The following is a 922,746-nucleotide window of genomic DNA, read 5'->3' as shown; positions in this document are numbered from 1 at the left end:
ACTGATCGGGGCGAGCCGCGGCTACCACGGCAAGACCCTCGGCGCGCTCGCCCTCACGGCGAATCCGTCGTATCAGAACCCGTTCCGTCGGCTGTTCACCGCGGCGACCACCGTTCCGTACGGCGACGTCCAGGCACTGTCGGACGCACTCGGCGACGACGCCTCCGACGCCTGCGTGGTCCTCGAACCCGTTCAGGGCGAGGGTGGGGTCGTGCTCCCGCCCCGCAACTACCTCGCGGTCGCCTCGGCACTGTGCCGTGAACGCGGAGCCCTTCTCGTGATCGACGAGATCATGACCGGGCTCGGACGCACCGGCCTGATGTGGGAGAGCGAGCGGGACGCCGTCGACGCGGACATCGTCCTCGTGGGAAAGAGTTTGGGCGGCAGCGTGATTCCCGTGTCGGCCGCCGTCGCGACACCGCGCGCCTTCCGTGCCTTCGACATCGACTTCGGCATCCACACGTCGACCTTCTCCGGTGCGCCGCTGGGAATGGCGGCCGCGTGCGCCGCGCTCGAGGTCATCGACGACGAGAAGCTGGTGGCGCGATCCGCACGGACGGGCGCGCGACTGCTGCACGAGTTACGCATTCTCACAGCGAGTCTCGGGACCGTGGAGGTCCGCGGTCGAGGGTTGCTCATCGGGCTCGACTTCGGCGACGCCGGTACCGCCGGCCGGTTCCTGCTCGCGCTGCTCGACCGGCGCGTCGTGGCCAATCACTCCCTCAACGCCAGTCCCGTCGTGCGTTTCACTCCCCCGGCCACGATGACCGAGGCCGATGTCGACTGGATGCTCACCGCCGTCGGCGACGCGCTGCGCGAGACGTTCTCGAAAGGACACCTGTGACGATTCTGCTGACCGGAGCCTCCGGCGTCGTCGGACTGCCGACACTCCGCGCCCTCACCGAGGACCACGACGTCATCGTGCTGGAAGGTCGACGCGCCGTGCACCATTCGGGAGTCACCGTCCGCGGTGATCTCCGAGCGCCGCACCTCGGACTCGACGACCGGACGTGGTCCGCCCTCACCCGCGACGTGGACACCGTCGTGCACTGCGCAGGCGTCGTGGACTTCGGGATCGACGACGCGTCCACCCGGGCCGTCAACGTCGACGGAGTCCGCCACATCGTGGAGCTCGCCCGGGAGGCGTCGGCGCGCCTGGTGCACGTCAGCACGGCCTTCGTCGGCCAACCCGTGATCCCGGACGTCACCGGTGGACTCGCCACCATGCATCCCGGTGCGTACATCGCCAGCAAGAGGGACGGCGAGGATCTCGTGCGGAGCAGCGGCCTGGACTGGACCATCGTCCGCCCGTCCATCGTGTGTGGCGATTCCGAGACCGGTGAGATCTCCGAGTTGCAGGGGCTCCACACCCTCGTGCGCGCCTTCCTGCGCGGGACCTTGCCGGTCGTCCTGTGCGAGGACGCGCTGCAGTACGACTTCGTGCCGTGCGACGTGGTCGCACGGTCGATCGCGACGGTGGTCGACCACCCGAAGCGGTACGACCGCGAGCACGTGTGGGTCACCAGCGGGGCCGCGGCACTGGACATCGACTCGCTCGTCGCCGTGCTGGTCGACGAGGCCACCCGCCTCGGTATTGCGGTGGACGCGCCTCGCCGGCTGCACCCGGACGTGTTCCAGCGCCTGTGGAAGCCGGCCTTCTTCGACCTGCTCGACCCCGCGTCGCAGACGAAGTTCGCCAATCTTCTCGCCTCCGTCGCGAACCTGTTCAACACCAGCCCGTTTCCCACGTCGCTCGGATCCGGACCCCTCCCGCCCGCGCAGACGTCGGACACCATCGAACGCTCCGCCCGCCTCACCGCCCGACATCTGGTGGAGCGCTCCCCCGGCGCCTATCCCGTCCTGCAGTCCGCCTGATCGTCGATCCCCTTCGGAGAGTTCTCATGTCCCCCAGCATCATCAGTGTGATCGCCACCCTCAGCGGCATCACTCCGGACGACGTGTTCGATCGGGTCAGCGACTTCGCCTCCTTCGGCGATCACGTACCCATGGTCGACCGCATCACCGTGACGGATCCCGAGTCGCGGGACGCGGCCGGGTACGTCCGATCGTCGTCGTGGTCGACGCACTTCCGCGGCGGTCTGCTGCAGTGGGTCGAGACGGACACCGTCGACGTGGCAGGCCGCACCGTCACCTTCGAGCAGTCGAGCGGCGATCTGGGATCGTTCGACGGCCGGTGGGCGGTGCGGGAGACCGCCGACGGCGGCGTCGAGATGGCCTTCGACGCCGCCGTCGACATCGGCATTCCGTCGATGGCCGACATGCTCAATCCGGTCGCCGCGCAGGAACTGGCCACCGGCGTGCACCAGATCGTCGACGGGCTCTTCGGCTCGGGAGTCGTCTCCGTCGAGACCGGGTCGCGGCTCACCCAGCGCTGACGGACCGTGCCTGCTCGGCGTCCAGGAAGGTCAGTGCGCGGTTCTTCAGGACGAAGACGTACACCACGAGCGAGACACCGATGGCGATGGTGACGTAGATGCCGAAGGCGTCGAGCGCATCCTTCTCCTTGGCCGCTTCGTAGATCACCGGGGCCGTGCCACCGAACATCGAATTGGCCAGTGCGTAGCCGAGTCCCAGTCCCAGAGCGCGCACGTGCGCCGGGAACAGTTCCGCCTTCACGATCGCGTTGATCGAGGTGTAGCCGGTGAGGATGACGTAGGTGCCGGCGAGCAGCAGGAAGGACACCATCGGCGTCTCGACCCGCGGCAGCAGGTTCAGGAAGGTCCACGACCACAGCACGCCCGCGATGCCGAACCCGACGAGCAGCGGCTTGCGCCCGATCTTGTCGCTCAGCAGTCCGCCGAGGGGCTGGATCACCATGAGCAGCACCAGCGCAGCGAGGTTGATCCACGTCGCCGTCATGCCCTGATCGGCGTAGGTGCTCTTGACGATGAGCGGCCCGTTGACGCTGTAGGTGTAGAACGCGACGGTGCCGCCGAGGGTCACGAGGAAGCAGATGAGCAGCTGCTTCGGGTACGCGGTGAACAGCTCGGTCATCGAGCCGCTGCGCTTGCCGTCGACCTCGGTCTGCAGGGATTCGTCCATGCTCCGACGCAGGAACAGCACGACCACGGCGCCGAGGGCACCGATACCGAACGCGATGCGCCAGCCGAAGGAGGCGATCTGCTCGTCGGTCAGGACACTCTGCTGGATCAGCAACGTGACCTGGGCGAGGACGTGACCGCCCACCAGGGTGACGTACTGGAACGAGGAGAAGAAGCCGCGCAGCCCCGGCGTCGCCGCCTCGGACATGTACGTCGCCGACGTTCCGTACTCCCCGCCCGTCGCGAAGCCCTGCAGCAGACGGCAGAGAACGAGCATGACCACGGCGGCCGACCCGATGGACTCGGCTGTGGGGGTCAGCGCGATGAGCAACGACGCTCCCGCCATCAACGAGATGCTGAACACCAGCGCGGGACGGCGCCCGTGCCGGTCCGCGTACCGACCGAAGAACCACGACCCGATGGGGCGCATCACGAAGGTGATCGCGAAGATGCCCATCGTGTAGATGCCCGCGTTGGGCTCACCGTCGGCGAAGAAGCTCGACTGCAGGTACGACGCGAAGACCGTGTAGACGTACACGTCGTACCACTCGACGAGGTTGCCGAGTGATCCGCGGATGGTGTTGAACACCGCCCGCTTCGTCGAGGGAGGCCCCGCGGGGATGGCTGTCGTGGCCATGGATGGTCACCTTTCGGTCCGGTGCAGGGGATGCACCGAAGGAACACTAGGTGTGACCGGCGCCATATGAGGCACGGCTGCGGGCAGTCTTTACAGACACTTTGCAAACCCGACCGAGGCTGTCGGTGGGACCTGCCACCATCGCCGACATGACGACGACGCCGGCGCTCCCCGAAGCGTGCCTCGCGTGGTGCAGCACCCGTTCCTACGAGTACGACGTGCTGGGTGATCTCGCGGAGATCGACCTCGACTGGTGGAACAGTCGACTCACGAGCGCGCGGATCCCGGTGCGGGTCCGCGCCCGAGGTCTGGACGGAGACGTCGTCGAGACCGGCACCGGCTTCCTGCGCCGCGGCGATCTGCAGACCATCGGGGGCGGGTGCGATCTGACCACCGTGTATCACTGCGCCGCATGGCTCGTCGGTCATCGAGACCGAGACCGCGCTCGCCGCTTTCCCGATGCGCGGGATCTGGAGGAGCCCGCCGGCGACCGTCGGCTGCACAGCGTTCGGCAGGCGCTGGACGAGTGCCGCCGCGCACCGGCGCTCATCGACGTCGGTCCGCACCGGGACTGGTCCGGCTGGCCGAGGGCCACGGGATTCGGGCGCGTTCCGATGTCCCTGTACGTGTGGGCGATCGGGTCCGAGAGCATGCTGCACCGCCCGCAACTCCTCGACCAACAGGCGCTGTCGGAACTCGTGCACCTGGGGTGGGTAAACAATCCCTCGGTGTCGGCCATGACCGTGCGGCGCTATCTCGACTACTGCGAGGTGCTCGACGAGTGGGCGAGACTGGGCCACGTACGTCCCGAATTGATCGAGATGTGGCTGGTGCGGTCGTGGCGGAGCCGACGCGAGAAGCCGTCGCCGTTCCTGGACGAGTTCCGCGATGCGCTGTGACGAGAGTCGAACGTGGTGGAGCTGAGGGGAATCGAACCCCTGACCTTCTCGATGCGAACGAGACGCGCTACCAACTGCGCCACAGCCCCTGACCCGGCGAACCAGGATCGTCTCGAACTCTAGCAGCCCCGCGGGACTGCCAGAAATCCGGTCACTCCCCCGCTGCGCGGCGCATGCGGACGTCGAGGTGGGAGTCGCCGACGTGCTCGTCGTAGTGCTCGAGATGGTCGAACGCCGGGTCCTCGTCGTCCACCTCGAGCACCACGGCACCGGGACGACGCAGACGCTCGGGAGTGAGCTTGAGCTCCGGGTCGGTGCTCGACTCGACACCGAGGCGCGAGCGCTGCAGGCGCTGCATGCGCCGACGACGGATGTCCTCCTCGATGCGCACCTGGCGGCGGAGGTAGAACAGGTAGGACGACAGCCCGACGATGGTGACGGCGAAGACCCACCAGAAGATCGGGCTCGCAAGGAATCCGAGCGCCGCGGACATCGCGATGACGAACACGGAGCCGAGCACCGTGCGCTGACGGAACGCGTAGCGGGCCGCGCGCGCGATGGCGTCGGCCTCGGGATCGAAGCCGCCGCGGCCGCGTCGCTGCGGCACGAAGTCCTCCGAGAAGTACTCGTCGACGTGCTCGTCGCTCTCGTGGCCGTGCTGGGTCTCCATCGGATCCTCCGAAAGCGAGTCGGTCGAGTGCAGGTCGTCGTCGGACGGGCGCCAGTCGGGGTCGCTGCGATGCCCTGCCGCGGGGCCGGGATCGACGCGGAGCCGTGCTCCACCCCGGTGCAGGACCCGTGTCGCGAGCGCGACGTCGGTGGTGCGGCGGATGCGCGGGCGCGATTTCACCACCATCGGCACGAGCACGAACAGCCAGATGGCGACGAGGCCGATCCAGATCACCGAATTGGGCACACCCACCACCTCCTGACGTGAATCACATTCATGTGAGCTTGCACGTCAGCGTAGTGGGGAGCGGTGAACCGCCGACGACGACGCGCCGAACACGAGTGCACTCATGTCACTCCAGTCACAGGCCCGCGCTTCCCGTAGTGGTTGCGTGTTCCCGCGGACACTGCAGCACGCGCGGGAACACGGAACCCCTACGGGAATCGCAAGGCAACTACCGAGACCACGCCGCCCGGCCACTGCGCACCAGCACGTCGGCCACCGTCCCCGACGTCTCCCCCACCGTCATGGCGACGAGGATGTGGTCGCGCCACGCACCGTCCACGTCGAGGTACCGCTGCAGCAGGCCCTCCTGGCGGAACCCGACGTTACGCAGAACCGCTTGGCTGGCAGCGTTTTCCGGCCGCACGGTGGCTTCGAGCCGGTGCAGTCCGGCGGATGAGAAGCAGTGATCGACGCCCAGTGCGAGTGCTGCCGTCGCGACCCCCTGCCCGCCGACGTCCTTGGCCACCCAGTAGCCGATCCACGCCGATCGAAGGGCTCCGCGGACGATGTTGCCGACCGTCAGCTGCCCGACGAAGGTGCCGTTCAGTTCGATGGCGAAGGGCAGCATCATCCCGCGCCGAGCCTCGGCCTTGAGGCTCGAGAACAGGGGCGGCCACGACGACATCGCGTGCCGCATGTCCCACGGTGCCTCACCGGTGGGCTCCCACGGTTCGAGGTGCGCACGGTTGTCGATGCGGGTCCGCGACCACACCGCGGCGTCACGCAGACGCACCGGCCGGACCGTCACCTCGCCCGCAGGAACCACGAGAGGTCCCAGCTTCGCCGGCCATCCGGGATGGCTCGACCACGATCGCGGCATACTTCGAAACCTTAGCGAAGAGGACGGAGCGTCAGCCGCGCTGCGCGAGGAATGCGACGTCGACCTCTTCGCCGGTCCGCACCTCGGTCACCTCGGGGTCGACCATGACCAGGCAGTTGGCCTCAGCCAGCGTTGCCAGCAGGTGCGACGAGCTGCCGGGAGCTCCGCCGAGTGCCTGCACGAGGTACTCCCCCGTGCCCTCGTCCCGCATGAGCTGGCCGCGCAGGTAGGCGCGGCGCCCGGCGATGGACGTGATGGGTCCGACGGTGCGGGCCGTGACGATGCGGCGCATGGGCTGGCGTCGACCGAGCGCGATGCGCACGAGCGGCCGCACCATCACCTCGAAGACGACGAGCGCACTCACCGGGTTGGACGGCAGGAGAAAGGTGGGCACCTCGTCGCGACCGAGCTGGCCGAAGCCCTGCACCGATCCGGGGTGCATGGCCACGCGGCCGACCTCGATGTCGCCGAAGTCCTCGAGCGCCTCGCGGATCTCCTCGGACGCGCTGCCACCGACGGCTCCGGCGATGACGACGATCTCGGAACGGATGAGCTGCCCCTCGACCACCTCGCGCAGCCGCTTCGCGTCACCGCTGACGATGCCGATGCGGTTGACGTCCGCGCCCGCGTCCCGTGCCGCGGCGGCGAGGGCGTAGCTGTTCACGTCGTACACCTGGCCCTGGCCCGGTGTGCGTTCGATGTCGACGAGTTCGCCGCCGATCGAGATGACCGAGAGGCGGGGGCGGGGATGCACCAGGACCTTGTCGCGGCCCACGGCTGCGAGGAGCCCCACCTGCGCCGCGCCGATGATGGTGCCGGACCGCACCGCGACGTCGCCGGGCTGCACGTCGTCGCCGATGCGGCGCACGTACTCCCCGGAACGCACGGGTGCGAGCACCTCGATGCGGCCGCGCGCGAACTTCGCTCGCTCCACGGGAAGAACGGCGTCGGCGAGAGTGGGAAGCGGTGCACCCGTGTCGACGCGGACCGCCTGCCGCGGTTGCAGACGGATGGGCTGACGAGACCCCGCCGCGACCTCGCCCACCACGGGCAGCGAGATGTCGACGGGCGCGCCGTCGTCGTCGGTCGCCGACCCCGCGGCAGCAATGTCCACACTGCGGACCGCGTAGCCGTCGATGGCCGCCTGATCGAACCCGGGCAGCGGGCGCTCGGTCACCACTTCCTCCGCGCAGAGCAGACCCTGCGCCTCGGAGATGGCGACTCGCACCGGCCGGGGGGCAACCGCGGCAGCCGTCACTCTCGACTGCTGCTCCTCAACCGAGCGCATCCGCACCTTCCGTCATCCGTGTCGACCGGGCGTCACTCGTAGGTCGTGAGCTCCGGTGCCCAGCTGTCGCTCAAGCGCTCCTGGAGCCACTCGCGCAATGCCGGACCGTAATCTTCGCGTTCCAGTGCGAAGTCAACCGCAGCGCGGAGGTAACCCCCGGGATTTCCGAGGTCGTGTCTCACTCCGCGGTGCACCACCACATGTACCGGATGACCCTCCTCGATGAGGAGAGCGATGGCGTCGGTGAGTTGCAACTCGCCGCCTGCGCCGGGCTCGATGCGTCGCAACGCATCGAAGATGGCCCGGTCCAGAAGGTATCGGCCGGCCGCCGCGTAGTTCGACGGCGCGTCCTCCTTCTTGGGCTTCTCCACCATGCCGTTGACCTTGAGCACGTTGGGGTTCACTGCGTCGGGCACGATCTCGGTGTCGAACACTCCGTACGCGGACACCGCGTCCTCGGGAACCTCGATGGCGCACAACACGGTTCCGCCGCGCTTGGCACGCACCCGCGACATCACGTCGAGCACACCCCGCGGCATCACCAGGTCGTCCGGAAGCAGTACGGCGATCGCGTCCTCGTCGTCGTCGAGCACCTCCTCGGCGCACGCGACGGCGTGCCCGAGACCCAGTGGCTCCGCCTGGATCACCGACTGGACGTCCAGAAGACCGGGCGCGACGCGGACCTTCTCGAGCATCTCGAGCTTGCCGCTCGCCTCGAGCTTGTTCTCCAGCACCAGATCCTCGACGAAGTGGGCGACCACACCGTCCTTGCCGGGCGAGGTGACGATGACGAGGCGCTGTGCGCCGGAATCGGCCGCTTCTCCGGCGACGAGCTCGATTCCGGGCGTATCGACCACCGGCAAGAGCTCTTTCGGTACCGTTTTCGTGGCGGGGAGGAAACGTGTTCCCATGCCTGCAGCGGGTACGACGGCCGTACGGAACGACGGCTTCTTGCCATCGGCCACGGACTCACTGTTTGCTGAGCTCATGCGCACACCCTATCCATGTAGACCGCGAATCGTCCTTCGCGAGACACTGGGGTTTCCCCCGTGATCAGTGACGACAAACTCGAGTGGAGGACACGCATACTCACTGCCCGCAGGCAACGAGACGTCCTCGCACGAGAGCGGGCGTCAGAGGCACTCTCTCACGCCGTGTCGGTTTTGGCCTCCGATGCACGGGAGCGCGGCGGGGACACTCTCGCCGCCTACGTACCGGTGGGTAGCGAGCCCGGAGACGTGACCATGCTCGACTCCGCACTGGCCGCCGGACTGCGAGTCCTGCTGCCCGTCGCGCGCGAACCGGGGCCACTGTCCTGGGCCGAGTACCGCGGACCCGACTCGCTCGTAGCGGCCGCGTACGGCCTTCGCGAACCGTCCGGCCCGACGCTTCCTCCCGAGACCGTCGCGGACGCGTCGATCGTGCTGGTACCCGCACTCGCGGTGGACCGCAGCGGCGGCCGCCTCGGCCGGGGCGCCGGCTTCTACGACCGCACGCTCGACGCCGTCCGGCCGGACGCGTGGCTGGTGGGTGTGGTGTACGACGACGAGCTGGTCGACGCGCTGCCCACCGAGACGCACGACGTACGCATGACCCACGCGTTGACGCCACTGTCGGGGTTGCAGCGGCTCGTCCGCGACGGTCGCGGCTGAGGAATAGCGCCACCTGCACGGCCGTTGACTCGATTGCCGACGCTGGCACTGTCGACTGTAGAGTGCCAGTCAGGGACCGACAGCGGAGGAAACGTGCCTACCTACTCTTATGCGTGCACCGAGTGTGACAACCGGTTCGACATCGTCCAGAAGTTCACGGACGACTCGTTGACGGTCTGCCCCGCGTGCTCCGGCAAGCTTCGCAAACTGTTCAACACCGTGGGCATCGTCTTCAAGGGCAGCGGCTTCTACCGCAACGACAGCCGCGGCAGCTCCAGCAGCAGCGAGTCGGGCTCCTCCGACTCCGGCAGCTCCTCGGACAGCAAGAACTCGAGCGAGAAGAAGAGCGACACGAAGTCCGACTCCACCTCGACCACCTCGAGTGAGAAGAAGTCGAGCAGCACCTCCACCCCCGCCGCCGCAAGCTGATCGTCCGCCCCGGGGACCGCTGAGCCGCTGTCCCCGGGCACCGTCGATCCTGGCCGCGTCCTGCGTCGCCCGCGTTCTACGGTCGCGTCATGTCTCCCACGGTCGATCACCCGCTGACTGCGCGCCTGTTCGACCGCATCCCGCCTCTACCGCCGCGTCTGCGGTCACCTGCCGCTCGACGCATGCTCGCCGCTGCTCTCGTGGGGCTCGCCGTCGTCTCGACCTATCGAACCGACCCGTCGCGGACCGAGGTCTCGGTCGTCGTGACCGCCGCAGACCTCGCGCCCGGAACCTCACTCACGGCGGCCGACGTCACGCTGACCCGCGTCGACTCGTCTCTGCTCGCGGACGGAACGCTGCGGTCGGTGGACGACGCGGTGGGACGGACGGTCGCCGGACCCGTCCGATCCGGCGAGGCGCTCACCGACGTCCGATTGCTGGGGCCCCGGCTGGCGTCCACCACCCTGCCGTCCGGTGATGCCCGTATCGTGCCGATCCGCCTCGCCGATCCCGAGCTGGCGCAACTGCTTCGAGCCGGCGACGTGGTCGACGTGGTGCGGGCGGCGCCGGACGACACGTCGCCGTCCGGGGTGATCGCCGAGAGCGCCACCGTGGTGATGGTATCCGCCCCGAGCTCCGGAGTGTCGCGACGCGACCAGCTCGTCCTGGTCGCCCTGCGCGCGGACGACGCGTCGGCCGTCGCCGCTGCATCACTCTCCGATGCACTGACGGTCCTGCTGCGGTGACCGTCCCGGGCTTCGCCGCGCCCATCGAGGCGGTCTGGTCGGTTATTCTCGTCGTGGCTCAATCCATGATCGACGAGAGTAGGGGCGGATCGCATGTTGAAGGGCTTCAAGGACTTCCTGCTGCGCGGGAACGTGGTCGACCTCGCGGTCGCGGTGGTCATCGGTGCGGCCTTCACGGCCATCGTCACCGCATTCACCACCAACATCGTGAACCCGTTGATCTCGTCCATCGGGGCGAGCAATGAGCTGGGCTGGGGTTTCCTGATCCGCTCCGGCAACGACGCGACATTCGTGAACATCGGGGCCGTCATCACCGCGGTGATCAACTTCGTCATCATCGCGGCGGTCGTCTACTTCGTGCTCATCCTCCCGGTGAACACCGCGAAGAACCGCTTCGCGACGAAGAAGGAGAAGGCCCTGAGCGATCAGGACATCCTGATCCAGATCCGGGACCTGTTGGCGGAGGGCCGGTCCGACGGCGTCAAGACCACCTCGGACGGCATCACCGGAAACACGAAGCCGGACACCACCACGTAGTCACCCGCAGACACGACGAAGGGCTCGTCCCCACCGCACGGTGGGGACGAGCCCTTCGTCGTCTGTTCGGACGAGCGGGATCAGTTGAACGTGACCAAGGGGAACTCGTCCAGAGTGATCGCGGTGCCGGCCGCGGAGCAGGCATCGACCACGGCCGCCGAATTGTCGACGAACGCCTGACCGGACGAGCTGTCCGGCTCGGTGAGCTCGAGCGAATCGGCGGGAAGCGCTCCGATGAGGGTGCTGAGCGAAGACGCGACGTCACCGGTGGCGGTGTCCGCGAGCGGTTGGAATTTCTGCATCTCGGCGGTCTTCGCGTCGGTCCAGGTCTGGACGTCCGTGTCGGCCGGGCCGGCCTTGACGAGCGCGGTGAACTGGTCGTACGTGGTCTCGAAATCGGTGCAGGCGGTGGCGTTCTCGGACGAGTCGTCGGACGACCCGGAATCCCCGCTGCTGCAGGCGGACAGGCCCACCAGGGCCGTGAGGGCGAAAGCTGCAGTCATCACACGAGTCGCGGTACCGGAGTTCATGCCGACCATTCAACAGGACGCGTGGACGTCGGAACGCAGTGGGGCGGTGCACCTTCGGACACTGGTGACATGCCACCGACCGCCGTCATACACCATTGTCACGCCTCACGAACACGACGAAGCCCCACCCGGATGACCCGGATGGGGCTTCGTCTGTGTTCAGATCTGCTGTGGCAGCGGACTACCGATCAGCAGGCAACTGATACCGGCTGGGCCAGGATCAGTTGAAGCGCCACGGCTTGCCGTAGGTGACTGCGGTGTCGCCATTGCTGGAGACGACCTTCACGTACGGGCGAACCGAGACGTTGCCGGCGATGTTGGTCGCGGTGCCGTGCACGTTCGAGATCTGGATCTCGGTGCGCTCGCCCGAAGCCGAGCCGGTGCCGACCTCGACATCCTCGATGCCGGGGCCCGGCTCGAGGGTGACCGTGGTGCCGACCTGCGGGAGGATGTCCGAGACGGTGAAGTCGTCGGTGCTCACCGAGAGCTGAGGGGTGGTGTAGTTGAAGGTCAGCTCTCCACCCAGCGAAGCCGGGTAGCCGAACTGGTAGCCGAGGGTGATGTCGCCCTCGAAGTCGGCGGCGTCGGGGCCGGTGACCTCGACGATGGCGCGACCGTTGTGGAACCACTCACGGGTGAGGGGGCTTCCGTCGAGCGGGAAGACGCTGTTGATGAAGGTGTCGGCCTGCGAGACCGTGATGGTGTTGCCACCACCGTCGACGACGGAGTTCGAGTCGTCGACTGCTGCAGATGCCGAGCCGCCACCGACGACCAGGCCGACCACTGCGGCACTGGCGACCACTGCGGTACGCATGGACTTGAGCCCCCGGCTGCGCCGCGGCTTCTGAATTACGGTCATGTATTTCCTCATCATGTTCGTCCCGCGGCGTGTTCGCCTCGGGTGCGCTGTCGGGCTCTGACGTCCTCCCGAGCGGTTCGCTTGCGAGCGAACCGTATCAGGCGGCGACTGCAAGCTCATGGCTTACGCGTCGGGCAGTGCAGGAACACAAGTTGGACGCATCCTCGTATCGATTCAGCATCCACCGTTGAACCTGAGCGAAACCTTAGAGGGTGATTCGGACCGTGACAATCCCTACGTTCGCGGCGTTGCGTCCGTGAACCGCCGTCCACGTTTCGTGCGTGTGAACGTGCGTCACAAGCGTTTTGGCCGCACGACGCGCCGCAACTTCACATGCACGAAATGTCGTCGGACTGTGCTAGCAGGACCCCCGGGGTGCCCGTGACGTGGGCGTTATCGAACTCGGCCTCGAGCGGAACCACTGCTCGACCGGGCTTGTCAGTCACACCAGCCACATCTACCCTGCGGTAACTCGCGGGGCAGTCGTCCGAATTCAGGCGAATTCGCGGTTAACAGACAGGCAACACCGGGTTCGCATTGTGGTAGTTCCCAGTGATGTGGATCACACAAAACTAGTCGTAATGCGGAGGCCTCTGGCTCTTCAACCACTCTTCCGAGCCGGAGGACGAATCACCTCGGTGTGGTTCGCCGGACGTTCCGTCGTCTCGAGTCGACTCGGGAAGGACGTCGCCGAAGACACGAGCGAGCCGGGCCCGTCGTGCACGGGCCCGGCTCGCGGTGTCCTCTGTGTCCGGATCGACGGGTGATGCGCCGCCGGCCGGAGGGTCGTTCTTCTGGGGGCCGTCAGCCGTCAAGGCTGGACAACTCACCGATGACATGGGCGGCGAGGGGCGTCAGCGTCGCCATTCCGTCGCGGATGGCGGCTCGGCTCCCCGCCAGGTTGACCACCAGCGTGCTGCCGGACACTCCGGCGAGCCCGCGGGACAGGCCCGCGTCGAGCGAGCCCGCCGCCAGTCCGGAGGAGCGGAGCGCCTCACTGATGCCGAGGAGCTCACGGTCGAGCACCTCGGCCGTCGCGTCCGGGGTGACGTCGCGCGGCGACGTGCCGGTGCCGCCGACGGAGACCACCAGGTCGACTCCACCGATGACCGCGGTGTTCAGTGCGTTGCGCACGTCCACCTCGTCGTTGCTCACCACGACGACACCGTCGACGAGGAAGCCCGCCTCGGTCAGCAGTTCGTTGACCAGAGGTCCGGTCGAGTCGGCATCTCCGTGAGCCGTGCGGTCGTCGACGATCACGACGAGCGCACGTCCGGCCACGGCTGCATCCATAGTCATGTCGCTCACCGTAATGCCCGGGCCCGACGGAGACTCGATGTGCCCGACGATGGGCGTGAGGTGCCCACGGTCACGGACGATCCGGGGTCGCTTCATCAGTTGCCTCCGCTCGGGGCCGTCCCGAGCGTGACCTGCACGGTCTGCTCGTTGCCACCCTGCGTGTACGTCACCGAGACCTGGTCGCCGGGGGCGTGCGAGCGGACCGCCGCGATGAGTGCGTCGCCGCTGGCGATGACGCGGTCGTCGACCTTCGTGACCACCGCACCCGTCGGGATGCCCGCCTCCGCGGCCGGCCCGCCCTCGGTGACGGCCATGACCGTCGCTCCGTTGGCGTCGTCACGGCTCGGAACGCTGATACCGATGATCGCCTGCGTCGCCTTGCCGGTCTGCACCAGCTCGTCGGCGATGCGGCGCGCCTGATCGACGGGGATGGCGAAGCCGAGGCCGATGGACCCACTCTGCGACTCGGACGAGCTGGCGCCCGCTCCCAACGTCGCGATGGCGCTGTTGACGCCGACCAGCTTGCCGTTCATGTCCACGAGCGCACCGCCGGAGTTACCCGGGTTGATGGCCGCGTCGGTCTGGATCGCGTCGATCACCGTGGTCTGGTCCGTCGACTCGCCGCTGGTCGCGACCGGGCGGTTCAGCGAAGAGATGATGCCGGAGGTCACCGTGCCGGCGAGGCCGAGCGGCGAACCGACGGCCACGACACCCTGACCCACCTGCAGACCGTCCGAGGTGCCGAGCTCGATGGGCGTCAGGTTGCTGCGCCCCTGCGCCTTGATCACCGCGATGTCCGACGACGCGTCTGCACCGATCACCGTCGCCGACGACGTGGATCCGTCGTTGAAGGAGACGGTCAGCTGGGCGTTCGCACCCGCACCGGACACGACGTGGTTGTTCGTCAGGATGAGGCCGTCGGAGGAGAGGATCACGCCGGACCCCTCACCCTCGGCGGTGCGGCCCGCCACCTGGATCTGGACCACGCTGGGGAGCACCTTGCCGGCCACTGCCTGCACCGAACCGTCGGGGGCGTTGGCGGCCGGGTTCGCCTGCGTGACGGGCTGATTCAGGGCGTTGGTCACGCCACCGTTGCCGCCGTCCGCCGCGATGGCGCCGACCGCGCCACCGACTCCACCGCTCACCAAGGCCAGGGCGATGGCGCCCGCGACGAGTGCTGCACGCCCCGGCTTCCGCGACGTGGTCGCCGGCGCCGTCCCGCCGTAGTACTGCGGCTGCTGGTACGGGTTCTGCTGGTAGGGGTTCTGTCCCTGCTGATGAGGCTGCTGGTACGGGTTGTGGGGCTGCTGGTGGTGGCCCGACTGGTGTTGACCGGACTGTCGACCGTCCCACCCGGTGTACTGGGGCTGCGTCTGTCCCCCGTACGCGGGCTGCTGCGCGGTGGGCTCCGATGCGCCGTCCCGGCCGTCGCGGCCGGTGTCACCAGTGGTGCGGTCCTCGTTCATGCGTTTCGCTCCATCTCCATGACCGGCTCGCACCGGTCACCTCACGTCGTCCTGGTCGACGATGCTCCGCCGGACTGAGAGGGCGCTGAGATCATCGTGTCAGTGGCCTGTGGGTCCTGCGATGCGCCTTCCTGCGGATCCTGCGCACCCAGGGATTCCCCTGGCAGAACGATTCGAATCAGGGTGCCGCCGGTGACCGAGTCCTCGACCGCGATGGTTCCGCCGTGCTTGAGCACCACCTGGCGCACGATCGCCAGACCCAGTCCCGATCCGGGCATCGACCGCGACGCGGTGGACCGGTAGAAGCGTTCGAACACCAGCTCCCGCTCCTCCGGCGCGATACCCGGACCCGCGTCGGACACGGTGAGTTCGAGCAAGCCGTCGGGCCGGGCGATCATCGCCACGTGCACGGTGGCGCCCGACGGACTCCATTTGGCCGCGTTGTCGAGCACGTTGAGGACAGCGCGGGACAGACCCGCCTGGTCGCCGTACAGGATCCACGGTGTGGTCATCGAGTCGAAGTCGATCTCGTTGCGACGTCTGCGGACTCGCTCCAGGCTGCGTTCGACGACATCGGCCATGTCGACGCGTTCGAAGACGTTCTCCGGGGCATCCTCGCGCGCCAGGTCGACCAGATCGCCGACGAGCGTGGACAGCTCCTCGATCTGTGCCACCACATCGAGACGCAGCTCCGCCATGTCCTGCTCCGGGATGCGCGGCGCACCCGGCCGACTCGACGCGATCAGCAGTTCCATGTTGGTGCGCAACGACGTCAGCGGAGTCCGCAGTTCGTGGCCCGCGTCCGCCACGAGTCGACTCTGCCGCGCCCGCGACTCGGCGAGCGCCCGCAGCATCGTGTTGAAACTGTCGGTGAGGCGGGCGAGTTCGTCGTTGCCCGTCACCGGGATGGGGGTCAGGTCATCGGTTCGGGCGACACGCTCGGCCGCCGCCGTCAGCCGTCCGATGGGTCGCAGACCGGTGCGTCCCACGGCCGTGCCGGCCACCGCCGCGAGGACGACGCCGCAGCCGCCGACCACGAACAGCACCCAGGCCAGTCGGTCCAGGACCTGACCGGTGGGAGCGAGCCGCTGTGCGATGACCAGCGTGCTCCCGGTCTGCGTGCGCTCGGCGAGAACACGTGCACCGGAGGTGGTGCGCAGCGACGAGGTCGACTGTCCCAGCGCGACGTCCATCTCGGGATCACCGATGGGCACGATCGAACCCGGCGGGATGTACTTCGTCAGGTCCGGAAAGATGAGCGCGACACTGACATCGGTGCTGTAGAGAGTGGCACCCGCGACGTACCGGGGATCGAAGGCGACGAGGTTGGTCTCGATGAGCGCACTCGCCCGGGTACGCAGCTGGTTGTCGACGTCGCCGTACAGCGCGCGGGACACCACCGCGTACGCCGCGATCGCCATGACGGCGACCGCGATGGCCACCACGGACGCCGCGAGCAGCGTGACACGCCACCGCAGAGACACCGAGCGGGTGAGCGGCATCGGAGGACGCATGAGTCCGTCCTGTGCCGCACGACCCTTACTGTTCCCGGCCTCGCCCCGCCGACGGCCGAAGGGAGCAACCATCACGGAGGCGTTTCCCGCAGCACGTAGCCCACACCGCGGACGGTGTGAATGAGACGGGTCTCGCCGTCGGCCTCGGTCTTGCGTCGTAGATACCCGACGTACACCTCGAGGGCGTTGCCCGACGTCGGGAAGTCGTAGCCCCACACCTCCTCGAGGATGCGGCTCCGACTGAGCACCCGTCGGGGGTTGGCGAGCAACATCTCAAGCAACGAGAACTCGGTGCGGGTGAGGCTGATCGGCCGTTCACCCCGTCGCACCTCGCGCGTGACCGGGTCGAGTGACAGATCGGCGAACGTCATGGCCTCGCTGTCGGGACCCAGTTCCCCACCGGTGCGTCGCAACAATGCGCGCAGCCGTGCCAACAGCTCCTCGAGCGCGAACGGTTTGGGCAGGTAGTCGTCCGCCCCGGCATCGAGGCCCGCGACTCGCTCCGACACGGAGTCACGAGCCGTCAGGACCAGGATCGGAAGATCGTCGCCCGTGCTGCGCAGCCGACGGCACACCTCGAGCCCGTCGAGCCTGGGCATCATGACGTCGAGGACCAGCGCGTCCGGTCGCTCGGCCGCGACCTTCTCGAGGGCGTCGAGACCGTCGGTGGCCAGGTCCACGGTGTACCCGTTGAAGGTCAGCGACCGTCGCAGCGATTCTCGAACGGCACGATCGTCGTCGGTCACCAGTACACGCATGGGAACAGTGTCGCCCCGACGACTGAGACGCTGCTGAGAGGACACGGGGGCGGCCGGTGTCAGCGCCCGAACAGCCGGTCGACGAACGCGATGGCGTCGGGCTGCGAGTCCCGGAACGTCTGACTGTGATCGCCCGGGTAGGTCCGGAAGGTGAGCGGTTCGCCGTTGGCCGTCATGGCCGCCGCGAGCGACAGGGCGGACGGCGCCGGCACGTCGACGTCCCGCAGACCCTGACCGATGAACACCGGGCGGTCGTACCCGGAGGTGGGCACGCCCATGTAGTCGTTCAGCAGTCCGTACACGTCGGGAATCTGCGCCAACGGCCGCGAGAACATGTCGCCGAGTCGCAGCCCGGACACCGCGTCGTGGAACGGGTTGGCGCACTGCGTCTCGGCGGTGTCCACCCACTGCCGGCCGAGCGGAGTCAGGTAGGAGTTCAGATCGATCTCCGGATGGGCGGCCCGCAACCCCGCCAGGATGTAGAAGACGTACGACGTCAGACCGTCCGGAATCGCGACGGGCGGGACTCCGGGTCCGAGCGGAAGCAGAGCGAGTTCGATGTTGGCCGGCACACCGGTACCGACGGCACCGAGGTAGTCCAGGCCGTCGCCGCCGTACTCGGTGGCGTACCGCGCGGTCGTCACCGCGGCGCCGCCGCCCTGGGACTGACCGATCGCGACCCAGCGATTCGACAGCGTCGGCTCCAGTTCCCGTGCGGCAGCGACACTGTCGACGACGCTGTGTGCCTGCACCTTGCCGTCCAGGTACGGCATCACGCCGGGGGTACCGAGACCCACGTAGTCCGTGGCGACGATCGCGTAGCCGCGGTCGAGCCACGTCGTGAGATACGGGAAGTCGCGGTCCGGCAACGTGGGACCGACGACCGACGGAGCGCAGTCGTCACCGAGCCCGGACGTGCCGTGGGCCCACGCGATGACGGGCCAACCGCCCTCGGGCGCCTCACCGGGCGGCAGATGGACGCCACCGGTACTCAGGGCCGGCTCGTTCTGCGAGCCCACCGACCAGTAGGTGATGCGCCGGGCGTCGACACTTCCCGGAATCGGAGCCGGTGACGCCGTCGATCCGACGAGAGTGCCCGGATCGCGGTCCTGCGCCTGCGCCACACCCGTCAGGGTCAGCGCGACGGACGTCGTGGCGGTCAGGGTCACCAGGGCGCGCATCAGGCGGCGGGAGCGGTTCGGCACGGCGTCACCGTACCGCTCCGGCATCGGATTCCGGACTAGAACATATGTTCGATCACGGCTAGGCTCTTCAGTCATGGACGAGGTGGGTGCGACGCAGAGTTCGGTGAACGACAAGGTGCTCGAGCTGCGCGCGGTCGCGGACGAGCTCCGGGCTCTCGACGACCATCGAGTGGCCCTCGGCGACAAGCTGGTGGACCTCGAACACTGGTTCCGACGGGTGGGGTGCCTGGAGTTGTCCGACCACGCACTCGACGTCTTCGTCTCCCGCTACGTGGGCCGGGTCTTCGAGCTGGCGGACGGCTTGCGCGAGTAGCCGTGACCTCGCGTCACACTCAGTTGTGACCGTCGTTGCCCCGATCGGCGCCACGTGGGGTGCCCCTCATTCCGGTGGAAACCGCCTCGCAGCGGGCAATCATGGAGCACGGCGGGACACGCTCCCGCCGGGGCCGGTCAGGGGAACCGACCTCAGCACGATCGGAGGAAGCACATGATGATCACACTGACACTCGTCGGCGCCGCAGCACTCGCGGTCGCACTGTTGTCCGGCGGACGCGACCTGGACTTCCGGGGACGCCAGATGTCGCACAGCTACCGTTCGCGCTGACACCGACGCGCATCGACGACTGCCCACCGTTCACCTGTGAACGGTGGGCAGTTCTCTGTCCATACTTGGTGACATCCACTATCGAACATGTGTTCGATTCCCTGTAGTCTGAGGTCATGGAATCGGGGGATCCAGGGTCGGCCTGGCAGGTGCAGATGGGCCGACGTGTCGGTGCGCTGCCCGCTGTGGCCGCACCGGTCGACGATCCCCGCGTGTGCGCGCTGCTCGCCCAGCTCGGCTCCGCGGTCGAGGGCATCGCCGTGCTCGACGCGTCGACGCTCACCAGCGAGGACCGACTGGCGCTGATCTGCGGAGCCGAGAACACCCGGCGCCTGCTCACCGGCGCGTCACACACCTGGCTCAACGGCCTGGTGGCCGGCTCGGGGTTCGACTCTGTGCTCGGTGCGATCGGCGCGAGCGGCGTTCCGCACGCGCTGGCCCATATGCTGCGCATCACCACAGCTGCTGCGGCATCCCGCCTCGCCGTGGCCCGCGATCTCGGCACCGGAACCACCATGACGGGTGAGACGCTCGATTCGCCGTTGACCCACACGGCCGCGGCAGCGCGGGACGGCGCGCTGGCCGACGCGCACGTCTCGATCATCCGCTCGTTCCTGAAGAAGCTCCCTCACACCGTCGATGCCGAGACCCGCGACGCCGCCGAGCAGACTCTCGCCGACCTGGCGCGCACGGTAGGACCGGAGGAGCTCACGGCCATCGCGACGCGCCTCACCGAGTACCTCGATCCCGACGGTGCCGAGCCCGACGATCGCGACCGCGCCCGGAAGCGCTTCTTCGAGATCGACCCCCAAGGCCCCGACTCGATGTCGAGCGGCCGCTTCTGCGTCGACCCGGTGCTGCGCGCGCTCCTCGACGCGTTCCTCGCCAAGTTCGCGGCACCCGGAACGAACAACTCCGAAAGCACTCCCCCAGCTGTCGATCTCGACGACCCGCCTCGGACCGAGGACGCAACTTCCACCGACGCGACACCGGCCGACAGCGCAGAACAGCCGGACGACCGGGAGGCCGAGTGGGACCACCGCACACCCGGCCAGCGCAATCACGATGCACTGACGTACCTCCTGAAGGACTCGCTGGCCTCAAGACGACACGGACAGCATCGTGGCCTGCCGCTGTCCGTCGTCGTGTCGGTGTCACTCGACCAGCTCACCGCCGCAGCGGGTCTCGGGCTCACCGCCACCGGGTCCGCGGTCCCGGTGGCCGATGTCGTCAGGCTGGCGGCCGAGGCGCACCACTATCTCCGCGTCTTCGACGGGGCCACCGGCAGCACGCTGCACTTCGCCCGAGCCCGCCGGTGCGCGAGCACCGACCAGCGGCTCGCCCTGTTCGCACGCGACCGCGGCTGCACCGGACCGGGATGCTCGGCCCCCGCGTCACGGTGCGAGGCCCACCATGTCGACGACTGGGCGGCGGGCGGCCTCACCGACATCGACGACCTCGCGCTGGCGTGCGACGTCCACCATCCGCTCGTCGGCGAACGTGCCGGACAGTGGGCCACCAGCACCGCTCCCCCGAGTCATCCGTACCCGGGAACAGTGCTGTGGCATCCGCCTACCGTCATCGACGAGGGTCGGCACGGCATCCCGAACCACCTGAACTTCCCGGAACGGCACCTCGCACCGCCGCCGGACGACTGATCGAATACGAGACGGTGAGCCGAGGGCGACCTCAGGTTCGACACTGCGCCGGCCCAGCACCATCAGCCGGAATGTTCTGCCGTGAATTCCGTGATCTCGGCGAGCGCGGGTTTGGGCGAGAAATCGCGGCGCACCATTCCGAAATTCTGCTCGGTGTCGGATCGGTCGTTGCCCGAGTCGCGCATGCTGTAGACGTACGCGGGCCCGAGCCAGGAATTGCCGAGAAGGGCATTGAGCATGATGCCGATGGACTCGGCCTGCCCCTCCTCGCTCATGGCGTTGGCGTTCGTTCCCGTGGGCGCGCCCATCTCGGTGATCCAGATCTGCTTGTCGCCGTCACCCTCGGCGCTCATGACATCGTGCATCGACCACATCGCCATCGCGGTGTTCCACGGAGCCGTCGACAGATCGTTCGGAAGGAACGGCCACGTGTACGGATGGACGTTGAAGGCATCGAAGTAGCGATTCGCCCCGAGGGTGTAGAGCGACGAGAGGAATGCGGTCGGCGAGATGTTGGTGCCGTTGTTCACCGCGGGAGCCATGCCGCCGGCGAGCACCAGCGCCTCGGGTTGCACCTTCTTGATGGCGCGGTACGTCGCGCGCAGCATCAGCGCGTACACCGTCGGGTCCGGCAACGGCGTGAAGAAGGTGGTGATGTTCGGCTCGTTCCACACCTCCCACAACACGATTCGGTCGCGGTACCGCTCCGCGGCGAGTGCTGCGAAAGCCCCGAACGCGTCCGGACTCGCCGGCCGGGCGTAGGGCTGATCCCGAGCCGTCGCCACACGCGCCCAGGCAGGTGCGTAGGTCACGATGGCGTACGGGCACATACCCCGAGCGACGATGGCGTCGACCACTCTGTCCGTCGACGACCAGTCGCGCCGACCGGGCTGCGGCTCCACCACCGACCAGTCGATGTCGATGCGGACCGAGAACATGCCCGCGTTCTTCGCGATGTCGAGTTCGCGTCCGAGGTCCTCGTCCGACAGGAATCCGAAGGAGCCGCCGGGTGATCCGCCCACCCGGACGCCGTCGGACTCCGCGACGCACCGCGGTACCTCGCCCGACGGAACGCCGGATGCCGGTGCCGGCACACCGACGAGAACGAGAAGGACAGCGGCGCCGGACACGCTGCATCGCCGGAGAAACCCGGCACCGGCTCCGCGCCGAGTCGGCCTCGAACGCGAAACAGACCGATCGGTGAGCACCGGCCCAGGCTAACAGCGGCGGCCGCGCGGGGCGTACCAGCGAAAACGGACACCGGCGAGGCTCCGGCTGCGATGATTCTCCACATCGCTCGATCCCGTACAAGCCTGCATTAGTATCGGCGAAATGACGACGGGAAACGACGGCTTCGACGCCCGCCTCAACGAGGTTCTGGAACAGCAGGCCGTGAGGGTGGGCGAGACGGTGCCCGCCTATGTTCGGCGCGCCGTCATGACACGCCTGGTGAAAGAACTTGCCGAGGCGGACGACACCGATCTCGGCCATCTGCTCAAGCGCCTCGAGTCGACGGCGGATCCGGTGCCCGACACGCCCGCGTCCACACCTCCGGCGGCATCCGACATGCCCGCGATCGTCACCGATCCCGATCGCGTGCGCGCCGTCGAGGCCACCGGGCTGCTCGACACCCCGTCCGAACCGGCCTACGACCGCATCGTGGCCATGGCCGCGGACGCGTTGTCCACGCCGGGCGCCTCGATCTCCTTGATCGACAAGGACCGACAGTTCATCAAGAGCGCTGTCGGTTTCGGGCCGGAGGAGGAACGACCTCGGGAGATTCCCCTCGAGGCCGGAATGTGCCGCCACACGGTGGCCCTGGGTGAACCACTGCTGGTGGAGGACGCCCGCCTCGACGAGAAGTTCATGAACCACCCCGGCGTGCTGGACAAGACCTTCATCTCCTACCTCGGCATCCCGTTGGTGGACGACGGCGGTCACGCGGTGGGCACGCTGTGCGTCTGGGACGCCGAGCCACGTCAGTGGACGACGGGTCACGTACAGGTACTCAAGGACATCGCGTGGATGGTTCGCGAGCGAATTTTCGAGTGAGCGAACCATTCCGGGCGTGATCTGTATTTCTGCGCCGTTTCTCTGTCGATCGGTCGCTTTTCCGTAATGGCGCCGTGACCATTCTGAGAAGACAACTCCAAAGAATGGACTAGTGTTGACCTCGGTCGGTCAATCACTAGGTCCGTACGGAGTGAATCCTGTGTCCGAAACACTGGAATCGCGAGATACGTTGCTACGCAACGCCCCTGCCACGAGGGTGTCCAACGAACGTGGAATAGCGGACCGTCTTCGCGTCGATCCCGCACACACGATGGTCACCGTCGCGGCGGACGCGACGGCAGCGATCGTGGCTGTCGTCGTGGCGAGGTTCTGGCCGGGAACGGGCGACATCGACTACGGCTGGGTGCCGTGGTTGTTCGTGCCGCTGGTCCTGCTCATCCTGGCGTCCCGCTCGCTCTACCGACGCGGACTCCGCCGGAACTTCCTGGACGAGATCGGTCCCGTCGAGACATCGGTCGCGCTCGCCACCCTGCTGGTGCTGACGATTCTCCTGGTCATCGGCACGGAGTATCGGCCAGGCCTCTTCATGGTCCGGGTGTGGATCGCCGCGGCGATCCTGGTGGCCTTCGCGCGGTTCCTGCGCACCGCGATCCAGCGATACTTCCGTGTGAAGCACGGGTCGGCGGCCCCGACTCTGATCATCGGCGGCGGACCGATCGCCCACCAGCTCGCGTCTCGCATGCACCAGTTCCCCGAGTACGGCCTCGACCCCGTCGGCGTGCTCGACAAGGCGCCCGCGGTCGATCCGCAGCCGGACACTCCGGAGGCGCTTGCCGTCCCCTACATGGGCACACCGGCGCAGCTCGCGCACGCCATCGAGCAGACGGGCGCCGAGGAACTCGTCATCGGATTCTCGGACGTTCCCACCGAGAGTCTGGTCAAGGCGATCCGCACCGCCCACTCGAACGGCATGCGAGTGTGGTTGGTACCGCGCCTGTTCGACACCGTCGGCGTGCGGACCCGCGTCGAGCATCTCGGCGGGTTGCCCCTGATGGTGCTGCCGCACACCGACCCCAAGGGATGGCAGTTCGTCGTCAAGGGCGTCATGGACCGCACCCTGGCCGGACTGGGCGTGCTGGTCCTCTCCCCCGTCTTCCTGGTGCTCGCGCTGTTGGTCAAGACGAGCTCACCCGGGCCCGTCTTCTTCTCCCAGGAGCGCATCGGCCGCGACGGAAACTCGTTCGGCTGTCTGAAGTTCCGGTCCATGCGCCCGCCGCGAGCGTCGGACGCCGAGTTCGCTCGCGTCGAGGGCTCCGCGCCGGGCGGCGTCGAGGGCGTCGATCGCCGGACGCGTATCGGCAAGATCATGCGCCAGACGTCGCTCGACGAGCTCCCCCAGCTCCTCAACGTCGTTCGCGGCGACATGAGCCTCGTGGGTCCCCGACCGGAGCGCCCTGCGTACGTGGATCTGTTCGAGATGCAGATCCGCCGCTACGGTGAGCGCCACCGGGTGAAGGCCGGCGTCACCGGGTGGGCGCAGGTGCACGGACTGCGCGGACAGACGTCCATCGCCGACCGCGCCGAGTGGGACAACTACTACATCGAGAACTGGTCGCTGTCCCTCGACATCAAGATCCTGTTCCTCACCATCGCCGCGGTCCTGAAGAAGGCGGAAGACTGACCGTGTCGGCGGTCCCGTCGTGCTGATCGTCCTCGAGGGTCTTGCCGCGGTCGTCGTGCTGGTCGTCGCCTTTCTGTTGGCGCGCGCGGTCTTTCACCGACCGCAGCTCGGTGTACTCCTGCTGGCCGCGTTCGTCCCGCTGAACGGTCTCCTCGCCATCCTTCCTCTGCCCGGCTTCGTCGCCGGCTGGAAGGAGGGCCTGGTGATCTTCACGCTCGGCAGTGCCTGGATCCGGCGCAGTCGAGCGCTGGGCCCGCGTCGTCCGACACTGCTGATGCCCTGGTGGCCGGCTGCAGCCCTGTTCGTGGTGTTCGGGACGGCGTCGGCGCTGTTGTCGTTCGGCGTCATCGGCTTCGTCGGCATCAAGGTGACGTTCTTCTACCTGCTGCTGGTGGCGACCCTGTGGCTCGCGCCGTTCGATGCCCGCGATCGGGATCATCTCGTCAGCATCCTCATGGGCATGGGCGCGTTCACGTCCCTGGTCGGCATCGCCCAGTTGCTCGTGGGACCGGCAGCGCTCGTGGCGATCGGCTACGAGTACGGCACCCAGGTCCGGACGTCGGGCGGTCTGCTCCGCACGTTCAGCACGTTCAACCTGCCGTTCCCGTTCGGGCTCTACGTGATGCTGTCGCTGCTCGTCGGCGGAGCCGTGGCGCTCGCGAACCCCATGCGCCGGCGCAATCTGTTGTTCCTGTGCGCGAGTCCGTTCATGGTGGTCGCCATGTCGAGTGCCATCGTGCGAGCGGCGCTGCTCGGACTCGCGGTCGGGCTGATCTACATGACCATCATCCGGTTCCGGGCACTCGGCGGCCTGCTCGTCATCATGGCGGCGCTCGTCGGCGCGATCCTGCCGTTCGTTCCCAAGATCACGTCGGTCTTCTTCTCGTCGAGCAGCCTGAACGAACGCGGCGGTCGATGGAACGAGGTCATCGAGAAGGTGCGCACCCACTGGCTCGGCGAGGGGCTCGGGTCGAGTGGTGCGGCAGCGGACCGGATCTCGTCGGCGCAGGGTGAGAACATCACCGGATCGCTCGGGCTGTCCACCAACTACCAGCCCGACAACTACTACGTGAAGACAGCTCTCGAACTCGGTCCGATCGGACTGTGGGCCGTCCTCGCGCTCCTGGTGACCGCCCTGATCTGGTGCACGCGACTCTCCCGCACCCTCCCCGGTCAGGACGGCGCACTGACACTCGGTGTCGGCGCCTCCATCGTCGCGGCGATGTTCGCGTCGCTGGTGGCCACCTATTTCGAGATCTTCCCTATCGACGTCTATTTCTGGCTCTTGTTAGGAGTTGTGGGATGCGCAGCAGCACAACACGAATCGTCTTCGGGGCCCTCGCCCTCCGCCCCGGCGGCAGCGGCGTCCAGACGTACATCCGTGAGCTCCTGAGGGAGCTGCCCGGCCGTCTCCCCGGAACGGACCTCGCCGCCGTCGTGCAGAAGGACGCGATCAGCGAGCTACCGTCGGGCGTCGACGCGCTCCCCCGGCCGGTGTCCGGCGGTGCCGTCCGCGCGGTGCTCGGCGCGCTCCCGGTCGGGTCGCACGACGTGGTCCACGGGCTCGACGTGGATCTCCCCCTCGTCGGCCGGGGCGCCACCGTCGCCACGGTGCACGACATCTCGGTCATCGACATGCCGTCCGCGTCGAGTCGCTTCCGCGCCGCCGGCGAACAGCGCCTCGTCCGACGGTCGCTGCGCAAGGCCGATCTGCTCATCGCCGTCTCGCAGTTCACCGCCGACCGCATCAAGGCCGTCAGCGGCCGCGATGCCGCGGTCGTCGAACTCGCACCGGCAGCCTGGGCCATGCCACCGGAGGACGGCGCGGTGGAGACGGTGCGCGCGAAGTACGGCCTGCCCGAACGTTTCGTCATGCAGGTGGGCACCGTGGAACCGCGCAAGAACGTGCAGCTGGTCGCCGACGCCGCCGAGAAGCTCGGCGTGCCCTTCTTCCTGGCGGGCGCGGGATCCACGGGCCCGGACGCACCCCGCTACGCGAACGGGCTCGGCTACGTCGACGTGGAGGACCTGCCCGCGCTGTACGCGGCGGCGACCGTCACCGCGTACGCGTCGCGCTACGAGGGCTTCGGGCTGCCCCCGGTCGAAGCGATGGCGTGCGGCGGCGCCGTGGTCGCGAGCGCGGTGGGCGCCCTGCCCGAGGTGGTGGGCAAGGGTGCGGTGTTGCTCGACAACGAGCGGGTCGACGACTGGGCGGAGGCGCTGAGCCCGTTGATGTTCGACGACACGGCGCGCGCGGACCTGGTGACCGAGGCCCTGCACGCGATGGCCGACCTCACGTGGGCCCGGACCGCCGAGCGCACCGCGGACGCCTACCGGGACGCGGGCCTGCTCTGATGGACGACGACATCACCGTCGAGGGTGCCGTCACCCCCGAACCTGAGACTGCGGCACCTGAGACTGCGACACCTGAGACTGCGGCACCCGACTATCGTGCGCTCGCCGCCGATCCGAAGGCGGCGGCGCGGGCGACCGTGGCGGTGCTGATCTCCCGGGTGATCGTGGCGGGACTCGGCTGGGTGGGCAGCGTCATCGTGGCCCGCTCGCTGAGCCCCGAGGGGTGGGGCCAGTTCAGCTTCGTCTTCGCGCTGCTCGGGCTCATGTCCGTCGTCACCGACCTCGGCGTCGGCCGCGTCGTCCTGGCCCGACTGATGGACGACGACGCCGAGGAGATCGGCCGCACCGCCTCGTCGTTCCTCGCACTGCGCACCGTTCTCGGACTCGTGGGATACGTGCTCGCCGTCGGCTACGTCGTGGTGCTGCAGTACCCCGGTGAGGTCATCGCGGCGACCGCGCTGGGCGGCCTCGTCGTGGTGTTCGCGACGCCGTCCCACGCGCTGTCGGTGCTGTTCCAGGCTCGCCATCGACTGTTGCTGGTCGCGGTCATCGAGAGCCTGGGCCAGGGCCTGCAGCTGGTGCTCACGATCCTCGCCGCCGTCTTCGCGCCGGTGCTGCTGATCTTCGTGCTGCCGGCAGTGCTCAACGAGGCGTTCCGGGCGGTCGGCAAGGGTCTCGCGGTGCGGCGGCGGTCGGTGGGGCTGCGCCCGTCTCGTCACATCGACGTCCACCGGTGGGGTGCCTACCTTCGCGAGGCGATTCCCCTCGCGATCGGCTTCGCGTTGACCATCGCCATGCTGAAGATCGACGTCCTGATGCTGAGTCTTCTCGACACCTTCGACGCGGTCGGCCTGTATTCCATCGGCTACAAGTTCTCCGACATGATGGACACCATCGCGCTGGCCGCCGTGGCGCCGGTGAGCACCCTCCTCGTGGCGGCCTGGCCGCACGAGACCGCAACCTTCCGCGCCCGATCCCGTTCCGCCGGACTGTACTTCGCCACCTTCGGCGCTGTTGCCGTCGCCGGCTTCTGGCCGTCCGCCGAGCCGCTCGTCCGCCTGCTCTACGGCGAGCGCTTCGCCCCCGGTTCCGACGCAGCACGGCTCCTCGTCCTCGGTGCCGCGATCATGTCGCTCATCCTGCTCGGCATCTTCCTGCTCGCCTCCGCGGGGATGCAGCGGCACTACCCGCTCGTCGCGCTGTTCGGCCTCGCTCTCAACATCGGCCTCAACGTCGCGCTCATCCCGCGGTTGTCCTACAACGGATCCGCCATCGCCACCGTCGTCACGTTCGGTGTCACGGTGATCATGCTGTGGGTCGTGATCGAGCGCAGCATGCCCATGTCGGGGCTGCTCGCCGTGTCGCCGATCCTCGTCCTCGCCGTCGTCACGGCCGCGGTGACCGTCGGGGCGACCCTGCTCGTCGACGCGGCACCGTCCCTGTGGTTCCTGATCTCGGTCGTCGCGGCGCTCCTGGTCGCCGCGTGCGGGTTCCTCCTGTCCAAGCGCGACTCGCGCAGCAACTCTCCTGCCCCTGCACCTGCACCTGACCCGGAGGTCGCCCCGTGACTGCGGATCGCACCACCGTGTTCGTCGCGCACACCGCGAACATCTCGGGCGCCGAGAAGATGTTGCTGTCTCTGGTGACCGAGGCACTGCGGGGGCCGGGCGGCGTCACCGTCGTCTGCCCCGTCGGGGCGCTGTCCGAGGCGCTGCCCGACGCCGCGGTGCACGTCGCGATCCCCGAACTGGGCCTGGGCGGAGAGCAGGGCGTCGCCCGCATCGGCGCCGCGGCGCGGATGGCGGCGCGATGGGTGTCCGCGGCGCGGACGCTGCGCGCGGTGACGCGACGGCCGGCGACCCACACCGTCGTCAACTCGTTGTTCGCCCTTCCCGCAGCGCGACTCGCCCGGCCACCGCACGGTGTCGCCTGGCTGGTGCACGACGCGATCGCGGCGGGACGCCAGCGCGCCGTGGCATCGGCGAGTCGAGGCGCCGTCCGCCGCGCGGTCGCGTGCACGTCCGCCGCGGCAGCACCGGTACGTGACCTGGGCATCGAGGTGGAGATCGTGCCCTACGGCGTGCCGTGGCCCGTGGCGGACTTCGCGGCCCCCACCCACTCGCCGCCCGTCGTGGGCATGCTGGCTCTGCTCACTCCGTGGAAGGGGCACCTCGTCCTGCTCGACGCGGTCGCGACGCTCGACGACGTGGTGGTCGAACTGGCCGGCGGCAGCTTCTCCGGCGATCAGTCGTACGTCGACGAATTACACACGCGTGCAGCACGTCCCGATCTCGCCGGACGTGTCCGCTTCCTCGGGCACGTCGATCCCGACAGCGCGCTGCGCCGGTGGGACGTCGTGGTGTCGGCCAGCGTTCTCCCCGAGGCGGGGCCCTTGTCCGTACTCGAAGCCATGTCCCACGGGGTGCCGGTCGTGGCCACCGATCACGGCGGTCCGACCGAGTTCCTCGCTCGCGGTGAGGGCGTGCTCGTCCCGCCGGGTGACGCGGCGGCACTGGCCGACGCTCTGCGAAGGGTGCTCGCAGACGACGCGGCGCGCGCGGACATGGGAGCACGCGCGCGGGACACCGTCGCGACGCGTCACGACATCGCGCGCACGCTCCCCCGATTGTTGGCGGAATTGACCGCATGAATGCCACGATCGAAAGAGCCATCATCCATTCTTTCCACGTTCAGAATGGGGTCCTCGTCGGTTTCTCGACGGCCCGCGAACCAATGTCCCGAACGGTGACACACGGCAATTCGCCTTCGCCGGAATGGTCTCGGTCCCTGCGTAGTATCGAATGGAACATGCCGTCGACCGGGCATGACCGCACGCGCACCAGCAACTCGAGGAGATTCGGTTGGCGCCCGTAGACGACCCCGTGCACCGCGGAGACGTACCTCCGCCGATAGATCTCGCCGGGCACATGCGGGAACTGGGACGTGCGTTCCTTCCCGCTCTGATCATCGCGCTGATCGTCGGCGCCGGCGTCTTCGCCCTCCGTGAGTACGGCACCGAGAAGCAGTACGCGGCGTCCATCGTGACGGAGATTCGGGCGACCGGCGAGGTGATCCCCGGCGACGCGTTCATCGAGCAGCTGCGCGCCCCGTTCATCGGGCTGGCCGCGGACAACGACGTGCTCGACCAAGTGTTGTCGCAGGTCGACACCGGCTGGGACGCCGGTGAGCTCGCCTCGCACCTCGAACTCGCCCCCGGAACGTCGCCGGCGCTGCTCACCTTCACCGTCACCGCGGACTCCCCCGAGCTCGCCCTCGAGGTCGCGCGCACCACGGTGACCACGGTGTCGCAGGCGTCGTCGGCCAACGCCGCCCGCAACGCACAGGGGCAGCTCGAGCAGGTCCAGGCCTCGATCGCCGCCGAGGAGGCGCGCAACTCCCAGCTCATTCCGGGCGACCCCGCCCGCTCCGCATCGGACCAGTCGCTCGCCGACCTCCGCGACCAGTTGACGCAGCTCCAGAGCACGGGCGGCGGGAACCAACTGGCGGTGCTCGCCGTGCCCGAGCAGAGCACCGCCCCCGTCTCACCGATGCCGGCCTCGGAGGCCTCCGTCGCGGGCCTGGTGGCGTTCATCGTCTCCGCCGAGCTGATCGTGTTGCTGCGCAGCCGACTAGGGCGCCGACCGCGCCCCGCGTGGGCCCGCCGCGTCGCCCGCAAGTACCAGGCCGAGTTCGATCCGACGGTGACCACGGGCCTGCCGCCCGTCGTCGCCGCGACGGTGGCCGCGTCGGCTGCGGAATCCGACCGGGGCGCGCCGTCGTCCAACGGCAACGGCACCCGGTCGGCCGGCGCGCGGCACGCCGCCCACGGCCGCACCGAGCAGAACGTGCTCGTGCTCGTCGGTGACGATGCCGTGTACCCGGCTCCGACGTCCCTCTCCACGGGCGGGCAACCCCGCCACCCGGACGCTCTCGTCGGGGCCGACCTCACGAGCGAGTGGTGGACGTTCATCGACGTGCACGACGTCGAGACCGCGGTGGTACTACTGTCGTCCGGTGGACGCGACCGCCGAGCTGCCGAGGGAGTGCTGAAGCAGCTGCGGACGTTCGGGATCCACACTCACCTCGTCGTGCAACCGTCCGGCCGCAAGCGCCGGTCCGATCCCGCTCCGGGTGGACGCACGGCTTCCCAGCGCCCCGAGGAACAGGTCGGACACAATGCCAGACACTGACAAGATCGCGATCGTCCACGAGCGCTTCACCGAGATCGCCGGATCCGAGCACGTCGTCGAACAACTCGCTCTGCAGTGGCCGGGCGCGCGCGTCTTTGCACCCATCGCACGTCCCGAGGGAACTCCCGCCGGGCTGACGACGCCGCCGAACACCACGTGGCTCAACTCGATCTACAACGGCATCGGTCAGCGGTCCTACGCCCCGGTCCTGCCGCTGATGCCGACGGCGTTCCGTCGTCTGCCGTTGCGAGACGCCGAGGCCGTCGTCGTCAGCCACCACGCCTTCGCGACGCAGGCCGTGCACGCGACCGATGCTCCCGTCATCGCCTACGTGCACAGTCCGGCGCGCTGGGCGTGGGATCCGGAACTGCGGGCGGGTGAAGGCGGCGGCCGCGCGGGCGCTGCGATCCTCACGGCGCTGTCGGCCGTCGCACGGCGCTGCGAGACAGGAGCTGCGCCGCGTCTGACCACCGTCGTCGCCAACTCGACCGCCGTCGCGGACCGCATCTCACGCTGGTGGGGACGAGACGACGCCGTGGTGGTGCACCCACCCGTCGACACCGAGGGATTCACTCCCGATCCGACGGTGGAGCGTGAGGACTTCTTCCTACTCGCCGGTCGCCTGGTGCCGTACAAGCGTCCCGACATCGCGATCCGTGCGGCGGCCCTGGCGGACGTACCGCTCATCGTCGCCGGGGACGGCCGCGCGATGGAGCAGTGCCGCGCCCTCGCCGGACCGAAGACGGTGTTCCTCGGCCGCGTCTCGCACGAGAAACTGCTCGAACTCCACCGCTCCACGCGCGCACTGCTGATGCCCGGCATCGAGGACTTCGGCATCGTTCCCGTCGAGTCCATGGCCACCGGTACCCCGGTCATCGCGCTCGGTGAGGGTGGCGCCGTCGACTCGGTCATCCACGGCACCACCGGATTGCACGTGCAGCCCGGTACCGACGACGAGATCGTCACCGGTTTCGCCGATGCCATGAAGACGTTCGATCCGGCCCAGTTCGATCGAGCGCAGATCCGCGTCTGGGCGGAAGGATTCTCGCGAGCCAACTTCCGCTCACGGATGCAGGAGGTGATCGATGCCGCAGTCTGAGTACCCGTCGACCGAGCTCGACCGCACGTTCGCGCCCGCCCAGAACCTGGCGGTCGTGGGACCCGTGGCGGGGCTCGACGTCGAGGCTGCGCGGGCCATGCTCGCCGCGGCGGAGAACGCGTCCCCCACCTCCCGCATCCGTCTCGATCCGCGTGCGGATCAGCGACACTGGGCGTACCGCACCGACATCGGCGCCGGCACCGCCGTCACCAGCAGGCCGGATCTGGCCACCGACGACCTCGGTGAGTTGATGGATCGCGTGCGTACCCGCGAGGGCGTGCGAGCCCCCGTGGAGATCGTGCTGTGCGGTGATTACGCCGTGGTCCACTACTCCCATGGAGTGGGCGACGGCCTGATGGGCGTGACCATGGTCGGTGCCGCCGCCAGCGACCCGGGCTTCGCGATGGCACGCAGCATGGCGCCGTCGCTGCCGAGAAACGCCACGTGGAGCGCTCTGCGACGGCACTACCGATCCAACCCTCGCGCGCTGCAGGACTTCCGGCGCCTGCGCGCCGTCCACAAGCGGCGTGACGCGACGGCCGACGGAGTGCCGACGCGCCGTATCGAGCACTGGGAGTCGACGAAGACCGCGCGCGCGGCCTACATGCGTCCCGAGCAGGTGGCAGCACTGCGATCGTGGTCGAAGGCGAACGCGCCGGGCGCCACCGGCGCGTCGGTCTCGGTGGCCCTGCTCGTCGCCGCTCTACGGTCCGAGGGTGTGCCCCTCGACGAGCACGTCATGATCCTCTTCAACTGCCGCCGGTACCTCGACGAGAAGCACCGAGCGGAACACGGCAACTTCGCGATCGGTATCCCGATCCGCCTGCCCGTGCTGCCGACGCCGGGTGATGTCGCCGGTGTCATGAAGCAGGTCATCGACTCCGGCTGGCCCATCGCCGTGCTCGGAATGGCCGACGCCCGAGCCACTCTCAAGGGTCATCGGACGGCCCCGGCGCCGGCGCCGAGCGAGGACGTCGTCACGGTGCCCGACCGACCGCGACTCGCGGTGAGCGACCTGGGCACCCTCTCGCTCTACGACCACCTCTCCTGGCTCGACGACGGTCGACCCCGTCAGATGACGGCTTCTCTCGAACCAGACGGCCCGGACGGCATCTCGATCCTCGTCTCGCAGGTCCAGGGCGGCCGTTCGTACTCGGCGTCGTTCTGCAGCGGCATGATCGAGACCGAGACGGTGGACCGGGCCCTCGCCCGCGCGTGTGCCGATCCCGTCGGCCTGCTGAGCCGGAACACGGCCGACCTGCGCTCCGACGGCGAGTGACGTGCGGTGGCCGCGCTCGTCGACGACGACCGCGCGCCGCCACGTCGCGCCGACCTGGCTGTCGGTGCTGACCGTTCTCTGTGCGAGCTGCGCTGTCCTGCCGGGAGAGTCGGCACCTGCGACAGCCGTCGACTCCCTCGCCGACGTCGCCGCCGGCTCGCTTCTGGACACTCCCCGTGACTTCGCCGGGTACCCCGCACTCTCCACTCTGACAGCGGTGTCGAAGACGGTGCTCTACCGTTCGACCTCCGGCATCGACGGCGCGGCCACCGAGGTGAGCGGGCTGGTACTCGTTCCTCGCGGCGACCCACCGGCGGGTGGGTGGCCCGTCGTCTCCATCGGCCACGCGACCACCGGTACCGACAGTCGATGCGCGCCGTCCACCCACATCGGGCTGCTGGGGGCGGTCACCACCGTGATTCCGTTCCTCGCCAACGGTTACGTGGTCGCCATGACCGACTACGAGGGCCTGGGCACCCCGGGTCCGCACCCGTACCTCGATGCCGCCACGGCAGGCAACAACGTGATCGACGCGGTGCGCGCGGCGCGAGAGGTGGAACCGACGACGTCCGACTCCTGGATCGGGTACGGCGTCTCGCAGGGCGGGCAGGCGGTGTGGGCCGCGAACGAACGGGCCGCCGACTACGGCGACGGACTCCGCCTCGTCGGCACCATCAGCATGTCTCCCGCGACCGACCTGAGCCCGCTGGTCGACGCGATGGTCGCCGGAACGCTCACCGCCGAACAGGTCTCGCTGTTGCCGTCGGTCCTGACAGGTCTCTCCGTCGCGCACCCCGACCTCCAGGTGACCGACTACCTCCGCGGCACGCTCTACGAACGCCGGGACGTCTTCGCCGCCTGCGAGGGCGAGAACGACGGGCTCGAGAGCGCGATCGCCCAGTCGGTCACACCGGCGGACTACGCACCGGTGGACCAGGCCGCCGCAGATCGTCTGCGCGCCCGGCTCACCGAGGCCGGAGTGCCGGGCACCGCGGCGACAGCACCGATGTTCGTCGGCTACGGCGAACTGGACCGACTCGCACTCCCGGAGTGGACGGTGGCCGCGGTGCAGCGAGCGTGCGCACTCGGCGACACCATCGAACTTCGCGAGGCACCGGGGCAGGGCCACGGCATCCTGAACCTCGGGAGTGCGCCGGCGGAATGGCTGGACGGCCGGTTCGCCGGGACACCGGCACCGAGCACCTGCGGCTGACTCACTCCCCGCGCCACTCACGCTCGAACGGCAGCCGCCAGGCGTCGGGCGCGACCAGACTGTGGATCGCGTTGGGGCCCCACGACCCCGGGGCGTAGGACCGGACGGGCGGCGGGTCCTCGAGCAGCGGTGCCGATACCTCCCACAACCGTTCGATGCCCTCGGACGTGGTGAACAGGGTGTGATCCCCGTGCATCGCATCGAGGATCAGCCGCTCGTACGCCTCCAGAACGTCTGCGGCACTCTCGGTCTCGTGCAGCGCGAACTGCATGCTGAGCTTGTCCAGCCGCATGCCCGGGCCCGGCCGCTTGCCGTAGAAGGAGAGCGACACCTTCGACGAGTCGGTGAGGTCGAAGGTCAGGTGGTCCGGCCCCTGGGCGCCGACACCGGAACCGGCCGGGAACATCGACTTGGGCGGCTCCCGGAACGCGATCGAGATGATGCGCTGCCCCTCGGCCAATTTCTTGCCGGTGCGGAGATAGAACGGCACGCCCGCCCACCGCCAGTTGTCGATGTGGCACTTCAGGGCGACGAAGGTGTCGGTGTCCGAGTCGGGGGCGATGTCCTTCTCGCTCCGGTAGCCGGAGTACTGGCCGCGCACGACGTTCCGCGGATCGAGGGGAAGCATGGATCGGAAGACCTTGTTCTTCTCCTCCTTGATCGCCTCGGGTTCCAGCGCGGTGGGCGGCTCCATGGCCGTGAAGGCCAGCACCTGGAACAGATGGGTCACCACCATGTCCTTGAAGGCACCCGTCGATTCGTAGAAGCCGGCGCGGCCGTCCAGTCCGAGAGTCTCGGGCACGTCGATCTGCACGTGTTGGATGAACGTGCGGTTCCAGATCGGCTCGAACAGACCGTTGGCGAAGCGGAACGCGAGGATGTTCTGCGCCGGCTCCTTGCCGAGGAAGTGGTCGATGCGAAAGATCTGCTCCTCGGCGAAGGTCTCGTGCACAGCCGCGTTGAGCGCGACGGCGCTGGCGAGATCGGTGCCGAACGGCTTCTCCATGATGATGCGGGCCCGCTCCACGAGCGCCGCCTCGGACAGCATGTCGATGACGGCGAGCGCCGCGGACGGCGGTACCGACAGGTAGTGCAGCCGCTGCGCGCCGTCCCCGAGTTCCTTCTCCGCCGCCGCGACCGCGTCCGACAACGCCTGCGGACCGGCGGTCTGGGGGACGTAGGTGAGGCGGGTCGCGAAGTGGTCCCACTCGTCGTCCGTCGGTGTGCGCGTGGAGAACTGCTCGATCGCCTCCTTCGCCATCGCCCGGAACTCGTCCGACGTCATCTCCTGCAACGACGTACCGACGACACGCATCCGCGGCGCCAGTTCGGACAGGACGAGGTGCATCATCCCCGACAGCAGCTTGCGCTTGGCCAGGTCTCCGGTGGCTCCGAAGAGGACGACCACCTGCGGCGGCAACGCGTCCGGGACGGAGGATCTGCGGCGAGTCGTGGTCATGCCCGCGATGCTTCCATCGAACGCGCTGTCCCGCTCGGCGGGGGTGAGCGCCGCGCACGCGCTACCGTGGTGGTCAGCGCCGTGTCGTCGCGCTGCCCGATTCCGCACCTTACGGAGCACCCGCATGTCGTCCCGTCCTGCCCTTCTCCGCACCGTTCTCCTGGCGTGTCTCGCGTTCGTGATGCTGCTGGCCTCGGCCTGCACCATCGGATCGGGTGACGGCGGCTCGGGAGGTGATTCCGGCGGCGCGCCGGAGACGACGCAGGCCGCACCCGCGCCGACCGTCACCCTCGACCCGCCGGACGGCGCGGCCGACGTCAATCCGCTCGCGCCGGTGAGCGTGACGGCGTCCAACGGCACCATCACCGCGGTGCGGATGACGAACGCGGACGGTGTCGTCGTCGACGGTGTCGTGACACCCGACGGATCCACCTGGAAGCCGGCCACCACGCTCGGCTACGGGAAGCAGTACTCACTCGAGATCGACACCGAGGCGACCGACGGCGCCGCACACGAGCAGACGAGTTCGTTCACGACCGTGGAGCCGGACAACTACACGCTGCCCTCCTTCGTGACCTCGGGCGGCAACCTGCTCACGGACGGGGGCACCTTCGGCGTCGGCATCGTCGCGGTGGTGCACTTCGACGAGCCCATCGGTGACCGCGTCGCCGCCGAGCGCACGCTGTCGGTCCAGACCACGCCCGCCGTGACCGGATCCTGGTACTGGGCCGACGACCAGAACGTCCACTGGCGGCCGGAGAACTACTACGCGCCCGGAACCGCGGTGACGATCTCCGCGAAGGTGTACGGCGTCGAGGTCGGCGAGGGCCTCTTCGGACAGGAGGACGTCACCACGTCGTTCACCATCGGCGACTCGCACGTCTCCGTCGCCGACGACGACACCAAGCAGGTCGAGGTGTACGAGAACGGCACGCTCGTGCGCACCATGCCCACGTCGATGGGCATGGGCGGCAGCGAGACCGTCGGTGGCCAGACGTTGACGTTCTGGACCCAGCCCGGCGTCTACACCGTGCTGGACAAGGCGAACCCGGTGATCATGGACTCCTCGACGTACGGGCTGCCGGTGAACTCGCGCCTGGGATACAAGGAATCGATCAACTACGCGACGCGCATCAGCAACGACGGCATCTACCTGCACGAACTCGAGGACACCGTGTGGGCACAGGGCAACACCAACGTCTCCCACGGCTGCCTCAACCTGAGCCGGGCGAACGCGTCGTGGTTCTACGACTTCTCGGTGCCCGGCGACGTCGTCGAGGTGCGCGACACCGGCGGTGCACCGCTGCAGCAGTGGCAGAACGGTGACTGGAGCGTCCCGTGGTCCGAGTGGCTCGCCGGGAGTGCGCTGGCCTGATCCACGCGACGTCGTCACCACCCCGCGCGCACCTTTACACTGTACGGAGACGCGCGAGGAAGGTTCACGAGGAATGCCGGGGACGACGACAGCACACAGCTCATGACGGGTGTGCTCGCATGACGCACGTGGTCGCGTGACGACCCGCGACGAGCTGTTCCCCGGCACGGACGCCACCTCTACCGCCCATCGCGAGTTCGACTGGTCCTCGACGTCGCTCGGACCCGTCGAATCCTGGCCGGACGCGCTGGTGACCGCCATCCGCACACTGTTCCCGTCCGAGGTGGGGCAGCTCGTGTGGTGGGGCGAGGATCTGGTCCAGCTCTTCAACCACGCTTACACCCCGATGGCCGGTGACCTGTTTCCCGAGGCGGTGGGCCAGCGCGCCGCGGACTGCTGGCGCGTCGGCTGGGACCAGCTCGGCCCGTTGGCGCACGACGCTCTGCGCGGCACGGCGGTTCATCGCACGGAGCAGAGGCTGCTGCTCGACCGCTTCGGTTACCTCGAGGAGACGTTCTTCACGTTCTCCTACAGCCCGATCCTCGGTTCCGGCGACACGGTGAACGGGGTCCTCGTCGCCACCACCGACGTGACCCAGCAGGTGCTGGCGGAGCGCCGCATGTCGGTGCTGCACCAGCTGGGCTCGATCTCCGTGGCCTCCCGTGACATCGACGACGTCTGCCGGGCGTCGCTGGACCTACTCGCCGGCAACGAGGCCGACGTGCCGTTCGCGTCCATCCACCTCCGTACCACCCACGACGCGGAGCTCGGCGAGATCCGCCCCGTCGCCTCGACGTCCGCGACGCTCCCCGGTCGGCCGCACACCGCCACGACCGTCGATCGCGACGTGATCGATCGCGTCAGCGCGAGCGGCGTCGGCGAAACCGTCGACACCACCGCCGTCGTGCTCCCCCTGCACGCGTCCTCGGGCCGACCCGTCGGCGTTCTCGTGGCCGGCATCAGTGCGCTGCGGCGCTTCGACGAGCCGTACCGCGTGTTCCTCGATCTCGTGGCCGGACGCATCTCGACGGCGCTGACGGACGCGTACTCGTACGCGGCAGAACGCCGCCGGGCCCGCCAACTGGAGGAGCTGGATGCCGCGAAGACCCGGTTCTTCGAGAACGTCAGTCACGAGTTCCGCACTCCCCTGACACTGCTGCTGGGTCCGCTGGGCGACGTGGTGGACGACCAGGAGAACCCGCTGCCACCGCACCGGGTGCGATCGCTGCAGACCGCGCGGCGCGCGGCACTCCGACTGCAGCGACTGGTGGACACCCTGCTCGACGTCGCCCGCGGCGATGCCGACGGATTCGTCGTGTCGCTCGAACCGACCGACCTCGTGTCGCTCACTGCGGACTGCGCCTCGATGTTCCGCGACGCGACGGCGCGGGCCGGAGTCGAGCTGCACCTCGCGCTCGACGGCGTCACCCACCGCTTCGCCGAGATGGACCGCACGATGTGGACTCACGTGGTGATGAACCTGGTGTCCAACGCGGTCAAGTTCACGACGGCGGGATCGGTCACCGTGAGCCTGCGAGACGACGAGGACACGGTGACGTTGACCGTCACGGACACCGGCCCGGGTGTCCCCGACGCCGACCGAGCCAAGATCTTCGACCGGTTCTACCAGGTCGCCGCCGTCGCCGGCCGCAGCCGCGAGGGGTCCGGCGTCGGACTCTCCCTGGTGCGCGACCTCGTCGCCGCCCTGCACGGCACCATCGACGTGAGCGCCGGTCCGGACGGCACGGGGTCCACCTTCACCGTGCGACTTCCCCGTACGGTGGCGTCCGCGCCGCCCGCCTCCGACGCCACCACGCACGAGGTCGCGGAAGCGTTGGGCGCCGGGTACATCGGTGAAGCCGACACCTGGCGACCGCTGGACGGCGTCCGGACCGATCCGACACCCGATCAGCGCCAGGTGGTGCTCGTCGAGGACAACGCCGACATGCGCGACTACCTCGTCGGACTGCTCCGCGAGCAGAACTGGCACGTGACCATGTTCGCCGATGTCGACTCCGCGATGGCGCACGCCCGAGCCCACCCGCCGGACGTCGTCGTCAGCGACATCATGCTGCCGGGACGCTCCGGTCTCTCGCTCGTCGACGAGGCGCGGTCCGACGGCCGGTTGGTGCGCGTCCCGATCGTGTTGCTCAGTGCGCGCGCAGGATCCGAGTCGGTCGTCGAAGGGCTCCGCCTCGGTGCGGACGACTACGTGACCAAGCCGTTCCAGCCCGCGGAACTCGTCGCGCGCATCCGGGTGCACCTCGAGCTCGCCCGGCTGCGGGAGCAACTGCTCGGCAGCGCGCAGCGCGAGGTGTCCTCACTGCGCACGGCGCTCGACAGCCGCAGTGTCCTGAGTCAGGCCGTCGGTCTGCTCATGGTCACGCAGCGGATGTCGCCGGAGGCGGCCTTCGACCACATCGCGACGATGAGTCAGGCCGCCAACGTCAAGGCTCGGGTGATCGCGGAGCAACTGGTCCGCGAGTTCGTGGAGGAACTCGGGTCCGACCCCGTCGGGTAGAGGGCTCGGGTCCGACCCCGTCGGGTAGAGGGCTCGGGTCCGACCCCGTCGGGTAGAGGGCTCGGGTCCGACCCCGTCGGGTAGGCACAGCAGCACAGCAGGAGGTGTCGTCGCATGACGGAACGCAAGCCGTCGGACATCAGTGTCCAGACGTGGGTGGACCGGCAGATCGCGTCCGCTCAGGAGAACGGCGCCTTCGAGAACCTGCCGGGCCTCGGCAAGCCGATCCCGCCGTCGAGCACCGACGAGTTGTCCTGGGTGCGGGGGTATCTGAAGCGCGAGAACCTCTCGGGCGATGCTCTCCTGCCGACGCCGCTCCGCCTGCGCAAGGAGGTCGAGCGTCTCCCGGAGGCGCTGCGGGACGTGCGATCCGAGGACGCGGTCCGCGCGATCGTCAAGGATCTGAACGCGCGCATCATGGACTGGCTGCGGGCGCCCGTGGGACCTCAGGTACCCATCGGCCGCGTCGACGCCGACGAGGTCGTCGCGCAGTGGACGCAGGACCGGGCAGCGGCGCGGGCGGCGCTCGCGGCGAAGAAGGCATCGCTGCAGCAGGCCGGTCTCACGACGCCGGACCTCACGAACCCCGCGCGGCCAGAACGCGTTGCGTCACGGGCTCGACGACCCTGGCTGCGATGGGTCCGGCGACGGCCATGATCAACACGTAGGCCGTGGCGAGGGCGGCCAGCTCGCTCTCCACGGCGCCGGCCGCGACGGCCAGACCCGCGATGACGATGGAGAACTCGCCGCGGGCGATCAGCGCCGCTCCGGCACGCATCCGGCCCAGCTGTCCCACACCGATCTGCTTCGCGGCCCACGCGCCGGTGGCCACCTTGGTCACCGCGGTGATGACCGCGAGCAGCACCGCGTACCCGAGGACGGGCGGGATCGAGCGCGGATCGGTGTTGAATCCGAACACGACGAAGAAGATGGCCGCGAACAGGTCACGCAGGGGCTCGAGCACTCGGGTGGCGGCCTGGGCGGTGGATCCCGAGATGGCGATGCCGAGCAGGAACGCCCCCACGGCCGCGGACACCTGCATCGCCGACGCGATTCCGGCCACCAGGAGGGCGAGCCCGAAGACTTTCAGCAGCACCACCTCTCGGTCCCGGCTGGCGACCACCTTCGACACCACCCACCCGTACCGCAGTGCGACGACCAGCACGACGGCGACGACCAGCAGGGAGATGCCCACGGCCTCGGCGCCGCCGAGAATGCTGACGCCGCCGAGCACCGCGGTGAGGATCGGCAGGTAGAGCGCCATCATGAGGTCCTCGAACACCAGGATCGACAGCACGACGGGTGTCTCGCGATTGCCCAGTCGGCCCAGGTCACCGAGCACCTTGGCGACGATGCCGGACGACGAGATGTAGGTGACACCGCCGAGCACCAGGGCGCCGATGGGTCCCCAGCCGAGGATCAGCGCGATCACCGCACCGGGCACGAAGTTCAGCACCAGGTCGAGCAGGCCCGCGGTCCACGACCGTTGCAGCCCGGTGACCAGTTCGTTCGCGGTGTACTCGAGCCCGAGGAGCAGGAGCAGCAGCACCACGCCGATCTCGCTCGCGAGATGGGTGAAGTCGTCGATGCCGTCGAGCTCGACGATGCCGCCGTTGCCGAAGAACAGCCCGGCGAGGAGATAGAACGGGATGGGGGACATGCCGATCCGCGAGGCCAGCCTGGCGAGCAAACCCAGCGCGAAGAAGACAGCGCCCAGCTCGGTCAATCCGAGCGCAGTCTCTCCCACCCGTCAGCTACCGAGGATCTTCGCCGCGTGATCGAGACCGTCGCTCGTTCCGACGACGACGAGCAGATCGCCCGCGACGAGGGTGAAGTCCGGCGGCGGTGACGGCTGGACCTGCCCCGCCCGCATGACCGCCACGATGGACACCCCGGTCTTGGTCCGCATGGCGGTGTCGCCGAGAAGTCGGCCGTCGAAGCGGGATCCCTCGTGGATCGGCAACTGCCGGGTCCGGATACCGGGAAGGTCGCGGTGCTCCTCCCCCAGCTGCGCGACGAGTTGCGGCGTGCCCAGCAGGTTGCCGAGCGCCGCCGCCTCCTCGTTCGTCAGCGTGATCGACGCCTGCGTCGAGTCCGGGTCCTCCTTCTTCGACACGATCAGCTCGTTCGTGCCGTCCTTGCGCGTGATGACCCCGATGCGTCGCCCCGTGGACAACGCGAAGTCCTTGCGTACCCCGATGCCGGGAAGCAGGGTGACGTCGACGTTCATGCGGCGATGCTAACCCCTCAGGTCAGTCGTGACGGGTCCAACAGTCCCGTCTGCACCGCCTTCACCAGCCGACGCGGCACCCGGTGCGTCACGCCGCCGACGGTGACGGACACCAGATCCGGCGGCGTCGCCTTCCACTGCGAGCGTCGACTGCGGGTGTTCGAGCGAGACATCTTCCTCTTGGGAACAGCCACGGTTCAGGCCTTTCTCGTGCGGGTGCCGTAACGACGCTCGAACTTCTCGACGCGTCCCTGCGTGTCCATCACCCGCGCCGCGCCGGTCCAGAACGGGTGCGACTCGTTGGTGACGTCGACGACCACCAGGGGGTAGGTGCGACCGTCCGAGTACTCGACGGTGCGATCGCTGGTGACGGTCGACCTGGTCAGGAACATCGAACCCGTCCCGGAGTCCTGGAACACCACCGGGTGATAGTCCGGATGTACGTTCTTCTTCACTGTGCAGCCCTTCTGTCGTCGTCCGCCCCGATGGCGGAACTGTCGCTCTCGCAGGGATCTTCGTGGTACTGCCCGAAGGGGTCGACCCACTCGGCCCAGAGCTCGGGGTTCTCGAGCTCGTCGGGCGTGAGCAGCGCGTCGGACAGCGCCGCGTACACGTGCTCGGGATCGGCCTCGTGCACCAGCACCACCAGCGACTGCGCGCGGTCCCCGTACTCCTCGTCCCACGCGAGTGCGGCGAGAGCACGGCGGGCGGTGGGCGCGTCCTCGTACTCGTCCGGTGCCATGGCCGCGAGCCACGAGCCCGCGGAGGCCACTCGGAGCCCGCCGCCTGCGGACTCGAGCCACAGCACGGCGTCGGGCTGCGTGGCCACCCACAGCCGACCGCGGGTGGAGACGACGCCGTCGAGGAGAACGTCGATCGCGTCGTGCAGCCGGCCCGGGTGGAACGGCCGTCGGTCGGTGAACTCGACCAGAGTGACGCCGCACTCCGCCGACAGCGGTGGCTGCCCGTCGAGCAGTGGCGCGTGGGCGTCGTCGACGAGTCCTCGCCGCGCTGTCGCCGGAACGCGGGACAGCAGGTCTCGCGGACGTTCGCCAGGCAGGATCCAGACCCGCGGCGCGCGCGGTGCGAGCCGTACCAGCACCGCGTCGAGGCGCGCGGCGTCCCACCGATCGACTCCGGTGTCCGCGACGACCAGCAGGTCGGACCCTCGAACGTTGCCGACGGCGACCTGTGCGACGGTGCGGTCGTCGAGAAGATCCACGACCTGATCGCCGTCGGGCCCGGGCGGGAACGCACGTTCGCCGACGAGCTCGTCGCCGGTGGCGTCGGACAACCAGGTCGCGCCGTCGACGCAGCCGACGACCGCCTCGATGCGCACGTCTCGCGACGCCGTGGCGTCCACCCGGCCGACCATGCCGGTGACGACGGTGTTCTCGATCGCCCAGCAGATCGCCTCGACCTCCAGCGAGGGATCCACCCGGACGACGATGCGGCGCACGGACGAGTCCGCGGAGACCGATCGCAGCAGGGGCAGCAGATCCTCGCGCAGCAGGCAGGAGACGCAGCACCCGAGTCCTGCGAGGTCGACGACCCGGGTGGTCGAGGTGCCGTCGTCGTCCACCCGGACCGTACGCCGGCGCACGACACCGACGGAGGCGTCGGAGAGGTCGTGGTGCAGGACGATCGTGCCCGGCTCCTGGAACGTGGCGCTCACCGCGGCGCCGAGATCCTCCGGCCCGCACACCACGACCAGGGGCGTTCTCCTGTCGGGCGCCTCGAGGTTCTCCATCGGCACAGCACGTCCTTTCGGTCTTTCGCATTGTCGACAACGATTGTCAGTTACCGGCGTCCGAGCGTACAGTTCCGGCACAGCGCTTGTCGACAACTGTTGTCGATAAAGTCACCAGTCGACAGAGAGGAAGGGTCCGCGATGTCCGCGCACTGCGACGTCACAGGACGGGTACCGAGCTTCGGGAAATCCGTCTCGCACTCCCACCACCGCACGAGCCGGAGGTGGAACCCCAACGTGCAGCACAAGACCTACTTCGTACCGAGTCTCGGCCGACGAGTGCGGCTGACGGTCTCGGCGAAGGGGATCAAGACCATCGACCGCGACGGCATCGATTCCGTCGTGACTCGTCTGATCGCAGCCGGAAAGAGGTTCTGACATGGCGAGCAAGAGCACCGACGTCCGGCCGATCGTGAAACTGAAGTCGACCGCCGGCACCGGCTACACCTACGTCACTCGCAAGAACCGGCGCAACGACCCCGACCGGTTGGTGCTGCGCAAGTACGACCCCGTCGTGCGTCGACACGTCGATTTCCGGGAGGAACGCTGATGGCCAAGAAGTCGAAGATCGCCCGCAACACCCAGCGGGCCGAGATCGTCGCCCGCCACGCGGCACGTCGCCACGAGCTGAAAGAGCTGATCCGGAGGCCCTCGACGAGCGACGAGGACCGGTTCGCGGCGCAGCGGGCTCTCCAGCGTCTACCGCGCGATGCGAGTCCGGTAAGATTGCGCAATCGAGACGCTGCGGACGGTCGCCCGCGCGGGTACCTCCGGAAATTCGGACTCTCCCGCATCGGCGTTCGAGAGAGAGCACATCGCGGGGAACTTCCCGGCGTCCACAAGAGCAGTTGGTGAGATGGAGAACTCATGGCAGTGAAGAGGGGCCCGTCCAAGAAGGATCGGGTCGAGAAGGATCGCAAGCCCAAGAAGAACCCGCTCATCGCGGCGGGCATCACCGAGGTCGACTACAAGGACGTGAACCTGCTGCGTCAGTTCATCTCCGATCGCGGCAAGATCCGTAGTCGCCGTGTCACCGGGCTGACCCCCCAGCAGCAGCGTCAGGTCGCCACCGCCGTGCGCAACGCACGCGAGATGGCGCTCCTCCCGTTCACCACCCGCTGAGTGTCGACCGGTAGGGGCTGACAGGCCCCGCCGTGTCAGGAGTTCTCGCCGGATTCACCGTCATCTTCGTGGTCGTCTTCATCGGCTACGTCGTCGCCCGTACGGGCGTACTCGGTGAGTCCGGCGGACTCGTTCTGGGGCGGATGGTGTTCTTCGTCGCCACCCCGGCGCTGCTGTTCGACACCCTCGCCCGCGCCGACCTGTCGGTGATCTTCTCCCCCACACTCGCCATCACGGCCGTGGGGGCTCTGCTCGTCGGTGCCCTGTATCTGGTGATCGCCCTGACGATCACGAAGCGCACGGTCCCCGAGGCCACCATCGGAGCGCTCGCCGCGTCCTACGTCAACGCGGCCAACCTCGGCATCCCCATCGCCGTGTACGTCCTGGGCGACGCCTCGTTCGTCGCGCCGCTGCTGCTCTTCCAGATCATGATCTATTCGCCGCTGGCCCTGACGATCCTGGACGTGTCGACGTCGTCGCGACGCACCTCGCTGGTCGGTGTCGTGGCAGCCCCGTTCACCAACCCGATCGTCCTCGCCGGCCTCGCCGGACTGGCGCTCGCCGTGACGGGTCTGAGCCTGCCCGATCCCGTGATGCAGCCGTTCGCTCTGCTCGGCGGCGCCAGCGTGCCGGGCGCACTTCTCGCCTTCGGCATGTCGTTGCAGGGCGTGCGTGTGCTCGAGCGGGGAGCCGGACCGCGCCGCGACGTCGCACTGGCGACATTTCTCAAGATGGCCGTGTTGCCCGTCCTCACCTACGTTCTGGCGCGGTGGGTGTGGCGTATCGACGGCCACGACCTCTTCGCCGTGGTGGTGATAGCAGCGCTTCCCACCGCCCAGAACGTGTTCATCTACGCCACCCGCTACGGCCGCGGAACCGTGTTGGCACGCGACACCGCCTTCGTCACGACGCTGGTGTCCGTTCCTGTCATCGCCCTCGTCGCCGCGCTGCTCGCGTGACCGTGGGAGCGAGCGCGGCCGGGTCCGCGCGCGGCCGCGCTACCGTGGAGGTCATGAGGTCGTTCGCCCTGGGGCTGCTGTTGTGTGTCGCACTCGGCGGATGCGGCTCCTCCGACCCCGGCGACGTCGGCGACCTCGAGACCGGTGCGGCGTCCCCCACCGATCTCGTGCCCGTCCCCGGCTCACCGCCGGTTCCCCACGAGGTGTCCGCGGACCAGGTGGGCACCGAGTTCACACCCGGTGCGTCGCTGGTGATGGCGCAGTCCACACCGTTCGAGGCGTGGACCGCGCTGCCGGGCAACCGGATCGCGGTGCACTTCGTCACCGGCACCCCCGAGTGCTACGGCGCCGACGCGACCGTGGAGGAGACCGAGGAGACGGTCGTGGTCACCGTCCGGACCGGCACCCTCGAATCCGCGAAGGACAAGTCCTGCATCATGATCGCCGTGTACGGGACCATGGAGTTGCAGCTCGCGGCCCCGGTGGGCACCCGCACGGTGCTCAACGGGACCTGAGCCGACTCAGCGCTTCCTGCGGGCGCTCAGATAGTCGCTCACCACCGCGGCGCCGAGCCCGTCCAGGTCGGGTGCGATGACCCGCCCGCCCACACGCTGGGCCATCCGGTCCACGACGCGGGCCAGACCTGGATCGTCCCCCAGTCGGAAGATCGTCACCTGCGCACCGATCTTCGCCAGGGTGTCGAGCTCCTTGACCGTCAACCCGAGGGTCCGCGGATGCGGCGGATAGTCGAAGAAGGCGTGGCCGTCCGGTTCGAGATGGGCGGTCGGTTCGCCGTCGGTGACGATCAGAACCACGGGTTGGGCGTTGGGGTTGCGCCGCAGATGCGCCGCGGCCAGCATCAACGCGTTGTGCAGGTTGGTGCCCTGATCCCAGGCGCCGTCGAGCCCCGCGAGTTCCGACGGTGTGAGCGTCTGCGCGTGTCGACCGAAGCCGATCATCGTCAGATCGTCGCCACGGAACCGGGTGCTGACGAGATGATTCAACGCCAACGCCGTCCGCTTCATCGGAACCCAGCGACCCTCCATCACCATGGAGAACGACGTGTCCACCAGCAGGGCCACCGCGGCCTGTGACCGTTGCTCGGTCTCGCTGATCTCGACGTCGGTGACGGCCAGACGCACTCCGGTCTCGCCGTCTCCGCGAGGTTCCGTCGCGGTGCGCAGGACGGCGTTGGTCACCGTCCGGACGACGTCCCACGGCTCGGTGTCGCCGAACTCCCAGGCGCGCGACGCACCGGTGGGCTCGCCCATCGCGCCCGCTCGGCGGGTGTCACGCTCACCGCGGCGCGAGGCCATGCCGCCCGCGACGTCCTTCAGAGCCGATTGCCCCAACTGCCGCATGGCCTTCGGGGACAGGCGCCACTGTCCGTCGGCCCCCTTGTCGAGAAAACCCTCCTGCTGCAGCGCCTTCTCCAGATCCGCCAACGTCCGCGCGTCCGCGGCCGCCTCCGGGCCCAGTTGGCGCAGCAACGCATCGGCGTCGATGTCGTCGAGCGCCGCACCGTTGTACTGCTGCGAAAGCTGGTCCCCCAGCTCCTCGAGTTCGGCGATGTCCTGCAGCACACCGGTCCCGTCGCCGAGTCCCATGCCCTCCTGACCGCGGAACTTCTGGGCGGAGTCCCAGTCCTCCCCCGGCCGGGCCGACTGCAGATTCGCGTCGAGCCGGGACAGCTGGTCCATCAGGTCCTGGCTGCCGAAGGCTTGCTGCGCCAACGCGTCCAGCTCGGCACGCTGCTCCGCGGAGAGCGAGTTCCGCAGCCTCTGCGCTGCCGCGGACCGCTCCGCGAGAGCATCGATCAATTCGTCGATGGTCTCGGGATTCTCGGGGAAGTACTCGCCGTGATCGCGCATGAACTTCTCGAACTGCTCGTCGGTGTTCTCCCCGCGCGCGTGGGCGTCGAGCATGTCGTTGAGATCGGACAGCATCTCGGCGACCCGAGCACGGTCCTCCTCGGTGGCCCCCTCGAGGGCCTGCTTCATGCCCTTGAAGCGTTGATCGAGCACCTCGCGGCCGAGCAGATCCTTGATCTTCTCGTAGTTCTCGCGCGCCTCGCTGCTGCGCCAGTCGTAGTCGGCGAGCTCCTGCACGGCCTGCGCCGTCGACGGAGCCAGCTCGGCGATCTGCATCTCCTGGAAGCGGGCGTCGTCGTCCAGCGCACGGGCCAGGGTCTTGCGCTCCTCGAGGACCGCCTTGTCCAACAGCTCGCGCACCTCCTGCAGGGTGCCGTCGAGATTCTTGTTCTTCAGCAGTTCCCGCCGACGACGGTTCGCCCGCGCGGCGAGATCGTCCAATCCGCGCATGTTCTTCGTCCCGCGACGCAACATCTCCTGCATCGCGCGGCGCGGCGACGCACCTTCGAGAACGTCCTGTCCGATCGCGTCGAGCGCCTCCCGTAGATCGACAGGTGGTGCCAACGGATCCGGACCGTCGACGTACGGCCCGTACCGGGAGTTGTGGCCCGCCATCAGCTGTACACCGTCTGCCCGTCGTCGCCGGTGTCCTTGCCGATACGACGTGCGAGGTAGAGACCTTCGAGCGCGAGCTCGACGGCCGCGGCGCGCTCACCGTCGGAGGTCGCGCCCAGACGCTCGGCGATCTCGTCGATGACGGGGAGATCCGGCAACTCGTTCAGCAGCACCTTCGCGGTGACTCGATCTCCGGTGATCACGGGCTCACCCTGCTCGACGGCCGTGACGAGCGGGCTCAGGTCGATACCGCCGAGTGAGTCCCGTGCGGTGTCGGCAGTGGCCCGCCGCAGCAGGTGGTTCAGGACCTCGATCTCCCGTCCCTCCTCGCCCGACTCGAACTCCACCTTGCCCCGCAGGACGTCGACGATGGTCTGGGTGTCGACGGGTCGGGCCACCGGATCGGACTCGCCCAGCACGGCGGCACGGTGCACCGCGGCCGCACCGACGGTCTCGGCGGCGGCGACGGCGAACCGAGCCGAGACGCCGGAACGCTGGTCCACCGACGGCGATTCCCGCAGGAGCCGGGTGAACCGCGCCAGCACCTCGAGCACGTGCGGCGGCACGACGGCGGTGAGGTCGGCCTCCTGCTCGATGACCGCGATCTCGTCGGTCAGCAGAATCGGATAGTGGGTGCGGATCTCGGCGCCGAACCGGTCCTTCAACGGCGTGATGATGCGACCGCGGTTGGTGTAGTCCTCCGGGTTCGCGCTCGCGACGAGGAGCACGTCGAGGGGCAACCGCACCGTGTAGCCACGGATCTGGATGTCGCGCTCCTCCATCACGTTGAGCAACGACACCTGGATGCGCTCGGCGAGGTCGGGCAGCTCGTTGATCGCCACGATCCCGCGATGGGTACGCGGTACGAGGCCGAAGTGGATGGTCTCCGGATCACCCAGGCTGCGGCCCTCGGCGACCTTCACGGGGTCGACGTCGCCGACGAGGTCGGCAACCGACGTGTCCGGGGTCGCCAGCTTCTCCGAGTACCGCTCGGAGCGATGGCGCCAGGACACCGGCAGATCGTCGCCGAGTTCGGCTGCCCGGCGGATCGAGGCGGGGGTGATGGGGTCGTAGGGATGCTCACCGAGCTCGGAGCCGTCGATGACGGGCGTCCACTCGTCGAGCAGCGTGGCGAGAGTACGGAGCAGGCGGGTCTTGCCCTGCCCGCGCTCGCCGAGGAGAACGACGTCGTGCTGGGCGAGGAGTGCGCGTTCGATCTGCGGAAGGACGGTGTTCTCGAATCCGAGAATGCCGGGCCAGGCGTCGCGGCCCTCGCGAAGGGCGTCGAGCAGGTTGTCGCGGAGTTCGTTCTTGACTGTCTTCTGGACGTGTCCCGACGCGCGGAGTTCACCGAGGGTGGTCGCGCGTGGGTGTGGATCTCGACTGCTGGGAGACTGGGTCACCCTTCCAACGTACGAGCGTCGAGCCGTTTCGGCACGTGCACAGCTCGATCAGTGGCCCGACGGATCCGTCAGGTCCTTGCCCTCGGCGTTCTTGACGCGCTTGCGTTCGAGCAGGATCACCGTCAGACCGGCAGCCCAGAGGATCACCGTGGCCGGGAACAGGATCATCACCCATCCCTCGAAACCGCCTCCCGCAGCAGTGAGGCCCAGGCCCATGGCCCCGAGGCCCAGTGCGATGAGGAAGTAGCCGGGCCAGTTCCGGGCATCGGCGATGGCCTCGCCGGCGTGCGCGCGGAAGGTCCGCTCGTCGTCGCGGGGTTCGCGCTCCGAGCTGCCCTCCTTCATTCCGCCGTCCGGGTCGCCGTCACGGTGGTCCTGAGTCATGGCCCGCGTCTACCCTCGCCGAGAACAGACCAAACACGATGTGGCCTCCTGCCGGTAGCGTCGAGCGGTGACCGAGACCAGTGCATACGACTTCACCGCCACGACCATCGACGGCGAGCCCGTCGACCTCGCCGCCTACAAGGGCAAGCCGCTCCTCATCGTCAACACCGCCTCGCAGTGCGGATTCACCCCGCAGTACGAGGGCCTCGAGGTGCTGAACAAGACGTACGGGCCGCAGGGGCTGGTGGTTCTCGGCTTCCCGTGCGACCAGTTCGGACACCAGGAGCCCGGCGACGCCGACGAGATCAAGAACTTCTGCTCGCTGCGGTACGACGTCACGTTCCCGATGCACGAGAAGATCGAGGTGAACGGCGACGGCGCGCATCCGCTCTACAAGTGGCTGCGCGATCAGAAGTCGGGCGTGCTGGGCAGCCGGATCAAGTGGAACTTCACGAAGTTCCTCATCGACGCCGACGGCAAGGTGGTCGACCGTTTCGGGCCGACCACCAAGCCGGAGAAGCTCGCGAAGCCCATCGAGAAGGTTCTCGCGAAGGGCTGAACCCGGGGATCGAAGTTCGGGGGGGGTCGAAGTTCGGGGGGGTCGAAGTTCGGGGGAGCTCAGTGCGCGAAGTGGCGTGACCCGGTCAGGTACATGGTCACGCCCGCCTCGCGCGCTGCCTCCACGACCTCGGTGTCGCGGATCGATCCGCCGGGCTGCACCACGGCCGCCACTCCCGCTGCGGCGAGGATCTGGAAGCCGTCGGGGAACGGGAAGAAGGCGTCCGACGCGGCCACGGCACCCGTGGTGCGGTCGCCGGCGCGGCGCACGGCCAGTTCGGCGGAGTCGACCCGGTTGACCTGTCCCATGCCCACTCCCACCGACGCACCGTCCGCAGCGATGAGGATGGCGTTGGACTTGACGGCGCGGCACGCCTTCCAGGCGAACTCGAGATCGGCCAGCAGTGCCTCGTCGGCGGGCTCGCCCACGGCCAGGGTCCATCCCGACGGATCGTCGCCCGCGGCGTCGAGACGGTCGCGGTCCTGCAGCAGCAGGCCGCCCGAGATCTGCTTGATCTCCGGTACCGCCGTCGGCGGCTCGCACACCAGGACGCGGATGTTCTTCTTGCGCTGCAACACTCCCAGCGCACCATCGGCGTAGGACGGGGCGATGATGACCTCGGTGAAGATCTCGGCGACCTGCTCGGCCATCTCGACGGTGATCTCACGGTTGGACGCGATGACGCCGCCGTAGGCGCTCACGGGATCGCAGGCGTGCGCCTTGCGATGCGCCTCGGCGATGGAGCCGGACGACGACACCGCGATGCCACACGGGTTGGCGTGCTTGATGATCGCCACGCACGGGAGATCGTGGTCGAACGCGGCACGCCAGGCGGCGTCACCGTCGGTGTAGTTGTTGTACGACATCTCCTTGCCGTGCACCTGCTCCGCCTGCGCGATGCCGGCGGGAGCGGACGAGTCGACGTACAAGGCGCCGGCCTGGTGCGGATTCTCGCCGTAGCGCAGAACGGAGGCGCGCTCGTAGGTGGCACCCATCCATGCCGGGAAGTGCTCGGACTCGTCGGAACCGCCTGCGACGAGGACGTCGGTCATCCAGGACGCCACCGCGACGTCGTAGGCGGCGGTGTGCTGAAATGCCGTAGCGGCCAGCGCAATTCGCTGCTCGAGCGTGAAGCCGCCACCCTGTACCGCGGTCAGCACGTCGTCGTAGCGGGTGGGGTCCACCACGACCGCCACCGACGGATGGTTCTTCGCCGCGGCACGGACCATGGACGGGCCACCGATGTCGATCTGCTCCACGCACTCGTCCGGACTCGCACCGGACGCCACCGTCTCGGTGAACGGGTACAGGTTGACGACGACGAGCTCGAACGGAGCGACGCCCAACTCGTCGAGTTGCGCGAGGTGTTCCGGCTTGCGCGTGTCCGCCAGGACGCCGGCGTGCACGCGCGGATGCAGCGTCTTCACGCGGCCGTCCAGCGTCTCGGGGAAGCCGGTGAGGTCTTCGACCCGAGTCACCGGTACACCCGCGGCGGCGATGCGCGCGGCGGTCGATCCGGTGGACACGATCTCCACCCCGGCGGCGTGAAGGCCCACGGCCAGCTCGTCCAGACCAGTCTTGTCGTAGACGCTGACGAGTGCGCGCGAGACGGCGCGCGTGTTCTCTGGGTTAGTCACTGGGGATCTGGGCCTTTCGTCCATCGGTGATGACTCCGCGTGTGGCGACGGCGGCGACCACGTCGATCAGCAGCCGTCGTTCGACGATCTTGATGCGCTCGTGCAGCGACTCCTCGGTGTCGCCGTCGAGCACGGGAACAGCTTCCTGCGCCACGATGGGGCCGGTGTCCACACCGTCGTCCACCAGATGAACGGTGGACCCGCTGACCTTCACACCGTGGGCGAGGGCATCGGCCACCGCGTGCGCGCCCGGGAACGACGGCAGCAGAGCGGGGTGGGTGTTGACGATGCGGCCGCCGAAGCGTGCGAGGAACACCGGCCCGAGGATGCGCATGAATCCTGCGCTCACGACGAGATCCGGCGACCAGGAGTCCACGACCTCGGTGAGGGCGGCATCCCACTCCGCACGTGAACGGTGATCCGACACGGCCACTCGCCGCGACGGCAGCCCCACGCTCTCGGCGCCGCACTCGCGATCCACCACGACGGCGACGATCTCGGCCGGAAACCCGGGAGTGGACGCGGCCTCGACCAACGATCCGAGCAGTGATCCGACCCCCGAGGCGAGGACGACGACGCGGGCCGGGAGGTCCCGCCCGGGTGTCGAACGCGGGGCAGACAGCGTGCTTCTCCTCAGCTGCTCGGGCGGGTCAGGTGCTCTCGCGGCGTGGGATCACGCCGACTGGAAGCCTAGACGGCCGCCGTTCGCCCCCTCGATCGGCCTCGCTCGGTCTCGCGTCAGGGAGCGGTCGCGGTGCCGCCGCGCTTCTCGGGCTCGGTCGACTCGTCCGGCAGGTCGACGATCTCGGCGTCGACCACGTCCGCCTCCGCGGCATCGGCTTCTGTCTCGACGGCGTCTGTCTCGACGGCATCCCCGGTCTCGGCTTCGGCTTCGGTCTCGGCTTCGGCTTCGGCTTCCACGACGTCCGTGTCCGTCGGCGCGGCATCCGGGGCTGCGGGCAGGGCGGCCGGCTCACCGAGCATCGATTTGCCCGCGGGGTCGTCGGATCCGGTCTGCTCGGGGTCGCTGTCCTCGTGCCATCCGTGGATGTCGTGGCGCCGCATGGACCAGGCGGTGACGGCCGCGGTGAGCGCACCCACCACGAGGCACCACGCGAAGGTGGTGACGCCGAGGAGCGGCGCGTCGACACCGAGATGGCCGAACGTTCCCACCGAGCCACCGGCGACGACGCCGATCAGGACGGCCGCGACGCTGACGCACACCGCGGCGGCGGCGGCGCTGCGCACCGCGTCCGCCAGGGACGTCGTCGCACGGGCACACGCACGCCCGAGCACCACGGCGGCGAGTGCGGGAACGACGAGCATGACCGGCCACCACACCTGGGCCGACGATTCGGGCATGACCGCCAGCACCGGCACGGCCGGAAGCTGACCGCCGGTCGTCTCGGTGACGGACACCATCGCCGCGCCCACGTGGGCGGACGACCCGGTGACGACCGACGACGCTGCCACGACGATGTTGGGCAGGTACAGCATCGAGATCGCGGTCAGGCCCAGCGCTCCGCCGATCCCGCCGCCGGACTCGAGCAGCGTGCCGAGCGTGGAGAAGGACAGCACGAGAGAGGCCGCGACGACGACGGCGCCACCGGCGAGCAGCACCGCGCCGGCACGCGCCGCGGGAGCGAAGGACGACGCGAGCCACGGCGGCAGGACCACCGTGCGCATGAGCGAGGGCCAGGTGCCGCGGATGCAGCCGATCGCCGCACCGATGCCGTGCACGAGGATCACCCACCCGAAGGTGGCGAGCGCATTCGGCGTGCTCAGGGCGATGACGGTGGACGCGTCGTGAATCATCGCGAGCATCACCGCCGCCATCGCGAGCGGACCCGCGATCGCCGAGCCGACGACCCACCCGATGTCGCGACGGGTGGAGGCGTCGGACAGCGGCCGCCCGACCGCCGACGACACCGCGTGCACGAGCACGAGAGTGGGCAGCAGCGGAAGGATCGACAACGTCGCTCCGGCGATGCCCAGCGGCACCTGATGCACGGCCAGCCACGTGGCGGCCAACGCGCCGAACGTTCCCGTCAGGTCGCTGTTCGCGGAGACGAGCGTCACCAGCACCACGACCGTGACGACGGCCAGGAGTAGCCCGACGGGCCGGAACGCCACGGTGAGCAGCATTCGAGCCTCGTCGGGACTCGGACCGAAACGGCCCCGCGTGTGCGGTTCGCGATCGAGTAGTGAAGTCATCACCGATCAGGTTCTCACCGTCGGCGCGGTGGAGAACCTAGGCGCGCCGACGACGCGGTTCAGCGGCGCTCGTCCGACCGATCGCCGAAGTCGAGTGCGCGGGTGGCTTCCGGCGCCTGCTGCTCGGGTGCCTGCTGCTCGGGTGCCTGCTGCTCGGGTGCCTGCTGCTCGGGTGCCTGCTGCTCGGGTGCCTGCTGCTCGGGTGCCTGCTCGCCGGTGGGAGGCGACGCGGACTCCGCCGACGCGGCGTGCGCGGGTGCGGTGTCCGCGGAGGTCTGGCCGACGGGCTGCCCGTAGCGCTCGGTGGGAGCGCTGTAGGGCGATCCGTAGCCCTGCGGCTGGCCGTATCCCTGCTGACCGTAGGCGCCGGGCTGCGCCTGACCCTGCTGCCCGTAACCCTGCGGCTGGCCGTAGCCCTGCGGCTGGCCGTAGCCCTGGGGTTGCCCGTAACCCTGCTGGCCATAGCCCTGCGGCTGCCCGTAGCCCTGCGGCTGCCCGTAACTCTGCGGCTGGCCATAGCCCTGCGGCTGCCCATAGCCCTGCGGCTGCCCGTAACCCTGCTGGCCGTAGGCGCCCTGCTGTCCGTATGCCTGGTGGCCGTATGCCTGCTGTCCGTAGTTCTGCTGGCCGGGACCCTGTTGGACCGGGCCGCCCGGCTGGCCGAACGGCTGCTGCTGCTGCTTCGGGCGCGGCGCCGGAACCGTGACGACTCCCGAGTCGACGAGAAGCGCACCGACGGCCGCGGCCACCTGCACGATGGCCAGGATCAGCACCAGAATCGACCCGATCCCGATACCGACGCGGACGGTCTCACCGAAGGCTGTGAACGCCGCCCCGCGGTTCACCAGCTGGAAGATGAGCGTGAGCAGCGCGGTGACGGACAGTGCCGCGACCAGTCCCGGCGACGTCGTCTGCCGCGGCAGAAGGCCCGCGGCCGTGACGAGCGCGGCGAGGAGGAGCAGCGCCACGGACGTCGGGTCGCCGAGCTCACGTTCGAAGAAGTTGGAGGACTCGCCGCCGAGCGCGAACTGCGCGGACAGACCGAGCAGGAATGCGAGGACACCGGTGCCGATGACGACGTACGACGCGATGCGGGCGACCTGCGTCGTGCGCGCCGCGATCTGCTCGGTCGTGTGGCTTTCCGTGTCGGTGGACGGGGTCGCGGCGCCGTCCGTTCGGTCGACCGACGCTGAGCTGTCGTCGACCTGCCCGGTCTCCGTGGACGGGTCTCCGAAGGTGGTCGTCCGCGGGTCCGTCCGGCCGTGGTCGTGGTCGGGTCCCCCTGGTGAGAAGGTCATCTCGATTCCTCTTCCTCGGTGCTGGTCGTCGGTGGGCCGCCGACTGCGGCGGCCGCGCCGCTCACCCACACTACGGACCCGCGGTGAGTGACTTCTCGCTCAGGCGACGCCGACGGGTTCGCGGCCACCCACCCGCGCGGCCTCGATCTCCCGCACCAGCGGCAGGATCTTCGCTCCGAAGTACTCGATCTCCTCCTGAAAGTGCAGGAAACCGCCGAGGATGAGGTCCACGCCGCGGTCGCGGTAGTCGACGATGCGCGTCGCCACCTGTTCGGGCGTACCGATCAGCTGAGTCTTGAAGCCGTCGTTGTACTGCACGAGGTCCTCGAAGCTCGAGTCGGCCCACATGCCCTTCTTGTCCGAGGTCGAACTGCCGGCCTGCTGCACGGCACCGCGGAACCCCTCGACCGCGGGCCTGTTCGCCTTCTCGATGATCTCGCGGAGGGTGTCTCTCGCCTCCCTCTCGGTGTCGCGGGCGATGATGAAGCCGTTGAGACCGAACTTCACCTCACGCTGATGGGCCTGCGCGACGCGCCGCACGCCGTCGATCTGCTCGGTGATGCCGTCGAAGTCCTTACCGTTGGAGAAATACCAGTCGGAGTACCGACCTGCGTTCTCCCGCGCCGCCGACGAGTTGCCGCCCTGGAAGAGCTCGGGGTTGGGGCGCTCCGGTGTGTTGAGCGGCTTGGGCTTCAAGGTGAAGTCGTGGATGCGGTAGAAGTCGCCGCGGAAATCGACGTCGTCCTCGGTCCAGATCTTGCGTAGCACCTGGAGGAACTCGGCGCTGCGTCGGTAACGCTCGTCGTGTTCGAGCCAGGGCTCACCGAGATGCGTGAACTCGTCCTTGAACCACCCGCTCACCACGTTGACGGCGAAGCGTCCGTTGGACAGATGGTCCGCAGTCGCACCGAGTTTCGCGAGTACGGCCGGTTGCCAGAGACCCGGATGCACGGCGGCGATGACCTTGAGGCGCTCGGTCGCGAGGAGCAGTCCCAAGCTGAAGCTCGTGGACTCGTGCTGGAACTCGGCCCCGTAGCTGGCCTCGTACCGGACCTGACTCAGCGCGTACTCGAACCCGTTGTTCTCCGCCGTCTGCGCGAGCTTCTTGTTGTACTCGAACTCCCAGCTGGTGCGCTGCTCGATGTCGCTGGTGACGAGGCCACCACTGACGTTGGGCACCCAGTAGGCGAACTTCACTTCGTCGGCGATCTTCTCTGTACTCATGCAGTCCTCGGTTCGATAATAGTGCGCGACATATGATTTCAGGAGTACCAGGTGGGCTGAGGCAACTCGCCGGTGAGCACGTGGCGGCCGACCTCGCGGCGCTTGTAGGCCACCGGATCGTGCAACGTGTGCGTGCGCACGTTGCGCCAGAAGCGGTCGAATCCGTGACTCGACGCGGTGGCGCGGGCTCCGAGCCCCTCGAAGATGCCGGACGTGATCTCCAGAGCGACCTCCGTGGCGCGTGCCTTCGCTGCGGCGACGCGCACCTCGTGCTCGCCGCGCTCGTGCTCGGTGACGGTCCAGGCGTTCTCGTGGATGCGCTGCTGCTCCACGGCCACGGCGTCCGCGAGAGCCTCTGCGGCCCAGAGCTTCGCGGTCAGGTCTCCGTACAGGTCGATGATGTAGGGCTCGTCGAGCGCGTTGTCCACGGTGCTGTGCAGCCACGCTCGCGTGGTGGTGCGCGTGTAGTCGGCAGCGGTCTCGAGGGCTCCGCGTGCGATGCCGAGGTAGAAGTTGACGAACACCAGCTGGATGATCGGGACGTTGAGGGTGTTGTAGACCCGCGGCTCGAAAGCCTTGTTCGCGAATCCGGCGGCCGAGCTCCAGTCGGTACGAACGTGATCGATGGTGACACTGCCACTCTCGGTGCGACGCTGACCGATGTTGTCCCAGTCGTCGTGGAACGTCAGGCCCTCGGAGTTCGACGGGACGATGGCGAAGACGTGGGTGTCGGTACCGGCGAGCACCCCCTCGAGCACGGTCACGTCGGAGACACGACTGCCCGTGGAGAACGTCTTGGCACCGTTGTAGACGATCGTGTCGCCCTCGTCGGTGATCTCGACATCGTTGTCGCGCGGGTTGACCGCGCCGCCGAAGAACCAGGTGTTCTCGGTGGCGGCCTGCTCGACGGCGGCGATCTGCTCCTTCGTTCCGACCAGACGTGCCGCCCAGAACCACAGCAGGTGGTAGCCGAGCAGCTGTCCGATCGACCCGTCGGCGGCGGCCACGGCGCGGATCACCTGGTATGCGGTCTCCCAGGTCTGCCCGCCGCCACCGAACTCGGCCGGCCCCAGGATCGTGACCAGGCCGGACTCCTTCAGCAACGTCACCTCCTCGTGCGGCGCCTCGGTGGCGCGATCACGAGCGACGGCGTCGACGGCGAGGATCGCGGCCACCTCGTGGGCACGGTCGATCCATTCCGCGGACGTCGTGGGAGCGGTGATCCAGCGCGCTTCGGTGGCGGCGCCGGCGGGACGGGTGTCGGTGATCGTCATGCCCGGAAGTACATCGCCCGGGCCGATGCGGAACCACCGTTGCGCTCTGGGTGATTCGAACGGTTCGCTCACTCGCCGGGTGCGGTGAGGTAGTCGTTTCCGTGTGAGTCGCGGATGTGGACGATGCCGTCGCGGAGCATGCGATAGTGCCACTGCCTACGGGTTTTCAGTCCGTGGTGTCGGCGACAGAGGGGTTCGAGGTTGCCGGTGACGGTCCAACCACCTCTCCAGGGGTCGGTGTGGTCGAACGGCACTATGTGGTCGAGGTCGCAGTCCTCGCTGGGCACAGCACATCCAGGGTGCACGCACGTCCAATACAACGCTGTCACCAGCGCTGCGACCGCCTCGGACGGGCGATACGTCAGCGCCCCGTCCGGAGGCACGGCGAATCCGCCGTGGCCGTCGGGGTCGGCGACGGCTCGGTCCAACGCCGATGATGGGAGTGCGCGGAGGTACTCGACCTGCTCCCTGACTTTCCGGGTTGCCGTGCTACCCAGTTTCCCCGTGGTGGGGGTCCAGCCTGCCGGCATGCGTCGGGTGCGGCGGACTTCTCGCCCGGTGATCGGCACCGGCGGGCCCGGTGGTTCGGAGTCGGTCGGAGGGTCGTGCTGCGGGCACCGGCAACTGCACCCCGCCCGCGGTGCAGTGACCTCGGCGGCGGTGATGATCGCCTGCCAGGTCGCATCCCCGGCGATCGTGCGGGCCACATCGGCTGGTACCGGTCCCCAACCCACGAGGTGGCCGGGTTCCCCGGCCAACCCGGCTGCCGTGGCGGCGTCGAGGACGATGACGGCACGATCGGCCGGTGCGGCCGGCGACGTCGCGTGGACGCAACTCTCGTCGGCGCAGTCGCACGGCAGAGGTGTGCCGGTCATGATCGCGTGAGCGGCCGTCGAACAACCGCGCCGGCAGCGACGTCGGATCGGTCACCCCACGCGCGGCAGCAGCGATGGCCCGCAACATCCCGGCGACCTTCTCCGCCGGACCACGAATCTTCAGTTCCGCCTGATCGCGCGGGAGCTTCCGAACCGTCGCTGCCCGCTCCAGCGCCGCCCGCTCTCGGGCGATGCGGTGCCACTCCGCGTCGAAGTCGGCGAGGATCCGATCGATCGCTGCGGCGACCGCACCCGGGGTGCACCTCGATGCGGCCGCGACGACGCGCTGCAGCAACGCTTCGGTCGCATTCGGGAACCCGGCCAACGATCGGCACACCGTGCGGAACGCCGCGTACGCCAACCGGCCCGCATCGAACGCTTCCAACACCGCCGGCCGAGCCGTACGGGTGAGAAAAAGCCACTCCGTCACCGTGCCGGTGGACACCGACAGCGCCGAGGCGACCTCCGCCACCGCGCACGCTTCGGCGGCATCAGCATCGAACACCCCACCGGGGCCGAGCACCGCGGGACGACGAGATTCTTCGCGGATGTAAGAGCACGACGCGGCGACAGTGCGGGTGAACGAGGCCTGGGCCTCGACCTTCGTCGACACCAGTACACCGACGGAACCTGTTGCGTCGTACATGAATTCACCCCCCGGTGATGCCCCGATCAGGCCGCCCCCCGACGACCTGATCAGACAGTAACCGACCCCACCGACAAGAACTCGGGCACGATTTTCCTACTGCGCGACGACCACCTTGCCGATGGTGCCGCCGCTTTCCACCCGTCGGTGCGCGTCCCGCAGAGTGTCCACGTCGAGCGGTGCGAGCGTGGTCGTGGCGGTAGTACGGAGCGCGCCCTCGTCGATCATGCGCGACACGGTATCGAGGATGTCACGCTGAGAGGTGCTCTCCGGCAACGACAACGGCACCGTGAACATCAGCTCCCAGTGCCAGGTCTGGCTCTTGGCCTTCAGCGGCATCAGGTCCAGGCCGACCGGATCGTCGATGGCCACGACCTGACCGTGCACTGCCATCACCGCGGCGTAGGCGTCGACATTGCCCTCGGAGAACGGGGAGAACACGTACTCGACGCCGTCCGGTGCCAGGGCACCGACCTCGTCGACGAGCGCGTGTCGGTCGACCACGTGGTGCGCGCCCATGTCCACTGCCCAGTCGCGGGATTCGCCGCGCGATGCCGCGGCCACGACGGTGAGCGAGGTCAGTGCCCGGGCGAGCTGGATGATCATCGACCCGGTACCGCCGGCGGCTCCCATCACGAGAAGTGTTCCGGTGCTGTTCTTTCCGAGTCCGAGCCGGACGAACAGCGATTCCCACGCCGTGATGGCGGTCAGCGGCACGGCTGCGGCGTCCGCGGACGACAGCGACGACGGTGCGTGGCCGACGATCCGCTCGTCGACGAGTTGGAACTCGGCGTTGCTGCCGTCCCGAGCAATGGATCCTGCGTAGAACACTCGATCCCCCGGCACGTACACCTGAGCGTCGGAACCCACCGCGACGACCTCGCCGACGGCGTCGAAGCCGAGGATCTTCGGGCCGTCCGACGCATCGAAGGAGGTACGAACCTTCGTGTCCACCGGATTGACGGAGACGGCGTTTACACGCACGAGGATGTCGAAGCCGGTGGGAGAGGGGGTCTCTCGCTCGATCTGCACGAACGACGAGTCGGCGTCGACGGAGCCGGGTTCCGTGGAGACGATGGCGGAGTGAGTCGCGGGAATGCTCATACCTCGACGGTAGTCCCCCGGAACGACACGAGGGAGGCAGGCTTCCCGAGCGGGAAACCGGCCTCCCTCGTGTGAGAGAAGAAAGAGTGACTACTTCTTCTCGAGGATCTCGCGCGCGAGGGCAGCGGTCTCGGACGGCGTCTTGCCGACCTTCACACCGGCCGCCTCGAGGGCATCCTTCTTGGCCTGCGCCGTTCCCAGCGAGCCGGAGACGATGGCGCCGGCGTGGCCCATGGTCTTGCCCTCGGGAGCGGTGAAGCCGGCGACGTAGCCGACGACGGGCTTGGTGACGTGCGCCTTGATGTAGTCGGCTGCACGCTCCTCGGCGTCGCCACCGATCTCACCGATCATGACGATGATCTCGGTGTCGGGATCGTTCTCGAACGCCTCGATGGCGTCGATGTGCGTGGTGCCGATGACCGGGTCGCCGCCGATGCCGATGGCCGTGGAGAAACCGAAGTCACGGAGCTCGAACATCATCTGGTAGGTCAGGGTGCCCGACTTCGAGACGAGGCCGATGGGTCCCTTGCCGGCGATGTTGGCGGGCGTGATGCCGACCAGTGCCTCGCCGGGGGTGATGATGCCGGGGCAGTTCGGCCCGATGATGCGGGTCTTCTTGCCCTTCTCGACGTTGTAGGCCCACGCGTACGCGCTGTCCTGCACCGGGATTCCCTCGGTGATGACGACGAGCAGCGGGATCTCCGCGTCGATGGCCTCGACGATGGCGTCCTTGGAGAACGCCGGCGGGACGAACGCGATGGACACGTCGGCGCCGGTCTTCTCCATGGCCTCGGCGACGGAGCCGAAGACGGGAAGCTCGACGTCGGAACCGTCGGCTGCGGTGTGCTTCACCGTGGTTCCGGCCTTGCGAGCGTTGACGCCGCCGACGACCTGCGTACCGGCCTTGAGCATCAGGGCGGTGTGCTTCGTACCCTCGCCGCCGGTGATGCCCTGGACGATGACCTTGTTGTTCTTGTTCAGGAAAATAGACATAGTTTCGGTGCCCTCTACTTCGCAGCCAGCTCGGCGGCCTTGTCGGCGCCTTCGTCCATGGTCTCGGCCAGTGTCACCAACGGGTGCGCAGCATCGGCGAGAATCTTCCGGCCTTCTTCGACCTTGTTGCCGTCCAGGCGGACGACCAGCGGCTTGGAGGCGGTGTCGCCCAGCGTCTTCAGGGCGCCGACGATGCCGTTGGCGACCGCGTCGCACGCGGTGATGCCGCCGAAGACGTTGACGAACACGCTCTTGACCTGCTCGTCGCCGAGGATGACGTCGAGGCCCGCGGCCATGACCTCGGCCGAGGCGCCGCCGCCGATGTCGAGGAAGTTGGCGGGCTTGACGCCACCGTGAGCCTCACCGGCGTAGGCGACGACGTCGAGGGTCGACATGACCAGTCCGGCACCGTTTCCGATGATGCCGACCTGTCCGTCGAGCTTGACGTAGTTGAGGTCGTTCTCCTTGGCCTTCGCCTCGAGTGGGTCCGCCGCGTCGGCGTCCTCGAACTCGGCGTGGCCCTTCTGACGGAAGTCCGCGTTGGCGTCCAGGGTGACCTTGCCGTCGAGCGCGAGAATCTGGTCGTCCGGCGTGCGCACGAGGGGGTTGACCTCGACGAGCAGCGCGTCTTCCTTGATGAAGACGTCCCACAGCTTCTGGATCGTGTTGGCCGCGGCGTCGAGCACCTCGGCGGGAAGCTTGCCGGCCTCGGCGATCTCACGCGCGAAGGCGAGGTCGACACCCTTGACGGCGTCGACGGGGATGCGGGCGAGCGCGTCCGGGTTCTCCTCGGCGGTGACCTCGATCTCGACACCACCCTCGACGGAACACATCGCGAGGTACGTGCGGTTCGTGCGGTCGAGCAGGAAGGAGATGTAGTACTCCTCCGCGATGTCGCTGGCCTCGGCGACGAGGAGCTTCTTGACGACGTGGCCCTTGATGTCGAGTCCGAGGATCGCTTCCGCGTTCGCCTCGGCCTCGGCGACGTCCTTGGAGTACTTCACGCCGCCGGCCTTGCCGCGGCCACCGACCTTCACCTGGGCCTTGACCATGACAGGCTTGCCGATTTCTTCGGCGATCTGTCGTGCACCGGCAACCGTGTCGGTGACACGGCCTGCCGACGTCGGAACCTCGTGCTTGGCGAAGAGTTCCTTCGCCTGGTATTCGAAGAGATCCATCAGCTCACCATCTCGTCTGCGTTGACGCCCGCTCGAGGGGTAGGAGCGGGTCCGACTTGCGACTGTAACTTTCCACCGAGAGGCCTGATCGACAGCCCGTCGAACTTGTGGTTCAGATCACCGACCTGCGCCGACATCTACTCACCAGTACGAAAAAATCCCGCCGCCACCAGCGCCGATGCCGCAGCGCCGACAGCGGTCACGAAGGCCCCCGATGACGCCGTCACGCCGGGGCCGGCGCCGCCGAGGATCGGGCTCAGCGCGACACCTGCCAGAGCCACCGCGGACCCGACCTGGAGTGCCGCGGCGCGCGGCGCCCGAGCGCGGGCCGCAATGGCGGCGCCGACAAGCACGGCAGTCACGAGTGCCAGCCGACCCCACACGTCCCATCCCCAGGGCAGCGCCCCGATCCAGCCGCCGGTCTCCCCGCCCACGTCGTACTGCGGCAGGAGCAGACCCAGTGCGGCGACACCGGCCGCGACGGCCAGCGCGGCTGCGAGAGGGCGCGAGGCCCCGGCCAGATCGCTGGTGTCGACACCGTCCCGCTCCGAGGCACCCGCCGCGGCGACCAGCACGAGCGTGAGCAGACCGAGCAGCGTGCCGACGACCAGCAGCCAGCCGCCCGCGCCGACGGAGACGCCGTCGATACCGACGCCCAGCACGAGCGCCTGCAGCACCGCGGCCGCGAGCGCCAGATGGCCCGTGACGATCAGCGGCACCGCAGGCCGCACCGCAGCGGCGAACTCCGAGAACAGCAACAGCACGCCGCCGACGACGGTCACGACGGCGTACGCGGCCACCGCGCGATCCCCCACCACCGTCGGGACGGAGCCGGTCGAGACGTCGAGGAGCGGCAGGACCGCGCCGACACCGAGAGCGACGCCCGTCAGGACTGTCACCGCTCCCGCGACGACGTGCCGCCGCGTCGAGTTCGAGGGAGCGGCGGACCGTACGAGCCGGGGCACGGAGTTCGTGGATTCGGGGTTCGTGGATCCGGAGGTCGCGCGTGCCGTCGCCAGTGTGACCACGCCGAGGGCGAGGACCCCGCCGACTCCGACGACCGTGCCCGCGCCGAGGCCGATGCGGTCCCCCGCCCCGACCGCAGCAGCCAGGCGGACGCCGACGACGGTCGCCGACGCCGCGACCACACCGGTCAGTGCGCCGACCGCCGCGGATCTGCTGGTGGACGAGAACGCGTAGGCCACGCCCACCAGCACCGCGACCGCGGACAGTCCACCGCCGAGAGCCGACACGACGGGTCCGGCGACCGGAGCGGGAGCGAGGACGACGGCATCGGTGCTCACGTAGGCGGGCAGGAGGAACGAGACGGCGAGTGCGAGAGCGCCCACGACGCCCGCGGCGACCACGACCGATGCGGATCGACGGGCGACGGGATCCTCGTCGAAGTCGTCCCACTCGACCGACCGTGCGAGTGCGACTGCCGCCAGTGCCCCGGCGACGACGACCAGCGCGTGTCCGAGCGTCACCACCACAGCTCCGGGACCCGCCTCCAGCGCCGCGGCCGAGATCGGACGGAACAGCTCCAACCGGTCGGCGTCGATCGCTCCGACGAAGAGCTGAAGATCGGCCACGATCGATCCCAGTGCGACGGCGCCCAGCGTCGCGAGCACGGGCAGGGTGCACGGCCGGGTCGCGCGCACCAGGAGCGCCAGGGCGATCGCCGCCCAGAGCGCCGACGAGACGACGGCCGCGCCCCGCACCGGGGGGCCCACGTCGGCGCCGCCGACGACGGGAACATACGGAGCGGCCGCCACCGCCAGCGCTCCGACGACTCCGAGCACGCGGGCACCGAGCCGGACGGGGTCGGACGCGGAACGAGAGGTACGAAGGCCCGCGGATGTCGGCTGTGTCACGATGACGAACGGTATCCGGTCCTCGTGTCCGCCGATCGTGATGCTGCCCGCCTCGATCACAGGAAGATCACCGATGTGCCTGATCGGCGTCGGGACTCCTCCTCGAGTAAACCCAGGACACCTTGTGAGCCACCTCACATATGTGACCCGAGAAGCCGTTTGGCTTGCGCCCGCCGCGACCATTTCGTTACCGTCCACGAGGTTCCACATCACGGGTAGGTCACGAAACAGGAGGACGGCAGGTCTTGCAGCACCACCGAACTCCGTTCACACGCTCACGCTTCGTCTCGGACGCCACCGACGACAGTCGGTTCGATTCCCAGCAGTACGAGGCCCAGCAGTTCGAGCACGACACCACCGTGTTCACGCCGGCGGACGGTCATCTGACCGACACCGGCCCCCTCGAAACCCTGTCGACCGATGCAGCATCGTCCCCCTGGGACCGTGCGCACGAGTCCAGCGATTACGTGGCGTCGGCGCCCGCGTACACCCCGGCCGCCGTCGGCGATGCGCCCACGCGCCGCCGCCGCTCGGTGCCGGCAACGTCGTTCCTCGTCGCCACTCCGGCCGGAGCAGCGCCGTCGATGACGTCCGCCGCCATTGCCGACGAGATGGCCGTCAAGCGCAGCGGTGCGCACCGCATCCCGGCTCCGCCGTCCGCCCTCAAGGGACGCGTCGCTGTCGTCGCCGTCGCCGCAGGTGCCGTCGTCGCCGCCGGCCAGGCTGCCATCGACAACGCGCAGCCCGCCGAGCGCACCGAGACCTCCGAGTACGCGCTGGCCGCCGGCCAGGCACCGGCAGCTGCCGCGTCCGCAGGAATCGTCGACAGCTCCACCGCCGCCGGCATCGTCGCGGACCAGCCTGCCGCGCACGTCGACTCTGTGCCCACCGCCACGTCGACCGGAGCGCCCGTCACGGCCCCCTCCACGTCCGCGGCACCGCAGATCCTCAACATCGCCGCACCGGTCGACCTGGGCCAGTTCTCGGAGCTCCTGGCGAAGGGCCAGCGCTTCAGCGAGGAGCGCGAGGCTCGCGAGGCCGCCGCACGGCGTCCCCTCTTCGCACTGCCCGCACTCGGCACCTACACCTCCGGCTTCGGCTCGCGGTGGGGCACGCTGCACGCCGGTGTCGACATCGCCAACGCCATCGGCACGCCGGTGTACGCGGTGGCCGACGGAACCGTCATCGACTCGGGCCCCGCCGCCGGCTTCGGACTGTGGGTCCGGTTGCAGCACGCCGACGGCACCATCACCGTCTACGGCCACATCGATTCGTCCGAGGTCCAGGTGGGCCAGACGGTCATGGCCGGCGACGAGATCGCCAAGATGGGCAACCGCGGCCAGTCCACCGGCCCGCACCTCCACTTCGAGGTCCACCTCACGGGCGACAACAAGATCGACCCGCTCCCCTGGTTGGCGTCCCGCGGTATCGCCCTCGGCCCCGAGCGCGACTGAGGTCCGTCACCTCCACCACACGTCGAAGCTCCGGCGCCACCGTCATGAACGGTGGCGCCGGACTTGTGTCCGTGTCCTCTTACAGCTTGGTCATCGGCACTCCGCCGATGAGCATCATCTTCACGCGACCGGACGTGCCGAAGTCGATCAGCACCATCGCACGCTGACCTGATCCCTCGGACTCGACGACGGTCCCGAGGCCGTACTTGTCGTGGCTCACGCGATCTCCCACGGCGAGTGTCAGGGTGTTGTTGGACCGGGCCTTGCCGAAGCTGGGTGCCGGCGTGGCCGACGGCGACGACCCACCGGACCATCCACCACGGGGATTCGACGTCCAGTCGCGCTGGCGCCCCGAGCCGCCACTGGAACCGAAGCCGCTGCCGACGCCGGGATCCTCTCGCTTCCAGTCGATGAGATGCTGCGGAACCTCTTGCAGGAAGCGCGATTCGGGGTTGTTGATGGGTTGCCCCCACGCAGACCGCATGATCGCGCGAGTGAGGTAGAGCCGGTGCCGCGCACGCGTGATGCCCACGTAGGCGAGGCGACGCTCCTCGGACAACTCGGCAGGATCACCGAGCGCTCGCATGTGCGGGAACTGGCCGTCCTCCCACCCGGTGACGAACACGACCGGGAACTCGAGCCCCTTGGCCGTGTGCAGCGTCATGAGCGTGACGACGCCGTCGCCGTTGTCCGGGATCTGATCGGTGTCGGCCACCAGCGAGACCCGCTCCAGAAAGGCGGCTAGCGAACCCGGCTCGGCCACACCGTCGGTGTCCTCGGGTTCCGTGGACGCGACGCCGAGGTCCGCGTTGATGTCGACCCCCACCTCGAGATCCTCGATGCCCTGGAGGTTGCGTGCGTCGGCACTGAACTCGCGGGCCACGCTGACCAGTTCGTTGAGGTTGTCGAGGCGGGCGCCGTCCTGGGGGTCCGAGCTGGCCTCGAGTTCGGCTCGATACCGCGTGCGGTCGAGCACTGCCTCGACGATGTCGCCGATGTCCGCGACGTCGTTGCCGTCGGCATCGGTCGCGTTCATGGTGGCCCGCAGCTCGCCGATCATCTCCATGAACGACGCGATGGCGTTCTGCGCGCGTGTGTTGAGCAGCGCCACGGAGCCGGCCGCGGCATCGAGGAGCGCGGCGTTGAAGCTGATGTTCTTCCGCTCGGCGTGCACGGCGACACAGGCCTCGGCGCGATCACCGATCCCGCGGCGCGGGGTGTTGAGGATGCGCCGCATGCTCACCGTGTCGTCCGGATTGGCCAGCACGCGCAGGTACGCGACCACATCGCGTACCTCCTTGCGCTCGTAGAAGCGCACGCCGCCCACCACCTTGTAGGGCAGACCGAGGCGGATGAAGATCTCCTCGAGCGCGCGCGAGGAGTTGTTGGTCCGGTAGAACACCGCGACGTCGGAATACTTGTAGTCGGTGCCGTCGACCAGCCGATCGATCTCCGACGCCACGAACTTGGCCTCGTCGTGCTCGTTGTCCGCCACGTAGCCGATGATCGGATCGCCGTCGCCGGTGTCCGTCCAGAGCCGCTTGTCTCGGCGGTTGGTGTTGCGCGAGATGACGGCGTTGGCAGCCGCCAGGATGGTCTGGGTGGACCGGTAGTTCTGCTCGAGCAGGATGGTCCGCGCATCCGGATAATCGCGCTCGAACTCCTCGATGTTGCGGATGGTCGCGCCGCGGAACGCGTAGATCGACTGGTCCGCGTCGCCCACCACGCACAGTTCGCTCGGCGGGACCGCGGCGACGTCGCCCTCTGCCGTCGATCCGGTGCCCACCAATTCGCGCACCAGCATGTACTGCGCGTGGTTGGTGTCCTGGTACTCGTCGACGAGGACGTGGCGAAAGCGCCGCCGGTAGTACTCGGCGACGTCCGGATGGCTCTGCAGCAGTGCCACCGTCTCGCCGATGAGATCGTCGAAGTCGAATGCGTTGGCCGCCCGCAGGCGCTGCTGGTAGTGGCCGTAGACCTTCGCGATGACGGCCGGCAGCTCGGCCGGCTCCTTCTCCGCATCGGCGACGGCCTGGTCCGGATCGATCAGCTCGTTCTTCAGATTGGAGATCTGCGTCGCCAGCAGACGCGACGAGAACTTCTTCGGATCGAGCTGCAGATCCTTGCCGATCATCGTGAGAAGCCGACGCGAGTCGTCCGCGTCGTAGATGGAGAAGTTCGAGTTGAGGCCGGGAAGCAGCGCCGCCTGGCTGCGAAGGATCCGCACGCAGCTCGAGTGGAACGTGCTCACCCACATGAAGTTGGCGCGCGGCCCGACCAACTGGACGACGCGCTCCCGCATCTCCGCCGCGGCCTTGTTGGTGAACGTGATCGCGAGGACCTGGCCGGGTGTGACATCTCTCTCCGCCAGGAGATACGCGATGCGACGAGTCAGCACGGCGGTCTTGCCCGAACCGGCACCCGCCACGATGAGCAGTGGTCCCCCCGAGTGCATCACTGCCTCGCGCTGCTGGGGATTGAGGCCCTCGAGGAGCTGGTCCGAGGACCTGGTGGCACGTGCGGGTGACTGTGTGTTCATCGTCCGTCCAGATTACCGGCGGACACCGACACCGACACCATCACTCGGGCCGTGGGCGCCGAATCCCTGTTGTGACACACGCACGCGGACGACGGAACCGAACGACGCCGTTCGGCTACTTCTTTACGCCGAGTGCGGGCCGGGCATACTCTTGCTCGGGCCCGGACTCGCGGACGGCATGACGCCGACCGCATCCGATTCCCTGACCAGGCATTTCGTGGCGTCCTCGAGAATTCTTGGAATCTACGTAACAGAACGTGAGAGCAGAGCGACACACGTTCTGACACGAGGAGTTGATATGAGCACAGCGATTCACACCACCGCAGCATCGGCGTCGTCCGAGTCGAAAGATCACGCCGACGACGCGAACCTGCCGACGTCCGAAGCCGAGATCGACGAGCTCCGCAAGGAGATCGACCGACTCGATGCCGAGATCCTCGCCGCCGTGAAGCGCCGCTCCGAGGTGTCCCGCACCATCGGCCAGACGCGGATGGCACAGGGCGGACCCCGCCTCGTCCACAGCCGCGAGATGAAGGTCCTCCAGCGCTTCAGCGACCTCGGCCAGGAAGGTCACACGCTGGCCATGCTCCTGCTCCGCCTGGGCCGCGGCCGCCTCGGACACTGAGTCCACAGCTCGACCTGCTCGACCGGGAACCGCCCACGCGACGGGCGGTTCCCGCGCCTCACCGCATCACTGCAGGGCGATGTACTTGGTCTCGAGGTACTCCTCGATCCCCTCGCTTCCGCCCTCGCGACCGAATCCCGACGCCTTGATCCCACCGAACGGTGCGGCCGCGTCGGAGATCACCCCGCGATTGACACCCACCATGCCGGTCTCCACGGCCTCCGCCACGCGCAGCGCCCGATCCAGGTCCCGCGTGAAGATGTACGCAGCCAGGCCGAACTCGGTGTCGTTCGCCGCGGCGATCCCGTCCTCCTCGGTCTCGAAGCCGCGCACCGCGAGCACCGGTCCGAAGACCTCTTCGCTCAGGATTCGTGCGTCACCGGGAACGTCGGTCAGCACGGTGGCGGGGTAGAACCAGCCCGGCCCCTCCTCCGCAGTGCCGCCGAGTGCGACGGTCGCGCCCTTGGACGCCGCGTCGTCGACGAGTTCGGCCACCGTGTCGCGCTGCTCCTCGTTGATCAGCGGCCCGAGCTTCGTGTCCGGATCACTGCCCCGCCCGACCGTCATGGTGCGCATCTTCTCGGTCACCTTGGCGACGAACTCGTCCTTGACCGAGTTCTGCACGTGGAACCGATTGGCGGCCGTGCAGGCCTCGCCACCGTTGCGCATCTTGGCGAGCATCGCGCCCTCGACGGCAGCGTCGATGTCCGCATCGTCGAACACGACGAAGGGCGCGTTGCCGCCCAGCTCCATCGATGTCCGCAGGAGATTCTTCGACGACTTCTCCACGAGCATCCGTCCCACCTCGGTGGAGCCGGTGAAGGTCAGCTTGCGCAGTCGCGGATCGTCGATCAGCGGTCCGGTGACGGCGCTGGACTTCGACGTCGGCAGCACCGACAGCACGCCCTCGGGCAGCCCTGCCTCGGAGATGAGCTTCGCCAGGTAGAGCATCGTCAGCGGAGTCTCCGAGGCGGGCTTGACCAGGATCGTGCATCCCGCCGCGAGGGCAGGCCCGATCTTGCGGGTGCCCATCGCCAGCGGAAAGTTCCACGGCGTGATGGCCAGCACCGGGCCGACGGGCTGCTTGGTCACCAGGATCCGGCCGTTGCCCGCGGGCGCCGGCGTGTACCGCCCCGCGATGCGGACCGCCTCCTCGGAGAACCAGCGGAAGAACTCTCCGCCGTACTTCACCTCGGCCTGGCTCTCGGCGAAGGCCTTGCCCATCTCCAGCGTCATGAGCAACGCGATGTCGTCTGCGTGCTCGGTGATCGACTCGAAGACCGCCCGCAGGATCTCACCGCGCTGTCGCGCCGGGGTGGCGGCCCAGGACTTCTGCACCGCGACGGCCTCGTCGAGAGCGCGGGCGGCATCGGCGGGACTCGCGTCCGCGACCTCGGTGAGCACCTCCCCCGTCGAGGGATCCCGAACCGGGAACGTGGCGCCGTTCTCCGCGTCGACCTGCTTGCCCCCGATCCACAACTTCGTGGGGACGGACGCGATCAGGTCCTTCTCCCGGGTCGTCGCTGCACTGCTCGTTCCTTCACTCACGTCTCTCGCACTCCTCGTCGCTGCTCGCCGGGTCGCCCGGCTGTATCGACTGTCTACCCCGTGGGGCCGGACTCGTCACGCACTCCCGCACGGCGATCGCATGTCAGCGGGCAGGCCGGAGGCCGGTCGGCATGTCTGAGCGGCTCGGGTGCCCAGCGATTAGGGTCAGGGCTCATGAGCGCCGACATCACGAGCACCGAAGCCTGGACCGAGCTCGTCTCGCATCACGAGGCGGTGGCCGATCGCCATCTCCGTGACTTCTTCGCCGACGATCCGTCGCGCGGGAGCGAGCTGACCGTCACCGCGGGCGACCTGTACATCGATTACAGCAAGCACCGGGTCGAGCGGCAGACCCTCGAACTGCTGCTCGATCTCGCACGGGCAGCGGACGTGACCGGGCGTCGGGACGCCATGTTCGCGGGCGAGCACATCAACACCTCGGAGAACCGAGCCGTGCTGCACACCGCGCTGCGGCTGCCGTCGGACGCGTCACTCGAGGTCGACGGCCAGGACGTGGTGGCCGACGTGCACGAAGTCCTCACGCGGATGGGCGATTTCAGCGATCGAGTGCGATCCGGCGAGTGGACCGGCGCCACCGGTGAGCGGATCCGCACCGTCGTCAACATCGGGATCGGCGGCTCCGACCTGGGCCCGGTGATGGTCTACCAGGCTCTGCGGCACTACGCGGACGCCGGCATCTCGGCGCGCTTCGTCTCCAACGTCGACCCGGCCGATCTCGTCGGCACGCTCGCCGACCTGGACCCGGCGTCGACGCTGTTCATCGTCGCCTCCAAGACCTTCGGCACACTCGAGACGCTGACCAACGCCACGGCCGCCCGGCGTTGGCTCACGGCCGCACTGGGTGACGACGCCGTCGCCCAGCACTTCGTCGCGGTGTCCACCAACGCGGAGAAGGTGTCGGACTTCGGCATCGACACCGCGAACATGTTCGGCTTCTGGGACTGGGTCGGCGGCCGCTACTCGGTCGATTCCGCCATCGGCCTGTCGGTGATGCTCGCCGTCGGCCGCGAGGCGTTCGCGGACTTCCTCGAGGGCTTCCACGTGATCGACCAGCACTTCCGCGAGGCGCCGCTCGAGTCCAACGCGCCGATCCTGCTGGGCACGCTGGGAGTCTGGTACTCCAGCTTCTTCGGCGCACAGTCCCGCGCGGTGCTGCCGTACTCGAACGATCTGAACCGGTTCGCCGCCTACCTGCAGCAGCTCACCATGGAGTCGAACGGCAAGTCGGTCCGGGCCGACGGAACGCCCGTCACGACGGACACCGGCGAGATCTTCTGGGGCGAGCCCGGAACCAACGGCCAGCACGCCTTCTACCAATTGCTGCACCAGGGAACCCGACTCGTGCCGGCGGACTTCATCGGCTTCGCCGAACCGACGGACGATCTCCCCACCGCGGACGGCACGGGCAGCATGCACGATCTGCTCATGAGCAACTACTTCGCTCAGACGAAGGTGCTGGCCTTCGGCAAGACGGCGGAGGAGATCGCCGCCGAAGGCACGGACGCGGACATCGTGCCGCACAAGGTGATGCCGGGCAACCGACCGTCGACGTCGATCCTCGCGCCGAAACTCACGCCGTCGGTGGTGGGCCAGCTCATCGCCCTCTACGAGCATCAGGTCTTCGTCGAGGGCGTCATCTTCGGCATCGACTCGTTCGACCAGTGGGGAGTCGAGCTGGGCAAGACCCAGGCGCAGGAGCTGACGCCGGTGCTGACCGATGCGGACGGCCCGGGCACGGACCTCGATTCGTCGACGAGTGCGCTGATCGACTGGTACCGCAGCGAACGCGGACGCTGACGTACAGCGAGACCGCGCCGGTCCGTCGGGTCGGGGGTCTGACGGACCGGCACGGTCTCACACACCATGTCGCCGCCACCCGTCCGGGCGTTACACATCGGGCCAACTTTCTCCGGCGCCCTCGTGAACAACCACAACCGAGCGTGGGCAGCGGTACGGTCGGACCATGAACGTGCGGATCGAACGCCGAGGTCCGGTGGTCACGGTGATCCTCCACCGACCCGAGGCACGCAATGCTGTGGACGGTCCGACGGCGGCCGCTCTGGTGGAGGCCTTCGAGGAGTTCGACGCGGATCCGACGGCATCGGTCGCGGTGCTGTGGGGAGACGGCGGAACCTTCTGCGCCGGTGCCGACCTCAAGGCACTGGGCACCGATCGCTCGAACGTGGCGACCGAGCACGGTGACGGACCGATGGGGCCCACCCGTATGGAACTGTCCAAGCCCGTCATCGCCGCGGTGTCCGGCCACGCGGTCGCCGGCGGTCTCGAGCTCGCTCTGTGGTGCGACCTGCGCGTCGCCGACGACGACGCCGTGTTCGGTGTGTTCTGTCGGCGCTGGGGTGTGCCGCTGATCGACGGCGGAACGGTGCGATTGCCACGGGCGATCGGTACGTCGCGGGCGATGGACATGATCCTCACCGGGCGCGCCGTCGACGCGCAGGAGGCGCTGACGTTCGGACTCGCCAACCGGGTGGTTCCCACGGGCACCTGCCGCGCTGCCGCGGAGGATCTCGCCGCGTCCCTGGCCGAGTTCCCGCAGGCGTGCCTGCGCGGGGACCGCCTGTCGGCGCTCGAGCAGGAGGGCCTGGACCATCGCGCGGCGATGGCGAACGAGTTCCGGCACGGTGCCACCTCGCTCGTCGACGCGTTCGACGGTGCGCAGAAGTTCGCGTCCGGCGCCGGACGACACGGAGCACCGCTCGAGTGACTCGCCTCTCCGTCGTCGACGAGATCTTTCTCCGCACACATCGAGGCTTCGGCATACCCGTTGCGATGCAGGGTGTCTGGGTCACCGAGGAACCCATCACCCGAGACGCACTCGACCTGATCGACGCTCGGCTCGCCGAGGGACGTCTGGGTGTGCGGATCGTCAGTTCGCGTCTGCCCGGCGCGCGTCGACGCTGGGTCCGGGCATCGGGGCGCCCCGGCGTCCGGTGGACGGAGCCGACCGACGACCCGGTCCGCTGGGCCGAGTCGTGCGCCGACGTCTCGCTCGATCCCGAGTACGGACCGGGCTGGCGACTGACGGCGGCGCCCTGCGGGAACGGAACCACCGTCTCGTTGGTGTGCTCCCACGTCATCGCCGACGCGCGCGGACTCATCGACGCGGCAGCGGCGGCGCTGTCCGGCGTCCCGGACCCGATCGCCCCGGACGACGACACCACCGACACCGCCGATGCACTGGCGACACTGTCGACCGTCGTCGGCCGCACCGCCGTGGCCGTCTCCGCGCTCGCCGTCAGTCGCGCCCGTCGCGCCGAACTGATGAAGTACCTGCAGGCGTCGAGGACCGGAACTCCTGCGCCGGACCGTCCCCTCGCGTGGGAAGTCCTGTCCGTGAGCACCGATGTCGATGCGACGCAGTGGGATCGGGTCGCCGCCGAGGGAGCGGGTACTCCGAACGTGGTGTTCCTGTCCGTCGTCGCGGCCGTCGTCGCGACGCTGCGATGTTCGACAACATCCGGCGACACCGACGGGTCGGTCCTGCTCGGCGTCCCGATGAAGGTCGAGGCCGGCGGTGCCAACGCGATCTCGGTGACGGCGGTCCGCATCACGGAATCCGACTCACTGGCCGACATCCGACGACGCGCGAAGACGGCGTACCGAAGCCCGCTGACCGGTCCCGCGGGCTTCCCCGACGAGTTGCTGCACGTGGTCCCCGAACGCGCCGCCGCGCTCCTCGCACCGTCGACGGGACGGCGAGATGCCCTGTGTTCCAACATCGGTCCGCTTCCCGAGGCGGTGCGCACCATCGGCGGTCACCCCGCGGTACGCGTCGCCGCGCGGGCGATCCACCCGGGACTGCGCCACGAGCAGTCCGCCGCGTCGCCGACCATCCTGTCGGCCTATCTCTGTCGCCACGATCACGCCTACACGCTGTCGGTGGTGGTCACCGATCCTGCGGAGGCGCACTCGGTGGAGCAGGTTCGCGACGCGATCGCGACGGCACTCGGTCATCACCACCTCACACCCGACTTCTGGTGAGTACGGTGAACACCACCGACTCCAGAGAGGTGACTGCGTTCATGAGTGAGACCGACATCTACGCGAAGATCAAGGACCTGGTCGACACCGAGCACGAGTTGCGTTCGCGCACCGAGGCGGGCGAGCTCGATCCCAGCGAGGAGCGGGCGCAGCTCGACAAGCTCGAGAAGGCCCTCGACCAGTGCTGGGACCTGCTGCGTCAGCGGCGCGCCAAGAAGGACGCCGGACTCTCCCCCGACGATGCCGAGGCGCAGCCCGTCTCACAGGTCGAGAACTACCTGCAGTAGCTAGACGAGCCCGTCCGTGACGCGACGAGGGAGCGCGCGCAACACGACGTCGATCGCCTTCCAGGTGAGACCCGGCAGCGCGGAGCGCGTGACCTCCTTCTCGATGGCCTCGACCATGGCCGAGACGCCGTCGTCGAGTGACGACATCAGCCGGCCGGCGTCTCCGGCGCGGGAGGACATGTCGGTGGCGACGTACCCGGGCAGCACGGTGGTGACTGCGATGGGTGTGCGGCGGAGTTCGGCGACCAGCGCTTCGCCGAGTGCCGAGACTCCCGCCTTCGACGCGGAGTACACGGCCTTGGATCCGGGTAGTCCGCGATCGGCACTCACCGACGACACGAGGACGAGGTGACCGGCATTCTGCTCACGGAACACCGCCAGCGCTGCCTCGACCTGGGACACCACTCCGACGAAGTTGGTGCGTGCGGTCTCGAGGTTGACGCCCGCGCGGCCGGTGCCGAGTCTCGCGCCCTTGCCGAGACCGGCGTTCACGATCATGCGATCCAGTCCGCCGAGAGAGTCGCGCAGCGCCTCGACACCGGCGACGACCGACTCGTGATCCGTCACGTCCATCGCGGCGACCGCCACGGTGATGTCCGGATGCCGGGCGGTGAGCTCGGCGCGCAGAGCCTCGAGCCGGTCCACCCGCCGGGCACACAGCCCCACGTCGCGGCCCATCGCCGCGAACCGCCGCGCCATCTCCTCGCCCAGACCCGAACTGGCCCCGGTGATCACGATCTTCTGTCTCCCCATCGGGCACACACTAGCCACCACGACCAACTCAGAACTCTGGAGGATCAGTGAGCGACAGCAGCACCGACGAGTACGACGTCATCGTGATCGGCGGAGGACCCGTCGGCGAGAACGCGGCGCAGTACGCGATCGCGGGCAGTGATCGCACCGCCGCCATCGTCGAGCACGAACTGGTGGGCGGTGAATGCTCGTACTGGGCCTGCATGCCCAGCAAGGCGCTGCTCCTGCCCGCCTCCGTGCTGAACCAGGCCCGCGCGATGCCGGGGGTTCGCGAGATCGTCGGCGACGCGCGTCTCGACGTCGACGCGGTGCTCGCGCGCCGCGAGAGCTACACGCACGGGCTGGACGACTCCTCCCAGGTCGAGTGGGCCGAGGGCGCGAACATCCACGTCGTGCGCGGTCACGGCCGGGTGTCCGGGGAGCGCGAGGTGACAGTGGGCGATCGGGTTCTGCGCGCTCGGCACGCAGTGGTCCTCGCGACCGGCACCACGGCCACGGTGCCGCCGATTCCCGGACTGCGCGAAGCACTTCCGTGGACGTCCCGCGATTCGACCAACCTGCACGAGGTGCCGGAGCGGATCATCCTGATCGGTGGGGGCGTCGTCGCCTGCGAGTCGGCGACATGGTTGCTGGCCCTCGGCGCGGAGGTCACGATGGTCGTGCGCGGAACCTCGCTGCTGGCCGGATCGGAGCCGTTCGCCGGGGCCGCGGTGGCCGACGCGCTGACCGCCGCGGGTGCGCGCATCCTGTTCGAGTCGCAGGTCGCCACGGTGTCGCGACCCGACGCGCAGGACACCGGGTACGGCCACCTTCACGGCGGTCCCGCCTCGGTGACGATCGGCGACGACACACTCGAGGTCGACGAGATCCTGGTCGCCGCAGGCCGACGGCCGGCCACCAGGGACCTGGGACTCGACGCGGTGGGCCTGCCCACCGGGGACTCGATCGCCGTCGACGACCATCTGACGGCGAAGGACGAGTGGCTCTACGCGGTGGGCGACGTCAACGGTCGCGCCCTTCTCACCCACATGGGCAAGTACCAGGGACGCGTGTGCGGCGACGTCATCGCCGCGCGCGCCGAGGGGCGACCGATCGACGGCAGCAGGTTCCGCGCGAGCGCCGACCACGGCCAGGTGCCCCAGGTCGTCTTCACCACCCCCGAGGTGGCGTCGGTGGGTCTCACCGAGAAGAAGGCGCGGGACGCCGGTCTGCCGGTGCGGGTGGTCGAGATGGACATCGCCGTCGCGGGAAGCTCGCTGCGCCAGGACGACTTCGCCGGACACGCGTCGATGGTGATCGACACGTCGAGCGACGTGATCGTCGGATTCACGCTGGTCGGCCAGGGTGTCGCGGAACTCCTGCACGCCGCCACCATCGCGGTGGTGGGTCGCGTCCCGCTGGAGACGCTGTGGCACGCGGTCCCGTCGTACCCGACGATGAGCGAGGTATGGTTGCGCCTGCTCGAGGCCGCTCGCGACGGAAGCTAACCGCGCGGCAGCGGCTGGGCGCGCCGCACGGACAGTGCTGCGCGCGCGGGGTCGAGTGGGACCGGGGAGATCACGACGCCGTGTCCGACTCGGAGCGTGCCCGAGCTGATCGGCGCGGTCCGCAGACCACCGCGTCCGATCAATGCCTTGCGGGTGCCGTCCACCACCATGCTGTCCATCCACGCGCACGGGTGCGCGGGGCGCCCCCCACGCAGGAGCACCGGGCCGTCACCGGTGTCGACGACGAAGTCCTCGCCTCGGAGCGGGTCGAGCTCGAGACCACGCACGACGATGTTGCGACGGGCCACGCTCACGTCGCCGTCCCACGGTTCGTCGTCCGGGTGCAGGGCGTTCGCCTCGGCGACCGCCGTCTCCCACGCCTCGACGGCCAGGAACGTGATGGCCGCCTCGGTGTGGGCCTTCACGCCGAAGAACCGGTCGCCCCGGATGCCCTTCCCGGTCACCACCTCGACGGACGAGGGCAGCTGCGTGCGCACGTCGGCGGCGGGCCCGTCCTTGCTACGGCCGAAGTAGGCATGTGACGGAGACACGAGAAGCTGCACGATCTCGATGGGACAGGTGAACGTCATACCCCGAGTGTGCTCACTCGGCTCTCCGTATAGTCGGCCGGATGGGGCAGGGAGATTTTTCGACAGAGATCACCACGAGCGAGGGGCAGGTCCGCGGATTCGTCGCGCGCGGTATCGCGCAGTGGCGGGGCATCCCGTACGCGCAGCCGCCGGTCGGACCGCTGCGGTTGCGCGCACCGCAGCCGCCGACGGCGTGGGAGGGTGTCCGGGACGCCACCCGCTGGGGTGACGCGGCGGTCCAGGACTCGGGCCGCTCCCCCATCGGTCCCATCAAGGGACAGGGCACCAGCGAGGACTGCCTGACGCTGAACGTCAGCGCGCCGGCCACCCCGTCCACCGGCCCCCGCCCCGTCATGGTGTTCATCCACGGCGGCGCCTACACGCTGGGAACGTCGGCCACCTCCATGTACTCGGGCACGTCGCTGGTCCGCCGGGGCGACATCGTCTACGTCTCGCTCAACTACCGACTCGGCGCCCTCGGGTACCTCGACTTCCGACAGTTCTCGACGCCCGACCGGACCTTCGACAGCAATCTCGGGCTGCGGGACCAGGTCGCCGCGCTGCAGTGGGTCCAGCGCAACATCGCCGCGTTCGGCGGCGATCCGGACAACGTCACCATCTTCGGTGAATCGGCCGGCGGCAACGCCGTCACCACGTTGACGACCGTGCCCGCCACGAAGGGCCTCTTCCACAAGGCCATCTCGCAGAGCTCGGCGCCGGGCATGGTCGCCACGTCCGACCGCAGCGAGAAGTGGGGACGCGACTTCGTCGAGCTGCTCGGTGCCACTCCGGACACCGCCGCGGACGCGCTCGCGGGCGCCGACGTGGCCGATCTGCTGAAAGCTGCTCACCGGCTGGGTTCGAAGAGCCTGAAGGAGACTCCCGGGCTCATTCCGTTCGGGCCCAGCGTCGACGGGGACTACGTGCCGGAAGCGCCGCTCGAGGCGTACCGATCCGGCCGCGCGCACCCGGTGCCGATGATCATCGGCAGCAACGAGCACGAGGGCACCCTGTTCCCCAAATGGCTCGACGCCCTTCCCACTAATGTCGAGCGCATCGACCGCCTCTTCGCGAACACCGACCCGTCGGCCAAGGATCGCATTCTCGCCCAGTACCCCGGGTACCCGAAAGGCCTGTCCGCCATCGATTTCGGCGGCGACATCACCTTCTGGCGCCCGTCACTCGAGATCGCGGACGCACACACCGATCACGCGCCCACCTACGTGTACCGCTACGACTACTCGCCGCGGTTGTTCGACCTGCTGAAGCTGTACTCGACGCACGGTTCCGAACTGTTCGCCGTGTTCGGCGTCTACCGCGCCCGCGTCGGCAAGTTGTTCGCGCTCCTGGGCGACTGGGGCAGCTCGGTGGCCGTCACCGACGAGGTGCAGAAGCAGTGGCTCGCCTTCGCGAGAACGGGTGCGCCCGAAGCGGACTGGACCCGCTACGAGGTGCCCGGGCGCGCCACTCGGATCTTCGACAGCGCGACGCGGATGGAGAACGATCCGCTCGGATCCCGCCGCGCCGCGTGGGAGGGCTTCAGCGGCTACGACACACCGACCGGATCCTCGGCCGGAACGGAGAACGAGTCGTCGCAGGACTTCCGCTGATCGGCTACTTCACGAGACGGGACAGACGGCGGTCGGCGAGAATCCGGCCGCCGGTCTGGCACGTGGGGCAGTACTGGAACGACCGGTCGACGTAGGACACCTCGCGCACGGTGTCGCCGCAGACGGGGCAGGGCATGCCCGTCCGCGCGTGCACCCGCATACCGGACCGCTTCTCGCCCTTGAGCCGTGCCGCGTCCTGACCCTCGGACCGCGCGACGGCGTCGAGCAGGACCGAGCGCATCGTGGTCCACAGCAGGGTCACCGACTCGGGGGTGAGCGAGGCGGTGGTGGCGAACGGCGAGAGCTTCGCGGTGTGCAGGATCTCGTCGCTGTAGGCGTTGCCGATTCCGGCGAGCAGTTGCTGATCCACCAGCGCGGTCTTGAGCCGAGAACTCTTGCGGGCGAGCAGTTCCGCGAATTCCGGCTCCGTCACCGCGAGAGCGTCCGGGCCCAGGCGGGCGATGCCGGGCACCTCCTGCGGATCCCGCACGACCCACACCGCGAGCCGCTTGCGCGTCCCCGCCTCGGTGAGGTCGAACGCGGGCGTGAGCCCCTCGGGCGTGAAGAGATGCACGCGGAGTGCGAGCGGCCCCTTGCCCGGCTTGGGCGGCGCCGACGACGGTGTGTCGGCCCAGCGCAGCCAGCCGCCGCGGGAGAGGTGAGTGATCAGCCAGAGCCCGCCGGCCTCGATGCCGAGGTGCTTGCCGAATCGGGCGGCCGCGGTGATGTCCTTGCCCTGCAGATCGGTGACCGGCGGGTCGAACGTTTTCAGCACACTCAGGGCGGCGACGTCGATACGTCCGATCACCGCTCCCAGCGCATGCTCACGCAGGAAGCCCGCGAGAGCCTCGACCTCGGGTAATTCCGGCACACCTCGACCCTAATCGGAAGTCACGGTCGATGGACCAGATAGGTGTCCATCACCCAGCCGGCCTCGGCCCGCAGAGCCGCCCGGCGCGCGACGATCTCGTCGCCGATGTCGTCGACAGGGCCGGCCAGGGTCACCTCGCCGGGCGTGCCCAGGTTCGCACCCCACCACACGTGCCACCCGGGCAGTGACCGGAAGCTGCAGTCCGAGTCGAGCATCACCACGGCCGCCGTGACGCCGTCGGGCAGACCCTCGTCGCGAAGCCGACGCCCGGTGGTGGTGAGCACAGGCTCCCCCACTCGGTTCATCACGATGCGGTGCGCGGCCGCGAGTGCCGACGGACTGGTGACACCCGGGATCACCGAGACCTCGAACGGGCTGTGCAGCACCGCGCGCACCCGCTCCACCACGCGCAACGTGCTGTCGTAGAGCGACGGGTCGCCCCACACCAGCATCGCGCCGACCGACTCGGACGGCTCCGCGTCCACGAGATCGGCGAGCATCCGGGCGCGGAGGTCGTGCCAGGTGTCGACGGCGTCGTCGTAGTCCGACGGCGCACGGTCGCGCGGCGGATCGGTGAACTCGACCACGCGATGGTCTGTCGGCACGTGCTCGCGCAGGATGCGGGTGCGGACGTCGACCAGCTCCTGCTTCTGCGCGCCCTTGTCGATGACGAAGAAGACATCGACGGTGTTCATCGCCTTGATCGCCGCGACGGTCACCTGGTCGGGATCCCCCGCGCCGATACCGATCACGTGCATGGTCCTCATGGGCCTGAGCCTAAGGTGTAGCCATGGTCGCGACGCCCTACGAGGATCTGCTCCGCCGCGTGCTCGCGGAGGGCACGCCCAAGTCCGACCGCACCGGGACCGGCACCACCAGCCTGTTCGGCCACCAGATGCGGTTCGATCTGTCCGATGGGTTCCCGCTGGTGACCACCAAGCGCGTGCATCTCAAGTCGATCGTGCACGAGTTGCTGTGGTTCCTGCGGGGCGAGTCCAACGTCGCCTACCTGCGCGAGAACGGCGTCACCATCTGGGACGAGTGGGCCGACGAGAAGGGCGACCTGGGGCCGGTCTACGGAGTGCAGTGGCGCTCGTGGCCCACGCCGTCGGGCGACCACATCGACCAGATCTCGCAGGTGATCGACACCATCCGCCGCGACCCCGATTCCCGACGCATGATCGTCTCGGCCTGGAACGTCGCGGAGATCCCCGACATGGCCCTGGCTCCGTGCCACGCCTTCTTCCAGTTCTACGTCGCCGACGGAAAGCTGTCGTGCCAGCTGTACCAGCGCAGCGCCGACATGTTCCTCGGCGTGCCGTTCAACATCGCGAGCTACGCCCTGCTCACGCACATGGTCGCCGCGCAGACCGGTCTCGAGGTGGGCGACTTCGTGTGGACCGGCGGCGATTGCCACATCTACGACAATCACGTCGACCAGGTGCGCGAACAGTTGACGCGAGACGCGTTCCCCGCCCCCACGCTGCGGCTCGCCCCGCGTGACTCGATCTTCGACTACGCGTTCGACGACATCGAGATCGTCGACTACCAGCACCATCCGGCGATCAAGGCGCCCGTCGCGGTATGACGATCGGGTTGGTGTGGGCGCAGGCGCACGGCGGCGTCATCGGCAAGGACGGCACGATCCCGTGGCGGGTGCCCGAGGACATGGCGCACTTCCGGGAGGTCACGGGAACGAGCCGTGTCGTCATGGGACGGCGCACCTGGGACTCGTTGCCCACACGGTTCCGCCCTCTGCCGGGCCGGACGAACATCGTGCTCAGCCGTGACGCGTCCTGGTCCGCGGAGGGTGCCGCACGTGCCGCCACGATGGACGAGGCGCTGCTCGGCGGCCACGACACGTGGATCATCGGTGGCGCGGAAATCTACCGGCTCGCCCTGCCGCACGCCGATGTCGTCGAGATGACCGAGATCGATCTGGACGTCCCCGGCGGTGACACGGTGGCCCCCGAGGTACCGGCATCGTTCACGCGGACCGAGGGTGCCTGGCAGACGAGCAGCGCATCCGATGTTCGCTATCGATTCGTGCGCTTCACGCGCTGATTCGCCGCGCCGGGGGCCGGTGAGCGGGACAATACGACGCATGGACAAGAAATCGCTGACCGCGCTCGCTCGGCAACAGCTGAAACTGGCGAAGACCGCGTCCAGCGGACGGAGTTCGCACACCGTCTACGGCGGACATCAGCGCAGCCTGCGGCAGACCGTCGTCGGCCTGGCCGCGGGCAACTCGCTGGCCGAGCACGATCTGAACGGGGAGTCCACGGTCCTGGTCCTCAGCGGCCAGTTGCAACTGGTGAGCGGTGAGCGATCCTGGAAAGGTTCCGCGGGCGATCTCCTCGTCGTCCCCGACGCCCGCCACAGTGTGGAGGCCGTCGAGGACGTCGCGTTCCTGCTGACCGTCGCGATGTAGGACGGGCAGGCCGGAGGCCGGTCGGTTGGAGGCGGGCAGGCCGGAGGCCGGTCGGTTGGAGGCGGGCAGGCCGGAGGCCGGTCGGTTGGAGGCGGGCAGGCCGGAGGCCGGTCGATCGAAGACGGTCGTTGGATCGGTCAGACGGCGATGGCTTCGCCGCGCTCGCGGTCGCGGGCCAGCGCTCGGTCGCGCGACTCCTCGAAGCGCACCGCCTGCTTCTCGAGGTCGGCCAGGTAGTCGGCCACCATCTCGCGCAGCTTCTCGCCCTCGGGTCCGAAGTCGGTGCGCTCGAAGATGTCCCACTTGCGCAGCACCGGCATGATGACCTCGTCGAGGTGCTGGCGCAGGTCGTAGATGCCGTACTTCGCGATGAGGACGGCGTTGCGACGGAAGTCCGGCTGGTTGAGCCCGGGCATCTGGAAGTTCATGACGACGTCGGCGATCGCCTTCATCGTCTGGTCCGGCGCCAGCTCGATGGCCGCCGAGCACATGTTGCGGTAGAAGATCATGTGCAGGTTCTCGTCGGCCGCGATGCGGGCGAGCAGTGCGTCGGCGATCGGATCGTTGCAGGCCCTGCCGGTGTTGCGGTGCGACACCCGGGTGGCCAGCTCCTGGAACGTCACGTAGGCGACGCCGTGCAGCAGGTTGGCGCCCTCCATAGGCGAGTCGATGCCCACCGTCATGTGCTCCATCCGTGCCTGCTCGAGCGCGACGGGATCGACACTCCGGGTGACGACGAGGTAGTCGCGCATCGCGATGCCGTGGCGGTTCTCCTCCGCGGTCCAGCGGCCGACCCAGGTTCCCCAGGCCCCGTCCATCGAAAAGTTCTCGGCGAGTCCGCGGTGGTAGGAGGGCAGGTTGTCCTCGGTCAGCAGGTTGGTGACCATGGCCGCCTTGGCGACCTTGGACAGCGACGACTGCTCCGGCGACCAGTCCTGGCCGCCCAGCATCGCGAAGTTCTTGCCGTCGCTCCACGGGATGTAGTCGTGGGGGTTCCACGGCTTCGCCAGCGTCAGATGGCGTTCGAGATTGGTTTCCGCTACCGGCTGCAGTTCGCGCAGCAGCTCGATCTGTGACAGCACCTGTGGCATGAGATTCCCCCGTGACGCGTCGTGTTCCGTCGACCTGGCCGGCCGACGAGAGCTGACGCTAGGGCGGGTCCGATCGCGCCACCGCCGCCTTGCGTCGATGTTGGGACGAGTCGCAGGACGGTCCGATTCCGCCTGGCTCGGGTCACAGCGCCGTGAGAAAACGCGGGACGAAACTACACATATGAACTTTTATTGCCCTACAATCTGAACTTGCGCCCCGTTTTTGTGCGACTGACGAGCCAGTCGACCGTCGACGTGGAGGGAAACCGCCACATGACACGGAGTGGATGTACGGCTCGCCGACCGGAAGGAACTAGTTACGTGAGTGTCGAGAACACGCAGTCGTCCCAGGCGGCTGCGGTGGAGAAGAGCACCACCGGACTCATGGTGGCAGGCCGTACCGGCGTGCCGCCACGTGACCTCGAGAACGTCGCTCGTCGGACGGTGGGTCAGCCGGCCGCGGCCACCCGCACGTCGACACTCGGCGCGACCCTTCGGGCGGACGTCACGGAACTGACGGTGTCCTGCCTGTCGATGGCCGTCGGCGTCGGCGACGCACCGACCACCTCGGACGAGGACATCGCCGAGCTCGGTGGCCGCGCGGCGCAGTGGGCCCGTGAGGGTGTTCCGCTCCGCGCCGTTCTCGGCGTCTATCACGAGGGCATCCAGATCGGCTGGGACCTGGTGTCCGAGCGCGCGACGGGCAACCTCAAGGCTGTCGCGAAGGCGTTCGTCGCCCTGTCGGAGCGCATCTCGACGGCCGCGTCGGCCAGCTACGTCGACGAACTGCAGGCCGTCGCGAGTGAGCACCACACCGCGGCGCACACCGTCGTCACCGCACTGCTCAGTGGCCACAACGCGCGTTCGGTGGCCCGCCAGTCGGGCATCGAGCTCGCCGACTCGTTCACGGTGCTGGCCGTCTCCATCGCCGCGCACCCCGACGAGTCCAACCCCGCCCTGCCCCGCGCGGTCACCGCCCGTCGCAAGCTGCGCCGCGTGCAGGCCGAGCTGGCCCTCGTGTGCGATCGCTCTCCGCTGTCGATGCTGTCCGCCGAGGGTGGCACCATCCTCGTTCCCGGCGAGCGCGACGACGAATGGGTCGCCACTCTCGTGCAGCGCATGTCCGTCGCCGCCGAGACCGCGGTCACCGCCACCGTCGCCACCAGTTCCGTCAACGACGTGCCGGCCGCCTCGGATCAGGTGCACGAGCTCCTCGACCTCGCCCAGCAGCTTCGTCGGCCCGCCGGTGTCTACCGCATGACCGACCTGGTTCTCGAGTACCAGCTCACCCGCCCCGGCCCCGGCCGGGCGTACCTCTCGCGCGTTCTCGTCCCGTTGGACAACTCGCCCGAGCTGCTCGAGACCCTCGAGATCCACATCAACCACGACCTCAACCGTCAGCGGTCGGCGCGTCAGCTGCACCTGCACACCAACACGGTCGACTACCGCCTCAAGCGGATCGCGCACCTCACGGGGTTCGATCCCACGCGCCCGTCCGGAATGCGACACCTGCAGGCCGCACTGGTGGCACGCAAGCTGGAAGCCATCTCGCCCAGCGCCTGACAGACATGTCGACCCGGTAGAGTGCTGAGCGTCAGCCCGGCTCTCACCGGGTCGGCCCTCGTAGCTCAGGGGATAGAGCAACCCTCTCCTAAAGGGTAGGTCGCAGGTTCGAATCCTGCCGAGGGCACCGAAAGCCCCGCTACAGTCCAGCCATGACGCGTGCGCTTCTCCTGGTGGCAGCCCTGATCGGCTCCCTCTTCCTGTCTGTCCCGACCGCGTCGGCGGCACCGTCCACCACCTGGCTCTGTCGCCCCGGTAGCGCGAACCCGTGTGGTGGCGGTACCGACGCCCCCGTCGACTGCTTCTACGTCTACCCGACAGCCTCCCTGCAGCCGGCTCAGTCCGCGAACCTCGACGCCTCTCCCGAACTCGCCTTCGCTGCGGCAGCGCAAGCTCGCCCGTTCGGCTCCGTGTGCAACGTCTGGGCTCCGGTCTACCGTCAGGCCACGCTGCTGAGCCTCGCCACGGCCGACGGTCCCGCACGCGACGCCGCACTCGCCGAGGCCTACGTGGACATCGATCGAGCCTGGACCGATTTCCTCGCGCAGCGGGACTCCAACCGTGGTGTCGTGCTGCTCGGCCACTCGCAGGGGTCTCGCATGCTGCGTACGCTCCTGCAGAACCGCATCGAACCGGATCCCGCGGCCCGAGACGTGCTGGTGTCCGCCATCATTCCCGGCATCTCGGTGCGGACGTCGGACTTCACCACCGTCGCTCCGTGCACGGATGTGACCGAGACCGGTTGCGTGGTCGCGTATTCCACGTTCTCGCGTACTCCCCCGCCCGACTCCCGCTACGGCGGCGACGGCATCCTCTGCACCAACCCGGCCTCGCTCGGGGCGAATGCCAGGACGCCGGTACTGGGTCCGCTGCCGAACCTCACCGCGCAGTGCGACAGTGACAACGTGCTCATGATCGACGGACCGGGAGCTGCGGCACTGCCGACGCTGCCGAACGCGACCTGGGGGCTGCACCTACTGGACCTGACGATTCCGCTGCAGACACTGGTCGATCTCGTGCGGTCGCAGAGCGCGGCGTTCACTGCCTGACCCATTCGCCGGAGTGCACACCGGTTCCGTGAAGCGCACACCCGCTGCAGCCTGCGGGAAGGGGTGCGCGCCCACGACAAGGGGTGTGCACACGCGAACCAGCGCAGCACGGTAACCCATCTGTCGGACCGCACACCGGTTCCGTCAAGCGCACACCCACTGCAGCCCGCGGGAAGGGGTGCGCTCCCACGACAAGGGGTGTGCACACGCGAACCAGCGCAGCACCCACCCCACACGCAGACCGCACACCGGTTCCGTGAAGCGCACACCCACTGCGGCCTGCGGGAAGGGGTGCGCGCCCACGACAAGGGGTGTGCACATCACGCCGATCCCGTTCCACCACAACAACTCCACCACCGGAACGCGCACAGCACCCACCCCGCGCGCTGCGAGACGGCGGTCACAGCGACGGACCGGCTACACTGGGTCACGCTGCTGCGCCACTGTGCGCGGCGTACGTCGTGGAATCAGCACGAATTTTTCTTACGGCGATCGGAACTGCCCACCGGCAGTCTCGCCATTCTGCGCTCCGCCACAGGAGTGCTCAGATGCCCGAAAGGCACTCGAACTCTTCATGACTTCTCCCTCCTTCGCCGACCTCGGCGTCAGTGACCGTCTCGTCCGCGCTCTCACAGCTGCCGGCATCGCGTCACCGTTCCCCATCCAGGCGGACACTCTGCCCGACACGCTGAAGGGTCGCGACGTCCTCGGACGCGGAAAGACCGGCAGCGGAAAGACTCTCGCGTTCTCCATCCCCATGGTGTCCCGTCTCGGCGAGACCTTCTCGGGCGTGCGCAAGCCCAACCGCCCGCGTGGTCTGATCCTCGCCCCCACTCGTGAGCTGGCCACCCAGATCGCTGCCGCCCTCGAGCCGCTCACCATGGCGTCGAACCTGCGTGTCACCACGATCTTCGGCGGCGTCTCCCAGGCCCGTCAGGTCACGGCGCTGAACCGCGGCGTCGACATCGTCGTCGCGTGCCCCGGCCGCCTCGAGGACCTGATGAAGCAGCGTCTGGTGACGCTGGACGACATCGAGATCACCGTGCTCGACGAGGCCGACCACATGGCGGACCTGGGTTTCCTGCCCGGCGTCACGCGCATCATGAAGGCCACGCCCTCGCACGGACAGCGCATGCTGTTCTCGGCGACGCTGGACAACGGCGTCGACAAGCTGGTCAAGCAGTTCCTCACCGACCCGGTGCAGCACTCGGTCGACGAGGAGAACTCCCCCGTCGCCGCGATGACCCACCACATCTTCGAGGTGGGCGGCGTCGACGGCAAAAAGGCGCTGGTTCAGCGCCTCGCCTCCGGTGAGGGTCGCCGCATCCTCTTCATGCGCACCAAGCACCAGGCTCGCAAGCTGGCGCGTCAGCTCACCGAGGCCGGCATCCCGTCCGTCGACCTGCACGGCAACCTGTCGCAGGCAGCTCGTGACCGCAACCTCGCTGCGTTCTCCAACGGCGATGCGCGTGTGCTCGTGGCCACCGACGTCGCGGCTCGCGGCGTGCACGTCGACAACGTCGAGCTGGTCGTCCACGTCGATCCGCCCGCCGAGCACAAGGCCTACCTGCACCGCAGTGGCCGTACTGCCCGTGCGGGCAGCGCCGGCGACGTCGTCACCGTCGTCCTGCCGGAGCAGCGTCGCGACCTGTCGGTTCTGATGCGCAAGGCCAAGATCGACGCGGCGCCGCAGCGCGTCACCGTCGACTCACCGGCCGTCCAGGATCTGGTCGGCGACGTCGCGGCCTACGTCAAGCCCGCTCCCAAGGAGGCCGCACCGGCTCCGAAGCAGCAGCAGCCCGGACGCGGACGCTCCACCCGCGGCGGTCATGCCGGCAACTCCAATGCGGGCTCGGGTCGACGTCGTCGCCCCACCACCGCGCGCAGCGAATCAGCCGGTTACCGGGGCTGATCGCCGAGCGATCCCCACGCTGAGCACCGCCGCCACGACGCAGAGACCAGCTGCGCCGAACCAGGCGGCGGTGTACTCACCGGTGGCATCGCGCACGACCCCCGCCACCACGGACGCGATGCCCGCGCCCACCTGGTGGGATGCGAACACCCAGCCGAACACCAGCGGCCCCTGCGTGCCGAACACCTCGCGGCACAGAGCGATCGTGGGCGGCACCGTGGCGACCCAGTCGAGCCCGTAGACGACGATGAACACCACGATCGACGGGTGCAGGGCGTCCGACAGCAGCGCCGGCAGGAACAGCAGGGCGACGCCGCGGAAGGCGTAGTACGCACCCAGCAGCAGTCTCGGATCCACCCGGTCGGTGAGCCAGCCCGACGCGATGGTGCCCACGATGTCGAAGATCCCCACCACGGCCAGCAGCCCCGCGGCCGTGGTCTGCGGCATGCCGTGGTCGTGCGCGGACGGGATGAAGTGCACCCCCACCAGACCGTTCGTGGTGGCGCCGCAGATCGCGAAGCCCACCATCAACGCCCAGAACGTCCGCACGGACGACGCGTCCCGCAGTGCTCGGATCGCCCGCATCGCGGGATTCCCCGTGACGAGCACCGGGGCGGGCGGCTCGGTCGCTCCGTACGGCAGCTCCCCGACATCCTCCGGGGAGTTCCGCAGGAACAGCAGGACGAACGGCACCACGGCCAGCGCGCCGCCCGCGACGACGAGTGACGCCGTCCGCCATCCCGAGCTGTCGGCGAGCGCGGCGACCACGGGCAGGAAGATGAGCTGACCGGTCGCGGACCCGGCCGTGAGAATTCCGGACACGAGCCCGCGCCGCCGCACGAACCAGCGGTCGGTGACCATGGCGGCGAAGACGAGTGCCATCGATCCGGTACCCAGGCCGATGAGCAGTCCCCACGTCAGCAGAATCTGCCACGGCGCGGTGACGAACACGGTGAGGGCGCTGCCCAGCGCCACGACAGTGAGGGCGACGGACGTCACCGTCCGGATGCCGAAGCGGTCCATCAATGCCGCCGCGAACGGGGCGGTCAGCCCGAACAGCAGCAGGTTGATGCCCACCGCCGCGGACAGCACTCCGCGGGACCAGCCGAACTCGTCGGTGATCGGCACCATCAGCACCGACGGAGCGGCGCGGAAACCTGCGGCCCCGAGGAGTGCGAGGAACGCCACTGCGGCGACGATCCAGGCCCGGTGCACGCGTCTCGGGCGCGTGATCTGCACGGCGGCGTCGGAGTCGGACGTCATGGCTCACTTTCTCGTTCCGCGGATCTCCGTCGGAACGGGAACCGGACACGCCGGTGGCACACTCGAGGGGTGAGATCCAGGACGGCCACAGGTCGCGGTACGAAGACGCTACACCCGGACGAACTCGCGACCGGATCGGTGATGACCGCCCTCGCCGTCGCGTTCTCGGTGATCGGCGCCCTCATCCCCGTGGCGGGTGCGCTGCAGATCGTCGCCATCGTCCCGTTGGCCGTCATCGCCCACCGCCACCGCCTGCGGGCACTGGCCGTCGCCGGCACCGCCGGCATGCTCGTGTCGTTCGTCGCCGGCGGGTTCGGCACCGCGCTGACCATGACGATCTCCGGCGTTCTGGCCGGCATCGTCGGAGTGAGCGTCCGACGCGGACGTGGGTTCGCGTCGGTGCTCACCCTCTCGCTGCTCACCGGCGCCGTGGTGGGCGCACTCTCCGTGCTGATGCTGCTGATTCTCAGTGGTCTGCGCGAGCTGTTCCTCACCGTGCTCGACAACTCGATCCGCGGCAGCGCGGACATCGTCGGCAGGATCGCACCCGCCGAGGACGTCGCCACCGCCGTGGCCGACTACGCCTCCTTCGCCCTGGGGTACTGGTGGGTGCTCGTCTTCGTCTCGGCGCTGATGTCCACGGCCGTCAGCGGCGTCGTCGCGTGGTGGGTGCTGCGCGCCACCCTGTCCCGCCTCGGCGAGCTGGAGTCGCGCGGCGAGTTGCCCGACGTCGTGGTCACCCCCGACGACGCGGCCGCACCGCACCCCGTGCCCGTGCGGCTGACGGGCGTGACCTACCGCTACCGGGGCGGTCACGACGACGCGCTGGGCCCACTCGATCTCGAGATCGTGCCCGGTCGTTTCGTGGCCGTCGTCGGCGCCAACGGATCCGGCAAGTCCACCCTCGCTCGCATCCTGGTGGGCACCGAGCCGACGGGCGGTCGGATCGAGCGGACGGGTTCCACCGGCCTCGGCCTGATCGGGGGAACCGCGATGATCCTGCAGCACCCCGAGTCCCAGATCCTCGGCACCCGCGTGGCCGACGACGTCGTGTGGGGACTGCCGGCCGCGGCGCGGCCGACACCGGAACGAGTCGAGTCCCTGCTCGCCGAAGTGGGCCTGGCCGGGTACGGGCTGCGCGACACCGGCAGCCTGTCCGGCGGCGAGCTGCAGCGCCTCGCCGTCGCCGCGGCGCTGGCTCGCGAACCACGGCTGCTGGTAGCCGACGAGGCCACCGCGATGATCGACCCGGAGGGTCAGCGCGATCTCGTCGAACTGCTCGCCCGACTCCCCCGCCGTCACGGCATGGCCGTCGTCCTCATCACCCACCGCGCGACCGAGGCCGCGCTGGCCGACGACGTCGTACGGCTGCATCGCGGTCGCCGGGTGATGCACGACCCGCACTGGATGTCGTCGACTCCGCTACGGACGGATCCGCTTCCGTCGCCCGGGCCACCAATGTTGGTGCTGCGCGGCGTCGGACACGTGTACGACCGGCGCGGTCCGTGGGCCACCCGCGCGCTCGAGGGAATCGACCTCACGGTGCATCGCGGCGAGGGGTTGCTCGTCATCGGCGGCAACGGTTCCGGCAAGTCCACGCTCGCCTGGATCATGGCGGGCCTGACGAAGCCCTCCGAGGGCACGTGCGAGCTCTCGGGCAAGGCCACGTCGTCGTCCGTCGGCACCGTCGCGCTCTCGTTCCAGCACGCTCGGTTGCAACTGCAGCGCCGCACCGTGTCCGAGGACATCGAGGCCGCGGGGGGAACCGACGTGGGCACCATCGACGTCAGCCGCGTACTCGACCAGGTAGGACTCGATCGCCGCATCGCGGGCGCGCGTGTCGACGAACTGAGTGGTGGGCAGATGCGGCGCGTGGCGCTGGCAGGACTGCTGGTGGGCAAGCCGGACGTCCTGGTGCTCGACGAACCACTCGCCGGACTCGATCCGCCGGGTCGACGGGAGATCACGGCCCTGCTCACCCATCTGCGCCGCACGGGGCTGACTCTCGTCATCATCTCGCACGACGTCGACACCCTGGCGTCCGTCCGCTCGCGCACCGTCGTGCTCGACCACGGCACCGTGGCGCCCGAGTCCACGAACGACACCATCGAACGAGGAGCGATCCGGTGAGAGGCACACTGCTCCGCGAACTTCCGCGGGAGACCTCCGTTCACCGACTGTGGGCGGGAACGAAACTCGTGGCGGTCACGCTGCTGGGCGGGTCGCTGGTGGTCTACCCGACCTGGCCGATGCTCGCCGCAGTGTCCGTCGTCCTGCTGCTCGCGGCGATCGCCGCGCGAGTCCCGGTGTTCGCGATCCCCGTTCCGCCGTGGTGGCTCTGGGGACTGGTCGCGTTCGGTGCCGCGGTGAACGCGGTGGTCGGCGTCGACGCCGTGTGGATCTACTTCCGCGGCATCCTGTTCGGTGTCGTGCTGCTGTGGGCGACGCTCACCGTGGCCTGGACGACGTCGATGGCGGACATCGCACCGGCCATCGCCACACTGCTGTCGCCGCTGCGCAGAGTCGGTGCGCCCGTGGACGAGTGGGCCGTCTCGATGGCTCTGCTGCTGCGGTCGCTGCCGATGTTGGTCGACGACGTCTACACGCTGGTGGCAGCACGCAAGCTCCGACCCCGCAAGAGCACGCGCAGCGGCAAGACGCAGGACACGTTCCTCATCGACATCATGGCCGCCATCATGTCGGTGGCCATCCGGCGGTCGGCCGACATGGGCGAGGCGATCGCGGTGCGCGGCGGCAGCGGCAGCATCACGTCGGGCCGACGGCGCCCGCACGGATCCGACGCGGTCGCCCTGGTGCTGGTGATCGCCGCGTGTGCGACGGGCGTCGTACTGTCCTGACGCTCAGGAGAAGACGGCGACGAACGTGTCGACCGACTTCTCGATGTCGCCCTTCAGCGCCCGGGCCACACCGGATCCGACGGGACCGAACAGCGGCGCGCCGCCGAGATCGATCGTCATCTTCAGCTCGCTGCCGTCCTTCTTCTCCGCGACGGTGAGCTTCAGCGAGACCTTGACCCCGCCCTTGCCCGCGCCCTTCAGCTCGAGCTCGCGCGGCGGGGAGTACTTCTTCACGGTCCACTGCACCCGGTTCCGCATGCCCTTGACCGACACCACGGACGCCATCTGCGTACCCTCGGACAGTTCGGCGGGCAGGTCGCCGCGCCACCCGTCGTGAATGCTGAGCCACTCCTCGTACCGCGTCAGATCGGATGCGCCGTTCCAGGCATCCTCCGCGGACAGAGGAACGATGCGGACCACTTCAAGTTTCGCCACCGCGTCAGACTAGCCGGTGGGTGTGCTCGTAGTGGCCCGCATCGCGATCGGACTGTGGTCGAGATGTCAGTGAGCGGATGCCTTCTCGGCGCCGACGCCCGTCATGGACCGCACCTCCATCTCGGCTGCCTTGTCGGTGCTCTCGTTGTCCTTCGACGTCAACGTTCCGACGATGCCCAGGATGAAGGCGAGCGGGATCGAGACGATGCCGGGGTTGGACAGCGGGAACCACGCGAAGTCCGAGCCCTTGATCATCGACGTCGCCGAGCCGGACACGGCCGGGGAGAAGATGATGAGCAGGATCGTCGAACCCAGTCCGCCGTACATGCTCCACAGCGCACCGCGCGTGGTGAAGCGACGCCAGAACAGCGAGTACAGGATGGTCGGCAGGTTCGCGGCTGCCGCCACGGCGAAGGCCAGGGCGACGAGGAACGCGATGTTCTGACCGTTGGCCAGGATGCCGCCGCCGATGGCGAGGACACCGATGACGACCGCGGTGATCCGGGAGACCTGGACCTGCTTCTTGTCGTCCACCTGGCCCTTCTTGATCACGCTGGCGTAGATGTCGTGGGCGAACGACGCCGAGGCGGTGATCGTCAGACCCGCGACGACCGCGAGGATGGTCGCGAACGCCACTGCCGAGATGATGCCCAGCAGGATCACGCCGCCGAGTTCGAACGCGAGAAGCGGTGCGGCGGAGTTCTGTCCGCCGGCCGCGGCGAGGATGCGGTCCGGGCCGACGATGGCTGCTGCGCCGTACCCGAGCACCAGGGTGAAGAGGTAGAAGGCACCGATGAGGGCGATGGCCCACACGACGCTCCGACGAGCTTCCTTGGCGGTGGGGACGGTGTAGAAGCGCATCAGCACGTGCGGGAGACCTGCCGTACCGAGCACTAGGGCGATACCGAGCGAGACGAAGTTCAGCTGCGAGGTGGCCGAGCCGCCGTACTGGGCACCGGGAGCCAGGACATCGCGTGCTGCAACGGTTTCCGCAGCGGAGTCACTGACCATGGACTGCGCACTGCCGAGGATCTCGGACAGGTTGAAGCCGAACTTGGCCAGCACCATGACGGTCATCAGGCCGGCACCCGCGATGAGCAACGCGGCCTTGATGATCTGCACCCAGGTGGTGCCCTTCATGCCGCCGACGAGGACGTAGACGATCATCAGGATGCCGACGACGGCGATGACGATGGACTGACCGGTGCGGTCGGAGATGTCGAGCAGCAGCGCGACGAGGCCGCCGGCGCCGGCCATCTGGGCCAACAGGTAGAAGAACGACACGGTGAGGGTCGACAGTGCGGCCGCGGTGCGTACCGGGCCCTGCTTGAGCCGGAAGCTCAGCACGTCGGCCATCGTGAACTTGCCGGTGTTCCTGAGCATCTCGGCGACCAGCAGCAGCGCGACGAGCCACGCCACCAGGAAGCCGATGGAGTAGAGGAAGCCGTCGTAGCCGTAGACGGCGATGGCTCCGGCGATGCCGAGGAAGCTTGCTGCCGAGAGGTAGTCGCCGGCGATGGCGACACCGTTCTGCGGGCCGGAGAACCCGCCGCCCGCGGTGAAGAACTCCGCCGAGGTGGCGTTCTTCTTGCTGGCCTTGATCACCACGGCCATCGTCACCAGGACGAAGACGCCGAAGATCGAGATGTTGATCAGAGGGCTGCCGACGGTCTCGGCCTGGGCGGCTTGCGCGAGGAAGCTCATGTCAGGGGTCCTTCGAGTTCTTCGCGAATCTTCGCGGCGCGGGGGTCGAGCTCACGATTGGCGAACTTCACGTAGATACCGGTGATCGCGAACGTCGTGACGAACTGGGCGAGCCCGAGCAGCAGGCCGACGTTGATGTTGCCGAACACGGTGGTGGCCATGAAGTCGTGGGCGTAGGCCCCGAGCAGCACGTACACCGCGTACCAGATGAGGAAGAAGGCTGCCATGGGGAAGACGAAGCCGCGCAGGCGCTTCTTGAGTTCCTGGAACTCGGGCGTGGCCTGCATGTCGACGAAGTCCTGGGGGGACGGGGTCCGGGGTTCGGGGTGTGCGCCCGAAGGGGGTTGTGCGGTGGTCACGGGTGCTCCTACGTGTCGGGAGATACTCGGATGACGGTAGTGAGACCACCATCACACCGATACGGGGTGGCGCCGATCACACGCCGAGCAGCGCGCCCGTGCGCCGAACGGTCGGCGGAGAGGGACGAACGGTTACTGCTTGCGCAGTCGCTCCACGCCCAGACCGAGGCGTTCGGGTGCGTGCATGGCCGACATGATGCGGCCGATGTCCAGCGGAATCGAGGACCGAGTCGCCAGCGACACCGTCACCATGACGGCGAACGCGAGGGGAACACTGACCGCCGCCGGGTAGCCGACGATCGCCGCGGCCCACCCACCGAGGAGCTGGTCGGAGACCCCGCCGAGCACGGCGAGGGACGCGGCGGCCGTGGAGACCCCGCCGCCGACGATCAGCCCCGCGGCGGCCCCGGCCGCGGTGAGACCGCGCCACCAGATGCCGAGCACCAGCAGCGGACACAGCGTCGACGCCGCGACGGCGAACACGAGCCCGACCGTGCGGGAGAGATCGAGCGTCACCAACCCGACCGACAACAGCAACGGGCCGGTGCCGGCCACGATCGCGGCGATCCGGAAATCCCGGACCCGGCCGCGCAGGACGTCGGTGCTGAGCACTCCGGCGATGGTCACCAGCAGTCCTGACGACGTGGACAGGAACGCCGCCATCGCGCCCGCGGCGACGAGTGCGGCGAGCAGCAGCCCCGGCACCCCGTCGATGGCCGCCGACGGCAGCAGGAGCACGGCCGCGTCGGATGCTCCGGTGATCAGCAACTGGGGAACGTACAGGCGTGCGAACACACCCAGCACCGTCGGGAACAGGTAGAAGACCGACAGCAGACCCACCACTGTCAGCGCCGTCCAGCGAGCGGCCGGCCCGTCCGGGTTGGTGTAGAAGCGCACGAGGACGTGGGGCAGCCCCATCGTGCCGAGGAACGTGGCGAGGATCAGCGAGTACACCTGGTACAGCGGAAAAGGACCCCCGAAACCGTTGCCGGGCGAGAGCCAGTCGGAGCCCTCGACCGGAGCTCCCGCCACGACGGGGACCGGCGATCCGGCCTCGAGTTCGAGCACCGTGCCCGACTGCAGCGTGTGATCGCCCGCGTCGAGTGTCGTCGGCCCGTCCACCGCGGCGCCGTCGACGGTGCCGCGGACCACGACGTCGAGGTTCTCCTGCACCTGCACGACGACGTCGGTACTGATGTCCACCGTCGTGGCGGTGTCCACGGACGGCGGTGCGGGGGTGCCCATCTCGCGCGGATCGGCCGCGAAGTGCACCGCGAGCACCAGCGCCGGTACCGCGACGGCCGTCAGCTTGAGCCAGTACTGGAACGCCTGGACGAACGTGATGGAGCGCATGCCGCCGCCGACCACGTTGAGGATCACGATCACCCCGATGACGGCCGCGCCGACCCAACTGGGAACGCCGAGAAGGATGTTGAGCGTGAGCCCGGCGCCCTGCAGCTGCGGGACGAGGTACAGCGCGCACACCCCGGCGACCACCAGCATGGCCAACGTGCGGAGCCGCGCCGAACCGAGGCGGAACTCGGCGAAGTCCGGCACCGTGTACGCGCCGGACCGTCGCAGCGGCGCCGAGACGAACAGCAACAGCCCGAGATAACCGGCCGTGAAGCCCACCGGATACCACAGTGCATCGGCACCGTACTTGGCGATCAGGCCCGCGACCCCGAGAAACGATGCGGCCGAGAGGTACTCACCGGACACAGCGGCGGCATTCCACCGCGGACCCACGCTCCGGGAGGCGACGAGGAAGTCGGAGGTGGTGCGCGCCAACCGGACTCCGTAGGCGCCCACCGCGACCGTGGCCACCGCCGAGAAGATGACGGCGAGCACCGTGGGGACGGACACCATCAGCGCGTGCCGGACGTGAGAGCGCCGGCCATCAGTCCTCCACCAGTTCGGTGAACTCCTGCTCGTTGCGCTCGGCCGAACGGACGAAGAGGTACCCGGCGACCAGCAGGACCGGGTACGCGGCGACGGCGAGCGCCCACCACGGGACCCCTATGCCGGCGATGCGTGCGGTACCCGCGGCCGGCGCGAACACCCACACCAGCGGGATCGTGCCGAGGATCAGGACCACGACGGCCGCGGTGCGCACCGCGAGCGCCAACTGTGCGCGGACCAGGCCGTTGATCATGGCCTCGCCCACCTCGGTCTGCTCCTGGACCTCCACCCGGGTGCGCACGATGCGCGCGCCCCGGCGCTGGGCCAGCACCACCTTCTCTCGCTGCGCCGCCATCTCAGGAACGGTGCTGTCCGGCGAGTGCCGCTCGTGGGCCGCGGACGAGCCGATCGCGAAGTTCGCGGGTGTGGCGACGGCTCACCGGGAGCTCGACGGGTGGGCAGGCGCCCGTGCCGCGAAGGCAGACCACCAGTCCGGACCCGACGGTGCGGGTCCCCCCGACCTGACCGACGGACACGAGGTAGGACCGATGGACGCGCAGGAATCCGTGGTCGGCCCAGCGGGACTCCAGCGCCGAGAGGGCGATCCGCACCAGGTGAGTGCCGGTCGTCGTGTGCAGCCGGGCGTAGTCGCCCTCGGCCTCCACCCAGACGACGGTGGACCGCGGCACCATCGTCGTCACACCGCCGAGCTCGACCGGGATCACGTCGTCCTGGTCGCTGCGCCCCGCGGAACCCGGCACCGCGCCGGACCGCTTGTCGACGACGCGGCGGACCGCGTCGGACAGGCGCTGGTCACGGATCGGCTTGAGGAGGTAGTCGACGGCCCCGATCTCGAAGGCGGCGACGGCACGATCGTCGTGGGCGGTCACGAAGACGACCGCCGGCGGTGCGGCGAAGTTGCTCAGCACTCCGGCGAGTTCCATGCCGTCGAGTCCGGGCATGTCGATGTCGAGGAAGACACCGTCGACCGGCGCGTCGCGCAGGATGCGCAGCGCCGTGGTGGCGTCGCTCGCCCCCTCGACCGATCCGACCGACGGGTGGCGGCGCAGCAGGTAGACGAGCTCGTCCAGGGCCGGCCGCTCGTCGTCCACGGCGAGCAGCCGCAGAGGCCGGTCGGCAGCGGGGGGCGTGGTCGCCTCGGTGGCAGGGGTGCGGCTCATGGCGTCTTCATCGTGCCATGTCGCGTGCGCACGTCAGGGCCGGATGCCTGCCCGAAATTTCGGGATCCGCATACTCACCTTGGTGCCGGCGTCCGGCGCGGTCTCCACCACCAGGCCGTAGTCGTTGCCGAAGGCGGCGCGCAACCGGTCGTCGACGTTGGCGAGCCCGACATGCACCCCCTCCTCCGATCCCAGGTCGCCGGAGCGCAGCAGTTCCGGATCCATGCCGACACCGTCGTCCTCGATGCTGATGGCCGCGTCCGTGCCCGCGTCCGCCGCGATCACGGTGATGCGGCCGCGTCCCCGACCGGCGACGCCGTGACGCACGGCGTTCTCGACGAGGGGCTGCAGCGCCAGGAACGGCAACACCACTCCCAGCACCTCGGGAGCGATCTGCACCGTCACGTCGAGGGAGTCACCGAAACGTGCGCGCTCGAGCGTGAGGTACCGATCGATGTTGCGGAGCTCGTCGGACAGAACCGTGAACTCCCCCGCCGTGCGGAACGAGTAGCGCGTGAAGTCGGCGAACTCGAGGACCAGCTCGCGCGCACGGTCGGGATCGGTCCGCACGAACGACGCGATGGTCGTCAGGGCGTTGTAGATGAAGTGCGGGCTGATCTGGGCGCGCAGCGCCCGGACCTCGGCCCGGTCGAGACGTGCTCTGCTCGCGTCGAGTTCGGCCAGCTCGACCTGCTCGCCGACGTACCGCGCCACCTCGGTGCAGGCCCCGAGAAGACCGGGACCGGGTTCCCCCAGCGTGACGACGCCCAGCACGCAGACCACGCCGGCGCCCTCGGTGAGGACCGGCTGCACCACCACCGAGCGTGCCGGAGCGTCCGCGGTCGCGGCGGTACGCAGCAGCACCCGACGCTCGGTGTCCACGGCGCGGCGGGCGACCACGGGAAACTCGTCCAGGGTCCCGTCGACGGGACCGTCGTGGCCGAGCACCGTCCCGTCCGGTCCTGCCAGGACGACGGCGGCGGCGCCGGTCAGCGTGCGCAGGTGCGGCGCCGCCTCCGAGGCGGACGCGGCGTCGAGGCCCCGCCGCAACGGGCGTGCCGCGAGCGACGCGGTGTGCAGCGCGGCGTGCACCGCGCGTTCGGTGGGCGTGGTCAGCGGGCGCGTCCCGCGGCGCGTGATGACGACGACCGCACCGGCGACGACCGCGGCCATCACCAGCAGGACGACCGCCGTGGTGGCTGTCACGGCACCTGATCACACGTGTTCGTCGGTTGCCCGGTTCCCGCGAACCGCTGGGTGATCCAGTCGATGCCCTCGATGTTGGCGGCCGAGTCGGCGTGGCCCTGGTCCGCCCGGACCCGGTAGTCGATGACGTCGCCCTGCGCGCACGCCCGGCGGGACGCCTCCTCGGTCCACTGCGGCAGAATGAGATCGTCCCGCGAGCCGACCAGTACCATCATCGGCGCCGCGGCCCGTCCCTGCGGCAGGGCGTTGTCCGACAACCACTCTCGAATGGCGGCGTACGCCTCCGGCGAGCTGGGGCGCACGTCGTCCGGTCCGATGGATCCCGCGGCCGTCAACTTCCCGGCGGCCAGGGGTCCCGTGCAGGCCAACAGAACGTCCTTGTTCTCCAGCAACCCGCCGCTGAGGAAGTCCGCGTCGGTGTACTCCGGATGGTCCACCAGGAAGCCCTCGACGACGAACGGCATGATCGCCTTCTGCGGCAACGTGAGCTGCCCCAGTCCGGACTCCGGCGCGATCGGGCTGATGTCCGCGGCCGGGGACAGGTTGGCCGATCCCAGGAACTCGAGCCCGTCGCCGTACTCCGAGGCCATCTCGGCGGCGGCCCAGGTGGCCTGCCCACCCTGCGAGACGCCCAGCGCCGCCCAGCGAGTTCCGCTGCCGGGCGCCACGTTCCGCGCTGCACGGACCGCGTCGATGATGTCGTGGCCGGCCGACGGGGCGTTCAGGTACGGATGCGGATCGTCGGTTCCCAGGCCCTGGTAGTCCGTCACCGCGACGACGGCGCCGCGTTCGAGCATCGGCGTCACCAGACCGATGGAGCCGAGCAGGTTGGGATAGAGGGACGGTGCGCACTCGTCGGTCACACCCGTCGTACCGTGCCCGACGGACACGACCGGCCAGCCCCCCTCGGGAGGTGTGCCGGCCGGGACGAACACCGTGCCCGTGACATCGACGCCGCCGCCGTCCACCCCGGACGTCGAGCGGTACGTGATGCGGTGCGCCGTGGCGCCGAGGTTCGTGACCGCCTGATCGACCTGACCGAGGAGTATGTCGGCGACCAGCGAGCCGCGCTCGTCGCCGGTGGGTGCGGGCGATCGCGGTGCGGGAGAGTCGGGCGCCGCCTCCGTGGTCGCGTCGCTCCCCGGGGTGGGCGCGGGATCCGACGACGCACATCCCGACAACATCAGCGTCGATGCCGCCAGTGCCGATCCCAGCAGGACCGGAACCCTGCCGCGCAGTCCTGGTGTCGAACCGATCCTGCACACGTTCACTCTCGACCTCTTTCCGCCATGAATCGCTGCAACCGTGTCTCGGTGGCGGCCTGCTCGATGTCGAGCCCGTCCAGAACCGCGGCGAGAACCTCGTCGTCGAGGTCGCCCGCGTCGCGTGCGGCGAGCAACGCCTCGCGTTGTCGCCGTAGAGCGGTGCGCCGCCACCGATCGAACACCGCACCGGAGGACCGCGCCCGCGCGGCCTTCTCCTGATCGTCCTCGTCCTGCTCCGTGCGGAGTCGGCCCACCATCACGCGGCGCACCCGATCGACGACCTCGGCGGCCTCGGTTCCCTCGACCGTCGTCATCGCCTCGTCGAGCGACTCCTCGACCGCACGGCGCGCGATCTGTCGAGCGAGTGCGCGCTGCTCGTCGAGATGCCGGGCCTCGTCCGGGTCGGAGATGTCCAGCCGTCGGATCACCAGCGGCAATGTCACACCCTGGATCAGCAGGGTTCCGACGGCCACGGTGAAGGCGATGGCCTGGATGACGCCGCGGCCCGGGAAGTCGTCGCCCGCGAGGGTGGTGAAGGGGACACCGGCGGCCGCCGCGAGGGTCACCACTCCCCGCATCCCGGCCCAGGACAGAACCACGTTCTGGCGCCAGGTCAGCTCCGCGTCGTCGGTGGACCGAGCCCGGTGGTAGACGCGCCGCAGCGCCGAACCGGCGAACAGCATCACCGGACGCACCGCCATGACGAGCGCGAGGACCAGCAGTCCGTACAGAAAGATGTGGTGGACGGGCAGCCCCTCGCGGCTGATGTCGTCGATGACGAACTTCAGCTGCAGTCCCATGTAGGCGAAGACGAAGGTCTCGAGGAGCAGATCGAGCGTCGGCCAGACGTGCCGCTCCTGGATGCGCGTCGGGATCGCGTCACCGCTGCGCGCCGAACCGAGCACGAATCCGGCGGTGACGACGGCGAGCACACCCGAGGCGTGGATCTGTTCCGCGGCGAGGTAGGCGGTGAAGGGAACCAGGATGCCCAGCACGGTCTCCAGCGCGCTGTCCGCCATGCGGCTGCGGACGAAGCGCACGAGTCGGCTGAGCACGTATCCCACGGCGACGCCGCCCACGACCTCGTAGACGAAGAACAGCACAGGCGAGTCGATGCCGACCCGGCTCCCCGTGACGGAGGCGACGGTGATGGTGAACAGGGTCAGCGCCGCCGCGTCGTTGACGAGCGATTCGCCGGTGAGGATCGCCATCATGCGCGCGGGCAGACCCAGCTTGCGCCCCACGGCGACCGCGGCGACGGCGTCCGGCGGCGCGACCACGGCGCCGAGGACCAGCGCGGCACCCAGCGTCAGCTCCGGGACGAGCCAGTACGAGAAGTACCCCACCGCGACGGTCGTGATCACGACGAGACCGACGCCGAGCCGGACGATGGAGCGGAAGTTGTGGGTGAACGAGCGGAACGAGAAGTTCAACGCCGTCGAGTACAGAAGGGGCGGAAGAATCACGCCCAGAAGGAGTTCCGGTTCGAGAGCGGGACGCGGCAGCCCGGGGACGAACGAGGCGACGGACCCGACGGCGACGAGAACGAGAGGCACCTGCAGATCGAGGCGCTTGGCGAAGCCGGCGATGACGACGGCCCCGACGATCACCAGAAGCAGGAGCCACCCGTCCATCGACTCGACTACCGCGCGGGTCTGCTACTTCTCGGGGATCGCCTTCTTGGCGGCGTCCTGGACCTTGTCGATCTTGTCGGCGTACTTGCCCTGCGTCTTCTTGTCGGCGAAGTCCGCTGCCTTGTCCACGGCCTTCTCGATCTTGTCGCTGTTCTGAGCGGCGGCCTTCTTGCCCTGGCCGATCAGCTTCTTGAGGTTGTCCACGAGTGCCATGGACGTCACGATACCGCGCCGGACCACCAACGCCGGTGCGGGAGAGGACGCGCGAGATCGACTCGCTGACCCGGCATCGGCACCACCACCGAGATCCGCTCCGCCTCGGCGGCCGTCAGCAGCCGCTCCACGGGTTCGGACCACGGGTGGAACGCGAGGTTGAAGGTGGCCCAGTGGACGGGCACGACGATGCCGGAGGACGGGGTGCCCTGCTGCAGGTCACCGTGCGACCGCGCCGCCTCCTCGGGGTTCATGTGAATGTCAGGCCACCGGTCGTCGTAGGCGCCGACGGGCAGCAGGGTCACGTCGAAGGGGCCGAGCCGCGCGCCGATGTCCGCGAACGCCTCGGTGTAGCCGGTGTCGCCGCCGAAGAAGGCTCGGTGCTCCGGACCCACCACCGACCACGACGCCCACTGCGTGGTGTCGCGCACCAGGGACCGGCCCGAGAAGTGTCGCGCCTCGAGGCACGTGACGGTGAGCGATCCGATGCGGACGTCGTCGTTCCAGTCGAGTTCGACGATCCGGTCCTCGGGAACCTTCCAGCGGCGCAGATGGGCGCCCACCCCCAGCGGCACCAGGAACGGCGCCGACTGCGACGTGAGCAGTGTGGTCACCGTGTCACGGTCGAGGTGGTCGTAGTGATCGTGCGAGATGACGATGGCGTCGACCTGGGGAAGCGCCTCGGCCGCAACGGGCACCGGGTGCAACCTGGCCGGTCCGAGAACCCGCGACGGTGACACCCGCCGGCTCCAGACCGGATCGGTGAGCACGCGGTGACCGTCGATCTCGATGACCACCGAGGAGTGCCCGAACCAGGTGACGGCCAGGTCCCCGGCCTCCGCCGGCGCGAGCGGAGTGGCCAGCGGCACGGCGCGCTCGGGTCGTCCCGAGCGGCCGCGCGTGAGCATCGCGGCTCCGATGCTCGCCTGCTCCCCCGCCGCGACCGGCGAGCTGCTGCGAGTGTTGTGGAACTTCCGATCCCGGTAGTGCGAGGACGCGGCGGCGTACGGACGGATGGCGCCGCGTCCGGCTCCGATGGCGGACGGCACACCCCACGCCGCGCGCGCGAGCCAGGACAACCCTGCGGCGGCGAGCCCGATGGACACTGCTGCGGTGGCTGGTTTCACGCTTCCGACACTAGTCCACGGTTGATGTGTACCGGCTTCACAAGTATCGGCTCACGTCTGTTCGGGCAGGATGTGCTCCCCCGTCTTGTCGGTGCTCAGCGACAGCGACGAGATGTAGAGCGTCTCCCCGTTCGGCCCCTTCTTGGCCGACGCGATCATGTCCGGCCGCTCGAACTCCATGCCCGACACCGAGCACAGCAGCGTCGCGTCGGACGGGTTGCCGTACTCGTCGAACATCGGCAGGTCGATGCCGTCGTCGGTGCGCCGCAGGTAGTACTTGCCCTTGGTCGCGATCGCCAGCACGGGCGGCAGCACGATCGCCAGTACCAGCGCCACGATGGGCGAGTACGGCTTGATCGCCGGCCCGAACGCGCCGAAGAACACCAGGATGGACAGGATCGCGGACACCGCCATGGAGCCGAAACCGACGGGGTTCACCGCGTAGAGCATTCCCCGGCGGAACTCCGGCACCTTCGGGGACAGCTTCAGCAGGTACTTGTTGAACACGATGTCGGACGCGACCACCGCGATCCAGGCGATACCGCAGTTCGCGTAGAACCCCAGGATGTTGTTGAGGAAGTCGAACATGTTGGCTTCCATCAGGATCAACGCGATCGCGAGGTTGAACAGCACGAAGACCAGGCGTCCGGGGTAGGACTTGGTGACGCGGGTGTACGAGTTGGTCCAGGCCAGGGAGCCCGAGTACGCGTTGGTCACGTTGATCTTGATCTGCGAGATGACCACGAGCACCACGGCGAGGGTCATGGCGAGCCAGCCCGGCATGAAGTTCTCGTAGATCTCGAGGAACTGGTGCACCGGCTCGTTGGCGATCGACGATCCGTCGACGACGTTCGCGATGAGGTACACGGCGAGGAACAGTCCGACGATCTGCTTGAGCGCACCGAAGATGACCCAGCCCGGCCCCGCGAGCAGGACGGCCGTCCACCAGCGACGCGAGTTCTCCGGCGTCTTGGGCGGCATGAAGCGGAGGTAGTCGATCTGCTCCGCGATCTGAGCGATCAACGAGAGACAGACACCGGCGGCGAGCATGACGGATCCGAGGTTCACACCGGTGCCGGCGGCACCGTCGGCGCCCCCGTAGGCCATGAACTGACCGATGGAGTCGGGATTGCTCACCACGAGATAGACGAACGGCAGCACCATGAGGATCAGCCACAGCGGAGTCGTCCACACCTGCAGGGTGGCGAGCGCCTTCATGCCGTAGATGACCAATGGGATGACCATCAGGGTGGACACCGCGTACCCGATGGGCAGCGGGATGTTCAGCCCCAGTTCGAGGCCCTGGGCCATGATCGAACCCTCGAGGGCGAAGAAGATGAACGTGAACGTCGCGAAGATGACGTTGGTGACCACCGACCCGTAGTAGCCGAATCCGCTTCCGCGCGTGATGAGGTCGAGATCGATATTGTAGCGCGCCGCGTAGTACGCCAGCGGAAGACCGGTCAGGAAGATGACCACGGCGAACACGAGGATGCCCCAGAGCGCGTTGCCGGTGCCGTAGGAGATGCCGATGTTGGCGCCGATCGCGAAGTCCGCGAGGTAGGCGATCCCGCCGAGAGCCGACGTCGCCACGACGCCGGTCCCCCACTTGCGGTAGCTGCGCGGGGCGAAGCGCAGCGTGTAGTCCTCGAGCGTCTCCTTCAGTGCCGCCGACTGCTTCTGAGTGTCGGACGTGAGCGTGGAGTCGGGTGGAACGTCTCCGAGAGCGGTCATGGTCGGGTGCCTCCGGTCGTGTCGCACGCCGTGGCGGCGCGATGCGAGATGACCGTAGGAACGTTGTGTTGCCGGACTGTACGCACTCTGTGTCGAGTGGGTTACGTGGTGCCGAGGTGTCGCCTTTGTCCGAATCGGCAGATCAGCGAACCCGACTCTGTCACTGACCCTGGAAGACCGGGGGTCGCTTCTCCTTGCGCGCGATCCGCGCCTCCACGGCGTCGTTGCTCGCCCAGGCGGCCGCGAACGCGTCGAGTTGCGTGGCGTTCGCCTCGTCACGCGTGCCGTCGTCGTTGAAGACGAGTTTGAGGTGACGCAAGGACAGCGGCGCCAGCTGCGCGATCTCCTCGGCCCACGCGTGCGCGACGTCCAGATCACCGAGTTTGTTGGCCAGTCCGCACGTGAGCGCCTCCTCGGCGGACAACTGCTCGGCACCCAGGAGCACGGTCCGAGCAGGACCGCCGCCGGCCAGCGACACCAGCCGCTTGACGGTCCAGTTGTCCACGGCGATGGCCAACCGGGTGGAGGGAATGGCGAAGAAGGCGCCCGAATCGACCACCCGCAGGTCTGCGGCGATGGCCAACTGCGTGCCCGCACCCACAGCAGGGCCGTTCACGGCGGCGATGACCGGGACCGACACGGTCTGGAGCGCGCGGTTCATCGACAGCAGCGCCTCGGGGAACTCGTCGGCGATCGCTTCGCCCGAGAGATCGGCGCCCGCGCAGAAGCTCGTGCCCTCGCCGGTGATCACGACGACGCGGGTGCCGTCCGCCTCGGCACCCTCCACCGCCTCACGTACTTCGGTGCACAGAGCCGTGTTCAGAGCGTTGCGACGCTCCGGTCGCTGCAGTTCCACGGTGAGAACCGCGCCGTTCCTGGTGATACCAATGGTCACGTTGTGTCTTCTCTCTGCGTGGAACGAAGTGTTCTGTGAGACCCCCCGACGCGAATTTACCGGGTGCGGAGCCCTGACTGGTGTACTGGACGGGTGCAACACGTCGACGTCGCAGTGATCGGTGCCGGGCAGGCCGGCCTGTCCGCGGCCTATTTCCTGCAGCGAGCGGGGTTGCGGGCATGGGACGACTACGTCGTGCTCGACGGTGCGCCGGCTCCCGGTGGGGCGTGGCAGTTCCGCTGGCCCTCCCTGACCCTCGAGACGGTCAACGGCGTGCACGACCTCCCGGGCATGGCGTTCGCGGACACGCTGGCCCCCGACGTCGACCCCGGGCATGTGCCCGCGTCGTCGGCGGTGCCCGAGTACTACGCGGCGTACGAGAAGCACTTCGCGCTGCCCGTGCGGCGGCCGGGACGGGTGTCGGTCGTCTGCGACCGGGACGAGACGACGATGCGGTACCGGGTGGAGGCCGAGCAGGGCGACGTCCACGCACGGGGCTTGATCAACTGCACCGGCACCTGGGAGCACCCGTTCGTCCCGCGCTACCCCGGCATGGAGACGTTCACGGGGCGCCAACTGCACACGCGCGACTACGCCTCGGCGGAGGAGTTCCGCGGCGAGCACGTCGTCGTCGTCGGAGGCGGGATCTCCGCGGTGCAGTTGCTCGACGAGATCTCGCGCGTGACCACCACGACGTGGGTGACCCGCCGCGAGCCCGTCTTCCTCGAGCGGGACTTCACACCCGAGGTGGGCCGCGCTGCCGTCGCGCAGGTCGAGGATCGGGTGCGCCGCGGACTGCCGCCGGGATCGGTGGTGTCGGTGACCGGTCTGATCCTCACCCCGAGCCTGCGCGAGGCCCGCGATCGCGGCGTCCTGGTACGGCGGCCCATGTTCGCGGAGGTCACCCCCGACGGAGTGCGGTGGGACGACGGCACCTCCACCCGAGCGGACGTCATCCTGTGGGCCACCGGGTTTCGCAGCGCCCTCGATCACCTCGCGCCGCTCCGACTGCGCGGGCCGGGCGGCGGCATCACGATGACCGGCGCGTCGGCCACTCGAGTGGCCGCGCGGCCCAGCGTCCATCTGATCGGATACGGTCCGTCGGCCAGCACCATCGGCGCCAACCGTGCGGGACGCACGGCCGTGCGGGAACTACTTCAGGAGCTGGGCGAGACGTGAGTGCCGTGGTCCGTGTCGACGACCTGTCCGCCTATCGCGGCGAGCGGACGCTGTTCGACGGTCTCGACCTCACCGTCGGACCCGGCGACGTCGTCGGGCTGGTCGGCGCGAACGGTGCCGGCAAGTCGACGCTGCTGAGCCTGCTGGCGGGCACGGCGACCGGGGTCGACCACGACGGCACGGTGACGCTCACCCCGTCGGACGCCACGGTCGGCCACCTGGCGCAGGAGGTCTCCCGCGTACCCGGTGAGACCGTCGAGATGTTCCTGCAGCGCCGCACCGGAGTACGCGCGGCCGAGGACGCGATGAACGCGGCGGCGGAGACGCTCGGCGACGCGAGCGCATCGGACGATCTCTACACACCGGCACTGGAGAGGTGGTTGGCGCTCGGCGGCGCCGATCTGCCCGAGCGGGCCGAGTCGGTGCTCGCCGGCCTGGGACTGGACGCCGCGCTCGACACCGAGATGTCCGCGCTGTCCGGTGGGCAGGCGGCCCGCGCATCACTCGCGGGAATCCTGTTGGCGCGCTACGACGTCCTGCTTCTGGACGAGCCCACCAACGATCTGGATCTCGCCGGACTGGATCAACTCGAGAACTTCGTCACGAGTACCCAGTGCGCCGTGATGATCGTCAGTCATGATCGTGAGTTCCTGGCGCGCACCGTCACCGGCATCGTCGAGCTGGATCTGGCGCAGCAGCAGATCTCCGTCTACGACGGCGGTTACGAGGCCTATCTGGTGGAGCGCGACGTGGCGCGTCGACACGCCCGCGAGGAGTTCGAGCAGTACGCCGACACCAGGTCCGGTCTCGAGGATCGCGCTCGGATGCAACGGAACTGGCTCGAGCACGGGGTGCGCAACGCACGCCGCAAGAGCAAGGACAACGACAAGGCGAGCCGCAAGGTCCGTGCGGAGTCCACGGAGAAGCAGGCCGCGAAGGCTCGGCAGACCCAACGCCGCATCGAGCGCCTCGAGGTGGTGGAGGAACCGCGCAAGGAATGGGAGCTGCGCATGGAGATCGCGGCGGCGCCCCGCAGCGGCAGCGTCGTGGTCTCCGTCAACTCCGCCGCCGTCGAACGCGGGGCGTTCCGCCTCGGGCCGGTGACGGCACAGGTCGACGCCGGGGACCGCATCGTCGTCACCGGCGCCAACGGCTCGGGCAAGACCACCCTGCTGCACCTGCTGTTGGGCCGCATCACGCCGACCAGCGGATCCGTGAGCATCGGCTCCGGAGTGGAGATCGGCGAGATGGACCAGGCGCGTTCAGCTTTCGACGGATCCGACTCGGTCGCCGACGCGCTGGCAGCCTCCGTCCCGGACTGGCCGGACGCCGACGTCCGCACACTCCTGGCGAAGTTCGGTCTCCGCGGACAGGCCGCGCTGCGGCCGTCGGCATCCCTGTCTCCCGGCGAGCGCACCCGTGCGGGACTCGCGCTGCTGCAGGCCCGCGGGGTGAACCTGCTGGTGCTCGACGAGCCCACCAACCACCTCGACGTCCCGGCCATCGAGCAGCTCGAATCGGCGCTGGAGACCTACGAGGGCACGATGCTCCTGGTCACCCACGATCGGCGGATGCTCGACTCGGTGCGCAGCACGCGCCGGTGGACCGTCGCGCAGGGCGTTCTGCACCAGGACTGACGGCCGGCGGCGTGCACGGGTGGCTCAGCGCGCGCTCGCGCGAAAAGCCCTGCCTTCGGTATTGACACATCATTGGGTTTATACAACACTTCGATACATGAGTCCGGTCAAACGTGGGACCACACTCCCCATCCACAACCGCATCGGTGTGCTACGCGCCGAGCGTCGGATGACCCGCGCCCAGCTCGCGGAACTCGTCGACGTCAACCCGCAGACGGTCGGCGCACTCGAACGCGGTGACCACTACCCGAGCCTCGATCTCGCGATGCGCATCTGCGACGTGTTCGGGCTGCCGATCGAGGCGGTGTTCTCGCGTACCGAGTTCGCGCCGCTGTCCACCGAGGTCTACCGGCGCACCCGGCCGGAGGAAGGAACACCACGATGAGCGACACCGTTCTGGACCGCTACCAGGCGTTCCGCACCCGTCGATACCTGCAGAACGAGGCGCGGTACGCGCACTACCTCCCCGGCTGGCGCACCCGGTCGCGGCGCCGGCTGCTGGTGTGGATACTCGTCGCCTCGCTCGCGGCTCTGGTGGCGTCGTCCGTGTTCATCCTCGTCGGACCCGAATGGGCACCGCTCACGTGGCTACCGGGCGCGATCGTCATGTGCGTGTCGTGGACGACGCTGCAGATCGTCACCGGCCGCCGGAGCGACGCTCCCGCCGATGCGCTGGACGAGTGGGACCTGCAACGGCGCAACGCGGCTCGCTCCATCGGGTTCTCGATCACCCAGGGCGTGGTGACGGTTCCGGCACTGGCACTGGTGTGGGCGACGACGTTCATCGACGATCCCCGACTGGCGCTCGGTGGCGGCTTCATCATACTGAGTGGTTTGATTGCGGGGAGCTGCTCTCCGGGCATCATCCTCGCCTGGACGGCGCCGATCGACGATCCGGACGAATTCCCCACTCTCCCATCACACTCCCCCGAGGAAGGACCAGCATGAGCGGCTCGACTCTCGAGATCGACGACCTGCACAAGAGATACGGCGAGACCGTCGCCCTGGACGGCGTCGGGTTCACCGTGAATCCCGGCGAGGTGTTCGGCTTCGTCGGCAGCAACGGAGCCGGCAAGACGACGACGATGCGCATCACGCTCGGCGTGCTGGGAGCCGATTCGGGAGAGGCACGCCTGAACGGCCGGCCCATCGACCTGAACGTGCGCCGCACCATCGGATACATGCCGGAGGAGCGTGGGCTGTACCCGAAGATGAAGGTGGGAGCGCAGCTGAAGTACCTGGCCGAGCTGCACGGGCTCTCCACGGCCGATGCCTCCGCCGCGGTCGCGACCTGGACCGAGCGCCTCGGCATCGACGGCCGGGTGAACGACACGGTCGATTCACTGTCGCTGGGAAACCAGCAGCGAGTCCAGTTGGCTGCAGCCCTGATTCACGATCCCGCCGTCCTGGTGCTCGACGAACCCTTCTCGGGTCTCGACCCCGTGGCCGTCGACACGATGAGCGAGGTGCTTCTCGAGAAGGCCCGCACGGGTGTCCCCGTCCTGTTCTCGAGCCACCAGCTCGATCTGGTGCAGCGGCTGTGCGATCGGGTCGGCATCATCGGTTCCGGCCGGATGAAGGCCGTGGGCACCGTCGACGCACTGCGCGGCAAGTCCGGCACCACCCTCGAGGTGCACGCCCCGGCCGCTCCCGCCGGCTGGGCCGACGCGTTGACCGGGGTGACCACCGTGTCGCACTCCGACGGGCGCACCAGCCTGTCGTTGGCACCCGAGGCGGACGACCAGGCGGTGCTCGCCGCAGCGCTCGCCACCGGCCCCGTGCACGAGTTCGCCCGCAGCACACCGTCCCTGACCGATCTGTACCGAGAGGTAGTGGCATGAGCGAGAAGTCGACCACCCGATCACCACTCTCGGCGGGACGAGCCATCGCGCTCGTGGCCCGGCGCGAGTTCGACGTCCAGGTCCGGAAGAAGAGCTTCCTGATCTCCAACGCCATCGTGCTGCTGGTCATCGTCGGCGGCATCGTCGCGTTCTCGATCTTCGCCGGCGGCAGCGATTCCGAGGACCGCACGCCCGTCGGCCTGGTCGGTGATCAGGGTCTGTCCCAGACCCTCACCGCGGTGGGCGATCAACTCGGCGCTCCCGTCGAGGTCCGCGAGATCGGGTCGGCGGACGAGGCTCGGACGCAGGTCACCGACGGCGACGTGGACGTGGCGCTCGTCCCCGGGACCGGCGGCGCGTACACGGCTGTCACCGAGGACACCGTCGACGGCACCCTGAAGGCCGTCATCGACAGCGCGGTCGCCGCGCAGGCGCAGACCGACGCGCTCACCGGGCTGGGAGTCGATCCCGCCGCCGTCACCTCGGCGACCGACGCCGCCACCGTCACGGTCGAGGCCGTCGATCCGCCGGATCCTGCACAGGGTCAGCGACTCGCGCTCAGCTTCATCGCCGTCATCCTGCTGTACGCCCAGATCATCACCTTCGGCATGTACGTCGCGATGGGTGTCGTGGAGGAGAAGTCGTCACGGGTCGTCGAACTGCTCCTCTCCACCGTGCGCCCGCTGCAGTTGCTGTGGGGCAAAGTGATCGGCATCGGTGTGGTCGGACTGGTGCAGCTCACCGCGTACGGCGCCGCCGGCCTGATCGCGGGCACGGCCACCGGCACGCTCACGGTCACCGGTACCGCCGTCAGCGTCTTCGTCTCCACGATCGGCTGGTTCGTGCTGGGCTTCGCGTTCTTCGCGGTGCTCTACGCTGCCGGCGGCTCCATGGTGTCGCGGCAGGAGGACGTCAACTCGACGACCATGCCGCTGCTGATCGTGATCCTGGCGATGTTCTTCGCGGCGTTCTCGTCCATCGACGATCCGGGAGCGACACTGCCGACCGTCCTGTCGTGGATTCCCCCGTTCTCCGCCATCCTCATGCCGCTGCGCATCGCGGGTGGCGTCGCGGACCCGATCCAGATCGTCGGCACCATCGTGCTGATGATCGTCGCGACCCTGGTTCTCGCCGTCGTCGCAGCCAAGATCTACCAGCGCTCCATCCTGCGCATCGGCCGCACGGTGTCCTGGAAGGAGGCGCTGGGCCGCGCCTGAGCCACCACCCCGCGCGAGTACGTCCATAGTGTCGTCGGATCCGGAGGATTCACGACACTATGGACGTACTCGCGGGGGATGAAATGGTCCGGCCGACACAGGCGATACTGAGCGCATGACGACCTCGGCGCAGCAGTTCCTCGACGCGGTGCTCGATCCCGGGAGTTTCCTCTCGTGGGATCGGGCACCGCTCGTCGTCGCGGCGGACGAGCAATACCTCGCCGACCTCGAGCGCGCACGAAGCCGCAGCGGCGCGGACGAGGCGGTACTGACGGGTGCGGGCACCGTCGGCGGGCGGCGCGTCGCCGTGGTGGTGTGCGAGTTCGCGTTCCTCGCCGGATCCATCGGTGTGGCCGCGGCGGAGCGCATCACACTGGCCGTCGAACGCGCCACGGCGGAAGGACTTCCGCTGATCGCGTCCCCCACCTCCGGCGGCACGCGCATGCAGGAGGGCACCGCGGCGTTCGTCCAGATGGTGAAGATCGCCGCGGCGGTGACGCTGCACAAGGACGTCGGCCTGCCCTATCTCGTCTATCTCCGGCACCCCACGACGGGCGGCGTGTTCGCGTCGTGGGGATCACTCGGCCACGTCACGTTCGCCGAACCCGGTGCCCTCATCGGGTTCCTCGGGCCGCGGGTCTACCAGGCCCTGTACGGCCAGGACTTCCCCGAGGGCGTACAGACGGCCGAGAATCTGTTCCGCTGCGGCGTGATCGACGCGGTCGTCCCTCCCGCCGATGTTCGCGCCGTCCTCGAACGGGCCCTGGTGGTTCTGCAGGACGCGCCCGACGCGACGCCCGAGAACGCGGAACCGTCCGACGAGAGTGCGGACACCTCCGTGTCCGCATGGCACTCGGTCCTGCTCAGTCGGCGCGACGACCGGCCCGGTGTGCGAGAGCTGCTGGCGGCGAGCGTCTCTCACCACATCCCGCTGAGCGGGACGGGGCGCGGCGACTTCGACTCCACCGTGACCCTGTCCCTCACCCGGTTCCGCGGACGATCGTGTGTCCTGTTCGGGCAGGATCGCACCGGGCAGACGCCGGAGAACACCATGGGTCCGGGCGCTCTCCGAGAAGCGTTGCGCGGCATGCGTCTCGCGGAGCAACTGGGCCTGCCACTGGTGCTGGTGATCGACACGCTCGGCGCGTCGCTGTCCCGGGAGGCCGAGGAGCACGGGCTGGCTCCCGGAATCGCGCGCTGCATCTCGACGCTGATCACCCTCCGCACCCCCACAGTGTCGGTCCTGCTGGGGCAGGGCACCGGCGGCGGCGCGCTCGCACTGCTGCCTGCCGACCGCGTCGTGGCTGCGCAGCACGCGTGGCTGGCGCCGCTCCCACCGGAAGGGGCGAGTGCCATCGTGCACCGCGACACCGCGCACGCGCCCGCCATGGCCGAGGCGCAGGGGATCCGGCCAGTGGACCTCCGGGCGGCCCGGATCGTCGACACCATCGTGCCCGAGGACCCGGATGCCGCCGACGAACCGCACCGGTTCATGGGTCGCCTGGGGACTGCGATCGCCCGCGAACTCGACACCGTCACCGCCCTCGATCCGGACGTCCGGCAGTCCGAACGACTGCGTCGGTTCAGGACGCTGGGGCAGTAGCTCTCGCACGGTGCCGCCGAACCGCATCGCGGTTGGAACAGGCTGTGCCGCAGTACCGTTGGCGACCGGTGCGGGAGAAGTCGGCGTAGACACGGTCGCAGTCGTCCGCCGAACACCGACCGAGACGGTGCATGCCGCGGCCCACCAGATGCAGCGCGGTACCGACGCTCACCAGCGCGCGCACGACGTCCGCGAGCGGCAGATCCGGATCCCGGTAGTGCAGGTGCCAGCCGTCGTCGGCGTGGTTCGTCAACCTCGGATAGGCCGAGGTCTGCGCGAGCAACGCGTTCAGTGCGAGCGCCCGCTGCTCGTGCGTCGGTGCGTCGACCACGCCGAGCCACTCCTCGAAGAACACCTCCGCCCGGGCCAGATCGGTGTGCATGGCCACCGTGTCGTCTGACATGCCCGCCTCGAGGCACCGACGCTCGAACTCCACCGCATCGGTCGGGGGCGCGTTCACGATGTCGACGGCCAGCCGGACCGCATATTCTCCGTAAGGGTTGAGGTGCACAAGACCATTACAGCAGACTCGTCGTCATGAGCACCGTGGAATGTCTGCATCGATGGACGGTCGAGTCCCGCCACCGCACCAGCGAGGGCACCGTCGTCTATCACCGGTGCCACTGCGGACGGCACCGTGTCATCCGGGAGACACCGGTCCAGGAAGCGGTCGGGATCAGCTCCCCGACGTACCAGCCATGACGGGAACCATCACCGCCACGGTGACCGCGGTGTAGACGTCCTGCACCGCCTTGCGCACGGCATCGCTCGCCCACTCCCCCTGCGCGATGTCCTTGGCACGGTTCTTCACCGCGCGCTTGTCCGCGTCGGGGAAGACCTTGTGCGTCGCGTCGATCGCCGACAGCAACGCCACCACCGCGGACGTCCGTGCGTCGGGATCGAGACCGTCGATCAGGACGGAGTGCAGCGTCTCGCGGACCCGGTCCTCGTGCGACGAGTCGAGCGCCGGCCACGTGGTGGTCGGGAACAGTCCCAGGACTGTGCCCTTCTCCTCGCCGACGAACCCTCGCTCGACGACGCGGGCGACCACCTGCTCGCGAATGTCCTTGTGCAACTTCTCGACGGCCGACTTCGGCGTCATCGGACGTTTGGCCGTCTCGATCGCCTCCACGGCCCGCTCGAGTATCGGATCCGACACCGTTCGAGCGCCGGACACCGCGAGCCGGCCCTTCTTCGTCGTCTCGTTGTCGCCGGCCACCGACACGGTGCCGTCCATCGCGAGTTCCAGGATCACCGCGCCGGTGAGCACCCGCGGCAGCTTGGTGCTGTCGACGACGGGCTTGCCCGTTCCGTCGTCCAGCAGAAGAAGCAGCAGATCCTCGGCAATCAGGGTCATGTCTCGACCTTACGGAAGTGCGGCCGAGATTACAGTCGGCTCATGACCGAATCGGGCGCCTACCGCCAGGCCTACGACGCTGCTGCCGCCGACCCCGACGCCTTCTGGCTCGACGCGGCGCGGGCGATCGACTGGGACGTCGCGCCGACCATCGCCCTGGACTCGTCGAACGCACCCTTTCACCGCTGGTTCCCGGACGGTCGACTGAACACGTGCGTCAACGCGCTGGACCGCCACGTCGCGGCCGGCGCCGGCGATCGGACCGCGCTGATCCACGATTCGGCCATGACGGGCGCTCGCGTGTCCTTCACCTATGCCGAGTTGCTCGACCGGGTGTCCCGCTTCGCAGGGGCGCTCGCCGCTCGCGGCGTCGGTGCGGGTGATCGCGTCGTGCTCTACATGCCGATGATCCCGGAGGCCGTCGTCGCGATGCTCGCGTGCGCACGCCTCGGTGCGGTCCACTCGGTGGTGTTCGGCGGGTTCGCCGCGAAGGAACTGGCCGCGCGCATCGACGACGCGGATCCCGTCGCGATCGTGACCGCCACCGGTGGTCTCGAACCCGGCCGCACCGTCGACTACGTGACACCCGTCGCCGCGGCGCTCGCCATGTCGACGTCGTCCCCGCGTGCGGTCTTCCTCACGCGCCGACCGGAGATCGACATCGAGGCGCCGGGCGACTGGCTGGACTTCCACCGGGAACTCGACGCCGCGGCCCCCGCCGATCCCGTGTCGGTCGCGGCGACCGATCCGCTCTACATCCTCTACACGTCGGGCACCACCGGGAAGCCGAAGGGTGTCGTCCGGGACAACGGCGGACATGCCGTCGCGCTGCGCTGGTCGATGACGAACATCTACGACGTCGGACCCGGCCAGGTCATGTGGACCGCCTCGGACGTGGGCTGGGTGGTCGGCCACAGCTACATCGTCTACGGCCCCTTGCTGGCCGGAGCGACGACGGTGCTGTACGAGGGCAAGCCCGTCGGCACCCCCGACGCGGGCGCGTTCTGGCGGGTGATCGAGGAGTACGGGGTGCGCGCGCTGTTCACGGCGCCCACGGCACTGCGCGCCGTACGCAAGGTCGATCCGGAGGCCGCGCTGCTGCGCGATCACGACGTGTCGTCCCTGGAGACCCTCTTCGTCGCCGGCGAGCGCCTGGATCCGGACACCTTCGCGTGGGCGTCCCGCATCCTGGACCGGCCGGTGGTCGATCACTGGTGGCAGACCGAGACGGGGTGGGCGATCTGCGCGAATCTTCGCGGGCTGGAACCGATGCCGCTGAAATCGGGCTCACCGACGGTGCCGGTGCCCGGGTTCCACGTCGGCATCGTCGACGGCTCGGGGGCCGAGGTACCCGCCGGCACCGAGGGCAACATCGTGCTCGAACTCCCCCTGCCGCCCGGCACACTCACCGGACTCTGGCAGGACGACGACCGGTTCCTGTCGTCATATCTCGCCGCGTTCGACGGGTACTACCTGACCGGTGATTCGGGCTACGTCGACGAGGACGGCTACGTCTACGTCCTGGGGCGCACCGACGACGTCATCAACGTCGCGGGGCACCGACTGTCCACGGGCAGCATCGAAGCGGTCGTCGGCGCCCACCCGGCCGTCGCGGAGTGCGCCGTGATCGGCATCCACGACGAGACGAAGGGACAACGCCCCAGCGCGTACGTCGTGCTCAAGACCGGCGTGGACATCGACGACGACACCCTGCGCTCCGAACTCGTCGCCGCCGTTCGCGAGGACATCGGCGCCGTCGCCACGTTCCGTGACGTCACCGTCGTCCAGGCGTTGCCCAAGACTCGCTCGGGCAAGATCCTGCGCAAGACGATGCGTCAGATGGTCGACGGCGACGAGGTGGTCGTGCCGTCGACCATCGAGGACGCGTCTGTGCTCGACGCTCTGGCGGCCCTGTTCAGGGCCTGAACGGACAGCAGAGTCAGGGCCTGAACGGATCGCACAGTCAGGACTTGAGGGCTCCGAAACGTCGGAGCGCTTCCTCCCGCTCGTGCTTGTGGTCGACGATCGGCTCGGGGTACTCCTCGGGCCGATCGTTCTTCAGGGCGTGCACTGCCTTGCCGTCGACACCGCGGAGCTCCGGAACCCAGCGCCGCACGTAGTCGCCGTTCGGGTCGAACTTCTCGCCCTGCGTCGTGGGGTTGAACACCCGGAAGTACGGCGACGCATCGGTTCCCGTGCCCGCCGTCCACTGCCACCCGTGCTGGTTGCTGGCGATGTCGCCGTCCATCAGGTGCTGCAGGAAGAAGCGTGCGCCCCGCCACCACGGCAGGTGCAGGTCCTTCACCAGGAAGGATGCGACGATCATCCGCACCCGGTTGTGCATCCAGTTCTCCGAGACCAGTTGCCGCATGCCCGCGTCGACGATGGGAAAGCCCGTCTTGCCGTCGCACCACGCCTGGAAGAGCTCGTCCGCGTGCGGCCCGGAGTCGAGCTCGATGGCGTCGAATCTCTTGTCGTAGTTCTCCCGTGCACTGTCCGGTCGACGAAAGAGGATGTCGGCGTAGAAGTCTCGGAAACACAGTTCGCGTCGGTACGCCTCGGAGCCGTCGTTCTTCAGCGAGGCCAGATCGGCCAGCATGGTGCGCGGGTGAATGGTCCCGTACTTGAGGTGCACCGACATCCGGCTGGTGCTGTCCTTGTCCGGACGGTCGCGCTCGTCGTCGTACCCGCTAGCACGGTCGTCGCGGAAGTCCGCCCACGAGGACAGCGCCGCTTTCTCGCCGGCCTCGACGTCCGCATGGGTGTTCTCCGTCGGAATCGTCACCCGCTTGCGGCCACCGGACACGTCGTCCGGATCGATCCACGACGCCGACGACGCGGAGGTGTCGGCGGGGCCGCGCCAGCCGTGGTCCTGCCAGCGGCGGTAGAACGGCGTGAAGACCTTGAAGCCCTCGCCGTCGTCCTTGACGATGCGGCCGGGCGACACCGCGTACGGCGACCCCGTGCGGACCAGGTCGACCTTCTCGGCGACGGCGTCGTCGCGGCGTCGACCGTACGGACCGTAGTCCTCGCTCACGTGCACGGCGTCCGCGCCCACGGCCTTCGCCACGGCCGGAACAGCGGCCACCGGATCGCCCTTCACCACCATCAGGCGGCCGCCGAGCTGGTCGTCCAGCGCCGTCAACGACCGGAACAGCACGTCGCGGCGCGCGGCACCCGACGGGCCGAGGAGGTGATCGTCGAGCACGAACAGTGCCAGCACGTCTCGGCCGTCCTCGGCGGCATGGGCCAGTGCCGGGTTATCACCGAGGCGCAGATCGCGGCGGAACCACAGGACGGAGGGCCCGGAAGGTGACGATGCAGAAGAGCTCATGACAGATGTTCGTACCCGTTCCGCGCCCCGGCCGAACGTCAGGGGCCGGTGCAGGCCCGGATGGAACCGACAGCCGGGTCGGTGGGCACTGCGACCGACCCGGCACACGGACGTTCGACGCGCCTCGAGTGCATGTCACCAGCGCGTCGCATGCATCACAGGACGAACAACATCTCCTGGTAGGTCGGCAGCGGCCACAGGTCGTCCGCCACGATGTCCTCGAGCTGATCGGCCGCCGCCCGCACCTCCGCCATCGCCGGAAGGAGCGCGTCCCTGGCGTGGGTGGCCTCGCCGAGCGCGTCGTGCCCGGTGTCGGCGTCCAGCGCGCCCTTCAGGGTCGCCAGCCCGGCCCGCAGAGCCGCGAGCGGCACGGACACGGTGTCCAGCGGTGCCCTGTCGATCTCCACGCCCACCGCCTGCAGCGCGGCCAGGTTCTGGGCGACCTCCGTCTGGTAGCGCACCGCCGCAGGCAGCACGATGGTGGTGCCCATCTCGAGCGTCAACCGGGCCTCCACACCGATGGTGAGCGCGTACTGCTCGAGCCCGATCTCGTAGCGGCTGTGCATCTCTCGCGAGTTGAACACGTCGTACTTCGAGAAGAGGGCCAGCGCCTCGTCGGTGATGAGCTCCGGCAACGCGTCGAGCGTCGTGCGCAGGTTGGCGAGACCCCGCGCCTCCGCCTCGATGGGCCAGTTCTCCGAGTACCCGTCACCGTTGAAGACGACGGCGCCGTGGTCGGTGATGATCTGCGTCAACAGGTTCTGGACCGCGGTGTCGAAGTCGACGCCGTCCGCGACGGCCGTCTCGAGCTCGGTGGCCATGTGATCGAGCGACTCGGCCATGATCGTGTTGATGACGACCATCGGCTCGTTCACTGTCTGCATCGACCCCGGGGCGCGGAACTCGAATCGGTTACCGGTGAACGCGAACGGGCTGGTGCGGTTGCGGTCGCCCGGATCGGTGGGAAGCACGGGCAGCGTGTCCGCACCGATCATCATGGTGCCCTTGCCCTTCGAGGACGTCGCCGCGCCCTTGGCGATCTGGTCGAAGACATCGGCGAGCTGATCACCCAGGAAGATCGAGATGATGGCCGGCGGAGCCTCGTTCGCGCCGAGTCGGTGGTCGTTGGTGGCCGACGCCACCGATGCGCGCAGCAGCCCGGCGTACTTGTGCACCGCGCGGATCACCGCGGCACAGAAGACGAGGAACTGTGCGTTGTCGTGCGGGGTGTCGCCCGGGACCAGGAGGCTGCCGAGCTCGGAATTGCCCAACGAGAAGTTGACGTGCTTACCCGACCCGTTGACGCCCTCGAACGGCTTCTCGTGAAACAGAATCTCCATGCCGTGCTTCTTGGCGATGGTCTTGAACGTCGTCATGAGCAGTTGCTGGTGATCCGCGGCGATGTTGCCGCGCTCGAACATCGGCGCGATCTCGAACTGTCCGGGCGCCACCTCGTTGTGTCGAGTCTTGGCCGGGATGCCGAGCTTGAACAGTTCGCGCTCGGTGTCCATCATGAAGCCCAGGACTCGTTCGGGAATCGCGCCGAAGTAGTGGTCGTCGAACTCCTGACCCTTGGGCGGCTTCGCACCGAACAGGGTGCGCCCCGCGTTGAGCAGATCCGGACGCGCCAGGAAGAAGTGCCGGTCGACGAGGAAGTACTCCTGCTCCGGTCCGCAGAAGGACACGACGTGCTCGGGATCCTCGTGCCCGAAGAGCGTCAGAATGCGCTCGGCGTGCCGACCCATCGCCTGCTGGGAGCGCAGCAGACCCGTCTTGTGGTCCAGTGCCTCACCGGTCATCGACACGAACACCGTCGGGATGCACAGTGTGTTGCCGTTGGGATTCTCGAGGACGTACGCGGGGCTGGTGACGTCCCACCCCGTGTAACCGCGCGCCTCGAAGGTGTTGCGCAGGCCGCCGTTCGGGAAACTCGAGGCGTCGGGTTCGCCCTGAATGAGAGTCTTACCGGCGAACTCCGCCAACGCGGAACCGTCCGACACCGGCTCCAGGAAGCTGTCGTGCTTCTCCGCCGTCAGACCCGTCAGCGGGTAGAACACGTGCGCGTAGTGCGTCGCGCCCTTCTCGATGGCCCAGTCCTTCATCGCGGACGCCACCGCGTCGGCCACCATCGGATCGAGCGGCGCTCCGTGCTCGATCGTCTTCATCACCGACTTGTAGACCGACTTCGGCAGACGCTTCTGCATCACCACTCGGTTGAACACGTTCTCGCCGAAGACCTGACCCGGAGTCTCCGTGTCGGTGTAGCTGACGGCGGGAGGCTGGTACGCCTCGACCGCTCGCAGAGCCTGGAGACGGACCGTGTTCGCGCTCATCGTGATACCCCTTGCATGCTCGACCCCGACCGCGCTGGATGCACCGACGGCTTCGAGAGACGATAGAGACGCTCTGTTCCGGGAAGATTGCGCAGACGTGACCACCGCGATCGTTCCCGCACTCTTCCTCGCACCCCGCACGCGTGTTGCTCGGCGAGGCGGGGTGCGCGAACGGAGCATGGGTGCGGGAACCCGGCGCGACAGGTCGCGCAGCCGGTTGTGTGCACCGATCCGCGGTGAGCGCGGATCACTGCACACGAGTCGACTCCCGCCGCGCGGGGCGCATCCGCAGACCACGGGCGTCCGGCACAATCGACGGATGACCGCTCCGGACCAGCCCACCGTCCTCGTGGTGGACGACGACGTCGACGTGCTGGCTTCCATCGAACGCGGACTGCGCCTCTCCGGGTTCACCGTGCTCACCGCTCGCGACGGCGCCGCTGCACTGGACCTCGTCGGTGCGCAGGATCCCGACGTCGTGGTGCTGGACATGAACATGCCCGTCCTCGACGGTAACGGCGTGGTCACCGCGTTGCGCGCCCGCGGCAACGACGTCCCGGTGTGCGTCCTCAGCGCCCGCAGTTCCGTCGACGACCGCATCGCAGGCCTCGAGTCCGGAGCCGACGACTACCTGACCAAGCCGTTCGTCCTCGCCGAACTGGTGGCACGCATCAACGCGATGCTGCGCCGCCGCGGCACGATCGGCTCCAGCATTCCGGCCACGGCCGCCGTGGTGGTCGGGCCGCTGAGCCTCGACGAGCCGGGTCACCGCGCCACCATCGACGGGCGGCCCCTCGACCTCACCAAGCGCGAGTTCGAACTCCTCGCCGTCCTCGCGCACAACGCCGGGGTGGTACTCAGCCGGGAGCGGCTCCTGGAATTGGTGTGGGGGTACGACTTCGTGGCCGACACCAACGTCGTCGACGTCTTCGTCGGGTACCTGCGCCGAAAGATGGAGAGCGGTGGGGTGCCACGGATCCTGCACACCGTCCGCGGCGTCGGCTTCGTCCTGCGCACGTCCTCGTGAAATCCCTCCGGCCTTCCCGGCGCATCACGACCGGCCTCCGGCCTTCCCGGCGCATGAAAACTCTCCGGCCTTCCCGGGTCTTCTCGCTGCGCGCCCGCGTCGCCGCCGCTACCGCCCTGGGTGCCCTCATCATCGTCTCGCTCGTCGGTTGGTACGTCGCAGCGGCCATCTCCCGCAACAACATCCTGCAGCTCGACCGCCGGCTCGAGACCGCGTCGGAGGTGGTGGTGCCGCGTGCGCAGACGTTCGAGATGTTCCTCGGGAGCCTGAGCAGGTCCGAGGCGTTCGCCATCACGATCCGACAGACCGATGAGGTGCGGGCCAGTACCCAGCCGCAGCTTCCCGCGATGCCGCTCGGTTCGGCGACCGCCGACGTCGACGGCACCCCGTTCCGCGTCTACACCGCCGCGGTGCCGGACCGGACGGACGTCACCGTGTCCATCGCGGTGCCGTTGTCGGAGGCGCAGGACATCACGGACGACCAGCAGCGGCAGGTGCTGCAGGCCGGCGCCCTGGCGGTCGGCGCGTCGACGGCACTCGGCTGGATCCTCGGCGGGCGGGCCGTGCGCCCGCTGATGAGGCTCACACACGACGTCGCGAAGGACCCGCCGACACCGCCCCGCAAGTCGACGGGTGTGCGGGAGGCAGACGCCCTCGCGGCCGCCGTCGGCGACATGCTGCAGCGGGTGTCGGACGCCCAGGCGCGCACCGAGAGCGCCCTCGAGACGGCCCGCGACTTCGCCGCCGTGTCGGCGCACGAGCTGAGAACGCCCCTCACCGCCATGCGCACCGACATCGAGGTGCTGCGCACGCTCGATCTCTCGGCCGAACAGCGGCAGGAGATCCTCGACGACCTGCAGCGAACGCAGGGCCGGGTGGAATCGACTCTCGCGGCGCTGGAACGGCTCGCGACCGGAGAGCTGACCACCGACGCGGACCGGGTGAGCGTGGACGTCGTGGAGGTCGCCGACCTCGTCGCACGGGACGCCGCGCGGACGTTGCCGGAGACGCGGGTGCGGGTGGAGGCCGACGGGCCGGTGTCCGCCCTGGGCCATCCCACGGGACTGCGGCTGGCACTCGACAACGCCGTGCTCAATGCCGTGCGTCACGGCGGCGCGACCACCGTGGTGATCAGCGTGGCGCGCACAGCGGAGGGTGCGCGAATCAGCGTGGACGACAACGGGTCCGGTGTCCCGGAGGCTGAGCGGGAACGTGTCTTCGGACGGTTCGAGCGCGGATCACGGGCCGCAGCGGGCGGATCCGGACTCGGGCTCGCGCTGGTCGCCCAGCAGGCTCATCTGCACGGCGGAACCGTGCGCCTGGAGTCGAGCCCGCTGGGCGGCGCGAGGTTGGTGCTGGAGGTGCGCTGACCTCAGGCGTTCAGCAGATCGATGACGAAGACGAGGGTCTTGCCCGACAGCCGATGTCCTGCGCCCGCGGGGCCGTAGGCGAGCTCCGGCGGGATGGTGAGCTGACGGCGTCCGCCGACCTTCATGCCGGGAATGCCGTCCTGCCAGCCCTGGATGAGGCCGCGCAGCGGGAAGGTGATGGACTCACCGCGGTTCCAGGACGAGTCGAACTCCTCGCCACTCTCGAACTCGACGCCCACGTAGTGCACCTCGACGGTGCCGCCGGGAACAGCTTCCGCGCCGTCACCGACCGTGATGTCCTGGACCACCAGGTCGGTAGGAGGGGGGCCGGCCTGGAACTCGATCTCGGGCTTGGTCACGATGAACTCCTGTAGTCGACTTATACCGAACGACGATGTCCTGTACCGATCGACTGTAACGTGACTGCGCTCAGCCTATCGGGGACGGCATGGCGACCGTACGGTAGGCGCAGGTCAGAGAACGATCGGTCGCCGGGTCGCGTAGCTCGACCTTCCACGAGTTCGCGAACTGGTCCACCCCCGGAACCATCGACACCGTTCCGGACATCAGCACCGTGCCCGCCCGGAAGAGTCCCCGCTCGGTGAGGACGTCGAGCCAGTGATCGGGCGAGAGCAGATCGCCCAGAGTGCCGTCCTGGATCAGGGTCTCGTCGTCTCCGACCCACGCGCGCAGCGTGATGTCGTCGAGGCGGTCGGCGACCTCCGCGAGCCGCCAGGCGCCGGTGCCGAGCACATCGGGCGAGGCGTTCTTGCTCCACGCGACGCTGTGCACCTCGAGATCGCGATCGGTGTGGTCGCACGCGACGGTCAGCAGCACGTCGTCGCGGGTGGGACCCGTGATCACCAGTGCCCACTCCGCCTCGCCGGAGGTGTGTCCGTGCTGGACGTGCACCTCGGATGTCTGCTGTGCCAGGTAGGGCGAAATGGGGTACATCGCCGGGATGGTGGTCGGTGCGGGAACGCCGAGCTCGGCCAGTTCGGCGATGTGGGACGCGACCTCGGCCTGGTCACGGCCCGCGTATCCGGCGTTCAGGAGGGTGGTCACGGTGACCGACTCGGTGGAACCGTCGGGAAGTTCGAAGGTCAGTGTCGTCATCATTTCTCCTGTTACTTCTCTGTTTCGGGAGCGCTCCGGGGGTTGCGCATACGTCTTGTATACAGCAAGTATATGAACCACGACACCCGAAAGGACATCCCATGGACGGCACGACACCCGACGGCCGAGGGGCGGTGCGTCCCGACCGGACTGCGCTGACCAAGGCTTTCGCTGCCAGCCTGACCGGTACGGCACTGGAGTGGTACGACTTCGCGGTCTACTCCGCGTCGGCCGCACTGATCTTCCCCATCGTCTTCTTCCCGGAGAGCGACCCGTTGACGGGAACGCTGCTCGCGTTCTCGACCTACGCGGTGGGATACGTCGCGCGGCCCATCGGCGGATTCGTCTTCGGCCGCCTCGGCGACGTCATCGGACGCAAACAGCTGCTCGTCATCACGTTGTTGCTCATCGGCGTCACGACCTTCCTGATCGGACTGCTGCCGGGCTACGCGACCATCGGCGTCGCGGCCCCGATCATCCTGGTGGCGTTGCGCTTCGCGCAGGGTGTCGCCGTCGGTGGTGAGTGGGGCGGCGCAGTCCTGCTCTCGAGCGAGTACGGCAATCCGCGCAAGCGTGGATTCTGGTCGTCCGCAGCGCAGATCGGCCCGCCCGCCGGCAACCTGATGGCCAACGGCGCTCTCGCGGCCCTGACCTTCGCCCTCACCGAGGAGCAGTTCGAGTCGTGGGGCTGGCGCGTGGCGTTCCTGCTGTCGGCCGTGCTGGTCGGCTTCGGACTGTGGATCCGCCTCAGGCTGGAGGACACCCCGGTGTTCAAGGCGCTGCAGGAGAGCGGCGACCGACCCGAGGCACCGATCACCGAGGTCTTCCGCGAGCAGAGCCGCCCCCTGATCGCCGCGATCCTCTCGCGCATCGCACCCGACGTCATCTACGCGCTCTTCACCGTCTTCTCCATCACCTACGGCGTGCAGAAGCTCGGCTTCGTGCGCAGCGAGGTGCTCACGGCCATCCTCATCGGCTCGGCGTTCCAGCTGGCCACCATCCCGCTGGCGGGCGCACTGTCCGACATCGTGAACCGGCGACTGCTCTACGCCGTCGCCGCCGTGGGCGGCGTCGTGTGGGTGGCCGTCTTCTTCCTCCTCATCGGCGGCAGCTCGTTCGGCATGCTCGTCCTGGGCGTCGTCGTCGGACTGACGTTCCACTCGTTCATGTACGGGCCGCAGGCCGCGTTCGTGACGGAGCAGTTCTCGCTGCGCCTGCGCTCCACCGGTGCCTCGCTGGCGTACACGATCGCCGGCGTCTTCGGCGGCGCGATCGCTCCGCTCATGTTCACGTTCCTGCTCGACCGCACCGACAGCTGGGTGCCCGTCTTCGTCTACATCATGGCGATGGGTGTGCTCACCGTCCTCGGCCTGGCACTCGGCCGTGGTCCCGATCCCGCGGAGGAGGAGAGCTACGTCGCGCAGAACCTCGACGCCGAGCAGCTATCCGCGCGGGAGAGCTAGCCGCGCAACAGGATTCGCATGGTGACGTCCAGGTGTGCATCGATCTGCGCGGACGCCGCGGCCAGATTCCCCGAGGCCAACGCGTCGACGATCGCGCGATGCTCGGTGCACACCTGGCGCTTGCGGTCGGGAGCGCCGAACAACGCGGACAACCCGGCACGCAACTGCCGCGCCCGCAGTCCGGCGTATGTCCGAGAGAGCAACTCGCTGCCCGCGGAGTCGATCAGTTCCTGGTGGAACGTCCCGTCGAGATCGATGAAGGTTCGGGCGTGATCCTCGGCGGCACCGGCGGCCAGGGCCTCCTGCGACTCCAGGGTGGCCGTCATCGCCGCGATGGGCACGTTCCCGGCGTCGATCGCCTTCTCGGCGGCGTGCCGTTCGAGCACGCCGCGCAGGTCCATGAGTTCACCGATCTGGCGCCCGGACATCGGCGGCACGTACGCGCCCCGGCCCCGCACCATCTCGATGAGACCCTCGGAGACCAACAGCAGCAACGCTTCTCGGACGGGGGTGCGCGACACCCCGATCTGCGATGCCAGCTCACCCTCGTTCAAGAACGTGCCGGTGAACGCCGGTTCGGACAGCACACGGTCGCGGAGGTAGACATAGGCACGCTCGCGACCGGACTGTTCTTGCATACTGTGTGTATACCAGTCACGACCCTCTGTACCCCGCACGCCGACGTCAGGAGCACCGCATGAGAATCAGCCTCGCCCAGATCACCGCGTCCCGCGATCCGAACGAGAACCTGGACCTGGTGCGCTCGTCCGTCCGTGACGCCGTGGACGCGGGCGCCCGGCTGTGCGTTCTCCCCGAGGCCACGATGCGCCGCTTCGGCGGATCGATCGCCGACGTCGCCGAGCCGCTCGACGGCCCCTGGGCCACCGCGGTGCGCGAGATCGCCGACAACGCGGGCATCACCGTCGCGGCCGGCATGTTCACCCCGGCCGTCGGCGGTGACGAGCGGGTGCGCAACACCCTGCTGATCACCGGCGGGGGCGTCGAGGCGTCGTACGACAAGATCCACCTGTTCGACGCGTTCGGTTTCGCCGAGTCCGACACCGTCGCACCGGGAACCGAGCCGGTGGTCGTCGACATCGACGGCGTGGGTGTCGGCTTCGCGACGTGCTACGACATCCGCTTCCCCGGCCTCTTCCAGACCCTCGCGGACCGCGGAGCCCTCCTCACCGTCGTCGCCGCGTCGTGGGGCCGCGGCCCCGGCAAGGTGGATCAGTGGACGCTGCTCGCCCGCGCCCGTGCCCTGGACTCGACGACGTTCCTCGCGGCCTGCGGGCAGGCGGACCCCGCCGAATCGGGTATCGAGATCTCCGGCTCCGCACCCGTGGGCGTCGGCAACTCGATGGTGGTGTCCCCCACCGGCCACGTGCTCGACCAGCTCGGTGCGGCGCCGGGCCTGCTCACGCTCGACATCGACCCGAACGAGATCGACGCGGTGCGTCAGAACCTGCCGGTGTTGGCCAACCGGAAATTCTGACGCACCGCGTCGGGTGTGTCCTGAGGCGCGGACCGATCAGCGGCCGTCGATGCCCTCGTAGCCGCGCTCGGTGTACCCCGTGTAGATCTGGCGGGGGCGACCGATCTTGGCGTTGGGGTCCTGGTGCATCTCCTGCCAGTGCGCGATCCACCCGGGCAGGCGGCCGAGCGCGAACAGCACCGTGAACATGCGCTCGGGGAAGCCCATGGCGCGGTAGATCAGGCCCGTGTAGAAGTCGACGTTCGGGTACAGCTTGCGCTCGACGAAGTAGTCGTCGGACAGGGCGACCTCTTCGAGCTTCATCGCGATGTCGAGCAGCTCGTCGTTGGTGCCGAGCTTCTCGAGAATCGAGTGCGCGGTCTTGCGCACGATGGCCGCGCGCGGGTCGTAGTTCTTGTAGACACGGTGTCCGAAGCCCATGAGCTTGACACCGTCCTCCTTGTTCTTGACCCGCTTCAGGAAGTCGGCGCTGTCGCCGCCCTCGCTCTGGATGCGGTAGAGCATCTCGAGGACGGCCTGGTTGGCGCCGCCGTGCAGCGGACCCCACAGTGCGTTGATGCCGCCGGAGATGGACGTGAACAGGTTGGCGTCGGACGAGCCGACAAGGCGCACCGTCGACGTCGAGCAGTTCTGCTCGTGATCGGCGTGCAGGATGAGCAGCATGTCGAGCGCCTTGACCATCTCGGGGTCGGCCTCGTAGGGCTCGGCCGGGAAACCGAAGGTCATGCGCAGGAAGTTCTCGACGTAGCTCTTCGAGTTGTCCGGGTACAGGAACGGCTGGCCCACCGACTTCTTGTACGCGTACGCGGCGATGGTCGGCAGCTTGGCCAGCAGACGGATCGTCGAGAGCTCGACCTGCTCAGGGTCGTTCGGGTCGAGCGAGTCCTGGTAGTACGCGGACAGCGCGTTGACCGCGGACGAGACGACGGGCATCGGGTGCGCGTTGCGCGGGAAGCCGTCGAAGAAGCGCTTGAGGTCCTCGTGCAGCAGGGTGTGCCGACGGATGCGGTCGGTGAAGTTCTCCAACTCGACTGTGGTGGGCAGCTCCCCGTAGATCAGCAGATAGCTGACCTCGAGGAACGACGACTTCTCGGCGAGCTGGTCGATCGGATATCCGCGGTAGCGCAGAATGCCCTCGGCACCGTCGATGTACGTGATGGCGGACTTGGTGGAGGCCGTGTTGACGAACCCACCGTCCAGCGTCGTGTACCCGGTGTTCGCGAGCAGTTTGCCCAGCTCGATACCGTCGTTGCCTTCGGTCGCTCTCGCAATGGTCATCTCGTGTTCGCCGCCGGGATAGATCAGCTTGGCGGTGGCGGCGTTGTCGGCATTCTCAGCGGGCACGAAGGGTCCCTCTCGAGCTCGGTGTAACGGAACTTGTGGTGTCTCGATAAAACTAGTCGTCGCCGACCTCGTCCGCCCAGGGAGGGTCCGCCCCCGGTCGTGACACGGTGATGGCGGCTGCCTTCGCGGCGAACGTGAGAGCGGCCGTCCAGGCCTGTGAATCGAGTCTCCGAAGGTCTGCCGACGAGCGCACGCCGTGCTCCGTCAGGTGATGGAGAATCGCGCCGTGGACGGTGTCACCCGCGCCGATGGTGTCCGCGACCTGCACCGACACACCGGGAACGACTGTCTCGCCGGCCGTGGTGACCACCGACAGTCCGTCCCCGCCGCGCGTGACGACGACGGCGGTCACGCCCGCGTCCAACCAGTGCTGGACGGTGGTGCCCTGCGGCCCCTCCCCCAGCCATCCCGCGTCCTCGACCGACACCTTGAGGATGTCGATCGACGGAAGCCAGGTACGGAACCGGGTGCGGTAGCCGTCGCCGTCCGTCATCGCGGCCGGACGGATGTTCGGATCGAGCATCGTCAGGATCCCGGCGTCGTGCACCCGCGCGAGCAGAGCCGCGTACACGCTCGCGCCCGGCTCGTAGAGCAGCGACAGGGTGCCGAACGACGCCGCGGTCACCGACTCGGGGATGGTCGCGGGTGCCTCGACGAGTCGGTCCGCGGTGCCGTCGGCATAGAACGAGTACTCGGCGGCGCCGTGCGCGTCGAGCACGGTCAGGGCGAGCGTGGTCAGCTCCGGACCACGCTGGAGCAGGTCGAGTCCCACCCTCGACGCCTCGAGCCACGCCACGAGGTCGCGGCCGAACGGGTCGCGAGAAATACGCGAGAGGAACTGCACGTCCGCACCGAGGCGGCCGAGCGCGACGGCGACGTTGAACGGGCCGCCGCCCAGCTTCGGCGTCAAGGCAGGACCACCGCCCTGCCGATCCGGCACCAGATCGACCAGCGCCTCGCCGCACACCAGGATCGTCACGACGCGCTCCCGTCGTCCGCCCGGATGCCCCAGCTGCCGGTCCAGGTGTCCCCCGGCTCCAGCACGATCAGCCCCACACCGGAATTGAGCGCGTCGGGCGGGCACGTCATCGGTTCGATCGCCAGGGCGCGGCCGCGGTCCGGGTAGGCCTGATCGTGCGCCGGATCCGCCGTGAACACCTGCACCCACGGGAAGTTCGCGTCGGTCCACAGCACGGTGGCCGCGCTGTCCGGCGGCGTCAGGTACTGCCGTGCGATGCCGTCCGCGTCCGGGACGAGAGCACTGAACGGGGTGTCGAGCCACACCCCGGCGAGGCTCCGCGCCGCGGAGAAGTCGAAATCCGTGCCCTGCACGGGCACGGGGCCGCCGGTGGGCAGGTTGCGCTCGCCGTCCAGCGGGAGACGCACACCCGCCGAGAGTCGCAGCGTGCACTCGTCCAGGGGCGCATCGCCGGCGCGGACGAACGAGTGGACGCCCATGCCGAACGGCGCCGTGCGATCCCCGATGTTCGTCGCCGTGTGGGTGACGGTCAATCCGTCGTCACCGAGGCTGTGCCGAGCGGTCAGACGGAGCGCGAAGGGCCACCCCTGTTCTCCGCCGATGTCGATGGTGTGGGTGATCGACGAGTCGGACCGCTCGGCGACGTCCCATGCCCGCCGACGGACGAGTCCGTGACTCGCGTTGTTCCGGGCCGGCTCGGTGATCTCGAGCTGATGCGTCTCACCGTCGAACGTGAACCGGCCGTCGCGGGTGCGGTTCGGCCACGGCGCCAACACCAGCCCCGCCGACAACGGGGGTTTGGCGGCGACCCGATCCCGACCGGCCTCCGGCCTGCCCGCGTCCCACGTCTCGGTGAGCCGCCGGCCGGCGTGCTCGAGGGCTCGCAGTCCCGCACCGGTGGCGGCGACGTCGGCTCTGTACGCACCGTGGCGCAGCGAATGAGACAGGGCGGATGGCGCGTCGTCGACCATGGCAGCACGCTACCGCCCTGATGTGACGCGTCGTTCTCTGTACGGTGGATCGGGTGTCCACAGTCGTCGTCGCCACCGAACCGGTGGCACCCCGCCGCTGGGTCGACAGGACCCTCGTCGACATCGTCGTGGTCGTCGCGGCCCTGGTGGTCTTCAACCTGACCGCGCACTTCGCGCCCACCCCCATCGCGGTCGCCGCGGTGCCGGTCGGCGCCCTGCTTCTACTCGCCTTCGCCCGTGCGCGCGGCCTCCAGTGGAGCGACCTGGGACTGAGCAACGTCGGACGCGGAGCCCGTCACGGCGCCGCCGCGGCGGGCATCACGCTTCTCGTCGTCGCCGTCGCCGCGTCGATACCGCTGACGCAGAGCGCCTTCCTCAACGAGCGGTACGGCGTCAACGTCGGCGCCACGCTGTTCGCGGCCCTGGTCATCATCCCGCTCCAGACAGTCGTTCCCGAGGAGCTCGCGTTCCGCGGTGTCCTGCATGCAAAGTTGTCGCGGCGCTTCGGCATTCGCGCGGTCGCCGTCATCGGCTCGCTGCTCTTCGGGTTGTGGCACGTGGCGTCGTCACTCGGCCTGACCGTGGGGAACGACGGGTTCTCCGCCGTACTGGGAACGGGATTGTTCGGCCAGATCGTCGGGGTGTGCGGCGCCGTCGCGGGGACCACCGTCGCCGGCTTCGTCTTCACCTGGCTGCGCCATCGCGGCGGAAGCATTCTCGCCCCCATCGGTCTGCACTGGGCACTCAACGGCGCCGGCGCGTTGGCCGCACTCGCGGTGTGGCACCTCACCTTCCACTGAGTTCGAGCGACCTTCCACTGAGTTCGAGCGTCGTCGCGAGATCCCGCACGATGTCGGCGTAGAACGCACCGGTGTCCTCGGTGACGCCGACCAGATGGCCGAAGCGCTCGAACGACACCGCGCCGAAGACCGTGATCCACGCCGACAACGTCCGGGCCACCAGGTCGGACGTCATCACGCCGTCGACATCCTCACCCTTGGCCTGGCGATAGTGCTCCACGACGAAATCACGCGCCGGTGAATAGTTGTCGGGCTCGATGCGGACCGGCGGCGAGGACCGGTGCGCGTCGACGACGATGCTCACCACCACGAGAGTCGGGCGAGTGGCCGGACCGACCGTCGTCTGCGGCGCTCGATAGCCGGGCACGGGCGAGCCGTACAGCAGCGCGTACTCGTGCGGGTGCGCCGCGGCCCAGGACCTCAGCGCGTCACACACCGCCACCCAGCGGTCGACAGGCTTTCCACCCTGCGGATCGGCATCCTCGAGGGCAGCACCCAGCTCGTCGTAGCACTGCACGATCAGTGCCGTGAGCAGCTCGTCCCGGCTCGCCACGTAGCGATAGACGGCCGAGGACACCATGCCGATCTCCCGCGCCACGGCGCGCAGGGACAGTGCCGCGGGTCCGACGTCGGCGAGCTGGGTCCGAGCTGCGCCGAGTATCGCGGCCATCGTCTCCGTGCGGGCGGTCTCTCGGGGCGTCGGCATGCCTTCACAGTAACTGAGAGCACCGCTCTTGACTTTCGAGAGCAGTGCTCTCATAGTTGTGTCGAGAGCAGTGCTCTCCACTACGAAAGGTGTTTCCCATGTCCGATCGTCACGTCGTCGTCGGGGCCGGCCCCGTCGGTACCCACGTCGCCCGCCTGCTCGCCGACCGCGGCTCCGAGGTCGTTCTCGTCTCCCGTCGCGGCACCACCGCCCCCGGCGTCACCTCCGCCACGCTCGACGCCTCCGACGCCGACGCTCTCAGCGCCCTCACCGACGGCGCCGTCGCGCTGTACAACTGCGCCAACCCGAGCGACTACACACAGTGGCATCAGGTGTGGCCGCCGCTGGCCCGGTCGCTGCGACTCGCCGCCGAACGCACCGGCGCCGTCCTCGCCGTCACGGGCACCCTCTACCCGTACGGGCCCGTCGCCGACGGTGTCATGCGCGAGGGAATGCCCGACGCCGCCACCGACCACAAGGGTGTGCTGCGGGCCGAGATGTGGCGCGAGCTCGCCGACGCGCACCGCGCCGGTTCTCTGCGCGCCGTCGAGGTGCGCGGATCCGACTACATGGGAACGGGAGTGGGCACGAACGGCCACGTCACGCGCCTCCTCCCTGCGGCACTCGACGGCAAGGCCGTCTGGGCGATCGATGCAGCCGACGTGCCGCACTCGTTCACCGACGTCCTCGACGAGGCACGGGGTTTGATCGCCGCCGTCGACACTCCCGAATCATGGGGTCAGGTATGGCATGCGCCGACCAATCCTGCTGTGACACTGAGGCAAGCGATCACCGACACGCTCGCGGCCGTGGGCAGACCCCCGGTGCCCGTACGCGTCGTCCCCCGGCTGATCACGCGGGCGGCGGGTCTCGCCTTACCGATGCTGCGAGAGTTGAACCAGCTGTCCTACCAACGCACCGCGCCCTACGTCCTCGAGTCGACGCGCTCACAGCAGATGCTGGGTATCGAGCCCACCCCCTGGGCGGAGGTGTGCCGCCGCACCGCTCAGGTGTGAGCCGTGACGCGGTACTTGACGAAGGCCGGGATGGCGAGGGCCGCGATCATCACACCGACGATGACCAGCACCCCGCCGCCCGCCGCCGCGGCCGCGGTACCCACCATGAAGGCGGCCGCGCCGTGCAGGACGTCGCCGACTCGCGGACCGCCCGCGACCACCACGATGAAGACGCCCTGCAACCTGCCCCGCATGTCGTCGGTGGCCACGGACTGCAGCATCGAACTCCGGAACGCGGCGGAGATCATGTCGGCGCCGCCACCGATCGCCAGGAAGCCCAGCGCCAGGTACAGCGCCCACCCGCGCTCCCCGACCGTCGCGAGCCCCACCGAGACCCCGAAGCCGATCATCGCGCCGCCCCACACCACGATGCACGCGATCACCGCGACGCCCTGACGCTGCACGCGCGGCAACCACCCCGAGAAGATTCCGCCCAGCACCGCGCCCGCCGACAGCGACGCGAACAGCAGTCCGAGGACGAGTCCGCCCTCGGCCGGGTCGCCGAACGTCTCGGTGGCCACCTCCGGGAACAGTGCGCGCGGCATCCCGAACACCATCGCGATGATGTCCACGACGAACGAGGCGAGCAGCACCTTCTGCGTCGCCAGGTAGGCGAACCCCTGGAACACCTCGCGCAGCCCCGCGCGTCGCGACTCCCCCGTCGGCGGGATCTTCGGCAGTCGCACGACTGCCCACAGGGTCACCGTCAGCGCGATGGTGTCGAGCAGGTAGAGCGTCGGCAGCCCGAACGCCGGGATCAACGCACCGGCGAGCATCGGGCCCGCGATCGCACCGAAGTTGAACACCGTCATGTTGAGTGAGTTGGCAGCGGGCAACTGCCGCAACGGAATCAGGCGCGGGATGATGGCACTGCGCGTGGGTTGATTGACCGCGAAGAAGCCCTGCTGCACGCCGAGCAGCACCAGCACGATCCACACATTGTCCATTCCCAGGTGCGCCTGCAGCCACAGCATGAACGACGTCGCGCCGATCCCCACCGTGGTGATCATCAGCAGGGTGCGCCGATCCATCACGTCGGCCAACGCCCCGCCCCACAGCCCGAACACGACGAGCGGCACCAAGGCGAACGCGCCGGCGAGCCCCACGTACGCCGAGCTCGACGTGATCTGGAAGATCTGTTGCGGCACAGCGACGACCGAGAGCTGGGCACCGATGACGGTGACGACACCGGAGCCCCACAGTCGTCGATAGTCGGGGTTCTGGAGTGGAGTGGTGTCGGCGAGAAGCTTCACGGTTGCAGACGCTCGACGCCGGACGCCGTGACCACCAGCCTGTTGTGCAGCCGGTTGTTCCGGCCCTGCCAGAACTCCACGGATTCGGGCGCGATGCGGAGTCCGCCCCAGTTCGGGGGCACCGGCACGTCCCCGTTCTCGAACCTGTCCGTCACGTCGGCAAGTTGCAGTTCCAGATCCTGGCGCGATCCGATGGGGCTCGACTGCTGCGACGCCCACGCACCGAGCTGCGACCCCCGCGGCCGGGTGGCCCAGTAGGCAGCCGTCTCGTCGGCGCTCACCCGCGTGACCGGTCCGCGCACCGTCAGCTGCCGCTGGATGCCGATCCACGGGAACGTCGCCGATGCGAAGGGCGTCGACTCGAGATGGCTGGCCTTCGCCGAGCCGTAGTTGGTGTAGAAGACGACGCCCGACTCCGACAACTCCTTGCACAGCACCGTGCGCGTCGCCGGTCGGCCGTCCGCGTCCACCGTCGCGAGTGTGATGGCGTTCGGCTCCGGCAGACGCGCGTCGATCGCCTGCTGCAACCACACGCGGGCGAGCGCGAGCCAACCGCCGGCGAGGTCGCTCTCCTCGAGATCGTCGTCCCCGCCGTACGCCACCCGCATGTCCGCCAGGTCGATGTTCTCGGTCACCGCGCAGACGCTACTCCCGGAGTACGGTGTGGCCCGCGCTACCCACTAGGGTGCGGTGAGGTGCAGGTCCACGCACGAAAGCGGGGTCCGCGGACACAGGAGAACGAGGGATCTTCATGGCCCAGGAAACAGTGGTACCGGAGGGCTTCGTCGCCGGACTCGAGGGCGTCGTCGCCTTCACCACCGACATCGCCGAACCCGACAAGGACGGCGGCGCACTGCGCTACCGCGGCGTCGACATCGAGGACCTCGTCGGCAAGGGCGTCACCTTCGGCAACGTGTGGGCCCTGCTCGTCGACGGGCGCTTCGGCCCCGGCCTGCCCCCGGCCGAACCGTTCCCCCTCCCCATCCACACCGGCGACGTCCGCGTCGACGTCCAAGCCGGACTCGCGATGCTCGCCCCGATCTGGGGCTACGAACCGCTCCTCGACATCGACGACGACACCGCCCGCGAACACCTCGCCCGCGCCTCCGTCATGGCGCTGTCCTACGTCGCCCAGTCCGCGCGGGGCATCTACCAGCCGGCCGTGCCGCAGGCGCGGATCGACCAGTGCTCCACCGTCACAGAACGATTCATGACCCGCTGGAAGGGCGACCCCGACCCCGCCCACACCGAGGCCATCGACGCCTACTGGGTCTCCGCCGCCGAACACGGCATGAACGCCTCCACCTTCACCGCCCGCGTCATCGCCTCCACCGGCGCAGACGTCGCCGCCGCCCTCTCCGGAGCCATCGGCGCCATGTCCGGCCCCCTGCACGGCGGCGCCCCCGCCCGCGTCCTCCCCATGATCGAGGAGGTCGAGAAGTCCGGCGACGCACGGGCACTGGTCAAGGGAATCCTCGACCGGAGAGAGAAGCTCATGGGCTTCGGGCACCGCGTCTACCGCGCCGAGGACCCCCGCGCCCGCGTCCTGCGCGCCACCGCGCAGCGCCTGAACGCACCGCGCTTCGAGGTCGCCGCCGCGCTCGAACAGGCCGCACTCGCCGAACTGCGCGAACGCCGCCCCGACCGCGCCATCGAGACCAACGTCGAATTCTGGGCCGCCGTCATCCTCGACTTCGCCGAGGTCCCCGCGCACATGATGCCCGCCATGTTCACCTGCGGCCGCACCGCCGGCTGGTGCGCCCACATCCTCGAACAGAAGCGCCTCGGCAAGCTCGTGCGCCCCGCCGCCATCTACACCGGTCCCGCACCGCGCTCCCCCGAGAGCGTCGAGGGGTGGGGCACCATCGCGTGAGGTAGGTGGGTGCGGCGCCGGTTGCTGGGTGCTGGTCGCCGCCGCGCGCACCGCACGGTGTTCCGCGCACCTCTCGTCCTGCGCGCGTAGCCGAGCGGTGCGCGCGAGGCAAGGGGCGAGCGCTCGAACCCGGGGATGACGGCCGACTGTGGACGGCCGCAGCGAGGGCGACCGACTCGTGCGCACACTGCGGCCGTGAACTTCTACGGGGAACAGCTGCTCAGCCGTCGTGACGCACTCGCACGCGGCGCCACCGACGCCGAGATCAAAGCTGCACTGGCGCGTCGCGAGATCGCCGTCGTCCGGCGCGGCATCTACGTTCCGGCTGCGGTCCTCGACTCGCTCGACAGCACCGGTCGGCACCTGCTCGAGGTGCGCGCGACGCTGCTGGCGAGCGCACCAGCGGCGGCCGCCGCACACGGTTCCGCAGCCTTGGTGCACGGGATGTCGTTGTGGCGTGTCCCGGAACGGGTGCATGTCGGCATCCCGCGATCGTCTGGTGGTCATGTCGGTCGGCATCGCCACGTCCACGCCGACGGTCTGACCGAGCGGGACGTCGACGTCATCGACGGTCTGCGCTGCACGTCTGCTGCGCGCACCGTCGCCGATCTCGCGCGGACCCTCCCGTTCGAGGATGCGGTCTGCGCCGGTGACTCCGCGCTGAACCGGCATCTCGTGACGCCGGAGTCGGTGCGCGAGTCGCTGATCCGTACGCCGTCCCATCGCAGACGCACCGCCGCGGAGTCTGCACTCGACTTCCTGGACGGGCGAAGTGAGAGCGTCGGGGAATCGCGGAGCCGCGTGTATCTGCACCATCTCGGCGTTCCGTGCCCGGAACTGCAGGTCACGCTGATGCTCTCGGACGGCCGCACCACCTTCCGCCCCGATTTTTTGTGGGAGGAAGAAGGAGTGATCGGCGAGTTCGACGGCGTCTCGAAGTACTCGGCCCTCGCACGCCCCGGCGAGTCACCCGCCAACGTCCTGGTGCGCGAGAAGCGTCGCGAGGACCTGCTCCGCGCACACGGATGGACGGTGGTGCGCTGGACGTGGGCCGATCTGACGTCGCCGCAACTCGGCCGCGAACTGCGTCGGGTGCTGGCCGCAGGGTGCGGGGGCGCACGGCCGCGCACCACCCGAGTGGGGTGACCGCGCCCTCCACGCGCAGCGCCCGGCGACGAGCGCACGCTGCATCCTGCGCAGGGCACTGCGCGGTGCGCGCGCCGGGCAACCAGCGCCGGGCAACCAGCGCCGGGCAACGAGCGCCGGCAACCAGCGCCGGGCATCCAGCGCCGGGTAAACCAGCCCCGGTACGCCCAGCGGGGTGCACGACCCTCCTCACGGCTGCACTACCCTGATCACGCCGGTAACGCCCACACGACACTAAGGACGCGAACCCCGTATGGCCGAGAACCTGACCATTCCTTCCGACCTCAAGCCCGGCGACGGACGCTTCGGGTGCGGTCCGTCGAAGGTCCGGCCCGAGCAGCTCCAGTCCCTGGTGGACGTGGGCGCGTCGGTGTTCGGCACCAGCCATCGCCAGAAGCCGGTGAAGGACGTGGTGGGACGGGTGCGCGACGGTCTGCGCGAGCTGTTCTCGATCCCTGAGGGCTACGAGGTCGTGCTGGGCAACGGTGGCACCACCGCGTTCTGGGACGCAGCCGCGTTCGGCTTGATCAAGGAGAAGTCGCTGCACCTCACCAATGGTGAGTTCAGCTCGAAGTTCGCCTCGGTGGCCAAGGCCAACCCGTTCATCGGTGACCCGATCGTCGTGAGCGCGGAGCCGGGCAGCGCCCCGGAGCCCACGTCGGATCCGTCGGTCGACCTGATCGGGTGGGCTCACAACGAGACCTCGACGGGTGTCGCCATTCCTGTCTCGCGTCCGGCGGGCTCGGACAACGCCCTCATCGCGATCGACGCGACCTCGGGCGCCGGCGGACTGCCCGTGAACGTGGCCGATTCGGATGTCTACTACTTCGCTCCGCAGAAGAACTTCGCTGCGGACGGCGGCCTCTGGGTCGCGTTGATGAGCCCCGCGGCACTGGCCCGCGTCGACGAGATCGCGGCGAGCAAGCGCTGGGTCCCCGACTTCCTGTCGCTGCCCATCGCCGTCGACAACAGCACCAAGAACCAGACGTACAACACGCCCGCGGTGGCGACGCTGCTCCTGTTCGCCGACCAGATCGAGTGGCTGAACGGCAAGGGCGGCCTGGACTGGGCGACGTCACGGACCGCCGACTCCTCGTCGCGGTTGTACGACTGGGCGGAGCGCTCCGAGTACGCGACGCCGTTCGTCGTCGACCCGAAGCATCGCTCGCAGGTGGTCGGCACCATCGACTTCGACGAGAAGGTCGACGCTGCAGCCGTCGCGAAGACGTTGCGCGCCAACGGTATCGTCGACACGGAGCCGTACCGCAAGCTCGGCCGCAACCAGCTGCGCGTCGGCATGTTCCCGGCCGTCGAGCCCGACGACGTCACCGCCCTGACCGCCTGCATCGATCACGTGGTCGAACACCTGGCGTGAGAGCGTGCGTGTCCCCCCGACTGCTGCACTGTGGTGCATTACAGTCGGGGGAGGCACCGAACCCGGCCCCGTGCTCGGACAGCGAGCAGCCGAGGGGCAGGGGCCGTCGCGACGCAAAGGAGTGATCGTGCGAGAGATCCACGTGATCGGCCTGGCGTCGGACGGCAAGCACATCGTCTGTGCCGATTCCTCCGGTGAGAAGTTCCGTCTGCCGGCCGACGAGAAGTTGCGCGCCGCCGCCCGTGGTGACGCCGCGCGACTCGGACAGATCGAGATCGAGATGGATTCTCTGATGCGACCGCGCGAGATCCAGGCGCGCATCCGGTCCGGCGCCTCCATCGAGCAGGTGGCCAAGGAGTCGGGTATGCCGGCGAGCAAGGTGGAGCGCTACGCGCACCCCGTTCTGCTCGAACGTTCCCGCGCCGCTGAACTCGCCCAGCTGGGCCACCCCCTGCGTGCCGACGGGCCCGCCGTGCTCACCCTCGTGGAGATCGTGGGACTCGCGTTCCGCGGCCGCGGGCACTCGATGGACCAGGCCGAGTGGGACGCGTGGCGCGACGAGGACAATCACTGGATCGCCCAGCTGACCTGGCCTGCGGGGCGCACCACCAACACAGCGCACTGGCGTTTTCAGCCGGATGCTCACGGTGGCAGTGTCACTCCTCTGGACGACGCGGCCTCCGAGCTGATCGACCCCGACTTCGGCCGCCAACTCCGAGGACTGGCCCCCGTCGTCGCCGCCGAGGAGGACTCGCCGTCACAGCAGACTCTCGACGACTACTACGGGGTCGACGCGGACTCGGACACGGAGACCACGGCGGAGCAGCCCGAACCCGCGGAGACACCCGCAGCGCAGGCCGAGCCCGAGACCGAACCGACACGACCCAAGCCGGCGCCGGGCCATGCGAACGCGAAGGACAAACGGGGAAAGCCCGCCATGCCGTCGTGGGAGGATGTCTTGCTGGGAGTGCGCAGCAACGGCCGCTGAGCCGAGCAGTGTTCACGGCAGAGCGATCTTCACGGCCGAGTAAGTGACCGTCTGAGACCGGACGACGACAAGGGGGCGCCCGGTGGGGCTGGGTACAGCAGCGTTGTGGTTCGTCGACGCACCTGATCCGATCGCGGTGCTGCGGTCCGGAGTGCAGTCCGACACCGATGCGGCCGCGGCCGTGGCACGGAAGCTTCACCCCGGCCTCGAGCCCGCTCTCGTCGGCATGGCGCCCCTGACGGCGTTCGCCGTGGCGTCGGAGCCGAACCGCGTGCTGGTCGGCTGCTACCCGGGCATCACCGTCGTCTGCGCCTCCGAGCCCGCCGCGGTGCGCCCGTCGACTCTCGAGGAGTCCTGGACGTCGTTGCTGCCGTCCACGCACACCTTTCTCGTCGCCTCCGAACGAGAGCACGCGTGGGGCGCCTTCGCGCAATGGGACTCCGGCACCCTGAAGCGCTCGTTCAGCGCCGGCCCCACCTACATCCACGAGGACGAGGGTCTCCCCTTCCCGTGGGAACGGCCTTTCTGGTCGGGCGATCATCCGCTGCAGTTCGACGGTGAGAAGTTCCCCGATCCCCAGGCGCTGCCGTTCCATCCCCAGGAGTTCGCCGACGCGGCGAGCGCTCACTGGCTCGGCGTCCGCATGATCGGCGGAGCCCGCGACGGGGACACCGACCCCGGCTCGGTGCTGTTGTGCGACTTCGCGATGCGCGATCCGGCAGCGGCCCCTCCGCCCGAACCGCCGCGACCGGAGACCCCGGAGCCGCAGCGCAAGCGCGGCCTGTTCCGGCGTCGCTAGCCCAGCGCGTCGACGGCGAACGCCAGCACACCCACGGCCGCGCCGGCGGCGATGCCCGGTACGACGAAGCGCCACACCGGATCTGCGCGCCGACGGGCGACAGACGGCGCAGCGCCGCCCACCATCACGGCCATCACCAGGACCGCGAAGAGGCTGCTGACCCGGAGCAGGGTGAGGCCCAGCGAGATCACCGCGGCGGCGGTGACGAGTGCCGCGGCGACGGCACACGCGATTCCCGAACCCCAGGGTGTCGGTTCGGCCGGATCCCTCATCCCGTGCGCACCCGCTCGTAGAACGCCATGGCGGCCGCGGTCGCGACGTTGAGCGAGTCGGTGCCCGGTGCCATCGGGATCCGTGCCCGGACGTCGGTGGCGCGCATCGCGTGTTCCGTGAGTCCAGGCCCCTCGGCGCCGAGCAGCAACGCGACCTTCTCCCCCGTCATCGCCTCGGCCAGCGGAACGGCGGTGGGATTCGGAGTCAGCGAGACGAGCTGGAACCCGTTGTCGCGCAGCACGGACAGCCCGCGCGGCCAGTCGGGGACCGTGGCGAACGGCACGCGCAGCACGTGACCCATCGAGACGCGCACCGACCGTCGGTACAGCGGGTCGGCGCAGGCGCCGCCGAAGAGGACGGCGTCGGCACCGAGGCCGGCGGCATTGCGGAACATGGAGCCGAGGTTCTCGTGGTCGTTGACGCCCTCGAGAATCGCCACCGTCCGCGCGTCGGCCACGACGTCCGCGAGGTCCAGTGGTGCGGGACGACGGGCGGCCGCGAGCACCCCGCGGTTGAGGTGGAACCCGACGGCCTCCGCCATGACGTCCGCCGTGGTGCGGTAGAACGGCACGTCGACGTCCACGAGGTCGTCCGCGAGTTCACCGAGCCGCCGCTCGACGCCCAGCAGCGCGAGGGGCTCGAAGCGCGACTCGACGAGGCGCTGGACCACCAGAACGCCCTCCGCGATCACCAGCCCCTTGCCCTCGGGCAGGTCGGGGCGACGGTCCGAGGAGTTGAGGTCCCGGAAGTCGTCGAGACGAGGATCGGCTGGGTCGGTGATGTCGACGACGTGTACCACGGACCCATCTTCTCAGGACGTGTTCCGGCGGTGCATCGGCGCGGCCGATAAGGTCGTCTGCGATGACTACCGACGACACGATCACCATCCGCACCGCCACCGAGGACGACTGGGACGCCATCGCGCTCCTCGACGCCCACGCTTTCGGTGAGCACCAGAACAGCGAGGACATGGAGGAGACCAAGATCCTCACAGCCTCGTCCGAGATCTTCCTGGCGTGCGACGGTGACCTGCCGGTCGGTGTCACGATGCACTTCCCGATGGACGTCACCGTCCCCGGTGGCTGCACCCTGCCCGCGACCGGGGTGTCGTGGGTGTCGGTCGCTCCCACGCATCGCCGACGCGGCATCCTGCGCCGGATGTTCACCGCGCAGCACGAGCGCTTCGAGGATGCAGGTAAGCCTCTGTCGGTGCTCACGGCGAGCGAGGCGACCATCTACGAGCGGTTCGGGTACGGCGCCGCCACACAGGGTGTCAACTACACCATCGACCGCCGCTTCACCGCGTTCCGCAAGGACCTGCCGCCGCCCCGAGGTGCCCGGCTGGTCACGTCCGCCGAGGCACGTGAACTGCTGCCGGAGATCTACGGCCGGTGGCAGCGGCAGACTCCCGGCGCCCAACCGATGCCCCAGACCCGGTGGCACCGGTTCTTCGCCGATCGAAAGAACGCCCGCGGGGGCTTCTCCAAACTGTTCTTCATCGTGCACCCGGACGGGTACATCGCGTTCCGCCGCGGCTACCGCGTCGGGACCGCGGGAGCGCAGGAGGCCCGCATCGTCGACATCATCGCCGCGACGGACGAGGCACGCTCCGACCTCTGGCAGGTGATGTGCGGTATCGATCTCGTGGAGACGATCGAGGTGACGCTGCCCGTCGGGGACCCGCTGCTGACGCTCCTGACCGACCGCCGTGTCCCGCAGGTCACCGGCGTGAAGGACGGCCTGTGGGTGCGGTTGATGGACGTCCCGGCGGCGCTGTCGGCGCGGACGTACGCCATCGACACCGACCTCGTGATCGGCGTGGAGGATCCGTTCCTGCATGCCGGCGGCGCCTATCGCTTCGTCACCCGCGACGGGCACGCCGAGGTCACCCGCAGTGACGACGACCCCGACGTGACGGTGTCCTCGTCCGTCCTCGGCAGCCTGTATCTCGGCGCACACCGCGCTCGCCAGTTCGCAGCCGCCGGCCGAGTGGCGTCGACGTCGGAGAAGGCGTTGCACGAGTTCGATCTCGCGTTCGGCACCCCGAGCCAGCCCCAGATCGGCTGGTTCTTCTAGACGGTTCGGGGTTCGTCGACCCCGACGTCGGGCATCGCGACATCGTCGACATGGGTGCGGCGCACGACCAGCGCCGCGCCCAGGCCTGCGATCAGAGAGACGATCCCGCCGAGCACGAGCGGTGCACGAGGATCGACGACGTCGGCGACCCAGCCCAGCAACGGGCTGCCCAGCGGGGTTCCGCCGAGAAAGCACAGCATGTAGATGCCCATGACCCGGCCGCGCATGTCCGACGGGACCGACGCCTGCAGGATGTTCATCGCGATGGTGCTGAACGTGAGCTGAACGGCGCCGGCCGGGATCAGCATGATGGCGACGGCCCAGAACGCGGGCATCAGTCCGGCCAGAGTCTCGAAGATCCCGAACACCGCCGCGGACAGCACGAACAGACGGATCCCGGGGGTGCCGCGTCTCCGGGCGGCGAGCGTCGCGCCGATCAAGGTGCCCACTGCGAGCACCGTCGACAGGAATCCGTACGCGTCCGCACCCTTGTCGAAGGTGTTGCGCGCGATCACCGACAGGCTCAGCGGGAAGCTGATGCCGAACGTCGACACGACGAACACGGTGGCCAGGAGCACGCAGAGATCCGGCCGCCCCGCGACGTAGCGGAATCCCTCCCGCACCTGCCCTTTCCGACGCGGCGCACGCTCGACGGTGAACAATTCGGCGGGCCGCATGGCGACCAGGGCGCCGAACACCGCGGCGAACGAGGCTGCGTTGACGAGGAACACCCAGCCGGTGCCGACCAGCGTGATGCCCACACCGGCGATGGCGGGGCCGACGATGCGGGCCAGGTTGAACGTCATCGAGTTGAGGCCGATGGCGTTGGGAAGCCGTGCGGGACCGACCATCTCGATGGTGAACGATTGTCGAACAGGCGCGTCGATCGCCGACGAACAGCCGAGGAGCAGCGCCAGGACGTACACGTGCCACAGCGCCACCACACCGCCGACGTCGAGCAATCCGAGCACGAGCCCGAACACGGCGGCAGCGGCCTGGGTTCCCATGAGGAGGCGTCTCTTGTCGTACCGATCCGCCAGCACCCCGCCCCACACGGACAGCACCAGCGTGGGACCGAACTGCAGTGCCATGACGATGCCGACGGCGAGCCCGTTGCCCCCGGACAGTTCGAGAACCAGCCAGTCCTGGGCGATGCGCTGCATCCACGTGCCGATGAGCGAGACGATCTGCCCCGACGCCCACAGTCTGTAGTTGCGCGAGTGCAACGCCTCGAACAGAGAGGGCCGGGCCGCGGACCCGTCCGTCCGCCGATGAAGTAGTTGCACGAAGTACCAATCTACTCCGGTGGCGGAGACCTAGGCCCGAGGTCAGGCGGGGAGCGTCACTCCGACTCGTTGACGATGGCCGACATGATGTCGACCGCGGTGCGCATCGCCACGAGCTGGTCCGCGTCGAGCCCACGCAACTGTTCGGTCAACCACGCCTCGCGGGCGTTGACCTCGTCGTCGATGACCTGACGGCCTGCGGCGGACAGCGAGACGATGATCTGACGACCGTCGGTGGGGTGGGGCATGCGGTCCACGTATCCGAGATCGCCCAGGGACGCGACGACGCGCGTCATGGACGGCGGCTGCACGCGCTCGCGCGCTGCCAGGGTGCCCGGAGTCATCGCGCCTTCGCGTGCCAGCGTCGCGAGAGCGGAGAGCTGCGTGAGCGTCACCTGGCTGGTGCGGCGGCCTCGCAGGTGCCGCGTCATACGGACGACAGCGAGGGAGAGGTCGCCGGCCAACGCACGCAGTTCCTGAGGCATCGCCACAGGATACGGCACGTGCGGGTGCTGAACGACCCGCGCGAGCAGCGGATCTGCGCCGACTACGTGAGCGCGTCCGTGATGGGACCGAGGGCGAAGTACGCGACGAAGAGCAGTGCCACGATGCCGAGAAGTGGGTGGACGCTGCGGATCTTGCCGCGACCGACGGCGAGGACGACCCAGGTGATGAATCCGACGCCGATGCCGTTCGCGATGGAGTAGGTGAACGGCATGACCACGATGGTGAGGAACGCGGGCAGCGCCACGTGGAATTGGGTGAAGTCGATGTCGGCGACCTGCCCGATCATCAACGCGCCCACCACGACGAGGGCCGGTGCGGCCGCCTCGATGGGGACCACCGAGTACAGCGGCGTCAGGAACATCGCGGCGAGGAACAGCACGCCCGTCACCACGTTGGCGAGGCCGGTGCGCGCACCCTCGGCGATTCCCGAGGCCGACTCGACGAAGACCGTGTTCGACGACGCCGAACCCGCGCCTCCCGCGACCGCGCCGACACCCTCGACGACGAGCGCCTTGCCGACGCCCGGCAGCGTGCCGTCCTTGCTCGCGAGCCCGGCCTCCTTGCCGAGCCCGGTCATGGTGCCCATGGCGTCGAAGAAGTTGGCCAGCACCAGTGTGAACACCAGCAGGCTGGCCGCCAGGACGCCGATGCGAGTGAAGGCGCCGAACAGATCGACGTTGCCCACGAGAGACAGGTCGGGGAGATCGACGACGACGTCGGGCAGCGCCGGCACGCTGAGGTTCCAGCCCTTCGGATTCACCCCGGCCGAGGCACCGGTGTCGGTGATCGCCTCGATGATCGCGGCCACCACGGTGGTGACGACGATGCCGATCAGCAACCCGCCGCGCACCTTTCGCGCCACGAGGATGCCCATGAGAAGCAGACCGAAGACGAATGTCACCGTCGGCCACGACGCGATCGACCCGTCGATGCCCAGGCCGACCGGAACGGTGGTGCCGGCGATGTCCGGCACCCGACGCACGAAGCCTGCGTCGACGAGTCCGATGAGCGCGATGAAGGCGCCTATGCCCGCCGCGATGGCAGCCTTGAGTTCGCTGGGGATGGCCTCGAACACGGCGGTGCGGAACCCGGTGAGCGCCAACACCACGATGATGATGCCGTCGATGACGACCAGCCCCATGGCCTCGGCCCAGGTGACCTGAGGGGCGATGGTGACGGCGAGCAGCGTGTTGATGCCGAGCCCGGCCGCGATGGCGAACGGGTAATTGGCGATGACACCGAAGAGGATGCTCATGACGCCGGCGACGAGTGCCGTGACGGCGGCGACCTGGGGCACCGGGAGGATGTCGCCCAGCACGTCGGTCTTGGCCGCCGCGTCGTCGGGCGAGAAGCTGCCGAGGATCAGCGGATTCAGCACCACGATGTAGGCCATCGCGACGAACGTGACGACGCCTCCCCGCACCTCGGCGGACATGGTCGATCCGCGATCGGTGATCTTGAAGTACGAGTCGAGGAGAGACGTCGCGCGAGACATGAAGTGGAGACTAGGCCATGACCCGGTGAGGGGCGCGGGTAGCGTCGGCGCCGTGCGCCCCACCCCCGCCACCCCGCCCGGACTGCCACCGCGCGTGACCGATCCCGCTCCGGTGCTCGCTGCCGGGACTCTGCTGTTCCTGGTCGCCGCCGTCCTGTGCTCGGTGGTCGACTCCTTCTCGGGCGCGGCCGCGGTCTGCTGGACGGGAACCGCTCTGGGCGCGTTGGGGTTCGGACTGTTCGCACTGCAACGCCGGGCTGCTCGCCGCGGCCGACGCACGGCTCAGAAGGGGCTCGTGCACCCGCCCGAGGTGTGACCCTGGCGACAGGTTTTGAGCTCGAAAACACCTTCTGACGTGCTGGAACTCACCCTCGTCGAGGTTGAGTAACACGGACGTAACGTGGAGAATCGGTTATGTCAGTTCAGCTACTCGAGCAACGTCCGGAGAGATAGAAGTGAAGTACGTCGAAAGTTTCCTCAACCGCCGCCGCCACGTTCGGGCACTGCGTGATCTCTACGCACGCGCGAACAACGTGGGCAGCCCCGCGATGCGTGACGAGCTTCTCGTCATCGCCCAGCGCGACCACTGAGTCGCGACACCACCGCGATACCCGCGACACCGACCAGGGCCCCCAGGAGCCAGCCGACGACGACGTCGCTGAGCCAGTGCGCCCCGAGGTAGACGCGGGAGAACCCGATGAGCAGCGTTGCCGCCGTGACCACGGCGGCCGCTGCTCTCGTTCGTTTCCGGGCACTGTCGACCGCGCCGAGCACGACCAGCAGCGTGATGAACGCCGACGCGAAGGTTGCCGACACCATGGCGTGACCGGACGGGAACGAGTAGGTCGAGATGTCGACCAGCCGCTCGGGCACCGGCGGCCGGGTCCGACGGATCGCGTACTTGAGAGCGTTCATGAGGAGCCATCCGGTGAACACCGTGGCCACGAGGCCCAGCCCGAGATGTCGGTGCCCCCGGCGCACCAGCACCAGCGCGACCACCACCGTCACGAGTGCGACGCCCGCGGTGTTGCCCACCGTGGTGACCACCGTCATGACGTCCGTCCCCGCCGCGCTCCGGTGATCCACCATCCAGTCGAGGGCATCCCGGTCCGGGCTCACGGCAGCACCGTCCGTGACACGTGCGTCTCGCCGTCGTCGGTGACCCAGAAGGGCACCGCTCGCTCCACTCGCACGGTGCCGCGACACCGCACCACCAGGTCGTCGTGCAGGACGACGACGTCCGGGACCGCCCACGACGAGATCGCCCGTGCGGCCGCGAGGACGGCATGGGTGTCCACCGTCACCCGCTCCCCCACCGACACGATCTCGACGCTCAGCGCCGTGGACGCCGTCTCCACGTCGAGGAGATCCGCGAGGGTGTCGGCGGACGCCGTCGAGCCGAGCACGGCTCGGTCGACGGGTACCAGGGCGATCCACCGCGGGTGATCGAGGACGACCACCGCGGCGTGATCGGCCACGCTGCCGGCGAGAGTACGTACCGCCTCGGGCGGATCGATGTCGCGCAGATCCACCCGCCCGGAGTCCACCGCCTCGGCGAGGAGCGTGTGGGCCCGGATCGCCACCGCGGGCGACACCACACGATCGGGATCGGCCGCCGCGGCGAGCAGATCCGCCGCCGTGTCGGCGTCGTCGATCGCAGGACCCGCCAGCGCCGCAGCGAACTCGGCGGCCCGGGGATGGTCGACGGGGTCCAGCAGTCCACGCAGGGAGTCGTCGCCGGGCAGACGGAGCAACCCCAGCGGTGTCTCGTTCACCCGCGCGTGACGACGCAGCCACCAGGCGGTGTAGCCGGTCCGGTCCCGCACCGCCGCGGCGGTCACCGGATCGTCGACGATCTGGGTGAGCGCGTCCGCCCAGTGCGCCTCGTCCACCAGATCGAGATCACGCACGGCGACCATGGGACCGGGCTCACCGGAGAGACTGTCCCACCACGCCTCCTCGTCGTCGAGGTCGTGGTCGGGACCCGCGGGTGTCTCGTCCACCACCACGCCGAAGCCGTGACCCACGCCCACCACCCGCAGGGCGTCCGCGCCGTACCGATCGACGACAGATCGATCCACCACGCCGAACGGGCTGTCCCGCTGCAACACTCGCCGTAACGGCGAGTCCGGCAACAGCAGTTCGTCCGCCGCCCGCATCTCGCCGTCCGAGGAGAGCAACGGCAACGACCCGACGGAGCCGATCCTCGTCTCGCCGCCGACGGCTCCCGCGAGGGTCAGCACGTCGTGCACCAGTTCCTCCGGCACGTCGTCCGGATCCTCGAGCATCGCGGCCAACGCGGGGTCGGCGAGCAGGTCGGCCGGACGAGCGGTCCGCGCTCCCGCGCGGCGGAGCAGGGGATGGGCGGCGTCCGGGTGCACCACACGTGCCCACCCGACCGAGCCGAGACGGTCGCCGTCCACCAGCACGACCGTGCGGGGACCCGTGACGGTGCGGCCGTCCGTCAGCGGAACCGGCAGCGCCGCACACTCGTCGACGTCCGCCGAGTCGTGCACGATCTCGGTCAGTGCGTCGTACAGGCGGTGCCACCAGGTCGGCGGCCGCGACACCCCCGACAGGCTCTCGACGATGCCCGCGAGTCCCAGCCGGCGCACACCGACAGCCACCAGAGCCGTCGCCGACGCGCGATCCGATGCCTCGGGTGCCACCAGACCCGGCACGACGTCCACGAGGAGCTCGGCCAGTTCGGCCGAGATCGATTCCACCACTGCGGCGTTCGCGGGACGCACCGCCCGGCCCGCCGTCGTGGGCACCCAGTCGGCCGACTCCAGGTCGCGGACGAGCGCCGCGCGGACCGCCTCGTCGACCTCGGACGCCGGCAGCCCCGGCCGCGGTACCGCGGCGGCCCGATGAGACGCCGGCAGGTCGGCGACCAGTGCCGCATACCCGGTCGCCACGACCGCGAGATCGGCGCCCGGAAGAACCCGTCGACGGTCGGGCTGGAGGGGGACGTCCGCGACCAGGAGCAGCGGAATCGTCAGGACCTCATCGGATCTGGTGGGCGCACGCAGCACGTCCCGCGTCAGTGGCGCGGGTGCGTCCGGCGTGAGGCCGTCGTCCTCGAGCGGGAGAAACCAGCGTGCAGCCGCCGCGTCGCCGCGCCACCATCGTCGGCCGCCCACCCGCACGTCCGTCCAGGCCCCCGGACCCGACGACACCTCGCGCACCAGTTCGGTCCCGCCAATGGAGATCGACTGCAGCGCATCGAGTTCGAGCATCAGGTCGATCGACTCGCGGGCAGCGGCGGACAACACCTCGGCGATGTCGACGACGCCGTGCAGCACGACCTCGGTGTCCCAGCCCGGGGTCGGCACGTCGTCCGACGCCCACGGCAACCGGAGGACGGGAACGCCCTGCTCGGGCTCGCCGAGCCCACGCGCGGCGATCTCGCGGCGCGTCCTCGATCCGTCGAACACGATCGAGCCCGACGTGGATCGGATCTCGATGCGATCGGACACCGCACGGACGGCGGTGAACCCGACGCCGTAACGCCCGACGGACGTGGCGTGCTCGGCAGTCTTGTCGGACGCGCGCAGCGCGGCCAGCGCCTGCACCCCGGTGATCGACAGCGGCACACCGACATTCGCGACGTGCAGCGTGTCGCCGACGGACCACACAGCCAGGCGACCGGGAACGTCGGCGCGGGCAGCGGCATCGGCCGCGTTCTGCGCCAGCTCCGTGATCACGCGATCGCGGTAGCCCCCCACCACCAGATCGGCCTCCGTGGCCGCATCCTCCCGCAGTCGGGTGGGCGACGACGACCAGGCTGCGAGAACGGACTCGCGCAGCGCCTCCGTTCCGAAGGGGTCGGTCAGAGGGTCGACGACGACTCCGCGGGCTCGGTGGCGGCCTCGGTGCTCTCGGGCTCGGTGTTCTCGGTCGGCGTGGTCTCCAGGGCACCGTCGTCGTAGGCGGCGTACGCGGGCGATCCAGCGCCGGTCGGCCCCTCGGTGTCCGAGTGCGCACCGCAGCCGTACGCCGCGTGCACGACGTGTCCGTCCGCAGCCAACTCGTTCCCGCACACGCCGAACGCAGCGCTCAGTGAACCCTGCAGAGCGAGATAGAAACCGCACGTGACGCACGTGCCCGGCGCCGCCTTGGCCATCGGGGAATCGGGACCGAAGTCGCTCTCGGCCCACCGCTCGGCGGCCTCGAGCCGACCCTCGCGGCTCATGACCTGCTTGCGACCGAGACCGAGTTCGAGGGCGACGTCGTCGACGGCGGGATCGCCGGTGGCCAGGTACCCCGGCACCAGTCGGACGTCCTCGTGGCGCGGCGGCAGCAGGTCACCCGGAGCCAGATCGCCGGGCCGGATGCGCTCGTCCCACGGAACCCATGTCGGCGCCACCAGGGCGTCCGGACCGGGAAGCAGGGCGAGTTCGCTGACGGTGACGGTGACGGAGCCCGGGGGCGCTGCGACGACGACCGCCCACTGCCAGCCGCCGTATCCGGGCAGGTCGGCCGCGAAGCGATGGATCGCAGAGGCCTCGTCGACGGCCTCGACTCCGAGGTGGGCTCCGACCGGGCCCTCGCCCGACTCCAGAACGGCGGCCTGCGCCGTAGACACGGCGTCGGCGAGGAGCGGGGGGATCTCGGTCACGACAGGGGCACTCACACCCCTATTTTGCAGCATCGGCTCGCGTCGTGCGCCCACCGGGCCTGACAGGATGGCCGCATGCGTTCGGGTCTCTTGCGTTCAGGATCGAGAGTAGGCCGCGCGATCGCGTCCGGAACCGTCGCCGCCGCGGTGGTGCTCGGTGGATGCGCGCCGGACCCCGCACCGCCCGCCGCGGACGTGCCCCGCTTCGACGTCGAGATCGTCGGCACGTCGCCGCACGACACCGGCGCCTTCACCCAGGGTCTCGAGATCGACGGTGACCGCTTGCTCGAGGGGACGGGCCGCGAGGGCCGCTCCCGCGTCACGGCGTCCGATCGGGAGACGGGTGACGTGCTCACGGAGGCGGACCTTCCCGCACCGCTCTTCGGCGAGGGCATCACCGTCGCCGGCGACACGGTGTGGCAGCTGACCTGGCAGGATGGGATCGCGGTGGCCCGAGATCGCGAGACACTGCTGGAGCGGCGACGCGTCGACTACGACGGCGAGGGCTGGGGTCTGTGCCTCGACGAGTCGAGTGCGGGATCGAGCGGCCGCCTCGTGATGAGCGACGGCACCGACACCCTCACCTTCCGAGATCCGGTCACCTTCGAGCCCACCGGCACCGTGCGTGTGACTCAGGGCGAGCGGCCGGTGACGTCGATCAACGAACTGGAGTGCACCGCGGACGGCGTCTACGCCAACATCTGGAAGACCGACGACATCGTGCGGATCGATCCGTCGACCGGCGCCGTGACGGCGATCGTCGACGCATCGCCGTTGCGCGCCGCGCTGGACGACACCTCCGGAATCGACGTCCTCAACGGCATCGCGGCCGTCCCCGGCACGTCACGCTTCCTCGTGACCGGCAAGTTGTGGCCCACTCTGTTCGAGGTCGAGTTCCGACCACGGTGACCGAGGGACGCCGCCCCTGCCGAGCGAGTCGCCCACACTCCCCGACCCGAGGTGGGGGACAATGACGGGGTGACAGGTCCCGACGATCCGCGCCCCGGTTCGCGACATCCGGGATGGGACAACTACTCGCCGTCCGAGCGACTCCCACCCCGTCGATCGCCGCTGCCTCCGCTGCATCCACCGACGGCCGGCTCGGGCGAGACGATCCCACCAGACCCGACCACGTCGCCCGACCCGACGACCCGCATGCCGAACCAGGACACCGGTCCCCGCCGTCCCCGCGTACCGCGCAAGCTGACGGTCACCCGCGTCGCGGCGATGCGTGGTCGCGAGATCACGGGCAAGGGCATCGCGACGTTCCGGCGCGCCGCTACCGCCGACGGAGCCGACAAGTCCGGTCTCACGGCGCTGACCTACGCGACGATGGCCAACTTCGCCTCGGACGCGGCGATGGCGGTGGCGCTGGCCAACACGTTGTTCTTCTCCGCCGCGACGGGCGAGGACAAGACCAAGGTCGCCCTGTACCTGCTCATCACCATCGCCCCGTTCGCGATCATCGCGCCCCTGATCGGGCCCATGCTCGACCGCCTGCAACAGGGTCGCCGCATCGCGCTGGCCACCTCGTTCGTCCTGCGCGCGATCCTCGCCGTCGTGCTCGTCTTCAACTTCGACACCTGGCTCCTCTATCCCGCCGCACTCGGGATGATGGTCCTGAGCAAGTCGTTCTCGGTGCTCAAGTCGGCCGTCACCCCCAGGGTGCTGCCACCGGACATCGACCTCGTCCGCGTCAACTCCCGGCTGACCGTGTTCGGGTTGCTGGGCGGCACCATCTCGGCGGGAGCGGTCGCGGGTGCCATCGCGTTCGCACTGGGTTCTGCCGGGGCACTGTGGTTCACGTTCGCCGTGACGGTGTTCGGCGCGTATCTCTCCATGCGCATCCCGTCCTGGGTGGAGGTCACCGAGGGTGAGGTGCCCGCGACGCTCGGGTACCACGCCGAGGCGACCACCGGCGCGATCGGTATCGTCCCGGCGCCCAGCAAACGGCGGCAACCTCTGGGCCGCGACGTCCTCACCGGGCTGTGGGGCAACGGCACCATTCGCGTACTCACCGGCTTCCTCACGCTGTACGTCGCGTTCGTGGCGAAGTCCCGCACCGAGCACGAACCGCTCCAGCAGGCACTCATGTTGGCGCTGGTGGGCGCGGCGGCCGGACTCGGCAACTTCGGCGGCAACGCTGCCGGCGCCCGAGTGAAACTCGGTCGTCCGTCGGTGTTGGTGGTGCGCTGCACCGCGGCCGTCACTGCGGTCGCGATCATCGCGGCCCTGACGAACAGTCTTCTCACCGCCGCCCTCGCGGCGCTCGTCGCGTCGGGTGCGAGCGCGCTGGCGAAGGTGTCACTGGACGCGTCGTTGCAGAACGACCTGCCTCCCGAGTCGATCGCGTCCGGCTTCGGGCGCAGCGAGACGGTGCTGCAGCTGAGCTGGGTCATCGGCGGCACGTTCGGCGTGCTGCTCCCCACCGAGTACTGGCTCGGTTTCACCGTGGTGTCGGTAGTCCTTACGATCGGCCTGGTGCAGACATTCGTGACCCACCGTGGCGGCTCGCTGCTTCCGGGCTTCGGCGGCAAGAGACCCGTACGAGCGGACCAGGAGGTGGCGGGCAGCGAACTGCGCCACGCCACCGGTCGGATCCCCCGAGTGGATCAGGACGCAGACCGGACGCCCGCGGGCGAGGACGCTCCGCGATGACGACACGGAAGATGCTGTACGGATTGTCCGCACTGGTCGCCGTCGTCGGCGTCGCCTTCGTGCTGGTGGTCGGCAAGGCGATCCTCGACGCCCCCGAGGAGTCCCCGCGGGTGTCCGCGTACGCCGACGGCCGGTACGAGGAGGTGGAACCGTTCCGGTACTGCCCGGTGCAGGAGCCACTCTGCGACTACGAGGGCACGACCGCGACGATGCCCGTGCGCGAGGGCCATCCGCTGCAGCTGTCCCTGCCGGGCGCCATCTCGGAGAACCCGTGGGGCTTCGCCAGCGTCTACGGAGACCCGGATTCCGGCGACGTCGTGGAATCGGACGAGTACTTCGCCCCCGGGACTCGGAACACGCTCACCGTTCCGCCGGTGAACGAGGACGGACTCGTGCTCATCGGCGTCGAGGTCCGCCTGCCGTCCGGTGTCATCGACGTCGACACCGACCAGGAGGAGATCGTCAGCCACGCCATCTGGTCGATCGCCACCACGACGGCCCTCTAGGACACTGCGGGCTCGCGTGGCGGAGGACCGAGCACTGACCGAGTTCGTCATGAGCCCGCTGGACGCCACGAGACAACGGGACGTCACCGTGGTCGTCGTCGTGGCAGCGGTGACAGTGGTCGCGACCAACACGGTGTGGATGTGGACCTCGGGGTGGTGGAGCGTCGCCGCACTCGTGTTCGCCGCCCCGCTCGTGTGGACGGGCCGAAGGGCTCCGTACGAGCGAACCGTCGTGTACGCGGACCGACTCGAGGTTCAGCGGAGCAAGGACGTCACAGTCGTGATTCCCCGAGACACGATCGAGTCGTTCCGCACGAAGCCCGACGACGAGGGGGGACCTGTCGTCGCGGTTGTCGACGTGCACGGACGACGGACGATGCTCGAGGGAACCGGACATGCCGTCCGGAAGCGATGGCGAGACGGAGTCGGGGCGTACCTGTCGGACGCTCATCGTCGCACGATCGACGCCCTCGTCACCCAGTTCGAGCACTGGCGCACGCACGGCCGCTGGGAGTGACCGCCCGGGTCAGCTGTCCAGTTCGCGGGCGACGGCCCGGACCACCTCGGAGATCTTCTGGGCGGTCTTACGGTCGGGGTACTTGCCCTTGCGCAGTTCCGGCTGCACGGTGGCCTCGAGAAGCGTGATCATGTCCTCGACCATGCCGTGCAGCTCGTCGGGCGTGTGCTTGCGGGCGGTCGGCTGATCGCGGCGGGCGGTGGCACCCGCCTGACGCAACGAGGGCGCGGGGTCGAGAACCTTCAGCGACAACGCCTGGGGTCCGCGGCGTCCGGCGGCCATGCCGAACTCGACGCGCTGGCCGGCCTTCAGGCCCTCGACTCCCTGCGGGAGCGCGGACGATCGGACGTACACGTCCTCACCCTCGTCCTGCGAGAGGAAGCCGAAACCCTTGTCGACGTCGTACCACTTCACCTTGCCGGTCGGCACCGATCTCACCCATTCGTCTCGTTGATCGCGTCACATGAATAATCGCGCCCGTGACCGCCGCCCATGACGGGCCCTGGCGCTCGGGACGCGATGAGTCGATGGTACTCCGCTGCGCCAACGACGAGCACCTCGATATCGCGGGGGCGGCGGCGGGCAGGCCGGAGGCCGGTCGGGGCATCAGGCCGGGAAGGCCGGAGAGATAGTGTGCTGTCTCGTGACCGACTCTCCCCGTACCGGAACCCCGGCGCTCCTGGTCGCCGCCCTCGTCTGTTTCGGGCTGGGACTGCTGGCGATCGTCGTCATGTTCGTGACGTTGCTGGTCTGGGACGATCCGCCCGGACTGTGGATCTATCTCTCGGCGATGCTGTGCCCGCTGGGGTTCCTGCTCGGCCTGATCCACGCCCTGCGGTCGGGCCGCCGAGCCCGGCACTGACACGGCGGAACCGGGCATACTGGTCGCATGCGCCTGCTGCTGAACGTCATCTGGTTGATCTTCGGCGGCCTGTGGCTCGCTCTCGGCTACTTCGTGGCCGGCATCGTCTGCTGCATTCTCATCGTCACCATCCCGTTCGGTATCGCGGCCTTCCGCATCGGGGTGTACGCCCTGTGGCCCTTCGGCCGGACCGTGGTGGACAAGCCCACGGCGGGCGTCGCCTCGGTGATCGGCAACGTGATCTGGATCGTCGTGGCAGGAATCTGGCTGGCCATCGGGCACATCCTCACCGCGATCGCCATGGCTGTCACCATCATCGGGATCCCGCTGGCGTTGGCGAACCTCAAGCTGATCCCGGTGTCGCTCATGCCGCTGGGCAAGGACATCGTCGACTCGGACGCGCCGTTCGTGGCCACGCGCTACTGACCGCGAAGCGCGCCTTCAACAGAACGAACGGTTCCTTCTCGGCGTGGCCCGAGGGGTGATACACGTCGGATCGGTCTACCATCCTGTGCGTGATACTGAAGAAATCCGATGACCGCACCTTCGGATCACACAGGATCTTCGTCGCCCTCACCGTGATCGGTGCCGCCGTGGCGCTCGTCGCGCACGATCGGCTCATCCCGTTCGACGTCCCCAAGTTCGGGTTGTTCCAGTTCGGTATCGACGCTCTCGTGTACCGCGCCGGCGGAGCGACGGTGCTCGACTCGTCCCCGCTGTACGCCCACGATCTGGTCGGCGAACTCCCCTTCACCTATCCCCCGTTCGCGGCGCTCGTGTTCGCGCCGCTCGGGGTGATGTCCACCGCAGCGACCAACATCGTCTTCTGGCTCGGGAACATCGCGCTGCTCTACCTGATCGTCCGGTCCTGCTGGATGGTCCTCGGCTTCCGCGACGACCGCAGTCTCCGCATCGTCAGCGCCGCACTGTCCATCGTCTTCACGTGGCTCGAACCGGTGCGCATGACCATCTGGCTCGGTCAGATCAACCTCGTGCTGCTGGCGCTGGTGCTGTGGGACCTGTCGCGGCCCGAGGGCAGCCGGCTCCGCGGCATCGGAGTCGGCATCGCCACCGGCATCAAGATGACTCCCGGACTGTTTCTGGTCCACCTCGCGCTGACACGGCAGTGGCGGGCACTGGTCGTCGGCGTCGTCACCGCGGCGGCGACGGTGCTGCTCGGCTTCGTCGTGCTCTTCTCCGACGCGGTCACCTACTGGTTCGGCGCCATCTCCGACTCGTCCCGCATCGGCGACATCTCGTCCGGCGCCAACCAGTCGCTGCGCGCGTCGATACCGAGGTGGTTCGGGATGACCGAGGCGCCGACGCTGCTCTGGATCGTCATCGCCGGAGCCGTCTGCGTGGCCGGCCTTCTCGTGGGCGCCGCGGCTCACCGCCGGGGGTTGCCGCTCCTCGGCCTGATCGTCATCGGCCTGACAGCGCCTCTCGTGTCCCCGTTCTCCTGGGGCCACCACTGGGTATGGCTCCTGCCGCTGGTCATCGTCTGCATGGACGTCGCACTGCGTGCCTCGAACCCGCTCGCCTGGCTCCTGCCCCTCGTCGCGAGCCTGCCGCAGATCGCCTGGTTCTGGGTGGCGCCCGGCGACGTCTACGCGATCGGCACCTTCATGCTCCCGCCGTCCAACCGACTCGAGGGCGTGGCGCTGCAGACGGTCTACCCGACCACGGGCGTTCTCGTGCTCGTCGCCGTGGCTGTGATCCTGCGCACGTGTGACGTCGGACACATAACGAAGCGGTCACGAACGGGTGACGAGACGGTGGTCAGCACGTCTTCGCCGTCCTAGCTGCGACGACCCGTTCCCACACCTCACAATGGCGGCGCGACGCGCACACCAGGGGAAGTTATCGAACAGTGACATGTGTGCCCGTTTCGTAATACTGTCCATCACGGCCGGAAGTTCGGCCGACGTCCGGCCCGCCGCGCCAAACCTCGTCCCGCGGGTACCGGACATCCCTCACAGACAAGATCAGGGACGAGGGCGGGGGACCCACACGTCCTTCGTAGATATCCGGCCGGCTCTCGCGGCGCCCCACCGGGCACCGAGCAGTCGACCTAGGGGTGAAGCCTCTCCGCTCCAGCCAGGAGCGCACCGAGGCCGGGCTACCTCTCAGCCCGAATCCGACAGCTGACCTCGCAGGCGCGTGTGGAGAGGATTTCTACCCTTATGAGCGGACGTCATCGCAAGCCGAGCACCACGGGCAAGACCGTCGCCAAGGTCGCCGTCACCGGCGCACTGGTCGGCACCGCAGGTCTCGCATTCAGCGGCACGGCCAACGCAGCCCCCGATTCCGACTGGGACCGTCTCTCGCAGTGCGAGGCCGGCGGCAACTGGGGCATCAACACCGGCAACGGTTTCCAGGGCGGCCTGCAGTTCTCGCCGAGCACCTGGACCGGACACGGCGGCGGAGAGTTCGCGGCCACCGCGAACCAGGCCAGCCGTGAAGAGCAGATCGTCGTCGCCGAGCGCGTGCTCGAGTCGCAGGGCTGGGGCGCCTGGCCGTCCTGCTCCTCGCAGCTCGGACTGAGCAGCGGCCCGACGCAGCGCGACGCACCGGCGACCACGGCGCCCACCGCACCGGCACTCCCCGATCTGACGAGCATCCCGTCGACCGAGCAGGCCGTGCAGGGACTCACCCAGGTCGTCCAGAACTTCACCAACGATCCGGCGATCCTGGGCTTCGTCCAGGCCGCCACCGCGGATCCGCAGGTGGCGAGCTTCATCGCAGCGAACCAGGATCTCCTGCCCCGCTGACCCACACCACGAGAAAGGCCCCCACCGACTGGTGGGGGCCTTTCTCGTGTCTCGCGCGTCAGCGGTTGATGACCGTGTGCGGATGCGCGTAGGGCAGCGAGTCGACCGGCAGCGGGAACTCCGTCTCCTCGCCGAACGGGGACAGGTTTCCGGCGCGCGCCGACATCAGTTCGGTGACGGGATGATCGTCGTCGTCCGCACCGTGCGGCCAGCCCGGGTCGACATATCGCTTCTTCTCTGAGTTCGCCATGGTTCATTTCACCATCCGGAGTAGCGCCTCTGCCAGTCCAGGTCCCCGGACCGGTCTCTACGCTTGACCTCGATGACCGACAACGAGGGCACGCCGGCGGACACACTCACCGAGTGGTTGTCCGCGCGCAGCGACGACGAACTGGCCGAACTGCTGCGGCTCCGCCCCGACCTGACCATCCCGCCGCCGCCCACGCTCGAGGTCCTGGCGGGCCGGTCCGAGCAACGCGCCTCGGTATTGCGCGCGGCCGAGGATCTGGACACCACGTGCCTGACGGTCGTCGAGCTGCTCGCGCACGAAGGGGCCGACACAGCCCCGGTCGCCCGCGCCCGACTCGACCAGATCGTCGGCCGCCGAGCCACGAAGAAGGCGGTCGACGCGGCTCTGTCGGTGTTGCGAGCGCGCGCTCTGGTGCGCGGCACGACGACGCTGACCCTGGTCGCGGCCGCACGCGACGCCGTGCCGTGGCGGGTCGGACGGTTCTTCGACGTCGACGCCTCGCTCACCGCCGAGGTGGTCGGTGCGAAGCTCGCGGAGATCGACGACCGCAGCCGTGAGCTGCTCACCACGCTGACCCGCTCGTCGTCGATCGGCCGGACGCGCGACGCCGCACCCGGTACGCCCGCGGATCGGCCCGTCCAGCGCCTGCTCGCCGCCGGGCTGCTCACCTGGCTCGACGACAACACGGTCGAACTGCCGCCGCAGGTCTCGCAGGTCCTGCGTGGCGAACCCGTCACCGATCCGGTGTCGCTGGCCCCGCCGGCGGCGTCGACCACCGCTGTCGGGGTGGCGGACGTCGACGCGGCCGCCGCCGGAGAGGCCCTCGAGCTGCTGCGGCACTGCGAGGACATCGTCGACTCGCTCTCCCGCACGCCCGCGCCCGCACTCAAGGCGGGAGGACTCGGCGTCCGGGAGATCCGACGCATCGCGAAGGCAGCCGATCTCGACGAGGCGCGGGTCGGCCTGCTGGTCGAGGTCCTGGCGGGCGCCGGACTCATCGCGGTGGGGCTGCCCGATCCGGGACCGCTCACCGACATCGACGACATGTGGACGCCCACCCCCGCGGTCGACGCGTGGGTCACCGCATCGCCGGCACAGCGCTGGGCCACCCTGGCCGGCGCCTGGCTGGACCTCCCGCGGGTGCCGTGGTTGATCGGCATGCGCGATGCGAACGACAAGCCGATCGCCGCACTGTCCGACGAGGCCCGCTCGGCCGCCGCGCCCCGAGACCGGCGGATCGTGCTGGGCGTGATCGCCGATCTCGCCTCGGGCAAGGCCCTCGCCACCGAGGACGTCGTCCGCATCGCCACGTGGCGCAGGCCTCGCCTCGCCGCTCGCCTGGGCGTCGGCCCGGTCTCCCGCTACCTGGCCGAGGCCGGCGCTCTCGGGGTCGTCGGCCGCGGAGCACTGTCCACCCCCGGACGCGCACTGATCGGTGATCCCTCCTCCGCCGCGGCGGCGATGCACCGCGTCCTGCCCGAGCCCATCGACCACGTTCTGGTCCAGGCCGACCTGACCGTCGTCGCACCCGGGCCGTTGACTCCCGAGCTCGCGCAGCGGATGGCGACGGTGGCGGACATCGAGTCGGCGGGCGCCGCGACGATGTACCGCATCGACGAGCGGACGTTGCGACGTGCTCTGGACGGCGGCACCACAGCCGCGGAGCTCCACGCTCTCTTCGCGACCCACTCGCGGACTCCCGTCCCGCAGTCGCTGACCTACCTCATCGACGACGTCGCCCGGCGCCACGGACGCCTGCGCGCCGGGGTGGCGTCGTCCTTCGTCCGCTGCGAGGACCCCGCCTTGCTCGCGGAGGTGCTCTCCTCCCCTGCCGCCGAGGCCCTCGCGTTGCGGGCGCTGGCCCCCACTGTCGCGATCTCGCAGGCGCCGCTGGCCGACGTGCTGGCCGGGCTGCGCGCCGCCGGGTTCGCGCCCGCGGGCGAGGACTCCTCCGGCACCATCGTCGACGTCCGCGATCGCGGTGCGCGCGTCGTTCCCCGTCGCGGTCGCTCGCCCTACCGCACGCCCGCCGTCCCCACCGACGAGCAGCTGGGGCGCCTCGTCTCGGAGATGCGGGCCGGCACCCGAGCCGGAGAGGTGCGCCGGACCGAACGTGAGCGGGTGCGGTCCGACGGCACCCGTGCGTCCGGCGCCGCGACGATCGCGCTTCTCCAGCGCGCCGCGCTGTCCCGCTCACCGATCAGCATCGGCTACGTGGACGCTGCCGGTGTGTCGAGCAACCGCGTCGTCGAACCAGTGACCGTCGGCGGCGGCCAACTCGACGCATGGGACCCCGACGCCGGTGTCATGCGTCACTTCACGTTGCACCGCATCACGTCGGTGGCCCTGCTCGCCTGAACCGCCGCGCCGGTGCAAGGCACAATGGACTGGTTGCGCCCCGGTTCGTCCATGCGGGGCGCGTGAAGGAGAAACCGTGACCGACGGACCGTTGATCGTCCAGTCCGACAAGACCCTGTTGCTCGAGGTCGACCACGAGCTCGCCGGGCAGGCCCGCGCGGCCATCGCTCCGTTCGCCGAGCTGGAACGCGCACCCGAGCACGTCCACACCTACCGCATCACCCCGCTCGCGCTGTGGAACGCGCGCGCCGCGGGTCACGATGCCGAGCAGGTGGTCGACGCCCTCGTGACCTTCTCCCGCTACGCGGTTCCGCAGCCTCTGCTCGTCGACATCGTCGACACCATGGCCCGCTACGGCCGACTCCAGCTGGTCAAGTCGCCCGTGCACGGGCTGTCCCTGGTGAGCCTCGACCGCGCCGTGCTCACCGAGATCATGCGGCACAAGAAGATCGCCCCGATGCTCGGCGCGCAGGTCGACGACGACACCGTGCTCGTCCACCCCAGCGAGCGCGGGCGCCTCAAGCAGATGCTCCTCAAGGTCGGCTGGCCGGCCGAGGATCTGGCCGGGTACGTCGACGGCGAGGCGCACCCGATCGATCTGGACTTCTCCGGTGGCCACTGGGAGCTGCGCGACTACCAGCAGATGGCGACCGACTCGTTCTGGGCCGGCGGATCCGGTGTCGTCGTCCTCCCCTGTGGCGCCGGCAAGACGATGGTGGGAGCCGCGGCCATGGCCAAGGCCGGCGCGACCACACTGATCCTCGTCACCAACACCGTCGCCGGTCGGCAGTGGAAGCGTGAGCTCATCGCCCGCACCTCCCTGACCGAGGAGGAGATCGGCGAGTACTCGGGCGAGCGCAAGGAGATCCGCCCGGTCACCATCGCGACCTACCAGGTGATCACGCGCCGCACCAAGGGTGAGTACAAGCACCTCGAGCTCTTCGACTCCCGCGACTGGGGCCTGGTGATCTACGACGAGGTGCACCTGCTCCCCGCTCCCGTGTTCCGCATGACCGCCGACCTCCAGTCGCGTCGCCGACTCGGACTCACCGCGACGCTGGTGCGCGAGGACGGCCGCGAGGGTGACGTGTTCTCGCTCATCGGCCCCAAGCGGTACGACGCACCGTGGAAGGACATCGAGGCACAGGGGTGGATCGCTCCGGCCGAGTGCATCGAGGTGCGCGTCACTCTGACCGACGCGGAACGCATGTCGTACGCCGTGGCGGAGCCGGAGGAGCGCTACAAGCTGTGCTCGACGGCGCACACGAAGATCGCCGTGGTGAAGTCGATCCTGGCGCGGCACGAGGACTCACCGACGCTCGTCATCGGCGCGTATCTCGACCAACTCGACGAGCTGGGTGCGGCCCTGGACGCTCCCGTGATCCAGGGCTCGACCAAGAACAAGGAACGCGAACTGCTCTTCGACGCGTTCCGCCGCGGCGAGATCAAGACCCTCGTGGTCAGCAAGGTCGCCAACTTCTCCATCGACCTTCCCGAAGCCTCGGTGGCCGTGCAGGTCTCGGGCACCTTCGGATCCCGACAGGAGGAGGCCCAGCGACTGGGCCGACTGCTGCGCCCCAAGCACGACGGCGGGCAGGCGCACTTCTACTCGGTCGTCTCGCGCGACACCCTCGACGCGGAGTACGCGGCTCACCGCCAGCGCTTCCTCGCCGAGCAGGGCTACGCGTACCGCATCACCGACGCCGACGACCTCCTGGGACCGGCGATCTGACGTGCGTACCTTCGACTTTCCCGTCGACCGCGCGCACGCCCGGTCGGTGAACGAGACCCTCGGCGACGTGCGGCGGTTGCGCATCTCGTCCATCGTCTTCGCCGTGCTCCTCGCAGGCGGGGCGGCCTGGCTGTTCGTCCTCGACCATGCGTGGTCCTACATCCTGTGTGCGGTGCTGGCCGTGGCCGCCCTGATGTCGCTGTGGGTGTCCGTGTGGGCGCCCCGCAAGGTCGGGTCCATCGACGAGCTGTACGCCTCGAGCGCGTTGGTGCCGGCCATGGTGTCGGAGACTCGGCCGCGAGGAGCCACGATTCTCGCGCTGATCGACATCGCCAAGCCGGAGACCACCGTCCCGCACTACGCACTCGTCGTCCGGAACGTGCGAGCGCTGCCGGGACACACGATGACCGAGGGTGAGCGCGTCCCGTCCGTGGCCGTGCTGTCCGACCGGAGCGCAAAATCCATCTCGGAGACGTGGCAGATGGTCAGCCCCATGCCCATCGCCTGGGGTACGCGGGACCGGACCGTGCTGCGGACGGCCATCGAGGCCATCGATCCGGTCGAATGGAAGCTGCTGCGCAAGAACCTGTCCGTGTCGGAGACCGTGCGGCAGGCCGAGAACGATCAGCTCCTCATCGACCCCCACGACCTGCCCGAGGAACTGCTGCAGAAGCGCGCGGACTGACGCGTCGAGGGACTCGTGACTCGAACGCTAGGCTCCCCCTCATGGCTGTGACGTCGAACGACCGCGCATCGAACCCGGCCGGCCTCCGGGCTTCCCGCGACTCCGACCCTGCCGGCCTCCGGCCTTCCCGCGACTCCGACCCTGCCGGCCTCCGGCCTTCCTCCCGCACCGTCGCCCGATTGCGCCCCTTCGCGTCCACCATCTTCGCGGAGATGACCGCACTGGCGGCCACGCACGACGCCGTCAATCTCGGACAGGGTTTCCCGGACACCGACGGTCCCGCGCGCATGCTCGAGGTCGCCCGCGAGGCCATCGCGTCCGGCCTCAACCAGTACCCGCCCGGCCCCGGCATGCCGGTGCTGCGCGAGGCGATCGCGCGGGACCGGGCCGGCCGCTACGGCACCGAGTACGACCCGGACTCGGAGATCCTGGTCACCGTCGGCGCGACCGAGGCGCTCAGCGCCGCGATGCTCGGCCTGGTCGAGAGCGGTGACGAGGTGCTGCTCGTCGAGCCCTACTACGACTCCTACGCGGCCGCCGTCGCGCTCGCGGGTGCGCAGCGCCGCACCGTCCCCCTCGTCGTCGACGGCGATCGGTTCGCACTCGACGTCGATGCTCTCCGATCCGCCGTCGGCCCGCGCACCCGCATGATCGTCGTCAACTCTCCGCACAACCCCACCGGAACCGTGTTCACCGCATCGGAGCTGGCCGCGATCGCCGAGGTCGCGTGCGAGCACGACCTGCTGGTCCTGACCGACGAGGTGTACGAGCGACTGCTGTTCGACGACGCCGTCCACACCCCCATCGCCACGCTCCCCGGCATGGCCGAGCGCACCATCACGGTGTCGAGCGCGGCGAAGACGTTCAACGCCACCGGGTGGAAGACGGGGTGGGCCTGCGGACCCGCACCGCTCATCGCCGCGGTGAAAGCGGCCAAGCAGTTCATGACCTTCGTCGGCGGCGCCCCCTTCCAGCCGGCGGTGGCCCACGCCCTCGATCACGAGAGCGCCTGGGTGGATGCTCTGCGAACGGGACTGCAGGCCAAGCGGGACACGCTGTCCGCCGCGCTGGCGCATGCCGGGCTGGACGTCAAGCGCAGTGAGGGCACGTACTTCGTCTGCGCCGACATCGCTCCCCTGGGCGAGTCCGACGCCGACAGCTTCTGCCGCGCGTTGCCCGAACGCATCGGCGTCGTCGCCGTTCCGGTGGACGCGTTCGTCGATCACCGTGAAGGTTGGGACACCCTGGTGCGCTTCGCCTTCTGCAAACAGGATCACGTGCTCGCCGACGCGGCGTCGCGACTGGCCCGATTGTCCGCCACCCCATGACGACCGACACTGTGGCGCCGCCGACCATCTCGGTGGAGTTCGTCCGCACGGCGGTGACACTCGCGCAAGAGACGGGTGTGGACCTGTCCGCCTGCCTGCGCGAGGCCGACATCGACCCGCACGTCCTCACTCGACCCGGCGCCCGGCTCACCACGGACCAGGTCACCCGCCTCACCCGCGCGCTGTGGCAGATGACGGGCGACGAGCTGATGGGTCTCGGATCGGCTCCGGTGCGCCGCGGCACCTTTCGGGCACTCAGTCTGACGATGATCCACCGCCCCGATCTGGGGAGCGCGCTCGAGCGGATGGTGGACGTCGGTCGCGCCTTCCCCGGCGTCCCGCGCGGAGTGCTGATGCGCGGCGGGGGCCGCGCCCGGCTCGAACTCGTCGACTCCCCGACGATGATCGCCGATCAGCTCTCCCCGGAGGCGGCCGAGGCGGCGCAACGCATCCGCATCGAGTTCCTGCTCATCCTCTGGCACCGTTTCTCTGCCTGGCTCATCGGGCGGCGCGTGAAGCTGCTGTCCGTCCAGGTGCCCTTCCCTGAACCGCAGCATCCGTCGCCGCGGGTGTACGACGACATCTTCGGTGTGCACGTGACGTTCGGATCCGACGTCGCCGCACTGGAATTCGACGACGCCATCATGGCGTCACCGCTCGTGCAGACGGAGGAGAGCCTCGAGGAGTACCTCCGCGAGTCGCCCAATCGCCTGTTCTCGGAGCGGGACTACGGCTCCAGCGCGGCGAGTGTGGTGCGACGCGCCCTCGCGCTGGGCGCGATGGGCCGCGCCTCGACCACCACCGACATCGCGTCGATGCTGTCCATCAGCGTGCCGCACCTGCGCCGCCTGCTCCGCCAGGAGGGCACGTCACTGGGTCAGCTGCGCGACGAGGTGCTGCGCGACGCGGCGGTCGCCGGGCTCGAACGAGGCGAGACGGCCGAGGAGATCTCCTCGCGTCTCGGCTTCTCCGAACCCAGCGCCTTCCGCCGCGCCTTCAAACGGTGGACCGGAATGACGCCGGGGTCGTACCGCTCACACGCGTGAGGCGAGCACGAACTCCGACAGCTTCTCGCCGATGAGCACCGACGGTGCATGGGTGTGGCCACGGATGATCGTCGGCATCACGGACGCATCCGCCACACGCAGACCCTGGACGCCGCGCACCCGCAACTCCGGGGTCCACCACCGACGCCGCGTCCGAGCCCATCCGGGCGGTGCCCACCGGGTGGTAGAGGGTGTGGGACATGGTCTCCAGCGACTCGCTCAGCGCTTCGTCGAGTGCCTCGCTGTTGCGCAGCACCGGGCGCACCATCTCCCCCAGTCGCGATTTCAGCGGCTCCGTCTGCGCGATGTCGGCGCAGTAGCGCAGCCCGCTGAGCATCGCCGCACGGTCCACACCGCCCGGGTCGGACAGGTAGCGCGGATCCACGACCACCTTGTCCAACGGTGCGGACGACCGCAACGAGATGCGTCCGCGGCTCTCCGGCTTGAGCAGGATCGACGCCAGGATGGCCGCATGCGAGTCCGCGGGGATCAGACCCTCGTCGAAGAACGGGGCCGGCGCGAAGAGCAGTTCGATGTCCGGGAGGTCGAGCGAGTCGCGGCTGCGGACGAAGCCGTACGCCTCCGCGACGTTGGAGGTCAGCATGCCGCGGCGACGCGCGAGGTAGTTGATCAGCTCCGGGATCTTCTCCGCGGTGAACAGCGTGTCCGACTGCACCCCGTATCCGAGGGCGGACACCAGGTGGTCCATGAGGTTCTCGCCCACCTCGGGGGCGGCGTGCACCACATCGATGCCGTGCTCGGCGAGGTGCTCCGGCGCACCGATCCCCGACAGCATCAGCAACTGCGGAGTGTTGATGGCACCGCCGGACAGGATGACCTCCTTCGAGGCCCGAACCGTGTGCAGCGCACCGTCCTTCGAGTACTCGACACCCACCGCGCGGGTGCCCTCGAACAGCACGCGCGTGGCCTGCGCCTCCGTCACCACGGTGAGGTTGGGCCGCGACATGGCCGGCCGCAGGTAGGCGTCGGCGCAGCTCCACCGGGCGCCGCGCTTCTGGTTGACCATGGTCTCGGTCATGCCCTTGGGCGTGGGGAGATTCGCTCGCTCCGTCGACAAGCCCAGTGCCGCCGCGGATTCGAGGTACGCGCCGGTGATCGACCGGGGACTGCGCTGCTTCGACACGTGCAGCGGTCCACCGCTCCCCTCGTCGGACTCGGTGGCGCCCTCGATGTTCTCGATGCGGCGGAAGGTGTCCACCACGCTGTCGAACGACCACCCGGGTCCCGCTGCCTCCGCCCAGTCGTCGTAGTCGGCTGCGAATCCGCGCACCCACATCATGGCGTTCATCGACGAGGAGCCGCCGAGCATGCGCCCACGGGGCCAGAAGATCCGTCGGCCGGCGAGTTCGGCCTGCGGCTCGGTGTCGTAGTCCCAGTCCAGCTCCGAGCGGAAGAGCTTCGAGAATCCGGCGGGAATGTGGACGAACTTGTCCTTGTCCTCCGGGCCTGCCTCGAGGACGACGACGTCGGTGTTCGACGCGGCACTGAGCCGATTCGCGACGACGCATCCGGCGGATCCTGCGCCGACGACGACGTAGTCGGTGGAAGTCTCGGTCATGTCAACCTCTCAGAGCGGACGCGAAGATGGCGGGCAGGGCTTTCCAGGACGGGGCCGCGGCGAACGCCGTGAACCGCTTCGCGGTGATCGCCGCGGTGCGGTTGGTGACGAACCACGGCGGCTTCGGCGACAGGGTGAACTCGCCCTTCAGGATCGAGCGCGGGGCGGGCCGGAAGGGCCCGCGGACGATGGTGCGCTCGGGTCGGTCGATCAGCAGTGCGTTGTGCACCACGCCGATTCCGCTCTGGACGTCGTCGAGGGTGTGGCCCGGGAACGCACCCCAGGTCGCCGCCGCCGTGAGGAAGCCGACGCCGGTCCACGCGTTGAGCGCGATGGTGCCGTAGCGCAGGTCCTCGAGCATCTCGTCGACGGCGGCGCCGAGGGACGACAGCGTGTCGGGATGCGCGATCACGTTGACGCCGAGCGTGCCGACGAACTCCTCGTTCGACATGCGGACGGCCTCGTCCACGAAACGTTGCCCGGTGTACGGGATCTCGATGACACCGAGCACCGGTGCGAAGTACTCGGTGGTGAGCAGAGCGCGGTAGCTGTCCGGATCGAGGTCGCTCACCAGGGTGCGGCCGCCGGACGGGCCGAGCGACTCCGCGCCCGGGTAGTCCGCCCGGGCACCGGCGACGCGGGTGGCGCTGCCGGGGTAGTACGGCTCGCGGTCCGGCGCCTCGTGGAGTGCCGTGCGCAGTGCCGCCAGGAACGCGTCGCGCTGCGGCCACTCGGAGGAGATCACCACGACCTGCGCCGCGACGCAGTTGTAGCCGCCGTTGTGCAGCCGCTGGGTCACCACGTGCTCGGCCTGGAACCGGATGTCCGCGTCGGACCACTCACCGGGGATGACGATGACCGGCGAGACGCCGCCGAGTTCGCTCGAGATGGGCACGTCGAGCAACGGGGTATTGGCCTTCCTCCGCTCCGCACCCTCCTCGCCGGTGCCGAAGACGATGGCGTCGTGCGTGATCGAACTGCCCGTCATGTGCACGTGCGCCACGGCGTCGTGGTGCACGAGGTACGAGCCGACGTCCGGGCCACCGGTGAGTATGCGCACCGCGCCCAGCTCGACCAGCGGAGCGAAGACGGCGCGGAGCACCGGCTCCATCGGATCCGTCACCGGGTTGAGCTTCAGCGCGACGACGCGGTTGTGCGCGATCAGTTCGTAGAGCGTGTCGAGCGGAGCGATGGACGTGATGTTGCCGGCGCCGAGCACCGCACCGATGCCCCCGGTCTCGGTCGGATTCCGTTGCGCGAGTCCGGCGTCACGGCGCGCGGTGTCCGCGTCGACACCCGGTTCGAGCCACACCTCGGCGGAGAATCCGTTGAGCAGCAGCGTGTCGAAGATGTTCGACGGCAGCACCTGCACGGTGGTGCGCCCGCCCGGACCCGAGCCGATCCGGGCGTCCGCGAGCGGGCTCTTCCCGACGGCGAGCTGCCGCAGGCTCTGCGCGAGCACATGGCACGCGGTGACGACGGAGTACGGCCCGGAGAGCCATTCCTCGCCGAGGAGTGCGGAGGCCGCCGGCAGCTTCTTGAATCGAGCGGCCGCGTCGACCCACTCCTGCGCCTTCGACGCCGTGAGGGCCGCGACCCGGTCGAGAAGGTCCGCGCGGTCGCCGAGCGAGGCACGTGCCCATGCGGCCTCGCCCTGCGCGAGGTCGCGGAGAGCCGCGTCGACCTCGGGAAAGGCGGATGCGCCGGTGGTACTCGGGGTGAGTTCGCCTGTGGTCATACCGTTGATTGTGACCTGTACTACATCGGGTGGCCATAGGCGGACGTCGGCTGCTCACGGGCCCGGTTTGTGCCGAGGCACAGCAGCCCTGTGGTGTCCGTCACCGGACAGCCGTACGGTGGAGGGATGTCGACGCCTGTGGCAGTCCGCCGCTCCGCACCGGAACCGCTCACCTCGCAGGGTCTCGCCGCGCTGCTGGGAGAGCACGTCGGCGAACTCAGCGAGCGACTCGTCCTCGACATCCTGGTCGCCGAACAGTCGTACCTCGAGGCCACCTCGCTCACGCGGGACGAGCTCGCCACGGTGTGCACCGGCAATCTTCGGTCCATGCTCGACGCTCTGACCACGGGCGCGAGCGGCGACCTGGAACCCGCACGCGCGGCCGGCCGGATCAAGGCCGAGAACGCGGTGCCGTTGGCGGCGTTGCTGCACGCGTTCCGCCTCGGTGGTCGTCTGATCTGGGCCGAGCTCACCGCGGCGGCCGCGGGCCGGGCTCCGGAGGTGCTGCTCGCGATGGCCACCGAGGTGTGGGCTCTGGTGGACACCTACTCCGACGCGGCCGCGGAGGCGTATCGCGACGCCGCGGACCGGCTCGCCCTCGACGACGCCGATGCGCGCCGCATGGTGCTGCGCGCTCTGTTCGACGAGACCGCCTCGGATCCCGCGGCCGTGCAGGACGCCCTGCGGGCCTTCCGCATCCCGGACGCGGGCCACTTCGCCGTCGTGTCCGCCGAGACCACAGTCGACCGGGGTGCCACTCCGGGCAGCGCGCGCGAGAGCGTCCTGCCTCTCGGTGTCGAGTCGGTGTGGGACACCGATGCGGACGGTCACCTGGGACTGCTGGTCGCCTCCGCACCGACGGTGCTCGACGACGCGGTGGACACCCTGGGCCGGCTCTACGGCACCCGACTGGGTGTCGGCACGTACTACGAGCGGTCGCTGTCCACCCCGACCGCGGTGGCGCAGGCCCGGACGGCTCGTCGCTGCGCACCGCCGGGGAGCGCGCGCATCAGTCGCTACGACGCGTGTCCGGTTCCGCTGCTGCTGGTCTCGACTCCCGACGCCGCCGCGCGGGCGGCCCGGCAGATCCTGGGTCCGCTCGCCGTGGCCGAGGGCCCGCACCGCCTCGCGGACCGGGACAGCCTGCTCGAGACGCTCGACGCGTGGTTCGCGGCCGCCGGTTCCACCACCGCGGCGGCCGACCGGTTGCACTACCACCGCAACACCGTGCTCTACCGGCTCCGCCGCATCCACGACCTGACGGGCCGCGATCACACGAATCCGGTGGACGCGGCCGAACTGTACGTCGGTCTGCGCGCGGCGGAGCTGGCCCGCGTTCGCTGACGACGGCCGTCCGATCAGAACGTATGTTCGAACGATCGCGCTACGATGAACCCGTGACCTTTGCACTCCAAGCGTCCCTGTTCGACGACGGCGCGGACGGACCGTCGCTCGGCTCCCTCACGTCCGTCCGCCGGACGGTGTTGACCGACGGCGCGTGGATCGACGTGCTGCCGAACTGGGTGAGCGGATCCGACTGTGTCTTCGACCAGCTGGTGGACGAGGTCCCGTGGCGGTCGGAACGCCGACCGATGTACGACCGCGTCGTCGACGTCCCGCGCCTGGTCTCCTTCTTTCCCGATCCCGAGCGGCTGCCCTCCCCCGTCCTCGTCGATGCAGGCCGGAAGCTGAGCGAGCACTACCGGGCCGAACTGGGCGAGGACTTCGCCACGGCCGGACTCTGCTTCTACCGCGACGGCAAGGACAGCGTCGCCTGGCACGGCGACGACCTCGGACGCGGAGCGCGCGAGGACACCATGGTCGCCATCGTGTCCCTCGGCGCCGCACGGCCGCTGTTGCTGCGACCGCGCGGCGGCGGTCCCTCGGTGAGACACACTCTGGGACACGGTGATCTGATCGTCATGGGCGGATCCTGCCAGCGAACCTGGGAGCACTGCGTGCCCAAGAGCACGCGCGCCACGGGTCCCCGGATCAGCGTCCAGTTCCGGCCGCACGGCGTGCGCTGACGGCATCGGCCAGCGTCCGCACGGCGCGTTCGGTGTCCGCCCACCCGAGGCAGGCATCGGTGATCGACTGGCCGTAGGTGAGCGGCTCGCCCGGCGCGTCGAGATCCTGACGGCCCTCGACGAGGAAGCTCTCCACCATCACGCCCACGACGCCGCGGTCGCCGCCGGCGATCCGGTCGGCGAGGTCGCCCAGCACGTCGAGCTGGCGTCGGTGGTTCTTCGCACTGTTGCCGTGGCTGACGTCCACCACCACACGCGGTTCCGCGCCCGAGCGCCGGAGCCGCTCCCCCGCGTCGGTCACCGAAGCCGCGTCGTAGTTCGGCCCGGACGACCCACCCCGGAGGATGACGTGCGCGTCCTCGTTGCCCGTCGTGCGCACGGCAGCCAGTCGGCCGTCGTCGTCGACTCCGGCGTACACGTGCGGCGACCTCGCCGAGCGCACCCCGTCGACGGCCACCTGGACGTCGCCGTCCGTTCCGTTCTTGATGCCCACCGGCATCGGCAGACCGCTGACCATCTGGCGGTGAACCTGCGACGACGCGGTGCGGGCACCGATCGCCCCGTACGTCACCAGGTCCGAGAGATGGCCGGACAGAGCAGGATCGAGGAACTCCGTCGCCGTGGGCAGGCCGCCGTCGACGATGGCGGCCAGAACGCGCCGCGCCGCCCGGAGCCCGGCGTCGAGATCGTCCGAGCCGTCGAGTCCGGGGTCGCTGAGCAGACCCTTCCACCCCACCGACGTCCGCGGCTTCTCGAAGTAGACCCGCATGATCACCTGGAGTCGATCCCCCACCTCGTCGGCCAGGACGGCCAGCCGGCGGGCGTAGTCCAGTGCCGCGATCGGGTCGTGCACGGAGCACGGGCCCACCACGACGGCCACGCGGTCGTCGGCTCCGGTCAGGATGGCGCGCAGGGCGTCACGGCTGTCGGCGACGCGGAGAGCCGCGTCGGCGGATGCAGGTTCCGCGTCCCGCAGTGCACGCGGCGAGACGAGCGGACCTGTCCGCGACAGGTCGGGAAGAGTGTCGAGTGCGAGAGTCACGATGAGTCCTCGGGGCGGTCGGGTGAGACGTCACGACCGGGACACGCATTCCACGCGAGCCGGTCCTGCCGGCTCGTCGGGTGGAGTGGGTCAGCGCATGGTTCCGCTGACCGGACCACCGAGGGCCGGCCTGCTGAACCAAAAATATGCTCGCTGCACACCGGAACTGTAGCGCACGGCGGTACCGACGCACCCGGGCGGCGGAAGCGGACATTCTTCCCCCTCGACGTGGGACCATGGTCCGATGGCGATCGACACCTCTCGCGGGGACCGCATCCAGAACAGCACGGCGTTCGAGAGAGCCGCCCGCACAGGGCATCTCGTGAGCGGAGTGCTGCACCTCCTGATCGGATACATCGCGGTGCGGCTCGCCTTCGGACAGGGCGGCAACGCCGACCAGTCCGGTGCGCTGGGTGAGCTGGCCGCCAAGCCCGGCGGTGCCGTCCTGCTGTGGATCGCCGTCGTCGCCTTCCTGGCCCTCGCCGCGTGGCGCATTCTCGAGGCGGTGGTGGGCAAGAAGACCGAGGCCGACTCCGGCAGTGCGACCGATCGACTCGAGGCCGGTGCGCTCGCCGTCGTGTACCTCGCGTTCGCGTGGTCCGCACTGAACTTCGCCCGCGGCGCCGGGCAGTCGACGGGTCAGCAGAACGCCGGGCTCACCGCGCGCCTCATGGAGTCGACGATCGGCAAGGTCGTTCTCGTCGTGGCCGCGGCCGTGATCGTCGGCGTCGGCATCTATCACGTCTACAAGGGCATCTCCACGAAGTTCGAGAAGGACCTCGAGGGTCACGTCGGGCGTCCGGTCCGGGTCATCGGCGTGGTCGGGTACACCGCCAAGGGCCTCGCCCTCGTCGGTGTCGGTGTGCTGGTGGCCGCCGCAGTACTGACCGCGGACCCCGGCAAGGCGACGGGGCTCGACGGCGCCGTCAAGACTCTGGGGGCGCAGCCGTTCGGCCAGATCCTGCTCGTCCTCGCCGGAGTCGGTATCGCTCTCTACGGCGTCTACGCCGTCGTGATGGCCCGGCACGCCCGGATGTGACGTCCTGTGGGACACGCCACGAACCGCACGGGCGGTTCACAGCCTTTTCGCAGACGGGTGGTGCACAATACGGGGTATGAGTCTGGACCATTCCGACGAAACCACCACGGCACCGGTTACCGACGGTCAGTACCCATCGGTGCCCATGACGCCGCTCCGGCCCGCGCCCGCCGCGTCGACGCCGCGTGACGATGCCTACCCCGGCGTTCTCCGCACCCTCGCGATGTTCCTGTTCGCACGCTGACGTCCGCCTCGATCACTGCGCCGGGGGTTCGCGTCGCGCAAAAGGTTGTGCACAATTCAATTGTGCGCTACGGTTTGTCCTGTGAACGACGCGCTGACACTGGACAAGCAACTCTGCTTCGCCCTGTACTCGGCGTCGCGGGCCACCACCGCGGTCTACCGGCCCCTGCTGGACGACCTGGGCATCACCTACCCGCAGTACCTGGTGATGCTCGTGCTGTGGGAGCGGGACGAACTCAGCGTCTCGGAACTGGGCGATCGGCTCGGCCTGGACTCCGGGACACTGTCCCCCCTGCTCAAGCGCATCGAGGCACTGTCGCTCGTCACCCGCGAACGCTCACCGGGGGACGAACGACGCGTCGACATCCGGCTGACGGAGGCGGGCCGCGCCCTGCGTTCCGCGGCCGCGCACGTTCCCGAGTGCATCTTCACCGCGACCGGCCTCACCGAGAACGAGGCGACCACGCTGATCGCGCTCGTCCGCAAGACCACCGCGTCGCTTCGCACCGCCTGACCCGTCCATCCCCACCACGAGAGGTTCACCCATGAAGACGCTGTACACCGCAGAGGCACTGGCCACCGGCGACGGACGCAACGGCCACGGTCGCACCACCGACGGCAAGGTCGACGTCGACCTCGCCGCCCCCACCGAGATGGGCGGCAGCGGCAACGGAACCAACCCCGAGCAGCTGTTCGCCGTCGGCTACGCCGCGTGCTACCACTCCGCTCTGCGCCTCGTCGCCGGCCAGCAGAAGGCCGACGTCACCGACTCCTCCGTCGGCGCGAAGGTCAGCATCGGCCCGAACGACGCCGGTGGCTTCGAGCTCGCCGTGGTCCTCGAGGTGACCCTCCCCAACCTCGATCACGACACGGCGCAGGCCCTCGCGGACAAGGCCCACGAGGTCTGCCCCTACAGCAACGCGACCCGCGGCAACATCGACGTGCAGATCACCGTGAGCGACGACTGACCCTTCAGATAGGGTAGGTGACGCCCGTGAGCTCGACCGACCTGGTCCAGAGCTCGCGGGCTTTCGCCTCGTCACGCGAGGCCTTGTTCGATCCGACCTTCTTCGGATGCCCGCTCAGCTCCTGGAATCCGTCCGGTCCGAAGTAGCCGCCGGACTGCAGCCCCGGCGCCGTCGCGGCGTAGAGCTCCGGCAGGCTTCCCATGTAGGCCGACTGGGCGAAGACCCGGCCGAGTGACATGAACGCGTCCTGCACACTCTCCGTCCGACCCATCAACTCGGTACTCGAGTAACCGGGATGCGCCGCCAGCGAGAGCACGGGTGATCCCGCCGCACGCAGTCGGCGATCCAGCTCGTACGCGAACAGCAGGTTCGACAGCTTCGACTGCCCGTAGGCACCCCACCGGCTGTAGCGACGCTTCTCGTAGTTGAGGTCCGACAGCTTCAGTCCCGGTACCTGGTGCATGAAACTCGACATGGTGACCACGCGGTCGGTGATCCTGTCCAGTAGGAGGCCGGTCAGCGCGAAATGGCCGAGATGGTTCGTGCCGAACTGCATCTCGAAACCGTCGGCGGTCCGCTTCAGCGGCAGTGCCATGACGCCGGCGTTGTTGATCAGCACGTCCACGGTGGGCGTGTTCTCGGCGAACTCTCGCACCGAGCTCAGATCCGCGAGGTCGAGTCGACGCACCTCGGCGCGCTCACCGATCTCGTCCGCGATCGGCTTCGCCTTCTCCACGGTCCGGCAGGCCAGCACCACCGTCGCGCCCGCGCGCCCGAGTGCCTTCGCGGCCTCGGCGCCGAGCCCGCTGTTGGCTCCCGTGACAACGAAGGTCCGGCCGGACTGATCCGGTACGTCGGTCTCGACCCACTTGTGTGCAGACTTCTGTGCCATGCGCTTCCCCCCTGAGACTTCTCTCGGCCGCTCGCCGCGGCCGACCGCGTTCGAGGGTACCGGCGCACTACGCTCGATCCGGTGCCCGCACCGCTGCCGATCCGAGACGGTCTCAATCCGACACGGATCCGCATGCCGGACGCGCCGGCAGAGCACGCGACCATCGTCGAGTACCTCGTCGCACGCTTCCCGCGCGATGCGGAGGCCCTGCGTGCGAAGGTGACGGACGGCGAGGTCGTCGATGCCGCAGGGCGACCCGTGCTGGTCGACACTCCCCTGGTCCCCCGCGCCGACGTGTATCTGTACCGGGATCCGCCCGTGGAACCCGAGGTGCCGTTCACCGCCCCGATCCTGTACCGAGACGATGCGATCGTGGTGGTGGACAAGCCGCATTTCCTGGCGACGACACCACGGGGGCGCTTCGTCGTGCAGACCGCCCTGACCCGGCTGCGACGCGAACTGGGAAACGATGCTCTGTCTCCGGCGCACCGCCTCGATCGCCTCACCGCGGGCGTGCTCGTCTTCACCGCACGACAGGACGTCCGCCGCGCATATCAGGAGATGTTCCGGGAGCGCAGCATGGTCAAGGTCTACGAAGCGGTGGCTCCTGACTCGCCGATCTCGTTCCCGCACACCGTGATCAGCCGCATCGTCAAGGACCGCGGATCACTGCAGGCGACCGAGGTGCCGGGTGAGCCGAACAGCGAGACCGTGATCGAGAAAGTGTGCACGGTGGGCGACCTGGCGCTCTACCGCCTGCATCCGCGCACGGGCAAGACCCATCAACTACGCGTGCACATGGCCTCTCTCGGTCTGCCGATCGTCGGCGACTCGCTGTACCCCGTGCCGCGGGACGTCGCCGTCGACGACTACCGGGATCCGCTGCGACTGCTGGCGCGGAGCATCGAGTTCACCGACCCGCTCACAGGCGCACCGCGGCACTTCGCGTCGCAGCGGACCCTCGCGCTGTCTCCACCGTGATCCGGTGCGAGATCGCGGCGAGCGTCAGCAGTCCGATCCCGAGGTTGGTCAGGGCGGCGAAGCCCGATTCCGCGAAGTCGACGAGCGCACCGAGCAACGCGTAGATCATTGCCGCCGACCGGAGTCGGTGCAGAGGCCAGAGGGACGCCGTGCGCCGCCGTGCGATCAGCGACGGGAGCCCGAGGGCGACCGTGGCGCAGGCGGTCACCCACAGGATGCCGCCCGAGATGGTCATCCGGTCGAGGGTGACATCGAGGTCGTCGCGTTCGATGACCAGACCGCCGGTGGCCAGTTGGGCGATACCCGCCACGACCGTCGCGGACGCGGTGAGCACCATGAGCCAGGACAGCGCGATCGCCCAGCGCGTACTGGTCACGAACGACGGGACGGTGCGCGCGAACCGCGCCCGCCATCGCGCCGACCGGGACCGTGCCGGAACACACCGGTTCAGAACGGTGTCGATGCTCGCGACGAGCTCGGGATCGGCGCCTGTCGTCCGTGCTCGGTCGAGCAGTTCGCGGGCCAGCTCCCGGCGTGAGTCCGGTACCCCACCCACGAGGCCTTCCGACGCGATGGCGGCAGCGTTCGCGAGGCATTCCCGGGGCGTCGGTTCGCGGACGTCGCGCACGGTGCGTCCGAGCACCAGGACCAGAACCACCGTCACGTACATGATCTCGGCGGACGGGCCGTAGAAGTAGTCGTTGTCCTTCGTCACGAACTTCCCGACCTCGTCCAGGAACAGACCGAAGCCGACGCCGCCCAGCAGCACGGCCGACGAGCGCGCTCCGACGCCGAGGAACAGCCATCCGACGACGAGCGCCGTCATCATCAGGGCACCGCCCCACAGTGCGTGGGCGATGTGCAGGCTTCCGCCGCCCACCTGCGGATAGTCGGTCAGTTCGAGGTAGGCGCGGGTGAGCAGGATGGTCGCGACCGCAGCGATGACGAACGACTCCACGGACGACGTCCCGTCGGCGCTGCGCACGATCGGCGTCCGCACCCGCCGCGCACTCGCACCCCGCTGCATGATGGCCATCCTCGATCATGGTCGTTCACAGGCCTCTTTCGCGGTGGAATGCGACGGTGCGCCCGGTAAAGTTCGTCCGATGAGACTTCTTCCCGCCACGCTCGCCGCTGCCGCCACCCTCGCCCTGGTCCTGGGTGGATGCAGCTCCGAGGATCAGCAGTCCGCACAGGACACCGCGAACAACGCTGCGGAATCGGTGGGCGACGCGGCTCAGGGCGCACTCAGCTCCGCCCAGTCGGCCGCGCCCGGCATCCAGTCGAGCGCCGGCAGCCTGGCCGACGATGCCGGCAACGTGTTCGACGACGCCAAGCGCGCGACCTTCGTCGCCGCCTACAAGGCGCAGTTCTCCACGCTCTCCGAGGGAAAGTCCGACGAGGACATCGAATCGCTGCTCGGCAGCATCTGCCAGCAGATCACCGACGGTAAGGAGAAGGACGCCGTGGTCACCGACATCCGGTCGCAGGCCACCAACAACGGCAACGAGCCCGGTGTCGACGAGGCCGGTCGCATCTACGACCAGGCGAAGGTCGCCTGCCCCTGACCGCACGAGCTCCGCGAGGTGCGCGGGCTGTCGGTGATCGGGGTTAGCGTGGCGATCGTTCCCCTTCGGAAGGATCTCATCGTGGCCACCCCCGACCTCTCGCGCACCACGCCCTGCTGCCAGGGTGTCGTGCCTCCTTACCTTCTGCAGCGCCTCGCGTCGGCCCCCGCGGAACGCAGTGCCCGCCTGGACACCGCGCCGTCCGTCGCGAGCCGCACGCTGGCACTCGACGACGAGATGCGGCGCCGACGCGACTCGACACGGTCCACCGTGTCGCCCACCGTTCCCCGCAGCGCCGTCGCGGATCGGCTGCAGCGCACCATCGCCGATGCGAGGAACACGCAGACTCTGCCCGGCGACGTCGTGCGCACCGAGGGCGGCGAGCCCGTCGGCGATCCGGCGGCGGACGAGAGCTACGACGGCCTCGGCGTCACCCACGCCCTGTTCGCCGAGGTCTACGGATGGTCCAGTCTCGACGGGCGGGGGCTGCCGCTCGACGCCACGGTGCACTACGGCGAGCAGTACGACAACGCGTTCTGGGACGGCACCCGCATGGTGTTCGGCGACGGTGACGGTGAGGTGTTCACCCGCTTCACCGTGTCGCTGTCCGTCATCGCGCACGAGTTGGCCCACGGTTTCACGCAGTACACCTCACAGCTCGAGTACGCCGGGCAGTCCGGCGCCCTCAACGAGTCGGTGTCCGACGTGTTCGGCGTACTCGCAGAACAGCGCTCGCGTGGGCAGAACGCCGAGGACGCGTCCTGGCTCGTCGGCGAGGGACTCTTCCTCCCCGACGTGCAGGGCAGCGCCCTTCGCTCGATGCTGGCACCCGGTACGGCGTACGACGACGATGTCCTCGGCAAGGACCCCCAGCCCGCGGACATGGCGGGATACGTCGAGACCACCGAGGACAACGGCGGGGTGCACATCAACTCCGGTATCCCCAACCGCGCGTTCGCCGAGGCCGCGGTGGCTCTCGGCGGCCCGGCGTGGGACCGCCTCGGACAGGTCTGGTTCGACACGTTGACCTCCGGAACTGTTACGCCGACAGCGGATTTCGCGACATTCGCCGCCGCCACCGTCAGCGCAGCGATCACTCGCTACGGCTCGGGTTCCGACGTTCACCGGGCCGTGCTCGGCGGGTGGACTACCGTGGGCGTCGAGCAGACGGGGTCCGACGCGTCGGACGAGGTGAGCCGAAGGACGTGACATGGTCATCGTGGTGGTGCGCAGCGGCGGTGTGGCCGGGATGACCCGCCGCGGCAGCGTCGACACCACCACCGTGGGCGACGACTGGCAACAGTTGGTCGAGCGCGCTCTTCCGTTGCTCTCCTCGCTCGACGACTCGTCGACGTCGGTGCGCGACGGTTTCCGGTGGCGCCTCCAGATCGGTGACCACTCGTGCGAGACCGGCGATTCGGCACTCACCGGCCCGCTTCGCGAGCTGGCAGAGCGCACTCTGCGAGAGGGTCGCTCGCCGCGATGACGGCGGCCTCCCGGCGTGCGAGGTTCGCGTTCCACCACGGGTCGCTCCCGGGTTCGTCGAGGATGCAGGCGCGCAACTTCGGCTCCAGAGTGGACACCGCCGGCACCGCATCCGCGGACAGCGTGGACAGATAGTCGACGTCGATCAGCCCGGTCCGCTCGTAGCGTTCGACAGCCCGCTCGGCGACCAACGCATCCACGTTCATCACCGCCATCACCAGCACGCCCACGGCCGCCGTACCGACGATCACGGCGGGCAGTCGGCGTGCGGACCAGCGCGCACCGGCGACGATGACGGCGAGCACGACGACGCCCAACCACACCTCGAAGGCCATGACACCGACACGGAGCCGGGTGAGACCGAACTGCTGCTCGTACAACGACATTCGATACACCGCCGACCAGACGACCACCAACGTCAGGACACACAGCGACCCGAACGCGACTCGGGCGAGAACACGGTCGCGGCGTACCTCGGCATCGACCTTGCGCGCCTGCACGGCGACCACGACGAGCACGCCGACGGTCACCGTGACGAGCTGCCAGAACCCCGACCGGGCATGGTCCGCGAAGGTCAGGTCGTCCGTCGTCATCACGTGATCGTGTCCGCCGAACAATGTGGCCGCCTGCACCACCACGAACGCGGCGAACACGACGACGAGCGCCGACACCGGCACCGCCCACTCCCACGCCGATCGTCGTCGACCGGCGCCCGGAGCGAGCGCGTCCAGTTCCACCTCGTGACGCTTCGCGTGCGCGGTACCCAGAATCCACAGTGCGACGCACAGAGCCACGACGGGACCCAGCGGGTCGACGTCGACGGTCACGGTCGGGATCACCACGTCGACGAGCGAGGCGAAGCGGTCGTCGGCGCCCGCGAACAGCAGCGTGAACACGGTGACCAGCACGATCGTGCTCCCCACGACGCGCAACGCTCGTACCGCGGACCCGCGCGACGGGAGCGTCACCTGTGCGGCACCGGTTCCGAGCGAGCGCAGCACGGCTCCCTGCACCACGACGGGCACGATCGGCGCGAGCACCGTGGCGGTGAACGTCGTCGATCTCGTGGTCGACAGGGCCACACACCACACGGCCAGTCCGACGGACGACGCTGCGAGCCATCCCGAATCGCGGACGAACGGGACCAGCAGCAGTGTGAACGCGGCACCGATCCATGCCACGGACCAGCGTGATCGCCGGTCGAGCAGCACTCTGTCCGGAAACCCTGCGGCGAGAACGGCAGCCACGCCGACGACGAGGTAGGCCACCGACGGCCGGTCGGTCAGCGCAGCGCCGGCGACCATCCCGATCGCGGCGGCGGAGCCCACTGCCCAGCGACGCGGAGACTCGGTGACGGTGCGGACCGGCGACTGCGCCGCCGGATCGGGAAGTAGTTCGGTGGTCATCGTGAACCTCTCTCGGGCAGGGGTGATCACGCGAGCACCGGATGCGGTGTCACGTGGTGAGTGCGGAAGGTGCGGTCAGACGGGGAGGGTGAGCCGGAAGCAACACCCGGCGCCGACGTCGACCACATCGAGTGTGCCGCCGTGCAACTCGGCGGCCCATCGAGCGATGGCGAGCCCGATGCCGGTGCCGCCGTCGGTCGATCCGCCGCGGACGAACCGGTCGAAGACCCGAGCGCGATCGGGCGGCGCGATCCCGTCGCCCTCGTCGACCACGTCGATGCGCACCGTGTCGTCACCCACCACGGCCGACACCGCGACCGCACCGTCGGGCGGACCGTGGCGCACGGCGTTCTCGACCAGATTGGCCATCACCTGCCGCACCCGCTCCTCGTCGGCGGTCACCGTCGCACCGGGCGGCTCGACCGAGACCGAGAACCGGGTCACCGTGCTCTGGCCGACCACGCTGGTCAGAAACTGTCGGAGGTCGAACGTGCTGCGCGACAGGCCGAGTGCGCCACCCTCGAGCTTCGACAGATCCAGGAGGTCGTCGACGAGCCGGGCCAGACGTTCGGTCTGCTCGAGGGCGACTCCCACCGTCGCCGGGGTCGCCTCCTGTACCCCGTCGGCGATGTTCTCGAGCACGGCCTGCAACGACGCGATCGGTGTCCGGAGTTCGTGCGAGACGTTGCCGATCAGTTCGCGCCGATAGCGATCGGCTTCGGCGAGGTCGGCCGACATCGTGTTGAACGCGACGGCCAGCTGACCGATCTCGTCCCGCGACGTGGCCCGGACACGATGCGTGTAGTCCCCGTTCGCCATCGCGCGCGAGGCGGCCGTCATCTCGCGGAGCGGCGAAGTCATGCCGTGCGCGACGATCTGTGTGACCACCAACGCCACGACGAGTGCGAGCAGCAGCGCGTACCGGAACGGCTGCTGCGCCGCGAGCCAGAAGGTGCCCGACGCCGCGAACAGGGCGATGACCACCACCAGGCCGGTCTTGACCTTGAACGAGCGCAGCGAGTCGAGAGGGCGGATCATCCGCGTGCCCGGAACGCATAACCGACACCGTGAACGGTGCGGACGACGTCGGAACCCAGCTTGCGGCGCAACGCCTTGACGTGGCTGTCGACCGTCCGGGACGGCACGGACGTCATGGAGTCGTCGCGCGACCACCCCCACACGTCCGAGAGCAGTCGGTCTCGGGCGAAGGCCGCGCCCGGGCGCCGAGCGAGGAACAGCAGCAGATCGAACTCCGTGCGTGTCAGGTGGACCTCGTCACCGTCGCGGAACACGCGCCGGGCGTGCTCGTCGACCCGGACGTCGTCGAACTCGTGCACGACGGTCGGCGTCGGCGCGGGGTGGCGCTCCACCCGGCGGAGCAGTGCGTGCACGCGGGCCACCAGCGTGCGCATCGAGAACGGCTTCGACATGTAGTCGTCCGCACCCACTCCGAGGCCCACCAGCTGGTCCGTCTCGTCCGACCGCGCCGTGAGCATGAGGACGGCGACGGCGCCCTCGGGGCGGGACTGGATGCGTCGGCACACCTCGAGACCGTCGAACCCGGGCAGCATCACGTCGAGGACCACCAGGTCGGGGTTCGTGCGTGCCACCGTCTCCACGGCCGCCGGTCCGGTCGACGCGAGGTCGACGTCGAAGCCCTCGGACCGCAGTCGTACCGCGATCGCGTCGGCCAGGGCCCGTTCGTCCTCGACCACCAGAATTCGTCGTCGATCCATGAAACAGACCGTAACGGCATCATGTGCGGGTCTCGGGGACGCGTTGTGAAGATTTCGTGGAGATCGCTCCGGCTCGTGAACCGGACGCCGCGTCAGCCGAGCAGCCACGCCACCTCGGCGGCCGCGCGACCACCCGACACCAGAGCACCCTGGATCGACGGGGTGTCGCGATGATCGCCGGCGAGCAGCACGCGGTCGCCGACCCGCAGCGATCGCCGCAGCGACGTTCCGGGTGCCTGGACCGGGAGCGCATGCCTCACGTCGTGACGCACGATCACCCGCCACGACGCGGTGGACCGACCCCACAGTCGATCGAGAACGGCGCGCACGACGGGCTCCTCGGCGGGACCGGCATCGTCCAGCAGCGTGGTCGCCTGCACCAGGGTCTTGCCGGTCGGCGCGTATCCCGGTGCGATGGAGCTCATCTCGGCGGTGTTGACCACCACGCCGCCCGTCCCCGAGATGCGGAGGAACTCGTCGGATTCCGCGGCGTCGGCCTCGAACCACCACGTCGACAAGCCGCGCATGGGAGAGGTCCGGGTGTCCGTCAGGTCGTTCGCGCCTCGCGCGTCCGTCGCCACCACCACGGCGCGGGCCCGCAGCACCGCCCCGTCGGCGATCCGTACGGCGGGTGCCGCGCCGTCGGTGACCTGCTCGACGCGCGAGGAGTACGCGATGTCGACCCCGGCATCGCGGGCGAGCTGCTCGGGGAAGGCCTGCATTCCGCGGTTCGGCACACCGGGTGTCGCGAGAAGGAAGCTGCGGAGCACGAGCCGGACGTAGCGGTCCGATGTGTCTCCCACGCCGTCGGCGAGGACGCCGCTGAGAAACGGGGCGAGCAGAGCGGAGCGCAGCGGACCGCGGAGGCCGACGCGGTCCCAGTCGTCGGCGAGTGCAGCGTCGGGGGATGCCGCCAGGCGGCGCACCGGTCCGACAGCGGGCACCGCCCACCGCGCGGCGCCGACGACGGCGCCCGGGTGCAGCAGGCCCAGGCGAGCCGCGGACCGCACCGTCCCGAGGAGAAGGCGCGGGTGCCGTGTCGGGTCGGCGACCGTGTGCGCTCGCCCCGAGTCGTCGACGATCCGCACCCCGCGACCGGCGACCCGCAGATCGAGTGCGGACACGTCGACATGACGCTTCACGGCCGGGTAGGAGGGGTTGAGGAGCTGGAAGCCTCGATCACAGCGGAAGCCGTCCACGACGTCGGTGCGGATCCGTCCACCCGGGGCGTCGGCCGCCTCCACGACCCGCACCGTGAATCCACGTCGCCGCAGCGCCGCGGCGCACCGTAGACCGGCGATACCCGCCCCCACCACGATCACGTCCGCATCGATGTCAGTCATGCCCTATCGATACCACCCGGTCGTCGGCGACCTCGGACGACGGGTCCGGAAACGAGAAGAACCACCTGCGCGGGCAGGTGGTTCCAGTCTGTGTCTTTCCTCGGTGGCCAGAGCCGGGATCGAACCGGCGACCTTCCGCTTTTCAGGCGGACGCTCGTACCGACTGAGCTACCTGGCCGTGGGCACCCTCGCGGGTACCGGTGATGCTGTACTACTCGGTGCTGACGATCATCGCATCACTGAGGCATTGCGACCTCTGAGGTGTTGCGACCCTGACGGGACTCGAACCCGCGACCTCCGCCGTGACAGGGCGGCGCGCTAACCAACTGCGCCACAGGGCCATGCTGTGAAGCATGTACTGCGTGGAAGACCCTACTGCATCTTCGTCCTACTTCTCACCACTCCCCGCTTCAGCGTTGTCACTCGCTGAAACGTACCCCCTACGGGATTCGAACCCGCGCTACCGCCTTGAAAGGGCGGCGTCCTAGGCCGCTAAACGAAGGGGGCCCGTCGAATCGCTCCGACCGTACCCCAACGGCGTTCCGTTGGGAGCTTGGATAGCTTAGGACACCGCCTCGGAATTTCACAAATCCGCAGCTGAGGCTATGTTTCGACGCTCACGGCGTCGACTCGGGGCCACCCGTTGACGCGCCACTTGTCGAGCCATTCCCGCGACGCCATCGCCATCAGGAGAACCTCGAGGGACTCCTCGAACAGCACCACCAGGTCGGTGTCCTCGGCGGTCAGATCGGCCATGTACCGCTGTCCGGCGAGCGAGGTCACGAGCACGCGTGTGAACATGCGCGGATCGATGTCGGGGCGCAGCAGACCGGTCTCGTGCGCCTCGGCCGCGAGCTTGTGCGCAGTACGACCCCACACGGCGCCGGCGCCCTCGCGGATGCTCGCATGGAACTCGGGCTCGACCACGAGACGGAACTCGGCACGGACCACGACGTTCTCGTCGAAGGACCGGGCGAGCTGGAAGATGAGGCTGTGCAGCCATTCGAGTGCATCGACGCCGTCCGGACGTTCGACGTCCATGATCGCGACGTACTTCTCCATCGCCGTCTGCAGAACGGCGCGAGCCAGTTCTTCCTTCGAGCTGAAGTGGAAGTACATCGCACCCTTGGTGGCGCGTGATCCTTCGAGAATCGTGTTGACCGATGCCGCGGTGTACCCACGCTTGCTGAACTCGTACGCGGCTGCCTCGACGATCGCGGCCCGGGTGCGTCGAGCACGTTCTTGCTGTGCCATTGCGCTGCTGCCTCCGAAATTGAACACCCTGAAGGGCCCTGATACTGACTGAAGGGTAGCCGACAAACCTGAGAATCCCCTCGGACGTGGCCGCAAACATCGAGCTCGAGCGGGTTCCTTCGGCGTGTTCGTACGGCTCCGCCAGCGTGTCGAGTGCTCCGATGACCGGTATGTCGGTTATCGCTCCGGCCGGTGTCCGAATGCCGACCGTCGAGAATGGTGATGATTCATAGCGAATAGGTGAATGGTGAATGCGTCACTCTCGACGTGAGGCCAGGTCGAGAGCGTCCGGCCGGGGTCCATTACACTCGTCGAGCACTGCCCCTATAGCTCAGTTGGTAGAGCTACGGACTTTTAATCCGCAGGTCGTAGGTTCGAGCCCTACTGGGGGCACAACATCCTTCCCACACAGTCGGCGCTCAGGAGTTCTGGCTCAGCCGGGCCCCGATGCTCTGATGGAGTGAGCGCAACGCGTTCTGACCGAGCGCCACGGTCTCCGACTCGATGTGTCGGAGCAGATGCGCGTCGCTCACCACCTTCTCGGACGACTGGATCAGCACCGTTCCCGCACCGGTGAAGTCGAACTGCCGCTCCTCCCCCGTCTGCGCTCCGAGGAGCATCCCCTGCGCCGCCCCCAGGAAGCTCTGCATCCACTGCGCGTCGAAGTGATGGGACGGAGCGGGGCAGTCGGCCCAGCCGACGAGTGCCTGCGGATCCACTCGAACGGGCGGTTCGGCGAACACGACCGCACCGTTGGACGAGGCGAGGAACTTCCCGGTGCCGAGCAGCGTGAGAAAACCGGGCACGATCGACTGCTTCAACTCGAGACCGGGTTCGAAGGCCAGCAGATTCGACGCGCGGATCGTCAGATTTCCGTCGTCGAGATCGAACGAGTTGATGTCGAAGCCGCGATCGCCCAGCAACACCTTGCCGTGTCCGCTCGCGAGCACCCAGTCGTTCGCGTACAGCGGCGACGAGAAGCGCGAGGCCACGACGGCCGCCATCGACGTCCGTCCGAGAGGCTCGAACTGCACCGACCCGTAGTAGGCGATCATCGCGCCCTTCGCCGTGAACCACGGCTGCCCCGCGAGTTCGATGCAGAAGGCGTAGTCGTTTCCCGGCACGTTGTCGTTCACCGGCAGGGTGTGCGGGTTGTGCACGACGTCGGTCATGTCCGATCCCTCTCGTCAGAACTTCTGCTCGGACGCCTGGACCCACACGGTCCCTGCGCCGCCGATCGCGAGTTGCACGGCTTCGCCCGAACCGCGGCCGACGGCGTCCCGCCACCCGACGTTCGCCGAGATGTCGACGGTCAGAGTGCCGCGGTGACACACGTAGGCCTGCGGATCGACCACCACCTGCGGCCGGTGCGGGCCCACCTCGATCTCGACCATCCCACCGTGGGACAGCACGGCCACCTGCCCACGGCCCGCGACCTGCGTCGTGAACATGCCCTGCCCGGTCATCGCCCCGCGCACCGCGCCGCGGACGCCTCCCTGCTGCGTCAGGGGTACGACCGATGTCGAGAGTGCGCCACTGTGTGCGAGCAACCGGGACGCCTCGACCGACAGGAGGCCGGTCCCGTCGAGATCGATGACGGACACGTGCAGCCCGGCGTGGCCGTAGTGCACGGTGCCGGACCCCTCGGCGGCCATCATGGCGACGTGCTCGCCCGACATCATCCGGCCGGCCATCCCCGCGACGGCACCCATCCCCGGCATGCCCCCCGCGCCGCCGATCGTGTGCGGGACGAAACGGACGTCGCCCTGATGGAACAGCATGGATCCACGGCGCGCGAGTGTGGGCGAGCCCGCGGCGACGGTCGACTTCACGACCTTGCTGTTGACGAGTTCCAACATGTCAGCGCTCCTGCGGCTGGATGTAGACGACGCCGGTGCCGTCGAAACGGAGGGAGAAGGCCTCGCCGCTCCCGCCGCCGACGGCCGACCGCCACGTGACATCGGTGACGAAGCTCTGCGTCACCTGGCCCCGGTGCGCGACGAAGGCGTCCGGATCGACCACCAACGGGTACTGCGGCGACACCTCGAGCGCGATGAGCGGTCCACCCGCGGACAGCAGCCCCACCTCGCCCTGCCCACTGACGACCGTCGTGAACAGGCCCTGCCCGGACGAGGCGCCGCGGAGCCCGGCGAAGGTCACATCGGACCGCAGCCCGCCGGACAGTGCGAGCAACTGCGACGACTCGACGTGGAGTGCGTCACCCGCCAGCGGCACGACGACGACGTGCTGCGCGTCGACCGCGAGCCGCACCGTTCCCTGCCCCGCCATCTCCATCAGGGACAGCGACTCGCCGGTGACCTTCTGCTTGAAAGCGGCACGCAGTCCACCGCCACCGCCCATCCCGGCGTTCCGGAAGGTCACCTGGCCCTCGTACGCGATCATCGATCCGGTGACCGCCCGCACGCTGTCCCCGTGCAGGTCGACGACCAGAACGCGGTGTCCCTCGGTTCTCAGTTGCGCCACGGCAGACAGAATGGCAGACAACGGTCGTTCCCACAGTGGCTCGGTGATCTGTCACCGGCCTCCGACTCCGAGTGACGCACAGTACATCGAGTTCGTTTCTCGCAGAAGTCACAACACCTGTACCCCGTACCCCGCGGCATATACTGAACGAGGTCGACGGCGGGTGGGCGTAACGAACTGTCGCCCCGCTCGATGAACGTCTACCGGACGGTACGCACCTCTCGCGGCGGCTCGTCGAAGCAATTCACATCGAAGTTACGGTGCCGTAGGCTGCCCTCACAGCACGAGGCAGCGCGGTCACCGCGCGGAAGCAGTGAGCCGAACACCATTCTGGAGGACACGCATGGCACGGGATCTGACACAACTGGAGCTGCTCGGAGAGCTGCAGCCGGTTGCGGAAGAGAATCTGAACCGGCATCTCTCCATGGCGAAGGAGTGGCACCCCCACGACTACGTCCCCTGGGACGAGGGGCGTAACTTCGCCGCGCTCGGTGGCGAGGACTGGTCGCCCGAGCAGTCTCGGCTCGACGAGGTGGCCAAGGCCGCCATGATCACCAACCTCCTCACCGAGGACAACCTGCCGTCGTACCACCGCGAGATCGCGGAGAACTTTTCGCAGGACGGCGCCTGGGGTACCTGGGTGGGCCGGTGGACCGCCGAGGAGAACCGCCACGGCATCGTCATGCGCGACTACCTCGTGGTCACGCGTGGAGTGGATCCCGTCGCCCTCGAGCAGGCCCGCATCGAGCACATGACCAACGGCTTCTCGTCGGCCGCGGCCGGTGGCCACGATCAGATGGGCTTCCTGCACTCCGTCTCGTACGTGACGTTCCAGGAGCTGGCCACGCGAGTGAGCCACCGCAACACGGGCAAGGTCTGCAACGACCCCATCGCCGACCGCATGCTCCAGCGCATCGCGGCCGACGAGAACCTGCACATGATCTTTTACCGCAACCTGTGCGGGGCGGCGCTCGACATCTCGCCCGACCAGGCGCTGCGCGCCATCGCCGACATCGTGCAGAACTTCCAGATGCCCGGCGCCGGTATGCCCAACTTCCGCCGCAACGGCGTGCTGATGGCCAAGCACGGGATCTACGATTTGCGTCAGCACCTCGAGGACGTCGTGATGCCGGTGCTGCGCAAGTGGAACATCTTCGATCGCACCGACTTCACCGCCGAGGGCGAGCAGACGCGTGAGGAGCTCGCCGCCTTCCTCGAGAAGCTGGAGAAGGACGTCCTCAAGTTCGAGGAGCAGCGCGACCGCATGCTGTCCCGCGAGGCTGCCAAGCGGCAGGCCGCGCAGGCATCCTGACCCGCACCGCACCACGGAGTGGCCGAGTGCCAGTTCCGGCGGATACCCTCGATGTGCCCGGCACCCGTTCCGCGGATGCCGGGCACATCGCTGTTTCCCGTCGACCATGTCTGGTGTGTGATCAACCATGACTCTGCAGATCGGTTCCCTCGCCCTGCGTAGTCCCGTCGTCCTCGCGCCGATGGCCGGTGTCACCAACGTGGCGTTCCGCACGCTGTGTCGGGAGCTCGAGGAGACGCTGACGGGCAGCACCTCCGGGCTCTACGTCTGCGAGATGGTCACCGCGCGCGCCCTTGTCGAGCGGCAGCCCGCCACGTTGCACATGACCACGTTCGGCCCGACCGAGACGCCCCGCTCGTTGCAGCTCTACACAGTGGATCCGGACACGACATACGACGCCGCGAAGATGATCGTCGACGAGAACATGGCCGACCACATCGACATGAACTTCGGCTGTCCGGTGCCCAAGGTGACACGCAAGGGCGGCGGCGCTGCCCTGCCGTACAAGCGATCGCTGTTCGGACGCATCGTCGCCGCGGCGGTGAAGGCGACCGAGGGGACCGACATCCCGGTGACCGTCAAGTTCCGGATCGGCATCGACGACGAGCACCACACTCACCTCGACGCAGGACGGATCGCCGCCGGCGAGGGTGCCGCGGCCGTCGCGCTCCATGCCCGCACCGCAGCGCAGCGCTACTCCGGCTCGGCCGACTGGTCCGAGATCGCGCGCCTCAAGGATCACGTCCGCGACGTCCCCGTCCTGGGCAACGGCGACATCTTCGACGCGTCCGATGCCGCCCGCATGATGGCAGAGACCGGCTGCGACGGCGTGGTCGTCGGCCGCGGCTGCCTGGGACGCCCCTGGCTGTTCGCCGAGCTGTCCGCCGCCCTGCGCGGCACCACTCCACCGACGCCGCCCACGCTGGGCGAGGTCGCCGTCATCATGCGTCGGCACGCGCAACTGCTGTCCGATCACCACGGCGAGGGCCGCGGGCTCCGCGAGATGCGCAAGCACGTCGCCTGGTACATGCGCGGCTTCCCGGCCGGCTCGGACCTGCGGGTGCGCATGGCCACCGTCTCGACACTCGCGGAGCTCGACGAGCTGCTGGCACGCCTGGATCCGACCGTTCCCTTCCCGGCCGACGCCGAGGGCCCCCGCGGTCGCCAGGGCTCCCCCGGCACCGTGTCACTGCCCGACGGCTGGCTCGACGATCCCGACGACTGTGCGGTGCCGGCGGGCGCCGATCTGATGCACTCGGGCGGATGATCAGTACTATGGCGTCGATCCGTCGACCGCTGTTCGACGCCCGAGAGAAAGACGGAACGACCAGTGGGTGACGAGAACGAACCGGGGTCGCCCACACCCGGACGACGCGCCCCCTGGGAGCGTCCCATCTCGCGAGTGCCGCGCTCCGACCGCGACCCCGAGACACCGTCTCCCCCGTCCGAGCAGCCCCCGTCACCCGCGCCGGAACCGCGCCCGGCAGCGGATCGACCCGAGCCCGACCGGACCCCGCAGTCGTCCGACGACCAGGATCGACGCCTCTCGGTGGCCGAAGTCGTGGACCGGATCTCCCGCATCGGTTCGAACCGGGGACGCGCAGCGGGCCGCGACGACTCGCCGGCCTCCGACGCGGTCGATCGAACGGTCGCGCCGAGCCCTCCTCCGTCCGCGCAGGCCCCGCCGGTTCCTCCTCGCGAGGATCCCGAGCCGCCCACCGAGGTGATCGCCCCCGTCGTGGACGAGCGCCGCACCGCCGAGCGCCCGGCACCCGAGGCGGTCGGACCCGTCGCACCCCCGACGCTCACGCGACTCGCTCTCAGCAAGGCACGCAAGCGCAAGCGGATGCGGGTCGCCGGCCGCGTCGGCGTCTCGATGGTCTCGATCCTGGCCCTGGTGATCACCGGTGTCGTGTGGGGATACCTCCGGGCGACCGACCGCGGTTTCGAGCAGGTTGCAGCCCTGGACACCGAGTCCACCGACGTGGTCGACGCGCCCGGCCAGTACGGCGACGAGACCTACCTCATCGTCGGTACGGACACCCGAGCCGGAGCGAGTGGCGAGATCGGCGCCGGCACGGTGGCCGACGCCGAGGGTGCACGGTCCGACACCGTCATGCTCATCAACATCCCGGCCGACCGCAGCCGCGTGGTCGCCGTGTCGTTCCCCCGCGACCTCGACGTCGAACGCCCCGAGTGCGAGGGCTGGGACAGCTCCACCGGTGATTACACGGGCGAGATGTATCCCGCCGCAGACGGCGACAAGCTCAACGCGACCTACGCGCTCGGTGGCCCCAAATGCCTGGTCAAGATCATTCAGAAGATCTCCGGACTGCGGATCGGCCACTTCGTGGGTATCGACTTCGCCGGCTTCGAGTCGATGGTCGACGAGGTCGGCGGGGTGGACGTGTGCTCCCCGGTTCCGCTGGTCGACGAGGAACTGGGAACGGTCCTGGCCACCGCGGGCGAACAGCGCATCGACGGACGGACCGCGCTCAACTACGTGCGCGCCCGCAAGGTGGACGCCGAGGGCACCGGCGACTACGGACGCATCAAACGCCAGCAACTCTTCCTGTCCTCGCTCCTGCGGTCCGTGCTGAGCAACCGCGTGCTGTTCGACCCGGGCGCTCTCAACGGTTTCGTCACGGCCTTCACCCGCGACACGTTCGTCGAGAACGTGAAGACGTCGGATCTGCTGACGCTCGGCAAGTCGCTGCGCGGCGTCGAGGCGGGCGCGGTCACGTTCCTCACCGTCCCCACCGCGGGTACCACCGACTACGGCAACGAGATCCCGCGCACCGACGACATCAAGGCGATCTTCCAGGCGATCATCGACGACCAGCCGCTCCCCGGTGAGGAACGAGCACCCGACGCCACCCCCGAGGTCGCGCCGCCGGTCACCACCGAACCGCAGATCGCGGTCGATCCCGCACTGGTGTCGGTCCAGATCTCCAATGCGTCGGACACCAGCGGACTGGCCGCCACCACTGCGGACGAACTGGCGGCCTACGGCTTCCAGGTCGTCGGGACCGGCAACGCCGAGACCACCGGTACCGCGGCGACCGTCGTGCGGTACGGCGCCGGGTCGATCGCGGACGCGTCGACGGTGGCCAGCACCATTCCGGGAGCGGTTCTCGAGGAGACGCCCACTCTGGGCGGCATCGTCGAGGTCGTCCTGGGGACGGATTTCCTGGGCTTCCTGACGCCGCCGACCGTCGTCGGTGACCTGCTTCCGACCTTCGCGACGGGGGTCTCCGGAGCGTCCACGGAGGTCGCGCTCCCCAGCGACCTGACGGTCACGAACGGGGCCGACGAGTCCTGTGTGTGAATCGCTGCTCCGCATTCACCGCCCGTTCACCGCCTGCATGCCCTGTACCCACGTACGGCCGAGTAAAATCGGGCCATGCGCGTGGCTTACAACGAACAGATGACAGAACTCGCCGACCTGCTCGGCGAGATGGCCGCCTTGGCCGGTAGTGCAATGGAGCGCGCCACGCAGTCCCTGCTGCAGGCGGATCTCCGGATCGCCGAGCAGGTGATCGGCGAGCACGACAAGATCACCGACCTCAGTGCCCAGGCAGAGGAGCGCGCCTTCGCGTTGCTCGCCCTCCAGGCACCCGTCGCCGGCGACCTCCGCTCGGTGGTCTCCGGCATCCAGATCGTCGCCGACATCGACCGGATGGGCGCTCTCGCCCTGCACGTCGCCAAGATCGCGCGTCGTCGCCACCCCCAGCACGCATTGCCGGAGGAGGTCAACGGTTACTTCGCCGAGATGGGACGCATCGCCGTCGCCCTCGGCTCCTCCGCACGTGAGGTACTCGAGACCCGCGACCCCGAGCGCGCCGCGAAGCTCCGTGAGGAGGACGAGGCGATGGACGACCTCCACCGCCACCTGTTCAGCGTTCTCATGGACAAGGAGTGGAAGCACGGCGTCGCCGCAGCCGTCGACGTGACCCTGCTGGGCCGCTTCTACGAGCGCTTCGCCGACCACGCCGTCGAGGTGGGCCGCCGAGTCATCTTCCTGGTCACCGGTAGCCTGCCCAGCGACCTGCCGACGCCTCCCGCGCAGCACGTGTCCTAGTTCTTCCACTCGGTATCCGGACGCACGAAAGGGCGCCCTCCCCGCGGGGAGGGCGCCCTTTCCGTGTGTGGACGCGCGAGCTGCGGTCTAGCCGAAGCGACCGGAGATGTAGTCCTCGGTGGCCTTCTGCGACGGGTTGGAGAAGATCTTCTCGGTGTCGTCGATCTCGATCAGGTTGCCGGGCTTGCCGGTGGCCTCGAGGTTGAAGAAGCCGGTCTGGTCGCTCACACGTGCAGCCTGCTGCATGTTGTGCGTGACGATGACGATGGTGAAGTCCTTCTTCAGCTCACCGATCAGGTCCTCGATCGCCAACGTCGAGATCGGGTCGAGAGCCGAGCAGGGCTCGTCCATGAGCAGGACGTCGGGCTGCACCGCGATCGCACGGGCGATGCACAGACGCTGCTGCTGACCACCGGACAGGCCGCCGCCCGGCTTGTCGAGGCGGTCCTTGACCTCGTTCCACAGATTCGCGCCCTTGAGCGACTCCTCCGCGACCTCGTCCAGCTGCTTCTTGCTGCGGCCACCCTGCAGCTTCAGGCCGGCCACGACGTTGTCGCGGATGGACATGGTGGGGAACGGGTTCGGACGCTGGAAGACCATGCCGATGGTGCGGCGGACGCCGACCGGGTCTACGCCGGAACCGTAGATGTCCTCGCCGTCGAGCAGCACCGAGCCCTCGACGCGGGCACCCGGGGTGACCTCGTGCATGCGGTTCAGCGATCGGAGCACCGTGGACTTGCCGCAGCCGGACGGTCCGATGAAGGCCGTGACGCTACGAGGAGGAACGGCGAGCGTCACGTTCGACACGGCGTGGAACTTGCCGTAGAAGATGTTGACGTCCTTGAGATCGAGTCGTTTTGCCATGTCGAGATCCTTCTGTCAGAAGTTCTTGGGAGCGAAGAAGCGGGAGACCAGCTTCGCGCCGATGTTCAGCACCGCGACGATGAGGATGAGCGTGAGGGCGGCACCCCACATCCGCTCGCTGGTGAGGGCAGCGGTTCCGGCCTTCTGGAGGTCGACCATCATGAGCGGCAGCGACGTCTGCGGACCGGCGAACAGGTTGAAGTTGATGGCCGTCGCGGACCCGACCAGGATCAGCACCGGCGCCGTCTCGCCCATGACGCGGGCGAGAGCGAGCATGATGCCCGTGACGATGCCCGAGAGCGCCGTCGGGACGACGATCTTGGCGATGGTCTTCCACTTCGGCACACCCAGCGCGTACGACGCTTCGCGCAGGTCCTGGGGAACGATGCGCAGCATCTCCTCCGCCGAGCGCACGATCACCGGGATCATCAGCAGGACCAGGGCGAGCGAGACTGCCAGACCCGACCGGTCGAAGCCGAACGTCGCGATCCACAGCGAGTAGATGAACAGCGCCGCGACGATGGACGGGACACCGGTGAGGATGTCGACCATGAACGTCGTGGCCTTCGCGAGCCGCGTGCCCACGCCGTACTCGACGAGGTAGATGGCGACGAAGATGCCGATCGGGATGGAGATGACCGCGCAGAAGAGTCCTTGCAGCAGCGTTCCGACGATCGCGTGGTACGCGCCGCCGCCTTCCTTGAAGGGGGTGACACCGGCCTGGGAGTACTGCCACCAGTCGGCCGACGCGACGGCGCCGATGCCGCGGGAGACGACGGTGTAGAGAACCCAGATCAGTGGAACGAGCGCGATGAGCACCGCGAGGGACACGAGGACCGTCGCGATCGAGTCGGAGGCCTTGCGACGGGCACTGACACCCTGGAAGGTCGGCTCCTTGACGGGGCGATCCATGGTGGCGGTTCCGCCGGACGTGGAGTCGGCCATGGGTCAGTCCTTCTTTCCAGCGATGGCGGCGCGGGCGCCGGCGTTGACGACGAAGGTGAGGACGAACAGCACCAGGCCCGCGGCGATGTAGGCACCGGCCTGCAGCTGGTTGTTGAACTCACCCGCGGCCAGTGCGATCTTCGTCGCGAAGGTGTTGCCGCCGTCGAACAGCGTCCAGCCGAACGTCTCCTGGGTGCTGCGGATGATGATGTAGAGCGCGATGGTCTCGCCGAGCGCGCGGCCGAGGCCCAGCATCGAGCCGCTGACGAAGCCGGACTTGCCGAACGGGATGACCGTGGTGCGCACGACCTCCCACCGCGTGGCGCCGAGGGCGAGAGCAGCCTCGATCTGGCCACGCGGCGTCTGGACGAACACCTCGCGGGTGACCGCGGCGATGATCGGCAGGATCATGACGGCGAGAACGATCGCACCGGTGAAGATGGTGCCGCCGCCGGCGATGGAGACGGAGCCGGTGGCGAAGAGCGGGAACCACGAGAGGTTCGTGTTGAGCCACTCCGCGACGGGCGAGATGACCGGCGCGAGGACGTACAGGCCCCAGAGTCCGAAGACGATGGACGGCACGGCGGCCAGCAGGTCGATGACGTAGCCCAGCGGGCCCGCCAGACGCTTCGGGGCGTAGTTCGTCAGGTAGATCGCGATGCCCAGTGCGACCGGCATGGCGATCAGCAGAGCCACCACCGAGACCGTGGCCGTGACCAGGAACAGGTCACGGACACCGAAGAGCATGGCGGACGTGTCCGACGTGCTCCACTGCCCGTTGTACGTGAAGAAGTTCACGGTGTTGTTCTGCAGCGCGGGGATCGCCCGCCACAGGAGGAACCCACCGATCGCCGCGATCAGGACGATGACGAAGACACCGGAACCGGTGGCGAGCGTCGAGAAGATGCGGTCACCCGGGCGGGTGACCGTACCTGAGGCTTTCTTGTCGGGCACTGGTGTCGGCGCTTCCGTCTTGCGAGCGGCGCTCACGGCCGATGTGGTGGCCGGCGTGACGTCGCTGATCGAATGGGTGTCGCTCATACCGCTCACTGTCTCGTGTGGGGTGGTACGGCATCGCCTGCATCACCCGGTGAATGGTCTTCGGGGTGATGCAGGCGAGAACCAGTGTGTCAGGAAATGGCGTTGATCGCCGTCACCAGACGCTCCTTGAAGCTGTCCGGGAGCGGCACGTAACCGGCAGCCTCGAGGCCTTCCTGGCCCTCGTTGGCAGCGCTGAGCAGGAACGACTTGACGCCGGCGGCGGTCTCCGCGTCGTAGCCCTTGGAGCAGACGATCTCGTAGGTCGACAGCACCAACGGGTAGGAATCGGCTTCCTTGCTGGCGAACAGTGCGTCGGTGTCGAGCGCGAGGTCGTTTCCGTCACCGGAGAAGGTGACCGTGTCGATCGCCTTGGCGGCGGTCTCGCTGGTGAGCTCGACGGCACCGGCGCCGAAGTCGATCTGCGCCGCGGTCAGGTTCTCCTGATCGGCGAAGCCCTTCTCGACATACGTGATGGCGCCCGGAGTGGCGGCAGCGGCCTGAGCGACGCCCGACGAACCGTTGGCGCCCTCGCCCACTCCACCGGCCCAGTCGGAGCTGTGGTCCAGCGTCCAGGACTGCGGTGCGGCGTCGGACAGGAAGCGCTGGAAGTTGTCGCTGGTGCCCGAGGAATCGGAGCGGTAGATCGGCGTGATGGCGGTGGTCGGGAGCGAGGCGCCCTCGTTCAGCGCGGCGATGGCCGGATCGTTCCAGGTGGTGATCTTGCCGGTGAAGATCTGGGCGATGACGTCGGGCGTCAGGACCAGGTCGTCGACACCGTCGAGCGTGTACGCCACGGCGACCGGGCCGAACACGAGGGGAAGGTTCCACGCCGGGTTGCCGGCGCAGCGCGTGGCGGCCGCGTCGGCCTGCTCTTCCTTGATGGACGAGTCCGAGCCCGCGAAGTCCACGAGACCGGCGACGAACTGGGTCCGGCCGTTGCCGGAACCGCTGACGGTGTACTCCACGGCCTTGCCGGAGCACACACCCGAGTAGACGGACGTGAAATTGGACATCGCGTTCTGCTGCGCCGACGATCCTTCGCCGGTGATGGGGCTCTTGCCCTCGCACGTCGCGGCGGAGTCGCCACTGCCGGTGGCCTCGACGTTCGCGTCGGAACCACATGCAGCCAGCGTCAATCCGCCGACAGCCAGTACACCCATGAGGGCAATGCTGCGCTCGAGCTTCACCTGTCTCCTCCAGAAACAGCCCGTCGGCGACCGATCGGTCGGCGGGCGAGAAAAGATGCGGTGACGTCGTACCGCAACGGGCAGCGTGCGCTACCCGTGGGAGAACGTAAGCGCCGGTGGTGGACGGTTCACCGCGCCTTTGTGAACGGAGGGTGAACAGACAGACCGAAAGCCCGGATCGGGATGCGATGCGCGTCTCAGGGACCGCACCGGTCCCGCGTCAGACGCGCGCGAACGCCGCGTCGACGTGGAAGGTGGTGAAGCCGAGCCGGTCGTACGTGTGCACGGCGGCCGTGTTGTCCGACTCGACGTACAGCAGCACGCCGGCGAGGCCGCGATCGGCCAGATACCGCAGGCCGGCGAGCGTGAGGGTCCGGCCGAGCCCCCTGCCCTGGGCCGCCGGATCGATGCCGACGACGTAGACCTCACCCAGTTCGGGATCGTCGCCGGTCGGCGGGTGCACCTTGGTCCAGTGGAACCCCAGCACGGTGTCCGGGTCGTCCGTCGACGTCGACACGAACAGGCCCGCGGGATCGAACCAGGACTCCGCGCGGCGCTCGTCGATCTCCGCCTGCGTCCAGCCCCCCTGCTCGGGGTGCCAGGAGAACGCGGCGTTGTTCACCCGCAGGATCTCGGCGTCGTCGGACTCCCGGTAGGTCCGCACGGTGATGCCGTCCGGGACGGTGAGTTCGGGCAGGGCCGCCGCGTCGGGGCCACCGAGCGGGCGGCGCATCTGCAGCAGTTCGCGGACCACCTCGAGACCGGCCTTCTCGGCGACGCGATCGGCGGCGGGCAGCCGTCCGTGGGCCCACACGCGCGCCCCCGGTGCTGCGAGAGCACGGTCGACCAGCGCGGTGCCGACGCCGCGGCCCCGGTGATCGGGATGCACGACGGCCTCCACCATGACCGGCGCGTCACCGCGCGCGGGCGAGAGCGTCGCGTACCCCACGAGGTGATCGCCGTCCAGTGCCAGCAGGTGCTCGTCGTCCCGCGGAGAGTCCACGGCGCGCTCGGCCTGCTCCGACAGCGGCGGTGTTCCGTCGGCGGTCGTGGCGGCCTCGATCGCGCTGCGCACTCGTCGGGCCTCGTCCCCGATCGGTCGCCGTGCCTCGAGTCGAATCGCGTCGCTCACGTCAGAAGGCCGTCCGATCAGCCGGGGCGAACGAGGATGTCGCCGTGTCGTTCTCGATGTCCAGGTCGCCGTCCGACGGCAGGTCCACCGCGTCGTCGCCACCCGCCGCACCCTTGCCTGCCCGGCTCGGGCGCACGGCCTTGTATCCCACGTTGCGCACGGTGCCGATGAGCGACTCGTACTCCGTTCCGAGCTTCGCGCGCAGACGCCGGACGTGCACGTCCACGGTGCGGGTACCGCCGAAGAAGTCGTACCCCCACACCTCCTGCAGCAGTTGCGCTCGGGTGAAGACGCGGCCCGCGTGCTGAGCGAGGTACTTGAGGAGTTCGAACTCCTTGTACGTGAGGTCGAGCGGACGCCCGCGCAGACGGGCGGTGTAGGTGCCCTCGTCGATGACGAGCTCACCGAGAGTGATCTTCCCCGAGGCCTCGGGACTGCTGACACCGCCGTGGCGTCCCACGAGCAGACGCAACCGGGCATCGAGCTCGGCGGGGCCGGTGGTGGGCAGCAGGATGTCGTCGAGGCCCCACTCGGCGTTGACCGCGACGAGGCCGCCCTCGGTGAGCACGGCGACCACGGGTACCGACGAGCCGGCGCTGCCGAGCAGCCGACACAGTCCGCGCGCGGCGGCCAGATCGGTGCGGGCGTCGACGAGCGCGATGTCCGCGCTGCCGGCCTCGAGCAACGACGAGACCTCGGTCGGTGCGGGACGCACCGTGTGCGCCAGAAGTGCGAGGGACGGGAGCACGGACTCCGGATCGGGATCGGAGGTCAGCAGCAGCAATTCCACAGGGCCTCCTCGTCCACTCTTGTCCGGCCGGACGAGACCACCAGCGGGTCCGCGACCGGCACTTCCTGTTGTTCTTCGGTCACAGACTAACCTGTCGGAAGGCAGGACAGTCGGCTGCGAGCCGCCACCGCCCGCCTCGGGACCCGCCCGCAGGACATCGAACCGCCCGAGAGGAACTCCGTGCGAAAACTGATCGTCGGACTCGTCTTCGTCCTGGCGCTCGCTCTGGCCGCCGATTTCGGGACCGCCGCCTACTCCGAGTACCGCGTCTCGCGGGCGCTGCGGGACGGCGGAGATCTGGTGTCCGATCCGCAGGTGACCATCCACGGCTTCCCGTTCCTGACCCAGGCGGCCGACGGCAGGTACGGCCGCGTGGAGATCCGAGCGCAGGACGTCCCGACCGACTACGTCGAGAAGACGACCATCGAGGCGACGTTGCGCGGCGTGCGCATTCCGGCCTCCGATCTCCTCGACGGATCGGTGCGCACGGTGCCGATGGACCAACTCGACGCGCGCGTCCGTATCGACGCCACCGACCTGGGCCGATTCCTCGAGATCCCCGATCTCCAGGTCTCCACTCCCCCCGCCGACCGCTCCGACGGCACCGGCGGGTCGGGCGGTTCCGGCGAGACCACCGCCGGGGCCGTGGTTCTCACGGGCACCGTGCCCGTCGGCCCACTGAACACCGCGGTCAGCGTCACCGCCGAGCTCCGGCTCGACGGTGGGACCGTGTCCATCGTCGCGTCTGACCTCTATTTCGGGCCCGAGGGGCAGGCCGACTTCACCATCCCCGACTTCCTGAAGCCCGCGGTCCTGGGGCTGTTCACCCGCACGATCGACGAGCAGCAGCTGCCGTTCGGCATCTCCCCCACCTCGGTCTACGCGGAGGGCGGGCAGATCGTCATCGAGGGCAGCGCCGAGGACGTCACCATCGAACTCGACGAGATCCGCACGCCGTGAGCGCCGTCGTCGTCCTTCTCCTCGTCCTGACGCTCGCCACCGTGGTGGGCCTGTGGGTCCGCCGCCGCGAGGGCGCCGTCCGCACCTCGGATCGCGGCGGCGCGTCGGGATCGCGGGCTTACGCTCTGCGCGCCGCCGGCGCCACCGACGGCGCGGTGACCGTGCTCCACTTCTCGGCCACCTGGTGCGGCCCGTGTGCGGCGGTGCGACGCGTCGTGTCCGCCGTGGTGACCGACCTCGAGTCGGCGGGGCACCGCGTGTCCGACGTCGAGGTGGACATGGACGAGAACCCGCAACTCGCGCGCGACTTCGGCGTGATGTCTCTCCCGACCACCTTCGTGCTGGACGGGGCGATGCGGGAACGATCGCGCGCGTCGGGTGTCCCGTCGTCGAAGGACCTGCGGGCCGCCGTGCTCTCGGCGTCCGATTCACCCTCGTCGGAGTGACGAGCGACACCCGGAACTTCTGGATCGGGACCGGCGTGGGTACGATGGCCGACGTGACCGCCAGCCACGAGCTTCTGCTCACCCGACGCCGCACAGTGGATCTGTGCCGCCTCGGTGGCTGTTGCTGCCGTTGCCGCTGACGACGGTCCTCCCCTCGTCGACCCGTCCGCTCGGGTACAGCCGTGCTGTACCGACCTCGGACCGCTCGACGAATGCCGGAGACCACGCGCATCCGCTCGGTCCCCCGTCCTCCACTCCAGGAGCATCTCGATGTCATCCATTCCCCCGCAGGTCGACGTACGTGGTCCGCGCTTCGTCGCGTGGGTGACCACCGCCGTCCTCGTCGTGACACTGCTCGTGTCGACGGTGTCCCTCACTGCTGCCGCGGTGATCCTGGGCCTGCAGACGCTGGTCTTCGCGTACGGCGCGGCTGCCGGGCCGGCAGCGCATCCCTACGGACGCGTGTTCCGCGCCGTCGTCGCACCGCGCCTGGGCCCGGTGTCGGAGACCGAACCGACCACCCCCCTGCGGTTCGCGCAGGGACTGGGATTCGCCTTCTCGATCGTGGGAACCCTCGGATTCGCGCTGTCCTCGACGACCGTCGGCACCGTCGCCACGGGTCTGGCCCTGTTCGCCGCGGTCCTGAACGCGGCGTTCGGAATCTGCCTGGGCTGCAAGATCTACCCACTCGCGAGCCGGTTCCTGCCGGCTCGACATGCCACCACCTGAACCACCCACCACCTGTCAGAGAAGAATCGAAAGGAACCACATGGCTCGCTCCGACGTCCTGGTCACTGCCGACTGGGCCGAGCAGAACCTGCATGCTCCCAAGACCGTGTTCGTCGAGGTCGACGAGGACACCAGCGCCTACGACACCGGCCACATCGAGGGTGCCGTCAAGCTCGACTGGAAGTCCGACCTCCAGGATCCGGTCCTTCGTGACTTCCTCAACCAGGAGCAGTTCTCGGACCTGCTGTCCACGCGTGGCATCGCCAACGACGACACCGTGATCCTCTACGGCGGCAACAACAACTGGTTCGCGGCCTACGCCTACTGGTACTTCAAGCTGTACGGCCACAAGGACGTCCGCCTGCTCGACGGTGGACGCAAGAAGTGGGAGCTCGACGGCCGCCCGCTGAGCACCGAGTCCGTGTCCCGCGAGGGCACGTCGTACAAGGCCGAGTCACCCGATCTGTCCATTCGTGCGTTCCGCGACGAGGTCATCGCCGCCATCGGCACCAAGAACCTCCTCGACATCCGCTCCCCCGACGAGTACTCGGGCAAGATCCTGGCGCCGGCACACCTCCCGCAGGAGCAGAGCCAGCGTCCCGGCCACATCCCCGGCGCCGTCAACGTGCCGTGGAGCAAGGCAGCGAACGAGGACGGCACCTTCAAGTCCGACGAGGAACTGAAGGAGCTCTACGACGGTGTCGGCATCGATCCCAGCAAGGGCACGATCGCGTACTGCCGCATCGGCGAGCGCTCGTCGCACAGCTGGTTCGCACTGACGCAGCTGTTGGGCTACGAGAACGTCAAGAACTACGACGGTAGCTGGACCGAGTACGGCTCCCTCGTGGGAGCACCTATCGAGTTGGGAGCGTAATCATGTGTGGAGCACCTGCTCAGGGACAGACCCTTCCCGCCGGCGTCGACGTGGAGAAGGAGACGGTCATCACGGGCCGCGTCCTGGCCGCGTCGGACGGTCAGCCCGTCGGCGGCGCGTACGTGCGCCTGCTCGACAGCACGGGTGAGTTCACCGCCGAGGTCGTCGCGTCCGGAACCGGAGACTTCCGGTTCTTCGCGGCGCCGGGCACGTGGACGCTGCGCGCGCTGTCCGCGAGCGGCAACGGCGACGTCACCATCTCGCCCGAGTCCGCCGGCCTCCACGAGGCCGAGATCTCGATCGGCGCCTGACCGAACACTCTTCGCTGTAGCCGAACACCCTCCCCAGCGTGGCTGGGGAGGGTGTTCGCGTCGTGGAGGGGGAGCGGTCCGACCGGCGGGTACTACTTGCCGGGCTCCGGCGGAAGGCCGAGAGACTTCAGCACTTCCTCCCAGGTCGACGGCACTGTCTCCCCGGGCTGCGCCGGCGGCGCCAGGTAGCCGGGATTCACGGGGGGAACGACGCGGGGCTCGGCGGGCCCCGTCGTGTCTCCCGCAGGAGGAGCGGCCGGTTCGTCGACCGGCGGCGCCTCGCTCTGCTCGCGAGCGAGGTCGGTGATCCAGCGGATCATCTTCTCGCTCTCCCAGTCGCGGCCGTTGTCCGGGAAGTTGTCCCAGTAGTAGAGGTGCTGCAGGAAGCCCAGTTCGACGTAGGGCTTCTCGAACAGCTGGGGGATGTCGGCGTTGTCCTCACCGAAACCCACGGCCTCCGCCTGCAGCTTGGCCTCGACGACGGGACGCCCGGGACCGAGCGCCCACGTCACGGCGTCGAACATCTCGCGGGGCGTCGGTGACGCCTCGTCCGGCAGGGGCTGGGTGCGGTCCGACACCCGGAGCATCACGTCGAGCAGGGACTCGTCCGACGTGGCGAAGTCCGGGTCGCTGAAGACATACGCGATGGTGCGTGCCGCGACGTCGGACGAGACCGCGACGAACTCGGTGACGGTGCGGCCCGGATCGAGCAAGGTGAAGTGCATCCGCCCGAAGACGTTGAGCGCCAACGGCAGAACCCCGAGGTTCTCCGGTGCGTCGCAGGCGATGTCCATCGGCCGGCACGCCCACCGGATCTTGTTCGTGAGGGTTCCGTAGTCCTTCGGCTCGGACGACATGAAGCCACCACCCGGCGGACCGGGCTCGTCCAGGGACGCAGTGCCGGCCGGGCGGTACGGATCTCCGACGAGGGCGACCCCGGCGATGTCGTCGGACGTCACGTGCGCCGTGGACGGTCGGGACCCGATGTCGACGGCGAGGCGTTCCACCACCTCCGCACCCACGCTGTAACCGAGCAGCACGTACTTCGTCGACGTGCCGCACGCGGTCTTGTTCGCATCGATCATCCGGCCCATCGTCGCGAGGCCCTCGGCGACGGATTCCTGGTACGTGGGTACCGGCTCGGCCACGGCCACCCCGTACTCCGACGCGTACGGCACGTACACCCAGCCGACTCGTCCGGGCGTCGACGCCGAGGCCTCCCCTGCCGGCACGGTCACGTTGCCTACCCAGTTGGACCACGGCAGCCGGTCCACCTCGTCGACAGGGTTCCGGTCCGAGTCCGAGTCCGTCGCGCCCGTGATGGCGACGATGAGCACGTCGGGGCAGTCGTACGCGTAGTTGTTCGGATCCTGATCGACCTTCGTGCCCAGCCCGAACGTGTCGAGCACCGACTCGACGGGGTCGTCGCCCAGACCGAGCGGATCGGAGGGGGTGATCGGTGCCGCCCCTGCCAGACCTCCGGGAATCGCGCACAGCATCAGTGCCGCGAGGGCAGCCGTTGCCGCGCGCAGCACGATCCTCGTCGGCCCGGTCCGCCGACGTCCGGTCGGGTCGAGCCCGGTCACACGAAGCATGGATGGATCACCCTCGTTTCTCGGTTCCAGAACCTCACGACCCTAGACAATGAATCGCGTCACCGGGCCCGTCACAGGTTGTCATCGGTCACACAGTCCGCGGACGGCCTGCGTCGACCGATCGCGACAGCGGCCCATGGCAGGTCCGCGGCACCGCCGGTCTACAATCGTCGCGTGGTCCTATTCTTCGAAGCACTCCTCATCCTGGCGTCGATCCTCATCGCCTGGTTCTCGCTGTACGTCGTCTATCGCCTGGTCACCGACGAGTCGTGACCGACGAGTTCGGCACCCCGGCGCCCCGCCTGAGCGGTGACGCCGCGGTCGCGCGTGCAGAGGAACGGGCCAAGGAGACGGCCGGGCGCAACATCCCGCTGCTCCCCGATCTGCCCGGTGACGGTGACACCGCGAATCTGCGGCAGGGTCCCGACATCTCGCACTCCATGCTGGCGCTGCTGCCGCTGGTCGGCGTGTGGCGCGGCACCGGTGAGGGGCACGATGCCGAGGGCGACTACGCACTGGGACAGCAGATCGTCGTGAGCCACGACGGCGGTCCCTACCTGTCGTGGGAGTCCCGCACCTGGCGCGTCGACGAGAACGGCGCCTACGCCGGTCGCGATCTGCGCGAGTCCGGCTTCTGGCGCGTGAGCGGAACCGGTGAGCCCGGCGACGACGGCGAGGAGACCCTCGAGCTCCTGTTGACCCACGCGAGCGGGCTCATCGAGTTGTACTACGGCCGCGCGCTGACGCAGTCGTCCTGGGAACTGGCCACCGACGTGGTCATCCGCAGCACGTCGGCGGCGCTGGTCGGCGGCGCGAAGCGCCTCTACGGCATCGTCGAGGGTGGCGATCTCGCGTACGTCGAGGAGCGGGTCGGACCGGACGGCGATCTCGAGCCCCGGCTGTCCGCCCGCCTCGAACGCTACGTGGGCTGACGCTCGCCCTTCTCGCTCTCCGCATCCTGCCCGGAACCGGTGTCGGCTCTCTCGGTGTCGGCTCTCTCGGTGTCGGATTTCTCGGTGTCGGATTTCTCGGAGGCGCCGTCCTCGTCGAAGTCCGCGAACGCGGTACCGGACACGGTGCCACCGGTGCCGGGCAGCGTCACGGTCTCGCGCGCACCGGTCTCGTAACGCGCGTTGAGGCCGTCCATCTTCTCGCCGGCGCGATCGAGATCCTCCTGCGTCAGCTCGGGGCCCACGGTCTCCTCGTTCGCCGAACCGGCGTCGGACGATGTGTCGTCGGTGTTCGTCGTGTCGGACTGCTCGTCACTCGTCATGTCCCCCACAGTGACACAGGCGAGGGGGTCTGCTCGGCAGAACGGGAAAGACCAGGCGCGCGGGCCTGGTCCGGACATGGAACGACCCCCGAGCCCTACCGGTACACCGTTGCAGGAGTACGGGTCTCGGTCTGGACGGACCGAGGGCTCGGGGGTCGGGTAGCTGCCTGGTATTCGCCCGCCGCTCGCGCGGTGAGAGAAGAACCGTCAGCGGTTGCGGCTAGCGGGCAGCCACCTCACGCGTCCAAGAGTCATACAATTCCAGACCACCTCCTCTCTCGTGTACAGACGACGCTACGCGTGGATCGGCCCGGTCGGCAACGTCTTTTTCCGTGAGCGAACACACCTGACGTTCACCGCGCACGGTCGCCACTCGAACACCCGTCGGCACCGGTCGATGTGTCACGACCAGAACGGTCGTCGCCCGGTCGAACAGTCCGCCGTCGGGGTCGAGCATCGCGGCGAGCAACGCGGTCGAGGACTGGTCGTCCACGTGTTCGGTGGGCTCGTCGACGATGATCACCGCCGCCCGTGAGAGCGTCGCGCGGGCCAGCAGCAGGCGGCGGCGCTGACCGCCGGACAGCACCTCCGCTCCGCCGTCGAGGTCCGTGTGGACACCGTCGGGCAGTGCGCGCACCCAGGCTCCGAGCCCGACCCGGTCGAGAGCCGCCGTCGCCTCCGCCTCGGTCACGTCTCCGCGCACCACACGGAGGTTCTCGAGCACGGTGGTCCGGAAGACGTGGGCGTCCTCGGCGACGTAGGACACCGTCCGGCGCATCGCGTCCTCGGACAGTTCGTCGACGGACCTGCCGTCGACGAGCACGGCGCCCGCGGCGGGGGCGACGAGCCCCGCGATCGTCATGGCGAGCGTGGACTTGCCGACGCCGCTGGGTCCGCTGATCGCCAGGCGCGCACCGGGTTCCGCCACCAGAGACACCGGCGCGGTCCGCGATCCGCCGCGGCCGGCGACGACGTCGCACACCTCGAGGCGCACAGTCGTCGACGGCGGCAGGTCGTCCTTCGGCGTCACCGCCGACCCGGAGCGGGCCTCGTCCACGAGAGCCATGATCCGCCGCGCCGCCGCGGATCCGCGCACCCACGCCACCGCGGCGGCGGGTATCGCACCCGTCGCCTCGAACGCGGCGAGCGGAACCAGCACCACGACGGCGAGCCCGGTGGGGTCGGTGCCGCCCGCGAACCCCGATCCGGTGCCGTACGCCGAGATGCCCACGGCGAGGGCGCCCAGCACCGCGACCCCCATCGACAACGGGGTCGCAGCGGCGGACAGGGCGGACCACCCGGCGGCGCGGTCCTGCGCGGCACCGACGGCGCGATCGGCCTCGTCGGCGCGGCGTCGCACGTCGGCCAGCCGACCGGACACCCGGAGCTCGGCGGCGTGATCGATCGCGGTGACGGCGTGGGCGGCGAGATCGGCTCGCGCAGCGACGAGATCCTCGGCGGCGGCCCGCTCGGCCCTGACGCTCAGCCAGGGCGCCACGACTCCGGAGACGAGCAGCGCGACCGCCAGGACGACGGCCGCGGCGGGCGACCACACGGCGACGAGTCCGACCGCGAGGGCAGAGACCATCGCCGCCACGGCGACGGGGACGAGGGCGCGCACCACCACGTCGCCGACGGCGTCCACGTCGGCGCCGGACCGCACGAGGAGATCCCCTCGCCGCGTCGTCACCGCCGTCGCCGAATCACCCTGCGACAGTTCGCGGTACAGGGTGGACCGCGCGCGGACGGTCCCACGCAGTGCGACGTCGTGGGTGGCCAGTCGTTCCAGGTACCGACACAGGCCGCGCGTGATGCCGAGCGCGCGCACCGCCACCACGGCCACCGACAGGTGCAACACCGGCGGCATCTGCCATGCCCGCGTGATGAGCCAGGCCGAGAGCGCGGACAACGCGAGTGCACTGCCCAGCGTCGCGACTCCCGCCGCCACGGCCCGCGCCACGCGCCCCGGTGGCAGGTCGAGCAGCCGCAGTGCCCGCGTGAGGTCGCTCATGCCGACACCGCCGCTCGATCCACGTGCACGACGGCGTCCGCGGCGGCGAGCACCTCGGGCGTGTGCCCCACGATGACGACCGTGCGGCCCCCGTCGGCCGCGGCCCGCAGGGACCGGAGTACCCGACCTGCCGACTCCGGGTCGAGGTGGGCGGTCGGTTCGTCCAGGAGCACGACGGATTCCGTCGCGGCGAGGGTGCGCGTCAGAGCCAACCGATGCGCTTCCCCGACGGACAGTCCCACTCCCCCGGCGCCGAGCATCGTCGCGGCGCCGCGCGGCAGGGATGCCAGCACGGACGAGAACCCCGTGGCACGAGCTGCTTCGGCCACGTCACCACGCGCCCCGAGGTCGAGGTTGTCGGCGACGGTTCCGACGACGATGGCCGGACGCTGCGGAAGCCAGGTCACGCGGCGCCACCACTGGTCGAGGTCGACGGTGGACAGGTCGACCCGCACCCCGTCGGAGCCCACGAGGGAGATGGACCCCTCGTCGGGATCGACGAGCCCGAGAACGGACGCCAGGACCGTCGACTTCCCGGTCCCGTTGGCGCCGGTCAGCACCGTCACCCGTCCCGGCCGGAACGCCGCGTCGAGGTGGCGGGGTGCCCACCCGTCCCTCCCGCGGACCGACAGGTTCGTCAGCACGACGGTCACCGGACCGGTGGGCGGCGCGGCCGTCCGCTCGTCACGCGGCGCCTGCGACTCGGCGCTCTCGAGCAGAGCGAAGGCACGTCCCGCGGCCTCCGCACCGTCCTCGGACGCGTGGAAGGCCGCACCGAGTGCGCGCAGCGGCAGGTAGACCTCGGGCGCCAGAATCAGCGCGATGATGCCGGGTGCCAGCTCCATGTCGCCGTACACGAGGCGCAGACCGATCGACACCGCGACGAGTGCGACGCCGAGCGTGGCCAGTAGCTCGAGCACCATGGACGAGAGGAAGGCGACGCGTAGTGCGGCCATCGTCCGGCGGCGGTGCTCGTCCCCGAGTTCGCCGACCCGCGCGGCCGGCCCGTCCTGTCGCCCGAGTGCGCGCAGTGTCGGGATTCCCGCGAGCAGGTCCATCAACTGCGAGGACAGTCGCGTCATCGCGTCGAGGGTCCGCCGGGATCGCCCGCGGGTCATCAGACCGATCAGCACCATGAACACCGGGATCGTCGGGAGTGTGACCGCCACGATCACCGCGGAGAGCGGATCGACGAACGCGATCACCAGGGTCGCGATCGGCGTGACGGTCGCCGCCAGAACGAGGGCCGGGACGTAGTCGGTGAGGTAGGGCGCCAGTCCGTCGAGACCACGCGTGACCACCGTCGACCACTCGCCCCGATCCTCCCTGCCCCGCGACCGCGTCGTGATGGCCGCGTCCAGCATGTCCGCGCGCAACCCGCGCACGACTCGGACCGCCGAGCGGTGCGCGTACCGCGACCGCGCCCACGAGGCGAGGACGCGGACCACCACGGCGGCAGCCAGGACCGTCGACTCGGCGGTCCAGGCTCCGACCGTCCGGCGAGTCGGGTCGGTGACCGCACCGCCCAGCACGGTCCCGACGACGACGGCGATGACGACGACGCACGCGGTCGTCACCAGCGAGAGCGCCACCGACCCCACGAGGTGACGACGGACGGGCACCGACCGGTGCCACAACCGGGGGTCGATGGGCCCGCGGGGTCGCCTCGGCGCGGTCATCGGGTGCGTGCCAGGCCGATGGACGCCGGGATCTGCGTCGTCGAGATGCGCCGGCGAAAGACCCAGTAGGTCCAGCCCTGGTAGGCGAGGACCACCGGTGCCACGATCGCCGACAACCACGCCATGATGCGCAACGTGTACGCGGAGGACGAGGCGTTGTCGACGGTCAGCGAGAACGCGGCATCGATGGTCGAGGGCATCACGTCCGGGAACAGTGAACAGAAGAGCAGTAGCACGGCTGCGCCGATCGTCACGGTGGTACCGACGAAGGCCCATCCGTCGCGCCCGCGCAGCACGGCCACCGCTGCCGTCACCAGCCCTGCCACGGCAGCGGCGACGATCCACCAGGTCCAGCCCTTCCCGTGCGCGAGCTGAGTCCACAGCGCGAACACTCCGGTGCCCACCACGGTCGGAACGATCAGTGCTGCAGCGAGTCTCGATGCGTCCGCGCGAACGTCGCCGGCCGTCTTGAGGGCGATGAACACGGCGCCGTGGAACGCGAAGAGCATCGCCGTGGTCGCACCACCCAGCAACGCATAGGGATTCAGGAGGTCGAGCAGTCCGGAGGTGACCTTCTTGTCCGCGTCGATGGCGACACCCCGCACGATGTTCGCGAAGGCGACGCCCCACAGCACCGCGGGCACCCAGGAACCGATCCCGATACCGAGGTCGCACCGACGCCGCCACACGGGGTCGTCGATCTTGCCGCGGTACTCGATGGCGCAGATGCGCAGGATGAGCGCCACGAGGATCAGCAGCAGCGGCAGGTAGAAGCCGGAGAAGAGCGTCGCGTACCACTCCGGGAAGGCCGCGAAGAGCACTCCTCCCGCCGTGATGAGCCACACCTCGTTGCCGTCCCACACCGGACCGATCGTGTTGAGCACGACGCGACGTCGGGTCTCGGCGTCGTCCCGGCCCGATCGACCGAGAACGGGCATGAGCATGCCGACCCCGAAGTCGAATCCCTCGAGAACGAAGTATCCGACGAACAACGCGGTGACGACGGCGAACCAGAATTCGGGAGTTCCCATGATCATGTCTCCGGCGGGTCAGTAGGCGAACGAGAGCGGGCGAGCGTCGGCGTCGGTGTCATCACCGTCGTCGTCGTGGGGGTGCCTGTCGTGCTCGAGCGGACCTGCCTGCACGTAGCGACGCATCAGCAGGAACCAGACGGCGCCGAGCCCGGCGTAGAGGACGGTGAAGGTCGCGAGGGACGCCGCCACCAGAGCGACGGGGTGGTCGGACACGCCCTGGTCGACCGTCAGGCGGATCATGTCGACCCCGCTGGGGTTGGGTGCGACGATCCAGGGTTGGCGGCCCATCTCGGTGAAGATCCAGCCCGCACTGTTGGCCAGGAAGGGTGTCGGGATCGCGAGCAGTGAGAGCCGGGAGAACCAGCGCTGGTCCGGAACTCGGCCACCTCGGGTGACCCACAAGCCGGCGAGCGCGAGCACGGCGGACCCGGCGGCGAGTCCGATCATCATCCGGAAGGCCCAGTAGGTCACGAAGAGGTTGGGCCGATAGTTGCCCGGTCCGTACTGCTCCTCGTACTGCTGTTGCAGCTCGGTAACCCCCTGGACGGTCGCGTCGAGGTCGCTCTTCGCGAGGAACGAGGTCAGGCCGGGGATCGCGACGATGTGCTGGACGCTGTCGCAGTTGTTGTGGGTGCCGATGGTGAGGATCGAGAACGAGGCGCCGGTCTCGGTGTGACACAGAGACTCTGCCGATGCCATCTTCATGGGCTGCTGCTCGAACATCAGCTTGCCCTGCACGTCTCCGGTGATCGCGAGTGCAGCGCCCGAGGCGATCATGACGACGAACGCCAGCCTGGCCGCGGGGCGGAACATCGATCGGGCCTCCGACGAGGGGCCGACGTCGCCGCGTCGTGCGTTGCGCACCATCCACCACCCGGCGATGCCGGCGACGAATGTCGCTGCGGTGAGGAAGGATCCAGCCACCGCGTGCGGGAAGGCAGCCAGCGCGGTGTTGTTGGTGAGCATGGCCCAGAAGTCGACGAGCTCGGCACGCCCCGTGTCCGTGTTGTAAACGGCCCCCACCGGGTGCTGCATCCACGAGTTCGCGGCGATGATGAAGTAGGCGGAGGCGTTGACACCGATGGCCACCAACCAGATCGTCGCCAGGTGAACGACTTTCGGCAGCCGTTGCCATCCGAAGATCCAGAGTCCGAGGAACGTGGACTCGAGGAAGAACGCGACGAGGCCCTCGAGTGCGAGCGGCGCACCGAAGACGTCGCCCACGAACCGTGAGTACTCGGACCAGTTCATGCCGAACTGGAACTCCTGGACGATGCCGGTGGCGACGCCGAGTGCGAAGTTGACGAGGAACAGCTTGCCGAAGAACTTGGTGAGCCGGTACCAGGAGTCCTTGCCGGTGATCACCCACATCGTCTGCATCGCGGCGACGATCGGAGCGAGTCCGATGGTCAGCGGGACGAGCAGGAAGTGATAGACGGTGGTGATTCCGAACTGCCATCGTGAGACATCGAGTGCGTCCATGACCAGCTTCTTGTCGTCGGCTGCGAGGCGGGGATCCTGCCTTCGGAGCCGACGCTACTACTACGCGTAGTAGTAGGCGATGGACTGTGTCGACCGTTACCTGTGGCGCGCGTCAACGCGCGACGGCGGCGTCCACCAGTTCGCGCACGACGCGATCCGACGGCATCTCCTTCAGGTAAGTGGTGTCGAGCGTGTGCACGCGCGCGGCCAGCGTGACCGAGGAGATCAGCCAGACACTGTCCGCCAGGATCAGATCGGCCACCCGCAACGGCTCGTGCGCACAGTCGAAGCCGGCGTCGCCCGCGATCTCGAAGAGGGCGTCCACCGTGGTGCCGCGCAGTACCCCGTGCTCCACCGGCGGGGTGATCATGCGGCGGTCCACCACGGCCAGCACGCTCGACCGCGGCCCCTCGAGCACCTGCCCCTCGAGGCTGCGGAACACGACCTCGTCGAAGCCCTCACGCGCCGCGTGGCGCAGGGCCGCCATGTTGGTGGCGTAGGACAGAGTCTTCGCACCGAGCAGGGCCCACGGCGACTGCTGTGTCGCATCGATGGAGAATCCCCGGTTCAGGGTCAGCGCGGACACGCCCTTCGCGCGCGACTGTGTGACGCGGTCGGCGACGGCGGAGACCATGACGAGCGCCGTCTCGGTACCGTCCGCCCCCTCGCGGCCCCGGCTCAGCAGCAGCCGCATCGCACCCTCGCCGCCGCCGGTCTTCTCCCACTGCGCGAGTGCCACGTCCACCGCGCGCCGCCATGCGTCGACGTCCGGTTCCGCGAGGTCGAGCATGGCCGCCGACCGGGTGAGGCGAGCGAGGTGGGCGTCGAGTCGGCACGCCCGACCCTCACGGACCAGCACGGTCTCGAAGATGCCGTCCCCGCGCACCGCCGCCAGATCGTCGGCATGCAGAACAGGCTCGGTCGGATCGAGTACGGCACCGTCCAGGGTCACCACCACGCGTGAAGTCATGGCCCCGAGGGTAGTGCCGTGGCCGGACCGGGCAGTCCGCTCCTAGACTGGTGGCGTGTCCGAGACCCCTGGCCTGTACTCCTCCCCCGTTCTGGCCCGCCCCGGCGCGGTGGCCGCACCACAGGACGGTCCCGATCGTGGAACCGCCTGGCACTACGGGGATCCGTTGGGTGAGCAGCGCGCGGCCGTCACGACCGCCGCGGTCGTCGATCGGTCGAACCGGTTCGTCATCGCCATCACCGGCGAGGAACGCCTGACCTGGTTGCACACCATCTCCAGCCAGCACGTCGCGACGCTTGCCGACGGAGCCTCCGCGGAGAACCTGAGCCTGGACGTCAACGGACGCGTCGAACACCACATGGTCATGACCGACCTCGACGGCACCACCTGGATCGACACCGAGGCGGACCGCGGACCGGACCTGCTCGCCTTCCTGTCGAAGATGGTGTTCTGGTCGAAGGCCGCGCCGCGCCGCGGCAGCGAACGGGTCGTCGTGTCGTTGCTCGGCCCGAAGGCGGACTCCATCCTGCGAGCGGTGGGCGCCGAGGTGCCCGCGATGCCGTACGACGCCCTTCCGCTCGACGCCGCGAATCCCGACCTCGGTCTCGTCCGCCGGATGCCGTGGCCGACCCGTACCGATTCCTTCGACGTCCTGGTCCCCGCCGACCGTCTCGACGAGTGGTGGGCGAAGTTCGTCGTCGCGGGTGCGCGTGAGGCCGGCAGCTGGGCGTTCGAGGCGCTGCGCGTCGAGTCCGGTCGACCTCGTCTCGGTCTCGACACCGACGACCGCACCATTCCCCACGAGGTCGGGTGGATCGGCGGGGTCACAGAGTTCGGGGCCGTTCACCTCGAGAAGGGGTGCTACCGCGGACAGGAGACGGTGGCGCGCGTCCACAATCTCGGCAAGCCCCCGCGCCGACTGGTCCTGCTGCACCTCGACGGCTCCGCGGACGGTCGACCGGAGACGGGCGACGACATCACCGTCGGCGGCCGGTCGGTGGGCCGCATCGGTACCGTCGTCGATCACTTCGAACTCGGACCGATCGCGCTCGCTCAGATCAAGCGCGCGGTGCCGGTGGAGACCACGCTCGACGCCGGGCCGTGTGCCGCCTCGATCGATCCCGACTCCTACGTCCTGGACACCGCGGTCCAGGCGGGCCGCGCCGCGGTGGATCGGCTGCGCGGCCGGTGACGCAGCCGGCCCCGTCGGGACGCGTGCTGTCGGTGTGCGTCGTGCACACCATCCACCCCATCTCTCGGCCGGCGGTGGTCGACTCCGCCATCGACAAGCGAGCGGTGTCCGGACCGGTCGACGTCACCGAGCTCGGTCTGCACGGTGATCGTTCGTGCGATGTCACCTTCCACGGCGGCGCGGACCAGGCGGTGTACGCGTACGACGAGGCCGAGGCCGACAGGTGGGCCGAGGAACTCGGCCGAGACGTTCCCGCGGGGTGGTTCGGTGAGAACCTGCGCGTGAGCGGACTGCCCGTCACCGATGCGGTCGTCGGAACGCGCTGGTCGGTGGGCACCGCCGAGCTCGAGGTGACCATTCCGCGGCGCCCGTGTGCCGCCTTCGCACGGTGGACGGGCGAGAAGACCTGGGTCAAGCGTTTCACCGCGCGGGGCGATGTCGGGGCGTACCTGCGCGTCGTGCGAGTCGGCGTGCTCTCGGCGGGCGACGACATCGAGATCGTGTCCGTTCCCGACCACGGAGTCACCGTGCGGGACCTCTTCACCGGGGTGTCGGCGGAGGCGATGCAGATCCTTCTGAACACCCCCGATCTGGCGCCCAAGGTCTACCGCGAGGCCCGCGACATGGCGGCCCGGGCGGCGCGGCGCCGACCGTCGGTGTGACACCGGCGTCGGTGGAAGCGCAGACCCGATTCGCACGCTAGAGTGTGGGCAGGAAGAACACACAATCAGACGGGGCCGCCAAAAAATCCCAGGCCGCCCCGCTACTCGCGAGGGGGTTAGCCATGGGCCGCGGCCGGGCTAAGGCAAAGCAGACCAAAGTTGCACGTGAGCTCAAGTACAGCTCACCGTCCACGGACTTCGAGAGTCTCCAACGAGAGCTCACAGGTTCCCCCGACTCGCACCGCAACGGCATCGCCGATCGGGAGCCGTCCCGACACGACGATGACGACTACGACGACTGGCGGCGCTGACCGCATCCCCTGATACGGGGGAACACACCCATCTCGCGCGACCGTGCGGGGCGTTCCGACTTCGGAACGCCCCGCACGGTCGTGTGTGCGAGGTTCTTCACGCGCAGGTCAGATCGCATACTGTCGCGGCGTGTGCTGGACGCTGATCCAGTGGTTAGTGGTGAACTCGTCGATGGCCCATTCGCCACCGAAACGGCCGATGCCCGAGTTGGTCAGGACGTCGCCCGAGTACGGGTTCACGTCGTCGGCGGTGCGGCCGTCTCGGCCCACTCGCCACTGACCGGCGATCGGGAGGGTGTCGAATCCGTCGTACGTCGTCATGCCGGTCGGGTGCCCGACCAGTCCTGCGACAAACGAGAACCTAGAAACGCGGGTGATTACCCGTCAGCACGGCGCGCTCGTCGGTGCCGCTGTCGGCAGACTTCTTCACCGTCCCCAGCGTCCAGCAGTCGATGTGGCGAGCGGTGAGCACGGCGAGGGCGCGGTCGACGTCCTCGGGTGCCACGATCGCGACCATGCCGACGCCCATGTTGAACGTGCGGTCCATCTCCTCGCGCTCCACGCGTCCGCGCTGCGCGATCATCGCGAAGATCGGAGCCGGGCTCCACGTTCCGCGATCGAGCTCGGCGACGAGGCCCTTCGGCATGACGCGAGCGAGGTTGGCAGCGAGGCCACCACCGGTGACGTGGCAGAACGTCCGCACGTCCGTCTCCGCCGCGAGCGCGAGGCAGTCCTTGGCGTAGATGCGGGTCGGTTCGAGCATCTCCTCGCCGAGCGTGCGGCCGAACTCCTCGACGTGGCCGGTGAGCGACATACGGCTGATGTCGAGCAGGACCTTGCGGGCGAGGGAGTAGCCGTTGGAGTGCAGTCCCGAGGACCCCATCGCCAGAACCACGTCGCCGGGACGCACCCGGTCCGGGCCCAGTACCTGGTCGGCCTCGACGACGCCGACCCCCGTCGCGGACAGGTCGTACTCGCCGTCCGCCATCATGCCGGGGTGCTCGGCCGTCTCGCCGCCCAGCAGTGCGCATCCGGCGAGGATGCAGCCGTCGGCGATGCCCTTGACCAACTGCGCGACGTGCTCGGGCACCACGCGGCCCACCGCGATGTAGTCCTGGAGGAACAACGGTTCCGCACCGCAGACGACGAGGTCGTCCACGACCATCGCGACCAGGTCGAGTCCCACGGTGTCGTGCTTGTCCAGAGCCTGCGCGACCGCGATCTTGGTACCCACGCCGTCGGTGGACGCGGCGAGCAGCGGCTCGCGGTATCCGCCCTTCAGCGCGAACAGGCCGGCGAACCCACCGAGACCGCCCATGACCTCCGGTCGCGACGCCCGCTTGGCGAGGGGCGCGAACAGCTCGACGGCACGATCACCGGCTTCGATGTCCACTCCTGCCGCTGCGTACGAGGCTCCTGCGCCGGGCTGGTGGGTGTCATCGGTCATGGGTGTACTGCTCCAGCCTGATCTGTGTGTGAGTACCCGGGAGGGTCGGATGCGGCCCTAACGGTACCGGAGGCCTGGAGATCCTTCCGGTCTCGTGTCACCTCGGGCCTGGGAATGGCCGCGATCAGGCGCTTGGTGTACTCCTCCGCCGGATCCCGGAGGATCCGTCCGGGCGTGCCGAGTTCGACGACGGCGCCGCCCCGCAGCACCGCCACCCGATGCGCGAGGCGGTCGACCACGGCGAGATCGTGACTGATGAACAGGCACGCGAAGTGCAGTTCGGTCTGCAGTTCCTCGAAGAGGTCGAGAACCGCGGCCTGCACGGAGACGTCGAGCGCGCTGGTCGGTTCGTCGGCGACCAACAGATCCGGCTTCAGGACGAGTGCCCGCGCCAGCGACGCCCGCTGACGCTGGCCGCCCGACAGCTCGTGCGGGTACCGCTTCTCCGTGCCCTTCGGGAGCTGGACCGCATCGAGCCACTCCACGACCGTGCGCGCGATGTCCGCCTTCGACCCGGCCTTGTGCACGATCATCGGCTCGGCGATGCACTGGCCGACGGTCAGTCGCGGGTTGAGCGACGTGGACGGATCCTGGAACACGAATCCGAAACGCTTCCGCAGACTCTTCAGCGCGGACCCCCGCAGCCTGCCCACGTCCTGACCGAGGACGTCCACCGAGCCGGACGTCGGCTTCTGCAGTGCGGCCACGCAACGGCCGATGGTGGACTTGCCCGAACCGGACTCCCCCACCAGACCGAGGGTCTCGCCGCGGTGCAGATCGAACGTCACCGAGTCGACGGCCCGGAAGACGGGCTGACCGATGCCGCCGGGGAACTGCACCACGAGATCGCGCACCGACAGCACCACCTCGTCCGAGACGGTGCGATCGGTGACCACGGGATCGAGCGTCGGGACCGCCGCCAGCAACGTCTTCGTGTAGTCGGCCTTCGGCGCGGCGAACAGATCGTGGACGAGTGCCTCCTCGACGACCTCGCCGTCCTTCATCACGACGACGCGGTCGGCGATGTCCGCCACCACGCCCATGCTGTGCGTGATCAGCACGATCGCGCAGCCCAGACGGTCCTTGAGATCGCGCAACAGGTCGAGGATCTCGGCCTGCACGGTCACGTCGAGCGCCGTCGTCGGCTCGTCCGCGATGATCACCTTCGCCTCGCAGGAGATGGCGATCGCGATCATCACACGCTGCTTCTGGCCACCGGACAGCTCGTGCGGGAAGTAGCCGAATCGCCGCTCCGGGTCGGGCAGACCCACCATGGTGAGCAACTCGATCGCCCGGAGGCGGGCGGCCTTCTTGTCCAGCACCTTCCCGTCCGGTCCGGCGTGCGCTCGCAGGGCCTCGACGATCTGGAAGCCGACGGTGAACAGCGGGTCGAGGGCGCTGCCGGGTTCCTGGAACACCATCGCCACGGCGTTGCCGCGCAGGTCGGCCCACTGCTTGTCCGACAGCGACGTCACCTCGCGGGACCCCACGGTGACGGTTCCGCGTACGCGGGCGGTGTCCGGGAGCAGTCCGATGGCGGAGCGGACGCTGACCGACTTCCCGGAGCCCGATTCGCCGACGACGGCCAGGACCTCGCCGGGGAAGACCTCGAAACTCACTCCCTTGACGGCGTCGACGGGCCCGGCGTCGGTGGCGAAGCTGACCGACAGTGCCTCGAGGGTCAGGGCCGCCTGCGGGGAGGCCGGAGGCCGGCCGGCACCGGGCGGGGCGGCCGGAGGGGTCGACGCTGTCATGAGGCGTCCTTCTGCTTGCGACGGGTACGGAGAACGGGATTGAGTGTCTCGCTGACGCTCTCGCCGACCATGGTCATACCGAGCACGACCAGGACGATGGCCGTACCGGGGAAGATCGACGTCCACCAGATGCCGTTGGAGATGTCGGGCAGCGCCTTGTTGAGGTCGTATCCCCACTCGGACGCGGACGTCGGCTCGATGCCGAACCCGAGGAATCCGAGACCCGCCAGGGTCAGGATGGCCTCGGCGCCGTTGAGCGTCAGGATCACCGGCAGTGTCTGCGTGACGTTGGCGAGGATGTGGCGGAACATGATCCGCACCGGGCCGGCGCCGGTGACTCGCGCCGCGTCCACGTAGGGCTCGGTCTTCACCGAGACCGTCGCGTTGCGCACCACGCGGAAGTACTGCGGTACGAAGACCGCCGTGATCGCGATGGCGGCGGACAGGACACCACCGAAACTGCTGGACTGACCGCCGGCCACGACGATCGAGACCACCACGGCCAGAAGCAGACTCGGGAACGCGTACATCGCGTCCATGAACAGCACCAGCACGCGGTCGACCCACCGGCCGACGTAGCCGGAGATCAGTCCGAGGGGAACGCCCACCACGATCGAGAGCACCAGCGACGTCACGATCACCAGGAGTGCCGTGCGCGCGCCGTAGACGACGCGGGAGAACACGTCCTCTCCGCGCACCGACGTCCCGAAGATGTGGTCCGCACTCGGCGCCGCCTGGCGCGCGAACTCCACACCGTCGGCGGACGTCTGGGAGAAGGTGTACGGCGCGATGAGCGGAGCGAAGACCGCCATGATCACGAACAGCGCCACCAGCACGAGCCCGATGACGATGGTGGCCTTCTGCAGCCCGGCGCTGGATCGGATGATCGACAGGCCCGGTACACCGCGGCGTCGTTTCGGGGTCTCGATTGCGCCGACGGTCACCTCGATACTCATCAGAACCTCACTCGTGGGTCGACGATCGCCACGATGGCATCGGTGAGGAAGCTGACGACCGCGACGACGATGGCCAGGAACGTGACGATTCCCTGGACAGCGATGAAGTCACGGGCTTGCAGGTAGCGGGCAAGCTGGTAGCCCAACCCCTGCCATTCGAAGGTGGTCTCGGTGAGCACGGCACCGCCCAGCAGCATGGCGATCTGCAGTCCCATCACCGTCACGACGGGAATGAGTGCGTTGCGGAAGGCGTGCCGACGGGCGACGACGCGCGACGAGAGTCCGCGCGCACGAGCAGCTTCCACGTAGCCGGACTGCAGCGTCTGCAGCAGGTTGACTCGGACGAGGCGCAGGAACACACCGGCCGTCAGGAGCCCGAGTGCGACGGCGGGGAGAACGGCGTGCTTCAGCACGTCGACCGTGTAGCTCGGCTCGCCGTAGAGGATCGAGTCGATCAGCAGGATGTTGGTCTTCGGTGACACGTTCTGCAGTGCCAGTTCGACGTTGGTGCTCGCCCGGCCCGCCACCGGCAGCCATCCGAGCTTCACGGCGAAGACCAGCTTGAGCAGCATGCCGACGAAGAACACCGGTGCCGCGTAGAACAGGATCGCCAGGATGCGCAGGGTGCCGTCGGAGATCGAGTCGCGGCGGGTCGCGGCGTAGAAGCCGAGGGGGATGCCGACGGCGAACGCGACGAGCAACGCCCAGAACGCGAGTTCCAGCGTCGCCGCGCCGTTGGTGATCAGCACACCGCTGATCTCCTGGTTACTGGTCGCGGAGCGGCCGAAGTCTCCGCGCAGCAGACCCGAGAGGTACTCCCAGTACTGCACCAGGATCGGCCGGTCGTAGCCGGCCGCGGCGCGTCGTTCGGCGATCTGATCGGCGGGCAGTCGTCCGCCGAGGGCGGCACTGATGGGATCGCCGAGAACGCGCATGAGGAAGAAGACGACCGTGACCAGGATCCATGCCGTGGGAATGATCAGCAGGAACCGGATCACGAGATAACGGGCGAGCGCGCCGTAGCGTGACGACGCGCTCGCCCGTGACTGCTTCCCCACCGACGCCTCGTCGGGCGTGGTGGTGACCATGGATCAGCCCTTCGTGAGCGGGGTGAAGCGGAACTTGAACGAGGCGTCGAGGGTCTCGTCGACGCCCTGGACCTCGTCCGTCGAGATCGCGATCTGCTTGCCCTCGAGGAGCGGCAGCGTGGACACGAAGTCCTGCGCCATCCGCGTCTGGATCTCACCGATGATCTCGGAGCGACGAGCCGGGTCGGTCTCGGTCCGCTCGGAGTCGATCAGCGCCGTGATCTCCGGGTTCTCGAAGTGGTTCTGCAGGAAGTTGTCCGGTGCGAAGAACGGCGTCAGGTAGTTGTCCGCGTCCGGGAAGTCCGGGAACCAGCCGAGCTGGTACACGGGGTACGTGTCCGCGACGCGCGCCTTGTTGTAGGTGTTCCATTCAGTGGACTGCAGGTTCACCGTGAACAGGCCCGAGCTCTCGAGCTGCGCCTTGACCGCCGCGTACTCCTCCGAGGACGAGGAACCGTAGTGATCGGGGTTGTACTGCAGGTTGACCGCGACCGGGGTCTGCACACCGGCGTCGGACAGGAACTTCGCTGCCTCGTCCTTGTTCGGGGCCTCGCCGTAGACGTCCTTGAACGCGGTGTTCGCGCCCTCGAGGCCGCTGGGCACGACGGACCAGGCCGGCGTGAACGTGCCCTTGTAGACGTTCTCCGACAGTGCGTCACGGTCCACCGAGGCGGCCATGGCCTTGCGGATCGCGAGCTTCTGCTCGGGGGTGTCGCCGGGCATCGTGTTCTGGTTGAAGACGATGTAGCGGAGCTCGCCGCCGGGGCCCTCGTGGACGGTGAGACCGTCGACCTGGTCGAGGGACTCGATGTCGGTCGGGGTCAGCGAACGCCACGCGACGTCGATGGACTTGTTCTGCATGTCGAGCTTGAGGTTGTCCGCGCTGGTGTAGGTGCGCAGGGTGACCGATCCGGTCTTCGGCTCGCCCAGCACACCCTTGTAGTCCGCTGCGGCCGAGAAGCTGACGAGGGAGTTCTTCTCGTAGCTGTCGATCGAGTAGGGACCGGCGAAGGGCTTGGCCTCCACGACGGCGTTGTCGTCCATGATCGAGTCGGCCGGGAAGACCTCGGAGTCGATGATGGGCCCGGTGTTGGTGGCGAGCACCTGGGGGAAGGTCTGGTCGTTCGCGGCCTTCAGCGTGAACTCGACGGTCTTGTCGTCCGGCGCGGCCACCGAGTCCAGGTTGGCCAGCAGCGAGGACGGGCCGTTGGGATCGTTGATGGACACGATGCGATCGAACGAGAACTTGACATCCTCGCTGGTCAACGCGTGGCCGTTGGCGAAGGTCAGGTCGTCCTTCAGCGTGCAGGTGTAGACCGTCGGCTGACTGAACTCGCAGCTCTCGGCGGCGTCGGGCTGCAGTTCGTCGCTGCCGGGGGCGTAGTTCATCAGGAACGGATAGACCTGGTTCATGATCGTGAACGAGCCGTTGTCGTACGAGGCGGCAGGATCGAGCGAATAGACCTGATCGGTGGTGCCGACGACGAGCGCCTCGCCGCCGCCCTCACCGCCTGCGCCGCCGCCGTCGTCGGTGCGGCCGGAGCCGCACGCTGCTGCGGTGAGAGCCGCGACAGACAGAATGGACACGGCCGCGGTGCGCCGCGCCGTGCGTCCTCGGGAGGGCACGCTCATGGTGTGGATGTCCTTCGTGAGTCTGGGCCCGCGGTGTCGGAGGCGCGCGTCGCGTCCCGTCCGGCCGGGTCGTTCCGGTGGTTCGGTGAACGGCACGTTACCGAGTGCGCATGTCGTTCATGTGTCGAACCACACGAAATTTTTAACATGACCGGTACTTACCTGTCCGACCGCCTGATGTCCAACAGCTTCTCGCCCCGCAGAGACAGCTGATAACCCACCTTCAGACTCTCGGTCAGACCCAACGCCTTCAGCCGTCGCACGCGCGGCTTGAACACGTCACGTTCGAGTCCCAGCACGGCGCCGAGGTCCGCCGCCAGCACCGCGGGGTGATCCCGGATCAGCTCGAGGGTGCGCCAGGCCCACGGCGAGTCGGCACGCTTGTCCATGCGATCGAGCTTCGTGGTCAACGCGGCGACGTCGTCGTCGGACAGATCGTCGTCGGCACGCAGCCCCACCCGCGGAACCTCGCCCCGATCCGGCCGGCCTCCGGCCTCCCCACCCCGATCCGGCCGGCCTCCGGCCTTCCCGCCCCGATCCGGCCGGCCTCCGGCCTCCCCACCCCGATCCGGCCGGCCTCCGGCCTCCCCGCCCCGATCCGGCCGCCCTCCGGCCTCCCCGCCCCGATCCGGCCGCCCTCCGGCCTCCCCGCCACCGAACGACACGTCGACCCGCCAGACGGGATCACCGTCCGCGCCGCGGAACCCCTTGCGCAAGGCCGAGATCGAGGACTCCCCCGCCGCCCGGGCGTCGTCGTCCGTGAGCGAGTCGGGGTCGCACTCGGTGATCGCGTCCACGACGATCAGACCGGCCGGCGTGTGGATCCACGTACCCGGCTTGACGCGCCGCGTCGCCCAGCGCCGGTACTGCACCCGAATCGTTCCCGCCGCGATCGCCTCGGCGATCGCGAGCCGGATCAGCATCTGCAGCGTCGGGGTGTCAGGGGCGCGAGAGTGCGCTCACGTTGTCGACGGCCGCGGGCATGGGGATGCCCGCCGCGGTCGCCAACATTCCCTCGAGGACGTTCTTGCCCATGGCGGTCTCCTTGGGGAGCTCGATGGGGTACTTGCCGTCGAAGCACGCGGAGCACAGCCGCGTCGCGGGCTGCTCGGAGGCGGCGATCATGCCCTCGATCGAGATGTAGCCCAGCGAATCGGCGCCGATGGCCTGGCGCACACCCTCGAGCATGCCGTCCTCGGAGTCCGTGCCGTTGGCGATCAGCTCCGCGGGCGAGGCGAAGTCGATGCCGTAGAAGCATGGCCAGCGGACCGGCGGCGACGCGATGCGCACGTGAATCTCGAGCGCGCCGGCTTCCCGCAGCATGCGAACGAGCGCCCGCTGGGTGTTGCCGCGGACGATCGAGTCGTCCACCACGATGAGGCGCTTGCCCCGGATGACCTCGCGGAGAGGGTTGAGCTTCAGCCGGATGCCGAGCTGACGGATGGTCTGCGACGGCTGGATGAACGTGCGTCCGACGTAGGCGTTCTTCATCAGGCCCTGGCCGTACGGGATGCCGGATCCCTGCGCGTAGCCGACGGCGGCGGGCGTTCCCGACTCCGGGACCGGGATCACCAGATCGCCCTCGGCGGGGTGCTCCTCGGCGAGGCGGCGGCCGATCTCGACACGGGTCGAGTGGACCGACCGGCCACCGATGACGCTGTCGGGGCGCGCGAGGTAGACGTATTCGAAGATGCAGCCCTTGGGCTCGGGAGCGGCGAAGCGGGAGGATCGCACGCCGTCCGCGTCGATGGCGAGCAGCTCGCCCGGCTCGATGTCGCGAACGAACGAGGCTCCGACGATGTCGAGTGCGGCGGTCTCCGAGGCCACGACCCAGCCGCGGTCGAGTCGACCCAGAGACAACGGGCGCACACCGTGGGGGTCACGCGCCGCGTAGAGGGTGTGCTCGTCCATGAAGGTCAGACAGAACGCGCCCTTCAGCGTCGGCAGCAGTTCCATGGCCGCCTGCTCGATGGTGCTGTCCGCGGCGCCGTGCGCCAGCAGTGCGCCCACGATGTCCGAGTCGGACGTGGCACCGGTCCCGCGCGGGCGGCCCATGATGCCGGCGTCGCGCGCCCGCTCCGACAGCTCGGCCGTGTTCACGAGGTTGCCGTTGTGGCCCAGGGCGATGCCGCTGCCGGCCGCGGTGGTGCGGAAGATGGGCTGCGCGTTCTCCCACGTCGTCGATCCGGTGGTGGAGTACCGGCAGTGCCCGATGGCGATGTGGCCGCTCATCGCGCCCAACGTCTGCTCGTCGAACACCTGGCTCACCAGACCGAGGTCCTTGAACACCAGTACCTGGGATCCGTCGGCCACGGCGATGCCGGCGGCCTCCTGACCGCGGTGCTGCAGCGCGTAGAGGCCGTAGTACGTCATCTTCGCGACGTCCTCACCGGGAGCCCACACGCCGAAGACTCCGCATTCTTCCCGCGGCTCGTTCTCGTTGATGTCCAGTTCCGGACCGGATGTGTCATCGAGCAGATTCGGGCTGTGGACCGAGGGGTCACGAGTCACGACGCGCTCTCCTAGAAGCCGGGAGGGGTGGGGTGCAGGCCACGCTGCACGCACACTCGAGGAGTCTACGGACAACCCCGCAATCAACAAGCCGTCGGCAGGCACCGATACCGCGGTGCGCTGTGATCCACGACTCGCGGCGCGGTGCCATGATGGAGACATGGCCAGCAGACTTCCGTACGGCGTCACCCCCGAACAGCCCGGCGAGGGGCAGGAATCGGTGTGGGACTACCCGCGTCCGCCGGCCCTCGAGGCGTCCACGAAGCACCTCGTGGTGCGCTTCGGCGACGTGATCGTCGCCGACAGTCACGCAGCCCACCGCGTCCTCGAGACCAGCCATCCGCCCACCTGGTACATCCCCCGCGCCGACGTCGACGAGAGCCGACTGCGGCGCTCGAGTGCGCGATCCACGATGTGCGAATGGAAGGGATCCGCCACCTACTGGGACATCGTGGGCGACGACGGCGCCGTGCTCGAGGCCGGCGGCTGGAGCTACGAGAACCCCACCCCGTCCTTCGCACCGATCGCCGGCGCGCTCTCCTTCTCTCCCGTCTCCCTGACGTGCGAGCTCGACGGCGAGGTGGCACGCCCGCAGGAGGGCGGCTTCTACGCGGGGTGGATCACCCGCGACGTCGTCGGACCGTTCAAGGGCATCGCCGGGAGCTGGGGCTGGTAGTGGCCGAGAAGAACTTCTACAGCCACTCCGACGCGGCCGAGAAGTCCCGCCGCGACAAGGCCGTCGCACTCGCCCGGTACCTGTGGGACCGCGACATCTCTGCGGACGACCTCGCGGCGATGGCCGCCGACGTCCGACGCAAGGTGGCGCGGGCCGCGGACATCAACCCGCCCAGCTCCGACGAGACATGGACGGTAGTCACGACGTTGTTGCGCGAGAAGGCCGAGTGGGCGCGCGATCACCCCGGACACGACGCGGCCCGCCGCGCGCACTCGGACGAGAAGATCCTGTGGGTGAAGCCGCCGGTGCAGCCCTGGCGGTGAGGGTCAGATCCGGACCAGCGGCAGCCAGTGCGCCACCTCGCCGGCTCGGCCGCCCGAGGCCGTGACGCCCGCACCACGGACGGCGTCCTCGAAGGCCACGCGGCCCGTCACCAGCAGCAGCCAGGTGCGCGGGTCGCACTCCACGACGTTCGGCGGCGTACCGCGGGTGTGACGCGGTCCGACGATGCACTGCACCGCGACGAACGGCGGCACGCGCACCTCGACACTCGAACCCGGCGCCGTCTGCTCGATGGTGCGTGCACTGAGCCGCACCGCGGCGGCGAGATCGGCGCGCGGCGGCTTCGGGAGGTCCGGGTCGTCGAGCCACGGGGACACGGTCTGCAGTGCGCTCCGGAGCTCGGCCGGGTCGACGGGTTTGGAGGGTGCCACGCCGTTCAGTGTCTCACCGACCGCGGTGATCCCCGAGCCGTGCCTCACCGTCCACAGGTCGCTCTGATCGACGGGATCCCGTCGATTCTCGCGAGTTGTGGATGCTGAGGCACGGCCTGGCCAACGAGGACCGCCGCTGTCCGCGATGGACGCTTCACTGTCTCCATGACACCGAACCCCTATCAAGGATCGACCATCGACCACCTCAACGTGACGGTCACGGACGTCGACCGCTCACTCGCGATCTACGTGCCGGCCCTGTCCGTGTTGGGCATCGAGAAGTTGCTCGACTTCACCGGCGGTCCGGACGACGACTACGTCCGCATGGCCGGATTCGGCAGTGGCCGCAAGCCGTTCTTCTGGCTGGTCCAGGGAAGCACCGTCGATCCCGCACTGCACGTGGCGTTCTCGGCACCGACCCGTGACGCCGTCCGGGAGTTCCACGCCGCGGCCCTTGCGGCGGGCGCACGGGACAAGCTGTCGCCGCGCGTCTGCCCCGAGTACCACGAGAACTACTTCGGCGGCTTCGTGTACGACCCCGACGGCATCAACGTCGAGGCGGTCTGTCACCTCGAGTAGAGCGCCACCACGTCGATGCGACAGCGCCGATCGAGTTCGCGGCCCAGTGCAGTGCCATGGGCGTGAGAATGGTGCCGGTTCGCCGCTTCGACTCGACGAACAGCGCGCCGGCCGCCCCGGTGAACAGGACGACGGGCACAGACCTGCCCGAGTCGTACCAGTGCCAGACCCCGAATGCCGTGGAGCCGAACACGAGTGCGGCGCGCGGACCCACCACGGCAGTGGCCACGGTGTCCACTACGCCGCGGAACAGGAACTCCTCCGGAAGGACTGTCCCGATGGGGATGTCGAACAGCACCCATCGGGCCAGTCCGGTCACTTCTCGGGACCGTCGGCGTCGGCGTACTCGTTCATGACGACCCGGATGCGTTCGGTGTCGGCCTGCGTCCACCCGTCGGGAGCGGCCACGGCGGCGAAACCGTCGAGCACCGTCGTCCCGTAGTTGTGGCCGTGGCCGTCCGGCACGCCGGCCGCGTTCGTGAGGTCGGCACTCACCTGCCAGAAGGTGACGAACGGGAACCACCGCATGCTGGGCAGTCGGTCGTACCCGGGCGGCTCGGCGAGCCAGTCGGGACGTTGGAAGATCAGGTCCGGCGTCCACCACACGATGGGGTCGGACGGGTGCTGGATGTACAGCACGCGCGGATAGGGCCAGTCCCCGCTCAGTGCCTCGACGTCGCGGGTGCTGTCGGCGAAACGCATCAGCAGTCCGCCGGCATAGACGGGTTCCACCTCGGTGGTCCCCGGATCGCGTCGGCTGACGTAGGTGTCCCAGATGCGATTGGAGTTCGGCGGGCCCACCCACAGCACGCCGTCGACGGTGTCCCGGATGTCGGCGATGTCCGCGAACGCGCCTTCACCGGCCTGGGTTCCGAGACTCTCGCCGTAGACGTAGAACTTGGGCCTGGACGCCTCGGGCTCCTGCTCCCATCGCTGGTGCACGGTATCGATGAGCAACTTCCCCGCTGCCGCCGCCTTCTCGCGATCGGCGAGGAAGGAGATCCAACTCGGAAGGTACGAGTACTGGGACGCCACGAGTGCGACGTCCCCGTCGTACATCAGTTCCACGGCCCGAGCGGCAGTGGGATTGACCCACCCTGTTCCCGTGGTCGGGATGACGACGATGGCTTTGCGGGCGAACGCATCGGTTCGATCGAGTTCGCGTACCAGGAGATCCATGCGCTCCTCGTCCGTCTCCGCGCTCTCGAGTCCCACGTACGCGCGGATCGCCTCCGTGCCCGTACGGCCGGTCGCTCGGGTCATCTCGTCGGCCGACAACCCACCCGAGACGAAGTTCCTGCCCTCGAATCCCAGTGTGTCCCAGCCGACGAGTGAGCCGGTACCACCGGAACGCTCGGGCACCGTCGGCTGTTCGGCACCCTCGCGCGTGTTGCTGTTCTGAGTGCTGAACACCGAGTTGGCGACGGTCATGGTGCCGCGCAGCAGCACACCCTGCACGAGGGTCACGAGCACCGTCACGACGAGGAGGAACCCCACGAGGTTGGCCACCCACTGTGGGAGGCGGATCAGACGCAGGATCGAGCGCACGACGAAGCGGCGGATGTCCCGGATGACCCGCCACAGGCCGATGAGCGCGGCGCACACCGCGAAACTGATGATGCCGGTGCGGATGAACCCCGTGGACGTGAGTCCCTCGGCGCCCATGAGCGCGGCGAGCTGACGCTGCCAGTCCGCGGAGGCGTAGAGCATGACCGCGCCGGCGACGGTCGCGATCACCGGGACAGCGACGAGAAGTCCACGCTCCACACGGATCGGCAGCGGCCACCACGGCTGCTGACGGAGCACCGTGCGCAGGAGAATCCAGCCGACAGCGACGCCCACCCCGTACCCGATGGCCGCGGTGATGCCGCTGACGATGCCCTGGAACAGCCAGCCGCGTGGCAGCAGTGACGGCGTCAGCGACCAGCAGAAGAACAGGGCGCCGAACGCGATGCCGGTGACGTCGAGCCGCAGCAGACTCCACGCCCAGATCCACGCCGGGTGCTTGCGCACCGTGCGGGTCGCCGAGCTCAGGACGTACGCCGGGAGTTCCTCGAAACTGTGGGGGCGCTGAAGTTCGTCCGACGACCGGGTGTCGGTGTCGGTCATCGGACGGAGCCGGTGCCGGGAAGGTCGGTCAGCCGAAGAGTGCCGGGAGCGTCCCCTCGTACGCCTCGCGGAGTTCGGTCAACGGGACGCTGAACAGTCCCTGGAACTCCACCTCGTCCGACCCTTCGTCGGCCACCCCGATACGCGTCCATGGCATCCCCCTCGCGCTGCACATCCCCGTGAACCTGGTCTCCTCGGTCCGAGGGACAGCAACGAGTACCCGCCCGGACGATTCCGAGAACAAGGTGACGAAAGGATCTGTTCCTTCGGGCGGCAGGATGCGGCATCCGGTCTCGCCGGCGAGCGCGACCTCGACGACGGTCTGCGCGAGCCCGCCCTCGGACAGGTCGTGTGCTGCGGTGACCAGACCGTCGCGGCTCGACGCCGTGAGGATGTCGGCCAGCAGCTGCTCGCGAGCCAGATCCACCTGCGGCGGAACACCGCCGAGGTGGTCGTGGACGACCTGGGCCCAGATCGAGCCGTCCAGTTCGTCGTGCGTGTCGCCCAACAGAATCAGGGTCTCACCCGGCTCCAGGCCGATGCCGGTGGGGATGCGGCGGTGGACGTCGTCGAGGACACCCAGCACACCCACCACCGGGGTCGGCAGGATCGGCGTCGACCCGGTCTGGTTGTAGAAACTGACGTTTCCGCCGGTGACCGGAATGCCCAGTTGAACACAGCCGTCCGCCAACCCGCGTACCGCCTGCTGGAACTGCCACATGACACCCGGATCCTCGGGCGACCCGAAGTTCAGGCAGTTGGTGACGGCCTTCGGCGTGGCGCCCGTCGTCGCGACGTTGCGGAACGCCTCGGCCAGCGCCAGCTGCGCACCGCGGTATGGATCCAACGCGGTGTACCGGCCGGACGCATCGGTCGCGAGAGCGATCCCGCGGCCGGTCTTCTCGTCGATACGCACCACACCGGCATCGGCGTGCTCGGCGAGCACGGTGTTGCCGCGGACGTACCGGTCGTACTGCTCGGTGATGAGCCGCCGACTGCAGAGCTGGGGCGAGGAGATCATCTGCAGCAGGGTCTCGCGGAGTGCCACGGCCGTGGTCGGACGGGGCAGACCCTCGGTGGTGTTCGCCACCAGGGCATCCTGGCTCGCGGGTCGTTGCACGGGACGCTCGTAGACGGGACCGTCGTGCGCCACCGTCTTGGGCGGCACGTCGACGACGACGTCGCCGTGCCAGGTGATCTGGAGATGCTCACCGTCGGTGACCTCGCCGATGTCGGTCGCCAGCACGTCCCACTTGGCGCAGACCGCCATGAAGGCGTCGACGTTCTCCGGCGCCACCACGGCGCACATGCGTTCCTGCGACTCGCTGGACAGCACCTCCGCCGGCGTCATGCCGGTCGCACGCAGCGGGACACGATCCAGGGCGATGTGCATACCGCCGTCACCCGCGGACGCGAGTTCGGATGTGGCGCAGGACAATCCGGCGCCGCCGAGGTCCTGGATACCGACCACGAGCTTCTGCTGGTAGAGCTCCAGGCAGCACTCGATGAGCACCTTCTCGGTGAACGGGTCGCCCACCTGCACCGCGGGGAGCTTGCGTCGGCCCTGCTTCTCGTCGAACGTCTCGGACGCCAGCACCGACACGCCGCCGATCCCGTCGAGACCCGTACGGGCACCGAACAGAATGATCTTGTTGCCCGAGCCCGACGCGAACGCCAGGTGCAGATCCTCGGTGCGCATCACTCCGGCGCACAGCGCGTTGAGCAACGGGTTGCCGGCGTAGGACGCGTCGAACACCGTCTCGCCGCCCACGTTCGGGAGGCCGAGCGAGTTTCCGTAACCGCCGACGCCGCGCACGATGCCCTCGAGCACCCGGCGCGTGTCCGGCGCGTCAGCCGCACCGAAACGCAGCTGGTCCATCACCGCGATCGGGCGCGCACCCATGGCCATGATGTCGCGCACGATGCCGCCGACGCCAGTGGCCGCACCCTGGTACGGCTCGATGTACGACGGATGGTTGTGGCTCTCCACCTTGAAGGTGACCGCCCACCCGTCGCCGACGTCGACCACGCCGGCGTTCTCACCGATGCCGGCGAGCATCCCGGACCGCATCTCGTCCGTCGTCGTCTCACCGAAGTACTTGAGGTGCACCTTCGACGACTTGTATGAGCAGTGCTCGCTCCACATCACCGAGTACATCGCCAACTCGGCGTCCGTCGGGCGGCGGCCGAGGATCTCCCGGATGCGGGCGTACTCGTCCTCCTTCAGACCCAGCTCCGCCCACGGCTGAGCGACGTCCGGCGACTCGACCGCAGCGGAGACGGTGTCGACCGGAGGGGTGGGGAGGGCGTCGACCTGAGGAGTGGACTCGACAGACACGGTGGATGGGGTCCTTCCCTCGGCAGAATGTCGAGGTCATTCTATGTGCAGCACACGGCACCGTCCGACCGGCCTCAGGCGTACCCGCTCGTCAGCCCCGATCACTCGTCGTTCGCCGCGGACTCGATCCAGTCCGTCGCCGCGTCCGTCAGCTCGGACGAACCGTCGACGGACTCACCGGCCCACCACGACGGGTCGGTGAGATCGCCGTTCACACGCAACACGTCGTCCCTCACGGTCGTCGGGAGCGGCTCACCGTTGTGCTCGACCAGCCAGTCCCGAGTCTCTGCCGTCACGGCCGGCCACCACTGCGCGATCTCCATCCCGGCAGTCTCCCCCGCCGTTCCCTGTACGGCAGCAAATTCGTCGGCCGCGTCGACGGGGTTCCCGTACCCACCGCACGGCCCGCGCGCACCGCCCGGCGCAGCGCACACCCCGTAGCCTGCGCAGACCACCGCGCGCACCGCCCGGCGCCACCACCGGCACGACGCAACCGGCACCCAGCGCAGCGCAGCCCGACCCAGCGCTACGCCCCCAGGAACGCAGCCAAGGCGTCGGCGTACATGTCGACGTCGTGTGCGCCCATCACCTCGCGCGCGGAGTGCATGGCGAGCTGCGCGGCACCCACGTCGACGGTGGACAGGCCGGTGCGCGAGGCGGTGATGGGGCCGATGGTGGATCCGCACGGAAGGTCGGCCCGGTGGACGTACCGCTGCAGCGGGACGTCGGCTCGCTCGCACGCCAAGGCGAAGGCCGCGGCACCGGCGGCGTCGGTGGCGTAGCGCAGATTCTGGTTGACCTTGAGCACCGGGCCACCGTTGACCTCGATGCGGTGCGCCGGCTCGTGCCGCGAGACGTAGTTGGGGTGGGTCGCGTGGGCCATGTCGCCCGAGGCGTGGATCGACCCGGCCATCGCGCGCAGGAACTCCTCGCGGCCGCCGCCACGCGCGAGCACGATGCGCTCGAGGACGGTGTTCATCAGATCCGAGAACGCGCCACGGTCCGACATGCTGCCCACCTCCTCGTGATCGAAGAGTGCGAGCACGGGGATGCAGTCGTCGGCTTGCGCGGCCGCGACGACCAGTGCCTCGGTTCCGGCGTAGCAGGTGCCCTGGTTGTCCAGTCGTGGCGAACTGACGAGATCGTCCGAGAGTCCGACCACAGCAGCAGGATTGAGGTCGTGGGTCATCAGTTCCCACCCGAGCACGTCGCCGGGATCCACCCCGACCTCGTCGGCGAGGAACCCGATGAACGAGTGGGGTGATCGCCCGACGCCCCAGATCGCGTTCACGTTGTTCTGCGGATCGAGGTGCACTCCCTTGCGATCCTCCGACAGGTGGATCGCCAGCTGGGGCACCCGCAGGATGGGACGGTCGACTCGCACGAGGACGTCGCACACCGAGCCGCCGTCGCGCACACCGAGACGGCCGGAGATGCCGAGATCTCGATCGAGCCAGGAGTTCAGCCATGCGCCGCCGTACGGCTCGAGGGCGACCATCTGCCACCCGGCGACGTCGAGATCGGGGTTCTGCTTGACGCGGAGGTTGGGGCTGTCGGTGTGTCCGCCCACGATGCGGAACGCTGCGTCGGGTGCACGTTCGGTGGACCAGGCGATGATCGAACCACCGCGGACGACGAGGTACCGGCCGGGCTCCGAGGGCCACGAATCCGTCTCGGCCACGGCGGTGAACCCGTGCGCGGCCAGTTCCGATGCGACCGTCTCGACGACGTGGAACGGCGACGGGGACGCGTCGACGAAGGAACAGAGGCCGGCCGCGGTCGCGGAGGTGAGGGACGCCATGGTCACCGATCGTAGAGAGACGGGGTGCGGAGACAGCGATGCCGGGCCCACCACGAGGGTGGACCCGGCATCACGAGTCGAGCAGGGTTCAGCTGAAGAAGCTCAGGCCGTCGAGGAAGCTTCCGGCGCCACCGAAGATGTCGGACAGTGCACCGAGAAGGTCGACGAAGCTGGCGAGGTCGGTCATGAGGAGCTCCCTTTGTGAGGTTGGTGGGCTTGTTGCCCGCTTGCTAAGTAATCCACACAAAAGAATGGCTCGCAACCCGAAAATTGTCGCGATTCGGTGACAAGAAACGACTCATGGGGTGACACCCGCACCACCGGCACCATCGCGCCACGGGCAGGCCATTGTCACCAGCACTGTTGCTTCGCGCGGACTCCGATCCGCTCCGGGCACACCTGTGGGGCGGACCCGGCCGAGTCCGCCCCACAGGGATCGACTCAGCTGAAGAACGACAGCCCGGTGAAGATCGAGTCGAGCGCGTCGAGGAAGTCGGTCAGGCTCTCGAAGGAACCCAGCAGTTCGGTGAGATCGGAGGACATGGTGACTCCTTTGGCACGATGGTGACGAACGGTCGTCCGCCGACGTCAGTTACTCATAGTGACAGTCACTACACAACCGGAATCGAATTGTGCGATCCGACAAGCAGACCGTCGCTCGGCGAACACTCGCCGAGACCGGGAAAAAGGGGGAAATGCGATGCAGGACTGGGTCGATCACGTCATCTGGTGGCAGGTGTACCCCCTCGGGTTCGTCGGCGCCGAGGCCGAGGCAGTGGACCGCACCGAACACCGACTCGACCGGATCGAGGGCTGGTTCGACTACCTCCTCGAGCTCGGATGCAACGGCCTCGCACTCGGCCCGGTGTTCGCGTCGGAGACCCACGGCTACGACACCGTCGACCACCTCCGCGTCGATTCCCGTCTGGGAACCGACAGCGACATGGACGCGCTCATCGGTGCGGCACGCGCCAAGGGCATCCGAGTTCTGCTCGACGGCGTCTTCAACCACGTCGGCAGGAGCCACCCGCAGTTCGTTCGCGCGGAGCAGGACGGACCCGACTCCGACGCGGGGCGGTGGTTCCGATGGAAGGACGGTCGACCGCGCACGTTCGAGGGCCACGATCTGCTGGTCGAGTTGAACCACGACGAGCCGGCAGTGCAGGAGCACGTCACGGAGGTCATGACGCACTGGCTCGACCGCGGTGTCGACGGATGGCGCCTCGACGCGGCGTATGCGGTCTCACCGGCCTTCTGGGCGGCGGTGCTCCCCCGTGTGCGAGAGGCGCATCCCGACGCCTGGATCGTCGGCGAGATGATTCACGGGGACTACGCGTCGTACGTGCAAGAGTCCGGACTCGACGCGATCACCCAGTACGAGCTGTGGAAGGCGACGTGGAGCGCCCTGAAGGACGCCAACTTCTTCGAGTTCGCCCACGCTCTGGGCCGCCACGACGAGTTGCTGCCCACGTTCGTTCCGGCGACATTCGTCGGCAACCACGACGTCACCCGGATCGCGTCCACCCTCGACGACGACGATGCCGACATCGCCGCCGCGCTGCTGTTCTTCGTGGCGGGAACGCCGACCGTGTACTACGGCGACGAGCAGGGATTCCGCGGGATCAAGGAGGAGCGGGTGGGTGGCGACGACGACATCCGCCCCGAGTTCCCGGCGACACCGGACGATCTGGCGCCGTACGGATGGCCGCACTACCGACGACACCAAGCTCTGATCGCGATGCGGCGGCGGTTCCCGTGGTTGCACCGTGCGCACGCGGAGGTGTCCGGGCTCGAGAACACCGCGATCACCCTCACCGCGACGGACGGCACGACGACGCTGGTGCTGTCGGCGAACATCGGCGACGCACCCGTGCCTCGACCGGCCGGAGACATCGTGGCAGCGGCCGACGGAGTGGAGAACGACCTGCGGCCGCACTCCTGGGCGGTGACCGTCAGGCCGTGATGATCGCGTCCAACGCGGAGTAGAAGATGCCGAGACCGTCGTCGCTGGGGCCCGTGAGGGCCTCGGTGGCGTGCTCGGGATGCGGCATGAGTCCCACGATGCGGCCGTCGGCGGACGAGATGCCCGCGATGGACCGCTGCGAACCGTTGGGGTTGTCACCCGAGTAGCGGAACACGACGCGCCCCTCGCCCTCGAGCTCGTCCAGAACCGCCTCGGACGCCTGGAAGCGACCCTCACCGGACTTGAGCGGAACGAGGATCTCGGCGCCCGCCTCGTACCGCGAGGACCATGCCGAGGACGTGCTCTCGACCGTGAGCCACTGATCGCGACACGTGAAGTGCAGGTTGGCGTTCCGGGTGAGGGCGCCGGGCAGGAGTCCGGCCTCGCACAGCACCTGGAAGCCGTTGCAGATACCCAGGACGGGCATGCCGCCCTTCGCCGCGTCGATGACCGCACCCATGACGGGGGCGAAGCGCGCGATGGCGCCGGCGCGCAGGTAGTCGCCGTAGGAGAAGCCGCCGGGGACGACGACGGCGTCGACGCCCTTCAGGTCGGCGTCGCCGTGCCAGAGGCTGACGGCCTCACCCCCCGCGAGCGTGACCGCGCGCGAGGCGTCGATGTCGTCCAGCGTGCCGGGGAAGGTGATGACACCAAGTCTCGCGCTCACAGCCGGGTCACTTTCCATTCCTCGATGACGGTGTTGGCCAGGAACGTCTCGGCGATCTGGTCGAGGGTCGCGTCGTCGACGTCGTCCCCCACCTCGAGCTCGAATCTCTTGCCCTGACGGACGTCGGAGATTCCGGCGAAGCCGAGGCGCGGGAGCGCGCCGACGATGGCCTGTCCCTGGGGGTCGAGAATTTCTGCTTTGGGCATGACGTCGACAACCACACGGGCCACGTGAGAGCTCCTGAGCTAAGAGGGCAGATCCAGCAGGCACTTTACCCAGTCCCGAACCACTCCACGAATCCGGCGCATACTGGGGAACCATGGAGCTGACTCACTTCGGACATTCGTGCATTCAGGTCTCGATGGCGGGATCGACGGTGCTGTTCGACCCCGGCGCCTTCTCTCACGGATTCGAGGGCATCACCGGCCTCGACGCCATCCTGATCACGCATCAGCACGCGGACCACGTCGACACCGATCGGTTGCCGGCGCTCCTCGAGGCCAACCCGGACGCGGCGCTCTACGCGGACCCGCAGACGGCCGACCAGCTCGGGGAAAGATGGACCGCCGTGAACGCGGGCGACGTCTTCTCGATCGGCGGCGTGCAGGTGACGGGTGCGGGCGGCACGCACGCCACGATCCACCCGGACATCCCGCTGATCGACAACATCGCGTATCTCCTCGGCACGCCGGACCAGCCCGGGCAGCTGATGCATCCCGGTGACTCGCTGTTCGTTCCCGACGTGGAGATCGATGTGCTCGCACTCCCCGCGGCGGCCCCGTGGATGAAGATCGGCGAGGGCATCGACTTCCTCCGCGCCGTCTCTCCGCGACTGGCCGTTCCGATCCACCAGGCCATCGTCGCGCCGGACGCGCGCGGCATCTACTACGGCATGCTGTCGGGCCTCGCAGGCGAGGGGACGGAGTTCCGCGCCCTGGAGGAGGAGACGGGCACGTCGCTCTAGACATTCCCGGACCGTCGTGGACACTGACCCGATGATGTGGACCAGGAGTACCTCGAAGGTCATCGGATCGGCCGCCCTGCTGGCCGTCGTGGCGGCGACCGCGGCGTGCGGGACCGGGGAATCCGGGCAGTCGGCCACCGACACACCGCCGGGGATCTCCGTGTCCGGGGTCGGCGAGATCCAGGGCACCCCGGACACTCTCACCGCTCAGATCGGTGTCGAGACGACGGCGGACGACGTGACGACGGCGATCGACGAGGCGAACACCGCGGTGACTGCGGTGACCGAGGCGATCGCCGCTGCCGGAGTCGACCGCGCGGACATCCAGACCCGCCAGGTGTCCATCGACCCGCAGTACGCCGACGGGTTCGGGGGCGGAACCTCCACGATCTCCGGCTACCGGGCGTCCAACACCCTCGGTGTGACCGTGCGCGACCTGTCGCGAGCGTCGGCGGTGCTGGGCGACGCCACGCGGGCGGGTGGGAACGCGACCCGAGTGTCCGGCGTGTCCTTCCGCATCGACGACGACTCCGACCTGATCGCCGATGCTCGGTCACGCGCATTCGCGGACGCTCGCGACCGGGCCGAGCAGTACGCGTCCCTGGCGGGAAGCGACCTCGGCGAGGTCCTGTCGATCACCGAGAACATCACCGGCCAGGAGTCGGCACCGAGCTTCGACAGAAGTTCGGCCTCGTCAGCGGTGCCGATCGAGCCGGGGCAGCAGACCGTCAGCGTCTCGGTGAACGTGCAGTGGGCGCTGGGATGACCCGCTGGCCGCAGTGACCTAGCGCCGAAGGGCTCGTCCCGCGGCGCGTCCGGAGAAGATGCACCCGCCGAGGAACGTGCCTTCGAGCGAGCGGTACCCGTGCACGCCGCCGCCACCGAAGCCGGCGACCTCGCCGGCCGCGTAGAGCCCCGGGAACGGCGTGCCGTCGGCTCGGAGCACCCGGGAGTTCAGGTCGGTCTGCAACCCGCCCAGCGACTTCCGCGTCAGAAGGTGCAACTTGACGGCGATCAGCGGACCCGCTGCGGCACGCCCGGTCTCGTCCAGCAGCTTGTGCGGCACGGCGATGCGCGCCAGGCGATCGCCTCGGTAGTGGCGCGCCGCGTGGATCGACGAGACCGAGAGGTCCTTGCTGAAGTCGTTGTCCATCTCTCGATCTCGCGCGACGACCAGCTTCTCCACATCGGCGGCGTCGAGCGTGACGTCACCGATCTTGTTCATGCCGGCGACCAGTTCGGCCACCGTGTCGGCGACGACGAAGTCGACGCCCTTCTGCTTGAAGGCCTCGACGGGGCCGGGTGCGCCGGGACGGACTCGCTCGAGGAGCTTGCGCAGATCGCGACCGGTGAGATCCGGGTTCTGTTCCTGGCCGGAGAGTCCGAACTCCTTCTCGATGATCTTCTGATCGAGTAGGAACCACGTGTAGTCGTGTCCCGTCGACACGATGTGCTCGAGGGTGCCGAGCGTGTCGAATCCGGGGAACAGCGGCGCCGGCAACTGCTGACCCGACGCGTCGAGCCACAGCGACGACGGACCCGGCAGGATGCGGATGCCGTGGTTCGGCCACACGGAGTCCCAGTTGGTGATGCCCTCGGTGTAGTGCCACATGCGGTCCTCGTTGATGATGTTCCCGCCCGCGGCACGCGAGATCTCCAGCATCCGACCGTCCACGTGCGCCGGTACACCCGAGAGCATGTGAGAGGGGGTGCGGCCCATGCGCTTCGGCCAGTTCTTCTGCACCAGGTCCCAGTTGCCGCCGATGCCGCCGGAGGTCACCAGCACCGCACCGGCCCGGATCTCGAAGTCCCCCACCACGGTGCGGGAGGACGTCACGCCGCGGGCGACGTCGGTCGGCTCCAGGACGGCGCCGCGTACACCGGTCGCGACACCGTCGGTCACCACCACCTCGTCGACCCGGTGCCGGAAGGCGGGGATCACGCTGCCGCGGTCGATACCGTCCCGCACGATGCGTTCGAAGATCTCGACCAGTCCCGGCCCGGTGCCCCAGGTGAGATGAAATCGCGGCACGGAGTTGCCGTGTCCGGTGGGGCCGTAGCCTCCGCGTTCGGCCCACCCGACGACCGGGAAGATCTTCCAGCCGCGCTCGCGCAACCAAGAGCGCTTCTCCCCCGCCGCGAACGCGACGTAGGCCTCGGCCCACTGGCGCGGCCACGCGTCCTCGGGACGGTCGAACCCGGCTGATCCCATCCAGTCCTGCAGGGCGAGCTCGTACGAGTCCTTGACGCCGAGACGACGCTGCTCCGGGCTGTCCACCAGGAACAGCCCGCCGAAGGACCAGAACGCCTGTCCGCCGAGGTTCGCCTCGTTCTCCTGATCGAGCAGGATCACCCGCTTGCCCGCCTCGACCAGTTCCGCTGTCGCGACCAGTCCTGCGAGACCCGCACCGACCACGACGACATCGCACTCTCGTATCCCCATGGCCTCACCGTATACGGCGAACCACGTTTTCGATACCGTCGGTATCGAGCGGTACTCTTCCCGAGTGAGCAGCGCCGAACCGACCACCCGCCCCCCTCGCAGCGAGGTCCGCGAGCGGATCATCGCGTCCGCGATGACGGAGTTCGGTCGACGCGGGTACGCCGACGCCACGCTCGACGCCATCGCCGAGCAGGCCGGGTTCACCAAGGGCGCGGTCTATTCGAACTTCGGTTCCAAGGAGGGGCTGTTCTACGAGCTGATGGACCGGCAGGTGCTCGGTCGGGCGCGGATGTCGGTCGACCTCCTCGCCGAGCTCCCCTCCGACCTGCGGGATGCCCAGCGTGTGCTGAGTACCCGTCTCACGGAGGCGATCTCGACCAATCGCGACTGGCATCTGCTGTTCATGGACTACTGGTCGAGGGCCCTGCGCGATCCCGAGGTGGGTGCCCGCTTCGCCGAGCACCGGGCACAACTCCGTACGGCGGTCACCGACGCCGTCGTCAGCGTCGCCGAGAGCGCCGGCGCGACGCTGCACGTTCCTGCGGAGTGGGTCACGTTCGTCATCCTGGCGCTCAGCAACGGCCTGGCCGTCGAGGAACTCGCCCAGCCGGGCATCGTGCCTCCGCAACTGATGGGTGAGGTCGTCGGCCGCCTCCTGCACACCCCCCCACCACGGGGGCCTCAACGACCCGAATAGGTCGCCTTCACGTGCATCCGCTCGCCCTGCGGTCCAAAGATCCCCAGGTACTCGACGGGCCGACGGTCGGCGCTGCCGAACCAGTGCGGAAGGTGCGTGTCGAACTCGGCCACCTCGCCCGGGCCGAGCACTAAATCCTTGTCTCCCAGAATGAGTCGAAGCTTCCCGTTCAGCACATAGATCCAGTGGTATCCCTCGTGGGACCCCAATCGCGGGTTCTCCTCGTAGCGGCCTCCGGGGACTATCTGCTTGAACGCCTGCAACCCGCCGGCCCGGCGCGTCAGCGGAACGACGGTCACGCCGTTCGTCGTGACCGGCGTGAACTGCACACGCGGATCCCCCGTCTCCGGGGCGTCGACGATGTCGTCCAAGGGAACGTCGTACACCGTGGCCAACGGCAGCAGCAGCTCCAGGCTGGGCTTACGTTGTCCCGATTCGAGGCGGGAGAGTGTGCTCACCGGGATGCCCGTGCGTTCGGACACCGCCGCGAGGGTCACGTTCGCCGCGACGCGGAGAGCGCGCAGGCGCGGACCGATCGCACTGATCACTCCGTCGAAGTCGTCCATGCCCCATATTGCAGTTTCAGCAAATATGTTTGTCAAGTCCGCAGACTCGGGCGCACAGTGTCCGCATGACTTCACATCACCACGTCGACGCCGACGTCATCGTCCTCGGCGGCGGATCCGCCGGACTGTCCGCCGCACTCATGCTCGGCCGTGCCCGTCGTCGAGTTCTGGTTCTGGACAACGGAACTCCTCGCAACGCACCCGCCTCGCACATGCACGGCGTGCTGGGTCGGGACCACACCTCGCCACTCGACTACCTGAAGAACGGGCGCGCCGACCTCGAGCGCTACGACGTCACCGTCGTCGACGCCACGGTCACCGCACTCGGCGGTCACGTCGGGCACTTCACAGCGACCATTGCGGGCAGTCCGGAGGACGGTCGGTACGCGCACGACGGACGCACCTTCTCGGCGCGGCGCATCGTGGTGACGACCGGACTCACCGATCTGCTCCCGCCCGTCGAGGGTCTGGCGGAACGCTGGGGCCGGGACGTCGTGCAGTGCCCCTACTGCGACGGGTGGGAGATCCAGGATCGTCGCATCGGTGTCCTGAGCACCGGGCCGTTCAGCATCCATCACGCCTCGATGTGGCGGCAGTGGACAGAGAACCTGACCTTCTTCACCGACGGCGGATCTCTGGCGGACGAGGATCGCGAGAAGTTCACCGCGCGCGGCATCGAGATCGTCGAGAAGAAGGTCACCGCGGTGCTCACCGGGGAGGATCGTCTCCGTGCGGTCGGCCTGGCCGACGGGACCGAGGTCGCGGTCGACGCTCTCGCCGTGGGCCTTCGCTTCACCGCTCGCAGTGAACTTCTGGGGTCGCTCGGCCTCACCACCGTGGCGCACGCGACGGGCCTCGGCGACGTCGTCGAGGTCGACTCCTTCGGAGCCACCACCGTGGCGGGAGTGTGGGCGGCAGGCAACGTCACCGACCCGTCGGCCACGGTCATCGCCTCCACCGCGCAAGGAGCCCTCGCCGGAGCTCACGTCAACGCGAACCTCATCGCCGAGGAGTTCGACCGAGCGATCCAGGCAGGGCGCCCCCGGCCGACGCTGGACGGGCACTTCTGGGACGAGCTGTACCGGGAGTCGGACAAGCGCTGGAGCGGAAACCCCAACCCGACACTCGTCCAGTACGCGGAACACCTCTCCCCCGGGCGCGCCGTCGACGTCGGATCGGGTGAGGGCGCCGATGCGGTGTGGCTGGCCGAGCGCGGCTGGACCGTCACGGGCGTCGACATCTCCGAGGTCGCCGTCGAGCGAGCACGCGGAGTGCACGACGGTGTGGCGTGGCTGGCACAGGACCTGCTGACCGATCCGCTGCCGCCGCACTCCACGGATCTGCTGACGCTGCACTACTTCGGCATCCTGCGGTCCGGGCCCGCGGACGGGCTCGCGCGACTGGTCGACACCGTCGCGCCCGGCGGGACGCTGCTCATGGTCGGCCACACCCCGTCGCCGGGCCACCGATGGGCCGGCTTCGATCCGTCGGACTTCCACAGCCCGCACTCCGTCGCCGAGTCCCTCGACCCTGCCGAGTGGACGATCACGGTCGACGAGACACGTCCTCGCCTGGTGGACGCGGCACCCGGAACCCCGCACGTCTCCGACGACATCCTGGTGGCCGTCCGGGTGCCGGAACGGGTCGGACAGCGATAGCGTCGTCGCATGATCCCGGCGTCCGATCTCCGCGCTCGTTTCGCAGCCGCCCTGTCGGCGATGTACGGCCGTGAGGTCCCGGCCTACACGACGCTGGTGGAGGTGGCGACCGCGGTGAATGCGGACGTGGTGGCCCGCGAGGGTGCCGAGGCCGAGCGCCTCGGCACCCTCGACCGCGTCACGGCGGAACGGCACGGAGCCATCCGGGTGGGGACCGTCGCCGAGTTGCGGGACGTGGCACGACTGTTCGGCGGGTTCGGCATGCACCCCGTCGGCTTCTACGATCTGCGGGACGCCGCCACCCCGATACCCGTGGTGTCCACCGCATTCCGGCCCGTGGATCCGGTCGAGCTGGCCCGCAACCCGTTCCGGGTGTTCTGCTCCATGCTCGTCGTCGACGACCGCAGATTCTTCACCGCCGATCTCGAGCAGCGACTCTCGAACGCACTCGAGGCGCGCACGCTCGTCCCACCCGACCTGGTGCGCCTCGCGATCCGAGCCGCCGAGGACGGCGGGTTACCGGAACCAGAGGCCACCACGCTCGTGGACGGTGCCGTCGCCGTCTTCGAACTCGGCACGGAGCCGGTCGATCGCGCCTGGTACGACGAACTCGAGGCCGTGTCGTCGGTGGCCGCGGACATCGGCGGGGTGTCGTCGACGCACATCAACCACCTGACGCCGCGCGTGCTCGACATCGACGACCTGTACCGCCGCATGGCCGAGCGCGGTATCGAGATGATCGACCGCATCCAGGGACCCCCTCGGTGGGCCGGACCGCCGGTGCTGTTGCGCCAGACGTCGTTCCGAGCTCTCGCCGAACCTCGACTCTGTCGCGACGCGTCCGGCGCCACGTTCTCCGATCGGCTCCGCGTGCGCTTCGGTGAGGTGGAGGCACGAGGCGTCGCCCTCACCCGCCGCGGCCGGGAGGTGTACGACACCGCGATGGCGCGGGTGGACGGCCTCTCCGACGAGGCCGCTGCGAGGGAATGGGCGCAGCACTTCCCCGGCACCGATCAGGAGATGGCGGAGCGCGGACTGGCCTACTACCTTCGCACGCCGGACGGGCTCGAACCCGTTGTCTACGAGGACTTCCTACCCGCGTCCGCCGCGGGAATCTTCCGGTCGAACCTCACCTCGGACGGAGCCGTCGACACCGATGCCGAGGGAACGAGCTGGTCGGCGGAGGCCCTGTCCGACGCGATCGGGATGCCGATCGCAGATCCCTACGACCTGTACGACGCGCAGGTCGCGGCCGGGTCAGGCGACGGCGGTGCGTGAGCGCGGAACCCACTCGTAGCGCGCCGACGTCGCACCGTGGAATCGCGCCAGGTCCACCGCATCGAGCATGGCGGCGCGGGGACCCGGGCGGCCGAGCTGCTTGGCGCTCACCGAGAGACGCACCACACCGCCGCGGCGAGCCGTGCGGCCGGCGCCCATGACGAGTGCGCGGCACCACCACGGTTCCGTGGACCCGGGCTCCCAGACGTAGCCACCTGATCCGGTGCCGAAGCCCTCACCGATACCGTGCACCCGCCCACGCACCGTGGTGCCCCGCTCCAGATCCTGGACACCGACGAGCCCGGCGAAGACGCGGAAACCCACCGTGGGAAGCGCGGACACCGCACCCGGTGAGGCGACCCAGCGGGGCGGCGCGAACACACGGGTGCGCATGCCGATCTCCTCCATGACCCGGTCGGCGGCACGCAACCGCAGCTGCGCCTCGTGAGCGGGGAGTGTCGCGAACTCGGCCCGACGCCGCTTGGTGGCCGCCTGGTCGTATCCGTGCAGGACCAGTGCGTCTCCGTGATCGCGGCGCATGCGCAGCCAGTCCTGCGTCTCGGTGTCGCGCGTGAGGCGGTACTTGTCCTTCAACCGCGGTGCCACGAGAAGTGACAGCTCGATGTCGCGGCGGTCCATCTCCGCGGCGAACTCGGCGGCGGCGTCGCGGGTCTCGTCGCGGATACCGGACACGGACACGATCAGACGTGCACTCATGAAGAAACCGTCGCACACCGAGGTGTACGACGGTCTCGTCCCGCGTGAACGCCGGGCGACGTCAGAGAGTCGGAACGGGCAGCACCTTGTCGATGGCTGCGAGCACCTCGGGGGCGTCCGGTTCGGTGCGGGGACGGAAGCGACCCACGACCTCACCGTCCGGCGAGACGAGGAACTTCTCGAAGTTCCACTGCACGTCCCCCGCGTTCCCCTCGGAGTCCGCGGTCTGCGTCAGGATCTCGTAGAGCGGGTGCCGGTTCTCGCCGTTGACGTCGACCTTCTCCGTCAGAGGGAAGGTGACGTCGTACGTCGTCGAGCAGAACGTCTCGATCTCCTCGGCCGAGCCGGGCTCCTGGCCACCGAACTGGTTGCAAGGAACGCCGACGACCGAGAGTCCGCGGTCCGCGTATTCGCGGGCCAGCTTCTCGAGTGTCGTGTACTGCGGGGTCAGGCCACACTTCGAGGCGACGTTGACCACGAGCACGGCACGGCCGCTGTACTCCTCGAGCGAGGTGGGAGCGCCGCCGAGAGTGCTGATGCCGACGTTCTGCAGTTCTGTCATGGGCTCACAGTACCGGCCGGTAACCCGTGAGCACGAGAGCGGGCGCACCCTCCCCTGTGTGGAGGATGCGCCCGCTCTCGGTCGATACGTGCGGTGCTAGTTCTTCACGAGGTCAGGCTTGGCCTCCGGATCGCGGGCCTCTCCGTGACCGTCGTCCACCATCGTGGTCTCGTCGAACGGGAGCTTGCCGCCGAGGACGTCCTTGACGCGCTCGTTGTCGATGGTCTTCGTCCAGGTGCCGACCAGCATCGTGGCGACGGCGTTGCCCGAGAAGTTGGTGACGGCGCGAGCCTCGGACATGAACCGATCGATGCCGACGATGAGGCCGATGCCGTCGAGGAGCTCGGGGCGGTGGCTCTGCAGACCACCGGCAAGCGTGGCCAGTCCGGCGCCGGAGACACCGGCCGCACCCTTGCTGGCGATGATCATGAACAGCAGCAGCGAGACCTGCTCCCCGATGCCGAGCGGGTTGCCCATGGCGTCGGCGATGAAGATCGAGGCCATCGTCAGGTAGATCGCGGTGCCGTCGAGGTTGAACGAGTAGCCGGTGGGGACGACGACGCCGACCGTGGTGCGCTGCACTCCGACGTGCTCCATCTTGGCGATGAGGCGCGGCAGCGCCGACTCGGAGGACGAGGTGGCGACGATGAGCAGGTACTCACGGGCCAGGTACTTGACCAGCTTGAAGATCGAGACGCCGGACACGAAACGCAGGATCGTGCCGAGGATGCCGAAGACGAAGATGGTGCAGGTCAGGTAGAAGGCGAGCATGAGGGTGGCCAGCTGGACCACGGCCTCGAAGCCGGTGTCACCGACGACCTTGGCGATGGCGCCGAAGGCACCGATCGGGGCGAGCCACAGGATGCCGGCCAGGATGCGGAAGACGAGCTTCTGGATCGAGCCGATGCCGCGGAGGATGCCCTCACCCTGCTTGCCCATGGCCTGCAGGCCGAAGCCGACGAGCAGTGCGACGAAGAGGGTCTGCAGCACGCTGCCCTCGGTGAGCGACGACAGCAGCGACGTCGGGATGATGCCCTGGAAGAACTCGAGGGTCCCGCCGGCCTCTGCGGCTGTTCCGGCGAGCTCCGCACCGGCTTCCGGATCCGCCTGGATGTTCAGGCCCGAACCGGGCTGGATCAGGTTGCCGACGATCATGCCGATGGCGAGGGCGAAGGTCGACATCGCGATGAAGTAGCCGAGGGCGAGGCCGCCGACCTTGCCGACGCTGGCCGCGGCCTTGACCGACCCGATGCCCAGCACGATGGTGCAGAAGATGACCGGGCTGATCATCATCTTGATGAGGGACACGAACATCGTTCCGAGGACTCCGAACTCGGACGCGAGGTCGGGAGCCGCCAGTCCGAGGACCACACCACCGATCACGGCGACGATGACGGCGCTGTAGAGCCAGTGGGTCTTGTCCCGCTTCTTCTTGGGCGGCGGGGTCGCGTCGTACGGTACGGCGTCGGTGCTGGCGGTCATGGTTGTCCTTACGATCGTGGCGTGAGGTGGATCACGCTTGTCTGAATGGAATGGTGGTCCATGAGCGTGACCCGAGTCACCAATGAGTTCATTTCGTTCATGTGTACAGCGGTCACGCGCACGTCGTGAGCAGAACCGCCGAACCCGGAGGAACCCCGTGAGCAGCACGAACACCCGGCGACGCCGCAGCGTGGCGCGGCAGCTCCTCGTCGGCCAGCTCGCGGTCGTGGTACTCCTCGTGACGCTCGGCGGCGCTCTCGCTCTCGTCGACGCCCGCCGCGACAGCGACGAGAGCATCCGCCGGGAGGTCGTCGACATCGCCGTCTCGATCGCGACGGCCCCGTCCACGGTGACCGCACTAGCGAGTGCGGACCCCACGGCCGCGCTGCAACCGGTGACCGAGCGCGTGCGCATCGCGACGGGGATGGATTTCATCGTCGTCATGTCGCCCGACCGCACGCGCTTCACCCACACCACCACCGAGCTGATCGGTGGGCAGTTCACGGGCACGATCGACCGGGCGCTCGCCGGCGAGACGTTCACCGAGACGTACCGAGGATCTCTGGGGCCGTCGATCCGTGCTGTGACTCCGGTGCTCGACGACGGCCGCGTCGTGGGGCTCGTCTCCGCCGGTGTCACCCGCCAGAAGATCTCCGATCAATTCGTGGCCGGGCTCCCGGCCGTCCTCGGCATCATCGCGGCGGCACTCGGCGTGGCACTCGCCGCGTCCTATCTGCTCAATCGGCGGCTCAGTCGTCAGACCCTCGGGCTCGCGCCCGACGAGTTGCGCAGCATGTACGAGCACCATGACGCCGTCCTGCACTCCATCGGCGAGGGGCTGGTGGTGTGGGGCGGCGACTCGGAGGCAGAGCTGGTCAACGACGAGGCGCGGCGGCTGCTCGATCTGCCCGAGGGACCCGTGACGCGCGAGCGCCTTCCGGAATCCCTGCGCGGACTGGGCGACACCGCCGTTCGCGACGAGATGCACCTCACCGCGACGCGTGTCCTCGTGGTGACCCAGGACCCCGTCCTGCACGGGTCCCGCCGGCTCGGCACGGTGACCGTGCTGCGTGATCACACCGAATTGCAGCGTGTCATGGGCGAACTCGACTCGATGACGTCCTTCGCCGAGTCGCTGCGCTCGCAGGCGCACGAGTCGGCGAACCGTCTCCACACCGTCATCACGATGGTCGAACTCGGCCGCACCGAGCAGGCGGTCGAATTCGCCACCCAGGAACTCGAACTGTCGCAGAACCTCATCGATCGGCTCATGAGCACGGTGCAGGAACCCGCGGTCGCGGCGCTGTTGCTGGGCAAGGTGAGCCAGGCGGCCGAGCAGGGCGTCGAGCTCACGGTCACCGAGGACACCGCCCTCACCGACACCGAGTCCTTCGACCGACGCGAATTGGTCACTCTCGCCGGAAATTTGATAGACAATGCGATCGATGCAGCGAAGCAGTCGGACGAGCCGTGGGTGGAGGTGACCGTGCGCGAGAGCGAGACGGACCTCGTGATCCAGGTGGCGGACAGTGGACCGGGAATGGACGCGGACGCCCTGGCGAGAGCACGGACCCGCGGCTTTTCCACCAAGTCCGGCTCGCGGGGCCTCGGTCTCGCGTTGGTCACCCAGGTGGTCGAACGCCATCACGGGACCTTGACGTCGGAGACGACCTACGGATCTGTCGTCACCGCGAGCATCCCGCATGAGTAAGGCACCCGGTCCCGACGACACCACCATCCGCGTGCTGATCGTCGAGGACGAACCCCTGATCGCGGAGGCCCATTCGAGCTACGTCGGCCGTGTCCCCGGCTTCACCGTGGGCGCGATGGTGCACACCGCGTCGGGCGCCATGCGCGCGGCGTCCAAGGCCATCGCCGACGGGTCGCCGTTCGATCTGGTCCTGCTCGACATCGGGCTGCCGGACGCCAACGGCATCGACGTCGCCGCCGCACTCGGTGGACTGCGCCCCGGACCCGACGTCATCGCCATCACCTCCGAGCGTGACCTCGCCGTAGTGCGGAACGCCGTCGCGCACGGGGTGGTGCTGTACCTGCTCAAGCCCTTCACCTTCGCGGCGTTCCGGGACAAGCTGGAACGGTACGGCGAGTTCCGCAGTGCCCTGCGCGACGGCGAGTCGGCGGTGAGTCAGCGCGACATCGACCGCGCCATGGCGTCTCTGCGTACCGCGGACGAGCGCGCCGCCTCCCCCAAGGGCATTGCTCCGGCGACGCTCACCGAGATCTCGAACAGCGTGCGGGCACAGCCGGAGGGACTTGGGGCCTCCGAGGCAGCCAAGGCCGTCGGCGTCTCCCGGGTGACGGCGTGGCGCTATCTCGAACGGCTCGCCGACGACGGGCTCGTCGAGCGGCACACCGAGTACGGCAGGGCCGGACGGCCCCAGGTGCGGTACCGCTGGCGATGACCGCCTGACGACTGGCTGCGGTCAGAATGTCGGGACGATGGTCTCGACCGCCCACGCGAGGCCGAGCGGGGACGGGAACGCGATCGACTGCGCCTCGGTGGGAGCGAGCGGCACGTAGTCGCCCCGTTGCACCGCGGACAGAGCCGAGACGCCGGGAAGTGCCCGGAACTCGTCGAGAGCGGCCGGCGGACCCGTGGCGATGACGAGGTCAGCGTCGTTGTTCGACAGGTCCTCGTAAGTGATCTCCGCCCGTCCCGGAATGGAGCTGGTCGGCAAGGTCGTCGCGTGATCGGTGGGCCGCATCCCGAGGGCGTCGAGGAACTGTGCACCGGCGTCGTCGATCGAGTTCACGACGTACACACTGCCGTCGGCCGGACCGACGAAGAACGTGAACGTGCGGCCCGCGAAACCGGGATTCGCCTCGGCCACACCGGCTATCGTCGATTCGGTCTCCTCGATCACGCGCTCGCCGTCGTCGTCGCGACCGAGCGCGCCCGCGATGGTCCGCGTGGCCTCCTGCCACGTCTCCGCCGACGGTGTGCTCGCGTAGTGCACGACGGGTGCGAGTGCGGACAACTGGTCGTAGCGGGTGTCGAGTCCGAACGCCTTGGTGCCCACGATCAGATCCGGTTCGTAGGACAGCACGTCCTCGACCGACAGATCGGCGTTGGCGCCCTGCAGGAAAGCGGGAGCGTCCTTCCCCGCTATCGCTGCCTCGGTCCACGGCTGGAATCCCGACTCGGCCGTCGCGCGGGCGGTCGCCACGGGAGTCACCCCCAAGGACAGCAGGATGTCCGCGTCGGTCCACGACAACGCGACGACGCGTGTCGGTTCGCTCTCGACGACAGCGGATCCGAGTGCCCCGTCGACGGTGATCGGAAAGGACGACGCATCGTCCACGGCCTGCGACGGCGCCGTCCCGGTGGGCTCGCTCGACGAACATCCCGCGAGCGCGACGGCGACGATCAGGGCGACGAGAATTCTTCGCATACCGGACGATCTTAAGGTCCGGTAGTTCCCCGCGGGGGTGCTACGTCAGCGGGACCGTGCGCTCCAGGAACGCGATCTGATCGGCCACCACGTGCTCGAACGGGTCGCCGACATAGATCTCGAAGTGGCCGTACGGGTACACCTCGATCTGTCCGCGAGGCGCCTTCGCCGTATGGCGCAGGGTCGCCTTCGTCGGTGCGACAGTGTCCGGATCGCACACGCAGAACAGCACCGGCGCGGTGATCCTCTTCGCCGCCCGGCCGGGAAAGTACCGGGTGATGGCGAGCGCGAACCGGGCCGCCACCTCGTTGGAGAAGGCGGAACCGGGCGGCTGCAGACCGAGGTACCCGTCGAGCGCGTCGGTGCTGGCCATCAGTGCGACACCACGGTGTTCCGCCGCGAGCGGCACCATCACGGGGGGCTTGCCCCGAAGCGATCCGACGATGTCACGGACGGCGAGCGGGGTGATTCTGAGCGTGGTGATCAGCGGCGTGGCCAGGGCCGACGCGAGCCCGTCGGTGAACGGGCACTGGGAGATCACCGCGGCGACCCGGCCGTCCCGAGCTGCGGCCTCGAGTACGTGGCCACCACCGAACGAGGACCCCCACAACACCACTCGGGTCGGGTCGACCCCGTCGATCGTGCGGGCGTGCGCGACGGCCGACGCCCAGTCCTCGAGTTGGAGCCCGATGTCGAGGAGCTGCCGTGGCTCGCCGCCACTGGCGCCGAAGTGGCGGTAGTCGAACACCAGGCACGCGTAGCCGGCAGCGGTGAACCGCTCGGCGTACGCGTCCAGCCGCATCTCGCGGACACCGCCGAGACCGTGGGCCAGGACGACGATCGGCTGACGCTCACTCGGTGTGTCCGGGCGGTAGAGCCACGCCGCACAGGTGGCGTCCCCCGACACGAACTCGACATCACGACGTTCACTCATTGCGGCCCCCGACCGTCATTCGCTGCAGTCCACCCCCCGGCGAACGCCGTCAGCTTGCCGTATCGCGGCCACCCGTGGCAATCGCACCCGTGCGTTCGATCACCCACGCGTACTCGAAGGCGATCTCCTTCCACTTCTCGTATCGCCCGCTGACCCCGCCGTGCCCGGCGCTCATCTCGGTCTTCAGCAGAATCGGCTCGCTGCCGGTGTTCTTCACCCGCAGGGCGGCGATCCACTTCGCGGGTTCGACGTAGAGCACGCGCGTGTCGTTGATCGAGGTGATCGCCAGGACGGCCGGGTAGTCCTTCTCCGCCACGTTCTCGTACGGGCTGTACGACTTCATGTAGTCGTAGACAGCCTTGTCCTCCAGCGGGTTTCCCCACTCGTCCCACTCGATCACCGTGAGCGGCAGCGACGGGTCGAGAATGGACGTGAGCGGATCCACGAACGGCACGTTGGCGAGGATGCCCGCGAACAGTTCTGGTGCGAGGTTGGCCACCGCTCCCATGAGCAGGCCGCCCGCGCTGCCGCCGTCGGCCACCAGACGATCGGGAGCCGTCACCCCGGTGTCGATCAGATGCCGTGCGCACGAGACGAAGTCGGTGAACGTGTTCTTCTTGTGCAGCATCTTGCCGTCCTCGTACCAGAGGCGACCCATCTCCCCGCCGCCGCGCACGTGCGCGATGACGAACACGATGCCCCGATCGAGCAGGGACAACCTCGACACCGAGAAGCCCGGATCCATGCTCGCCTCGTACGAGCCGTACCCGTACAGCAGCGTCGGCGCGCCGCCCTCGGACACCTCGACGTCGGCGCGCTTGATCACCGAGAGCGGCACCCGCGTGCCGTCCTCCGCCGTGGCCCACTCCCTGCTCTGGGTGTACCGCGCCGGGTCGAAGTCGCCGAGCACCGGCTGCGACTTGCGCAGGATGCGCTCGCCGGAGGCCAGGTCGTAGTCGTAGACGCGCGAGGGCGTGATGAACGAGGTGTAGCCGAAACGCAGCAGCGGTGCGTCCCACTCCGGATTCGAGCCGAGACCCACCGAGAACAGTTCCTCGTCGAACTCGAGCTCGTGACGCTCGCCGTAGCCGCTGTCGAGCAGTGGCCACAAGGCCATGCGCGGCACGGCTTCCCGGCGGTACGACAGGACCAGGTGGTGCGCGAACGCATCGACGTCCTCGAGACGCACGTCGTCGGCGTGCTCCAGGAGAATCGTCATGTCCGACGGGTCCTCCACCGGCGCGTCGGCCAGGACGAAGTTCTCCGCCTTCACTCCGTCGACGACGTCGTTGTGCAGGATCAGGAACCGGTCCCGGCCGGCGACCACGGCGTGCTCAGCGCTGTACTCGACGCCGTCCCTGCGCGGCAGGATCACGTGGAACTCGCCCGTCGGATCCTGCGCGTCGAGGTACCAGCCCTCGGTGGTGACCTTCGACCCCACCCAGATCACGAGGTACTTCTCGCTGCGCGTGGATCCGAAACTGACCCAGTAGGACTCGTCCGGTTCGTGGAAGACCACGACGTCCTCGGACGTGGGCGACCCGATCCGGTGTCGCCACACCTTGTCGGGACGCCAGGAGTCGTCCACGGTCTGATAGAAGAGATACTGCTGATCGGCGGACCAGGTCGCTCCGGGAGCGGTCTGCTCGATCTCGTCCGGGAACAGCTCCCCGGTACGAAGGTCCTTGATGCGCAGCGTGTACCGCTCGTCGCCGGCCGTGTCGACCGAGTACGCGAGCAGGTGTCCGTCGTCGCTCAGCGAGAAGGCACCGAGCGAGAAGAAGTCGTGTCCCTCGGCCAGCACGTTGGCGTCGAGGACGATCTCCTCACCGGGGACCTCGACACCTGGTTCGAGCGCGGGCGGTGTCCAGTCGTCCACCGAGGCGACCGGGCAGCGGCACTGCATGCCGTAACTCTTGCCCTCGAGCGTGCGCCCGTAGTACCACCAGAGTCCGCGGCGCGTGGGCACCGACAGATCGGTCTCCTGTGTGCGCGACTTGATCTCGTCGAAGATCGCCGTGCGCAGCGGCTCGAGGTGGGCCGTCTGCGCCTCGGTGTACGCGTTCTCCGCCTCGAGGTACGCGACGACCTCGGGATCCGACTTCTCCCGCAACCACTCGTACGGGTCGACGACGACGTCGCCGTGGTGAGTGCGCGTGTGCGGAACGGTCTTGGCGATCGGCGGTGTCGTCTGCTGTGCGTCGTGCGTCTGCATGTCGGTCACGGTCGTACCCAATCGTCGAAGGAGAGGCCCGAGAGTCGTTCGTACGCCTCGACGTACCGCGACCGGGTGCGGTCGGCGATGTCGTCGGGCAGCGGCGGGGGCGGTGCATCGCCGTGGCGGTCCCATCCGGACTCACCGGTCAGCCAGTCCCGGACGAACTGCTTGTCGAAACTCGGCTGCGCCTGCCCCTCGGTGTAGCCGTCGAGCGGCCAGTACCGGGACGAATCGGGAGTCAGCACCTCGTCGGCGAGGACCACCTCGCCGTCGTCGTCGATACCGAACTCGAACTTGGTGTCGGCGAGGATGATTCCGCGTCCGGCGGCGAACTCCGCAGCGCGCGCGTAGGTGTCGAGCGTCGCCGAGCGCAGCTTGTCCGCCGTGTCGGCTCCGACCAGGGCGACCACTGAATCGAAGTCGATGTTCTCGTCGTGATCGCCGATCGCCGCCTTGCTGGCGGGGGTGAAGATCGGCTCCGGGAGCTTGCTCGCCTCGGTGAGACCGTCCGGGAGCGGAACGCCGCACACCGCGCCCGTCTCCCGATAGTCGAGCAGCCCGGATCCGGTCAGGTAGCCACGGGCGACACACTCGACCGGCGCCATACGCAGCGCACGCACCACCAGCGCGCGGCCGAGCACCTCCTGCGGGATCCGCGGGTCCTTCGCGTCTCCGGCGAGGTGATCGCGCACGCCGAGGGTCTCGAAGAAGAAGACGCTCATCGCGGTGAGCACGCGACCCTTGTCCGGAATGGGCGTCGACAGCACGTGGTCGTACGCGGAGATGCGGTCGCTCGCCACCAGGAGCAGATGGTCGTCGTCGATGCGATACAGGTCGCGGACCTTGCCGGCCGCCAGATGGGGATACTGCGAGAGAGAGGGGCGCACGACGTTCGAGCGTAGTCGTGCCGCGCATCGCGGTGGTGGCGGTGTCTGGCAGTGTTCGGAGGGACCCTCGATACCGAGGCGAACGAAGGAGTGTGGCGGGTGACGACGACGGACAGGGTGCAGGTCGGATTCCGGTCCGAACGGGGCCCGATCCTGGCGGCGCTGATGCTCTGCAACTCGCTCGTCGCCCTCGACTCGACGATCATCGCCACGTCCGTCCTCACCATCGTCGACGACCTGGGCGGCTTCTCCCAGTTCCCGTGGCTCTTCTCGATCTACCTGCTCGCACAGGCCGTCACCGTGCCGGTCTACGGCAAGCTGGCGGATCTCTTCGGCCGCAAGCGCCTCGTCCTGTTCGGCATCGCCGTCTTCGCATTCGGCTCGGTGCTGTGCGGAATCGCCTGGAGCATGCCCGCCCTCATCGTCGCCCGGGCGATCCAGGGCATCGGCGCGGGCGCGATCCAACCGATGGTGCAGACGATCGCCGGCGACATCTACACCGTGCGTGAGCGCGCGAAGGCGCAGGGCTATCTGGCCAGCGTGTGGGCGATGTCGTCCATCGTGGGTCCCAGCCTCGGCGGCATCTTCTCCGAGTTCCTCTCGTGGCGCTGGATCTTCTTCGTCAACATCCCGCTGTGCCTGGTCGCAGCAGTGATGCTGATCCGCAAGTTCGACGAGACGGCGAGGCCGGCGACGCGGCAGAGCATCGACTACGTCGGCGCCGCGCTGCTCACCGTCGGCGCGGGCGCCCTCATCCTCGGACTGCTCGAGGGTGGTCAGTCGTGGGCGTGGACGTCGGGAGCGAGTGTCGCCGTCTTCGCCGTCGGAGTGGCCGGGCTCGCCGCCTTCGTGTTCGTCGAGAGACGCGTCGCGTCCCCCGTGCTGCCACTGTGGGTGCTGACGCGACGCGTCCTGGTCGCCACGAGCGCCGTGGGCGCCGTCATCGGCGCCGTCGTGCTCACGCTCACCACGTACGTCCCGACGTTCGTCCAGGGCGTACTGGGGCTGAGCGCACTGGCGGGCGGCTTCACCCTCGCACCGCTCCTGCTGTCGTGGCCGCTGATGTCGTCACAGTCCGGCCGGGTGTATCTGCGCATCGGGTTCCGGCGCACCGCGGTCATCGGTGGGTCGATCGTCACGGCCGGTTCGCTGCTCACGCTCGGATGGACCACGACGTCGTCGGTGTGGGAGATCTGCGCCGGGTGCCTCGTGATCGGAGCCGGGATGGGGCTGATCGCGGGCCCTGCGCTCATCGCGGCGCAGTCGAGTGTCGACTGGTCCGAGCGCGGAGTGGTCACCTCCACCAACACGTTCGCCCGCAACCTCGGCAGCGCCGTCGGCATCGCGGTGTGCGGGGCCATCGTCAATGCCACCGTCGGGGACGACGCATCGCCGGCCGAGCTCGGCGACGGTCTGCACATCGTGTTCTACACGGTGATCGGCGGAGCGGTCCTGCTGCTGATCGCCGCGCTCGCGATGCCCGGTGGCCGTATCGCCGATCCCGAGAAGAGCTAGAGGCCGACGCGCTCGAGGAGTGCCTCGAACTCCTCCTGCGCCTGCGCCTCCGACTTGCCCTCGCGCAGAGCGCGCTTGTAGCCCGCGAGCGCCATGGCCTCGTACCGCTTGTAGGAGGCCAGCCACTCCTCGGCCCGCTCGCGCCAGTATCCGATGACCGAGCACTCACGGGTGCTCATGCCCCACTGCTTGCGCACGTGGGAGCGCACCGCGCGGGACGCGCCCGCCTCACCGGCGAACCACACGTATCCGGTGCCCGCGGGACGCTCGTACGACGCCACCGCATCGGGGAGAACACTCGGCATCACACCGTTGCCGGTACCCACGCGCCAGTCGACGGTGACGTCCGCCGCCGTGTCGAACGACTGGATGTCGGCGGGGTCGAGGACCTCGAGCACGACGTGGGTCCGCAGCCGGGCCGGCGCCTGTTCCAGTGCTCGGGCGATGGCCGGCAGACCCGTCTGGTCCGCCACGAGCAGTTGCCACGCGGCGTCCTCGGGACACCGGTACCAGGAGCGGGGGCGCGAGAGGACGACGCTGTGTCCCGGGCGCGCCAGCCGCGCCCAGTTGGACGCGACCCCGCTCTCGTGCAGGACGAAGTCGATGGTCAGCGTGTCGTCGTCGCGCGTGCGGACGGTGTAGTTGCGGCACTCCGGACGCGTTGCCGCGTCGTGGTAGCCCCACACGCCCTTGCAGCAGGTCATCGGCGGCAGGACGTCGTCGACGGCGGCCGGGAAAAAGACGGTGACGCACTCGTCCGGTGCATCGAGGCCGACATACCGTTCCACCCACGGGCCACCGAGGACGATGCGCACCATGCTGGGCGAGATCGCGGTCGCGGACAGCACCGACGCCGGATAGAAGCCCGGCTCGGCATCGAGCGTCGCGGCGTCGAGTTCGAACGCTGTCGACATCGGACCTCCTCGCCTGCGGCACGCTCGTGTGAACGAGCGACTGTAAGGCCAGCCTAACCATGCCCGAGGAGGGTGCGCAATGGGGCCGGTCACAGACAGCTGTGACCACAGCGTCTCGACCTCACGAGGTCGTGTCAGGACCCCGAGCAGTCCGGTACGTCGACCGTCGCGGTACCGGGAATCGTCGCGGGCTGGAGCGGCACCCGCGCAGCACCCGGCGCGGTGGGCTCGACGAGGTCGAGGACGAGGGTCTTGGTCTGCCCCGGCTCGACGACGAACGGCGTGTAGAAGATCGGGTGCCCCCGTTCCTGCCCGGTGAGCACGAACACCTGCTGCCCGTCTATCGACGCCTTCGTCAGCGTCGACCCCGCGGTCGTGAAGACGGACACCACCGAACGATTGGTTCCGGGCGGACCCTCGTACGCGGTCGTCTCGTTCTGACGTCCGGCGATGTACCTCGGGTAGTCCTGCGGCGGAGCCGTGTTGGTCACGGAGGCGGTGATCTGCGTCGTCCGCGTGTCCCCCACGCACGAGGACGCGGTATAGGTGATGTCACGCTCGAGGTAGTAATCGAGCTTGCCGCCGGCGCCGTTGTTGACGACCAGCGCGGCGTACGGTGCGGGGTCGTCCGGCACCTCGTGCGCGATCTTGGTTCCGGACAGCACACTCTGGATCGCGGGGTCCGCGCTCCAGACGGCGGTGTGGCCCTCGCTGACTCCACGTCCGATGGCATCGAGAAGCCCCGCAGCATCGTTGATCTTGCCCTCCACCTTGGAGAAGACGCGGGCGGCGATCTGCTGCAGGTAGTCCTTGCGCGCGAGGTTGTCGTCGGCGAAGCGGAAGTACGCCTCCGACTGCGTCAGATTCACCACGTTGTCCGAGGTGACCTGCTCGCCGTCGGCGAGAGTCACCGGACCCACCACCCCGAGGATGTAACTCAGTGCCACCGGATCGGTGGCCAGCACACCGTCGACGGACTGGCCGGACTCCTGCTGCCAGATCGATCGGAGGATCTCTCCCGTATAGGGGAAGTGCGGGCTGACGTTCGCGTTCTGCCAGTTGGCCGTCGCGTTGTACTGGTTGCCGTAAGCCTTGGCGAAGTCGGGACCCAGGTCGATCGGGTCGTAGCGGGCACTGAGCTCGCTGTTCTTCGCGAGCGCGTCGAGCGAGATCTTGCCCCGATCCGCGTCGATGATGGCAAAGCCACCCATGAGCCCGCCGGTACCGCGCGACTCGGCATTGGTCTGGAACGCCAGGAAATAGCTCTTGGGTGAGTTCTCGCCGAGCATGTCCGGAAGGATCTTCGACGCCAGGCTGGTGTTGGTGAGCAGCCCGGACAGATCGTCCAACTGCGCTTTCAGTGAATCGCCGGCGTCGGTGACCTGCGGCAGATAACTGTCGGTGTCGATCGACTCGGCACGCTGGTTCAGTGCCGTCGCCGAGGCGGACACCTGCTCGAGTGTCGGTGATGCCTCACGGAGTGCGCCCAGATCGATCGTGCCGTCGTCGGCGCGCAGTTCACTCGGGTTCAGCACCGCACCCACATCGACGGCGGGCTGAAGAACCTGCGTCGTGAGGTCGTGGACGAGTCCGGTGAGGGGCCCCACGACGTCGAGCGGCGAGCCGAGACCCGGGATCGCGGCGACGGCCTTCCAGATGGGCGACTCCGTGGCGTCCAGCGCATCCGTCGACGCGGAGGTCGCATCGGCGACGTGCCCGCGTCCTGCCTCCGCGTCGCCGGCGAGAATCGCCGTCCGAGCGGCGAGAGCATCGTCACGCGCCGAGCTGAGTCCCTTGTACGCGGTGAAGACCGTCCAACCGAACCAGGCGATCAGCGCCAGGAGGACGACGGCCACGATCCAGACCCACCGTGGGACTCGTCGTCGTCGTGCCGTCGCGGTTGCACCGAGCTCATTCGACACGACAATCCTCTGCTCGTTTTCGGGCCGACATTCGGCAGGAGTGTATCAATGGCGTCGACCACCGTCGTTTCGTCGGACTCAAGGCCGTCCGAGACCGCGATAGTGCCACCCGGCAGAACGCCACACATTCACGTCGAGGCAATTGCGTCCGTCGATGATTCTGCGTTCCCGCACCACGCCCTCCAGATCGGCGGGAACCAGCTCGCGGAATTCCCGCCACTCGGTGAGCACGAGTACCACGTCCGCCTTCGCACACGCCTCCAACGCAGAGCTCGCGTACCCCAGCGTGGGGAACAGCGCGCGCGAGTTGTTGTTGGCCTTCGGGTCGTACACGGTCACACCGGCACCCTGAAGTTGCAGTTGCCCAGCGACATTGAGAGCCGGCGAATCGCGGACGTCGTCGGAATCGGGCTTGAAGGCGGCACCGAGCACCGCCACCTGCACCCCCAGCAGGGTGCCGACAGTGTCACGGACGACGTCGACCATGCCCGTACGGCGACGCATGTTGATGTTGTCGACCTCGCGCAGGAAAGTCAGCGCCTGATCGGCTCCCAACTCGCCGGCACGGGCCATGAATGCGCGAATGTCCTTGGGCAGGCAACCGCCACCGAAACCGATCCCGGCGTTGAGAAATTTGCGTCCGATTCGATCGTCGTGACCGATTGCGTCGGCCAGCACGGTGATATCGGCGCCTGCCGCGTCGCAGACCTCGGAAATAGCGTTGATGAAGGAGATCTTCGTCGCGAGAAATGCGTTGGCCGAGGTCTTGACCAATTCGGCGGTGGCCAGATCGGTGACGATGAAGGGGATTCCCTCGGCGAGCAGGGGCGCGTAGACCTCACGCGCGACCTCTTCCGCACGCCGAGGGCGGTTCCGGTCGACCCCGAGCACCAGCCGGTCCGGGTGCAGCGTGTCCTCCACGGCGTGACCCTCACGCAGGAACTCCGGGTTCCACGCCACCTCGAGGTCCTCGCCGGCCGGTGAGAGCGTGTGGGCCATCGTGCCCAGCCGCTCCGCCGTGCCCACGGGGACCGTGGACTTGCCGAAGAGGACAGCCGGTCCGGTGATCAGCGGTGCGAGGTTCTCCACCACGGAGTTCACGTACGTCACGTCAGCGGCGTACTCGCCCTTCTTCTGCGGCGTGCCCACCGCGAGGAAGAAGATGTCACCGAACGCTGCAGCGTCCGCATACGACGCGGTGAAGCGCAGGCGGCCCGCCGCGATGTTGCGCTGCAACACCTCCTCGAGGCCGGGCTCCCAGAAGGGCACCTCCCCCGCCTCGAGCTTGGCCAGCTTGCTCGGGTCGACATCGACCCCGAGGACGTCGTGTCCGATCTCGGCCATGCACGCAGCGTGCGTGGCGCCCAGGTAACCCGTTCCGATGACGACAACTTTGCTCACATGACGAACCGTAGGGTCTGACGGCCGTCACTTCCACCGGGAGACCGCCCCGTCGTCACAGTTCACATCACAGAATCGGAGCCGGTGTGTACCGGGCCGCCTCCGGGTTCGCGTCGACCAGTTTCTGCACCGCGGCGACGACCGCGGCGACCTGCGCGTGCGCGGCGCCGATGAAGGCCGAACGATCCGCCAGAGCCGTGTCGAGTGCCGCGCGGTCGAGCGGCAACCGCTCGTCCGCCGCGAGTCGGTCGAGGAGGTCCGGCTCCCTGCCCTGCTCCCGCATCGCGAGAGCGACGGCCACGGCATGCTCCTTGATGGCCTCGTGGGCGGTCTCACGACCGACTCCCGCACGTACGGCGGCCATGAGTACCTTGGTCGTCGCCAGGAAGGGCAGATAGCGATCGAGCTCGCGGGCGATCACCGCGGGATAGGCACCGAACTCCGCGAGCACGGTCAGGAAGGTCTCCATCATTCCGTCGATGGCGAAGAAGGCGTCCGGCAGCGCGACACGACGCACGACGGAGCAGAAGACATCCCCCTCGTTCCACTGCGCGCCGGCCAGCTCCGCGGCCATCGACCCGTAGCCGCGCAGGATCACCTGCAGGCCGTTGACGCGTTCGCAGGACCGGGTGTTCATCTTGTGCGGCATGGCCGACGAACCCACCTGACCCGGCTGGAAACCCTCGGTGACCAGCTCGTGTCCGGCCATCAGTCGCACCGTGTGGGCGAGGGAGGACTGCGCCGCACCCACCTGCACCAGCGCAGACACCACGTCGTGGTCGAGGGAACGTGGGTAGACCTGGCCGACACTGGTGAAGACGTGGGCGAATCCCAGATGCTGCGCCACCGCGCGTTCGAGGGTCTCGAGCTTGTCGGCATCGCCGCCGAGGAGATCGAGCATGTCCTGGGCCGTCCCCATCGGACCCTTGATGCCGCGCAGCGGGTACCGGTCGATCAGCTCCCGGAGCCGGGTCGACGCCACCATCAGCTCGTCGGCGGCCGACGCGAACCGCTTGCCCAGCGTCGTTGCCTGCGCCGCGACGTTGTGGCTGCGGCCGGCCATGACCACCTCGGTGTACTCGGCCGCGCGCTCGGCCAGACGCGCAGCGACAGCCACGCCGTGCCCGTACACGTGTTCCATCGACCGCAGGATCTGCAGCTGCTCGACGTTCTCCGTCAGATCACGGCTGGTCAGTCCCTTGTGCACGTGCTCGTGGCCGGCGAGGGCGTTGAACTCCTCGATCCGCGCCTTCACGTCGTGACGAGTGACCCGCTCGCGATCCGCGATCGACTCGAGATCGACCCGGTCTGCCACGCGCTCGTAGTCCGCGATGGCCTCCGCCGGAACGTCGACACCGAGATCGGCCTGCGCTCGCAACACGGCGATCCACAGCTGACGCTCGAGCACGATCTTGTGCTCGGGTGACCACAGACGGGCCATGTCGGGACTGGCGTAACGGTGGGCGAGGACATTCGGGATACGGCTCACGAGCCGCCACTTTACGGTCCTCCCAACCTTCTGTTACTGCGCGACCGTCCTCCGGACTCCGCCTTCACTGCGCGATCGTCCTCCGGACTTCGCCTTCTGTCACTGCGCGACCGTCCTCCGGACTTCTCGCGACAACGGCGCATGACGGTCCACCGCATCCAGCAGGACGTCCCGCACGCGGGACCGCAGGTCCGCCCCGTTCTCCCCCAACGCTCCCATCACGACGCCGTCGACGAGAGCCAGGAGCGGGCGGACGTGGTCACGGTCTGTGGGCCGACCCGCGGCGGACAGCACATCGGACAGCATGTCCTCCAGCTCACCGCGCAGCCGACAGTGCAGTTCCTGCAACTGCGGATGCCGCGCCGCGGCCAACACCCGCTCGTAGCGCGCCACCATCAGGTCCCGCCGGACCTCGTCGCCGTCGTCCGGACCCACGAGCAGGTCGACCACCAGGTCCACCGTGTCCGCGGTGTCCAACGCGGCCGGTGCGAACGCGGTCATCCGGTCGCGGATCATCGCGATCTCGCGGACCCCGTTCAGCTCCGCGGCGTGCGTGACGAGGTCGTCCAGGGAATCGAAGTAGTAGGTAGTCGACGCCAGCGGAAGCCTGGCCCTCGCCGCAACGCTCCGGTGCCGCACGGCGTCGTACCCTCCGGCCAGCAGAAGATCCGCTGCGGCCGAGATGAGGGCCTCGCGCCGACGCCGACCCTTGGGCGTCGAGCGGGGAGCGGAGCCGGTCGACATGCGTACACATGCTGCCACCGGCGCTTCTCCCCCGTGCGCCTTTTGCGTATCCCTGAATGCGCACACGGCGCACGGGGGCGCAGCCCACTACCGCAGTCGCGGGGTGAGCCGGCGCAGCGCCTCGGTGATGTCCTCGGTCGTGCCGGCGAAGGAGAAGCGGACGGTGTGGTGACCGTGCACCGTGTCGAAGTCCGCACCCGGGACGACGGCCACGCCGGTCTCGTTCAGGATGTCGGCGCACCATCGGAACGAGTCGTCCGTCAGGTGCCCGATCTCGGCGTACGCGTAGAAGGCGCCGTCCGCGGGCGCGAGCCGGGTGATGCCGGCCTCACGGAGACCGCCGAGCAGTTCTTCGCGGTTGCGGGCGTAGCGCCGCACGTGGCCGTCCAACTCGGCGAGGGACTCGTCCGTGAAGGCGGCGACCGCGGCGAGCTGCGAGACGGTCGGCGGGCACACGGTCATGTTCGAGGCCAGCCGCTGGACCGCTCGGGTCAGCGAACGCGGGAGCACCATCCAGCCGAGACGCCAGCCGGTCATGGAGAAGTACTTCGAGACCGACCCGATCGAGACGGCTCCGTCCGAGAACTCCCGAGCGCTCCGGCACTCGACGTCGCCGTAGGAGATGCCGTGATAGATCTCGTCGGAGATCAGCAGCGTGCCGTGCTCGTCGCACCACCGCGCGAGGGCGGCCAACTCGTCGGGATCGATGATCGTGCCGGTGGGGTTGGCGGGACTGGCGACGATCAGTCCCTTGGGCGGTTCGGGGAGCGCGTCGAGCATCGCAACCGTCGGCTGGAAGCGCACGTCCTCGCCGCAGTCCAGCTCGACCACGCGACAGCCCAACGCGGACAACGCATTGCGATACGCAGGATAACCGGGTCGCGCCATCACCACGGTGTCGCCGGCGTCGAACGCCGCGAGGAACAGCAACGTGAACGCACCCGACGACCCGGTGGTCACCACGACGTCCTCGGCCTCGAGGACGACCTGCGATCGCCTCGACAGGTAGGCGGCGATCGTCGACCTCAGCCGCGCGGTACCCAACGTCTCGGAGTAGCCGATCACGTCGTCGTCCAGTGCCGTGCGCATGGCAGCGAGGACCGGCCCGGGCGCACGCGTGGACGGCTGTCCGGCCGCGAGGGACACGACGTCGCCGTGAGTCTCCTGGCGGCGCGCCGCAGCCGCGAACACGTCCATGACGCGGAACGACTCGATACGCGAGCGCGCGGATTCCTCGACCATCGTCAGGAGGGGATCGAGATCCGGCCCTCGACGGCCGAGAGTCCGATGTCGGTGCGGAAGTGGCCGCCTGTCAACGACACTCGCGCCATGATGTCGTACGCCTCGGTGCGGGCGGCGGCGAGATCGTCCCCGGTGCCGACGACGCTGAGCACCCGGCCCCCGGCCGACACGAGGCCACCGTTCTTGCCGTGTGCCGTTCCCGCGTGCAGCACACCGGGAACGTCGGCGCCGGTGATGGCGTCGCCCGTCCGCGGTCGGCCGGGATAGTTCTCGGCGGCGAGCACGACGGTGACCGCCGAGCCCTTCTTCCACTGCAGCGGCGGCAGGTCCGCCAACGTTCCGGTGGACGCCGCGTACAGCGCAGCACCGAGCGGCGAGTCGAGCAGTGCGAGCACGGCTTGGGTCTCGGGATCGCCGAAGCGACAATTGAATTCGATGACGGCGGGGCCCTCACCGTCCACCGCGAGACCCGCGTAGAGCAGGCCGGTGAACGGGCAGCCCCGCGCCACCATCTCCGCGGCCACGGGTGCGACCACCTCGTCGACGATGCGCTGGACCATGGCGTCGGGCAACCACGGCAACGGTGTGTAGGCACCCATCCCGCCGGTGTTGGGCCCGGTGTCGCCGTCTCCGACGCGCTTGTGGTCCTGAGCGGGCAGGAGCGGCACCACGGTCTCGCCGTCGACGAGACAGAACAGCGACACCTCCGGGCCGGACAGGAACGACTCGAGCAACACGGGATGGCCGAGTTCGAGGAGCTCGGCGGCGTGAGCGCGCGCGGTGAGGCGGTCCTGCGTGACGACGACTCCCTTGCCCGCGGCCAGTCCGTCGTCCTTCACCACCCAGGTGGGCCCGAAGCGGTTGAGGGCGGCATCGAGGAGTGCCGGCGTGTCCACCACCTCGCTGGTCGCGGTGCGGACCCCTGCGGACTCCATGACGTCCTTCGCAAAGGCCTTGGAACCCTCGATCCGGGCGGCAGCGGCGGACGGACCGAAGCAGGCGATCCCCGCCTCGCGCACCGCCTCGGCGACGCCGAGCACCAGCGGTACCTCGGGGCCGATGACGACCAGATCGGCGCCGCGCTCACGAGCGAGCGACACGACGGCCTCCCCGGAGGCGACGTCGACGGGGTACGTCTGGGCGACTGCCTCGATGCCGGCATTGCCGGGGGCGCACATCACCGCGCTCACCTCGGGGTCCGCCGCCAGGGCGATCAGCAGGGCATGTTCACGGGCTCCGGAACCGATGACGAGTACTCGCACGAGAGCAGCGTACTGGCCACGACCCCTGGACCAGCGCACCCGTTCGCGCTACGGTAATTCCGGAATTACGGAATACCGAACGATGCGACTGGAGGAGAACCGATGATGCGCACTCTCACCGCCGTGACCGCGGCGTCGATCCTGGTGGCCGGGTGCTCGTCCGCAGCGCCGAGCCCGGCCGAGCCGACGTCCACCGCCACGTGCGCACCCGCTCCCGCGCCGGACATGACCACACCCGACGGCTGGATCGGCTTCGCCGCCGAACGCCCCGATGCGGTGTCCTTCGCCGTGGACGACGGACTCGGGCACACCGCGGAGCACGACGCGGACACGCCGCACCCCCTCGCCTCCGCCGTGAAGGTCGTGCACCTCGGTGCCTACGCCCGCGCCGTGGCCGACGGCACGCTGAACCCGGACGAACGCATCCCTGTCGCCGAATGGCAGCGGTGGTACGCACCCGGCACCGACGGCGGTGCCCACATCGCGGCCCTGAATCGCCTCGGCGTCGCGAACGACGGAACGTCGCCGACGGATCCGGCCGCGACGGTGCGGCTCGACGACATGGTCACCGCGATGGTGCGTGAGAGCGACAACGGAGTGCCCGACTACCTCCGGTACCGGCTAGGCGACGACGCGGTGCGGGACGCGGCCGAAGCGGGCGGGTGGAACGACTTCACACCACCCACCCTCGTCGGCGTCACGCTCGGCGCCCTCGACGCGACCGTCGACACGGACGATCTGTGGTCGCTCGCCCAGCGGTTCGCCTTCGATGCCGACTTTCGCGCGACGTACGGAACGACCGCGCGGCCGCGAGACGAGACGGAACTCCTCTCGTACTTCGATCGGTTCGGCCCGACCGGGACGGCCGCCGAGCTCGCGCGGTTCCACACCGCTGTCGCCGACGGTTCCTACGGCTCGGGAGTCGACACCGTCAGGCGCCACCTCGAATGGCAGGACCCGCCTGCGGACGCCGGGTTCGTGGCCATGGGGTTCAAGGGCGGGAACCTGCCCGGAGTCCTCACGCACGGCTTCGAGTTCCGCCGCGCGGACGGCGCCCCCGCCGTGGTGGTGTGGCTGAACCACGATCTGACAGCGGCCGAGTACGAGTCCGCGACGACGAACCTGACCCAGCACCAGTCGCTGCTCCTCGAGGCCGCGGCGGATCCGGCGACGGTGGGGCGGCTAGCCTGCATCTCGTGAGCGAGCTGGAGGCACGCGTCGCAGCCCTGGAGGCTCGGGTCGCGGCGCTCGAGGGGGACCCCCGACAGACGGCGACGTCCACCGGGGGCATCGTGTCCTACTCGGGTGACGTCTATCTGGCCGGCGACGTCACCTGGTCCATCGACTACTCCCCCGACGCCGTGCTCGACCTTCCCCCCGACCGGGCCGTCGAGGTGCTGGCGGCGCTCGGCCACCCCGTGAGACTCGCCGTGGTCCGAGCACTGTTGCGCGGTCCCGCGGTCGCCGCCGATCTGCAGGCGGCGGTGGGACTGTCGTCCGTCGGTCAGCTCTACCACCATCTCAAGACCCTCACGTCGGCGCGGATCGTCGAGCAGCACGGCCGGGGCGACTACCGGCTCGCCGCACGCACCGTCGTGCCCGCGCTGGTGCTGATGCTCGCCTCGGCCGACATCGCCGGAGAACTTCGCTGATGTGAGTTCCGGTGCAGTGAACCGTGGTGAGCACGGTTCACTGCACCGGATCCGGGTCAGGCGGTGAGGTCGCCGTGACCCACTCGCTGATCTCCGCCGAGGTACCGGACGCAGTGCCCCTCATACCGCCGCCCGCGATGAACCAGCCGGCCTTCCCGCTCCACCACTGAGTTGGTTGTCATGCACCGAACACTCGTGCGCCGCCCCGGGACCGACCCGGGGCGAACCCGGGAAGTACCCGGGAGCCGATGCGGAGCCGACGAATAGAGTCGGCCCATGGCATCCGTGTTCAGCGCAATCATCGCCGGCGACATCCCGGGCCGCTTCGTGTGGGAGGACGACGACGTCGTCGGGTTCCTCACCATCGCCCCGGTCACGCAGGGTCACACCCTGATCGTCCCGCGAGCCGAGATCGATCAGTGGCAGGACGTCGATCCGACGACCTTCGGATCGCTCACCTCGGTCGCTCAGACCGTCGGCAAGGCCGTCCGGTCGGCATTCGACGCCCCTCGGGCAGGCCTGCTGATCGCCGGTCTCGAGGTTCCGCACCTGCATCTGCACGTGTTCCCGGCCTTCGACATGGCGGACTTCGACATCTCCGGAGCCGACACCTCCCCGTCGCCCGAATCGCTGGACGAGGCGCAGGAGAAGATCGCCGCGGCGCTCACGGCGCTCGGCCACGGGCAGCACGTCCCCCGTCGCTGATCGGTCATCGGAGCACCGCCCGCGCGGCTCCGACGATCGCCGCGGCCACGGTGTCGAGCGCCGGGGACGACAGCGTCCACTGCTGCCAGTGGAGCGCCACGTCGATCACGGTGTCGTCGAGTTCGACGACGTCGAGTCCGCCGCGCTGCTGGTCCGGCAGCATGCCCCAGCCGAAGCCCAGATGCACGGCACGCGCGTACTCGGTGGACGACGGCACCAGATGCCGCGGCGGCACCGAAGCAGCGACGCCGTGTCGCGCGAGGTAGCGATCCTGCAGCGCGTCCTTCTCGTCGAACACCACGACGTGGGCTCGGGCCAGGGCGTCCGGGGTGACGCCGTCGCCCAGGAATCGAGTCACGAACGACGGAGACGCGCAGGGGCGGTACCGCATCGAGCCGAGCCTGGTCGAGGTACAGCCGCGGACAGGTGTGTCCACGGACGTGATCGCCGCCGTCACCGTTCCACCGCGGAGCAGTTCGGCGGTGTGGTCCTGATCCTCTCGATGGATGTCGAGGATCACGGAGCCCGCCAGTGACGCGAGGGCCGGCAACACCCACGTGGCCAGAGAATCCGAGTTGACGGCCAGCGACACCCGAGCGACGTCGTCCGCGGTGCGCAACTCCCGCACGGCGCCGTCGGTCAGGGTCTGGATCTGCCGGGCCAGTCGGAGCAGCACGACGCCGGACTCGGTCGGCATCACGGGCTTCGTGCGCGAGACGAGAACGGCACCGACCCGCAGTTCCAGCGCCTTGATGCGCTGACTCACCGCCGACGGTGTGATGTGCAGCGACCGCGCGGCCGCCTCGAACGTGCCGTCGTCGACGACTGCACGCAGGGCCTCGAGCTGGTCCGACTGCATGATGTGAAGCTACGCTCATCAGTCCTGAAAAACATGAGCTGGACTACATCATTCGAGTCGCCCTAGCGTTCCGGTCATGTCCTCCCTGTTCGTCGGCTTCGGTGTCGGCCTCTCCCTCATCGTCGCGATCGGCGCACAGAACGCCTTCGTTCTCCGCCAGGGCATCGCGCGACAGCACGTGCTCGCCGTCGTCCTGGTGTGCGCTCTGTCCGATGCGGTCCTCATCCTCGCGGGAGTCTCCGGCATCGGCGTGGTCGTCGAGACCTACCCGACGGCGGTCACCGTCGTCACGATCGCCGGCGCCGTCTTCCTCACCGTGTACGGACTCATGGCCTTTCGACGGGCACTGCGCCCGACGAGTCTGACCGTCGGCGGGAACGGAGCGAGTGTGTCGCTGCGGTCCGCGGTCCTCACCTGCCTGGCACTGACGTGGCTCAACCCGCACGTCTATCTCGACACCGTCGTCTTCCTCGGCTCCGTCGCCAATCGCGAGACCGGGTCAGCGCGCTGGTGGTTCGCCCTCGGCGCGACGCTGGGCAGCATCGTCTGGTTCACGGCCCTGGGATTCGGCGCGCGATTCATGACGCCGATCTTCGCCAGACCCGTCGCGTGGCGTGTGCTCGACGTCCTGATCGGTGTGGTCATGCTCCTCATCGCCGTCGTCCTGGTCGAGGGGCTCGTCTCCGGCTGACTCCACCCGTCCACCCGGACTCCGGCCTGCCCGGGGCAGCTCCACGCGGAACGTCGCACCCCGGCCGGGCGCGCTCGCCACCGAGACCCGACCGCCGTGGGCCGCGACCAGCGCGGACACGATCGACAGACCCAGACCACTCCCGCCGCTCTCTCTCGTGCGCGAACGATCCGCCCGATAGAACCGCTCGAAGACGCGCTCGGCATCGTCCTCGGTGAGTCCCGGCCCGGTGTCACGAACCTCCAGAACAGCTGTCTCACCGGCGGTTCCGACCGCCACCGTGATCGACGCCGTCGGCGGGGTGTGCCGGAGCGCGTTGCCCACCAGATTGCCGAGTACCTGACGCAGACGCGCATCGTCCCCGAGCACCTCCGGCACTCCGCTGCCCTCGAGCACCTGCAGACTCACGGCTCGTTCCGGGGCCGTGGCGGCAGCATCGTGCACCGCGTCCGCTGCGATCACGAGGAGGTCCACGGGGCTCCGTTCGAGCGGACGCTGGGCGTCCAGCCGCGCCAACATCAGCAGATCCTCGACGAGCAGACCCATCCGCGCCGACTCTCCCCCGATACGGGTCATCAGCAACTCGGTGTCGGTCATGGCCCCCTGCCGGTAGAGCTCGGCGAAGCCGCGGATCGTCGTCAGCGGGGTCCGGAGCTCGTGGGAGGCGTCGGCCACGAAACGGCGCATCCGGTCCTCCGACGCACGTGCGGCGTTCTCGGACGCCTCCGTCGCAGCGAAGGCGTGTTGGATCTGGGCGAGCATTCCGTTGAGTGCCGCGGACAGTCGCCCCACCTCGGTGCGCTCGTTCCACTCGGGAACGCGTCGATGCAGATCCCCGGACGCGATGGCCGCGGCCGTCACCTCCACCTCCTGCAGAGGCCGCAGGCTCCGGCGCACCAGGAAGTACGCGGCGACACCCAGCATCACCAGCACTGCGAGACCGATGGAGAGTTGCAGAGTCACGAGCCTGGAGACGATGGCCTCGTTGCCCGCCAGCGGAATCGCGACCGTCGTCTGGCCGTCCTCGTTCGAGACGGTCACCGTGCGCCACGATTCGTCGGGATCGCCGACCGATCCGACGGTGGTCGGCGTGATGGACAGGGCGCCGGTCAGATCGGGCTCCGCGTCTCCGAAGTCATTCACCAAGGTTCGAACGGTGCCGTCCGCCGCCACCGAGCGGACGTAGAAGGCCGCGGGCGGGCGTCGTGGATTCGCTTCTTCGGGAGGCGGTCCGATTCGGTCACTACGCGGCCTCGCCCAGCCGGACGCCCCTTCCATGAGCTGCTCGTCGACACGTTGGGTCAGCGTGTTCTGCAGTGCCGAGGTCACGGCCAGACCCGAACCGACGAGACCGAGGGCGACGAGAAGCAGCAGCACCGACACCAGGGTGACGCGGAGCGGGACGGCGCGTAGGTGCCGCTTCACCGTCGCGGTTCCCGCAGGACGTAGCCGACGCCTCGCAGTGTGTGGATCAGCCGGGGTTCCGTCGTGTCGACCTTCCTGCGCAGGTACGACACGTAGGACTCCACGACACCGACCTCACCTCCGAAGTCGTAGTGCCACACGTGGTCCAGGATCCGGGGCTTGGACAGCACCGTCCCGGAATTGACCATGAGGTAGCGCAGGAGCGTGAACTCCGTCGGGGACAACGAGACCGGTTCGCCCGCCTTCCACACCTCGTGGGTGTCGTCGTCGAGCTCGATGTCGGCGAACGTCAGGCGTGACGGCTGCGCCTCCGGACCGCGCACCGACCGGCGCAGGATCACGCGCAGGCGTGCCACCACTTCCTCCAGACTGAACGGCTTGGTGACGTAGTCGTCCGCACCCATGGTCAGACCGGTCACCTTGTCCTCCACCGAGTCCCGCGCCGTGAGGAACAGGACGGGTGCGTCGATGCCGTCGGCGCGCAGTCGTCGGAGCAGCCCGAAGCCGTCCATGTCCGGCATCATCACGTCCAGGATCAAGGCATCCGGCTTGAAGGTCCGGGCGACGTCCAGAGCTGCGGGCCCACCCAGCGCCGTGCGGACCTCGAAACCCTGGAACTTCAGACTGACCGACAACAGTTCGACGATGGTCGGCTCGTCGTCGACCACCAGCACCGTCGCTTCGGCGGTGGTCTGCGGTCGGGGAGTCGTCATGACGGAATTCTCGCTCACGAGTGCCACGGTGTCCGGCGTTGCTGGTTCCTGCCCGGGGTGTCGCTGTGAGGTTCCTGTGAGCCCTGATCCGGCGTCGTGTCCGCTTTGCTACCGTGGAGGACAGACTGCGACACAGACCCGGACGAGCGCACCGTACCCGGCCAGCGACAAGACGGTGCCAGGAGAGTCGACCACTCATGGCATGGATCATTCTGGTGTTGTCGGGCGTGTTCGAGGCCGTCTGGGCCACCGCACTGGGCAAGTCCGAGGGCTTCACGAAGCCCGTCGCCACCATCGTCTTCGGCACGGCGCTCGTCGTCAGCATGGGCGGCCTCGCCTTCGCCATGCGGACCATCCCGACCGGCACCGCCTACGCGGTGTGGGTGGGCATCGGCGCCTCGCTCACCGTCGTCTACGCGATGGTGTCCGGCACCGAGTCCGCGACGCCGATCCGCATCGCGCTCATCGCAGGGCTCGTCGGGTGCGTCATCGGACTCAAGCTCGCCCACTGACCGCGCCTCCGGCCGTCCCGTCCCGACCGGCCTCCGGCCTCCCCGCCGTCCCATCCCGACCGGCCTCCGGCCTCCCCGCCGTCCCATCCCGACCGGCCTCCGGCCTCCCCGCCGTCCCATCCCGACCGGCCTCCGGCCTCCCCGCCGCGGGTTAGAGTGACCCCATGAACTGGGTGTCCGCGGTCACACTGCCGGTGCGTGTCGGATTGGCCGTCGCCGAGTCGGCGGTCGGGGTGGCCGAGTCGGCTGTCGCGACCACCCGGATGGCGCTGGCCGCAGGCGCTTCCGGGTCATTCGACGCCATCACCCTGGCCAGTCCTCGGAGCGGCCCGCTGCAGCTTCTCGGGCAGTTGGCCGAGCTCACCTCCGACGACCGCGCACTGGGTCACGCGCTGCGGCCCGGCGGCCCGCTGGACCGACTGCTCGAGCCCGGCGGCGCCGTCGACCGGTTGACGAGCAAGGGCGGCACCCTCGATCGACTGCTCGAGCCCGGCGGTCCTCTCGAACGCATCCTGGCGGACGACGGCCCCCTCACCCGCGTCCTCGCGGAGGACGGTGCACTCGATCGCCTCCTCGCCGAGGGCGGTCTGCTCGATCGACTCACGGCTGTCGACGGACCCATCGAGCGCCTCACCGCGAAGGACGGCCCGGTCGAACTCCTGACCAAGGAGGGCGGCGTGATCGAGGCGCTGACCCGTGAGAACGGGGTCATCGACAACGCCCTCGCCAAGGGCGGGCTCGTCGAGACGCTGCTCGGTGAAGAAGGCGCGATCCAGCGGCTGACGGCACGCAACGGTCCACTGGATCAGCTCGTGACCGTCGCCGAGTCGCTCAGTTCGCTGGCGCCCAACCTCGAGCGCATGAGCGTCAGCGTGGAGATTCTGCAGGACACCGTGGACGTCCTCGCCGCTGCGGTGAACCCGCTCGGCGAGCTGGTGGGCAAGCTGCCCAGCCGCTGGGTCAAGAGTCGCGGCGCGGTCGAGCCCAAGACGGGTGAAGTTCGCGGGGCGCTGCAAGGTCCGGCCGTCGGCCGCTGAGCCTCGTGGGCGTCAGCGCGACCGGACGTGTTCACCGAAGAAGGTGAACACCCGGGCGAAGGCGTCCTCGGCCTGCTCGTGTTGATAGCCGAATCCGGTGACACGCATGACCAGAGCACCCGGACCCGATCCGAAGTTGTTCGCGAAACTGTGGCCGGCACCGGGATAGGTCACGACGTCGTGGGCAACACCTTTGTCCTGCAACACCTTCTCGAGCTTCGGGCCGGCGCCCGGCAGCATCGGATCTCGCTTGCCGAAACTCGCGACCATCGGACACGTGCCCTCGAGGGCCGACTCGATGTGACGGGGCAGGATGCCGTAGAAGGGCGCGCTCGCCTCGAACCCTCTGGGTGCCAGCGCCAGAGCGAAGCCTCCGCCCATGCAGAACCCGACGATGCCCACCGCGCCGGTGGTGTCGGCGCGCGCGGTGACGGTGTCGCGGCACGCCAGCAGGTCGTCCACCGCCCTGCCCGAGCGCGCGAGTAGCGACCGGAACACTCCTGTCACACACTTGGCGCGGCCACCGCGGGCGTAGAGATCCGGCACCAACGCGACATAGCCCTGGTCGGCGAAGCGCCGGGCGATGGACCTGATGTCGTCGGTCATGCCGAACACGTCGTGCACGATCACGACGGCGGGCCAGGGCCCTTCCCCTGCGGGGACCTCGAGTGTCGCCTCGATGCGATCGGTTCCGGTGTCGACCTCGATGACAGTCATACCGGCCGACTCTAGCGACCCAGCGCCGTTCTCACGGTGTCCGACAGCAGGGTGCCGGCATGCACGCTGAGACCGTCGGCGAGCCCGGGAACGGTGGCGCACGCCTGCTCCCAGCCCTGGTCGGCGAGAGCGAGAACGAACGGGAGCGTCGCGTTGGTCAGCGCCTGCGTCGACGTGCGAGGAACCGAGCCCGGCATGTTGGCGACGCAGTAGAAGACCGAATCGTGCACCGGGAAGGTGGGATCGTCGTGCGTGGTGGGGGCCGAGTCCTCGAAGCACCCGCCCTGATCGATGGCGATGTCGACGAGCACGGACCCGGCCTTCATCCGCGCGACCAGTGCGTTGGACACCACTGTCGGCGCCTTCGCACCCGGGACGAGGACCGCCCCGATGACCAGGTCGGCGGCCACGACCGCCTGCTCGAGCTCCCACCTGTTCGACACCACTGTCTTGACCTGGCCGCGGTACTGCGCGTCGATGGTCCGCAGCTTGGCGATGTCGAGGTCGAACACCGTCACGTCCGCACCGAGCCCGTGTGCCATCGCCACGGCATTGGATCCCGACACTCCGCCACCGATCACCACCACCTTCGCCGGACTCACTCCGGGAACGCCGCCCATCAGCACGCCGCGACCGCCCGTCTGCGCCATCAGGTGGTACGCCCCGGCCTGGGTCGCGAGCCGGCCGGCGACCTCGCTCATCGGTGCGAGCAACGGCAGACTGCCGCCCGCGCCGGTCACCGTCTCGTAGGCGATCGCCGTGGTGCCGGACGCGACGAGGGCATCGGTGCACGCCGCCGACGCGGCGAGATGGAGATAGGTGAACAGGACCTGCCCCGACCGCAGCCGGTGGTACTCGGCCTCGATCGGCTCCTTCACCTTGAGCAGTAACTCGGCGCGGGCCCACACCTCGTCGGCCGAGTTCGAGATCTCCGCGCCGGCAGCCTTGAAGTCGTTGTCCGAGAACGACGATCCCGCGCCCGCCTCGGTCTCGACGACGACGCGATGACCGTGCACGACCATGTCGTGTACTCCCGCCGGGCTCGCCGCCACCCGGTATTCGTGGTTCTTCAGTTCCCGCGGTATGCCGATTCTCATGGTGCGCCCTTCGCCCTTACCGGATGACTCGTCATGTCCGATAATCGTGAACTTCGTTCGATCAGCTCGCAATCGAAGTGACGATAATTTCGTAGACTGGCCTCATGGACATTGAATCGTCGAATACGGGTCTGTCCGCCCCGGTGCGACCGAACAATCTTCGGCCGGCATCTCTGGACCGGATCGATCGCGTCATCCTGCGTGAACTGGCGAACGACGCCCGCATCCCCAACAACACCCTGGCCGCCCGCGCCGGGATCGCCCCGTCGACGTGTCTGGGACGCGTCCGATCACTGGTCGAGCGCGGGGTCGTCCGCGGCTTCCACGCCGACATCGATCCGGCGGCACTGGGACAGGGCCTGCAGGCCATGATCGCGGTGCGGCTGCTGGCGGGTGCTCGGCGACACCTGGGCGAGTTCGCGGAGTCCTTCACGATGTTCCCCGAGGTGCTCGACGTCTACTTCATCGCCGGTGCCGACGACTATCTGATCCACGTCGCGATGACGGACTCGGCGCACCTGAGGGACTTCGTCGTCCAGAACCTCAGTGCTCATCCGTCGGTGGCCGCAACCGAGACCACACTGATCTTCGAGCACCTGCGGCCGCGACTGGTCGACGACGGCGGGCCGAGCTGACACCCTCCGCCCATCCGGTGCGGCGAGCGCGCCGAATACCCGATGTATCAGCCAGGAGAGCACGGCCGTGGATGTGACGGGGGTACTTTTCGCCCACTCTTACCTGACCCACCGACCACACGCATGGAGGCAGCCCGAGATGAGCGATCACGGTTCGCCCGAACGACCCGTGCAGCTGCCGGATCGGGACCTGCTCGAGCTCGCGTACCTGTGTGCCCTCGACGCCATGGCAGCCTCGGAGCAGTACGAGACCATGACTCGCCTCGACGACTCGGACGCCCACACCAAGCGCAGGTTCGACGCGATCGTCCGCGACGTCCGCGAGACGATGGCCGTGACGTCGGACGCGACGCGCACTCCCGCTCCCGCGGACCTCCGGGTCCGCATCCTGGGGGCCGTGGAGGACACGGCGCAGGTCGACCGCGACGGCGCGACCGTCCTCCCCCTTCGTCCCAGCCGCCGACGCGGGTGGCGCGTCGCCGCGATGGCGGCCGCCGCTGCGGTGGTCGTCGGCGTGGGCGGGGCGGTGGCCGTGCAGCAGAACGCGACTCCGTCGGCTCCCACCGCGACCGTCGCGGCACCGCTCGAATCCCCGGTGGCCGGAGGCGGCACCATGAGCGTGCAGTACACCCCCGGTGACGAGCGCGCCGTGCTCCGCATGACGGATGTCGCAGCACCTCCCGCCGGATCGGTCTACCAGGTCTGGCTCATCGAGGGCTCGCCCGTCTCTGTCGGGACGATGGATGCCGACGATCTGTCCCAGCCGGCGTCCGTGCCCGTAGACGGCGCCACCGCACTCTCGGTGACCGTGGAACCCGCGGGCGGATCACCGTTCCCCACCTCCGGCGCGGTGGCCCGCGTCGCGCTCGTCTGATCGATCCACCCGAGTCGAACATGTGTTCGATACCTGTGTAGGGTGAGAAGCACTGCACCACCCGACGTCAGACCTTCCCTCGTGACGTGTGATTCCCGAGGAGACGTCCGTGATGAACCGTCGGCGCCGACTGCACCTGATGAACGGTGTCTGGCACGAGGAGGCACCGGCCACCTGCAGCAACGGTCATGTGCTGCAAGCGCGTTCGGTTCTCGTGGGAGCCAGGTCCTGCTCGTGCGGTATCGGCCACCATCGCACGCACCACTGCCGCACCTGCGGTGACACCGTCTTCACTCCCGCCCTCGGCGAGGAGTGCCGGGACGGGAGTTTCGACGGACGCGCGAATCGCGCGCGCGGCGAGGGGTCAGGAGCGGGTCAGCAGTGACCGGAGGAAGAACGTCAGGTTCGCCGGGCGCTCCGCCAACCGCCGCATGAAGTACCCGTACCACTGGGTACCGAAGGGCACGTACACGCGGACGCGGTACCCCTCCGACACCAGGCGTGTCTGCTCACCGTCGCGGATGCCGTAGAGCATCTGGTACTCCATGTCGTCCGGTCCACGTCCCAGCTCGGCCGCGTCTCGTCGCGCCGCCTCGATCATGCGGGGATCGTGGGACGCCACCATGGGGTAGCCCTCCCCCTCCATGAGCACCCGCAGGCACCGTTCGTACGAGGCGTCCACGTCCGCCTTCTTCTGGAAGGCCACACCGGCCGGTTCGCGATACGCGCCCTTGCACAACCGGATTCGTGATCCGGGCCCGGAGAGCTCGCGGCAGTCCTGTTCGGTGCGGTGCAGGTACGCCTGCAGGACGGTGCCGAGAGTCGGGAAGTCCTTGCGGAGCTCCCGCACGATCGCGAGAGTCGAGTCGGTGGTGGTGTGGTCCTCGGCGTCGACGGTGACCCACACTCCCGCGGCATCCGCGGCGGCGCACACCTTGTGGGCGTTGGCCAGGGCCACGGCGTGGCCGTCGTCGGGCAGCGACTGTCCGAGTGCCGAGAGCTTCAGCGAGATCTCCAGCGGGAAGGCCGGGGGCCGGCCGGAGTTGGACGGGAAGGCCGGAGGCCGGGGGGTGTGGAGGCGCGAGTATTCCTGCAGTAGTGACAGATACGCGTCGACGGTCGCGGTGGCCTGCGCCGCGTCGGTGGTGTCCTCGCCCAGGTGATCGACGCTGACGAAGCGGCCGGACCCGAGCAGGTCCGCTACGGCACCGACCACCTCCCGTTCGGTGCTGCCGGCGATGAAGCGTTCGACGAGCGACCTGGTCAGGACGGACCGCGCGACGACGCGTTCGAGGCGGTGCGACCGTCCGGCGGCGAGCAGGACGGGGCGGAGCGGATTGGTGGCCATCGGTCAGACTCCCTGGTGCGGGTAGGTGTGGTCCACGGCCGGCACGAAGGTCTCCTTGATGGTGCGCGCGGAGACCCACCGGAGCAGGTTCTGCGGTGATCCGGCCTTGTCGTTGGTGCCCGACGCGCGAGCACCGCCGAACGGCTGCTGTCCGACGACGGCGCCGGTCGGCTTGTCGTTGACGTAGAAGTTGCCGGCGGCGAAGCGCAGGGCCTCGGTGGCCTGCGCGACGGCGGCGCGATCGTTGGCGATGATCGATCCGGTCAGGGCGTACTTCGACCCGCTGTCGACCATGGCGAGCGTGTTCTCGAACGCTCCGGGCTTCGAGTCGTCGTAGACGTGCACGGCGAGGATCGGGCCGAAGTACTCGGTGTGGAACGCCTCGTCGCCGGCGTCGTCGCCGAGCAGGATCGTCGGGTCCACGAAGTACCCGACGGAATCGTCGCAGGTGCCGCCGGCGGCGATGGTGATGCCCGGGGTGGACTTCGCGCGCTCGAGGGCAGCCGCGTTGCGGTCGAAGGCCTTCCGGTCGATGACGGCCCCGCCGAAGTTCGACAGATCGGTGACGTCGCCGTAGCGCAGCGACGACGCGGTGTCGACGAGCGTGTCCCCCATCCTCTTCCACACCGACGACGGCACGAAGGCCCTCGACGCCGCGGAGCACTTCTGACCCTGGAAGTCGAAGGCACCGCGGATCAGCGCCGTGGTGAGCACGTCCGGGTCCGCGGAGCTGTGGGCGACGACGAAGTCCTTGCCCCCGGTCTCACCGACCAGTCGCGGGTAGGTGTCGTAGCCGGCGATGTTCTCGCCCACCTCGCGCCACAGCCGCTGGAACGTCGGTGTCGAGCCGGTGAAGTGGATGCCGGCGAGACGACGATCGGCGAGTGCGACCTCGGAGACGAGGGGCCCGTCACCGAGCACGAGATTGATGACGCCGGGGGGCAGTCCGGCGGCCTCGAGAAGCTGCATCGTGAGGTACGCGGCGACGGCCTGGGTGGGCGACGGCTTCCACAGCACGGTGTTGCCCATGAGTGCCGGTGCCGTGGGGAGGTTGCCCGCGATGGCGGTGAAGTTGAACGGGGTGATGGCGTAGACGAAGCCCTCGAGGGGGCGGTACTCGACGCGGTTCCAGACGCCGGGCGCGGAGACCGGTTGTTCGGCCATGATCTGCCGGGCGAACGAGACGTTGAAGCGCCAGAAGTCGATCAGCTCGCAGGGTGCGTCGATCTCGGCCTGGTACGCGCTCTTCGACTGCCCCAGCATGGTGGCGGCCGCGATGGTCTCGCGCCACGGCCCGGCGAGAAGATCCGCGGCGCGGAGGAAGACTGCGGCGCGCTCGTCGAAGGGCAGCGATCGCCACGCAGGTGCGGCGGCGGTCGCCGCGTCGATGGCGTCGCGCACGTCCTGGTGGGTGGCATTCGCGAACGATCCGATGACGGACGCGTGCCGGTGCGGTTGCACGACGTCCTCGCGCGGGCCCGTCGCGTCGCGGTGGTCTCCGCCGATGACCTGGGTGATCTCGGTGGGCGTAGCGGCGAGTCGGTCCAGATGGTGGGTGAGCCGCGCTCGCTCGGCGCTGCCGGGTGCGTACGTGTGCACCGGCTCGTTCAGGGGGGTGGGTACTGCGGTGACGGCGTCCATGTCGGTCCTCGGTGTCGGGTCGTCTTGCCGGGTCGGTGGGTTCAGCCAAGCGGACGCGGCGTCTCCGATATTCGGCCCATCGGCCAAAGAACAAAGCCAACCCCTGTTCGATCGGACGAACGACACCTAGAGTGCACGGCATGACCCGCACCTCGTCGACTCTCGATTCGATCGTGCGTGCGCTGCACGCCGCGTTCGTCGAGGTGCTCGTCGCACCGGCAGGGTCGGATGTGCCGATCGGGTCGGTGACGCTCGTCGACGCCGACGATCTGGCCGCCGAGCTCTACACGACCGCCGCCGCGGCGGACCTCTATCTGCTGGCGGGCGTGCGGGAAGCGGACGCAGTGGCGTGGTTCGACGATCTGGCGACGCGGAGCAGCGACCTTCGACCCACCGCGGTGATGTCGAAGATCGCCGCCTCGTCGACGCTGATGCAGCACGCGGCCCGCACGGCCGGCGTCGCCCTCGTCGCGGTGCACACGCAGACCCGCTGGGACCGCCTCCTGTCGATGGTGCGCGGCGTGCTCGACCATTCCTCGCCGTCGATCACCACCCCTCCACCGTCGTCCGCGGAACCGTCCGAACTGGCGGGACTCGTGGGCGCGGACACCGATCTCTTCGGGCTGGCGCACACCGTCGCGGTGCTCACGCGCGGAATGGTGAGCATCGAGGACCAGCGGTCGCACGTGTTGGCCTACTCGGCGTCGGACGATCAGGCGGACGAGCTGCGGACCCTGTCCATTCTCGGCCGAGAAGGCCCCGCGGAGTATCTCCGGCGACTGGAGCAGTGGGGTGTCTACGACGCGGTCCGCCGCTCCGACGAGGTGGTCGAGGTGCCGGCGCACCCCGATCTGGGTATCCGACGTCGACTGGTCGCCGGCATCAGAACGACTGCCACGCACGATGGTTCGAGCACACCGAGACTGATCGGCACGCTGTGGATCCAGGAGGGTCGACGCCCGCTCACCGACGATGCCCCCAGCGTGCTGCAGGGCGCGGCCGCGGTGGCGGCACGATTGATCACGCGCATCCTCGAGGCACCCACGAACGAGGCGGTGCAGATCCAGAGACTGCTCGGCGCTCGTGGCGGCGGGGTCGATGTGCCCTCGCTCGCCGCAGCCCTGTCCATTCCGACGGACGGGCCGGCGGCGGTGATCGGTCTCGCCGCGCTGGACGGCACCGCGCCGGATGCCCCCTCGTCGGCCACGATGGCCGATCTGTCCGGCGCGATCCGACTGCACGCCAGTTCCTTTCACCGCCTGTCCTTGGTCACCACTCTCGGCGACCGCATCTACGTCCTCGTCCCACGGACCCGCGCGGAGACCTCGGTGCCGTCGTGGACTCGCCGATTGCTCGACGGCATCGAGGTGCGCACGGGGATCCGGTTGCGGGCCGCGGTGGCATCGCCGGTGGCCGCCCTGTCCGAGGTCGCCGCCGCTCGGCTCGAGGTCGATCGCGTCCTGGACGGGACCGCCGGAGCAGACGACAGGGTGACCACACTCGCCGATTCGCGGACGTCCGTGCTGCTCGGTGAGATCGTCGATCTGCTCCTCGCGCACCCCTCGCTGCACGATCCGCGCATGGCGGCGCTCGTCGAGTACGACGCACGCACGTCCTCGTCGCTACGCGAGAGCATCGCGATGTATCTGCGGCACCCGTCCGACGTGCGCCGGGCCGCGGCCGACCTGCACGTGCACCCGAACACGTTGCGCTATCGGGTCCGACGGGCCGAGGAGATCACCGGGACCGACCTGTCCGATCCCGCCGCGCGACTGCTGATGGAACTCCAGTTGGCCGTGCTGGCACGTCAGGCGAGCACCTGACGGCACCATTCGAGTAGCGGCGTGAGGTCTCGCCAGGCGGCCCGGACGTGATCGGCGCACTCCGGTGTGTCGAGCCACGGCGGGCAGCCGAAGGACCGTCCTGCCGTCAGGGACTTGTGGCGCAGCAGATCGATGCGGGGATGATCCGCGTCGTAGCCGCGCGGCGAGGTCTTCAGCCGGTCACCGCCGCGGTCGTACCCGCGGCTCTCCAGGTCGGCCACGATCCGCGCGAGCTCCGTCCCACGGACCTCGTCGTCGACGACGGCGCGGAACTGGGCGATGGAGTCGGACGTGGACGCGTAGAACCCGCCGGCGACCATGAGGCCGGAGGCGTCGACCTGCACGTACCACCCCGTGGACGGCGCCACCTGCACGTAGGCGCCCTGGTGCGTCTTGTACGGCACCTTGTCCTTGGAGAAGCGGACGTCGCGGTGCGGCCGGAAGAGCTTGGCTGCCCCGAACTCCTCGGCCAGCACCTCCGTGAGCGCGGTCATGGGCGTGCGGACCGACTCGTCGTAGACGTGCTTGTGCTCGGCCCACCAGGTCTTGCTGTTGTCGACCTCGAGATCCTCGTAGAAGTCGAGGGCGGCCTCCGGGATTCCGATGAACGAGCTCATGGCGGGAGGCTATCGCCCCGTGCGCCCTTTGCGCATCCAGCGGTACGCACGAGGCGCACGGGGGTCAGGCCAGCGACCGGCTGATCACCAGACGCTGGATCTGGTTGGTGCCCTCGAAGATCTGCGTGATCTTCGCGTCGCGCATGTACCGCTCGACCCGGAAATCTCGGGTGTAGCCGTAGCCTCCGAACACCTGCACGCCGTCGGTCGTCACCTTCATCGCCGCGTCCGTCGCCACGAGCTTGGCCACGGAGGCCTGACGCGAGAACGGCAGCCCGGCATCCTTGCGACGTGCCGCGTCGATGTACGTCGCGCGGGCCGAGTCGACCGCCGCTGCCATGTCGGCCAGCACGAACCCGAGTCCCTGATGATCGATGATCTTGCGGCCGAACGTCGTTCGCTCCTGCGCATAGGCCACGGCGTCGTCGAGCGCGGCCTGGGCGATGCCGACGGCGACGGCGGCGATGCCCAACCTCCCGGCGTCGAGGGCGCTGAACGCGATGCCGAGCCCCTGACCCTCCTCGCCGATGCGGCGGTCGGCCGACAGCACCGCGCCGTCGTAGTGGGCGGCCGTCGTGGGAATGGCGTGCAGCCCCATCTTCTCCTCCGGGGCTCCGAAGGAGAGACCCTCGAGGTCGGCGGGCACGAGGAAGCAGGAGATGCCCCGCGAGCCCTCACCGGTGCGCGCGAAGAGCGTGTAGAAGTCCGCCTTGCCGCCGTGCGTGATCCAGGCCTTCGACCCGGTGACGGTGTACCCGTCCGGACCGGCCACGGCCTTGCAGGACAGGGCGGCCGCGTCACTTCCCGCCTGTGGCTCCGAGAGGCTGTAGGCGCCGATCGTGCGCCCACCGAGCATGTCCGGCAGCCACCGCGACTTCTGGTCCCCGGACCCGAAAGACATCAGCGGGTGGCACGAGAGTCCGTGCACGCTCACGGCGACGGCCACGGCGGCCCAGCGCGACGCCAGTTCCTCGAGCACCTGCAGATAGACCTCGTACGACTGACCGCCGCCGCCCCACTCCTCCGGGTACGGCAGGCTGAGCAGCCCCGCCTCGCCGAGCGTGGCGAAGACGCCCTCGGGATAGGTCTCGCCCTTCTCGTGTTCGTCGACGATCGGGTCGAGGACCTTGTCCGCGATGTCGCGGGTCAACTGAAGAAGGTCACGTGCGTCGTCGTTCGGCAGCAGTCGTTCGACAGCCATGGGTCCTCGTCTCGGTCGCGGATCGGATGAGGCGGCACCAGTACTGCAGCAGCCGACTCAGTACTACAACAGTACTGCATGACGTTCTGCAGTACTGTCGCTCACCATGACAGCAGCTCACGCGACGGCGCGGCGCGCGCAGCTCTTCGACTCCGTGGTGGCCCTGTTCCTGGCCGAAGGCTTCGCGCACCTCACCCTCGACGACATCGCCGCCCGCCTGCGGTGCTCGAAGAGCACGCTGTACACCCTCGCCGCGAGCAAGGACGATCTCGTTCGCTCCGCGGCGGTGCACTTCTTCACTTCGGCAGCGGTCCGGGTGGACGCGGCCTCCGACGCCGCGACGGGCACCCGCGAGCGCCTCGCGGCGTATCTGGGCGCGGTCGGTGAAGCACTTGCGCCGGCGTCGGAACGGTTCATGACCGACCTCGCGGACTTCGAGCCGTCGAGGCTCGTCTACGAACGCAACACCGCCATCGCGGCCGAGCGAGTCCGCGGCATCATCGACGACGGGGTCCGCGCCGGCGACGTGCGGGACGTCCACGCCGCGTTCGTCGCCGACGTCGCCGCGTCGGTGATGGTCTCGATCCAGAGCCGCGCCCTCGCCCGTCGCACGGGCCTGGACGACGCCGCCGCCTACCGGGAGCTGGCCACACTGTTGACCGCCGGCATCGCGCGATGACTTTCGCCGTCGGCCGGAGTCGACACGGCTGACGGGTCGAGTTCGGTCCGCCATCCGAAGACGAAGGACCTCACGATGCAGAAGATCACGCCGACACTGTGGTTCGACGACCGGGCCGAGGAGGCAGCAGAGTTCTACCTCTCGACGTTCGGCACGGGAGCGATCCTGAACGTGAGCCGCTACGGCGACGGCGGACCCGGCACCCCCGGCCGCGCGATGATGGTCGACTTCGAGCTCTTCGGTCAACGATTCAATGCCTTGAACGGGGGGCCGCAGTTCCCGTTCACCGAGGCCGTGTCCATGGCTGTCAGCTGCGACGGGCAGGATGAGGTCGACCGCTACTGGAACGCGCTCACCTCCGACGGTGGATCCGAGGGCCGGTGCGCCTGGTGCAAGGACAAGTTCGGGGTGTCCTGGCAGATCGTCCCGGTCCAGCTGATGCAGTTGATGAGCACCCCGGATCCGGCCGCGTCCCAGCGCGTCGTGCAGGCCATGCTGTCGATGTCGAAGATCGTGGTCGCCGACCTGCAGAAGGCTCACGACGGAGCCTGAGCGGCGACGTTTCCTCACGTCGTGCACCGGGCAATCCCCGAGCGTGAACGAGACGTCCATGCCCGTGCGAGCGCTGGCCCTGCCGTTCGGACTGGGGTCGGCGCTGCGCCACGCCACACTGTTCCACCCGAACGGGAAGGTTCTGACGGGCACTCTCCGCCGTACCGCCGAGGGCGACGCCGGACTGCCCGTGGGCTCGTGCGAGGTGACGGTGCGCCTGTCCACCGCGCTCGGGCTGCCCCGACGTGTTCCCGACGTCGCGGGTCTCGCGCTGCGTCTCCCGCCGACCGACCGGGCCGACGGTGCGTGGGACATGCTCCTGGCCAGCGCCGGGCGGGACGTCGTCACGCGGTGCGTTCCGCTCCCGGTGCTCGCGTTCGAGACGGCCTCCTTCTCGACACTGATGCCACTGCAGTTCGAGGGTGGTCAGTGGTGGGTCCGCGCGCGGGCCGTCGCCACGCCGCCGCTGCCCACCCTGGACTCCATCGTCGACGCCGTGCGAGCGCGGCCGCTGGTCTTCGAGTTCGAGCAGGCAGAGGGCACCGGGGCGTACGTCCCGCTGGCCGAACTGACGCTGAACTCGGTCGACGAGTCCGGTGGCGACCTGTCGTTCGACCCGATCCGGCGCACTCCCGACAGTGTGCGGCCCGGTCCGGAATGGCTGCGGTCACTCCGGGCGAGGGCATACCTCGACAGTCGACGCGGCCGGTCCGACACCTGATCGGGATGCGACCGGTCGGGTTCGAACGCCGCATTTGTGGATATTCACACGCGAAGTAGGATTTATTCACATATGCGTGTGCCGATGGCGGTGGGCGCGCCCCAGGGGAAGGTTCCACGTGACCAGCAATTCGGTGACCGACGACTCCGTGACGGGTGCTCACGAGACTCGCCCGCTCGTTCCGCACGAGCCCGATCACCGGTTCGAACGCAGCTCCCGCCTGGTCGGACACGCTTACGTCATCCCCGACTACTACGAGGTCGGCCGCGAGAAGATCCGCGAACTCTCCCGCGCCATCCAGAACGAACATCCGGCGCACCACAAGGAGGCCGCTGCGGCCGAGTTGGGATACGAGGGACTCGTGGCGCCCGCGACCTTCGTGAGCGTCGTCGGATCGATCGCCATCGACTATCTCTTCGCCCACATCCTCGTGGAGTACGAGATCACAGCGGTCATGCAGACCGATCAGAGCTTCGTTCTGCATCGCCCGGTGATGCAGGGAGATCAGCTGGTGTCCACACTTCAGGTGCTGTCGATCCGCCAGTTCGCAGGCAACGACATCCTGGTGGTCCAGAACCATCTGACGTCGCACGGCGAGGACGTGTGCACCAGCACCACGACGTTCATCGCCCGGACCGATGCGGACGTGGACCCACGAGCGGCGGCTCTCGTCGACGCCGTGCTCCCCGCCAGCGTGCCGCGGATGGGCCCCACCGCCCGCCCGACCGCCTGACCGACGACATCCCGGCCTCCGGCCTTCCCGCTGCACCCCGACCGGCCTCCGGCCTTCCCGCTGCACCCCGACCGGCCTCCGGCCTTCCCGCTAGAGTCCCCCGTGTGGAGGACGAATTCGCCGACCGGTCGTTCGAGGACGAGAACTACAACGAGAGCGACGCACACGGCCAGCGGTGGGAGAGGCGTTCGTACACGTCCTGCAGCTTCATCGACGCGGACCTCGGTGGTCTGACCACCCACGGCGTCGTCTTCACCGACTGCGACTTCTCCGGCGTGGACCTGACGGACTCGACGCACATCGGGTCGGCCTTCCGCAATTGCGAGTTTCGTCGGAGCCGGTTGTGGCACAGTACTTTTCGAAGCACATCGTTTCTCGGCTCCGCCATCGCCGACTCTCGCATCACGCCCGCCGTCTTCGACGAGGTCGACCTCATGCTCACCTCGCTCGGCGGTCTCGACCTCCGCGGACTCGACCTCACCGGGGCGCGCCTGCGTGACGCCAACCTCGTCGGGACCGATCTCCGCAAGGCCACGCTGCGCGGTGTGGATTTCGGCGGTGCCCGCACCTCCGGGCTCCGGTTGAACGATGCGGATCTGCGGGGCAGCATCGCCGATGCCACATTCTGGACGTCGGCCGTGCTCGAGGGAGCCCGCATCGACACGGTCCAGGCACTCGCCTACGTGCACGCGCACGGTCTCACCGTCGCGGACTGAGTCGATCCGGCCTCCGCGCGACTCCGAATAGCACACGGAAACGGCCTCCCGCCCGTGTGGTCCGTGCGGGGAGGCCGTTCCGTCGGCAGGCTGTGGTCTCAACCTCACCGGGCGTCCACGCCGACGCACGCGCCGCCGCTGCCGCCGCACGTCTCCTACCCGAGCCACCCACTTCCGAAACGGACACGGATGCTCGACCGCGTCGAACCGCGATGATCGGAACCCTGGACCGGACGACGCCCGAGGACGCACGATGACCGGGGAACTGTCTCCGAGTGAAGGGCACACCATGAGCGACAATGTCTATCGCGTCACCGAGATCGTCGGAACCTCGACGGAGGGTGTCGACGACGCCATCCGCAAGGCCATCTCACGCGCGAGCAGCACACTGCGGGAGCTGGACTGGTTCGAGGTCATCGAGACCCGCGGACACATCGAGAACGGCGCGGTCGCGCACTTCCAGGTGACGTTGAAGGTCGGCTTCAAGCTCGACGATGAGTGATCGGCGGGACGAACCACTGCGTGCATAGAGAGCCCGCCGTTTCCGAACGACCACGACGGGTAGCCGACCAGGATGCCCGTCGTCAGAGTCGCGTCCGATCCCGGCTTCGCCGCCGCCGTCGCCGAGTCCGTGGTCGCGGGTCTCGACGGATCCACCACGCTCGACGGAAACCTGCTCACCGTCGACCGGCTCGCGATCCCGCTGCCGCCGGTGCCGAGCGGAAGCCCCGATCTCGACACCTGGGCCTCCCTGCTCGGTAACACCGGAGGCAGCGAGGACACGCTCACCGTGTGCGTGTCCGAGATTCCGCGGCGGGTGCGGTCGCGCCCCGTCCTGGCGGAGATCGTCGGGCCGTCGATGGTGGTGGTCTACGTTCCGTCGTTCGGCACCCACCGGGTCGCGCGGCGTGCGCGCGCCGTCACGCTGGCCGCGCTGGAAGCGATGCGGGAGACCACAGGAGTCGACCGACCCGATCCCGCCACCGGTCTCGCGCACTGGTTCACCGTGTCCGGCCACGACGCCCTGGTGGCGCCCGCCCTCCTGGGACGAGCGCGGGTGGTCGCGGGCATGATCCGTACCAACCGCCCGTGGCGGTTGGTACCGACACTGTCGGGCGCACTCGCCGCGGCGACCGCGACGTCCGCCTTCGGCCTCTTCTACTCGAGCATCTGGCAGATGGCGGCGTCGATGTCGATCATGCGTCTGACAGCGGTGTCCGCGACCGCCCTGCTGGCTGTGACGGCCTGGCTCATCTTTCCGAACGGATTGTGGGAGAGGCACACTCGGCGAGATCCGGGAATCGACCGGACGATGTACAACCTCGCCACCCTCGGCACGGTCGCCGCCGGAGTCGTCACCATGTACGCGGTTCTGTTCCTGGTGGTGGGCGCCGCGGCCGCAGTGGTGATCTCTCCGTCGTTCCTGTCCGAACAGATCATGCGGTCGGCGAACGTCTCCGACTATGTGCGCCTGGCGTGGCTCTCGGCATCGCTCGGCACCGTGGCGGGCGCCGTCGGCAGCACCGTGGCCGACCAGGAGCAGATTCTCGGCGCGACGTTCGGACACCGCGAGGTCCTGCGTCGACGCGCCGCGGCAGGCCGACTGGACGACACGAGTGACCACGTCGACTCGTGACCCGTCCCGAACTCCGATGAAACCATCAGAAGTGGCACCGGAGCCTGTTACGTTGCCGCGGGGCCGGGTGGACGGCGTCCGCACACGGGGGGAACGACGATGGCGACACGACGACAGGCTCTGCAGACACTGATCGGCGGAGGCGTACTCGGCGCGGGCCTGCTCGGGGCCACGGGACCGACGGCGTCGGCCGCCCCCATGGGTGCGTATCGAGTGGACCTGCACGCGCACATGATCCCGCCGCTGTATCGGGAGGCCGTGCTGCGCGCCGGTCTTCTCGTTCCGGGCGGCCTACCGATGCCCGCATGGTCGCCGGAGTCCGCTCTCGCGTTCATGGACGAGTTCGGTATCGCGGCCCAGGTGCTCTCGATCTCCGACCCCGGTGTGCGGTTCGCGCACGGCCTCGAGGCGGTGCGCCTGGCGCGCTCCTGCAACGACTACGCGGCCGACCAGGTGCGGCTGCATCCCACTCGTTTCGGCTCCCTGGTCACCGTGCCACTTCCGGACGTGCCGGCGTCACTCGCCGAGATCGCGTACGGCCTGGACGTGCTGGGAATGGACGGTGTGGCTCTGCTGTCGTCCTACGACGGCATCTACCTCGGTCACCCACGCTTCGAGCCGATCATGGCGTCACTCGACGCGCGGTCCGCCCTCGTCTTCGTGCACCCCGGCGAGCTTCCCGCGGGTTCGGCTCCCCCACTGCCGCTTCCGAGCTTCCTTCTCGAGTTCCCGTTCGAGACCACGCGGACCGCGGTCGAGATGATCGCGGCCGGCACCCTCGACCGGTATCCGAACATCCGCTTCGTCCTCGCGCACGCGGGTGGTTGCCTGCCGTACCTCGCCACGCGGCTGGGTGCGCCCCGCGCCGTCGCACCGGACCAGATCCCGTCCGTGTCGCTGCTCGGCCTCGAGGGTGCACTGCGACGCTTCCATTACGACACCGCACTGTCCGCCTCGGCGTCGTCGCTGCGGTCGGTGCTCGAGGTGACCGACGTCGACCACATCGTCTTCGGAACCGACTGGCCCTTCAGCGGACTCACCTACTCCGCCTCGGACACGAACGACCCGGCCCCCGGCCTGTCCGACGTGTTCGACGGCGACGACCGGGCACGGGTGGAACGCGCCAATCCCCTCGCGCTGCTCCCTCGGCTGGCGGCGGAGCTGCGGTAGCCGGTCGAGGTTCTGCCACCATGGGGGTATGGCCACGAGCACCACTGCCCCACTCACCGGATATCTCAGCGACAACGCCGCGGGCACCGCCCCGGAGATCCTCGCGGCCATGGCGGAGGCATCGACCGGGCTCGCAGCCCCGTACGGCAACGATCCGACGTCCGCTCGTCTCACGACCCTGATGGCCGGCGTCTTCGAGCGACCCGTCGACGTGTTCGTCGTCGGAACCGGTTCGGCGGCCAACGGACTGGCGCTGGCCGCGTGCACACCGCCGTGGGGCAGCATCCTCACCCATCCCGACGGCCACATCACCAACGACGAGGCCGGCGCTCCGGAGTTCTTCACCGACGGCGCCAAGATCGTCCTCGTGGACGGCCCCCGTTCGACGATGGATCCCACCGCACTGCGTGCCGCGGTCGTGCGACGACGCGGCGACGTCCACAGCGTCCAGCCGTCGGTGGTGAGCCTGACGCAGGTCACCGAGACGGGCAGCGTCCACACCCTCGACGAGGTGCGCGAGGTGTCGACCATCGCGCACGATGCCGGACTCCGCGTGCACATGGACGGCGCCCGGTTCGCCAACGCGCTCGTGGCCCTCGAGTGCACGCCGGCCGAGATGACCTGGCGAGCAGGCGTGGACATCCTGTCCTTCGGCGCCACGAAGAACGGCACGATGACCGCCGAGGCCATCGTGTCGTTCGATCCCTCGTTGTCCACCGAACTGGCGTTCCGACACAAGCGCGGTGGCCAGCTGACGTCCAAGATGCGGTTCCAGAGCGCGCAACTGGTCGCGTACCTGGAGAACGATCTCTGGATGCGTCATGCGCGGAACGCCAACGCGATGGCCGCGCGGCTACGCGAGGGACTACGACCGGTCACCGGTGTGGAGGTCGTGGGCGACGCGTCGGCGAACATGTCCTACTTCCGCTTCCCCGCTGCTCTGACACAGGCACTGCACGACCGCGGATTCACGTTCTACGACGACCGGTGGGAGCCGGGGGTCGTGCGTCTCGTGACGTCGTTCGCGCACACTGCGCGCGACGTGGACGCGTTCGTCGATGCCGGGCGGGCGCTCGCCATTATTGACTGATCAGTCTAGAATGGGTGCATGCCGAGACCGCGCGAGTTCGACACGGACACTGTGCTCGCGGCCGCGGTCGACACGTTCGTCCGTCACGGTTACACCGGCGCGTCCGTCGATCAGATCCTCGACGCCGTCGGCATCCGACGGGCGAGCCTCTACAACGCGTTCGGAAGCAAGCGCGGACTGTTCCTCACCGCACTGCGCTCGACGCACTCCACAATGCCTCTGCTTCTCGTCGCTCTCATGGATCTGGCCCCCTCCGATCCCTCGGTGAGGCAGGAGATTCACGAGAAGTTGGTTGCCGAGAACATCGACGCACGGGCACTGGGCGACGCGATACTCACGCGCGCCTGCATCGAGAGAAAGGGCACAGCATGAACACCGTGACCATCGTCGACGGCCGACTGGTCGTCGAACCCCACGGCCTCGACAAGCTCTGGAGCTTCACGCGCCGACTCGACATTCCGCTGTCCGAGGTAAAGGGCGCAACCGTCGACACCGGTGTACGGCGTGAGCCCAGGGGCATCAGGGCTCCGGGCCTCTCGATACCGGGAAAGTACGCAGGCACCTTCCACCGTGACGGCGAGAAGGTGTTCTGGAACGTCGGGGACCCGGTGCGCAACATCGTGATCGAGCTCGACGGCACCGGACGGTTCGATCGCCTCGTCCTGACGGTGGACGATCCGACCCGAACGGAGAACGCGGTCAACTCCGCACTCTCGACCTAGTTCTCACTGGTCCGCCCATGCCTCCGGATTGACGGCGTGGCGCGGCAGCGTGCCGGCGGCCATCGCGACGGCGTTCTCCGCGCAGAGACGTGCCATCTCGCTCCGCACCGACACCGTCGCGCTCCCGACGTGCGGCAACAGCACGGTGTTGGCCAGCTCAGACAGGCCGGGCGCCGTGGCCGGTTCGTCCTCGTAGACGTCGAGCCCCGCACCGGCGATCACGCCGCCGCGCAACGCCTCCACCAGAGCGGACTCGTCGACCACCGGCCCGCGCGCGGTGTTCACCAGAATCGCAGAGGTCTTCATCGCGCCGAGAACCCGAGCGTCGACGAGGTGGTGCGTCGACTCGGTCAGCGGAACGTGCAGGGACAGGAAGTCGCTCGTCGCCACCAACTCGTCCCACGAGACGTGCTCGACACGACCGCCGAACTCGCCGAGCTCCTCGTCGTCGACGGGCCTGTCGGACGGAGGGCGAGGGCAGAACCGCACCGTCATACCGAACCCGAGAGCGCGCCGCGCCGTCGCGCGGGCGATGCGCCCGAATCCGGCCAGTCCCAGCACCCGTCCGGACACGTCCGTGCCGAGCATCAGTTCCGGTGCCCATCCGGTGAACTCACCGGCGCGCACCATCCGGTCCGCCTCGACCGCCCGACGCGCTGTGGCCAGCATCAGCAGCAGAGCGATGTCCGCCGTGGAATCGGTCAGGACGCCCGGAGTGTTCCCGACGACGATGCCTCGGGCGGTGGCGGCGCCGACGTCGATGTTGTCGACACCCACCGCATAGTTGGAGATCCCCCGCAGGCGCGCACTGGCGAGGGACGCGCTGTCGAACCGGTCCCGGAGCTGGGCCACCACCACGTCGTAGTCGCCGGAGGCGCATCGCTGCGCCAGCGCGACGTGATCGAGCGCGATCACGTCGACGTCGGCGGCGCGGCGCAGGATCTCCATACCCGGTTCCGGAATCGGCAGCGTGACCAGGATCCGCGTCATGCGTCGCGCTCGCTCTCGGTGCGTCCCAACAGTTCCCGCAGCACTTCTGCGGTGTGCTCGCCGAGGTCCGGTCCGAGCGATCGGATGGGAATGGACGCGTCGCCGATGACGGGCACCACACCGACGAAACCCACGTCCACCGGTGTCTCACCACCGACGTCGACGGGGAACGTCTGAATCATGTTGCGCGCTCGATACTGTGGGTCGCGCACGATGTCGGCGGCCGTGTAGATGGGACCCGACGGCACACCGGCCCGATCGAGCACCGCCAACGCCTCGTCGCGGGAGTGCAGCATGGTCCAGGCGGAGATGGCCGCGTCCAGTTCGTTCCGACGTCGCCAGCGCCCCGCGTTGACGGCCAGCTCGGGATCCGCGCCGAGATCCGGCCGACCGATCGTCTCCATGTAGCGCTGGAAGATGGCGTCACCGTTGCCGGCGATGATGATCGAGTGACCGTCGTTGCACGGGTAGGCATTGGAGGGCGCGATGCCTTCCATCCGCCCACCGGTGCGCTCGCGTTCCACTCCGTAGGCGAGGTAGTCCGGTACCAGGGATTCCATCATCGACAGAATCGACTCGTTGAGCGCGACATCGATCGACCGTTGTTCGAGCGAGAGTTCGCTCGTCGCGGCCTGGCGTCGGAACAGAGCCATGACACAACCGAAGGCGGCGTAGAGGCCTGCGATGGAATCACCGATCGATACTCCGACGCGCACCGGTGGTCGGTCGGGGTCGCCGACGAGGTTGCGGAATCCCCCGTAGGCCTCGGCGACGGCGGCGAAGCCGGGACGCTCGGCCATCGGACCGGTCTGCCCGAAAGCGGAGATGCGGGTGATGATGAGGTCGGGGTTCTTCTCGCTCAACCGCTCCGGCGAGAGTCCCCATTTCTCGAGGGTCCCGGGCCGAAAGTTCTCGAGCACGATGTCGCACTGCGCAGCGAGGTCCAGCACGTCCTGCCGCCCCTGCTCGGTACGCAGATCGAGAACGATCGACTTCTTGTTGCGGTTGATCGTGCGATACAACATCGAGGTGGTACCGGAGTAGAGACGCCAATTCCGGATCTCGTCGCCGGTGCCGGGCCGCTCGACCTTGATCACCTCTGCGCCGAAGTCCGCGAGCATTCGTCCCGCAGTCGGCGCGGCGATGTAGTTGCCGAGCTCCAGCACTCGAATACCGGTCAGCGGTAGCGACATGGGGTCCTCTCCGTCAGTCCCGGTCGTCCGGGTGCGCACTCTGTTCGGGAGCCTAGGTGTCGTGGACGCTCGACAGGCAGCACTCCGACGAGGCAGCCTTCACTCGCTCGGCCCCGCGACCCTCACGACCGAACGGCCGCCGCCAGCATGGGCACCACGGTGTCGAGTGCGTACTGCAGCGAGAGCGCCGAGTTGGTGGAGTAGGACTTCGCCACCGCCGGGTCGTCGAACACGATCGCATGCCCCTGCGCCACGGCCGGGATTCTGCGGAACAGCGGGTTCTGCTCGATGTCCTGAGCGGTCTTGCCGATCGGGAACATGACGACGAGATCCGCGTCGAGGAGACCCAACTGCTCGTCCGCGATCGGTACGGAGAACCGCACCGGGGTCATCGATGCGATGGTCGGGTTCTGTCGGAACCCGAGCCGCGTCAAGAACTGAACCCGCTCGCTGTCCTCTATGTAGGCGCCGTATCCGGTTCCGCTGAGGGCGCCCACCGTCACGGTCTTGTCTGCGAACTCCGGATGGTTCGCGGCGGCCGTGCGGAAGCCGTCGTCCAGGCCGGAGATCAGCTCGGCGCCCTTCTCCGGCACACCGAGCGCCGCGGCCACCATCGTGACCTGATCCTCGTAGGACGTCGTGTAGTTCTCCGCACCCTCCGGGATGCCGACGGTCGGAGCGATCGCCGCGAGCCGGTCGTGCCGGCCGACGTCGCCCGAACTCTTGGTGTCGAGGATCAGATCCGGCTCGAGTGCCGCCACGGCTTCGTAGGACGGTTCCAGCGTTCCGATGATCTCGGGTGGGGCGTCGTAGAGACCCTCGGCCCACGGGCCGACGCCCTCTCCGCCGAAGTCGAGCCAGTCGCTGGCACCGACCGGCTGGACCCCCAGGGCCAACGCCGTCTCCGCGTCCCCCCACCCGAGCGCCACGACGCGCGTCGGCGCCGACTCGAGGTCGACCGCGCCGAACGCGGTGTCGACCGTCGCCGGATGGACGCCGCCGGTCGGCGCCTGCGCCGCGTCGCGGCCGTCCTCCGTGGAGGCCGACGAGCACGACACGGTGAGGGCCACCGTCGCGACGAGAACAGGAATCAGTCGCCTCACGGGCGCACACACGGTCCGGAACATTGCGTTAGCCTAACCTTACATGACGCCCGCGGGCGCACTGCGATCCAGCTCACAGTCGGTATCACCGCAGGTGAGACGCGTTCTCGACTGGTCGCCGAAAAATATCTCGACAGATCGGTAATGAAATTCGAGGCAGGCGCGATTCAGTAGACATGAGCATTGCAACCGACTTCGCCACCGCAGACGTCACGCGCAACCACGGTGCCGACACCGCCCACGACATCGATTCCCTGCACGACGAGATCGAACGTCTCGACGCCCAGATCCTGGCCGCAGTGGCACGCCGCACCGAGCTCACTCGCACCGTCGGCATGATGGAGCCCCGTTCGGCCGCATCGTCCGCACGCGAGATGTCGGTGCTTCAGCACTTCGGTGATCTCGGCCGCGAGGGCCGCACCCTTGGCATGCTCCTCCTGCGCATGGGCCGCGGACAGATCGCTCGCTAGTCCCGCCCGCGGTAGAACTACCGCAGGGTGTGGTTCGTTCTGGCGGCGGCCGTGGTGGCCGAAGTGTCCGCCACCCTGTCGCCTCACGGTTTCGAGACCCGTCCCGCCCTCTACGTCGTCGTGATCATCGGCTATCTGCTGGCCTTCGCCGGACTCCCGTCCATCCTGCGCCGCGGAATGGCCCTCGGTGTCGCCTACGGCATCTGGGGAGCAAGCGGTGTCGCTCTCACCGCTCTTCTCGCGTCGGCGCTCTTCGGTGAACCGCTGACCATCGTGATGGGTCTCGAAACCGGACTGGACATCGTCGGTGTACTCCTCGTCGAGACCGGGTCCCACCCCGCACAGCGGGGACCGTGATGCAGTACCTCTTCCTCGTCGGCGCCATCCTCCTCGCTTTCGTCGCCCTGCTCGGTGTGCTCCGTTCCGGTCTGGCCCCGGGGGTGGCCTACGGCATCTGAGCCGCGTCCGGAGTCGCCCTCACCGCCGTGGCCTCCCGGTACCTCTTTCGAGAACCCTGACCCGCCGCATGCTCGGCGGGATCGCCTGCATCGTCGTCGGCGTCCTGCTCATCGAACTCGGTGCCGCGGCCGCTCGATGACCCTGCCGAGCAGTCAGTGACCGGTGACGTCGAGTGCGGCCCGGACGATCGAATCGGTGTCGATGTGGTGGTGGCGGTACACCTCGTCGAGTGAGCCGACCTGACCGAACTCGCTCACCCCGAGAGATGTGGACGGCACCCGGTTCACCGTCGCCAGGAACGCGAGCGTGTGGGGGTGGCCGTCGAGGACCGTCACCATCGGCGTCGCCCGCTCGGCGGGCAACAGGTGATCGAGGATCCACGACTCCGCCTCGAGATGCCCCTGCCGTGCCTGCAACGCCCGATACAACTCCCCCGGACTCGTGACGCACAGGACGTCGGCAGCGAGTCCGATCTGTTCGAGCCGCTCGGCCGCGGCGAGGGCCTCGGTCACCATCGCGCCCATCGCCGCGATCGTCACCACCGCGCCGTCACGGCGAACCAGCGGATACCCACCCGCCACCACCTGCCGCCGTCGACGCTCCCGCGCCGCCGGATCCGCCGGAACGTTCGCCGACGACTGATCGACCGGCCTGGTCGACAGGCGCAGATACGCCGACGTGCCGCCCGGGCGCCCCAACCGTCCGATCGCCGCCAGCAGCGTCCACTCGACGTCGATCGCGAACGCCGGTTCCCAGCTCACGCACCCGGGCTGCTCCAGACCGATCGACGGCGTCTTGATCGACTGGTGCGCACCACCTTCCGCAGCCAGAGTCACTCCCGAGGGGGTGCCGACGAGGATGGACTGTCCGCCCGCGTAGATGCCGTACGACCACGGCTCGAGCGCGCGTTCGACGAACGGGTCGTACATGACTCCGATCGGGAACAGCGGCTCTCCCCACCGGCTCCACGTCGCACCGAGCTCACCCATCAGTCCGACGAGGTTGGTCTCGGCGATGCCCAGTTCCATGTGTTGCCCCGTGGGGCTCTCGCGCCAGTGCATGATCGTCTCGGCGTCGTCACCGAACCAGTCGTGGCGTTCCGAGGAGGACCAGACGCCGACCTTGTTCACCCAGCCGCCGAGGTTGGTGGTGGAGCTGACGTCGGGGCTGACGGTGACGACCCGCCGCGCGGCGTCCGGGGCCTGCCGCGTCAGGTCCAGCAGCACCCGCCCCAGCGCGGCCTGCGTCGTCGCCGTTCCCTTGGGCGTGCGCCCGATGTCGGTCGGCACCACCGGAGGCTCGACCGTGTGTATCGGTTCCCGGCGCAGCCGGTCCGCGGTGTCCGCGCACACCCGCCCCGCGGGACTGTCGTCCGAGAATCGTGCCCACGGCGCATCGGGGTCGGTGCCCAGCGTGTCGGCGAGTTCGGCGTACTCCTCCACCGTCAACAGAGACGAGTGATTCTGGGGATGACCCTGCGTCGGCAACCCGAAGCCCTTGACGGTGTACGCGATGATCACGGTGGGACGGGTGTCGTCGATACGCGCGAACGCTGCGCGGAGTGCGGCGAGGTCGTGCCCGCCCAGGTTGCGGACGGCCTCCGTCAGAGCGGCGTCGTCCAGATCGGCGACGAGGACGCGGATCCGTTCGGCACCGGGCCCGTCGCCGGGCAGCCGGGTGCGCAGTTCGTCCGCCGTGCAGCGCAGCAGGCGCTGGTACTCCGGGTTCGGCATGTCGACGATGCGTTCGCGCAGGGCCTCGCCGCCGGGACGGGCGAACAACGCGTCGAGAAGGGTGCCGAACGAGACCGTGACGACCTGCCAGCCGGCGGCGTCGAACATCTTCTCCAGCCGCCGCGCAGCGAAGTTGGGCACCACTCGATCCAGCGACTGGCGGTTCAGATCGACGATCCACACGATCTCGCCGAGGTCGGCGATTCCGGGGTCGATCACCGCTTCCCACACCGCGCCCTCGTCCAGTTCGGCGTCGCCGACGAGCGAGTACTGCCGCCCCCGGAATCCGGTCGCCGTCTGGGCGTCGCCGTCCACACCGCCGAAGGCCGCGTCGACGTAGCGGCGCGACATCGCGCCCCAAATAGGCGCCGTTGCACCGATTCCCACCGACCCGGTCGAGTAGTCGACAGTATCGGGGTCCTTGGCGCGCGAGGGGTACGACTGCAACCCGCCGTAGGACCGCAGCGTCGCCAGGTACTTCTCGTCCAACTCACCGAGGAGGTAGTTGATCGCGTGCAGCACCGGAGACGCGTGCGGCTTGACCGACACCCGGTCCCCGGGCTGCAACTGTTCGAACCACAGGGAGGTCATGATCGACACCATCGATGCGCACGAGGCTTGGTGGCCTCCGACCTTGAGTCCGCTGGGGTTGGGTCGAATACGATTGGCGTGGTGGATCATCGAGGTCGACAGCCACAACACCCGCTGCGCGATCTCCTCCAGGGTCTCCACCGCCTGTGGCGCTCGATCGTCGACATGCTCGTTGCTGGTCATGGCGCTGCCCCCTCAGGACGTCATCTCCGGCTCGATGCTTCGCGGAGATCCACAGGTCACCACGGTCTTGCCGACTGCGCAAGATCCGGCTCCGCGATCGAGCATTCTGCGCACAGCGCCGCATGTCGTCGTGGGCGTTCCGAGCGTGTCGACCACTCAGGTGATCGACGACACCCGGTGAGCGAGCGCCCGTGTTCGAGGACACCGGCCGGATGTGGTGTGTCGAGCCGACGGGCGGGTACCCGGTGTTCGGCGAGACACTCCCTCAGCTGCGGTCCACGAGCCGGTTTCATGAACGCAGTAAAGGACGCCCCATGGCTTCGAACCCGGCCCGCGAGCCCCATCCACCCGACGAGCGCGTCACGGGCGAGCTGCGGTCCGGACGCACTGCGGAGACGTGGCTGGCCGCGTGCGTGCAGTGGTGCCGGGCGGACGGAGCCGCCGTGGTGGCGGAATCGGCCGCCGATGCCGACGTCCGGCTCGTCACGTTCGCGACGGACGACCTGGCGGAGCGACTGGCCGACCTCCAGTACCTGCTCGGTTGCGGACCGCACACCGAGTCGATGGCGGGAGCGGGACACAGTCGACTCGACGTCGAGGACCCAGCGCACGGCGTCCGCTGGACCACTCTCGTCGACGAGCTGGCGACCCTCGGAGTCGTCGAGGTCGCGACGTTCCCCATCGGTGCGGCCGCCACCCCCCTGGGAACGCTCCAGATGTACTGGCGCGGTCGACGCCGGAGCAGCACGCACTCCGACGCCGCCATCGCAGCGCTCGTGGAACGGCGCCCGGAGTTGCTGGCGCCGCGAGTCCCCCTGTGCGACGACCTGGACGGAGACACCGTGCTCACGGCCGTCGACGGCGGGCCCGACCACGGGTTCGACCTCTCGACCGTGCACCTGGCGATCGGCGTGGTGGTCGCGCGGCACCATCTCAGCGTCCAGGCCGCGTCGGCACTGCTGCGAGCACAGGCCTACAGCGCGGGAATCACGGTCACCGAGCAGGCTCGACGGGTGTTGGACGACCAACGAGGCTGACGACCGACGTCGGAGACCGTACTGCGCTGATTGGCGACGACGGGATCGGGCAATTCCGCAGTGTGCATTTCACGCCCGCCCGGGTCGAGCGCATCGTCGCAGTGGTGCCCGCCCACAACGAGGACGCATCGCTGTCGGCATGCCTCGATGCTCTGCGCACCGCTCGCGCACTGTCGCCGGTCCCCGTGCGACTGGTGGTCGTGCTCGACGCGTGCAGCGACCGCACCGCCGAGGTGGTGGGTGGGGGCGTCCGGTGCGTCACGACGGACGTCGCGAACGTGGGAGCTGCTCGGGCCCTGGGGTTCCGGTCCGAGACGTCGAGCGCCGGATCGTCGACCTGGTACGTCACCACCGACGCTGATTCGCTGGTCGACCCCGGCCACTTCCGGTCGATCGTGGCGTGCGCTGCACACGCACCCGTCGTCCCCGGACCGGTGCGCGTCGACGAGGGCCTGCGCGATCCCGTCGTGCTCCGGCGATTCCGACGCGACTACGCGGACCGTGAACGGCGCGGCCTGCTGCAGGTCCACGGAGCCAACCTCGCGGTGCGTGCCGACGCCTACCGTGCGGTGGGCGGCTTCCGCGCGCTGGCCGTCCACGAGGACGTCGATCTGGTCGAGCGTCTCGGACGCCGGGGGTACCGCATACGCCGCACCGGCGCTCCGTGCGTGACCACATCGGCCCGCACCAGTACCCGCACCACAGGCGGTTTCGCCACGTTCCTCGACGAGATGGCGACTCCCGCCACCGCGTGATCAGAGTGCGGTAGCGGACCGTGTGAAGACGTCGACGAGAACGTCGTCGTCTCGGTACTCCGCCCGGAGGAGCAGGTGCGGTGACGCGCGGAACGCGGTGTGCACCTCGGCCGCACTGCTCGGGTACTCCGGAACCTCGTGGCGCCAGTGCGCGACGCACACTGTTCCGCCGGGCTCTGCCGCGTCGACCGCCTTCGACACCAGAGCGTCGAGTTCTGCCGGGTGGACGTAGTAACACATCTCGCTCAACATGACGAGATCGAACTGCTGATCCGGCCACCCGTCGTGCAGCGACTCCCGACGGAACTCCACGTTCGGAATCCCACGTTCCCGCGCTCGGCGCAACGGTGCCTCCGCGATGTCCGTGGAGAGCACGTGGTCGGCACGGCCCGCGATGAGTTCTGACAGAACGCCCACGGAGCACCCCGGCTCGAAGGCCGACCGGTACCGCTCGTTCGGGAGCATCGCCATCGTGAGGGCGTACTTGCGTCGCTCGTACCACCGGCTCTCGAACCCCCAAGGGTCCGGATCTGCCTCGTACATGCGCTCGAAATAACTCGCCGGCACACCTTTGCTCTGCCCGCTCACACGAACACCGTCTCGTGAGAACGCAGGAGCCTCTCCAGAACCCACGGCGGCAGTATCTCGTCCGCGTCCCCGTCCCGAGTCGTCTGGCTGACGAATCTGCTCACCGCTGCCTCCTTGCGCGCGATCGCGTCCGCGTCGAGCGTGATCGTGCGGGCCGACTCCCAGTGCACGGCGTCGTCACCGGGTTCCGCCCAGTGCCACATCCACACCGGGTACTCGACGAGCGTGCACCCGTTCCGGCTCGCCGCCGCGGCCGACGCGCGGCCCACCGCCTCGTGATCCGGATGGCCGTCGCCGCGCAGCGTCGTCGCGCACCACACCGATGCACCGCGTCCCACGGTGTCGAGCACGCCGACGAGGGCGCCGACGAGAGCGAGCTCGTGCTCGGCCACCTGTCCGTCGGGAAGGCTCAGCCGTCGGACGTCGACGATGCCGAGATCGACCAGCGCCGAATCGCTCTCGGCTCTGCGCACTGCTTCCAGGTCGGCGCGCGACCGCGTGGGGGTGGGGGTGTGAGAGGCGCCCCCGTCGGTGACGGCGACCACCGTCACCGGAACACCGGACGTGGCCAGCGTCGATGCCCAGCCACCCAGACCGAGTACCTCGTCGTCGGGATGCGGAGCGACGAGGACCAGATGCGCCAGCCCGTCGTGCGCCAGATCGGGATACGTCGTACCGTTCGCGCGCCACGCGGACTCCGGCGTTCCACGCTGTGCCACCGGGCGTTCCGCGAACCTGTCCACACTCATGATGCGGAGCCCGACGCCGCGACCGCCCGACCGAGGTTCTCCAGATCGACCTCGGCGTGGCTCTGGCGAAGATACGTCGTCAGGTCTGCCACCCGGCGGGAGTGCTCCGCGTCCAGACCGAGGGGCGCCGCACCCAGCGCGCGGCCGACCCGGTCGAGGACCTCGGTGCAGGCCCGCTCCACGATGGCGCGAACCCGCATGGCGCGCACTCTCGCCTCCTCCAGAGCCAGTGGGTCTCGGTCCACCTCGCCGGCAGCGGCGTCGAAGGTGTTGACACAGGCCGTCAGTGCCGCGTCCACTGCTCCGAGGTGCGCGAGCGCGTGCGGTCCGGCCCGGTCCGCAGCGGCCCGGCGGTAGAGCGGGTCGGCGACGGCGAGCGCCACCCCGAACCAGCAGGCGGCCACTCCGATCGCACCGTGCCAGAATCCGGCACGCGCGGTGTAGTCACCCGGCCGCCCCACCGCGACCGCGGGTGTTCCTGCGAGTGACACTGCGCCGGAGTCGCTCTCGCGCATCCCCGTCGCGTGCCAGGTGTTCGGTTCGGGGGTCACGGTACTGCTGCCCAACGCCACGGCGAACAGGGCGGAGTCCTCCCCCGCCCGTGCGGTCACCAACGCGTGAGAGCAACTGTGGGCACCCGAGCACCACATCTTCCGACCGGTCAGCGACGAGGAACCGTGCGCATCGGGGACCGCGTTCACGGGCGGCGGCGTCTCGGCGGCCCATACTCCCCACATCTGCTCGGACGAGGGGGCGGGACCACCCAGCTCCGCGCAGATGGCGACGGCGTCGAAGTGGGCTTCGAGCAGTCGGCCGACCACCGCGTCGTCTCGGCACCACGCGGTCAACAGATCCCAGCGTCGCCTGGTCGCACCGGATCCCGGTAGCGGGATCTCGCCGGCGGACGCGATGCGGGACCGTACGGCCGCGGCGACACCGGGGTCGAGATCGTCCGTACTCACGTGAGTTGCTCCTGTCGTCGTCTCGTGCGGATACCCCGTCGGAAGCACGCCTACCCGGACCGCTCGTTCGCTAGGCCGCTCCGACGTGCCCACCGCCGCGAGGATGCGAGACGTCAGCGCCCGGTGACCACGCCGAAGGCTCTCACCACGAGATCCACGACGTCGTCGAGCGACAGGTCGTCGCGCTCGACGTACTCGTCGGCCGCCCGGTCGAGGAATCCCGTCCAGGCGACGACCGCCGTCTGCATCACCGGAGTCGGGGGCTGCTCCAGTCCGACGATGTCCGCCACCTGACGGGCGCCTTCCGCACGCGCCTCCCGTAGCGCCCGTTCGACGGCCGGATCGCCCAGCACACCCTCGACGACGACGCGGACGTACAGCGTCCGATGGTTCTCCAGGAACTCGATGTGCCGTCGGACGAAACCGTCGAGGCGTTGCTCAGGCGTCTGCTCGTCAGCCCTGGGGCTCTGGTGATGCACCAAGCGCGACAACACGTCTGCGAGCGCCGCGGCCACCAGGCCCTGCTTGTCGGTGAAGTAGTAGAACAGCAACCCGTGCGCCACGTCGGCCCGCCGGGAGATGGCGGCCGCGCTGATGTCCGCGTCGCCGCCCTCGCTCATGAGGGCGATGGCCGCATCGATGAGTGCCTGTCGACGATCCCGTCGTGGACGACGCGCACCGTCGGTGGGGGTCGCGGACATGGCACCGAGGGTAGTGCACCCCGGCGTGCACCTCGAGCCCGAGTCAATTTCTTGACTGGTAGTCAAAGTGCTCGTAGCGTCGCGGTCACTTCCCCACGACGAGAGGCGACGATGAACGCGACGGGTGACCACACCGGCTCGGCCGGTCTCGGCAGGCACGGACCGGATCGCATCGCCCACTGGGTGGTGAAATCGACTCGCACCGACGAGATGGTGCGGTGGTACGGCACAGTCTTCGGTGCGCAGGTCGCGTATCAGGACGACGAGATCACGTTCTTGACCTGGGACGACGAGTCGCACCGCCTGGCGATCATCGCCGTGCCCCCGGTTCTGCGGCTTCTGTTCCCGCTCGCGATGCTCAAACGCAAGGTCTACGGCATCGACCACATCGCGCTGACCTTCACGTCTCTCGAACGGCTGCTCGAGAACTACGTGCGGTTGAAGCGCCAGGGCATCCGCCCGGTCTGGTCCATCAACCACGGCCCGACCATCTCCCTCTACTACGAGGATCCCGACGGCATCCGACTCGAGTTCCAGGTGGAGAACTTCGACCCGGATCACACCGCGGCGTTCTTCTACAGCGACGAGTTCGCCCGCAATCCGATCGGCGTGAACATCGACCCCGACTACCTGCTGAGCCGACTGCGTAACGGCGCGTCGCCGGAGGAGCTGCGACGGCGCGAGGCAGGAACCAGGCCGGGCCGACCGGTCGTGGCGAACAAGAAGACCATCACCTTCCGCACCCTGTGACCCATTTTCGAGAAAGCGAATCACCATGCCCGTGAACATTGTTCGCACTGCCGAGGGATGGTGGCGCCTGCACGGTGAGACCGCGGCCCGCATCGACACCACGGCCGACACCACCCGCGATCTGCTCGCCGATCGTGCGGCCGTCGAGAGCGCACACGGCGAGGACGCCGTCGCGGCGGATCTCGACGTCCTCTCGCCGATCACCGCGCCGTGCCGCGTCGTGGCTCAGTTGCTCAACTACCGGTCGCACGCGCTGGACATCGGAGCCGACCCGGCCACGCTGCACCCCACCTTCTTCCGCAAGTCCTCGGCCTCCATCAGTGGTCCGAACGACCCGATCCGACAACCCGCCGAGGTCGCCCTGCTGGATCACGAGATCGAGTTGGGCATCGTGATCGGCGCGGAGGTTCCGATCGGGACGACGGTCACGGAGCACACCCTGTCGCGCTACGCGGCGGGCGTGGTCGTGGCCGACGACGTCTCCGCGCGCGAGATCCAGTTGACCCGAGTGCAGGTCTACGAGAGCAAGTCCTATCCCACCTTCACGCCACTCGGCCCGCGACTCGTCCTGTTCGACGCGGCGGACTGGGCCCGGCTCCCCGAGCTGCACATGACGCTGTCCGTCAACGGCGACGTCCGTCAGGACCAGACGATCGGCGACGATCTGATCACCCCGCCCGCGGAGGCTCTGACCCGGTTGTCCCGCTTCCAGTCCCTCGCCGCCGGTGACGTTCTGCTCACCGGAACCCCTGTGGGAACGGCCATCTCGGCGCCACCGAAAATCGTGCAGAAGGTCGGTGAGCTTCTTCCGCCGGCACTGAAGTGGAAGATCTTCTTCGCTCGCCAGGCGCGCAATCCGCATTATCTCTCCGTCGACGACGTCGTGACCGCCACCATCCGCACGGCCGACGGCACCATCGATCTCGGCACTCAGCGGACCGTCGTCCGATGACGACTCCGGTGGTGATCGTCGGCGCGGGTCCGGCGGGCGCCACAGCCGCACTGCTGTTGGCTCGCAGGGGAATCCGGACCACTGTCCTGGAGCGTCGAGCCACGCCGCTCTTTCATCCGGCCGCACACGTCATCAATGCCCGCACGCTCGAGATCTGGCACGAGTACAGCCCCGATCTCGCGTCGGCCATCGCGTCGATGTCGCCCCCGCACGACGAGGTGAACCTCATCAGTTGGTTCGGCGGCATCGACGACGGCCCCATCGGGTCCATCGACCTGCTGTCCGATCCCGAGCGGAAAGCAGTCGTCGAGAGCCAGAGCCCCTACATGGTCTCGCACATCGGACAGCACCTGCTCATGCCCGTGCTGTGGAACGCGCTGGACGAGGACCCGCTCATCGACTTCCGCCGCGGCGTCACGGTTCGCGATGTCGAGTCCACGCCCGATGTCGCCCGAGTGCGGACGCGCAGTGACGATGCCGACGGAGAGCTGACCGCTCGGTACGTGTTGGGGTGCGACGGGGCCAACAGCCCTGTTCGCGACGCCAGTGGCATCGACCTGGACGGGCCGGTCCTGGCAAACATGGGCAGCGCGTTCTTCACCTCGCACTCGCTGTTTCCCGACGACGCTCGTCCACTTCTGAGCTGGATCTACACACCGGATCTGTGCGGCGTCCTGATCTCGCACGCCGATCACCGGTACATCCTCATGACGGCCTACCTGCACCCAGCCCAGGAGATCGCCGCGAACAGCCACCAGTTCTGGGCGGACATGTTGCCGAAGGTACTCGGCGACAGAGACTTCGAACTGGAGTCGACCGGTACCTGGGTGATGACCTCGCAGACCGCCGATTCGTTCCGCCGCGGGCGGCTCCTGCTCCTCGGTGACGCTGCGCATCGGTTCCCGCACACCGGCGGCTTCGGCCTGAACTCCGGGGTGCAGGACGCGCACAATCTCGCGTGGAAGCTCGACGCGGTGCTGTCCGGCACTGCCTCTCCGACTCTGCTCGACACCTACGAGACGGAACGCCGACCGGTCGTGGAGAAGTTCGCGGAGCAGAGTGTGGCCAACCATTTCCGGCTCGACGACATCGGTGAACGCATCGGCATCACCAACAGGATGCTCGCGGTCGCGACCCGTGTCGCGGCGCGAGCACCGCTCGTCTCGCTCCCCGACCGGCTCGTCGCGCCGATGGCCACGGCGATGATGCGTCGGCAGATGCGTCGAGCGCGGCGACTGCATCCTCGGGCTCCGGGTTCGGCGGCGCTGCGCGGGCAGATCGCGCAGGCGGTGCCCGGCCAGATCGAACACTTCGTCTCCACCGGTCTGCAGTTCGGCTATCTGCACACGAGCGACCTCGTCGCCGACGACGACCCGGCCGTACGGCCGCCCGAGGACGTGGTCGACTACCTTCCCACCACCTATCCCGGCGCCCGGCTTCCCCACGCGGTGATCTCGACGCGCGGGCTCACCGCGGGAATCCACGACGTGCTCCACCCCACCTCGTTGACGCTCCTCGCCCACGACGGCGACGGGTGGGAAGACGAGCTCGGCACTCACCGGATCCCGAGCCCGAGTGTCGTGGTGGTCCCCATCGGCGTACCGGATCCCGCAGACCGGCGTCGACTGATCGACCTCCTGGAGGTCGGCGAGGAGGGGGCAGTGCTGGTCCGACCGGACGGTCACGTGGCCTGGCGTACGACCTTGCCTGCGTCGTCGGGCGCGTCCGAGCTGACGACCTTTCTCGAACGCTGGCGCCGGTACTATCCGCCGCGGTGACAGCGGCATGTCGAGGGTTCCGCGCTCCGATTCCTCCGGCACGACCGGAACCGACGGGGTTGACTGTTCCCATGACTGACACGAGGGTCGCGATCGTGACCGGCGGTGGACGCGGAATCGGACGGGCCATCGGCCTCGCCCTGGCCCGCGCCGGGTGGGACGTCGTGATCGGGTATCACTCCGACGCGGACTCGGCGAACGCCGTCGCCGCGGACATCACAGCCCTCGGTCGCCGCGCGTTGTGCTGCGCGGTCGACATCGTCGACGAGGATTCCGTCGCAGCGTTCTTCGCGGCAGCGGAGGCGTTCGGGCCGGTGACCGGGGTGGTGAACAATGCCGGCGTGGCCACCGCGGTGGGGCGGCTCGAGGACAACGACCTCGCGGCAATCCACAGGGACCTCGACGTCGACCTCTTCGGAGTGATCGTCTGCTGCAAGTTCGCGCAAGCGGCACTCATGAGACAGGGCGGCGGATCGATCGTCTCGATCTCGTCCGCGGCCGCGACGCTCGGAAGTCCGTCGAGATACGTCCACTACGCGGCAGCGAAAGCCGGAGTCGACGCACTGACACTCGGACTGTCGAAGGAACTCGCCCCCGCCATCCGGGTGAACGCCGTGTCGCCCGGCACGATCTGGACCGACTTCCACCAGGAACCGGACCGGCCCGCGCAGGTCGCCCCGACGGTGCCGCTCGGTCGAGCGGGCACCGTCGACGACATCGCGGGAGCCGTCGTCTGGCTCATGTCCGAGGACGCGAGCTACGTGACGGGTGCAGTGCTCCGCGTGGCAGGCGGACTGTGAACTACCTGCGGTGCGGACCCACCTTGTTCTCGGAGTTCTCGTAGTCCCCCCGGTAGAGGCGATTGCTGAACGGCTTCTCGTTCACGGGGATCTCGATGAGCCAGTCGTGCTCACGGATGTCACGCGGCCGATACGAACCCTTGAACGTCACGGTCACCGCGCCTCCACGTTCCGCAGCGGCCTCCTCCGTGGCCTCGCGACCGGTGTTGAACGTCTCGGCGAGGTCGCGACCGTCGTTGCCGACGATGATGGTGCCGTCGTGGACGAACTGGACGAAGGTGCCGTTGGTGGCCGCAGCGGTTCCGGCGACGGCCGACCCCAGCTCGGCATCGAGCTCCGCGACGAAGTCGGGGGTGCCCGGCGCAGCCTCGCGGTCGTCCGCTCGTACGTCCGCGTGACGGGCCGGTGCAGGCGCGAGGGTGACGTACTGGCCGAGTGCGCTGTGACGGCCGCGGTCGACGATGTCCCACACGTGCGAACTCGAGGTGACCTTCACCCTCCCGTCGTGGAAGACGGTGACGCGGTCGGCGCCGTTGCTCAGAATCGTGCGCTTCGCGTTGGGGGGCATCCGCTAAGTATGCGCCCGGTCGTCGTCCACATTTCCCGGCGGCTCCGAAGGAACGGACTACGGTGCGTCGATCAGGCCCTTCGGAACCCGTCGTGTGGTCCGGATCAGCGCGCCGCGCCGTTCGGGTCCCCCACGGCGGGAGACTCTCCGTGCGCGACGCCGCCGGTGACAGCCACCGCTGCGCTACCGCGCGGAGACGCGCTGCACCGCCCCGGGTTCGAACCGGACGTGCACACGCCCGCCGGGCTCGTCGACCGAGACGCGCGCCCGTACGCCGTACACGTCGGCGATCAGCTCCTCGGTCAGCACCTCCTCGGGGGTACCCGCGGTGACCGTTCGCCCGTCCTTCAGGACCATCACTCGGTCGCAGAACATGGCCGCCAGATTCAGATCGTGCAGGGCCACCACACTCGTGATCGGTAGGCGAGCCACCAGTGCCAGGATCTCGAGCTGGTGGTGGATGTCGAGGTGGTTGGTCGGCTCGTCGAGCAGCAGCTCACGTGGTTGCTGCGCCAGGGCGCGGGCGATGTGCACGCGCTGGCGCTCACCACCGGACAGTCGGCGCCACAACCGATCGGCCTTGTCCTCGAGGCCGGTGTGCGCCAGCGCCTCGGAGACGGCGAGCTCGTCCCCGTCGGATCCGCCGAACATGCCCCGGTGCGGGATACGCCCGAGCCGCACCACGTCCCGGACCGTGACGTCCACGTCGGTGTGCGTGTCCTGGTCGACGACGGCGACAGCTCTCGCCACCTCTCGGCGGCGCAGGGACGACACGTCGTCGCCGTCGAGATGCACCACCCCGGACGAGGGGTTGGTCGCTCCGGACAGCAGCTGCAACAGAGAGGACTTGCCCGATCCGTTCGGACCGAGCAGCCCGACGACGTCCCCCGGCTCCGGCGCCAGGGTCACGCCGTCGACAACGAGAGCTGCGCCCCGCTTCCACGAGACGTCCCATGCGTGGAGGGTCATCGGTCCCGACCTCGTCTCGCCATGATGGCGATGAAGGCGGGAACGCCCACCAATGCGGTTCCCACCCCCACCGGCAGTGGGGTGGGAGCGAACGCGACACGGGACACCGCGTCGACCCACACCATGAAGATCGCGCCGATGATCGCCGTCGCCGGGACCAGTCGACTGTGGTTGGGGCCCACCAGCAAGCGCGCTGCGTGGGGCAGGACGAGACCGACGAAGCCGATGGCACCCGCGACGCTGACCAGTGTGGCGGTGACCAGTGCGGTGCCGATCAACAGCACGAGCCGCACTCGGCGGACGTCGAATCCGAGCGACGAGGCCACGGAGTCGCCGAACGTGAACGCGTCCAGCACGTGTGCGAAGTGAGTGCACAGTGCCGCTCCGACCAGAACCACGCCGGCGCACAGGGCCACGTCGTTCCAGCGCACACCCTCGAACGATCCGAGCAGCCAGAACATCACGCCGCGGGTCTCGTCGGAATCAGCGAACGCGAAGATGAGAAACGACGTGAGCGCCGAGAACAGCTGCGTCGCGGCCACACCCGCGAGGATGACGCGGTCGGTCCCGTTTCCGGCGAGCCGTCCGAGGAAGAGCACGAGCCCGAAGGCGAGCAGGGCGCCGACGAAGGCGCCGCCCGAGAGACCGAATGCCGCTCCCCCGATGCCGAGCACACCGACCACCACAGCCCCCGTCGACGCGCCTGAGGAGATGCCCAGGATGAACGGGTCGGCAAGGGGGTTGCGCAGCAACGATTGCATGACGACACCGCAGATGCCCAGGCCCACGCCGCTGGCCGCCGCGACCAGCGCACGGGGCAGCCGCTCCTGCCACACGATCGCGTCCTTCGACATCTTCACAGGGATGTCCGTCAGACCGAGGTGATTCGTCACGATGTCACGGACGTTGACCAGCGAGATGTCGGCCGGACCGAGCGTGATGGCGACCAACACCGAGAACACCACGGCGGCCAGCGCAGCCACCGACACCATCACGACGCGGAACGTGTGTCCGCGTCGGCGGTGCGGAGTCGTCGCGTCACGGGCGTCGAGGACGGCGGAGGTCAGGACGACAGTCCCATCTCGCGAAGGCCGGCAACTATCTTCTCGACCCCGTCGACGGTACGGATGGACGGGTTCAGTTCTGCACCGTGCAGAAAGATGTAGCGCTTGTCCCGGACGGCCCGCATCGTGCTGGTGACGGGGTCGGACTCCAGGAACGCGATCTTGTCGGCGGCCAGGTCACCCGGGAAACGAGCTCGCGTGAGATCGCCGAGAACGAGGACCGTCGGATCCCGGTCCACGACCGATTCCCATCCGACGGCCGGATAATCGTCCGGCATGTCCGCGAAGACATTGGTCGTTCCCGCGGCACTCGCCAGAACGTGGGCTGCCCCGAATCCCCCACCGATGTACGGACTCGTGGTGTCGGCGAACCAGAAAGCCACCGACACACCGTCGGTCGTCGTCGACGCCGTCGCGGCGGCCATGCGCTCCTTCAGCTCGGCGACGAATTCTGCACCACGCTCGTTCACGTCGAAGATGGCCGCCAGCTCGGTGATCTCCTGGTACAGCGAGTCCACGGTCAACGGTGAGGTGCGCTTGTTTCCGCCATTGACGCTGCGTCCCTGGTCGCAGTCGGTGGGCGAGAGGTACGACGCGGTCGACGTCTCGGCGAAACGAGCCCGCTCGGCGACACCGCCCTGCTTGAAATGACGACCGAAGGACGCGGTGACCAGGTCCGGCTCCGTGTCGACGACCACCTCGTAGGTGGGTGCGTTGTCGGCCAACCGGGGCACGGAGGCATTCGCGTCGGCGAGCTCGTCCAGCACCGGATCGGTCCACGACGCCGTGCCCACGATGCGGTCCGCGAGACCCAGTGACAGCAGGATCTCGGTGGAATCCTGGTCCAGCGAGACCACCCTGGTCGGAGCCGAATCGAACGTCACCGTCTCACCGCAGTTCTCCACGGTCAACGGGTAGGTGGTGCCGCCGTCGGTGGTCGCGGCCGCGGTCTCGGTCACCTCCTCGGACGCGCCGCAGGCGACGAGCGAACCGAGAACGAGAGTGGCGGCGGCGAGAACACCGGCGCGCCGAGCAGCGTGCATCACGGAGAGTCCTTCGTGTGACGGCGAGAAGCCGTCGACAGCTGCCGACGGCACACCACACGGGGGTGTGGAGTTAGCACAGGCTAACCTGTCAGACGCGGGGGACGAAATCGACCCGCTGCCCTCGGACGAGCACAGGGCCCTAGGGTGGTCGGCATCGACGACCACAGCGCAGCGGCGAATTCGGACGACGGTGATCACACGATCGCCGCCCGAGGCGGATCCGCCTCCACCCGAGTATTCGTCGGCATCGTCATCGTCACCGCCCTGCTGGCCGTCCCCGTGTCCGACAGGGTGATGTCGAGCGCGCGGGCGAGTACCGCGGCGGCGATCTTCGTCGGTGTGGTCGTGCAGGCGGTTCCGTTCCTCGTGCTGGGAACGGTGGTCAGCGGAGCGATCGCCGCCTGGATCACCCCGACCATGGTGCGCCGGGTCCTGCCCCGCAGGACGCCGCTGGCCATCACCGCCGCGAGTCTGTCGGGCGCGGTCATGCCCGGGTGCGAGTGCGGATCCGTTCCGATCGCCCGCCGACTGCTGGACCGGGGCGTACCCATCGGCCCGGCGCTGGCGTTCCTGCTGTCCGCACCCGCGATCAACCCCGTCGTACTCGTCTCGACGGCCGTTGCTTTTCCCGGGGAGCCGCGAATGGTGGTGGCGCGATTGCTCGGATCGCTGGCGACGTCCGTTGCGGTCGCCGGCCTGTGGACGCGTTTCGCGGATCCGACGTGGATCACGCGGCGACTTGCCGAGGCGCGGAGCTCGGACGAGGAGGCGCCCCGCTGGGCGGTGTTCGCCGAGTCGGCCCGGCAGGACCTTCTGCACTCAGCTGCCTACCTCACATTCGGAGCGCTGTTCGTGGCGATCCTGAACGTCGTCGTCCCGCAGAGCGTGTTCGACACTCTCGCAGGACAACTGATGCTCGCCATCGCGGCCATGGCCGTCCTCGCCGTCGTGCTCTCGGTCTGTTCGGAGGCCGACGCCTTCGTCGCCGCGAGTTTCTCCACTCTGCCCGCACTCCCGAAGCTGGTGTTCATGGTCGTCGGCCCCGCCATCGACGTGAAGCTCTTCGCCATGCACGCGGGAACCTTCGGCCGCGCCTTCGCGGTGCGCTTCGCTCCCGTGGTGTTCGTCGTCGCAGTGCTGTGCGCGTGTCTGGCCGGCGTGCTCGTCGTAGGGCTTCCGTCGTGAGCCGGGAAACGCAGAATCTGATCCTGGCGTTCCTCGGCATCGCCGTCCTGAAGACCACCCTGGACGGCACGTTCGTCCGCTACGTCAAACCCGGCCTGGGCCCGTACCTGATCGTGAGCGCGGTGATCGTCCTCGCGCTGGCCGCGATCGCGATCGTCTCCGACATCAGGGCTGGCGGAACGCACGAGCACGACGACGGTCACGCGCACTCGCACCGTATGCCGTGGCTGCTCCTCGCGCCGGCGCTGGTCGTCCTGTTCCTCACTCCCCCTGCACTGGGACCCGGGTCGTTCGTGCAGCGCCAGGCCGAGCCACCGAGTTCCGCCGCGGGTGGACGCGCGTTTCCGCCGTTGCCGGCCGAGGGCACGCCCGAACTGACGATGATCGACGTCCTGCAACGCGCCCGATCGGACACCGCGGGGACACTCGACGATCGCGAGATCGCGGTCCGGGGATACGCGATGCCGCGCGCGGACGGCGGCGTCGATCTGGCACGCATCCTCATCATCTGCTGCGCCGCCGACGCCCGGACGACACGGCTGCACCTCGTGGGGCCGAACACCCAGCCGATGCGCGGCGCGAATGCCGACCAGTGGTGGATCGTGAGAGGCGTCGTCGTGCCGGGCACTGCCACCGAGGACGACCGGTGGACGCCGGACTTCCGGGTCACGGCAGTGGAACCGACGGCGGCGCCGTCGAACACGTACAGCTACTGACCGAGCGCGGCGACGACCGGACAACCGATGACCGGGACGGACTCGTCAGGCGTCCGCGTCCGCGTACAGCTGCGCGCTGACCTCGCGGAGTGAGGACAGGGCGGCGGCGACCGCACCCACCGCGACGACTGCCACTGCCGATGCCAGTGTCGGGACAAGGCCGAACGGTCCCACGAGTGCCCCGGCGAGTCCGGCGCCGATCGGTTGTCCGCCCCAGGCCAGCATGCGGGCGGTGGTGTTGACTCGGCCTTGCAGGTGATCCGGGGTCACGAGGTGTCGAACGGTGATGCCGTTGAGTATCACCGTCGACGACGCTGTCTGGAACACCACCAACGCCCCCAGCCCGGGGGCCGACGATGTACAGAGAATCCAGACGGTGATCGCAGCGGCTTGCACCGAGAGCCCTGCAATCGCGATGGTGCCGGCAGTGACGCGCCGAGACAGCCGGGGCAGCAGCACCGTCGAGATCAGCGTGCCCACCCCGAGGGCGGTGAAGAACAGGCCGAGCTGTCCTCCGTCCTCGTCGACGCCATAGCGCTGGACGGCGGTGGCGACGAGCAGTCCGGTCATGATGCCCCCCGCCACACTGTTGCCGGTGCCGATGAGCGTGAGCAGCCGCACGAGTGGGTGACGGCGGATGAAGCGCACGCCCTCGGCGATGTCCCGCCACAGGTCGGGTGGGGTAGAGCGGGCCGGCGACGCCGGTTCCCGCACCCGCGCCAGCATCACCGCGGCGACGGCGAAGGTTACGGCGTTCAGGATCGACGCCGCCATGGGTGAGGCCGCGGCCACGAGTGCGCCGCCCACGGCGGGTCCGGCCATGGTGATGGCAGTGGCGGTGGCGGTCTGCCGACCGACGGCGTCAGCGAGACGGTCGCGCGGCACCAGGGCGGGCAGCAGACCGAATCCCGCGGCGTCGAAGAACACCATCGCGGTGGCGCCGGCGAACGCGGCGACGAACAGGTGTGGCGTCGACAATGTTCCCACCGCGTCTGCGGCGGGAACCGATGCGACTGCTACACAGGCGATCACAGCGGTGATCACCATCGTGGGCCGACGCCGCCACCGGTCGGCTGCGGCCCCTGCGAACAAACCGAACAGCAGATAGGGTGTCGTTTCGACCGCGGTGAGAAGAGCCGTCGCAGAGGCGCTTCCGGTGTCCCGGTAGACGATGAGCGGGAAGGCGACCAGGGCGACCGCGGATCCGAACCAGGCGATGGTGCGGGCGGTCACCATCAGTGCGAACATGCCCCCCAATGGCGGGCGTGTGGTGTCGGCACTCACCTGCCGAAGACGTTGTCGGCGGTGTTCTCGATGGCGTCGACGATCCGGACGCCGCCGGCTTGGAAGTCGGCTTCGTTCTGCGGGTACACCCGGGAGTTCTGCACTGCCGGCGAGTTGGCGAGGAGAGTCTCGATGTCGGCGACCGCGGCGTCAGCGTCGGCGCCCGTTCCGGCGTATTGGACGAGGACGACATCGGGTGCGGCGCTGAGCACCGCCTCGGGGGTGACTTCGGCGAAGTTGCCGTCGATGTCGGCGAACTCGTTGCTCATGCCCAGTGCGTCCACGACGGCGCTGTAGTAGGAGCCGCTGAGCGCGTAAAGCTTTCCGTCGAAACTCTGCACCACCGCCGCCGTGAGCGGTTCGACGTCGGTGTTCGCTGCGCGTGCGCGGTCGACCCGCTCCCGCAGCGAAGTCACCACCTCGGTGGCCCGGTCCGGGACGCCGTAGATGGCTCCGAGGTTCTGCACGTCGGTGTAGACGGCGTCGATGGTGGTGGGTGCGGGGTCGTTGACGCAGTAGCCGCCCAGCACATAGAGGTTGCTACCGATCGCGTCCAGGTCCGCGGGGCCGGCCGTGCCCTGCCCGCTGAGCTGTCCTTCATCGTTGGACAGGAACAGATCCGGGGACGCACCGATCAGGAACTCCCGAGACGGTGCGTAGTCGTCTGTCGTGGCGGTGAGGCCCGGAAAGCGATCGATGCCGTCGAAGGTGTAGCTGCCGTTGGTGTAGCCGATGGCGCTGTCGGCGACACCGAGTGCGTCGAGTGTGGCGACGGCTCCCGGGGCGCCGAGCAGGACACGGCTCGGCGCGCTGTCGTAGGTGTGATCCACACCGCAGCTCGCCACGGTCACCGGGTAGGTTCCGCTGCCGGCGTCGGCTGCGGCACTGGGCGCGGCGGGGTCGTCGGCGCAGGCGGAGAGCAGCAGAATCCCCGCCGCGGTCATCGCGGCGGCACGTGCTGTGCGAGTCATGGTCGGCTTCTTTCGCTGGAGGTGCTGGTGTCGAGGTCGGGGGTGCTGGTGTTGAGGCGGGCGGCGGGCCCGAAATGAACGCAGGGCCGGTGGGTGAGCGGGTTCGTCCCGATGACGGAGTCGACGCCGTAGATCTCACGGAGCAGCTCGGCGGTCAGCACGTCGGCGGGGGTTCCGTGCGCGGCGAGGGCGCCGCGCTTCATCAGGTAGAGGTGGTCGCAGTAAGCCGCGGCGAGATCGATGTCGTGCAGCGCGACCACGACGGTGGCGGTGGCCGCGGTGAGGAGTTCGAGCAGGTCGATCTGCGCGGAGATGTCGAGGTGATTGGTGGGCTCGTCGAGGATCAGGATCGGGGACTGCTGAGCGAGGGCGCGAGCGACGAAGACACGTTGGCGTTCCCCGCCGGAGAGGGTGGAGACCTGCCGGTCGACCAAGTGGGCGATCCCTGCTGCGATGACCGCGGAGTCCACCGCGGCGGCATCGGCGGCGCCGAAGCGGCGCAGCCCACTGGTGTGCGGGATGCGGCCGAGTTCGACGATCTCGCGGGCGGTGAACTCGAACTCCGGCGAGTCGTCCTGCAGGACGACAGCGGACCTTCGGGCGGATTCGCGTGCACTCATCCCGCGCAGGTCGTCGTCGCCGAGCACGATGGTGCCCCGAGTGGGGGCCAGTGCTCGGTAGAGGGTGCGCAGCAGGGTGGACTTGCCGCTGCCGTTGGGCCCCAGGAGCCCGACCACCGAGCCGGATTCGGCATGCACCACGCCGTCGGTGAGGATGGTGGCGCCGTCGATGTCGACAGCAATGTGGTCGGCGTGCAGCCTCATCGGGTGGCCGTCTTCCCTGAGGTGAGCAACAGGTACAGGAAGAAGGGAGCCCCGATCGCCGAGGTGACGACTCCGATGGGCAGTTCGGCGGGCGCCCGCAGCACGCGCGCCGCGATGTCCGACAGGGGCAGAAAGCACGCACCGAGCAACGTGGCAGTCAGGACCACGCGGCGGTGATCTGCACCGACGAGGAGGCGGGCGATGTGCGGAATGACGAGACCGACGAAACCGATGCCGCCCACCTCGGCGACGATGCACCCGGTCAGGATCGACACCACGACCATCAGCAGGATCTGGAACCGGGCGACGTCGATGCCCAGTGAGTAGCCGAGGTCGGTTCCCGATGCCAGTGCGTTCAGCGGCGCACTGGCGAGCACCAGCCACGTCGTGGCCCCGACGATGACAATAGTCGGCAGGAGCAGGGAACCCCACGATGCGCCGGCAACTGACCCCAGGCTCCAGAACAGCACTCGTTGCGCTTGATTCGGTGTCGCGATCGTCTGGAAGAAAAAGGTGAACGAGGACACCAGGTATCCGACGGCGACCCCGGCCAGCACCACCCGCGTCGGCGGCCACTGACCACCCCGCCGGGCGAGGGCGAAGACCAGAGCGAATGCTGCCAGGCCGCCGAGGAACGCTGCCGCGGACAGCGACAGCCCGCCGAGCACCCCGCCGCCGAGGACGATGACCACGACCGCGCCCAGACTGGCGCCGGGAACTATGCCGATCAGGTACGGATCCCCCAGAGGGTTGCGGACGACGACCTGGATGACGACGCCCGCGATGGCCAGACCGGCCCCGACGACGATGGCCAGAATGGTCCGAGGAACCCGGACCGACCACACGATCTGGTCCGTGACGGTCGCCGTCGACCACTCCAGCACGCCGAGATGCCGACCGACCGATCCCCATACGTCGCCGAGGCCGACCGTGACGGCGCCGACGCTCACCGATGCCGCCGCGATCAGCAGGACTGCGCATCCCAGCACCGCGACCAGGACGCGAAACCGCCGCGGCGCAGCGAAGATCGGTGCGCCTGCGGTGGGGGGTGCAGCCGACGGTGATCGCTTCACGGCAGGAGCCTCCATAACGGTAATGACAATCAGTGTCGATAGACTAGCGGACGACATCACCGACCTGCCCTCGGCCACGTCGGACGCAGGTGGCCACGTCGAGGGTGGTCACGTCCACCTCGACTACGCGGTGCGCGGCAACGTCGAGGACGTCGACCAGGCCCGGATCCGGTCGACTGTCGGGCCGTTCGTGGCCGGGCCGTGGCGGAGGTCGTCGAGGTCGTAACCTCCTGCGGGCCCGCCTGTTCGACGGGTGATGCGGCCCCACGTCGTCGATGCGGTGGGCATCGTCGCCGTACCAGGAAGCGCCACCGAGGCGGACAGGTGGACGCCGGACTTCCGGGTCACGGCAGTGGAACCGACGGCGGCGCCGTCGAACACGTACAGCTACTGACCGAGAGCCTCGGCGATCGGCTCCGTCGTGGCCATCCCCAGATGCTCGATGTGGTAGACCGCCTCGTCCAGAAGCATCGCGACGTGCTCGTCGTAGAGCCGATAGACCACGTTGCGCCCGGACCGCACCCCGGTCACCAGACCCATGGCGCGCAGCAACCGGAGCTGGTGTGACACCGCGGACTGCTCCATCTCCACGGCTGCGGCGAGAGCGCTGACGCCGGTCGGTTCGTGGCGGAGCTGCGTCAGGATGCGGAGCCGACTGGGAGTGGCGAGGGCCTGCAGCGTGGCGGCGACGGTCGCGGCGGAGTCCGCGTCCAATCGAGCGGGCGGCGTGGTGCGGCCCTCGACCCCGTGTCCCATGACGGCACTCTATCTCATGTATACATGTACAGGTCTTCATATCTTCCAGCGTTCAGATCAGAACGTCGTCGCGCACCGCAGGAGCAGACATGATGCCCGTGAGTACCACCGCACCGCCGGACCTGCCCGACACCGAGCCGAGACCGACGGACCGAGCGCGTACCCGCATCCTCGACGTCTCGGAAGTGCGGTGGGCACTCGCGGCGACGGCCCTCTTCCTGCTCGGACTCCTCGCCCACCTCGTCGGCGCGCCGGCATGGACGACGTGGGCGCTCTGTCTCGGTTGCTACCTCGCCGGCGGCTGGGAGCCGGCGCTCGAGGGACTGCGCGCGCTCCGCGAGAGAACGTTGGACGTCGACCTGCTCATGATCGTCGCCGCCCTCGGGGCCGCCGCCATCGGGCAGATCGTCGACGGCGCTCTGCTGATCGTCATCTTCGCCACGTCCGGGGCGCTCGAAGCGGTGCTCACTCGACGCACCGCGGACTCGATCCGCGGTCTTCTCGACCTCTCCCCCGACACCGCCGTCCTCCTGCACGAGGACGGGTCCGAGCACGAGGTGGACGCCGCCGATCTGCATCCCGGTGACATCGTGATCGTTCGCCCCGGCGAACGACTCCCCGGAGACGGCACCGTCGTCGAGGGTAGTTCCGATGTGGACCAGTCGTCGATCACGGGTGAACCCGTTCCGGCAGTGCGTGTTCCAGGAGACGAGGTCTTCGCGGGCACCATCAACGGAACGGGGTCGCTGCGCGTGCGCATCGACGCGGACCCGTCCGCCACCGTCATCGCGCGCATCGTCTCGATGGTCGAGCACGCCTCGACCACGAAGGCCCGCACGCAGCTGTTCATCGAGAAGGTCGAGCAGTACTACTCCACCACCGTCGTCGTCGCCACCACCGCGGTGTTCGTGGTTCCCCTGGTGCTCGGGAGCGACGTGCGATCGGCGCTGCTGCGAGCGATGACGTTCATGATCGTCGCGTCGCCGTGCGCTGTGGTGCTGGCGACCATGCCGCCGCTGCTCGCCGCGATGGCCACCGCCGGCCGCCACGGGGTGCTCGTGAAGTCGGCCGTCGTCATGGAGCAGCTGCGCCTCACGAATGTCGTCGCCTTCGACAAGACGGGCACCCTCACGGAGGGACGCCCACACGTGGAGCACGTCGTCGCACTGGGCGACACCGCGGTCGACGAGATCCTGCGACTGGCCGCGGCCGCGGAGTCGGGCAGCGAGCATCCGCTCGGGCGGGCGATCGTCGAGTGCGCACGACAACGCACGATGTGCGGCACACAGGCCACGGAGTTCGAGTCGACGCCGGGTGCCGGCGTGCGGGCCCTGATCGGCGGTGTGGTGGTCTCGGTGGCACGACCGGACGGCGACCTCGACCCGGCGACGAGAGGCGTCGTGGCCGAACATCAGCAGCGCGGCACCACCGCCGTCGTCGTGCGAGTCGACGGCCATCCGATCGGAGTGATCACGCTCCTGGACACCGTGCGCGCCCACGCAGCGCAGGCGGTGACCACTCTCGAGCGATCCACCGGCCACCCTGTCGTGCTGCTCACCGGCGACAACCACCTCGCGGCACGCGCCACGGCCGGACGCGCCGGGATCTCTGACGTACGAGCGGACCTGCTGCCCGAGGACAAGGTCGAGGCGGTACACCGGCTACGAGACGGGGCGCCGGGCGACCGTCACGTCCTCGTGGTCGGTGACGGCGTCAACGATGCCCCGGCTCTCGCGGCCGCCGACACTGGAATCGCCATGGGGCGCCGAGGTTCCGACCTCGCACTCGACACGGCGGACGCCGTTCTGATCCGTGACGACCTGGGCACGCTCGCGACGGTCATCGAACTCTCCCGCCGAGCCCACCGCATCGTCGTCGCCAATCTCGTGATCGCGGCATCGTTCATCGTGGTGCTCGTGGCCTGGGATCTCGTGGGAACGCTCCCCCTACCCGTCGGCGTCGCCGGTCACGAGACGTCGACGGTCATCGTCGCGCTCAACGGGATGCGTCTGCTGTCCTCACGCGCGTGGCGGCGTTCCGCCCCGGCGTGAGGCTCAGAAGTCGAGGCTGTCCACCCCGTCGGACGCCCCGCGAAGTCGTCGAATATGCACCCGCCGGACGAGGCGAATGACCGGACGGACGAGCAACTCGATGCTGCCGAGAAGGAAGAGAACCGTTCCGATCTCGGTGGTCGACTCACTGAAGAACAGCACACTGCCCACGATGAACCACACCGCGATCGCGATGTCGTTGACGATGCTGATCACTTCCCACCGCTGACGGACGATCAACTCGTCGTGCCCGATGGTGAGTGTCAGTGTCTTCCCGTCGGTGTCGATACCCACGGTCGCTGATCAGGAGTCGGTGTTCGCATCCCCGGGATGCGGCACGTTCTCCTCGTCGACGTAGGCGGTGTGCTCGGTGTCCTGCTCGTGTTCGCGCGGTCCGTCGTTGCTTCCGGCGGCGGGCACGGCATCGGCAGCATCACTGGGCATCGTCATCGTGGGGTCCTGCTCTCTGATCGGCGGTCGGGTCACACCGTGAATGCCCCGCGCCCCGATTCCGCAACCCTCAGGCAGGTGTGCCGTCGCCGACCAGATCACCCATGTCGAGCACGAACCGGTAGCGCACGTCTCCGGCCTCGAGGCGATCGAATGCGGTGCCGACGAGGGCCGACGGCAGCACCTCCACCTGCGCGGTGATGCCGTGGTCGCCGCAGAAGTCGAGCATCTCCTGCGTGTGCCGGCGACCACCGCTGCCGGACGAGCTCACCGATTTGCGACCGACCAGGAGATCCACCGTCTCGATCGAGACCGAGCCGAGGTGGCCCACCAGACAGAGGGTTCCGTCGAGCGCCAGGCTCGCGAGGTACGGCTGCGGATCGTGAGCGACCGGGATGCAGTCGACGACGAGATCCAGTCCGCCCTGCACCGCCGCCATCGCGGCGTCGTCGGTTGACAGGACGGTGTGGTGAGCACCCAGTTCCCGCGCCTCCTCCGCCTTGGCTGACGAGGTGGTGAACACGGTGACCTCGGCGCCAAGCGCCGCCGCGAATCGCACGGCGAGATGACCGAGGCCACCGATTCCGGCCACACCGACACGAGAGCCGGGACCGATGTTCCAGCGGCGCAACGGCTCCCACACCGTGATGCCCGCACACATCAGGGGAGCGACCGCAGCCGCATCGAGGCCTTCCGGCCGGTGGTAGACGAACCGATCCCGCACGACGTACTCCGCCGAGAAGGCTCCTGCCGTCGTCGATCCGTCGACGCGGTCCCGCCCGCCGTAAGTGAGGGTGGGGAACTCACGGCAATAGTTCTCCTGCTCCGCGGCGCACATGTCGCACACGCCGCACGAGTCGACGATGTTGCCGACGGCCACGGGGTCCCCCGGGGCGAAGTCCGTGACGCCGCTGCCGACGTCGAGCACCGTTCCGACGAACTCGTGGCCCGGGGTGAGGGGGAAGGACGCCGCGTCGTCCCGGAGCGCGTGCAGGTCGGAATGACACACACCGCAGTGGCTCACGAGCACGGCGACGTCGTCGACCCGCAGGTCCCGTCGCTTCACCGAGTCACGGATCAACGGGGCTCCGGGTGCGAATGCGCTGTAGGCGGCCACGGTTCTCACTGGATGTCCCTTCGACGCGGTCCGGTCGGCGGCAACCAACTGGTTAGTTGGAACTGTAGCCGATCGCGTACGTAGCGACCAACCGGTTGGTCACTGCGTAGGCTCGAACCATGGGTGACGCCGCCGAGACGAGACGACGAATACTGCGTGCAGCGACGGCCGAGTTCGCCGAGCACGGCATCGCGGGGGCGCGCGTCGACCGCATCGCTGCGAACGCCGCCATCAACAAGTCGCAGATCTACGCGTACTTCGGCAGCAAACAGGCGCTGTTCGACGCGGTCTTCGACAACCGGGTCGATGTCGACATGGCGGACATCCCGCTCGACGCGGACGACCTGCCCGGCTACGTCGCGGCCCTGTACGACATGTACCTCGGCGATCCCGAATTGGTGCGCCTCGTCACCTGGGCACGACTGGAGCGGACTCCGATCGGCCCTCTGTTCGCGCACCGCGAGGATGCGAGTCGCACCGAACTGGATGCCATCCGCGACGCACAGAAACGGGGCGTTCTCGTCGACGACGTCACGGCGGAGGATCTCTGGTCGATGCTCGTCTCCCTCGCCGCCACGTGGGCGCAATCCGCGATCGTCCACACCGCACACTCGGGTGAGAGCGCGTCCGACCACGACCGCCGACGAGCAGCACTGGCAGCGACAGCAGAGAGGGCTTTCCGCGCGATCTGAGCCGGCGAGGCACCTGTCAGCCGAAGACCGTCTGCCGCTCGGTGTGGGTGAAGGTGAAGATCGTGGCACCGAAGCTGAACACCGCGGCGAGCAGGAGCACCTGAGGACCCGTGATGACGACGCCGATGAAGGCGCCGATCGCACCGCCGAGCGAGAACGACCCCAGAAGCAGGAGATAGCAGAGCCAGTCGTAACGGGTTCCGCCCCCGCACAGATGGCGTTCGATTCCCTGGCCCAGTTTGACCAGCGTTCCGGTGACATAACTCAGCGGAATGTAGGTCTCCTCCTTCTTGGTGAAGGCGGTGTTCAATGCACCGAGGGCGAAAGCGATGAGAAGGATCGGATAGAAGTTGACGTCGGCGGACGACCACCCGGACAATGCGATGTCGATCGATCCCGCCAGCGCGAGCGCGATCGTCGTGACCACGGTGGCACCGTGCGGATGGTTCGACCAGTACTTACGTCGGCAGATCGACGCGATGACCACGCCGAGCAGAAACGATCCCATCAGAGCGAGTGCGGCCCAGGGAGATGCGCCGGGGGCCACCTCCTTACCGGCCGGCTCACCGAAATGTCCGACGACCGCGCGTTCGGTATTGCCCGTCATGAAGGTGACGAAGTATCCGGCGGAGTGCAGGAATGCGACGGCGCCGACCATCCCGGCCAGGCCGGACAGAATCCAGGACAACCGGGCTTCCGGGCCGACTGCTGTGTCACGACTGATCGCCATAGGTGAGGTCATACCTGTCATTCTCCGGACGGAATGCGCTCAGACGACTCCGTGAGGCGGGTATCACAAAACAATAAACGTGCTTAACACCAGTGAAATGGAGTGAGTCACAACAGCGTTCCAGAAAGACTGGAACAACACCGAAGGAGCGAACTCGGGAAGTGATCTGACAGCTCACGACACCATGCGCCGCAACAACCCGACAGCCTTCTTCATCCCGTAGGCCACGACGGTCCTGCGACCGTCCGCATGTGTCCACTCGAGGAGAGCCGAGCCGTCCTCCACCGACCCCTCCAGCACGGTGGGTGCACCGACGAGAGGCAGCGGTCCGACGACCTTGATCGACAATCCCAGTACCTCGGTCCAGAAGTAGTCGTCCGTCGCTGTGCACCGGGCAGGTAGGTCCAGCGCGGACGCCGCGGCGACCCTGCCCTGCGCGATCGCGTTGGACCAGAACGGGGTTCGGCGAACCCGACCGCTCTCGTCGGAACCGCGAGTGACGTCTCCCGCAGCGAACACCCCCGACACCGCGGTCGCACAGCGGTCGTCGATGTCCACGCCGCCGGCGTCACCGAGCCCGCTGCCGTCGAGCCAGTGGGTGCCGGGGACCTCACCGACACAGCTCACCACGAGATCGGCCGTCGACTCGATGCCGTCGATCCGGACCCCACCCACCGGATCGCCGACCAACTCGACGGGCCGATCCACCCGGCGGACGTCGACCGAGCGGGCGGCCGCCCGTGCGGCGATCGCGTCGGACAGGAACGGGCCGAGTATTCGCTGCAACGGCGGATCCACGTCGACCACCGTGACTGGAATATCGCGTGCCGCACAGGCACTCGCCACTTCCATTCCCAGAAATCCTGCTCCGACGACGATCGCGGACGTCGCATTCTCCAACCGCTCCCGCAGCAGACGTGCATCGGCGAGGCTGCGCACCACCAGCTCACCGCTCTGGTCGGGTGCAGCCAGTCGGCGAGCGGCCGCCCCCGTCGCCACGATGAGAGCGTCGTACGGAACGTCGTCACCCTCCGCGAGCCTGATCACCCGTCGCTCGACATCGACACCGGTCGCCAGCGCGGTGACAGCGGTCAGATCGAGATCGGACAGATCCCAGGCATCGGAGGCACCGACACCCTCGGCGAGAACGCGTTTGGACAGCGGCGGCCGGGCATAGCAACCGTCGGGATCACACCCGACCATGGTGATCGGACCGTCGTGCCCCAGCGCGCGAAGTTCACGTGCGGCGGTGCATCCGGCGATGGAATCACCGACGATCACCACCCGGCGTGTGGCACCACTCACGCGCGCTCACGCAGCGCCGCGACCGGACAGACACTCACGGCCGATCGAGCGCCGGGCACCAACTCGTCCGGGACGTCCGCGCCGTCGTAGGCATGATGCAGCTCGCCCTCGTCGTCGAGGCTGAACACCTCCGGCGCCTGCTCGGCACAGATGCCGTGTCCCTCGCAACGATCCCAGTCGACATCGACGATCATGACGATCTCCTCTCTGCTGCGACCAACCTCAGTGGGAGGCGGTCGAATCGGTGGATGACGTTGTTCACCACACGCGACGGTCGTCCCGTAAGTTCGATGCGCTCGACGCGCTCGGACAGCACTCGCAGAATCGTGGACGCCTCGAGACGAGCGAGCCCCTGACCCGCGCATCCGTGCACACCCGATCCGAAGCCGAGTTGACGGGACGCATCGCGAGTGATGTCGAACGAGTCCGGGTCGTGCCACTCACGAGGGTCACGATTCGCCGACGCGTACAGCACCAGCACGCGCGCGCCCCGAGGAATCACCACGTCGCCGATCGTCTCCTGACGCACCGCCCGTCGGGAGAACGCACGGATCGGCGACTCGTATCGCACGACCTCGTTGACCGCGTTGGGAATCAGGGACGGATCCTCGCGGATCGCCTGCCACTGATCCGGGTGGGTCGCGAACAGGTGCAGTGCGCCGGAGATGGCGCCGATGGTCGTGTCGAGCGAGGGGCCGAGGTAGTCGATCATCAGCGCCGGGCACTGCGATCTCTCGATGCGCCCCTCGTCGGCCGCGGCGAGAACGTCCGCACCCATACTGCCCGGCAGCACCGAGCGTTCACGGACCACCCGGCGGGAGTAGGCCATCATCTCCGACGCTGCTCTGGTCGCCGTCACAGCGTGCCGATTCATGGGGCCGAGTGCGTCGAATGTCGCTCCGGCCCAGCGCAGCAACTCGTCACGGCCGTCTTCCGGCCACCCGACGAGGTCGGGAACGATCGACGTCGGCAGTGCGGTGGCGAGGTCGTCGACTCCGTCGATGCACTGCTGCGTCATCGCCGCGTCGACGATCTGCTCGGCCTTGTCCTGCACCGCCGACGCCATCTTTCGGACGGCCTTCGGGGTGAGCCGGTGTGCGAGCACGGACCTCTTCTGCGTGTGCTCGTCGCCGTCACTGTGGAGCGTCGTTCCACGACCGAGTCTGTTGGCGACGGGATTCAGCGCGACGCCGTCGCCGGAGACGAACGTGCCGTCGTCGAGCAACGTCGCCTTGCATTCCGCGTAGCGCGTGATCGCGTGGACCTTCTGGCGAGTCAGCCACACCACCGGACCCAGAGCTCGCATCTCCGCGTAGTGCGGGTACGGATCGAGGATGGCGGCGGTGGAATAGATGTCCTCGGTGTACCGAGGCACGGCCGGGTCAGTTCTCATCGGCGCGTCCGATCGTGTTCGGGGGCAGAGGGCTCGGCGACGGCGGAACGAGAGTGTGGAGGGCGGACAGCGACCGCGCGGTCGCCATCACCGTCCGGTCGGGGCGGACCAGTGCTGCGGACACCCGTCCGCGGCGCAACCATCTGCCGTGGTCGGAGCCGGGGCTGACCAGGAGGACCTCCGCGCCGCGGCGCGCGATCTCCTGACGTTGAGCGGGTTCGGGTACCACGGTGGTGACCACCGTGAACCGGTACGGTGCAACGGCATCGAAGCGAACACCACGCTCGGTCGGCGCGTTGGGGCACAGCGTTCCCTCGAGTCGACGCGGCGACATCGATCCACGTCGCACGAACATGGAGGGATGCAGACGCGGAGTCGCGCTGTCCGTGACGACGGAACTGAGGCCGGGGACACGTGTCACCACCGGGAACACATGGCGACGCAGACCCGCGACTCGCTCGCCGCCGCCGTTCATGGCCCAGCCGACGGCGACGGCTTGACGAATCATGGCGCGCGCGTGCGGCACTCGCTCCTGCTCGTAGCTGTCGAGAGCCGCCTCGGGCAGGGATCCGCCCAAGACCCCGGCCACCTTCCAGGTCAAGTTGTAGGCGTCTCGCAGACCGGCACCCATCCCCTGGCCGATGAACGGTGGTGTCAGATGCGCCGCGTCACCCAGCAGGAACACCCGTCGATCACGCCACCGGTCTGCGAGCTGGGCCCGGAACGTGTACTCGGTGACCCGAACCAGCTCGAGATCGGTGCGCGGTGCTCGGCGCAGCCAGGGGTCGAGGAGTGGTGCGAGCGCGCCCAGATCCGGGAAGTCGTCGACGGTCTCGTCGTCGAGCAGCTCGAACTCCCACCGGTAGCGGGTGTCGCCGATGCGCATGAACGTGCCCGCGCGGTGCGGATCACACAGCTGGTGCACTCCGTCCCACAGGCCGGGGTCGACGGGACTCGACGCATCGACGACGAGCCACCGCTGCTCGGGCGCGAGAGTCCGCATCGTCGTTCCGAGCGCGGCCCGCACCGCACTGTTCGCGCCGTCGCACCCGAGCACCACGTCCGCCGTCACAGCGCTGCGTTCGCCCGTGGCGACGTCCCGGACGACCACCTGCACGTGATCCTTCATCGTGGCCACGTCGGTGATCTCCACGCCGCCGCGGAACTGCACGTGAGGATCCCGTGTCATCGCCGATCGCAGGATGCGCTCGAGCTCCGGCTGGTCGAACATGTTGGCCGGTGGGAAGCCGTGGGGGCGGGAATCGGGATCACGCTCGAACTCGGCGATGGTGTCCATGGCGGGGTCCACCAGGCGCAGGCCGCGTCCGGGGCGCGAGATCTCGGTGAACGCCTCGGCGACGCCGAGGTCACCGAGGATGCGGTGGACCTCGTCGTCGAGGTGGACGGCACGCGGCTGCGGGAAGATGTCCTCCCACCGGTCGAGTACGAGGCACTCGATGCCGTGGCGACCGAGCAGCGAGGCCGCCACCATTCCGGTGGGTCCCGCGCCGACGACGACGACCGAGTGGTGCGTCACGCGTACCGCACCGTCGTGCGCTGCATCCCCAGGTCGAGCATCGCGTCGTCGGTGGCGATGGTCACCTCCACGACGTCACCGTCCTGCAGATACGCCGGGTTGCTCGCCTGGCGCTTGAAGAAGGTCTTCCACTTCACGGCCGGCGGCAGGAGAGCACCGATGATCTCGATGGGCTTCGGTGGCGCCTTGAGTGCCGTGCCTCCCGGCGTGCCCGTCAGGATCAGGTCGCCCGGGTCGACGCGCTGGAATCCCGTCAGGGTTCGCAGCGCTTCCGTGGGTCGGTAGATCATGTCCCGCACCGTACTGTTCTGCCGGATCTCCCCGTTGACGCGCAGCATCAACCGCAGTTGCTCGAAACGGTCCAGATCGCCGTCCTCGAGAACGAGGAGGACGGGCCCGACGGGGGTGAAGGTCGGGTACGACTTCGCCTCGTAGAACTGGGTCTTCGGCAGCTGGACGTCGCGTGCCGACACGTCGTTGGTGATCACCAGTGCCGCGATGTGGCGGGCGACCGTCGTGTCGTCGATCGTCGATCCCACGGGAAGGGTCGTCCCCACGACGAGCCCGATCTCCACCTCGTAATCGAGCAGGGTGACGTGGGCCGGCCGGACGATGTCGGCGGTCGGTCCGCTGATCGACCCCGACGACTTGCGGAAGAAGGTCAGTGGCACCGTCTCCGGATTCATTCCGGAATCCTTCACGTGCGACACGTAATTGGTCATCTGTGCCACCACGCGGCACGGCGCCGTGACGGGCGAGACGAGCTCGAGCGATGCCACGGGGACGGTCTCGCCGCCGGCCGCGGCAGCGTCGACGGCCGACCGGTCGGCGAGAAGCTCCGCGGTGGTGGTCGCTGCGGTGTCCACCCGAACGGCACCCTCGTGGGTCTGCACCCACCATCCGTCGGCGGTGCGGAGAACGGCGATGCTCATGACGAGGCTACTTTCATCAGGCCGAGAAGGCGTTCGGAGTCGAATTCGTTGTCGCTGCGCAGTCCGGTGAGGATGGATCGCAGTTCCGACAGGGACCGCTTGTTCGGTGCGATCCCCAGGAAGTCCTTGCTGGCGGGTGGTCCCCACTGCGCGAGACCGGACGCCGTCATCGGCGCCCAGCCCGGTTCGAGCGAGGCGTCGAAGCGGTCACCGTCGCTGAAGTGCTCGACGAGGAAGCCGTCCGGGTCGCGCCAGTAGTCGAAGATCTGACTGCCCTGGATGTGCCGCCCGATCCCCCACGAGTGCCGGTAGCCGCGCTCGGTCAGATAGCGACTCCCCGCACCGATGGCGTCGAGATCGCACACCTGGTACGCCGAGTGGACGTACCGGTCCGACGGCCCCAGCGTCATCGCGAGCGTGTGGTGGTCGGTCGGCTCGGACCCCCGGTCGCAGCGGATGAAACTCATGACCGGGCCGCGGTGACGTTGACCGTCGTAGTAGAGGAAATCGCTGACGATCAGCCCCAGATGTTCGAGGTACCAGGTCAGATTCTCGAGATAGCGCGTGCGTTGCAGCACCACGTGACCGAGCCGTTCCACGAGGGCGGGCTCGTGCGGTGGCCGCTGCGTGGCATTGGTGCGCGTGATCCCCGCGGGGTCGAGCGCCCCGAAGTTGTAGTCGTGGGTGCGTTGACCCGGCAACTGGCGACCGTCGTCGAGATCGGCGACCACCCGCACCGGCTGGCCGCTCGGATCCGTCACGGTCACTCCGATCCCCCCGATCGACTCGGGCAGCCGCTCGACGCGATGACCCGTCGCGCGGGCGAGGCGCAGCACGTCGGCGGACTCGGCGGCACGGAAGGCCGCACCGACGTAGGACGTTCGGCGGCCCTTGCGGATGATCACGCACGGCGCTCCGTCCGCCAGCCCGCGCAGATGCAGCTCGTCGTCGGTCCGCACGGTGACGCCGAAGCCGAACGCTTCCGCGAACGTCTGCGCGCGGTCCAGGTCGGGCTTACGGAACTCGAGCCAGGCGATGTCCTGGACCTTGATCACCGGGTTCACCGCACGACCGGGATGCTCACCCGGCAACGCACCCTGATCGACGTGCATCCCCTGATGCCCGTCGACGTCGCGAGTTCGGTGCGCGTGATCGATCGTCATGGCCGCTCCTGAAGTAGATGATCACATCGTCACTCATGATCGGATCGCTCGTCAAGACTTTCTGATGAAATCATCACCAAGTACTGCTCGAGCGCTGACTCGTGTGCAGTGATCCGCGCAATCCGCGGATCACTGCACACAGGTGGCTCGGGAGCGACAGGCTCTCGCTGCTCGTTCCGCTGGCTACCCTCGACGTCATGGCCAGGCCCGGCCACCGCGTCACCCCGCAGCACGACGCGCTGGTGTCCTGACATCCACTCGATCAGAGGAGTACGACCATGACCACGATCGCCATCATCGGTGCGGGTGAGGGACTCGGAGCCGCCGTCGCTCGCCGCTTCGGCCGCGAGGGGTTCTCGGTCGCCCTGATCTCCCGAGAGCAGGGCAATGTCGACCGCATCGCCGCCGCGCTCGGCGGCGCCGGGATCACCGCCGCGGGCTTCGCGGCCGACGTCCGGAACCCCGAGTCCCTGACCACCGCGCTGGACTCGGCGGCCGAGCGACTCGGACCGATCGAGGTACTGCAGTACAGCCCTGTCCCGGCGAGGGAATTCATGAAGCCGGTCCTCGAGACACGCGTGGCCGATCTCGTCGGTCCGGTCGAGTTCTCGATCTACGGACCCGTCACCGCGGTGAACTGGGCACTGCCGGGAATGCGGTCGCTGGGACGCGGCACCGTGCTGTTCGTCAACGGAGGCAGTGCAGTTCGTCCCGGCGCAACCGTTGCCGGGACCTCGGTCGCCTTCGCCGGCGAGAGTGCCTACGCCCAGCTGCTGCACGACGCACTCGCACCGGAGGGTCTGCACGTCGGACAGCTGATCATTCCGCGGGGCATCGGTGCGGGTGAGCCGTCGCACGAACCGGATGCGCTCGCGGAACGACTGTGGACCATGCACACCGAGCGCGGCGAATTCCGCACGTTCGCAGCACCTCTCGACTGAACCAGCCCGCTGATCGTGTACTCCCGACCCCGGAATCCGGGGTCTCGATTCCACTGTCGCCATCGCGTCGCGACAGCTCAGGACGACGCCCGCGTGGAAGGCCCGAGCGGCCGGTGTCCTTCCGCGGACCTCTGTTCGCCGACTGGCAACCCGCCGACCGCACGAGTAGTGTCCTCCCACGGTGTGCCGGGAAGTCTGGTCGGCGGTCGTTTCGACGACCCCGAACGACGTCCAGCAGGAAGAGGCACTTCGACATGATGCTCGCCGTCGACACGGGCACGTACCGGACCACAGCAGGCCGAGAGGCCGTGCAGGAATGGTGCCGACGCAGACTGGCCGACTGGTCCACGCCGCACACCGTTCGCCGGATCGACACCTCGCTCGGTTCGACCGTCGTCACGTCCGTCGTTCGACCCGACGCGCAGCGCACCGTCGTGGTGGTGCCCGGCGAGCTGTCCTGCGCGGCACTTCTGACGCCGCTGATCGATGCGATGCCCGACGCCACGGTGCACGTCGCCGACATGCCCGGCCAGCCCGGGCTCAGTTCGGGGGTTCGTCCGCGCCGGGGCCGGGCCTCGGCCGACTACGGTCGCTGGCTGGAGGACACCCTGACGCAGATCGGTGCCCAGCGGCCGGTCCTGTTGGGGATCGGGAGCGGCGCCGCGGCGGCACTCTCCGCCACCTGCCGATCATCGGTCGGTGCGATGGTGCTGGTCCGTCCCGAGGGCATCGTCCCCGTCTCTCGTCCCGATGGGCGGCTCCTGCGACGTCGCGCGTCCGCGCACAGCACCTCCAGGACGGTGGCCGCACTCGGCGGACAGAATTTCCTTCCGGACGACGACCTGGTGGAATGGCGACTACTGGTGTCGACACATTGCGCCGGATCGCGCGCTGATCGGCACATCTCGGAGCGGCGGCTCGCGGAATGGAGCCGCGCGGTGCCGCTCGAAGTGATGACGGGATCGTGTGACCCGGTACTCGACCACCGGCGTCTGGACGACCAGGTGTGGGAGATCACCGGTCGGGACACGACGGTTCTCGACGACTGCGGTCACCTCACGGAACACGAGTGCCCACGGGCGCTCACCGCCGCCATCGAGCGGGTCGATCGACGGGTCCGGACGTAGCGGATTCGCGTCCGGCCGGTCTTCACCGCCATGATCGACTGACCGATAGTCTATTTCTCAGGATGTGAGACAAATTAATTCTGTACGTTCCGCCTGGCGCGGAATACGTAAACCCGTGTTCATTCCCGCCTCCGCCGTCATCGTGGCCATGATCGTCTTCTCGGTGATCTTCGCGGGTACCGCTGCCGATGCCTTCGAGGCGCTCAACGGGGCCATCACCGACGGTGTCGGATGGTGGTACATCCTGACGGCGACGGGGTTCGTCGTCTTCGCCCTCTACTGTGGCGCCAGCCGTATCGGCAACATCCGCCTCGGCCGTGACGACGAGAGCCCGGAGTTTGGCGTGCTCTCCTGGTTCGCGATGCTCTTCAGCGCCGGCATGGGCATCGGCCTGGTGTTCTACGGGGTCGCAGAACCGTTGTCGCACTACATCACTCCCCCGGTCGCCGGGGGTGTCGGGGGGTCGACCGATGCGGCCGCGAACCAGGCCATGGAGCTCACTCTGTATCACTGGGGTCTGCATGCGTGGGCGATCTACGTCGTCGTCGGACTCGGGCTCGCCTACATGACGTACCGGAAGGGTCGGCCACTGTCGGTTCGGTGGCTGCTCGAACCGCTCCTCGGACGGCAACGGATCGAGGGCGCCATCGGTCACGCCATCGACGCCATCGCCATCATCGGAACGCTGTTCGGAGTCGCGACCTCGCTCGGTTTCGGTGTTCAGCAGATCTCCGCCGGATTGTCCTACCTCGGCTGGGTGGAGACGAACAATTGGCTGACCATCGCCCTCATTGCCTTCGTCACGTTGCTCGCCACGTACTCCGTCGTGTCCGGCGTGTCGAAGGGCCTCAAGTGGCTCTCCAACATCAACATGGCGCTCGCGGCCGGTCTGGCAGTGTTCGTCCTGATCGCAGGCCCGACGCTGTTCCTCATGCAGTCGTGGGTGCAGAACCTCGGTGGGTACGTCCAAGCGCTGCCGGAACTGATGCTCCGCACATCACCCTTCGCCGAGGACGGGTGGTCCGGCGCCTGGACCATCTTCTACTGGGGATGGTGGATGAGCTGGGCACCGTTCGTCGGCATGTTCATCGCACGGATCTCGCGCGGCCGCACGATCCGCGAATTCGTCTTCGGCGTGCTGCTCGCGCCGACTCTCGTCGGCTCGCTGTGGTTCACCATCTTCGGTGACTCCGGAATCCTCCGTCAGCGCAACGAGGGCACCATGCTCGCCGACGACGGAACGGTCGGCACGGACACGAGCTTGTTCCAGCTTCTCGACGGTCTACCGCTCGCGACCGTCACGAGTGTTCTCGCCATCGCCGTGATCGTGTTCTTCTTCGTCACGTCCTCCGACTCCGGCTCGCTGGTCATCGACATCCTCTCCACCGGTGGTGATCTCGACACACCCAAGATCACCCGCGTCTACTGGACCGTGCTCGAGGGCGTCGCCGCAGTTCTGCTGCTGATCGGTGGATCCGGATCACTCACGGCATTGCAGACGGCGTCGATCGCGACCGCGGTGCCGTTCTCGATCATCATGGTGCTGGCCTGCGTGTCACTCCTCAAGGCCTTCCGCTACGAGGTGGCCACAACGCCGTCCTACGTCCGGATCACCCCTGCCGGGGATGCACCGCCCGTGGACGGCGCGATTGCGCCGAGCCGGCCGGAGCGCGGCCGAATCTCCACCACGTTCGCCGGTCTGTCACCGTCGAAGGACGGCCTGTCCACTCCGTCCGGACTGCTCGCGGTCCAGTCGGTACCGCAGAGCCGACTCCAGATCGACCCGGACACCGGCGCCGTTCAGTACTCGGAGCACGACGAGCCGGTCGATCCGCTCGGCGGCGAGGTCTTCGACACACCCGAGTTCGCGGACTCCGCCGAAGGCGAAGCCCACCAACGCCGTACCGACGCCACCGCGTACGACAACTCCTGATCGTCAGAGCATCGAAGGGCACCCCATGACGTCATCCTCGCCACCTCCCACGCGTCGCAGTCTGCTCTCGCGGGGGTCGTGGTCCGAAGCCTCGCGTATCTCCGACGTGCTGCGCAAGGAGACCGTCGGGGGTGCCCTTCTCCTGGTCGCCACGGTGATCGCTCTCGTCTGGGCGAACTCCCCGTGGTCGGCCGCCTACGACACGCTCATGGCGACACGAGTGGGCCCGTCCGCGCTCCACCTCGATCTCACTCTCTCCACCTGGGCAGCGGACGGCCTGCTCGCGATCTTCTTCTTCGTCGTGGGCCTCGAGCTCAAGCGCGAGTTCGTCGCCGGCGATCTCCGCGACCCGGCGCGTGCGGCACTGCCCATCGCGGCCGCGATCGGCGGCATGGCGGTGCCCGCACTGATCTTCGTCGTCGTCAATCTGCGTACCGGTGACGGCGCGCTGCTGGGGTGGGCCATTCCCACCGCGACCGACATCGCCTTCGCGGTCGCTGTTCTCGCCGTCGTCAGCACGCACCTTCCACTCGCACTGCGCACCTTTCTCCTGACGCTGGCCGTCGTCGACGATCTCCTGGCGGTGACGGTGATCGCGATCTTCTACACCGCCGACCTGAACTTCGTGGCGCTCGGCGCCGCGATGATCCCGCTCGCCCTCTTCGCCGTTGCGGTGCAGCGACGGATCCGGTCCTGGTGGATTCTCATTCCCCTCGCGGTCGTCACCTGGGTTCTCATGCACGAGTCCGGTGTTCACGCCACCGTCGCCGGCGTGCTGCTCGGATTCGCGGTGCCGGTGATCCGCAGCCGCGCCGCCGGTGGCCCGGAGGCCGGACCCGGTATGGCCGAACACTTCGAACATCGCATCCGGCCTCTCTCCGCCGGTGTCGCGGTGCCGCTCTTCGCTTTCTGCGCCGCCGGCGTGACCGTCGGCGGCGTGTCGGGCTTCTTCGAGGCTCTCGGCGACCCGATCGCCATCGGAATCGTCGCCGGTCTGGTGGTCGGCAAGACCATCGGCGTGCTGGGCACCACGTATCTCGTGTCCCGCTTCACCCGTGCCACTCTCGATGCCGGGCTCGCGTGGCGCGACGTGTTCGGCGTCGCCGTTCTCGCCGGAATCGGTTTCACCGTCTCACTGCTGATCGGCGACCTCGCCTTCGGCGAGAGCACCGAGCGAGACGATCACGTCAAGGTCGGAGTGCTGACCGGATCGGTGATCTCGGCATGCATCGCCGCCGCGATTCTGCGCAGCCGCAACCGCGCGTACAAGCTGATCCACGAGGAGGAGACCCGCGACGACGATCACGACGGTATCCCCGACGTGTATCAGCGCCGCGAGGAGAGCTGACTCAGAGTTCGGTGACCGGCCTGCGGGCCGCCAGCAGCGCGGCGAACTCCTCGCCGTAGGCCAGATGGCGTCGCAACGTCTCGCATCGGTCCAGCGCCTTGTCGTGACACTTATCGACGAACTGTGTTGCGGCAGCGCGGTCCTCGTCGTCGGCATCGTCATTCCCGAGGACGTCGAGCGCCTCGAGCAACTCGCCCATCTCGGCCAGCGTGAACTCCAAGGGCTTCATCCGCCGGATCACCAGCAATCGCTCGACGTCGGCCTCGGTGTAGAGCCGGAATCCGCCGGCCGATCGAGCCGACGGGACGACGAGACCCACCGAGTCGTAGTGGCGCAGTGTGCGAATGGACAATGACGTGCGTTCGGCGACCTCACCGATCTGCATGGTCCCGGCCACTGTCCCGCTCCTTCGTCGTGCGTTGCGTGTGCGTCGACTCTAGTTCCGACCCGGAGACCGGGCCCGATCAGTGTCCTGCGCCGAGGTTTCCGCTGAGCCGGTCCCGTCGTTCCTCGGACGACGCGTTCAGGCCCACGATCTCCACCGTCTTGCCCTTCGCCGCGTACTTCGTGGTGACGGCGTCGAGCGCCGCGACGGTGGAGGCGTCCCAGATGTGCGATTCCGACATGTCGATGACGATGTTCTCGGGGTCCCCGATGTAGTCGAACTGATGGATCAGATCGTTGCTGGAGGCGAAGAACAATTCTCCCAAGACCTTGTAGACACGCGTGTTCTCGTCCGGATGCGCCACGTCGACCACCTCGGTGAGATGCGCGACCCGCCGCGCGAAGAGCACCATCGCGGTGACGACACCGACGACGACGCCGTAGGCCAGATTGTGGGTCGCGACGGTCACGGCCACCGTGGCGATCATGACCAGCGTCTCGCTCTTGGGCATGCGCCGCAGGGTCGACGGACGGATGCTGTGCCAGTCGAACGTGCCCACCGAGACCATGATCATGACCGCGACCAGCGCGGCCATCGGGATGAGTGCCACGATGTCGCCCAGTCCCACCACGAGGATCAGCAGGAACGTGCCGGCGAGGAAGGTCGAGATCCTGGTGCGGGCGCCGGAGACCTTCACGTTGATCATGGTCTGGCCGATCATCGCGCAGCCGCCCATGCCGCCGGTGAAGCCCGTGACGAGGTTGGCGACACCCTGGCCCCAACCCTCGCGGGTCTTGTTCGAGCGCGAATCGGTGATGTCGTCCACCAGCTTCGCGGTCATCAGTGATTCCAGGAGCCCCACCAGGGCGATGGCGAGCGAGAACGGCGCAATGATCGACAGGGTGTCGAGGGTGAACGGCACGTTCGGGAGCAGCAGTGTCGGAAGCGACGACGGCAGCTCACCCTCGTCTCCGACATCGGGAACCTGCAGCGCGAACACGAGAGTGGCGGCGGTGAGCATCACGATGGCGATCAACGGTGCGGGCACGACGGTCGTCAGCTTGGGAAGGAACACCATGACCACGAGACCCACTGCCACGAGGGGATACACCAGAGCGGGCACGCCGATGAGGTACGGCAACTGTGACGTGAAGATGAGGATCGCGAGCGCGTTGACGAACCCGACCATCACGCTGTGCGGAATGAAGCGCATCAGCTTCGCCACACCGACGACGCTGAGCACGATCTGCAGGACGCCACCGAGGATCACGGCAGCGATGAGGTAGTCGAGGCCGTACTCGCGTGACAGTGGCGCGACGACGAGGGCGATCGCTCCGGTGGCGGCGGAGATCATGGCAGGACGACCGCCGACGATCGAGATGGTGACCGCCATCGTGAAGGACGCGAACAGTCCGACGCGGGGATCGACACCGGCGATGATGGAGAACGAGATCGCCTCCGGGATCAGCGCCAGCGCGACGACCAGGCCCGCCAGCACCTCGGTCTTCAGTCGACGAGGTGAACGCAGCGCGGCCAGCACCGAGGTGTCCTCGGGTGGGGCGACGGTCGAGCCGGCGTGGGACATGACGAGCCTCTCTCGTGGTGCGGAATGGCGGGAGGCCGGCCGTTCGGCTGACGCGGGCCCACGCGGACCGGGCAGGCTCTCCGCCCGATGAAAGCTACTCTCACCGGACAGGAGTGTGCGAACCGGCCACCGTCGACTCAAATCGAGGTGGATATGCCCGAGACCGGCCGACCCGAGGGGAGTCGCGGAGTCGGTGTGAGACATGCGAGCACCCCGACCAGGCGAGGGACGAGCGCGAGACCCACGACCACCGGTACGTAGCTAACGGCGATGTCGGCGGCGATGTCGGCGGCAATACTCAGCGCCATGCGGACGGCGCCGTCGATGGCGCTGGTGCTGTGCTGGTCATCAGTGGCCGGCGGCGAGCGTTCCGGTCAGTCGTCCGTGGCGTTCGGCGGACGCCCCGTCGAGTCCGATGATGTTCGCCTGCTTGCCCTTCGAGGCGTACTTCTGGGTGATGGCGTCCAACGCCGCGACGGTGGAGGCGTCCCAGACGTGAGCTCCGCTGAGGTCGATGATCACGTTCTGCGGGTCGTCGAGGTAGTCGAACTGGTAGACCAGGTCGTTGCTGGAGGCGAAGAACAGTTCACCGCTGACCCGGTAGACCCGGGTGTTCTCGTCCGGATGCGCCACGTCGACCACCTCGGTGAGATGCGCGACGCGGCGCGCGAAGAGGACCATCGCGGTGAGCACGCCGACGACGACGCCGTAGGCGAGGTTGTGGGTGGCGACGGTGACCACGACCGTGGCGAGCATGACGGCGGTCTCGCTCCCGGGCATGCGGCGCAGGGTGGCGGGGTGGATGCTGTGCCAGTCGAGGGTGCCGATGGCGACCATGATCATCACCGCAGCGAGCGCGGCCATCGGGATCAGGGCGACGATGTCGCCGAGGCCGACGACGAGCAGCAGCAGGAAGATCCCGGCCAGGAACGTGGAGATGCGGGTGCGGGCACCGGAGGCCTTGACGTTGATCATCGTCTGGCCGACCATCGCGCAGCCGCCCATGCCGCCGAAGAAGCCGGTGATGACGTTCGCCGCGCCCTGCCCCCAGCTCTCCCGTGTCTTGTTCGAGTGGGTGTCGGTGACGTCGTCGACCAGCTTCGCCGTCAGCAACGACTCGAGCAGACCGACGATGGCCATGGCGATGGCGTAGGGGGCGATGACCGCCAGCGTCTCGAGCGTGAGTGGGACATCGGGGAAGAACAGGGCGGGCAGGCTGGACGGGAGCTCACCCTCACCGCCGACGTTCGGCACGTTCCACGCGAACACCACCACCGCACCGGTGAGCAGCACGATCGCCACCAGCGGTGCGGGCACCACCGAGGTGATGCGCGGGAGCACCACCATGATGAGCAGCCCTACCGCGACGAGCGGGTAGACCAGCCACGGCACCCCGATGAGCACCGGGAACTGCGAAGTGAAGATCAAGATCGCCAGGGCGTTGACGAAGCCGACCATGACGCTGCGGGGAATGAAGCGCATCAACTTCGCGACTCCCAGCACTCCGAAGAGCACCTGCAGGATGCCGGCGAGGATGACGGTGGCGATGAAGTAATCCAGCCCGTACTCCCGTGCCACCGGGGCGATGACCAGGGCGATCGCCCCGGTCGCAGCGGAGATCATCGCCGGGCGGCCGCCGAGAAATGCGATCGCCACCGCCATGGTGAAGGAGGCGAACAAACCGATTCGAGGATCGACGCCGGCGATGATGGAGAACGCGATCGCCTCCGGGATGAGCGCGAGCGCGACGACGAGGCCGGCCAGCACTTCCGTTTTCAGTCGGCGTGGTGATCTCAGAGCATTCATCACGGTGTGGTCGGACTCGGACACCTCGTGCGGCATCGACGTCGCGCTCTCTGGTGCTGCTGACACGGTTGTTCTCCGTTCGTGCTGCGCGAGACGATCGCGGCGATGTGCTCGCTGCGGTCACCGGCGGCGGGGTGGCGCATCGCTGCGCCCGGGTGGGGTGGATCGACATCGGATCCGGGAAGTCTCAGGGCCCGAGTCAGCGGCGTAGGCCGGTGCGGCGGGACCTGATCTCTACCCTTACGTACGGGTAGAGATGATGGCAAGCGCACAGCCGAGGGCGTGATCGACGCCACACTTGCGCACAGTTCCCACACCGGTTGCTTGACCCCTGATTCGCCGACCGTCAATATAGACGCATGTCGAAACACACCGTGCCCATCGCGGCATCGGACAGCGAGTGCTGCTCCCCGCTGGTTCGCGAACCTCTGACCACCGATTGGGCCGGTGATCTGGCTCGGATGTTCAAGGCACTCGGCGATCCGGTCCGTCTGCGCCTGCTGAGCCTGGTGGCCAGTCACGAGAGCGGCGAGGCGTGCGTCTGCGACATCTCCGGGTCCTTCGACCTGTCGCAGCCGACGATCTCCCACCACCTCAAGGTCCTCCGCGAAGCCGGCCTCCTCGACTGCGAGCGCCGCGGAACCTGGGTCTACTATTGGGTGATTCCCGCTGCGCTGCAGCAGTTGTCGTCGGTTCTCGCCGCAACGGATCCGACCGCCGCAGACGCGAACGTCTCCGGCGCTGCGTTGGTGAGCGCGTGAGCACCGCGGCGAACACCACCGACCACCCCGCCGTCGTCGGCAAGCTCTCCACCCTCGACCGCTTCCTCCCGGTGTGGATCGGCGTCGCGATGGTCGTCGGGCTGCTGCTCGGACGCATGATCCCCGGGATGAACGACGCGCTGTCGTCCATCTCCGTCGACGGCGTCTCCCTCCCCATCGCGATCGGCCTGCTGATCATGATGTACCCGGTGCTGGCCAAGGTCCGCTACGACCGGCTCGACACCGTCACCGGCGACAAGCGACTCCTACTGGGTTCCCTCGCCCTGAACTGGATCCTGGGCCCCGCGCTGATGTTCGCCCTCGCCTGGCTGTTCCTCCCCGACCTACCCGAATACCGCACCGGACTGATCATCGTCGGGCTCGCCCGCTGCATCGCCATGGTCATCATCTGGAACGACCTCGCCTGCGGCGACCGCGAAGCCGCAGCCGTCCTCGTGGCCATCAACTCGGTCTTCCAGGTGATCATGTTCGCCGTCCTCGGCTGGTTCTACCTCTCCGTGCTCCCCGGCTGGCTCGGCCTCGAGCAGACCACCATCGAGGCATCACCGTGGCAGATCGCGAAGTCCGTCCTGATCTTCCTGGGCATCCCGTTGATCGCCGGATTCGCCTCGCGGTACTTCGGAGAACGCGCCAGGGGCCGCGAGTGGTACGAGACCTCGTTCATCCCGAAGATCGGGCCGTGGGCGCTCTACGGACTGCTGTTCACCATCGTCGTCCTCTTCGCACTGCAGGGCGACCGCATCACCTCCCAACCCCTCGACGTCGTCCGCATCGCGCTGCCGCTGCTGGTGTACTTCGCGGTGATGTGGGGCGGCGGATACGCCCTCGGCGCCGCCATGGGACTGGGCTACGAACGCACCACCACCCTGGCATTCACCGCGGCGGGCAACAACTTCGAGCTCGCCATCGCCGTCGCGATCGCCACCTACGGCGCCACCTCCGGCCAAGCCCTCGCCGGCGTCGTCGGACCGTTGATCGAGGTCCCCGTCCTGGTGGGCCTGGTCTACGTCTCACTGGCGCTGCGCAGACGGTTCTCGCCCACCACGACCAGGAAGGAATCCTGATGTCCGACAAGCCGAGCGTGCTGTTCGTGTGTGTGAAGAACGGCGGGAAGTCGCAGATGGCAGCAGGCCTGATGCGCAAGGCCGCCGGTGACGATGTGGAGGTGCACTCCGCCGGCACCGCCCCCGGCAGCTCCGTCAACGCCCTGTCGGCGCAGACGCTGCTCGAGATCGGGGTGGACCTGTCCGGGGAACACCCCAAGCCGATCGACCCGGAGCTTCTGTCGCGGATGAACTACGTCGTCACCCTCGGCACCGAGGCGACGATCGACCCGGTCGAGGGACCGACCTACCTGAACTGGGACACCGACGAGCCGTCGGCGCGAGGCATCGAGGGCATCGAGCGGATGCGTCTGGTGCGCGACGACATCGCCGCTCGCGTCGACGACCTCGCGGCGCGCCTCCAGAACTGACACGGGCAGCACCTGACGGCCCGCCACTCCCGTCGGAGTGGCGGGCCGTCGGCCGTGGATCAGCCGAGAAGTCGTTCCATCCTGGCGATCTCGGCGTTCTGCGTCTCGACGATCGTGCGGGCCATCGCGACTGCGTCGACGTGAGAGCCCTCCTCGATCTCCGTCTCCGCCATGGTGACCGCACCCCGATGATGGTCGATCATCATCGTCAGCCACCGCTGGTCGAACTCGTCGCCGGACAAGGTCGTCAGCGAGGCCATGTCCTGCGAAGTCATCATTCCGCTCCCCGACCCGTGGTCCGTGCCGTCCATGCTCTCGGACGCTGCCGACGGTGACGGCTGACCCCACTCCGCCAGCCAGGAGGCCAACTGGTCCATCTCGGGCTGCTGGGCATCCGCGATCTCACCGGCGAGCGTGACCACGTCCGGATTCGTGGAACGCCCGTCGACCATGGAGGCCATCTCGACAGCCTGAGCATGGTGCGGGTACATCATCGATGCGAACGCGACGTCGGCGTCGGCGAAGTCCGCAGCGGGATCGGCATCCTGAGACGGCGCTGACTCCATGGACGAGGAACCCATCGAGTGGCCCTCCATCGACGCGGACGACCCGCCGTCGCCACAACCGGCGACGAGGGCGACTCCGATCGCGGCAGCGGCGAGAGTGGTGACTGTCGTGGTCGTGACATGCATGGGCGTACTCCTGAGGCGTGTCGAACGGGAAAGGGGTCTGAATCGACGTGCGATCCGCCGGAGCATCGCTGCCCCGGGCTTCCCGTCACACCCGCAGAAGTACCGAGTCGTCCAGCGAGGACAGCGCCCATGGTGGAGCTCGACCTGCTCGGGCGACGATCGTGACGACACGGTCGGATGCGGCATCGAGCGCCGACAGGTACTCGACGACCCCGACCGGGACCGACATCGGGGGAAACGAGGCGACCGTCCCGATGCACGGATGCATCATGTCGTGACCGCCGGGACACGGCAGTTGCTCGGCCGCCGGACCGGACTCCGCGGTGTGCGTGGCGGCGGCAGCGTGGGCCTCCGCGTCCATCGACGCGTGGTGGTCAAGCATCGCTTCATGGGCCGCGGCGGTCTGGACGGGCACCACCATGTGCATCAGCACCACGCCCAGTGCGATCGAGACGGCCCAGAAGAGCATCGGCACAGCGAGGGTCGGCGAACGTCGCCGCCGAGCACTGTGAGACACAGGCTCCAGCGTACCGACGAGTACCCCTAGGGGTACTTCCAGCGGTTGTTCCTTCGACTCACCACAACTCGCACACCGCATACCCCCTGGGGTACTTGCATACCCCCCCTCGTATATGGCACGGTGGGTGTCGTCCAGGCGATCGAACCCAGAAGGAGCACCCCGTGTGCCGTCCCGCCGAGTGCCCCCAGTGCGGCAAGACCACGTGGTCGGGCTGCGGCCGACATGTCGACAGCGTGATGACCTCGGTCCCGCAGTCGCAACGCTGCACGTGTGACCGCCGGTCCGCACCGCCCCCATCCGGCGGCCTGCGTTCGCTGTTCCGCCGCTGAGCCCACCTCCACTCAGTTCTCGACGGCGGCCGCTCCAGGCCGTTCAGATACCCCCACCCGTATAGGAGTCCACCGTGTCCCAGTCCGACACCGTCGCCGAATCCCGGCCCGGCGACCACCACGACAGCGCCCCCGGCCGCCTCGGCCGGTGGGGCGCGGCCATGGTCACCCGCCGCCGCTGGGTCTTCGGCACCTGGTTGATCCTGCTGATAGTCCTCGGATCCGCAGCGCCGTCGGTGTTCTCGTCCCTCGCCGGCGCCGGGTGGCAGGCGAACGGATCGGAATCGGTCCAGGTCCGCGAGCTCGCCGAGGAACACTTCGGCGGCAACTCCTCCGCCGCGGTGCAGGTCGTCGTCCACAGCGACTCCGGTGCGCTGACGGACCCGGAAGCGACCACCGCGCTCACCGGCGCGACCGACATCCTGAACGCGGACCCGCGTTTCGGCGAGATCGTGCCCCCGCAGCCGGGGATGACCATCAGCCCCGACGGGCGCACCGGCATCCTCATCGCCGGCGCCGACGGCACCACCGACGAGATGGTCACCGCCGTCGACGACGTCAAGGACCAGCTCACTGCACTCTCCGGCGACGGCGTCGAGGTCTACCCCACCGGTGCGTCGGCGCTGTGGTCGGACTTCAACAAGGCCAACCACGACGCGATGATCCAGGCAGAACTCATCTCCTGGCCCGTCACCCTCGCCATCATGGTTCTCGCGTTCGGCTCGCTCGTCGCCGCCGGACTCCCTCTGCTCTTGACCATCGCCGGTCTCGTCGCCTCCGCCGGCGGGCTGGTCCTGCTCAACGAGATCACCCCGATCTCGGTGTGGGCCATGAACTTCGCCATGATGTTCGCCCTCGCACTCGGCATCGACTACGCGCTGTTCCTCGTCGCCCGCTTCCGCGACGCCCTGCGCTCCCGCGACCCGCGCGCGGCCGTCGCCGAGACCATGGACACCGCCGGCAAAGCCGTGGTCCTGTCCGGGCTCACCGTCCTCGTCAGCCTGTCCGCCGTGCTGATCGTCCCCGCCCCCGCAGTGCGGACCATGGCCGTCGGCATCATGCTCGCCGTCACCTTCGTCCTGCTCGCCACCCTCACCCTGCTCCCCGCCGCCCTCGGCGCACTCGGATCGAAGGTCAACGCCGCGTCCCTCCCCTACGCGAAGCGTCAGCAGCACCGCTCGCCGATGTTCGCCGCGTGGGGCGCTCTCCTGCACAAGCACCCGTGGCCGTTCGCGCTCGCCTCGATCGGCGTCCTCGTCGCACTCGCACTTCCTGTTCTCGGCCTGAAGGTCGCGATGCCGTCGATCTCCGTGGTCCCCGAGGACGCACCGGTGCGGCAGGGCTACGCCCTCGTCCAGCAGCAGTTCGGTGACGGCGCCCCCGGCGCACTGCAGATCGTCGTCCCCGACACCGACGCCGCCGACACGGCCTCTGCCGCTTCGGAGGTGCCCGGCATCGCGATGGTCACCCCGCCGCAACCCGCCGCTGACGGCTCCGGCTATGCACTACTGCAGGCGATTCCGGCTGTCGACCCGTCCGACGAGTCGATGGGCACCATTCTTGACGACCTCCGCGGCCAGCTCCCGGAGTCGGCACTGGTCGGCGGCGCCCCCGCGGAGAACCTCGACCTGCAGCAAGCCCTGAACGACTACCTGCCGCTCGTCGTCACGATCATCCTGATCCTCGGATTCGTGCTGCTCCTCGTCGCACTGCAAGCACCCTTGATCGCGTTCCTGGGCACCGCGGTCAGCCTGCTCTCCACCGCCGCCGCGTTCGGCGTCGCGAAGCTGATCTTCCAGGACGGACACGGCGCCTCGCTGCTCGGATTCACCCCGCAGGGCTTCCTGAACGGGTGGGGACCGGTGTTCTTCTTCGCGATGATCTTTCGCCATCGCCATGGACTACACCGTGTTCCTCCTCGCCACCGCCAAGGAGCACTACGAGCGCACCGGCGACGCGACGACGGCGATGATCGACGGTCTCGCCCACTCGGGTCGGGTCATCTTTGCCGCGGCCGCGGTGATGGTGGCGGTGTTCTTCACCTTCGCCCTCGCCGACCCGCTCCCGCCGAAGGAGATGGGCATCATCCTCGGCGTCGCCGTGCTTCTCGACGCCGTCCTGATTCGGTTGATCCTGCTGCCCGTCCTGCTGCGCCTGACAGGCTCCGCCGCCTGGTGGTCACCCGTCTGGCTCCGCAAGGCTCTCCCGTCCATCAGCTTCTCCCACTGACCCCACGAAGGATTCCCCATGAATATCGCTCTGACCACCACCCTGACCGGCACCGACTTCGACACCGCCGTCCAGCGCACCCGAGACGCTCTGGCGGAGCAGGGTTTCGGTGTGCTCACCGAGATCGACATGCAGGCCACCCTCAAGGCCAAACTCGGTGAGGAGATGGAGCGCTACCTGATTCTCGGCGCGTGCAACCCGCCGCTGGCCCACCGCGCCGTCGGCGTCATGCGCCAGATCGGCCTGCTGCTTCCCTGCAACGTCGTCGTCCGCGAGGACCCGGACAACGCGGACGTGATCATCGTCGACGCCATGAACCCCGACATCATGGTCGAGGCGACCGGTGAGCCGGCGCTCGGCGACGTCGCGCGCGACGCCGCGACCAAGCTCCGCGCTGCGATCACCGCCCTCGGCGGCGACGGGGACACCCGGAACCGATGACGCTGACACTGGGGCTGGTCCTCGGCGCCGTCATCGGGGTCCTGTTGGGACTGCTCGGCGGCGGAGGGTCCATCCTGGCCGTACCCGTTCTCGTCTACGCCCTGCATCTCCCGCTGGCCGAGGCGATCCCGGTGTCGCTGCTCGTCGTCGGATCGGCGTCCCTGACCGGGGCCGTCCCGAAGATCCTGGCACGGCTGATCGAGTGGCGACTCGCGGCGATCTTCGCCGGCACCGGCATCGTGGGGACCTTCCTCGGGAGCGGCGCCGGCCGACACCTGCCCGAGTCGGTCGTGCTGGTCGGGTTCGGGCTGGTCATGATCGCGGCCGCAGTACGCATGCTCCGCGGCGACGCCTCTCTCGGCACCGCCTGCCGAACAGGCACCTCGGGGATCGACTGGCGACGCTGCGCCCCACGGTCGATCCCCACCGGCTTCGCCGTCGGTGTGCTGACGGGCCTGTTCGGTGTCGGCGGGGGTTTCCTCATCATCCCGGCGCTGGTGCTGCTGCTCGGCATCGAGATGACCGTCGCCGTAGGGACGTCGCTGGTGGTGATCGTGGCCAACTCGGCAGCAGGACTGGCATCCCACACCGACGGGCTCGGCGGCAACTGGGCCCTCACCGCGACGTTCGCCGGGGCGGCGATCGCAGGGTCACTCGTCGCCGGCCGCTGGGCCGACCGGGTGAACGCCGACCGCCTGAAGAACTGGTTCGCCTACCTGGTGCTCGCCGTCGCAGGTTACGTCCTCATCGACGCCGCACACACCATCGTCACCTGACGACCCGAACGACAAGGAGCACCCATGAGCACCACCGACACCCCCGACATCGCCATCATCGAGACCTCGAGCCTCGGCGATCGCAGCTACCTGATCAGCCACAACGGCATCGCCCTGGTCGTCGACCCCCAGCGCGACATCGACCGCATCGAGAGCCTCGCTCGGGAGAAGAACGCTCGCATCACCCACGTGTTCGAGACGCACATCCACAACGACTACGTCACCGGCGGGCTCGAACTCGCCCGCGCGACCGGTGCGCAGTACGTCGTGCCGGACGGTGACCCGGTCGGCTTCGAACGGCGCGCCGTCGTCGACGGCGATGTCGTCGACGCGGACCCGCTGTTCATGCAGGTGATGCACACACCGGGGCACACGCATCATCACGTCAGCTATGTCCTGCGGGGCACGAAAGGCACCCCGGTCGCCGTGTTCACGGGCGGCTCCATGCTCTACGGGTCCACCGGTCGCACCGATCTGCTCGGATCCGAGCACACCCACGACCTCACCCACGCTCAGTTCCATTCGGTGCGCCGACTGGTCGACGAGCTCCCCGCCGACACCGAGGTCTACCCCACACACGGATTCGGCAGCTTCTGCTCCGCCACCCCCACCAGCGGCGATTCCTCCACCATCGGCGAACAACGCAGCGCCAACCCCGCGCTGACCCAGGACGAGCAGACCTACGTCGACACCCTCATCGACGGCCTCGCCGCCTACCCCGCGTACTACGCCCACATGGGCGTCATCAACACCGCCGGCCCCGCCCCTGTCGACCTGTCCATGCCGACACCGGTGGACCCGGCGGAGCTGCGGCGGCGCATCGAGGCCCGCGAATGGGTCGTCGACCTGCGCTCGCGCACCGCCTTCGCCGCCGGTCACCTCGACGGCAGCCTCGGATTCGAGCTGTCCTCCAGCTTCGTGACCTACCTCGGATGGCTCTACCAGTGGGGCGCACCCCTCACCCTCATAGGCGACACCGCCGACGACATCCTCACCGCGACCCGAGAACTCGCACGTATCGGCATCGACTCACCCTCCGGCTCCGCAGTCGGCGACATCACCGACCTCACCGGAGAGCACCCCGTCCGCAGCTACGGAACATCCGACTTCGCCGGACTGCGAGAAGCGCTCGGCAACAACGACAATGACCGTGTCGTCCTCGACACCCGCCAACCCGAAGAATACGACGCCGGCCACATCCCCGGTGCCGTCAACATCCCCCTCCCCGAACTCGCCGAACGACACCACGAAGTACCCACAGGTGAGATCTGGGTCCACTGCGCCTCCGGATACCGGGCATCGATCGCCGCGTCGATCCTCGACCGCGCCGACAGGACCGTCGTCCTCGTCGACGACGACTACGACAGCGTCGAGAAACTGGGGCTGGACACCGAACGCTGACCACCCGTCCCGCGTTGCACTCGACACAACAATCTCTCATATGCCCCCAGGGGTACTATGGGATCCAGCATCTACACCACTGAACAGGGGCACCATCATGATCGACGACGACGACAGCATCGCACTGGTACTCAACCGGCTCCGACGCGCCAACGGTCAACTCACCGGGGTCATCTCGATGATCGAGAACGGCCGCGACTGCAAGGACGTCGTCACCCAACTCGCCGCCGTCTCCCGCGCACTCGACAAGGCAGGGTTCAAGATCGTCGCCACGGGACTGCGCGAATGCATGACCGGTGCCACCGCCGACAACAAGGAACCCATGACCGAAGCGGAACTGGAAAAGCTGTTCCTCGCTCTCGCGTGACGAGGCGAGTACTCCTGCACACGGCGGCCCGACCGTGCGCCGCGCTCGCTGTCCTCGCCCTGGCCCTCACCGCCTGCGCTCCCTCGGGCGGTGATCCCGGCGGTGTGCCCGTCTCGCCGGCTCCCACGTCGAGTCGAGCAGAGCGCGAGGACGTCTCGACCGGACTGCAGGCTGTCGAGCAGCGCTACGGCGTGACGGTGGGTGTCAGCCTCCTGGACACCGGGACCGGCGAGACGATCAGCTATCGCGGAGCCGAACGTTTCGGTTTCGCCTCGACAGTGAAGGTGTTCCTGGCAGCGGAGTTCCTGCGACGAACTTCTGAGGACGCTCGGGACGACGTCGTGAGGTGGACCGCGTCCGACATCGAACGCGCGGGGTACTCACCGGTGACCACGGCACGTCTGGACACCGGACTCACGGCGGCCGAGTTGGCGGAAGCGGCCGTGCGGGAGAGCGACAACACGGCGACCAACCTCGTGTTCGACCGGATCGGCGGTCCCGCAGAACTCGATGCGGCTCTCTCCCGACTCGGTGACGACGTCACGGACATCGTCGACGTGGAGCCGGGCCTCAACACGGTCGACTCCGACAGCACCGGAAACACCACCACCGCCGACGCGTTCACGGCGACTCTGGCCGCGCTGCGGGGTGACGGCTCATCGAGCGATGCCGACACAGCAACTCTGATCGAGTGGATGAGCGGAAACGCCACCGGCAATACCCTCGTTCGCGCTGGGGCGCCGAGCGGATGGACGGTGGCCGACAAGTCGGGTGGCGCTGGGGGCGTGCGGAACGACATCGCCGTCGTCACACCACCCGGCCGTCCCCCGCTCGTCCTGACTGTGCTGACACGGAAGAACGACGCCTCGGCACCCTACGCGGACGCCGCGGTGAGCGAGAGCGCCGCGGTCGTCCTGAACACAGTTCGGCAACCCCTGAACACAGTTCGGTAACCCCTGACCACCGTTAGGTAGCCTCGGAAAGCATGATCACCGCACCACTCACCGACGACATCGTCCTTGGTGCTGCCGAACTCGAACAGGTCGATCGCGGAGTACGCCCACACCGGCTCCCCCGTGCTGTCCGGCAACGCGACGCGGACCCGCAGCTCGCGATGACGGAGGCGCAGCCGTCCGGAGTGCGTATCGCCGCGCGCACGAACGCCGTCGAGATGGTTCTCGAGGTCCACACCACGCGCACGACCTACCGGGGTGTGATGCGCGACCGAGGCGCCGTCGACGTGGTGGTGAACGACTCTGTCCACCGGTCGCACGTGCTCTCGGGCGGTGACACCGTCGAGATCGATCCGACCACCGGGACGAGCACGGTCCACCCGGGGACGACGGAACGCATCACCCTCACCGATCTGCCGGCCGGGGAGAAGACGGTCGAGATCTGGCTCCCCCACAACGAACAGGTGGATCTGGTCTCGATGTCCGCTGATGCCGTTCTGCACCCGGCGCCGACGAGCGGACCGAGGTGGCTGCACCACGGCAGCTCGATCAGCCAGGGATCCAACGCCGCGAGCCCCACGCACATCTGGCCTGTCGTCGCGGCCCGTCGGGCCGGCGTTCGGCTGCGCAACCTGGGTTTCGGGGGCAGCGCCTTCGTCGATCCGTTCATGGCTCGCGTCGTGCGGGACTCCCCCGCGGACGTCATCAGCGTGAAACTGGGCATCAACGTCGTCAACCTCGATGCAATGCGCCTTCGTTCGTTCGTTCCCGCCGTTCACGGGTTCCTCGACACCGTCCGCGACGGGCACCCGACCACACCGCTGCTGCTGATCTCGCCGATCCACTGCGCGATTCACGAGAACACTCCGGGACCCGGGGCGATCGATCCCGACTCGTTCGCCGCCGGCTCCGCGAGATTCCGCGCGACGGGGACGGAGGGCGACACCGCGCTCGGACGCCTCACACTTCGCGTGATCCGTGACGCGCTCGCTCAGATCGTCGAGAGTCGATCGGACGACCCGAACCTCCACCACCTCGACGGACTGATGCTCTTCGGCGAGGAGGACGAACGGCGCCACCCACTTCCGGACAATCTGCACCCCGACACCGACGCCCACTCCGTGATGGGACAGCGCTTCGCGGACATCGTCTTCGGCCCGTCAGGGCCGTTCGCGCCGAGAACGACGACAGAGGACGCGTCGGGAGGGTGACGGTGGCTGAGGCCAGATCCTCCGCCGCGGTGGTGTCGGGCGTCGACGGGAGGTCGGACGGTGAGTGGAGTCCCCGCGATGCGGGTATCAGTCGTGGACCACGACCGAGTGGGCGCGATGTGGGGATCTGCGCCGAGAGAGAGGACGACCACCTTCCATCGTCGATTCACTCGGGCTACGGGGAACCGGCATCTGACCTCGTGGATTGCGTGATAAGGGCAGCCTACCCTTAGCATCATGGCATGATGCGCACTCCCGGCAGCGTTCCCCGATGGACGAGACGCTCGATCACAGTTCTCATCGCCGCCGTGGCGGTGACCGCGCACCTCGTCGGGTGCAGCTCGTCGGACCCCGCCGAGCCCGGTTCGACGACGACCACCGATGGGTCGTTCCCGAAGACACTGCGGCACATGTACGGCGAGACCGTCCTCGACACGGCACCCGCCCGCGTGGCCACCTGGGGTGCCGGCGCCACGGATGCCGTACTGGCTCTCGGGGTGATGCCGGTGGCCATGCCGTCGACCACGTACGGCGGCGGTGCCGACCTGACGTACCCGTGGATCGCCGAGTCGATCGCCCGGAACGGCGGTGAGGCACCGGCTCTCCTGGACGACGTCCTGGGTCCCCTGTCGGTCGAGAAGCTTGTCGCAGCCGACCCCGACGTCCTGCTGGCACCACATTCCGGCCTCACGCGGAGCGAGTACGACGCGGTCACATCGGCCGGCATTCCCGTGGTCGCACCTCAGTCCGAGCTCTGGTCGACTGCGTGGCGAGACACGATCGGTGTCACCGGCGAGGTTCTCGGAAAGAGCGTCGAGGCAACGCAACTCGTGTCCCAACTGGACCAGCAGGTCGTCGATGCCGGCGCACGACACCCCGAGTTCCGAGACCGGACAATCGCCTACGTGTCCGAGGCGCAGGACGTCTACTACCTCCTGCTTCCCTCGGACCCACGCGTTGAGTTGCTCGAGAACCTGGGATTCACGTCCGATCCGTCCGTCACCGAACTGGCGACCGGTGATTCCACGTTCTCGACCGCGGTGTCGTCCGAGGAGATCTCCCGAATCGATGCCTCTGTCGTCTTCACACAGGTGGACACGGACGCAGCACTCCGGGAGTTCCTGTCATCCGACGTGTCGCGGCAGATCCCCGCTGTGGCGGCAGGTGCCGTCGCCGGATTCGTCGGCCAGGAGGCCGGGGCCGCCATCGGCCCGACGGCGCTGACGATTCCCTACTTCCTCCCGACTCTCGTCGACGGCTTGGCGACGGCGGTCGACGCAACGCAGCGGTGACGAACCACGGGACTCACCGAAGCGAATCGACGTCGCGCACCGCACCCTTGTCCGCGGACAGTGCGAGCGCGGCGTACGCACGGAGTGCGACGCTCACCTCGCGCTGCCTGTGGCGGGGCCGGAAGCTGCCGAGGGCAGAACGCCGTTGCGCGAGCACGCTGTCGGCGACGTCCAGTGTGATCGAGCGGTGCGGGATGTCGATGGTGATGCTGTCCCCGTCCTCGACCAGAGCGATCACGCCACCCGCGGCCGCCTCCGGAGACACGTGCCCGACCGACAGACCCGATGTCCCGCCGGAGAAGCGGCCGTCGGTGATGAGCGCACACGATGCCCCGAGTCCGCGACCCTTGAGAAACGCTGTCGGATAGAGCATTTCCTGCATTCCGGGCCCACCACGTGGACCCTCGTACCGCACGACCAGCACGTCGCCGGCCACGATCCGTCCGGACAGGATGGTGTCACATGCGTCCTCCTGCGACTCCACGACCACGGCCGGGCCGGTGAAGGTGAGGATGGAGTCGTCGACGCCCGCCGTCTTCACCACACACCCGTCGGCGGACAGGTTGCCGCGCAGAACCGCCAGGCCGCCGTCGGCCGAGTACGCGTGCTCCACATCGCGGATGCATCCGCCGGCGGAGTCGAGATCCAGCGTCTCCCAGCGCTCGGACTGCGAGAAGGCAGTGGCGGAACGCACGCATCCCGGTGCCGCGTGGAACAAGCCGATGGCGGCTTCGTCGGCACGCCTGGACCGCACGTCCCACCGGTCGAGCCAGTCGGTGAGGGACGCCGAGTGCACCGTGTGTACGTGTTCGTGCAGATGCCCGCCCCGGCGGAGCTCACCGAGAATCGCGGGCACTCCCCCTGCGCGGTGCACGTCCTCGACGAGGTAGTGCCCGTTGGGTGCCACCTTGCAGAGGCACGGAACCATCCGCGAACGCTTCTCGATGTCGTCGAGGCTGTAGTCGAGTTCGGCCTCGCGGGCGGCGGCCAGGAGATGCAGGATCGTGTTCGTCGATCCACCCATCGCGATGTCGAGGGCCATGGCGTTGTCGAACGCAGCGCGTGAGGCGATCTGCCGAGGAAGAACCGACTCGTCGTCGTGGTCGTACCACCGACGGCAGAGATCGACCACGGTGCGCCCGGCGTCCTCGTAGAGGTCTCGACGCGCCGTGTGCGTGGCGAGCGTGGTTCCGTTGCCCGGCAACGCGAGTCCCAGCGCCTCGGTCAGGCAGTTCATCGAGTTTGCCGTGAACATGCCCGAGCAGCTTCCGCACGTAGGGCACGCCGCCTCTTCCACACGCGCCAGGTCCTCGTCCGAGACGTCACCGGCGGCGGCATCGGACATGGCGGACACGAGGGTGAGTCGGGTACGCACGGTGCCGTCGACGAGCACGGCCGTACCGCCCTCCATCGGACCGCCCGAGACGAACACCACCGGAATGTTCAATCGCAGTGCGGCCATGAGCATCCCGGGGGTGATCTTGTCGCAGTTCGAGATGCACACGAGAGCGTCCGCGCAATGTGCGTTCACCATGTACTCGACGGAGTCGGCGATGAGGTCGCGGGAGGGCAGCGAGTAGAGCATCCCGCCGTGACCCATCGCGATGCCGTCGTCGACCGCGATGGTGTTGAACTCGCGCGGAATACCGCCGGCCGCGGTGATCGCGTCCGAGACGATGCGGCCGACGGGCTGCAGATGGGTGTGGCCGGGAACGAATTCGGTGAAGCTGTTCGCGACGGCGATGATCGGCTTACCGAAATCATCGCCGTTCACTCCCGCTGCGCGCAGCAGCGCGCGGGCCCCCGCCATGTTGCGTCCGTGCGTGACGGTTCTCGATCGAAGTGCAGGCATGGGGACGACGATGCCGGTCGAGTACCGCGGCAGGAAGACAGCGTCGGTACTGGTATCGCCACCACCACCTTCCCGCGTCGGACGCTCGTAGAGTTGCCGTGTGACCACCGACCGGGACTCCGCCGCGCGCCGTGAGCTGGGGGCATTCCTGCGCGCCCGCCGCTCGGCACTGCCACGGTCGCGGCTCGGGTTGCCGCCGGTTCCGCGGGGTCGGTCGACAGGCTTACGTAGAGAGGACGTCTCGTCGCTGTCCCACGTCAGCGTCACCTGGTACACCTGGCTCGAACAAGGGCGCGACATCCACCCGTCACGCCAAGTCCTCGATGCCATTGCTGCGACGCTGCACCTCACGCCTGCCGAGCACGATTACGTTCTCGACCTCGCGGGACACCCGCCCACGCCGACACCGTCGAGCGCGGAGACGACGCCCCCGGCCGTGCAACGCCTGCTCGATGCCCTCACCGATTTCCCCGCGTTCGCTCTCCGTCCGGAGTGGACGATCGCCGGATGGAATCGTGCGTACCGTGCGTTGTTCCCCCGCATCGAGACCGTGGAGGCAGCGGACCGAAACCTCCTGTGGCTGGTCTTCACCGACCCGTACGTGCGTGAGTTGCTCCCGCACTGGGAGACCGACAGCAGGCGCTTCCTCGCGGAGTTCCGGGCGGACGGAGGCGCCGCCCTCGGCACCGCCGCCTTCACCGATCTGGTCGATCGGCTCCGCAGGGCGAGTGGAACGTTCGCCGACGGGTGGGACAACCGCGACATCGAGGGATTCGCCTCACGTGAGCGCGTCTTCCGGCACCCTGTCGTCGGAGAGCTGCGCTTCGAGCATCACCAGTTGGCGCCGACCGATCACAAGGACCTGAACATCGTCGTCTACCTTCCTGTCGCGGGGACCGACACTCGCGAGAAGGTGCAGCGCCTGATCGGCGAATGACGCCGACCCGGATCGGCACGGACACGAAAGAGGGGCACATGGCTACCGTCCTCATCACCACCGACTACCTCCACCCCGGCGACGACGTCGACACCCTGCTCCGGGCGCACGGTCACGAGACCGTGCACTCCCCCGCCGCCGGGCCCCGCCCCGACGGTGAGATGGCCGCGCTCCTCGCCGGGTGTGACGCTGCCGTCATCGCCAGCGAACCCGTCACCGCCGCCATGCTCGCCGCGGCCCCGTCCCTCAGGGTGATCGCGCGTAGCGGAGTCGGATACGACTCGATCGACATCGAGGCCGCCACCGCTCACGGCGTCCTCGTCTGCAACACCCCCGGAGCCAACCGCCATGCGGTGGCCGAGATGACCCTCGCTCTGCTCCTGATGTGCGCGAGGCGGATCGGTGAGACCACCGACGGCGTGCGACGCGGGGAGTGGCCACGCCACGACACCCGACAGCTACGGGGCGCGACTCTCGGCATCATCGGTCTCGGGCCGAGCGGACGGGCCGTCGCGGACCTCGCTCACGCGTTCGGCATGACCGTCCTGATCTCCACCGGCCATCCCGACCCCGCACTCGACGTCACCTACGTCGACAGAACCACTCTGCTCCGCGAGTCCGACTTCGTCAGTCTCCACGCCCGTGCCGGCGGCGCACCCGTCATCGACGCCGCGGCACTGGCCGAGATGAAACCCTCTGCCTACCTGGTCAACACGGCCCGCGGATCGATGGTCGACGAGGATGCCCTCGTCGACGCGCTCCGCGACCACACCATCGCTGGGGCGGCACTCGACGTCTTCGCCATCGAACCACCGGACCCGGACAATCCGCTCCTGGCCATGCCCACGGTCGTCGCCACCTCCCACCTGGCCGGTCAGACCCGGGAGGCGCGCACCGATGCGGGTACCGCCGCCGCCGAGTCCGTCATCGCAGCACTGGCCGGTCGGCCTGCTGCGGGTGCGATCAACGAGTCGGCGGTGGCGAAGAGACGACCCTGAGCCGCCGCCGGCCGGAGCCCCTGGATCATGCAGGAGTACCCCCCGGTCGGCGTCAGGTCGACGAGCTCGAGCGGTCGACGGCGTCCGCAAGGCGGTCGAGCCAGTCCGCGTACTCGGCATAGGTGTTGGGACGCTTGTCGTCCCAGTCCAGAACATCGCCCGAGGTGATCGCAGGAATGGAACCGTAGACGGGTGAGGCGTCCAGCACCTCACGGCTCGCGGGGTACTCGAGAACGATGTCGGCAGGGTACTGAGCCACGTTCTCCCAGCTCACCGTCGCCCACGGTCCGTCGAATCCCGGACCCGCGAGACTCACACCGAGGTCCGAGAGCAGTCCCAGCACCGACAACTGTTCCGTTCCGATGTACACGGCGTCGGCGGCCGCGTTGACGGGCAGCACCGTCACGCCGGGATTCGCGGCGACAGCATCGCGCACCCGCTGTTTCGCCGCGTCGTAGTCCGCACGGTCGGATGCAATCTCCGGGGAGTCCACGTCGGCACCCAGTGATGCTGCGAGCGAACGGTATTGATCCAGCGTTCCGTCGAGCGACGAGGACGGGTCGATGCCCAGGAAGGGAGCGACGACGTTGATCTGCTCGGCCTGCGCAGCCTCCCACCAGATCCAGGACGTGGGATCGGTCTCGGCGGAATAGCCGACGACGAGGTCGGCGCCCATATTCGCCGCCACCTCCGTCTCGAACACCGCATCCGTACCCACGACGGTCATGGAATCGAGGTCCGCGTCACCGAGACCCAGCCCGTTGGTGATGCCGTAGCCGTAGACCCCGGCAGGGCGAACACCGTAGTCCCACAGTGCGGCAGCCGAGTACGCGTCAACCATCACCGTGTCCGGCGGTGCGTCCAGCGACACGGTGTTGCCGAAGGCAGTGGTGTGAGACCACCCTTCCCCACCGGAACTGCTCCCGGACTCGGTGGAACACCCGGCGACAGCCAGAGCGAGGGCAGCGAGGAGAGCGCCGGCGCGCCCGGCGGAAATGGTCGACATGTCCGAATTTTAGCGCAGGCTTACCTCACTTCGGTGAGTCACCGTCTGCGTGAACGGCGGGCCCCTCCGAAATTGACGACCAGCGCAACGAGCGCCAGCACTACCGCCACGACCCACGCATCCGGGTCCACCGCGTGGACGAGGATCACGGCACCGAGGACGACGAGCGCAGCAAGCGCGACCACCCCGAGCCCGGGGCCGCCGAGTGCTGTGCGGGTGCGACGGTCCAGAGCGCCGAGTCGTGTCCTCACACGTCGACCCTACGACGTCGAGTCCACCCCACCGGATCGCGTCGATCCCGTTCGCGGAGGTTCCAGCGTTCGGAACTCAGGCCAGCGCGAACCGGGTGCGCAAATTCTGCGTCTGCCGGTGCAGCTCTCGCAGAGTCCGCTTGTGTGTCGCGGCCTGCTGCTCGTGCCACATACCGGTGGGCGCGTTCCCCCTGGCCCGAGCTTCTGCGGCGAGCCGACGCGCGTCCTCGAGTTGAACCGATACGGTCGCGATCTCGTCGTCCAGCGCCGCGAGAAACACCCGCGCCTGCGCCACGTCCGAATCGTCCGCCACCCCGGTCCACCTCCGCCGTCACGAAACATCCGACCCGTGGTGCTCCACAGATCAATCGGCACGTGCCCACGATAGCGAGTCGCGGTGCCTCCTCCGCCCTTGCCCCGCCCTGCCGACATTCGTAGAGTCGGCGCATGGGAAGACTCGTCGTCTCGGTCCTGACTTCGCTCGACGGCTACTTCGAAGGGCCTGATTCCGACCTGGGATCTCTGCCTTTCGAGGACGCGTTCAACGACCACAATCTGACACTGCTGCGCGACGCGACCGCTGTCGTATACGGGAGCACCTGGTTCGAGAACAACTGGCGCTCGTGGTCGTCGGTGGCCGCTGATCCGTCCAGCACGACCCGTGACCGCGAGATCGCACATCTGGTCACAACTCTCGACTCGGTGGTGGTGAGCGACTCCTGGACCGTCGACCCCGACGCACCCTGGGCTGCCACGTCTCGTGTCGTCTCCCGATCCGATGCACCCGACGTCGTTCGACAACTGAAGGAGCGTGACGACGGCGACCTGGTGATGTTCGGAAGTGCCACCACGTGGAATCCGTTTCTGCCCCTGGGACTTGTCGACGAGCTCGTCGTCCTGATCGGAGCCGGACTCGTCGGCGAAGGCACCAAGGTCTACACCGGTGATGCCGTCGCACTCAGCTTGACGAGCGCTCGCGTGATACCGGATTCGCAACTGGTCGAACTCCGATACCGACCGGACGATCGATGAGTTCCCGACCTCGCGCCGGTCCACACCAGTGACATCCGACGAGAGGACGAGCCCATGATCGACCACGTACTGACCGTCGTACCCGTGCGCGACATCGATGTCGCACGCGAGTGGTACTCACGCCTGCTGGGACGCGAACCTGACAACAACCCCATGCCGAGTCTGATCGAGTGGCAGGTCCTTCCGGGCGCATGGATGCAAGTGTTCCTCGACGCCGACCGGGCCGGCCGGACGCGGTCGAACCTCGCCGTCGACGACCTCGACGCTCACACCGCGGAACTCGCGGGTCGTGGACTCACCGTCGGCGACACCACGGACGCCACCAACGGGGTTCGACTCGCGCCGATCACCGATCCTGACGGCAACGTCATCACCCTGATAGGTGGCTTCCGAACGGTGTACTGACCGCCCGGCGTTCTCGTCGAGAGTGTGCAGCTGTGGTCGTGTTCGACGTCCCCGGAACGGAGAGCAACGGGCGGAGTGCATTCACGATCAGCCCCCTCGTTCCGACGAACTGTTCTCACGCACGTACCGGCCCGGCGTCACCCCGGCCACGCCGCGAAAATCCCGGATGAGGTGCGCCTGGTCTGCGTAGCCGAGGCCCACTGCGATGTCGGAGACGTCGACACCAGGAATGGAGAGTTGTCGCACGACCTCCTGCAGCCGGATACGGCGAGCGACTGCTTTCGGTCCCATACCGAGCGTGGACTGCAGGGCCCGTTGCACGGCTCTCTCACTCGCACCCACTTCGGCTGCCAGCCGAGAGCCGGTTCGGGAACGCACCGTCCGCGACAGCGTGTCCACCACCGCGTTGGCCAGAAGATGCTCGTGCGAGGGCGGTGTGGCGGCGCGGGCCTCCGCGATCACCTCATCGGCGCGCGTCGCGGGATCCTCAGCTTCTGCGATGGCGGACATCATGTCGAAGAGAGTCGCGTCCATACCGCGCTCGAGTGGCGTCTGTGCAGGCAAATTCGACGCCGTGAGGCTCGATATCGCGGCCAGACCCGCGGGCCGCAAACGAATCGCGAACACCGTTCCGGTGCCTCGGATCGTGCGCACCCACGCTGATCGCTGCACGCCGGTGATCATGAACGGGGCGGGGACATCACCCGACTCGATGCTCACCGTGATGGCCGGGAACTCCAGTATCCGTTGCGTGACTTGCTCGTTGGAGGCCAAGTTCCACTCGACAGCCCAGTATGTGTCCACCACGTCCGCGATCGACCCGGCCGGTGGCGACCACCGTGCTGCAAACCGTTCGAGATTCGACGGCACCAGTACGCCCGACCGTTCCGTCACGTCGATCGGCCGTTCGCCCATGTCGTAATTGTGCAATACGACCGCCTCGAACGACGGACATCATGGACTCATGACCACCAACTACCGCAACGTCTTCATCGGAGTGGCACCCGACTGCCCTGCCACCTCCGGCGAGAAACCACCGACGAAGAACGACACGCCGACCATTGCCGAACTGCAGTACAGAATGATCGCCGAGGCCCCCTACACACTCACATCGGACGACGTGTTGTACGCGGTGCACGTGGAGCGATCCGATCCCGCACCGACCTGCCTCACCACCGATCGCGCGAGCTTCTTCGCGGCCGATCGGGCATGCCTGCGTGCATCTCCCCTGGGGAAACGGTACGGCTGGGGCATTCACCACGACGAGAACGAACGTGTCGCTCTCGTCGCCGTCGGCACCGCGGAGTACGACGCGCTTCGCTCTGACCCAGCCATCGCGCAGAAGAGCGCGATGCGGTCCCGACGGTGACGCGATGAGTTCCGGCCACCCGCCGGGTCGATACGACTGACAGCCCACCCACTCGAGGATTGGCAGCGATGGCGACGATCACCGCGTTTCAGAGCATCACCACCGATGGAGTCATGCAGGGCCTCGGACGGCCCGACGAGGACGACCGAGGAGGGTTCGTCCACGGCGGCTGGGGGCAGGGCTACCAGGACGAAGTGTCCATGTCGTTCGCGGCAGAAGGCATGAGCGAGGAGGGTGCATTTCTGTTCGGCCGGAGGACGTACGAGGATCTTCTCGGCTTCTGGACGACGACGTCCGAGCCGAATCCGTTCGCCGACGTCCTGGTCCGGTCTACGAAGTACGTCGTGTCTCGAACCGCGGACACCTATCTCGCCTTTCCGAATTCCCACCTCGTCGCCGGTGATGCCGTGGACGCGGTGCGCGGACTGAAAGAACGCACGATCGAGCCGATGACCATCATGGGTAGCGGTGAACTGGTCCGCAGCCTGCACGCGGCGAGCCTGATCGACGAGTACCTGCTGCAGATCCATCCGATCGTGCTGGGATCGGGCACCCGACTGTTCGGGCCGGCCGACCGGGTCGATCTCGAGCTGGTCAGGTCCGTTCCCACGACCACGGGTGTGATCATTGCTCATTACGTGGTCCGTCGATGACGCCGCAGGGAGCGTAGAGCTGATGCCCCACGTCCGTTCCGCCGATGGCACACCGATCTCCTGTGACCGCCTGAGCACTCACGGGCCAGCGGTGGTGCTCGTCGGAGGCGGTCTGGACGACGGCGCCGAGAACCACCCGCTGGGCGCGCACCTCGCTGATCACTTCGCGGTGGTGAACTACCAGCGCCGCGGCAGAGGTGAGAGCGGTGACGCTGTGTTGTATTCCGTGGAGCGAGAAGTCGAGGATCTCGCGGCCGTGATCGACACTGCCGGAGGGCACGCGCATCTGTTCGGTGCGTCGTCCGGAGGTGCGTTGGCGCTGGAAGCCGCCGCAGCAGGGCTTCCCGTCGACCGCGTCGCCGTTCACGAGGTTCCGTACCAGGTGGAGGCCCCGATGGTCTCCGCCTGGCATGCGTACAGGCGTGAGCTCGAGTCAGCACTCGACGCCGACGACCGCGACCTCGCACTTCGCCTGTTCATGCGACTCGCCGGGTCCTCGGAGGACGACATTGCGGGCGCCGAGGCCTCACCTGTGTGGTCTGCATTGCGTGAGCTCGCGCCGACATTGCGATACGACGCGGAATGCCTCGGCGACGGATCTCCGCCAGTCCACCGCCTCGCCCTCGTTCGGCAACCGGTACTGCTGACGACGACTGTCGGCGTCGACCCACAGATGGCCGGACTCCCCGTCGACTTCTTCGGAGGGGCGGCCGACGCCGCAGCCGACGCTCTGCCCGATGCCCGACGGGTCACCCTCGAGGTCGGTGGACATGTGGCAGATGCCGAAGCGCTGGCCCGAGTCCTCCGTCGGTTCTTCACGGAGTGAACCAACTCGCCATGCGGGCGAGACGTTCGGATCAGCTCGAGCACAAAGGGTGACCGCAGGACAGTTCGTACGCCAGTGTCGGACAACGTGACTGCCCTCACCGATTCGGCCTCGTTCGAACCCGATGCCGACCGGCGCAAGCGCCTCCGCACGGTCGTGGCGTCGAGCCTCCTCGGCACCACCGTCGAGTGGTACGACTTCTTCCTCTACGCCACGGCGGCGAGTGTGGTGTTCGATCGCCTGTTCTTCCCGAATCAGTCGTCCTTCGTCGGCACCATGCTGTCGTTCGCCACCTTCGCCGTCGGATTCGTGGTGCGTCCCATCGGTGGAGTCGTCTTCGGATACTTCGGAGACCGTATCGGCCGCAAGAAGACGCTGGCGTTGTCGATGCTGATCATGGGTGTGGCGACCACCCTGATGGGCGTCCTGCCGACGACCGAGGACGTCGGTCTGCTGGCTCCGATTCTGTTGTTGCTGTTGCGGATCGCGCAGGGTTTCGCGCTCGGCGGCGAATGGGCCGGTGCCGTGCTTCTGGCCGTCGAGCACAGTCCGGCGCGTCGGCGCGGACTGTTCGGAAGCATCCCGCAGGTGGGTCTCGCGCTCGGCCTCGCATTGGGCACCGGAATGTTCGCCCTGCTGCAGGTGATCTTCGACGAGGAGCAATTCCTCTCCTACGGCTGGCGTATCGCGTTCCTCGTCAGTCTCGTTCTGGTGATCGTCGGTCTGGTCGTGCGCCTGAAGGTGGAGGAGACGCCGGCGTTCCGCGAGGTGTCGGAACTCCAGCAACGATCGAGCGCACCGATCAAGGACGTGTTCGCGCGGCGCCATACGCGAAGCACCGTCCTCGGACTGCTGTCGCGATGGGGCGAGGGCGCCGCCTTCAACACGTGGGGTGTCTTCGCCATCACCTACGCGACGACGCAGTTGAAGTTCGACAAGGTCTCGGTCCTGCTCGTGGTCACCGTGGCGGCAGTGGTGATGGCGGTGCTCATCCCGGTGTCCGGGGTGCTCGTGGACAGGGTGGGCGCACAACGTATGTACATCACCGGCATCGCGGCATACGGGCTGGCCGTGTTTCCTGTGTTCGCCCTCTTCGACACGGGCAGGCTGTGGCTCTTCGGACTCGGACTGGTCCTGGTGTTCGGCATAGTCCACGCAACCTTCTACGGAGCACAGGGCACGCTGTACGCGAGCCTGTATCCGACCGAGATCCGCTACACCGGCCTGTCGGTGGTCTACCAGTTCTCCGGGATCTACGCCTCGGGCGTGACGCCGCTCATTCTCACCGCACTGATCGCTGCGGCGAGCGGGTCACCCTGGCTCGCGTGCGGCTTCCTCGTCGGCACGTCGACGATCAGCGTCATCGCCACGGCGCTGATCCGCGAGGACGATCTGCATCTGTCGAGCCATCGCTCCGACACTGAGGCAGCACCCGACTGAGGTGAACAGTTCACGCCTCGCCGACGGTCTCCGCCGGTGGCGCACTGAGCTCCAGCACGGCGGTGGTGTGCTCGGCGTCGACGGGTCTGCCGAGCAGGAACCCCTGCGCCAGATCGCATCCCGTCTCGGCGAGTGCATCGAGTTGCGCCCGGGTCTCGACGCCTTCCCCCACGACGGTCATCTCGTACGCCTTGGCCAACGCGACGATGGCGGTGACGACCGCGCGGCCCCGCCCGGTGTCGAGTGCGTCGATGTATCCCTTGTCGATCTTGAAGCACTCGAACACCGGAAACCGTTCGAGGTAGGCCAGGCTGCTGTGACCGGCGCCGACGTCGTCGAGGAGCAGCGCGACGCCCATCTCGGTCACCGCGGTGAGGTTCCGGGCGACGCGTCCGGTGTCGGCGAGCCACACCGTCTCGGTCACCTCGAGCCCCAGGGCCTGTGGCGGTAATCCGGTCTCCCGGAGCACCGACTCGACCCGCCCGGGGAACGCCGGATCTCGCAGCTGAAGTGCGCTGACGTTCACCCGCACCGTGATCGAGAAGTCCCTGCGCCACCTCGCCGCCTGGCGGCACGCCGTGCGTAGCGCCCAATCCCCCAGCACCGCAGCCAGACCGGTGCGCTCGGCCACCGCCACGAATTCTGACGGTTCGATCTGCCCGAGCGTCGGGTGATTCCAGCGCGCGAGCGCTTCGACGGACACCACTTCCCCTGTCGCGATGTGCACCAAGGGTTGATAAGCGAGGGTCAACTCGTCCATGGCCAGGGCAGCCCGCAGGTCGACCGACAGGGAGCGGACGCGGTCGGCGTCGTAGTGATCGTCCTCGGCATCGAAGACGGCATGCGCTCCGCCGCCGCCGTCCTTGGCGCGGTGCAGGGCCAGATCGACGCGCCGCAGCAACTCCCGCACCGTGACGCCGGGCTCGGACACCGCGATCCCTATCGAGGCACTCATCGGAATGGGGGCATCGGCCGCGGACGGCGGAGCGGCCAGCGCGGCGGTGACACGGAACGCGAGATCCTCGGCGTTCCGGGTGTCGTCGAAACCCCCGCAGACGACGAGGAACTCGTCACCTCCGAAGCGGTACACCGCGTCCCGAGTTCGGACCGCGGCGACGAGACGCTCGGCGAACCGGACCAACGCGCGGTCCCCGGTGTCGTGTCCGAGGCTGTCGTTGATGATCGCGAAATCGTCGATGTCGAGGAGGAGCAACGCCACCTCGTCGCCCTGCGCACGCGCGCGAGTCAACGCATCTCCCACCGCCGAATAGGCCCGCGTGCGGTCCGGAAGTCCCGTGAGTGGATCGTGATCGGTCTGTTCCCTGAGGAGCCGCGAGAGGTCGACGCGTTCGAGCGCTGCGGAGAACACTCCGGCCACCGCCGACAGGAACGCGATGTCCGTGTCGTCGAACAGGTTCGGCTCCGCCCCGAACACGATCAGCGCGCCCCACACCCCGGCGCTCGTCGTGATCGGCATTGCGGCGCCACTGCGAAAGCCGACCGACGACATCGCGGACGTGTCGAACCGTGTCTCGGTCTCGCCGTCCGAGCAGACGGTCAACCGACCGTGCGCCAGGGCGAATCCGGCGAGGGAGCCCGCGCCGGACCGCACCTCGACATCGGTACGTAGCACATGAGTGACCGCGTCGATGCGCAGAAACGGATCCTCCGGACTCTCGTGCCGAGCGAGCGCCGCGGACGCCACGCCCACCAGGGTCGCCGCGGTGGAGGTCGCTGCGGCGGACACCTCGTCCAGGTCAGCGGACACGGCGAGCCTACTGAGCCTGGCGAGCGCGGTCTGCGCCAGCGCGAAGCGTCGGGATGCACGAACGTCCGCGAGGACACGGGCGGGGATCGTCACCATCACTCCGTTCGGCGTTGTGAGTCGATGGCCGGTTCGACCACGGGCACACGTCACGAGCGACAAACCCCGACATTCACGGCTTATGACCCGTCCAGCATTGCACGTCGATCGTTCGGTGGCCGTGCGAATGCCGACGGAGCCGAACGCACTCGTGTCAGCGAGCGGTCGGATAGTGCCCGTCGGGTGCGTTGCTGACCACCAGGCTGCGACCCCGAAGGTCGTCGGGGAGCAGGTCACGCCATCGCAGCGCTTCGTCGAGGTCGGTACTGGTCCACAGAGCCGACACCAGTTCGTCACGTCCCGTCGCGCGCGGCGATCGCAGTTCCACCGTGTACACGTACGGCAACGGATGAAGGCCGGTCATCAAGGGTTCCCAGTCCCCGCGGTCGACTATCCGGCCGTCCGGACCCTCGATGTACTGCACCCGTGCTCCCCAGGCCGCGCAGTACGCGCGAGCCGTCCGCACCGCTGACGAGACGTCGGCCGCTGCCCGCACCACCACGGTGTCGCGGTCGTCGATCAACCACACCAGGAATCGACTCGAGGGTTCGATGTCGGACGTGCCCATCACCTCGAGGAAGTCACACGAGCGCGGCGTCGGTTGAGTGCGATGAACCATGAAACACATTCGCAGGCGATCGCCGATCGGGATGCGTGCTCTTCCTCACCAGGCGTGGTGAGGGCGAGCGCCCTTACAACTCGATCCGCCCGGTGCGGTCGTGGAACTCCCCCGTGGGTCCGTCGCTGCCGAGCAGGGCCAGGCGAACGGTGGCGTCGGTTCCCTCCGTGACCGTCTGATGCCCGGTGTTCCCGTTGAGGTCGGTTGCCGTGTAGCCGGGGTCGGAGGCGTTGATCCGCATCTCGGGGAGGTTCTTGGCGTACTGCACGGTGAGAGTGATGACGGCCGCCTTCGAGGCCGCGTAAGGGATGGCGGCGACAGGGAACTCGTCCCGGCCGGGATCCTGGAGAAAGCGGCCCATTCCGACACCCGAGGCCACGTTGACGATCACCGGATTCGACGACTGCCGCAGCAGCGGCAGCGCTGCCTGCGTCACCCGGACGATGCCGACGACGTTGGTGTCGAGGGTGTCCACCATGGCGTCGGCGTCCAGGTCGTCGACCCCGCCGCCGTGTCCGATGACGCCGGCGTTGTTGATCAGGACGTCCAATCGGGGAAGTGACGACACCGCCGCGGTGACCGAGTCGGTGTCCGTCACGTCCAGTCGTAGTATGTGAACGCCGAGTGCGCGGACATCGTCTGCCTTGTCGGGGTCGCGGACGCCGGCGTACACGTCGACACCGGAGTCGACGAGTCGTCGCGTCGTCTCGAGTCCGAGGCCCTTGTTCGCTCCCGTGATGAATGCTGTTGTCATGTGTCGATCCTGTGGTCCTGCGGCGTGCAGGTCCAGGTACTGCCGGTACCACCCGTACTCGGGCGGCGCGGTGCACGATGGTGGGCATGAGTGAGCTGTCGACGGTGCTCCGGGCGTGGCGGGACCGGACTCGACCGGAGGAGGTCGGCCTGCCTGCCGTCCCCGGCCGACGAGCACCTGGACTGCGCCGTGAGGAACTCGCCACGTTGGCGTCCATCAGCGTCGACTACATCGTCCGCCTCGAGCAGGGGCGGGCGCGGCACCCGTCGGCGCAGACCGTCGCCGCGTTGGCGCGAGCGCTGCGACTGAACGACGAGGAAGTGGATCACCTGTATCGGGTGGCCGGACTGGCATCACCGAACGGTCGCCTCGTTCCACACCACATCGGACCCGGCGTGCGGCGCATGGTCGACCGCCTGGACGACGTGCCCCTGGCGGTCTTCACGGCGGCGTGGGACATCGTCCATCACAACGGCCTCTGGGCAGCCATCAGCGGCGATCCCGCACTGCGACAAGGTGTCGACCGCAATGTGGTGTGGCGCCACTTCACCGACGACTTCACCGGCGTCGGCTACGACGACCGCCATCACGAGGAATTCGGCGAGGACCTCGTCGCCGATCTCCGAGCGGCACACGCCCGGTATCCCGACGACCCGTATCTGACCACCCTCGTCACCCGACTCCGAGCGAGGAGTGCGGACTTCGACGCTCGCTGGGGTCGCGCCACCATGTCGGTGCACAAGGCCAGCCGCAAGGTGATGACGACGCCGGTGGGACCGATCGCCGTCGACTGCGATGTGCTCACCGCACCGGGCAGCGATCTGCGCATCGTCGTCTACACCACCGTTCCCGGCTCCGAGGACGAGCAACGTCTCGAGTTGCTGCGCGTCGTGGGCACGCAGACTCTGGTGTGAGCCGGTCGGGCGGAGCGACTACGCGCGGTTCTCGTCGCCGCGCAGAGCCTGGACGATGCTCTGCAGACTTCGAAACGCACTGTCCCGCTCGGCGGCGGTCATTCCGGACAGCATCCTGACCTCCACCGACCGGACCGCCGCGGTCGCCTGTTCGAGGCTGCGGCGACCACGCGCGGTGAGACGCGTCGGAAGCGCCTTCCCGACGGGAGCCTCCGTCGGCCGGGTCACGAGACCCTCCCGCTCGAGCGTCTGCAGAAGCACATTCATCGACTGACGGGTCACGAAGGCACCGCGTGCGAGTTCGGAATTCGACGACCCCGGCCGTTGGGCCAACAATTCGAGGCACGAGTAGCGCGTCACGGTCATGTCGAGCGGGCGCAGCACCTCCTCCATCGCCGTTCGCAGTGCGCTGGAGGCTTCCTTGAGGGCGTAACCGATCGACGTCTCCAGGTCGATACCCACGCCGTCTCGACTCATGTCAGCATTCTGACATACCTTCGACGTGTCAGGAATCTGACACACACGAGAGGACACCCCATGACCGTCACCGGCCCCGACTTCATCTCGCTGCAGGCTCGTGATCTCGACGCGTCCCGATCGTTCTACGAGCAGTACCTCGGGCTCGTTCGATCGCCCACCGGCCCGCCGCACGCCGTCGTGTTCCAGACGACGCCGATCGCGTTCGCGTTGCGCGACGTCGCTGCGGGCACCGTCCTGGACTCCGCACCGCATCCCGGTGTCGGCACCTCGATCTGGTTGCATGCGACCGACGTACAAGGCATTCACGACGCCCTCGTCGCCGATGGACACACCGTGGTCTCGGCACCGATCGACGGGCCCTTCGGGCGCACCTTCACCTTCGCGGATCCGGACGGCTACCGAATCACACTCCACGATCGCGCCGACTGATCCGTCGTCGCTCAGCGCCGGCATCGGGACGATCATGCTCTCCGCACACCCCCGCACGCCTCGCGGACGCCGCTCCAGCGCAGGACTGCCGATCTCCGTCTCCAACAACGCAAGGTGATGGGAGAGCACGGGTTGCGACAGGTACAGCTGGGCTGCTCCCGCGGTGACAGAGCCGGCGTCGACGACAGCGGGCTCGTACCCGGGCGATCGTGCGACTCGTCGGGGAAATTCTGTCGGGTGTCGAGTGGTGCTTCTGCTCCACTCGGAGCGGCATCGTGCGGGATCCCGCCGATCCGGCCACCGAGCGGCGCAGAAACTCCACTTCCGCAAGTGCCCCCACTATCGGGCCCACCCCTTGCGCGACGCCTGCCGCACGGCTTCGACGAGGAGACGGTCGAACGTCCGATCACCGGGAAAGTCGATCCGAGATGGCCTACGACATCACCTTGGCGAACCGGGTTCGCGCCGCCCTGTCGGAGGAGAAGAACGTCCGCGAGCGAAAGATGTTCGGCGGGTTCGCGTTCACGGTCGACGAGAGAATGGCCGTGTGCGTCGGCACCGGCGGGGGTGCCCTGCTCACTCGGGTGCCCGCCGACCGCGACGCCGACTACCTCGCACCCCCCGGGAGCGCGCCGCGCGGAGATGGGCGCGGGCCGATCGATGGGTGAGGGGTGGATCGCCGTCGACGAGCGCGCGGTGAGGAGCAACGCAGAACTGATGTTCTGGATCGACGCAGTGCGTCAGGTGGACACGACGCCCCGTCGGATGTCCTGACACCCCACCCCGCGAGGGTGCTCCTCCGCGCTGCCCGGTACCCCGACTTCGCGCGGGATCCAGGTCGTCGCTCGCACCATGTCCGACCGTGTCCGCGTCGGCGACCCCGTCGTGGCCGTCATCGCAATGCCCTCACCTGCGTGATTGACATCACAAGGACGTCATACTACTTTCAAACTGACATCAGTTCAGGAAGTCCACTCGCACCGACAGCCGAGCGGCCCTGTGAGTCCGAGAGAGGTCTGACAATGCGAAGGATTCCCCGAGCCATCGCCACCGTTGCCGTGGCAGCGTCGGCGTTCGCGCTCACAGCGTGCGGCGGCAGCACCACCCCGTCCGGGCCCGTCGAGGGCAGCTGGGACGACGTCGTCGCCGCGGCGAAGACGGAGGGCAGCGTGATGCTCTACTCCAGTCAGAAGCCCGCGAACCTGGATGCGCTGAAGGCCGCGTTCACGCAGAAGTACCCGGAGATCTCGATGGACTTCGTGCGCGGAACGGACTCCGAGATCAATCCCCGTATCGAGACCGAGAACCGGACGGGTACGGGCATCGCCGACGTCCACATGGTGACCGACGCGTCGTGGATCGCCAGCGCGTCCGAGTCCGGCACCTTCTCCACCGAGATCGTGGGTCCGGACTTCGACGCACCCGACTACGACCGCGCGGCCAGCGTGAAGAACGACCGCTTCTTCCTGTCCTCCGCGGCCGTCTTCGGCCTCGGATGGAACACGGCCGCGGTGCCCGACGGCCTCGAGACCCCGCAGGACATTCTGGACCCGGCCTACCGCGGCCGTATCGGCATCGTCAATCCGACGGGCATCGCGTCGTACGTCGACCTGTATCGGCACTACGCCGAGAACTACGGCGAGGACTACTGGAACAAGTTGGCCGAACTGCAGCCGCGGGTCTACCCGAGCGCACTGGCCGTCGCGCAGGCCCTGACGTCGGGTGAAGTGGTGGTCTCGCCCAGCGTCCAGCCTCTCGTCACCGAGGTCGACGCGGGCGCTCCCGTCGACTGGGTGCTGCCGGACAACCCCTGGGGCACACCGTGGTACACCCAGGTCCTGAGTGCGGCACCGCATCCGAACGCTGCTCAGGTCCTGGCGGACTTCATGGTGACCGCGGAGGGCCAGGCTGCCCTCAACGGTGGCTACGCCGCCGCGTTGCCGGATGTTCCGGGCGCCGTCGAACGTGCACAGGACATCGAATCACCCGATCCCGCGGAGCTGACGCCCGAGAACGTCGACCGGTACTCGCAGGAATGGTCGCAGCTCTTCCAGTGACGCTGGGCCTACCGACATCGACCATCCGAACTCGTCATCCGAGGAGGTGATCATGGACGCTCCGACGGCGGCATCACACGGCTCACGCGTGCTCGTCACGGGTGCCGCGCGCGGCATCGGCGCGGCATGCGCCGCCCGCTTCGTCGCTCGCGGAGCGACCGTGTACGTCTCCGACGTGGACGACGAGGGTGGTCGGGCAGTCGCCGACAGCCTCGGACCGTCGGCGCACTACCTGCATCTGGACGTGGCGTCGGAAGCCGAATGGGACGCGTGCGTGCAGACGATCGAGGCGGACGGTGGGCGCCTCGACGTGCTGGTCGCCAACGCCGGAGCGGCCCACCGCGCCGACATCGCCGACACCTCGCTCGCGGACTTCCGTCGCATGCTCGACATCAACCTGGTCGGCACCTTCCTCGCACTCAAAAATGCGAACACCGCCGTGAAGTCGGGCGGATCGGTGATCACGGTGTCGTCCCTGCGCGGCATCCTCGCCACTGCGAAGCTCGGTGCGTACGGCGCGTCGAAATTCGGAGTACGGGCCTTGACCCGGGTGGCTGCGCTCGAGCTCGCCGAGCGCGGGATCCGTGTCAACTCGGTGTGCCCGGGAAGCATCGACACCGACATCACCGGCAGTGAGGACTTCGCCGACCACGATGTCGCCGGCTACGTGCGCACCATTCCCATGCAGCGGCGAGGCACCACCGCCGACGTCGCGGACGCCGTCGTGTTCCTCGCCGGATCCGAGAGCAGTTACATCACGGGCACCGACCTCGTCGTCGACGGTGGTCTGGCGGCCGGCGCGCGAACACCCACACACACCTCTGGACAGAAGGCATGAGATGACCGATCGCTTCACCATTTCCGGACTGACCAAGACGTACGGCAGCACGACGGTCGTGGACGGTCTCGACATCGACATCGAGCAGGGCGAGTTCCTGGTTCTCCTCGGCCCGAGTGGCTGCGGGAAGACCACGACGTTGCGGTGCCTCGCGGGGCTCGAGACACCTCAGGGCGGGCGGATCTCGTTCAAGGACAGGACGGTCTTCGACGCGGATCAGCGCGTCGACGTCCCCGCTCACAAGCGCAACATCGGCATGGTCTTCCAGTCGTACGCCCTCTGGCCGCACATGACGGTGCGCCGCAACATCAAGTACCCGCTGGACGTCCGCGGACTCACCAAGTCCTTCGGGCCGGGAGCTGTCGAGGCAGCGGCCGACATGGTCGACTGCGGCGCCCTGCTCGACCGATACCCGTCTCAACTCAGCGGTGGTCAGCAACAACGCGTGGCTGTCGCACGCGGTCTGGTGGCGCGCCCGGATCTCATCCTCTTCGACGAGCCCCTCAGCAATCTCGATGCGCGGCTGCGTGACCAGGTGCGTTCCCAGATCCATCAGCTGCACCGCGAGCTCGGGTTCACCGCCGTGTTCGTGACCCACGACCAGTCCGAGGCATTCGCACTCGGCGACCGCCTCGCGATCATGAAGTCCGGCCGCATCGAACAGCTCGACACGCCGTCACATCTCTTCGAGAACCCGGCTTCGGATTACGTGGCGGCCTTCATCGGCATGGCCAACAAGCTCGAACTCACACGAGGACACGACGGGTGGCAGACCTCCGCGGGAGACTCGATGGACCTCCGCGATTCGGTGATCCGCGATCGAGCCGACGAGGGCGACGCCGCGGTCGCGCGTCTGCGTCCCGACGACCTGCTTCTGCATCGCAGCATGACCGAGGTCCCGGCCGGTAACCTCGGACTGCACGCGTCCCTCGTCGACTACGAGTACGGGGGTCGACATTTCGACGTGTCCGTCCGATCCGGCGCGGAGACTCTCACCCTACGAGCCGCTGCCGCCGAACACGGTGCCGCACTGCGATCTGCCGAACTCGGTGACGCTGTGGTCGTCTCCTTCTCCCCCGCAGCGCTGCGGGTGTTCCCCTCGGCGCCCTTCACCGCACCAGCCGCCGACAGTGCACCCGTGGCCGCAGCAGTGGGGAGCGCATCGTGACCGCCACCCTCACGCCCCCCGACACCGACACGACGCCGCCGGCGGCGGGACGACGATCCCGGCTGACCGGTCCCTGGCGCGCTCGCCTCGGTTACGGCATCCTCCTCGCCGTTCTCGCCTATCTCGTCGTCCTCCCCATGGTGCGCCTGCAGATACTCGCATTCGAGGACGGCGCACGGGGCTATCGCAGCCAGTACGGCCGGTTCGACATCGCTCAGACACTCTGGACCACAGTGATTCTGGCATCGGGATCGCTGGTCATCGCGCTGGTTCTCGGTACTCTGCTCGCCTACGCCGCGAGCCGCCTCCCGGCTCGGCTCGGGTTCCTGAGGATGATTCCGATCCTGCCCATCGTTCTACCCGCCGTCGCCAACATCGTCGGCTGGGCCTTCCTGCTGTCGCCGGGACCCGGTTACCTCAACGTCGTACTGCGCGCGCTGCCCTGGTGGAGCGATCTCGAGAGCGGCCCCGTGGACGTCTACACGGTGCCCTGGATCGTCATCCTCACCGGGTTCGGCCTGACGTCGTTCGTCTATCTCTTCGTGTCCTCGGGGATGGACAACATCAGTTCGGAGCACCTCGAAGCCGCTCGGATCAGCGGATCGTCCTCGGTGGGCGTCTTCTTCCGCATCGTTCTCCCCCTGCTCCGTCCGTCACTCATCTACGGCGGCGGCATCGCGTTCCTCCTCGGGCTGGGCCAGTTCACGGGACCTCTCCTGCTGGGTCAGAACAGCGGAGTGAAGGTCCTTACCACCGAGATGTACCGGCGAGTGTCGGAATCACCGTCGGACTTCGCGGCAGCCGCTGCTGCCGGATCACCACTCGTCCTGTTCGGACTGGCGCTGGTTCTCGTACAGAAGCTGTTGCTGGGAAATCAGAGTCGCTTCGTCACGCACGGCGGGAAGGCGTTCTCCGCACCCTCGGGCCGCGGAACGTGGGCGGCCGTCACCATCAGCGTCTATGCCCTGTTCGCGCTGCTCATCCCCATCGTCGGACTCGTCATCGTGTCCCTGACGCCGTACTGGTCGGACACTCTGAGCCTGGATCTGCTGACCCTGGACAACTTCCGGGTCCTCATCTCCGACGACGCGATAGTCCAGTCCGTGCTCACCAGCATCCTGACGTCTCTCGGCGCAGTGGCCGTGTGTATTCCCATCGGCTTCGCCATGGCCAACCTGTTGGTCCGCGGCCGGCGCTTCCGGATCCTGGGCATGATCGGCGACTTCATCACCGCACTGCCCTTGGGAATCCCCGCAGTGATCTTCGGTGTCGGCTTCCTCCTCACCTACACCGAACCGCCGCTGATCCTCTACGGAACCCGAACGGTGATCGTGCTCGTCTACATCGTGTTGATGTTGCCGTTCTCGGTGCGACTGCAGATGACGGCGATGCTCGCGCTGGGTAACACCTACACCGAGGCGTCGGCAACCAGCGGCGCCTCACCGATCGTGACCAATCTACGAATCCTGCTGCCTCTCATGCGCGGAGCCATCTTCGGTGCGGTGGCACTGATGTTCATCCTCCTGACCCACGAGTTCGCCGCGTCGCTGCTCGTCCGTGCGTCGACCACACAAGTCATGGGCACGCTGCTCTACGACATGTGGCAGAACGGTTCGTACCCACTCGTCGCGGCGATGGCACTGCTCATGACCGCGGTGACCACCACGGGAGTTGCGATCGCCATGCTCGTCGGCGGCCGCAACGTCCTCAGCAAGCTCTGAAAGGCTCACCATGCCCGAAGGCAACACACGACTGACCGACAAGGTGGTCCTCGTGACCGGCGCCACCGGTGGAATCGGCGTCGACATCGTGACCAGGCTCGCCTCCGAGGGAGCCCGCGTGGTCGTCACCGATGTGAATCGAAGTGCGTGCGACACGGCGATACAAGCGCTCGAAGACTCTGGCTCGCATCTGGCATGCGCGCTCGACATCACCGACGAGGAGCAGTGGGCAGCGACTCTCGCCCTCGTGGAGGAGCGGTACGGCACCCTCGACGCCGTAGTCAACAACGGGGCGATCGGCTCGCTCGCCACGGTCGTCGACGAGACCGTGGAGAACTACCGCACGGTCGTGGAGGTCAGCCAGACCGGTACGTGGCTGGGGATGAAGCACGCCGGCGCCATGATCGAACGAACGGGCGGCGGATCGGTGGTCAACATCTGTTCCATCCTGGGCAGCGTCGGCGGACTGGGTAACAGCATCGCCTACGCGGCGGCGAAGGGCGCCGTGCGGACCATGACGAAGAACGCGGCACTGCACTGGGCTCGCCTCGGGGTGCGGGTCAACTCGATCCACCCCGGCTTCATCGCGACCCCGCCACTGCTCGCGCGCTACGAGGGCACCCCACGCCACGAGGCCATGCTGGCCGGCACGCCGATGGGACGACTGGGTTCCGGCGCGGAAGTTGCTGCGGCGGTAGCATTCCTGGCCGGAGACGATGCGCGCTTCATGACCGGTACCGAGTTGTACGTCGACGGTGGCTGGACCGCCGCCTGAGTCTCGGGCGGCCGACCCGAGACTCGGGCGGCCGCCTCAGTCTGAGGCCACTCCGAACACGTCGACGCCGTGTCGGTTCTCCACACCCAGCCCGCCCCGGTGAACCTCGAGATCGAGGTGGGCCAAAGTCTCGCACACCGCGACCATGCGGTCGAATGTTCCGAGATCAGAGAAGGGCCGATCACGTCGCGTCCACGGCAGGCGTTCGGCGACATCGAGGCCGGTCGCCCGGGTCATCTCGGCAACGACGGCCCGGGTCGCCGCCAACCTGCGGGCATGGTGATCGAGGAGTTCGCGCACGCGCGCGTGCAGTCCCACACCGGTGTCCCCGTGAGCGGGCAGTACGGTGCGATCACGATCGTCGAGCATCATCTCGAGCGACTGCAGGTAGTGCCCCAGGGGTAGATCCCACTCGCCGAGCTCGAATCCGATGGACGGGGTGATGGTGGGCAGAACGTGGTCGCCGGTGTAGCTGATGTCGCGGTCTAGATCGTGGAACACCATGTGCCCCTTGGTGTGCCCCGGCGTGTGCACTGCGGTCAGGCGATGACCGGGTATGTCCAGCACGCCCTCGGTGAGCCACGCGTCCGGAGATTCCCAGTCGGCTGCGTCGAAGTCCTCGTCGCTGGTGTCCACACGAACCGCCCGGGCGATGTCGTCGGCGCCCGCCCGCTCGAGCTCTCGCAACGACGACGTCGGCATGTTGGAGGCCAGCTCTCCGATGGCCACGATCCCCGGCGCCTCGGCCGACCCGAGGTGGATACGGCAGCCGTGACGACGGCGGAGGTCGACGGCGAAGGTGTAGTGATCGCGGTGGACATGGGTGACGAACACGTCGTGCACGTCGTCCGGACGGTGTCCGAATTCAGCAAGGGCAGAGCGGAACTCGTCGTACGTGTCCGGTCGACGCCACCCCCCGTCGATCAGGGCCAGTCCCCGGTCGGTCTCCAGCGCGTAGACGTTGATGGCGCGAAGTCCGTCGGACGGCATCTGCAGTGGCACCCGGTGGATGCCGTCCGCGATCCGAACGGATCCCGGATCGGACCACCGGGCAGTCACGAGGTGGTCGAGGTGTCGGCGACCATGGTCCGCTCGTCGCCGTACCAGATCATCCGACGCCCACGCATCGTCCCGACGTGCTCGACGGCGACCTTCCACTCCGGGCTGGCCAGAGCGGCCTCGAGATCGTCTCGCGAGGCGAAGCTCAGAATGGACAGTCCGTCCCACCCCGAGCTGCGCTCGTCGATCGCGTGGACGATGTCGATGTGCTGCCACCGCAGCAGGCCCGGGAGAGGGTAGGTCACCTCGGCGTGCTCGCCTCGCCACCACGTCATGAACTGCTCGTGCGTCCAGTCGTTCGGACGCGCGGCGAGAACCATCAGGTCGAACATGAGTACCTCCACAGTGTGATCAACATGAATTCGGTTCGGTATTGGGGAGCAGCGATCGAGTCGCCGCTGACCGGGCTCACGCCCAGCTGTCAGGGACGCACCATCTTGAGCACCGCGGAGGTGACGGTCTCGGCGATCTCGTCGAGGGTGGCGGGGCCGTTCGGCCGGTACCACCGCCACACGCTGATGACGAGGGCGAGAACCAGTCGTCCCACGGTCTTCGGATCTCCGTCGGCGAAGACCCCGTCCTCCATGCCACTGGCGATCAGTCTCGTCCACCGACGCTCGATCTCCTGGACCAGCTCCCGGGACTGGAGACGCTCGGCCTCTTCCTTCCCCGACTGCCGCTCCGTCGCCAGAAGGTCCATGTGGTTCTGCAAGATTCGACGCTGCAGAGCGTCCAGCGGCGAGGCCTGGAGTGCACCCGCGACGGCGGCTCGCAGCGCCGCCTCCGGGTCGCTCTGCTCGGCCGTGGCGGCGTCGAACCGCTCGACGGAATCGGCCAGTTCGAGACGCATGATGGTGAGCAGACAATGCGCCTTGGATTCGAAGTAGTGGTAGAGCGCGGTCTGGCCGATCCCGACTTCGTCCGCCACCGAGGCCCACTTGGTGTGGTCGTAGCCCACCCTGCCGAACTGCTCGATGGCGACGGTGAGGATGCGGGACCGCTTCGATCGAGGGCTCTCGCGACGGTCCGTCGTTCCCACGCTCATCCTGCCACCTCCGAACGTGTCGTCATCGACACCACCTTACTGGTCTCGAGGTGAATTCGGATCGGTTACTCCGGCGAGACGCGCCGCCATCCGCACGGCATCGGGTCGGGAGAGCTTCCCGACACGGTTCTGCGGCAGATCGTCCACCGCGAAGACGTACTCCGGCCAGTTGTGACGTGGCACGCCGCGTCGGGACAGACCGTCCGTCACCTCGGCCAGGCCGAGAGCGCGTCCGTCGGTCACCACCAGCGCGCCGGCGCGCTCGGACAAGAGCTCGTCCGGTATCGGCACGACACAGACCTGCACGATTCCGGGGACGCCGGCCACCGCTGCCTCGACCTCGTTGATGTCGATGTTGCGACCCCCGCGGATGATGATCTGCTTCTGTCTGCCCATCACGGTGATGCTGCCGTCGGTCGCCACCTCGACGAGATCACCGGTCGGGAGGAAGCCGTCGTCGGTCAGTGTCGGTGCCGCGACCTGGCCCCCGCGTGCATAACCGACGAACATCGACGGTCCGCGCACCTGTGCGTCGCCGATCTCCCCGGTTCCGACGTCCTCCCCCGCACCGTTCACGGCCCGCACGATCGTGCCGGGGAACGGCCGACCGTCCGTACCGAGTCGAATTCGAGAGTCGTCGTCCGGCGACGCGGTCGTGTGACCGAGGCACTCGGACATACCGAACACCCGCAGGAACGTCGTGCCCAGAAACTGTTCGGCGCGTTCGAGAGCCGACGCATTCATGGGGCCTCCGCCGACCGTCATCGCCCGCATCCCCGCGAGTCGACCGGCTCCGTTCTCGACGAGGGACAGTTGCAGCGCCATCGTCGGCACCAGCATCGTCCAGCGGACGTCGTGAGCGGCCATCGCGTCGAGCGCGGCCGCCGGCGACCACTTGCCGATCGAGACCATGGGTCCGCCCACGAACAACGGCAGATACATCCCGAAACACGCTGCGGCGACGGAGGACAGTGGCACGAAGGCGCCCACCGCGTCGCCCGGCCGCAGACCCACCGCGTCCCTCGTGCACGAACAGGCATAGCGCAGTGCGTCCTCGGACTGGACGACACACTTGGGGCGGCCCGTGGATCCGGAGGTCATCGCGATGACGCTGCCTCCGTTCCAGCGCGACACACCTCGTGGGTCACCGAGCCGCGCACGCAGATGACGGTCGCCGACCGCCGCGTCACCCGGCAGGAAATCCTGGTCGGACACCCCCCACTGTTCGAGTGTGCGGAGGTCGGCCACCACCATGTCGGGGTCGACGTCCTCGACGGCGAGCACGAACTCCGATGCCGTGGCGTGCGGACTGAGCACGGCCACCACCCCTCCACGCAACCCGACTGCCAGTGCCGTGGCCACCGTCTGCCAAGTGTTGTCCGCCTGGATCAGCACGGTGGGCGGTGTGGGGTCGTGCTGTGCCATGTGCTCGGCACCGCGTTCGGCGGCAGCCATCACGTCGGCGAGTCGATGGGTGCCGTTCAGGTCGATCACGGCGATCGCGTCGGGGAGCTCCCGGACGCGGTCTCGCAGTTCGAGCGCGAGAGTCTTCACTGACGGTGGTCCTTTCCGGCATCACGTTCTGGGGTGGGGTCGTCGGACGTGGTGGGCAGGAGCACGGTTCGGCCGGCGTCCTCCCCGGCGCGCAGACGCGCGTAGGCGTCGATCGCCTCGTCGAGAGGTCTCGTGGTCACCTCGGGCAGCAACTCCCCGGACTCCGCGAGCGCCACCACCTCGACCAGGTCCGCGCGACTGCCCCAGAAAGGAGCCGAGACCTGCCACCCGGCGGCGATCCCCCGGTTCTTGGCAACCGACACGGACCCTCCGGCGCCCCCCACCACGACGAGGCGCCCTCCGGGTACGAGCGTGGCCAGCCCCGCGGCCATCGTGTCGTCGCCGCCGACGAAGTCGAACACCACGTCGACGCCCCCGAGATCTCTCGTGGCCGAGGCCGCCTCGGCCAGAGACGAGTACACCGCGGTCGCGCCCATGGTCGTCGCGGATTGTCGAGCCGCTTCCCGCGGATCGACGGCCACGACGTGGCCTGCTCCCCGGAGCGACACCAATCTGACTGCGAGGTGACCGAGACCGCCGACACCGACGATCAGGACCACGGCGTCGGAGTCGAGGAGGTCGGCCTGACCGCTGACGGCGTGATGCACGGTGGCGCCCGCATCGGCGAGGGGTGCTGCGAGTTCCGGTGCCAGAGAGCCGGTGTCGACCAGTACGCCGCCGTGGGGAACCACCATGTACTCGGCCAGTCCCCCCGGTGCGCCGAGCCCGTTCCCGATCACGGCGAGCCTGCCGTCGACCGGTTGCAGTGCGAGACAGTAATTCTCCCGCCCTCGCTGGCAGTTGCGGCAGATCCTGCAGGACCACACGCCGTGGACGACCACGGAGGATCCCACCGTGTCGCCATCGGCATCGGGGCCGGCAGCGACGACACGACCCGCCACCTCGTGTCCCAACGTGAGCGGCAACGGGTAGTCGAAGCGCCCTGCCGGTGAATCGGATACCGACAGATCGCTCCGACACAGGCCCGCTGCCGTGACCTCCAGCAGCAATTGCTCTCCCGTCGGTTCGGGAACGGGAATGTCCCGCAGCTCGGGAGCAGAGCCCCACCCGAGCAGTTGCACAGCGAGCATCAGCGTGCCGTCCAGCCGCCGTCGACCACCAGGGTGTGCCCGGTGACGTACGACGAGGCATCCGAGGCGAGGAACAGCACCGCGCCGTCCACCTCGCCCGCGGTACCCCCGCGACCGAGCATCGTGTTACGTCGCACCCACCCGGCCGATTTCTCGTTCTCGAAGAGCCCGTCGGTCATCTCGGTGTCGAACCAGCCGGGAACCACCGCGTTCACGCGGATGCCCCGTCTCCCCCATTGCCCGGCGAGTTCGCGGGTCAGGCCGAGGACGCCGGCCTTGGACGCCGCGTAACTCGCACCGCCGATGGGGGCGGTGGACACGAGACCGACGACGGACGAGATGTTGACGATCGAGACCGCAGCGGACTCGGGCGTCGTCGAGGCGACGTGCACCGCCAGATGGAAGCCGGCGAGAAGGTTCACCTCGAGGATTGCCGAGAAACCCTCGGCGGTCTCCTGTTCCGCGTCCGGCGGACCGGGCATCCCGGCGTTGTTGACCAGGATGTCCAGCCGCCCGGTCTCCGTGCGGCACCGATCCACCAACGCCCGGCGGTCCTCGTCGGAGGTCACGTCGCACCGCACGGGAACGAGGCCGGGGACGGCCTCCGCCACCGCGGCCAGACGATCCGCGCGCCGTGCCGCCGCGTACACCGTGGCTCCGGCGGCGGCGAGCGTTCGAGCGAAACCGAGACCGAGACCCGACGACGCTCCGGTGACCACCGCTGTTCGACCGGTCAGGTCGAACAGCGCAGCGGGGCCAGGGGTGTCGTTCACTTCTGTCACGTCGGAGTCCTCCTCAGTAGACCGCGGTGCGGCCGCCGTCGACGGGGATGATCGCACCCGTCGTGTACGACGCGGCGTCACTCGCGAGATGCACGACGAGACCGGCGATCTCCTCGGGGCGACCCAGACGTCCGGACGGGAGCCGGTCGACGATCTTGCCGACGAACTCGTCGTCCCAGTGCTCGGCCATGTCCGTCGCGAATCCGCCGGGCATCACGCAGTTCACCCGCACGTGCGGCGCGTACTCCTGCGCGAATGCCATCGTCAACGCATTCAGGCCGTTCTTCGCTGCGGCGTACATGGCCTCGGGCGGGCTCGGTCGAACGGCGCCGATGCTCGAGATGTTGATGATCGACCCGCGCCCGGCGGCCGCCATCCGCGCTCCGGCCACCGCCATCAGTCGGAACGGACCCTTGAGGTTGACCTCGATGGTCTTGTCCCACAGCCCCTCCGTCACTCCGACGAGGTTCTCGGAGAGCGGCGCGATGCCGGCGTTGTTGACCACTACGTCGAGTGAGCCGAACTCGTCGACGATGGCGTCGACCGCGGGTTCGATCTCGTCCCATCGACCGACGTGCAGAGCGCGGGCGTGCGCGCTGCCCACCGCCGACGGTCCGAGTGAGGCGACTGCCGCCTCGCACGCCTCGAGCTTGCGGCTCGACACCACGACGGTGGCACCCGCGTCGCGGAGACCGCGGGCGATGGCGAGGCCGAGACCGCGGCTCGCACCGGTCACCAGGGCCACTCTGCCGGTGAGGGAATGGAGGTCGTCGGTCATCGGTACTTCTTCGTCTCGAGGCGGGCGATGGTACGAAGGTGGACCTCGCTCGGTCCGTCCGCGATCTGCAGAGCGCGGGTGATGGCGTGCAGGCGGGCCAGGACGAAATCGTCGCTGACTCCGGCCGCTCCGAACGTCTGCACGGCACGGTCGACCACCTTGTGCGCCACCTCCATCGCCGCGACCTTGATCGCGGCCACCTCGGAGCGCGCCGAGGCGTTACCGCGGGTGTCCATCATCCAGGACGACTTCAGGACGAGCAGTCGGATCTGGTCGATCTCGATGCGGCTGCGCGCGATCCACTCGCGCACGACACCACGATCGGCGAGTGGGGCACCGAAGGCCACGCGCTCGAGGGAGCGCCGGCACATCATCTCGAGCGCGCGCTCGGCCATGCCGACGGCGCGCATGGCGTAGTGCATGCGGCCGGGACCGAGGCGGCCCTGTGCGATGGCGAAACCGTCGCCCTCGGCGCCGAGCATGTTCGAGGCCGGCACCCGGACATCGGTGAACTGCACGTCGCCGTGCCCGAGACGATCGTGGAAACCGAACATCGGCAGATCGCGCAGCACCTCGATGCCGGGGCTGTCGGCCGGGACCAGGATCATGCTCTGCTGACGGTAGGTGGGGCCGTCCGGATCCGACTTGCCCATGAAGATGATGAGCTTGCAGTCCGGATCGAGAACACCTGAGGTGTACCACTTCCGACCGTTGAGCACGTACTCGTCACCGTCGCGCCGAATGGTCGAGGTGATGTTGGTGGCGTCGGAGCTGGCCACGGCCGGTTCGGTCATGGCGAATGCGGACCGGATCCGACAGTCGAGCAGCGGCTCCAGCCAGTCCTTCTTCTGCTCCTCGGTACCGAACATGGCGAGGATCTCCATGTTGCCGGTGTCCGGGGCGGAGCAGTTGATGGCCTCGTTACCGATGATCGAGCGCCCGACCACCTCGGCGAGAGGGGCGTACTCGAGGTTGGTGAGTCCGGCCCCGAGTCCGTCGTGCGTCATGAACAGGTTCCACAGTCCCTGCGAGCGCGCGGTCTCCTGCAGTTCGCGCATCACCGCCGGCTGCTCGTGCTTGTTCGTGTTCGCCGCGATCTGCGCGTCGTACACCTTCTCGGCGGGCAGAACATGGTCGGTCATGAATGTCTCGAGGGTCTCGAGCAGCGCGTCGGTACGAGCACTGTAGGAGAAGTCCACGGTTGGCCTCCTGGAGGGCGGATCGAGCGAGTGGATACGAGGACGAGGGAGCTCAGGCGAGCAGGGCGGTTCCGGTATCGATCAACCGAGAGATGGTGGCGGGCAGCTTCTCCTGGTCCGGATCGTGATGACGGCCTTCCCGGTGACGACGCAGGTTGTGGCCCATGATGGCGGCCATCTTGAGTCGTCCCAGGGCGTCGAACCACGGCAGGTCGGGCAGGTCGCGTCCCGCACCGGCGTAGATCTCCACCAGCTCGTCGGCGCTCGGCAGACCGGGTACGGACCGCCCGACACCCGGGAAGTTGTCACCGTCGGCGAAGACGAGGAACCACCCCAGCTCGACTCGGGGGTCGCCCACACTCCAGATCTCCCAGTCGATGAGCGCGACGGGCTCGGTACCGTCCGCGATCAGGTTGCCCAGGCGGTAGTCACCGTGCACCAGCGTCGACGAGACCGCATCCGGAACGCGGGCACCGAGAAGACTCAGCAGCCTGTCGCCGCCTTCCACCAGTTCGGGTGGAACGGCGCCCAGCGTGCGAGCCCACCGGGCGAGTTCGTCACCCGGTGTGAGTGTGGGGCCGGCGTCGGGGACCGCCCGGTGGTCGACCGCGTGCAACTCGGGCAGGACCGCTGCCGCACGCCGCATGCGCGCTGCCGCCAGTTCCGGGTCGACCGCCGGGTCGTCGAGAACAGGCTCGAGGGACTCACCTCGGACGAATGTCATGGCGTACCAAGAGGGCTCGGTGTCGTCGATCATCACGATCGTGGGCACCGGCACCGAGGTACCCGCGAGTTCCCGCATGATGGTCGCCTGCCGCAACATGTCGTGGCGCCCTACGGGACGTTGCCCCGCGGGCACGGCCTTGACCACCAGGTCGGCGTCGTCGGTTCGCGCCCGATAGGTCAGACCGGAGTGCCCTCCGAGAAGTGGGTCGAAGCTGTGCAGCGAGCCGAGGCCGCCGGCCTCGAGCTTCTCGGCGACGCGCTTCTGCAGTGCGGAGTGTGTCGTGTCTTCGGTGGTCACGGCCTCGGCTCTCGGGGAAGGCCGAGAACGCGCTCGGCGATGATGTTGTGTTGGATCTCGTCCGTGCCCCCGGCGATGCGGTATCCGGGTGCGCCCAGAACGTGCTCCGTCCACGCGAACGTGCCCCACTCACCGGTGTCGGACACCAGATCGGAGCCCAGCATTCGGCGGACAGCCGCCGACGTCCGAGACATCGTGGTGGTCGCCAGCAGTTTGCCGACGGACGACTCGGGGCCGGGGTCCCGGCCGGAGACGACGACGCCGGCGACGCGCATGGCGGTGACGCGCTGGACGTGGCTGTGCACGACGAGGTCTGCCACCTGGTCCATCTCGATCTCGGTGAGAGGTCGACCCAGGTTGCGCGCCAGTTCCACGGCTCGGTCGGCGTTGGCCAGTCCGAGGTTGCCACCGTCGAGTCGTTCGGCAGCCAGCACGGTGAGGGCGACCTGCCATCCCTGCCCCTCCGGGCCGAGACGGTGCGCGTCGGTCAGGCGCACGTTCTCGAGATACACCTCGTTGAACGAGCTGCCGCCCGTCATCTGTCGAATGGGGCGAACGGACACGCCCTCCGCGTCCATCGGGACCAGGAAGACGGTGAGGCCCTTGTGCTTCGGGACCGAGGAATCGGTACGGCACACCGCCACGCCGATGTCCGAGACGGTGGCTCCCGACGTCCAGACCTTGTGGCCGTTCAGCACCCACCCGTCGCCGTCACGGACTGCGCGCGTACGGACCGCAGCGAGGTCGGAGCCGGCCTCGGTCTCCGAGAAGAGCTGGCAGGCCATCAGGTCGGTGCGCAGCATCGCGCGCACATACGTGGCGCGCTGCTCCGGCGTGCCCCACTTCTCGATCGTGGGCGCCACCAGTTGCTGTGTCACGGAGAACATCTCGGTGCGTCGCGGAACGTCGAACCTGTCCTCCGCGCGACGGAATGCCAGCACGTGGGAGAGCGGCAGATCTCGTCCGCCGTATTCCGCGGGCCAGTCGAGGGGGCCCCACCCGGCGTCGAACTTGCGTCGTTCGTAGTCGCGGATGACGTCCGTGTGTCGGCGTTCCTCCTCGGGCGTCCAGTTCTCGAAGACGGCCACCGAGTCGGAGCCCTCACCCCACGTCGTGCTGGTCCGCGGTGCGGCCACGCTGCTGAGCCACGCCGTCGCCTCGGCGGCGAACGCTCGGACGTCGGACGACACGGTGCTGGTACTCATGTGCTGACCTCGCTGGTCGTTGTCGGACTGGTCTAGACGGACAGAACGGTGCAGGCGCTGATACCGGGAGCGCCGTACACGTGGGTGAACCCGATGGACGGGCCGCCCGGAACCTGACGGTCGCCGGCCTCCCCGCGCAACTGGGTGACCACCTCGTGGACCTGCCGCAGACCGGAGGCGCCGATCGGTTCACCGTTCGCGATGCATCCACCGTCGGTGTTGACGGGCAGACGCCCGCCGATCTCGGTGGCACCCTCTGCGATCCACTGCTCCTGCTCGCCGTGCTCGCAGAAGCCGCATTCGGCCATGTGCATCAGTTCGGCGCCACTCTCGGTGTCCTGCAGCTGGGCCACGTCCACGTCCGACGGCGAGATGCCTGCCTGCTCGAACGCTGCTGCCGCTGCATCCGCGCTGACGCTGGTGGGCTCACCGACGCCCTGGACCGACGGACTGAAGACCTCGAACGATCCGAATCGCCGCGTCCGGTGCGTGATGGCGCGCAGCCGGATCGGCCGGCCGGTGAGCCGCTCGGCCACCTCGGGCGAGGCCACGATCACCGCCGCACCGCCTTCGCCGGGAGAACAGAACATGTACCGGGTGAGGGGATCGTTCACCATGTCGGCGCCGGCGATCGCCTCGGCCGACATGGGTTCACGGCGCCACGCGTTGGGATTGAGAGCACCGTTGCGATAAGACTTCTCGGCGACGCGCGCCAGGGTGTCCGGGGAGATTCCGTGCTGCCGCATGTACCGCGAGATCTTCGCGCCGAAGAACTGTGTGGTCACCATCAGGCCGGCCTCGCCGTACCCCTCGGACAGACCCCACTCCGCAGGCGTGGGATCGAAGGCACCGCGCGGATGCTTGTCGAAGCCCACGGCCAGACCGATCGATGCCGATCCCGCCCGCACCGCATTGACCGCGGAGAACAGAGCACTGCCACCGGTGGCGCAGCCGTTCCGCACATTGGTGAACGGTATTCCGGTGAATCCGAGTTCGCTCACGAGCGTGTCGGCGAGACCCGCCGAGTCGCTGCCGCCGAACGCCACATCGACGTCCGGCCAGGCGACACCGGCGTCGGCGAGCGCCGCGGTGATGGCCGAGACGGCCATCTCGCGTCCACTGACCCCGGGTTGGCGACCGAACTTGGACAATCCCACTCCGACGATGACCACAGACTCGCTCATGCGCTGTCTCCCCTTGTGCTCGGTGCTGACCGATCCCGGGCAGCGACGGCTTCGAACCTCGGAACCGGGACGACGGCCGTGAGGTGGACCAGAGCTCCGTGCAGGTCGTCGACGTTCTCGGCGTCGAGGATCGCCTCGATCCTGATGCCCTCGCTCAACTCGACCCAGCCGACCGCGAACGGGGTGAACCCGCCCGCGGGCGGCACGTACGGCGGCGACTTGGGCGGGAAGCGCTGCACCGTGTGGGCCCACACGGTGCCCGACGTACTCAGGTCGACGGGTTCCGCGGTAGGGGTGACGCACCGGGAGCAGAGGGTCGACGCGGGGAACGCGACCGTGCTGCACACAGTGCATCGGCTGCCCCGCAGTACCACCCGCTGCGCCTCGAGACCGTTCGTCATCGTGATCCTCCCGCTCCCCGCCGACCGTCGTTCGTGATTCGTGTCGCGCTGTCGATCAGCGACCGACCCACTTCGGCTCACGCTTCTCGAGGAACGCGGTGACGCCCTCGCGGCCGTCCTCCGACTGCAGCGCGTTGCCCACGGCGAGGTGCTCCATGACCATGAGGGACTGAATGTCCGCGTCCAGGCCGCGGTCGATCGTCATCTTGGTCAGCTTCATCATGAACGGGCTCTTGTCGGTGAGCTGCGCGATGAACTCCTCGACGGTCTTGTCCAGCTCGGCTGCCGGCGCGGAGGCGTTGATCAGATCGAAGTCGGCGGCCTCGACACCGGAGAGAAGCTTGCCGGTCAGCATCAGTTCCTTGGTCTTGCGGATACCGATCATGCGCGGCAGGCGGTAGATCGGGCCGGCGCCGCCGAACAGTGCACGGCGGATGTGGAAGTCACCGATCTTGGCGTCGTCGTCGGCGATGGCGAAGTCGCAGGAGATCATGAGCTCGAACCCGCCTGCGGTGACGTAGCCCTCGAGGACTGCGACGGACGGAGTGTTCATGGAGTACAGGCGATCGCAGACCTTCGCCGAGAGCACGGCCACGTCCATGGCATTCGTGCTGCCGACGTAATCGGACAGCAGGATGTCGAGATCGAAGCCCGAGCAGAAGGTGTTGTTCACTCCGCGCAGAACCAGAACCTTGAGGTTCGGGTCGGCGTCGACCTCGGCGATGATCTCGTCGAGTCGGTACAGCAGCTCCGGAGTCACCGCGTTCTTCTTGTGCGGGCGGTTGAGCCAGACGCGAGCGACGTCGCCGTCCTTCTCGAGCAGGATGTGGTCGGTGTCGATCATGGGATCTCCTTGGGCAGCGTCACGATTTGAACTGGATTCACTTCAGTTTTACGCCATGGGGCTGGGTGCGTCAACCCTCCTGTCGAACCGAGTTCAGTCCGACCAGTTCGGCTACGCGGCGACGGTGAAAAACCGCATCACCGAGCAGCGCCTCGTCACCGGTTGCTCGACGGAAGTATCTGTGCGCCTGGTGCTCCCACGTGAAGCCGACGCCACCGTGCAACTGCACCGCCTCTGCGACCGACTCCGACGCCACCTCCGTGCACACGGCACCGGCGATCGCGACCGCGAGTGCGGCGCGGTCGGGGGTGCTGTCGTACACGGCAGCGGCGAAGCGGGACGCCGATCGCGCCCGCTCGAGCGAGACCATCAGATCGGCCAGACGATGCTTCACGGCCTGGAAAGAGCCGACCGGCCGACCGAATTGTTGCCGCGTGGTGACGTACTCGACCGTCATCTCCAGCATGCGGTCGGCGATTCCCGTGTGCTCACTCGCCAGCCCGATCGTTGCTCGCGCTGTCAGGTCGTCGAGAACGGAGGCCGTGTCGGCCACCTCGGTCAGCGCGTGCGCCGCGGCCGCGTCGAGGTGCACGTCGGCGCGCGGCCGCGTCGGGTCGACGACGGTCCGCGGGACAGCGCGCACGGCATCGGAGAGGGGCACCGCGAACAGTCGTGACCCCTCGGCGGTGTGTGCCTCGACCACGACGACCTCGGCCGACGCAGCGTGCACGATGTCGGTCGCGACTCCGCTCAGGCGCCATCCGTCCGCCGTGTGGTCGGCAGTGATCATCCGCGCGGCCGTGCGTCGCGTCTGCGACACGGGAAGGTGCACCGCGACGCGGAGTTCGCCGGCGAGAGCGCCGGACACCAGCGCGTCGACGGTTCCGGCCGGAGCCCGCAGCAGCGCGTGCACGCCGACGCCGGCTGCGAACAGCACCGGTTCCGACACGAGGCCTCGGCCGCATTCCTCCAGGACCACGGCCATGTCCGTCATCCCGTACCCGAGGCCGCCGCGATCCTCGGGAACGGACAACATGGTCACGGCCATGTCGCCCACGAGAGTCCGCCACAGTGCCCACGGGGTCCCCTCGTCCAGCCCACCGTGCCGTGCGAGTACAGCGCGCACAGCGGACCTGAGGTCGGTCTGCTCCGGCCCGGGAACGAGGCCCGCGGGCTCCACTTCCGGCCAGGGTGAGTAGGTGACGTCGTCGATCGCTGCAGACATAACACTCCTGAGTCGAGTTCAGTTCTGTTTCGAGAGTATCGGCGAAATCCACGACGTGCGGACTTTTCTTGAACTAAGTTCGGTTCATGCTTCCAATCGAGACCTACTACGCCACCCTCGACAGCGGTGAGCTCGAGCAGGCGACCGACATGCTGGCGGAGAACGTCACCTTCGTGATGATCGTTCCGACGGGAGCCCGATCCGGCACCGGTCGCGCGGCAATGCTCGACTACCTCACCGGACGTCCCCCTGTCGGCCGGCAGCATCGACTGCTGCGTCGCGCGCAGGACGGCGACGTCCAGTTCGCGCAGGGCGCCGTCACCGAACACGGCGACGTCGTGACGGGGTACTTCGTCGCAGCGATGCACCTCGACGAGCACGGACTGATCGACCGATACCAGGTGTCCTTCGACCCCGACCATGCGCTGGTGCCGTGGAGCGGCGCCGAGGCGCCCTCGACCGACCCGACAGGAGCATGATGACGACGACCGATGCCACACCCGCGCTGCGAACCTGGTTCTCCTACATGGACTCCGACGATCCGGACCGGGTGCTGGGCATGATCACGGACGACTTCCGGATGTCCATACAGTTCTCCCGCGGAGAGGGAGCGTCCGCCGAGTTCGTCGGCGACAGAGAAGGACTCGTGGCCTACCTCGCCCAACGCGAGAAGAGCACCCTCGTCCACCACATCGACGTCGGTTCCCGCGTGGACGACGTGGAACTCGTACTGGGGCGGACGACGCGAGGCGGCGATTTCGAGGCGTCGTTCAACGCGACCGCGTCCCTCGACGCGACCGGCTCGCTGCGCCGTCTGCTCATCTGCCGGACACCGGAACTCGCGTTCGACTGATGTCCGTCAACCGTTCCGGCGAGCCCGCCGGATGCGATCGTGTCGACCAGAACTGACAGGAGACCCGCATGACCAGGTGGTGTCGTACGCTCGCGGCGCTGACATCGGCAGCCGCATTGGGGTTGTCGGCGGCCTGCAGCGGTGGGGCGTCAGCGTCCGGACCGGTGTCGGGCACCTGGGACGACGTGATCGCCGCAGCGAAGGACGAGGGATCGGTCTACCTCTACTCGTCGCAGCACCCCGAGAACCTCGCGTCGGTGAAAGCCGGATTCGAAGCGAAGTACCCCGACATCACGGTCGAGTTCACGCGGGGTTCCGACGTCGAGCTGAACCCCCGCGTGGATGCAGAGCACAAGTCCGGGCGCGGAATCGGCGATGTCCACATGACCACCGACCCCGCGTGGATCCGCGCAGCCGCAGACTCGGGCGAATACTCGGTGAACGCCATCGGCCCCTCGTTCGACAACCCCGACTACGGTCGAGACACCAGCGTGCTGAACGACACACTCTTCCTCACCAGCGCCGCCGTTCTGGGGCTCGGCTGGAACACCACTGCGTTGCCGGACGGCCTAAACAGTCCGCAGGATCTCCTCGCGCCCGAACTGCGCGGACGTATCGGCGTCGTCAATCCTGCGGGCTTCGCCGCCGTGACCGACCAGTACCGGTTCTTCGACCGCAACTGGTCACCCGACTACACCGACGAACTCGCGCAGAACGAGCCGCGTGTCTATCCCGGCGTTCTGGCCGTCGCGCAGGGCCTCGGATCCGGCGAGATAGTCGCGACGCCGATGGTCCAACCCCTCGTGCGGGAGCAGGAGGCCGGCGCACCCGTCGGGTGGTTCAGGCCGGACCCGGCGTGGGGCGCCCCGTACTACTCGCATGTTCTCGCGTCCGCGCCGCACCCGAATGCAGCGCAACTACTCGCCGACTTCCTCATCTCCCCCGAGGGCCAGGTGGCGTTGTCGAAGGGGTACGCGAGTGTGCTGCCGAACATTCCGGAGGCGGTGGGACGCGCGCAGGACATCGCGCTGACCGACCCCGCGGACCTCGACCCCGCAGCGGTGACCGAGTACCAAGCGGAGTGGGAACAGCGTTTCATCCGGTGACGTCGGGCTTCATCCGGTGACGCCGGCGGGCGGCGAAGGGGCACGGGCAATGACACGACCACAGACCGTCACACTCCTGACGCCGTTGCGCGTCGTTCGGTTACGCAGAATGCTGGGTTTCGAGCTCGGCGCTGCGATCGGGATCTGGATCCTGGTACTGGCGGTCCAATGGACCCTGACGCAATCGGGAGAGTCGGCGTTCACGGTGTCGGCCGTCCAGTTCGCGGCCAGTCTGCCCTTCTTCCTGCTCTCCCTCCCCCTCGGCGCGATCGCCGAGCACGCAGGCCATCGGATCCTGCTGACCGGCACGGCGATCGGCCTGGTGATCACGTCGGCAGTGCTCACGGCGCTCCAGGTCCTCGAACTCGCCACGATGCCGGTTCTGATGGCAGCTGTGTTCCTGTCCGGGTGCGGTCTGGCAGCGGTGGCGATCGTCTGGCAATCGCTGCTGCCGACGCTGGCGACCCGAGAGATGATGACCGTCGTACCCGCCATCGACGGCGCCATCTTCAACGGTGCACGGGCCGTCGGTCCGGTACTCGGCGGGGCACTGTTGGCAGTGTGGGGTGCCACCTCGACGTTCGCTGTCGTCACGGTCGTGTTCGTGATCTGCGCCGTGCTGGCAGCCAGTCAGATCCCGAGTGGGTCGGGGCGGGCCCCGAGACACGAGTCGGTCCTCGATTCGGTGGCGACGAGTCTGCGATTCATCCGACACTCGCGATGGACGCGGAGACTGCTGTTCCGTGTCGTGATGTTCGGCCTGCCGGCGAGCTGCCTGTGGGCTCTGCTCCCGGTCGTGGCGTACGAGATCCTGCACGTGACGACGTTCGAGTTCGGAGTTCTGTCCGGGGCGATCGGCATCGGCGCGGTAGCGGGCACCATCGCGTTGATGCCGTTGCGGTCCCGCCTGAGCTGGAACGTCTTCGCGGCATCGGGATCTGCCGCGTACGCAGTGGTTCTGCTCGGTCTCGCCTTCGTGCCGTGGACGCCGGCCGTGTTCGCGCTGTTGGTGGTCGTCGGCGCCGCGTGGGTGGGTGTGCAGAGCACGTGGATGATCGCGACGCACGCGGTCATGCCCCCGTGGGTCAAAGCCCGTGTGATCGCATTCGTGTTGTTGACGTTCCAGGGCAGTCAAGCGGTCGGTGCTCTCGTCTGGGGACTACTCGCCGACACGATCGGACTCGTGTCCGCTGTCGTCCTCGCCGCGTTCGCGATGTCGGTGTCGTCGATCGGACTGCTACGCCGCGGCATCATGCCCAGCGACTCGATCGCGCCCGACCCGTCCGGCGCGGCCGGGCCACCGGAACTCGAATCGGGTCAGCGTGAGGGGAAGATCGTCGTCGAGACGACGTATGTGATCCACCCGCAACGGGTGGACCACTTCGTCCGCGCGATGGGCCGCCTGAGATCGTCTCGGATGCGCCTCGGCGCATCACGGTGGACCATGACCCGGGTCAGCGACTCGGCCTCGACGTACGTCGAATTCTGCACCTTCAGGAACTGGGCGGAGTATTCCGCCCAGGAGACCGTCCGTCTCACCGTCCCGGAACAACTCGTCCGGACGGACCTCGCACCCGACCTGGCCGAGCAGCCCCGTGTTCGGGTCCTCGTCCATCCGGGAACCACAGCCGACAGAGCCGAGTCGACATGAGCGACCACTTCCCCCACCTGTTCTCACCGATCCGCATCGGCGGACTCACGCTGAAGAACAGACTGGTCGCACTCCCGGCGGGCACGTCGATGGCGGTCGACGGTGTGCCCACTCACGGGGACACCGAGCATGTCGAGCGCCTGGCCGCGGGTGGAGTGGGCTTGATCATCGGGGGTGCCACGGTCGTGCACCCGACGACGACGCTGCGATCGCGCAAGCTGATCGAGGCCTACCGGGTCGAGATCATTCCGAGCACAGCGGCCAAAGTGTCTGCCGCGCATCGCCACGACGCACTGTTCATCGGCCAACTCTGCCATCTCGGACGTGAGTTCATCGGCGGCGAATCGGATGCGCCACCCTCCGCTCCCTCGGCGATCAAGACCGCGCGCGACGCCTACCCACCCCACGAACTGTCGGTCGCGGAGATCGAGGACATCGTCGAGGGATGGCGTACGTCGACGCGAAACCTGGTGCGAGCAGGTGTCGACGGGGTGGAGCTCCATGCGGCGCACGGGTATCTCCCCGCTCAGTTCATGTCCCCGCTGACGAACCGACGGACGGACGATTTCGGCGGCTCGTTCGACGGCCGAATGCGTTTCACCCGCATGGTGATCGAGGCGATGCGGTCGGAGATGCCCGCGGGGCTCGCGCTCGGGGTGAGGCTGAGCGGGGAGGAGGAGATCCCCGGCGGAATGACGATCGACGACTGCGTTCGCATCGCCGAGAACGTGGCCGCGGGCGGCGTCGACTACTTCAGCATCACCCACGGCACCCGCGGGAAGTACGTCAAGGATTCCACCGGCGCGGACGCGGTCGCGATCCCGTCGGCGGCGAGGGTCCGAGCAGCGACCGGGACACCGACTCTCGTGGGACAGCGAATACGCGATGCGGGCGTCGCGGACCACGCCATCAAGACCGGACAGGTGGACATGGTCGGCATGGCACGCGCGCTGATAGCGGACCCCGAACTGCCGAACAAGTCACGAACCGGTCGCCTCGACGAGATTCGCGGCTGCCTCGGCATCAACCAGGACTGCCGGGCCTTCGACCCGCATCTGCACTGCGCGGTCAATGCCGAGATCGGGCGCGGTCGACACGTCGACGTCGGTCGACGTGCCCGCGCGACGAAGGACGTCATCGTGATCGGCGGCGGCCCCGCCGGTCTCGAAGCCGCTCGCGTGGCCGCGGGAAGGGGCCACCGAGTCACGGTGTTCGAGAAGAGCAGTGCCCTCGGCGGATCCGTGCGGGTGGCTGCCTCGGCGCCGCACCGGGCGACGCTCATCGACATCGTCGACTACCTGGAACGGGAGATGCGTCGGCTCAAGGTCGAGGTTCACCTGTCGGCCGAAATCGGCGAGGACGACCTTGCCGAGATTCGCTCCGCGTCGGACCACATCGTGGTGGCGACCGGATCGCGTCCGGTCGACGTGACCCCGTTGTTCCGAGAGCGCACCGCCTACAGCGTCGACGACGTTCTGCTCGGCCGTGTGGCGGGCGACGCTGGCCGGGTGGTGGTGTTCGACGACGGTGACGGATTCTGGCCGGCGTACAGCGCGGCCGAAGCACTGGCGCAGCGGGGCTGGGAGGTCACCGTGGCCACGACGCTCACCGCTCTCGCGTCCCGAATTCCCGCCGAGAGTGCAGTACCCCTGCTCGATCGACTGGGTGACGCGGGGGTCGACTTCCAGATCGCGCACGCCCTTCACGTCCCCGACGACCCTGCTGCTCCGGTGACCTTGCGTCCGGTCTTCGGGACCGGCGACCGGCCCTACGAGGACGCCGCGATCGTGTGGCACCAGCCGCGAGTGGCGGTGTCGTCCTTCGGACTCGACGCGGGCCCCACCGTCAGTGTCATCGGAGATTGCGTCACACCACGGCGCATCGGTCACGCGATCGCAGAGGGCTATCGGGTGGGCGCAGAACTCTAGACTGCCGGTGCCGCTGGACCGCACCACCGACGAATCATGAAGAGAATGGAGCACATCATGTCGTTCGTACTCGTGCACGGTGCCGGAATGGGCGCGTCGTGTTGGGACCGCCTCGCGCCACTGCTGACGGGGCGAGTCGTCGCGGTCGACCTTCCGGGGCGCGGCACACGCGCGGACGTCGACCTCCGCACCGTCACCCTGGAGGACTGCGCCGACGCGATCGTCACGGACGTGGAGCGGGAGGACGTCACCGACATCGTGTTGGTGGCCCACTCGTTCGCCGGAGTCTCCGTGCCCCGCGTCCTCGACAGGCTGCAGGACCGTGTTCGGCACGTCGTCTTCCTGGCCGCGGTGGTCCCGCCGGACGACACGGCGGTGATCGACGGGATCGACCCCGCGGTGCGCGACATAGTGGAGGCGTCCATCGTGGACGGCAGATACGTCCAGGGCCCCGAGGGTGCACAGGCGATGCTGTGCAACGACATGGACGACGAACAGACCGCGTGGACACTCGAGCAGCTCGTCGACGACTCCGGCGCTCTGCTCACCGAGACCGTCGATCTCTACGGACTCCGGGTCGATCTCCCCCGCACCTACATTCGGACGACGAGGGACACGTGCTACCCGCCGGAACTGCAGGAAGCCTCGTCAGCGCTGGTCCGCGCCGGTGCCCGGTCGGGTCGCGTCGTCCACATGGACTCCGGACACATGCCGATGATCAGTGTCCCCGACCAGCTCGCGGCTGTGCTCGACTCCCTCACCGCCGACTGAGCTCCGACGGTGCAGCCGCGGGGTCATCCCAGCCGGACGAGCGTCTTGCCGGTGTTCTCCCCTGCCAGCATCGAGACCAGCGCGGCCGGAGCTGCGTCGAGACCGTCGAACACCCACTCGTCGTACCCGAGACGGCCCGCGTCGATGAGGGACCTGATCTCCGCGCGCATGTCGCCCTCGAGATGCAGGAACGATCCGGCCCGGTATCCCCGCATCGACAGGTTCTTCGACACGAACTGGAACAGATTGCCCGGCAGACTCGGCGCCTCGGCCGCGTCGTACTGAGACATCTGGCCGCACATCGCGATACGTCCGTTCGGTCGGAGTGCGTCGATCGCTGCAGTCAGGTGATCACCGCCCACACAGTCGAAGTACGCGTCGATGCCGTCGGGCGCCGCGGCGGCCAACGCCGACGGCAGCGAAGCGTGATGATCGAAGGCGTCGGCCAGGCCGGCCGCGCGCAGATGAGCCACCTTGGCCGCGGATCCTGCCGAGCCGATGACGGTGGCCCCTCGTGCCACCGCGAGTCCCGCCGCGAGCCCACCGACCGCGCCGGCCGCGGAGGACACCCACACCGTGTCCGCAGGCCCCACGTCGAGGATGCCTATCATCCCCGCGTACGCGGTGAGCCCGGAACTGCCCAGGGGGCCGAGGAACCACTGCTCGGGCAGACCACCCGGACGGACGACGGTGGGCGACCCGTAGCCGCCGATCGTCGCGGTGTCGGCCGAGATGAGGGCATGCTCCCGGAAACCCAGTGTGTGCGTGACGATGTCACCGACAGCGAAAGCGGAACTCTCCGACCGTTCGACGACGCCGAGAGCGAGACCTTCCAGTGCCTGCCCCGGCGCGAAGGGCGGGAGATAGCCTCCCGGCGTCTGCCTCGACAGCCGGATACGGATCGACGGATCGATCGAGAGCCACGTGTTGCGGACGAGCACGTCGCCGGAACGGAGCTCGGGCACCGGCGCCTCCACCACCTCGAGATCGCCACTCGTCAATGCGCCGTTCGGCCACGATCGCAGCACGACGTGACGGGTCGACGTCACCCCGGTCATGCCGCACCGACCGCACTCGGCGTCATGCCGGTCCACCGCCGGAAGGCGCGCCGGAATGCCCGTGGTTCCGAGTAGCCCAATCGGGCCGACACGATGTCCAGGGCCTCGCCGCGCCGAAGCGCCTCCACCGCGCGCGCCGCGTCGTGTCGAGCACGGAGAGCGCCCAGGGTGGTCGACTCACCGGCGAGCAGGCGGCGTAGATGAGGCTCGCTGATGTGGAGAGCGCGGGCCACCGCGGTGTTGCTCGGCAGGGGGCCACCGACCCGAGACGCGAACTCGCACAGCACCCGTCGAGACACCGGCCCGAGTTCCGTCGCTCCGGATCGCGTGTCGGTCATCGGAGACCCACAGTCGGCGACGACCCGCCGGACATCCGCCGAACGACCGGCGGGCTCCACCCCCTGTCCGAGGGCCCGTACAGCCGCAGCATCAACCGGAAGTCCCCGGACGGCGTCGGGAGCCAGTTGCTCGCCCCCTCCGCGGGGGCTGTCGTCGCGAGTCGAACGACCAACGATCCGTCGTCCGCCATCGTCAGGCCGGGCGTGCGGTCGGTGATCGCATATCGGTCGATCGCGTTCTGACACAACAGTCCTCGCTTGTGGTAGACGGTGAGAGACCAGAAGAAGCGCGCCGGAGGCATCCGGTCGGCCGCGAAGGTGATGTCGTAGGAGTGCTCACCCGAGAGCTGGTGTCCGTCCTCGTCCACCTCGCACACCGGGTACAGCGCCTCGTCCGCGGGGTTGACGTAGATCTGAGACAACGCGACGGCCGCGCGCAGAAGATGGTCGTCGCCGAAATCCGTACCGAGTTCGTTGACCGACCAGCCGTTCGTCGTTCGACCCAGTGACCCCACCCGGTCGGCGATCGCGTCCAGGCCGTCGGACAACCCTGCTGCGAACTGCGAACGTGCTCGGGTGGACTGTTCCCCCGTGTGCAACGCTCCGCGCAGTCGCGCCATGCTCTCGCGGACCACGGGTGGCACGTCGGCCGTCGCGACACCGGCGACGGCGTGGTCCAGAGAGTAGAGAAAACCCTCGGGATCGCGGAGTTCGTCGTCCCGTTCGCGAAGCACGAGCGCGCGGGCGGCTGCGTCGCCCGCAGGTCCGGGCGCAGGCGGCCCGTCCAGCACGATGGAGTCCTGCAACGCGATCACCCGCCGGAGATCCTCGGCATCGTCCGGTCGCACCAGGATGCGAACGGCAACCATGACGTGACGCGTGCGGCAGGCCACCAGTAGTTCGTCGTCCGCCGTGACCACCTCGCTGCCCGCGCGAGCGATACGCAGTGTCGGCAATCGGCTCCCGTGGGTCCGCTGACCCTGTACGGCGATGGTGGTCGAGTCCGCCTCGCCGATCTGGACGCTGTAGTAGCGGTCACCGAGATCGGGCATCCGTAGCGCGACCGACCCGGCGTCGAGGTCGACGAAGGCCAGTGAGTACAGCGTGTCCACGTTGGGAGCCACTCCCGCGGTGAGAGTGGGATCGGACAGTCGACGCTGATGTCCCATCGTGTTCAGCGCGGCGCCCGCGGAGGTGAGCGGTCGGTCGACGTGGGGCTCGAGCGGGGATGTGAATCGGAGACGCAGTCGCTGAGCGAAGACGAGGGGGAATCCCCAGATCTGGAGTGCGCGCGCGTCGCGGAACCACTCGTCGACATCGGCCGTGCTGTCACATACGGTCACCTGTCGACCATAACTGAAGTGAGTTCGATTAGGCTAGGAGAACAGTAGCGCCATCGCAGACCCTCGAGTGTCAGGAGAATCCATGCCCCGGGACGACGTGGACGATCGCCGACGCCCGCGTCGGGTGTACTCCGTCGGCGCCGAACCGGACGCACGGTTCAGCTTGGCGAACGAGCGAACGTATCTCGCGTGGATTAGAACATCGTTGGCGCTCATGGCTGCCGGTGTCGCACTCGACGTATTCGACGTCGGCGGGAACACGACGCCGGCTCGCGTCGCATCCGTGCTCCTCATCGGATGCTCCGCCGTTCTGCCGCTGCACGCATGGTGGTCGTGGGGCCGAGTCGAATCCAGCCTGCGCCGGAATCGACCACTTCCGTCGCCCCGCGTCGGCGCACCCCTCGCCGTCGTGCTCGCGGCATCAGCAGCACTGGTGATCTGGTCGGTGCTCTCGTGACGCGGCCACCCGAGAGCAGGCCGGCGGGCGTTCTCGGGGACGGAGGCCTACAGGTCGAACGAACAGCACTCGCGTGGCGGCGCACCGAATGTTCGGTGGCGGTGTGTGCACTGGTGGGTCTGCGGCTGGCCGCGCACCAGGGCAACGTACCGACGGCGGTGGCAGCCGGCGTCGTACTGACCGGTGCCGTCGCGGTGGTCGTCGTCGACACCGTTCGACTCCGGAAGCGCAGCCGGGCGGATGCCGGCCCGGACGCGCCGCGAGCAATCCCGGCGCGGGCCCCTGCCCTGGCAGTCCTCACCGCGTCTCTGGGCATCCTGGCACTGATCGTTGCTCGCACCGTGACATTCGGCCCCGGGCTGTGAGCCCGGGGCCGATGCCCTCACCGTCGACAGATCAACCCTGGAACTTCTGCTCCCACTCACGCGATTCCCGCTCGATGAACTCGGGCGTGAGCTGCGCCGGATCGGGCCCGGCGATGTCGTGGGCGTCAGCGGTGGCACCGTCGATTCCGGGAAGCGCCGTCGCGACCCCGATGGCCTGCGCCTGCTGCCCCTCTGGGCTGACCAGGAAGTTCGCCAACACCTGCGCGGCGTTCGGGTGGGGCGCCACCGCGGTGACGTGCCCGTAGAACGGAGTTCCCCAGGACGGGTCCGGCAGTGCCCAGTTCACCGGCGCTCCCGACGCGACCTCCTGGACCAGCGGCTGGACCATCGGTGAGACGACCACCTCGCCGGAGGTGAGCGCCTGAGACACTCCCAGCGAGCTCGGATAGATCCGGGGCTGCTGCTCGGCGAGACTGTCGACGAAGTCGTCGCCGAAGTTCTCACGGTAGAAGCGGTAGAGGTCGACGTACGACGCGATACCCACGGGGTTCACCACACCGACCTTGCCGCGATACTCGGGTCGCAGAACGTCACGCGGATCCGTCAACCCTCCGGGCACGGTGCTCGTGTTCCACCCCATTCCGAAGGTCGCGGCCACATCGAGGAAGAACCTGTCGTTCTTCACACTGCGGTCTCGCCCGTAGGCAGGGTCGTCGAACGCCTCACCGAGAAGTGGCTGCGAGTAGACGCCGGACTCGGCAGCGGACGCGATCCACGAGGTGTCGGTCACCACGTGCACGTCCGCCGTTCCCTTGCCCGTCTTGTTCTCGGTCTCGATGCGAGGGTTGAGGTCGGCGTCCGTACCGCGGACGAAGTCGAGGGTTATCTCGGGATAGGTCTCGCTCCACGCGCGCTTCACGCTGTCGAGGATCGTGGTGTTCTGACTGGAGTAGAGCATCACCGATCCCTCCGACTTCGCGGCGGCGACCACGTCGTCCCAGCTCCCCTCCACGGCGGCGGTGCCACCTCCTCCGCCGCTCCCGCACGCCGTCATCGCCAGAGCCATCACCCCGACCGCAGCGATCGTCCTCATCCGCGCCGATCCACCGAGAAAACCCATGTTCATCTCCTTTGTTGAACTGACATCAGTTCACCAAGTAGTGTGATCTGTGTCAAGAGTGGAGGCACGACCACGTGCACGTCACCCCACCGGCCGAAGGAGCATCGGATGACGCGAACACGAGAAGCCGACCCCGCGATCGGCCCGACGTCGTACGACCCCACTCGCCTCGACCAGTTCCAGGAGTCGGCGGCCGACGACGTCCGGCCGGTCGGAACCGACGAGACCCTCACGCTCGCGTCCGTGCTCGCCCAGCAGGCCGTGCTCTACGGCATGCCGGCCGTCCTCCAGTACGCGAGCATGTGCACGCAGTGCGCGCCGGTCTCCGACGGTGCGCCCTGGACGCTGAACACGCTGAAGCACGAAAGAAGCCTGGCGCGTTCGGACTTCCGGCATTTCCGCGTTCCGAACGTCGACACGGTGTATTCCAATGCCTGGCTGGACCTGACCGAGGGGCCGGTGACCATCGACCTGCCGGAATTCGGCAGCAGGTACTACACCCTCGAGTTCGTCGACGCCCACAGCAACGTGAGCAACGTCAGTGCGCGCACGTATCCGGACGGTCCGCGGACGATCGTGGTCACCGCGCCCGGCCAGGACGGCACCGCGACCGCACTGCCGTCCGACGCCGTCGTCTTCGACGTGCCCACCCTCCTGATGTGGATACTCATGCGCATTCAGGTGCACAGCGGCCCCGACGACATCGACACGGTGCGGGCGCTGCAGGACTCGGTGGTCATCACCGGTCCGGCTCCTCGACCCCGCCCGTGGCCCGTTCTGCACCGCGAGGACATGGAGTCGTCCGCGGCCGCTTTCCTGACGGCCCTCGACACCGTGGTGGCCGTCAACGGTGTCCCCGTGCAGGACCTGTCGCACGTGCATCAGTTCCGACAGCTGAACGTCGGCCCCGGCACACCGGACGTCGGCGATCTCGACGAGGTGATGTCTCGAGGCGCCGACATCGGCTTCACCCGCGCGATGGCCCTTCTCGACTCGTCGCGATCCCGCCTGGGACGACGCACGGCGTCCGGGTGGACCCGTGTGCTCGACAAGGGCGCACACGGACACAATTTCGTGGCACGCGCCGTCATGAACTTCGTCGGGCTCGGAGCCAATGCCGTCGAGGAGAACTGCTCGTACAACACGTACGTGGACTCGGACGGGAACGCTCTGACCGGCTCCGACGGGCACACCTACGAGATCGAGTTCTCCGAACCACCACCGGCAGAGGCATTCTGGAGCGTCACACTCTACGACGCCGAGACCGGATGGCTGTACGAGGCGCCCGGCGACGTGTTCTCCGTCCGGTCGATCACCTCGCCGGACGGCAGGGTGTCCAATCCCTCACGGATCGTGATCGGCCACGGACGACCCGATGGCCACGACGATGCCCGATCCTGGCTTCCCACTCCGGCACGTCCGTTCTTCCTCGTACTACGCATGTATCGACCCCACGAGGACGCGCTGACCGAGCGATGGTCGCCGCCACCGGTGCACCTCGCGGACAAGCCGACGCCGACGACCGCGTGATCGACGAACCACGTCACCGCACGACGATCCACCGGGCGAACGCTCGTGGAACAAGGAAGAGGGAACCAGCATGGCCATCGATCTGACCTACGACCCCGTCGTTCGCGAGTGGATCGAGCGCACTCGCACGTTCACCCGCGAGCACGTCCTGCCCATCGAGGACAAATTTCTCGGTGACGTCACCGCCGCCGGCGGCGACGACCTGCGCCGAGAGTTGCAGGCAGCGGCGAAGGACGCGGCGGTGTTCGCCCCCCACGCTCCCCGCGAGTACGGCGGCGGTGGACTGTCCATGAGCGACCGCGCGCCCGTGTTCGAGGAAGCGGGCTACTCCCTCTTCGGACCGATCGCGACGAACATCGGCGCCCCCGACGAGGGCAACGTCCACCTGCTCGCCCACGTCGCCTCCCCCGCCCAGAAGGAACAGTTCCTCGCCCCCCTCGCCCGCGGTGACGTGCGGTCCGCGTTCGCGATGACCGAACCCGCCCCCGGCGCCGGATCGGACCCCTCCGCCCTCACCACCACCGCCACCCGCACCGACGGCGGCTGGCGCATCGACGGCCACAAGTGGTTCATCACCGGCGCGGACGGTGCCGGGTTCTTCATCGTCATGGCCCGCACGTCCGGCACTCTCGGCGACCGCGGCGGCGCCACGATGTTCCTCGTCCCCGCCGACACCGCCGGCGTCACCGTCGGCCGCCACATCAGCACCCTCGACCGCGCCATGATCGGCGGGCACTGCGAGGTCACCTTCGACCGCGTCGTCGTGCCCGAGGAGAACGTCCTCGGCGCCGTCGACGAAGGATTCACCTACGCGCAGGTGCGCCTCGGACCCGCCCGCATGACCCACGTCATGCGCTGGCTCGGCGCCGCCCGACGCGGACACGACGTCGCCGTCGCCCACGTCGCCCACCGCGAGGGCTTCGGCAGCCGCCTCGGCGACCTCGGCATGGTGCAGAAGATGATCGCCGACAACGAGATCGACATCGCCGCCACCCGAGCCCTGCTCGTCACCGCCTGCCACGCACTCGACCTCGGCGACCCCGCGAGCAACGAGACCTCCATCGCCAAGACCTTCGCCGCCGAAGCCATCTTCCGCATCGTCGACCGCGGCGTGCAGATGTGCGGCGGACTCGGCGTCTCCGACGACCTCCCCCTCGCCCGACTCTCCCGCGAGGTCCGCCCCTTCCGCGTCTACGACGGCCCCTCCGAAGTGCACCGGTGGGCCATCGCCAAACGCGCCGTCGGCGCCGCCCGCCGCGCCGCCGCGAAGGAACAGCCGTGACCACCACCCTCCCCGGCATGAACATCGCTGCGCTCGAAAAGTTCATGCGCGACAACAGCATCGACATCACCGGAGAACTGCGTGTCGACCGCATCGCCGGAGGACGGTCCAACCTCACCTACCGCGCCCACGACGACACCACGTCCTGGATCGTGCGGCGCCCCCCGGTCAGCGGACTGACCCCGTCCGCCCACGACATGGCTCGGGAGTGGACCGTCACCCGCGCCCTGCGCGGCACCGACGTCCCCGTGGCCACCGCCGTCGCCTTCGACGCCGACGGCGCCGCCCTCGGAGCGCCGATGACCGTCGTCGAGTTCGTCCCCGGACAGGTGGTGCGCACCCGCACCGACCTCGACTCCCTCACCGACGACGACATCGCCGCCAACACCAGCGAACTCGTCCGCGTCCTGGCCGCACTGCACGCCGTCGACCACCACGCCGTCGGACTCGCCGACTTCGGCAGACCCGACGGATTCACTGCCCGACAGGTCGCCACCTGGGGACGGCAATGGCACCGCGTCAAGACCCGCGACCTCGACGACATCGACCGACTCCACCAGGCACTCACCGACGCCGTCCCCGCCCACTCGGCCGCCGCCATCGTGCACGGCGATTATCGCGTCGACAACACCATCCTCACTTTCGGCGAGCCTGGAACCGTTGCTGCACTGGTCGACTGGGAGATGTCCACCCTCGGCGACCCTCTGACCGACATCGCCCTCATGTGCGCCTACCGGCAACCCATGTTCGACACCGTCCTCGGCCTCGACGCCGCCTGGACCTCCCCTCGCTACCCCGACGCCGACGACCTCGCCCAGCACTACGCCGTCGCCTCCGGACGCGACCTCGCCCACTGGAACTTCTACCGCGCTCTCGCCGACTTCAAGATCGCCGTCATCGCCGAAGGCATCGCACACCGCGCCCTCACCTCCGACGATGCAGACGGCACCGCCGCGGCAGCCGCCCACGCCACAGCCGAATTCGCCGCAGCAGGCCTGCGCGCGTTCTCACGGTGACCCGCAGACACCACTTCTGACCGAGAGGCCGACAGCAATGAACGACATCGAGTGCGACGTACTGGTGATCGGCGGAGGGATGGCCGGTCTGACCGCCGGGGCCCGTGCCGCGTCCGCAGGTAGATCCGTCGTCGTGGTGGAGATCGGTGCGGACGTCGGCGGATCCGCGCGCTATGCCGGATACGTCTGGACGGCACCGGATCACACCGTCATGGATGCACAGAACCCGCACGGCGACCCCGCCCTGAGACGGCTGCTGGTGGACCGGTTCCAGGACGGCGTGCAGTGGATACGTGACACCGGTGTGGAGGTGGGTGACGCTCAGCGAATCCTGTCCTTCGGGCGCGGACACAAGTTCGACACCAACCAGTACGTCGATCTGTGCCGGCGCATCGTCCTCGAGTCCGGCGGATCGGTCCTGCTGAACACGAGCACCGAGAACCTCGAATTCGAGAACGGCGTGGTCACCGGTGCGGTGATCCGAACCGGCACAGCGGAACCACAAGTGGTGCGGGCGGCGCACACCGTACTCGCCACGGGAGGGTTCCAAGGGTCCGCAGCGCTGCTGGAGAAGCACGTTCATCCGAACGCAGGGCGCATGCAGCTGCGGTCGAACCCCCACAGCGCGGGCGTTGGGCTGACACTCGCCGACGGTGTGGGCGCCGCCGCCGGTACGACGAACGCCGGCTTCTACGGGCACCTGATTCCCGGCGGGGTGACCCTGACGGACCCGTCCGATTTCGTCGACATGTCGCTGTACTACAGCGAACACGCGCTCCTGTTCGATCTCGACGGGACGCGCTTCGTCGACGAGACACTCGGTGACCACCTGACGACGATGGCCCTCCTCGACAGACCCGAGGCCCGCGGCCTCCTCGTGGCGGACGCTCGCGTCCACCGGGACTGGGTTCTGGCGTCGTACGTCGAGGGCGCGGTGGCCGTCGACAAGTTCGCACTGGCGGGCAAGCGCGGCGGTCGGGTCGGACGAGCGGACACGCTCGAGGAGCTCGCATACCTACCGGAGGACTGGGGATACGACGGAGCCGCCATCGCGGCCGCGATCGCCGAGTTCAACGAGTCCACCACGTCGGCGGAGGGCCCGACACCGGGACGAGCGCTGGATGCGAGCCCACTGAGCGAACCCCCGTACTACGTCATCGAGGCCGTCCCGGCCGTCACCTTCCCGTTTCACGGCATCAGAGTCGACGCCGGCGCCCGCGTTCTGACACCCGACGGCGAGCCGATTCCCGGCCTGCTGGCAGCCGGTTCCGACACCGGTGGCCTGTGGAACCGCGCGTATGCAGGCGGTCTGGCGGCCGCCCTGGTCCTCGGACTCGTCGCAGCGGAGACCGCCGGGTGACCTCTCGGACACGATGACGCCGCGGGCACGCCGCGCGTGTCACGGCTCCCCGCGGCCGTGGAGGGTGGCGATGATGCGCCGCGCCTCCTCCACCGACGAATGCGCCCGAGCAACCGCTCCGGCCCGCAACATCGCCGACGCCACATCGACTGCCACCGCATGCCGGGCGACCAGGATGCCGATGGCCACGCTCGTGAGATCGGTGTCCCCGTCCTCGGCCCCGTCCACCGTCGCCAGCGCGGCGTCGCCGGCGACCACGGGCCCGATGACCCGCACGAGGTGTTCGATCAACACCTCCGTTCCCGCCGGCGACGGCCCGCTCCGCACGGAGCGCCGGTGCAGTTGCACGCACCCGAGAGGGGCGTCCACCGCGCCCAGTGGGAGCACCCGCACCCACCCGACGTCCGCTGCCACCAGATCGTCGATCAACAGCGGCCACCGCGCCGCGTCGCGGTGGCCGCCCACCACGATCGTTCGGCCCACCGCACGGTCGCTCGACACGAGATCGACATCCGCGCCGTGCAGATACAGCAGGTCGGCGATTCTCTCCGCCGACGAGTCGGTGGTGTGCAGCACTCGTCGCGTATCGGGGTGACGCGGAGACGACACGACCACCGCGCCACTGTCCGCGCCGGCGACCCCGACACACACGTCGACGAAATCCGACAACCGCTCCCCCGGTCCGAGTCGAGTCCCGTCGGACGCGGTCGCGTCACCGGGGTCGTCCATGGTCCATACCTCCACCAGGCGCGTCTGCAGATCGACTCGCGCACAGCGCCTTCGACGGGTCGATCGGCTCTCGTATCAGCAGCTAGCAGGAGGTCGCCCGGCTCTGGACGTCGTTGACTGCTCGTATCCATACCCCGTTCGGGGCTGCTGAACCTCCATCGAGGGCACATTTTCGGGGTGTTTCAGGGTGGTCCCCCAGTGGGCACAATCCTGCTCAGGTGCCCCGCTGCACCCGGAGTTCGGTGCTCGACCGTCGAAACCGACGGCGGTCGGCACCGACTTCCCCTGTCATGACCACATCGCCGAGTTGCTCGATGGACTGACCGACGTCACCCGATCCACTGTCGGCAGAGCCCACCGATCACCGGCGACATCGCCCGGGTCTCGCTACTTCCCGCGTCGGTCCGGGCGGGTGCGTTTGGCGCTGTACAGGGCCGTGTCGGCGAGGGCGAGGAGGTCGGCGAGCCGGACGGTTCCGGAGTTGTACGCGATGCCGATACTGACGGACACCTCGACATCGGTCTCGTCGAGCGCGATGGGCTCGCGAGCTCTGTCACCGAGTCGGGCGGCCAGACGATCCGCTCGATGCTCGACGCCGGCGCCCGTCGGCGCGAACGACGCGATGATGAACTCGTCGCCTCCGATTCTGCCGATCACGTCTTCGGAACCGCACTCGGACCGCAGGCGCTGCGCGAGTGTACGCAGGACGAGGTCACCCGCCGCGTGACCATGAGTGTCGTTGATCTCCTTGAAGTAGTCGACGTCCACGAACAACAGCGCCGTCGGAGCAGCAAGGTCACAGTCCGGGTGGGTGAGCCTCTCCAGCAGTGCCGACCGGTTCAGGACGCCGGTCAGGTCGTCATGACGAGACCGGTCCAAAATCGACTGGTACGCGTCGACCAGGCGAGCGGTCCGTTCGACGGTCTCGGTGACGTCACGAAAATTGATCGCCACGTGCCCGTCCACGAAACTGCCCGTCAGTTCGATGGTGCGACCGGGCACGTACAGGGACGCCGTCTGCAGCGTCACCTCACCACGCGTGGCGAGGACCTCGCGGTGGAAGTCACCGAAAAACGAGTCCCGCGTCCGCGGCAGTGCGTCGTGAATGTGTCGGCCCAGGATCTCGGCGCGAGGCACCCCGAGATGCCGTTCGCTCTCCGTGTTGATGTAGCGGACCACCATGTCTTCGCCCAACACCATGAAGCCGAGCGAGACCCGATCCAGCACCCGCGTGAGTACGGCGTCTGCGCCGAGTTCGGGGTCCACGGCGAGCACGATGCCGGTGAGAACTCCGGCGCCGGACTCGTTCGTCTTCTCGATGGTCATACTCCGGGTCAGGACATACCGCAGGGACCGGTCCGGAAGCACGATCCGGTAGAGGCACTCGGCCCCGAGCGAGGTGTGGGCATCCTCGAACATCCGCTGCACGACACTCTCGTCGTCGGGATGCACTCGTTCGTGCCACACCTGCATCGCGGGACGGTCCGCGGGCGCCGCGAAGATCTCCCTCGCGCGGTCGTCGAGATCCAGGCGCCGGGCAGCGATGTCGTAGCGGATCACACCGATGGTGGCCGCTCGCGCCTCGACGTCGGACACCGACGGCCGCCCCGGCGACCACTGCAGACGATGTACCGACACCCTGACACCCACTCATTCGTGCTCACGGTCGGGGACATCCTTCGCCACCCGCCCCCGATATCGTTCTACACCGGCGCACCCGGCGATCCGACCGTTTCGCCCCATCGACGGGCACCGCGGCAACCAGCGCCCTCGAAACGTATGCGTCATGCATCGATAGTCATGACCAGGACCACGAGGCGCGCGGGTTCGTCGAGCGCTCGCTCCACCCTGACGACCGGCGTCCCACACGTGTCACGCCCACCCCGGCAGGAAGGGCCGCAGTCGCCACCGTCGAGACGATCCTGTCGCGGACACCCGTGGAGGTCACATGACTCTCCCTGACGATCACGCGACGCTCATAGAAATGATGTCGCGCAAGTCGACGCCGGAATGAGGTAGCCCGAAAATGGGGCACACTGCATATTGCGTCAATTGCATAAAGTATGCAATATTCGCATTACGCACGTGAAAGGGATCAGGTGCGGAGACCGGAGGGGGTTCCATGATCACGGTGACCAGCGCGGCAGGCGGTGTCGGACGGCTGCTCGTCCGGCAGCTGGCATCATGGGGTGTTCCGATACGAGCGGTGGTGAAGAACGACGACCAGGCCCGTACGACTCGGCGGGACGGGGCCACCGAGGTCGTCGTGGGCGATCTGAGAGCCCCGCAGACACTCGACACGGCCCTCGCCGGCACAACCGTCCTGTACCACGCGGCTCCGACCCAGATCATCGACGAGCGACCCATCATCGATCACCTCATCGCTTCAGGACCATCACATGGTCTGCAGCACATCGTGTTCCACTCGGTGATCCACCCAGAACTGCACCAGCTGACCCATCATCGGCAGAAGGACATCGCGGAGGGGATGCTGCTCGACAGCGCGATCCCCACCACCGTCCTGAGACCGTCGCACTACATGCAGAACTACCTCGAGGTGTGGGACCTTCTGCACGCGGGCGTCATGCCGTACCCGGTCTCACCGGACAGCGTCATGGGAGTGGTCGACGTCGCCGATGTCGCCGAGGTGGCCGCCACCATCGCACTCGATCCGGCCCCACACACCGGGCGTACCTACGACCTGTCCACCGTCGAACTGACTCGCCACCAGATGGCGGCGATCTGGTCGACGGTGTTGGGCCATCGCGTGACTGCTTTCCGCATCCCGCCGTCATCGCTCAGACACAGGACAGCAGCCCTGCCCGCGCTGGGACCGATCCTCGTCGAGGCCGTCCGGGCGACCGGAATGCACTCCGCGAGCCACCTCGTGCGGGGAGTCGGCGCGGCCGCCAATCCCCGCGGCATGAACGACTGGCCGCACGATGCGCGCGAGGCGTACCGCACGATGATGTCGCATTACGACCGGTACGGACTTCCCGCCGGTGATCTGACCGTGCTACCCGCACTGCTGGGACGCGAACCCACCTCCTACGAGGATTTCGCCCGACGGTCCGCCTCCGAGCGTGGGCATCGATCGAAGGACTCCCGAGGATGAGTCGCTCGCAGGATCCATTCCGACCGGCGCGGTCCATGGTGACCGGGGCGAGTTCCGGCATCGGGGCCGAGTTCGCCCGGGCCCTGGCCGCGCGCGGCTCCGACCTGGTGTTGGTGGCACGACGGGAGGACCGGTTGACCGCTCTCGCAGCCGAACTCGAACGTGCACACGGCATCCACTGCCGTACGGTCTCCCATGATCTGTCGGAACCCGCAGCCGGACGTCGACTGCGGACCCTGGTTCCCGAGAAACTGGACCTCGTCGTCAACAATGCCGGCTTCGCTGTACAGGGCCCGTTCGTCGACAACGATGCCGACGACCTCGCGCGGCTCCTGGCAGTCGATGTCGCTGCAGTGGTGGACATCTGCTCTGCCTTTCTCCCCGACATGATCTCCCGCGGCACCGGATCCGTCGTCAACGTCGCCAGCACGACGGCGTTCCAACCCGTCCCGACCCTCGCCGTCTACGCCGCAGCCAAAGCGTTCGTCCTGAGCTTCACGCAGTCGCTGTGGTACGAGTCCAGGCGCCACGGTGTCCGAGTGTTCGCACTCGCCCCGGGTCCGACGCGCACCGAGTTCTTCGATGTCATCGGCGAGTCCGCCGCGACGACCGGCTCGTACCAGTCACCGGCCGAGGTCGTCGCCACCGCGATGCACGCCCTCGACGCCAGAACCTCACGTCCACAGGCCATCTCAGGACGGAGGAACGCCATCGCGGCCGCCGCGGCAGCGCTGACGCCACCTCGGGTACTGCTTCCGGCGGTGGCGCGGTTGCTGCGCTGATCTCCCGAGTTGCCGTCCCCGCTCGGCCGACACGGACTGTAGTGTCACGATCATGGCCAGGGCCTCGAAGTTCACCGCGGCCGACCGCCGCGCCGCTGTGGAGCGTGCCTTCGAGGGAACAGAAAGTCCCACCTCCGTCGCATCTGCTCTGGGTGTCCACCTGACCACTCTCTATCGGTGGGCCGCGTCCGACACCACGGACGACCCGGGGCCGGCGCCGACTCGGCTCGTCCACGCCACCCAGAAGCTGCTCGAACACTCCGACTACGGCGACATCACCGTGGAGGCAGTGGCGCAGCACTGCGGACTCGCGGCCCGGACCGCATTCCACCACTTCCCCACCAAACGCGACCTGTTCCAGGCAGCTGTCAACGATGCCGCCACCACGCTGATCGACCGCATGGCAGCGCGTTCCGAGCAGGCGACGTGGCCGGACGATCCTCTGGGACAACTGCGATCGTTCCTGCACATCGCCGCGGCAATCATCTACGACACTCCGGCGACCCACGTGCTGTTCCGCAACATCGGTGTTCCCCGCAGCGAGGGAACCGCCGAGGGGTGGCACACCGACTTCGTCGTCGCGATCGAACAACTGCTGCACAGAGCGGCCGATGCCGGTCAGATCGAACGCTACACCGACGTGGCCGCGGCAGCGCAACTCGTGACCGGCGCCATGCGCGGGATCCACACCGCCGTGTTCGACGGCGCCTCTCCCGATGTCGCACTCGATCTGGTGGACCGTGTTCCCCTGCTGATACCCGGCCCCGGTCCGGCGTGAGATTCGCAGTGGACCTGAAGTTCCGACGTCACCCGCGCCCGTTGTACTGATCGGCATGTTCGGAGGACAATCGTCGGATCGGTGACGTGTTCGGTGAAAGGGTGTGCGATGTCGGTGTCGTGGGAGTCTCTGTCTCGTCGACGCGGCCTACGGGTGACCGGCGGGCTCGTCGGTGTGTACGTCGGTCTGGTCGCCTATTGGTTCGTGCAGGATGCCGCCCACCGCGTGGCAGCGCGGAAGGCTGAGGCCTAGTCGCCCACCGACAGATCGGGCACGCGGGTGACATCATCAGGAGTGCTCAGAGGTGGCGTGCTGCGAAGTCGACGGCGCACCGCAGAGTCTCGCGGCCTTCCGGAAGTACGCCTGCCAGCACGGGAAATGCGTGCACCTGACCTCGCCACACATGGGTCTCGACGATCTGGCCGGCTTTCTCGAGCTTGCGCGTCATCGCCTCCACGTCCGGGCGCATCAGCTCGTACTGCGCCGAGGACAGGAACACCGGCGGGAACACCGACGGATCGGCGTCGATCGGGGACGCGGCGCCCGGGATGGCGTCAGGACCGTTCATCCAGCGATCCTCCAGCGCGAGAACCTGTTTCATCGGCAGATACGCATCCCGCTTCATGAACGCACGGGAGTGGCTCCTCAGGTCCAGATTGAGCAACGGCGAGAATCCCAGTACGGCGGCGGGTGGGGTCAACCCTTCCAGCACTGCCAGTTCGGCGACCTTCATCGCGAGGTAGCCGCCGGCCGAGTCTCCCGCCACGATGATCTTCGACGGATCGGCCACCGTTGCCGACGCGGCCCGGTAGGCGGCCATGGCATCGAAGATCGACGTCCCGATGCCGCCGTACGGGATCTGCCGGTACTCGACGGAATACACCGGAACACCCGCACGGGCGGCGATCATGGCACACGCACCGCGGTGGGTCGCCAGTCCGCAGAAGACGAATCCGCCGCCGTGGAAGTAGAGAACTGTCGCGCCGGTCAGAGAGCCGGTTGCCGTCCGAGGATGTGTCGTCTCCTCGCAGGGCACACCACCGAGAACCACCTGGTCGATAGTGACGCGAGGCGGCTTCGGCAGTCGGTCCACGACGCGATCCACGTGCCCGATGGCCTTGATGCCGCCATCGGTGAGCGGCCACATACTCAGGGTGGGTTTCAGGACCGCCTTCATCGCCGCCGACAGGACGCGTGCCTGCGGACTGACGTCGTCGTGCCAGGTTGTACCCGTCATCGTCTCGTCGTTCCCCTCGTGCGGTGAAGCGTGGAGACGACCGACGCTATCAGCCGGCTCTGTGCACCTGTTTCGACAGACTCGAGCTCGGCCGTGCCCGTCGGAGCCCTACTCGGGTTTCCCTCGCGAACGTGCGGGGTACGCATTGGACGAACGCACCTGGATGCACTAGAGAAGTTCGGTGGCACACCGTGAAACGCTTCGTCGTCGCTCTGTCGACACTGGCTCTCGTCGCCGGCTGCTCCCCCGAGGAGCCTGCACCCGCGCCGACGCAGACACCCGCTGCCGAACCGGCCCGGGCGCCGGCAGCGCAAGATCCGGTCGGTACCGTCGTTCCGCTTCCGGGCGCACCCGAGGGAATCGTCGTGACGGCGTCCGGCATCGCCGTTGCCGCAGTGCGCGAACCCGATGGCCTGCGGCTACTCGACGCGGCGACCGGAGTCGAGCGATCGTTCGTGCCGACGGTCGGTGCGCCCCGGCACCTCTCCCTCGCCGGCCCGGACGGACCGGTTCTCGCGCCCCTCGAGTCCAGTGACGAACTGCTCCTGGTGGATCCGGCGAACGGCGCGACGCTCTCCACCACCCGGGGCGTCGGACGCCAACCGCACGATGCCGTGGTGACCGCCGACGGGACGACAGTCGTGACCAACGAGATGGGCGGCGGAGCCGTCTTCGTGCGCAACGGTGTCGTGACAGCATCTCTCCCCGCCGGCCCCGTGCAGCCTGGCGGGGTTGCAGCCGTGGGCAACTACGCAGCTGTCGCAGACGTGCAGGGCAACGGAATCTGGATCTACAGCGGGCCGGACCAGGAACTCGTCGCACAGGGACCGTTGGGGACCAAACTGACGCACGCGACATCGCTCGGTTCCGACCTCGCTGCCTTCGCCGACACCGACGGTGGCGCGGTGTACCTCGAGCGCATCACGCCGGACATCAGCGAGGTCGCTCGCATCGACGCACCCGGTAATCCGTACGGGCTCGCCTACGACGCCGATCGGAAGCTCCTTCTGATCACGCTGACCGAGAGCAACATCCTTCGTGTCGTCGATGTCGCCGACCCGGCGTCGCCACGGATCGTGGCCGATCTACCGACGGTTCGTCAGGCCAATTCCGTCGCCGTGGATCCACGCTCGGGAAACGTCCTGGTGACAGGCAGTGATCCCGGCGCGGACTCGAGCCTGCAGATCATCCCCGCCGAGAGTGTCGACGCGTCGTGACACGTGCCTGCGCGACGTTCACGAACGGTGTTCGGTGAACACTCGGCGCAACCCGACGAAGCGCACCACCGTGGCCACGAGATTCGCGGCAACGAGGACGGACACCTCCACTGCTCGCGACGCATCGGGTACCCACCTGTGGAGGAGTACCAACGAGCCGCTGGTGACCGCCAGCCCGAGGGCGAAGACGACGAGCCCTTGCACGTACTGGCGAAGAATCGCGTCGGTACCGCGAATACCGAAGGTGAATCGGCGGTTGATCGCGGTGTTGGCGAGCGCGGAGACCAGGAGCGCGAGCACGTTCGCGGCCTGGGAGGACATGACGGCGCGGAACCCCAGAAACAACAGAACGTACGCGGCGGCGCTCGCACCCCCGACCAGGTAGAAGCGGAACAGCACACTCCGGGTGCCGGAGGCCGCGGTCAGAGCGTCTCCCCCGTCGGCCCCGGAATGGGGAGCGCAGCCACGCATCGGGCGAATTCACTGTTCGGTCGGCACACTCGTGCGATGGGGGCCAGATCGACCAGTTCGTCGGCGTCACGCAGAGTCGGTGCTGCACCGACGACGAGTCCGCGGCACTGGAGTGCATCCCGGGTGTCGTCCCCGGTGCGGTCGGTGGACATCTCCACTGCCCGCAGGGCCTGCGCACCGGAGGCGTCGTGCAGACCGAGCACCCACCATCCTCCGTCCTCGGCACGCCCCAGAATCGCCGACGACGGTGCCAGAGCCTCACCGATGTCGGTGAGCATCGCGGGGTCGACCTGCGGTGTGTCCATGCCTATCTGCACGACGGGACCGGATCCGGCGGCGTCGTGATGCGCGTGAATCAGCCGTTCCGCGAAACCGTCGCCGCGCTGGTCGATGACGTCGAAGTAGGCCAGTGACTTTCGGATCTCGCCGCTGCGCATCGCCTCGGCCAGATCGCCGGTCATCGCGACCACCCGCCGGGCAAAAGGAGCCCGCCTCGCCGCGGCGAGCGTGTCGAGCAGCGCCGCAGCCGCCACCGACGCGGCATCCTCGGCGGTCATGGCGGCCATCAGTCGAGTCTTGGCGAAGCCGGGTACCGGCGCTTTCGCGATGACGAGCAGCGTCGCATCGATCATGGAATCACCTTCGCAAAATCCCAGACGGCCACCACCGTGCCGCGAACCGACCCCGACACCTTCGACACTCCCCCGGTACGCGCGCGGTAGGTGATGTCGTGCTCGACAACTGTCCACCCTGCCCGAGCGGCGAGAACCAGCAGTTGCAGCGGGTAACCGGAGCGTCGGTCCGGGACGTCGAGCGAGAGAAGATCCTCGCGGCGCGCCACCCGAAGAGCGCCGATGTCGTGGACGTCGATCTTCAGTCGTCTGCGCAGACGCCAGGCGATGGCCCTGTTACCGAGGCGGGCGTGCCACGGCGAGCCACTGCGGTGCACCGGACGTCGCCTCCCGACGACGAGCTGAGCAGAGTCCAGCGCTGCGACGAGACCGGGCAGTTCGCGCGGGTCCATCGACCCGTCCCCGTCCATGACAGCCACTACAGTCGTTGTCGCAGCGGCGATTCCGGCGTGCACGGCTGAGCCGTACCCGGGAACAGCCTCGATGACCACCTCGGCCCCGTGCGCACGGGCCACGTCCGCGGTGCCGTCCGTGGAGCCGTTGTCGACGACCAGGCGATGATAGCCGTCGGGCACGGCGTCGAGAACATCGGGAAGTGACTGCGCCTCGTTGCGGCACGGGAGTACGACGGTGACATCGGAAGGATCGATCATCGTCACACCACCGGGGCCGAGCCGTCGGATGCCGCCCGTAGCGGTGCCGACGCGAACCGCGTGAGCCCCTCGTCCGGACCGACGGCAGCTCGGAATCCGAGAATCTCGTCGGCCCGAGCGGCACCGGCAACGATGTGCCGCACGTCGCCGGGACGGAACTGACCCGTCACCGCCGGTTCGATGCCGCCGCCGTGGGCACGACACAGAATGCGGGCCACGTCGCCGATCGAGATCGGGTGTCCCGAACAGACGTTGCAGGCCACGAACCCCGCTCCGTCGTGCTCGACGGCGGCAAGGTTGGCGGCGGCGACATCCCGGACGTCGACGAAGTCTCGCATCTGCCCGCCGTCCTCGTACACCGTCGGTGATTCACCTGCCTCCAGAGAAGAGCGGAACATCGCTGCGACACCCGAATACGGTGTGTCACGCGGCATTCGGTCACCGTAGACGTTGTGGTAGCGCAGCGCCGTGACCGATCCGCCCGTCGCCAGCGACCACGCGAGTGCGTAGTTTTCCTGCGCGAGTTTGCTTGCTGCATAGAGACTTCGGGGCTCGAGCGGAGCGTCCTCGTCCACCGTCTCCCATGTCACCGGCTCGTCACCCTCCGGGCACTTCGCATCGAACACCCCGTTCCGCAGATCCGACGGGTTCCGGGGGCGCGGACGGACGACACCGTGCACGGGGCAGCGGTAACGACCTTCGCCGTAGACGACCATCGACGACGCGAGAACGAGCTTCCGACACTCCGCTCGGGCCATCGCGGCAAGTACTTCGGCAGTACCCAGATCGTTGTGGCTGGCGTAGGCGGGCGCATCCGCGGTGCTGACGCCGGCTCCGACGACGGCGGCCTGGTGACACACCACGTCGACCCCCGCCATGACATCGTCCAGAGCGCCGGGGTCGCGAACGTCGACCGTCGTGACGTTCGGCGCGTGCAGTGGCGTCGAGCCGTGCGCCGAGGGCAGGAACGCGTCGACAGCCGTCACGTCGTGGTCGGCCGCCAGTAGCGCTTCGTGGATGTGTTCACCGATGAAACCGGCCGCGCCGGTGAGTAACACGTGCATCGTTGCTCCTTGTCTTGTCGATCGAGGGGAGGCGGGTCGCTCACCAGTTCGTGTACGTCAGATGGTTGATCGCCAATGCCAGCACGACTTGCGCTGCCAGCCAGAAGCGCACCGAGCGCTCCCCGATCGCGACAGTGGCAACCGTCATCCACACCTGGAACGGCAGCCAGATGCGTTCCGTCTCCGCCTTGCTCAGCCTGCTCAGGTCGGCGAAGGTCACCGCCAGCAGAGCTGCCACCACGAGTAGCGTCACCGGCTCGGCGCGTCGCACACGTGGCAGTGACACCACGCGGGACAGGGCGGCGGGCACCGCGAGTCCCACGGCGCAGACCAGAGCCGCGATGTTGCCCCAGCTCCAGTACTGGAACGGACGTGCGGACGCGATTCCCTGCCAATACCGTTCCTGGACGGCCACATACCCGTCGAACCACCAGAAGCCCGACGCGGTGAAGAGGCCGGCGACGACGAGGGCGCCGCCGATCGCCGGTAGCAGTGGCCGCACGCGGCGGGAGGCGATGAGGACCGCCAGAGCCGGCAGTCCCATCAGGGCGAGGCCGTAGTTGAGGTAGACCGAGAACCCGAGCAGGAGACCCGCCGCGATTGCCGCCACGTCATGGCGCAGTCGTCGACCGGCTGCTGCGATGGCCAGAAAGGCGATGCCCCAGGCGGACACACCCGTGAAGAACCCGTCCGCGGAGACACCGATCCAGATGGCGCTGGGGGCGATCACGGCGAACGGGATCAGCCGTCGGGCGGTGTCGCGGTCGACGAGCGCTGCCACAGCGACGGCGGTGGCGACGGCGGCCAATGACCCGACGATCACGCACAACCATGCGGCCGCCGCGCCTCCACCGAGCCCGATGCGGTCCAACCACACGAACGTCAGTATGGCGCCGGGGGGATGGCCGGAGACGTGCGTGGCCCACGAGTCCGCCTGGCCGTCGACGATCCGGTCGGAGAACCCGCGCAGCGTGGCCCCGATGTCGTCGATACCACCGACTTCGGACAGATACTCGTCACGGGACGTCAACTTGTCTACGAACCCTTTCTGCCAGCCGTCGACCGCAGCCAGTCCGACGGTCCAGACAAGGGTCGTCGCCCAGGTCACGAGGAGCAGGGGCCGCCACGACATGCGTGCTGCCACGGACGGGCCGGCGAGCACCACCAGGACACCGACGGTCACCGCGATCGGGGTACCCGGTCCCACGTGAGCGCCCCACCGCCCGAACAGAGGCGCGAGCGACGCGAAATCGTCGAAGTCGAAACCCATGCCGCCGATCAGCGGAGTGACGACGGCATTCTTCCGCCGTGCCACAACCACTGCCGCGACGACCAGTGCAGCCGCGAGGAGTGCGCCGATCAGTTCCGGAACTCGAGGAACCCACCCGCGCCGCCGATCGGTCGCGGTCGGGCCGCTCACTCGGAAGTCTCGGGGGCCGAACCGTACGGGGGTTTGACGAAGTGAGCGAAGTGCCGACCGGCGATCGCGGTCACGCCGACCGGCACCAACCCTTGTGCCGCAGCGAGCGGCGCCAGTGTCTCCGCATCGATGCGCGCCCAGTCGTACCAGGGCCCCGCGGTCTCCTTGCTCTCGATACGCAGGCATTCGGCGACGAATCCCGTTCCGGGAGCCGCTACTTCGACGTGGACCGTTCCGCTCTCGCAGGCGATGTCGTGCGCACGACCGATGACGCGGCCCGGATCACCGCCGATACCGATGTTCCCGTCGACGAGAAGCACCGTGTCCCAGTGCCCCTCGTGTGGAACGATGTCGAAGATGTCGGCCAGCTCGGCTTTGGCACCACGTTCACGGACCAGCGCGACAGCTGCCGGGGACGTGTCCACACCCATCGCCGACACTCCCCGTCGCCGCAGTTCCTCGACCAACCGGCCCGGCCCGCACGCGAGATCGATCGTGCGTCCCCTGCAGAGGGCGAGCAACGTCTCGTCCACTGCGCGGTCATCGGCGTCTGCATGCTCTCCGCCGAGCCACCGCCCTACCGGCAACGGGTGGCGGGGACCGTGACGGTGCCGCACCCACCACGTCGTGCTGGGTATCGCGGTGGTGAAGAGAGCGTCGAAACTGTCGGGCGCTTCACCCGTCGAACTCGCTGTCACACGTGACCTTCCTGGATCGTCGCACCCGCCCCTCGGCCCCTCGGCCGGTGTCCGTACTCCAGGCATTCGCTTCCATGGGACCGGAGGATTGCGCCTCAACGCTGTTCGGACTCGGTCCGAGCTGCGCGAGGAGTGCCTCGGGACAGCACCACCCGCACCAGGAACACCGCGGCGCTGATGACCACCATTGACGCAACGACCCACAGCCACCGCTCGAGATACGGGTCACGGTTCAGGCCCGTGGCCGCCACGATGGCAGTGTCGTCGGTGTTCAGAACGCCCGGGAAGAAGACCAGCAGCGTCAGCGCAGCGCCGAGGGCCGGCACCCGGATGTGCTGGCGCACCGAAACCTGTCGAACTGTCCAGTTGCGGGTCGGGCGCGTCGCTCGATCCGCCAGTGAGTACAGCGGGTACAGAACGAGGTCGTGCAGGATCGCCGCACCGATGAACCACACGGCGATCGACTGCCACCACCTGTCCGGGTTCCACAGTGCGTCCACCCCGAGAGTCAGGACAGCGGCACCCGCGAGGACGAAGGACACGATCATGACGGCCGCGTGGGCGACGCCGGCGCCGTAGAGCCGCCTCATCGATCGGCCTCGCCGGTGAAATCGATGCGCGAGACCCACTTGGTGTTGTGGACACCGGGGAGGCCGGGGACGATCACACGCGCCGGATAGCCGTGGTCGAGCGACAGCACCTCACCGTTGACGGTCAGCGCGAGAAGCGAGTCCGGATGCCACACCTGGTTCGCCGCCAACGTCGCCTGAGCGAACGCGCCTCCCTGTTCCAGCGATGCGACTGTGGCGGCACCGTCGGACACGCCGGCCAGCCCGGCGAGGTCCCGGAGCCGCACCCCGGTCCACTCCTGCGTCGTCGACCACCCCTCGACGCACGCGATCGGCAGGACCGCAGTGTGCTGCTCCATGGCCTCCAATGCCGCTCGGTCGAGAACCACGCGCGTCGTTCCCGACAGCTCGACACGCCACGACCCCCCAGTGGACGCCGGATCGATCCCCGCCGCGACGGCAGTGCGATTGACCTGGAAGTCGTTCGGCCCGTCGCCGTAGGAGCGGCCGCGGGGCAACAGCAGTGCGGTCGACCGCAGGGGCCCGTCGATGGTCTGCCCGATGGTGAGGACCGCCAGCAGGCCGCCCCCACTCGCCACGAGGGCGAGGGCACCGCGCCGGGAGATGCTCCCCGGCGCATTCTTCTCCTGCACCGGTTCCGCGCCGGCCGCGTCGTTGCGTTCCCGGAGCACCTCGGACAGCGGCGTCTGCCGCAGCGTCCTCCACATGACCGGAACCTTGATGGCCACGTGCGCGAGGAACCCGGCGATGAACACCCACGCCCCGAAATAGTGGGCGGTGTAGAAGTCGAAACCGAAGACGTAGTCGTACTGGATGTTCAGCACACCGGTGACTATCTCGAACAGCACCCCACCGACGAGCATCAGCAGGCTCAGCCGCTCGAGCGCCTGCGCCGGGGATCGGGCAGGTGGCCACTGCACCAACTTCGGCATCACCGACCACAGCTTGGCGAGCACCAGCGGAATCACGACGATGCCCAGTGTGACGTGCAGGCCCTGGTTCAGCCGGTAGATCCACGCCGGGTCGGTCGGCCAGTCGAACTGGGGCAGCCTCAGCCACCCCACGTCTCCCGGGCGGGCCTGTCCGAACTGGGGACCATAGGCGGTGTAGGACAACAGCCCGGTCACGGTGATCACCGGTAGCGACACCAAAAGGACGGCACCGAACACCGATGTCAACCACGGACCGCGAATCGCGCTCCGGAATTGGGGCAGAGGAGGCAACGGACAACCCTTTCGGTGACCCGACGGCTTCCACCATCGCACAACATTCGGCGCCGTGCGCCTGTCGGCACGGTTTCTCCGCGAACGCATCGACCTCGGGTCTGCCTGGCGGAAGTGCGAGTGGTCGGGACGGTTTGCAACACTGACGGGGTGAATGCCCGGGCTCGGTCGAGCGTCTCCGTCCCACCTGCCCGTAAGCGGGTTCTCTACGTCACCGACCTGGCGTACGAGGCTCGTGGACGCCGCTACTGCGACGAGGACATCTACCTGTCGACACGGCTCCGGGAGCATGTCGACATCGCACTGTGCCATCCCCTGGACGCGTCGGAATTGATGGACTTGTTCGATGCCGTCCTCGTTCGAAACTCCGGCCCCGCAATCTATTACCGACGGGAACACGATGAGTTCAGGGCGCTTGCCAAAGCCCAGAACGTCCTGGTGCTCTCCGAGATGAGCGGTAAGGCCGACATGGCGGGCAAGCAATACCTGGTGGACTTGTTCGCCGACGGGTACCCGGTCATTCCCACCGTGGATCGTCCCGCAGACGTAGGCCGCCTGCCCACATCGGTCGAGTACGTCGTCAAACCGAAGTTCGGCGCGGACTCGGTCGGTCTGCGGTTCGTCCGTGGCGACGAACTCGCGGATCTGCACGACGACGACATTCTCTTTCAACCCCGGATCGTGTTCGACTACGAAGTGTCCTTCTACTTCATCGGCGACACATTCGAGTACGCGCTCTACGCACCGGATCCCAGCCGACGGTGGGCGTTGGAATGCTACGAACCGACGCACGCCGATCTGGCGTTTGCTCGAACGTTCATCAGTTGGAACGACATCGAACATGGCATTCAACGCGTCGACGCGTGTCGCACCGGTGCCGGCGACCTACTTCTCGTCGAGCTGGAGGACTTGAATCCCTACTTGTCGCTCGACCTGGTCGCTCCCGCGACACGCGATGTTTTCGTTGCCGACCTGGCGGCGTCCATCACGTCGCTGATCGAAACCCGAGGCGCGCAGAGTTAGTCCGCTTCTGACACGGGTCCACGCAGACAGCCATCGACCGCCGGCTCACATCGATCGCGTTCGAGGCCATGAACCACTGGTCCATCAGCGCGTCGTTCGAGCTCCCCTGCCCGAGTTCCTCGCCGAACACGACGTCCGGTACTACGCCGTCGATCACAGCCCGTCGTACCTGTGGGACTCGGCCACGTGGGACTCCTGCCCCACCACCGCCCGGTCGATCGAGATCCGTGACGGCAGGATAGACAACCCGGCGATTCTCGCCTTCCAGAGCCGCGACGCGGACTACCCGCACCGGACGACAGCGTGACCACCTGCCGCGACGGCGCCCGTCAGTTCCCGACTCGGGTGTGCACCGTCATGAGCAATCTTCCGAACCTGTCCCGCTCCGCCTCGTCGGTCCACACGACGCCCGCACTGTCGCGGAGCAACTGCTCGCACAGCGCCCGCACAGGTACGTTGCTGTCCTGTGACCGCCACTTCAGCAGGTCGAATGCCTTCTCCTCCGACACCCCGAGAGCGAATTGGATGATCCCTTTGCACTGCTCGATCGCCGCTCGGGTCTGCATCGCCTTGACGTAACCGTCGACGGTTCCCTGCAGAGCGCCCACTCTGGCGGTGGCCTGCAGGGCGCTCTCGGCGGCGATCACGTAGATCCGCAGCGCCGCAGCGTCCAGGCGGTCGAAACCGTGGTCGTCGTGGCTGTAGAGATTCAGCGCGCCGACGTGAGTGCCGTCGACCGTCAACGGCGCAGACAGGAAGCTGCGCATCCCGGACTCGGCCTGGCGAGCGAAGAACGTCGGATACTTCGACCGGGCCTGCTCGCTGTTCACGCGCACGATGTCGCGCGTGGTGGCTGCTTCCAGGCACGGGCCTTCCCCGGAGGCGTACTGGATGTCGTCGATCCACGTGACCATCGGGTCGGTTGCCGCGGCGGTGCGTGGGCCCCGGCGCTTGATCTCGGTGACACCAGCCGCGTCGGCGTCGTCGATCGCGTCGGTCACGCCCACCGCCAGCCGTTCCAGCGAGGCGTCGACATCGGCGATCCCGTCGAGCAGAGCGTTCAATTCCCCCGCCCGCGCTGCGACGGCGTCGAGAGCGTCGTCCACGCCGGAGTTCTCTTCGGGGTATCCACCGTTGGCGTCTTCGATCGTCACCAGAACCGGGTACCCGTCCTCGTTGCCGGCCACGCACGTGACGTCGGAGGCGCCTCACACATCCAGGAGTGCCCGCGGAGGTAGGTGCCGTCACGCGGTCGCTCAGGTTCCGGTCAGCGTCAGGTAGCCGACGGTCGCCAGGGCTGCCACCATCGGCGCCGACAGCCCCGCTCCACCGATGCGCTCGGCAGCGGATGCCTTGACGGCGACCTGCTCGCGCTCTTCCCGTCCCAGGTCGAGCACGGAGACGATGTCGGCACCCACGACGATCGCCGCGAGGGCGTAGATTCTCGAGTCGTCGCACACCGGGTTCGCGAGATCAGCGATCACGCGGTCGCGCGCGTCGGGGGTCACCCTCGTGGTGCGGTACGGCACACCGAGAACTCGGCCCCGCCCGCGTTCGAGCACCCCGTCCGCGATCGCATGATCGCGATGCTCCGCGTAGGCGCGAGAGCGCCGACGCAGCCAGTGCCGAATCTTGATCGGCCGGGTCGCGGTTGCTCGGTCCAGGGAGTCCGCGAGCGCGGAGACCCACCCACGATCACTCACATCGGCCCGCACGCCGAGAATCAGGTCATCGTCGATGTCGAGGACCTCGCAGATGGACAATTCGGCGAGTTCGGCCAACGCGGTGCACTTGGCGGGGCCGAAACGTTGATACGGGCGCCCGTCCGCGGTGTGCAGCAACGTCATCAGGGCTGCCGGGACGGTCAACTCACGAGGGGTCGGAAGGTTGGTCACGTCGTGCCTCTCCGTCGGTCGGTACCGGTTTCACGGGGGCGAAACCAGTGCGTTCCACACCAGGCTAGCAACGCAACGTTCGAGTAACAACAGTTTTTGTTATAAAAACCCAACACTTCGGTTGCTACACCATCAGAGGGCAAGCGAGGAAGGGGCAGAAGATGGTCGATCAGACGCGCGGCGGAAGTCATGTTCGCCCATCATTTTCTGACAGTGCTGTCAGAATTTGGTCATGCTTGCTAGATTCTGAACCATGACGCTGACGTTCGTCCGCTCGGCACGACGCGCACAGCTCGTCGAGGCAGCCATTCGTTCTCTCGCCGACCTGGGCGTCGAAGGAGCATCACTCTCACGCATCGCCGAGCACGCCGGTGTCAGCCGTGGGGTGGTGAACTACCACTTCCCGGGCGGACGACGAGAGCTGTTCGAGGCCGCAGTCGACGAGATCTACGATCTGGGCCGCCGTGAAGTGCAGCCCGAGACCGAGTCCGCCCCGTCCCCGCGACGTGGGCTGGCGTCGTTCGTCCGGGGAAGCGTCGCCTTCTACGCCCGCCACCCGATTCATCTTCGAGCTCTCACGGCGATCTACACCAGCCGCACCGAGGACAGCCTGCGACGGGACGAGCGGACCGAGCACGCGACCGAAATGATGTCCGTCGCCGATCTCCTCCGACGAGGTCAGGCGACCGGCGAGATGCGTGATTTCGATGTGACACTCATGGCGTTGACCATTCGCGCCGTTCTCGACACCGCGGTCGGGCTCACCGCAGCAGGAGCCGACCCCGATGTTCTCGCGGACGAACTCGTGAACACCCTCGACGCCGCCACGCGGGCGCTCCCGTGAGGCGCGCACTTGCTGCCATCGTTGCAGCCACGACTCTGATGGTGTCCGCGTGCACCTCGACGGGGACGGAACCGGACACCGAGTCGAACCTGTCGGTGGACAGCACGACCGGAACCTTGCAGGGAGTCGCAGTCGGGAAAACGCACCAGTTTCTCGGCGTGCGGTATGCACAACCCCCCACCGGTGACCGCCGATGGACCCTCCCCGAGCCGATGCCCGACACCGACGAGGTCCTCGACGCCACGAAAGCGGGCTCACCGTGTCCGCAGACCGGCGAGACCGCGCAGGCAGTCTCCTCGACCGACGAGGACTGCCTGTTCCTGAACGTCACCGTCCCGGCACGCGCGAGCGCCGAACCCCGTCCGATTCTGATGTGGTGGCACGGTGGCGGATTCACCAGCGGAGCCGGCTCGCAGTACGACGCGCAGAAGCTCGCCGACCAGGGTGACGTCATCGTCGTCTCGGCGAACTACCGACTCGGGATGCTCGGATACCTGGGACTGCCCGGCCTGGCCGGATCAGGCAACTTCGGTCTCGCCGATCAACTGGCCACCCTGCGCTGGGCCAACGACAATGCCGCGGCGTTCGGCGGAGACCCGGATTCGGTGACGCTCTACGGACAATCGGCCGGTGGAACCTCCACCTGCGCGGCGCTCACCTCACCGGCCGCTCGAGGACTCGTCGACCGCGCCATCTTCTCCTCCGGTTCCTGCCGTCTCGCGTGGCCTCCCGGCACCCTGTTCCCAGGACTACCCGCGTCATCGTCTTTGATCCCGTTGTCCGACAGTGAATCACAGGGCGTATCGGTCGCCACTGCACTCGGGTGCACCGACCCCGACCCGATGGGTTGCCTGCGAGAACGACCCGTCGATGCTCTGCTCGGGCAGGCCGCGTCGTTCGGCAATCCGTTGGCCTACGGCACCGACCTGCTCCCACAGGAACCCGCATTCGCCGTCGAGGCCGGCGACTGGCTCCACGTGCCCGTCCTGACCGGCGGCAACCGGGACGAGCACCGTTCCTTCATCGGCGGCCTGCTCCTGACCGATCCCGCGGCGGTCACGGCGGACAACTACCAGTCCCTCATCCGAGGCTCGTTTCCCGCCGACGCTGCAGCCGTGGGCGCGCAGTATCCGCTGGCGGACTACGAGTCGGCGCCCGTCGCCTGGGCGACCCTGGTCACCGACGTCGCCTGGGCATGCACGACCTCCCGCGGCGCCCGCGAACTCGCCGCCGACGGGACACCGGTCTACAGCTACGAATTCGCCGATCGCAGTGCACACGACGTCAGCGGCGTGGCGGCGTCCGGGGTTCCCCAGGGCGCGGCGCACGCCACCGACCTGCCCTATCTCTTCGATCTCGGCGGCGAGAACCTCCTCACCGGGCCAGGACAACGCGAACTCGGCGACGCCATGGTGGCGGCCTGGGCTGCGTTCGCCCACAACGGCACACCGGGAACCGTCGACGGTGCCGAGTGGCCGGTCACCACCGGCACCGAGACCCCGGTCATGCAGTTCGACAATGCCGCTACCGGCTCCGGGGTACACCTGATCGACCACCGCGCCGAACATCACTGCGCGTTCTGGGACACGATCGACCGTCGCTGAGAACGCGCGCAAGGGAAGGATCGAGTCGTGCGACGACTGGTAGTGACACAGAACATCACGATCGACGGGGTGATCGAAGCAACCGACGACTGGTTCGCACGCGCCGGTCACGATCCCGATATGGACAGGGCATTGGCCGCTCAGCGCGACGCATCCGACGGGTTTCTCGTGGGAAGGAGGACGTTCGAGGGCATGCGCGATTTCTGGGCACCTCGAACCGACGACACGACCGGCGTGACGGATCATCTGAACCGCGTCGCGAAGTACGTGGTGTCCTCGACGCTGCAGGACCCGGTGTGGGCGAACACCACGGTGTTGTCGGGTCCCCTCGTCGACGAGATCGGACGAATAACCGCACTCGACGGCTCAGACATCGTCTGTACGGGAAGTATCGACCTCTGCCATGCCCTGATCGGCGCAGATCTCGTCGACGAGTACAGGCTCTTCGTCCACCCGTTCGCGAGGGGACACGGAAGACGACTGTTCGACGGAACTCCCCCACAACACCTCGTCCTGCGGGAGTTCCGCGCCTTTCCTTCCGGGACTGTCCTCACCCGATACGACACGCAACGGACGAGCTGAGTTTGCTCGAGGACTGACTGCCGCGCGGCGAGAATGCCCGGGCCGGTGGCTGTGTCGGCTCATGGTCGGCGCGCGGCATCGGACGCCGCAGTCACCTCGTAGACCGCGCGGTAGTCCCGCGAGAGATGCGCGGTGCTGACGTAGCCGACCATGGCCGCCGCGAGCGAGACCGGCTCGTCGAGGACGAGAATGCGTCGACGCGAGCGACGAGGCGGCCTTCCTACACGGGACGACCCTCGACGTCGACAGTGGGATCGTGGCGACCAGGCCCGCGTGACCCCTCCGACGGGCGCTCGGATCTCCGTGAGTCACCCACCCGGAGCCCATCGACCGTCGGCACTGATCGACGTGGCGATCTGCGAGCTGATGCGCCTCAGCTCCTCGGCCTGATCACCGGTGAGCGAGCCGAAGACCAGCGTCCGGACCAGGGCCACGTGACCCGGTGTGGCAGCCCGTGTGGCATCGAGACCGCTCGGCGTGAGGGTCGCCGTCGTGACGCGGCCATCGATCGGATCAGGGGAACGCTGCACCCAGCCGCGACGCTCCAGCCGTGCCACCGCGCGGGACAAACGCGACAGAGTGCTGTTGGCGAAGCCGGCCAGTGCGCTCATGCGCACTGTTCGCCCCTCCGCCCGCGACAGGGCGAAGAGCAGTCCGTACTCGAAATGACTCATACCCGAATCACGTTGCAGCTGAATGTCGAGAGCGACCGGAAGCCACTCGAGCACCGTGGCGAAGGAAGACCATGCCTCGAGCTCGTCGGGGGTGAAGTCGACGGAATTCGGTGGTTCGTCCATAGCTCGCACACTACCTATCGATTGCCCGGGAAAGTGTTTACCGCTACGGTTGAGTTGCTCGAGCAAGTAAAAAGCAAGAGGGAGTAACTGTGAACCTGGATCTCACCGGACGACGAGTCTTCGTCAGCGGCTCCACTCGAGGCATCGGGTACGCCGTAGCGGCAGCGTGCGCAGGCGAAGGCGCATCGGTCGTCCTCAACGGCCGCACCGAGGAGAAGGTGAGCGGGGCAGTGACCCGTCTCCGGAAGGCCGTCCCCGGCGCGAACGTCGACGGCATCTCAGCAAACATGTCCGACCCGGAAGAGGTGTCCGCACTCCTCGGCCGGCTCGGGCCGGTGGACATTCTGGTCAACAACGTCGGCGTGTTCGACGTCGCACCCTTCTTCGAGGTCACCGACGATCAGTGGTCGCACTATTTCGACGTCAATGTGATGAGCGCAGTGAGGCTTTCGCGAAGCCTGCTCGGTGGAATGATCGACCGAGGATGGGGAAGGATCATCTTCACCGGCACCGAATCGGCGATCGATGTCCCTGTCGACATGGTCCACTACGGAGCGACCAAGGCCGCGGCACTGGCTCTCGGCAACGGGCTGGCCAAGCTCACCAGAGGTACCGCCGTCACGGTGAACACCGTTCTTGCCGGCCCGACCTACTCTGACGGCGTCGCCGAAGCGGTCGAGGGGATCGCGTCGGCTCGGGGCGTTCCACCGGAGGATCTGACGTCGTCGTTGGTGCGCGAGAGTTCGCTCCTTCAACGCTTCATCGACCCCGAGGAGGTTGCCGACGTGGTCACGTTTCTCGCAAGTCCGCGCTCCTCGGCCATCAACGGCTCAGCCATTCGCGCCGACGGAGGTGTACTCCCCACGATCATCTGACAGTGGATCGACCCATCAACGTCACCGCCGCCTCCGTCAGCTCGACATTGGACCGGGGCAGGCGAACCGTCGGGTGACACCGACGTGTCTTCGAGTCCTGTCCGAATACTGTGTCCGCGAGCGACGGCACGACGGCTGATTGCCCACGACGCGATTCCGACGCCATGGTGGAGCTGGGGCAGCGTGATACCCGTCGCGGCGATCATGTCCTCCATCTCGGCGTCCGACCGGGTAGGGCTGCATGGCGCGTCGGATGCATTTCACGAGCACCTCAGCCGCCTAACGGGTTCCGGTGATGCCACCGTCCACCGGGATCGTCGCCCCGTGCAGGTAGGCCGCCTCGTCCGAGACCACCCACGCGATGGCCGACGCGATCTCTTCCGGCCTACCCGGCCGGCCGGCCGGAGTGCCGGCGGTCATTGCGGCAATGACGTCACCGTCCGAATCGTTGATCGGAGTTCGGGTGACGCCGGGCGCGACGGTGTTCACGCGCACCCCCCGTGGTCCGAACTCGGCAGCCCAGCTTCGAGCGAGCTGAGCTTCGGCCGCCTTGGTGGCGGAGTACAGGCCGACGAATGCATGGCCCACAGTGGCCATCCACGACCCGACGACCACGATGGTGCCACTCCCGCGTTCGGCCATCGCCGGCGCAAGTGCTGCGGTGAGAACATGCGGTGCCCGGACGTTGACGGCGAGTGTTGCTTCCAGATCGGCATCGGTGAGGGAGACAGTGTCGACGGCCGGGCATATCGCCGCGTTGTGCACCAGGATGTCGACCCGCCCGTCGAGAGCGGTGGTCCACGCGGCGGCCAGCGCGCGCAGGTCGGCAGGTGACGCGGCGAGATCGCCGTTCACGAACGCGGCGGATCCGCCGTCGCGTTCGATCTCGGCGACCAGCTGCGCGCCACGTTCGGCGTCGCGCCCGGTGATCACGACGCGAGCTCCGCGGGCCGCGAGTGTGCGGGCGGTGGCGGCGCCTATTCCGCTCGTCGAGCCCGTGACGACGGCGGTGCGGTCGGACAAAGGCAGTGGGTTGCTCATGACGACCAGTTCACCGTCCGGTTCGGTAACGCACCAGGGCGAGCGCTGCCTGGTCACGGCGTGACCAGGCGCAGGAAGCGGTCTCTCCGTAGTCTGATCAGGGTGCCAGCAGACAGATCCGCACTCGGGGCATTCCTCCGGTCACGACGTGACGCACTCACGCCGGCGACGGCGGGGATCGCGCCGTTCCCCGGACCACGCCGCGTTCCGGGCCTTCGCAAGGAGGAACTCGCGGTGCTGGCCGGACTGAGCCCGGATCACTACAGCCGGCTCGAGCAGGGTCGTCAGCACACAGTCACCGACGACATCGTCGACGCCCTCAGCCGGGCCCTGCGCCTGGACCAGATCGAGGACGCACACCTGCGGAATCTCGCTGCTCCGCTTCGCCGGAGACGCTCGGGTTTGTGGGAGTCTGCGCAGCGTCCCGATCCCGGCCTCCTGCGGGTGCTGACCACCATGGACCACGTTCCTGCGCTCGTCCTCGGGCGCCGGTCGGAGATCCTGGCGTGCAACACGCTGGCGCGGGCAGTCCTGGGGGCAGAGATAGACGCGGGAGCCGTATTGGTGCGCTGGCTCTTCCTGGATCCGCGCGCGCGGGAGCGCATCGTCAACTGGTCCGATTACGCGTCGGCCGCGGTGGGGGCGATGCGCTACGAGGTCGGTCGCCATGCCGCCGACGCTCGATTGATCGCTCTGGTCGACGAATTATGTTCGGCAAGTGCGGACTTCGCCCGGTGGTGGGATGATCACGGTGTCGCGGACCGCACGTCCGTCGACAAGAAGATTGCTCACCCCGTGGTAGGCCGACTCGCGTTCGGCATCGAATCTCTGGTGTCGCCACACGATCCGGAGCAACGCTTGATCATCTACACCGTCGAGCCCGAGTCGTCCACTGCTCGAGCACTTCCGATGTTGGCGTCGTGGGGCCCGGCATCTGCCGAGTCGACGGGCTGACGCGCGGGCGATGAATCTATCGGTCTGCCCGCGGATGGTATCGGCAGTACCTCTGAAACACCGAGGAACTCGGCCCACGTCGTCTCGTCGTTCACCGCCGCGACCTCGGGGATACCCGACACGCACATCACGTGGGTCCCGAATACGTTGCGTTCGTGAATCGATCCGTATTTCTGCGCACCCCGCATCACCCATTGGCTGGACCCGATGACGTGGAGGTCCACAATGTCGCCGACCACCGGTGACACTGTCGTGATACCGAGGACCCCTGGCGTCGAAATCGATGAACAGGTATCAAGTGCTGGACAGCGTGTCTCGCAATCCCGCACCGTGGTCGCAGCTCGAACGAAAGGCGGCACGCGGGGTGGCCGTTCGAAGCACTCACGGGTCAGTGCGAACACGATCGAGTCGTAATGTGCGCTTTGAGGACTGTCACCGCGCATTTCGGATATTCGGATCGGTCCACCCGCCGTAGCGTCCCTCTCCACCGAGGGCATGCGAGTTGCGGCTCTCCGATCGCAAGGGAGGCCCCAGTGACAACCGCAGACCTCACAGGACGCACGGCCATCGTCACCGGCGGAGCCACGCTGCTCGGGCGCGGAGTCGTACAGGTTCTCGCCGAACACGGCGCGTCCGTCGTCATCGCCGACATCGACGAGGAGAACGGCAGACGCGTCGCACAGGAGATGCCGAGTTCCCCGGTCACCTTTCGTCGGGTCGACGTCACCGATGACGCTGCATTGACGACTCTCGTCGCAGACACGGTTGCCGAGTACGGCGGCCTCGACATCGTGGTCAATCTGGCGGCGGTCTACATCGACGACGGTTTCGCAACCACACGTGCGGATTGGCTCACGGCTCTGAACGTCAACGTCGTGAGCATGGTCGCGCTGGTACAAGCCGCTCACCCCCATCTGACGGCGAGCCGACATGCATCTGTCATCAACTTCACGTCGATCTCGAGCTCGGTCGCGCAGACCGGCCGCTGGGTCTACCCGGCGGGTAAGGCGGCAATTGCTCAGCTCACTCGATCGATGGCCATGGACCTCGCCCGAGATGGGATTCGGGTCAACTCGGTCAGCCCGGGCTGGACGTGGTCCGCGATCATGGACACCCTGTCCGGCGGCGATCGGGACAAGACCGATCGGGTTGCCGCGCCGTTCCACCTCACCGGACGTGTCGGTGACCCCAGCGAGGTCGGCAATGTCGTCGCCTTCCTTGCGTCCGACGCAGCCTCGGTCGTCACCGGAGCCGATTGGGCCGCGGACGGCGGATACTCCGCCATGGGTCCCGAGCAAGCTACTCCAGCCATTCCCCTTCTCGCCGAACAGGATCCCTCATGAGCGTACACAGCATCCGTCCCAGCAAGACCATCGCAATCGTCGGTGCCGGGTTCGCCGGACTGTCCTCGGCACGGGTGCTGAGCGAACTCGGACACGACGTCGTCGTGTACGAGAAGGCCCCCGACGTCGGCGGGGTGTGGAGCGCGACGCGACGCTACCCGGGACTGAAGACGCAGAACAACAAGGGAACCTATGCATTGTCCGAGATGCCGATGCCGAAGCAATACCCGGAATGGCCAACGGGCGAACAGGTCCAGTCCTACCTCGAAAACTACGCTCGCACATTCGACTTGATGGATCGCGTGCACTGCGATACAGAGGTGATCGATGCCGCCCCGACCCCTACCGGCGGCTGGGACGTCACCACGAAACGTACGGATGCCGCGGTGCACGGAGACGAGCCAGTCACCAACACTGAGCACGTCGATCATCTGATTCTCGCCAGCGGCATCTTCTCCGAGCCCTTCGTTCCGGCGTTCGACGGTGCAGACGTCTTTCTTGCAGCCGGGGGCCAGATCTTTCCCGCTGGGGACCTGCACAGCCTGGATCAGGTCGACGGCAAGCACGCGATCATCGTCGGATACGGCAAGTCCGCCTGCGACATCACCGTCGAGGTATCGACAGTCGCGGCCTCGACCACCGTGGTCGCCCGCGAACTGTTGTGGAAGTTGCCCCGGAAGATTCGCAACCTCGTCAACTACAAGTTCATCATGTTGACTCGACTCGGCGAGGGCCTGTTTCGCTACCACTCCGTCAACGGCGTCGAAAGAGTGCTCCACGCAGCCGATTCCACGATCGCCGACTCGATGGTGTCCAGCGTCGGAAGCGTCACCACCAAGCAGCTCGGCCTGAAGACGCTCGGCCTTGTTCCTGCAGGTTCGTTCGCCGACATCGCACGATCGACGGTCTCCCTCGTGTCGGAGGGATTCTTCGAGGGGATCGCGGACGGAACCATCGCCGTGCGGCGCGAGACCACCATCGTGCGTCTGCTCGAGAAGGAAGGATATCCACAGGCCGAATTGTCGGACGGCACGGTGATCCGGGCGGATGTCGTACTCGCCGCAACCGGCTGGAAGCAGAACATCCCGTTCCTGTCCCCCGACGTGCTGCGCCGGTTCACCGACGACAACGGTGACTACGTTCTGTATCAGCAGATCCATCCCGTCGGGGTGTCGGACCTGAGCTTCGCCGGATACAACTCCTCGTTCTTCTCACCGCTGTCCGCGGAGACATCCGCGTTGTGGATCGGCTCGCTGCTCGGCGGAAACCACACGCTTCCGTCGGACGACGACATGCGAACATCTGTTGCCGAGCGCCTCGCCTGGATGCGCGAACGCACCAATGGCAATCACGCGCGGGGGACCAACATCATTCCGTTCTCGGTGCACAACATCGACGAAACGCTCGACGAGATCGGGATCAACGTGTCGATGCTGACGCGGGCGAAGCAATGGCTGTTTCCAGTGAACCCGAGTGACTACCGTGGAATCGTGAAGACACTGAAGAAGCGGATCCAGGGGTGACCACCCGTGCATTCGACGCCGTCGTGGTCGGTGCAGGAATCAACGGAATGGTCGCAGCCGCAGAACTCGCCGGCGCGGGATGGTCGGTCGCGCTGGTCGACGAGCGCGAGAAGCTGGGCGGATTCATCGCCTCGGATTCGTTGACGCGTCCGGGTTTCGTACACGACACCTTCAGTTCATGGCACCCCTTGTTCGTCACCGGTGGCGCGTACGCGACTCTCGGGGGCGACCTGCACCGGCATGGCCTCGCGTACTCCAACTCCGACGGAGCTGTAACGGCCGCGGTGTCGGATCGGGGCGTCGCAGTGGCACATCGTGACCCGGCGACAACCGCCCGAAGCTTCGAGCACGAGCACGATCGAGTGGCGTACGCTGCGATGCTGGCCGAGCTGGAATCCTGGTCCCCCCACGTGTTCGGTGCGTTGGGCTCGGAACTGCGGCCGTTCGATCTCGCTCGCCTGGGCGCATCGATGGCGCGCGCACTCGGCAAGGACGGCAGCATCGACATGCTGCGCGTGTCAGCGCAGAGCGGGCGCGCGCTGATCCGTGAGCGCTTTCGTGGTTTCGAGGTGGATCATCTGTGGTCTCCGTGGCTTCTGCACGCCGGCCTGTCACCCGACCACGCGACCGGCGGGCTGATGCTACCGATCATGGCCTTCACCATGCACGCGGCCGGGCTCCCTGTGGTGACCGGCGGCGCGGACAATTTCGTCACCGCGTTCGCACGCGTGCTCAGCGAGCGCGGGGTGACAGTGATTCTCGGTGAATCCGTGAGAAACATCGAGATCCGGTCCGGCCGCGCCGTTGCCGTGCATCTGGCCGGGGAGAGACTGTCGGCGACACGGGCCGTCATCGCATCGGCGGCTACGCCCAGGCTCTACGAAACGCTGCTCGACGCTGCGGTCGTTCCTTCCGCGGGCAAGCGTGCGGCCGACCGGCATCGCCCCGGGCGGGCTGCGATGCAGCTGCATTTTGCACTGGACCGTCCCGTTCGGTGGTCCGATTCGCGTCTGGACGACGTGCCGCTGGTGCACATCGGAAGTGGCGCGTCGAGTACCGGGGTTGCCTGTGCGCAGGCGGAATCAGGTCTGCTTCCCGCGAACCCGACGATCGTGGTCGGCCAACAGTGCGTTCTGGACCCGAGCCGGGCTCCTGCGGGAAAAGCGACCCTGTGGGTGCAATTGCAAGAATTGCCGTGTGCGCCCGAAGGCGATGCGGCGGGATCGATTTCGACGGACGGCACGTGGAGTACCGGGACGACGTCGGCATATGTCGATCGCGTCCTGGACTCGATCGAACGCTACGCACCCGGCCTGCGTTCGACCGTGTTGGATTCGTACTCCATCCCACCGACCGCGCTGACGGCTGCGAATGCCAACGCCGTCGGCGGCGATCCTTATGGCGGTGCAGCCGAGATCGATCAATCGCTGCTCTGGCGCCCCGGGACCGGCACCGGTCACCGAACCGGAATTGACGGACTGTTCCACATCGGTGCCTTCACGCACCCCGGACCCGGACTCGGCGGCGGCTCGGGCCATCTGGTTGCCCAGCAACTGCTCGCGCCCTCTCGTCGCAGCCGCAGTATGGATCGGGTTCGCAGCTCACTCGAGAAGTTTAGATCGACAAAATGACGACAGTCACTTACTCGCGATATCTTCATGATGCTCGGTCACCGAGCACCCACGATTGATTGGACGAAGCAATGCTCTCTCTTTCCGATTCCACTCACTTCGCGCTCGGATTGTTCTCTGCGAACTGCAGCAGTGGCCTGGCCGTGACCACGGTCCCCGAACGGTGGTCGGGCTCGTGGGAGGACAACCTGACAGCCGCGCAGATCGCCGACGAGGCAGGCCTGGACTTCCTCCTTCCGATCGCACGGTGGATCGGCTACGGCGGCGAAACGAACTTCCACGAGGGCGTTCTCGAGCCCGTCGCGTGGGCAGCCGCTCTACTCGCCCGGACGTCGAACATCACCGTGTTCGCCACCGTGCACACCGCGTTCAACCACCCGATCGTCACCGCGAAGCAGATCGCCACCCTCGACCGCATCGGCGGCGGCAGGGCAGGGCTCAACATCGTCGCCGGGTGGAACGAGCCCGAGTACCGCGCGTTCGGGATGGAGCTGCAGTCCAACCACGACGACCGATATGCATTCGGACAAGAATGGCTCGACGTCGTCACGAAGCTGTGGACCGAAGTGGCTCCGTTCGATTTCGACGGCAACTTCTTCCATCTGAAAGGCGTCCACTCCGATCCGAAGCCTGTGAACGGGCGGGTGCCGGTGCTCAACGCGGGGGCCTCACCACAGGGCCGCGCGTTCGCGGCGAAAAACGCAGACTTCCTGTTCACCCCGGTGCAGGACTTCGACCATGCTGCCGCGACCGTGACCGATGTCCGCGCCGCCGCCGAGACAAGCGACCGGTCGATCGGGGTGTTGACGCTGTCCCATGTGGTGTGCCGCCCGACCGAGCAGGAGGCCCTGGACTACCTGGAGTACTACGCGGACACCAACGCGGACTGGCAGGCCGTCGACAACCTCATGGCGCTCCAGGGCTTGCATGCTCAATCGTTCTCACCCGAAATGCTCGCCAACTTCCGCCCTCGCTTCGCCGCAGGCCACGGTAGCTACCCCCTCGTCGGCACCCCCGATCAAATCGCGGACAGTATCGAGAAACTGGCAGCGAGCGGGTTGGCCGGGACGACACTGGCATTCGTCGACTATGCAGCCGAATTGCCGTACTTCGTCGACGAGGTTCTGCCCCGTCTGCGACAGCGCGGCCTGCGAGCATGAGATATCGACCCAGCTCGAACACCGACTTCGACAGAATCGACGAAAGGCTCGACCGATGACCGCTCCAGCGACACCCTCGACACTGACCAGCCTGTTGACCGAACTGGCGAACGGCGCGATACGCGTCGTCGACCTGACGGCGCCCCTGTCGTCCACGACACCGGTGCTGCAGCTACCCGCACCGTTCGCGAACACCATCTCCCTGTCACTCGAGCCCGTCAGCGACTTCGACGCTGCAGGCCCGGGCTGGGGATGGAACAACATTCATACCGGCGAGCACACCGGAACGCACGTCGATGCGCCCGCCCACTGGGCAACCGGCCGCAGCGGTCACACCGTCGACACGATTCCCCCGTCGCGACTCGTCGGCCCCGCCGTGGTGCTTGACTTCACCGCCGAGGTCGCGTCGGATCCGGATTTTCTGCTCGAGCCCGCCCATCTGGAGGAGTTCGTAGCGAACAACGGTCCCCTTCCGGACAACGCCTGGCTGGTCTTCCGCACCGGATGGAGTGCTCGCAACCAGGACGCAGAAGCATTCTTGAACGCAGACGACAGCGGCCCCCACAGTCCGGGTGTGTCGGTGGCAGGTGCGCAGTGGCTCGCCGAGTCGGCCATCTCCGGATTCGCCGTCGAGACCGTGGGCGTGGACGCAGGCCAGGCGGCCGCGATGGAGCCGATGTTTCCTGTGCACCACCATTTGCTCGGTGCGGACAAGTACGGGGTCACTCAACTGCAGAACCTCGACCAACTCCCCGTCACGGGTGCGGTACTCGTGGTGTCGCCGCTCCCCATCGTCGGCGGCACCGGTTCTCCTGCACGCGTTCTCGCGTTCGTGCCGGCATGACGCGCACGGTTGCGCACCTGGTGGCAGACGTCCTCGCCGATCTCGGCGTCGGCCACATCTTCGGAGTCGTCGGTAGCGGAAACTTCGACGTCACCAACGCCCTGATCGCACGCGGCATCCCCTACACCGCAGCACGCCACGAAGGCGGCGCTGCGTCGATGGCCGATGGATTCGCTCGGCTCGCGGCGTTACCCGCGATCGTCAGCGTGCACCAGGGTTGCGGTCTGACGAACGCGATGACCGGCATCGGTGAGGCCGCCAAGAGCCGCACCCCCGTCATCGTGTTGGCCGCAGACGTCGCGGCATCGTCACGATTGTCGAACTTCCGCATCGACCAGGACGCATTGGCCCGCAGCGTCGGCGCTGTCGCCGAGCGGGTGCATTCGGCAGCTACCGCCGTCGCCGACGTGACCCGAGCCTGGCAGACCGCCGTGCACGACCGACGCACCGTAGTACTCAACCTGCCGCTCGACGTCCAGTCCGCTCCCGCACCGGAACACGTCGGTACCGCCGCGCGCCCCTCGGCTCCCGAGCCGGTGCGTCCGGCGCAGTCGGCGGTCGAGCAGTTCGTGGCCCTACTGGAGGGGGCGACGCGACCGGTGTTCGTCACCGGCCGTGGCGGTCGCGCTGCGGGCCCGCACATCTCGGCCCTGGCCGAGCATGCCGGCGCACTCGTGGCAACCTCTGCAGTCGCCAACGGGCTGTTTCGAGGCGAGGAATTCGATCTGGGAATCTCCGGCGGGTTCTCCGCTCCGCTGACTGCACAACTGATCTCCGACGCCGACCTCGTGGTGGGGTGGGGTTGCGCGTTGAACATGTGGACCATGCGGCACGGATCGTTGATCGGCTCGCACGCCCGGGTGGTCCAGATCGACGACACCGCCTCCGCCCTCGGCGCGCATCGCCCGATCGACCTCGGACTTCACGGAGACTGCACGACGACCGCGGTCGACGTTCTCACCGAACTGAGGCGTACCTCCGGGGCACGCACCGGTTACCGGACACCTGAGGTGTCGACCGAGCTCGCTGCCCGTCGATGGTGGAACGACACCGAGACCGAGGACCTGTCCACGTCGCAGACCATCGACCCGCGCCCGTTCACGAAGGCCTTGGACGAGATGCTGCCCACGGACCGTGTCGTGGCCATCGACTCGGGCAACTTCATGGGATACCCATCGACGTACCTTCGCGTGCCCGATCACATGGGCTTCTGCTTCACCCAAGCGTTCCAATCCATCGGCCTCGGATTGTCCAGCGGCATCGGAGCCGCACTGGCTCGACCCGATCGACTCGCCGTGGTCGGCACCGGTGACGGCGGATTCATGATGGGCATCTCGGAGCTCGACACCGCGATCCGGCTGGGCCGGCCGATGCTGATAGCGGTGTACAACGACGCCGCGTACGGCGCCGAAGTGCACCACTTCCAACACCTGCCACGCGACGGCGCGCCTGCAGATCTGACGACTGTCACCTTCCCCGACATCGATATCGCCGCTGTCGCACGAGGGCACGGTGCCCACGGGGTCACGGTTCGAACTCTTGCCGACCTGGACGAGGTACGTCGCTGGGCCGCTGCACCGGATGGGGTCATGGTCGTCGACGCCAAGATTGCCGCAGACGGCGGGGCATGGTGGCTGGCCGAGGCGTTCAAAGGCCACTGAACCGACCACCATATTGTCGAATTTCGACGATCGATACATCCTCGCAACAATTTGCATTTATGATGGAGGTCACACAGCCTGGAATGTGGAGGACCGACATGACTGCACTGCTTCGTCGTCACCCGGTACTGGCCACGGCCGACCTGGACGAGGCGCGCTCGTCGGTCGGCCAGTCGTTCTGCCCGCACCGCCTGACGGTCGGGCCGCGTCGAGGCGCACTGTCGGTAGTCCACAATGCCGCCTCCGTCGGCGGCATCGGCATCAACTACCTCCGCTACGGACAAGACGTGCGCATCACCCCCGGCACCTTCGATTCCTTCTACCTCGTGCAGATTCCGCTCAACGGCACCGCGCGAGTCAAGGTGGGCGATACCGTCGTGCAATCCGACCGACGGTTCGCATCCTTGCCATCACCGACTCTGCCCGTCGACATGGAGTGGTCGGCCGATTGCGAACAACTCCTCGTGCACATTCCCCGCGACGCAGTGCAGTCGGCGGCAGAAACCCACCCCGGTGCCCCGTCCGATCCCGTCGTGTTCCACCCACTGGTGGACATGAACTCGCCCGCGATGTCGAGCTGGATGAGAATCGTGCACCTTGCCTGCGACGAGGCCGAACGAGAAACCGGGGTACTGTCCTCCCCGTTGGCCGCGAGCCACTTCGAGCAGGTCATCGTTGCGGGATTGCTTGCAGCGCAGCCGAACACCTCGGTGCAGCCATCTCAGCCCGCGCGGACCGCGGTGACGTCCCGGACCGTTCGTTGCGCACTCGATCTGATTCACGAACAACCCGAGTACCCCTGGCGAGTGACAGAACTGGCGACCAGAGTGGGCGTAGGTCCGCGCACACTGCAAGCGGCCTTTCAACGTGAGCGCGGAACGACACCGCTCGAGGAACTGCGGAGAGCTCGCTTGGCACGAGCGCACGCCGACCTGGTCGACGCACGTCCCGACGGAACCAGCGTCACCGAAGTCGCGACAAGGTGGGGGTTCTTCCACCTCGGCCGGTTCTCACAGTTCTATCGCGCCGAGTTCGGCCTGAGCCCGTCTCAGACTCTCGCGTCCTGACCGGTCTCGACGGGCGCCGTCACCAGACCCAGCAGAACCTCGCGCCACTGCGCCGGCCAGGGTGCCGCAACAGCTCCGGATACATCGCGGTCGATGTGCACCGTCACGTACGAACCTTTCGCCGCAAGTGCACGATCTCGCCCCTCGAACGCCTCACCCCAGATCGCGAACTCGAATCGCATCGACGACAACCCCAGGTGTGCGATGTCGAGGTCCGTCGTCACCTGCTGTCCGAAATACAGCGGTGCGTGGAAATCGACCTCGTACCGCACTCGGGGGGCCACCGGGAAATAGCCGTCGAGGCCGCACTCACGAACGAGTGCGGCCTCGGCGGATTCCACGAACCGGACGACAGTGCTGTTGTGGTAGATGCCTGCGGCATCGGTATCCACCCATTCGACCCGGCCCGACAACGAGAAAGTCATGCAGGCACTGTACTTCTGGGGCGCCAGCGCACATGGGCTGCGTGGTCCGAACCGTCGCGAAGAAGCGACAGGCGCGGCGGGACCTTGTCGGTACGAGAGGTCGGTGGACGTCGCCGACCCGCGTGCCACTGCACCGGCCATTGCGCTCCAGGTCCCCGGTACTCCTGCTCCGCAGCCGCATGCAGCGTCCACTGCGGGTCGTAGAGATGTGGACGACCCAGCGCGCAGATGTCTGCTCGGCCGGCCAGGAGGATGGAGTTGACGTCGTCGTACGACGAGATCGCCCCCACGGCGATGACCGCCACTCCCGCGGCGGCGGCCACCTCGTGACGGATCCGGTCGGCGAACGGAGTTTGATACGACCGCCCGAACGCCGGCGTCTCGTCCTTCGTCACCTGGCCGGAGGACACGTCGATTGCGGCCGCACCGTGTTCGACGAACGCCCGAACCATCTCGACGGCATCCTCCACGGTGTTTCCGTCCGGAGCCCAGTCGGTCGCCGAGATACGCACGGAAACGGGGAAGCTCGACGGGACCGCACGTCGGACGGCGTCGAAGACCTCGAGCGGGAATCGCAAGCGGTTCTCCACGCTGCCGCCGTACGAGTCCGTTCGGACGTTCGCCACCGGCGACAGGAAGGACGACAGTAGATAACCGTGTGCGGCATGGACTTCGATCAGATCGAAACCGGCGGCTACGGCGCGCTCCGCCGCTGAGACGAAGTCGGCCACCACGACGTCCATGTCCTCGCGAGTTGCCTCACGTGGGACATGGCATCCGTCACCGTAGGGCAGGGGCGACGGTCCGATCGGCTCCCAATTCCCCGTCTCGAGGGGCTCGTCGATGCCGTCCCACATCAGCTTCGTCGATCCCTTGCGACCCGAGTGACCGATCTGCACACCAATTTTCGCAGCACTGTTGGTGTGCACGAACGATGTCACCCGGGCCCACGCATCGCGCTGCTGGTCAGTCCACAATCCCGGGCAACCGAGCGTGATCCGAGCTTCCGGGGACACACAGGTCATCTCGGTCATGAGCAGACCTGCCCCACCCAGCGCCTTGGATCCGAGATGAACGAGATGGAACTCTCCGGGCAGGCCGTCCACAGCCGAATACATGTCCATGGGTGAGAGCATGATGCGGTTGACCAGCTCCATGTCGCCGATGCGTACCGGTTGGAACATCGCGGGCGCAGAGTCGACCTCCTCTCCGCCCGCAACCGTATCGGCGAACCGCTGCTGAACCAGTGCCGCGAACTCGCCGTCGCGCTCACCGAGATTGTCGAATGTGATTCTGCGAGATCGCGTCAACATATTGAAGACGAACTGCGTGTCTTCCTGATCGGCGTAGAGACCGATGTTCTCGAACCACTCCAGCGAGGCCTGCGCCGCCCGCTGAGTACTCTCCACCACCGGCTTCCGCTCGGCCTGGTATGCAGCAAGAGCGTCGGCGATGTCCGAGTGTTCGTGCACGCAGGCGGCGAGCGCCAACGCGTCCTCCATTGCGAGCTTGGTTCCCGATCCGATGGAGAAGTGGGCGGTATGCGCCGCGTCGCCCAGAAGCACCACGTTGTCGTCGAACCACCGCTCGTTACGAACAGTCTGGAAGGACAACCACTTCGAGTTGTTCGTCAGAATATCGTGACCACCGAGATCCTCTGCGAATATCTCGCGGATCCGTTCGACCGCGTAGGTATCCGACACGCCAGGCGGTAGATGTTGGTCCTCGGTCGCGTCGAGACCGGCTCTGCGCCAAACGTCCTCGTGCATCTCGACGATGAACGTCGAACCCTGTTCCGAGTACGGATATCCGTGGATCTGCATGGTCCCGAATTCGGTATGCCTGACGAGGAACTGAAACGCCTCGAACACCTTGTCGGTGCCGAACCAGATGTACTTGTTGTCACGACGATCGAGCGTCGGTCGGAATGAATCCGCGTAACGGGTACGCACGGCGGAGTTCAGCCCGTCGCAGGCGATCACCAGGTCGTACGATGCCCGCAACACATCGGTGTCCGGTGCCTCGCTCCGGTACTGCACCTCGATGCCCAACTCGGCGACGCGTTGCTGCAGGATGGCCAGCAATTCCTTGCGGCTCATGGCCGCGAATCCCTGTCCTCCTACCGTGTACGAGCGGCCGTCGATCTCGACGTCGATGTCCGTCCAGCGAGCGAATCGACGCTCCATCTCGGTGTGCACGACAGCGTCGGCGCCTTCGATGCTGCCGAGTGTCTCGTCCGAGAACACGACGCCGAAACCGAACGTGTCGTTCGGCGCGTTACGCTCCCAGACGTCGATTCGGTGACTGGGATCGAGTTGTTTCGCGAGGGCGGCGAAGTAGAGACCGCCGGGCCCCCCACCCACGATGGCAATCCTCATGATGGTCTCTCCTCTATCGTTTCGCGAAGCTTGAAGTGCTGAAGTTTGCCGCTCGAATTCCTCGGCAAGGCGTCGATGAAGCGAATCCGTCTCGGGTACTTGTACGGTGCCAGTTCGGCTTTCACATGGTCCTGAATGGATTTCACGGCCTCCGAGTCCTGAGCGACTCCCGACCGAAGTACCACGAACGCGCTGACGATCTGCCCGCGTTCGGCGTCTGCCTCGGCGATGACCGCCGAGTCCACGACGTCCGGATGCATATCGATGCACGCCTCGACCTCTGGAGCACCGATGTTGTAGCCCGAGGACACGATCATCGAATCGGTACGGGCGCAGTAGAAGAAGTATCCGTCCTCGTCGCGGTAGAAGGTGTCACCGGTGACGTTCCACCCGTTCTCCACCCGCTCGTGTTGACGATCGTCGGCCAGGTATCGACACCCGACCGGTCCGATCACCGCCAGTCGACCGGGCACTCCTGCTGCCACCGGTTCGCCGTCGTCACCGAGTATCTCGGCCCTGTAGCCCGGCAGCGGCTTGCCTGTCGATCCTTCGCGTAGCTCGCTCGCTGAGGCGGTGGACAGAAAGATGTGCAGCAGTTCCGTGGCACCGATGCCGTCGACGATCTCGAGACCGACGGCGTCCCGGATGCGGTTCCACACTTCGGCCGAAATATGCTCGCCTGCACTGACCGCTGTGCGAAGGCCGGCCAGCTGCGTGATCTTCCCGGCCTTGATCATCTGCTTGTATGCCGTGGGAGCGGTGGCCAGCACCGAAACCCCCTCGCTGTGCACCACATCGGCGAGTTCGGCAGGTGCCACTGCATCGGTGAGCAGAGCGCAAGCCCCGGCCCGCAACGGAAACACCACCAGCATTCCCAGGCCGAAGGTGAACGCCATCGGCGCAGTGCACGCGACCACGTCGTCCGGCTGGAGGCCGAGACCGTATTTGCCGAACGTGTTGTCGATCGAGAGCACATCGCGGTGGAAGTGCATCGTGATCTTCGGGGTTCCCGTGCTACCGGATGTCGGACACAGCAACGCGACGTCGTCCGCAGCGGTATCGACTGCCACGAACCCGGTCGGCTTGTCCGCCGAACGAACCATCAGATCGTCGCACTCGTCCCCTCCGAAGGGAACCACCACCAGTTCGGGATGGCCCTCGTCGCGCACCGTCCGCAGATCGTGGGCGAATCGGGAATCCACCAGTGCGATGACCGGCGTGGTCTTGTCCACGATCGGTGCCAGTTCGCGAGCGCGCAGGGCGCTCATCACCACCACCGCTATCCCGCCCGCTTCGATGATCGCGAGCCACGCAGCAACTGCGATCGGCGTGTTGGGCGAGCGCAGCAGCACGCGGTTGCCCGGTGCGAGACCGAGGTCCTCGGTGAGTACCCGAGCGATCCGGTGCGTGTGGTCACGGAGTTCCCCGAGCGTCCAGGCGATTCCGGCCGGGGTGCGAAGAGCATGGTGCTGCTCGCCGAATCGCTCGACAGCGCGCTCGATCAGCTCGGCTCCCGCGTTGAGCCGCTCCGGGTACTGGAGCTCGGGGGTCGTGAACTCGAGGACGGGCCACAGTTCAGCAGGCGGAAGGTTCTCTCGCGCGAACGTGTCCACGTGCGCGCTACGGGTGAGAGCGTGTACGGCGTCCGCGGTCATGTCACGGCTCCTGTCGTCTCGGCATCGATCATGCCCTCCTGGACGACAGTGGCCAGGTGGATTCCTTCGGGGGTGAAGAACTTGCCCAGGCCGACACCGCGACCTCCATCGGCGGCGACTGCTTCCTGGGCGTAGAGCAACCAGCCGTCCATCGCCCCTGGTTCGGGGGTGCGGTGGAACCACATCGCGTGATCGAGACTCGCTGTGACAAGTCCCTTCTCGGCCCAGGGATACCCCAGTGCACGTAGTACGGGCTCGAGGATGGTGTAGTCGCAGACATACGCGAGGGCTGCGATGTCCCTCTGCGCATCGGACAGACCGACCACCGGACGCAACCGGTCGAAGGGGCGTACCCAGAGGGCCTGGTGTGGGCTTCGCCCGCCCTCGATATCGACGTAGACCGGACCGGGCACGTGCCGCATGTCGAAGCTACGACCGACCGACCAGTACTCCCTCGAGTCCGCGGTCATCGTGTTTTCGTCCGAGACGGCATGGCTGGCAAGGTACTGTGCTGACGACGGAAGTGATTCGGGCGGAGGAACATCGGTGGGTGCCGCGCTGCTCAGCGATCCTCCGGGACCGCCGGCTGCGAAAGAGATCATCCCGATGTAGGTGACTTTGTCGCTCTGATGGGCGCGCACCTGCCGGGTAGCGAAGCGGCGACCGTCACGAATGACCTCCACGTCGTAGTGCACCTCCGCATCGATGTCGACGGGCCGAAGGAAATACGAATGCATCGAGTGCATCGACTTGCCGTCGGTCACTGATCGCATGGCCGCTGCTGCGGCCTGAGCGACCATGTCACCGCCGTACGCTTTGGGCCACGGACATGCCTGAGTCCGGGCGGTGAAGCCGAGATCCGACCGACGCGGCTCCGCCTCCACCAACGACACGCAACGGGTGAACACGGCGGAGGTCGCCACCGACTGCGTCACGGTCGGTTCGACCAGTCGGGAAGCGAAGCATCGTCCACCACGGGGAGATTGACGACGATATTGTCCGGCGTACGTGTGGTCAGCCAGTGCAACGGCTCCGTACGGCTGAGATTGCATTCGATGTGCGGCATGAACGGCGGCACGAAGACCCAGTCGCCCTCGGTCATGTCGATGTACTCCGAGTAGTTCTCGCCGAAGTAGATGCGGGCGTGACCCGAGAGGACGTAGCCACCGGTCTCTGCTTCTCCGTGATGGTGTGCGAGAGAACGATATCCCGGTTGGTTGCTCACCTTTCCGTACCAGATCCTCGTCGCCGGCGTGTGTTGTGGGCTGACGCCCGAGATGCGAACCGCGCCTTCGGTCTGACCGGTCCGGCCGTCTTCTTCACCGGCCCGCGTCACGACAGGAACGACCTGCCCACTCGCGCCGGCGTACATCGAGTTGTCGCCGTCCAGAATGTGTCCAGCGTTGGAGTCGAACTGGGTGGTCATGCTGTTCTCCTTGCTCGAGAGGCCGGCTCGGTGACCCGAACCGTGTTGGTGAGAGTGCCGATGGCCTCGATCTCCGTTTCGAGAACGTCGCCGTCGGCGAGAAACCAGGCGGGCTCGCGCGCCATGCCGATTCCCCCGGGAGTGCCGGTGAGTACGAGATCGCCGGCACGCAGAGTCGTGAACGTCGATATGTAGGAGAGAAGTTCGGCAGAATCGAAAACCAAGGTGTTCGTACTGTCGCGCTGGACCTCGATGCCGTTGACCCGGCAGGTGATCGTGAGACCGCCGGCCGGGTCGATCTCGTCTGCCGTCACTACCACGGGGCCGACCGGAGTGGTCGCGTCCCAGGCTTTTCCTTGGAACCACTGCAGAGTGCGGCGCTGCCAATCTCGCATCGACACGTCGTTCGCGACGGTGTAGCCCAGGATCGCCTCTGCCGCGTCGGCGCGCGACGCGGCTGTCAGCGTTCTGCCGACGACCACGGCGAGTTCTGCTTCCCAGTCGGCGCTGACGTCGCCCGCGATCATCACCTCGTCCGCAGGACCGATGAGGGAGTCGGCGAATTTCGCGAACAACGTCGGATGGATCGGCCGGTCGCGACCGGTCTCGGCAATGTGATCGCTGTAGTTCAGACCACAGCAGATCACCTTGCCGGGTGACGGGAGCGGGAGGACAAGTCTGCCGGTCACCTGTGCGCCTTCGACAATGCCCGAGCTCGGTGGAGACCAGCCTGCGCGAAGCAGCTCGGACAGCGACGGTGCAGGTAGCGCCACCCAGCCGTCTGCGCTCGCAGCCGCCGCAACGGTGTCTCCGCTGTCGAGTTGAAGTGTCGCGAGCCTCATCGAGCATCCTTCCGACGTGATCTTGTGTCGAGTTTTGCACGATCGTCGTGAGTGCGCAATACTTATCGTGAACGAACTCATTCGACGACTCTCGGGAAGGACCACCCATGGCCCACCACACCGTCACTCCGTCCGAACTGCCGACACCCAAAGGGTTTTCACACGGCACATTGGCCGGCAACACGCTCTACCTGGGCGGGCAGACAGCCCTCGACAAGAACATGAACATCGTCCCGGGCGGGATAGTGGAACAGTTTCGCCAGTCGTTCTCGAATGTTCTGACCACGTTGGCAGCAGCAGGTGGGCAGCCCGAGGATCTGGTCGACATCACGATCTTCCTGACCGACATTCCCGACTACCAGGCACACGGTAAGGAGATCGGCCGCGTGTGGCGCGAACTCGCCGGGCCGGTCTACCCGGCAATGGCCGGAATCGGCACCACCGGCCTGTGGCAAGCAGAGGCCATGATCGAAATCACCGGTGTGGCAGTAATTCCCGAAGATCGCCTGATCCGTCCGTAGGACCTCTGGTCACACGTTGTCGACGAAGGTGTGCGCAGGCTTCTCCAGCAGAGCTCGAAGATCTGCGAACAGCGCAGTGGCCCGCTCACCTGGCCAGGGTCGAGGAAGAAGGTGAGCGGGCAGCCCGGGGTCGCGATACGGCAGCCGCCTCCAGGCAGTGAGTACGCGAATGTAGTCCGCGAACGCCTCGCCCGGATCCTGGGCAGGTGACGCCTCGTTCCACCTCTCGCGGAGTTCCTCGAATTGAGTGAAGAACCGAGCGTAGGCGGCACCGAGAGCGTCGAGATCCCACCACTGCGATACTCGTGCTGCCAGCTCGGCGGAGTCCAGGCGCGCACCGACGAACAGGTCCGCATATGCATCGAGCCCGTCCACCGCCAAGGCCCTCGCGCAGTCCGCAGCGAGGTGGGTCGGTGCGATCCACACTCCCGAGGTGACGTTGCCGAATCCGAGGCCTGCCAGGCGAGTCCGCAGCGCATGCCTGTTGTGTCGCTCGCTCTCGGGAACCGAGAACACGACCATGGTCCAGTCTTCGCCGACTGCCGCAGGTCGATCGAATATTCGCCGGTCACCGATGGCCAAGATGTCACGCGCAACCGCTGAGAGCGCGTATCCCGCTGTGGTGTCCCGTTTCTCGGCTACGAGAATCCCGCGCCGCTTGAGCCTCGAGACCGCAGACCGCACGGCAGGCGCGTCCACACCCACCGGCTCGAGAAGACGGATCAAACTGCTGACTCCGACCCATCCACCGAACTCGCGTACGTAGAGCCCGACCACGGTGACGATCAGCGACCGGGGCGGGAGTGATCGATCGGCGAGTTCCCCTGCACCCTCGACAGAGCCCGGATCGCCCATCATGTCGGAGCCGTCGAAATCCACCACCTTTCGATCCAACCACACGGCCGCGCGCACGTCGTGGCTACGCCGAGTGGTCGGCACCTTCGACTCCGTGGGGACCACAGCGCATGATCGACGTCATCGAAACCACAACTGGACGGGTGGGCGACCGTCACCTTCCCGATGGATTCGCAGTGCGTATCGGCCCGACGTTCAAGCATCAGGTAGGCGACGCAGACCTCGGTAGAGCGGTTCGGAAGCACGTCGCAACAAGTCCGGTAGTGCAGATCCGTCATCCGACAGCCACTGTTCGTACGCGGAGATCGCGACGCCGAGCGCGAGCCACCCGGCGGTCCGCGGATAGAGCTCCTCGGGACCGAGACCCTCACGATCGGCCACGAAGTCCGCAATGACTGCCCGCCATCCCTGGTACATGACCATCGAGTACGCCTGTAGGGCCGGCACCTCGAAGATCAAGCGCATCCTGATCCGATGCACGTCACGTTCCTCATCGGGAAAGGAGTTGAACTGCAGTAGTGCAGCCATCACTGCGTCCGGCACCGACATCGAGATCGGCATCTCGTCGAGTAGGCGTCGCAACAGTGCGAGGCTGGCGTCGAAGTCTCCCCAGGGAACAGCATTCTTGGACGGGAAGTAGCGGAAGAAGGTCCGCCGAGCGATCCCGGCGGCCTCGGCGATGTCGTCGATGCTGGTCGCGTCGAACCCGCGCTCCGCGAACAGCGCGATGCCGACGTCGCTGATACCGCCTTTGCTCGCCGCGGGCGGACGTCCCACCGTCCCTGACAGGTCCCGCTCCACCACGTTTCCTCCAATTTCGTCCGATCTGTTTACTTTATGCACTCGATGCCATTACCGTGTGCTGCACGACACCACGTGTCGATCGTGCGACTCGCATCACACCTATGGAGGTTTTCATGTCCGAACAGTCGAACCCCACGTCAGAAGCATCCCAGTCCGAGGAGCCGTTGGTACAGGAGTCGTTGGTGGAGGAAGTCTCCATCGACGGTATGTGCGGCGTCTACTGAGCCGGCTGTGACCGACGTGCTCGCTGCATCGCCTCGAACGGTGAACCTGGACCTGGCGTGGCAGCTCAATCCTCAGGTCGCGTTACGTCCCGAGCCGTTCGGGGCGTTGCTGTATCACTTCGGAACTCGCAAGCTCTCGTTCCTCAAGAACACGGCGATCGTCGAGATCGTTCGCTCGCTGCCCGACCACGCCGACGCGCGTTCGGCGTTGGCGGCGGGGGGTGTGTCAGAGGAGGCGATGCCCCGATACGCCGACGCGCTCGCAGTGCTGGCGCGCTCGAACATGATCATTCCCTCTCCCGTGCAGGAAGGCCCGGCATGACCTCCACCCTCGCCCGCCCCGAGCAACCGGTCGGCCGCCTGGTCGACCAGTTCGAACTCGGCCTCGACGCCCCCATCTGCCTGACCTGGGAACTCACCTACGCCTGCAACCTCTCCTGCGTGCACTGCCTCTCCTCCTCCGGACGGCGCGACCCCCGAGAACTCTCCACCGAGCAGTGCAAGTCGATCATCGACGAACTGCAGAAGATGCAGGTGTTCTACGTCAACATCGGCGGCGGTGAACCGACCGTCCGATCCGACTTCTGGGAGCTCGTCGACTACGCCACCGCCCACCAGGTGGGCGTGAAGTTCTCCACCAACGGCGTCAAGATCGATCAGAAGGTCGCCGCGAGGCTCGCCGCCTCCGACTACGTCGACGTGCAGATCTCCATCGACGGCGCCACCGCCGAGGTCAACGACGCTGTCCGCGGCCCCGGCTCCTTCGACATGGCCGTCCGCGCCCTGAAGAACCTCAAGGACGCCGGGTTCCGGGACGCGAAGATCTCTGTCGTCGTCACTCGGCACAACGTCTCCCAGCTCGACGAGTTCAAAGCCCTCGCCGACGCCTACGACGCCACGCTGCGCATCACCCGCCTGCGTCCGTCCGGTCGCGGCGCGGACGTGTGGGACGACCTTCACCCCACCGCCGCGCAGCAGCGCGAACTCTACGACTGGCTCGTCGCCAACGGCGACGGCGTCCTCACCGGCGATTCCTTCTTCCACCTCTCCGCCTTCGGCGACGCCCTGCCGGGGCTCAACCTGTGCGGCGCAGGACGAGTGGTGTGCCTGATCGACCCGATCGGCGACGTCTACGCCTGCCCCTTCGCCATCCACGACCAGTTCCTCGCCGGCAACATCGTCCGCGACGCCACCCCCGACATGGGCGGCTTCCAAGCCGTCTGGCAGACCTCGGAACTGTTCCAGGAACTGCGCTCACCGCAGACGTCCGGCGCCTGCACGAAGTGCGCGCACTTCGATGCCTGCCGCGGTGGGTGCATGGCCGCGAAGTTCTTCACCGGACTGCCCATGGACGGCCCCGACCCCGAATGCGTGCAGGGCTACGGTGAATCTGCCCTCGCCGCTGATCGCGGCACCGTCCCGAAGTCGAGTGTCGATCACTCCCGCACCGGGAAGCGCTCCACCCCGAAGGCGTCGATTCCGTTGACGCTGCTCACCCGCCGCGACGGCGCACCCGCCCTCGTGGAGGCCGGAGGCCGGCCGGCCTCAAAACTGTGCGACGAGAACCCGCTCGCAGGAATGACTTTCAGCAAGGACGATCAGTGAAGCTACGCGATATCCAAGCCCACAACCCGTGGGCGAGAAACCCGTGGATGGAAAGCGTCGCCGAGATGCAGCGACGAGCCAAGAAGCGGCTTCCCCCGTCGGTGTACTCGGCGTTGATCGCCGGATCCGAACGCGGCAACACCTACGACGACAACATGGCAGCGTTCGGCGAACTCGGCTTCGCACCCCACGTCGCCGGCCACGCGGCCGTCCGTGATCAGTCGACGACGGTGATGGGGCAACACATCTCCATGCCGGTGATCATCTCGCCCACCGGCGTGCAGGCCGTCGATCCCGACGGTGAGGTCGCTGTCGCCCGCGCCGCCGCCGCCCGCGGCACCATCATGGGACTGTCGTCCTTCGCCTCCAAGTCCGTCGAGGACGTCGCCGCGGTCAACTCGCAGACGTTGTTCCAGGTCTACTGGCTCGGCACCCGCGAGGAGATGGTCGCCCGAATGGAACGGGCGAAAGCTGCCGGGGCGGTGGGGATGATCCTCACCCTCGACTGGTCGTTCTCCTACGGCCGCGACTGGGGCAGCCCCGCCATTCCCGAGACGATGAACCTCGCCGCCATGGCGAAGTTCGCGCCCGAGGGCCTGATCCGCCCGGCGTGGCTCTACAAGTTCGCCAAGTCAGGTCGCATCCCGGATCTGACGACGCCGAACATCCTGCCCGCCGGCGCTCCACAACCGCCGACCTTCTTCGGTGCCTACGGCATGTGGCAGCAGACTCCACCGCCGTCCTGGGAGGACATCGCCTGGCTCCGTGCGCAGTGGGACGGCCCGTTCATGCTCAAGGGCATCTCCCGCGTCGACGACGCACGCCGCGCAGTCGACGCCGGTTTCTCGGCGATCTCCGTCTCCAACCACGGCGGCAACAACCTCGACGGCACACCCGCCACCATCCGGATGCTGCCCGCCGTCGCCGAGGCCGTGGGCGACGAGATCGAGGTTCTTCTCGACGGCGGTATCCGCCGCGGCAGCGATGTCGTCAAGGCCGTCGCCCTCGGCGCCCGCGCAGTCATGATCGGCCGCGCCTACCTGTGGGGTCTCGCCGCGAACGGGCAGGCCGGCGTCGAGAACGTCTTCGACGTCTTGCGCATGGGAGTCGACAGCGCCCTGCTCGGCATGGGCAAGAGTTCGATCGCCGATCTGCGCCCCGACGACATCGTCGTGCCCGACGGCTTCGTCAGGGCCCTGGGAGCCGACGTCGATCAGGCTGCGCGCACTCTCTGACATGGCCGAACTCGGGACCGCTCGATGGCCGCACGTCGACGGCGGTCTGGTGGTAGTGCCGGTGGGGTCCGTGGAACAGCACGGACCCCACCTCCCGCTGAACACGGACACCACCATCGCCGAAGCGGTCGCCGACGTCGTGTCGGATGCATGGATCGCCCCTCCCCTCGCCTATGGAGCGAGCGGAGAACACGAGGGCTTCCCCGGCACCGTGTCCCTCGGGCGCACTGCCCTGAGCACGATTCTCGTCGAGTACGGCAGATCCATCTGCCGGTGGGCCGACCGGGTCGTGTTCGTGAACGGACACGGCGGCAACGGATCCGCCCTCGCCGAGGCCGTGGCGCTCCTGCGGTACGAAGGGCGCGACGTGGCCTGGTTCCCGTGCAGCATCCCGGGGGCCGACGCGCATGCGGGACGGACCGAGACGTCGCTGATGCTGCACATCGCACCGGAGCACGTCGAGATCGAGGCTGCGGTCGTCGGTAACACCGACCCCGTCGCCACGCTGATGGAGCACATGACCGTGTCCGGTGTCATGAGCGTGTCCAGCTCCGGTGTTCTCGGCGATCCCAGCGGCGCGACACCGGCAGAGGGTACCGACCTGCTCGCGGGACTCAGACAACGGTTCGTCTCCGCTGTCGAACGATGGACACCCGACGACCTCGGCATCCTTCGGTGACCGGCGTGTTCTGCACAGGGTCAGGTCATCGGTCCGGGCGTGATGGTTGACGTCATCGTCGTCGGCGGGGGCAGCGCGGGCTGCGTCGCCGCTGCCGCATTCGCCGAGGCCGGCGCCTCTGTCCTGATTCTCGAGGCCGGCCACGCCTTCGCGCTCTCGGCCCCCACCGGGTCGTGGCCGTCCGAGCTGACGGACGCCCAGCGCATGCCGATCGGCCCCGGGTCTCGCTACATCGATCCGATCACGGCGCACACGACGCGCACCCATCACTTCGTGACCACCCGGGGCCGCGTTCTCGGCGGATCCGGCGCCGTCAACGGTGGGTACTTCGTGCGCGCACCCCTGTCCGATTTCGACAGCTGGCCACAAGACATGTGGGACAGGGCGACCGTTGCCCGGCACTACGCCGGCATCGAGAACGATCTCGATTTCGGAGCGCGCGACCATCATGGCTCGGACGGTCCGGTGCCGGTGACTCGCTCGGTCACTGCTCCACTCCCACAAGCGTTTCTGCAGGCAGCGGTGGCCTCGGGGTATCAGTACGTCGAGGATCTGAACGGCCCGGATGCCGGCGACGGTATCGGTGCCGTGCCGTCCAACGTGGTGCACGGTCGACGTATCTCCATGGCACAGGCCTACCTGCGACCGGTCGCGGACACGGTGTCCGTTCGCGGACGGTCGCACGTGGCGCGACTGATCGTGCGCGACGAGCGAGTCGTCGGGGTCACGGGCCGGGACGACCAGGGAAACTTCACTGCCTACGCGGATCGGGTGGTACTGGCGGCCGGAGCGGTGCGTACACCGAACCTGCTCCAGCACTCCGGAATCGGCAACGCCGCGCAGCTTCGGCAGATCGGCCTTCCGACGGTTCAGAATCTCCCTGGCGTCGGACTCGGGGTCGCCGACCATCCTGAGATCGTCGTCACGTACCAGCCGGTGACCGGTCCGAGTGCACCGGATGCAGGTACACCCCTGCAGGCCGTCCTGGAGGTCGGACCCCTCGAGATCCGTCCGTACACGTCCTCGTTCGATCGCATGATCCCCGGGCTTCCCCCGATGCTGCCGACCATAGGCGTCGCACACATGACCCCCGAAGCACGAGGGGGCGTCACCGTCGTGTCGGACGACCCGTTCTCCGCGCCCGCGGTCGACCACAACTATGCAGCGACGGAGGCGGACCACGAAGCGCTGCGAACCGGAGTCCGGGTGGCGATGGACATCCTGGCGTCTCCGATGCTGGCAGCGGCGGTGGCAGAGGTATTCCCTCCCGAGATGTCCCGCGCCGAGATGTCGCTGGGTGGGTCGTTGCACACCATGGGCAGCGCGCGCATGGGCGCCGACGACGATCCCCTCGCCGTTCTGGATTCCGTCGGCCGGGTGCGAGGGATGACGGGCCTGTCGGTCGTCGACGCATCGATGTTCCCGTCCCCGGTGTCACGCGGCCCCCACGCCACCGTCGTGATGGCCGCGCATCGCGCCTGCGCAGCGCAGATCGCCGAGATCTGAACGATGCTGGATCCATTGCGCCCGCCAGGTCGCGGCCAGTAATAAAGGCCACTTATTATCGTCAGACTCGCCGCGACCAGCTCGAAACTGCTGTAAGTTCACGATAGACGCGAGCGCTACAGACGTATACACAGTAATGAATACCCTCATCAGCACCACGCTAAGGGTCTATCGAAGTGAGGAAGAGCATGAAGCGACCGGCCGAGGCCCATCGAGGTCACCCGACGTGTGCGAGTACGAACCATTCCGCTCGTAGGTCATCGACGGTCGCCGAGGCGTCCCGAGACTTCGTCAGCTCGCCGTCCGACCAGTCCGGGCCCGTGGCATGACCTCGCGAGCACCGGAGCAGCCCAGCGATCTGATCGCCTCCTGGCTCGGCGACCTCGAACGAGCGGTGTCGCAGCGCGATGCCCAGTCTCTGGCGGACCTGTTCGTCGCGGACTCGTACTGGCGGGACATGGTCGCCTTCACCTGGGACCTGTGCTGCGCGGCGGGTGACGAGACCATCGCCGAGCAGATGCTGAGCGAGTCGGATCGAGTGGGACCGACCCGCTGGCGCATCGCCGAGTCCATGTCCGCGCCTCGTCGAGTGGTCCGCGGAGGCAGGGACGTGACCGAGGCGTTCATCGAGTTCGATACGAGCATCGGTGGAGGAACGGGCGTGGTCCGATTGGTGCAGGACGATCGCGACGGGCGCTTCCGCTGCTGGACGCTTCTCACGCGCCTGCGCACCCTCACGGGACACGTCTCCGAGCCGTGGCCGGCTGGGTTGGGCTACGAACCGAGCCCCGAGGCATGGTCGTGGCAGGCGCATCGGGACCTGGAGAGTTCGTACATCGACCGTGAGCCCGAGGTCTTGGTGGTCGGCGGCGGTCACTCCGGGGTCTTCACGGCCGCATACCTCGAAAATCTCGGCGTCGACGCCCTGGTCGTCGACCGCCATCCGCGAGTGGGCGACAACTGGCGTACCCGGTACGACGCGTTGGCGCTGCACAACCCCACTCTGATGGTGGAGTTCCCGTTTCTGCCGTTCCCGAGGTCGTTCCCCGAGTTTCTCCCGAAGGACAAGCTCGCCAACTGGTTCGAGTCCTATGTCGACGCCATGGAGATCAATTACTGGACGTCGACCGATTTCCGGAGTGCCGAGTACGACGCCTCGTCACAGACCTGGAAGGTCGACGTCGAGCGCGATGGCGTTCGTCGGCAGCTCCGCCCACGGCACATCGTCATGGCGACGGGCGGAGTGGGCGGCGCCGCCAACATTCCTCGACTCGAAGGTATCGACTCGTTTCGCGGCGAGGTCTTCCACACCAAGGACTTCCACTCTGCACTGGGCTACGAAGGCAAGAACGTGCTGGTCGTCGGAACAGGCTCGAGTGGCCACGACGCTGCGAAATACATGACCCAGATGGGGGCGCACGTCACGATGTTGCAGCGCAACCCCACCTCGATCGTGAGCCTCGAGAGCGCCGACATGTCCTACCTGCAGTACATGGACGGAACACCACTGTACGAAGGCGACATGCTCTCCTCTGCCGGATTCGTGCGGCCTCTGATGATCCCCAACTTCCAGGCGCTCACCCGCAGGACGAACGAGAACGATCGTGAGCTCCTCGACAACCTCCGACGTGCCGGAATGGAGATCGACGACGGATGGGAGGGCACGGGGTGGTTCTGGAAGTTCTTCGAGCGATCGGGGGGCTACTACCTCAACACCGGTTGCTCGGAGATGATCATCTCGGGCCAGGTGAAGATGCTGCAGACTCGAGACGTCGAGACGTTCACTCCCGACGGAGTTCGGCGGCACGACGGACACGAGCTGCCGTTCGACACTGTCGTTCTGGCAACAGGTTACGAGAATCTGCAGGGCGAAGTCCGTCGATTCTTCGGCAACGAGGTGGCCGATGAGCTGGGTCCGATCGGCGGGTTCGACGAGGACGGAGAGCTGCGCAACGTCTGGCGGCCCACGAAGCAACCCGGTCTGTGGTTCATGACCAGTGGGTTCGCGGGAGGTCGCAATCACGGCGAGCTCGTCGCCCTCCAGATCAAGGCGAATCTCCTGGGCATCGCTCGACGACCCGCTCGGGTCGAGTCTCTGACAGAGGTGTCGTAGCACCGCGTTTCGGACGAGGTGACCCGACAGCGACCAGTGCCGTCGAGAGTCCAGTAGTTCCTGGACTCTCGACGGCACTGTCGAACTACCGAGGCGCGACCACGGTGTTCACCGTCCGGGGCAGCTCACCGGCCGACCGCGATGAGCAGGTTGCGCCCCTCCGATGGCCGTGCCGTGAATTCGGTTCCGATCGATTCTCCGAGTTCGAGAGTCGCCGCAATCGAATCGTCCTCGGACACGGCAAGAATGCGGGAGCCGTCGCCGAGCCGGCCCACGACGAACGATGCCGCGCCGCCCTCCTTGCGGGGCACCACGGTGTAGGTCTCCAGCACTGCCGCAGTGGTGCCGTCGAGCGTGGCCACAGCAACCCGCTCGACCGAGTCGAGCTCGGCCTGAATCGCAGCGTCGGACGTGACGCGGAACGCCCGCGGCACAGTCGAGTAGATCCCCACCGAGTACTTGCTCAACGTCCCGCCGTTGGCGCCGACGAACACCGGTCCATCGGCACCCGAGCGAACGGCATTCATCGCTTCGGCGATCGCATGCATCGCGTAGTTGTTTCCCGCCCCACCGAAGAAGGGCAGCCCTCCCGTCAGCGTCAGCCCTCTGGGGTCCTCCGGAGCAAGTCCGAGCCCGTCGCACACGCTCAGCACGGCAATGGGAAAGCAGCTGTACAGGTCGAAGTGCGCGACGTCGTCCACAGCCAGACCCGCCCGCTGCAGAGCGATCTCCGACGCCCGCACCGCCGCCGGGCTCCGCGAGAGGTCCGGCCTGTCCAGCAGGTCGAGTTCGCGAAGGTCACACGATCCGTGAAGATAGACCCGGCGGTCCTCAGGAATTCCTGCGGCATCGGCCGCGCCGACGGAGGTCATGACCACGGCAGCGCCCTGATTCACCTGATCTCGGGCCACCATGTATCGGGGGTAGGGGTCGGCGATGAGTCGGTTCTTCTCGGAGACGGTCGCGAGCTCGCCGGCCGTCCTCTCGATCGGCGCAGCAGCGAAGGGGTTACGCGCTGCCACAGACGTGAACGGCGCGAAAAGCCGACCCATCTGATCTGCGTATGCGCCGACATCCGCACCGATTCGATGTCGTCGCGCGTGCTCGAGCAACGCGTATTGAGGCGGTGCGCCCACCAACCCGTGCCGCATCTCGTACTCGTTCATCAGACCTTCGAGACCGTATCCTCGGTCCTCGAGATCGCCCTCCACCACTTCATCGAAATCGGGCGAGTCGTCCCTCCCGGCGAACGCCCGCGTGGTGGAGATCGCCTCGGAACCGAAGAGGAGGACTGTCTGTGCACGTCCGGCAGAAATCTCTCTGGCGAACTCGTTCACGAGGTGCTGCGGTCCCTGCCCTCCCACCACCTCGAGTACCGCCCGCTTCGGGGACGCACCGAGGCGATACGCCACCGAACGCGGGAAGTTGTTCGAGCGTCCGAGAGGGGCCGTGCCGAAGTCGGACGAGATCTCGAACTGACGAACCCCTGCCACCGTGTCCACTGCGGACGCCTCCAGACCCGCATCCGCGAGGGCCCTCTTCGACGCCTCGGCCGCGAGCTCGACGGCCGACCACCGGTGGTAGTCACCGTGATCGAGCGGATCGGATACCTGTCCGCATCCGACGAGAACGGGGGTACTGGGGTCCAGATGAAGTCGATCCACTGTTCCTCGATCCTGTTCGACGTGCGAGTGTGCTGTCATCGACCGGACCAGCGAGGCTCACGCTTCTCGGCGAAGGCGCGCATCCCTTCGCCGGAGTCCTCGCTCGTGGACAGAACGCGACCCTCTCGGCGGGTGCGGGCCCAGTCGTCGCGCTCCGCTGGAACGGTGTGGTCGTCGATTCCCATCGCGATCCTCTTCGTCGCTCGAACGGAGAGTGGCGCATTCGCGTTGATGACCTCCGCCAGATCGAGTGCGGTGTTCATGAGTTCGCCCGCTGGAGCCAGCGCGTTCACCAATCCGAGCTCGTACGCCCGCGCGGCCGAGATCGGTCGACCAGTGAACATCGCTTCCATGGCGATTTTCGTCGGTATCTGCCTGGGCAGCCGGAATGCTCCGCCGGCCCCAGCGAACACACCACGCTTGACCTCCGGAAGGCCGAAGGTAGCTGTGTCCAGCGCAACGACCAGGTCGCTCGCGAGGGCGATCTCCGTGCCGCCCCCGAGCGCGAACCCGTTGACCGCGGCGATCGTCGGCTTGCTGATCGCGTGCTGCACGTAGCCGGCGAAACCCCAGCGTGCCAGCCGGTCGTCATCGATGCTGAACTCGCCCGCCGCCGCCGCTTTCAGATCCGCGCCGGCACAGAAGGCCTTGTCTCCTGCCCCGGTCAGAATGACCGTCCGCACGCTGGACGTCTCCTCTGCGAACTCCATCGCCTCCCCGACCCCGATGGAGAGGTCGAAGTTGACCGCGTTGCGCACGGCCGGTCTGTTCATCGTGACGATGAGCGTGTGTCCTTGCTGCTCCACGAGCACGCAACCGTTGCCCGCGACATCTATCGTCTGGTTCATTCACGTCGTCCGTTCTGTTCGAGGAATGCAGGTCGTCGGGTCAGGAGGTCGCCGAGACTTCCCCCGCGCCGCTTCGCTTTGCGAGGAACCCGTCGAGGAGTGTCGAGCCGACCGCAATGATCCCGAAGACGAAACAGAGGGCGTAGCTGACGCCGTAGCCTCGGTCGTCCGAGAACGGGAAAGCATTCGTGTGCGCTGCGAGGATCGCGGCTATGGCCGCGCTTCCGGTCGCGGAACCCAGGCCGTAGACGAGGGAGTTCACGCCCTGCGCCATCCCGGCCCGGTCAGGAGACACTGTCCGGGCCACCTGTAGGTACATTCCCGTGTTCGCTCCCGCTATCCCGAAGCCGACGACTGCCGAGGCAAGGTACATCTGCCACTTCTCCGTATGGGCAAGCGTCAGGAACAGATACGCCACCGAGGTCAACACGGATCCGACCAGCAATACGAATCGAGGGCCTCGTCGAGCAGCGATCCGGCCCACCAGCAGCCCGCCGATCAACACGCACACCGCATCGGGCACGAGGAACGAGCCGGACTGAAGGATGCTGGCCGAAAATCCGAACCCGGCCACCTCGCGAGGCAACGAGGCATAGCCGACGAAGAGCAGGAAGAGCGCGCCACACGTCGCGCCGATCATGAAGCCGGCAATGTTGGGAAGGACGAAGAACGGATTCGAGAAGAGCCTCACGTCGACGGTCGGTTCGGGGTGGCGTAACTCCCATACCGCCCAGACCGGGAGGGCGACGGCTGCGATCACGAACAGCCCGAGCGTCATCGGGCTCGACCACCCCCACGTGCTTCCCATACTGAGCGGAAGGAGCATCCCCACGCAGAAGCACGAGAACATCGCAGCACCGACGAGATCCAACCGACCCCCCGTGTGCTCGCCGCTGGCGCCGGGCAAGGTCGTCAGTAGTGCGATCACCGCGAGAGTCGCGAGTCCGAGCATGACCCAGAACGTGACGCTCCAGTCGTAGTCCTGCAGCAGGCCGCCCAGGATGAATCCCACTCCGACGCCGACACCTTGACCGGCCACGACGATCCCGAGTGCTGATCTGACAGCCTTCGGCTCGAGGTGATTGCGCAAGATTCCCACCACCGCGGGCAGAGTGCCGATGACGAATCCCTGCAGTGCACGCCCGCAGAGGAACATGGGCAAGCTCGTCGAGACAGCACACAGCAGCGTGCCCACACACAGCAGACCGAATGCAGCCACGAGGACCTTGCGATACCCGAACGTGTCACCGAGTCTGCCCATGACTGGAGTGGTCACGCCTCCCATCAGCGGTGAGATGATGGCGATCCACGCAGTGGCCGCGCCCGAGGCGCCGAAGGACTCGGACATCTTCGGGATCAGTGGTATGGCCGCAGTGGCACTGACTGCGACGAGAGCCTCACTGAAGGCAAGGGTGACGATCATCGCGATGACGGATCGAGGCAGGCCGGTGGGTGCAGACGATCGCGCACCACGTTCGCCGGCATCCGATGTGCGACCGTTGCGCGATCGGTCTCGAAAAGTGGTGTCGTCCAAAGCCATGGTCGTTCTCCTGAGGCAGTGCGCGAGACCGCGCGAGAGGGGCCCGCAGTGGAGCGACGTTCGGACGGCTCGGTCGGCAGAGTGCCGCTGTGATCCACGTCGCACCGGGGCGCTTCACGGTGACACACACGAGCAGCCTTCGTCTATTGCCCAATTCTTCATGCGAGCGTTGCGCTTTCGGCAACGCCGGAGGTGAAGATCGGGACCGTGTCAGAGGGAGTCGGGTCCACTGCACCAGCGCGTGCGAGCGGCCTCCACGAGACTGTCGACCAACCGGTCACCTGCGGCTGCCGACGTTCGCCACACCAGGCCGACCGAGAAGTGGATCGACGGCTCATCCAATGGCCGGAGCGCGAATGCAGCATCGTCGAAGACGCGGCTGGTGCCGCCCATCGCAGGATCGAGACTGAGGGTGAGATCGTCGGACCGTCGCACGTGGTTGGCGATGCTCATCATGTCGGTGTCGTCGAGGTGTCGAACAGCACCCACCTCGCGACGTAGTCGCTCGGACAAGCCGTTGACAGCCGCGGGTTGGGAGCGCGCCGACGCGATCGCCACGGTCCTGTCGCGGAGGTCGGCCAGCGCGACGCGCTCCTCGGCCGTCAGGGGGTCGTCGGACTTCATGGCCACCCAGAACGACAACCGTGCCGTCTCGAGCACCGATATCTCCGGAATGTCCACCGGGAGATAGACCATGGCGATGTCGAGCTCCCCTTGCTCCACCGATGACACCAGCTGAGCCGAGGGGTGTGAGACCACGTCGACGACGCGAGGCGCGGCCACGCCCTGCGCCAGCTCGAGAAACTCGTCGAAATATGTCGGCGGAAGATGGAAGGAACCGCCGACTCGGACGACCCGCGCACGATCAGGCGCCGTCGACTGCGCGATCAGTGCCATGTCCGCGATGTCGGCAAGGACTGCTCGCGCTCTCGGGGCCAGCGCGACGCCCGCCGGCGTCAGCACGATCTCGTGGTGTTTGCGTACGAAGAGATCCACTCCCAGCTCCCGCTCCAGCTCCTTGACCGCCCGGCTGACGGGCGAGGGCGTGAGGTGGAGACGCGCCGCCGCGTTGCCGAAATGTAGCTCCCGCGCAACGGCATCGAAGCAGCGCAGATGGTGGACGTCCATGCGGGAAGTCTGCACCAACGTTGCGCATTCGAGCACGTTTACGTGCGAAAGATGGCGCTGGCCATCGCCCCAGCGACGACTCAGGGTGAAGGGCGTCACACTTTTCCGACAGCAGGAGCATGAATGCCGAGATCGTCGACCGTCAGCGATTCACCTCTGGACGGGGTTCGAATACTCGACATGTGCGCAGGTGCAGGCGCCTCGGCTTCGCGGTTCCTCGGTGAGTTGGGTGCAGACGTCATTCAGGTGCGGGACCTTTCCGCACCGCGAGACCACGCGTCCCCCGACGGACCATCGGCCTCGTTCGTTCGCGACACCGGCAAGAGGTCCATTGCGCTCGATCTGACGGACGAGGCCGACCAGAAGGCGTTCTGGAGACTCGCCGGGACCTGCCAGATCATTGTCGAGGACTCTCGACCGGCCCTTCATCACACGCTGGCCGTCTCCCCTTCCGCACTTCGCGATCGCGTCCCGCAGGCAGTGGTGGCGTCGATCACGGGATTCGGCCAGACGGGTCCCTATCGCGACTGGATCGCTACCGACGCAGTACTGAACGCCATGTCGAGCGAGCTCTCGAGATCCGGCCTTCCGGGAAAGCAGCCACTGTTGCCGCCCTCGCCCATCGCCGTCGAGTCAGCGGCGTCCCAGGCTGCATGGGCGGTTCTCGTGGCCTATCTCAGTAGTGTCCAGACAGGCACCGGGGGCCACGTGGATGTGTCCCTCTTCGAGACCCTGGTTCAGACAATGGATCCCGGCTGGGGAATGGGTGGATCTGCAACCGGCGGTGTCCCCGCCGCGGACGGCCCGCGCGACCGTCCCGATGCCCGCCACCTGTACCCGGTGTTCGCCTGCGCAGACGGCTTCGTGCGCATCTGCATGCTGGCACCACGTCAATGGATGGGCATGTTCGACTGGCTCGGCAGACCCGTCGAGCTCAGCGACCCGGAGCTGATGTCTCTGCCGCAGCGCTTCGCCGCGGCACCGATCATCTATCCCGCGATCCAACACTTGTTCGCCACTCTCCACCGTGCGGAGATCGTGATCGCAGCACAGTCCTACGGCGTTCCGGTGGCCGCAATCTTCGACCCGAGTGAAGTCCTCGCGTGCGACCATTTCGACGAACGCGGCGCATTCGTGCGCATCATGACGCCCTTCGGGGAGGCCGTGGTCCCGAACGGGGCGGTAGTCATCGACGGAGAGCGCGCCGGCGTCCGGCGTCCGGCACCGGGTCTCGACGAGCACCACGACGAGATCTCGGCGGAGGCGGACGCGCTCTGCGAACTCGCCGAGATCGAAGCCGTTCGGGCTCCGATCTCCGCGGTGGCACCGACCAGGCGTCACCCCCTCTCCGACCTTCGTGTGCTCGATCTGGGTGTCATCGTGATGGGCGCCGAGCTGGGACGGCTCTTCGCTGATCTGGGCGCTGACGTCATCAAGGTGGAGAACAGCGCGTTCCCGGACGGAGGACGTCAAAACCCGGGACCAGAACCGATTTCAGCAGGATTCGCCTGGGGTCATCGCAACAAGCGGAGCCTCGGCCTGAACCTGCGCTCCCCCGAGGGACTGCGGTTGTTCAAGGAGCTCGCGCTGAAGTCCGATGTGATCCTCTCGAACTTCAAACCCGGAACCATGGAGTCGCTCGGACTGGGGTGGGACGTCCTCCGCGATCTCAACCCGCGATTGATCGTCGCCGACAGTTCCGCGTACGGCCAGACGGGTCCGTGGAGCAGACGGATGGGATACGGCCCCCTCGTCCGGTCCGAGACCGGACTCACGTCTCTGTGGCGCTACCCCGAATCCGGTGACGGCTTCAGCGATGCCTCGACGATCTACCCCGACCACACCGCGGCTCGTGTCGCGGCGAGTGCCGTGCTGGCACTCCTGTTGCGACGGATGCGAGAGGGACGAGGAGGAACCGTCAGCGTCGCTCAAGCGGAGGTGATCCTGAATCACCTGGGGCCGGCGTTCGCGGTCGAATCGATGCGTCCGGGCTCTCTCACCGCGGCAGGAAACCAGCTCCGGGGCGACGCACCACGTGGGGTGTTCCCGTGCCTGGGCGACGACGAGTGGGTCGTCGTCGACGTGGCCGGAACCGACGCGTTCCGCCGGTTGAGCACTGTCATCGGAATCCCTCTGTCAGCGAGCGATCCTCGGTTCGCGACCGCTGCCGACCGCGACGCGAACCGTGATCACATCACCGAGGTGGTCGCCGCCTGGACCCGGACCCGGACGCCTCGGGAGGCAGCACATCTTCTCCAATCCGCCGGCATCGCAGCCGGAATGATGCTCAGAGTTCCCGAACTGCTTCACGACCAACATCTGACCGAGCGTGACTTCTTCCGGTCGATGCACCATCCGTTGCTGTCGCAGGCGTTACCCGCCGAGAACCTCCCTGCCCTCTTCACCGCGGTGGCCGACGCCCCGCAGCGGCCCGCGCCACTCGCCGGCGAGCACTCGTACGAGTTACTCGGTTCCGTGCTGGGGCTCGACCGTTCGACGATCGACGACCTCGTGTCACGAGGCGTCGTGGAGACGACACCGCAGCACTCGGCGTTCTCGCACGATCAACTCATCTCCAGTTCGCACACGCACGACGAGAGGCTCGACCCTTCATGACCACGACACTTCAGCCCCGCGAGCAGACCGTTGCCGACCTGCGACCGCTGTTCGACGCTCAGCGCTCGGCGCACCTACGCGAGGGACCGCCGTCGATCGAGGTGCGCAAGGACCGGCTCAACCGGCTACTGGCTGCGGTCCTCGGCGCCTCCGACGATCTCGCAGAGGCCATGTCGGCCGATTTCGGTCATCGCCCCCTCGCGTTCAGCCTGAGCGCAGACGTCGTGGGCGCTGTCGATCACATCGCCCACCTGAAGGACAGTCTCGAGAACTGGATGACGCCGGTCGTGGTCGCGGGATCGGCGGAAGCCGGGATTCCCACCGAGATCGATGCGGTGCCGCTGGGGGTCGTGGGTGTCGTCGGCCCGTGGAACTTCCCCGTCAGCCTCGTGGTTCATCCTGCGGCCGAGGCCATTGCGGCCGGAAACCGCGTCATGATCAAGTTCTCCGACGGCGGTCCCCGTGCGGGTGCGGTGCTGTCGGCGGCGGTGTCCCGGTACTTCGATCCCTCCGAGCTCGTGGTCGTCACCGGCGGCCTGGACGTCGCAGCAGCCTTCTCGTCCCTTCCCTTCGGTCATCTCTTCTTCACCGGCTCGCCTGCGGTCGGCACGATCGTGCAGCGGGCAGCCGCCGAGAACCTGACACCTGTCACTCTCGAACTCGGAGGCAAGAATCCTGCCGTCGTCGCAGAGGACGCGGACATCGAGGAAGCCGCCCGACGCATCGCCGGATCTCGGATGTCGAATGGCGGCCAGGTCTGCCTGTGCCCCGACTACGTCTTCGTGCAGGCGAGTCGAGTAGACGAGCTGGTGGCTGCGCTGACGTCGAGTCTCATCGCCCTTCACCCGCACTACTCCACCGACACCGCCGTCACCTCCATCGTCGACGACCGCAACTTTCGACGGGTGACCGGTCTGATTGCCGACGCCGTCGCGAAGGGGGCACGGGCCGTCGAGGCCGTACCGGAGGACGAGCGCGCGCTGCTTCCCGACCCCGACACTCGTCGAATCGCACCGACCATCCTGCTCGACGTCACCGACGAGATGGATGTGGCGGGCGAGGAAGTCTTCGGCCCCGTCCTGACCGTCATGCCCTACTCGTCCATGGATGAGGTCATCGAGTACATCGCAACGCGACCGTCGCCGCTCGTCGCCTACTGGTACGGCGACAACAGCCCATCCTTCCGACAGTTCAGAAGCCGGACCATATCCGGCGGTATCAGCCTCAACGACTTCGCCGTACACGCCATGCTCCCGGACATCCCCTTCGGCGGAGTCGGACGAAGCGGAATGGGGAGTTACCACGGAAAGGCCGGCTTCGACACGTTCAGCCACCACCGTGCTGTCGCGTCGTCCGAGATTCCCGGCGGTGTCGTCGGCATGATCGGACCACCCTCCATGACGGCGGAAGCGGCAGCTGACATCCGCGGTCGCATCGCGCACGCGCATTCCGAGGTGCTACGAGAGATCGGCCGATGAGCTGTCTGAAGACCGACGCTGCACTCAGTTTCGACACCGTCTCGGATTTTCGGATCCACGAAGTCGAACTCAGCCTCCCGCAAGGTGACGAGATTCTCGTCGAGATGAAAGCCGTCGGCATCTGCCACACCGACCTCGTGGCTCGCGCGATGAGCCCGGCGGGCACCCCGGCCGTCCTCGGTCACGAAGGAGCCGGTGTAGTGGCGGCGGTGGGGGCGGATGTGCACGACGTCGCCGTCGGTGACTGCGTGTTGATCAGTTTCGCGTCATGCGGTCTCTGCGACTCCTGCGCAGCAGGCAGCCCCGCCTATTGCACGAGATTCGCCGAGGCCAACGTCTCCGGACGGCGATTGGACGGAAGCGCGACCCTGCGACACGGCGCAGAGGTGGTGTTCGGGTCGTTCTTCGGACAATCGAGTTTCGCCCGGCATGCCGTCACGGCACGCCGAAACGCTGTCGTCGTCGCGCCGGGTTCGGACTTGGTGGAGATGGCATCGTTCGGATGCGGCGTCCAGACGGGTGCCGGCGCGATCCTCGACATCCTTCGACCCGACCCGACCTCACGCGTCATCGTGTACGGCCTGGGAGGCGTTGGTATGGCGGCCGTCATGGCCGCCTCGTATCTCGGCGCCCGACAGATCGTCGGCGTCGACATGTCGCCTTCACGACTGGAAACTGCGCTGGAGGTCGGCGCGACCCACGTCCTCGACGGCGGTGATCCCGAGATCGCGAACGCTGTCGACGAGCTGACGGACGGCGGACCGACCCACGCCTTCGACACGACGGGAAACCCCGCGGTCATCCGCGGCGCAGCCCGGTCGCTACGCCGAGGAGGCACACTCGTCGTCGTCGGGACCGGGCCGGCCGATGTCAGCGTGGACGTGCAGGATCTCATCGCCGGTGGAAAGACTGTGCGTGGCTGCATCGAAGGCGATGCCGACCCACAAGTGATGATTCCCAGGCTGGTTCGCCTTCATCAGGAAGGCCACCTACCGATGCACCACATCGTGCACCGCTTCGATTTCGGTGACATCAACGACGCGGTATCGAGCGCCGTGAGCGGGGCGTCGATCAAGCCGGTGCTGACGTTCTCGACGGGGCAGTGACGACGCGTGCAGTCGTCTACGCCCCATTTCCACATCCCGAAAGCTTCTGATCACCAACGTGAAAGACAGGTCGGATGAATCACGAACCAACTCTCGACATTGCAATCGTAGGTGCAGGATTCGCCGGCCTGTACATGCTCCACAAAGCGCGTGAACAGGGACTGAACGCCAAGGTCTTCGAACGTGGCGACGGTGTCGGCGGCACGTGGTATTGGAACAGGTATCCCGGCGCGAGGTGCGATGTCGAAAGTTTCTACTATTCCTATTCTTTCTCTCCCGAGTTGGATCAGGAATGGAACTGGACCGAGCGCTACCCCACCCAACCCGAGATCCTCGCCTACCTGAACCATGTCGCAGACCGCTTCGATCTGCGCGACGACATCTGCCTCGGATCCGAGATCGTCTCAGCACGGTACGACGACAACTCGACGTCGTGGAATCTGACCTCGGCCCGGGGCGACGAATTCACTAGCACGTTCTTCGTGATGGCGTCGGGCAACCTGTCGGCCGCCCAGATCCCTGATTTCCCCGGACTGACCGACTTCACAGGCGAGACGTACCACACGGGGAACTGGCCGGAAAATGATGTCGACTTCCGAGGAAAATCTGTCGCGATCATCGGCACCGGCTCTTCCGGAATACAGGTCATACCCGAGATCGCTCGCCAGGCCGAGCACGTCACAGTTCTCCAGCGGACCCCGTCGTTCAGCATGCCCGCTCGCAACACTCCGTTGACCGACGACGAGATATCCGATGTCAAGGCAAATTACGCCTCCCTTCGAGTGGCCAGCAGGAACTCGGCAGCCGGAGCCCCCTATCCTCCGAGCACGGACAGCGCGTTCGACGTGAGCGACGAGGAGAGAACTGCTCGGTACGAGCAGTACTGGTCGATGGGTGGCGCCCGAATAATGAACGCGTTCGGGGACCTGATGACGTCACCGAAAGCCAATGACACGGTAGCGGAATTCGTTCGCGGCAAGATCGCGGAGTCGGTGGCGGACAAAGATCGAGCAAAGATTCTCACACCGGAAGGGTTTGCGCTGGGCTCGAAGAGAGTGTGCGTCGACACCGACTATTACGCGACATTCAACCGGGACAACGTCGACATCATCGACGTGTCTTCCGCACCGATCGAAAGAATCACTGCTGACGGTATCGCGACGGCTGGAGACCGGATCGAGGTCGACGCCATCGTTTTTGCCACTGGGTACGACGCAATGACCGGCGCACTTCTTGCCGTGGACATACGCGGACAGGGCGGCACGTCCCTCCGGGATCAGTGGAGCGACGGTCCCAAGACGTATCTGGGAGTGGCCGTCAGCGGATTCCCGAACATGTTCATCATCACCGGTCCGCAGAGCCCGTCGGTGCTCGGCAACGTGGTCGTGTCGATCGAACAGCACGTGGAATTCATCGCGGACCACATCACGTTCATGAAAGACAAGGGATACCGAATTTCTCATCCGGACTTCGACGCCCAGGAAGAGTGGGTACGTCATGTCGCAGAGGTCGGCGAGACGACACTCTTCTCGACAGGCTCATCGTGGTACGTCGGCGCGAACATACCGGGAAAGCCCCGAGTGTTCATGCCCTACATCGGTGGTGTCGGCAACTTCAGGGCCATGTGCGACGAGATTGCCGCAGAGGGCTACCGAGGATTTGTGTTCTCCTGACGCAGGGCGCTGGCACCGTGCCAGCACTCGTTCGACCGGCGTACTACCGCCGGCTCATCTCGGAGGTAAGTCGACGATGGCGTGTTGCTTGTTCGTCATGACCCTTTTCACCTCACTGAAGACGCGCATGATCCGCAAGGGACAACCGTCGTTCAACGACATCGTGATCGACGCCGAGCGTCGTCGCGCACGGAAAGCGTCCGAAGCCTGAGAAGAAGCACCCAGCCGGACAACTCGGTCCGAGCTGATTCGAGCCGACGAGGAGTCGAAGCCCGTGAACAGAAGAACGCGACGGCGAACGGCTGGACCGCTGAGACTTGCAGTCGGCGCTCTGGGCGGTCTGGCCACCATCGCTGCGCCGAAGCTCAGGAGCGTGGACAGCCCCGAGAGACAGGCGACCGAGACCGGGATCTATCCCTCGTCGATCACCATCCCTCACCGAGATCACCGCACCGGACCGTTGACGAAGGCGCGTCAACGCCGAACGTTCATCATCCTGGGATCTGTCGAGGCGGCTGGATTGGCGCTGAACGTCTTCGGACGCAGCAAGCGCGCCAGGGCAGTGGGACTGGGGCTGATGGCACCGGGCGGCGGCCAGGCCTACACCCGAAAGCCGGTGAAAGCGCTGCTGTCAGCTCTCACCAGCGCGACCGGACTGATCGTGTGGATCGGAAGCGGGAACATGCTGATGACGCCGCTCGTGTGGCTGGGTAGTGCGGCGTCGGCGGGCAAGGACGCGGGCGGGTCCGCGAGGGTCTCGGACGCAGCTCGGGTGGTGGTCCCCTTGCTGGTGGTCGGCAGTACCGCGTGGTTGGTCGGCCGCATCCGAGAGGATTTCGTCAAGCAGCAGGCCGTCGCCGAGGAGACGAACAAGTACCTCGAAACCTTCACTCCCCCACTCCGCGGTGACGACCGGCCCGAGCCGTACGTGGCCGACGAACTGACTCTCGATGAGCTGCTGCTCGCTCGCACTGTTCTCGATGTCGCATTGCAGGATGACGGTGACTGGTCGAACTACGACATCCTCGAGCAGTTTCAGCCTTCTGCGGTCCGCTATCAGCTCAATTATCTCGGCTGGGCACTGTCGATGCTGCAGTACAGCCGAATGCCGGCCTTCCACGGTTACCTGAGCGAAGCGCAACGCAAGCTGATCCAGAAGTTCCAGCAACGCAAGGTGTGGAGCTACTGGTGGCTCGAGAACCTCTGGGGAAATCTGGAGAACAATCCGGACCCCGTCCGCAAACAGAACATCATGCTGACAGGATTTTTCGGCCTGCAGATCGCAACATATCAATCCGCGACCGGCGACATGCGCTACACCGAGCCCGGAGCAGTGAAGTTTCGGTGGAACGACGAGAACTCGTTCGACTATTCCCTCACCACCATCTGCGATGCGATCGTGGACGACATCTCCAGGTCACCGTGGTCGATGATCGCGTGCGAACCGAACTGGGTCTATCCCTACTGCAACGGCACCGGTGCCAACACCTTCCGCATTCACGACCGGATGTCGGGCACGGGGTATTGGGACCGCATCAAGTACGGCTTCACCAAGTCGATGGACGTCGAGTTCCATCGGCCTGACGGAACCTCGCACATGTTCAAGTCCACGCGTACGGGGTACGGCAACGGCGCAATGCCGTTCAACAGTACCGAGATGCGACCACTGACGCCCGAACTCGCCGACCGCGGTTGGGCACTCACCCGCGCGGGCGTATCGACTTTCGACGAGAACGGGGACCCGACCGGCACGGTGTTCAAAGACCTACCGAGCGGATTCGACCCCGGCAACGCCGGCAGCGGAAAAGTTCTCCAGTACGGCGGCATCATCGACGCCGCGCGTGAGGCCGGTGACGAGAAGCTGGCGCAGGCCGCGTGGGACGAATTGTTCGAGACGACGAGGGTCACCAGAGATCACGGCCGGCTGACCTTCGAAGGGGCCTCGCTCCAAGCTACTGCGTTCGTGGCAAAAAGCGCGTTCAACAGGAAGGGCGGTTGGCTCGACCTGATCGAACGTGGATTGCCGGATTCTTGGCTGCACGGGCCTGTCCTCGACGCGGTTGCCTATGCCGACGCGATGGTGGCTCGGGCGGAGACCGACGGGACAAATCTCGACTTGGTCCTCTACCCGGTCTCCGGCGAGGCGACCACCGACCTGACGCTCGCTCGGCTGACTCCCCATTCGCGGTATGTGGTCGACGCCGGTGGCCGGACATCGAACTTCGTGGCGGATGCGGACGGTTCCGCAACGGTCGCAGTGGAACTCGCAGGACGGACAGCGGTCTCGATCAGTCCTGCCTCAGCCCGGTCGACCGAACCGGCTTCCACGACATCACTGTCCCGCCCGGTCTCCGCGAGCACCTGACCCGCGGATTCACCAGAAACAGGAGAACACAGCTATGACCTCATCGAACGTGGACCCGACGCCGTCACCACTCGCACGCGTGCTGGGTGCGGTGAGAACGGTGGATTCCACCGCAGGTGTGATCGTCGACAACTGGATCAGCGTCCCCGCCTGGTACGTGTTGATCAAGGCGATCGGACTCACTCCCGGCAAGCCTCTCCATCGCCTGGCACAACGAGAATTCCACGCGAGCAGGTGATGTCGGGGCGCTCATGATGGAGTTGCCTCCCAACCCACGCCAACGAAAGTGTGTGTATGTCAGCACCATCCGAGCGGCCCCGGTCGGCACCCCGACGTGGACAGACCGAACCCACGCTGCTGAGGGTCGGCCTTCTGGCCCTGGCTGAACTCGTCGCTGCATTCATCGTGGCTCGCGGGTTGATCTTCGTCGGCTCGAGACTTCGTGACGACGGAAGCGGAGCCTCGGCCCCTGCCGTCCCCGCGATCGCATCAGACGGCGGCACGAGTGGTCATCACCACCACGCCGGATCGTCGATGGACATGACTGCCCACACCGTCAGTTCGAGTCCATCGATGAGCACGTGGGCACTACTGGCGACCGCCTGCGTGGCCGGCGCGGCGCTGTGGATGTCGCGACGTCGCCTGACCACGCGCTTCTCTCAGGTCTCGGTCGACGCAGCACTAGTAGTGGCGGCGGTGTCAGCGGTTGTCGTTGCGCTCTTGCCGTCGGTTCGCAGCGCTGCCGACATGTCGCACCTTGCCATGATGACGCAGGTGATGATCCTCGTCATGATCGCTCCGGCACTCGCATCCGGCTTCCTCCGGCAACGGATCAGATTGTCCACGAGAGTTGTTCGAGTCGCGGCTGTACCTGTCGCGCTCGGCTACGTGATCGTGATGTACCTCTGGCATCTGCCCATCGTCACGGTGACCGGAACATCGGCGGGCGTGTTGTCCACGGCAGCGCTCCTGGTCGGTCTGTGTCTGTGGTGCTCGATTCTGTCCGACGAACGCCCCGAGATCGAGAAGACCCGGCGGCTGACTGTCTATGTCGCCGGCATTCCGGCCGGCATTCTCGGACTTGCCCTCATCATCGCCACGGAGCCCATCATGGCAGGGCACGTGCACGGAACCAGCGGCCTCGGCGCGATCGCCGACCAACGGGCGGGCGGCGTTGTCATGATGCTGGTCGAGGCAGTGTTCCTGATTCCGATCCTGCTGCCTCACAACGAACGTCGAGGGACTGTGAGCGCTCGCGTCGCGTGATCACCCAGCGTCAGGAACGGTGGGTTCGCCGACGACACCGTCTTTCAACGTGACCGCATGGCGCCGCTGTATCCGCCACTGACCAGCAGTGAACACGTACTCGTCCTCGTAACGACCCACCGCGGCGACCCGGTTCTGCCCTCCGTCCACACGGAAGACGAACCAGTCGGAAGATGCTGTGGCAGTTCCCTCGCCGAGGTCGACATCGATGAGAGAATTGGTGGTGATCTGCTTCATCACCCATCCTGCGTGCGAGGCACGGATGTACTTCTCGAGGCCTTCGGTTCCCTCTGCCCGCACCCCCTCGGGACCGGTGAATTGCCCGTCCGCAGCGAAGAGACCCGCCCATTCGCCGTAACGTCGCGCGGAGACGAACTGGCTGTAGCGCGCCATGACTCGTTGTATTTCCTGCACCGCCACAAGCCTCAGGAGCTGCGACGGCAAGGTCCGTGCATCCTCCGGGTGAGAGTCGGCGCCCGTCACGAAGTCGCCCCGCCGGCAGTGCCCGCAGATCGCGGAGCGAAGGCAGCGATGAGTTGACGCTCGTCCGGGCTGGACGTCGGCTCGCCGAACTCCGTGCGATCCCGAATCGCGCTCAGATTGTCGATGACGTCCCGAGCTCCGTAGGACGATGGATCGCTGGGGTACCACCCGCGCGTCACGGCCGTGAACACCTCCGCGATCCGTCCGTACCCGATCGAATAGACGGAGCCGGTCCCCGTCCACTCGTCACTGCTCAACGCGACGACGAGCGGTGCCACCTCGTCTGTCGTCAGTGGCGGAGGTCCCGGCACTGAATCGGTTGTCGCATTCCGACCGGTCGCTGATCCGGCGAGGCCGACGATTGCCCCGTGTGCGGCTTGCGACCTCGGCGTACGCGCCATCGGCATGACCGTGTTGGCAATCACGCCGAATTCGTGGCCTTCCAGAGCGACGGCGCGAGCCAGTCCCAGGATCCCAGCTTTCGCGGTCGCGTAGTTACTCAGACCAGTGCCGCCGAAGGCTGCGGTATTCGAGCTCACGAAGATCACCCGGCCGAATGTCCGTTCCTTCATATGACCGAATGCGGCTTGAGTGACGAGGTACGAACCGATCAGGTGGGTGTCGAGGACTGCGCGCAAGTCTTCCTCGGACATCACGGCGAACGGCGATGGCCGGCGATTACCCGCGTTGTTGACTAAAATGTCGACCGATCCGAACGTGTCCAGAGCTTGCTGAACCACGGCGCGCGCACCGTCGACCGTGGCAACCGACTCGTAGGAAGCCACGGCCCGGCCCCCCGATCTGCGAATCTCTGCCACGACCTCGTCCGCCGGCGCGCGGTCAGCGCCCTTGTCTGTCGTGCTCGCCCCCAGGTCGTTGACGACCACGGACGCGCCACGCTCGGCGAGGGCAAGTGCGTACGCCCTGCCGAGGCCGTTACCGGCACCAGTCACCACTGCTGTCCGATGGTTCATCACGATGTCGGTCATCGACCCGCCTTTCATCGTTGCTCATCTCTCCGGGTCGCACGGGGGGTCGTCGAGACATGCACCCCGGACGGCGCTCACAAGCAACAGTCAACTTGGCAATTAAGTATGCTTAATCGATCAAAGCTTGGCAGAGGCCGCCGTCGGAGTCAACTGCCTGCACGGGGTTCCCTGCAACCGCCACTTCACCTGGTTACACGAAATGAGTATCCTGTTCAGGGTGACTCGTACCTATGTCGCGGGTGCAGGATCGAGCGTGAACATGCGCGTCCGCAGCCATGGCAAATTTCCCAGCAGTAGAACTGATGACTACAGACAAGAGGCAGCGCAATGCGGAGAATCGTGACGGCGTCCGACACCGAGGGCAAGTCGTACGTCGTGAGTGACGGAATGCCCCCACGTGCATTTCATTTCACGACGACGGATGGACAACATACGCGCGAACGCGTTGTCGATGTTCCAGATCTCGGACCGTCTTCCGGCTTCGTGGCAGAGCTCTGGAGAGACTCGGCCGGAGGTGCGGTCGACGGTACGCATGATCCTGTGTCGGGCGACGAACCGTTCACGCCGAACGTGAAACCCGGGCAGGTCGTGTTGAGACAGGTCAGCTACGGTCCCGGGTATCGAAGCCCCATGCACCGCACGAGTTCTCTGGATTTCAACGTCGTGGTCGCGGGGAGTGTGACGTTTATCCTCAGCTCCGGACGGGGAATCGTCATGGAGCAGGGCGATTCTGTCGTGATTCCAGCGACCGAACATGCGTGGCTCGCCGGGCCGGACGGATGCACGGTCAGTGTGGTGAATGTGGGAATGGTGTCGGAATTCGACAGCAATTGGGACTGACGAGGACGAAAGAGACCACCGCGGGCCCGTCGTGAACCGACACGACGGGCCCGACGCATCGATCAGCGAGGATCGACGAAGATGTCGAGGGAAATGGGCTCGATCCCGCCGTAGATGCTCAGTTCCGAGACCCCCGCTTCCGCGAGAACGTCCACGTCGATCAACGTCTGTCCCGACAGTTCGCCCTTCTTGCGTCCGAGGACGGCGACGGCAGCGTCGGCCATGATCTGCGGTGAGCGCGAGTGCGCGACGCCTTCCTTCCCTCCGAGCAGATTCTCGACAGCTGCGGTGGCGATGGTGCTTTCGGGCCACAGGCAGTTGCAGGAGATCTGCTCGTCGGCATACTCGGCCGCAATACCCAGCGCCGCCAGGGTCATGCCGTATTTCGCCAACATGTACCCCGGGTGCTTACCGAGCCATTCTCTCGACATGTTGAGGGGCGGCGACAGCGTCAGGACATGGGGATTCTCCGACTCGACCAGATGAGGCAGACATGCCTGCGTCAGAGCGAACGTGCCTCTGACGTTCACCTGCTGCATGAGATCGAACCGCTTCAACGGTAGCTCCGTCGTCCTCGACAAGTTCAGGACACTGGCGTTGTTCACGACGATGTCGATGCCGCCGAACGTCTCCACTGCAGTTGTCGCAGCACGCTGGATGTCTTCCTCGTTGCGAACATCGCCGACAACCGCGACGGCGTGTCCGCCGGCTGCGACGATCTCGTCGACCGCAGTATGAACAGTGCCGGGAAGCCTCGGGTCGGGGGTGTCGGTCTTGGCGAGCAACACCAGGTTTCCGCCGCGTCTACCGATTTCGAGTGCGATCGCGAGGCCGATACCGCGACTGCCACCCGACATCACTGCCGTTCTCCCTGCAAAGCTGTTCGTCGTCATGGTCGTCACTTTCGGTCCGTTGACACGCCGGTCGTGGAGAACTGTGCCGGTCGACGTGCCACGAATGCGGCCACGCCTTCTCGTCCGTCGAGCCCGCCTGCTGCCTCACGAATTGCGCGCGCCTCCGCGTCGAGGTGGTCCACGAACGACGAGGTGAGACCTTCGTGGACGAGTGCTCGGGTGGTGCGAACGGCAGATGCGGAACTCGCTGCGATCGTTGCCGCCAACTCCGCCACCGCGTCTGCGCTGGTGCCGTCGTCGACGACTCGGCTCACTGCACCGAGCGTACGAGCCTCGTCCGCGCCCAGCGTGCGTCGAGTCAAGAACAGATCCATGGCAACTGATCGACCTACTGCGCGAGGGAGAGACCATGACATGCCGCCGTCAGGGGTCAGGCCGACTGCCCCGTATGCCGTGCGAAACTTCGCGGATCTCTCGGCGATCACGATGTCGCCGAACAAGGCAAGGCTCATTCCGGCACCCGCGGACCACCCCTGCACCCCGACGACGATGGGTACACCGGATGATGCCAGGGCCTCGAGGCACTCGTGGAGCCGAACCGCGAGAGTCCCGACGTAGTCGTCCGGGGCAGTCGCCGAGGCGAACCCCGCCAGATCTCCGCCGAGGCAGAAGTTCTTTCCCCGAGCGGTGATCGTGATGCAGGAGGTCGAAGGACCGATGGCTCGAACGGCGTCCGCCAACTCGTCGACGAAGTCGAAGTCGATGGTGTTGCCACCGTCCGGATCGATCAGTTCGATGGCGAAGATACTGCCCGTCGGGCCGTCGGTGACATCGAGTCGAACCTTTGTCGTCATCTACTTCGGTCCCATCCGGATAGCTCCGTCGAGCCGGATGGTCTCACCGTTCAGCATGGGGTTGTCGATGATGTGCGAGACCAGGGCCGCATACTCGGCGGCTTTGCCGAGCCGCGACGGGTGTGGCACCTGCTGCCCGAGCGACTTCTGTGCTTCTTCGGGAAGTGTTGCCATCATCGGAGTTTCGAAGATTCCCGGCGCGATGGTCATGACCCGGATCTGGTGGCGTGCGAGCTCGCGAGCAACCGGAAGCGTCAGCGCGGCAACGGCGCCCTTGGACGCGGCGTACGCGGGCTGCCCGATCTGCCCGTCGAATGCTGCGACGGAGGCGGTGTCGACGATGACGCCGCGCTCCTCGCCGATGGGGTCAACTTCGAGCATCTTCTGTGCGCCGAGGCGAATGAGATTGAACGTTCCGACGAGGTTGATGCGCACCACCCGTTCGAAGTCTTCCAGCGGCAGCGGTCCACTTCGGCCCAGCACTTTGCCGGGGGTCGCGACGCCGGCGCAGTTGACGACCACCCGAACCGGCCCCAGCGAACCAGCCACCTGAAGGGCTTCGGCGACCTCGTCGCCGGAGGTGACGTCGGTCGGCACGAAACGAGCCGTGTCGCCGATGCGCAGCGCCGCGGCGGCGCCGTCGGAGCTGGGGAGGTCGAGGAGCACGACGCGTGCCCCGCGCTGCGCAAGAGCGATGGCGGTGGCGTTACCCAGTCCGGATGCGCCGCCAGTGATCACTGCTACTGCACCGTTGATGTCCATGTCGGTCCTTTGTCGCGTGTAGGGGCTCTCATCTACGGCGTTCGGCAACGAGCTCCAGGTGCCGCGCGTACATCTCGGCCGCCTTGCGCTGTTCGCTGATCTCGGGCTGCGGAAGCACCACCGCACCACCGATGCGACTCGGTAGAGCAACCGTGGCGGTGCCGAAGGTGGTCTTCTCGCCACGCTGGTTGGTCATCTGCATCTCGATGTCGACCACACCACCTTCGGGGGTCTGACGTTTCTGGGTGATCGCACCCGAGATGAACTGGGTGTCGCCCTGATAGTTGAACTTGCGCATCGAGTCCTCCTGCCGGAGCACGAACGCATCATCGCCGGCCCAGTCGGTCAGGTAGTGATGCAGCCATGTCTGCCTCATGACTCCGTAGTCGTAGGCGCGCGGATTGCCGATCGCCTTGGCCCACTCCGAGTCCCAGTGCAGTCGCTGAGCGACGTCCGGGACGCCCTGGTCGTTCTTGACGAAGAAGGCCGGTATCCGCTGCCGGTTCTCGTACGCCAGGCGACTCGACTTCAGGCCGTAGGGCGCGAAGCCGTAGCCACCCGCATGGAAGGCGATGATCTCGGTGGTCGTCAGAGGTCCTTTGACCATCGGTGGCAGATCGTCGCCCACGGAGACGTCCTCCCAGTACCGCGGATCGGCACCGCGCGGACCTTCCTGGGCGTAGATCTCCTCGATGCGCCGCATGTCCTCGTCGGTGTACGACGCGGGCTCGATCGTCGAGTTCTTACCGCGCTCCCGAGCCTTCTTTCGTTCGCTGAGGACCCGAACGACTCGCTGGATCGCGACGATCTCGCCACGCTGGTTGAGGCGAACGCTGCGTCGAACCTGGATCACCGACGTTCCGGAGAATTCGGAGTTCTTGACCTCGATCGATTCCTCGCCCGCATAGCCCACGATTCGATCGCCGGGCAGGATCGGCCGGAACCACTCGTTGCTCCCGCCCGACACGAAGACATGGATACCAGTGAACAGGCCCTTCGCAGCGCGCTTGATCTCGTCCGGCATGGGATCGCCCAGCATCGGCGCCCCCATGATCTGAGACATGATGTTCGGTGCCACCTGCGAGCCCCAGCGAGTCGACTCCCCGTAGTGCTCGTCGGTGTAGAGCGGGTTGCTGTCTCCCACGCCCCACGCGAAGTTGCGAATGCTGTCGTAGGACGCCGTCGTGACGTGCTCCTGGTTCTTGATCGGCGTGTCGACCCCCAGAAGGAGCCGGGCGCGCTCCACGTCGCCGTCGGTGAATACCGCCTCGGTGGCCTTCTCGAACTCGGTGGTGACGTCTGTCATGATGCGGCCTTCCTCGATTGAACGGGCCGGCGGCGTCCGCGCCGCCGGTACATGGTGATCCCGGTAGGTCAGCCCGGAGCCACGGCAGTGGCGGTGCGAACCGGCACTGCGCTCGCGGCGTCGTACTCGACGCGTAGTCGGTCGACGAGGACCGCGACGGGGGCGACGTCCTCGATCAGATCGACGCCCTGGCCTGCAGACCAGACGTCTTTCCAGGGACGTGTCCCGTCCTTGGTACGCGCCGCGAGTTCTCCGTCCAGGTCCAACCCCAGAGCGGCGGCCGACGGGCGCAGCCATCGGGCCGGACCACCACCACCGAACGGCGTGAAGACGAGATCGTCGGACGTGGCCTCGACCAACATCCGCTTGTACTCCGGCGGTGCCATCGACTCCTCGGACGCGATGAAGCGCGTGCCCACGTAGGAAAGGTCGGCCCCGAGCACCTCCGCGGCACGAATTGCAGCTCCATGTGCCACCGCGCCGGCCATGACGATGGTGCCGTCGAAGATCGCGCGTAGGCGCGGAACCAAGATCAGGTGGCTGACCGTGCCGGCGTGCCCACCACCCCCGGAACCGATGCACACCAGCCCGTCGACGCCGGCGGCGATCGCCTTCTCGGCGTGCCGCCAGGTCGTGACGTCGTGGAACACCTGCCCGCCCCACTCGTGGACGCGCTTGGTCAACTCGGTCGGATCGCCGGCCGCAGAGACGACGATCTCGACGCCGTGACGGGCACAGATCTCGAGATTGGCCGGGATGTCGTCCGGAGACACCCGTCCGGTCAGGTTCACTGCCAGCGGTCCGTGAACCACGCCCGGACGCGCAGCCTCATCGGCTGCGAGTCCTGCGCGGATGTCGCCGAGCCACTGGTCGAATCTCTCCAGCGAGCGAGCGTTCTGGCGAGGCAGAACTCCCATGAGCCCTGCCTTACACGCCTCCCGAACCAGGTCCGGACCGGACACGAGAAACATCGGCGCGCACACGGCAGGTACGGCCAATCGGTCACGCCACGCGTTTGTCACCGGCTGCCCTTCGAGTCATCTGACGACGCCTGATCGCCACTTTCGTCTATACAGTACCCTCTTTAGGAGAGAGACGCACCTGCGTCCACGAAAGACGGGGCCTGGGATGAAGGTCGGCATACATATAGATGTACGCAATCCCGCGGGTTGGCGAGCTCCGTGGGACCGCGTCTACGGGTTCAACCTCGAGCTGAGCCAGGAGGCGGAGCGTCTGGGCCTGGAATCGGTCTGGCTCTCCGAGCACCACCTGTTCGACGACGGCCACCTCCCCCAGCCGTTGACGTTCGCCGCCGCGGTCGCGGCCCGGACATCGTCGATCCGCATCGGGACGGCGATCATGCTCGCCCCGCTACGGGTCGCTGGTCATCTGGCAGAAGAGGCGGCGGTCGTCGACCAGCTGAGCAGTGGCCGTCTCGAGCTCGGCCTCGGCGCGGGCTACCGCGCCCCGGAGTTCGACCTCTACGGCGTCGACATCGACCAGCGTTTCACCGACACCACTGCGCGGGTCACCGAACTACGCGCCATCTGGGCCGAGGGTGTGGTCACGCCGCCGACAGCACAGAGCAGGCTGCCGATCTGGCTGGGTTACCGGGGCCCCAAAGGTGCGCGTCGCGCCGGTCTGCTCAACGAGGGCCTGCTGTCGCTCGATCCCGATCTGTTACCTGTCTACCGTGCTGGGCTGCGCGAGGGCGGGCACGCCGAGAACGACGCACGTATGGCCGGTCCCATGAACATGTTCATCAGCGACGACCCCGAGCGTGACTGGGCCATAGTGCGAAAGCACCACCATCACCAATGGGATTCGTATCGCCGGATGTCCGGCGGGGAGAACGGCGCCACGGTGCGACCTTTCGACGGCGAGAGGGCCCGGACTCTGGGGCTCACGCCCGGACTGGGCAACATCTTGGTGGCCACTCCGGAAGATGCTGCGACCCAGATTCGCGAACGGCTCGCCGGATGCCCCGTCGTGCGAATATTCCCTTGGGCATCACCCGGAGCTCTCCCGGAAGAGCTGGCCTTGCAGCACGTGCGCACACTGGCCGAGGGTCTCGCGCCCCTGTTGGCGGGCGCCTGAACCGGCGGGAGTCAGCGGTAGTAGACGGACATCGCGTCGAGGTGCTTGGCCAGGCGGTGTTGCGCCACCGCGAGGTCGCCGTCGATGAGCGCCTCGACGATCCTGCTGTGCGTGTGATGCAGGACGCCCGCGGTCTCCGGATCGTTGGGAATGTTCTGCTTGGCTCGCTGCTGGGTGAGCCTGACCAGCACGTCGACGAACAACCGCAGCGCGGAGTTGCCCGAGAGCTCGGCCAGCAGAACGTGCAGATCACTGTTGTGAGCACCGACGCCCTCGGTTTTCATGACGCGTTGTTCGTCGGCGATGGCCTCTCTCAGCCGAGCGATCTTCGCCTCGTCGAGATTGTCGCTGAGCTGACGCAGGCACGTGAACTCCAGCGCCGTCCGCACGGCGAACAGGTCCTGCTGTCGGACCGAGGCGAAGTCGAGGTACAGCGCAGCCGACGCCAACACCGACTCGATGTTCGGCTCCGAGACGATCAGGCCGCCGTTCGGCCCACGACGCATCCGAGCGACGTTGTGGCTCTCGACGATGCGGATCCCTTCGCGGAGCACAGCGCGGCTCACTCCGTGCTTCGCGATGAGGTCGGACTCCGACCCGAGGTTCGCGCCGACGGGCCACTTCTTGGCCATGACCTCGGCCTCGATCCTGGTGGCCACACGATCGGCCAGCTTCATCGAGCCACCGGGCTTGGCCACAGCGGCCTCCGGTATCCGCTCGTCGATCTCCGCTCCGAGATGGGAGTCGTTCGGAACAGCGGGCTCGACCTCCTCGGAGCTTGAAGCGACGAACTCTCGTTGAGTACTCATAATGCTCGGCATCATATCCGAGGAATGCCGCTATTCGCGCAGCGAACGATGTATGTTCGCCAATACGGTATACTTTATCGGTCCGCCCACATGACCGCAGCCAGCTTCCGGGGAGGTTTCGATGTCACCGCAGCGCTCTGTCCACGACCTCACCCTCACCACCTCTCGCTCCGCGGTCGATGATCTGCGCCGGCGACTCGAGGCCACCCGCTGGCCCGACGACGTCGCGGACCAGGGCTGGGCAGCAGGCATGCCGATCAGCGCCCAGCGTGAGCTGGTCGATCGTTGGGTGGACTTCGACTGGTCGGCGAGGGAGACAGAGCTGAACCGGGACGACCACCATCTCGTGACGGTCGGTGACAGGCAGATCCATGCAGTGAGGCACCGGGGCACGGGACCGGCCCCTCTGCCACTGGTGATCACTCACGGGTGGCCGAGCACGTTCCACGAGTGGCACCGGGTCATCGGCCCGCTGACGGACCCGGGAGCCCATGGCGGCGACCCTGCCGACGCGTTCGACGTCGTCACGCCGTCCCTGCCGGGCTACGGGTACTCGCCGGCTCCCTCGATCCCCGGGACGACCCCGCGCGACATCGCCGCGCTGTGGGTCGAGGTGATGGCCGCTTTCGGCTACGACCGATTCGGAGCCCAGGGCTGCGACTGGGGATCCTTCGTGACCTCCTTCCTGGGACTGGATCATCCCGACCGCCTGATCGGGGTGCACATGGGAATGGTCAGCCTCGGCGCCCCCCGAGACCCCGGAGCGTCGCCGAGCGCCGAAGAGAAGGAGTACGCCGCACGCTTTCGCGCGTGGCGTGCGGTGGAGCACGGGTACGTGGCCATCCAGTCGTCCAAGCCGCAGACGTTGGCGACGGCGCTCACCGACTCACCTGCCGGAATGGCGGCGTGGATCGCCGAGAAGTGGTCGACATGGTCGGATCGCCACGAGGACGGCAGCTCGATGGTGCCGTGGGACGACATCCTGACGACGTTGTCGATCTACTGGCACACCCGCACCATCGGCAGCGCGAACCGCCTCTACTACGAAAGCGCCGCGAAGCCGCAGGGTCTTGCGGCGGGCCAGCGCGTCGAGGTGCCGTCCGGATTCTTGCTCGAGACGGGTTCGCACCAGCGCGCGACGGAGAGGCAGCGCGGAACGGCCGCCACGGACAGGGCCGGTGCACCTCCCCGTTCGCGCGTCGAGCAAGCATTCAACGTCGCGCAGTGGACGGAAGCGCCGACCGGGGGACACTTCCCCGCCCTCGAGACGCCCGACCTGTACGTCGACGAGGTTCGCACATTCTTCCGACCCCTCAGATAAGTAATCTCATCGTCCAGTGAACAGCGCGAAGGAACCACCGTGACCAATGAATCAGGGGTCGACATCACGCGAGACGGCGTCGTCCTGCGTGTGCACCTCAACCATCCCGCCTCCGGCAACGCACTGAGTCAGGCCGGCATCGACGAGTTCGTGGCGGCGCTCGACGAGGCGACCCGGTCCAACACTGTCCGGGTCATCGCGTTGACTGCCGAAGGGCGACACTTCTGCACGGGTATGAACCTCGTGGAGGCCAACACCTCCAACCAGGAGCGGCCTCGGACCGGGCACCTGCGCCGACGGACTGCTCTCGGCGCCAACCGCCTGGTCAAGACGCTGATCGAGGTCCCCCTACCTGTCGTGAGCGGCGTGCGCGGGTGGGCCGCAGGCATCGGCAACATGCTCGCGCTGTCATCCGACTACGTCGTGGCCTCCGAGACGGCCAAGCTGTGGGCACCCTTCGTGGGACGTGGCTTCACCCCCGACAGCGGCACGTCCTACCTCCTGCCGCGTCTCGTCGGGACGCAGCGCGCCAAGGAGATGGTGCTGTTGTCACGCCCCCTCCTCGCTGAACGAGCGGAGCAGTGGGGACTCGTCAACGACATCGTGGCCGACGACGCAGTCGAGGAGAGAGTCGAAGAGGTCGTGCAGGAGTTCGCCCGCGCTGCGACCGTGTCCGTCGGACTGGCCAAGCAGATGCTCAACCGCAGTCACGAGATGACCCTCGAGCAGGCACTCGACCGCGAGGCCACGGCGCTGGAGATCTCGCTGCGCACCGCCGACTTCAAGGAAGGCATGTCCTCGCTGCGCGAGAAGCGGGACCCCGACTACCGCGGCACGTGAGCGGATGCAGGTTGCTGCGTGTTCGACGAAAGGGGGTGACGTCATCGACGTCACCCCCTTTCCGACGGTCACAACGGGCCGTCGAGCTCCAGCGTCCGCTCCTGCCACCGCCAGGTCTCACCGTGCCTCACCAGCCGGTCCCGATAGCAGCCGGTGGCACGAAGGGTCGGCGGCTGCGCACGCCCCGACGCCAAGGTGAGGTAGTAGACCGCGACCGCCGAGACGTCGTCGACCTCCTCCACCCACAAGTTCGTGACGATGTGACGGGAGGTGCCGACCGGCTTCGCCCACCCGGCGGAAAGCCTCCCGACGATCGTGTCGCGGCCTTCGGCCCGGCGCAGCTCGGCACCGTCCAGGGTGAACGTGAAGTGTCCGTCCTCGGCCCAGGCCTCCGACACGATGTCGGCGCGCTGGTGATCGATACCGTAGACGGCGCGGGAGATGAACTGACTGATGGATGCGTACTCGTCCATGGGGACTCTTGTTCTGTCGTCGGATCAGCGGGATGGCGGGGCCGGGGTTCGGCTCAGACCTTGGTCGCGCCGTGATCGATCGGGATCTGGGCGGCCGTGATGGTGCGCGACTCGTCGGAAGCCAGGAAGACGACCAGGTTGGCGATGTCCTCGGGCGACGACTGCCGCGGCTCCTTCAATATCTGCTGCATCAGAGGTTCGTAGTCGGGGTGCGACCCGAAGACGGCCTGGCCGTCGGAACCGATGACGCCCATCTTGGTCGTGACGCCCCACGGGTGGATCGTGTTGACGCGGATCCCGTACTCGGCGAGCTCGATCGCGGCCGTCTTGGCCAGGCCGACGACACCCGATTTTGCCGCGCTGTAGGGTGCCTGCGCAGGCAAGGACTTCAGCCCCGCCACCGAGCTCGTGATGATGATCGAACCGCCGCGGCCGCCGTCGATCATCGCGGGGACCGCTGCTCGCATCGTGTTGAAGACCCCGGTCAGGTTGACCGCGACGACGTCGTCCCAGGTCTGCGGATCGATCTCCCAGAAGCGACCCCAGGTGACGAAACCTGCATTCGCGACGACCGCATCGATCCGCCCCAGCTTCTCGACACCTTCGCGGACGACGCTCTCCAGTCCGGCGAGATCACGCACATCCACGACGCGGTGAACGATCCTGCGACCCAGCGCCTCGACCGCGGCCACCGTCTCCTGAAGATCCTCCGGCGTCGCGGCGTCGTAGTCCATCACGGCCGGTGCCGCGCACACGTCGACTGCGATGATGTCTGCGCCCTCCGATGCCAGCTCGACGGCATGGGCTCGCCCTTGGCCTCGCGCCGCTCCGGTGATGAACACGACCTTGTCCTTCATGCGATCTGTCATGCGATTCCCCTCGTTCTCTTGCGGTTGCTGCTGATGCCCGACGCCAGGATTCGGCGCCGGCCGGGGTGGTCTCTCGCGCCGAGACGGCGTGGCCGACACAGCACGAGTACGGCCAGGACGAGACCGCCACTGACCAGATAGGCGGCTTCGAGCGACACGACGTCCGCCAGGAAGCCGTTGAGCGCTGCGGCGAGTGGGCGCAGACCGAGGAACGACATCAGCCACAAGGCCATGACGCGTCCGCGCAGCTCGGCGGGACACCGCTGTTGGACGATGCTGGTGAGGCTCGCGATCGCGGCACTCATGCCGATTCCGGAGAGCAAGAACAGAGCCGAGGTCACGACCAGTGGGGCATCGATCGCCGACAGCGCCGTGACTACGCCCATGAGCGCCAGGCCGGCCGAGGCGACGAGCGGCTCGCCCCATCGTCGCTGGGCCCGGCCCACGAGCGTGAAGGCCAGGGCTGCACCGATCCCGAAAGCCGACACGATCCACCCGGCGCCCTCCGGCCCCAGGCCTCGTGCGGATGCCGTCACCGGCCCGAGCGTCAACGGGGGGTCGGCGGCGACGCCGACGGCCGCCACACCGATCAGCGCAGCCACCATGGGTCCGTCTGCGCGCACGGCACGCACTGCGGCCCGCACCGAGTAGTCCGTGCCGCGCTGCTTGGTGGGCGTCAGCCGGCCGAGCCGAGCCGCCGCGACGAAGGCGGCGAACCCGAGACCGGCTGCCGCTGCCCCGGCCAGTGCCCAGGCCGCACCCAGGCTGGTGAGCGCGACGGCTCCGAGAGCCGGGCCGACCGCCCGGGCCGCCGTCATGGGAAAGGAGTTGAGCGTGACCGCAGTACCGATCTCGTCGTCCCGGACCATCAGCGGCACCATCGACTGCAGGGCTGGACTGCCGAGGACCGTGCCGACACCGGCGATCGCCGAGCAGATCACGACGGGTGCGGCGCTGGACATCGACGACACCCCGCCCTGCAGCCAGATGACCAGTGCCAGCGCGGCCGAACCGCACGCCTGCACGAGCCGCCCGATGATGATCTGCTGGGCCGGGCTGCCCCTGTCTGCCAGTGCGCCCGCCCAGGGCGACAGCACCAGCTGAGGTCCGAACTGCACGGCCGTCACGAGTCCGACGACGAGGGCCGAGCCGGTGATCTGAAACACGACGACGGCGGCCACCAGGTTGTGCACCCAGACGCCGCAGGTCGCGATGATCTTGCCGATGAAGAAGCCACCGAACACCGGGTCGAGAAGCAGTGCGCGCGCTGTTCGCGGCGACGGCTTCCCAGTAGGTGATGCGACCGCCTCTGAGGGCACTGATATTTCCTCTCCGGGCGAGAACTGACCTGATGGCGAATCGCTGAGTAGGACGAATCGAGTTACGGACGAGTGCGTCACCGAGTACAGTATCCTTTATACACGCGGTGATGACACTGTCATGGCGGTCAGAACGCGACGTTCCTAGGTTTCAGGGGTGCAACAGGTGTCCATGGTGTTCGAGTCGGAGCAGGAACAGCTGCGTGACGTCGTGAAGGACCTCGTCCGAGTCGCGAGCCCCACGTCGCGCGTCCGAGAGGTTGCCGAGTTCGAGACGGGTCACGACGCCGAGCTGTGGCGTCGACTCGCCCGCGACGTCGGGGTCGCTGGACTCGTCATCCCCGAGCATCTCGGCGGGAGTGGCGTCTCGTTCGCCGAGCAGGCCGTCGTCCTGGAGTCACTGGGGGCAGGGCTTGCCGGATCCGCCTTCCTCTCCAGTGCGGTCATCGCCACCCACGCCCTGCTCGCAGCCGACGACGAAGCGACCTCGGGCCCGCTGCTCGAAGCACTGGCAAGCGGCGAGCGGCTCGCCACTCTGGCCTACGTCGAGCCCACCTGTTCCTGGCACCTCGACGACGTGTCCATGTCGGCCCGCGCCGATGGACCCACCACCTACCGCCTCACGGGCACCAAGGCGTTCGTCCTGAACGGGGCATCGGCCGACTCCCTGATCGTGGTCGCACGCACCGACGAGGGTCCCACCCTGTTCCTCCTCGACGAGACCGACCGCGTGGCGCGTACCCCGATGACGGTGCTGGACGCGACGTGGCCGATGGACACGGTCACGTTCGACGGTGCAGCAGCAACTCGCGTCGGTGCTGCCGGTGCCGCGGCCGACTTCCTGGCGCCGGTCCTGGACATCGCTCGCACCGCTGTGGCTCTCGATGCCGTGGGCGGCGTGCAGCAGTGCTTGGACATGAGCGTGGAGCATGCCCGCACCCGCGAGCAGTTCGGTAGACCCATCGGCTCCTTCCAGGCCGTGAAGCATGCCTGCGCCGACATGCTGATCCATACCGAGACGGCGCGTTCGACGGCGTACGACGCAACCGCGGCCGCCGTGCGCGATCTCGCGGCTCTGCCGGTCGCAGCCGCGGCGGCGAAGGCCGCGTCGGCCGACTCCTACCGCGACGTCGCCGCCGAGACCGTGCAGGTGCACGGCGGTATCGGGTTCACCTGGGAGCACGACGCACACCTCTACTTCCGCCGCGCCCAGTCATCGGCACTGTTCCTCGGCACGGCCGATGCGCATCGCGCCTTGCTGGCCGACCGACTCGCCTTCTGACCTACCCACCCCGAGGACCCCAACATGACCGATACCACTTCTCTGGACGATTTCACCGCGACGGCGCGGAGCTGGCTGGACGCACGACTGCCGAAGCGCGATCGGTCGCGCCGCGCGTGGGGCGAGGGCGACGACGACGTCTCGGTCTTCCACGACCTCACTCGTGAAGAAGAGAGCCGGCTCATCGCCGAGGCCTCGACGTACGAGCAGGAGAAGTTCGACGCCGGCTTCGGCGGCATCACGCTTCCGGCAGAGTTCGGCGGCCGAGGCCTGACTCACGAGCACGAACGCGCCTTCCGCTCCGTCGAGTCCGCCTATCGGACTCCGCCCTCGCACGAGCTCCTCACGGTCACGATGGTGCTGGTCGGCAACACCATCGAACGTCTGGGTACGCCGGAGCAGAAGCAACGGTTCCTTCCCGCGCTGATGAGTGCCCGCGAGCTGTGCTGCCAGCTGTTCTCGGAGCCGGGTGCCGGCTCCGACCTGGCCTCGGTCTCCACCCGAGCTGTCCGCGACGGTGACGAGTGGGTCATCGACGGGCAGAAGGTCTGGAGCTCCGGAGCCCAGTACGCACAGTGGGGCATCTGCCTCGCCCGCACGAACACGGACGCGCCCAAGCACCACGGCATGACGATGTTCCTCGTTCCACTCGATGCGGAGGGGATCGACGTGCGACAGATCCGTCAGATGAGTGGTGGCTCGACGTTCAACGAGGTGTTCCTCGACGGGGTCCGCATCGACGACTCGCTGCGCATCGGCGATGTGGACGGCGGGTGGAAGGTCGCACTCACAGTCCTCGGATTCGAGCGCGGCGGCGGCGAGAACCGCGGCGGCACGTACTTCGAGGTGTTGGCACTGGCGCGCTGGCTCGAGAGAACGAAGGACCCGATCGTCCGTCAGCGTCTGGCGACGCTGTACATCCAGCGCCGCCAGTTGGCCGTGACCGCCCGACGCGCGCGGAAGGGCGGTCCCCGCGCTCCACACGGGTCCCTGGTCAAACTGCTGTACACGCAGCATCAACGGACCATCTCGGAGACTGCTGCAGACCTGCTGGGTCCACGACTGATGGCGGACACGGGCGAGTGGGGCACGTTCGCCTGGACGACGTTCGTGACGGGCGCACCGGGCAACCGCATCGCCGGGGGGACCGACGAGACCCAGCGAAACATCCTGGGCGAACGCGTCCTGGGTCTTCCCCGAGAGCGCAGCTGACCGACTGAGCACCACCGGCCCTCCGCACTCCCCTGAACAAATCACCTAGATGGGTATACTCAATAACATGACCGAGCCGACTGATCTGCCCCGACGCATGCGCGACGTGACAGCAATCGATCCGAGCGCGCGCGCTCTGCAGATAGCCGACCGGTGGTACTCGTGGGGTGACATCGCTGCCGGAGGTGAGGTCCTTCAGAACGTGCTCGACTCGATGGGTGCCTCGGCACCAGGAGCGGGCGTCGCCGTCGTCATGCGCAACGGTGCCTCGACCGTCGCGGCCACGGTCTCGATCGTCGCCGCGAACCAGGCGATCCTCACCCTGAGCGATCTCGTCCCGAACGAGCGCCTCGCAGACACCATTCGCGCCGTGCGCGCGGTCGCGATCGTTGCCAACCCACAGGACTGGACCGAGGCCACGTTGGCGTCCGCGCGCGACATCGGGGCCGCCGCCATCAGTGTGGAGAGGGACGACCCGTCGACCTTCGCGGTCCTTCAGGAAGCCGGGTACGCCGCCGGAGACCTGGTCGGCCGTCTGCACCCCGGCGTGGCACTGGAGATGATGACCAGTGGCACCACCGGCCCGCCCAAGCGGATCCCCCTGACCTACGCGTCGCTGTCGGCGGCGGTGGACGCCAGCCGTCACTACGCCTCGTCCGCCGAGGAACCGTTGAGCCTGCGCAAGAGCGTTGCGGTCGTGGCTCTTCCCATGGTGCACATGGGCGGGGTCTGGACGACGCTCCTCAATTTCGCGGAGGGCCGTGCCGTCGCGATGCTGCCCAAGTTCCAGATCGACGGATGGATCGAGCTGATTCGCGAGCATCGGCCCATCGTGGCCAACGTGCCGCCGGCTGCGCTGACGATGCTGCTCGACCGCGAGACGCCGAAAGCGGATCTGGTGAGCCTCAAAGCTCTGACGGTCGGCACGGCTCCGGTCAGCCCCGAGCTGGCCGAACGATTCGAGGCCACCTACGGAATCTCGGTCCTGACCGTGTACGGAGCGACCGAGTTCGCCGGTGGTGTCGCGGGCTGGAGCCTCGCTGATCGCAGAAAGCACGCCCAGACCAAGCGGGGCAGCGTGGGTAGATCTCACTCCAACGTCGAGATGCGGGTCGTCGATCGCGACTCGTTCGCTCCACTCCCGTTCGGTGACGTGGGCCTCCTGGAGCTGCGCTCCGCGCAGCTCGCGATCGACTCGGTGGATCCCGACGGCTGGGTCCGCACGGACGACCTCGCGACCGTCGACGCCGACGGCTTCCTGTGGATCAAGGGCCGCGCGGACGACGCCATCATCCGTGGCGGATTCAAGGTCTCCGCCGGGCAGGTCGCCGAAACCTTACGGACCCACCCGCAGATCCGGGACGCAGCCGTGGTGGGCATGCCCGACGAACGGCTCGGAGAGATCCCGCACGCGGCCGTCGAGCTGGAGAGAGATGCCGATATCGACGGCAACGCGATCCGGGGGTGGTTGCGTGACCACCTCAGCGCCTACCAGATTCCGGCCCGAGTGCTGGTCGTCGAGAGTCTGCCCCGCAGCGCATCGCTCAAGGTCGACTCCGTCGGTGTCCGCGCGCTGTTGGCGGAGGCGATCGGCTGATCCGGCACCTCGCCGGCCCCGTGTGTCCTACTTCCACGAAGCGGTGTCACAGGATGTGACACCGCTTCGGACAGGCGCTCACGCGTGTGGCTGGGCCACCGAACCGTCCGACCCGTTGGCGGTGGCCTGGCCGGCGGAGCGTGAGTCGCCACGAGGAGTGGTCAGCGAGGCACCGCCGTCCGACTGCACGACTTGACCTGTGATCCACCCGGCCCGCATCAGGTTGACGATCGAGTCGGCGATGTCGTGCGAGGTGCCGATGCGGCCCAGAGGAGTGACCTGCTCGATCTTCTCGACGTACCCCGGGATCTGGAGGTTCTTGGCCAGCATCTGCGTCTCGGTCGGGCCGGGCCCGATCGCATTGACCCGGATATCGTGCTCGCCCAGTTCGCGCGCGGCCACACGGGCCAGGTGGTTCACGCCCGCTTTGACGGACGAGTAGGCCGACAGGTACCGATCGGCAAGGATGCCGTTGTTGCTCGAGATCAGGACGAACGAGCCGCCTGTCCCCTCCTCGATGGCTGTGCGTGCCACAGCCTGGATGGACAGCATGACTCCGCGCATACCGACGGCGAAGACCCTGTCCCAGGCCTCGACGTCGTGGTCGATGATCAACGAGCGGTGCGGCACGGCCGCGGCTGCGACGAGCAGAGACGGTCGACCGAATCGCTCGACCGTCTCGGTGATCGCGGCGCCGACCGCAGCGGCGTCACTGACGTCGACGTGGATATCGGGAGAACCCCCGAGGTCCCACGAGACGGGGACGGCTCCGCTCTCCCGAAGAAGCTCGACGGAAGCAGCCCCGATTCCGGAGGCACCACCGGTCACGACGGCGACTCGACCTTGCAGATCCATGACACTCCTGGCGTTCGACCCGAATAAGTATACTGTTATGAGTATCAGCAAAAGGTGCCCGTGACAAGGCATTCGCGTTGCGCAGCGCTCGGAAGGAGCCCAACCATGCAGATCGGGTCTATCAGTGTCGATGGAGTTCGAGACGGGGAGATTCGCATGGATCCGACATTCGTGTACCCGACTCGCACGATGGACGACTGGCAGCCCTACCTCCGTCACCTCGACGGCGGGGAGTACGTCAACAGCATCGGTGGCTACCTGGTCCGGACAGGCTCGGCGGTGATCCTGGCCGACGTCGGCGTGGGTGTCGACCCGCCTGCCCCGTTCACCGGCGGCGACTTCCTCGACGAGCTCGCTGCACTCGGGGTCGCCCCCGCAGACGTCACGCACGTCGTCTTCACGCACCTGCACTTCGACCACATCGGCTGGGCGGTGAAGGACGATCGGCTCGTCTTCGAGCGAGCGAAGTACTTCGCCCACGAAGCCGACTGGAGCTACTTCTTCTCCGATCACTACCAGGGGGTCCGTATCGAGCGTCAGCAGGACAGGCCCAGCACCCAGCTGGCCCCGCTGGCCGACTCCGTGAACCGGTGGGACGGTGACCAGCTCGAGCTCGTGCCCGGCGTAGTCCTGCGTCACGCCCCGGGCCACACTCCCGGGTCGACTATCGTCGAGCTCGTCTCCGACGGTGAGCGCGGGCTGCTGCTGGGCGACGTCGCACACAACCCCGTCGAGCTGATCGACTCCGACTGGCCGGGTGTCGCCGACTGCGAGCACGACGAAGCACGCAGCTCGGCCGCTCGTGTGGCCGACGATCTGGTCGCTACGGGCACACCTTTCGCCCTGGCCCACTCCCCCGGGTTCCGCTGGGCGCGTCTCGTCGAAGGCCACGACGGCCGTCGCGAGGTCGTGCCGGTGCAGTAGCACCGGCGTGACGTCCGACCAGCTCGATCAGCGATCGATGGGCGGTGGCCACGGCGACTCAGCCGAATCGGTGTCCGCCAGGAGACCGGGGACCCTGGCACTCAGAGCCTCCAGGGTCCACTGCTGCTCTGCGACGATCGAGGCCCCGTAGGTCGCCGGAAGTACGGTCGTCACCTGGTGGCCGACCACGGCGAATGCAGCGCCGGTGATCGTGGCTGCCTCGTCCCGAAGGAGGTGGATCACGAACGGCGCGACATTGGCCGGGTCGCGCCACGTGCCTGCGCTGTCCTCGCTGCGCATGGACAACCCGGCGACGTCGACTCGGCCGGGTTGGTCGGCCCACACCTTGTCGGTCATCCGCGTGGACGCTCCCGGCAGGATGCAATTGACCGTGATGGCGTGCTCCGCCAGCGCCTTCGCACTGCTCGATGTCAAAGCCATGATGCCGGCCTTCGCTGCAGCGTAGGCAGGCTGAATCTTGGGAGCCTTGAGTGCGGCGGCCGACGAGAAATGCACGATACGACCACTGATGCCCGACGCGATCATGGCTCGGGAAGCCTCACTGGTGCAGGCGAAGTGGCCCCCGAGATGCACGTTGATCACGTCGGTCCACTGCTGCTCGGTGATCTCGTGCACCTGCCCGTGATCGAGAATCCCGGCGCAGCAGACCATGGCGTCGAGGCGACCGTAGGTTGTCAGCGCGGTCGCGACCACCCGAGCCGCACCGGCCGAGGTGGAGACATCCTCCACGCAGGCAGTCGCGATGCCGCCGTCCGCCTCGATCTGCTCGACGACCTCGGTCGCGGGACCCGCCGAAGTCTCCCTCTGGTCGACAGGACCGCCGACGTCGGCCACCACGACGCTGGCTCCCTCCCGGGCAGCGAGGAGCGCGATCGCCCGGCCGATACCGCGGCCGGCCCCGGTGACCACCACGACCTTGCCCGCCAGAACCGGTACTGCGGCGGCAGTCACGGTGTGATGCCGTTGGCGAAATCCATGAACCGGCGGTCGATGACGTCGTCGTTCGTCAGGTCACCGGACTCCCCCTGCAAGAGGTCAGGGATCTGGCTCCATGTCTGGGTGTGCGCCTCGACCCAGCCGTCCGGGAAGGCCAGATCCGTCGGGTACAAGTCGGACTTGGCAGCGTCGAGGGCTCCGGGTGCCAGGCCTAGTGCCTTCTCCATCTCGGCGCGCATCGTCGGATCGGCAATGTAGTCGCCCTGAAGACGGTTGACGTAGACGGCTCGTAGGGCTGCGGTGAACGCCTCACCGACGGCGGCGTTCCCACTGATCAGATTGCGCCCGAAGACGTAGACCGAGATCGGGAATCCACTGACCACCTGTCGTCCGACCTTGACGCCTCCCCCACTCTTGTTGATCTGGAAGGTCGAGGGCTCGTTGAGCGTGGCCATGAAGATCGAGCCGTTCTCGAGCGCGGGAATCTGGTCCGCCTCGGTCATCATGGTGATGTCGACGTCGTCGATCGACAGTCCGCCCTCCTTCAACAGGCGAGTCAGCGCGATCATCGTGGCACCGGCGTTGCCCTGGGAGGATGCGATCGTCTGACCTTTGAGCATCGAGGGATCGAACGTCCGACCCTCCAGCAGCCGGGTACTGACGTAGAACCCCGCCTCGTTCTCGTCGAGGAGCTGGTAAGTGGGCGCAGCAACCCGGACGTCGGCCCCACTCGCGATGGCGTTGAGCAGGCCTACGCTCATGCCCCCCTGGTACACGTCGATGTTGCCGGTCGCCGCGAGCGCCGTGGCATCGGTCGTCGGCAGGACGGTGTTCTCGATCGTGATGTTCCGCTTCTCGAACTCGTCCCACTCGTTGAACAGGAAGGGCGGGAAGCACGAGACCGTCTGGCACGGTGAGGTCATGGTGATCGTGGTCGGCTCGGAAAGGCGGCCGTTCTCGTCGACGGTCACGCCGGACGATGCGTCGCCGTTGCCGCCGCAGGCGCTGAGAAGCACGCCGATCACGGTGGACAGTGCGATGACGCGCGCAGCTCGGGCGGGCGACAGGTTCATGCGAATCCTTCTTCTCGGGAGTCGAACGGTCGAGGCGGGGTCACCGTCGTGAGCGCTGCGAACGAGGCGCCCACGGAACGCACCACCGACCGACGAGCTGGATGGCGTTCGTGAGGAAGAAGCCGATCAGAGCGACGAGGATGATGCCGACGTACATTCGGTCAGCGGCGAAGATCTGCCACGAGTTCCAGATCATGTGGCCCAGCCCGTCGTTGCCGGTCACGAACTCGACGCCGATCAGGATCAAGATCGACTGGCCGACGGCAATCCGAAGTCCGACGAAGATCTGGGGCAGTACCGCCGGAATCAGCACTTTGCGAAGCATGCGACCGCGACCCACCGCGAACGAGCGCGCGGTCTCGAAGTAGCCCTCAGGCACATCGAGGACAGCCTCCAACGCAGAGATCCAGGTGATGAAGAAGACGCCGAGCGCGACGAGGATGATCTTGGGCGTCTCTCCGAGGCCGAAGATCATCAGCAGCAACGGCAGGATCGCCAGCTTGGGGATCGTGTAGAACGCCGACAGAACGGGCTCGAGTGCGGCCCGCGCGATGCGCGACAACCCCAGCAGGACGCCCGCAGCCGTCCCGATCAACGTGCCCACGACGAAGGCGATGAGCCAGGCCTTCATCGTGACGACGAAATCGCCCTGCAATGACCCGCTCCGCACCATGTCGACGGCCGTCGTGGCGATGTCGGACGGCGGCGGGAAAAACCGCTTGTCGATGAAACCCGTCTGGCCACCGATCTCCCAGGCGGCAAGCAGGATGATGGGCGTGGCAATGCCCAACACCCGGTTCTGCCGTCGGCGTCGCCGTGCGAATTTGTCTGGATCGACGTCGTCGGGCCCCGGGTCGATCGAGACCACATGCCCACCGGGAGTGGAGTTGCGTTCACGGAGGACAGTCATGCGTTGCTCCTCGCCGGCGTGGTCTGGACCTGGTCTGCCAGCAGTTCCCACAGATGCTGCTCCAGGCGTGCGAACTCGGCGTGCGAACGGAGATCCGACGTGCGCGGGCGATCGAAGGGCACCCGAACGTCGGCAATGATCCGGCCCGGCCGAGCCGACATGACGACTACACGGTCGCCGAGCAGGATGGCCTCATCAAGGCTGTGCGTCACGAAAACCACGGTCCGCCGGTTCTCCTGCCAGATCGCCAGCAACTCGTCCTGCAGCACACGGCGCAACTGGGGGTCGAGCGCGGCGAACGGCTCGTCCATCAAGAGGATTTCGGGCTCGAACGCGAGCGCTCGGGCGACGGACACCCGCTGACGCATGCCACCGGAGAGGGCTGACGGGTAGGAGTCGCGGAAGGCTCCGAGGCCGAGGCGTTCGATCCACATGTCGGTACGTCGTGAGGTGTCCTCCGGCGTCAGTCCCTTGCCCTCGAGCGGGAAACGAACATTCTCCTCGACGCTCATCCAGGGGAGGATGCTGTAGTCCTGAAAGACCATGGCCGTCAGAGGAGCCGACGTCTCGTGGTCGACTTCGATCAGACCGCTCGTCGGCCGGATGAGCGAGTTGAACATCCGCAGGAGCGTCGACTTCCCACAGCCCGACGGGCCGAGCAGACACACGAACTCCCCGCTCTCGATGGTGAGATCGACGTTCTCGAGCGCGATGACCGGACGCTTGCCGGGAAATCGCTTGCTCACCCCAGAAACTGTGATCTTGGCTGCCACTGGTTGCTCCCTTCGGGGTTTCGGCGGGCATGCGGTCACCGCCGCGCGCCTCGGCTCTGCGCCACCATGACGAACATCACAGTCAACGATTGGAGTGTACTCATTTATCGAATCCGGGCAACTGCCCTCAGCCGCGCCGAGGCGACAGCAAGCGACGACCGACCAACATCTTCTGGATCTCGAGCGCGCCGGCCGCCACGGTGGCGGCCTGCGCATACCGCCAGTGGTGCTCGAGGTGGCCCAGAGCCGGATGCATGCCGGGAGCATCCGGCGTCAGCGCTGCGACTCCTGCCATGTCCATCGCCACGTCTGCGACCTCCTGCTCCACGAGCGTCGACGCGATTCGGGCGATCGGGCCCCCTGCAGGCGTCTCCTCGCCCCTGACCCGTCCGTCGTAGTTGCGGTAGTTGAGCAGCCTGGCGACGAGCACATGGACCATGGCCGCTGCAAGGTCGGGCGACGCCGCGGGGCTGCCGCCCTGTGTGGCCTCTCGCGCTTCCGCCAATATCCGATCGGCTCGCGCATACCGGGGAATCCCGACCCTCTCGAACGCGAGACCGGCCGTCATGATCTCCCAGCCGTGGTCGACAGTACCGAGGACTTCAGCGTCCTCGACGAACACGTCGTCGAAGAACACCTCATGAAAGTGGTTGGGTCCGAGCATGGTCGGGATGCGCCGGACGGTGATGCCCTCTCGGTCCATCGGGACCAGAAACACCGTGAGACCGTCCTGCTTGCGCTCCAGCACCGAGGTGCGAGCAGCGAGAACGCAGTACTGCGCATGGCTGGCATAAGACGTCCAGACCTTCTGGCCATCGACCCTGAACCCGCCCTCCACCTTCGTCGCCCGCGTTGTGAGGGACGCCAGGTCCGAGCCGGCGTCGGGCTCGGAGAACCCCTGACACCATTGGACGTCACCACTGGCGATGCCGGGCAGGTGCTGCTCGCGCTGGGCCTCGTTGCCGAAGGTGATCAGGGCAGGCCCGATCCACGTCACGCCCATGTACTGGCCGCCGCGAGGCTCGTTGTGAGCCCACATCTCCTCGTTGAACACCACCTGCGACCACACGGAGGCGTCATCGCCTCCGTACTGCCGCGGCCAGGCGCGGGTCAGCAGGTTCTGTGCTCCCAGCTTGCGACAGAAGGCCCAACTGGCGGCCAGTGGTTCGTCGAAATCCTCGACGAAAATGCCGGGATAATCGGCCGGCATCGACTCACCGATGAGCTCTCTCAGGTCGGACCGCAACTCGGTCTCCGAGGAGGAGAAGGCGTAGTCCATCGTCAGGAACTCCTCAGGAGGTCATGAGCACCGACCCCTCGGCCGATCAAGAGAAGTATACTCATTGTCATGCGCTCGACTGCCACCGCACGCAACAGAAGAGCCTGTTCGTGGACCTGACCACGCCCGAGGTCGCGCTCGACGTCGCACGATCGGCGCGCGCATCCTTCGGAGCCGACGACCTCGCGCTTGCGCGGTCGAGCTGGACAGACGCGGCCGGTGCGCTCTCGACCGCGGTCCAACGATTACGACACGTGGGTCTGGACGATTTCGGCGGACTCGACTCCGATCCAGAGCTGGCGATGGTGGCATGCCTGGTAGCCGAGGAGGCCGGGCGTGCCGCACTCCCCGCGCCGGTCGCCGCCCTCATCACCGGCGCCGGCACCGGCCGATCCGTGCCGTTGCACGCCGTCGACCGCGGGGTCGACCAGGTGCTGCTCGACTACGCGGCTCTCCTGGATCAGAGCTGCACCATCGATCCGTCCGGTCACATCGTTCCGATGATGGCGACTCCCCTCACCGCGGATCCCAAGATGCTGGCGCCGCATGCCGCCGTGTGTCGACCGGTCGGAGACGGTGAGGTGGGTTCACCTCGCACCTGGGCCTGGCACGAGACGTTCTCTGCCTTCAGCAGCTCCGGCGCGATGAGCCACGTTCTCGACCTGGGAGCACGACACCTCAACGAGCGCATCCAATTCGGCAAGCCACTCAAGACACGTCAGGCACTGGAGTACCGGTTCGTGGACGCGGCCGTCGCGGCACGGGGTCTCCGCGAACTCGCGCTGTTCACGGCGTGGCGGCTCAACGCGGACCCGACGGCCGGGGAGGGCGCGGCGCTCGCCCTGCGCCTGGTCCACCTCGAGACCGTCCGGGACGTGATGCGCCACATCCACCAGATCCACGGCGCGATCGGCTTCTGCTTCGAACACGATCTCGCCCTCATCAGCCAATACCTGCAGTTCAGGCGGTACCAGCCCGTCCCGTTGAGTCAGACCCGCGCGAGGCTGGCCGATCACATCGACGACATCCCGAGTCTGCACCGGGCCGGATCGTTGGGCTGACCTCGCCACTGCCCGCTTTCTGGATCGCAACCGATCCTCTCCCAACGGTAAGTGCTCAAAAAAGTGTACTTAGTTGCAGACATCGACTGATCTTCTTGTTACTGTGAGCACACTCGACGTCCGACAGTGATGCAGGTCACCTCGCCATATGCACCGGTGGATGTGGGGTTTTGAGCAGCAACCGACAGTCGAGGTCGGCCTCGGGACGAACGCGTACGCGAGCCCAGGGATCCGCCTATCGCAATACACAGTCCTGAATAGCTCGGCATCAACCACGAGAGGCGCCACCATGCGACCCACCACCAACCGGAAAGCCGGGCTCATCGCCGCGATGACCGTATGCACGCTTGCGCTCGCCGCATGCGGAAACAGCGGTAGCGGTTCCAGCGGCGCAGATGAGGCGGGGCCCCCCGTCGATGTCTCGGCCGCAACCGCCAAGGTCCAAGAGCTGACGGCGTCACCGACCCCGCTCGGAATCAGCGTGCCCGTCGACAAGCCGATCCCCAGCGACCTCAAGGTCATCCTGGTCAACTGCGTGACATCGTTCTGCAAGCCGATCGGCGACCAAGTCGAAACGGCCGGCGAAGCGCTCGGCTGGGACGTCTCGATCATCACACCGTCGAGCGGCAACGCGGCCGCACAGCAGAACGCGTTCAAGTCGGCTCTGAGCCAAGACCCCGACATGATCATGAACTACACCTACGAAAGCACCGTCCTGGGCGACGGCTACCGAGAGGCGTTCGACCGAGGCATCCCGGTCGTCTCCGGCGGCGTCCTCGACGAGCCGGCCGCGCCGGGCCAGCCCGGGCCGTTGGTCAACTTCTCCGGGCCTCCCGGTGTTCAAGCTCAGGGCGCGGCCGTGGCCGCGCTCGTCGCGGAGCGCACCGAGGGTCGGGCCGACATGCTGTTCGTCGGTCTCCCCGCATTCCCGATCATCGACTCCCTCGAGAAGGGCATGAAGAGCGGGCTCGAGGAGTACTGCCCGGACACGTGCCAGGTCAGAGAACGGTACGACCTACCGGTGGAGTCCATCGGTAAGAACGCCGCCGAGCTGATCGTCAACAGATTGCGCGCGAGCAAAGACGTCGACAGCGTCTTCCTCTCCGCCAGCGTCATGTCTCTCGGCATGGTGAACGCACTGAAGTCCGCGGGCCTGCAAGACATCAAGATCTTCACCGCATATGCAGAGGACACGGTGCTGCCCGACATCAAGTCCGGTGCCATCGAGGGCGCGGCCAAGAGCCCCGGCCTCGAGAACGGCTGGTACTTCATGGACGGCGCAGTCCGGGTTGCAGCCGGAGTCGATCCGGCTCCCTCGAACAGTGCAGTGCCCAACGTACTGGTGACCGCGGACAACCTCGGCAATCCTCCTGTGACGACTCCGATCACGGACGACTTCGAGGCCAAGTTCCTGGAGCTGTGGGGCAAGTGATCACCGGGGAACACATCGCTGATGGACAGCGCCGACCAGCGCTGTCCATCAGCAAGATGTCCAAGCGCTTCGGCGGCACACGGGCCCTTCATGAGGTCTCCTTGGAAGTCCACGACGGCGAGGTGCTCGCCTTGCTCGGCCACAATGGCTCCGGCAAGTCGACGGTCATCAAGATCCTGGCCGGCTTCCACCAGCCCGATGGCGGAACCGCGGAGCTCCGCGGCTCCGAGTTGATCCTCGGTGACGCCCACAGCGCCAACAGCCTCGGCCTGCGTTTCGTGCACCAAGACCTCGGAATCGTGGAAGAGCTCAACACAGTCGACAACGTCGCCCTCACCAGCGGTTATCTGCGTGGCAAGTTCGGCACGGTGGACCAGGGCCGGCAGGCGAAGCGCACCAGAGAGCTGCTCGACCGCTTCGATATCGAGATCGACGTGTCGGCTCCCCTCAGCGAAGCCGACCCCGTCCAACGCACCGGGGTCGCGATCGCGCGGGCGCTGTGGGACTGGGAAGAGGGAGAGTCGCGGGTCTTGGTCCTCGACGAACCTACTGCCGCTCTGCCTTCGCGCGAGGTTTCGCAGTTGTTCGATCTGATCAATCGCGTGCGCGATGCCGGGCACGCCGTGGTGTACGTGTCACACCGCATGGACGAGATCCAGCAGATCGCAGACCGGGTCATCGTGCTCCGCGCCGGAGAGGTCGTCGCCGACACCCCGGTCCGCGATGCGAAAGCGGTCGATCTGGCTCGCCTGATCACCGACAACGCGCAGCACACCGTGGCGGCGGACCGAGGTGCCCGCCCGGCCGCGGGCGAGCCTGTCTTGTCCGTCCGCGGCCTGTCGGGCCACCACACCAAAGATGTGGACATCACCCTGCACGCCGGCGAGATCGTGGGCGTCGCTGGGCTGCAGGGTTCCGGTCGCGAGGAGATCGCCTACCTGCTCGGGGGTGCCCGTCGATCGAAGGCTTCCGGCGGTTGGCAGGTGGCGGGGCAGACGATCGACCCGCCTACCTCGGCCAGCGCCCACAGTTCGGGCATCGCACTCGTACCCGGCCAGAGGCTGCGCGAGGGTCTCATCGCGAACTTCACTGTGCGCGAGAACTTGACCCTTGCACGGCTCGGGAGCCTGTCGAAGCGCGGCCGATTGGCGTCCAAGCGAGCCGAATCCGAGTTCGCGCGAAAGTGGATGCGTGCTCTGGCGATCGCTGAGCACGTCGCCGACGACCCGATACTGACCCTGAGCGGTGGCAACCAGCAGAAGGTACTTCTGGCCAGGTGGTTGTCCACCGAGCCACGGATACTGCTGCTGACCGAGCCGACGGCCGGCGTCGACATCGGCGCGAGACGCGCTCTGTACGAGTTACTGCGGGAGCAAGCCGCGGCCGGCCTGACGATTCTCGTCTGCTCGTCCGACGTCGAGGACCTCGTCGAGCTGTGCGACCGGGTCTTGGTCATGCGCGAGGGAGTCATCGCCTCCACAGCCGAGGGCGAACAGATCAACGTACCCCACCTACTGACCGAGATGGAAAGCAGTTATGTCTGAACTGAAGGCGTCCGACACCGACAACACCACTCACACACCGTCGACGGAGATATCGTCACGGCACGCGACCACCTCCGCAGGTGGTCGCTCATGGAGTCGCACCTTGAAGCCGCTGAGATTCGGCAACATCGGGGCGGTGTACGTCGGCCTCATCATCGCCGTCTACTTCTCCGTCACTCAGCCGGACCTGTTCCCGCGCTTGACGACCCTGCAGCTCATCCTGAACCAGAACTCGGTCGCGGCCCTGGTCGCATTCAGCCTGATCGTCCCGATGTGCACCAGGGTCTTCGATCTGTCGATCGGTTATGTCATGGGAATGACGAGCGTCACGGCGGCCTACCTGGTCGTCGAACGGCAACTGAGTTTCACAGTGACGATCGTCTTGTGTCTGCTGCTGGCCCTGGCTGCGGGATTACTCAACGTCGTCCTCGTCGTGATGCTGGGCATCGACTCCTTCATCGCCACACTCGCCAGTGGCGCATTCTTCCAGGCCATCATCCTGCTGATCAGCGGCAACGTGCCGGTGACCGACCAGCGGTTGAACCAGGACTTCGGGAAGATCTCCAACACGGAGATCATCTTCGGGCTGACGCCCCCGGTATTCGTCGCGATCGTGATCGGGCTGCTCATCTGGTGGCTGCTCGAACGCACCGTGACCGGGCGTCGGCTCTATGCGACCGGGTTCAACGAGGAGGCTGCCCGCCTCGTCGGCGTGCAGACCCGCCGGTTGCGGGTCGGCGGCTTGCTGGTCTCAGCGCTGGTCGCTGGTCTCGCCGGAATTCTGGTCACCGCCCAAGTCGGGGCAGGATCGCCGGAAATCGGTCCGGGCTATCTACTGACGTCGTTCGCGGCGGTCTTCCTCGGTGCCACCCAGTTCCGCGGTGGACGTTTCAATGTCCAGGGCGCAGCGGTCGCCGTGCTCGTCATCGCGGTCGGGTCGGCCGGTCTGGCCATCTCCGGTGCCCCGGTGTGGGGCTCGTCGATGTTCCTCGGCATCATCCTGCTGTCGTCCCTCGCGCTGCGTCGGTACGAAGAGGTGCGGTCGAGGACGCGAAACGCCTGACCCGAACGAAACAGACACGAAAGTACCGATGGTCGTATTCGACCATCGGTACTTTCGTGTCGATGTGGAGTCAGCCCAGAGGAGCTACTTGATTGCGGCGCCACCGTCGATGGGGAGGCTCGTACCGGTGATGTACCGCGCCTCGTCGGAAGCCAGGAACAGCACGGCATTGCTGATGTCCAGGTCCTCGACCCAGGGAATGGGCAGGAGAATGGTGGCGCTGGAAGCGGTAGCGAAGTCGTCACGAGTGGGGTGCGCAAGGTGAGGAGAGAACGCGTCGTACATCTTCTGGTTCTGGGCCATGGGTGTGTCCACTTGGGTCGGATGCACAGTGTTGACCCGGATCGCGTGCTCGGCCAGCTCGTGCGCGAGCGTTTTCATCAGACCGACGACGCCGTGCTTTGCAGCTACGTAGTGCCCGGTCCGACCGAAACCTCTCAGTCCCGCCACGGACGAGGTCAAGACGATCGATCCCCCGGTCCCCTGCGCGACCATCGTCGGAATCGCAGCCTTGACAGTGCGCCACACGCCGCTCAAATTGATGTCGATCATCTGATGCCACGTCGCTTCGTCGAGCTCGGTGGCCGAGCCGAAGGAAAAAATGCCCGCGTTCGCTGACACGATGTCGAGCCGACCCAACTCGGCCACGCCCGCGGCAACGGCTTGCTCGAGCGAATGGTAGTCACGCACATCGGCGCGAGTACTGACGATCTTTCGACCTCTGGCCTCGACACCGCGAACCGTTTCGGCCATGTCAGCTGCTGTCGCCATCGGGTAGGAAACCGTGTCGACATCGTCCATGACATCGACGGCAATGATGTCGGCCCCCTCCTCTGCGAGGCGAAACGCGTGACTGCGGCCTTGACCGCGTGCGGCACCGGTGATGAAGGCGACTTTGCCTTCGACTCGTCCTGGCATGATCGAATTTCCTCCTGTAGCTGGTGAGACCGTTCGTCGAGAAGACCGTTCACAGAGCAGGGCGAGCGCGCGATGCGTCCCCGACGAGACCTTCTTCGACCGCCTTGATCTGGAGCGCGAGAAATTTGCCGTAGAAGCGAGCCATCGCGAGATTGCCGCCCATGAACCACAGGCCGTCGTGCCCTGACTGGCGCCAGACGCCGCGCAGCTCACCCTCGTCGTCGAGCCCCCACACCGGTCCGCATCTGTCAGCGACGTCCGGGCCGAGGAGCCGTCGGGCCGTGTCGAGCATTCCGCGGTAGCCGGTGGCGAGCACGACGACATCCGCGTCGAGCGCGCTCCCGTCGGACAACTCCAACCCTGCCTCGGTGAACGTGTCGATCTCGGTGCCGGCCTTGATCTTGATCTCGCCCGCAGCGATCAGCTCGGAGGTACCGACATTGATGTAGTACCCGCCGCCCTTGTGGAGGAAGAGTCCCATAGCACCCGTTCCGTCGATCCCGGACGACACCAAGAAACCGGACGCCTCCAGTGCTGCAATCATGTCCGAATCCAACTCCGCCATCGCCGCCGTGGTGGCGCGGTGCATCTCAGGCGCAGCCGTGAACGGGAATGACGCCCCGAGGAGGTCGGCGACGTCCGTCGGCGGACCGGATTCGTCGTAGAGACCGGTCATGGGGACGGCCGCGCTCGCGACACTCACCACGTAGGTAGGCGATCGCTGCAGCATCGTGACGTCGGCACCACGTTCGTAGAGTTCCTGAGCGATGTCGTGGCCGCTGTTGCAACTGCCGACCACCACAGCTTTGCGCCCGGAGAAGTCTTCGCCATGGGGGAAGCCGTGCGAATGGCACAGCATTCCCGCATACGTGTCGGCACCGGCGATCTCAGGAATGTTCGGCTCGGTCCCACTGACCCCTGTGGCCAGAACGAGGTGAGAGGGATGAACCACCCGGGTAGTGCCGTCGGCCCTCTCGAGGGTCACGCTCCACTGGCCGGAATCAGCGTCGTAGTCGCTCGCGCGCAGCTCCGTGCCCGTCCAGACATTGAGCTCCATCGTGGCGGCATACGACTCCAGCCAGTCGGCCAACTTGTCCTTCGGCGAATAGACGGGCCAGCTGGACGGGAACGGCAAATACGGCAAGTGGTCGTACCAGACCGGATCATGGAGGACGAGGGAGTCGTATCGGTTCCGCCAGCTGTCGCCGATCCGTGGATTGCGATCGATCACGAGGGTGTCGATCCCCAGACAACCGAGTCGTGCAGCAAGGCCGAGACCACCATGTCCTGCGCCCACAATCACGACCGCAGGCTCGGACGCGGTGAACTCGCGCTTCAGCTTGCGAGATTCGGCCCAGTTGCGTTGCGAGCGATCGGTGCCGTGCGCTCCGCCGTGGGGACGGTTGGCGCCCGTGAGCTCCTCGTGGCCGACAAGCCCGTCCATGGCAGTCATCACGGTCCAGGCTTTCCAGACGTCGTCACGGCGCACCAACCTCAGCACTCCACGTCCGTGCGCGAGGTCTGTGGTGAACGTGAACATCGCCTGGATCCAGGGCTCGGTACCTGCGTCGACCAGCGAGGCGTTCCCGATCATTGCCATCGACAGCCCCGATTGGCCGGCGCGTTCCGATACTGCGCTGTCGAGTTGCTTCAGCCCGTGCGCGGTTCGCAGATCCCACGTGAACCCCAAGAGATCCCGCCACCAGGCATCGTCGTGGAACAGGCTGCGGACTGCGCCGTCGTCAGCTCGGCTCAACGCGAGCTCGAAACCGCTGACCCACCGTGCGGTCACTGCATCGAGCTCGGCGCCGGAAAGGGAGGTCGGGTCGGACACAGAGGACACTTCGATCGACACGTACTGACCATCCGTTCGGATACGTGGAAAGGAGACAAGAACTCCCCGTCGGTGTGAGCGGGAGTGTGACTCACGTCATTTTTGAACCATATCAGTGTCCTGTTTAGATATACAAGCAAGCACGGGCTGCGCATAACGCCCAAAGGCAATGACACAGTGTGCTCAATGACGTGTACCGCTGCCACCATTTAGAGCGCGCATCGCGCGAGAACGACCTCAGTAGAGACCCACCGGCTCGACGTCGGCCGAGAGACGGGTCTCGAGGACGCGACCGATGCCCTCGGCCGTGTCGATGTCGTCGGTGATCCGCTCGGTGCGGTAGTTCGGCAACTGCATCAACGACAACGAGTGCGAGTCGAACCTGACGACCTGCCCGTTCAGGTGACGGCCCCGCTCGCTGATCAGGTACACGACCGCCGGCGCGATCCGGTCAGGCTGCGGACGCTGCACGCCGTCCGCCCGCGCGCCGACGCCGACGCCCATGCCGGTCTGTGCGACCGGCGACAGCGCCATGACGCTCACCCCCGTACCTGCCGCGTCCACAGCCAGGTTGTAGGTCAGCGAGGCGACCGCACCCTTGGTCAGTCCGTAGGCCGTCATGCCGGGAATGCCCACATGCGCCCCGGACACCACGTTGAGGATCGAACCGCGACCCTGCTCCCGCATGACCCGGTACGCGTGGAGCGCAACGAAACTGCTCCCGAGCACGTTGACGTCCACGATCGTGCGCAGCGCCTTCTCGGTCAGTTCGCGCGGATCGCCGAGCTGGAAGACAGCGGCGTTGTTGACCACGCCGTCGACCGAGCCGTACACATCGACAGCCGTCGTGATCAGGCGTGCCGCGACATCCCAGTCGCTGACCGAGCCGGCCACCACCTCCACCGCGTGTCCAGCGGCTTCCAGGCTCTTCGCGACATCGGCCAACGCGTCGCGATCGACGTCGTTGATGACCAGCCGCGCACCCGCGGCGGCGATGGCTTCTGCATACGCCCGCCCCAGACCTGCTCCGGCTCCGGTGACGACGATGGCCGCACCGTCGAGCATCCCCATAATTCTCCTGAACATCGGCGTAGCGGCACTGGGTCACGGCACCCTCGGACAGGCATCGACACCATGACGTGGACCTGATGATCTCGGATTATTAGCATACTCTATTAGAGAAACGGCTCGACCCTACAAGGAGAACCCATGGTCAAGTGGCACCAGCTCGACGTCGCCCGAGATCTCGACGGACTGCTTTACGAGAAGGACGGACCAGTAGCGACGATCACCCTCAACCGTCCCGAACGTGGCAACTCCATGCACAAAGGCATGTTCGGTCCCATCCGGGCGGTCTGGGAGGACGTCCGTGACGACGACTCGATTCGCGTCGTCATCATCACCGGAGCAGGCGACCGGCATTTCTCCACCGGGGCCGACGTCGGCATTGCCGCATCGGACAGCTCGGTGGCCGCGAACGCACCGCTCGACCAGACAGTGTTCTGGTCGGCACGACACAACAAGGTGTGGAAGCCCGTCATCGCGGCCGTGAACGGCACCGTTGCCGGCGGAGGCCTTCACCACGTCGTCGACGCAGACATCGTCGTGGCCAGTGACCACGTCCAGTTCCTCGATACCCACGTCAACATCGGCATGGTCGGCGGTCTCGAGAACATCGGATTGGCCAAGAGGCTTCCGCTCGGGACGGCGCTGCGCATGAGTCTGCAGGGTCGTGACTACCGGCTCAGCGCCGAGCGCGCCTACCAACTCGGTCTCGTCGACGAGCTCGTTCCGCCGGGCCGAGCACTCGAGAAGGCTCGGGAGATCGCGCTCTCGATCGCGAAGAACTCCCCGCAGGCGATGGCACTCACACAGCAAGCCATCTGGGGTTCACTGGAGGCGAGCTACGAACAGTCACTGCAGCACGCGTGGGCGCTGATCAGATTGCAGTGGTCCCACCCCGACTTCATCGAAGGCCCTCGCGCTTTCGTCGAGAAGCGCGAGCCGCAGTGGAACCCCGATCCCGACGCGACCCACGCAACGGGTGCCTGACGCCCGCGCAGGCAGGAGGACGCGATGCCGGGTCGGTCACGAGGCTCAGTCGGTCGGGAGTGTCCGCATCCTCACGAGGCTGTCGATCACCAGTCGCAGGGTCGAGGTCGAGGCAGGGCTGTCGGCGAACGCCGTCAAGAAGCCGTGGATCTGACCCGGCACCTGCGAGTGCGCCAGCAGTCGGTCGACCGATCGCATCCGCTCGGCGAAGGCGTCGGCTTCGTCCCGCAGCGGATCGTGCTCGGCCGAGACCACGACCGCCGGCGGGAGCTGTGAGACATCCGGGGCGAGCCCCGGGGAGATGTGCGGATGCGCGCGATCGACGTCGGACTGGACATACGCGTCCCAGAAGAATCTCAAGTGGTCAGCCGTGACGAAGTAGCCCTCCGCCTTCTCGCGGTACGAGGCGGTCTGCATCGCCGCGTCGAGGACGGGGTAGATCAGTACCTGGCCGAACAGAGCTGGTTCGGCGACCGCCTCCGCACGCCTGACAGCAACCGCTGCAGCGAGATTGGCCCCCGCGCTCGTGCCCGCGACAACCGTGCGCGAGGGATCGGCGCCCCAAGACTCGGCGTGCGCGATCGCCCATTCCACAGCTTCGGCGGCGTCGTCCAGAGGAGCCGGATACGGGTGCTCGGGCGCCAGCCGGTAGTCGACGTTGACGACGACAGCGTCGGCACCGATGGCGAGGGAACGACAGGTCGGGTCATGCATGTCGAGGTCTCCGCTCACCCACCCTCCGCCGTGCAGGTACACCACGAGCACGCGCTCCGAATCGTCCGATGCAGGCACGTACACCCGTACTGCGGTGCCTGCGGACGTCCGGAGCTCCAGCACGCGGTCGATCGGATCGGAGATCCGCGGTGGCCGTACCCGACTGCGCATGCGTTGCAGGTGCTCGGCTGCCTCGCGCGAGCCGAACCTCGCGCCTGCCGGAAAGGGATCGGTGGCGCCGGCCCCCTCGATGAAACGGCGGACGTGCTCCTCGAGCGGGACCGACATGGCACTCCTTCTCCTGGCAGACATCACGGGGTCGGCGCGACGGAATCGACGACCAGGGCCGGGGACCGTTGTACCTGCATCGATATCCTGATACCCGGTCGCTAATTGAGTATACTGTTGGCGTGTCCCAGCTGTCGCCCCTCTCGCCGTTCTCCGCCTCCGGGCACTCTCCCGCCTGTGCCGAGACGGCAGGCGATCCACTCGTCGTTCCGCCGGCGCAGGAGTCGGGGTCCCTGTCGGTCGACGGTCGGCATGTGCACTACGACGTGCGTGGCGACCCCGCGAGTCCCGCGGTTGTGCTCGTCCACGGCGCCCGCGCACACCGCGGCTGGTGGCACGCCGTCCTCGCTGCCGGACTCGCGGACTCGCTTCGCGTCGTGACGCTCGACCTCGCAGGGCACGGCCTCAGCGAGCCCCACGAGGATTACAGCCCGGCCGGCTGGGCCCGCCAAGTCGCGGAGGTCGTCCGTCAGGTCGCGGGTGGACGCTGCGTCGTCGTAGGTCACAGCATGGGCGGTCTGGTCACCTACGCGACGGCCGCCCTTCACCCCGACCGGGTCAGCAGGGTCGTCACCTTCGACAGCAAAGTGCGCATCCCCACCCCCCACGGTGGTGCCAAGGTGCGCGGGATCCCGGGAAAGCCACTGCGTCCCTACGCGACCAGGGACGACATCCTCGACGCGTTCCGGTTGCTTCCGCCTCAGCCCTGGATCAACCCTGCCGCCGTACGCCACGTCGCAGAGATGGGCATCGTCGAGCGCGATGGGGCGTGGCGCTGGCGGTTCGACCCTGCCATCGCCCAGCGCTTCTGCGACGACGAGGTCGCTCGTCACCTGCGCGACCTCTCGTGCCCCGTCGACTTCTTCCACGGTGCCGAGAGCACGCTCGTCTCGCACGAGACCGTCCGCGACGCGGACGTGATGGTCGGCGGATTGTCCACCAGCGCAGCCATTCCGGGCGGTCACCACCACCTGGTCCTGGATCAGCCCGAACTCGTACGTGACGCCGTCATAGGCGCGGTCGAACGAGATCGAGCGTCGCAGAGACGAGCCGGCGCCTGAAGGCCGCGCTGGGCCTCACCCACTGGTGAGCCGCGCGGCGCGGCGACTGTCAGCGCGCCAGGATCGCCTGTGCGGTCACGGCGAACGACTCGGACGTCAGCCGTTGTCCCTGGATGCGCGCGCACTCCTGCAGGTAGGTGTCATCCGGCAGATGACTCCTCGACAGCGCGGCGTAACCCTCGAGAGCAGGACGTCCCACCGGGACCCACCCCTCGATGAGGTCGACCGACGCTGCGAGGGCGTCGTCGGAACGCACTCCCACCCCCAGCGCGGCGGCCTGGTCCGCATTCATCGGTCGCTGCCCGAGTAGGTGCCACAGCGCACCCGGCAGCAATTCCTGCAGCACCTTCGCGCCACCCGTGCCCGGGATCAGCCCCAATGTGGCCCATCCTTGCGCGAGCTTGGCCTTCGGTCCCAGGAACCGCGCGTCGCACCACAGCGCGAGATCGAGTCCCAGCCCGATCGCCGCACCGTCCACCGCAGCCACGGTCGGAATCGGGCACTCGCGGAGAGCGCGCACCATCGACTGGAAGTCGCGATAGACGAACTCCGAGACGCCTGCGGCGTCGCGGCCTTCGATCGCCTCGACAATGGCCGGAAGGTCACCACCGGCACTGAAGGCTCCTTCGCCGGTCAACACGACCCCCAGGGCATCGGGGTGGGCCGCGGCCGCCGAGATCGTCCGGCCGAGCAGGGCGGCCTCGCGGGGTCCGAGAGCGTTACGGACCTGCGGCAGACGGATGGTCACCACCGCTGCTCGGCCTCGTAGCTCCCATGTCACGCTGTCCGTCATGTGAGATCCTCTCGGACGGAACGGATCCGCCCTGGTCGTGTGATGCGGACTGGGGTGGGGCGGAACGACGCGAGAATCACTTGAGCACGAAACCCTCGTAACCGTTCTCGGCGATCTCGTTGCACCTGGCGACGTAGTTGCCGAACCCGCCCACGTAAGGGATGAAGACGCGCGATTGGTCGTCGGCGTTGACGTGCACCATGTAGTTCTTGGTGCGCAGACGCAGCAGTGAACCGGCCGCCTCTGCGACGCGGGCGGTCCACTCGTCCTGCGCTTCCTCGCTCGCTTCGATCGTGGCATAGCCGGACTTGTCGAGGTAGGCGATGCAGTCGCCGATCCAGTCCATGCACTGCTCGTTGTGGACGGTCAGGTTCGCGAGCACAGCGGGGCTGCCGGGACCGGTCGAGATGAACAGGTTGGGGAATCCCGTCGTCGTCATGCCGAGCAGAGTGCGAGGACCGCGATCCCAGTGGTCGGTGGGCGAGGCACCCTCGGCGTTGCGGATGTTGGCGTTGTCGATGGCACCCGTGAAAGCGTTGAATCCGAGCGCGAAAATGACCAGGTCCAGCTCGTGATGGGTCCCGTCGGCCGTGATGATCCCGGTCTCGTCGAAACGCTCGATCGCGTGCTCGGACACGTCGACCAGTGTCACGTTGTCGCGGTTGTACGTCGCGTAGTAATCGGTGTCCACGCACAGTCGGCGGGATCCGACGGGATGATCCTTGGGACACAGCTTCTCGGCCAGTTCGGGATCGTCGACGATGGAACGGATCTTGTTCCTCACGAACTCGGCTGCGACGCTGTTGGAGAAATCGTCCGTGCCCTGGTCGGCGAAGGTCCGCTGGAACACGTGCCCGCCGTAACTCCACGACTTCTCGAGGAGCTCTTCGCGCTGCTCAGGCGTGAGATCTGCGGCGTTCGACGTACCGGGGCTGACGTGCCGCGCTCCCGCGCTCGCCATCAGAGCTGCACGTTCGCCGGGTACGTCCTGCCGAATGCGGTCCCACGTGTCCTTGGACATCGGCCCGTTGTGGGCAGGCACCGAAAAGTTGGGAGAGCGCTGGAACACCGTGACGTGCTCGGCCACCTTCGCCACGACCGGGACTGTCTGCACGCCGGACGAGCCGGTGCCGATGACGCCGATCCGGCGACCGGCCAACTCGACCTCGCGGTCCGGCCAGTGTGATGCCTGAACCCACTCGCCCTGGAACTTCTCCAGGCCGGGGAATTGCGGATCGCGCGCCGCGGAGAGGTTTCCGGTCGCCATGACCAGGAATCGGCAGGTGAAAGTGTCACCAGAGCTGACCGTCACGCGGTAGCGCGACGCTTCCTTGTCCCATTGCGCGCCGGTGACCCAGGTCTCGAACAAGAAGTGACGACGGATGTCGAACCGGTCTGCAACGTGGTTGAGGTAGCGCAGAAGCTCGGACTGGGTCGCGTAGCGCTCGCTCCACTCCCACTCGTTGTAGAGCTCGGAGGAGAAGTAGTAGCAGTAGTCGAAGCTCTCGATATCGACCCGTGCCCCGGGGTAGCGGTTGTGGAACCAGACGCCGCCCACGCCGGACGCACCTTCCAGCCCGAGGACGCTCAGGCCCTGACTCGCGAAGCGGTGCACGCCATAGAGGCCTCCGATGCCTGCACCCACCACGACCACGTCGAATTCCCGAGCAGTCTCGGGCACGTCCACGACCTCTTCGAACATCTAGTGCTCTTCTCTACAGTATTCTCTATTGACGGGAGTTTTAGCGGAGAAGGTCCCCATCCGCTGCTGGACACTGTACCGCGACATCGGTATGAGTGCACTTAATTGCCTAATATGCCTGAACCACTACCGCCCCGGAAGGGCACCGACACCATGAGAAGTCTCCACTGTCCCTGTGGCACCACGATCGACGCGACCGACGACGACCAGCTGGTCGATCGCACGGAGAAACATCTCGCCGAAGCCCATCCCGGCCGCACCTATTCGCGGCTCGAGATCCTGTTCCTGGCTCACTCGTCCTGATTCGCTGCGGCGGCCTCCTGTGCGAGCCGCACGGAGTCGAGTATCGCGAGGCCCTCGACGGCCAGACCGTTGCTGAGACTTTCGTCGATGAGCCGCTTCAATCGGCCGGTGAGCACGACCCGGGTGTAGCGCATCTGGAGGACGGGCCGTGCAGCCAATTCGCGCGCGAGCTCGCGCGCCCTCGGCATCAGCTCGCCCGCAGGCATGACCTCGTTGACGACACCGAGGTCGAGCGCCTCCGCCGCCGACAACACCTGACCGGTGAGCAGGAAGTACCGTCCGCGGTTCGGGCCGAGCAACTCCTGCCACACCACTTGGACGCCGTCCCCGGGGACCGAGCCGGCCAGAACGTGCGCCTTGTCCTGCAGGATCGCACTCTCGGACGCGAGGGTGATGTCCGACAGGAGGGCGAGCTCGGCGTGGATCGTCGCGGCTCCGTTCACCACCCCGATGACGGGGATCTCGATGTCGAGCAGCCGCCGGAGCAGATGCTTGCCCTCGTAGTAGATGACGTCCCACATCTGGGCGTCCGCCGTGCGCTCGTCCCAGGCGAAGACGTCGATGAAGCTGTCCCCGGTGCCCGTCAGAATCATCACGCGGTTGTCGCGGTCGTCCGCGATGTCCACGAACGCCCGCACCCAGTCGTGGTGGTGCTGCGGCGAGTACCTGACCGGGCCGTCGTCGCTGTGCAGCCTGACCGTCAGGACGCCCAGATCGTCGCGATCGAAGGCGATCGTGGGGTAGGCGTCGAAGTAGGCGGGCCGGTCGCGGTCCGCGCGGGTCACCGGTCGGAATCCGATGCGGCCGTCGGCTCGAGCGCCTTCTGCTTCTCGGCGACCGTCGAACCCAGGTGGGTCCGGTAGAACGTCGTCGCCACGGCCAACGACGCCACGAGCCCCGGCCCACCGTAGAAGGCCATGCCCTCGAACGGCAGCACCGTCAGCTCTTTCGGCTCCTCGAGGGCAGCGTGCACGTCCAGCGCCATCGAGAACGGATGGATCACGTCGTAGCCACTCCCTGCGATGACGAGGGCCGGACGCGGAGCGATCTCCCGGGCGAATGCGAGCGGCCGCCATTCGGCCACTTTCTCGAGCGACTCGAGCGCCATCGGCACCGAGGTGGTCATCGACGTGTCACGGGGTCCCTTCCACGGCAGGACTGCTCGTTCGCCCGACAGACCGATCGACGGAATCGTGCCGGAGGGCTGACCGGCGAACCTGCCGCGGCGGTCGGCCTCGAGCTCGTCGAGCAGTTCCTCCCATTGGCTCGGGTTCCGTAACACCTGCAGCCACCCGCGGCCGTCGGAGACCGGCACCTGGGCCACGACGGCCTTGACCCGGCGATCGACACCCGCGACGTGGATGACGGTGCCGCCGGAGAAGCTCGTCCCCCAGATCCCGATCCGGTCCGCGTCGACCTCGGGTCGTGACTGGAGGTAGCTGATCGCATTGCGGTAGTCCTCGACCTTGTCGAGTGGGAAGTTCTTCTCGCGCGGCTCGCCCCCCGACTCTCCGAAGTAGCGGTAGTCGATCGACAATGCGGCGAATCCCGCCGCGGCGAAGTGCCGGCCCTGCTGCACCAGCGCCGCCTTGCCCATACCGAAGCCGTGTCCGAGCACGATTCCGGGCAGCTCTGCGTCGGGGTCGGCACCCTCCGGCAAGTAGAGATCTGCCGCGCACTCCAGGCCGAGACTGTCGAAAGTCACCTTCATGCGGATGCTCCCGCATCGACGGCTCTGGGCGTCACGACCAGCGGCAGGTGGATGATGCCCGACGAGCCGGCCGGCCGGTAGACGATCTCCGCATCCTCGGCGAGCTCGAAGTCCTCCGTCGCGGCGAACCACTCACGCATCACGATCTGCAGCTGCATCCGCGCCAGGTGGGATCCGACGCACCGGTGGGGACCGATCCCGAATGCGAGGTGCTTGATGCCTTCGCGGGTGAAGTCGACGGTGTCCGCGTGCTCGACGAGCGACTCGTCACGCGATCCGGACGCGAGGGCGTAGAGAACGGTCTCACCCTTCTTGATGAGCACTCCGCCGACCTCGACGTCCGCCTGCGCCACTCGGTTGCCCGAGATGAAGCTGTGCGTGCGCATCAGCTCCTCGATCGCGTTGGGGACGAGCGACGGATCCTCGTACAACTGCCGACGATGCTCGGGGTGCGTCGCGAGGAACGAGAAGCAGAAGGACAGCGCACTCGTGACGGTGTCCAGACCGGCGATGAACAGCTGGTAGCACATGTCCAGCGTCTCGTCGGGCGTCATGCGGCGACCGTGCACCTCGGACTGGGTGAACATCGAGATCAGGTCGTCGACGGGATTCTCGAGCCGGTCGGCGATCAGCCCCTCGAGGTAGGACTGAATCTTGAGTCCCGCCTCCAGCCGGAGCGTGGCGCTGTCGCCGTGCTGGCTCCCGTGGATCAGGTCGGTCTCCCACTGCAGAAAGGTGGTTGCCTGCTCGATGGGCAGACCGAACAACCGGCAGAACACCGTCGTGGGCATCGGCTGGGCGAAGTCATGGAAGAACTCGCACGAACCGTTGTCGAGGATCGGCTGGAGAAGCTCCTTGACGTCGGTCGTGATGGCCGGCGCCAGGTCGCGGACCTTGACCGGCGACAACGCCTTCGCCTCGACGGTCTTGTACGGCATGTGCAGCGGCGGGTCGAGCTCGACCGGGATGAGCTTGCGGGGCCACACACTCTTGCCCGGGAAGCTCATGTGCTCGTTCTTGAAGCCTTCGGCGTCCTGCAGCACGGTCTTGATGTCGTCGAAACGGGTCAGGACCCAGAACCCTCCGAAGACAGGACTCCAGAAGGTGGGGTGGTCGCTACGGCGAATCTCGTCGTAGAACGTCACCGGATTCGCCTTCAGACCGGGCTCGTTGAAATGGTCGAACACCCTGACCAGCTCGGCTGGCACGTGATCGGGCACGTCGAAGTCGGGACTCTCCGTGACAGTCGCGTCGGTCATGACGTCTCCTTCAGATGTAAGAGCGATAAGAGGATGCGGTTTTGAGGCTACGGTGGTTTTTCAGCCGATCTGGTCTGAGTAATGCGCACCATACGCGTAGTGTATCCCGCATCACAGTATCCTTAATTGATCCGGGCGCCGTCGACCGGGCTGAACGCCATCCAGGAGGAACAGTGAAGATCGTCGTCGAGAACGCCAAGTGCCAAGGGCACGGACGCTGCTACACCGAAGCCCCGGCCGTGTACTCCTCGGACGAGATCGGCTACATCGCCCAGGAAGGTTCGAACGAGGTCGCCCCGGGACACGAATCGCAGGCACGAGTCGGTGCCGGCGCATGCCCCGAGGCCGCCATCCGCGTGGTCGAGTAGCGCCCACGACACCCGGCGCCGGACCGGCGCCCATCCACCGACACGAAAGACACCATGAACCGACTTCAGAACAAGGTCATGCTCATCACGGGTGCCGGATCGGGCCTCGGGCGAGAGACTGCCCTCCTCGCAGCTCAGGAGGGGGCCAGGGTCGTCGTGACCGACAAGATCGAGTCGCGGATCGCGCCGGTCGTCGAGGCGATCGAAGCCGCAGGCGGCACCGCATCGGGCATTCGAGTCGACGTCACCAGTGAGTCCGACATCGAAGCCGGCGTGGCCCATGCGGTCGACACCTACGGCCGGCTCGACGTCGCGCACGCCAACGCCGGTGTGACCGTTCCCGGCTTCGGTTCCGTCGCGTTCGAGGACGTCACCGTCGAGGAGTGGAACACCGTCAACGATGTCAACTTCCTCGGCGTCTTCCTCACGATCAAGCACGCGGTCCGCGCCATGAAGACCACCGGCGGAGGAAGCATCGTCGTCACCACCTCGGCCTCCGCTCTCGTGGCCTACCCGGGTTTCGGCGCGTACGTCGCCGGCAAGACGGGTGCGATCGGGATCGTGCGTGCCGCCGCGTACGACTTCGGCAAGTACGGCATCCGCGTCAACGCGACCTGCCCCACCCACGGCATGTCGGCAAACTTCGGGCAGGACCCCGAGGCACCGGTGCTCGGTCGGTCGTACGAGCAGATGGCCGGCCCCTGGGACCCCACCCACGCGGTCATGCCGCTCCGGATCCCGGAACCGCCCAGCCTCGCCCACAACGCCTGGCCCGTCATCTTCCTCGCCAGCGACGAGTCCCAGTACATGTCCGGGACCGCGATACCGACCGGTGACGGCGGCCAGCACGCGCGGGTGTCCATCCCGTTCCCCGACCGATGGACCCTGAACGACGAGACTCCCGAGGTCGATGTCTGACCTCGGCGCTCGGTCGGTCACCGTGCCCGTCCCCATCGACATCCGCCTTCTCCCCTGCACTTTCGATCTCCCGAGGAGACCTACATGCCCCGTGTGACCTTCATCCAGGCCGACGGTCGCGAAGACGTCGTCGACGTCGCCGACGACACCTCCGTCATGCAGTCGGCCATGGACAATCTCGTCCCCGGCATCATCGCCGACTGTGGGGGCGAGCTGACGTGCGCGACGTGCCACGTCTACGTCGACGACCAGTCGCCTTTCCAGCCGCCCACCGCCGAGGAGGCCGACATGCTGGAGTGCGCCGTCGACCCGGAGCCGGAGAGCCGGTTGAGCTGCCAGCTGAACCTGCGCGGCGAGACCTCCACGGTCGTCCGCGTGCCCGCCTCCCAGCTCTGACGTCTCCGGCCGCCAGGGCCTCGATTCCACCCCACCCACCACGACCAGCTGGACGGATCAATCGTGAGCAGCACGCACACCACCGACGTACTCGTCATCGGAGCCGGGCAGGGCGGCGGCGAGGCCGCGGTGTCCCTGCGACGTCTCGGCCACACGGGCGCGATCCTGGTAGCCGGCGACGAGCCCCTTCTTCCCTATCGCCGCCCCCCGCTGTCGAAGGGACTGCTGACCGGCGAGGTGGATCTGGACGATCTCCTCGATCGTCGCGCCGAAGCCTACGAATCGGCCGGCATCGACACCCTGCTGGGAGCGAGTGCCGTCGAGATCGACACGACCGATCGGGTCGTCACGTTCGCCGATGGTGGAACTGCGACCTACGAGACTCTGATCCTCGCCACGGGGGCGCGAGCGCGGACCCTGGCGTCGATCGGCATCGCCGTCCCCGACGATGCACCGAATCTGCACTACCTGCGCTCGGTCGCCGATGCCGAGAGGCTGCGTCCCCAGCTGCGCGCGGGCGCTCGTCTCGTCGTGGTCGGCGGCGGTTATGTCGGCTTGGAGGTCGCCGCGTCCTCGCGCGGCCGTGGCGTGGCCGTCACGGTGATCGAGGGACAGGACCGTCTGCTCGCACGCGTGACGGCCCCGGTGGTGTCCGAGTTCTACCGCCGAGTGCATCACGACGAAGGCGTGGAGATCCTGCTCGACACCTCGGTCGCCGGGTTCACCTTCGCACCGGACGGTCACATCACCGAGGTGCTGTGCGACGACGGAACAGTGCTGCCCTGCGATCTCGTCGTGGCCGGTATCGGCGGAGTCGCCAACGTCGAGCTGGCCGCTGCGGCCGGGCTGCTCGTGGAGAACGGCATCGTCGTCGACGAGCACTGCCGGACGAGTGATCCGCACGTCCTGGCGATCGGCGACTGCGCCGCTTTTCCCTCCGTGCACGCCGGGACCACGATCCGTCTGGAGTCGGTGCCTAACGCGCTCGAACACGCGCGGGTGGCGGCAGCCACCGTGATGCAGGCCGCGGCGCCGACCCAGTCGCCGCCCTGGTTCTGGTCGGACCAGTACGACCTGAAGCTCCAGATGGTGGGGCTCTCGGCCGGCCACGATCAGGTCGCCGTGCGGGGTGACATGAGTGCGCGGAGCTTCATCGCCTTCTATCTGCGTGAGGGCGTCGTGGTGGCGGCGGACGCCGTCAACTCGTCACGTGACTTCGGTTGGTGCAAGAAGATCGTCGCGCTGCAGCAGGAGTTCTCCGTGGATCAGCTCCAGGACACCGACGCCGCACTGAAGGACATTGCTCGCGGAGTCTCGGCCTGACCGGTCGCGTCCGCCGGGCCGCGCGGCCTGCTCCCCGCGAACGTCAGACGGACGAGCTCTCGATCGACGCAGCTCGCGCGGCCCGGCGGTCGGGCTTCTGGACTGTCGTCAGCGGTACCTCACGAATGCGGACGAGCGATTTCGGCAGCTTGTAGCCGGCGAGGTAGGGCCGCGCGAACTCGCGCAACTCGTCGAGCTCGACGTCCCCGCCCTCGGTGCAGACGATTCCGACCTCGACCCGCTCGCCCCAGTACTCGTCGGGCACGCCGTAGACGATGACGTCGTGGACCGCCTGGTGGCGACGCAGCACGTCCTCGACCTCGGTGGGGAACACGTTCTCCCCGCCGGTGATGACCATCTCCTTCAGACGTCCACTGATGGAGAACCAGCCGTCGTCGTCGACCGCACCGAGATCTCCGGTACGGATCCCCTCGGCGGTGTAGGTCGCCTCGGTCTCGTCGGGTCTGCCCCAGTACCCGCGGCTCTGCCAGGGCGCGCTGACCACGATCTCGCCCACCTCCCCGCAGTCGGCCTCGGTGCCGTCCGCGCGCAGGATGCGCGCGTCGGCTCCCGGGTGGGGTCTACCGATGCCGGTCAGCCGCCCGGCGACCAGGTCTTCGTGCTCCACGCCGATGAGCGGTCCGAACTCGGTGGCTCCGTACCCCGTGCGGATCGCAGCGGTGGGGTAGTCGAGCATGACCTGCGCGATGAAGTCGGCGTTGGCTGCCATCGAACCCAGTCGGATTGCTCGCATACTGCCGCGCGGAGTCGAGTCGAACGATTCGTGGGACTTGATGGCCGCGAACATCGTCGGTGCGCCGGTGATCCGAGTGGCACCTCGGGCGATGGCCTCGAGCGCGAGAGTCACGTCGAACTTGCGCAGAATGTGCACGGTTCCGCCCGCGAACAGGCGAGAGAGCAGGTTCGTGCCCAGAGCGATGTGAAAGAACGGTGCGAAGTACAGCTCGACATCGAACCTCGTTCCCGGGTTCGATGCCGCGGACGCGTTCAACCACAGCCACAGGCCACGGTGGTCGTACCAGACTCCCTTGGGAATGCCGGTCGTGCCGCCTGTCGCGAAGATGATCGCAGGTGCGTCCTCGGAGACAGGCGCGAACACCGTCGGCTCGCCGGCCAAGGGCGCCAGACGTGCGCGCAGATCCGTCGTCGAGTGCGACGCCGCCAACACGACGACGTCGTAGCCGGTGGCCCGTGCCGTCTCGACATGTGTGTGGTCGGTGACGACCAGAGCAGGCTGAATGGGTTCGAGGAAGGCCGCGATCTCGTAGGGGGTCAGACGGGTGTTGATCGGCACCGGCACCAAGCCGGCTCCGAGTGCACCCAGGACCACGGTCACGTAGGTCGTCGACGGCTCCATGGCGATTGCGACGCGGTCGCCCGCCGTCAGGCCTGTGCCGCGCAGCGCCGCGGCGACACCGTCCATGCCGTCGATCATCTCGGTCCATGTCGTGTGTCCCCACGGATCGATCAGTGCGATCTGGTGACCTCGTCGCGACGCGATCGCTCGCAGCCTCGACGGGACGTTGAGCGGGCCTGTCATCAGTACTCTCCGCGCAGGCTCAGGCCGTGGTCGCTGCCGATTCCCAGGATGCCCGGGTAGCCGTCGTTGACCTGAGTGGCCTGGTGGCGGGAGTCCCCCCACACCGTGTCGATGATCCGCACGCGCTTGTAGAACAAGTGCGCGTCGTGCTCGCCTGTGAAGCCGATGCCGCCGAGATTCTGGATGTTGTCCTTCGCGCTGGCTGCCGCGCCGGTGCCGGCGACGGTCTTGGCGGTCGCGGCGACGTAGGGGCCGTCGACCCGTCCTGCATCGATGCACAGACCCGCCATGCGAGCCAGCGACGTCGACGACCACGCGCGGACTGCCATGTCGGCACAGCGCCGCGACACGGCCTGGAAACTGCCGATGGGTTTCCCGAACTGCGTCCGGGTCTTGCAATACCCGACCGACATGTCACGCATGGCCTGAAGCATCCCGGCGAGCTGCGCCGCTGTCAGCACGGCCGCCCGAGAGTGCAGGGCCTTCACGGTCGCGTCGTCAGCGGTGAGTAGCGCGTCGGACTCGGGACGCCGTACGTGGCCGAAGGCCGTACCGGGATCCAACGACGCGATGTCCTGCAGGTCGTCGGGCGTACGGATCAGCGAGACGGCGTCCGCAGACCACAGCAGCAGGTAGTCGGTGTCGATGCCGTCGACCACGACGAGCGGCTCGTCGTCGCCACGGACGACGGCAAGTCCGGCGCGGCGCTCCCCGGAGCTCAGCTCCTCGACGAGATCGGCAGCGTCGTTCGCGACGGCCAGCTGTGTCGCGAGCATCGTCGGCAGGTACGGCCCACTCACGAGACCGCGACCCAGTTCCTCGAGGAGGAAGGTCTCGTCTGCCAGGCCGAGTCCCACCCCGCCCGAGCTCTCCGGGACACCGAGGGCAAGCCATCCCAGGTCGGCCGTCCGCATCCAGGTTCTGCGGCGACGGTCGGCCTCGACCGGTCGGTGCAGCATCGACAGCGGCAGCTCGGCATCGATGAACTTGCGGACTGTCGCGGCGAGATCGTTCTGATCTTGCGTGGGTTCGAGGTTCACAATGTCTCCGTTAGCGGGGCAGTCCGAGGACGCGGTTGGCAATGATGTTGCGTTGAATGTCCGACGTGCCGGCTCCGATCGTCGCGGACGGCGAGTACAGCCACTCTCCCGACCACGCCTGCGGGGTGAACGGCATCTGGTATTCGAGCGCGTCGAGCCCGACGACGTCCATCGCCAGTGCTCGCACGTTCTGCTCGAGTTCGGCGAACAGCAGACGCGACATCGATCCCTCGGGCCCCGGTTTGCCGGTCACCCGGTTGCGCGAGACTGCCGCGTACGTCACGGCACGCAGAGCCGCGAGTTCGGACCGGGCCGACGCGATGCGACGGTAGATCTCGTCGTCCTCGATCGCGGCGCGCTTGCCGTCGGGACCCGTGTGGTTCTCGGCATGGTCGACGACTTCGTCGAGATATCGGGAAAGCCGGATCTGCTCGACCACGAAACCGGCACCGCGCTCGAACGAGAGCGTCGACATCGCCGTGGCCCAGCCGTTGCCGACACCACCCACGACGTTCGAGAGGGGAATGCGGACATCGTCGTAGAAGACTTCGCAGAAGTGCGGGATACCGGCCATCGTCATGATGGGCCGCACCTCGATGCCGGGAGTGTTCATGTCACAGATGACCCAGGTGAGCCCTTTGTGGCGGCTGCTCGGGTCGCTGTCGGTTCGGACCAACAGCTCTTGGAAGTCACTGTGTTGCCCATGGGTCGTCCAGATCTTCTGCCCGTTGACGACGAGGTCGTCGCCGTCGACACGTCCCGTGGTCCGGACACCCGCGAGGTCGGAGCCCGCCGACGGCTCGGAGAAGCCCTGGCACCAGGTCGACTCACCCCGCAGGATCGCGGGTAGGTGCGTCTGCTGCTGCTCAGGCGTTCCGTTCAGGATCAACGTGGGTCCGGCGTGACTCGTCGCCACCCAGAACACGCCGATGTGTGGAGCACCCGACAGGGCGTACTGCTCCCACCAGATCAGCTGCTGGAGGAGGGAGAGTCCGCGGCCTCCGTGCTCGACCGGCCAGGACACACCCGCCCATCCTCCGTCGAACGTGCAGCGCTGCCATGCGCGGTCGAAGTCGACCATGGACTCGCCGGTGGGTGGGCGCTCATCGGTGGGCACGTGGGCGCGCAACCAGGAGGCCGCGTCGTCCCGGAAGTCGGCATCAGCCTGGTCCAAGTCGATCTGCATGAATTGAGCATACTCTTCTAAGGACGGGTCTGGTCATGAAGGACCCACCTATTTCAGCGCATCTCAGCCCTGTGGGCCCGAGGAGCCGAACGGGTTGACGCTGACGTCGTCGGGCTCTGCGCCGCGCATGGTCGTGCCGACCACCTGATACGCCAGGGGATCGCCCACTTCACGGTTGAGCCGCTCCTGAATCTTCCAGCTGCCGTCGATGCGACGCAGCGTCCAGTGATTGAAGTTCGCACCGCTGATGTTGATGGCCGGCTTGACCGGTCGGGCACTACGGGTGCGGCGGCTGTCCTCGTCGCTCTTGACGATGACGAGCGAGTAGCCCTCGGCGATAGCGTCGTCGCCGTCGATGTGCAGGATCAGCGGTCCGGTCAACGCATGGTGCTGACAGTTGCCCTGTTGCTCGACATGCGGAGTGTCGGTGATGAACTCCCAGATCTCCTCGTGCCCGACGTACGCGGTCCGCCCGTCGCGCGGCGCGCCGAAGCGCCCCGCACCGAGGTTGACGCGCCCGTCCTCGGCGTAGAGGTCGACATACGAGGCTGCGTACCCCAAGTCGGCCGCGAACGCGTACCGGGAGAGAAGCTCGCGGATCTCCCTCTCGTCCTCGAGTCGCTTCACACGCCGCAGCAGGTCTTCCAGGCCGTCGGTCATCTCGTACCCCTTGTTCGTCAGGGCCGGGCCCGGAGCGTCGACCTCCGTCCGGCAGTGTTGGACACTCGCGCTAAAAAGTATACCTAATACAGTGTTGGCACATAGCTTTGGTCACTCACCACGGTTCGGCGCGACGACCTTGACACCCACAGGAGTGAGCAACAGAGATCCACTACCGGGCACCATGGCGTCCGAGAGCTCCATCTGCCCACCCTGCACTGCGGCACCCAGCCTGCCGAGAGCCTCCACCGGGTCACCGCTGATCTCGTAGAGCGTCGCGTACTCGTACGGCGGCGTCGGGACGTCGGGTCGGTCCAGTGCCGTCGAGCGCGTGAACCGCTGCGCGGACTCGAAACCGTCGATCGACAGCACGTCCGGGACGTGCGTCGAGTCGTACCACTCGTTGAACTCGTCGTCGCGTCCTTCGACCGCATTGGTCTGGACGATGTAGAGGGACAAGCCTTCCATGGTGCTCCTTCGATTCTGTCCGGACGATCTCAGTATTGAGTACACTCTACGCGTCCACATGGCACACAACGAGGAGCACATCATGGGTCGACTCGACGGCAAGGTTGCCTTCATCACCGGGAGCGGGCGCGGCCAGGGCCGCTCCCATGCGCTGACGCTGGCCGCCGAAGGGGCCGACATCATCGGCATCGACATCTGCGAGCAGATCGACGGTGTGCCCTATGCGATGGCGACGCCGGACGATCTGGCAGAAACGGTGCGCGGTGTCGAGGCGCTCGGTCGACGGATGGTCGCTCGACGAGCTGATGTCCGTGACTTCACGCAGCTGAAGGAGGCTGTGGACGACGGGGTGGCCGAGCTGGGAAGGCTCGACATCGTCTGCGCCAACGCCGGCATCACCGGTTCGATGTCGGCGGACGCCGATGCCGAGACGCGTGTACGGATGTTCCGTCAGGTGGTCGACGTCAACCTGACCGGCGTCTTCTGCACGGTCGAGGCGACGAAGCAGCACGTGATCGACTCGGGCGGCGGCGGCTCCGTCATCATCACCAGCTCGATGGCCGGACTGCGTGCGCTGGGCGCCGGCGGGGGCTACGGAGAGTCCAAACACGGGCTGGTGGGCATGATGCGTTCGTACGCCCACGAGCTCGCCCCACACATGATCCGGGTCAACACCGTCCACCCCGGCAACGTCAAAACTCCGATGATCATGCACGACGCGCTCTACCGCGCCTTCCGCCCCGACCTGCCCCATCCGACGGCCGCGGATGCGGAGGTCGCGATGGCCACGATGCACCTGCTGCCGGTCCCCTACACCGAGCCCGAGGACATCAGCAACGCCGTGCTGTTCCTCGCCTCCGACGAAGCGAAGTTCATCACCGGGGTGACCCTGCCGGTCGACGCGGGCGGCGCCGTCAAGTAGCGCCGCCCGCCCTGACGGGCCCTCGCCAGGGGCCCGTCAGCTCAGCTGCGCGCCGGCCGGGAGCGCGATCTGCTTGATCTCGAGGAAGCTGTCGAGGCCCGCCGCGCCGCCCTCGCGCCCCATCCCCGACTGCTTGTAGCCGCCGAAGGGGAACGACATGTGCGCTCCGAACCCGTTGACGCTGAACGTCCCCGTGCGGATACGACGACCGATCTCGACCCCGGCGGCGATGTCGTGGGTCATCACCGCTCCCGAGAGGCCGAACTGCGAGTCGTTGGCGATCCGGATCGCATCCTCGACGTCCTCGTAGACCATGAGGGCGAACACCGGCCCGAAGACTTCCTCCTGGGCCACCCGCATGTTGGTCGTGACACCGTCCACCAGCGTCGGCGCGATGAAGTAGCCGGGACGATCGAGGGCCTCACCACCGGTGACGATGACTCCCCCGTCGTCCTCGGCGTCCTGGATGCGAGCGAGCACCCGGGTCATCTGGGCCTGCGACGCCAGCGGACCGTACGTGGTCGCCTCGTCGTCGGGGTCACCGATGACCTGGCTCTCGAACAGTTCCTTGAGCGCGTCGCGCCACACGTCGTGACGCTCCTTGCTCACCAGGACGCGGGTGAGGGCGGTGCACACCTGTCCGCTTCCCCCGAGCATCCCGGCAGCGAGGGCCGGCATGACGTCGACCGGCTCGACGTCGTCGAGCACGATCGCCGCCGACTTGCCGCCGAGTTCGAGCGTCATCCTCTGGAGGTTCTTGGCGGCCACACCCATGACCGCCTTGCCGGCCTCGGTGCCGCCGGTGAAGCTCACCATGTCGAGGCCGGGCTGGGCCTGCAGCGCCTCACCGAGCTCGCGGCCGCCCGGCAGGATGCTGACGACGCCCTCCGGCACACCGGCCTCGGCGAGGATGTCCGCGAGCAGGAGCGGCGCGAGCGGCGTCTCCGGCGCGGGCTTCATGACGACCGAGCACCCAGCCAGGAGCGCCGGCGCCAGCTTGAGGGACGCGAGGACGATGGGACCGTTCCACGGCACGACGGCCAGCACGGTGCCCACGGGCTCCTTGCGCAGCAGCACGGTCCGCCCGTCGGGCCCCGTCTCGACCGTCTCCAGCGCGACCTCGTCGCCTCGACGGGCGTAGTCGCGCCAGATGTCGATGGAGATGTCGTGCACGAACGCCGCGAAGGCTCGGGCGGAGCCGAGGTCGCGCACGACGTACTCGATGAACTGATCACGGTGCTCGTCCAGCAGATCGGCGACGCGTGTGAGGACCTTGCCTCGCTCGGTGATGTCGAGTCCTGACCACACCCCCTTGTCGAACGCCTCGGCCGCCAGGGCGACGCTGGTCGCAGCGTCCTCGGGGCCAGCCTCGGGGATGTCGGCGACGATCTCACCGGTCGCCGGGTTCTCCACCGCGATGCGTCGGCTGCCGGTCGGTGCGCGCCACGTGCCGCCGACGAAGATCTGGCTCGCGTGGTGCTGGGGGATGCCGCTGTCGGTCATGAGGTGCTCCTTCATTCTGGGTTGATCTCGACGACGCCGCGCAGGATGGTTCCATCGGCCATGTCCTGGTAACCCTGTGCGATCTGGTCCAACGTGTATCGGCGCGTGATCAGCTCGTCGAGTTTGAGCTGACCGTTGCGGTAGAGGTCGAGCAGCTTGGGAATGTCGACGTGCGCGTTGCATCCTCCGTAGAGCGTGCCGAGAACCTGCTTGGCGTACAGGCTCAGAAACTGGCCTGGCAGTTGGACGTTGAGGTCGCTGAAGCTGTCGGCCATGCCGGCGAGCACCAGTCGGCCCGCCTTGCGCGTCGACTCGAAGCACTGCGCTGTGATCTCGGCGGTCAGAACCCCGACCGTCTCGATCACGGCATCGGCACCCTGCCCGTTCGTCAGCTCGGCAACTCGGGCGAGAGCCTTGTCGTGCGTGGCGTAGGCCTCGGCACCGAGCGACTCGGCGAACTCACGCCGGAACGGTTTCGGCTCCACTGCGATCACGTGGCTGGCTCCGCAGTGGAACGCGCCCTGTACCGCATTGGCACCGATCCCCCCGATGCCGTACACCATGACGACCTCACCGGGTCGCACTTGTGCGACGTTGACGGCCGACCCCCACCCCGTGGGCACGCCGCAACCCACGAGCGCGGCGACGTCCAGCGGGATGGTCGGGTCGATCTTCACGCAGGAGTTCTTGGACACGACCGTGCGTTCGGCGAAAGTACCGAGCATCGCCAGACCGCCGATGTCCTCGCCCCGCCCGTGGAACCGGAACGTGCCGTCGGGCATGACTCCGGTTGCGATGGTTGCGCCCAGGTCGCACAGGTACGACTGCCCGGACACGCACCATCGGCACTTGCGACACGTCGGGATGAACGAGAACACGACGTGGTCGCCGACCTCGATGTCCTCGACCCCCGACCCGACCTGCTCGACGATCCCGGACGCCTCGTGTCCGCCGATCATCGGCTTGCGGGCGTCCGGGTCGCGACGGGTGTGCTCGTCGGAGTGGCAGAGACCCGCGTATGCCACCCGCACCAGCACCTCCTCGGGTCCCGGATCATCGAGGTCGATCGTCGACGGGTGCCAGTTGTCGCCGAACTCCCACAGGACGGACGCTTGCACTTTCATGGAGTCCTTCTTTCTCGGTCGAGCTGTCTTCACCGGCTGGTTCTGCGGTCGACGGGGCCGGCTGTCGGTGCCCGGGTGTGCACCCGGCGACCGGACGTCGTCGGCGACTTCCAGAACGAGGTGACAGATTCTGACATCGACCACAGCATGACACAGGTCACACTGATTATGATACTCTTTTGGCCGATGCCTCGTGTCAGAGCGCTGATCCACCCACGTCGATCGTCGAGTGGTCGAGCCCGGGCACGATCGACGGTTCGGCAGCGATTCGGTGCGAGAAGCACTCGTTGAGGAAGCGTTGAGTAGAAGTTGTACCCGCGAATACCCAGACACACGACACAATCGTTCCGAGTGGCACCGCTCACATCCATACGTTCTGGAGGTGCCCCAGCCGAGGAGGAAGATATTCGATGTCCGACACACTGCCACGGGGTTCCCGAGTGAGCCGAAAAGTCCGAAATGTATTGGGCAAAGCGCTCGGCGCACCGGCACTCGAAGACAAGCACAGCAGGCTGAAGCAAATCGAGAAACTGGACCCGGTCGACGATTGCGTCGAGGTCTACCGATTGTTCGTCGACGACTTCAAGGCGTCGAGCGCATTCGCAGTCACCGGTGGATTGTTCGTGACCTTCGCCGTTCCGCGAATCAGTCGCATCCTCACCCAGTCTCGCCAATTCGAAGACGAACTCCAGAAGCGACTGGTGGACACAGTCCTGCTGGACCACCACATTCACGACAAGGGGTTCGTCCCGGGTCTCGGTAGGGATTCGATGCGCCGGGTCAACGAGATGCATCGTCAGTACGACATTCATCCCGAGGACTATGTGTTCATCGGATGCTGGGAAGCCGTGTCCTACATCTGGTATGCCGAGAATTACGGATGGCGCCCCGTCACCGAGAAGGAAAAGCTTGCGGCGGTCACGTTCGTGAAGCTTCGCGCTCGTCACATGTACGGCGGCGAGAAGAAGATGCCGTATCCAGAAACGCTCGAAGCAATGGAGACTTTCTGCGCAGACTACTTGGACGCGCAAATCGCCTACGAGCCACAGAACAAGCGCCTCGGTGCCACCTTGCTCGACTACGTGTTGAAGGACTACCCGAAGATCCTGCATCGACCGATCCAGGCGTTCTTCTTCTCCGTGGGTCCCGATGACCGATTGATCACCAATTGTGGATTCGACCTGCCGAGCCCCCGCGCGAAGAAGATCAGTCGGAAACTGATGCGACTGTACGCAAAGCTGGACCCCATGCCAGGCGGGCTCACCGCACTCGCACAGGACCTGGTCGCGAAGGAGTATCCCGATGGGTACCAGGTCGACCTGCTCGGCACGCATGTGAATGCGTGCCCTCGAGCGCGAATGAGCGCCGACGACAAGAGCACCGTCTCGATGGCACCCGCTGCCTCGGTACCCGCGCAGTAGAGGCTCGGAACGACTGGTTCGAAGCGCTCACCCGGGGCGACCCGGGTGAGCGCTTTCTCGTGCGGCACTCGTCGTCAGATCGAGTCGACAACCGTTGCAGCGCCCACCGTTCCGTAGGTGGTGGTGCGCTGACGAACCGCTCGTCCGATCCCGCCGGCGATCTCGTGCAGCTCGGAGACGGTCTTCTCCGAACCGTTCTGCGAACCCGCCATCCGCGAGATCGTCTCCTCCATCAGAGTCCCGCCCAGATCGTTCGCACCTCCGTCGAGCATCGCGCGAGTTCCTGCGACTCCCAGCTTCACCCATGACGTCTGGATGTTGTCGATCCGACCGTGCAGCATGATCCGACCCAGAGCGTGCACCGCGCGATTGTCCCGAGTGGTCGGACCGGGCCGCGAGGCGCCGGCCAGATACAGGGGCGATGACTGATGAACGAACGGCAGCGGCACGAACTCCGTGAACCCACCGGTCTCGTCCTGGATCCTCCTGAGCACGTTCAGGTGACCGACCCAGTGTGACGGATTGTCGACGTGTCCGTACATCATCGTCGAGCTCGACCGTAGCCCCACTCGATGCGCAGTGGTGATCACCTCGATCCACTCGGCCGCAGGCAACTTGCCCTTGGTGAGCACCCACCGAATCTCGTCGTCGAGGATCTCCGCCGCGGTTCCCGGGATCGAGTCCAACCCGGCGGCCCGCAGTTCGATCAGCCATTCTCGGATCGATTGGCCGCCGCGCGAAGCTCCGTTGACGATCTCCATCGGAGAGAACGCGTGCACGTGCATCGCCGGCACGCGGGCCTTCACCGCCCGCACCAGGTCCGCGTACCCGGTCACCGGGAGCTCGGGATCGATACCGCCCTGCATGCACACCTCGGTGGCGCCGACGACATGCGCTTGCCACGCCCGGTCGGCCACCTCCGCGGTGGACAACGTGAACGCGTCAGCATCGCCCTTACGCTGAGCGAACGCGCAGAACCGACAACCGGTGTAGCAGATGTTGGTGAAGTTGATGTTCCGGTTCACCACGTACGTGACCGCGTCACCGTTGACCTGCGCGCGCAGGTCGTCCGCGAGGGCCGCGACGGCATCCAGTCCCGGCCCGTCAGCCGTCGCGAGCGCAAGGTACTGCTCGTCGGACAATCCTGCCGGGTCCTTCTCCGCTGCCGTCAACGCCGACACCAGATCTCGGTCCATCCGCTCCAGGCCGACGAGATCGCGGACCTGCTCCCGGATCGATTCCCAGTCACCGAACGCGTTCGCCAGATCCGAGCGGTTCTCCGTGTCACGGCCGTGTGAGTCGATTTCCGTGTTCAGGTTCACCCGACCCGAGGACGTCCACTGCTCGTCGGGTTCCTGCCACGGCAGACCCGTCGGGTTCACCTCTTCCCGAGCCAGCCCAGTCTCCGGATCTACCAGTGCGCGGACGTGCGCCGAAATACGTGGATCGATCCACGGCGCACCCGCCATCACGTATTGCGGTTGCACGGCAACACGTTCGACCAGTCGATACCCCGCCTTCGCGGACAGCTCGGCGAGAACATCGAGATCAGGCCACGGCCGCTCCGGATTCACATGATCGGGGGTCAGCGGGGAGACTCCGCCCCAATCGTCGACGCCTGCGCCCAACAGCGCCGCGGTCTCCTCCGGCTCGACCAGGTTCGGCGGAGCCTGAATACGCATCGACGGCCCTACCACGAGACGTGTCACCGCGATCGTGGCCAGGAATTCCTCGAGACCGGCGTCCGGCACAGAACGCATCGCGGTATCGGACTTGGCCAGGAAGTTCTGCACGATGATTTCCTGAACGTGCCCGAACGACCTGTGCGACCGACGAATCGACATGATCGACTCGGCCCGATCGAGGAACGTCTCGCCGATACCCACCAGGATGCCCGTCGTGAACGGGATGTTCAGCCGGCCTGCGTCGGTCAGAGTTCGAAGTCGGACCTCGGGATCCTTGTCGGGGCTTCCGAAATGCGCCTGCCCCTTCTCCTCGAAGAGTCTCCGGGAGGTGGTCTCGAGCATCATCCCCATCGACGGGGCCACCGGCTTGAGTCGCGAGAGTTCCTGCCATGACATCACCCCTGGGTTGAGGTGTGGCAGCAGGCCCGTTTCCTCGAGCACCCTGATCGACATCGCGCGCACGTAATCGAGAGTCGAATCATAGCCGCGGGAGTCGAGCCACGCCCTCGCTTCCGGCCACCGTTCCTCCGGCCTGTCACCGAGGGTGAACAGTGCTTCCTTGCAGCCCGCCGCAGCACCTCTGCGGGCAACGTCGACGACCTCGTCGGGATCCATGAACATCCCGTGTCCGGCGGCTTCGAGCTTGCCGGGCACCGTGACGAACGTGCAGTAGTGGCACGTGTCGCGGCACAACCGCGTGATGGGTAAGAAGACCTTGCGAGAGTAGGACACCGTCCTCGGTCGACCCGCAGACGCCAGTCCGGCATCGCGCACCCGCGACGCAGAGGCCATCACGTCCGCCAAGTCGTCTCCGCGTGCGTGCAACAGAGCCGTGGCCTCATCGACATTCACCGACACACCGTCCCGCGCGCGACGGAGTACCCGCCGCATCACAGAACTCGACGGCGACGTGGGATGTCGGGGTGGAAACACACTGTCGGACACTGCGACAGCACTCCCCCTCGGTCTCCGCGCTCGATCAGCTCGCCTCGACCTTGGGCATGATGTCCTCGACCAATCGCTTGAGATCGTCGATCGTCTTCGACGTCGGTACATCGCGGAACGGTGGCCACAGAATCGGCATCGTCATTCCGGCATCCTTGTACCGCTTGAGCCGGTCCTCGATCTGTTGCGCGGTACCGGTCAGCAGGTTCGTCACCTTCCCGGCCGCCGTCTGATCGGTCTTCTCCTCGGTGATCGTGAACCAGATCATGCTGCACATGTCGAACCCTGGCGGGAAGTCTCGACCCAGCTCGTCGAGCTCCCTCTTCATCTCACCGCGCCAGCGAGCGATGTCCTCGGGTGAATCCTGGATTCCGATCCACCCCTGCAGTCCGTATTTGGCGATGCGCTTGGCCGATCGTCTGGGATCTTTCAGTCCCGAGAAATAGATCGGTGGACCAGGCTTCTGGATCGGCTTGTGCCCGAATCCGGACAACGGGAAATCGGCGAATTCCCCGTGATATTCGAACAACTCGTTCGACCAGATTCCCTGCATGATCTCGATGGTCTCGCGAACGTGCCCGTGCCGGCGCGCGAAGAGATGTGACGCGCTGGCCGCAGCAAATTCTTCCGGCATCCACCCTGCGCCCACCCCGACGTTCAGCCGACCGTTGGCGAGGTGGTCTTGGGTCGCCAACTCCGCAGCAAGCACGCCTGGCGAACGATAGGGAGTGTCGATGATGCTCATGCCGATTCGAAGCTTCTCGGTCTTGGCGGCGAGCCACGGTATCAGGGTCATGCCCTGAAACCACTTACCGCGCGAGATGACCGGAAGCCCGTTGGGAAGATCGGCCATCATGCCGAACGGATACTCCAACTCGGCCCGATCCGACGCCTCCGGCACGACGATGCGATCGAGGGTCCACACCGAATCGAAATCGAGTTCCTCCGCAAGTGCCGTGAGGTCCTCCAATTCCTTCAACGTCACGTGATCTCTGAAATTCGGGAGATACAGAGCCAGCTTCATCGGTGGTACTCCTCAGGGATGACAATTCATGCGGCGGAGGTGGTTCCGTCGATCGAGTCCGAGGCTAACGCGCTCGTATCAATGCGTTCACATGTATTTCTCAACGGGTCGTCAATATCGTCGCCAAGACAGGTCCCTGTCGCGACGCGGCTCTAGATTCGAGTGTATGGAGCATCGCGCAGGAACCGGTGGCAGCCGGGTCGACGAATCTGTATCGCCGGACGTCGTGTGGAGCCCTACCGGGGAGAGCATCGCCGAGTCACCCCTGCGTGACTATCTGGACTGGCTGGAGATCTCCACAGGTCGCCGCTTTCCGGATCACGATTCGTTCTGGTCCTGGTCGATCGAGAACCTGGACGAGTTCTGGGTGTCCATAGCCGACTATCACGGTGTCGCATTCTCGCGGCACTGGACCCGCGTGCGCACGAGCGATCCGATGCCGGACACACGATGGTTCGTCGGGGCGCGGCTGAACTGGGCGGAGAACATGCTCCTGCGCGGACGGGACAGCGACACAGCGCTGGTGTGCGCGTCCGAGATCGGCGCGGTCGATCGTGTCATCACCTTCGCCGAACTACGCCGTTCGGTGGCCGCAGCGTCCGGATGGCTTCGACGCGCGGGGGTGCGCCCGGGGGACCGAGTCGCCGCATATCTGCCGAACACCGAACACGCTGTCATCGGAGTTCTCGCGGCAGCGACGGTCGGCGCCGTATGGGTCTGCTGCTCACCCGATTTCGGCCCGGACGGAACCATCAGTCGACTGTCTCAGCTCGAACCGACCGTGCTGATAGCTGTCGACGGATACCACTGGAATGGCAAGGACATCGACCGAAGCCACGTGGTCGCACAGCTCCGCGACAATCTACCGTCGCTGCAGCATGTCGTTCATGTCCCCTATCTGTACGACCGCTGGCCACCGGAAGGCTCGACCCCCTGGGCGGACGTGGTCAGTCGCGATGTGCCCCTGGAATTCGAGCAGGTCGACTTCTCACATCCACTCTGGGTGCTGTTCAGTTCGGGGACCACCGGTCTCCCCAAAGGGTTGGTTCACGGCCACGGCGGGATCGTTCTGGAGAGCCTGAAGTGGTCGGGGCTCTATTGCGCAGTCCGTGCGGGTGAGCGCCTGTTCACCTACACATCGACTGGCTGGGCGCTGTGGAACATGCAGCTGGGCGCACTGTCCCGAGGCGCGAGCATCGTCTTGTACGAAGGTAGCCCCGGACATCCCGCGGGCGGTGTCTGGGAGATCGCGGCCCGAACCCGCGCGAACGTGATGCTGCTCGGTGCCGCGGTGGTGTCGGCATCCGCCGGTTCGAGCACCGTCGAGTCGCCCGGGGACACCTTCGACATGCGCTCGCTGCGGCACGTGATGGTCAGCGGATCATCACTGCCGGCCGCCGACTACCGCTGGGTCGGCGAGCACGTCGGTTCGACGATCGACGTCGATTCGACCAGTGGTGGCACCGACATTGCCGGCTCCTTCGTCGGCGGGAACGCGTACACCGCGGTTCGGCCCGGACGCATCGGCGGTCGGATCGCCGGCGTGGCTGCCGCCGCATGGAGCGACGAGGGGATCCCGCTCATCGGCGAAGTGGGGGATCTGGTCATCACAGAACCCATGCCGTCGATGCCGCTTCGGCTGTGGAACGACCCGGACGGTTCGAGATATCGAGAATCGTATTTCGACGTCTGGCCAGGGGTCTGGAGGCATGGTGACTGGGTGACGGTCCACGCGGATCAGAGCATCACCATTCACGGCCGCTCGGACTCGACCCTCAACAGGGCGGGGGTGCGCTTGGGGAGCTCGGACTTCTACGACGTCATCGACGGTATGCCCGAGGTTGCAGATTCCGTGGTCGTCGGTGTCGACCTGCCCGACGACGGGTACTGGCTGGGACTGTTCGTGGTGCCGGCCGCAGGTCGTCGCCTCGACGATCGCCTTCGCCAGGACATCGCTCACGCGTTGCGGACCCGATTGTCGCCCCGGCACGTTCCGGACGAGATGGTCGAGGCGCCTTCTGTGCCGAGAACACTGAACGGCAAGAAGCTGGAGATCCCGATCAAGAAACTCTTGGCCGGCCGGTCGATCGGTAGTGCGGTGAACATCGCATCAGTGGATGATCCGACCGCGGTGCGTTGGTACGCGGACTTCGCCGCATCGAGGTTCCCCGGGCATCGTTAGATCGAGGACGTGGGGGGATCGGACGTCATACGGTGTCCCTGTTCTCCGGTGGGCGCATTCCGGTCGGGGAGACACCACGAGGTGTCGAGGACAACGCGATGTCGAAAGCGGCGCCACCGTCGCTGTGATTGCGCGCGGTCAGAGTCCCTCCCATGGCCGTGACGAGTCCGTGAGAAAGCATCAACCCGAGCCCGTAGCCGTCAACTGTCAACCCGACACCTCGGTCCTCACGTCCACGCCGGAAGGGCGTGAACAGATTCGGAAGATAGTCGTGCGGTATGCCATCCCCGTCATCGCTGACGGTGATCACCGTCATCGAGGTTCCGAGCACCGCCGAGATGTCCACGGCTCCCCCGGCGTGACCGTAGCGAAGAGCATTCCCGATCACGTTCAGCAGAACCTGGCGCAGGCGCCCCAGGTCTGCCCACACCTCGAGTGACGGCTCGATCGAGACGTTCACCGACATGTGGCGCCGGTCCGCCATCGCGGACAGCAGTCTGGTGATGTCGTGGACCGTTCGAGCAACGGGTGTCGGCTCGATGTTCAAGGGCAGGACACCGGCTTCGATTCGACTGATGTCGAGAACGTCCGTGACCAGATCCAGAACATGGTCGGAGGCGAAATCGATACGGGCGAGCGCTTCCTCGCGGCGTTCCTCGTCCAAGGGCAGCGTGCGGAGCAGTTCGGTGAAGCCTTTGATCGCCTGCAGCGGGGTACGTACTTCGTGGCTGACCGAGGTGAGAAGAGCCGATTTCGCGGAGCTGTGGGACTCGGCCACCTGGCGTGCTGTTTCCGCGCGCTCCCGCTCCGCTCTCGCTTCGTCGGCCGACAGTCTCTCGGTCAGATCGACCAGGTTCAGAGCGAACCGTAGCGGGGTGTTGTCACGGCCGCGTACCAGAGAGAAGGTTGCCTCGACCGGCACCGTGGCACCGTCGTTGCATATCACCGCCATCTGTTCGGTCACGCAGAAGACATCACCCCGTGCCAGCGTTTCGTGTATTCGGTTCTCGGAGTGCGCATCGAACAGCAACGCTGAGTCCAGTCGTCGATCGACCAAGTCCTCCACGCGATGGCCGCCCAGCTCGGCGAAAGATGTGTTCACGCGCTGGAATACCCAATCCAGGCCCAACAGGGCTGCGCCTGCGGGGTTGTCCTCGAAGGATCGGCGAAACAACTCTTCGCTCTCGATCAGTTCGCCGAGCAGGCGGCCGTTCTCGAGCGCGACCGCGGCAAGGTACGTGAATCGGTCGACCAACTGTCGTTCTCTGGCAGTCGGCCAGTGCGGGGCGCCGTGATACACGGCAAAGGTGCCGACAGTCCGTCCCGACGGATCTGCGATCGGTGTCGACCAACATGCGATCAGACCGGAGGCCACCGCACTGTCTCTGAACTCGACCCACCGGTGATCGATCCGAACATCTCGAGCGATGACGGGCTCACCGAGATGCGCAGCCACCCCGCATGATCCGGACAGCGGACCGATTCGGAGTCCCTCTATCGCGCGCAGATACTCGGGCGGCAGACTGGGAGCGGCGCCGTGGTGGAGGGTATCGCCCGAGGGCGCGACCAACAGGACCGAACACCGAGCATCCGTCATCAGGCATTCGAGTGCGGTGAGGACTGCGTCCAAGGTGTGCTGTACCGGAACGGCGGCGGCGACCATCTCGAGAATTTTCATCTGCTGGGCCATCAGGTAGGTGAGGTCCTGTGGACTCAGCAGGCTGGTCACCGCCGTGTCCACTCTGTCGATGCCGTTCATCGCGGAACGGAAGGACCGCCGAAGTGGTAACCCACTCCTCGCACAGTACGTATGAGAGGAACTCCGGGGTCTCGGCCCAACTTGTTCCGCAGACGATGAACATGCTCTGTCACCGTTGCCTCACCCAGAAAATCACTGGAATGCCACACACCCTCGAGCAGTTGACGGCGCGTGAAGACCTGACGGGGGTGCGTTGCCAAGAAGAAGAGGAGGTCGAATTCCTTCACTGTCAGTTCGATCCGATCACGCGCAACCGTCACCTCACGACTCGACACCTCGATGCGCAGAGACCCGATCGACACCACTTGCGGGGTGGTGAACGGCGTGGCCCGGCGGAGTAGCGACCGGATACGGGCGGCCAGCTCACCCGGTGAGAACGGCTTCACGAGGTAGTCGTCCGCTCCCAGATCCAGGCCTACTATCCGGTCGGTTTCGCCGCTACGCCCCGAAAGAATCATCACCGGTAGGTCTCGCGGCACTTCCGCGCGTCCGGAGCGGATCTCACGAAGGACGTCGAGACCGCCGACCGCCCGCAGGGACAGATCGAGAACGACGAGAAGAGGTTGATCTCGAGCCATGAGGCGTAACGCCATGGCGCCGTCGTCCGCCTCCACGACCCTGAATCCCGAATCGTTCAGTTGCCATCTGACGACTGTGCGAATGCTGTCATCGTCGTCGACGACCAGGATGTGGCGACCGTCTTCCGCGCCGGCACCGACCTGCGCGCTGTCCGACAACGGTGTCTTCTCCATGAGCCATCAGATCTTACTCGCCCCGTGGTCGACGGGGAGCTGAATTCCGGTCACGGTTCGGGAATCGTCACTTGCCAGAAAGAGCACGGCGCGTGCGATGTCCTCTGGTTCCGAAATGGGCGGGTCGAACCAGTACTGCCCCATGGCTGCCTGGTAGGACGGATTGTCGGCGAACACCTTGACGGCGTCGGGGCCCATTTCTCCCATCGGTGTTCGCACGCCCCAGGGGTGGATGGAGTTGACCCGGATCCGGTACGGCGCGAGCTCGATCGCGGCGGACTTCACCAACCCCACCACGCCCGCCTTCGCGGAACTGTAATGAGCCTGCCCCGGAAGGGACTTGAGGCCTGAGACAGAACTCGTGGCAATGATGGACCCACCGTTGTCGGACGCGATCATCGATGGCACTGCCGCTCTCATGGTGTTGAACACTCCCGTGAGATTGATGTCGATCATGTCTTGCCACCTGGTTCGATCCATCTCCCAGAAGCGACCCCAGGACACGATGCCCGCGTTCGCGACGACGATGTCCAGGCGGCCGAACGCTGAGACACCCTTCGCGACCAGCGCTTCCAGCGCGTCGAGGTCTCGAACGTCTCCGACCGTGTGAATCACTCGGCGGCCGAGCTTCTCGACGTCTGCGACCGTCTGAGCCAACTCGGCCTCGGTCGCGGCGGCATAGTCCGTCGCGGCGGGCGTACCCGCGATGTCGACCAGGATGAGGTCAGCACCCTCTTCGGCCAATGCCAGCGCTTCGGCCCGTCCCTGTCCTCGCGCTGCTCCGGTGATGAGCGCTACTTTGCCTTCTACTCGCTTCATGTGATTCTCCTGTCGACAGTGGTGCGGAACTTGGTTGCAGTACCGAGACCTCGATCATCGAAAGACAATGCTCGACAGTCTCTTCGGACGAGATGCTGGAGTCTGCCGCCCACAATTCGGTCGCGATCCGATTGGCGGCAACGATGCACGCGGTAGCGAACCGCGCACGGAGGCTCTGATCGGTCAGCGCCAGCCGACGAGCAACGATCGGTTGCAGTGCCTGCTGGCAGTCCTCGTGAATCCTCAGCCACACCCGCTGCAGGGCGGGCGAGTCAGGGAGTATCGCGATGAGCTCCCGGTAGGAGGGAACGTTGGTGGCCCGTAGGGAGCCATCGAGGGCATGGACGAGAGAGTCGAGCAGCGGCTCGTCTCCCGGGCGATGGTCGACAGCGGCCACGTACGATTTCCATCCGATATCCAGCACCGGAACTATGGCATCTTCTTTCGCGTCGAAATATCGATGGAATGTACGCGAGGACACCCCAGCCGCCGCAGCGATATCGGCCACGTTCGTCGCGGTGAATCCCCGATCGACGAACATGTCCGCTGCTATGGCGGAGACTTCCAGCATTGCGTGTTCTTGCCTGGATCGTCTCGGTGGAGGGGTGTGACCGACCATGTTGTGACCGTACGCCCGACTGTCACAATGTGACAGGTTTTGCGGAAAGTGATGACCTGGAGAGCCGTTCCGCCCGCGTCGTCGACCCACCCCTCACCGAGTAGGGGTCAGCCCGGCGCGAGGTGGGTCCGTAATTCTCGGACGAGTTCGGAGAACGCCTGCGTCGCACTCCGAGCGAAGCGCGGGAAGGCGAGATAGCCGTGCGGCATCCCGACGTACTCCGTGAACCGAACCGGTACACCCGCTGCCTGCAAGGCTTCCGCATAGCGAAGACCGTCGTCGCGGACCGGATCGAGTTCCGCGACCTGCACCAGAGCGGGAGGCAGACCCGCATGATTCTCGGCGAGCAGAGGGGACGCCGTCGGGTCTGCGCGATCGGCCGGATCAGGCACGTACAGAGCGACGTACGCCTCCAGGGTAGGGCGTTTGAGTACCGGCATGGTCGCGTTCTCGATCACCGAGGGACTGGACAGGGTGAGGTCGGTGGCGGGATACAACAGCGCCTGCAACGCGATGGCCGGACCACCCCGGTCACGCACGAGCATGGCGGTCACCGCCGACAGGTTGCCTCCCGCACTGTCGCCCACGAGGGCGACCCGCGAACCGTCGGCACCCCACTGCTGAGCGCGGCTCACCACGTCCACGAAAGCGGCGTAGCAGTCCTCCGCCGCCGCCGGCCAGGGATGGGTGGGCGCGAGCCTGTAGTCCAGTGAGACGACGACGGCGTCTGCAGCCAGTGCGATGCCGCTTGCCATGGAGTCGTACTGGTTCAGGGTGCCGACCGTCCACCCACCGCCGTGGATCAGGACGATGAGGGGAAGCGTGCCCGACAGCGCCGTGGGCCGATACGACCGGACGGGAATGTGGCCGTCGCCTCCTCGGGCGACGCCGTCCTCGACGGTGACCCCGGGCTTCATCGAACCCGCGACGAGATCCATGAGGAAGGAATGTGGCCTCGGCTTCTGCAGCCTCGCGATCTGCGACGGGGACTTGCCGACGATCATGTTGTCCGGCATGAGCTTCCCCAGCAGCCGCACCCGCCAGTCCATCGTGCTCACGGGACGAGGGCGAACTCGGCGACCATGGACTCGGGTACGGCGTACCCGTCGAGATCTCGGATCCGGTCGATGTGTTCGGCGACGTCGTCCGGTGTCGCGACGGGCTGATCGACCGAGACGTGCCACCCCGGAGCCACGCCCATGAACACGCGTCCGTACCGCCCGCGGGCGATGGAGTACAGCTCCCTGTTGTGAGTGTTCTCCTCACTCGCGAGGTAGGCGACCATGGCGGTGATCATCTCCGGTTCCATGTGCGCCGGGGTGGTCGGCATTCCGGCGAACTGCTCGGGTGCCATGTCTGCTGCCATCCGACTCAGGGCCGCAGGAAGAATCGTGTTGGTGAGGATCCCGTGCGGAGCACCCTCCAACGCAACCACATTGGCCAGTCCGAAGACACCGCCCTTGGCCGCGGCGTAGTTCGCCTGGTGGATCGACCCGAAGAGGCCGGCGGCGGATGCCGTGAAGACGATGCGGCCGTAGCCGTTGTCGCGCATGGCCGCGAACGCCGGCTGCGTCACGTGGAACGCACCCTTCACGTGCACGTCGAGCAGGGAATCGATCGCCCCAGGGGTGAGGTCGGTGAACGCACCGTTGCGAATGTTGCCGGCATTGTTGACGAGAATGTCGACCTTCCCGAAGACGTCGAGCGCGGTATGGACTATTCGGCGACCACCGTCGGGTGTGGCGACGGAGTCGTAGTTGGCGACGGCGATGCCGCCCTCGGCGCGAATCTGCTCGACGACCTCGTCGGCCATGGTGACGGCACCGTGTGCGCCGGTCATGTCGCCGCCGAGGTCGTTGATCACCACCTGAGCGCCGCGACGAGCCAGCTCCAGGGCGTGCGCGCGCCCGAGACCTCCCCCGGCACCGGTCACGATCGCGACCCGGCCTTCGAACGACACTGCAGACATGACGACTCCTCGGTTGGTGGTTATGACACATTGTGCCAACTTGACTCATACTGCCATACAACGTCTGAGATACTGGCCGAATGACCGATGAGTCGCTCCCGTCAGCGGACGTCGCTGCTCCCCTGCGCGAGCGCCGTCGCGCGACCACCAGGCGTGACATCGCCGACGCAGCCCTGCGCCTCTTCGAACAGCAGGGATACGACCGCACGACCGTCGAGCAGATCGCAGACGCCGCAGGGATATCCCTGCGCACGTTCTATCGCCACTCCTCGAGCAAGGACGAGGCGCTGACGTTCGGACTGGCGACCGGACCGTCGGAGCTCGCGTCCGAGATTCGCGCACGACGCTCCCTTCCGTTCGACGACGCGGTTCTCGACGCGTTCGTCTCGGTCGCGGGAAACGACCACCAACGCAGGGAACTGCGTGTCGTCCTCGGCACGCCGGCTCTCCGCTCCGCGTGGCTCGCGGCCGGTCGAGCCGCCCGGGACGACCTCGCGGAGTTGATGACGGAGCGCGATGTCGTACGACCCGCGTTCCGGGCGCGGGCTCGGGCAGCAGCGATCGCCGCACTACTCACCACCGTCATCGAGGAGTGGACGTTCTCGGACATGAGCCTCGAACCACTGGCCCGCGAGGCGTTGTCCGTTCTCGCGCCGGCGGAGGCGCGAGCATGAGGGACGACGGCGAGGAGGACCGGCGTCGTGCGTGATTGGATCATCAAGCTCACTGCCATCGACGACGACGCCGCGTCGGCGCTTCGGGTCATCGAGCACTTCGACACCTTGGTCGACGAACGCGTCCCTGCGACAGCACTGCTGCGCGCAGTCACTGTCCTCGCCGACTGCGGCGCCGGGTTCCACGACCCCGATCGGGGGTTGGCCATCGAGGTGGACGAACACGGTCGCACCTCCTCGACACCGGACGTGTCGACTCGTCCCCACCTCGAGCAGTTCGGAAGCATCACGGTCTGGCTGAACCGGACGGGGCCACCGTGGCCACTGGACCATCTGATCCTGGAGCGCTTCGCTCGCAGCCTGCAATCCGTCGAGCAACCGCGGGAACGGCATCCGGTCGTCGCCGCGATCCGGACGGTCTGCGACGCGGACGCCTCCCCTGCGCACCGCAGTGCCGCACTGGCAACTCTCGGACTGACGGGACCGATCGTCATCGCGGCGACGTTGCCGCGCGATTCCCGTCGCACCCCGATCGGAATGACCACCGACGGCGCGCGTGTCCATCTGCTCTCGGGCCGACCCACACTCGCCGGCGTGCCGACCGATGCCGCGGCCGGTTACACGATCACCGACGGGCTCCTCGTGTGCACGCGCTGGCAGCGTGCCGTGACGGCCCTGAAGATCGCCGTCGACCCGGCCACCGGCGGCCCGGCGCACGTCTGCCACGACGATCTCGGCGCCGTGGCAGACGTGATCGACAACATCGATGCCACCACGGCTTCCAGATCGGCGGACGTGCAGGTATTGGAATCGCTACGGCTGCAGAGACAGTGGGTGACCGGACTGCTCGACAGCATCCTGAGTCACAGCAGCGTGCGCGAAGCTGCCCGTCGGCAGAATCTCCACCATTCGACACTCCAACAGCGCCTCGACTGGCTCCAGAGCCGGCTCGGATACACCGTCCTCAGTCCCACCGGTCACGCGCGAGCCAGTACGACGCTTCTGCTCTGGCGCATCTCTCGCGCCGCGCAGAACAGGACGACACCGGCCGTGGATCCTCTCCCCGAGCGGCGACCGCCACATGGCGGGTGAGGTACGCCACACTCGACGACATCGGCGGCTGTGACCGGCCACACTCCGCCTGTTGACTGTCGTCATGACTCGAACAGAACCGACGCCGACGTCGCTCCCCGTCGCTCCCCCGCTCGATCCCGAACTCGTCCCTCCGCTGAAGATGATTCTGGGTGCGGTCCCCACGCTGGGTGCCGACACCCTCGACGAGGTGCGGTCCATCACCCTGAACGGCCTTCCGGGGGCGGAGGAGGTCGACTGGACTGCGGGTGGCCGAGTGCGGGTCGAGGATGTCGTGGTTCCCGGTGACGGCGGAGACGCCGACTTGCAGATGACGGTTCTCAAGCCTGCCGTCGGGGACGGCCCGTGGCCCCTCATCTACTTCGTGCACGGCGGCGGCATGGTGATCGGTGGGCGCCTCGTCGGCTTGGACGCACTCGTGCGGTACGCGGCCGAGGGACACGCGGTCATCGCCTCCCTCGAATACCGGGTGGCTCCGGAGCATCCGGACCCGACACCGGTGAACGACTGCTACTCCGGATTGCGGTGGGCCGCCGAGAATGCGGATCTTCTCGAGATCGATGTCGACCGCATTCTGGTCAGCGGAGTCAGCGCCGGGGGCGGACTCGCCGCAGGAATCACCCTGATGGCACGCGACCGCGGCTTTCCGCACCTCACTCATCAGATCCTGTGCTGCCCGATGCTCGACGACCGATTCATCACCCACAGCTCACGCATGGTCGCCCGAGGGTCTGCGTTGTGGACGAGCGATTCCAACGAGTTCGGATGGTCGTCGCTGCTGGGCGACCGTCGAGGTGGCCCGGAAGTGTCGGAGTACGCAGCCCCGGCGCGCGCCGAGAATGTGGCAGATCTGCCGCGGACCTACATCGACGTCGGCTCCGTCGAGGTCTTCCGAGACGAAGCTCTGGACTACGCACAGCGGCTCTCCCGGGCCGGCGTCAGTGTCGACTTCCACCTGTGGGGCGGAGGCTTCCACGGGTACGAGATGGTGACCAATGCCGCACTGACACAAGCGGCCGCGGCGACCCGACACGAGTTCTTCCTGCGCGCGCTGGAACGCTGAGTCGAGTCATCGAGAGTCGTGTTCGGTCACTGCCCGATCCACCATCGCGAAGGCGGCGTTGCTGTTCGGCACTCCCGCGTACACCGCGGTGTGGAGAAACACCTCGGCGAGCTCGTCGGCGGACAGCCCCGCTCGCAACGCCGCCCTGATGTGCATGTCGAGCTCGTGCTGGTTGCCGACCGCGGTCAGGATGGCGAGCGTCAGAAGGCGCCTGAGGTGGTGGTCGAGCCCGGGCCGCGCCCAGATGTCGCCCCACGCCGTGCGCGTGATGAAGTCCTGAAACGGAGCCGTCACGTCGGTGGTGCGTTCGATGCTCCGGTCGACGTGTGCGTCCCCGAGCACGCTCCGACGCTGCCGCATCCCCTCGGCACGAGCTGCGGCCCTTCCCATGTCGTACTCGCCGCGGGAAATGTGGTCGACGAGCAACCGCGTCACCTCTCCCGCGCGCTCGACATTCGCGAGATGCGCTGCAGCCGTCAGGACGTGCAGGCGCGACCGTGCGATTCCGTCGGCGAGAATCCGAGCATCGGAGGGAGGTGTGGCGGGATCCTGCTCACCCGCGATCACGAGGGTGGGTGCACTGATGCGGCCCAGGTCCTCTCGGTCGTCCCACCCGGCCAGCGCCTCACAACACGAGGCGTAACCCTCGTCCGACGTGGCGGACACCATGCGGCGGTGGCGAGCGACGAGATCGGCGTCGCGTGCGGTGAATTCGGGTGTGAACCAGCGAGACACCACCGCGTCCGCAAAGGAATCCGTGCCCTTCGCTCGGACGGCCGCGGCGCGGTCCGACCAGCCCCGCGGTTCGCCGAATCGCGCCGCGGTGCACATCAAGGTCAGTGTCTGCACCCGGGCAGGTCGATGGACCGCAATCCATTGTGCCACTGCGCCGCCCAACGACAGACCGACCAGATGGACGCGATCGAGTCCGTTTTCGTCGAGAACGGCGAGAACGTCCTCGGACAGGTCGGCGATCGTGTACGGCCCGTTCGGTGTCGGTGATCGTCCGTGTCCACGGAGATCGACGACGATGACGTCGGCGACCTCGGTGAGGGCACTGCGCTGGGCATCCCACATGGATCGATCGGAGCCGAGCGAGCCGACCAGGACGATCGTCGCCCGCTGCGGCGAACGGCCCGTGACCAGGTCGTAGGACAGCTCAACGGTCATGACGTCCTCCGGTACGCAGGTGAACCATGGAGAGGACGCGGTCGACGATGTCGCCCGCGTGGCCGAGATGGTCGGCCGGGTCCAGCAGGCGCCGCACCACGGCCGGTTCGAGGTACTCCGTGATGGTGGGGTCGGTGTCGAGCGTGCCTCCGGCGGCGCATGCGGCCGTGACGATCTCCCGAGCGTGGTCGGTGTGCGCATCGAGCGCCATCGTGACGCGCTCGGCGAGAAGTAGTCCGTGAGTGATCTCGAGGTTCCTGGCCATTGCATCGGTATGCACCAGAAGACCCCCGATGCTCACCGCGAGCCGGTCTGCTCCCCCGGCGGTCAGACGTAGCAGGTCTGTCATCGTCTCCCACTCCGCGTGCCATGCACCGGTCGCACGTTGGTGTTCGTGGTCCATGCCGGCCAGAACGGTGGCGACGAGGCCGGGTATGCGCCGCACCGCTGCGCGGGCGGTGACGGCGGCGATCGGGTTTCGTTTGTGTGGCATCGCGGAAGAACCACCGGGTGAGCGTTCGCTGACCTCGCCCAGTTCGGTCGAAGCCAGCAGAGTGATGTCGAGGGCAGGTTTTGCGATGGCACCCGCGGCCGTGCCGAGGGCACCGGCGATCTCCGCGATGCGGGTGCGGTCGGTGTGCCAGGGAATGCCCTGACGCGCGAGTCCCAGTTCGTCGGCGAGTGCGTCCGCGAGGCGCAGACCGTACGGGTGCGCAGCTGCCGAAGTTCCTGCTGCGCCGCCGAATTGGACCGAGGTCGACGCAGCGACGCGGGCGAGCGCATCATCGGCACGCAGAAGGCCGGACGTCCAGCCGGCGGCGACGGCGCCGAACGTCGTCGGCACAGCCTGCTGGCCGAGAGTGCGACCCGCCATGGGTGTGCCGCGGTGCGCGAGCGCGAGATCTGCGCCCGCATCGACACAGGCGCCGATCGACTGCCGGACAGTCGCGATCGAGTTCTTCACGATGAGCATGAGCGCCGTGTCGAGGATGTCCTGGCTGGTCGCACCGAGGTGCACTGCGGACGCCGGCACGCCTGACACGGCGACAGCCGCACGAAGAGCGGACACCAGAGGAATGACAGGATTCCCACCCACTGCGGCGTCGATGCCCAGTGTCTCGATGTCCGCTCCCCCGGGGGCACCGAGTTCCGCGGCGGCCGCCGTGATCGTGCCCGCATGCTCCGGTGCGATCAGCCCGTGGCGCGCCGCCGCCCGTCCGAGCGCAGCCTCGACGTCGAGAACCGCTGTCACCCATGCCTGGTCGGAGACGGTGGCCGAGACCTCCCGAGCTCCGAACGTCGGATCGAACAGATGACCGCGCGTCATGGTCGCGTTCCCCCTGTCACAGCTCGAACTGTCACAGCTCGAAGAACGGGGTCTCGTCGCCGTGCGGATCGCTGTCCTGGATCACCACGTCGAGATGGTATCCAGCGGCAGTTCGCCGTGCGATCAACTTGCGGCGTTGTTCGGCGGTCAGCGTCCCCAGAACGGGGTCCGCAGCGTTGGCCGACGGCTCGTCCGGGAAGTAGATGCGAGTGACGAGCCGATCGAGCATGCCACGTCCGAAGATGGCGAGGTCGATGTGCGGCGCCTCGGTTCGACCGTTCTCCGCCGGCAACGGCCCGGGTTTGACGGTCCGCACGGCTGCCGTGCCGGAAACGTCGGCCACCGCTCGACCGAAACCTCGAAATCCTGGCGGTGTCGGCGATGCCGGTCCGCGGGGATCGTCGGGGTGATCGAACCGGCCGGCTGCATCTGCCTGCCAGGTCTCGATCATGGCATCGGACACCGGTGTGCGGCTGCCGTCGACGATGGTGACGGTGACGATCATGGCACCGGCCGCATCGGCGCGCACCACGCTGGGCCCGTCGATCCAGGGCAGGGCGATGTGCAGGTAGGGGCCGACGGTCTGTGAGGGTGTCTGTCCGAACGGTGCAGTCGTGAAGTCTGCGCCGGGAACGACCGGGTATCGAGGCCCGAACGCCTGTGCCACCTCGGAGTCACTCATCGTGCTCGTCTCCCTCGAACGGAGTGGCACTGCGTCCTCGAAGGACGATGTCGAAGCGGTACGCGAGGGCCCAGTTGTCCTGCGTGGCTTCGTAATCGAAGGCACTGATCATGCGTGTCCGGGCATCTTCGGGCGCGGCGTTGTAGATCGGATCCTGGAAGAACATCGGATCGTCGGGAAAATACATCTGAGTCACCAGACGCTGCGTGAATGCGCGACCGAACAGCGAGAAGTGGATGTGCGCGGGGCGCCAGGCATTGTGATGATTGCCCCATGGATACGCGCCGGGTCTGACGGTGGTGAATCGGTAATGTCCTGCGGCGTCGGTCATCACGCGCCCCGCACCGTCGAAGTAGGGATCGAGCGGCGCGGGCCACGTGTCACGGGCATGTCGATACCGACCCGCCGCATTCGCTTGCCACACCTCCACCAGTGTGTTCGGCACGCAGCGCCCGTCACTGTCGAGAACCCGGCCGTGCACGATGATGCGTTGGCCCGACGCTTCTCCGCCGCGCGCGCGAGTGAGGTCCGCATCGCCCGCGGCGATGCGCCCCTCACCGAGGACGGGTCCCGTGATCTCGGTGAGCCGCTGCGGCAGGAGAATCAGGGGTCGAGCGGGATGGCGGAGTGCTGTCGAGCGGTAGTCGGGCACGTCCCGCGGTGCGTGCGCCCCGAGCTGATCACGATAGGTACCCGGCACGGTCCGTGCGTCACGTGGCCCGATGTCCGATGGGGTCATCTCGCCGTTCCTGACGGCCGACGGGTCGTGGTCACGACGACGCGGGAGCGCCCACGTCAGGAGCGTCGGCGGGCGAACGAGGCGGAGTGCCGTCCTCCATCCACGCCAACCTGCTCCGGAATGCGGCGATCGTCTGTTCGGGGTGGGTGAGGATGTGGAACCGGTTCTCCGTGATGCCCGCCAGAACCAGATCGGCGACATGGTCGGGTGTGACGCCGAACTTCTCGGTCTGCGCATCGATGGTGGCGTGCACCTGCCTGCGCAGGTCCTGGGTGTCGGTTGCGGGCACGTCCGTCGGTCGGTTGCGTTCGGACTTGTTCATGTTCGTCTTCACCAGTCCCGGCGAGAGGAGGCTCACGCCCACGTGCGGCGCGGTGCTGGTACGGAGTTCGACTTCGAGGTTCTCGGTCATACCGACGACGGCGAACTTCGACGAGACGTACGGATGGAACGTGGGCAGTCCGGTGGCGAACCCGGCCATGGACGCGCAGTTCACGATGTGCGCCTCGTCCTGCGCGATCAGGTGCGGGAGAAACACCCGGCACGCATCGAGAGTGCCCCAGAAATTGACTCCCATGACCCACTCCCACGTGCGGCGGGAGAGCTCGCCGAACGGCGCACCGCCCTCGACGCCGGCGATGTTGCACAGGATGTGGACCGCGCCGTACTCGTCGAGGGTGCGTTGGGCCAACGCCTCGACGTCCTCGACGCGACTGACATCGGTACGTACCCCGATGGCCTCGCCGCCCGTCGCCCGCACCTCGTCGACGGCGGTCGCGAGGGCCGACGCCTCGACGTCCGCCATGACGACCTTGGCTCCCGCTGCCGCCAACCGGTCGGCCGTCGCTCGTCCGATTCCGCTGGCCGCACCGCTGACGACGGCCACTCTGCCTGTCACTGTCTTCATGGCAGGCAATGCTCGTCGGGGCGACGTACCCGTCGCATCGGTGGGACCACCGGTGGTGCACGTCCGGCAACCGTGCCACTGGTCGCCTCATGGATGCGACTCGTGACGGGCGTCACCGACGCTGGGGTCATGACTACTCTCTCCACACCACCGATCGACCTCGGCGACCTCGACCGCGCCCTGACCCGCATCGCCGAGGCGATCGGCGCCGACAGGGTCCGCACCGACACCGCCACCATCGAAGAGTTCCGCGACCCGTACACCGCGCAGGGGTCGGCCGACTGGGACGCGTCCGCTGTCGTCAGCCCCACGTCCACCGAGGAGGTTCAGGCCGTCGTCCGCATAGCCGGCGAGTGCCGGGTGCCGCTGTGGACCTTCAGCCAGGGCCGCAACAACACCTACGGCGGCCCGGCGCCACGAGTGAAGGGCTCTGTCGTCGTCAACCTCCGCGAGATGAACAGGGTCCTCGAGATCGACGAGGACCTCGCGTACGTCGTCGTCGAGCCCGGCGTGCGCTGGTTCGATCTCTACGAGGCTCTCGAGGCAGCGGGCGGGCGGCTGTGGACCTCCATTCCCGATCTCGGTTGGGGCAGTGTCATCGGCAACTGCACCGAGTACGGCCGCGGATACACCCAGTACGGCGACCATGCCGAGAACGTCTGCGGCATGGAGATCGTGTTGGCGAACGGAGAGGTGGTCCGCACCGGAATGTGGGCGATGCCGAACAGCGAGGTGGCGCACGTCTACCGCCACCCGTTCGGCCCGCAATTGCAGGGGCTGTTCCATTCGTCGGGACTGGGCATCATCACCAAGATGGGCTTCTGGCTGCAGCGACGCCCGGAGACGTATGCCTCGTGCTGGGTGGAATTCAGCGGCGACGACGCGCTCGAGGCGGTCGCCGACGGTATGCGCGAGCTCATGCTCGGCAACACGGTCACCAACTATCCGACGATCATGCGCGGGGTCCGCCTCGACGAGGACGGCAACCCGTCCTTCGATCCCGATGCCTCCCGCTGGTTGGCGAGGTTCGCCCTGTACGGCACGTCGGAAGCCGTCGACGCCCACTGGATCGCTGTCGAGCGCACCCTCGGCACGATCCCCACGGCGACGCTCCGACGCCGCGACTACGCGGGTACGGACCGCACGAGCCACGCCGGGCACGAGGACCGCGTCATGGCGGGCATCCCCGACATGGACATCCTCGCCCTCTTCGAGACGATGTACGGCAAGACGACTGCGCACCTGGACTTCTCACCCGTCGGTCCGCTCCGCGGGAAGGACGTGGTCGAGACGTCGCGGCTGATGCGCTCGCTGTATCAGGAGACGGGTGAGCAGTTCTTCTCCGGCCTGATGCTGTCCCCGCGTTCGGTGATCCACATCAGCACGATGTTCTTCGACTCGACGAACGCCGAGCAGACGGAACGGGTGTACGACAACTACACACGCATGGTGTCCGTCATGAGCGAGCGTGGCTACCCGATCTACCGGACCAACCTGCACCACATGGATCAGGTCGCATCGACGCTCGATTTCAACGACAACGCTCTCATGCGGCTGAACGAGACGATCAAGGACGCCCTGGATCCGGGCGGCATCCTCCAGCCCGGAAAATCCGGAATCTGGGGACGGCGCTTCCGGCAGGTCTGACGGTTCAGAGCAGGGGACGACCGACGGCGCGCACGGGCGCGCCGTCGGAACCCCGAATGTTCAACGGGGCCAGAATCACTTCGACCCGCTGCCCTGACAAGGGGGCGAGGTTGGTGAGGTGTTCGGCGATCAGTACACCGGCGCCGAGCAGGACCAGGTGGACGGGCCAGGTGAACCCGTCGGCACGCAGCGGCACGGGCAGGTCCGGGGTGCCGGTGTCGACGGCGACCATGGACACGCCCCGATCGACGAGCCACTGCGCGAGTTCGACCGACAACGAGGGATGCCGTGCGTAGAGCGCGGTGCCGGCGTGACGCCACCATCCCGTGTCGAGGACGACGATGTCGCCGGCGCGAACGAGACCGCGATCGAGCAGAGCCTCGACGCCGTACACCTCGTCCTCGCCGGCGTCGACGCGACACACGACGCCCTCTCCCGTCAGTCTCGACAGGTCGATCTCGTCGATACTCTCGGCGCCGGCCACGAAGTGACACGGGGCATCGACGTGAGTTCCGGTGTGCACCACCATGTCCATCCGGCTCACCGTCATCGGATCTGCGGGCATCTCGGCCACGGTCGCGAAAGTCGGAGGCGGGAAGATCGGGATGCGCGGCGCACGCGGATCGAGCCGATGTGACAGGTCTGTCCAGGGGATCACGCGACGTCGCCGAGGGCACGCGCCGCCGCCACGGTGTTCGCGAGCAGCATGGCGATCGTCATCGGGCCCACACCGCCGGGCACCGGGGTGAGCAGGCCGGCCACCGGTTCCACCTCGGCGAACCGCACGTCACCGGTCAAGCCGTCGGGGGTGCGGTGGATGCCGACGTCGATCACCGTGGCGCCGGGCATCACGGCATCACCGCCCAGGATGCCCGGCACCCCGGCAGCCACGACGATGACATCGGCCCTGCGGCACACCGCAGTCAGATCCTTGGTTCGCGAATGACATTGGGTCACCGTCGCATCCCTCTGCAGAAGTAGCTGGGCCATCGGGCGGCCCACCAGTTCCGACCGGCCGATCACCACGGCATCGGCACCCGACAGGGCCACGCCGTACTCGTCGAGCAACCGCATCACTCCAGCGGGCGTGCACGGAACCAGGCCGACGCGGCCGCGGGCGAGCAACCCCGCGTTGGCGACGGTCAATCCGTCGACGTCCTTGCTCGCCGGAATGCGCGCGAGAAGGGCTGTGGTGTCGAGGTGCTTCGGTACGGGCAGCTGGAGCAGGATTCCCGACACCGCGGGATCGGCGGCCAACTCGTCCAGCACTGCCTCCAGCGCGGACTGAGTGATGTCGGCGGGAAGATGACGGTGCAGGTCCGCCATCCCGGCTTCGGTGCACTGCCGGCGCTTGTTGCGTACGTACACCTCCGAGGCCGGGTCGTCGCCGACCAGCACCGTCGCGAGACCGGGCGCCGGGCGCCCCGATGCGACGAGCGTCGACACGTCGGCGGCGACCTCGTCGCGCACGGTTCGGGCGACCGCCTTGCCGTCCATCAGTCGAGCAGTCATGGATCGTCGTCTCCTTCAGAACACCATGGTCGAGTTGCCGTGCCGGACGACACGGTCCTCGCAGTGCCAGCGCACCGCACGTGAGAGGACGGCGCGTTCGACGTCGGCACCCAGCCGAACCAGGTCCGAGGTCTGGTGTCGGTGGTCGACGCGGACGACGTCCTGCTCGATGATCGGCCCCTCGTCCAGATCCTCGGTCACGTAGTGCGCCGTCGCTCCCACGAGCTTCACGCCGCGCTCCTTGGCCTTCTGATATGGCCCCGCGCCGATGAAGGCGGGGAGGAAGGAGTGGTGGATGTTGATCAGAGGCGCACCGACCGAGGCCAGGAAATGTGGGGTGATGATCTGCATGTAGCGCGCGAGCACCACCAGATCGACGTTGTCGCGCAGCAGATCGAGCTGACGTTCCTCGGCCTCGGCTCTCGTCTCCCTGGTCGCCGGGATGTGGAAGAACGGCACCCCGAAGGGACGCACATCGGCCGCGAGGTCGGCGTGGTTGGAGATGACCATGGCGATCGTCATGTCCAGTTCCCCACGGCGGTTGCGCCACAACAGGTCGAGGACGCAGTGGTCGGTCTTCGAGACCATGATGGCCACGCGCTTGGGCTTCGCAGCCTCGGTGAGCGTGAACTCCATCCCGAGGCCGGCCGCGACCTCGGAGGCGAAGCCGGCCTCCAGTTCGTCCCGTGCCGCCGACAGTCCGGGTATCCGGAACTCGGTGCGTTGGAAGAACATGCCGCCGTTCGGTGCTGTCGTGTGCTGTTGCAGGGATTCGATGTTCGCACCGGCGCGGGTGAGAAATCCGCCGACGGTGGCGACGACACCAGGCTGGTCCTGGCAGCGCACCAGGAGACGAGCGAGATCGGGGTCGGTGGCCTGCACACTGCCGGCGGTGGCCGGTTGGGTGCGCGCGGTCGTGAGCGATGAGCTGGTCACGAGTGCTCTCCTGTGTCGGGAAGTGGAAACGGTGTTCGCGCGTTCGCGGCGATCCAGTCGAGGACCACACCGAGAACTTCGCGGTTGTCGAGTTCGAGAGCGAGTCCGTGGCCGTTCCCACGGAGCCCGCACTCGGCGAGGACGACGTGGTCGACCGCCACGCCCGCGCGGCGGAGGAAGTCGGCGACCGGGCCGCACGCGGCGCCCATCGACGAGGTGTCGCTCTCGACGATCGCGACGGGGACCGAGGTCAGTCCCGCGGCTCGCTCTCCGTCGAACAGTGGTGCGGCGGTGATGCCGGCGGGCAGTCGCAGCGGTGTTCCCGGCATGTCCAGGTACGGCGGCCCGGCGGGCTCGAGCGCGACCACCGCGGACACCAGATCGGGCCTGGACTCGGCCACGAGCCACGCGGCGCACGCACCCAGCGAGTGCGCGACCACCACGGACGGTCCGAGCTCCTCCAGCAGCGAGACGAGAAGTCGAGCGTCGACTCTCTGGGCCGCAGCCAGATCCGCGGGCAGTCCCGTCGCTGACGCGGCCAGGATGCGCACTGCGGGGTCGTCGACACCTCCCGGTCCGGGCCACTGTGTGTGATCGGACCGCGCGCCGGGCGCGAACACTCGGGCCGTCATGTCCACCGCCGCGGGGGCGGGCGTGCGGCCGGGTGACCGACCGTGGCCGGGTCGATCGACGATGTGGACCCGGAAGCCCTGCTCGACCAGTAGGTCCCCCCACCCCGGTCGTCCGTCGGGCGTGGTGCCCCAATCGGTCCCCTGCCCACCACCGCCGTGCACGAGAACGACCGTCGGCCCGCGCGGCGAGTCGGGCGCTCGGGTCTCGACGAACATTGCCGCGTCCGAGTGATCGGAGTCGAGAATCCAGCGCTGAACGACGGTGGTCACGACACACCGTTTCGCACGGACACCGGTTGCGCCGCAACCCATTCCGCGATGGACGTGTGGTCGGCATCGCTCGGCAACTCGGCACCGGCTCGGTGCCACATTCTCGTCGCCGATCCGAGCAGCTCGTGCTCGACGCCCAGGCCGTCGGCGAGTCCGACGGCGATGCCCATGTCCTTGGCGAGGAGCCCCAGTCCGAATCCGGAGCGGTACTCCTCGGTCAGAACGAACGTCGGCACCTTGTGTTCGCTCGACCAACTGCGTCCCGTGGAGTTGTTGATCACCTCGAATGCGACTGCGGGGTCGACCCCGAAAGCACGCACGATGCCCAGTACCTCCACCGACGCGAGGAGTGTGACGCCCACCAGCACGTTGTTGCACGCCTTGATCGCATGACCAGCGCCCAGCTCGCCCACGTGGGTGACGGTTCCCATCGCTTCCAGCACTGTCCGGACGCGCTCGAGCACCTCGGACGGGCCGCCCGCCATCACGGTCAGACTCGCACTCTCGGCGCGCGACACACCACCCGAGACGGGCGCATCGAGGTAGTCCACACCCACCGCATCGAGCTGCTCACCGAGCCTGCGGGTGCTGGCGGGCTCCGACGAACTCATGTCGATCACCACGGCCCCTGCGCGCAGGGCAGCGAACGTCGGGTCCGTCAGGACCGATTCGACGATCGCGGAGTTCGGGAGCATGAGTACGAGGACGTCGCCGGTGACGTCGGCGAGGGTGTCGACGCTGCCGGGGGTCGCCGACCGCGCGCCGGGTGAGCGGTCGTACGAGCTCACCGAGAACCCCGCTCGCTGCAGTGCCGCGACCATCGGCCGCCCCATGCGCCCGAGCCCGACCAATCCGACCGACAGCGTCATGCGCCGAACTCCTGGTCGTGCGCCTGCCGGTACTCGTCGGCGGTGACCTCACGACCCCAGTCGTGGCCACCCACGGAGATCGCAGTGTGTGTCATGAATGCGCTCGAGGTGGCACCGTGCCAGTGCTGCGTCTCGCCGGGAATGTGAACGACGTCGCCGACCCCGATACGTCCGCCGTTGCCGTGTTCGTCGAACACGAATCCTTCACCGGCGGTGACGATCAGAACCTGACCGACTCCGTGGGTGTGCCAGTTGGTCCGACCGCCGGGGGCGAAGTGGACGTTGTTGACCAACCATCCCCCGGTGGCCGGCAGAACCGGATCGCCCCAGACCTCGCCGACGAAGGTGCCGGTCCGGAGCTCGGCGGGCGATCCCTGGCGGCCGCCTCGGGCGATCGTGATCGTGGACATGGAACCCTCCTGCTGTGGTCGAGTGATCATGAGACGAACGATGTGTGGTGGCGCGGGAAACCACTGCGCAGCACCGTCATCGCGGACAACCGTCGAACGGCCTCCGCGTCGTCGACGGCCGCGGCAGAACCTCGTACGAAGCCGACGAGCGCGTCGCGGTCGGTGTCGTCGTAGACCCGACGCTTCGATGCCGTCGCCATCGGTGAGGCCTTCTCGTCGAAGATGCGCAGTCGCTCGGCCGCCCACGCGTCCAGAGGGGCGTCGTCCGAGCCGTGCACGGCATCGCTCAGCGGGTCGAGCAGCGCGAACACGTCGTACATGCCACTGGTGAGGCCGATCCCGCCTGTGGGGTTCGTCGCGTGTGCTGCGTCGCCGGCGAGCAGCACCCGACCCTCACGCATGCGGTCGGCGGAACGTTGGTGCATGCGGTACGGCGTCGCGGTGACGACGTCGTAGGGCACGTCGGGAAAGCCCAGGGCGGCGAGCCGAGCGGGAAGTCTGTCCATGACGGTGTCGGCGGCGAGTTCGGCCGACTCACCCCACGTCCACCGCCACGTCGAATCGTCGATACGCGCTATGACACAACCGTTCTCGGAGTCGAGCATCATGTTGGCGTTACCGAGACCGGCCGCGTCGAACGGGTACCGGATATCTGTGGCGACGAAGCGGTCCTTCCACGTGGTTCCGTCGAAACCGATTCCGAGGCTCGTACGGACAGCGCTGCGTGCGCCGTCGGCGCCGACCACCCACGATGCCCGCACCTCGCCAGGCGATTCCCCGCCGACGTCCAGAACGACCTCGTGCCCGTCCTGACGGACCGCGGTCACGGGAGCGCCGAGTCGGAGGGTGGCGTTCGGCAGACGGGACAGATGGTCGAGGGCGATGCGCACCACGTCGTGTTGGCCCAGGTGGATGTTCCACGGGCGCGGGGTCACCGCCTCCAGCGGCGCCAGAGACACCACGGCCTCGTCTCCGGTGGCGAGGACGCGCGTGCGGAAAGCAGTGTTGCGGATCCCGGCGGCATCGATGTCGTCCAGGACGCCGAGGGCGTCGAGCCCCTCGAGAACGTGCCAGTAGTAGACGATCGCGCGGGGCGCGGTGGGAAGCTCCTGCTCCGACTCGAGCAGGAGAACTCGGTGGCCGCGTTGGGCGAGACCGAGCGCGGTCAACGCACCCACTGGGCCGGCGCCGACGACGGCGATATCATTCGTGCTCACCGTCACAATGCTCACGATCCGGCGATCGGCTCGCATCGGGGTGACCACCAGTCGGCAGGAGGTTGTCCGGATGCACCAGCTCGTCGGCCGGGTGGCCGAGATCGCTCGACTCACCGAATTCGTCGCCGAGGTCCGGGCCGGGCGCGGTGGGTCGCTCGGAGTGTGGGGTCCACCGGGGTCGGGAAAGTCGGCGCTGCTCGCGCACATCGGTGCGTCCCCCGGCCTGCGTGTGCTCTCGGCGGCGGGAGACGACTCCGAATCCGATATTCCCGGCGGGCTGCTGCACCAACTGCTGGGCCCCGTGCATCGGCCCGGCGAGCACGAACTCACCACGGATCCGGAGGCGCTGGCCGCGCTGCTGACTCGTCTCGCCGCCGCCGTGCCGACTCTCGTGATCGTCGACGACGTCGACCGGGCCGACTCGCTGTCGCAGCAGGTCCTCACCGACGTGGCCGCGCTGGCGGGGTCGTGGGGCATCGTTTTCGCCGGTCGCCGCGCCATCGGGACCGTCCCACGAGGCCTCGAACTGGATCGACTGACCGACGAGGACAGCCGCACGCTCGTGGAGACGGTCGCGACCACCGACGGTGACACCCTCGACCAGCAGCGCCGACGATGCCGCGTCGTCGAGGCGATCGTGGACCGGGCAGCGGGCAACCCGGGAGTTCTGGTGCTGTCCACCCGCGCCTTGATCACTCCGGACGTACTCCGTGCGGACAGCAGCGTCGACGTGTCGCGCCGTGCCGACTCGGCCGTGGCCACACTGTGGCTCACCCGCCGACACCTGTCACCGCACGCGCACGAACTGGGGCTGCTGTGGTCCGTCGCCTGCGACTGTCCCGGCTCCGTGCCGACGCCGGCGATACCCGATTCCCTCGTCGACGACGCGGCCCTCGCCGAGCTGATCGAGAGTGGGCTCCTGGTCGAGACGGCCTCGGGAGTCGCGCCGGTACACCCGCTTCTCCCGGCCGCCGTGCTCGAGCTCGCCCCGTCCGGTGAGGTACGCCGCGCCCACGCCGCGCTGGCCGACACACTCGACTCCGTCGCGCCGAATCAGGACCTGCGCGCGGCCTGGCACCGATCCCGGGCGGCGACCACCACCGACGAGAACGGCGCCACCCGCCTCGAGGGCGCCGTCACCCGGGCGGGATACGCGCTGACTCCGTCGGACCGTGCCCGCGCACTCCACGTGGCCGCGGCCCTGTCCGTCGACGCCGATCGAAGGTCGGTGCGCTGGGCCCGGGTCGCCGAGGCTCGGCTCGCGTCCGGCGATCCCGACGGCACCGAGCGGGCCGCGCTTCGCGTCGACACCGATGATGCGCCGGTCGAGGCACGCGTGCGGATCCTGCTGACCGAAGGTCTCATGGCTGCGGCCGCCCGCACACCGCAGGAGGGGTTCGAGCGCCCGATCCGTGCGGCGGAGCTGATCCACGGCGCGAACGACTCACTCGAGCTCGAGGCGCTCGCGGACGCCGCCGAGGTGTCCTGGTGGTCCGGCCGTGTCGAGTGGATCGCCCGTGTCGCCGAACTGGCAGCCGGCGGGGTGACGACGGGAAGGCCGGGAAGGCCGGAGGCCGGCCGGGTGACGACATCCCATCGCATCACTGTCGGTGCTGTCCGTGGCTGCGCCGCACTGTTCGACGGCGACCTCGAGTCGGCGGGCGTGCACCTCCGGGTGTCGCTGGACGCGGGCACAGCCGCGGTGTCGGCGCGTGATCACCGCATGGCCGGACAGGCTGCGATGCTTCTCGGCGACGATGTCGCCGCGTTCCACCACCTCACCGAGTCCGTGGCGCTCCTGCGCGCCGAGGGCGACGTGTTCCGGTTGTGCTTCACGCTGCACGTACTGGCCTCGGTGCAGATGTGGCGAGGGCAGGCCACCCACGCGGCGGAACTCCTCGCCGAGGGCGCGGTCCTCGCCCGCCGGATCGGGGACGGCCGGAGCCAGGCGTTCGCGTTGACGATGTCGGCGCACGGCGACGGTCTGCGCGGATCGGCCGATGCGGTGCGGGAGGCCGCGGACGCCGCGCTGCGTCTGGTGACGGGGCGCGACGTCGGGTACATCGCCGCTGCGGCGCACTGGGCGATGGGGCGCACCGACCTGGCCACCGGTCGACTCGCGAGCGCGCTCGAGATTCTTCAGGAGGTCACCGACCCGGAGTCGGCCACGACGCACCCTCCGACCGCACTCTTCGCACTTCCCGATCTGGTGGAAGCGGCCGTACGAAGCGGTCGGCCCGACATCGCGCGCACCGCTCTTCCCCGGTTCGCTGCATGGGCTGCCGCCGGGTCCCCCTGGGCGGCGAGCGTGCTGCCGCGTCTGCACGCTCTGACCGCAGAGAGCGAGAGCGACGCCGAGCGATGGTTCCGTGAGGGCAGCACCGATCCCGATCGACCGTTCGAGGTCGCACGGACCCAGCTGCTCCACGGGGAGAGCCTCAGACGCAGGCGGCACCGCGTCCGCGCCCGCGTGGTGCTGCAGGAATCGATGGCCACCTTCGCGCGGCTGCGTGTCACCGCATGGGAACAGCGTGCAGCCACCGAATTGAGCGCCACCGCGGAACGAGCGCGACGCGGACCCGACGCGGCGAGCATGCTGACGTCGCAGGAACTCACCGTGGCACGTCTGGTCGCCGACGGCGCGTCCAACCAGCAGGTCGCAGAGCAGCTGTATCTGAGCCGCAAGACCGTCGAGTCGCATCTGCACAAGGTCTACACGAAGCTGGGAATCGGCTCGCGGAAACAATTGCCGGGTGTCCTCGACGGCGGGTGACTGGTGATCACACCGATGCGAGTGAGCACGGTGTCTCGCACCCTCGACACATGACGCGATCGCTTACTCGTTCGACCTCTCTCGACCGCCGCGCACTCGACCGGATCACCGAGCGGATGGCATCCGATGTAGCCGACGACCTGTACGACGGCGGGGTCGTGCTGGTCGCCCGAGGTGGTGAGATCGGTCTGCACGAGGCCATCGGGTACAGCGACCGTGCGACCGGGCGCGCAGCCGCCCCGGACGACGTGTTCTGGATCTTCTCGACCACCAAGCAGTTCACCAACGTGCTCGTGCTGAAGGCCTTCGAACACGGCCTGCTCAGCCCCATCACCAAGGTCGTCGACATCGTTCCGGAGTTCCGGGGTCCAGACCGGTTTCGCGTCGGCGCGAAGGATCGTGTCAGCGTGGCCGACCTCATGACGCACCGAGCAGGTACCAGCCCCACGCCGTGGCCGCTGCCGCCGATGGACTGCGCCGACCTCTCGCGCACCATCAGCGCGATCGGCGAGATGGATCTGGTGGCCCCGCCGGGCGAACGCGTCAGCTACTCGCCGTGCCTGGCTCACGCCCTGTTGGGTGAGATAGTGGTGCGAACGCTCGGCCGGGGGCGTTCGTTCACGCAGACCCTCCACGACGAGCTGCTCGATCCGCTGGGCATGGCCGACACCCGCATGGGCGCGCCTGCGGCATGGACGGATCGCCTCGTGCCCGTCGTCGCGAAGTTCCCTCCCGGACAGTTCTTTTCACCACAAGACATCGTCGACACCGCAGCCGCCGCGCACGAGGGCGCGGAGTTGCCATGGGTGGGATGCGTGTCGACCGTCTCGGATCTGTTCCGCTTCGCGGAGATGCTGCGTCGGGGCGGGGAGCTCGACGGTGAGCGGATCCTGTCCCCCGCGTCGATCGCGATGGCGACGACCGTCCAGACGGGCGACCTCGTCAACGAGCGGTACAGCCGCATCGTCGCCGAGAAGCACTGGCAGCCCTGGCTCGCGAGTATCGGTCTGGGATTCATGATGCGCGGCGCAGGCCTGCGACAGACGTTCTTCGGCACGATGTCCTCGCCGGGCACGTTCGGCGGATACGGGGCGGGATCGTCCCAGTTCTTCGTCGATCCGGAACGTGATTTGACCTTCGTGTGCCTCACCGCAGGTGTGCTCGGTGAGGCGGAGAACCTGCACCGGTTCCAGACGCTGTCGGACATGACGGTGGCCGCGGCGAACTGACGGCAGTCAGTCCGCCAGAGCCCCTGCCAGCTGGTCACGGGAGTCGAGCCCGAGCTTCACGTACACCTTGGACAGGTGGTACTCGACCGTGCGAGAGCTCAGATGCAGCGCCCCCGCGACATCGCGGTTCGAGCGGCCGCGGCTGACCATGCGGGCTATGTCGAGTTCCTGCGGGGTCAGGACGTCGGCGACCGGGATGTCGTGGGTGCGGCCCTCTCCACTCGCCCGCAGCACCGACCGGGTCCGGTCGATCCACGCCGGGAGTTCGAGGCTCTCGAACACACCCAGTGCGGCGTGCAGGTGCTCGCGCGCCTCCACACGGCGGCGCTTCCCCCGCAGATATTCGCCGTAGGCCAATCGAGTTCGCGCCGACTCGAACGGGCGCTGCGCCAGACCCGTTGCACGGCAGGCGTTGTCGAACAACTCCTCGGAGTCACCTGCCGCCAGCGCCGTCAGCCGCAGCTGCACCGCACCGCCCCACGACGATCCCGCATCGCACCATCGCGCGAACCGTTCGAGAGCTCGCTCCGCGAGATCGGGCTTCCCGACGGCGACCGCTGCCTCGACCAGATCAGGTGTCGCGAGCAGACTCACCTCGGGGTGACGACGTTCGCCGAGCACCGTCGGTACGAGTATCTCGACGGCATCGTCGAACCGGGCCATGGACACCGCCGACCGGCCCGCCGCCCAGTCGAGCGAGGCCGTCGGGTGCTCGGCGCCGCGGCCCGTCACCGCGCGTCGGTGCCGTTCGCAGGACGCCGTGTCACCGTCGAGCGCGGCGAGGTGCGCGAGGACGGTGTGCTGGAAGGCACCGTCGGTCTCCTCCCCGGCGTGTGCAGCGAGCGACAAACCCTCGCCCGCTGCCGCACGCGCGGCCTCAAGGCGGCCTTGACCCGCGAGGACCAACGCCTGCAGTTGCAGCGCGAACGGCAGCTCCGTGGCTCGACCGCGCACCCGCATGGCACGGATCGCTCGCTCGCAGAACACCCGGGTGCCCACGTCGTCACCCACCATCGTCGCGATCTCCGCGGCGAAGAGCAGCTCCCGCGGCTCGATCAGGTTCACCGCGTCCCGTAGCGAGCGAGTCAGGTCACCGATGGCCGGGCGGAAGTTGTCGCGCATGACGTCGACACCGGCGGGCGCCGCCTGACGAACCAGGGCCGCGAAGACGCCACTGCTCTCGACGGCCTCGTCCTCGATGGAATCCGCGAGGTTCGCCGCCTTCTCGGCCCAGTCTGCGCGCCCTCCCCACCACGCCAGGCCGGTGACGCGGGCCGCGAGATCGACGGCCAGCCTCGGATCCCGTCGGGCTGCAGCTCCCGCACCGTCGACGAGGATGCGCAACGCGTCGGCAGGCAACCCGCGGCTCAACGCGACGGCTCCCCGGATCTGGGCTGCGGTCCCGGCGATGGACACGTCCCGACCGGTCACTCCGGCGCTCGTCACCAGCCACTCGGCCTGAGCCGGCCGACCGAGCACCCAGCTGACCAGCCCAGCGGACACCAGCCGACGAACCCGAGCGTCGTGCTCCGTGGCCAGTTCGGCAGCGCGAAGCCATCCGTTCAGCGCAGCGGGCGACGCGTCCACTGTCCGCAGAACCGATTCCAACTCGTCACCGGCGTCGGTGCCCGTCCTCTCCTCCACGGCTGCGCGGTGCAGGGCTCGGGGAAGGACGAGATCGGCGTTGTCCTGCAACTCGTCCGCGAGAGCGCGGTGCACCGCTCGCCTCGACGCCGCGTCCGCGCTGTGGAAGGCAGCGCTGCGATGGGGACGCCTCGACCACCCGCGGCCGGACTCGTCGACTCGCACCAACCGTCGGCTCTCGAGGACGTCCAGTTCGTCGCCACCCAGCCCGAGACGCGCACAGGCGCCGTCGAGAACGGTGATCGGAAGCCCGTCCCCCACCGCCACGACCAGCATCGCTGCTCGCCCCGTCTCCGACAGGCCCTGCGCGAGCATGCTCCACCGCGCAGTCCATGCCGGGCCCGGCACGGCCGGCTCCGGGAGACTCGTGTGACCGGCCATCTCCTCGGGGGTCAGGACCGCTGCCATCTCCCGAGCTGCCAACGGATTTCCGCCGGACGCGGCAGCGATGTCGTCGACGACCGAATCGGGTACCGACGCGTCGAGGCAGCCACGAACTGTCGCCGCGGTGTCACCGGACGACAGTGGGTGCAGCCGCAGCACCGCGGCACCGGCCGGAAGACTCTCGCCGCGCCGCCACCCGATCAGCACGAGGAAGACCGGTAGCGACGCCACCCGGCGGGCGAGAATACCGAGCAGTCTGCGCGCCGAATGATCCGCGCGGTCCAGGTCGTCCACCACCAGAACGACCGGCCCGCCGCGGGTCGCGTCGGCGAGCGCATCCAGAGCGGCGTTCGCGGCCACGACGTCGTCCACGTCGTCGGTGACGGGACCCGTCCCCAGCAGTCGAGCGAACAGGTCTGTCCCGTGCTCGCCCACCCGCGCCCGTACGAATCGTGTGCGGAGCCCGGCCCGCGGACCGACACTTCGCCCGACAGTGCTCTTCCCACTACCGAATTCGCCGACGACCACCACCGCGCCGCCGACACCGCCGTGGACGCCCTCGACGATCTCGAACAGCTGCCTGATCTCCGTCTCACGGCCGGTCGAGGGAGGAACATCGGTGTTCACAGCCCCACAGTAGATGACCTGGATCACAGCAACCGGTGGACTCATGGATGCGATCACGAGGTGCCGACGACGACTCTTCTCGGAAAGACCACAGAAAGCAGGAACCGAGTGAGCGTCACCTTCGATTACACCGGAAAGTCCGTTCTCGTGACCGGCGCCGGGAGCGGCATGGGCCGTGACAGTGCCACGGCATTCGCCGGCGCCGGCGCTCGTGTCGCCGTTCTGGACATCGACGCAGCGGCCGGGCGCACGACCGTCGAGCAGATCGAGGCGAGCGGCGGCGAGGCGATCTTCGTCGAGGTCGACGTGGCCGACGACGCCGCCGTGCACCGCGCCGTCGACACCGTCGTCGACCGATTCGGCCGGCTCGACGTCGCGCACAACAATGCAGGCGCCGAGGGTCAGCACGGGTTCATGCTCGAGCAGGACCCGGCCTCGTGGCGACGGACCCTCGACGTCAACCTGTCGTCCGTCTTCTACTGCATGCAGGCAGAGATCCCACACATGCTCGCCTCGGGTGGTGGCTCCATCATCAACACGGCCTCGGCGGCCGGATTGATCGGAGCGTACGGACTCACGCCCTACGTCGCGGCCAAGCACGGCGTCATCGGTCTCACCAAGGCAGCCGCGAACGAGTACTCCGAGCAGGGAATTCGCATCAATGCGTTGTGCCCCGGACCCATCGAGACACCGTTCATCTCCTCCTTCCCCAGCAGCTGGACGGACCGGTTGCTGAGCGCCGTGCCGATCAGGCGGCTCGGTCGGACCGACGAGATCTCGCAGGCCGTGTTGTGGCTGGGATCGGAGGCGTCCAGCTACGTCGTCGGGCACAGCCTCAGCGTCGACGGCGGTGTCACCATCGGCGGCGCGGAGACCCGCAACGACGACCTCGAGGACCGGGTGCTGACGTGACCGCCTCTCACACAGTTCAGGAACAACAGATGGAGAAACCTGTGACAATCACGGAACCTGCCGACACGAGCGCTGATTCGGTGGACGGGGTCGCTCCCGGTACTCCGATTCACGACGTCCTGTTCACGCCCGACAGCCCGATCTTCGAGGGCTCGAACGTGTTCACCGACATCGGATTCGGCCTGGTGCCTGCGGAGTACTCCACCACACGTGAGGAATTCCTCGCCTCGCGTGACGCGGCGTCCATCGGCTTCGTTCTGAGCAACAGCCCCGTCTACGACGTCTCCGGTCCGGACGCAGCGACCTTCCTCAACTCGGTGTGCGTCAACAAGGACTTCGGTCTCCTCGAGATGGGCTCGTCCAAGCACGTCGTCATCTGCAACGACGACGGCTACATGATCGCCGACGGCGTCCTGCTCAAGGTGGGCGACGATCATTTCCGCACCTACTGGCTCGCACCCGTGCTGGCGTTCTTCCTGGACACCTCCGACCTCGACGTCCAGGGCACGTGGGTTCAGGACGAGTACTTCTTCCAGATCGACGGCCCGAAGTCGAAGTCGATCATCGAGAAGGTCACGGGCGCCGATCTGAGTGACCTGGCCTTCGCGAAGAACAAGGTGATCACCCTCGCGGGTGCCGGTGCCACCGTGCATCGACTCGGGATGTCCGGAGCACTCGCCTACGAGATCCACGGACCGTCCACTCACGCCCGCGAGGCCTACCGACAACTGCGCGCCGAGGTCGAGGCCGCCGGCGGGAAGCCCCAAGGCTTCTGGAACTACTCCCTGGTCAACCACACCGTCGCCGGCTACCCCAACCAGGTCATCCACTTTCTCGACCCGGTCAAGGAGAGCTGGCCCGCACTCACCGAGTACATCCAGCACATCATTCCGTTCGACATCGGTCTGCACGGCAGCGCCTCGGACGATCCGAAGAATGCGTGGGTCACCCCGTTCGACGTCCGCTGGGGCTACCTGGTCAACTTCGACCACGAGTTCCCGGGCAAGGCCGCCTTGCAGAAGATCAAGGCGGAGGGCTCGAAGCGGACCACCGTCACCCTCGAGTGGAACGCCGACGACATCGGCGCGGTGTACGCGTCACAGTTCCGGGGCGCGGACGCCGTCGTCTACGACCCCATGAGCAACGACCCGGTCATCTCCGTCGACGATTATCACAAGGGCCGCATGCGCATCGACCACGTCTTGAAGGACGGCAGGAAAGTGGGACTCGCGACCGGTCGCACCCCCGCGTTCGTCGAGAACACGATGATCTCGCTGGCCTACCTCGACCGCGACCTCGCAGTCGAGGGCACGGAGGTGACGGTCCTGTGGGGCGACGTGGGTCACCCCCAGATCGAGATCCGGGCCGTCGTCGCTCAGTTCCCCTACTACAAGGGCGACTTCCGCAACGAGAAGCTCGACGTCAGCGCCCTCTGATCACGGTCGTCGACCGGCGTGCACTCCCGGTCGACGACCGACACCATCCATGGAGGGCCAGGAAGCGACATCATGACTCACGTCTTCGTGTACGACGCGAACCCCATGCGGGTGCGTTTCGGGTCAGGCGCGCTGGCGTCTCTGCCCGAGGAGCTCGACCTGCTCGGGCTGAGCCGGGTGCTGGTGCTCTGCTCACCCGGCCGGCGGGACACCGCGGATCGCATCGCCGGTCTGCTCGGCAACCGGTGCGTCGGAGTGCGCGCGGACGCGGTGATGCACGTTCCGGCGGACGTCGCCGAGCGTGCCGCCGCCGCCGCGGTCGAACTGGGAGCGGACGGATGCGTCACCGTCGGCGGCGGGTCCGCCATCGGACTGGGCAAAGCCATCGCGCTGGAGCACTCCCTTCCCGTGGTCGCGGTCCCCACCACCTACGCGGGATCGGAGATGACCCCGGTATGGGGCGTGACCACCAACGGGCGGAAAGAGACGGGCCGTGATCCGAAGGTGTTGCCCCGCAGCGTGGTCTACGATCCAGATCTGACACTGGCTCTGCCCGTGGAGATATCGGTGACCAGTGCGATCAATGCGATGGCGCACGCCGTGGAGGCGCTGTACGCCCCGGACGCCAACCCCGTCATCTGCCTGCTCGCCGAGGACGGGGTGCGTGCGCTCGCCGCGGCTCTGCCCGCAGTCGTGGCCGCACCCGGCGACCGGGACGTACGAAGCCGGGCGCTCTACGGCGCCTGGCTGTGCGGGACGGCCCTCGGTGCGACGACGATGTCGTTGCACCACAAACTCTGCCACGCCCTCGGCGGCACACTGAACCTGCCCCACGCCCCCACTCACACCGTGGTCCTCCCGCACGTCCTCGCGTTCAACACCCCCTACGCACCCCTGACCGTCGCCGCGCTCTCGCGTGCGCTGCCGGGCGAGGGCGCGCCCGCGGATCGACTGTGGCGGCTCGCGCGTGAACTCGGTGCACCGACGTCACTGCGTGAGCTCGGCATGGACGAGGCGGACATCGACCGCATCGCGGACGAGGTCACCAGCCGCCCCTACGGCAATCCCCGACCCGTCACCACCGAGGCCGTCGCGACACTGGTGCGGGCAGCGTGGGCCGGCGACGAACCTGTCGCTACCGCGTGACCGACGACCACCGTGACGCCACCGTGGACAGATCAGAGAGAGCAGCCATGGCCGGACACATCGATCACACGACCACGCCGCAGTCACGTTCCGCCGTCACGCCCGAGCAGGCAGCGGTGGAGGAGACACTGACGGCCGCCGTGCTGCGCTCCTTCGACAGCTGCACCGACCCGCGCCTGAGAACCGTGATGCACTCACTGGTGTCACACGTGCACGCCTTCGTCCGCGACGTGCGGCTGACCGAGGAAGAATGGAACACCGCCATCGGGTTCCTCACCGAGGTGGGCCACATCACCGACGACCGCCGCCAGGAGTTCATCCTGCTCTCCGACGTGCTCGGGGTGTCGATGCAGACCGTCAACGTCGACAACGTCGCCCACGGCGGCGCCACCGAGGCGACGGTGTTCGGCCCGTTCTTCGTCGAGGACGCGCCGCGCATCGACAACGGCGGTGATCTCGCCGGCGGTGCCGCCGGACAACCGTGCTGGGTCGAGGGCACCGTCCGCGACACCGACGGGGCTCCCGTACCGAACGCACGCATCGAGGTGTGGGAAGCGGACGAGGACGGCTTCTACGACGTCCAGTACGACGACGCACGCGTCTCCGCACGTGCCCACCTGTTCACCGACTCCGACGGCGCCTACCGGTTCTGGGCGTTGACGCCCACCCCCTATCCCATCCCGCACGACGGGCCGGTGGGACGAATGCTCGCCGCGACCGGGCGCTCCCCGATGCGTGCCTCACACCTGCACTTCATGGTCAGCGCTCCCGAGCTCCGAACGCTGGTCACGCACATCTTCGTCCGCGGCGACGACCTACTGGCCCATGACACGGTGTTCGGTGTGAAGGACTCCCTGATCAAGGACTTCGTCGAACAACCGGTCGGCACACCGGCGCCCGACGGCCGAGACCTCGCGGACACCACCTGGTCGCGGGTGCGGTTCGACATCGTCCTGGCGCCCGCGGGAACAGTGGACGCGACTTGACCGACGGTGTCGGTCGACCGGGCCGGGCACGACGTCGAGTCAGTGCAGCGACGACCGCGCGAGTGGCGCAACCTTCCCTGCCCCGACAACTCCGACAGCTGGAGAACGAGTTGGGCGTCGAGCTGTTCGATCGCTAGGGCGACCGACTCGCGCTCTCTCCTGCTGGGCACCGATTACTCGGTGACGCCCGTTCGCTTCTACGGCATGCGGACCTGTTCGTCTCGACAGCGCACTTCTACGCTCACGGTGGACTTCGTCTGTCCATCGCTGCTCGACAGTCACTCTCACGGATATCGTCGCGACTCCTGCAGACAGTGACCCCACCGTGGACGTCATCGGTTCGGACGGCAGGGAACTCGACGACATGGTGGGCAGGGAGCGCAGACATCGTGATTGCCGCCGACGCCGCAGGCGACACCTACGAGAGTCTCCACCTCGCAACACTTCCGGTACTTCCTTGCGCGCGCCCCCGTGACGAGCTGGCCGGTCGAGCGGAAGTGACGGTCGACGACGTGTCGAGAGAGCAGCTCGTCCTTCTGCCGCCGGGAACAGCTGCGCGGCAGACACTCCGCACCGTCGTCAGCAGCTGGGACAGTGACACCGGACGACCGATCGAAGCGGCGAACGGAACGATCGCACAAGCGCTCGCCGCAGCCGGCCGCGGAATCGCCGTCGTCACCGATGACCCCCGATTCGACCTGGCACACGCTCGCCGACAGTGCGCACCGGCTGCCTTCTCTCGCCACGGAACGTTGTCGGGTCGTCCACGGCACGTCGTGAAGTGAACACACCCACGTCCGGCATGTAGGAATATTTCCGATTGGGCGGCACACCCTTGGGCACGTAACGTCGACACAACTGGAGAAAAACGCAGCCTCGATATCTCGAATGGCTCGAACTCCGAACGGCGTAGAACATCACCTGCCACGGGGTGACGCTTGCGCCCACCGCACGCGTATTCATATGTGTTGCAGCGCGAAAGTTTTGTCGGACACGTGGCGAATCCACTGAGGGGACATCATGCGAAGAGGGCCGTCACTGCCACCCGCTCATACCGAGAATTGGAATTGGCAACTGGATGCCGCGTGTCGAGGCGAACGATCGGCCTCCTTCTTCGACACAGATTCAGCCAGCGAAGCGACGGCGAAGAAACTCTGCGAAGTATGCCCGGTGGCCGCTCAGTGCCTCGAATATGCAATGGACGCGGAGGAGCCTTACGGGATCTGGGGCGGACTCTCGCCGGAGGAGCGATTTCTCGAGAAGTGGAACAGGCCCGCGTGGCGAAGACGCCGCCGCCTCTACGCGGCCGGTGCGGGATGGCGAACATAGAGGAACCGCATTCACCGCCCGCTAGCGCAGCATGGTCCACGTCCAGGCGCAGGGAGCGTGCCCGGCAGTGAGGGGAGGAGCTGAGCACTCGCTCGCCCCTCCCCCCAGCCCCAGCCTCTGATGACACCCAGACGTCGCCCGAGCACGCTCCCGACCTTCGGGTCCCCTGAACGCCGTCAGGCCGGTGTTCCCGCCTCCTGCTCGTCGCGGCCGATGCGCGCGTAGACCGCGGGATTGCGCTTGCGGTACACGGCCGCGGTGATCAATCCCAGTGCCACGACCCCGTAGATGATCACGAGCATGAACGTCGTCGCGGCGCCGGTAGTTCCGGTCAGCAGCGTGAAATTCATGGTGGCGAGGTAGAGGACCACGGCCACGGCGATCGCCGAGATGGCAGTCAGGACCGGCGGGACCAGGCTCTCGCCGGGTGCGCGGTTCCTGATCAGATAATTGACGATGGCCAGCGCGACCATCAGCAGCAGGATCAGGAACGTGTAGGAGTAGAGGCCGGCGAGACGCCCGTACATCAAGCCCTCGTCCAGCTTCAGCACCACGATCACGAGCAGTCCCACCAACGAGGCCACCGTCATCGCCACGGACGCCCGGTGCGGTGAGAAGTGCGTTCCATGGACGCGACTGAGCGACCGATGCAGGATGCCGTCGGCGCTGAGGTTGAACAGGTAGCGGGTAGTGATGTTGTGCGACGCCAGCATCAACGCAAAGGCGCTGGTGAGCAGTAGCAGCGCTGCGATGTCGTACCCGACGGTTCCGATGTACTCCTTGACACTGGCAGTGGCCGCGCTCGCGGGGTCCTCGGTCACGGCGGTCAGCACCGCCTGTGGACCGTAGGAGTTGACGAACATCCATGCCGTGGCCCCGTAGAGAAGAGCGAGGAGGCCCACCACTCCGTACGTGGCGCGCGGAATCGTCTTGCTCGGATCGCGCACCTCGTCGCGGAAGATCACGGTGGCCTCGAACCCACCGTAGAGGCCGAGGGCGAACATGAATCCGATGCCGATCGACCCCGAGAAAATGGCGTCGCCACTGAAGGAATCGACCCCGATTCCTTCTGCTCCACCCCGTCCGACCACCGCCAGGTCGTACACCACCAAGAACACCAACTCGAGGGTGAGGAAGAGCGTCAGCACCTTCGCCGAGAGGTCGACTCGGAAATAGCCGAGAACGGAGACGATTGCCGAGAGCACCAGCGACCATGCCCACCACGGCAGGTCGGGGCCGTGCACGACGTCCGACATGAGGGCACGGGCGGCGGTGCCGCCCAGCGCGTACACGCTGAGACACGCGACGTAGTAACACATCATCGCTGTGAATCCGGCGGACAGGCCGACCACCTTACCGAGCCCGGCACTGATGTAGGCGTAGAAGCCGCCCGCAATGGGGAGTTTGCGTGCGATCGCAATCAGCCCGGTGGCCAGGAACGCGATGAACAGTCCGGCCACCAAAATGGACACCGGAACTCCGATTCCATTTCCCAGAAGAACGGCGACGGGAATGAAACCTATGAAGACCACCACCGGACCGTTGTAGGCCAGCACAGTGCAGACGAGCTCGAACGCTCCCATGTTTCCGCCGAGTTTCGGTGCAGTCGCACCGGGTTCTCCGGTCACCGGTCGTCCGACCGATCCAGTTGACTCCATACCGATGTCTCCGATCATCTCTCGTACGTGACAGCAATCACGCCTCGGTCCGAAGTATGGAGCTCCGACCGATGGTGAACCATCGGTGAACTCACGAATTCGTCAGCGTGGCTTTGGTAATCGACCCGTCGTCGGACCGGACGTGTTACTTCGCCGTCAATTCCTTGGCAACGATCATGCGCAGCATCTCGTTGGCACCTTCACCGATCGGCATGAGCGCAGCGTCGCGCATGTACCGCTCCAGCGGGAACTCCTTGATGTACCCGTATCCGCCGTGAAGCCGAATGGCGTCGTAGGTGACCTCCATCGCCGACTCGGTCGCGAAGATCTTCGCCATCCCGGACTCGGCGCTCGCACGACCGTCGGCATCGGTCTTGAGAGCGGCGTTGAGGTACAGCAGGCGAGACGCCTCCACCTTCGTCGCCATGTCAGCGAGCCTCATCTGGACGGCTTGATGCTCGGACAGCTTCTTGCCGAACGTCTCGCGCTGCTTGACGTACTCGACGGAATGCTCGAGGGCCGCTCGCGACATACCCGTCGATGCCGCCGCCATGTAGATGCGGCCACGATCGAGAGCCGCCATCATCTGGTAGAAGCCCTTGCCTTCCTCGCCGCCGAGGAGATTGGCCGCCGGCACGACTGCATTGTCGAAGTTGACCTCGCACAATTCGAGTCCACGGTGACCGAGCTTCTTGTAGTCGCTGCCGTAACTCAACCCGGGTGTGTCCTGCTCGACGAGCAGCTGGCTGATGCCTCCGCGGTGTGCCGGCTCGATGGTGGGATCGGTCTTGACCAGGGTCACCAACGGGTTGGCGTGCCGTGCGTGGGTGATGAAGATCTTGCTCCCGTTGACGATGTAGTTGTCCCCGTCGCGCCGGGCGGACAGCGTGATCTTCTTCAGGTCACTACCCGTGGAAGGCTCCGTGAGCGCGATACCGCTCATACGCCGACCCGCCGCCATGTCCGGCAGGAACCGGTTCTTCTGGTCCTCGGTTCCGAACTCGCTGATCAGGTACCCACCCGAGCTCGTGGTGTAGACCAGACTCGCGAGCGCCATCCAGCCCCGCGCCAACTCCTCGAAGATCAAGCCGTAGCTGACGTAGTCGAGGTCGGATCCGCCGTACTCCTCGGAGACGGTGATACCGAACAGACCGAGATCCGCGAGTTCGGGAATCAGGTCGTCCGGGTATTCGTCCTTGGCCTCGCGCTCCGAGGCAGTGGGTATGACGCGAGCGTTGACGAAGTCGCGCACGAGTTTGCGAAGCTGTACATGGTCGTCGGTGAGGCCGGCGGGTACGAAAGCGGAGGGCATGATGTTCCTTGGGTGTCGGGAGAATGAGGACTGGTCAGATCAGGCAGGCGGGTCGGTCCAGGCGTCGGCGGCCTCGGAGATGGTGGGAAACCAGACTCCGTCGTGGCTCACGACATGGTGGAGAAATCGTTCGAGCATCAGGAGATTGAATCCTCGACCGATGGTCTGTGGGTGCAGCGTCCACGTCATCATTCCGCCGGGGCATCTCTCGTAGGCGAAGTCGAACGCGTCCTTCCACCGCTGGAGCACTGTGTCGTTGGACTGCTGTGTCGCACTGCCTTTGAGCAATTCGAGCTCCGGGAAGTCGTCCAGTCCCCACGACACCGGAAACTCCAGAAGCGGCGACGGATCTCCGAAGGTGTTGCCCTTCTCCAGATCGATCGTGGTCACCATTCGAGGGTGGTACGGGGTGAAGTCTCGGCCCATGAGCGACGAGTCCCAGTCGAACCCGAACTCGGCGAGCACCGCGAGAGTGTTGTCCGTGACGTCGAGAGCCGGTGATCGATACCCTCGCGGACGACGTCCGATGAGCTCTTCGTGCAGACGAACCTGCAGCTCCATCAGCCGCCGTTCCTCGTCGAGCTCCAGTTTGGGTACGTATTCGTGGTAAACCCCGTGCGCCGCAATTTCGTGTCCCCGGTCCACGACGGCGGCCACCGCGTCCGGGAACGTCTGCATGGTGTGCGTGGGAACGCACCAGGTGGTCGTGATTCCGAAGCGATCGAACGTGTCGAGCAAGCGTGGGGCGCCTACCTCCGCGCCGAACTCTCCTCGCGAGAGATTCGATTGGGAGGTCGACCGGAAGGTCCCGATCCACACACTCTGTGCGTCGAAGTCCGGGCTCAGCGAGACGGCCAGACGCTTGCCGTCGGGGAGTTGCAGGGGCATGAGAGGACCTCTCGGAATGTCGGACAGGACAGGGGGGTCGGCTACGTGGCTATCCAGCCGCCGTCGACATGGATGACATCGCCGGTGATGTAGGCAGCGCCGTCGCCGGCGAGGAAGTACACGGTCGCGGCCACTTCGGAAGCGAGGCCGCCTCGCTGCACCGGGATGAGCATCTTCATCAGGTCAGGATTCGTGCCGACGCCCACATTCGTGTCGGGCACCACGTCACCGAGTATTTCCTCCGACGTGGCACGGATGCCGGTCTGGACCACACCGGGCGCAACGAGATTGGCATTGATGCCGTATCGGCCGAGATCGACTGCGAGACGACGCGTCATGCCCTCCAGCGCAGCCTTGGAGGTGACGTAGGCGAGCCCGTCGGGCAGCGCACGCGACGCAGCAATGGACCCGATGAGCACGATCGAACCGGACGACTGCGAGATCATCTGCTGTGCAACTGGTTTGACCACGTTGAACGTGCCGGTGAGGTTGATGTCGATCACCCGGTCCCACAGAGCGCGACTGGTCTGTTCGATACCGGCCAAGCCGTCGAACACCCCGGCACAACCGGCGAGCACGTCGATCTGTCCGGCGGCGGCGATCGACGAGACCACACTGCCCACCGCGTCGAAATCGGTGACGTCGACGACGTGCGACTCTGCGCTCCCCTCCGGCAGTGAGGCCATCACCGACTCGAGCCGCGACTCGGATATGTCGAGCAGGTGGACGCGGTCACCGTGCGCTGTGAAAGTGTCGGCCACGGCAGCGCCGATACCACTCCCAGCGCCGGTGATCAGGACGGTGCGCGGTGTAGTCGTCATCTTGGTGATCTCTCGCTAGAGGGTGGACAGGTTCAGGAACACGGGCTGCTGGGCCGGCGCGCCGAGTACGAAGTCGGCATCGCCGCCGCCGATGATGCGACGCTCGCGGATGAACGGCAGTGGTCGGGTCGGATCCGGGCTGTCGATCTCGCGGGCCAACCGATGTCCGGAGAAGATGGCGTCGGCGATGAAGTGCGGACGCACGCAATCGCCGACTCGGTACACCGCGGAGACCTCGTTGGCCTGCCAGTCGTCTCGCCGCGCCATCAGGCCGTGATACATCTCGTCGTCCGCTGCTCGGGTGCCGACGAGGACGACCGTGTCGACTCCGATCACCTCGTCGTCACGGTCCGGTGAGCTGAGCCGAACACTATCCGGGCCGACCGCGGTCACGGTGGTCTCGACGCGTAGTCCCACCTTCAGGTGGCGGAGATCCCGCAGGGTCGGGGTGATCTCACGGGTGTATCGCTGGTACTCACCGATGTGTTCACCACGAGCGGCGAGGATCACCTCGTGCCCCCGCTGAGCCAACATCTCGGCAATGCCGGGCCCCATGAAGTAGCCGTCGGAATCGACGACCACGACTCGTTGCCCGACCGGGGCGCCGTCACGCACCACTTGCTCGGGGGTCAGCAGACGATCTCCGAGAACGGCTTCGAGCCCGAACGCCGTTCGATCGTGCGGGTTGATTCCGTCGCGGGTGTAGTGCGACCCGGTGGCGGTGATGATGATTCCGGCGCCGTAGTCGAGGACGTCCTCGACCGTCATCGGGTTGCCCAGGATGACTTCCACGTTGCCCAGCTTGCGCAATTGATGTTCGCGATACTCGATCAGCCGCCGCCACTCGTGCCGACCGGGAAGCGTGGCGACCCAGTCGATACTTCCGCCGAGATGATCGGCCGCGTCCACCAGGTGGACGTTGCGCATGCCGCGCTTGCCCAGTACGGTCGCACATTCCATGCCGGCCGGTCCTGCGCCGATGATGAGCACGTCGTTCTCGTGGTTGGCGGCCCGGGTGAACTTCTCCGGATGCCAACCACGACGGAACTCCTCACCTGTGGTGGCATTCTGGGTACACCCGATGGGCATGGTGCCGATGTCGCGTGACACGCAGTAGTTGCAGCCGATGCACTCTCGGATGTCCTCGATGCTTCCGGCGTGAATCTTGTTCGGAAGAAACGGATCCGAGATACCCGCGCGAGCGGCACCGATGAAGTCGCACTGGCCTGCGTTCACGATGTCGACCATCGTGTCCGGGCTGTTCAGACGACCGACGTTGACCACGGGTTTCGTCGTGAACGCCTTCAGCCCACCCACCCAGGGCTTCTCGAAGTTCTCGGCGGCCGTACGCGATGACTGCGCGTCCTGCGCCCAGTCGAAACCACCGATGACGAAATCCCAGTAGTCGACGAGGTCGTCCATGTGCTCGATGAAGAGCGGGGTATCGGCGTCGGCGCGTAACCCGCGGTCACCGAGGCCGAGAGGGGCGTCGAGCGTGTCGACGCCGAGACGCAACCCGACGGCCACCTCGGGTCCGACCGCGGCACGGACTGCCGTGAGAACTTCTCGGTGGAACCGAGCGCGGTTCTCGAGTGAGCCGCCGTACTCGTCGGTCCGGGTGTTGTAATAGGGGATCAGCAGGTGAGCCAAGATCGACGCGGCGTGTCCGCAGTGCAAAGTGATCAGATCGAACCCGGCCTTCTTCGCTCGAAGAGCGGCCGCAACGTAGATGTCACGAATCTCGGCCAGAGCCGCACCGTCTGCTTCGATGAGACCACCTGCGTACGGCACAGCGAGCGAGGACTCCCCCGGGGTCGCCACGATGGCGCGCGGGGTCAACCCACGCCCCTCGGTCATCGGACCGACGGCGGCGTTGTATTCCAGTTCGATCCCGGCGAGCGCGCCATGGCGCTGGATCTCGGACGCGACGTGGGCGAGGTTCCGCACGTCCCCTTCGTCCCACAGCCGCGACATCCGGTGCGGCGACTTGTCCATCTCGGGAGTGATCGTCGTCGCTTCCGTGAAGACGACGCCCCACCCTCCCTCGGCGCGCATGCTGCGGTATCCGGCGGCGGAACCCGAATGGTCCGAGCCGAAACCGATGGCGTGGGGAGTGGCCCAGAAGCGGTTCTTGGATTCCTTCGGACCGATGCGCACGGCGTCGAACAACACGGAGTACCGGCGGGAGAGCGACATGTCCGATTCCTCTTCATGAATGGTGATGTGTGAACTGAGATCACGGTAAATCTGGGACCACCGTGGTGTATCTAGTGCGATTCACCGCGGACACCGGCACCAGTTGGTGATACCTACAACGTCCGGGTCGATAGCGGCCATCTCACACCACGGTGAGCTGCCGCTCGAGATCTGCACTGTCCCAGTAGAAACGCTCCCTCGACACGCCGCCGTCGCGGAACTCCTCGGCCACGCAGTAACGCAGGCGGACGGCCACGGGTTTCTCCTCGGAGAACGGTGCCCCGACGTAGTCCGCCGTCACGTCGAGTTCTCCGATGACACTGTCCGTCCCGGTGGTCACCATCGTCACGTCGACGACGACGTCGCGCAGGGTGGCGAAATAATCTCGGAGAAATGCGCGTACGGCATCGGTGCCGACGAACGGGTGTTCCGCGTCGGCCATGTCCACCAGGACGCAGTCCTCGGTGAAGGTCGCGACGAGAGCCTCTACATCGCGGTCGGCATAGGCCGCCATCTGGGTACGAAAGATGGCCTCGAGGGTGTTCGCACCCATCAGTGATCTTCTCGGGTGTCGGCAGCGGGTGGCGTCGGCGCGGTCACGTAGATCGCCCCGCGTGATCGGACGGGAGCGAGAAGCTCCTCCGAGTACTTCTCGTCCTCGGTGGCCTGTCTGATCGGACGAGGCCCGGGAAGCGGAATCTTCAGCGCTTTGTAGACAGCGGACGACATGTAATACGCCGCGGTCAAGGCGAAGACGACGGGCTCGCGGGTCTCTGCGTCCCAGATCTGGACGTCGTCGAGGGTCACCGAGATCGCGTCACCGGCGCGTCGACCGGCGGCGATCACCGGTGCCGCCAGTGCGGGATCGGCGGCGAGCACCTGATCGAGCAAGCGCTCGTGGGCACCGACCTCGCGCCCGGAAGGCAGAGTGTCGGTGCCGGGCAGAAGCACGTCGACCAGAAGGGCGAGGCCCGGGCGGGCGCTGTCGATCTCGGTCACGTCGTTGTCGGTGGTGGTCATACAGGAACCTTCTGCGCGGAAGCGGTCTCGGCCAGATGCATCGCTGCCCGAGCGGCGAATGCGGTGATGGTCGGCGTCGGATTCACCGATGACGAGGTCACGAACACGCTGCCGTCCATGACGAAGAGATTGGGCACGTCGTGTGAGCGCCCGTACTGATCGACCACAGAGTTCTTCGGGTCGTCCCCGCAGCGTGCGGTACCCAACAGGTGCCATCCGACCGACGGCAGCCAGTCGACTCGCCGTGTCTCGACGGCACCGGCCGCTTCGTGTGCCTCGCGCATGCGGGCGACATTGAAATCGATGTTTCGACGCGTGTCTTCGGAGATCTTGTACGTCAGCTTGGGCGCAGGTAGCCCGGACCCGTCCACCATCTCGTTGCTGAGCGTGACCCTGTTCGACTCGTCCGGGAGGTCCTCGATGATGGCACCCCATTCGAAGGATCGGCCCAGTACCCGCTCGACGAGACGCTGTCCCGCCGCGCCGGACCGTTCGGGGAGCGGGAGCTCGGAGTAGCGGTGCAGCACCTCCATCGGGCTGGTGATCGGTTGGCACGACCACTTGGCTCCACGCGCGAAACCACGCGACAGATCGGTCTCTGCGAACTGCATCGAGGTCAGGGAAGCGCCGAAAGGTCCGAGCCAGCTCTCGAGGTCACGTTCGTAGACCCCCATCACCCCGACGAAGGGATGCATCATGAGACGACGCCCGACGAGTCCCGACGAGTTGGCCAAGCCGTCCGGGAACAGAGACGACGTGGACATCTGCAGTAGTCGCGGGGTCCCCACGCCGTTTCCACACACGATGACCACCTGCGCGGAGGTGTGGTGCTCGGCGCCGTCGTCGTCGAGCCAGGTTGCCCCGGTCGCGAGTCCTGCCTTGTCGACGGTGATCTCCCGGACCCGAGCGCCGGTGATCAGCCTGACGCCCGCGCCGAGCGCGGCCGGCCACATCGCGACGTCGAAGGATCCTTTGGCTCCCTCGGGGCAACCCGACATGCAGGTCCCCCACCGGGCGCAGGCACCCCTGTCCCCCGCGCTGTGCGTCATGATCGCGTTGGTTCCCGGCCACCAGTGCCAGCCGAGCTTGTTCATACCCTCCGCGGCAGTGATGCCGGCGCGACCGATGGGGACACCGGGCTGGGGCAGATCCCACCCCGGCGGGAATGCCGTGTCGCCGTCGACCCCCGACACTCCGACCATCTCGTCGCACAGCGAGTAGTACGGCTCGAGATCCTCGTACGTCAGCGGCCAGTCGTCGGCGACGCCGTAGAGACTGTTGACACGGAAGTCCGAGGGGACGAAACGTGGCCACTCGGCACCGTAGTAGACAGTGCTACCGCCGACCCCGTTGAAGTTCAGCGGGTGAACGTCGGAGTCGACGCAGTCCACCGGGTAGTCCCAGCTCATCTTGCGTACGTTCGGGTCGGGTGACAACGGACCCGCCAACAGCACATCCCGCTCACGCTTGTCACTGGCGTACTGCGCACGGGTGAACCAGCCACCTTGTTCCAGCACCGTGACGCTGAAACCGTCCTCCGCGAGAATGCGTGCCGCGGTGGCGCCCGACGGGCCCGACCCGACGATCAGAACATCCGGAGTCTCGGTCGCTCCGCCGAATTTGCCTGACATGACACTCCCTCGGGCCGTGGTGGCGTTTGTTGACTACCCCCAAGTTAGGAGCCGAGCCCGGAGGCGGGTATCGGAATTACGACAACCGACGAGCTGATGTGTAGGTGAATCCACAGCGAGCGTCAATCATGGGCAGGTGGCGGAGAGGTGAGTGAGGGCCGATCCGCACGGAGACGATCGGTGAACTCGTGGTGTTCACCCGCGATCAGGCATGCCAGGATTCGACCCGCCACCGGCCCGGTGGCCATACCGGAGGCGTGACCGATCGTGGCGTAGGCGCCGTCCACTCTGTCGACCACCGGCAGCAGGTCTGCCGTCGTGCTCTGCAGTCCCGCCCACAGAGACGTGACACCGAAGGTGCTGTACTCCGCGTACCGGTCGATCGTCGTGGAGATCATCGACTGCGTCGCGCGCATGCTGATGTGCGGGTTGAGCGAACCGGTGATGTCGATACTGGATCCGATGTGGAGAGAGCCGTCCGAGAACTGCGTGATGGAGTCGTCGTAATCCCAGTCGGCTGGTGTCGCGTCCGGGTCGTCGCGGACCGCACCGAGCGGGTTCGGCGCCGCGAAAGCCTCGCGACGAAACCCGGGCAGGTCGGTGAGCGCACCACAGGACGCCACCCCGCGCGGACCGTGCATGACCACGCTCGGTCGTTGAGCGAGCGGCTGCGTGACGATCTGGCCCATCCGGCTCGTGGTCAACGCGATGGAGACACCTTCCGCGTCGAGGCCCCGCGCCCATGCGCCCGTTGCCCACACGACACCCGGTCCGTGGACGTCGCCACGGGTGGTCCGCACTCCGGTGATGGTGTCCCCGCGTCGGATCGTCGACAACACCGGGGTGTTGTCGAACCGTTTCACACCCGCCTCGGTGCAACTGGTCGCGAGTGCGCGAACGAATCGCTGAGAATCGATCTGAGCGTCCTCGGCGCAGTACACTGCCCCGATCGCAGTCGACGGGAGCATGGGCGCGTGCGCGAGTGCGTCTGCGCGCGTGACGAATTCGACGCTGAGTCCGTGGCGTCGCCTGTCGGCGACATAGTCGGCGAGGATCTCCTGCTGCTCGTCCGTCTCGTAGAAGAACAGACCACCACGGGTGCGGTGGTCGAATCCACCCCCGATGCGATCCGCGTACTCGGCGTAGAGGGCGGCGCCTGCCCGTGCCAGATCGAGCTCCAGGCCGCCGCGCTGGAGTTGCAGCCACACGGCGCCCGGATTTCGGCCCGAGCCGCCGAACGCCGCGAATCGCTGGTCCAGGACTGCGACGTCGTAGCCTCTCGCTCGCAATTCGTACGCAGTGCACATTCCAGCGATGCCGGCACCGACCACGATGACGTCGGCGGTGGCGAGTGGTTCCGAGGCGACCATGACGGGTCTCCTTCCCGAGCGTGCAACGATGACCGCACACTACGTCAGTCGACCTCGCCCGAACGACAGTAGAACACCAGTGATCGGACTGCAGGTGTCGTAACTATTCCATCGGCGGCCCCGCCAGATGTCGGTAGAGTGCTCGACACCCGGGAAGAGAGGCTGTGATGTCCAGCACGACGGCGGAGTGCACGCTGGGCACCGTTCTGGGCGAATTAGGTTCTGCGGCATCACTCATCGGCAACAGTGGCGCGTGGCTCGATCGCAAGGTCAGCGGTGCCGTCATCTGGCTCGCCGCCGACCCGATGCCAGTCGACACCCAGCAACTGGTCGTCTGTCCGGAGGCCCTCACCGACGTGGCCACGGTCCGCGCCCTGCTGGACGGCGCAGAATCGCGCGCCGTGGTGGTTCGCGCGCCTACGGACCAGACGATCGCCGAGTACATCCTCGACCGCAGCCGCACCCACGCGATCGTCGTCCTCGAACAGGGCGGGACGCCCGCTGACGCCATCTCGGCCACCGAGCGTGCCGCGCAGAGTGTCGACGAGTCGGTGTCACGTCGCCTGGCATCCCTTCAGCGGACCCTCAGCCGCGCGCTGGCTGACCGTTCCACCATCGAGAGTCTCGCTTCTCGCCTGAAGAAGCTCTGCAATGCGACCATCGTCCTGCTCGATCGGAACGGCGACGTCCTCCATGCCACCGGGCCTGTTCCGCTGTCGCTACTGTTCGGAGAGATCTCCAAGACGCACTCCGAATCGCAGATCATCGACATCGACGGATGGCACGGCGTCGCGACACGCCTGGAGGACTTCGACGAGCCCGACGAGCATCTCGGCTGGCTCGTCGCGACGTCACGACGTCAACCCTTCCCCGATCCGTACGTCATCGCGGCGGTTCACATGGCCGCGACGCTCGTCGAGGTCGATCGCCGGATGACGACCATCTCCCGTGCCCAGGAGCGGGCCATCCGGGCCACGGTCCTCGAACAGATTCTGGCGCTGCGCCCGATCCGCGACGATCCGGAGCTTGCGGGACGACTTGCGGGCCTGGGCGTCACCTTCACCGGCGCGGCGCGGGTGGTAGTGCTGCGACCGGTGCGCTCGACCCGAAAGGCACGGTTGGCCGAAACACTCGAACAACTCGCAGCCGCCACTGCCGCGACGCTCGCCGCCGCCAGCGTGTCACACCTGATCACGGTGCGGGACAACACGGTGACGGTGCTGGCCCAGGCCGACACTCCCGAGATCGCAGCCCTGCTGTCACGCCAGTCCGGTCCGGTGAATTTTCACTGCGGAATCGGTCGACGGATCACAGTGGTCGCAGATGCGGCAGACTCCTACCACGACGCACAGCTCGCTGTGCAGTCATTGCGCCGCAACGGATCTCAGAAGACGACGATGAGTTACGAGGACTTCGACCTCGCCACTGCTCTCTTCTCCGATGTAGGACTCGATCAGATGGCCGCTCGCGCCGAGGTGTACTTCGCCGGCATTCGGGATCGGGAGGCGTTGATCGACGGGCTGCGCGCATACTTCGATCACGGTCAGAACATCATCGCTGCTGCGGCCGAACTCGACATCCACCACAATTCCCTGCGATACCGACTGTCCAAGATCGAGGAAGCGCTCGATGTCCATCTGAAGGACGCCGGCGACATCTCGTCCGTCTACCTCGCGTTGACGGCGCTGGAACTCAGCGGCAAACTCGACGCACGCACGGCACGGGTGACTCGTCGCAACTCCGGCCACGCACGCGCCGCCGACATCGCAGCCAGCGGCACCCCTACCGACTATCCCGGTACCGAAGCCGGCCCGGGCGTCGTCATGGACGACAACTGACCTCGTCCATCCCGCCGGTGCGCGCCGCTCGGCCCGTCGGCCGACCGAGCGGCTGTCCGCACACCTGCCGCACGATCCCGGTCAGACGTCGATGTTCGACATGACGTGCTTGATCCGGGTGTAGTCCTCGAATCCGTACATCGACAGGTCTTTTCCGTACCCGGAGTGCTTGAATCCTCCGTGCGGCATTTCCGTGACAGTCGTCAGATGGGTGTTGATCCACACGGTCCCGAAGTCGAGGTCCCGCGATGCGCGCAGAGCCCGCCCGTGGTTCGAGGTCCACACACTTGCCGCCAGTCCGTAGTCGACCTCGTTGGACCACGTCATGGCCTCCGCCTCCGTGTCGAACGCCTGGACGGTGATCACGGGTCCGAAGATCTCCGTCTGCACTTGCTCGTCGTTCTGGCGCAGACCCGAGACGATCGTCGGCTCGACGAAGTACCCGCTGTCGCCCTGCCTCGATCCCCCCAGTTCCACTCGCGCATGCGAAGGCACCCGGTCGAGGAGGCCGGTGACATGACGTAGTTGATTCTCGCTGTTCAACGGCCCGAAAGTGACACCATTGTCGTGAGAGGAACCCGTCCGCACCCCTGCGGACGCCTCGACGAGAGCTGCCACGAAATCCGCGTGGATCCTCGTGGACACCAGGACTCGGGTGGCCGCAGTGCAGTCCTGACCGGCATTGACGAAACCGCCGGCCGACACGGCCGCTGCCGCAGCAGCGATATCGGCATCGTCGAAGACCAGCACGGGCGCATTGCCACCCAGCTCGAGATGAACCCGCTTGAGATCGGAGGCTGCCGACGTGGCCACATCGATCCCAGCCCGCACCGAACCGGTGATCGCCACCAACTCGGGCGTCCTGTGGGCAACCAGCGCTCGGCCCGTGTCCCGCCCTCCGCACACGACGTTCAGCACGCCGGCGGGAAGGATGTCCTGACACAAGCGGCCGAACACGGTCGAACTGGCCGGGGTGGTATCGCCCGGCTTGAGCACGACGGTGTTGCCCGCGGCGAGGGCAGGGGCGATCTTCCACGCCATCATCATCAGCGGATAGTTCCAGGCAGCAACCTGCCCGACCACGCCGATGGGCTCACGCCGGATCCACGAGGTGTGCCCGGCCATGTACTCCCCGGCCGAACGTCCCTCCAGGATTCGCGCTGCGCCGGCGAAGAAGCGGAACACGTCCGACGATGCCGGGATCTCCTCGGCGAGGGTCTGTGCGTACGGCTTGCCCGTGTCACGGACCTCGAGGTCGGTGAGTTCGGCAGCGTGCGCATCCATGGCGTCGGCGATCCGAAGCAGGGCCGTGGATCGGTCCTGCGGCGTCGTCCGCGCCCATGCGTTCTGTGCGGCCGCTGCCGCGGCGTAGGCACGGTCGATGTCGACCTCGTCCGACAGGGGTGCCTGCGCGTAGACGTCGCCCGTGCAGGGGTCGTACACGTCGTAGGTCCGACCCGATGCACTGCCGACCTCGCGGCCGCCGATCACGTTGTGAAATTCGGTCATCATGGATATCTCCTAGTCGCTGGTGATGGTGGCCAGTCGCGCGTCGGCGTGGCCGGCGGCGAATATTGCACTGTTGAGAGCGCCCTCCATCCAGGTCCGCCACACGGAATCGTCGACATCCGTTCCCGCGAGGACGATCCGGTCCTCCGGCCGGTTGAGTACGGCCAGCGACGTCAACGCCTCGTGCGCGCGGTCCACGCGGTAGGTACCGTCGAACAACGGATCGGCGTTCCAGTCGTGGTGGTCCACTGCGAGGACCTCGGTGTCCGGGTAGTACTGGTGGACCGCGGCTCGAACCGCCGCCCGATCGTTCAGATCGATGTCGTCGTCGCCACCCTTGCATCCGAAGGCATAGAGGATGTCGCGTTCGTCGTCGACCTGGTACGCGTGCGAGATCATCTGGAAGGTTCCCGTACCCGTCGCGAAGGGTCGGCCCCCGAGGTTGCGGACCAGAATGCACGCCTTGGTGGCCCGGCTCACGTGATTGTGCGCGAGTACCTTCTGCTTCTCGGCATCGAGCCCCGGAACGATATCGATGTGACGTATGACGTTGGTCGGTGTGGCCAGGACGCACACCCGTGCGTCGACATGCTGTCCGTCCACGGTGGACACGGTGACGCCGTCGGAATCCTGCGCGATCCGAGCCACTGTGTGTCCGAGCCGGACCTCGAGGCGCGAACGGTCGATCATCGCGTGCAACAGTGCGGCACCGCCGCCGACGAAACGTTCGGTCAGCGCAGTGACGAAGCCTGTCGTGGCGTGTCCGTAAGCGGCGACCTGGGCAACGATGTGCAACATCGACATCTCCGTGCACGGCGCACCGGAATAACACGAGATCATCCCGTAGAGCAGTTCGCGGGTCAGCTCCGGAAGCTCGAGTCCGGTGAAGAACTCGTCGGGCGTGACGTCGAAGTCCGTGATCGGTTGCTCGCTGAGCGGTCGGTCTGTGTCCACGCGACGAGAAGCATCTCGTAGAAATGCCAGCGCACGTTCGAGATCGGAGATCTCGTCGGCAGGCACGGGCATCAACCGACGGCGTCCGCCGGTGTAGAACGAGGCTCCGGTGATGGACGGATCCTCTGTCACCGAGATCGCATACCGCTGGGTCTCCCGCCTCATGTGCGGTTGCAGCGATCGATTGATCCAACTTCCCCCGAGGTCGACGGTGAGATCGAGTCCGGCGAAGGGGCGGTTGTACGTCCTCCCGCCTGTCCGGTCCCCCGCCTCGAGCACCACCACGGAACGACCGCGGTCGGTGAGATCGCGAGCCGCGGTGATGCCCGCGATACCGGCACCGATGACGACGGCGTCGTAGCGTTCGTCCGACATGCGTTCTCCTGAAGTCTCGGTGCCGGTCAGAATGTGATGAGAGGTTTGATCACTCCGCGACGAGCTCGGAGGTCGGCCACGGCCTGGTCGACCTCGTCGAACCGGTAGCGGTGAGTGATCATGGGCGCCGGGTCGAGGCGACCCGTCGACACGAGCCGCAGCACCCGACCCAGTCGTTCGTTACCGGTTCTCGCGAAAGTCGACAGCACGGTCTTGTCACCGACACCCCAACCCCAGTGAGCCAACGGAATCGACAGCTCGGCGTCGGGTGGACCGTTGTACGAGCTGAGCACCGAGATGACGCCGCCCAAGCGGGTCACCTCGACAGCCCGCGGAAATGACCCACGAACGCCACTCGCCTCGACGGCGACGTCGACGCCGTGACCCTCCGTGAGCCGGTCGATCTCGGCGACGACGTCGTGTTCGGCAAGGTTGAGGCACACGTCCGCGCCCATCGCCCGAGAGACGTCCTCGCCGCCGGCACGGGCCTTGACGGTGACGACCAGCCCGGCCCCCGACACCCGACCGCCGGCCGTGGCGCCGAGCCCGACGTGGCCTTGACCGAACACGGCAACCACGCCCCCGAGCGGCAGGGCGGCCTGCTCGTACGCGGACGTACCGGTACACAGGGAATCCGCCGCGCACACCGCAGCCCAGTCCTCCACTCCATCCGGAATCGGAGCCAGGTTTCGACGCGCGTCGGGCACGGTGAAGAACTCTGCGAGGCTGCCGTCGCGGCTCACTCCGGAGCTGTACGCACCCCACTCGCGTCCACCGCAATGTCCGTCGTAGCCCCGCTGACAGTTCCGGCAGCGTCCACAGCTGGTTCCGGAGGACACCGCTACCCGGTCACCGATCTCGAAACCGTCGACGTCATGTCCCAGTGCGTGCACAGTGCCGACCGCCTCGTGTCCCAACACTCTTCCGTCGGGGACATCGATGTCCCCGACGAGTGCTGCGATATCGGCGGAACACATCGACGCTGCGGTCGTCCTCACAATGGCGTCGGTCGGACCCGGGACCGGTACGGGTCGTGTCTCGACGATCGCCGAGGCGCCCCGCCTCACCAGTGCACGCATCATGTTCGGGTCAGGGTCGGCGCTTGAACATGACCATCCACTGGCCGTCCTGGCAGATCTCGTCACGCTGGTTCATCACCTTCACCTCGAACGTGATGATGCCGCGATCGGGTTTGGACGACGACGGCCGGACCTCACCGACGGATTGCTCGACGCGGATGGTGTCACCGATCTTGACGGCGCCCTTGAGTGACCAGTTCATGCCGAGGAATGCGATCGCGGTGCCCTCTTTGATACCGAGGCGCGATTCCAGACCTGTCGCGATGGCGAACACGCCGGGACCGTGGAAGATTCTGCCGCCGAACTGCGTCTGTGAGGCGAACTCTTCGTCCGTGTGCAACGGGTTGTAATCACCGGAGATCCCGGCGAAGTTGACCAGGTCGGCCTCGCCGATGGTGCGCGCGGGCGAGGTCCAGCTCTGTCCGACCTCGAAGTCATCGAGGAACATTCCACCGCCGATGCTGGAATCGGCCGAACGAGTTGCTACGTGCTGTGACATTGAAGCTCCTGACTGTTGTATTCGAGGTCGAGTCTGTCAGCGGGGATACCGCGAGCAGTACTGTGAGCACGCCGGTGATCCGCCGTGTCTGTAGGAAATTCTCCTACGAGTTCGGCGTCACGACCGTGCGGACGGCGCCGCCAGGAGTGCAGTGACGGCGCGGCGATCCACCTTGCCGCTCGTGGTGTTCTGGGGGAGCGCGTCGAGCACCACGTACTCGGTGGGCACCTTGAACGACGCGAGCTGCTCGGCGGCAAACGTGCCCAGGGCATCCGCGTCGAGGGCGGCACCGTCTGCGAGGACGACTGCGGCGACGACCTTCTGGCCGTAGATCTCGTCGGGAAGGCCCACCACGGCGACCGCACGAACACTGGCATGGCAGTGCAACACTCGCTCCACCTCGGCGGGTGAGATGTTGCTCCCTCCGCGAATGATCATGTCCGACAGACGACCTACGACATGGACGTATCCGCGCTCGTCGACACGCACGAGGTCACGCATGCGGTACCAGCCGTCGACCATGGCCTCGGCCGTGGTCGTCGGGTCGTCCCAGTAGCCCAGCATCAAGCCGGGCCCTCTTCCCTGGGCCTCCCCGACCATCCCGCGTTCGACCTCTCGGCCTTCGTCGTCGACGACTCGGAACTCGTTGGTCGGCACGACAGTTCCCGCGGCACCGCGTACGGGGGTCGGATCGACCGTGGGATCGTACGTGACCAGCGGGAAACACTCAGTGGCGCAGTAGTTGTCGAGCACGGAAACCGACGTGTGGGACGCCCAGCGATCGAAGGCTGCATCGTTACGCGCCTCACCGCCGGACACGCAGAGTCGCAGACTGCTCATGTCGGGCTTGTCGACGGTGGTGTCGAGGTGTCGAACAAGTTTGGTGAACATGGTGGTCACACCACCGAGGAAGGTCCCGCGGTGATCGGCGATGGCATCGAGAATCATCTGCGGTCGAGAGCGCCGTAGCGCGATGACGGTGCCGCCGGCGTACAACGTCGCCATGGAGGTGGACGCGAGACCGAAGAGCCACGCCATGGGCAGGGCGACCACGGTCCGATCCTCTCGCCCGAGATGCCACACGGACGTGAAGGTCTCGGCTCCGTTGAGCAGCGCGACATCCGAGACCATGATGGCCTTGGGCCGATTGGTGGTGCCCGAGCTGTAGGTGATCAGACGCAGCCGCGCACGGACATGGTCGGGGCTGGGCGCCGTGTCCGCGCGAACCGAGTTCACGGTGAAGTCCTCGCCGTCGATCATCGCGGTCGGACGATGATCGGTGAGTGCATCGGCCACGGCGGGCGCGGAGACCCGGTCCACCAGCACCAACGCCGGGTCGGCGCTGGCGATGCTGTACGAGAGGTCGTCCTTCGCGCTGGACGGGTAGATGGTGACCAGAGCCCCGCCTGCCTTCCACACCGCGAGTGCGGAGATGAGGAAGCGGGCGGAGTTCTCCGCCACGAGAGCCACCCGCTGTCGTGGAACCATTCCGGCGCGCACGAGGACATCGGCGCGCCTGCCGACCTCGGTCATCATGTCGCGATACCCGACAGTGCCGCCCTCATCGATGAGGGCGGGGTGGTCGGGCGTCTCGGCGGCGCTGTTCTCGAGTACCGCGAGGTAGTCCGCCATACGGTCGTCCATCAGTTCTCCCACTCGTCGTCTACGTGCGTGACCGGTCAGCTCAGGGCGGTGATGACACCGTCGGCGAGGGTGCAGTTACTCATGTGGAGTCCCCTGGGCTGGACGGAGCGATGTGGCTATTGCGTAGCGCGTCTGCGACATCGGCCGGAAGTGGGCGGGAGGTGGCGGCGACGGGGTCGACAGCGACGTACGTCAGATCCATCTCCGCGATCGCCGTGTCCTCACGCGTCACCCGTGTGCGCATTCGGAAACTCGACCGTCCCACATGCGTGCAGGCCACATCGATGGCGAGGACGTCCTCGAAGCGCGCCGGCGAGGTGAACTCGACCGCGGCTCTGACCACCGAGGGATCCACTCCCGCCGCGAGGAGCCGTGGGTAAGGCCACCCTGCCGCACGCACGAACTCGGTCAGACCCACGTCCGCGATCTCGAGGAACCTGCTGTTGAAGAGAAACCCTTGGGCATCGGTCTCGTGGTATCGCACCCGGTGGTGCAGTACCACCGGCATCAGTAGTCGACTTCGGAGCGCAGGGAGGCGAACACCTCGGTACGACGCAAGGACAGGCCGGGCGCTTCGGGGTTGGCTCGAGACTTCTCGACGAGAGCGTGGTCGAGGTCGGCGAACACGAGGTTCTCACGTTGATCCTCGGCAATCGCGAGGAGACCGTCGTTGATGCCGAACGTCCGATCCACCGGGGTCGACACCAGTGCGTTGCCCACGGCGTAGAGGGTTGCGTCGACAGGAAACCCACTGTTGCCGACGAGCGCCGACATGACCACGAAGAGCTGGTTCTCGATGGCACGTGCCTGGCATCCGACGCGTACACGGTGCACGCCGCGGCGGTTCCAGGTGAGGGATGGGCAGATGATGAGGTCGACGCCGCGTGCCACCAGGTAACGGGACAGCTCGGGGAACTGGATGTCGGCGCAGATGAGTACCCCGGCGGTGAACGGCCCGATCGTGGTGACGAGAACCTGATCGCCGCCCTGCGCACCCATCGAGTGCTCGTTGGGTGTCAGGTGGATCTTGTCCTGGAACTCCACTCGCCCGTCGGGGTGAGCGATGACCGCGGTGTTGCGCAGCGAGCCGTCCTCGGCGATGCGGTTGTGACTACCTCCCACGACGACGACGTCGTGTTCCACGGCAAGGGCGCTGACACCGCGGACGATGTCGTGGAACAGAGGCGCGAGAATGTCCCGGTAATCCGAGATGATGGTGGCCGCCGTCACCTCGTGGTCGGCGATCGAACCGAGCAGCCCGGTGCTGGCGAACTCGGGGAGAACCACCAGTCCGGCCTCGGCCTCGGCAGCGCGGCGCACCACATCGCCCATGTGCTCGAGGAGAGCGTCGACACTGCTCTCCGACCGCAGCTCGAATGTGGAGGTCGCGATCCTGAGTGTGGTCATTGCGTCAGCTCTCCTTGTGTTCCTGCGGCCAGCCGGCCGCTGCCAGGTCGGTCCGGAGGTCACGCCGGGACACCTCGTAGTCGACGGTGTCGCGGGGAATCGATCGCTGCACCTTCCGCGAGGTCATTTCTTCCGAGATGTGCGCCACGATGCCGGGCAGCGTTCCGATGATCGCCAAGGCAGTGGACTCCTCCGGGGTGAAACCCAGCGCCACTGTGATCGCGGCCATCACTGCGACGTCGTTCATGGGGAAATGCTCACGACCTGGAGTCTTGATGAAAGCGCGGTGCACGGCCTCGTACAACTCGACCGGCTCACCCCACAACCCCGCCTCGACGGCGATGTCCTTCAATATCTGCGCACGCGGGTCGACGTTCCTGAACACCGGGTGGCCGAAGCCGGGGATGCGACGCTTGTTCGCGCGGGCGTCCGCGACCACGTCGTCGGCGAAGGCGTCCATGTCCGTGGCACCCGACTCGACGTAACTCCGATGGGTCTCAGCGATGAAGCGCGCGGTGTTCTCGGTTGCCAGCCCGTAGTCCCCGGCACTCAACGTCGCGGCGGCCATGCCGGCCTGCATGTTCGGATTGCACGACACGACGTAGCGTGCTGCCGCGGTACCGGACTTCTCCAGGCCGTAGTCGAGGACACCGGTCATCACCGCGTCGAGGACACGGGTCTCCTGCGGAGACGGCAACCGGCCCTTGATCATGAGGTAGATGGACGCGGTGAAGGACAGACCGATCAGATCGTCGAGCTTGTAGCCGCGGACGTACACCGTCTCCGGCGTGATCTCGCTGATCTCGGTGTGCCAGTACTTCGAGGTTTCCGTGCTCTCGCTCATACGCTGCTTCCGGTCGAATGTGGATGGGTGACGTCGCTGAGACCGACGTTAGGCCGTTCGAACGCGATAAGCCGCTGGCGTACCAACCAAGGGAACGCGAATCCATTGGAAGCCTCACGATGGGTGAGCGAGATCGCCCACCCATCGCGTCGAGACCATGACGTGCTTCCAGGTGACTACAGGATGGGGTTCCGCGGAAACCCCTCCACCAAGGCGAGGCGCTCGTCTGCGTAACCACTGACCGATACGGACTTCTCACCCGCGAACACCATGGTGCTACGAGTTCGGTCGTCCCATCGGGGCCAATCGAGAGCGGGAGACGACGGATTGCCGTCACGCGCGAAACGTGCCCATGCCGCCATCATCTCTCGTGAGAGTCGAGCTTGATGGTTCTGCGGATCGGCCGCTGCACGCGCGGCGTCACTGTCGAGACCGTCCCACGCCGACTCATACGACAAGATTCCGAAAACCAACGGGATCTCACCGGCGTGCACCGCCCATTGACCGCCGAAACACGGTGTTTCCCAGGTGCACTCGTACAAGAACACATCCCCTGCGTTCTGGGCGGCTTTGAGGTCTGCTTGTTGCCGTGCGTCCCGGAAGAACGCTGGATCCGATGTCATGGCGGCCAACAGATGGTGTCGGTCGGCCGTCGGCTGTAGCGCCCGGTGCCCTTCCAGGAAGCCTCGGTACTGCTCCGGGGAGAGTGCAGGCGCGAAGCTCGCTGCCCGAAATCGTTGCTCCAGCTGAGCGTCGTCCGCGATCGGATCGGCGAAATCGGGTTGGAAGAGCACGATCTCGTGGGTGTTGTTGCCGATCATCATCGCGACACCAGCGCTTTCTGCGGGCGCGCCGCCCTCCCACGTCTGGTGCGGCATGAAGTCACCGTCGAGTACAGGTCCGTACGGGGCCCCGAGGTCACCCGATACCGCCTTCAGCTCTGCGACCCCGATCTGCTGCAATCTGTTCACGTCGAAGGTGCCGTCACCCAACTTCGCCAGCGTGGCACGCGCCGCTTCCGTCGCTTGCTCCCTGGTCTGAATCTCGAGCGCCGAACCGGACTGCACGATCGCCCGATGGAACAATCCGCGAGCGGACGGCGTAGCGAGCAGAGAGCTGACCTTGCCGCCGCCACCGGATTCACCGAACACCGTCACGTTCGACGGGTCACCCCCGAACGCCGCGACATTGTCGCGGACCCAGCCCAGCGCAGCGACCAAGTCGCGCTGCCCGAGGTTGCCGTCGCCGGCCAGTTCCGGGACCAGATCGCCGAGCCACATGTAGCCGAATGCGTTGAGTCGGTGGTTGACCCCGACCACCACGACATCCTCCGTACGCGCCAGGTTGGCGCCGTCGTACAGAGGGGCGCCGGCGGAACCGACCTGATATCCGCCTCCGTGTATCCAGAACATGACGGGCTTGCCCGCGCTGCCCGACTCCGGAGCCCAGACGTTGAGAACCAAGCAGTCTTCGGACTCTGGTTGCGGATCCAGCCAGGGTGAAAGGTCCGCGTTGGTCTGAACAGACGGGTGACCCAAGGTACGGGCATCTCGTTCTCCCGACCATGGGACCACCGCACGAGGAGCTCTGAACCGCAGGTCGCCGACAGGAGGCGCTGCGTACGGAATCCCCTTGTAGACGTTCAATCCGTCAGAATTGATGCCGCGTAACGACCCGGCAGCAAGTCGAACGATCGGGTCCTCGCCGGTCGCGGCCGACTGCGTACCTGTACCGGCCGCGGCACCCTGCTCGGACCCCGTGGAACAACCGGTGACGACCAGCATGCTTGTTGCTGCAATCTTGAGAAAGCCTCGGCGCGAACTTCGCGGACTACTGCTCATCTTCAACCCTTCGATCGTGGAACTGCGAACAGATATCGGCGCATGGAGTCGACTCGGGCGTGGAACCGCTCCACGCCGAGAGAACGCTGAGTCCTCTCCTCCATGGCCTTCTCCGCGTGCACACAGCACTCGTTCCGCGGCCGCTGTCAGCGATCCATTCGTTCCGAAGCTGCGCACGCGTCCTGCGCCGAGCATCGGTGCAGTTGCGTCCGGCGTGATCCGAGCCGTCGTCGTACTCGCGAGCCCAGACCACCCGCGGACACGCTACGAGTCCTGAGTCACAGCGCGTACTGGAAGTACGCCAAACAGAACAATGATTGTTGGCCTACGACCAGGAAGCCTTACGCGAGACAGCAGATAAGAGGGCCCGTGATGTCAGGGAAGCGGCGGGATTCTGCGAACCGCCGGCTCATGTGTCCCTCACCTGCTCCCACGGTTCACCCGGGTCACTCGAACGACAGGGAATCTTTCCGAACGGCTCCGGCCCAGGGCAATGGTTCGGCGAGCACATACGCAGCCTGGTCTCGCCCGTACGACTTCGCCGCATACAGGGCCCGATCGGCGGTCGTGGTCACCGCGTCCACCGCCGCCCCCGCGTCACACACCTCGTGGTCGCTCGGGACAACGGTGCATCGCGCCACCCCGACACTCACGGTCACCGTCCCCCCGCCACGCACAGCGGCGAGGATCGTCGCTTCCACGCCGCCCATGCTCGGGACGAGACCGAGCACCAGAAACTCCTCCCCGCCCAGCCGCGCCACCACCGCGTCCGGCCCCGCCACCGCATGCAGTGTCGCCGCGACCTCGACCAGAACGTCGTCGCCGATCGCATGACCGAAATCGTCGTTGACGGACTTGAAGTGATCGATGTCGACGAGGCACGCCTGCAGCGGAACACCGGAGGAGCAGGCCTGATCGAGCAACACCGCCACCCGTGCGGTCAGCCCCCGACGATTGAGCAGACCCGTCAACGGGTCGGTGTCGGCAAGGTCCACCAGGCGCGCCGTCATCGCCGTGACGGACGAGCGCAGCGATGCCATCAGAATCGTCGGCACCAGCACGGTGGTGATCGTCGCCCCCACCGCGACGAGTCGGACCGCCCCGCCGGTCTCGACGATGCACACCGACACCGCCGCCGCGATCGCGATCGCGGTCAGCGGCACCGTGATCCGACGCGGGGATCCCGACGCGGCGATCGCCGGGACCACCCCCAGCATCGCCCCGACCCCCATCGTCAGGGCCGGATCGACGATGACGAACGCCGACACCGCCACCCCCACCATGCCCCCGGACCCCAGCAGCACGAACTGGCGGTCGTCGAGCACCCCGACGCGAAACGTCACCGCCACCGTGACAGCGGTGAACACGCTGACCGCCGCCAGCGCCCACACCCCGTTCGGGCGCACCAGCGACGGCACCAGCAGTGCGACCACCAGCAGCGGCACCGCCCCGGATGCCGCGCACGCCACCGCGAGGGACCGGATGTCGTACCGACCCCACACGAGCCGGGGAGTGCCCTCGGAAGCGCGCCTGACCACGCTCACTCCTTCCGGCCCGGACACCCGAGAACACACAGACGAGGGACGACGACCCGAGGCGACTCCAGGTCACGAGGACACACCGAGAATAGGCGATGGCGCACCTATTCTCCCTGGAGGATTCCCGTCATCACGACTACCGCCCGGAAGTGTGTTTCACGGCCCATCTGGAGAAGCGATCGAAGCGGTAGGGAGTGGGGTCGATCAGCGATGCCCTTCCGGCCAATTCTGCAGCGAGCAGCGAGGCGGAACCGCAGGCCATCGTCCATCCCACATGGCCATGTCCAGTGTTGATGTGAAGGTTGTTCAGCCTTGTCGGGCCGATGATCGGTGGCCCATCGGGAGTCATCGGTCGCAGCCCGGAGCGATAGTCGACCGAATTCCAATCAAGGGCGCCCGGGAAGAGCTCGTTCGCCGCTGCACGGATCTCGTCGAAGTTCGAGGGTGTGTGCGCCTTGTCGTAGCCGGCGAACTCGGCCACAGTGTCTCCGGCGGTCGTCGAGATCGATGATCGCCACGGTCACGACGGCGACCCGGACAGTGCCGACGATCTCTCTGCGCCTACACCGAACAGCCATGTGTCGACCAGCTCGTCACGGCTGGTTCCGACTCGCTGTCACGTTGACAGCCTTGGCCGTCGACTTCGCTGGACCCGGCTCCAGGTCACTCCAGTTCATCTGTTGTCGAACTCGCGCGAGGTGTTTCTTGAACACCTTCGCATCGACGTAACCGGCGTGGCGCGGTGAGTCGACGAGGTGGAGGCTGCCAGCGAGGTTCGGGCGGTCGTTCGCTATCAGCTCGTCGAATCTGCTGGCCGATGCCGGTCGGGTCACTTGATCCCTCAAGTACTGGGCAACGACATTCGAAATGTTGTCGAACAGTGTGTATGCGCTCGAGTTGGTTTCGACGAAGCCGACGGTGAACAGGTTTCGGTGGTGCCGATTGAATGCGGTCAAGTATTGTGCGGGGCGGTCGCCGTCCCATTCGAAGGTGTTCTTGTCGAGGTACGGAATCTGCATTTCGTATCCGGTTGCGTAGAGCACCAGGTCGATCTCGAGTCGCGATCCATCGGTGAACACGACATCATCTCCATCGAATCGTTCGATATCGTTCTTCACCGCGATGTCTGCATGCTGAAGATGATGCAGCAGTTGACTGTTGAGCAATGGGTGTGTCTGAAACAGCTTGTGATCCGGTTTCGGCAGTCCCCAGCGGGTGACATCGCCCACCAACAGACGAAGGAGTGCTGACAAGACCGGACGTTCGAGCCACATGGGTATCGTGACGACCTCGTCGAACGAATCGGCCGGTCTCCCGAAGATGTGTTTCGGTATGATGTGGTATCCACGGCGAACGCTGATGTAGGCGCTGTCTGCGAACTGCGCAGCGTCGCAGGCGATGTCCGCCCCCGAGTTCCCGAGGCCCACGACGAGAACCCGCTTACCGGCGAAGTCGCGTCCGCTGCGGTGGGTGACGGCATGCCGGATCTCGCCGGTGAAGTTGCCGCGATGACGAGGTACGCGGGGGTGCCAATTGGTACCCGACGCACACAGCACTCCCCGATACCGACGAGGGGTCTGCCCGGCGGGAGTGACGATCCAGGTGTCGTCGTCTGCGCGCACGTCGGTGATCGTGGTCCCGAACTCGATGACCTCGTCGAGCCCGAACGTGCGTGCGAAGTTTTGGGTGTACTCGAAGATCTGAACGCGTGAAGGGTAATCACCGAAGTGGTCAGGCATGGGGAAATCGAAGAACCCGGACACGTCTCGCGAAGAGATGAAGTGCGCCGACTCGTACATCGGGGTTCCGGGATTGTCGATGTCCCAGATTCCGCCCACGTCGGTGTGCCGTTCGAAATGATCGTATTCGACGCCGTGACGGCGCAGTAGTCGTGCAGCACTCAGCCCGGCAGGGCCGGCTCCGATCACAGCGACTGCAGCGCTTCGATCGATTGTTTCCGATTGTGTCGAGCTCGTGTGCATGTCATCTCCTTCGGAGTGGGGATTGATCATGATGACGTGGTGGCGAGGTACCGTAGGCGCCCGCGTTCACCGATACGTTCGGCCAGTGGAAGCAGAATGGGCACGAGGCGAGGGAATGCCTGTAGAAACTTGACGCTGAATGCGTCGGAACGAGGGAGAAAAACCTCGAGTCGACCGGTACGAATCGCCTTGTCGACGCCGTCGGCGACGTCCTGGGTCGTGGAGACGGTGCCCACGAAATTCAGCAGGCTGCCGTTGTGATTCGCCTCGTGGCGGAGCATGGCCGTGTCGACCGCGCTCGGGTAGACACCCCCGACTGTTACCCCGGACCCCCGAAGTTCCAGATGCAGAGCCGCGAGAAATGCTCGTAGTCCTGCTTTGGCTGCCGAATACGCAGCCGATCCGGGTAGCGACAACACTGCCCCTTGGGACACTGTTGCGACGATGTGACCGCGACCTTGTCGAGACATGGCCTGCGCCGCCGCCTGAGCGAGATGAGCAGTCGAGGACAGCATGATGCGCAGCTGGCTGTCGATGTCAGCAGGATCGGAGTCCACCACGTCGCCCGGAACGACTGTTCCCGCATTGAGAAAGGCGATCTCGAGATTGCTCGACCAGTCTGCCGAGATCCGGTCACACAGAGATCGGACGGCGTCTGCATTGTCGAGATCGCAGGTGATCGGAACGGCTCCCGCAATGGCGTGCGCAGCGCGAGCGGCCAGGTCATCGTCACGCTCGGCGGCCAGAACCGTGTAGTCGCGGTCGGCCAGACGGCGTGCCACCACCTGGCCGATGCCCCCAGCGGCACCGGTGACGAGAGCGAATTTCCGCATGGTGATCCTCCCCAAGAGTTGTTGGTCAAGCGACCAGGTCACTTGACACACTAGCGGAGGAATCCTCGAGAGCGCCAGTGCAGAATCGCGGTGTCGCACGTCGACCGAGTTGCGTGACCGACAAGTCGTAGGCTGATCGCATCTGCGAGAAAGGGGGCTACGTGGCTCGACTGACGGCCGAGGACCGCCGCGCGCTGCTGGTGGAGGCGGCTCTGACCGTGATGGCCAGAGACGGCGTCGCTGCAGCTACCACACGATCGATATGCGCGGAAGCCGCGATGCCGCAGAGTGCATTTCATTACGCATTTCGATCCAAAGCGGAGCTACTGCAACGGATCACAGAACTTTCGGTCGGTACGATCACCGCCGACCTCGATCAACGTGCACTGGACGGAAAAGATCTGCGTGACACGCTCGTGGCGGCGATGGACCTCATCCACGAGTCGATCGTGGTCGACGCCCCCCGACAGATGGTGGTCTACGAGTTGACGCTCATGGACATGAGAGCGCCGGACGATCCCGGATCACTCGGGCGCTGGCAATACAGCCTCTACACTCAGCGAGCAGCATCGCTGCTGGCCTCGGTTGCCGAACATGCGGAGGTTCGATGGACAGCCGACCTTCACGCCCTCGCTCGACTGGTGGCGACTGCGATCGACGGGACCGCCCTGGCGTGGCTCGCCGACCGAGACTCCGATGCCTCGAGGGCGTCGCTGCACGTACTGGCGGACGCTTTGGTCGCTCTGGCTGAACCGAGGTCGTGACGATCGGCCGTTCCTGACGGGCGGCGCACGGTGGCGATGGTCGTGGACAACGACGACACACGCGACCGGCTGCTGACGTCCATCCACCGCCACCATCGCAGCAGTGGATGTCAGCGAGCACGCCATCCCTGCAGTCTCCGACACGGTGTCAGGAGCCGCCCGAGTGACGGTGTCCTCGGTTGTGTGTTCAGGCCCGATGACCCTCTCGGAAAACCGATGGGACTCACACCCTGTGGGGAACCGCGATGTCGACTGGATCGGCGTTGGTGAACCACTTGTAGTGTCGCCGCTCGCGAGCACTCAGTCCGCCCCACACGCCGAAGCGTTCACCCGCGTTCAGTGCATAGTTCAGGCACTCTGTGCGAACGGGGCAATCCTCGCAGATCAGCTTGGCCTGCGAGGCGCTGTCCGCCGACACCTCGTCGGCTTCACCTCCGTCGAAGAAGGTCTGGAGGTCGTGATCGCGACACCGGGCATGCTCCTGCCAGCTCCATCGATCGACGACGGACCTGAGTGACGTCGTCGAGGTTTCACTCTGCGTGGACGGTCGACGCATTCCTTCTCTCGATCCAGTCCGGGGGCGGCCGCCGGTGTCACATCGTGGACCCCGGCGCCGGCCTCATGACACCCGTCACCAGCACCCGGATGCGGTGCTGGTGACGTGAGTTCACGCGAACGCTGCGGCCACCGCTTCCGACAACAGCGCTCCGTTGTGGGTACTGAGCCCATCCTCGAGACCGGCGTCGGCCTCGCACGCCGCTTCCCAGCCCTTGTCGGCGAGGGCGACCACGTGGGGCAGCGTCGCATTCGTCAACGCGTAGGTCGAGGTACGCGGAACCGCACCCGGCATGTTCGCGACGCAGTAGAACACCGAATCGTGAACACGGTAGGTCGGGTCGGCATGGGTCGTGGGGATCGAGTCCTCGAAGCACCCGCCCTGGTCGATCGCGATGTCGACGAGAACCGAACCCGGCTTCATCCGTTCGACGAGGCTGTTGGAGACCAGCTTCGGAGCTCGCGCTCCCGGTACGAGCACGGCACCGATGACGATGTCCGCCGCGAGAACCGCCTGCTCGAGTTCGAACGCGTTCGACACGACGGTCTTGACGGCGCCCTGGTACTGATCGTCGATGGCCCGGAGCGCGCGGATGTTCAAGTCGAGCACAGTCACGTCGGCGTGCATGCCGTGGGCGATGGCGATGGCGTTCCTGCCCGACACACCTGCGCCGATCACCACGACGTTGGCCGGCCGCACACCGGGGACACCGCCCATGAGCACGCCGCGGCCACCGCCACTGGCCATCATGTGGTAGGCCGCGGCCTGCGGCGCGAGCCGACCTGCCACCTCGCTCATCGGTGCGAGCAGCGGCAGCGAACCATCGGACGCCGTCACGGTCTCGTATGCGATCGACGTCGTGCCGGAGGCGATCAGCGCGTCGGTGCAGGGCTTCGACGCGGCGAGATGGAGGTACGTGAACAGCACCTGATCCTTGCGCAGGCGGGGGTACTCCTCCGCGATCGGCTCCTTGACCTTGAGAAGGAGGTCGGCCGTGGCCCACACCTCGTCCGCGCTGGTCAGAATCTGAGCACCCGCAGCCTTGTAATCGACGTCGGAGAACGTCGATCCCACACCGGCCTCGGTCTCGATGACGACGTCGTGACCGCGGCCGACGAGCTCGTGGACACCTGCCGGGGTGAGAGCTACCCGGTATTCGTGGTTCTTGATCTCGCGGGGCACACCGATTTTCATTGCATTCCTCCAGTATGGTGGGTTGTCGATCATCTCGAGCAGTCGTGGGTCAGAAATCGTAAGAAATGGTGAGCTCTTCGGATTCGGGAACGCTCTGGCACGCCAAACGGAACCCGTCGTCCAGGTCCTCGTCGTCCAGCACGTCGTTGTGCAGCATCGTGACCGACCCCTCCACGACCCGGAACATGCAGGAACTGCACTCGCCCGCTCGGCAGGAGAACGGCGCCGACAGTTTCTTGGACAGCAGGAAGTCCAGCAGCATCTGATCCGGTGCCCAGTCGTCGTGATCGAACGGCGCGCCGGCCACCTGCCCCTGCACACGGAAGGTGCGGGGCGGCGACTGCGCTGCAGCAGAGGTGATCTCCTCCGTCGACAGCTCGGGTGAGTCCGGTTCGGCGAGTGCGTCTTCGATATCGAACGGATTGCTCTCGAGGGAGATGAAGCGCTCGTGATGCTTACGCTCTCTCGGGAACCCCAGCTGGTCCAGTGCCGTCAACGCCGCAGCCATGAAGGGCGCTGGTCCGCAGACATAAGCGTCATACGACGAGAACAGTCGGAGGACGTTCTTCAGCTGAGTCACCGTCGGAATACCTTGAACGGATTCCAGCCAATGTACGACCGTCAGTCGGTCAGGATATTTCGCGGCCAGCTCGTTCAATTCGTTCGAGAAGATGACCGATGAATCGTTTCTGTTCGCGTAGAACAGAACGACATCACCGTCGCCGGCTGCGAGCGCAGATTTCGCGATGGACATCACCGGGGTGATGCCGCTACCGCCTGCGATCAGAAGGAAGTCGCGGGATGTCGGACGTGACGTGAACACGCCCGACGGCGGCAGCGCTTTGAGGGAGTGCCCGACCTCGACGTTGTCGCACAACCAGTTGGATCCGTACCCGTCCCGAACTCGCTTGACCGTGATCTTCAACAGATCCGATTCATGAGGCGCACTGGACAGCGAGTAACACCGCGCCACACCACCGGTCCCGGAGTCCGACGGGAGTTCGATGGTCAGGAACTGCCCCGGACGGTAGGTCAAGGACGACTCCGCTTCGAAGACGAAGGACTTGGCGTCACTCGTCTCCTCGATGACGTCGACCACTCGCAGCTGTACCGGCTCGGTCACCGCACGTCCCATCTTTCGAGGTGTCTGACCACCGGTGGGGTTCCCTGGACACGAAGCGTCACCGCCGGAGGCAGATCCGCTCGGGCGTGGGCCGATCGTGCCGACCACCTTCGAACGCCTCGACAACCGTCGCAGACGGGCCCGACCGGACCGAGACTCCTGTTGTCATGTGTTGGTCCGACGTGTCTGGACACAGTGTCACGCGAGCGCCCGGGGCGCGGTAGGACTCACGTCGGTAGTGCGTTCGGCCGATCCACGCCGGTGTGACCGGTAGACGTCGAAACGGTGGATTGTCGCATTCCGACGACACGTGATCGCAACACAGGGGCAACGCCCCGGTGACCCAAACCCGGACGACCCGACACTGTGCTGGGTTTGCGGCGTCCATACCTGACACCGTGAGGGTCAACCGAGTGATCACCGGGGTGAAGAATGGCTTATCTCACATCCTGCAACACCCCTTTTTGGAGGCTCGATGACCAAGCTCGACCACGGGAAATACTTCACCAGCCTTCCGCGCGAGTACTACGTCTCACCGGAGCACTTCAAGACGGAAATGGACCAGGTCTGGTCCCGGCAGTGGGTGTACGTCGGCCACATGTCGCAGATTCCGAAGCGCGGGGACTACTTCACCTTCGAGCTCGGAGACGAGAGCCTCCTCCTGATCAGGGACGAGGGGGACACGGTGAACGCGGTCCACAACGTCTGCAGGCACCGGGCGCTCAGGCTGTGCGACCAGCCGACCGGCTCCGTACGTAAGCGACTGGTCTGCCCTTACCACTCCTGGAGTTACGCACTCGACGGCGAGTTGAAGACCGCGACCCGCCAGACCGATGGTGACAATTTCGACTATTCCGACTTCGGACTGTTCAAGATCCATGTCGACGTCTGGAGAGGGTTCATCTTCGTGTGCCTCGCAGACGAGGCGCCGAAGCCGGTCGCCTCGATGATCGACGAGAAAAGCACGGCAGACATGGACATGATCGAGCCGACTCGTATGAAGATCGCGCACGAGATCGTCTACGACGCGGAAGCCAACTGGAAGCTGCTCCTGGAGAACGGCGTCGAGTGCTACCACTGCCCCAGCGTTCATCCCGAGTTCTGCGTGGTCCTCAATGCGGAAGAGATGTCCGACTACTACGACCGCGACATGGTTCCCGAAGTGGTGCAGGGCCTCGTCATCCCGGTCAAGGCCGAACTCGATTCGTTGTCCATGGACGGTTCTTTCGTGTCCAGGAAGCTGCTCGGCAAGTTCGCCGAGGGAGCCGAGATTCCTCGTGAGTTCGGTGCCGGGTTCATGACCCAGCCGGGATACGCGTGGGGCGGATTCCACCCGGACTACGGGATGGTGGCAACGACCATTCCCGTCTCGGCGACCAGGACCAAGATGCTGTGCCAGTGGTTCGTTCACGAGGACGCCGTCGAGGGCGAGGACTACGACGTGGACGAGCTGATCAAGATCTGGGATGTGACGAACATTCAGGACCTGCACATTCAGGAGCGCCAGCAGAAGGGCCTGAGTTCGAGCAAGTACACACCCGGGCCGAACAGTTTCGACCAGGAACCCGGAATTCGCGCTTCGTTGCGCCTCTATCTGGACATGATCGGCGAACTCGAAGACTCCGAACGCTGACTGTCCACCCCGACCGATCTCGTAGAACCCCACAGGGCCCGCTGGGTCGACCGCTGTCATGCATGCCGTCGACCCAGCGGTGTTCGAGAAGCGGGTCAGTAGTCGTCGGGCTCGCGCCGCGTGGCGGACGCTCGGCCTCGTCATCAGTTCGCGTCAGAATGGAATCTTCTCGATGGTGAAGTGTGCAACAAACAAGTGGACCAACCTCATGGTCTCCTACATTGCATTGGTCGGCGGTCTGATCGCCTACAACGGCTGGGCGCCGAGCCTGAACGACATCAAGGCCGACCTGAGCTTGAGCTTCTCCCAAGCCGGCAGTCTGTCGGCCGTCACGGGATTCTCCGCGGGTGTCATGATCCTCGCGGGTGGCCTGGCGGCGTCCAAGTGGGGCAGCAAGAACGTCGTGCTGCTGGGCCTTCTGTGTGGAGTGGTCGGCCTCGCCATGTTCTCTCTCGCAGAGGGTTACGTCCTGGCGATCACCGGCCGTGCCGTCAGCGGGTTCGCGGTCGGACTGCTGTTCGTCGGCACCTACACGCTCGCTGCGGAATGGTTCCAGAGTGACAGGCAGACCAAGAGGGCGACCGGCATCATGATGTCGGGAGACGGTGTGGGTGTTCTCCTGTCCATCTTCGTCCTGGCCTTCGCCCTGTCTGCCTTCGGCTGGCGAAACGGCATCGCGTTCGAGTCGGTCATCCTTCTGGCCATGATTCCGATCGTGTTGCTGTTCTCACGCGACGTCACTCCGGTGGTTCCGGCAACCGCAGCCTCGTCGGTCGTCGAGCGATCGAAGCGCAGCGCCTGGTCGGCCGCCAGACACCGAAACGTGCTCGTGGCCACCATCTTCTGGTGCGGTGGCGTGGGTCTGCTCACGATGATGACTGTGTGGCTCCCCGGGATTCTCGTCGACGAGGCGGGGTGGTCCGAAAGCACCGCCGGCTTCTTCTCCTCGATGTTCTCGGTCATCGGAATGGTCGCTGCCTTCTCGGCCGCGTTCCTGACCGGGCGGTCGCTGAACCACAAGAGGCTGATCCTCTGGTCCGGTGTCGTCATCGTCGCTGCCCTGGCCGTTCTGACCGCGGGACTGGCGGCCGGCAATTACGTCGTGGTGGTTCTCGCTGTTCCCGTGATCGGGCTGGGCCTGTATTTCGGAGAGCCCCTCGCCCTGTCGATGGCCATCGACTCGGTGCGCGACGACCGCGCGATCGGTCTGGTGAACGGACTCGTGGTCGGGGTTCCGTGGATCACCGCGGGCACCCTCTTCCCGTATGCACTCGGATGGCTCCGTGACATCACCGGCAGCTACACGCTGGGCTTCGGCATTGCCATCGCCGTCATCTTCGGTGTCTGCGTCGTGCCGGTGTTCTTTCTCGACCCCCTCGCCGCACATCGTGAAGAAACGATCGAGCCGGCCGACTCGGTGCGTGCGAGTCGGTGAAGTAAGCACACCTGTCCATCGTCTGCGTCACCGAAACGCCACCCTCGGTCCGACAACCGATGGTGGCGTTTCGAGTTCGGGTGCTCACAGCGAACACGGCGCTACCCGAGGTTGCCCGGTCGGCGCAGCTGCGGACCGCAGAATTCTCTGCCCGCACCTCGCGCCCCCGTGGCGACGACCGCTGCGTGTCGCGCGAAGGGGATAATCGGTCCATGGACTCAGCTCGAACCAGCTCAGGCGCAGCAACACCCGGTGGGGGTGCCCTCACGGTGCGCGCTGCCCTGGATCTTCCGATCCTGCGGGGTGGCGCGCCCGAGGTCGTGGTCGGCTCGGACAACCTGGACATCCCGCTCAGGTGGGTTCACGTCTTCGAGGTACGGGACATCGCTTCGGTACTCAGAGGTGGCGAACTGTTGTTGTCCGAGGGCCGGATGTTCGGCAGCGCGGTCGAGGACCGACGTCTGATCGCCGAGCTCACCGAGCGCGGTGTGGCCGCACTCGTCATCGAGTTGGGGCCACGGCACCGGACGCTGCCGAAGAACGTGGTGGCCGCCTGTCGCGAACACGGGCTGACCCTGATCGCTCTACATCTACCTGTCGCCTTCATCGATATCACCGAGGCCATTCACAGCCAGATCGTGTCGTACAAACTCGGTCTGCTGGACAGTGCACACCAACTGCAGGACCGCCTCACGCAACTGGCTCTCGCGAACGGACGCATCCCCGAGATCCTGGACATTCTGGCGGAGGCCGTGCAGAACCCGGTCATCTACGAGCGCCAGTACGGAGGCTTCGTGTACCAGGCCCTGCACACCCTGACCGAGCGAGACGTGGCGGCGGCATGGGAGCAATTCACTCGTCGGATCGGTACCGCCCCGGATGCTCTCGAGACAGTGTTGGCGATACGCGAACGATCTGCCGGACGAATCGTCGCATTGTCGCTGAATCGTCCGTTCACGGAGGCCGACGAGGTAGCCCTGGAACGGACGGCGGGAATCATCAGCCTGGTGCTCATGCGGGACGAGCACCAGGACAGTGTCGCTGCCCGGAACCAGCGAGGCTTCCTGACGGCGTTGATGCACGGTGAGATGCCGCCGTACAGAGCCGAGTCTCGCGCAGCGACCCTGGGGTTCACGGCACCAGTTCTGTTGCCGCTGGCAATTCGTGCGGCCGCCCACCACCGTTCACGGCCGCTCAGTCTCGAGGACAGGTTGTGGAAGCAGATCTGGGACGACGTCAACGCGGAGATGAAGGGGCGCCGCGTGAGCGCGATGATCGACCAGGCGCCGTCGAACGACATCAGTCTGGTCATGCTCGGCCTGGAGGACGTCACCCAGAGAAGAGCCGCGGTCGACCGGTTCGCGGCAGTGGTGCAGGAGGCGGCGGATCGACACATCGGCATGCCGAACGGCGCGATCATCTGCGCCGGCTCGGCCGTTCACACGTGGCAGGCGGCCGGTGAGGGACTGATCCTCAGCGTGGAAGCGATGGAAGGATCCATGCAGAGTCAACCGCGAGCGTGGCACGATGCGGTCGATCTCGACCTCGATCGGTTGTTGTGGAGCCTCCGCCAGAATCCTGACCTGGCGCGGTTCGCGCACCTTCGACTCGACACTCTTCTGGATCACGATCGACAACGCCGTAGCGAGCTGTTCAAGACGCTGCAGGTACTACTGCGCCTCAACGGCCGGAAAGCGGAAGCGGCCAGGGCTCTGCACCTCGAGCGCCAGTCGCTGTACAGCCGAGTCGAACGAATCGAATCCCTGCTCGAAGTGGATCTCGACGATCCGGACACCCGACTCGGACTACACCTCGCTCTGCGCATCATGCGGCAGCTTCCCGAGGCCGTGGACGACTTCTGGGATTGAACGGACATGGAGTCGCTCGTTCGACCAGCAAGCCTCAAGATGTCGGTCAGAGGAGCCACCGACTGACGAACTGTCCATTGTCCTGACGGTCCACAGCATGAAGTCTTGCTTGTGATCGGCCGGGTGTCCTTCGTACGTCGTCGAGTGTGCGGCCCCGGTCACCGAGAAAGGGCAGACCCAACATGGCGATCGCAACTATCAATCCCGCTACCGGCGCGACTGTCAAGTCGTTCGAGCCGATGTCCGAATCGGAGGTGCAGGAAGCAATCCGCATCGCAGACGCTCGCTGGAAGCAGTTTCGTACGGTGAGCTTCGAGCAGCGGGCGACCTGGATGCACGCGGCGGCAGACAATCTCGAAGCCGACATCGACACCGTGGCCGAGATGATGACACTCGAAATGGGTAAGACCCTCGCCGCTGCGCGCGGAGAGGCCGCGAAGTGCGTGAAGGGTCTGCGTTTCTACGCAGACAATGCCGAAGCCATGCTCGCCGACGAAGCGCTGCCCGGCGGCGCCGACACCGTCGGAGCTTCGCGTGCGTACACCCGGTACGAGTCCCTGGGCGTCGTGCTCGCCGTCATGCCCTGGAACTACCCCTTCTGGCAGGTGTTGCGCTTCGCGGCGCCGGCCTTGATGGCCGGCAACGTGGGTCTGCTGAAGCATGCATCGAACGTCCCGCAGTGCGCGATGTACATCCAGGACCTCTTCGAACGTAGTGGCTTCCCGAAGGGTTGCTTCCAGACGCTGCTGATCTCGGCCGGCCAGGTCGAGGGCGTGTTGAGGGACCCGCGGGTCGCCGCGGCGACGATCACCGGAAGTGAGTGGGCGGGACGGTCGGTCGCGTCGATCTGCGGTGACGAGATCAAGCCTTCCGTTCTCGAACTGGGGGGCAACGATCCCTTCATCGTGATGCCCTCCGCCGACCTGGAGTCGGCCGTCGCGACCGCGGTCACTGCCCGCACTCAGAACAACGGTCAGTCGTGCATCGCCGCGAAGCGATTCCTCGTACACGCGGACGTCTACGACCAGTTCACCACCCGTTTCGTCGAGGCGATGTCGGCCCTGGTGGTCGGGGATCCCGTCGACGACACGACGGACGTGGGCCCCCTGGCCACGTCCGACGGCCGTGACGAGGTGAAGGAACTCGTGGACGACGCGATCGACAAGGGTGCGTCGATCCTGTGCGGAGGACGAGCACTGGATGGTCCGGGCTGGTACTTCCAGCCGACGGTCATCTCCGACATCTCGTCCGAGATGCGGGTGAACGACGAGGAGGTGTTCGGGCCTGTTGCCATGCTCCACCGGGTCACGGACATGGACGACGCGATCGCGGTCGCGAACTCCACACCGTTCGGCCTGGGCTCATCGGCGTGGACCAGTTCGCGGGAGGAGCAGGATCGGTTCGCCGCGGAGATTGCTGCGGGCCAGGTGTTCATCAATGGGATGACGACGTCGTATCCCGAACTTCCCTTCGGTGGTACGAAGCGTTCGGGCTACGGCCGCGAACTCTCGTACCACGGCCTCCGGGAGTTCTGCAACGCCAAGACCGTGTGGGTGAAGTGAATGACTGAGCGACGTGTTCCGGGTGACCAAGTGCGGTCATCTCTCTCCGACGTGACTCGGCGAACGGACGCCCTGACAGAGGAGGCAACCCATGCGCTTGGCAGGTAAGTCCGCAGTCATCACCGGAGCGACCAGTGGTCTGGGTCTCGCGACTCTGCAGGCCATGACCCGTGAAGGCGCATCCGTCATCGCTGTCGGTCGTGATCGCGAGCGTGGTCAGAGGGCAGTCGACGCAGTCGTCGCTGATGGCGGGAAGGCACTCTTCCACCAGGGAGACGTCACCGTCGAGGCCGACATCCGAGCGATGATCGACCGATGCCGCTCGGAATTCGGGCGCATCGACATCATGCACAACAATGCCGCGTATCTGGTCACCGCTGCGATTCACGAGACCACGAACGAACAATGGTCTGCGTCGCTCGCAGCAAACCTCACATCGGTGTTCTGGGGTACGAAGCACGCTGTGCTCGCGATGCGGGAGCAGGGGCACGGGGGCTCGATCGTCAACACCGCGTCCGTGGCCGGTTTCACCGCTACCGGCGACACAGCAGGATATGTCGCCACCAAGTCGGGTGTCCTCGGACTCACCCGAGACACGGCCATCGCGTACGCAGCAGAGGGAATCCGCTGTAACGCCGTGTGCCCCGGCGACTTCGACTCGCCGATGTTGGAACACTTCTTCGAGACAGCGACGAATCCCGCGGCTGCGCGTGATTCGATGGAGCAGCTCTATCCGACTCGCCGGATTCTGTCACCGGCCGATGTTGCTGCTGTCATCGTGTTTCTCGCCTCGGAGGAGTCGAGGGGTATGACGGGAACGTCCATGGTCGTCGACGACGGACTGACCGCCAAGACGTACTGACCATTCGTAGCCGCGACTGTGGATCCGCCCGAACCGATTGCGCCTCGATCGGTTCGGGCTCCCGGTCGTGTGTGGACGGAACTCGTCGTCGGACCCCCGTGCTCGCACCCGTCGACCACCGCGCCACGTTTCGGATTCGGCCGGCACTCGAGACGTACCCACCTACCAACGACGATGGCAGCCACCTCCCGACACGGGCACATTCGGGCCGATGTCTGCAGGCCGGCGCGCTGATCCGTGAACGCGGCCACCATCGACGATGTTCACCGACATGCAGCCATGGACAGTCTGTCAGGCCCGTGTGACCAGGTTCCTACACCTTGCCTCTGGTTGGAGAATACCGCCGAGAACCATGCTCGGAGCATGCAAGCAACCTCCTCCACCCTCGCCGACGTCCATGACGCATCCGGCCTCGGGGCATCGACAGGCATCACCGCGGCGCCCGACGAGTTGATCGGTTTCGACCGACGACACGTCATGCACGGTTTCACCAACTTCGATCGTGACGCTGCCCCCGGACCCATCTTCGCGTCGGGAAGAGGTGTGCGACTGATCGACGTCGACGGAAACGAGTGGTTGGACGGATGTGCCGGCCAGGCGAACGTCAGCCTGGGATACGGACGCGACGAGCTCGCCGACGTCGCTGCCTCCACTCTCAAGTCGCTGGCTTTCGGAACGCACTTCTACCACAACCGCAGTCATGTCTGGGCCTCGCAACTGGCCGACCGCCTCGCCCACATCACACCCGCCGGCATCGACCAGTTCTTCTACGGCGTGGGCGGCTCCGACGCCGTCGAGACCGCCATCAAGATCGCCCGGTTCTCCAACATCACCAACGGACGACCGGAGAAGATCCACATCATCGGCCGGATGAACAGCTACCACGGTGTGAGCTACGGCGGAGCCAGCATGACGGGCGACCGGGCGATGTGGTCGAACATCGGCCCGCTGCTGTCGGGCTTCTCGCACATCGCACAGCCCGAGAGCGGCAGCGTCGGATCAGCTCAGGCACTCGAGGACGAGATTCTTCGTGTGGGGCCGGAGAACGTCGCAGCATTCCTCGCGGAACCGATCTCCACGCCGAACGGTCTGTACTGCCCGCCGGACGACTACTGGCCGCAGATCCGCGCGATCTGCGACCGGTACGACGTCCTGCTGATCGCCGACGAAGTTCTGGTGGGATTCGGCCGCGCGGGCGCACTGTTCGCGATCAACCGCTGGAACGTCTCACCCGACATCCTCACGATGTCCAAGGCGATCACAGCCGGCTACCTGCCACTATCGGTGGTCGGAGTGTCGAGCAGGGTGCGGGAGGCTCTTGCGGCAAGTGGCGAGAAGTTCGTCCACGGCGTCACCTACGGTGGGCATCCGGCCGCATGCGCAGTCGCTCTCGCGACCATCGACATCATGGAGCGCGAGGACGTGGTCGGCCAGGCTCTGCGCGGTGGTGACTACTTCGCTCAGCAGCTCTCCAGACTGGCCGACAGTCAGGACATCCTGGACAAGAGTTCCGCGCGTGCCACAGGCATGATGGTCGCCATCAACCTCAAGCTCGACGAGTACGGCGACGAATTCGGAGTACGCGTCCACGAAGAGTTCGCTCGTCGTCGTGTCCTCGTGCGCTCGTACCGCAACAACAGGACCATCGGTTTCCTCCCGGCTCTGACCATCCAGACCGAGGACATCGACGCCATCGTCGAGAGGGTCGGCGAGTCGATCTCCGCGACACGTGCGTCGCTGGGTGTGTAGTCACAAGTCCGGCAGTCATTTCCGCATATCGAACAGTGCACATCGAGAGGGATTCAATGTCAGTCCAAGCAGTCGATAACTCGGTTGTTCAGCGTTACCCGGTGATCGCACGGCTGAACAGGCCGTACATCGACGGCGCGTTCGTGGATCCTCAGACCGACGACACATTCGCACGTGTGACACCCGTCAACGGTCAGGCTCTCCCGTCCATCGCGTCGTGTGGCGATGCCGACGTCGACCGCGCGGTGGCGTCGGCACGGAAAGCGTTCGAGACGTCGGACTGGCGCCGTCGCAGTCCACGCGAACGCAAGAGGGTTCTCCAGCGTCTCTCGGTGCTCATGCTCGAGAACAAGGACGAGATGGCGGCTCTGCTGACCGCCGACATGGGCAAGCCGATCGCCTCCGCCACGTGGGAAGTCGAGTTCAGCGCCGAAGTCTTCGAGTGGTTCGGAGAAGCCGTCGATCACCTCTTCGGAGACGTCGCCCCGCTCGGCCATGACGCCCACGCAACCATCACCCGTGAGCCCATCGGCGTCGCGGCAGCCGTCACTCCGTGGAACTTCCCGCTGCTGATGCCGTCCGTCAAGTTGGCTCCGGCGCTGGCCAGTGGCAACACCGTCGTCCTGAAGCCGGCCGAGCAGTCACCGCTCGCCGCACTGCGCCTGGCCGAGCTGGCAACCGAGGCAGGGCTGCCCGACGGTGTGCTCAACGTCGTCACCGGGCTCGGCGAGACGGCCGGCAAGGCTCTGGCCCTGCACATGGACGTCGACGCGATCGGATTCACGGGCTCGACTTCCGTGGGCCGCCTGATCATGAAGTACGCGGCCGAATCGAACCTGAAGAAGGTGTCGCTCGAGCTCGGTGGCAAGTCCCCCAGCCTCGTGTTGGCGGACGCCGCCGACCACGAGATGGTTGCGGTCAAGACCGCCGAGGCAATTTTCGGCAATACCGGTCAGATGTGCGACTCCAGCTCGCGCATGGTCGTTCACGAGTCGATCGCGGACTCGGTGATCGAACACCTCAACACTGTGGCAGGACGCTGGCAGCCGCTCGACCCGTTCGACCCCACCGCAGTGATGGGGCCGGTCGTCGACAAGAGTCAGTACGACCGGGTTCTCGGTTACCTCGACGTGGGCCGCGAGGAAGGTGCGCAGGTCACCGTCGGCGGCAATGCCACGATGGTCGATACCGGCGGCTTCTACATCGAACCCACGGTTCTCCGGAACGTCACCAACGACATGCGTGTCGCCCGCGAGGAAATCTTCGGACCGGTGCTCTCGGTCATCACCTTCTCCGACGACGAGGAGGGTCTCCGGATTGCCAACGACACCAACTACGGTCTCGCTGCCACGGTGTGGACGAACGACATTCGCAAGGCACACCGCATGGCCCGTGAGATTCGCGCAGGTGCGGTCCTGGTCAACGGTGACGAATTGTTCGACGTGACGCTTCCGCACGGCGGATTCAAGGAGTCCGGCATGGGGCGTGACTACTCGCACTACGCCTTCGACAACTGGACCCAGCTGAAGGCGACCTACATCAACCTCGCATGATTCGACGTCGCCTCGAGTAGCTTCACCGTTTCGTCACTCTGCACGGTGGTCTTCGGGCCGCCGTGCAGAGTGGCATCACGGGAATGCAATTCCCGCGCGAATGAACAGGTACGGCGCACTACGCGCCGACCAGCTCGAATGGCACTCCCGCAACGGCCACAAAGCCTCGACAACGGATGCCACGTAGTCCACAAGTCGGTAAAATCGATTGTGAAGCACGTCCAACCGAGGGCGCAGGCTTACCCCTACCTCTTTCACCGCCACAGCCCTGAACGGCGGATCTCCTCGCATTCGCGAGAAAGGTTGAGAACAGACATGGATCCTCGCCACTCGATTTTGTTCGAGCCCATCGCCATCGGTCCCAAGACGATTCCGAACAGGTTTCTGCAAACTCCCCACTGCACGAGTTTCGGCACCACCAAACCACGGTCTCAGGCGCACCACCGCAAGGTGAAAGCGGAAGGTGGGTGGGGATTGATCTTCACCGAGGAATGCTCCATTCACCCGGAGGCCGACCAATTCCCGTTCGTCCTCGCTCGATTGTGGGACGAAGAAGATGTGGCGAACCTTTCTCTCATGGTGGACATGGTTCACGAGGAGGGTTCCCTGGCAGGAATCGAGCTGTGGTACGGCGGTGTCAATCCGCTGAACATGGAGTCTCGCGGTGTCTCACGAGCCCCCTCTCAGATCGTCAGTGACGTGTACTCCATGGCACCGTGCCTCGAGATGGATCTGTCCGACATCGAGCTGGTGCAGGGTTTCTACGTCGATGCGGCTCTCCGATCGCGTGACGCCGGATTCGACGTCATCTGTCTGTACGGTGGCCACGAGGGCCTGCTCGAGCAGTTCTTGTCGCCGTACTACAACAAGCGGACCGACAATTACGGAGGTTCTCCCGAGAACCGTGCACGAATGTGGCGCGAGGTCATCGAGAAGGTGCGCGCAGCAGTCGGGTCGGACATGGCCATCTCCGTGCGCCTCTCCGCCGACTCACTTCGAGGTGACGAGGGCATCCAGCTCGAGCGCGACGTTCTTCCGTTCGTCCGCGCGTGCGACGACATCGTCGACCTGTGGGACGTGTACCTCGGTGGCGTCGACTGGGGCGACGACGCGACCCCGTCTCGGTTCTTCAGGTCGGGTCGTGCACTGGACTACGTGAAGCGAATCAAGGAGACGACCAGCAAGCCTGTCGTCGCTGTGGGACGCTTCACCGATCCGGGCGCGATGGCTCAGATCATCAAGGAGGGCGTGGTCGACATCGTCGGCGCGGCACGGCCCACCATTGCCGACCCGTTCCTTCCCAACAAGATCAGGGAAGGTCGGCCGGAGGACATTCGCGAGTGCATCGGGTGCAACATCTGCATCTCTCGCTTCGAACACGGCGGCCCTCCGATCATCTGCACCCAGAACGCGACCGCCGGCGAGGAATACCGACGCGGCTGGCATCCCGAGCGGTTCGACCGGGCGCTCAACGCCGACTCCAATGTCCTGATCGTGGGCGCCGGCCCCGCCGGCATGGAGTGTGCACGCGTACTCGGGGAGCGCGGCATGAGCAATGTCCACCTCGTCGACTCCGAGCCGGAGATGGGCGGCCATCTGCGCTGGTTGTCCACCTTGCCCGGACTGAATGAGTGGAGTCGTGTCATCGACTACCGAATGATTCAGATCGACAAGCTGAAGAATGTCGAGTTCATTGCCAACACTCAGTTGTCGGCCGCGGATATTGCGGACTACGGCGCGAACATCGTCATCACGGCCACCGGCTCTCATTGGTCCGAGATCGGTCTGGGTCCAGTCACCAGGAATGGGCTCATCTCGACGAAAGCACCCAACGTCCTCACTCCGGAGGACATCCTGAAGCACGGGCGTGACGTGCCCGGAACCCACGTGACCATCATCGATCAGGACGGCTATCACGTCGGCGCCGGCTTGGCCGATCTCCTGTCCTCGCGTGGCAAGAAGGTCACGTTGCTCACCCACATGTCCGAGCTCGCCCCCTATACGAACTACACGTTGGAAGCCAATTTCCTGCGACGTAAATTGCACAAGCAGGGCGTGACCATCGTGACGAACTGCATCCCGGTGGCCCTCACCGAGGACGGTGTCACGGCACATTCGGCCTACGCCGATCCGAGCGATACTCAGTTCTACCCGTCGGATGCTGTCGTCCTGGTGACCCAGCGGGTGTCGGACACCTCCGTCTACCGCACGCTCCAGGACGAGATCGGGTCCGTTCAGTTGCTCGAGGACGGCGTCGAATCCGTGTACAGGATCGGTGACAGCGTCGCTCCGAGAATCATTGCCGAGGCCGTGTTCGACGGTCACCGTCTGGCACGCGAGATCGATTCGCCCAACCCCGCCATCGCGTTGCCGTACCACCGGGAACGCCTCGTGGAGTTGCGACTCGAACGGACACGTCCGGGTGCGTTGACGTCCTGAGCACAGTGTGAGCGGTCTCGGGTCGACCTCTGGTCGGCCCGAGACGGCCCGGTGCTTCGACACGGAAAGAGTGAGTGTGCGCAAGAAGGTGTGGGTACTGCTCACCGCGGCAGTTCTGTCGGAGACAGCGGCGGCCCTGTCACTCAAAGCCGCCCTCGATGCGAAGGCGTTGTATTCGGTCGTCGTCGCGGGATACGGCGTGTCCTTCGTCCTGCTGTCCATGATTCTGCGTGCCGGTGCCCCGATCGGAAAGATCTACGGAATCTGGGCAGCATCGGGTATTGCTCTGACGGCGCTCTTCGGAACTCTCGTCTTCGATGAACCCATGACCGGCGCGATGATCGCGGGCATCTTCCTGGTCATGGGAGGTGTCGTGCTGGTCGAGTTCGGCTCCGGCCGCGCCGAACGGGTGGCCCGCGCGTGATGTGGTGGCTTCTGTCCGGTGCGATCGTCGTCGAGGTCGCGGCGACCCTCGCTCTCCGTGCGTCGGAGGGTGGACGCAAGAAGGCGTGGCTCGTCCCGGTCGTGGCGGGATATGTCGTCGCGTTCGCATTGTTGTCCGCGACGCTGTCGGAGGGCATGGCCGTCGGTGTGGCATACGGGGTCTGGGCGGCATGCGGCGTGGCTCTCACTGCCGTGGCCGGCAGGCTGTTGTTCCGAGAGCCACTGACGTGGATCATGGCGCTCGGTATCGCCACCATCGTCGGCGGAGTCCTGCTCATCGAAACTGGTTCCGCTGCTCATTGACGACCAACGAACGACCACGTCTGTCCGACATGTCACCCGATCAGGAGTAACCATGACCACCAGTCCCGTCGAAACCGGTTCGTGGACGGACACATCCACGCCGACCACTGCCGGAGTGGACAACCTGTGGATGCACTTCACCCGCATGGGCTCCTTCCGACACAAAGACGTCCCCGTCATCACTCGGGGCGAGGGGAACTACATCTACGACTCCCGTGGTCGCAAGATCCTCGACGGTCTGTCGGCACTGTTCGTCGTCCAAGCGGGTCATGGACGACAGGAGCTCGCTGACGCGGCGGCCGCGCAGGCTGCCACTCTCGCTTACTTTCCGGTGTGGGGCTACGCAACTCCCCCTGCGATCGAACTCGCGGAGAGGCTGGCGAGCTACACGCCCGGTGATCTCGATCGCGTGTTCTTCACCACCGGTGGCGGCGAGGCCGTGGAGAGTGCATGGAAGGTCGCCAAGCAACACTTCAAGCTGATCGGGAAACCGTTGAAGCACAAAGTGATCAGCAGGGCGACTTCCTACCACGGCACGACGCACGGGGCCCTCGCCATCACGGGCGTACCTGCCATGAAACAAGCGTTCGAGCCGTTGGCACCGGGCGGGTTCCGTGCGGCCAACACGAACTTCTACCGCGCGGAGGCGCACGCGGACGACCGGGAGTTGCATGCACTCTGGGCCGCCGACCGAATCGAGGAAGCGATCCTCTTCGAGGGACCGGAGACGGTCGCGGCGGTCTTCCTCGAGCCGGTACAGAACTCTGGCGGGTGCCTCACTGCGCCTGCCTCCTACTTCCGACGCGTGCGGGAGATCTGCGACAAGTACGACGTGTTCCTGGTGTCGGACGAGGTGATCGGTGCATTCGGACGTCATGGAACGATGTTCGCGTGCAGCAAGTTCGGCTACACACCCGACATCATCACCTGCGCCAAGGGCATGTCCTCCGGATACAGTCCCATCGGCGCGATGATCGCGTCCGAACGGGTGATCGAACCATTCCTGGCGGACACCACCACTGCGTTCGCACACGGTTACACGTTCGGGGGGCATCCGGTGTCGGCGGCGGTGTCCCTCGCCAATCTCGACATCTTCGAGCGAGAGAAGCTCAACCAGCACGTGCTCGACAACGAAGCGGGGTTCGAGAAGACTCTGGGCAAGCTACGCGATCTCCCCATCGTGGGTGATGTCCGCGGCGACGGTTACTTCTGGGCCATCGAGCTCGTCACCGACGCGTCGACGAAGGGCCGACTCGACGCGACCCAGCGCGAACGCATCATCAAGCAATTCCTGCCCGCGGCCCTGTTCGACGCCGGTCTCTACTGTCGGCCCGACGACCGTGGTGACGCAGTCGTCCAACTGGCTCCCCCACTGACGTGCGGACAGTCCGAGTTCGACGAGATGGAGCAGATCTTGCGCGCGGTCCTCAGCGAAGCACAGTCGCTTCTCTGAGCTCGGCCTCGCGGTCTACACCGCGGTGTCGGTACGACGGTCGGAGACCGACACCAGTATGTTGCGGAGCTCGACCAGGACGGGCCGAGTCTCCGCACCGGTACGAACGGCGGTGTACACCTTGCGAACCGGCTTGGTGGCGAGGGACACGAACTGCGCCTGCGGACGGTACCCGTCCCACACGAGGTCGGGTAGCAGCGTGACGCCGTGCCCGGTCTCGGCCAATCGAGCGAGAACCAACAGGTCCGCAGATTCGAAGCGGACCCGCGGCTCGAACCCAGCTGCCCTGCACGCTGTCTCGGCCCAGTCGCGCGCCGGCTTTCCCTTCGGTTCGAGAATCCAGGGGACGTCCGCGAAATCGGCCAGTTCTCTCCGGTCCCTGTTGGGTTTCCACCTGTCGGCCACATAGATTCGCATCGGGTCGTCGAACAGCATCCTGCGGTCGACACCCGTGTCCGTCGGCTGGTCGCCACCCGGGTACTGCTCACCGAGTATCAGGTCGAATTCGCCGGCCTGGAGCGCAGACGTCGCCGAATCCGGCTGCACCTCGGTCAGATACAACGTGAGGTCGGGATGCCGAACACTCATCTCCTCCAGTACCCCTGGAACGAGGGCCATGGCCGCCGTCTGGAACGTGGCGATACGAACCTCGCCGACGATGTCGGATCGGGTGGCGGCCAGCGCAGCCTGAGCCCGCTCGACCTGTTGCAGAATCCCCTCGGCATGACGAACCAGTAGTTCTCCTGCATCGGTCAGCCGAACTCGCCGACCTACCTGTTCGAGCAGCGGCACACCTGCTTCGTTCTCCAGTTGACCGAGCTGTTGGCTGACCGTCGACGCGCTGTACGACAGCGCGTCCGCGACGCGCCCGATAGTTCCGCGGCGACTCAGTTCGACCAGCAATCGCATGCGGTGCAGGTTCAGCATCTCGCTCCACCCTTCGGAAATTCCGATGATTATAAGCGCCAAACATGCGCTGGACCGAATGCTGCGGCTCCGTGAAGATCGTAGTGGTCCCGAGCCAACGGTGTCTCGGGACCTCATACCACTGGTCAGGCCGCACTCGACGCCGTCTCGACCGTCTCCCGAGGAGTCCCCGCATGGGAAAAGCCACGAATTTTCTGTACCTCTCCGAACCCGACTGCATTGCTGCCGGTGTGCTCGACGCTGCCCGTTGTGTCGATGTCTCTCAGGAGACGTTCGAACTTCTCGCGTCCGGTGACTATCTGATGGGCGGCCCGAACCACAACAGTCACGGCATGGGTGTCGTCTTTCCCCGGTCGAGCGCATTCCCCAACATGCCGACTGCAGGCCCGGACCGCCGGTTCGTGGCGATGCCCGGATACCTGGGCGGCCGGTTCGACGTGTGCGGCAACAAGTGGTACGGCTCCAATCACGCCAACACGGCCAAAGGGCTACCCCGTTCGGTCCTCACGTTGATGTTGAACGACAAGGACACTGGCGAGCCGCTGTGCCTGATGTCGGCCAACCTGCTGAGCTCCGCTCGGACCGGGGCAGTGCCCGGCGTCGCCTCTCGCCATCTCGCCAGATCCGACTCCCGGACCGTCGCCGTCCTGGGATGCGGACCGATCAACCGTGCATGCCTGCGGGGTATCGCCAGCCAACTTCCGAAGCTGGAGAAGGTCTACTGCTTCGACCTCTTCGAGGACGCAGCGAACGGCTTCGCCGAGTGGGCGCGCAAGGAATTCGGTGTCGACGCCGTCGTCGAGAGCGATCTCCAGACTGCGGTGGGGACTGCCGACGTGGTCAGCGTGGCCGCGTCCCGCGTCAAACCCCTCGTCGTCGAGAACTCCTGGTTCGCCTCCGGCGCCACCATTCTCGTGTCCGGTCCCATCTCACCCGATGATGCATTCTGGACGGAGAACCGGGTCGTACTCGACCACGTCCCGCTGCACGAAGCCTACGTGGAGGAAGCCGAGGCGTCTCCGGACAAGCAGGCGGCCTACGACGGCATCATCGGTGGACCGCTGTATCGACTCGTCGACGACGGCACACTTCCTCCCCTCCCCGATTTCGCCGACCTCGGATCCGTCATCCGCGGAACGGCACCCGGCCGAGCGGACGACGACGAGCGGATCGTCTTCATCGCCTGTGGCATGTCGGTGTTCGACTTGTCCTGGGGATACGAGATCTACCGCTCCGCTCTGGACAAGGGTGTGGGCACCGAGCTGAACCTGTGGGAATCCCCGTACACCGACTGACGCCGTTCGGCCACTCCCCGACTCGATCACGCGCGAACCCGCCGCAGCCGGCCGACGCGACCGTGTCTCGATCTCCCCGCTCACGAAAGGGCTCACCCGATGAGCAAGATCAGAAATTTCGAACACCTCGTCGGCGTCGGCGATGTCCGGTCACGTGAGATCGTCCTGTCGATCACCGACCGCGTTCTCACACGCCTGGACGGCTACGAACGCATCAAGTCCATCATGCGTCTCGACGACGACGTTCTCACCATCGGCACGCGAACGTGGGATCTCTCCACCAAGCGGAACGTCTACCTCCTCGGCGCCGGCAAAGCGTGCAATCACATGGCCATGGCGGTAGACGAGATTCTGGGTGACCGACTCACTCACGGAATAGCCATCGTCAAGGTCCCGGAAGACTCCGACCGCTTCGATCGGACCACCGTGTACGTCGGTGGACACCCGATTCCGAACGAGGTCGGACTTCACGCGTCTCGCGAGATCCTGGACCTCGTCGACGCGGCCGGCCCGGACGACCTGTTCATCGCAGTCGTCTCCGGCGGTTCCTCGGCGCTCATGAGCTGTCCGATCGACGGCATCACGCTGCAGGACGAGATGGAGGCCACCGACATCCTCCTCAAGAGTGGCGCGGGCATCTACGAGATCAACGCCATCAGGCGTCACATCTCTCAGATGAACGGCGGGATGCTCGCGAAACGTATCGACGCCGTCGGGGCGGAGCTGATCGGGTTCGGCATCTCCGACGCCATCGGCACACCTCCGACCGGCGACATCGGTGTGCCGTACGCCGATTACAAGTCCACGCCCATCGGACCGGATCGTACGACCCTCGCCGACGCTCGAGCGGTGATCGAGAACTACGACCTCTCGACCCGGTTGCCGGCAAGCATCGTCACGTACCTCATGGAGGTGGGGGACGAAGGGGAAACTCCGAAGTCTTTCCCCCGCAACACCTACTTCCTGCTGAACACCCTCCCGGACTCGGTGAGATACGCCAAGGAGGCTGCGGAGGAACTCGGGCTCCCAGCCATGATCGTCAGTTCGTTCCTCGAGGGTGAGAGCAAGGACGCGGGTACGTTCTTCGCCTCCATCGCCCGCGAGATCCAGTCCAGTGGACATCCCATCGCCGCACCGTGTGTCCTCGTCTCGGCCGGTGAGACGACCACCGAGATCCGCGACAACAGTCTGATCACCGGCAGCGGCGGCCCGGGGCACGAGCTCACTGCTGCATTCGCGATTGCCGCAGCGAACACGCCAGGTGCGGCGATGCTGTCGATCGATTCCGAGGGAACCGACGGAACCACCTCTGCCGCAGGCGGTCTCTGTGACTCGACCACCTACTCCCGTGCTCGCGAGGGGGGCGTCAATCTGCACGCCGCGCTCCGTGGGCACGCCACTCACGAGGCCTTGACCTCACTCGGCGACACGGTGATCACCGGCAACACCGGTACCAATCTGTGCGACCTCAACATCCTGTACGTTCCCGCGCTCGACGCGTGATGAGATCTGGAGACATACGCCATGAAGATCACCTCGGTCATTGCCCGTCAGCTACTCGACACCAAGACCCGCCCTCTCGTCGAGGTCGAGATTCGCACCGACACCGGGCATGTGGGGCTGGGCGCGGCCCCCACCGGTAGTTCGGTGGGTGTGCACGAAGCCTTCGTTCTGCGTGACGGCGATCCGGACGAGTACGACGGACTCAGCGTTCACCACGCGGTGGCATCGGTGACAGAACACATCGCGCCCGCACTGCTGGGCGCCGAACTGGATCTTCGCGCACTCGATCAGCGCATGATCGAACTCGACGGCACGTCCGACAAGAGCAAGCTCGGCAGCAATGCGATCTACTCCGTGTCGATCGCACTTCTGCGCGCCTCGGCCGCGGCGGCCGGTGTCCCCACCTACACCTACGTTGCCGACCGGATGGGACTGCCGGCGGTCAGCACGGTGCCGGTACCCAGTTTCAACATGATCAACGGGGGCCGCTACGGCGACGTCGTCCAACCCTTCAACGAATTCCTGGTCATGCCCTACAAGGCCGAATCCATCGAGCAGGCCGTCGAGAAGAGCGTCAAGGTCTTCAAGGTCCTCGATCAACTGCTGACCGAGAAGATGGGCCACAAGCCGCGAGTTGCCTCGTCCTACGGATACGCGGCTCCCTACTCCGACCCGCGCGACGTGCTACGGGTGCTGTCGGAGGCGGTCGATCGCGCAGGCTGCTCCGACATCATGGGATTCGCGCTGGATTGCGCGTCGTCGGAGATGTACGACAAGGACGCCCACACATACGAATTGAACGGCCGTCGGGTGACGTCCGCCGAACTGATCGACTACACGCGCCAGCTCTCCGAGGAATTTCCCCTCGTCTTCGTCGAAGACCTTCTCGACGAGGACGACTGGGACGGGTACACCCGAGCAGTGTCCGACATTCCGAAGACCATCATCCTGGGAGACGATCTGATCGTCACCAATCGCGAGCGTCTCGAGAAGGCAGTGCAACTCTCGGCTGTCGACGGATTCATTCTGAAGCCGAACCAGGTCGGGACGATCTCGGAGGCGCTCGACTGCTACTCCTTCGGCCGAGATCGTGGCCTGCTCGCAATCCCGTCCGGCCGTTCGGGGGGTGTCATCGACGATGTCGTGATGGATCTGTCGGTCGGCCTCGGTGTGCCGTTCCAGAAGAACGGCGCTCCACGCTCCGGTGAACGGATCGAGAAGCTGAATTTTCTGCTCCGCGTGGCGGATTCGGTACCCGGCTGCACACTGTCCGACGTCTCGGCGCTCGTCAAGTTCTGAAGGCTCTCGACATGGCATTCATTCCCCACACCGAGGGCGCGGAGCCGTTCACGGTCGAACTCTTCCGCAGTTCCCCACCGCTGAACGACAACATCCGCGTCCGGATCCACAGCGGGTACATGCCCACCCTGTCCGACCTGCTGCCCTTGTTCACCGCCTTCGGGCTCGAAGTGATCGACGAGCGCGCACAGGAGGTGCACACCGGTGAGAGCACCAGCTACGAGATCGACCTCGGAGTCAGATCGACAGGATCTGGTACGTGGGGCGGAGAGGACGACCCTGAACGGGACGACAACTTCATCGACGCCGTCGGTGCGGTCTGGGCGGGAGAATGCGAGTCGGATGCCCTGAACGCCTTGGTTCTCACTGCCGGACTCACCTGGCAACAGGTCACGTGGCTGCGTGCGATCGCGGCGTACCTACGCCAGACTCAGGCCGTCTTCTCACTGCCCTACATCTGCGATGTACTGGCTCTCCATCCCGAGTCGAGCGCACTGGCCGTTCGCATCTTCGAGGAGCGTTTCGATCCCGACCGGTACGACGGTCTCGCGACGCCGACACGCTCTCGGAACGAGGACGCCCTCACCGGGCACTTCGTCGACGGACTGGAGTCCGTCGCGAGTCTCGACGAGGACCGGATTCTGCGGTCGGTACTGGCCGTCATCAAGGCCACGGTTCGTACCAACGCCTTCGCCTCACGCGATCCCGCAGGCTCACAGGTGAGCCTGAAGATCGAACCGGCACGTGTCCCCGGCCTGCCTCGACCGACACCGGTCGCAGAGATATGGGTCTACAGCCCACGCGTCGAGGGCATACACATGCGCTTCGGCAGGGTCGCGCGCGGTGGCCTCCGATGGAGCGACAGACGCGAGGACTTCCGCACCGAGGTCCTCGCTCTGGCCAAAGCCCAGGTGGCCAAGAACGCTGTCATCGTCCCGACGGGGGCGAAAGGGGCGTACCTACCCAAACGGCTCCCCCCGGTCGCGCGCCGAGACGAGTGGCTACGTGAAGGTCGGGAAGCGTACCGACACTTCGTGGCCGGACTTCTCGACGTCACCGACAATCGGGTCGGCACCGTGGTCGTGGGACCGTCCGGAGTCGTGCGGCACGATGACGACGATCCGTATCTGGTCGTCGCAGCCGACAAGGGCACGGCAACCTTCTCCGACGACGCGAACGAGGTCGCAGACCACTACGGCTTCTGGCTCGGCGACGCTTTCGCGTCCGGTGGATCCCACGGGTACGACCACAAGGCGATGGGCATCACGGCACGCGGTGCCTGGGTCTCGGTCGAGCATCACCTGCTCGAATCGGGTATCGACCCCACCCGCGACCCCTTCACGGTGATCGGTATCGGCGACATGAGCGGAGATGTCTTCGGCAACGGCATGCTTCTGTCGCCGCATCTGCGTCTCGTCGCAGCGTTCGATCACCGGCACATCTTCATCGATCCCGATCCGCCCGTCGCCACGGCGTTCGCCGAACGGCGTCGCCTCGCCGCATCACCACGGTCGACGTGGGCGGATTACGACCGCGATCTTCTCAGCGACGGCGGACTGATCATCGAGCGCACAGCGAAATCCGTACCGCTGTGCGCTCGGGTCAGGGCCGCCCTCGGGCTGCCACCGACAGCCGCGTCGCTCACCCCGGCGGAACTCGTGAGAGCTGTTCTGTCCAGTCCCGCGGATCTTCTGTGGAACGGCGGAATCGGAACCTACGTCAAGGCACGACACGAAACTCATGCGCAGGTGGGAGATCGTGGCAACGACGCCGTTCGTATCGACGCCGACGAATTACGAGTGCGCGCGATCGGTGAAGGCGGCAACCTGGGCCTGACCCAAGCTGCACGAATCGACGCGGCCCTCGCGGGAATACACGTCAACACCGATGCCGTCGACAACTCGGCGGGCGTGGACACCAGTGACTACGAGGTCAACATCAAGATCGCGCTCAGCACCGACCGGACCGACAGCGCCGCCGGGCGACGAGACGATCTTCTCCGCGACATGACGGACGACGTCGCAGCGGCTGTTCTCGCGCACAACCACGATCAGAACGTCCTGCTGGCGATGGAGGTGCATCGCTCTGTCGAGAATCTTCCGATGCATCGCCGGCTGATTCGCCACCTGACCGACATCGGCCATCTCGACCGGACTCTCGACACGTTGCCCACCGAATCGGAACTCGATCGCCGCGAGAACGCCGGTCGCGGATTGACGCGACCCGAACTCGCCGTTCTCATGGCAGGTTCCAAGAACTACCTGAAGAGTGCTCTGAACGACACGGACGTGGCCAGCGATCCCGCATTCGCGGACACCCTCCGGGGGTACTTCCCCGAAAGGCTCGGGCAGATCGTGCCGAGCGCCGTCGCAGACCATCCGTTGGGCCACGAGATCGTGGTGAATCAGATCGCGAACGATGTCGTCAACATGGTCGGCATCACGGCTGTCCACCGAGCGGTGGACGAGACGGAAGCGCGCATCGACCTGGTCGTCAAGGCCTACATCGCTGCCATCGAGATCTTCCGACACCGCGAATTCCGTCGCGGACTCGCGGCCGTCGAGTCGACCATGCCGGCCCTGCTGACGGCGTCGATCCGCCACGAGGGCCAGCGACTCCTCGACCGTGCCGCCAGGTGGCTCCTTCACCGACACCCGTCAGGTTTCTCGCTCGACGCTGTCGTCACCGGAGCCAGGAGCCGGGTGGCCGCGCTCTGGCCGGACGAGCCGGCGCGCCTCGTGGGAGAGGAGAAGGACCGCTTCGACCGCAACGTCCTGGCGTTCGAAGCCATGGGGTCCACGCCGGAACTGGCGAGGACCGCGGCCGCGTATCTGGACGGATACGTGCTCCTGGACATCATGGAGATTTCGGACGATCTGGGGCTACCGGACGAGAACACCGCTGCCCTCCATCACTTCATCTCGGAACAGTTTCGGGTCGACTACCTACTGACCCGCGTCAGCCTTCTGCCGCGTCCCAACCAGTGGGACAGACTCGCTCGCACCGCGCTCCGCGAAGACCTCTACGGAGTCCTCAGCGATCTGACCCGCAGCGTCCCGTCCGCCCGGCCCGGCGAGACACCGTCGACCGAGTCGATGCGAAAGATCTTCGACGAGTGGGAAACGTCGACCAACCACCTCTCCGTACGTGCTCGCCGGGCCGTCGCTCAGGTCTGCATCGAGTCTCGTCCCTCGTTGAGCGCCATATCGGTAGCGGTGAGGTCGCTGCGTGCGCTCTCCAACGCCGGTGACCGCCGGCACCAGAGGTGACACTCCGAGAGGGTCTGGTCGGTGTGCAACACGTCAGTGGTCACGGCCACACGGTTTACATGACGAGGATTGCGCATCGTTCGAGCAGTGAGAGAAGTTGGGGAGTCACGAGTTCGAACCGACGAAGTCATCGATACCTGTACGTGAAGAGGAAGTATCACGGTCCCGTCGCGGGACCGTGCGCCAGCCAGGAACACAGCGGAGGAACAGCATGAAGGTTGTCGGATATGCGGACAAATTGAGTGTCGAGCCGGGAGCGGCGATCACCTTCATGGTGAGCTCCGAACCGGGACGCTTCTCGGCACAACTCGTCCGGCTCATCCACGGCGACGAGAACCCGGCCGGGCCGGGTTACAAGGACGTGACCATCTCCAGCACGCTCGACGGCGAGTACGAGGGTGGTGAGCAGAAGCTCCGAACCGGTTCCTACCTGCGAGCTCCGAGCAGTGCGGAGTTGGACGGGGCGCGTGACCTGACAGTTCAGACGTGGATCTGTCCGACGCTTCCTTCGAAAGCGGTCCAGACGATCGTGTCCAGAGGGGGTGCGGACGGGTTCGCTCTGCGCCTCGAGGACGGCCGGCTGACGCTGCGCCTGGGCTCTGCGTCGGTATCCGTCGACCAGACCGTGCGGGCAGGTCAGTGGTACTTCGTGGCTGCTGTCCACGATGCCGCGACCGGACGCGTGCTCCTCACCCTCGAACCCAGCGCGGGTGCGACCTCCGGTCTCGGAGCACGCCTCGACACGGTGGTCGACGCGGCTCCGACGTCAGGCGCCGGCGATGTTCTCGTCGCTGCCGAGGTCACGGCGGAGGGCGAGGTCGGCAACTTCTACAACGGAAAGATCGACGCTCCGAAGATCTTCACCCGCGCTCTCGGCGACGACGAACTCGCGGCACTTCGCGATGATGCCGACACGGCACCGACCGATGCCGTTGCCGCATGGGACTTCTCGCAGGGCATCGACACCTGGTCCGTCGTCGACGCCTCGGGCCGCGGCCACGACGCCGAGGCGGTGAACAAGCCCGCTCGCGGCATGACCGGCCGAAACTGGACGGGTCGAGAAATGTCCTGGAAGCACGCTCCCTCGGAGTACGGCGCCATCCACTTCCACGACGATGATCTGTCCGACGCCGCGTGGACACCCTCGTTCGAGTGGACGGTCCCCGACGATTTCAGGAGCGGCGTCTACGCCGTGCATCTCACGTCGGGCGACCACGAGGACTACGTCCCGTTCTACGTCGTACCGCCTCTGGGCCGGCCTACCGCCGACACAGCGATCATCCTGCCGGTCTTCAGCTATCTCGCGTACGCCAACGAGCAGATGCTGGGGCCGACCGGCGTGTACTCCGGTCAGCTCGCCGGATACCCGCGGCAGCCGCAGGACAAGTACGTCGTCGAGACCGGTCTTCGTAGCCTGTACGACCGACACACCGACGGCAGTGGCGTGTGCTATTCGTCCTGGCTGCGACCCATCGTCAACATGCGCCCCAAGTACGACATGCCGTTCCTCGATATGGGTGAGGGCTCACCGCACCAGTTCAATGCCGATCTGCACCTCATCGACTGGCTCGAGCAGAAGGGGATCGAGTTCGACATCATCACCGACCTCGAAGTGCATCGCGACGGCGTCTCGCGCCTGAACGACTACCGCGTGGTGTCGACGGCGAGCCACAACGAGTACTGGTCCGAAGCCATGCTCGATGCCGGTGAAGCCTACGTGAACGGCGGCGGCCGGTTCATGTACCTCTCCGGCAACGGAATGTACTGGGTCACTGCACTGGACGAGGCGACCGGTACCGGCGTGGAGATCCGCCGTAGCGGTCCCGCACAGCGATGCTGGGACGCCGCTCCGGGTGAGGCCACTCTCAGCAGCACCGGCGAGCCGGGCGGATTGTGGCGCTTTCGTGGACGCGCACCTCAGCGGTGGCTGGGCGTCGGTTCGATCGCAGAGGGTGGCGGCGTCGGGCGGCCCTACGATCGTCAACCGGGAAGTCACGATCCGAGGGCCGCATTCATCTTCGAGGGCATCGCCGACGACGAACAGATCGGAGCTTTTCCCTGCCTGGTGAACAGCTGGGGTGCGGCAGGTTTCGAGATCTGCCAGACCAACCCGAAACTGGGCACTCCCGAGCACACGGTCGTTCTCGCGAGCGCACGAGATTTCGACACGAGTGACTGGGGCGTCTTCAGCGAGGAACTTCAGCTGTCCGCCATCTGGGACGGAGAGATCCGCGCCGACATGGTCTTCATCGAATATCCCAACGGCGGAGCGGTATTCGGCGTGGGCTCCATCTCCTGGTGCGGGAGCCTGTCCCACAACAATTACGACAACAACGTCTCTCGCGTCACCGAGAACGTGTTCCGAGGATTCGCGTCGGAGACCCTTCCGGCCTGACCTCTCGCGGATTCGATCACCACGATTCGCGGTGACCGACTGACATCTCCTGACACGTACGACGCTCGGCTGGTGACATACCAGCCGAGCGTTGTGCGTCGAGTGCGACGACAATCCCCGTGCCACCTGCATACACAGGGTGGCACGGGGACGATGTCGGTGGCCCGAAGGCCTCACATCTACGCGCGGATCGGGGACTCCGCTTCCGGTGCGACCCCGGGGACGGCCGCAGGTTCCCTGATGAGGAACGGACTCAGCGCGCACAGCACGATCGTCGCGACAGTCAGAGCGAGGAAGCCCTGCACGAAGCCACCCGTCGCGTCCTTCACAGCTCCGAGAATGTACGGATATGCGAATCCGCTGATGAGCCAGGGCATCCCGACGATGATGCCGTTCACCAAGCCCGAGTGGCGAGCGTGAACCGATTCGACCGCGGTCGTCAGAGTCAACGATTCTCCCGCGTAGACCCCCAGTCCGATGATCGGCGCCAGCAGCGCCACCGCCACGTAGTTCTCGGCGGCGAGGAAGATCGTCAGCGCTGCGAGTGACACCGCGGTGACGATGCCACTGACCACCACCACAATTTTCTTGTTACCGAGCTTCTCGGCGATGTACGGCGCAGAAAGTGCTGCCGCCGAGCCTGCAATGGAGAACAAGGCGGAGATGAAACCGGCCAGGGACTCCGACATTCCGGCGTCCTCGACGAGAATCGCAGGCATCCAGCTCGCGATGACCGAGAAGAGACCGACACCGCCGATCCAGTACAGAAGAGCGGTGAACACGTTGCGATTCTTCAGGCAGGTGAACATCGACCTCACGAGCTCACCCGTGCCGGGCCGCGCGTCGGACCGATCCTCGATCGCCACGTCGGCGTCGTGCTCGGGTGCATTCCGCGAGACGGTGAGCACGACGACCAGGACGGCTCCCAGACACACGGCCTGCACGGCGAGGCCCATGCGCCAACCGAACGCGGCCAGCACGGCCGAGAACGCGAAGAGGCCCAGTACCGCACCCATGCCGTCTGCGGACAGCATGATGCCGACAGCCCGGCCGGTCTTTCTGGTGTTGCGGAACCAATTCACCGCCATGGTGTACGTCGCCACCCAGAGGAAACCCACCGATACGCCCGCCAGCACCCGGGCGACCACGACGAGACCGAAGCCGCCGGCCGCGGCGAAGACGGCCTGACCGAGGAGGCCCGCAGCCAGGCCGGCGAGGATGACGTTCTTGCATCCCCATCGTGACGCGATGACCCCGCCGATGAGGATCATCGCTCCGGCAACGAGGCCGGTGATCGACGAGATGCCACCCGCCTGCGAGTAGCTCAGCCCCAGATCTTCGCTGATGGAACTCAAGCTCGGACTCCACCCCACATAAGGCAGAAACGCCCCGACCAGCGCCAGATACGCTACCGAGAGGTTGATCCATCTGTTGTTCGACATGTCGCTCCTCCGCGAACCGGATATGCAGAATTCGTGTCCCCGAGGCCCGCCGTTCAGGCTGGTCACCCCGTATGGACCTTTACGTTGCTCTCATAGGTTGAACCGTCGAACGGGTCTGCGACATCACCGAACTGTCACCGAGCGCCCCCGTCGGCGTTGACAGAACGTAAGAGCGTGATCTCGGTGCGCAGTCGATGTAAATTCTGCATTCCCGTCGTCCGGTCGACCCGTGCCGAGGGCACACCTCGCGAACTCGACACTCGTCCGACTCCGTTCTGCCGCAACGGCAAAAGGCCCCGGACGCGTGTGTCCGGGGCCTTTCGTCACGATCGATTCGTGCACCACTACCTGACTGGGCACCTGTCACCGAAGACCAGGCGCGCGGCCCGGTCAGGGGCGCACGGGCACCGGGCTGGGACTCGGCTGATCGACGTGTGCTGCCGTCTCCCGCATGAAGAGCGGGGTGACAGCGCACAGTCCCACGGTGAGGACCGTCAACACGGAGAATCCCTGAACGAAGCTCCCCGTCGCGTCCTTCACGGCCCCCAACAGGTACGGGTAGGCGAACCCGCTCACGAGCCAGGGCGTACCGATGATGATGCCGTTGACGACGCCGGCGAACTTCGGCTGCACCGACTCGATGGCCTCGGCCAGGGTCAGCGATTCACTGGCGTAGACGCCGATGCCGATCACGGGGACGAGCAGGACGACCAACAGATAGTGTCCGGTCGACAGGAACAGTGTCAGGGCAGCCAGCGCAGCCGCCGTCACGAAGCCCGCCACCATGATGATCTTCTTGGTACCGCCGATGCGCTCGGCGAGCAGAGGCACCGTCAGCGCGGCCGCCGAGCCGGCGATGGAGAACAGTGCGGTCAACAAGCCGGCGAGGGACTCCGACATGCCCGCGTCTTCGACGAGAATGGACGGCATCCAACTCGAGATGGCGGCGAACAGTCCCACGCCACCGACCCAGATCAACACCGCCGCAACGACATTTCGATTGAGCAGGCTGCGATACGTGGCGTCCGAAGAGAACGGTGCTGCCGTCGGAGACACGGAGGACTGACTGTTCTCGGGTCCGGCGACAGGCGCGTTCCTCGATACGACGAGTACCAGGACCAGGACGACACCCATGACCACGGCCTGAACGGTGAGACCCGTACGCCAACCGAACGCGGCCAGGACGGCCGAGAAGACGAACAGGCTCAGCACCGCGCCCACTCCGTCTCCGGACAGCATCACTCCCAGCGCACGTCCGGTCTTCCTGCTGTCCCGGAACCAGTTCACTGCCATCGTGTACGTCGAGACCCACAGGAATCCGACGGAGACTCCGGCGAGCACCCTGGCGACGACGACGAGTTCGAAGCCCTGGGCCATGGCGAAGACGGCCTGGCCGAGCACGCCGGATGCAAGGCCCACCACGATCACGCTCTTGCATCCCCAACGGGATGCCACGACACCACCGATCAAGATCATCGCGCCGGCGACCAGACCGGTGATCGAGGAGATTCCGCCGGCCTGGGAGTAGCTCAGACTCAGTTCCTCACTGATGGCACCGAGACTGGGGCTCCACCCCACATAGGGCAGAAACGCGCACACCAATGCCAGGTATGCAACGAGTAAGTTCGTGACTCTACTGCTCGACATCAATTCCTCCGGCGGATAGGACCCCGCGGATCCGCTGATCGGACTCCGCTGCGTACGTGCTGGTGCAAACCCGGCGGTAGACGACCTCACAGCAGCCGAGCCGCCTGCGCCCTGGAAGCTTGCGCCGCATGCACTGCCGGATCACATCGACGAAGTGTCAACCAGAATGCGCATCTCGACGACAGGTCGTCAGGCACATCTCGTACGCACGGACACGATTCATCGGCGCGATTAGGCTCGGCGATCGCAGTAAATCCCATCCACGAGTCGAGGACGAGAAATGAAACAATTCGACGAGAATTGGACACCCTTCACACCGGTGGCCCCGGAGCGCGTCACCGGCGGGTCTCCCAGAACGCGACTGGCCGAGACGATTGCAGGTGACAGCTTCAAGTCCGGCCTGTGGGAAGTCACTCCAGGCCGTTTCTCGACTGCGCCACGTGGATTCGACGAAGTCATTCACATCATCAGCGGAGAAGGTGTCCTTCGGTCCGAGGACGGGACCGAGGTGGCACTCCGTCCGGGCGTCTCATTTCTGATGGAAGACGGTTTCATCGGTGAATGGGAGATTCGCGAGCAGTTGCAGAAGTTCTACGCGAAAGTGCAGACCGCGACGATCTCGTGAAACGAGCCGGATGGTCGGTCGGTTACGACGTGTACGCCTGGTCGACCATTCGAGTGGCTCGTGTCCCTGCTTCGGTGGGTCATCTCCGACGGGCGGCGCATGCGACTGCAGCGCCGTCACCGTCGGCACTGTGTCAGCCGTCGACCGTAACTGTCTGACGCTCTGACCACGTGACGTACGCAACACCGACCGTACTCTGAGGTCCACGCGTCGCGCCGACCACACTGGTCGACGCCAGTACTCGAGCGTGCGGACACGAGCGTCACGGCGTTCCGGATGTCCCACGTCCCGCCTCGAGAAAGTGCAGCAATGACAGACAACGATCGACCGGATGCAGCTCGACGAACACCGGAAGCACTGCGCGACACACCATCCGGTGCGTTCGGTGATGCGCCTGATGTCCTGCGACCCAGCGTCGCTGTGGTCGGGAGCGGGCCTTCCGGGTGCTACGTCGCGTCGTTCCTCGGCAAGAAGTGGCCGGGGTCGCAGATCATCATCTTCGAGTCGATGCCCACGCCGTACGGTCTCGTGCGATACGGGATCGCGGCCGATCATCAGGGAACCAAGAACGTCACACGTCAGTTCGATCGACTCTTCACCAAGGATGGCGTCCACTTCGCCGGAAACGTCTGCGTCGGTGCCGATCTCGACTTCGACGAGCTGGCAGCAGCGTTCGACATCGTCGTGCTGGCGACAGGCCTCCCGGAGGATCGATCACTGGACATTCCGATCGACCCGAACGCCCGCGTCATGGGTGCCGGAACATTGCTGCGTGCGCTCAACGGTTACCCCTCTCACTCGGTTCCGCGTGATTCCGACGGGCGGTGCTCAGCTCTCGGGGAGCAGCTGGCCGTGGTCGGCATGGGGAACGTCGCTCTCGATGTCGTTCGGTTGATGTCGAAGGACTCGCACGAGTTCGACGGATCGGACATCGACGACGAGCTCCTCGAGCAGCTCCGCCCGCACAGACCCGGCACCATCGACGTCATCAGCCGATCCGGTCTGGCACTCGCAAAATTCGATCACGCGATGTTGCGCGAATTACTGTCCTTGCCGAACATCGAGGTGACCGTCAACGGTCTGAGCGACAGCGCTACCGGACCCGCCGCAGAATTACTGCGAACCCACATCGATGGTGGCGCAGCTTCCGTCACTGCTGACGCTCCGCGTACTCATGTGCGACTGCACTTCCAGCTGACCCCCGACTCGGTCACGACCGAGGGCGGTCGGACATGTCTACGGACGAGCACCCCCGGAGGCCGCGACGCGCAGGCAGACTTCGTGGTCGACACCGTGATCACTGCCATCGGGTTCACGCAGGGACCCGAACACGACCCGAGCTCGCCCACGGGTCACTGGTCCGGAGACAACGTCTATCGCGTGGGATGGCTCAGCCGCGGACCTCACGGCGCAATTCCCGAGAACCGCAAGGACGCTCGACAGGTGGTCGAGCGGATAGCCGAGGACGTCGCGAGCGGACGCCTTCGCTTCGGTAAGCCTGGTCACGCAGCGGTCGAGCACCTCCTACGAGACGTGGTCACCTTCGCGGACTGGCAACGCATCGAAGCCTTCGAACAGAGCGAGGCGCTTCCGGGACGATGCCGGCGCAAGGTCACCGATCGCACCCACATGCTGTCGATCGCCACCTCGACCCCGAGCTCAGGCTCGCGACCAGACCTCGCCGCCGTACCACCGCGACCGAAAGAGACCACCGTTCCTCATCACACGCATCAGCTACCAGTCAGGGAGTCGGACACATGAGCAGGGCCACCATTCTCTTCGGAACCGAGACGGGCAACTCCGAAATGGTTGCAGACGAGATCGCCTCGGCACTGGATCCGCTCGGCGTGACCAGCGAGGTCCACAGCATGGCCGAGTATCCGGTGACGGACCTCCCCGACCAGTCGCTCGTCATTCTCGTCACCTCCACCTACGGCGAGGGCGACCTACCTGACACGGCAATACCCTTCTTCGAGGCGTTGAGCGCCACCAAGCCGGACCTCTCGACCACTCGATTCGCCGCGTTCGGACTCGGCGACAGCAGCTACGAAACGTACAACAACGGTATCGCCACGCTCATCAGCGCGGTGACCGATCTCGGTGCGACGCAGATCGGCGACACCGGTAAGCACGACGCCGAGAGCGGGCTCGACCCCTGCGACACCGCCACCGACTGGGCAAGACAGACCTTCGCGAACGCCGAGGTGTGACAGCAGCTCGCCACACCGCCGACAACGATCAGGAGACACGCATGACCATGGCAGACATCTCACCTCAGGGTGCGGCATTCTTTCCCGACCCCAGTTCCGTGATGCTGGACGACTGGGGACCACTGCCCGAAGGAACAGCAGCACCGATGGCGACGGAGGGGAGAAAGCTCTGGTCCGGTGACGGGATACTCGAGGTCGGGATCTGGAAATGCGCTGCCGGCCCGTCACGGTGGCTGTTCGAGACCAACGAGTCCTTCACCATCTTCTCCGGCCGGATGACCGTGACCGAGGACGACGGAGAGCCGATCGAACTCGCCTCGGGCGACAGCGCGGTGTTCCCCAAGGGGTGGAGCGGTGTCTGGGAGCTCCACGACACCGTCCTGAAGGTGTACACGGTCTTCTGACCCGCACCTCGAGTACATCCTTGTCGACATTCAGCTTCACTTCACATCGGAGATCGTCCCTACATGAGTCAGATAGTGCGTGGCGCAATTTCTCGTAGCAACGGCGCGCCAGTCGAGGTGACCGACATCGTCATCCCGGATCCCGGACCTGGCGAGGTCGTCGTCGACATCATCGCCTGCGGGGTGTGCCACACCGACCTCACCTACCGCGACGGCGGAATCAACGACGACTATCCGTTTCTCCTCGGTCACGAGGCATCGGGCACAGTCGAGGCGGTCGGTGCCGGTGTCGTCAATGTTCGCCCCGGCGATGTCGTCGTACTGAACTGGCGTGCAGTGTGCGGCCAGTGTCGAGCGTGCAAGCGTGGTCGTCCCCATCTGTGTTTCGACACTCACAACGCGACACAGAAGATGACCCTGACAGACGGCACCGAGCTCTCACCCGCGCTCGGCATCGGCGCATTCGCCGAGAAGACGCTCGTCCACGAGGGCCAGTGCACCACAGTCGATGCCGCGGCCGATCCGGCCGTGGCCGGACTGCTCGGATGCGGGTTGATGGCCGGAATCGGAGCGGCCATCAACACCGGCGCCGTCGACCGCGACGACACCGTTGCCGTCATCGGCTGCGGAGGAGTCGGGGATGCCGCGATCGCCGGCGCCGCACTGGTGGGCGCCAAGACCATCATCGCTGTGGACCTCGATGACCGAAAGCTGGCTCGCGCACGTGAATTCGGTGCCACCCACACGGTCGATGCGTCCAGTTGCGATGTCGTGGCCGCGATCCGAGACTTGACCGGCGGCTTCGGGGCAGACGTCGTGATCGACGCCGTCGGGCGCCCCGAGACCTGGAAGCAGGCGTTCTACGCGCGCGATCTCGCCGGCACCGTCGTGCTGGTGGGCGTTCCCACGCCGACGATGACACTGGAGATGCCCCTCGTCGACTTCTTCTCTCGCGGTGGAGCTCTCAAGTCCAGCTGGTACGGGGACTGCTTGCCCGAACGTGACTTTCCCACCCTCATCAGTATGTATCTGCAGGGACGACTACCCCTCGACAAATTCGTGTCCGAGAGAATCGGTCTCCACGACATCGAGGAGGCATTCGACAAGATGCACGCGGGCGAGGTACTGCGATCGGTGGTGATGTTGTGAACACCGACAACGTGGCCAGAGTTGTGACTTCCGGTACCTTCGCCCTCGACGGCGGAACCTGGGACGTCGACAACAACGTCTGGATCGTCGGCGACGACTCCGACGTCGTGGTCTTCGACGCCGCTCATTCGGCTCGACCGATCATCGATGCCGTCGCGGGACGCAATGTGATCGCGGTGATCTGTACTCACGGCCACAACGATCACATCACGGTCGCACCTGAGCTCGGTCGCGCTCTGGACGCACCGGTGTTGCTCCATCCCGCCGACGACATGTTGTGGCAGGCGACGCACCCTGGCGTGGGCTTCGACGCCGTCGAGGACGGCACGACCGTACGCGTCGGAGGCATCGAGTTGGTCGGCCTGCACACCCCTGGTCACTCACCCGGATCGGTGTGCTGGTTCGCTCCGGATCTCGGCGCCGTGTTCACCGGAGACACCCTGTTTCACGGCGGGCCAGGCGCAACCGGCCGTTCGTTCTCGGACTTCCCCACGATTCTGGACTCGATCCGCACCCGTCTGGGCACCCTGCCGGAAGACACTGTCGTCTTCACCGGACACGGCGACACGACGAGAATCGGCGACGAGATCGTCGACTACGACTCGTGGGTGTCTCGCGGTCACTGACGTCGGTACCTGTCGGACATGAGAATGCCTCCCGCACGTGGTGTGCGGGAGGCATTCTCATGTCCGGCGACTCTCAGTCCTGGAAAGCCAGTCGGAGGTCCATCGTCTTCCACTGCCGCGCGTGTTGAATGCTGTTGTACACGGGTTTCCCGGCCAGTTCGATGCTCGAACAACGCTGGGTCACTGTTGTCAGGATGGTATCGGTGGACTGGCGCGCCAGCACCTGACCCATGCACGAGTGGAGACCCGCCGCGAAGGCGAGGTGTTGCTTACCTTCGGTGGAACGGGTGTAGTCGAAACGGTCGGGATCCTCGAACATGCGCTCGTCGCGATTGGCTGACGCCAGCAGAACGTAGACCGTCGATCCGGCCGGCACCATTGTCCCGGCCACTTCCACGTCTTCGAGAGTCAGACGCGTGACTCCCGTCTCGGGGGTCGCGAACCGGAGCAGCTCGTTGATCACCTTCGGCCGAACTGCCGGGTCGTCGCGGAAAGCGGCGAAGAGTTCGGGGTCCGAGGCCAGACGCTCCAGACCGTGCGCAGCGAGCGTCACCGTCGAGAAATGACCAGTGGCCAGAAACAGCATGATGCTCGCCGTCGTCTCCTGCCGGCTCATCTCACCGCGCTGTTCCGCGTCGAGATACGCGGCGATCACGCCGGGACGGGGGTCGCGGGCGGCCGCCTCTATCGCGTCGATGCAGTAGTTCTCGAGCCAGGCGCTACCCTCTGCGCCCGCGCGAAGATCGTCGTCGGTCGCGACGATGCCGAAGCCCCTGGCGAACTCGTACGTCTGGTGACGTACCTCGTCCGCATCCTCCCCCGTCATGCCCAACATGGCGCACATCGTCTCGTGCGTGGGAACCAGACACAGTTCTCTCACCGCCTCGATACGACCGGCCGGCTCGGCCTCCGTCAGCGCCCGCTCGACGATCGAGCCAGTGGTCGCCATCCACCCTTTCACCGACTTGGGCGTGAACAACTTGTTGACCAGTCGTCGGTGCTCGGTGTGCGATGGCGCATCGAGCCCGATCACAGTCGAGTGAAAGATCTCGAAGGACCCGAAATCGAGCTGCTGCACAGAGCTTTTCGTGTGCCGCAACAATGTGGAGACATCGTCATACCTCGACACCACGTAGACGCCGTCGTCGAGTTGGAGGACCGGATACTCGTCGCGGAGCCGTCGGAAATGGGGATACGGGTCGTCCAGCAGTTCCTCGTGGTAGAACGGCAGCAGTTCCGTCTGATCCGGCGCTGCAGAACCGCGTGCGCTCGCTTTGCTGTGGTGCGGCGTTGTGATGGGGTCCATGGAGAAATCCTCCTGCGTCCGGCGCCCACGCACACTAGACGCAATGCAATTGCCTGGTCCGCCGAACATGACGCCTTGTCACAGGAAAAGCGAGCGTTTCCGCGCTCGCGCTCCGGCCGACGGGCCGGCCACCTCTCGGGGCCGTGTGCCCCCGGGACCCCTCTCGGTGACGGTTCCGGCCGGACCAGACGAATCGTCGGAAATTTCGACGATCAGACCATCAAATATCCTGCTGGACCGATCAACGGCGTGGTGGGATCATTGCGACAGAAATCCGGCGCTGCATCACGGTCGCTCCCTCGACGTGCCTGCCCGCGTCGAACGGGTTCCGCACACCCGCCCACTCGACGACGAACCGGGACCATGGTCGGTCGCACGTGATGCGATGCCGCTGCCGCCTCGAGCTACCGACAGGATCCACGACATGACCGACCTCAGAATGACAGTGCCCGAGCGCATGGCATTCCTTCACGGTGACCATGTCGCCGTCATCGCCGTCGAGCGCGAGGACAAGCCACCGCTGACCGTGCCCATCTGGTACCGGGTCGACGAATCCGGCGATCTCGAGATCTGGACCGAACTCGGATCGATGAAAGAACGCTTCATCCGTGCTGCGGGCAGATTCTCCCTCGCCGTGCACCACGACGTCTGGCCGTACCAGTACGTGTCCGTCGGAGGACCCGCTTCCATTCGGGAGAACGTCTCGCGCGAGGGTGTGATGCCCATCGTGTCGCGGTATGTGACCGACGACGAGATCGAGGCCTACCTCGATGCGAACTACACCGACGACGCCGTGCTCATCACCTTGCGTCCGAAAGTCTGGAACTCGGTCGACTACAACAAAGAGACACCGGACCCGACCTCCTAGGGCAGCGCGAACGGATCGAAGGGCTGCTGCCGGGACGTGGCCACGCCGGTGTAGACGACCCTCGCTTTCACCGCGACAACACGTCCCACGCTGTTCGGCGACGCCGAGGACAGAGTGGATGCGACCAACGTCGCCTTGCGAGGCCGATGCTCGGAACGGGTGCCACCGCACGAACAGATCGGGGGCTGCCGGACCCGGACGGATCCTGCAGCCCCCGAACACCTGTCGGATCGACAGGCGATGGTGAGACCTACTGCATACTCAGGGCGTCCGACGTTCGGTGATCGCTGTCCGACTCGACGCCATCGCGGCCGGCGAAGGTGAACCCGGTGTAGCCTTCCTCCGCAATCTTGTCGGCGATACCGACGTAGGTCGACCAACCACCGGAATACGGGATGAACACACGCGACCCGTCATCGTTGACGTGCACCATGTAGTTCTTGACCTGCTTGCGCAGTAGACCGTCAGCAGCCTCCTGCGTTCGAACGTGCCACTCGTCCTGCGCATCGAGAGTCGCATCGACGGATGCGTGACCATGACGGTCCATGTAGGCGATGAGGTTCGCCACGTAATCCACGTGATACACGTTGTGCACGTTGAAGTTCACCAGCACGGAGGGCGAGCCCGGGCCCGTGAGGACGTACAGGTTGGGGAACCCGTGCACCATCAGACCGAGGTAGGCGTGTGGACCACGCTCCCACCCGTCCGTCGGCTTCTTCCCCTCGGCGTTACGGATGTCGATCGCGTCGAGGGCGCCGGTGAACGCATCGAAACCGAGCGCAGAGATGATCACGTCCACCTCGTGGAAACCCTCACTCGTCTCGATTCCCGTTGCGGTCACCCGGCGAATGGAGTCCGTACGTAGATCGACCAGGTGAACATTGTCCTGGTTGAAGGCCTCGTAGTAGCCGTTGCAGACCACCAGGCGCCGTGTACCGATCGGGTAGTCGCGCGGCTCCAGCTTGTCGGCCAGAGCCGGGTCGGAGACTGCTGACCGGATTTTCGATCGAACGAAGTTCGAGACCAGATCATTGGTCTTCCAGTCGGTCTTCTGGTCGGGGAACGCAAACGTCATCGACAAGCCGCCGAAGGCCCACTGATCTTCCAGGCGCTGTTGCTGCTGCTCGGGTGTCATGGCCGACGCTGGTGTGTCGGTGGTCGGCGCGAGGTATGCCACCCCGGTTCCCATGACCTGCTCCCACAGTTCGCCGAGGTTCTCGCCCAGCTGTCGGTACCGGTCCTGATCCATCGGGGAATTCTGGGACGGAACGACATAGTTGGGGGTTCGCTGGAACACATGCAGGCTTTCCACCTGTCCCGCGATGGCGGCGATGACCTGGGCGCCCGACGATCCCGTGCCGATCACGGCGACCCGCTTGCCCGTCAGGTCCACCGGCTCGTCCGGCCAGTGCGAGGTCTCGAGCCACTGGCCCTGGAAATCCTCCACACCGGCAAACGGCAACTGCCGCGACTTCGAGAGCTGACCGGTGGCCATCACGACGTGACGCGCGAAGACCGTGTCACCGGTATCGGTTCGGACCTGCCAACGATTGTTCTCGGCCTGCCACTGCATCTCCTGCACTCGCGTGGAGAAGCGGAAGAACTGACGCAGACCGTAGTGGTCTGCGTAGTGCTGCAGGTATGCCAGCAGCTCGCCCTGCGGAGGGTAGCGCATTGACCACTTCCACTCCGGATAGATCTCGGGGTCGAAGAAGCTGTAGTAGTACGCCTCGATGTCGACTCGCGCACCCGGGTAACCGTTGTGCCGCCACACCCCACCGACGTCGGAGGCCGAATCGAAACCGAGGACGCTCAATCCGTCCGCGGCGAGTCGGCGCACGGCATAGAGACCGCCGATACCAGCACCGATGACGACTGCGTCGACAGTTGTCGCACCGTCCTGTGCAACCTGCTCCGGAGAGGTCGAATCCATTGGGCATACCCTTTCTCGGTCGCCGCGGAACGCGGCTCATCTCGTCAATCCTGAATCGGGACGGGTTGCGCGACCAGACTCTGCCTGTCAGGTCTTACGACCTTCGTCGGGGCACTTCGTCATGCGCCCCGATCCGCGTCGTGGTCAGACCGCGCGGGGCTCGAGTCCGATCTGCGTCATTGCCAACGTGGGGTTGTAGTGATCGCGGATGACGGTGACCTTGCCGTTCTCGACTTCGCAGAACATCGCGAAAGGCAGCTCCACCTCGCGTCCTGTGCCGGCGACATCACCCCACGGGGTGGGCATCGGTCCGGTGTGGGTGCCACGCAGGACGAAGTCTCCCGCGGCGCGCGAGGCGTCTCCGACGATGGCGAGAATCTCGACGGTGAAGTTCGTGAACGCATTGCGCCAGTTCTGGTCACCTTCCACGAAAGCATCTGCACCCGTGGACGTCTGGCTACCGGACGCGATGTCCACGACGACGACGTCCTCGCTGACTTTGTGCCGAAGTGCGGTCCAGTCCCCTCCAGCGAAAGCTTCACCCAATTCACGCAGAACCTGTGCGGGATCCATGGTGCATTCTCCTTCTGTCGTCGACACTCACGTGCAGGCTCGACAAGCCCGACGGGTCTGTCCGGTCGAATCATGCGTGCACTCGACACAGCAGGCTGCGGATCGCAGTGCGACTGCTGCCGGACATGGGCCTGAGCAACGCTAGGCGTGTTCGAACGCGACCACAGGAAGCAAGTGTCATGAAGTCCGCGCGAACAGCCGACGTTCCGTCACTTACTCGAATGCGCTACGAGCCGTACTCGCGCTGACGCACCGCCGTTGCCCGCGACGATGGACACTGTGTCAAGGCCGGACCGTCGTTCGGACGACACAAAGCGTTTAGCTTCTCACAGTGCGGCGAGTCACAATTTCCTCTGCGCGCGAGCAACTTCCGAACGAACCGGCGATGCCCGACACCCACTCCCTTCGCCGACGATGCCGGCCACTCGTACACCCACTACCCGAAGGCGACTCGACGTGAATTTCGTCATCAACAGACAACTCGCTTGGGACTTGGCAGACCAACTCGGTCGACTGTTCGACGACAAGGAGCGAACGGCCGTCTACGCAGCCCTCGGAAGCGGTGATGACAGGGCAGCGGTACATCGTCTGATTCACATCGCCGCAGAGCATCGGCACCCGTTACCGGCGCGCACGTGCTGGGACCTCCACGTGTGGGCGCACGCTCACGACGCCGCGGACCGCTACGCGCCGGTTCTGGCGCGCATCAAGGACCCGCTCGACGTCGAGCGCTGACCCCTCGACGGCAGCCTCATCACCTCGAACGTACCTCCAGAAGGGTTGTCTCCCAGCATGTCGAACGAGTTGTCATCACCTGGTACCTCCAGTCCAGGCCAGGATCGGAACGGCCGAGAGCGACTTCGAGGCTCGATGGGCGTCTGGGGAATCGTGTTCATCGTCGCCGCCTTCGCGGGTCCTCTCGGTGCGATGGGCGGTACGGTTCCCATCGGCATCGATGCTGGTAACGGAATCGGTCTCCCTGCCACTTTCGTGGTGAGCACGGTCATCCTCTTGTTGTTCTCCGTCGCTTACACGGCGCTGACACCCCATGTGCCGAACGCCGGAGCGTTCTACGCGTACATCGGTACCGGGCTGGGCCGCCGCACCGGTTTCGGGACCGCATTCATGGCCCTGCTCGCGTACCTCGCTCTCCTGGTCGGTGTCTACGGTCTGCTCGGTTCCGGAATCACTGCCCTGCTCGCGTCGTGGGGCGTCAGCGCTCCGTGGTGGGTGGGCGCTCTCGTGAGCATGGTGGTGGCCACGTTCCTGGGCTACCGCAACATCGATCTGTCGAAGAAGGTGCTCGGCGTCCTACTCCTCGCCGAAGTGGGAATAGTGATCGCACTCGACGCCGCGGTCGTCGTCAGCGGTGGAGGCGAACAGGGTATGTCGGACGGCTTCACCACGCCCGGGGCACTGCTGTCGGGAGCCCCGGGACTGGCTCTGCTGTTCTGCTTTCTCAGCTTCCTGGGATTCGAGGCCACGGCAGTCTTCCGTGACGAGTGCCGCGACCCCGATCGCACGATTCCGGTGGCGACCTACCTCGCGGTGTCTCTGGTGGGATTGCTGTACGTGGTGTCCACCTGGGCACTGATCTCTGCGTGGGGTGACGACGAAGCCGTCAGGATCGCCGCGGACGACCCCGGTGCGATGCTTCCCGGCGCCGTCGGAAACTACCTGGGGGGTACCGCGGAACACATCGTTCAGGTGCTCTATGTGACGAGCCTCTTCGCGTGCCTGCTCTCCATCCAGAACGTGACATCGCGATACGCCTTCACGATCTCGCAGCGCGGTGCGTTGCCCGTCGCCCTCGGGACGCGCCACGAACGGCACGGATCGCCCTCCACCGCTTCCAACGTGGTGACCGTGATCGCCGCGGTGTTCGTCGTCGTCGCGATTCTGCTCGACATGGATCCGGCAACGGAGCTCTATGCATGGTTCGCGGGCGCGACCACGGTCGGCTTCATCATCATGCTGCTCGGCACCACGGTGTCAGCGCTGGTCTTCTTCGGCCGACGACGACGTTCCGGCAACCGCGAGGAGTCCGTGGCGCGCGTGATAGTCGCACCCTCGATCGCACTGCTCTGCCTCGTCGTGGTGTTCGTTCTCGTACTCCAGAATCTCGAAGAACTCGTCGGGGGGTCTGCGCCGGTCGCGTTGGCTGTACTCGGTTCCCTGGCTCTGGCATTCGCTTACGGCTTCATCGTGTCCGCCCGCCGTCCCGAAATGTCACTCGACGCCTGACGGCATGGCGGACACGCATCAGGTGTGGCGGCACCGTTCCTCTCCCGAGTCCTCGGATCACGTGTCGCCGAGGTCGTCGGCGGGGAGGACCCAGCCCCAGTCGACGACCGAGTGTGCGGTTCGAAGGTAGGCCGAATCCGAATGATGCCATCGAGCCGCCTCACGTCGCTCGACGACGATTCGCAGTTGTCTCAGCTCGGCGGCGACCCGCTCCACGTAGTCGACACCGCGGGCGGACCCGACGACACCCCGCGCACGGTGCAGTGACTCCTCGATCGGCCTGAGCACATCCTCTACCTCTTCCCGAAGTTCGCCTCGGGGACCGGAGTCGACGATGGCCCGGGTGGGCCGCTCGCGCGCAAGCGCGAGAAATGCCGCGACCGCGGGACGTGCGGCGTTCACGAGGAGCCGTAGCTCGGTCAGTGCTCCGTCGACCTCTGGATCAACCGGCGTGCTTCGTGTACTCCACCGCATCGTGATCACACCTCCGCTTCGTGACCGGTGCGGCCGAGTCACCCCGCGTCCTTGTCCAACTCGCTGCAGTCAGCCGAGCGGAGACAGTGATGTCGACGACGCACGGGCTCGGCCTCCGGGATCTCCATCGGTCGTGAACGACACCAATGCCAGGATCAGCCCCACTCCGGCGCATGCTCCACCCATGGGACCCAGTGCCGACAGGGACCATCCCGAACCCACGATCACCCCTCCTAGTCCGGCACCGATCGCGTTCGCGGCATTGAACGCAGATTGATTGGTCGCCGACGCCACGGTGGGCGCGTCGGGCGCCTGGTCGATCAGTCGTTTCTGAACAGGTGTCTCGGCAGCGAACGAGGCCGCGCCGATCACGAAGAGCACCAGGATCGCACCCCACGCACTACCGCCGACGAAGCCCAGAGCCGTGAGCGAGATGGCGAGTACTGCAAGACCTCCCGTCAGTGCCCACCGCACACTACGGTCGGTCGCCCATCCCCCGACGATCGTCCCGACGGTGAAGCCGACACCGACGATGGCGAAGACCCAGGGCAGGAGGTGGCTGGAGAGGCCGACATGACGGGTCATGAGCGGGTCGATGAAGGCGTACACCGTGAACAAGCCGGAGAACCCGACAGCGACGGTGGCTATGGTGAGCAAGCTGTGGCGGTTGAGAAGTCCGGCGAACTCCGCGCGCAGGGACGGCATGGGGAGGTCGAGACGGCCGGGGATCGCGTGTCGCACCGCCATCAGTGCGGCACCACCCATCATCGCGACGACGGCGAAAGCCGGTCGCCAGCCCACGTTCTGAGCGAGCGCGGTCGCCGCCGGCACACCCACCACGTTGGCGAGCGTCACGCCGACGAGAATCGTCGCGATCGCACGACCGTGGGATGACGCAGGCACCAGGGTGGTTCCGACCACCGCAGCCAGTCCGAAGAACGCCCCATGCGGCAGACCACCCACGAATCGCAGCACCACGAGCCACTCGAACGTGGGCGCGAACGCTGCGACGACGTGCGACAACACGAACAATGCGAGCAGCACCTCGAGTGCCCGTCGTCGAGGGACGCGGTTCAGGGCGACGATCATCGCGGGAGCGCCGACAGCGACGCCGACCGCGTAGGCGGTCACCAACGACCCGACAGCAGCCACGCTGACATGAAGGGAGTCCGACAGGACGGTCACCATCCCCATGACGAAGAACTCGCTCGTCCCGATCGCGAACGTCCCGAGTGCGAGGGCTGCCAATCCCCGGGCCCCCGGTCTCACTGGTCTGACTCTTCTCGCCGCTCGGGTGACACCCCGTGGTCGACACTGCTCGTACCTGACGACGGCACGGTCTCGGAGGAGGACGAACTGCCCAGCACCAGCCTGTAACCCGTGTGCGACGACGTGAAGCCCAGCCGTTCGTAGAATCGATGCGCAGCATGCCGGCTGTTGTCCGTCGTCAGTTGCACCATGCCGCAACCGTTCCGACGAGAGAGATCGACTGCCCACCGCACCATCTCTGTACCCAACCCGCGATCACGCCACTCCGCCGCCACACGCACGCTCTCGATCTGGGCACGTCGCGTCCCCCGCCTGCTGAGGCCGGTCAGGAACGCGAGCTGGAACGTGGCCACGACTGTCTCCGCACCGTTCCCGCGACCGTCGGTGACGACGAACGCGTGTTGGTTGGGGTCGACGGCGAGCATGTCGAACGCCTGCTCGTAAGGCCGCAGATCGATGGCGGACTCCCGAACACGTCCGAGAGGGTCATCGAGTAGAAGATCGACCACAGCGCCGAGGTCGGTTCGGCGGGCGGCCCTGATCGTGACGGCAGTGCCACCGCGCACTGTCAGAACGCCCGGTTCGATCTCCGACACCGACAACCTCCTCGACTCCGTGCGATCCGGAACCGACCGGCGCCGATCGAATCATCCTCCACCGGCGAGTGTTCGGCGACAGGACGGACCGTCACCCCATACAGCCGATCGTGCGACACACCGTCTGGTGCGCCGGTATCTCGGCGGTCGGACACTGTGACGATGATCCCTGCGACGAGTCACCGCGCAGACCTGCCCGACGAGGGCACACCCGGTGCACCGAACCAGGTGGAATTACTGCCTTTCTACCACGACGAATTTGCGTTCTCGAACCCGGATGTCTTCGACTACGACCGCTCTCCACAGGAAGGTCCTCATCTGGGGTTCGCCGCCGGACTCCATTCCTGCATGGGACAACCGCTGGCGCGGCAGGAAGCGGAAACCATACTGACAGCAGTGAGCCGGCAGTGCTCGAGCATCGAGCTGGCTGAGGAACCGGTGTACCACAGCATTCAACATGCACCACAGTGGAGGACACTCGACCTTCACCTGACTTTCCACTGATGGGTATCCGTGGGATCGCCGGCGGCGAATGACAGGATGAACTGTGCAATTCCGCCAGCTCGAATACCTTGTGACACTCTCTCGTGTACAGCATTTCACTCGTGCTGCGGACACCTGCGGCGTATCGCAACCCACATTGTCGGAGGCGATTCGGAAGCTGGAGATCGAGCTCGACGTGCCGCTGATCGAGAGAGGCCACAAGTTCGAAGGTCTGACGGCCGAGGGAGCGCAGATCGTCCGCTGGGCGGAGACCATTCTCGACAACCAGAAGTCACTGCGTCACACAGCCGCCAGCTTACGGTCCGGTGTCACCGGAATGCTCCGCCTCGGAGTGGTTCCCACCGCGTCCGTGGCCGCTGCGGACATCACTGCACCACTGAGTCTGCGGCACCCGTTGATTCACGTTCGCATACATGGCGACCTGTCCTCGCGCGACATCGAGACACGGCTGAACCGGTTCGAATTGGAGGGCGGCATCACGTATGTCGACGACGGCGATGCTTCGCGCCACCGGATATTCCCCCTCTACCGTGAGCGATACGCGCTTCTGACTGCGGACGATCCGAACATGCCTCGAGGCAGCACTGCGTCCTGGAGCGACGCCGCAACACTCCCCATGTGCACCCTGCCGTCGAACATGCGCGTCCGCCGCATCCTGGACGAGACCTTCGCTCGTCACGGCGCGTCACCTGTCGCGCACATCGAGACCGACTCACTGGCATCCCTGTACGCCCACGTCAAGACAGGCAGGTGGGTCTCGGTGGTCCCCCGTAGGTGGGTGGAGGTGCTGGGTGATCCTCCCGGGACCAGATCGACACCACTCGAGGACACTCTCGACCTACCTGCGCCGATGATCGGGCTGATCACCCGCGCCGAAGCCCCGTCGGTGGTGACCGAGGCCCTGCAGGAGGTGGCAGCGACGCTCGATCGCACCTCATCGGAAATCCCTATCGAGGAATAGCGTTCGCTTCTTGGACACCCGGCATCTCGGTCGTGCATCCTCGGTCCACTGTTCGGTGACTGGAAGGTTCGGCTGATGGCGCGTACCGAGGACCACGAGTACGACGACGACAGCATTGTTGTCACGAAGAACAAGTCGTACGCCGCGGGCGTTCCCGCAGTGCTGGTCTCACTGCAGCGCGGCGTCGAGCAGATGGGCGCGATGCGAACTGCCGCGTCGTTCGCCAGGCTCAACCAGCGCAACGGGTTCGACTGCCCGGGCTGCGCATGGCCGGAGACACCCGGACACCGCAAGCACGCAGAGTTCTGCGAGAACGGCGCCAAAGCTGTCGCCGAAGAAGCGACCAGGCGGACTGTCGGCCCGGACTTCTTCGCTGCGCACTCCGTCCGGGATCTCCTGGACCGCACCGAGTACTGGCTCGGACAGCAGGGTCGGCTGACGCACCCGATGGTGCTGCGCCCCGGCGCCACCCACTACGAAACCATCGGCTGGGACGACGCGTACCGACTGATCGCCGACGAGCTCGCCGCGCTCGCCAGCCCGCACGAAGCGGTGTTCTACACGTCCGGACGCACCTCCAACGAGGCAGCCTTCCTCTACCAACTGATGATCCGCTCGTTCGGCACCAACAACATGCCCGACTGCTCCAACATGTGCCACGAGTCGTCCGGCAGCGCACTGACCGCATCCATCGGCATCGGCAAAGGCTCGGTGACCGTACCCGACCTCGAGAACGCCGACCTCATCCTCATCGCCGGCCAGAACCCCGGCACGAACCACCCACGCATGCTCTCGACACTCGAGAAGGCGAAGAAGAACGGCGCGCGCGTCATCGCCGTCAATCCACTGCCCGAAGCAGGACTGCTGCGCTTCAAGGACCCCCAGAAGGTGCACGGTGTCGTCGGGGACGGCGTCCAGATCGCCGACGACTTCCTGCAGATCCGCATCGGCGGTGACATGGCACTGTTCCAAGGACTGGCGAAACTACTCGTCGACGCCGAGGACCGAGCGCCGGGAACCGTCCTCGACCGGCACTTCATCGACTCCCACACCGCCGGCTTCGGCGACTGGCTCGATCACATCCGGCGAGTCGATCTCGGCACGGTCGTGCTCGCCACAGGCCTGAGCCGTGAACAACTGCACGACACAGCGCGCGCTCTGATGGAATCCGAGGCCACCATCATCTGCTGGGCGATGGGCCTGACTCAGCAGACGCACGGAGTCGCCACCATCGAAGAAGCAGTCAACCTACTGCTGATGCGCGGAATGATCGGAAAACCCGGTGCCGGCGTCTGCCCCGTTCGCGGCCACTCCAACGTCCAGGGCGACCGCACCATGGGTATCTGGGAGAAGATGCCCGACGCGTTCCTCGACGACCTCGACACCGAGTTCGGCATCACCTCGCCGCGTGAGCACGGTCTCGACGCTGTCGACTCCATCCGCGCCATGCTGGACGAACGCGCGTCGGTGTTCATGGCCATGGGAGGCAACTTCGTCTCCGCCACACCCGACACCGACGTCACCGAGACCGCCCTACGGAACTGCTCACTCACCGTGCAAGTGTCGACGAAGCTCAACCGCAGCCACCTGGTGCACGGACGAACCGCCCTCATCCTGCCGTCACTCGGACGTACCGACCGGGACGTGCAAGCGACAGGGAAGCAATTCGTCACCGTCGAGGACTCGATGTCGATGGTCCACCGCTCCCGCGGCAGCCTTCCGCCGTCGAGTGAGCACATGCGGTCCGAAGTCGCGATCGTCTGCGGTATCGCTCGAACCCTGTTCGGGCCCGACCACACGGTGCCATGGGCATCGTTCTCCGCCGACTACGACCTCGTCCGGGACTCGATCTCGCGCGTGATCCCCGGCTTCGAGGACTTCAACACCAGAGTGCGGCGCAAGGAAGGCTTCGGCCTCCCCCACCCGCCCCGCGACTCCAGAACGTTCGAGACCGCGACGGGGAAGGCGAACTTCGCCGTGAACGACCTGGTCTGGCTGCATGTCCCACAGAACCGACTCATGCTGCAGACGATGCGAAGTCACGACCAGTACAACACCACCATCTACGGACTCGACGATCGCTACCGGGGCGTGAAGGGCGGCCGCCGGGTGATCTTCGTGAACGAGAGCGACATCGCCTCTCTCGGATTCTCCGACGGTGACCTCGTCGATCTCATCTCGGAGTGGCCCCAGCAGGACGGCTCGGTCGAGGAACGACGTGCAGACAACTTCCGGATCGTGGCATATTCGACACCGGTCGGCAACGCCGCGGCCTACTACCCGGAAACCAACCCGCTGATCCCCCTGGACCATGTGGCCGTCAGGTCGAACACCCCGGTGAGCAAGGCGGTGCTCATCCGCCTGGAACCCGCAAGGCACTAGCCACCGTCCGGCACGATTCCCGCGCGCACGCCGATCGCGCCTGCCTCACCGCGGTTGCTCACCCCGAGCTTCCTCAAGACGGAGGCGACGTGAAACTTGATGGTGCTGGGGCTGATTCCCAGTTCATCGGCAATGGTTCGGTTCCGCTTCCCCGCCCCGAGATGGGCCAGTACTTCGATCTCGCGTGGGTTGAGCATCGCCACCAGATGCTCGTCGGGTCGTGTGGTCGGCGGATCCAGCGGTATTCGTAAGGCTGCACGGCTGCCCCAGCCGACGAGTGACTCGATCTGCAGATCCCCGTGCAGCGTGCGCAACCGCCCTGACAGTTGACGCTCCAGCGCGACGCTGTCGAGAGCACCCGGCCCGTGGTCACGCACCTCGATGAGGACGTTGTCGCCGTCGCAGTCCCACGCGATACGCACTCTGTCCAGGACTGGTTGCGCCCCGAACGCGAGAACGATCGCACGCACCATCGCCCGTGCGGCATGTGCGACCTCACCGGGCAGCGCGCGCCCGTCCGCCGGCGGCTCGATGTAGTCGACGGCGACAGCCATGTCGCGTGAGCGCAGAAGGGGCCGCAGCTCCCCCTGCAATCGGGCGAACGCCGTCGTCACGGCTTCTTCTGCCAACGTCCGGTCGGCATCACTCGCCGATCGAAGCGCGATCAGAGCCACCGACGCTGTCTCGCTCGCCGTGATGCGCGAACGACGATCGTCGAGATCGTTGGACCTGAGTGTGGCCAGAATCGAGGCGAGGGTCGCCTCGTGCGCTTCGGTCAGCTCGGTGATCGTGCGAGCACGTTCGCTCGAAGCAGCACGTGACTCGGCGAGATAGTCGGGACTCGCCTGCGCCACCTGCTGTCGGATCGACGTCGCGACGATACCGAACAGCGCGGCGATGGTGGTCGGATCGACATCCCCTGATCGTGACCGGTGAGGAACCAGAATCAACAGGGTGTCGCCGACATCGCGAAACGCCCACACTCGACGCTCGATCCCACCCAGCGCGCGTGTCTCATCGACGAACCCGCCGAGGACGACGTCCTGTTCGATGTTCTCCAATTCCTCGATAGTGGTGCGGTCCACGATCTCCGGAGCGCCCGCGACCTTCCGGGGCCGCCCGGTGCAGTCGCGAGTGAAGATCACGATCGCATCGTGCGGGTACGCGTTGGCGAGGAACTTCGAGAAACGAGAGGCGATGTCCGGGAGCGGACCATCGATGACCGCACGCATCGCGCCCCATCGATGCACCTGACACTGCAGCGGTTCCTCTGCGTCGACCACGCGCCGAGCCTAGTCCGCTGCTTCCATCATCGGCCTGACCGAATGGCCAGTGCCGACACGCCGAGTGGCCGGGTGTGCGAAGGAACGGTGCCCGGCAGTCTTGGAGACCCACCGACCAGGCTCGACACAAGGAGGACCATGTCCATCATCACCGGTGAGACCCCGACGAGTGTCGACGTGGGGCGCACAGTCGTGATGGAGGAGAACCAACGGCTGTCGGCGTCGACCGACCACGCGTCCTGGGACCGTGCAGCTCTCACGATCACCTCGGCGCGGGCGATATTCGTCATCGGCAACGGAAGGACCGGTCTGGCCCTGCAGATGGCCGCAATGAGGCTGATGCATCTCGGTCTGCAGGTGCACGTGGTCGGCGAAGTCACCGCGCCCGCCATCGGAGAGGGCGACGTGCTGATCGCCGGATCCGGATCTGGGAGCACCAGTTCGGTGGTCTCCGCGGCAGACACTGCTCGCGCAGTGCGAGCCTCGGTCATCGCGGTGACCACGGCGCCCGAATCCGTTCTGGCACAGAAAGCCGACCAGGTGCTCCTCCTGCCCGCGGCAGACAAGCAGGACCACAGTGGTGCCATCACCCGCCAGTACGCGGGGAGTTTGTTCGAACAGGCGGTTCTCCTGTCCTTCGACGCACTGTTCCATGCGTTGTGGCACAACGCCGATCAGTCCGCGGAGCGCTTGTGGTCCCGTCACGCCAACCTCGGCTGACGCGCGACATCGACCCCACATCCGAATTCACACACAGAGAAGAGAAATAGACCCATGACCAAGCTCCAAGTTGCAGTCGACCTGCTCACCACCGCCGACGCCCTCACGCTCACCAACAAGGTGGCACCGTACGTCGACATCATCGAACTCGGCACGCCACTCATCAAAGCCGAGGGACTTCGCGCGGTGTCGGCGATCAAGGCCGCGCATCCGGACAAAGAGATTTTCGCTGATCTCAAGACGGCCGATGCCGGGTTCCTCGAGGCCGACATCGCCTTCACTGCCGGCGCGGACATCGTGACCGTCCTCGGCTCCGCCGGCGACGCGACCATCAAGGGTGCTGTCGAGGCCGGCCAGAAGCATGGCAAGAAGGTCGTCGCCGATCTGATCGGTGTCGCCGACCGCGTCGAACGGGCCCGCGAAGTCGCCGAGCTCGGTGTCTCGTTCGTCGAGATCCATGCCGGTCTCGACGAGCAGGCACATCCCGACTACTCCATCCAGACCCTGCTCGACGACGGCAAGATCGCAGGCGTGCCGTTCTCGATCGCCGGCGGCGTCAAGGGCGACACCATCATCGCGGTGCGGGATTCCGGTGCCGATGTCGCCGTTGCCGGCGGTGCCATCTACGGTGCCGAAGACCCGGCGGCGGCGGCCAAGGCTCTGAAGGACGCACTCACCACGTAGACCTGACCCACACCCGATGGCCCCGCACCCTGTGTTCGGGGCCATCGGCGTCGAGAGCACGTATGTGCCCCGCGACTGCCGTCCGACGCGTGCGGGTTGCCGCTCGCCCGGTAACAGCGAAGTACGGTCACGAACGACCGATCCCCGCGTGAGGCAGCAGCTTCCGACATGGGACACTGGGCCGCCGTTGCGAGAACGTGCTGTGCCGGTGTCCGTCGGATGCGCGTCGTTCTTGCGCGCAGGAGGTTGTCATGTCATCTACCCGACCTCGAGCCCGAAACGCTCCGGGCGGAATCGCGCAGATCAGTATTGCCGGAATTCTCTGGGGCACAGCGCCCATAGCCTTCGAGATGATCCACTCCCACACGGCGCTCAGCTCGATCGCCATCAGCGCGCAGCGTCTCGCCATTGCCTCGCTCGTGCTCGTCGTGGCCACCGCGTCCCTGGGGTCGGTTCGCTCGGTAGGAGAGGCAATACTCGCTCATCCGGCCCGAATCGCGATGATCGGTGCAGGAATTGCCGGATACCAGACGTTGTGGTTCGTTTCGATCACCCATGTCGGTTCCAGCACCGCCACGGTTCTGAGCCTCGGGTCGGCAACGGTACTCGTGACGGCGTGGGAGAGCTGGCGCGCACGCGCACGTCCGTCGACCGGGCGGGTCGTCGTCGTCATCGCGGCGGTGATCGGCCTCGTTCTGGTCAGCTCGTCTGCAGAACACGGCGACGCGGGTTCCGGTGATCGGGCGCTGGGGTTGGGGATGGCCACGTGCTCGGGCGTTCTGTACGCGGTGACGACAGTGCTGAGCACGCGTATGGCGGGACGAGTGAGGCCTCTTGCCCTCACGACGGCCACCACAGCGATCGGCGCCGTGTTCCTGTTCCCGATCGCAGCGTCGACAGGTCCCGTCGTGACCTCCGACACCACGTCGTTGCTCGCCCTTGCCTACCTCGGTGTCGTCACCATGACACTGGGGTATCTGTTGCTCTACTCCGGTCTGCGTACCGCACCGGCGAGCGCGGCGGTCGTCGCCACACTCATCGAACCCGCCACGGCCACCGTGTTGGCATTCCTCGTTCTCGGAGATCGACTCACCGTGCCTGCGATGGTCGGTGTGATCCTCATCCTCGTCTCGATCGGGGTGCTCCACCTCGTCGGCGGCTCCAGGGCCGGGCCCCGCTGGTGGAGACGAAGGCACACTGGCGCCCATCACGTTTGAGGAGATTCACAAACCGACAGCCCATGAGCCGGACATGCTCCACTGGCTTGCTCACCGCGACCCCCACTACCTTTCCTCGAAGCGATCCGTCGAGAAAGGTGTCACGGAATGAAGAAGGCCTATCTGGCGAGCATCATCGGAACAGTGATCGAGTGGTTCGATTTTTATATCTACGCAGTGGTGGCGAGCCTCGTCATCAATAAGGCATTCTTTTCAGGAGCCAGTCCCGCAGCGGGCACCCTGGCGGCGTTCGCCACCTTCGCTGCCGGCTATCTGGCGCGGCCGATAGGCGGGATCGTCTTCGGTTGGCTCGGAGACCGCATCGGACGAAAGCAGATACTCACGGTAACGCTTGTCCTGATGGGCGTTGCCTCATTCGGCACAGGGGTACTTCCGACCTATGAACAGATCGGTATCACCGCACCGGTGATTCTCGTGATTCTGCGAATAATCCAGGGAATCGGCGTGGGCGGCGAATACGGCGGCGCAGTACTCATGATGGCCGAGCACGGGCATCGATCACGGTTTCGTGGATTTCTCACCTCGCTGACGAGCGCCTCTGCCGCCGTCGGGTTCTTGCTTGCTTCGGGAACCATGGCAATCATCGCTGCAGTCACCACCACCCAACAGTTTGAGACCTGGGGGTGGCGAATTCCCTTCATTGCCAGCATTTTCCTTCTGGTCTTCGGATTCTGGCTGCGCCGAAACATCGACGAGAGCCCGGTGTTCCTGGCCACCAAGGAGGACGATCGGACCGTCCGCCATCCCCTCCTCGAGATCTTCCGATACTACCCTCGCGAACTGATCGTGTCGTTTGCGCTGCCGATCGGTACCGCGGCAACATATTCGCTGGTTCTCGTTTTCGCGGTGGCCTACGGGAAGCAATTCGGATTCAGTAGCGGTGAACTCTTGGCCATGACGACGGCAGCCCAGGCCGTCTACCTTCCCATGCTGATCGGATCCGGGTTCATATCGGATCTCGTCGGTCGCAGAATTCCGATCACAGTCGGTGCGGTAGGTGTGGCCGCCTGGGGTTTCGCCTTCTGGCCATTGCTCGGTTCCGGTTCGTGGTGGCTTGCTTTCCTGGGATTCGTCGGATGCTTCGCCTGCATTGCCGGAATGTATGGACCATTGGCGGGGTTCCTGTCGGAACTCTTTCCTCCCGAGGTGGGTTACTCCGGGGTCTCGTTCGGGTACCAGGTCTCATTCGCGATCGCGGGTGGACTCACCCCCGTCGTCGCCGAGGCGAGCATCGGCGGGACCGACAACTGGCTACCGGTCGCCGTGATGATGGTGATGGCGGGTGCATGCACTGCTGCTGGAGTGGTGCTGAGTCGAGGCCTCGGTCGCCAGAACCTGACGGCCGTGTCCTCCAGCGAGGCTCGGACCCCGAGCGGAAAGTGAATCGGCGGTCGCCGCTCGCCAGGAGTCGCGAGTCACTGCACCAGTGGCACGCCATCGCAGCGCCTGCGCCCACTCGGGTGAGACGCATGTATCGGACGAGGGAGACTCCACGGCCTCGCGCCTGCTCCGATCACCAGGGCTCGCCGGTCCCGAGGGAATCGATGACGCGCAACGCCTCCTCGGCGGAGGAGCGCTGGCCGGCGTAGGCGCCGGCGCGCAGTAACGCCGACGCTGCCCCCACGGTCAGCGCGTGGCGGGCGGCGAGGATGCCGATCGCGATGTTCACGGTGCCGCCGTCCGCAATCGGGTCCGGCGGCACCGTCAGGACCTCGTCGGCGATCTCACCGGTTCCCAGGGCACGGGCCAACGCGGTCACGAACTCATCGCCCGCATCCGACCTCCGAACCGCGCCGAGGACATGCCGACGGTAGAGCTGCACGGTGCCCACGACGGATCCCGAGGGCCCGACCGGATACGCCTGCACCCATCCGACCCCCAACGCGTCGAGCTCGGTCACCAGCAGCGGCCATCTCCTTCGATGGCGGAGGTCGGCGACCGTCACTGCGTGCGGGACGTCGGTGACCATCGCTGCCCGATGGGGTCCGGAACCGTGGACGTAGAAAACGTCCGCGATCTTCTCGGCGGTGGTGTCGGTGGCACACAACACGTGGTGGGTGTCCGGATCGCGGGGGACAGCGAACACCACCGCGGCGCCGTCCGCCGCCACCAGGTCGGTGCACACCTCCATCCACTGGGACAGCTCTCCCAGGCCGGCCAAGGGGTGCGGCTGCCGGTGCCCGCCGCGGTCACCGTCTGTGTCGTCGTCCATTGCCCTCTCCTCCGTGGCGTCGCGTGGCCAATTCTGCCCCGGTACACGCGCAGCGGGTGTCGACACCGGCACCACAGACGTCTGCCGCCCGTACGCGACGGTCGGTCGCGGACGACATGGGCCGCGTCAGCGTCACCCACACTGAAAAGAACTCGCCAACTCCGCCACTGGAACTACTACATCGCGTAGCAGCGGGTAGGGTACCGGCCGTGAGCACCCCGGCGACCAGTGCGCCTCTGCGCGGCGTCGTCGTCGGTGCGCTGTCCGTACTCGTCACTGCCGCCGCTCACGATCTCGGTGGGGCCATGCTTCCGTCGCAGTCCGCCGCCGTCGCACTGCTCGCGGTCTGCACCGGCATCGGGTGGATGGTCTCGACGGTGCCGTCCGGCAAGAGCCGCCTCGTGGTGGCACTCGCCGCGGCGCAGGCACTCGGACACCTCACCCTCACCGTCGTGGACGGCCATCACCACGGTCCACCCCTCGACCCCCGCATGGCCGCAGCGCACATCCTCGCCGTCGGTATCGGCGCCGTCGCCGTGCACGGTGCCGAGCGCGGCATCATCGCCGCCGCGCGAGCGATGCGCCGCATCCTCCCGATCGTTCTCGCCGTGGCGGCCGTCGACACCGACACGGTCCGACCAGCCCGACCCGTCATCCGTGTCGACGTACCCGCGCGTCTGCTCGACCTCTCCGGGCACGGCACCCGCGGCCCACCCGCCCGACTCCGGTAACCCTTTCTCACAGCCGCCCGTCGCAGCACACCGTCGGGTGGCCTCCCCCTGCCGCGAGCGCCCGTCGAGCACGTTCTCCGAGACTCGGCGCTCTCGCGTGCATCACCGGAATCGAGCACAACCATGTCCACACCCGAGAAGACCCAGCCCACAGCGGCTCCCGCACCACCACCCACCTCGCGGTGGCGACCACTGATCCTGCGCCTGCATTTCTACGCCGGCATCTTCATCGCACCGTTCATCCTCGTCGCGGCCGTGACCGGCGGCCTCTACGCCATCGCCCCGACACTCGAGAGCGTCGTCTACCGCGACCTGCTCCACACCGACAGCGCCGGACCCGCACGACCGGTGTCCGACCAGATCCTCTCCGCACAGCAGGAACGACCCGATCTCACCGTCACGGCCGTCCGACCGGCCACCGAACCGGGCGACACCACCCGCGTCCTGTTCACCGATCCGAGCCTCGGCGAGTCCAAGCGCACCGCCGTGTTCATCGACCCCGCCACCGCCGCCCCTGTCGGGCACTCGACGGTCTACGGCTCCTCCGGATCGCTCCCGCTGCGCACCTGGATCAGCGAACTGCACCGCTCCCTGCACCTCGGAGACACCGGCCGCCTCTACAGCGAACTCGCCGCGTCCTGGCTCGGCGTCGTCGCGCTGGGCGGAGCGTTCCTGTGGGCGGAGCGCTACCGACGCCAGCACAGCCGGAACTCCGACAATGCACGCCTGTTCACCGTCGACCGCACCGCCCGCGGACGCCGGCGCACACTCGGCCTGCACGGGGCGAGTGGCGCCTGGATCGTCGTAGGACTGGTGTTCCTGTCGGCGACCGGACTCACGTGGTCGAACCACGCCGGCGCGAACATCACCGATCTACGATCCGCGTTGAGCTGGACCACACCCGCCGTGGACACCGATCTCACCGGTCCCGCCGGCCATTCCGACGACCAGCACGCGGGCCACGCAGGACACGGCACGTCCGACACCGCGGCGACCACCGAGGCGGTGGACGTCCGTCAGATCGACGGTGTCCTCGCCGTCGCCCGTGCGAACGACATCACCGGCGCGGTCGAAGCATCGATCCCCACCTCGAGCGACACCGCGTTCACCGTGGCGCAACTGCGCGATCCGTGGGTGTTCTCCACCGACTCGATCGCCGTCGACGGAGCGTCCGAGAGAATCGTCGACGTGCAACGCTTCGCCGACTGGCCGGTCGCCGCCAAGCTCAGCACGTGGGGCGTCAGCCTGCACATGGGCGTGCTGTTCGGGCTCGTCAGCCAACTCGCCCTGCTGGCGCTGGCAGCCGTCCTGGTGACCATGATCATCGCCGGGTACCGAATGTGGTTCCAACGCAGACCTGTTCGTAGTGGCGCATCCCCAGTGGGCCGGCCTCCGCAGCGAGGCGCGATCCGCCGGATCCCGCCCCTCGCTGCGGTCGGGCTCGTCGTCGTCACCGTGGCCGTCGGGTACTTCATGCCGCTCCTGGGACTGTCCCTACTCGCCTTCCTCGCCGTCGACCTCGTCGTCGGCGTTCGGTCGCGCGCAGTCTCCGGCGCCACTCCGCCCCGGTCAGGATGACGAGACCGTGGTGCCAGGCGAGGGCGGGGTGGACTTCTGCAGCGTCCCGGGGCTGAGCGCACAACCCCATCGCGACCGCCGCCTACCGACGTAGCTCGGCTAGCTGTTCTTGGCGGGGAGGTTGTGCACGGTGAGTCGCTCGATGGGTGACTTGCCGTCGATGGACCGGCACGTGCGCGACGGTGTCGAGCTGCCTCCGGTGCGGACCACCGGATTCGACGACGACGTCAAGATTCTTCCGGTCGACCCGGTCACCGAGACCCTGCCGTTCCCGGTTCCCAGGAATCAGGACGACGGCACCGTCGACTGGCCCTCTGGATCGTTCCCGTACGCACGGACGTACACCGTGCGCCGGTTCGACGAGGCCGGGCGAGAGATGGTGCTGGACTTCGCAGCCCACGAGGGCGGACTCGCAGCGACGTGGTCCCGGACGGTGGAGCCCGGCGACACGGTACTGATCGCCGGACCGAAACACTCCGCGGGCCTGCCGCGCGAGGTGGAGTGGATGCTCGTCGCCGGCGACGAGACCGCCCTGCCCGCCATCGCGCACTGCCTCGAGATGCTGCCCGCTGATCTGCCGGCGACGGTGGTCGTCGAAGTGGCCGAGCGCTCGCACCGGCAGGAGCTGCGCTCGGCTGCCGACGTCGACATCACCTGGCTGTATCGATCCGAGGCCGGAGGGGCCTCCCGGCTCGTCGACACGATCCGAACGGCGCCGTGGCGACCCGGGCAGCCGTACCTCTGGGTGGCCGGCGAAGCACAGACCATCAAGCCACTGCGTCGATGGGCCAAGCAGGACAAGCAGATCGACAAGAAGTTCGTCGAGATCGCTGGGTACTGGCGCAGACGCGAGGAACGATCCGACCCGTCCCCGGTCGAGAGCGGCCAGGCGAGGGACGCCGCGGCGCGCCTGCACGAGATGGCGGACCTGGCGACCCCGCTGGTGATCAGGACCGCGGTGACGCTCGGCGTGTTCGCTGCTGTCGACGGCGGCGCCGACACCGTCGACGCGATCGCCGCAGCATGCAGCACTCACCCCGGCGCCACGGTGAAGCTGGTGCGGCACCTCGCGCTGCTCGACCTTCTCACCACCTACGGTCAGCGCTGCGCCCTCACCGAGATGGGGTCCCTGCTCGCCGAACAGGACGCGTTTCTCGACCAGTCGCTGCACAACGACAGGATCCACACCCGTCTCGAACTGTCGCTCCTCGGACTCACCGAGACCATCCGGACCGGAAAACCCGCTGCGACACATCGTTTCGCCGACAAGATGGCCGAGCCCGGATTCGCGGACAAGTTCCACGAGGAAGCGGCGTTCTCCGCTGTCTACCGCGCTACCGCGCTGCCCGACGCGGTCGATCTCGACGGGGTCCGGACGGTCGCACTCCACGGCGACGGGGCAGGTGCCTATGCCGACGCACTCGTACGGGAACATCCCGACCTCGAGATCACGCTCGTCGGACATCCCGACCGCAACCGCCGGAACCTGGCGGACGTGGCCCACGAACGACGAGGTGCGGTGCAGTGCGCCGACTCCAGCGACGTCACCCCGGTGGACCTCGCGATCGCCGTCGACCTGATCGACGCTCACCCTGACGCCGACGCCCGCCCGCTGCTCTCGATGCTGGCGAGGTCCGCGCGCAGGGTCGTCCTCATCACCGACGTGCTCGACCCGGCAACCACCGACGATCACGACACCGAGGACGACTTGCTCCGACTGTGCCTGTACGGATCCGGGCGACGCACCGAAGCCGAACTCCGTGACCTCATCACCGACGCCGTCGGAGCCGACGCACGTGTCGGAAGCCTCGGGTGGGGGTCCACGGTGGTCGAATTTCGGGGCCGACAGGGGTCGGCGACGTGATGGGCCCGGACGACTCGCGTCTGAACCGCCTCACAGGAGGCCTACCGACTGCCTCGGCGCACCTGCGTTCTCACCCAGGGACGAGCCGGAACGCGAAGACGCGCTGTCGCCTCCGGAACATCTCGAGATCACCAGCGAACGCGTGCCCCGTCGCACCCGCCCACCATCCGACCGTGGTGCTGTCCCGGTCGTACCAGGGTGACTCGGCCGCAAACTCGGCCACCACCCGCTCTGCCGCCGCGCGTTCAGGCCGGCGGTGGGGCCGCGGCGGGTCACCACGCCGGTGACGTGGTTCCGAACAGTCGTGCCCCGCGAAGAGTGGCCGACTCTAACGCTGGGTGAGCGGGTGCCATTGCTCTTCCGGAGCCCGTTCGTCGACCGGGCATTGGCGTACCGTCGACCATATGACGCTGAACTATGTCAGATTCGGAAATGGCAGCCCGCTGTTGCTGGTGCACGGCTTGGGCGTCGGATGGCGATCCTGGTCCCCGATCATCGACGAACTGGCGGAACACCGTGACGTCATCGCGGTCGACCTACCGGGGTTCGGCGAAACCCCGTCGTTGACGGGCGAAGTATCGATCGCCGCTCTCGCCGACTCCGTCGCGGATTTCATTCGCGAACACGATCTGGGTGGCGTTTCCACCGTCGGTCAATCTATGGGCGGTCGAATCGTCCTCGAACTTGCGCGGCGGGGAGTCGGCGGCGACACCGTGGCACTCGACCCCGGCGGTTTCTGGAGCGACCGCGAACGCGCTGTCTTCGGCGCCACACTCCGGCCGTCGATAGGCCTGGTCAAAGTGTTGCGGCGCTTCCTGCCTGCGCTTCTGGGCAACTCTGCGGGAAGGACCCTGCTGCTGGCACAGTTGTCGGCGCGGCCATGGGCGCTCTCGCGCGACACCGTCTTGCCCGACGTGCGCGGCCTCGCCGACTCCCCGTCGACCGGCGCCGCTCTGAACGCCCTCATCCACGGACCGAAGCAGGAAGGCGCAGCGTCCGGCACAGTGCCCGGGCGGGTCACAATCGGTTGGGGACGACGAGATCTGGTGACAGTGCCGAAGCAAGCCACACGCGCATCGGAGCTGTTCCCCGATGCCGTACTGCACTGGTTCGAGCGATGCGGTCACTTTCCGCAATGGGACGCACCGAAAGAAGCCACTCGGTTGATTCTCGACCGCACCGAAAGGGGATAACGTTCGAACGAGTCAGACCAGTTCATGTCGATTCTGGTTCGACAATTCGCCGGCGACCTCGACAGGGCCCTCGGCGAACTCGCCGCGCAGTAACGACGGTATTGCGGTATTGCGGTATTGCGGTATTGCGCCACGCGTCCTGGAGGGGGATCCACCGGGCTGCACATCAGCTCCGAGGCGGCGTGCGGGTAACGCCGGAGGGCCGCGATTTCTCTCGTTCGGTGACGCTCGAGCACGCCCTTCGACATTTCCCTGAACTGAGCGAGTCATCGATTTTCTTGCATTCGGGGCGTGGGGCTCGGGAGTCGGCCCCGGTCCTCGGCGGCGAGGTCCCCGTGACTTCGTTCAGGCTTCGCTGGACGACCAATTGCTCATGGACCGCGCATTGGCGACGAACCACGGCAGGCAGGGGAAGAGATCGTTCGGAGCGACGACCAGAGCCCGTGCCCCCCGCCTCGACCTCCAGGTTGCGGTGTTGCTGTCATGCGTGTCGTCAGATCACGACTGCTTGCATTCATCGGCAGCACCGTCTCCCGCAGCCGCGAGAGCTGGGTAAAGGTCTCCCCCGCCGAGTCCACCAGTGGGGCGTTTCCAACGCGACTCGGCAGCTGCTGGCGCTCGCGGCGACGGCTGCGGCGCCCTCGGTCCATGCGTCGGGTGAGTTGCCACCTATTTGCGCCGCGATCGGCGCGACGACGTCATTCAACACGGTCGCCACGGTTGCATCCCGACCTCGTGCGCATTCCAGCGTTGGACGGCACCCACGATGGAGCCGAAATGGTGTCGACGTCGGAGGTCTACCTTGATTCCGGAACGCAGCAGGGCTACTGAACCTGCACCACAGCAGCGTGGCTCACCGCCTGACCAAGCTGTCACGACACCTCGGTTTCGCGGTGGATCTGCCCGAGAACAGTGCACGGACGGGGGCTTTGATCATGGTTCACCGATTGCGAACTCGTGACGGGTATCCGCATGAGCGCCGGTTCACGAGTCCGATGGGAAGTCGATCTCCGCTGTGACGCGACTGCCTGTGAACAGCATTTCGGCAGCGTGCCCCCCTCGGGCAGTGGAACCCTCAGGCAATCGGCGGGTCCCGGCGCAGGCTCGTGTAGCTCACCCCGGTCAGCTGCTCGGACAGATTCCACAGGGCGGTCGCGAGCTTCAAGTCGCGCGAACGCTTACTGGACGAGACGACTGTCGGATGGCCGCGCATCTCCCGGAACCCGTCGGGTCCGATGTACGAGCCTCCCTCGACGCCGGCGACCGTCGCCGCGTACAGCTGCGGCAACGCTCCCATGTTCGAACTCTGACCGATGACGCCCGCTCCGAACGAGAAGATCTTGTCGAGGGCAGATTCGGTGTGGGTCGCCAGGTTCGTGGACGAGATGCCGGGATGCGCCGCGAGGGAGACGACCGAGGAGCGCGCTTCCGACAGGCGCCGCTGGAGCTTGTACGCGAACAACAGATTCGCCAACTTGGACTGGCCGTAGGCAGCCCAGCGACTGTAGCGGCGGTGCTCGAAATTGGGGTCGTCGAGCGAGATGTCTCCGCTCGTGTGCGCGAGACTGGACAGCGTGACGATCCGGTCGGAGATGCGGTCGACGAGCAGTCCGGTCAACGCGAAATGCCCGAGGTGATTGGTCCCGAACTGCATCTCGAAACCGTCGGCCGTCTTCTTCTGCGGCAGCGCCATGACACCGGCGTTGTTGACCAGGACGTCGAAGGGCTCGGTCGCGTCGGCGAAGCGTCTCACGGAGGCCAGATCGGCGAGATCGAGCTCGCGAACGGTCGCGGTCGGCCCGATCTCGCGGGCTACAGCCTCTCCCTTGTCGGTATTGCGACACGCGAGTACCACCTCCGCCCCACGAGCGCCCACGGCTCGGGCCGTGGCCGCACCCAAGCCACTGTTGGCGCCGGTCACGACGAAACGCCGTCCCGTCTGATCGGGAATGTCTGCGGTCGTCCACGTCGAGGTCACCGGTCCGAGAATAGCCGTGCGCGGCAGGTCACTCGGCGAACTCCGAAGGTTCTCGGATCGCTCCTGATCGGGTCAGCACGTACACGCGTCCGACACCTCCGCGGAACGGCCCGACGTGCACGCCGAGTCCGCCTGCGCCACAGGGGACGTCATTCGTGACACCGATCGGACACATCGCCGATGACGCGCCTCGATGGGTCGTCCACGAGCCGGAAGGACCGGTGGTCTCGTTCGCATTCTGAGAGCGGGAACGCATGACCTCGGAACGTGAACGTCCGGGCGATCGGGGTCTTGCCGCGCCACAAGGGGCGGATGATCGGCGCGGCGATCGTGCAGCACCCAAGGAACCGCTGACCTGACGAGGTCAGCTTCGACACCGATCGTCGAGATCAACGCAATCTTGCTGCCTGCCACTATCACCGACGATCGAATACGTGATGCTAGCCGCTGTGGGACGAAAAGCGACGTGCTCGAAGCAGTCGACGCGATGTCGTGGGACGGACCGCCCGATGATCGGTTCATGGAGCCGGGTGTTCGAAGATGCACCGTCCACCGACGTCCGCACACGTCCACGCCACCGGCGACCGGACGTGGAGCGAGTGGTGTCCGTACACGAAAGTCCGCGGACGTCCACAGACTGTCGTGGACTCTTCGGAGTTGAAGTCCACCCACAGCCACTCACGTCCGTCCGAGTCCATCGAACGAGTTACGGACGAGTTGTGACAACTCGTGACATCGAGCCCATTTTCGGAGCATTTCGCTGGTGTCCGGACGCCCCTGGACCGTCGTGGACCTGCATGGACGTACAGCGGGACGTCGTGAAACGAGAGGTCAAAGGAGGCGAATTCGAAGCATTCCTGCAGGTCAAAGGCATCATGAGAGCCTCCTGTCAGGATTGAACTGACGACCTTTCGCTTACAAGGCGAGTGCTCTACCACTGAGCTAAGGAGGCGCGCCCGGCGAACCGAGCGGCACCATCATAACGAGAGCCCCTCCTGCCGAAGCCCGCCCACCCCGTCGGTCCCGGGGTCGGCGACGCTGACCCTGTTCCCGCCCTGCCGCTTCGCCTCGTACATGGCGGCGTCGGCGCGGTCGAGCAGGCTGTTGAGCAGAACGGCGGTGTCTCCGCGGGCCTGCGTCAGGGGTAGGGAGGCCACGCCGATGGACGCGGAGATCGGTGTTGCGTCGTCGTCTCGATGGATGGCGTGCAGCAGGGCGCGGGCGACGCTCGGGCCCCTCGTCTCGTCGCCGGCGACGACCACGAGGAACTCCTCGCCGCCGATGCGCGCGGAGACGGCGTCGAACGACACCCGCCCGATCCGTGCGGCTGCGCTGCGGAGGACGTCGTCGCCGATGGTGTGGCCGAAGCGGTCGTTGACGGACTTGAAGGCGTCGAGATCGAGACAGACGGCGGACACGACGGTGGCGTCGGTCCCCTGCACCAGCCGCGCGCTCCGCAGCATCGCCTCGACGTCGACGAGGAGCCCTCTGCGGTTCCGCAGGCCGGTCAATTGGTCGTAGAACGCGCGGGCGGCATCGTCACGCAGTGCGGTGAAGAAGAAGTGATTGAGGGAGGACGCCGCGAACAAGATCACGAGAACGGTGACGAGGGTGGACACGGCGGCGGACACCGGCACCGAGGTGCCGACCAGAAGCCGGGCGAACAGACACAGTGCAATTCCGAGAGCCAACAGCTCGTGGCACACGAACACGCGCACACCGTGGAAGGCGTTCGCGTAGTTGCCGACGGTCACCAACAAGGCTGCCGACATCACGACGATCTGAGACGGCGGTAGCGCGAGCAGCACCGCGGCTATGGTCACATCGGCGATCATGACGAACCGCAGCGACCACTCCCGCGTGAGAAAGTGACCACGCGCCCACACGACGCCGAGTGCCACGGACACGACGGTGCCCACCACGAACACCCACCACGGTCCGTCCGCCTCGCGCGACGACAGCGAGGTCATGATGTCCGCGGTCGTCTTGGCCGCGATGAGAAAGCATGCCCCGGCAATCAGATAGGGCGCGGTCCTGAGGTACGCATGGGCGCGGTGATAGTTGGCGACCCACGCGTAGTCGATGTCGGAAGACCACCACTCGCGGAGAACACGCACTCGAACCAGCCTTGCATCGTACGGACAACTGCGACAAAGGCCCCGCTCCTTCACCTTGCCCAATGATATGGCCGCTACCCCCGATCCATGCCCCCATTGCCGTTTTTCGTACCGATTTCTCGATCCATTCGGTCCTGAAGATTGTTTATCCTCCCGCGCACCTCGGTCAGGAACCACCCGGGTCCACCCGGTACCTTCGTCCTCGAACCACCCGGACACGAGAGCGGACCGAGAGAAGGAATGACCTACCTGCAGGGCTTCGCGTCGACGTTACGACGCATGACAGGCGAGCGACGCGCCATCGTCGACACCCCGGCGGGTGCACCCAGTCCGCTCCAGCCCGTCGACCTCACCGACGACGCCAGCGTGTCGGAGGTGCTCGACCTCGCGGTGCGTGTCGGCGAGGTGACCCTGGCCGCCGGGACCGGTGCCATCGACACCGCCAACCAGGTGCAGTTCATCGCCTCGACGTACGGCCTCTCGCGCTGCGACGTGGACGTCACCTACAACTCGATCGTCATCAGCGCCTACCGCGGCCCGACGCTTCCCCCGGCCAGCACGATGCGCATCGTGCACTACCGGTCCATGGACTTCACGCGCCTGGCCGACGTGGACGCGCTCGCCCGCAAGATCCGCCTGGAGGTGCCGACACCGGCGGTCGCTCTCGCGGAGCTCAAGGAGGTCACCCGGGCGCCGCACCCCTACAACCGGTGGATCGCCACCCTGGCGTGGGCGGGCATGGCCGCGGCGATCTCGGTGCTGCTCGGCGGCGGCGTCCTGGTGGCCGTGGTCAGTTTCCTGTCGACGATGGTGATCGACCGCGTCGGCCGAGTGCTGAACCGTGCGGGTCTGCCGTTCTTCTTCCAGCAGGTGGTCGGCGGTTTCATCGCCTCGGCTCCTGCCGTCACCCTGTACAACTTCCAGGAACAGCTGGGAATCTCGATCTCGCCGTCCCAGGTCATCGCGGCCGGCGTGACAGTGCTGTTGTCAGGGCTGTCCCTGGTGGGCTCGGTGCAGGACGCCATCACGGGAGCGCCGATCACCGCGGCGGCCCGCTTCTTCGAGCTGTTGATGATGACGGGCGGCATCATCGCCGGCGTCGCGACGACCCTGCGACTGGCGGCACTGCTGGGCGCCGAGCTGCCGGTCATGAGCAACGTCGCACCCCCGGACCTCGCTCAGGTGCCCACCAAGGTGGTGGCCGGCGCCTTCGCGGCCCTCTTCTACGCACTGGCCTGCTACGCCGAGCGCCGGGGTCTCACGGCCGCGTTCGCCGGTGGTTTCGCCGGAGCGCTGGTGTTCCTCATCGCGCAGCAGGTGGGATTCGGACCGGTGCTCTCGTCCGCGATCGCCGCGACGGTGGTCGGATTCGCCGGTGGCCTCATGGCCCGCCGCGCCCTGATCCCGCCGCTGATCGTCGCGGTCGCGGGTATCACCCCACTGCTGCCGGGTCTGTCGGTCTACCGCGGCCTCTTCGCCCTGCTCAACGATCAGACGTTGCTGGGCCTCAGTGCGCTCCTGGCGGCGGTGGGCACGGGCGGCGCACTGGCAGGCGGCGTCACGCTGGGTGAATGGGGCGCACGCACACTGCGCCGCCCCCGCATAGTCGAACGCACCGAGTCCCTGCGTCGACCCATCATGAGACTGGGTCGCACGGACTCGGTGCGTTCGAAGCGTCCGGTCAAGTCGCGGAGAAGGTCCGCGGCGCGCTGGAAGTAGAGATCAGGAGGGGTTCTCGACGCGGTGACGGCCCGCGGCGTCCTCCTCCATGGCCTCACGGAGACTGCGGGGACGCATGTCGGTCCAGTTCTTCTCGACGTACTCCAGGCACGCTGCCCGGCTCTCCTCGCCGAACACGACGCGCCATCCCTGGGGCACCTCGGCGAAGGTGGGCCACAACGAGTGCTGATCCTCGTCGTTGACCAACACGTAGAAGCGTCCGTCTTCGTCGTCGAACGGGTTGGTGCTCATCTTGCCTCGCTCACTGCAAACGTCGATGCCGGGCGTTCCCGGCGGGCCTTGTCGGTCTCGGCGCGGGTCGCCGCGCCTGTGGAACCGGTGTCGACCCTAGCAAGGACCGCGCCACCGGCACGCCTCGCAACGATGGAGTTCAGGATTTCTCCGGATCTGATCGCGACATTCGAGAGCAACGACGACGTGATGCCGTGCGTGGTCTCGGTGCCGCCCTGCAGGTAGACACCGGGTGCACCGGCGGTGTCGGCTTCCGGCGTCGCCAGCAGGCGATAGTCGCGTGTCACGACGCGGGGGCCGCCGTCCTCGGGCGCCAGCTCACCGAGGAGCGGCCGCAGGGGCGCGGGCCGGAAACCGGTCGCGAGCACCAGCGCGTCGCAGTCGAGGGTGTCGGCGATGCCGTCGATGGTGTCCCGGATGGTCACCTCGATGCCGTCGGCCGTCTCGACCACGCCGTCGATGGTGGACGCGCGGCGCATGAACAGGCGGCGGTGGCCGCTGACGCGCTCCGCGTACTCCGCGCGGTAGAGCTCCTCGATCAGCTCGATGTCGACGACCGAGTAGTTGGTGCTGCGGTGCAGAGCGATGAGCCGCTCTCGCTCGAGGGCCGGTGCCCGGTGCAGTTCGTCCACCGCGGAGGGATCGAAGATGCGGTTGGCATAGGGGCTGTCGTCGGCGGGGCTGTACCCGTACCGAGCGAAGACACTGTGGACCTCGGCGTGCGGGTAGTGACCGTGGAGGTACTGCACCACCTCGGCTGCCGACTGGCCGGCGCCCAGCACCACGAACCGTCCGTGGGTCGGCTTCGGCAGCTCGGCCATGCGCGGCAGGAAGTCGTGGTTGTGGAAGCACCGTGCCGACAGTGACGCCCACTCGGGAACCCGCTGGGTCAGCCCGGCACCGACGGAGACGTTGCGTGTGCGTACGACCGTGCCGTCGTCGCACCGGACGGTCAGGACGTCGCCGTCCTGCGTGATGTCCGTGACCGACGTGCCGTAGCGGACGTCGGCGTGGACCCGCTCGGCGGCCCAGGCGAGGTAATCGTGGAACTCGTGCCGCGTCGGGAAGAACGTCTGGTGATTGACGAAGTCCACGAGCCGATCGCGTTCGTACAGGTAGTTGAAGAAGGTGAATCCGCTCCGCGGATTGCGGAACGTGACCAGGTCCTTCGGGAACGCGATCTGCATCGTCGCGCCGTCGAGCAGCATGCCGGGATGCCACCCGAAGCTCTCCTGACGCTCGACGAACACCGCCCGGACGCGCTCGTGGTCGGCGCAGGTCTCGTTGTGTTCTTCGATGGCGATCGCCAGCGCGAGATTCGCAGGTCCGAAACCGACACCCACGACGTCGAGTACTTCTGGACTGCTCATGCTTCTCCCACCCGTTCCGTCCCGGATCGGATCGTCGCGTGGACGTCGGGACCGTTGGTCAGCTTAGCCTAGCCTTTGCTGGTCTACCAGCCCTCCGCGACCGATCGCAGGTGCAGAGTGAGCCGTTCCACGAACCGACCGATCGCCCCGTGATCGGCACCCGCGGCGAACTGCAGCTGCGCGAAAAGTGCAGCGCCGTGGTCGGATTCGCTCTCGTGCACGCTCAACGTCAGGTCGGCCCACGGTCGACCCACGGGCACCGGCAGGAGCGCCGCGCCCACGTCGCCGAGGTCCGCGACATGGTGATGCACCACCAGGAACTGTGGACGGCACATCTCGGGCACACCCGCGCCCTCGACGATGTCGACGTACGAGGGTCCGGAACGACTCAGGGCCGCGACGGTCTCCGCCTGCACCCGACGAGCCACCGTCGCCAGATCCGATCCCGTTCGCGTCCGGATCGGCACGACGTCGGCGAAGGCACCCACCATGGCATGCGTGCTCTCGTCGTCGCGTCCGGCGACCATCGTGGCGATCGCCAGGTCCTCACCGGCACCGAGGTCGGTGAGAGCCAGCGCGAAGGCGGCGTGCAGAACCGACACGAGACCCGCACCCTCGATGCTGCGCAGCGCTCGCAGCACGTCGACATCGATGTCGACCGCGACGGCGTCGGACCCCGACTCCCCCAGCGCGACCGGCAGGGTCACTCGACCCGGCACACCATCCAGTGCCACGCGCCAGGCGGTGATCGACTCCGCCGCGGCGACCCGGCGCTCGACGGCCCAGCGCGCGACATCGCTGTATCGCAGCGGTAGCGGCGCGAACTCCCGCGCCTCGACACCGGAGCACGCCTGCGCGGCGTGCATCAGATCGGTGAGCAACGGGACGACCGACCACTCGTCCACGGCCCAGTAGTGCATGACCAGGAGAACTAGTCGTTCTCCGGTTTCTTTCTCCAACAGCACTATTCGGAGACCGGGCCGCTGTGTGAGATCCAGGGTTTCCTGTGCGATCTCGTAGGCGCGGCGGCGGATGTCGTCCGCCCCGACGTCGACGGTCTCGAGCGCCACCGGATCGCCGAGGGCGGACCCCTCCCCCGGCACCAGAACCGAGTGCAGCGGTTCGTGCCGCTCCGCGACATCGCCGACCGCGGCGGCGAGCACCGCCGCGTCCAGGCCGGGCAGCTCGAGCACCAGTGCGTGGTCGGCCTGCACCACGTGCCCGTTCTGCAACCTGGTCTCCTGCATGGGACTCAGTGGCACCACGACGGGCCTGCCCGGGTGCGCGGTCAGGTGCGGTCCCGCGTGTCCGCCGCGGCCGGCGAGACGCTCCGCCAAGGCGCGGACGGTCGACGCCTCGAAGACATCGCGCACCGAGATGTCGAGGTCGAGCTCGGCGCGGACGGCCGACACCCACTGCATCGCGGCCATCGAATGACCGCCGAGAGCGAAGAAGTCGTCCTCCGTACCCAGCTCGTCCAGACCCAGAACCGCTGCGGCACTGCGCACCAGCGCGCGCTCGAGGTCGGTGGTGGGAGCGCGGCCGCCGACCACCGACGACCACTCGGGCTGCGGCAACGCGGCTCGATCCAGCTTGCCGTTGGGTGTCAACGGCAACGTCCCGTCGACCACCACGACGAGAGTGGGCACCATGTAGTCCGGCAGCACCGTCGCCGCGTGCGTCCGCACCGCGTCGCCCGTGAGATCGTCACGCCCGGTGACGTATCCGACGAGGCGGCTCACCCCGGACGACTCGTGCACGACGACGGCGGTCTGGTCGACACCGTCGAACGACGCCATCGCGGCCATGATCTCGCCCGGCTCGATCCGGAACCCCCGCACCTTGATCTGGTCGTCGACTCGGCCGAGGAAGTCCAGATTGCCGTCGGCACGCCAGCGTGCCCGGTCGCCGGTGCGGTACATCCTCCCACCGGCAGCGGCGACGTCGGGCACGAAACGATGGGCACTGAGCCCCGGCTGCCCGAGGTACCCGCGCGCCAACCCGCGGCCGGCGATGTACAGCTCCCCCGATACCCCGACCGGGACGGGCCGCAGCCGATCGTCGAGCACGTACGCCCGCTCGTTGGGGTCGGGCACACCGATGGGCACGGACGACGTCCAGCCCGGACGGGCCTGCCACAGAGTGTTGTTGACCGTCGCCTCGGTGAGTCCGTACGCCGCGAGCAGGTTCAGGTGCTCCGACCAGGCCGAGATCACCGCGGGCGGCACCGTCTCGGTACCCACGAGCACGGTGCACCCCTCGGGCAGTGCACATCCCGGCGGGAGCGCCGCCATGAGCGACGGCGGGATGATCGCGTGGGTCACCTCGTGCTCGGCGCAGAAGTCGGTGAGCTCGGGACCCGCGACACGCGCATCGTCGGGCACGATCACCAGTCGCGATCCCGTGCAGAGCGCCATGGCGAGTTCGAAGACCGCGACGTCGAAGCCGACCGACGCGAACTGCAGGACCACCGATCCGGTGGTGAGCCTCATGCGGTCCTCCGCCGTGGCCACGAGTGACGAAATGCCCTCGTGCGGCACCACGACCCCCTTGGGGCGGCCGGTCGAACCGGACGTGTAGATGACGTACGCCGCGAGCTCGAGCGAGGCGGGTCGCACGAGCTCCACACCGGTCGACGGCGGGATGTCCTCCACGAGGACGTGTTCGGCCGCCGACGGCACCTGCGCGGTGGCCGCGGCCGACGTCAGGGCGAGGGTCGCCCCCGAATCGGTGACCATGTACTCGAGTCGATCCGCAGGATGCTTCAGATCGAGCGGGAGATAGGCCGCGCCCACCGCGAGCACCGCCATGGTCGCCGCGATGGTCCACACCGACCGCGGCACCGCGACCGCGACCACGGCCTCGGGGCCGACGCCGCGCCGCTGCAACTCCGCGGCGATGTCGAGGACGTGCTCGTGCAGATCCGCGTAGGTCCACGTCGTGGTCTCGTCCACCACCGCGATCGCGTCCGGAGTGGTCTCGACCCACTGCAGGTACGAGTCGAACAGCGATTCCTCGGGCACCGCACGCGCGGTGTCGTTGAAGCGCCGGACGACGTCGTCGCGCTCGGTGGGTAGGAAGATGTCGACGTCGTCGACCACCGCCGTGGCGTCGGTCGCCAGTGCATCGAGCACCGCGAGCTGACGTGCCGTGACAGCCTCGGCGGTCGCCGCGTCGAACAGATCCTCGGCGTACTCGAGTTCGAGCACCAGGCGGTCGGAGGTGAGATCTTCGGTGTAGTTGAACACCAGGTCGAACTTCGCCGGCGTCATCAGCGCCGCGTCACCGTCACCGAGCGGACCGGTGTGGTGGCTGATCATGACCTGGAACAGCGGGTTCCGCGACATGCTGCGCTCGGGAGCGACCCGCGCGACCACCGCGTCGAACGGCACATCCGCGTGCGCGAAGGCCTCGAGGTCGACCGAGCGCGCCTCCTCGACCGCCTGCTGCAGCGTGGAGCGACCGTCGACCGTGGTGCGCAGAACCAGCGTGTTGACGAAGAACCCGACGAGCTGGTCGAGCCCCTCCTCACCGCGTCCGGCCACCGGGGCGCCGAGCACGATGTCGTCGGACCCGGTGATGCGGTGCAGGAGAACGGCGGACGCCGCGTGCAGAGTCATGAAGACACTGGCGTCGAGACTCCGCGCGAGTGTCCGCAGGCCCCGTACGGTCTCGGGATCGACGGTGCGACGCACCACCGATCCGCGGTGACTCGGCCGCGGCGGACGCGGCCGGTCGGTCGCGAGTTCGATCTCGTCGGGAGCGCCGGCCAGCGCGGACTGCCAATAGGCGAGCTGGCGCCCCGCGAGTGACTCCGGATCCGCGACGTCGCCGAGCAGGTCGGCCTGCCACAGCGTGTAGTCCGCGTACTGCACGGGCAGCGGAGGTCGGACATCTCTGTCACCGGACAGTCGCGCGGCGTAGGCCGCCATCAGGTCGGCCAGCAGCGGCCGGTCCGACCACTCGTCGGTCGTGATGTGGTGCAGGACGAGCACGACGACGCACGAGGTGTCCTCGTTCCGGATCAGCGCCGCACGGATCGGAATCTCCCGGCGCAGATCGAACGGCCGCGCCGTCATCTCGGCGACCACGGCGGCGGCATCGCCCTCGTGCACCGAGAACTCGGGCGAAACGTCGGTCAGGACATGCTGCGCCAGAACACCGTCCGCATCGCCGAAGACGGTGCGGAGCGACTCGTGGCGTTCGACGACGTCGGCGAGGGCGAGACGGAACGCATCCTCGTCCAGCTGCTCGGGGAGCGGCAGCACGATCGGGAAGTTGTAGGCGGCCGAGTCCGGATCCAGCTGGTGCAGCAGCCAGAGCCGTTGCTGCGCAGCCGACATGGGCACGATGTCCGGTCGGTCGTACCGACGCAGAGCCGGCCGCGCGTCGTCGCCTCGCGATCCGACGAGTGCGGCGAGACCCGCCACGGTGGGCGCGGCGAACAGATCCCGCACACTCAGCTCGGTGCCGAGTGCGGTCCGTGCACGGCCGATGACGCGAGTCGCCAGGAGCGAATGGCCACCGAGATCGAAGAAGTCGTCGTGAATCCCGGTGCCGCTGCGGCCGAGCACGTCGTCGAACACGCTGCACAGCACGCGTTCGACCTCGGTCCGCGGCGGCACGGCGTCGACGACACTGTCGTCCGGCGCCAGCAGTGCGGCCACGTCGAGCTTGCCGTTGACGGTCATCGGGAAGGACGAGACGAGCACGACGGTGGGCACCATGTAGTCCGGCAGGACCACGGCGCAGGCCGCCCGCACCGACTCGGCATCCGCGTCGGTGTCGACGTACGCGATCAACCGGGCCAGCCCGCCCGGCCCGGTCGAGGTGACGACCGCGGCGCGGCGGACGCCGGCCACCGACGACACGACCGAGGCGACCTCACCGAGTTCCACTCGGTGACCGCGGATCTTGACCTGATCGTCGGTGCGGCCGAGATAATCGATCAGTCCCGTTCCGACACGGCGACGCACGAGGTCACCTGTGCGGTACATGCGCTCCCCCGTCCCGAACGGGTCGGCGACGAAGCGGTCCGCCGTGAGGCCGACGCGTCCCGCGTAGCCACGGGCGAGTCCGGCTCCGGCGATGTACAACTCGCCGGCCACGCCGTCCGGCACGGGCCGCAGCCAGCCGTCCAGCACGTGCGCCTCGGTGGCGCGGATCGGCAGCCCGACCGTCGGCGTCTCGCTCTCGTCGGTACCCGCGCCGAGGGTGTTGATCGTGTACTCCGTGGGGCCGTACAGGTTGTAGCCGAGCACGCCGTCGGTGGATCGCAGTGCGGACCACACGTCGTCGCCGACGGCTTCACCGCCCAACAGGACGAGCGCTGGTCGATGCCCCTGGAGCAGGCCCGTGTCGAGGAGAAGCGACGCGTACGTGGGAGTCACGTTGATGACGTCGATGCTCTCCTCGTCGATGTAGCGGACCAGGGCATCGGCGTCGCGGCGCAGCACCTCGTCGGCGACGTGCACCTCGTGACCCTCGACGAGCCACAGGAGTTCTTCCCACGACATGTCGAACGCGAACGACACCGTGTGCGCGATCCGCAACGTCCGTCCGTGTGACGCATCCACCACCGGGTCGAAGATGGCGGACCGGTGATTCAACTGCATGTTGGTCAGTCCGCGGTACGGCGTGACGACGCCCTTGGGCGTCCCGGTCGACCCGGAGGTGTAGATGACGTAGGCCGGGTGATCGAGCCGATGCGGCGTACCGGGCGCGAACGCCCCCAGTTCGGTTGCAGTGAGCGGTGACTCGTCCTCGAACGGTTCGAGCACGACGACACCGTCGCGTCCACTCAGTCGGCGACGGACCTGCTCCGTGGTCAGGGTGCACAGCGGACGAGCGTCGTCGAGCAGAGCGTGGATGCGCGCATCGGGATGATCGAGTTCGAGGGGCAGATAGGCGGCGCCGGTGCGCAACACGGCGAACAGCGCGACCACCATGTCGAGACTGCGGGGCAACGCGAGAGCCACGACGGTCTCCGGTCCCGCACCGCGGCCCAGCAGGACGCGCGCCAGACCCTCGACCCGGCCGGCCAACTCGGCGTAGGTGAGGTGCTCGGACCCGGCGACGAGCGCGATCGCGTCGAGGTTCTCTCGCGCTGTGCGGAGCAGCATCTCGGTCACGGTGAGATCGGGAACCTCGTCGACCTGCCGTTCGAGGCGTGGCAGCGCCGGAAGGACAGAGCGCGACCCCTCGGTCGCGAATCCGGCCACCAGGCGGGTGAACTCGTCGGCGATCAGGTCGACGCGCTCGACGTCGATCGCCTCCGGCCGGTACTCGACCGTCACCGCGACGGAAGCACCGGGCGTGACGACGACGGTGAGCGGATAGTTCGTGTGATCGATGCTGTCGGTGCCGGCGACACCGTGCGCCGCGTTCAAGGACGCCGCCGAGTCCTCGGAGACGAAGTTCTGCACCACGCACAGCGTGTCGAACAAAGTGCGGTGCGGCGACACCTCGATGATCTCGGCGAGACCGAGGTGATCGAACTCCATCGCCTCCACGCGGTTGCCCTGGACACGGCGGACCAGGGCGTCGACGCTCTCCCGAGGGTCGAGCACGGTACGGACGGGCACCGTCGACAGGAACATGCCGGGTGCGGTGTCGAGTCCCTCGACCTCGGGCGGCCGTCCCGCGACCGTGATGCCGAAGACGACGTCGGTGCGGCCGGTGGCCGACGAGATCGCCAGTGCCAGAGCGGCGGTGACCACGGCGTTGAGCGTGACACCACGCTGACGGGTGGCGGCGACGAGCGCGGCCGTCGTCTGCGCGTCGAGCTCGTCGCGTCGACGTAGCGGGATGCCCACCGGCGGCGCAGCGCGGTGCGCCACCAGCGTCGGCTCGTCGAGGCCGGCCATCGCCGTTGCCCACGCGGTGCGGGCGGCGACGCGGTCGCGCTCCGCGAGCCACGTCAGGTACCGCTCGAACGCGGTGTCGGACGGGGCGGGCAGCTCCGGATTCTCGTAGTGGGCGAGCAACTCTCCCACCACCACGCCGTTGGACCAGCCGTCCCAGACGAGGAACTGTCGGTTGATCACCAGGCGGTCGCGCTCACCGGCGAGATGCAGGACCAGCACCCGCCACAGCGGCGGTGTCGACAGGTCGAACGGGGTGTCGCGGTCCTCCTGCATCCACCGCTCGGCCTCGTCGTCGTCTCCGGCGTGTGCCTCGCGCACGGGCACCTCGCACGACGACGACACGACCTGCACCGGCACACCGGTCGCCGTCTGCGTGAACCCCGCGCGCAGCTGCGGGTGGCGGCGCTGCAGCCCGGCGAGGGCGCTGCGCAGGCGATCGAGATCGAGGCGGTGATCGAAGTCCAGTGCGAACTGCGCCGTGTAGATGTCGCGCTCCCCCGCGGACAGGCTCTCGAAGAGCAGCCCCTCCTGCAGAGGAGTCAGCGGCCACACGGTCTCGACGGATCCCTGTGCGGTCAAGGCCGTCAGCTCGTCGGGAGTGACGTCGACGAGGGGGACGTCCGACGGCGTGAGGATCGGCGGTCCGTCGTGGGTGCGGGCGGCCTCTGCGAGATCACCGAGAGCCGTGCGGAACTCGTCGGTCAACGAGTCGATCGACTCGTACGACAGGTGCGCGGACGACCAGGCGAACTGGGCCGAGAGGGTCGGCTGTGCACCGTCGGTGACGTGCGCGTTGATCACCAGCCGGTAGGGACCGCCCATGTCGGCATCAGGATCGGTACGCACGGTCTCCGGAGCCCTGTCGAACGGGGCCGACCCGGCGGCCGGCACCCGGCCCAGGTAGTTCAGCAGGATCTGCGACTGCTCGCCGTGTGCGAGAAGGGCTGCGGTGCGGGCGTTCCCGTAGCGCAGGAGCCCATAGCCGAGGCCGCCGTCGGGTGCCGCGCGCAGGGCCTCCTTCGTCTCCGCGAGCACGGTGACGGGATCGGTTCCCGGCCGCAGCCGGACCGGCGCGATGGACGTGAACCACCCTGTGGTGCGCGAGAGATCCGCCGTGTCCGACCGACCGTGGCGCTCGAGGTCGACCAGCACATCGTGGTCGACGGACCACCGGGTGAGGGCGAGCCGGAGCGCTGCGGCGACGACGTCGGTGACATCGCCGCGCACGAGAGCGGGCACACTGCCGAGCACGTCGACGGTGACCTCGGACGACACCTCGACGGTGCGGACGTCGCCCTGGCCGACGACGGCGTGGTCGGGGTCTCCCGGTGTCTGCGGGAAGACCGGAGGTCGGCCGGTGGGTTGCGGGAAGACCGGAGGTCGGCCGGTGGGAAGCGCGCCGCCCGGAGCGGTGACGGCGATCCAGTGGTCCAGTTCCGCGAGACGAGCCGGGCTGTGAGCACTCTCGTCGAGCAGACGGCCGTACTCGCGCAGCGAGGTCCGCACGCGGTCCAGCGTCGGGGTCTGGCCGCTGTCGTGCGCGATCCACGCCAGTGCGAGGTCCTCGACGAGGATGCCCCACGACACCCCGTCGACGACGAGGTGATGCGCGACGAGGAGGAGTCGGCCGGGCGCGGAGCCACGGTCGAACCACACGACCTGGAGCACGGCGCCGGCCTCGGGAGCCAGACGGTCGGTGGCGGCATCGGATTCGCGTGCGACGAGGTCCGCGAACGCCGACTCGTCGAGATCGACCGCGTGGACGCGGTGCACGGTGACCGAGGCCTCGGGCCGCACCGCGGTGGTCCAGACACCGCGGCAGTGGCGGGTCAGGACGAGGCGCAGGCTGTCGTGGTGGTGGACCAGAGCGTCGACGGTGCGCTGCGGAGTGGTCTCCTCGGCCGGAGCCGGAACCACCAGCAGCAGTGACTGGTTGAAGCGATCGGTATGACCGGACCACTCGGACAGTCGGTGCACCACGGGGAGCGGGCGCACCTCCCCGACACCGGACTCCGCGACCGTGGTGGCCTGCGGAGCCTCGACACGTGCGACCTCCGCGAGCGCACGCGGGGTGCGCTTCTCGAAGACGTCGCGGGCGCTGATCTCGAGACCACTGCCCCGAGCCAGGTTGACGAGCCGGATGGCCAGGATGCTGTCGCCGCCGCGGGCGAAGAAGTCGTCGTCCTCTCCTACCGCCGCACCACCGAGAACGGTGTGGAAGTGGGTGCACAGCAGCGCGACCGGCCCGGATCCCGCATCGGTGGTGGTCGGAGTGTCCGCATGCACGGCGGCCAGCAGCGCTGCGCGGTCGAGCTTGCCGCTGGGGCCGGTCGGCAGATCACTCACCACGGACAGCGTCGTCGGCACCATGTGCTCGGGCAGACGGTCGGCCAGGTACGACCGCAGTGCGGCCTCGTCCACCGACCCCACCACGAACGCCGCGATCTGCGCGGTCCCGCGGTCGGTGCGCACCACCGTCGCGGCCCGGTCGACGGACGGATGCGACCGCAACGCCGCGTCTATCTCGCCGAGCTCGATACGGAAGCCCCGCACCTTGACCTGGGTGTCGGCGCGACCGAGGTAGTCCAACACCCCGTCGCGCCACCGCACGATGTCGCCGGTCCGGTAGAGCCTCTCCCCGTCCGGCCCGGCGACGAACCTGGTGGAGGTGAGACCGGGGCGGCGGAGATACCCGCGCGCCAGCTGCGGACCCGCCAGATACAGCTCGCCCGGCACGTCCGCTCCCACCGGCGACAGCCACCCGTCGAGTACGCGGAACCCGACGGCGGGCAGCGGAGATCCGATGGGCACCGCGTCGCCGGGGTGGTTCTGCACCCCTTGCGCTGCGGTGACGTCGACTGCCGCCTCGGTCGGACCGTAGAGGTTGTCCAGGCGCACGTGTGGGAGCAGTTCGCCGACGCGGCGTGCGGACTCCGCGGACAATGCCTCACCGCTGCAGACGATCACGCGCAGCGACGTGCACGTCGCGACCTCCGGATCGGTGAGGAACGCGTCGAGCATCGAGGGGACGAAGTGCACCCAGGTGACCTGCTGCGCGCGAATCACCTCGACGAGACGGGCGGTGTCGCGGTGCGCATCCGGGTCCGCGAGCACGAGCGTCGCTCCGGAGACCAAGGGTCCGAAGAACTCGCTGACCGAGACGTCGAAACTGGAGGGCGTCTTCTGGAGCACCCGGGTGCCCACGGCGAGCGGAGTGTGGTCGCGCATCCACTCGAGGCGGGGCACGATGGCGCTGTGCGGCACCACCACTCCCTTGGGACGGCCGGTGGACCCCGAGGTGTAGATGACGTACGCGGCATCGGCCGGGGCGGGCTCGGGGGCTGCCGTCGGCTCGGCCTCGAACGGTGCGAGATCGCCGTCGATCAGCACGGCGGGCTGCGCATCCTCGATCATGAAGGCCAGACGCTCGGCCGGGTACCCCGGATCGAGCGGCAGGTACGCCGCTCCCGACCGGACGACCGCCAGCAGTGCGACGACCAGATTGATCGAGCGCGGAAGTGCCACCGCCACCACCGATCCCGGACCGGCGCCACGCTCGCACAGGCCGGCGGCGACCCGCTCGGCGCGTGAGTGCAGCTCGGTATAGGTGAGGGACTCCTGGCCGTGGACGAGGGCGATGCCGTCCGGGGTGGCCCGGCGCTGTGCCTCGAGGAGGTCCAGCAAGGTGGGCGAACTGTGGGACGCGGGCGCGTCGACGACCGCCGGACGGTCCGTCGCCGTCACCGCGGACACGAGGGTGTCGGCCGGTGCGGTCGCGACGGCGACGACGGTGTCCAGCATCGACTGCGCCGTCGCTACCGAGACCAGCGCCGCGTCGTACTTCAGCTCCAGCGTCATCCGATCGCCGGGAATCACCATGAGCGTCAACGGGTACGGCGAGTTCTCCTCCACCCGGATGCCCGTCAACGCGATGGTGCCGGACGGATCGGCGATGGCGGTGTCGCCCAACGGGTAGTTCTCGATGACCACCAGCGAGTCGAACAACGAGTCCACGCCCGCGACACGACGCAATGTCGGCACGCCGACATGGTGGTGATCGAGCAGATCGGCCTGCTCCTGCTGCCAGCGCTGCACCGCGGAGGCGACGGTGTCGTCCGCCCGCAGTCGCAGTCGCGCCGGAATGGTGTCGATGAAGAGCCCCACCATCGACTCGATGCCCGGAACCGGTGCCGACCGTCCGGACACCGTCGACCCGAACACGACGTCGCGTCGACCGGTGGCGCGTGCGAGAGCGAGACCCCAGGCTCCGTGCAGCAGAGAACCCTGTGTCACCGCCGCATCGCGCGCACGTCCCGAGACCACGGCGGTGTCGTCGGAGGTGAGGTCGATCCGTACGGATGCGGTACCGCTGCCGGCGGCGCCGAACGCCGGGACGGGTACCGACTCGCGGACACCCTCGAGTGCGGCTCCCCAGACTCGCGCCGACGCGTCGACGTCGCGCTCGGCGAGGTGGCGAACCCACGACGCCGGCGCGGTGACCGCCGGAAGCGCCGGGGTGGCCCCGTAGTGAGCGAGCATCTCGCGCAGCATGATCGGGATCGACCACCCGTCCGCGACGATGTGATGGATCGACTGCACGAGGGACGAGCGGGTCTCGTCGTGGCGGACGAGGGTGTAGCGCACCAGCGGCGCGGTGCCCAGATCCATGCCGGCACGGGCGTGCTCGGCCAGCACCTCGTCGACGGTGCCGTCGGACACGGTGAACGGGACATCGACGGTGCGGTGCACCACCTGGACCACGCGCCCGTCGGCGAGGGGTCGGAAGCTGGTGCGCAGCGATGCGTGTCGCGCCACCACGTGCTCGAGAGCGGTGCGGAGGACGTCGCTGTCGACGGGTCCGCTGATCTCGACCACCTGCCCCACGACGTACGGGTCCGCACGACGACCGGCCTCCGGCCTACCCGCGTCCCCGAAGGTGCTGTGGAAGTAGATGCCGTCCTGCACCGCGGTGAGAGGCAGCACGTCCTCGACGTCGTCCGGGAGCGCCGCGACGTCGTCCGCGCCGAGGGCAGCGAGCGGGAAGTCGGCGGGCGTGCGGCGAGCGCTCGACGCAGAACCGGCAACGCGATCGAGCGCGGCGGTCCACGCGTCGACGATGCTGTCGTCCACCACACCGGGCACCCAGCGCACGGTCGAGACGAGCTGGCCCCCGGTCTCGATCACGTCGATCGTCACCGCGTGTGCCGCAGATCGATCAGGGTCGGAGCCGCCGGTGACGGACACCCCCGCCTCGGTACTGCGGCCGAGGTAATTGAGCAGGACGCTCGGCGCCGCGGCCTCGGCCAGAGCGGGCTCGTGGCGCAGGTACCGCAACGCGCCGTACCCGACGCCCGACGCGGGCGCCGAGCGCAGCGAGTCCCGGATCTGCAGCAGGACATCGGCGTCCGAGCCCGGACCGGTCGGCAGCGCGACGGGGCGCACGGTGGTGAACCACCCGACGGTGCGGGTCAGGTCGACCGCGGGAGCCTCGACGGCCTCGACGTCGCGGCCGTGTCCCTCCACGTCCACGACGACCGACGGCGCCGAGTACCCGTCCCACGACGCGAGGGTGCGGGCGAGGGCTGCGAGGAGCACCTCGGTGGGCCCGGTCCGGTACGCGGCGGCGACGTCGGTCAGCAGAGCCGCCGTGACGTCGGCGGGGGTGGTGACCGTGCGCGTCGCCGACAGTCGGTCGGCCTCCGTGAGAGATCGGGCGCCGACGGTACCGCTCGAGGTCGCCAGAACCTCACGCCACCAGGGAAGTTCCTGATCGAAGCGCCCTGCCTGAGCGGCGTCCGCGACCAGGCTCGCCCAGCGGCGGATCGACGTGGTGACCGGTGGCAGCGTGGGCGTGCGGCCCTCGCTCAACGCACCCAGTGCTGTCAGCAGATCCCCGAGCAGGATGCGCCACGAGACCCCGTCGACGACGAGATGGTGCACCGACAGGATCAGCGTGTCGGCCTCGAGGGACACGGCCACCATGCCGCCCGGTCGCGTCGGGTCGAGACGAGCCACGGTCTCCGCGACGGAACCCGTGCCGAACTCGGGGGACACGGCGTCGGCCGGCACGGTCAGACCCTCGCTCCACACGGCACGCAGCGCCGGGTGGTGGGCGACGACGAGCTCGACGGCGGCACGCACGAGTGCGGGATCGGCGCCCGGAGGCAGGGCGACGGAGGCGGTCTGGTGGAACGCGGCGCCGATGCCGCCCTGGTCGAGCGTCCGCGCGACGATGGGGGTGGCCACCACCTCGCCCACGGGATCGTCGTCGACTGTCACCAGGTCGGCCGGAGCCGCGCCGGCGATCGCCTCGGCGGTACGCAGGGTGAAGACGTCGCGCGGGCCGATCGCCAGCCCCCGTTCGCGGGCCTGCGCGACCACCGTGATCGCCACGATGCTGTCGCCGCCCAGGGCGAAGAAGTCGTCCGTGACGCCCACACTCTCCACACCGAGCGCCGACGCCATCACCTCGCACAGCACGCGCTCCCGCTCCGTCCGCGGGGCCACGGCGTCGCCGCGCACCTGCTCCGGATCGGGCAGTGCCCGCCGATCGACCTTGCCGTTCGCGGTGGTGGGGAAGGCATCGAGCACCACGTAGGTGGACGGCACCATGTACTCGGGGAGGACGTGAGCACAGTGGGTGCGCAGCATGTCGGGTGTCAGCGTCGCCCCGTCCGGCACGACCCAGGCGGCGAGAAACGCTGCGCCAGCCGCGGTCCGGCGCACGTCGACGGCGGCGCGTCGCACGCCGGGGCACGAGCCGAGCGCGGCCTCCACCTCCTCGAGCTCGAGACGCATGCCGCGGATCTTCACCTGGTTGTCCACCCGGCCGAGGAAGTCGAGGGTGCCGTCCTCCGCCCAGCGTGCGCGGTCGCCGGTGCGGTACAGCCGGGCGCCGGCGGGGCCGAACGGGTCGGCCACGAAACGCGACGCGGTCATGTCCGGTGCGCCGACGTAGCCACGGCCGAGGAGGAATCCGCCCGCGTAGAGCTCTCCCCCGACGCCGACCGGCACCGGTCGCAGCAGCGAATCGAGCACGTAGAGGCGCGTGTTCGGGTTCGGGCGGCCGATCGACGTGGCGATGCGAGGAGCGTCACCCGTGTAGATCACGTGGGAGACCCCGATGGTGGCCTCCGCGGGCCCGTACCCGTGATACAGCGTGGTGCCGAGCTGAGAGCGGAAGCGCGCGAACAGCTCCGGGGTCAGCACCTCACCGCCGCACCACACGTGCCGCAGGCCGGACAGCGATCCGTCGGTGTCGAGGGCCAGCAGTGCGTCGAGCATGGACGACACCAGGTAGACGAAGGTGACGTGGCGTCGCGAGATCACCTCGAGCAGGTAGAGGCCGTCCCGCTCGCCTCCCGGTTCGGCGATCACGAGTGTGCCGCCCGACAGCAACGGGAGCAGGATCTCGTTCACCGAGATGTCGAAGGACAACGGCGCCTTGAACAACGAGGCGTCACCCGGTCCGAAACCGAGCACCCGATCGCGTTGCCACACCATGCGAGCACAGATGGCCTCGTGGCGGATCATGGCGCCCTTGGGCGTCCCGGTGCTGCCGGAGGTGAAGATGACGTAGGCGAGCTGTGAGCCGTGCACCACGACGTCCGGCGAGGACGTCGGCCGGTCGCCGAACTGCCAGTCGTCGAGATCGACCGTCCACCGGCCCTTCTCGTCGCCCGCACCCGTGAGAACGACGCGGGTGTCCGCATCACGCTGCACCCGCTCGCGGCGATCCGCGGGCCAGTCCGGATCGAGCGGAACGAACGCGCCGCCCGCCACCATCGCGGCCAGCACTCCCACGACCATCTCGATCGAGCGTGGCATCGACACGGCCACGACACCCTCACGGGGCAGGCCCGCGTCGACAAGCGCATGAGCCAGCTGATGCACCCGCTGCGAGAGCTCGGTGAACGTGAGCGCCCGCTCGCCGAGCACCACGGCCACCGCATCGGGAGTGGCGGCGACCTGAGCCTCGAACAGAGCGGGCACCGACGTCGACACGGACGGTTCCGCGGTGTCGTTGAAGGTGTGCAGCAGCCGATCGAGATCGGGCTCCGACATCGTCGACAGGGAGGACAGTGCCCGATCCGGCTGCGCGAGAACCTGATCGAGCACCCACTCGAAGCGGTCCCGGTGGCCGATCAGCGCGTCGTGAGCACCGGGGCGCGAGCGCAGGTCGAAGACCAGAGGCTCGTCGTCCCGGCCGCCGGTGACGGTGACGTCGAGATCACGCACCGGCCCGGTCTCGAGGCTGTGCATGTGCGCCGGCGAGCCGCCGATGTCGATGCCGTGCTCCACCATCAGAACGTTGATGCCGGGTCCGTGCACCATGCGGTCGCCCGAGTCCCGCAGCTCCCGGGCGATGTCCTCACCGCGGAAACGCCCGTGCCGGACCGCGCCGATCGACGCCCGCTGCAGTTCCCGCGCGACGTCGGCCACCGTCATCGACGGCGAGAGTCGCAGCCGCACGGGAAGGATCGTCGACGCCATGAACGGCGTCGTCCGCGCACGACGGCCCACGCGGGCCGTCGACGGCAGCGAGACGACGAGGTCGTGACGCCCGGTGACCGCGGACAGGTACGCGATCCACACCGCCGGCGCGAGGCGGGTGCGTCGGACGTCCTCCGTCTCGGCGAAGGCGTACAGCGGTGCGAGGCGATCGATCGGTACCGAGACCCGCTCGGTGACCGCGGACCCCGTGTCGGGCACGTCGGGCAGCAGCACCGGCGGCTCGGGGGCGTCGGCCATCTGCTCGAGCCAGTAGTAGCGGTCGCGGCGGAAACCCTCGGACGCGCGGTACTCCGCATCCGCGACCACCAGCGGCTCGAGAGCCCACGCGGATTCGGTTGGACGACCGGCCTCCGGCCTGCCCGCGGGTGCCACTCCCCGCTCAGGATCCGCATAGCGCGCGCGGACCTCGTTGAAGATGATCGACATGCCGAAGCCGTCGACGATGCCGTGGTGATAGCGCTGGTACCAGAGCACGTGCTCGTCCCCGAGGCGCAGGAGCGCCGTCGCGAACAGGTCGCGGGCGCCGCTGGTGTCCGCCGACGCGATGTCGGCCGCGATCCAGGCCTTCGCCTCGGCCATCGGGTCGGCAGCCGTGCGTAGGTCGACGACGCCGACCGACCACTCGTCGTCGCTGCGGTACTGCACGGGCTCGGGACCGGAGAAGTCGAATCGCATGTGCAGTGCGTCCGCATCGGCGATGACCGACCGGATGACCTCGCACGCGCGGTCGAGGTCGAGGGGGCCGGTGATCTCGACGAGCAGCGAGATGACGAAGTCGGTGCGGTCACCCAGCAGGTGCTGCGCGGTCCAGACCTCCGTCTGAGCAGCGGTCAACGGCAGCACAGCGGTGGTGACGACAGATCCCCGAGACATGAACGTAGGCTAACCTAACGCTCATCCGGCGTTACTCGCGGAGGAACGTGAGAATCGCGTGGTTGACCTCGTCGGGCTTCTCCAGGTATCCGTAGTGCCCCGCGTCGGCGATCTCGACGTAGCGTCCACCCGGAACCAGGTCGGCCACCTCGCGCGACAGGTAGGCGGGAATCATCCGGTCGTCGGCGAAGCCCATCGCCAGGCACGGCACCGTGATGTCGCGGTAGGCGGACCGGCGGTCGAACGATTCGTCCAGCGCGAGCTGGGCACGCTGGCCCGGAGTCAGCGGCTGCACGGAGAACTCGAACAGGTCGAGCCAGTCGCGTGCCTTCGCGGGGTCGGCCAGCGACGCGGGAGACAGGTTCAGGGCCGCCGTCACCGCGGCCGCGTACTTCGGCGGCACTGTCGCCGAGCTGTCCGCCAGCTCGCGCTCGCCGGCGCCGAGCACCTTCTGAAACTCGTCGAGCCGGGCGTGACCGGCTGCGAAGATTGCCCGCGACACCAGGTCGGGCCTGGTCAAGGCCAGTTCCTGCGCCACGCGCGCACCCATCGAGGTGCCCACGACGGCTGCTTTCTCGTCGGGGCCGGACCGCAGGTACTCGATGAGCGCCGCGGTGTCGGCCACCAGATCGTCCATCGTCATGCCGCCCGCGCACTCGTCGGTCGGGGCGATGCCGCGGTTGTCGAATGTGCACACCCGGAATCCCGCGGCCGTCAGCGCCGGCACCTGATGCAGTTGCCACACCCGGCCGGGGCTGCCCGTCCCCATGACCATGACGACGAGCGGACCCTTGCCCGTCACGGTGTAGTTGAGGCGAATGCCGTTGATGGTGCCGATGGGCATGCGGGTGTCCTTCTTCCGATACGACAGCTGTTCGGGGCAGACGCTACCGGTCACGGAGCGCGTCCGGTTTTGCCGGGAACGAGCGCGAACTCGTAGAGTTCAGGTACGCGAGTGCGCCCCACCGGGCTGCACCACCACATCGTTCGACCCCAGGGAGACCCGCATGGCCACCGAGCCCGCCGAGACCGACATCGCCGACGAAGAGATCGAGACCCTGTCCGACGAGACCGCCCGCATGGCGCGTCGCGTCGTCGCCGCCTACGCGACGGATGCCGACGAGTGCCGCATGCTGCTGTCCATGCTGGGGATCAACCCGCCCGTCCGCGCCTGAGTGCCGCTCGCTCCTGCACTCCGATTGGCGTTCGACGAGTGGGGTAAACACGTGCTGACACCGTCGTGGCAGGCTGCCGGCCTCGCCGCACGCCCCCACGTCCAGACAGAGGATCAGCAGTGAGCGCATCAGGTTCGGACTTCGTCGTCGTCGCCAACAGGTTGCCTGTCGACCTCGACACGGCGCCCGACGGTTCCCGAGTCTGGAAGCGCAGCCCGGGTGGCCTCGTCACCGCGCTCGAGCCGATCCTGCGGAGCAACAACGGCGCCTGGGTCGGATGGGCCGGTGTCCCCGACGTCGACGTCGAGCCGTTCGAGGACGACGGCCTCGAGCTGGTTCCCGTCCCGCTCTCGCAGCAGGAGGTCGCCGACTACTACGAGGGCTTCTCCAACGCCACCCTGTGGCCCCTCTATCACGACGTCATCGTCCGGCCCGTCTACGACCGGAGTTGGTGGGACGCCTACGTCGAGGTGAATCGACGCTTCGCCGAGGCCACGTCCAAGGCGGCCGCCGAGAACGCCACCGTCTGGATCCAGGACTACCAGCTTCAACTGGTGCCGAAGATGCTGCGCATGCTGCGCCCCGATCTGACGATCGGCTTCTTCCTGCACATCCCGTTCCCGCCCGTCGAGCTGTTCATGCAGATGCCGTGGCGCACCGAGATCGTCGAGGGCCTGCTCGGCGCGGATCTCATCGGCTTCCATCTGCCGGGCGGCGCGCAGAACTTCCTCTACCTCGCACGGCGTCTCGCCGGCCAGCCGACCTCGCGCGGCAACATCGGCGTCCGCTCCAAACTCGGTGTGGTGCAGGTGGGTTTCCGCTCCGTGCGCGTGGGCGCCTTCCCCATCTCCATCGACTCGGGCGATCTCGACGAGAAGTCGCGGCGTAAGCCGGTGCGCGATCGTGCGCGGGAGATGCGCGAAGAGCTGGGCAATCCGAAGACGATCATGCTGGGCGTCGACCGCCTGGACTACACCAAGGGCATCGACGTCCGCCTCGAGGCGTTCCTGGAACTGCTGACCGAGGGCCGGGTGGATCCCGAGGACGTCGTGATGATCCAGCTGGCCACACCGAGCCGCGAGCGCGTCGAGAGCTACAAGCAGATGCGCGGCGAGATCGAGGGCATGGTCGGGCGCATCAACGGCGAGTTCAGCCGTGTCGGACATCCGGTGGTGCACTACCTGCACCGCCCCATTCCGCGCGAGGAGCTCATCGCCTACTACGTGGCCGCCGACGTCATGCTGGTGACGCCGATCCGCGACGGCATGAACCTCGTCGCCAAGGAGTACGTGGCGTGCCGCAGCGACCTGGGCGGTTCCCTCGTGCTCAGCGAGTTCACCGGCGCCGCAGCCGAACTGCGCCAGGCGTACCAGTGCAACCCGCACGATCTGAACAGCGTCAAGGACGCGATGATGGCCGCGATCGAGCAGACGCCGGAATCGGGCCGACGCCACATTCGGGCGATGCGGCGCCAGGTGCTCGCGCACGACGTCGACCGCTGGGCCCGCTCGTTCCTGGCGGCGCTGGGGCGCACCGGTGACGAGGAGCCCAACCAGATGATCTCCAACCGGGACATCGGTCAGGCGACGATGTGATGCGCGAAGACCGGTGACCGTGGTCGAAGCGCAAGTGGTGCAGTGCCATCGGCTGCGCCGTGACCTCTTGGTCGTCCGCCTCGTCGGTGAGCTCGTTCCGTTCGCTGCGGGACAGTCCGTCGCCGTGACGGTGCCCACCTCGCCGCACCTGCCTCGTCGGTACTCCCCCGCGCTTCCGCCGTCGCGAGACGGCAAGTACGAGTTTCATATTCGCGAGGTACCGGCAGGCTGGGTCAGCCCCAGCATCGTCCGGGAGACCCGCGAGGGCGACATCTGGACTCTCGACGACCCGGCGGGCGACCTCCGCGTCGACGACACCGACGACGACGTCGTGATGGTCGCGGGCGGGACGGGTCTCGCACCGATGCGCGCACTGCTGCTGGGCCTGGCACGTCGGCCACGGCCCCCGCGGGTGCGCCTCTACGTGGGCGGCAGGCACCCCCGCGATCTCTACGCCGCCGACATGCTGTCCCTGATGGCGCGATCGGCCCCGTGGCTCACGGTGATTCCCGTCGTGGACGAGCCCGTCGACCCGCCCTACCGCGACGAGTTCTTCGATGCGGCCGACGCCGTGCGGCTGCAGACGGCACCCGACTCCGGCTTCGCGCCCCACGAGTATCTCGTCGGCCGCGTCGGCGAGGTGGTGGCGCGTCGCGGGCCGTACCTGGCGCAGCGCGTGCTGGTGTGCGGATCACCGGCGATGTCGAGTTTCACGACGCGCGCACTGGTGACGACGGGAACCCCGGCGGAGAACATCCGCACGGGGTGACCGTCAGGTCTGCTTCGGGTTGCGCGGCGTCCACACGACGAGCGCGTTACTGCGTTGCACCGGAACGAGATCGCGTCGGTAGCCGGCATGAACCTTGGCCAGCTCGGTCGCCATCTCGGTGACTCGGGCCTGCAGCGCCTCCACCTGATTGGTGAGTTCGATGATCCGCTTGATGCCCGCGAGATTGACGCCCTCGTCCTGCGAGAGGCGCTGCACCTCACGGAGCAGCGCGACGTCGCGCGGCGAGTATCGTCGTCCACCGCCGGTGGTGCGGAACGGCGTCACCAGTCCGAGGCGGTCGTAGGTGCGCAGCGTCTGGGCGTGCATGCCGGCGAGTTCGGCGGCGACGGAGATGACGAAGATCCGGGCATCGGGGTCCGCGCCTGCGTCCCGCGCATCCTGCGGATCGCTGGGCGTCCGAGTCATCTCAACTCTCCTCTCGCGTCAGAACCGTCAGGCTCCGGGCCACCCGGAGCGTGGATCGAAACCACTCGCCTTCTCCGCCGCAGCGTAGGCCTCGAGGGCATCGCGGGCCGCGTCGTCCAACTCGGACGGCACGGCGACCTTCACCGTGACCAACAGATCACCGATCTTCGACTTCTTGGGAATGCCGCGGCCCTTCACCCGGAAGGTGCGGCCGTCGACCGTGCCCGCCGGAACCTTCAGACCCACTCGGCCGTCGAGCGTCGGCACCGACAGCGTGGTGCCCAGCACCAACTCGCTGTACGCGACGGGAACCGTGAGTGTGAGATCGTCACCCGTGCGGCCGAACACGGCGTCGCTCTTCACGTGCACCGTCACCAGCAGATCGCCGGCAGCTGCGCCGCGCAGGCCGGCCTCGCCTCGCCCGGCCACCCGGACACGTTGCCCGTCACTGACACCGGCGGGAACGCGCACGGTCACCGACCGGGTGCGGTTCTGCACGCCGGTGCCGCGGCAGTCGGTGCACGGATCGTCGATGATCGATCCGGTGCCCCGGCAGTCGTCGCACGGCTCGCTGAAACCGAATGCGCCCTGGTTGCGGCTGACCACACCGGCACCGTTGCATCGCGGGCAGACCCGCGGGCTCGTGCCGGGCTTCGCGCCGCTGCCGTGGCAGGTGGTGCAGGACGACGGGCTCGTGATGGACAGCGGGACAGACGTTCCCACCGCCGCGTCACGGAAGTCGAGCGTCACGTCGGCCGCGAGATCACTCCCGCGCCGAGGACGTGACGACGCAGCCTGGGTACGACCCCCGGCCGCGCCGCGGTTGAACAACCCGCCGAACAGATCCCCGAGATCGGCTCCGCCACCGGCACCGCCGAAGAGGTCACCCACATCGAACCCGCCGGCCGTGCCCCCGCCGCCGAAGTTGGTTCCGCCGCCCGGCGAGAATCCGCCGCGTCCGAAACCGCCACTGGCGAACAGTGATCGGGCCTCGTCGTACTCCTTGCGCTTCGCGGGATCCGAGAGCACCGCATTGGCCTCGCTGACCGCCTTGAAGCGCTCCTCCGCCTTCGCATCCCCCGGGTTGGAGTCCGGATGGTTGTCGCGCGCAAGCTTGCGGTAGGCCTTCTTGATCTCGTCCTGCGACGCGGAGGAGGAGACGCCCAGCTCCTTGTAGAAGTCCTTCTCGATCCACTCCCGTTGGCTCACCGGTCGCCTCCTCCTCTCACATCACATCTTCGTTGTGGTCGAACTATGCCTGGTCGGGTGCCACGTCGGCGCCCGAACCGTCGACGACGGCGACCATGGCGGTGCGCAGAACTCGATCGCGCACCTTGTATCCCTTGCGGAACACGCTGCCGACGACAGGGTCGTTGCCGTCGCCCTCGTGCTGCACGGCCTCGTGCAGAGCGGGGTCGAACGCATCGCCCTCGTCACCGAACGCGACGACACCCTGTGCGGTGATGACGGATTCGAGCTTGTCCGCCACCGACTTCAGCGGCCCCGTCTCGAGGTCACCGTGCTTGCGTGCCCGATCGAGATCGTCGAGCACACCCAGCAACTCGGCCAACACCGACGCCTTGGCGTTGTCGATGTCCACCTGCTTGTCCCGAGCGACGCGTCGCCGGTAATTGGCGAACTCGGCGCTGAGGCGCTGCAGGTCGGCCGTCCGCTCGGACAGCTCGTCCTTCTCGGGTGCGGCCTCGGAATCCACGGAACCCTCGGACATCTCTGCCTCGAGAACCTCTGCTTCGTCCTCCACGTCACCGGGCTGGGGCGCCGTGGCGGAGCCCGCGAGGGACTCCTCCACGGCGGGGTCGACGTCGGGTGCGTCTACCTTCCCGGTGTCTTCAGCACTCACTTCTTGTCCGTGTCGACCGGCTCGTCCACGACCTCGGCGTCGACGACATCGTCGCTACCGTCGGTCGGGGCCGCGCCGTCGGCACCTGCTCCGTCGGCTGCTGCCGACTCGTACAGTGCCTGGCCCAGGGCCTGCGACTCCGTGCTCAGCTTCTCCACCGCTGCCTTGATGGCGGCGATGTCGGTGCCGTTCAGAGCGGTGCGAGCCTCGGCGATGGCCGACTCGACCTTCTCCTTGGTCTCCGCGGGGACCTTCTCGTCGTTGTCCTTGACGAACTTCTCCGTCTGGTAGACGAGCGACTCGGCCTGGTTGCGGGTCTCGGCCTCCTCGCGACGGGTCTTGTCCTCCTCGGCGTGAGCCTCGGCGTCCTTGACCATGCGCTCGATCTCCTCCTTGGAGAGGCCGGAGCCCTCCTGGATCTTGATCGTGTTCTCCTTGCCGGTGCCCTTGTCCTTCGCCGTCACGTGCACGATGCCGTTGGCGTCGATGTCGAACGTGACCTCGATCTGGGGCACACCGCGCGGGGCGGGCGGCAGCTCCGTCAGCTCGAACGAGCCCAGAAGCTTGTTGTGCGATGCGATCTCGCGCTCACCCTGGAAAACCTGGATCTGCACCGACGGCTGATTGTCGTCCGCCGTGGTGAAGGTCTCGGACCGCTTGGTGGGGATGGTGGTGTTGCGCTCGATGAGCTTGGTCATCACGCCACCCTTGGTCTCGATGCCGAGGGACAGCGGCGTGACGTCGAGGAGCAGAACGTCCTTGACCTCACCCTTGAGCACACCGGCCTGCAGTGCGGCGCCGACGGCCACGACCTCGTCCGGGTTGACGCCCTTGTTGGGCTCGCGTCCACCGGAGAGCTCCTTGACCAGCTCGGAGACGGCCGGCATACGGGTGGAGCCACCGACGAGCACGACGTGGTCGATGTCCTTGACCGCGATGCCCGAGTCCTTGACCACTGCCTGGAACGGCGCACGGGTGCGGTCGAGCAGGTCGGCGGTGATCTTCTGGAACTCGGAGCGGCTGAGCTGCTCGTCGAGGAACAGCGGGTTCTTGTCCGAGTCCACCGTGATGTACGGCAGGTTGATGGACGTGCTCTGGCTCGAGGACAGCTCGATCTTGGCCTTCTCCGCAGCCTCACGCAGGCGCTGGAGTGCCATCTTGTCCTTGGTCAGATCGATGCCGTTCTGAGCCTTGAACTTGTCGACGAGCCAGGTGACGATGCGCTCGTCCCAGTCGTCGCCACCGAGGTGGTTGTCGCCGGACGTGGCGCGGACCTCGACCACTCCGTCGCCGATCTCGAGCAGGGACACGTCGAACGTGCCGCCACCGAGGTCGAACACGAGGATGGTCTGTTCCTTCTCGCCCTTGTCCAGGCCGTACGCCAGAGCGGCGGCGGTGGGCTCGTTGACGATGCGCAGGACGTTGAGGCCGGCGATCTGGCCGGCTTCCTTCGTGGCCTGACGCTGTGCGTCCTCGAAGTACGCGGGCACCGTGATGACCGCGTCGGTGATCTCTTCGCCCAGGTACGCCTCGGCGTCACGCTTGAGCTTCATGAGCGTGCGCGCGCTGATCTCCTGCGACGTGTACTTCTTGTCGTCGATTGCGACGGTCCAGTCCGTGCCGATGTGGCGCTTGACGGAGCGAATGGTCCGGTCGACGTTCGTGACGGCCTGGTTCTTCGCGGACTGGCCGACGAGAACCTCTCCGTTCTTGGCGAACGCGACGATGGACGGGGTGGTGCGTGCACCCTCGGAGTTGGCCACCACGACCGGTTCGCCGCCCTCCAGGACGGACACGACCGAGTTGGTGGTCCCGAGGTCGATTCCGACCGCACGAGCCATGTGAAGACCTCCTGATAGATGCTGCTGTGATCGTTCGAGCGTCTGCCTGAGCGAACTGCGCTCAAGTCTGCCTGTCGGATTCTCGCCCCGTCAAGTCGTACTTGAGTGACCCACGCTCAATGGCAGTCGTACGGCTCAACGGAGGGGTGCGCGAGTTTGTTCCCGAGGAGTCGCCCTTCTCATCGGCCGACGCGTCTGGACCCACCCGATCGCGAGGACTCCTGCGGATCGGCACGAATCGGCGCGAGAATGAGGCGGAACCTGCACTCGGGCGTGCCTGAGCGTCCACAAGTCCGCCGGATCGACGGGATCCCGCCTCGGGGAGCGAGTTGCGGACGCTCGTGCACGGCCGACGCATACACAGGCGCCCGGCGGTTAAGGTCCACGGCATGTCGCTGACTGCCCGAGGTCTCACCCGCGCGTTCGGGCGTCACACAGCGGTCGCCCACGCCGACGTCACTCTGACCCCTGGCAGGGTGACCGGGCTGGTCGGACCCAACGGCGCCGGCAAGACGACTCTGCTGCTCATGCTCGCCGGGCTGCTCGCACCCGATTCGGGCACGCTCGAGCTGGAGGGGGCTCCGGTCGAGTCGGTCGCACTTCGTCGGGCGGTGGGCTGGATGCCGGACGTGTTCGGCACCTGGGACAGTCTCACCGCGACCGAGATCCTGTCGACGTTCGGCCGGCTGCACGGACTGTCGACGCAGGACGCCCGTGCCCGCGCCGCCGACCTGCTGCAGCAGGTCCATCTCGACGATCGCGCCGACCGGCCCGCACACGAGTTGTCCCGCGGCCAGAAGCAGCGGCTCGGGTTCGCCCGCGCCCTGGTCCACCGACCGCGCATCCTGCTGCTCGACGAGCCGGCGTCCGGCATGGACCCACGATCACGAGTGGAACTGCGCGACGAGGTCCGCCGCCTGGCCGACAGCGGATGCACGGTGCTGGTGTCGAGCCACATCCTCACCGAACTGTCGGAGATGGTGGACGACGTGCTCGTGATGACGGACGGGCGCACGCGGGAGTCGGCGCCTGCCACCGAACGATCGTGGCGACTGCGCGAGGTGGGCCGGCCCGCATCGTCAGCAGACATCCTGCACTTTCCCGACGAGGAGGCCGCGGCGCGACACCTGCGCACGGTCGTCGACTCGGGAGTGCTCGTCGCCGAGTTCGCCCGCGTCGACTCGGAACTCGAGGACGCGTACCTCGCCCTCGACGCGGACAGGACCTGACATGGCGGCACGGACGAGTAGTTGGTGGTCGGTGGTCGGCGTGCTGATCGGCCTCGAACTGCGACAGCGACTGCGCACCACCCGGTGGCGCATCACCCTGGCAGTGACGTTCACGGTCATCTCGCTGGCCGTGTTCGGGTCGATGTACCTGGCGCTGTCGGTGAACGAGGCCGATGCCAACTACGACGGCTGGGCGCGCAATCTGTACGTGGTCGTGCTGGGTGTCGAACTGTTCCTCGGCGTCGTCCTCGCGCCCACCCTCACGGCGACCTCGATCAACGGTGACCGCAAGGACGCGACGCTCGCCGTGGTGCAGGCGACGCCGATCAGCCACTGGCAGTTGGCCGTCGGCAAACTGCTGGGGTCCTGGGTGTCGTGCCTGGCACTCGTCGGCGTCGCATCGCCCTACCTGGTGTGGGGCATCGTCGCCGCGCCCTACGGCATCGGCACCTCGGTGCTGGGAGTGCTGGTGCTGTGCCTGATCTTCCTCTGCTACTGCGGGATCGGGCTCGGGTACTCGGCGCTCACCGCACGCCCGGCGGGATCGGCCGTCCTGACGCAGGCCACCGTGTTCTTCCTGGTGTTGGGCCTCCCGGCGCTGTTCGGCCTGCTCTACTCGACCACGTCGGAGGACCACGAGGTGGTGGGAGCCGAGTACACGTACGTCGACGACTCATACGACACCGTTCCCAACTGTCGCGACGTGGCCAGCGTGCGCTCGTACGAGCACACCGAGCGCATCTGGTGGCTGTTGGCACCCAACCCGTTCCTCATTCTCCCGGATGTGGTGGCCGCACACGACAATCCGCGCGTGCGCGTGTGGACGTCGGACGAGCGGCCACCCGACCCCAGCGTGGCGCGCCCGATCGCCGAGACGCTCGCGACGGCGCGCACGGGCCCGTACCTGAAAGAGCCGACCTGCGCGGACACCAGGGCGAACGCCTCGAACCGCAGCTTCTACGACGAGCGTGCCGAGTTCGAATCCGGAAAGGTCGGCGACAGCTGGTACCTCGGTCTGGCCGTCAACGTGATCCTGGGCGCTCTCGGGCTCACCGTCGCCGCGCGCCGACTGCGCGTTCCTGCCCGCACGCTGCCGAGAGGCGTGCGGATCGCCTGAGGCGCTGAGCTCAGCCGTCCGCCACCGTCGACGTGCAGCACCGAGGCAGTGCGTCGAACATCGCCTTCTTGCCGTCTGCCGTCCCGTGTTCAGGGCAGGAGCGAGGCGGCATAATCGGCCGGCATGACGTTCGACGAGGTGGCCGACGAGCTGTACGGGCTCGACCCGTCCGATTTCGTCGCCGCGCGCACGGACCGGCAGAAGCAGGCGCGTTCCGACGGCGACAAGGCCCTGGCCGAGCAGATCGGTGCGCTGCGCAAACCGACGATCGTCGGGTGGGTGCTGAATGTGACGGTGCGCGACGCGGACGAGGATGTCGCAGATCTGCTCGACCTCGGGGAAGCGTTACGGGAAGCGCAACAACATCTACGGGAAGACCGGAGGCCGGCCGGTCGACCGGGAGGCGCCACACTCCGCACGCTGACGAAGCAGCGGCAACGCGCCGTGCGTGCGCTGGCGGATCGGGCCGCGGAGATCGCGGAGGGGCACGGTCACCCGATCGGCGAGGACGTCGTGCGCGCGGTGACCCAGAGCCTGAATGCGGCGCTGTCCGATGCGGACATCGCCGACGAGATGCGGCGCGGCCGGATGCTGGGGGCCGCCGAGTACAGCGGGTTCGGTCCGATGGGGCTGATGTCCGTCGATCCCGAACCCGCGAAAGAACCGGAACCAGAACCCGACGACACCGCCGAACGGGAGAAGGAAGAGCAGCGGGCCCGCGCACAGGCGGAGCTCGACGACGCCGAGGCTGCGGTGCAGGATGCCACCGACGCGCTGGACAAGGCCGACCATCGCGTCGACGAGCTGCAGAAGTCGGTCGACGCCCTCACCGAGCAGCTCGAGAAGGCACGCCAGGACCTGGAGGCGGCGCAGGATGCACGTTCGACGGCAGCGTCGGAGAAGGACGCGTCGACATCGAGGGTCCGGAACGCGACGAAGCGCCTCGATCGACTGTGATCGAGGCGCTTCGGCGGTGACGGGTCAGGCGCAGTTGCCCGCTGTGGGGACGTCGCGGAACCGGGCATCGAGCCAGTTGGTGCCGGCACCGAGTCCGATGAAGTCGGGCAGGACGTGGCCGAGGGCCAGGCCCGGCAGGAAGAACGGCAGCTGCTGCGTGTTCAGCTGCACGTTCGAGCCCTTCCCACACCAGGTCGCGGCGAGATCGACGGCCTGGCCGTGCGGCACGATGTCGTCGCCCGTGCCGGTGTCGATGTAGACCGGCGTGGTGGGCGTGCGGTTACCGATCTTGTTCTCGGCGAGAACTGTCTGCGCCTCGGGAATCCGCTTCAAGTAGTCGGACAACGATTCGCCGGTGACGATCCACTCGTTGGTGCGGTGGAAGCCCACGGTGAGTGCACTTTCCACGACGCACTGATTCTCGAGGGCCGCCAGCGCGGCCTTGCCGGCCGGGTTCGTCGACGCGTCGATGATCGGACCCAACTCCGGGTTGGAGCGGCGCAGACCGTTCAGCGTGTAGCCGATGACACCGGTGAGGATGGTGCCGTCTACCTGGGCCAGCGTCGCGGCGAGATCGGCGACGGGTGCGCCGGCGTAGGTGCCCTTGATGTCGAGCTCCGGCGCATACTCGGGGGCGAGTTCCACGGCTGCCGCCACGGCACCGCCGCCCTGGGAGTAACCCCAGAGGCCGACCGGGGAATCGGGACCGACCTTGGTGTTGCCCAACTGCTGCGCGGCGCGGGCCGCGTCGAGAACCGCGTGCGCTTCCGCGGCGCGGTTGACGTAAGTGTGCGCTCCCGGTGTGCCGAGCCCGTCGTAGTCGGTGATGACGACCCCGTAGCCACGGGAGAGCAGCGCGTAGGTGGAGAGGAGCTCGTACTCGACCATGAGACCGAGTACCGGCGTGTAGGTGAGGACGTTGTTGAGCTGGTGCGACGGCGCGCACTGATCACCCTGGCCGTGCGTGCCCGGGGCGATGACCACGAGCGGGCGCGGACCGGGGCCGGTCCACTCGGCCGAGGGGTCGATGTACGTCCCGGTGACGGCGACCGGCGCGTCGTCGGCGTCCTGCGACCGGTACATCAGGCGCGTCGCGGTGCCGGGGATCGGCCCCTGCGGCAGAGGAAGCGACAGTGCGAGATTCGACGGTCCGGTACGGATGAGGTCACCGTCGTCTCCTGCGGGAAGCGGTGAGGGCGGCGTGTAGAAGCTCGACGCCGGGCCGGGGGGTTCGGCGGCGGCCGTGGGCACCACCGCGCCGAAGAGACCGACACACATCACCAGACCGACGCCGGCAGACCGCAGTTTCCGCACATTCATCCCATCGACAACGGGGCCCAGGCGGGCCCACTACCGCCCTGACCGTAAGTGATGGAGCCCACTTCCGAGAAGCCCGTGTGACCCCGACCGTCGACTTCGTGCTCAGTCACTTTCCGAGCCCGAGCGGACGGGGCCGGACCACAACAGGGTCGAGCGGAAACAGACCCTCTAGCCTGAAGCCATGAACGCGTCGGACAGTGTCGAAGGCTCGCAACCCCCGAAGCCGCCCCGCCCGTCGGTGCGCGTGACGCCCATGCGGGAGCCGGTTCCCGACGAGCGCCCGCGCGCCGTCGATGTCGCCGTGGTCCTGTGGAGCCTGTGCCTCGTCGTCCTGGCCGCCACCGGCGCGCTGCTGGGACTCGACCACCAGGGACTACGGTCGCGCCTCGCCGACGTCCTCTCGGCCGACCCCCCCGGCACCTCGGCGGAGGACATCGACTCGACGGTCCTCATCACGCTCGTCGCCGGCGCTGCCGTCGGCGCCGTCGTTCTCCTGGTGGGACTGGCCGGCATCCTGCAGATCCGCGGCCGACGCCCCACCGGACGATCCACGCTGACCGTGGTCGGCATCGTCGCGGCGGCGGGGTCGATCGCGTTCTGGATCGCGACCTCCGACGCGCTGGTGCAGCCCACGACGTATGCGCCGTTCGTCGTCGCAGCCCTCGCTCTGCTGGGCACCGCTCCGCTGTTCGTCCCCGCCGTCGGGCGATGGCTCGCGGCCGCCCCCGTCCGGCGCTGATCTCAGCGGCGGTCGAGCTCCGCGAGGATTCCCTCGGCGCTGCGAGCGGCGATGTCGCACGCCCGTGCCGTGAACCGGTCGAGCAGCGGATGGGACGCACGGGAGCGCCAGCTGCGGACCGCGTCGAAGGCCGTCTTGCGCTGCAGTTCCACCGAGTCGTCGGGATCGAGCCCCAACCGCGTCGTCACCTCGGTGCCCTGCGCTCCCACCAGACGACCGAGCTCCGCCTTCTCCGGCTCGGGCAGCCGCACCTCGCGTGCCCGTAGCTGACCGAGCAGGCGCAGTTCCTTGAAACCGTGGACGTCGGCGAGGGTGGATCCCACCTCGTCGATGATGGCGCGCGACCCCGCGGCCGGGGAGGCGCGCAGCACGCGATCGAGAGCGACGAGGGCCGAGTGCGCCTTGAGCTGGTCGGCTCGCTCGCCGAACTGCACGTCGATGATGTGTCGTAGCTCCTCGAGCCCACTACGCTCGACGAGTTCCCGTGCGAGCGAGGGCGAATCGCGCGTACCCATGCGGATGAGCGTCACGGCCATTCGGATGCCGAAGAGCCCGAACCGGTCGACCAGTCCGGCGCGCGTCTCCGCATCGACGGGGAGGGGCATGTCCGGCCGGGAGAAGCGGTCGGCCGACAGCATCGCCAGTTGCAGGTCGTCGGGCGGGGCGTCGGCCAACGCGACGAGCGCTCCGAACTCGCTCTGCCGCAGCGTCCGCGCCCCGAGGGCGAGCAGGCCGGCGACGGGCACGACGGCCTGGCACAGACCGGTCTTCTCGAGCTCTACCGCGAAGCGGGACGCCACCTCCTTGGCCGACATCATCGCGTCCATGCGACCGGCGCCCACCTCGTCGGCACGCGAGACGACACCGACCACGCCGAGCGGGCCGGAGTCGCCACCGACCGCGTCGTTGATGCGGGTGAGGAACGACGTGTCGGACGCGCTGAGGGTGCGCAGGAGATAGACCACGGCATCGGCGCCGGACGCGGAGTCCTCGGGCGTCAACATCGACAACGTCCGCTCGGACACGTCCAGGGACAGCGACGACGTGCCGGGGGTGTCGATGATGGTGTTGCGGGCCAGAGTTCGGGCCGGCCACTCGACGTCGAGTCGGTCCACGCGGTCCGCGGTGAGATCGCCGAAGTCGAACGACAGTCGACCACCCCGACGCAGTACCGGGATACTCATCGAGCGGTCACCGTCGTACCGGGCCGTCACCGACGGAGACGTCCCGCGGCGGTACCACGTGACGACGCGGGTGCACTCGGTCGCGTCGGTCGGGGCGATGTCCTGACCCACGAGCGCATTGAGGAGCGTCGACTTGCCGGCCTTGAGCGACCCGGCGAGCGCGACGCGCAGGGGCTCGTCGAGCCGGTCCGCACAGACGCGCAACGCATCCCGGACATCCGGCTCCCGTACGTACTCCGCCTGCGCCGCCGCGACGAGTTCCCGTGCACGGTCGAGTGTGACGCTCACGAGCCGGTACCGATCTCCGTGCGGCCCGCACGAGCCGCCTCGACGGCCTTGTCGGCCTTGTCGGCCTCGGCGGCCTCGACGGCTTCGGGGTCGAGCTTCTGCGCGATGCTGCGCAGTGCGGAGATCTTCTTCAGGGCCTGCTCCAGTTCGGCTGTGCGCGCGGCACGCTCGGACGAGGCACCGGTCGCCGCCTCCTGTGCGGCCCGCAGCGAGTCGCTCACCGAGCGCACCGTCTGATCGGCCATGTCGGTGAAGTGGTCACGGAGCTGGCGCTGGACGAGCCGCAGGCGGTCCTTGGACTCCTTGCCCACTTGGAAGCTGACGTCGTCGGTGAACTTGCGGATGGCGACCTTGGCGTCGGCCCGCCTCTTGAGCACGCGGGCCTCCTTGTCGTCCTTGTAGGCCTTGCTGCCCAACAGGACTCCGGCGCCGAGCGAGATGGGATTGAGCAGCGCGAGGCCCATCATCGTGGTGATGAGTCCGAACATCAGCACGCCGCCGTAGGAGCCGCGCATGCCGACGAGCACCTTCGAGGTGATGCCCATCCGGCCGGACTCGAGGTCCCCCAGTGAGGTCACCGGATCCATGACACCGTCGACGTTCGCGATGTTCATCGCCGGGATGTGCGCGTCGGCCGTCTCGGCGAAGTGCCGGGCGACCGTCTCGGCGAGCCACAGGGACCGCTCGTGTGCCCAGACGAAGTTGTCACCCACGGCGGAGGCGATCTGGTCCTCGAGCCACTCACCGATGCGCGGCCAGTCCTTGCCGGGGTCTCCCCCGTCGACCGCCTCCTCCGCCTCGCGGGTGATGACGCGCAGCCGATCTCGCAGGTCGTGGTCGATGTCGGCGGCCAGATCGGTGATGCCGTCGTTGAGCGTCTGCTGCCACCGACTGCTGCGCTTCTGCATGTCTTCGGCGTTGGCTCGCGCCTGTTGCAGACCGGCCACCGCCGCGGCGGCTGTCTCCGGATCGCGGAGTGCCGCGAGTTCGCTGCCCAGGGCGAGGGCGAGGTGCTCGGACACCGAGCGGACGTCGAGCGCGACGGCCTTGCGGGTGGTGGCGTCGGCACGCTGCACCACACCGCGGAGGAAGTCGTAGAGAGCCGGGAAGCCGGCCTCCTTGTCGAGCGAGTCGTCCTTCAGCCGCAGCGCGTGCGAGCGGAGCATCGACGAGATCGGCATCAGCGGAACGTCGATGCCCTGCCGCGCGAGGTGCCCGCGATCGGCCTCGACGATGCGCCGCCAGTGCGGGTAGAGGTCGGTCTTGGTCACCAGGCACGCGACCGCCGGGCACAGAGTCACCACCTGGCGCAGGAAGGCGACCTCGGGCTCGGTGAACTCCTGGCTCGAATCGGACAGCACCAGAACGGCATCGGCCGACGTGACCAGACCCAGGGTGCTGTTGGCGTGCGGGTTGCCGTGGCCGCCGACGCCGGGGGTGTCGATGACGACGAGCCCGTCCTTCAGCAGCGGGCTGGGTACGGAGATCTCGAGGCGCAGGATCTCACGACCCTCCGCGCGCGGATCGGTCGGTGTGACGGCGTGGATGTCCGCCATGGGGATGTCGATGCGCACCGGGTCGGCACCGATCTCGCCGACCACCAGCTCCGCCCGCTCCGTCTCCGCGTACGCGACCATCGTGGGCACCGCGGTGGTCTCGTCGTCGCCCACCGAACACACGTCGAGACCCAGCAGCGAGTTCACGAACTGACTCTTGCCCTGCTTGAGCGGTCCGACCACGACGATGCGCAGGCGCGGATCGAGCACCCGCTCACGCGCCGCCGTCAGCCGGTCGAGGAGGTCGCGGCGACCGGCACCGGACGCGACCTCACCCATTCGGGACAGGAGCTCGGCCAGCTGCGTCGCCTGCGTCGGCGCGGGGGTCTTCCCGGCGCCGGTCTGCACGGCGGGTGGTGCGTCGTTCTGCATGTGGTCCCGATCTGTCTGCGGTGGCAACGGGTCGAGCGCGTCTGTGAGCATTCACCATCTGACGAAAGGTGTGACCCTCACGGTAAGCGCCGACGACCCCGTACGCATAAGCGCGTGCGGGGTCGTCGGTGTTACAGCGCGCGGGTGATCAGTTGGCGTCTCCCGCGTCGGCCGCGTTGTCATCGGCCACAGCGCCGGTGTCGAGGCCGTCGTCCGCGGAGCTCAGTCCGCCGCCGAGGGTGTTCGACAGGCCGTCGGTCAGGCCACCGGTGAGTCCGCCGCCGAGCCCGGAGACCGTGTCGGTGAGGCCGTCGCCGACTCCGCCGGCCGCCGCCGCGGGGCCGTCGAAGGCACCCTCGGCGTCGACGTCCTGCCAGGAGGTGGCCTCGCCGGCGATGTCGCCGCCGAGTCCGCCGTCCGTGGTCACGGCACCGAGCGCGTCGCCGGTGACGTCGGTGACCGCGCCCAGGCCCAGTCCGTCGGTCGCTCCGGTGACGCCGCCGAGCACGGCGTCGGTGGAGTTCTGGAACTGGCCCACGGCGTCGGCGGTGGCGTCGATGCCGCCGTCGAGTGCGCCGGTGAACTCGGACGTGTTGTCCAGGCCGCCGGTGACCTCGCCGTCGGGCGAGATCTCGACACCGCCGAAGACGCCGCCTGCGCCGGTCGCAGCGCCGGTCAGGCCGCCCTGCAGCTCGGAGCCGAGTTCGAGCCCGCCCTGCGTGACGCTGTTCAGGCCCAGTCCGAGGCCGCCGGCGAGGCCGCCGCCCAGGCTCGCCACCGCACCGGTGACCGCGTCGGGATCGGTGACCGCGCCGCCGACACCGGTGAGGGTGCCGTCCAGTCCGCCGGCGACCGCACCCACGGCGCCGAGGCCACCGGTGAGGGTGGTCAGTGCGCTGAGGCTGCCGTCGAGACCGGTGTTCGCGTCGAGCAGTCCGCTGATCGGCAGACCCTCGGCGTCGAGCGCGCCGCCGGCGGAGACCGCCGTGTCGAGTGCGGCGTCGAGCATCGTGGTGAGGTCACCCGTGGCTCCGAGTGCCGTTCCCAGGGATGCCGCCGGATCGCCGCCGCCGGCGATGTCGAGCAGAGCACCGAAGGCTCCACCGAGCTCCGCACCCGCCGTGCCGCCGACGCCGAAGGCTGCGGTCAGCGTCGCGGGCAGGTCGCCCAGAGCGCCGGTGTCCACGCCGCCGACGAGGCCGAGCGCCCCGTTGAGCGCGGCACCGAACTGGCCGACCGGGTCGGTCTCCAGGTCGAGGACACCGCCGACGTTCAGTGCGTCACCGAGTGCGGCGGAGACGATGCCGCCGAGGTCACCCTCGAGCAGTCCGTTCGCATCCAGATCGGCGAGCACCGTGCCGCCGAGCACCGTGCCCAGTGCGGTTCCCAGTCCTGCTGCGGCTGCGCCGCCCAGTCCCAGAGCCGCGGCCAGGCTGCCCGTGAGGTCCGGCAGGTCCGTGTCGGGCAGGCCGACTCCCGCGACGAGGCCGAGGCCGGTCGAGACAGCGCCGCCGAGCAGGCCGGCGAGGTCGGCGTCCAGATCGAGATCCGGTGCCGCACCGAGCACCGTGCCGAGCGCGGCGTCGAGGTCCAGCCCACCGGCCAGCAGTGCACCGAGCTGGGCCTGCAGATCGGCGGTCAGGGAGCCGCCGAGAGCGGCACCGAGGGTGGCGCCGACCGTGGCGGCGACGTCGCCGCCGGCGGCCAGAGCACCGCCGAGTGCAGCGCCGACCGTCGCGGCGAGATCCCCACCGACCAGTCCGTCGAGATCGAGCGCCCCGCCGAGTCCGAGCGCCGTGTTCAGCGCGCCGGCCAGGGTGGCCGCGCCCTCACCGGTGATGCCGAGAGCAGCGGTGACAGCGGCACCGAGATCGGCACCCGCGGTCAGATCGGTGACGCCGGAGAGCACGCCGCCGAGGGCGAGTCCGAGTTCACCGGCAGCGTCGCCGCCGAGGCCGAGAGCGACGCCGAGCGCGGTGGACAGCTGCGCCGCCACATCGCCGCCGAGCAGTGCCTGCAGGTCACCGGTGAGCAGGCCGCCGGCGCCGAGGGCAGCGCCGAGCGAGCCGGCCAGCGCACCGACGATGTCCGTGTCCAGTGCGCCGGTCAGGCCGCCCAGCAGGTCGGCGTCCAGCAGACCGCCGACGGCTCCGAGTCCGTCCAGACCGGCGAGACCGTCGAGATCGACCAGCCCGCCGAGTCCGAGTGCGCCGCCGAGGACCGTGCCGAGTGCGGCGTCCAGGTCGACGCCGCCGCCCAGCAGACCTGCGAGTTGTGCGCCGAGGTCGCCCGACAGGGCGGTTCCGAGCACTCCGCCGAGGGCGGCGCCCACGTTCGCGGCCAGCGGGCCACCGGCCGACAGTGCTGCGCTGAGCGCGGCTCCGACGGTGGCGGCGACGTCCGCGTCGGCACCGAGGATCGCGGTGAGGTCGAGACCGCCCGCAGCTCCCAGCATCGCGTCGAGTGCGCCCGAGAGCGTGGCGGCAGCGTCACCGGTGACACCGAGCGCACCGGCGAGGACCAGTCCGAGATCGGCGCCGGCCGTGAGGTCGGTGGCCGCTCCGACGAGTCCGCCCAGTGCCAGGCCGAGGTCGCCACCCAGTGCGCCGCCGGCGCCCAGGGCACCGGAGAGTGCGGCGCCCAGGACGGCGGTGAGGTCGCCGCCGAGCAGTGCGGTGAGGTCGACGTCGGTCAGGCCGCCGACGTTCAGTGCGGCGCCGAGCGTGGTGCCGAGCGTGCCGACCAGACCGGCGGCCGCGTCGGCACCGATGCCGAAGACGCCGTCGAGGTCGAGAGCGCCGCCCAGGACGGCGGTCAGTGCGGTGCCGAGATCGGCGCCGCCTGCCAGCAGTCCGGTGAGCTGGGCACCGAGGTCGGCGCCGAGCACGGCAGCGAGGGTGGTGCCGAGTGTCGCGCCCAGTCCTGCGGCGACGTCGCCACCGGCGGCGAGTGCGCCCGAGAGAGCCGCGGTGATGTCGGCGCCTCCGACGACACCGAGTGCGGCGTCGAGCGCGCCGGCGAGCTGTGCGGTGAGTCCACCGGTCAGGTCGCCGTCGAGGCCGAGGGCCGCGGTGAGTGCCGCCGCCAGGTCTGCGCCGAGGACACCGTCCAGGTCCAGACCTGCGGTGACGGTGCCGAGCACGTCGCCCAGGGCCAAGCCCACGTTCGCCGCCACGTCGCCGCCGGCCGCGAGAGCCGTCGCGAGTGCGGCGGAGAGCTGCGCGGCGAGGCCGCCGGTCAGCAGGCCCGCGAGATCGGCGTCGAGCAGACCGCCCGCACCGAGCACGGCCGCGAGCGAGGTGCCGAGCGTGGCGACGAGGTCGCCGCCGAGGCCGAGGGCACCGGACGGATCGAGGACGCCGCCCAGCAGGGTGGTGAGGCCGGCACCGAGGTCCAGTCCACCGGCGAGCAGGCCGACGAGCTCGGCGCCGAGGTCACCGGAGAGGACACCGCCGAGGGCCGCGCCGAGCGTGGCACCGAGGTTGGCCGCCACCGCGCCGCCGGCGGCGAGAGCGCCGGAGAGTGCGGTACCGAGGGTGGCCGCGAGGTCCAGATCGCCGAGGACGCTGAGGTCGTTCAGCACGTTCAGGTCGCCCAGCACACCGAGTCCGCCGAGCAGGTCGAGGTCGCCGGCCAGGCCGAGGACACCCTCGAGAGCGGCACCGAGCTGCGCGGTGAGGCCCGCTGCGAGTCCACCGGTGAGTCCTGCGCCGACACCGAGTGCGCCGGTGAGGGCTGCGGCGAGGGTGGCGCCGAGTCCGGCCACCGCGTCGACGTCGAGGCCGCCCGCGACGTCCACGAGCCCGGCGAGCACGCCGCCGAGTGCGAGTCCGAGGTCGCCGCCCAGGTCGCCGCCGACCGCGAGAGCGCCGGCCAGGGCGGCAGCGAGCTGCGCACCGAGATCGGCACCGAGCAGTGCGGTCAGATCGCCACCGAGGAGACCGCCCGCGCCGAGGAGAGCCTCGAGGGAACCGCCGAGCGTGGCCATGACGCCGGCACCGAGGCCGAGTGCGCCGTCGACGTCGAGCAGGGCACCGAGATCGGCGAGAGCGCCGATGTCCAGCAGGCCGCCGAGGCCGAGAGCGCCGTCGAGGATGGTGGTGAGTGCCGCACCGAGGTCCAGCTCACCGGCCAGCAGTCCGACCAGCTGAGCACCGAGATCGGCACCCAGGACGCCGCCGAGGGCGGCACCGAAGGCTGCGCCGAGGGTGCCGGCGACGGTACCGCCGGCGACCAGTACGCCGCTGAGGGCAGTGGAGAGAGTGGCGCCGAGCGTGGCCGCGATGTCGGCTCCGCCGGCCAGGGCGGCGGCGAGGTCCAGGCCGCCGGCCAGCTCCAGGACACCGTCGAGTGCGGCGCCGAGCTGCGCACCGATGCCGCCGCCGAGGCCGAGCACACCGGCGAGGGTCGCGCCGAGGGTGCCGCCGACGCCGAGGAGAGCGTCGAGGTCGAGTGCGCCGGACAGGCCGGTGACGGCTCCGAGGAGCGCGCCGAGGGAGGCGCCGAACTCACCGGCGACGTCTCCGCCGGCAGCGAGGGCTGCGCCGAGAGCTGCGGAGAGCTCGGTGGTCAGCGTGCCTGCCAGCGCGGCGACGACGTTCGCGTCGAGGATGGTGGTCAGCGTCGCGCCGAGATCACCGGCGACGTCGACCGCGGCGGCGAGGCCACCCGAGAGAGCAGCAGTGATGTCGGTGGTCACGCCTAGTGCGCCACCGACGACGACACCGAGCGATCCGGCGACGTCGAGTCCGGCGGTGAGGGCGGCGGCCAGATCGGCGCCGAGCGAGCCACCGGCGGTGACCGCTGCGCCGAGCACGCCACCGAGTGCGGCGCCGACGTTCGCGCCGAGCACACCGCCCACCGAGAGTGCGGTGGAGAGAACGCCGGACAGACCGACGACGGCGTCGAGGTCGAGGCCGGCGACGGTGCCGAGCACGGCGTCGAGAGCGGCCGTGAGCTGGGCTCCGGCACCCACGCCGAGGCCGAGCGCTGCGGTGAGCGCACCGGCCAGAGTGGCGCTGAGGTCGACCAGCGTGTCGAGGTCGAGGACGCCGCCGAGGGCGAGGGCGGCGTCGAGAGCCGCGCCCAGTGCTGCGCCGAACTCGGCGGCCAGGTCTCCACCGAGGGAGAGTCCGTTGGCCAGGACGAGGGCGAGGACGGTGGTGAACTGGCCCGCGATGTCGAGGTCGCCCAGGTCGATGAGGCTGAGGTCGAGTCCGCCGAGCAGGTCGATGTCGCCGAACCCGCCGAGGTCGAGCGAGGCCAGGTTCAGGCCACTGAGGTCGAGCGAGGCCAGGTTGAGCCCGCTCAGATCCAGATCACCGAGGTTCAGGTTGCCGATGTTGCCGATGCTGCCGATCGCCAGGCCGCCACCGATGAGGGTCGGGCTGAAATTGAAGCCGCCCAGGTCGAAGCCCCCGAAGTTGTTGCCACCGAAGTTGTTGTTGCTGAAGTTTCCGTTGTTGTTGTTGTTTCCGAAGTTCACCGCATTGCTGCCGAACGTGGGGCCGCCGACCGTGACGGTGTTGCCGCCGAAGACAGTGCTGTTGTTCACGCTGCCCACATTCACGACGTTCGAGGAGCTGCCCGCGTTCACGATCGAGGCGAGGCGCGATCCGCCGGCGAACAGTCCGGACTCGGCGACCATGGGCGCCACGGCCACGATGTCGGCGTGGCACACGTCGGGCAGGCCGGCCGCGTCAAGCGAGGCCTGCGGGTTCGCGCAGTAGGCAGCGGCGGCCTTGTCGTCGCGAAGAAGGCTGAGGATGAAGTCGAGTACGGCGTTCGTGGCCATCGGGATCTCCTGGGTGTGTGTGGACCGGTGTCGGCAGACGGTGTGTGTGCAGGCGTCGAGGTGGTCGGGCCGACTGTCTCGGCACGTTGAGATCAAAACTAGGTCGAGTAGTGACGTGTCCCAACGGGGCGCAGCCCCCTTCCTGCACCCCGGGGGTCGCCCCGGGGCAGATCGGGGCGACTAGGGGGCATAGGGGATCGGACCGCTCTAGTCTTGTGACCTGTAACGAAACAGACCACCGAGACGACAGTGCCGGTGGACAGCTACGGCGTCACGGCGACGTGCCCGACAGCGGGTCCGACACAGCCTTGACGGGTACGGATATCGACGAGCACGGAAACGGAGTCGGCGCCATGGCAACGGATCAGGGACGGTCATCAGGTCTGGGACTGGACGTCGGCTCGAGCACCTCGACGGCGGTCGCCGTGGACGGTCCGGGGCACCTCGGCGACGCCGTGACCGTCGTGCGGTCCACCGCGCTGTCGGTCACGCCCGATCGTGAACCCGCCCTGGCGGCGCCGGGCACCGTCGACACCACGGCGCTGACCGGTTTCGCCGGCCGCGTCGGCGATCCGGTCGCGCTGGTCACCGAGGACGGACGCAGCTACACCGGCGACGAGCTCTACGCGACGACGCTGGACTGCCTCGTCCGTGAGGCGCGTGCGGCCGGCGCCGACGACGACGCCGCGATCGTGGTGACCTACCCGACGTCGTGGCCTGAGTACACGGTGGACCGGCTCCGCAACGCGGCTGCCCGCCACGGCCTCACCGACGTCACCTTCGTTCCCGACGCTCTCGCCGCGACGGCATGGATGCAGCAGTCGCCGGACGCGGTGGCGGACGGCGTCGTGCTGGTCGCGGATCTCGGCGCGAGCGCTCTGACGGTGTCGGTGGTGCGCACGGGAGCCGATTCGGCGATCCTCGGACGCGGTGCGCGCAGCGAGGACGTGAGCGGCGCCCACATCGACCAGGTCGTGTTGGCGCACGTGCTCGACAACGTCGACTCCTCGTCGCTCGATCCCTTCGATCCCGCGACGGTCGAGGCCCTCACGACGCTCCGCACACACTGCGCGACGGCCAAGGAAGCACTGTCCTCCGACACCGAGACGGTGGTCCCGGTGCACCTGCCCGGTATCGACACCGACGTGCGACTGGTGCGGTCGGAGATCGAGGAACTGCTGCGCGAGACGTTCGACGACGCCACCCGGGTACTCGGCGAAGCGCTGCGCACCGCGGGTGTCGACGGCGACGCGGTGGATCGTGTGCTCCTGGTCGGCGGCGGCGCGTCGATCCCCATGCTCACCGAGACCGTGTCCTCCGCGCTGCGCAAGCCGGTGACCGTCGGCGAGCAGCCCGCTGCCACTGCTGCGACCGGAGCCGCACTGTTGGCCGCCGACATCGCGTCGGCCGGAGCAGAATTGAACCGCCCGGGCGCCGTGGCACTCGCTGCCGTCGCCCCCGGTTCCACCGTCGACGACGACGAGACCGACCTGCTCCCTCCGGTCACCGAGCGTCCCGCCTCGGCCCGAACCTCCACACCCGCACCGGTGTCGCGCTCGGCGCACGCCAAGGACGCCCCGTCACGCGGCAAGCGCACGGCCGTCATCGGCGGCGTCGCCGCTGCCGTGATCCTGCTGGCCGCGGGCGGCCTCTCCGTCGGCACCGGCCTCGTCGGCGGATCGTCGGAGAACACCGGCCCGTCGACCAGCAGCGCAGTCGCCCCGGCTGCCGCGGACGGTTCCGTGAGCGCCACCCCGACCACCGCCGCCGCCGCCGGCGTCGACCCCGTGACGGGGCAGCCGCGCACCACCGGAGCCGCGGGAGTGCCGACCAGCGGCGCCGCAGCGGCGCCGGGAGCTGCGGCTCCCGGTGCGACCGCGCCCGGCTCGACCGGATCGGCCGCGGTACCGGGCGCCACCGCGCCGAATGTCGCGGTACCGAACGCACCGGCGCCGCAGTTCACGGCACCGAACCTTCCCCCCGCGCAGGTGCCGTCGGTACCCACTTTTCAAGCGCCGTCCGCACCGACCTTTCAAGCGCCTTCTCTACCCACCAGACTGCCGGGTCAGGGTCTGCTGGAGACAGTGGCCGAGGTTCCAGGAGCGTTACTCGGCGCCCTCGACCCACAGCAGTGACCTCGCCCGACGAGCGGTCGGCCCTCGAATCGCTGCTGTCCGCGCACGATCACACCGCCCTCGTGGTGGTGACGCTCGCGTCGGTCGGTCTGGCCCCGGACCCGTACCTCGTCGCCGATGTCGCCGACGTGGCGATGCCCGATGCTGCCGCCGCCGTGGAGCGCGCCCGGGGCTGCGGGGTCCTGTCCGACGAGGGTCTGCTGTCGGACTCCGCCCGCGGTTCCCTCCGCGTGGTGATGGGCGAACACGGGATGCTCGGCGTGCTGCGCCGCCTGGCACGAGTGCGCCTCGACCGCGGCGGTCTCGGCGATGATCTCGCGGTCTCGCTCGCCGACGCGGGGCTGCGCGATCCCGATCTCGCACAGCACCTCGTCGAATTAGCCTCTGCTGCAGACCGTCTCGCCGCGCGACGACTCTGGGATGCGGCCGCCGCTGCGGGCGCGCAGGGCACCGACATCTCCGTGCCCTACGCCGACGCCCTGCTCGCGAGCGGCGATCTCGACACCGCGGCGCTCACGGTGGACGCGGTGCTGTCCGCCGAGGCGCCCTCACCCGACGGAGTACGCGGAGCCGTCCGCGTCGCGTCCACGGTCGCACTGATGCGCGGCACCGCGTCACACGCCGCCGACCTCTACCGGTGGCTCGGGCCGGACCGCATCGGACCGGATGCCGCGTACGCGGTGACCACACTTCTCGCCGTGGGGGACGCCGCGTGCGCCGCGACGTTCGCCCGCACGCACGGTGGCCTCCGCCCTGTCCCGCCCACGTCGGCGAATGCCCGCTCGACGTTGGTGGCTCGCGGACTTCTCGACTCGCTGACCGAACCCGCCACCGTGGCAACAGGTTCGCTGCTGCGCGCCGCATCGATGGCGGACACGGCGGTGGGCGCCCGGGCCGAGCCGGAACATCCCGCGGTGATCGCGGCGCTGATCGCGCTGCACACCGGCGACCCCGCCACCGCCCGTGCGGTGCTGACCGAGACCATCGCCGCAGATCCGGGGTGCGCGGTGTCCACGCGGTGCCGTCTGCTGCTCGCCTGGTCGGCCCTCGTGGCCGGCGACACGGGTGTCGATCCCACCTCGGGCGTCGATCCGGCCGCACTCCCCCAGCGGGACGCCCTGTCCTACTTCGCACTTCGAGTCGCCACCGCCCGCCGACGCGGCGACACCGGCGCCCTCATGTCCGCGTGGCAGGAGGCCCGGCGCACCGTCGCGGAGGCCGAACCCGATCTCTTCTCCCTCATCCCCCTCGGCGAACTGTGGCTCGCCGCAGTGCGTCTCGGGGACACGGCACGTGTGGCGCACTCCGTCTCCGCAGCCACCGCGCTGGTCGCCTCGCTCGGCGAACCACCGACGTGGGCGGCCACGTGGCACTGGTACGGCGTGCAGGCCGCGATCCTCGGCGGCGCCCCGGCCGACCTGCTGCCCCACGCTCGCGCGCTCGGCTCGTTCGCCGACCGCAGTCCCCACGCCGCAGCACTCGCCTCCGCCGGCAAGGCATGGCTCCGTGTCCTGCAGGGCGAGCCCGACGTCGCCGAGGTCGAGACCTCCGCGCGCACCCTGGAGAAGTTCGGGCACGCCTGGGACGCGGCACGACTCGCCAGTGACGCCGCCCTGCGCGTCGCCGACACCCGCGACGCCACCGCCCTGCTGCAGATCGCCCGCGACATCGGTGCCGTCGCGGCGACGGCAGAGCCCACCGAGCCCGGTTCCGCGTCGCTGGGGGCGCTGACCGAGCGCGAGGCGGAGGTGGCGCATCATCTCGTACTGGGCCTGACGTACCGCGAGATCGGCGCCCAGATGTACATCTCGGCCAAGACGGTCGAGCACCACGTCGCACGGATCCGTCGACGTCTGGGAGCGCAGTCGCGCTCGCAGATGCTGTCGATGCTCCGCGCGGCCGGCTACGCACAGAGCAAGGAACGACGGGTACACGCATGAACACCGGTCACGACGCCGCACCGATCACCCGAGCCATCGGGATCCACATCACCGATCTGACGTCGACGGCCGTCGTGGTGTCGACGACGTCGGGCGAACTGGTCCGCGTGCCGGTGACGGCCGAGACGGTCCTCTACCTCCTGCCCGACGGCACGACGACCCTGCACCGCCCAGACGCCCTGACCGCGGACATCGACGTCGTCGATCGCTTCATGGCGCGCGTCGGCGACCCGTCCGGCGTGGTCTCGTCCCGCGGCGTGCCCATGCGCGCCGAGGACCTCGTCGCGACCATGATGTTCCTGCTGCTCAGCGAGACCGTCGACGCCGGCGAGGACGTTCGCGCCCTCACCGCCGGTGCCGCCCATCCCGCCGACTGGTCACCCGAGCGCATCGCCGCGCTGCGGGACGCGCTCGACTTCGTCGGACTCACCGCTCTGACGCTGCATCCCGAGTCGGCCGATCCCCACGCCACCCTCGGAGCGTCCGAGGAACGGCTGGCGGCCGCCGCGGCCGCCGCACGTGCCGCCGCCGGGCTCGCGCCGACGACGGGGGCACCGCTGCTCGCGGCGTCCGCCGCCTCGACAGCCACCGACAGTGGTGCATCGAGGTCGACACCGCGCGGACCCCTGGCCCTGCTCGTGGCGGCCGCGGTAGCGACCCTGCTGATCGTCGGCGGCGGCATCGCCTACCTCGCGTCCGACCGGACGGTCAGCACCGCGGTACCCGAGGTCGAAGACGCCGCCGGAGTCACCGCGCGGACCACGACGACTCGTCCCGCCCCGTCGACCAGCATCGGTTTCCCCACCGTCGTCCCCGGCGCCCCCGCGCCCGCCGAGGAGACGCGTGCACCTACGCGGATCACCACGACGGTGCCTCCGCGCGCACCGGCCCCCGAGCCGGCACCCGCGCCCGCTCCCGCCCCGGCACCTGCTCCGGCCCCGGAACCGTCTCCGGAACCGGTGCCCGAGCCCGTCCCCAGCGACCCGCCCGTCGAGGAGGAACCGACCGACCCCGTGGAGGGCACGGACCCGGACCCCGACGTTCCGGCTGGTCCGAACACTCCTGACGAGCAGGGGGCGGCGGCGCCGTCACCCGGTACCGCGCCGCCCAGCTAGGTCCCCCCGTGCGCCCATCGGGTCACCCCGGACCGTGACGACCGGTACGGTGATCGGACGGGTGCTCACGGTCGACGTGGCACCGTGTCCGCAACTCGCCAAGGGGGTCGAGTCCGAATGAGCGCGCGCAGCCAGGGGTCCGACAGCCCGCAGGTCGACAGGACGATCCACCTCGTCATAGCGGTGACCGACGCCGAGACGGCCGTGTCGGTCGACATCGACGGCGGTACCGAGCTGTTCGAGTGCCCGACGGCGGTGGGCCTGGATCCCGATGGACGCGTCCGCCTCGATGACTCCGACCAGGGTGTTCGCGGATTTCTGTATGCGGTGGGAGACCCTCGCGGACTCGGCCTGGCCGACGGCCGGGTGGTGCGCGCCGAGGATCTCGTCGCCGGATTCGTTCACACTCTGACGGGCATGCTGTCGGGGCTCTACTCGCTGCCCGCCGACGCACGGTGCACGCTGCTCCACCCTGCGGGACTGTCCGCCGACTCCGTCGCCGCACTGCGGGACGCCCTCGACTACGTCGGTCTACCGGACTGCTCGCTGGCTCCCGCGACGTCGGAGAATCCGGCGGTGGCCGTCCGCGCCGCAAGCACGCATCGGTCGTCGCCGCCCACCTCGGCGTCCTCGGACAAGGCATTCGCCGCGATGGTCTCGGACTCGGCCGCCGGCAGGACCCCTCGCACTCGGGCACATCGGAGGACGCCCACGCGCGCGGCGGTCTCCGTCGCCGCGGTGGCGCTCGCGTTCCTCGCCGTCGGCGGCGCCGTGGGCACCCACGACCTCGACTCCAGCTCGGTCGCGCCCCTGAACTCGCAGCAGGCCATCACGCCCGCCGCTCCCGTGGTGACGTCGTCGCTGGACAGCACCACCACGTCCGCCGCGCCGCTGCCCGTCCAGGAGCAGGCACCGGTTCCAGTTCCGGTGCAGGAGGCCCCGGCTCCCGAGATCGACACGCCCGACCCCGTCGTGCCGCCCGCACCGCCTGCCGCCGCGGTGGAACCGAGTACCGGTCTCGGGCTCCCGACGGACCGGTTCCCGTTCGCGCCACCGGACATCGACTTTCCCGACTTCCCGTCGTTTCCCGAGGTGACCGTGCCGACGCCGCCCACCGTGGCGAGCAGTACACCCGCACCCACGACCACGTCGACCGCTCCCACGACCACGTCCACCGCGCCGTCCGTCGCGATTCCACGGCTCGGTCCGATGGTGTCTGTGAACCGTCCCTGAGGCTCGTCGAGCGCCGGAAACGCTCAGGATGATGCCCTATGCTCGTGCGCTGGCATCGGTAGCTCTGCGAACCATGTGCGGACCCGACGGGCCACGGACTGTCACCACTGCGAAGGGAACTTCTTGCGTAACTCGGCGGCCACAGCGGCCACGGGCCAGAGTCACTCCGAGTCGAGCGGCGCATCTCGCAGCGCACGGGTGATGGGGGTGGTGGGTGCGTCGCTGCTGACGCTGAGCCTCGGCACCGCCACAGCCGGCGCAGCACCCGCGTCGGCGGCTCCCGAGCAGCTGTCCGCGGATCGCCTCCCGTCCGAGTTGGTCGACGCCGTGCAACGCGATCTGCACATGTCGCCGCAGGAGTACCTCGACCGCGCTGCCGAGGCGCAGAAGCTCCGTTCCTACGCCGACGACTTCCGTCAGCAGCGCCCGGCGGACTTCGCGGGTGCCTGGATCGGCGACGACGGCGTTCCCGTCGTCGCGGTCACCACCTCGGAGGCCGCGAGCCAGGTGGCGCAGGACGGCTACCGCAGCCGCCAGTCGCCCGTGTCGGCGGACACGCTCGAACGGTCCCTCGACGACTTCGGTCGCTGGGTGTCGGGACTGCCCCGTGAGGTCTCGTCACAGATCAATTCGGCGGCCGTCGACGTGCTCGGCGGACGGGTGATCGTCGACATCGCGAACAGCCCGATCGGCCGGGCACTGAACCTGCCGACCGCCATCGCCAACCTCCAGGTGCAGCTGTCCCCACCCGCTCCCGGTCCGACGCCTCCGCCTGCCGTGATGGGCGGCGACGACTACGTGACGTCCGCCGGCGACATCACCACCGCACCGCTCGAGGACATCGAGATCTGCTCGTTCGGGTTCAGCGCCACCGACGGGGCCGGCACGCCGGTCAGTCTGTCTGCGGGACACTGTGATCCGGGCAACTCCGCCTCGGTGTACCTGCCGAATCGTGACGACATCCGCGCCAGCACTCCCGTCGGCGACTTCACCACGTCGAGTGTCGGCGGCGGCGACGGACTCGACTACTCCGTCATCGCGCTCAACGGCGCCGGCGTGGCCGCGGGACTCGACCAGCCCACTGTGCGAGGCGCCAACGGCACCGCCCTCACGATCACCGGAACGGCCTCACCCGTCGTCGGTGCCCCGGTGTGCAAGTCCGGTCAGGCGTCGTCCTTCACGTGTGGTCTCGTCGCTGCGGACCGCGTCGAGACGCAGCTCTTCCTGGGCGACGGCGACAGCCGCACGGTGCGCGGATTCGCCAGTACCGCCTGCACTCTCGCGGGTGACAGCGGCGGTGCGATCGTCACCGGAACACTCGCACTGGGCATCACCAGCGGATCCAACAGCGGCACTGCTCCGAGCTGCGGCGAGGCCAACCTGGCGCTGGCTCGGTACGGCGGAACCGCCAGCCTGGGCATTCCCGTCGACGCCGTCACCGCGGCCACCGGAACGACCGTCCGCACGTCGTGAGATAGCACAACGTTCGGTCTCCTAGGTGCGGTAATGTCACCTGTCGAGGCAGGGTGCCTCCGCACCTCGATCGTGCGTCGTCGACTCACGGAAGGCCCGCCATGGGATACCTCCAGCTCGCTCTCACCGTCTTCGGATACATCATCGGGATCGTCACGAACGCCGGCGCCTTCGGGAGCTGACCTTTCCCTGCTTCACAACTGTCGCGGCCCCGTCGTCTTCGGACGACGGGGCCGCTGCTGTGAGTGCCGAGAAATCAAAAAGACACGGGCGCATCACTTTTCGGATTCCGTCACGTAACGCACTCTGGTCACAGTGGTATCGTGGGATACGCGCAGTCCACTCCGTCACCAGCGTCGGTGACGTCCGAGTGTCGACCGTTCCGTTCATCCCACGAGGAGGTGTACCGCTGTGCTGCGCTGCGTTCGATACCCGATGACCTTCGGCCGTTCCCCGAAGGAGGTATCGCTGTGACCGACATCGCCGATTCGTCACTCCCCCGCGAGACTCAGTCCCCCGCCGCGATCTACGCCGCGGCAAAGATGTCGTCTGCTCGGGCGGCCCTGAGTTCCGTTGCCCACGATCCCCGACTCGCCGACGTTTCCGTGCTGTTGGGTGCGCTGTCGGTGGTGGCGTTCTGGAGCTTCGGCTTCGGCGTTCTGCTGGGCATCGCCGCGCTCGTCGCCGGCGTCCTGGCCACCCGCGTTCCCGATGCCGATCGCGCAGACACCGTCATCGGACTGCTCACCGGAGCCGTCGGTGTCATCGCTGGTGGCATCTTTCTCGCCGCCGCCGTCCCCTGGCTCTAGCTGACCCCGCCCGGAACGAGAAAAGGCCGCCACCCGATGGGTGGCGGCCTTCTTTCGTGTTCCGAGTCTTACAAGGCGAACTTGGAGGTTCCCGGAGCAGCGTTGTACGTGTTGAGCAGATCGATACCGGCGACGACCAGGGTCGGTCCACCAGCGACGATCGTACCGATGACGCCACCGACGCCGGCGCCCGGCACGATGCCGATCGCGGGAACGATGATGCCACCGATGACTGCACCGATGATGGTGCCGGTCAGTCCGCCGATGGAGGTCGCGAGACCGAGCTGCGAGGCGAAGGACTGCTCGGCAGCAGTGTTCTCGGCAGGCGATGCCACCGTGTTCTCGAGCGCGTTCGGGGCGAGGCCCATCGGTGCTGCGAGGTTCGGGATGAGCTTCACGGTGCGGCCCTCGTCGGTGTACTCGACACCGTAGGGGAACTCGATGCCGTTGAGGTTGAACGACAGCGGAAGGCTCAGGATCGTGTTGCCCTCCTCGTCCACCAGGTCGACGGTCTTGCCGTCGTCGGACGCACGGAACATGCCGGCGTCGACGGTGGTGACGACGCCACCGGCCTCGACGCGCGATGCCCAGTTCAGCTCGGAGTTCTCCGCGGGAGCACTCTCGGTGGTCGTCGCGGAGGGGGTGGTGGTGGCCGGCTGCGCGTACGCAGTACCGGTGGCCACGCCCAGGGAGGCGATCGCGATCGCAGAGGTTGCGACGAGTCGACGCAGTTTCATCTAGATGTTCCGTTCGTTCAGGTTCGTGGTGTCGGACCCCGACACGAGCACTGTAGCGGTTGACAGGGACACAACCGAATATCAGGTCCGTTTTCAGTACTCGATACGGGAATTGCCCGTGTGAACAGCCACGATGTGACCTCACCCACGGACGAGGTGGCTCGTGAAGGGTAACAAAATGGTCGCGATGAGGGGCGACTTCCTCGACGGCCCGAAGTTACCCGCGAGGCAAGTTAGGAATACCTGTGCGAGAGGCCTGTCGCTGTGCCGTAATACGGTAGGGCTCATCGCGTGTGCAGGACGGACCAGCCCTCCGTCCGACCTGCGGTGATGTCGACCGAAATGCTAAGTTACCGGTCGGTAGAACTCTCGTGGTTACCGGCTGGTAACTTCGAGTGGGACCGATGCATCCGGGCTGACCATCGGACCGCCCCCTGTGGCCGGCCGGAAGCGTAGGGCGACGGAATGACCGTCGCCGAAGAAAGGCAGCGTCATGAATGCCCTGACGATCACCCTCGGCACCGTCGGTGCCCTGCTCAGCATCGTGTGTTGGGCCTACTTCTTCCGCGGTGCCGCGATGATGGTGCGATCCATCGCGCTGGGACAGCCGGACAGGACCCGTCTGCGACCGTTCGTTCCGCGGTTCAAGCAGATGTGCATCGAGTTCGCTGCGCACACCCGGATGAACAAGTTCCGCTCGGTGGGCTGGGCGCACTGGCTGGTCATGGTCGGCTTCATGCTCGGCGCCATCCTGTGGTTCGAGGCCTACGGGCAGACGTTCAACCCCGAGTTCCACTGGCCTCTCATCGGTGACCTCGCGATCTACCACCTCATGGACGAGATCCTGGGTCTGGGCACCGTCATCGGCATCGTGACGCTGATGATCATCCGGCAGCGGAACCACCCGCGCTCCCCCGAGCGCCTGTCCCGCTTCTCCGGCTCCAACTTCCGCGCCGCCTACTTCGTCGAGTTCGTCGTGCTGCTCGAGGGCCTCGGCATGATCTTCGTGAAGGCCGGCAAGATCGCCACCTACGGCCACGCCAACCCGTGGACCGACTTCTTCACCATGAACCTGGCCAAGCTGCTCCCCGCGAGCGCGGTCCTGGTCTCGATCTTCGCCTTCGTGAAGCTCATGTCCGGCATGGTCTGGCTGCTGATCGTCGGCCGCAACATCACGTGGGGTGTCGCATGGCACCGCTTCAGCGCGTTCTTCAACATCTACTTCAAGCGTGAGGCCGACGGCGGAGTCGCGCTCGGCGCGGCCAAGCCGATGATGTCCGGCGGCAAGGTCCTCGAGATGGAGGAGGCCGACCCCGACGTCGACGCGTTCGGTGCCGGCAAGATCGAAGACTTCACCTGGAAGGGCTGGCTCGACTTCACCACGTGCACCGAGTGCGGCCGCTGCCAGTCGCAGTGCCCGGCGTGGAACACGGGCAAGCCGCTCTCACCCAAGCTGCTCATCACCTCGCTCCGCGACCACGGCAACGCCAAGGCGCCGTACCTGCTCGCCGGTGGCCGCAAGGACATGGCGGGCGACGAGATCGGCCTGGTCGACGCGGACGGCAAGCCGGACGAGGCCAAGCTCGCGAAGATCCCGCAGGCCGCCCGTGACGAGGCCGAGCGCCCGCTGGTCGGCGAGACCACCCTCGACGGCGGCCTCGGCGGCATCATCGATCCCGAGGTGCTGTGGAGTTGCACCAACTGCGGCGCCTGCGTCGAGCAGTGCCCCGTCGACATCGAGCACGTCGACCACATCCTCGACATGCGTCGCTACCAGGTGCTCATCGAGTCGGAGTTCCCCACCGAGCTCGCCGGACTGTTCAAGAATCTGGAGAACAAGGGCAACCCCTGGGGCCAGAACGCCAAGGACCGCACCAACTGGATCTCGGAGCTGGACTTCGACGTGCCGGTCTTCGGCCAGGACGCCGACAGCTTCGAGGACTTCGAGTACCTCTTCTGGGTCGGCTGCGCCGGCGCCTACGAGGACCGCGCGAAGAAGACCACCAAGGCTGTCGCAGAACTGCTCGCCACCGCGGGCGTGAAGTTCATGGTGCTCGGCGCCGAGGAGACCTGCACCGGTGACTCCGCTCGCCGCGCGGGCAACGAGTTCCTGTTCCAGCAACTCGCGATGCAGAACATCGAGACCCTGAACTCCGTGTTCGAAGGTGTCGACGAGAGCCGTCGCAAGATCGTCGTCACGTGCGCGCACTGCTTCAACGCACTCGGCAACGAGTACCCGCAGGTGGGCGGCAAGTACGAGGTCGTGCACCACACTCAGTTGCTGAACCGCCTCGTGCGGGCCAAGAAGCTGGTCCCGGTGGCCTCGGTGCAAGAGGACGTCACGTACCACGACCCGTGCTTCCTGGGTCGCCACAACAAGGTGTACGACGCACCGCGCGAGCTGATGGCGGCGTCGGGCTCCACGCTCAAGGAGATGCCGCGCCACGGCGAGCGCTCCATGTGCTGCGGCGCCGGCGGTGCTCGCATGTGGATGGAAGAGAAGATCGGCAAGCGGATCAACATCGACCGCGTCGACGAAGCGCTGGACACCCTGGGTGGCAGCACTACCGCGACGCAGAAGATCGCGACCGGCTGCCCCTTCTGCCGCGTCATGCTCAACGACGGTGTCACCGCGCGTCAGGAGGCCGGCGGTAACGACAACGTCGAGGTCATCGACGTCTCGCAGATGCTGCTCAGCTCGATCACGCGCCTGGACTCCGCGCAGCTCGGCGAGAACATCAAGGTGGTGCCGCGGGCCAAGCCAGTGGTCGTGCCTGCCGAGGAGCCCGTCGACACCCCCAAGGCCGAGTCCGTCGCCACCGAGGACGTCGCCGCCGCGGAGGAGAAGGGCCGCGTCGAGGAGATCGAGACGGCCGCAGCGGGTGGCGATCCCGCAGCCCCCGCGCCCGGCAAGGGCTTGAAGATGAAGGGCCTGGCCAAGGCTCCGGGAGCCAAGGCACCCGGCGCGAAGGCTCCGGCCAAGCCCGCCGAGTCGCCCAACGCCGACGGTGACGACGCCGCCGACGCGTCCAAGCCGAAGGGCCTGGGCATGGCAGGCAAGGCGAAGGCACCGGGCGGCAAGGGATTGCAGCTCAAGGGCCGTCCCCCGGGCGCGAAGGCACCGGGATCCGCCGCAGCTGCTCCGGCCGAGAAGCCGGAACCGGCCGAGTCGGCCGGCGAGGCGTCGGAGTCGTTGCCGACGGTCAAGCCCAAGGGTCTCGCCGTGAAGTCCGGGTTCAAGAAGCCCGGCGCCAAGGCACCGGGCTCGGCGGCTCCTGCTTCATCGGCTCCCGCTTCCGAGGCTCCCGAGGCGTCTGCTCCCGAGGCGTCTGCTCCCGAGGCGTCTGCTTCGGAGGCGCCTGCTCCCGAGGCGCCTGCTTCGGCTGCGGCACCGGCTCAGGCGTCGGAGTCCATGCCGACGGTCAAGCCCAAGGGTCTCGCCGTGAAGTCCGGGTTCAAGAAGCCCGGCGCCAAGGCACCGGGGTCGGCGGCCCCCGCGTCATCGGCTCCCGCGGCTGAGGATTCTGCTTCTGCTGAGGCACCCGAGGCTTCTGCTCCCGCTTCCGAGGCGCCTGCTTCGGCTGCGGCACCGGCTCAGGCGTCGGAGTCCATGCCGACCGTCAAGGCCAAGGGTCTCGCCGTGAAGTCCGGGTTCAAGAAGCCCGGCGCCAAGGTACCGGGATCCGCGGCACCTGCCGCAGCACCCGAGCCGGAGGCACCTGCCGCAGCACCCGAGCCGGAGGTGCCCGCCGAGCAGGCACCCGAGGACACGGCCGCTCCTACGCCGGAGTCGAACGGTGCGGCTGAGTCGAACGGTGCGGCCAAGTCGAACGGTCCGGCCGAGTCCGCGGGTACCCCAGCGCCGCCGCAGCCCAAGGCCGGTGGGCTCGGGTTCAAGTCGGGCGCGAAGGCACCGGGCAAGAAATCCTGACCGGACACCCTTTGCACCAACCGAACACCCCCTTCAGCACGCTGGAGGGGGTGTTCGCTTTAGAGCCGGCGTGTGCACACACCCTGCCGCTGGCCGACGAGTGCGGCGACCAGCAACCAGCTGCCAGACCTCCCCACCGAACACCCCCTGCACCAACCGAACACCGCCTGCAGCACGCCGGAAGACGTGTTCACTCGATGTAGGGGGTGTGCGCTCGCTCATCCACAGGGTCCGCGCTGTCCACAGCGGGCGCACGGGCACCGATCGAAGAGGTCCTCGTCGGCAACGATCGACCGATGGCACGCATCACCTCCCGCTCGGAGGCACTGACTCAGGGTTACACGGACTCCGAACTGCGGCGCATGTGCCGTACCGGAGATCTCATGCGCGTACGCCGAGGTGCCTATGCCAGCTCCGACGACATCGCGAACCTCACCGACAAGGAACGCCACCTCCTCCTGGCGCGCACGATGATGACGACGGGCAACCTGGCGCCCGACGCAGTGCTGAGCCATGCGTCGGCAGCGATCGCTCACGGCATCGACGTGTGGAACGTGCCCCTCTCCGCAGTTCACATCACGCGCAACCGGCGGACAGGCGGTCGTACGGGCCCCGTGCGTCACGTTCATGCGTCGCCCTATGACGTCGACGAGGTCACCGACGTGGCGGGGATCCGCTCGACTACCGTCAGCCGCACCATTGCCGATCTGGCCTGTTGCCTGCCGTTCGAGGAAGCAGTGTGCGCGGCGGACGATGCAGCACGTCGGTTCGGACTGGCCGGTGCGCAGGTCGAGGAAATACTCGCCCGACGCCCCACCCGCAGTGGCCATGCGCGAGCCCACCGCGTCGCGCTGTTCATGGACGCCGGGTCCGAGAGTGTCGGCGAATCACGCAGTCGCGTGCTGCTACGCACTGCAGGTTTCGCGGTCTCCACTCAGCAGACCATCAAGTGCGGCAACACGTTCTACCGTGTCGACTTCTTGGTGGACGGCTCCAACGTGATCGGCGAGTTCGACGGTCGCGTGAAGTACGGACGGCTGGTTCCTGCCGGCGAGACCCCGGCCGACGTGCTCTGGCGGGAGAAGCTCCGCGAGGATGCACTGCGCGACGCGGGCTACACGGTGGTGCGCTGGACGTGGCAGGACTTGGCTACGCCGGACATCATCATCGACCGCATACGGCGAGCACTTGCCCGAAACCGCACACCCCCTGCATGAACCGCACACCCTCTGCAGCCTGCAGTGAAGGGTGTGCGCTCACCATGGACCGTGTGCACATCCCCTGCAGGACCGGAGCCGAGACACCCGAACGCACACCGACAGAGCCCACACCCCCTGCATCAACCGCACACCCTCTGCAGCCTGCAGCGAAGGGTGTGCGCTCACCACAACCCGTGTGCACACCCCTGCAGGCCCGGAGCCGCACACCGACAGAGCCCACACCCCCTGCATCAACCGCACACCCTCTGCAGCCTGCAGCGAAGGGTGTGCACTCACCACGACAGGTGTGCACACCCCCTGCAGGCCCGCGAACGCACCCCCTGCAGCCCCACAACACCCCCTACGACTCGGCGATCGCCTTGATCGCGGCGAGCGTGCGGGGAATTCCGTCGAGTGCGTTCGCTCGACGGTTCTCGATCTCCTCCTGCGCGCGGTCGCCGAACTTCGTGTGGAAGTACTCGATCCCCTGCTCGGTGAACAGCCACGATTCGGTGAGCTGCGTCGAGTTCTCGTCGATCGCCTCGAGGGTGTATCCCCAGCGCACGAACGAGTCGCCGACGAGCCAGGCGAACTCGGTGCCCGGGATGGCGACGGCGACGGTCGAGACCGTCTCCCACGTGCGGTCGGCGGTGACGTTGCGTCCGGTGAAGGTGGACCCGACCACGTCGGCGCTGCCGCCGTCGTTCCACCAGCACTCCTGGCAGATCGGGCTCCACTCCCCGGTCCGTGTGACGTCGGAGACGAGGGCGTACACGGCGTCGGCAGATGCGGCGATCACGATGGAGTCGGAATGCTCGAGTGCGGTCATGCCTCGAGTATGCCGCCCAGCGGCGCCGTGAAGGTGGTTCGCCGCCGAAGTTCCTGCTCCGCCACCCGAATCGCCAACTGCAGACGCTCCTCGCGGCTCCCCGTCAGCAGCACCCACGAGCGTCCGGTGCGCGTGAGCGCGTCGAGGAACCACCCGGTCATCTCGGCCCGCACCTGTTCACCGTCACGAATGCCGTCCTGCACGAACGGAACTCCGTGATGATCCGTCACCAGATACACCGCGGGTCGATCATCGGCGACGGCGTGGTGCGACTCGGGGCCGAGGTACCGCCGCTCCCACACCGTCGTCGCGAACGCGTCGGTGTCGCAGATCAGTACGGGCGATCCGCGCCGTGCGGCCGCGTCCTCGTGGGCAGACTGGGTGCGCGCGATCCGGGCGAAGTCGTCACCGGTCCAGACGATGTCGTCGACGGACCCGGCACGAGAAGCCTTGTCGACGGTGTCCTGCCGCCCGAACTCGTCGACGCACTCGGTGTCCGGCCACCGTTCTCGAAAGTGTGCGGCCAGCGCGCCGGCAACAGTGGTGGTGCCCGTCGACTCCGATCCGAGGACGACGATGCGCGTCGCCAGGCCCGCACGGGCAGGCGCATCGAGGAACCGCCACGAGGCGGCGAGGTCGCGTCGACACGCGGTCCCGGACACCGGGAAGGCGCTGCGCGGCAGATCGAACGGCACGTGGCGAGCGTCGAACCACCGCGCCAGTTCCTCGCCGTACGGCTCGCTGGTGACCACCACGTCGACGGGCTCGTTCCCGACGGCCGCGCGCATACATGCCACCTGCGCCGCCCAGACGGCCCGTGAGGTGTGGTCGATAGGCGCATCGCAGACGATGCCGGTGATCGTGACCGTCTCGTCGCCGGCGTGCGACTCGGTCATCCACGCCACCCGGTCTCGCAGAGACACCGACTCCACGGTGGCTGCCATCACCACGACGGTCACCCGGTCGGCCACCGTGGCGGCGAACCGGACCATCGCGTGGTGACCGACGTGCGGCGGATAGAACTTGCCGATGATCAGCGCGTGCGTCATGCCGGCACCTCGACGCCGGCAGGAGTCATCGACCGTGTCCACGCCCGCAGCCCGGCCACGCACAGCGCAATGAATCCCAGGTAGAGGACACCGGTCAGGACCAGGTCCTTGTAGAGATAGAGCGGCACGTACACGACGTCCGCGGCGATCCACAGGAACCAGGACTCTCGACGCTTCGTCACCTGGCCCCACGTCGCCAGCAGTGACAGCACCGTGGTCACCGCATCCCAGAACGGCACCACCGACGTCGTCGCGGTGTCGAGGAACCACGTCATGGCCAGCGTGGCCGTCACGCCGACGGCGCCGAGCCACCACCATTCCCGACGGCTGGTGGACGTGACCACCAGCGGCCCCTGCGTGCCGCCGCCGACCCACAGGACCCATCCGGACACGGCGAGAGCGATGTAGACGAACTGCAGCGCCGCGTCGGCGAACAACCCGGCGCCGAAGAACAGCAGGACGAACGCCAGATTGTTGGCGATACCGATGGGCCAGTTCCACACCGACTGCCGCGCGACGAGGACGACACAGGTGGCGCCCGTGACGAATCCGACCACCTCGACCCACGACGTGGGTGCCCCGAAGGACACGAACGCGGTGGATCCGAGCCACTCGATCAGGGTCATGACGCCTCCTTAGCGTTAATATGCGCTAAGCATCGCGCAGAAGTGATCGAAGTGCAACCCGGGCCCGCTCAGGCCACCGGCTCGAGCAGCTCCGGACCGTTGTTGCGCACACTGTTCACCGCAGTGCTCACCTCGTAGGGCGAGAGATGCGGCTCGGGGATCGACTGGACCAGGTCCGCGACCGCGCCCAGATCGGTCAGCGTCGGGTCCAACCAGGCATCACGCATGTCCGCAGGGACCACGACGGGCGACCGGTCGTGGATGTGCCCCAGCGCGTCGGTCGCGGTGGTGGTGAGCACCGTCGTGGTCCACACCCACTTGGCCGGATCATCATCGGGCAGTGCGGGATCCGGCCACAGCTCGTACAGACCCGCCATCGCGAGAACACCGTCCGTGTGCAGGAAGTGCGGGATCTTCTTCCCCTCGCGCTTCTCCCACTCGTAGTACCCGTCGGCGGGAATGAGGCAGCGCCGCTTCGCCGCAGCCTTCCGGAACGCCGGCTTCTCGGTGATGGTCTCGGACCGTGCGTTGATCAGCCTGCTCGCGATCTTCCGGTCCTTCGCCCAGGACGGGATGAGACCCCATCGGACCGTGCGCAGCTGACGTGCTTCGTCCCCACGCTCGAGCACGATGCGCACCGGATCGGTCGGCGCCACGTTGTACGACGGTTCCGGCGCCTCCCCCAGCGCCACGGCGGCATCGAAGATGGACGACAGGTCGTCGTCGGACCGGGTACTGGCGTAGCGACCGCACATGCCTCGATTCTGCCCCGCTCGGGTGGCGACATGCCAGGCGGTCTGATTAGTGTCGCAAAGTACCGCAACCGACGAGGGGGTTCGCATGTCGACCGTGGACGAGACACCCGGCGCGCTGCAGTCGTGGGGGCTGAGCAAGCAGTACGACGGGAGCGCACCGGCGGTGCACGACCTGTCGTTGTTCGTACCGGCCGGCACGCTGTACGGGCTGGTCGGACCCAACGGAGCGGGCAAGACCACGTTCCTGTCGATGGCGACGGGCATCGTGCGCCCGTCCGCCGGGCAGGTGTGGATCGACGGTCACGACGTGTGGGCCGACCCGGTCGCTGCCCGCGGACGCGTCGGACTGCTTCCCGACGGGCCGTCCCTCCCCGAGGCTCTGCCCGGTCGGCGCGCACTGCACTACGTCGGAGTGCTGCACGGTCTCGATCCGGCGGTGGCGCACGAACGCTGCGAGGAACTGCTCGCGGTGCTGGACATCGCCGAGGCCGGTGACCGCGCGGTCTCCACCTACAGCGCCGGGATGAAGAAGAAGATCGGCCTGGCCGCAGCGATGATCCACTCACCGCGGCTCCTCGTGCTCGACGAGCCGTTGGAGGCGGTGGACCCCATGTCCGCCCGCACCATTCGGCACCTTCTGGAACGTTTCGTCGCGCGGGGCGGCACCGCGGTGGTGTCGAGCCACTCGATGCCGCTCATCGAGCAGATGTGCTCGCACGTCGCCATTCTCGCTCGCGGCTCACTACTGGCCGCCGGCACGATCGACGACGTGCGCGCCGGCGGAACCCTCGAGGGCGCGCTGTTCGACGCGGTCGGCGGCGGTGACCAGGCGGCCGAGTTGCCGTGGCTGGGCTCATGATCAGCGCGCCGATTCGCACGCTGCTGTCGCTGGATCGCGAGATACGCCGGGCCGCAACCGGATCAGGTGCCCGCATCGTGATCGTACTCAGCGCCATCGCGTCGCTCGGGGCGATGTACGCGATCACACTGAGTGCACAGCCGTCGGCACGCACCACCCTGGCCGCACTGTGCGCTGCGGTGGTGGTCGTCCTCACCATCGTCGCTCCCCTGCTCACCGGAGTGGGCGACCGCGGACTCGTCCCGGCGCACGTGCGCCACCTACCGGTGCGTGCCGACGATCTCCGGAGGGCCCTCGCCCTCATCGGTGTGCGCAGCGGGGTGACCGTCTTTCTCGTCGCCGGCCTCGCGCTCACGCCCGTCGCGGTTCCGGACGCCTCGCCCGTGTCACGCATCGTGGCCGCCGTGATCGCCCTGCTCACCGCCGGTGTCGCGCTCGCCGTGTCCCGTGTCGCCGTCCTCCGCCTGGACGCGGCATCGCGCACTCCGCGCGGACGCATCGTCGCGACCGTCGGTGGCACCGTCGTCGCCGCGGCCGCGTACTCGGCCTTCCTCCTGCTCGGCAACGTCTCGACGTCGTTCGCCGACAACACCGTCCTGCGCACCGCGGTGCGCGTCCTGCCGACGGGATGGGCGGCGGTGTCGAGCGAGGCAGTGGACGACGGGAGGTGGTGGGTGCCCGTCCTCGTCGTCGTCGCGCTCGCAGGGCTCGGCACGCTGGTGGTGCGGTGGTGGACCTCGGCGGTGTCCGCCGCGCTCGACAGCACGCCGCCCCGCTCCCGGACCGACCGCCGTCGGACGACGGCGTTCCGCGCGCGTGGACCGATGGCCACGGCCATCGCCGCCGAGACCAGGTTGCTGCTGGTCGATCCGCGCCGAGTGGGACTGCTGACGATGCCGGGGGTGTTCCTGCTCGTCGGAGTCGTGCTCATGGCCACCTCGACCGACATCTACGGCCTGCAGTACGGCGCACCGATCGTGATCCTGCTGACGAGCAGCATATTCGCCAACTCGTACGGCCTCGACGGCGCAGCAGCATGGCGCGTGACATCCGTGCCGGGTGTGGCGCGACGCGTCATCGACGCGCGACTCGTCATCGCGGCCGTGGTGGCCGGTGCGTTCGGCGCCGTCGGAACGGCCCTCGGTCGCCTCGTCGGCGATCCGTCGCCGCGCACTCTTCCCGTGGCGGTCGCCGTCGTCGCGGCCGCGTCCCTGGCCACCGCCGCGGCCGGCGCCGTGCAGTCGGCAGCCAGCCCGTACGTGGTCGCAGGACAGACCGCGGGAAGTGCGTTCAGTTCCCGCGGGTCGATGACCGGACGTGCGATCGGGTGGACGCTCGCCGTGATGGCCGGGGGTGCACTCCTGTGCCTGCCCGGCGTCCTGATCGCGCTGGCCCTCCCGGGTGTCCTCGTCTGGCTCGCGCCCGTCGTCTCCCTGGTGCTCGGCGGATGCATCGTGGCGGTGGCCCGGCGTCGAGCCGTGGCTCTGGTGGCCAGTCGCGGCCCCGAGATCTTCGCAACCGTCAACGCCTGATCGCGATTCCGTGCACGATGTGTCCGGGGAACCGAGAGCGAGGAACACACACGCATGACCACGCACGAACCGTCGACGCACGCCGTTCGCAAGACCAGCACCACCCTCGCCGACGGTCGAGAGTTGCTGTACTTCGACGACTCCGAGCCCTGGGTGTCCGGGGAGAAGACGCGGGACCTGGTGGACACGCGCCCCCTCCCCGCGTCGGAGTCGTTGTCGCAAATACGACTCGACGTGCTCACCGGCGACTGGGTGGCCATCGCCGCGCAACGGATGGACCGCACGTTCCTCCCCCCGCCCGACGCGTCCCCGCTCGCGCCGAGCCGCCCGGGACGCCCGCCCACCGAGATCCCCGCTGCCGACTACGACGTCGTGGTCTTCGAGAATCGTTTCCCCTCCCTCGCGCAGTCGGCAGCGGCGCAACACCTTCCGTCGCACGTCGACGACGAGGAGCTCTGGCCGCTCGCTGCCGGTACGGGCCGATGCGAGGTGGTGTGTTTCGCCAGTGACCCCGACGCCTCGTTCGCCTCCCTCGACCTGCACCGGGTGCGCACCATCGTCGACGTGTGGGCCGACCGCACCGAGGCGCTGTCCGCCCTCCCCGGGGTGCGCCAGGTGGTCTGCTTCGAGAACCGCGGCCGGGAGATCGGGGTGACCCTCACTCATCCGCACGGGCAGATCTACGCCTACCCGTACCTGCCGCAGAGGACCGACGCGATGATCCGGCAGTCCCGGCTGCACCGGGACCGCACCGGTCGCTCGCTGCTGTCCGACGTGCTTGCCACCGAGCTGCGGTCCGGCCGCCGCATCGTCGTCGACACCGAGCACTGGGTGGCCTACGTTCCGGCGGCCGCACGGTGGCCCGTGGAGGTGCACCTCGCCCCGCGCCGCGCCGTTCCCGATCTGGCCGCATTGTCGACGGCCGAACGCGACGCGCTGGCCGGCGTGTATCGCGACCTGCTGCGTGCGGTCGACGACTTCTTCGTCGGCGTCGACGAGGTGCCCTACATCGCCGCCTGGCATCAGGCGCCCGTCGGTGCGGACCGTGATCTGGGGCGACTGCATCTGCAGCTGTTCTCGATGATGCGATCGCCCGGACGGATGAAATTCCTGGCCGGATCCGAGTCCGCCATGGGCGCGTGGATCAACGACACGACACCCGAGGCCATCGCGGATCGGTTCCGGGAGGTGCTCGCGTGACCGCGTGGCTGCCGGTCATCGAGGAGTCCGAGCTCGCCGACGGTGCCGTCGAACGGTTCCGCACCGCCTTCGGCGACGAACCCGACGGGGTATGGATCGCTCCGGGGCGCGTCAATCTGATCGGCGAACACGTCGATTACGCGGGCGGCCTCGTCCTCCCGTTCGCCCTGCCCTACGTCACTGCCGTCGCGGCCCGCCGACGGGACGGCGCGGTGCTGCGGGCCGCGTCGACCGGCTCCGACGAGCACTGGGGAATCGCACTGTCCGCCATCGCCCCCGGCAGCCCGGACGGGTGGGGCGCGTACGTCGCCGGCGTCGCGTGGGCGCTGGGGCTGACGGAGGGGGCCGACATCGCCGTGCACTCGTCCGTGCCGGTGGGTTCGGGACTGTCCAGCTCTGCCGCGCTCGAATGTGCTGTGGCGGTGGCACTCCGGGACCTGTTCGATCTCGATGCCGACCGGCGGACCCTGATCGACGCCTGCATCCGCGCCGAGAACGAGATCGCCGGCGCGTCGACGGGCGGGATGGATCAGTCGATCGCGATGCTCGCGGAACCGGGCCACGCGCTGCTGCTGGACTGTCTCGACTTCTCCTCCCGGCAGATCCCGCTCGGTCTCCCGGACGCGGAGATCCTCGTCATCGACACCAACGCACCGCATCGACTGGTCGACGGTCAGTACGGACAGCGGCGCGCGTCGGTCGAGAAGGCCTGCGCCGACCTCGGCGTGAGGACTCTGCGTGGCCTCGACCCCGAGGCGGCGGCGTCCGCGATGACCGATCCGGTGTCGGCGGCACGCGTCCGGCACGTCACCAGCGAGATCGTCCGCGTGGAGCAGGCGGCCGAACTTCTGCACAGCACACCCGATCTCACGGCGTTGGGAACGCTGCTGACCGCGTCGCACCGATCACTGCGTGACGACTACGAGGTGAGCTCGCCCGAACTCGACTCCGCCGTCCGGGCGTCGCTGGACGCCGGCGCGTTCGGAGCCCGGATGACCGGCGGCGGGTTCGGTGGTTCGGCCATCGCCCTGGTCGACCGGACGCGCACCGAGGCGGTCGCGGATGCGGTCACCGAGGCGGCGTCGGCAGCCGGGCTGCCCACCCCGACCTTCCTCACCGCCACCCCGTCCGGGGCAGCGCACCGTCAGCGCTGAGGACGCCGACCCGAGACGACGAGAAGCGCCGCACCCAGAATCAGACCGACACCGCCGACGGACCACAGGAGCACGGGACCCCGGTCGGTGAGCCACATCAGCTTGGTGGCCGACTCGCGGGCGCGGTCGAGCTGCTCCTTCTGCCCGCCCTCGTCGAGCCCGAGGGTCGCCTTGAACACGGTGACCTCCGGAACGGCAGGGTCACGCGCGAAGTACTGGTAGGGCTGCTCACGACCGCCGACGAGACTGCCGCTGCGCGGCTCGACGTAGATGTCGCGGACGGTGGAGTAGTACCGCTTCATGGTGATCGACTGCTCACCGAGCCCCTCGAGCCCCCACTTCGACGCGGGCAGCGTCACGGAGTTGATCGGCGACTGCGTCGTCTCGGAGAGATCGGCACCGGTGACCTGCGTGCGGAAGTGATAGACCGGGAGCCCGTCCATCGAGATCTCCTCGACGAACTCGGCAGGGAAGCTCGTCCAGGCCGTCGCGTCGTAGACCGAGTACGTGATCGGCTGGGTGTCGAAGGGGAAGCGCTGCTGATATCCGGTCCGCGGCACCGGAATGGCGGGCTTGCCGACGGTGGTCTGCAAGGACGCCACCGGATCGACCGGCTGCGACGTGCGTCGATCGACGGTGACCCGGTCGACGGAGGCGGTCAGCAGACCGGCGTCGCCCTCCCGGTCCGCACGGCGCACGGTCGCGCCGGACTGGAACGTCACGCGATCCGCGTCGCTCGGATCCTCGGTGGTGATGAAGCGCTGCACCACCAGCGGGATCCCGGTGGCCACGGACAACGGGCCGGGACGCGTGATGGACGTCGCGTCGAGCACGTCGCCGCCGGTTCCCGGATCGGTGACCGCGACCGTCGTGGTGCGAATGTCCAGGGGAGTCACCGCGAGTCGGTGCTCGACGTAGGTGGGCAGCATGACGGCCCCCACCACGGCCGCACTGCCGATCGCGAGCAGGACACACGCGCTGCCGCGCAGGAGGGTCGGTCGCGCCACGTCGGTCACCTGCTCCCGTACTGCACGTCGCCGAGCACCGAGGCCGACGGATCGGCGGTGACCACCGGCTCCGGCCGGACGGTCTCCTCGGCGGACCACGTCAGGCCCACCACCGCGCCGGCGGACAACACCCCACCCACGAGCAGGCTCGCCACAGCCGGCACCACGACACTTCTCACAGCCACGTCCCCCACATCCGATCCCCGACGTCCAACTGTGTCATTTCGGACACCGCTCGAGGCCGTCCCGACATTGTGAACAGTCCACGATCTGGGCGCGGACCTCTGGAGGCTCCCGTTTCGCCCGGTCGGGTGGCGGGTACAACCCGGCTCATGAACGAAACCCGGCACACGAGCGATACGGGCGGCGGCACACCGGCCGCGGCCGATCTGTCCACCGTGCAATTGGTCGAGCGTCTGACCCAGCAGGTGAGCACCTTGGTGCGCACCGAGGTGAGCAGCGCACTCGACGAGGTCAAGTCGAAGGGCACCAAGCTCGGAGTCGGCATCGGTGTCTCCGGCGCCGGCGCCCTGCTGCTGTTCCTGGGCCTCGCGACCCTCGTCGCCACCGCCGTCCTCGGCCTGGCGACGGCCCTCGATCCGTGGCTCGCGGCACTGATCGTCGCCGTCGTCCTGCTGATCGTCGGCGGCATCCTCGCCAAGGTCGGCGCGACCAAGGCGAAGAAGGCCGTTCCGCCCGCACCTGCCGCCACCGTCGCCAGCGTCCAGCGCGACGTCGAGACCGTCCAGAACGCCCGAAAGGCTCACTCATGACCGACCCGAAGGACGCGTCCGAACCGCGTCACGCCCTGCGCACCGAGGCCGATGCCGAGCCGCCGTCCGTCGAGCAGCAGCGCGAAGAGCTGGCCGAGACCGTCGAGGCGCTCGCCGCCAAGGTGGACGTGCCCGCTCGCGTCTCCGCCGCAGCCCACGAGTCGACGGAGAAGGTGCAGGAGGTCGCTCAGCAGGGCGTCGCCAAGGCACAGCAGGGTGTCGCACAGGTGAAGGAGAACCCGCAGGTCGCGGGCATCTCGCTCGCCGGCGCACTCGCCGCCGTGGTGCTCGTGGCCCTGGTCCGTCGTCGCCGTGCTCGCAAGGCGCTGCGTCAGCAGAGCGTCCTCGACATCCTGGCCGGCCGATGACCAGCACGTCGAAGGCGTTCTACAAGCCGCTCTCCCTGGCCACGAGCATCGCCGGTGGCCTGCTCGCCGGACAGATCTTCAACCAGATCTACAAGCGCGTCGGCGAGAACGACGCCGAGATGCCCGATCCGAAGGACCTCTCACGCAGCAACCGTGAGGTCCTGATCGCCGCAGCGCTGCACGGTGTCGTGTACGGGCTGGTCAAGGCCGGGGTCGACCGCGCCGGCGCCAAGGGATTCCGTGCACTCGCCAAGGAAGACCCCAAGTGACGATCATCAGAAGGAGCCTTTCGTGACCGAGAATCAGGGCGCAGCCTCCGAGGCGCGCAGCGATTTCGTCGACAAGGTGAAGGGCCGCGTCAAGGAAGTGGCCGGCGCCGTGATCAACAACGACGAGCTCGCCGATCGCGGCCGGCTCGAGCAGGCCGAGGTGGAACGCCGCCGGGAGGCCGAGGCCACCGAGACCGCCGCCGCCCTCGAGATCGAGGAGGCGCAGCAGGACATCGCCGAGACGGAGGCCGAGGCGGACGTCGCACGGCAGTCCGTCGAGGACCGTACCGACGCGACCGAGGCTGCGGCACAGAACGATCGGCTCCGCGCGCACGAGACCGCGACGGCCGACGCGATGCGTGACGCCGAGCAGGGTCGCGTCGCCGCCGAGGCGCAGTCGGAACGGCGCATCGCCGAGGCCACCAGCGAGCGGCAGCAGGAGGAGGCCCGTGCGGCTGACGAGATCTCCGCTGCGCGAAGCGACTACGACGAGAAACTCGACGAGGCCGACGCGCTGGAGCAGGAAGCGGCGCAGGCACGCGAGCGCGCCGCCCGGGCCGAGCGCGAAGCCGCGTCGACCGACACCGAGGAGACCAAGTGAGTCTGTCCCTGCCCCGCCGGATCCTGCGACTGCAGTACTCGATCGCCCGACTTCCGTTGCAGGCGTTCGAGTCCACCGTGATCAGTCGGCTCGACGCCGAGGGTCCGGTCCGCGCGACGTACCAGCAGATCGTCGGAAGCATCGACGCCACCGCGGGTGCCGTCCTGGGTGACGAGGACCTCGCGCAGCGCGGCCAGAAGATGCGCAGCGCGGCGGCGGATCTCGAGAAGGCCACCCGTCTCGAGGCGCAGGCGCGAGAGAAGCGTGCGCAGGCGACGCGCGAGACGCAGAACCGAGTCGACGACGCGACGACGCGGGCGAAGAAGGCTCGCGAGACCGCCGAGGAGAAGGCGACCGACGCGGCCGACCAGGAGATCGAGAACAAGGTCGCCGCGGGCAAGAAGGCCACCGCGCGACTCGAGGACCGCAAGTCGCGCGCCGACGACATCGCCGACAAGCGGATCTCGGCGGCCGAGGCCGAGCGCGAGGCGAAGCTGTCGGAGGTCGAACGCCGTGAGGCCGAGGCCAAGGCTCCGCGCACCGAGGAGATCGAGGACGCGGCGAACAAGCTCGAGGACGCCGCCGAGAAGCGCGACGACGCCGAGCGCCTGGCGGACGTCGCGGAGGCGTCGAAGGACAGCTGACACCGCCCGTCGACTCACCGTCTGCCCCCGACAGTCACTGGACTGCTCGGGGGCAGACCACTCGGTGGGGCCGACAGTGAGACGATGGCGGACGTGAGCACATCAGACACGACGCCGCGCCAGGCCGGCCAGCGCACGCTGCGCCCGCTCGAGCAGTCCGTCAAGCTGCAGAACGTCCTCTACGAGATCCGTGGACCCGTGCACGCCCACGCCGCCCGTCTCGAGGCCGAGGGCCACCGCATTCTGAAGCTCAACATCGGCAACCCCGCGCCGTTCGGCTTCGAGGCGCCCGACGTGATTGTGCGCGACATGATCGCCGCGCTCCCCACGGCGCAGGGGTACTCCGAGTCCAAGGGCATCATGTCGGCCCGCCGCGCCATCGTCACCCGCTACGAGTTGGTGGACGGCTTCCCGTTCCTCGACGTCGACGACATCTACCTGGGCAACGGCGTGTCCGAGTTGATCACGATGACGATGCAGGCGCTGCTGGACGACGGCGACGAGGTCCTCATCCCGGCGCCCGACTACCCGCTGTGGACGGCGATGACGACGCTGTCCGGCGGCAAGGCGGTGCACTACCGCTGCGACGAGGAGAACGACTGGAACCCCGACCTCGCGGACATCGAGTCGAAGATCACCGATCGCACCAAGGCGCTCCTGGTCATCAACCCGAACAACCCGACGGGTGCGGTGTACTCCGAGGAGGTGCTGCGCGGGATCGCGGCGCTGGCACGCAAGCACAGCCTGTTGCTGCTGGCCGACGAGATCTACGACAAGATCCTGTACGACGGCGCCCAGCACGTGTCCATGGCGACGATGGCGCCGGACCTGCTGTGCCTCACCTTCAACGGTCTCTCCAAGGCCTACCGGGTGGCCGGGTACCGCGCGGGCTGGCTCGCGATCACCGGGCCCAAGGACCACGCCGCGGGCTTCCTCGAGGGCATCAACCTGCTGGCGTCCACCCGCCTGTGCCCCAATGTCCCTGCGCAGCATGCCATTCAGGTCGCACTCGGTGGCCACCAGAGCATCGGGGACCTCATCCTGCCGGGAGGGCGGCTGCTCGAACAACGTGACGTCGCGTGGGAGGGGCTCAATGCCATTCCCGGCGTGAGCTGCGTCAAGCCACGCGGTGCGCTGTACGCCTTCCCGCGCCTCGATCCCGAGGTGCACGAGATCCACAGCGACGAGAAGCTGGTGCAGGACCTGCTGCTGCAGGAGAAGATCCTGGTGGTGCAGGGAACCGGCTTCAACTGGCCCGATCACGATCACCTGCGCATCGTCACGCTGCCGTGGGCCCGCGATCTGCGCACCGCGATCGAACGGTTCGGCAACTTCCTGTCGTCGTACCGGCAGTGACACCGACCCGGCGCCCGTCGAATCTGGCGGCGTTCGTCGACGCGCTGCCCAAGGTGGAGCTGCACGTCCACCTCGAGGGGTCGATGTGGCCGAGCACGCTGAAGGCGTTGGCGGACAAGCACCAGGTCGAGGCGATCCCGCGCACCGAGGATGCGCTGCGGGAGTGGTTCGAGTTCCGCGACTTCCCGCACTTCATCGAGGTGTACCTGACGTCGATCGGCGTGCTGCGCGATCCCGAGGACTTCGCACGGCTCGCGTACGACAGCCTCACTGCGCTGGCGACGCACCACGTGCGGTACACCGAGATGCACATCAGCCTCTTCGGGCACCTCATGCGCGGGGTGGACGCGGCGGCGGTGTTCGAGGGCGTCGAGGAGGGCCGACGCCGCGCGGAGACCGAGACCGGCATCGTCGCGCGCTGGATTCCCGATTTCCCGGGTGACTTCGGCACCGATGCGGCGAACCGCACCCTCGACGCCGTGCTCGCGCATCGCGTCGACTCGATCGTCGGATTCGGCATCGGGGGCATCGAGGTGCCGCGCGCCGAGTTCGCCGACGTGTTCGCACGGGCGACGGCGGCGGGGCTGCACTCGCTCCCCCACGCGGGCGAGACCGGTGGACCGGACAGCATCTGGTCCGCGCTGCGCGACCTGGGTGCCGAACGCATCGGTCACGGCATCGCCGCATTGGGCGACCCGGAGCTCGTCGCGTACCTGATCGAGCACCGGATCCCGCTCGACGTCTCCCCCACCTCCAACATCCGCACTCGGGTGGTCGAGTCGCTCGACGTGCACCCGCTGCCGGCGATGATCGACGCGGGGCTGACGGTGACGCTCAACAGCGACGACCCGTCGATGTTCGGCACCGACCTCACCACCGAGTACCTCGCCGCGCACGGCATTGGGTTGGACGCGTCGGCTCTGCGCTCGCTCGCCCTCGCGGGAGTCGACGCGTCGTACGCGGATGCGGAACTGAAGAGGCAGATGCGGGCGGAGATCGCGGCGGTCGAACTCCCGGAGGTCTAGGGGCGCTGCATGTCCTCCAGCCACCCACACCCCTCCCCGCAGGCTGCAGGGGGTGTGCGCCTCGCGGAACCCTCGCAGCACGGCGTGCCCGTGTTCCCGCGGGCGTTCCAGGTTCCCGCGGATGCTGCAACACCTACGAGAACCCGGAACCCCTACGGGAGCGCCCACACCACCAGCCGGCACACTCCCTGACCTGCACTTGATGTGACGCGCGGTGCCATATACCCCGCTGTGTGACACAACACAACATCTCGGGCACATTTTTGAACCCCGTGATGATCGGACCGCGTGTTCGCGGGTATGTTCATACATGAGCCCTTCGGGGTTCCGAAAGCGCCGAACGGCCCCCCACCCCCCCGGTGGGTCGCTCGGTCGGTGGCGGGGGACACCCCCCCTGCTTCCCCGCCACCCGCTTTCGTCCCGCGCCGCTCGCGCCCACATTTTCTTCTCCGCGCCACCGTTAGTGTTGGCGTCGTGACACACGGCCACGGACACAGCTCCGGTCCCGCCCCCATCGGGAAGATCGCCGCGAGACTGGTGCTCGGCATCCTCGCCGTCGTCGGCATCGCCGCGATCGTGGGCGTGGTGCTGCTGTGGCCCAGCGATCGCACCGTCGAGGTGCCGGCGCCGTTCCAGAGCGCGACCGGCGGCGTGGTGGCCACCGAGTACGGCACCGTGGTGTCGCAGGACATCGGTCCGTGCGGCAGTTCCTCCAACGGGCGCGTCTTCAGCGGCGCCCCCACTCCGCCCACCGTCTCGGGCTTCGAGTGCAACCGCAGCATCGTCTCGATCGACACCGGCGTGAACGAGGGCACCCGCACCCTGCTCGAGGTGACGCCGGGACCGGGCACGCCCGATCTGCGCGTCGGCGAGGAGATCCGCCTCGTCCGCGGCACCGACGACAGCGGTACCGCGATCTACGGGTTCGACGACTACTCCCGCACCACGCCGCTGCTGCTGGTGGTCGCGGTCTTCGCCGTCGTCATCTGCGTGGTCGCGCGGTGGCGCGGGTTGCGTGCGCTGCTCGGACTCGGTCTCGCGCTCGGGGTGCTGGTGGGCTTCGTGCTCCCCGCCATCCTCGACGGCCGATCCGCCATCCTGGTCGCCCTGGTCGGCGGCACGGTCATCCTCTACGGCGTGCTGTACCTGGCGCACGGGCCCAATCTGAGAACCAGCTCGGCGCTGCTCGGAACCGTGGTGTCGATGGGCGTCGCCGCCGGACTGTCCGAGGCAGCGATCCGCCTGACCCGGGTGACCGGTCTGTCGGAGGAACAGAACACCGACGTGCAGGCCTATCTCGACCACGTCAGCATCACCGGGCTCCTGCTCGCCGGGTTCATCATCGGATCGCTCGGCGTGCTGAACGACGTGACGATCACCCAGGCCTCGGCAGCCTTCGAGCTCGCGGCACTCGATCCCGACGCCACCCGACGCTCGATCTTCACGTCCGCGATGCGCGTCGGGCGGGACCACATCGCCAGCACCGTTTACACGCTCGTCCTGGCCTACGCGGGTGGTGCGCTGCCGCTGCTACTGCTCTTCAGTGTCGCCGGCCGCTCGTTCGGGAACGTGCTGACCGGGGACGCGGTGGCGATCGAGATCGTGCGCTCGTGTGTGGGCGGCACGGCCCTCGCGCTGTCCGTGCCGCTCACCACCGCCATCGCCGTGATGCTCGCCCGGCCACCCCGCGGACGCGCCCCCGTGAGCGGTCGGCACTCCGCGCGCTGACGCTCGACCGCGAATCGGGAAACTTCACAAAGTTCGGCCACGAGGTATGCACTGGCACTACAAAACATTCTCATGTATTGTTTCGGTGGGTTCGGGAACCTGCGCGTTTGTTTGACGCAACTTCGCAGAGCACGACGACTATGTGAGGACACACAATGAACACTCTGGCCGCAGAGGACGTCGACCGTATCCGCCGGGTACTCGACAAGTACGGAAAGCTCCCGGTCGCCATCGACGCAGTCGCCGACGACGCCGACCTGTACGACGCAGGTCTGACGTCGCACGCGAGCGTCAATGTGATGATCGGCCTCGAGGACGAGTTCGACGTCGAGTTCCCGGATCGCCTGTTGCAGAAGGCCACGTTCGCGAGCGTCTCGGCCATCGCCGACGCCGTCGCAGAGCTGGCGTGATCGCGATGACCACACTCGAGGCTCCCTCCGCCCTTCCCCCCATCGATCCGGACGCGCCCGCAGGCCTGGCGCAGATCCCGCTCGAGGACGTGCTCGCCGTGGTGCGCAGCAACGCCGAGCTGGTCGACCGTGAGGCTCGCTTCCCCACGGAGTCGGTGCAGGCTCTGAAGTCCGCGGGCCTGCTCTCCGCGTCGGTTCCGACGTCGCTGGGCGGTGCCGGGCTCACCCTGACCGAGCTCGCGACCGTCGGCCGCGCTCTCGGCGGCGAGTGCGCGTCCACCGCCATGATCTACGCGATGCACCACACCCAGGTGCTCTCGCTGACCCGCCACGGCATGGAGTCCCCGGTCATCCGGGAGTTCCTGGCCAACATGGTCGTCGAGCAGCCCCTCGTCGCCTCCGCCACCACCGAGATCAACATCGGTGGCGACGTCCGCACCAGCGGGTGCGCGGTGGAGTACGACGGCGACCGCTACACGCTCACCAAGAACGCCCCCGTCATCTCGTACGGCGAGTACGCGGACGTCATCCTGGCCACCGCCCGTCGGTCCCCCGACGCCGCACCCAGCGATCAGGTGCTCGTCGCGTGTCAGCGCGAGGACGTCACGCTGCAGAAGACCGGCACGTGGGACACCATGGGCTTCCGCGGTACGTGCAGCCCCGGCTTCATGCTCCGCGCGTCGGGTTCGGCCGAGTGGGTCGTTCCTGCCACCTACAGCGACATCTCCGCCCAGACGATGCTGCCCTCGGCTCACGTCCTGTGGGGTGGCGCCTGGTTGGGCATCGCCGATGCCGCGGTGCGCAAGGCTCGCAAGTCCGTGCAGAAGCTGGCCCGCAAGACGCCCGGCGTCACGCCGCCGTCCGCCGCGCGCCTCGCCGAGCTGCTCGTGGTCCATCAGCAGCTGTCCGACACCGTGTTCACGGCAGCCGCGAAGTTCGACTCCATCGCCGACGATCCGGCTGCGCTCAGCGCCATCGGTTTCGCGCTGCAGATCAACAACGTCAAGGTCACGGCGTCCGATCTGCTCATCGACATCGTCGCCCGCGCGCTGCTCATCTGCGGCATCGCCGGCTACCGCGAGGACAGTGAACTGCGCATGAGCCGCCACCTCCGCGACTCGCACGGTTCCGCGATCATGGTGAGCAACGAGCGCATCCTCAACCACAACGCGCAGCTCTCGCTCGTCTACAAGGGGATCTGACCATGACCTCCACACTCGACCGCGACGTGGTCTCCGATCTCGATCTCGCCCGTGCCGATTTCCGCGATCAGCTCGTCGGCGCCGGTCTTCTCGTCCCCAGTTCCCTCGACGGCCTGTACGGCCGCTCGGGCGAGTTCGAGGACATCATCGATCTCATCGACTCCAGGGTGAAGGCCGCAGGCGCTGCCGCACACGGAGATGCGCTGCGCCGCTTCCGGTTCCCGCCGGTGTTCCCGCGCGATGCGTTCGAGAAGACCGACTACATCGCCTCGTTCCCCAACCTCACCGGTGCCATCACCACCTTCTCCGGTGACAACAAGGCCCACGCCGAGCTGCTCGCGGCACGGTCCGAGGGCAAGGACTGGGACCACTGGCTCGAGTCCGCCGGCACCATGCTGGTGTCGGCCGCGTGCCACCCGTCCTACTCCATGCTCACCGGTCAGCTTCCCGACGGCGGCACCATGCTCGACGTCTACGGGTACTGCTTCCGCCACGAGCCCGCCGTGGATCCTGCTCGCATGCAGGCGTTCCGGATGCACGAGTTCGTCCAGGTCGGCACGCCCGATCAGGCAGTGGAGCACCGCGAGTCGTGGATCGAACGCGGCATGACGGTGCTGTCCGACCTCGGGCTCGACGCCTCGCCCGTCATCGCCAACGATCCGTTCTTCGGTCGCGCGGGCCGCATGTTGGCCGCGAACCAGCGCAACGAGAACCTCAAGACCGAGCTCGTCGTGCGTCTCTACGGCGACCTGGACGAGGGCACCGCGGTGGTGTCGTGCAACTGCCACCGCGACCACTTCGGGCAGACCTTCGACATTCGTACCGCGGACGGCAACGAGGCCCACAGTGCCTGTGTCGGTTTCGGTATGGAGCGCATCGCCCTCGCGATGGTGCGCACTCACGGCCTCGACACCTCGCAGTGGCCGGCGTCGCTCCGCCTGAGCTGATCTACCTCTCGAGAACCGTCACCGTCGCCCTGGCTGTGCTGTTCACCGCTCGGACATGCCCTCGCGGCGTGGTCGAACCCGCGCGTGGCAGCAGAGTCAGGGCGCGGCTCGTTCCGGGGGCGAGGTGGAACCACGAGTCGGACGCCCGGTAGCCGTCCACGTCCACGCACACGTACTGCGCGGCATCCGAGCACGCGACGGTGAGGGTCCACCGGCCGTCGTCCTCCGGTGCCGCCGACGCGGTGAGACCCACCGAGTTCTGCAGCGGGAGCAGCCCGTCCTCCACGAGATGCACCGCCTCGGCGAGCACGGTGCCGTCCGGGGCCGCCAGCACGACACTGACGGCGTCGACGGTGCGCGAACCGAATCGGTGAGCGTGCGTCATGTCGGTGAACCTGCCGACGACACCGTCCGCGGTACCGGTCCAGGACGAGCGCGCATCGAGAGCGAGTTGCTGAACACCCTCGGCAGCAACGGCTCCCGTGCGCTGATGCGCCCGCACGGTGAGTGTCCCGGCCACAGGTTCCGCTCCGTCGTTCATCACGTCGAGACGGAGCCCGTCCATCCCCTCGTCCGTCACGAGGACAGCGATCGGCGCACTGGCCCGCGCCATCGCGTACCAGGGTGCCTTGGCCGCGCCGGTGCTGTCGGTGAAGCCCCACCCCGCACCCGGCTCCAGGTCGCGCAGCGTCAGCACCAGCGCTCCCCCGCAACCCGAGTCCGTCTGCCGCCAGAACCCGAACGACTGCGTCACCGCCTCACAGACGGCCGCGCGCCCCAGATCGAGGTAGCGCTCCGGATCGTCGCGGCGCACCGCGGACGGCTCCACGTCGAAGAGGGTGCGCACGTAGTGGTCTCGCACGTCCTCGAAGTCCCACGACGTTCCCCGATCACGCGGAACCGTTGCTTTCCAGCGCGGTTCGTGGCCCGCCGGATGCGCCGAGCCGAACACGGAGTCGACGACGCGTCGCTCCGGGGGTACGGAGAACGCCAGGCACTCCGTCGCGAACGCCACGCGGGCGTACCGGACGTCCGACAGGGGCCGCAGGTAGCCGCCGATGCCGAAGTAGTGCGCGAAGCCGGAGCCCACGTGGGTGGCGAGGTCGCCGCCCGACGGGGTGGACGGGACGTACGAGACGCCGGAGAAGGCGTGCACCACATCCGGAATGACCTTGTCCAGCAGCGGTATCCGTGACTCGTCCGCGGCGAGCCCGAGCATCGTCGGCTGCTGGTACGTCTCGCTACCGCCGCTCACCACCACGAGGGAGGGGCCTCCGGCGGTCGCGAGCATCGCCCGGACCTCGTCGACGACGGCGGACTCGACGCCTGGATCGTCCGGTGGATCGACGGTCGCCAGCATGACGTCCTGCCACACCATGATGCCCAGTTCCGAACAGAGCGTGTGGAACTCGGCCGACTCGTAGACCATCGTGCCCGTGAGTCGCACCATGTTCAGCCCGGCCTCGGCGTACGAGGTCAGGGTGTCCCGCAGGTGTTCGGCATCGTTCTGCAGCGTGATCGGGTCGAGCGGGACCCAGCATCCGCCGCGGCAGAAGACGGGCACCTCGTTCACGAGCAGCGTCGTACCGTGCAGTGCGCTCGAGCGGAAACCCACCTGGGAGTGCTCGACGTGACCGTCGACGGTCACGGTGACGTCGTGGAGGGTCGGATCACCGTGCGTGTGCGGCCACCACAGGGCTCTGTTCCCGACGTCGATCTCGTCCGTCACTCGCCCGTCCGCATCAGTCGGGAGCTCGAACGTACTGTCGCCCAGCTCGATCCGCACCGCGGCGCCGGCTGTGGCCGTACCGTCGGCCTGCAGGACGCAGCGTCCGTCCCGCACCAGCCCGCGCACCGTCACGGCGGGGACGTCCACGGCGACACAGCGCACAGCGCGCCACGGTCCGACCGGAGCCGGGGCACCGGTGAAAACGGGGGCGCGGCCGAGCATCGAGGTGCGGATCCACCGGAGACCCTGCGACGAGATCATGGACGACCGCCACCGGCCGCGCGGGCGTCGCTTCGCCAGCGCCGCGTCGAGGGAACGGCAGCACAGCGCAAGGGACACGGTGCCGTCGACCGCAGCCTCGACGGTGACGGGAACGAACATCGACGTGCTGGTGGTCGTCAGCGTTCCGTCGATCCAGACCTCCGCGAGGGTGGCGATGCCCTCGAGGTGCAGCCGTATAGACCGCGTCCCGTCCGGCACCCGCACCTCGGTGCGGAACCACCAGTCGCGCCCGTCGAGGTCCTCGATGGGCAGCCCCGCCGCGGCCAGGGCGCCGGCGACGGTACCCGGAACCTGCACGGGCACAGCGGGATCAGTGTCCGCGAGGCCCTCGGGGCTCTCGACGGCACCGGCCTCCGTCGACAGGAGCGTCCAGTGCGCGTCGGCCAGCAGATCGAGCGGCGCGGTCACAGCGCCGAACGCACTGCGTCCATACCGCGCTGCCAGGCCGCTGCCATGCCGGCCATCGAGTCACGCACGTCGACGTCGCGTCCCCGAGCGGCTCGCGCCATCCGGAACTGCACGGACTTGGCGCCGGACGCCACCTCCCGGAAGGGCTCGGCGGCAGCCGCCGCACCGGCGACCCCACGGCGCTCGAGGTACTCGGCCAGGTCGGCCGCGAGTTCGGCGGTGGAGCCACACTGACGGAGCGTGCCGAAGGACCACAGGTGGAAGAAGTCCGGGCCCGCCTTCTGGATCAGCGCGACGTCCTCGACGACACGCTCACCGAGACGCTCGACCGGGTTGCCCGCATCGGCGCGCTCGAGATGAGCACGCACCACCTGCAGATCGTGATCGTCGGTCTCCGGACCGGCGGCCAGAGCGTCACGGTCGACGACGACCCGCTCGACGTAGGGCGGCAGCGCCACCGTTCCGGGCGCGAGCGACCGGGCGAGTGCGCCGTCGAAGTCGTCTCCCTCGAGGCGGAACAGACCGGCGTTGTGGAAGTAGTCGAGCCGTCGCGCGTCGGCATCGATGGCCGTCGGCACGATCGTCGTCTTGGTGTGCTCCCGGCCGTAGCTGGTGCCGTCCGTGTCGGGGAGGTAGAAGGCGTCGATCTCGACCGTGCTCAGCACACCGTCGTGCATGTTCTCGATCAGGTGCTCTCCGAACGGCTTCCAGATGTTCATCTCGGAGACGTCCACCCCGTAGAGGACGCGGAGATCCTCGGGCTGGAACTTCACGAAGTCCCACTGCCGGCCGTCGAACCCTGCACTGAGGGCGAATGCCAGTGCGGGGGTGGGATCGGCGCCCATCGCGTGCAGCAGTTCGATCCACAGGTCGACGTAGCAGTTGGTCTCGGACCACGTGCGCTCCGACGAGTGCAGGGAGTGCGATCGGTACGTCGCGGGATCGAGGTCCGCGGGCAACGGGGACCCGCCCACCGGCGTCGCCGAGAGATTCACCGTCACTGCTCCTCCATTGGTCGTCGACACGAGGTGTCGGCCCACGCGTTCACATCACTCACGACAGTAGCCGCGAGAGAGGCGATCAGAACCCTCCGAAGTCGCCGCCACCACCGAAGTCCCCGCCACCACCGAAGTACCCACCACCACCGAAGTCCCCGCCCCCGAAGTCCCCACCCCCACCGAAGTCCCCGTCGGTCTCGTCGGCGAACGGGTCGGCGGTGGTGGTGACGGGCGGCGGGACTCCGCGCGACCCGACGGGCGCCACCGCGCTGGTGGGTGCCACGGACGGGGTGCTGACCGTGGCGGGGTCCATCGGCTCGGGCATCGAGGTGAAGGCCCATGCCGCGGCGCCCGCCATGACGGCGCACGAGAAGGCGATGACGAGGGCGACGGGGACCCTGCTTCGCTTCGGATCGGGCACCGGTTCCCCGCCCACGTCGACGACGTCCGCGGGCGCCGACGCGTCGGGCTCGAGGTCCGGCTCGGCGGGGGCGGCCGCGAAGGCGACGGTCTGATCCGCGGAGGAGGGGTCGGGCGCCGGTACCGACACGCGCGGCGCGCGCGGGTCCAGTGCGGTGAGTACGGGAACGCCGAAGCGTTCCGCGGCCGCGATCGACAAAACAGGGATGGGCGAACCGCCCCCGACGAGGATCACCGCGTCGAGGTCGCGCTCGCCTAGAAGCGACGCCGCGGTGTCGAGCGAGAGGTCGAGCAGGGGGCGAACCGCGGTCTCGAACTCCTGACGCGTGATGAGGGTGGTGCCGCCGCCGGGGGTGCGCGCGACGGTCGCGGAGGACAGTGACTCCTTCACCCGGCGGCAGAAGACGATGACGTCCGTGTCGTCCGCGCCCTCGGCGGGGCGCTCCAGAATGCCGCGGTCGACGATGTGATCGAGCACGATGTGATCGAAGACATCCCCGCCGGCCACCGAGGAGTCGACGGAGTCCAGGACGGCCATCTCGTCGACGTCCACGAGGCTCGCCGTCGCGCCGCCACGACCCAGGTCGTAGAGCAACACCGTGGTGAGACCGGACAGAACGCCCGAATCGACCACGTCCCGAGGGACCGACGTCACAGCTTCGGTGTCGGACATCCGTCGGCGCTTCCTCTCGGTGGGTGGTGATTCCCCTGCGTTGTCACTTGTCACAGCCCTGTTCCCGTCGCACCCGCTTCGAGCCGAGGAACCGGACAGCCTCTGCTGTATGGCGCCCAAAAGAATCTTCCGGTATGTTAAACGATGAAATAGGGAACTGTGAGATCGGTACCGGTCGTGGATGCGACCGGGCACACCTTACTGCCAGGTAGGGCCCCAGGGCGACTGTCAGTGGCACATCGATCGCAGAAATCCCTCACCGAGCAGCGTGTCGAGCGGGGCCGACGCGCACGGCCGAGCTTCGCCGACGCAGACGCGGCGCACCGGACGCTCCGATCCAGAAGTTTGGTTCGGAGTCACAAACCCGGCGCCGTGGACGCACCGACGAGCACCGGACCGAGACGAAAGGCTGTCGACCCCGATGATCCCCGCACCCGCTACTCGTGACCGCACGGCCACGGTGCAGGTACACATGACCGGCGCCGAGTGGTTCGCCGACTCGCCGGGTGGCCTCAACCGCTACTTCACCGATCTCTACGTCGCGCTCTCGGCTCTCGACGGTGTCAGCGCCTCCGCGTCCGCGTTCGGTGAGTCCGATCTGGGCGACCACCACGGCACCGCCTCGTGGGGACCCTCGACGGGTTCCACGCTCTCGCGCGTCTGGTCGGCCCTCTCCGCCGATCGCGGTCTGCCGAGGAACACGCTGATCGACCGCCACTTCAGCCTCTTCGGACGTCCCACCGTCGGCCTGCGCGGCGCGCACCCCTCGGTCGCGCACTTCCACGGCCCCTGGGCCGCCGAGAGCGCCATGTCCGGCGAGAGCGACCTGGTGGTGCGCGCCAAGTACTGGGTCGAGCGACTGCGCTTCCTGGACGTGCGCCGGTTCATCGTGCTGTCGGGGCACTCCGCCCGCATCCTCACCGAGGACTACGCCGTCGATCCGGCCGCGATCACCGTCATCCCGCCGGGTGTCGACCTCGGCCGCTTCACCGTCACGCCGGCACCGAGCACCGCTCGCCCCACCGTCCTCTGCGTGCGCCGCCTCGAGCGCCGCATGGGCATCGACCGGCTGGTCGCCGCCTGGCCGTCCGTCGTGGCGGACCACCCGGACGCGCAGCTCGTCGTCGTCGGGACCGGCACCGAGGAAGCGGCACTGCGCAGCCAGGCCGCCGGGTCCACCGCCGCCGACTCCATCGTCTTCACCGGCCGGACCAGCGACGAGCGCCTCGCCGCGCTCTACGCCGAGGCCACCGTCTCGGTGGTCCCGACCCTTAGCCTCGAGGGCTTCGGGCTCATCGCCCTCGAGTCCTGCGCCAGCGGACGCGCCCCCGTCGTGACCGATTGCGGCGGCCTGCCCGACGCCGTCGCGGGTCTCGATCCCTCCCTCGTGGTACCCGCCGGCGACGTCGACGCACTGGCCCACCGCCTGTCCACCGCGCTGAGCGGCGACGTGCCGAGCGCTGCCGCGTGCCGCGCCCATGCCGAGTCGTTCTCGTGGGAGTCCTCGGCCCGCCGGCACGTCGACGTGTACCGAGAGTTGGTCCAGCGATGACCCGCGCACTGTTCCTCGCCCACACCGCGGCGCCGTCCGGCGCCGAGATCGCGCTGCACCGGCTGGTGCGCGCCATGGACAAGACCGAGGTCACCGTCGTCTTCACCGAGACGGGTCCGATGGTGGACAAGCTCCGTGCCGACGGCATCGACACCGTCGTCGTGGACGGTGCGTTCGACAGCCGGTCCGTCACCATCGAGGGCATGTCCGTCCGCCGCATGATCGGCGGAGTCACCGGCCTGCTCCGGCTGGGGTGGGCCGTGGGCGCCGTCGTCCGCGAGTCGGGTGCCGACGTGGTCGTCGCCGAGTCGTCCAAGGCGTTGCTCATGGGCACCATCGCTGCACGGCGAGCGGGCGTGCCCTTGGTCTGGCACTCCCACGACCGCATCTCCCGCGAGTACTTCGGCACGCTGTTCACCGCCGTGCTGCACGTTCTGGGCTGGACCGCGTGCCGCGGCTTCATCGCCAACAGCACGTCCACGCTGGCCTCGCTCCCCACCTGGCGACGGCCTGCCGTGGTCGCCTACCCCGGCGTCGACGGGTCGGCGGACCGCCCGGTGGGTGCTCGCCCCGAGCAGTCCGCTCCCGCGGACACGGTGCTGTGTCTGGTCGCCCGCCTCACCCCGTGGAAGGGACACGTCCTCTTCCTCGAGGCGGTCGCGGCGATGACCACTCGGCCTGCGCACGTCTTCCTCGTCGGCGGCACCTTCTTCGGCGAGGAGCCCTACCGCGCCGAGCTCGAGGCCATGGCCGCCGAGCTCGACCTGCCCGTCACCTTCACCGGCCACGTCGACGATCCGCGGGACTACATGCGGATGTCCGACGTGCTGGTCCACTGCACCCTCACGGCGGAGCCGTTCGGCCAGGTCGTGGTCGAGGGCATGCTCGCCGGCTGCGCCGTGGTCGCGTCGCGTCCCGGCGGACCCGCGGAGATCGTCGAGCACGGCGTCAACGGCATGCTCGTCGACTCCGGCGACCGCGCCGGCCTCACGGCCATGCTCGATCGCGTCGTCGCCGACCGTGACCTGCGGACGCGCCTGTCCGCCGCTGCGCCGGCTCGGGCCGCGCACTTCGACATCGAGGAATCGGCTCGCACCGTCGAGAGCTTCCTCGAGGACGTCCTGGACACCGTGAGCGTGCGTCATGGTCGGTGAACTCACTCGTGGCGGGTCGCGCGGCGGCCCCACCACCGAGCCCCCGAAGCACCGCCGTGGATCGCTGCACAAGCTGTCGGCGGTACGCGACATCGCCTTCGTCAGCTTCGGCAAGTACGGCCAGTACCTGGTCACGATCGTGACGCTGCCGCTCACGGCCCGCATCCTCGGCACCGAGGGGCTGGGTCTGCTCGCGATCGCGATGTCGGCGTACTTCATCGGCTCGCTGCTGGTCGACTTCGGCATCACCACGTTCCTCGCGGCGATGGCGAACGACGAGAACCTCAACCAGCTCCGCGGCAACTACCTCGCACTGCGCGCCACGGTGCTCGCCGTGATGGGGACCGGGCTGCTCGCCAGTCTCCTGGTCGGTGCGCACGTGCACCTCCACATGATCCTGCTCGGCCTCTTCGCCGGCGGCTTCGCGTCGTTCGGGGACGACTGGGTGCTGGTGGCCCAGGCCCGCTTCGGCATCGGCGTGGTCTACCAGGGCATCGGCCGCGTCCTGTACCTCGTGCTGCTGGTGACGCTGCTGCCGATGTTTCCCAGCGCCGCGGTCGCGATGCTCTGCCTGCTGGCGTCGTCGGTGGTGTCCGTGGCGCTGACCTGGCGACTCACCATCCGCGAGTTCGGCCCGCCGAGCAAGCCGAAGGACGTCACCGCGATGGTCCGTATGGGCGTGCCCGTCCTGACCTCGCGGCTGCTCATCACCAGCTACGGCCAGGGCGCCGCGACCTTCTACTCTGTGGCGCTGTCCGCGGCGTCGCTCGGCATCTTCTCCGCCAGCGACCGGCTGATCCGCGCGTTCCAGTCGTTGCTCGACGCCATCGGCTACGGCCTGCTGCCGCGGCTGGCCCGCGGCCGGGAGGACCACTTCTGGCAGAACGCGCTGCGCGGACTGACCGCGTGCGTGGGCGTGGCCGTCGTGGCCACCGTCGGGCTGTGGGTGAGCGCACCGCTGCTGATCTCGCTGGTGTTCGGCGACCAGTTCTCGTCGGCGGTGGACATCATGCGCGTGCAGGTGTTCATCCTGCCCTTCACCGCCATCACCTCGTTCGTCACCACGGCGATCCTGCCGGTCCGCCAGGACACCAAGGGGGTGCTGATCGGCGCTGTCATCGGCACCGTCTTCGCTGCTGGAGCACTGGCCACCGCGCTGTCGACCGCGTCGGTGTGGGCGCTGGTCTACGGCACGCTCACCTGCGAGGTGGCGGTCGCGGCCTGGTACCTGCTCCGAGTGCGCATGCTGCATCGCCGCAACGACGATGCCCTGCGCGCGGAATCGGAGGCACCCACCGTGCCGATGGCCGTGGTCGCCTCCGATGCCCCCACCGTTCCCCTCGCCGTTCGCCGCTTCCGGGAGGCAAGTCGATGAAGATCCTGTTCCTCGGAGACGACTGGATCGGCAGCAACGCCCGGTCCATGGCCGACGGGTTCCGCGAGGCCGGCCACACCGTGCTCGTCGTCGACACCACTCCGGTCGCGCTGCCGACCCGGCTGTCCCCGCCGTGGGTGTACAGCAAGCTCGGCCGCGGCCGCGCCCCCTGGGTGCTCGAGGCGCTGCACCGCCGCATCGAGGCGGCGGCAGCCCAGTTCCGTCCCGACATGCTGTTCGCGTTCCGCACCGTGCATCTCGACCAGGACCGACTGCTGGCTCTGCCGGCGGGTCTGCACGTGCACTACAGCCCGGACGACGTGTCCAACCCGTACAACACCACGCCGGAGTACCTGCGCCGCGAGGCCGACTGGGACCTCGTCGTCACCACCAAGCGGCACAACGTGCCCGAGCTGCAGTCGCGCGGCGCGAAGGCGACGCTCTTCGTCCACAGCGCGTACGACCCGGCCTGGCACCGTCCGACCGCCCGTCGTGATCCGGCCGAGTACCTCGTCGGTTTCATCGGTGCCTGCCGCCCGGACCGCCGCGACTCGATGGTGGAGCTCGCCCGCACGCACGGCTCGGCGATGACGGTCCAGGGACCGGGATGGCGACGGGTGTCCGCCCTGCGGACGACGTCGGCTCACATCGGCGGCGCCGTGTACGGCGAGGGGTTCTCGGTGGCGGTGTCGGCCGTGCTGGCCAACCTCGTCCTGCTGAACTCGGACAACCGCGACACCCACACGTGCCGCACGTTCGAGGTGCCCGCGGCCGGCGGTCTGTTCGTCGGTGAGCGCACGGACGAGCACATGGCTCTCCTGGAGGACGGACGGGATTGTCGTCTTTTCTCGAGTTCGGACGAACTCGATGACATCCTGGCGTGGTGCCGCACCGAACCTGATGCAGCCAGAGAGATGGCGGAGCGCGGCCGGCTGCGGATCGTCGGTGACCACCACGCGTACGTGGACCGAGCACGGGAGATGACCGATGCGCTGTGACATCGTCGCCGTGCGCCGCCTGACGGGGGTCACGTCGTGACCGCCTATTCCGCCGTCGCGCTCACCACCGCGGCCATCGTCGCCCTCGTCGTGTCCGCGATGTTCGTGCCGGGTGTCGCCAAGGTGTTCCTGCTGGCACAGGCCGCCTACTGGTCGCTGAGCTACGTGGCGCGTCCCCTAGTCCTGTTGTGGACGCTCCCGCAGCCGCAGTTCGCGGACAGCCTGGCGGACCCACGACTGGCGAACATCGGCTACGACATCGGCATCGCCGAGGTGCTGAAGCCCGTCGTGTTCGGGCTGTGGTTCTACGTGGCTCTCGTCGTCGGATACGTGCTGTTCCGTCGGTGGCGCCGGGGACCGCAGGAGCGGACCACCATCGGCGCGGCCGTCGCGGATCCGTACTTCTTCCGCAGCCTGGGCACCATCTACGTGCTGGGTCTCGGCGGACGCTTCGTGTCGTTCGCGACGGGCAACACCGGCTCGGCCGGCGAGGTCAGCAGTTCCAATCCACTCCTCGACTTCGCCGCCACGATGGCGACGGTGGGCGCCCTCGGCCTCATCGTCTTCGCGCGACCGGAGAAGCTGTGGCAGACCGCGGTCCTGCTGCTCGGCCTCATGGGCATGGAGCTCGTGTGGACCGTCATCGTGGAGTCGAAGACCCCGGTGCTCGGCGCCGCTCTCGCCGTCGCCGTGCGCTTCGCCCTCATCGGGTGGACGCGCGGAACCATCATCGGCGTGCTCGGTATCTCGGCGGGCGCCATAGGCGCGTTCGGCATCCTGCAGTCGCTGAAGGTCGACCCCGAGGCCCGCGCGATCTCGGCGGCCGCCGAGGCCAGCTATCCCCCGGTCGTGCAACCGTTCCTGCCGATCCTGCGCCGCTTCGACCTCCTCGAGGCCGCGACGGACGCGTACTACATGCAGGGTCGGGAATGGATCTCGCACGGCGACGTGGTGAAGAACGCGTTCCTCAACTTCATCCCGTCCCAGCTCCTCGGATCGGAGAAGTTCCAGTCCGGCACCGCGTGGGCCGACCAGGTCCGCGGGTCGTCGGTGGACATGCGCAACGTGTCCGTCTCCCTGGCCGAGGGAAACATCAGTGAAGGCTTCGTGTTCGGCGGCTACGCCGGCGTGGCCGTCACCATGACCTTCACCTTCGTCATGGTGCTGGTCGCCGTTCGATGGCTCCTCGCGAGGAACTTCCTCTTCGTGGTTCTCGGGCTGACGCTCATCGAGTATCCGGTGCTGTTCGAGCGCGGGATCCTCGGGACGACCGAGTCCATCGGCAAATCACTCCAATTGGCAATTCTCGTGTGGATCGTGACGCTTCTCGTCGGCGAGTACTCCCGACAGTGTGCGGAGACACCCCCTCCGACCACGCACGTTCCCGACGACATCTCCACACTCGACCGCTCTTCGAGCAAAGGATCTGCATCATGGGTTTGATCGATTACGTGAACATCGCACGACGCCGGTGGATGACCATCCTGGCCTTCGTCGTGTTGGGAACGGTGGCAGCGGCGGCGTACACGTCGACGCTGAGCTACTCCTACACCTCCTCGAGCCGTCTGTACGTCTCGATGGCGACCGGCACCTCGGTGTCGGACGCCTACCAGGGCAACATGGCGGCGCAGCAGCGTGTGACGTCCTACGTCAACCTGGTGACCAGCGAGCGCGTCATGTCGGGTGTCATCGAGGACCTGCAGCTCGACACCACGCCGGCTGCTCTGGCGTCGACGGTCACAACGTCCTTCGCCCCGGCCACCGTGCTCATCGGCATCTCGGTGTCGGACACGACGCCGGACGGCGCGCGGGCGATCAACGACGCGGTGGTCACCGAGTTCCGTGATCTGGTCAACGAGATCGAGACCACGGAGATCGGCGCGGCTCCCGCGGCGAAGGTGACCGTCGTCGACCCGGCGACCACCCCGGCCGCCGTGGGCGGGCCGGCACCGATGCGCACCCTGCTCATGGGCGCCGTCGCCGGCATGCTGCTCGGCTGCGCTGCCGCGTACCTGCGTGACCGGCTCGACAAGCGCATCCGCACCACCGGCCAGGTGGCCGCGGTCGCTCCCACCACGTTCCTCGGTGACATCAAGGCGGCCACGCGTACCGCGGACGCACGACGTGCCGCACTGCGCCTCGACGCCTCGGTCGGCCGGACGACCCCGCACTCCATCGCGGTCATCGGCGTCTCCCCCGCCGGCGGGTCGGACACCGTCCTCGCCCTGGCGCGCGCGCTCAGCGGACTGGGCCGCCCGACTCTCGTGGTCGACGGCTGCACCGACGGCACCGGGGTGTCGTCCCGCATGCAGAACGCCGGCGGCCTGGCCGATCTCGCACGCTCGCCGAAGCGGTCGGCCACCGATCTCACGCGGCCGAGCCAGATCGAGGGCCTGAGCATCCTGCCCATGGGTGTGGGCGACGACCGGACCACCCTGTTCCTGGCCTCCCCCCGCTTCGGCACCATCGTGCAGAGCCTGAAGGCCGATCGTGACTACGTGGTCATCGACGCGACCTCCGTGGCCGATGCGACCGATGCGCTCGCCATCGCCGTGCACGTCGACCACGTGATCGTGGCCGTCGAGAACGGCACCACCACCGCCGCCCAGCTCCGCGCACTGCTGACCGAGCTCGACAGCATCGGGGTGGCCGTGGCCGGAACCGTTCTGGTGCCGCACGTCTCGGCTCGCCGCTGGCCGCTGTCGCTGCTGAAGACGTCCGCCGCGAAGGACGACGTCGTGCCCGCGACGTCGCCGAAGGCGGCTCCCGTGGCCGAGGTGCGCGACGTGCCGACCACCACCCGGACCACCACCGCTGCGCGTCCGGCCGCACCCCAGTCCTACCGCGCGCCGTCACCGGTCCACGAGTCCGAGTACCGGAACGACGACTACCGCGACCGCGACCACCGGAACGACGACTACCGCACCGACGGCTACCGGGACGATCACCAGGATCGCTGGGACACCGTCCAGCCGGCGCCTCGTGCCGAGCGCGCCGCCCGTCCCGAGCCGCGCCAGGAGGAGCGTTACGACGTGGTCCAGTCGCCGGCGGACGCCGAGACCGACCGCTTCCACGCGGTGTCGGCGGAGCCTGTTCAGGTACCGAAGGACGACGCAGAAGATGATGTGACGGAACAGGACTCGATCGAGTCCGACGCGGACGACACCATCACCGCGGACGTCGAGGACGTCGACACCGACGAGTCCGAGACGGACGACACCACCGCGACGCCCGAGCCGGTCTCGATCACCAAGGCAGGCAAAACCGACAAGACGGACAAGGCCGCGCAGGACACGACGGTCACGAAGGCGACCCGTCCCGCGGAGCCCACCACGTCGCGGCCCGTCCGCCCTCGGACGCAGACCGGCCGCCGCACCTTCCGAGTCACCAAGTGACGCAGACCCTCCACTCCACCCACACCCCGAGCCCAGTCGGCTCGCACTCCCGAGAGGACCGCACACCCATGTCGACAACGCCGACCTGGTTCGGATCGGACGGCCGTCGCCTGTTCGGCGTGGTTCACCTTCCCGAAGGCGACCACGCGCGCGCGGGGATCGTGCTGTGCCCGTCGATGGGCAAGGAGCACGTCGACACCTACCGCGGCCTCAAGCTGCTCGCGCAGGAGCTGGCCGCGGCCGGATTCGCCGTGCTGCGGTTCGACTACCTCGGTGTGGGCGACTCGGGCGGCGACCAGAACGACGCTGCGGCGATGGACGGCTGGCTCGCGAGCATCGGGGACGCGGTGAGCCTGGTGCGCTCGCTCGGGTGCACGACGGTCTCCGCCGTCGGCCTGCGCGCCGGTGCCCTGCTTCTCGATCGCGCCGCGGACGCGGTCGGCCCGCTGCACACGGTCGTCCTGTGGGATCCGGTGCCGCGCGGCCGCGCGTACCTGCGCGAGCAGCAGGCGCTGTACCGGCTCGGCGTGGGCACCGACACCGTCGGGACCGATACGGACGACACCGATCTGCACACCATCGGGCACTCGCTGTCCACCGAGGCCGCGGCGGCGCTGTCCGCCCTCGAGATCACCGCGGCGTCACCCGCCGTGTCGCAGTGGATCTTCGCCCTCCGCGACGACTACTCGTCGCCTCGGCTCGACAAGGCGATCGAGCGGTCGGGCGCGACGGTGCAGCACGTCGGCACGATGACCGAGTTCGTCACGCCCGAGAGCTTCCTGGTGCCGTTGCCGAACACGGCGATCCGCGCGGTCGTCGACATCCTCGACGGCGCACACGACTCCGCCCGCGACTGCGCGGTCGAGTTCACGCCGACCACCAGCGTCACGCACCAGGCACGTGACGGGTCGACCTTCACCGAGCACATCGAGAGCATCGGTGCGCACGGACTGTTCGGCATCCGATCCACTCCGGTCGAGACACCGGACTCCGCACCGACGCTGGTGTTCTGCGCCACGGCGAACGACACGCGCACCGGACCGGCGCGGTTGTGGGTCGAGCTCGCTCGCGCGGCGGCGCGCTCCGGTGCGTCCGCGCTGCGCTTCGACCGACGCGGAACCGGTGAATCGGAGGTGGTGCGTGCCGACGAGCACACTCCGATCTACTCGGCGGAGAGCGCCGACGACGTGGTCGCGGCCGCCCGTGCGGCGCATGCGGATCCGCGTCGCGTGGTGCTCACGGGCATCTGCTCCGGCTCGTGGAACGCGGCCCACGCCGCCACCGAGATCGGGGCCGGCGGCGCCGTCATGGTGAACGCCATCGCGTGGAGCTGGAAGCGCAAGAAGTCGACGCAGGGCGAGATCGATCCTGCCGATCTGGGCATCCCGCGGTCGGATCCGGCGTGGCAGAAGACGCCCCGGGCGCGCATCAAGAACGCACTGCAGACGCACCTGCCGTACCGGGCATGGCGACTGCTCGGCGTGCGCGGCGTGACCCAGGTTCCCGAGGTCATCCTGCGTTCGCTGGCGGACCACGACGTCGACGCCACCGTCATCCTGGCTCCGGCCGATCACCGCTGGTTCGTCGATCAGCGTGGGCCCGAGGGACTCACGCGCATCCAGCGCCGCAGCGGCACCGTGCCGTTGATCGTCAGTGCGCCCGTCGGTGACCACTCGGCCTACCACGCCGACATGCGCCGCACGATCATCTCCTCGGTGCTCGCCCGGACCATCGAACCGCAGAGACAGCAGGTCACCGCGTGACCGCGAGTTCCTTCGGCCGGCGACGGTTGCTCACCGGCACCCTCGTCGCCGCCACCGTTCCGCTCGCGGTCGCGTGTTCGCGCGACGACGCCGAGTCGGTGCAGTTCCAGTCGCCGAACGTCACGGACACCCCGGCAGCGCGCAACGTGCGTGATTTCGGGGCGACGGGCGACGGCACCACCGACGACACCGAGGCGATCGCGCGGGCGTTCGAGGGCATCACCCAGGCGTCCGCGGTCTACCTGCCCGGCGGCACGTACCGGGTGACGGCGTGGCCGGCGATGGCCGACTACGCCACCGTGTACGGCGACGGCGCCGATGTCACGACCGTGCTGTACGAACAGAACGGCACCCTGATCGACCTGCGGGGGCGTCAGCGCGTCAACTTCCGCCGGATGGGGTTCTTCACCACCGGCGCCACGTCGACGTGCTTCTCGCTGTCCGCGTGCTTCCGCTGCTCGTTCGACTCGGTGACCATCCGCGGCAACCACTCGTCGTCGACGTTCCCGCAGTACGAGAACCAGCGGGGAGTGCTGCTGACCGACAACACGGGCGGCACCACGTTCACCAACTGCGACATCAACAACTACGGCATCGGCCTGACGTCGGAGTGCATCCAGAACTACGTGACGGCCTCGAAATTCACGAGCAACCGCGTCGGGGTGCTCGGCACCGGCGGCGACTTCAACGCCGGCATGGCGTTCACCAACGTCGAGTTCGTGTCGGACAACGACCCGGACACGACGGATCGGCACGTCCGCGTCGACGGTCCCGCGAACGACTGGTGGTTCACCAACGTCTGGTTCGAGGGGTCCGAGGTGGCCCTGAGCATCGGCACGCGCGAGACCGGCGGGCCGTCCCAGTTCGGCATGGTCAACTGCAAGATCTCGGCGCGCACCACGTGCGTGGAACTGCTGTACTGCCGGCAGCCCTACCTGGCCAACATCATCTTCGATCCGGACCCGAACAGCCGGCCCGCAGAGCTGGTCATCGACGCGGAGCACGTTCCGACGGGCACAGCGGTGAATCTGATCTCGGGCGTCAACGACGACGTGAACAGCGCCGTCTTCCCCGATGCGTGGACGGTGATCGGTCGCGGCACCATGTCGGGTCCCACCTTCACCAGCACCGTGGTGACGCGCACGGTGCAGGACGACGTCGACCTGCTGCAGGCGCGGGACGGCAGCGATGCCGTCACGGCCGCCGTCCTGTCCGACGGCACCTGGTTGTCCGACCGCCGCGAGGCGGGCGTGGTGCTCAAGGACGAGTCCGACGCGTACTGGCGTCTCGTGGTGGGGACCGACGGAACCCTGAGCACCGAGTCCCTCGGCACCGATCGGCCGCGCTGACCCCTACAGCACCCCGAGGTTCTGCCCGCTCACCACACCGGTGTTGCTGATCGACAGCCGCCAGCTCTTGCCGTCCGGCGATTTGACGATGGGTCCGCCGCCGGCGGAGAAGAGCTTGCCGCGGCCGAGCACCGACCAGCCGCCCGGGAAGGTGTTGCCGGGGAAGTCGGCGCCCTGGCTGGTGATGAGGTTGATCGCGGTCCCCTCGGCGACGTACTGCGCGTTCACCCTGATGAGCTGGGGATTCGACTGTTGGTCGGCGTCGAACGCCACGTTGGCGAGGTACGGCTGGCGGCAGCGCTGCAGATCGAGGCAGATCCCGCGGGCGGCGACCTTGCAGTTGACCATGCCGAACTGCGACGGTCCGCCCGTGCCGGCCTTGCCGATCGTGAGGGCCGTCGCCGCTCCCTCGAACCACACGTTGGTGAGCCACCAGTCGTTGGCCCGGCCGTCCACGACGAGATGCGACGTCGTGGTGTTCGCGTTGATGTCGGAGACGAACTCGGTGTTGACGATGGCCATTCCCGACGCGAAATTGTTGCCCGTTCCCAGCAGCCCGATCCAGTTGGTCGCGAACTTGCAGTTGGCGATGTACGACTGAATGGCCGTCGTCGACATCGCCGTTCCGTAATTGTTGAAATCGCAATTCACGAAGGACGTTCCGCCGGTGTTGTTGATCAACGACACGCCTTTCTGCGGCAGGAACCGGGGGTAGCTCTGCGGGGTGTGGTTACCGCGGAAGACCACCGAGTCGAAGGAGCAGCGGAAGCAGGCGTCGAGCAGCACGGCCAGCGACGAGGGATCCAACGAGAAGATGCCCAGGTTCTTCAGTGCGACGCGCTGGCGGCCCCTGAGGGTGAGCAGCGTGCCCGAGCTGGTGTGCACGATCGTCGTGAGATCGGCACCGGCCCCGAACACGGTGGCGTAGTTGGCGAACTGTGGGAGCGACCGCACCCGGAACATGCCGGGCGGGAAGTACAGTGGCCGATTCTGTTGCTGCGCAGCGGTGTACGCGGCGGCGACGGCGGCGGTGTCGTCGGCGGCGTTGTCGCCCTTCGCGTTGTACGGGGCGGCCTTGACGTTGACCCACCCGAGCAGGGCACCGGGGTCGGTCTCACCCGCCGCCAGGGTCACGGCCACGGGGTCGTCGGCCTGCGCGAGGATGCTGCTCGCCGCCAGGGTGGTGCCCACCCCCGCGGCCAGTCCCCCCATGAGCAGTGCGCGGCGGTCGAGTCGCGAAACCGAAGGACCTCTGTCGTTCATGGTTCACCCCTTCACCATCGTGGTCGGCGCATCTCCTGCCCCCGCTCGGCGCCTACCGATACACAAGCAAAGAAATGCGCATTCACAACGCGACGCGCCGCCCCGGGTGACCCGCGATACACGCCGGTGCGAAAAAGACCGACCGCGGCTGTCACATCGATAGCCGTTCACTGATGGGCATCGTGTTTCGCGCCCACCCACCAAGACAAAGGCCGGAAAGTGTGTCGGCCGTCACGCGGCGCCGAGCACCCACCGAGGCCGCGACCACACCTGCCAGTACTCCGTCGTGTGGAAGCCCAGTGACGCGTAGAGCGGCACGCCGGCCGGGGAGGCGAGGCACAGATCCTGCGACGGCCCGTTCAGCCCGGTCTCGACGTGCTTGCCACCGGCGATGAGGCGCGCCGCGTGCCCGGCACGTCGGTGGTCGGGATGGGTGGCCAGCGCCCACCCCGTGACGGTGTCCCCGGCGCGGCAGGACAGCAGGCAGGAGACGAGCTCGTCGTCGACGAACAGGCCGAACGCCATGGCGTCGGGACGACGAAGTGTCTCGGCGGTGTAGACGGCGGCGGCCAGCTCGGGACCCACCCCGAACGCGAGCGACGCGACCTCCTGGCAGGCGGGCAGGTCGTCCTCTGTGATCTCGCGCACCCCGTCCACCGGGCGCGACCCACCGGTGGACCGGTGCATGAACGGCATGGCCTGCAGGCTCACCCAGCCGGCGTCGGCCAGGGTCTGCGCCCCCGAGAGGCCGGCGCCGGCCAGCATCACCAGGGCTGGTCGGCGGAGCGCGGTCACCGAGTCGATCACTCGTCCGACCTGTTCAGCGGCGTCTCCGCCGTGCACCAGGGCGAGGTTGTAGTCGGGCCGGGCCAACCCGCTGAATGCCACCCATCCGGACTCGGTCGACTCGAACGTGTGGTCCGCCCAGGAGCGCGTCGTCTGTCCGAACGACTGCCGCAGCGCCTCCATCTCGCGCTCCGACGACCGTCCGATCGGCATCTCACTCACGCCCTCACCAAAACCTTCCTGCGGTACGGAAACATCTCGTATACACTTCTCGTAGATTGTTGCGGCCACTACAAGAGCCGCCGCGGTCGAGTTCTTCCATGTAAGTCGACGATGCATTCGCCGCGGGGCGCGATATGAGCGTGACTGTCTGTCTGAACCGTAGGCAAGGAGTAAACCCTCGTGACGCACCCGTCACCAACCCGGGACACCATCGTCCGTAGCTCGCTGCACCGAGCCGGTCGACTACCCGTCGATCCGTGGACGCTGAGCGACGACGAGAACCTGTTCGACGCCGGCCTGAGTTCACACGCCAGCGTGGCCGTGCTCGTGGATCTGGAGGAATCGGCCCAGGTCGAGTTCCCCGACCACCTGCTGCGGCGCTCCACGTTCTCCACGATCGCCAGCATTCGTGACGCGTTGGACCATGTGGCCGACACGTCCGCGGCAGTGCAGACGGAGGCGAGCCGATGACCACCTCGCATCCCGACACCTCGCCGATCGATCTCCGCGGGGCCGATCTGCCCGATCTCGAGCCGGAGAACCTGCTCCCCCGCTTCGCCCGCCACGCCGAGGCCGTGCAGTACGCACAGGCGGCGCAGGAGGCGACGGCCACCCAGGTCAGCCCGCCTATCCCGCTCCGTCCCAACATCCCGGATCCGCGCAGCCGTCTGTCGCGCTGGCCGGCTCTGCACCTGAGCGCCGTGCTCGGCATCGTCCTCGAGTCGATGTTCGTCTCCCTCGCGATCCTGCTCGCGCCGTTCGACGGCCACCCGGTGATCGTGACCGTGCTGATCGTCGTCTTCGCGGTGCTGCCGCAGCGCCGTCGTCAGCGTCTCACGTTGTCGATGCTGGACGATCTGCCGCTGATGGCCGCCATCGTGCTGCTGGTCTCCATGAGCGCCATCGTCATCGTGGCGCCGTCCACCACCCTGCTCACGGCCGCCCTCATCTCCCTGTCCGTCCTGGCGGCCACCATGGCGGGCCGCGAGGCGTCCTACTTCGTCTCCCGCCGGCTGCGGCGTCGGCCGCGCTTCCAGCGCCGCACCGTCGTGATCGGCAGTGGGCTCGTGGCCACGCAGCTCGTCGAGAGCATGCAGTCCTACCCGGAGCACGGTCTCGAGCCACACGCGCTGCTGGACGATTCCCCGATGCCGGCGAGTGTGGCCAGCCACATCCCCGTCGAGCCGCTGGCGAACCAGCTGCGGACCTACATCGACCTGCACCAGATCGACACCATCGTCATCGCGTTCTCGGCGATGCGGGAGTCGGCTCTGCTGACGCTGCTGCGCGAGTGCGACCGGATGGACTGCGAGATCTTCGTGGTGCCGCGTCTGTTCGAGTTCGTGAGCGTCACCGGTGAGATGGACCGACTGCACGCCATCCCGCTGGTGCGTATCCGACGCGACGCGCACCGGTCGCTCGCCTGGCGCATCAAGCGCATCCTGAGCAGCATCCTTGCGGGTATGGCTCTCTTCGTCTTGTCCCCGCTCCTGCTCGCCATCGCGGCGGCCGTGCGGTTCTCCGATCCCAGCGCGCCCGTGCTGTTCAAGCAGCTGCGCGTCACCGGCAACGGTCAGCTGTTCGCCTGCCTCAAGTTCCGGTCGATGAAGCCCGCGTCGCGCACCGAGTCGGACACGACGTGGAACATCTCCCAGGACGACCGCGTCGGGCGACTGGGCCGCTTCCTGCGCAAGACCTCCCTGGACGAGTTGCCTCAGCTGTGGAACATCATGGTGGGCGACATGGACCTGGTGGGTCCGCGGCCCGAGCGACCCCACTTCGTCGACAAGTTCACCACCGAGATCCCGGGCTACTCCGCGCGTCACCGCGTGCCCGGCGGCCTCACGGGATGGGCTGCGGTGCACGGACTCCGAGGCGACACCTCGCTGAAGGACCGCGCGCTCTACGACAACTTCTACATCGAGAACTGGAGCCTCTGGCTCGACGTCAAGATCCTGCTCCGTACGGTCCTGTCCGTACTGCGGCGGACCGGTGGCTGAGACTCGTGACCTTTCGCCGCCTTCTGGTGGCGTGCTCAGTCCTGCTCGTGGCCGTCGTGGCCGCGGGATGGCCCGTGTACGTCCACCCGCAGACAGACCCACTCCGACCGGCCGACGCTGTCGTGGTGCTCGGGGGAAAGCCCTACGGGCGCTTCCACTACGGCATCGACATCGCCGAGCAGGGGTACGCACCGGAAGTGGTGCTCTCCAACTCGGTGGGCCCCGACGACGTACGGATGCAGCAGATCTGCAACGGCACCTACACCGTGACGGTGTCGTGCTTCCTCCCGGATCCGTACTCCACGAAGGGCGAGGCGGAGGAGATCAAACGTCGCGCCGCCGCGGAGAACTGGAAACACATCATCGTGGTCACCTACACGCCGCACCTGTCTCGGTCGCGCTACATCGTCCAGCAGTGCTTCGACGGCGAGGTCACCATGTCTCCCAACCCCACTCAGGAGGGGATCGGAGAGTGGATCGGCAGTTACATCTATCAGACTGCCGGCTACATCAAGGCTGCACTCGACAGCGAGTGCTCGTGACCGTGGCCTGACGGCCCGGACACGCGACGAACACGAACGCCGTAGTGCGGCATCGCTGCGATGCGATGCCGTCGGGGGCTACGGCGCTCGTGTTCGACGATATTCACGAGCAGCACAACAACTTTTGCCGCGACCGGCAGGATCAGAACCCGGGGATCAGACCCGGCGGAATCTGGATGCCGGGCGGCAGCTGCACACCGGGGAGACCCGGGATGGTCGGCGGAGCGGGCGCGGGGGCCGGAGCCACGTCGGGAACCTCGGCGGCCGGAGCGGGCGCCTCCACCGGAGCCGGAGCGACCGGCGGAACGGTGGTGGTGGTCGGCGGCACCGTCGTGGTGGTGGTCCGCGTGGTGGTCGCCGACGTCGTCGACGGTGCGTCCGAACTCGACGTGCCCGCCTGATCGGCCGGGGTGACGTCGGCGGTGGACTGCGACGGCGTCGCGCCGTAGCCGAGCGCGAGCCCGACGGCAGCGATCACCGCGAGACCGACGGCAGCGATGAGCGGCAGCCGTGGGCGTGACGACCGCTGTTCCGGCGCTGCGGAACCGGACCCGGACAGCCACGAGGGAGTCTCCGCCGCACGCGGATCCGCCACGTCGGGGCGGTGCTCCGAGTCGCGCGCCGCATGGTCGATGTCGCGCGCGGAGTGCTCACGGCTCTCCACGTCGCTGTAGGCCATGGTCTCCGCGGACGGTGCGCTGAGCGCTTTCTCCGGAGCCGGTGCCGGTGTGTCCTGCGTGCGCGGCTCGACCGGCCCGGCGACCGCGGGAGCGGACACCATGGGTGCCGCGACGGTCGGGGCAGGGGCAGCGGAACGCGGGGCGGCCATCGGGACGGGACCGGAGTTCGACTGCCCGTCCACGGGAGTCGCGGACAGTGCCGCACCCTTCGCGGCGACCAACTCGGGCTCTGCAGGCGTGATGGTGGGCAGACCGACCCAGCCCGCGAGCGTCGCCCGGACCAGGGGGATGCGGGACCCGCCGCCGATCATGACGAGAGCCTCGACCGGGCGGCCGGCGCGGGTGATGACGTCGCGGGTGAGCCGCGCGGACTGCTCGATGGGGACGGCGACCATCGACTCGAACGCCTCGCGGGACAGCAGGATGAGCCCGCCGATACCCGGCAGGCACACGGCGCCGCTCGAGGAGAGCTGCTCCTTGGCCACGCGGCACCGGAGCTCGAACTCGCGCCCGTCCACGTCGTCCAGACCGCTCTGCTGGCGGCCGATCTGGTTGTCGCGGATGGTGGCGTCGAACATGTTGCCGCTGACGGCGAAGCTGCGCTCCGAGGCGAGCACCTGGCCGTTGTCGAGGTCGACGACGGTGACGCTCAGACCCGAGCTGCCCAGGTCGTACAACGCGACGACGTGGAGCCCGTCGAGATCGCCCGTGGACCGCAGAAACTGCACGGCGGCATGCACTTCGGGGACGAGGCGGTAGTTGACGATGTGCTGGCGGGCCATGGCCCGGGCGACGGCACCGGCCTGCGCGTCGTCGCGGTAGGCGACGCCGGTGGCGGAGATCGACTCGGGATCAGCGGGGTCGGCCAGAATGACGCCGATGGACTCGGCCGCGAGCTGCTCGGCCTGGTCGAACGTCGTGTCGATGGCGCGGTGACGGAAGGCGGCCTCGACGCCGGCGCGCAGCCCCTGAACGGGCCTGGCCAAGCGCACAGCACTGGTGCCCACCGACACTCCCAGTACTGTCATGAGCCGCCTTGTCCGGACCGATGTACCGCACGACGAACCCGACGCGCGCGTGCAATCACAGAGTGTAACCAGGCCGCACCATCGCCGTCACATCGACTGTTATGACCGTACAAACGGGCCACGCGTCCGCTTTGTCCGGAGGCAGGTCACGCGTAGGGCATGCGCGCGGTCTCCGGATCGCCGAACGTGACCGCTCGTTCCCGCCGAGTTCCCGAGGCGAGGGTCGCGGCCCAGTTGATCAAGGTGCCGGCACGGTTGCGTCGACCCGAGAGGAACGCGATGTGGATCGCGCCCCACGCGGCCCACCCGGCGAGGCCCGAGAGCTGGATCGGGCCCGCCTGCAGCAGTGCGTGTCGACGCGCGATGTAGGCCGCGCTGCCGAGATCGTGGTACTTGAAGGGCGACGACGCGCGCGTCCCGTTCTCGATGGTCTTCGCGATCATCGCGCCCGCGTGGCGGCCACCCTGCATGGCGACCTCCGCGACGCCGGGCAGGTCGTCGAGAGCGGCCACGTCGCCCACGACGTACACGTTCGGGTGCCCGGCGACCGAGAGGTCCTTCTCCACCGGGATACGTCCGCCGCGTGCCTGCGTGACGCCCAGTGCCGACGCCAAGGTGCCGGCGAACGGCACCGCCTCTACGCCCGCTGTCCACAGCACCGTGTGGGTGTCGTACATCGTCTTCTGCTTGTCCGCCTTGCGGGTGACCTCGATGCGGTCGGCCGTCACGTCGGTCACGTGGACGCCGAGGTGGGTCTCCACCCCGATGTGGTCGAGGGTCTTCTGAGCCTTCGCCGACAGCCTGGCGTCGAACGACTCGAGGACGCGGTCACCGCCGTGGAACAGCAGCACCCGCGCCTCGCTCGGGTCGATCGCGCGGAACTCGTGCTCGAGCGCGCCCACCGCGAGTTCACGGATCTGTCCGGCGATCTCCACGCCGGTGGGGCCGCCACCGGACACCGCGAACGTGAGCCAGGGCCGGCGCTCCTCGGGAGTGGGCAGCGATTCGGCCATCTCGAAGGCACTGATGAGCTTGCGGCGGATCGCGAGCGCGTCGTCGACGGTCTTCATGCCGGGCGCGTACTTCGCGAACTCCTCGTTGCCGTGATAGCTCTGCCGCATACCGGCAGCGAACACGAGGTAGTCGAAGGGCAGCTCGAAGGTCGACCCGTCGATGCGCGAGGCGGTGAGGCGGCGCTTCTCGAGATCGATGCCCGACGCCTCCCCGAGCGCGACGTGGGTGTTCTTCTGCCGACGTAGGAGGTGCCGCAGCGGCGAGGTGATGGACCCCTCGGACAGCAGGCCGGTGGCGCACTGGTAGAGCAGCGGTTGGAAGACGTGCGATGTGCCGCGGTCGATCACGGTGACGTCGCCGTCGATGTGGCGCAGTCGTCGGGCGGCGTACAGCCCGCCGAATCCGCCGCCGACGACGACGACACTCGGGCGCTGTCGTGAGAGTTCATCAACCATGCTCGAAATCCTGTCACGTGAGGTCGCAGTGGTGTAACGAAGTGGTGCGTCGTCACGACCCTGTGAGTAGGTTTGCCTTTCACCATTCTTCCCAGCCGAGAGTTGCCAGTCGATGTTCCGTGTTGTGGGTGACTGGTGGAGTCGACCGTTCGACTACTCCGCGATGCCCGGCTACATGGCGCAGCGCGGACTGCAGCGGCCCTACCGCCACATGATGGCCGCAGTGGTGCTCATGGTGGTGCTCGCCGGCTCCCTCATGCTTTTCACCAGTGGGGCACCTTCCTCACCGCTCGCACGCGGCGCGTTCATCGCCGCTCTGGTCACCGGCGCCGTGTCGGCGCTGCTGTGGCTCCGCGGGACGTGGCCGTCTCGTCGACAATCCCTCGTCTTCCTGTTCGGCGACGACGTGGCGCTGGTGGTGGGACTGTCGATGCTGGCCGACGTGCAGGCCTCGTTCACCGTGTCCGTGGTGTTCGCCCTGCTCGGCATCTACTGCGGCTATTTCCACTCGATCCGCACGCTCATGGCGCACATCGCGCTGACGGTGGCCGTGTCCCTGTACTTCTTCGTCTCGGCCGCCGTGGAGGGCGGCAGAGACGTGGCCTACCTGTCCGTTCTGCTGGTCGTGCAGTTGGCGCTGTTCCTCCTCGCACCGCTGCTCTCGCAGATCCCGCTGTCCAACCTGCGCGACGACGCGTACCAGTCGGGTACCGATCCGCTGACCGGGGCGCTCAACCGCCGGGGGCTCGGCGCAGTGGTGCACGCGCCGCTGCTGGCGACGGCGCGCCACGACGAGGTGGTGGCGATGATGGTGATCGACCTCGACAGGTTCAAGTCGGTCAACGACCGCGTGGGTCACGACGGCGGAGACGAGGTGTTGCGACGGGTCTCCGAACGGTTGCAGACCCGTACGGCCGATTGGGCGTACGTCGCCCGTCTCGGCGGTGAGGAGTTCTGCGTCGTCGGCATCGTGCCGTGGGCGGAGATGCGGAACCGTCTCGACGACGTCCACGCCGCCGTCCGGTGCGACGCCGACGAGGTACCCGTCACGGCGAGTGCCGGAGTCGCCTGGATCCCCGGCAACAGGTGGACCCGCAACGCCGACGACGTCGATCTGCTGATCCGCCGCGCCGACCGGCTGATGTACGAGGCGAAGCGCGCGGGAGGGGACAGCCTGCGGTTCGACGACCAGGCGTACACCACGACGGACAGCGTGCGCGCCTGAGACCGGCACGCACCTACACTCCGCTCATGCATGTCCTCTACGTCTGCACGGGCAACATCTGCCGCTCCCCCACCGCGGAACGGTTGACCGCCGCGTTCGCCCGTGATCTGAAGCTGGACGTGACCACCGACAGCGCCGGCACGCGTGCGGTGATCGGGCACGGTGTGCAGGCCGAGGCGGCCCGCGTTCTCGAGTCCCTGGGCGGCGATCCCACCGGGTTCGTGGCCCGCCGGCTCACCCCGACCATCGCGTCCGGCGCGGATCTGGTGCTGACGATGACCTCGCGGCACCGGGACGAGGTGCTGACGGTGGCGCCCCGCAACCTCCGGCGCACGTTCACCCTGCTCGAGGCCGCGGAGTTCGCGCGGCGCACCGGTGTGATCGACCCTGCCGCGTGGGTCTCCGAGCGCGCGGCGAACCCGGTGACGCAGCTCGACATCATGGATCCCATCGGTCAGTCGACCGACGTGTACGAGCGGGTGGGCGACGCCATCTCCGAGGCGCTCGGCCCCCTGTTCGAGATCTGGGCCGCCCGCTGACCTCTGTTCGGACTGCCACCAGCCGTTTCCCCGGCTACGGTATGAACCGGCTCGAGGACACGGGCGGAAACGGAGCACGGAGACCATGCGTGAGAGAGCTGCCGTCGCCGTCGTGACGGGTATCGCCGCGGCCGCCCTGGCCGGCGGGCTCACCGTCGCTGCCGCCGGCGGGGTGTTCGACGCGGACGTTCGTCGGGTCTCTCCCCCACCCATCGACGGCACGGTCGCCGTCGTGGGCAGCCTGACCTACGCCCCCACCATCGAGGTGCCGCCGTCCCCGACGTGGCAGATCGCACCCGTCACCACACCCCGGCGCACCACCACGCCGCCTCCGACCACCACCGCATCCACGACCGCCGACGAGCCGACCACCACGACGCGGCGCACCCGCACGTCCACGACCACCACCGACGCGGACGACGCCGAGTCGGGAGACACAGAGTCGGGGGACAACTGACGGTGCGGCGTCCCCCGGCCGCCCCGGCACTGTTCGGTCTCGTGCTGGGACTGTCGACTGCGCTCGGACATCACTACGTCGTTCCGCGGATCTACGTCGACGCCGAACCGCCGCCCCACATGTCACCGACCGATGTCGGGTACATCAGCGTCTCCGACTACCTGCGCCACGTCGACGGCCCCACCTGGTGGCCGACCGTTCTGGTGCTTCCTCTTCTGGGGGCCCTGATCGGTGTCGCCTGCGGGCTGACGTACAACTATGTCTCCCGCCGGCACCTCGTGGGCCGAGCGATCGGCATCGTCGTCGCGATGACCGTCACGGGTGCAGCAGTGGGTGCCGCCGGTGCGATCGTCTCGACCGTGCACCCGCCCGTCGTCCACATCGTCGGAGTGACCGACTCGTCCTTCGCGGTGGCACCGACACCTGACGGCGCGTCCTTCGACGACACCGTCGTCGACAACGTTCCTCGCCTCGACGTCGACGCGATTGCTGTCGGTTACACCGTCACCGGCGCCCTTCTCGGCGCACTGGTAGGCGTCGCCCTCGTGAACCGCCGCCGTCAGGACTGATACGGACGGCGAGGCGGCGGACGCATCGTCGATCGGCTCGGAACCTGCTCCGCGTCGTACCCGTTGCCGGCCTCGTACCCGTTGCCGGCGGCCTCGGCCTGACGTCGAGCAGCTCGACCGCCATGGCTCCGAGTGGGCTCGTAGCGAGGCGCGGGGTAGGTCTCGGGGGCCGGTTCGGGGGTGGGCTCCGGTGCGGGTTCGGGGACCACGACCGGCGCTGCCGGCCGCACGGCGGCGGACGGAGCGTCCTGACGAGCGACGGTGGTGTCGGTCTCGTAGTAGTGGCGGTAGTCGTAGTCCCGCTTGCCGCGCGACGGGGCCATCGTGAGGATGACGCCCAGGATCGGAGCGCCCACCTGCGTCAGGTTGCCCAGTGCACGGGTGAGTTCGTCGCGCTTAGTGTGGCCGTGGCGCGCCACGACGATGGCGCCGTCGGCGTGCGCCGTGATGACGGACGCGTCGGTGACGGGCAGCAACGGCGGTGCGTCGACGACGACGTAGTCGAAGCTCGCGCGGAGCGTGTCCATGACGGTGCGGGCCGCCTCGGAGCCGAGCAGCTCGGACGGGTTGGGCGGCAAGGGTCCGGAGGCGAGCACGTCGACGCCGTGGAACTTGGTCGGCTGCAACACTTCCTGCACGTCCGCCTGCCCGGAGAGCACGGTGGAGAAGCCGACGGACCCGACGAGGCCGAGGTACTTCGAGACACGGGGACGACGCAGGTCGCCCTCGATGAGCGCCACGCGGTGGCCGGCCTCGGCGAGGACCAGCGCGAGGTTGACGGCCGTGGTCGTCTTGCCCTCGGCGGGCACGGCGGACGTCACGACGATGACACGGGGCGGCGAGTCCACCTCGAGGAATTGGAGGTTGGTGCGCAGTTCGCGGAACGCCTCGGCGGTGCCGGAGGACGACTCGGCGAAGGAGAGCGCTGCCTCCTCCTTGATCGTCTTGTCGAAGGGCACGACGCCGACGACGGGAACGCCCGAGAGATCGGCGAGGGCGGCGCGGTCCTTGATGGTGTTGTCGAGCCGGTCGCGGATCACGGCGAGCGCGATACCGAGCAGCAGACCGACGGCGACACCGAGCGCGAGGTTGCGGGTGGTCTTGGGCGAGATCGGGCCGGTGGGCACCTGCGCCGGTTCGACGACGCTGACCTGGGCCAGCGGAGCGCCGCCGCCGGGAGGCGTCTCGAGATCGTCGACGAAGTCCACGAAGGTGGTACCGATGCCGTTGGCGAGGTCGCGCGCCGTGGTGGCGTTCGAGTCGGACACGCACGTGTCGATGAGCACGGTGTCGGGTGAGGACGTGGTGCGGACCTTCGACGCCAACGTCGACGGGCTCATGGAGAGGCCGAGGCTGTCGATGGTGCGCTGCGCGACGCTCTCGCCGCCGAGGAGCTGCGTGTAGGAGGCGACGCGCTGCTGCGAGGCCAGGTTGCCCTGGTACACCTCGGTCACCGAGGACGACGACGAGCCGGTGGAGACGTAGAGCCGCGTGCAGGCCTCGTAGACGGGCGTGGACACGAGCGAGAACACCAGTGACGCCGCTGCGGCGATCACCGTGGTCAGCACTATCACGATCCACCGCGCGCGGAGAATCCTCACGTAATCAGATATCTCCACCGAGACGACTCCTCACATCGATGACGGCCGGACCGAGCATCCGGACCACACATCAGGGGCAAACTTCTGGACTCACCTTAACCATGTCGTGACCGTCGGGCATCTCGGAACAGGGCGAAAGCCCCGCTCCGGTTTTTACGCGATAAATGTGAGAAACACCGATTTCCGAATTCACGACCGTCTCGTGAGCACTGCATACTTCGACCTGCTCCGCTCGCCGTGTGGCACAGTTCACCACGTGACCAAGCTCGACCGCACCGATGCTCGCCTGTTGCTCGCGCTCTGCGACATCCCTCGCGCCACCGGAGTCCATCTCGCCTCGGTCCTCGGGCTGGCTCGAAACACGGTCCAGGCCAGGCTCTCTCGTTGGGACGACTCACATACTCTCGCCCCGATGGACCGGCTCGTGTCCCCTCGGGACCTGGGGTATCCCCTTCGTGCGTACGTGGGCGCGGTGACGGACCAACACCGCCTCGAAGCGGTCATCGATCGACTACGAGACATCGCCGAGGTGACCGAGGTGGTCGGTGTCTCGGGCGGAGCAGATCTCCAGATCGGCGTCTCGGCTGCCGACGCCGATGATCTGTATCGCGTGGCCGGACTCATTCTCGCGGTCCCCGGAGTCGAACGCACGACGGTCTCCGTGGTCATGCGTGAAGCAATTCCGTATCGCACCAGACCTCTGATCGAAAGACTTGCGCGCGAGAACGACAATTCCTGATGCCGCTCCTGTTACTCGCACGCAAAACAAGGCTCGAGACCGACGGAAGCGCGTAACAGTCCCTCGACGCAGGTTCCACGCTGATACCGTCCGACAGGTGATACGCCCGGGGTCTGCAGACCGCAGTCGTGGCCGTCCCCAAGCAGCAATCGTCGACATGGTTCGTCGCCGTATCGCCGTGTTGATCCCGTCCTTCGCCGTCCCCGGCATCCTGACGATGTTCAGCGCCGCCGGCCCGGCCGCCGGCGCTCCGCGTGTCGCCGCCATCGTCGTCCTGCTCTCCACCGTTCCCGTGGCCGCGGCGGTCGCCACCGCCCGTAAGTCGTTCACCTGGTGGCGCCGCGCCCGCATTCAGCGCGCGGTCGCCGTGGCCTTCACCGTCTACGCCGACGTGGGGACGTCCATCTTCCTTCTGCTGTGCAGCAGTCACGCCCTGGGTCTGGCCGGGTGCGCCCTGTTCGCCGTCATCAGCTCGTACGTCGCGTTCTTCGGTGGACGTGCCACCGTGGTGGTGCATCTGGTGCTGACCACCGTGGTGATCGCCTGGATGACGGCGCTGGTGCTGCGTGAGCAACCGATCGGCGCCATGGCCACCATCGCCGCGGCGACGAGCATCTGGTTGGCAGTCAACGGGACGATGTCCATCGTCAGCACGTCGTCGATCTCCCTGCATCGACACCTCGAGCGCCAGATCGACAGCGCGCGGACCGACCCGCTGACGGGACTGCTCAACCTGCGGGGTCTCGAGGTGCAGGCGAAGCGGCAGCTCCGCGGACGCTCACAGGTGGGATTCCTGCTCGTCGACCTCGATCACTTCAAGTGGGTCAACGATCATCACGGCCACATCGCGGGCGACGGCGTGCTCGCGCTCGCTGCGCAACGCCTGCGGGATCACCTGGGTGATCGCGCGGTGGTCGCCCGTCGCGGCGGCGAGGAGTTCCTGGTGGTGCTCGACGCGCAGTCCACCGAACTGCACGCTCTCGCCGAGTCGATCCGCGTCGCGTTGTCCGATCCGGCCGACCTCATCCCGGTGACGGTGAGCATCGGGGTCTCGTGTCTGGACACCACTCGGATGACGGCGGCCCCGATCGCCTCGACCATCAACCACGGCATGCACCTCGCGGACATCGCCATGTATCGAGCCAAGGCCGCGGGCCGCAACACCGTGGTGGTCTACGCCGAATCCTGAGTCAGCGCAACACGTCAGGAGTCGAAGCGCCGGGGCGGCACCAAGTTCGTCGGCCGGTGGATCAGCTCCGACGATCCGATGTCCGCCGGCGCAACGTTCTGCGCGGCGATGATCGCGGCGGCGTGCTCGCTGTCCGTGGTGCCGTGCGCCCGCGCCAGGCGGGACAGCCGAGTGCGTGCCGCCGCCGTGGTGTCGTCGAAGAACTCGGCCAACACACCGGTCGCACCCGAGATGGTGGCCGCGCCGCTGAGTACGGCCTGCACGGCGGCCGACGCGTCGACGCGTCGCATCTCCGACGCTCCGGTGGTGAGAGCGAGCGCCGTCAGGTCGGCGAGCATCTGTCCCAGCTCGTCCGGGCGCTGGGTCCCCCACGGCTCGGCGGTGTAGACGGCCAAGGCGCCGAGTCCGACGCCCAGCGCGACGATGGGATAGGCCCGCACGGCGCCCACTCCGCTCTCCTCGGCGAGAGCGCGGTACTGCTCCCACCGGCTGGTTCCCGCCGCCGAGGCGTCACCGATCATGGCCACGGCCGTTTCCCGGGCACTGGTGCGGACGGGGCCGGAGGTGAAGAGTCGTTCGTCGGCCGCCGCACTGCCGACGCTGGCGGTGGCCACGGCGTGCAGCGCGTCGCCGTCCAGCAAGGAGATGACGGCGATGTGTGCGTCGAACCCGGTGAGTGCGGTGCCCGCGATGCGTTCGAGGAGAGCGGGCAGGTCGAAGCGAGTGACCAGCGTGGCGGTGATGTCGGCGAGGGCGAGCCGAGTGGGCGTCGTGTTCACCGGGGACCTCCGTTGTCTCGTTCGGCTCTCATGCTGATCCGACGGGCCACGACGTCGGCGGCGACCTCGGTGACGCTGAGCCCCCGCGCGAAGGCGTGCGCGCGCAGACGATCCATCGCCACATCGGTGGTCACGGCCAGTTGCACCGCGATCATGCCCGCCGCCACGTAGACGTCGGCGCGGCTGTACGGGCCCGCGCCCTCGATGGCGGCGACGTCCTCCGATGCCAGCGCGTCCTCCGGGGGCGCCGCTGCATCGGCGGTGCCGTCCGGGTTCACGTAGTGCCCGAGCACCGTACGCGCGATCGCGACGGCGCACATGCGGGCCGCGTCGTGCTCGACGTCGGTCAGATCCACGGGAGTCGAGCGGTAGAGCTCCAGGACGCCGAACGACGAGGCGCCACCCAGCAGCGGGTAGGCGTACATCCCGCGAGCGCCCAGGGTGGCCGCGCCCTGGCCGAAGATGGGCCAGCGGGCCGCGGAATCGGGCGAGCGGATGTCGCCCACCCGGACCGGCTCGGCGGAGCGGTGCGCATCGATGCACGGGCCTTCACCCACGGTGAACTGCAGTTCGTCGAGCTGCTGCGAGAGGGCGTCGGTGGCGAAGACGAGTTCACGCACATCGTGCGAGGTGCCGAGAAGCGCGACCGCGGCACCGTCGACACCCGTCAGCCGAACCGACGTCTCGGTGACGTGGCGGATGCCGGTGAACGACGATGCGCCGTCACGCGAGGCACCGTGACGATCGTCGTCGCGGGTGGGGTCCTCGGGCATGGAATCCACGAGCGAACCTCCTCAGGACGCACTGTGCGCCTCGACACCCAGTGTCCCACGCGCGGTGTCCCGGACGCGGAATGCGCCTGTTACTTTCCGATCCCGCTGCGGAGCAGCTTCCACGGGACCGCGGCGGACTCGAGCTGCACCGCGAGGCTCATCTTGGAGGTGCCGTCGACGCGCTCCTCGAAGCGGATGGGCACCTCGGCGATGCGGAGCCCGTGCTTGATCACGCGGTAGTTCATCTCCACCTGGAAGGCGTAGCCGTTGCTGCCGACGGACGCGACGTCGATGGTGCGCAGCGTCGATGCGCGCCAGGCCTTGAAGCCGGCCGTCGCGTCCTTGACCTTCAACCGCAGGATCGCGTTGACGTAGAGGTTGGCCCACTTCGACAGTGCCTTGCGGTGCCACGGCCAGTCCTCGGCGACGGCGCCGCCCGGCACGTAGCGCGATCCGAGCACCACGGCGGCGTCCGACTCCTCCAGGCGCTGCACCATGCGTGGAATGGCCTCGCACGGGTGAGAGAGATCCGCGTCCATCTGTACGACGATGTCCGCCCCCTCCTCCAGCGCGCGCAGGATGCCCGCGACGTACGCGCGGCCCAGCCCGTCCTTGGTGGTGCGATGCAGAACACTCACCGGGATGGCGGCGGAGGTGGTGAGTCCGTCCGCCACATCGCCCGTCCCGTCCGGCGATCCGTCGTCGACCACGAGGACGCCGAGGTTCTTCATCTGCAGGTCGGTGAGCATTCCGACCAGCTTGGGAAGGTTCTCGCGCTCGTTGTACGTGGGTACGACGACGGTGATGCGGGGGTCAGCGGAGGCTTCGGACACTGTGGAATGGTGATGGATCGGCCGGTAGATCGCAAGAACCGGACACGTCCGGCGACGCTGGCGCGCGCGCAAACCCGGTTGACCTGGTCAGTCACGCGTGTAACGGCACGACGCGCACATGCAGGTGTACGCATGGTCACGTCGAGCCCTCAGTGCGGATCGTGACCGCACCCAGCTGAGAAGACGACCCAGTAATCGCACGACTGGACATTCTGCACCCACCGGCCCGAGTCATCGAGTCGGAGTCGATCTACCGCTCTCGACGGGATCGTCGACGTCCCGCTGCAACCGATGGGCGCCCGCCGCCGCGACCACCACGAAGAAGGTCAGGAACCCGGAACTGGCGTCCATCATTCCGCTCTCGAGAATGCTGCGACCGACGGAGAACACGAGGAGGACAACGAGCAGCACCGACACCGGACGCACGGCGGCCACCGCGGCGGATGCACCGAACACGATCAGTCCCACCAGGAGAAGCAGTCCGATGTACCCCGCCTGCACCAGCGTGGACACCCAGGTGCTGTCGAGAGTCTGACTCGACCAGTACTGACCGCTCACCGGAATGATTTTGCGAGACATGCCGGCACCGAGAAGATGCTGCAAGGGCTCTCGTGCAAGATCGACGGCTGCACTCCACGCGATGGTGCGGGAGTTCAAGGTCGCAGTGTTACCCGTACCGCCTCGATCGAGGAACCCGGCTACTGCATCGGTGTAGAGGAAGACGTAGACGAGCAACGGAAGGCTGGCGAACGCCGCCACCATGACGGTCGCGCGGACGTGCCGTGCGCGGACGAGGGCGAGCAACGACGACGCCACCAACAGCGCGATGCCCGTGCGCGACGCCGTCGCGAGGACGATGCCCGCGAGGGTTGCCGTCAGCAGTACGAGGCCTGCGGTGCGCTCGACATAGACCGCCCGCCAGAACAGCACGATGAACGGAACGCCGCACAGAATCGCGATCTCGTTGGGCGCAATGGGCGGCACACCACCGGAGAGCCGCCCCGAGGCGAGCGTGGGCAGGCCGGTGAGTGCGGCGAACAGTCCCACGGCCAACATCACGCGGGTGAGAGCGGCGATCACGTCGAACGGGTGGAACGACGTCAACAACGAATGGACGACCACCGCCGCGAGACCTACTCGGAGCACCAACGCGAGGCTGGGGACGAGGTCGCCGTACATCGACGCCCCGACCGCGGAGGCGGACAAATAGAGCCCCAGCAGGAGAAACGGTGCGGCCGGCACTCGCCGGTGGGTGGCACGCCCGGTCGGCAGCGCTATCGCGGCTGCGATCACCGTGATCGCAGCCTTGAGAAGCACCACGGTGTCGAGGCCGCCCGAGAAGTAGACCCCGCGGCGCCATGGAATGGATGCGACCACCAGGAGGAGAAGCGGTATCCACAGCCTGCGTGGCAGATGGGTCGTCAGGGCGGGGAAACGACCTCCCGGAGCGATCGGGGCGGTCCGGCCCTCGATGCCCGGACCGGAAACTGAGCCGAGAGTCATCCCGCGATGCCGGACCGTTCCGAGTCCACCACCGTCAGCTCGCGCCACCACTTCACCAGTGCCAGCGCCAGTGCGGCCGCTGCGGCGACGAAGAAGAAGCTGTAGACGACTGCGAACACCGAGGGGAAGCCCAGCAGGAGAAACGCGACGCACAGCGCGCCGTAGTCGGTGGGAAGCAACAGGTACATGCGGAGGGGATGCTCCCGGTCGCCGTCGACCGGAGCCGCGGGCGCCGACGGGTTCTTGGCTCTGAGTGACCACATCAGGATCCAGCCGAAGAATGTCGTGGACGCGACGATGGTGTAGCCGAGCGGGATCAGCAGTGCCGCCGTGCTGTCGAAGGGCGACCAGCGAAACCACGCGACGAGAACGGCAGAGTGGAGAGTCAGCGTCTTGATGCAGTCGACCGTGTGGTCCAGCCATTCGCCGCGGACCGATCCTCGCCCGGCGAGCCGGGCCAGCTGACCGTCCACGGAGTCCATGACATAGCCGGCCATCAGGGCGAGGCCCACGACGATGCCGACCCACCATGTTGGCTGCACCAGTGCGATCATCGCGATGCCCACCCCGGAACACAGAGCACTGAGACCCGTCGCCTGGTCGGGCGTCATGCCGATGGTGCTGGCGTACGCCGCCACACGTCGGCCCAGCGGACGGTTGACGAGCCGCGAATAGGCGGCGGTTCCGCGGGCGGGTTTCTGAGCGGCCCGCAGACGGTGCAGCGCAGACCGGTACGGAGAGGGGCCGGCGTCATGCATGAGATGTTCCGTTCTGAGGTCGATACAGACTGTTCGGTTGATGATAACCTTTGATTCACCTGTTTTTCGCGTAGAAGCAATCGCTGACTTCGCTCAATGCTGGAGAAACCCTCATGCGCCACGGAATCGTCGGGTACGCCCCGGGGGTCTACGACCTGTTCCACGTCGGACACCTCAATATCCTCAAACACGCCCGCAGCCAGTGCGATCATCTGGTCGCCGGCGTGGTCTCCGACGAGATGTGCGAACTGGCCAAGGGCCAGCGGCCGTTCGTCCCCGCTGCCGAGCGTCTCGAGATCGTCTCTCACATCTCCTACGTCGACGAGGTGTTCGAGGAGGTCGTCCCGGACAAGCTCGACACATGGAAGTCCGTGCGGTTCGACAGAATCTTCAAGGGCGACGACTGGCGCGGCACTCCGCGCGGTGATCGACTCGAACGCGACTTCGCCACCGTCGGAGTGGAAGTCGTCTACTTCCCCTACACAGTGCATACGTCCAGCACGATGTTGAGGCGCGCACTCAACCTTGTTCTGGATGCAAGCGACTCCATCGAACGCGCGGCGCAGGCATGACCACAGTTCTGCTCGCGCACCCGTCTGCCGAGTTGTACGGCTCGGACCGGATGCTTCTCGAGTCGGCGCGTGCCCTTCTGCGTCGTCATCGGGTGGTCGTGGCGCTGCCGGCCACCGGGCCGCTGGTCACCGCTCTGGAGAGTGAAGGGGCCGAGGTGGTGGTCGTACCGGTCCCGGTACTCCGCCGAGACTCTCTGCGGCCGAGAGGTTTCGCTCGGTTCGTGAGCTCGGGCGCACTCGCCGTCCGACCGATGGTCGACGTGCTGCGCCGCTACCGGGTCGACGCGCTCTACGTCAACACCATCGTCCTCCCGCTGTGGACCATGGCCGGCCGCGCCGCCGGTGTTCCGACGCTGTGTCATGTCCACGAGGCCGAGTTCATTCGCAACTCCCTCGTGCGCGGTACCTTCTTCGCACCGCTCCGGTGTGCGGACTCGGTGGTGTTCAATTCCCACACGAGTGCCTCCACTGTCACGATGCCGCGGAGTCGCGTCATCTACAACGGTGTGGTCGGACCGAGCAGTTCCACCGCGGTGCGTGAGCATCTCGGCTCGCCCGTACGCCTGGTTCAGGTGGGAAGGATCTCCGAGCGCAAGGGCACCGATGTCGCGGTCCGTGCAACACAGTTGCTCGCAGACCGTGGTCTGCAGGTTCACCTCACAGTGGTCGGTGACTCGTTCGCCGGGAACGAGGCGTTCGAACGTCGGGTGCGCGCGAGCGCTGGTGCCAACGTGACCTTCGCAGGCCACCGGACCGATGTGTGGGACAGCCTCGCCTCGGCAGACATCGCCCTGGTCCCGTCGAGGCTCGAGCCCTTCGGAAACGTTGCAGTGGAGGCCATGTTGAGTGGTCGCCCCGTCATCGCATCCGCCACTGAGGGTCTTCTGGAGATCGTCGATCATGGACGCACGGGCCTTCTGGTCGACCCGGGGAACAGTCGAGACCTTGCCGACGCTGTCGTCGCGCTCACCTCGGACTGGACGGCCGCGACGGCCATGGCGACGTCAGCGCTCAATGATGCCACGCGACGCTTCTCCCTCGAGCGCTACCACCGGGAGGTCGTCGATGCGGTGGCCGATCTTCTGAACGTGGACTTCGCCGTTGCCGCCTGACACCGCGAAAGCTGCTCGCCGCGTCCGGTTGGGCAGGGTCGCGTCCTCGGCGGGCGGAGCCGTGGTCACTCAGTTCGTGCTGGCCGGTGCCAGTCTCGTACTCCAAGCCGTCGCTGCCCGCTTCCTCGGCGCCGAGGGCTTCGGTCACTTCGTTCTGATCTACGGCGCACTCGTTCTCGGAATCGCTTTGTACACGAGCTGGTTCGGCGACGCACTGACCGTATTGGACAGATTCGATCCTCGCGTTCGCGCGGCCCTGCTACGGTCCCTGATTCTCGGCGGCGCGATGGTGAGCGGCGCCGTCGCCGTGTTCGGGAACGTCTTTCTCGACGGGCGCGAGACCGCAGCAGCGGCGGCCGTCGCTGCCGCCTGGGTGCTGAACGAAAGCGTCAGACGCATCTATTCGGCTCGCACCGCTTTCTGGGCGCTCGCGAGCAACGACGCACTGGGTGCAGCCGTCACGCTGGCGACACTCACCGCGTTCGCGGTCCTCGGAGGCCGCCTGACTCTCACGCAAATGTTCTGCGCCATGGCGATCGGGTATGTCGGGGCTGCCGTGCTGGGCGCGGTGCGCCAACCGCGAGAGGAGTTGCGGAACCCCGGCATCCGCGATGCAGCTGTCAGGGACGTCGCCGGATTCGCAGCGTGGCGGTCGTTACAGGCCGGTGTTCGTCCGTTGTCGCTTCTGGTGTCCCGTGTCCTCGTGGGATCGTTCGGTGGTGCGACAGCACTGGCCGGCGTCGAGGCCGCCCGGTTGTTGCTGGCACCCGCGTTGACCGTGGCCAACGGGTCCGGTTCCTATTTCCTGAGCACCTTCGCGTCCAGGAGCACGTCGGGCCGAGCCCCTCGGTCCCGCGATGCAGTTCGTGGCGCCGCGGTTCTCGGCGGAGCCGTCATCGCAGTCGGCGTCACGGCCGTCGCATTGACCGAGCCGCTGTCCCGCTTGCTCACGGGCGGCGAGTTCGATGTCGACGTACGTGCTGTTGTCGGATGGGCGCTGTACACCACCGTCTTCGCCGCGACCCTGCCGATGACGAGTCTTGCCACCGCGCGCCGCCGTTCGCGCTTCGTATTCGGACTTCGAGCGCTCGAGATGACTTGCGGCCTCAGTGTTCTCGCCGCTGTGCTGACGATGAATTCTGCAGCCTCCTGGGCGGCGCCCTACTGTTTGAGCGCCGGCGGAGTCATCACAGGGCTGTTGCTGTGGGCACACCTGAGGCGGGGCGATCCGCAGTGACATGAGTGCGGACGGTGGAGGATCGGGGCGTGGTGCCGGATCCGACCGCTGAAATCCTGGGCCCACTGATCTCCTGTGGCAGGTGACGCCGGAGAAGAGTGTCGTACTGCTCGCAGATGGAATCCCACGAGTAGTGGTGTCGGGCTCGCTCCTCGGCACCAGCGCCGAGCCGGTGCTGAACCGTCGGCGCCTCCAACAATGCCGTGACAGCTGCGGCGATCTCCGGTGCGGTAGGAGGCACGAACACTGCGTTGTCGCCAAGCACCTCGCGATTGAACACGGTGTCTCGAGCGACGGTGGGAGCACCGCATGCCATGGCCTGCACGAGAGCCGGGTTGGTGCCCCCGACGCTGTGTCCGTGAAAGTATGCGCCGGCGTGGCGCCACAGCGCGAACAGTTGCTGGTCGTCGTGCACATGGCCGAGCCAGCGGACGCGGGTGTTCTCTGCGGCCAGCTTCTCCGCCTTGGCATCCAGCTCGCCGCCGTAGCCCGAGCTGCCCACCAACACCACGTCGTGCTTCTCTGCGATCACCGACGCCGCCTCGAGGAACTCGTCGACGGTGTTCTCAGGAACGAAACGTGAGACCAGCAGCGCATACTTGCCCGAGGTGAGCCCGAGGGGCACATCGAGCATGCCGGGAACGGTCCCGCCGTAGGCGATGGTGGTTCCGTCCCGGCCGAATCCGGTCTGCCACCTGTCTGCGATGCCCACCGAGTCGAAGATCAGGGATGTCGCATGGGTCGCGGTGAGCTTCGCTCCGAGCCGGAAAGCACGTCGAGCGTTCGCTCCCCACTTCTCACGCTCCCACTCGATGCCGTCGACGTTGACGACGGTCGGAATGCGCGCTGCTCTCAGGAACGGCAACCAGAAGCCATTGGCGACATTCATGATCAACGCGACGTCAGGCCGACGACGGACGGTGGACAGCGCCGAGGTGGCACCGAAACTCAACGTGCTCAGCGACTGGGTGTCGACGCCGCGAGAGACGACCGACTGGATGCGCATGTCACGGGCCGGGTCGTCGTCGACGGTCGCGCCGGGTCGGCTGTACACCGAGACGTCCCAGCCCGTGTCTGCCAGGTACGGAGCGAGGGTGCGCACGAGGGTCTCGAACCCGCCGTAGTAGCTGGGGTATCCGCGGGTGCCGAGGATGGCGACATGACGAGCCACAGGGGTCTCCTGATGTGGGGCAACGAAAGTGCTGACACCACCGCAGGTTTAGAGCAGCGCAGCCATTCTGGGACGACAGGGGTCGGACGACGCCGACAGTTCACTTGCTGTTCTCATTAAAGCACCCCAGAACCGACGAAACCACCCCGAACCAACCTTTCTGCCGGTTTTGACCCCAGTTTGCGTGCCACGTAGATCGAACGGATGACACCCGGCGTTACCTGCGTTCGCCACACCACCCGCTTCCTGACATCGCGCGCACCGCCGCGATGGCCGTCGAAATGCTCGAACACCATGGCCGGCGCACACGCAGGCCATCAGCCCCTGTGGAGTGCTGTGGGTCAACCGAAGTTGCACGCGTAGCGCGGTACAGATGCGTGGCACAGTGCGGTTGCCTGCGAGTTGGGCACCGCGGGGCCGCCCCTCGTCCAACGTCGAGTTTTAGACCACTCCGCTTGTAGCGGCAATCGTTACCGAATCTGACGCGCGGTTCGCACTTCCCGGCTCGCATGACGCTGCCTGACGCCAACTGCAGCCCGCGATGGTGCATGATCTGCCCATGCCCAGCATTAGCGAGTTCTGGCAGGTCACCGACGACGCATGCCGCGCATACGAGAGCGCTTTGCAAACAACGCTCTCGCGGGCGCGCTGGCGATCGTTACTCAACCCATCGATCCGCGCGTCAGTGGTGTTCACAATGGCGTCTCGCGCGAGCCGCAGCCACGTGCTTTGGCGTAACTGGGCGGTCAGGTCCTTCTCGTCCGACGTTTCGAAAGGAGCGCACTTCGACGGGCCGCCGATCCTGCCGCACCCGATCGGCATCGTCGTGGGCAGGGGAACGCGCGTCGGCCGAGACGTCACCCTGTATCAGAACGTGACGCTAGGAACCGACGCATCCGGTCGCTATCCCAAAGTCGGCGACGGCACCATAATATACACCAACGCTGTCGTCTATGGTGGCGTTAAGTTGACTGCCGGTACACGGATCCGTGCTGCTGCGGTTGTGGGTCCGGCGCCACTGCATGGCGTTCCTGACACGCGCTGAAACCGTCCGGTACGGCACAATACCCGTATGGCATCGACAACTCGGGACCGTTCACGTTTGAGTGATCCATGGTTCATTTTCGCGGGCTTGACACTTCTCGCGTGTGTAGTCGGGATTGCCTATGGCGTGTATGTCGCAGCAAATCGACCCGCGCAGTCAAGCGAGGGGCTCGGCGCGAGCATTCCGCAGTCGCGACAGTACGACTACCTGAACGTCTCGATAATTGGAGATTCGTACACCGACGGTGCTGGTGTAAATAACCGCGGCCTTGCGTACACCTCTCGCGCTGCGCAGTCGCAGTGCTGGGAGGTCAACCGGGTGGCCCAGTCCGGCACCGGGTACACCAATCCTGGTAGCCGCGACGACTCCCGCCCGTATACAGACCCGGCTCGCATCCGAGCCGCACTGGCTTCCAATCCTCAGCTGATCATCGTGCAGGGCAGCATCAGCGACGAGAAGCGTTCAGGGTTGCGGGATGCAGCCTTGACGGTCTTTACAGCCCTACGAGCTCAAGCGCCACGCGAGACCAAGGTAGTCGCTGTCGGACCGACCACGCCACCTGACGCCGACCCCGCAGCGATAGGCGACGTGCGCGACGCAATTGCGTCAGCGGCCGATGAAGCCGGTGTGCCTTTCATTGATCCGATTCAACGCGGGTGGCTCAGGGATCCAGGCGCCTATACCCCTGACGGCCTGTACCTTAACGAAAGTGGCCACCTTCAATTTGCGAATGACCTCGTTCAAGCGTTGCTTGAGACGGATCTTGTGGTCGGCGACAGTTGCGCCCCTATCCCAGCGTCGTAGTGATTCGTCAGCTTCGACGAGTACGCTGACGTCGCCGCTTGACGTTCTATGCAGGATATCTTAGTACAAATTGGTAAGCCGACGAGCGATACGGCCAACAAGCACTGTGTCAGCCCCACCGTCTGCTGGCCACCGCGCGCACCGCCGCTATCAGAGTTGAAATAACTGCGCACCACACCATGACTGGCGGTCCGCCACTGATCATCAAGCCCACCGCGGCGCACAGCAACAACACTGCGAGCGCGGCCATGGTGGTACGCCCGTACCGACGACTCACCGACGACCGCTGCCCTTGTGTCCCTTGGTTTCGCTGGACGGTTCAGGAACCGCGCGGCCGGAAATGACGCGCTCTTCGCACGAGGTTTCTCCCCCGCCGATCTCCCCGACCAGCCCGCCGATGCTCGCGCCCACAGCCACACCAAGGGGGCCGCCCGCGGCCCCCAGCATCCCGCCCACGCTGGCGCCGCTGAGAGCGCCGGTCATCATGCCGGACGAGCACTCGTCCACTGCGGTCTCCCACGACTCAACGAGACTCTGCACAGTGTCCGATGTGGTTGTCGCCGCGGCAGTTCCCGCTCCGCAGACCAGCGCAACACCTGCACCCAAAACCACGATGATTACTCGACTTGTTCGCACGATTCATCCCCCGATGTGTTGCCGAGGACGACGGTGTGTCGCCCCCACATCAGGTAAACAGTCAGCCGAGCCGGAATCCATGACGCTCACGCACGTTCTGGCATTGACTACACGCGCGCACGGTCAGCCTCGGAGGTCACCCCCGATTCGGCGGTGTGATCACTCCCGGAGGTGGCCGACGTTCTGCCGGTACCACTGCACCGTGGTGCGAATTCCGTCTCTGAGCCCTACCGTCGGCTCCCACCCGCTTCCGCGGAGCGTGGAGACGTCGAGCAACTTTCGAGGCGTTCCGTCGGGCTTCGTGGTGTCCCACTCGATGCGCCCCTCGTAACCGACTGCGTCGGCCACGATCGTCGCGATCTCCTCGATGGTCTGGTCCTCGCCGGTACCGACGTTGACCTGTTGCGGACCATCGAAGTGCTCCAGCAGATGGAGGCATGCCGACGCCATGTCGTCGACGTGCAGGAACTCCCGCCGGGGCGATCCGGTGCCCCAGTTGGTCACACTCTCAGCCCCAGCGGTGGCAGCCTCGTCATAGCGTCGGATCAAGGCCGGCAACACGTGAGAACCCTCGGGCGAGAAGTTATCGCCCGGACCGTACAAGTTGGTCGGCATGGCAGAGATCCAGGGCAAGCCATATTGCCGTCGAACCGACTGGATCTGCAGAATGCCGGCAATCTTGGCGATCGCATACGCATCGTTGGTCGGTTCCAGCAGGCCGGTGAGAAGTGAGTCTTCTCTGATCGGCTGCTCTGCGTACTTGGGGTAGATGCAGGACGATCCGAGGAACAGCACACGGGACACGCGCTGCTCGAGCGCTGCATCCAACACATTGACCTGGATCTGCAGGTTCTCGCTCAGAAAATCGACGGGGTAGGTGCTGTTAGCCAGAATGCCGCCGACCTTCGCGGCCGCTAGGACTACGACCTGCGGCTCGGTGTCTCGGAAGAACTCGAACACTGCATCCCGGTTCTTCAGATCAAGTTCCGACGACGTGCGCCCGATCAGGTTGGAGAAACCCTCGCTCTCGAAGTGTCGCCATAGGCTGGAGCCGACCAGACCACGGTGACCGGCGATGTAGGTCGGCGCGTCGCGATCGAGAGGGCCAGCGGTGAAGTCGGTGGATGTGTCGGTCACAGTCACGTCCAGTCGGGAAGATCGGGACGGTCGATCCACGGCCGACCTTCGTGCTCGAGGGCGGCGATGTCAGCATCGACCATGATCTTCGCTAGGTCAGGAGTATGGACGGACGGCTTCCAGCCCAGGACGCTCTCGGCCTTGCTTGCATCGCCGACGAGTGCATCGACCTCGGTGGGACGCAGGTAGCGCTCGTCGAACTTGACGTGCTTCTCCCAATCCAGGCCTGCGTGCTCGAACGCAGTGGTCAGGAAATCACGAACGCTGTAGTTGCCGCCGGTCGCGAGGACGAAGTCCTGGGGCTCGTCCGCCTGCAGCATCCGCCACATGCCCTCGACGTACTCGGGCGCGTAGCCCCAGTCCCGGATGGCATCGAGGTTGCCCATGTACAGGTCCTTCTCCGTGCCAGCCTTGATCCGTGCCACAGCCCGTGTGATCTTGCGCGTCACGAACGTCTCACCGCGCCGGGGAGACTCGTGGTTGAAGAGGATGCCGTTCACTGCGAACAGGCCGTACGCCTCGCGGTAGTTGCGGGTCACCCAGTAGGAGTAGACCTTCGCGGCGCCGTAAGGGGACCGGGGGTAGAAAAGCGTGTTCTCGTCCTGCGGCGGTGGGGATGCTCCGAACATCTCGGAACTGGACGCCTGATAGAAGCGACACTTCACTCCAGCCAAACGGACCGCTTCGAGCAGGCGGATGGACCCGATGCCGGTTGTATCGCCCGTGTGCTCCGGCTCGTCGAAACTGACGCGTACATGAGACTGCGCGGCCAGGTTGTAAACCTCGTCCGGGTCGATCTGGGCCATAAGTGTGATCAATCGGGCACCGTCACTGAGGTCGCCGTAGTGCAGGAACAACTTAGCGTCAGGATCGTGTGGATCGACGTACAGATGCTCTATGCGGGACGTGTTGAAAGTCGAAGAGCGACGAATTAGCCCATGTACTTCATAACCCTTCCCCAACAAGAGCTCGGCAAGATACGAACCATCCTGTCCTGTGATGCCCGTGATCAAAGCTCTTCGCGTCCTACTCACCGATTCTCCTCCATTGACAGTGAAACCGATGCGAGCGCATCGAAATCATGTACACACTTCTCGATGATATTCGCCGCGTCGACGACTCCGCTAAGGGTCTTCGCGAACTGAATGCCAGCGTCCCCGAGGCTTTCCTGCATGACAGAATCTGCGAGCAATGATAAAGATGCCTCGATCAACTCCAGCGCGGACCCTGGAGATACAACCTTCGCGGCGCCGGACAAAGTAAGAGTGTCGTGAGTAATGCTTCCACTCTCAGTCGCCCCAATGATTGGTTTGCCTGCAGAGAAATACGCAGTCAACTTACTGGGCAAGGCGGTCTCCATCATCCCTGACGCTTCGTTCAACAGCAGCAAGTCCGCAGCCTGGAGAAGACTCGGATAATCCGCGGTATCGACCGGATCCATAATTGTAATTCGATCGATACCCTCACTCATACTTGCGAGACGCCGTCGCTCTGAACCGTCGCCCGTCAGTACAAACTGAATTGGGGACGACCGGAGGTCTGCTAACCGCGCCGCTTCGACGACCACGTCCAGGCTCTGCTTCTTACCCATGTTCCCGGTATGCAGAACAATCCGCCTCGCCCTTGAGCCGACCAGGACTTCTCGAAAATGGCGGATGCGATTGGGTTCAGCTATTCCTAGATGACCCCAGTTCTTCATCGTCCGAGTGCGCTCATGAGTCGCGCCCAAACGCTGCACCACTTCCTTGAAGCGATCATCAATCACCAAAACATACTTCGCGGCCGACAGCATGCGACTCTCAAGAGTTTCAACCGATTTACTCACTAAGCCATGCGATGACCGCACCTCCGTTGCGGCGTTCGAGTAAACATCCTGAATCCACGCGATTGAGCAGCTCGGATTTCGCCCACGCTTCAAAAAACTCAATACGAGCAATGAACTAATCATGGCGGGACTCACCACGACCGTGTTTCCGCCGCGTAGGCGATGCCGCGCCAAATACAACACCGACCTCACACCAAACACAGTCTCCATAACGACACGCGCGGCGAGCCGTCCTTCTCTGGGAACCGGATGCCAGAATCGGACAACCTTCAAGTTGTCAATCTGTTCGAAACCATCCACAGACTGCCAGCCAGTCCAACGCTTCCATTGTGGATAATGTGGCACGCCAGTTAAAACGGTCACGTCGTAACCACGTTCCGCAAGCTCTACAGCCATCTGCGACGTATAAGGACCAATCCCCGTAGACTCCGGCGCGAAATTCAAGCCCACGATTGCAATTGCCTTAGCGTGCCTGTTTCTCATAACACCGAATCACCTTCTACTAAGAACGCAAACATATCCGCATCCTTTGGCCCACGCAGGATATTGTTCTCTCGCCAATTCTCGCACCGGTCTGGATTAGACGCCCCAGACACCAGGTTCTCCAATGCGCCTGGTAAATCAGTGCCATCCATGTATCTCGACACTAACGGTGAGTCAACGAGACCCCCCGCGGCGTTAGCGCCAGCTAACACGCGACGACCCGCACAAACCGCTTCCCATACCTTATTTTGCATGCCTACTGCGTTCTGGTTGGGCGCGAAGACCACGCACTTGCCTTCGTAAATTTCTCGCAGTGAATCAGCAAAGCCCGCGTATCGGAACTTCTCCGGTAAAGCCCCAGGTGGCGCTTGAGGACCGTATATCACGATCTCGGAAGCCAGTACCAGCCGTCCCGATTGCACGGCTTCAACGAGCGATAGAAAGCCTGCGTGGTTATGCTCCGAAGAAAAATCGGCCGGTATAACAATCTGATCAGCCGGCCCATAGTAGCCATTGAGTTCTGCGAGTTCAGCGGGCACATTCGGACCGACCACGCCAACCTGGCCGCGTGATGTTAAGGACTTATCAAATGAGGCGTCCGCTTTAGTGATGTATGTACGTTTGACTCGCGCGATCGCCGCCACCGGCAGCAGAACAGATGTAATTAATGACTTCAACGCCGGCATTGCCATACGTTGTCGAACCGAGGAGATCGTGGTACGCCAACTAGAATCGCATACGTCAACGACAACTTTGAACTGGCGGCTTAGAAGGATCCCGAGAATTAGCATTTGTGGAGATCCCAATGCACTCAGAACGATTACAGACGAACCTGCCGCCGCACGGCTAACATCGCGGTAAGCGGATAGCGTGCGAAATACTCGAGTAACGTACGCGTCGACGGACGAATCCATCAAAGCAAGAAGCTCGACCCGAGCGCCGCCACCTTCGAGAGCTGCGGTCAGATGCGCAACACGCCTCACTAACCCTAAGCCTACGCTAACCGACGTTCCTCGCTCCGTTACTAGCAGAACAGTACCTGCATCCTGATGAGCCGTCATGTAATACTCGCCTCTGTGCGATTGACTGGTTCCTGCATTTTTCTGACACCGAGGGAACCTGCAATACCTATGCCAACCACAATCGCAAGTTCGTACTGAAAGATCCCAGGAACAAACATGACCAGACTTATAATGCAACTGCTCCCCAGTGCCATAACTGTATAGGAACTTGTGCGCCTGCTCAGATACATAAATCCCATAACCGACGAAGACAAAAGCACTACCGCAAAGATTACGCCCGCCCACCCGAACCAAACGGCAAAGAGCGCTGGGACCGTCTTGGGAGACAGTCCAGAGTCACTGGTGGTGTTGAGGAATGCATAGAATTCGGATATTTGCACGCGACTATACTGCTGACTAATCTCAGGAATAGCCTGTGCAATATAGTAACTAATCCGATCCCAATATGTTGCTACGTTCAGACTGAAAGGACCGTCAGAAAGCACACGCCACGCGACCAATCCCCAACCGGTCCGGATACCATCCGATCCGCCGGTGCCGGTTCGGAGAACAGCCCAGATGTCACCGCGCACTAAAACCGAACCGAAGAAGCTTAAGAAGATTGATGTAATTGCAAAGGATATGACCGCAACCCAACGACCAGCGTGGCTAGAAGAAAGAACGTAGAACACGCCTCCAATGAGGCAACCCAACACAAGCGCTGCAATCGCACCGCGACTTGACGAGATGAAGACGAGCGCGAGTGCAGCCGGTAATAATGCGAAGCCGGCCTTTGGCTTTGCACCAACTGACAGGAGTGCGAACGCCGCAAGTATCGATGCGCCGAAAGAACTCGATTCATACTTGAACCCACGCGGGCGATCCGCGTGCCACGAAATGGCGTGAACTAGATCAGTAGACCCCGACGGCAAAATACTGGTCAACTGAACTGCCAAACCAAGAATCGATGCAAGCAGCAGACCGGCACCTATTGCGCGCAACAACCTCGGCGCTTCATCTACTAGAACGCCGAACCAGGCCGCAGCCAGCCAAGTAAAAACGATTGTCAGTGTAGTAATTGCTTTGGCCAAGTTCAGGTTAGCTTCGCTTCCCCATAATGTCGGGATTGTGATGCTTACTATAGACCACACCAGCAAGAGATAGCACGCGAAGGAGTAAGATCTCATCCGCGGATTCTTTAGCGCATGCTTGCGCATCAACCATACGCCTAAAATAATAAATACAAGAGCAGGAGAAGCTAGGTAGAGGCCAGTTATGCCATATAAAACCGGCACATTATCAAAGGCTAGAAGAAACCCTAGCACAAAGCTGTACATCGCGCCGAAGCTCAAACCACTGTTCGACGGGCGGTCACCAGGAGTGCTCGCGGGGGGCCGCCGCGAACCTAGTACACTCATAGCGCAATGCCTTGTGCATACATCGCTGCACTCGCGTCAGGGGAATAGTTCTCACTAACCCATTCTCGACACGCTTGCTCTAATTCGAAGCTGTTCGCTCGATTCTGTCCCAGTCCATTAAGCAGGGCAGCTAACCCGTCTATGTCATCGTGGCTATACACGAAGCCCGACCTACCGTCTTCCACATACTCAAAGGCGCCCCCTGAATTGGGTACGATTGGTGGACAGCCCGCCGCTTGAGCTTCCGCAACAACTCTGCCGCTCGGTTCTGTTGTGTTGAAAACTAAAAGTGCCGACAGACCGTCGTAAAGGGCGTGCCGTTCCACCACCCCTTCGTAACGGATATTGGAAAACTCGGCCTTCTCAAGTTCAACCAATATACTGGCCAGATAGCCCGCAGAGGATGCATCTGCGCCGCCTCGGATTGAGTAAACAACATCGTTCGATGTGAGGCGACTCAGCTCAAGAACGCGATGCACGTCTTTATCACTCGACACACGTCCGACAATGCCGACGACAAAATCGCCGACGGGTCGCTCTCGAATAGCCTCCGTAAGCACCATCGGTCGAACACATCTCGATGTGTTCGACCGAACGCTGATCTGGTCCAATACGAAGTGGCTCACGCCCACTACTCGATCCGCGAACATAGAAACTATTCGCAACTTCCGCTGCCCGCGGGCGCTCGGATAATAGTCATGAATATCCAGCACTAGGACGTTGCCGCGCAGGCGATGAATAAGCTTAAAGATACCCGCAAAGAACAAAACGTCAGCATCAAAAATTACTATTGATGACGCTCGAAATCGCATCAAAAATATACCCAACAGTGCGGTCGTTAGGAACCTATTATTAGACCGAGGCGAACTACGCACTTGCACTTCTGTGCCCTCGAATGACGCAGCAATACGGTCGTTTCCCGGTGTCATCACAGTAACGGGTCGGGCGCGGTCAGACAGAAGCTTGGCTAACGAGACTAAGCTGCGTTCTGCACCCCAGTACTCCGTCGACCGTGTCACGAAGACCGCGCGCCGCCCTGCACTACTTAGCATCGTATCTCTCAATCGAGCTGATGACAGTTTGCAGATTGTCGCGTACCCACTCGACTTGAGCAGCGAGCCCTTCTTCGATTGAAATCCGAGGGAGCCAACCTAACTCCGTTGTAGCGGCCTCTGTGCCACCTGATGTGCGCTTGACGTCCCCTGCCATTGGGTCTGACATCGCCAACGCAACCGGCGAGCCTGTCAACGCTGAGACCAGGTCTATACACGTGCGCATGCTGACCTGGCTGCCACCTGCAATGTTATAGACCGCCCCCGGCCGCTGCTGATTCGTCAGCGCCAAGAGATTTGCAGCAACGACATCATCTACATACGTGAAGTCTCGAACTTGGGAACCGTCACCGAAAAGTCCGAACGGCTTCCTCGCCACTGCAGCGGCTGCCAAACGGGTGAAAGCCATGTCAGGCCGTTGACCAGGACCATAGACGGTGAAGTAGCGGAGTGAAACAGCACTCAATCCACGTTTCTTCGCGTAGAGCGAGACGAGGTGCTCTCCTGCGAGTTTTGTCACGCCATAAGGACTTACCGGCCTCGGAACGTCGGATTCTACGGTTGGATAGCGCATCGCGTCGCCGTAGACCGAAGACGACGATGCGTAGACAACTTTTGCGAGAGGCGAAGACGTACTGATGAGTTCAAGCAATGCTTGCGTAGCACTAACATTATGTGCGACGTAATTGTCGAAGCTCTTTCCCCATGACGGACGCACGCCCGGCTGGCCGGCTAGGTGAATGACTCCGTCCAATTCTGCGGTATGCTCTTTAAGACTTTCAGATCTGATATCGACCTCGTGCCACTCGAACCGACTATTGTCAATCTCGGCCAACCGATTTCGCTTTAGCTCCGGTGAATAATAGTCCGTGATGCAATCAATGCCGACGACTTCCACGCCGGGGTCCTCCAGAAGAGCAGCAACTGTCTTCGATCCAATAAAGCCGGCACAGCCGGTCACCATTACTCGTTTCATACCATCATTCCCGCTCTCCTGTTTACTGATGCCGCTGCGATTCTGAACGGAACGGTAAATATTGCGAATACAAACGATGCAACAGCATACGCTATCGCTCCGACCATAATGCTGCTTATCATTCCGACGACCAACGCTGCAGTCAGAACGACAACCTGTAACGCTTGAAAGTAGAGAGCCGAGCGCGGATTCTCGATCACATACAGAGACGAATATGTGAGATTAAAGCCGCTCTGCGCGACTCCAGATAGGCATAAAATCATCGCGAGCGTTCCCACTGCGTTCCAGTCGGGGCCGAAGAGATACGGTAGACCTAAGTAGCATGCAGCTCCCGCCGCTAAGAAAACCGGCCCGACAAGGACCAAGTTGCGAACCTGGTCTTTATTCGATGTCTTCCAACTATTTTCTTTGGACAGATTATTTCCCCGTCTCGCTGCATCCGCTAAGAAGACCCTTTCCCGCGAGTGAAGCAACACTTCCGTCCCGGTAGTGAGCACCCTATAGGCTATGGAGAATTGTCCTACAGCGGCGGGTCCTGCAAAAATTCCCGCTGCGAATTCGCCCGAGCGACGGCCAAAGACACCGATCAAATTCGATAAAAGAGCGTAGTTGGAAAGGTGTGACAGGTGCCGATCTGATTTCTCGAACCGCGGAACAATCCTCGTTTCCTTCGTAAGTAAAATTCTAAGGCTATACACCAGCGTTGTGGTTGATGATAGAACCACCAAGCCAACCATCGGATAGCCAGTTGCGATCAAGGTAACGCACAGTATGGCGGCTAAGGCTGACCCTTGAATTTGATACACGGCCAGTTGCCGAAACATGTTCCGACGTTGCAAACGCCCCGCTGAAACTGCGGCACACGCCGTGAGTGGTATTAATGAGGCTAATACCGTCGTGAAATACACGGTTTGCTCGAAGCCATCTTTGAACGAGAACCAAAAGGCGCCGACCACAGCAGCAATAGCCACCAGGAGTCCAACGATGACGGCCCGACCAGCTAATGCTTGCTCATCACGTAGGCTTACATTTGTTGCGGTCGTAGTCGCCTGAACCACGCCACCCTCCGCGATTAATGAAGCCAAGATGACAATGGCACTTGCGATTGCGAATTGTCCATAATCTTCTGGGGCCATCTGTGTGGCGGCGAACAAAAGGAGCGCAGCTTGACTTCCGCGGGTGGTCATGGTTGCGATTCCTAGCCAACCCGCGGCTCCCACGAGTCGTTTCGTCCGTCCGCCCGGCAGGGTGGCGGTGCTCCTTCGAGTCACCGGACTCCCTTCTCAAAACCGTACTCTTTCCCGATACAACGTGGTTCCCGAGCCGTACGTACAGTAGTGAGGACGATCGTCAGGTGCCGTTTGGTTCCTGCCCCTGCCATCCGCTCACTACCTGTCTATCTGGTGAAGCCGGCTAGAGACCGGCAACGTGAGAATACTGTGCGTGCATGGTTGACGCGACTCGAGCAGGCGCTGTGGGGCGGTCGGTCCAAGTCCTAAGCCGCTTACGATGCGTGTGGCGAGGCAATATATATGTCGCTGGCTCGGATCTTGCACCGCCGGGAGGACGTATCGGCCTCGAAAGGTCGGACACGCGGGCGATCTTCGACACTTAAGAAGAGTGTCGCTTATGCTGCGCGCCGCATAGTAATGATCAAGAAGTCAAAGTCGCCATTCAACGTTTTTCTTTACGACCGCCGGTGCGCCAGCAGCTAGAGAGCGGGGCGGAATGTCATTAATGACCAATGAACCTGCTGCAATCACCGACCCGTCTCCTACTGTTACACCTTTTAGAATTCGCACACCGCTGGCAATCCACACATTGTCGCCGATGACGACTTCTGCCGACCTAGCGCGGCCTCCGATGATCTCATGGTAATCGGTGTCAGAGATGGTCACATCCCACGAAATGGCGCAGTCCGAGCCGATTTTTATGTGGTTCTGACATACTAGCTCGCTGCGTCGATTTATGTATGTCCGGTCTCCAATTTCGATTGACGCATGCTCGTGGTCTAGAAAGATCGAAACACCGTCATATAGCCGCGCACGTTCACCAATCTTCAAGGTTGTCCCTCGCTGCGGGCGTGACAAAGTAATTTGGCCGATCTGCGCCCAATGGTCTACCCGTACGCCTTTCAGGCGATTCAGAACGCGCCCACGAAGCACGCGCCGAGCTTTCGACAAGGTCTTCACGAAGAGCATGTTGCCACATGTTCTGAGGTGAGCCCCGTCCATCTCCCAGTGCACTCCGAGTTGCGTGGTGGAAACACCTTGCCTCGACAGGAGGTCCTTAGCGTTGTGTGTGAGGGTGCGCCGAGTCACTCCTACTCTCTGAGTCAGAACCGGGGGGACGCCTTCGCCCCATGACTCAGGCGTTGCCGAGCAAACTCGTACGCCTCGGTCAACCGCCCGGCCATCAGCGCGAAGTCGAAGGACTTCGCCACCTCCACCGACTGGGCACGGACAAGTTCCTGGTAGTCCAGGTCGGCGAAGAACCGCCGGACGGCGATCGCCATCTCCACCGGGGTGGTACCCGCCAGGGGGTAGTTGAGCGACACCATGCTGGGAATCGAGCGGCTCAGGATCGGGCATCCCATCTCGGCCGCCTCGAGGGTGGACAGCGGAGCCCCCTCCCACGCAGCGGTGTGGAGGTACAGGCTTGCGGTCTGGACCAGACGACGAACCTCGGCCGGCTCGATCCATCCCGTGATGCGCACACCCGCACGCTCCAGGCACTCGCGCCCCTCGTCACCCGATCCGATCCACACGAACTCGCACAACGGGCCCACCACCTCGGCCACCTCGGCGAAGAAGCGCGGATCCTTCTGGTCGGCGATCCGCCCGAGCATGGCAACGAGAGGGCGTGCCAACGCGGGCGGGCGCTCCACGACGAGCGACATGGGGGTGACGGTGTTGGGCACTTCGCGGCTGGGCATGCTCGGGCGCAGGTCGTGTCCGATGGCCAGTTCGCGAGGACTCACGGCCATGAGCATCTGCTCGCGGCCGGCGAGGAAGCGTTCCACCGCCCAGTACGTGAGCCGCTTCGCGGGGGGGTGGCCCTCCTCCATGGCATAGCAGTGCGGCGAGTAGACGATGCGGGTGCCCTTGGGGAGCATCGCGCGGAGCAGTCCCGCGTAGCTCGAATGCAGGTGCACGATGTCGAAGTTGTTGCCCAGGATGAACCTTCGTGCGTCTCGGAGGAACGCCATGAGGTCGCCGTCGAATGTCTGGACGGTCGCGGTCTCCGGCACGTCGAAGGTCTCGTGGCCCACTCGGGTGCGGACGAACAGGTGGTGCTCGTGGGCGTCTGCACCGCGGACGTAGTTCACGATGGCGCTGCGCAACCCGCCGCCGAACGCCTCCGACACATGCACGATCTTCATCTCGCACCTTCTCGGTCTTCGGTGGCACGACGCTCCCCACCCGCGTGCAGACGAAACATAACGCCCTGAACCATTCTTCGCACGCCGAACAATGTTTGTTCACATCGGCTGCGTTCTTACAATGGAAAAGGTAGGGCTACTTTACTCATGAGGGCGCTGAAACCGGCCGGAAAGCGGCACTGCGACTGTTTTAAGGGTGGCGCACGCACGGTGACGGGCAACGACGAGCAGCCCCTTTTCGTGCCATAGTTGTCGGCATGGCGGCACCGGTCTCGACGGACGATTCGCGCAAGCAGTGGGTCTCCCGCGTGCAGACGGGTGCCCGGGAGCAGGCCGGCGAGCGCCTGTACAACGTGGTGATCACCCGGATCCCGTCACGCACGCTTCGGGTGGCGTGGTTGCGGCTGTTCGGGGCCACCATCGGCGAGGGCACGACCATCAGGATGGGCACCCGAGTGTTGGGGCTGCGATCCCTGGTCGTCGGCGCGCACTGCGCCATCGGTGCGGGTTGCCTGCTCGACGCGCGGGGGCAGGTGACCATCCACGACGACGTGGAGATCGAGTCGAACGTGCAGATGATCAGTGGCCAGCACGTCGTCGACTCGGACGATTTCGGCACCACGTACTGCCCCATCGTCGTCGGCCACCACGCCTGGATCGCCGGTCGGTCGATGGTGGTGGTCGGCGTGCGCATCGGTGCCGGAGCCGTGGTGGGAGCCGCATCCCTCGTACGCGACGACGTGGCGCCGTTGGCCGTCGTCGCGGGCGTCCCCGCACGTCCGATCGGGGTTCGCGACGCGGCACTCGACTATCACCCGGCGCGAAGTCCGCGACTGACCTGAGCCGCCCGCCTACCTGCGTCGGCGGTGGCTGGTGGCCACACACCCCAGAACACTCGCGCCGGACAGGCGGAGCTTCCCCACCGCGTGAGTGAGGTCCGCCGAGGTGGTCGACCCAAGAAGTGCCACCAGCAGGACGCCGTCCGCCACTCCCGCGAGCACTGCCGCGTCGGCTGAGCACAGCACCGGCGGAGCGTCGATGATCACGAACTCGAAGTACTCGTGGAGCTGCTTGACCATCTCGTTCATCGTCACGCGGCCGAAGAGAGCGCTCGACGACTCGGTGGCGACGCCGGTGCCGATGATGCTGAGGTTGTCGCGGTCGGTGGGCACCACAGCGTCGTCGAGTGTGACCTTGCCGCGCAGCAACTCGCTCAGCCCCGGCACTCCCCCGATACCGAACAGAGTCGGGAGCCTCCCGCCGCGGAAGTCGGCGTCGATGAGGGCCACCGATCTGCCGGTGTCCGCCAGTGCAGCCGCCAGTCCTGCCGCCACCGTCGTCGATCCGGTCCCCACTGCCGGCGCCGCCACCACGATGGTCCGCGGTGGCGTGCCCGCTCCGAGCGCGAGGATCGCCGTGCGGATCTCGCGAAACGCTTCCTCCGCCGTCGGGAAGGACGATCCGAGGAGCAGCACGTCCGCCGACGGCGTCTTCTGGCGGGGAACGACACCGAGCACAGGTCCCGCGGCACCGGCAGCGATGTCGTCGTCGGTACGCACGGTCGAGTCGAGGGCCGAACGCCCCACTGCCGTCGCGAGACCGAGGATCATGCCTCCGAACAGCCCGAACACCAGATTGCGGCCCCAGCGGGGGGTCGAGGGAGCGACGGGGAGGTCTGCAAAATCGGCCACGGTAGCGGTGGCGGCCGGCAGTTGCCCCGCCTGCGCCGTCTCCAGCTCCTGCACGAGTTGACTGGTCTGCGACGCCACCGCGTTGGCAAGGTCGCGCGCTGCCGCGGCGTCGGTATCGCTGACGGTCACGTCCAGCAGCACCGACCCCGTGACGGCCGCCGCGGTGACTCTCGACATCACGCTCTCCGGAGGCACGTTCAGACCCAGTTCGTCGATCGCACGCTCGGCCACCTGCTTGCCCACCGCGAGCCCCGCGTACGACGAGACGCGGCCGGTGGAGAACAGGCTGCCCTGATACGCGTCGCTGATGGACCCCCCACCGGTGGTCGAGATGAAGAGCCGCGCCGTCGCCACATAGGTCGGTTGCGACAGAGCCGACACCGCACCGGCAGCACCGACCGCGAGCACGGTGCACAGGACGATGGTGACCCAGTGTCTCCGCCAGGCCGAGAAATACTCCCGTATGTCCATGACCCGTTCTCCCCGCGGAAGATACCCAGCGATTGTGGCCGGGAATGATTGCTCATAGTATGCGGATGATCAGTGAAAAGCGCAGGGCAACATGGGTCTCTCAGAATGGTCATCCGCGCGCGCAGCGGCACTGACAGAATGAAACGGCGATACCCGGAAATGGCCCCGTTTACGGGGACGTGAAGGAGCACGACGCGACGGGGTTCGGCGTTTCGGACACTCGAGCTCGACGGACGGAAGCGATGGTGTGTCTTGAGCAAGCGAGCTCTCATCACAGGAATCACCGGACAGGACGGCATGTACCTCGCCGAACTGCTGCACGAGAAGGGGTACGACGTCTTCGGGCTGGTCGCCGGTCAGAACAATCTGCGGACCCAGCTGTTCACCGAAAGCCATCCCTACGTCGAGATGATCAGTGGGAACCTCCTCGATCTCATGAGCCTCATCCGTGCAGTTGCCCATGCGAAGCCCGACGAGGTCTACAACCTGGGCGCACTGTCCTTCGTGGCATCGTCCTGGCAGAACGCTCGACTGACCAGCGACGTCACCGGCGGCGGTGTCCTGAACATCCTCGAAGCCATCCACTTCTTCCAGGACAGCTCGGGCCAGGACGTGCGGTTCTACCAGGCCTCCAGCTCGGAGATGTTCGGCAAGGCACAACAGGTGCCGCAGGCGGAATCGACGCCCTTCTGGCCGCGCTCGCCCTACGGCGTCGCCAAGGTGTACGGCCACTACATGACGATCAACTACCGCGAGTCCTACGGGATGCATGCCAGCTCAGGGGTGTTGTTCAATCATGAATCACCCTATCGAGGAACTGAATTCGTGACTCGCAAGATCTCGCAGTCGGTGGCACGCATCAAGCTCGGTCTACAGAACACAGTCACCCTGGGCAACCTGGACGCGCAACGCGACTGGGGCTTCGCCGGCGACTACGCGGAGGCGATGTGGCTGATGCTCCAACAGGACGAGGCGGACGACTACGTCATCGCGACTGGCGAGACGCACTCCATTCGTGACCTCCTGGACATTGCTTTCGACGAGATCGGTGTGTCGGAGTGGCACGATCACGTCGACATCAATCCGGCCTTCGTGAGGCCGGCGGAAGTGAGCCTGTTGGTGGGCGACTCGTCCAAAGCTCGCGACAAACTCGGCTGGCGCCCCAAGGTCGGCTTCGACGAGCTGGTCCGCATGATGGTGCGGCACGACGTCGACGATCAGTCCAAGCGTGCGGCCGGTGCCCTGTGAACTCGGCGCCCTACTCGAGCGCGCGCAAGGAACAGCTGGGTGAGCGCGTCTTCAACTTCCTCGTCACCCACATCCCGTCGCACACGCTCCGTCAGGGGTGGCTCCGTTTCTTCGGTGCCACCATCGGTACGGGCTCGTCGATCATGCTGGGCTCCACAGCGTTCGGGCTCCGTCGGCTGGTGATCGGCAACAACGTCTCCATCGGGTCGTCCGTTCTGTTGGACGCCCGCGGGGGTCTGCTCATCGACGACGACGTGGTGATCGCCTCCGACGTCCACATCATCACCGCGGACCACGACGTCGACAGTGACGATTTCGGTGTCCGCCTCGGGCCGGTGCACGTGGGACACCACGCGTGGATCGCGAGCCGCGCCACGGTGCTGCGGGACGTGGAGATCGGTGCCGGCGCGGTGATCGGTGCCGCGTCGCTGGTCCGCCGCGACGTGGGCGAGATGGAGATCGCCGCCGGCGTCCCCGCCACGGCACTGGGCAAGCGCACGTCCGCGTTGGACTACCACCCCACCTTCCGCCCGCTCCTCTACTGATGGGACCCGACGTGGTGGATCTCGCCCGTACGCGGCTGGTCTACGTCGCACCGGCCGCCGGCCGCAGTGGCGTCGGCGACTACGCCGACGATTTCCTCACCGAGGTCGCCCCGCACTTCCTCGACGTCGTCGACTACCGCATCGAGACCGAGGGCGCGGAGACGGCGCGCGAGGTGCTCGCCCATGCACGGCGGATCCGCGCGCTGGTGAAGGCCTCGTCGGCGCAGGGCCCCACCCTCGTGCACTTCGAGCAGAGCGGCGGGTCACTGTCCGTGTTCTGGGCGTCGCTGCTGCGCGGGGTGACCGTCACGGCCACGGTGCACGATCCGCCGTACCCGGTGTGGTGGCCGTTCAAGACCAAGTTGGTGGGGCGCCACCGCCTCCTGCACCACGCCGTCCACTACCCGTTCCGGGTCGTCACCACCGCGCTGCAACGTCGAGTGCTGCGGGGGCGCACCGTCTTCGCCCTCACGACGATGGGCGCCGACAGCATCCGTCGCAACTTCCCTCGGTCACACCCGGTCGCGGCACGCATCTTCGTGCCGGCCCGGCCCGATCTCACTCCGCCCTCGGAGCGTCCTCTCGCCGTCGGGCTGTTCGGCCACGTCTACCGCGGCAAGGGCTTCGATCTCATCGGCCGTCTGCGCGAGGAGCTGGACGCCGACATCGACATCCGCGCCGCCGGACGAGGAACGGCGGCACTGCCGGCGATGGACGGTGTGACCCTCGTGGGCGAGGTCAACGGTCCCGACGAGGACCGCTTCTTCGAGTCGATCCGACTGCTGCTGGTGCCGTACTCCAAGCACAATCCGTACGGCAAGGCCTATCCCGCCTCGAGCGCCGTCACCCGATCGTTCGCCTATGGAACCCCGATCGTCTGCATCACCGAGGGAGCACTCGTGGAGACGGTGGAGCGCGGAGGCGCCGTCGGGGTCGACGGCGTCGACGATCTCGCGGCCGCGGTCCTCGCTGTGGTGCGCGACAGCGCGAGGCTCGACGATCTCACCCGGCAGGTCGAAGCGGTACGCCGAGCCGACGCCATGACCCACTGTGCGGCCGTCTTCCTCGACGCGTGGTCTGCCGGGGCGAGCGTCGATGCCGCCGAGTACTCGGTGCGATGAGAGCGCTCGACAGCCATCTCCTCCGCACGGGGGTGGCGTCGTTCTGGAACTACAGCGGCCGGCTCGTCGGGCTCGGCTGGACGTTCGCCCTCATCCACACCCTCGGCATCGGCTCGTACGGGCAGTACGCCGTCGCGGTGGCGACGGCTGCCATCGTGAACGCCGGCATCGACAACGCGTTCTACGTCCGGTCCCTCCGACTCGACGAGGCCCGGTACGAGCGGGAGCGCTGCGCCCGCGTGCTGTTCGGCTCGGTGGTGGCGGTGGTCGGTGTCGCCGCGTTCACGGCGTCGTTCGTGATCGGATTCGGCATCCTCGTCGCGGCGGGCGAGCTGCTGTTCAACACCTGGAAGAGCCGCCTGCTCCGCGAGGGGCGTCCCGACGTCGCCATGCGCTACGACGCGGTCCGGCAGATCACGAGCATCGTCCTCGGTGCCACGTATCTGTATGCGGTGGAGGCACCGTCGCTGTCGACAGCCGCGGCCCTGTACCTGCTCCCCTACCTCGTGGTGGCGGCCGCCTGCCTCCGGTACGTCCCCGGACAGGTCCCCGCCGCACCCGGCGGGCCGAAGGAGTTCGCGCTGCTCTCCTTCGAGGCTCTTGCCGCCGCCCTCTACGCGCAGGGCGATGTCGTCGTGATCGGGTGGGTCGCGGGTGACGAGGTCGCGGGCTACTACTCCGTGGCACTCGTGGCGGCACTGGCCATCTCGACCATCGGCCAGAACTACGCCAACACCTACCTCGAGAAGATCCGGGCCGCCGGCGGTCACGTCTCGGGAGCGCCGGCGCTTCGCGACGTCGTCAAGGTCGGTCTGCTCACCGGTGGGTCGATGGCCGTCGTCGGCGTCGGCATCCTGCTCTGGGGCGGCGCCGACCACACCGGCCACATCACGCTCATCCTCTCGCTGTTCGTGGTCGCGCGGGCCATCAATCACTCGTTCATCGTCGTGCTGTTCGTGCAGAAGCGCGACGCCCTGCGGGTGAAAGCGACCGTCGCCGTGGCGGTGGCGAAGCTCGCGGCGCTGGCGTTGCTCGTGGGACCGCTCGGCGGGTACGGCGCGGCCGTGGCCTGTGTGGTGTGCGAGGCCGCCCTGCTGTTCGTGTACCACCGCGCCGTGCACGGCGCCGCGTCCTCTTCGGTCCGAGAACCACTCCACGACAGGGCTACTCGATGAAAGCGGCATTCCTTCTGGCCAAGGATCCCCGGTTCGAGTCGACCGGCGATCTGACGATGGCGAATTTGGTGATGACGCTCGCCCGGTCGTCGTACGACATCGCCGTCGTGTGCCTCTCCGGCCGCCCGGAGGTGGCGGAGGCCGACGTCGTCCGTATCCCCAAGACGGCCCCGCGCCCGGCCGAACTGGTGAGCCGGAGCCTGCGCACCCGTCGCAGTCTCGTGCACACGCGCTTCACGTCGGACAGCCTCGTGAAGGCCGTGGACGACACCGACGCCGACATCTTCGTCGCAGACCACAGCTACATGGCCGAGGCGTTCCTGCACTCCTCGCGGGCACACACCCGTCGACACGGTGACCCCATCCTGGCGGTGAGCACCGTCGTGTCGGAGACGTTGGTGTGGAGGGCGACCCGAGGAATGCTCGGCCGGGTCGATTCGCGCCGCATCGTGCGCGACGAACTCCGCGTCGCCCGCCAGGCCTACTCCGTCGGGACGTACGACGCGGAGGAGGCGCAGTTCTACTCCGATCACGGGGTGCGACGAGCGCACTGGCTGGATCTGACACTGCCCCCGAAGGCTCAGGTGAACATCGGCGAGTCCGGCCCTCGGCTGGTGTTCCTCGGCGACCGCCGGTGGTCGCCCAACCAGGAGGCGTTCGAACGGCTGCTGACGTGGTGGCCGGACATCGCCCGCGGCATCGACGGTGCGGAACTGCGCATCGTGGGCTCGCGCGGACCCGGTCGGCCCGTACCGCTGCCGCCCGGTGTGGAGGATCTGGGCTTCGTCGACGATCTGGACGCGTTTCTCTCCACGAGCCGCGCCATGGTCGCGCCCATCGTCACCGGCGGCGGGGTCCGGGTGAAGATCCTCGACGCGGCCAGCCGGGGCATGCCCGTCGTCGGCACCACCGCAGCCGTCGGATCGCTCGGACCCGTCCTGGGAATCGACGGCATCGACGACAAGCACGAGTTCGTGCAACGCTGCCGGCGATACCTGCTCGACCGTTCCGCCGCGGTGGCCGACGGCGACGCCCTGTACCGGACCAACGCCGACCGCTGGAACCAGGGCGCACCGCACCGCGCGGTGCAGGAGTGGTTGGCGCCGTGACCCCCCGCAGAGCATCCCTCCTGGTGGGCGTCCTCGGCGCCGGTGTAGCCGTCGCGGTGGGACTGCTCTCCGGATCGAGCACCAGCGCGGCCCGGCTGCTCGCGGTGGGCCTGATCGGCATGGTGGTCGGCGTGACGGTCACCCTGGCTTCACCGACGTTCGTCTACGCCGCACTGGGATTCACGCTCGGTGGCATTCCGTTCGCGGTGATCCCCGGCGCGGGACCCGCGGTGCTGCTCCTCGCGGTCGCGGTGTGGGCCGCCATGCTCACCCACCCGCCCCCTGTCCCACGGGTGCGCGGACTCGACGTGATGGTGGCGCTGCTGCTGCTCGTCTCGTTCGCGTCGGTCACCGTGAGTGCCACCAGCGGAGTCCATGTGACCGAATTCCTCAAGTGGACGGTGGCGACGTCACTGGTCTTCCCGCTGCTGCGACTCGATGCGGTCGACCTGCGTCGCTTCGGCCTGTCCTACGTGTGCGGCGCGGTGGTGGGCGGCGGCGGCTCCCTCCTGCTCCTGTTCTTCGACCGCACCGGGACAGCGATCTCCGTCCTGTCTCCCATCGGGTATGGGAACACAGGAATCATCGGCACCACGCTGCGGTGGTTCGAGGTGGGAGGCACGTCCATCCGCCGGTTGGCCGGCACCTACATCGACCCGAACGTGGCGGGCATCTTCCTGTTCCTCGGCTTCGCCCTCGCATTGGCGCTGACCCGCGGGTGGATCCGCATCGTCTCGAGTGCCGTCATCGGCCTGGCGCTGATAGCGACCCTGTCGCGCTCGGCCATCCTGTCGGTGATCGTCGCGCTGGCGGTGTACCTCGCCTTTCAGCGGCTGCGGACACGCACCCGAGTGATCGTCGTGACGGCAACACTCGTGGGAGCGGCCGTTGCGCTCGCCATCCCCGCCGTCAACACGCGATTCCTGTCCAGTTTCAGCTCGTCCGATCGTGGAACGAGCGACAGGGCCCGCGCGCTCGACAACTTCCTTCCGTCGATGGACGGGCACTGGCTCTTCGGGCGAGGGTGGGGCGCCCGCGAGTTCATCGACGAGGTGGCCGGCTACGACGCGAACTACGTCGCCAACACGCCGTTGCTGACGCTGTACCGCGGAGGCATCTTCGTCGGCATCGCGTTCCTCGCACTGCTGCTGACCGCGGTGATCATCGCCTACCGACGGATGCGGTCGTCGACGCACTGGCAGGCCGGCGTGATCGGCGCGGCCTTCATCGGGTTCCTCCTCGTCGCACTGCAACTGGACTTCCCGGTGGTCACCAACCCGATCGTCACGATGGTGTTCTCGGCCTTCCTCGCTCTCCTCACCGTCAACCCGACACCCCTCTCGGACGACACCGCCGTCGAACCCGATCATGCTCAGCTGCAGGAGGTTCCCCGGTGACCGATACCCCCGCTCCCGTCACCGCACCGCCGACTCAGAGGAAGGCCTGGATCGCCGGTCTCGAGGGCCCCCGCGGTGTCGCCGCGATCTGCGTCGTCCTCGCCCACGTGGCCGTGGTGCACACCCCGAACATCGTCGCGTCGACGCGGATCGACTTCCTGGGCCAGGCCCTCACGTTCTTCTTCGCGCTGTCCGGGTTCCTGCTCTATCTGCCGTACGTCACGCGCTTCGCCGACGGGGCGGCGTTCCCGAACACGAAGCGCTACTTCGTCGCCCGCGTCCGACGGGTGTTTCCCGCCTACATCGTCATCTTCCTGATCGTGAACTTCGTGCTGGGCGCCGGCTACGTGGTGAATCCCGTGACGAGCGGCTGGGATCATTCCGCCGACGGCACCGGCACCATCACCGCGCCGCTCCCCCTCCTGGCGCACCTGACGCTGACCCAGTCGTACTTCCCCAGCACTCTGCAGACCGGGATCAATCCCTCCTGGTCGCTGAGCACGGAGTGGGGCTTCTACCTCGTCCTCCCGATCGCGGGCTTCCTGCTCTTCCGGTTCGGCCGCGGAGGCCGGCGACCCCTCGTGACCGCGCTGATCCCCGCGGTGGCGCTCATCGCGCTCGGACTGATCGTCAACACCGTCGTCGGCAGGCTGCAGCATGCGAGCGGCCTCCCACCGCTCGAGCAGTACTGGGGACCGAACTGGGTCGCGGTGTTCTCGCGCAGCTTCCTCGCTCTCGCCGACCACTTCGCCTGGGGCATGGTGGCGGCCGTCGTCTACGCCGCGATCGCCCGAGGGGCGTTCTCCCGCTTGTCGACGTCGCGGCTGTCGGCGGTTCTCCTCAGCATCGCCGTCCTGGCGCTGTCCGGCTCGATGCTGTTGTTCGCGCTCGGATCTCGCTACATCTCCTCGGTGTTCGCGATCGCATCGTGCGCCTCCATTCTGGCGATCGTCGCGCCTCTCGGCCGCGGCGAGGACTCCCGGCTCGCGCGGATGACCGACTGGGCGCCCCTCAAGTATCTCGGCATGGTCTCCCTGTCCTCCTATCTGTGGCACTACCCCGTCCTGGTCCTGGTCGGCCGTGCCGGCATTCCCATCCCGCCCACAGCATTCGGTCTGCTGTGGGGCTTCGTGCTGGTCATGTCTCTGACGGTGGCGCTCGGGTCGCTGACGTACTACCTGGTGGAACGTCCGATGATGCGATGGCGAGCCGGACGCACCGCGTGAACCGACGGGGCTTCCTCGTGCTCACGGCCGCGGCAGTGGCGGCGGGGTGTGCGCGTGACCGGACTGCGCCGCCTGTCCCCGAGGAGCCGGTGGCGCCGCCCCGGGTGCTCGGGTACTCCACCGGCGCGTCCATCCTGTGGGCCGACGACGCGGACGTCTCTCGGACGATGGCCGCAGTCCGCGACGGCGGCGCGACGTCGGTACGTATCGACATCTCGTGGCGCTTCGCCGAACCCGCTCGCGGACACTATGACTGGCGACCCTCCGATCGGGTGGTCGACGCCGCCCGCGCTGCCGGCCTGGACGTGGTGGCCACGCTGACCACGACACCGGCGTGGGCAGCCATCGGGTTCTCCGACCTCGCAGCGGCGGCTCCCCGCAACCCGCAGGAATACGGCGCGTTCGCGGGCGTCGTCGCCGATCGGTATCGAGGGCGGGTCTCGACCTACGAGATCTGGAACGAGCCGAACGGCCGACTGTTCTTCTGGCCGAACCCCGACCCCGTCCGCTACACCGCCATGCTGCAGTCGGCCTTCACCGCCGTCACCGCGGCCGATCCCGACGCCGTCGTCGTGGCCGGGGCGCTGGGCAACACGGACACCACCGACGGCCGGACGGACTCGAACGAGTTCCTCACGGGCATGTACGCCGCCGGTGCGGCCGGGTCGTTCCACGCGCTCTCGTACCACGCCTACGACTACGGAACCAGCCTGGCCGATGCCGGCCTGTACCCCAATTCCGCTGTGCAACAGATCATCAGGATGCGGCAGACGATGGTGGAACACGGGGACGCGGCGGCACGCATCTGGATCACCGAGTACGGCGCACCCGACACCGGCGTGGATGCAGACACGCAGGCGCGGCTCATCGTGGAGTCGGCGCAGCAGTGGGGCGAGGTGCCCTACGGCGGGCCGTTCTTCGTCTACACCGTCCGTGACGGCGACAGCCTGTCCCCTGATCCGGAGGCGCGCTTCGGTGTGCTCGACGATGCCTTCGTGCCCAAACCCGTCTACGGGCAGTTGGCCGCACTGGCCGCGGCGGGACTGCCGCAGCGCGACATCGCGAACCGGTTCGACGCCGCCGCGCCTGCCGAGCTCGGCGAACCGTGGGGGCCGGTCTTCGCGCTCCCTGCGGGCTCGGGCCGCCAGTACGCCCACGGCAACCTGTACTCGACTGCGAGCGGCTGGCTCACCTCACCGCCGGCGGTCGCCGACATCGCCCGCACCACGGGGCTCGTTCCGGCAGGCCCATTCCACGACGGGTACCAGGACCTGCTGGCCGACGGCGGATTCCGGGTGTTCTCCGAACCCCGGTTCGGCACGTGGGCAGTCGTCGGCGCGATCCTCGATCAGTGGCGGCCGGAGCTCGGGTTCCCGGTCACCGGGGAGTACGAGGCGCCCGACGGTCAGCGCGTCGTGGACTTCGAGTTCGGCCGCATCCTGTGGAACCCGACAGACGGGGCAGTGGTGATCCGGGATCGGTGACGCGGCTACGCGCGCTGCGGGCCGAACAATCGCCAGCAGGTGGCCACCGCGACGATGGGCCAACAGATCACCGCTATCCACACACTCGTGGCACGTTCACCTTGCGCGAGGTCGTAGATCGCCGTGAAGGAGAGCGCGGCCGCCACGACGAACAAGAACACGTCGAGTCTGCGCCGGGTTTCCGCTGAAGTCGCCATTGGTGGAAATTACGACACCGTTCTGCGCGCCGCTACTCGAGCGTGACGGGCGTCCGGATAATTCGGTTCAGAGGCGTCTCCTCGCGCAGAATGCGAGCCCCGTCCTCTATGTCCGCATTGCGAATGGCACGGCCCATGACGACCCCGGTGACCAGGGCTGCGACAACCCAGACGGCGCCGATGCCGTAGACGATCCACCACATGGCACGAGTGTGACACCGAAACCCGGAAATGTGACCAGAAATGGCAATGAAACCATTGAGAACGTTTCTCGGCGGGGTTCGAAGCGCCACCACGGGCGTCTTCGGTACGCGGTCCGCACCGCAGTGCCTGTCATTCGATCGGAGGACGGGGTGTGCGACGCTTCCGTCCGGTCGGGCCGCTCAGGCGACGTCTCGAATGCTTCGATGCCGAAGGCGAGTCGGACGGGGGTTGCAGGGCGACTTGCAGCCGAAACAGCGGATAAGCATACTTTTCGCATGGTCAAACGACGTTCGCGCATTGTTGCGCCCGATAAACCGACGCTGGGACAAGTTGGATCCGTCGGTGTCAGCTTCGTCGCTTTCCTGGTGTTGCTGTTTCTCTGCATCAGCCACGGCCTCCTCTGAGCTCGACCCGATTGCGCGCATGTAGGCAATTCGAACGCATGTTCGATTTCTGTCGGTGGGTCGAGGTACCGTGAGGCATGTTTTCGGGGGGAAACGCAGGGGACGGTCGTCGTGACGACGGCTCCATCAGCGACCCCGTTCTCGCTCAGCTCGTCGCCACGCAAGAAGAGCTGACGCGTCGCATCGCGGCCTACGAGACTCAGCACATCGGTACCTCGGACCGTCTCGCCCTTCTGGTGCGGGACGAGAGGGTGACGCGGGCGCGGCAGGCGCAGGCGCACGTGTGGTTGGCCGAGCTCGTCCAGCAGCGCGGCTTCGAGGAGACCGGAGCGCACAACGCCGATGCACTGGCTCAACTCCTCACCATCGACCGCGCAGCGGCCGTCGCGCGACTGTCCGTGGCCGCCCAGCTCGGCAACAGGACAACCTTGCTCGGCGACGTCATGGAACCGGAGCTGCCCGCCACCGCCGCGGCGCTGCGCGACGGCGCCATCGACTCGGCCCACGTCGCGGTCATCCGGAAGTTCGACAAGAACCTCCCCGCCGCCGTGGATGCCGACACCCGCGCCCACGCGGAGCGCCACCTGGCCGACGCGGCGCGCGAGGTGCGTCCCGCAGAGCTCGCGGCGCTCGCCGAGCGCATCACGGCGCACATCGTCGAGGAAGGCGAGTTCGAGCTCCCGCCGGAGCGCGCACGCAAGCGCGGCATCTTCCTGGACAAGCAGGCCAGTGACGGCACGCGCAGCGGGAGGTTCGTCCTCGATGCCGAGACCGCGGCGTGCTTCGACGCTTACAACAGCAAGTACGCGGCGCCCGGAGTGGGCAATCCCGAGGACACACGCGCGCCCGTCGTCGGAGTCCAACCGGACGACGAGACGCGCGCACGCGACACCCGGACCACACCGCAACGCCGACACGATGCCCTGAAACTACTGCTGCGCGACACACTGGCCTCCGACGATCTCGGCAAGCATCGCGGTGTCCCGGTCAAGGTCATCATCGTCGCTCGTCTCGAGGATCTGGTCCGGGGCACCGGGCTGGCCACCACCGCAACGGGTTCCACCATGCCGATCCGCGATGTCATCCGGATGGGGTCGCACGCCGACCACTACCTCGCGGTGTTCGGCGACGACGACGGCAGGCCCCTGCACTTCGGCCGCACCCGCCGCATCGCCAGTGAGGACCAGCGCCTCGTCCTCATGGCCACCGATCGCGGGTGCACCGCACCGGGATGCGATCGCCCCGCCGTCGCCACGCAGGCGCACCACATCCACGAGTGGCAGGACGGCGGGCCCACCGACATCGAGTCGCTCACCTTCGTGTGCGACATGCACCATCCGATGGTCCACGACGGGGCACTCGGATGGTCCACCACCACAGCGCCACCAGGCCATCCCTACGCCGGGCGCACTCTGTGGCACCCGCCTGCCCTCATCGACCCGTCGAGGACGGGCCGGGTGAACCACTATCACCACCCACAGGACTATCTGTGGGAGGACGACGAGCCAGCGGCATGAGTCATCTCGCTGAGCCGCAACGCATCCCACGGTGCGAAGCCTTTCGCGTCGTTGTCGAAGTAGACGTACACGTCTCGCTTCGCAGCGCGCCACTCACCGATGCGCTCGGCCCACCGGCCGAGCGCCTCGTCGGAGTACCCACTCGTGTACAGCTCCGTGTCGCCGTGTAACCGGACGTAGACCACGTCGCTGGTCACCTCGGTGAGCATCGGGAACTTCCCGGCCGAGTCGGCGACGACGCACCCGATGCCCTGTGCCCGCATGAGCTCGTACGCCTCGGGTGAGTCGAAGCTCGGGTGCCGCACCTCGAGGCAGTGGCGCAACGGGCGGTCCTCGTCGACATCCAGGAACACGCGATCGTCTGCGAGCTTGTCGTCGTGCTTCTCCCCCAGCCGAGCGGCCTCCGTCGTCGACCGCGGCAGCAGCGCGAAGAAATCGGCCAACCTGGTGGCGTCGAAACGGAACGTGGCCGGCAGCTGCCACAGGATCGGGCCGAGCCGCGGGCCCAGCGCGAGAACACCCGACGCGAAGAAGTTGCCCAGGGCGGCGTCCACCCCGACCAGCTTCTTCATGTGCGTGACGAAGCGCGGCCCCTTCACCGCGAACACGAAGCCCTCGGGTGTCTCCGCACGCCAGCGTTGATAGCTCGACGGCCGTTGCAACGAGTAGAACGAGCCGTTGATCTCGATGGAGGTCAGTGCACGGGAGGCGTACTCGAGCTCACGGCGCTGCGCCAGCCCTGCGGGGTAGAAGTCGCCCCGCCAGCCCGCATACCGCCAGCCGGAGATGCCGATGCGCAGCTCCATCGGCCACCTCCGTCCTCTCGACCTCCGTCAGCAGATACCCGCACACCGGGCTGCGAACCATGGGGCTGGTGCGATCACGGTCGCGATGGCCAGGCGGCCCAGCCGTCAGGCAGTGCACGGAGAATGGGATCCGCAGCGTCGAGACGCGCTGCGGGGATACCGCCGGAACCAGTCCGCCCCGAGCTCGCGCCGTCGGGAAAGGTGAATGAGTACCCGACCATCGGACGGAGCCCGCGCTTCACACTCTCTCGATAGTTGCCGTTCACGACCGCGAACACCTGACGCTCGAGGCCGTCGGCTTCGTCCTGCCATGTCGAGTCGCACGCGTCGCACCCGCAGCTCGGGAAGTAGAAATCGTGCAGCAGACCAGCGTGCACCGCGATACCCGGGTAAGGGGTGAACACCAGTGTCAGAGGTGCGCACGCGGACGCGTTCGGCCGAATGCGGACTCCCCGAACCACGTCACGATTCGGACGAATCAAGTCCGCCACCGTCTCCGGACCCTCGTCGATCTCGACGTCGTAGGTCTCGCGTAGGTGCTCGATGAGGGCATCCGCGATCACATGAAGTGGGGCATAGCGTTCCGGGTGTTCGGTCACGGAATAGGCACTCTCCGGCGGAGAGTCGGACCACAGGTTTCCGTAGTCGATGACCCGGCCGTCGGAGTCACGGAACACCTGCTCGTCGATCGTCGGGCGTACGTACGAAGTCACGTCAGTCATCCTCTCTCGCTGCGAGCAGTCCGATCGGCGCCACTGCCCGGTCGGTGCGGGGATCGCGCCATACTGCTGTGCCGTCGACGACCGTCGGCCACAGCAGACGCTTCTCCTCGACGGGCCATTCGACCCACGGCGGGTACCCCGCGAGTTCGGTTTGCACGATGTCCGCGATGACGACGGTCGCCTCCGCGAAGGACAGATCCATGTGCAGGTCGACCGAGTACCGCGCGATCCCGAGCGTCCTCTCGTCGACGTTGCTCGCCTTGCTGCGTGGGCGAGGGCCGCTGGAGTTCACGCCGAGTCCGACGACACCCGTCTCGTGCAGCGAGAGGGTCCACCGAAGTCGGTCGAGGTCCAGGTGCGCACCGGACCGGCGCCAGTGCAGGTCCGACCCCACCGCGAAACACGCGTCGACCATCTGGGTGGGCGCACCCATTCCGGAGTCGGGGAGCAACGGCAACGTCCACTCGTCGACGTATTCGAGATCGGGGCCCCACATCGGTCCAGTGTGACAAGAATTCCGGTGCTCGAAAACTGTTTTTCATGATGCCGTCGACACCGTACGGTTCGGTACATGGACGAGGTCGTGACCCGGCGGAAGAACCAGCCACCGCCCCCTCATGTGGTTTTCGACGATCTCGTCAATCCCGGACGCGAGACCATACGGCCGTGGTTGCGCCTGCTCGACGACGAGATGCTTCCGCGTGTCATCGAGTCCGAGCCGCCGTCACTGGTCGTGTGGTCGTCGCTCTGGCCGGCGAGACCCAGTGCTCTCATTCGATTCGACCTGACGGACGACGGCGCAGGGACGAATCTCCGTTGGACATTGCTCCTCGACCCACCGCGCCCTGACGACGACGTCGTTCGGAGCTTGCGCAAGCGCATCGACAGATTGATCAACGCCAACCTTCGATTCACCTACGGGCAGTGACCGACCGTGCAGTGGATGGGAGCGTCCGAGCAGGCCGTCACCCTGACTCCAGGGATCAGGAACCGTCCAGCACCCTCTCCAGCGGCACGTTCGGGATCGTGATCCCCCGCGACGCGCCGAGGCCCGTGATCTGCAACCAGATGGTGTCGGCGAGGAAGGCGGCGAAGGTGTCGAGATCGACCGAATCCTTCTGTGCGCGCCACGTTCTCACGGCGCCGACGCAGCCGGAGATGAGGCTCGACACCCACGGTCCGACCAGGCGCAGGTCGTCGTCGCCCAGGTCGGCGTCGACGAGGGCGAGGAAGCCGCCGACGGCCACCTCGATCTTCTCGGCGACGCGGGCGATCGTGCTCTGCAGCGGCGACTCCGACGAGCCGGTGACGTTCTGCTCGATGACGTACGTCCAGGTGGGGTGGGCCACGACCCAGCGCACGTAGGAGTCGACCACCCGTTGCACCACCGATCGCGGCAGACCCTCGAGCGTCACCGATGCAGTGAGGGTGTGTTCCAGTTGCTCGCAGATGGTGCGCTGGATGGCGACGTCGAGATCGGCTCGGTCGGCGAAGTAGCGGTAGATGCCGGTGCGGTGGATGCGCGCCTCGTCGGCGATCTGCTGGGCCGTGACCCACTCCCCCGGGTGCACGCCCCGTTCCAGCACGTCGAGGGCAGCGGCGATCACCTGACGACGACGGTCGGCATTGTGCTGCTCCCACCGTCGCCTCCGGCCGTCGCCGGAGGTGGTGCGCTCGGTGCTCATCGCACCGAAGCATCTCACGTACGCAGCAGTCTCCGCGGCGCCCTGACCTCGACACGTGCCGCGACGGCCTCCTGGTCGAGCCGATCGACGATCTTCACGCGCGGCCGACCGTTGCGTCGACCGAGAGCGAGCTCCTCCGCATCCAGCCGGCGCCATGCCGCCAGGTCACCCGCCCGCGGGATCGTCGCCGCGATCAGCTCGTCGGGTGTGTGGTGCGGCTCGGTGATGTCGGAGTCCAGGTGGTCGAGCACCGCCTCCACCGTCTCCTGCGCGCAGGTCTTGTTCGTGCCGATGAAGCCGCGTGGACCGCGCTTGATCCACCCGACGACGAACACACCCGGCGCCACCCGCCCGCGATTGTTCGGCACGGTGCCCGTGCGCTCGTCGAACGGGAGCCCGGGCAGACCGACGCCGCGGAAGCCGACCGACCGCACCACCAGGCCGGCGTCGAGGACGTACTCGTCGGACGTCGGGACGGCGACGACGGCACCGTCTGCGCCCTCGACGAGGTCGTTCCGAGCGACGCGGACGCCGGTCACCCGGCCGTCCTGGCCCAGGATCTCCACCGGCGACACCGCGAACGTGAGCACGATGCGGCGGCGCGTGGCGTCTGTCGATCTCGGCCGAGCAGCCAGCTCCGCGAGCAGACGACTCCGCTGATCGTCACCCTGCAACTGCGCGGGATCCGCCTCGACGACGACGTCCACATCGGTGAGCGCCGCGAGACCCATCAGCTCGGGCACGGTGAAGGCCGCGTCGGCCGGTCCGCGTCGGCCGAGGATCTGCACCTCGCGGATCCGCGAATTCCTGAGCTGGTCGAGAGCGTGCGGCGCGATGTCCGTTCTCTCCGAGAGCCATTCGGTGTCGCGGGTGAGCATGCGCGCGACGTCGAGGGCGACGTTGCCGTTGCCGACCACGACGGCGCGCTCGTGATCGAGCGTGACGGCGGCGTCTCGATGGTCGGGATGGCCGTTGTACCACCCGACGACGTCGGTGGCCGCCACCGAACCCGTCAGGCTCTCACCAGGGATTCCGAGCGTGCGGTCAGACGAGGCGCCGACGGCGAACACCACGGCGTGATAGACCGACTGTAGTTGCGCCACAGACACAGTCGTCCCCACCTCGGCGCCCAGCACGTACCGGAAGCCCGGCTCGTTCTCGATCGCCTCGAAGAGGTCGGTGACCTTCTTGGTGGTCGCATGGTCGGGAGCGACGCCGTGCCGCACCAGGCCGTGCGGAGTGTGGAGCTTGTCGTAGACGTCGACCGACGCCACCTCGGGATGTTTGAGCAGCTCGTCCGCGGTGTACAGCCCGGCGGGACCGGCACCGATGACCGCGACCCGGAACGGGCCGCCGCGGCGCAGCCGTCGTTGCGGCGGAACGAGAGCCAGCGGTGTGCGGTCGGCATGGGGAGACCGCTCGAAGTACTCGGCGTTGAGGGCGGCGTACGGAGCGGTCTCGATGGTCAGCTTCGTGTCGGGAACGATCGCGCCCACCGGGCACGCCGTCACACAGGCACTGCACCCCACGCACGTCGCCGGATCGATGAACAGCATGTCGGTGGTCCCGAACCCGGGCTCGCCGGGCGCGGGGTGGATGCAGTTGACCGGGCACGCGAGGACGCAGGACGCGTCGGCGCAGCACGTCCCGGTGACGACGTGGGGCATCGAATCAGGCCGCGGCGGAGGCGGGTTCGCTGCGGAACCGCGAGGGGCGCCCGTCGATACGCAGACTCGTCCACAGACGCTTCGAGACGCGGTTCATCAGCCCCATGTCCTCGGACAGCTTGCGGACGTCACCGAACATGTCGCGCAACGTCTTCGCGGAGGCGTCGTTGTCCCACCACACCTCGCGCACCACCTCGCGCGGAATCCCCAGCTCGCGCTGCACCTGCTTGCTCGGCTTCATGATGACGTCGCACAGCACGCGCATGATGATCGGCGTCGCGATCGACATCGCGAATCGCTGACGTCGCGACAGCTTCGGCGCGCGGTGTTCCAGGTACTGGTGCGCGAATCCGATGTGCCGCGCTTCCTCGGCGACGTGGATCTGCATGATGCGCGTCATCAACGGGTGCTGCGACTCACCGGCGCGCAGGATCGACTTCTGCGCGTGGTCGATGGGCTCCTCACCGGCCAGCACTCCGACGAAGAAGCCGAACGGCAACGGTCCCGCGAAGAGCGGAAGCAGCGGGCCGGCCTTGCGGAACCACTTCGGGCCACCCGGAACGGCGACACCGATACGGTTCACCAGCTCCTGGAACATCTGGGTGTGGTGGCACTCCTCCGTCGCCTCGTGCGTGGAGTAGCGGAACTCCGGCGAGCCGTTGGGGAGCCGTAGCGCGTAGTTCATGATGCCGGCGATGAGCACCTGCTCGAACTGCAGACCCACCTTCAGGATGTTGGCCTGCCGGTACATGCCGACCGCGATCTGGCGATCGAGAGGGAGCGACCGGTACCAGTCGGTGTTGCCCAGCGGATCGGCTGCCGGGAGCACCCAGCGGGGATCGTCGGCCACGATCGCGTAGTGCGGATCGTCCCAGGGGATGTCGAGGAAGGCATCGAAGTGCTGGTGAACGGACGCTTCGGACAGGGTGCGCAGCGTCTGCTCGTACTCGGAGCGCGTGTCGGATGTGATCGTCATGGCGTGAACCTCCGTGAGTGCCGGGCCGACTTGGTGCGACAGGCTGTTGCAGTAAAAGTTACTGCAACTCGGTGTACCACGCAAGCAGTGAGCCGTCGCGAATTGGTACAACGAACGTTGTCATCGTGATCGAAAACCGACCATTTCCGGTTGTTGCATTCACTCGACACCTATTCTTCGATCATCGGGTACCGTTTGCCCGTCCTTGCAAACCGCAGCTCCGAATATCCCGCAGTTCCACATCTGAGACTCGACGTGTCCTTCAGTTGATTGCCGCCTCGTTCGTCGGGGCCGACGCGGCACGACGAACGAGAGTGTGTGTTGCCCGTACGTCCGATCCCGACCGCTGACCACGCCGCGGCCCGCCTCGAGTATCCGAGCGTGCCCGCGATGCGTCTCGTCGTGTTGACGCTGGTCATCGTCGTGGGCCTGGCCGGGATCACCTGGGGACTGTCGCCGCAGTTCGACAGAACGTCCTTCGTCATCGTCGCGGTGGCGGCACTGACCACTCTTCCGTCCGCGTTGCTCGTCTACCTCCACGGGCGCAACCTCCGCTACTCGATCCCTTTCGTCGTCTACGCCGACATCGGCATCACCGTCGTTCTGTTCGCCTCCCGGTCGCCGTTCGACGCCCTTCCCGGCGTCGTGCTGCTGATGCTGGTGTCGTTGTTCGCGGGTGCGTACGTCTCCGGTCGACTCCTGGGGGCTCAGCTGGGCTTCGCCGCGGCGATCCTCGTCGTGCTGTCCGTGCTCTCGGTACAGGACGGTGTCTCCGGCTGGCTCGTTCTCTCGCGTGCGCTCACCCTGCTCACCGCGATCATCGTGCCGATCCTGCTGAAGATGCACGTCGACGTCCTCACCGACAAGCTCGAGAACAGTCGACGCGACAGCGTCAGCGGCCTGCTCAACCGTCGCGGCCTCGACGGCGCCGTCGCCCGATTCGATGTCCCCCGCGGAGTCGAACAGACTCTGGGTGCGGCCGTCGTCCATCTCCGAGACTTCGTGCAGATCGAGCGACGCCTCGGCCGAGCCACGAGCCACGACCTGGTCGCCGAGACCTCGACTCTGCTCACGAACGCGTTTCCCGACGCCATCGTCGCCCGGACCCAACCGGGCGAATTCGCCTGCGTCTGGCTCGGTTCCGCGGACGACGTGGCCGAGCGGCTCGCCGCGGCACGCACACTGGTGGAGTCGACCCGCCTGCGCAGCGCCACAGTCAGCATGACGTGCACCAGTTCCACCGTGCCGGTCGACTACCGCACCACCGTGACCGTCGCGCTCGGCAAGACCCTCACCGCCGCCGCGTTCCTGCAGTACGGCGACGCCGTGGCTCCGCGCAGCAACCACCACATCGCCGAGCTGATCGCCGACGGCGGGCCCGCCATCGTCTTCCAACCCGTGCTGTCGGTGTCGACGGGTCGCGTCATGGGCTACGAAGCGTTGTCCCGCTTCCCTTCCGGGCACGGCACCACCCAGAGCTGGTTCCTCGACGCGGCCGCCGACGGCTTGCAGATCCCCCTGGAGCTCGCTGCTGTCCGACGCGCTGTCGCGGCGTCGCGAGACCTCCCGACCGACGTCTTCCTCGCCGTCAACGTCTCGGCGACCACCATCGTCGCCACCGACCTGGTGCCGATCCTCGACCAGGCCTCCGAGTGCCGACGCGTCGTCGTCGAGATCACCGAGCACGACCTGGTCAGCGACTACACCGCACTGGGCGCCGCCCTCGATCATCTGCGCGAGGAGGGCCTGTCCATCTCCGTCGACGACGTCGGGGCCGGCTACTCCGGTCTACGTCAGCTCGTCGAGATCAAGCCCGACGTCCTCAAGCTCGACGCCTCGATCGTCCGCGGCATCGACACCGACCCCATGCGCCGCGCCGCCGCCAGCGCCCTCACCACCTTCGCGGCCGCCATCGGAGCGGAATGCGTGTACGAGGGCATCGAGACGCCGCAGGAGCTGGAGTCGGCGCGCAGCCTCGGTGCCGACATGGTGCAGGGGTTCCTACTGGGACGCCCCACCTCCACTCCGATCCTGAGCCGGCAGGACGGCATGAACGCCCTCTGAGCGGGTACTGCGTCGCCATGACGACACCAGGTTCCGACTTCGTTCCCCGCACCGCCGTCGTGACCGGCGGCGACTCCGGTATCGGCCGCGCGGTGGCCGTCGCGTTGGCCGGCGGCGGCCTCGACGTCGGGGTGACCTACAACCGCGACCGCGAGGGCGCCGAGGCCACGGTCGGGGAGATCCGCGCGCTCGGGCGCAGCGGGTTCAGCGCGCACATGGATCTGACCGACCTTCCGGGCGCCCCGTTCGCCGTCGATTCGCTGGCCAGTGAGCTCGGCGGGGTCGACGTGTTGGTGAACTGCTCCGGCACGGGCACCGCCACCTCGTTCCTCGACCTGGACTACGACTCGTGGCGCACGGTGCTGTCGGTGGACGTCGACGGCGCATTCCTGTGCGGGCAGCACGCGGCACGGCTGATGGTGGAGCAGGGTCGCGGCGGGCGCATCGTCAACGTCACCAGCGTGCACGAACACCTGCCCAAGGTCGGGGCGGCACCGTACTGCGCCGCGAAGGCCGGTCTCGGCGGACTCACGCAGGTGATGGCGATCGAACTCGCGCAGTACGGCATCACGGTGAACTCCGTTGCACCGGGCGAGATCTCGACACCGATGACGGGTCAGACCGACGAGAACAACCCCCGGCCGGGTGTCCCGCTCGGACGTACTGGCGACGCACGCGAGATCGCCTCCGTCGTCGCGTTCCTCGCCGGCCCGACGTCGTCGTACATGACGGGCGCCTCACTCGTCGTGGACGGCGGCATGGCCTTGATGGGGCCGCAGGCCGTCCAGTTCGTGAAGGACGACGCCTGGCGAAGCGTGTGATGCCCGATGGCCCTGCACCGCAGGGCCATCGGGGTCGTCAGGTGCCCTTGACGTTCATGATCTGGCGGAGCTCGTGGAGCACCGTGACCAGATCGCGAGCATCCTCCATCACCACGTCGATGGACTTGTAGGCATCGGGGATCTCGTCGATGAACTCGGCCGAGTCCCGGTACTCGATCCCCACCATCCGCTCACGCAGATCGTCCTGCGTGTAGCGCTTACGTGCCTCGGCCCGCGAGAACCGCCGACCCGCACCGTGCGGAGCCGAGTGCAGACCGCTCGCGCTGCCCTTGCCCTCGACGACGTACGACCGCGTGCCCATGCTGCCCGGAATGATGGCCCGCACACCCTCGGCCGCGTGGACCGCACCCTTACGGGTGAGCCACACATCCTTGCCGGCGTGCTTCTCCGGCCGGGTGTAATTGTGGTGGCAGTTGATTCGATCCGACTCGACACTCGTGTCGGTACCGGCCCGATGCACGAACTGGTGCAGGAACCGATCCATCATCTCCGCCCGGTTGAGGTACGCGAACCGCTGCGCCCACGTCAGATCCGCAATGTACCGATCGAACTCGGGCGTGCCCTGCGCGAGGTACGCGAGGTCACGGTCGGGCAGCTGGATCCACCACTTCTCGCACATCTTCTGCGCGACGGCGATGTGCTTCTTGGCGATCTTGTTGCCCACCCCTCGCGAACCCGAGTGCAGGAACAGCCACACCCGGTCCCGCTCGTCGAGACACAGCTCGATGAAGTGGTTACCGCCACCGAGAGACCCCAGCTGCTGACGCCACTTCGGCGAGTGCGACAGGTCCACCCCGCTCTTCGCGGCCAGTTCCTCGAGCTCCGCGATCTTGGCCGCGGTGAACTCGAACCGGTCGAGGTGCCCGTTGTAGTTTCCGGGCGAGAGGGGGATGACGCGCTCGACGTCCTGACGCAGCTGCGCCAGGTCGAGATCGGCGATGTCGCTGTGGCTCAGCGTGGTCTCGACGCCGATCATCCCGCACCCGATGTCGACGCCGACCGCGGCGGGGATGACCGCTCGCAGCGTCGGAATGACCGTGCCCACAGCGCTTCCCATTCCGGGGTGCGCATCGGGCATCAGGGCGACGTGGGGGTGGATGAACGGCATGGCCGCGGTGCGACGCGCCTGCTCCAACGTGGCGTCCTCGATAGCCGAGGCCCAGTTGAGCAGCCGCGTTCCCGCGCCTGTCGGTGGCATGGTGATCTCCTTCGTTGTCGGTGAGGGAATCACGGTACGAGGTGTGGGTACCTCGGTGCCAGTTAATATCGGGGCCAAGCAATTACGCTGTCCCGCATGCACTCGGAGTACGACGCGATCGCCCCGGACTACGCGGCAGCCTTCGCCGACGAGCTCGGCTCGCGCCCCTTCGACCGCGGATTCCTGTCGTCGTTCGCTCGCTCGGTGCGGTCCTCGCGCGGCACGACGGTGCTCGACGCCGGGTGCGGGCCCGGCCAGGCGGCACGCGAGCTCGCCGGTGCGGGCCTCGACGTCCTGGGCCTCGACGCGTCGAAAGGCATGATCGCCGCAGCATCGGGCCCGGCCTCGTGGGTGGTGGGCGACATGACCGCGCTCCCCCTGGCCGACCGTTCTGTGCACGGCGTGTGCGCCTGGTACTCGATCGTGCACACCCCCACCGCTGATCTGCCCGCTCTGTTCGCCGAGTTCCGCCGCGTCACCGTCCCGGACGGCTGGCTACTGCTGGCGTTCCAGACCGCGGCGCCCACTCGCGAGCTCCGCACCGCGTTCGGGCGGGACGTGCACCTCGACTACCTCCGCCACGACGTCGACGAGGTGCAGTCGCTGCTCATCGACAGCGGGTACGTGCTGCACCGGGACGCTGTGCGATCCGCCCACGGCCCGGAAACGGCGGCGCAGGCGTTCGTCGTCGCGCGAGCACGGGACCACCTCGTGGAGCCGCCGCCGCGGGGGTGTTGATCGTGGAAGTCAGACCCCGGAATCCGGGGTCTCGATTCCACCGTTCCTGCGGGGATCCCCGGTGAGCCCCCGGCCGTCCAACAGTGCGTGGACGAACTGGACAGATTCGCGGGCCGGCACGACGGTGTCATCAGCCGGGCGCAGGCCCTCGCACTCGGGTTGTCGTCCACCGCGCTCGAACGCCGCGTGTCCGCGGGACGCTGGACCCGCATGGCATCGGGAATCTACATGCCGGCAGGTCAACCGGTCACCCAGCAGGCAATGGTGCGCATCGCGGTACTCCGATGCGGTCGCGGAGCACTGGCGAGTGGGCCCACCGCCGCGTGGTGGCTGGGCCTGCTCGAGCGACCGCCCGCCCACTCCTGGGTGACCATTCCGCGTGGTCGGCGCTACCGCGACCGGTCGGTCACCGTGCGACGACGCGATGTTCCCGCGGTCGACGTGGCGGTGGCTCGTGATCTCCGCGTCACCGGCCTCGCTCTGACGGTGCTCGAGACCGCGGTGATCCTGGAGGAGGCACGACCCGGCGACGGAACCCAATTCCTCGACCGAGCACTGCAGACCCGCACGTCACTGGACCGGCTGCAGAGTGCCCACGCTCGCAACCCCGGACGAATCGGCAGCCCTCGTGCCGCGGCGATGCTCGTGCACGCGTCGACCGGCGGCGAGTCCGAGGCGGAGCGGATCTTCCTGCGGTTGCTGCGCACCTTTCGTATCACGGGATGGGAGTGCGCCGTGCGGTCCTGCGGCTACGTGATCGACGTGGCCTTCGTCGACCGACGGGTGGCGATCGAGATCGACGGCTGGGCGTATCACCGGACGGCCGAGCGTATGGCGCACGACGCGGTGCGTCAGAACGCGCTCGTGAACGACGGCTGGACGGTGCTCCGTTTCACGTACCACCGGCTGATCCGGGAGCCCGATGCCGTGATCGCCGAGGTGCGTCGGGCGCTCCGTCGATAGTGGAATCTGCGCCCCGGAATCCGGGGTCCACATTCCACTATCGAACCCCGCGCCGGCTCCGCAGCAGGATGATCGCGAACGCCGGCACACCCACCAGCGCTGTCACGACCCCCACCGGGATCTCCTGCGGTGCGAAGACGCTGCGCGCCAGGGTGTCCGCCCACACCATGAACACGGCGCCGATCGCCATGGACACCGGCAGCACGCGGTGATGGGCGGTGCCGACGAGGATGCGGGCGGCGTGCGGGATGACCAGCCCGACGAATCCGATGGCTCCCGCCGACGCCACGATGGTCGCGGTCATCAGCGCAGTGACACCGAGCAGGACGACGGACAGGCGGAGCAACGAGACCCCGAGTGCGCGCGCCGTGTCCGATCCCAGCGTGACCGCGTCGAGCGACGGCGCCGCCACCACGCACGCCACCGCCCCGATCCCCACGGCACCGGCACACACCGCGACATCGCTCCACCCCGCACCGGCGAGCGAGCCCAGCAACCAGAACAGCACTCCGCGCGTCTGTTCCGCATCGGCAGAGGACAGCACGATGAACGAGGTGAGGGCCGAGAACAACTGCGTCCCCGCCACTCCCGCCAGAATCACCGGCCCTGTCCCGCCGCCCGCTCCGGTGGCCAGCATCATCACCAGGACGAAGGACACGAGAGCGCCGACGAAGGCGCCGGTCGACAGCGACAGTGCGCCCGCACCCACACCGAGCACCGCCACCGACACGGCGCCCGTCGAGGCACCGGACGAGATCCCCAGAACGAACGGGTCCGCCAACCGGTTACGCAGCAGCGACTGCATGATCGCGCCACACAGCGCCAGGCCGCACCCGGAGATCGCCGCGAGAAGTGCACGGGGAAGACGCAATTCCCAGACGATGCCGTCCTGGATGCGGCTGACATCCGCCGGCGGGCCACCGAGATGCGCGACGACGACGGCCACCACGTCGGGCACCGTGACGTTCGCCGGGCCCAGTGCGATGGACGCGGCCACCGACGCGACGACCGCCAGCAGCGTGGCGGCGACCGCCAGTACCGGTCGCACCCTCACCCGTTCGACCACTCCCGCAGTGCCGCAGACACTTTCTCGATGCCGTCGACGGTCCGGATCGACGGATTGAGGTCGGCACCGTTCACGACGATGTAGCGCTTGTCGATCACGGCCTGCATCCGACTCGTCACCGGGTTGCTCTCGAGGAACGCGATCTTGCTCGCGAGCGCGTCACCGTCGATGCTGCGCCGGCTGAGGTCGGCCAGCACGAGCGCGGAGGGGTTGCGATCGGCGACACTCTCCCAACTCACCTGCGGCCATTCGTCCTTCGTGTCCGCGAAGACGTTGCGCACACCCACCGCGTTCGAGATGACACCCGACGCTCCGCAGCAGCCGGCCATGTACGGAGCCGTGGTGTCGGCGAACCAGTAGGCGAGCGATGCATCGGACACCGATGTCGATGCTGCGTCGTAGCGCGCCCGCAACTCGTCGACCAGGGCATCCCCGCGATCGCGAACGTCGAAGATCGCCGCGAGATCGTGCACCTCCTGGAACACCGTCTCGATGCTCAGCGGCTCGTCGCGAGCGCCGTCGGCGTTCACGCTGGTGGCCGACTTTCCGATGCAGTCGGTCGGCGACAGGTACGTCGGGACGCCGAGGGCGTCGAACCGGTCGCGGTCCGCGACTCCACCCTCTCCCAGCGTTCCACCGAACGACGCGGTGACCAGATCGGGCTCGGTGTCGAGCACCACCTCGAGCGAGGGCTTGTTGTCCGCCAGCCGAGGCACCGTCGCGTTGGCATCCGCGAGGTCGGCCCGTACCGGATCGGTCCAGGTGGCGGTACCGACCATCCGATCGGCCAGCCCGAGGGACAGCAGAATCTCGGTGGAGCTCTGATTGAGGGAGACGGCGCGCTGCGGCGGCGCGTCGATGGTGACGGTGCGGCCGCAGTTCTCGAGGGTGACGGGATAGTTGCTTCCGGCCTCGGCCGCAGCCGTCGTGGTCGGGCCGGTGGAGCATCCTGTGGCGAGGAGGCCGACTGTCGTGACGACAGCGGCGATCGCGAGGCGTGGGGTCATGTTCGGTTGTGCCGTCCTGCTGGGAGCCCGTGCGCGGAGCTTCGAGGGTGGTGTCGGACAGCAAGCGATCGGACTTCGAGCCGGAGCTCGTCACCGTTGCGCGCCAGTCCCGGAATCACACCGGGTTCCCTTGCTGAACGACTGTTCGAGGGTCACTCTAACGCTCGGTCGTCAGGCCGCCGAGTCTCGGTGCTGTTCGGGAGTCGATTCCTGCCGACGTGCGTCGTGCTCGTCGCGCTCCGCCTTGCGGACGGCGCGGCCGATCCAGACACCGATGAGGATCGCGACGAGTAGCCACGCGATCACGATGCCGACGACGAGGATCCAGCCCGTGGTCACGAGCGGGCTCCGAGGTGGTGCAGTGTCGTCACGACGAGTTTTCGTCGCGGCGGTTCGCGAGGATTGCCGTGCTCGGTCACGATCCGATCTCGGTACCGATCACCTGGTGGGAGCGAGTGGCGCGTCACCGTCGACGTCGTGTGCGTGCTCGACATCCTCCTCGACGTCGGCCACATGAATGGCATGGCCGACTCGGACGCCGAGAACGACCGACACCACCATCCAGACGGCCACGAAGCCGATGATGAACCACCACATGTCACGAAGTGTTCCACTGATACCGGCGACCGAACCGCGTGTGAGGACGCGAAACGGTCACGGTATCCGCTCAGTTCACATACGGAATGTTCACGAAGCTGGGGTTCGCGGGGTCGAGTTGCACGTGCTGGGGCGCCAGCGCGGAGTCGACGAGCATCGGCCCCAGCGGCAGGTAGCGCGGCACGCTGGCGGCGTAGACGTCGATGCGGATGCGATGGCCCGGCGCGATGACGGCGTCGGTCGGCAGCAGGTTGATGTCCACCGTCGTCGGAACTCCCGGCACGAGCGGCTGCCGACTCGCGAGCGTGAGAGCCGGCTTCGCGTCGATGTAGTCGCCGTTGAGCGAGCGGGTGCTCTTCGTCTCGTCGATCCGGCGCAGCGACGCGGTGAGAGCGCCGTGGCTGATCGGAGTGGAAGTACCGTCCGGCGCGACGTCGTTCATCGTCGCGGCCCAGAAGCCGTCCGGCCGGTCCAGCACCGTGTTCAGATGCAGGTTGGTGGCACCCGAGATCTGGGTGGGCTTCTCGGCCGGCGCACTGGTGAACGTCAGGGCTTCGGCCTCGGTGAACCGGGAGTCCTTCGTGCACACGGACCCCAGGATCGCCGCCGCACCCGCAGTACCGACAGCGGCGTCGCGGGAACAGACCCCGCGCAGGCCCGGCGCGACGGTGAGACGAGCGGTGTCGGCCGTCGGCGTCGCGGACAGCGTGCCGTCGTGGAGGCTGTGCCCGGCGGTGCCGCTGGGCGCGGCGGAGAGATACGTGCGCTGCGACTGCGCTCCGGCACGGGGGAACTGATCGGTGGTGGTCCACCCGCCACCCTGCTGGAACAGCGTCACGGGCCCGTACTTCTCGACACCGTTGTCGACGCCCTTCAGCCAGTGATCGAACCACGCACGCTCGAGCGCGTCGAGTCGCGGCGGGTTGCCCGGGCGTCCGAAGCCCGCACCGGGATTGACGTGGTACCCGTCGCCCATGATCAGCTGCTTGCGGCCGGGCTCGACCGGGATGTCGTTGTAGATGCGCGGCTCGCTGTTGGTGAAGATGTCGTGCCAGCCGCCGTAGACCATGGTGGGCACCTCGATCTGCGACAGATCCGCCGAGCGGTCCGCGTAGAACTCGCCGTCCTGCGCGACACCGAGTGTCTCGGGCCGGATGTCGGCGATGGTCGGTGCCGTGAAGGCGTTCGCCAGTTCCGGAATGAGGATCGCCGGATCCTGCAGCCGATCGGCGAGCCACCGAGTGTCGAACTGCCCCTGCAGAATCGACTGCACGTTCGGGACGAACTTCAGGACGTTGACCAACGTGAGCCACAGCGGCATGAACCCGACACCCAGCGCGCCGCCGGTGCCCACGATGTCGCGCAGCAGGTCGTTGCCGGGCTCGACCGGGAAGATGGCTTTCAGCGCCGGCGGACGCAGCGCCGCGGCCTGCACGGAGTTGATGGCAGAGTACGAGATGCCGGACATGCCGACCTGACCGTCCGACCAGGACTGCCGGGACGTCCAGTCGATGATCTCCGCCGAATCCTGTTGCTCGCGTGGACCCAACACGTCCCATGAGCCCTGAGAGAACCCGGTTCCGCGGGCGTCGACGACCACCTGGGCGTAGCCGTTCTGGACCAGGTTCCGGTTGACGGCGAAGATACGCAGGCCACCGCCGTCGACCGCCTGCGTCAGATCGGTGATGCCGTCGAACGGCGTACCCGCGAAGTTCAGGCTCGCCAGGAAGTCGAGCACCGGCTCGCTCACTCCGGGAATCTGCTGGATCGAGTCGATCAGGTTGCCCACGAGCTTGGTGTACGGCGTGATGTTCAGGACCGTCGGCAGATCGGTCTCCACCGGGCGACCGGACGCATCGGCGGGCCGGTAGATGTTGGCCTGCAACACCGTTCCGTCACTCATCGTGATGGGAACGTCCCAATCGATGGCCACCCGCGGGTAATGCGGCGGCGCATCGGCCGCGGCGGTCCAGGCGACGGCGTCCGCGCCGCCGGTGGGATCCGCCGTGGCCGGCACCGCGGCACCGGATGCGACGAGGAGGGCGACGAGAACGCCCGAGATGACCGTGGAACGACGCCGCACACGAGCCCCCATGCTCTGATCGGCACCCTCCCCTGTGATGGGCGCCACTAACCTACCGGACGGTAACCTACGGTCACGGAAAGGTCAACGACCATTCATGCGCCGAACAACAGGAACAGCCCGAGGAAGGTGTACAGCACCATCACCAGCATGAGTGCCAGTTCGCCGAGCAGCGCGTCCTTCTTCGGCAGGAGCCGCAGAGCTGCGTCGTGCGCCAGTGTCACGCCGACGATGTGCCCGATCACCACGCACAGCACCGTGATCGACGCGACCACCGACGGGTGCGAGGACAGCGCGTAGTTCACCGAGGCGTCCGCGATGCCGAGCGGATTCCATCCTCGGTCGAACGGATCGAACAACGTGAAGACGCTCTGCTGACCTTTCTCGACGAGATAGGTGAGGTAATGGGCGAAGAAGTACCCGACGACGATCGGGATCAGCGAGTGCGCCAGCAGACCCGGCAACTGCGCGCGCCGCTCCCTCGTCACACCGCCGGTGGTGCGCGCCGCGAGCCAGAACGCGCTGCCCACCACTGCGACACAGGCCAGCAACCCGGCCGTGCGGATCAGCACCGGGTCACCGAGATCACGTGCGAACGACTTCCAACTCGGCGTCTGCGCCAGCGAGTCGAACGCGGTGGAGCCGAGCAGCGTGGCCGTCACGGCGACGGTTCCGCGTCGTACGGGGAGGGTGGCGGCACCGTCGAGAGGGTTGCGCAGCACGAGGGCGCGGGTCTCGGTGTCGCGCGCCAGGATCGACAACCGCGCCACGGTGTCGCTGAACACCTCGAACGGATCCGCGCGCGCGAACCACTCCTCGCCGAAGATCAGGGCGCCCCCGAGCAGGATCACCACGTACAGCAGACACCAGGTACGCACGGCGGCAACCGAACCGGGATCACTCGACGCCAGTTCGAGCCACACGAAGGCCAGCAGGCCCAGCACCGCCGGCACCACACCGATGCCGTCGGGCAGTGTTCGCGGCCGACCGTGCGGCAGAACCCGATACAGCGCGCGGACCGGGGATACGATGCGCCACACCGGCCCGAACACCAGCGATGCCGGGACGAGTCCGACCCACACCAGCACGTAGAACACGCCGAGCAGGGCATTGGACGCATCCTGCGGACCCAGCACCGACGCCGCGCCGACCCACACGGCCAGCGCCACCGACGCGGCGCCGACGGCGGCCCGGAACGCGGGAGCGTCCACGACTCCCGCCAGCGGCGTCCGGACCATATGTCGATCGGGTGACAGACGCGGAGTCTTCCACGCCAGCAACAGGACCGCGAAGGACGCTGCCAGCGCCCAGGCGCCGCCGATGAGGGCGTACGTCACCGGGATCGGCAGGTCGGTCGATCCGCCGAGACCGTGCGCGAGAAGCTCGCTCCTCACGACCGGACGAGCACCGTCGCCACGGTGACGTCGGCCTCGTGCAACTCGACGTCCACCGAGCCCGGCACGTCGACCGTGAAGCGGAACTGCTGGTTGTCACCCACCGCCACCGGGAAGCTGTGCTCCGGAACGGAATGCACGTGGATCTCGTCCTCCGCGTCGCTGGACACGGTCACGAGGATCTCCTCGCCGACCCTGCCCTCGAGGCGCTGGTCCACCGGGGTGACCTCACCGTCGACGATGGAGACGTCGAGCGTGGTGGGCGTGATGCGTGGGACGTCGGATGCCGCTACCGAGGCGACCGGCGCCGAGGAGACCTGCTGGGGCGTCGCCTCGGTCTCCTGCTCCGCCTGCGAGCACCCCGCCAGCGCCAAGGCCGCCAACCCGACCACCACTGCGCGCCTTCCTATGGCCGACCGGCCTCCGGCCTTCCCGCTCACTCCGTGCCCTCCCTCTCGTTCGCGTCCTTCAGTTCGTTCTCGGCGTTCTCCGCCCGCTCGGCCCGCCGGTCGCGCACGACGATGACGATCACCACGAGGGCGATGAGCAACGCCGGGATGACGGCCGGAAGTGCCAGCACGACAGAGTGATCCGCAAGATAGATCACGTTCGGATCGGGCGTCATACGCGACTGCGCTCCTTGGTGCCCTTCGTCGCGGTGTTGCCGGGGGTGGCCAGGCTGATGCGCGCCGCGCCCCAGGACAGCGACCAGATGAGGGCCAGCGAGCAGGCCAGCACCACGAGGCACGCCGCCGTGAACAGCCACGCCGGGTGGTCGAACGAGCGCTCGCGCTGCAGCAGCTTGGTCTCGTACTGCAGCTCACGGGTGAACTCGGTGGTCGCGGGGACCTCCTCGGCGCCGATACCCTCGTCCGCCGCCATGAAGATGGGCGCACCTGCCATGGTGCGGCCGTCCTGGATGCGCAGGAACGTCTTCCACGTCCCGTCGACCGGCATGGCACGCGTGGAGCGGTACTCACCCGGGCCGGTGCGCTCGAGATTGTCGACGACGAGTCCGTGCAGCGAATCTCCCGCGCCCTGCCAGGAGAGGATGGAGACCCACTCCGGATCGTCGGACACCAGATCGCTCGAGGAGATGCTCACCGTGGCGGTGACCATGCGGAAGCCGTCCTCGCGGGGAGCGTCGATGAGACTCACGGTCGCGTTCGCGCCCTGCGGAACGTCGATCATCAGGCCGTTGGCGACGCTGCCGCCGAGCACCAGCACCATCGCGACGACGATGGAACGCCGGACGGCGGGACGCGGCAGTCCGTCACCGCTGAGCGCCTGCGCGAACAGACCCGCGGTGAGACCGACGACGAGGCCGGCCGGGATGCAGGTGGCGAGCGCCTCGACCCACATGCTGTTCGGCCACGGGTAGAGGAAGACGGCGTCGACCCAGACGGACTCCAGGTACAGGCCGACGGTGCCCACGGCGACACCGGTGACGGCGCCGAACAGGAGGCGGCGCCGGACGATCGTGGTCAGACCCATGATCTCGACGACCACGGCCATGCCGAGGTAGAGCGCGAACACGCTGTGCGGCTCACCGAGGACGGGACCGACGATCAGCGCGGTGATCTCGCGGATCACCGCGGCGAACGCGACGGCGAACAGAGCGGATCCGCGGCCCACCATGAGGCGGGCGGCGATGAGTGCGAAGGCGCCGGCCGCCGTCATGAGCAGCGGCTGGAACACGAGGCGGAACTGTTCGACGCCGAAGTCGTACTCGATCTGGAAGACGGACAGGCCGATGACCAGACCACCGAAGGCGGAGCTGCGCATGAACCAGGTGATGATCGAGCGCTTGCGCGAGTCGACGGCCTGCGCCGGGTCCGCCTTCGTGTCGCCGTCGGGCTCACCGGCGGTGGCGGCGGTGGTCACGGCAGTGGAGGCCATCGCAACGCGCCCCTCGTGCTCGAGCAGCAGCACGCCGACGAGCGAGAGGCCGGCGCCGCCGATGAGCATGAGGTGCGTGGGTCCCCACAGCGTCACGTCCTGGCCGAACATGCGGTGCCAGATGTCGTCGAGCGGAAAGCCGATGAGCGCGTAGAGGCCCGAGCCGGCGATGAGGAGCCCGCCGGTGGGCGCATACCAGGTCCGCGTGATCTTGATGGCCGCCGGACCGGGCTTCTCGTCGCGCGGCAGGATGATTGCCAGCGCACCGGCGATGAACAGGAAGAACAAGCCCACCAGGATGAAGTAGTGCGCCGGGTTGGCCAACGGGCCCTCGTCGCGACCACGTCCGATGTGCAGGCTGACGTCCCAGATGAAGCCGAAGAATGCGGTGAGGATCGTCGAGATGAACATGACGAGCGGCAGCGCCACCCACCCGGGACGGTGCAGCTTCTCGCCCGCGTAGTCCGCGAGGCGCTGCAGCCACGTGATGCGCCTCGTCCGGTGCATCACCGCCAGGTACAGCAGGAACAGCGAGATGACACCGGCTGCCGCGGTCATGCCGAAGACCTGATCGAGCGCGGCGCCGCCACCGGCCGGCGCCTGTGCGATCAGGTTACTCGAGGTAACACCTACATTGTTCACGCATCGGATTATGTCTGTAACCGGGCGTCAACACCAGAGCTACCCGAAAGTAATTTCTCGGGCACCCGTCGGTGCCGCGCGCGGCGGTCGTTGCTGCTCTATCGTCTGCGCATGGACGTCGAACTCCGGCACAACCCGGCTCCTGGCTCGGCAACTCCCCCGACGTCACCGTCGATCCGGCGAGGGGCTGGTGTTCGACTTCACGGGTCCGGGCCGCGTCCTGCTGCAGACCCGGAACCCTCGCGAACGAGAACCGGCCCCGCTCGAGCTGATCGTGGAATCCAGACCCCGGAATCCGGGGTTCAGACTCCACGATTCGCGGTGTACGCCCGCCAACCGCCGAACTCGGTGATGTCGGTGCCCGCCTCGGCCGCGTCGACGGCGCACATGAAGCCGACCACCTCCCGACCGTCGGACAGCGTCACCGGGCCCAGACCCATCGGCGCCGGCAGTGCCGCGAGGAACGTGCCGAGGTGCGCGGGCGCCATCCGGTAGAGCTCGCCTGCGATGGCGGCACTGCCGCTGCGCACCAGGCCCGGCTTGGGTGGGGTCGTGCCCAGATCGACCAGCCGGTAGTCGGCGGAGGTGCTCACCTCACCGAGGAAGCGTGCACCGCGCTCGACCAGCTGACCGTTCAACGGGAACCCTCGCAGGTGCGCGCCGACGACGAGCACGTCCACGCCGTCCTGCACGAGTACCGCCGTGTCCTGATCCGCCACCGCGGCGCCGATGTCGAGCAGTACCTGATCGGTGAACGCCGGGCCCACGACCATGACGCCGAAGGGTTCTCCCACCGTCGTGCGCGCGCCCGGCACCGCGACCGCCGCCATGTCGAGGAGATTGCAGAAGTTGGTGAAGGTGCCGAGCCTGCGATTGATGCCCAGCGGATCCGCCTGCACCGCAGCGATGGTGGGGTGCTCGGTGGTCGTCGGCAGCAGCAGTCCGTCGAGCCCGTCGAGAATCGACGCCGCATACGCCTTCGCCGCCAGCAGCGTCGAGAGGTCGTCGACGTACGCGTGCGCGGCCGGGTCCTTCGCGCCCATCACGATGCGGGAGACGGTCGGGTCGGCACCGTCGGGCGCGCCCTCGAGGAACTCGCCGACGGCGGCGTACCGCTGGGCCACGATCGCCCCGTCGTACAGCAGCACGGCAGCGTCCAGCAGCATCGAGATGTCGACGATCTCGTGGTCGATCCCGGCGGCGTCCAGACCCGCGACGGTGAGCTCGAACGCCTCCGTGTACTCGGGGCACAGCGCGACCAGATCCTCGGCGCGCGGCACGGCGACGCGGGGGCGCGGTGGGGCCGACAACGGCACCGTCGCGGGCCACGCACGACTCCGCGGATCCGCCGTGTCCGCACCGATCATGATCGCCATGGCCGCTGTGGCCGTGGCGATGTCGGCAGCGAAGACCGTCACGGCGTCGTAGTCCACGCACGCCGGGACGACGCCGGTGTTCGGCACCAGTCCGAGCGTCGGCTTGATGCCCACGAGGGACGCGAAGGCTGCAGGAACTCGGCCCGACCCTGCCGTGTCCGTTCCGAGGGCGATGTCCACGATGCCCAGTGCGACCGCGGTCGCGGAGCCGGAACTCGACCCGCCCGAGATCTTCTCGGGGTCGTGCGCGTGCCGGACCGCGCCGTACGGGCTCCGGGTCCCCACGAGTCCGGTGGCGAACTGGTCGAGATTGGTCTTGCCCAGCACCAGAGCGCCGGCGGCGCGGAGCCGCCCGACCACGGTGGCATCGACGTCCGGGGTGCGGGCGAACTCGGGGCACGCCGCCGTCGTCGGGAGACCCGCGACGTCGATGTTGTCCTTGACCGCGAGCACCGTCCCGTACAGCGGCAGGCTCTCGTCCAGACCGGCGGCCTCCGCGAGGACGTCCGCCTCGTCGCGCAGTGCGATCCACACCTCGGGGCGGTCGACTTCGGCGATGCGCTTGTACGCGAGCAACACTCGGTCGGTAGCGGTCGTCATCATGCTCCCTGTGCTGTGGTGAGGGCGAACTCCCCGGCCGCGGACCAGGCATCGCGTTCGATGCCGAACGCCTCGGCCTGCTTCTTGCGAAACTCGGCGATGGAGCTGTCGTTGTCGGCCAGGAACTCGTCGTGGTCGGCCAGCGAGAAGGTGCCGTCGGTGATCTCGACGCCCGCTCCGCGACCGGCCGCGAGATCGGCGCGCATGTCGGCGAGTTCCTCGGTGCTGACCGGGTACCAGGAGATGCGGTCGAAGAAGCGCAGCAGCCAGGGCGTGCCCTCCTCGAACCCCTTCGCGGTCAGAGGATGGCGGTGGTTCCAGACCTGCGTGGTGCGGCCGACGAACTGGTAGCCGCCCGGTCCCTCCATGCCGTAGATGCACAGATACGCGCCGCCGATTCCCACGGCGTTCTCCGGTGTCCACGTGCGGGCCGGGTTGTACTTCGTCGTCACCAGGCGGTGCCGCGGATCGAGCGGAGTCGCGACGGGCGCACCGAGATACACGTCGCCCAGGCCCAGCACCATGTACTCGGCATCGAAGACCGTGTCGTACACGTCGTCGACGGACTCGAGCCCGTTCATGCGGCGGATGAACTCGATGTTCCACGGGCACCACGGTGCATCGGAGCGCACGCCGTGCATGTAGCGCTGGATGGCCTCGCGAGTGGACGGGTCGTCCCACGAGAGCGGTAGCCGCACATGCCGACTGGGCACCGTGAGCTCGGAGGCGTCCGGCAGCGCGTCTTCGGCCTCGACCAGCAGATCGAGAAGCTTCGCGGTCGGCAGCACGTCGGGATCGACCTTCACCTGCAACGACCGGATACCGGGCGTGAGATCGACCAGCCCGGCGGGAGAGATGGCCTCGACGGCCTCGTGCAACGCGTGCACTCGGGCCCGCAGCGCGAGGTCCAGGGACATCTCGCCGTACTCGACCAGGATGTTGTCGTCGCCGGACCGGCGGTAGGTCACCGGGGTGAGACCGTCGCGACGCGCGATGACTCCGTCGTCTCCGTCGCCGCCGCGGGAGAAGACGACGGGAAGCGATGCACGTCGGGCGAGACCCACGGTGTTCTTCGATGCTGCCGCGGCGGCTTCGAGTGCCACGAAGCGCACCGTGTCGCCGGGGCGCAGCTGACCGAGCTTCCAACGATCGGCCGCGACCACCGTCATCGGGCACACGAAGCCGCCCAGGCTCGGGCCGTCGGGACCGAGCAGGATGGGAGTGTCGCCCGTGAAGTCCAGTGCCCCCACCGAATACGCGTTGTCGTGGATGTTGGACGGGTGCAGACCCGCCTCTCCCCCGTCGGTGCGCGCCCAGTCCGGGCGGGGTCCGACCAGCCGCACGCCGGTGCGATCGGAGTTGAAGTGCACCTCGTAGTCGGTGCCGAGAATGGTGTCCATGTCGGTGCGGGTGAAGAACTCGGGCGCGCCGTGCGGACCCTCCGTGACGGCGAGCTGCCACGAGTGTGTGAGCGCCGGAACGTGTTCCATGGGGACAGCCGCGGGCGTGCCGGTGGCGCTATCCGCCGGGGCGAGGTCGTCGCCCGCCTGCAGCACACGACCGTCGAGCCCGCCGAACGTGCCCAGCGTGAAGGTCGACGCACTGCCGAGATACTCCTCAGCCAGGACGCTACCGCGGATCGCGATGTACATCCGCAGACCGGCCCCGGACACCGCACCCACGTCGAGCACCCCGCCCGCGGGCACCGTGATCGGCGTCCAGCGCTCGGCGGGCACGCCGTTCACCGTGACGGGTGCGTCCGCACCGGTCACGCACACGACGGTCTCGTCGTCGAAACGCAGTGCGGGACCGCTCATCGTGGTCTCGAGCGCCGGGGCGCCCTCCGGGTTGCCGACGGCGACGTTGGCCAGCCGCAGCGACAGGTCGTCCATCGGCCCCGACGGGGGTACTCCCACCTTCCAGTACCCCACCCGGCCGGGCCAGTCCTGAATGGTGGTGAGCATGCCGGGGCGCTCGACGTGGATACTCATGCGGGCCGTGTCACGATCAGTCGTACCGGCGTCGGGTCGAAACCGTTGCACGGGTTGTTGATCTGCGGGCAGTTGGAGATCAGGACCAGCGAGTCGATCTCCGCACGCAGCGCGATCCGCTTGCCCGGAGCCGACAGTCCGTCGACGATGCCCAGGGTGCCGTCCGCGTCGACCGGGACGTTCATGAAGAAGTTGATGTTGGAGACGATGTCGCGCTTGCCCAGACCCCACCGCGACCCCTCGAGCACGAAGTTCTCGACGCACGCGTGCTGGTGCTTGGTGTGGTGGCCGTAGCGCAGCGTGTTCGACTCCTGCGAGCAGGCGCCGCCGATGGTGTCGTGATTGCCCACCTCGTCGGCGACGATGGTCATCATCGGCCGGGACTCGCTGTCGCGCAGTACCGTTCCGGTGGTGAGGTACACGTTGCCCTGCCCCACCATGGTGGCCGGTGCGCTGTAACGGACGGTGTGATCGTCGGCGCCGTAGACCAGGGTGTCGACGGCCTGGTTGCCCTCCAGATCGAGGATGGTGAGGACGTCGCCGGCGCGCACGACGGCGGACCACGGGCCGCGGGCGGGTGCGACCTCGTCGAGCACCACCTCGCCGGAGACGAGGGCCAGTTCCTGTACTGCTGCAGTCATCGGAGCACTCCTGCATCGACGGTGTCGTCGGTGTTCGCGACGGCACGGAGGTATTCGGGATCGGTGTTCGGCAGCGCGTCGAGATCCTGCGGCGACGGCCAGGCCAGCACCTCGAGCGACGTGGTGTCGAAGGTGGGCGACGGATCGATCGGGTGCGCCGTGTTGGCGATGCTCACGATCACCGGCAGATGCAGGATCAGGTCGACCTCGCGGCCGGCACCCGCGGAACCGGTGCTGCGGAGCGCCCCGTCGGGATCGACGGTGACGCCGTGGAAGAAGCTGAGCGTCGGCGGCACGTCGCGGGGGCCGAGACCGTTCTTCAGGGCGGCCAGGATCAGCAACTCGCGGCCCGCGGGCGACGCCGAGTACGCGCTGCCGTCACCGTACTTCGCGGTGTTGGTGAGCAGCGTCGTCGTTCCGCACAGTGCGTCGTGGTGCCCCGACGAGTCGGCCAGCACGGTGGCGAGCACCCGACCCTGGTCGGACAGCAGTGGGTGGCCCGCCCCCAGGTACGCCTGCCACGGCACCTTGACGGTGTCGGCGGTGTTGAGGCGTTCCCACGGTGCGTCGGCACGGTGCAGCAGCACGTGCGCGCAGGCCGCTCCGTCGATGTCGCGCAACCGCACTCGGGTTCCGCGCTGGAGCACCTTCGTCGTGTACCGCCCGCCGGGAACCGTCTCGGCCCAGACGAGCGACGCGGCATCGGTTCCGGGAACGTCGTGCGGCCACAGGGAGGGTGGGACCACCGGCATCGAGTCGGTGATCTCCCGAGCCTGCGACCGGGCGTGCTCGCGGGCGGCTGTGGTGGTGGCGGTCATGCGGACACTCCTGTGGTGACGGGGTTGGGATGGGCCTTGCCGCGCGGGAAGCACAGCGCACCGACGGCGACCACGGCCAGCACGGTGAGGGGCGCGGCCCAGCGCAGCAGCGGGAAATCGCCGGTGGGGTCGTAGATCTCGGGGCGCGGCCAGGACAGGTTGACCACCATGACGGCGCCGTAGACGACGGCGAGGATGTTGACGGGCAGTCCGAGACGGCCGAGCGTGAACAGCGGCTTGCCCTCGGAGTCAACCTTCGGGGTGCCGGTGGTGTTGTGGGGCCAGCCCTTCAGCCGCTGGAGGAGCAGCGGCACGGTGACCATCATGTAGGCGAGGTAGATGAGGACGATGCACACGCTGGCGAGGGTGGAGAAGATCGCCGAGTTGCCGACGTTGATCACGAGCACGAGGACGCAGCCCAGACCGATGACGACGGCCGGAGCGATGGGTGTGCCCGTCGTCTTGTTGACGCTGCCCAGGATGCGCGAGCCGGGCAGCCGGCCGTCGCGAGCCATCGAGAACATGAGCCGGGACGCGGCGGTCTGAATGGCCAACGTGCAGATGAGGATCGCGATGGCCACGTCGATCAGGAGCACGGTGCCCCACGGGGAGGACAGCACGGAGTTCAGCACGTAGGGAAGTCCCTGTGTTGCCAGCTCGCCGTCGGTGAGGCTGGGCGCTGCCATGAGGGCGCCGATGATCATGAGGCCACCGCCCAGTGCGGACACCGACAGGGCCAGCCGGATCGTGCGGGGGGCGACGCGACGCGGGTTCTTGGTCTCCTCGGCCAGCTCGCCCGCCGAGCCGAAGCCCACCATGACGTAGGCGGCCATCAGGCCCGAGACGATCCACGCACCGATGTAACCGGAATCGACGGGCACGCCGCCGGTGTCGAAGACGACGTCCGGTCCGCGCTGCGCGTGGGTGAAGAACACCCCGATCACGGCGATGACACCGACGATCTCGCACGTCACGCCGATCGAGTTGATGCGCGCCATCGCGTTGACGCCGATGGAGTTGACGGTGGTGGTGATCACCAGCAGCGCGGTGCCCAGCACGACGGCGTTGGCGGCGCCGTCCGACGAGGTCAGCGCCGTGTCGGTACCGACGATCTGGAAGCCGCTCCAGACGTTCGGCAGCACCACCTGCAGCGCGATGGCGGCGGCGGAGGCCGTCACGATCTGCGCGATGATCATGAACCACCCGGCGAACCAGCCGGTGATCTCACCGCCGACGCGGCGTGACCACTGATAGATGGCCCCGGAGATGGGGTAGCGCGCGGCCAGTTCGGCGAAGCACAACGCCACCATGAACTGGCCGACGAACACCACCGGCCACGCCCAGAAGAACGCCGGGCCGGCGAAGCTGAAGCCCAGGCCGAACAGCTGGAAGATCGTCGTCAGGATCGAGACGAACGAGAAGCCCGCCGCGAAGGACGCGAACTTTCCCAGCTTGCGATGCAGCTGCTGTTCGTACCCGAACTCGAGGAGATCGTCGGAGTCGCCGTCCGCGTGACGGTCCGACGGGGGTGGGAGCACGGCCTGGCTCATGGGTGTTCTCCATCGACGGGAGGGGTGTATCTGTCGAGTGATAGTTAATCGGACGCAGCGGCCGCGGTGGTGTCCGTGATGTATCGAGATGTTGCGAGTGCGTTACGCGCTCAGAGCGCGGAGAAAGAGGGGAAGGAAGGGGCGTGCCGACGGTGCACCGGCCTGGCGGAAGGGCGCCGAGTCCTGCGACGCGGCGATCCAGTCCCGCCGCTCGACGTCGGTCAGATCCAGCCGGAACCCGGTCGGCGCGACGAGCAGATGCAGCAGCATGGTCGCGGCCCGTCCGTTGCCCTCACGGAAGGGATGCACCTGGTTGAGGTCGGCGTAGGTGCGGCTCAGGAGGTACGCGAGCTCGCCCCGGTCGGCGGCGGTCCAGTCGGCGTCCAGGATGGTCTCGTGCACGCTCATGAGGCCGTCCCACACGACGGAGCACCTCGCGAACGCGGTGCCGTTCTTGGACAGTTCCACGGTGCGCACGTCGCCCGCCCACACGTACACGTCCTGGAAGACGTAGCGGTGCACGCTCAGCAGACGGTGCACACCGACGGCGCCCCCGAGGTCGGCCCGCCCGGTGTGACAGCGGACCAGACGGAGTGCGGTGAGGATGCTCTCCGCGCGGTGCAACTCGGCCGCGTCGACGATGCCCAGCACGTTGCGCAGCGTCGTCGATCCGGGCAGCAGGTACGGGGTACGCCGCGGACGTAGTGCCGCCCAGCGTGATTCGCGCGTCGGTCCGTCGCCGATCAGCCCCTCGCGCACCGACGGCAACACGGACTCGCCGCGACACTCGGCGACGAGGAGTGCGAGATCCGCCGGCGTGGGACGCCATCCCTCGAGCCGTTCGGCGGCGACGGCCTGGTCGACGGCGTGGCGCTGCTCCGGGGTGAGCCCGGCGAACGTGTCGGGATGCTCCTCGGACGGCCTCATCGCGCGAGGTATGCCGAGGCACGTTGTACGCCCGCGACTTCCCGCGCCGCCGCGTCGAGCAGGCTCCGGTCGAGGGGCGTGAGGTCCGACGGGCGCACCAGGTCGTCGACGGGGCGGCCGTCGCGCAGCGCCTCGCACTGGTGCCACAGCCGGATGCGCTGGACGACGTCGAACGATTCCGCGAGCACCTCGGCGTCGTCCTCGGACAGCACCTGCGCCCGGGCACCGTGCTCGAGCCGCGCCGGCGTGCCCACGGCGTCGTGCCCGGCGGAGACACCGGCCCAGCGCGCGATGTCCACGATGGGAGTCAGGATTCCCGCCTTCACGTCCATCGTGTCCGCACGACGGAAGAGCTTGTCCCGCAGCGTCACCCGAGCATTGATCGTCGTCGCTTCACGCAACATCAGCAGTCGCGCGTGAGCGGCGTCGGCCAGCGCGGCGCGCGCGGGCTCCGCCGGTGCCCATCCACCCGGCACCACCGGACGCGCATCGAGCGCGAGCGAGAGCATCACCACACCGGTGTCCTCGTACGGATCGGCCACCCAGCCCGCCACCGCGCCGGACCACTCGTCGACCGTCCGCACGAAGCGCGGCGACGCGGCACTCGCGTGGTGGGGATCGGCTGCGAGACCGCAGCGTTCGAGTACCGCGTGCACACTCGAACCCATCGGGGACGGGCCGCCCACTCTGGCCGTCTCGACATCGGACGACGGGACCGACTCGCGCCGAGCGACGCTTCCGGAGACGAGCCAGGTGGATGCGTCGTCGCCCAGCAGTTCGGCGGCCCGGCGCACGGTGGCCGTCACCACGGACGACCGCACCGCCGTCACGTCGGCCGACGGGACGCGGGAATCGTTCAGCGACAACGTGACCGAGGACAGGCGCCCGCAGGCCTCGACCAGATCGTCGACACTCGCTGCGCGCTCCACCGCGGTGCGCAGCGCTGTGCCCGCACGCAGCGCCGGCGAGAGCAGATCCTGTTCGAGGGCGATACCGAGCACGCCCCCACTCGCGTCGAGCACCACCAGCCGGCGGACACCCGCGGCGAGCGCGACGGCCGCCGCCTCCGCGACGGGCACCTCGGCGTCGACGGTGACGGCCGGAACGGACGCGACGGCCGACACCGGCGCCGCGGTGCTCAGGCCCGCGGCGATCACGCGTCGGCGGAGGTCGCCGTCGGTCACCACGCCCCACACCGAGCCCGGGCACTGCACGACGAGGGTGCTCGACCGCGCCCGGGTCATCGCGTCGGCCGCCTCCGCGACGGTGATGTCGGCTCTGCCGATCGGGACACCGCGACGCGTCAGCGCGCTCACCGGGGAACGCCGACGCGAGGAGGTCACCCGGCCACGTTAACCCCGACGGCTCCACTGTTCCTGGTGCACGGCGTCGGACAGGGGCCGACGCGGACGCCACCCGAACCGCTCGAGGTCCGGAATCTCCTGGAAGTCCGTCACCGGACCGACACACAGCCACGCGACGGGCCGCACCGCGTCGTCGCCGGCCAGGCCGATGACGTCCCGCAGCACCGCCTCGTCGTAGAACGACACCCACCCGACGCCGACGCCCTCGGACACCGCTGCGAGCCAGAGGTTCTCGATGGCGAGGGCCACGGAGAGCAGGCCCGTGTCCCGCACCGTGGCCCGGCCCAGGACGTGCTCACCACCGCGGGAGTCGTCGTACGTCACGACGATGCCGGTGCCACTGGTCTCGATTCCCTCGACGCGGATCGGGTCGAAGGTCTCGGCGCGGTCGGCGGGCAGTGATGCCGCGAAGTCGGCGCGGCACTGCGCCACGTGCGCGGCGAATCGCCCCAGCGTCTCGGGGTGCCGGACGATCACGAAGTCCCACGGCTGGGTGTTCCCGACGCTCGGTGCCCGGTGGGCGGCGGTGAGGATCCTGGTGAGGACGGCGTCATCCACCACCTCACCGCTGAACTCACTGCGGACGTCCCGACGTGCGGCGATGGCGTGGTACACGGACAGGTGCTCGGTGCTCATGTGGTGACCGTGCCAGAACACGCCTAGTGTCGACACCACTCGGTGCGTCCGAGTCTCGAGACAACCGGGGGGTCGATGCATCGTGGGTTCGACACCCGGCACCACGCCACCGCCCGGTAGGGGTCAGCTCACCCGCGCCGTCATCCTGCGCGCGGGCATCGCCTTCATCGACGACAACGGCGCGCGGGATCTGACGATGCGCCGACTCGGCGGGCGTCTCGGCGTCGAAGCCATGGCGCTCTACCACTACTTCGGTGGCAAGGAAGAACTGCTCGACGGCATCGTCGACCAGGTCATCGACGATCTGGGGAGCGACCCGCAGGTGCTGATGAAGGGCGCCTCGAGCTGGCAGGACTACCTGCAGCGGCTGGCGCACGGCGTGCGCCGGATGGCGCTCGAACATCCCGAGGTGTTCCCCCTCATCGCGACCCGGCCCAACAGCGCACCGTGGGTACGGCCCCCGCTCCGCAGCGTCCGATGGCTCGAGAACTTCCTCTCCAGCTTGAAGGAATGGGGATTCGACGACGCGGCCGCGGCCGCCGCGTATCGCTCGTACACGAGTTTCCTGCTCGGACAGCTGCTGCTCGAGGTCTCGGCGCAGGGAGTGTCGATCGGTCCGACGGACCCCAACGATCCCGACGATCCGCGCGCCACCGCCCAGCCCGGAGACGACATCGACCCGACGGAGTTCCCCACCGTGGTGCGGATGAGGGCGGAGCTGGCGCGCGATCTCGGGCTGCCCGAGTTCGAGAGAGCGCTCGAGGCCCTGCTCGACCGACTCGCCGCCACCCTGCCTCAGGCGGACGGGTAGCGCAGCTTGGCGCCCGCCTCGACGATGTCCGCAGCGAGTCTGTGCAGCGGACGATTGTTGTTCTGCGACAGCTTCGAGAGCATCTCGAACGCCTGGACCGAGTCCACCTCGAACCGCTCCATCAGCATGCCCTTGGCCTGACCGATGATGTCGCGGGACGCGAGACCGGACCGGAACTGCGCTTCCTTCTGCAGACTCTGCACCGCGATGGCGGCGTGCGCCGCGATCGCCGTCGCCACGGTCAGGCTGTCCTCGTCGAACGCCGCGGTCGACGACGAGTACAGCGTGAGCACTCCCAGCGTGCGTTCGTGCATCGCCAACGGAAGGGCGGCCAGCGCCCGGACACCGACGTCGTCGGCCACCTCCGCCAGATCGGGCCACCGATGCACCGGACCGGCGACGACGGCAGCGAGGTCCACGTCGGAGTCGGCAGGACGGGACAGGACGTCGATGCTCGGCCCGTCCCCCGGGCGCCTCTGCACCCGGTCGAGTGCGGCCGCGACGTCGCTGCTCGTACGGTTCGACTCCGCGGGCCCCGGCACCCCGCCCGCGAGCCGCACCGACGCGTGATCCGCGGGTTCGATCAGCTCGACCGACACCGCGAGGACGTGATCGAGAACCTCGTCGATCGTCCGGACCTGGCGCGACCCGGCGAACTCGCGCGCCAACTCGGCCAGAGTGCGCACCAGATCGAGGTGCTCGGAGCTCGGCGGCCGACCGTCGTTGCTCATGTGTGGTGCTGATCCCTTCGGTTCTCTCATCACTCGTCGTCACGGTCGTTGCAGACCGGACGACAAAAGGCGACACCCACCAGTGCCGACGCCTACTGCTGGACGCCGGGCGGGGTATCGCCTTCCGCGCAACTATAACCGGACAGCCCGACAGCGGTACGGTGGTCTCGCACTCCGCGTATCGGCCCGGGAGTGATGACTCGGCGACGGCGGGAGATGCGGGCATGACGGACAGCGTGAGCAGCCCGGACGAACGGCGCGCGCTGGCCCTGCTGGCGGATGCCCTGGCGGACCTGGACAGTGCGCTCGCCGTCTCCCACACGAGCGACGGCGCTCTCGACACGATCTGCGCGCGCGTCGTGACGGCGATCCCCGACGCCGACGCAGCGGGCGTCACGGTCTTTCGCCGCGGCAAGCCGCAGACCGCCGCGAGCACCGAGACATTCGTCCTCGAGATCGATCAGGCCCAGTACCGCAGCGAGCAGGGACCGTGCATCGAGTCGGCGTTGACCCACGAGGTGGTGCGTGCGGATCTCGACGACGTGTCCCGTCGCTGGCCGGTGTTCGCGACGGCGATCGAGCACCTCGACGTCGCGAGTTTCCTGTCCGCGCCCGTCACCGCTGGTGGTGCCCACATCGGTGCCCTCAATCTCTACAGCCATACCGGCCATCGGTTCGATTCCGTCGACGAGTCGGCGATGCGGGTGTTCGTGCAGGCCGCCCAGTCGGCCCTGACCGGCGCGGAGAACTCCGAGCACGCCGCGCGACAGGTCGAGACCTATGCCGCCGCGATGGAGTCCCGCGCCGCGATCGAGCAGGCCAAGGGCGCTCTGATGCTGGGGCTGAACGTGACACCCGAGAAGGCCTTCGACCTGCTGCTCTGGCGCTCGCAGACCACGAACATCAAGGTCCGAACTCTTGCCGAACAACTGGTCCGCGACATCGGCTCGCTCGGCGATGCGCCGGACTCCCTGTCCACCGAACTCGGCACGCTGCTGATGACGGCACACACGCGCGTGCCGGCGGGTCAGATCACTCCGGCCGAGTAGTGCGCCCCGTGTGGCGGGAACGAGCCCGGTCAGCTCAGGGCATCGATCACCGCACGCGCCCGATCCGCGAGCGAGGTCCGTGAGCGGCGGGCGGCGGTGACCAGCAGGTCGGTCGCCGGGCCGATGTCGAGACCGTGGGTCTCAACGAGCACACCGATGGCCTGATCGATCACGGCGGCGTCCTCGAGAACCTGCTGTCGACGCGTCGCCTCGACCGACAGGCGTACATCGCCCTCGGTGTCGACACTGACGGCCAACGCCGCCAGATCCGCGACGGCCTGGACGAACGCCGCCGCGTGACCCGGAGCCCGCCACGGCCCCGACGTGTGGACCACGACGGCACCGATGACCCGGTTCGCGATCCGAGCCGGGTAGGCACGCATGCCGCCGATGCCGACCGCGCGCGCATCGCGGGCATGATCCTGCCAGCGCCCCGGAGCGTTCTCCAGGTCGTCGAGGAGCACGGCCGCGCCGGTGCGCACGCACATCGCCACCGGTCCGCCCACGGACAGCGCTCGGTCGAGCAGTCCGGTCGAGGCCGCCGCGACCAGGTCGAGGTCCGCCGACCCGGACCCGTCGAACACCACCGACACCGCGGCGGCGCGCAGGGCCTCGCGCGTACGGGTGGCGAGGAGGTGGAGCAGATAGGGGGCGTCGACCCCGGCGGCCAGGTGGCCCGTCAACTCGGCGAGGACGACGACGGGAGACGGCACGTCGGTGTCCCCGACGGGGTCGGTATCGGGCGGATCGAAGGTGGGCGGGAAAGTCACGACGGCTGTCCTTTCGTCGTCGAGTCCGACGCGGTGTCGTCGGTGGAGAAGCGCACCTTGCGCTCGACCACCTCGCGGGCGATGTCGTCGACGGGGCGTCGGGCCGAGTACGCGGCGGCGCGCAGCCGGGCGAGCGCCTCGGTCGGCGACACCCGCATCTGCACGGTGATCATGCCGACGGCCAGATTGACGTAGGGCCGGGTGCGACGGTCGCCCAGCGGGGAGTCCTCCACCGCCTCGTCGACCGACTGCCCCGCGCCGAGGCCGGGCGCGAAGGCCTCCAGCAGGCTGATCGCCGCCGCGTCCGCGGTCAGCTGGGCGACGGCGGCGAACTCGTCGCTGAGCTCGCCGATCGTGGCGCGGTACAGCTCGAGCACGCCGAACACGGTGGTGCCGCCGCGCAGCGGAAAGGCGAACAGAGCGGCCGCGCCCCCGTCCGACGCGTCGGCGGCGAATCCGGGCCAGTGCTCCTCCGCCTCGTTGTCGAGGTCGGCGACGAACACGGTGCGGCCACGGTGGAAAGCGTCGACGCAGGGGCCCTGACCGGTGGTGAACTGCAGCTCGTCGAGGTACTGCGACACGACATCGGTGGCGTAGACCAGTTCGCGCGTGGTGCCGCTCATGACGGTGATGGCGGCGCCGTCCACCTCGACCAACTGCACGACACTGCGGCAGAGATCGGCGATGTCGGTGATGGCCAACGGTCCGTGCGCGTCGTCGTCACCACCCGATCGCGTCGTCATGACCTGCGCTCACTCCTCGTCGATCGACTGTCACACCGCTGTCCGTGCGACCCGAGGAATGCCCCGTGTGCCGCGAGTCAACCGTAGCGACAGGTCTGGACCGCGGGCGACCGACTCAGTACGCGCCGTCGCTGCCGACGACGGCCTTGAGGGTCTTGAGCACGATGAGCAGATCACCCGTCATGGACCAGTTCTCGACGTAGCTCAGGTCGAGGCGCACCGATTCCTCCCAGGACAGGTCGGAGCGGCCGCTCACCTGCCACAGGCCCGTCAGACCGGGTTTGACGAGCAGCCGGCGGCGCACGTCGCCGTCGTAGGTCTCCACCTCGCGCCGCAACGGCGGCCGCGGGCCCACGATCGACATCTCGCGGCGCAGCACGTTGAAGAACTGCGGGAGCTCGTCGATACTCAGCCGCCGCATCACGCGGCCGACCTTGGTGACACGCGGATCCTCGCGCATCTTGAACAGGACGCCGCCCTCGCTGTCGTTGAGCGCCAACAGCTCCGACACCCGAGCGTCCGCGTCCTGCACCATCGAGCGGAACTTGATCATCTGGAACGGCGTGCCGTCGAGGCCCATGCGCTCGGACCGGTAGAAGACCGGGCCCCTGCTGGTGGCCTTGACGAGAACGGCGGCGAGGAGGAAGAGCGGGGCCACGGCGACGAGGGCGACCACGGCGAACACCATGTCGAACGCCGTCTTCCCGAAGCGGCTCGCACCGTTGTACTGCGGCTTCTCCACATGGATGAGCGGGAGGCCGGCGACCGGTCGCATGTGCAGGCGCGGGCCTGCGACGTCGACGACTCCCGGAGCCACGACCAGGTCGACATTCTTCTTCTCGAGGTCCCACACCATGCGGCGAATGCCCTCGTGACCGATGTGGTCCGTCGCGGTGACGGCGACGGTGTCCGCGCCGGTGGCCTCGATGGCGTCGAGGACATCGTTCTCGTTGCCGAGGACGGGAATCTCGAGACCGTCGACGGACAGCTGATCCTCGGTGACCGGCTGGGTTCGCGGCAGGCACACCCCGACCACGGCGTAGCCGGCACTTCCGTCGCGGTTGAACGACCGCGCCATGGAGAGGGCCGAGCTGTGACTGCCGACGATGACGACCGACGTCTGGTAGTCGCCGCGGCGACGTCCGCGAGCCACGTGCTTGCGGAAGAGCCACCGCGAGACGAGGAGCCCGATCAGCCCGACCGGTAGTGCGATGGCCAGGTAGCCACGCGCAAGTTCGAAGCGGAAGAGCAACGAGATGATGGCCACGAGCCCGAAGAGGCGGAAGGTGGCGGACAGCAGGCGCCGGTACTCCTCGGCTCCCCCGCCGAGCACGCGCGGCGAGCGGGTACGGAAGATCGCGAGGAACGCGATCCACGTCAGCGCTAAGGCGACCGAGACCACCGTGTAGTTGAACGCCGCGCGCGGTACCTCGAGATCCGGCCGACCGAAACGCACCACCTGTGCGCAGGCGACGGCAGCGACGACGACGAGCACGTCGGTGACCCGGAGCCGGTCCATGTACGAGCGCTCCCAGTCGCGTCGCGAGGTCGCCCTGCGCGATCGCCGAGCCCGCGGCAGTGCGACGTCGCGGCGCTCGGCCGACTCGCTCTCCGCCGGGCTGGGGGCAGACACGTGTACCTCGTTCCGTTCGACTGGATCCGCCTGGGACGTAGGCCGCTGATAGGTGTACCAGGGCAGTCGGTAGCTTATTGCCTTCCCGCGAGGCCCGCTCAGACAACCACAGTGCGGTGAATCACATGGTGAGTTCACACAGATTTAGCGTGTTCGAACGACACGATTCCAGAGGACCCTCAGGCCAATTGTTTACGGCCGCTCACGAAGAAGACGATCCGCGAGGCGACATCGATGATCTGGTCGGCGTAGCGCTCGAAATACCGTCCCAGCAGTGCGATGTCCACGGCATTCATCACGTCGTGCCCGCGATCGTCCGCGGACACGGTGTCCACGACCGTTGTCTTCAGAGAATCGACTCGATCGTTCTGTGAACTCAGACGATCGATACGCCCGAGGTCACTCGTGCGCAGTGCGTCGACTATTCGACCGGACATGTCGAGACACAATTCGCTCATCTCACGAAACTGCGGCGTCAGATGATCGGGCACGATCGGCTCGGGAAAGCGACGGCGCGCGGCTTCGGCGATGTGCACCGCGAGGCCGACCATCCGTGAGAGGTCACTGCTGATGCGCACGGCCGAGAACACCCGCCGGAGATCCGCAGCGACGGGTGCCTGCAGCGCCAGCACGGTGACGGCCTTGTCCTCGCACCGGGCACCGAGCTCTCCGAGTGCCTCGCCGCGGGCGATGACGGATTCGGCAGCCTGCAGATCGCCGTCGAGCAGCGCGATGCTGGCGTCGCGCATGGCGGTCTCCGCCGCCTGCGCGAGAGCGCACAGATCGTCGTTCAATCCCTCGAGCTGAGCTGTGTACGCAGTGCGCATGATGTCCCCGATCCTGGCCGTCCCGCCGCCGGGTCCCGAGGGACTCGACGATGGGGGATACCCACGAGAGCGCCCCCTAATCGAGCAGAGAGCGAACGTCGCGCGCAGGCACCGCACGAGAGTAGAGAAATCCTTGGACGCGAGTGCACCCAGTATGGCGGGCGGCCGCGACCTGGTGGTCGCTTTCGATTCCCTCGACGACCAGCACACGCCCGGTGTCGACCGCGAATCCGGCCAGTGCACGGACCAACGAGTCGCCCGCAGCGGTACCGAGCGTGCGCGCGATGCCCGCGTCGATCTTGAAACCGTCGACCGGGAAGTCGACGAGGCGTTCGAGCGACGAGAAACCGATGCCGATGTCGTCGAGCAGCACTCGGAATCCGACGGCCTGCAGGGCGCTGACGAACTCGTGGGCCCGCGCCGGGCGTGCGTGCGACACGGTCTCTGTCAGTTCGAAGACCACCCGCGCCGCCGGCACCGCGGACGCGGCGACGATGTCGATCAGGTGCTGCACCGCGTCGGGAGCCGCGAGATGCCGCGCGGACAGGTTGACGTGCAGGTCCATCTCGGTAGAAACGGCCATCCACCGCTCGAAGTCGACGAGCGCGCGAACGAGGACCGCGTGATCGACGTCGATCTCGAGGTCGCTGCCCTCGATGGCGGGCAGGAAGTCCGCTGGACCCACCATCGACGGCGCAGTGGTGCCGTCGCCCGGTCGCGTCCAGCGAGCGAGCGCCTCCACCGCGGTGACGGCGCCGGACGTCACGTCCACGATCGGCTGGTACCAGGGGGTGATCTCGCCCCGCTCGATCGCGGCCGCGACAGCGCGGACGCACCCGGCGTTCGTCGTCCGCCCGTGACCACGCAGCGCCTCGAGATGGGTCTCGACCACCCGACCGAACTCGGTGAGGGTGGTGACCGTGTACTCGTTCGCGGGGTGCGGCTCGGCGTCCACCACACAGAGGGTGCCGATGATCAGCCCCTCGCGTCCGCGGAGCGGAACCGCCACGTAGGACCCGAGGGACAGAGCGTGCAGCGCCTGTGCGGTGGCCGCCCGCACCGCATCGTTCGAGAACCGGTCGAGGCCGGAGTCCGAGACCGCGACGGGTTCCCCCGACGCGACCACGTGCTGACAGGCGGTGATGGAGCGCGGCACTGTGTGCGGGAACGGTCCCCCGTGCTGAGCGCGGGTGTACTGCACGTCCTCGTCGAGGATGTTGAGCTGCGCGGCGGAGAATCCCAGCGTGGTCGACGCGAGAGTCGTGAGGGTCTGCAGCGTGGAATCCGTGGCCGAGAGGTCGACATAGTGTCGCGCCGACTCACTCTGACGCCGGAGTGCGCTCCTCTGCATGACGTGTCCGTTCTAGAAGGCCACCGTCGGACGATTCCGACGTGGCGTGTCCCGACACCGTGACCCCCCGGATCGTCAGTGATTCGTACCTGTTCCAGCCCCGTATCGGTCACGGGCAGAACAAGGTCTGATCCATTCCACAGCCGAGTCATCGTACAAGCCCTCAAACAGGCACGACGCCGGGTACGGGGGGTTCCGTCGTAGTATCATCGAATGACAGCGGACGGGCCCCTGACCGGATCGGACTGGAACGCACGCGAGCGGAACGAGACCGAGACCGAGCGCCTCGATCGCAACTGGTCGAGCCTCCTGCAGGAGCTGCGCGTGGTGCAGACCGGTATCCAGTTGCTCACCGGCTTCCTGCTCACCCTCCCGTTCCAGGCCCGCTTCCCGGAACTCGAGACATACGAGCAGGCCGTGTACCTGGTGACGCTCGGAGCGTCGGTCACCGCCACCATCCTCCTGGTCGCGCCGGTGGCTCTGCACAGGATCCTGTTCCGTCGACGGGCGCTTCGCCAGCTCGTCGACCACGCGAACCGGTTCGCTCTCGCCGGCTTCGTCCTGCTGGGCATCGCCATGTCCGGCGTACCGCTGCTCATCTTCGACCTGGTGGTGGGTCCCACCGCGGGCATCATCGCGTGTGCGGTGGCAGCCACCCTGTTCGTCTCGGTCTGCCTCGTTCTCCCCGTGTCGCTGCGCCGCAGGCTGGGTCCGGTGAACGATCGGTCCGATTCGACCGAGTGATCTCGACCATGGATGTGCAAAATCTGCGCGCAGTGGGTACAGAGCTTTCATGATCACCGACGTCGCCGACGACATGCCGGTCACCGACCGTGGTGACGCGACCCGCGATCTGATCCTGCGGGACATCCCTGCCGAGCCTCGGGCTCTGACCGGAGTGCGTACGACGGTGCTCGCCTGGCTGCGCGACCGCGGCCTCGACGAGGATCTGTGCCAGGACATCACGCTGGCCACGTACGAAGCTCTGGCCAACAGCGTCGAGCATGCCTACGAACGATCCGCGGACACCGTGGTGCGCACCGTCGGTCTGGAGGCGCGCACTCCGCGCGCCGGCGAGGTGACCATCGATGTGACCGATCGGGGATCCTGGGTCGACAACGGCAACGATCCGCGCCGCGGTCGGGGCCTCCCCCTCATCCACGCCCTCGCCCACGAGGCGTCGGTAAATTCCTCGGAGGACGGCACCACCGTCCGGATGCGGTGGGACGCGGCCTGACGGTCAGACCAGTGCGTGCCGAGACTGTGTCGACACCACGGGCAACGGTTCGGACCGCGTCGACACCACGGGCAACGGCGCACTGAACGGAGACTCCGAGCGCCGCGCGGCGAGAAGAGCAGCCCCTGTCGCGGCTATCGACTGGGGATCCTGCGGCATCACCAGCGCCGAGCCCCACTCCCGCGCGAACACACCGCGCAGCAGAGGCAGATTCGCCGGTCCGCCGGCCAGCACCACCGCATCGACCCGATGCGCGCCCCGGCGCACCACATCGCTCACCCAATCGGCAGCCTCGGTGACATAGTCCAGCATCAGCCGGTCCACCGTGGTCCGCCAGACGTTCACGGTGCCCCCGACGAACGGTCCGCCGACGCGTACGACGCGGTGCAGGGCGATCATCTCCATCGCCCATTCGACGCCCTCGGTCAGAAGTTGAGAGTCGTTGTCCGACAGCGGTTCCGCCGTGCCGTAGGCGGCCAGGAGGTGTTCGCGCACACTGTCGGCGAAGGCGCTGCCCCGGTAGCGGTCGGTCCACGTCGCGTCCTTGACGAAGCCTGTGGCCACATCGACGACGGACACCGACGTACCGCTCTTCCCCATGTCGACGACGGCGATGGTGGACCCCGACTCGACCAGGCCGCGCATTCTGAGATACATCAGCTGGGCGCCGAGTTCCGAAGCGAGACGGACACATCCGCCGGTGTGCACGGACAGGGAGATGGTTCCCACCCGTGACCGGGGCTCGTCCGGAACCACCAGCACGGCAGTCTCGCGATCGGCGCCGTGGCGCGCACAGACCGAATCCACCACGTCGACAGCGGCCTCCAGTCGGTCGCGACCTCGCGCCACCGTGACGGACTCGGTACCGAGCAATGCACGGCCCATGGGATCCATCACCGCGGCTCGTATCGCCGACGCTCCGAGGGAAATTCCTACCACTGCTCGCATGACCCGCCCCGTTCCTGGTGTTCCGAGACGAAGCCTAGGTGCTCGAACAGGGAAAAGGTCGGTTCTCAGTGGCTATTGGCAAAGTTTGGTTGGTTTCACTAGGAACCGGGGCGTCACTCGACCGACGCGGTACCGGACTCGTCCGTCGACGTCGGGTCGGGATCGGACGGCTGGGTCGGCGGCTCGGAATCCGTCGGCGGCTCGGACGACGAGCCTCCCGTCGAACCGGGTGTCTCGCCGCCGCCGGAATCACCGCCCGTACCGGTGCCGGGATCGGGATCGGGATCGGTGCCGGTTCCGCCGCCGCTTCCGGAACCGCCCCCGGTGGAGCCGCCACCGGTCGAACCGCCGGTCGTAGAACCACCACTCGTCGAACCACCACTCGTCGAACCACCACTCGTCGAACCACCGCTCGTGGAACCGCCGCTCGTCGATCCGTCGGTGGACGGCGCCGTCGCCGAGGTTCCGGGTCGCGTGGTCGCGGCCCCGGGTGCGGGGGGCACCGACGCGGCGCCGTTCTGCTGAGTGACACCCGGGCGGATGCCGGTGAGGGCGTCCGCGGCCGGGGTGCCGCCGGGCGAGGGCGCCGGCACAGCCGTGGGACTCGATCCGGCGGGCGCTGCGGGATTGGGAGCGATACCGGTGCCCGCCTCGGCCGAATCGGTGGCCGACGTGGACAGGGGTTCCGCGACACCGGCAGCCTCGGGAGCCCGCGGTCCCGTCACGGCCCAGACCGCGAACGATCCGGCCAGGACGGCGGCAGCGACTCCTGCACCCACGACGGCGAACCCTCGGCGCGTCTCCCGTGACGACGCGTCGGCCGGCTCGGGCAGCACCACCGGAATCGGACCGGTGATCGCGTCGCCGGTGTCGTGATCGGCCCACAGCGCGACGGCGACCACCGGTTCCAGTGACGGATCGACGTCCACCGCGTCGACGACCACCACGTCGCGAACGTGACCGTCGCGCAGCGCGGCCTCGACCGGCTCACGCAGATGAGGTGACTCGAGGACGACGGCAGCGCCGGTGAGCAGCAGATCGGCGCGGGCAGCGCGGAGCCGCATGACACCGATGGACGTCGCGACCGCCGCGGCCACCTCGGCCGGCGACCCCGTCTGCATCGGGATGGTGCGCTCGTCGACCGGGCCGAGCCGAGGCAACTCGACGTCGACGAGAGCCGCCGTCACCTCGTCGCTCGTCGCCGAGATTCCCAGCACGATGTGCATGTCGTCGTCGTCCGCCTGTCGTTCTCGATGATGCGTGGTCTCGTACGGTCCGCCCGGCGACGTCAGGGCGTCGGGGTGGTTCGGGCGCTGGACGTCGACGGCGTGGTCGTCCGAGGCGTCGTGGCCGTGGACGTCGACGGCGGAGCCGCAGGTGTCGTCGTCGTGCTGGTGTTCGGGTTCTGCCGACGTGTCGTGGTGGGCGCCGGCTTCTCTTCCGGCTCGTCCTGTACCGCGGTGGAGGGTGCGGGGGCGAGCCTCGGGCGCTGAGAGATCGAGGTCGACGGGGTGACGCTCGACGACGCTGCGACGGGCGTCTCCGTGGACGTCACCGGCGCGGCGGTGACGCTCGATGACGCCGAGGGCGAGGCCGGCGCCGCGTCGACGCGCGGGACAGTGCTGGGCACGGTGGTGGCGATGGGCGTGGCGTCGACCGACGACGTGACGACGACGCGATCCGTCGCCTGCACGGCCTCGGTCTCCGACCGTCCCGACGCACCGGCGGCCGCGCCGAGGGTGACCGCGGCGACGAGCGCCGTGGTCCCCACCACGACACCGGCACGGGACCGACGTCGCCGCGTGGAGCGGGCACGCCGAGGCGCACCGGTGACGACGCGCGGTGTGGGAAGCGGTGGTCGAGTGGTCTCCGGCTCCGGCTCCGGCTTGGGAACCGGCTCCGCGACCGTGGTGAGAGCGGCGGTGACCTCGTCGTCGGCAGGCGGTGCGGCGACGACGGCCAGCGGCACGGCGTCCACAGCGGGGGGCACGACGGTGGACAGATGTGCGGCGCCCATGGCCGCGAAGAACTGCGGCCAGCGCGGCGTGATGACGGGGACCGCGACGCGGGCGGCGATGTCGCGGCGCACCGACGGGATGTGCGCGCCGCCACCGACCAGGAGCACGGCGTCGGCTCCGCGGGCCACGGCGTCGTCCACGAGGTCGACGAGCATCGCGGTGGGCTGGGCGATGAGCAGTTCGAAGTCGGTGCGCCGCAGGCGGACCGAATCGGTGACGAACGGCCCCGACAGGTCGACGGCGCGCTCGTCGGACAGCATCTCCTTGGCCGCGAGACTGTCTCGCGCCAGGGTGCGCACGGCGGCGGGGCTCATCTTCTCGGCAGCACCGAAGGTGGTGGACAGGTGATCGGCGACGGCGGCGTCGATCGCATCGCCGGACAGTTCTGCGATGCCGACGCTCGAGTACAGGTCACCGGTCTGCGTGTCCAGGACGTGGACGCGCGTACCGACCCGACCGAGGTCGACGATCGCGAGCGTGCGAGCGGAGTCGACGCAGCCCTCCATCCGTGCGGCGACCAGCAGCGCGTCGCACTCGGCGACGAAGCGGACCCCGCCGGGACCGTAGGTGCTCTCGGGGTCTCCCCCCACGGCGATCACCGGCGCGTCCGGACCCACGCACAGATCGGCGGACATCTCGAACGCTGCCGCAGCGGCCGCGGACAGAGGGTGGTCGGATCCGGTGGCGAGCGAGCGCACCTCGACGACCCGGCCCTCCGGGTCCATCACGACTCCGCGCACGCACCCGGTGCTCATGGAGACACCGAACGTTTCCGTCTCGGTTCGCATCATGGATCACCACCATCGGCTGTCGGAGTTTCAGACAGACCGATAGTAGAGCGTCAAACCGGGCATAGCAACGTATACGACAGCGAAAACCGACCGTAGGTCTACTGGAGAAAGTTCAAATAAGCCTTCGACGGGGTCGGACCGCGCTGTCCCTGATACTTCGATCCCAGCGCTGAGCTGCCGTAAGGATTGATCGCCGGGCTGGAGAGACGGAACAAGCAGAGCTGTCCGATCTTCATGCCCGGCCACAACGTGATGGGCAGATTGGCGACATTGGAGAGCTCCAACGTGATGTGTCCACTGAAGCCCGGATCGATGAATCCTGCCGTCGAGTGTGTGAGAAGTCCCAGTCGGCCGAGGCTCGACTTGCCCTCCAGCCGCCCCGCGAGATCGTTCGGCAGCGTCGTCAGCTCGAGCGTCGACCCGAGCACGAACTCGCCCGGATGCAGAACGAACGGCTCCCCCTCGGCGGGCTCCACCAACGTGGTCAGCTCGTCCTGCCGCAGCTTCGGGTCGATGTGGGTGTAGCGCGAGTTGTCGAACACCCGGAACAGCCCGTCCAGGCGCACGTCCACACTCGACGGCTGCACCATCGCCTCGTCGAACGGTTCGATGCCGAGCGTTCCGGCATCCACCTCGGCCTTGATGTCGCGATCGGAGAGCAGCACGCACAGAGACTATCGACCGAGCCCGCCGAGACCACCCGGGCGCCCTGCTAATCTTCATGGGCAGCACCACAGGCCGATGTAGTTCAATGGCAGAACATCAGCTTCCCAAGCTGAATACGCGGGTTCGATTCCCGTCATCGGCTCCACCGAACGCCCCCGCCGCCGGGCGATGGTGGAATCCAGACCCCGGAATCCGGGGCCCGCATTCCACTATCCGAGCCCGCGGCCGTGCCACTGTGTCCAGCGACACGCGTCGTTCCTGGTCAGGCCGGGTACACCTCCGCGCACACACCCTCTCCCCCCGGAAATGAGCACCTCCATGACCGAACGCGTCGTCTCCGCACGCCTCGATGTCGACATCACGGCCGCCAGCACTCTGGAGTTCCAGATCGCCGTGGCCCCGCATCCCGGCGCGCAGGTCGCCGAGACCCTCTCGTTCGTCCTGGACGGGAAGACGGTCGAGGCCCGCGAGGTCAGCGGTGCCCACGGCAACCGGATCCACGTCCTCGAGGCGCCGGTGGGCAACCTGCAGGTCTACTACGACGCGACCGTCACCGGGAACGCGGAGCCGTCCCCCGTCACGGATCTCGATCGCTCGGTCTACCTCCGTCCGAGCCGGTACGCGGAGGCCGACAAGTTCTTCGGCTTCGCCGCCACGGAGTTCGGCAGCGAGTCGGACGACGCGGTGCTGCTCTCGGAGGTCTCCGACTGGGTCGGCCGTCGACTGCACTACGTCCCGGGCAGCAGCGATCCCATCGACGGTGCGGCGGACACGCTGCTCGCCGGTGCCGGCGTGTGCCGTGACTACGCGCACCTCGTCGTCGCGATGCTGCGCGCGCTGAACGTTCCGGCTCGTCTCGTCGCCGTCTACGCACCCGGATGCGACCCGATGGACTTCCACGCCGTCGCGGAGGCCCTGGTGAACGACACCTGGCACGTCGTCGACGCGACGTGTCTCGCACCTCGGTCGACGCTGGTCCGCATCGCGACCGGACGCGATGCGGCCGACACCGCGTTCCTCGACAACCACAAGGGTTCGATCACGCTGAACAGCTCCACGGTCACGGCCGTGGCGACCGACGGCCTGCCGAAGGACGACATCCACGAGCTGGTCGCCCTCACCTGATCCGGCGTATGCGTCGGTCGCCTCCTGCATCGCCGGGTTACTGTGACTCGACGAATCAGGAAGCGAGACGCACATGAGCATCGAACGAGATGCAGCGTTCACGGGTGGGCGAGGGACGGCCGCGGACACGAGCAGTGACTCCGACGACGCCGTGGAGCGGCTGACGACGACGCCGAACAAGGACCCGTTCTACCGCTCCCCCGCCGGGTTCGAGAAGGCCGAACTGGGCGCCGTGCTGCGGTCGCGTCGAGTCGAGATCGCCCTGTTCGGCACCATCCGCCAGCGCGTGTCGGCGTGGCAGCTGCTCTACCGGACGTCGGACATGCAGGGCGAACCGCGCACAGGTGTCACCACGGTCCTGCTGCCCGCCGGCGCGGTTCCGGGTCCCAGCAGGCCCCTGCTCTCCTACCAGTGCGCCATCGACGCCGTCTCCGATCGCTGCTTTCCGTCGTACGCGCTGCGAGACGGTGCACACGCCCACGGCGCCGTGCCCCAGTTCGAGCTGCTCATCATCCTGTACGCGCTGCGCCGCGGGTGGGCGCTGTCCCTACCGGACCACGAGGGCATGGACGGGCGCTGGGGCGCACCGGTCGAACCCGGCTACTGCACGCTCGACGGGATCCGCGCCGCGCTGTCCTTCGCACCCCTGGAGCTCGACGATTCGGCGCCCGTCGCACTGTGGGGTTATTCGGGCGGCGGCCTGGCCACGTCGTGGGCCGCTGAGGCCGCGGACGAGTACGCACCGGAGCTGAACGTCGTCGGTGCCGCGCTGGGCTCGCCCGTCGGTGATCCGGCGTCGGCGTTCTCCCGGCTCAACGGCACGATCTTCGCCGCGTTGCCCACGATGGTGGTCGAGGGGCTGCGCCGCACCTACCCCGATCTCGACCGGACCATCCGCGATCACGTCGCGCAGCCCGGCATGACCATTCTGTCCTCGCTCGAGCGCAAGACCACGGTGCACGCCGTTCTGACGCTGCTGATGCACGATCTCGAGCGCTACACCGACATCCCGCTCGCCGACGTCATGGCGACCCCCGAGCTGGTGCAGATCTTCCAGGACATCCAGCCGGGCAAGTCCGCACCGAGCTTCCCGCTCCTGGTCGTGCAGGCGGTGCACGATCCGATCATCGCCGTCGACGACGTCGACGGGCAGGTGGAGCGGTACCGCACCGCCGGCGCCCACGTGACCTACGTGCGCGACCGACTCAGCGAGCACCTGTCGCTGCACCCCATCGCCGCCCCCGCGACGCTGAACTGGCTCGCCGACCGCATCGCCGACCGCCCGGTGCCCCCGAACACCACCGAGACCGTGTGGTCCTCGGCCCTGTCGGTGTCAGGCGTCCGAGGACTGCTGGGGCTCACCGTCTCGACCGGTCGCGCTCTGCTCGGCCGGGTCCGCTAGGCGGTCGTCGCCGGAGTCGCGTCGCGTCGGGACGATCCCGAAGTCTGGTGGGCCCGTCGCCTCGGCGAAACCGGACGGCTCCGAATGCTTCTCGTCGGGAGTCGACATGATCATGCCCCGAGCTTGTCGACCATGTCGTTCAGCGCGGCCGCCGCCGTCCCGAGTCGCTCGGCCGACCTGTCGTCTCCCAGTTGCTCGACGAGTGCCGCCTTGGTGGTCACCAGAACGGCCCCCGAATCGTCGTCGGTCATCGTCAGTTCGCCGTCCCGCATCACCAGCAGCGTTCCGTCGGGTGCGTCGAGCACCCCGCGCACCGTGTCGCTCGAAACCGTCATCGTGTCGATCCTCCTGTCAGGGTGTTGCCTCGTGACCGCGCTCGCCGTGCGTGCGGCGGTCCTCCTTCATCTCCGCCTCGAAGACGTGACGGCGGCCGTCCATCAGGTCGTCGCGGATCCGGCGTTCGTGCTCGCGCGCGGTGGTCCAGTAGCCGTCGTCGAAGTCCTCGACCATCTGGAACGTCCACCGACCCTCGATGACGTTGCGGCCGATCACCTCTCGCTCGAGTGCGTCCGCCGCATCACCGTGCCCGGCGTCGCGGAGCTCGTCCGCGGCGGAGCCGAACTGGAGATCGGCGTGGCCCATCAGCTGGTGAAACGTGTACAGGTGGCCGCGGGCGCGTTCCACCCACTCGAGGGCCTCCGAGACCGAACCGACGGCGGACACCGTGGCATCGTCGGACCCGTTCGGACGGCGGTGATCCGCCGACATCTTCTCGCGATCATCGCTCATACGTGCTGGTTACCCGTCCGGCAGTCGCGGCACACACCCCAGAAGAAGACGTCGACGCCGTCGATGTCGAAGTCGTCGTCCTCCGGCTCGGGAACACGCCGACGCACATCGGTCGTGAGGTCCGTGTCGAACACTCGCCGGCACTCCCGGCACATCAGATGGTGGTGGTCGTCGCCGTCGACCCGAAGTTCGTACAGTGCGGGCGAATTGGCGGGCTCGATGCGGCGCAGGAGATCCACCGACACGAGAGCGTCGAGATTGCCGTACACGGTCTGCCGGGACATTCCCTGGCTCTTCAGCATCCGGGCCACGTGACCGGCGTCGACGTGCGGGTGCCGCGCCACGACGTTCAGCACTCGGAGGCGCGGGCGAGTCACGCGCAGCCCGCGCTCTCGCAGTACCCGACGCCACTGCTCGTCCGCCGAGACGATCGCCGGTTGTTCCTCGGTGTCCACGACGCCCGAGTTCCCCCGCAGGACGCCGCGAAACGTCCGGTCCACCTTCAGTCGTCGCGTGCCCGGTCCTCGGTGGTGGACGTGCGAATCTTGCGGCGGTGACTGGTGTCGCAGAAGGGATAGTTCTTGCTGCGCCGACAGGCACAGAGCGCCACGATGAAGCGGTCGGACCGCACGCGGGTGCCGTCCTCCATCTCCACGTCGACCGGCCCCTCCACCATCACCGGCCCACCCGGAACCACACGGACGAGCCGGGCGGCGGGAGCACCGTCAGGCGCGTCGGGCACGGACGACCACCAGTTCCTCGGAGCGCCGACCCGGCTGCAGGGCGCCCGTGGCCTCGAGCCACTCGGCGCGTGCGTGCATGACCGGACCGAACGCGATACGACGGCGAGCCACCACGTCGACCGTGGTGCCGGACCGCATCAGGCGCTCGATCGTCCGGTCCACACCGGCGAACTCGGACTGCACGATCAGCATGGTCCCGCCGGGAGTGAGAAGGTCGAATGCGTTGTCGCACAGCGGATCCAGGACGACACGACCGTCGGCGCCGGCGTCCCAGGCACGGTGCACCCCGCGCCCCTCCGGCGCGGTCGGCGACGGCACGTACGGCGGATTGGAGACCACGAGGTCGAACGGCGCCTCGGCGAGCGCGTCGGCGAGAGTGCCCTGTCGCGCGTCGACCTCGACACCGATGCGCTCGGCGTTGTCCAGAGCGCACGCGACGGCGCGGGCATCCAGGTCGTAGGCGAGCACGTCACGTGCACCGAGACACGCAGCCTGGAGCGCGAGCACTCCGGTACCCGTACAGAGATCGAGGGCGCGAGCACCCAGCGGCGACGCCGCCAACGGCATGACCTCGCAGAGCAGTCTCGAATCGTCTTGGGGGGCGTACACACCGGGGTGTGCGCGCACCATGCTGATCGTGTCGCGATGAATCGTCGTCACACGAGAACCTTCCGTCGGCGCAGATGCGCTGGCAGCATCTGCCGCCTTTCTTCAGGAATGGCATTCCCGAATGGACGTGGTTCAAACGCGGGACCGGCGCGTCACCACCTCCGGGCGATGATGGAGACGATGCGCGGAATCTCCTCGTCGGCAAGCGGTTCGACCCCGATGACCACCTGGCGGGTGAGCAGACCGTCCACGGACATGGCGAACAGTTCCGCCGACGCCACGGTCGCGGGGTAGCCCGCCTCGCTCATCTTGGACGACACCAGGCCCACGAACGCGGCCAGCTGGGCATCGAAGGCCGCCTTCAGTTCGGGCCGCACCAGCCCCTCTCCGAGAAGGTGGTGCCGTGCGACGACTCGGCCGCGATGCTCGTCGCTGCACATGTCGCGGACGAACCCGACGACGGCGTCGACCACGGCGTCGTGATGCCAGGTGTCGAGCGCGAAATGCCGACCGGCGACCTCGAGATCTCTCCGGAACACCTCGTCGAGCGCCAGCGAGAGCAGGGTGGCTCGATCGGGCGCGTGATAGTTGACGGCGCCGGCACCGAGACCGGTGGCCTGATCCACCGCACGATGAGTGAACCCGCGGGGACCGCGTTCGGCGAGCACCTGCACCGCTGCGGCGGCGATGAGTGAGCGCCGACTTCTGGGCTTCTCCACCGTCTCACCATCACTCATTGGTGAGATGTTACGGCTCTGACGTGCCGGTACCACCATCACCGGTCACGGTCGGCTCACGATGATCGCGCCGGCGGAACGGGCTGATCGAGCCCGCTCCACCGTCCCCCGACTGCCGCGTCACGATCATGACAGGCGTTGAGGTTACACCCGCCCCGGCGCGGCCGCTCGTGCTTGACACCGAGGTCGTCGCCGACTTTTCTGTACAGATGTTGAGGAATCGGGTCATGCGTCGTCGCGGGATGTTGGGGGCGGCCGCCATCGCCGCGGGAGCGGTCACGGTGGGGATCGCCCCGCGCGTCCGGGCAGCGCCGACACTCTCCTCGGCTGCGTGCGCCGCTCGGTACCCCGGGTACCGCGGCGCGGACTTCGCGCTTCCGTACGCCCGCTACATGCAGGCCCGGACCGTGCCCGCGCCGCAGGTCGTGGCCGACGCCGTCGCCGGCCCGGCGCTACCGCCGGGAGCGGTGCCGCGGTTCGAGGACATCACCCGCGATCTGGGCCCGACCGGGACGTCCGCGGTGGAGACCGGGTACGGCCAGGGCGCCGACGGGGTGGTCTTCGTGGCGGTGCGCACCGTCATGCCGAGAGTCACTGCGGCCATGTGGGACTGGTGGTTCGGCTGGCATTCCAGCGAGGCCGCGCGCTACAAGCTGTGGCATCCCGACGCTCACCGGTTCGCCGCTCTGGACACCGATCTCACCACCGCCGACCTCACGGACAGGCAGAAGTACGTCGGCAACACCACCTACGTCGACGAGTACGTGGGTCCGAAACTGCAGCAACTCGGGATCAACTTTCGAGATCCGGTGGCGCACGGGTTCACCGTGCCGTCGGATCAGACCATCGTCTTCGGCCGCGTCGGGAGCAGTATCGCCCCCGTGGACCTGGGGTGGCTCGCCCACCAGGTCCGCCCGATCGAGGGCGGCGCCGAGATGCGCAGCCGGTTCCACCTGAACCTCCGCGGCCTGCACGTACCGAACGTGACGCAGGCCGCGTGCGCGGTGGCCCGTGGTGCGTCGGTGGATCCGACCGATCTGCAGCTGAGCCTCGACCTCGGACGTGACCTGCTGATGCACTGCGGGCAGGAGATGAACCACCTCGCAGCGTTCCTCCCCGAACTGCATGCCGAGTTCTCCGCCACAGATTGACCGCGACCGGGGACGGGTAAACCAGGACCACTCACTCGAAAGGCATGTCTTGCGCATCCTGGTCACCGGGTCCACCGGCTACATCGGTTCACGTCTCGTTCCCATCCTGCTGGGCGACGGCCACGACGTGCTCGCCGCCATGCGCGACGACAGCAAGGCGTCCTCCTTCAGCTGGGGGGACGACGTGACGCCGGTCCATTTCGACATCACCGACGAGAAGTCCATCGACGCCGCACTCGACGGCGCGGACGCGGTCGTCTACCTCGTGCACTCGATGGACGACGGCGACTTCGTGACCAAGGATCGCGAAGCGGCGCAGGCCGTCGCGCACGCCGCGGAGAAGCACGGCGTGGGCCGCATCGTCTACCTGTCCGGCCACGTGCCCGACGACGACGAGGACCTCTCCGACCACATCAGGTCCCGTCTGCAGGTCGAGGAGGTGTTCCTCAACTCGTCCGTTCCGGCGACGGTGTTCCGGGCGGCCATCATCCTCGGGTCCGGCTCCACCTCGTTCGAGCTCGTGCGCAGGATGGTCGAACGGCTCCCGGTCACCCCCGTGCCGAGCTGGATGGTGAAGAAGGTGCAGCCGATCGCGACGACCGACGTCCTGCACATCATCGCCGCCGCTCTCGGTGACGACCCGATTCCGGGGTCGTACGACATCGGTGGGACCGAGGTGCTCACCTACCCCGAGTTGCTCACCCGCTACGCGACCGTCGCCGAACTGTCGCGGCCCCAGTTCCGCGTGCCGCTGGTGCCCACGCCGATCGTCGGGCGAGCCGTCGCCGCCATCACGCAGATGCCGCCCGGCACCGTGATCTCGTTGGTGGACAGCCTGCATCACGACATGATCGTCCGTCGCGGCAATGCGGCCACGGACACGTTCGCGCACGCCGTCGACTCTCTCGTGGGCATCGACGAATCCATCAGGCGGTCGCTGACGGCCAGCTCACACGACGGTACCGACGCCGAGGGCACCACCGACCCGCAGTCCGCGGCGGACACCGACCCCTCGTGGGCCGGCGGCGTCGTGTCGATCGACCGAGACGGACGGGTTCGTCACGACGTGTCCGGACGATTCTCGCGAGCGCTCTTGCACCCGCGTTCCTGAGCCGGGACCAGGATTCCCGGTCGGGTTCGCGGGTACCCGGCCGGTATGACTTCTTCGAACGGCTCGATCGACCAGTACACCAAGAGGGACCCGCGTACCGCGTACGCGACGCCGGATCGCGAGGGGCAGCAACCGATCTCGCATCCCGGGCTGACCGAGGACATGCGGACCACCCCCGACCACGGAGAGTCCACCTACCGCGGAGCGGGTCGGCTCACCGGCCGCAAGGCGCTGATCACCGGAGCGGACAGCGGTATCGGCCGCGCGGTCGCCCTGGCGTTCGCACGCGAGGGTGCCGACGTCGTGTTGTCCTACCTCGAGTCCGAGGAGTCCGATGCGCGCGAGACGGTGCGGCTCGTCGAGGACGCCGGCCGCCGGGCGGTCAGCGTCCCCGGTGACATCCGCAGCGAGGAACACTGCGACGCACTCATCGACACCGCGGTGCGCGAACTGGGCGGTCTGGACATTCTCGTGAACAACGCGGCGTTCCAGATGGCCCAGAGCGGCGGTATCGCCGACATCACCACCGAGCAGTTCGATCGCGTGCTGAAGACGAACCTTTACGCGTTGTTCTGGCTGTCGAAGAAGGCTGTGGCCGTGATGGATCCGGGCTCGACCATCGTCAACACCTCCTCCGTCCAGGGCGTGAACGCCTCACCCGAACTGCTCGACTACGCCACCACCAAGGCCGGCATCATCAACTTCTCCAAGGGCCTGGCGAGCGATGTCGCCCAGCAGGGCATCCGCGTCAACGTCGTGGCACCCGGACCGATCTGGACACCGCTGATCCCGGCCACGATGCCGTCGGACAGTGTCGACGGCTTCGGCGACCAGGTGCCGCTCGGACGTCCGGGACAGCCCGCGGAGCTCGCACCCGCATACGTGTTCCTCGCCTCGGGCGAATCCAGCTACATCACCGGACAGGTCGTCGGCGTGACCGGCGGCTCGCCGATCACCTGAGAATTCCCCCTCCGCACGACACGAAAGGCACATCATGAGAGCAGTGACCTGGCACGGCAAGCGCGACGTCCGCGTCGACAACGTCCCGGATCCGACGATCCAGGATCCGACGGACGCCATCATCGAGGTGACGTCCACCAACATCTGCGGCTCCGATCTGCACCTCTACGAGGTACTCGGGCCGTTCATGAACGTCGGTGACATCCTTGGCCACGAACCGATGGGCATCGTGCGCGAGGTCGGCAGCGCCGTGTCGACCCTGGCGGTGGGCGACCGCATCGTCGTCCCGTTCCAGATCTCGTGCGGCTCGTGCTTCATGTGCGACCAGTCGCTGTACACCCAGTGCGAGACCACCCAGGTACGCGAGACCGGCATGGGCGCAGCATTGTTCGGTTACTCCGAGCTCTACGGATCGGTGCCGGGCGGCCAGGCGCAGTACCTGAGGGTGCCGCACGCCGACTTCACCCACATCAAGGTCCCGGAGGGCCCGAGCGACGAGCGGTTCGTCTACCTGTCCGACGTGCTGCCCACCGCATGGCAGGCCGTGCAGTACGCGGGGGTGCCCGAGGGCGGCTCGCTCACCGTGCTGGGACTCGGTCCGATCGGCGACATGGCAGCACGCATCGGCGCCCATCTCGGCTACCGCGTCATCGGCGTGGACCGCGTACCCGAACGGCTCGAGCGTGCTCGCGCTCGCGGCATCGAGACGGTGGACCTCCGGGCCCACGGCGGGCAGGTGGGGGACGTCGTCCGCGAGCTGACCGACGGCCGCGGTACCGACTCGGTCGTCGACGCGGTCGGAATGGAGGCCCACGGCTCACCGGTGGCGAAGGCCGCGCAGCAGGTCGCGGGTCTGCTCCCGGACGCTCTCGCGAAGCCGTTCATGGAGAAGGCCGGAGTGGACCGCCTCGACGCGGTGTACTCGGCCGTCGACATCGTCCGCCGGGGCGGCACGATCTCACTGTCCGGCGTGTACGGCGGCGCAGCGGATCCGATGCCGATGATGACCATGTTCGACAAGCAGATCCAACTGCGCATGGGTCAGGCGAACGTCAAGAAGTGGGTCGACGACATCATGCCGTTGCTCACGGACGACGACCCGCTGGGCGTGGACGACTTCGCGACCCACACCCTGCCGCTGACGCAGGCACCGCACGCCTACGAGATCTTCCAGAAGAAGCAGGACGGAGCCGTGAAGGTCATCCTGCGGCCTTGAGCGTCAGCTCGCGAGCGACTCCTGCTCCACCGAGGCCACGACCGGCACGAGACGGGTGAGGCCGAGGACTCCGAGAGTGCGCCGCACCCGAGGTGACGGCGAGATCACGACGTCGATCGCGGTCGGGGCGTCCGACAGGACGTCCTCGATCGCGGTCACGCCGGCCGAGCTGAAGAACTGTACGTCGGTGAGGTCCACCGTGACCGGGCCGTCCGAGACGGCGGCGCGGAGGCACCGGGTCAGGTCGCGAGCGGTGACGAGGTCGACGTCGCCACGGACGGCAACGATGCGTCGGCCGTCGTGGCCTGCACGGACGACGACGTCGAACGAGGTGGAGGAGTGGTGGGAAGGAGCAACCGTGGTCATCATGTTCCTTCTGCGGCGCTGCTCGGACGCGGTGTCTCACACCGGTACCGAGGGTGTAGCGAAGGGCCCTGGGCTGGACCACCTTGCGCACAACTCTGATCGATCGACATCGCGGTTCGGCGAACCGGAACATCACGATCAGGTCACGGCGGGTAACGGAATGATCACGGCACTGGGCTCGCCGCGCGGGTTCATCAGACTGTCCACATGAACCCCCGTCCCCTCGCCCGGTTCTCCGACTCGGTCGCCGCGACCACGAGCCGTTCCTGTCCCGACTACAGCGCTCTGCATCGCTGGTCGGTCGACGAGCCGGAACAGTTCTGGACCAGCGTCGCCACCTTCTTCGACGTGCCGCTCACCCGTCACGCGTCCGTCCTGTCCCCCTCGGAGGACCCGCGCGTGTTCAGCGGGCGGCAGTGGTTCCGGGGTGCCCGCGTGAACTACGTGGACCGCGTCCTGGCGTGGTGCGACCGGTCACCCGAGTCTGTGGCGATCATCGACGACACCGAGCCGGGCGGGCTCGGCACCCGCACGTCGTCCTACGCGGAACTGGCCGAGCAGATCTCGTCGATCGCCACCGCGCTGCACAGCCTCGGCGTGCGGAGCGGCGACCGCGTGGCCGGCTACGTCCCGAACACGACCGAGGCCGCCGTCGCGTTCCTCGCCACCGCCGCACTCGGCGCCGTCTGGACCTCGTGCGGGCAGGACTATTCCGCGGCCGCCGCGGTGGACCGGCTCGGCCAGCTCGAACCGGCGGTGTTGGTGACCGCCGACGGCTACCGCTTCGCCGGCGTGGACCGCGACCGCCGGGACCAGGTGGCGGTGCTGCACGCCGCGATTCCCTCGCTGCGCACGGTGATCGCGTTCTCCCGACTCGGCACCGACGTACCCGGAGCCGTTCGATGGGCCGATCTGCTCGACGAGGGGCGCGGTGGCCCACGGGTGGTCCCCGAGCCGGTCCCGTTCGATCACCCGCTGTGGGTGCTGTTCTCCTCCGGCACCACCGGGCGCCCCAAGGGTATCGTTCACGGACACGGCGGCGTCCTGCTCGAGCACCTCAAATCCGCTGCGCTGCAGTCGGACATGACCGAGGACGACGTCTTCCTCTGGTACACCTCACCCAGCTGGATGATGTGGAACTACCTGCTGGCCGGGCTGCTCGTGGGCTCGACCGTCGTCTGCTACGACGGCAGCCCCGGCCACCCGGACGCCGGCGCTCTGTGGGAGCTCGCAGCGCGGCACCGCGTGACCGTGCTCGGCACCAGTCCCGGGTACCTCCTGCACTGCGAGAGCGTCGGGGTCGAACCGGCTCGGGCACACGATCTCTCGGCCCTGCGCATTCTCGGGGTCACCGGGTCGGTCCTCCCCGCCGCGGCGCACGGCTGGGTGGCGGAGCACGTGGGGCGATCGGTGCACCTCGCACCGGTGTCGGGCGGGACGGACGTCGTCAGCGGATTCGTGGGAGCGCCCACCGGGGTGCCCGTGGTTCCCGGCGAGATCCCTGCCGTGAATCTCGGTGTCGCTCTCGAGGCGTGGAGCGACGACAGGTCCCCGCTGGTGGACGAACCGGGTGAGATGGTGATCGTCGCGCCGATGCCGTCCATGCCCGTCGGGTTCTGGAAGGACCCGAGCGGTGACCGCTACGCCGACGCCTACTTCTCCACGTTCCCCGGCGCGTGGCGGCACGGCGACTCGATCACCGTGACCAGCAGGGGCAGCGTGGTGATCCACGGACGATCGGACGCCACGCTCAACCGCAACGGTGTGCGCATGGGCAGCGCCGACATCTACGGGGTGGTCGAGCGTCTGCCCGGCATCGAGGAGAGTCTCGTCGTGGGCCTCGAGCGCCCGGACGGCAGCTACTGGATGCCACTGTTCGTCGTCACGTCCGACGACGTGGAGCTCGATGACGATCTGCGCGAACGCATCTCGGCCGCGCTGCGGAGGGAGGCCTCGCCGCGCCACGTCCCGGACGACATCATCGAGATCCGCGCCGTGCCGCACACGCGGACCGGGAAGAAGCTCGAGATCCCGGTCAAGAAGATCCTCTCGGGTGCGGACCCGTCGGCCGTCGCCGATCCGGAGTCGGTCGACGACCCCGACGCGCTGCGCTGGTTCGCGGCGCTGGCGCCGGGGTCCTGACCGGTCGGCTCAGGACAGCGTGGCGCGCAGCGCGTCGACCGCCGAGACCGGCTCACGTTCGAGCAGTCGAGCCAGATCGCCCGACTCGGTGTCGAGGTCACCGCGGGCGATACCCGCATCGGCGCTCGCCAGCATCTGCGCGACGGGGGCGGGAAGTCCCGCACCCTCGAGCGCGCCGATGTGCTCGTCGGTGCTCAGATCCTTGTACTCCACCGGCGCACCGATGATCTCGGAGATCGCGCCGGCCAGACCCTCGTACGTCAGACGCTCGCCGCCCAGCTCGTACACGGCGCCCGCCTGGTCGTCGGCGATCAGCACGGCGGCCGCGGCCGCCGCGTAGTCGGACCGAGAAGCACCGGCGATCACACCCGATCCGCCGCTGCCGATGATGGCGCCGGTGTGCTGCGCCTGACCGATCGACGCCGCGTAGTTCTCCCAGTACCACCCGTTGCGCAGCAGCACCGACGGCACGGAGGACGACGCGAGACGCTTCTCGGTGGCGACGTGCTCGGGCGCGAGACTGATGCCGCTCGTCGGCGCGTTCAGCACACTGGTGTACGCGATGAGCGAGACATCAGCCGCCTCGGCAGCCTCGATGACATTGGTGTGCTGCGGGATTCGCTTACCGGGCTCGGAACCCGACACGAGCAGGAGCTTGTCCACCCCGTCGAGAGCGGCGCGCAACGCAGCGGGATCCGCGTAGTCGGCGACGCGGACGACGACACCGCGCGCCGCCAGGTCGGCGGCCTTGGCCTCGTCGCGCACCACGGCCACGATGTCGCCCGCGGCGACCCCGTGATCGAGGAGCGATCGAATCACTGCGCTGCCGAGTTGTCCGGTCGCGCCGGTCACCGCTGTCGTGGTCATGAGCATGTCTCCCTGAAGAGTGAGCGTCGTCCGGCGCACCGCGAGGGTGTGCCGCCGCGACCGATCCGGCCGTCGGCACCACTATGCACTTACTGTTCGTGCAGTGCAACATTCCTTGTAATCACTTACGGACCGGCTGGTAGGATGGCACTCGTGCCCGACACCGACCCGACACTCGAAGCCGACGTGTTCTCCCGCCACTGCTCGTCCCGCGACACGATGCAGGACATCACCAGTCGCTGGGGCCTGCTGGCGCTCGCCGCGCTGCACGAGGGGCCGTACCGGTTCGGGGCTCTGCGGCGGCGCGTGGACGGGGTCAGCGAGAGGATGCTGTCGCAGACACTGCAGCGGCTGGAGCGTGACGGGCTGATCACCCGCACCGTGCTCGAACAGATTCCGCCGAAGGTGGAGTACGCCCTCACCGACCTCGGGCGCGACATGGCAGTCCGGCTCGTCGGACTCATCGAGTTCGTCGAGTCGACTCTTCCGACCGTGACGGCCGCGCGCGCCGAGTACGACGCGCGCGGCACGGCCGGGATCTAGCTGGTTCCGCGGCCTGTCTCGGACTGCAGCTTGTCGATCATCTCGGACGCCTGCGCCTTGGTCAGGTCCGACGGCACCTCGTCGCCGGCCTCGCGGGCCAGCGTCTCGAGGTAGCTCAACTGGGGGCCGGTGGGCGGCTCGTCGCCAGTGACCCAGTCGGACGGATCCTTCTCCGCGCTCTGGTCGACGTCCGCATTGCCTGTCTTGGTGGTGTCATTCGCATCGCTCATACGTTCGACTGTACCCACGAGTACCTCCGCGCAAACCGACGCGAATCGGCGAGCAGGCAGCCGCCGAGCGCGCCGATCGAGATTCATTCCGGTTTACTCCGTAAGAAACCGATCCAAGTCTCGCGTTTCACAGAATGTTTTCAGTTCGAGGTGCTACAAACGCAATCGTGATAGTCGTCGTGGTCGTCGGAGTGGTGTGGCTGCTGGTCGCCGCGGGTGCCGCAGTGCTGCTCGGACGCGCCGCATCGCGCGCGGACCACGAGGAACTCGGCTCCGAGCTCCACTGGGACATGGCGGAACTCGACCACGAGGTCTTCGGCTCACGGTGACTGTCGACCATTCTCTGTCGACCACCCCCATTCACAGGACGACGGCGCAATAGTTCCCGTCGGTCGGTTTCAGGGATTGGTAGGCGAACGCGATTCGGTCGATCGCAGCTTCCAATCGGTCTGCACTCTCCGTGTACGGCAGGCGCACGTGCCGCTCGAACGCCCCCTCCACCCCGAACCGCGGCCCCGCCGCCAGCGCCACCCCGTGCGCCGGCGCGACAGCGGCGAGAGCCGTCGACGCCGCGGCGGGCATCTGGACCCACAACGACAGGCCACCCGGCGCCGGGTCGTACGACCAGTCCGGCAGGTGCCGCGCCAGAGCTGCCGTCAGCGCGTCCCGGTTGCGACGCAGTTCCGCGCGGCGGGGAATCAGAATCTCCTCGTGCCGCTCGATCAGCGCCGCGCACGCGAGCTGGTCCATGATCGGGGTGCCGATGTCGACGGCGGCCCGCGACGTCGCCAGGCGGGAGATCAGCGCCGGCGACGCCCTGATCCAGCCGACCCGCAGACCACCCCAGTACGCCTTCGACGCGGACCCCACGGTGACGACAGTGCCGGAATGCCCCACCGACGCGACCGGGGCGGGCGGCGCCTCGTCCAGCCACAGGTCGGCCATCGACTCGTCCACCACCAGCGTGGTGCCGGCCCGGCGGGCGTTCGACGCCAGTTCCGCACGGCCGGCGACATCGAGCAGAGCACCCGTCGGATTGTGGAAGTCGGGCAGCACGTACGCCATTCGCGCCCCCGTCTGCACCGTCGCGTCACGAATCGCGTCGAGGTCCCATCGCTGCGGCGAGTGCGCCGATCCAGGGGTCGAGTACTCCCGCGGCCGCAACGGAACGGGGACAGCCCGCGCCGCAGTGCGCCGAATCGCCTCCAGCGCATTGGGATACGTCGGGTGATCGACCACCACCCGGTCACCGGGCGACACCAGCACCTCGAGCAGCAGGCGCCAGGCCTGCTGGGCGCCGGACGTCACCATGATCTGGTCCGGCGACGTGGGCAGCCCGCGCTCGTCGTACCGGCGAGCCAGGGCCTGCCGCAGTGTCGCGAGACCGACCGGCTCGATACCGTGACCCGTGTAGTAGGCCGGAAGCGCCTCCAGCGCAGCGGCGTACGCCTGTGTCACCTCGTCGGACGGAGCGGTGACGGCGGCATGGGTCAGATCGATCACCGACGCGGCCGCGCGGGCCGGCCGGCCCGCCAGGCCGGTCCGCGGCAGTGCGACCGTGCTGCGGGATCCCTGCCTGCTCAACAGGTACCCCTCGTCACGCAGTGCCGCGTACGTGTTGGTGACGGTGGTGCGGGACAGCGACAGGGCTCCCGCCAGATCGCGCTCGCTGGGCAGGGCGACGCCCAGAGGGATGCGGCCGTCGTGCACCAGGAGCCGGATCCCGTCGGCGAGAGCCCGGTAGACCGGCCGGTGGCGCCCCGACGGCCGCCAGTGCCCGAGGTCCCGCGAGAGCGTGGACGCACCGATCACGCGAGTCACCATGCGGTCCAGTATCCACCTCGGTGGACACCGGGGTGCAGTCCAGTTCAGGCGGTGCGGACGGACCCCATGAGGAACGCCCCGGTACCCGGGAGCCATCCGACGGTGCCGTTCTCGAACACGTTGTAGCGGCCGTGACCCGTCGGAGTGCGCTTCTCGTCGGTGAGCGGGTAGCCGAGCGAACCACTCGGGCCACCGTGCGCGAGGTACCAGGCGAGGATGTCGCCGTGCACCTCGTGCGCGCCGCCCTCGGGGAGCGCGAAGACCATGGCGTGCTGGAACTCGAGCATGCCGCCGCCGCGCGGCCCCAGCATCAGCTCGCCGACACGGTCACCGATCCACGAGTGCTCGAAGCTGAATCGCTCGAACTGGCACTGGAAGACCTCGAGCCCGACGTAGGTGCTGTCCATAGCGGTCCTCCACTGACCTGCTCTCGCCGAGAGGGGGATCCGTTTTGTTCCACCTCATAGCGAACCTGAGCCACAGTATGAGCCATCCTGGCGTTATCGTCACGCCATTTGTGACATCTCGACCGTGTCAGGACAGGATGTCGCGCCGCACGATGGTCTGGTCACGGCCGGGACCGACGCCGATGTACGACATGTACGACCCCGACAGCTCCTCGAGACGCAGCACGTACTTCTGGGCGTTGACAGGCAGCTCCTCGAAGGTCCGCGCCCCCGAGATGTCCTCCCACCACCCGGGCATCTCCTCGTAGATCGGCTTCGCGTGGTGGAAACCGGTCTGCGTCATCGGCATGTCGTCGTGGCGCACGCCGTCCACGTCGTACGCGACGCAGATCGGGATGGTGTCGAGCGACGACAGCACGTCGAGCTTGGTCAGGAAGTAGTCGGTGATGCCGTTGACGCGTGTGGCGTACCGCGCGATGACGGCGTCGAACCAGCCGGTGCGCCGGGCGCGGCCGGTGGTGACACCCACCTCGCCGCCCTGCTTGGCCAGGTACTCACCCGACTCGTCGAACAGCTCCGTCGGGAACGGGCCCGAGCCGACGCGCGTGGTGTACGCCTTCAGAATGCCGAGGACGGTGGTGATCCGACCCGGGCCGACGCCCGAACCCACGGCCGCGCCGCCCGCCGTCGGGTTGGACGACGTGACGAACGGATAGGTGCCGTGGTCGACGTCGAGGAGCGTGCCCTGCGAGCCCTCGAGAAGCACCGTCTCGCCGCGCTCGAGCGCCTGGTTCAGCGCGAGCCGGGTGTCGGCGATGCGGTGCTTGAAGCCCTCGGCCTGGCCGAGCACCTCCTCCACCACCTTCTCCGACTCGAGAGCGCGGCGGTTGTAGATCTTGGCGAGCACCTGGTTCTTGAATTCCAGTGCGGCCTCGACCTTCTGGGTCAGGATCTTCTCGTCGAGGACATCCGCCGCGCGCACTCCGACGCGGGCGATCTTGTCCTGGTAGCACGGGCCGATGCCGCGTCCGGTGGTGCCGATCTTGCGGGCACCGAGGAAGCGTTCGGTGACCTTGTCGATGGCCACGTGGTACGGCATGATCAGGTGCGCATCGGCGCTGAGCAGCAGTTTCGACGTGTCCACGTCGCGCTTCTCGAGGCCGTCGAGTTCGGTGAGCAGCACACCCGGATCCACGACGACGCCGTTGCCGATCACGTTGTTCACGCCGGGCGAGAGAATGCCCGACGGGATGAGGTGGAGCGCGAACTTGTCGCCGTTCGGCAGCACCACGGTGTGGCCGGCGTTGTTGCCACCCTGGTAGCGCACCACCCACTGCAGTCGCTCGCCGAACAGATCGGTGGCCTTGCCCTTGCCCTCGTCGCCCCACTGGGCGCCGATGAGGACGATTGCCGGCATGTGTTGCTCCATCACTCGGGTGGACAGCCGGACCATCCCGGGCTGTGGCACGTGTCGGAACGCACTTCGTGACGTGCGGAACGCGCACCGACCATGACCGGTGACACAGTGTACCGCCCGAGGCGACACGTGCCGCTCACAGCCGACCGCCGACCGTACTGCCTGGTCTTCTGTCGCGGCGGCACGGTCAAAGCGACGCGCAATCGAGACCGGGCAAGCGCCTTCCCGGGGTCCACGACGACCGTGTCCTGATTAGGGTGGGGCAGACCCCATCCGGCTGAGAAGGAATTCGCGTGACTCCGTTCGTCTTGCAGTGCGGCAGGCCCTTGTTGCCCATCGCGCTGTCCTCGCTACCGCTCACCGCGGTACCCGAGGTGCCGTCGAAGGAGGAGTGCGACGCCCTGCTCGCGGAACTCGACGCGGTGCACGACCCCCGGCTGATCGTGCTCGGCACCGACGCCTCCCTCGCCGCCGTCCTCACCCGGTTGATGCGGCGAGACCGACTCGACATCGAGCTCGCCTATGTCGCCGAGACCGCCAGCGAGGCCAGCCACCTCTTCCGCGTCGGCACGGGATCGCGCGCCGCCAAGGTCGCGCTGTCCGGCACCGCCTCACCCACTCCCCTCATCCGTGACGACGCCGGATCTGCCGTCGTCGGGCTCGCCACCGTCTCGGGGCCGTCGGGCCACCTCGTCGGCGAGGCCTACGTCGACGACACCAAGCTCTTCTCCGGTGAGGTGCCGGGCATCGAGGTCACCCCGACGCTCGAGATGCCGGGACTGCGAGCTCGGGTGCAGGGCAAGCGCGGACTGTTCCGACGCCGCTGGATCACCGGCCGGGCGATGCAACTCGGAGCCACGGCGGCGCGTCTGACGAAGGACGGCATCGACATCCCCCGCGAGACCACCCGGTCCACCATCTACCGCCACGACAAGCAATGGCTTCTCGTACGCTGACCTAATACCCCGGCCGGCCTCCGGCCTTCCCGCCGACTTTCCCGCGCAACATCTTTCGTAGTTCTGCGGCCCCACGTGGCCGCGACCCCGGTTCGAGCAGGCCGTCCCGGACGAGGTCCGCCGCGAGCGCCAACGGCCACGGTGTCCGCAACCTGGCCCGTGCCAGCAGGTCGGCGTCCGACAGCAACGTCACCGGATCCCCCTGCACCACAGCGCCGTCCACGACCACGGCGACCGAGTGCGACCACTCCAGCGCCAGGGCCACGTCGTGCGTCGACAGCACCACGGTCGTGTGGTGGTTCTCCAGGCGGTACAGCGCGGCGAACATCTCGTCGACGCCCTGCGGATCGAGCCCGGCCGTCGGTTCGTCGAGCAGCAGGATGCACGGCCGCATGGCCACGGCGCCGGCTGTCGCGACGCGCTTGCGCTCACCGTGGGACAGCTGGTGCGTCGGCCGGGAGCGCAGATGATCGATGCCCATCACCTCGAGCGCCGCCTCCGTGCGCTCGCGCACCTCGTCGGGCCCCAGGCCGAGGTTGACCGGACCGTAGGCCACGTCTCGGTACACGTCGACCGAGAACAGCTGATCGTCCGGATCCTGCAGCACCAGTTGCACTTCCTGGCGATGCGCACGCAGGCCCGATCGGTTGTGGCGCAGTGCGACGTCGTCGATCTCCACCCGGCCGCCGTCGGGAACGATCGCTCCGGACAGGCACCGCAGCAGCGTCGTCTTGCCCGAGCCGTTGGCGCCCAGAAGCGCCACCCTGGCCGCGGCGGGGACGCTCAGACTCGCGCCGGCCAGCACCGGCGGCCCGCCCTGGTACCGCACCTCGAGATCGCGTGCGGCGAGCGTGCGGTGGCTCATGCGCGATGTCCCAGCAGCGACAGCGCCACCACGGCGCCCAGCACCACCACGACCGCACCGAGGAAGGTGGGCGAACTGCGCTGTCGGTCGACCGGGTCCGCCGAGACCGCGTCGCCGAACTCGCGACCCGCCAGCCCCGCCTCGAGCCGCGAGGCCCGGTCCCACGATTTGATCAGCACGGCGGCCGTCAGCAGACCCGCGGAATGCAGTGACCTCCGCGGCGACGAGTAGCCGAGGCGGGCGGTCTGTGACTGACGAATGGTGCGTACCGACGACAGCAGCACGAACAGGAAGCGGTACATCACCGCGGCGACGTCGATGCATGCCGGCGGTACCCGCAGCCGTCGCAGCCCGGCGAGGATGTCGATCATCGGCGTCGTGACGGCCAGCAGGAGCACGGCCGACGTCCCGGCGATCGCGTGACCGGACACCTCCAGCGCGCGTCGCGCGCTGTCGGCCGTGACCCCGACGCTCCAGTCCGGCGTGGCGGTCACCGTGACGGCGACGGAGACGGCGCCGAGCGCGATGAAGGCCGCCGGCGCGGTCAGCGCGCGCAGCACCGGCCGGAGCGGTGTGCGGGCGGCCCCGACGGCGGCACCGAGCGCGACCACCGTGACGATCAGCGCGCCGGGCCACGGCGGGAGCAGCAGCGCGCACAGCACGAGGCCCAGCGAGAGCGCCGCCTTGTCCCCCACCGCGCGCGTGCGCCACGGACTGGCCCAGGCCGCGTCGTCGACCGCGAGACCCTGCACTTACGTCCGTTCGAGTTCGGCGCGAAGTGCTTCGAGCTTGCGCCGACCGCGCAGTGCCGCCAGCACGTACCCGAGAACGAGCCCACCCAGCGCGGCCTGCAGCGCGAAGAGGCCCGATTCCACCTCGCCCGACGTCGGCGAGAACACCGACTCGAACCACGGGACGTAGTCCGGGTGGTCCTCCTCGATCTGCGACGTGGCGGCCGAATCGGTACCGACGAACCGCTCCTCGTCGCCGCTGCGCCCCGCGTCGAGCATCAGCGCGGCGCCGACGATGAGGACGATCCCGAGGACGAGCAGCAGGTTGATCACGACGTTCCTACGCATCGACGGCACCCTTCTCGCGGCGCAGCACTCCGAGGTCCCTCAGTTCCGGCGTCGCCACGGTCCGCAGGACGCGGAACACCAGCACACCCAGCAGTCCCTCCGCGATGGCGAGCGGGATCTGGGTGACGGCGAAGATGGACAGGAACTTCGTGACGGCGCCGAGCACGCCGCTCTGCGGATCCGGGAACGCGAGCGCGATCTGCACCGACGTCGTGCAGTACGTCGACAGGTCGGCCAGCATCATCGCGAAGAACACCGACAGCGACAGACCACCGCCCAGCCTGCCGGTGAGACGGAACGCGGCGTACCCCACCCACGGGCCGACGATCGCCATGGAGAACGCGTTGGCCCCCAGCGTCGTCAGACCGCCGTGCGCGAGCAGCAACGCCTGGAAGAGCAACACCACCGTGCCCAGGAACGCCATGACCGGCGGCTTGAACAGCACCGCACCCAGGCCGGTTCCGGTGGGATGGCTCGAGCTGCCCGTGACGGACGGCAACTTGATGGCGGAGAGAACGAAGGTGAAGGCACCGGCAGCACCCAGCAGCAGACGGCTGCGGGGGTTCTCCCGGACCTGGACGACGACGGCACGAGCGCCGTGAACGACGAACGGCGCCGCGGCGCACGTCCAGACTGCCGCGTGAACGGGTGGCAGAAAGCCCTCGGCGATGTGCACGAGTGGAACTCCTCAGATTGCGCGTCCGATTCGAGTCTCACGTGCCGGATCGGCGATCTGACTCACGGACGACGAGGCCCGCTCACAGTGGCGCGACCGTTCCGGATTCTCACCGGATTCCCCTCGCCAGCACGTCGCAGGCTCTGACCTGCCGAGTCATACTCGCACAGGTATTCACCGACCGGCCTCCGGCCTGCCCGCAGGTTCTCCCGACTGCTACCAGGTGAGCTCGTCGCGGCAGGTCGCACCGTGCACCGCGGGCTCGACCTGCACGGTGGCGTGGTCCAAGCCGTACGCCGAGAGCACTTCCTTCCCGCGGGCCAGCATCACCGATCCGGAACCGTCCGACGTGATGTGCACCGTGGCGACGTCCATGCCGGTGGTGAGGGTCCAGACGTGCAGGTCGTGGACGTCGACGACTCCGGGCAGCGCCCGCAGGTCGGCCTCGAGAGCACCGATGTCCACCGACGACGGGCTGGCCTGCGTGAGGATGCGCAACGACTGGCCGGCGAGCGAGAGTGCCCGCGGCACCACCCACAGCGAGATGGCGATGCCCACGACGATGTCCGCCCAGGTCCAGTCGAACGCCAGGAGCAGCACACCGGCGACGAGCACCCCGACGCTGCCCACGGTGTCCGCGAGCACCTCCAGGTAGGCCCCGCGTACGGCGATGGAGTCCTTCGCGTCGGCGCGGATGAGCAGCATGACGACGATGTTGGCGAGGAGCCCCGCGGCGGCCGTCAGAACCATGGCGAGGCCCGGGATGTCCGGCTGGTCCCCGATGCGGCGGATCGCCTCGACGAAGATGAAGACCGCGACCCCGAGGAGCAGCACCGCGTTGGCGACGGCGGTGAGCACCTCGGCCCGGTGCCACCCGAATGTTCGTGCAGCGGAACTCGATCCGCGCCGGGCCATCGTGAGCGCGATGAGGCCCATCGACATGCCGACGATGTCGGTGAGCATGTGCCCGGCATCGGCGAGCAGGCCCAGCGAATTGATGATCAGGCCGACGGTCAGCTCGAGGGCGAAGAACGCGACGAGCACGAACCACGCGATCCCCATGCGTCGCAGACGCCCGGTGCCGGCCTCACCTGCCGCCGGTGTGTGCGCATGTCCGTGCCCCGCTCCCATGATCGAGACCATACATGCGAATGTGTGCATATGGTGAGTCACGCTTCCCGCAGGGGTTCCGTACTCGAGGAGGGGTTGCAGCATCCGCGGGAACACGGAACGCCCGCGGGAAGCCGAAGCCCTCCGGCGTCAGCGGAACGCGATGGCCATCCCGGACGCGAGCAGACGCCGTAGCCGTTCGGGATGACGCAGGTCGTCCCACGTCCACCGCACCACGTGATTGCCGAGCGCACGGAGGGCGTCCTCGCGCAGCTTCTCGTCGATCACCGACTGTGCTCCGCCGCGATACTTCATCATCCCGTCGAACTCGCCCACCAGCCGACCGTCCCAGTCGAAGTCGGTGCGGGCCACGATGCGACCACGATCGTCGACGAAGCGGTGCTGCAGCCGCGGCGTGGGAATCTCGGGCCACTGCATCATCAGGGCTCGGCTCCACGATTCGCCGATGCTCTCGGTGAGGGGGCTCGCGAGGTCCATCGCGCGCCGGGCGGTGGCGATGCCGCGACGGCGCCCGAGCCGTGCGAGGCACTCCTGCAGATCCGGCGCCTCCGTGCGAAGTGCGGACTCGATCGCGCACAGCGCACGGTCGAGTCCCACCGTGCACGCGATGTCGAGTGCCGTCCGTGTCGGCGTCGTGACCTGCACACCGTCGACGGTGGTGACGTCCAGCGGGGACAGCGGCACCCGGTGTTCGGCAACCGTCCGCGTCGACGCACCACCTCCTCGACCGTCCACGCTCACGTGCACCCGAGCGCGGTCGGGAGCGAGCAGGGGGAGCCGATGCAGCGCTGCCGCGGACTCGTGACTGGCGACGGCCACCGCGGTGCGTCCCGCCATGACTCCGAGCGCCCGCAGGCGGTAGCGCTCGTCCGGTGATGCCGATGCCCACTCCGAGCCGGAGCCGTAGGAGCCGCGGCTCACGCGGACCAGTTCGCCGCGCCTCACCAGACCGCGCAGCGCCGCGTCGGTCACGTCACCGGTCGCGCGGCGGTGCAGGTCCATGGCGGTGAGTGTCGATCACGCGCGGACGGGAGACACGCCGTCGAGCGCCCGCCTGTGGAGCACGCTCGTCCTGTGCACCGGCGGCTCCCGCAGGGCTTCCGTACTCGAGGAGGGGTTGCAGCGTCCGCGGGAACACGGAACAGCAGCGGGAACCTAGTAGTCGAGCTCCGGCGGCACGGCGGGGTGGTCGACGGTCGGCGGCAGGGTCGCCAGCGCGGAGATCCGCGAGAGCCCCGCCACCTGGAGGAGGTCGACGACGATGGACCGGATCTGCGCGAGCACCACCACTGCCGACAGCCCGGCGTCCTGCATCAACTCCGCCTTCGCACCGACCGCCACGTGCCGGAGAACCCGCGCCGCCTCGGCTCGGTCGGGTTGCTCGCCGGGATCGGCGAGCATCATCTTCCGCACCACCTCGGTGGCCTGCGCGAGCTTCTCGACGAGGTCGACGAGTCGGGGGTCGAGAATCTCGTCGTCGCGCACCAGGGACAGCGAGCGCCTGGCGAGAACCCGGATGTTGCGCACCGCGTTGTCCAGGGGATCCGCCGTCGCGGCGAGCTCGGCCAGGCGCTGCTTGCTGTTCCAGTACAGCGGGGAGATGCGGCTGATCTCGCGCCCACCCTTGAGGTCGGTGCGCATCGCGTCGATGGCCGGTTGTGTCGCGCGCGCAGCCTTCAGCGCCTTGGCGATCGGTTCCGCGTCGTTGGCCAGGAGACCGTCCGCGACGAGTTGCAGCACCCGGCCCGACGTGGCGATGACGGTGGCCGCGTCCTTGCGCGCGCGGCGCACGGGATGAGTCGGCACGACGGCGACGACGGCGAGTCCCACCAGACCGCCGATCAAGGCGTCGACCATGCGGTTGAGTCCGCCGGCGTTGCCCGGCGGGATGAGGGTCGCCACCAGCACGGCCGACGATCCCGCCTGCATCGCGATGATGGCGCCGCTGTCGAGGAAGACCGCGGTCGACATCGCGAGCGCGACGACCAGGGCGATCTGCCACGGGCCGGTCCCGATGAGCGCGATGATCGCGTCACCGACACCGATACCGACCGTGACGCCGACGACGAGTTCGGCCGAGCGTCGCATCCGCGCCCCGAGGGACACACCGAGCGAGACGACGGCCGCGATCGGTGCGAAGAAGGGCGTGACGTGCCCGACGACGTCCGTCGCCACGAACCACGCGATGCCCGCGGCGAGCGCGCACTGGATGATCGGCAACCCGGAGACACTCAGTCGCCGCAGCGACGCGTCGATCCGTGCGGAGCCGCGGGTGCGCAGGCCGAGATGCGGGGCCGTGAATCGTGGGTAGCTCCCGAATCGGCCCATGAAGCTGGTGCTAGCCGACGCCGAGTTCGTCCGCGGCGCGCGGATCGCAGTCCTCGAGCAGGTCGAGGCAGCGGGCGAACTCGTCCGTCTCCCCGATCGACTGCGCGGCGCGGGCCAGGACGGCCACGCACCGCAGGAAGCCGCGGTTCGGCTCGTGGCTGTACGGCACGGGTCCGAAGCCCTTCCAGCCGTTGCGACGCAGCTGGTCGAGCCCGCGGTGATAGCCGGTGCGGGCGTAGGCGTACGCGGTGATGGTGCGGCCGTCGGACAGGGCGGCCTCGGCGAGGTACGCCCACGCGATCGACGCGGTGGGATGCGCCGCGGCCACCTCCTCGGGGGCCGTGTGGTTCAGCAGAGCGGACTCGGCCTCGTCGTCGCCGGGCAGCAGGGTGGGCTGGGGACCGAGGAGATCACCGAAGGAAGTCATGACGACAGTCTCCCACGGAGCGCGCGGGAGACGTCGAGCGCTGGATAAGGTGCACGCGTGTCCCCGGATAACTCGCGCCCCGCCGCACCGCGCCGCATCGAACCCAGCGCCGCACCGAAGAAGGTGTCGCCGCGCTCCGACGGCCGGCGGCGCGGACCGTGGATCGCGGCGGCCCTCGTGGCCCTGCTGGCGATCGCGGGTGTCGTGGCGTTCGCATTTCTGCGCGGCGGCACGAGCGTCTCGGGTCCGAGCGACGACGAGAAGATCCGCACCTCGATCGACACCTTCACCACGGCGTTGCGTGACGGCGATCTGACCGCTCTGCGCGGCGTCACGTGCGGCGCGCTGGCGTCCTTCTACGGTGGCATCTCCGACGCCGACTTCGCCGCGACGCACGACGCCGCCGTCGCGTCCGGAACGGTGCCGGTGGTCCAGAGCGTCGACACCATCCAGATCTCAGAAGCGGCGGAGCCGCCGGGGCAGATCACCGAGGCGCAGCCGCCGGATCAGACGACGGCGATCGCACAGGTCACCGCGCGCACCGAGGGCGCGGAGCCCTCGGCGCGCACGTTCGACCTCGCGCTGGACGGCGAGACCTGGAAGGTCTGCGCCTGACAGCGCACGGGGGTCAGCCCGCTGACACACTCCGACCGGCGGACTTCAGGTCGTTGCACGCCTCCACGACGCGCGCCGTCATACCGGCCTCGGCCTTCTTGAGGTAGCTCCGCGGGTCGTAGGCCTTCTTGTTGCCCACCTCGCCGTCGACCTTCAGCACGCCGTCGTAGTTGCTGAAGAAGTGCCCGGCGATGGGCCGGCTGAACGCGTACTGGGTGTCGGTGTCGACGTTCATCTTCACGACGCCGTACTCGAGGGCCTCCTCGATCTCGCTCTTGGCCGAGCCCGAGCCGCCGTGGAAGACGAAGTCGAAGGGCTTGGAGCCGGCAGCGAGTCCGAGCTTCTCGGTGGCGACGCGCTGGCCGTCCGCGAGCACCGACGGCTTGAGCTTGACGTTGCCCGGCTTGTAGACGCCGTGGACGTTGCCGAACGTCGCGGCCAGCAGGTAGCGCGATCCGGCATCGCCGGCACCGAGCGCCTCGACCGTCTTCAGGAAGTCCTCGTTCGAGGTGTACAGCTTGTCGTTGATCTCCGCCTCGACGCCGTCCTCCTCGCCGCCGACCACGCCGATCTCGATCTCCAGGATGATGCGCGCAGCGGCCGCCCGGGCCAGCAGATCCTTGGCGATCTCGAGGTTCTCGTCGATCGGCACCGCGGAGCCGTCCCACATGTGCGACTGGAAGAGGGGGTTCTTCCCGGCGTCGACGCGCTCCTGCGACACCGCGAGGAGCGGACGCACGTAGGTGTCCAGCTTGTCCTTCGGGCAGTGGTCGGTGTGCAGCGCGATGGTGACGTCGTACTTCGCGGCGACGACGTGGGCGAACTCGGCGAGCGCGACGGCGCCGGTGACCATGTCCTTCACACCGAGACCGGACGCGAACTCCGCGCCACCGGTGGAGAACTGGATGATGCCGTCGCTGCCCGCGTCGGCGAAGCCCTTGATGGCCGCGTTGACGGACTCGGATCCCACGCAGTTGATGGCGGGAAAAGCGAACTGGTGTTCCTTGGCGCGGCCGAGCATCTCGGCGTACACCTCGGGAGTTGCGATCGGCACGAAGAAACCTCCACGGTGAGCGAACGGGGCACCCGATCAGGTGCGGTCACTAGCAGTATGTCAACCGCGGTGACGTCGGTCGCGCCCTGCCCGATCTACTCGCCGGTAGTTGCTGAGAGTTGCTCGTGAGTTGTACTACCCGCCACTCGGCGTGCGGGTATCGGCTGCTCTCGCCGGTACTGTGGGCGCTTGTGACTACCGTGGCCGCCTCCGTGACCGACCTCGCCCTGCTGCCGGGGTTCCTCGATCCCGTCAACCTGCTGAACTCGTTCGGCACCTGGGTCCTGGTCGGTCTGCTGCTGGTGGTGTTCATCGAGTCGGGACTGCTGTTCCCGCTGCTCCCGGGCGATTCGCTGCTGTTCACGGCCGGTCTGATCGCCGCGTCGAAGAGCGCGGAGATCGAGCCGTTCGCGCCGCTGTGGGTCCTGCTGGTGACCATTCCGATCGCCGCGGTGCTGGGTGATCAGGCGGGGTACCTGATCGGCAAGAAGGCCGGCACGGGCCTGTTCACCGACGACGCACGCTTCCTCAAGAAGCGCTACATCGACGAGTCGCACGCGTTCTTCGAGAAGCACGGCCCCATCACCATCTTCCTGGCGCGCTTCGTGCCCATCGTGCGTACGTTCGCGCCGGTCGTGGCCGGCGCCTCGGGTATGCGCTACCGCACGTTCATCACCTACAACGTCGTCGGCGGCATCGTCTGGGGTTCGGGTGTGACGCTGCTCGGCTACCTGCTGGGCCAGATCGCGTTCATTCGCGACAACGTCGACATCATCTTTCTGCTCATCGTCGCCGTCTCCGTCCTGCCCATCGCCTGGGAGGTCGGCAAGCGGATCGTCTCGTCGCGCCGCACCCCGCTCGGTGAGGCCGTCGACGCGTTCGACGGCGAGCTCGACGGCGAGGTCGAGCCGTCCAAGTGGTCCGAGCCGGCCCCGTCCGAGTCCGTCCACCGTGCCGAGTCCGTCCACCGTGCCGAGCCCGTCCAGCGCACCGAGCCCGCTCCGCGCGACTCGTCCTCGTAGATCGGTCCCCCGTTCATGCTTCTCGCCGGTACCACCGTGCTCGCCGAAGGCGGCGCGATGGGATTCCTCGAATCGGCCGGACCCACCCTGGTCTGGCTCATCGTGGTGTCCTTCGTGTTCCTCGAGTGCGCCGTCATCGTGGGCCTCTTCCTTCCCGGCGACTCGCTGCTGATCACCGCCGGTATCGGACTGGCCGCCCACGCCTCGGGCACCTCGCACGTGTGGGCGCTGTCCGCGGGCGCGTTCCTGGCCGCCATCGCCGGTAATCAGGTGGGGTACATGATCGGTAAACGCACCGGTCATCGCCTCGTGGCGCGCAAGAACGGCAAGTACGTCAACACCGCGAATCTGGAGAAGGTCAATCGACTCCTCGAGAAGCACGGCTTCTGGGCAGTGCTCGTCGCGCGCTGGATCCCGTGGGTGCGGACCCTGTGCCCGATGGTCGCCGGTGCCGGTGGGATGAACCACCGCCGCTACACCATCGCCAGCACGCTCGGTGCGCTCATCTGGGCACCCGTACTGCTGCTGATCGGGTTCTACTTCGGAGCGGTGCTCGACAAGGTGTCGTGGCTGTTCCCCACCGTGCTCACGCTGATGATCGTCTCGATCGTGGTCGGCACCATCTTCGGCCTGTACCAGTACCGCAAAGAGATGAAGAGGCCGGTCGAGACCACCGAAGTTCACGATCTCTGACGTTCACGATCTCTGACCGCTGACGGTCAGCCGAGAGTGTGCGCGGCCTCCATCAACATCCAGCCGCCGAGTTGGACGGAGAAGTCGCGCTCGGGCACGGACGACGACGTGACGGTGCCGGCGCTGAATCGGGCGATCGACGCACCGAACGAGGGCAGCTTGGCGATGGCGGACCAGTCGCTGCCGAACAGCGGCAGGCCCTCGATGGACAGGCAGTTGTCCCACGCGGCCTCCGCCGACGCCAGCACGATGTCGGCGGCGACCGAGCGCGCCTCGTGGTCCTCGTCAGTGTCTCCGGGCAACGACGTCGCCACCAGTGCGAGGTACCGGGCGAGGATCCCGTTGAACAGGCCGCCGTCCCCTCCCCCGCCGCCGATGATCACGCCGTCCCTGGTGAGGTGCTGCTGCACGGCGGCGACGAGTCGATGCACGCGCTCGCGGTGCTTGTCGTCACCGAGGCTGATCGCGAGTTCGGTCTCGGCGCCGAGCACGACGCCCTGGCAGTAGGAGTAGATCGGCGTCTCGACACGGCCGTCGGCGTGGATGCCGTCGAGCACGAGACCGGTCGTCGGATCGACGAGAGTCGCGTCGATCCAATCGGCCATGGCCTGCGCGCGCCACAGCTTGCCGGTACGTGCGAGCAGCACCGCCGCCGGCCCGTTGGCCGGCACGTTGAAGAAGTCGCTCTTCCTGGACCAGCGGATACCGCCCCCGTGCGCCGGATCCCACGCGTCGAACAGCTCCGACTCCAGGGCCGCGATCGCGGTGCGATTGTCGACGAGGTGCAGACGCTGCGCTCGCTCGAGGGACAGCCCCAGCCACGCCATGTCGTCGTAGTACGAGTTGGTCCAGCCGGTGAGGTTGCGCAGCCGGTGGGTGCGCGCGATCCGGGCCAGCCGTCGTCGGCGGCGCGCCGACGGCGCCCGCTCCTCGGCGTCGACCACGCAGTCGATGAGGTGCGCCTGCCACCAGTAGTGCCACCGCAGGAACAGCCGCTCCCGTCGGACCGGCGGCCATGCCACGACACCCAGCGCCGTCCCCGGCAGTCCCCACAGACGGCGGACGTGGCGAGAGAAGACGGCCTCCTCGGCGGCGTCCGCTCTGGAGGACCACGTGTCGTGCATGGTGCGATCCTGCCAGTACCCCTCGCCCCGGGAGCCGTCGGGCACGGTCACCAGGCCAGGCCGGGATCCGCGTGCTGCCGGATCCAGGCGTGCATCGTGATCCCGGCTGCGACACCGGCATTGATACTGCGGGTCGAGCCGAACTGCGCGATGGACACCGTCATCGACGCGGCGGCACGGGCGTCGTCGGTCACGCCCGGGCCCTCCTGACCGAAGAGCAGCAGCGCGTTCCGCGGGAGAACGGCAGTCTCGAGCGGGACGGACCCGGGCACGTTGTCGACGGCCACCACCGTCAGGCCCGCCTCCGCCGCGTACGCCATCAGCGCCTGGACGGTCTCGTGGTGCTCGATGTGCTGGTAGCGGTCGGTGACCATCGCACCGCGGCGGTTCCACCGTCGACGCCCGACGATGTGCACCGCGGCGGCGCCGAACGCGTTGGCCGTGCGGACGACCGTCCCGATGTTGGCGTCGTGCGCGAAGTTCTCGATGGCCACGTGCATCGGATGCCGGCGTGTGTCCAGGTCCGCGACGATGGCCTCGCGCGTCCAGTACCGGTACGCGTCGACGACGTTGCGCCGGTCCCCTTCGTCGAGGAGTTCCGGGTCGTAGCGAGGATCGGTGGGCCGAGGCCCGTCACGCTCGACGTCCCAGGCGGGTACGCCGCGCGGGTGCTCACCCCACTCGGTGGCACCCGCCTCGTCGCTGCGGTCGTTCGCGGTCAACTCAGGAATGGGACAGACGGCGGTTGACCTCGCGGGTCAGCCAGACCGGGGAGAACCGCGAGCCCATGGACAGCGCCTTGGACGGGAGCCCCACCGGGAAGTGCACCTTGTGGTAGATCCGCTTGGCGGGCTGCGTCGACTTGAAGATCGCGTCGGCGACGTCCTGAGCAGTGAGTTTGATGCCCAGCGAACCGGTGGTGCCGGTCTGGATCCCCTTGGTCATGGCGGTCTGCACGAAGAGCGGCCACATGGCCTTCACGGCGATGTCGTGCTTGTGCCACTCGAGGTCGAGTGCCTCGGTGAGGCCGCGCACCGCGAACTTGGTCGCGCCGTACGTGGCGAGCTCGGGCTGGCCGTAGATCGCGGAGGCAGAACACAGGTTCACCACCTGGGCGCCCCGCGTCTTCTTCAGGTACGGGAACGCTTCGAGCAGCCCGTTCAGCACGCCGCCGACGTTGATGTCGAACTGCTTGCGGTGCGTCTCGATGGCCTGCTCGGCGAACTGGCCCGCGATGAGAATGCCCGCGTTGTTGATGAGCACGTCGAGTCGGCCGCCGGCCGCCTCGTCGAACTCCTTCAGTCGCTCGGTGAACTGCGCGGTGTCGGTGACGTCGAGGATTCCCGTCGTCGACGTCGAGCCCTTCGCCGCGATCTCCTTGGCGAGAGAGGCCAGCCCCGTCTCGTCGATGTCGTACGCACCGACGTGATACCCGGCGGCGGCGAACGTGAGAGCGGTGGCCCGCCCGATGCCGGCTGCTGCGCCGGTGATGAAGACAGTGGAGCGGGAAGACCGGAGGCCGGCCGGAGTAGGTTGAGACATGCCTGAAGAGTAAGGGGTCGGGGTGAGCTGCAACAGAGCGGTGAGCCGAAAACTTACCGCCGAGTAGCTTCGGACGCCGCCACGGGAGGAAACCGAGCGAATGGACCACGAGAGAGTGGGCCGGGCGGTGGCCGTGGTCACCGCCATCTACGTCGTCGTGCTGGCGGTCTGGGCGCTCGTGCTGCTCCCGAAGGCTCCGGACGGCACGGTGCCGTACCAGATCGCTGCCCTGGTCGCGGGCTTCGGTGCTGCACTCGGACTCGCGATGATGGCCGCCGGGCGCCCCACCGCCGACGAACGCCGGATGCGCGACCACGGGCTCGAGGGGTGGGCCGTCGTCGACGAGGTACGGGAGATCGGCACCGGGGCGGAAGTGGACCTCACGATCACCGTGCCCGGGTCGGGGTCCTATCCGGGCACCGTCCGCCGCGAGGGGTCCGTCCGATACGAGGTCGGCGCGACCGTGCCCGTCGTCGTCGATCCCGACGACCGGACACGGATCCGGTTGTGACGCCGACCGACGCGACCCGGCACCACACCGTTCTCGACACGCCGGTGGGCCCTCTCACCGTCGTACGCACCGGGACTGCGCTGTCGGGCGTCTACTTTCCCGGTCATCGTCCGGCGCCGGCTCCCGGCCGGATCGGCACCGCCCGGGCGGACGGGTTCGACGAGATCCGCGAACAGTTGGCGGAGTATTTCGGCGGCCGTCGGCGCCGCTTCGACCTCGAGCTGGCCCCGGTGGGCACCGAGTTCCAGAACGAGGTGTGGGCCGCCCTCCGCACGATCCCGTACGGCGAGACGTGGACGTACTCCGCTCTGGCCGTCGCTGTCGGTCGGCCCACGTCGGTGCGCGCGGTGGCGTCGGCCAACGCCCGCAACCCGTTGTCGATCGTCGTGCCGTGTCACCGCGTCATCGGAATGTCCGGCGGCCTCACGGGTTTCGCCGGCGGCGTCGAGCGCAAACGCCTGCTGCTCGATCTCGAGTCGGGAACCCCGACGCTGTTCACGTGAGGGAGTCCACGAGCGCGTACTGAGCGCCGATGTAGGTCGCGAGCACCGCGACCTCGAGGACGTCGCGCAGGCGCGCGTCGGCCGTGGTCCGCCGGACGAGCACCATGCCGTCAGAGACGGTGAACAGCGTCGATCCGACGACGGCGCGGGTGTCGCCGTCCGCACCCAGGACGGACATGGCGCCGAGGGCGACGCCGTAGGCCGTGGAAACCGGCGCAATGGTCGGGGCGCGTCTCGTGGCCAGCACCGCTCCGCCCGCCCATCCCGCCGCTCGGAGCAGAGCATGGCGCGGCCGCGCGCGAGAACCATTGCGATACAACAGCACCGACCAGCATCCCTGCATGACGGCGAACGACGACGCCCCCAGAGTGAACCGGCGATCGTCGTCCGGATCGATCATCGCGACGTCGCCGAGCGTCGCCGCCGAGAGCCCCGCAGCCAGCAGTGGCGAGCGGTGGGCGCCGGATCGCACCGCGAGAATCGGCATGAGGAGCGGCTTGCACACCGTCTGCACGACGGGTCGATGCGTGGCGGCGCCGACGATCGTGCCCGCCGCAGCAACGGCGTAGGCCAGGGCCGTCGCCCTGCGGACCAGCGTGACGGACGACCCGGACGGCATGCGGACACCGTAACCGACCCCACACTGGATTTCGATAGTTAGCTTATGTAACGTTAAGGGAGTGCACACCACGCCGATGCGAACCGACGAGCTGCGGACCCTGCTGTCCGAACTGGTCACCACGACCTCGCGCTTCACCCGGCTCGCGGCCTCGGTCGCGACCGCAGAGCATCCCCGCACGTGGTCGCGCGCGCTCTCCCTGCTCGACGAGTACGGCGCGATCCGGATCAGCGAGTTCGCCCGCCTCGACCGATGCTCGCAACCGTCGGCGACGGCCCTGCTGCGCACGCTCCACGAGAACGGTCTCGTCGACCGCATGACGGATCCGACCGACTCCCGCGCCGTGGTCGTGTCGATCTCGGACCGCGGACGCACCTGGCTCGCCGACTCCCGTCGCGCCATCGGCGACGGACTGCTCCGCCACCTGGGCGAACCCGATCCCGACCAACTCCGACGCATCGTCGAGGGCCTCGACGACCTGCGCTCGGTCCTCAAGACCACAGCACGAAAGGAACACCCGTGACGACGATCGAGGAGAAGAAGGACCCGTCCCAGCCGAGCCTTCTTCAGCAACCCAAGGCCGTGTGGGCAGTGGCGTTCGCCAGTGTCATCGCCTTCATGGGGATCGGCCTCGTCGATCCCATTCTCAAGCCCATCGGTGAACAGTTGAACGCGACACCGTCGCAGGTGTCGCTCCTGTTCACGTCGTACATGCTGGTGACGGGCGTGGCCATGCTCGTCACGGGCGTCGTCTCGTCGCGCTTCGGCCCCAAGAAGACACTGCTGGCCGGTCTCGCGATCATCATCGTGTTCGCCGCGCTCGCGGGCTCGTCGAGCACCATCACTCAGATCGTCGGATTCCGCGCCGGCTGGGGACTGGGCAACGCGCTCTTCATCGCGACCGCCCTGGCCACGATCGTCGGCGCCGCCAGCGGTGGTGTCGCGCGGGCCATCATCCTGTACGAGGCCGCACTGGGCATCGGTATCGCCACCGGCCCTCTGGTCGGCGGCGTCCTGGGCAGCATCAGCTGGCGGGGCCCGTTCTTCGGCGTCGCCGTACTGATGGCCGTGGCCGTCGTGCTGCTCGTCGTCATGCTGCCGGAGGGCGAGAAGCCCACGCATAGAACCTCTCTCGCGGATCCCTTCCGCGCGCTGCGGCACCGCGGACTGCTCACGGTCGGCATCACGGCACTGCTGTACAACTACGGATTCTTCACCCTGCTCGCCTACACGCCGTTCCCGCTCGACCTCGGCACCTACGCGATCGGCTTCATCTTCTTCGGCTGGGGACTCGCGCTCGCAGTGGCCTCGGTGTTCCTCGCACCGCGCCTGCAGCGCAGGTTCGGGACGCTGAACATGATGATGCTGGCGCTACTCCTCTTCGCCGCCGATCTCGCCGTGATGGCGCTGTTCACGGAGAGCAAGCCGGTGCTGATCGTGTGCGTCGTCCTCGCCGGACTGTTCCTCGGCGTCAACAACACCCTCATCACCGAGACGGTCATGATCTCGGCGCCGGTCGAACGGTCCACCGCCTCGGCGGCGTACAGCTTCGTGCGGTTCGCCGGTGGTGCTGCCGCTCCGTACCTCGCCGGCAAGCTCGGTGAATCCAATGTGCACGTGCCGTTCTGGGTGGGCGCCGCCTGCACCTTCCTGGCCATCGGTGTCCTGGCGACCGGCCGAAAGGTCCTCGCACACGTCGACGATCACGACCCCGCTCCGCACAGCGTGGACGAAGCGGCGGCACTGACTGTGGGCGATTGACCAGGGAAAACTGAAACCCACCAGTCACTTTCATCACATGAGACTCGTGAGCATCAAAGGTCACACTTCGATGACGAAGTAACTCTCGAGTAAAGGTCTAGGCGAACCGGAAGGTACGTTCTGTTCCGTCGGGGGACGCGTACACCATTCTTCACCGCTTCTCGGATACGGCAGGAATGCCGTTTTCGGTATCGAAAGGCCATTCATGTCGGACAAGTCCATCACCCGTGCTCGCAGGACGCGGCTCGCCGCAGCGGGCGCCGTGCTCGCCGTGTCGCTGGCTGTCGCCGCACCCGCCGTGGCCGTCGCCCAGCAGGATCAGCCGGACAGCTCGGAGAGCAGCGAGTCCTCCACGAGCACCACCACCGAGGCTCCCGCCACGTCGAGCACCGAGCAGGCCCCTTCGGCGACGGATGCGCCGCCGGTCACCACTGTGCCCACCACCGCTCCCCCGGCTCGGCCGCTGCCGCAGGTCACCGGTTCCGTCGTGGTCGACGACGAGGGCAACTCCTCCATCAAGGTCGACATCGACGCGAAGCTGACCGAGGACGAGAAGAAGGCACTCCAGACTGCCAAGGACGCCACCAAGGCAGCCGTCGACGCGATCAAGAAGGCGCAGGCACTGCTCGACAGCGCGATCGCCGCAGCACAGGGTGGCGACGCCGCTGCCGAGGCCGAGGTCGACGAGGCCGAGGCCGAGCTCGACGCGTCCAAGGCCGAGGAGTCCGCCGCCGTCGCCGAGCAGGAGAGCATCGTCGCCGCCGGTGTCGCCGCCAAGGCGCAGGAAGAGGCGGACGCCGCCAAGGCTGCAGCGGACGAGGAGAAGTCGAAGGCCGACACCGCTCAGGCCGAAGCCGACGCTGCGAAGGACAAGGCCGACGAGCTCGAGGGCGACGCTGCCGCGGATCCGACCGAGGCAGAGGCCGCACGTGCGGACGCCGAGGCGAAGGCCGAGGCCGCCGCCGCCGCGCGCACTGCCGCGGAGGAAGCCACGAAGGCTGCCCAGGAATCGTTGAAGGCTGTCGGTGACGCGTTCGCGACGCTCGACGCCGCCAAGGTCACCACGGCGATCCAGGCCGCGTACGCGAAGGCGTCGACGCTCTTCGCCGCCGTCGTCAAGGCCGCGACGACCCAGGTCGCCGCCACCGTCGCCGACGAGCGCGCCAAGCAGCTCGAGGCTGCCGGCGACGCCGAGGCCGCTGCTGCCGCGAAGGAGGCCGCGGACAAGAAGGCCGAGGCCGAGGCTGCCGCGAAGGCCGCCGAGGACGCGAAGGCCGCGGACGCCGCGCTGGCCGACGATGCCGAGAAGGAGACCGTGACGGTCCAGGTCGGCGACGCCACCGAGGAGAACGTCGAGGTCGCGACCATCGACTCCACCACGGTCGAGGTCACCGCCTCCGGAATCCGTCTCATCGGCTTCTACGTCGACGGCCCGACGCGCACGTTCAAGGTGGTCGACTACTTCACCGACGACGAGGAGGGCAACGTCATCGTCGCCGGCGAACTGCCGGAGATCGGTCTCGTGTCGTCCGAGTCGAGCCTCGCGGGGTCGGATCAGGCGAGTGCCTCGAACGACGAGGGCGGACTGCCCGTCGCCGCGATCGGCACCGGCGTGGCCGTCGTCGCCGTCGCGGGTGTCGGTGCGTTCGCACTCTCGCGTCGCAAGGGCACTCGCTCCTGACGACCGAGCGCGTGGGTGCGGGGGCTCTCTCGGCCCCGCACCCACGCGCTCTCGGTGTTTTGGGATGATGGAGTCATGCCGACACTCGCTTACGTCATCGCCGGATCCGAAGCCACGGGAGGCGCCGGCCTGCAGGCCGACCTCAAGACGTTCGAGCGGCTCGGGGTCTACGGCGTCGGCACCATCACCTGCATCGTCTCGTTCGATCCGAAGGCCGGGTGGGGCCACCGTTTCGTCCCCATCGCCGGACCGGTGATCGCCGACCAGATCGAGGCGGCGACGGCTGCCCACTCACTGGACGTCGTGAAGATCGGCATGCTCGGCACACCCGAGACCGTCGCCACCGTCGCCGAGTCGCTCCGTCGGCAGCCGTGGCGACACGTCGTCGTGGATCCCGTCCTGATCTGCAAGGGCCAGGAGCCGGGCGCGGCGCTGGACACGGACAACGCCCTGCGCGCCGAGATCCTCCCGCTCGCGACCGTCGTCACGCCGAATCTCTTCGAGGCGCAGACCCTGTCGGGAATGGACTCGATCGAGTCCGTCGACGATCTGTCGGAGGCCGCCCGCCGCATCGCGGACCTCGGACCGCGCTACGTGGTGGTCAAGGGCGGCGCGGGTCTGCCCGGCGACGAGGCCGTCGACGTCCTGTTCGACGGCACCGACGTCTCGGTGTTCCGTGCGCCGAAGATCGGCGAGGAGCGCGTCTCCGGAGCCGGCTGCATCTTCGCCGCCGCCATCACCGCCGAGCTGGCGAAGGGTTCCTCGGTCCAGGACGCAGTGGCCACGGCCAAGGACTTCGCGCACGCCGGCATCGTCGGCCGCGTGACGACGAACGCGCCCTTCACCGCCGTCGGCTGGCAGTAGAACTCAGAGGTTCAGGTCGCCCAGACCGAGAAGCGACCGGTACTCGAGACCCTCGGCCGCGATGACCGCGTCGGCGCCGGTGGCGCGGTCCACCACTGTCGCGACGCCCACCACGACGGCGCCGGCGTCCCGCAGAGCCGCGACGGCCGTGAGCGGGGAGTTCCCGGTGGTGGTGGTGTCCTCGACGACCAGGACCCGTGTGCCCACGATGTCCGGGCCCTCGATCTGTCGCTGCATGCCGTGGGCCTTGGCCGCCTTGCGGACGACGAACGCGTCGATGGGACGGCCCGGCGCGTGCATGACTGCCAGCGCGACGGGATCCGCACCCATGGTGAGTCCGCCGACGGCGTCGAAGTCCCAGTCCGACACCAGTTCTCGCATGAGCCGCCCGATGAGGGCACCGGCGCGGTGGTGCAGCGTCGCGCGGCGGAGGTCGACGTAGTAATCGGCTTCCTTGCCCGACGACAGCGTCACCTTCCCGTGCACGACCGCCAACTCGCGGACCAGTTCTGCCAGTTCGGACTTCTCGGTAGCTGCCACGAGCAGTGAATCTATCGGGTGCGGTCAGGCAGCGTGCTGCGGCGCCCGCAACCACGCCGTGTCGGCGTCGGCGGTCTCGGCGAACACCTCGGGCGCCCGGACGCCCAACAGCCGGACGACGGGTCCGGACAGCGGCGAGTCGGCGAGCGAGGCGAGCGACGACGCCTGCGTGTTGTACACCCGGACAGCGCCGGCTACGCGGTGCTCGATGCGATCGAGTTCCGTTGCGGGCGAGCTGAAGTCCCACCCCAGCGGCCCGCCGGCCCGACCGTCGAAGAGCACCTCGTGCAGCGCCACCGACAGCGCGTTCTCGGCGCCGGCCCGAGCACCGAGCTCCGCGCGGCGATCCCGCATCATGGCCGACAGCGACCGCGCTCCGACGAGTTGGTTCACGGCGGCGCGGTCGAGATCGGCGTCGACGGCAGCGCGCACGAGATCGGGGATCACCGCCCGACGTCGATCGAGCTCGATCTCGAGCAGGTTCAGTCCGGCAGCGACGGAGTCGGCCGACCGACGTGTCCGCCGGACGACCGACACGATCCAGCCGATACCGATGATCATCACGAACGCCACCAGGGCCACAACAGTCACACCAGAAACATAGCGTCGCCGAGTGTGAACGTCGACCCGACGTCGAGGGTTGGCCCGTGCTGCTCGGGCCTACGTGCGACCGCGCGCACTGCCGACCAGGGAGACCACGCGGCGAGCGATGGTACGGGGCACCAGACGCGATACCGAAGTCAGTGACTTGTACTGAAGCCCAGGCACACTCAGCACAGTGTTCTTCTCCAGGTCGGCGAGCGACGCGTCGACGACCTGGTCCACGGAGAGGTACATGAACGACGGAATCGACGACATCTCGATGCCGGCGCGCTCGTGGAACTCGGTCCGCACGAAGCCCGGGCACAGTGCCTGGATGCGGACTCCGGTGCCGGCGAGACCGCCCGCGAGACCCTCGCTGAACGAGACCACGTACGCCTTCGACGCGGAGTACGTGGAACCGCGACCCGACATCAGGCCGGCGACGCTGGCCACGTTGATCACCGAGCCCTTCGCACCCGCGATCATCGACGGCAGCGCGGCGCGGGTGAACTGCATGACGGCGGTGACGTTGACGTCGAGCTGCGACTGCAGCAGCGCGGGATCCGCCGTCCAGAACTCGCCGGACGTGCCGAAGCCCGCGTTGTTGATCAGGACCTGCACGCCCTCCTGCAGTCGAGCGACCACGGCAGCGCGGCCCTCCTCGGTCGCGAGGTCCGCGCCCAGGATCTCCGACGAGGTGCCGTACGAGGCGCGTAGTTCGTCGGCCAGTGCCTCCAGCCTGACGGTGTCGCGGGCGACCAGGACGAGATCGTGGCCACTGGCGGCGAGACGACGAGCGAACCCGCCGCCGATGCCGGACGTCGGACCGGTGACGAGTGCGATGGGCCGGGGTGTTGGAGTCGACATGCGCACGAGACTATCGGGTGAGGTTCCTCACGGCAGCACGTGGCTGATGAAACGATCAGTTCTCGCGTTCGGGTGCCGCGCGACGCCGCGAGGGCGGCAACACGTGCAGAAGGCCGGACAGACGGGTGACAGCGTCGATCGCGGCGTCCCAGTCACGACCCGAACTGCCCACGGGAACGGTGCCCAGCGTCCACGGGCCCTCGCTCCACAGCAGTTGCACCACGTCGGGCACCGAGTGCGTGAAGGCGACCATGCGCTGGTCACAGACTCGCCGTGCCACGTCGAGGTCGGTCGCGAAGATGATGCGCGGACCCAGCGAGCCGAGGAGCTGCATGTCGGCCTCCTTGGGCGGCGGCGTCGTGCGGGACCGCAGATCGAGGTCGACGTCGGATCCCACCTCGCGGCGTACCGCCACGACGGTCGCGGCGTCCTCGAGGTCGAACAGGACGAACTCCTCGCCGCGTCGCACACCCTCGACCACGTCGACGGCACCGAGGAACTCCTGGTTCGCCATGGCCGCGCGCGAGAACGTCGACGGTAGGTCGGGATCGGCGGGAACGTAGTGGTAACCCTGCGCTTTCGCCCAGATCTGACGAACCCGGCCCTGCTGTCCGCGACGGGCGCGATCGATGTACAGCAGTGCCACCGCACCGAGGAGTGCGATCAGAGCAAGGCCGAACCACATCGCTGTCATCGCTCTCCACTGTACTTTTCCCGGGGCACGGCGCCGTCGTCGGCCCATCGTGTCATTACCCGCCGGTATACCCGTGGGTAGCGCATCGCCACAGGTCAGTGACCGATCACGACCCTTTCGGGCGTTGGTGAGATGTACTCGCCAGTACGCTCGTGGACCGTCACACTGGCTCGGAAGACACTTTCCCTTCGAGACGGCGGAGCGCATGTTCACACGCATAGCAGTAGTCAACCGAGGCGAAGCAGCTGTTCGCCTCATCCGAGCGGTACGCGAGCTGAACAACGAATCGCGGTCCGCCGAGCCTCTGCGCGTCATCGCTCTGCACACCGACGCCGAGCGGAAGGCGATGTTCGTCCGCCAGGCCGACGAGGCCGTCACGCTCCGCAAGACGGGCGTGCAGAATCCGTACCTCGACTACGTCGAACTCGAGCGCGCACTCGTCGAGGCCCGCGCCGACGCCGTGTGGGTCGGCTGGGGCTTCGTCGCCGAGGACCCGACCTTCGCCGACGTCTGCGCTCGCCTGGGCATCACGTTCATCGGCCCCTCCGCGGCCTCGATGCGCCTGCTCGGTGACAAGGTCGAGGCCAAGATCCTCGCCGAGAAGGTGGGCGTCCCGGTCGCGCCGTGGAGCGGTGGTCCCGTCGAGACCCGCGCCGATGCGCGTCGGCACGCCGCTGCCATCGGTTATCCCCTGATCATCAAGGCGCGCAGCGGTGGTGGCGGTCGCGGCATCCGTAAGGTCTTCGCCGAGGACGAGCTCGAACTCGCGCTCGAGCGCACCCAGGGTGAGGCCGAGCGGTCGTTCGGCGACCCGGTCGTCTTCCTCGAGCGGCTCGTCACCGAGGCGCGCCACGTGGAGGTCCAGGTCATCGCCGACACGCACGGCAACGTGTGGGCACCCGGCGTCCGCGACTGCTCGATCCAGCGTCGCAATCAGAAGGTCATCGAGGAGTCCAGCTCGGCCGTCCTGACCAAGGAGCAGGCCGACGAGCTGCGCGCCGCCTCGGCGGAGCTGGTCCGCGCCGCCGGGTATCACGGCGCCGGCACGGTGGAGTACCTCTACCAGCCCGAGCAGAAGATCTTCACGTTCCTCGAGGTCAACACGCGCCTGCAGGTCGAGCACCCCATCACCGAGGTGACGACGGGTCTCGACCTGGTCAAGCTGCAGATCCTCGTCGCCGGCGGCCACGTGCTCGAGGGCGACTGCCCGACCGAGTTCGGTCACGCCGTCGAGGCCCGACTCAACGCCGAGGACGCCGACAACGGCTTCGCTCCCGCCCCCGGCACCGTCCGTCTGCTCAAGTTCCCCCTCGGATCCGGCCTGCGCGTCGACACCGGCATCGCCCAGGGCGACGTCATCCCGCCCGACTACGACTCCATGGTCGCGAAGGTGATCGCCTGGGGCCGTGACCGTTCCGAGGCCCTCGCCCGGCTGCGCACCGCGCTCCGCGAAACCACCGTCGTCATCGACGGCGGCACCACCACGAAGTCGTTCCTGCTCGAGCTGCTCGACCGCGAGGAGCTCATCGACGCCACCGCCGACACCGGCTGGCTCGACCGGACCGGCGCGGGCACCGCGGAGGGCCCCACCCGCGTCGCCGACGTCGCGCTGGTCGCCGCGGCCGTCGACGCCTACGACGCGGACGAGGCCCGTGAGCGCGCCAAGTTCCTGCTGTCCGCCCGCGGTGGCCGTCCCCGTGCCAGCCACGACATCGGCCGCACGGTGGAGCTCAACTACCAGGGCCAGGGCTACCGCCTGACCGTCGGCCAGGTCGGGCCGCACCGCTACCTGGTCGCGGTCGACGACCACGAGATCACCATCGACATCGAGCGGCTCGGCACCTTCGAGCGTCGCGCCGAGATCGACGGCACCCGCTACTCCGTCGTCACCGTGCCAGGCCCCGCCGGGTATCTCGTCGAGGTCGACGGCGTGAGCCATCAGATCAGCCAGGACGAGGCCGGTCTGGTGCGCGCACCCGCCCCCGCCGTCGTCGTCGCCGTGCCGGTCGCCGTGGGCGACGAGGTCGAGGCCGGACAGACGCTCGTGGTCCTCGAGGCCATGAAGATGGAGACCGCGGTGCGTGCCGCGTCGGCCGGCCGGGTGAGCGAGGTGCTCGCCGTCGTCAACGCACAGGTCGACAACGGCGCGGCGCTGCTGCGCGTCGACCCGATCGGTGAGACGGCCGCCGCCTCCACCACCGCCCGGGTCGAGTTCCGCTCGCCGTGCGGCGACGCCGACCGCGACGACCGCCTCGACGCGCTGGCCCGTCTCGACGAACTGCGGGCTCTGCTCAGCGGATTCGACGTCAGCGCGTCCCGTGCGCTCGCCACCATCGCCGAGTACGACGCGCTGCGCGGAGCACTCCCGCGCAAGGACGCCGAGCTGGTCCGCGCCGAGCTGGACCTGCTCACCACTTTCGCCGACATGTGCGAGCTCACGCGTAACCGTCCCACCATGGCCGAGGAGGGCACCGACGAACGCGTCCACAGTCCGCGCGAGCACTTCCACGCGTTCCTGCAGTCGCTCGACGCCGACGTCCAGGGTCTGCCGGACGAGTTCCGCGACAAGCTCGCTCGCGCACTGCGGCACTACGACAAGAACGACCTCGATCGCGGCACCGATCTCGAGGAGGCCGTCTACCGACTCTTTCTGGCGCAGCAGCGCATCGAGAACCAGGTCCCGGCCATCGCGGCCCTCCTCGATCGGTGGATCGCCGACCCGTCGGTCGCCCCCGATGCGGACAGCGCCGTCGGAGAGGTGCTCGACCGCCTCGTCGTCGCGACCCAGGTGCGGTACCCGGTGATCGGCGACGTCGCCCGCAACCTCCGCTTCCAGCTGTTCGACGAGCCGCAGATCCGCAGGGCGCGCGAGCAGATCTACGACGGTGTCCGCGGCAGTCTGCAGTACCTGGCCGAGCGGCCCGACGCCGACGATCACCAGGAGCGTATCGACGCCCTGGTCGCCACGGAGGAGCCGCTCGTCGAGCTGCTCTCCCAGCGCATGTCCGACCCGGGTGCCCTGCTCGAGGTCATCACCCGCCAGTACTACGAGATCCGTGACTTCGAGGACGTCAAGGCCTTCGATCGTGAAGGGCAGCACTATGTCTCGGGCACCTTCACCCTCGTCGGCGGCAAGGTCAACCTGCTCTCGACCATGACCGATCGCGCCGGCCTCTCGTCGACGCTGGTGGCGCTCACCGAGACCGCGGGGCCGGCACCCGAGAACCTCGCGGTGGACCTGTACCTCTCGTGGCCGACGGCTCCCGAGGACGGCGACCAGGTGGTCGAGGAGTTGCGTACCGAGATCGCCGCACACCCGGCGACCACGTCCTGGCGGCGCGTGACGGTCACCGTCTTCGGACGCGGCACCGGTATCTCGCGCCAGGTGACGTTCCGGCCGCAGGCCGGCGTTCTGACGGAGGACGTCTCGCTCCGCGACCTGCATCCGCTCACCGGTCAGCGACTGGATCTGTGGCGCCTCAAGAACTTCGACGGCACCCGCATCCCCTCCGCGCCGGGCACGTTCCTGTTCGATCTGGTGGCGAAGGACAACCCCAAGGACGAGCGACTGGTCGCTCTGGCCGAGATCCGCGATGCCGCAGTGCAGTTCGACGCCCAGGGCAACGTGGTCTCGGTTCCCGCCATCGAGCGCACGCTCTCCGCGTGCCTCGACGGCATCCGCCGCGCCCAGGCTCGCCGCGGCAACCGCCGCCTCGACCACAACCGCGTCGTCCTCTACGTGTGGCCGGTGCTGAACCTGCCACTCGACAAGCTGCGCATCGTGGCCCGGCATCTCGCGCCGCTCACCGTGGCCGCCGGTCTCGAGGAGATCACCATGATGGCCCGCGTCGTGGTGCGCCCCGGCGCGGAGCCCACCATGCAGGCACTGCGCTTCTCCTACCGCCCCGGCACCGGTGTGGTCACCAAGATCACCGACCCGCCCACCGAGCCCATGCGCCCGCTCGACACGTACACGCAGAACGTGCAGCGCTCGCAGGCACGCGGCACCGTGTACCCGTACGAGCTGATCCCCGTGCTGACCAAGCGCGACGGGTCCTTCGTCGAGTACGACCTGGACGAGTCCGGTGCGCTGCAGCCCATCTCGCGTCCGTACGGTCAGAACACCGCGGGCATCATCGTGGGCCTGGTGTCCACACCGACGGCGCTCCACCCGGAGGGTATGACCCGCGTCGCCCTGTTCGGCGACCCCACCAAGGCCCTGGGCACGGTGGCCGAGGCCGAGTGTGCGCGCGTCGTCGCCGCGATCGACCTGGCCGAGGAGATGAACGTCCCGGTCGAGTGGTTCGCGCTCTCCTCCGGCGCCACCATCTCGATGGGCAGCGGCACGGAGAACATGGACTGGGTGTCGCGGGCTCTGCGCCGCATCATCACCTTCACGCAGGCCGGTCACGAGATCAACGTGATCGTCGCGGGCATCAACGTCGGCGCGCAGCCGTACTGGAACGCCGAGGCCACGATGCTCATGCACACCAAGGGCATCCTGGTGATGACGCCGGAGAGCGCGATGGTGCTCACCGGCAAGCAGTCCCTGGACTACTCCGGTGGCGTCTCCGCGGAGGACAACTTCGGCATCGGTGGCTACGACCGCGTCATGGGCCCCAACGGCCAGGCGCAGTACTGGGCCCCGAACCTCGGCGCCGCGTGCGACGTCCTCTTCGCGCACTACGATCATGCGTATCGCGCACCGGGAGAACGCTTCCCGCGTCGCACGACGACAGCCGACCCGGTCGACCGCGACGTGCGGACCTACCCGCACGTCCACCCGTCGAGCGACTTCAAGACCGTCGGCGACATCTTCTCCTCCGCCACCAACCCCGAGCGCAAGAAGCCGTTCGACATCCGCACCGTCATGCGCGCGGTGGTCGATCAGGACCACGCCGTGCTGGAGCGGTGGGCGGACATGGCCGACGCGGACACGTCCGTCGTCTTCGACGCGCACCTCGCCGGCTACCCGGTGTCGGTGATCGGCATCGAGTCGCGCGCCATCTCGCGCAAGGGATGGTTCCCGTCCGACGGCCCCGACCAGTGGACGTCGGGAACGCTCTTCCCCCGCTCGTCCAAGAAGACGGCTCGCGCGATCAACGCGGCCAGCGGCAACCGCCCGCTGGTGGTGCTGGCCAACCTGTCCGGCTTCGACGGATCACCGGAGTCGCTGCGTAACCTGCAGCTCGAGTACGGCGCCGAGATCGGCCGTGCCATCGTCAACTTCGACGGACCGATCGTGTTCTGCGTGGTCTCCCGATATCACGGCGGTGCATTCGTGGTGTTCTCCGGAGCGCTCAACGAGAACATGGAGGTGCTGGCTGTCGAGGGATCGTTCGCGTCCGTCCTCGGTGGCGCACCGGCCGCGGCGGTCGTCTTCACGCGAGACGTCAACAAGCGCACCGCGTCCGACCCGTCTGTCCGCGATCTCGAGGCACGCATGAACTCCTCCGAGGACGACACGGAGCGGGCCCGGTTGCAGGTGGAGCTGTCGGCCACCCGCACCGCGGTGCGCTCGGAGAAGCTCGGTGAGGTGGCGTCCGAGTTCGAGGCGGTGCACAACATCGAGCGAGCGCGGACCGTCGGCTCGGTGCACCACATCGTGGCGGCCGCCGAACTGCGCCCGCAGATCGTGGCGGCGATCGAGCGCGGAATGGCCCGTCAGGCCTGACCCTGTCGACAGAGAGAACACCCTCCCCCGCGTGTGCGAGGGAGGGTGTTCTCGTTCGGTGGTGTCGGTCGACGCCCTCGCGTCAGTTGAAGCCGATGCCGGCGCTGACGATGACCTCGGCGGTGATGGACCCGTCGGCCAGCGGGGTGCCCTGCACCACGATCGAGGTGCCGGGCGCGAGGTCCGCCACCGTGGCGGCGCCGAGCGCGAGGATCTGCGTGTTCGCGTTCGTCACCACGGTGACGGTGGATCCGCCGATCCCGTCCATGACGATGGTGGTGCCGTCGTTCGAGATGATCGTGCCCACGGAGGCACCCTGCGACCCCAGTGCCTCACCCACACCCCCGGGAATCTGCTCCAGACCCGGCAGCGAGCCGAGCGGCGGGACGCTCGTCGACGGCGGCGCCGTGGTCGTGGGCGGGGCGGAGCGCGGCGTGATGGCCGGGGCTGCGGTGCGCGAGGACGACGTCGAGTCGTACAGCAGGTAGGCCCCGGTGCCGATGAGCGCGATCACGACGAGCGCCGCCGCGACGATGAGCGCAGTCTTCGGACCGCGCGGGGGCTTGCTGTCGCCGTTCTCGAGGAAGGGCGCCTCGCCGTACTGGTTCTGCTGGTACGGGGGCTGCTGGTACGGGGGCTGCTGGTACTGGGGATAGCCCTGGGTCGGATAGCCCTGCTGTGTGGGATAGCCCTGCTGTGTGGGATAGCCCTGGGTTGGATACTGCTGCTGCGGATAGCCCTGCTCGTACGGCGGTTGCTGGGCGTACCAGTCGCCGGCCGGGAGCGCCTCGGTCGGGTTGTAGCCGGACTGCCCGTAGGCCTGGCCGGGATCCGAGGTGTGACCGGGGGTGCCGAGGTACTCCGTCGGCTGGTCACGGTCACGAGCCGAGTCGTCGTTGTCGCGCGGTCCGGTCGGCGTCGTCATGACCTCAGGATAGTCCTCGAAAAGACCGGGCAAATCGGACGAGATGTGCTGTGCGCCGAGCGCTGAACCGACCGTTGTGATCGACTCGGAAGGTTCGCATCTCACGAGGAGAACTGACATGTCGATCGACAACAAGGACGCGGACCCAGTCAGCGCGACCGGACAACCCGGCGCTCTGGGAACCAGCCTGAAACCACGTCACATCACCATGATCTCGATCGCCGGCGTCATCGGCGCCGGACTGTTCGTCGGATCAGCGACTGCGATCAACCTGGCCGGCCCCGCCGTCCTGTTGTCGTATCTGTTCGCCGGCATCCTCGTCGTCCTGGTGATGCGCATGCTCGGGGAGATGGCGACCGCCAATCCCGACACCGGATCGTTCTCCACGTACGCGACCCGCGCGCTCGGCCACTGGGCCGGGTTCTCCGTCGGGTGGCTCTACTGGTGGTTCTGGGTGCTGGTCATCCCGGTGGAGGCCACGGCCGGTGCGCTGATCATGTCGTCGTGGATCGGCGGTGACCAGTGGATCTGGGCGCTCGCCATCACGCTGATCCTCACCGTCACCAACCTGCTGAGCGTGGGCAACTACGGCGAGTTCGAGTTCTGGTTCGCGCTCATCAAGGTGGTCGCGATCATCGGGTTCATCGCGCTCGGCGTGCTCGCGATCCTGGGTCTGCTGCCGGGCAGCGACGTCAGTGGGGTGTCGCACCTGTGGTCGGACGGCGGGTTCATGCCGTTCGGTTTCGGTGCCGTCATCGCCGCCATGCTGACGACCATGTTCTCGTTCATGGGCACCGAGATCGTCACCATCGCCGCCGCGGAGTCGCCCGATCCGAAGAAGGGCATCACCCGCGCGGTCAACTCGGTGATCTGGCGCATCATGATCTTCTACCTGGGCTCGATCTTCATCGTCGTCGCTCTGGTGCCGGCCGCGGAGCTCGACGCCGAGACCGGCTCGTACCAGTTCGTGTTGGGGCAGATGAACATTCCGCACGCGGACCGCATCATGGACGTCGTCATCCTCACCGCCGTCGCCTCGTGCCTGAACTCCGCGCTGTACACGGCGAGCCGCATGCTGTTCTCGCTGTCCGAGCGTGGCGACGCACCCGCGGCGGTACGCAAGGTGTCGAGCCGCGGCGTGCCCTACGTGGCCGTACTGGCCTCCACGGCACTCGGATTCGTGGCCGTCGTCGGCAACTACGCGCTGCCGGAGAAATTGTTCGGGTACCTGCTCGCGACCACCGGGGCCGTGGCTCTCTTCGTGTACCTCGCGATCGCGGCCAGCCAGTTGGTGTTGCGGCGCACGCTCGACCGGGAGGGTCGCCGACCTCCGGTGCGCATGTGGCTGTATCCGTGGCTGACCTATCTGGCGATCGGCTTCATCGTCGTCGTCCTCGTGATGATGGTGATCATGCCGGAGCAGAGGACGGCCATCGGCTTCTCCGCGGTGTTGGCAGCGGTCACCGTCGTGGCCGGTGTGTTGCGTCAGCGACGCGTGACCGCCGCCGAGTCCGCGCGCGTCTGATCGCCCCACCACCGTCGTTCAGAACGGTGGCGGGTCGTCGATCGCTGCGGCTTCTCGAGCTCTGCGGTTGCGAGCCCGTTCGGCGCGTCGCCGTGCATGGACGGCCGCGAGGCGAGTGCGTCGTCTCGTCGGTGCCGTCTCGGTCTCTGGCGGCGGGTGCACCACCGGGTCGTCGAAGGTGACGTCGGCCAGTTCCGGGTGGAGGTCGTATCCGTTGTGAGCCGGCCCGGGAACGGTGCGCCCCTCCGGTGTGGTGACGGTCGAGAGGACTCTGCCGGGTAGCTCCGGATCGGGGTACTGATCGTCGAGGAAGTCGGTGAACGTCTTCAGAGTGTGGTGAAAGCGGCACTTGCCGTTCAGATTCACTGCAGTGGTCTGTCCACCGGCGGCCGGGTCGTCGTGGTCGTACTCGGTGACGTGGTCCAGATCGGCCGTCATCGCCGGGTTGTTGCATCCGGGCCACGTGCAGTACTGGTCGCGGGCACGGACGAATGTCTCGAGTGCCGCGCTGGGCCGGTACGGGTCGGCCGGCTGATGGGCTGCGGGCGTCGTGTCCATGGGTCGCCGCACGGCATCGGAACGGTCCGCCAGATCCTGCAGGTGATCGGGCGAGATGACACCGTAACCGTGCAGGAAGCCGGAACGGCCGGAGGTGTCCGAGGCGGTATCGGATGGCGAACTGTCGGTCCTTGTGGCGTCGACGGTGGCCGCATCACCGACCACGTGCACGACGACGGTGGTCGCGCTGATCGAATCGGGGTCGGTCTCCGTGTGGGCGCACGTGGGAGCGCCGCACTGGCAACCGAATCCGGTGCCGGTGACGAGCGCGAACAGTGCATCGGACGCGCGGGCGTTGCGGCTGCGCGGATCGTGTGAGCAGACGTTCGCAGCGAGAGCCTCGACCCGGGTTGCGACGAGCAGCGCGTCCTCGGCCGGCATGGTGGCACCGACTGCCGCCATGCCGTCGGGCGCGTTCTCGACCCAGAAGGAGCGATTCTCCTTCGCCTTGATGCGCCTCTCGCGCACCGCATCCGGATCGTGGCGATGCACGATGCAGTCGACCATGTCCCGCAGCCGGGTGTCGGACCACGAACGGCGACGCCGAAGCGCGGCAGCGATCTCGGAATCCACCTCGTCGGAGTAGTCGCGGCCGTCGACCAGATCGGTACGAGTCACGATGGTGTGCAGGTGCTTCGGCGCGAGCAACCCGTCGCGCAGGCACTCGGCGACACGCGGCAGACGATCGCGCAGTACGAGAGCACGGAACAGAATGCCGTCGGCGGCGCCCTGGCTGACGGACAGCACGGTGGCGATGCGGGCGGCGCACTGCGTCGCCGCGTCCAGGCGTCGGCGGTCCGAGGCCTCGACCGGCGCGACGATGAGGGCATGGAGGTGCGCGGCCGCCCGGTAGCGCGTCCACTCAAGGAAGCCGAGGCCGGCGGTGGCGTGCACGACGGTGTCCAGAGCCTCCTCGATCGACGCATCGATCAGCGTCACCGGAAGGCCCATGGCCTCCGGACTCTGCTGCGCCCACCCCGACTCGAACATAGGTGCGAAGGTAGCAGTGCCCACCGACACATGTCAGGAGTGGCGACGTGCGAGGTCTGCCGCAAGCTCCGCGAGGTGTGTCCGCGCCTCCTGCGGCTCCACCACCTCGATGTGATCGGCGAACTGCAGCAGTTGCCGCACCCCCTCGATGGTCGAGTATCCGATCGACATCTGCGTCCAGCCGTCTCCAGCGGGCTCGCTCGCGGTGATGCGCGATCCGAGCACACGCTGAGCGAGATCCGTTCTGCTCGAACGGAGACGAGCCGTGACGACCACGTCGCCGGGCGCCTCCACCGCCGCGGACAGCTCGGACCACACACCGCGCAGGCCGACGGAACGACGGTGACTCGACTCCGCGAGAACCTCGTACCCGTCCACCCTCGCCAGTGCGAACAGCCGTCCGTGCCCACCGACGTCGGCGACCAGGTACCACCGACCGGCCTTCGCGGCGAGACCGTACGGATCGACCACCACCGTGTCCGCCGCCGGCGCCCCGCTTCGTCTGTAGCGCAGGAGGAGTCGGCGGCCGAAACGCAGCTCGAGCGCCAGATCCCCGACGTTCACGACGTCACGCCCGAGTGCGAACCAGCTCGTGTTGTCGACGACGACGAGGTCGGCGAGGCTGCGGCCCGCCGCCTCGACGCCCGCTCGACGCGCCGCGATCTTGCGCATCGCCATGTCGTGCGTCCCGGTCACACCGAGCCGCTCGCGCTGCTCCTCGTCCAGACCGGCGAGTGTCATCGCGTCCATCTCCGCCGGCTCGAGGTACGACGCGTTGAGTCGCGCCCCCGGCAACAGCACGATCCCGCCGTGCCGTCCGCGCTCGGCGTACACCGGCACGCCGGCGGCCGACAGGGCATCGACATCGCGCAGCACGGTGCGCCGGCTCACCTCGAGCCGTTCCGCGAGTTCACCGGTGGTGATGCGGTGCCGGGTCTGCAGCAGCAGAAGAAGGGAGAGAAGCCGGGACGACGTCATGACAGAAATTGTGCGCCGAAAAGGTGACAGCTTCTGGCAGGTATGGCGCGCTTCATGGAATCCGTCATCCACCTCACTCACACAGGAGCCTCTCGTGCCCGCACCCGACCTGTTCCTCGTCTACGTCACCGACATCGACCGTTCGACCGACTTCTACAGCCGACTGTTCGACATCGAGGCGACCTTCCGCAGCCCTCGCTACGTCGCCTTCGACGTCGGCGGAACCGTCACGTTCGCACTGTGGAGCGGGCGCCCCGACCATGCGCACTCGGCCACTCCGCGGACGTCCGAGATCGGGGTGATGCTGCCCGGTCCGGCGTCGAGGATCGACGACGTGTTCCGGGACTGGTCCACGACGGCCGGACTCGTCGTCGTCGAATCGCCGCACGACGACGTGTTCGGCCGGACGTTCGTGGTCGCCGACCCCGACGGCAACCTCGTTCGGGTCGCTCCGGTCGACTGACCCTGACGTGACAGCCACCACACTCGATTGACCGTGACGCGGCGACACAGCTACCTTCTGTCCACCTTCTATGCTCCACCGCATAGAACCGACGGAGCGGGGTTCCATGGCACTGCATCAGGCACCACCCACCACCTCGCTGTCGGGGCGAGGCCGCGCGCTCGCGCTCCTCGTCATCTGCGCGGCCGAGTTGCTGGTCGTCCTCGACAACACCATCGTCAACGTCGCGCTGCCGTCCATCGGCGTCGAACTCCAGACCTCGATGTCCGGCCTGCAGTGGGTGGTCGACGCCTACACACTGACGTTCGCCGGCTTCCTGTTGGCGCTCGGGCACTTCGGCGATCGGTACGGTCGCCGCCGCGTCATGACGATCGGCCTGCTCGGGGTGGCGGCGCTGTCCGTGGTGGGGGCCCTGTCGGGTGACCTCGGCCAGGTCGTCGCGGCGCGCGCCGTCATGGGCGTCTTCGCGGCGGCAGTGTTCCCGGCGACACTGGCCATGATCATCACCCTCTTCACCGACCCCCGTGAGAAAGCACTGGCCGTCGCCGCCTGGACGGCCATGGCCGGATTCGCCATCGCGATCGGCCCGACCGCGGGCGGCTATCTGCTGGAACACTTCTCGTGGCACTCGGTGTTCTGGATCAACGTGCCCGTGGCACTCGTCGTGGCCCTCGCCGCTCGGCTTCTCGTGCCGGAGTCGCGCGCCGAACACGTCGGCCGCTTCGACGTCGTCGGACTGGTGTCCTCACTGGTGGCCGTCACGGCGTTGGTGTGGACGATCATCGAGGCCCCGCATCGCGGATGGCTGTCGGCCAGCTCCCTCGCCGGCTACGTGCTCTCGGCCGTGGCGATCGCCGGCTTCATCGCGTGGGAGAAGCGCACAGCCGCTCCGGTTCTCGATCCGACCCTGTTCGCGAACCGCCGTTTCTCGCTCCCGGCGCTGTCGATCGCCGTCGGCTACTTCTCCATGTTCGGCTTCCTGTTCATGATCACCCAGTACTTCCAGGGCGTCCGCGAGTACTCACCGCTCGAGTTCGGCCTGCACTCACTGCCGTTCGCGGTGGCCGTGGGTGTGGGCGGACCGATCGCCACGCTGATCGCTCAGCGCTTCGGTGCCACCGCCGTCATCGTGTCGGGACTGCTCATCGTCAGCACGGGAATGGCCATCGCCGGCCAGACCACCGTGGACACGCCCTATGTCGGCCCGGTATTGCTGTCGATGGTCCTCATGGGACTGGGACTGGCCGTCGTCCAGGGACCGGCGACCGACTCCATCATGTCTGCGGTCGACCTCGACGGCGCCGGCGCCGGATCGGCGGTCAACGACACGACGCGTGAGATCGGCGGCACACTCGGTGTGGCGGTACTGGGTTCGATCGTCGCCTCCGTCTACTCCGCACGCGTCACCCCCTTGGTCGATGCGGTGCCCTCGGCACTGATGACGGACGGCGAGAAGGGTTTCGCGTCCGAAACCGTCATCGCCGTGATCGAGATAGCGACGCGTCCCACGCCGTCGCTGTTCGAACAGCAGAAGGCGGAACTGATTCTGGCGATGAAGTCCGCGAGTCTCGAAGGATTCCAGTTCGCCTCGTACGTCACGGTGTCCGCGTGCCTGGCGTGCGCAGTGGCCGTCGCGATCTGCATGCCGTGGAAACCCGCCGCCGACTCGGTTCTGGCCGCAGCACGAACACGCCGCCGGTAGTCTGACGTCGGAGTGCGCTGAATCCCAGCGCACTCCGGCGCCGCAGACCGTCGAAACGAGTCGTCGTGAGATCACAGCGGATCAGTCCTGATCCGGTCCTGTCGTTTCTCGCGTTGACGCCGAGACCAGCAGAACGATCTCGCGCCGTCATCGCGGGCATCACTGTGCTCGTCGGCGTCGCCGGCCTGCTGCTCCTGCCCTCCGACGCCCTTCGGCCGGGCGGCGCGGTGTGGATACTTCTGTTCTCCGCCACGACTGTTCCCGTCGCGGTCGCCTGGTTCATGACCACACGTCCGAGGCATTTCGAGACCGCCTACGTCGTCTACGCCGACGTCGGCGTGATCACCGTCGTGGCGATGTACGACTCCGCGTTCCTGTCGATGCCGGCGTGCGCCGTCCTGGTACTGGTCTCCCTGTTCGCAGCGGCGTTCACCGACCCCCGCACACTCACGCTGCATGTCGTCTTCTCCTGCGGTGCGCTCGTCGTCCTCGCCGCCGTCTCGGTCGAGCAGGGTACGGAGATCTGGCTCGTGCTGTCACGCACGCTCGCGTTGATGAGCATGTTCGCCACGCCCTTCGTGATCCGGATGTACGTCTCCTACCTCCGCCGACAGGTCGAAGCCTCGCAACGCGATCCACTCACGGGGTTGCTGACGCGACGCGGGCTGTACAACCGGGTGACGTCGCAATCGCAGTCCGTGCAGAGTCGCAGCACCGCTCTCGGCGTCTTCGTCGAGATCGCCGACTTCGCGGACGCCGAGCAGCGATTCGGCCGCGGCTCAGGACGGGAGGTGCTCGAGGAGATCGCCGAGAGGCTCACCACAGAGGCGCCGGCGGACGCCGTCGCCGCGAGGCTCAGCACCTCGCAGTTTCTGTGCGTGCTTCTCGTCGGCCCGGACGGTTCCGCCGACCGCGCGATGCGGGACCTGGCCACCGGACTCGAGAGCACACCTCTGCGCAGCGCACCGGTCACGGTCCTGACGGGCTCGGTGGTGGAGACCGTCGACCCGCATGCCGACGTGGGCACCACCCTGCACCACCTGATGACGCGCGCGGAGGCGACGATGCAGCGTCGCCACGCCACCCGGGCCTCCGCGTCGGCGGACCTGCGCGACCGCATCGCGGCGCTCATCGCGTCGGGCGGCCCGAACATCGTCTTCCAGCCCGTCTGCACCACCGACACGGGAGCCGTCGTCGGCTACGAGGCGTTGTCACGATTCCCCGACGGGTACGGCTCACCGCAGACGTGGTTCACCGACGCGTCGACCGTCGGACTGCGCGTGGATCTCGAACTCAGCGCCATCCACGCGGCGATCACCGCGTCGAGCGTGCTCCCACCGGGCGCGTTCGTGGCGGTCAACACCTCGGCGGACACCATCCTGTCCACCGACCTCGCCGCGGACCTGATCGGGCGCGGAGACAGGGGCAGGCGCTGGATCGTGGAGGTCACCGAGCATGACCGCATCGACGACTACGACGGGATGGGCGTCGCCGTCGAGATGTTGCGCTCGGCGGGCGTCCTCATCTCGGTGGACGACGTGGGGACCGGCTACTCGGGTCTGCGTCAGCTGGTGGAACTGCGTCCCGGCGTGGTCAAGCTCGACGCCTCGCTCGTGCGCGGCATCGACACCGACCCCATGCGCCGCGCCGCCGCCGTCAGCATCGTCACGTTCTCACGGGAGATCGGCGCCGTCTGCATCTTCGAAGGCGTGGAGACCGCCGAGGAACTCGCCACGGCGCGCGAGGTGGGAGCGGACCTGGTGCAGGGATACCTGCTCGGCCGCCCCGCACCCGCCTCGGAACTCCTCGTGAGAGACACCCCGTACCCCGCCCCTTGATGACAATGGTTATCATTACTGCATGGCCCCTCTGCTCCCCGTCACCGTCCTGTCCGGCTTCCTCGGCGCCGGCAAGACCACCGTCCTGGAACACGTGCTCGCGAACCGGCAGGGCCTCAGGGTCGCGGTGATCGTCAACGACATGAGCGAGATCAACATCGACGCGAGGCTCATCGACGGATCGGTCACCGGGTCGACCACGCTGGTGCGCACCGAGGAGCGGCTCGTCGAACTCACCAACGGCTGCATCTGCTGCACGCTCCGCGACGACCTCATCGAGGCCGTGGGCACGCTGGCGTCGGCAGGCGACATCGACTACCTGCTGATCGAATCGACCGGCGTCTCGGAGCCCATGCCCGTCGCGGCATCGTTCGACTGGATCTTCGACGGTGCCGACCGCGACTCCCCCGTCAGCCTCGGCACCCTGGCCCGACTGGACACGATGGTGACGGTCGTGGACGCGACGACCTTCCTCACCGAGATCTCCCGAGGGGACACGCTCGACGAGCGTGACCTCGATGTCGCCGAGGGTGACGAACGATCCATCTCGGACCTTCTGGTGGACCAGGTGGAGTTCGCCGACGTCGTCCTCGTCAGCAAGACGGATCTGGTGTCCGACGCGCTCGCCGGAGCCACCGAAACCGCTGTGCGACGGCTGAATCCACGTGCCGAGGTGGTGCGCACGGTGAAGGGAGTCGTCGACCTCGCCCGCATTCTCGACACCGGCCTCTACGATCCCGACGCCGCGCTGCACGCACCGGGATGGGACGACGAGCTGATCGGCACACACGTGCCGGAGACCGAGGAGTTCGGCATCTCGAGCTTCGTCTACACCGCTGATCGCCCGTTTCACCCGGCGCGGTTGGACCGGATACTCGACCGGTTGCAGGGTGTGCTGCGCAGCAAGGGTTTCTGCTGGATCGCCTCGCGACCCGACCAGGCTGCGGTGTGGTCACAGGCGGGTCCGACACTCACCATCGACGGCGCGCAGCCCTGGCGGGAGATCGAGGTTCCGGCGGGGCAGGAGATCGTGATCATCGGGGTCCGACTGCGCGCACACCTGATCCGCGATCTTCTCGACACCGCGCTCCTGACGGACGCGGAGACGGCAGCGGGCCCGGACGCCTGGAGAGGCTATCCGGACCCGCTGCCCACGTGGACGTCTCAGCTCAGCACGAGCGTCGCGCCGTCCTCCGACGTGTCGACCGTGACCGTGTCACCGTCGACGACCTCGCCCGCCAGCAACAGCTTGGCCAACTGATCGCCGATGGCCTGCTGGATGAGCCGACGCAGCGGACGCGCGCCGTACTGCGCGTCGTATCCACGGACGGCCAGCCAGAACCGAGCGGACGGGGTGACGTCGAGCGTCAGCCTGCGTGCCGACAAGCGACGCTGCAGCTGCTCGAGCTGGATGTCGACGATCGACTCCAACTGCTCCTCGCTCAGCGGGTCGAAGACGACCACGTCGTCCAGCCTGTTGACGAATTCGGGCTTGAACGCGCTGCGTACCGCCGCCATGACATGGTCTCTGTCGCCACCCGCACCGAGGTTCGAGGTGAGGGTCAGGATCGTGTTGCGGAAGTCCACCGTCCGGCCCTGGCCGTCGGTCAGACGGCCCTCGTCGAGCACGGCGAGCAGGATGTCGAACACGTCCGGGTGCGCCTTCTCGACCTCGTCGAACAGCACCACCGTGTACGGCCGACGACGCACGGCCTCGGTGAGCTGACCACCGGCCTCGTACCCGACGTATCCGGGCGGGGCACCGACCAGTCGAGCCACCGAGTGCTTCTCGCTGTACTCGCTCATGTCGATACGGATCATGGCGCGCTCGTCGTCGAACAGGAAGTCTGCCAACGACTTGGCGAGTTCCGTCTTGCCGACGCCCGTGGGTCCGAGGAACAGGAACGACCCGGTGGGCCGATTCGGATCGGACACCCCGGCACGAGCCCGACGCACCGCGTCGGACACGGCCTGGACCGCGTCGTCCTGCCCCACCACGCGCTTGCCCAGCTCGTCCTCCATGCGGAGGAGCTTCGCCGTCTCGCCCTCGAGCATCCGGCCGGCGGGGATACCGGTCCACGCCGCGACCACGTCGGCGACGTCGTCCGGGCCGACCTCCTCCTTCAGCATCACGTCGCCCTGCGGGACGGAGGCCGCGGTCTTCTCCGCGAGTTCCTTCTCGAGCGACGGGATGCGTCCGTAGCGCAGTTCGGCGGCCTTGCCCAGATCACCGTCGCGCTCGGCGCGCTCGGACTCACCGCGCAGAGACTCCAACTGCTCCTTGAGATCTCGGACGGAGTCGATGGCGTTCTTCTCGTTCTGCCACCGTGTGCTGAGCTCGGCGAGCTTCTCCTTGCTGTCGGCCAGTTCTCCGCGCAGCTTCTCGAGACGAGCCTTCGACGCGTCGTCTGTCTCCTTGGCCAGCGCCATCTCCTCGATCTCGAGTCGGCGCACGACGCGCTCGATCTCGTCGATCTCGACCGGACGCGAGTCGATCTCCATGCGCAGACGCGACGCGGCCTCGTCCACGAGGTCGATCGCTTTGTCGGGCAGGAACCTCGACGTGATGTAGCGGTCGGACAACGTCGCGGCGGCGACCAACGCGGAGTCGGTGATGCGCACACCGTGGTGCACCTCGTACCGCTCCTTGAGTCCACGCAGGATGCCGACGGCGTCGTCCACGGACGGCTCACCGACCAGCACCTGCTGGAACCGGCGCTCGAGGGCGGCGTCCTTCTCGATGTACTTGCGGTACTCGTCGAGCGTCGTGGCGCCCACCAACCGCAGCTCACCACGCGCGAGCATCGGCTTGATCATGTTGCCCGCGTCCATGGCGGACTCGCCCGTCGCGCCCGCACCGACGATGGTGTGCAGCTCGTCGATGAACGTGATGACCTGGCCGGCCGAGTTCTTGATGTCGTCGAGCACTGCCTTGAGCCGCTCCTCGAACTCACCGCGGTACTTGGCGCCCGCCACCATCGATCCCAGGTCGAGCGACACGACGGTCTTGCCGCGCAGACTCTCCGGGACGTCGCCGGCGACGATGCGCTGCGCGAGGCCCTCGACGATCGCGGTCTTGCCGACGCCGGGCTCACCGATGAGCACCGGGTTGTTCTTGGTACGGCGCGAGAGCACCTGCACCACCCGGCGGATCTCGGTGTCACGACCGATGACCGGATCGAGCTTGCCGGTGCGTGCGGCCTCGGTGAGATCGGTCGAGTACTTCTCCAGAGCCTGGTACGTGGCCTCCGGGTCCGGGCTCGTGACGCGGGCACTGCCACGCACGGTGGTGAACGCCTCGCGCAGCGCCGCCGGTGTCGCCCCGTTCTTCTGGAGCAACGTCGCGACGTCGGAGTCGCCCGTCGAGAGTCCGACCACCAGATGCTCGGTGGAGACGTACTCGTCGTCGAGTTCCGTGGCCAGCTGCTGAGCGGCGGTGATCGCGGCCAGCGCGTCACGGCCGAGCTGCGGCTGGGTGGTGGAGCCGGTGGCCGACGGCATGCGGTCCACCAGTGTCTGCGCCTGCGAGCGGATCGCGCTCGGGTCGACGCCGACAGCCTTCAGCAACGGCGCGGCGATGCCGTCCGTCTGGTCGAGCAGTGCGACGAGCAGGTGAGCCGGCCGGATGTCCGGGTTGCCCGCTGCGGATGCCGACTGCAGTGCAGCGGTCAACGCTGCCTGGGTCTTAGTGGTGGGAGTGAACGAGTCCACCGGTCACCTTCCTTCGGGTCGAACGGGTGTGTCGACGAGAACAACCTTAGCCGACTTGAGTCTATTCCGCTCAAGTTTGTTGACGCGGTGCCACGCAGGACGGCGCCGCCCTACGCGCTGGCCGTGACCGCGCACGACCACTACTCTCGGACACACCACTCGCACACGAACCCGACACCCGTCCCCACAATCGAGGGGTGCCCATTGCTCGACCCGCAGGCCCTGGCGCGAGTGCGCGCCGGAGTTGCCTCCGCGCTGTCCGACGACGCCGCGGACACCGTGGCCGGCGCCTTCTACGCTCGGCTCTTCGCCGAGTACCCCGATTTCCGCGGCTTCTTCCCCGCCGCCATGGATCAGCAGCGACACCGCCTCCTGCGCGCCGTCGACCACGTCGTCCGCCATCTCGACGACCGCGAGTTCCTCCCCTTCCTGCATCAACTCGGACGTGACCACCGCAAGCACGGCTTGACCGGCGCCCACTTCCTCGCCGCCCAGAACGCGCTGGTCGACGCGTTACGCACCACGGCGGACCCGGACGTCTGGACCGACGAGACCGACGATGCGTGGCGCCGAGTGGTGTCGATGATCTGCAACTCGATGGCCGTCGGCGCCGACACCGAGGACCTGCCGCCGTACTGGGGAGCGACGGTCGTCGAGCACCATCGCGTGCTCGACGATCTCGCGATCGTGCGCCTGCAGACGGACGCCGACATCCCCTTCGCTGCCGGCCAGTACCTCAGCGTGCAGATCCCGCAGCGGCCGCGGATGTGGCGGTACCTCTCCCCCGCGATCGCGCCCAACGACTACCGCGGCATCGAGTTCCACGTCCGGCGGGTGTCGGCCGGCTGGGTGAGTCCGGCCATCGTCTCGGAGACCACGGTGGGCGACCGCTGGCTGCTCGGACCGCCGCTGGGCGGACTCAGCGTGGACACCGCACCGGGCAGCGAGGACGTGCTCATGATCGCGGGCGGCACCGGCATCGCCCCCCTGCGTGCGCAGCTGATGGACATGGCGATGCGGAGCCGTAATCCGCGGGTGCATCTGTTCGTGGGCGGCGAGTACCCGAGCGACCTCTACGATCTGGACACACTGTGGAACCTGGCGCGCACCAACCCGTGGCTCACCATCGTGCCGGTCGTGGAGCAGCCCGAGGAGCCGTGGTGGCGTCCCGGTCCGGCACGCGAGTTCCCACCGGGCATGAACCACACCATGGTGGGCAAGCTCGGGCAGGTGGTCACCCGGTTCGGATCGTGGGCCGATCGGCAGATCCAGGTGTGCGGGTCACCGTCGATGGTGCGCACCACTCTGTACGCGCTGCGCAAGGTGGGGACGCCGATGCAGAACGTCCAGCACGATCCCCTGGGTCAGTGAGGGTGCGAGTGCGCCAGGCGGCGTAGCGGCGGCACGGTCTGCGGCGGCTGCTTGCGGGGTGGAAGCACACTCAGCAACCGGGTGGTCGACGCGGTGACCTCGGCCACGGCGGTCTCGAAGGCGTCCCGGTTCGCGTCCGACAGTGTGCGGAGCCCGCTGACCTTGCGCACGTACTGACGCGCGGCCGCCTCGATCTCCTCGTCCGTCGCCGCAGGCTCGAGGCCGCGCAGTTCGGTGATGTTTCGGCACATGCGAATCACGGTAGACCGGGCCCCGTCCGAGGGGAACACCCCAAGAGCTTTACGCTGTACAGGCACCGCGTCGGATAATGACCACCAATTCAAGTTTCATGCAGTTTTCGATCACCGTGAATTCATTCGTTCAACCGATTGCGCGCTGATCGGAAAGCGCATTTCCCATCATCCGCTCGGGCGCCGACAAACCACCCCAGACGCCGTACGGTTCACCGGCGGCCACCGCGTAATCACGGCACCGCACGAGCACGGGGCACTGTTCGCAGACCCGTTTGGCCTGCTCCTCACGGGCTGTTCTCTTATGTCCCCGTTCACCTTCCGGGTGAAAGAAGACGGCAGAATCCATACCGCGGCACAATCCGTTCAACTGCCACTCCCACGTCGTGGCAATCGGCTCGGGTAACTGGACGGGCTTCGACATGACGCTCCTCGTTGTTCGCCTCGTATGCGACGTCACGCTCTCAGTATTACATTACGAACAATCGTCCAAAAAGTTAATGCGAATAGTTGTGACACACGATTTCCCGTCATCGCGAGTCACAGACACCCCCGCTGCCGCTCCGCGGACCTCTCTCCCCGATGAGGCGAGCAGGGCCCCCGTCGCCTAGGTTTGACCGAGTGAGAAGCCCCGGTCACCGTCCAGGTCGTGCGCTGTGAGCGCTGTGGACCTCCCCCTCGACCTTCGCCGCGCCCTCGTCGGCGTCGCGCGGGTGCCGAGACTGTTGGTCGCCTCCGACTACGACGGCACCATGGCGCCGTTCGTCTCCGACCCGCAGAAGGCGTTCCCGTTACCCGAGTCCGTCCGCGCACTCCGCGCACTCGCCGGTCTGGCCGGCACGCAGGCGGCCGTGATCTCGGGGCGCGCGCTGCGTGACCTGGCGATCCTCTCCCGTCTGCCCGTCGAGGTGCAGCTCGTGGGCAGCCACGGGTCCGAGTTCGACGCCGGCTTCGTCACCGAGCTCGGCGGCGAGGCGACGGCACTGCTCGAGCGCGTGGTCGCCGAGCTCCGCACGGTCGCGTCCCGCGGCGCGAACATCAGTGTCGAGACCAAGCCCGCCAGCGCCGCGTTGCACGTGCGCAACGCCGACCCCGAGGCGGGACAGCGCGCTCTCGACGAGGTCCGTGCGGGTGCCGCCACCTGGGACGGCGTGCAGGTCACCGAGGGCAAGTCCGTGATCGAGCTCGCCGTCATCGCGACCGACAAGGGCCAGGCCCTCGACATCCTGCGGCACCAGGGCGGCGCCTCCGCCGCCGTCTTCTTCGGCGACGACGTCACCGACGAGAAAGCGTTCCGACGGCTGCACGGGCCGGACATCGGCGTCAAGGTCGGCGACGGCGACTCGCTCGCCGGCTACCGCGTCGACACCCTCGAGCAGGTGGCCGCGGCGCTCGCGTTCCTGTTGGAGGAGCGACGCACCTGGCTGTCCGGTGCGGACGCCCCGCGCATCGAGCGTCTCACCATGATGGCGAGCCCACGGTCGGTGGCCCTGCTGACGCCCGAGGCCGGCCTCACGTGGCTGTGTCACCCCGAACCCGACTCCGCCGCCGTCTTCGCGCACCTGCTCGGCGGCGACGAGGCGGGTCACTTCACCGTCGGCCCGCTGCGTCCGTCGCTCCCCCTGAGTCAGCAGTACATCGACAGCACCATGACGGTGCAGACCCGCTGGGCCAGCCTGCAGGTCGACGACTACCTCGCCCACGACGTGCCGAGCGATCGCACCGACTTCACCCGCGTGATCACCGGCAAGGCGAAGGCCGTGGTCACGTTCGCGCCGCGCCCCGAGTTCGGGCAGGCACGCGTCCGGCTCGAGTCCGAGGGCGACGGCCTGCGCGTGTTCGGCACCAACGACCCGATGGTGCTGCGTGCGCCGGGCATCACCTGGACCGTCACCAGCGAGCACGGCCAGGAGACCGCACGGGCGGAGATCGATCCGTCCACCGGTCCCGTCGTCCTCGAGCTCCGTTGCGGGACATCGGACCTGGGGCCCTCCGAGGTGCCCGAGTCGGAGCGTCGCGCCGAGGCCGAGTCCTACTGGCACGACTGGGCGGCCGGGCTGACCCTTCCCCAGCTCAAGCCCGACCTGATGAAGCGGTCCGCGCTCACCCTGCGCGGCCTGGTGCACGCCGACTCCGGGTCGATCATGGCCGCGGCCACGACGTCGCTGCCCGAGGAGATCGGCGGTGTCCGCAACTGGGACTACCGCTACTGCTGGCTGCGCGACGCGGCCCTGACGGCGTCCGCGCTGGTGTCCCTGGGCTCGCTCTCCGAGGCGGAGAACTACCTGCACTGGGTGCACGACGTGCTCGAGACCGTCCCCGGACCGGAGCGCCTGCACCCGCTCTACACGCTGTGGGGGCAGTCGCTGCCTCCCGAGGCCGTCATCGACGCCCTGCCCGGGTACGCGGGGTCCCGCCCCGTGCGGGTGGGCAACGCCGCCAACCAGCAGGTACAGCTCGACGTCTTCGGACCCATCGTCGACCTCATCGCGACACTGGCCCGCGCCCGCACTGCGAGCGGCGTCACCGCGAACGCCGAGGTGCTCACCGATCAGGACTGGGACCTGGTGTGCGCCATGGTCGACGCCGTCGAGCGACGCTGGTCCGAGCCGGACAACGGCATCTGGGAGATCCGCGGCAACCCGCGCCACCACGTCTACTCCAAGGTGATGTGCTGGCTCACCGTCGATCGCGCCATCACCCTGGCCGAGGCGTACGGCCGCGAGGCGCAGCTCGGCTGGAGCACGTTGCGTGACGTCATCCGTCGCCAGGTGCTCGACAAGGGCTGGAGCGACGAGGCGCAGTCCTTCACGGCCGCGTACGGCGGAACCGATCTCGATGCGGCCACCCTGCACATCGGCCTGTCCGGTCTCATCGATCCGAGCGACCCGCGCTTCGCGGCGACGGTCACCGCGACCGAGGCGGAGCTGCGCAGCGGCGCCACGGTGTACCGCTACCACCACGATGACGGCCTGCCCGGCGGCGAGGGCGGGTTCCACCTGTGCGCGGCCTGGCTCGTCGAGGCGTATCTCCTGATCGGGCAACGACTTCCGGCCGAGGCGCTGTTCACCCAGCTCGTCGCCGCCGCGGGCCCGACGGGTCTGCTGAGCGAGGAGTACGACCCGGTCGCGGAGCGCTCACTGGGCAACCACCCGCAGGCCTACAGCCACCTCGGCCTGCTGCGCTGCGCCCAGTTGCTCGCGCGCTAGCCGGTCCGCACCGGGCCGAGCGTCACCCCGGCGAGCAGATGCGTCGGGAGGTGCTCGGTCCGGTCCACCCCGGAATGGCTGACGCCCAGCACGATCTCACCGACGAGTCTGCCCTTCTCGAGGACGGGCTGCTGGACCGACGTCAGGCCGATACGGCGCGCCTCGTCGACCCCGTCGAAACCGGTGACCGACATCTGTGCGGGCACCGAGACACCCTGCGCGGCACAGTGATCGAGCGCGCCCAGAGCCAGCACGTCGGACGTGCACACCAGCGCAGTGGTGTCCGGCGCCGCCGAGAGCGCCTCGGCGGCCGCCGACCGTCCGGCCTCCCGCGTATGGTCGAAGCGCTCGACGATCACGATGTCGGGATCGACGCCCGCCGCGATCATCGCGTCGCGGATGCCGGCGAGACGCTCGCGCTGGACGTGGAAGGTGATGCCGCTCCGGCGTTCCGGATCGACGAGTCCGTCATGCCTGTCGCGGCGCAACCGCATGCACACCACGCTGATGCGGGTGTGGCCTCGCGCGAGCACCTCCTCTGCCATCCGCCGCATCGCCACCCTGTCGTCGATCCCGACGAGCGACGTGTCCTCCGCGTCCCGAGGCTGGTCGCACACGACCGTCGGCAGATGTCGGTCACGGACCGCCGTCAGGTGTGGATCGTCGTCGGACACCGAATAGACGACGAACGCGTCGACCCCCGCCTGCTGCACGACGGCCGCGGCGTCCTCCGGCGTGGAGGCCGGCCCCGCGGGGATGAGCAGCAGACCGCGTCCGGCCCGCTCGCACGACTCGGCGAGGCCGGTGAGGAACTGCACGGCGGCGGGATCGGAGAACGAGTAGCTGAGTGCCTCGGTGAGGACGAGCCCCACCGCACCGGCGCGCCGGGTGCGCAGCGAGCGGGCGACCGGATCCGGCCCCGGATAGCCGCGGGCCCTGGCCGCGTCGAGCACACGCTCCCGCATCTCGGGTGAGAGCTGGTCCGGGCGGTTGTAGGCGTTGGACACGGTGGTGCGCGAGACGTTCAGTTCGGCGGCCAGCGACGCGAGCGTGGCCATCCGTCGCGGTTCCGTCGACCTCGCCATGAAGAGACGGTATCCGGTCGGGGTCGCGCACGTCGGCTCCGGCACGGTTTCGCATCGGGGTGGCGGAGCGGTAAGGTCACGACAACGGTTTCCATTAACGATAACGTTCGACCGACCCAGGAGCACCCCTCGTGTACGCACCCGCCCGAATTCCCCTCCGCACGCTCGTCACCGCCCTGGGTATGACCGCCCTGACCGCGACCGCCCTGGTGGGATGCAGCTCCGACGACACCGCGACGGCCGAGTCCGGTCGCCCCACCGTCGTCGCGTCGACCAACGTCTGGGGTTCGGTCGCCGAGGCCGTCGTCGGCGACCGCGCGGACGTCACGGCGATCATCTCGGATCCGTCCGCGGACCCGCATTCCTACGAGGCCAGTCCCGGCGACGCGGCAGCCCTGTCCGAAGCCTCCCTCGTCGTGTACAACGGCGGCGGCTACGACGAGTTCGTCGACGACGTGCTCGGCTCCGCGGGCGACGTGCCCAGTGTGGACGCGTACTCGCTGCTCGAGGGGCACGCGGACGACGCCGACCATGCCGACGAGGCGGGTGCCCACGACCATTCGGGCGAGACCAACGAGCATGTCTGGTACGACCCGGAGATCGCGGCGGCCACCGCCGAGGCGATCGCCACCGAACTCGGTAAGGTCGACCCCGACAACGCGGCCTACTACACCGAGAACGCCGCGGCGTTCCACGACGACATCCACGAGATCACCGACATCACGGATCGCATCGCCCAGCAGAAGCCGGGCGCACCCGTCGCGCAGACGGAGCCGATCGCGCACTACCTGCTGGAAGGAGCCGGGGTGGACGACAAGACCCCCGAGGACTTCGAGGACGCGATCGAGGAGGGCAACGATCCCTCGCCCGCCGCCGTCGCCGCGACGCGTGACCTGTTCACCGGCAAGAGCGTCGACGTGCTCGTCTACAACGTCCAGACGGAGGACGCCGTGACCGAGGACGTGCGCCGCATCGCCGAGGAGAACGGAACCCGCGTCGTCGAGGTCACCGAGACCCTGCCCGCAGGGCAGGACTACATCTCCTGGCAGCGCACGGCGGCGCAGGATCTCGCCGACGCGCTGGGGGTCGTGTGACCGCTGTTCGACTGACCGGAGCCACCCTCGCCTACGGCGATCGGGTGCTGTGGTCCGATCTCGACCTCGAGGTCGCACCGGGTGAGTTCGTCGCCGTGCTGGGCCCGAACGGCTCCGGTAAGACGTCGCTCCTCAAGGTGCTGCTCGAGCAGGCCCACCTCACCGCCGGCACCGCGACCATCGCCGGCGGTCGATCCTCCGTCGGCTACATCCCTCAACAGAAGGCCATCGACGAGGGCGTCCCGCTGCGCGGGCGCGACTTCGTCGGCCTCGGGTGGGACGGACACCGCTGGGGCATCGGCTTCCGTGGGCGCCACGCCCGTCGCGACGCGGTGGACACCGCCGTCGCCTCCGTCGGTGCGGAGGCCTTCGCCGACGCGCCCCTGGGGCAGATGAGCGGCGGCGAGCAGCAGCGGCTGCGCGTCGCGCAGGCACTGGTCGGCGATCCGGACGTACTGCTCTGCGACGAACCGTTGCTGAGCCTCGACCTCGCCAACCAGCAGATCGTCGCGCACCTGATCGACCAGCGTCGGCGCTCGCACGGCACCTCGGTGGTGTTCGTGACGCACGAGCTCAACCCGATCCTGCCGATCGTCGACCGGGTGGTCTACCTCGTCGACGGCAAGTTCCGCATCGGCACCACCGAGGAGGTGATGACCTCCGAGGTGCTCTCCGAGCTGTACGACACCGACGTCGAGGTCCTGCGCGTCCGCGGGCGGCTGGTGGTCGTCGGTACCGGAGACGCCATGGACGCCCTGGGGAGTGCCGGCGGAATACACCACGTGGACGAGTCGGAGTAGGCATGGACAAGGTTCTCGACGCCCTGAGCAAGGCATTCGACTTCGGTACGACGGCCGATCTCCTCACCTACGACTTCGTGCAGCAGGCGCTCATCGCCGCGGCGATCCTCGGTGTGCTCGCCGGGGCGCTCGGTCCCCTCATCGTCAGTCGACAGTGGTCGTTCGCCGTCCACGGCTCCTCCGAGCTGTCCCTCACCGGTGCGTCCGCGGCGCTGCTGGTGGGGTTGGCCGTCGGGGTCGGTGCCATCCTGGGATCCGTCATCGCAGCCGTCCTGTTCGCCCTGCTGGGCCGACGTGCGCGCGAACGCGACTCCGTCATCGGCGTCATCATGAGCTTCGGGCTGGGCCTGTCGGTGCTGTTCCTGTGGGCATATCCCGGCCGCACCGGCACCAGCTTCTCGCTGCTGGTCGGGCAGATCGTCGGTGTGGGCAGCACCGGACTCGGCCTCCTGCTCACGGTGGCGCTCGTCGTCATCGTCGTACTCTTCGTGGTCTACCGGCCCCTGCTGTTCGCCAGTACCGATCCCGAGGGCGCCGAGGCGCGCGGCGTACCGATGCGACTGCTGTCCATCGTGTTCGCGATCCTCGTCGGTGTCGCGTGTGCGCTGGGCGTCCAGATCGTCGGCGCCCTGCTGGTGCTCTCGCTTCTCATCACGCCCGCGGCAGCGGCGTCTCGGGTCACGGCCAACCCCGTCACGGCGACGTGGCTGTCCATTCTCTTCGCCGAGGTCGCGGCCGTGGGCGGCATCCTGCTCTCGCTCGCTCCCGGAGTGCCGGTCTCGACCTTCGTCACCACCATCTCGTTCGTCATCTACCTCGTCTGCCGGGCGATCGGTCGACGCACACCGGCCCGCGCCGTCGTCCACGCCTGACCGTTACGCTCTTGTGAATGGTCGATCTGAACTCCGATCTCGGCGAGGGCTTCGGCACCTGGACGCTCGGTGACGACGCGGCGATGCTGCGTGTGGTCACCAGCGCGAACATCGCGTGCGGCTTCCATGCGGGTGATCCGGCCACGCTGCTGCGGACGTGTGCCGACGCCGTCCGGTCCGACGTGCGCATCGGTGCCCAGGTGGGATACCGAGACCTCGTGGGCTTCGGCAGGCGCTTCCTCGACATCACCGCGGAGGACCTGCGCGCCGACGTGATCTACCAGATCGGGGCACTCGACGGCCTGGCCCGCTCAGTCGGCGGACGCGTGCGCTACGTCAAACCACATGGTGCGCTGTACAACACGATCGTGCACCACGAGGTGCAGGCCCGTGCCGTCGTCGACGCCGTGGTGGCGTACGACGCATCGCTCCCGGTGCTCGGGCTGCCCGGCTCGGCGTTTCTCGAGATCGCCGCGCGGGCGGGCCTCCGGACCGTCACCGAGGCGTTCGCCGACCGCGGGTACACCTCGGCGGGAACCCTGGTCTCGCGACGGGAGAACGGCGCGGTCCTGTCCGACGTCGACGCGGTGGCGCAGCGTGTGCTGCGGATGGTCACCGAGGGCGTGGTGGACTCCGTCGACGGAGTGACGGTGCCGGTCGACGCCGACTCGGTGTGCCTGCACGGCGACACCCCCGCTGCCGTGGACATGGCCCTGGCCGTGCGTGCGGCGTTGTCGCGCAACGGCGTGACCCTGACCCCGTTCGTGTCGTGAGGATCGTCGCGGCGGGCGACCGCGCCCTGCTGGTCGATCTCGACGACGTCCGTGCGGTCGCGGCGCACCACGCCGGGTGGGCCGTCGGGCACCCCGGAATCGCCGAGATGATCCCCGCCGCCGCCACCGTGCTGGTGATGCTCACCGAGGACGCGGAACCCTCACGGGTGTCGGCGTGGCTCCGCGAGACGCCGCCGGCGGAGGTACTCGACCGCGCCGGTGAGACGATCACGATCGACGTCCGATACGACGGCCCCGATCTCGACGAGGTGTGCGCGACAACAGGACTGGACATCGTCGCCGTGCACACCGGTCAGGTGTGGACCGCCGCGTTCTGCGGCTTCTCCCCCGGCTTCGCGTACCTGGTCGGATCCGATCCGTTGTCGATACCGCGCCGCACCGATCCGCGCACCTCGGTGCCGGCGGGATCCGTGGCGCTGGCCGGCGAGTACACCGGGGTGTACCCGACCTCGTCACCCGGCGGGTGGCAGATCATCGGCACCACCGGCGCGGCGCTGTGGGACGTGAACCGGGACGATCCCGCGCTGCTCGCGCCCGGCACGCGCGTGCAGTTCCGCGCGGTCTCGTCATGAGCGCGGTGACCTGATGCTCGAGGTAGTGGCAACTGGGCCGCTGACGACTGTGCAGGACCGCGGCCGCACCGGGTGGTCCTCGCTCGGCGTCGGCACGTCCGGAGCAGCCGACCGGCGGTCGCACGACGCGGCGAATCGGTTGGTGGGGAACACGATCGACGCCGCGACACTCGAGGTGACGCTCGGCGGACTGGTGGTGCGCGCACGCACCGAGGTGGTCCTGGCAGTGACGGGGGCTCCGGCCCCGTTCACGGTGGACGGCGTACCGCAGGGGCACGGCGCCGTCGTCGTGGTGCCGTCGGGCGCCGAGATCCGCCTCGACTGGGCACCGGTGGGACTGCGCACGTACGTCGCCGTCCGCGGCGGCATCGACGTGCCCCCGGTTCTGGGGAGCCGATCGACCGATTCCCTGTCCGGCATCGGACCCGAGCGAGTGGCGCCCGGCGCCCTGCTGCCGATCGGTCACGACGCCGAGGACTGGCCTCGGGCGGACATGAATCCTTTTCCGTTCGAGCACCGTACGACCCTGCGGGTGATTCCCGGCCCGCGCGCGGACCGGTTCACCGACGACGCGCTCGACCTGCTGCTCGCCCGATCCTGGACGGTGGGGACGGATTCCGACCGCGTCGGCATGAGACTCGAGGGCGCCGAGCCACTGTCACGATCGCGCGACGACGAACTCCCGAGCGAAGGCATGGTGACCGGCGCACTCCAGGTGCCGCCGTCGGGAATGCCCGTGCTGTTCCTCGTCGACCATCCGGTGACCGGCGGCTACCCGGTGATCGCCGTCGTGGCGTCGGCGGATCTCGGATCCGCGGCGCAATGCGTTCCCGGAGAGGAGATCCGGTTCACGGCCCGAAGCGCCACCACGCGATGACGTAGAACACCATCGCCGTCACCAGACCCGCCACCACCCACAGCACCACGGTGTAGTCGACCCACGACCCGATCGGCGGGGCGCCGGGGAACAGGTTGCGGATGGGGAGCACCGCGAAGAGCGTCACCGCGAACCACGTCATGATCGGCGGCAGGAACTGCTTTCGGCGGCGCAGCGTCTGGATCGACACGAACAGCGTGCACAACGGCAGGACGACGAGCACGACACAGATCGCGAGGTCGAAGATGGTGGTTCCGACCGTGCGGGAGACCCTGATGTCGAAGGCCTGCGCCGACGACGCGTCGATGTCGACGGCCTCGACACTCCACGACGTGAGGGAGTCCGTCACCACGATCTCCGACGGCACGGCCACTCGTCCGGTGGACGCATTCGAGAACACTCGCACCTGGATCGACGACGCGTCGTAGGTGTCGAACGGCCATCGCCGGATGTCGCCGTCCGCGTACAGGGAGACCGGGAGCGGGCCCACACGGGTGCCGCTGGGGAACGTCAACGTGCCGGCGCTCGCGGTCGGGGTGACGTCGACGATCAGGTCGTCCACCAGGTTGCCGTCGGCGTCGGTCAGCTCGGCCCCCGGATACACGGACACGCGGGCGTCGAGAGAGAAGTTCTCACCGGACACGGTGTCCACGTCGAGGTAGACGAGCGCGGCGTCAGGTGCTGCCTCACGCAGGTCGGGGCCGTCGGGCGGGCTCCCCAGCGCGTAGGTGAGCACCACCGCGACGTACGCGGCCACCACCACGACCACCAGGACCACACCGCGCACTCTGCGACCCGCCGCTGTCATGGACAGATGATGACAGGACTCAGGTCTGCGCGTGCGGTTCCAGCACGTCGTACTCCGCGCAGAGAAACGCGCCGTTGCGCGCGAAGTCCACGAGTCGGAGATCGAACCGACGCGGGAACAGCGGCCTGCCGGCACCGAGAGTGACCGGTGCGATCGAGACGACGATCCGGTCCAGGTGGCCGGCCTCGGCGAACTGCGCTGCCAGATCACCGCCACCCACGATCCAGACGTCCTTGCCGCCGGCGGACTCCTCGATCGCCGGCCACAGGTCCGCCACGTCCCCGGCGGCGAATCGTACGTCGTGCTCGGAGGCCGCGACGTCTCGATGGGTCACCACCCACGCCGGCATGTCGTACGACCACGCCTCCCCGGTCGACTCGTTGTGGTCGAGGACCCAGGCGTAGGTCGTGGCGCCCATGACGATCGCGCCGATGTCCGCGATGAAGTCGCCGTAGTTCATCGGGCCGTGCTCGTCGATGTCCTGACGGAAGAGCCACTCGAGAGAGTCGTTCTCGTCGGCGAGGTAGCCGTCGAGGGTGCTGGCCGTGAAGTAGGTGGTCCTGGTCACGGGGCCATTCTGCACCCGACCACCGACACCGATCGCGCTGCGGAGTGTGTGCACACCCTATCCGGTGAGCGCACACCCTTCACCGCCGGCTGCAGAGGGTGTGCGGTTCAGGCAAGGGGTGTGCGCATCCCCCACCCGCGTCCGCTGAGTCGGATCAGCCCCGGCGCTGCCGCGCGATGCCCGCGAGCACGACACCCGCTGCGACGGACGCGTTGAGCGACTCCACCGGACCGGCCATGGGGATCGACAGGATGCTGTCGCAGTTGTCGCGGACGAGGCGGGACAGACCCTTGCCCTCGGACCCGACGACCACCACGATCGGCCCGGTGCCGTCGAAGTCGTCCAGCGAGGTGTCGCCGTCGGCGTCGAGACCGACGACCATGACGCCCTTGTCGGCCCAGTCCTTCAGCGTCCGAGTCAGATTGGTCGCACGGGCGACGGGGAGACGCGCTGCCGCGCCGGCACTGGTGCGCCACGCGACGGCCGTGACACTCGCGCTGCGTCGCTGCGGGATGACCACGCCGTGTCCACCGAATGCTGCGACCGACCGGACGACGGCACCGAGGTTGCGGGGGTCGGTGATGTTGTCGAGAGCGACCAGCAGCGGCGGCTCCTGACGCTGGCGCGCCTGCGAGAGGAGATCGTCGGGATGGGCGTACCGGTACGGCGGCACCTGGAGCGCGATGCCCTGATGCATGCCGTTGGCGCTCATCCGGTCGAGATCGGTGCGGGAGACCTCCAGGATCGAGATGCCCTTGTCCGCGGCGATCTGGACGCTCTCCTTGAGCCGATCGTCGGCCTCGGTACCCGACGCGACGTACAGCGCCGTCGCCGGCACACCGGCGCGCAGGCACTCCAGGACCGGGTTGCGGCCCAGCACGTTCTCCGGACCGTCCTCGGTCTTGCGGACCGGCGGGCGTCCGCGACCCGAGCCGGACGCGTCCCGGCTGGTCGGCCGTGCGCGCCGTGCGTGCTTGGTGCGCTCGGCCGCGGGCGGGGTCGCGCCGCGGCCCTCGAGGCCCTTGCTGCGCTTGCCGCCGGACCCGACAGTCTGGCCCTTCTTGGTGCCGGTCTTGCGCACCGCTCCGCGTCGACTCGAATTGCCTGCCATTACTTCTCCGTACCTTCCGGCTGTGCGATCGACCATTCCGGGCCGTTCGGGGTGTCGGTGACCTCCACGCCCGCGCGGGCGAGGCGGTCACGAATACGGTCGGCCGTCGGCCAGTCCTTGCCTGCCTTGGCGGCGCTGCGCAGCTCGAGATCGTCCGCGATGAGCAGATCGAGCGCCGCCCGTTCCGCCGACGCGTCGGCCGAGCCGGACGCCCAGTGCGGATCGAGAGGATCTACGCCGAGGATCGACGTCATGGCGCGGACGGACGACGCGGCCTCGACGGCCTTGTCCAGCTCCCCCGCAGCCAACGCACTGTTGCCCTCGCGGCGGAGTCCGTGGATCTCGGCGAGCGCCTTGGGCACCGAGAGATCGTCGTCGAGGGCCTCGGCGAACGCGGGCGTCCAGGTACCGATCGGTACCTCGCCCGCGCGCTCCGCGGTCTTCGTCACGAACGCCTCGATGCTCCGGTACGCCGATGCCGCTTCCTGCAGTGCCTCGGCGGAGTATTCGAGCATCGACCGGTAGTGCGCGCTGCCGAGGTAGTAGCGCAGTTCCTGCGGACGCACGGTTTCGAGCATCGCCGGGACGGAGACGACGTTGCCGAGCGATTTCGACATCTTCTCGCCACTCATGGTGACCCAGCCGTTGTGCAGCCAGTACTGCGCGAAACCGTCTCCCGCAGCGCGGGACTGGGCCAGCTCGTTCTCGTGGTGCGGGAACACCAGATCCAGTCCACCACAATGGATGTCGAACGCGGACCCGAGGTAGGTCTCCGCCATCGCGGAGCACTCGATGTGCCACCCGGGCCGGCCGGGTCCCCACGGGGTGGGCCACGACGGCTCGCCGGGCTTGGCCGTCTTCCACAGCGTGAAGTCGCGCGGATCGCGCTTGCCCGCAGCGACGCTCTCACCCTGGTGGACGTCGTCGAGCCTGTGCCCGGACAGAGCGCCGTACTCGCCCCAGCTCCGCACGTCGAAGTAGACGTCGCCGGCGGCCGCGTACGCGTGGCCAGCGTCGATCAACCGACCGATCAGCTCGACCATCTGCGTGATGTGACCCGTGGCGCGCGGTTCGGCCGACGGGGGAAGCACACCGAGCGCGTCGTAGGCCGCGGTGAAGGATCGCTCGTACGTCGCCGCCCACTCCCACCACGGACGGCCGGCGTCGGCGGCCTTGTTCAGGATCTTGTCGTCGATGTCGGTGACGTTGCGGACGAAGGCGACGTCGTAACCGGCGGCCGTCAACCACCGTCGGAGAACGTCGAACGCGACGCCGCTGCGCACGTGACCGATGTGGGGATGCCCCTGGACCGTGGCCCCGCACAGATACACCGAGGCGTGTCCGGGGGCCAGCGGAGTGAACTCACGCACGGCCCTGGTCGCGGTGTCGTAGAATCGCAGGGTCACGACGGCCGATCCTACCGGGGATTCGACTCGCCCTGTACCAGGTGACCGTCGTCCGGGACTGCGCTCTCCAGCACGAGAGCGGTGGCGATCGCGGCCACACCCTCGCCGCGCCCGGTCAGACCCAGCCCGTCGGTCGTCGTGGCCGAGACGGAGACGGGCGCCCCCAGGATGTTCGTGAGCAGTGTCTGCGCCTCCACCCGACGTGGACCGACGCGCGGACGGTTGCCGATGATCTGGACCGCGGCGTTGCCCACGCGCATCGAGTGCTGCGCGAGCAGCTCGCGGACGTGCATGAGCATGGTGGCGCCGCTGACACCGTCCCATTCGGGGCGACCCGTACCGAACACCGAGCCCAGGTCTCCCAGACCGGCCGCGGACAGCAGCGCGTCGCAGAGCGCGTGCGCCGCGACGTCGCCGTCGGAGTGCCCGGCGCAGCCGTCGGCGTCCTCGAACAACAGTCCGGCGATCCAGCACTCACGCCCCACCTCGATGGGGTGGACGTCGGAACCGATCCCTACGCGCATGGTCTCCCTCTCACGACTGTGTCCGGCGGGCGACGAGTGCGCGCGCCAGAACCAGATCCATCGGGGTGGTGATCTTGAAGGCCTCGGCGTCGCCGACGACCGTGTGCACGTCGACTCCCAGTCGTTCGACGAGGCCGGCGTCGTCGGTGGCCGTCTCGGGAAAGGCGTCGTAGGCACGGCGCAGGGTCACCCCGTCGAATCCCTGCGGCGTCTGCACCGAGCGCAGCGTGGCACGGTCGACCGTTCCGGTCACCACACCGTGGGCATCGACGGACTTCATCGTGTCGACGACGGGCAACACCGGCACCACGGCCGACGCACCGGCGCCCACCGCCTCGACGACGCGGGTGATCAGGCTCGGCGGCGTCAAGCAGCGTGCGGCATCGTGCACCAGCACGATGTCCGCAGTACCGGCGACTGCGAGGCCGGCCCGCACCGAATCGGTGCGCTCGGCTCCGCCGACGACGACGTCCACCGGCAGGACGCAGGACTCGACCAGACGAGAGGTCGTGTCCTGCAAAATGTCCGGGACCACCACCACGACACGAGAAAGGGCGCCGGAGGCCGACAGGCCGTCCAGCGCCCACTCGAGCAGAGTGCGTCCCGCGAGTTCCACGAACGCCTTGGGCATGTTCTCCCCGAGGCGTACGCCCGATCCGGCAGCCGGAACGAGCGCGACGACGTCCGTCACACGCGCGTCAGGACGCCGCGGCCAGGACCTCGTCCAGCATGGAATCCGCCCTGACCTCGTCGGTTCCCTCGGCGAGTGCGAGCTCGCCGACCAAAATCTGACGTGCCTTCGCCAGCATGCGCTTCTCACCGGCGGACAGGCCGCGGTCCTGCTCACGACGCCACAGGTCGCGCACGACCTCGGCCACCTTGTTCACGTCACCCGACGCGAGCTTCTCCAGGTTGGCCTTGTACCGGCGCGACCAGTTGGTGGGCTCCTCGGTGTGCGGCGCGCGGAGAACCTGGAACACCTTGTCCAGACCCTCCTGGCCGACGACGTCCCGAACACCCACGTACTCGGCGTTGTCGGCAGGAACTCGAACGGTGAGATCACCCTGGGCTACCTTGAGAACGAGGTATTCCTTGGCCTCGCCCTTGATGGTGCGTGTCTCGATATTTTCGATCAGCGCCGCTCCGTGGTGCGGGTAAACGACGGTGTCTCCGACCTTGAAAATCATGTGTTCGGTGCCCCTTTCGATATGGCCAGTTTAACACGCCTCCGATCCGGGGTCGTTCCAACGGTGCAGGTCAGGGGCACAGGGCTGTTGGGGATGCTCTTGACAGGGGTCCGGATACATGTATCGAGCAGGCTGTTCGGCCCGCTCCGGCACCGACTGGCGTCACCCGATCCACACGTCCGGACGGCGAACTACTACGCTGCGTGGTGGTGGCCGCCCGTCGGCACAACTCTCGATGACGACCAGTGGAGGACGACCAGTGACCGCATCTACCGCCCGGATCCGGCCCGCCCGAGTCGCGACCGGCGTCGCGCTCGCTCTCGGCACCATGATCAGCCTCTCCGCGTGCAGCGCCGGGCAGATCTCCCAGACGGCGACGCAGGTCGCCGCGGTGAACGGTAACGGCGCGGACCAGGGCACCGTCTCCCTGCGCAACGTGCACGTCGCCTACCCCTCCTCCGACGAGTTCGTGCTCGAGCCCGGTGGCCGCGCGGAGCTGATCTTCACGGCGATCAACACCAGCGAGACCACACCGGACCGCATCACCGGCATCGAGAGCGAGGGTGCCGCCGAGATCGTCGTCACCGGCGCCACCGGTGGCACCTCCATCGAGATCCCGGCGCAGGCGTCCGTCGCCTCCGGAGTGCCCGCGGACCAGGACCCCACCGCCCCCGAGGGATCGCAGTCCATCACCGCCGTGATGGAGGACCTCTCCGAGAACGTGCGCCCCGGACTCACCGTCCCGGTCACCTTCACGTTCGAGCAGGCCGGCGACGTCACCGTGAGCGTGCCCGTCGACCCGGGCCCCGTCACCCCGCGCCTCGAGGAAGAGGCCAACGGCTGACGGTCCCCCGTCGGCCGAGCGTTCCTGTCGGTAGACCCCTCTAGTCTTCGCGAGTGGCCAAGACTCGTACCAGTTATCGCTGTTCGGCCTGTCAGCACACCGTGGCCAAGTGGGTCGGGCGCTGCCCCGAGTGCGAGACGTGGGGCTCCATGGACGAGGTCACCCTCCTCGCCTCCGTGTCGTCCCGCCCCGGCGCCAGCGCCGTGCGCGCGGGCGGCGCGTCGATGATCCCGACGTCGCCGGCGCTCCCGCTCACTCAGGTCTCCAGCACGTCCTCCATCGCCCGCCCCACCGGGGTCGACGAGCTCGACCGCGTGCTCGGTGGCGGCATCGTGCCCGGCTCGGTGGTGCTGCTCGCGGGTGAACCGGGCGTCGGCAAGTCCACCCTTCTGCTCGAGGTGGTCAAGCAATGGGCCGAGCGCAGCCCGCAGGACATCGCGCTCTACGTCACGGGTGAGGAGTCGGCAGGGCAGGTACGTCTGCGCGCCGACCGGACGGGCGCCGTGCACGAGCGCGTGTTCCTCGCCGCGGAGAACGACCTGGCCACCATCTTCGGCCATGTCGACCAGGTCGCACCCACCCTCGTCGTCGTCGACTCCGTGCAGACCATGCAGGCGTCCGACGTGGACGGTGTCATCGGCGGCGTCACCCAGGTCCGCGCCATCACCTCGGCGCTGACGTCCCTCGCCAAGGGCAGCGGCACGGCCGTCATCCTCGTCGGCCACGTCACGAAGGACGGCGCGGTCGCCGGGCCCCGCTCGCTCGAGCACCTCGTCGACGTCGTCCTGCACTTCGAGGGCGACAAGCACTCCACCCTGCGCATGGTCCGGGGCGTCAAGAACCGCTTCGGCGCGGCCGACGAGGTGGGCTGCTTCGAACTGCGCGAGGGCGGCATCCACGGCGTCAGCGATCCGTCCGGCCTGTTCCTGCACCACCGAGCCGACTCGGTTCCCGGCACCGCCGTCACCGTGACGATGGACGGCAAGCGGGCACTGCTCGCGGAGGTGCAGGCACTCGTCGCGCCGTCGCACATGCCCACGCCGCGCCGGGCCGTCAGTGGTCTCGATGCCGCCAGGGTGTCGATGATTCTCGCGGTCCTCGAACGTCGCTGCGGTGTGCAGCTCAGCAGCCGGGAGGTGTACGCCGCCACCATCGGCGGTATGCGGACCACCGAGCCCGTCGTCGATCTCGCGCTGGCACTCGCGGTGGCTTCCGCCGCGCGCGACACCGCCCTGCCGCCGGGAATGGTGGTGCTCGGCGAGGTGGGGCTGGCCGGGGAGGTCCGGCGCGTGGTCGGCGTCGACCGGCGTCTCGCCGAGGCCGCGCGCCTGGGATTCACCTCCGCGATCGTCCCGTCCGACCAGCGTCGCGGCGTGAAGGACGACACGGCCGGGGATCCACCGGGAATGCGGGTCGTCCGGGTCACCGACGTCGCCGGCGCGATGCAGGGAGCCTTCGAACGCAGACGGAAGTAGACCACTCGGCCCGCGGACGGAACGCCGGTGCGCCGAGTACCGGTACCCTGACTCTGCACCACCGGCAACCGGGAACGACGTGGGAGGGGGACCAGTGACCGACACCGTGACGACTCCGGACATCTCCCTCGGCTTCCCGGTACCCCACTCGTCCCTGCGTGACGCCATCGCCGACCTCGCCCCCGGCACCACATTGCGCGACGGCCTCGAGCGCATCCTGCGTGGCCGCACCGGCGGACTGATCGTCCTCGGGTACGACGAGCAGGTCGAGAGCATCTGCGACGGCGGCTTCGATCTCGACGTCGAGTTCGCCCCCACCCGGCTCCGCGAACTGTCCAAGATGGACGGCGCCGTCGTCCTGTCCACCGACGGTTCACGCATCGTCCGCGCCAACGTGCAGCTCGTCCCCGACCACACCATCCCCACGGTCGAGTCCGGTACCCGCCACCGCGCCGCCGAGCGCACCGCGATCCACACCGGCTACCCGGTGGTGTCCGTCAGCCAGTCGATGAGCATCCTCAGCGTCTACGTCGGCGGGACCCGGCACGTCATCGAGGGTTCCGCCACCATCCTCTCCCGCGCCAACCAGGCCGTGGCCACCCTCGAGCGGTACAAGGCGCGCCTCGACGAGGTCAGCCGCCAACTGTCCGTGACGGAGATCGAGGACTCGGTGACGTTGCGCGACGCGCTCACCGTCGCGCAGCGCCTCGAGATGGTCCGGCGCGTGTCCGTCGAGATCGAACAGAACGTTCTCGAGCTCGGAATCGACGGGCGCCAGCTCGCCCTGCAGCTCGAAGAACTGGTGGGCGACAACGACTCCGCGCGCCAACTCGTCGTCCGCGACTACCTCGCCGGCACCGACACACCCACCACCGCGGCCGTCGAACGCTCCCTCGCGGCGCTCGACCGGCTCACCGACGTCGACCTGCTCGACCTCACGGTCATCGCGCGCGCCTTCGGCTACCCCGGCACCATCGAGGCACTCGACGCACCGATGAGTCCCCGCGGCTACCGGTTGCTCACCCGCGTTCCGCGGCTGCAGTTCACGCAGATCCACCGACTGGTCGGGCACTTCGGCACCCTGCAGACACTGCTGGCCGCCACCGCAGCCGACCTGCAGTCCGTCGAGGGCATAGGCGGGCTGTGGGCTCGCCACATCCGAGAAGGCCTGTCCCGCATGGCCGAGGCCAGCATCTCGGGGCCGTTCGATTGATCGGCCGGCCTCCGGCCTTCCCGTTCGATCAGTCGGCCGGCTCCCGTAGGCGTTGTGTATTCGCGCGGTGACTGCAACACCTGCGGGAAAGGGAAACTACCGCGGGAACAGAGCTCGCCGGCCCGGCCTTCCCTTTCGATTAGCCGGACGTGAGCTAGGTGATGTTGAACGTCTCCGGCGCGCTGCGCAGCTGACCGAGCTGGCCGACGACGCTGTATCCGCCGGGGCCCACGGGGTTCCGCGGTGCGGCGCACCCCGGCTCGGAGGTGGTCGCGGACCACTTCACGGCGAACGGCGCCTGCTCACCGGGCTGCAGGGTGCGGATGTCGGGAGTCGTGGTGGGGAAGCAGTCGACGTTCGACCACAGTCGCTGACCCTCCAGCGTGTAGACCAGCACCTGCTGCAGGCCCGAACCCAGATCGCGCTCGCACGCCGAGGTCCCGATGTTGGTGACGACGACGGTGAACGCCGGCTCCTGCCCCGCGGGGTAGGACGGTTGATCGGGCGAGGCCTTCACGGCGAGAGACTGGTCCGCGCACTGACCGGGAGCGACGGGCGCAGCGGACGTCGTGGCGGTCGTGGACGTCGCCGACGACGAGGACGCGGTGTCTCCGCCCCCGCCACCACCACCGGAACCGCCTGCCGGAGCGGAGCCTCCGGTCGCGGACGCGTCGGGGCGGTACGTCGTGGCAGCGGACGGTGCGAGCGAGGCGGACGCCGCGGTGGACTCGGAATCCTGCGACCCGCCACCGGCGAGCGACACCACCAGCCACACCACGAGTCCGATGACCACGACTGCGCCACCGATCGCGAGCGCGCGGCGTCGCCAGTAGATCTCGGGAGGCAAGGGTCCGTTCGGCTCGAGCACAGGTCAACCGTATGTGCCGACGCGGTGACCGAGCGGCACCTACTACGGCGTGTCGCTCGCCGTCGCCGACGAGGTGAGCAGATCGCTCGCGTCGGTCCGGTCGGTCGACCCCATCTCGACGTGTCCGATGTCGCCCAGCGCGCCCTGGAACTCCACCTTGCCCTCGGCCAGCTTGTACGTCAGGCCGACGATGGCGAGCGTGCCCGCGGCGACGCGCTTCTCCAGGATCGACGACCGATCGATCAGCAGCTTCCCGGTCTCGAGGACGTGGCGCGCCTCGATGTCGTCGGCGCGTGTGTACCCCAATCGATGGGCATTGAGGACGGACGGCGTGACCCGCTCGACGATGTCGCGGATGAAGCCACCGGGGACGGTGCCCTCGTCCAGCGCGTTGATGGTCGCCTTCACGGCACCGCAGCTGTCGTGGCCGAGAATGACGATCAGGGGTGCTTCGAGGACCTCGGCGCCGAACTCCAGGGAACCGAGGACGGCCGAGTCGACGACCTGACCGGCCGTGCGGACGACGAACATGTCACCGAGGCCCTGGTCGAAGATGATCTCGGCCGCGACGCGGGAATCGGAGCACCCGAAGACGATCGCGGTGGGGTGTTGACCGTCGACGAGCGACGCGCGGTGATCCACCCCCTGGCTGGGATGCTCCGGGCGGCCGTCGACGAACCTGCGATTACCCTCGACGAGTGCGTTCCATGCTGAGCGGGGACTCGAGTTAGGCATGGAGTCATTGTTACCGAAACATGAGTCACCCGCCTGTGGCGGCCCCGACTTCCGGGAGGAATCACAGATAGTGGACACCGACGTCTTGGTCGACTGGTTCACGCGCGATGCCCGTGACCTGCCGTGGCGACGCCCGGACGTCAGCGGGTGGCAGATTCTGATGAGCGAGGTGATGCTGCAGCAGACCCCGGTCGCGCGGGTCGCGCCGATCTGGGTCGAGTGGGTGCAGCGGTGGCCGGTGCCGTCCGCCATGGCCGCGTCGTCGCGAGCCGACGTCCTGCGGGCCTGGGGCAAGCTCGGTTATCCGCGCCGCGCCGCACGCCTCCATGACTGCGCCGCCGTCCTCGCCGAACACCACGGCGACGAGACGCCCTCGGACGTCGAGACGCTGCTGACGCTGCCTGGTGTCGGGGCGTACACCGCACGCGCCGTCGCGTGCTTCGCCTACGGGCAGCGGGTCCCCGTCGTCGACACCAATGTGCGGCGCGTCGTCGCCCGCGCGGTCCACGGCCTTGCCGAGCCCGGAAACCCGAGCACCACAAGAGATCTCGCGGACACGGAAGCATTGCTGCCCCACGACGTCGCCACAGCGGCCACTCTGTCGGCGGCACTGATGGAGCTCGGCGCCGTCATCTGCACCGCACGCAATCCCGCCTGTGCGGACTGCCCGCTCCCGTCGTGCGCGTGGGTCGAGGCCGGTCGGCCCGCGCACGACGGTCCGCCGAGAAAGGTGCAGAAGTTCGCCGGAACCGATCGCCAGGTACGCGGAAAGCTGATGGACGTGCTGCGCTCCACGATGGGTCCGGTGGCGAAGTCGGAGCTCGACCTGGTGTGGACGACCGATCCCGGCCAACGTGACCGTGCCCTGAACTCGCTACTGGTCGACGGGCTCGTCGAGCAGACGTCCGCCGGCGCCTTCGCGCTCGCCGGGGAGGGCTCGTAGGAAGGTCTCGACAGCGCGCCGGTACTCCCCCGGCCGATCGTCGTGCACCAGATGCCCGGCGCCGGCGATCACCTCGTACGTCGAGTCGTGATGCAGCGCAGCCATTCTCGCCATCTGACCCGGCGGAGTGACCGAGTTCTCCGCCTCGAGCAGCAGCGCGGGTGCACGCACCGCTCGCCACTCGTCCCAGAAGTCGCGTCGTCCCCATTCGTCCGAGATCGCCGCGAACGTGTCCACGTCGCCGTGCAGGCGCAGCCCGGCCGGCGTCCGCTCGAAGCAGTCGAGGAAGTACTGCCCCGCGACGTCACCGAAGTACGCCAGGACCGCGGCCTCGTCGGGGAACGGCTGGGGCCACGCACGGATGACGGCCGCCCATCCGTCGGAGGTGCGACCGCGGAAGTCCGGAGCCATGTCCTCGACGACGATCCCGCGCACCCGCTCCGGTTCGCGCGCCGCGAGGCACCACGCGTGGAGGGCGCCCATGGAGTGCCCGATCAGGATCACGGACTCGAACGGCGCCAGCGCCGCACGCAGCTCGTCGACGAACGCCTCGGTGGCGAGCGTCGCCGGAGCAGCACGCCCGTGTCCGGCCGCCCGGACGGCGAGGACGTGGCCGTGCTCTCGCAACCAGGGCACCTGCCGGCGCCACGTGTCCGGGCCACCCATCAGGCCGTGCAGCAGCACGAGGGGCACTCCGTGGCCGCCGTGGTCGTCCAGCATCGCTCGACCGTAACCGTCGCAGGTAGCCTCGGATTCATGCCAGTGGTCAAGATCAACGCCATCGAGGTGCCCGAGGGCGCCGGCCCCGAACTCGAGAAGCGCTTCGCCGCCCGCGCCGGATCGGTCGACGGCTCGCCCGGTTTTCTCGGTTTCCAGCTGCTCCGCCCGGTCAAGGGCGAGACCCGCTACTTCGTCGTCACGCAGTGGGAGGACGAGGAGTCGTTCCAGGCCTGGTCCGGTGGGCCGGCTCGCGAGGCCCATTCCGGGGAGCGGGCGAAGCCCGTCGCCTCGGGCGCCTCGTTGTTGGAGTTCGACGTCGTCCTGGACGTTCCGGCCCGTCGAGACGGACCGGCCGACCGGTAAACCCGGACATGGCTGTAGGTAAGGTCGGTTCTTCACGGCAGTTCGAGCCACAGCAGTTCGAGCGGGAACGAGGTCGGCGACACATGCCCACGTCACGCAGGTACGCCATTCTGGCCGCTGCCGTCACCGCGTCCCTGACGCTCGCGGGATGCTCAGCAGGCGTCGATCCGCTGCTCGAGTCGGGCGCCGCACGCGGCGACGACGGGTCCACGACGGAACCGGCCGACACGACGGCTGCCCCGGCCGCCGGCGCGCCCATCACGGCGGTCACCGACACGGTTCTCGGCTGGATCACGGCGCCTGATCCCACCACGCTCGACCCGGCCGCGATCGACTCCTTCGCCGCGCCGGAACTGGCGCAGGCATTGGCTCAGGTCGGCGGGTTGCTCGGTCCCGTCGCGCAGATCCTGGCGAGTGGACCCCTCACCGTGGGCGAACGGACCGAGGACGGCCTCGAATCCACCGTGCAGCTGAGCACCGGCCGGAGCGCTCCCGTGACGCTGCGACTGCGCGCCACCGAGGACGGCCTGCTGTCCGGCATCCAGGCTCTACCCGACACCGAGGGTGTCGATTCCTTCGCCTCGTCGGACACCGCGCTCACCGCTCTGGGTGCCCGCACGTCCTACGTCGCCTCCCGCGTCACCGACGGCACCTGCACTCCCGTCCACAGCCTGAACGCGGACGACTCCCTGCCGCTCGCCTCCGTCTCGAAGCTCTACGTGCTCGGCGCGGTCGCGCGGGCCGTCGACAACGGGACGCTGTCGTGGGACGAGCAGTTGACCGTGACCGACGCACGCAAGTCCGCCCCGTCGGGACAGTTGCAGTTCGCCCCCGAAGGCACACCGGTGACGGTGCGCGAGGCGACGGACGCGATGATCGCGATCAGCGACAACACCGCCACCGATCTGCTGATGGATCGCATCGGACGGGACGCGGTCGAGTCCGAGGTCACGATCATGGGCGCCGCGAATCCTGCGGCGTTGACGCCCTTTCCGACGACACGCGAGTTCTTCGTGCTCGGGTGGGGACGGCCCGACCTGCGTGCGCAGTGGCGCGACGCCGACACCCAGACCCGCCGCGACATCCTGGCCGGCATCGAGAATCGCACCATCGACAGCGAACCTGTCGATCCGGTGACCGCCGACCTCGACTACCAGGGCATCGCGACCAGGCCCGGTACGCCGGACGGAGTCGAATGGTTCGGCAGCGCGAACGACATCTGCCGCGCGTACGCGGCACTGATCACGGGTCCGCAGAGCGACGTCGTGCGCCAGGTCCTCGCGCTGAACCCCGGCGCCGAGGTCGATCCCGGCCGGTGGCCGTACGTGGGCTACAAGAACGGCAACGCCGCGGGCGACGTGGCGGGGTCCTGGCTGTTGACCGACGATCGGGGACAGGACTGGGTGGTGGCCACCCAGCTGCAGTCCGACGAGGCGATCGGTCCCCTGGACAACGCGTATGCGTTCGCCGTCGTCCAGGGGACGTTCGAGCTGCTTCGCTAGCTCTCGAGTGCGGCGTCGAGCGTGATCTCGACGCCCGTCAGAGCCTTGCTCACCGGGCAGGTCTCCTTGGCGTTCTGCGCAGCCTTCGCGAAGCCGTCGGCGTCCAGACCGTCGACCTCACCGCGCACCGTGATCGTGATGCCGGTCAGCTTGAAGCCGACCTCGTCCGGTCCCAGCGACACCTCGGCGGTGACGTCGAGGCTCTGCGGAGTGCCACCGGCCTCGGCGATGACGGCCGAGAGCTGCATGGCGTAGCAGGACGAGTGCGCTGCGGCGATGAGCTCCTCGGGGCTGGTGGTGCCGCCGGCGTCCTCCGCTGCACGCTTGGGGAACGACACGTCGTACGTGCCGACCTTCGAGCTGGAGAGCTCTACCTGTCCCGAGCCCTCCTCGAGTGAACCGTTCCATG

The 922,746-nt window shown here is 67.7% G+C and carries 859 protein-coding genes, 8 tRNA genes, 5 pseudogenes and 4 riboswitches (2 of these 876 cut by a window edge); of the genes and pseudogenes, 412 read left to right on the top strand and 460 right to left on the bottom strand.

Annotated elements, in window-relative coordinates; translation table 11 throughout:
• The 3 genes in view from JOE30_RS10165 to JOE30_RS10155 are tightly spaced (at most 26 nt apart) and all read left to right on the top strand, a layout consistent with a single transcriptional unit that may run on beyond the window.
• Positions 1–844: the 3' portion of an aspartate aminotransferase family protein gene (locus JOE30_RS10165; RefSeq protein WP_204866453.1), read on the top strand. 401 nt of this gene lie to the left of the window's left edge; 844 of the gene's 1,245 nt are visible here — the last part of the coding sequence; its start codon lies off the left edge, out of view; the stop codon is at positions 842–844.
• Positions 841–1,875, top strand: a complete 1,035-nt coding sequence (locus JOE30_RS10160; RefSeq protein ID WP_204866450.1) for an SDR family oxidoreductase — start codon at positions 841–843, stop codon at positions 1,873–1,875. The genes JOE30_RS10165 and JOE30_RS10160 overlap by 4 nt, the downstream gene beginning before the upstream one ends.
• Before the next feature lie 26 nt (positions 1,876–1,901).
• Positions 1,902–2,396, top strand: coding sequence for an SRPBCC family protein (locus JOE30_RS10155; RefSeq protein ID WP_204866448.1), 495 nt, complete (start codon positions 1,902–1,904; stop codon positions 2,394–2,396).
• Here the strand turns inward: JOE30_RS10155 and JOE30_RS10150 are convergent.
• Positions 2,383–3,699 carry an MFS transporter gene (locus JOE30_RS10150; protein ID WP_204866446.1) on the bottom strand — a complete coding sequence of 439 codons (1,317 nt, stop codon included), beginning with the start codon at positions 3,697–3,699 and terminating at the stop codon, positions 2,383–2,385. The two genes, JOE30_RS10155 and JOE30_RS10150, sit on opposite strands and share 14 nt — an antisense overlap.
• A gap of 149 nt (positions 3,700–3,848) precedes the next feature.
• Between JOE30_RS10150 and JOE30_RS10145 the strand changes: the two genes are divergently transcribed.
• Positions 3,849–4,598, top strand: coding sequence for a hypothetical protein (locus JOE30_RS10145; RefSeq protein WP_204866444.1), 750 nt, complete (start codon positions 3,849–3,851; stop codon positions 4,596–4,598).
• A 13-nt stretch (positions 4,599–4,611) separates the two neighbouring features.
• Here JOE30_RS10145 and JOE30_RS10140 read toward each other — a convergent pair.
• The 5 genes from JOE30_RS10140 to JOE30_RS10120 all read right to left on the bottom strand — a co-directional run bounded on the left by JOE30_RS10140 (position 4,612) and on the right by JOE30_RS10120 (position 8,650).
• Positions 4,612–4,687 (bottom strand) — tRNA-Ala (locus tag JOE30_RS10140).
• A gap of 62 nt (positions 4,688–4,749) precedes the next feature.
• Positions 4,750–5,514, bottom strand: coding sequence for a gephyrin-like molybdotransferase receptor GlpR (gene glpR, locus JOE30_RS10135; protein WP_204866441.1), 765 nt, complete (start codon positions 5,512–5,514; stop codon positions 4,750–4,752).
• Between the two features lie 208 nt (positions 5,515–5,722).
• Positions 5,723–6,373, bottom strand: coding sequence for a GNAT family N-acetyltransferase (locus JOE30_RS10130; RefSeq protein WP_204866439.1), 651 nt, complete (start codon positions 6,371–6,373; stop codon positions 5,723–5,725).
• Between the two features lie 31 nt (positions 6,374–6,404).
• Positions 6,405–7,661, bottom strand: a complete 1,257-nt coding sequence (gene glp / locus JOE30_RS10125; protein WP_056447044.1) for a gephyrin-like molybdotransferase Glp — start codon at positions 7,659–7,661, stop codon at positions 6,405–6,407.
• Positions 7,662–7,693: 32 nt separating this feature from the next.
• A complete protein-coding gene (locus JOE30_RS10120) occupies positions 7,694–8,650 on the bottom strand; it encodes a UTP--glucose-1-phosphate uridylyltransferase (protein ID WP_204866438.1) in 957 nt (318 codons plus the stop codon).
• Between the two features lie 63 nt (positions 8,651–8,713).
• On the opposite strand from JOE30_RS10120, the gene JOE30_RS10115 reads away from it, so the two are divergent.
• From JOE30_RS10115 to mscL, 4 genes are all read left to right on the top strand, one after another.
• Complete coding sequence (locus JOE30_RS10115; RefSeq protein ID WP_204870221.1) at positions 8,714–9,313, top strand: 5-formyltetrahydrofolate cyclo-ligase; 600 nt, start codon at positions 8,714–8,716, stop codon at positions 9,311–9,313.
• A 93-nt stretch (positions 9,314–9,406) separates the two neighbouring features.
• Positions 9,407–9,742 (top strand): FmdB family zinc ribbon protein, encoded by a 336-nt coding sequence (locus JOE30_RS10110; protein WP_204866436.1) that lies wholly within the window; start codon positions 9,407–9,409, stop codon positions 9,740–9,742.
• Between the two features lie 89 nt (positions 9,743–9,831).
• The gene (locus JOE30_RS10105; protein WP_204866434.1) at positions 9,832–10,488 is read left to right on the top strand and encodes an SAF domain-containing protein; all 657 of its coding nucleotides are present in this window, start codon (positions 9,832–9,834) and stop codon (positions 10,486–10,488) included.
• Positions 10,489–10,581: 93 nt separating this feature from the next.
• On the top strand, positions 10,582–11,025 hold the full coding sequence (mscL, locus tag JOE30_RS10100) for a large-conductance mechanosensitive channel protein MscL (protein WP_204866432.1): 444 nt from the start codon (positions 10,582–10,584) through the stop codon (positions 11,023–11,025).
• A gap of 80 nt (positions 11,026–11,105) precedes the next feature.
• On the opposite strand, the gene JOE30_RS10095 is transcribed toward mscL, so the two are convergent.
• The 7 genes from JOE30_RS10095 to JOE30_RS10065 form a co-directional block, all read right to left on the bottom strand.
• The gene (locus tag JOE30_RS10095; RefSeq protein ID WP_204870219.1) at positions 11,106–11,528 is read right to left on the bottom strand and encodes a hypothetical protein; all 423 of its coding nucleotides are present in this window, start codon (positions 11,526–11,528) and stop codon (positions 11,106–11,108) included.
• Positions 11,529–11,775: 247 nt separating this feature from the next.
• Positions 11,776–12,414, bottom strand: a complete 639-nt coding sequence (locus JOE30_RS10090; protein ID WP_204866430.1) for an MspA family porin — start codon at positions 12,412–12,414, stop codon at positions 11,776–11,778.
• A gap of 804 nt (positions 12,415–13,218) precedes the next feature.
• Complete coding sequence (locus tag JOE30_RS10085) at positions 13,219–13,713, bottom strand: molybdenum cofactor biosynthesis protein B (protein ID WP_204866428.1); 495 nt, start codon at positions 13,711–13,713, stop codon at positions 13,219–13,221.
• Between the two features lie 95 nt (positions 13,714–13,808).
• The gene (locus tag JOE30_RS10080) at positions 13,809–15,179 is read right to left on the bottom strand and encodes a S1C family serine protease (RefSeq protein WP_204866427.1); all 1,371 of its coding nucleotides are present in this window, start codon (positions 15,177–15,179) and stop codon (positions 13,809–13,811) included.
• 41 nt (positions 15,180–15,220) lie between these two features.
• Entirely contained in the window at positions 15,221–16,693 is a 1,473-nt protein-coding gene (locus JOE30_RS10075; RefSeq protein ID WP_239532337.1) for a HAMP domain-containing sensor histidine kinase, read from the bottom strand.
• Between the two features lie 71 nt (positions 16,694–16,764).
• Positions 16,765–17,451, bottom strand: coding sequence for a response regulator transcription factor (locus JOE30_RS10070; RefSeq protein ID WP_027504120.1), 687 nt, complete (start codon positions 17,449–17,451; stop codon positions 16,765–16,767).
• Between the two features lie 59 nt (positions 17,452–17,510).
• Positions 17,511–18,632, bottom strand: coding sequence for a lipase family protein (locus JOE30_RS10065; RefSeq protein WP_204870215.1), 1,122 nt, complete (start codon positions 18,630–18,632; stop codon positions 17,511–17,513).
• A gap of 97 nt (positions 18,633–18,729) precedes the next feature.
• Between JOE30_RS10065 and JOE30_RS10060 the strand changes: the two genes are divergently transcribed.
• Both JOE30_RS10060 and JOE30_RS10055 read left to right on the top strand, forming a co-directional pair.
• On the top strand, positions 18,730–18,969 hold the full coding sequence (locus JOE30_RS10060; protein ID WP_027504121.1) for a hypothetical protein: 240 nt from the start codon (positions 18,730–18,732) through the stop codon (positions 18,967–18,969).
• 407 nt (positions 18,970–19,376) lie between these two features.
• On the top strand, positions 19,377–20,918 hold the full coding sequence (locus JOE30_RS10055; RefSeq protein WP_204866426.1) for an HNH endonuclease signature motif containing protein: 1,542 nt from the start codon (positions 19,377–19,379) through the stop codon (positions 20,916–20,918).
• Between the two features lie 62 nt (positions 20,919–20,980).
• Here JOE30_RS10055 and JOE30_RS10050 read toward each other — a convergent pair whose 3' ends face one another.
• Complete coding sequence (locus tag JOE30_RS10050; RefSeq protein WP_307806130.1) at positions 20,981–22,048, bottom strand: cellulase family glycosylhydrolase; 1,068 nt, start codon at positions 22,046–22,048, stop codon at positions 20,981–20,983.
• Positions 22,049–22,250: 202 nt separating this feature from the next.
• Here JOE30_RS10050 and JOE30_RS10045 point away from each other — a divergent pair, with 202 nt between their 5' ends.
• The 10 genes from JOE30_RS10045 (at position 22,251) to JOE30_RS10000 (ending at position 34,748) form a co-directional block, all read left to right on the top strand.
• Positions 22,251–22,970 (top strand): GAF domain-containing protein, encoded by a 720-nt coding sequence (locus tag JOE30_RS10045; RefSeq protein WP_027504123.1) that lies wholly within the window; start codon positions 22,251–22,253, stop codon positions 22,968–22,970.
• Positions 22,971–23,241: 271 nt separating this feature from the next.
• Positions 23,242–24,612 (top strand): sugar transferase, encoded by a 1,371-nt coding sequence (locus JOE30_RS10040; protein ID WP_204866425.1) that lies wholly within the window; start codon positions 23,242–23,244, stop codon positions 24,610–24,612.
• A 19-nt stretch (positions 24,613–24,631) separates the two neighbouring features.
• The gene (locus JOE30_RS10035; protein WP_204866424.1) at positions 24,632–26,005 is read left to right on the top strand and encodes an O-antigen ligase; all 1,374 of its coding nucleotides are present in this window, start codon (positions 24,632–24,634) and stop codon (positions 26,003–26,005) included.
• Entirely contained in the window at positions 25,915–26,967 is a 1,053-nt protein-coding gene (locus tag JOE30_RS10030) for a glycosyltransferase family 1 protein (RefSeq protein ID WP_204866423.1), read from the top strand. The genes JOE30_RS10035 and JOE30_RS10030 overlap by 91 nt, the downstream gene beginning before the upstream one ends.
• A complete protein-coding gene (locus tag JOE30_RS10025) occupies positions 26,967–28,535 on the top strand; it encodes a flippase (RefSeq protein WP_204866422.1) in 1,569 nt (522 codons plus the stop codon). Before JOE30_RS10030 ends, JOE30_RS10025 begins: the two co-directional genes overlap by 1 nt.
• Entirely contained in the window at positions 28,532–29,617 is a 1,086-nt protein-coding gene (locus JOE30_RS10020) for a glycosyltransferase family 4 protein (RefSeq protein WP_307806128.1), read from the top strand. Before JOE30_RS10025 ends, JOE30_RS10020 begins: the two co-directional genes overlap by 4 nt.
• A 211-nt stretch (positions 29,618–29,828) precedes the next feature.
• On the top strand, positions 29,829–31,157 hold the full coding sequence (locus tag JOE30_RS10015; RefSeq protein WP_204866420.1) for a hypothetical protein: 1,329 nt from the start codon (positions 29,829–29,831) through the stop codon (positions 31,155–31,157).
• Entirely contained in the window at positions 31,144–32,256 is a 1,113-nt protein-coding gene (locus JOE30_RS10010; RefSeq protein ID WP_204866419.1) for a glycosyltransferase, read from the top strand. The genes JOE30_RS10015 and JOE30_RS10010 overlap by 14 nt, the downstream gene beginning before the upstream one ends.
• Entirely contained in the window at positions 32,243–33,535 is a 1,293-nt protein-coding gene (locus JOE30_RS10005) for a hypothetical protein (RefSeq protein ID WP_204866418.1), read from the top strand. Before JOE30_RS10010 ends, JOE30_RS10005 begins: the two co-directional genes overlap by 14 nt.
• A gap of 1 nt (position 33,536) precedes the next feature.
• Positions 33,537–34,748 carry a lipase family protein gene (locus JOE30_RS10000; protein WP_307806127.1) on the top strand — a complete coding sequence of 404 codons (1,212 nt, stop codon included), beginning with the start codon at positions 33,537–33,539 and terminating at the stop codon, positions 34,746–34,748.
• Between the two features lies 1 nt (position 34,749).
• On the opposite strand, the gene zwf is transcribed toward JOE30_RS10000, so the two are convergent.
• On the bottom strand, positions 34,750–36,207 hold the full coding sequence (gene zwf, locus JOE30_RS09995; protein WP_204866417.1) for a glucose-6-phosphate dehydrogenase: 1,458 nt from the start codon (positions 36,205–36,207) through the stop codon (positions 34,750–34,752).
• A gap of 124 nt (positions 36,208–36,331) precedes the next feature.
• Between zwf and JOE30_RS09990 the strand changes: the two genes are divergently transcribed.
• From JOE30_RS09990 to JOE30_RS09980, 3 genes are all read left to right on the top strand, one after another.
• Positions 36,332–37,582 (top strand): Ig-like domain-containing protein, encoded by a 1,251-nt coding sequence (locus JOE30_RS09990; RefSeq protein ID WP_204866416.1) that lies wholly within the window; start codon positions 36,332–36,334, stop codon positions 37,580–37,582.
• Between the two features lie 136 nt (positions 37,583–37,718).
• A complete protein-coding gene (locus tag JOE30_RS09985; RefSeq protein WP_204866415.1) occupies positions 37,719–40,103 on the top strand; it encodes an ATP-binding protein in 2,385 nt (794 codons plus the stop codon).
• A 114-nt stretch (positions 40,104–40,217) separates the two neighbouring features.
• Positions 40,218–40,760, top strand: a complete 543-nt coding sequence (locus tag JOE30_RS09980) for a DUF1992 domain-containing protein (protein ID WP_204866414.1) — start codon at positions 40,218–40,220, stop codon at positions 40,758–40,760.
• On the opposite strand, the gene JOE30_RS09975 is transcribed toward JOE30_RS09980, so the two are convergent.
• From JOE30_RS09975 to mrf, 5 genes are read right to left on the bottom strand one after another with little or no spacing between them, the layout of a single operon-like run.
• Entirely contained in the window at positions 40,681–41,850 is a 1,170-nt protein-coding gene (locus JOE30_RS09975) for a cation:proton antiporter (protein WP_204866413.1), read from the bottom strand. The genes JOE30_RS09980 and JOE30_RS09975 overlap by 80 nt on opposite strands.
• Before the next feature lie 3 nt (positions 41,851–41,853).
• A complete protein-coding gene (locus JOE30_RS09970) occupies positions 41,854–42,333 on the bottom strand; it encodes a cation:proton antiporter regulatory subunit (RefSeq protein WP_204866412.1) in 480 nt (159 codons plus the stop codon).
• A 17-nt stretch (positions 42,334–42,350) separates the two neighbouring features.
• On the bottom strand, positions 42,351–42,527 hold the full coding sequence (gene rpmF, locus JOE30_RS09965; protein ID WP_056447007.1) for a 50S ribosomal protein L32: 177 nt from the start codon (positions 42,525–42,527) through the stop codon (positions 42,351–42,353).
• Between the two features lie 3 nt (positions 42,528–42,530).
• The gene (locus JOE30_RS09960; protein WP_027504137.1) at positions 42,531–42,788 is read right to left on the bottom strand and encodes a type B 50S ribosomal protein L31; all 258 of its coding nucleotides are present in this window, start codon (positions 42,786–42,788) and stop codon (positions 42,531–42,533) included.
• On the bottom strand, positions 42,785–44,083 hold the full coding sequence (gene mrf / locus JOE30_RS09955; protein WP_204870209.1) for a ribosome hibernation factor-recruiting GTPase MRF: 1,299 nt from the start codon (positions 44,081–44,083) through the stop codon (positions 42,785–42,787). The genes JOE30_RS09960 and mrf overlap by 4 nt, the downstream gene beginning before the upstream one ends.
• Positions 44,084–44,224: 141 nt before the next feature.
• On the opposite strand from mrf, the gene rpmB reads away from it, so the two are divergent.
• Genes rpmB through JOE30_RS09925 form a run of 6 tightly spaced genes read left to right on the top strand, consistent with a single transcriptional unit; the run spans position 44,225 to position 46,679 of the window.
• Complete coding sequence (gene rpmB, locus JOE30_RS09950; RefSeq protein WP_204866411.1) at positions 44,225–44,461, top strand: 50S ribosomal protein L28; 237 nt, start codon at positions 44,225–44,227, stop codon at positions 44,459–44,461.
• Position 44,462: 1 nt separating this feature from the next.
• Complete coding sequence (gene rpmG / locus JOE30_RS09945; RefSeq protein ID WP_204866409.1) at positions 44,463–44,633, top strand: 50S ribosomal protein L33; 171 nt, start codon at positions 44,463–44,465, stop codon at positions 44,631–44,633.
• Positions 44,633–44,938 (top strand): 30S ribosomal protein S14, encoded by a 306-nt coding sequence (gene rpsN, locus JOE30_RS09940; protein ID WP_027504141.1) that lies wholly within the window; start codon positions 44,633–44,635, stop codon positions 44,936–44,938. The genes rpmG and rpsN overlap by 1 nt, the downstream gene beginning before the upstream one ends.
• A gap of 12 nt (positions 44,939–44,950) precedes the next feature.
• Positions 44,951–45,205, top strand: coding sequence for a 30S ribosomal protein S18 (gene rpsR / locus JOE30_RS09935; RefSeq protein WP_027504142.1), 255 nt, complete (start codon positions 44,951–44,953; stop codon positions 45,203–45,205).
• A gap of 32 nt (positions 45,206–45,237) precedes the next feature.
• Positions 45,238–46,164 carry an AEC family transporter gene (locus tag JOE30_RS09930; protein WP_204866407.1) on the top strand — a complete coding sequence of 309 codons (927 nt, stop codon included), beginning with the start codon at positions 45,238–45,240 and terminating at the stop codon, positions 46,162–46,164.
• A 53-nt stretch (positions 46,165–46,217) separates the two neighbouring features.
• A complete protein-coding gene (locus tag JOE30_RS09925) occupies positions 46,218–46,679 on the top strand; it encodes a hypothetical protein (RefSeq protein WP_204866405.1) in 462 nt (153 codons plus the stop codon).
• Positions 46,680–46,685: 6 nt separating this feature from the next.
• On the opposite strand, the gene JOE30_RS09920 is transcribed toward JOE30_RS09925, so the two are convergent.
• From JOE30_RS09920 to JOE30_RS09910, 3 genes are read right to left on the bottom strand one after another with little or no spacing between them, the layout of a single operon-like run.
• On the bottom strand, positions 46,686–48,650 hold the full coding sequence (locus tag JOE30_RS09920) for a VWA domain-containing protein (RefSeq protein ID WP_204866404.1): 1,965 nt from the start codon (positions 48,648–48,650) through the stop codon (positions 46,686–46,688).
• Positions 48,650–50,053 (bottom strand): sigma 54-interacting transcriptional regulator, encoded by a 1,404-nt coding sequence (locus JOE30_RS09915; protein WP_204866402.1) that lies wholly within the window; start codon positions 50,051–50,053, stop codon positions 48,650–48,652. The genes JOE30_RS09920 and JOE30_RS09915 overlap by 1 nt, the downstream gene beginning before the upstream one ends.
• Positions 50,054–50,101: 48 nt before the next feature.
• Positions 50,102–50,437: a hypothetical protein gene (locus JOE30_RS09910; RefSeq protein ID WP_081821049.1), complete on the bottom strand. Its 336-nt coding sequence runs from the start codon at positions 50,435–50,437 to the stop codon at positions 50,102–50,104.
• Positions 50,438–50,504: 67 nt separating this feature from the next.
• On the opposite strand from JOE30_RS09910, the gene JOE30_RS09905 reads away from it, so the two are divergent.
• On the top strand, positions 50,505–50,996 hold the full coding sequence (locus JOE30_RS09905; RefSeq protein ID WP_204866400.1) for a glutathione peroxidase: 492 nt from the start codon (positions 50,505–50,507) through the stop codon (positions 50,994–50,996).
• 59 nt (positions 50,997–51,055) lie between these two features.
• On the opposite strand, the gene purH is transcribed toward JOE30_RS09905, so the two are convergent.
• The 12 genes from purH to JOE30_RS09845 all read right to left on the bottom strand — a co-directional run bounded on the left by purH (position 51,056) and on the right by JOE30_RS09845 (position 65,313).
• Complete coding sequence (purH, locus tag JOE30_RS09900; RefSeq protein WP_307806126.1) at positions 51,056–52,633, bottom strand: bifunctional phosphoribosylaminoimidazolecarboxamide formyltransferase/IMP cyclohydrolase; 1,578 nt, start codon at positions 52,631–52,633, stop codon at positions 51,056–51,058.
• A complete protein-coding gene (gene purN, locus JOE30_RS09895) occupies positions 52,626–53,270 on the bottom strand; it encodes a phosphoribosylglycinamide formyltransferase (protein ID WP_204870208.1) in 645 nt (214 codons plus the stop codon). The genes purH and purN overlap by 8 nt, the downstream gene beginning before the upstream one ends.
• A 101-nt stretch (positions 53,271–53,371) precedes the next feature.
• Positions 53,372–54,778 (bottom strand): DUF6350 family protein, encoded by a 1,407-nt coding sequence (locus tag JOE30_RS09890; protein WP_204866398.1) that lies wholly within the window; start codon positions 54,776–54,778, stop codon positions 53,372–53,374.
• A gap of 128 nt (positions 54,779–54,906) precedes the next feature.
• Complete coding sequence (locus JOE30_RS09885) at positions 54,907–56,145, bottom strand: DUF5336 domain-containing protein (RefSeq protein WP_204866397.1); 1,239 nt, start codon at positions 56,143–56,145, stop codon at positions 54,907–54,909.
• A 99-nt stretch (positions 56,146–56,244) separates the two neighbouring features.
• Complete coding sequence (sfnG, locus tag JOE30_RS09880; protein WP_204866396.1) at positions 56,245–57,369, bottom strand: dimethylsulfone monooxygenase SfnG; 1,125 nt, start codon at positions 57,367–57,369, stop codon at positions 56,245–56,247.
• A 38-nt stretch (positions 57,370–57,407) separates the two neighbouring features.
• Positions 57,408–58,643 carry an acyl-CoA dehydrogenase family protein gene (locus JOE30_RS09875; protein WP_204866395.1) on the bottom strand — a complete coding sequence of 412 codons (1,236 nt, stop codon included), beginning with the start codon at positions 58,641–58,643 and terminating at the stop codon, positions 57,408–57,410.
• Between the two features lie 68 nt (positions 58,644–58,711).
• Positions 58,712–58,930 carry an HNH endonuclease signature motif containing protein gene (locus JOE30_RS09870; RefSeq protein WP_204866394.1) on the bottom strand — a complete coding sequence of 73 codons (219 nt, stop codon included), beginning with the start codon at positions 58,928–58,930 and terminating at the stop codon, positions 58,712–58,714.
• Positions 58,931–59,132: 202 nt separating this feature from the next.
• The gene (locus JOE30_RS09865) at positions 59,133–60,164 is read right to left on the bottom strand and encodes a hypothetical protein (RefSeq protein WP_204866393.1); all 1,032 of its coding nucleotides are present in this window, start codon (positions 60,162–60,164) and stop codon (positions 59,133–59,135) included.
• A 96-nt stretch (positions 60,165–60,260) separates the two neighbouring features.
• Positions 60,261–61,268, bottom strand: coding sequence for a zinc-binding alcohol dehydrogenase family protein (locus tag JOE30_RS09860; RefSeq protein WP_204866391.1), 1,008 nt, complete (start codon positions 61,266–61,268; stop codon positions 60,261–60,263).
• 90 nt (positions 61,269–61,358) lie between these two features.
• Positions 61,359–62,261: a succinate--CoA ligase subunit alpha gene (gene sucD, locus JOE30_RS09855; RefSeq protein WP_204866389.1), complete on the bottom strand. Its 903-nt coding sequence runs from the start codon at positions 62,259–62,261 to the stop codon at positions 61,359–61,361.
• Positions 62,262–62,275: 14 nt separating this feature from the next.
• Positions 62,276–63,439, bottom strand: coding sequence for an ADP-forming succinate--CoA ligase subunit beta (gene sucC, locus JOE30_RS09850; protein WP_204866388.1), 1,164 nt, complete (start codon positions 63,437–63,439; stop codon positions 62,276–62,278).
• 137 nt (positions 63,440–63,576) lie between these two features.
• Complete coding sequence (locus JOE30_RS09845; protein WP_204866387.1) at positions 63,577–65,313, bottom strand: hypothetical protein; 1,737 nt, start codon at positions 65,311–65,313, stop codon at positions 63,577–63,579.
• 245 nt (positions 65,314–65,558) lie between these two features.
• On the opposite strand from JOE30_RS09845, the gene JOE30_RS09840 reads away from it, so the two are divergent.
• Positions 65,559–66,767 (top strand): M23 family metallopeptidase, encoded by a 1,209-nt coding sequence (locus tag JOE30_RS09840; RefSeq protein WP_239532335.1) that lies wholly within the window; start codon positions 65,559–65,561, stop codon positions 66,765–66,767.
• A 79-nt stretch (positions 66,768–66,846) separates the two neighbouring features.
• Here JOE30_RS09840 and JOE30_RS09835 read toward each other — a convergent pair whose 3' ends face one another.
• Positions 66,847–69,306 carry a UvrD-helicase domain-containing protein gene (locus JOE30_RS09835; RefSeq protein WP_204866386.1) on the bottom strand — a complete coding sequence of 820 codons (2,460 nt, stop codon included), beginning with the start codon at positions 69,304–69,306 and terminating at the stop codon, positions 66,847–66,849.
• A 298-nt stretch (positions 69,307–69,604) separates the two neighbouring features.
• On the opposite strand from JOE30_RS09835, the gene JOE30_RS09830 reads away from it, so the two are divergent.
• Complete coding sequence (locus JOE30_RS09830) at positions 69,605–69,931, top strand: chorismate mutase (protein WP_239532334.1); 327 nt, start codon at positions 69,605–69,607, stop codon at positions 69,929–69,931.
• Between the two features lie 66 nt (positions 69,932–69,997).
• Here the strand turns inward: JOE30_RS09830 and JOE30_RS09825 are convergent, their stop codons facing one another.
• On the bottom strand, positions 69,998–71,479 hold the full coding sequence (locus tag JOE30_RS09825; protein WP_204866385.1) for an NAD-dependent succinate-semialdehyde dehydrogenase: 1,482 nt from the start codon (positions 71,477–71,479) through the stop codon (positions 69,998–70,000).
• A 174-nt stretch (positions 71,480–71,653) separates the two neighbouring features.
• Between JOE30_RS09825 and pgi the strand changes: the two genes are divergently transcribed.
• From pgi to JOE30_RS09805, 4 genes are all read left to right on the top strand, one after another.
• Positions 71,654–73,297 (top strand): glucose-6-phosphate isomerase, encoded by a 1,644-nt coding sequence (gene pgi, locus JOE30_RS09820; protein WP_204866384.1) that lies wholly within the window; start codon positions 71,654–71,656, stop codon positions 73,295–73,297.
• 166 nt (positions 73,298–73,463) lie between these two features.
• A complete protein-coding gene (locus tag JOE30_RS09815; RefSeq protein ID WP_204866383.1) occupies positions 73,464–74,225 on the top strand; it encodes a crotonase/enoyl-CoA hydratase family protein in 762 nt (253 codons plus the stop codon).
• The gene (locus tag JOE30_RS09810) at positions 74,222–75,502 is read left to right on the top strand and encodes a hypothetical protein (RefSeq protein WP_204866381.1); all 1,281 of its coding nucleotides are present in this window, start codon (positions 74,222–74,224) and stop codon (positions 75,500–75,502) included. Before JOE30_RS09815 ends, JOE30_RS09810 begins: the two co-directional genes overlap by 4 nt.
• A 41-nt stretch (positions 75,503–75,543) precedes the next feature.
• Positions 75,544–75,789: a DUF2630 family protein gene (locus JOE30_RS09805; protein ID WP_204866379.1), complete on the top strand. Its 246-nt coding sequence runs from the start codon at positions 75,544–75,546 to the stop codon at positions 75,787–75,789.
• Here JOE30_RS09805 and JOE30_RS09800 read toward each other — a convergent pair whose 3' ends face one another.
• A complete protein-coding gene (locus JOE30_RS09800; protein ID WP_204866377.1) occupies positions 75,790–76,542 on the bottom strand; it encodes an SDR family oxidoreductase in 753 nt (250 codons plus the stop codon).
• 47 nt (positions 76,543–76,589) lie between these two features.
• Between JOE30_RS09800 and JOE30_RS09795 the strand changes: the two genes are divergently transcribed.
• Positions 76,590–78,029, top strand: coding sequence for an NAD(P)/FAD-dependent oxidoreductase (locus JOE30_RS09795; protein ID WP_204866376.1), 1,440 nt, complete (start codon positions 76,590–76,592; stop codon positions 78,027–78,029).
• Here JOE30_RS09795 and JOE30_RS09790 read toward each other — a convergent pair.
• The gene (locus JOE30_RS09790) at positions 78,026–78,619 is read right to left on the bottom strand and encodes a molybdenum cofactor biosysynthesis protein (RefSeq protein ID WP_204866375.1); all 594 of its coding nucleotides are present in this window, start codon (positions 78,617–78,619) and stop codon (positions 78,026–78,028) included. The two genes, JOE30_RS09795 and JOE30_RS09790, sit on opposite strands and share 4 nt — an antisense overlap.
• A gap of 41 nt (positions 78,620–78,660) precedes the next feature.
• On the opposite strand from JOE30_RS09790, the gene JOE30_RS09785 reads away from it, so the two are divergent.
• Entirely contained in the window at positions 78,661–80,229 is a 1,569-nt protein-coding gene (locus tag JOE30_RS09785) for a carboxylesterase/lipase family protein (protein WP_204866374.1), read from the top strand.
• A 4-nt stretch (positions 80,230–80,233) separates the two neighbouring features.
• Here the strand turns inward: JOE30_RS09785 and JOE30_RS09780 are convergent, their stop codons facing one another.
• Together JOE30_RS09780 and cobF are read right to left on the bottom strand one after the other, a co-directional pair.
• Positions 80,234–81,100 carry an Fpg/Nei family DNA glycosylase gene (locus tag JOE30_RS09780; protein ID WP_204866373.1) on the bottom strand — a complete coding sequence of 289 codons (867 nt, stop codon included), beginning with the start codon at positions 81,098–81,100 and terminating at the stop codon, positions 80,234–80,236.
• 20 nt (positions 81,101–81,120) lie between these two features.
• The gene (gene cobF / locus JOE30_RS09775) at positions 81,121–81,867 is read right to left on the bottom strand and encodes a precorrin-6A synthase (deacetylating) (RefSeq protein ID WP_204866372.1); all 747 of its coding nucleotides are present in this window, start codon (positions 81,865–81,867) and stop codon (positions 81,121–81,123) included.
• A gap of 23 nt (positions 81,868–81,890) precedes the next feature.
• On the opposite strand from cobF, the gene JOE30_RS09770 reads away from it, so the two are divergent.
• From JOE30_RS09770 to JOE30_RS09760, 3 genes are read left to right on the top strand one after another with little or no spacing between them, the layout of a single operon-like run.
• On the top strand, positions 81,891–82,688 hold the full coding sequence (locus JOE30_RS09770) for a thymidylate synthase (RefSeq protein WP_204866371.1): 798 nt from the start codon (positions 81,891–81,893) through the stop codon (positions 82,686–82,688).
• Positions 82,685–83,164 (top strand): dihydrofolate reductase, encoded by a 480-nt coding sequence (locus JOE30_RS09765; RefSeq protein WP_204866370.1) that lies wholly within the window; start codon positions 82,685–82,687, stop codon positions 83,162–83,164. Before JOE30_RS09770 ends, JOE30_RS09765 begins: the two co-directional genes overlap by 4 nt.
• Before the next feature lie 40 nt (positions 83,165–83,204).
• Positions 83,205–83,531 carry a cupin domain-containing protein gene (locus JOE30_RS09760; RefSeq protein WP_027504173.1) on the top strand — a complete coding sequence of 109 codons (327 nt, stop codon included), beginning with the start codon at positions 83,205–83,207 and terminating at the stop codon, positions 83,529–83,531.
• 137 nt (positions 83,532–83,668) lie between these two features.
• On the opposite strand, the gene JOE30_RS09755 is transcribed toward JOE30_RS09760, so the two are convergent.
• The gene (locus tag JOE30_RS09755; protein WP_204866368.1) at positions 83,669–84,622 is read right to left on the bottom strand and encodes an acyl-ACP desaturase; all 954 of its coding nucleotides are present in this window, start codon (positions 84,620–84,622) and stop codon (positions 83,669–83,671) included.
• Between the two features lie 321 nt (positions 84,623–84,943).
• Between JOE30_RS09755 and JOE30_RS09750 the strand changes: the two genes are divergently transcribed.
• From JOE30_RS09750 to JOE30_RS09740, 3 genes are all read left to right on the top strand, one after another.
• Positions 84,944–86,185: a helix-turn-helix domain-containing protein gene (locus JOE30_RS09750; protein WP_307806125.1), complete on the top strand. Its 1,242-nt coding sequence runs from the start codon at positions 84,944–84,946 to the stop codon at positions 86,183–86,185.
• 54 nt (positions 86,186–86,239) lie between these two features.
• Positions 86,240–86,312: transfer RNA gene (locus tag JOE30_RS09745), tRNA-Arg, on the top strand.
• Positions 86,313–86,337: 25 nt separating this feature from the next.
• Positions 86,338–87,234 (top strand): DUF3089 domain-containing protein, encoded by an 897-nt coding sequence (locus tag JOE30_RS09740; RefSeq protein WP_204866366.1) that lies wholly within the window; start codon positions 86,338–86,340, stop codon positions 87,232–87,234.
• Between the two features lie 144 nt (positions 87,235–87,378).
• On the opposite strand, the gene JOE30_RS09735 is transcribed toward JOE30_RS09740, so the two are convergent.
• On the bottom strand, positions 87,379–87,603 hold the full coding sequence (locus tag JOE30_RS09735; RefSeq protein ID WP_204866363.1) for a hypothetical protein: 225 nt from the start codon (positions 87,601–87,603) through the stop codon (positions 87,379–87,381).
• Between the two features lie 205 nt (positions 87,604–87,808).
• Between JOE30_RS09735 and JOE30_RS09730 the strand changes: the two genes are divergently transcribed.
• Entirely contained in the window at positions 87,809–89,146 is a 1,338-nt protein-coding gene (locus JOE30_RS09730; RefSeq protein ID WP_204866361.1) for a DEAD/DEAH box helicase, read from the top strand.
• Here JOE30_RS09730 and JOE30_RS09725 read toward each other — a convergent pair.
• A complete protein-coding gene (locus JOE30_RS09725) occupies positions 89,126–90,409 on the bottom strand; it encodes an MFS transporter (protein WP_204866359.1) in 1,284 nt (427 codons plus the stop codon). The two genes, JOE30_RS09730 and JOE30_RS09725, sit on opposite strands and share 21 nt — an antisense overlap.
• A 141-nt stretch (positions 90,410–90,550) precedes the next feature.
• Here JOE30_RS09725 and JOE30_RS09720 point away from each other — a divergent pair, with 141 nt between their 5' ends.
• Positions 90,551–92,539, top strand: coding sequence for an ATP-binding cassette domain-containing protein (locus JOE30_RS09720; protein WP_204866357.1), 1,989 nt, complete (start codon positions 90,551–90,553; stop codon positions 92,537–92,539).
• Positions 92,536–93,267, top strand: coding sequence for an energy-coupling factor transporter transmembrane protein EcfT (locus JOE30_RS09715; protein WP_204866355.1), 732 nt, complete (start codon positions 92,536–92,538; stop codon positions 93,265–93,267). The genes JOE30_RS09720 and JOE30_RS09715 overlap by 4 nt, the downstream gene beginning before the upstream one ends.
• A 3-nt stretch (positions 93,268–93,270) precedes the next feature.
• Here the strand turns inward: JOE30_RS09715 and JOE30_RS09710 are convergent, their stop codons facing one another.
• From JOE30_RS09710 to JOE30_RS09650, 13 genes are all read right to left on the bottom strand, one after another.
• Positions 93,271–93,702, bottom strand: coding sequence for an SRPBCC family protein (locus JOE30_RS09710; protein ID WP_204866354.1), 432 nt, complete (start codon positions 93,700–93,702; stop codon positions 93,271–93,273).
• A 66-nt stretch (positions 93,703–93,768) separates the two neighbouring features.
• Entirely contained in the window at positions 93,769–95,406 is a 1,638-nt protein-coding gene (locus JOE30_RS09705; protein WP_204866352.1) for a cation acetate symporter, read from the bottom strand.
• Positions 95,403–95,765 (bottom strand): DUF485 domain-containing protein, encoded by a 363-nt coding sequence (locus JOE30_RS09700; RefSeq protein ID WP_371831662.1) that lies wholly within the window; start codon positions 95,763–95,765, stop codon positions 95,403–95,405. The genes JOE30_RS09705 and JOE30_RS09700 overlap by 4 nt, the downstream gene beginning before the upstream one ends.
• A 132-nt stretch (positions 95,766–95,897) precedes the next feature.
• Positions 95,898–97,631 carry a cation acetate symporter gene (locus JOE30_RS09695; RefSeq protein ID WP_056446914.1) on the bottom strand — a complete coding sequence of 578 codons (1,734 nt, stop codon included), beginning with the start codon at positions 97,629–97,631 and terminating at the stop codon, positions 95,898–95,900.
• A 31-nt stretch (positions 97,632–97,662) separates the two neighbouring features.
• A complete protein-coding gene (locus JOE30_RS09690) occupies positions 97,663–98,019 on the bottom strand; it encodes a hypothetical protein (protein WP_204866351.1) in 357 nt (118 codons plus the stop codon).
• Position 98,020: 1 nt separating this feature from the next.
• Positions 98,021–98,845 carry a LytTR family DNA-binding domain-containing protein gene (locus JOE30_RS09685; protein ID WP_204866350.1) on the bottom strand — a complete coding sequence of 275 codons (825 nt, stop codon included), beginning with the start codon at positions 98,843–98,845 and terminating at the stop codon, positions 98,021–98,023.
• 33 nt (positions 98,846–98,878) lie between these two features.
• Positions 98,879–100,018, bottom strand: coding sequence for a sensor histidine kinase (locus JOE30_RS09680; protein ID WP_204870201.1), 1,140 nt, complete (start codon positions 100,016–100,018; stop codon positions 98,879–98,881).
• A 29-nt stretch (positions 100,019–100,047) separates the two neighbouring features.
• Complete coding sequence (locus JOE30_RS09675) at positions 100,048–101,235, bottom strand: lipase family protein (RefSeq protein ID WP_204870202.1); 1,188 nt, start codon at positions 101,233–101,235, stop codon at positions 100,048–100,050.
• Positions 101,236–101,318: 83 nt separating this feature from the next.
• On the bottom strand, positions 101,319–102,950 hold the full coding sequence (locus tag JOE30_RS09670; RefSeq protein WP_204866348.1) for a Na+/H+ antiporter: 1,632 nt from the start codon (positions 102,948–102,950) through the stop codon (positions 101,319–101,321).
• Between the two features lie 24 nt (positions 102,951–102,974).
• Positions 102,975–103,163 (bottom strand): antitoxin, encoded by a 189-nt coding sequence (locus JOE30_RS09665; protein ID WP_042575922.1) that lies wholly within the window; start codon positions 103,161–103,163, stop codon positions 102,975–102,977.
• Positions 103,164–103,168: 5 nt separating this feature from the next.
• Positions 103,169–104,290, bottom strand: coding sequence for an MBL fold metallo-hydrolase (locus tag JOE30_RS09660; protein WP_307806123.1), 1,122 nt, complete (start codon positions 104,288–104,290; stop codon positions 103,169–103,171).
• 51 nt (positions 104,291–104,341) lie between these two features.
• Positions 104,342–106,024: a cytosine permease gene (locus tag JOE30_RS09655; protein WP_204866347.1), complete on the bottom strand. Its 1,683-nt coding sequence runs from the start codon at positions 106,022–106,024 to the stop codon at positions 104,342–104,344.
• A gap of 160 nt (positions 106,025–106,184) precedes the next feature.
• Complete coding sequence (locus JOE30_RS09650; RefSeq protein WP_307806122.1) at positions 106,185–106,919, bottom strand: enoyl-CoA hydratase; 735 nt, start codon at positions 106,917–106,919, stop codon at positions 106,185–106,187.
• Between the two features lie 93 nt (positions 106,920–107,012).
• Between JOE30_RS09650 and JOE30_RS09645 the strand changes: the two genes are divergently transcribed.
• The 7 genes from JOE30_RS09645 (at position 107,013) to JOE30_RS09615 (ending at position 114,396) form a co-directional block, all read left to right on the top strand.
• Positions 107,013–108,098, top strand: a complete 1,086-nt coding sequence (locus tag JOE30_RS09645) for an NAD(P)-binding domain-containing protein (protein WP_204866346.1) — start codon at positions 107,013–107,015, stop codon at positions 108,096–108,098.
• A complete protein-coding gene (locus JOE30_RS09640; RefSeq protein ID WP_204866345.1) occupies positions 108,095–109,735 on the top strand; it encodes an ABC-F family ATP-binding cassette domain-containing protein in 1,641 nt (546 codons plus the stop codon). The genes JOE30_RS09645 and JOE30_RS09640 overlap by 4 nt, the downstream gene beginning before the upstream one ends.
• Before the next feature lie 97 nt (positions 109,736–109,832).
• Positions 109,833–110,120, top strand: coding sequence for a helix-turn-helix transcriptional regulator (locus tag JOE30_RS09635; RefSeq protein ID WP_204866344.1), 288 nt, complete (start codon positions 109,833–109,835; stop codon positions 110,118–110,120).
• Entirely contained in the window at positions 110,117–110,683 is a 567-nt protein-coding gene (locus JOE30_RS09630) for a hypothetical protein (RefSeq protein WP_204866343.1), read from the top strand. Before JOE30_RS09635 ends, JOE30_RS09630 begins: the two co-directional genes overlap by 4 nt.
• On the top strand, positions 110,680–111,576 hold the full coding sequence (locus tag JOE30_RS09625; RefSeq protein ID WP_204866342.1) for an ABC transporter ATP-binding protein: 897 nt from the start codon (positions 110,680–110,682) through the stop codon (positions 111,574–111,576). The genes JOE30_RS09630 and JOE30_RS09625 overlap by 4 nt, the downstream gene beginning before the upstream one ends.
• Positions 111,573–112,793: an ABC transporter permease gene (locus tag JOE30_RS09620; protein ID WP_204866341.1), complete on the top strand. Its 1,221-nt coding sequence runs from the start codon at positions 111,573–111,575 to the stop codon at positions 112,791–112,793. The genes JOE30_RS09625 and JOE30_RS09620 overlap by 4 nt, the downstream gene beginning before the upstream one ends.
• A 115-nt stretch (positions 112,794–112,908) precedes the next feature.
• Positions 112,909–114,396, top strand: coding sequence for a carboxyl transferase domain-containing protein (locus JOE30_RS09615; RefSeq protein WP_204866340.1), 1,488 nt, complete (start codon positions 112,909–112,911; stop codon positions 114,394–114,396).
• Here the strand turns inward: JOE30_RS09615 and JOE30_RS09610 are convergent.
• A complete protein-coding gene (locus tag JOE30_RS09610) occupies positions 114,377–114,907 on the bottom strand; it encodes a CGNR zinc finger domain-containing protein (RefSeq protein WP_204866338.1) in 531 nt (176 codons plus the stop codon). The two genes, JOE30_RS09615 and JOE30_RS09610, sit on opposite strands and share 20 nt — an antisense overlap.
• A 165-nt stretch (positions 114,908–115,072) precedes the next feature.
• Positions 115,073–115,753, bottom strand: a complete 681-nt coding sequence (locus JOE30_RS09605) for a GPP34 family phosphoprotein (RefSeq protein ID WP_204866336.1) — start codon at positions 115,751–115,753, stop codon at positions 115,073–115,075.
• 42 nt (positions 115,754–115,795) lie between these two features.
• Between JOE30_RS09605 and JOE30_RS09600 the strand changes: the two genes are divergently transcribed.
• Positions 115,796–117,679: a propionyl-CoA synthetase gene (locus JOE30_RS09600; protein ID WP_204866335.1), complete on the top strand. Its 1,884-nt coding sequence runs from the start codon at positions 115,796–115,798 to the stop codon at positions 117,677–117,679.
• Positions 117,680–117,716: 37 nt separating this feature from the next.
• Here JOE30_RS09600 and JOE30_RS09595 read toward each other — a convergent pair whose 3' ends face one another.
• Positions 117,717–119,087 carry a deoxyribodipyrimidine photo-lyase gene (locus JOE30_RS09595; protein ID WP_204866333.1) on the bottom strand — a complete coding sequence of 457 codons (1,371 nt, stop codon included), beginning with the start codon at positions 119,085–119,087 and terminating at the stop codon, positions 117,717–117,719.
• Positions 119,088–119,242: 155 nt separating this feature from the next.
• On the bottom strand, positions 119,243–121,420 hold the full coding sequence (locus JOE30_RS09590; protein ID WP_027504203.1) for a glutamine synthetase III: 2,178 nt from the start codon (positions 121,418–121,420) through the stop codon (positions 119,243–119,245).
• A 319-nt stretch (positions 121,421–121,739) separates the two neighbouring features.
• Here JOE30_RS09590 and JOE30_RS09585 point away from each other — a divergent pair, with 319 nt between their 5' ends.
• Positions 121,740–122,447 (top strand): response regulator transcription factor, encoded by a 708-nt coding sequence (locus JOE30_RS09585; RefSeq protein WP_204866331.1) that lies wholly within the window; start codon positions 121,740–121,742, stop codon positions 122,445–122,447.
• Positions 122,448–122,500: 53 nt separating this feature from the next.
• On the top strand, positions 122,501–123,817 hold the full coding sequence (locus JOE30_RS09580; protein ID WP_204866330.1) for a sensor histidine kinase KdpD: 1,317 nt from the start codon (positions 122,501–122,503) through the stop codon (positions 123,815–123,817).
• Positions 123,818–123,819: 2 nt separating this feature from the next.
• On the opposite strand, the gene JOE30_RS09575 is transcribed toward JOE30_RS09580, so the two are convergent.
• Both JOE30_RS09575 and JOE30_RS09570 read right to left on the bottom strand, forming a co-directional pair.
• Positions 123,820–124,176, bottom strand: coding sequence for an FKBP-type peptidyl-prolyl cis-trans isomerase (locus JOE30_RS09575; RefSeq protein WP_027504206.1), 357 nt, complete (start codon positions 124,174–124,176; stop codon positions 123,820–123,822).
• A gap of 70 nt (positions 124,177–124,246) precedes the next feature.
• Positions 124,247–124,933 carry a DUF2848 domain-containing protein gene (locus tag JOE30_RS09570; protein WP_204866328.1) on the bottom strand — a complete coding sequence of 229 codons (687 nt, stop codon included), beginning with the start codon at positions 124,931–124,933 and terminating at the stop codon, positions 124,247–124,249.
• A 101-nt stretch (positions 124,934–125,034) separates the two neighbouring features.
• Between JOE30_RS09570 and JOE30_RS09565 the strand changes: the two genes are divergently transcribed.
• Positions 125,035–126,396: an MFS transporter gene (locus JOE30_RS09565; protein WP_204866326.1), complete on the top strand. Its 1,362-nt coding sequence runs from the start codon at positions 125,035–125,037 to the stop codon at positions 126,394–126,396.
• Here the strand turns inward: JOE30_RS09565 and JOE30_RS09560 are convergent.
• On the bottom strand, positions 126,393–127,034 hold the full coding sequence (locus JOE30_RS09560) for a GntR family transcriptional regulator (RefSeq protein WP_204866324.1): 642 nt from the start codon (positions 127,032–127,034) through the stop codon (positions 126,393–126,395). The genes JOE30_RS09565 and JOE30_RS09560 overlap by 4 nt on opposite strands.
• A gap of 59 nt (positions 127,035–127,093) precedes the next feature.
• Here JOE30_RS09560 and JOE30_RS09555 point away from each other — a divergent pair, with 59 nt between their 5' ends.
• Entirely contained in the window at positions 127,094–127,891 is a 798-nt protein-coding gene (locus tag JOE30_RS09555) for a carbon-nitrogen hydrolase family protein (RefSeq protein ID WP_204866322.1), read from the top strand.
• A gap of 36 nt (positions 127,892–127,927) precedes the next feature.
• Here JOE30_RS09555 and JOE30_RS09550 read toward each other — a convergent pair whose 3' ends face one another.
• From JOE30_RS09550 to JOE30_RS09540, 3 genes are read right to left on the bottom strand one after another with little or no spacing between them, the layout of a single operon-like run.
• Positions 127,928–129,235 (bottom strand): citrate synthase, encoded by a 1,308-nt coding sequence (locus JOE30_RS09550; RefSeq protein WP_037183979.1) that lies wholly within the window; start codon positions 129,233–129,235, stop codon positions 127,928–127,930.
• A 52-nt stretch (positions 129,236–129,287) separates the two neighbouring features.
• Entirely contained in the window at positions 129,288–130,214 is a 927-nt protein-coding gene (locus JOE30_RS09545) for a carbohydrate kinase (RefSeq protein WP_204866320.1), read from the bottom strand.
• Positions 130,211–131,185 carry an aldose 1-epimerase family protein gene (locus tag JOE30_RS09540; protein WP_204866318.1) on the bottom strand — a complete coding sequence of 325 codons (975 nt, stop codon included), beginning with the start codon at positions 131,183–131,185 and terminating at the stop codon, positions 130,211–130,213. Before JOE30_RS09540 ends, JOE30_RS09545 begins: the two co-directional genes overlap by 4 nt.
• Positions 131,186–131,238: 53 nt before the next feature.
• Here JOE30_RS09540 and JOE30_RS09535 point away from each other — a divergent pair, with 53 nt between their 5' ends.
• The gene (locus JOE30_RS09535) at positions 131,239–131,985 is read left to right on the top strand and encodes a CPBP family intramembrane glutamic endopeptidase (protein WP_307806121.1); all 747 of its coding nucleotides are present in this window, start codon (positions 131,239–131,241) and stop codon (positions 131,983–131,985) included.
• Here JOE30_RS09535 and JOE30_RS09530 read toward each other — a convergent pair.
• Complete coding sequence (locus JOE30_RS09530) at positions 131,972–132,691, bottom strand: TetR/AcrR family transcriptional regulator (protein WP_204866317.1); 720 nt, start codon at positions 132,689–132,691, stop codon at positions 131,972–131,974. The two genes, JOE30_RS09535 and JOE30_RS09530, sit on opposite strands and share 14 nt — an antisense overlap.
• Positions 132,692–132,789: 98 nt before the next feature.
• On the opposite strand from JOE30_RS09530, the gene JOE30_RS09525 reads away from it, so the two are divergent.
• Entirely contained in the window at positions 132,790–133,707 is a 918-nt protein-coding gene (locus tag JOE30_RS09525; protein WP_204866315.1) for an NAD-dependent epimerase/dehydratase family protein, read from the top strand.
• Here the strand turns inward: JOE30_RS09525 and JOE30_RS09520 are convergent.
• Both JOE30_RS09520 and pdxH read right to left on the bottom strand, forming a co-directional pair.
• Positions 133,698–134,960, bottom strand: coding sequence for an MFS transporter (locus JOE30_RS09520; RefSeq protein ID WP_204866313.1), 1,263 nt, complete (start codon positions 134,958–134,960; stop codon positions 133,698–133,700). The two genes, JOE30_RS09525 and JOE30_RS09520, sit on opposite strands and share 10 nt — an antisense overlap.
• Positions 134,957–135,568: a pyridoxamine 5'-phosphate oxidase gene (gene pdxH / locus JOE30_RS09515; RefSeq protein ID WP_204870197.1), complete on the bottom strand. Its 612-nt coding sequence runs from the start codon at positions 135,566–135,568 to the stop codon at positions 134,957–134,959. Before pdxH ends, JOE30_RS09520 begins: the two co-directional genes overlap by 4 nt.
• Positions 135,569–135,711: 143 nt before the next feature.
• Here pdxH and JOE30_RS09510 point away from each other — a divergent pair, with 143 nt between their 5' ends.
• The 5 genes from JOE30_RS09510 (at position 135,712) to JOE30_RS09490 (ending at position 141,141) form a co-directional block, all read left to right on the top strand.
• Positions 135,712–136,833 (top strand): citrate synthase 2, encoded by a 1,122-nt coding sequence (locus JOE30_RS09510; RefSeq protein WP_204866311.1) that lies wholly within the window; start codon positions 135,712–135,714, stop codon positions 136,831–136,833.
• A 195-nt stretch (positions 136,834–137,028) separates the two neighbouring features.
• On the top strand, positions 137,029–137,979 hold the full coding sequence (locus JOE30_RS09505) for a hypothetical protein (protein WP_204866309.1): 951 nt from the start codon (positions 137,029–137,031) through the stop codon (positions 137,977–137,979).
• Between the two features lie 253 nt (positions 137,980–138,232).
• Complete coding sequence (serC, locus tag JOE30_RS09500; RefSeq protein ID WP_204866307.1) at positions 138,233–139,354, top strand: phosphoserine transaminase; 1,122 nt, start codon at positions 138,233–138,235, stop codon at positions 139,352–139,354.
• 127 nt (positions 139,355–139,481) lie between these two features.
• A complete protein-coding gene (gene sepH / locus JOE30_RS09495) occupies positions 139,482–140,342 on the top strand; it encodes a septation protein SepH (protein WP_204866305.1) in 861 nt (286 codons plus the stop codon).
• Between the two features lie 82 nt (positions 140,343–140,424).
• Positions 140,425–141,141: a hypothetical protein gene (locus JOE30_RS09490; protein WP_204866304.1), complete on the top strand. Its 717-nt coding sequence runs from the start codon at positions 140,425–140,427 to the stop codon at positions 141,139–141,141.
• Here the strand turns inward: JOE30_RS09490 and JOE30_RS09485 are convergent.
• Together JOE30_RS09485 and JOE30_RS09480 are read right to left on the bottom strand one after the other, a co-directional pair.
• Complete coding sequence (locus JOE30_RS09485; protein ID WP_204866303.1) at positions 141,138–141,413, bottom strand: DUF2537 domain-containing protein; 276 nt, start codon at positions 141,411–141,413, stop codon at positions 141,138–141,140. The two genes, JOE30_RS09490 and JOE30_RS09485, sit on opposite strands and share 4 nt — an antisense overlap.
• The gene (locus JOE30_RS09480; protein WP_204866302.1) at positions 141,410–142,213 is read right to left on the bottom strand and encodes an RNA methyltransferase; all 804 of its coding nucleotides are present in this window, start codon (positions 142,211–142,213) and stop codon (positions 141,410–141,412) included. Before JOE30_RS09480 ends, JOE30_RS09485 begins: the two co-directional genes overlap by 4 nt.
• 62 nt (positions 142,214–142,275) lie before the next feature.
• Here JOE30_RS09480 and JOE30_RS09475 point away from each other — a divergent pair, with 62 nt between their 5' ends.
• Positions 142,276–143,490 (top strand): GNAT family N-acetyltransferase, encoded by a 1,215-nt coding sequence (locus JOE30_RS09475; protein WP_204866301.1) that lies wholly within the window; start codon positions 142,276–142,278, stop codon positions 143,488–143,490.
• Here JOE30_RS09475 and JOE30_RS09470 read toward each other — a convergent pair.
• From JOE30_RS09470 to JOE30_RS09460, 3 genes are all read right to left on the bottom strand, one after another.
• The gene (locus tag JOE30_RS09470) at positions 143,487–144,728 is read right to left on the bottom strand and encodes an MFS transporter (protein WP_204870196.1); all 1,242 of its coding nucleotides are present in this window, start codon (positions 144,726–144,728) and stop codon (positions 143,487–143,489) included. The two genes, JOE30_RS09475 and JOE30_RS09470, sit on opposite strands and share 4 nt — an antisense overlap.
• 104 nt (positions 144,729–144,832) lie before the next feature.
• Positions 144,833–145,261, bottom strand: a complete 429-nt coding sequence (locus JOE30_RS09465; RefSeq protein WP_204866300.1) for a MarR family winged helix-turn-helix transcriptional regulator — start codon at positions 145,259–145,261, stop codon at positions 144,833–144,835.
• A 62-nt stretch (positions 145,262–145,323) separates the two neighbouring features.
• On the bottom strand, positions 145,324–146,778 hold the full coding sequence (locus JOE30_RS09460; RefSeq protein WP_204866299.1) for an NCS2 family permease: 1,455 nt from the start codon (positions 146,776–146,778) through the stop codon (positions 145,324–145,326).
• A gap of 52 nt (positions 146,779–146,830) precedes the next feature.
• Here JOE30_RS09460 and JOE30_RS09455 point away from each other — a divergent pair, with 52 nt between their 5' ends.
• Positions 146,831–147,094 (top strand): DUF2530 domain-containing protein, encoded by a 264-nt coding sequence (locus JOE30_RS09455; protein WP_307806120.1) that lies wholly within the window; start codon positions 146,831–146,833, stop codon positions 147,092–147,094.
• Positions 147,095–147,233: 139 nt separating this feature from the next.
• Positions 147,234–147,368 carry a hypothetical protein gene (locus JOE30_RS21505; protein WP_275581294.1) on the top strand — a complete coding sequence of 45 codons (135 nt, stop codon included), beginning with the start codon at positions 147,234–147,236 and terminating at the stop codon, positions 147,366–147,368.
• Here JOE30_RS21505 and JOE30_RS21285 read toward each other — a convergent pair.
• Genes JOE30_RS21285 through JOE30_RS09440 form a run of 3 tightly spaced genes read right to left on the bottom strand, consistent with a single transcriptional unit; the run spans position 147,346 to position 151,432 of the window.
• Positions 147,346–147,897, bottom strand: coding sequence for a phosphatase PAP2 family protein (locus tag JOE30_RS21285; protein WP_204866297.1), 552 nt, complete (start codon positions 147,895–147,897; stop codon positions 147,346–147,348). The two genes, JOE30_RS21505 and JOE30_RS21285, sit on opposite strands and share 23 nt — an antisense overlap.
• A complete protein-coding gene (locus JOE30_RS09445) occupies positions 147,894–150,614 on the bottom strand; it encodes a sacsin N-terminal ATP-binding-like domain-containing protein (RefSeq protein WP_204870195.1) in 2,721 nt (906 codons plus the stop codon). The genes JOE30_RS21285 and JOE30_RS09445 overlap by 4 nt, the downstream gene beginning before the upstream one ends.
• A complete protein-coding gene (locus JOE30_RS09440) occupies positions 150,611–151,432 on the bottom strand; it encodes a DUF3027 domain-containing protein (RefSeq protein ID WP_204870193.1) in 822 nt (273 codons plus the stop codon). The genes JOE30_RS09445 and JOE30_RS09440 overlap by 4 nt, the downstream gene beginning before the upstream one ends.
• Positions 151,433–151,474: 42 nt before the next feature.
• On the opposite strand from JOE30_RS09440, the gene JOE30_RS09435 reads away from it, so the two are divergent.
• The 4 genes from JOE30_RS09435 to JOE30_RS09420 all read left to right on the top strand — a co-directional run bounded on the left by JOE30_RS09435 (position 151,475) and on the right by JOE30_RS09420 (position 155,080).
• Positions 151,475–152,308, top strand: coding sequence for a glutaminyl-peptide cyclotransferase (locus JOE30_RS09435; protein WP_204866295.1), 834 nt, complete (start codon positions 151,475–151,477; stop codon positions 152,306–152,308).
• Between the two features lie 69 nt (positions 152,309–152,377).
• Complete coding sequence (locus JOE30_RS09430) at positions 152,378–154,057, top strand: MFS transporter (protein ID WP_307806117.1); 1,680 nt, start codon at positions 152,378–152,380, stop codon at positions 154,055–154,057.
• Positions 154,054–154,563: a DUF2771 domain-containing protein gene (locus tag JOE30_RS09425; RefSeq protein WP_204866291.1), complete on the top strand. Its 510-nt coding sequence runs from the start codon at positions 154,054–154,056 to the stop codon at positions 154,561–154,563. The genes JOE30_RS09430 and JOE30_RS09425 overlap by 4 nt, the downstream gene beginning before the upstream one ends.
• Before the next feature lie 16 nt (positions 154,564–154,579).
• Positions 154,580–155,080: a hypothetical protein gene (locus JOE30_RS09420; protein ID WP_204866289.1), complete on the top strand. Its 501-nt coding sequence runs from the start codon at positions 154,580–154,582 to the stop codon at positions 155,078–155,080.
• Between the two features lie 9 nt (positions 155,081–155,089).
• Here the strand turns inward: JOE30_RS09420 and JOE30_RS09415 are convergent, their stop codons facing one another.
• Positions 155,090–155,509, bottom strand: a complete 420-nt coding sequence (locus JOE30_RS09415; RefSeq protein ID WP_204870191.1) for a cold-shock protein — start codon at positions 155,507–155,509, stop codon at positions 155,090–155,092.
• Positions 155,510–155,723: 214 nt separating this feature from the next.
• On the opposite strand from JOE30_RS09415, the gene JOE30_RS09410 reads away from it, so the two are divergent.
• The 4 genes from JOE30_RS09410 (at position 155,724) to JOE30_RS09395 (ending at position 158,713) form a co-directional block, all read left to right on the top strand.
• Positions 155,724–155,942 (top strand): hypothetical protein, encoded by a 219-nt coding sequence (locus JOE30_RS09410; protein WP_204866287.1) that lies wholly within the window; start codon positions 155,724–155,726, stop codon positions 155,940–155,942.
• 27 nt (positions 155,943–155,969) lie between these two features.
• Positions 155,970–156,368: a YccF domain-containing protein gene (locus JOE30_RS09405; protein WP_204866285.1), complete on the top strand. Its 399-nt coding sequence runs from the start codon at positions 155,970–155,972 to the stop codon at positions 156,366–156,368.
• An 89-nt stretch (positions 156,369–156,457) separates the two neighbouring features.
• Complete coding sequence (locus JOE30_RS09400; RefSeq protein WP_204866284.1) at positions 156,458–157,744, top strand: glycosyltransferase 87 family protein; 1,287 nt, start codon at positions 156,458–156,460, stop codon at positions 157,742–157,744.
• Between the two features lie 166 nt (positions 157,745–157,910).
• Positions 157,911–158,117, top strand: a riboswitch (cyclic di-AMP (ydaO/yuaA leader).
• A gap of 8 nt (positions 158,118–158,125) precedes the next feature.
• Positions 158,126–158,713: a transglycosylase family protein gene (locus tag JOE30_RS09395; RefSeq protein ID WP_027504237.1), complete on the top strand. Its 588-nt coding sequence runs from the start codon at positions 158,126–158,128 to the stop codon at positions 158,711–158,713.
• A gap of 58 nt (positions 158,714–158,771) precedes the next feature.
• On the opposite strand, the gene JOE30_RS09390 is transcribed toward JOE30_RS09395, so the two are convergent.
• On the bottom strand, positions 158,772–158,963 hold the full coding sequence (locus JOE30_RS09390; protein WP_204866283.1) for a hypothetical protein: 192 nt from the start codon (positions 158,961–158,963) through the stop codon (positions 158,772–158,774).
• Positions 158,964–159,035: 72 nt separating this feature from the next.
• Between JOE30_RS09390 and JOE30_RS09385 the strand changes: the two genes are divergently transcribed.
• The 5 genes from JOE30_RS09385 to JOE30_RS09365 all read left to right on the top strand — a co-directional run bounded on the left by JOE30_RS09385 (position 159,036) and on the right by JOE30_RS09365 (position 166,112).
• Positions 159,036–161,321: a helicase-associated domain-containing protein gene (locus tag JOE30_RS09385; protein ID WP_204866282.1), complete on the top strand. Its 2,286-nt coding sequence runs from the start codon at positions 159,036–159,038 to the stop codon at positions 161,319–161,321.
• A gap of 76 nt (positions 161,322–161,397) precedes the next feature.
• A complete protein-coding gene (locus JOE30_RS09380; RefSeq protein WP_204866281.1) occupies positions 161,398–163,053 on the top strand; it encodes a DNA repair helicase XPB in 1,656 nt (551 codons plus the stop codon).
• A 1-nt stretch (position 163,054) separates the two neighbouring features.
• A complete protein-coding gene (locus JOE30_RS09375) occupies positions 163,055–163,738 on the top strand; it encodes a DUF3239 domain-containing protein (RefSeq protein WP_204866280.1) in 684 nt (227 codons plus the stop codon).
• Between the two features lie 41 nt (positions 163,739–163,779).
• Positions 163,780–165,066 carry a pyridoxal phosphate-dependent aminotransferase gene (locus JOE30_RS09370; protein ID WP_204866279.1) on the top strand — a complete coding sequence of 429 codons (1,287 nt, stop codon included), beginning with the start codon at positions 163,780–163,782 and terminating at the stop codon, positions 165,064–165,066.
• Positions 165,063–166,112 (top strand): AraC family transcriptional regulator, encoded by a 1,050-nt coding sequence (locus JOE30_RS09365; protein ID WP_239532333.1) that lies wholly within the window; start codon positions 165,063–165,065, stop codon positions 166,110–166,112. Before JOE30_RS09370 ends, JOE30_RS09365 begins: the two co-directional genes overlap by 4 nt.
• Here JOE30_RS09365 and JOE30_RS09360 read toward each other — a convergent pair.
• Together JOE30_RS09360 and JOE30_RS09355 are read right to left on the bottom strand one after the other, a co-directional pair.
• Positions 166,101–167,691 (bottom strand): annotated as a pseudogene (locus JOE30_RS09360) (GMC family oxidoreductase). The gene JOE30_RS09365 and the pseudogene JOE30_RS09360 overlap by 12 nt on opposite strands.
• A 1-nt stretch (position 167,692) precedes the next feature.
• Entirely contained in the window at positions 167,693–169,429 is a 1,737-nt protein-coding gene (locus tag JOE30_RS09355; RefSeq protein ID WP_204866276.1) for an aldehyde dehydrogenase family protein, read from the bottom strand.
• Between the two features lie 126 nt (positions 169,430–169,555).
• Here JOE30_RS09355 and JOE30_RS09350 point away from each other — a divergent pair, with 126 nt between their 5' ends.
• Together JOE30_RS09350 and JOE30_RS09345 are read left to right on the top strand one after the other, a co-directional pair.
• Complete coding sequence (locus JOE30_RS09350) at positions 169,556–170,773, top strand: CdaR family transcriptional regulator (protein ID WP_204866274.1); 1,218 nt, start codon at positions 169,556–169,558, stop codon at positions 170,771–170,773.
• A gap of 23 nt (positions 170,774–170,796) precedes the next feature.
• Entirely contained in the window at positions 170,797–171,456 is a 660-nt protein-coding gene (locus JOE30_RS09345; RefSeq protein ID WP_204866273.1) for an alpha-ketoglutarate-dependent dioxygenase AlkB, read from the top strand.
• Here JOE30_RS09345 and JOE30_RS09340 read toward each other — a convergent pair.
• On the bottom strand, positions 171,422–172,498 hold the full coding sequence (locus JOE30_RS09340) for a 3-deoxy-7-phosphoheptulonate synthase (protein WP_307806116.1): 1,077 nt from the start codon (positions 172,496–172,498) through the stop codon (positions 171,422–171,424). The genes JOE30_RS09345 and JOE30_RS09340 overlap by 35 nt on opposite strands.
• Positions 172,499–172,742: 244 nt before the next feature.
• Here JOE30_RS09340 and JOE30_RS09335 point away from each other — a divergent pair, with 244 nt between their 5' ends.
• The 4 genes from JOE30_RS09335 to JOE30_RS09320 all read left to right on the top strand — a co-directional run bounded on the left by JOE30_RS09335 (position 172,743) and on the right by JOE30_RS09320 (position 174,748).
• Entirely contained in the window at positions 172,743–173,537 is a 795-nt protein-coding gene (locus JOE30_RS09335; protein WP_204866272.1) for a DUF1206 domain-containing protein, read from the top strand.
• Positions 173,538–173,613: 76 nt separating this feature from the next.
• Complete coding sequence (locus JOE30_RS09330; RefSeq protein WP_204866271.1) at positions 173,614–173,781, top strand: hypothetical protein; 168 nt, start codon at positions 173,614–173,616, stop codon at positions 173,779–173,781.
• A gap of 81 nt (positions 173,782–173,862) precedes the next feature.
• Entirely contained in the window at positions 173,863–174,294 is a 432-nt protein-coding gene (locus JOE30_RS09325) for a MarR family winged helix-turn-helix transcriptional regulator (RefSeq protein ID WP_204866270.1), read from the top strand.
• 31 nt (positions 174,295–174,325) lie between these two features.
• Positions 174,326–174,748, top strand: a complete 423-nt coding sequence (locus JOE30_RS09320) for an organic hydroperoxide resistance protein (RefSeq protein ID WP_027504250.1) — start codon at positions 174,326–174,328, stop codon at positions 174,746–174,748.
• Positions 174,749–174,752: 4 nt separating this feature from the next.
• Here JOE30_RS09320 and JOE30_RS09315 read toward each other — a convergent pair whose 3' ends face one another.
• Positions 174,753–175,640, bottom strand: a complete 888-nt coding sequence (locus tag JOE30_RS09315; protein WP_204866269.1) for an oxidoreductase — start codon at positions 175,638–175,640, stop codon at positions 174,753–174,755.
• Positions 175,641–175,772: 132 nt separating this feature from the next.
• Here JOE30_RS09315 and JOE30_RS09310 point away from each other — a divergent pair, with 132 nt between their 5' ends.
• Positions 175,773–176,621: a pseudouridine synthase gene (locus JOE30_RS09310; RefSeq protein ID WP_204870186.1), complete on the top strand. Its 849-nt coding sequence runs from the start codon at positions 175,773–175,775 to the stop codon at positions 176,619–176,621.
• Here the strand turns inward: JOE30_RS09310 and JOE30_RS09305 are convergent.
• On the bottom strand, positions 176,563–177,648 hold the full coding sequence (locus JOE30_RS09305; protein WP_204870187.1) for a hypothetical protein: 1,086 nt from the start codon (positions 177,646–177,648) through the stop codon (positions 176,563–176,565). The genes JOE30_RS09310 and JOE30_RS09305 overlap by 59 nt on opposite strands.
• Positions 177,649–177,727: 79 nt before the next feature.
• Here JOE30_RS09305 and JOE30_RS09300 point away from each other — a divergent pair, with 79 nt between their 5' ends.
• The 3 genes from JOE30_RS09300 (at position 177,728) to JOE30_RS09290 (ending at position 179,675) form a co-directional block, all read left to right on the top strand.
• Complete coding sequence (locus tag JOE30_RS09300; RefSeq protein WP_204866268.1) at positions 177,728–178,189, top strand: hypothetical protein; 462 nt, start codon at positions 177,728–177,730, stop codon at positions 178,187–178,189.
• An 81-nt stretch (positions 178,190–178,270) separates the two neighbouring features.
• Positions 178,271–179,398 carry a M4 family metallopeptidase gene (locus JOE30_RS09295; RefSeq protein ID WP_307806114.1) on the top strand — a complete coding sequence of 376 codons (1,128 nt, stop codon included), beginning with the start codon at positions 178,271–178,273 and terminating at the stop codon, positions 179,396–179,398.
• Position 179,399: 1 nt separating this feature from the next.
• Entirely contained in the window at positions 179,400–179,675 is a 276-nt protein-coding gene (locus JOE30_RS09290) for a protealysin inhibitor emfourin (RefSeq protein WP_204866266.1), read from the top strand.
• On the opposite strand, the gene JOE30_RS09285 is transcribed toward JOE30_RS09290, so the two are convergent.
• The 8 genes from JOE30_RS09285 to JOE30_RS09250 all read right to left on the bottom strand — a co-directional run bounded on the left by JOE30_RS09285 (position 179,614) and on the right by JOE30_RS09250 (position 185,413).
• Entirely contained in the window at positions 179,614–181,080 is a 1,467-nt protein-coding gene (locus JOE30_RS09285) for a DUF4153 domain-containing protein (protein WP_204866264.1), read from the bottom strand. The genes JOE30_RS09290 and JOE30_RS09285 overlap by 62 nt on opposite strands.
• A gap of 75 nt (positions 181,081–181,155) precedes the next feature.
• Positions 181,156–182,118, bottom strand: coding sequence for a HAMP domain-containing sensor histidine kinase (locus tag JOE30_RS09280; protein WP_204866263.1), 963 nt, complete (start codon positions 182,116–182,118; stop codon positions 181,156–181,158).
• Complete coding sequence (locus tag JOE30_RS09275; protein WP_204866262.1) at positions 182,115–182,816, bottom strand: response regulator transcription factor; 702 nt, start codon at positions 182,814–182,816, stop codon at positions 182,115–182,117. Before JOE30_RS09275 ends, JOE30_RS09280 begins: the two co-directional genes overlap by 4 nt.
• Positions 182,817–182,908: 92 nt before the next feature.
• Complete coding sequence (locus JOE30_RS09270; RefSeq protein WP_204866261.1) at positions 182,909–184,159, bottom strand: FAD-dependent oxidoreductase; 1,251 nt, start codon at positions 184,157–184,159, stop codon at positions 182,909–182,911.
• A gap of 104 nt (positions 184,160–184,263) precedes the next feature.
• Positions 184,264–184,337: transfer RNA gene (locus tag JOE30_RS09265), tRNA-Phe, on the bottom strand.
• A gap of 89 nt (positions 184,338–184,426) precedes the next feature.
• Positions 184,427–184,500 (bottom strand) — tRNA-Asp (locus tag JOE30_RS09260).
• Between the two features lie 93 nt (positions 184,501–184,593).
• Positions 184,594–184,666, bottom strand: a tRNA-Glu gene (locus JOE30_RS09255).
• A gap of 96 nt (positions 184,667–184,762) precedes the next feature.
• On the bottom strand, positions 184,763–185,413 hold the full coding sequence (locus JOE30_RS09250) for a ScbR family autoregulator-binding transcription factor (protein WP_204866260.1): 651 nt from the start codon (positions 185,411–185,413) through the stop codon (positions 184,763–184,765).
• A gap of 320 nt (positions 185,414–185,733) precedes the next feature.
• Here JOE30_RS09250 and JOE30_RS09245 point away from each other — a divergent pair.
• A tRNA-Lys gene (locus JOE30_RS09245) sits at positions 185,734–185,806 on the top strand.
• Positions 185,807–185,832: 26 nt separating this feature from the next.
• Here the strand turns inward: JOE30_RS09245 and JOE30_RS09240 are convergent.
• Genes JOE30_RS09240 through JOE30_RS09230 form a run of 3 tightly spaced genes read right to left on the bottom strand, consistent with a single transcriptional unit; the run spans position 185,833 to position 187,888 of the window.
• Positions 185,833–186,585, bottom strand: coding sequence for an AIM24 family protein (locus JOE30_RS09240; RefSeq protein ID WP_027504259.1), 753 nt, complete (start codon positions 186,583–186,585; stop codon positions 185,833–185,835).
• A gap of 15 nt (positions 186,586–186,600) precedes the next feature.
• Positions 186,601–187,272 carry an AIM24 family protein gene (locus tag JOE30_RS09235; protein ID WP_204866259.1) on the bottom strand — a complete coding sequence of 224 codons (672 nt, stop codon included), beginning with the start codon at positions 187,270–187,272 and terminating at the stop codon, positions 186,601–186,603.
• 1 nt (position 187,273) lies between these two features.
• Positions 187,274–187,888, bottom strand: coding sequence for an AIM24 family protein (locus JOE30_RS09230; RefSeq protein ID WP_371831713.1), 615 nt, complete (start codon positions 187,886–187,888; stop codon positions 187,274–187,276).
• A gap of 352 nt (positions 187,889–188,240) precedes the next feature.
• Here JOE30_RS09230 and JOE30_RS09225 point away from each other — a divergent pair, with 352 nt between their 5' ends.
• The 4 genes from JOE30_RS09225 (at position 188,241) to phoU (ending at position 193,290) form a co-directional block, all read left to right on the top strand.
• Positions 188,241–189,209, top strand: coding sequence for an acyl-ACP desaturase (locus JOE30_RS09225; protein WP_027504262.1), 969 nt, complete (start codon positions 188,241–188,243; stop codon positions 189,207–189,209).
• 127 nt (positions 189,210–189,336) lie between these two features.
• Positions 189,337–190,476, top strand: a complete 1,140-nt coding sequence (gene dusB, locus JOE30_RS09220) for a tRNA dihydrouridine synthase DusB (protein ID WP_204866258.1) — start codon at positions 189,337–189,339, stop codon at positions 190,474–190,476.
• A 63-nt stretch (positions 190,477–190,539) separates the two neighbouring features.
• Positions 190,540–192,537 (top strand): LCP family protein, encoded by a 1,998-nt coding sequence (locus tag JOE30_RS09215; protein ID WP_204866256.1) that lies wholly within the window; start codon positions 190,540–190,542, stop codon positions 192,535–192,537.
• A 75-nt stretch (positions 192,538–192,612) separates the two neighbouring features.
• Complete coding sequence (gene phoU, locus JOE30_RS09210) at positions 192,613–193,290, top strand: phosphate signaling complex protein PhoU (RefSeq protein WP_027504265.1); 678 nt, start codon at positions 192,613–192,615, stop codon at positions 193,288–193,290.
• An 87-nt stretch (positions 193,291–193,377) separates the two neighbouring features.
• Here phoU and pstB read toward each other — a convergent pair whose 3' ends face one another.
• The 6 genes from pstB to JOE30_RS09180 all read right to left on the bottom strand — a co-directional run bounded on the left by pstB (position 193,378) and on the right by JOE30_RS09180 (position 199,249).
• Complete coding sequence (gene pstB, locus JOE30_RS09205; protein ID WP_204866255.1) at positions 193,378–194,154, bottom strand: phosphate ABC transporter ATP-binding protein PstB; 777 nt, start codon at positions 194,152–194,154, stop codon at positions 193,378–193,380.
• Positions 194,155–194,169: 15 nt separating this feature from the next.
• Positions 194,170–195,099, bottom strand: a complete 930-nt coding sequence (pstA, locus tag JOE30_RS09200; RefSeq protein ID WP_204866254.1) for a phosphate ABC transporter permease PstA — start codon at positions 195,097–195,099, stop codon at positions 194,170–194,172.
• Positions 195,100–195,102: 3 nt separating this feature from the next.
• Positions 195,103–196,140 (bottom strand): phosphate ABC transporter permease subunit PstC, encoded by a 1,038-nt coding sequence (gene pstC, locus JOE30_RS09195; RefSeq protein WP_204866253.1) that lies wholly within the window; start codon positions 196,138–196,140, stop codon positions 195,103–195,105.
• Positions 196,141–196,229: 89 nt separating this feature from the next.
• Complete coding sequence (gene pstS / locus JOE30_RS09190) at positions 196,230–197,327, bottom strand: phosphate ABC transporter substrate-binding protein PstS (RefSeq protein WP_204866252.1); 1,098 nt, start codon at positions 197,325–197,327, stop codon at positions 196,230–196,232.
• 220 nt (positions 197,328–197,547) lie between these two features.
• Positions 197,548–198,459: a mycothiol synthase gene (gene mshD, locus JOE30_RS09185; protein ID WP_307806113.1), complete on the bottom strand. Its 912-nt coding sequence runs from the start codon at positions 198,457–198,459 to the stop codon at positions 197,548–197,550.
• Between the two features lies 1 nt (position 198,460).
• On the bottom strand, positions 198,461–199,249 hold the full coding sequence (locus JOE30_RS09180; protein ID WP_204866251.1) for a response regulator transcription factor: 789 nt from the start codon (positions 199,247–199,249) through the stop codon (positions 198,461–198,463).
• A gap of 180 nt (positions 199,250–199,429) precedes the next feature.
• Between JOE30_RS09180 and JOE30_RS09175 the strand changes: the two genes are divergently transcribed.
• The 5 genes from JOE30_RS09175 (at position 199,430) to JOE30_RS09155 (ending at position 202,569) form a co-directional block, all read left to right on the top strand.
• Positions 199,430–200,209: an LmeA family phospholipid-binding protein gene (locus tag JOE30_RS09175; RefSeq protein WP_204866250.1), complete on the top strand. Its 780-nt coding sequence runs from the start codon at positions 199,430–199,432 to the stop codon at positions 200,207–200,209.
• Positions 200,206–200,655, top strand: a complete 450-nt coding sequence (locus tag JOE30_RS09170) for a thioredoxin family protein (RefSeq protein ID WP_204866248.1) — start codon at positions 200,206–200,208, stop codon at positions 200,653–200,655. The genes JOE30_RS09175 and JOE30_RS09170 overlap by 4 nt, the downstream gene beginning before the upstream one ends.
• Before the next feature lie 270 nt (positions 200,656–200,925).
• Positions 200,926–201,384 (top strand): DUF4395 domain-containing protein, encoded by a 459-nt coding sequence (locus JOE30_RS09165; RefSeq protein ID WP_204866246.1) that lies wholly within the window; start codon positions 200,926–200,928, stop codon positions 201,382–201,384.
• A 40-nt stretch (positions 201,385–201,424) separates the two neighbouring features.
• Positions 201,425–202,258 (top strand): sulfurtransferase, encoded by an 834-nt coding sequence (locus tag JOE30_RS09160; protein ID WP_204866244.1) that lies wholly within the window; start codon positions 201,425–201,427, stop codon positions 202,256–202,258.
• Between the two features lie 2 nt (positions 202,259–202,260).
• Entirely contained in the window at positions 202,261–202,569 is a 309-nt protein-coding gene (locus JOE30_RS09155) for a DUF1416 domain-containing protein (RefSeq protein ID WP_027504276.1), read from the top strand.
• Positions 202,570–202,661: 92 nt separating this feature from the next.
• Here the strand turns inward: JOE30_RS09155 and JOE30_RS09150 are convergent, their stop codons facing one another.
• Positions 202,662–204,164, bottom strand: a complete 1,503-nt coding sequence (locus tag JOE30_RS09150) for a cutinase family protein (RefSeq protein ID WP_204866242.1) — start codon at positions 204,162–204,164, stop codon at positions 202,662–202,664.
• Positions 204,165–204,433: 269 nt separating this feature from the next.
• Between JOE30_RS09150 and JOE30_RS09145 the strand changes: the two genes are divergently transcribed.
• Positions 204,434–205,096, top strand: a complete 663-nt coding sequence (locus JOE30_RS09145; protein ID WP_204866240.1) for an FABP family protein — start codon at positions 204,434–204,436, stop codon at positions 205,094–205,096.
• Here the strand turns inward: JOE30_RS09145 and JOE30_RS09140 are convergent.
• The 6 genes from JOE30_RS09140 to JOE30_RS09115 all read right to left on the bottom strand — a co-directional run bounded on the left by JOE30_RS09140 (position 205,084) and on the right by JOE30_RS09115 (position 212,613).
• The gene (locus JOE30_RS09140; protein WP_204866238.1) at positions 205,084–205,437 is read right to left on the bottom strand and encodes a hypothetical protein; all 354 of its coding nucleotides are present in this window, start codon (positions 205,435–205,437) and stop codon (positions 205,084–205,086) included. The genes JOE30_RS09145 and JOE30_RS09140 overlap by 13 nt on opposite strands.
• 220 nt (positions 205,438–205,657) lie before the next feature.
• Positions 205,658–207,448 carry a thiol reductant ABC exporter subunit CydC gene (gene cydC / locus JOE30_RS09135; protein WP_204866235.1) on the bottom strand — a complete coding sequence of 597 codons (1,791 nt, stop codon included), beginning with the start codon at positions 207,446–207,448 and terminating at the stop codon, positions 205,658–205,660.
• Entirely contained in the window at positions 207,445–209,127 is a 1,683-nt protein-coding gene (cydD, locus tag JOE30_RS09130) for a thiol reductant ABC exporter subunit CydD (RefSeq protein ID WP_204866233.1), read from the bottom strand. Before cydD ends, cydC begins: the two co-directional genes overlap by 4 nt.
• Positions 209,124–210,158, bottom strand: coding sequence for a cytochrome d ubiquinol oxidase subunit II (gene cydB / locus JOE30_RS09125; protein WP_204866231.1), 1,035 nt, complete (start codon positions 210,156–210,158; stop codon positions 209,124–209,126). Before cydB ends, cydD begins: the two co-directional genes overlap by 4 nt.
• Before the next feature lie 18 nt (positions 210,159–210,176).
• Positions 210,177–211,643, bottom strand: coding sequence for a cytochrome ubiquinol oxidase subunit I (locus JOE30_RS09120; RefSeq protein ID WP_204866229.1), 1,467 nt, complete (start codon positions 211,641–211,643; stop codon positions 210,177–210,179).
• 112 nt (positions 211,644–211,755) lie between these two features.
• Positions 211,756–212,613, bottom strand: coding sequence for an aminodeoxychorismate lyase (locus tag JOE30_RS09115; protein WP_204866227.1), 858 nt, complete (start codon positions 212,611–212,613; stop codon positions 211,756–211,758).
• 55 nt (positions 212,614–212,668) lie between these two features.
• On the opposite strand from JOE30_RS09115, the gene JOE30_RS09110 reads away from it, so the two are divergent.
• From JOE30_RS09110 to JOE30_RS09100, 3 genes are all read left to right on the top strand, one after another.
• A complete protein-coding gene (locus JOE30_RS09110; RefSeq protein ID WP_204866225.1) occupies positions 212,669–213,805 on the top strand; it encodes a folate-binding protein YgfZ in 1,137 nt (378 codons plus the stop codon).
• Positions 213,802–214,467: an MOSC domain-containing protein gene (locus JOE30_RS09105; RefSeq protein ID WP_204866223.1), complete on the top strand. Its 666-nt coding sequence runs from the start codon at positions 213,802–213,804 to the stop codon at positions 214,465–214,467. The genes JOE30_RS09110 and JOE30_RS09105 overlap by 4 nt, the downstream gene beginning before the upstream one ends.
• A 122-nt stretch (positions 214,468–214,589) precedes the next feature.
• Positions 214,590–214,778 carry a DUF3073 domain-containing protein gene (locus JOE30_RS09100; RefSeq protein WP_081821107.1) on the top strand — a complete coding sequence of 63 codons (189 nt, stop codon included), beginning with the start codon at positions 214,590–214,592 and terminating at the stop codon, positions 214,776–214,778.
• A gap of 108 nt (positions 214,779–214,886) precedes the next feature.
• Here the strand turns inward: JOE30_RS09100 and JOE30_RS09095 are convergent, their stop codons facing one another.
• The 8 genes from JOE30_RS09095 to purF all read right to left on the bottom strand — a co-directional run bounded on the left by JOE30_RS09095 (position 214,887) and on the right by purF (position 224,166).
• Positions 214,887–215,099 (bottom strand): hypothetical protein, encoded by a 213-nt coding sequence (locus JOE30_RS09095; RefSeq protein ID WP_204870853.1) that lies wholly within the window; start codon positions 215,097–215,099, stop codon positions 214,887–214,889.
• 40 nt (positions 215,100–215,139) lie between these two features.
• Entirely contained in the window at positions 215,140–216,225 is a 1,086-nt protein-coding gene (purM, locus tag JOE30_RS09090) for a phosphoribosylformylglycinamidine cyclo-ligase (RefSeq protein ID WP_027504286.1), read from the bottom strand.
• Positions 216,222–217,979, bottom strand: a complete 1,758-nt coding sequence (locus tag JOE30_RS09085) for an ABC transporter ATP-binding protein (protein WP_204866221.1) — start codon at positions 217,977–217,979, stop codon at positions 216,222–216,224. Before JOE30_RS09085 ends, purM begins: the two co-directional genes overlap by 4 nt.
• Positions 217,976–218,935 carry an ABC transporter permease gene (locus JOE30_RS09080; RefSeq protein ID WP_204866219.1) on the bottom strand — a complete coding sequence of 320 codons (960 nt, stop codon included), beginning with the start codon at positions 218,933–218,935 and terminating at the stop codon, positions 217,976–217,978. The genes JOE30_RS09085 and JOE30_RS09080 overlap by 4 nt, the downstream gene beginning before the upstream one ends.
• Positions 218,935–220,023 (bottom strand): ABC transporter permease, encoded by a 1,089-nt coding sequence (locus JOE30_RS09075; protein ID WP_204866217.1) that lies wholly within the window; start codon positions 220,021–220,023, stop codon positions 218,935–218,937. Before JOE30_RS09075 ends, JOE30_RS09080 begins: the two co-directional genes overlap by 1 nt.
• 3 nt (positions 220,024–220,026) lie before the next feature.
• Complete coding sequence (locus tag JOE30_RS09070) at positions 220,027–221,655, bottom strand: ABC transporter substrate-binding protein (RefSeq protein ID WP_204866215.1); 1,629 nt, start codon at positions 221,653–221,655, stop codon at positions 220,027–220,029.
• 158 nt (positions 221,656–221,813) lie between these two features.
• The gene (locus JOE30_RS09065; protein ID WP_204866213.1) at positions 221,814–222,578 is read right to left on the bottom strand and encodes an ASCH domain-containing protein; all 765 of its coding nucleotides are present in this window, start codon (positions 222,576–222,578) and stop codon (positions 221,814–221,816) included.
• A 16-nt stretch (positions 222,579–222,594) separates the two neighbouring features.
• On the bottom strand, positions 222,595–224,166 hold the full coding sequence (gene purF, locus JOE30_RS09060) for an amidophosphoribosyltransferase (protein ID WP_204866211.1): 1,572 nt from the start codon (positions 224,164–224,166) through the stop codon (positions 222,595–222,597).
• Between the two features lie 160 nt (positions 224,167–224,326).
• Between purF and JOE30_RS09055 the strand changes: the two genes are divergently transcribed.
• Positions 224,327–224,842 (top strand): DUF427 domain-containing protein, encoded by a 516-nt coding sequence (locus JOE30_RS09055; protein ID WP_222646604.1) that lies wholly within the window; start codon positions 224,327–224,329, stop codon positions 224,840–224,842.
• Entirely contained in the window at positions 224,842–225,165 is a 324-nt protein-coding gene (locus tag JOE30_RS09050; protein WP_307806112.1) for a hypothetical protein, read from the top strand. Before JOE30_RS09055 ends, JOE30_RS09050 begins: the two co-directional genes overlap by 1 nt.
• 3 nt (positions 225,166–225,168) lie before the next feature.
• Here the strand turns inward: JOE30_RS09050 and JOE30_RS09045 are convergent, their stop codons facing one another.
• A complete protein-coding gene (locus JOE30_RS09045; RefSeq protein WP_204866209.1) occupies positions 225,169–225,555 on the bottom strand; it encodes a sterol carrier family protein in 387 nt (128 codons plus the stop codon).
• Between the two features lie 165 nt (positions 225,556–225,720).
• On the opposite strand from JOE30_RS09045, the gene JOE30_RS09040 reads away from it, so the two are divergent.
• Positions 225,721–226,134: a VOC family protein gene (locus JOE30_RS09040; RefSeq protein WP_204866207.1), complete on the top strand. Its 414-nt coding sequence runs from the start codon at positions 225,721–225,723 to the stop codon at positions 226,132–226,134.
• Here JOE30_RS09040 and JOE30_RS09035 read toward each other — a convergent pair.
• From JOE30_RS09035 to JOE30_RS09015, 5 genes are all read right to left on the bottom strand, one after another.
• Positions 226,103–226,453, bottom strand: coding sequence for a CPBP family intramembrane glutamic endopeptidase (locus tag JOE30_RS09035; RefSeq protein WP_204866205.1), 351 nt, complete (start codon positions 226,451–226,453; stop codon positions 226,103–226,105). The two genes, JOE30_RS09040 and JOE30_RS09035, sit on opposite strands and share 32 nt — an antisense overlap.
• Complete coding sequence (locus tag JOE30_RS09030) at positions 226,450–228,243, bottom strand: alpha/beta-hydrolase family protein (RefSeq protein WP_204866203.1); 1,794 nt, start codon at positions 228,241–228,243, stop codon at positions 226,450–226,452. The genes JOE30_RS09035 and JOE30_RS09030 overlap by 4 nt, the downstream gene beginning before the upstream one ends.
• A 28-nt stretch (positions 228,244–228,271) precedes the next feature.
• On the bottom strand, positions 228,272–230,581 hold the full coding sequence (gene purL / locus JOE30_RS09025) for a phosphoribosylformylglycinamidine synthase subunit PurL (RefSeq protein ID WP_204866201.1): 2,310 nt from the start codon (positions 230,579–230,581) through the stop codon (positions 228,272–228,274).
• Between the two features lie 101 nt (positions 230,582–230,682).
• Positions 230,683–231,081 (bottom strand): hypothetical protein, encoded by a 399-nt coding sequence (locus tag JOE30_RS21280; RefSeq protein WP_239532329.1) that lies wholly within the window; start codon positions 231,079–231,081, stop codon positions 230,683–230,685.
• 26 nt (positions 231,082–231,107) lie between these two features.
• A complete protein-coding gene (locus JOE30_RS09015; RefSeq protein WP_204866199.1) occupies positions 231,108–232,382 on the bottom strand; it encodes a M18 family aminopeptidase in 1,275 nt (424 codons plus the stop codon).
• Between the two features lie 700 nt (positions 232,383–233,082).
• Here JOE30_RS09015 and JOE30_RS09010 point away from each other — a divergent pair.
• Positions 233,083–234,345, top strand: coding sequence for an alpha-amylase family protein (locus JOE30_RS09010; protein ID WP_204866197.1), 1,263 nt, complete (start codon positions 233,083–233,085; stop codon positions 234,343–234,345).
• Here JOE30_RS09010 and purQ read toward each other — a convergent pair.
• Together purQ and purS are read right to left on the bottom strand one after the other, a co-directional pair.
• The gene (gene purQ, locus JOE30_RS09005) at positions 234,335–235,012 is read right to left on the bottom strand and encodes a phosphoribosylformylglycinamidine synthase subunit PurQ (protein WP_204866195.1); all 678 of its coding nucleotides are present in this window, start codon (positions 235,010–235,012) and stop codon (positions 234,335–234,337) included. The two genes, JOE30_RS09010 and purQ, sit on opposite strands and share 11 nt — an antisense overlap.
• Positions 235,009–235,242 carry a phosphoribosylformylglycinamidine synthase subunit PurS gene (purS, locus tag JOE30_RS09000; protein ID WP_204866193.1) on the bottom strand — a complete coding sequence of 78 codons (234 nt, stop codon included), beginning with the start codon at positions 235,240–235,242 and terminating at the stop codon, positions 235,009–235,011. The genes purQ and purS overlap by 4 nt, the downstream gene beginning before the upstream one ends.
• Positions 235,243–235,331: 89 nt before the next feature.
• On the opposite strand from purS, the gene JOE30_RS08995 reads away from it, so the two are divergent.
• Positions 235,332–235,976, top strand: coding sequence for an MBL fold metallo-hydrolase (locus JOE30_RS08995; RefSeq protein ID WP_204866191.1), 645 nt, complete (start codon positions 235,332–235,334; stop codon positions 235,974–235,976).
• 31 nt (positions 235,977–236,007) lie between these two features.
• Complete coding sequence (locus tag JOE30_RS08990) at positions 236,008–236,742, top strand: SIMPL domain-containing protein (RefSeq protein WP_204866189.1); 735 nt, start codon at positions 236,008–236,010, stop codon at positions 236,740–236,742.
• An 18-nt stretch (positions 236,743–236,760) separates the two neighbouring features.
• Here the strand turns inward: JOE30_RS08990 and JOE30_RS08985 are convergent, their stop codons facing one another.
• Complete coding sequence (locus tag JOE30_RS08985; protein WP_204866187.1) at positions 236,761–238,419, bottom strand: FAD-binding dehydrogenase; 1,659 nt, start codon at positions 238,417–238,419, stop codon at positions 236,761–236,763.
• A gap of 64 nt (positions 238,420–238,483) precedes the next feature.
• On the opposite strand from JOE30_RS08985, the gene JOE30_RS08980 reads away from it, so the two are divergent.
• On the top strand, positions 238,484–239,116 hold the full coding sequence (locus JOE30_RS08980; RefSeq protein ID WP_204866185.1) for a TetR/AcrR family transcriptional regulator: 633 nt from the start codon (positions 238,484–238,486) through the stop codon (positions 239,114–239,116).
• Here the strand turns inward: JOE30_RS08980 and JOE30_RS08975 are convergent.
• Positions 239,101–239,682: a helix-turn-helix domain-containing protein gene (locus JOE30_RS08975; protein WP_204866183.1), complete on the bottom strand. Its 582-nt coding sequence runs from the start codon at positions 239,680–239,682 to the stop codon at positions 239,101–239,103. The two genes, JOE30_RS08980 and JOE30_RS08975, sit on opposite strands and share 16 nt — an antisense overlap.
• Positions 239,683–239,747: 65 nt before the next feature.
• Between JOE30_RS08975 and JOE30_RS08970 the strand changes: the two genes are divergently transcribed.
• Both JOE30_RS08970 and JOE30_RS08965 read left to right on the top strand, forming a co-directional pair.
• A complete protein-coding gene (locus JOE30_RS08970; protein ID WP_204866181.1) occupies positions 239,748–241,340 on the top strand; it encodes an FAD-dependent oxidoreductase in 1,593 nt (530 codons plus the stop codon).
• Positions 241,341–241,349: 9 nt separating this feature from the next.
• A complete protein-coding gene (locus JOE30_RS08965; protein ID WP_204866179.1) occupies positions 241,350–242,618 on the top strand; it encodes a VOC family protein in 1,269 nt (422 codons plus the stop codon).
• Here the strand turns inward: JOE30_RS08965 and JOE30_RS08960 are convergent.
• The 3 genes from JOE30_RS08960 to JOE30_RS08950 all read right to left on the bottom strand — a co-directional run bounded on the left by JOE30_RS08960 (position 242,598) and on the right by JOE30_RS08950 (position 245,379).
• Positions 242,598–243,335 carry a DUF2334 domain-containing protein gene (locus JOE30_RS08960; protein ID WP_204866177.1) on the bottom strand — a complete coding sequence of 246 codons (738 nt, stop codon included), beginning with the start codon at positions 243,333–243,335 and terminating at the stop codon, positions 242,598–242,600. The two genes, JOE30_RS08965 and JOE30_RS08960, sit on opposite strands and share 21 nt — an antisense overlap.
• A gap of 61 nt (positions 243,336–243,396) precedes the next feature.
• Positions 243,397–243,897, bottom strand: a complete 501-nt coding sequence (locus tag JOE30_RS08955; protein ID WP_204866175.1) for a glutathione peroxidase — start codon at positions 243,895–243,897, stop codon at positions 243,397–243,399.
• A gap of 96 nt (positions 243,898–243,993) precedes the next feature.
• Positions 243,994–245,379 carry a cation:dicarboxylate symporter family transporter gene (locus JOE30_RS08950; protein WP_204866173.1) on the bottom strand — a complete coding sequence of 462 codons (1,386 nt, stop codon included), beginning with the start codon at positions 245,377–245,379 and terminating at the stop codon, positions 243,994–243,996.
• A gap of 157 nt (positions 245,380–245,536) precedes the next feature.
• Here JOE30_RS08950 and JOE30_RS08945 point away from each other — a divergent pair, with 157 nt between their 5' ends.
• A complete protein-coding gene (locus JOE30_RS08945; RefSeq protein WP_307806111.1) occupies positions 245,537–247,090 on the top strand; it encodes a sensor histidine kinase in 1,554 nt (517 codons plus the stop codon).
• Positions 247,083–247,802 (top strand): response regulator, encoded by a 720-nt coding sequence (locus JOE30_RS08940; RefSeq protein WP_204866169.1) that lies wholly within the window; start codon positions 247,083–247,085, stop codon positions 247,800–247,802. Before JOE30_RS08945 ends, JOE30_RS08940 begins: the two co-directional genes overlap by 8 nt.
• Before the next feature lie 21 nt (positions 247,803–247,823).
• Here the strand turns inward: JOE30_RS08940 and JOE30_RS08935 are convergent, their stop codons facing one another.
• Genes JOE30_RS08935 through JOE30_RS08920 form a run of 4 tightly spaced genes read right to left on the bottom strand, consistent with a single transcriptional unit; the run spans position 247,824 to position 252,831 of the window.
• A complete protein-coding gene (locus tag JOE30_RS08935) occupies positions 247,824–248,792 on the bottom strand; it encodes an ABC transporter substrate-binding protein (protein WP_204866168.1) in 969 nt (322 codons plus the stop codon).
• A gap of 40 nt (positions 248,793–248,832) precedes the next feature.
• Positions 248,833–249,726: an alpha/beta hydrolase gene (locus JOE30_RS08930; protein WP_204866167.1), complete on the bottom strand. Its 894-nt coding sequence runs from the start codon at positions 249,724–249,726 to the stop codon at positions 248,833–248,835.
• A 49-nt stretch (positions 249,727–249,775) separates the two neighbouring features.
• The gene (locus tag JOE30_RS08925; protein ID WP_204866166.1) at positions 249,776–251,941 is read right to left on the bottom strand and encodes a S9 family peptidase; all 2,166 of its coding nucleotides are present in this window, start codon (positions 251,939–251,941) and stop codon (positions 249,776–249,778) included.
• 5 nt (positions 251,942–251,946) lie between these two features.
• Positions 251,947–252,831 carry a phosphoribosylaminoimidazolesuccinocarboxamide synthase gene (locus tag JOE30_RS08920; protein ID WP_204866165.1) on the bottom strand — a complete coding sequence of 295 codons (885 nt, stop codon included), beginning with the start codon at positions 252,829–252,831 and terminating at the stop codon, positions 251,947–251,949.
• Between the two features lie 99 nt (positions 252,832–252,930).
• On the opposite strand from JOE30_RS08920, the gene JOE30_RS08915 reads away from it, so the two are divergent.
• Entirely contained in the window at positions 252,931–254,346 is a 1,416-nt protein-coding gene (locus JOE30_RS08915) for an MDR family MFS transporter (RefSeq protein ID WP_307806110.1), read from the top strand.
• Here the strand turns inward: JOE30_RS08915 and JOE30_RS08910 are convergent.
• The 7 genes from JOE30_RS08910 to purD all read right to left on the bottom strand — a co-directional run bounded on the left by JOE30_RS08910 (position 254,343) and on the right by purD (position 263,320).
• Entirely contained in the window at positions 254,343–255,260 is a 918-nt protein-coding gene (locus JOE30_RS08910; RefSeq protein WP_204866164.1) for a siderophore-interacting protein, read from the bottom strand. The two genes, JOE30_RS08915 and JOE30_RS08910, sit on opposite strands and share 4 nt — an antisense overlap.
• A 134-nt stretch (positions 255,261–255,394) precedes the next feature.
• On the bottom strand, positions 255,395–257,116 hold the full coding sequence (locus JOE30_RS21275; RefSeq protein ID WP_204866163.1) for a DUF4012 domain-containing protein: 1,722 nt from the start codon (positions 257,114–257,116) through the stop codon (positions 255,395–255,397).
• A 144-nt stretch (positions 257,117–257,260) separates the two neighbouring features.
• Entirely contained in the window at positions 257,261–258,583 is a 1,323-nt protein-coding gene (locus tag JOE30_RS08900; protein WP_204866161.1) for a UDP-glucose/GDP-mannose dehydrogenase family protein, read from the bottom strand.
• 67 nt (positions 258,584–258,650) lie between these two features.
• A complete protein-coding gene (purB, locus tag JOE30_RS08895; RefSeq protein ID WP_204866159.1) occupies positions 258,651–260,072 on the bottom strand; it encodes an adenylosuccinate lyase in 1,422 nt (473 codons plus the stop codon).
• Between the two features lie 99 nt (positions 260,073–260,171).
• Positions 260,172–260,816: a TetR/AcrR family transcriptional regulator gene (locus JOE30_RS08890; protein WP_027504321.1), complete on the bottom strand. Its 645-nt coding sequence runs from the start codon at positions 260,814–260,816 to the stop codon at positions 260,172–260,174.
• A gap of 87 nt (positions 260,817–260,903) precedes the next feature.
• Positions 260,904–262,058: a pyridoxal phosphate-dependent aminotransferase gene (locus JOE30_RS08885; RefSeq protein ID WP_204866158.1), complete on the bottom strand. Its 1,155-nt coding sequence runs from the start codon at positions 262,056–262,058 to the stop codon at positions 260,904–260,906.
• Positions 262,059–262,060: 2 nt separating this feature from the next.
• Complete coding sequence (purD, locus tag JOE30_RS08880) at positions 262,061–263,320, bottom strand: phosphoribosylamine--glycine ligase (RefSeq protein WP_204866156.1); 1,260 nt, start codon at positions 263,318–263,320, stop codon at positions 262,061–262,063.
• A 102-nt stretch (positions 263,321–263,422) separates the two neighbouring features.
• Here purD and JOE30_RS08875 point away from each other — a divergent pair, with 102 nt between their 5' ends.
• The 3 genes from JOE30_RS08875 to JOE30_RS08865 all read left to right on the top strand — a co-directional run bounded on the left by JOE30_RS08875 (position 263,423) and on the right by JOE30_RS08865 (position 265,677).
• A complete protein-coding gene (locus JOE30_RS08875) occupies positions 263,423–264,520 on the top strand; it encodes a serine hydrolase (protein WP_239532327.1) in 1,098 nt (365 codons plus the stop codon).
• Positions 264,517–264,972, top strand: coding sequence for an ArsR/SmtB family transcription factor (locus JOE30_RS08870; protein ID WP_371831661.1), 456 nt, complete (start codon positions 264,517–264,519; stop codon positions 264,970–264,972). Before JOE30_RS08875 ends, JOE30_RS08870 begins: the two co-directional genes overlap by 4 nt.
• A gap of 276 nt (positions 264,973–265,248) precedes the next feature.
• A complete protein-coding gene (locus JOE30_RS08865) occupies positions 265,249–265,677 on the top strand; it encodes an HIT family protein (RefSeq protein ID WP_204866152.1) in 429 nt (142 codons plus the stop codon).
• A 4-nt stretch (positions 265,678–265,681) separates the two neighbouring features.
• Here JOE30_RS08865 and JOE30_RS08860 read toward each other — a convergent pair whose 3' ends face one another.
• The gene (locus tag JOE30_RS08860; RefSeq protein ID WP_204866150.1) at positions 265,682–266,536 is read right to left on the bottom strand and encodes a LysR family transcriptional regulator ArgP; all 855 of its coding nucleotides are present in this window, start codon (positions 266,534–266,536) and stop codon (positions 265,682–265,684) included.
• A 76-nt stretch (positions 266,537–266,612) separates the two neighbouring features.
• Between JOE30_RS08860 and JOE30_RS08855 the strand changes: the two are divergent.
• Positions 266,613–267,146, top strand: a pseudogene (locus tag JOE30_RS08855) (LysE/ArgO family amino acid transporter); the annotation flags it as partial.
• Here JOE30_RS08855 and JOE30_RS08850 read toward each other — a convergent pair.
• Positions 267,036–268,652, bottom strand: coding sequence for a HAMP domain-containing sensor histidine kinase (locus JOE30_RS08850; protein ID WP_307806109.1), 1,617 nt, complete (start codon positions 268,650–268,652; stop codon positions 267,036–267,038). The pseudogene JOE30_RS08855 and the gene JOE30_RS08850 overlap by 111 nt on opposite strands.
• Positions 268,649–269,365: a response regulator transcription factor gene (locus JOE30_RS08845; protein ID WP_204866146.1), complete on the bottom strand. Its 717-nt coding sequence runs from the start codon at positions 269,363–269,365 to the stop codon at positions 268,649–268,651. Before JOE30_RS08845 ends, JOE30_RS08850 begins: the two co-directional genes overlap by 4 nt.
• 120 nt (positions 269,366–269,485) lie before the next feature.
• A riboswitch (guanidine-III (ykkC-III) riboswitch) is annotated at positions 269,486–269,547 on the top strand.
• 15 nt (positions 269,548–269,562) lie between these two features.
• Between JOE30_RS08845 and JOE30_RS08840 the strand changes: the two genes are divergently transcribed.
• Positions 269,563–269,877, top strand: a complete 315-nt coding sequence (locus JOE30_RS08840; protein ID WP_027504331.1) for a multidrug efflux SMR transporter — start codon at positions 269,563–269,565, stop codon at positions 269,875–269,877.
• A 164-nt stretch (positions 269,878–270,041) separates the two neighbouring features.
• Complete coding sequence (locus tag JOE30_RS08835; protein ID WP_204866145.1) at positions 270,042–270,914, top strand: ABC transporter; 873 nt, start codon at positions 270,042–270,044, stop codon at positions 270,912–270,914.
• Positions 270,915–270,926: 12 nt separating this feature from the next.
• Here JOE30_RS08835 and JOE30_RS08830 read toward each other — a convergent pair whose 3' ends face one another.
• Both JOE30_RS08830 and ald (JOE30_RS08825) read right to left on the bottom strand, forming a co-directional pair.
• Entirely contained in the window at positions 270,927–271,631 is a 705-nt protein-coding gene (locus JOE30_RS08830) for a dienelactone hydrolase family protein (RefSeq protein WP_204866144.1), read from the bottom strand.
• 11 nt (positions 271,632–271,642) lie between these two features.
• Positions 271,643–272,728 carry an alanine dehydrogenase gene (gene ald, locus JOE30_RS08825; RefSeq protein ID WP_204866143.1) on the bottom strand — a complete coding sequence of 362 codons (1,086 nt, stop codon included), beginning with the start codon at positions 272,726–272,728 and terminating at the stop codon, positions 271,643–271,645.
• Positions 272,729–272,832: 104 nt separating this feature from the next.
• Between ald (JOE30_RS08825) and JOE30_RS08820 the strand changes: the two genes are divergently transcribed.
• The 3 genes from JOE30_RS08820 to JOE30_RS08810 all read left to right on the top strand — a co-directional run bounded on the left by JOE30_RS08820 (position 272,833) and on the right by JOE30_RS08810 (position 274,622).
• The gene (locus JOE30_RS08820) at positions 272,833–273,363 is read left to right on the top strand and encodes an Lrp/AsnC family transcriptional regulator (protein ID WP_204866142.1); all 531 of its coding nucleotides are present in this window, start codon (positions 272,833–272,835) and stop codon (positions 273,361–273,363) included.
• 139 nt (positions 273,364–273,502) lie between these two features.
• Positions 273,503–274,237, top strand: a complete 735-nt coding sequence (locus tag JOE30_RS08815; protein ID WP_204866141.1) for an anti-sigma factor — start codon at positions 273,503–273,505, stop codon at positions 274,235–274,237.
• Between the two features lie 109 nt (positions 274,238–274,346).
• The gene (locus tag JOE30_RS08810) at positions 274,347–274,622 is read left to right on the top strand and encodes a hypothetical protein (RefSeq protein WP_204866140.1); all 276 of its coding nucleotides are present in this window, start codon (positions 274,347–274,349) and stop codon (positions 274,620–274,622) included.
• On the opposite strand, the gene JOE30_RS08805 is transcribed toward JOE30_RS08810, so the two are convergent.
• Both JOE30_RS08805 and pruA read right to left on the bottom strand, forming a co-directional pair.
• On the bottom strand, positions 274,602–275,585 hold the full coding sequence (locus JOE30_RS08805) for a proline dehydrogenase family protein (protein WP_204866139.1): 984 nt from the start codon (positions 275,583–275,585) through the stop codon (positions 274,602–274,604). The two genes, JOE30_RS08810 and JOE30_RS08805, sit on opposite strands and share 21 nt — an antisense overlap.
• A 3-nt stretch (positions 275,586–275,588) precedes the next feature.
• Positions 275,589–277,226 (bottom strand): L-glutamate gamma-semialdehyde dehydrogenase, encoded by a 1,638-nt coding sequence (pruA, locus tag JOE30_RS08800; RefSeq protein WP_204866137.1) that lies wholly within the window; start codon positions 277,224–277,226, stop codon positions 275,589–275,591.
• Positions 277,227–277,366: 140 nt separating this feature from the next.
• Between pruA and JOE30_RS08795 the strand changes: the two genes are divergently transcribed.
• Entirely contained in the window at positions 277,367–279,049 is a 1,683-nt protein-coding gene (locus JOE30_RS08795) for a CdaR family transcriptional regulator (protein WP_204866135.1), read from the top strand.
• On the opposite strand, the gene JOE30_RS08790 is transcribed toward JOE30_RS08795, so the two are convergent.
• Together JOE30_RS08790 and JOE30_RS08785 are read right to left on the bottom strand one after the other, a co-directional pair.
• Positions 279,034–279,666, bottom strand: coding sequence for a DUF2461 domain-containing protein (locus JOE30_RS08790; RefSeq protein WP_204866133.1), 633 nt, complete (start codon positions 279,664–279,666; stop codon positions 279,034–279,036). The two genes, JOE30_RS08795 and JOE30_RS08790, sit on opposite strands and share 16 nt — an antisense overlap.
• 64 nt (positions 279,667–279,730) lie before the next feature.
• Positions 279,731–280,867 (bottom strand): acyl-CoA dehydrogenase family protein, encoded by a 1,137-nt coding sequence (locus JOE30_RS08785; protein ID WP_204866130.1) that lies wholly within the window; start codon positions 280,865–280,867, stop codon positions 279,731–279,733.
• Positions 280,868–280,973: 106 nt separating this feature from the next.
• Here JOE30_RS08785 and JOE30_RS08780 point away from each other — a divergent pair, with 106 nt between their 5' ends.
• The 11 genes from JOE30_RS08780 to JOE30_RS08730 all read left to right on the top strand — a co-directional run bounded on the left by JOE30_RS08780 (position 280,974) and on the right by JOE30_RS08730 (position 288,886).
• Complete coding sequence (locus JOE30_RS08780) at positions 280,974–281,546, top strand: TetR/AcrR family transcriptional regulator (protein ID WP_056447480.1); 573 nt, start codon at positions 280,974–280,976, stop codon at positions 281,544–281,546.
• A 75-nt stretch (positions 281,547–281,621) separates the two neighbouring features.
• Positions 281,622–282,098, top strand: a complete 477-nt coding sequence (locus JOE30_RS08775; RefSeq protein ID WP_204866128.1) for a VOC family protein — start codon at positions 281,622–281,624, stop codon at positions 282,096–282,098.
• Between the two features lie 58 nt (positions 282,099–282,156).
• A complete protein-coding gene (locus JOE30_RS08770; RefSeq protein ID WP_204866125.1) occupies positions 282,157–282,819 on the top strand; it encodes a phosphodiesterase in 663 nt (220 codons plus the stop codon).
• 118 nt (positions 282,820–282,937) lie between these two features.
• A complete protein-coding gene (locus JOE30_RS08765; RefSeq protein ID WP_051612996.1) occupies positions 282,938–283,552 on the top strand; it encodes a MaoC family dehydratase N-terminal domain-containing protein in 615 nt (204 codons plus the stop codon).
• 104 nt (positions 283,553–283,656) lie between these two features.
• A complete protein-coding gene (locus JOE30_RS08760; protein WP_204866123.1) occupies positions 283,657–284,268 on the top strand; it encodes a pentapeptide repeat-containing protein in 612 nt (203 codons plus the stop codon).
• Positions 284,269–284,557: 289 nt separating this feature from the next.
• Positions 284,558–284,770 (top strand): dodecin, encoded by a 213-nt coding sequence (locus JOE30_RS08755; protein WP_204866121.1) that lies wholly within the window; start codon positions 284,558–284,560, stop codon positions 284,768–284,770.
• A gap of 72 nt (positions 284,771–284,842) precedes the next feature.
• Positions 284,843–285,904 (top strand): hypothetical protein, encoded by a 1,062-nt coding sequence (locus JOE30_RS08750; protein WP_204866120.1) that lies wholly within the window; start codon positions 284,843–284,845, stop codon positions 285,902–285,904.
• A gap of 99 nt (positions 285,905–286,003) precedes the next feature.
• On the top strand, positions 286,004–287,074 hold the full coding sequence (locus tag JOE30_RS08745; protein ID WP_204866118.1) for an amidohydrolase family protein: 1,071 nt from the start codon (positions 286,004–286,006) through the stop codon (positions 287,072–287,074).
• Between the two features lie 28 nt (positions 287,075–287,102).
• Positions 287,103–288,164 (top strand): low specificity L-threonine aldolase, encoded by a 1,062-nt coding sequence (locus JOE30_RS08740; RefSeq protein WP_204866116.1) that lies wholly within the window; start codon positions 287,103–287,105, stop codon positions 288,162–288,164.
• An 18-nt stretch (positions 288,165–288,182) separates the two neighbouring features.
• Entirely contained in the window at positions 288,183–288,536 is a 354-nt protein-coding gene (locus tag JOE30_RS08735; RefSeq protein ID WP_204866114.1) for a TetR/AcrR family transcriptional regulator, read from the top strand.
• The gene (locus JOE30_RS08730) at positions 288,533–288,886 is read left to right on the top strand and encodes a hypothetical protein (protein ID WP_204866112.1); all 354 of its coding nucleotides are present in this window, start codon (positions 288,533–288,535) and stop codon (positions 288,884–288,886) included. The genes JOE30_RS08735 and JOE30_RS08730 overlap by 4 nt, the downstream gene beginning before the upstream one ends.
• A gap of 3 nt (positions 288,887–288,889) precedes the next feature.
• Here JOE30_RS08730 and JOE30_RS08725 read toward each other — a convergent pair whose 3' ends face one another.
• From JOE30_RS08725 to JOE30_RS08715, 3 genes are all read right to left on the bottom strand, one after another.
• Positions 288,890–289,876, bottom strand: coding sequence for a D-glycerate dehydrogenase (locus JOE30_RS08725; protein ID WP_204866111.1), 987 nt, complete (start codon positions 289,874–289,876; stop codon positions 288,890–288,892).
• Entirely contained in the window at positions 289,873–291,069 is a 1,197-nt protein-coding gene (locus JOE30_RS08720; RefSeq protein ID WP_204866109.1) for a CaiB/BaiF CoA-transferase family protein, read from the bottom strand. The genes JOE30_RS08725 and JOE30_RS08720 overlap by 4 nt, the downstream gene beginning before the upstream one ends.
• A 122-nt stretch (positions 291,070–291,191) precedes the next feature.
• Entirely contained in the window at positions 291,192–292,196 is a 1,005-nt protein-coding gene (locus JOE30_RS08715) for an iron-siderophore ABC transporter substrate-binding protein (RefSeq protein ID WP_204866108.1), read from the bottom strand.
• 152 nt (positions 292,197–292,348) lie between these two features.
• On the opposite strand from JOE30_RS08715, the gene JOE30_RS08710 reads away from it, so the two are divergent.
• Together JOE30_RS08710 and JOE30_RS08705 are read left to right on the top strand one after the other, a co-directional pair.
• On the top strand, positions 292,349–292,642 hold the full coding sequence (locus JOE30_RS08710) for a chorismate mutase (RefSeq protein ID WP_204866107.1): 294 nt from the start codon (positions 292,349–292,351) through the stop codon (positions 292,640–292,642).
• A 27-nt stretch (positions 292,643–292,669) separates the two neighbouring features.
• The gene (locus tag JOE30_RS08705) at positions 292,670–292,999 is read left to right on the top strand and encodes a multidrug efflux SMR transporter (protein ID WP_204866106.1); all 330 of its coding nucleotides are present in this window, start codon (positions 292,670–292,672) and stop codon (positions 292,997–292,999) included.
• A gap of 254 nt (positions 293,000–293,253) precedes the next feature.
• Here JOE30_RS08705 and JOE30_RS08695 read toward each other — a convergent pair whose 3' ends face one another.
• On the bottom strand, positions 293,254–295,608 hold the full coding sequence (locus tag JOE30_RS08695; RefSeq protein WP_204866105.1) for a pyruvate dehydrogenase: 2,355 nt from the start codon (positions 295,606–295,608) through the stop codon (positions 293,254–293,256).
• A 314-nt stretch (positions 295,609–295,922) separates the two neighbouring features.
• Between JOE30_RS08695 and JOE30_RS08690 the strand changes: the two genes are divergently transcribed.
• Both JOE30_RS08690 and JOE30_RS08685 read left to right on the top strand, forming a co-directional pair.
• On the top strand, positions 295,923–296,645 hold the full coding sequence (locus tag JOE30_RS08690; RefSeq protein ID WP_204866104.1) for an ANTAR domain-containing protein: 723 nt from the start codon (positions 295,923–295,925) through the stop codon (positions 296,643–296,645).
• A 62-nt stretch (positions 296,646–296,707) separates the two neighbouring features.
• Positions 296,708–297,400, top strand: coding sequence for a glycosyltransferase family 2 protein (locus JOE30_RS08685; protein WP_204866103.1), 693 nt, complete (start codon positions 296,708–296,710; stop codon positions 297,398–297,400).
• Here the strand turns inward: JOE30_RS08685 and JOE30_RS08680 are convergent, their stop codons facing one another.
• From JOE30_RS08680 to JOE30_RS08665, 4 genes are all read right to left on the bottom strand, one after another.
• Entirely contained in the window at positions 297,401–297,988 is a 588-nt protein-coding gene (locus JOE30_RS08680; RefSeq protein WP_307806108.1) for a class I SAM-dependent methyltransferase, read from the bottom strand.
• Entirely contained in the window at positions 297,985–298,737 is a 753-nt protein-coding gene (locus tag JOE30_RS08675) for a PIG-L deacetylase family protein (RefSeq protein WP_239532325.1), read from the bottom strand. The genes JOE30_RS08680 and JOE30_RS08675 overlap by 4 nt, the downstream gene beginning before the upstream one ends.
• Positions 298,734–299,699, bottom strand: coding sequence for an acyl-CoA dehydrogenase (locus tag JOE30_RS08670; protein ID WP_371831660.1), 966 nt, complete (start codon positions 299,697–299,699; stop codon positions 298,734–298,736). Before JOE30_RS08670 ends, JOE30_RS08675 begins: the two co-directional genes overlap by 4 nt.
• Before the next feature lie 113 nt (positions 299,700–299,812).
• Complete coding sequence (locus JOE30_RS08665; RefSeq protein ID WP_204866102.1) at positions 299,813–300,400, bottom strand: TetR/AcrR family transcriptional regulator; 588 nt, start codon at positions 300,398–300,400, stop codon at positions 299,813–299,815.
• A 111-nt stretch (positions 300,401–300,511) separates the two neighbouring features.
• Between JOE30_RS08665 and JOE30_RS08660 the strand changes: the two genes are divergently transcribed.
• The 4 genes from JOE30_RS08660 to JOE30_RS08645 all read left to right on the top strand — a co-directional run bounded on the left by JOE30_RS08660 (position 300,512) and on the right by JOE30_RS08645 (position 304,680).
• Positions 300,512–301,150 carry a VOC family protein gene (locus JOE30_RS08660; RefSeq protein WP_204866100.1) on the top strand — a complete coding sequence of 213 codons (639 nt, stop codon included), beginning with the start codon at positions 300,512–300,514 and terminating at the stop codon, positions 301,148–301,150.
• A gap of 25 nt (positions 301,151–301,175) precedes the next feature.
• Positions 301,176–302,102, top strand: coding sequence for a fumarylacetoacetate hydrolase family protein (locus JOE30_RS08655; protein WP_204866098.1), 927 nt, complete (start codon positions 301,176–301,178; stop codon positions 302,100–302,102).
• Positions 302,099–303,880: an FAD-dependent oxidoreductase gene (locus tag JOE30_RS08650; protein ID WP_204866096.1), complete on the top strand. Its 1,782-nt coding sequence runs from the start codon at positions 302,099–302,101 to the stop codon at positions 303,878–303,880. Before JOE30_RS08655 ends, JOE30_RS08650 begins: the two co-directional genes overlap by 4 nt.
• A 71-nt stretch (positions 303,881–303,951) precedes the next feature.
• Positions 303,952–304,680: an SDR family NAD(P)-dependent oxidoreductase gene (locus JOE30_RS08645; RefSeq protein ID WP_204866094.1), complete on the top strand. Its 729-nt coding sequence runs from the start codon at positions 303,952–303,954 to the stop codon at positions 304,678–304,680.
• A gap of 1 nt (position 304,681) precedes the next feature.
• On the opposite strand, the gene JOE30_RS08640 is transcribed toward JOE30_RS08645, so the two are convergent.
• The 4 genes from JOE30_RS08640 to JOE30_RS08625 form a co-directional block, all read right to left on the bottom strand.
• Positions 304,682–305,248, bottom strand: a complete 567-nt coding sequence (locus JOE30_RS08640) for a hypothetical protein (protein ID WP_204866092.1) — start codon at positions 305,246–305,248, stop codon at positions 304,682–304,684.
• A 183-nt stretch (positions 305,249–305,431) separates the two neighbouring features.
• Positions 305,432–306,217, bottom strand: a complete 786-nt coding sequence (locus JOE30_RS08635) for an ABC transporter ATP-binding protein (protein WP_204866090.1) — start codon at positions 306,215–306,217, stop codon at positions 305,432–305,434.
• A complete protein-coding gene (locus JOE30_RS08630) occupies positions 306,214–307,209 on the bottom strand; it encodes an iron ABC transporter permease (protein WP_204870175.1) in 996 nt (331 codons plus the stop codon). The genes JOE30_RS08635 and JOE30_RS08630 overlap by 4 nt, the downstream gene beginning before the upstream one ends.
• A gap of 71 nt (positions 307,210–307,280) precedes the next feature.
• Entirely contained in the window at positions 307,281–308,324 is a 1,044-nt protein-coding gene (locus JOE30_RS08625) for an ABC transporter substrate-binding protein (RefSeq protein WP_204870174.1), read from the bottom strand.
• Between the two features lie 204 nt (positions 308,325–308,528).
• Here JOE30_RS08625 and JOE30_RS08620 point away from each other — a divergent pair, with 204 nt between their 5' ends.
• Positions 308,529–309,512 (top strand): permease, encoded by a 984-nt coding sequence (locus JOE30_RS08620; protein WP_307806289.1) that lies wholly within the window; start codon positions 308,529–308,531, stop codon positions 309,510–309,512.
• Positions 309,509–310,228, top strand: coding sequence for a TIGR03943 family protein (locus JOE30_RS08615; protein WP_204866088.1), 720 nt, complete (start codon positions 309,509–309,511; stop codon positions 310,226–310,228). Before JOE30_RS08620 ends, JOE30_RS08615 begins: the two co-directional genes overlap by 4 nt.
• Positions 310,229–310,273: 45 nt before the next feature.
• Here JOE30_RS08615 and JOE30_RS08610 read toward each other — a convergent pair whose 3' ends face one another.
• From JOE30_RS08610 to JOE30_RS08585, 6 genes are all read right to left on the bottom strand, one after another.
• Positions 310,274–311,476 carry an MFS transporter gene (locus tag JOE30_RS08610; protein ID WP_204866086.1) on the bottom strand — a complete coding sequence of 401 codons (1,203 nt, stop codon included), beginning with the start codon at positions 311,474–311,476 and terminating at the stop codon, positions 310,274–310,276.
• Positions 311,477–311,508: 32 nt separating this feature from the next.
• Positions 311,509–312,483 (bottom strand): ABC transporter substrate-binding protein, encoded by a 975-nt coding sequence (locus JOE30_RS08605; protein WP_204866084.1) that lies wholly within the window; start codon positions 312,481–312,483, stop codon positions 311,509–311,511.
• A complete protein-coding gene (locus tag JOE30_RS08600) occupies positions 312,480–313,307 on the bottom strand; it encodes an ABC transporter ATP-binding protein (protein WP_204866082.1) in 828 nt (275 codons plus the stop codon). Before JOE30_RS08600 ends, JOE30_RS08605 begins: the two co-directional genes overlap by 4 nt.
• Complete coding sequence (locus tag JOE30_RS08595) at positions 313,304–314,380, bottom strand: iron ABC transporter permease (RefSeq protein ID WP_204866080.1); 1,077 nt, start codon at positions 314,378–314,380, stop codon at positions 313,304–313,306. The genes JOE30_RS08600 and JOE30_RS08595 overlap by 4 nt, the downstream gene beginning before the upstream one ends.
• A gap of 123 nt (positions 314,381–314,503) precedes the next feature.
• On the bottom strand, positions 314,504–314,728 hold the full coding sequence (locus tag JOE30_RS08590; protein WP_204866078.1) for a hypothetical protein: 225 nt from the start codon (positions 314,726–314,728) through the stop codon (positions 314,504–314,506).
• 39 nt (positions 314,729–314,767) lie between these two features.
• Positions 314,768–315,136 (bottom strand): metalloregulator ArsR/SmtB family transcription factor, encoded by a 369-nt coding sequence (locus tag JOE30_RS08585; RefSeq protein ID WP_204866076.1) that lies wholly within the window; start codon positions 315,134–315,136, stop codon positions 314,768–314,770.
• Positions 315,137–315,228: 92 nt separating this feature from the next.
• Between JOE30_RS08585 and JOE30_RS08580 the strand changes: the two genes are divergently transcribed.
• Positions 315,229–317,187 carry a heavy metal translocating P-type ATPase gene (locus JOE30_RS08580; RefSeq protein WP_204870172.1) on the top strand — a complete coding sequence of 653 codons (1,959 nt, stop codon included), beginning with the start codon at positions 315,229–315,231 and terminating at the stop codon, positions 317,185–317,187.
• A 3-nt stretch (positions 317,188–317,190) separates the two neighbouring features.
• Here the strand turns inward: JOE30_RS08580 and JOE30_RS08575 are convergent, their stop codons facing one another.
• The 3 genes from JOE30_RS08575 to JOE30_RS08565 form a co-directional block, all read right to left on the bottom strand.
• Entirely contained in the window at positions 317,191–317,481 is a 291-nt protein-coding gene (locus JOE30_RS08575; RefSeq protein ID WP_307806107.1) for a YrhK family protein, read from the bottom strand.
• Positions 317,482–317,490: 9 nt separating this feature from the next.
• Complete coding sequence (locus JOE30_RS08570; protein ID WP_197027715.1) at positions 317,491–317,637, bottom strand: hypothetical protein; 147 nt, start codon at positions 317,635–317,637, stop codon at positions 317,491–317,493.
• Between the two features lie 70 nt (positions 317,638–317,707).
• Entirely contained in the window at positions 317,708–318,763 is a 1,056-nt protein-coding gene (locus JOE30_RS08565) for an NAD(P)-dependent alcohol dehydrogenase (RefSeq protein WP_204866075.1), read from the bottom strand.
• 110 nt (positions 318,764–318,873) lie between these two features.
• Here JOE30_RS08565 and JOE30_RS08560 point away from each other — a divergent pair, with 110 nt between their 5' ends.
• On the top strand, positions 318,874–319,446 hold the full coding sequence (locus JOE30_RS08560; protein WP_204866073.1) for a TetR family transcriptional regulator: 573 nt from the start codon (positions 318,874–318,876) through the stop codon (positions 319,444–319,446).
• Between the two features lie 16 nt (positions 319,447–319,462).
• On the opposite strand, the gene JOE30_RS08555 is transcribed toward JOE30_RS08560, so the two are convergent.
• From JOE30_RS08555 to JOE30_RS08525, 7 genes are all read right to left on the bottom strand, one after another.
• Positions 319,463–320,188: a YoaK family protein gene (locus JOE30_RS08555; protein WP_204866071.1), complete on the bottom strand. Its 726-nt coding sequence runs from the start codon at positions 320,186–320,188 to the stop codon at positions 319,463–319,465.
• A gap of 162 nt (positions 320,189–320,350) precedes the next feature.
• Complete coding sequence (locus JOE30_RS08550; RefSeq protein ID WP_204866069.1) at positions 320,351–321,481, bottom strand: NAD(P)/FAD-dependent oxidoreductase; 1,131 nt, start codon at positions 321,479–321,481, stop codon at positions 320,351–320,353.
• A complete protein-coding gene (locus JOE30_RS08545; RefSeq protein ID WP_027504376.1) occupies positions 321,478–321,675 on the bottom strand; it encodes a ferredoxin in 198 nt (65 codons plus the stop codon). The genes JOE30_RS08550 and JOE30_RS08545 overlap by 4 nt, the downstream gene beginning before the upstream one ends.
• Positions 321,672–322,874: a cytochrome P450 gene (locus JOE30_RS08540; protein WP_204866068.1), complete on the bottom strand. Its 1,203-nt coding sequence runs from the start codon at positions 322,872–322,874 to the stop codon at positions 321,672–321,674. The genes JOE30_RS08545 and JOE30_RS08540 overlap by 4 nt, the downstream gene beginning before the upstream one ends.
• Positions 322,864–324,411: a bifunctional 3-(3-hydroxy-phenyl)propionate/3-hydroxycinnamic acid hydroxylase gene (locus JOE30_RS08535; RefSeq protein WP_307806106.1), complete on the bottom strand. Its 1,548-nt coding sequence runs from the start codon at positions 324,409–324,411 to the stop codon at positions 322,864–322,866. The genes JOE30_RS08540 and JOE30_RS08535 overlap by 11 nt, the downstream gene beginning before the upstream one ends.
• Complete coding sequence (locus JOE30_RS08530) at positions 324,408–325,343, bottom strand: fumarylacetoacetate hydrolase family protein (protein WP_204866066.1); 936 nt, start codon at positions 325,341–325,343, stop codon at positions 324,408–324,410. Before JOE30_RS08530 ends, JOE30_RS08535 begins: the two co-directional genes overlap by 4 nt.
• Positions 325,340–326,506, bottom strand: a complete 1,167-nt coding sequence (locus JOE30_RS08525) for a VOC family protein (RefSeq protein ID WP_204866064.1) — start codon at positions 326,504–326,506, stop codon at positions 325,340–325,342. The genes JOE30_RS08530 and JOE30_RS08525 overlap by 4 nt, the downstream gene beginning before the upstream one ends.
• Before the next feature lie 278 nt (positions 326,507–326,784).
• On the opposite strand from JOE30_RS08525, the gene JOE30_RS08520 reads away from it, so the two are divergent.
• The 4 genes from JOE30_RS08520 to nhaA all read left to right on the top strand — a co-directional run bounded on the left by JOE30_RS08520 (position 326,785) and on the right by nhaA (position 331,855).
• Complete coding sequence (locus JOE30_RS08520) at positions 326,785–327,447, top strand: SDR family NAD(P)-dependent oxidoreductase (protein ID WP_204866063.1); 663 nt, start codon at positions 326,785–326,787, stop codon at positions 327,445–327,447.
• Between the two features lie 254 nt (positions 327,448–327,701).
• Positions 327,702–328,574 (top strand): alpha/beta fold hydrolase, encoded by an 873-nt coding sequence (locus JOE30_RS08515; protein WP_204866062.1) that lies wholly within the window; start codon positions 327,702–327,704, stop codon positions 328,572–328,574.
• A 148-nt stretch (positions 328,575–328,722) separates the two neighbouring features.
• Positions 328,723–330,507 (top strand): BCCT family transporter, encoded by a 1,785-nt coding sequence (locus JOE30_RS08510; protein ID WP_239532548.1) that lies wholly within the window; start codon positions 328,723–328,725, stop codon positions 330,505–330,507.
• A 25-nt stretch (positions 330,508–330,532) separates the two neighbouring features.
• On the top strand, positions 330,533–331,855 hold the full coding sequence (gene nhaA / locus JOE30_RS08505) for a Na+/H+ antiporter NhaA (protein ID WP_204866061.1): 1,323 nt from the start codon (positions 330,533–330,535) through the stop codon (positions 331,853–331,855).
• A gap of 1 nt (position 331,856) precedes the next feature.
• Here nhaA and JOE30_RS08500 read toward each other — a convergent pair whose 3' ends face one another.
• The 3 genes from JOE30_RS08500 to JOE30_RS08490 all read right to left on the bottom strand — a co-directional run bounded on the left by JOE30_RS08500 (position 331,857) and on the right by JOE30_RS08490 (position 335,667).
• Positions 331,857–332,240, bottom strand: coding sequence for a MerR family transcriptional regulator (locus JOE30_RS08500; RefSeq protein WP_204870168.1), 384 nt, complete (start codon positions 332,238–332,240; stop codon positions 331,857–331,859).
• A gap of 79 nt (positions 332,241–332,319) precedes the next feature.
• Positions 332,320–333,825 carry a SulP family inorganic anion transporter gene (locus JOE30_RS08495; protein ID WP_204866060.1) on the bottom strand — a complete coding sequence of 502 codons (1,506 nt, stop codon included), beginning with the start codon at positions 333,823–333,825 and terminating at the stop codon, positions 332,320–332,322.
• A 348-nt stretch (positions 333,826–334,173) separates the two neighbouring features.
• Positions 334,174–335,667 (bottom strand): SulP family inorganic anion transporter, encoded by a 1,494-nt coding sequence (locus tag JOE30_RS08490; RefSeq protein ID WP_204870167.1) that lies wholly within the window; start codon positions 335,665–335,667, stop codon positions 334,174–334,176.
• Between the two features lie 323 nt (positions 335,668–335,990).
• Between JOE30_RS08490 and JOE30_RS08485 the strand changes: the two genes are divergently transcribed.
• From JOE30_RS08485 to JOE30_RS08475, 3 genes are read left to right on the top strand one after another with little or no spacing between them, the layout of a single operon-like run.
• A complete protein-coding gene (locus JOE30_RS08485) occupies positions 335,991–336,392 on the top strand; it encodes a helix-turn-helix transcriptional regulator (RefSeq protein WP_204866059.1) in 402 nt (133 codons plus the stop codon).
• Positions 336,389–337,477: an ACR3 family arsenite efflux transporter gene (arsB, locus tag JOE30_RS08480; RefSeq protein ID WP_204866058.1), complete on the top strand. Its 1,089-nt coding sequence runs from the start codon at positions 336,389–336,391 to the stop codon at positions 337,475–337,477. Before JOE30_RS08485 ends, arsB begins: the two co-directional genes overlap by 4 nt.
• Positions 337,477–337,887 carry a low molecular weight phosphatase family protein gene (locus JOE30_RS08475; protein ID WP_204866057.1) on the top strand — a complete coding sequence of 137 codons (411 nt, stop codon included), beginning with the start codon at positions 337,477–337,479 and terminating at the stop codon, positions 337,885–337,887. The genes arsB and JOE30_RS08475 overlap by 1 nt, the downstream gene beginning before the upstream one ends.
• Before the next feature lie 59 nt (positions 337,888–337,946).
• Here the strand turns inward: JOE30_RS08475 and JOE30_RS08470 are convergent, their stop codons facing one another.
• Positions 337,947–338,579: a DUF305 domain-containing protein gene (locus JOE30_RS08470; protein WP_204866055.1), complete on the bottom strand. Its 633-nt coding sequence runs from the start codon at positions 338,577–338,579 to the stop codon at positions 337,947–337,949.
• An 85-nt stretch (positions 338,580–338,664) separates the two neighbouring features.
• Entirely contained in the window at positions 338,665–339,096 is a 432-nt protein-coding gene (locus JOE30_RS08465; protein ID WP_204866053.1) for a DUF6153 family protein, read from the bottom strand.
• A gap of 493 nt (positions 339,097–339,589) precedes the next feature.
• On the opposite strand from JOE30_RS08465, the pseudogene JOE30_RS08460 reads away from it, so the two are divergent.
• From JOE30_RS08460 to JOE30_RS08425, 8 genes and pseudogenes are all read left to right on the top strand, one after another.
• Positions 339,590–341,657 (top strand): annotated as a pseudogene (locus JOE30_RS08460) (MMPL family transporter).
• 18 nt (positions 341,658–341,675) lie between these two features.
• Complete coding sequence (locus JOE30_RS08455) at positions 341,676–342,098, top strand: DUF302 domain-containing protein (RefSeq protein ID WP_204866051.1); 423 nt, start codon at positions 341,676–341,678, stop codon at positions 342,096–342,098.
• Positions 342,095–342,874 (top strand): sulfite exporter TauE/SafE family protein, encoded by a 780-nt coding sequence (locus JOE30_RS08450; protein WP_204866050.1) that lies wholly within the window; start codon positions 342,095–342,097, stop codon positions 342,872–342,874. Before JOE30_RS08455 ends, JOE30_RS08450 begins: the two co-directional genes overlap by 4 nt.
• Before the next feature lie 24 nt (positions 342,875–342,898).
• On the top strand, positions 342,899–344,275 hold the full coding sequence (locus JOE30_RS08445) for a rhodanese-like domain-containing protein (protein ID WP_204866049.1): 1,377 nt from the start codon (positions 342,899–342,901) through the stop codon (positions 344,273–344,275).
• A 97-nt stretch (positions 344,276–344,372) separates the two neighbouring features.
• On the top strand, positions 344,373–344,642 hold the full coding sequence (locus tag JOE30_RS08440) for a metal-sensitive transcriptional regulator (RefSeq protein WP_204866048.1): 270 nt from the start codon (positions 344,373–344,375) through the stop codon (positions 344,640–344,642).
• Positions 344,639–345,595 (top strand): class A beta-lactamase, encoded by a 957-nt coding sequence (gene bla, locus JOE30_RS08435; protein WP_204866047.1) that lies wholly within the window; start codon positions 344,639–344,641, stop codon positions 345,593–345,595. Before JOE30_RS08440 ends, bla begins: the two co-directional genes overlap by 4 nt.
• A 32-nt stretch (positions 345,596–345,627) precedes the next feature.
• The gene (locus JOE30_RS08430) at positions 345,628–346,806 is read left to right on the top strand and encodes an SGNH/GDSL hydrolase family protein (RefSeq protein ID WP_204866046.1); all 1,179 of its coding nucleotides are present in this window, start codon (positions 345,628–345,630) and stop codon (positions 346,804–346,806) included.
• Positions 346,807–347,048: 242 nt separating this feature from the next.
• Positions 347,049–348,098, top strand: a complete 1,050-nt coding sequence (locus tag JOE30_RS08425) for an ABC transporter substrate-binding protein (RefSeq protein WP_239532322.1) — start codon at positions 347,049–347,051, stop codon at positions 348,096–348,098.
• A gap of 13 nt (positions 348,099–348,111) precedes the next feature.
• Here the strand turns inward: JOE30_RS08425 and ilvD are convergent, their stop codons facing one another.
• Positions 348,112–349,950, bottom strand: coding sequence for a dihydroxy-acid dehydratase (gene ilvD, locus JOE30_RS08420; RefSeq protein ID WP_204866045.1), 1,839 nt, complete (start codon positions 349,948–349,950; stop codon positions 348,112–348,114).
• Positions 349,951–350,050: 100 nt separating this feature from the next.
• On the opposite strand from ilvD, the gene JOE30_RS08415 reads away from it, so the two are divergent.
• Both JOE30_RS08415 and JOE30_RS08410 read left to right on the top strand, forming a co-directional pair.
• Positions 350,051–350,887, top strand: coding sequence for a helix-turn-helix transcriptional regulator (locus JOE30_RS08415; protein ID WP_204866044.1), 837 nt, complete (start codon positions 350,051–350,053; stop codon positions 350,885–350,887).
• Positions 350,888–350,925: 38 nt separating this feature from the next.
• Positions 350,926–351,885, top strand: a complete 960-nt coding sequence (locus JOE30_RS08410) for a phosphoglycerate dehydrogenase (protein WP_204866042.1) — start codon at positions 350,926–350,928, stop codon at positions 351,883–351,885.
• Between the two features lie 52 nt (positions 351,886–351,937).
• Here JOE30_RS08410 and JOE30_RS08405 read toward each other — a convergent pair whose 3' ends face one another.
• The 3 genes from JOE30_RS08405 to JOE30_RS08395 all read right to left on the bottom strand — a co-directional run bounded on the left by JOE30_RS08405 (position 351,938) and on the right by JOE30_RS08395 (position 353,455).
• Positions 351,938–352,891 carry an ABC transporter substrate-binding protein gene (locus JOE30_RS08405; protein WP_204866040.1) on the bottom strand — a complete coding sequence of 318 codons (954 nt, stop codon included), beginning with the start codon at positions 352,889–352,891 and terminating at the stop codon, positions 351,938–351,940.
• Positions 352,892–352,929: 38 nt separating this feature from the next.
• The gene (locus tag JOE30_RS08400) at positions 352,930–353,142 is read right to left on the bottom strand and encodes a hypothetical protein (protein WP_204866038.1); all 213 of its coding nucleotides are present in this window, start codon (positions 353,140–353,142) and stop codon (positions 352,930–352,932) included.
• A 76-nt stretch (positions 353,143–353,218) separates the two neighbouring features.
• Positions 353,219–353,455, bottom strand: coding sequence for a hypothetical protein (locus JOE30_RS08395; protein WP_204866036.1), 237 nt, complete (start codon positions 353,453–353,455; stop codon positions 353,219–353,221).
• A gap of 134 nt (positions 353,456–353,589) precedes the next feature.
• On the opposite strand from JOE30_RS08395, the gene JOE30_RS08390 reads away from it, so the two are divergent.
• Positions 353,590–354,174, top strand: coding sequence for a dihydrofolate reductase family protein (locus tag JOE30_RS08390; protein WP_204866034.1), 585 nt, complete (start codon positions 353,590–353,592; stop codon positions 354,172–354,174).
• A 54-nt stretch (positions 354,175–354,228) separates the two neighbouring features.
• The gene (locus JOE30_RS08385; protein WP_204866031.1) at positions 354,229–354,579 is read left to right on the top strand and encodes a VOC family protein; all 351 of its coding nucleotides are present in this window, start codon (positions 354,229–354,231) and stop codon (positions 354,577–354,579) included.
• Positions 354,580–354,666: 87 nt separating this feature from the next.
• Here JOE30_RS08385 and JOE30_RS08380 read toward each other — a convergent pair whose 3' ends face one another.
• The gene (locus JOE30_RS08380; RefSeq protein ID WP_204866029.1) at positions 354,667–355,494 is read right to left on the bottom strand and encodes a helix-turn-helix domain-containing protein; all 828 of its coding nucleotides are present in this window, start codon (positions 355,492–355,494) and stop codon (positions 354,667–354,669) included.
• 49 nt (positions 355,495–355,543) lie between these two features.
• Here JOE30_RS08380 and JOE30_RS08375 point away from each other — a divergent pair, with 49 nt between their 5' ends.
• From JOE30_RS08375 to JOE30_RS08360, 4 genes are all read left to right on the top strand, one after another.
• Positions 355,544–355,948, top strand: a complete 405-nt coding sequence (locus JOE30_RS08375) for a DUF6157 family protein (protein WP_239532321.1) — start codon at positions 355,544–355,546, stop codon at positions 355,946–355,948.
• A gap of 68 nt (positions 355,949–356,016) precedes the next feature.
• On the top strand, positions 356,017–356,601 hold the full coding sequence (locus JOE30_RS08370) for a dihydrofolate reductase family protein (protein WP_204866027.1): 585 nt from the start codon (positions 356,017–356,019) through the stop codon (positions 356,599–356,601).
• A 91-nt stretch (positions 356,602–356,692) separates the two neighbouring features.
• Positions 356,693–357,427, top strand: coding sequence for an alpha/beta fold hydrolase (locus JOE30_RS08365; protein WP_204866025.1), 735 nt, complete (start codon positions 356,693–356,695; stop codon positions 357,425–357,427).
• Positions 357,428–357,514: 87 nt separating this feature from the next.
• Positions 357,515–358,867: an MFS transporter gene (locus JOE30_RS08360; RefSeq protein WP_204866024.1), complete on the top strand. Its 1,353-nt coding sequence runs from the start codon at positions 357,515–357,517 to the stop codon at positions 358,865–358,867.
• 10 nt (positions 358,868–358,877) lie between these two features.
• Here the strand turns inward: JOE30_RS08360 and JOE30_RS08355 are convergent, their stop codons facing one another.
• The 3 genes from JOE30_RS08355 to JOE30_RS08345 all read right to left on the bottom strand — a co-directional run bounded on the left by JOE30_RS08355 (position 358,878) and on the right by JOE30_RS08345 (position 362,104).
• Positions 358,878–360,728, bottom strand: a complete 1,851-nt coding sequence (locus JOE30_RS08355; RefSeq protein WP_204866023.1) for a bifunctional diguanylate cyclase/phosphodiesterase — start codon at positions 360,726–360,728, stop codon at positions 358,878–358,880.
• A 157-nt stretch (positions 360,729–360,885) separates the two neighbouring features.
• Positions 360,886–361,350 (bottom strand): hypothetical protein, encoded by a 465-nt coding sequence (locus JOE30_RS08350; RefSeq protein WP_204866022.1) that lies wholly within the window; start codon positions 361,348–361,350, stop codon positions 360,886–360,888.
• A 73-nt stretch (positions 361,351–361,423) separates the two neighbouring features.
• Entirely contained in the window at positions 361,424–362,104 is a 681-nt protein-coding gene (locus JOE30_RS08345) for an SDR family NAD(P)-dependent oxidoreductase (protein ID WP_204866021.1), read from the bottom strand.
• An 86-nt stretch (positions 362,105–362,190) separates the two neighbouring features.
• Between JOE30_RS08345 and JOE30_RS08340 the strand changes: the two genes are divergently transcribed.
• Positions 362,191–363,018 carry a helix-turn-helix transcriptional regulator gene (locus JOE30_RS08340; protein WP_239532318.1) on the top strand — a complete coding sequence of 276 codons (828 nt, stop codon included), beginning with the start codon at positions 362,191–362,193 and terminating at the stop codon, positions 363,016–363,018.
• Between the two features lie 18 nt (positions 363,019–363,036).
• Here the strand turns inward: JOE30_RS08340 and JOE30_RS08335 are convergent, their stop codons facing one another.
• Complete coding sequence (locus tag JOE30_RS08335; protein ID WP_204870163.1) at positions 363,037–363,495, bottom strand: MarR family winged helix-turn-helix transcriptional regulator; 459 nt, start codon at positions 363,493–363,495, stop codon at positions 363,037–363,039.
• Positions 363,496–363,555: 60 nt separating this feature from the next.
• Between JOE30_RS08335 and JOE30_RS08330 the strand changes: the two genes are divergently transcribed.
• The gene (locus tag JOE30_RS08330; RefSeq protein WP_204866019.1) at positions 363,556–363,927 is read left to right on the top strand and encodes a VOC family protein; all 372 of its coding nucleotides are present in this window, start codon (positions 363,556–363,558) and stop codon (positions 363,925–363,927) included.
• A 63-nt stretch (positions 363,928–363,990) separates the two neighbouring features.
• Here the strand turns inward: JOE30_RS08330 and JOE30_RS08325 are convergent.
• Positions 363,991–364,257: pseudogene (locus JOE30_RS08325) on the bottom strand (LysR family transcriptional regulator); the annotation flags it as partial.
• Positions 364,258–364,355: 98 nt separating this feature from the next.
• On the opposite strand from JOE30_RS08325, the gene JOE30_RS08320 reads away from it, so the two are divergent.
• The 6 genes from JOE30_RS08320 (at position 364,356) to JOE30_RS08295 (ending at position 370,486) form a co-directional block, all read left to right on the top strand.
• Positions 364,356–364,595 carry a TfoX/Sxy family protein gene (locus JOE30_RS08320; RefSeq protein WP_204866017.1) on the top strand — a complete coding sequence of 80 codons (240 nt, stop codon included), beginning with the start codon at positions 364,356–364,358 and terminating at the stop codon, positions 364,593–364,595.
• Between the two features lie 354 nt (positions 364,596–364,949).
• Positions 364,950–365,984, top strand: a complete 1,035-nt coding sequence (locus tag JOE30_RS08315) for an extracellular solute-binding protein (RefSeq protein ID WP_204866015.1) — start codon at positions 364,950–364,952, stop codon at positions 365,982–365,984.
• Between the two features lie 52 nt (positions 365,985–366,036).
• The gene (locus JOE30_RS08310) at positions 366,037–366,822 is read left to right on the top strand and encodes an SDR family NAD(P)-dependent oxidoreductase (RefSeq protein ID WP_204866014.1); all 786 of its coding nucleotides are present in this window, start codon (positions 366,037–366,039) and stop codon (positions 366,820–366,822) included.
• A 1-nt stretch (position 366,823) separates the two neighbouring features.
• Positions 366,824–367,990 (top strand): ABC transporter ATP-binding protein, encoded by a 1,167-nt coding sequence (locus JOE30_RS08305; RefSeq protein ID WP_204866013.1) that lies wholly within the window; start codon positions 366,824–366,826, stop codon positions 367,988–367,990.
• A gap of 62 nt (positions 367,991–368,052) precedes the next feature.
• Positions 368,053–369,711 carry an iron ABC transporter permease gene (locus tag JOE30_RS08300; RefSeq protein WP_204870162.1) on the top strand — a complete coding sequence of 553 codons (1,659 nt, stop codon included), beginning with the start codon at positions 368,053–368,055 and terminating at the stop codon, positions 369,709–369,711.
• A gap of 10 nt (positions 369,712–369,721) precedes the next feature.
• Complete coding sequence (locus tag JOE30_RS08295; protein WP_204866012.1) at positions 369,722–370,486, top strand: SDR family NAD(P)-dependent oxidoreductase; 765 nt, start codon at positions 369,722–369,724, stop codon at positions 370,484–370,486.
• A 36-nt stretch (positions 370,487–370,522) separates the two neighbouring features.
• Here the strand turns inward: JOE30_RS08295 and JOE30_RS08290 are convergent, their stop codons facing one another.
• The 14 genes from JOE30_RS08290 to JOE30_RS08225 form a co-directional block, all read right to left on the bottom strand.
• Positions 370,523–371,545 carry an MBL fold metallo-hydrolase gene (locus JOE30_RS08290; RefSeq protein WP_307806105.1) on the bottom strand — a complete coding sequence of 341 codons (1,023 nt, stop codon included), beginning with the start codon at positions 371,543–371,545 and terminating at the stop codon, positions 370,523–370,525.
• The gene (locus JOE30_RS08285; protein WP_204866011.1) at positions 371,542–371,877 is read right to left on the bottom strand and encodes an EthD family reductase; all 336 of its coding nucleotides are present in this window, start codon (positions 371,875–371,877) and stop codon (positions 371,542–371,544) included. The genes JOE30_RS08290 and JOE30_RS08285 overlap by 4 nt, the downstream gene beginning before the upstream one ends.
• An 89-nt stretch (positions 371,878–371,966) precedes the next feature.
• The gene (locus JOE30_RS08280) at positions 371,967–372,590 is read right to left on the bottom strand and encodes a TetR/AcrR family transcriptional regulator (RefSeq protein WP_204866010.1); all 624 of its coding nucleotides are present in this window, start codon (positions 372,588–372,590) and stop codon (positions 371,967–371,969) included.
• A 36-nt stretch (positions 372,591–372,626) separates the two neighbouring features.
• Positions 372,627–374,144 carry a class I adenylate-forming enzyme family protein gene (locus JOE30_RS08275; protein WP_204866008.1) on the bottom strand — a complete coding sequence of 506 codons (1,518 nt, stop codon included), beginning with the start codon at positions 374,142–374,144 and terminating at the stop codon, positions 372,627–372,629.
• On the bottom strand, positions 374,141–375,235 hold the full coding sequence (locus tag JOE30_RS08270) for an alcohol dehydrogenase catalytic domain-containing protein (protein ID WP_204866006.1): 1,095 nt from the start codon (positions 375,233–375,235) through the stop codon (positions 374,141–374,143). Before JOE30_RS08270 ends, JOE30_RS08275 begins: the two co-directional genes overlap by 4 nt.
• Positions 375,235–376,017, bottom strand: a complete 783-nt coding sequence (locus JOE30_RS08265; protein WP_204866004.1) for an SDR family NAD(P)-dependent oxidoreductase — start codon at positions 376,015–376,017, stop codon at positions 375,235–375,237. Before JOE30_RS08265 ends, JOE30_RS08270 begins: the two co-directional genes overlap by 1 nt.
• 13 nt (positions 376,018–376,030) lie before the next feature.
• Positions 376,031–376,795, bottom strand: coding sequence for an SDR family NAD(P)-dependent oxidoreductase (locus tag JOE30_RS08260; protein ID WP_204866003.1), 765 nt, complete (start codon positions 376,793–376,795; stop codon positions 376,031–376,033).
• On the bottom strand, positions 376,792–377,994 hold the full coding sequence (locus JOE30_RS08255) for an acyl-CoA dehydrogenase family protein (RefSeq protein ID WP_204866001.1): 1,203 nt from the start codon (positions 377,992–377,994) through the stop codon (positions 376,792–376,794). Before JOE30_RS08255 ends, JOE30_RS08260 begins: the two co-directional genes overlap by 4 nt.
• A 52-nt stretch (positions 377,995–378,046) precedes the next feature.
• Positions 378,047–379,018 carry a phosphotransferase family protein gene (locus tag JOE30_RS08250; RefSeq protein WP_204865999.1) on the bottom strand — a complete coding sequence of 324 codons (972 nt, stop codon included), beginning with the start codon at positions 379,016–379,018 and terminating at the stop codon, positions 378,047–378,049.
• Positions 379,015–380,223 (bottom strand): acyl-CoA dehydrogenase family protein, encoded by a 1,209-nt coding sequence (locus JOE30_RS08245; protein WP_204865997.1) that lies wholly within the window; start codon positions 380,221–380,223, stop codon positions 379,015–379,017. Before JOE30_RS08245 ends, JOE30_RS08250 begins: the two co-directional genes overlap by 4 nt.
• Positions 380,224–380,255: 32 nt before the next feature.
• Entirely contained in the window at positions 380,256–381,407 is a 1,152-nt protein-coding gene (locus JOE30_RS08240) for a thiolase family protein (protein ID WP_204865995.1), read from the bottom strand.
• A complete protein-coding gene (locus JOE30_RS08235) occupies positions 381,404–381,808 on the bottom strand; it encodes a Zn-ribbon domain-containing OB-fold protein (protein WP_204865992.1) in 405 nt (134 codons plus the stop codon). Before JOE30_RS08235 ends, JOE30_RS08240 begins: the two co-directional genes overlap by 4 nt.
• Before the next feature lie 55 nt (positions 381,809–381,863).
• Positions 381,864–382,652 carry an enoyl-CoA hydratase/isomerase family protein gene (locus JOE30_RS08230; RefSeq protein WP_027504435.1) on the bottom strand — a complete coding sequence of 263 codons (789 nt, stop codon included), beginning with the start codon at positions 382,650–382,652 and terminating at the stop codon, positions 381,864–381,866.
• Positions 382,653–382,722: 70 nt separating this feature from the next.
• Positions 382,723–383,877 (bottom strand): acyl-CoA dehydrogenase family protein, encoded by a 1,155-nt coding sequence (locus JOE30_RS08225; protein WP_204865990.1) that lies wholly within the window; start codon positions 383,875–383,877, stop codon positions 382,723–382,725.
• A gap of 86 nt (positions 383,878–383,963) precedes the next feature.
• Between JOE30_RS08225 and JOE30_RS08220 the strand changes: the two genes are divergently transcribed.
• The 6 genes from JOE30_RS08220 to JOE30_RS08195 all read left to right on the top strand — a co-directional run bounded on the left by JOE30_RS08220 (position 383,964) and on the right by JOE30_RS08195 (position 390,186).
• Positions 383,964–384,356: a nuclear transport factor 2 family protein gene (locus JOE30_RS08220; protein WP_204865988.1), complete on the top strand. Its 393-nt coding sequence runs from the start codon at positions 383,964–383,966 to the stop codon at positions 384,354–384,356.
• The gene (locus JOE30_RS08215) at positions 384,353–384,730 is read left to right on the top strand and encodes a hypothetical protein (protein WP_371831658.1); all 378 of its coding nucleotides are present in this window, start codon (positions 384,353–384,355) and stop codon (positions 384,728–384,730) included. The genes JOE30_RS08220 and JOE30_RS08215 overlap by 4 nt, the downstream gene beginning before the upstream one ends.
• Before the next feature lie 68 nt (positions 384,731–384,798).
• Entirely contained in the window at positions 384,799–385,836 is a 1,038-nt protein-coding gene (locus JOE30_RS08210; RefSeq protein WP_204865985.1) for an ABC transporter substrate-binding protein, read from the top strand.
• Between the two features lie 49 nt (positions 385,837–385,885).
• The gene (locus JOE30_RS08205) at positions 385,886–387,487 is read left to right on the top strand and encodes an MFS transporter (RefSeq protein WP_204865984.1); all 1,602 of its coding nucleotides are present in this window, start codon (positions 385,886–385,888) and stop codon (positions 387,485–387,487) included.
• Positions 387,484–389,415, top strand: coding sequence for an FAD-dependent oxidoreductase (locus tag JOE30_RS08200; RefSeq protein WP_204865983.1), 1,932 nt, complete (start codon positions 387,484–387,486; stop codon positions 389,413–389,415). Before JOE30_RS08205 ends, JOE30_RS08200 begins: the two co-directional genes overlap by 4 nt.
• A 57-nt stretch (positions 389,416–389,472) precedes the next feature.
• Positions 389,473–390,186: an alpha/beta fold hydrolase gene (locus tag JOE30_RS08195; protein WP_204865982.1), complete on the top strand. Its 714-nt coding sequence runs from the start codon at positions 389,473–389,475 to the stop codon at positions 390,184–390,186.
• Between the two features lie 23 nt (positions 390,187–390,209).
• Here JOE30_RS08195 and JOE30_RS08190 read toward each other — a convergent pair whose 3' ends face one another.
• The 3 genes from JOE30_RS08190 to JOE30_RS08180 are packed head-to-tail and all read right to left on the bottom strand — an operon-like array spanning position 390,210 to position 392,925.
• Positions 390,210–391,244 (bottom strand): NADP-dependent oxidoreductase, encoded by a 1,035-nt coding sequence (locus JOE30_RS08190; RefSeq protein WP_204865981.1) that lies wholly within the window; start codon positions 391,242–391,244, stop codon positions 390,210–390,212.
• The gene (locus JOE30_RS08185) at positions 391,241–391,582 is read right to left on the bottom strand and encodes a helix-turn-helix domain-containing protein (RefSeq protein ID WP_204865980.1); all 342 of its coding nucleotides are present in this window, start codon (positions 391,580–391,582) and stop codon (positions 391,241–391,243) included. The genes JOE30_RS08190 and JOE30_RS08185 overlap by 4 nt, the downstream gene beginning before the upstream one ends.
• Positions 391,579–392,925 (bottom strand): DUF1254 domain-containing protein, encoded by a 1,347-nt coding sequence (locus tag JOE30_RS08180; protein WP_204865979.1) that lies wholly within the window; start codon positions 392,923–392,925, stop codon positions 391,579–391,581. Before JOE30_RS08180 ends, JOE30_RS08185 begins: the two co-directional genes overlap by 4 nt.
• Positions 392,926–393,007: 82 nt before the next feature.
• On the opposite strand from JOE30_RS08180, the gene JOE30_RS08175 reads away from it, so the two are divergent.
• Together JOE30_RS08175 and JOE30_RS08170 are read left to right on the top strand one after the other, a co-directional pair.
• On the top strand, positions 393,008–393,382 hold the full coding sequence (locus JOE30_RS08175) for a YidH family protein (protein WP_204865977.1): 375 nt from the start codon (positions 393,008–393,010) through the stop codon (positions 393,380–393,382).
• A complete protein-coding gene (locus tag JOE30_RS08170) occupies positions 393,379–393,747 on the top strand; it encodes a DUF202 domain-containing protein (RefSeq protein WP_204865976.1) in 369 nt (122 codons plus the stop codon). Before JOE30_RS08175 ends, JOE30_RS08170 begins: the two co-directional genes overlap by 4 nt.
• Positions 393,748–393,778: 31 nt before the next feature.
• Here JOE30_RS08170 and JOE30_RS08165 read toward each other — a convergent pair whose 3' ends face one another.
• Positions 393,779–394,828, bottom strand: a complete 1,050-nt coding sequence (locus JOE30_RS08165) for an ABC transporter substrate-binding protein (protein ID WP_371831657.1) — start codon at positions 394,826–394,828, stop codon at positions 393,779–393,781.
• 108 nt (positions 394,829–394,936) lie between these two features.
• On the opposite strand from JOE30_RS08165, the gene JOE30_RS08160 reads away from it, so the two are divergent.
• The 4 genes from JOE30_RS08160 to JOE30_RS08145 all read left to right on the top strand — a co-directional run bounded on the left by JOE30_RS08160 (position 394,937) and on the right by JOE30_RS08145 (position 400,016).
• Positions 394,937–396,358 (top strand): DUF1254 domain-containing protein, encoded by a 1,422-nt coding sequence (locus tag JOE30_RS08160; RefSeq protein ID WP_204865974.1) that lies wholly within the window; start codon positions 394,937–394,939, stop codon positions 396,356–396,358.
• A 70-nt stretch (positions 396,359–396,428) separates the two neighbouring features.
• Positions 396,429–397,640, top strand: coding sequence for an acyl-CoA dehydrogenase family protein (locus JOE30_RS08155; RefSeq protein ID WP_204865972.1), 1,212 nt, complete (start codon positions 396,429–396,431; stop codon positions 397,638–397,640).
• A gap of 17 nt (positions 397,641–397,657) precedes the next feature.
• A complete protein-coding gene (locus JOE30_RS08150; RefSeq protein WP_204870158.1) occupies positions 397,658–398,656 on the top strand; it encodes a phosphotransferase family protein in 999 nt (332 codons plus the stop codon).
• A gap of 37 nt (positions 398,657–398,693) precedes the next feature.
• Positions 398,694–400,016: an FAD-binding protein gene (locus JOE30_RS08145; protein WP_204865970.1), complete on the top strand. Its 1,323-nt coding sequence runs from the start codon at positions 398,694–398,696 to the stop codon at positions 400,014–400,016.
• A gap of 39 nt (positions 400,017–400,055) precedes the next feature.
• On the opposite strand, the gene JOE30_RS08140 is transcribed toward JOE30_RS08145, so the two are convergent.
• Positions 400,056–400,745: a hypothetical protein gene (locus JOE30_RS08140; protein ID WP_204865968.1), complete on the bottom strand. Its 690-nt coding sequence runs from the start codon at positions 400,743–400,745 to the stop codon at positions 400,056–400,058.
• Positions 400,746–401,132: 387 nt separating this feature from the next.
• Positions 401,133–402,383, bottom strand: a complete 1,251-nt coding sequence (locus JOE30_RS21270; protein WP_204865966.1) for a diguanylate cyclase — start codon at positions 402,381–402,383, stop codon at positions 401,133–401,135.
• Between the two features lie 484 nt (positions 402,384–402,867).
• Here JOE30_RS21270 and JOE30_RS08130 point away from each other — a divergent pair, with 484 nt between their 5' ends.
• Genes JOE30_RS08130 through JOE30_RS08120 form a run of 3 tightly spaced genes read left to right on the top strand, consistent with a single transcriptional unit; the run spans position 402,868 to position 405,420 of the window.
• Positions 402,868–403,860: an NmrA family NAD(P)-binding protein gene (locus tag JOE30_RS08130; protein WP_204865964.1), complete on the top strand. Its 993-nt coding sequence runs from the start codon at positions 402,868–402,870 to the stop codon at positions 403,858–403,860.
• The gene (locus tag JOE30_RS08125; RefSeq protein ID WP_204865962.1) at positions 403,857–404,642 is read left to right on the top strand and encodes an SDR family oxidoreductase; all 786 of its coding nucleotides are present in this window, start codon (positions 403,857–403,859) and stop codon (positions 404,640–404,642) included. Before JOE30_RS08130 ends, JOE30_RS08125 begins: the two co-directional genes overlap by 4 nt.
• 52 nt (positions 404,643–404,694) lie before the next feature.
• Entirely contained in the window at positions 404,695–405,420 is a 726-nt protein-coding gene (locus tag JOE30_RS08120) for a TetR family transcriptional regulator (RefSeq protein ID WP_204865960.1), read from the top strand.
• Positions 405,421–405,718: 298 nt separating this feature from the next.
• Here JOE30_RS08120 and JOE30_RS08115 read toward each other — a convergent pair whose 3' ends face one another.
• Positions 405,719–406,657, bottom strand: a complete 939-nt coding sequence (locus JOE30_RS08115; RefSeq protein WP_204865958.1) for an alpha/beta hydrolase — start codon at positions 406,655–406,657, stop codon at positions 405,719–405,721.
• Between the two features lie 191 nt (positions 406,658–406,848).
• On the opposite strand from JOE30_RS08115, the gene JOE30_RS08110 reads away from it, so the two are divergent.
• Positions 406,849–407,874, top strand: a complete 1,026-nt coding sequence (locus JOE30_RS08110; protein WP_204865956.1) for a YncE family protein — start codon at positions 406,849–406,851, stop codon at positions 407,872–407,874.
• 18 nt (positions 407,875–407,892) lie between these two features.
• Here the strand turns inward: JOE30_RS08110 and JOE30_RS08105 are convergent, their stop codons facing one another.
• The 8 genes from JOE30_RS08105 to JOE30_RS08070 all read right to left on the bottom strand — a co-directional run bounded on the left by JOE30_RS08105 (position 407,893) and on the right by JOE30_RS08070 (position 414,625).
• Positions 407,893–408,345, bottom strand: a complete 453-nt coding sequence (locus tag JOE30_RS08105; protein ID WP_204865955.1) for a GtrA family protein — start codon at positions 408,343–408,345, stop codon at positions 407,893–407,895.
• Positions 408,297–408,977, bottom strand: coding sequence for a DUF2064 domain-containing protein (locus JOE30_RS08100; protein WP_204865954.1), 681 nt, complete (start codon positions 408,975–408,977; stop codon positions 408,297–408,299). Before JOE30_RS08100 ends, JOE30_RS08105 begins: the two co-directional genes overlap by 49 nt.
• Entirely contained in the window at positions 408,974–409,630 is a 657-nt protein-coding gene (locus JOE30_RS08095) for a glycosyltransferase family 2 protein (RefSeq protein WP_204865953.1), read from the bottom strand. Before JOE30_RS08095 ends, JOE30_RS08100 begins: the two co-directional genes overlap by 4 nt.
• A 2-nt stretch (positions 409,631–409,632) precedes the next feature.
• Positions 409,633–410,694, bottom strand: coding sequence for an NAD(P)-dependent oxidoreductase (locus tag JOE30_RS08090; protein WP_204865952.1), 1,062 nt, complete (start codon positions 410,692–410,694; stop codon positions 409,633–409,635).
• Between the two features lie 40 nt (positions 410,695–410,734).
• On the bottom strand, positions 410,735–412,114 hold the full coding sequence (locus tag JOE30_RS08085) for a hypothetical protein (protein ID WP_307806104.1): 1,380 nt from the start codon (positions 412,112–412,114) through the stop codon (positions 410,735–410,737).
• Positions 412,111–412,812: a class I SAM-dependent methyltransferase gene (locus JOE30_RS08080; RefSeq protein WP_204865951.1), complete on the bottom strand. Its 702-nt coding sequence runs from the start codon at positions 412,810–412,812 to the stop codon at positions 412,111–412,113. Before JOE30_RS08080 ends, JOE30_RS08085 begins: the two co-directional genes overlap by 4 nt.
• A 95-nt stretch (positions 412,813–412,907) precedes the next feature.
• Positions 412,908–413,402: a hypothetical protein gene (locus tag JOE30_RS08075; protein ID WP_204865950.1), complete on the bottom strand. Its 495-nt coding sequence runs from the start codon at positions 413,400–413,402 to the stop codon at positions 412,908–412,910.
• Positions 413,399–414,625, bottom strand: a complete 1,227-nt coding sequence (locus tag JOE30_RS08070) for a molybdopterin-dependent oxidoreductase (protein ID WP_239532316.1) — start codon at positions 414,623–414,625, stop codon at positions 413,399–413,401. The genes JOE30_RS08075 and JOE30_RS08070 overlap by 4 nt, the downstream gene beginning before the upstream one ends.
• A 333-nt stretch (positions 414,626–414,958) precedes the next feature.
• Between JOE30_RS08070 and JOE30_RS08065 the strand changes: the two genes are divergently transcribed.
• Together JOE30_RS08065 and JOE30_RS21265 are read left to right on the top strand one after the other, a co-directional pair.
• On the top strand, positions 414,959–415,648 hold the full coding sequence (locus JOE30_RS08065) for a hypothetical protein (RefSeq protein ID WP_239532535.1): 690 nt from the start codon (positions 414,959–414,961) through the stop codon (positions 415,646–415,648).
• 109 nt (positions 415,649–415,757) lie between these two features.
• Positions 415,758–415,955: pseudogene (locus JOE30_RS21265) on the top strand (alanine dehydrogenase); the annotation flags it as partial.
• A gap of 22 nt (positions 415,956–415,977) precedes the next feature.
• Here the strand turns inward: JOE30_RS21265 and JOE30_RS08060 are convergent.
• A complete protein-coding gene (locus JOE30_RS08060) occupies positions 415,978–416,835 on the bottom strand; it encodes a GAF and ANTAR domain-containing protein (RefSeq protein ID WP_204865943.1) in 858 nt (285 codons plus the stop codon).
• A 69-nt stretch (positions 416,836–416,904) separates the two neighbouring features.
• On the bottom strand, positions 416,905–417,543 hold the full coding sequence (locus tag JOE30_RS08055; protein ID WP_204865941.1) for a GPP34 family phosphoprotein: 639 nt from the start codon (positions 417,541–417,543) through the stop codon (positions 416,905–416,907).
• A gap of 253 nt (positions 417,544–417,796) precedes the next feature.
• Between JOE30_RS08055 and JOE30_RS08050 the strand changes: the two genes are divergently transcribed.
• From JOE30_RS08050 to JOE30_RS08040, 3 genes are read left to right on the top strand one after another with little or no spacing between them, the layout of a single operon-like run.
• Positions 417,797–418,387, top strand: a complete 591-nt coding sequence (locus tag JOE30_RS08050) for a TetR/AcrR family transcriptional regulator (protein WP_204865940.1) — start codon at positions 417,797–417,799, stop codon at positions 418,385–418,387.
• A 38-nt stretch (positions 418,388–418,425) separates the two neighbouring features.
• Positions 418,426–419,991 carry a carboxylesterase/lipase family protein gene (locus JOE30_RS08045; RefSeq protein ID WP_239532532.1) on the top strand — a complete coding sequence of 522 codons (1,566 nt, stop codon included), beginning with the start codon at positions 418,426–418,428 and terminating at the stop codon, positions 419,989–419,991.
• A 27-nt stretch (positions 419,992–420,018) separates the two neighbouring features.
• The gene (locus JOE30_RS08040; protein ID WP_204865936.1) at positions 420,019–420,573 is read left to right on the top strand and encodes a dihydrofolate reductase family protein; all 555 of its coding nucleotides are present in this window, start codon (positions 420,019–420,021) and stop codon (positions 420,571–420,573) included.
• 308 nt (positions 420,574–420,881) lie between these two features.
• Here the strand turns inward: JOE30_RS08040 and JOE30_RS08035 are convergent, their stop codons facing one another.
• Positions 420,882–421,370: a MarR family winged helix-turn-helix transcriptional regulator gene (locus tag JOE30_RS08035; protein WP_239532315.1), complete on the bottom strand. Its 489-nt coding sequence runs from the start codon at positions 421,368–421,370 to the stop codon at positions 420,882–420,884.
• Between the two features lie 89 nt (positions 421,371–421,459).
• Between JOE30_RS08035 and JOE30_RS08030 the strand changes: the two genes are divergently transcribed.
• On the top strand, positions 421,460–422,245 hold the full coding sequence (locus tag JOE30_RS08030) for an SDR family NAD(P)-dependent oxidoreductase (RefSeq protein ID WP_204865932.1): 786 nt from the start codon (positions 421,460–421,462) through the stop codon (positions 422,243–422,245).
• A 279-nt stretch (positions 422,246–422,524) separates the two neighbouring features.
• Here the strand turns inward: JOE30_RS08030 and JOE30_RS08025 are convergent, their stop codons facing one another.
• The gene (locus tag JOE30_RS08025) at positions 422,525–423,286 is read right to left on the bottom strand and encodes an SDR family NAD(P)-dependent oxidoreductase (protein ID WP_204865930.1); all 762 of its coding nucleotides are present in this window, start codon (positions 423,284–423,286) and stop codon (positions 422,525–422,527) included.
• Positions 423,287–423,388: 102 nt separating this feature from the next.
• Between JOE30_RS08025 and JOE30_RS08020 the strand changes: the two genes are divergently transcribed.
• From JOE30_RS08020 to JOE30_RS07985, 8 genes are all read left to right on the top strand, one after another.
• The gene (locus JOE30_RS08020) at positions 423,389–424,240 is read left to right on the top strand and encodes a helix-turn-helix transcriptional regulator (protein WP_204865928.1); all 852 of its coding nucleotides are present in this window, start codon (positions 423,389–423,391) and stop codon (positions 424,238–424,240) included.
• Positions 424,241–424,773: 533 nt separating this feature from the next.
• Positions 424,774–425,583 carry an SDR family oxidoreductase gene (locus tag JOE30_RS08015; protein ID WP_204865926.1) on the top strand — a complete coding sequence of 270 codons (810 nt, stop codon included), beginning with the start codon at positions 424,774–424,776 and terminating at the stop codon, positions 425,581–425,583.
• Positions 425,580–427,106, top strand: coding sequence for an NAD(P)/FAD-dependent oxidoreductase (locus tag JOE30_RS08010; protein ID WP_204865925.1), 1,527 nt, complete (start codon positions 425,580–425,582; stop codon positions 427,104–427,106). The genes JOE30_RS08015 and JOE30_RS08010 overlap by 4 nt, the downstream gene beginning before the upstream one ends.
• Positions 427,103–428,737, top strand: coding sequence for an NAD(P)/FAD-dependent oxidoreductase (locus tag JOE30_RS08005; RefSeq protein WP_204865924.1), 1,635 nt, complete (start codon positions 427,103–427,105; stop codon positions 428,735–428,737). Before JOE30_RS08010 ends, JOE30_RS08005 begins: the two co-directional genes overlap by 4 nt.
• Before the next feature lie 71 nt (positions 428,738–428,808).
• Positions 428,809–429,897, top strand: a complete 1,089-nt coding sequence (locus tag JOE30_RS08000) for an LLM class flavin-dependent oxidoreductase (RefSeq protein WP_204865923.1) — start codon at positions 428,809–428,811, stop codon at positions 429,895–429,897.
• Between the two features lie 55 nt (positions 429,898–429,952).
• On the top strand, positions 429,953–430,741 hold the full coding sequence (locus JOE30_RS07995; protein WP_204865922.1) for a cyclase family protein: 789 nt from the start codon (positions 429,953–429,955) through the stop codon (positions 430,739–430,741).
• Positions 430,738–432,402, top strand: coding sequence for a thiamine pyrophosphate-binding protein (locus tag JOE30_RS07990; RefSeq protein WP_204865921.1), 1,665 nt, complete (start codon positions 430,738–430,740; stop codon positions 432,400–432,402). The genes JOE30_RS07995 and JOE30_RS07990 overlap by 4 nt, the downstream gene beginning before the upstream one ends.
• Before the next feature lie 98 nt (positions 432,403–432,500).
• Positions 432,501–433,469, top strand: a complete 969-nt coding sequence (locus JOE30_RS07985; RefSeq protein WP_204865920.1) for an AraC family transcriptional regulator — start codon at positions 432,501–432,503, stop codon at positions 433,467–433,469.
• Here JOE30_RS07985 and JOE30_RS07980 read toward each other — a convergent pair.
• Genes JOE30_RS07980 through JOE30_RS07955 form a run of 6 tightly spaced genes read right to left on the bottom strand, consistent with a single transcriptional unit; the run spans position 433,451 to position 440,042 of the window.
• Positions 433,451–433,894, bottom strand: coding sequence for a thioesterase family protein (locus tag JOE30_RS07980; protein ID WP_204865919.1), 444 nt, complete (start codon positions 433,892–433,894; stop codon positions 433,451–433,453). The two genes, JOE30_RS07985 and JOE30_RS07980, sit on opposite strands and share 19 nt — an antisense overlap.
• A complete protein-coding gene (locus tag JOE30_RS07975) occupies positions 433,891–436,272 on the bottom strand; it encodes a bifunctional salicylyl-CoA 5-hydroxylase/oxidoreductase (RefSeq protein ID WP_204865918.1) in 2,382 nt (793 codons plus the stop codon). The genes JOE30_RS07980 and JOE30_RS07975 overlap by 4 nt, the downstream gene beginning before the upstream one ends.
• The gene (locus JOE30_RS07970) at positions 436,269–437,927 is read right to left on the bottom strand and encodes an AMP-binding protein (protein ID WP_204865916.1); all 1,659 of its coding nucleotides are present in this window, start codon (positions 437,925–437,927) and stop codon (positions 436,269–436,271) included. The genes JOE30_RS07975 and JOE30_RS07970 overlap by 4 nt, the downstream gene beginning before the upstream one ends.
• Complete coding sequence (locus JOE30_RS07965) at positions 437,924–438,811, bottom strand: acyl-CoA thioesterase domain-containing protein (RefSeq protein WP_307806288.1); 888 nt, start codon at positions 438,809–438,811, stop codon at positions 437,924–437,926. The genes JOE30_RS07970 and JOE30_RS07965 overlap by 4 nt, the downstream gene beginning before the upstream one ends.
• A 47-nt stretch (positions 438,812–438,858) precedes the next feature.
• The gene (locus JOE30_RS07960) at positions 438,859–439,299 is read right to left on the bottom strand and encodes a cupin domain-containing protein (RefSeq protein WP_204870156.1); all 441 of its coding nucleotides are present in this window, start codon (positions 439,297–439,299) and stop codon (positions 438,859–438,861) included.
• Positions 439,300–439,349: 50 nt separating this feature from the next.
• The gene (locus JOE30_RS07955; protein ID WP_307806103.1) at positions 439,350–440,042 is read right to left on the bottom strand and encodes a fumarylacetoacetate hydrolase family protein; all 693 of its coding nucleotides are present in this window, start codon (positions 440,040–440,042) and stop codon (positions 439,350–439,352) included.
• Positions 440,043–440,302: 260 nt separating this feature from the next.
• On the opposite strand from JOE30_RS07955, the gene JOE30_RS07950 reads away from it, so the two are divergent.
• Entirely contained in the window at positions 440,303–440,716 is a 414-nt protein-coding gene (locus JOE30_RS07950; protein WP_204865910.1) for a RidA family protein, read from the top strand.
• A 9-nt stretch (positions 440,717–440,725) separates the two neighbouring features.
• Here JOE30_RS07950 and JOE30_RS07945 read toward each other — a convergent pair whose 3' ends face one another.
• On the bottom strand, positions 440,726–441,655 hold the full coding sequence (locus JOE30_RS07945; protein WP_307806102.1) for a PaaX family transcriptional regulator C-terminal domain-containing protein: 930 nt from the start codon (positions 441,653–441,655) through the stop codon (positions 440,726–440,728).
• Between the two features lie 111 nt (positions 441,656–441,766).
• A complete protein-coding gene (mftR, locus tag JOE30_RS07940; RefSeq protein WP_204865908.1) occupies positions 441,767–442,375 on the bottom strand; it encodes a mycofactocin system transcriptional regulator in 609 nt (202 codons plus the stop codon).
• Positions 442,376–442,488: 113 nt separating this feature from the next.
• Here mftR and mftA point away from each other — a divergent pair, with 113 nt between their 5' ends.
• From mftA to JOE30_RS07905, 7 genes are all read left to right on the top strand, one after another.
• Entirely contained in the window at positions 442,489–442,599 is a 111-nt protein-coding gene (gene mftA, locus JOE30_RS07935) for a mycofactocin precursor MftA (protein WP_204865907.1), read from the top strand.
• Between the two features lie 7 nt (positions 442,600–442,606).
• A complete protein-coding gene (gene mftB, locus JOE30_RS07930; protein ID WP_307806101.1) occupies positions 442,607–442,921 on the top strand; it encodes a mycofactocin biosynthesis chaperone MftB in 315 nt (104 codons plus the stop codon).
• Positions 442,918–444,204 (top strand): mycofactocin radical SAM maturase, encoded by a 1,287-nt coding sequence (mftC, locus tag JOE30_RS07925; protein ID WP_204865906.1) that lies wholly within the window; start codon positions 442,918–442,920, stop codon positions 444,202–444,204. The genes mftB and mftC overlap by 4 nt, the downstream gene beginning before the upstream one ends.
• Positions 444,205–444,251: 47 nt before the next feature.
• Positions 444,252–445,439 (top strand): pre-mycofactocin synthase MftD, encoded by a 1,188-nt coding sequence (mftD, locus tag JOE30_RS07920; protein WP_204865905.1) that lies wholly within the window; start codon positions 444,252–444,254, stop codon positions 445,437–445,439.
• Position 445,440: 1 nt separating this feature from the next.
• Positions 445,441–446,118, top strand: a complete 678-nt coding sequence (mftE, locus tag JOE30_RS07915; protein WP_204865904.1) for a mycofactocin biosynthesis peptidyl-dipeptidase MftE — start codon at positions 445,441–445,443, stop codon at positions 446,116–446,118.
• 42 nt (positions 446,119–446,160) lie between these two features.
• On the top strand, positions 446,161–447,624 hold the full coding sequence (gene mftG, locus JOE30_RS07910) for a mycofactocin system GMC family oxidoreductase MftG (protein WP_239532523.1): 1,464 nt from the start codon (positions 446,161–446,163) through the stop codon (positions 447,622–447,624).
• A gap of 325 nt (positions 447,625–447,949) precedes the next feature.
• On the top strand, positions 447,950–449,737 hold the full coding sequence (locus JOE30_RS07905; RefSeq protein WP_204865902.1) for an NAD(P)/FAD-dependent oxidoreductase: 1,788 nt from the start codon (positions 447,950–447,952) through the stop codon (positions 449,735–449,737).
• 125 nt (positions 449,738–449,862) lie between these two features.
• Here JOE30_RS07905 and JOE30_RS07900 read toward each other — a convergent pair whose 3' ends face one another.
• The 4 genes from JOE30_RS07900 to JOE30_RS07885 form a co-directional block, all read right to left on the bottom strand.
• Entirely contained in the window at positions 449,863–451,401 is a 1,539-nt protein-coding gene (locus tag JOE30_RS07900) for an acetyl-CoA acetyltransferase (RefSeq protein ID WP_307806100.1), read from the bottom strand.
• Between the two features lie 35 nt (positions 451,402–451,436).
• Positions 451,437–452,249: an enoyl-CoA hydratase-related protein gene (locus tag JOE30_RS07895; protein ID WP_204865900.1), complete on the bottom strand. Its 813-nt coding sequence runs from the start codon at positions 452,247–452,249 to the stop codon at positions 451,437–451,439.
• 40 nt (positions 452,250–452,289) lie between these two features.
• A complete protein-coding gene (locus JOE30_RS07890) occupies positions 452,290–453,789 on the bottom strand; it encodes an MFS transporter (protein ID WP_204865898.1) in 1,500 nt (499 codons plus the stop codon).
• Between the two features lie 210 nt (positions 453,790–453,999).
• The gene (locus tag JOE30_RS07885; protein WP_204865896.1) at positions 454,000–454,917 is read right to left on the bottom strand and encodes a LysR family transcriptional regulator; all 918 of its coding nucleotides are present in this window, start codon (positions 454,915–454,917) and stop codon (positions 454,000–454,002) included.
• 123 nt (positions 454,918–455,040) lie between these two features.
• Between JOE30_RS07885 and JOE30_RS07880 the strand changes: the two genes are divergently transcribed.
• From JOE30_RS07880 to JOE30_RS07865, 4 genes are all read left to right on the top strand, one after another.
• Complete coding sequence (locus JOE30_RS07880; RefSeq protein ID WP_275581291.1) at positions 455,041–457,533, top strand: CaiB/BaiF CoA-transferase family protein; 2,493 nt, start codon at positions 455,041–455,043, stop codon at positions 457,531–457,533.
• Positions 457,530–459,011: an aldehyde dehydrogenase family protein gene (locus JOE30_RS07875; RefSeq protein WP_239532313.1), complete on the top strand. Its 1,482-nt coding sequence runs from the start codon at positions 457,530–457,532 to the stop codon at positions 459,009–459,011. Before JOE30_RS07880 ends, JOE30_RS07875 begins: the two co-directional genes overlap by 4 nt.
• Complete coding sequence (locus JOE30_RS07870; protein ID WP_239532312.1) at positions 459,008–460,117, top strand: NAD(P)-dependent alcohol dehydrogenase; 1,110 nt, start codon at positions 459,008–459,010, stop codon at positions 460,115–460,117. The genes JOE30_RS07875 and JOE30_RS07870 overlap by 4 nt, the downstream gene beginning before the upstream one ends.
• Positions 460,118–460,191: 74 nt before the next feature.
• The gene (locus JOE30_RS07865; protein WP_204865894.1) at positions 460,192–461,790 is read left to right on the top strand and encodes an NAD(P)/FAD-dependent oxidoreductase; all 1,599 of its coding nucleotides are present in this window, start codon (positions 460,192–460,194) and stop codon (positions 461,788–461,790) included.
• Positions 461,791–462,390: 600 nt separating this feature from the next.
• Here JOE30_RS07865 and JOE30_RS07860 read toward each other — a convergent pair.
• The gene (locus JOE30_RS07860; protein WP_204865893.1) at positions 462,391–462,633 is read right to left on the bottom strand and encodes a hypothetical protein; all 243 of its coding nucleotides are present in this window, start codon (positions 462,631–462,633) and stop codon (positions 462,391–462,393) included.
• A gap of 85 nt (positions 462,634–462,718) precedes the next feature.
• Between JOE30_RS07860 and JOE30_RS07855 the strand changes: the two genes are divergently transcribed.
• The 3 genes from JOE30_RS07855 to JOE30_RS07845 all read left to right on the top strand — a co-directional run bounded on the left by JOE30_RS07855 (position 462,719) and on the right by JOE30_RS07845 (position 465,421).
• Positions 462,719–464,155: a hypothetical protein gene (locus tag JOE30_RS07855; RefSeq protein ID WP_204865892.1), complete on the top strand. Its 1,437-nt coding sequence runs from the start codon at positions 462,719–462,721 to the stop codon at positions 464,153–464,155.
• Positions 464,156–464,189: 34 nt separating this feature from the next.
• Entirely contained in the window at positions 464,190–464,393 is a 204-nt protein-coding gene (locus tag JOE30_RS07850) for a hypothetical protein (protein WP_204865891.1), read from the top strand.
• Positions 464,394–464,728: 335 nt separating this feature from the next.
• Complete coding sequence (locus JOE30_RS07845) at positions 464,729–465,421, top strand: cytochrome c oxidase assembly protein (RefSeq protein ID WP_204865890.1); 693 nt, start codon at positions 464,729–464,731, stop codon at positions 465,419–465,421.
• On the opposite strand, the gene JOE30_RS07840 is transcribed toward JOE30_RS07845, so the two are convergent.
• Complete coding sequence (locus tag JOE30_RS07840) at positions 465,422–465,835, bottom strand: nuclear transport factor 2 family protein (protein ID WP_307806287.1); 414 nt, start codon at positions 465,833–465,835, stop codon at positions 465,422–465,424.
• Positions 465,836–465,900: 65 nt separating this feature from the next.
• Complete coding sequence (locus JOE30_RS07835) at positions 465,901–466,893, bottom strand: SDR family NAD(P)-dependent oxidoreductase (protein WP_204865888.1); 993 nt, start codon at positions 466,891–466,893, stop codon at positions 465,901–465,903.
• A gap of 339 nt (positions 466,894–467,232) precedes the next feature.
• On the opposite strand from JOE30_RS07835, the gene JOE30_RS07830 reads away from it, so the two are divergent.
• The gene (locus JOE30_RS07830) at positions 467,233–467,733 is read left to right on the top strand and encodes a hypothetical protein (protein WP_204865886.1); all 501 of its coding nucleotides are present in this window, start codon (positions 467,233–467,235) and stop codon (positions 467,731–467,733) included.
• A 62-nt stretch (positions 467,734–467,795) separates the two neighbouring features.
• Here the strand turns inward: JOE30_RS07830 and JOE30_RS07825 are convergent, their stop codons facing one another.
• From JOE30_RS07825 to JOE30_RS07805, 5 genes are all read right to left on the bottom strand, one after another.
• Positions 467,796–468,626, bottom strand: coding sequence for an NAD(P)-dependent oxidoreductase (locus JOE30_RS07825; protein ID WP_204865884.1), 831 nt, complete (start codon positions 468,624–468,626; stop codon positions 467,796–467,798).
• A 5-nt stretch (positions 468,627–468,631) separates the two neighbouring features.
• Entirely contained in the window at positions 468,632–469,441 is an 810-nt protein-coding gene (locus tag JOE30_RS07820; protein WP_204865882.1) for an enoyl-CoA hydratase/isomerase family protein, read from the bottom strand.
• Positions 469,442–470,203, bottom strand: a complete 762-nt coding sequence (locus JOE30_RS07815; protein ID WP_204865880.1) for an SDR family NAD(P)-dependent oxidoreductase — start codon at positions 470,201–470,203, stop codon at positions 469,442–469,444. It abuts the gene before it with no gap.
• A gap of 28 nt (positions 470,204–470,231) precedes the next feature.
• Positions 470,232–471,509, bottom strand: coding sequence for a MaoC family dehydratase N-terminal domain-containing protein (locus JOE30_RS07810; protein WP_204865878.1), 1,278 nt, complete (start codon positions 471,507–471,509; stop codon positions 470,232–470,234).
• 68 nt (positions 471,510–471,577) lie between these two features.
• Positions 471,578–472,426: a nitronate monooxygenase family protein gene (locus JOE30_RS07805; protein WP_239532311.1), complete on the bottom strand. Its 849-nt coding sequence runs from the start codon at positions 472,424–472,426 to the stop codon at positions 471,578–471,580.
• 211 nt (positions 472,427–472,637) lie between these two features.
• On the opposite strand from JOE30_RS07805, the gene JOE30_RS07800 reads away from it, so the two are divergent.
• Entirely contained in the window at positions 472,638–473,606 is a 969-nt protein-coding gene (locus JOE30_RS07800; RefSeq protein ID WP_204865875.1) for an LLM class flavin-dependent oxidoreductase, read from the top strand.
• 11 nt (positions 473,607–473,617) lie between these two features.
• Here JOE30_RS07800 and JOE30_RS07795 read toward each other — a convergent pair whose 3' ends face one another.
• Positions 473,618–474,415: a FadR/GntR family transcriptional regulator gene (locus tag JOE30_RS07795; RefSeq protein ID WP_204865873.1), complete on the bottom strand. Its 798-nt coding sequence runs from the start codon at positions 474,413–474,415 to the stop codon at positions 473,618–473,620.
• Positions 474,416–474,536: 121 nt separating this feature from the next.
• Between JOE30_RS07795 and JOE30_RS07790 the strand changes: the two genes are divergently transcribed.
• Positions 474,537–475,736 (top strand): epoxide hydrolase family protein, encoded by a 1,200-nt coding sequence (locus JOE30_RS07790; RefSeq protein ID WP_204865872.1) that lies wholly within the window; start codon positions 474,537–474,539, stop codon positions 475,734–475,736.
• Positions 475,737–475,775: 39 nt separating this feature from the next.
• A complete protein-coding gene (locus tag JOE30_RS07785) occupies positions 475,776–476,576 on the top strand; it encodes an enoyl-CoA hydratase/isomerase family protein (RefSeq protein WP_204865870.1) in 801 nt (266 codons plus the stop codon).
• 68 nt (positions 476,577–476,644) lie between these two features.
• Here JOE30_RS07785 and JOE30_RS07780 read toward each other — a convergent pair whose 3' ends face one another.
• The 3 genes from JOE30_RS07780 to JOE30_RS07770 are packed head-to-tail and all read right to left on the bottom strand — an operon-like array spanning position 476,645 to position 479,237.
• Positions 476,645–477,049 carry a nuclear transport factor 2 family protein gene (locus JOE30_RS07780; RefSeq protein ID WP_204865868.1) on the bottom strand — a complete coding sequence of 135 codons (405 nt, stop codon included), beginning with the start codon at positions 477,047–477,049 and terminating at the stop codon, positions 476,645–476,647.
• Between the two features lie 53 nt (positions 477,050–477,102).
• Positions 477,103–477,918, bottom strand: coding sequence for a mycofactocin-coupled SDR family oxidoreductase (locus JOE30_RS07775; RefSeq protein WP_204865866.1), 816 nt, complete (start codon positions 477,916–477,918; stop codon positions 477,103–477,105).
• Complete coding sequence (locus JOE30_RS07770) at positions 477,915–479,237, bottom strand: MFS transporter (RefSeq protein ID WP_204865864.1); 1,323 nt, start codon at positions 479,235–479,237, stop codon at positions 477,915–477,917. Before JOE30_RS07770 ends, JOE30_RS07775 begins: the two co-directional genes overlap by 4 nt.
• Positions 479,238–479,394: 157 nt before the next feature.
• On the opposite strand from JOE30_RS07770, the gene JOE30_RS07765 reads away from it, so the two are divergent.
• From JOE30_RS07765 to JOE30_RS07755, 3 genes are all read left to right on the top strand, one after another.
• A complete protein-coding gene (locus tag JOE30_RS07765) occupies positions 479,395–480,519 on the top strand; it encodes an acyl-CoA dehydrogenase family protein (protein WP_204865862.1) in 1,125 nt (374 codons plus the stop codon).
• A gap of 24 nt (positions 480,520–480,543) precedes the next feature.
• Complete coding sequence (locus JOE30_RS07760) at positions 480,544–481,731, top strand: acyl-CoA dehydrogenase family protein (RefSeq protein ID WP_204865860.1); 1,188 nt, start codon at positions 480,544–480,546, stop codon at positions 481,729–481,731.
• A gap of 67 nt (positions 481,732–481,798) precedes the next feature.
• The gene (locus tag JOE30_RS07755; protein WP_204865858.1) at positions 481,799–483,328 is read left to right on the top strand and encodes a class I adenylate-forming enzyme family protein; all 1,530 of its coding nucleotides are present in this window, start codon (positions 481,799–481,801) and stop codon (positions 483,326–483,328) included.
• Positions 483,329–483,406: 78 nt separating this feature from the next.
• On the opposite strand, the gene JOE30_RS07750 is transcribed toward JOE30_RS07755, so the two are convergent.
• Positions 483,407–484,183 carry an SDR family NAD(P)-dependent oxidoreductase gene (locus JOE30_RS07750; RefSeq protein WP_204865856.1) on the bottom strand — a complete coding sequence of 259 codons (777 nt, stop codon included), beginning with the start codon at positions 484,181–484,183 and terminating at the stop codon, positions 483,407–483,409.
• A gap of 156 nt (positions 484,184–484,339) precedes the next feature.
• Between JOE30_RS07750 and JOE30_RS07745 the strand changes: the two genes are divergently transcribed.
• Positions 484,340–485,107: an MBL fold metallo-hydrolase gene (locus JOE30_RS07745; RefSeq protein WP_204865854.1), complete on the top strand. Its 768-nt coding sequence runs from the start codon at positions 484,340–484,342 to the stop codon at positions 485,105–485,107.
• A 27-nt stretch (positions 485,108–485,134) separates the two neighbouring features.
• On the opposite strand, the gene JOE30_RS07740 is transcribed toward JOE30_RS07745, so the two are convergent.
• From JOE30_RS07740 to JOE30_RS07720, 5 genes are all read right to left on the bottom strand, one after another.
• Complete coding sequence (locus JOE30_RS07740; protein WP_204865852.1) at positions 485,135–486,079, bottom strand: SDR family NAD(P)-dependent oxidoreductase; 945 nt, start codon at positions 486,077–486,079, stop codon at positions 485,135–485,137.
• On the bottom strand, positions 486,076–487,137 hold the full coding sequence (locus JOE30_RS07735) for an ABC transporter substrate-binding protein (protein ID WP_204865850.1): 1,062 nt from the start codon (positions 487,135–487,137) through the stop codon (positions 486,076–486,078). Before JOE30_RS07735 ends, JOE30_RS07740 begins: the two co-directional genes overlap by 4 nt.
• A 40-nt stretch (positions 487,138–487,177) precedes the next feature.
• Positions 487,178–488,047: an ABC transporter permease gene (locus tag JOE30_RS07730; RefSeq protein ID WP_204865848.1), complete on the bottom strand. Its 870-nt coding sequence runs from the start codon at positions 488,045–488,047 to the stop codon at positions 487,178–487,180.
• Positions 488,044–488,793: an ABC transporter ATP-binding protein gene (locus JOE30_RS07725; RefSeq protein ID WP_307806099.1), complete on the bottom strand. Its 750-nt coding sequence runs from the start codon at positions 488,791–488,793 to the stop codon at positions 488,044–488,046. Before JOE30_RS07725 ends, JOE30_RS07730 begins: the two co-directional genes overlap by 4 nt.
• Positions 488,794–488,947: 154 nt before the next feature.
• On the bottom strand, positions 488,948–490,099 hold the full coding sequence (locus tag JOE30_RS07720; protein ID WP_204870150.1) for an acyl-CoA dehydrogenase family protein: 1,152 nt from the start codon (positions 490,097–490,099) through the stop codon (positions 488,948–488,950).
• Between the two features lie 23 nt (positions 490,100–490,122).
• Here JOE30_RS07720 and JOE30_RS07715 point away from each other — a divergent pair, with 23 nt between their 5' ends.
• From JOE30_RS07715 to JOE30_RS07700, 4 genes are all read left to right on the top strand, one after another.
• Positions 490,123–491,160, top strand: a complete 1,038-nt coding sequence (locus JOE30_RS07715) for an acyl-CoA dehydrogenase family protein (protein WP_204870149.1) — start codon at positions 490,123–490,125, stop codon at positions 491,158–491,160.
• Positions 491,161–491,449: 289 nt separating this feature from the next.
• A complete protein-coding gene (locus JOE30_RS07710) occupies positions 491,450–492,592 on the top strand; it encodes a substrate-binding domain-containing protein (RefSeq protein ID WP_204870148.1) in 1,143 nt (380 codons plus the stop codon).
• The gene (locus JOE30_RS07705; RefSeq protein WP_204870147.1) at positions 492,589–494,136 is read left to right on the top strand and encodes a sugar ABC transporter ATP-binding protein; all 1,548 of its coding nucleotides are present in this window, start codon (positions 492,589–492,591) and stop codon (positions 494,134–494,136) included. Before JOE30_RS07710 ends, JOE30_RS07705 begins: the two co-directional genes overlap by 4 nt.
• A 103-nt stretch (positions 494,137–494,239) precedes the next feature.
• Positions 494,240–495,199 carry an ABC transporter permease gene (locus JOE30_RS07700; protein WP_204870145.1) on the top strand — a complete coding sequence of 320 codons (960 nt, stop codon included), beginning with the start codon at positions 494,240–494,242 and terminating at the stop codon, positions 495,197–495,199.
• An 84-nt stretch (positions 495,200–495,283) separates the two neighbouring features.
• Here JOE30_RS07700 and JOE30_RS07695 read toward each other — a convergent pair whose 3' ends face one another.
• The 3 genes from JOE30_RS07695 to JOE30_RS07685 form a co-directional block, all read right to left on the bottom strand.
• Positions 495,284–496,117 (bottom strand): mycofactocin-coupled SDR family oxidoreductase, encoded by an 834-nt coding sequence (locus JOE30_RS07695; protein ID WP_204870143.1) that lies wholly within the window; start codon positions 496,115–496,117, stop codon positions 495,284–495,286.
• Between the two features lie 49 nt (positions 496,118–496,166).
• A complete protein-coding gene (locus tag JOE30_RS07690) occupies positions 496,167–497,951 on the bottom strand; it encodes an NAD(P)/FAD-dependent oxidoreductase (RefSeq protein WP_307806098.1) in 1,785 nt (594 codons plus the stop codon).
• Between the two features lie 237 nt (positions 497,952–498,188).
• Positions 498,189–499,016: an SDR family NAD(P)-dependent oxidoreductase gene (locus tag JOE30_RS07685; RefSeq protein WP_204870141.1), complete on the bottom strand. Its 828-nt coding sequence runs from the start codon at positions 499,014–499,016 to the stop codon at positions 498,189–498,191.
• A 144-nt stretch (positions 499,017–499,160) separates the two neighbouring features.
• Here JOE30_RS07685 and JOE30_RS07680 point away from each other — a divergent pair, with 144 nt between their 5' ends.
• Complete coding sequence (locus tag JOE30_RS07680) at positions 499,161–500,003, top strand: enoyl-CoA hydratase/isomerase family protein (protein WP_204870140.1); 843 nt, start codon at positions 499,161–499,163, stop codon at positions 500,001–500,003.
• 45 nt (positions 500,004–500,048) lie between these two features.
• Here JOE30_RS07680 and JOE30_RS07675 read toward each other — a convergent pair whose 3' ends face one another.
• Positions 500,049–501,005: an alpha/beta hydrolase gene (locus JOE30_RS07675; RefSeq protein ID WP_204870138.1), complete on the bottom strand. Its 957-nt coding sequence runs from the start codon at positions 501,003–501,005 to the stop codon at positions 500,049–500,051.
• Positions 501,006–501,127: 122 nt separating this feature from the next.
• Here JOE30_RS07675 and JOE30_RS07670 point away from each other — a divergent pair, with 122 nt between their 5' ends.
• Complete coding sequence (locus JOE30_RS07670; protein ID WP_204870136.1) at positions 501,128–502,066, top strand: alpha/beta fold hydrolase; 939 nt, start codon at positions 501,128–501,130, stop codon at positions 502,064–502,066.
• Positions 502,067–502,115: 49 nt separating this feature from the next.
• On the opposite strand, the gene JOE30_RS07665 is transcribed toward JOE30_RS07670, so the two are convergent.
• Positions 502,116–502,859, bottom strand: coding sequence for an enoyl-CoA hydratase/isomerase family protein (locus tag JOE30_RS07665; RefSeq protein ID WP_204870134.1), 744 nt, complete (start codon positions 502,857–502,859; stop codon positions 502,116–502,118).
• 76 nt (positions 502,860–502,935) lie between these two features.
• Positions 502,936–504,561 (bottom strand): NAD(P)/FAD-dependent oxidoreductase, encoded by a 1,626-nt coding sequence (locus JOE30_RS07660; RefSeq protein WP_204870132.1) that lies wholly within the window; start codon positions 504,559–504,561, stop codon positions 502,936–502,938.
• Positions 504,562–504,714: 153 nt separating this feature from the next.
• Here JOE30_RS07660 and JOE30_RS07655 point away from each other — a divergent pair, with 153 nt between their 5' ends.
• Positions 504,715–504,864 carry a DUF1059 domain-containing protein gene (locus JOE30_RS07655; RefSeq protein ID WP_204870130.1) on the top strand — a complete coding sequence of 50 codons (150 nt, stop codon included), beginning with the start codon at positions 504,715–504,717 and terminating at the stop codon, positions 504,862–504,864.
• Here the strand turns inward: JOE30_RS07655 and JOE30_RS21260 are convergent.
• Genes JOE30_RS21260 through JOE30_RS07645 form a run of 3 tightly spaced genes read right to left on the bottom strand, consistent with a single transcriptional unit; the run spans position 504,852 to position 507,834 of the window.
• Positions 504,852–505,649 (bottom strand): enoyl-CoA hydratase/isomerase family protein, encoded by a 798-nt coding sequence (locus JOE30_RS21260; RefSeq protein ID WP_307806097.1) that lies wholly within the window; start codon positions 505,647–505,649, stop codon positions 504,852–504,854. The two genes, JOE30_RS07655 and JOE30_RS21260, sit on opposite strands and share 13 nt — an antisense overlap.
• Positions 505,646–506,575, bottom strand: coding sequence for an alpha/beta hydrolase (locus tag JOE30_RS21255; RefSeq protein ID WP_239532515.1), 930 nt, complete (start codon positions 506,573–506,575; stop codon positions 505,646–505,648). Before JOE30_RS21255 ends, JOE30_RS21260 begins: the two co-directional genes overlap by 4 nt.
• Positions 506,572–507,834, bottom strand: coding sequence for a cytochrome P450 (locus tag JOE30_RS07645; protein WP_204870128.1), 1,263 nt, complete (start codon positions 507,832–507,834; stop codon positions 506,572–506,574). Before JOE30_RS07645 ends, JOE30_RS21255 begins: the two co-directional genes overlap by 4 nt.
• Positions 507,835–508,007: 173 nt before the next feature.
• Between JOE30_RS07645 and JOE30_RS21665 the strand changes: the two genes are divergently transcribed.
• The 4 genes from JOE30_RS21665 (at position 508,008) to JOE30_RS07625 (ending at position 510,839) form a co-directional block, all read left to right on the top strand.
• A complete protein-coding gene (locus JOE30_RS21665) occupies positions 508,008–508,202 on the top strand; it encodes a ferredoxin (protein ID WP_204870127.1) in 195 nt (64 codons plus the stop codon).
• 54 nt (positions 508,203–508,256) lie between these two features.
• Positions 508,257–509,120, top strand: a complete 864-nt coding sequence (locus tag JOE30_RS07635) for an SDR family NAD(P)-dependent oxidoreductase (RefSeq protein ID WP_204870126.1) — start codon at positions 508,257–508,259, stop codon at positions 509,118–509,120.
• An 84-nt stretch (positions 509,121–509,204) separates the two neighbouring features.
• Entirely contained in the window at positions 509,205–509,516 is a 312-nt protein-coding gene (locus JOE30_RS07630) for a 2Fe-2S iron-sulfur cluster-binding protein (protein ID WP_204870125.1), read from the top strand.
• A gap of 63 nt (positions 509,517–509,579) precedes the next feature.
• Positions 509,580–510,839, top strand: coding sequence for an NAD(P)/FAD-dependent oxidoreductase (locus JOE30_RS07625; protein ID WP_204870123.1), 1,260 nt, complete (start codon positions 509,580–509,582; stop codon positions 510,837–510,839).
• 43 nt (positions 510,840–510,882) lie between these two features.
• Here the strand turns inward: JOE30_RS07625 and JOE30_RS07620 are convergent, their stop codons facing one another.
• From JOE30_RS07620 to JOE30_RS07600, 5 genes are all read right to left on the bottom strand, one after another.
• On the bottom strand, positions 510,883–512,400 hold the full coding sequence (locus JOE30_RS07620) for a class I adenylate-forming enzyme family protein (RefSeq protein WP_204870121.1): 1,518 nt from the start codon (positions 512,398–512,400) through the stop codon (positions 510,883–510,885).
• Positions 512,400–513,440 carry an acyl-CoA dehydrogenase family protein gene (locus JOE30_RS07615; RefSeq protein ID WP_204870119.1) on the bottom strand — a complete coding sequence of 347 codons (1,041 nt, stop codon included), beginning with the start codon at positions 513,438–513,440 and terminating at the stop codon, positions 512,400–512,402. Before JOE30_RS07615 ends, JOE30_RS07620 begins: the two co-directional genes overlap by 1 nt.
• Positions 513,441–513,450: 10 nt before the next feature.
• A complete protein-coding gene (locus JOE30_RS07610) occupies positions 513,451–514,626 on the bottom strand; it encodes an acyl-CoA dehydrogenase family protein (RefSeq protein WP_204870118.1) in 1,176 nt (391 codons plus the stop codon).
• Positions 514,627–514,689: 63 nt separating this feature from the next.
• On the bottom strand, positions 514,690–515,286 hold the full coding sequence (locus tag JOE30_RS07605; protein ID WP_204870117.1) for a nuclear transport factor 2 family protein: 597 nt from the start codon (positions 515,284–515,286) through the stop codon (positions 514,690–514,692).
• A 111-nt stretch (positions 515,287–515,397) separates the two neighbouring features.
• Entirely contained in the window at positions 515,398–515,754 is a 357-nt protein-coding gene (locus tag JOE30_RS07600; protein WP_204870116.1) for a DUF4286 family protein, read from the bottom strand.
• 82 nt (positions 515,755–515,836) lie between these two features.
• Between JOE30_RS07600 and JOE30_RS07595 the strand changes: the two genes are divergently transcribed.
• A complete protein-coding gene (locus tag JOE30_RS07595) occupies positions 515,837–516,676 on the top strand; it encodes a mycofactocin-coupled SDR family oxidoreductase (protein WP_204870851.1) in 840 nt (279 codons plus the stop codon).
• 36 nt (positions 516,677–516,712) lie between these two features.
• Here JOE30_RS07595 and JOE30_RS07590 read toward each other — a convergent pair whose 3' ends face one another.
• Complete coding sequence (locus JOE30_RS07590; RefSeq protein ID WP_204870115.1) at positions 516,713–518,179, bottom strand: aldehyde dehydrogenase family protein; 1,467 nt, start codon at positions 518,177–518,179, stop codon at positions 516,713–516,715.
• A gap of 11 nt (positions 518,180–518,190) precedes the next feature.
• Positions 518,191–519,303 carry an NDMA-dependent alcohol dehydrogenase gene (locus tag JOE30_RS07585; RefSeq protein WP_204870114.1) on the bottom strand — a complete coding sequence of 371 codons (1,113 nt, stop codon included), beginning with the start codon at positions 519,301–519,303 and terminating at the stop codon, positions 518,191–518,193.
• A gap of 410 nt (positions 519,304–519,713) precedes the next feature.
• Here JOE30_RS07585 and JOE30_RS07580 point away from each other — a divergent pair, with 410 nt between their 5' ends.
• The gene (locus JOE30_RS07580; RefSeq protein ID WP_204870112.1) at positions 519,714–520,724 is read left to right on the top strand and encodes an oxygenase MpaB family protein; all 1,011 of its coding nucleotides are present in this window, start codon (positions 519,714–519,716) and stop codon (positions 520,722–520,724) included.
• A gap of 74 nt (positions 520,725–520,798) precedes the next feature.
• Here JOE30_RS07580 and JOE30_RS07575 read toward each other — a convergent pair whose 3' ends face one another.
• Both JOE30_RS07575 and JOE30_RS07570 read right to left on the bottom strand, forming a co-directional pair.
• Entirely contained in the window at positions 520,799–523,354 is a 2,556-nt protein-coding gene (locus JOE30_RS07575; protein WP_307806096.1) for a bifunctional FO biosynthesis protein CofGH, read from the bottom strand.
• A 34-nt stretch (positions 523,355–523,388) separates the two neighbouring features.
• Positions 523,389–524,378, bottom strand: coding sequence for an LLM class flavin-dependent oxidoreductase (locus JOE30_RS07570; RefSeq protein WP_204870110.1), 990 nt, complete (start codon positions 524,376–524,378; stop codon positions 523,389–523,391).
• Positions 524,379–524,544: 166 nt separating this feature from the next.
• Here JOE30_RS07570 and JOE30_RS07565 point away from each other — a divergent pair, with 166 nt between their 5' ends.
• Positions 524,545–526,560 carry an acetoacetate--CoA ligase gene (locus tag JOE30_RS07565; RefSeq protein ID WP_204870109.1) on the top strand — a complete coding sequence of 672 codons (2,016 nt, stop codon included), beginning with the start codon at positions 524,545–524,547 and terminating at the stop codon, positions 526,558–526,560.
• A 25-nt stretch (positions 526,561–526,585) separates the two neighbouring features.
• On the opposite strand, the gene JOE30_RS07560 is transcribed toward JOE30_RS07565, so the two are convergent.
• From JOE30_RS07560 to JOE30_RS07535, 6 genes are all read right to left on the bottom strand, one after another.
• Positions 526,586–528,319: a GAF domain-containing sensor histidine kinase gene (locus JOE30_RS07560; RefSeq protein WP_239532512.1), complete on the bottom strand. Its 1,734-nt coding sequence runs from the start codon at positions 528,317–528,319 to the stop codon at positions 526,586–526,588.
• Positions 528,316–529,071 (bottom strand): response regulator, encoded by a 756-nt coding sequence (locus tag JOE30_RS07555; RefSeq protein WP_204870108.1) that lies wholly within the window; start codon positions 529,069–529,071, stop codon positions 528,316–528,318. The genes JOE30_RS07560 and JOE30_RS07555 overlap by 4 nt, the downstream gene beginning before the upstream one ends.
• 6 nt (positions 529,072–529,077) lie before the next feature.
• Positions 529,078–529,890, bottom strand: a complete 813-nt coding sequence (locus JOE30_RS07550; RefSeq protein WP_204870107.1) for a mycofactocin-coupled SDR family oxidoreductase — start codon at positions 529,888–529,890, stop codon at positions 529,078–529,080.
• A complete protein-coding gene (locus JOE30_RS21810; RefSeq protein ID WP_371831745.1) occupies positions 529,796–530,431 on the bottom strand; it encodes a TetR family transcriptional regulator in 636 nt (211 codons plus the stop codon). Before JOE30_RS21810 ends, JOE30_RS07550 begins: the two co-directional genes overlap by 95 nt.
• A gap of 185 nt (positions 530,432–530,616) precedes the next feature.
• Positions 530,617–531,558 carry an alpha/beta hydrolase gene (locus JOE30_RS07540; protein ID WP_239533556.1) on the bottom strand — a complete coding sequence of 314 codons (942 nt, stop codon included), beginning with the start codon at positions 531,556–531,558 and terminating at the stop codon, positions 530,617–530,619.
• Between the two features lie 5 nt (positions 531,559–531,563).
• Complete coding sequence (locus JOE30_RS07535; RefSeq protein WP_204870101.1) at positions 531,564–532,478, bottom strand: SDR family NAD(P)-dependent oxidoreductase; 915 nt, start codon at positions 532,476–532,478, stop codon at positions 531,564–531,566.
• An 80-nt stretch (positions 532,479–532,558) separates the two neighbouring features.
• On the opposite strand from JOE30_RS07535, the gene JOE30_RS07530 reads away from it, so the two are divergent.
• The 3 genes from JOE30_RS07530 (at position 532,559) to JOE30_RS07520 (ending at position 535,307) form a co-directional block, all read left to right on the top strand.
• A complete protein-coding gene (locus tag JOE30_RS07530; protein WP_204870099.1) occupies positions 532,559–533,152 on the top strand; it encodes a TetR/AcrR family transcriptional regulator in 594 nt (197 codons plus the stop codon).
• A 27-nt stretch (positions 533,153–533,179) separates the two neighbouring features.
• On the top strand, positions 533,180–534,244 hold the full coding sequence (locus JOE30_RS07525) for a hypothetical protein (RefSeq protein ID WP_204870098.1): 1,065 nt from the start codon (positions 533,180–533,182) through the stop codon (positions 534,242–534,244).
• Between the two features lie 64 nt (positions 534,245–534,308).
• Positions 534,309–535,307, top strand: coding sequence for an alpha/beta hydrolase (locus JOE30_RS07520; protein WP_204870097.1), 999 nt, complete (start codon positions 534,309–534,311; stop codon positions 535,305–535,307).
• A gap of 6 nt (positions 535,308–535,313) precedes the next feature.
• On the opposite strand, the gene pcaD is transcribed toward JOE30_RS07520, so the two are convergent.
• From pcaD to JOE30_RS07495, 5 genes are read right to left on the bottom strand one after another with little or no spacing between them, the layout of a single operon-like run.
• Positions 535,314–536,477, bottom strand: coding sequence for a 3-oxoadipate enol-lactonase (pcaD, locus tag JOE30_RS07515; protein WP_204870096.1), 1,164 nt, complete (start codon positions 536,475–536,477; stop codon positions 535,314–535,316).
• The gene (locus JOE30_RS07510; RefSeq protein ID WP_204870095.1) at positions 536,467–537,804 is read right to left on the bottom strand and encodes a lyase family protein; all 1,338 of its coding nucleotides are present in this window, start codon (positions 537,802–537,804) and stop codon (positions 536,467–536,469) included. The genes pcaD and JOE30_RS07510 overlap by 11 nt, the downstream gene beginning before the upstream one ends.
• 31 nt (positions 537,805–537,835) lie before the next feature.
• Positions 537,836–538,486 carry a protocatechuate 3,4-dioxygenase subunit alpha gene (gene pcaG / locus JOE30_RS07505; protein WP_204870094.1) on the bottom strand — a complete coding sequence of 217 codons (651 nt, stop codon included), beginning with the start codon at positions 538,484–538,486 and terminating at the stop codon, positions 537,836–537,838.
• Entirely contained in the window at positions 538,479–539,225 is a 747-nt protein-coding gene (gene pcaH / locus JOE30_RS07500; RefSeq protein WP_204870093.1) for a protocatechuate 3,4-dioxygenase subunit beta, read from the bottom strand. Before pcaH ends, pcaG begins: the two co-directional genes overlap by 8 nt.
• A 31-nt stretch (positions 539,226–539,256) precedes the next feature.
• Positions 539,257–540,132, bottom strand: a complete 876-nt coding sequence (locus JOE30_RS07495; RefSeq protein WP_204870092.1) for an SDR family NAD(P)-dependent oxidoreductase — start codon at positions 540,130–540,132, stop codon at positions 539,257–539,259.
• 129 nt (positions 540,133–540,261) lie between these two features.
• Between JOE30_RS07495 and JOE30_RS07490 the strand changes: the two genes are divergently transcribed.
• Positions 540,262–541,779 (top strand): FAD-binding oxidoreductase, encoded by a 1,518-nt coding sequence (locus tag JOE30_RS07490; RefSeq protein WP_204870090.1) that lies wholly within the window; start codon positions 540,262–540,264, stop codon positions 541,777–541,779.
• 4 nt (positions 541,780–541,783) lie between these two features.
• Here the strand turns inward: JOE30_RS07490 and JOE30_RS07485 are convergent, their stop codons facing one another.
• Genes JOE30_RS07485 through JOE30_RS07455 form a run of 7 tightly spaced genes read right to left on the bottom strand, consistent with a single transcriptional unit; the run spans position 541,784 to position 547,625 of the window.
• Positions 541,784–542,437, bottom strand: a complete 654-nt coding sequence (locus JOE30_RS07485) for a cyclase family protein (RefSeq protein ID WP_204870088.1) — start codon at positions 542,435–542,437, stop codon at positions 541,784–541,786.
• On the bottom strand, positions 542,434–543,291 hold the full coding sequence (gene folD, locus JOE30_RS07480) for a bifunctional methylenetetrahydrofolate dehydrogenase/methenyltetrahydrofolate cyclohydrolase FolD (RefSeq protein ID WP_204870087.1): 858 nt from the start codon (positions 543,289–543,291) through the stop codon (positions 542,434–542,436). The genes JOE30_RS07485 and folD overlap by 4 nt, the downstream gene beginning before the upstream one ends.
• A gap of 15 nt (positions 543,292–543,306) precedes the next feature.
• Positions 543,307–544,173, bottom strand: a complete 867-nt coding sequence (gene purU / locus JOE30_RS07475) for a formyltetrahydrofolate deformylase (protein WP_204870849.1) — start codon at positions 544,171–544,173, stop codon at positions 543,307–543,309.
• 50 nt (positions 544,174–544,223) lie between these two features.
• A complete protein-coding gene (locus JOE30_RS07470; RefSeq protein ID WP_204870086.1) occupies positions 544,224–545,129 on the bottom strand; it encodes an alpha/beta fold hydrolase in 906 nt (301 codons plus the stop codon).
• Positions 545,126–545,998, bottom strand: a complete 873-nt coding sequence (locus JOE30_RS07465) for an NAD(P)-dependent oxidoreductase (protein WP_204870085.1) — start codon at positions 545,996–545,998, stop codon at positions 545,126–545,128. The genes JOE30_RS07470 and JOE30_RS07465 overlap by 4 nt, the downstream gene beginning before the upstream one ends.
• Positions 545,995–546,408, bottom strand: coding sequence for a cupin domain-containing protein (locus tag JOE30_RS07460; protein ID WP_204870084.1), 414 nt, complete (start codon positions 546,406–546,408; stop codon positions 545,995–545,997). Before JOE30_RS07460 ends, JOE30_RS07465 begins: the two co-directional genes overlap by 4 nt.
• 26 nt (positions 546,409–546,434) lie before the next feature.
• Positions 546,435–547,625: an NAD(P)/FAD-dependent oxidoreductase gene (locus JOE30_RS07455; protein ID WP_204870083.1), complete on the bottom strand. Its 1,191-nt coding sequence runs from the start codon at positions 547,623–547,625 to the stop codon at positions 546,435–546,437.
• A gap of 70 nt (positions 547,626–547,695) precedes the next feature.
• Here JOE30_RS07455 and JOE30_RS07450 point away from each other — a divergent pair, with 70 nt between their 5' ends.
• Complete coding sequence (locus tag JOE30_RS07450) at positions 547,696–550,398, top strand: AAA family ATPase (protein ID WP_204870082.1); 2,703 nt, start codon at positions 547,696–547,698, stop codon at positions 550,396–550,398.
• A gap of 50 nt (positions 550,399–550,448) precedes the next feature.
• Positions 550,449–551,627 carry a serine hydrolase gene (locus JOE30_RS07445; protein ID WP_204870081.1) on the top strand — a complete coding sequence of 393 codons (1,179 nt, stop codon included), beginning with the start codon at positions 550,449–550,451 and terminating at the stop codon, positions 551,625–551,627.
• Positions 551,628–551,633: 6 nt separating this feature from the next.
• On the opposite strand, the gene JOE30_RS07440 is transcribed toward JOE30_RS07445, so the two are convergent.
• Positions 551,634–554,282, bottom strand: a complete 2,649-nt coding sequence (locus tag JOE30_RS07440; RefSeq protein ID WP_204870080.1) for a LuxR family transcriptional regulator — start codon at positions 554,280–554,282, stop codon at positions 551,634–551,636.
• A gap of 108 nt (positions 554,283–554,390) precedes the next feature.
• Between JOE30_RS07440 and JOE30_RS07435 the strand changes: the two genes are divergently transcribed.
• The 7 genes from JOE30_RS07435 to JOE30_RS07405 all read left to right on the top strand — a co-directional run bounded on the left by JOE30_RS07435 (position 554,391) and on the right by JOE30_RS07405 (position 560,091).
• Positions 554,391–555,194, top strand: coding sequence for a glucose 1-dehydrogenase (locus JOE30_RS07435; protein ID WP_307806095.1), 804 nt, complete (start codon positions 554,391–554,393; stop codon positions 555,192–555,194).
• 41 nt (positions 555,195–555,235) lie between these two features.
• Positions 555,236–556,630, top strand: coding sequence for an aminomethyltransferase family protein (locus tag JOE30_RS07430; protein WP_204870079.1), 1,395 nt, complete (start codon positions 555,236–555,238; stop codon positions 556,628–556,630).
• Between the two features lie 72 nt (positions 556,631–556,702).
• On the top strand, positions 556,703–557,776 hold the full coding sequence (locus tag JOE30_RS07425; RefSeq protein WP_204870077.1) for a maleylacetate reductase: 1,074 nt from the start codon (positions 556,703–556,705) through the stop codon (positions 557,774–557,776).
• A gap of 47 nt (positions 557,777–557,823) precedes the next feature.
• The gene (locus JOE30_RS07420; protein ID WP_204870076.1) at positions 557,824–558,762 is read left to right on the top strand and encodes a dioxygenase; all 939 of its coding nucleotides are present in this window, start codon (positions 557,824–557,826) and stop codon (positions 558,760–558,762) included.
• Positions 558,759–558,899, top strand: coding sequence for a LysR family transcriptional regulator (locus JOE30_RS21805; protein WP_204870074.1), 141 nt, complete (start codon positions 558,759–558,761; stop codon positions 558,897–558,899). Before JOE30_RS07420 ends, JOE30_RS21805 begins: the two co-directional genes overlap by 4 nt.
• A gap of 177 nt (positions 558,900–559,076) precedes the next feature.
• Entirely contained in the window at positions 559,077–559,547 is a 471-nt protein-coding gene (locus JOE30_RS21800; RefSeq protein WP_371831712.1) for a LysR substrate-binding domain-containing protein, read from the top strand.
• A gap of 235 nt (positions 559,548–559,782) precedes the next feature.
• The gene (locus JOE30_RS07405) at positions 559,783–560,091 is read left to right on the top strand and encodes a WhiB family transcriptional regulator (RefSeq protein WP_204870071.1); all 309 of its coding nucleotides are present in this window, start codon (positions 559,783–559,785) and stop codon (positions 560,089–560,091) included.
• Positions 560,092–560,267: 176 nt separating this feature from the next.
• Here the strand turns inward: JOE30_RS07405 and JOE30_RS07400 are convergent, their stop codons facing one another.
• From JOE30_RS07400 to JOE30_RS07360, 9 genes are all read right to left on the bottom strand, one after another.
• Entirely contained in the window at positions 560,268–561,674 is a 1,407-nt protein-coding gene (locus JOE30_RS07400) for an APC family permease (protein ID WP_204870070.1), read from the bottom strand.
• Between the two features lie 220 nt (positions 561,675–561,894).
• Positions 561,895–563,061: an acyl-CoA dehydrogenase family protein gene (locus JOE30_RS07395; protein ID WP_204870069.1), complete on the bottom strand. Its 1,167-nt coding sequence runs from the start codon at positions 563,059–563,061 to the stop codon at positions 561,895–561,897.
• Positions 563,062–563,100: 39 nt separating this feature from the next.
• Positions 563,101–563,949, bottom strand: coding sequence for a polysaccharide deacetylase (locus tag JOE30_RS07390; RefSeq protein WP_204870068.1), 849 nt, complete (start codon positions 563,947–563,949; stop codon positions 563,101–563,103).
• 41 nt (positions 563,950–563,990) lie between these two features.
• Positions 563,991–564,770 (bottom strand): SDR family NAD(P)-dependent oxidoreductase, encoded by a 780-nt coding sequence (locus tag JOE30_RS07385; RefSeq protein ID WP_204870067.1) that lies wholly within the window; start codon positions 564,768–564,770, stop codon positions 563,991–563,993.
• Positions 564,771–564,785: 15 nt separating this feature from the next.
• The gene (locus JOE30_RS07380) at positions 564,786–566,966 is read right to left on the bottom strand and encodes an FAD-dependent oxidoreductase (protein ID WP_204870066.1); all 2,181 of its coding nucleotides are present in this window, start codon (positions 566,964–566,966) and stop codon (positions 564,786–564,788) included.
• Between the two features lie 142 nt (positions 566,967–567,108).
• Positions 567,109–567,519 (bottom strand): nuclear transport factor 2 family protein, encoded by a 411-nt coding sequence (locus JOE30_RS07375; RefSeq protein ID WP_204870065.1) that lies wholly within the window; start codon positions 567,517–567,519, stop codon positions 567,109–567,111.
• Positions 567,519–567,986 (bottom strand): hypothetical protein, encoded by a 468-nt coding sequence (locus JOE30_RS07370; RefSeq protein WP_204870064.1) that lies wholly within the window; start codon positions 567,984–567,986, stop codon positions 567,519–567,521. Before JOE30_RS07370 ends, JOE30_RS07375 begins: the two co-directional genes overlap by 1 nt.
• Positions 567,983–569,617 (bottom strand): GMC family oxidoreductase, encoded by a 1,635-nt coding sequence (locus JOE30_RS07365; protein ID WP_204870062.1) that lies wholly within the window; start codon positions 569,615–569,617, stop codon positions 567,983–567,985. The genes JOE30_RS07370 and JOE30_RS07365 overlap by 4 nt, the downstream gene beginning before the upstream one ends.
• Positions 569,618–569,739: 122 nt before the next feature.
• The gene (locus tag JOE30_RS07360) at positions 569,740–570,987 is read right to left on the bottom strand and encodes an FAD-binding oxidoreductase (RefSeq protein ID WP_204870060.1); all 1,248 of its coding nucleotides are present in this window, start codon (positions 570,985–570,987) and stop codon (positions 569,740–569,742) included.
• A gap of 167 nt (positions 570,988–571,154) precedes the next feature.
• On the opposite strand from JOE30_RS07360, the gene JOE30_RS07355 reads away from it, so the two are divergent.
• A complete protein-coding gene (locus JOE30_RS07355; RefSeq protein WP_204870058.1) occupies positions 571,155–572,825 on the top strand; it encodes a CdaR family transcriptional regulator in 1,671 nt (556 codons plus the stop codon).
• 81 nt (positions 572,826–572,906) lie between these two features.
• Here JOE30_RS07355 and JOE30_RS07350 read toward each other — a convergent pair whose 3' ends face one another.
• From JOE30_RS07350 to JOE30_RS07290, 13 genes are all read right to left on the bottom strand, one after another.
• Positions 572,907–574,334, bottom strand: a complete 1,428-nt coding sequence (locus JOE30_RS07350; protein WP_204870845.1) for an aminobutyraldehyde dehydrogenase — start codon at positions 574,332–574,334, stop codon at positions 572,907–572,909.
• A 12-nt stretch (positions 574,335–574,346) separates the two neighbouring features.
• Positions 574,347–575,663, bottom strand: a complete 1,317-nt coding sequence (locus JOE30_RS07345; RefSeq protein ID WP_204870056.1) for an NAD(P)/FAD-dependent oxidoreductase — start codon at positions 575,661–575,663, stop codon at positions 574,347–574,349.
• A gap of 26 nt (positions 575,664–575,689) precedes the next feature.
• Entirely contained in the window at positions 575,690–576,742 is a 1,053-nt protein-coding gene (locus JOE30_RS07340; protein WP_275581404.1) for an alcohol dehydrogenase catalytic domain-containing protein, read from the bottom strand.
• Positions 576,743–576,752: 10 nt separating this feature from the next.
• Complete coding sequence (locus JOE30_RS07335) at positions 576,753–577,241, bottom strand: MaoC/PaaZ C-terminal domain-containing protein (protein ID WP_204870052.1); 489 nt, start codon at positions 577,239–577,241, stop codon at positions 576,753–576,755.
• Positions 577,242–577,358: 117 nt separating this feature from the next.
• Positions 577,359–578,885, bottom strand: coding sequence for a class I adenylate-forming enzyme family protein (locus tag JOE30_RS07330; protein WP_204870050.1), 1,527 nt, complete (start codon positions 578,883–578,885; stop codon positions 577,359–577,361).
• Between the two features lie 79 nt (positions 578,886–578,964).
• Entirely contained in the window at positions 578,965–579,393 is a 429-nt protein-coding gene (locus tag JOE30_RS07325; RefSeq protein ID WP_204870048.1) for a thioesterase family protein, read from the bottom strand.
• Entirely contained in the window at positions 579,393–580,292 is a 900-nt protein-coding gene (locus JOE30_RS07320) for a nitrilase-related carbon-nitrogen hydrolase (protein ID WP_204870046.1), read from the bottom strand. The genes JOE30_RS07325 and JOE30_RS07320 overlap by 1 nt, the downstream gene beginning before the upstream one ends.
• Before the next feature lie 4 nt (positions 580,293–580,296).
• Entirely contained in the window at positions 580,297–581,136 is an 840-nt protein-coding gene (locus tag JOE30_RS07315) for a citryl-CoA lyase (protein ID WP_204870044.1), read from the bottom strand.
• 176 nt (positions 581,137–581,312) lie between these two features.
• The gene (locus JOE30_RS07310; protein WP_204870042.1) at positions 581,313–582,920 is read right to left on the bottom strand and encodes a carboxylesterase/lipase family protein; all 1,608 of its coding nucleotides are present in this window, start codon (positions 582,918–582,920) and stop codon (positions 581,313–581,315) included.
• A gap of 503 nt (positions 582,921–583,423) precedes the next feature.
• Positions 583,424–584,515 (bottom strand): diguanylate cyclase, encoded by a 1,092-nt coding sequence (locus JOE30_RS21660; RefSeq protein ID WP_204870040.1) that lies wholly within the window; start codon positions 584,513–584,515, stop codon positions 583,424–583,426.
• 136 nt (positions 584,516–584,651) lie between these two features.
• Positions 584,652–585,020, bottom strand: coding sequence for an FAD-dependent oxidoreductase (locus JOE30_RS07300; protein ID WP_204870844.1), 369 nt, complete (start codon positions 585,018–585,020; stop codon positions 584,652–584,654).
• 88 nt (positions 585,021–585,108) lie between these two features.
• Positions 585,109–586,497, bottom strand: a complete 1,389-nt coding sequence (locus tag JOE30_RS07295; protein WP_239532508.1) for an NAD(P)/FAD-dependent oxidoreductase — start codon at positions 586,495–586,497, stop codon at positions 585,109–585,111.
• A 26-nt stretch (positions 586,498–586,523) separates the two neighbouring features.
• Positions 586,524–587,330, bottom strand: a complete 807-nt coding sequence (locus JOE30_RS07290) for an SDR family oxidoreductase (RefSeq protein WP_204870039.1) — start codon at positions 587,328–587,330, stop codon at positions 586,524–586,526.
• Between the two features lie 161 nt (positions 587,331–587,491).
• Between JOE30_RS07290 and JOE30_RS07285 the strand changes: the two genes are divergently transcribed.
• Positions 587,492–588,094 (top strand): TetR/AcrR family transcriptional regulator, encoded by a 603-nt coding sequence (locus JOE30_RS07285; RefSeq protein ID WP_204870037.1) that lies wholly within the window; start codon positions 587,492–587,494, stop codon positions 588,092–588,094.
• A 223-nt stretch (positions 588,095–588,317) separates the two neighbouring features.
• On the opposite strand, the gene JOE30_RS07280 is transcribed toward JOE30_RS07285, so the two are convergent.
• From JOE30_RS07280 to JOE30_RS07270, 3 genes are all read right to left on the bottom strand, one after another.
• Complete coding sequence (locus JOE30_RS07280; RefSeq protein ID WP_204870035.1) at positions 588,318–588,650, bottom strand: WhiB family transcriptional regulator; 333 nt, start codon at positions 588,648–588,650, stop codon at positions 588,318–588,320.
• Between the two features lie 111 nt (positions 588,651–588,761).
• Entirely contained in the window at positions 588,762–589,844 is a 1,083-nt protein-coding gene (ald, locus tag JOE30_RS07275) for an alanine dehydrogenase (RefSeq protein WP_204870033.1), read from the bottom strand.
• A 49-nt stretch (positions 589,845–589,893) separates the two neighbouring features.
• Positions 589,894–590,979 (bottom strand): ferredoxin--NADP reductase, encoded by a 1,086-nt coding sequence (locus JOE30_RS07270; protein WP_204870031.1) that lies wholly within the window; start codon positions 590,977–590,979, stop codon positions 589,894–589,896.
• Positions 590,980–591,442: 463 nt separating this feature from the next.
• On the opposite strand from JOE30_RS07270, the gene JOE30_RS07265 reads away from it, so the two are divergent.
• The 11 genes from JOE30_RS07265 (at position 591,443) to JOE30_RS07215 (ending at position 606,268) form a co-directional block, all read left to right on the top strand.
• Complete coding sequence (locus tag JOE30_RS07265; RefSeq protein ID WP_204870029.1) at positions 591,443–592,600, top strand: aromatic ring-hydroxylating dioxygenase subunit alpha; 1,158 nt, start codon at positions 591,443–591,445, stop codon at positions 592,598–592,600.
• A 208-nt stretch (positions 592,601–592,808) separates the two neighbouring features.
• Positions 592,809–594,035, top strand: coding sequence for a nitrate/nitrite transporter (locus tag JOE30_RS07260; protein ID WP_209993096.1), 1,227 nt, complete (start codon positions 592,809–592,811; stop codon positions 594,033–594,035).
• 212 nt (positions 594,036–594,247) lie between these two features.
• Entirely contained in the window at positions 594,248–595,903 is a 1,656-nt protein-coding gene (locus tag JOE30_RS07255; RefSeq protein WP_204870025.1) for a PucR family transcriptional regulator, read from the top strand.
• A 182-nt stretch (positions 595,904–596,085) separates the two neighbouring features.
• Entirely contained in the window at positions 596,086–597,465 is a 1,380-nt protein-coding gene (locus tag JOE30_RS07250) for an NADP-dependent succinic semialdehyde dehydrogenase (RefSeq protein ID WP_204870023.1), read from the top strand.
• Between the two features lie 91 nt (positions 597,466–597,556).
• Positions 597,557–598,327: an SDR family NAD(P)-dependent oxidoreductase gene (locus tag JOE30_RS07245; RefSeq protein WP_204870021.1), complete on the top strand. Its 771-nt coding sequence runs from the start codon at positions 597,557–597,559 to the stop codon at positions 598,325–598,327.
• 363 nt (positions 598,328–598,690) lie between these two features.
• Positions 598,691–600,076 (top strand): aspartate aminotransferase family protein, encoded by a 1,386-nt coding sequence (locus tag JOE30_RS07240; protein ID WP_204870020.1) that lies wholly within the window; start codon positions 598,691–598,693, stop codon positions 600,074–600,076.
• A 101-nt stretch (positions 600,077–600,177) separates the two neighbouring features.
• Positions 600,178–601,629, top strand: coding sequence for an aldehyde dehydrogenase family protein (locus tag JOE30_RS07235; RefSeq protein WP_307806094.1), 1,452 nt, complete (start codon positions 600,178–600,180; stop codon positions 601,627–601,629).
• A gap of 315 nt (positions 601,630–601,944) precedes the next feature.
• Positions 601,945–604,068 carry an FAD-dependent oxidoreductase gene (locus tag JOE30_RS07230; protein WP_239532507.1) on the top strand — a complete coding sequence of 708 codons (2,124 nt, stop codon included), beginning with the start codon at positions 601,945–601,947 and terminating at the stop codon, positions 604,066–604,068.
• 76 nt (positions 604,069–604,144) lie between these two features.
• Positions 604,145–604,492, top strand: a complete 348-nt coding sequence (locus tag JOE30_RS07225; RefSeq protein WP_307806093.1) for an SMR family transporter — start codon at positions 604,145–604,147, stop codon at positions 604,490–604,492.
• Positions 604,492–604,815: a multidrug efflux SMR transporter gene (locus tag JOE30_RS07220; RefSeq protein WP_204870840.1), complete on the top strand. Its 324-nt coding sequence runs from the start codon at positions 604,492–604,494 to the stop codon at positions 604,813–604,815. The genes JOE30_RS07225 and JOE30_RS07220 overlap by 1 nt, the downstream gene beginning before the upstream one ends.
• Before the next feature lie 52 nt (positions 604,816–604,867).
• Positions 604,868–606,268 carry an aspartate aminotransferase family protein gene (locus tag JOE30_RS07215; protein ID WP_204870016.1) on the top strand — a complete coding sequence of 467 codons (1,401 nt, stop codon included), beginning with the start codon at positions 604,868–604,870 and terminating at the stop codon, positions 606,266–606,268.
• A gap of 15 nt (positions 606,269–606,283) precedes the next feature.
• Here the strand turns inward: JOE30_RS07215 and JOE30_RS07210 are convergent, their stop codons facing one another.
• Entirely contained in the window at positions 606,284–607,195 is a 912-nt protein-coding gene (locus tag JOE30_RS07210; protein WP_204870015.1) for a LysR family transcriptional regulator, read from the bottom strand.
• A 173-nt stretch (positions 607,196–607,368) separates the two neighbouring features.
• Here JOE30_RS07210 and JOE30_RS07205 point away from each other — a divergent pair, with 173 nt between their 5' ends.
• From JOE30_RS07205 to JOE30_RS07185, 5 genes are all read left to right on the top strand, one after another.
• A complete protein-coding gene (locus JOE30_RS07205) occupies positions 607,369–608,490 on the top strand; it encodes a tyramine oxidase subunit B (RefSeq protein WP_204870014.1) in 1,122 nt (373 codons plus the stop codon).
• A 99-nt stretch (positions 608,491–608,589) separates the two neighbouring features.
• Entirely contained in the window at positions 608,590–609,993 is a 1,404-nt protein-coding gene (locus JOE30_RS07200) for a glycerate kinase (RefSeq protein WP_204870013.1), read from the top strand.
• A 21-nt stretch (positions 609,994–610,014) separates the two neighbouring features.
• Positions 610,015–611,292 carry an enolase gene (locus JOE30_RS07195; protein WP_204870011.1) on the top strand — a complete coding sequence of 426 codons (1,278 nt, stop codon included), beginning with the start codon at positions 610,015–610,017 and terminating at the stop codon, positions 611,290–611,292.
• Between the two features lie 11 nt (positions 611,293–611,303).
• Positions 611,304–614,561 carry an NAD-glutamate dehydrogenase domain-containing protein gene (locus JOE30_RS07190; protein ID WP_204870009.1) on the top strand — a complete coding sequence of 1,086 codons (3,258 nt, stop codon included), beginning with the start codon at positions 611,304–611,306 and terminating at the stop codon, positions 614,559–614,561.
• Between the two features lie 211 nt (positions 614,562–614,772).
• Positions 614,773–616,956 (top strand): N,N-dimethylformamidase beta subunit family domain-containing protein, encoded by a 2,184-nt coding sequence (locus tag JOE30_RS07185; protein WP_204870008.1) that lies wholly within the window; start codon positions 614,773–614,775, stop codon positions 616,954–616,956.
• Positions 616,957–617,135: 179 nt separating this feature from the next.
• On the opposite strand, the gene JOE30_RS07180 is transcribed toward JOE30_RS07185, so the two are convergent.
• On the bottom strand, positions 617,136–618,398 hold the full coding sequence (locus JOE30_RS07180; protein WP_204870006.1) for a nitrate/nitrite transporter: 1,263 nt from the start codon (positions 618,396–618,398) through the stop codon (positions 617,136–617,138).
• 390 nt (positions 618,399–618,788) lie between these two features.
• Entirely contained in the window at positions 618,789–620,045 is a 1,257-nt protein-coding gene (locus JOE30_RS07175; protein ID WP_204870004.1) for a nitrate/nitrite transporter, read from the bottom strand.
• A gap of 280 nt (positions 620,046–620,325) precedes the next feature.
• Between JOE30_RS07175 and JOE30_RS07170 the strand changes: the two genes are divergently transcribed.
• The 6 genes from JOE30_RS07170 to JOE30_RS07145 all read left to right on the top strand — a co-directional run bounded on the left by JOE30_RS07170 (position 620,326) and on the right by JOE30_RS07145 (position 625,059).
• Positions 620,326–620,670: a cupin domain-containing protein gene (locus JOE30_RS07170; RefSeq protein WP_204870002.1), complete on the top strand. Its 345-nt coding sequence runs from the start codon at positions 620,326–620,328 to the stop codon at positions 620,668–620,670.
• Positions 620,671–620,979: 309 nt separating this feature from the next.
• Positions 620,980–622,431: an oxidoreductase gene (locus JOE30_RS07165; protein ID WP_204870000.1), complete on the top strand. Its 1,452-nt coding sequence runs from the start codon at positions 620,980–620,982 to the stop codon at positions 622,429–622,431.
• Complete coding sequence (locus JOE30_RS07160) at positions 622,428–622,880, top strand: flavodoxin domain-containing protein (protein ID WP_204869998.1); 453 nt, start codon at positions 622,428–622,430, stop codon at positions 622,878–622,880. Before JOE30_RS07165 ends, JOE30_RS07160 begins: the two co-directional genes overlap by 4 nt.
• 41 nt (positions 622,881–622,921) lie before the next feature.
• The gene (locus tag JOE30_RS07155) at positions 622,922–623,284 is read left to right on the top strand and encodes a cupin domain-containing protein (protein WP_239532506.1); all 363 of its coding nucleotides are present in this window, start codon (positions 622,922–622,924) and stop codon (positions 623,282–623,284) included.
• Positions 623,285–623,347: 63 nt separating this feature from the next.
• Positions 623,348–624,433 (top strand): S-(hydroxymethyl)mycothiol dehydrogenase, encoded by a 1,086-nt coding sequence (locus tag JOE30_RS07150; protein ID WP_204869996.1) that lies wholly within the window; start codon positions 623,348–623,350, stop codon positions 624,431–624,433.
• A complete protein-coding gene (locus tag JOE30_RS07145; RefSeq protein ID WP_204869994.1) occupies positions 624,430–625,059 on the top strand; it encodes an MBL fold metallo-hydrolase in 630 nt (209 codons plus the stop codon). The genes JOE30_RS07150 and JOE30_RS07145 overlap by 4 nt, the downstream gene beginning before the upstream one ends.
• Positions 625,060–625,132: 73 nt before the next feature.
• Here the strand turns inward: JOE30_RS07145 and JOE30_RS07140 are convergent, their stop codons facing one another.
• Entirely contained in the window at positions 625,133–626,434 is a 1,302-nt protein-coding gene (locus tag JOE30_RS07140) for a cytochrome P450 (RefSeq protein ID WP_204869992.1), read from the bottom strand.
• A gap of 355 nt (positions 626,435–626,789) precedes the next feature.
• Between JOE30_RS07140 and JOE30_RS07135 the strand changes: the two genes are divergently transcribed.
• Positions 626,790–627,233 carry a pyridoxamine 5'-phosphate oxidase family protein gene (locus JOE30_RS07135; RefSeq protein WP_204869990.1) on the top strand — a complete coding sequence of 148 codons (444 nt, stop codon included), beginning with the start codon at positions 626,790–626,792 and terminating at the stop codon, positions 627,231–627,233.
• 250 nt (positions 627,234–627,483) lie between these two features.
• On the opposite strand, the gene JOE30_RS07130 is transcribed toward JOE30_RS07135, so the two are convergent.
• Positions 627,484–629,166, bottom strand: a complete 1,683-nt coding sequence (locus JOE30_RS07130; RefSeq protein WP_204869988.1) for an NAD(P)/FAD-dependent oxidoreductase — start codon at positions 629,164–629,166, stop codon at positions 627,484–627,486.
• A gap of 144 nt (positions 629,167–629,310) precedes the next feature.
• Positions 629,311–629,739 carry an ester cyclase gene (locus JOE30_RS07125; protein WP_204869986.1) on the bottom strand — a complete coding sequence of 143 codons (429 nt, stop codon included), beginning with the start codon at positions 629,737–629,739 and terminating at the stop codon, positions 629,311–629,313.
• A gap of 492 nt (positions 629,740–630,231) precedes the next feature.
• On the opposite strand from JOE30_RS07125, the gene JOE30_RS07120 reads away from it, so the two are divergent.
• Positions 630,232–630,474 carry a hypothetical protein gene (locus JOE30_RS07120; protein WP_204869984.1) on the top strand — a complete coding sequence of 81 codons (243 nt, stop codon included), beginning with the start codon at positions 630,232–630,234 and terminating at the stop codon, positions 630,472–630,474.
• A gap of 135 nt (positions 630,475–630,609) precedes the next feature.
• A complete protein-coding gene (locus JOE30_RS07115) occupies positions 630,610–631,983 on the top strand; it encodes an APC family permease (RefSeq protein ID WP_239532505.1) in 1,374 nt (457 codons plus the stop codon).
• A gap of 57 nt (positions 631,984–632,040) precedes the next feature.
• Here the strand turns inward: JOE30_RS07115 and JOE30_RS07110 are convergent, their stop codons facing one another.
• The 3 genes from JOE30_RS07110 to JOE30_RS07100 form a co-directional block, all read right to left on the bottom strand.
• Positions 632,041–632,271, bottom strand: coding sequence for a hypothetical protein (locus JOE30_RS07110; protein WP_204869980.1), 231 nt, complete (start codon positions 632,269–632,271; stop codon positions 632,041–632,043).
• A gap of 255 nt (positions 632,272–632,526) precedes the next feature.
• Positions 632,527–633,726 (bottom strand): MFS transporter, encoded by a 1,200-nt coding sequence (locus JOE30_RS07105; RefSeq protein WP_204869979.1) that lies wholly within the window; start codon positions 633,724–633,726, stop codon positions 632,527–632,529.
• The gene (locus JOE30_RS07100) at positions 633,723–634,322 is read right to left on the bottom strand and encodes a GNAT family N-acetyltransferase (protein WP_307806092.1); all 600 of its coding nucleotides are present in this window, start codon (positions 634,320–634,322) and stop codon (positions 633,723–633,725) included. The genes JOE30_RS07105 and JOE30_RS07100 overlap by 4 nt, the downstream gene beginning before the upstream one ends.
• A gap of 162 nt (positions 634,323–634,484) precedes the next feature.
• Here JOE30_RS07100 and JOE30_RS07095 point away from each other — a divergent pair, with 162 nt between their 5' ends.
• The 3 genes from JOE30_RS07095 (at position 634,485) to JOE30_RS07085 (ending at position 638,169) form a co-directional block, all read left to right on the top strand.
• On the top strand, positions 634,485–634,826 hold the full coding sequence (locus JOE30_RS07095) for a cytochrome P450 (RefSeq protein WP_204869978.1): 342 nt from the start codon (positions 634,485–634,487) through the stop codon (positions 634,824–634,826).
• Between the two features lie 43 nt (positions 634,827–634,869).
• A complete protein-coding gene (locus tag JOE30_RS07090; RefSeq protein WP_204869977.1) occupies positions 634,870–635,787 on the top strand; it encodes a LysR family transcriptional regulator in 918 nt (305 codons plus the stop codon).
• A gap of 75 nt (positions 635,788–635,862) precedes the next feature.
• Positions 635,863–638,169 (top strand): FdhF/YdeP family oxidoreductase, encoded by a 2,307-nt coding sequence (locus tag JOE30_RS07085; RefSeq protein WP_371831711.1) that lies wholly within the window; start codon positions 635,863–635,865, stop codon positions 638,167–638,169.
• Here the strand turns inward: JOE30_RS07085 and JOE30_RS07080 are convergent.
• On the bottom strand, positions 638,166–639,401 hold the full coding sequence (locus JOE30_RS07080; protein WP_204870837.1) for a LuxR C-terminal-related transcriptional regulator: 1,236 nt from the start codon (positions 639,399–639,401) through the stop codon (positions 638,166–638,168). The genes JOE30_RS07085 and JOE30_RS07080 overlap by 4 nt on opposite strands.
• A 189-nt stretch (positions 639,402–639,590) precedes the next feature.
• Between JOE30_RS07080 and hxlB the strand changes: the two genes are divergently transcribed.
• The 4 genes from hxlB (at position 639,591) to JOE30_RS07060 (ending at position 643,477) form a co-directional block, all read left to right on the top strand.
• Positions 639,591–640,172: a 6-phospho-3-hexuloisomerase gene (gene hxlB / locus JOE30_RS07075; protein ID WP_204869976.1), complete on the top strand. Its 582-nt coding sequence runs from the start codon at positions 639,591–639,593 to the stop codon at positions 640,170–640,172.
• Positions 640,173–640,226: 54 nt separating this feature from the next.
• Positions 640,227–640,856, top strand: coding sequence for a 3-hexulose-6-phosphate synthase (gene hxlA / locus JOE30_RS07070; protein ID WP_204869975.1), 630 nt, complete (start codon positions 640,227–640,229; stop codon positions 640,854–640,856).
• Between the two features lie 350 nt (positions 640,857–641,206).
• Positions 641,207–642,073, top strand: coding sequence for a DMT family transporter (locus JOE30_RS07065; protein ID WP_204869974.1), 867 nt, complete (start codon positions 641,207–641,209; stop codon positions 642,071–642,073).
• A gap of 108 nt (positions 642,074–642,181) precedes the next feature.
• On the top strand, positions 642,182–643,477 hold the full coding sequence (locus tag JOE30_RS07060) for an MFS transporter (protein ID WP_204869973.1): 1,296 nt from the start codon (positions 642,182–642,184) through the stop codon (positions 643,475–643,477).
• Positions 643,478–643,607: 130 nt separating this feature from the next.
• Here JOE30_RS07060 and JOE30_RS07055 read toward each other — a convergent pair whose 3' ends face one another.
• A complete protein-coding gene (locus tag JOE30_RS07055) occupies positions 643,608–644,306 on the bottom strand; it encodes a hypothetical protein (RefSeq protein WP_204869971.1) in 699 nt (232 codons plus the stop codon).
• A gap of 209 nt (positions 644,307–644,515) precedes the next feature.
• Between JOE30_RS07055 and JOE30_RS07050 the strand changes: the two genes are divergently transcribed.
• The 4 genes from JOE30_RS07050 (at position 644,516) to JOE30_RS07035 (ending at position 649,672) form a co-directional block, all read left to right on the top strand.
• A complete protein-coding gene (locus JOE30_RS07050; protein ID WP_204869969.1) occupies positions 644,516–645,037 on the top strand; it encodes a hypothetical protein in 522 nt (173 codons plus the stop codon).
• Positions 645,038–645,160: 123 nt separating this feature from the next.
• Entirely contained in the window at positions 645,161–646,615 is a 1,455-nt protein-coding gene (locus JOE30_RS07045) for a PepSY domain-containing protein (protein ID WP_204869967.1), read from the top strand.
• Between the two features lie 142 nt (positions 646,616–646,757).
• A complete protein-coding gene (locus JOE30_RS07040; protein WP_204869965.1) occupies positions 646,758–648,479 on the top strand; it encodes a siderophore-interacting protein in 1,722 nt (573 codons plus the stop codon).
• A 404-nt stretch (positions 648,480–648,883) separates the two neighbouring features.
• Entirely contained in the window at positions 648,884–649,672 is a 789-nt protein-coding gene (locus JOE30_RS07035; RefSeq protein WP_204869963.1) for an alpha/beta fold hydrolase, read from the top strand.
• 1,075 nt (positions 649,673–650,747) lie between these two features.
• Here JOE30_RS07035 and JOE30_RS07030 read toward each other — a convergent pair.
• The 3 genes from JOE30_RS07030 to JOE30_RS07020 form a co-directional block, all read right to left on the bottom strand.
• Positions 650,748–651,650, bottom strand: coding sequence for an oxidoreductase (locus JOE30_RS07030; RefSeq protein WP_204869960.1), 903 nt, complete (start codon positions 651,648–651,650; stop codon positions 650,748–650,750).
• 880 nt (positions 651,651–652,530) lie between these two features.
• Positions 652,531–652,602: transfer RNA gene (locus tag JOE30_RS07025), tRNA-Thr, on the bottom strand.
• Positions 652,603–652,627: 25 nt separating this feature from the next.
• On the bottom strand, positions 652,628–653,767 hold the full coding sequence (locus JOE30_RS07020) for a diguanylate cyclase (RefSeq protein ID WP_204869958.1): 1,140 nt from the start codon (positions 653,765–653,767) through the stop codon (positions 652,628–652,630).
• A 249-nt stretch (positions 653,768–654,016) separates the two neighbouring features.
• Between JOE30_RS07020 and JOE30_RS07015 the strand changes: the two genes are divergently transcribed.
• Positions 654,017–655,486, top strand: coding sequence for a threonine/serine exporter ThrE family protein (locus tag JOE30_RS07015; RefSeq protein WP_371831744.1), 1,470 nt, complete (start codon positions 654,017–654,019; stop codon positions 655,484–655,486).
• Positions 655,487–655,489: 3 nt separating this feature from the next.
• Here the strand turns inward: JOE30_RS07015 and JOE30_RS07010 are convergent, their stop codons facing one another.
• The 4 genes from JOE30_RS07010 to JOE30_RS06995 all read right to left on the bottom strand — a co-directional run bounded on the left by JOE30_RS07010 (position 655,490) and on the right by JOE30_RS06995 (position 674,205).
• Positions 655,490–655,738, bottom strand: coding sequence for an MbtH family protein (locus tag JOE30_RS07010; protein WP_027506921.1), 249 nt, complete (start codon positions 655,736–655,738; stop codon positions 655,490–655,492).
• Positions 655,735–657,108 carry a lysine N(6)-hydroxylase/L-ornithine N(5)-oxygenase family protein gene (locus JOE30_RS07005; RefSeq protein WP_204869954.1) on the bottom strand — a complete coding sequence of 458 codons (1,374 nt, stop codon included), beginning with the start codon at positions 657,106–657,108 and terminating at the stop codon, positions 655,735–655,737. The genes JOE30_RS07010 and JOE30_RS07005 overlap by 4 nt, the downstream gene beginning before the upstream one ends.
• Positions 657,109–657,191: 83 nt before the next feature.
• The gene (locus tag JOE30_RS07000; RefSeq protein WP_204869953.1) at positions 657,192–673,361 is read right to left on the bottom strand and encodes a non-ribosomal peptide synthetase; all 16,170 of its coding nucleotides are present in this window, start codon (positions 673,359–673,361) and stop codon (positions 657,192–657,194) included.
• Between the two features lie 31 nt (positions 673,362–673,392).
• Positions 673,393–674,205 carry an alpha/beta fold hydrolase gene (locus JOE30_RS06995; protein WP_204869952.1) on the bottom strand — a complete coding sequence of 271 codons (813 nt, stop codon included), beginning with the start codon at positions 674,203–674,205 and terminating at the stop codon, positions 673,393–673,395.
• A 163-nt stretch (positions 674,206–674,368) separates the two neighbouring features.
• Here JOE30_RS06995 and JOE30_RS06990 point away from each other — a divergent pair, with 163 nt between their 5' ends.
• The 3 genes from JOE30_RS06990 to JOE30_RS06980 all read left to right on the top strand — a co-directional run bounded on the left by JOE30_RS06990 (position 674,369) and on the right by JOE30_RS06980 (position 676,900).
• Positions 674,369–674,536: a hypothetical protein gene (locus tag JOE30_RS06990; protein ID WP_200933864.1), complete on the top strand. Its 168-nt coding sequence runs from the start codon at positions 674,369–674,371 to the stop codon at positions 674,534–674,536.
• 119 nt (positions 674,537–674,655) lie between these two features.
• Positions 674,656–676,131 (top strand): trehalose-6-phosphate synthase, encoded by a 1,476-nt coding sequence (locus JOE30_RS06985; protein ID WP_204869951.1) that lies wholly within the window; start codon positions 674,656–674,658, stop codon positions 676,129–676,131.
• Between the two features lie 13 nt (positions 676,132–676,144).
• The gene (locus tag JOE30_RS06980) at positions 676,145–676,900 is read left to right on the top strand and encodes an FAD-binding oxidoreductase (RefSeq protein ID WP_204869950.1); all 756 of its coding nucleotides are present in this window, start codon (positions 676,145–676,147) and stop codon (positions 676,898–676,900) included.
• Between the two features lie 3 nt (positions 676,901–676,903).
• Here JOE30_RS06980 and JOE30_RS06975 read toward each other — a convergent pair whose 3' ends face one another.
• The 4 genes from JOE30_RS06975 to dnaK are packed head-to-tail and all read right to left on the bottom strand — an operon-like array spanning position 676,904 to position 681,028.
• Positions 676,904–677,326: a heat shock protein transcriptional repressor HspR gene (locus JOE30_RS06975; RefSeq protein WP_027506925.1), complete on the bottom strand. Its 423-nt coding sequence runs from the start codon at positions 677,324–677,326 to the stop codon at positions 676,904–676,906.
• A 27-nt stretch (positions 677,327–677,353) separates the two neighbouring features.
• Positions 677,354–678,535 (bottom strand): molecular chaperone DnaJ, encoded by a 1,182-nt coding sequence (gene dnaJ / locus JOE30_RS06970; RefSeq protein ID WP_204869949.1) that lies wholly within the window; start codon positions 678,533–678,535, stop codon positions 677,354–677,356.
• A gap of 43 nt (positions 678,536–678,578) precedes the next feature.
• Positions 678,579–679,187, bottom strand: a complete 609-nt coding sequence (gene grpE / locus JOE30_RS06965; RefSeq protein ID WP_204869948.1) for a nucleotide exchange factor GrpE — start codon at positions 679,185–679,187, stop codon at positions 678,579–678,581.
• A complete protein-coding gene (dnaK, locus tag JOE30_RS06960; protein WP_204869947.1) occupies positions 679,184–681,028 on the bottom strand; it encodes a molecular chaperone DnaK in 1,845 nt (614 codons plus the stop codon). Before dnaK ends, grpE begins: the two co-directional genes overlap by 4 nt.
• A gap of 389 nt (positions 681,029–681,417) precedes the next feature.
• On the opposite strand from dnaK, the gene JOE30_RS06955 reads away from it, so the two are divergent.
• The 3 genes from JOE30_RS06955 to JOE30_RS06945 all read left to right on the top strand — a co-directional run bounded on the left by JOE30_RS06955 (position 681,418) and on the right by JOE30_RS06945 (position 684,331).
• Positions 681,418–682,257, top strand: a complete 840-nt coding sequence (locus JOE30_RS06955; protein ID WP_204869946.1) for an ABC transporter ATP-binding protein — start codon at positions 681,418–681,420, stop codon at positions 682,255–682,257.
• Position 682,258: 1 nt separating this feature from the next.
• Complete coding sequence (locus JOE30_RS06950; RefSeq protein ID WP_204869945.1) at positions 682,259–683,374, top strand: ABC transporter permease; 1,116 nt, start codon at positions 682,259–682,261, stop codon at positions 683,372–683,374.
• 123 nt (positions 683,375–683,497) lie between these two features.
• Positions 683,498–684,331, top strand: a complete 834-nt coding sequence (locus tag JOE30_RS06945; protein WP_204869944.1) for a hypothetical protein — start codon at positions 683,498–683,500, stop codon at positions 684,329–684,331.
• 24 nt (positions 684,332–684,355) lie between these two features.
• Here JOE30_RS06945 and JOE30_RS06940 read toward each other — a convergent pair whose 3' ends face one another.
• On the bottom strand, positions 684,356–685,651 hold the full coding sequence (locus JOE30_RS06940) for a lipase family protein (RefSeq protein ID WP_239532504.1): 1,296 nt from the start codon (positions 685,649–685,651) through the stop codon (positions 684,356–684,358).
• A 181-nt stretch (positions 685,652–685,832) separates the two neighbouring features.
• On the opposite strand from JOE30_RS06940, the gene JOE30_RS06935 reads away from it, so the two are divergent.
• Positions 685,833–686,390, top strand: coding sequence for a hypothetical protein (locus tag JOE30_RS06935; protein WP_204869943.1), 558 nt, complete (start codon positions 685,833–685,835; stop codon positions 686,388–686,390).
• Positions 686,391–686,392: 2 nt separating this feature from the next.
• Here JOE30_RS06935 and JOE30_RS06930 read toward each other — a convergent pair whose 3' ends face one another.
• The 3 genes from JOE30_RS06930 to JOE30_RS06920 all read right to left on the bottom strand — a co-directional run bounded on the left by JOE30_RS06930 (position 686,393) and on the right by JOE30_RS06920 (position 695,584).
• Positions 686,393–687,862, bottom strand: coding sequence for a dynamin family protein (locus JOE30_RS06930; RefSeq protein WP_204869942.1), 1,470 nt, complete (start codon positions 687,860–687,862; stop codon positions 686,393–686,395).
• Positions 687,859–689,790 carry a dynamin family protein gene (locus JOE30_RS06925; protein ID WP_204870834.1) on the bottom strand — a complete coding sequence of 644 codons (1,932 nt, stop codon included), beginning with the start codon at positions 689,788–689,790 and terminating at the stop codon, positions 687,859–687,861. Before JOE30_RS06925 ends, JOE30_RS06930 begins: the two co-directional genes overlap by 4 nt.
• 148 nt (positions 689,791–689,938) lie before the next feature.
• Positions 689,939–695,584, bottom strand: a complete 5,646-nt coding sequence (locus tag JOE30_RS06920) for an IniB N-terminal domain-containing protein (protein ID WP_204869941.1) — start codon at positions 695,582–695,584, stop codon at positions 689,939–689,941.
• A gap of 353 nt (positions 695,585–695,937) precedes the next feature.
• Here JOE30_RS06920 and JOE30_RS06915 point away from each other — a divergent pair, with 353 nt between their 5' ends.
• The 6 genes from JOE30_RS06915 (at position 695,938) to JOE30_RS06890 (ending at position 704,289) form a co-directional block, all read left to right on the top strand.
• Positions 695,938–697,719, top strand: a complete 1,782-nt coding sequence (locus JOE30_RS06915) for an Hsp70 family protein (RefSeq protein ID WP_204869940.1) — start codon at positions 695,938–695,940, stop codon at positions 697,717–697,719.
• Positions 697,716–699,659, top strand: a complete 1,944-nt coding sequence (locus JOE30_RS21655; protein ID WP_204869939.1) for a LuxR C-terminal-related transcriptional regulator — start codon at positions 697,716–697,718, stop codon at positions 699,657–699,659. Before JOE30_RS06915 ends, JOE30_RS21655 begins: the two co-directional genes overlap by 4 nt.
• Positions 699,656–700,774 carry a hypothetical protein gene (locus JOE30_RS06905; protein ID WP_204869938.1) on the top strand — a complete coding sequence of 373 codons (1,119 nt, stop codon included), beginning with the start codon at positions 699,656–699,658 and terminating at the stop codon, positions 700,772–700,774. The genes JOE30_RS21655 and JOE30_RS06905 overlap by 4 nt, the downstream gene beginning before the upstream one ends.
• Positions 700,775–700,891: 117 nt before the next feature.
• On the top strand, positions 700,892–702,007 hold the full coding sequence (locus JOE30_RS06900; RefSeq protein ID WP_204869937.1) for a hypothetical protein: 1,116 nt from the start codon (positions 700,892–700,894) through the stop codon (positions 702,005–702,007).
• A 201-nt stretch (positions 702,008–702,208) separates the two neighbouring features.
• A complete protein-coding gene (locus tag JOE30_RS06895) occupies positions 702,209–703,480 on the top strand; it encodes a S1 family peptidase (RefSeq protein ID WP_239533490.1) in 1,272 nt (423 codons plus the stop codon).
• Positions 703,481–703,950: 470 nt separating this feature from the next.
• Entirely contained in the window at positions 703,951–704,289 is a 339-nt protein-coding gene (locus tag JOE30_RS06890) for a hypothetical protein (RefSeq protein ID WP_204869936.1), read from the top strand.
• A 68-nt stretch (positions 704,290–704,357) separates the two neighbouring features.
• Here the strand turns inward: JOE30_RS06890 and JOE30_RS06885 are convergent, their stop codons facing one another.
• The gene (locus JOE30_RS06885) at positions 704,358–705,026 is read right to left on the bottom strand and encodes an ammonium transporter (protein WP_204869935.1); all 669 of its coding nucleotides are present in this window, start codon (positions 705,024–705,026) and stop codon (positions 704,358–704,360) included.
• A gap of 493 nt (positions 705,027–705,519) precedes the next feature.
• On the opposite strand from JOE30_RS06885, the gene JOE30_RS06880 reads away from it, so the two are divergent.
• Both JOE30_RS06880 and JOE30_RS06875 read left to right on the top strand, forming a co-directional pair.
• Positions 705,520–708,957, top strand: a complete 3,438-nt coding sequence (locus JOE30_RS06880; RefSeq protein ID WP_204869934.1) for a (Fe-S)-binding protein — start codon at positions 705,520–705,522, stop codon at positions 708,955–708,957.
• Positions 708,958–709,253: 296 nt separating this feature from the next.
• Positions 709,254–710,174 carry a type IV toxin-antitoxin system AbiEi family antitoxin domain-containing protein gene (locus JOE30_RS06875; protein ID WP_204869933.1) on the top strand — a complete coding sequence of 307 codons (921 nt, stop codon included), beginning with the start codon at positions 709,254–709,256 and terminating at the stop codon, positions 710,172–710,174.
• Positions 710,175–710,517: 343 nt separating this feature from the next.
• Here the strand turns inward: JOE30_RS06875 and JOE30_RS06870 are convergent, their stop codons facing one another.
• From JOE30_RS06870 to JOE30_RS06855, 4 genes are all read right to left on the bottom strand, one after another.
• Positions 710,518–710,985 (bottom strand): SRPBCC family protein, encoded by a 468-nt coding sequence (locus tag JOE30_RS06870; RefSeq protein ID WP_204869932.1) that lies wholly within the window; start codon positions 710,983–710,985, stop codon positions 710,518–710,520.
• Positions 710,982–712,034: an AAA family ATPase gene (locus JOE30_RS06865; RefSeq protein ID WP_204869931.1), complete on the bottom strand. Its 1,053-nt coding sequence runs from the start codon at positions 712,032–712,034 to the stop codon at positions 710,982–710,984. The genes JOE30_RS06870 and JOE30_RS06865 overlap by 4 nt, the downstream gene beginning before the upstream one ends.
• Entirely contained in the window at positions 712,031–712,660 is a 630-nt protein-coding gene (pnuC, locus tag JOE30_RS06860) for a nicotinamide riboside transporter PnuC (protein WP_204869930.1), read from the bottom strand. The genes JOE30_RS06865 and pnuC overlap by 4 nt, the downstream gene beginning before the upstream one ends.
• A 68-nt stretch (positions 712,661–712,728) precedes the next feature.
• Positions 712,729–713,415, bottom strand: coding sequence for an SOS response-associated peptidase (locus tag JOE30_RS06855; protein WP_204869929.1), 687 nt, complete (start codon positions 713,413–713,415; stop codon positions 712,729–712,731).
• An 85-nt stretch (positions 713,416–713,500) separates the two neighbouring features.
• Here JOE30_RS06855 and JOE30_RS06850 point away from each other — a divergent pair, with 85 nt between their 5' ends.
• The 4 genes from JOE30_RS06850 (at position 713,501) to galK (ending at position 718,160) form a co-directional block, all read left to right on the top strand.
• Positions 713,501–714,274 carry an ABC transporter ATP-binding protein gene (locus tag JOE30_RS06850; protein WP_204869928.1) on the top strand — a complete coding sequence of 258 codons (774 nt, stop codon included), beginning with the start codon at positions 713,501–713,503 and terminating at the stop codon, positions 714,272–714,274.
• A 77-nt stretch (positions 714,275–714,351) separates the two neighbouring features.
• A complete protein-coding gene (locus tag JOE30_RS06845; RefSeq protein ID WP_204869927.1) occupies positions 714,352–715,806 on the top strand; it encodes a hypothetical protein in 1,455 nt (484 codons plus the stop codon).
• A gap of 54 nt (positions 715,807–715,860) precedes the next feature.
• Positions 715,861–717,006 carry a galactose-1-phosphate uridylyltransferase gene (galT, locus tag JOE30_RS06840; protein ID WP_204869926.1) on the top strand — a complete coding sequence of 382 codons (1,146 nt, stop codon included), beginning with the start codon at positions 715,861–715,863 and terminating at the stop codon, positions 717,004–717,006.
• Complete coding sequence (gene galK, locus JOE30_RS06835) at positions 717,003–718,160, top strand: galactokinase (protein WP_204869925.1); 1,158 nt, start codon at positions 717,003–717,005, stop codon at positions 718,158–718,160. Before galT ends, galK begins: the two co-directional genes overlap by 4 nt.
• Here galK and JOE30_RS06830 read toward each other — a convergent pair.
• Complete coding sequence (locus JOE30_RS06830; protein ID WP_204869924.1) at positions 718,151–719,167, bottom strand: DUF3068 domain-containing protein; 1,017 nt, start codon at positions 719,165–719,167, stop codon at positions 718,151–718,153. The two genes, galK and JOE30_RS06830, sit on opposite strands and share 10 nt — an antisense overlap.
• A gap of 5 nt (positions 719,168–719,172) precedes the next feature.
• Positions 719,173–719,352: a DUF2613 domain-containing protein gene (locus tag JOE30_RS21650; protein WP_235579024.1), complete on the bottom strand. Its 180-nt coding sequence runs from the start codon at positions 719,350–719,352 to the stop codon at positions 719,173–719,175.
• Between the two features lie 147 nt (positions 719,353–719,499).
• Between JOE30_RS21650 and JOE30_RS06820 the strand changes: the two genes are divergently transcribed.
• From JOE30_RS06820 to JOE30_RS06770, 11 genes are all read left to right on the top strand, one after another.
• Positions 719,500–719,940 carry a phage holin family protein gene (locus tag JOE30_RS06820; protein ID WP_204869923.1) on the top strand — a complete coding sequence of 147 codons (441 nt, stop codon included), beginning with the start codon at positions 719,500–719,502 and terminating at the stop codon, positions 719,938–719,940.
• A complete protein-coding gene (locus JOE30_RS06815) occupies positions 719,937–720,308 on the top strand; it encodes a DUF3618 domain-containing protein (RefSeq protein WP_204869922.1) in 372 nt (123 codons plus the stop codon). The genes JOE30_RS06820 and JOE30_RS06815 overlap by 4 nt, the downstream gene beginning before the upstream one ends.
• The gene (locus JOE30_RS06810) at positions 720,305–720,577 is read left to right on the top strand and encodes a DUF4235 domain-containing protein (protein ID WP_204869921.1); all 273 of its coding nucleotides are present in this window, start codon (positions 720,305–720,307) and stop codon (positions 720,575–720,577) included. The genes JOE30_RS06815 and JOE30_RS06810 overlap by 4 nt, the downstream gene beginning before the upstream one ends.
• A 22-nt stretch (positions 720,578–720,599) precedes the next feature.
• The gene (locus tag JOE30_RS06805) at positions 720,600–721,178 is read left to right on the top strand and encodes a hypothetical protein (RefSeq protein WP_204869920.1); all 579 of its coding nucleotides are present in this window, start codon (positions 720,600–720,602) and stop codon (positions 721,176–721,178) included.
• Positions 721,175–721,822: a hypothetical protein gene (locus JOE30_RS06800; protein ID WP_204869919.1), complete on the top strand. Its 648-nt coding sequence runs from the start codon at positions 721,175–721,177 to the stop codon at positions 721,820–721,822. Before JOE30_RS06805 ends, JOE30_RS06800 begins: the two co-directional genes overlap by 4 nt.
• Positions 721,823–721,906: 84 nt before the next feature.
• On the top strand, positions 721,907–723,178 hold the full coding sequence (locus tag JOE30_RS06795) for a pyridoxal phosphate-dependent aminotransferase (RefSeq protein WP_307096178.1): 1,272 nt from the start codon (positions 721,907–721,909) through the stop codon (positions 723,176–723,178).
• On the top strand, positions 723,175–724,203 hold the full coding sequence (gene add / locus JOE30_RS06790; protein WP_204869918.1) for an adenosine deaminase: 1,029 nt from the start codon (positions 723,175–723,177) through the stop codon (positions 724,201–724,203). The genes JOE30_RS06795 and add overlap by 4 nt, the downstream gene beginning before the upstream one ends.
• A gap of 474 nt (positions 724,204–724,677) precedes the next feature.
• Positions 724,678–725,931: a YibE/F family protein gene (locus tag JOE30_RS06785; protein WP_307806090.1), complete on the top strand. Its 1,254-nt coding sequence runs from the start codon at positions 724,678–724,680 to the stop codon at positions 725,929–725,931.
• 155 nt (positions 725,932–726,086) lie between these two features.
• Positions 726,087–726,341 (top strand): acyl carrier protein, encoded by a 255-nt coding sequence (locus JOE30_RS06780; protein ID WP_204869916.1) that lies wholly within the window; start codon positions 726,087–726,089, stop codon positions 726,339–726,341.
• A 5-nt stretch (positions 726,342–726,346) separates the two neighbouring features.
• Positions 726,347–727,543, top strand: coding sequence for an acyl-CoA dehydrogenase family protein (locus JOE30_RS06775; protein ID WP_027506959.1), 1,197 nt, complete (start codon positions 726,347–726,349; stop codon positions 727,541–727,543).
• Positions 727,544–727,545: 2 nt separating this feature from the next.
• Positions 727,546–728,490 (top strand): amino acid--[acyl-carrier-protein] ligase, encoded by a 945-nt coding sequence (locus JOE30_RS06770; protein WP_204869915.1) that lies wholly within the window; start codon positions 727,546–727,548, stop codon positions 728,488–728,490.
• 1 nt (position 728,491) lies between these two features.
• Here the strand turns inward: JOE30_RS06770 and JOE30_RS06765 are convergent, their stop codons facing one another.
• From JOE30_RS06765 to JOE30_RS06755, 3 genes are all read right to left on the bottom strand, one after another.
• Positions 728,492–730,909, bottom strand: coding sequence for a beta-mannosidase (locus tag JOE30_RS06765; RefSeq protein ID WP_307806089.1), 2,418 nt, complete (start codon positions 730,907–730,909; stop codon positions 728,492–728,494).
• On the bottom strand, positions 730,906–731,910 hold the full coding sequence (locus tag JOE30_RS06760; RefSeq protein ID WP_371831710.1) for a DUF1839 family protein: 1,005 nt from the start codon (positions 731,908–731,910) through the stop codon (positions 730,906–730,908). The genes JOE30_RS06765 and JOE30_RS06760 overlap by 4 nt, the downstream gene beginning before the upstream one ends.
• Positions 731,911–731,989: 79 nt before the next feature.
• The gene (locus JOE30_RS06755) at positions 731,990–733,000 is read right to left on the bottom strand and encodes an Hsp70 family protein (RefSeq protein WP_204869914.1); all 1,011 of its coding nucleotides are present in this window, start codon (positions 732,998–733,000) and stop codon (positions 731,990–731,992) included.
• 472 nt (positions 733,001–733,472) lie between these two features.
• Between JOE30_RS06755 and JOE30_RS06750 the strand changes: the two genes are divergently transcribed.
• The 8 genes from JOE30_RS06750 to JOE30_RS06715 all read left to right on the top strand — a co-directional run bounded on the left by JOE30_RS06750 (position 733,473) and on the right by JOE30_RS06715 (position 744,586).
• Entirely contained in the window at positions 733,473–734,552 is a 1,080-nt protein-coding gene (locus JOE30_RS06750) for a glycosyltransferase family 4 protein (RefSeq protein ID WP_204869913.1), read from the top strand.
• Complete coding sequence (locus JOE30_RS06745) at positions 734,549–735,706, top strand: glycosyltransferase family 4 protein (protein WP_027506965.1); 1,158 nt, start codon at positions 734,549–734,551, stop codon at positions 735,704–735,706. Before JOE30_RS06750 ends, JOE30_RS06745 begins: the two co-directional genes overlap by 4 nt.
• Entirely contained in the window at positions 735,696–737,081 is a 1,386-nt protein-coding gene (locus JOE30_RS06740) for an oligosaccharide flippase family protein (RefSeq protein ID WP_204869912.1), read from the top strand. The genes JOE30_RS06745 and JOE30_RS06740 overlap by 11 nt, the downstream gene beginning before the upstream one ends.
• A complete protein-coding gene (locus JOE30_RS06735) occupies positions 737,078–738,079 on the top strand; it encodes a glycosyltransferase (RefSeq protein ID WP_204869911.1) in 1,002 nt (333 codons plus the stop codon). Before JOE30_RS06740 ends, JOE30_RS06735 begins: the two co-directional genes overlap by 4 nt.
• 36 nt (positions 738,080–738,115) lie before the next feature.
• Positions 738,116–739,522, top strand: a complete 1,407-nt coding sequence (locus JOE30_RS06730) for a hypothetical protein (protein ID WP_204869910.1) — start codon at positions 738,116–738,118, stop codon at positions 739,520–739,522.
• Entirely contained in the window at positions 739,513–741,474 is a 1,962-nt protein-coding gene (locus JOE30_RS06725; RefSeq protein ID WP_204869909.1) for a Wzz/FepE/Etk N-terminal domain-containing protein, read from the top strand. Before JOE30_RS06730 ends, JOE30_RS06725 begins: the two co-directional genes overlap by 10 nt.
• Positions 741,475–741,542: 68 nt before the next feature.
• Complete coding sequence (locus JOE30_RS06720; RefSeq protein ID WP_204869908.1) at positions 741,543–743,237, top strand: alpha/beta fold hydrolase; 1,695 nt, start codon at positions 741,543–741,545, stop codon at positions 743,235–743,237.
• Positions 743,234–744,586 (top strand): glycosyl hydrolase family 28-related protein, encoded by a 1,353-nt coding sequence (locus tag JOE30_RS06715; RefSeq protein ID WP_204869907.1) that lies wholly within the window; start codon positions 743,234–743,236, stop codon positions 744,584–744,586. The genes JOE30_RS06720 and JOE30_RS06715 overlap by 4 nt, the downstream gene beginning before the upstream one ends.
• Positions 744,587–744,589: 3 nt before the next feature.
• Here the strand turns inward: JOE30_RS06715 and JOE30_RS06710 are convergent, their stop codons facing one another.
• Positions 744,590–745,849, bottom strand: coding sequence for a glycosyl hydrolase family 28-related protein (locus tag JOE30_RS06710; protein ID WP_239532503.1), 1,260 nt, complete (start codon positions 745,847–745,849; stop codon positions 744,590–744,592).
• A 231-nt stretch (positions 745,850–746,080) separates the two neighbouring features.
• Complete coding sequence (locus JOE30_RS06705; protein ID WP_204869906.1) at positions 746,081–746,857, bottom strand: GNAT family N-acetyltransferase; 777 nt, start codon at positions 746,855–746,857, stop codon at positions 746,081–746,083.
• Positions 746,858–747,037: 180 nt separating this feature from the next.
• Between JOE30_RS06705 and JOE30_RS06700 the strand changes: the two genes are divergently transcribed.
• From JOE30_RS06700 to JOE30_RS06690, 3 genes are read left to right on the top strand one after another with little or no spacing between them, the layout of a single operon-like run.
• The gene (locus JOE30_RS06700; protein ID WP_307806088.1) at positions 747,038–747,328 is read left to right on the top strand and encodes a phosphopantetheine-binding protein; all 291 of its coding nucleotides are present in this window, start codon (positions 747,038–747,040) and stop codon (positions 747,326–747,328) included.
• A complete protein-coding gene (locus JOE30_RS06695) occupies positions 747,325–748,857 on the top strand; it encodes a sugar transferase (protein ID WP_204869905.1) in 1,533 nt (510 codons plus the stop codon). The genes JOE30_RS06700 and JOE30_RS06695 overlap by 4 nt, the downstream gene beginning before the upstream one ends.
• A 5-nt stretch (positions 748,858–748,862) precedes the next feature.
• Positions 748,863–749,399, top strand: a complete 537-nt coding sequence (locus tag JOE30_RS06690; RefSeq protein ID WP_307806087.1) for a YdcF family protein — start codon at positions 748,863–748,865, stop codon at positions 749,397–749,399.
• A 142-nt stretch (positions 749,400–749,541) separates the two neighbouring features.
• Here the strand turns inward: JOE30_RS06690 and JOE30_RS06685 are convergent, their stop codons facing one another.
• Positions 749,542–751,107 (bottom strand): Hsp70 family protein, encoded by a 1,566-nt coding sequence (locus JOE30_RS06685; RefSeq protein ID WP_204869904.1) that lies wholly within the window; start codon positions 751,105–751,107, stop codon positions 749,542–749,544.
• 146 nt (positions 751,108–751,253) lie between these two features.
• Positions 751,254–752,576, bottom strand: coding sequence for an NAD(P)/FAD-dependent oxidoreductase (locus JOE30_RS06680; protein WP_204869903.1), 1,323 nt, complete (start codon positions 752,574–752,576; stop codon positions 751,254–751,256).
• Between the two features lie 112 nt (positions 752,577–752,688).
• Between JOE30_RS06680 and JOE30_RS06675 the strand changes: the two genes are divergently transcribed.
• The 4 genes from JOE30_RS06675 (at position 752,689) to JOE30_RS06660 (ending at position 755,366) form a co-directional block, all read left to right on the top strand.
• Positions 752,689–753,801 carry a diguanylate cyclase gene (locus JOE30_RS06675; protein ID WP_204869902.1) on the top strand — a complete coding sequence of 371 codons (1,113 nt, stop codon included), beginning with the start codon at positions 752,689–752,691 and terminating at the stop codon, positions 753,799–753,801.
• Between the two features lie 26 nt (positions 753,802–753,827).
• Positions 753,828–754,340: a low molecular weight phosphatase family protein gene (locus JOE30_RS06670; RefSeq protein WP_204869901.1), complete on the top strand. Its 513-nt coding sequence runs from the start codon at positions 753,828–753,830 to the stop codon at positions 754,338–754,340.
• Between the two features lie 85 nt (positions 754,341–754,425).
• Positions 754,426–754,797: a hypothetical protein gene (locus JOE30_RS06665; RefSeq protein ID WP_204869900.1), complete on the top strand. Its 372-nt coding sequence runs from the start codon at positions 754,426–754,428 to the stop codon at positions 754,795–754,797.
• Positions 754,798–754,799: 2 nt separating this feature from the next.
• Positions 754,800–755,366, top strand: a complete 567-nt coding sequence (locus JOE30_RS06660) for a hypothetical protein (protein WP_204869899.1) — start codon at positions 754,800–754,802, stop codon at positions 755,364–755,366.
• On the opposite strand, the gene JOE30_RS06655 is transcribed toward JOE30_RS06660, so the two are convergent.
• Positions 755,357–756,985 (bottom strand): polysaccharide biosynthesis tyrosine autokinase, encoded by a 1,629-nt coding sequence (locus JOE30_RS06655; protein ID WP_204869898.1) that lies wholly within the window; start codon positions 756,983–756,985, stop codon positions 755,357–755,359. The genes JOE30_RS06660 and JOE30_RS06655 overlap by 10 nt on opposite strands.
• Positions 756,986–757,223: 238 nt before the next feature.
• Between JOE30_RS06655 and JOE30_RS06650 the strand changes: the two genes are divergently transcribed.
• On the top strand, positions 757,224–757,706 hold the full coding sequence (locus JOE30_RS06650) for an Lrp/AsnC family transcriptional regulator (RefSeq protein ID WP_027506980.1): 483 nt from the start codon (positions 757,224–757,226) through the stop codon (positions 757,704–757,706).
• A 157-nt stretch (positions 757,707–757,863) separates the two neighbouring features.
• On the top strand, positions 757,864–758,895 hold the full coding sequence (locus tag JOE30_RS06645; protein WP_204869897.1) for a diguanylate cyclase: 1,032 nt from the start codon (positions 757,864–757,866) through the stop codon (positions 758,893–758,895).
• A 14-nt stretch (positions 758,896–758,909) separates the two neighbouring features.
• On the opposite strand, the gene JOE30_RS06640 is transcribed toward JOE30_RS06645, so the two are convergent.
• From JOE30_RS06640 to JOE30_RS06620, 5 genes are all read right to left on the bottom strand, one after another.
• A complete protein-coding gene (locus JOE30_RS06640; protein WP_204869896.1) occupies positions 758,910–759,674 on the bottom strand; it encodes a GAF domain-containing protein in 765 nt (254 codons plus the stop codon).
• Positions 759,671–760,447 carry a GAF and ANTAR domain-containing protein gene (locus JOE30_RS06635; RefSeq protein WP_239533467.1) on the bottom strand — a complete coding sequence of 259 codons (777 nt, stop codon included), beginning with the start codon at positions 760,445–760,447 and terminating at the stop codon, positions 759,671–759,673. Before JOE30_RS06635 ends, JOE30_RS06640 begins: the two co-directional genes overlap by 4 nt.
• Positions 760,448–760,536: 89 nt before the next feature.
• Positions 760,537–761,280 carry a polyprenol monophosphomannose synthase gene (locus JOE30_RS06630; RefSeq protein ID WP_204869894.1) on the bottom strand — a complete coding sequence of 248 codons (744 nt, stop codon included), beginning with the start codon at positions 761,278–761,280 and terminating at the stop codon, positions 760,537–760,539.
• 231 nt (positions 761,281–761,511) lie between these two features.
• On the bottom strand, positions 761,512–762,783 hold the full coding sequence (locus JOE30_RS06625; RefSeq protein ID WP_204869893.1) for an O-antigen ligase family protein: 1,272 nt from the start codon (positions 762,781–762,783) through the stop codon (positions 761,512–761,514).
• Positions 762,780–763,541 (bottom strand): CDP-alcohol phosphatidyltransferase family protein, encoded by a 762-nt coding sequence (locus JOE30_RS06620; protein ID WP_204869892.1) that lies wholly within the window; start codon positions 763,539–763,541, stop codon positions 762,780–762,782. The genes JOE30_RS06625 and JOE30_RS06620 overlap by 4 nt, the downstream gene beginning before the upstream one ends.
• 113 nt (positions 763,542–763,654) lie before the next feature.
• On the opposite strand from JOE30_RS06620, the gene JOE30_RS06615 reads away from it, so the two are divergent.
• From JOE30_RS06615 to JOE30_RS06605, 3 genes are all read left to right on the top strand, one after another.
• A complete protein-coding gene (locus JOE30_RS06615) occupies positions 763,655–764,113 on the top strand; it encodes an adenylyltransferase/cytidyltransferase family protein (RefSeq protein WP_204869891.1) in 459 nt (152 codons plus the stop codon).
• Positions 764,110–765,225: a glycosyltransferase family 4 protein gene (locus tag JOE30_RS06610; protein WP_204869890.1), complete on the top strand. Its 1,116-nt coding sequence runs from the start codon at positions 764,110–764,112 to the stop codon at positions 765,223–765,225. The genes JOE30_RS06615 and JOE30_RS06610 overlap by 4 nt, the downstream gene beginning before the upstream one ends.
• Before the next feature lie 61 nt (positions 765,226–765,286).
• Entirely contained in the window at positions 765,287–766,462 is a 1,176-nt protein-coding gene (locus JOE30_RS06605; RefSeq protein WP_204869889.1) for a hypothetical protein, read from the top strand.
• Here the strand turns inward: JOE30_RS06605 and JOE30_RS06600 are convergent.
• Positions 766,413–767,633 (bottom strand): glycosyltransferase, encoded by a 1,221-nt coding sequence (locus JOE30_RS06600; protein WP_204869888.1) that lies wholly within the window; start codon positions 767,631–767,633, stop codon positions 766,413–766,415. The genes JOE30_RS06605 and JOE30_RS06600 overlap by 50 nt on opposite strands.
• Positions 767,634–768,192: 559 nt before the next feature.
• On the opposite strand from JOE30_RS06600, the gene JOE30_RS06595 reads away from it, so the two are divergent.
• Together JOE30_RS06595 and JOE30_RS06590 are read left to right on the top strand one after the other, a co-directional pair.
• Entirely contained in the window at positions 768,193–768,678 is a 486-nt protein-coding gene (locus JOE30_RS06595) for a hypothetical protein (protein ID WP_204869887.1), read from the top strand.
• Between the two features lie 27 nt (positions 768,679–768,705).
• The gene (locus JOE30_RS06590; RefSeq protein WP_204869886.1) at positions 768,706–769,482 is read left to right on the top strand and encodes an SGNH/GDSL hydrolase family protein; all 777 of its coding nucleotides are present in this window, start codon (positions 768,706–768,708) and stop codon (positions 769,480–769,482) included.
• Positions 769,483–769,755: 273 nt separating this feature from the next.
• Here the strand turns inward: JOE30_RS06590 and JOE30_RS06585 are convergent, their stop codons facing one another.
• From JOE30_RS06585 to JOE30_RS06535, 11 genes are all read right to left on the bottom strand, one after another.
• Positions 769,756–769,989: a hypothetical protein gene (locus JOE30_RS06585; protein ID WP_204869885.1), complete on the bottom strand. Its 234-nt coding sequence runs from the start codon at positions 769,987–769,989 to the stop codon at positions 769,756–769,758.
• A 288-nt stretch (positions 769,990–770,277) separates the two neighbouring features.
• Entirely contained in the window at positions 770,278–771,255 is a 978-nt protein-coding gene (locus tag JOE30_RS06580) for a GDP-L-fucose synthase (RefSeq protein WP_204869884.1), read from the bottom strand.
• A gap of 2 nt (positions 771,256–771,257) precedes the next feature.
• Positions 771,258–772,289 (bottom strand): GDP-mannose 4,6-dehydratase, encoded by a 1,032-nt coding sequence (gene gmd, locus JOE30_RS06575; protein WP_204869883.1) that lies wholly within the window; start codon positions 772,287–772,289, stop codon positions 771,258–771,260.
• On the bottom strand, positions 772,286–773,524 hold the full coding sequence (locus tag JOE30_RS06570) for a glycosyltransferase family 4 protein (RefSeq protein WP_204869882.1): 1,239 nt from the start codon (positions 773,522–773,524) through the stop codon (positions 772,286–772,288). Before JOE30_RS06570 ends, gmd begins: the two co-directional genes overlap by 4 nt.
• Before the next feature lie 35 nt (positions 773,525–773,559).
• Positions 773,560–774,249 (bottom strand): hypothetical protein, encoded by a 690-nt coding sequence (locus JOE30_RS06565; protein WP_204869881.1) that lies wholly within the window; start codon positions 774,247–774,249, stop codon positions 773,560–773,562.
• 371 nt (positions 774,250–774,620) lie between these two features.
• Positions 774,621–775,901, bottom strand: a complete 1,281-nt coding sequence (locus JOE30_RS06560; RefSeq protein ID WP_204869880.1) for a hypothetical protein — start codon at positions 775,899–775,901, stop codon at positions 774,621–774,623.
• Positions 775,902–775,978: 77 nt separating this feature from the next.
• Positions 775,979–776,794 carry a glycosyltransferase family 4 protein gene (locus JOE30_RS06555; RefSeq protein WP_204869879.1) on the bottom strand — a complete coding sequence of 272 codons (816 nt, stop codon included), beginning with the start codon at positions 776,792–776,794 and terminating at the stop codon, positions 775,979–775,981.
• A gap of 229 nt (positions 776,795–777,023) precedes the next feature.
• The gene (locus JOE30_RS06550) at positions 777,024–778,010 is read right to left on the bottom strand and encodes an NAD-dependent epimerase/dehydratase family protein (protein ID WP_204869878.1); all 987 of its coding nucleotides are present in this window, start codon (positions 778,008–778,010) and stop codon (positions 777,024–777,026) included.
• Positions 778,007–779,230 (bottom strand): oligosaccharide flippase family protein, encoded by a 1,224-nt coding sequence (locus JOE30_RS06545; protein ID WP_307806086.1) that lies wholly within the window; start codon positions 779,228–779,230, stop codon positions 778,007–778,009. Before JOE30_RS06545 ends, JOE30_RS06550 begins: the two co-directional genes overlap by 4 nt.
• A gap of 441 nt (positions 779,231–779,671) precedes the next feature.
• Positions 779,672–780,202: an acyltransferase gene (locus tag JOE30_RS06540; protein ID WP_204869876.1), complete on the bottom strand. Its 531-nt coding sequence runs from the start codon at positions 780,200–780,202 to the stop codon at positions 779,672–779,674.
• Between the two features lie 143 nt (positions 780,203–780,345).
• Positions 780,346–781,392, bottom strand: a complete 1,047-nt coding sequence (locus tag JOE30_RS06535; protein WP_204869875.1) for a glycosyltransferase — start codon at positions 781,390–781,392, stop codon at positions 780,346–780,348.
• A gap of 257 nt (positions 781,393–781,649) precedes the next feature.
• On the opposite strand from JOE30_RS06535, the gene JOE30_RS06530 reads away from it, so the two are divergent.
• Positions 781,650–782,234, top strand: coding sequence for an acyltransferase (locus JOE30_RS06530; RefSeq protein ID WP_239532501.1), 585 nt, complete (start codon positions 781,650–781,652; stop codon positions 782,232–782,234).
• Positions 782,235–782,243: 9 nt separating this feature from the next.
• On the opposite strand, the gene JOE30_RS06525 is transcribed toward JOE30_RS06530, so the two are convergent.
• A complete protein-coding gene (locus JOE30_RS06525; protein WP_204869874.1) occupies positions 782,244–783,554 on the bottom strand; it encodes a polysaccharide biosynthesis tyrosine autokinase in 1,311 nt (436 codons plus the stop codon).
• Positions 783,555–783,806: 252 nt separating this feature from the next.
• On the opposite strand from JOE30_RS06525, the gene JOE30_RS06520 reads away from it, so the two are divergent.
• The 8 genes from JOE30_RS06520 to JOE30_RS06485 are packed head-to-tail and all read left to right on the top strand — an operon-like array spanning position 783,807 to position 792,859.
• Positions 783,807–784,802, top strand: a complete 996-nt coding sequence (locus tag JOE30_RS06520; RefSeq protein ID WP_204869873.1) for a GDP-mannose 4,6-dehydratase — start codon at positions 783,807–783,809, stop codon at positions 784,800–784,802.
• A complete protein-coding gene (locus JOE30_RS06515) occupies positions 784,799–785,347 on the top strand; it encodes an acyltransferase (RefSeq protein ID WP_204869872.1) in 549 nt (182 codons plus the stop codon). Before JOE30_RS06520 ends, JOE30_RS06515 begins: the two co-directional genes overlap by 4 nt.
• Positions 785,347–786,468, top strand: coding sequence for a glycosyltransferase family 1 protein (locus JOE30_RS06510; RefSeq protein WP_204869871.1), 1,122 nt, complete (start codon positions 785,347–785,349; stop codon positions 786,466–786,468). Before JOE30_RS06515 ends, JOE30_RS06510 begins: the two co-directional genes overlap by 1 nt.
• Positions 786,465–787,643: a hypothetical protein gene (locus JOE30_RS06505; protein WP_204869870.1), complete on the top strand. Its 1,179-nt coding sequence runs from the start codon at positions 786,465–786,467 to the stop codon at positions 787,641–787,643. The genes JOE30_RS06510 and JOE30_RS06505 overlap by 4 nt, the downstream gene beginning before the upstream one ends.
• Positions 787,640–788,752, top strand: coding sequence for a glycosyltransferase family 4 protein (locus JOE30_RS06500; RefSeq protein WP_204869869.1), 1,113 nt, complete (start codon positions 787,640–787,642; stop codon positions 788,750–788,752). Before JOE30_RS06505 ends, JOE30_RS06500 begins: the two co-directional genes overlap by 4 nt.
• Positions 788,749–790,149: an O-antigen ligase family protein gene (locus tag JOE30_RS21645; RefSeq protein ID WP_204869868.1), complete on the top strand. Its 1,401-nt coding sequence runs from the start codon at positions 788,749–788,751 to the stop codon at positions 790,147–790,149. Before JOE30_RS06500 ends, JOE30_RS21645 begins: the two co-directional genes overlap by 4 nt.
• The gene (locus JOE30_RS06490) at positions 790,146–791,375 is read left to right on the top strand and encodes an acyltransferase (RefSeq protein ID WP_204869867.1); all 1,230 of its coding nucleotides are present in this window, start codon (positions 790,146–790,148) and stop codon (positions 791,373–791,375) included. Before JOE30_RS21645 ends, JOE30_RS06490 begins: the two co-directional genes overlap by 4 nt.
• Complete coding sequence (locus JOE30_RS06485) at positions 791,372–792,859, top strand: cellulase family glycosylhydrolase (RefSeq protein WP_204869866.1); 1,488 nt, start codon at positions 791,372–791,374, stop codon at positions 792,857–792,859. The genes JOE30_RS06490 and JOE30_RS06485 overlap by 4 nt, the downstream gene beginning before the upstream one ends.
• Before the next feature lie 5 nt (positions 792,860–792,864).
• Here JOE30_RS06485 and JOE30_RS06480 read toward each other — a convergent pair whose 3' ends face one another.
• Positions 792,865–793,056, bottom strand: a complete 192-nt coding sequence (locus JOE30_RS06480) for a hypothetical protein (protein WP_204869865.1) — start codon at positions 793,054–793,056, stop codon at positions 792,865–792,867.
• A 32-nt stretch (positions 793,057–793,088) separates the two neighbouring features.
• Positions 793,089–793,259, bottom strand: a complete 171-nt coding sequence (locus JOE30_RS06475; RefSeq protein WP_204869864.1) for a hypothetical protein — start codon at positions 793,257–793,259, stop codon at positions 793,089–793,091.
• Positions 793,260–793,741: 482 nt separating this feature from the next.
• Here JOE30_RS06475 and JOE30_RS06470 point away from each other — a divergent pair, with 482 nt between their 5' ends.
• Positions 793,742–795,181: an HNH endonuclease signature motif containing protein gene (locus JOE30_RS06470; protein WP_204869863.1), complete on the top strand. Its 1,440-nt coding sequence runs from the start codon at positions 793,742–793,744 to the stop codon at positions 795,179–795,181.
• On the opposite strand, the gene JOE30_RS06465 is transcribed toward JOE30_RS06470, so the two are convergent.
• From JOE30_RS06465 to JOE30_RS06455, 3 genes are all read right to left on the bottom strand, one after another.
• Entirely contained in the window at positions 795,148–795,987 is an 840-nt protein-coding gene (locus JOE30_RS06465) for a DUF72 domain-containing protein (RefSeq protein WP_204869862.1), read from the bottom strand. The two genes, JOE30_RS06470 and JOE30_RS06465, sit on opposite strands and share 34 nt — an antisense overlap.
• A 74-nt stretch (positions 795,988–796,061) precedes the next feature.
• A complete protein-coding gene (locus tag JOE30_RS06460) occupies positions 796,062–796,700 on the bottom strand; it encodes a DUF6226 family protein (RefSeq protein WP_209993094.1) in 639 nt (212 codons plus the stop codon).
• Between the two features lies 1 nt (position 796,701).
• A complete protein-coding gene (locus JOE30_RS06455; RefSeq protein ID WP_204869860.1) occupies positions 796,702–797,205 on the bottom strand; it encodes a hypothetical protein in 504 nt (167 codons plus the stop codon).
• A 75-nt stretch (positions 797,206–797,280) separates the two neighbouring features.
• Here JOE30_RS06455 and JOE30_RS06450 point away from each other — a divergent pair, with 75 nt between their 5' ends.
• Positions 797,281–797,637 carry an SRPBCC domain-containing protein gene (locus JOE30_RS06450; RefSeq protein ID WP_204869859.1) on the top strand — a complete coding sequence of 119 codons (357 nt, stop codon included), beginning with the start codon at positions 797,281–797,283 and terminating at the stop codon, positions 797,635–797,637.
• Positions 797,638–797,692: 55 nt separating this feature from the next.
• Here JOE30_RS06450 and JOE30_RS06445 read toward each other — a convergent pair whose 3' ends face one another.
• From JOE30_RS06445 to JOE30_RS06435, 3 genes are read right to left on the bottom strand one after another with little or no spacing between them, the layout of a single operon-like run.
• Positions 797,693–798,394: a TetR/AcrR family transcriptional regulator gene (locus tag JOE30_RS06445; RefSeq protein WP_204869858.1), complete on the bottom strand. Its 702-nt coding sequence runs from the start codon at positions 798,392–798,394 to the stop codon at positions 797,693–797,695.
• 14 nt (positions 798,395–798,408) lie between these two features.
• A complete protein-coding gene (locus tag JOE30_RS06440; protein WP_204869857.1) occupies positions 798,409–800,061 on the bottom strand; it encodes an FAD-dependent oxidoreductase in 1,653 nt (550 codons plus the stop codon).
• Between the two features lie 4 nt (positions 800,062–800,065).
• Positions 800,066–801,037: a diiron oxygenase gene (locus tag JOE30_RS06435; RefSeq protein WP_042576018.1), complete on the bottom strand. Its 972-nt coding sequence runs from the start codon at positions 801,035–801,037 to the stop codon at positions 800,066–800,068.
• A 390-nt stretch (positions 801,038–801,427) separates the two neighbouring features.
• Here JOE30_RS06435 and JOE30_RS06430 point away from each other — a divergent pair, with 390 nt between their 5' ends.
• Together JOE30_RS06430 and JOE30_RS06425 are read left to right on the top strand one after the other, a co-directional pair.
• Positions 801,428–803,101 carry a bifunctional diguanylate cyclase/phosphodiesterase gene (locus tag JOE30_RS06430; protein ID WP_239533459.1) on the top strand — a complete coding sequence of 558 codons (1,674 nt, stop codon included), beginning with the start codon at positions 801,428–801,430 and terminating at the stop codon, positions 803,099–803,101.
• 17 nt (positions 803,102–803,118) lie between these two features.
• A complete protein-coding gene (locus JOE30_RS06425; protein ID WP_204869855.1) occupies positions 803,119–803,922 on the top strand; it encodes an SDR family oxidoreductase in 804 nt (267 codons plus the stop codon).
• A 37-nt stretch (positions 803,923–803,959) separates the two neighbouring features.
• Here the strand turns inward: JOE30_RS06425 and JOE30_RS06420 are convergent, their stop codons facing one another.
• Positions 803,960–805,141 carry an RtcB family protein gene (locus JOE30_RS06420; RefSeq protein ID WP_204869854.1) on the bottom strand — a complete coding sequence of 394 codons (1,182 nt, stop codon included), beginning with the start codon at positions 805,139–805,141 and terminating at the stop codon, positions 803,960–803,962.
• Between the two features lie 96 nt (positions 805,142–805,237).
• Here JOE30_RS06420 and JOE30_RS06415 point away from each other — a divergent pair, with 96 nt between their 5' ends.
• Positions 805,238–805,879 (top strand): class I SAM-dependent methyltransferase, encoded by a 642-nt coding sequence (locus JOE30_RS06415; RefSeq protein WP_204869853.1) that lies wholly within the window; start codon positions 805,238–805,240, stop codon positions 805,877–805,879.
• A gap of 87 nt (positions 805,880–805,966) precedes the next feature.
• A complete protein-coding gene (locus JOE30_RS06410; protein WP_204869852.1) occupies positions 805,967–806,842 on the top strand; it encodes a type IV toxin-antitoxin system AbiEi family antitoxin domain-containing protein in 876 nt (291 codons plus the stop codon).
• A 37-nt stretch (positions 806,843–806,879) separates the two neighbouring features.
• Here the strand turns inward: JOE30_RS06410 and JOE30_RS06405 are convergent, their stop codons facing one another.
• The 17 genes from JOE30_RS06405 to bluB form a co-directional block, all read right to left on the bottom strand.
• Complete coding sequence (locus JOE30_RS06405) at positions 806,880–807,896, bottom strand: iron ABC transporter permease (RefSeq protein ID WP_204869851.1); 1,017 nt, start codon at positions 807,894–807,896, stop codon at positions 806,880–806,882.
• A complete protein-coding gene (locus JOE30_RS06400) occupies positions 807,893–808,915 on the bottom strand; it encodes an ABC transporter substrate-binding protein (protein WP_204869850.1) in 1,023 nt (340 codons plus the stop codon). The genes JOE30_RS06405 and JOE30_RS06400 overlap by 4 nt, the downstream gene beginning before the upstream one ends.
• Before the next feature lie 52 nt (positions 808,916–808,967).
• A riboswitch (adenosylcobalamin (AdoCbl) riboswitch) is annotated at positions 808,968–809,057 on the bottom strand.
• A gap of 29 nt (positions 809,058–809,086) precedes the next feature.
• Positions 809,087–809,254 carry a hypothetical protein gene (locus JOE30_RS06395; protein ID WP_204869849.1) on the bottom strand — a complete coding sequence of 56 codons (168 nt, stop codon included), beginning with the start codon at positions 809,252–809,254 and terminating at the stop codon, positions 809,087–809,089.
• 99 nt (positions 809,255–809,353) lie between these two features.
• On the bottom strand, positions 809,354–809,512 hold the full coding sequence (locus tag JOE30_RS06390; protein ID WP_204869848.1) for a hypothetical protein: 159 nt from the start codon (positions 809,510–809,512) through the stop codon (positions 809,354–809,356).
• Between the two features lie 70 nt (positions 809,513–809,582).
• A complete protein-coding gene (locus JOE30_RS06385; protein ID WP_204869847.1) occupies positions 809,583–811,607 on the bottom strand; it encodes a CocE/NonD family hydrolase in 2,025 nt (674 codons plus the stop codon).
• Between the two features lie 83 nt (positions 811,608–811,690).
• Entirely contained in the window at positions 811,691–812,989 is a 1,299-nt protein-coding gene (locus JOE30_RS06380; protein WP_204869846.1) for a hypothetical protein, read from the bottom strand.
• A complete protein-coding gene (locus JOE30_RS06375; RefSeq protein WP_307806085.1) occupies positions 812,986–813,384 on the bottom strand; it encodes a hypothetical protein in 399 nt (132 codons plus the stop codon). Before JOE30_RS06375 ends, JOE30_RS06380 begins: the two co-directional genes overlap by 4 nt.
• Positions 813,385–813,425: 41 nt before the next feature.
• Complete coding sequence (locus tag JOE30_RS06370; protein WP_204869845.1) at positions 813,426–813,614, bottom strand: hypothetical protein; 189 nt, start codon at positions 813,612–813,614, stop codon at positions 813,426–813,428.
• Positions 813,611–815,530 (bottom strand): hypothetical protein, encoded by a 1,920-nt coding sequence (locus tag JOE30_RS06365; RefSeq protein WP_204869844.1) that lies wholly within the window; start codon positions 815,528–815,530, stop codon positions 813,611–813,613. Before JOE30_RS06365 ends, JOE30_RS06370 begins: the two co-directional genes overlap by 4 nt.
• A gap of 302 nt (positions 815,531–815,832) precedes the next feature.
• Positions 815,833–817,506, bottom strand: coding sequence for an allophanate hydrolase (atzF, locus tag JOE30_RS06360; protein WP_239532499.1), 1,674 nt, complete (start codon positions 817,504–817,506; stop codon positions 815,833–815,835).
• Positions 817,506–819,497: a 5-oxoprolinase/urea amidolyase family protein gene (locus JOE30_RS06355; protein WP_204869842.1), complete on the bottom strand. Its 1,992-nt coding sequence runs from the start codon at positions 819,495–819,497 to the stop codon at positions 817,506–817,508. The genes atzF and JOE30_RS06355 overlap by 1 nt, the downstream gene beginning before the upstream one ends.
• Positions 819,494–820,138 (bottom strand): urea amidolyase associated protein UAAP2, encoded by a 645-nt coding sequence (locus tag JOE30_RS06350; protein WP_204869841.1) that lies wholly within the window; start codon positions 820,136–820,138, stop codon positions 819,494–819,496. The genes JOE30_RS06355 and JOE30_RS06350 overlap by 4 nt, the downstream gene beginning before the upstream one ends.
• Positions 820,135–820,956 carry an urea amidolyase associated protein UAAP1 gene (locus JOE30_RS06345; RefSeq protein WP_204869840.1) on the bottom strand — a complete coding sequence of 274 codons (822 nt, stop codon included), beginning with the start codon at positions 820,954–820,956 and terminating at the stop codon, positions 820,135–820,137. Before JOE30_RS06345 ends, JOE30_RS06350 begins: the two co-directional genes overlap by 4 nt.
• Positions 820,953–822,506, bottom strand: a complete 1,554-nt coding sequence (locus JOE30_RS06340) for an amino acid permease (protein ID WP_204869839.1) — start codon at positions 822,504–822,506, stop codon at positions 820,953–820,955. Before JOE30_RS06340 ends, JOE30_RS06345 begins: the two co-directional genes overlap by 4 nt.
• 102 nt (positions 822,507–822,608) lie before the next feature.
• The gene (locus JOE30_RS06335) at positions 822,609–823,433 is read right to left on the bottom strand and encodes a Fic family protein (RefSeq protein WP_204869838.1); all 825 of its coding nucleotides are present in this window, start codon (positions 823,431–823,433) and stop codon (positions 822,609–822,611) included.
• A complete protein-coding gene (locus JOE30_RS06330; protein WP_204869837.1) occupies positions 823,430–824,776 on the bottom strand; it encodes a putative nucleotidyltransferase substrate binding domain-containing protein in 1,347 nt (448 codons plus the stop codon). Before JOE30_RS06330 ends, JOE30_RS06335 begins: the two co-directional genes overlap by 4 nt.
• 9 nt (positions 824,777–824,785) lie before the next feature.
• Positions 824,786–825,433, bottom strand: a complete 648-nt coding sequence (gene bluB, locus JOE30_RS06325) for a 5,6-dimethylbenzimidazole synthase (RefSeq protein WP_204869836.1) — start codon at positions 825,431–825,433, stop codon at positions 824,786–824,788.
• A gap of 79 nt (positions 825,434–825,512) precedes the next feature.
• Between bluB and JOE30_RS06320 the strand changes: the two genes are divergently transcribed.
• Positions 825,513–826,244 carry a TetR/AcrR family transcriptional regulator gene (locus tag JOE30_RS06320; RefSeq protein ID WP_056444334.1) on the top strand — a complete coding sequence of 244 codons (732 nt, stop codon included), beginning with the start codon at positions 825,513–825,515 and terminating at the stop codon, positions 826,242–826,244.
• Here the strand turns inward: JOE30_RS06320 and JOE30_RS06315 are convergent.
• On the bottom strand, positions 826,229–826,975 hold the full coding sequence (locus JOE30_RS06315) for a GAF and ANTAR domain-containing protein (RefSeq protein WP_204869835.1): 747 nt from the start codon (positions 826,973–826,975) through the stop codon (positions 826,229–826,231). The two genes, JOE30_RS06320 and JOE30_RS06315, sit on opposite strands and share 16 nt — an antisense overlap.
• Positions 826,976–827,199: 224 nt before the next feature.
• On the opposite strand from JOE30_RS06315, the gene JOE30_RS06310 reads away from it, so the two are divergent.
• Positions 827,200–828,024 (top strand): GAF and ANTAR domain-containing protein, encoded by an 825-nt coding sequence (locus JOE30_RS06310; RefSeq protein WP_204869834.1) that lies wholly within the window; start codon positions 827,200–827,202, stop codon positions 828,022–828,024.
• A gap of 29 nt (positions 828,025–828,053) precedes the next feature.
• Here JOE30_RS06310 and JOE30_RS06305 read toward each other — a convergent pair whose 3' ends face one another.
• The 5 genes from JOE30_RS06305 to JOE30_RS06285 all read right to left on the bottom strand — a co-directional run bounded on the left by JOE30_RS06305 (position 828,054) and on the right by JOE30_RS06285 (position 833,348).
• Complete coding sequence (locus tag JOE30_RS06305; RefSeq protein ID WP_204869833.1) at positions 828,054–828,794, bottom strand: GAF and ANTAR domain-containing protein; 741 nt, start codon at positions 828,792–828,794, stop codon at positions 828,054–828,056.
• Positions 828,791–829,537 (bottom strand): GAF domain-containing protein, encoded by a 747-nt coding sequence (locus JOE30_RS06300; protein ID WP_204869832.1) that lies wholly within the window; start codon positions 829,535–829,537, stop codon positions 828,791–828,793. The genes JOE30_RS06305 and JOE30_RS06300 overlap by 4 nt, the downstream gene beginning before the upstream one ends.
• A gap of 115 nt (positions 829,538–829,652) precedes the next feature.
• The gene (locus JOE30_RS06295) at positions 829,653–831,056 is read right to left on the bottom strand and encodes a sugar transferase (protein WP_204870822.1); all 1,404 of its coding nucleotides are present in this window, start codon (positions 831,054–831,056) and stop codon (positions 829,653–829,655) included.
• A 293-nt stretch (positions 831,057–831,349) separates the two neighbouring features.
• Positions 831,350–831,997 carry a PhoU domain-containing protein gene (locus tag JOE30_RS06290; protein WP_204869831.1) on the bottom strand — a complete coding sequence of 216 codons (648 nt, stop codon included), beginning with the start codon at positions 831,995–831,997 and terminating at the stop codon, positions 831,350–831,352.
• Positions 831,998–832,073: 76 nt separating this feature from the next.
• Positions 832,074–833,348: an EAL domain-containing protein gene (locus JOE30_RS06285; RefSeq protein ID WP_204869830.1), complete on the bottom strand. Its 1,275-nt coding sequence runs from the start codon at positions 833,346–833,348 to the stop codon at positions 832,074–832,076.
• A 213-nt stretch (positions 833,349–833,561) separates the two neighbouring features.
• On the opposite strand from JOE30_RS06285, the gene JOE30_RS06280 reads away from it, so the two are divergent.
• Positions 833,562–834,092: a DUF6328 family protein gene (locus JOE30_RS06280; protein ID WP_204869829.1), complete on the top strand. Its 531-nt coding sequence runs from the start codon at positions 833,562–833,564 to the stop codon at positions 834,090–834,092.
• A 49-nt stretch (positions 834,093–834,141) separates the two neighbouring features.
• Positions 834,142–834,585, top strand: a complete 444-nt coding sequence (locus JOE30_RS06275) for an ATP-binding protein (RefSeq protein ID WP_204869828.1) — start codon at positions 834,142–834,144, stop codon at positions 834,583–834,585.
• A gap of 3 nt (positions 834,586–834,588) precedes the next feature.
• On the opposite strand, the gene JOE30_RS06270 is transcribed toward JOE30_RS06275, so the two are convergent.
• The 4 genes from JOE30_RS06270 to dcd form a co-directional block, all read right to left on the bottom strand.
• On the bottom strand, positions 834,589–835,479 hold the full coding sequence (locus JOE30_RS06270) for an Hsp70 family protein (RefSeq protein WP_239533451.1): 891 nt from the start codon (positions 835,477–835,479) through the stop codon (positions 834,589–834,591).
• A 167-nt stretch (positions 835,480–835,646) separates the two neighbouring features.
• Positions 835,647–836,759 carry a hypothetical protein gene (locus JOE30_RS06265; protein ID WP_204869826.1) on the bottom strand — a complete coding sequence of 371 codons (1,113 nt, stop codon included), beginning with the start codon at positions 836,757–836,759 and terminating at the stop codon, positions 835,647–835,649.
• A gap of 62 nt (positions 836,760–836,821) precedes the next feature.
• Positions 836,822–838,342 carry an Hsp70 family protein gene (locus JOE30_RS06260; protein WP_204869825.1) on the bottom strand — a complete coding sequence of 507 codons (1,521 nt, stop codon included), beginning with the start codon at positions 838,340–838,342 and terminating at the stop codon, positions 836,822–836,824.
• Positions 838,343–838,440: 98 nt separating this feature from the next.
• Complete coding sequence (gene dcd / locus JOE30_RS06255) at positions 838,441–839,007, bottom strand: dCTP deaminase (RefSeq protein ID WP_204869824.1); 567 nt, start codon at positions 839,005–839,007, stop codon at positions 838,441–838,443.
• 72 nt (positions 839,008–839,079) lie between these two features.
• Here dcd and JOE30_RS06250 point away from each other — a divergent pair.
• The 3 genes from JOE30_RS06250 (at position 839,080) to JOE30_RS06240 (ending at position 841,535) form a co-directional block, all read left to right on the top strand.
• Positions 839,080–839,153, top strand: a tRNA-Gly gene (locus tag JOE30_RS06250).
• Positions 839,154–839,326: 173 nt separating this feature from the next.
• Positions 839,327–840,133: a transglutaminase family protein gene (locus JOE30_RS06245; RefSeq protein WP_204869823.1), complete on the top strand. Its 807-nt coding sequence runs from the start codon at positions 839,327–839,329 to the stop codon at positions 840,131–840,133.
• A 73-nt stretch (positions 840,134–840,206) separates the two neighbouring features.
• Positions 840,207–841,535, top strand: coding sequence for a lipase family protein (locus tag JOE30_RS06240; RefSeq protein WP_204869822.1), 1,329 nt, complete (start codon positions 840,207–840,209; stop codon positions 841,533–841,535).
• 110 nt (positions 841,536–841,645) lie between these two features.
• Here the strand turns inward: JOE30_RS06240 and JOE30_RS06235 are convergent, their stop codons facing one another.
• The 6 genes from JOE30_RS06235 to JOE30_RS06210 form a co-directional block, all read right to left on the bottom strand.
• The gene (locus JOE30_RS06235) at positions 841,646–841,870 is read right to left on the bottom strand and encodes a hypothetical protein (protein ID WP_204869821.1); all 225 of its coding nucleotides are present in this window, start codon (positions 841,868–841,870) and stop codon (positions 841,646–841,648) included.
• 16 nt (positions 841,871–841,886) lie between these two features.
• Positions 841,887–842,324 carry a hypothetical protein gene (locus JOE30_RS06230; RefSeq protein ID WP_204869820.1) on the bottom strand — a complete coding sequence of 146 codons (438 nt, stop codon included), beginning with the start codon at positions 842,322–842,324 and terminating at the stop codon, positions 841,887–841,889.
• Positions 842,321–842,824: a Fur family transcriptional regulator gene (locus JOE30_RS06225; RefSeq protein WP_307806084.1), complete on the bottom strand. Its 504-nt coding sequence runs from the start codon at positions 842,822–842,824 to the stop codon at positions 842,321–842,323. Before JOE30_RS06225 ends, JOE30_RS06230 begins: the two co-directional genes overlap by 4 nt.
• Before the next feature lie 2 nt (positions 842,825–842,826).
• Positions 842,827–843,000, bottom strand: coding sequence for a CDGSH iron-sulfur domain-containing protein (locus JOE30_RS06220; protein ID WP_204870820.1), 174 nt, complete (start codon positions 842,998–843,000; stop codon positions 842,827–842,829).
• 49 nt (positions 843,001–843,049) lie between these two features.
• Positions 843,050–843,727: a methyltransferase gene (locus tag JOE30_RS06215; RefSeq protein ID WP_307806083.1), complete on the bottom strand. Its 678-nt coding sequence runs from the start codon at positions 843,725–843,727 to the stop codon at positions 843,050–843,052.
• Positions 843,728–843,828: 101 nt separating this feature from the next.
• Complete coding sequence (locus JOE30_RS06210) at positions 843,829–844,413, bottom strand: TetR/AcrR family transcriptional regulator (protein WP_204869819.1); 585 nt, start codon at positions 844,411–844,413, stop codon at positions 843,829–843,831.
• A 227-nt stretch (positions 844,414–844,640) separates the two neighbouring features.
• On the opposite strand from JOE30_RS06210, the gene JOE30_RS06205 reads away from it, so the two are divergent.
• From JOE30_RS06205 to JOE30_RS06190, 4 genes are read left to right on the top strand one after another with little or no spacing between them, the layout of a single operon-like run.
• Complete coding sequence (locus JOE30_RS06205) at positions 844,641–845,564, top strand: DAPG hydrolase family protein (RefSeq protein WP_239532498.1); 924 nt, start codon at positions 844,641–844,643, stop codon at positions 845,562–845,564.
• A 49-nt stretch (positions 845,565–845,613) separates the two neighbouring features.
• Positions 845,614–846,675, top strand: a complete 1,062-nt coding sequence (locus JOE30_RS06200) for an NAD(P)H-binding protein (protein ID WP_204869817.1) — start codon at positions 845,614–845,616, stop codon at positions 846,673–846,675.
• Between the two features lie 45 nt (positions 846,676–846,720).
• Positions 846,721–847,635 carry an SDR family oxidoreductase gene (locus JOE30_RS06195; protein WP_204869816.1) on the top strand — a complete coding sequence of 305 codons (915 nt, stop codon included), beginning with the start codon at positions 846,721–846,723 and terminating at the stop codon, positions 847,633–847,635.
• Positions 847,636–847,669: 34 nt separating this feature from the next.
• On the top strand, positions 847,670–848,851 hold the full coding sequence (locus tag JOE30_RS06190; RefSeq protein WP_204869815.1) for a zinc-dependent alcohol dehydrogenase: 1,182 nt from the start codon (positions 847,670–847,672) through the stop codon (positions 848,849–848,851).
• Positions 848,852–848,854: 3 nt separating this feature from the next.
• Here the strand turns inward: JOE30_RS06190 and JOE30_RS06185 are convergent, their stop codons facing one another.
• Positions 848,855–849,217 (bottom strand): STAS domain-containing protein, encoded by a 363-nt coding sequence (locus JOE30_RS06185; protein ID WP_204869814.1) that lies wholly within the window; start codon positions 849,215–849,217, stop codon positions 848,855–848,857.
• A gap of 207 nt (positions 849,218–849,424) precedes the next feature.
• On the opposite strand from JOE30_RS06185, the gene JOE30_RS06180 reads away from it, so the two are divergent.
• Positions 849,425–851,359, top strand: a complete 1,935-nt coding sequence (locus tag JOE30_RS06180) for an acetoacetate--CoA ligase (RefSeq protein WP_204869813.1) — start codon at positions 849,425–849,427, stop codon at positions 851,357–851,359.
• Between the two features lie 9 nt (positions 851,360–851,368).
• On the opposite strand, the gene JOE30_RS06175 is transcribed toward JOE30_RS06180, so the two are convergent.
• A complete protein-coding gene (locus JOE30_RS06175; protein ID WP_204869812.1) occupies positions 851,369–852,226 on the bottom strand; it encodes an NmrA family NAD(P)-binding protein in 858 nt (285 codons plus the stop codon).
• A gap of 144 nt (positions 852,227–852,370) precedes the next feature.
• On the opposite strand from JOE30_RS06175, the gene JOE30_RS06170 reads away from it, so the two are divergent.
• On the top strand, positions 852,371–852,769 hold the full coding sequence (locus tag JOE30_RS06170; protein ID WP_204869811.1) for a helix-turn-helix domain-containing protein: 399 nt from the start codon (positions 852,371–852,373) through the stop codon (positions 852,767–852,769).
• Here the strand turns inward: JOE30_RS06170 and JOE30_RS06165 are convergent.
• Entirely contained in the window at positions 852,766–852,999 is a 234-nt protein-coding gene (locus JOE30_RS06165; protein ID WP_204869810.1) for a DUF3072 domain-containing protein, read from the bottom strand. The two genes, JOE30_RS06170 and JOE30_RS06165, sit on opposite strands and share 4 nt — an antisense overlap.
• Before the next feature lie 167 nt (positions 853,000–853,166).
• Here JOE30_RS06165 and JOE30_RS06160 point away from each other — a divergent pair, with 167 nt between their 5' ends.
• Positions 853,167–853,328: a hypothetical protein gene (locus JOE30_RS06160; RefSeq protein WP_204870866.1), complete on the top strand. Its 162-nt coding sequence runs from the start codon at positions 853,167–853,169 to the stop codon at positions 853,326–853,328.
• A 31-nt stretch (positions 853,329–853,359) separates the two neighbouring features.
• Here the strand turns inward: JOE30_RS06160 and JOE30_RS06155 are convergent, their stop codons facing one another.
• The 3 genes from JOE30_RS06155 to JOE30_RS06145 form a co-directional block, all read right to left on the bottom strand.
• The gene (locus JOE30_RS06155) at positions 853,360–854,823 is read right to left on the bottom strand and encodes a PLP-dependent aminotransferase family protein (protein WP_204869809.1); all 1,464 of its coding nucleotides are present in this window, start codon (positions 854,821–854,823) and stop codon (positions 853,360–853,362) included.
• Positions 854,824–854,867: 44 nt separating this feature from the next.
• A complete protein-coding gene (locus JOE30_RS06150) occupies positions 854,868–855,230 on the bottom strand; it encodes an LGFP repeat-containing protein (RefSeq protein ID WP_051613506.1) in 363 nt (120 codons plus the stop codon).
• A gap of 127 nt (positions 855,231–855,357) precedes the next feature.
• Entirely contained in the window at positions 855,358–856,647 is a 1,290-nt protein-coding gene (locus JOE30_RS06145) for an adenylosuccinate synthase (protein WP_204869808.1), read from the bottom strand.
• Between the two features lie 293 nt (positions 856,648–856,940).
• Here JOE30_RS06145 and JOE30_RS06140 point away from each other — a divergent pair, with 293 nt between their 5' ends.
• Entirely contained in the window at positions 856,941–857,603 is a 663-nt protein-coding gene (locus JOE30_RS06140) for a hypothetical protein (RefSeq protein WP_027506407.1), read from the top strand.
• Between the two features lies 1 nt (position 857,604).
• Here JOE30_RS06140 and JOE30_RS06135 read toward each other — a convergent pair whose 3' ends face one another.
• From JOE30_RS06135 to JOE30_RS06100, 8 genes are all read right to left on the bottom strand, one after another.
• A complete protein-coding gene (locus tag JOE30_RS06135; protein ID WP_204869807.1) occupies positions 857,605–858,468 on the bottom strand; it encodes an energy-coupling factor ABC transporter ATP-binding protein in 864 nt (287 codons plus the stop codon).
• Positions 858,465–859,220 carry a cobalt ECF transporter T component CbiQ gene (cbiQ, locus tag JOE30_RS06130; protein WP_204869806.1) on the bottom strand — a complete coding sequence of 252 codons (756 nt, stop codon included), beginning with the start codon at positions 859,218–859,220 and terminating at the stop codon, positions 858,465–858,467. Before cbiQ ends, JOE30_RS06135 begins: the two co-directional genes overlap by 4 nt.
• On the bottom strand, positions 859,221–859,547 hold the full coding sequence (locus JOE30_RS06125) for an energy-coupling factor ABC transporter substrate-binding protein (RefSeq protein WP_204869805.1): 327 nt from the start codon (positions 859,545–859,547) through the stop codon (positions 859,221–859,223).
• A complete protein-coding gene (locus tag JOE30_RS06120; RefSeq protein ID WP_204869804.1) occupies positions 859,540–860,223 on the bottom strand; it encodes an energy-coupling factor ABC transporter permease in 684 nt (227 codons plus the stop codon). The genes JOE30_RS06125 and JOE30_RS06120 overlap by 8 nt, the downstream gene beginning before the upstream one ends.
• 28 nt (positions 860,224–860,251) lie before the next feature.
• Positions 860,252–860,386: riboswitch (cobalamin riboswitch) on the bottom strand.
• Positions 860,387–860,439: 53 nt separating this feature from the next.
• Entirely contained in the window at positions 860,440–861,354 is a 915-nt protein-coding gene (locus JOE30_RS06115) for a cation diffusion facilitator family transporter (RefSeq protein WP_204869803.1), read from the bottom strand.
• A gap of 129 nt (positions 861,355–861,483) precedes the next feature.
• Positions 861,484–862,356, bottom strand: a complete 873-nt coding sequence (locus tag JOE30_RS06110; RefSeq protein ID WP_204869802.1) for a hypothetical protein — start codon at positions 862,354–862,356, stop codon at positions 861,484–861,486.
• A gap of 153 nt (positions 862,357–862,509) precedes the next feature.
• Entirely contained in the window at positions 862,510–863,682 is a 1,173-nt protein-coding gene (locus JOE30_RS06105; protein ID WP_204869801.1) for an aromatic acid exporter family protein, read from the bottom strand.
• Between the two features lie 10 nt (positions 863,683–863,692).
• Complete coding sequence (locus JOE30_RS06100) at positions 863,693–864,109, bottom strand: DUF3151 domain-containing protein (RefSeq protein WP_204869800.1); 417 nt, start codon at positions 864,107–864,109, stop codon at positions 863,693–863,695.
• Between the two features lie 57 nt (positions 864,110–864,166).
• On the opposite strand from JOE30_RS06100, the gene JOE30_RS06095 reads away from it, so the two are divergent.
• Positions 864,167–864,724, top strand: coding sequence for a hypothetical protein (locus JOE30_RS06095; RefSeq protein ID WP_204869799.1), 558 nt, complete (start codon positions 864,167–864,169; stop codon positions 864,722–864,724).
• Between the two features lie 13 nt (positions 864,725–864,737).
• Here the strand turns inward: JOE30_RS06095 and fbaA are convergent, their stop codons facing one another.
• A complete protein-coding gene (gene fbaA, locus JOE30_RS06090; protein ID WP_204869798.1) occupies positions 864,738–865,778 on the bottom strand; it encodes a class II fructose-bisphosphate aldolase in 1,041 nt (346 codons plus the stop codon).
• Positions 865,779–865,969: 191 nt separating this feature from the next.
• Here fbaA and JOE30_RS06085 point away from each other — a divergent pair, with 191 nt between their 5' ends.
• Together JOE30_RS06085 and JOE30_RS06080 are read left to right on the top strand one after the other, a co-directional pair.
• The gene (locus JOE30_RS06085; protein WP_374100891.1) at positions 865,970–866,800 is read left to right on the top strand and encodes a DedA family protein; all 831 of its coding nucleotides are present in this window, start codon (positions 865,970–865,972) and stop codon (positions 866,798–866,800) included.
• 15 nt (positions 866,801–866,815) lie between these two features.
• Complete coding sequence (locus JOE30_RS06080) at positions 866,816–867,493, top strand: DedA family protein (RefSeq protein WP_204869797.1); 678 nt, start codon at positions 866,816–866,818, stop codon at positions 867,491–867,493.
• Between the two features lie 26 nt (positions 867,494–867,519).
• Here the strand turns inward: JOE30_RS06080 and JOE30_RS06075 are convergent, their stop codons facing one another.
• Genes JOE30_RS06075 through JOE30_RS06065 form a run of 3 tightly spaced genes read right to left on the bottom strand, consistent with a single transcriptional unit; the run spans position 867,520 to position 870,159 of the window.
• Positions 867,520–868,617 (bottom strand): glycoside hydrolase family 76 protein, encoded by a 1,098-nt coding sequence (locus tag JOE30_RS06075; RefSeq protein ID WP_204870817.1) that lies wholly within the window; start codon positions 868,615–868,617, stop codon positions 867,520–867,522.
• A 47-nt stretch (positions 868,618–868,664) separates the two neighbouring features.
• The gene (locus JOE30_RS06070) at positions 868,665–869,339 is read right to left on the bottom strand and encodes an RNA methyltransferase (RefSeq protein ID WP_204869796.1); all 675 of its coding nucleotides are present in this window, start codon (positions 869,337–869,339) and stop codon (positions 868,665–868,667) included.
• Position 869,340: 1 nt separating this feature from the next.
• Entirely contained in the window at positions 869,341–870,159 is an 819-nt protein-coding gene (locus tag JOE30_RS06065; RefSeq protein ID WP_204869795.1) for an SDR family oxidoreductase, read from the bottom strand.
• A gap of 100 nt (positions 870,160–870,259) precedes the next feature.
• Here JOE30_RS06065 and JOE30_RS06060 point away from each other — a divergent pair, with 100 nt between their 5' ends.
• On the top strand, positions 870,260–870,670 hold the full coding sequence (locus JOE30_RS06060; RefSeq protein WP_204869794.1) for a hypothetical protein: 411 nt from the start codon (positions 870,260–870,262) through the stop codon (positions 870,668–870,670).
• Entirely contained in the window at positions 870,667–871,173 is a 507-nt protein-coding gene (locus JOE30_RS06055; protein ID WP_204869793.1) for a methylated-DNA--[protein]-cysteine S-methyltransferase, read from the top strand. The genes JOE30_RS06060 and JOE30_RS06055 overlap by 4 nt, the downstream gene beginning before the upstream one ends.
• Here JOE30_RS06055 and JOE30_RS06050 read toward each other — a convergent pair.
• Positions 871,166–871,792: a lysoplasmalogenase gene (locus JOE30_RS06050; protein WP_204869792.1), complete on the bottom strand. Its 627-nt coding sequence runs from the start codon at positions 871,790–871,792 to the stop codon at positions 871,166–871,168. The genes JOE30_RS06055 and JOE30_RS06050 overlap by 8 nt on opposite strands.
• A gap of 76 nt (positions 871,793–871,868) precedes the next feature.
• Here JOE30_RS06050 and JOE30_RS06045 point away from each other — a divergent pair, with 76 nt between their 5' ends.
• The 4 genes from JOE30_RS06045 to thiD all read left to right on the top strand — a co-directional run bounded on the left by JOE30_RS06045 (position 871,869) and on the right by thiD (position 876,098).
• The gene (locus JOE30_RS06045; RefSeq protein ID WP_204869791.1) at positions 871,869–872,315 is read left to right on the top strand and encodes a MarR family winged helix-turn-helix transcriptional regulator; all 447 of its coding nucleotides are present in this window, start codon (positions 871,869–871,871) and stop codon (positions 872,313–872,315) included.
• On the top strand, positions 872,312–873,553 hold the full coding sequence (locus JOE30_RS06040; protein ID WP_204869790.1) for an MFS transporter: 1,242 nt from the start codon (positions 872,312–872,314) through the stop codon (positions 873,551–873,553). Before JOE30_RS06045 ends, JOE30_RS06040 begins: the two co-directional genes overlap by 4 nt.
• A gap of 205 nt (positions 873,554–873,758) precedes the next feature.
• Positions 873,759–875,234, top strand: coding sequence for a hypothetical protein (locus JOE30_RS06035; protein ID WP_204869789.1), 1,476 nt, complete (start codon positions 873,759–873,761; stop codon positions 875,232–875,234).
• 75 nt (positions 875,235–875,309) lie between these two features.
• Positions 875,310–876,098 (top strand): bifunctional hydroxymethylpyrimidine kinase/phosphomethylpyrimidine kinase, encoded by a 789-nt coding sequence (gene thiD / locus JOE30_RS06030; protein WP_204869788.1) that lies wholly within the window; start codon positions 875,310–875,312, stop codon positions 876,096–876,098.
• A gap of 3 nt (positions 876,099–876,101) precedes the next feature.
• On the opposite strand, the gene pyrE is transcribed toward thiD, so the two are convergent.
• The 4 genes from pyrE to JOE30_RS06010 all read right to left on the bottom strand — a co-directional run bounded on the left by pyrE (position 876,102) and on the right by JOE30_RS06010 (position 878,772).
• On the bottom strand, positions 876,102–876,638 hold the full coding sequence (gene pyrE / locus JOE30_RS06025) for an orotate phosphoribosyltransferase (RefSeq protein ID WP_307806082.1): 537 nt from the start codon (positions 876,636–876,638) through the stop codon (positions 876,102–876,104).
• Positions 876,639–876,662: 24 nt separating this feature from the next.
• Positions 876,663–877,229: a hypothetical protein gene (locus tag JOE30_RS06020; RefSeq protein WP_204869787.1), complete on the bottom strand. Its 567-nt coding sequence runs from the start codon at positions 877,227–877,229 to the stop codon at positions 876,663–876,665.
• Between the two features lie 69 nt (positions 877,230–877,298).
• Positions 877,299–878,087 (bottom strand): SDR family oxidoreductase, encoded by a 789-nt coding sequence (locus JOE30_RS06015; protein ID WP_204869786.1) that lies wholly within the window; start codon positions 878,085–878,087, stop codon positions 877,299–877,301.
• Positions 878,088–878,142: 55 nt separating this feature from the next.
• Entirely contained in the window at positions 878,143–878,772 is a 630-nt protein-coding gene (locus tag JOE30_RS06010; protein ID WP_204870815.1) for a hypothetical protein, read from the bottom strand.
• Between the two features lie 214 nt (positions 878,773–878,986).
• Between JOE30_RS06010 and JOE30_RS06005 the strand changes: the two genes are divergently transcribed.
• A complete protein-coding gene (locus JOE30_RS06005; RefSeq protein WP_204869785.1) occupies positions 878,987–884,455 on the top strand; it encodes a carboxyl transferase domain-containing protein in 5,469 nt (1,822 codons plus the stop codon).
• Positions 884,456–884,537: 82 nt separating this feature from the next.
• On the opposite strand, the gene JOE30_RS06000 is transcribed toward JOE30_RS06005, so the two are convergent.
• Positions 884,538–885,380 (bottom strand): hypothetical protein, encoded by an 843-nt coding sequence (locus JOE30_RS06000; protein WP_204869784.1) that lies wholly within the window; start codon positions 885,378–885,380, stop codon positions 884,538–884,540.
• A 118-nt stretch (positions 885,381–885,498) separates the two neighbouring features.
• Here JOE30_RS06000 and JOE30_RS05995 point away from each other — a divergent pair, with 118 nt between their 5' ends.
• A complete protein-coding gene (locus tag JOE30_RS05995; RefSeq protein ID WP_027506428.1) occupies positions 885,499–886,905 on the top strand; it encodes an amino acid permease in 1,407 nt (468 codons plus the stop codon).
• 18 nt (positions 886,906–886,923) lie between these two features.
• On the opposite strand, the gene JOE30_RS05990 is transcribed toward JOE30_RS05995, so the two are convergent.
• The gene (locus JOE30_RS05990; RefSeq protein WP_204869783.1) at positions 886,924–888,453 is read right to left on the bottom strand and encodes an HNH endonuclease signature motif containing protein; all 1,530 of its coding nucleotides are present in this window, start codon (positions 888,451–888,453) and stop codon (positions 886,924–886,926) included.
• Between the two features lie 33 nt (positions 888,454–888,486).
• On the bottom strand, positions 888,487–889,431 hold the full coding sequence (locus JOE30_RS05985) for a YafY family protein (RefSeq protein ID WP_204869782.1): 945 nt from the start codon (positions 889,429–889,431) through the stop codon (positions 888,487–888,489).
• Between the two features lie 94 nt (positions 889,432–889,525).
• On the opposite strand from JOE30_RS05985, the gene JOE30_RS05980 reads away from it, so the two are divergent.
• The 4 genes from JOE30_RS05980 (at position 889,526) to JOE30_RS05965 (ending at position 894,695) form a co-directional block, all read left to right on the top strand.
• Positions 889,526–889,894: a VOC family protein gene (locus JOE30_RS05980; RefSeq protein ID WP_204869781.1), complete on the top strand. Its 369-nt coding sequence runs from the start codon at positions 889,526–889,528 to the stop codon at positions 889,892–889,894.
• Positions 889,895–890,000: 106 nt separating this feature from the next.
• Positions 890,001–891,596 carry an MFS transporter gene (locus JOE30_RS05975; protein ID WP_204869780.1) on the top strand — a complete coding sequence of 532 codons (1,596 nt, stop codon included), beginning with the start codon at positions 890,001–890,003 and terminating at the stop codon, positions 891,594–891,596.
• Positions 891,597–891,661: 65 nt separating this feature from the next.
• Positions 891,662–893,434 (top strand): EAL domain-containing protein, encoded by a 1,773-nt coding sequence (locus JOE30_RS05970; protein ID WP_204869779.1) that lies wholly within the window; start codon positions 891,662–891,664, stop codon positions 893,432–893,434.
• A 22-nt stretch (positions 893,435–893,456) separates the two neighbouring features.
• The gene (locus JOE30_RS05965) at positions 893,457–894,695 is read left to right on the top strand and encodes a GTP-binding protein (protein WP_204869778.1); all 1,239 of its coding nucleotides are present in this window, start codon (positions 893,457–893,459) and stop codon (positions 894,693–894,695) included.
• Here JOE30_RS05965 and clpB read toward each other — a convergent pair.
• Entirely contained in the window at positions 894,599–897,145 is a 2,547-nt protein-coding gene (gene clpB / locus JOE30_RS05960) for an ATP-dependent chaperone ClpB (protein ID WP_204869777.1), read from the bottom strand. The genes JOE30_RS05965 and clpB overlap by 97 nt on opposite strands.
• A 204-nt stretch (positions 897,146–897,349) precedes the next feature.
• Between clpB and JOE30_RS05955 the strand changes: the two genes are divergently transcribed.
• The gene (locus JOE30_RS05955) at positions 897,350–898,516 is read left to right on the top strand and encodes a globin domain-containing protein (RefSeq protein WP_204869776.1); all 1,167 of its coding nucleotides are present in this window, start codon (positions 897,350–897,352) and stop codon (positions 898,514–898,516) included.
• Here the strand turns inward: JOE30_RS05955 and JOE30_RS05950 are convergent.
• The gene (locus JOE30_RS05950; protein ID WP_204869775.1) at positions 898,510–898,767 is read right to left on the bottom strand and encodes a DUF2277 domain-containing protein; all 258 of its coding nucleotides are present in this window, start codon (positions 898,765–898,767) and stop codon (positions 898,510–898,512) included. The two genes, JOE30_RS05955 and JOE30_RS05950, sit on opposite strands and share 7 nt — an antisense overlap.
• 130 nt (positions 898,768–898,897) lie before the next feature.
• Complete coding sequence (locus tag JOE30_RS05945) at positions 898,898–899,191, bottom strand: WhiB family transcriptional regulator (protein ID WP_204869774.1); 294 nt, start codon at positions 899,189–899,191, stop codon at positions 898,898–898,900.
• A gap of 232 nt (positions 899,192–899,423) precedes the next feature.
• Here JOE30_RS05945 and otsB point away from each other — a divergent pair, with 232 nt between their 5' ends.
• Positions 899,424–901,976, top strand: coding sequence for a trehalose-phosphatase (gene otsB, locus JOE30_RS05940; protein ID WP_204869773.1), 2,553 nt, complete (start codon positions 899,424–899,426; stop codon positions 901,974–901,976).
• Here the strand turns inward: otsB and JOE30_RS05935 are convergent.
• A complete protein-coding gene (locus JOE30_RS05935) occupies positions 901,973–903,061 on the bottom strand; it encodes a LacI family DNA-binding transcriptional regulator (protein ID WP_204869772.1) in 1,089 nt (362 codons plus the stop codon). The two genes, otsB and JOE30_RS05935, sit on opposite strands and share 4 nt — an antisense overlap.
• 182 nt (positions 903,062–903,243) lie before the next feature.
• Between JOE30_RS05935 and JOE30_RS05930 the strand changes: the two genes are divergently transcribed.
• Genes JOE30_RS05930 through JOE30_RS05905 form a run of 6 tightly spaced genes read left to right on the top strand, consistent with a single transcriptional unit; the run spans position 903,244 to position 908,070 of the window.
• Entirely contained in the window at positions 903,244–904,155 is a 912-nt protein-coding gene (locus JOE30_RS05930; protein ID WP_204870814.1) for a metal ABC transporter solute-binding protein, Zn/Mn family, read from the top strand.
• Positions 904,152–904,955: a metal ABC transporter ATP-binding protein gene (locus tag JOE30_RS05925; RefSeq protein WP_204869771.1), complete on the top strand. Its 804-nt coding sequence runs from the start codon at positions 904,152–904,154 to the stop codon at positions 904,953–904,955. Before JOE30_RS05930 ends, JOE30_RS05925 begins: the two co-directional genes overlap by 4 nt.
• A 2-nt stretch (positions 904,956–904,957) precedes the next feature.
• The gene (locus JOE30_RS05920; RefSeq protein ID WP_204869770.1) at positions 904,958–905,827 is read left to right on the top strand and encodes a metal ABC transporter permease; all 870 of its coding nucleotides are present in this window, start codon (positions 904,958–904,960) and stop codon (positions 905,825–905,827) included.
• Between the two features lie 17 nt (positions 905,828–905,844).
• Positions 905,845–906,600, top strand: coding sequence for a LamB/YcsF family protein (locus tag JOE30_RS05915; protein ID WP_204869769.1), 756 nt, complete (start codon positions 905,845–905,847; stop codon positions 906,598–906,600).
• Positions 906,597–907,193, top strand: coding sequence for an allophanate hydrolase subunit 1 (locus JOE30_RS05910; RefSeq protein ID WP_204869768.1), 597 nt, complete (start codon positions 906,597–906,599; stop codon positions 907,191–907,193). Before JOE30_RS05915 ends, JOE30_RS05910 begins: the two co-directional genes overlap by 4 nt.
• A 13-nt stretch (positions 907,194–907,206) precedes the next feature.
• Complete coding sequence (locus tag JOE30_RS05905; RefSeq protein WP_204869767.1) at positions 907,207–908,070, top strand: biotin-dependent carboxyltransferase family protein; 864 nt, start codon at positions 907,207–907,209, stop codon at positions 908,068–908,070.
• Here the strand turns inward: JOE30_RS05905 and JOE30_RS05900 are convergent.
• The 7 genes from JOE30_RS05900 to JOE30_RS05870 all read right to left on the bottom strand — a co-directional run bounded on the left by JOE30_RS05900 (position 908,042) and on the right by JOE30_RS05870 (position 913,674).
• Positions 908,042–908,878, bottom strand: coding sequence for a DUF4436 family protein (locus JOE30_RS05900; RefSeq protein WP_204869766.1), 837 nt, complete (start codon positions 908,876–908,878; stop codon positions 908,042–908,044). The genes JOE30_RS05905 and JOE30_RS05900 overlap by 29 nt on opposite strands.
• A 19-nt stretch (positions 908,879–908,897) precedes the next feature.
• Positions 908,898–909,446: a dihydrofolate reductase family protein gene (locus JOE30_RS05895; protein WP_204869765.1), complete on the bottom strand. Its 549-nt coding sequence runs from the start codon at positions 909,444–909,446 to the stop codon at positions 908,898–908,900.
• A gap of 154 nt (positions 909,447–909,600) precedes the next feature.
• Complete coding sequence (rlmB, locus tag JOE30_RS05890; protein ID WP_027506446.1) at positions 909,601–910,557, bottom strand: 23S rRNA (guanosine(2251)-2'-O)-methyltransferase RlmB; 957 nt, start codon at positions 910,555–910,557, stop codon at positions 909,601–909,603.
• A complete protein-coding gene (gene cysS, locus JOE30_RS05885) occupies positions 910,557–911,963 on the bottom strand; it encodes a cysteine--tRNA ligase (protein WP_204869764.1) in 1,407 nt (468 codons plus the stop codon). Before cysS ends, rlmB begins: the two co-directional genes overlap by 1 nt.
• Positions 911,964–911,974: 11 nt before the next feature.
• Complete coding sequence (gene ispF / locus JOE30_RS05880; RefSeq protein ID WP_204869763.1) at positions 911,975–912,487, bottom strand: 2-C-methyl-D-erythritol 2,4-cyclodiphosphate synthase; 513 nt, start codon at positions 912,485–912,487, stop codon at positions 911,975–911,977.
• A gap of 10 nt (positions 912,488–912,497) precedes the next feature.
• Positions 912,498–913,178: a 2-C-methyl-D-erythritol 4-phosphate cytidylyltransferase gene (gene ispD / locus JOE30_RS05875; RefSeq protein ID WP_204869762.1), complete on the bottom strand. Its 681-nt coding sequence runs from the start codon at positions 913,176–913,178 to the stop codon at positions 912,498–912,500.
• A gap of 7 nt (positions 913,179–913,185) precedes the next feature.
• The gene (locus JOE30_RS05870; protein WP_027506450.1) at positions 913,186–913,674 is read right to left on the bottom strand and encodes a CarD family transcriptional regulator; all 489 of its coding nucleotides are present in this window, start codon (positions 913,672–913,674) and stop codon (positions 913,186–913,188) included.
• Between the two features lie 235 nt (positions 913,675–913,909).
• On the opposite strand from JOE30_RS05870, the gene JOE30_RS05865 reads away from it, so the two are divergent.
• The 3 genes from JOE30_RS05865 (at position 913,910) to disA (ending at position 917,206) form a co-directional block, all read left to right on the top strand.
• On the top strand, positions 913,910–914,518 hold the full coding sequence (locus tag JOE30_RS05865) for a copper chaperone PCu(A)C (RefSeq protein ID WP_204869761.1): 609 nt from the start codon (positions 913,910–913,912) through the stop codon (positions 914,516–914,518).
• Between the two features lie 53 nt (positions 914,519–914,571).
• Entirely contained in the window at positions 914,572–915,993 is a 1,422-nt protein-coding gene (radA, locus tag JOE30_RS05860; RefSeq protein ID WP_056443590.1) for a DNA repair protein RadA, read from the top strand.
• 121 nt (positions 915,994–916,114) lie between these two features.
• Positions 916,115–917,206, top strand: coding sequence for a DNA integrity scanning diadenylate cyclase DisA (disA, locus tag JOE30_RS05855; protein WP_027506453.1), 1,092 nt, complete (start codon positions 916,115–916,117; stop codon positions 917,204–917,206).
• A gap of 154 nt (positions 917,207–917,360) precedes the next feature.
• Here the strand turns inward: disA and JOE30_RS05850 are convergent, their stop codons facing one another.
• Together JOE30_RS05850 and JOE30_RS05845 are read right to left on the bottom strand one after the other, a co-directional pair.
• Positions 917,361–918,074 (bottom strand): hypothetical protein, encoded by a 714-nt coding sequence (locus JOE30_RS05850; protein ID WP_204869760.1) that lies wholly within the window; start codon positions 918,072–918,074, stop codon positions 917,361–917,363.
• Positions 918,075–918,116: 42 nt separating this feature from the next.
• Positions 918,117–918,809, bottom strand: a complete 693-nt coding sequence (locus JOE30_RS05845) for a carbonic anhydrase (RefSeq protein WP_204869759.1) — start codon at positions 918,807–918,809, stop codon at positions 918,117–918,119.
• Between the two features lie 70 nt (positions 918,810–918,879).
• Between JOE30_RS05845 and JOE30_RS05840 the strand changes: the two genes are divergently transcribed.
• Positions 918,880–919,752 carry an A/G-specific adenine glycosylase gene (locus JOE30_RS05840; protein WP_307806080.1) on the top strand — a complete coding sequence of 291 codons (873 nt, stop codon included), beginning with the start codon at positions 918,880–918,882 and terminating at the stop codon, positions 919,750–919,752.
• Here JOE30_RS05840 and JOE30_RS05835 read toward each other — a convergent pair.
• Complete coding sequence (locus JOE30_RS05835) at positions 919,684–920,472, bottom strand: alpha/beta fold hydrolase (protein ID WP_204869757.1); 789 nt, start codon at positions 920,470–920,472, stop codon at positions 919,684–919,686. The two genes, JOE30_RS05840 and JOE30_RS05835, sit on opposite strands and share 69 nt — an antisense overlap.
• A gap of 36 nt (positions 920,473–920,508) precedes the next feature.
• Between JOE30_RS05835 and JOE30_RS05830 the strand changes: the two genes are divergently transcribed.
• Together JOE30_RS05830 and JOE30_RS05825 are read left to right on the top strand one after the other, a co-directional pair.
• On the top strand, positions 920,509–920,835 hold the full coding sequence (locus JOE30_RS05830; protein ID WP_204869756.1) for an antibiotic biosynthesis monooxygenase: 327 nt from the start codon (positions 920,509–920,511) through the stop codon (positions 920,833–920,835).
• Positions 920,836–920,918: 83 nt separating this feature from the next.
• Positions 920,919–922,337 (top strand): serine hydrolase, encoded by a 1,419-nt coding sequence (locus JOE30_RS05825; protein ID WP_204869755.1) that lies wholly within the window; start codon positions 920,919–920,921, stop codon positions 922,335–922,337.
• On the opposite strand, the gene JOE30_RS05820 is transcribed toward JOE30_RS05825, so the two are convergent.
• A protein-coding gene (locus tag JOE30_RS05820; RefSeq protein ID WP_204869754.1) for an OsmC family protein crosses the window boundary here: on the bottom strand, positions 922,334–922,746 show its 3' portion. It continues 25 nt past the right edge of the window; only the last 413 of its 438 coding nucleotides appear in the window; its start codon lies beyond the right edge, outside the window; its stop codon occupies positions 922,334–922,336. The two genes, JOE30_RS05825 and JOE30_RS05820, sit on opposite strands and share 4 nt — an antisense overlap.

This window comes from Rhodococcus sp. PvP016, from assembly GCF_017832185.1.
In the GTDB taxonomy this organism is placed as follows: domain Bacteria; phylum Actinomycetota; class Actinomycetes; order Mycobacteriales; family Mycobacteriaceae; genus Rhodococcoides.
The sequence above is the reverse complement of the archived record's forward strand: the minus strand, read 5'-3'. Positions and strand labels throughout refer to the sequence as shown.

Coding starts and splice junctions, on each gene's coding strand:
- JOE30_RS10155 (WP_204866448.1), top strand. CDS start 1,902: ATGTCCCCCAGCATCATCAGTGTGATCGCCACCCTCAGCGGCATCACT.
- JOE30_RS10150 (WP_204866446.1), bottom strand. CDS start 3,699: ATGGCCACGACAGCCATCCCCGCGGGGCCTCCCTCGACGAAGCGGGCG.
- JOE30_RS10145 (WP_204866444.1), top strand. CDS start 3,849: ATGACGACGACGCCGGCGCTCCCCGAAGCGTGCCTCGCGTGGTGCAGC.
- JOE30_RS10130 (WP_204866439.1), bottom strand. CDS start 6,373: ATGCCGCGATCGTGGTCGAGCCATCCCGGATGGCCGGCGAAGCTGGGA.
- glp (WP_056447044.1), bottom strand. CDS start 7,661: ATGCGCTCGGTTGAGGAGCAGCAGTCGAGAGTGACGGCTGCCGCGGTT.
- JOE30_RS10120 (WP_204866438.1), bottom strand. CDS start 8,650: ATGAGCTCAGCAAACAGTGAGTCCGTGGCCGATGGCAAGAAGCCGTCG.
- JOE30_RS10105 (WP_204866434.1), top strand. CDS start 9,832: ATGTCTCCCACGGTCGATCACCCGCTGACTGCGCGCCTGTTCGACCGC.
- mscL (WP_204866432.1), top strand. CDS start 10,582: ATGTTGAAGGGCTTCAAGGACTTCCTGCTGCGCGGGAACGTGGTCGAC.
- JOE30_RS10095 (WP_204870219.1), bottom strand. CDS start 11,528: ATGACTGCAGCTTTCGCCCTCACGGCCCTGGTGGGCCTGTCCGCCTGC.
- JOE30_RS10090 (WP_204866430.1), bottom strand. CDS start 12,414: ATGACCGTAATTCAGAAGCCGCGGCGCAGCCGGGGGCTCAAGTCCATG.
- JOE30_RS10085 (WP_204866428.1), bottom strand. CDS start 13,713: ATGACTATGGATGCAGCCGTGGCCGGACGTGCGCTCGTCGTGATCGTC.
- JOE30_RS10080 (WP_204866427.1), bottom strand. CDS start 15,179: ATGAACGAGGACCGCACCACTGGTGACACCGGCCGCGACGGCCGGGAC.
- JOE30_RS10075 (WP_239532337.1), bottom strand. CDS start 16,693: ATGCGTCCTCCGATGCCGCTCACCCGCTCGGTGTCTCTGCGGTGGCGT.
- JOE30_RS10070 (WP_027504120.1), bottom strand. CDS start 17,451: ATGCGTGTACTGGTGACCGACGACGATCGTGCCGTTCGAGAATCGCTG.
- JOE30_RS10065 (WP_204870215.1), bottom strand. CDS start 18,632: ATGCGCGCCCTGGTGACCCTGACCGCCACGACGTCCGTCGCGCTGACC.
- JOE30_RS10060 (WP_027504121.1), top strand. CDS start 18,730: ATGGACGAGGTGGGTGCGACGCAGAGTTCGGTGAACGACAAGGTGCTC.
- JOE30_RS10055 (WP_204866426.1), top strand. CDS start 19,377: ATGGAATCGGGGGATCCAGGGTCGGCCTGGCAGGTGCAGATGGGCCGA.
- JOE30_RS10045 (WP_027504123.1), top strand. CDS start 22,251: ATGACGACGGGAAACGACGGCTTCGACGCCCGCCTCAACGAGGTTCTG.
- JOE30_RS10040 (WP_204866425.1), top strand. CDS start 23,242: ATGGTCACCGTCGCGGCGGACGCGACGGCAGCGATCGTGGCTGTCGTC.
- JOE30_RS10030 (WP_204866423.1), top strand. CDS start 25,915: ATGCGCAGCAGCACAACACGAATCGTCTTCGGGGCCCTCGCCCTCCGC.
- JOE30_RS10025 (WP_204866422.1), top strand. CDS start 26,967: ATGGACGACGACATCACCGTCGAGGGTGCCGTCACCCCCGAACCTGAG.
- JOE30_RS10010 (WP_204866419.1), top strand. CDS start 31,144: ATGCCAGACACTGACAAGATCGCGATCGTCCACGAGCGCTTCACCGAG.
- JOE30_RS10005 (WP_204866418.1), top strand. CDS start 32,243: ATGCCGCAGTCTGAGTACCCGTCGACCGAGCTCGACCGCACGTTCGCG.
- zwf (WP_204866417.1), bottom strand. CDS start 36,207: ATGACCACGACTCGCCGCAGATCCTCCGTCCCGGACGCGTTGCCGCCG.
- JOE30_RS09990 (WP_204866416.1), top strand. CDS start 36,332: ATGTCGTCCCGTCCTGCCCTTCTCCGCACCGTTCTCCTGGCGTGTCTC.
- JOE30_RS09980 (WP_204866414.1), top strand. CDS start 40,218: ATGACGGAACGCAAGCCGTCGGACATCAGTGTCCAGACGTGGGTGGAC.
- JOE30_RS09970 (WP_204866412.1), bottom strand. CDS start 42,333: ATGAACGTCGACGTCACCCTGCTTCCCGGCATCGGGGTACGCAAGGAC.
- mrf (WP_204870209.1), bottom strand. CDS start 44,083: ATGGAGAACCTCGAGGCGCCCGACAGGAGAACGCCCCTGGTCGTGGTG.
- rpmB (WP_204866411.1), top strand. CDS start 44,225: ATGTCCGCGCACTGCGACGTCACAGGACGGGTACCGAGCTTCGGGAAA.
- rpmG (WP_204866409.1), top strand. CDS start 44,463: ATGGCGAGCAAGAGCACCGACGTCCGGCCGATCGTGAAACTGAAGTCG.
- rpsN (WP_027504141.1), top strand. CDS start 44,633: ATGGCCAAGAAGTCGAAGATCGCCCGCAACACCCAGCGGGCCGAGATC.
- rpsR (WP_027504142.1), top strand. CDS start 44,951: ATGGCAGTGAAGAGGGGCCCGTCCAAGAAGGATCGGGTCGAGAAGGAT.
- JOE30_RS09925 (WP_204866405.1), top strand. CDS start 46,218: ATGAGGTCGTTCGCCCTGGGGCTGCTGTTGTGTGTCGCACTCGGCGGA.
- JOE30_RS09920 (WP_204866404.1), bottom strand. CDS start 48,650: ATGGCGGGCCACAACTCCCGGTACGGGCCGTACGTCGACGGTCCGGAT.
- JOE30_RS09910 (WP_081821049.1), bottom strand. CDS start 50,437: ATGACTCAGGACCACCGTGACGGCGACCCGGACGGCGGAATGAAGGAG.
- JOE30_RS09890 (WP_204866398.1), bottom strand. CDS start 54,778: ATGCTGCTCACCGTGGCGTTCCGGCCCGTCGGGCTACTCCTGGCCGTC.
- JOE30_RS09885 (WP_204866397.1), bottom strand. CDS start 56,145: ATGACCTTCTCACCAGGGGGACCCGACCACGACCACGGCCGGACGGAC.
- sfnG (WP_204866396.1), bottom strand. CDS start 57,369: ATGAGTACAGAGAAGATCGCCGACGAAGTGAAGTTCGCCTACTGGGTG.
- JOE30_RS09875 (WP_204866395.1), bottom strand. CDS start 58,643: ATGACGATCACCGACACCCGTCCCGCCGGCGCCGCCACCGAAGCGCGC.
- JOE30_RS09865 (WP_204866393.1), bottom strand. CDS start 60,164: ATGTACGACGCAACAGGTTCCGTCGGTGTACTGGTGTCGACGAAGGTC.
- JOE30_RS09860 (WP_204866391.1), bottom strand. CDS start 61,268: ATGAGCATTCCCGCGACTCACTCCGCCATCGTCTCCACGGAACCCGGC.
- sucD (WP_204866389.1), bottom strand. CDS start 62,261: ATGTCTATTTTCCTGAACAAGAACAACAAGGTCATCGTCCAGGGCATC.
- sucC (WP_204866388.1), bottom strand. CDS start 63,439: ATGGATCTCTTCGAATACCAGGCGAAGGAACTCTTCGCCAAGCACGAG.
- JOE30_RS09835 (WP_204866386.1), bottom strand. CDS start 69,306: ATGAACACACAGTCACCCGCACGTGCCACCAGGTCCTCGGACCAGCTC.
- JOE30_RS09830 (WP_239532334.1), top strand. CDS start 69,605: ATGAGCACAGCGATTCACACCACCGCAGCATCGGCGTCGTCCGAGTCG.
- pgi (WP_204866384.1), top strand. CDS start 71,654: ATGAGCGCCGACATCACGAGCACCGAAGCCTGGACCGAGCTCGTCTCG.
- JOE30_RS09815 (WP_204866383.1), top strand. CDS start 73,464: ATGAACGTGCGGATCGAACGCCGAGGTCCGGTGGTCACGGTGATCCTC.
- JOE30_RS09805 (WP_204866379.1), top strand. CDS start 75,544: ATGAGTGAGACCGACATCTACGCGAAGATCAAGGACCTGGTCGACACC.
- JOE30_RS09800 (WP_204866377.1), bottom strand. CDS start 76,542: ATGGGGAGACAGAAGATCGTGATCACCGGGGCCAGTTCGGGTCTGGGC.
- JOE30_RS09790 (WP_204866375.1), bottom strand. CDS start 78,619: ATGACGTTCACCTGTCCCATCGAGATCGTGCAGCTTCTCGTGTCTCCG.
- JOE30_RS09785 (WP_204866374.1), top strand. CDS start 78,661: ATGGGGCAGGGAGATTTTTCGACAGAGATCACCACGAGCGAGGGGCAG.
- cobF (WP_204866372.1), bottom strand. CDS start 81,867: ATGAGGACCATGCACGTGATCGGTATCGGCGCGGGGGATCCCGACCAG.
- JOE30_RS09770 (WP_204866371.1), top strand. CDS start 81,891: ATGGTCGCGACGCCCTACGAGGATCTGCTCCGCCGCGTGCTCGCGGAG.
- JOE30_RS09765 (WP_204866370.1), top strand. CDS start 82,685: ATGACGATCGGGTTGGTGTGGGCGCAGGCGCACGGCGGCGTCATCGGC.
- JOE30_RS09760 (WP_027504173.1), top strand. CDS start 83,205: ATGGACAAGAAATCGCTGACCGCGCTCGCTCGGCAACAGCTGAAACTG.
- JOE30_RS09755 (WP_204866368.1), bottom strand. CDS start 84,622: ATGCCACAGGTGCTGTCACAGATCGAGCTGCTGCGCGAACTGCAGCCG.
- JOE30_RS09740 (WP_204866366.1), top strand. CDS start 86,338: ATGACGCGTGCGCTTCTCCTGGTGGCAGCCCTGATCGGCTCCCTCTTC.
- JOE30_RS09730 (WP_204866361.1), top strand. CDS start 87,809: ATGACTTCTCCCTCCTTCGCCGACCTCGGCGTCAGTGACCGTCTCGTC.
- JOE30_RS09725 (WP_204866359.1), bottom strand. CDS start 90,409: ATGACGTCCGACTCCGACGCCGCCGTGCAGATCACGCGCCCGAGACGC.
- JOE30_RS09720 (WP_204866357.1), top strand. CDS start 90,551: ATGACCGCCCTCGCCGTCGCGTTCTCGGTGATCGGCGCCCTCATCCCC.
- JOE30_RS09705 (WP_204866352.1), bottom strand. CDS start 95,406: ATGAGCTTCCTCGCGCAAGCCGCCCAGGCCGAGACCGTCGGCAGCCCT.
- JOE30_RS09695 (WP_056446914.1), bottom strand. CDS start 97,631: ATGGTGTCCGTCCCCACGGTGCTCGCCGTCATCTTCTCGGCGGTGGCC.
- JOE30_RS09690 (WP_204866351.1), bottom strand. CDS start 98,019: ATGGCGGCGCAGCGAGAGAAGGTGGTGCTGGCCCAGCGCCGGGGCGCG.
- JOE30_RS09685 (WP_204866350.1), bottom strand. CDS start 98,845: ATGAGCCGCACCCCTGCCACCGAGGCGACCACGCCCCCCGCTGCCGAC.
- JOE30_RS09680 (WP_204870201.1), bottom strand. CDS start 100,018: ATGGCCGCGGTCGTCGCCGGTGCGGTCGTCGTCATCACGCGCCGCGGG.
- JOE30_RS09675 (WP_204870202.1), bottom strand. CDS start 101,235: ATGTTGTCGGGATGTGCGTCGTCGGATCCCGCGCCCACCCCGGGGAGC.
- JOE30_RS09670 (WP_204866348.1), bottom strand. CDS start 102,950: ATGGACGGGTGGCTCCTGCTTCTGGTGATCGTCGGGGCCGTCGTCATC.
- JOE30_RS09665 (WP_042575922.1), bottom strand. CDS start 103,163: ATGGCACTCGTGGACAACCTCAAGAAGCTGATCGGCCAGGGCAAGAAG.
- JOE30_RS09655 (WP_204866347.1), bottom strand. CDS start 106,024: ATGACCGCTCTCGGAGACGTTCCACCCGACTCCACGCTCACGTCCGAC.
- JOE30_RS09635 (WP_204866344.1), top strand. CDS start 109,833: ATGAGTCCGGTCAAACGTGGGACCACACTCCCCATCCACAACCGCATC.
- JOE30_RS09630 (WP_204866343.1), top strand. CDS start 110,117: ATGAGCGACACCGTTCTGGACCGCTACCAGGCGTTCCGCACCCGTCGA.
- JOE30_RS09625 (WP_204866342.1), top strand. CDS start 110,680: ATGAGCGGCTCGACTCTCGAGATCGACGACCTGCACAAGAGATACGGC.
- JOE30_RS09620 (WP_204866341.1), top strand. CDS start 111,573: ATGAGCGAGAAGTCGACCACCCGATCACCACTCTCGGCGGGACGAGCC.
- JOE30_RS09615 (WP_204866340.1), top strand. CDS start 112,909: ATGACGACCTCGGCGCAGCAGTTCCTCGACGCGGTGCTCGATCCCGGG.
- JOE30_RS09605 (WP_204866336.1), bottom strand. CDS start 115,753: ATGACCCTGATTGCCGAGGATCTGCTGCTTCTTCTGCTGGACGACGGA.
- JOE30_RS09600 (WP_204866335.1), top strand. CDS start 115,796: ATGACCGAATCGGGCGCCTACCGCCAGGCCTACGACGCTGCTGCCGCC.
- JOE30_RS09595 (WP_204866333.1), bottom strand. CDS start 119,087: ATGAGCTCTTCTGCATCGTCACCTTCCGGGCCCTCCGTCCTGTGGTTC.
- JOE30_RS09590 (WP_027504203.1), bottom strand. CDS start 121,420: ATGAGCGCGAACACGGTCCGTCTCCAGGCTCTGCGAGCGGTCGAGGCG.
- JOE30_RS09585 (WP_204866331.1), top strand. CDS start 121,740: ATGACCGCTCCGGACCAGCCCACCGTCCTCGTGGTGGACGACGACGTC.
- JOE30_RS09580 (WP_204866330.1), top strand. CDS start 122,501: ATGAAAACTCTCCGGCCTTCCCGGGTCTTCTCGCTGCGCGCCCGCGTC.
- JOE30_RS09570 (WP_204866328.1), bottom strand. CDS start 124,933: ATGACGACACTGACCTTCGAACTTCCCGACGGTTCCACCGAGTCGGTC.
- JOE30_RS09565 (WP_204866326.1), top strand. CDS start 125,035: ATGGACGGCACGACACCCGACGGCCGAGGGGCGGTGCGTCCCGACCGG.
- JOE30_RS09560 (WP_204866324.1), bottom strand. CDS start 127,034: ATGCAAGAACAGTCCGGTCGCGAGCGTGCCTATGTCTACCTCCGCGAC.
- JOE30_RS09555 (WP_204866322.1), top strand. CDS start 127,094: ATGAGAATCAGCCTCGCCCAGATCACCGCGTCCCGCGATCCGAACGAG.
- JOE30_RS09540 (WP_204866318.1), bottom strand. CDS start 131,185: ATGGTCGACGACGCGCCATCCGCCCTGTCTCATTCGCTGCGCCACGGT.
- JOE30_RS09530 (WP_204866317.1), bottom strand. CDS start 132,691: ATGCCGACGCCCCGAGAGACCGCCCGCACGGAGACGATGGCCGCGATA.
- JOE30_RS09525 (WP_204866315.1), top strand. CDS start 132,790: ATGTCCGATCGTCACGTCGTCGTCGGGGCCGGCCCCGTCGGTACCCAC.
- pdxH (WP_204870197.1), bottom strand. CDS start 135,568: ATGCGGGTGGCGTACGGCGGGGACGACGATCTCGAGGAGAGCGACCTC.
- JOE30_RS09510 (WP_204866311.1), top strand. CDS start 135,712: ATGGCCCAGGAAACAGTGGTACCGGAGGGCTTCGTCGCCGGACTCGAG.
- serC (WP_204866307.1), top strand. CDS start 138,233: ATGGCCGAGAACCTGACCATTCCTTCCGACCTCAAGCCCGGCGACGGA.
- JOE30_RS09485 (WP_204866303.1), bottom strand. CDS start 141,413: ATGAGGGATCCGGCCGAACCGACACCCTGGGGTTCGGGAATCGCGTGT.
- JOE30_RS09475 (WP_204866301.1), top strand. CDS start 142,276: ATGACTACCGACGACACGATCACCATCCGCACCGCCACCGAGGACGAC.
- JOE30_RS09465 (WP_204866300.1), bottom strand. CDS start 145,261: ATGCCTCAGGAACTGCGTGCGTTGGCCGGCGACCTCTCCCTCGCTGTC.
- JOE30_RS09460 (WP_204866299.1), bottom strand. CDS start 146,778: ATGTCTCGCGCGACGTCTCTCCTCGACTCGTACTTCAAGATCACCGAT.
- JOE30_RS09440 (WP_204870193.1), bottom strand. CDS start 151,432: ATGCTGCAAAATAGGGGTGTGAGTGCCCCTGTCGTGACCGAGATCCCC.
- JOE30_RS09435 (WP_204866295.1), top strand. CDS start 151,475: ATGCGTTCGGGTCTCTTGCGTTCAGGATCGAGAGTAGGCCGCGCGATC.
- JOE30_RS09425 (WP_204866291.1), top strand. CDS start 154,054: ATGACGACACGGAAGATGCTGTACGGATTGTCCGCACTGGTCGCCGTC.
- JOE30_RS09405 (WP_204866285.1), top strand. CDS start 155,970: ATGCGCCTGCTGCTGAACGTCATCTGGTTGATCTTCGGCGGCCTGTGG.
- JOE30_RS09395 (WP_027504237.1), top strand. CDS start 158,126: ATGAGCGGACGTCATCGCAAGCCGAGCACCACGGGCAAGACCGTCGCC.
- JOE30_RS09390 (WP_204866283.1), bottom strand. CDS start 158,963: ATGGCGAACTCAGAGAAGAAGCGATATGTCGACCCGGGCTGGCCGCAC.
- JOE30_RS09385 (WP_204866282.1), top strand. CDS start 159,036: ATGACCGACAACGAGGGCACGCCGGCGGACACACTCACCGAGTGGTTG.
- JOE30_RS09370 (WP_204866279.1), top strand. CDS start 163,780: ATGGCTGTGACGTCGAACGACCGCGCATCGAACCCGGCCGGCCTCCGG.
- JOE30_RS09365 (WP_239532333.1), top strand. CDS start 165,063: ATGACGACCGACACTGTGGCGCCGCCGACCATCTCGGTGGAGTTCGTC.
- JOE30_RS09355 (WP_204866276.1), bottom strand. CDS start 169,429: ATGACCACAGGCGAACTCACCCCGAGTACCACCGGCGCATCCGCCTTT.
- JOE30_RS09350 (WP_204866274.1), top strand. CDS start 169,556: ATGTCGACGCCTGTGGCAGTCCGCCGCTCCGCACCGGAACCGCTCACC.
- JOE30_RS09345 (WP_204866273.1), top strand. CDS start 170,797: ATGTTCGAACGATCGCGCTACGATGAACCCGTGACCTTTGCACTCCAA.
- JOE30_RS09335 (WP_204866272.1), top strand. CDS start 172,743: ATGGCGATCGACACCTCTCGCGGGGACCGCATCCAGAACAGCACGGCG.
- JOE30_RS09330 (WP_204866271.1), top strand. CDS start 173,614: ATGAGTCTGGACCATTCCGACGAAACCACCACGGCACCGGTTACCGAC.
- JOE30_RS09320 (WP_027504250.1), top strand. CDS start 174,326: ATGAAGACGCTGTACACCGCAGAGGCACTGGCCACCGGCGACGGACGC.
- JOE30_RS09315 (WP_204866269.1), bottom strand. CDS start 175,640: ATGGCACAGAAGTCTGCACACAAGTGGGTCGAGACCGACGTACCGGAT.
- JOE30_RS09310 (WP_204870186.1), top strand. CDS start 175,773: ATGCCGGACGCGCCGGCAGAGCACGCGACCATCGTCGAGTACCTCGTC.
- JOE30_RS09305 (WP_204870187.1), bottom strand. CDS start 177,648: ATGCAGCGGGGTGCGAGTGCGCGGCGGGTGCGGACGCCGATCGTGCGC.
- JOE30_RS09300 (WP_204866268.1), top strand. CDS start 177,728: ATGAGACTTCTTCCCGCCACGCTCGCCGCTGCCGCCACCCTCGCCCTG.
- JOE30_RS09290 (WP_204866266.1), top strand. CDS start 179,400: ATGGTCATCGTGGTGGTGCGCAGCGGCGGTGTGGCCGGGATGACCCGC.
- JOE30_RS09285 (WP_204866264.1), bottom strand. CDS start 181,080: ATGACCACCGAACTACTTCCCGATCCGGCGGCGCAGTCGCCGGTCCGC.
- JOE30_RS09280 (WP_204866263.1), bottom strand. CDS start 182,118: ATGATCCGCCCTCTCGACTCGCTGCGCTCGTTCAAGGTCAAGACCGGC.
- JOE30_RS09275 (WP_204866262.1), bottom strand. CDS start 182,816: ATGGATCGACGACGAATTCTGGTGGTCGAGGACGAACGGGCCCTGGCC.
- JOE30_RS09270 (WP_204866261.1), bottom strand. CDS start 184,159: ATGACTGACATCGATGCGGACGTGATCGTGGTGGGGGCGGGTATCGCC.
- JOE30_RS09250 (WP_204866260.1), bottom strand. CDS start 185,413: ATGGCACAGCAAGAACGTGCTCGACGCACCCGGGCCGCGATCGTCGAG.
- JOE30_RS09240 (WP_027504259.1), bottom strand. CDS start 186,585: ATGACCGACGTCGTGCACAACCCGCACACCCTGCCGGTGAACGACAAC.
- JOE30_RS09235 (WP_204866259.1), bottom strand. CDS start 187,272: ATGTTGGAACTCGTCAACAGCAAGGTCGTGAAGTCGACCGTCGCCGCG.
- JOE30_RS09225 (WP_027504262.1), top strand. CDS start 188,241: ATGGCACGGGATCTGACACAACTGGAGCTGCTCGGAGAGCTGCAGCCG.
- dusB (WP_204866258.1), top strand. CDS start 189,337: ATGACTCTGCAGATCGGTTCCCTCGCCCTGCGTAGTCCCGTCGTCCTC.
- phoU (WP_027504265.1), top strand. CDS start 192,613: ATGCGCGTGGCTTACAACGAACAGATGACAGAACTCGCCGACCTGCTC.
- pstB (WP_204866255.1), bottom strand. CDS start 194,154: ATGGCAAAACGACTCGATCTCAAGGACGTCAACATCTTCTACGGCAAG.
- pstA (WP_204866254.1), bottom strand. CDS start 195,099: ATGGCCGACTCCACGTCCGGCGGAACCGCCACCATGGATCGCCCCGTC.
- pstC (WP_204866253.1), bottom strand. CDS start 196,140: ATGAGCGACACCCATTCGATCAGCGACGTCACGCCGGCCACCACATCG.
- JOE30_RS09165 (WP_204866246.1), top strand. CDS start 200,926: ATGTCATCCATTCCCCCGCAGGTCGACGTACGTGGTCCGCGCTTCGTC.
- JOE30_RS09160 (WP_204866244.1), top strand. CDS start 201,425: ATGGCTCGCTCCGACGTCCTGGTCACTGCCGACTGGGCCGAGCAGAAC.
- JOE30_RS09155 (WP_027504276.1), top strand. CDS start 202,261: ATGTGTGGAGCACCTGCTCAGGGACAGACCCTTCCCGCCGGCGTCGAC.
- JOE30_RS09150 (WP_204866242.1), bottom strand. CDS start 204,164: ATGCTTCGTGTGACCGGGCTCGACCCGACCGGACGTCGGCGGACCGGG.
- JOE30_RS09140 (WP_204866238.1), bottom strand. CDS start 205,437: ATGACGAGTGACGAGCAGTCCGACACGACGAACACCGACGACACATCG.
- cydC (WP_204866235.1), bottom strand. CDS start 207,448: ATGAGCGACCTCACGCGGGCACTGCGGCTGCTCGACCTGCCACCGGGG.
- cydD (WP_204866233.1), bottom strand. CDS start 209,127: ATGACCGCGCCGAGGCGACCCCGCGGGCCCATCGACCCCCGGTTGTGG.
- cydB (WP_204866231.1), bottom strand. CDS start 210,158: ATGGGAACTCCCGAATTCTGGTTCGCCGTCGTCACCGCGTTGTTCGTC.
- JOE30_RS09120 (WP_204866229.1), bottom strand. CDS start 211,643: ATGGACGCACTCGATGTCTCACGATGGCAGTTCGGAATCACCACCGTC.
- JOE30_RS09115 (WP_204866227.1), bottom strand. CDS start 212,613: ATGACTTCACGCGTGGTGGTGACCCTGGACGGTGCCGTACTCGATCCG.
- JOE30_RS09100 (WP_081821107.1), top strand. CDS start 214,590: ATGGGCCGCGGCCGGGCTAAGGCAAAGCAGACCAAAGTTGCACGTGAG.
- JOE30_RS09095 (WP_204870853.1), bottom strand. CDS start 215,099: ATGACGACGTACGACGGATTCGACACCCTCCCGATCGCCGGTCAGTGG.
- purM (WP_027504286.1), bottom strand. CDS start 216,225: ATGACCGATGACACCCACCAGCCCGGCGCAGGAGCCTCGTACGCAGCG.
- JOE30_RS09085 (WP_204866221.1), bottom strand. CDS start 217,979: ATGACAGCGTCGACCCCTCCGGCCGCCCCGCCCGGTGCCGGCCGGCCT.
- JOE30_RS09080 (WP_204866219.1), bottom strand. CDS start 218,935: ATGAGTATCGAGGTGACCGTCGGCGCAATCGAGACCCCGAAACGACGC.
- JOE30_RS09075 (WP_204866217.1), bottom strand. CDS start 220,023: ATGGTCACCACCACGCCCGACGAGGCGTCGGTGGGGAAGCAGTCACGG.
- JOE30_RS09070 (WP_204866215.1), bottom strand. CDS start 221,655: ATGAGCGTGCCCTCCCGAGGACGCACGGCGCGGCGCACCGCGGCCGTG.
- JOE30_RS09065 (WP_204866213.1), bottom strand. CDS start 222,578: ATGCTGATCCGGCTCGCGATCGCCGAGGCGATCGCGGCGGGAACGATT.
- JOE30_RS09055 (WP_222646604.1), top strand. CDS start 224,327: ATGGCCAGCAGACTTCCGTACGGCGTCACCCCCGAACAGCCCGGCGAG.
- JOE30_RS09040 (WP_204866207.1), top strand. CDS start 225,721: ATGACACCGAACCCCTATCAAGGATCGACCATCGACCACCTCAACGTG.
- JOE30_RS09030 (WP_204866203.1), bottom strand. CDS start 228,243: ATGACCGACACCGACACCCGGTCGTCGGACGAACTTCAGCGCCCCCAC.
- JOE30_RS09015 (WP_204866199.1), bottom strand. CDS start 232,382: ATGGCGTCCCTCACCTCCGCGACCGCGGCCGGCCTCTGTTCCTTCGTC.
- JOE30_RS09010 (WP_204866197.1), top strand. CDS start 233,083: ATGCAGGACTGGGTCGATCACGTCATCTGGTGGCAGGTGTACCCCCTC.
- JOE30_RS08995 (WP_204866191.1), top strand. CDS start 235,332: ATGGAGCTGACTCACTTCGGACATTCGTGCATTCAGGTCTCGATGGCG.
- JOE30_RS08990 (WP_204866189.1), top strand. CDS start 236,008: ATGATGTGGACCAGGAGTACCTCGAAGGTCATCGGATCGGCCGCCCTG.
- JOE30_RS08985 (WP_204866187.1), bottom strand. CDS start 238,419: ATGGGGATACGAGAGTGCGATGTCGTCGTGGTCGGTGCGGGTCTCGCA.
- JOE30_RS08975 (WP_204866183.1), bottom strand. CDS start 239,682: ATGGACGACTTCGACGGAGTGATCAGTGCGATCGGTCCGCGCCTGCGC.
- JOE30_RS08970 (WP_204866181.1), top strand. CDS start 239,748: ATGACTTCACATCACCACGTCGACGCCGACGTCATCGTCCTCGGCGGC.
- JOE30_RS08965 (WP_204866179.1), top strand. CDS start 241,350: ATGATCCCGGCGTCCGATCTCCGCGCTCGTTTCGCAGCCGCCCTGTCG.
- JOE30_RS08960 (WP_204866177.1), bottom strand. CDS start 243,335: ATGAGTGCACGTCTGATCGTGTCCGTGTCCGGTATCCGCGACGAGACC.
- JOE30_RS08955 (WP_204866175.1), bottom strand. CDS start 243,897: ATGACAGAACTGCAGAACGTCGGCATCAGCACTCTCGGCGGCGCTCCC.
- JOE30_RS08950 (WP_204866173.1), bottom strand. CDS start 245,379: ATGACCGCCAGCACCGACGCCGTACCGTACGACGCGACCCCGCCGCCC.
- JOE30_RS08940 (WP_204866169.1), top strand. CDS start 247,083: ATGAGTAAGGCACCCGGTCCCGACGACACCACCATCCGCGTGCTGATC.
- JOE30_RS08935 (WP_204866168.1), bottom strand. CDS start 248,792: ATGCGAAGAATTCTCGTCGCCCTGATCGTCGCCGTCGCGCTCGCGGGA.
- JOE30_RS08930 (WP_204866167.1), bottom strand. CDS start 249,726: ATGAGTGAACGTCGTGATGTCGAGTTCGTGTCGGGGGACGCCACCTGT.
- JOE30_RS08925 (WP_204866166.1), bottom strand. CDS start 251,941: ATGCAGACGCACGACGCACAGCAGACGACACCGCCGATCGCCAAGACC.
- JOE30_RS08910 (WP_204866164.1), bottom strand. CDS start 255,260: ATGTCGACAGCGTTCGAACTCGACGCCGCGACGCTCGATGCCGAGCCG.
- JOE30_RS08890 (WP_027504321.1), bottom strand. CDS start 260,816: ATGTCGACCGGCTCCGCTCCCCGCTCGACGCCCAAGGGTCGGCGTCGG.
- JOE30_RS08885 (WP_204866158.1), bottom strand. CDS start 262,058: ATGGTCGAGGAATCCGCGCGCTCGCGTATCGAGTCGTTCCGCGTCATG.
- JOE30_RS08875 (WP_239532327.1), top strand. CDS start 263,423: ATGATGCGCACTCTCACCGCCGTGACCGCGGCGTCGATCCTGGTGGCC.
- JOE30_RS08865 (WP_204866152.1), top strand. CDS start 265,249: ATGGCATCCGTGTTCAGCGCAATCATCGCCGGCGACATCCCGGGCCGC.
- JOE30_RS08860 (WP_204866150.1), bottom strand. CDS start 266,536: ATGCAGTCGGACCAGCTCGAGGCCCTGCGTGCAGTCGTCGACGACGGC.
- JOE30_RS08845 (WP_204866146.1), bottom strand. CDS start 269,365: ATGACGACTCCCCGACCGCAGACCACCGCCGAAGCGACGGTGCTGGTG.
- JOE30_RS08840 (WP_027504331.1), top strand. CDS start 269,563: ATGGCATGGATCATTCTGGTGTTGTCGGGCGTGTTCGAGGCCGTCTGG.
- JOE30_RS08835 (WP_204866145.1), top strand. CDS start 270,042: ATGAACTGGGTGTCCGCGGTCACACTGCCGGTGCGTGTCGGATTGGCC.
- JOE30_RS08830 (WP_204866144.1), bottom strand. CDS start 271,631: ATGACTGTCATCGAGGTCGACACCGGAACCGATCGCATCGAGGCGACA.
- ald (WP_204866143.1), bottom strand. CDS start 272,728: ATGAGAATCGGCATACCGCGGGAACTGAAGAACCACGAATACCGGGTG.
- JOE30_RS08820 (WP_204866142.1), top strand. CDS start 272,833: ATGGACATTGAATCGTCGAATACGGGTCTGTCCGCCCCGGTGCGACCG.
- JOE30_RS08815 (WP_204866141.1), top strand. CDS start 273,503: ATGAGCGATCACGGTTCGCCCGAACGACCCGTGCAGCTGCCGGATCGG.
- JOE30_RS08805 (WP_204866139.1), bottom strand. CDS start 275,585: ATGGCCACCAATCCGCTCCGCCCCGTCCTGCTCGCCGCCGGACGGTCG.
- pruA (WP_204866137.1), bottom strand. CDS start 277,226: ATGGACGCCGTCACCGCAGTACCCACCCCCCTGAACGAGCCGGTGCAC.
- JOE30_RS08795 (WP_204866135.1), top strand. CDS start 277,367: ATGACCCGCACCTCGTCGACTCTCGATTCGATCGTGCGTGCGCTGCAC.
- JOE30_RS08790 (WP_204866133.1), bottom strand. CDS start 279,666: ATGAGCTCGTTCATCGGAATCCCGGAGGCCGCCCTCGACTTCTACGAG.
- JOE30_RS08785 (WP_204866130.1), bottom strand. CDS start 280,867: ATGGCTGTCGAACGACTGCTGCCGAACGACGACGCACGTGACCTTCTT.
- JOE30_RS08780 (WP_056447480.1), top strand. CDS start 280,974: ATGACAGCAGCTCACGCGACGGCGCGGCGCGCGCAGCTCTTCGACTCC.
- JOE30_RS08775 (WP_204866128.1), top strand. CDS start 281,622: ATGCAGAAGATCACGCCGACACTGTGGTTCGACGACCGGGCCGAGGAG.
- JOE30_RS08770 (WP_204866125.1), top strand. CDS start 282,157: ATGCCCGTGCGAGCGCTGGCCCTGCCGTTCGGACTGGGGTCGGCGCTG.
- JOE30_RS08755 (WP_204866121.1), top strand. CDS start 284,558: ATGAGCGACAATGTCTATCGCGTCACCGAGATCGTCGGAACCTCGACG.
- JOE30_RS08750 (WP_204866120.1), top strand. CDS start 284,843: ATGCCCGTCGTCAGAGTCGCGTCCGATCCCGGCTTCGCCGCCGCCGTC.
- JOE30_RS08745 (WP_204866118.1), top strand. CDS start 286,004: ATGGCGACACGACGACAGGCTCTGCAGACACTGATCGGCGGAGGCGTA.
- JOE30_RS08740 (WP_204866116.1), top strand. CDS start 287,103: ATGGCCACGAGCACCACTGCCCCACTCACCGGATATCTCAGCGACAAC.
- JOE30_RS08735 (WP_204866114.1), top strand. CDS start 288,183: ATGCCGAGACCGCGCGAGTTCGACACGGACACTGTGCTCGCGGCCGCG.
- JOE30_RS08730 (WP_204866112.1), top strand. CDS start 288,533: ATGAACACCGTGACCATCGTCGACGGCCGACTGGTCGTCGAACCCCAC.
- JOE30_RS08725 (WP_204866111.1), bottom strand. CDS start 289,876: ATGACGCGGATCCTGGTCACGCTGCCGATTCCGGAACCGGGTATGGAG.
- JOE30_RS08720 (WP_204866109.1), bottom strand. CDS start 291,069: ATGTCGCTACCGCTGACCGGTATTCGAGTGCTGGAGCTCGGCAACTAC.
- JOE30_RS08715 (WP_204866108.1), bottom strand. CDS start 292,196: ATGTTCCGGACCGTGTGTGCGCCCGTGAGGCGACTGATTCCTGTTCTC.
- JOE30_RS08710 (WP_204866107.1), top strand. CDS start 292,349: ATGAGCATTGCAACCGACTTCGCCACCGCAGACGTCACGCGCAACCAC.
- JOE30_RS08695 (WP_204866105.1), bottom strand. CDS start 295,608: ATGACCAGCAACGAGCATGTCGACGATCGAGCGCCACAGGCGGTGGAG.
- JOE30_RS08690 (WP_204866104.1), top strand. CDS start 295,923: ATGGCTTCGAACCCGGCCCGCGAGCCCCATCCACCCGACGAGCGCGTC.
- JOE30_RS08675 (WP_239532325.1), bottom strand. CDS start 298,737: ATGAGTGTGGACAGGTTCGCGGAACGCCCGGTGGCACAGCGTGGAACG.
- JOE30_RS08665 (WP_204866102.1), bottom strand. CDS start 300,400: ATGTCCGCGACCCCCACCGACGGTGCGCGTCGTCCACGACGGGATCGT.
- JOE30_RS08660 (WP_204866100.1), top strand. CDS start 300,512: ATGAACGCGACGGGTGACCACACCGGCTCGGCCGGTCTCGGCAGGCAC.
- JOE30_RS08655 (WP_204866098.1), top strand. CDS start 301,176: ATGCCCGTGAACATTGTTCGCACTGCCGAGGGATGGTGGCGCCTGCAC.
- JOE30_RS08650 (WP_204866096.1), top strand. CDS start 302,099: ATGACGACTCCGGTGGTGATCGTCGGCGCGGGTCCGGCGGGCGCCACA.
- JOE30_RS08645 (WP_204866094.1), top strand. CDS start 303,952: ATGACTGACACGAGGGTCGCGATCGTGACCGGCGGTGGACGCGGAATC.
- JOE30_RS08640 (WP_204866092.1), bottom strand. CDS start 305,248: ATGCCCCCCAACGCGAAGCGCACGATTCTGAGCAACGGCGCCGACCGC.
- JOE30_RS08635 (WP_204866090.1), bottom strand. CDS start 306,217: ATGACCCTCCACGCATGGGACGTCTCGTGGAAGCGGGGCGCAGCTCTC.
- JOE30_RS08630 (WP_204870175.1), bottom strand. CDS start 307,209: ATGGTGTCGGTGGCTGCGCTGGCCGCCGTGGTGTTCTCGGTGTTGGTC.
- JOE30_RS08625 (WP_204870174.1), bottom strand. CDS start 308,324: ATGCACGCTGCTCGGCGCGCCGGTGTTCTCGCCGCCGCCACTCTCGTT.
- JOE30_RS08610 (WP_204866086.1), bottom strand. CDS start 311,476: ATGTTCGCACTGATGGTGACCGCCCGCACCATCGCCTGGTTCGGATCC.
- JOE30_RS08605 (WP_204866084.1), bottom strand. CDS start 312,483: ATGACTCGCACAGCACGTGCCGCCGCGATGACCGCGGCGGGGATTCTG.
- JOE30_RS08600 (WP_204866082.1), bottom strand. CDS start 313,307: ATGAGGCTGCACGCCGACCACATTGCTGTCGACATCGACGGCGCCACC.
- JOE30_RS08585 (WP_204866076.1), bottom strand. CDS start 315,136: ATGGGACACGGGGTCGAGGGCCGCACCACGCCGCCCGCTCGATTGGAC.
- JOE30_RS08580 (WP_204870172.1), top strand. CDS start 315,229: ATGCCCGTGAGTACCACCGCACCGCCGGACCTGCCCGACACCGAGCCG.
- JOE30_RS08570 (WP_197027715.1), bottom strand. CDS start 317,637: ATGACGATGCCCAGTGATGCTGCCGATGCCGTGCCCGCCGCCGGAAGC.
- JOE30_RS08560 (WP_204866073.1), top strand. CDS start 318,874: ATGGGTGACGCCGCCGAGACGAGACGACGAATACTGCGTGCAGCGACG.
- JOE30_RS08555 (WP_204866071.1), bottom strand. CDS start 320,188: ATGACCTCACCTATGGCGATCAGTCGTGACACAGCAGTCGGCCCGGAA.
- JOE30_RS08545 (WP_027504376.1), bottom strand. CDS start 321,675: ATGATCGTCGATGTCGACTGGGATCGTTGCGAGGGACACGGCATCTGT.
- JOE30_RS08540 (WP_204866068.1), bottom strand. CDS start 322,874: ATGAGAACTGACCCGGCCGTGCCTCGGTACACCGAGGACATCTATTCC.
- JOE30_RS08530 (WP_204866066.1), bottom strand. CDS start 325,343: ATGAGCATCGCCGTTCTCCGCACCGCCGACGGATGGTGGGTGCAGACC.
- JOE30_RS08525 (WP_204866064.1), bottom strand. CDS start 326,506: ATGACGATCGATCACGCGCACCGAACTCGCGACGTCGACGGGCATCAG.
- JOE30_RS08520 (WP_204866063.1), top strand. CDS start 326,785: ATGACCACGATCGCCATCATCGGTGCGGGTGAGGGACTCGGAGCCGCC.
- JOE30_RS08515 (WP_204866062.1), top strand. CDS start 327,702: ATGATGCTCGCCGTCGACACGGGCACGTACCGGACCACAGCAGGCCGA.
- JOE30_RS08510 (WP_239532548.1), top strand. CDS start 328,723: ATGATCGTCTTCTCGGTGATCTTCGCGGGTACCGCTGCCGATGCCTTC.
- nhaA (WP_204866061.1), top strand. CDS start 330,533: ATGACGTCATCCTCGCCACCTCCCACGCGTCGCAGTCTGCTCTCGCGG.
- JOE30_RS08500 (WP_204870168.1), bottom strand. CDS start 332,240: ATGCAGATCGGTGAGGTCGCCGAACGCACGTCATTGTCCATTCGCACA.
- JOE30_RS08495 (WP_204866060.1), bottom strand. CDS start 333,825: ATGTCCCACGCCGGCTCGACCGTCGCCCCACCCGAGGACACCTCGGTG.
- JOE30_RS08490 (WP_204870167.1), bottom strand. CDS start 335,667: ATGCCGCACGAGGTGTCCGAGTCCGACCACACCGTGATGAATGCTCTG.
- JOE30_RS08485 (WP_204866059.1), top strand. CDS start 335,991: ATGTCGAAACACACCGTGCCCATCGCGGCATCGGACAGCGAGTGCTGC.
- JOE30_RS08475 (WP_204866057.1), top strand. CDS start 337,477: ATGTCCGACAAGCCGAGCGTGCTGTTCGTGTGTGTGAAGAACGGCGGG.
- JOE30_RS08470 (WP_204866055.1), bottom strand. CDS start 338,579: ATGCATGTCACGACCACGACAGTCACCACTCTCGCCGCTGCCGCGATC.
- JOE30_RS08455 (WP_204866051.1), top strand. CDS start 341,676: ATGAATATCGCTCTGACCACCACCCTGACCGGCACCGACTTCGACACC.
- JOE30_RS08450 (WP_204866050.1), top strand. CDS start 342,095: ATGACGCTGACACTGGGGCTGGTCCTCGGCGCCGTCATCGGGGTCCTG.
- JOE30_RS08445 (WP_204866049.1), top strand. CDS start 342,899: ATGAGCACCACCGACACCCCCGACATCGCCATCATCGAGACCTCGAGC.
- JOE30_RS08440 (WP_204866048.1), top strand. CDS start 344,373: ATGATCGACGACGACGACAGCATCGCACTGGTACTCAACCGGCTCCGA.
- JOE30_RS08430 (WP_204866046.1), top strand. CDS start 345,628: ATGATCACCGCACCACTCACCGACGACATCGTCCTTGGTGCTGCCGAA.
- JOE30_RS08425 (WP_239532322.1), top strand. CDS start 347,049: ATGATGCGCACTCCCGGCAGCGTTCCCCGATGGACGAGACGCTCGATC.
- ilvD (WP_204866045.1), bottom strand. CDS start 349,950: ATGCCTGCACTTCGATCGAGAACCGTCACGCACGGACGCAACATGGCG.
- JOE30_RS08410 (WP_204866042.1), top strand. CDS start 350,926: ATGGCTACCGTCCTCATCACCACCGACTACCTCCACCCCGGCGACGAC.
- JOE30_RS08405 (WP_204866040.1), bottom strand. CDS start 352,891: ATGTCGACCATTTCCGCCGGGCGCGCCGGCGCTCTCCTCGCTGCCCTC.
- JOE30_RS08390 (WP_204866034.1), top strand. CDS start 353,590: ATGGGAAGACTCGTCGTCTCGGTCCTGACTTCGCTCGACGGCTACTTC.
- JOE30_RS08385 (WP_204866031.1), top strand. CDS start 354,229: ATGATCGACCACGTACTGACCGTCGTACCCGTGCGCGACATCGATGTC.
- JOE30_RS08380 (WP_204866029.1), bottom strand. CDS start 355,494: ATGGGCGAACGGCCGATCGACGTGACGGAACGGTCGGGCGTACTGGTG.
- JOE30_RS08375 (WP_239532321.1), top strand. CDS start 355,544: ATGACCACCAACTACCGCAACGTCTTCATCGGAGTGGCACCCGACTGC.
- JOE30_RS08370 (WP_204866027.1), top strand. CDS start 356,017: ATGGCGACGATCACCGCGTTTCAGAGCATCACCACCGATGGAGTCATG.
- JOE30_RS08350 (WP_204866022.1), bottom strand. CDS start 361,350: ATGGTTCATCGCACTCAACCGACGCCGCGCTCGTGTGACTTCCTCGAG.
- JOE30_RS08345 (WP_204866021.1), bottom strand. CDS start 362,104: ATGACAACAGCATTCATCACGGGAGCGAACAAGGGCCTCGGACTCGAG.
- JOE30_RS08340 (WP_239532318.1), top strand. CDS start 362,191: ATGAGTGAGCTGTCGACGGTGCTCCGGGCGTGGCGGGACCGGACTCGA.
- JOE30_RS08335 (WP_204870163.1), bottom strand. CDS start 363,495: ATGAGTCGAGACGGCGTGGGTATCGACCTGGAGACGTCGATCGGTTAC.
- JOE30_RS08330 (WP_204866019.1), top strand. CDS start 363,556: ATGACCGTCACCGGCCCCGACTTCATCTCGCTGCAGGCTCGTGATCTC.
- JOE30_RS08320 (WP_204866017.1), top strand. CDS start 364,356: ATGGCCTACGACATCACCTTGGCGAACCGGGTTCGCGCCGCCCTGTCG.
- JOE30_RS08315 (WP_204866015.1), top strand. CDS start 364,950: ATGCGAAGGATTCCCCGAGCCATCGCCACCGTTGCCGTGGCAGCGTCG.
- JOE30_RS08310 (WP_204866014.1), top strand. CDS start 366,037: ATGGACGCTCCGACGGCGGCATCACACGGCTCACGCGTGCTCGTCACG.
- JOE30_RS08305 (WP_204866013.1), top strand. CDS start 366,824: ATGACCGATCGCTTCACCATTTCCGGACTGACCAAGACGTACGGCAGC.
- JOE30_RS08295 (WP_204866012.1), top strand. CDS start 369,722: ATGCCCGAAGGCAACACACGACTGACCGACAAGGTGGTCCTCGTGACC.
- JOE30_RS08285 (WP_204866011.1), bottom strand. CDS start 371,877: ATGTTCGACCTGATGGTTCTCGCCGCGCGTCCGAACGACTGGACGCAC.
- JOE30_RS08280 (WP_204866010.1), bottom strand. CDS start 372,590: ATGAGCGTGGGAACGACGGACCGTCGCGAGAGCCCTCGATCGAAGCGG.
- JOE30_RS08270 (WP_204866006.1), bottom strand. CDS start 375,235: ATGCTCGCTGTGCAACTGCTCGGGTGGGGCTCTGCTCCCGAGCTGCGG.
- JOE30_RS08260 (WP_204866003.1), bottom strand. CDS start 376,795: ATGACCGACGACCTCCATTCCCTCACCGGCAGAGTGGCCCTGGTGACC.
- JOE30_RS08245 (WP_204865997.1), bottom strand. CDS start 380,223: ATGAGTACCAGCACCGTGTCGTCCGACGTCCGAGCGTTCGCCGCCGAG.
- JOE30_RS08240 (WP_204865995.1), bottom strand. CDS start 381,407: ATGAGCGAGTCTGTGGTCATCGTCGGAGTGGGATTGTCCAAGTTCGGT.
- JOE30_RS08235 (WP_204865992.1), bottom strand. CDS start 381,808: ATGACGAACGGTCTCGAGGCGCAGCGGGTGGTACTGCGGGGCAGCCGA.
- JOE30_RS08230 (WP_027504435.1), bottom strand. CDS start 382,652: ATGATCGACACCGACCACATCCTGCTCGAGAAGGACGGCGACGTCGCT.
- JOE30_RS08225 (WP_204865990.1), bottom strand. CDS start 383,877: ATGTCTGCAGCGATCGACGACGTCACCTACTCACCCTGGCCGGAAGTG.
- JOE30_RS08220 (WP_204865988.1), top strand. CDS start 383,964: ATGCTTCCAATCGAGACCTACTACGCCACCCTCGACAGCGGTGAGCTC.
- JOE30_RS08215 (WP_371831658.1), top strand. CDS start 384,353: ATGATGACGACGACCGATGCCACACCCGCGCTGCGAACCTGGTTCTCC.
- JOE30_RS08210 (WP_204865985.1), top strand. CDS start 384,799: ATGACCAGGTGGTGTCGTACGCTCGCGGCGCTGACATCGGCAGCCGCA.
- JOE30_RS08205 (WP_204865984.1), top strand. CDS start 385,886: ATGACACGACCACAGACCGTCACACTCCTGACGCCGTTGCGCGTCGTT.
- JOE30_RS08200 (WP_204865983.1), top strand. CDS start 387,484: ATGAGCGACCACTTCCCCCACCTGTTCTCACCGATCCGCATCGGCGGA.
- JOE30_RS08195 (WP_204865982.1), top strand. CDS start 389,473: ATGTCGTTCGTACTCGTGCACGGTGCCGGAATGGGCGCGTCGTGTTGG.
- JOE30_RS08190 (WP_204865981.1), bottom strand. CDS start 391,244: ATGACCGGGGTGACGTCGACCCGTCACGTCGTGCTGCGATCGTGGCCG.
- JOE30_RS08185 (WP_204865980.1), bottom strand. CDS start 391,582: ATGACCGACACGCGATCCGGAGCGACGGAACTCGGGCCGGTGTCTCGA.
- JOE30_RS08175 (WP_204865977.1), top strand. CDS start 393,008: ATGCCCCGGGACGACGTGGACGATCGCCGACGCCCGCGTCGGGTGTAC.
- JOE30_RS08165 (WP_371831657.1), bottom strand. CDS start 394,828: ATGGGTTTTCTCGGTGGATCGGCGCGGATGAGGACGATCGCTGCGGTC.
- JOE30_RS08160 (WP_204865974.1), top strand. CDS start 394,937: ATGACGCGAACACGAGAAGCCGACCCCGCGATCGGCCCGACGTCGTAC.
- JOE30_RS08155 (WP_204865972.1), top strand. CDS start 396,429: ATGGCCATCGATCTGACCTACGACCCCGTCGTTCGCGAGTGGATCGAG.
- JOE30_RS08150 (WP_204870158.1), top strand. CDS start 397,658: ATGAACATCGCTGCGCTCGAAAAGTTCATGCGCGACAACAGCATCGAC.
- JOE30_RS08145 (WP_204865970.1), top strand. CDS start 398,694: ATGAACGACATCGAGTGCGACGTACTGGTGATCGGCGGAGGGATGGCC.
- JOE30_RS08140 (WP_204865968.1), bottom strand. CDS start 400,745: ATGGACGACCCCGGTGACGCGACCGCGTCCGACGGGACTCGACTCGGA.
- JOE30_RS08130 (WP_204865964.1), top strand. CDS start 402,868: ATGATCACGGTGACCAGCGCGGCAGGCGGTGTCGGACGGCTGCTCGTC.
- JOE30_RS08125 (WP_204865962.1), top strand. CDS start 403,857: ATGAGTCGCTCGCAGGATCCATTCCGACCGGCGCGGTCCATGGTGACC.
- JOE30_RS08120 (WP_204865960.1), top strand. CDS start 404,695: ATGGCCAGGGCCTCGAAGTTCACCGCGGCCGACCGCCGCGCCGCTGTG.
- JOE30_RS08115 (WP_204865958.1), bottom strand. CDS start 406,657: ATGACGGGTACAACCTGGCACGACGACGTCAGTCCGCAGGCACGCGTC.
- JOE30_RS08105 (WP_204865955.1), bottom strand. CDS start 408,345: ATGCGTGGCTGCGCTCCCCATTCCGGGGCCGACGGGGGAGACGCTCTG.
- JOE30_RS08100 (WP_204865954.1), bottom strand. CDS start 408,977: ATGATCGATGCGACGCTGCTCGTCATCGCGAAAGCGCCGGTACCCGGC.
- JOE30_RS08095 (WP_204865953.1), bottom strand. CDS start 409,630: ATGATCGATCCTTCCGATGTCACCGTCGTACTCCCGTGCCGCAACGAG.
- JOE30_RS08090 (WP_204865952.1), bottom strand. CDS start 410,694: ATGCACGTGTTACTCACCGGCGCGGCCGGTTTCATCGGTGAACACATC.
- JOE30_RS08075 (WP_204865950.1), bottom strand. CDS start 413,402: ATGAGGCGGCTCTACGGCGCCGGCGTCGCCCACGCGGCCGTCATGATC.
- JOE30_RS08065 (WP_239532535.1), top strand. CDS start 414,959: ATGGACTTGTTCGATGCCGTCCTCGTTCGAAACTCCGGCCCCGCAATC.
- JOE30_RS08050 (WP_204865940.1), top strand. CDS start 417,797: ATGACGCTGACGTTCGTCCGCTCGGCACGACGCGCACAGCTCGTCGAG.
- JOE30_RS08045 (WP_239532532.1), top strand. CDS start 418,426: ATGGTGTCCGCGTGCACCTCGACGGGGACGGAACCGGACACCGAGTCG.
- JOE30_RS08035 (WP_239532315.1), bottom strand. CDS start 421,370: ATGGACGAACCACCGAATTCCGTCGACTTCACCCCCGACGAGCTCGAG.
- JOE30_RS08025 (WP_204865930.1), bottom strand. CDS start 423,286: ATGAGCAACCCACTGCCTTTGTCCGACCGCACCGCCGTCGTCACGGGC.
- JOE30_RS08010 (WP_204865925.1), top strand. CDS start 425,580: ATGAGCGTACACAGCATCCGTCCCAGCAAGACCATCGCAATCGTCGGT.
- JOE30_RS08000 (WP_204865923.1), top strand. CDS start 428,809: ATGCTCTCTCTTTCCGATTCCACTCACTTCGCGCTCGGATTGTTCTCT.
- JOE30_RS07995 (WP_204865922.1), top strand. CDS start 429,953: ATGACCGCTCCAGCGACACCCTCGACACTGACCAGCCTGTTGACCGAA.
- JOE30_RS07990 (WP_204865921.1), top strand. CDS start 430,738: ATGACGCGCACGGTTGCGCACCTGGTGGCAGACGTCCTCGCCGATCTC.
- JOE30_RS07985 (WP_204865920.1), top strand. CDS start 432,501: ATGACTGCACTGCTTCGTCGTCACCCGGTACTGGCCACGGCCGACCTG.
- JOE30_RS07980 (WP_204865919.1), bottom strand. CDS start 433,894: ATGACTTTCTCGTTGTCGGGCCGGGTCGAATGGGTGGATACCGATGCC.
- JOE30_RS07975 (WP_204865918.1), bottom strand. CDS start 436,272: ATGAGGATTGCCATCGTGGGTGGGGGGCCCGGCGGTCTCTACTTCGCC.
- JOE30_RS07970 (WP_204865916.1), bottom strand. CDS start 437,927: ATGACCGCGGACGCCGTACACGCTCTCACCCGTAGCGCGCACGTGGAC.
- JOE30_RS07960 (WP_204870156.1), bottom strand. CDS start 439,299: ATGTACGCCGGCGCGAGTGGGCAGGTCGTTCCTGTCGTGACGCGGGCC.
- JOE30_RS07950 (WP_204865910.1), top strand. CDS start 440,303: ATGGCCCACCACACCGTCACTCCGTCCGAACTGCCGACACCCAAAGGG.
- mftA (WP_204865907.1), top strand. CDS start 442,489: ATGTCCGAACAGTCGAACCCCACGTCAGAAGCATCCCAGTCCGAGGAG.
- mftC (WP_204865906.1), top strand. CDS start 442,918: ATGACCTCCACCCTCGCCCGCCCCGAGCAACCGGTCGGCCGCCTGGTC.
- mftD (WP_204865905.1), top strand. CDS start 444,252: ATGGAAAGCGTCGCCGAGATGCAGCGACGAGCCAAGAAGCGGCTTCCC.
- mftE (WP_204865904.1), top strand. CDS start 445,441: ATGGCCGAACTCGGGACCGCTCGATGGCCGCACGTCGACGGCGGTCTG.
- mftG (WP_239532523.1), top strand. CDS start 446,161: ATGGTTGACGTCATCGTCGTCGGCGGGGGCAGCGCGGGCTGCGTCGCC.
- JOE30_RS07905 (WP_204865902.1), top strand. CDS start 447,950: ATGACCTCGCGAGCACCGGAGCAGCCCAGCGATCTGATCGCCTCCTGG.
- JOE30_RS07895 (WP_204865900.1), bottom strand. CDS start 452,249: ATGAACCAGACGATAGATGTCGCGGGCAACGGTTGCGTGCTCGTGGAG.
- JOE30_RS07890 (WP_204865898.1), bottom strand. CDS start 453,789: ATGGCTTTGGACGACACCACTTTTCGAGACCGATCGCGCAACGGTCGC.
- JOE30_RS07885 (WP_204865896.1), bottom strand. CDS start 454,917: ATGGACGTCCACCATCTGCGCTGCTTCGATGCCGTTGCGCGGGAGCTA.
- JOE30_RS07880 (WP_275581291.1), top strand. CDS start 455,041: ATGCCGAGATCGTCGACCGTCAGCGATTCACCTCTGGACGGGGTTCGA.
- JOE30_RS07875 (WP_239532313.1), top strand. CDS start 457,530: ATGACCACGACACTTCAGCCCCGCGAGCAGACCGTTGCCGACCTGCGA.
- JOE30_RS07870 (WP_239532312.1), top strand. CDS start 459,008: ATGAGCTGTCTGAAGACCGACGCTGCACTCAGTTTCGACACCGTCTCG.
- JOE30_RS07865 (WP_204865894.1), top strand. CDS start 460,192: ATGAATCACGAACCAACTCTCGACATTGCAATCGTAGGTGCAGGATTC.
- JOE30_RS07850 (WP_204865891.1), top strand. CDS start 464,190: ATGACCTCATCGAACGTGGACCCGACGCCGTCACCACTCGCACGCGTG.
- JOE30_RS07845 (WP_204865890.1), top strand. CDS start 464,729: ATGAGCACGTGGGCACTACTGGCGACCGCCTGCGTGGCCGGCGCGGCG.
- JOE30_RS07835 (WP_204865888.1), bottom strand. CDS start 466,893: ATGACCGACATCGTGATGAACCATCGGACAGCAGTGGTGACTGGTGCC.
- JOE30_RS07825 (WP_204865884.1), bottom strand. CDS start 468,626: ATGACGACGAACAGCTTTGCAGGGAGAACGGCAGTGATGTCGGGTGGC.
- JOE30_RS07820 (WP_204865882.1), bottom strand. CDS start 469,441: ATGACGACAAAGGTTCGACTCGATGTCACCGACGGCCCGACGGGCAGT.
- JOE30_RS07815 (WP_204865880.1), bottom strand. CDS start 470,203: ATGGACATCAACGGTGCAGTAGCAGTGATCACTGGCGGCGCATCCGGA.
- JOE30_RS07810 (WP_204865878.1), bottom strand. CDS start 471,509: ATGACAGACGTCACCACCGAGTTCGAGAAGGCCACCGAGGCGGTATTC.
- JOE30_RS07805 (WP_239532311.1), bottom strand. CDS start 472,426: ATGGGAGTTCTGCCTCGCCAGAACGCTCGCTCGCTGGAGAGATTCGAC.
- JOE30_RS07800 (WP_204865875.1), top strand. CDS start 472,638: ATGAAGGTCGGCATACATATAGATGTACGCAATCCCGCGGGTTGGCGA.
- JOE30_RS07795 (WP_204865873.1), bottom strand. CDS start 474,415: ATGAGTACTCAACGAGAGTTCGTCGCTTCAAGCTCCGAGGAGGTCGAG.
- JOE30_RS07790 (WP_204865872.1), top strand. CDS start 474,537: ATGTCACCGCAGCGCTCTGTCCACGACCTCACCCTCACCACCTCTCGC.
- JOE30_RS07780 (WP_204865868.1), bottom strand. CDS start 477,049: ATGGACGAGTACGCATCCATCAGTCAGTTCATCTCCCGCGCCGTCTAC.
- JOE30_RS07775 (WP_204865866.1), bottom strand. CDS start 477,918: ATGACAGATCGCATGAAGGACAAGGTCGTGTTCATCACCGGAGCGGCG.
- JOE30_RS07760 (WP_204865860.1), top strand. CDS start 480,544: ATGACCGATACCACTTCTCTGGACGATTTCACCGCGACGGCGCGGAGC.
- JOE30_RS07755 (WP_204865858.1), top strand. CDS start 481,799: ATGACCGAGCCGACTGATCTGCCCCGACGCATGCGCGACGTGACAGCA.
- JOE30_RS07750 (WP_204865856.1), bottom strand. CDS start 484,183: ATGGATCTGCAAGGTCGAGTCGCCGTCGTGACCGGTGGTGCCTCCGGA.
- JOE30_RS07745 (WP_204865854.1), top strand. CDS start 484,340: ATGGATCCGACATTCGTGTACCCGACTCGCACGATGGACGACTGGCAG.
- JOE30_RS07735 (WP_204865850.1), bottom strand. CDS start 487,137: ATGAACCTGTCGCCCGCCCGAGCTGCGCGCGTCATCGCACTGTCCACC.
- JOE30_RS07730 (WP_204865848.1), bottom strand. CDS start 488,047: ATGACTGTCCTCCGTGAACGCAACTCCACTCCCGGTGGGCATGTGGTC.
- JOE30_RS07720 (WP_204870150.1), bottom strand. CDS start 490,099: ATGGACTACGCCTTCTCCTCCTCGGAGACCGAGTTGCGGTCCGACCTG.
- JOE30_RS07715 (WP_204870149.1), top strand. CDS start 490,123: ATGAGCACCGACCCCTCGGCCGATCAAGAGAAGTATACTCATTGTCAT.
- JOE30_RS07710 (WP_204870148.1), top strand. CDS start 491,450: ATGCGACCCACCACCAACCGGAAAGCCGGGCTCATCGCCGCGATGACC.
- JOE30_RS07695 (WP_204870143.1), bottom strand. CDS start 496,117: ATGCCAGGACGAGTCGAAGGCAAAGTCGCCTTCATCACCGGTGCCGCA.
- JOE30_RS07685 (WP_204870141.1), bottom strand. CDS start 499,016: ATGCTCGACGGTGCGGCCATCGTCGTCACCGGAGCCGGAGCAGGTCTG.
- JOE30_RS07680 (WP_204870140.1), top strand. CDS start 499,161: ATGGTCAAGTGGCACCAGCTCGACGTCGCCCGAGATCTCGACGGACTG.
- JOE30_RS07675 (WP_204870138.1), bottom strand. CDS start 501,005: ATGTCGGTCCCGCTCGAGGAGCACGTCCGCCGTTTCATCGAGGGGGCC.
- JOE30_RS07665 (WP_204870134.1), bottom strand. CDS start 502,859: ATGACGGACAGCGTGACATGGGAGCTACGAGGCCGAGCAGCGGTGGTG.
- JOE30_RS07660 (WP_204870132.1), bottom strand. CDS start 504,561: ATGTTCGAAGAGGTCGTGGACGTGCCCGAGACTGCTCGGGAATTCGAC.
- JOE30_RS07655 (WP_204870130.1), top strand. CDS start 504,715: ATGAGAAGTCTCCACTGTCCCTGTGGCACCACGATCGACGCGACCGAC.
- JOE30_RS21255 (WP_239532515.1), bottom strand. CDS start 506,575: ATGAAGGTGACTTTCGACAGTCTCGGCCTGGAGTGCGCGGCAGATCTC.
- JOE30_RS07645 (WP_204870128.1), bottom strand. CDS start 507,834: ATGACCGACGCGACTGTCACGGAGAGTCCCGACTTCGACGTGCCCGAT.
- JOE30_RS07635 (WP_204870126.1), top strand. CDS start 508,257: ATGAACCGACTTCAGAACAAGGTCATGCTCATCACGGGTGCCGGATCG.
- JOE30_RS07630 (WP_204870125.1), top strand. CDS start 509,205: ATGCCCCGTGTGACCTTCATCCAGGCCGACGGTCGCGAAGACGTCGTC.
- JOE30_RS07620 (WP_204870121.1), bottom strand. CDS start 512,400: ATGACAGGCCCGCTCAACGTCCCGTCGAGGCTGCGAGCGATCGCGTCG.
- JOE30_RS07610 (WP_204870118.1), bottom strand. CDS start 514,626: ATGCAGATCGACTTGGACCAGGCTGATGCCGACTTCCGGGACGACGCG.
- JOE30_RS07605 (WP_204870117.1), bottom strand. CDS start 515,286: ATGACCGACGGCCTGGAAGACCTGCTGCGGCGTGTGAAGCGACTCGAG.
- JOE30_RS07600 (WP_204870116.1), bottom strand. CDS start 515,754: ATGGAAGGCTTGTCCCTCTACATCGTCCAGACCAATGCGGTCGAAGGA.
- JOE30_RS07595 (WP_204870851.1), top strand. CDS start 515,837: ATGGGTCGACTCGACGGCAAGGTTGCCTTCATCACCGGGAGCGGGCGC.
- JOE30_RS07590 (WP_204870115.1), bottom strand. CDS start 518,179: ATGACCGACAGCGGCATCCCCCAGCACCACGCGAGCCAGATCTTCGTC.
- JOE30_RS07585 (WP_204870114.1), bottom strand. CDS start 519,303: ATGAAAGTGCAAGCGTCCGTCCTGTGGGAGTTCGGCGACAACTGGCAC.
- JOE30_RS07580 (WP_204870112.1), top strand. CDS start 519,714: ATGTCCGACACACTGCCACGGGGTTCCCGAGTGAGCCGAAAAGTCCGA.
- JOE30_RS07570 (WP_204870110.1), bottom strand. CDS start 524,378: ATGAAGCTGGCTCTGTATCTCCCGAATTTCAGAGATCACGTGACGTTG.
- JOE30_RS07565 (WP_204870109.1), top strand. CDS start 524,545: ATGGAGCATCGCGCAGGAACCGGTGGCAGCCGGGTCGACGAATCTGTA.
- JOE30_RS07560 (WP_239532512.1), bottom strand. CDS start 528,319: ATGAACGGCATCGACAGAGTGGACACGGCGGTGACCAGCCTGCTGAGT.
- JOE30_RS07555 (WP_204870108.1), bottom strand. CDS start 529,071: ATGGAGAAGACACCGTTGTCGGACAGCGCGCAGGTCGGTGCCGGCGCG.
- JOE30_RS07550 (WP_204870107.1), bottom strand. CDS start 529,890: ATGAAGCGAGTAGAAGGCAAAGTAGCGCTCATCACCGGAGCAGCGCGA.
- JOE30_RS21810 (WP_371831745.1), bottom strand. CDS start 530,431: ATGTTCGTCGATCGGGGATTCACCGCGACGAACGTGGCCGATATCGCT.
- JOE30_RS07540 (WP_239533556.1), bottom strand. CDS start 531,558: ATGGACTGGCGGGTGCGGCTGCTGGGGAAGCTCATGCCGGACAACATG.
- JOE30_RS07535 (WP_204870101.1), bottom strand. CDS start 532,478: ATGTCTGCAGTGTCGTTCGAAGGCCGGGTCGCGATCGTGACCGGTGCC.
- JOE30_RS07530 (WP_204870099.1), top strand. CDS start 532,559: ATGACCGATGAGTCGCTCCCGTCAGCGGACGTCGCTGCTCCCCTGCGC.
- JOE30_RS07520 (WP_204870097.1), top strand. CDS start 534,309: ATGACTCGAACAGAACCGACGCCGACGTCGCTCCCCGTCGCTCCCCCG.
- pcaD (WP_204870096.1), bottom strand. CDS start 536,477: ATGACCGTTGAGCTGTCCTACGACCTGGTCACGGGCCGTTCGCCGCAG.
- JOE30_RS07510 (WP_204870095.1), bottom strand. CDS start 537,804: ATGACGCGCGGTCATCTGTTCGATCCGACGTTCGGAGCTCGGGAGGTC.
- pcaG (WP_204870094.1), bottom strand. CDS start 538,486: ATGAGTGACTCCGAGGTGGCACAGGCGTTCGGGCCTCGATACCCGGTC.
- pcaH (WP_204870093.1), bottom strand. CDS start 539,225: ATGACCCCATCGGACATCGGGCCACGTGACGCACGGACCGTGCCGGGT.
- JOE30_RS07495 (WP_204870092.1), bottom strand. CDS start 540,132: ATGAAGACAGTGACAGGCAGAGTGGCCGTCGTCAGCGGTGCGGCCAGC.
- JOE30_RS07490 (WP_204870090.1), top strand. CDS start 540,262: ATGACTACTCTCTCCACACCACCGATCGACCTCGGCGACCTCGACCGC.
- folD (WP_204870087.1), bottom strand. CDS start 543,291: ATGACTGCTCGACTGATGGACGGCAAGGCGGTCGCCCGAACCGTGCGC.
- JOE30_RS07465 (WP_204870085.1), bottom strand. CDS start 545,998: ATGACGCTGTCGGTCGGATTGGTCGGGCTCGGGCGCATGGGGCGGCCG.
- JOE30_RS07460 (WP_204870084.1), bottom strand. CDS start 546,408: ATGTCCACGATCACGATCGCCCGAGGCGGCCGCCAGGGATCGCCCGCC.
- JOE30_RS07450 (WP_204870082.1), top strand. CDS start 547,696: ATGCACCAGCTCGTCGGCCGGGTGGCCGAGATCGCTCGACTCACCGAA.
- JOE30_RS07445 (WP_204870081.1), top strand. CDS start 550,449: ATGACGCGATCGCTTACTCGTTCGACCTCTCTCGACCGCCGCGCACTC.
- JOE30_RS07425 (WP_204870077.1), top strand. CDS start 556,703: ATGACTCACGTCTTCGTGTACGACGCGAACCCCATGCGGGTGCGTTTC.
- JOE30_RS07420 (WP_204870076.1), top strand. CDS start 557,824: ATGGCCGGACACATCGATCACACGACCACGCCGCAGTCACGTTCCGCC.
- JOE30_RS07405 (WP_204870071.1), top strand. CDS start 559,783: ATGCGAAGAGGGCCGTCACTGCCACCCGCTCATACCGAGAATTGGAAT.
- JOE30_RS07400 (WP_204870070.1), bottom strand. CDS start 561,674: ATGGGAGCGTTCGAGCTCGTCTGCACTGTGCTGGCCTACAACGGTCCG.
- JOE30_RS07395 (WP_204870069.1), bottom strand. CDS start 563,061: ATGCCCTCCGCTTTCGTACCCGCCGGCCTCACCGACGACCATGTACAG.
- JOE30_RS07390 (WP_204870068.1), bottom strand. CDS start 563,949: ATGCCCCTGCAACTCCCCGACGGCAAGCGTCTGGCCGTCTCGCTGAGC.
- JOE30_RS07385 (WP_204870067.1), bottom strand. CDS start 564,770: ATGACGACTACACCGCGCACCGTCCTGATCACCGGCGCTGGGAGTGGT.
- JOE30_RS07380 (WP_204870066.1), bottom strand. CDS start 566,966: ATGTCGCTCTCCCGCCGGTACTCCGTGTTGTTCGACGCCGTGCGCATC.
- JOE30_RS07375 (WP_204870065.1), bottom strand. CDS start 567,519: ATGGGTGCGAACACCCTCGAGGCCATCTTTCGTACCCAGATGGCGGCC.
- JOE30_RS07370 (WP_204870064.1), bottom strand. CDS start 567,986: ATGACCACCACCGACAACGACGTGACCGAGATCGACAGCGCCCGCCCG.
- JOE30_RS07365 (WP_204870062.1), bottom strand. CDS start 569,617: ATGTCAGGCAAATTCGGCGGAGCGACCGAGACTCCGGATGTTCTGATC.
- JOE30_RS07360 (WP_204870060.1), bottom strand. CDS start 570,987: ATGGTCGCCTCGGAACCACTCGCCACCGCCGACGTCATCGTGGTCGGT.
- JOE30_RS07355 (WP_204870058.1), top strand. CDS start 571,155: ATGTCCAGCACGACGGCGGAGTGCACGCTGGGCACCGTTCTGGGCGAA.
- JOE30_RS07350 (WP_204870845.1), bottom strand. CDS start 574,334: ATGACCGAATTTCACAACGTGATCGGCGGCCGCGAGGTCGGCAGTGCA.
- JOE30_RS07345 (WP_204870056.1), bottom strand. CDS start 575,663: ATGTCGGACGAACGCTACGACGCCGTCGTCATCGGTGCCGGTATCGCG.
- JOE30_RS07340 (WP_275581404.1), bottom strand. CDS start 576,742: ATGCGTGCACTGGTGAGGCGGGGCGCCTCGGCGATCGTCGAGACACGA.
- JOE30_RS07335 (WP_204870052.1), bottom strand. CDS start 577,241: ATGTCACAGCACGTAGCAACTCGTTCGGCCGATTCCAGCATCGGCGGT.
- JOE30_RS07330 (WP_204870050.1), bottom strand. CDS start 578,885: ATGGACGACCGTATGGCGGACTACCTCGCGGTACTCGAGAACAGCGCC.
- JOE30_RS07325 (WP_204870048.1), bottom strand. CDS start 579,393: ATGCCGGTGGTACTGCACCACCGGGTGCGATACCACGAGACCGATGCC.
- JOE30_RS07320 (WP_204870046.1), bottom strand. CDS start 580,292: ATGACCACACTCAGGATCGCGACCTCCACATTCGAGCTGCGGTCGGAG.
- JOE30_RS07315 (WP_204870044.1), bottom strand. CDS start 581,136: ATGAGCGAGAGCACGGAAACCTCGAAGTACTGGCACACCGAGATCAGC.
- JOE30_RS07310 (WP_204870042.1), bottom strand. CDS start 582,920: ATGCTGGTCGTCACCGGTTGTTCCACGGGGTCCGAGCAGGGTGCCGCG.
- JOE30_RS07295 (WP_239532508.1), bottom strand. CDS start 586,497: ATGCACACGAGCTCGACACAATCGGAAACAATCGATCGAAGCGCTGCA.
- JOE30_RS07290 (WP_204870039.1), bottom strand. CDS start 587,330: ATGCGGAAATTCGCTCTCGTCACCGGTGCCGCTGGGGGCATCGGCCAG.
- JOE30_RS07280 (WP_204870035.1), bottom strand. CDS start 588,650: ATGCGTCGACCGTCCACGCAGAGTGAAACCTCGACGACGTCACTCAGG.
- ald (WP_204870033.1), bottom strand. CDS start 589,844: ATGAAAATCGGTGTGCCCCGCGAGATCAAGAACCACGAATACCGGGTA.
- JOE30_RS07270 (WP_204870031.1), bottom strand. CDS start 590,979: ATGGGACGTGCGGTGACCGAGCCGGTACAGCTGCGAGTGGTCGACGTC.
- JOE30_RS07265 (WP_204870029.1), top strand. CDS start 591,443: ATGACCAAGCTCGACCACGGGAAATACTTCACCAGCCTTCCGCGCGAG.
- JOE30_RS07260 (WP_209993096.1), top strand. CDS start 592,809: ATGGTCTCCTACATTGCATTGGTCGGCGGTCTGATCGCCTACAACGGC.
- JOE30_RS07255 (WP_204870025.1), top strand. CDS start 594,248: ATGGACTCAGCTCGAACCAGCTCAGGCGCAGCAACACCCGGTGGGGGT.
- JOE30_RS07250 (WP_204870023.1), top strand. CDS start 596,086: ATGGCGATCGCAACTATCAATCCCGCTACCGGCGCGACTGTCAAGTCG.
- JOE30_RS07245 (WP_204870021.1), top strand. CDS start 597,557: ATGCGCTTGGCAGGTAAGTCCGCAGTCATCACCGGAGCGACCAGTGGT.
- JOE30_RS07240 (WP_204870020.1), top strand. CDS start 598,691: ATGCAAGCAACCTCCTCCACCCTCGCCGACGTCCATGACGCATCCGGC.
- JOE30_RS07230 (WP_239532507.1), top strand. CDS start 601,945: ATGGATCCTCGCCACTCGATTTTGTTCGAGCCCATCGCCATCGGTCCC.
- JOE30_RS07220 (WP_204870840.1), top strand. CDS start 604,492: ATGTGGTGGCTTCTGTCCGGTGCGATCGTCGTCGAGGTCGCGGCGACC.
- JOE30_RS07215 (WP_204870016.1), top strand. CDS start 604,868: ATGACCACCAGTCCCGTCGAAACCGGTTCGTGGACGGACACATCCACG.
- JOE30_RS07210 (WP_204870015.1), bottom strand. CDS start 607,195: ATGCTGAACCTGCACCGCATGCGATTGCTGGTCGAACTGAGTCGCCGC.
- JOE30_RS07205 (WP_204870014.1), top strand. CDS start 607,369: ATGGGAAAAGCCACGAATTTTCTGTACCTCTCCGAACCCGACTGCATT.
- JOE30_RS07200 (WP_204870013.1), top strand. CDS start 608,590: ATGAGCAAGATCAGAAATTTCGAACACCTCGTCGGCGTCGGCGATGTC.
- JOE30_RS07195 (WP_204870011.1), top strand. CDS start 610,015: ATGAAGATCACCTCGGTCATTGCCCGTCAGCTACTCGACACCAAGACC.
- JOE30_RS07190 (WP_204870009.1), top strand. CDS start 611,304: ATGGCATTCATTCCCCACACCGAGGGCGCGGAGCCGTTCACGGTCGAA.
- JOE30_RS07185 (WP_204870008.1), top strand. CDS start 614,773: ATGAAGGTTGTCGGATATGCGGACAAATTGAGTGTCGAGCCGGGAGCG.
- JOE30_RS07180 (WP_204870006.1), bottom strand. CDS start 618,398: ATGTCGAACAACAGATGGATCAACCTCTCGGTAGCGTATCTGGCGCTG.
- JOE30_RS07175 (WP_204870004.1), bottom strand. CDS start 620,045: ATGTCGAGCAGTAGAGTCACGAACTTACTCGTTGCATACCTGGCATTG.
- JOE30_RS07170 (WP_204870002.1), top strand. CDS start 620,326: ATGAAACAATTCGACGAGAATTGGACACCCTTCACACCGGTGGCCCCG.
- JOE30_RS07165 (WP_204870000.1), top strand. CDS start 620,980: ATGACAGACAACGATCGACCGGATGCAGCTCGACGAACACCGGAAGCA.
- JOE30_RS07160 (WP_204869998.1), top strand. CDS start 622,428: ATGAGCAGGGCCACCATTCTCTTCGGAACCGAGACGGGCAACTCCGAA.
- JOE30_RS07155 (WP_239532506.1), top strand. CDS start 622,922: ATGACCATGGCAGACATCTCACCTCAGGGTGCGGCATTCTTTCCCGAC.
- JOE30_RS07150 (WP_204869996.1), top strand. CDS start 623,348: ATGAGTCAGATAGTGCGTGGCGCAATTTCTCGTAGCAACGGCGCGCCA.
- JOE30_RS07140 (WP_204869992.1), bottom strand. CDS start 626,434: ATGTTCGGCGGACCAGGCAATTGCATTGCGTCTAGTGTGCGTGGGCGC.
- JOE30_RS07135 (WP_204869990.1), top strand. CDS start 626,790: ATGACCGACCTCAGAATGACAGTGCCCGAGCGCATGGCATTCCTTCAC.
- JOE30_RS07130 (WP_204869988.1), bottom strand. CDS start 629,166: ATGGATTCGACCTCTCCGGAGCAGGTTGCACAGGACGGTGCGACAACT.
- JOE30_RS07125 (WP_204869986.1), bottom strand. CDS start 629,739: ATGGATCCCGCACAGGTTCTGCGTGAATTGGGTGAAGCTTTCGCTGGA.
- JOE30_RS07115 (WP_239532505.1), top strand. CDS start 630,610: ATGGGCGTCTGGGGAATCGTGTTCATCGTCGCCGCCTTCGCGGGTCCT.
- JOE30_RS07095 (WP_204869978.1), top strand. CDS start 634,485: ATGATCCCTGCGACGAGTCACCGCGCAGACCTGCCCGACGAGGGCACA.
- JOE30_RS07085 (WP_371831711.1), top strand. CDS start 635,863: ATGGCGCGTACCGAGGACCACGAGTACGACGACGACAGCATTGTTGTC.
- JOE30_RS07080 (WP_204870837.1), bottom strand. CDS start 639,401: ATGCGTGCGGTCATCGATGGTCCGCTCCCGGACATCGCCTCTCGTTTC.
- hxlB (WP_204869976.1), top strand. CDS start 639,591: ATGTCCATCATCACCGGTGAGACCCCGACGAGTGTCGACGTGGGGCGC.
- hxlA (WP_204869975.1), top strand. CDS start 640,227: ATGACCAAGCTCCAAGTTGCAGTCGACCTGCTCACCACCGCCGACGCC.
- JOE30_RS07065 (WP_204869974.1), top strand. CDS start 641,207: ATGATCCACTCCCACACGGCGCTCAGCTCGATCGCCATCAGCGCGCAG.
- JOE30_RS07060 (WP_204869973.1), top strand. CDS start 642,182: ATGAAGAAGGCCTATCTGGCGAGCATCATCGGAACAGTGATCGAGTGG.
- JOE30_RS07055 (WP_204869971.1), bottom strand. CDS start 644,306: ATGGACGACGACACAGACGGTGACCGCGGCGGGCACCGGCAGCCGCAC.
- JOE30_RS07045 (WP_204869967.1), top strand. CDS start 645,161: ATGTCCACACCCGAGAAGACCCAGCCCACAGCGGCTCCCGCACCACCA.
- JOE30_RS07040 (WP_204869965.1), top strand. CDS start 646,758: ATGGGTGACTTGCCGTCGATGGACCGGCACGTGCGCGACGGTGTCGAG.
- JOE30_RS07035 (WP_204869963.1), top strand. CDS start 648,884: ATGACGCTGAACTATGTCAGATTCGGAAATGGCAGCCCGCTGTTGCTG.
- JOE30_RS07010 (WP_027506921.1), bottom strand. CDS start 655,738: ATGAGCACCAACCCGTTCGACGACGAAGACGGACGCTTCTACGTGTTG.
- JOE30_RS07005 (WP_204869954.1), bottom strand. CDS start 657,108: ATGAGCAGTCCAGAAGTACTCGACGTCGTGGGTGTCGGTTTCGGACCT.
- JOE30_RS07000 (WP_204869953.1), bottom strand. CDS start 673,361: ATGTCTCGGGGATCTGTCGTCACCACCGCTGTGCTGCCGTTGACCGCT.
- JOE30_RS06995 (WP_204869952.1), bottom strand. CDS start 674,205: ATGCCCATCGGCACCATCAACGGCATTCGCCTCAACTACACCGTGACG.
- JOE30_RS06990 (WP_200933864.1), top strand. CDS start 674,369: ATGGCCACCGAGCCCGCCGAGACCGACATCGCCGACGAAGAGATCGAG.
- JOE30_RS06975 (WP_027506925.1), bottom strand. CDS start 677,326: ATGACTCGGACGCCCAGCGATCCGCAGGATGCGCGGGACGCAGGCGCG.
- dnaK (WP_204869947.1), bottom strand. CDS start 681,028: ATGGCTCGTGCGGTCGGAATCGACCTCGGGACCACCAACTCGGTCGTG.
- JOE30_RS06955 (WP_204869946.1), top strand. CDS start 681,418: ATGTCGCTGACTGCCCGAGGTCTCACCCGCGCGTTCGGGCGTCACACA.
- JOE30_RS06950 (WP_204869945.1), top strand. CDS start 682,259: ATGGCGGCACGGACGAGTAGTTGGTGGTCGGTGGTCGGCGTGCTGATC.
- JOE30_RS06945 (WP_204869944.1), top strand. CDS start 683,498: ATGACGTTCGACGAGGTGGCCGACGAGCTGTACGGGCTCGACCCGTCC.
- JOE30_RS06940 (WP_239532504.1), bottom strand. CDS start 685,651: ATGAATGTGCGGAAACTGCGGTCTGCCGGCGTCGGTCTGGTGATGTGT.
- JOE30_RS06935 (WP_204869943.1), top strand. CDS start 685,833: ATGAACGCGTCGGACAGTGTCGAAGGCTCGCAACCCCCGAAGCCGCCC.
- JOE30_RS06925 (WP_204870834.1), bottom strand. CDS start 689,790: ATGCAGAACGACGCACCACCCGCCGTGCAGACCGGCGCCGGGAAGACC.
- JOE30_RS06920 (WP_204869941.1), bottom strand. CDS start 695,584: ATGGCCACGAACGCCGTACTCGACTTCATCCTCAGCCTTCTTCGCGAC.
- JOE30_RS06915 (WP_204869940.1), top strand. CDS start 695,938: ATGGCAACGGATCAGGGACGGTCATCAGGTCTGGGACTGGACGTCGGC.
- JOE30_RS06905 (WP_204869938.1), top strand. CDS start 699,656: ATGAACACCGGTCACGACGCCGCACCGATCACCCGAGCCATCGGGATC.
- JOE30_RS06900 (WP_204869937.1), top strand. CDS start 700,892: ATGAGCGCGCGCAGCCAGGGGTCCGACAGCCCGCAGGTCGACAGGACG.
- JOE30_RS06895 (WP_239533490.1), top strand. CDS start 702,209: ATGGGGGTGGTGGGTGCGTCGCTGCTGACGCTGAGCCTCGGCACCGCC.
- JOE30_RS06885 (WP_204869935.1), bottom strand. CDS start 705,026: ATGAAACTGCGTCGACTCGTCGCAACCTCTGCGATCGCGATCGCCTCC.
- JOE30_RS06880 (WP_204869934.1), top strand. CDS start 705,520: ATGAATGCCCTGACGATCACCCTCGGCACCGTCGGTGCCCTGCTCAGC.
- JOE30_RS06875 (WP_204869933.1), top strand. CDS start 709,254: ATGGCACGCATCACCTCCCGCTCGGAGGCACTGACTCAGGGTTACACG.
- JOE30_RS06870 (WP_204869932.1), bottom strand. CDS start 710,985: ATGACCGCACTCGAGCATTCCGACTCCATCGTGATCGCCGCATCTGCC.
- JOE30_RS06865 (WP_204869931.1), bottom strand. CDS start 712,034: ATGACGCACGCGCTGATCATCGGCAAGTTCTATCCGCCGCACGTCGGT.
- pnuC (WP_204869930.1), bottom strand. CDS start 712,660: ATGACCCTGATCGAGTGGCTCGGATCCACCGCGTTCGTGTCCTTCGGG.
- JOE30_RS06855 (WP_204869929.1), bottom strand. CDS start 713,415: ATGTGCGGTCGCTACGCCAGTACCCGGTCCGACGACGACCTGTCGTCC.
- JOE30_RS06850 (WP_204869928.1), top strand. CDS start 713,501: ATGTCGACCGTGGACGAGACACCCGGCGCGCTGCAGTCGTGGGGGCTG.
- galT (WP_204869926.1), top strand. CDS start 715,861: ATGACCACGCACGAACCGTCGACGCACGCCGTTCGCAAGACCAGCACC.
- JOE30_RS06820 (WP_204869923.1), top strand. CDS start 719,500: ATGAACGAAACCCGGCACACGAGCGATACGGGCGGCGGCACACCGGCC.
- JOE30_RS06815 (WP_204869922.1), top strand. CDS start 719,937: ATGACCGACCCGAAGGACGCGTCCGAACCGCGTCACGCCCTGCGCACC.
- JOE30_RS06810 (WP_204869921.1), top strand. CDS start 720,305: ATGACCAGCACGTCGAAGGCGTTCTACAAGCCGCTCTCCCTGGCCACG.
- JOE30_RS06795 (WP_307096178.1), top strand. CDS start 721,907: ATGGCGGACGTGAGCACATCAGACACGACGCCGCGCCAGGCCGGCCAG.
- JOE30_RS06780 (WP_204869916.1), top strand. CDS start 726,087: ATGAACACTCTGGCCGCAGAGGACGTCGACCGTATCCGCCGGGTACTC.
- JOE30_RS06775 (WP_027506959.1), top strand. CDS start 726,347: ATGACCACACTCGAGGCTCCCTCCGCCCTTCCCCCCATCGATCCGGAC.
- JOE30_RS06770 (WP_204869915.1), top strand. CDS start 727,546: ATGACCTCCACACTCGACCGCGACGTGGTCTCCGATCTCGATCTCGCC.
- JOE30_RS06755 (WP_204869914.1), bottom strand. CDS start 733,000: ATGTCCGACACCGAAGCTGTGACGTCGGTCCCTCGGGACGTGGTCGAT.
- JOE30_RS06750 (WP_204869913.1), top strand. CDS start 733,473: ATGACCGGCGCCGAGTGGTTCGCCGACTCGCCGGGTGGCCTCAACCGC.
- JOE30_RS06745 (WP_027506965.1), top strand. CDS start 734,549: ATGACCCGCGCACTGTTCCTCGCCCACACCGCGGCGCCGTCCGGCGCC.
- JOE30_RS06740 (WP_204869912.1), top strand. CDS start 735,696: ATGGTCGGTGAACTCACTCGTGGCGGGTCGCGCGGCGGCCCCACCACC.
- JOE30_RS06735 (WP_204869911.1), top strand. CDS start 737,078: ATGAAGATCCTGTTCCTCGGAGACGACTGGATCGGCAGCAACGCCCGG.
- JOE30_RS06725 (WP_204869909.1), top strand. CDS start 739,513: ATGGGTTTGATCGATTACGTGAACATCGCACGACGCCGGTGGATGACC.
- JOE30_RS06720 (WP_204869908.1), top strand. CDS start 741,543: ATGTCGACAACGCCGACCTGGTTCGGATCGGACGGCCGTCGCCTGTTC.
- JOE30_RS06710 (WP_239532503.1), bottom strand. CDS start 745,849: ATGAACGACAGAGGTCCTTCGGTTTCGCGACTCGACCGCCGCGCACTG.
- JOE30_RS06695 (WP_204869905.1), top strand. CDS start 747,325: ATGACCACCTCGCATCCCGACACCTCGCCGATCGATCTCCGCGGGGCC.
- JOE30_RS06685 (WP_204869904.1), bottom strand. CDS start 751,107: ATGACAGTACTGGGAGTGTCGGTGGGCACCAGTGCTGTGCGCTTGGCC.
- JOE30_RS06680 (WP_204869903.1), bottom strand. CDS start 752,576: ATGGTTGATGAACTCTCACGACAGCGCCCGAGTGTCGTCGTCGTCGGC.
- JOE30_RS06675 (WP_204869902.1), top strand. CDS start 752,689: ATGTTCCGTGTTGTGGGTGACTGGTGGAGTCGACCGTTCGACTACTCC.
- JOE30_RS06670 (WP_204869901.1), top strand. CDS start 753,828: ATGCATGTCCTCTACGTCTGCACGGGCAACATCTGCCGCTCCCCCACC.
- JOE30_RS06665 (WP_204869900.1), top strand. CDS start 754,426: ATGCGTGAGAGAGCTGCCGTCGCCGTCGTGACGGGTATCGCCGCGGCC.
- JOE30_RS06645 (WP_204869897.1), top strand. CDS start 757,864: ATGGTTCGTCGCCGTATCGCCGTGTTGATCCCGTCCTTCGCCGTCCCC.
- JOE30_RS06635 (WP_239533467.1), bottom strand. CDS start 760,447: ATGCCCGAGGACCCCACCCGCGACGACGATCGTCACGGTGCCTCGCGT.
- JOE30_RS06625 (WP_204869893.1), bottom strand. CDS start 762,783: ATGACTCTCGGCTCAGTTTCCGGTCCGGGCATCGAGGGCCGGACCGCC.
- JOE30_RS06620 (WP_204869892.1), bottom strand. CDS start 763,541: ATGCATGACGCCGGCCCCTCTCCGTACCGGTCTGCGCTGCACCGTCTG.
- JOE30_RS06615 (WP_204869891.1), top strand. CDS start 763,655: ATGCGCCACGGAATCGTCGGGTACGCCCCGGGGGTCTACGACCTGTTC.
- JOE30_RS06610 (WP_204869890.1), top strand. CDS start 764,110: ATGACCACAGTTCTGCTCGCGCACCCGTCTGCCGAGTTGTACGGCTCG.
- JOE30_RS06595 (WP_204869887.1), top strand. CDS start 768,193: ATGCCCAGCATTAGCGAGTTCTGGCAGGTCACCGACGACGCATGCCGC.
- JOE30_RS06590 (WP_204869886.1), top strand. CDS start 768,706: ATGGCATCGACAACTCGGGACCGTTCACGTTTGAGTGATCCATGGTTC.
- JOE30_RS06565 (WP_204869881.1), bottom strand. CDS start 774,249: ATGCCGGCGTTGAAGTCATTAATTACATCTGTTCTGCTGCCGGTGGCG.
- JOE30_RS06560 (WP_204869880.1), bottom strand. CDS start 775,901: ATGTACAGCTTTGTGCTAGGGTTTCTTCTAGCCTTTGATAATGTGCCG.
- JOE30_RS06555 (WP_204869879.1), bottom strand. CDS start 776,794: ATGCGATTTCGAGCGTCATCAATAGTAATTTTTGATGCTGACGTTTTG.
- JOE30_RS06550 (WP_204869878.1), bottom strand. CDS start 778,010: ATGAAACGAGTAATGGTGACCGGCTGTGCCGGCTTTATTGGATCGAAG.
- JOE30_RS06535 (WP_204869875.1), bottom strand. CDS start 781,392: ATGAAGATCGTGCATGTGTCGGAGGCGTTCGGCGGCGGGTTGCGCAGC.
- JOE30_RS06530 (WP_239532501.1), top strand. CDS start 781,650: ATGGCGGCACCGGTCTCGACGGACGATTCGCGCAAGCAGTGGGTCTCC.
- JOE30_RS06525 (WP_204869874.1), bottom strand. CDS start 783,554: ATGGACATACGGGAGTATTTCTCGGCCTGGCGGAGACACTGGGTCACC.
- JOE30_RS06510 (WP_204869871.1), top strand. CDS start 785,347: ATGGGACCCGACGTGGTGGATCTCGCCCGTACGCGGCTGGTCTACGTC.
- JOE30_RS06505 (WP_204869870.1), top strand. CDS start 786,465: ATGAGAGCGCTCGACAGCCATCTCCTCCGCACGGGGGTGGCGTCGTTC.
- JOE30_RS06500 (WP_204869869.1), top strand. CDS start 787,640: ATGAAAGCGGCATTCCTTCTGGCCAAGGATCCCCGGTTCGAGTCGACC.
- JOE30_RS06480 (WP_204869865.1), bottom strand. CDS start 793,056: ATGGCGACTTCAGCGGAAACCCGGCGCAGACTCGACGTGTTCTTGTTC.
- JOE30_RS06475 (WP_204869864.1), bottom strand. CDS start 793,259: ATGTGGTGGATCGTCTACGGCATCGGCGCCGTCTGGGTTGTCGCAGCC.
- JOE30_RS06470 (WP_204869863.1), top strand. CDS start 793,742: ATGTTTTCGGGGGGAAACGCAGGGGACGGTCGTCGTGACGACGGCTCC.
- JOE30_RS06465 (WP_204869862.1), bottom strand. CDS start 795,987: ATGGAGCTGCGCATCGGCATCTCCGGCTGGCGGTATGCGGGCTGGCGG.
- JOE30_RS06455 (WP_204869860.1), bottom strand. CDS start 797,205: ATGTGGGGCCCCGATCTCGAATACGTCGACGAGTGGACGTTGCCGTTG.
- JOE30_RS06450 (WP_204869859.1), top strand. CDS start 797,281: ATGGACGAGGTCGTGACCCGGCGGAAGAACCAGCCACCGCCCCCTCAT.
- JOE30_RS06445 (WP_204869858.1), bottom strand. CDS start 798,394: ATGAGCACCGAGCGCACCACCTCCGGCGACGGCCGGAGGCGACGGTGG.
- JOE30_RS06440 (WP_204869857.1), bottom strand. CDS start 800,061: ATGCCCCACGTCGTCACCGGGACGTGCTGCGCCGACGCGTCCTGCGTC.
- JOE30_RS06435 (WP_042576018.1), bottom strand. CDS start 801,037: ATGACGATCACATCCGACACGCGCTCCGAGTACGAGCAGACGCTGCGC.
- JOE30_RS06430 (WP_239533459.1), top strand. CDS start 801,428: ATGCGTCTCGTCGTGTTGACGCTGGTCATCGTCGTGGGCCTGGCCGGG.
- JOE30_RS06425 (WP_204869855.1), top strand. CDS start 803,119: ATGACGACACCAGGTTCCGACTTCGTTCCCCGCACCGCCGTCGTGACC.
- JOE30_RS06420 (WP_204869854.1), bottom strand. CDS start 805,141: ATGCCACCGACAGGCGCGGGAACGCGGCTGCTCAACTGGGCCTCGGCT.
- JOE30_RS06415 (WP_204869853.1), top strand. CDS start 805,238: ATGCACTCGGAGTACGACGCGATCGCCCCGGACTACGCGGCAGCCTTC.
- JOE30_RS06400 (WP_204869850.1), bottom strand. CDS start 808,915: ATGACCCCACGCCTCGCGATCGCCGCTGTCGTCACGACAGTCGGCCTC.
- JOE30_RS06390 (WP_204869848.1), bottom strand. CDS start 809,512: ATGTGGTGGTTCATCATCGGCTTCGTGGCCGTCTGGATGGTGGTGTCG.
- JOE30_RS06385 (WP_204869847.1), bottom strand. CDS start 811,607: ATGGGGGCTCGTGTGCGGCGTCGTTCCACGGTCATCTCGGGCGTTCTC.
- JOE30_RS06370 (WP_204869845.1), bottom strand. CDS start 813,614: ATGACGCCCGATCCGAACGTGATCTATCTTGCGGATCACTCTGTCGTG.
- atzF (WP_239532499.1), bottom strand. CDS start 817,506: ATGACGACCGCTACCGACCGAGTGTTGCTCGCGTACAAGCGCATCGCC.
- JOE30_RS06355 (WP_204869842.1), bottom strand. CDS start 819,497: ATGAGTATCCACGTCGAGCGCCCCGGCATGCTCACCACCATTCAGGAC.
- JOE30_RS06350 (WP_204869841.1), bottom strand. CDS start 820,138: ATGACTGCAGCAGTACAGGAACTGGCCCTCGTCTCCGGCGAGGTGGTG.
- JOE30_RS06345 (WP_204869840.1), bottom strand. CDS start 820,956: ATGACCGCCACCACCACAGCCGCCCGCGAGCACGCCCGGTCGCAGGCT.
- JOE30_RS06340 (WP_204869839.1), bottom strand. CDS start 822,506: ATGAGCCAGGCCGTGCTCCCACCCCCGTCGGACCGTCACGCGGACGGC.
- JOE30_RS06335 (WP_204869838.1), bottom strand. CDS start 823,433: ATGAGGCCGTCCGAGGAGCATCCCGACACGTTCGCCGGGCTCACCCCG.
- bluB (WP_204869836.1), bottom strand. CDS start 825,433: ATGAGCACCGAGCACCTGTCCGTGTACCACGCCATCGCCGCACGTCGG.
- JOE30_RS06315 (WP_204869835.1), bottom strand. CDS start 826,975: ATGAGCAACGACGGTCGGCCGCCGAGCTCCGAGCACCTCGATCTGGTG.
- JOE30_RS06310 (WP_204869834.1), top strand. CDS start 827,200: ATGACGGACAGCGTGAGCAGCCCGGACGAACGGCGCGCGCTGGCCCTG.
- JOE30_RS06300 (WP_204869832.1), bottom strand. CDS start 829,537: ATGACGACGCGATCGGGTGGTGACGACGACGCGCACGGACCGTTGGCC.
- JOE30_RS06295 (WP_204870822.1), bottom strand. CDS start 831,056: ATGGACCGGCTCCGGGTCACCGACGTGCTCGTCGTCGTCGCTGCCGTC.
- JOE30_RS06290 (WP_204869831.1), bottom strand. CDS start 831,997: ATGCGCACTGCGTACACAGCTCAGCTCGAGGGATTGAACGACGATCTG.
- JOE30_RS06285 (WP_204869830.1), bottom strand. CDS start 833,348: ATGCAGAGGAGCGCACTCCGGCGTCAGAGTGAGTCGGCGCGACACTAT.
- JOE30_RS06280 (WP_204869829.1), top strand. CDS start 833,562: ATGACAGCGGACGGGCCCCTGACCGGATCGGACTGGAACGCACGCGAG.
- JOE30_RS06275 (WP_204869828.1), top strand. CDS start 834,142: ATGATCACCGACGTCGCCGACGACATGCCGGTCACCGACCGTGGTGAC.
- JOE30_RS06270 (WP_239533451.1), bottom strand. CDS start 835,479: ATGGATCCCATGGGCCGTGCATTGCTCGGTACCGAGTCCGTCACGGTG.
- JOE30_RS06265 (WP_204869826.1), bottom strand. CDS start 836,759: ATGCACATCGTGCTGGGAATCTCGGCGACGAGCGACGAGGTGACGGCG.
- JOE30_RS06260 (WP_204869825.1), bottom strand. CDS start 838,342: ATGATGCGAACCGAGACGGAAACGTTCGGTGTCTCCATGAGCACCGGG.
- JOE30_RS06245 (WP_204869823.1), top strand. CDS start 839,327: ATGACCGAACGCGTCGTCTCCGCACGCCTCGATGTCGACATCACGGCC.
- JOE30_RS06240 (WP_204869822.1), top strand. CDS start 840,207: ATGAGCATCGAACGAGATGCAGCGTTCACGGGTGGGCGAGGGACGGCC.
- JOE30_RS06235 (WP_204869821.1), bottom strand. CDS start 841,870: ATGACGGTTTCGAGCGACACGGTGCGCGGGGTGCTCGACGCACCCGAC.
- JOE30_RS06230 (WP_204869820.1), bottom strand. CDS start 842,324: ATGAGCGATGATCGCGAGAAGATGTCGGCGGATCACCGCCGTCCGAAC.
- JOE30_RS06220 (WP_204870820.1), bottom strand. CDS start 843,000: ATGGTGGAGGGGCCGGTCGACGTGGAGATGGAGGACGGCACCCGCGTG.
- JOE30_RS06210 (WP_204869819.1), bottom strand. CDS start 844,413: ATGAGTGATGGTGAGACGGTGGAGAAGCCCAGAAGTCGGCGCTCACTC.
- JOE30_RS06205 (WP_239532498.1), top strand. CDS start 844,641: ATGCGTCGTCGCGGGATGTTGGGGGCGGCCGCCATCGCCGCGGGAGCG.
- JOE30_RS06195 (WP_204869816.1), top strand. CDS start 846,721: ATGACTTCTTCGAACGGCTCGATCGACCAGTACACCAAGAGGGACCCG.
- JOE30_RS06190 (WP_204869815.1), top strand. CDS start 847,670: ATGAGAGCAGTGACCTGGCACGGCAAGCGCGACGTCCGCGTCGACAAC.
- JOE30_RS06185 (WP_204869814.1), bottom strand. CDS start 849,217: ATGACCACGGTTGCTCCTTCCCACCACTCCTCCACCTCGTTCGACGTC.
- JOE30_RS06180 (WP_204869813.1), top strand. CDS start 849,425: ATGAACCCCCGTCCCCTCGCCCGGTTCTCCGACTCGGTCGCCGCGACC.
- JOE30_RS06175 (WP_204869812.1), bottom strand. CDS start 852,226: ATGACCACGACAGCGGTGACCGGCGCGACCGGACAACTCGGCAGCGCA.
- JOE30_RS06170 (WP_204869811.1), top strand. CDS start 852,371: ATGGCACTCGTGCCCGACACCGACCCGACACTCGAAGCCGACGTGTTC.
- JOE30_RS06165 (WP_204869810.1), bottom strand. CDS start 852,999: ATGAGCGATGCGAATGACACCACCAAGACAGGCAATGCGGACGTCGAC.
- JOE30_RS06155 (WP_204869809.1), bottom strand. CDS start 854,823: ATGGTGACTCGCGTGATCGGTGCGTCCACGCTCTCGCGGGACCTCGGG.
- JOE30_RS06150 (WP_051613506.1), bottom strand. CDS start 855,230: ATGGACAGCACCTACGTCGGGCTCGAGGTCTTCCAGTGCCAGTTCGAG.
- JOE30_RS06145 (WP_204869808.1), bottom strand. CDS start 856,647: ATGCCGGCAATCGTCCTCATCGGCGCCCAGTGGGGCGACGAGGGCAAG.
- JOE30_RS06135 (WP_204869807.1), bottom strand. CDS start 858,468: ATGAGCCACCGCACGCTCGCCGCACGCGATCTCGAGGTGCGGTACCAG.
- JOE30_RS06125 (WP_204869805.1), bottom strand. CDS start 859,547: ATGCGTAGGAACGTCGTGATCAACCTGCTGCTCGTCCTCGGGATCGTC.
- JOE30_RS06115 (WP_204869803.1), bottom strand. CDS start 861,354: ATGGGAGCGGGGCACGGACATGCGCACACACCGGCGGCAGGTGAGGCC.
- JOE30_RS06110 (WP_204869802.1), bottom strand. CDS start 862,356: ATGGACCTGCACCGCCGCGCGACCGGTGACGTGACCGACGCGGCGCTG.
- JOE30_RS06105 (WP_204869801.1), bottom strand. CDS start 863,682: ATGGGCCGATTCGGGAGCTACCCACGATTCACGGCCCCGCATCTCGGC.
- JOE30_RS06100 (WP_204869800.1), bottom strand. CDS start 864,109: ATGACTTCCTTCGGTGATCTCCTCGGTCCCCAGCCCACCCTGCTGCCC.
- JOE30_RS06080 (WP_204869797.1), top strand. CDS start 866,816: ATGCTTCTCGCCGGTACCACCGTGCTCGCCGAAGGCGGCGCGATGGGA.
- JOE30_RS06075 (WP_204870817.1), bottom strand. CDS start 868,617: ATGCACGACACGTGGTCCTCCAGAGCGGACGCCGCCGAGGAGGCCGTC.
- JOE30_RS06065 (WP_204869795.1), bottom strand. CDS start 870,159: ATGTCTCAACCTACTCCGGCCGGCCTCCGGTCTTCCCGCTCCACTGTC.
- JOE30_RS06060 (WP_204869794.1), top strand. CDS start 870,260: ATGGACCACGAGAGAGTGGGCCGGGCGGTGGCCGTGGTCACCGCCATC.
- JOE30_RS06050 (WP_204869792.1), bottom strand. CDS start 871,792: ATGCCGTCCGGGTCGTCCGTCACGCTGGTCCGCAGGGCGACGGCCCTG.
- JOE30_RS06045 (WP_204869791.1), top strand. CDS start 871,869: ATGCGAACCGACGAGCTGCGGACCCTGCTGTCCGAACTGGTCACCACG.
- JOE30_RS06035 (WP_204869789.1), top strand. CDS start 873,759: ATGTCGGACAAGTCCATCACCCGTGCTCGCAGGACGCGGCTCGCCGCA.
- thiD (WP_204869788.1), top strand. CDS start 875,310: ATGCCGACACTCGCTTACGTCATCGCCGGATCCGAAGCCACGGGAGGC.
- JOE30_RS06015 (WP_204869786.1), bottom strand. CDS start 878,087: ATGTCGACTCCAACACCCCGGCCCATCGCACTCGTCACCGGTCCGACG.
- JOE30_RS06010 (WP_204870815.1), bottom strand. CDS start 878,772: ATGTGGTTCGGCCTTGCTCTGATCGCACTCCTCGGTGCGGTGGCACTG.
- JOE30_RS06005 (WP_204869785.1), top strand. CDS start 878,987: ATGTTCACACGCATAGCAGTAGTCAACCGAGGCGAAGCAGCTGTTCGC.
- JOE30_RS06000 (WP_204869784.1), bottom strand. CDS start 885,380: ATGACGACGCCGACCGGACCGCGCGACAACGACGACTCGGCTCGTGAC.
- JOE30_RS05995 (WP_027506428.1), top strand. CDS start 885,499: ATGTCGATCGACAACAAGGACGCGGACCCAGTCAGCGCGACCGGACAA.
- JOE30_RS05990 (WP_204869783.1), bottom strand. CDS start 888,453: ATGTTCGAGTCGGGGTGGGCGCAGCAGAGTCCGGAGGCCATGGGCCTT.
- JOE30_RS05985 (WP_204869782.1), bottom strand. CDS start 889,431: ATGACGTCGTCCCGGCTTCTCTCCCTTCTTCTGCTGCTGCAGACCCGG.
- JOE30_RS05975 (WP_204869780.1), top strand. CDS start 890,001: ATGGCACTGCATCAGGCACCACCCACCACCTCGCTGTCGGGGCGAGGC.
- JOE30_RS05965 (WP_204869778.1), top strand. CDS start 893,457: ATGGCCCCTCTGCTCCCCGTCACCGTCCTGTCCGGCTTCCTCGGCGCC.
- JOE30_RS05950 (WP_204869775.1), bottom strand. CDS start 898,767: ATGTGCCGAAACATCACCGAACTGCGCGGCCTCGAGCCTGCGGCGACG.
- JOE30_RS05945 (WP_204869774.1), bottom strand. CDS start 899,191: ATGTCGAAGCCCGTCCAGTTACCCGAGCCGATTGCCACGACGTGGGAG.
- JOE30_RS05935 (WP_204869772.1), bottom strand. CDS start 903,061: ATGGCGAGGTCGACGGAACCGCGACGGATGGCCACGCTCGCGTCGCTG.
- JOE30_RS05930 (WP_204870814.1), top strand. CDS start 903,244: ATGACCGCCCTGACCGCGACCGCCCTGGTGGGATGCAGCTCCGACGAC.
- JOE30_RS05920 (WP_204869770.1), top strand. CDS start 904,958: ATGGACAAGGTTCTCGACGCCCTGAGCAAGGCATTCGACTTCGGTACG.
- JOE30_RS05915 (WP_204869769.1), top strand. CDS start 905,845: ATGGTCGATCTGAACTCCGATCTCGGCGAGGGCTTCGGCACCTGGACG.
- JOE30_RS05905 (WP_204869767.1), top strand. CDS start 907,207: ATGCTCGAGGTAGTGGCAACTGGGCCGCTGACGACTGTGCAGGACCGC.
- JOE30_RS05900 (WP_204869766.1), bottom strand. CDS start 908,878: ATGACAGCGGCGGGTCGCAGAGTGCGCGGTGTGGTCCTGGTGGTCGTG.
- rlmB (WP_027506446.1), bottom strand. CDS start 910,557: ATGGCAGGCAATTCGAGTCGACGCGGAGCGGTGCGCAAGACCGGCACC.
- ispF (WP_204869763.1), bottom strand. CDS start 912,487: ATGCGCGTAGGGATCGGTTCCGACGTCCACCCCATCGAGGTGGGGCGT.
- JOE30_RS05870 (WP_027506450.1), bottom strand. CDS start 913,674: ATGATTTTCAAGGTCGGAGACACCGTCGTTTACCCGCACCACGGAGCG.
- JOE30_RS05865 (WP_204869761.1), top strand. CDS start 913,910: ATGACGACCAGTGGAGGACGACCAGTGACCGCATCTACCGCCCGGATC.
- JOE30_RS05845 (WP_204869759.1), bottom strand. CDS start 918,809: ATGCCTAACTCGAGTCCCCGCTCAGCATGGAACGCACTCGTCGAGGGT.
- JOE30_RS05835 (WP_204869757.1), bottom strand. CDS start 920,472: ATGCTGGACGACCACGGCGGCCACGGAGTGCCCCTCGTGCTGCTGCAC.
- JOE30_RS05830 (WP_204869756.1), top strand. CDS start 920,509: ATGCCAGTGGTCAAGATCAACGCCATCGAGGTGCCCGAGGGCGCCGGC.
- JOE30_RS05825 (WP_204869755.1), top strand. CDS start 920,919: ATGCCCACGTCACGCAGGTACGCCATTCTGGCCGCTGCCGTCACCGCG.